The sequence below is a fragment of the Nitrosospira briensis C-128 genome, assembly GCF_000619905.2.
Classification (GTDB): Bacteria; Pseudomonadota; Gammaproteobacteria; order Burkholderiales; family Nitrosomonadaceae; genus Nitrosospira; species Nitrosospira briensis.
This window is the reverse complement of sequence record NZ_CP012371.1, coordinates 1,671,019-2,593,764: the sequence shown is the minus strand read 5'-3', so window position 1 is coordinate 2,593,764 and position 922,746 is coordinate 1,671,019. Positions and strand designations below refer to the sequence as shown.

At 53.2% G+C, this 922,746-nt stretch carries 805 protein-coding genes, 16 tRNA genes, 2 other RNA genes, 7 pseudogenes, 1 CRISPR repeat array and 1 riboswitch (2 of these 832 cut by a window edge); of the genes and pseudogenes, 331 read left to right on the top strand and 499 right to left on the bottom strand.

The window, feature by feature from the left end; genetic code table 11:
- On the bottom strand, positions 1-415 hold the 5' end (the start) of the coding sequence (gene alr, locus F822_RS11690; RefSeq protein ID WP_025041099.1) for an alanine racemase. Its footprint begins 659 nt before the window's first position; the window shows 415 of its 1,074 coding nt (coding positions 1-415); its start codon is at positions 413-415; the stop codon falls past the left edge of the window.
- Positions 416-614: 199 nt separating this feature from the next.
- Between alr and lplT the strand changes: the two genes are divergently transcribed.
- The gene (lplT, locus tag F822_RS11685) at positions 615-1,889 is read left to right on the top strand and encodes a lysophospholipid transporter LplT (protein ID WP_025041100.1); all 1,275 of its coding nucleotides are present in this window, start codon (positions 615-617) and stop codon (positions 1,887-1,889) included.
- Between the two features lie 132 nt (positions 1,890-2,021).
- Here the strand turns inward: lplT and F822_RS11680 are convergent, their stop codons facing one another.
- The 6 genes from F822_RS11680 to tsaB all read right to left on the bottom strand — a co-directional run bounded on the left by F822_RS11680 (position 2,022) and on the right by tsaB (position 6,024).
- Positions 2,022-2,522: a TPM domain-containing protein gene (locus tag F822_RS11680; RefSeq protein WP_025041101.1), complete on the bottom strand. Its 501-nt coding sequence runs from the start codon at positions 2,520-2,522 to the stop codon at positions 2,022-2,024.
- Positions 2,523-3,404 carry a TPM domain-containing protein gene (locus F822_RS11675; RefSeq protein ID WP_025041102.1) on the bottom strand — a complete coding sequence of 294 codons (882 nt, stop codon included), beginning with the start codon at positions 3,402-3,404 and terminating at the stop codon, positions 2,523-2,525.
- Positions 3,405-3,477: 73 nt separating this feature from the next.
- A complete protein-coding gene (locus F822_RS11670; RefSeq protein WP_025041103.1) occupies positions 3,478-4,071 on the bottom strand; it encodes a LemA family protein in 594 nt (197 codons plus the stop codon).
- 77 nt (positions 4,072-4,148) lie between these two features.
- The gene (locus tag F822_RS11665; protein ID WP_025041104.1) at positions 4,149-4,886 is read right to left on the bottom strand and encodes a uracil-DNA glycosylase; all 738 of its coding nucleotides are present in this window, start codon (positions 4,884-4,886) and stop codon (positions 4,149-4,151) included.
- Positions 4,883-5,344 carry a ribosomal protein S18-alanine N-acetyltransferase gene (gene rimI, locus F822_RS11660; RefSeq protein ID WP_025041105.1) on the bottom strand — a complete coding sequence of 154 codons (462 nt, stop codon included), beginning with the start codon at positions 5,342-5,344 and terminating at the stop codon, positions 4,883-4,885. The genes F822_RS11665 and rimI overlap by 4 nt, the downstream gene beginning before the upstream one ends.
- Positions 5,341-6,024, bottom strand: coding sequence for a tRNA (adenosine(37)-N6)-threonylcarbamoyltransferase complex dimerization subunit type 1 TsaB (gene tsaB, locus F822_RS11655; RefSeq protein WP_025041106.1), 684 nt, complete (start codon positions 6,022-6,024; stop codon positions 5,341-5,343). The genes rimI and tsaB overlap by 4 nt, the downstream gene beginning before the upstream one ends.
- A 144-nt stretch (positions 6,025-6,168) precedes the next feature.
- On the opposite strand from tsaB, the gene F822_RS11650 reads away from it, so the two are divergent.
- The gene (locus tag F822_RS11650; protein WP_025041107.1) at positions 6,169-6,609 is read left to right on the top strand and encodes a host attachment protein; all 441 of its coding nucleotides are present in this window, start codon (positions 6,169-6,171) and stop codon (positions 6,607-6,609) included.
- A 209-nt stretch (positions 6,610-6,818) separates the two neighbouring features.
- Here F822_RS11650 and thpR read toward each other — a convergent pair whose 3' ends face one another.
- The 8 genes from thpR to F822_RS11610 all read right to left on the bottom strand — a co-directional run bounded on the left by thpR (position 6,819) and on the right by F822_RS11610 (position 13,401).
- Positions 6,819-7,394: an RNA 2',3'-cyclic phosphodiesterase gene (gene thpR / locus F822_RS11645; protein ID WP_025041108.1), complete on the bottom strand. Its 576-nt coding sequence runs from the start codon at positions 7,392-7,394 to the stop codon at positions 6,819-6,821.
- A complete protein-coding gene (gene ispF, locus F822_RS11640; protein WP_025041109.1) occupies positions 7,381-7,875 on the bottom strand; it encodes a 2-C-methyl-D-erythritol 2,4-cyclodiphosphate synthase in 495 nt (164 codons plus the stop codon). Before ispF ends, thpR begins: the two co-directional genes overlap by 14 nt.
- A 24-nt stretch (positions 7,876-7,899) precedes the next feature.
- Complete coding sequence (gene ispD, locus F822_RS11635) at positions 7,900-8,595, bottom strand: 2-C-methyl-D-erythritol 4-phosphate cytidylyltransferase (RefSeq protein WP_025041110.1); 696 nt, start codon at positions 8,593-8,595, stop codon at positions 7,900-7,902.
- Positions 8,596-8,768: 173 nt separating this feature from the next.
- Complete coding sequence (zapD, locus tag F822_RS11630) at positions 8,769-9,524, bottom strand: cell division protein ZapD (RefSeq protein WP_025041111.1); 756 nt, start codon at positions 9,522-9,524, stop codon at positions 8,769-8,771.
- Between the two features lie 108 nt (positions 9,525-9,632).
- Positions 9,633-10,238, bottom strand: coding sequence for a dephospho-CoA kinase (coaE, locus tag F822_RS11625; protein ID WP_025041112.1), 606 nt, complete (start codon positions 10,236-10,238; stop codon positions 9,633-9,635).
- A gap of 3 nt (positions 10,239-10,241) precedes the next feature.
- Positions 10,242-11,117 carry a prepilin peptidase gene (locus F822_RS11620; protein ID WP_025041113.1) on the bottom strand — a complete coding sequence of 292 codons (876 nt, stop codon included), beginning with the start codon at positions 11,115-11,117 and terminating at the stop codon, positions 10,242-10,244.
- Positions 11,118-11,132: 15 nt separating this feature from the next.
- Entirely contained in the window at positions 11,133-12,428 is a 1,296-nt protein-coding gene (locus F822_RS11615; RefSeq protein WP_197272915.1) for an HlyC/CorC family transporter, read from the bottom strand.
- 145 nt (positions 12,429-12,573) lie between these two features.
- Positions 12,574-13,401 carry a cytochrome C assembly family protein gene (locus tag F822_RS11610; protein WP_025041115.1) on the bottom strand — a complete coding sequence of 276 codons (828 nt, stop codon included), beginning with the start codon at positions 13,399-13,401 and terminating at the stop codon, positions 12,574-12,576.
- Positions 13,402-13,467: 66 nt separating this feature from the next.
- On the opposite strand from F822_RS11610, the gene ffh reads away from it, so the two are divergent.
- Positions 13,468-14,817, top strand: coding sequence for a signal recognition particle protein (gene ffh / locus F822_RS11605; RefSeq protein WP_025041116.1), 1,350 nt, complete (start codon positions 13,468-13,470; stop codon positions 14,815-14,817).
- Between the two features lie 44 nt (positions 14,818-14,861).
- On the opposite strand, the gene F822_RS15780 is transcribed toward ffh, so the two are convergent.
- The 3 genes from F822_RS15780 to coaBC are packed head-to-tail and all read right to left on the bottom strand — an operon-like array spanning position 14,862 to position 17,211.
- On the bottom strand, positions 14,862-15,494 hold the full coding sequence (locus F822_RS15780) for a DUF192 domain-containing protein (protein WP_025041117.1): 633 nt from the start codon (positions 15,492-15,494) through the stop codon (positions 14,862-14,864).
- Positions 15,495-15,536: 42 nt separating this feature from the next.
- Positions 15,537-15,986: a dUTP diphosphatase gene (gene dut / locus F822_RS11595; RefSeq protein ID WP_025041118.1), complete on the bottom strand. Its 450-nt coding sequence runs from the start codon at positions 15,984-15,986 to the stop codon at positions 15,537-15,539.
- 19 nt (positions 15,987-16,005) lie between these two features.
- Positions 16,006-17,211, bottom strand: coding sequence for a bifunctional phosphopantothenoylcysteine decarboxylase/phosphopantothenate--cysteine ligase CoaBC (coaBC, locus tag F822_RS11590; protein ID WP_025041119.1), 1,206 nt, complete (start codon positions 17,209-17,211; stop codon positions 16,006-16,008).
- Between the two features lie 134 nt (positions 17,212-17,345).
- On the opposite strand from coaBC, the gene radC reads away from it, so the two are divergent.
- From radC to rpmG, 3 genes are all read left to right on the top strand, one after another.
- Positions 17,346-18,020: a RadC family protein gene (gene radC, locus F822_RS11585; RefSeq protein ID WP_025041120.1), complete on the top strand. Its 675-nt coding sequence runs from the start codon at positions 17,346-17,348 to the stop codon at positions 18,018-18,020.
- Positions 18,021-18,083: 63 nt separating this feature from the next.
- On the top strand, positions 18,084-18,320 hold the full coding sequence (gene rpmB, locus F822_RS11580) for a 50S ribosomal protein L28 (protein ID WP_025041121.1): 237 nt from the start codon (positions 18,084-18,086) through the stop codon (positions 18,318-18,320).
- A 45-nt stretch (positions 18,321-18,365) separates the two neighbouring features.
- On the top strand, positions 18,366-18,521 hold the full coding sequence (gene rpmG, locus F822_RS11575) for a 50S ribosomal protein L33 (RefSeq protein ID WP_025041122.1): 156 nt from the start codon (positions 18,366-18,368) through the stop codon (positions 18,519-18,521).
- Between the two features lie 123 nt (positions 18,522-18,644).
- On the opposite strand, the gene F822_RS11570 is transcribed toward rpmG, so the two are convergent.
- Positions 18,645-19,817, bottom strand: a complete 1,173-nt coding sequence (locus tag F822_RS11570; RefSeq protein ID WP_025041123.1) for a DesA family fatty acid desaturase — start codon at positions 19,815-19,817, stop codon at positions 18,645-18,647.
- 876 nt (positions 19,818-20,693) lie between these two features.
- Here F822_RS11570 and F822_RS11560 point away from each other — a divergent pair.
- From F822_RS11560 to F822_RS11555, 3 genes are read left to right on the top strand one after another with little or no spacing between them, the layout of a single operon-like run.
- The gene (locus tag F822_RS11560; RefSeq protein WP_051536687.1) at positions 20,694-21,095 is read left to right on the top strand and encodes an inorganic diphosphatase; all 402 of its coding nucleotides are present in this window, start codon (positions 20,694-20,696) and stop codon (positions 21,093-21,095) included.
- Positions 21,077-21,235, top strand: coding sequence for a hypothetical protein (locus F822_RS16060; protein WP_156304412.1), 159 nt, complete (start codon positions 21,077-21,079; stop codon positions 21,233-21,235). Before F822_RS11560 ends, F822_RS16060 begins: the two co-directional genes overlap by 19 nt.
- The gene (locus F822_RS11555; RefSeq protein WP_025041125.1) at positions 21,232-22,158 is read left to right on the top strand and encodes a CHAD domain-containing protein; all 927 of its coding nucleotides are present in this window, start codon (positions 21,232-21,234) and stop codon (positions 22,156-22,158) included. Before F822_RS16060 ends, F822_RS11555 begins: the two co-directional genes overlap by 4 nt.
- 291 nt (positions 22,159-22,449) lie before the next feature.
- On the opposite strand, the gene F822_RS15775 is transcribed toward F822_RS11555, so the two are convergent.
- Positions 22,450-22,632: a hypothetical protein gene (locus F822_RS15775; protein ID WP_231623503.1), complete on the bottom strand. Its 183-nt coding sequence runs from the start codon at positions 22,630-22,632 to the stop codon at positions 22,450-22,452.
- A 421-nt stretch (positions 22,633-23,053) separates the two neighbouring features.
- On the opposite strand from F822_RS15775, the gene F822_RS11540 reads away from it, so the two are divergent.
- Both F822_RS11540 and F822_RS11535 read left to right on the top strand, forming a co-directional pair.
- Positions 23,054-24,214: a zinc-dependent alcohol dehydrogenase gene (locus tag F822_RS11540; protein WP_025041128.1), complete on the top strand. Its 1,161-nt coding sequence runs from the start codon at positions 23,054-23,056 to the stop codon at positions 24,212-24,214.
- A 458-nt stretch (positions 24,215-24,672) separates the two neighbouring features.
- Positions 24,673-25,863 (top strand): glycosyltransferase, encoded by a 1,191-nt coding sequence (locus tag F822_RS11535; protein WP_025041129.1) that lies wholly within the window; start codon positions 24,673-24,675, stop codon positions 25,861-25,863.
- A 170-nt stretch (positions 25,864-26,033) separates the two neighbouring features.
- On the opposite strand, the gene F822_RS11530 is transcribed toward F822_RS11535, so the two are convergent.
- From F822_RS11530 to F822_RS11515, 4 genes are all read right to left on the bottom strand, one after another.
- Positions 26,034-27,587, bottom strand: a complete 1,554-nt coding sequence (locus F822_RS11530) for a hypothetical protein (RefSeq protein WP_025041130.1) — start codon at positions 27,585-27,587, stop codon at positions 26,034-26,036.
- A gap of 405 nt (positions 27,588-27,992) precedes the next feature.
- A complete protein-coding gene (locus tag F822_RS11525; RefSeq protein ID WP_025041131.1) occupies positions 27,993-28,262 on the bottom strand; it encodes a hypothetical protein in 270 nt (89 codons plus the stop codon).
- Between the two features lie 91 nt (positions 28,263-28,353).
- Entirely contained in the window at positions 28,354-28,698 is a 345-nt protein-coding gene (locus tag F822_RS11520) for a hypothetical protein (protein ID WP_025041132.1), read from the bottom strand.
- Positions 28,699-28,765: 67 nt separating this feature from the next.
- Entirely contained in the window at positions 28,766-29,098 is a 333-nt protein-coding gene (locus F822_RS11515) for a hypothetical protein (protein WP_025041133.1), read from the bottom strand.
- Positions 29,099-29,243: 145 nt separating this feature from the next.
- Here F822_RS11515 and F822_RS16055 point away from each other — a divergent pair.
- From F822_RS16055 to F822_RS11505, 3 genes and pseudogenes are all read left to right on the top strand, one after another.
- Positions 29,244-29,395: pseudogene (locus tag F822_RS16055) on the top strand (YpsA SLOG family protein); the annotation flags it as partial.
- 32 nt (positions 29,396-29,427) lie between these two features.
- A complete protein-coding gene (locus tag F822_RS15635; protein WP_025041134.1) occupies positions 29,428-29,661 on the top strand; it encodes a hypothetical protein in 234 nt (77 codons plus the stop codon).
- Between the two features lie 104 nt (positions 29,662-29,765).
- The gene (locus F822_RS11505; protein WP_025041135.1) at positions 29,766-30,623 is read left to right on the top strand and encodes a PA4780 family RIO1-like protein kinase; all 858 of its coding nucleotides are present in this window, start codon (positions 29,766-29,768) and stop codon (positions 30,621-30,623) included.
- A gap of 318 nt (positions 30,624-30,941) precedes the next feature.
- Here the strand turns inward: F822_RS11505 and F822_RS11500 are convergent, their stop codons facing one another.
- Positions 30,942-31,214: a hypothetical protein gene (locus F822_RS11500; RefSeq protein ID WP_036575903.1), complete on the bottom strand. Its 273-nt coding sequence runs from the start codon at positions 31,212-31,214 to the stop codon at positions 30,942-30,944.
- Positions 31,215-31,450: 236 nt separating this feature from the next.
- Here F822_RS11500 and F822_RS11495 point away from each other — a divergent pair, with 236 nt between their 5' ends.
- From F822_RS11495 to F822_RS11485, 3 genes are all read left to right on the top strand, one after another.
- Positions 31,451-32,104: a hypothetical protein gene (locus F822_RS11495; protein WP_025041137.1), complete on the top strand. Its 654-nt coding sequence runs from the start codon at positions 31,451-31,453 to the stop codon at positions 32,102-32,104.
- Positions 32,104-32,694, top strand: coding sequence for an RES family NAD+ phosphorylase (locus F822_RS11490; RefSeq protein WP_025041138.1), 591 nt, complete (start codon positions 32,104-32,106; stop codon positions 32,692-32,694). The genes F822_RS11495 and F822_RS11490 overlap by 1 nt, the downstream gene beginning before the upstream one ends.
- A 100-nt stretch (positions 32,695-32,794) precedes the next feature.
- On the top strand, positions 32,795-33,160 hold the full coding sequence (locus F822_RS11485; RefSeq protein ID WP_231623606.1) for a GFA family protein: 366 nt from the start codon (positions 32,795-32,797) through the stop codon (positions 33,158-33,160).
- Positions 33,161-33,255: 95 nt separating this feature from the next.
- Here the strand turns inward: F822_RS11485 and F822_RS11480 are convergent, their stop codons facing one another.
- The 12 genes from F822_RS11480 to F822_RS11420 all read right to left on the bottom strand — a co-directional run bounded on the left by F822_RS11480 (position 33,256) and on the right by F822_RS11420 (position 46,170).
- Positions 33,256-34,710 carry a putative sulfate exporter family transporter gene (locus F822_RS11480; RefSeq protein ID WP_231623501.1) on the bottom strand — a complete coding sequence of 485 codons (1,455 nt, stop codon included), beginning with the start codon at positions 34,708-34,710 and terminating at the stop codon, positions 33,256-33,258.
- Position 34,711: 1 nt separating this feature from the next.
- Entirely contained in the window at positions 34,712-35,011 is a 300-nt protein-coding gene (locus F822_RS11475; RefSeq protein WP_025041140.1) for a DUF5395 domain-containing protein, read from the bottom strand.
- A 3-nt stretch (positions 35,012-35,014) separates the two neighbouring features.
- A complete protein-coding gene (locus F822_RS11470) occupies positions 35,015-35,218 on the bottom strand; it encodes a hypothetical protein (RefSeq protein WP_025041141.1) in 204 nt (67 codons plus the stop codon).
- 523 nt (positions 35,219-35,741) lie between these two features.
- The gene (locus F822_RS11465) at positions 35,742-37,307 is read right to left on the bottom strand and encodes a metallophosphoesterase (RefSeq protein WP_156304410.1); all 1,566 of its coding nucleotides are present in this window, start codon (positions 37,305-37,307) and stop codon (positions 35,742-35,744) included.
- Between the two features lie 285 nt (positions 37,308-37,592).
- Positions 37,593-38,087, bottom strand: coding sequence for a methylated-DNA--[protein]-cysteine S-methyltransferase (locus F822_RS11460; RefSeq protein WP_025041143.1), 495 nt, complete (start codon positions 38,085-38,087; stop codon positions 37,593-37,595).
- Positions 38,088-38,612: 525 nt separating this feature from the next.
- A complete protein-coding gene (locus tag F822_RS11450) occupies positions 38,613-40,100 on the bottom strand; it encodes a DVUA0089 family protein (protein WP_025041145.1) in 1,488 nt (495 codons plus the stop codon).
- Position 40,101: 1 nt separating this feature from the next.
- On the bottom strand, positions 40,102-40,365 hold the full coding sequence (locus F822_RS11445) for a tyrosinase family oxidase copper chaperone (RefSeq protein ID WP_025041146.1): 264 nt from the start codon (positions 40,363-40,365) through the stop codon (positions 40,102-40,104).
- 281 nt (positions 40,366-40,646) lie between these two features.
- Positions 40,647-41,207, bottom strand: a complete 561-nt coding sequence (locus tag F822_RS11440) for a methylated-DNA--[protein]-cysteine S-methyltransferase (protein WP_231623499.1) — start codon at positions 41,205-41,207, stop codon at positions 40,647-40,649.
- A 55-nt stretch (positions 41,208-41,262) separates the two neighbouring features.
- Positions 41,263-42,864 (bottom strand): efflux transporter outer membrane subunit, encoded by a 1,602-nt coding sequence (locus F822_RS11435; protein WP_025041148.1) that lies wholly within the window; start codon positions 42,862-42,864, stop codon positions 41,263-41,265.
- Positions 42,865-43,237: 373 nt separating this feature from the next.
- A complete protein-coding gene (locus tag F822_RS11430; protein ID WP_025041149.1) occupies positions 43,238-44,338 on the bottom strand; it encodes an HlyD family secretion protein in 1,101 nt (366 codons plus the stop codon).
- Positions 44,335-45,030, bottom strand: coding sequence for an ABC transporter ATP-binding protein (locus F822_RS11425; RefSeq protein WP_025041150.1), 696 nt, complete (start codon positions 45,028-45,030; stop codon positions 44,335-44,337). The genes F822_RS11430 and F822_RS11425 overlap by 4 nt, the downstream gene beginning before the upstream one ends.
- Positions 45,031-45,033: 3 nt before the next feature.
- On the bottom strand, positions 45,034-46,170 hold the full coding sequence (locus tag F822_RS11420; protein ID WP_025041151.1) for an ABC transporter permease: 1,137 nt from the start codon (positions 46,168-46,170) through the stop codon (positions 45,034-45,036).
- A gap of 275 nt (positions 46,171-46,445) precedes the next feature.
- On the opposite strand from F822_RS11420, the gene F822_RS11415 reads away from it, so the two are divergent.
- Positions 46,446-47,495 carry an isoaspartyl peptidase/L-asparaginase family protein gene (locus tag F822_RS11415; protein WP_036575917.1) on the top strand — a complete coding sequence of 350 codons (1,050 nt, stop codon included), beginning with the start codon at positions 46,446-46,448 and terminating at the stop codon, positions 47,493-47,495.
- Between the two features lie 106 nt (positions 47,496-47,601).
- On the opposite strand, the gene F822_RS11410 is transcribed toward F822_RS11415, so the two are convergent.
- Positions 47,602-48,948 carry a cytochrome P450 gene (locus F822_RS11410; RefSeq protein ID WP_025041153.1) on the bottom strand — a complete coding sequence of 449 codons (1,347 nt, stop codon included), beginning with the start codon at positions 48,946-48,948 and terminating at the stop codon, positions 47,602-47,604.
- Positions 48,949-49,267: 319 nt separating this feature from the next.
- On the opposite strand from F822_RS11410, the gene F822_RS11400 reads away from it, so the two are divergent.
- A complete protein-coding gene (locus F822_RS11400; protein WP_025041155.1) occupies positions 49,268-49,951 on the top strand; it encodes a zinc metallopeptidase in 684 nt (227 codons plus the stop codon).
- Positions 49,952-50,155: 204 nt separating this feature from the next.
- On the opposite strand, the pseudogene F822_RS16050 reads toward F822_RS11400, so the two are convergent.
- Positions 50,156-50,269, bottom strand: a pseudogene (locus F822_RS16050) (integrase core domain-containing protein); the annotation flags it as partial.
- A gap of 188 nt (positions 50,270-50,457) precedes the next feature.
- Between F822_RS16050 and F822_RS11395 the strand changes: the two are divergent.
- Entirely contained in the window at positions 50,458-50,757 is a 300-nt protein-coding gene (locus F822_RS11395) for a hypothetical protein (protein WP_025041156.1), read from the top strand.
- A gap of 115 nt (positions 50,758-50,872) precedes the next feature.
- Here F822_RS11395 and F822_RS11390 read toward each other — a convergent pair whose 3' ends face one another.
- A complete protein-coding gene (locus F822_RS11390; RefSeq protein ID WP_025041157.1) occupies positions 50,873-51,274 on the bottom strand; it encodes a hypothetical protein in 402 nt (133 codons plus the stop codon).
- 493 nt (positions 51,275-51,767) lie between these two features.
- On the opposite strand from F822_RS11390, the pseudogene F822_RS16045 reads away from it, so the two are divergent.
- Positions 51,768-51,929: pseudogene (locus F822_RS16045) on the top strand (recombinase family protein); the annotation flags it as partial.
- 113 nt (positions 51,930-52,042) lie between these two features.
- On the opposite strand, the gene F822_RS11385 reads toward F822_RS16045, so the two are convergent.
- Positions 52,043-52,573, bottom strand: coding sequence for a transposase (locus F822_RS11385; protein WP_025041158.1), 531 nt, complete (start codon positions 52,571-52,573; stop codon positions 52,043-52,045).
- A 109-nt stretch (positions 52,574-52,682) separates the two neighbouring features.
- On the opposite strand from F822_RS11385, the gene F822_RS11380 reads away from it, so the two are divergent.
- Positions 52,683-53,060 carry a hypothetical protein gene (locus tag F822_RS11380; RefSeq protein WP_025041159.1) on the top strand — a complete coding sequence of 126 codons (378 nt, stop codon included), beginning with the start codon at positions 52,683-52,685 and terminating at the stop codon, positions 53,058-53,060.
- Position 53,061: 1 nt separating this feature from the next.
- Positions 53,062-53,340: a hypothetical protein gene (locus F822_RS11375; protein ID WP_025041160.1), complete on the top strand. Its 279-nt coding sequence runs from the start codon at positions 53,062-53,064 to the stop codon at positions 53,338-53,340.
- A 50-nt stretch (positions 53,341-53,390) separates the two neighbouring features.
- Here F822_RS11375 and F822_RS16040 read toward each other — a convergent pair whose 3' ends face one another.
- Together F822_RS16040 and F822_RS11370 are read right to left on the bottom strand one after the other, a co-directional pair.
- A complete protein-coding gene (locus tag F822_RS16040; protein WP_407938239.1) occupies positions 53,391-53,588 on the bottom strand; it encodes a transposase in 198 nt (65 codons plus the stop codon).
- Between the two features lie 246 nt (positions 53,589-53,834).
- On the bottom strand, positions 53,835-54,740 hold the full coding sequence (locus tag F822_RS11370; protein WP_197272820.1) for a hypothetical protein: 906 nt from the start codon (positions 54,738-54,740) through the stop codon (positions 53,835-53,837).
- A gap of 331 nt (positions 54,741-55,071) precedes the next feature.
- Here F822_RS11370 and F822_RS11360 point away from each other — a divergent pair.
- Positions 55,072-56,213, top strand: a protein-coding gene (locus tag F822_RS11360; protein WP_156304408.1) for an IS3 family transposase whose coding sequence is annotated in 2 segments (ribosomal slippage) — positions 55,072-55,324 and positions 55,324-56,213 — 1,143 coding nt in all. Because the reading frame shifts where the segments join, the coding sequence is not laid out codon by codon here.
- On the opposite strand, the gene F822_RS16035 is transcribed toward F822_RS11360, so the two are convergent.
- The 13 genes and pseudogenes from F822_RS16035 to F822_RS11310 all read right to left on the bottom strand — a co-directional run bounded on the left by F822_RS16035 (position 56,199) and on the right by F822_RS11310 (position 66,756).
- Complete coding sequence (locus F822_RS16035) at positions 56,199-56,435, bottom strand: HNH endonuclease (protein ID WP_025041164.1); 237 nt, start codon at positions 56,433-56,435, stop codon at positions 56,199-56,201. The genes F822_RS11360 and F822_RS16035 overlap by 15 nt on opposite strands.
- Positions 56,436-56,533: 98 nt before the next feature.
- On the bottom strand, positions 56,534-57,085 hold the full coding sequence (locus F822_RS11355; protein ID WP_025041165.1) for a hypothetical protein: 552 nt from the start codon (positions 57,083-57,085) through the stop codon (positions 56,534-56,536).
- Positions 57,054-57,311: a hypothetical protein gene (locus F822_RS11350; RefSeq protein ID WP_156304407.1), complete on the bottom strand. Its 258-nt coding sequence runs from the start codon at positions 57,309-57,311 to the stop codon at positions 57,054-57,056. Before F822_RS11350 ends, F822_RS11355 begins: the two co-directional genes overlap by 32 nt.
- A 989-nt stretch (positions 57,312-58,300) precedes the next feature.
- Positions 58,301-60,067, bottom strand: a complete 1,767-nt coding sequence (locus F822_RS11345) for a DUF927 domain-containing protein (protein WP_025041167.1) — start codon at positions 60,065-60,067, stop codon at positions 58,301-58,303.
- A gap of 10 nt (positions 60,068-60,077) precedes the next feature.
- Positions 60,078-60,329, bottom strand: a complete 252-nt coding sequence (locus tag F822_RS11340) for a helix-turn-helix transcriptional regulator (protein WP_025041168.1) — start codon at positions 60,327-60,329, stop codon at positions 60,078-60,080.
- Between the two features lie 145 nt (positions 60,330-60,474).
- Positions 60,475-61,092: a hypothetical protein gene (locus F822_RS11335; protein WP_025041169.1), complete on the bottom strand. Its 618-nt coding sequence runs from the start codon at positions 61,090-61,092 to the stop codon at positions 60,475-60,477.
- A 21-nt stretch (positions 61,093-61,113) separates the two neighbouring features.
- Positions 61,114-62,019: a tyrosine-type recombinase/integrase gene (locus F822_RS15920; protein WP_407938238.1), complete on the bottom strand. Its 906-nt coding sequence runs from the start codon at positions 62,017-62,019 to the stop codon at positions 61,114-61,116.
- Between the two features lie 107 nt (positions 62,020-62,126).
- A pseudogene (locus F822_RS16030) lies at positions 62,127-62,324 on the bottom strand (Arm DNA-binding domain-containing protein); the annotation flags it as partial.
- 163 nt (positions 62,325-62,487) lie between these two features.
- Positions 62,488-62,849, bottom strand: a transfer-messenger RNA (tmRNA) gene (gene ssrA / locus F822_RS14915).
- Between the two features lie 135 nt (positions 62,850-62,984).
- Complete coding sequence (locus F822_RS11325) at positions 62,985-63,632, bottom strand: HAD family hydrolase (protein WP_025041170.1); 648 nt, start codon at positions 63,630-63,632, stop codon at positions 62,985-62,987.
- A 120-nt stretch (positions 63,633-63,752) separates the two neighbouring features.
- The gene (ubiG, locus tag F822_RS11320; protein ID WP_025041171.1) at positions 63,753-64,472 is read right to left on the bottom strand and encodes a bifunctional 2-polyprenyl-6-hydroxyphenol methylase/3-demethylubiquinol 3-O-methyltransferase UbiG; all 720 of its coding nucleotides are present in this window, start codon (positions 64,470-64,472) and stop codon (positions 63,753-63,755) included.
- Between the two features lie 221 nt (positions 64,473-64,693).
- Complete coding sequence (locus F822_RS11315) at positions 64,694-66,019, bottom strand: TRZ/ATZ family hydrolase (RefSeq protein WP_025041172.1); 1,326 nt, start codon at positions 66,017-66,019, stop codon at positions 64,694-64,696.
- A gap of 68 nt (positions 66,020-66,087) precedes the next feature.
- Positions 66,088-66,756: an OmpA family protein gene (locus F822_RS11310; RefSeq protein WP_025041173.1), complete on the bottom strand. Its 669-nt coding sequence runs from the start codon at positions 66,754-66,756 to the stop codon at positions 66,088-66,090.
- A gap of 304 nt (positions 66,757-67,060) precedes the next feature.
- Between F822_RS11310 and gyrA the strand changes: the two genes are divergently transcribed.
- The 8 genes from gyrA to F822_RS11270 all read left to right on the top strand — a co-directional run bounded on the left by gyrA (position 67,061) and on the right by F822_RS11270 (position 76,967).
- Positions 67,061-69,628 carry a DNA gyrase subunit A gene (gyrA, locus tag F822_RS11305; protein WP_025041174.1) on the top strand — a complete coding sequence of 856 codons (2,568 nt, stop codon included), beginning with the start codon at positions 67,061-67,063 and terminating at the stop codon, positions 69,626-69,628.
- Positions 69,629-69,926: 298 nt separating this feature from the next.
- The gene (gene serC / locus F822_RS11300; RefSeq protein WP_025041175.1) at positions 69,927-71,021 is read left to right on the top strand and encodes a 3-phosphoserine/phosphohydroxythreonine transaminase; all 1,095 of its coding nucleotides are present in this window, start codon (positions 69,927-69,929) and stop codon (positions 71,019-71,021) included.
- Complete coding sequence (locus F822_RS11295) at positions 71,014-72,213, top strand: 3-phosphoglycerate dehydrogenase family protein (protein ID WP_025041176.1); 1,200 nt, start codon at positions 71,014-71,016, stop codon at positions 72,211-72,213. Before serC ends, F822_RS11295 begins: the two co-directional genes overlap by 8 nt.
- A 28-nt stretch (positions 72,214-72,241) precedes the next feature.
- Complete coding sequence (gene pheA / locus F822_RS11290) at positions 72,242-73,309, top strand: prephenate dehydratase (RefSeq protein WP_025041177.1); 1,068 nt, start codon at positions 72,242-72,244, stop codon at positions 73,307-73,309.
- Positions 73,310-73,420: 111 nt separating this feature from the next.
- The gene (hisC, locus tag F822_RS11285; RefSeq protein ID WP_025041178.1) at positions 73,421-74,614 is read left to right on the top strand and encodes a histidinol-phosphate transaminase; all 1,194 of its coding nucleotides are present in this window, start codon (positions 73,421-73,423) and stop codon (positions 74,612-74,614) included.
- Positions 74,611-75,627 carry a 3-deoxy-7-phosphoheptulonate synthase gene (aroF, locus tag F822_RS11280; RefSeq protein WP_025041179.1) on the top strand — a complete coding sequence of 339 codons (1,017 nt, stop codon included), beginning with the start codon at positions 74,611-74,613 and terminating at the stop codon, positions 75,625-75,627. Before hisC ends, aroF begins: the two co-directional genes overlap by 4 nt.
- 34 nt (positions 75,628-75,661) lie before the next feature.
- Complete coding sequence (locus F822_RS11275) at positions 75,662-76,561, top strand: prephenate dehydrogenase (RefSeq protein WP_025041180.1); 900 nt, start codon at positions 75,662-75,664, stop codon at positions 76,559-76,561.
- Between the two features lie 52 nt (positions 76,562-76,613).
- Entirely contained in the window at positions 76,614-76,967 is a 354-nt protein-coding gene (locus F822_RS11270) for a SnoaL-like domain-containing protein (RefSeq protein WP_231623489.1), read from the top strand.
- Positions 76,968-77,091: 124 nt separating this feature from the next.
- Here the strand turns inward: F822_RS11270 and lpxA are convergent, their stop codons facing one another.
- Positions 77,092-77,874: an acyl-ACP--UDP-N-acetylglucosamine O-acyltransferase gene (gene lpxA / locus F822_RS11265; RefSeq protein WP_025041182.1), complete on the bottom strand. Its 783-nt coding sequence runs from the start codon at positions 77,872-77,874 to the stop codon at positions 77,092-77,094.
- A gap of 407 nt (positions 77,875-78,281) precedes the next feature.
- Between lpxA and F822_RS11260 the strand changes: the two genes are divergently transcribed.
- The 5 genes from F822_RS11260 to F822_RS11240 are packed head-to-tail and all read left to right on the top strand — an operon-like array spanning position 78,282 to position 84,609.
- Positions 78,282-79,700, top strand: a complete 1,419-nt coding sequence (locus F822_RS11260; RefSeq protein WP_025041183.1) for an ABC transporter ATP-binding protein — start codon at positions 78,282-78,284, stop codon at positions 79,698-79,700.
- Between the two features lie 8 nt (positions 79,701-79,708).
- Positions 79,709-80,581 carry a hypothetical protein gene (locus F822_RS11255; protein ID WP_036575931.1) on the top strand — a complete coding sequence of 291 codons (873 nt, stop codon included), beginning with the start codon at positions 79,709-79,711 and terminating at the stop codon, positions 80,579-80,581.
- Positions 80,582-80,588: 7 nt separating this feature from the next.
- Positions 80,589-82,454: a glycosyltransferase gene (locus F822_RS11250; protein ID WP_051536688.1), complete on the top strand. Its 1,866-nt coding sequence runs from the start codon at positions 80,589-80,591 to the stop codon at positions 82,452-82,454.
- Positions 82,451-83,452, top strand: coding sequence for a Gfo/Idh/MocA family protein (locus F822_RS11245; RefSeq protein WP_197272818.1), 1,002 nt, complete (start codon positions 82,451-82,453; stop codon positions 83,450-83,452). The genes F822_RS11250 and F822_RS11245 overlap by 4 nt, the downstream gene beginning before the upstream one ends.
- A complete protein-coding gene (locus F822_RS11240; RefSeq protein ID WP_051536689.1) occupies positions 83,452-84,609 on the top strand; it encodes a DegT/DnrJ/EryC1/StrS family aminotransferase in 1,158 nt (385 codons plus the stop codon). Before F822_RS11245 ends, F822_RS11240 begins: the two co-directional genes overlap by 1 nt.
- A gap of 166 nt (positions 84,610-84,775) precedes the next feature.
- On the opposite strand, the gene F822_RS11235 is transcribed toward F822_RS11240, so the two are convergent.
- Positions 84,776-85,063, bottom strand: coding sequence for an encapsulin-associated ferritin-like protein (locus F822_RS11235; protein WP_025041187.1), 288 nt, complete (start codon positions 85,061-85,063; stop codon positions 84,776-84,778).
- Positions 85,064-85,484: 421 nt separating this feature from the next.
- On the opposite strand from F822_RS11235, the gene F822_RS11230 reads away from it, so the two are divergent.
- Positions 85,485-85,670 (top strand): CsbD family protein, encoded by a 186-nt coding sequence (locus tag F822_RS11230; protein WP_025041188.1) that lies wholly within the window; start codon positions 85,485-85,487, stop codon positions 85,668-85,670.
- A 683-nt stretch (positions 85,671-86,353) separates the two neighbouring features.
- On the opposite strand, the gene F822_RS11220 is transcribed toward F822_RS11230, so the two are convergent.
- The 3 genes from F822_RS11220 to F822_RS11215 all read right to left on the bottom strand — a co-directional run bounded on the left by F822_RS11220 (position 86,354) and on the right by F822_RS11215 (position 87,583).
- Positions 86,354-87,025: a PDDEXK family nuclease gene (locus F822_RS11220; protein WP_197272817.1), complete on the bottom strand. Its 672-nt coding sequence runs from the start codon at positions 87,023-87,025 to the stop codon at positions 86,354-86,356.
- The gene (locus F822_RS15620) at positions 87,004-87,312 is read right to left on the bottom strand and encodes a hypothetical protein (RefSeq protein ID WP_197272816.1); all 309 of its coding nucleotides are present in this window, start codon (positions 87,310-87,312) and stop codon (positions 87,004-87,006) included. Before F822_RS15620 ends, F822_RS11220 begins: the two co-directional genes overlap by 22 nt.
- A gap of 183 nt (positions 87,313-87,495) precedes the next feature.
- A tRNA-Ser gene (locus F822_RS11215) sits at positions 87,496-87,583 on the bottom strand.
- A 210-nt stretch (positions 87,584-87,793) separates the two neighbouring features.
- On the opposite strand from F822_RS11215, the gene F822_RS11210 reads away from it, so the two are divergent.
- A complete protein-coding gene (locus F822_RS11210) occupies positions 87,794-88,489 on the top strand; it encodes a Bax inhibitor-1/YccA family protein (protein WP_025041190.1) in 696 nt (231 codons plus the stop codon).
- Between the two features lie 93 nt (positions 88,490-88,582).
- Here the strand turns inward: F822_RS11210 and rlmD are convergent, their stop codons facing one another.
- From rlmD to F822_RS11175, 7 genes are all read right to left on the bottom strand, one after another.
- Positions 88,583-89,905, bottom strand: coding sequence for a 23S rRNA (uracil(1939)-C(5))-methyltransferase RlmD (gene rlmD / locus F822_RS11205; protein ID WP_025041191.1), 1,323 nt, complete (start codon positions 89,903-89,905; stop codon positions 88,583-88,585).
- Positions 89,906-89,969: 64 nt separating this feature from the next.
- Positions 89,970-90,743: a 3'-5' exonuclease gene (locus F822_RS11200; protein WP_025041192.1), complete on the bottom strand. Its 774-nt coding sequence runs from the start codon at positions 90,741-90,743 to the stop codon at positions 89,970-89,972.
- Between the two features lie 69 nt (positions 90,744-90,812).
- Complete coding sequence (locus tag F822_RS11195) at positions 90,813-91,235, bottom strand: YdbL family probable chaperone protein (RefSeq protein ID WP_025041193.1); 423 nt, start codon at positions 91,233-91,235, stop codon at positions 90,813-90,815.
- A gap of 10 nt (positions 91,236-91,245) precedes the next feature.
- Positions 91,246-91,506, bottom strand: coding sequence for a hypothetical protein (locus F822_RS11190; protein WP_025041194.1), 261 nt, complete (start codon positions 91,504-91,506; stop codon positions 91,246-91,248).
- 6 nt (positions 91,507-91,512) lie between these two features.
- Positions 91,513-93,573 carry an intermembrane phospholipid transport YdbH family protein gene (locus F822_RS11185; protein WP_025041195.1) on the bottom strand — a complete coding sequence of 687 codons (2,061 nt, stop codon included), beginning with the start codon at positions 93,571-93,573 and terminating at the stop codon, positions 91,513-91,515.
- A gap of 108 nt (positions 93,574-93,681) precedes the next feature.
- Positions 93,682-94,569 (bottom strand): cysteine synthase CysM, encoded by an 888-nt coding sequence (gene cysM, locus F822_RS11180; protein WP_025041196.1) that lies wholly within the window; start codon positions 94,567-94,569, stop codon positions 93,682-93,684.
- A gap of 196 nt (positions 94,570-94,765) precedes the next feature.
- Positions 94,766-95,062 carry a ComEA family DNA-binding protein gene (locus F822_RS11175; RefSeq protein WP_025041197.1) on the bottom strand — a complete coding sequence of 99 codons (297 nt, stop codon included), beginning with the start codon at positions 95,060-95,062 and terminating at the stop codon, positions 94,766-94,768.
- Positions 95,063-95,775: 713 nt separating this feature from the next.
- Between F822_RS11175 and F822_RS11170 the strand changes: the two genes are divergently transcribed.
- Together F822_RS11170 and F822_RS11165 are read left to right on the top strand one after the other, a co-directional pair.
- Complete coding sequence (locus F822_RS11170; RefSeq protein WP_025041198.1) at positions 95,776-96,822, top strand: DUF262 domain-containing protein; 1,047 nt, start codon at positions 95,776-95,778, stop codon at positions 96,820-96,822.
- Positions 96,823-96,848: 26 nt separating this feature from the next.
- Complete coding sequence (locus tag F822_RS11165; protein ID WP_156304406.1) at positions 96,849-97,529, top strand: MAE_28990/MAE_18760 family HEPN-like nuclease; 681 nt, start codon at positions 96,849-96,851, stop codon at positions 97,527-97,529.
- On the opposite strand, the gene F822_RS11160 is transcribed toward F822_RS11165, so the two are convergent.
- From F822_RS11160 to F822_RS11150, 3 genes are all read right to left on the bottom strand, one after another.
- A complete protein-coding gene (locus tag F822_RS11160; RefSeq protein ID WP_025041200.1) occupies positions 97,530-98,828 on the bottom strand; it encodes a DNA methylase in 1,299 nt (432 codons plus the stop codon).
- 656 nt (positions 98,829-99,484) lie between these two features.
- Positions 99,485-99,949 carry a single-stranded DNA-binding protein gene (gene ssb / locus F822_RS11155; protein WP_025041201.1) on the bottom strand — a complete coding sequence of 155 codons (465 nt, stop codon included), beginning with the start codon at positions 99,947-99,949 and terminating at the stop codon, positions 99,485-99,487.
- Positions 99,949-101,307 carry an MFS transporter gene (locus F822_RS11150; protein ID WP_025041202.1) on the bottom strand — a complete coding sequence of 453 codons (1,359 nt, stop codon included), beginning with the start codon at positions 101,305-101,307 and terminating at the stop codon, positions 99,949-99,951. The genes ssb and F822_RS11150 overlap by 1 nt, the downstream gene beginning before the upstream one ends.
- Positions 101,308-101,479: 172 nt before the next feature.
- On the opposite strand from F822_RS11150, the gene uvrA reads away from it, so the two are divergent.
- The 5 genes from uvrA to F822_RS11125 all read left to right on the top strand — a co-directional run bounded on the left by uvrA (position 101,480) and on the right by F822_RS11125 (position 108,943).
- Positions 101,480-104,341 carry an excinuclease ABC subunit UvrA gene (gene uvrA, locus F822_RS11145; protein WP_025041203.1) on the top strand — a complete coding sequence of 954 codons (2,862 nt, stop codon included), beginning with the start codon at positions 101,480-101,482 and terminating at the stop codon, positions 104,339-104,341.
- Complete coding sequence (locus tag F822_RS11140) at positions 104,328-105,674, top strand: glycerate kinase type-2 family protein (RefSeq protein ID WP_036576028.1); 1,347 nt, start codon at positions 104,328-104,330, stop codon at positions 105,672-105,674. Before uvrA ends, F822_RS11140 begins: the two co-directional genes overlap by 14 nt.
- A 150-nt stretch (positions 105,675-105,824) precedes the next feature.
- The gene (phoB, locus tag F822_RS11135; RefSeq protein WP_025041205.1) at positions 105,825-106,529 is read left to right on the top strand and encodes a phosphate regulon transcriptional regulator PhoB; all 705 of its coding nucleotides are present in this window, start codon (positions 105,825-105,827) and stop codon (positions 106,527-106,529) included.
- Between the two features lie 435 nt (positions 106,530-106,964).
- Positions 106,965-108,332: a phosphate regulon sensor histidine kinase PhoR gene (phoR, locus tag F822_RS11130; RefSeq protein ID WP_025041206.1), complete on the top strand. Its 1,368-nt coding sequence runs from the start codon at positions 106,965-106,967 to the stop codon at positions 108,330-108,332.
- Positions 108,333-108,385: 53 nt separating this feature from the next.
- Positions 108,386-108,943 (top strand): NUDIX domain-containing protein, encoded by a 558-nt coding sequence (locus F822_RS11125; protein ID WP_025041207.1) that lies wholly within the window; start codon positions 108,386-108,388, stop codon positions 108,941-108,943.
- A gap of 117 nt (positions 108,944-109,060) precedes the next feature.
- Here the strand turns inward: F822_RS11125 and F822_RS11120 are convergent, their stop codons facing one another.
- Positions 109,061-109,762: an SDR family NAD(P)-dependent oxidoreductase gene (locus F822_RS11120; RefSeq protein WP_025041208.1), complete on the bottom strand. Its 702-nt coding sequence runs from the start codon at positions 109,760-109,762 to the stop codon at positions 109,061-109,063.
- Positions 109,763-109,960: 198 nt separating this feature from the next.
- Positions 109,961-110,107: a hypothetical protein gene (locus F822_RS15390; protein ID WP_156304405.1), complete on the bottom strand. Its 147-nt coding sequence runs from the start codon at positions 110,105-110,107 to the stop codon at positions 109,961-109,963.
- 524 nt (positions 110,108-110,631) lie between these two features.
- On the opposite strand from F822_RS15390, the gene F822_RS11115 reads away from it, so the two are divergent.
- The 3 genes from F822_RS11115 to F822_RS11105 all read left to right on the top strand — a co-directional run bounded on the left by F822_RS11115 (position 110,632) and on the right by F822_RS11105 (position 113,349).
- Positions 110,632-111,624 (top strand): serine/threonine protein kinase, encoded by a 993-nt coding sequence (locus F822_RS11115; protein WP_036576033.1) that lies wholly within the window; start codon positions 110,632-110,634, stop codon positions 111,622-111,624.
- Positions 111,625-111,702: 78 nt separating this feature from the next.
- Complete coding sequence (locus tag F822_RS11110; protein WP_025041210.1) at positions 111,703-112,164, top strand: YchJ family protein; 462 nt, start codon at positions 111,703-111,705, stop codon at positions 112,162-112,164.
- Positions 112,165-112,332: 168 nt separating this feature from the next.
- Positions 112,333-113,349: an IS110 family RNA-guided transposase gene (locus F822_RS11105; protein WP_025042270.1), complete on the top strand. Its 1,017-nt coding sequence runs from the start codon at positions 112,333-112,335 to the stop codon at positions 113,347-113,349.
- Positions 113,350-114,141: 792 nt separating this feature from the next.
- Here F822_RS11105 and F822_RS11100 read toward each other — a convergent pair.
- The 5 genes from F822_RS11100 to purB all read right to left on the bottom strand — a co-directional run bounded on the left by F822_RS11100 (position 114,142) and on the right by purB (position 120,770).
- Positions 114,142-115,158 (bottom strand): IS110 family RNA-guided transposase, encoded by a 1,017-nt coding sequence (locus tag F822_RS11100; protein WP_025042270.1) that lies wholly within the window; start codon positions 115,156-115,158, stop codon positions 114,142-114,144.
- A gap of 116 nt (positions 115,159-115,274) precedes the next feature.
- A complete protein-coding gene (dnaJ, locus tag F822_RS11095) occupies positions 115,275-116,381 on the bottom strand; it encodes a molecular chaperone DnaJ (protein WP_025041871.1) in 1,107 nt (368 codons plus the stop codon).
- A 134-nt stretch (positions 116,382-116,515) separates the two neighbouring features.
- The gene (gene dnaK / locus F822_RS11090) at positions 116,516-118,447 is read right to left on the bottom strand and encodes a molecular chaperone DnaK (RefSeq protein WP_025041872.1); all 1,932 of its coding nucleotides are present in this window, start codon (positions 118,445-118,447) and stop codon (positions 116,516-116,518) included.
- A gap of 88 nt (positions 118,448-118,535) precedes the next feature.
- Positions 118,536-119,120 carry a nucleotide exchange factor GrpE gene (gene grpE, locus F822_RS11085; RefSeq protein ID WP_025041873.1) on the bottom strand — a complete coding sequence of 195 codons (585 nt, stop codon included), beginning with the start codon at positions 119,118-119,120 and terminating at the stop codon, positions 118,536-118,538.
- Between the two features lie 264 nt (positions 119,121-119,384).
- On the bottom strand, positions 119,385-120,770 hold the full coding sequence (gene purB, locus F822_RS11080) for an adenylosuccinate lyase (RefSeq protein WP_025041874.1): 1,386 nt from the start codon (positions 120,768-120,770) through the stop codon (positions 119,385-119,387).
- 291 nt (positions 120,771-121,061) lie between these two features.
- On the opposite strand from purB, the gene F822_RS11075 reads away from it, so the two are divergent.
- Positions 121,062-121,670, top strand: a complete 609-nt coding sequence (locus F822_RS11075; RefSeq protein WP_025041875.1) for a glutathione S-transferase — start codon at positions 121,062-121,064, stop codon at positions 121,668-121,670.
- Between the two features lie 18 nt (positions 121,671-121,688).
- On the opposite strand, the gene mnmA is transcribed toward F822_RS11075, so the two are convergent.
- Entirely contained in the window at positions 121,689-122,789 is a 1,101-nt protein-coding gene (mnmA, locus tag F822_RS11070) for a tRNA 2-thiouridine(34) synthase MnmA (protein ID WP_025041876.1), read from the bottom strand.
- A 9-nt stretch (positions 122,790-122,798) separates the two neighbouring features.
- Positions 122,799-123,263, bottom strand: a complete 465-nt coding sequence (locus F822_RS11065; RefSeq protein ID WP_025041877.1) for an NUDIX hydrolase — start codon at positions 123,261-123,263, stop codon at positions 122,799-122,801.
- Between the two features lie 442 nt (positions 123,264-123,705).
- Here F822_RS11065 and icd point away from each other — a divergent pair, with 442 nt between their 5' ends.
- A complete protein-coding gene (gene icd, locus F822_RS11055; RefSeq protein WP_025041879.1) occupies positions 123,706-124,959 on the top strand; it encodes an NADP-dependent isocitrate dehydrogenase in 1,254 nt (417 codons plus the stop codon).
- A 127-nt stretch (positions 124,960-125,086) separates the two neighbouring features.
- On the opposite strand, the gene F822_RS11050 is transcribed toward icd, so the two are convergent.
- Positions 125,087-125,290, bottom strand: a complete 204-nt coding sequence (locus F822_RS11050) for a cold-shock protein (RefSeq protein WP_004174375.1) — start codon at positions 125,288-125,290, stop codon at positions 125,087-125,089.
- A 287-nt stretch (positions 125,291-125,577) separates the two neighbouring features.
- Between F822_RS11050 and clpS the strand changes: the two genes are divergently transcribed.
- A complete protein-coding gene (clpS, locus tag F822_RS11045) occupies positions 125,578-125,886 on the top strand; it encodes an ATP-dependent Clp protease adapter ClpS (RefSeq protein ID WP_025041880.1) in 309 nt (102 codons plus the stop codon).
- Between the two features lies 1 nt (position 125,887).
- The gene (clpA, locus tag F822_RS11040) at positions 125,888-128,146 is read left to right on the top strand and encodes an ATP-dependent Clp protease ATP-binding subunit ClpA (RefSeq protein ID WP_025041881.1); all 2,259 of its coding nucleotides are present in this window, start codon (positions 125,888-125,890) and stop codon (positions 128,144-128,146) included.
- 99 nt (positions 128,147-128,245) lie between these two features.
- Here clpA and F822_RS11035 read toward each other — a convergent pair whose 3' ends face one another.
- The 3 genes from F822_RS11035 to F822_RS11025 form a co-directional block, all read right to left on the bottom strand.
- Positions 128,246-128,467 (bottom strand): dodecin family protein, encoded by a 222-nt coding sequence (locus tag F822_RS11035; RefSeq protein ID WP_025041882.1) that lies wholly within the window; start codon positions 128,465-128,467, stop codon positions 128,246-128,248.
- Between the two features lie 264 nt (positions 128,468-128,731).
- Complete coding sequence (gene cphA / locus F822_RS11030; protein WP_025041883.1) at positions 128,732-131,299, bottom strand: cyanophycin synthetase; 2,568 nt, start codon at positions 131,297-131,299, stop codon at positions 128,732-128,734.
- 66 nt (positions 131,300-131,365) lie between these two features.
- On the bottom strand, positions 131,366-133,600 hold the full coding sequence (locus F822_RS11025) for a cyanophycin synthetase (RefSeq protein ID WP_025041884.1): 2,235 nt from the start codon (positions 133,598-133,600) through the stop codon (positions 131,366-131,368).
- Between the two features lie 453 nt (positions 133,601-134,053).
- Here F822_RS11025 and F822_RS15385 point away from each other — a divergent pair, with 453 nt between their 5' ends.
- Positions 134,054-134,239, top strand: a complete 186-nt coding sequence (locus F822_RS15385) for a hypothetical protein (RefSeq protein WP_156304404.1) — start codon at positions 134,054-134,056, stop codon at positions 134,237-134,239.
- Positions 134,240-134,469: 230 nt separating this feature from the next.
- Here the strand turns inward: F822_RS15385 and F822_RS11020 are convergent, their stop codons facing one another.
- Both F822_RS11020 and F822_RS11015 read right to left on the bottom strand, forming a co-directional pair.
- Positions 134,470-134,943: a cyanophycin metabolism-associated DUF1854 family protein gene (locus F822_RS11020; RefSeq protein ID WP_025041885.1), complete on the bottom strand. Its 474-nt coding sequence runs from the start codon at positions 134,941-134,943 to the stop codon at positions 134,470-134,472.
- Positions 134,940-137,234 carry a cyanophycin metabolism-associated ABC transporter gene (locus F822_RS11015; protein WP_036576643.1) on the bottom strand — a complete coding sequence of 765 codons (2,295 nt, stop codon included), beginning with the start codon at positions 137,232-137,234 and terminating at the stop codon, positions 134,940-134,942. The genes F822_RS11020 and F822_RS11015 overlap by 4 nt, the downstream gene beginning before the upstream one ends.
- 56 nt (positions 137,235-137,290) lie before the next feature.
- Between F822_RS11015 and F822_RS15380 the strand changes: the two genes are divergently transcribed.
- On the top strand, positions 137,291-137,578 hold the full coding sequence (locus F822_RS15380; protein ID WP_156304403.1) for a hypothetical protein: 288 nt from the start codon (positions 137,291-137,293) through the stop codon (positions 137,576-137,578).
- On the opposite strand, the gene F822_RS11010 is transcribed toward F822_RS15380, so the two are convergent.
- The 3 genes from F822_RS11010 to ovoA all read right to left on the bottom strand — a co-directional run bounded on the left by F822_RS11010 (position 137,545) and on the right by ovoA (position 141,964).
- A complete protein-coding gene (locus tag F822_RS11010) occupies positions 137,545-138,450 on the bottom strand; it encodes a DMT family transporter (protein ID WP_025041887.1) in 906 nt (301 codons plus the stop codon). The two genes, F822_RS15380 and F822_RS11010, sit on opposite strands and share 34 nt — an antisense overlap.
- 173 nt (positions 138,451-138,623) lie before the next feature.
- The gene (locus F822_RS11005) at positions 138,624-139,856 is read right to left on the bottom strand and encodes a MalY/PatB family protein (RefSeq protein ID WP_231623487.1); all 1,233 of its coding nucleotides are present in this window, start codon (positions 139,854-139,856) and stop codon (positions 138,624-138,626) included.
- Complete coding sequence (gene ovoA / locus F822_RS11000; RefSeq protein ID WP_036576646.1) at positions 139,853-141,964, bottom strand: 5-histidylcysteine sulfoxide synthase; 2,112 nt, start codon at positions 141,962-141,964, stop codon at positions 139,853-139,855. The genes F822_RS11005 and ovoA overlap by 4 nt, the downstream gene beginning before the upstream one ends.
- Before the next feature lie 694 nt (positions 141,965-142,658).
- Between ovoA and F822_RS10995 the strand changes: the two genes are divergently transcribed.
- From F822_RS10995 to F822_RS10980, 4 genes are all read left to right on the top strand, one after another.
- Positions 142,659-143,402 (top strand): DUF3047 domain-containing protein, encoded by a 744-nt coding sequence (locus F822_RS10995; RefSeq protein WP_025041890.1) that lies wholly within the window; start codon positions 142,659-142,661, stop codon positions 143,400-143,402.
- Between the two features lie 155 nt (positions 143,403-143,557).
- The gene (locus tag F822_RS10990; RefSeq protein ID WP_025041891.1) at positions 143,558-144,445 is read left to right on the top strand and encodes an alpha/beta fold hydrolase; all 888 of its coding nucleotides are present in this window, start codon (positions 143,558-143,560) and stop codon (positions 144,443-144,445) included.
- Positions 144,446-144,763: 318 nt separating this feature from the next.
- Complete coding sequence (locus F822_RS10985) at positions 144,764-145,312, top strand: Slp family lipoprotein (protein ID WP_025041892.1); 549 nt, start codon at positions 144,764-144,766, stop codon at positions 145,310-145,312.
- 142 nt (positions 145,313-145,454) lie between these two features.
- Entirely contained in the window at positions 145,455-146,708 is a 1,254-nt protein-coding gene (locus F822_RS10980; protein WP_025041893.1) for a YfiM family lipoprotein, read from the top strand.
- Between the two features lie 208 nt (positions 146,709-146,916).
- On the opposite strand, the gene F822_RS10975 is transcribed toward F822_RS10980, so the two are convergent.
- From F822_RS10975 to F822_RS10965, 3 genes are all read right to left on the bottom strand, one after another.
- A complete protein-coding gene (locus F822_RS10975; protein ID WP_025041894.1) occupies positions 146,917-147,303 on the bottom strand; it encodes a TIR domain-containing protein in 387 nt (128 codons plus the stop codon).
- Between the two features lie 278 nt (positions 147,304-147,581).
- A complete protein-coding gene (locus tag F822_RS10970; protein WP_025041895.1) occupies positions 147,582-147,971 on the bottom strand; it encodes a RidA family protein in 390 nt (129 codons plus the stop codon).
- A gap of 118 nt (positions 147,972-148,089) precedes the next feature.
- Positions 148,090-148,605 (bottom strand): hypothetical protein, encoded by a 516-nt coding sequence (locus F822_RS10965; RefSeq protein ID WP_231623605.1) that lies wholly within the window; start codon positions 148,603-148,605, stop codon positions 148,090-148,092.
- 306 nt (positions 148,606-148,911) lie between these two features.
- On the opposite strand from F822_RS10965, the gene F822_RS15375 reads away from it, so the two are divergent.
- Positions 148,912-149,232 (top strand): hypothetical protein, encoded by a 321-nt coding sequence (locus F822_RS15375; protein ID WP_036576624.1) that lies wholly within the window; start codon positions 148,912-148,914, stop codon positions 149,230-149,232.
- 116 nt (positions 149,233-149,348) lie between these two features.
- Here the strand turns inward: F822_RS15375 and F822_RS10960 are convergent, their stop codons facing one another.
- From F822_RS10960 to F822_RS10940, 5 genes are all read right to left on the bottom strand, one after another.
- Positions 149,349-151,739, bottom strand: a complete 2,391-nt coding sequence (locus F822_RS10960; RefSeq protein ID WP_025041897.1) for a sucrose synthase — start codon at positions 151,737-151,739, stop codon at positions 149,349-149,351.
- Entirely contained in the window at positions 151,729-153,891 is a 2,163-nt protein-coding gene (locus F822_RS10955; RefSeq protein ID WP_025041898.1) for an HAD-IIB family hydrolase, read from the bottom strand. Before F822_RS10955 ends, F822_RS10960 begins: the two co-directional genes overlap by 11 nt.
- The gene (locus F822_RS10950; RefSeq protein WP_025041899.1) at positions 153,888-154,805 is read right to left on the bottom strand and encodes a PfkB family carbohydrate kinase; all 918 of its coding nucleotides are present in this window, start codon (positions 154,803-154,805) and stop codon (positions 153,888-153,890) included. The genes F822_RS10955 and F822_RS10950 overlap by 4 nt, the downstream gene beginning before the upstream one ends.
- A 418-nt stretch (positions 154,806-155,223) precedes the next feature.
- Positions 155,224-155,958, bottom strand: coding sequence for a bifunctional demethylmenaquinone methyltransferase/2-methoxy-6-polyprenyl-1,4-benzoquinol methylase UbiE (gene ubiE, locus F822_RS10945; RefSeq protein WP_025041900.1), 735 nt, complete (start codon positions 155,956-155,958; stop codon positions 155,224-155,226).
- A 170-nt stretch (positions 155,959-156,128) separates the two neighbouring features.
- Positions 156,129-156,521, bottom strand: a complete 393-nt coding sequence (locus F822_RS10940; protein WP_025041901.1) for a gamma-butyrobetaine hydroxylase family protein — start codon at positions 156,519-156,521, stop codon at positions 156,129-156,131.
- Positions 156,522-156,593: 72 nt separating this feature from the next.
- Between F822_RS10940 and F822_RS10935 the strand changes: the two genes are divergently transcribed.
- Positions 156,594-157,730: an FAD-dependent oxidoreductase gene (locus F822_RS10935; protein ID WP_051536765.1), complete on the top strand. Its 1,137-nt coding sequence runs from the start codon at positions 156,594-156,596 to the stop codon at positions 157,728-157,730.
- Between the two features lie 31 nt (positions 157,731-157,761).
- On the opposite strand, the gene F822_RS10930 is transcribed toward F822_RS10935, so the two are convergent.
- Positions 157,762-158,271, bottom strand: coding sequence for a hypothetical protein (locus tag F822_RS10930; protein ID WP_025041902.1), 510 nt, complete (start codon positions 158,269-158,271; stop codon positions 157,762-157,764).
- Between the two features lie 408 nt (positions 158,272-158,679).
- On the opposite strand from F822_RS10930, the gene F822_RS10925 reads away from it, so the two are divergent.
- The 11 genes from F822_RS10925 (at position 158,680) to F822_RS10875 (ending at position 170,963) form a co-directional block, all read left to right on the top strand.
- The gene (locus tag F822_RS10925; protein WP_025041903.1) at positions 158,680-159,804 is read left to right on the top strand and encodes an S-(hydroxymethyl)glutathione dehydrogenase/class III alcohol dehydrogenase; all 1,125 of its coding nucleotides are present in this window, start codon (positions 158,680-158,682) and stop codon (positions 159,802-159,804) included.
- A 51-nt stretch (positions 159,805-159,855) separates the two neighbouring features.
- Positions 159,856-160,719 carry an S-formylglutathione hydrolase gene (gene fghA, locus F822_RS10920; RefSeq protein ID WP_036576629.1) on the top strand — a complete coding sequence of 288 codons (864 nt, stop codon included), beginning with the start codon at positions 159,856-159,858 and terminating at the stop codon, positions 160,717-160,719.
- Positions 160,720-160,907: 188 nt separating this feature from the next.
- Positions 160,908-162,012, top strand: a protein-coding gene (gene prfB, locus F822_RS10915; RefSeq protein WP_156304402.1) for a peptide chain release factor 2 whose coding sequence is annotated in 2 segments (ribosomal slippage) — positions 160,908-160,988 and positions 160,990-162,012 — 1,104 coding nt in all. Because the reading frame shifts where the segments join, the coding sequence is not laid out codon by codon here.
- Positions 162,013-162,023: 11 nt separating this feature from the next.
- Complete coding sequence (lysS, locus tag F822_RS10910; RefSeq protein ID WP_025041905.1) at positions 162,024-163,553, top strand: lysine--tRNA ligase; 1,530 nt, start codon at positions 162,024-162,026, stop codon at positions 163,551-163,553.
- 427 nt (positions 163,554-163,980) lie between these two features.
- On the top strand, positions 163,981-165,066 hold the full coding sequence (locus F822_RS10905; protein WP_025041906.1) for an urease accessory protein UreH domain-containing protein: 1,086 nt from the start codon (positions 163,981-163,983) through the stop codon (positions 165,064-165,066).
- Between the two features lie 50 nt (positions 165,067-165,116).
- Entirely contained in the window at positions 165,117-167,516 is a 2,400-nt protein-coding gene (locus F822_RS10900; protein ID WP_025041907.1) for a heavy metal translocating P-type ATPase, read from the top strand.
- A 37-nt stretch (positions 167,517-167,553) separates the two neighbouring features.
- Positions 167,554-167,763, top strand: a complete 210-nt coding sequence (locus tag F822_RS10895) for a heavy-metal-associated domain-containing protein (RefSeq protein WP_025041908.1) — start codon at positions 167,554-167,556, stop codon at positions 167,761-167,763.
- On the top strand, positions 167,747-168,058 hold the full coding sequence (locus tag F822_RS10890; RefSeq protein ID WP_331458260.1) for a metal-sensitive transcriptional regulator: 312 nt from the start codon (positions 167,747-167,749) through the stop codon (positions 168,056-168,058). Before F822_RS10895 ends, F822_RS10890 begins: the two co-directional genes overlap by 17 nt.
- Positions 168,059-168,131: 73 nt before the next feature.
- A complete protein-coding gene (locus F822_RS10885) occupies positions 168,132-168,866 on the top strand; it encodes a c-type cytochrome (protein ID WP_025041910.1) in 735 nt (244 codons plus the stop codon).
- The gene (locus F822_RS10880; protein WP_025041911.1) at positions 168,863-170,164 is read left to right on the top strand and encodes a c-type cytochrome; all 1,302 of its coding nucleotides are present in this window, start codon (positions 168,863-168,865) and stop codon (positions 170,162-170,164) included. Before F822_RS10885 ends, F822_RS10880 begins: the two co-directional genes overlap by 4 nt.
- A gap of 304 nt (positions 170,165-170,468) precedes the next feature.
- Entirely contained in the window at positions 170,469-170,963 is a 495-nt protein-coding gene (locus F822_RS10875; protein ID WP_025041912.1) for a hypothetical protein, read from the top strand.
- Positions 170,964-171,138: 175 nt separating this feature from the next.
- On the opposite strand, the gene hpnA is transcribed toward F822_RS10875, so the two are convergent.
- The 4 genes from hpnA to F822_RS10855 form a co-directional block, all read right to left on the bottom strand.
- Positions 171,139-172,131: a hopanoid-associated sugar epimerase gene (hpnA, locus tag F822_RS10870; protein WP_197272815.1), complete on the bottom strand. Its 993-nt coding sequence runs from the start codon at positions 172,129-172,131 to the stop codon at positions 171,139-171,141.
- A gap of 220 nt (positions 172,132-172,351) precedes the next feature.
- Complete coding sequence (locus F822_RS10865; RefSeq protein WP_025041914.1) at positions 172,352-173,998, bottom strand: MutS-related protein; 1,647 nt, start codon at positions 173,996-173,998, stop codon at positions 172,352-172,354.
- 408 nt (positions 173,999-174,406) lie between these two features.
- Positions 174,407-175,681, bottom strand: a complete 1,275-nt coding sequence (locus F822_RS10860; RefSeq protein WP_082204635.1) for a TolC family outer membrane protein — start codon at positions 175,679-175,681, stop codon at positions 174,407-174,409.
- A gap of 190 nt (positions 175,682-175,871) precedes the next feature.
- Complete coding sequence (locus tag F822_RS10855) at positions 175,872-176,561, bottom strand: protein-L-isoaspartate O-methyltransferase family protein (RefSeq protein ID WP_407938211.1); 690 nt, start codon at positions 176,559-176,561, stop codon at positions 175,872-175,874.
- A 39-nt stretch (positions 176,562-176,600) separates the two neighbouring features.
- A riboswitch (TPP riboswitch) is annotated at positions 176,601-176,704 on the top strand.
- Between the two features lie 33 nt (positions 176,705-176,737).
- On the opposite strand from F822_RS10855, the gene thiC reads away from it, so the two are divergent.
- Complete coding sequence (thiC, locus tag F822_RS10850; RefSeq protein ID WP_025041917.1) at positions 176,738-178,645, top strand: phosphomethylpyrimidine synthase ThiC; 1,908 nt, start codon at positions 176,738-176,740, stop codon at positions 178,643-178,645.
- Positions 178,646-178,953: 308 nt separating this feature from the next.
- Positions 178,954-179,778, top strand: coding sequence for an undecaprenyl-diphosphate phosphatase (locus F822_RS10845; RefSeq protein ID WP_025041918.1), 825 nt, complete (start codon positions 178,954-178,956; stop codon positions 179,776-179,778).
- A gap of 75 nt (positions 179,779-179,853) precedes the next feature.
- Here F822_RS10845 and F822_RS10840 read toward each other — a convergent pair whose 3' ends face one another.
- Positions 179,854-180,306, bottom strand: coding sequence for a rhodanese-like domain-containing protein (locus F822_RS10840; RefSeq protein ID WP_025041919.1), 453 nt, complete (start codon positions 180,304-180,306; stop codon positions 179,854-179,856).
- A gap of 259 nt (positions 180,307-180,565) precedes the next feature.
- Between F822_RS10840 and glnA the strand changes: the two genes are divergently transcribed.
- The 3 genes from glnA to F822_RS10825 all read left to right on the top strand — a co-directional run bounded on the left by glnA (position 180,566) and on the right by F822_RS10825 (position 184,367).
- On the top strand, positions 180,566-181,975 hold the full coding sequence (gene glnA, locus F822_RS10835; RefSeq protein WP_025041920.1) for a type I glutamate--ammonia ligase: 1,410 nt from the start codon (positions 180,566-180,568) through the stop codon (positions 181,973-181,975).
- Between the two features lie 75 nt (positions 181,976-182,050).
- Positions 182,051-182,713 (top strand): tetratricopeptide repeat protein, encoded by a 663-nt coding sequence (locus tag F822_RS10830; RefSeq protein WP_025041921.1) that lies wholly within the window; start codon positions 182,051-182,053, stop codon positions 182,711-182,713.
- 397 nt (positions 182,714-183,110) lie between these two features.
- Positions 183,111-184,367: a putative Na+/H+ antiporter gene (locus F822_RS10825; RefSeq protein ID WP_025041922.1), complete on the top strand. Its 1,257-nt coding sequence runs from the start codon at positions 183,111-183,113 to the stop codon at positions 184,365-184,367.
- A gap of 42 nt (positions 184,368-184,409) precedes the next feature.
- Here F822_RS10825 and F822_RS10820 read toward each other — a convergent pair whose 3' ends face one another.
- The 5 genes from F822_RS10820 to F822_RS10800 form a co-directional block, all read right to left on the bottom strand.
- Positions 184,410-184,712, bottom strand: a complete 303-nt coding sequence (locus tag F822_RS10820) for a LapA family protein (protein ID WP_025041923.1) — start codon at positions 184,710-184,712, stop codon at positions 184,410-184,412.
- 283 nt (positions 184,713-184,995) lie between these two features.
- On the bottom strand, positions 184,996-185,826 hold the full coding sequence (pbpG, locus tag F822_RS10815) for a D-alanyl-D-alanine endopeptidase (RefSeq protein ID WP_025041924.1): 831 nt from the start codon (positions 185,824-185,826) through the stop codon (positions 184,996-184,998).
- A gap of 155 nt (positions 185,827-185,981) precedes the next feature.
- Positions 185,982-189,068 carry an EAL domain-containing protein gene (locus tag F822_RS10810; RefSeq protein ID WP_025041925.1) on the bottom strand — a complete coding sequence of 1,029 codons (3,087 nt, stop codon included), beginning with the start codon at positions 189,066-189,068 and terminating at the stop codon, positions 185,982-185,984.
- Positions 189,068-189,502 (bottom strand): response regulator, encoded by a 435-nt coding sequence (locus F822_RS10805; protein ID WP_025041926.1) that lies wholly within the window; start codon positions 189,500-189,502, stop codon positions 189,068-189,070. The genes F822_RS10810 and F822_RS10805 overlap by 1 nt, the downstream gene beginning before the upstream one ends.
- Positions 189,503-189,512: 10 nt before the next feature.
- Positions 189,513-191,459, bottom strand: coding sequence for a PAS domain-containing sensor histidine kinase (locus F822_RS10800; protein WP_025041927.1), 1,947 nt, complete (start codon positions 191,457-191,459; stop codon positions 189,513-189,515).
- Between the two features lie 496 nt (positions 191,460-191,955).
- Between F822_RS10800 and F822_RS10795 the strand changes: the two genes are divergently transcribed.
- Genes F822_RS10795 through F822_RS10785 form a run of 3 tightly spaced genes read left to right on the top strand, consistent with a single transcriptional unit; the run spans position 191,956 to position 193,858 of the window.
- Positions 191,956-192,600, top strand: coding sequence for a MotA/TolQ/ExbB proton channel family protein (locus tag F822_RS10795; protein WP_025041928.1), 645 nt, complete (start codon positions 191,956-191,958; stop codon positions 192,598-192,600).
- Positions 192,587-192,988, top strand: coding sequence for an ExbD/TolR family protein (locus tag F822_RS10790; RefSeq protein WP_025041929.1), 402 nt, complete (start codon positions 192,587-192,589; stop codon positions 192,986-192,988). The genes F822_RS10795 and F822_RS10790 overlap by 14 nt, the downstream gene beginning before the upstream one ends.
- Positions 192,989-192,991: 3 nt before the next feature.
- Positions 192,992-193,858: a hypothetical protein gene (locus F822_RS10785; RefSeq protein ID WP_036576635.1), complete on the top strand. Its 867-nt coding sequence runs from the start codon at positions 192,992-192,994 to the stop codon at positions 193,856-193,858.
- A 128-nt stretch (positions 193,859-193,986) separates the two neighbouring features.
- On the opposite strand, the gene F822_RS10780 is transcribed toward F822_RS10785, so the two are convergent.
- The 6 genes from F822_RS10780 to F822_RS10755 all read right to left on the bottom strand — a co-directional run bounded on the left by F822_RS10780 (position 193,987) and on the right by F822_RS10755 (position 202,743).
- Positions 193,987-194,877 carry a GGDEF domain-containing response regulator gene (locus F822_RS10780; RefSeq protein WP_025041931.1) on the bottom strand — a complete coding sequence of 297 codons (891 nt, stop codon included), beginning with the start codon at positions 194,875-194,877 and terminating at the stop codon, positions 193,987-193,989.
- A complete protein-coding gene (locus F822_RS10775) occupies positions 194,874-198,215 on the bottom strand; it encodes a hybrid sensor histidine kinase/response regulator (protein ID WP_025041932.1) in 3,342 nt (1,113 codons plus the stop codon). The genes F822_RS10780 and F822_RS10775 overlap by 4 nt, the downstream gene beginning before the upstream one ends.
- Positions 198,216-198,745: 530 nt before the next feature.
- Positions 198,746-200,575, bottom strand: a complete 1,830-nt coding sequence (locus F822_RS10770) for a S9 family peptidase (protein ID WP_231623484.1) — start codon at positions 200,573-200,575, stop codon at positions 198,746-198,748.
- A gap of 284 nt (positions 200,576-200,859) precedes the next feature.
- Complete coding sequence (locus F822_RS10765; protein WP_025041934.1) at positions 200,860-201,873, bottom strand: methyltransferase; 1,014 nt, start codon at positions 201,871-201,873, stop codon at positions 200,860-200,862.
- Between the two features lie 205 nt (positions 201,874-202,078).
- The gene (locus tag F822_RS10760; protein ID WP_156304398.1) at positions 202,079-202,381 is read right to left on the bottom strand and encodes a hypothetical protein; all 303 of its coding nucleotides are present in this window, start codon (positions 202,379-202,381) and stop codon (positions 202,079-202,081) included.
- Between the two features lie 158 nt (positions 202,382-202,539).
- A complete protein-coding gene (locus F822_RS10755; protein WP_197272814.1) occupies positions 202,540-202,743 on the bottom strand; it encodes a hypothetical protein in 204 nt (67 codons plus the stop codon).
- 409 nt (positions 202,744-203,152) lie between these two features.
- On the opposite strand from F822_RS10755, the gene F822_RS10750 reads away from it, so the two are divergent.
- Entirely contained in the window at positions 203,153-204,346 is a 1,194-nt protein-coding gene (locus tag F822_RS10750; protein WP_025041937.1) for an ATP-grasp domain-containing protein, read from the top strand.
- 29 nt (positions 204,347-204,375) lie between these two features.
- On the opposite strand, the gene F822_RS10745 is transcribed toward F822_RS10750, so the two are convergent.
- A complete protein-coding gene (locus F822_RS10745; protein ID WP_025041938.1) occupies positions 204,376-205,605 on the bottom strand; it encodes a glycosyltransferase family 4 protein in 1,230 nt (409 codons plus the stop codon).
- Between the two features lie 793 nt (positions 205,606-206,398).
- Here F822_RS10745 and F822_RS10740 point away from each other — a divergent pair.
- Together F822_RS10740 and F822_RS10735 are read left to right on the top strand one after the other, a co-directional pair.
- Complete coding sequence (locus F822_RS10740; protein WP_025041939.1) at positions 206,399-207,400, top strand: DNA cytosine methyltransferase; 1,002 nt, start codon at positions 206,399-206,401, stop codon at positions 207,398-207,400.
- Entirely contained in the window at positions 207,397-208,554 is a 1,158-nt protein-coding gene (locus tag F822_RS10735; RefSeq protein ID WP_025041940.1) for a restriction endonuclease, read from the top strand. Before F822_RS10740 ends, F822_RS10735 begins: the two co-directional genes overlap by 4 nt.
- Before the next feature lie 42 nt (positions 208,555-208,596).
- Here F822_RS10735 and F822_RS10730 read toward each other — a convergent pair whose 3' ends face one another.
- From F822_RS10730 to F822_RS10705, 6 genes are read right to left on the bottom strand one after another with little or no spacing between them, the layout of a single operon-like run.
- On the bottom strand, positions 208,597-209,058 hold the full coding sequence (locus F822_RS10730; protein ID WP_025041941.1) for a very short patch repair endonuclease: 462 nt from the start codon (positions 209,056-209,058) through the stop codon (positions 208,597-208,599).
- A gap of 14 nt (positions 209,059-209,072) precedes the next feature.
- Entirely contained in the window at positions 209,073-210,842 is a 1,770-nt protein-coding gene (locus F822_RS10725; RefSeq protein ID WP_025041942.1) for an AIPR family protein, read from the bottom strand.
- 3 nt (positions 210,843-210,845) lie between these two features.
- Positions 210,846-211,856, bottom strand: a complete 1,011-nt coding sequence (locus F822_RS10720; protein WP_025041943.1) for a PD-(D/E)XK motif protein — start codon at positions 211,854-211,856, stop codon at positions 210,846-210,848.
- On the bottom strand, positions 211,840-214,734 hold the full coding sequence (locus F822_RS10715; protein ID WP_025041944.1) for a Z1 domain-containing protein: 2,895 nt from the start codon (positions 214,732-214,734) through the stop codon (positions 211,840-211,842). The genes F822_RS10720 and F822_RS10715 overlap by 17 nt, the downstream gene beginning before the upstream one ends.
- A complete protein-coding gene (locus F822_RS10710; RefSeq protein WP_025041945.1) occupies positions 214,731-216,182 on the bottom strand; it encodes an ATP-binding protein in 1,452 nt (483 codons plus the stop codon). Before F822_RS10710 ends, F822_RS10715 begins: the two co-directional genes overlap by 4 nt.
- A 38-nt stretch (positions 216,183-216,220) precedes the next feature.
- Entirely contained in the window at positions 216,221-218,794 is a 2,574-nt protein-coding gene (locus tag F822_RS10705) for a sigma-70 family RNA polymerase sigma factor (RefSeq protein ID WP_053111346.1), read from the bottom strand.
- A 339-nt stretch (positions 218,795-219,133) separates the two neighbouring features.
- Between F822_RS10705 and F822_RS10700 the strand changes: the two genes are divergently transcribed.
- The gene (locus F822_RS10700) at positions 219,134-220,123 is read left to right on the top strand and encodes an IS5 family transposase (RefSeq protein ID WP_025041947.1); all 990 of its coding nucleotides are present in this window, start codon (positions 219,134-219,136) and stop codon (positions 220,121-220,123) included.
- Between the two features lie 260 nt (positions 220,124-220,383).
- Here the strand turns inward: F822_RS10700 and F822_RS10695 are convergent.
- Positions 220,384-220,476, bottom strand: a tRNA-Ser gene (locus F822_RS10695).
- A 74-nt stretch (positions 220,477-220,550) separates the two neighbouring features.
- Here F822_RS10695 and mltF point away from each other — a divergent pair.
- From mltF to F822_RS10680, 3 genes are all read left to right on the top strand, one after another.
- Positions 220,551-221,951: a membrane-bound lytic murein transglycosylase MltF gene (gene mltF / locus F822_RS10690; RefSeq protein WP_231623482.1), complete on the top strand. Its 1,401-nt coding sequence runs from the start codon at positions 220,551-220,553 to the stop codon at positions 221,949-221,951.
- A 201-nt stretch (positions 221,952-222,152) separates the two neighbouring features.
- The gene (locus F822_RS10685; protein WP_025041949.1) at positions 222,153-222,791 is read left to right on the top strand and encodes a peroxiredoxin; all 639 of its coding nucleotides are present in this window, start codon (positions 222,153-222,155) and stop codon (positions 222,789-222,791) included.
- Positions 222,792-223,124: 333 nt separating this feature from the next.
- Positions 223,125-224,141: an IS110 family RNA-guided transposase gene (locus tag F822_RS10680; protein WP_025042270.1), complete on the top strand. Its 1,017-nt coding sequence runs from the start codon at positions 223,125-223,127 to the stop codon at positions 224,139-224,141.
- A 329-nt stretch (positions 224,142-224,470) separates the two neighbouring features.
- On the opposite strand, the gene F822_RS10675 is transcribed toward F822_RS10680, so the two are convergent.
- The gene (locus F822_RS10675; protein WP_025042233.1) at positions 224,471-225,001 is read right to left on the bottom strand and encodes an REP-associated tyrosine transposase; all 531 of its coding nucleotides are present in this window, start codon (positions 224,999-225,001) and stop codon (positions 224,471-224,473) included.
- A gap of 52 nt (positions 225,002-225,053) precedes the next feature.
- Positions 225,054-226,526 carry a siroheme synthase CysG gene (cysG, locus tag F822_RS10670; RefSeq protein WP_025042232.1) on the bottom strand — a complete coding sequence of 491 codons (1,473 nt, stop codon included), beginning with the start codon at positions 226,524-226,526 and terminating at the stop codon, positions 225,054-225,056.
- A 376-nt stretch (positions 226,527-226,902) separates the two neighbouring features.
- On the opposite strand from cysG, the gene F822_RS10660 reads away from it, so the two are divergent.
- The 6 genes from F822_RS10660 (at position 226,903) to scpB (ending at position 232,037) form a co-directional block, all read left to right on the top strand.
- A complete protein-coding gene (locus F822_RS10660; RefSeq protein WP_025042230.1) occupies positions 226,903-227,745 on the top strand; it encodes a 3',5'-nucleoside bisphosphate phosphatase in 843 nt (280 codons plus the stop codon).
- A 172-nt stretch (positions 227,746-227,917) separates the two neighbouring features.
- On the top strand, positions 227,918-228,550 hold the full coding sequence (locus tag F822_RS10655) for an L-threonylcarbamoyladenylate synthase (protein ID WP_025042229.1): 633 nt from the start codon (positions 227,918-227,920) through the stop codon (positions 228,548-228,550).
- The gene (locus tag F822_RS10650; RefSeq protein ID WP_025042228.1) at positions 228,543-229,190 is read left to right on the top strand and encodes a site-2 protease family protein; all 648 of its coding nucleotides are present in this window, start codon (positions 228,543-228,545) and stop codon (positions 229,188-229,190) included. The genes F822_RS10655 and F822_RS10650 overlap by 8 nt, the downstream gene beginning before the upstream one ends.
- Before the next feature lie 51 nt (positions 229,191-229,241).
- The gene (locus F822_RS10645; protein WP_025042227.1) at positions 229,242-230,444 is read left to right on the top strand and encodes a tryptophan--tRNA ligase; all 1,203 of its coding nucleotides are present in this window, start codon (positions 229,242-229,244) and stop codon (positions 230,442-230,444) included.
- Positions 230,445-230,533: 89 nt separating this feature from the next.
- Positions 230,534-231,343 (top strand): segregation and condensation protein A, encoded by an 810-nt coding sequence (locus tag F822_RS10640; RefSeq protein WP_025042226.1) that lies wholly within the window; start codon positions 230,534-230,536, stop codon positions 231,341-231,343.
- Positions 231,309-232,037 (top strand): SMC-Scp complex subunit ScpB, encoded by a 729-nt coding sequence (gene scpB, locus F822_RS10635; protein WP_025042225.1) that lies wholly within the window; start codon positions 231,309-231,311, stop codon positions 232,035-232,037. The genes F822_RS10640 and scpB overlap by 35 nt, the downstream gene beginning before the upstream one ends.
- Before the next feature lie 60 nt (positions 232,038-232,097).
- Here the strand turns inward: scpB and F822_RS10630 are convergent, their stop codons facing one another.
- The 7 genes from F822_RS10630 to F822_RS10600 all read right to left on the bottom strand — a co-directional run bounded on the left by F822_RS10630 (position 232,098) and on the right by F822_RS10600 (position 239,463).
- The gene (locus F822_RS10630) at positions 232,098-234,185 is read right to left on the bottom strand and encodes a CopD family protein (RefSeq protein WP_025042224.1); all 2,088 of its coding nucleotides are present in this window, start codon (positions 234,183-234,185) and stop codon (positions 232,098-232,100) included.
- On the bottom strand, positions 234,182-234,592 hold the full coding sequence (locus tag F822_RS10625; protein WP_025042223.1) for a copper resistance CopC family protein: 411 nt from the start codon (positions 234,590-234,592) through the stop codon (positions 234,182-234,184). Before F822_RS10625 ends, F822_RS10630 begins: the two co-directional genes overlap by 4 nt.
- Positions 234,593-234,788: 196 nt before the next feature.
- The gene (locus F822_RS10620; RefSeq protein WP_036576873.1) at positions 234,789-235,370 is read right to left on the bottom strand and encodes a hypothetical protein; all 582 of its coding nucleotides are present in this window, start codon (positions 235,368-235,370) and stop codon (positions 234,789-234,791) included.
- A gap of 124 nt (positions 235,371-235,494) precedes the next feature.
- Positions 235,495-236,037 (bottom strand): hypothetical protein, encoded by a 543-nt coding sequence (locus F822_RS10615; protein ID WP_231623408.1) that lies wholly within the window; start codon positions 236,035-236,037, stop codon positions 235,495-235,497.
- Between the two features lie 278 nt (positions 236,038-236,315).
- Positions 236,316-237,566 (bottom strand): methane monooxygenase/ammonia monooxygenase subunit B, encoded by a 1,251-nt coding sequence (locus F822_RS10610; RefSeq protein WP_025042265.1) that lies wholly within the window; start codon positions 237,564-237,566, stop codon positions 236,316-236,318.
- A complete protein-coding gene (locus F822_RS10605; protein ID WP_025042266.1) occupies positions 237,566-238,390 on the bottom strand; it encodes a methane monooxygenase/ammonia monooxygenase subunit A in 825 nt (274 codons plus the stop codon). Before F822_RS10605 ends, F822_RS10610 begins: the two co-directional genes overlap by 1 nt.
- Positions 238,391-238,653: 263 nt before the next feature.
- The gene (locus tag F822_RS10600; protein ID WP_053111335.1) at positions 238,654-239,463 is read right to left on the bottom strand and encodes a methane monooxygenase/ammonia monooxygenase subunit C; all 810 of its coding nucleotides are present in this window, start codon (positions 239,461-239,463) and stop codon (positions 238,654-238,656) included.
- Positions 239,464-240,479: 1,016 nt separating this feature from the next.
- Here F822_RS10600 and F822_RS10590 point away from each other — a divergent pair.
- From F822_RS10590 to F822_RS10580, 3 genes are all read left to right on the top strand, one after another.
- Entirely contained in the window at positions 240,480-242,681 is a 2,202-nt protein-coding gene (locus tag F822_RS10590; protein WP_025041648.1) for a primosomal protein N', read from the top strand.
- Between the two features lie 237 nt (positions 242,682-242,918).
- The gene (gene argH / locus F822_RS10585) at positions 242,919-244,331 is read left to right on the top strand and encodes an argininosuccinate lyase (RefSeq protein WP_025041649.1); all 1,413 of its coding nucleotides are present in this window, start codon (positions 242,919-242,921) and stop codon (positions 244,329-244,331) included.
- 33 nt (positions 244,332-244,364) lie between these two features.
- Positions 244,365-245,249, top strand: coding sequence for a fructosamine kinase family protein (locus F822_RS10580; RefSeq protein ID WP_025041650.1), 885 nt, complete (start codon positions 244,365-244,367; stop codon positions 245,247-245,249).
- A gap of 8 nt (positions 245,250-245,257) precedes the next feature.
- On the opposite strand, the gene F822_RS10575 is transcribed toward F822_RS10580, so the two are convergent.
- From F822_RS10575 to F822_RS10555, 5 genes are read right to left on the bottom strand one after another with little or no spacing between them, the layout of a single operon-like run.
- Positions 245,258-246,868, bottom strand: coding sequence for a peptide chain release factor 3 (locus F822_RS10575; RefSeq protein WP_025041651.1), 1,611 nt, complete (start codon positions 246,866-246,868; stop codon positions 245,258-245,260).
- A gap of 9 nt (positions 246,869-246,877) precedes the next feature.
- Positions 246,878-249,037, bottom strand: coding sequence for an ABC transporter ATP-binding protein (locus F822_RS10570; RefSeq protein ID WP_025041652.1), 2,160 nt, complete (start codon positions 249,035-249,037; stop codon positions 246,878-246,880).
- A complete protein-coding gene (locus F822_RS10565) occupies positions 249,034-250,542 on the bottom strand; it encodes an ABC transporter permease (RefSeq protein WP_025041653.1) in 1,509 nt (502 codons plus the stop codon). The genes F822_RS10570 and F822_RS10565 overlap by 4 nt, the downstream gene beginning before the upstream one ends.
- Positions 250,543-250,564: 22 nt before the next feature.
- On the bottom strand, positions 250,565-251,542 hold the full coding sequence (locus tag F822_RS10560) for an ABC transporter permease (RefSeq protein WP_025041654.1): 978 nt from the start codon (positions 251,540-251,542) through the stop codon (positions 250,565-250,567).
- On the bottom strand, positions 251,535-253,817 hold the full coding sequence (locus F822_RS10555; protein WP_025041655.1) for an ABC transporter substrate-binding protein: 2,283 nt from the start codon (positions 253,815-253,817) through the stop codon (positions 251,535-251,537). Before F822_RS10555 ends, F822_RS10560 begins: the two co-directional genes overlap by 8 nt.
- A gap of 543 nt (positions 253,818-254,360) precedes the next feature.
- On the opposite strand from F822_RS10555, the gene F822_RS10545 reads away from it, so the two are divergent.
- Entirely contained in the window at positions 254,361-255,143 is a 783-nt protein-coding gene (locus F822_RS10545) for an enoyl-ACP reductase FabI (RefSeq protein WP_025041657.1), read from the top strand.
- Positions 255,144-255,167: 24 nt separating this feature from the next.
- Here the strand turns inward: F822_RS10545 and F822_RS10540 are convergent, their stop codons facing one another.
- From F822_RS10540 to groES, 13 genes are all read right to left on the bottom strand, one after another.
- Positions 255,168-257,054 carry a SurA N-terminal domain-containing protein gene (locus F822_RS10540; RefSeq protein WP_025041658.1) on the bottom strand — a complete coding sequence of 629 codons (1,887 nt, stop codon included), beginning with the start codon at positions 257,052-257,054 and terminating at the stop codon, positions 255,168-255,170.
- Positions 257,055-257,115: 61 nt separating this feature from the next.
- A tRNA-Asp gene (locus tag F822_RS10535) sits at positions 257,116-257,192 on the bottom strand.
- A 17-nt stretch (positions 257,193-257,209) separates the two neighbouring features.
- Positions 257,210-257,285, bottom strand: a tRNA-Val gene (locus tag F822_RS10530).
- 14 nt (positions 257,286-257,299) lie between these two features.
- Positions 257,300-257,572, bottom strand: a complete 273-nt coding sequence (locus tag F822_RS10525) for an HU family DNA-binding protein (RefSeq protein ID WP_025041659.1) — start codon at positions 257,570-257,572, stop codon at positions 257,300-257,302.
- Between the two features lie 216 nt (positions 257,573-257,788).
- A complete protein-coding gene (gene lon / locus F822_RS10520; RefSeq protein ID WP_025041660.1) occupies positions 257,789-260,203 on the bottom strand; it encodes an endopeptidase La in 2,415 nt (804 codons plus the stop codon).
- Between the two features lie 83 nt (positions 260,204-260,286).
- Positions 260,287-261,564 (bottom strand): ATP-dependent Clp protease ATP-binding subunit ClpX, encoded by a 1,278-nt coding sequence (clpX, locus tag F822_RS10515; RefSeq protein ID WP_025041661.1) that lies wholly within the window; start codon positions 261,562-261,564, stop codon positions 260,287-260,289.
- Between the two features lie 66 nt (positions 261,565-261,630).
- On the bottom strand, positions 261,631-262,272 hold the full coding sequence (gene clpP, locus F822_RS10510; RefSeq protein ID WP_025041662.1) for an ATP-dependent Clp endopeptidase proteolytic subunit ClpP: 642 nt from the start codon (positions 262,270-262,272) through the stop codon (positions 261,631-261,633).
- A complete protein-coding gene (tig, locus tag F822_RS10505) occupies positions 262,272-263,576 on the bottom strand; it encodes a trigger factor (RefSeq protein ID WP_025041663.1) in 1,305 nt (434 codons plus the stop codon). Before tig ends, clpP begins: the two co-directional genes overlap by 1 nt.
- Before the next feature lie 100 nt (positions 263,577-263,676).
- A tRNA-Leu gene (locus F822_RS10500) sits at positions 263,677-263,761 on the bottom strand.
- Positions 263,762-263,825: 64 nt separating this feature from the next.
- On the bottom strand, positions 263,826-264,584 hold the full coding sequence (locus tag F822_RS10495; protein WP_025041664.1) for a YciK family oxidoreductase: 759 nt from the start codon (positions 264,582-264,584) through the stop codon (positions 263,826-263,828).
- Positions 264,585-264,763: 179 nt separating this feature from the next.
- Positions 264,764-265,609 (bottom strand): presqualene diphosphate synthase HpnD, encoded by an 846-nt coding sequence (hpnD, locus tag F822_RS10490; protein WP_025041665.1) that lies wholly within the window; start codon positions 265,607-265,609, stop codon positions 264,764-264,766.
- A gap of 443 nt (positions 265,610-266,052) precedes the next feature.
- Entirely contained in the window at positions 266,053-267,705 is a 1,653-nt protein-coding gene (gene groL, locus F822_RS10485; RefSeq protein ID WP_025041666.1) for a chaperonin GroEL, read from the bottom strand.
- Positions 267,706-267,749: 44 nt separating this feature from the next.
- The gene (gene groES / locus F822_RS10480) at positions 267,750-268,040 is read right to left on the bottom strand and encodes a co-chaperone GroES (RefSeq protein WP_025041667.1); all 291 of its coding nucleotides are present in this window, start codon (positions 268,038-268,040) and stop codon (positions 267,750-267,752) included.
- A 149-nt stretch (positions 268,041-268,189) separates the two neighbouring features.
- Here groES and bioA point away from each other — a divergent pair, with 149 nt between their 5' ends.
- Together bioA and dacB are read left to right on the top strand one after the other, a co-directional pair.
- A complete protein-coding gene (gene bioA, locus F822_RS10475) occupies positions 268,190-269,500 on the top strand; it encodes an adenosylmethionine--8-amino-7-oxononanoate transaminase (protein ID WP_025041668.1) in 1,311 nt (436 codons plus the stop codon).
- A gap of 53 nt (positions 269,501-269,553) precedes the next feature.
- Positions 269,554-271,083, top strand: a complete 1,530-nt coding sequence (gene dacB, locus F822_RS10470; RefSeq protein ID WP_036576387.1) for a D-alanyl-D-alanine carboxypeptidase/D-alanyl-D-alanine endopeptidase — start codon at positions 269,554-269,556, stop codon at positions 271,081-271,083.
- 565 nt (positions 271,084-271,648) lie between these two features.
- Here the strand turns inward: dacB and trpE are convergent.
- From trpE to rpe, 3 genes are all read right to left on the bottom strand, one after another.
- A complete protein-coding gene (gene trpE, locus F822_RS10460; RefSeq protein ID WP_025041671.1) occupies positions 271,649-273,133 on the bottom strand; it encodes an anthranilate synthase component I in 1,485 nt (494 codons plus the stop codon).
- 127 nt (positions 273,134-273,260) lie between these two features.
- Positions 273,261-273,989 (bottom strand): phosphoglycolate phosphatase, encoded by a 729-nt coding sequence (locus F822_RS10455; protein ID WP_407938209.1) that lies wholly within the window; start codon positions 273,987-273,989, stop codon positions 273,261-273,263.
- 217 nt (positions 273,990-274,206) lie between these two features.
- On the bottom strand, positions 274,207-274,890 hold the full coding sequence (gene rpe, locus F822_RS10450) for a ribulose-phosphate 3-epimerase (protein ID WP_025041673.1): 684 nt from the start codon (positions 274,888-274,890) through the stop codon (positions 274,207-274,209).
- Between the two features lie 166 nt (positions 274,891-275,056).
- Between rpe and apaG the strand changes: the two genes are divergently transcribed.
- A complete protein-coding gene (gene apaG / locus F822_RS10445; RefSeq protein ID WP_025041674.1) occupies positions 275,057-275,440 on the top strand; it encodes a Co2+/Mg2+ efflux facilitator ApaG/CorD in 384 nt (127 codons plus the stop codon).
- Between the two features lie 343 nt (positions 275,441-275,783).
- On the opposite strand, the gene der is transcribed toward apaG, so the two are convergent.
- The 8 genes from der to ndk all read right to left on the bottom strand — a co-directional run bounded on the left by der (position 275,784) and on the right by ndk (position 284,691).
- A complete protein-coding gene (gene der, locus F822_RS10440) occupies positions 275,784-277,184 on the bottom strand; it encodes a ribosome biogenesis GTPase Der (RefSeq protein ID WP_025041675.1) in 1,401 nt (466 codons plus the stop codon).
- A gap of 107 nt (positions 277,185-277,291) precedes the next feature.
- Positions 277,292-278,671: an outer membrane protein assembly factor BamB gene (bamB, locus tag F822_RS10435; RefSeq protein WP_025041676.1), complete on the bottom strand. Its 1,380-nt coding sequence runs from the start codon at positions 278,669-278,671 to the stop codon at positions 277,292-277,294.
- Positions 278,672-278,813: 142 nt separating this feature from the next.
- Positions 278,814-279,440, bottom strand: coding sequence for a tetratricopeptide repeat protein (locus tag F822_RS10430; RefSeq protein WP_036576391.1), 627 nt, complete (start codon positions 279,438-279,440; stop codon positions 278,814-278,816).
- A gap of 47 nt (positions 279,441-279,487) precedes the next feature.
- Complete coding sequence (hisS, locus tag F822_RS10425; protein ID WP_025041677.1) at positions 279,488-280,765, bottom strand: histidine--tRNA ligase; 1,278 nt, start codon at positions 280,763-280,765, stop codon at positions 279,488-279,490.
- Positions 280,755-281,999 carry a flavodoxin-dependent (E)-4-hydroxy-3-methylbut-2-enyl-diphosphate synthase gene (ispG, locus tag F822_RS10420; protein ID WP_025041678.1) on the bottom strand — a complete coding sequence of 415 codons (1,245 nt, stop codon included), beginning with the start codon at positions 281,997-281,999 and terminating at the stop codon, positions 280,755-280,757. Before ispG ends, hisS begins: the two co-directional genes overlap by 11 nt.
- A gap of 39 nt (positions 282,000-282,038) precedes the next feature.
- Positions 282,039-283,052, bottom strand: a complete 1,014-nt coding sequence (locus F822_RS10415; RefSeq protein WP_025041679.1) for a RodZ domain-containing protein — start codon at positions 283,050-283,052, stop codon at positions 282,039-282,041.
- 97 nt (positions 283,053-283,149) lie between these two features.
- Complete coding sequence (rlmN, locus tag F822_RS10410; protein WP_025041680.1) at positions 283,150-284,247, bottom strand: dual-specificity RNA methyltransferase RlmN; 1,098 nt, start codon at positions 284,245-284,247, stop codon at positions 283,150-283,152.
- A gap of 18 nt (positions 284,248-284,265) precedes the next feature.
- Positions 284,266-284,691 (bottom strand): nucleoside-diphosphate kinase, encoded by a 426-nt coding sequence (gene ndk / locus F822_RS10405; RefSeq protein ID WP_025041681.1) that lies wholly within the window; start codon positions 284,689-284,691, stop codon positions 284,266-284,268.
- Between the two features lie 1,164 nt (positions 284,692-285,855).
- Here ndk and F822_RS10400 point away from each other — a divergent pair.
- From F822_RS10400 to F822_RS10395, 3 genes are all read left to right on the top strand, one after another.
- Positions 285,856-286,923: a DUF6733 family protein gene (locus tag F822_RS10400; RefSeq protein WP_025041682.1), complete on the top strand. Its 1,068-nt coding sequence runs from the start codon at positions 285,856-285,858 to the stop codon at positions 286,921-286,923.
- A gap of 105 nt (positions 286,924-287,028) precedes the next feature.
- Positions 287,029-287,169, top strand: a complete 141-nt coding sequence (locus F822_RS15360; protein WP_156304396.1) for a hypothetical protein — start codon at positions 287,029-287,031, stop codon at positions 287,167-287,169.
- On the top strand, positions 287,166-288,062 hold the full coding sequence (locus F822_RS10395; RefSeq protein WP_025041683.1) for a hypothetical protein: 897 nt from the start codon (positions 287,166-287,168) through the stop codon (positions 288,060-288,062). The genes F822_RS15360 and F822_RS10395 overlap by 4 nt, the downstream gene beginning before the upstream one ends.
- A gap of 258 nt (positions 288,063-288,320) precedes the next feature.
- On the opposite strand, the gene F822_RS10390 is transcribed toward F822_RS10395, so the two are convergent.
- A complete protein-coding gene (locus tag F822_RS10390; RefSeq protein WP_025041684.1) occupies positions 288,321-290,936 on the bottom strand; it encodes a bifunctional diguanylate cyclase/phosphodiesterase in 2,616 nt (871 codons plus the stop codon).
- Between the two features lie 513 nt (positions 290,937-291,449).
- On the opposite strand from F822_RS10390, the gene epsA (F822_RS10380) reads away from it, so the two are divergent.
- A complete protein-coding gene (epsA, locus tag F822_RS10380) occupies positions 291,450-292,304 on the top strand; it encodes an XrtB/PEP-CTERM-associated transcriptional regulator EpsA (protein WP_025041685.1) in 855 nt (284 codons plus the stop codon).
- 516 nt (positions 292,305-292,820) lie between these two features.
- Positions 292,821-293,378 (top strand): PEP-CTERM sorting domain-containing protein, encoded by a 558-nt coding sequence (locus F822_RS10375; RefSeq protein WP_025041686.1) that lies wholly within the window; start codon positions 292,821-292,823, stop codon positions 293,376-293,378.
- A gap of 123 nt (positions 293,379-293,501) precedes the next feature.
- Here the strand turns inward: F822_RS10375 and F822_RS10370 are convergent, their stop codons facing one another.
- From F822_RS10370 to purL, 4 genes are all read right to left on the bottom strand, one after another.
- Positions 293,502-293,702: a hypothetical protein gene (locus F822_RS10370; RefSeq protein ID WP_025041687.1), complete on the bottom strand. Its 201-nt coding sequence runs from the start codon at positions 293,700-293,702 to the stop codon at positions 293,502-293,504.
- A gap of 290 nt (positions 293,703-293,992) precedes the next feature.
- Positions 293,993-296,083, bottom strand: a complete 2,091-nt coding sequence (locus F822_RS10365; RefSeq protein WP_231623480.1) for a M1 family metallopeptidase — start codon at positions 296,081-296,083, stop codon at positions 293,993-293,995.
- Positions 296,080-297,318, bottom strand: a complete 1,239-nt coding sequence (locus tag F822_RS10360; RefSeq protein WP_025041689.1) for a ChaN family lipoprotein — start codon at positions 297,316-297,318, stop codon at positions 296,080-296,082. The genes F822_RS10365 and F822_RS10360 overlap by 4 nt, the downstream gene beginning before the upstream one ends.
- Before the next feature lie 91 nt (positions 297,319-297,409).
- A complete protein-coding gene (purL, locus tag F822_RS10355) occupies positions 297,410-301,444 on the bottom strand; it encodes a phosphoribosylformylglycinamidine synthase (RefSeq protein ID WP_025041690.1) in 4,035 nt (1,344 codons plus the stop codon).
- A gap of 425 nt (positions 301,445-301,869) precedes the next feature.
- On the opposite strand from purL, the gene F822_RS10350 reads away from it, so the two are divergent.
- From F822_RS10350 to F822_RS10335, 4 genes are all read left to right on the top strand, one after another.
- Positions 301,870-303,417, top strand: coding sequence for a bifunctional ADP-dependent NAD(P)H-hydrate dehydratase/NAD(P)H-hydrate epimerase (locus F822_RS10350; protein WP_025041691.1), 1,548 nt, complete (start codon positions 301,870-301,872; stop codon positions 303,415-303,417).
- Between the two features lie 222 nt (positions 303,418-303,639).
- Positions 303,640-304,014 carry a hypothetical protein gene (locus F822_RS10345; RefSeq protein WP_025041692.1) on the top strand — a complete coding sequence of 125 codons (375 nt, stop codon included), beginning with the start codon at positions 303,640-303,642 and terminating at the stop codon, positions 304,012-304,014.
- A 73-nt stretch (positions 304,015-304,087) separates the two neighbouring features.
- Positions 304,088-304,948 (top strand): tyrosinase family protein, encoded by an 861-nt coding sequence (locus tag F822_RS10340; RefSeq protein ID WP_025041693.1) that lies wholly within the window; start codon positions 304,088-304,090, stop codon positions 304,946-304,948.
- Between the two features lie 679 nt (positions 304,949-305,627).
- On the top strand, positions 305,628-306,650 hold the full coding sequence (locus F822_RS10335) for a glycosyltransferase family 2 protein (protein ID WP_025041694.1): 1,023 nt from the start codon (positions 305,628-305,630) through the stop codon (positions 306,648-306,650).
- A 97-nt stretch (positions 306,651-306,747) separates the two neighbouring features.
- Here the strand turns inward: F822_RS10335 and F822_RS10330 are convergent, their stop codons facing one another.
- On the bottom strand, positions 306,748-307,962 hold the full coding sequence (locus F822_RS10330) for a hypothetical protein (protein ID WP_025041695.1): 1,215 nt from the start codon (positions 307,960-307,962) through the stop codon (positions 306,748-306,750).
- Positions 307,963-308,567: 605 nt separating this feature from the next.
- On the opposite strand from F822_RS10330, the gene F822_RS10320 reads away from it, so the two are divergent.
- Entirely contained in the window at positions 308,568-309,170 is a 603-nt protein-coding gene (locus F822_RS10320; protein ID WP_025041697.1) for a peroxiredoxin, read from the top strand.
- A 133-nt stretch (positions 309,171-309,303) separates the two neighbouring features.
- Complete coding sequence (locus F822_RS10315) at positions 309,304-309,780, top strand: ferritin-like domain-containing protein (protein WP_025041698.1); 477 nt, start codon at positions 309,304-309,306, stop codon at positions 309,778-309,780.
- A gap of 131 nt (positions 309,781-309,911) precedes the next feature.
- Here the strand turns inward: F822_RS10315 and F822_RS10310 are convergent, their stop codons facing one another.
- The 11 genes from F822_RS10310 to hemP form a co-directional block, all read right to left on the bottom strand.
- Positions 309,912-310,154, bottom strand: coding sequence for a hypothetical protein (locus tag F822_RS10310; protein ID WP_025041699.1), 243 nt, complete (start codon positions 310,152-310,154; stop codon positions 309,912-309,914).
- Between the two features lie 680 nt (positions 310,155-310,834).
- On the bottom strand, positions 310,835-311,299 hold the full coding sequence (locus F822_RS10305; protein WP_025041700.1) for a hypothetical protein: 465 nt from the start codon (positions 311,297-311,299) through the stop codon (positions 310,835-310,837).
- Positions 311,296-311,871: an acyl-homoserine-lactone synthase gene (locus F822_RS10300; protein ID WP_025041701.1), complete on the bottom strand. Its 576-nt coding sequence runs from the start codon at positions 311,869-311,871 to the stop codon at positions 311,296-311,298. Before F822_RS10300 ends, F822_RS10305 begins: the two co-directional genes overlap by 4 nt.
- A gap of 765 nt (positions 311,872-312,636) precedes the next feature.
- Positions 312,637-314,877 carry a TonB-dependent receptor gene (locus F822_RS10290; RefSeq protein WP_025041703.1) on the bottom strand — a complete coding sequence of 747 codons (2,241 nt, stop codon included), beginning with the start codon at positions 314,875-314,877 and terminating at the stop codon, positions 312,637-312,639.
- 160 nt (positions 314,878-315,037) lie between these two features.
- A complete protein-coding gene (locus tag F822_RS10285; RefSeq protein ID WP_025041704.1) occupies positions 315,038-315,793 on the bottom strand; it encodes a PepSY-associated TM helix domain-containing protein in 756 nt (251 codons plus the stop codon).
- A complete protein-coding gene (locus F822_RS10280) occupies positions 315,790-316,449 on the bottom strand; it encodes a hypothetical protein (protein WP_025041705.1) in 660 nt (219 codons plus the stop codon). Before F822_RS10280 ends, F822_RS10285 begins: the two co-directional genes overlap by 4 nt.
- Before the next feature lie 79 nt (positions 316,450-316,528).
- Positions 316,529-317,530: a multicopper oxidase domain-containing protein gene (locus tag F822_RS10275; RefSeq protein ID WP_025041706.1), complete on the bottom strand. Its 1,002-nt coding sequence runs from the start codon at positions 317,528-317,530 to the stop codon at positions 316,529-316,531.
- 130 nt (positions 317,531-317,660) lie between these two features.
- Positions 317,661-318,665, bottom strand: a complete 1,005-nt coding sequence (locus F822_RS10270; protein ID WP_197272813.1) for a DUF2325 domain-containing protein — start codon at positions 318,663-318,665, stop codon at positions 317,661-317,663.
- A 100-nt stretch (positions 318,666-318,765) separates the two neighbouring features.
- A complete protein-coding gene (bfr, locus tag F822_RS10265; protein WP_025041708.1) occupies positions 318,766-319,230 on the bottom strand; it encodes a bacterioferritin in 465 nt (154 codons plus the stop codon).
- A complete protein-coding gene (locus tag F822_RS14910) occupies positions 319,227-319,466 on the bottom strand; it encodes a bacterioferritin-associated ferredoxin (RefSeq protein WP_082204633.1) in 240 nt (79 codons plus the stop codon). Before F822_RS14910 ends, bfr begins: the two co-directional genes overlap by 4 nt.
- 28 nt (positions 319,467-319,494) lie before the next feature.
- Positions 319,495-319,680: a hemin uptake protein HemP gene (gene hemP / locus F822_RS10260; protein WP_025041709.1), complete on the bottom strand. Its 186-nt coding sequence runs from the start codon at positions 319,678-319,680 to the stop codon at positions 319,495-319,497.
- A 756-nt stretch (positions 319,681-320,436) separates the two neighbouring features.
- Here hemP and F822_RS10255 point away from each other — a divergent pair.
- The 10 genes from F822_RS10255 to F822_RS10210 all read left to right on the top strand — a co-directional run bounded on the left by F822_RS10255 (position 320,437) and on the right by F822_RS10210 (position 334,521).
- Positions 320,437-321,258, top strand: coding sequence for an ABC transporter permease (locus tag F822_RS10255; protein ID WP_025041710.1), 822 nt, complete (start codon positions 320,437-320,439; stop codon positions 321,256-321,258).
- Positions 321,248-322,711 (top strand): ABC transporter ATP-binding protein, encoded by a 1,464-nt coding sequence (locus F822_RS10250; RefSeq protein ID WP_025041711.1) that lies wholly within the window; start codon positions 321,248-321,250, stop codon positions 322,709-322,711. Before F822_RS10255 ends, F822_RS10250 begins: the two co-directional genes overlap by 11 nt.
- A gap of 193 nt (positions 322,712-322,904) precedes the next feature.
- Positions 322,905-327,188 (top strand): rhamnosyltransferase WsaF family glycosyltransferase, encoded by a 4,284-nt coding sequence (locus tag F822_RS10245; protein ID WP_025041712.1) that lies wholly within the window; start codon positions 322,905-322,907, stop codon positions 327,186-327,188.
- A gap of 216 nt (positions 327,189-327,404) precedes the next feature.
- Entirely contained in the window at positions 327,405-328,841 is a 1,437-nt protein-coding gene (locus tag F822_RS10240; protein WP_156304393.1) for a glycosyltransferase, read from the top strand.
- Positions 328,842-329,035: 194 nt separating this feature from the next.
- Positions 329,036-329,602, top strand: coding sequence for a glycosyltransferase family protein (locus tag F822_RS10235; protein WP_156304392.1), 567 nt, complete (start codon positions 329,036-329,038; stop codon positions 329,600-329,602).
- A gap of 33 nt (positions 329,603-329,635) precedes the next feature.
- Positions 329,636-330,646 carry a glycosyltransferase family 2 protein gene (locus tag F822_RS10230; RefSeq protein WP_025041715.1) on the top strand — a complete coding sequence of 337 codons (1,011 nt, stop codon included), beginning with the start codon at positions 329,636-329,638 and terminating at the stop codon, positions 330,644-330,646.
- Between the two features lie 44 nt (positions 330,647-330,690).
- Complete coding sequence (wecB, locus tag F822_RS10225; protein ID WP_025041716.1) at positions 330,691-331,800, top strand: non-hydrolyzing UDP-N-acetylglucosamine 2-epimerase; 1,110 nt, start codon at positions 330,691-330,693, stop codon at positions 331,798-331,800.
- Between the two features lie 89 nt (positions 331,801-331,889).
- A complete protein-coding gene (locus tag F822_RS10220; protein WP_197272812.1) occupies positions 331,890-332,897 on the top strand; it encodes a glycosyltransferase in 1,008 nt (335 codons plus the stop codon).
- Between the two features lie 449 nt (positions 332,898-333,346).
- A complete protein-coding gene (locus tag F822_RS10215; RefSeq protein ID WP_025041718.1) occupies positions 333,347-334,207 on the top strand; it encodes a sulfite exporter TauE/SafE family protein in 861 nt (286 codons plus the stop codon).
- On the top strand, positions 334,204-334,521 hold the full coding sequence (locus F822_RS10210) for a DUF1634 domain-containing protein (protein WP_025041719.1): 318 nt from the start codon (positions 334,204-334,206) through the stop codon (positions 334,519-334,521). Before F822_RS10215 ends, F822_RS10210 begins: the two co-directional genes overlap by 4 nt.
- Before the next feature lie 187 nt (positions 334,522-334,708).
- On the opposite strand, the gene F822_RS10205 is transcribed toward F822_RS10210, so the two are convergent.
- The gene (locus F822_RS10205; RefSeq protein ID WP_051536748.1) at positions 334,709-335,068 is read right to left on the bottom strand and encodes a type II toxin-antitoxin system ParD family antitoxin; all 360 of its coding nucleotides are present in this window, start codon (positions 335,066-335,068) and stop codon (positions 334,709-334,711) included.
- Positions 335,069-335,597: 529 nt separating this feature from the next.
- Between F822_RS10205 and F822_RS10200 the strand changes: the two genes are divergently transcribed.
- The 3 genes from F822_RS10200 to arfB all read left to right on the top strand — a co-directional run bounded on the left by F822_RS10200 (position 335,598) and on the right by arfB (position 338,206).
- A complete protein-coding gene (locus F822_RS10200; RefSeq protein WP_025041721.1) occupies positions 335,598-336,524 on the top strand; it encodes a glycosyltransferase family 2 protein in 927 nt (308 codons plus the stop codon).
- Between the two features lie 247 nt (positions 336,525-336,771).
- Complete coding sequence (locus tag F822_RS10195; protein WP_025041722.1) at positions 336,772-337,659, top strand: SDR family oxidoreductase; 888 nt, start codon at positions 336,772-336,774, stop codon at positions 337,657-337,659.
- A 109-nt stretch (positions 337,660-337,768) separates the two neighbouring features.
- On the top strand, positions 337,769-338,206 hold the full coding sequence (gene arfB, locus F822_RS10190; protein WP_025041723.1) for an alternative ribosome rescue aminoacyl-tRNA hydrolase ArfB: 438 nt from the start codon (positions 337,769-337,771) through the stop codon (positions 338,204-338,206).
- 88 nt (positions 338,207-338,294) lie between these two features.
- On the opposite strand, the gene F822_RS10185 is transcribed toward arfB, so the two are convergent.
- The 3 genes from F822_RS10185 to F822_RS10175 form a co-directional block, all read right to left on the bottom strand.
- The gene (locus F822_RS10185) at positions 338,295-339,842 is read right to left on the bottom strand and encodes a sensor histidine kinase (protein WP_025041724.1); all 1,548 of its coding nucleotides are present in this window, start codon (positions 339,840-339,842) and stop codon (positions 338,295-338,297) included.
- Positions 339,843-339,880: 38 nt separating this feature from the next.
- Complete coding sequence (locus F822_RS10180; RefSeq protein ID WP_025041725.1) at positions 339,881-340,345, bottom strand: response regulator; 465 nt, start codon at positions 340,343-340,345, stop codon at positions 339,881-339,883.
- Positions 340,346-340,560: 215 nt separating this feature from the next.
- Positions 340,561-341,247 carry an alpha/beta hydrolase gene (locus F822_RS10175; RefSeq protein ID WP_025041726.1) on the bottom strand — a complete coding sequence of 229 codons (687 nt, stop codon included), beginning with the start codon at positions 341,245-341,247 and terminating at the stop codon, positions 340,561-340,563.
- Positions 341,248-341,376: 129 nt separating this feature from the next.
- On the opposite strand from F822_RS10175, the gene F822_RS10170 reads away from it, so the two are divergent.
- A complete protein-coding gene (locus tag F822_RS10170) occupies positions 341,377-342,474 on the top strand; it encodes a transglutaminase-like domain-containing protein (RefSeq protein WP_025041727.1) in 1,098 nt (365 codons plus the stop codon).
- 326 nt (positions 342,475-342,800) lie between these two features.
- On the opposite strand, the gene yjgA is transcribed toward F822_RS10170, so the two are convergent.
- The gene (gene yjgA / locus F822_RS10165; RefSeq protein ID WP_025041728.1) at positions 342,801-343,331 is read right to left on the bottom strand and encodes a ribosome biogenesis factor YjgA; all 531 of its coding nucleotides are present in this window, start codon (positions 343,329-343,331) and stop codon (positions 342,801-342,803) included.
- 384 nt (positions 343,332-343,715) lie between these two features.
- Here yjgA and pmbA point away from each other — a divergent pair, with 384 nt between their 5' ends.
- The 3 genes from pmbA (at position 343,716) to F822_RS10150 (ending at position 347,552) form a co-directional block, all read left to right on the top strand.
- Positions 343,716-345,074: a metalloprotease PmbA gene (gene pmbA / locus F822_RS10160; RefSeq protein WP_025041729.1), complete on the top strand. Its 1,359-nt coding sequence runs from the start codon at positions 343,716-343,718 to the stop codon at positions 345,072-345,074.
- A gap of 282 nt (positions 345,075-345,356) precedes the next feature.
- Complete coding sequence (locus F822_RS10155; RefSeq protein WP_025041730.1) at positions 345,357-346,397, top strand: phosphoglycerate mutase; 1,041 nt, start codon at positions 345,357-345,359, stop codon at positions 346,395-346,397.
- A 420-nt stretch (positions 346,398-346,817) separates the two neighbouring features.
- On the top strand, positions 346,818-347,552 hold the full coding sequence (locus F822_RS10150) for a LuxR family transcriptional regulator (protein ID WP_025041731.1): 735 nt from the start codon (positions 346,818-346,820) through the stop codon (positions 347,550-347,552).
- Positions 347,553-347,638: 86 nt separating this feature from the next.
- Here the strand turns inward: F822_RS10150 and F822_RS10145 are convergent, their stop codons facing one another.
- Both F822_RS10145 and folE read right to left on the bottom strand, forming a co-directional pair.
- Entirely contained in the window at positions 347,639-348,562 is a 924-nt protein-coding gene (locus F822_RS10145; protein WP_025041732.1) for a hypothetical protein, read from the bottom strand.
- 190 nt (positions 348,563-348,752) lie between these two features.
- Complete coding sequence (folE, locus tag F822_RS10140; RefSeq protein WP_025041733.1) at positions 348,753-349,325, bottom strand: GTP cyclohydrolase I FolE; 573 nt, start codon at positions 349,323-349,325, stop codon at positions 348,753-348,755.
- Positions 349,326-349,733: 408 nt separating this feature from the next.
- On the opposite strand from folE, the gene xth reads away from it, so the two are divergent.
- Complete coding sequence (xth, locus tag F822_RS10135; protein ID WP_025041734.1) at positions 349,734-350,510, top strand: exodeoxyribonuclease III; 777 nt, start codon at positions 349,734-349,736, stop codon at positions 350,508-350,510.
- Between the two features lie 159 nt (positions 350,511-350,669).
- Here the strand turns inward: xth and recN are convergent, their stop codons facing one another.
- Both recN and F822_RS10125 read right to left on the bottom strand, forming a co-directional pair.
- Complete coding sequence (gene recN / locus F822_RS10130; protein ID WP_025041735.1) at positions 350,670-352,361, bottom strand: DNA repair protein RecN; 1,692 nt, start codon at positions 352,359-352,361, stop codon at positions 350,670-350,672.
- 10 nt (positions 352,362-352,371) lie between these two features.
- Entirely contained in the window at positions 352,372-353,256 is an 885-nt protein-coding gene (locus F822_RS10125; RefSeq protein ID WP_025041736.1) for an NAD kinase, read from the bottom strand.
- Between the two features lie 266 nt (positions 353,257-353,522).
- Between F822_RS10125 and hrcA the strand changes: the two genes are divergently transcribed.
- Together hrcA and hemH are read left to right on the top strand one after the other, a co-directional pair.
- Positions 353,523-354,542 (top strand): heat-inducible transcriptional repressor HrcA, encoded by a 1,020-nt coding sequence (gene hrcA, locus F822_RS10120; protein WP_025041737.1) that lies wholly within the window; start codon positions 353,523-353,525, stop codon positions 354,540-354,542.
- A 212-nt stretch (positions 354,543-354,754) separates the two neighbouring features.
- A complete protein-coding gene (gene hemH / locus F822_RS10115) occupies positions 354,755-355,855 on the top strand; it encodes a ferrochelatase (RefSeq protein WP_025041738.1) in 1,101 nt (366 codons plus the stop codon).
- A 218-nt stretch (positions 355,856-356,073) separates the two neighbouring features.
- Here the strand turns inward: hemH and F822_RS10110 are convergent, their stop codons facing one another.
- The 6 genes from F822_RS10110 to queA all read right to left on the bottom strand — a co-directional run bounded on the left by F822_RS10110 (position 356,074) and on the right by queA (position 362,446).
- Positions 356,074-356,745, bottom strand: a complete 672-nt coding sequence (locus F822_RS10110; protein ID WP_025041739.1) for a DedA family protein — start codon at positions 356,743-356,745, stop codon at positions 356,074-356,076.
- Between the two features lie 75 nt (positions 356,746-356,820).
- Positions 356,821-357,753 carry a protein translocase subunit SecF gene (gene secF, locus F822_RS10105; RefSeq protein WP_025041740.1) on the bottom strand — a complete coding sequence of 311 codons (933 nt, stop codon included), beginning with the start codon at positions 357,751-357,753 and terminating at the stop codon, positions 356,821-356,823.
- Between the two features lie 54 nt (positions 357,754-357,807).
- Positions 357,808-359,652, bottom strand: coding sequence for a protein translocase subunit SecD (gene secD, locus F822_RS10100; protein WP_025041741.1), 1,845 nt, complete (start codon positions 359,650-359,652; stop codon positions 357,808-357,810).
- Positions 359,653-359,752: 100 nt separating this feature from the next.
- The gene (gene yajC / locus F822_RS10095; protein ID WP_025041742.1) at positions 359,753-360,091 is read right to left on the bottom strand and encodes a preprotein translocase subunit YajC; all 339 of its coding nucleotides are present in this window, start codon (positions 360,089-360,091) and stop codon (positions 359,753-359,755) included.
- A gap of 36 nt (positions 360,092-360,127) precedes the next feature.
- Positions 360,128-361,234: a tRNA guanosine(34) transglycosylase Tgt gene (gene tgt, locus F822_RS10090; RefSeq protein WP_025041743.1), complete on the bottom strand. Its 1,107-nt coding sequence runs from the start codon at positions 361,232-361,234 to the stop codon at positions 360,128-360,130.
- A gap of 153 nt (positions 361,235-361,387) precedes the next feature.
- Positions 361,388-362,446 carry a tRNA preQ1(34) S-adenosylmethionine ribosyltransferase-isomerase QueA gene (gene queA / locus F822_RS10085; protein WP_025041744.1) on the bottom strand — a complete coding sequence of 353 codons (1,059 nt, stop codon included), beginning with the start codon at positions 362,444-362,446 and terminating at the stop codon, positions 361,388-361,390.
- A gap of 85 nt (positions 362,447-362,531) precedes the next feature.
- On the opposite strand from queA, the gene F822_RS10080 reads away from it, so the two are divergent.
- Together F822_RS10080 and F822_RS16100 are read left to right on the top strand one after the other, a co-directional pair.
- Positions 362,532-362,618: transfer RNA gene (locus F822_RS10080), tRNA-Leu, on the top strand.
- 884 nt (positions 362,619-363,502) lie between these two features.
- Positions 363,503-363,781 (top strand): hypothetical protein, encoded by a 279-nt coding sequence (locus tag F822_RS16100; RefSeq protein ID WP_442934893.1) that lies wholly within the window; start codon positions 363,503-363,505, stop codon positions 363,779-363,781.
- A gap of 370 nt (positions 363,782-364,151) precedes the next feature.
- On the opposite strand, the gene F822_RS10070 is transcribed toward F822_RS16100, so the two are convergent.
- The gene (locus tag F822_RS10070) at positions 364,152-366,719 is read right to left on the bottom strand and encodes a TonB-dependent receptor (protein ID WP_025041746.1); all 2,568 of its coding nucleotides are present in this window, start codon (positions 366,717-366,719) and stop codon (positions 364,152-364,154) included.
- A gap of 766 nt (positions 366,720-367,485) precedes the next feature.
- Here F822_RS10070 and F822_RS10065 point away from each other — a divergent pair.
- The 7 genes and pseudogenes from F822_RS10065 (at position 367,486) to F822_RS10030 (ending at position 376,856) form a co-directional block, all read left to right on the top strand.
- The gene (locus tag F822_RS10065; RefSeq protein WP_025041747.1) at positions 367,486-368,259 is read left to right on the top strand and encodes a hypothetical protein; all 774 of its coding nucleotides are present in this window, start codon (positions 367,486-367,488) and stop codon (positions 368,257-368,259) included.
- Between the two features lie 123 nt (positions 368,260-368,382).
- Positions 368,383-369,570 carry an NAD(P)/FAD-dependent oxidoreductase gene (locus tag F822_RS10060; protein WP_025041748.1) on the top strand — a complete coding sequence of 396 codons (1,188 nt, stop codon included), beginning with the start codon at positions 368,383-368,385 and terminating at the stop codon, positions 369,568-369,570.
- A 564-nt stretch (positions 369,571-370,134) separates the two neighbouring features.
- Positions 370,135-371,610 carry an OprO/OprP family phosphate-selective porin gene (locus F822_RS10050; RefSeq protein ID WP_231623479.1) on the top strand — a complete coding sequence of 492 codons (1,476 nt, stop codon included), beginning with the start codon at positions 370,135-370,137 and terminating at the stop codon, positions 371,608-371,610.
- A 544-nt stretch (positions 371,611-372,154) separates the two neighbouring features.
- The gene (locus F822_RS15345; RefSeq protein ID WP_156304390.1) at positions 372,155-372,418 is read left to right on the top strand and encodes a hypothetical protein; all 264 of its coding nucleotides are present in this window, start codon (positions 372,155-372,157) and stop codon (positions 372,416-372,418) included.
- A gap of 20 nt (positions 372,419-372,438) precedes the next feature.
- Positions 372,439-373,551 carry a sulfate ABC transporter substrate-binding protein gene (locus F822_RS10040; RefSeq protein ID WP_025041752.1) on the top strand — a complete coding sequence of 371 codons (1,113 nt, stop codon included), beginning with the start codon at positions 372,439-372,441 and terminating at the stop codon, positions 373,549-373,551.
- Positions 373,552-373,979: 428 nt separating this feature from the next.
- Positions 373,980-375,221, top strand: a complete 1,242-nt coding sequence (locus F822_RS10035) for an MFS transporter (protein WP_025041753.1) — start codon at positions 373,980-373,982, stop codon at positions 375,219-375,221.
- Positions 375,222-375,874: 653 nt separating this feature from the next.
- A pseudogene (locus F822_RS10030) lies at positions 375,875-376,856 on the top strand (PstS family phosphate ABC transporter substrate-binding protein).
- Positions 376,857-377,472: 616 nt separating this feature from the next.
- Here the strand turns inward: F822_RS10030 and F822_RS10025 are convergent.
- The gene (locus F822_RS10025) at positions 377,473-377,802 is read right to left on the bottom strand and encodes a BON domain-containing protein (protein ID WP_025041754.1); all 330 of its coding nucleotides are present in this window, start codon (positions 377,800-377,802) and stop codon (positions 377,473-377,475) included.
- A gap of 435 nt (positions 377,803-378,237) precedes the next feature.
- Here F822_RS10025 and F822_RS10020 point away from each other — a divergent pair, with 435 nt between their 5' ends.
- Positions 378,238-379,560: an MgtC/SapB family protein gene (locus tag F822_RS10020; RefSeq protein ID WP_025041755.1), complete on the top strand. Its 1,323-nt coding sequence runs from the start codon at positions 378,238-378,240 to the stop codon at positions 379,558-379,560.
- A gap of 34 nt (positions 379,561-379,594) precedes the next feature.
- Here F822_RS10020 and F822_RS15615 read toward each other — a convergent pair whose 3' ends face one another.
- Positions 379,595-380,263, bottom strand: coding sequence for a hypothetical protein (locus F822_RS15615; RefSeq protein ID WP_197272811.1), 669 nt, complete (start codon positions 380,261-380,263; stop codon positions 379,595-379,597).
- A gap of 56 nt (positions 380,264-380,319) precedes the next feature.
- The gene (locus F822_RS10010) at positions 380,320-380,721 is read right to left on the bottom strand and encodes a hypothetical protein (RefSeq protein WP_025041757.1); all 402 of its coding nucleotides are present in this window, start codon (positions 380,719-380,721) and stop codon (positions 380,320-380,322) included.
- 644 nt (positions 380,722-381,365) lie between these two features.
- Between F822_RS10010 and F822_RS10005 the strand changes: the two genes are divergently transcribed.
- The 3 genes from F822_RS10005 (at position 381,366) to F822_RS09995 (ending at position 383,481) form a co-directional block, all read left to right on the top strand.
- Entirely contained in the window at positions 381,366-381,950 is a 585-nt protein-coding gene (locus F822_RS10005; protein WP_053111344.1) for a PLL family lectin, read from the top strand.
- A 78-nt stretch (positions 381,951-382,028) separates the two neighbouring features.
- Complete coding sequence (locus F822_RS10000) at positions 382,029-382,883, top strand: papain-like cysteine protease family protein (RefSeq protein ID WP_053111343.1); 855 nt, start codon at positions 382,029-382,031, stop codon at positions 382,881-382,883.
- 10 nt (positions 382,884-382,893) lie between these two features.
- Positions 382,894-383,481 (top strand): hypothetical protein, encoded by a 588-nt coding sequence (locus F822_RS09995; protein ID WP_025042158.1) that lies wholly within the window; start codon positions 382,894-382,896, stop codon positions 383,479-383,481.
- 667 nt (positions 383,482-384,148) lie between these two features.
- Here the strand turns inward: F822_RS09995 and F822_RS09990 are convergent.
- Positions 384,149-384,224, bottom strand: a tRNA-Met gene (locus tag F822_RS09990).
- Between the two features lie 207 nt (positions 384,225-384,431).
- Here F822_RS09990 and F822_RS09985 point away from each other — a divergent pair.
- Positions 384,432-385,601, top strand: a complete 1,170-nt coding sequence (locus F822_RS09985; protein ID WP_025040775.1) for a UbiH/UbiF family hydroxylase — start codon at positions 384,432-384,434, stop codon at positions 385,599-385,601.
- Positions 385,602-385,684: 83 nt separating this feature from the next.
- Positions 385,685-386,398, top strand: coding sequence for a DsbC family protein (locus F822_RS09980; protein WP_025040776.1), 714 nt, complete (start codon positions 385,685-385,687; stop codon positions 386,396-386,398).
- A gap of 34 nt (positions 386,399-386,432) precedes the next feature.
- Here F822_RS09980 and mltA read toward each other — a convergent pair whose 3' ends face one another.
- Entirely contained in the window at positions 386,433-387,620 is a 1,188-nt protein-coding gene (gene mltA / locus F822_RS09975; RefSeq protein ID WP_025040777.1) for a murein transglycosylase A, read from the bottom strand.
- Positions 387,621-387,659: 39 nt separating this feature from the next.
- On the opposite strand from mltA, the gene F822_RS15885 reads away from it, so the two are divergent.
- Positions 387,660-387,794, top strand: coding sequence for a hypothetical protein (locus tag F822_RS15885; RefSeq protein ID WP_256330133.1), 135 nt, complete (start codon positions 387,660-387,662; stop codon positions 387,792-387,794).
- Between the two features lie 359 nt (positions 387,795-388,153).
- The gene (gdhA, locus tag F822_RS09970; RefSeq protein WP_025040778.1) at positions 388,154-389,497 is read left to right on the top strand and encodes an NADP-specific glutamate dehydrogenase; all 1,344 of its coding nucleotides are present in this window, start codon (positions 388,154-388,156) and stop codon (positions 389,495-389,497) included.
- Between the two features lie 48 nt (positions 389,498-389,545).
- Here the strand turns inward: gdhA and F822_RS09965 are convergent, their stop codons facing one another.
- Positions 389,546-390,910, bottom strand: a complete 1,365-nt coding sequence (locus F822_RS09965) for an NAD-dependent succinate-semialdehyde dehydrogenase (RefSeq protein WP_025040779.1) — start codon at positions 390,908-390,910, stop codon at positions 389,546-389,548.
- A 115-nt stretch (positions 390,911-391,025) separates the two neighbouring features.
- Between F822_RS09965 and F822_RS09960 the strand changes: the two genes are divergently transcribed.
- The 3 genes from F822_RS09960 to F822_RS09950 are packed head-to-tail and all read left to right on the top strand — an operon-like array spanning position 391,026 to position 395,161.
- On the top strand, positions 391,026-392,975 hold the full coding sequence (locus tag F822_RS09960; protein ID WP_025040780.1) for a lytic transglycosylase domain-containing protein: 1,950 nt from the start codon (positions 391,026-391,028) through the stop codon (positions 392,973-392,975).
- Positions 392,972-393,904: a complex I NDUFA9 subunit family protein gene (locus F822_RS09955; protein ID WP_025040781.1), complete on the top strand. Its 933-nt coding sequence runs from the start codon at positions 392,972-392,974 to the stop codon at positions 393,902-393,904. The genes F822_RS09960 and F822_RS09955 overlap by 4 nt, the downstream gene beginning before the upstream one ends.
- A gap of 24 nt (positions 393,905-393,928) precedes the next feature.
- On the top strand, positions 393,929-395,161 hold the full coding sequence (locus F822_RS09950; RefSeq protein ID WP_025040782.1) for a multifunctional CCA addition/repair protein: 1,233 nt from the start codon (positions 393,929-393,931) through the stop codon (positions 395,159-395,161).
- A 152-nt stretch (positions 395,162-395,313) separates the two neighbouring features.
- Here the strand turns inward: F822_RS09950 and msrA are convergent, their stop codons facing one another.
- The 7 genes from msrA to F822_RS09920 form a co-directional block, all read right to left on the bottom strand.
- Positions 395,314-395,793: a peptide-methionine (S)-S-oxide reductase MsrA gene (msrA, locus tag F822_RS09945; RefSeq protein WP_025040783.1), complete on the bottom strand. Its 480-nt coding sequence runs from the start codon at positions 395,791-395,793 to the stop codon at positions 395,314-395,316.
- A 27-nt stretch (positions 395,794-395,820) separates the two neighbouring features.
- Complete coding sequence (locus tag F822_RS15335) at positions 395,821-395,988, bottom strand: hypothetical protein (RefSeq protein ID WP_156304389.1); 168 nt, start codon at positions 395,986-395,988, stop codon at positions 395,821-395,823.
- Positions 395,989-396,025: 37 nt separating this feature from the next.
- Complete coding sequence (locus F822_RS09940) at positions 396,026-396,778, bottom strand: SDR family oxidoreductase (protein ID WP_025040784.1); 753 nt, start codon at positions 396,776-396,778, stop codon at positions 396,026-396,028.
- Between the two features lie 22 nt (positions 396,779-396,800).
- Entirely contained in the window at positions 396,801-397,448 is a 648-nt protein-coding gene (locus F822_RS09935) for a thiol:disulfide interchange protein DsbA/DsbL (RefSeq protein ID WP_025040785.1), read from the bottom strand.
- Between the two features lie 64 nt (positions 397,449-397,512).
- Complete coding sequence (locus tag F822_RS09930) at positions 397,513-398,118, bottom strand: SPOR domain-containing protein (protein WP_025040786.1); 606 nt, start codon at positions 398,116-398,118, stop codon at positions 397,513-397,515.
- Between the two features lie 22 nt (positions 398,119-398,140).
- A complete protein-coding gene (argS, locus tag F822_RS09925; RefSeq protein ID WP_025040787.1) occupies positions 398,141-399,889 on the bottom strand; it encodes an arginine--tRNA ligase in 1,749 nt (582 codons plus the stop codon).
- A 240-nt stretch (positions 399,890-400,129) separates the two neighbouring features.
- Positions 400,130-401,392 carry a TIGR03790 family protein gene (locus F822_RS09920; RefSeq protein ID WP_025040788.1) on the bottom strand — a complete coding sequence of 421 codons (1,263 nt, stop codon included), beginning with the start codon at positions 401,390-401,392 and terminating at the stop codon, positions 400,130-400,132.
- A 167-nt stretch (positions 401,393-401,559) separates the two neighbouring features.
- On the opposite strand from F822_RS09920, the gene F822_RS09915 reads away from it, so the two are divergent.
- The 3 genes from F822_RS09915 to F822_RS09905 all read left to right on the top strand — a co-directional run bounded on the left by F822_RS09915 (position 401,560) and on the right by F822_RS09905 (position 407,311).
- Positions 401,560-402,702, top strand: a complete 1,143-nt coding sequence (locus F822_RS09915) for a rhomboid family intramembrane serine protease (RefSeq protein ID WP_025040789.1) — start codon at positions 401,560-401,562, stop codon at positions 402,700-402,702.
- Positions 402,703-403,227: 525 nt separating this feature from the next.
- Positions 403,228-406,083 (top strand): ribonucleoside-diphosphate reductase subunit alpha, encoded by a 2,856-nt coding sequence (locus F822_RS09910; protein WP_025040790.1) that lies wholly within the window; start codon positions 403,228-403,230, stop codon positions 406,081-406,083.
- A gap of 37 nt (positions 406,084-406,120) precedes the next feature.
- A complete protein-coding gene (locus F822_RS09905; protein ID WP_025040791.1) occupies positions 406,121-407,311 on the top strand; it encodes a ribonucleotide-diphosphate reductase subunit beta in 1,191 nt (396 codons plus the stop codon).
- Positions 407,312-407,421: 110 nt separating this feature from the next.
- On the opposite strand, the gene F822_RS15330 is transcribed toward F822_RS09905, so the two are convergent.
- Positions 407,422-407,913: a hypothetical protein gene (locus F822_RS15330; protein WP_156304388.1), complete on the bottom strand. Its 492-nt coding sequence runs from the start codon at positions 407,911-407,913 to the stop codon at positions 407,422-407,424.
- 380 nt (positions 407,914-408,293) lie between these two features.
- Here F822_RS15330 and F822_RS09895 point away from each other — a divergent pair, with 380 nt between their 5' ends.
- The 7 genes from F822_RS09895 (at position 408,294) to F822_RS09865 (ending at position 414,473) form a co-directional block, all read left to right on the top strand.
- Positions 408,294-408,572, top strand: coding sequence for a hypothetical protein (locus tag F822_RS09895; protein ID WP_025040793.1), 279 nt, complete (start codon positions 408,294-408,296; stop codon positions 408,570-408,572).
- Between the two features lie 265 nt (positions 408,573-408,837).
- Positions 408,838-410,235 (top strand): class II fumarate hydratase, encoded by a 1,398-nt coding sequence (gene fumC, locus F822_RS09890; RefSeq protein ID WP_025040794.1) that lies wholly within the window; start codon positions 408,838-408,840, stop codon positions 410,233-410,235.
- Positions 410,236-410,426: 191 nt separating this feature from the next.
- Entirely contained in the window at positions 410,427-411,593 is a 1,167-nt protein-coding gene (locus tag F822_RS09885) for a patatin-like phospholipase family protein (RefSeq protein WP_025040795.1), read from the top strand.
- A 265-nt stretch (positions 411,594-411,858) separates the two neighbouring features.
- Positions 411,859-412,584, top strand: coding sequence for a TerC family protein (locus tag F822_RS09880; protein ID WP_025040796.1), 726 nt, complete (start codon positions 411,859-411,861; stop codon positions 412,582-412,584).
- A gap of 24 nt (positions 412,585-412,608) precedes the next feature.
- Positions 412,609-413,034 carry a universal stress protein gene (locus F822_RS09875; RefSeq protein WP_025040797.1) on the top strand — a complete coding sequence of 142 codons (426 nt, stop codon included), beginning with the start codon at positions 412,609-412,611 and terminating at the stop codon, positions 413,032-413,034.
- Between the two features lie 29 nt (positions 413,035-413,063).
- Positions 413,064-413,582: a pilin gene (locus tag F822_RS09870; RefSeq protein WP_231623477.1), complete on the top strand. Its 519-nt coding sequence runs from the start codon at positions 413,064-413,066 to the stop codon at positions 413,580-413,582.
- Positions 413,583-414,008: 426 nt separating this feature from the next.
- Positions 414,009-414,473 (top strand): hypothetical protein, encoded by a 465-nt coding sequence (locus tag F822_RS09865; protein WP_025040799.1) that lies wholly within the window; start codon positions 414,009-414,011, stop codon positions 414,471-414,473.
- Here the strand turns inward: F822_RS09865 and F822_RS09860 are convergent.
- Positions 414,461-414,925 (bottom strand): hypothetical protein, encoded by a 465-nt coding sequence (locus F822_RS09860; protein WP_025040800.1) that lies wholly within the window; start codon positions 414,923-414,925, stop codon positions 414,461-414,463. The two genes, F822_RS09865 and F822_RS09860, sit on opposite strands and share 13 nt — an antisense overlap.
- Before the next feature lie 404 nt (positions 414,926-415,329).
- Here F822_RS09860 and F822_RS09855 point away from each other — a divergent pair, with 404 nt between their 5' ends.
- From F822_RS09855 to F822_RS09825, 7 genes are all read left to right on the top strand, one after another.
- Positions 415,330-415,890, top strand: a complete 561-nt coding sequence (locus F822_RS09855; RefSeq protein ID WP_025040801.1) for a YqgE/AlgH family protein — start codon at positions 415,330-415,332, stop codon at positions 415,888-415,890.
- A gap of 65 nt (positions 415,891-415,955) precedes the next feature.
- Entirely contained in the window at positions 415,956-416,399 is a 444-nt protein-coding gene (ruvX, locus tag F822_RS09850) for a Holliday junction resolvase RuvX (protein WP_025040802.1), read from the top strand.
- A complete protein-coding gene (gene pyrR, locus F822_RS09845) occupies positions 416,386-416,895 on the top strand; it encodes a bifunctional pyr operon transcriptional regulator/uracil phosphoribosyltransferase PyrR (RefSeq protein ID WP_025040803.1) in 510 nt (169 codons plus the stop codon). Before ruvX ends, pyrR begins: the two co-directional genes overlap by 14 nt.
- A 3-nt stretch (positions 416,896-416,898) precedes the next feature.
- The gene (locus F822_RS09840; RefSeq protein ID WP_025040804.1) at positions 416,899-417,846 is read left to right on the top strand and encodes an aspartate carbamoyltransferase catalytic subunit; all 948 of its coding nucleotides are present in this window, start codon (positions 416,899-416,901) and stop codon (positions 417,844-417,846) included.
- Between the two features lie 5 nt (positions 417,847-417,851).
- On the top strand, positions 417,852-419,126 hold the full coding sequence (locus F822_RS09835) for a dihydroorotase (protein ID WP_025040805.1): 1,275 nt from the start codon (positions 417,852-417,854) through the stop codon (positions 419,124-419,126).
- Between the two features lie 74 nt (positions 419,127-419,200).
- Positions 419,201-421,327: a M3 family metallopeptidase gene (locus tag F822_RS09830; protein ID WP_025040806.1), complete on the top strand. Its 2,127-nt coding sequence runs from the start codon at positions 419,201-419,203 to the stop codon at positions 421,325-421,327.
- Positions 421,328-421,905: 578 nt separating this feature from the next.
- The gene (locus F822_RS09825; protein WP_025040807.1) at positions 421,906-422,463 is read left to right on the top strand and encodes a cytochrome P460 family protein; all 558 of its coding nucleotides are present in this window, start codon (positions 421,906-421,908) and stop codon (positions 422,461-422,463) included.
- Positions 422,464-422,600: 137 nt separating this feature from the next.
- Here F822_RS09825 and secA read toward each other — a convergent pair whose 3' ends face one another.
- Both secA and F822_RS09815 read right to left on the bottom strand, forming a co-directional pair.
- Positions 422,601-425,354 carry a preprotein translocase subunit SecA gene (gene secA, locus F822_RS09820; RefSeq protein WP_025040808.1) on the bottom strand — a complete coding sequence of 918 codons (2,754 nt, stop codon included), beginning with the start codon at positions 425,352-425,354 and terminating at the stop codon, positions 422,601-422,603.
- Between the two features lie 88 nt (positions 425,355-425,442).
- Positions 425,443-426,360, bottom strand: a complete 918-nt coding sequence (locus F822_RS09815) for a M23 family metallopeptidase (protein WP_025040809.1) — start codon at positions 426,358-426,360, stop codon at positions 425,443-425,445.
- Positions 426,361-426,386: 26 nt separating this feature from the next.
- Between F822_RS09815 and F822_RS09810 the strand changes: the two genes are divergently transcribed.
- Positions 426,387-426,869: a DciA family protein gene (locus F822_RS09810; RefSeq protein ID WP_025040810.1), complete on the top strand. Its 483-nt coding sequence runs from the start codon at positions 426,387-426,389 to the stop codon at positions 426,867-426,869.
- Between the two features lie 271 nt (positions 426,870-427,140).
- Here F822_RS09810 and ftsZ read toward each other — a convergent pair whose 3' ends face one another.
- The 19 genes from ftsZ to F822_RS15880 form a co-directional block, all read right to left on the bottom strand.
- Complete coding sequence (gene ftsZ, locus F822_RS09805) at positions 427,141-428,307, bottom strand: cell division protein FtsZ (protein ID WP_025040811.1); 1,167 nt, start codon at positions 428,305-428,307, stop codon at positions 427,141-427,143.
- Positions 428,308-428,631: 324 nt separating this feature from the next.
- The gene (ftsA, locus tag F822_RS09800; protein WP_025040812.1) at positions 428,632-429,870 is read right to left on the bottom strand and encodes a cell division protein FtsA; all 1,239 of its coding nucleotides are present in this window, start codon (positions 429,868-429,870) and stop codon (positions 428,632-428,634) included.
- A gap of 70 nt (positions 429,871-429,940) precedes the next feature.
- Positions 429,941-430,636, bottom strand: coding sequence for a cell division protein FtsQ/DivIB (locus F822_RS09795; protein WP_025040813.1), 696 nt, complete (start codon positions 430,634-430,636; stop codon positions 429,941-429,943).
- Positions 430,626-431,546: a D-alanine--D-alanine ligase gene (locus F822_RS09790; protein ID WP_036575591.1), complete on the bottom strand. Its 921-nt coding sequence runs from the start codon at positions 431,544-431,546 to the stop codon at positions 430,626-430,628. Before F822_RS09790 ends, F822_RS09795 begins: the two co-directional genes overlap by 11 nt.
- Positions 431,536-432,585 carry a UDP-N-acetylmuramate dehydrogenase gene (gene murB, locus F822_RS09785; protein WP_025040815.1) on the bottom strand — a complete coding sequence of 350 codons (1,050 nt, stop codon included), beginning with the start codon at positions 432,583-432,585 and terminating at the stop codon, positions 431,536-431,538. Before murB ends, F822_RS09790 begins: the two co-directional genes overlap by 11 nt.
- Positions 432,586-432,632: 47 nt before the next feature.
- On the bottom strand, positions 432,633-434,087 hold the full coding sequence (murC, locus tag F822_RS09780) for a UDP-N-acetylmuramate--L-alanine ligase (protein WP_025040816.1): 1,455 nt from the start codon (positions 434,085-434,087) through the stop codon (positions 432,633-432,635).
- A gap of 37 nt (positions 434,088-434,124) precedes the next feature.
- Positions 434,125-435,243, bottom strand: coding sequence for an undecaprenyldiphospho-muramoylpentapeptide beta-N-acetylglucosaminyltransferase (gene murG / locus F822_RS09775; RefSeq protein ID WP_051536654.1), 1,119 nt, complete (start codon positions 435,241-435,243; stop codon positions 434,125-434,127).
- A 51-nt stretch (positions 435,244-435,294) separates the two neighbouring features.
- The gene (gene ftsW / locus F822_RS09770; protein ID WP_025040818.1) at positions 435,295-436,458 is read right to left on the bottom strand and encodes a putative lipid II flippase FtsW; all 1,164 of its coding nucleotides are present in this window, start codon (positions 436,456-436,458) and stop codon (positions 435,295-435,297) included.
- Positions 436,458-437,888 (bottom strand): UDP-N-acetylmuramoyl-L-alanine--D-glutamate ligase, encoded by a 1,431-nt coding sequence (murD, locus tag F822_RS09765; protein WP_025040819.1) that lies wholly within the window; start codon positions 437,886-437,888, stop codon positions 436,458-436,460. The genes ftsW and murD overlap by 1 nt, the downstream gene beginning before the upstream one ends.
- An 11-nt stretch (positions 437,889-437,899) precedes the next feature.
- Entirely contained in the window at positions 437,900-438,985 is a 1,086-nt protein-coding gene (gene mraY, locus F822_RS09760) for a phospho-N-acetylmuramoyl-pentapeptide-transferase (RefSeq protein ID WP_025040820.1), read from the bottom strand.
- A gap of 347 nt (positions 438,986-439,332) precedes the next feature.
- Positions 439,333-440,709: a UDP-N-acetylmuramoyl-tripeptide--D-alanyl-D-alanine ligase gene (locus F822_RS09755; protein ID WP_025040821.1), complete on the bottom strand. Its 1,377-nt coding sequence runs from the start codon at positions 440,707-440,709 to the stop codon at positions 439,333-439,335.
- Positions 440,706-442,277, bottom strand: coding sequence for a UDP-N-acetylmuramoyl-L-alanyl-D-glutamate--2,6-diaminopimelate ligase (locus tag F822_RS09750; protein WP_025040822.1), 1,572 nt, complete (start codon positions 442,275-442,277; stop codon positions 440,706-440,708). The genes F822_RS09755 and F822_RS09750 overlap by 4 nt, the downstream gene beginning before the upstream one ends.
- The gene (locus F822_RS09745) at positions 442,274-444,004 is read right to left on the bottom strand and encodes a peptidoglycan D,D-transpeptidase FtsI family protein (protein ID WP_025040823.1); all 1,731 of its coding nucleotides are present in this window, start codon (positions 444,002-444,004) and stop codon (positions 442,274-442,276) included. The genes F822_RS09750 and F822_RS09745 overlap by 4 nt, the downstream gene beginning before the upstream one ends.
- Complete coding sequence (gene ftsL, locus F822_RS09740; RefSeq protein ID WP_025040824.1) at positions 444,001-444,306, bottom strand: cell division protein FtsL; 306 nt, start codon at positions 444,304-444,306, stop codon at positions 444,001-444,003. Before ftsL ends, F822_RS09745 begins: the two co-directional genes overlap by 4 nt.
- Before the next feature lie 42 nt (positions 444,307-444,348).
- Complete coding sequence (gene rsmH / locus F822_RS09735; RefSeq protein ID WP_036575690.1) at positions 444,349-445,284, bottom strand: 16S rRNA (cytosine(1402)-N(4))-methyltransferase RsmH; 936 nt, start codon at positions 445,282-445,284, stop codon at positions 444,349-444,351.
- Between the two features lie 19 nt (positions 445,285-445,303).
- Entirely contained in the window at positions 445,304-445,747 is a 444-nt protein-coding gene (gene mraZ, locus F822_RS09730; RefSeq protein ID WP_025040826.1) for a division/cell wall cluster transcriptional repressor MraZ, read from the bottom strand.
- Positions 445,748-446,361: 614 nt separating this feature from the next.
- Entirely contained in the window at positions 446,362-448,608 is a 2,247-nt protein-coding gene (locus F822_RS09725; RefSeq protein WP_036575600.1) for a RelA/SpoT family protein, read from the bottom strand.
- 104 nt (positions 448,609-448,712) lie between these two features.
- On the bottom strand, positions 448,713-451,103 hold the full coding sequence (locus tag F822_RS09720; protein ID WP_025040829.1) for a DNA internalization-related competence protein ComEC/Rec2: 2,391 nt from the start codon (positions 451,101-451,103) through the stop codon (positions 448,713-448,715).
- Between the two features lie 352 nt (positions 451,104-451,455).
- Complete coding sequence (locus F822_RS15880) at positions 451,456-451,590, bottom strand: hypothetical protein (RefSeq protein WP_269430507.1); 135 nt, start codon at positions 451,588-451,590, stop codon at positions 451,456-451,458.
- Positions 451,591-452,011: 421 nt separating this feature from the next.
- Here F822_RS15880 and F822_RS09715 point away from each other — a divergent pair, with 421 nt between their 5' ends.
- Entirely contained in the window at positions 452,012-452,758 is a 747-nt protein-coding gene (locus F822_RS09715) for an N-acyl amino acid synthase FeeM domain-containing protein (protein WP_025040830.1), read from the top strand.
- Positions 452,759-453,346: 588 nt separating this feature from the next.
- Positions 453,347-454,321 carry an EDSAP-1 family PEP-CTERM protein gene (locus F822_RS09710; protein ID WP_025040831.1) on the top strand — a complete coding sequence of 325 codons (975 nt, stop codon included), beginning with the start codon at positions 453,347-453,349 and terminating at the stop codon, positions 454,319-454,321.
- An 85-nt stretch (positions 454,322-454,406) separates the two neighbouring features.
- On the opposite strand, the gene F822_RS09705 is transcribed toward F822_RS09710, so the two are convergent.
- The 3 genes from F822_RS09705 to F822_RS09690 form a co-directional block, all read right to left on the bottom strand.
- The gene (locus F822_RS09705; protein ID WP_025040832.1) at positions 454,407-455,279 is read right to left on the bottom strand and encodes a class I SAM-dependent methyltransferase; all 873 of its coding nucleotides are present in this window, start codon (positions 455,277-455,279) and stop codon (positions 454,407-454,409) included.
- 107 nt (positions 455,280-455,386) lie between these two features.
- Positions 455,387-457,063 carry an FAD-binding oxidoreductase gene (locus F822_RS09700; protein ID WP_025040833.1) on the bottom strand — a complete coding sequence of 559 codons (1,677 nt, stop codon included), beginning with the start codon at positions 457,061-457,063 and terminating at the stop codon, positions 455,387-455,389.
- Between the two features lie 327 nt (positions 457,064-457,390).
- Positions 457,391-457,642: a hypothetical protein gene (locus tag F822_RS09690; RefSeq protein ID WP_025040835.1), complete on the bottom strand. Its 252-nt coding sequence runs from the start codon at positions 457,640-457,642 to the stop codon at positions 457,391-457,393.
- Positions 457,643-457,992: 350 nt separating this feature from the next.
- On the opposite strand from F822_RS09690, the gene F822_RS09685 reads away from it, so the two are divergent.
- Entirely contained in the window at positions 457,993-458,487 is a 495-nt protein-coding gene (locus F822_RS09685) for a DUF2062 domain-containing protein (RefSeq protein WP_231623467.1), read from the top strand.
- Positions 458,488-458,564: 77 nt separating this feature from the next.
- Here the strand turns inward: F822_RS09685 and lolD are convergent, their stop codons facing one another.
- From lolD to F822_RS09670, 3 genes are all read right to left on the bottom strand, one after another.
- Positions 458,565-459,242, bottom strand: coding sequence for a lipoprotein-releasing ABC transporter ATP-binding protein LolD (gene lolD / locus F822_RS09680; RefSeq protein WP_025040837.1), 678 nt, complete (start codon positions 459,240-459,242; stop codon positions 458,565-458,567).
- A complete protein-coding gene (locus F822_RS09675) occupies positions 459,235-460,482 on the bottom strand; it encodes a lipoprotein-releasing ABC transporter permease subunit (RefSeq protein WP_025040838.1) in 1,248 nt (415 codons plus the stop codon). Before F822_RS09675 ends, lolD begins: the two co-directional genes overlap by 8 nt.
- A 238-nt stretch (positions 460,483-460,720) precedes the next feature.
- Entirely contained in the window at positions 460,721-462,925 is a 2,205-nt protein-coding gene (locus F822_RS09670; protein WP_231623465.1) for a TonB-dependent receptor, read from the bottom strand.
- A 50-nt stretch (positions 462,926-462,975) separates the two neighbouring features.
- Between F822_RS09670 and F822_RS15320 the strand changes: the two genes are divergently transcribed.
- Entirely contained in the window at positions 462,976-463,287 is a 312-nt protein-coding gene (locus F822_RS15320) for a hypothetical protein (RefSeq protein WP_156304386.1), read from the top strand.
- 103 nt (positions 463,288-463,390) lie between these two features.
- On the opposite strand, the gene F822_RS09660 is transcribed toward F822_RS15320, so the two are convergent.
- Positions 463,391-463,810: a Fur family transcriptional regulator gene (locus F822_RS09660; protein ID WP_036575702.1), complete on the bottom strand. Its 420-nt coding sequence runs from the start codon at positions 463,808-463,810 to the stop codon at positions 463,391-463,393.
- 148 nt (positions 463,811-463,958) lie between these two features.
- Here F822_RS09660 and F822_RS09655 point away from each other — a divergent pair, with 148 nt between their 5' ends.
- From F822_RS09655 to F822_RS09645, 3 genes are all read left to right on the top strand, one after another.
- On the top strand, positions 463,959-465,308 hold the full coding sequence (locus tag F822_RS09655; RefSeq protein ID WP_051536656.1) for a right-handed parallel beta-helix repeat-containing protein: 1,350 nt from the start codon (positions 463,959-463,961) through the stop codon (positions 465,306-465,308).
- 54 nt (positions 465,309-465,362) lie between these two features.
- Positions 465,363-467,510 carry a VanZ family protein gene (locus F822_RS09650; RefSeq protein ID WP_025040843.1) on the top strand — a complete coding sequence of 716 codons (2,148 nt, stop codon included), beginning with the start codon at positions 465,363-465,365 and terminating at the stop codon, positions 467,508-467,510.
- A 303-nt stretch (positions 467,511-467,813) separates the two neighbouring features.
- Positions 467,814-468,587 carry a class I SAM-dependent methyltransferase gene (locus F822_RS09645; protein WP_025040844.1) on the top strand — a complete coding sequence of 258 codons (774 nt, stop codon included), beginning with the start codon at positions 467,814-467,816 and terminating at the stop codon, positions 468,585-468,587.
- Between the two features lie 161 nt (positions 468,588-468,748).
- Here the strand turns inward: F822_RS09645 and F822_RS09640 are convergent, their stop codons facing one another.
- The 16 genes from F822_RS09640 to F822_RS15760 form a co-directional block, all read right to left on the bottom strand.
- Entirely contained in the window at positions 468,749-469,864 is a 1,116-nt protein-coding gene (locus F822_RS09640; RefSeq protein ID WP_025040845.1) for a GNAT family N-acetyltransferase, read from the bottom strand.
- Positions 469,865-470,232: 368 nt separating this feature from the next.
- Entirely contained in the window at positions 470,233-470,895 is a 663-nt protein-coding gene (locus F822_RS09635) for a GNAT family N-acetyltransferase (protein WP_231623458.1), read from the bottom strand.
- Positions 470,896-471,170: 275 nt separating this feature from the next.
- Positions 471,171-472,133 carry a polysaccharide deacetylase family protein gene (locus F822_RS09630; RefSeq protein WP_025040847.1) on the bottom strand — a complete coding sequence of 321 codons (963 nt, stop codon included), beginning with the start codon at positions 472,131-472,133 and terminating at the stop codon, positions 471,171-471,173.
- A gap of 182 nt (positions 472,134-472,315) precedes the next feature.
- The gene (locus F822_RS09625; RefSeq protein WP_025040848.1) at positions 472,316-474,250 is read right to left on the bottom strand and encodes an XrtA/PEP-CTERM system amidotransferase; all 1,935 of its coding nucleotides are present in this window, start codon (positions 474,248-474,250) and stop codon (positions 472,316-472,318) included.
- Positions 474,251-474,259: 9 nt separating this feature from the next.
- Positions 474,260-475,474, bottom strand: coding sequence for a TIGR03088 family PEP-CTERM/XrtA system glycosyltransferase (locus tag F822_RS09620; RefSeq protein ID WP_051536658.1), 1,215 nt, complete (start codon positions 475,472-475,474; stop codon positions 474,260-474,262).
- On the bottom strand, positions 475,458-477,065 hold the full coding sequence (xrtA, locus tag F822_RS09615; protein ID WP_231623456.1) for an exosortase A: 1,608 nt from the start codon (positions 477,063-477,065) through the stop codon (positions 475,458-475,460). The genes F822_RS09620 and xrtA overlap by 17 nt, the downstream gene beginning before the upstream one ends.
- A 57-nt stretch (positions 477,066-477,122) precedes the next feature.
- Positions 477,123-478,328 carry a TIGR03087 family PEP-CTERM/XrtA system glycosyltransferase gene (locus F822_RS09610; RefSeq protein WP_025040851.1) on the bottom strand — a complete coding sequence of 402 codons (1,206 nt, stop codon included), beginning with the start codon at positions 478,326-478,328 and terminating at the stop codon, positions 477,123-477,125.
- A 4-nt stretch (positions 478,329-478,332) separates the two neighbouring features.
- Positions 478,333-479,418 (bottom strand): FemAB family XrtA/PEP-CTERM system-associated protein, encoded by a 1,086-nt coding sequence (locus tag F822_RS09605; RefSeq protein ID WP_025040852.1) that lies wholly within the window; start codon positions 479,416-479,418, stop codon positions 478,333-478,335.
- Between the two features lie 5 nt (positions 479,419-479,423).
- On the bottom strand, positions 479,424-480,239 hold the full coding sequence (locus tag F822_RS09600) for an XrtA system polysaccharide deacetylase (RefSeq protein ID WP_036575713.1): 816 nt from the start codon (positions 480,237-480,239) through the stop codon (positions 479,424-479,426).
- 168 nt (positions 480,240-480,407) lie between these two features.
- Positions 480,408-481,412: an XrtA/PEP-CTERM system-associated ATPase gene (locus F822_RS09595; protein WP_025040854.1), complete on the bottom strand. Its 1,005-nt coding sequence runs from the start codon at positions 481,410-481,412 to the stop codon at positions 480,408-480,410.
- A gap of 13 nt (positions 481,413-481,425) precedes the next feature.
- Positions 481,426-483,003, bottom strand: coding sequence for a TIGR03016 family PEP-CTERM system-associated outer membrane protein (locus tag F822_RS09590; protein WP_036575610.1), 1,578 nt, complete (start codon positions 483,001-483,003; stop codon positions 481,426-481,428).
- Complete coding sequence (locus F822_RS09585; RefSeq protein WP_025040856.1) at positions 482,990-483,904, bottom strand: XrtA-associated tyrosine autokinase; 915 nt, start codon at positions 483,902-483,904, stop codon at positions 482,990-482,992. The genes F822_RS09590 and F822_RS09585 overlap by 14 nt, the downstream gene beginning before the upstream one ends.
- Before the next feature lie 335 nt (positions 483,905-484,239).
- The gene (locus F822_RS09580; protein WP_025040857.1) at positions 484,240-485,766 is read right to left on the bottom strand and encodes an XrtA system polysaccharide chain length determinant; all 1,527 of its coding nucleotides are present in this window, start codon (positions 485,764-485,766) and stop codon (positions 484,240-484,242) included.
- A 281-nt stretch (positions 485,767-486,047) separates the two neighbouring features.
- Positions 486,048-486,605, bottom strand: coding sequence for an XrtA/PEP-CTERM system exopolysaccharide export protein (locus F822_RS09570; protein ID WP_231623604.1), 558 nt, complete (start codon positions 486,603-486,605; stop codon positions 486,048-486,050).
- 536 nt (positions 486,606-487,141) lie between these two features.
- A complete protein-coding gene (locus tag F822_RS15765) occupies positions 487,142-487,327 on the bottom strand; it encodes a QueG-associated DUF1730 domain-containing protein (protein WP_231623603.1) in 186 nt (61 codons plus the stop codon).
- A 44-nt stretch (positions 487,328-487,371) separates the two neighbouring features.
- Positions 487,372-487,530 carry a hypothetical protein gene (locus F822_RS15760; protein ID WP_231623454.1) on the bottom strand — a complete coding sequence of 53 codons (159 nt, stop codon included), beginning with the start codon at positions 487,528-487,530 and terminating at the stop codon, positions 487,372-487,374.
- A 164-nt stretch (positions 487,531-487,694) separates the two neighbouring features.
- Here F822_RS15760 and tsaE point away from each other — a divergent pair, with 164 nt between their 5' ends.
- The 6 genes from tsaE to F822_RS09535 all read left to right on the top strand — a co-directional run bounded on the left by tsaE (position 487,695) and on the right by F822_RS09535 (position 494,069).
- On the top strand, positions 487,695-488,183 hold the full coding sequence (gene tsaE, locus F822_RS09560; protein ID WP_025040862.1) for a tRNA (adenosine(37)-N6)-threonylcarbamoyltransferase complex ATPase subunit type 1 TsaE: 489 nt from the start codon (positions 487,695-487,697) through the stop codon (positions 488,181-488,183).
- An 8-nt stretch (positions 488,184-488,191) separates the two neighbouring features.
- Positions 488,192-489,496 (top strand): N-acetylmuramoyl-L-alanine amidase, encoded by a 1,305-nt coding sequence (locus tag F822_RS09555; protein WP_051536661.1) that lies wholly within the window; start codon positions 488,192-488,194, stop codon positions 489,494-489,496.
- Positions 489,497-489,718: 222 nt separating this feature from the next.
- Complete coding sequence (locus F822_RS09550; protein WP_025040864.1) at positions 489,719-490,936, top strand: efflux RND transporter periplasmic adaptor subunit; 1,218 nt, start codon at positions 489,719-489,721, stop codon at positions 490,934-490,936.
- A 17-nt stretch (positions 490,937-490,953) separates the two neighbouring features.
- Positions 490,954-491,652: an ABC transporter ATP-binding protein gene (locus tag F822_RS09545; protein WP_025040865.1), complete on the top strand. Its 699-nt coding sequence runs from the start codon at positions 490,954-490,956 to the stop codon at positions 491,650-491,652.
- 76 nt (positions 491,653-491,728) lie between these two features.
- On the top strand, positions 491,729-492,886 hold the full coding sequence (locus F822_RS09540; RefSeq protein WP_025040866.1) for an ABC transporter permease: 1,158 nt from the start codon (positions 491,729-491,731) through the stop codon (positions 492,884-492,886).
- 16 nt (positions 492,887-492,902) lie between these two features.
- A complete protein-coding gene (locus tag F822_RS09535; RefSeq protein ID WP_025040867.1) occupies positions 492,903-494,069 on the top strand; it encodes an ABC transporter permease in 1,167 nt (388 codons plus the stop codon).
- Positions 494,070-494,211: 142 nt separating this feature from the next.
- On the opposite strand, the gene F822_RS09530 is transcribed toward F822_RS09535, so the two are convergent.
- The 3 genes from F822_RS09530 to F822_RS09520 all read right to left on the bottom strand — a co-directional run bounded on the left by F822_RS09530 (position 494,212) and on the right by F822_RS09520 (position 497,835).
- Complete coding sequence (locus F822_RS09530; protein ID WP_025040868.1) at positions 494,212-494,751, bottom strand: NUDIX hydrolase; 540 nt, start codon at positions 494,749-494,751, stop codon at positions 494,212-494,214.
- 262 nt (positions 494,752-495,013) lie between these two features.
- Positions 495,014-496,117 (bottom strand): glycosyltransferase family 2 protein, encoded by a 1,104-nt coding sequence (locus F822_RS09525; RefSeq protein WP_025040869.1) that lies wholly within the window; start codon positions 496,115-496,117, stop codon positions 495,014-495,016.
- A 569-nt stretch (positions 496,118-496,686) separates the two neighbouring features.
- Positions 496,687-497,835 (bottom strand): GNAT family N-acetyltransferase, encoded by a 1,149-nt coding sequence (locus F822_RS09520; protein ID WP_025040870.1) that lies wholly within the window; start codon positions 497,833-497,835, stop codon positions 496,687-496,689.
- A 95-nt stretch (positions 497,836-497,930) separates the two neighbouring features.
- On the opposite strand from F822_RS09520, the gene F822_RS09515 reads away from it, so the two are divergent.
- The 8 genes from F822_RS09515 (at position 497,931) to F822_RS16025 (ending at position 508,253) form a co-directional block, all read left to right on the top strand.
- The gene (locus F822_RS09515; protein WP_025040871.1) at positions 497,931-499,547 is read left to right on the top strand and encodes an NAD+ synthase; all 1,617 of its coding nucleotides are present in this window, start codon (positions 497,931-497,933) and stop codon (positions 499,545-499,547) included.
- Positions 499,548-499,685: 138 nt separating this feature from the next.
- On the top strand, positions 499,686-500,024 hold the full coding sequence (locus tag F822_RS09510; RefSeq protein ID WP_025040872.1) for a P-II family nitrogen regulator: 339 nt from the start codon (positions 499,686-499,688) through the stop codon (positions 500,022-500,024).
- Positions 500,025-500,307: 283 nt separating this feature from the next.
- The gene (locus F822_RS09505; RefSeq protein WP_025040873.1) at positions 500,308-501,819 is read left to right on the top strand and encodes a M48 family metalloprotease; all 1,512 of its coding nucleotides are present in this window, start codon (positions 500,308-500,310) and stop codon (positions 501,817-501,819) included.
- A gap of 374 nt (positions 501,820-502,193) precedes the next feature.
- Positions 502,194-505,523 carry a hypothetical protein gene (locus F822_RS09500; protein WP_156304385.1) on the top strand — a complete coding sequence of 1,110 codons (3,330 nt, stop codon included), beginning with the start codon at positions 502,194-502,196 and terminating at the stop codon, positions 505,521-505,523.
- Between the two features lie 27 nt (positions 505,524-505,550).
- Positions 505,551-505,898, top strand: a complete 348-nt coding sequence (locus F822_RS09495) for a type IV secretory system conjugative DNA transfer family protein (protein ID WP_269430537.1) — start codon at positions 505,551-505,553, stop codon at positions 505,896-505,898.
- 31 nt (positions 505,899-505,929) lie between these two features.
- Entirely contained in the window at positions 505,930-506,526 is a 597-nt protein-coding gene (locus F822_RS09490; RefSeq protein ID WP_025040876.1) for a hypothetical protein, read from the top strand.
- Positions 506,527-506,624: 98 nt separating this feature from the next.
- Positions 506,625-507,530 carry a hypothetical protein gene (locus tag F822_RS09485; RefSeq protein ID WP_025040877.1) on the top strand — a complete coding sequence of 302 codons (906 nt, stop codon included), beginning with the start codon at positions 506,625-506,627 and terminating at the stop codon, positions 507,528-507,530.
- Between the two features lie 513 nt (positions 507,531-508,043).
- Positions 508,044-508,253 (top strand): recombinase family protein, encoded by a 210-nt coding sequence (locus tag F822_RS16025; RefSeq protein WP_407938236.1) that lies wholly within the window; start codon positions 508,044-508,046, stop codon positions 508,251-508,253.
- 360 nt (positions 508,254-508,613) lie between these two features.
- Here the strand turns inward: F822_RS16025 and glmS are convergent, their stop codons facing one another.
- From glmS to cysC, 15 genes are all read right to left on the bottom strand, one after another.
- A complete protein-coding gene (glmS, locus tag F822_RS09480; RefSeq protein ID WP_025040878.1) occupies positions 508,614-510,464 on the bottom strand; it encodes a glutamine--fructose-6-phosphate transaminase (isomerizing) in 1,851 nt (616 codons plus the stop codon).
- A gap of 326 nt (positions 510,465-510,790) precedes the next feature.
- Positions 510,791-512,173, bottom strand: a complete 1,383-nt coding sequence (gene glmU / locus F822_RS09475; protein WP_197272810.1) for a bifunctional UDP-N-acetylglucosamine diphosphorylase/glucosamine-1-phosphate N-acetyltransferase GlmU — start codon at positions 512,171-512,173, stop codon at positions 510,791-510,793.
- Between the two features lie 343 nt (positions 512,174-512,516).
- Positions 512,517-512,936, bottom strand: coding sequence for a F0F1 ATP synthase subunit epsilon (locus F822_RS09470; RefSeq protein ID WP_025040880.1), 420 nt, complete (start codon positions 512,934-512,936; stop codon positions 512,517-512,519).
- Positions 512,937-513,013: 77 nt separating this feature from the next.
- Positions 513,014-514,393, bottom strand: a complete 1,380-nt coding sequence (gene atpD, locus F822_RS09465; RefSeq protein WP_025040881.1) for a F0F1 ATP synthase subunit beta — start codon at positions 514,391-514,393, stop codon at positions 513,014-513,016.
- Between the two features lie 29 nt (positions 514,394-514,422).
- Positions 514,423-515,304 carry a F0F1 ATP synthase subunit gamma gene (atpG, locus tag F822_RS09460; RefSeq protein WP_025040882.1) on the bottom strand — a complete coding sequence of 294 codons (882 nt, stop codon included), beginning with the start codon at positions 515,302-515,304 and terminating at the stop codon, positions 514,423-514,425.
- A gap of 3 nt (positions 515,305-515,307) precedes the next feature.
- A complete protein-coding gene (atpA, locus tag F822_RS09455; RefSeq protein ID WP_025040883.1) occupies positions 515,308-516,849 on the bottom strand; it encodes a F0F1 ATP synthase subunit alpha in 1,542 nt (513 codons plus the stop codon).
- Positions 516,850-516,861: 12 nt separating this feature from the next.
- Complete coding sequence (locus tag F822_RS09450; RefSeq protein WP_025040884.1) at positions 516,862-517,398, bottom strand: F0F1 ATP synthase subunit delta; 537 nt, start codon at positions 517,396-517,398, stop codon at positions 516,862-516,864.
- Positions 517,399-517,401: 3 nt separating this feature from the next.
- Positions 517,402-517,872 (bottom strand): F0F1 ATP synthase subunit B, encoded by a 471-nt coding sequence (locus F822_RS09445; RefSeq protein WP_025040885.1) that lies wholly within the window; start codon positions 517,870-517,872, stop codon positions 517,402-517,404.
- 37 nt (positions 517,873-517,909) lie between these two features.
- Complete coding sequence (gene atpE, locus F822_RS09440) at positions 517,910-518,182, bottom strand: F0F1 ATP synthase subunit C (RefSeq protein ID WP_004180856.1); 273 nt, start codon at positions 518,180-518,182, stop codon at positions 517,910-517,912.
- 60 nt (positions 518,183-518,242) lie between these two features.
- Positions 518,243-519,049 carry a F0F1 ATP synthase subunit A gene (gene atpB / locus F822_RS09435; RefSeq protein ID WP_025040886.1) on the bottom strand — a complete coding sequence of 269 codons (807 nt, stop codon included), beginning with the start codon at positions 519,047-519,049 and terminating at the stop codon, positions 518,243-518,245.
- 16 nt (positions 519,050-519,065) lie between these two features.
- The gene (locus F822_RS09430; RefSeq protein WP_025040887.1) at positions 519,066-519,455 is read right to left on the bottom strand and encodes an ATP synthase subunit I; all 390 of its coding nucleotides are present in this window, start codon (positions 519,453-519,455) and stop codon (positions 519,066-519,068) included.
- A 353-nt stretch (positions 519,456-519,808) separates the two neighbouring features.
- Positions 519,809-520,279 carry a DUF3565 domain-containing protein gene (locus F822_RS09425; protein ID WP_025040888.1) on the bottom strand — a complete coding sequence of 157 codons (471 nt, stop codon included), beginning with the start codon at positions 520,277-520,279 and terminating at the stop codon, positions 519,809-519,811.
- Between the two features lie 176 nt (positions 520,280-520,455).
- Positions 520,456-521,439, bottom strand: coding sequence for a polysaccharide deacetylase family protein (locus F822_RS09420; protein ID WP_036575721.1), 984 nt, complete (start codon positions 521,437-521,439; stop codon positions 520,456-520,458).
- Positions 521,440-521,564: 125 nt separating this feature from the next.
- Complete coding sequence (locus F822_RS09415; protein ID WP_025040890.1) at positions 521,565-522,905, bottom strand: putative O-glycosylation ligase, exosortase A system-associated; 1,341 nt, start codon at positions 522,903-522,905, stop codon at positions 521,565-521,567.
- Between the two features lie 130 nt (positions 522,906-523,035).
- On the bottom strand, positions 523,036-523,704 hold the full coding sequence (cysC, locus tag F822_RS09410) for an adenylyl-sulfate kinase (protein WP_025040891.1): 669 nt from the start codon (positions 523,702-523,704) through the stop codon (positions 523,036-523,038).
- A gap of 686 nt (positions 523,705-524,390) precedes the next feature.
- Here cysC and F822_RS09405 point away from each other — a divergent pair.
- Entirely contained in the window at positions 524,391-525,368 is a 978-nt protein-coding gene (locus F822_RS09405; protein ID WP_025040892.1) for a sulfotransferase family protein, read from the top strand.
- A 107-nt stretch (positions 525,369-525,475) separates the two neighbouring features.
- On the opposite strand, the gene F822_RS09400 is transcribed toward F822_RS09405, so the two are convergent.
- Positions 525,476-526,414, bottom strand: coding sequence for a glycosyltransferase family 2 protein (locus F822_RS09400; protein WP_025040893.1), 939 nt, complete (start codon positions 526,412-526,414; stop codon positions 525,476-525,478).
- 238 nt (positions 526,415-526,652) lie between these two features.
- Between F822_RS09400 and F822_RS09395 the strand changes: the two genes are divergently transcribed.
- Together F822_RS09395 and F822_RS09390 are read left to right on the top strand one after the other, a co-directional pair.
- On the top strand, positions 526,653-528,125 hold the full coding sequence (locus F822_RS09395) for a lipopolysaccharide biosynthesis protein (RefSeq protein WP_197272809.1): 1,473 nt from the start codon (positions 526,653-526,655) through the stop codon (positions 528,123-528,125).
- An 89-nt stretch (positions 528,126-528,214) separates the two neighbouring features.
- Positions 528,215-529,366 carry a glycosyltransferase gene (locus F822_RS09390; RefSeq protein WP_051536663.1) on the top strand — a complete coding sequence of 384 codons (1,152 nt, stop codon included), beginning with the start codon at positions 528,215-528,217 and terminating at the stop codon, positions 529,364-529,366.
- A 102-nt stretch (positions 529,367-529,468) separates the two neighbouring features.
- Here the strand turns inward: F822_RS09390 and F822_RS09385 are convergent, their stop codons facing one another.
- Complete coding sequence (locus tag F822_RS09385; RefSeq protein ID WP_025040896.1) at positions 529,469-530,242, bottom strand: FkbM family methyltransferase; 774 nt, start codon at positions 530,240-530,242, stop codon at positions 529,469-529,471.
- A gap of 662 nt (positions 530,243-530,904) precedes the next feature.
- Here F822_RS09385 and F822_RS09380 point away from each other — a divergent pair.
- A complete protein-coding gene (locus F822_RS09380; RefSeq protein ID WP_025040897.1) occupies positions 530,905-531,756 on the top strand; it encodes a glycosyltransferase family 2 protein in 852 nt (283 codons plus the stop codon).
- Positions 531,757-531,947: 191 nt separating this feature from the next.
- Positions 531,948-532,805 carry a hypothetical protein gene (locus F822_RS09375; RefSeq protein ID WP_025040898.1) on the top strand — a complete coding sequence of 286 codons (858 nt, stop codon included), beginning with the start codon at positions 531,948-531,950 and terminating at the stop codon, positions 532,803-532,805.
- 174 nt (positions 532,806-532,979) lie between these two features.
- On the opposite strand, the gene F822_RS09370 is transcribed toward F822_RS09375, so the two are convergent.
- The 21 genes from F822_RS09370 to F822_RS09270 form a co-directional block, all read right to left on the bottom strand.
- Positions 532,980-533,891 carry a class I SAM-dependent methyltransferase gene (locus F822_RS09370; protein ID WP_025040899.1) on the bottom strand — a complete coding sequence of 304 codons (912 nt, stop codon included), beginning with the start codon at positions 533,889-533,891 and terminating at the stop codon, positions 532,980-532,982.
- Between the two features lie 286 nt (positions 533,892-534,177).
- The gene (locus tag F822_RS09365; RefSeq protein WP_025040900.1) at positions 534,178-535,530 is read right to left on the bottom strand and encodes a phenylacetate--CoA ligase family protein; all 1,353 of its coding nucleotides are present in this window, start codon (positions 535,528-535,530) and stop codon (positions 534,178-534,180) included.
- A 73-nt stretch (positions 535,531-535,603) separates the two neighbouring features.
- On the bottom strand, positions 535,604-537,517 hold the full coding sequence (locus tag F822_RS14880; RefSeq protein WP_197272808.1) for an acyltransferase family protein: 1,914 nt from the start codon (positions 537,515-537,517) through the stop codon (positions 535,604-535,606).
- A gap of 257 nt (positions 537,518-537,774) precedes the next feature.
- Positions 537,775-538,866, bottom strand: a complete 1,092-nt coding sequence (locus F822_RS09355) for a glycosyltransferase family 4 protein (protein ID WP_025040902.1) — start codon at positions 538,864-538,866, stop codon at positions 537,775-537,777.
- Positions 538,863-540,080, bottom strand: coding sequence for a TIGR04063 family PEP-CTERM/XrtA system glycosyltransferase (locus tag F822_RS09350; protein WP_025040903.1), 1,218 nt, complete (start codon positions 540,078-540,080; stop codon positions 538,863-538,865). The genes F822_RS09355 and F822_RS09350 overlap by 4 nt, the downstream gene beginning before the upstream one ends.
- A 205-nt stretch (positions 540,081-540,285) precedes the next feature.
- Complete coding sequence (locus F822_RS09345; protein WP_025040904.1) at positions 540,286-541,995, bottom strand: ArnT family glycosyltransferase; 1,710 nt, start codon at positions 541,993-541,995, stop codon at positions 540,286-540,288.
- Between the two features lie 4 nt (positions 541,996-541,999).
- Positions 542,000-543,121 carry a dTDP-4-amino-4,6-dideoxygalactose transaminase gene (gene rffA / locus F822_RS09340; protein WP_025040905.1) on the bottom strand — a complete coding sequence of 374 codons (1,122 nt, stop codon included), beginning with the start codon at positions 543,119-543,121 and terminating at the stop codon, positions 542,000-542,002.
- A gap of 50 nt (positions 543,122-543,171) precedes the next feature.
- On the bottom strand, positions 543,172-543,555 hold the full coding sequence (locus F822_RS09335; RefSeq protein WP_036575639.1) for an EamA family transporter: 384 nt from the start codon (positions 543,553-543,555) through the stop codon (positions 543,172-543,174).
- A gap of 7 nt (positions 543,556-543,562) precedes the next feature.
- Positions 543,563-544,276, bottom strand: a complete 714-nt coding sequence (locus F822_RS09330; protein WP_025040907.1) for a WbqC family protein — start codon at positions 544,274-544,276, stop codon at positions 543,563-543,565.
- A gap of 12 nt (positions 544,277-544,288) precedes the next feature.
- Positions 544,289-544,978 carry an acetyltransferase gene (locus tag F822_RS09325; RefSeq protein WP_231623452.1) on the bottom strand — a complete coding sequence of 230 codons (690 nt, stop codon included), beginning with the start codon at positions 544,976-544,978 and terminating at the stop codon, positions 544,289-544,291.
- A complete protein-coding gene (locus tag F822_RS09320; protein WP_025040909.1) occupies positions 544,969-545,205 on the bottom strand; it encodes an acyl carrier protein in 237 nt (78 codons plus the stop codon). Before F822_RS09320 ends, F822_RS09325 begins: the two co-directional genes overlap by 10 nt.
- A gap of 7 nt (positions 545,206-545,212) precedes the next feature.
- Positions 545,213-546,982, bottom strand: a complete 1,770-nt coding sequence (locus F822_RS09315; protein WP_156304384.1) for an HAD-IIIC family phosphatase — start codon at positions 546,980-546,982, stop codon at positions 545,213-545,215.
- Positions 546,983-547,009: 27 nt separating this feature from the next.
- Positions 547,010-547,423 carry a VOC family protein gene (locus tag F822_RS09310; RefSeq protein ID WP_025040911.1) on the bottom strand — a complete coding sequence of 138 codons (414 nt, stop codon included), beginning with the start codon at positions 547,421-547,423 and terminating at the stop codon, positions 547,010-547,012.
- A gap of 99 nt (positions 547,424-547,522) precedes the next feature.
- On the bottom strand, positions 547,523-548,245 hold the full coding sequence (locus F822_RS09305) for a class I SAM-dependent methyltransferase (protein WP_025040912.1): 723 nt from the start codon (positions 548,243-548,245) through the stop codon (positions 547,523-547,525).
- Positions 548,246-548,468: 223 nt separating this feature from the next.
- Positions 548,469-549,056: an acyltransferase gene (locus tag F822_RS09300; protein ID WP_025040913.1), complete on the bottom strand. Its 588-nt coding sequence runs from the start codon at positions 549,054-549,056 to the stop codon at positions 548,469-548,471.
- A gap of 61 nt (positions 549,057-549,117) precedes the next feature.
- On the bottom strand, positions 549,118-550,071 hold the full coding sequence (locus F822_RS09295; RefSeq protein WP_082204627.1) for a glycosyltransferase family 2 protein: 954 nt from the start codon (positions 550,069-550,071) through the stop codon (positions 549,118-549,120).
- 172 nt (positions 550,072-550,243) lie between these two features.
- Positions 550,244-551,545: an ArnT family glycosyltransferase gene (locus tag F822_RS09290; RefSeq protein WP_025040915.1), complete on the bottom strand. Its 1,302-nt coding sequence runs from the start codon at positions 551,543-551,545 to the stop codon at positions 550,244-550,246.
- A gap of 276 nt (positions 551,546-551,821) precedes the next feature.
- Entirely contained in the window at positions 551,822-552,211 is a 390-nt protein-coding gene (locus F822_RS09285) for a GtrA family protein (RefSeq protein WP_025040916.1), read from the bottom strand.
- Positions 552,212-552,259: 48 nt separating this feature from the next.
- Positions 552,260-552,964, bottom strand: coding sequence for a class I SAM-dependent methyltransferase (locus F822_RS09280; protein WP_025040917.1), 705 nt, complete (start codon positions 552,962-552,964; stop codon positions 552,260-552,262).
- Positions 552,965-552,993: 29 nt separating this feature from the next.
- Positions 552,994-553,926, bottom strand: coding sequence for a glycosyltransferase family 2 protein (locus F822_RS09275; protein WP_025040918.1), 933 nt, complete (start codon positions 553,924-553,926; stop codon positions 552,994-552,996).
- Positions 553,927-554,244: 318 nt separating this feature from the next.
- The gene (locus tag F822_RS09270; RefSeq protein ID WP_231623450.1) at positions 554,245-555,723 is read right to left on the bottom strand and encodes a PEP-CTERM sorting domain-containing protein; all 1,479 of its coding nucleotides are present in this window, start codon (positions 555,721-555,723) and stop codon (positions 554,245-554,247) included.
- Between the two features lie 524 nt (positions 555,724-556,247).
- Here F822_RS09270 and F822_RS09265 point away from each other — a divergent pair.
- The 5 genes from F822_RS09265 (at position 556,248) to F822_RS09245 (ending at position 559,807) form a co-directional block, all read left to right on the top strand.
- The gene (locus F822_RS09265) at positions 556,248-556,982 is read left to right on the top strand and encodes a GNAT family N-acetyltransferase (protein ID WP_025040920.1); all 735 of its coding nucleotides are present in this window, start codon (positions 556,248-556,250) and stop codon (positions 556,980-556,982) included.
- Positions 556,983-556,999: 17 nt separating this feature from the next.
- On the top strand, positions 557,000-557,251 hold the full coding sequence (locus F822_RS09260) for an acyl carrier protein (protein ID WP_025040921.1): 252 nt from the start codon (positions 557,000-557,002) through the stop codon (positions 557,249-557,251).
- Positions 557,248-558,105: a hydrolase 2, exosortase A system-associated gene (locus F822_RS09255; protein WP_025040922.1), complete on the top strand. Its 858-nt coding sequence runs from the start codon at positions 557,248-557,250 to the stop codon at positions 558,103-558,105. Before F822_RS09260 ends, F822_RS09255 begins: the two co-directional genes overlap by 4 nt.
- Entirely contained in the window at positions 558,102-558,971 is an 870-nt protein-coding gene (locus F822_RS09250; protein WP_025040923.1) for a hydrolase 1, exosortase A system-associated, read from the top strand. Before F822_RS09255 ends, F822_RS09250 begins: the two co-directional genes overlap by 4 nt.
- 206 nt (positions 558,972-559,177) lie before the next feature.
- Positions 559,178-559,807 carry a tetratricopeptide repeat protein gene (locus tag F822_RS09245; RefSeq protein WP_025040924.1) on the top strand — a complete coding sequence of 210 codons (630 nt, stop codon included), beginning with the start codon at positions 559,178-559,180 and terminating at the stop codon, positions 559,805-559,807.
- A gap of 55 nt (positions 559,808-559,862) precedes the next feature.
- Here F822_RS09245 and F822_RS09240 read toward each other — a convergent pair whose 3' ends face one another.
- The 8 genes from F822_RS09240 to F822_RS09205 all read right to left on the bottom strand — a co-directional run bounded on the left by F822_RS09240 (position 559,863) and on the right by F822_RS09205 (position 568,289).
- Positions 559,863-560,921 carry an SDR family oxidoreductase gene (locus tag F822_RS09240; protein WP_025040925.1) on the bottom strand — a complete coding sequence of 353 codons (1,059 nt, stop codon included), beginning with the start codon at positions 560,919-560,921 and terminating at the stop codon, positions 559,863-559,865.
- A gap of 107 nt (positions 560,922-561,028) precedes the next feature.
- Positions 561,029-562,309: a nucleotide sugar dehydrogenase gene (locus tag F822_RS09235; protein WP_025040926.1), complete on the bottom strand. Its 1,281-nt coding sequence runs from the start codon at positions 562,307-562,309 to the stop codon at positions 561,029-561,031.
- A 538-nt stretch (positions 562,310-562,847) separates the two neighbouring features.
- Positions 562,848-563,960: a fatty acid desaturase family protein gene (locus F822_RS09230; RefSeq protein WP_025040927.1), complete on the bottom strand. Its 1,113-nt coding sequence runs from the start codon at positions 563,958-563,960 to the stop codon at positions 562,848-562,850.
- Positions 563,961-564,110: 150 nt separating this feature from the next.
- A complete protein-coding gene (rfbC, locus tag F822_RS09225; protein ID WP_025040928.1) occupies positions 564,111-564,659 on the bottom strand; it encodes a dTDP-4-dehydrorhamnose 3,5-epimerase in 549 nt (182 codons plus the stop codon).
- Positions 564,656-565,543 carry a glucose-1-phosphate thymidylyltransferase RfbA gene (rfbA, locus tag F822_RS09220; RefSeq protein ID WP_025040929.1) on the bottom strand — a complete coding sequence of 296 codons (888 nt, stop codon included), beginning with the start codon at positions 565,541-565,543 and terminating at the stop codon, positions 564,656-564,658. Before rfbA ends, rfbC begins: the two co-directional genes overlap by 4 nt.
- Positions 565,540-566,442, bottom strand: coding sequence for a dTDP-4-dehydrorhamnose reductase (gene rfbD / locus F822_RS09215; protein ID WP_025040930.1), 903 nt, complete (start codon positions 566,440-566,442; stop codon positions 565,540-565,542). Before rfbD ends, rfbA begins: the two co-directional genes overlap by 4 nt.
- Complete coding sequence (gene rfbB, locus F822_RS09210; RefSeq protein ID WP_025040931.1) at positions 566,442-567,503, bottom strand: dTDP-glucose 4,6-dehydratase; 1,062 nt, start codon at positions 567,501-567,503, stop codon at positions 566,442-566,444. Before rfbB ends, rfbD begins: the two co-directional genes overlap by 1 nt.
- A 54-nt stretch (positions 567,504-567,557) precedes the next feature.
- On the bottom strand, positions 567,558-568,289 hold the full coding sequence (locus F822_RS09205; protein ID WP_025040932.1) for a pseudouridine synthase: 732 nt from the start codon (positions 568,287-568,289) through the stop codon (positions 567,558-567,560).
- Positions 568,290-568,433: 144 nt separating this feature from the next.
- Here F822_RS09205 and F822_RS09200 point away from each other — a divergent pair.
- Positions 568,434-568,510 (top strand) — tRNA-Val (locus F822_RS09200).
- Between the two features lie 167 nt (positions 568,511-568,677).
- Here the strand turns inward: F822_RS09200 and F822_RS15610 are convergent.
- The 16 genes from F822_RS15610 to xrtB form a co-directional block, all read right to left on the bottom strand.
- Positions 568,678-569,256 carry an FxDxF family PEP-CTERM protein gene (locus F822_RS15610; protein WP_025040933.1) on the bottom strand — a complete coding sequence of 193 codons (579 nt, stop codon included), beginning with the start codon at positions 569,254-569,256 and terminating at the stop codon, positions 568,678-568,680.
- Positions 569,257-569,461: 205 nt separating this feature from the next.
- A complete protein-coding gene (locus tag F822_RS09190) occupies positions 569,462-570,910 on the bottom strand; it encodes a mannose-1-phosphate guanylyltransferase/mannose-6-phosphate isomerase (protein ID WP_025040934.1) in 1,449 nt (482 codons plus the stop codon).
- Positions 570,911-571,022: 112 nt separating this feature from the next.
- Positions 571,023-572,072: a UDP-glucose 4-epimerase GalE gene (gene galE / locus F822_RS09185; RefSeq protein ID WP_025040935.1), complete on the bottom strand. Its 1,050-nt coding sequence runs from the start codon at positions 572,070-572,072 to the stop codon at positions 571,023-571,025.
- Positions 572,073-572,474: 402 nt separating this feature from the next.
- Positions 572,475-572,858, bottom strand: a complete 384-nt coding sequence (locus F822_RS16095) for a UDP-N-acetylglucosamine 2-epimerase (protein ID WP_442934887.1) — start codon at positions 572,856-572,858, stop codon at positions 572,475-572,477.
- Between the two features lie 76 nt (positions 572,859-572,934).
- Positions 572,935-573,930 carry a glycosyltransferase family 2 protein gene (locus tag F822_RS09175; protein ID WP_197272807.1) on the bottom strand — a complete coding sequence of 332 codons (996 nt, stop codon included), beginning with the start codon at positions 573,928-573,930 and terminating at the stop codon, positions 572,935-572,937.
- 564 nt (positions 573,931-574,494) lie between these two features.
- Entirely contained in the window at positions 574,495-575,253 is a 759-nt protein-coding gene (locus F822_RS09170; RefSeq protein ID WP_025040939.1) for a WecB/TagA/CpsF family glycosyltransferase, read from the bottom strand.
- A complete protein-coding gene (gene wecB, locus F822_RS09165) occupies positions 575,250-576,359 on the bottom strand; it encodes a non-hydrolyzing UDP-N-acetylglucosamine 2-epimerase (protein ID WP_025040940.1) in 1,110 nt (369 codons plus the stop codon). Before wecB (F822_RS09165) ends, F822_RS09170 begins: the two co-directional genes overlap by 4 nt.
- Positions 576,356-577,288, bottom strand: coding sequence for a heparin lyase I family protein (locus tag F822_RS09160; RefSeq protein WP_025040941.1), 933 nt, complete (start codon positions 577,286-577,288; stop codon positions 576,356-576,358). Before F822_RS09160 ends, wecB (F822_RS09165) begins: the two co-directional genes overlap by 4 nt.
- Before the next feature lie 37 nt (positions 577,289-577,325).
- Positions 577,326-578,438 carry a glycosyltransferase family 4 protein gene (locus tag F822_RS09155; RefSeq protein WP_025040942.1) on the bottom strand — a complete coding sequence of 371 codons (1,113 nt, stop codon included), beginning with the start codon at positions 578,436-578,438 and terminating at the stop codon, positions 577,326-577,328.
- A gap of 827 nt (positions 578,439-579,265) precedes the next feature.
- A complete protein-coding gene (locus F822_RS09145) occupies positions 579,266-579,967 on the bottom strand; it encodes a class I SAM-dependent methyltransferase (RefSeq protein ID WP_025040944.1) in 702 nt (233 codons plus the stop codon).
- A 222-nt stretch (positions 579,968-580,189) separates the two neighbouring features.
- Positions 580,190-581,527, bottom strand: a complete 1,338-nt coding sequence (locus F822_RS09140) for a methyltransferase (RefSeq protein WP_025040945.1) — start codon at positions 581,525-581,527, stop codon at positions 580,190-580,192.
- A gap of 310 nt (positions 581,528-581,837) precedes the next feature.
- On the bottom strand, positions 581,838-583,364 hold the full coding sequence (locus F822_RS09135) for a lipopolysaccharide biosynthesis protein (protein WP_025040946.1): 1,527 nt from the start codon (positions 583,362-583,364) through the stop codon (positions 581,838-581,840).
- 670 nt (positions 583,365-584,034) lie between these two features.
- The gene (locus tag F822_RS09130) at positions 584,035-586,302 is read right to left on the bottom strand and encodes a beta-galactosidase (protein ID WP_025040947.1); all 2,268 of its coding nucleotides are present in this window, start codon (positions 586,300-586,302) and stop codon (positions 584,035-584,037) included.
- A gap of 514 nt (positions 586,303-586,816) precedes the next feature.
- Entirely contained in the window at positions 586,817-587,896 is a 1,080-nt protein-coding gene (locus tag F822_RS09120) for an O-antigen ligase family protein (protein ID WP_197272806.1), read from the bottom strand.
- A 677-nt stretch (positions 587,897-588,573) separates the two neighbouring features.
- Positions 588,574-589,266, bottom strand: a complete 693-nt coding sequence (epsI, locus tag F822_RS09115; RefSeq protein ID WP_025040950.1) for an exosortase-associated protein EpsI, B-type — start codon at positions 589,264-589,266, stop codon at positions 588,574-588,576.
- A 6-nt stretch (positions 589,267-589,272) separates the two neighbouring features.
- Positions 589,273-590,193, bottom strand: coding sequence for an exosortase B (gene xrtB / locus F822_RS09110; RefSeq protein ID WP_025040951.1), 921 nt, complete (start codon positions 590,191-590,193; stop codon positions 589,273-589,275).
- 1 nt (position 590,194) lies between these two features.
- On the opposite strand from xrtB, the gene F822_RS09105 reads away from it, so the two are divergent.
- A complete protein-coding gene (locus tag F822_RS09105; RefSeq protein WP_197272805.1) occupies positions 590,195-590,569 on the top strand; it encodes a VanZ family protein in 375 nt (124 codons plus the stop codon).
- A 199-nt stretch (positions 590,570-590,768) separates the two neighbouring features.
- Here F822_RS09105 and epsG read toward each other — a convergent pair whose 3' ends face one another.
- From epsG to F822_RS09030, 14 genes are all read right to left on the bottom strand, one after another.
- A complete protein-coding gene (gene epsG / locus F822_RS09100; RefSeq protein ID WP_025040953.1) occupies positions 590,769-591,698 on the bottom strand; it encodes a chain length determinant protein tyrosine kinase EpsG in 930 nt (309 codons plus the stop codon).
- Positions 591,699-591,720: 22 nt separating this feature from the next.
- The gene (gene epsF / locus F822_RS09095; RefSeq protein ID WP_025040954.1) at positions 591,721-593,103 is read right to left on the bottom strand and encodes a chain length determinant protein EpsF; all 1,383 of its coding nucleotides are present in this window, start codon (positions 593,101-593,103) and stop codon (positions 591,721-591,723) included.
- Between the two features lie 17 nt (positions 593,104-593,120).
- Positions 593,121-593,918, bottom strand: coding sequence for a polysaccharide export protein EpsE (gene epsE, locus F822_RS09090; RefSeq protein WP_025040955.1), 798 nt, complete (start codon positions 593,916-593,918; stop codon positions 593,121-593,123).
- A gap of 42 nt (positions 593,919-593,960) precedes the next feature.
- Positions 593,961-594,929 (bottom strand): EpsD family peptidyl-prolyl cis-trans isomerase, encoded by a 969-nt coding sequence (locus tag F822_RS09085; protein ID WP_025040956.1) that lies wholly within the window; start codon positions 594,927-594,929, stop codon positions 593,961-593,963.
- A 557-nt stretch (positions 594,930-595,486) separates the two neighbouring features.
- Positions 595,487-596,776: an XrtB/PEP-CTERM-associated polysaccharide biosynthesis outer membrane protein EpsL gene (epsL, locus tag F822_RS09080; RefSeq protein ID WP_025040957.1), complete on the bottom strand. Its 1,290-nt coding sequence runs from the start codon at positions 596,774-596,776 to the stop codon at positions 595,487-595,489.
- A gap of 123 nt (positions 596,777-596,899) precedes the next feature.
- Positions 596,900-598,318 carry an undecaprenyl-phosphate glucose phosphotransferase gene (locus F822_RS09075; protein ID WP_025040958.1) on the bottom strand — a complete coding sequence of 473 codons (1,419 nt, stop codon included), beginning with the start codon at positions 598,316-598,318 and terminating at the stop codon, positions 596,900-596,902.
- On the bottom strand, positions 598,311-599,114 hold the full coding sequence (gene epsA, locus F822_RS09070) for an XrtB/PEP-CTERM-associated transcriptional regulator EpsA (protein WP_025040959.1): 804 nt from the start codon (positions 599,112-599,114) through the stop codon (positions 598,311-598,313). Before epsA (F822_RS09070) ends, F822_RS09075 begins: the two co-directional genes overlap by 8 nt.
- 825 nt (positions 599,115-599,939) lie before the next feature.
- A tRNA-His gene (locus F822_RS09060) sits at positions 599,940-600,014 on the bottom strand.
- A gap of 60 nt (positions 600,015-600,074) precedes the next feature.
- A tRNA-Arg gene (locus F822_RS09055) sits at positions 600,075-600,151 on the bottom strand.
- Positions 600,152-600,187: 36 nt separating this feature from the next.
- Positions 600,188-600,264 (bottom strand) — tRNA-Pro (locus F822_RS09050).
- Between the two features lie 145 nt (positions 600,265-600,409).
- Positions 600,410-601,210, bottom strand: a complete 801-nt coding sequence (folE2, locus tag F822_RS09045) for a GTP cyclohydrolase FolE2 (protein WP_025040961.1) — start codon at positions 601,208-601,210, stop codon at positions 600,410-600,412.
- 63 nt (positions 601,211-601,273) lie between these two features.
- Complete coding sequence (gene dxs / locus F822_RS09040; protein ID WP_025040962.1) at positions 601,274-603,118, bottom strand: 1-deoxy-D-xylulose-5-phosphate synthase; 1,845 nt, start codon at positions 603,116-603,118, stop codon at positions 601,274-601,276.
- Between the two features lie 45 nt (positions 603,119-603,163).
- Positions 603,164-604,057, bottom strand: coding sequence for a polyprenyl synthetase family protein (locus tag F822_RS09035; protein WP_025040963.1), 894 nt, complete (start codon positions 604,055-604,057; stop codon positions 603,164-603,166).
- Positions 604,047-604,301 (bottom strand): exodeoxyribonuclease VII small subunit, encoded by a 255-nt coding sequence (locus tag F822_RS09030; RefSeq protein WP_025040964.1) that lies wholly within the window; start codon positions 604,299-604,301, stop codon positions 604,047-604,049. Before F822_RS09030 ends, F822_RS09035 begins: the two co-directional genes overlap by 11 nt.
- Positions 604,302-604,537: 236 nt before the next feature.
- On the opposite strand from F822_RS09030, the gene F822_RS09025 reads away from it, so the two are divergent.
- From F822_RS09025 to spt, 6 genes are all read left to right on the top strand, one after another.
- Complete coding sequence (locus tag F822_RS09025) at positions 604,538-605,638, top strand: aromatic ring-hydroxylating oxygenase subunit alpha (RefSeq protein WP_025040965.1); 1,101 nt, start codon at positions 604,538-604,540, stop codon at positions 605,636-605,638.
- Between the two features lie 49 nt (positions 605,639-605,687).
- Positions 605,688-606,032 (top strand): SpoIIAA family protein, encoded by a 345-nt coding sequence (locus F822_RS09020; protein ID WP_025040966.1) that lies wholly within the window; start codon positions 605,688-605,690, stop codon positions 606,030-606,032.
- A gap of 636 nt (positions 606,033-606,668) precedes the next feature.
- Positions 606,669-608,495 carry a fatty acyl-AMP ligase gene (locus tag F822_RS09015; RefSeq protein ID WP_025040967.1) on the top strand — a complete coding sequence of 609 codons (1,827 nt, stop codon included), beginning with the start codon at positions 606,669-606,671 and terminating at the stop codon, positions 608,493-608,495.
- 7 nt (positions 608,496-608,502) lie between these two features.
- Complete coding sequence (locus tag F822_RS09010; protein ID WP_025040968.1) at positions 608,503-609,417, top strand: NAD-dependent epimerase/dehydratase family protein; 915 nt, start codon at positions 608,503-608,505, stop codon at positions 609,415-609,417.
- Positions 609,418-609,452: 35 nt separating this feature from the next.
- Complete coding sequence (locus tag F822_RS09005; protein ID WP_025040969.1) at positions 609,453-609,707, top strand: acyl carrier protein; 255 nt, start codon at positions 609,453-609,455, stop codon at positions 609,705-609,707.
- The gene (gene spt, locus F822_RS09000; protein ID WP_025040970.1) at positions 609,704-610,891 is read left to right on the top strand and encodes a serine palmitoyltransferase; all 1,188 of its coding nucleotides are present in this window, start codon (positions 609,704-609,706) and stop codon (positions 610,889-610,891) included. Before F822_RS09005 ends, spt begins: the two co-directional genes overlap by 4 nt.
- Positions 610,892-611,297: 406 nt before the next feature.
- Here the strand turns inward: spt and F822_RS08995 are convergent, their stop codons facing one another.
- Positions 611,298-611,903, bottom strand: a complete 606-nt coding sequence (locus tag F822_RS08995; protein ID WP_025040971.1) for a hypothetical protein — start codon at positions 611,901-611,903, stop codon at positions 611,298-611,300.
- Positions 611,904-612,333: 430 nt separating this feature from the next.
- Positions 612,334-612,636, bottom strand: an RNA gene (gene rnpB, locus F822_RS14640) — RNase P RNA component class A.
- 124 nt (positions 612,637-612,760) lie between these two features.
- On the opposite strand from rnpB, the gene F822_RS08985 reads away from it, so the two are divergent.
- Positions 612,761-613,234, top strand: coding sequence for an LEA/WHy family protein (locus F822_RS08985; protein ID WP_025040972.1), 474 nt, complete (start codon positions 612,761-612,763; stop codon positions 613,232-613,234).
- An 85-nt stretch (positions 613,235-613,319) separates the two neighbouring features.
- On the opposite strand, the gene pyrE is transcribed toward F822_RS08985, so the two are convergent.
- Positions 613,320-613,976, bottom strand: a complete 657-nt coding sequence (gene pyrE / locus F822_RS08980) for an orotate phosphoribosyltransferase (RefSeq protein ID WP_025040973.1) — start codon at positions 613,974-613,976, stop codon at positions 613,320-613,322.
- A 26-nt stretch (positions 613,977-614,002) separates the two neighbouring features.
- On the opposite strand from pyrE, the gene F822_RS08975 reads away from it, so the two are divergent.
- The gene (locus tag F822_RS08975) at positions 614,003-614,776 is read left to right on the top strand and encodes an exodeoxyribonuclease III (protein WP_025040974.1); all 774 of its coding nucleotides are present in this window, start codon (positions 614,003-614,005) and stop codon (positions 614,774-614,776) included.
- 58 nt (positions 614,777-614,834) lie between these two features.
- Entirely contained in the window at positions 614,835-616,223 is a 1,389-nt protein-coding gene (locus F822_RS08970) for an AmpG family muropeptide MFS transporter (RefSeq protein ID WP_036575663.1), read from the top strand.
- A 12-nt stretch (positions 616,224-616,235) separates the two neighbouring features.
- On the opposite strand, the gene metW is transcribed toward F822_RS08970, so the two are convergent.
- From metW to F822_RS08950, 4 genes are all read right to left on the bottom strand, one after another.
- Entirely contained in the window at positions 616,236-616,877 is a 642-nt protein-coding gene (gene metW / locus F822_RS08965) for a methionine biosynthesis protein MetW (protein WP_025040976.1), read from the bottom strand.
- 162 nt (positions 616,878-617,039) lie between these two features.
- Positions 617,040-618,503: a 4-hydroxy-3-polyprenylbenzoate decarboxylase gene (ubiD, locus tag F822_RS08960; protein WP_025040977.1), complete on the bottom strand. Its 1,464-nt coding sequence runs from the start codon at positions 618,501-618,503 to the stop codon at positions 617,040-617,042.
- Positions 618,500-619,378, bottom strand: a complete 879-nt coding sequence (gene ubiA, locus F822_RS08955) for a 4-hydroxybenzoate octaprenyltransferase (RefSeq protein ID WP_025040978.1) — start codon at positions 619,376-619,378, stop codon at positions 618,500-618,502. Before ubiA ends, ubiD begins: the two co-directional genes overlap by 4 nt.
- Positions 619,378-619,920: a chorismate--pyruvate lyase family protein gene (locus F822_RS08950; RefSeq protein WP_025040979.1), complete on the bottom strand. Its 543-nt coding sequence runs from the start codon at positions 619,918-619,920 to the stop codon at positions 619,378-619,380. The genes ubiA and F822_RS08950 overlap by 1 nt, the downstream gene beginning before the upstream one ends.
- A 487-nt stretch (positions 619,921-620,407) precedes the next feature.
- On the opposite strand from F822_RS08950, the gene F822_RS08945 reads away from it, so the two are divergent.
- Together F822_RS08945 and F822_RS08940 are read left to right on the top strand one after the other, a co-directional pair.
- A complete protein-coding gene (locus F822_RS08945) occupies positions 620,408-634,945 on the top strand; it encodes a non-ribosomal peptide synthetase (protein ID WP_053111342.1) in 14,538 nt (4,845 codons plus the stop codon).
- Positions 634,946-635,064: 119 nt separating this feature from the next.
- Entirely contained in the window at positions 635,065-635,700 is a 636-nt protein-coding gene (locus tag F822_RS08940; protein WP_025042115.1) for a class I SAM-dependent methyltransferase, read from the top strand.
- 31 nt (positions 635,701-635,731) lie between these two features.
- Here the strand turns inward: F822_RS08940 and F822_RS08935 are convergent, their stop codons facing one another.
- The 4 genes from F822_RS08935 to hda form a co-directional block, all read right to left on the bottom strand.
- Positions 635,732-636,430, bottom strand: a complete 699-nt coding sequence (locus F822_RS08935; RefSeq protein ID WP_025042114.1) for a 4'-phosphopantetheinyl transferase family protein — start codon at positions 636,428-636,430, stop codon at positions 635,732-635,734.
- Between the two features lie 407 nt (positions 636,431-636,837).
- A complete protein-coding gene (locus F822_RS08930) occupies positions 636,838-637,815 on the bottom strand; it encodes a FecCD family ABC transporter permease (RefSeq protein WP_025042113.1) in 978 nt (325 codons plus the stop codon).
- 141 nt (positions 637,816-637,956) lie between these two features.
- Positions 637,957-638,619, bottom strand: a complete 663-nt coding sequence (locus F822_RS08925) for a histidinol-phosphatase (protein WP_025042112.1) — start codon at positions 638,617-638,619, stop codon at positions 637,957-637,959.
- A complete protein-coding gene (hda, locus tag F822_RS08920; RefSeq protein WP_025042111.1) occupies positions 638,616-639,293 on the bottom strand; it encodes a DnaA regulatory inactivator Hda in 678 nt (225 codons plus the stop codon). Before hda ends, F822_RS08925 begins: the two co-directional genes overlap by 4 nt.
- A 171-nt stretch (positions 639,294-639,464) precedes the next feature.
- Here hda and purM point away from each other — a divergent pair, with 171 nt between their 5' ends.
- The 10 genes from purM (at position 639,465) to F822_RS08870 (ending at position 649,200) form a co-directional block, all read left to right on the top strand.
- Positions 639,465-640,529: a phosphoribosylformylglycinamidine cyclo-ligase gene (purM, locus tag F822_RS08915; protein ID WP_025042110.1), complete on the top strand. Its 1,065-nt coding sequence runs from the start codon at positions 639,465-639,467 to the stop codon at positions 640,527-640,529.
- Between the two features lie 45 nt (positions 640,530-640,574).
- Positions 640,575-641,213, top strand: coding sequence for a phosphoribosylglycinamide formyltransferase (gene purN, locus F822_RS08910; RefSeq protein WP_025042109.1), 639 nt, complete (start codon positions 640,575-640,577; stop codon positions 641,211-641,213).
- Positions 641,210-641,968, top strand: a complete 759-nt coding sequence (locus tag F822_RS08905; protein WP_025042108.1) for a DUF3108 domain-containing protein — start codon at positions 641,210-641,212, stop codon at positions 641,966-641,968. The genes purN and F822_RS08905 overlap by 4 nt, the downstream gene beginning before the upstream one ends.
- Before the next feature lie 116 nt (positions 641,969-642,084).
- Positions 642,085-643,350 carry an RsmB/NOP family class I SAM-dependent RNA methyltransferase gene (locus tag F822_RS08900; protein ID WP_025042107.1) on the top strand — a complete coding sequence of 422 codons (1,266 nt, stop codon included), beginning with the start codon at positions 642,085-642,087 and terminating at the stop codon, positions 643,348-643,350.
- Positions 643,347-643,943 (top strand): phospholipase D family nuclease, encoded by a 597-nt coding sequence (locus F822_RS08895; RefSeq protein ID WP_036576766.1) that lies wholly within the window; start codon positions 643,347-643,349, stop codon positions 643,941-643,943. The genes F822_RS08900 and F822_RS08895 overlap by 4 nt, the downstream gene beginning before the upstream one ends.
- A gap of 21 nt (positions 643,944-643,964) precedes the next feature.
- Positions 643,965-645,239 carry a mechanosensitive ion channel family protein gene (locus F822_RS08890; protein WP_025042105.1) on the top strand — a complete coding sequence of 425 codons (1,275 nt, stop codon included), beginning with the start codon at positions 643,965-643,967 and terminating at the stop codon, positions 645,237-645,239.
- A 224-nt stretch (positions 645,240-645,463) separates the two neighbouring features.
- A complete protein-coding gene (locus tag F822_RS08885; protein WP_025042104.1) occupies positions 645,464-645,973 on the top strand; it encodes a DUF3015 domain-containing protein in 510 nt (169 codons plus the stop codon).
- A gap of 174 nt (positions 645,974-646,147) precedes the next feature.
- Positions 646,148-648,127: an Lnb N-terminal periplasmic domain-containing protein gene (locus F822_RS08880; RefSeq protein ID WP_231623444.1), complete on the top strand. Its 1,980-nt coding sequence runs from the start codon at positions 646,148-646,150 to the stop codon at positions 648,125-648,127.
- A gap of 433 nt (positions 648,128-648,560) precedes the next feature.
- Complete coding sequence (locus F822_RS08875; protein ID WP_025042102.1) at positions 648,561-648,812, top strand: hypothetical protein; 252 nt, start codon at positions 648,561-648,563, stop codon at positions 648,810-648,812.
- 91 nt (positions 648,813-648,903) lie between these two features.
- Positions 648,904-649,200, top strand: a complete 297-nt coding sequence (locus tag F822_RS08870; protein WP_025042101.1) for a hypothetical protein — start codon at positions 648,904-648,906, stop codon at positions 649,198-649,200.
- 83 nt (positions 649,201-649,283) lie between these two features.
- On the opposite strand, the gene gloA is transcribed toward F822_RS08870, so the two are convergent.
- Together gloA and F822_RS08860 are read right to left on the bottom strand one after the other, a co-directional pair.
- Positions 649,284-649,673: a lactoylglutathione lyase gene (gene gloA / locus F822_RS08865; RefSeq protein ID WP_025042100.1), complete on the bottom strand. Its 390-nt coding sequence runs from the start codon at positions 649,671-649,673 to the stop codon at positions 649,284-649,286.
- The gene (locus F822_RS08860; protein ID WP_371128874.1) at positions 649,674-649,826 is read right to left on the bottom strand and encodes a rubredoxin; all 153 of its coding nucleotides are present in this window, start codon (positions 649,824-649,826) and stop codon (positions 649,674-649,676) included.
- Between the two features lie 85 nt (positions 649,827-649,911).
- On the opposite strand from F822_RS08860, the gene thiD reads away from it, so the two are divergent.
- Genes thiD through hemL form a run of 3 tightly spaced genes read left to right on the top strand, consistent with a single transcriptional unit; the run spans position 649,912 to position 652,701 of the window.
- A complete protein-coding gene (gene thiD, locus F822_RS08855; RefSeq protein WP_025042098.1) occupies positions 649,912-650,751 on the top strand; it encodes a bifunctional hydroxymethylpyrimidine kinase/phosphomethylpyrimidine kinase in 840 nt (279 codons plus the stop codon).
- Complete coding sequence (thiE, locus tag F822_RS08850; RefSeq protein WP_025042097.1) at positions 650,748-651,422, top strand: thiamine phosphate synthase; 675 nt, start codon at positions 650,748-650,750, stop codon at positions 651,420-651,422. Before thiD ends, thiE begins: the two co-directional genes overlap by 4 nt.
- Positions 651,412-652,701 carry a glutamate-1-semialdehyde 2,1-aminomutase gene (gene hemL / locus F822_RS08845; protein WP_025042096.1) on the top strand — a complete coding sequence of 430 codons (1,290 nt, stop codon included), beginning with the start codon at positions 651,412-651,414 and terminating at the stop codon, positions 652,699-652,701. Before thiE ends, hemL begins: the two co-directional genes overlap by 11 nt.
- Positions 652,702-652,766: 65 nt before the next feature.
- Here the strand turns inward: hemL and F822_RS08840 are convergent, their stop codons facing one another.
- On the bottom strand, positions 652,767-653,429 hold the full coding sequence (locus tag F822_RS08840) for a c-type cytochrome (protein WP_156304380.1): 663 nt from the start codon (positions 653,427-653,429) through the stop codon (positions 652,767-652,769).
- A 95-nt stretch (positions 653,430-653,524) separates the two neighbouring features.
- Here F822_RS08840 and F822_RS08835 point away from each other — a divergent pair, with 95 nt between their 5' ends.
- The 3 genes from F822_RS08835 (at position 653,525) to F822_RS08825 (ending at position 657,767) form a co-directional block, all read left to right on the top strand.
- On the top strand, positions 653,525-654,133 hold the full coding sequence (locus F822_RS08835; protein WP_025042094.1) for an SPOR domain-containing protein: 609 nt from the start codon (positions 653,525-653,527) through the stop codon (positions 654,131-654,133).
- Between the two features lie 181 nt (positions 654,134-654,314).
- On the top strand, positions 654,315-655,115 hold the full coding sequence (map, locus tag F822_RS08830; RefSeq protein WP_025042093.1) for a type I methionyl aminopeptidase: 801 nt from the start codon (positions 654,315-654,317) through the stop codon (positions 655,113-655,115).
- A 6-nt stretch (positions 655,116-655,121) separates the two neighbouring features.
- Positions 655,122-657,767: a [protein-PII] uridylyltransferase gene (locus F822_RS08825; protein ID WP_156304379.1), complete on the top strand. Its 2,646-nt coding sequence runs from the start codon at positions 655,122-655,124 to the stop codon at positions 657,765-657,767.
- Positions 657,768-657,809: 42 nt separating this feature from the next.
- On the opposite strand, the gene F822_RS08820 is transcribed toward F822_RS08825, so the two are convergent.
- Both F822_RS08820 and F822_RS08815 read right to left on the bottom strand, forming a co-directional pair.
- Complete coding sequence (locus F822_RS08820; protein WP_269430535.1) at positions 657,810-658,106, bottom strand: type II toxin-antitoxin system RelE/ParE family toxin; 297 nt, start codon at positions 658,104-658,106, stop codon at positions 657,810-657,812.
- Entirely contained in the window at positions 658,103-658,501 is a 399-nt protein-coding gene (locus F822_RS08815) for a CopG family ribbon-helix-helix protein (RefSeq protein WP_231623437.1), read from the bottom strand. Before F822_RS08815 ends, F822_RS08820 begins: the two co-directional genes overlap by 4 nt.
- A 371-nt stretch (positions 658,502-658,872) precedes the next feature.
- On the opposite strand from F822_RS08815, the gene cas1f reads away from it, so the two are divergent.
- The 6 genes from cas1f (at position 658,873) to cas6f (ending at position 667,287) form a co-directional block, all read left to right on the top strand.
- Positions 658,873-659,835, top strand: a complete 963-nt coding sequence (gene cas1f, locus F822_RS08805) for a type I-F CRISPR-associated endonuclease Cas1f (protein WP_197272804.1) — start codon at positions 658,873-658,875, stop codon at positions 659,833-659,835.
- Positions 659,832-663,212, top strand: coding sequence for a type I-F CRISPR-associated helicase Cas3f (gene cas3f / locus F822_RS08800; protein WP_025042087.1), 3,381 nt, complete (start codon positions 659,832-659,834; stop codon positions 663,210-663,212). The genes cas1f and cas3f overlap by 4 nt, the downstream gene beginning before the upstream one ends.
- 158 nt (positions 663,213-663,370) lie before the next feature.
- A complete protein-coding gene (csy1, locus tag F822_RS08795) occupies positions 663,371-664,675 on the top strand; it encodes a type I-F CRISPR-associated protein Csy1 (protein WP_025042086.1) in 1,305 nt (434 codons plus the stop codon).
- Positions 664,665-665,732 (top strand): type I-F CRISPR-associated protein Csy2, encoded by a 1,068-nt coding sequence (gene csy2 / locus F822_RS08790; RefSeq protein WP_197272803.1) that lies wholly within the window; start codon positions 664,665-664,667, stop codon positions 665,730-665,732. The genes csy1 and csy2 overlap by 11 nt, the downstream gene beginning before the upstream one ends.
- The gene (gene csy3 / locus F822_RS08785) at positions 665,668-666,720 is read left to right on the top strand and encodes a type I-F CRISPR-associated protein Csy3 (RefSeq protein WP_025042084.1); all 1,053 of its coding nucleotides are present in this window, start codon (positions 665,668-665,670) and stop codon (positions 666,718-666,720) included. Before csy2 ends, csy3 begins: the two co-directional genes overlap by 65 nt.
- Positions 666,721-666,723: 3 nt before the next feature.
- On the top strand, positions 666,724-667,287 hold the full coding sequence (cas6f, locus tag F822_RS08780; RefSeq protein ID WP_025042083.1) for a type I-F CRISPR-associated endoribonuclease Cas6/Csy4: 564 nt from the start codon (positions 666,724-666,726) through the stop codon (positions 667,285-667,287).
- Positions 667,288-667,416: 129 nt separating this feature from the next.
- Positions 667,417-668,104: a CRISPR direct-repeat array (repeat unit 28 nt; unit sequence GTTCACTGCCGCATAGGCAGCTCAGAAA).
- Between the two features lie 64 nt (positions 668,105-668,168).
- Here cas6f and F822_RS08775 read toward each other — a convergent pair.
- A complete protein-coding gene (locus tag F822_RS08775) occupies positions 668,169-668,450 on the bottom strand; it encodes a GIY-YIG nuclease family protein (RefSeq protein ID WP_025042082.1) in 282 nt (93 codons plus the stop codon).
- A 146-nt stretch (positions 668,451-668,596) separates the two neighbouring features.
- On the opposite strand from F822_RS08775, the gene F822_RS08770 reads away from it, so the two are divergent.
- The 7 genes from F822_RS08770 (at position 668,597) to F822_RS08740 (ending at position 674,551) form a co-directional block, all read left to right on the top strand.
- Entirely contained in the window at positions 668,597-669,586 is a 990-nt protein-coding gene (locus tag F822_RS08770; protein WP_025042081.1) for a hypothetical protein, read from the top strand.
- Positions 669,587-669,681: 95 nt separating this feature from the next.
- Positions 669,682-669,825 carry a hypothetical protein gene (locus F822_RS15315; protein WP_156304378.1) on the top strand — a complete coding sequence of 48 codons (144 nt, stop codon included), beginning with the start codon at positions 669,682-669,684 and terminating at the stop codon, positions 669,823-669,825.
- Between the two features lie 37 nt (positions 669,826-669,862).
- Complete coding sequence (locus tag F822_RS08765; RefSeq protein WP_036576761.1) at positions 669,863-670,279, top strand: EamA family transporter; 417 nt, start codon at positions 669,863-669,865, stop codon at positions 670,277-670,279.
- A complete protein-coding gene (locus tag F822_RS08760) occupies positions 670,276-670,626 on the top strand; it encodes an EamA family transporter (protein WP_025042079.1) in 351 nt (116 codons plus the stop codon). The genes F822_RS08765 and F822_RS08760 overlap by 4 nt, the downstream gene beginning before the upstream one ends.
- A gap of 694 nt (positions 670,627-671,320) precedes the next feature.
- Positions 671,321-672,946, top strand: a complete 1,626-nt coding sequence (locus F822_RS08750; RefSeq protein WP_053111341.1) for a DUF8189 domain-containing protein — start codon at positions 671,321-671,323, stop codon at positions 672,944-672,946.
- A 10-nt stretch (positions 672,947-672,956) separates the two neighbouring features.
- Entirely contained in the window at positions 672,957-673,544 is a 588-nt protein-coding gene (locus tag F822_RS08745; protein WP_025042158.1) for a hypothetical protein, read from the top strand.
- A 719-nt stretch (positions 673,545-674,263) separates the two neighbouring features.
- Positions 674,264-674,551 (top strand): HU family DNA-binding protein, encoded by a 288-nt coding sequence (locus F822_RS08740; RefSeq protein ID WP_025042159.1) that lies wholly within the window; start codon positions 674,264-674,266, stop codon positions 674,549-674,551.
- 570 nt (positions 674,552-675,121) lie between these two features.
- On the opposite strand, the gene metE is transcribed toward F822_RS08740, so the two are convergent.
- The gene (gene metE / locus F822_RS08735) at positions 675,122-677,443 is read right to left on the bottom strand and encodes a 5-methyltetrahydropteroyltriglutamate--homocysteine S-methyltransferase (protein WP_025042160.1); all 2,322 of its coding nucleotides are present in this window, start codon (positions 677,441-677,443) and stop codon (positions 675,122-675,124) included.
- 112 nt (positions 677,444-677,555) lie between these two features.
- Here metE and F822_RS08730 point away from each other — a divergent pair, with 112 nt between their 5' ends.
- The gene (locus tag F822_RS08730) at positions 677,556-678,485 is read left to right on the top strand and encodes a LysR family transcriptional regulator (protein ID WP_197272802.1); all 930 of its coding nucleotides are present in this window, start codon (positions 677,556-677,558) and stop codon (positions 678,483-678,485) included.
- Positions 678,486-678,602: 117 nt separating this feature from the next.
- Here the strand turns inward: F822_RS08730 and F822_RS08725 are convergent, their stop codons facing one another.
- Complete coding sequence (locus F822_RS08725) at positions 678,603-679,346, bottom strand: 4-aminobenzoate synthase (RefSeq protein ID WP_025042162.1); 744 nt, start codon at positions 679,344-679,346, stop codon at positions 678,603-678,605.
- 519 nt (positions 679,347-679,865) lie between these two features.
- Between F822_RS08725 and F822_RS08720 the strand changes: the two genes are divergently transcribed.
- Complete coding sequence (locus F822_RS08720; RefSeq protein WP_025042163.1) at positions 679,866-680,288, top strand: YqaA family protein; 423 nt, start codon at positions 679,866-679,868, stop codon at positions 680,286-680,288.
- 101 nt (positions 680,289-680,389) lie between these two features.
- Here the strand turns inward: F822_RS08720 and grxD are convergent, their stop codons facing one another.
- From grxD to hemA, 4 genes are all read right to left on the bottom strand, one after another.
- The gene (gene grxD, locus F822_RS08715) at positions 680,390-680,707 is read right to left on the bottom strand and encodes a Grx4 family monothiol glutaredoxin (protein WP_025042164.1); all 318 of its coding nucleotides are present in this window, start codon (positions 680,705-680,707) and stop codon (positions 680,390-680,392) included.
- A gap of 124 nt (positions 680,708-680,831) precedes the next feature.
- On the bottom strand, positions 680,832-681,665 hold the full coding sequence (gene prmC, locus F822_RS08710; RefSeq protein WP_025042165.1) for a peptide chain release factor N(5)-glutamine methyltransferase: 834 nt from the start codon (positions 681,663-681,665) through the stop codon (positions 680,832-680,834).
- Between the two features lie 114 nt (positions 681,666-681,779).
- The gene (prfA, locus tag F822_RS08705) at positions 681,780-682,856 is read right to left on the bottom strand and encodes a peptide chain release factor 1 (protein WP_025042166.1); all 1,077 of its coding nucleotides are present in this window, start codon (positions 682,854-682,856) and stop codon (positions 681,780-681,782) included.
- Complete coding sequence (gene hemA / locus F822_RS08700; protein ID WP_025042167.1) at positions 682,853-684,106, bottom strand: glutamyl-tRNA reductase; 1,254 nt, start codon at positions 684,104-684,106, stop codon at positions 682,853-682,855. Before hemA ends, prfA begins: the two co-directional genes overlap by 4 nt.
- A 343-nt stretch (positions 684,107-684,449) precedes the next feature.
- Between hemA and F822_RS08695 the strand changes: the two genes are divergently transcribed.
- Positions 684,450-684,698 (top strand): hypothetical protein, encoded by a 249-nt coding sequence (locus F822_RS08695; protein ID WP_025042168.1) that lies wholly within the window; start codon positions 684,450-684,452, stop codon positions 684,696-684,698.
- A 160-nt stretch (positions 684,699-684,858) separates the two neighbouring features.
- Here F822_RS08695 and F822_RS08690 read toward each other — a convergent pair whose 3' ends face one another.
- Positions 684,859-685,326 (bottom strand): NUDIX hydrolase, encoded by a 468-nt coding sequence (locus tag F822_RS08690; RefSeq protein WP_025042169.1) that lies wholly within the window; start codon positions 685,324-685,326, stop codon positions 684,859-684,861.
- Between the two features lie 247 nt (positions 685,327-685,573).
- A complete protein-coding gene (locus F822_RS08685) occupies positions 685,574-685,876 on the bottom strand; it encodes a putative quinol monooxygenase (RefSeq protein ID WP_025042170.1) in 303 nt (100 codons plus the stop codon).
- A 103-nt stretch (positions 685,877-685,979) separates the two neighbouring features.
- On the opposite strand from F822_RS08685, the gene F822_RS08680 reads away from it, so the two are divergent.
- Positions 685,980-686,942 carry a GlxA family transcriptional regulator gene (locus tag F822_RS08680; RefSeq protein ID WP_025042171.1) on the top strand — a complete coding sequence of 321 codons (963 nt, stop codon included), beginning with the start codon at positions 685,980-685,982 and terminating at the stop codon, positions 686,940-686,942.
- A gap of 384 nt (positions 686,943-687,326) precedes the next feature.
- Here the strand turns inward: F822_RS08680 and F822_RS08675 are convergent, their stop codons facing one another.
- From F822_RS08675 to F822_RS08660, 5 genes are all read right to left on the bottom strand, one after another.
- Positions 687,327-692,345 (bottom strand): hypothetical protein, encoded by a 5,019-nt coding sequence (locus tag F822_RS08675; protein ID WP_025042172.1) that lies wholly within the window; start codon positions 692,343-692,345, stop codon positions 687,327-687,329.
- A 189-nt stretch (positions 692,346-692,534) separates the two neighbouring features.
- Entirely contained in the window at positions 692,535-692,942 is a 408-nt protein-coding gene (locus F822_RS08670) for a PIN domain-containing protein (protein ID WP_025042173.1), read from the bottom strand.
- The gene (locus tag F822_RS08665) at positions 692,929-693,258 is read right to left on the bottom strand and encodes an AbrB/MazE/SpoVT family DNA-binding domain-containing protein (protein WP_231623436.1); all 330 of its coding nucleotides are present in this window, start codon (positions 693,256-693,258) and stop codon (positions 692,929-692,931) included. Before F822_RS08665 ends, F822_RS08670 begins: the two co-directional genes overlap by 14 nt.
- Before the next feature lie 59 nt (positions 693,259-693,317).
- On the bottom strand, positions 693,318-693,488 hold the full coding sequence (locus F822_RS14870; protein WP_231623602.1) for an Arm DNA-binding domain-containing protein: 171 nt from the start codon (positions 693,486-693,488) through the stop codon (positions 693,318-693,320).
- A gap of 244 nt (positions 693,489-693,732) precedes the next feature.
- Positions 693,733-693,808, bottom strand: a tRNA-Phe gene (locus F822_RS08660).
- Positions 693,809-694,108: 300 nt separating this feature from the next.
- Here F822_RS08660 and F822_RS08655 point away from each other — a divergent pair.
- From F822_RS08655 to lspA, 3 genes are read left to right on the top strand one after another with little or no spacing between them, the layout of a single operon-like run.
- Positions 694,109-695,110: a bifunctional riboflavin kinase/FAD synthetase gene (locus tag F822_RS08655; RefSeq protein WP_025042175.1), complete on the top strand. Its 1,002-nt coding sequence runs from the start codon at positions 694,109-694,111 to the stop codon at positions 695,108-695,110.
- A gap of 24 nt (positions 695,111-695,134) precedes the next feature.
- Positions 695,135-697,969 (top strand): isoleucine--tRNA ligase, encoded by a 2,835-nt coding sequence (gene ileS / locus F822_RS08650; RefSeq protein WP_025042176.1) that lies wholly within the window; start codon positions 695,135-695,137, stop codon positions 697,967-697,969.
- Positions 697,970-698,002: 33 nt separating this feature from the next.
- A complete protein-coding gene (gene lspA / locus F822_RS08645) occupies positions 698,003-698,488 on the top strand; it encodes a signal peptidase II (protein WP_025042177.1) in 486 nt (161 codons plus the stop codon).
- Positions 698,489-698,490: 2 nt separating this feature from the next.
- On the opposite strand, the gene F822_RS08640 is transcribed toward lspA, so the two are convergent.
- The 32 genes from F822_RS08640 to F822_RS08480 all read right to left on the bottom strand — a co-directional run bounded on the left by F822_RS08640 (position 698,491) and on the right by F822_RS08480 (position 734,677).
- Complete coding sequence (locus tag F822_RS08640; RefSeq protein WP_025042178.1) at positions 698,491-699,057, bottom strand: cob(I)yrinic acid a,c-diamide adenosyltransferase; 567 nt, start codon at positions 699,055-699,057, stop codon at positions 698,491-698,493.
- Between the two features lie 83 nt (positions 699,058-699,140).
- Positions 699,141-700,676: a DEAD/DEAH box helicase gene (locus tag F822_RS08635; RefSeq protein WP_025042179.1), complete on the bottom strand. Its 1,536-nt coding sequence runs from the start codon at positions 700,674-700,676 to the stop codon at positions 699,141-699,143.
- 194 nt (positions 700,677-700,870) lie between these two features.
- Complete coding sequence (locus F822_RS08630) at positions 700,871-701,653, bottom strand: hypothetical protein (protein ID WP_025042180.1); 783 nt, start codon at positions 701,651-701,653, stop codon at positions 700,871-700,873.
- A 259-nt stretch (positions 701,654-701,912) separates the two neighbouring features.
- Complete coding sequence (locus F822_RS08625; RefSeq protein ID WP_053111332.1) at positions 701,913-702,512, bottom strand: NapC/NirT family cytochrome c; 600 nt, start codon at positions 702,510-702,512, stop codon at positions 701,913-701,915.
- Positions 702,512-703,219 (bottom strand): cytochrome c-550 CycA, encoded by a 708-nt coding sequence (gene cycA / locus F822_RS08620; RefSeq protein ID WP_025042259.1) that lies wholly within the window; start codon positions 703,217-703,219, stop codon positions 702,512-702,514. The genes F822_RS08625 and cycA overlap by 1 nt, the downstream gene beginning before the upstream one ends.
- Before the next feature lie 367 nt (positions 703,220-703,586).
- Positions 703,587-704,624, bottom strand: coding sequence for a hydroxylamine oxidation protein HaoB (gene haoB / locus F822_RS08615; protein WP_051536780.1), 1,038 nt, complete (start codon positions 704,622-704,624; stop codon positions 703,587-703,589).
- A gap of 33 nt (positions 704,625-704,657) precedes the next feature.
- Complete coding sequence (locus F822_RS08610) at positions 704,658-706,370, bottom strand: multiheme c-type cytochrome (protein WP_025042261.1); 1,713 nt, start codon at positions 706,368-706,370, stop codon at positions 704,658-704,660.
- A gap of 500 nt (positions 706,371-706,870) precedes the next feature.
- On the bottom strand, positions 706,871-707,716 hold the full coding sequence (locus F822_RS08605) for a formate/nitrite transporter family protein (RefSeq protein ID WP_025041758.1): 846 nt from the start codon (positions 707,714-707,716) through the stop codon (positions 706,871-706,873).
- 37 nt (positions 707,717-707,753) lie between these two features.
- The gene (locus F822_RS08600; RefSeq protein ID WP_025041759.1) at positions 707,754-708,377 is read right to left on the bottom strand and encodes a hypothetical protein; all 624 of its coding nucleotides are present in this window, start codon (positions 708,375-708,377) and stop codon (positions 707,754-707,756) included.
- Entirely contained in the window at positions 708,374-708,988 is a 615-nt protein-coding gene (locus F822_RS08595; protein WP_025041760.1) for an SCO family protein, read from the bottom strand. Before F822_RS08595 ends, F822_RS08600 begins: the two co-directional genes overlap by 4 nt.
- A gap of 17 nt (positions 708,989-709,005) precedes the next feature.
- A complete protein-coding gene (locus tag F822_RS08590; RefSeq protein WP_025041761.1) occupies positions 709,006-710,496 on the bottom strand; it encodes a cbb3-type cytochrome c oxidase subunit I in 1,491 nt (496 codons plus the stop codon).
- A 12-nt stretch (positions 710,497-710,508) separates the two neighbouring features.
- Positions 710,509-711,045 (bottom strand): cupredoxin domain-containing protein, encoded by a 537-nt coding sequence (locus F822_RS08585; RefSeq protein WP_025041762.1) that lies wholly within the window; start codon positions 711,043-711,045, stop codon positions 710,509-710,511.
- Positions 711,046-711,489: 444 nt separating this feature from the next.
- Entirely contained in the window at positions 711,490-712,377 is an 888-nt protein-coding gene (locus F822_RS08575) for a phosphate ABC transporter ATP-binding protein (RefSeq protein WP_025041764.1), read from the bottom strand.
- Positions 712,361-713,260, bottom strand: a complete 900-nt coding sequence (gene pstA, locus F822_RS08570) for a phosphate ABC transporter permease PstA (RefSeq protein WP_156304377.1) — start codon at positions 713,258-713,260, stop codon at positions 712,361-712,363. The genes F822_RS08575 and pstA overlap by 17 nt, the downstream gene beginning before the upstream one ends.
- 1 nt (position 713,261) lies before the next feature.
- Positions 713,262-714,140 carry a phosphate ABC transporter permease subunit PstC gene (gene pstC, locus F822_RS08565; RefSeq protein WP_025041766.1) on the bottom strand — a complete coding sequence of 293 codons (879 nt, stop codon included), beginning with the start codon at positions 714,138-714,140 and terminating at the stop codon, positions 713,262-713,264.
- On the bottom strand, positions 714,094-714,936 hold the full coding sequence (locus F822_RS08560; protein ID WP_025041767.1) for a phosphate ABC transporter substrate-binding protein: 843 nt from the start codon (positions 714,934-714,936) through the stop codon (positions 714,094-714,096). Before F822_RS08560 ends, pstC begins: the two co-directional genes overlap by 47 nt.
- Positions 714,937-715,104: 168 nt before the next feature.
- Complete coding sequence (locus F822_RS08555; protein WP_025041768.1) at positions 715,105-717,240, bottom strand: dihydrolipoyl dehydrogenase family protein; 2,136 nt, start codon at positions 717,238-717,240, stop codon at positions 715,105-715,107.
- A 240-nt stretch (positions 717,241-717,480) separates the two neighbouring features.
- Positions 717,481-718,443, bottom strand: a complete 963-nt coding sequence (locus tag F822_RS08550; protein WP_025041769.1) for a radical SAM protein — start codon at positions 718,441-718,443, stop codon at positions 717,481-717,483.
- A 3-nt stretch (positions 718,444-718,446) separates the two neighbouring features.
- The gene (locus F822_RS08545) at positions 718,447-719,502 is read right to left on the bottom strand and encodes a methyltransferase domain-containing protein (RefSeq protein ID WP_025041770.1); all 1,056 of its coding nucleotides are present in this window, start codon (positions 719,500-719,502) and stop codon (positions 718,447-718,449) included.
- 31 nt (positions 719,503-719,533) lie between these two features.
- Complete coding sequence (locus F822_RS08540; RefSeq protein ID WP_025041771.1) at positions 719,534-720,232, bottom strand: TIGR04283 family arsenosugar biosynthesis glycosyltransferase; 699 nt, start codon at positions 720,230-720,232, stop codon at positions 719,534-719,536.
- The gene (locus F822_RS08535) at positions 720,219-720,920 is read right to left on the bottom strand and encodes a TIGR04282 family arsenosugar biosynthesis glycosyltransferase (RefSeq protein WP_025041772.1); all 702 of its coding nucleotides are present in this window, start codon (positions 720,918-720,920) and stop codon (positions 720,219-720,221) included. The genes F822_RS08540 and F822_RS08535 overlap by 14 nt, the downstream gene beginning before the upstream one ends.
- Before the next feature lie 286 nt (positions 720,921-721,206).
- On the bottom strand, positions 721,207-723,045 hold the full coding sequence (locus F822_RS08530) for an asparagine synthetase B family protein (RefSeq protein ID WP_025041773.1): 1,839 nt from the start codon (positions 723,043-723,045) through the stop codon (positions 721,207-721,209).
- Positions 723,046-723,135: 90 nt separating this feature from the next.
- Positions 723,136-724,371: a pyridoxal-dependent decarboxylase, exosortase A system-associated gene (locus tag F822_RS08525; RefSeq protein ID WP_025041774.1), complete on the bottom strand. Its 1,236-nt coding sequence runs from the start codon at positions 724,369-724,371 to the stop codon at positions 723,136-723,138.
- The gene (locus F822_RS08520; protein WP_025041775.1) at positions 724,368-725,954 is read right to left on the bottom strand and encodes an acyl-CoA ligase (AMP-forming), exosortase A system-associated; all 1,587 of its coding nucleotides are present in this window, start codon (positions 725,952-725,954) and stop codon (positions 724,368-724,370) included. The genes F822_RS08525 and F822_RS08520 overlap by 4 nt, the downstream gene beginning before the upstream one ends.
- A gap of 53 nt (positions 725,955-726,007) precedes the next feature.
- Positions 726,008-727,360, bottom strand: coding sequence for a PEP-CTERM-box response regulator transcription factor (gene prsR, locus F822_RS08515; protein WP_025041776.1), 1,353 nt, complete (start codon positions 727,358-727,360; stop codon positions 726,008-726,010).
- A 166-nt stretch (positions 727,361-727,526) separates the two neighbouring features.
- The gene (gene prsK, locus F822_RS08510) at positions 727,527-729,605 is read right to left on the bottom strand and encodes an XrtA/PEP-CTERM system histidine kinase PrsK (RefSeq protein ID WP_025041777.1); all 2,079 of its coding nucleotides are present in this window, start codon (positions 729,603-729,605) and stop codon (positions 727,527-727,529) included.
- A gap of 30 nt (positions 729,606-729,635) precedes the next feature.
- On the bottom strand, positions 729,636-730,046 hold the full coding sequence (locus tag F822_RS08505) for a hypothetical protein (RefSeq protein WP_036576512.1): 411 nt from the start codon (positions 730,044-730,046) through the stop codon (positions 729,636-729,638).
- 1 nt (position 730,047) lies between these two features.
- Entirely contained in the window at positions 730,048-731,445 is a 1,398-nt protein-coding gene (locus tag F822_RS08500; RefSeq protein ID WP_025041779.1) for a TIGR03013 family XrtA/PEP-CTERM system glycosyltransferase, read from the bottom strand.
- A gap of 712 nt (positions 731,446-732,157) precedes the next feature.
- Positions 732,158-732,769, bottom strand: a complete 612-nt coding sequence (locus tag F822_RS08495) for a LuxR C-terminal-related transcriptional regulator (protein WP_269430534.1) — start codon at positions 732,767-732,769, stop codon at positions 732,158-732,160.
- 78 nt (positions 732,770-732,847) lie between these two features.
- Complete coding sequence (locus F822_RS08490; protein ID WP_025041781.1) at positions 732,848-733,327, bottom strand: response regulator; 480 nt, start codon at positions 733,325-733,327, stop codon at positions 732,848-732,850.
- A 222-nt stretch (positions 733,328-733,549) separates the two neighbouring features.
- On the bottom strand, positions 733,550-734,341 hold the full coding sequence (locus tag F822_RS08485; RefSeq protein WP_025041782.1) for a S1 family peptidase: 792 nt from the start codon (positions 734,339-734,341) through the stop codon (positions 733,550-733,552).
- A 78-nt stretch (positions 734,342-734,419) separates the two neighbouring features.
- Positions 734,420-734,677, bottom strand: a complete 258-nt coding sequence (locus F822_RS08480; protein WP_025041783.1) for a DUF2024 family protein — start codon at positions 734,675-734,677, stop codon at positions 734,420-734,422.
- A gap of 163 nt (positions 734,678-734,840) precedes the next feature.
- On the opposite strand from F822_RS08480, the gene F822_RS08475 reads away from it, so the two are divergent.
- Positions 734,841-736,682, top strand: a complete 1,842-nt coding sequence (locus F822_RS08475; protein ID WP_231623433.1) for an OprO/OprP family phosphate-selective porin — start codon at positions 734,841-734,843, stop codon at positions 736,680-736,682.
- An 87-nt stretch (positions 736,683-736,769) separates the two neighbouring features.
- On the opposite strand, the gene F822_RS08470 is transcribed toward F822_RS08475, so the two are convergent.
- Both F822_RS08470 and F822_RS08465 read right to left on the bottom strand, forming a co-directional pair.
- Positions 736,770-739,898: a DUF748 domain-containing protein gene (locus F822_RS08470; protein WP_025041785.1), complete on the bottom strand. Its 3,129-nt coding sequence runs from the start codon at positions 739,896-739,898 to the stop codon at positions 736,770-736,772.
- A 131-nt stretch (positions 739,899-740,029) separates the two neighbouring features.
- Entirely contained in the window at positions 740,030-740,404 is a 375-nt protein-coding gene (locus tag F822_RS08465; protein ID WP_025041786.1) for a DUF2784 domain-containing protein, read from the bottom strand.
- A gap of 162 nt (positions 740,405-740,566) precedes the next feature.
- On the opposite strand from F822_RS08465, the gene F822_RS08460 reads away from it, so the two are divergent.
- Positions 740,567-741,541 (top strand): sulfite exporter TauE/SafE family protein, encoded by a 975-nt coding sequence (locus F822_RS08460; protein ID WP_025041787.1) that lies wholly within the window; start codon positions 740,567-740,569, stop codon positions 741,539-741,541.
- A gap of 96 nt (positions 741,542-741,637) precedes the next feature.
- Here F822_RS08460 and F822_RS08455 read toward each other — a convergent pair whose 3' ends face one another.
- The 4 genes from F822_RS08455 to F822_RS08440 form a co-directional block, all read right to left on the bottom strand.
- Positions 741,638-742,192, bottom strand: coding sequence for a TlpA family protein disulfide reductase (locus F822_RS08455; protein ID WP_025041788.1), 555 nt, complete (start codon positions 742,190-742,192; stop codon positions 741,638-741,640).
- Between the two features lie 105 nt (positions 742,193-742,297).
- Complete coding sequence (gene dsbD / locus F822_RS08450) at positions 742,298-744,238, bottom strand: protein-disulfide reductase DsbD (protein ID WP_025041789.1); 1,941 nt, start codon at positions 744,236-744,238, stop codon at positions 742,298-742,300.
- Positions 744,239-744,249: 11 nt separating this feature from the next.
- Positions 744,250-744,582 (bottom strand): divalent-cation tolerance protein CutA, encoded by a 333-nt coding sequence (cutA, locus tag F822_RS08445; RefSeq protein ID WP_025041790.1) that lies wholly within the window; start codon positions 744,580-744,582, stop codon positions 744,250-744,252.
- Positions 744,583-744,634: 52 nt separating this feature from the next.
- Positions 744,635-745,543, bottom strand: a complete 909-nt coding sequence (locus tag F822_RS08440) for an SDR family oxidoreductase (RefSeq protein WP_036576561.1) — start codon at positions 745,541-745,543, stop codon at positions 744,635-744,637.
- Between the two features lie 54 nt (positions 745,544-745,597).
- Between F822_RS08440 and F822_RS08435 the strand changes: the two genes are divergently transcribed.
- Positions 745,598-746,638: a CDP-6-deoxy-delta-3,4-glucoseen reductase gene (locus tag F822_RS08435; RefSeq protein WP_025041792.1), complete on the top strand. Its 1,041-nt coding sequence runs from the start codon at positions 745,598-745,600 to the stop codon at positions 746,636-746,638.
- A 117-nt stretch (positions 746,639-746,755) separates the two neighbouring features.
- On the opposite strand, the gene F822_RS08430 is transcribed toward F822_RS08435, so the two are convergent.
- Genes F822_RS08430 through hemC form a run of 4 tightly spaced genes read right to left on the bottom strand, consistent with a single transcriptional unit; the run spans position 746,756 to position 750,778 of the window.
- Positions 746,756-747,967: a heme biosynthesis HemY N-terminal domain-containing protein gene (locus F822_RS08430; RefSeq protein ID WP_025041793.1), complete on the bottom strand. Its 1,212-nt coding sequence runs from the start codon at positions 747,965-747,967 to the stop codon at positions 746,756-746,758.
- Positions 747,964-749,013, bottom strand: coding sequence for a uroporphyrinogen-III C-methyltransferase (locus F822_RS08425; protein ID WP_025041794.1), 1,050 nt, complete (start codon positions 749,011-749,013; stop codon positions 747,964-747,966). The genes F822_RS08430 and F822_RS08425 overlap by 4 nt, the downstream gene beginning before the upstream one ends.
- Positions 749,010-749,813 (bottom strand): uroporphyrinogen-III synthase, encoded by an 804-nt coding sequence (locus F822_RS08420; protein ID WP_025041795.1) that lies wholly within the window; start codon positions 749,811-749,813, stop codon positions 749,010-749,012. The genes F822_RS08425 and F822_RS08420 overlap by 4 nt, the downstream gene beginning before the upstream one ends.
- Entirely contained in the window at positions 749,810-750,778 is a 969-nt protein-coding gene (gene hemC / locus F822_RS08415) for a hydroxymethylbilane synthase (RefSeq protein ID WP_025041796.1), read from the bottom strand. The genes F822_RS08420 and hemC overlap by 4 nt, the downstream gene beginning before the upstream one ends.
- 206 nt (positions 750,779-750,984) lie before the next feature.
- Between hemC and ppc the strand changes: the two genes are divergently transcribed.
- The 9 genes from ppc (at position 750,985) to F822_RS08370 (ending at position 761,188) form a co-directional block, all read left to right on the top strand.
- Positions 750,985-753,711: a phosphoenolpyruvate carboxylase gene (gene ppc, locus F822_RS08410; protein WP_231623601.1), complete on the top strand. Its 2,727-nt coding sequence runs from the start codon at positions 750,985-750,987 to the stop codon at positions 753,709-753,711.
- A gap of 180 nt (positions 753,712-753,891) precedes the next feature.
- On the top strand, positions 753,892-755,241 hold the full coding sequence (gene miaB / locus F822_RS08405; RefSeq protein WP_025041798.1) for a tRNA (N6-isopentenyl adenosine(37)-C2)-methylthiotransferase MiaB: 1,350 nt from the start codon (positions 753,892-753,894) through the stop codon (positions 755,239-755,241).
- Between the two features lie 121 nt (positions 755,242-755,362).
- Positions 755,363-756,340 carry a PhoH family protein gene (locus tag F822_RS08400; protein ID WP_025041799.1) on the top strand — a complete coding sequence of 326 codons (978 nt, stop codon included), beginning with the start codon at positions 755,363-755,365 and terminating at the stop codon, positions 756,338-756,340.
- Positions 756,324-756,845 (top strand): rRNA maturation RNase YbeY, encoded by a 522-nt coding sequence (gene ybeY, locus F822_RS08395; RefSeq protein ID WP_025041800.1) that lies wholly within the window; start codon positions 756,324-756,326, stop codon positions 756,843-756,845. The genes F822_RS08400 and ybeY overlap by 17 nt, the downstream gene beginning before the upstream one ends.
- Positions 756,846-756,922: 77 nt before the next feature.
- Entirely contained in the window at positions 756,923-757,753 is an 831-nt protein-coding gene (locus F822_RS08390; RefSeq protein ID WP_025041801.1) for a CorC family transporter, read from the top strand.
- A 63-nt stretch (positions 757,754-757,816) separates the two neighbouring features.
- A complete protein-coding gene (locus F822_RS08385) occupies positions 757,817-758,326 on the top strand; it encodes an inorganic diphosphatase (protein ID WP_025041802.1) in 510 nt (169 codons plus the stop codon).
- Between the two features lie 126 nt (positions 758,327-758,452).
- Positions 758,453-760,384 (top strand): ATP-binding cassette domain-containing protein, encoded by a 1,932-nt coding sequence (locus tag F822_RS08380; protein ID WP_025041803.1) that lies wholly within the window; start codon positions 758,453-758,455, stop codon positions 760,382-760,384.
- A 119-nt stretch (positions 760,385-760,503) separates the two neighbouring features.
- Positions 760,504-760,836 (top strand): c-type cytochrome, encoded by a 333-nt coding sequence (locus tag F822_RS08375; protein WP_025041804.1) that lies wholly within the window; start codon positions 760,504-760,506, stop codon positions 760,834-760,836.
- 25 nt (positions 760,837-760,861) lie between these two features.
- Entirely contained in the window at positions 760,862-761,188 is a 327-nt protein-coding gene (locus tag F822_RS08370) for a c-type cytochrome (RefSeq protein WP_025041805.1), read from the top strand.
- A 391-nt stretch (positions 761,189-761,579) separates the two neighbouring features.
- Here F822_RS08370 and F822_RS08365 read toward each other — a convergent pair whose 3' ends face one another.
- The 4 genes from F822_RS08365 to F822_RS08350 form a co-directional block, all read right to left on the bottom strand.
- On the bottom strand, positions 761,580-762,008 hold the full coding sequence (locus tag F822_RS08365) for a DUF1841 family protein (RefSeq protein WP_025041806.1): 429 nt from the start codon (positions 762,006-762,008) through the stop codon (positions 761,580-761,582).
- A gap of 286 nt (positions 762,009-762,294) precedes the next feature.
- Positions 762,295-762,927 carry an endonuclease III gene (nth, locus tag F822_RS08360; RefSeq protein ID WP_025041807.1) on the bottom strand — a complete coding sequence of 211 codons (633 nt, stop codon included), beginning with the start codon at positions 762,925-762,927 and terminating at the stop codon, positions 762,295-762,297.
- The gene (locus F822_RS08355; RefSeq protein ID WP_025041808.1) at positions 762,924-763,658 is read right to left on the bottom strand and encodes an RnfABCDGE type electron transport complex subunit B; all 735 of its coding nucleotides are present in this window, start codon (positions 763,656-763,658) and stop codon (positions 762,924-762,926) included. Before F822_RS08355 ends, nth begins: the two co-directional genes overlap by 4 nt.
- Positions 763,655-764,701, bottom strand: coding sequence for a quinone-dependent dihydroorotate dehydrogenase (locus F822_RS08350; RefSeq protein WP_025041809.1), 1,047 nt, complete (start codon positions 764,699-764,701; stop codon positions 763,655-763,657). The genes F822_RS08355 and F822_RS08350 overlap by 4 nt, the downstream gene beginning before the upstream one ends.
- A 370-nt stretch (positions 764,702-765,071) precedes the next feature.
- Between F822_RS08350 and F822_RS08345 the strand changes: the two genes are divergently transcribed.
- Positions 765,072-766,016, top strand: a complete 945-nt coding sequence (locus tag F822_RS08345) for a tetratricopeptide repeat protein (protein WP_036576523.1) — start codon at positions 765,072-765,074, stop codon at positions 766,014-766,016.
- A 54-nt stretch (positions 766,017-766,070) separates the two neighbouring features.
- Here the strand turns inward: F822_RS08345 and F822_RS08340 are convergent, their stop codons facing one another.
- From F822_RS08340 to thiO, 16 genes are all read right to left on the bottom strand, one after another.
- Positions 766,071-766,814 carry an arginyltransferase gene (locus F822_RS08340; protein WP_025041811.1) on the bottom strand — a complete coding sequence of 248 codons (744 nt, stop codon included), beginning with the start codon at positions 766,812-766,814 and terminating at the stop codon, positions 766,071-766,073.
- A complete protein-coding gene (aat, locus tag F822_RS08335; protein WP_025041812.1) occupies positions 766,798-767,496 on the bottom strand; it encodes a leucyl/phenylalanyl-tRNA--protein transferase in 699 nt (232 codons plus the stop codon). Before aat ends, F822_RS08340 begins: the two co-directional genes overlap by 17 nt.
- Positions 767,497-767,541: 45 nt before the next feature.
- A complete protein-coding gene (gene queC, locus F822_RS08330; protein ID WP_025041813.1) occupies positions 767,542-768,240 on the bottom strand; it encodes a 7-cyano-7-deazaguanine synthase QueC in 699 nt (232 codons plus the stop codon).
- A gap of 42 nt (positions 768,241-768,282) precedes the next feature.
- The gene (queE, locus tag F822_RS08325; protein WP_025041814.1) at positions 768,283-768,975 is read right to left on the bottom strand and encodes a 7-carboxy-7-deazaguanine synthase QueE; all 693 of its coding nucleotides are present in this window, start codon (positions 768,973-768,975) and stop codon (positions 768,283-768,285) included.
- Between the two features lie 39 nt (positions 768,976-769,014).
- Positions 769,015-769,911 carry a tol-pal system protein YbgF gene (gene ybgF / locus F822_RS08320; RefSeq protein WP_025041815.1) on the bottom strand — a complete coding sequence of 299 codons (897 nt, stop codon included), beginning with the start codon at positions 769,909-769,911 and terminating at the stop codon, positions 769,015-769,017.
- A 2-nt stretch (positions 769,912-769,913) separates the two neighbouring features.
- Entirely contained in the window at positions 769,914-770,420 is a 507-nt protein-coding gene (gene pal, locus F822_RS08315) for a peptidoglycan-associated lipoprotein Pal (protein WP_025041816.1), read from the bottom strand.
- Positions 770,421-770,463: 43 nt separating this feature from the next.
- Entirely contained in the window at positions 770,464-771,750 is a 1,287-nt protein-coding gene (gene tolB, locus F822_RS08310) for a Tol-Pal system beta propeller repeat protein TolB (protein ID WP_231623431.1), read from the bottom strand.
- Between the two features lie 50 nt (positions 771,751-771,800).
- Positions 771,801-772,649 carry an energy transducer TonB gene (locus tag F822_RS08305; protein ID WP_231623420.1) on the bottom strand — a complete coding sequence of 283 codons (849 nt, stop codon included), beginning with the start codon at positions 772,647-772,649 and terminating at the stop codon, positions 771,801-771,803.
- 20 nt (positions 772,650-772,669) lie between these two features.
- On the bottom strand, positions 772,670-773,086 hold the full coding sequence (tolR, locus tag F822_RS08300) for a protein TolR (protein WP_025041819.1): 417 nt from the start codon (positions 773,084-773,086) through the stop codon (positions 772,670-772,672).
- Between the two features lie 24 nt (positions 773,087-773,110).
- Entirely contained in the window at positions 773,111-773,797 is a 687-nt protein-coding gene (tolQ, locus tag F822_RS08295; protein ID WP_025041820.1) for a protein TolQ, read from the bottom strand.
- Complete coding sequence (ybgC, locus tag F822_RS08290) at positions 773,794-774,240, bottom strand: tol-pal system-associated acyl-CoA thioesterase (RefSeq protein ID WP_025041821.1); 447 nt, start codon at positions 774,238-774,240, stop codon at positions 773,794-773,796. Before ybgC ends, tolQ begins: the two co-directional genes overlap by 4 nt.
- Before the next feature lie 186 nt (positions 774,241-774,426).
- Positions 774,427-775,482 carry a Holliday junction branch migration DNA helicase RuvB gene (gene ruvB, locus F822_RS08285; RefSeq protein WP_025041822.1) on the bottom strand — a complete coding sequence of 352 codons (1,056 nt, stop codon included), beginning with the start codon at positions 775,480-775,482 and terminating at the stop codon, positions 774,427-774,429.
- Positions 775,483-775,577: 95 nt separating this feature from the next.
- Positions 775,578-776,171: a Holliday junction branch migration protein RuvA gene (gene ruvA, locus F822_RS08280; protein WP_025041823.1), complete on the bottom strand. Its 594-nt coding sequence runs from the start codon at positions 776,169-776,171 to the stop codon at positions 775,578-775,580.
- Positions 776,168-776,686 carry a crossover junction endodeoxyribonuclease RuvC gene (gene ruvC / locus F822_RS08275; protein ID WP_025041824.1) on the bottom strand — a complete coding sequence of 173 codons (519 nt, stop codon included), beginning with the start codon at positions 776,684-776,686 and terminating at the stop codon, positions 776,168-776,170. Before ruvC ends, ruvA begins: the two co-directional genes overlap by 4 nt.
- 81 nt (positions 776,687-776,767) lie before the next feature.
- Positions 776,768-777,493 (bottom strand): YebC/PmpR family DNA-binding transcriptional regulator, encoded by a 726-nt coding sequence (locus F822_RS08270; RefSeq protein ID WP_025041825.1) that lies wholly within the window; start codon positions 777,491-777,493, stop codon positions 776,768-776,770.
- A gap of 313 nt (positions 777,494-777,806) precedes the next feature.
- Entirely contained in the window at positions 777,807-778,937 is a 1,131-nt protein-coding gene (thiO, locus tag F822_RS08260; protein WP_025041827.1) for a glycine oxidase ThiO, read from the bottom strand.
- Positions 778,938-779,079: 142 nt separating this feature from the next.
- On the opposite strand from thiO, the gene F822_RS08255 reads away from it, so the two are divergent.
- Together F822_RS08255 and F822_RS08250 are read left to right on the top strand one after the other, a co-directional pair.
- A tRNA-Lys gene (locus F822_RS08255) sits at positions 779,080-779,155 on the top strand.
- A gap of 404 nt (positions 779,156-779,559) precedes the next feature.
- A complete protein-coding gene (locus F822_RS08250; RefSeq protein ID WP_025041828.1) occupies positions 779,560-780,489 on the top strand; it encodes a DUF7946 domain-containing protein in 930 nt (309 codons plus the stop codon).
- 198 nt (positions 780,490-780,687) lie between these two features.
- On the opposite strand, the gene F822_RS08245 is transcribed toward F822_RS08250, so the two are convergent.
- The 3 genes from F822_RS08245 to F822_RS08235 form a co-directional block, all read right to left on the bottom strand.
- Positions 780,688-781,638 carry a retron St85 family RNA-directed DNA polymerase gene (locus F822_RS08245; protein ID WP_025041829.1) on the bottom strand — a complete coding sequence of 317 codons (951 nt, stop codon included), beginning with the start codon at positions 781,636-781,638 and terminating at the stop codon, positions 780,688-780,690.
- A complete protein-coding gene (locus tag F822_RS08240) occupies positions 781,635-782,579 on the bottom strand; it encodes a retron St85 family effector protein (RefSeq protein WP_156304375.1) in 945 nt (314 codons plus the stop codon). Before F822_RS08240 ends, F822_RS08245 begins: the two co-directional genes overlap by 4 nt.
- A gap of 566 nt (positions 782,580-783,145) precedes the next feature.
- Positions 783,146-783,613: a hypothetical protein gene (locus F822_RS08235; RefSeq protein WP_231623416.1), complete on the bottom strand. Its 468-nt coding sequence runs from the start codon at positions 783,611-783,613 to the stop codon at positions 783,146-783,148.
- A 298-nt stretch (positions 783,614-783,911) separates the two neighbouring features.
- Between F822_RS08235 and F822_RS08230 the strand changes: the two genes are divergently transcribed.
- Positions 783,912-784,229 carry a hypothetical protein gene (locus F822_RS08230; protein ID WP_025041831.1) on the top strand — a complete coding sequence of 106 codons (318 nt, stop codon included), beginning with the start codon at positions 783,912-783,914 and terminating at the stop codon, positions 784,227-784,229.
- Between the two features lie 102 nt (positions 784,230-784,331).
- Here the strand turns inward: F822_RS08230 and F822_RS14865 are convergent.
- From F822_RS14865 to F822_RS08205, 4 genes and pseudogenes are all read right to left on the bottom strand, one after another.
- Positions 784,332-784,609, bottom strand: a pseudogene (locus F822_RS14865) (transposase); the annotation flags it as partial.
- A gap of 51 nt (positions 784,610-784,660) precedes the next feature.
- Positions 784,661-785,482 (bottom strand): TlpA disulfide reductase family protein, encoded by an 822-nt coding sequence (locus tag F822_RS08220; RefSeq protein WP_025041833.1) that lies wholly within the window; start codon positions 785,480-785,482, stop codon positions 784,661-784,663.
- Positions 785,483-785,727: 245 nt separating this feature from the next.
- A complete protein-coding gene (locus F822_RS08210; protein ID WP_025041835.1) occupies positions 785,728-786,324 on the bottom strand; it encodes a VRR-NUC domain-containing protein in 597 nt (198 codons plus the stop codon).
- A 320-nt stretch (positions 786,325-786,644) separates the two neighbouring features.
- The gene (locus F822_RS08205; RefSeq protein WP_231623414.1) at positions 786,645-786,977 is read right to left on the bottom strand and encodes a hypothetical protein; all 333 of its coding nucleotides are present in this window, start codon (positions 786,975-786,977) and stop codon (positions 786,645-786,647) included.
- A gap of 247 nt (positions 786,978-787,224) precedes the next feature.
- Between F822_RS08205 and F822_RS08200 the strand changes: the two genes are divergently transcribed.
- The 6 genes from F822_RS08200 to F822_RS08170 all read left to right on the top strand — a co-directional run bounded on the left by F822_RS08200 (position 787,225) and on the right by F822_RS08170 (position 795,040).
- The gene (locus F822_RS08200; protein WP_025041837.1) at positions 787,225-787,668 is read left to right on the top strand and encodes a DUF2127 domain-containing protein; all 444 of its coding nucleotides are present in this window, start codon (positions 787,225-787,227) and stop codon (positions 787,666-787,668) included.
- Between the two features lie 264 nt (positions 787,669-787,932).
- Entirely contained in the window at positions 787,933-788,985 is a 1,053-nt protein-coding gene (locus tag F822_RS08195; protein ID WP_082204621.1) for a YheT family hydrolase, read from the top strand.
- A 353-nt stretch (positions 788,986-789,338) separates the two neighbouring features.
- Positions 789,339-792,902 (top strand): DNA polymerase III subunit alpha, encoded by a 3,564-nt coding sequence (gene dnaE / locus F822_RS08185; protein WP_025041840.1) that lies wholly within the window; start codon positions 789,339-789,341, stop codon positions 792,900-792,902.
- A 314-nt stretch (positions 792,903-793,216) separates the two neighbouring features.
- Positions 793,217-793,471 carry a type II toxin-antitoxin system Phd/YefM family antitoxin gene (locus tag F822_RS08180; RefSeq protein WP_025041841.1) on the top strand — a complete coding sequence of 85 codons (255 nt, stop codon included), beginning with the start codon at positions 793,217-793,219 and terminating at the stop codon, positions 793,469-793,471.
- Positions 793,471-793,905, top strand: coding sequence for a type II toxin-antitoxin system VapC family toxin (locus F822_RS08175; RefSeq protein ID WP_025041842.1), 435 nt, complete (start codon positions 793,471-793,473; stop codon positions 793,903-793,905). The genes F822_RS08180 and F822_RS08175 overlap by 1 nt, the downstream gene beginning before the upstream one ends.
- Before the next feature lie 403 nt (positions 793,906-794,308).
- Complete coding sequence (locus F822_RS08170; protein WP_025041843.1) at positions 794,309-795,040, top strand: YggS family pyridoxal phosphate-dependent enzyme; 732 nt, start codon at positions 794,309-794,311, stop codon at positions 795,038-795,040.
- Here F822_RS08170 and F822_RS08165 read toward each other — a convergent pair.
- The 5 genes from F822_RS08165 to F822_RS08145 all read right to left on the bottom strand — a co-directional run bounded on the left by F822_RS08165 (position 795,006) and on the right by F822_RS08145 (position 799,277).
- Positions 795,006-795,275, bottom strand: coding sequence for a YfhL family 4Fe-4S dicluster ferredoxin (locus F822_RS08165; protein ID WP_053111340.1), 270 nt, complete (start codon positions 795,273-795,275; stop codon positions 795,006-795,008). The two genes, F822_RS08170 and F822_RS08165, sit on opposite strands and share 35 nt — an antisense overlap.
- Before the next feature lie 14 nt (positions 795,276-795,289).
- Positions 795,290-795,769: a pantetheine-phosphate adenylyltransferase gene (gene coaD, locus F822_RS08160; RefSeq protein WP_025041845.1), complete on the bottom strand. Its 480-nt coding sequence runs from the start codon at positions 795,767-795,769 to the stop codon at positions 795,290-795,292.
- Complete coding sequence (rsmD, locus tag F822_RS08155) at positions 795,762-796,310, bottom strand: 16S rRNA (guanine(966)-N(2))-methyltransferase RsmD (protein ID WP_025041846.1); 549 nt, start codon at positions 796,308-796,310, stop codon at positions 795,762-795,764. Before rsmD ends, coaD begins: the two co-directional genes overlap by 8 nt.
- A 228-nt stretch (positions 796,311-796,538) precedes the next feature.
- Positions 796,539-797,849 carry a M16 family metallopeptidase gene (locus F822_RS08150; protein WP_025041847.1) on the bottom strand — a complete coding sequence of 437 codons (1,311 nt, stop codon included), beginning with the start codon at positions 797,847-797,849 and terminating at the stop codon, positions 796,539-796,541.
- Between the two features lie 66 nt (positions 797,850-797,915).
- Positions 797,916-799,277, bottom strand: a complete 1,362-nt coding sequence (locus F822_RS08145; protein ID WP_036576535.1) for a M16 family metallopeptidase — start codon at positions 799,275-799,277, stop codon at positions 797,916-797,918.
- A 148-nt stretch (positions 799,278-799,425) separates the two neighbouring features.
- Here F822_RS08145 and ftsY point away from each other — a divergent pair, with 148 nt between their 5' ends.
- The 4 genes from ftsY (at position 799,426) to rpoH (ending at position 802,958) form a co-directional block, all read left to right on the top strand.
- Positions 799,426-800,412, top strand: a complete 987-nt coding sequence (gene ftsY / locus F822_RS08140) for a signal recognition particle-docking protein FtsY (protein ID WP_025041849.1) — start codon at positions 799,426-799,428, stop codon at positions 800,410-800,412.
- 51 nt (positions 800,413-800,463) lie between these two features.
- A complete protein-coding gene (ftsE, locus tag F822_RS08135) occupies positions 800,464-801,117 on the top strand; it encodes a cell division ATP-binding protein FtsE (RefSeq protein WP_025041850.1) in 654 nt (217 codons plus the stop codon).
- A complete protein-coding gene (ftsX, locus tag F822_RS08130) occupies positions 801,114-802,022 on the top strand; it encodes a permease-like cell division protein FtsX (RefSeq protein ID WP_025041851.1) in 909 nt (302 codons plus the stop codon). Before ftsE ends, ftsX begins: the two co-directional genes overlap by 4 nt.
- A 90-nt stretch (positions 802,023-802,112) precedes the next feature.
- Positions 802,113-802,958: an RNA polymerase sigma factor RpoH gene (gene rpoH / locus F822_RS08125; RefSeq protein WP_025041852.1), complete on the top strand. Its 846-nt coding sequence runs from the start codon at positions 802,113-802,115 to the stop codon at positions 802,956-802,958.
- Positions 802,959-803,273: 315 nt separating this feature from the next.
- On the opposite strand, the gene F822_RS08120 is transcribed toward rpoH, so the two are convergent.
- The 13 genes from F822_RS08120 to aroQ all read right to left on the bottom strand — a co-directional run bounded on the left by F822_RS08120 (position 803,274) and on the right by aroQ (position 813,546).
- Entirely contained in the window at positions 803,274-803,522 is a 249-nt protein-coding gene (locus tag F822_RS08120) for a BolA family protein (RefSeq protein WP_025041853.1), read from the bottom strand.
- Between the two features lie 96 nt (positions 803,523-803,618).
- Positions 803,619-804,374, bottom strand: coding sequence for an ABC transporter permease (locus tag F822_RS08115; RefSeq protein ID WP_025041854.1), 756 nt, complete (start codon positions 804,372-804,374; stop codon positions 803,619-803,621).
- Entirely contained in the window at positions 804,371-805,303 is a 933-nt protein-coding gene (locus F822_RS08110; RefSeq protein WP_025041855.1) for an ABC transporter ATP-binding protein, read from the bottom strand. Before F822_RS08110 ends, F822_RS08115 begins: the two co-directional genes overlap by 4 nt.
- 133 nt (positions 805,304-805,436) lie before the next feature.
- On the bottom strand, positions 805,437-805,739 hold the full coding sequence (locus F822_RS08105; protein ID WP_025041856.1) for an STAS domain-containing protein: 303 nt from the start codon (positions 805,737-805,739) through the stop codon (positions 805,437-805,439).
- A 16-nt stretch (positions 805,740-805,755) separates the two neighbouring features.
- A complete protein-coding gene (locus F822_RS08100) occupies positions 805,756-806,394 on the bottom strand; it encodes an MlaC/ttg2D family ABC transporter substrate-binding protein (RefSeq protein WP_025041857.1) in 639 nt (212 codons plus the stop codon).
- Positions 806,395-806,456: 62 nt separating this feature from the next.
- A complete protein-coding gene (gene mlaD, locus F822_RS08095; RefSeq protein WP_025041858.1) occupies positions 806,457-806,951 on the bottom strand; it encodes an outer membrane lipid asymmetry maintenance protein MlaD in 495 nt (164 codons plus the stop codon).
- Positions 806,951-807,748: a lipid asymmetry maintenance ABC transporter permease subunit MlaE gene (mlaE, locus tag F822_RS08090; RefSeq protein WP_025041859.1), complete on the bottom strand. Its 798-nt coding sequence runs from the start codon at positions 807,746-807,748 to the stop codon at positions 806,951-806,953. The genes mlaD and mlaE overlap by 1 nt, the downstream gene beginning before the upstream one ends.
- The gene (locus F822_RS08085) at positions 807,741-808,553 is read right to left on the bottom strand and encodes an ABC transporter ATP-binding protein (protein ID WP_025041860.1); all 813 of its coding nucleotides are present in this window, start codon (positions 808,551-808,553) and stop codon (positions 807,741-807,743) included. Before F822_RS08085 ends, mlaE begins: the two co-directional genes overlap by 8 nt.
- Before the next feature lie 413 nt (positions 808,554-808,966).
- Positions 808,967-809,977, bottom strand: a complete 1,011-nt coding sequence (locus F822_RS08080) for a zinc-ribbon and DUF3426 domain-containing protein (RefSeq protein ID WP_025041861.1) — start codon at positions 809,975-809,977, stop codon at positions 808,967-808,969.
- Between the two features lie 22 nt (positions 809,978-809,999).
- Complete coding sequence (gene prmA / locus F822_RS08075; protein ID WP_025041862.1) at positions 810,000-810,917, bottom strand: 50S ribosomal protein L11 methyltransferase; 918 nt, start codon at positions 810,915-810,917, stop codon at positions 810,000-810,002.
- Positions 810,918-811,009: 92 nt separating this feature from the next.
- Complete coding sequence (gene accC, locus F822_RS08070) at positions 811,010-812,365, bottom strand: acetyl-CoA carboxylase biotin carboxylase subunit (RefSeq protein ID WP_025041863.1); 1,356 nt, start codon at positions 812,363-812,365, stop codon at positions 811,010-811,012.
- A gap of 78 nt (positions 812,366-812,443) precedes the next feature.
- The gene (gene accB / locus F822_RS08065) at positions 812,444-812,908 is read right to left on the bottom strand and encodes an acetyl-CoA carboxylase biotin carboxyl carrier protein (RefSeq protein WP_025041864.1); all 465 of its coding nucleotides are present in this window, start codon (positions 812,906-812,908) and stop codon (positions 812,444-812,446) included.
- A 155-nt stretch (positions 812,909-813,063) separates the two neighbouring features.
- Positions 813,064-813,546 carry a type II 3-dehydroquinate dehydratase gene (aroQ, locus tag F822_RS08060; protein ID WP_051536759.1) on the bottom strand — a complete coding sequence of 161 codons (483 nt, stop codon included), beginning with the start codon at positions 813,544-813,546 and terminating at the stop codon, positions 813,064-813,066.
- Between the two features lie 273 nt (positions 813,547-813,819).
- Between aroQ and F822_RS08055 the strand changes: the two genes are divergently transcribed.
- Together F822_RS08055 and F822_RS08050 are read left to right on the top strand one after the other, a co-directional pair.
- A tRNA-Thr gene (locus F822_RS08055) sits at positions 813,820-813,895 on the top strand.
- Positions 813,896-814,128: 233 nt separating this feature from the next.
- Positions 814,129-815,469 (top strand): hypothetical protein, encoded by a 1,341-nt coding sequence (locus F822_RS08050; RefSeq protein ID WP_025041866.1) that lies wholly within the window; start codon positions 814,129-814,131, stop codon positions 815,467-815,469.
- 4 nt (positions 815,470-815,473) lie between these two features.
- Here the strand turns inward: F822_RS08050 and F822_RS08045 are convergent, their stop codons facing one another.
- From F822_RS08045 to F822_RS08035, 3 genes are all read right to left on the bottom strand, one after another.
- Positions 815,474-816,373 (bottom strand): hypothetical protein, encoded by a 900-nt coding sequence (locus tag F822_RS08045; protein ID WP_156304374.1) that lies wholly within the window; start codon positions 816,371-816,373, stop codon positions 815,474-815,476.
- A 170-nt stretch (positions 816,374-816,543) separates the two neighbouring features.
- Positions 816,544-817,194: a hypothetical protein gene (locus tag F822_RS08040; protein WP_025041868.1), complete on the bottom strand. Its 651-nt coding sequence runs from the start codon at positions 817,192-817,194 to the stop codon at positions 816,544-816,546.
- On the bottom strand, positions 817,191-819,260 hold the full coding sequence (locus tag F822_RS08035; protein WP_025041869.1) for an AAA family ATPase: 2,070 nt from the start codon (positions 819,258-819,260) through the stop codon (positions 817,191-817,193). Before F822_RS08035 ends, F822_RS08040 begins: the two co-directional genes overlap by 4 nt.
- An 800-nt stretch (positions 819,261-820,060) precedes the next feature.
- Here F822_RS08035 and F822_RS15310 point away from each other — a divergent pair.
- The 3 genes from F822_RS15310 to F822_RS08010 all read left to right on the top strand — a co-directional run bounded on the left by F822_RS15310 (position 820,061) and on the right by F822_RS08010 (position 823,287).
- A protein-coding gene (locus F822_RS15310) for an IS5 family transposase (protein ID WP_156304471.1) occupies positions 820,061-820,824 on the top strand; the annotation gives its coding sequence in 2 pieces (ribosomal slippage) (positions 820,061-820,376 and positions 820,376-820,824; 765 coding nt in all).
- Positions 820,825-821,369: 545 nt separating this feature from the next.
- Positions 821,370-821,648, top strand: a complete 279-nt coding sequence (locus F822_RS08015; protein ID WP_025042249.1) for a hypothetical protein — start codon at positions 821,370-821,372, stop codon at positions 821,646-821,648.
- 337 nt (positions 821,649-821,985) lie between these two features.
- A complete protein-coding gene (locus F822_RS08010) occupies positions 821,986-823,287 on the top strand; it encodes an MFS transporter (protein WP_231623413.1) in 1,302 nt (433 codons plus the stop codon).
- Between the two features lie 141 nt (positions 823,288-823,428).
- Here F822_RS08010 and F822_RS08005 read toward each other — a convergent pair whose 3' ends face one another.
- The 17 genes from F822_RS08005 to rpmH form a co-directional block, all read right to left on the bottom strand.
- Entirely contained in the window at positions 823,429-823,911 is a 483-nt protein-coding gene (locus F822_RS08005; RefSeq protein ID WP_025042247.1) for a hypothetical protein, read from the bottom strand.
- A 99-nt stretch (positions 823,912-824,010) separates the two neighbouring features.
- Positions 824,011-826,098, bottom strand: coding sequence for a CopD family protein (locus tag F822_RS08000; protein WP_025042224.1), 2,088 nt, complete (start codon positions 826,096-826,098; stop codon positions 824,011-824,013).
- Positions 826,095-826,505: a copper resistance CopC family protein gene (locus tag F822_RS07995; protein WP_025042223.1), complete on the bottom strand. Its 411-nt coding sequence runs from the start codon at positions 826,503-826,505 to the stop codon at positions 826,095-826,097. Before F822_RS07995 ends, F822_RS08000 begins: the two co-directional genes overlap by 4 nt.
- A 196-nt stretch (positions 826,506-826,701) precedes the next feature.
- Positions 826,702-827,283 (bottom strand): hypothetical protein, encoded by a 582-nt coding sequence (locus F822_RS07990; RefSeq protein ID WP_036576873.1) that lies wholly within the window; start codon positions 827,281-827,283, stop codon positions 826,702-826,704.
- Between the two features lie 124 nt (positions 827,284-827,407).
- Positions 827,408-827,950 carry a hypothetical protein gene (locus tag F822_RS07985; protein ID WP_231623408.1) on the bottom strand — a complete coding sequence of 181 codons (543 nt, stop codon included), beginning with the start codon at positions 827,948-827,950 and terminating at the stop codon, positions 827,408-827,410.
- A 278-nt stretch (positions 827,951-828,228) separates the two neighbouring features.
- Positions 828,229-829,479, bottom strand: coding sequence for a methane monooxygenase/ammonia monooxygenase subunit B (locus tag F822_RS07980; RefSeq protein WP_025042265.1), 1,251 nt, complete (start codon positions 829,477-829,479; stop codon positions 828,229-828,231).
- On the bottom strand, positions 829,479-830,303 hold the full coding sequence (locus F822_RS07975; protein ID WP_025042266.1) for a methane monooxygenase/ammonia monooxygenase subunit A: 825 nt from the start codon (positions 830,301-830,303) through the stop codon (positions 829,479-829,481). The genes F822_RS07980 and F822_RS07975 overlap by 1 nt, the downstream gene beginning before the upstream one ends.
- 263 nt (positions 830,304-830,566) lie before the next feature.
- On the bottom strand, positions 830,567-831,376 hold the full coding sequence (locus F822_RS07970) for a methane monooxygenase/ammonia monooxygenase subunit C (RefSeq protein WP_053111335.1): 810 nt from the start codon (positions 831,374-831,376) through the stop codon (positions 830,567-830,569).
- A gap of 370 nt (positions 831,377-831,746) precedes the next feature.
- Complete coding sequence (locus F822_RS07965; protein ID WP_025041511.1) at positions 831,747-832,583, bottom strand: ParB/RepB/Spo0J family partition protein; 837 nt, start codon at positions 832,581-832,583, stop codon at positions 831,747-831,749.
- A gap of 30 nt (positions 832,584-832,613) precedes the next feature.
- Complete coding sequence (locus F822_RS07960; RefSeq protein ID WP_025041510.1) at positions 832,614-833,423, bottom strand: ParA family protein; 810 nt, start codon at positions 833,421-833,423, stop codon at positions 832,614-832,616.
- A gap of 93 nt (positions 833,424-833,516) precedes the next feature.
- Positions 833,517-834,149 (bottom strand): 16S rRNA (guanine(527)-N(7))-methyltransferase RsmG, encoded by a 633-nt coding sequence (rsmG, locus tag F822_RS07955; protein ID WP_025041509.1) that lies wholly within the window; start codon positions 834,147-834,149, stop codon positions 833,517-833,519.
- Positions 834,146-836,056, bottom strand: a complete 1,911-nt coding sequence (gene mnmG / locus F822_RS07950) for a tRNA uridine-5-carboxymethylaminomethyl(34) synthesis enzyme MnmG (protein WP_025041508.1) — start codon at positions 836,054-836,056, stop codon at positions 834,146-834,148. Before mnmG ends, rsmG begins: the two co-directional genes overlap by 4 nt.
- A gap of 180 nt (positions 836,057-836,236) precedes the next feature.
- Positions 836,237-837,592 carry a tRNA uridine-5-carboxymethylaminomethyl(34) synthesis GTPase MnmE gene (mnmE, locus tag F822_RS07945; RefSeq protein ID WP_025041507.1) on the bottom strand — a complete coding sequence of 452 codons (1,356 nt, stop codon included), beginning with the start codon at positions 837,590-837,592 and terminating at the stop codon, positions 836,237-836,239.
- Between the two features lie 103 nt (positions 837,593-837,695).
- Complete coding sequence (gene yidC, locus F822_RS07940) at positions 837,696-839,414, bottom strand: membrane protein insertase YidC (protein ID WP_025041506.1); 1,719 nt, start codon at positions 839,412-839,414, stop codon at positions 837,696-837,698.
- A gap of 83 nt (positions 839,415-839,497) precedes the next feature.
- The gene (yidD, locus tag F822_RS14860) at positions 839,498-839,707 is read right to left on the bottom strand and encodes a membrane protein insertion efficiency factor YidD (protein WP_082204619.1); all 210 of its coding nucleotides are present in this window, start codon (positions 839,705-839,707) and stop codon (positions 839,498-839,500) included.
- Positions 839,695-840,054 carry a ribonuclease P protein component gene (gene rnpA / locus F822_RS07935; protein WP_256330299.1) on the bottom strand — a complete coding sequence of 120 codons (360 nt, stop codon included), beginning with the start codon at positions 840,052-840,054 and terminating at the stop codon, positions 839,695-839,697. The genes yidD and rnpA overlap by 13 nt, the downstream gene beginning before the upstream one ends.
- Before the next feature lie 21 nt (positions 840,055-840,075).
- Positions 840,076-840,210, bottom strand: a complete 135-nt coding sequence (rpmH, locus tag F822_RS14855; RefSeq protein WP_082204618.1) for a 50S ribosomal protein L34 — start codon at positions 840,208-840,210, stop codon at positions 840,076-840,078.
- Between the two features lie 195 nt (positions 840,211-840,405).
- Between rpmH and dnaA the strand changes: the two genes are divergently transcribed.
- The 6 genes from dnaA (at position 840,406) to ribD (ending at position 848,803) form a co-directional block, all read left to right on the top strand.
- Positions 840,406-841,824, top strand: coding sequence for a chromosomal replication initiator protein DnaA (dnaA, locus tag F822_RS07930; RefSeq protein WP_407938235.1), 1,419 nt, complete (start codon positions 840,406-840,408; stop codon positions 841,822-841,824).
- A gap of 202 nt (positions 841,825-842,026) precedes the next feature.
- Positions 842,027-843,136 carry a DNA polymerase III subunit beta gene (dnaN, locus tag F822_RS07925; protein WP_025041503.1) on the top strand — a complete coding sequence of 370 codons (1,110 nt, stop codon included), beginning with the start codon at positions 842,027-842,029 and terminating at the stop codon, positions 843,134-843,136.
- Between the two features lie 135 nt (positions 843,137-843,271).
- The gene (gyrB, locus tag F822_RS07920) at positions 843,272-845,698 is read left to right on the top strand and encodes a DNA topoisomerase (ATP-hydrolyzing) subunit B (protein WP_025041502.1); all 2,427 of its coding nucleotides are present in this window, start codon (positions 843,272-843,274) and stop codon (positions 845,696-845,698) included.
- A gap of 78 nt (positions 845,699-845,776) precedes the next feature.
- A complete protein-coding gene (gene glyA / locus F822_RS07915; RefSeq protein WP_025041501.1) occupies positions 845,777-847,033 on the top strand; it encodes a serine hydroxymethyltransferase in 1,257 nt (418 codons plus the stop codon).
- A gap of 89 nt (positions 847,034-847,122) precedes the next feature.
- A complete protein-coding gene (nrdR, locus tag F822_RS07910) occupies positions 847,123-847,602 on the top strand; it encodes a transcriptional regulator NrdR (protein WP_025041500.1) in 480 nt (159 codons plus the stop codon).
- A 112-nt stretch (positions 847,603-847,714) separates the two neighbouring features.
- Positions 847,715-848,803: a bifunctional diaminohydroxyphosphoribosylaminopyrimidine deaminase/5-amino-6-(5-phosphoribosylamino)uracil reductase RibD gene (ribD, locus tag F822_RS07905; protein WP_025041499.1), complete on the top strand. Its 1,089-nt coding sequence runs from the start codon at positions 847,715-847,717 to the stop codon at positions 848,801-848,803.
- A gap of 27 nt (positions 848,804-848,830) precedes the next feature.
- Here ribD and F822_RS07900 read toward each other — a convergent pair whose 3' ends face one another.
- Both F822_RS07900 and F822_RS07895 read right to left on the bottom strand, forming a co-directional pair.
- On the bottom strand, positions 848,831-849,391 hold the full coding sequence (locus F822_RS07900) for a response regulator transcription factor (protein ID WP_036576211.1): 561 nt from the start codon (positions 849,389-849,391) through the stop codon (positions 848,831-848,833).
- Complete coding sequence (locus F822_RS07895; RefSeq protein ID WP_025041497.1) at positions 849,388-850,653, bottom strand: ATP-binding protein; 1,266 nt, start codon at positions 850,651-850,653, stop codon at positions 849,388-849,390. The genes F822_RS07900 and F822_RS07895 overlap by 4 nt, the downstream gene beginning before the upstream one ends.
- 292 nt (positions 850,654-850,945) lie before the next feature.
- Between F822_RS07895 and F822_RS07890 the strand changes: the two genes are divergently transcribed.
- From F822_RS07890 to F822_RS07860, 7 genes are all read left to right on the top strand, one after another.
- Positions 850,946-851,536 carry a riboflavin synthase gene (locus tag F822_RS07890; RefSeq protein ID WP_025041496.1) on the top strand — a complete coding sequence of 197 codons (591 nt, stop codon included), beginning with the start codon at positions 850,946-850,948 and terminating at the stop codon, positions 851,534-851,536.
- 18 nt (positions 851,537-851,554) lie between these two features.
- Complete coding sequence (gene ribBA, locus F822_RS07885; RefSeq protein WP_025041495.1) at positions 851,555-852,685, top strand: bifunctional 3,4-dihydroxy-2-butanone-4-phosphate synthase/GTP cyclohydrolase II; 1,131 nt, start codon at positions 851,555-851,557, stop codon at positions 852,683-852,685.
- A 149-nt stretch (positions 852,686-852,834) separates the two neighbouring features.
- Positions 852,835-853,317: a 6,7-dimethyl-8-ribityllumazine synthase gene (ribH, locus tag F822_RS07880; protein WP_025041494.1), complete on the top strand. Its 483-nt coding sequence runs from the start codon at positions 852,835-852,837 to the stop codon at positions 853,315-853,317.
- 10 nt (positions 853,318-853,327) lie between these two features.
- Positions 853,328-853,843, top strand: a complete 516-nt coding sequence (gene nusB / locus F822_RS07875; protein ID WP_025041493.1) for a transcription antitermination factor NusB — start codon at positions 853,328-853,330, stop codon at positions 853,841-853,843.
- 11 nt (positions 853,844-853,854) lie between these two features.
- The gene (gene thiL, locus F822_RS07870) at positions 853,855-854,835 is read left to right on the top strand and encodes a thiamine-phosphate kinase (protein ID WP_025041492.1); all 981 of its coding nucleotides are present in this window, start codon (positions 853,855-853,857) and stop codon (positions 854,833-854,835) included.
- On the top strand, positions 854,804-855,436 hold the full coding sequence (locus F822_RS07865; protein WP_331458251.1) for a phosphatidylglycerophosphatase A family protein: 633 nt from the start codon (positions 854,804-854,806) through the stop codon (positions 855,434-855,436). Before thiL ends, F822_RS07865 begins: the two co-directional genes overlap by 32 nt.
- A 51-nt stretch (positions 855,437-855,487) precedes the next feature.
- On the top strand, positions 855,488-855,997 hold the full coding sequence (locus F822_RS07860) for a CinA family protein (protein ID WP_025041490.1): 510 nt from the start codon (positions 855,488-855,490) through the stop codon (positions 855,995-855,997).
- A gap of 12 nt (positions 855,998-856,009) precedes the next feature.
- Here the strand turns inward: F822_RS07860 and F822_RS07855 are convergent, their stop codons facing one another.
- Positions 856,010-856,648, bottom strand: coding sequence for a TIGR00645 family protein (locus F822_RS07855; RefSeq protein WP_025041489.1), 639 nt, complete (start codon positions 856,646-856,648; stop codon positions 856,010-856,012).
- A 163-nt stretch (positions 856,649-856,811) separates the two neighbouring features.
- Between F822_RS07855 and F822_RS07850 the strand changes: the two genes are divergently transcribed.
- The 7 genes from F822_RS07850 (at position 856,812) to F822_RS07820 (ending at position 864,588) form a co-directional block, all read left to right on the top strand.
- On the top strand, positions 856,812-858,149 hold the full coding sequence (locus F822_RS07850; RefSeq protein ID WP_025041488.1) for a tetratricopeptide repeat-containing S1 family peptidase: 1,338 nt from the start codon (positions 856,812-856,814) through the stop codon (positions 858,147-858,149).
- Positions 858,150-858,336: 187 nt separating this feature from the next.
- Positions 858,337-859,359, top strand: a complete 1,023-nt coding sequence (gene recA / locus F822_RS07845) for a recombinase RecA (RefSeq protein ID WP_025041487.1) — start codon at positions 858,337-858,339, stop codon at positions 859,357-859,359.
- Positions 859,360-859,393: 34 nt separating this feature from the next.
- Entirely contained in the window at positions 859,394-859,846 is a 453-nt protein-coding gene (gene recX, locus F822_RS07840) for a recombination regulator RecX (RefSeq protein ID WP_025041486.1), read from the top strand.
- Complete coding sequence (locus F822_RS07835) at positions 859,843-860,205, top strand: hypothetical protein (protein ID WP_231623406.1); 363 nt, start codon at positions 859,843-859,845, stop codon at positions 860,203-860,205. The genes recX and F822_RS07835 overlap by 4 nt, the downstream gene beginning before the upstream one ends.
- A gap of 72 nt (positions 860,206-860,277) precedes the next feature.
- Positions 860,278-862,866: an alanine--tRNA ligase gene (gene alaS / locus F822_RS07830; RefSeq protein WP_025041484.1), complete on the top strand. Its 2,589-nt coding sequence runs from the start codon at positions 860,278-860,280 to the stop codon at positions 862,864-862,866.
- Positions 862,867-862,965: 99 nt separating this feature from the next.
- Complete coding sequence (gene trxB / locus F822_RS07825) at positions 862,966-863,916, top strand: thioredoxin-disulfide reductase (RefSeq protein ID WP_025041483.1); 951 nt, start codon at positions 862,966-862,968, stop codon at positions 863,914-863,916.
- A 45-nt stretch (positions 863,917-863,961) separates the two neighbouring features.
- Entirely contained in the window at positions 863,962-864,588 is a 627-nt protein-coding gene (locus tag F822_RS07820; protein WP_025041482.1) for a Smr/MutS family protein, read from the top strand.
- On the opposite strand, the gene F822_RS07815 is transcribed toward F822_RS07820, so the two are convergent.
- The 4 genes from F822_RS07815 to F822_RS07800 form a co-directional block, all read right to left on the bottom strand.
- Positions 864,585-864,980, bottom strand: a complete 396-nt coding sequence (locus tag F822_RS07815; RefSeq protein WP_025041481.1) for a TraR/DksA family transcriptional regulator — start codon at positions 864,978-864,980, stop codon at positions 864,585-864,587. The two genes, F822_RS07820 and F822_RS07815, sit on opposite strands and share 4 nt — an antisense overlap.
- 118 nt (positions 864,981-865,098) lie before the next feature.
- A complete protein-coding gene (locus F822_RS07810; RefSeq protein ID WP_025041480.1) occupies positions 865,099-865,644 on the bottom strand; it encodes a peroxiredoxin in 546 nt (181 codons plus the stop codon).
- Between the two features lie 60 nt (positions 865,645-865,704).
- Entirely contained in the window at positions 865,705-866,238 is a 534-nt protein-coding gene (locus tag F822_RS07805; RefSeq protein WP_025041479.1) for an REP-associated tyrosine transposase, read from the bottom strand.
- A gap of 189 nt (positions 866,239-866,427) precedes the next feature.
- Positions 866,428-867,663 (bottom strand): MFS transporter, encoded by a 1,236-nt coding sequence (locus tag F822_RS07800; RefSeq protein WP_025041478.1) that lies wholly within the window; start codon positions 867,661-867,663, stop codon positions 866,428-866,430.
- 29 nt (positions 867,664-867,692) lie between these two features.
- Here F822_RS07800 and F822_RS07795 point away from each other — a divergent pair.
- Positions 867,693-867,768, top strand: a tRNA-Arg gene (locus F822_RS07795).
- A gap of 82 nt (positions 867,769-867,850) precedes the next feature.
- On the opposite strand, the pseudogene F822_RS14850 reads toward F822_RS07795, so the two are convergent.
- Positions 867,851-868,647 (bottom strand): annotated as a pseudogene (locus F822_RS14850) (IS3 family transposase); the annotation flags it as partial.
- Between the two features lie 472 nt (positions 868,648-869,119).
- On the opposite strand from F822_RS14850, the gene F822_RS07780 reads away from it, so the two are divergent.
- The gene (locus tag F822_RS07780; protein WP_231623404.1) at positions 869,120-870,358 is read left to right on the top strand and encodes an OmpP1/FadL family transporter; all 1,239 of its coding nucleotides are present in this window, start codon (positions 869,120-869,122) and stop codon (positions 870,356-870,358) included.
- A gap of 302 nt (positions 870,359-870,660) precedes the next feature.
- On the opposite strand, the gene F822_RS07775 is transcribed toward F822_RS07780, so the two are convergent.
- A complete protein-coding gene (locus F822_RS07775; RefSeq protein ID WP_025041476.1) occupies positions 870,661-871,230 on the bottom strand; it encodes a hypothetical protein in 570 nt (189 codons plus the stop codon).
- 664 nt (positions 871,231-871,894) lie between these two features.
- Positions 871,895-872,278 carry a VOC family protein gene (locus tag F822_RS07770; protein WP_025041475.1) on the bottom strand — a complete coding sequence of 128 codons (384 nt, stop codon included), beginning with the start codon at positions 872,276-872,278 and terminating at the stop codon, positions 871,895-871,897.
- 651 nt (positions 872,279-872,929) lie between these two features.
- Here F822_RS07770 and F822_RS07765 point away from each other — a divergent pair.
- Positions 872,930-873,526 (top strand): hypothetical protein, encoded by a 597-nt coding sequence (locus F822_RS07765; protein ID WP_025041474.1) that lies wholly within the window; start codon positions 872,930-872,932, stop codon positions 873,524-873,526.
- Positions 873,527-873,674: 148 nt separating this feature from the next.
- Here F822_RS07765 and F822_RS07760 read toward each other — a convergent pair whose 3' ends face one another.
- Both F822_RS07760 and F822_RS07755 read right to left on the bottom strand, forming a co-directional pair.
- Positions 873,675-874,148 carry a hypothetical protein gene (locus F822_RS07760; RefSeq protein ID WP_025041473.1) on the bottom strand — a complete coding sequence of 158 codons (474 nt, stop codon included), beginning with the start codon at positions 874,146-874,148 and terminating at the stop codon, positions 873,675-873,677.
- A 13-nt stretch (positions 874,149-874,161) separates the two neighbouring features.
- Complete coding sequence (locus tag F822_RS07755; RefSeq protein ID WP_156304373.1) at positions 874,162-875,361, bottom strand: hypothetical protein; 1,200 nt, start codon at positions 875,359-875,361, stop codon at positions 874,162-874,164.
- A 724-nt stretch (positions 875,362-876,085) separates the two neighbouring features.
- On the opposite strand from F822_RS07755, the gene chaB reads away from it, so the two are divergent.
- Complete coding sequence (gene chaB, locus F822_RS07750) at positions 876,086-876,313, top strand: putative cation transport regulator ChaB (protein ID WP_025041471.1); 228 nt, start codon at positions 876,086-876,088, stop codon at positions 876,311-876,313.
- 573 nt (positions 876,314-876,886) lie between these two features.
- Positions 876,887-877,966 (top strand): alkaline phosphatase family protein, encoded by a 1,080-nt coding sequence (locus tag F822_RS07745; protein ID WP_025041470.1) that lies wholly within the window; start codon positions 876,887-876,889, stop codon positions 877,964-877,966.
- 182 nt (positions 877,967-878,148) lie between these two features.
- Here the strand turns inward: F822_RS07745 and F822_RS07740 are convergent, their stop codons facing one another.
- A complete protein-coding gene (locus F822_RS07740) occupies positions 878,149-878,625 on the bottom strand; it encodes a surface antigen protein (protein ID WP_025041469.1) in 477 nt (158 codons plus the stop codon).
- A gap of 222 nt (positions 878,626-878,847) precedes the next feature.
- Here F822_RS07740 and F822_RS07735 point away from each other — a divergent pair, with 222 nt between their 5' ends.
- A complete protein-coding gene (locus tag F822_RS07735) occupies positions 878,848-879,021 on the top strand; it encodes a hypothetical protein (RefSeq protein ID WP_231623402.1) in 174 nt (57 codons plus the stop codon).
- Between the two features lie 158 nt (positions 879,022-879,179).
- On the opposite strand, the gene F822_RS07730 is transcribed toward F822_RS07735, so the two are convergent.
- Together F822_RS07730 and F822_RS07725 are read right to left on the bottom strand one after the other, a co-directional pair.
- Positions 879,180-880,652: an SEL1-like repeat protein gene (locus F822_RS07730; RefSeq protein WP_231623400.1), complete on the bottom strand. Its 1,473-nt coding sequence runs from the start codon at positions 880,650-880,652 to the stop codon at positions 879,180-879,182.
- A gap of 304 nt (positions 880,653-880,956) precedes the next feature.
- Positions 880,957-881,448, bottom strand: a complete 492-nt coding sequence (locus tag F822_RS07725; RefSeq protein ID WP_025041466.1) for a hypothetical protein — start codon at positions 881,446-881,448, stop codon at positions 880,957-880,959.
- Positions 881,449-881,633: 185 nt separating this feature from the next.
- Between F822_RS07725 and F822_RS07720 the strand changes: the two genes are divergently transcribed.
- The gene (locus tag F822_RS07720; protein WP_082204616.1) at positions 881,634-882,422 is read left to right on the top strand and encodes a polyamine aminopropyltransferase; all 789 of its coding nucleotides are present in this window, start codon (positions 881,634-881,636) and stop codon (positions 882,420-882,422) included.
- A 288-nt stretch (positions 882,423-882,710) separates the two neighbouring features.
- The gene (locus F822_RS07715; protein WP_025041464.1) at positions 882,711-882,896 is read left to right on the top strand and encodes a DUF3460 family protein; all 186 of its coding nucleotides are present in this window, start codon (positions 882,711-882,713) and stop codon (positions 882,894-882,896) included.
- Between the two features lie 105 nt (positions 882,897-883,001).
- Here F822_RS07715 and F822_RS07710 read toward each other — a convergent pair whose 3' ends face one another.
- From F822_RS07710 to miaA, 7 genes are all read right to left on the bottom strand, one after another.
- The gene (locus F822_RS07710) at positions 883,002-884,201 is read right to left on the bottom strand and encodes an acetyl-CoA C-acyltransferase (protein ID WP_025041463.1); all 1,200 of its coding nucleotides are present in this window, start codon (positions 884,199-884,201) and stop codon (positions 883,002-883,004) included.
- A 16-nt stretch (positions 884,202-884,217) separates the two neighbouring features.
- A complete protein-coding gene (locus F822_RS07705; RefSeq protein ID WP_025041462.1) occupies positions 884,218-886,761 on the bottom strand; it encodes a 3-hydroxyacyl-CoA dehydrogenase/enoyl-CoA hydratase family protein in 2,544 nt (847 codons plus the stop codon).
- Between the two features lie 219 nt (positions 886,762-886,980).
- Positions 886,981-887,397, bottom strand: coding sequence for an acyl-CoA thioesterase (locus tag F822_RS07695; protein ID WP_197272800.1), 417 nt, complete (start codon positions 887,395-887,397; stop codon positions 886,981-886,983).
- 134 nt (positions 887,398-887,531) lie between these two features.
- A complete protein-coding gene (locus F822_RS07690; protein WP_025041460.1) occupies positions 887,532-889,373 on the bottom strand; it encodes an AMP-dependent synthetase/ligase in 1,842 nt (613 codons plus the stop codon).
- Between the two features lie 197 nt (positions 889,374-889,570).
- Positions 889,571-891,925 (bottom strand): acyl-CoA dehydrogenase, encoded by a 2,355-nt coding sequence (locus tag F822_RS07685; protein ID WP_025041459.1) that lies wholly within the window; start codon positions 891,923-891,925, stop codon positions 889,571-889,573.
- A 64-nt stretch (positions 891,926-891,989) separates the two neighbouring features.
- Positions 891,990-892,358, bottom strand: a complete 369-nt coding sequence (locus tag F822_RS07680; protein ID WP_025041458.1) for a BON domain-containing protein — start codon at positions 892,356-892,358, stop codon at positions 891,990-891,992.
- 61 nt (positions 892,359-892,419) lie between these two features.
- A complete protein-coding gene (gene miaA / locus F822_RS07675; RefSeq protein ID WP_025041457.1) occupies positions 892,420-893,343 on the bottom strand; it encodes a tRNA (adenosine(37)-N6)-dimethylallyltransferase MiaA in 924 nt (307 codons plus the stop codon).
- Between the two features lie 478 nt (positions 893,344-893,821).
- Between miaA and F822_RS07670 the strand changes: the two genes are divergently transcribed.
- The 11 genes from F822_RS07670 (at position 893,822) to rapZ (ending at position 904,235) form a co-directional block, all read left to right on the top strand.
- Positions 893,822-894,943 (top strand): 3-deoxy-7-phosphoheptulonate synthase, encoded by a 1,122-nt coding sequence (locus F822_RS07670; RefSeq protein WP_025041456.1) that lies wholly within the window; start codon positions 893,822-893,824, stop codon positions 894,941-894,943.
- Between the two features lie 151 nt (positions 894,944-895,094).
- Positions 895,095-896,012, top strand: a complete 918-nt coding sequence (locus F822_RS07665) for a helical backbone metal receptor (RefSeq protein ID WP_025041455.1) — start codon at positions 895,095-895,097, stop codon at positions 896,010-896,012.
- A 490-nt stretch (positions 896,013-896,502) separates the two neighbouring features.
- Positions 896,503-897,447 carry a 4-hydroxy-3-methylbut-2-enyl diphosphate reductase gene (gene ispH / locus F822_RS07660; protein ID WP_025041454.1) on the top strand — a complete coding sequence of 315 codons (945 nt, stop codon included), beginning with the start codon at positions 896,503-896,505 and terminating at the stop codon, positions 897,445-897,447.
- Between the two features lie 539 nt (positions 897,448-897,986).
- Complete coding sequence (locus tag F822_RS07655) at positions 897,987-898,511, top strand: KdsC family phosphatase (protein ID WP_025041453.1); 525 nt, start codon at positions 897,987-897,989, stop codon at positions 898,509-898,511.
- Complete coding sequence (gene lptC / locus F822_RS07650) at positions 898,508-899,080, top strand: LPS export ABC transporter periplasmic protein LptC (protein WP_025041452.1); 573 nt, start codon at positions 898,508-898,510, stop codon at positions 899,078-899,080. Before F822_RS07655 ends, lptC begins: the two co-directional genes overlap by 4 nt.
- Positions 899,064-899,678: a lipopolysaccharide transport periplasmic protein LptA gene (gene lptA, locus F822_RS07645; RefSeq protein WP_231623398.1), complete on the top strand. Its 615-nt coding sequence runs from the start codon at positions 899,064-899,066 to the stop codon at positions 899,676-899,678. The genes lptC and lptA overlap by 17 nt, the downstream gene beginning before the upstream one ends.
- A 27-nt stretch (positions 899,679-899,705) precedes the next feature.
- On the top strand, positions 899,706-900,428 hold the full coding sequence (gene lptB, locus F822_RS07640; RefSeq protein ID WP_025041450.1) for an LPS export ABC transporter ATP-binding protein: 723 nt from the start codon (positions 899,706-899,708) through the stop codon (positions 900,426-900,428).
- A gap of 49 nt (positions 900,429-900,477) precedes the next feature.
- Positions 900,478-901,947: an RNA polymerase factor sigma-54 gene (locus F822_RS07635; protein WP_025041449.1), complete on the top strand. Its 1,470-nt coding sequence runs from the start codon at positions 900,478-900,480 to the stop codon at positions 901,945-901,947.
- 19 nt (positions 901,948-901,966) lie between these two features.
- Positions 901,967-902,299, top strand: a complete 333-nt coding sequence (hpf, locus tag F822_RS07630; RefSeq protein WP_025041448.1) for a ribosome hibernation-promoting factor, HPF/YfiA family — start codon at positions 901,967-901,969, stop codon at positions 902,297-902,299.
- A gap of 84 nt (positions 902,300-902,383) precedes the next feature.
- Positions 902,384-903,352, top strand: coding sequence for an HPr(Ser) kinase/phosphatase (gene hprK, locus F822_RS07625; RefSeq protein WP_025041447.1), 969 nt, complete (start codon positions 902,384-902,386; stop codon positions 903,350-903,352).
- 43 nt (positions 903,353-903,395) lie between these two features.
- On the top strand, positions 903,396-904,235 hold the full coding sequence (gene rapZ / locus F822_RS07620; protein WP_025041446.1) for an RNase adapter RapZ: 840 nt from the start codon (positions 903,396-903,398) through the stop codon (positions 904,233-904,235).
- A gap of 118 nt (positions 904,236-904,353) precedes the next feature.
- Here the strand turns inward: rapZ and F822_RS07615 are convergent, their stop codons facing one another.
- The 4 genes from F822_RS07615 to F822_RS07600 all read right to left on the bottom strand — a co-directional run bounded on the left by F822_RS07615 (position 904,354) and on the right by F822_RS07600 (position 907,748).
- Positions 904,354-904,977, bottom strand: a complete 624-nt coding sequence (locus F822_RS07615; RefSeq protein ID WP_025041445.1) for a 5-formyltetrahydrofolate cyclo-ligase — start codon at positions 904,975-904,977, stop codon at positions 904,354-904,356.
- Positions 904,978-905,022: 45 nt separating this feature from the next.
- Complete coding sequence (mutY, locus tag F822_RS07610) at positions 905,023-906,105, bottom strand: A/G-specific adenine glycosylase (RefSeq protein ID WP_025041444.1); 1,083 nt, start codon at positions 906,103-906,105, stop codon at positions 905,023-905,025.
- Positions 906,102-907,661 carry an AsmA family protein gene (locus F822_RS07605; protein WP_025041443.1) on the bottom strand — a complete coding sequence of 520 codons (1,560 nt, stop codon included), beginning with the start codon at positions 907,659-907,661 and terminating at the stop codon, positions 906,102-906,104. Before F822_RS07605 ends, mutY begins: the two co-directional genes overlap by 4 nt.
- A gap of 13 nt (positions 907,662-907,674) precedes the next feature.
- A tRNA-Gly gene (locus F822_RS07600) sits at positions 907,675-907,748 on the bottom strand.
- Positions 907,749-907,895: 147 nt separating this feature from the next.
- Here F822_RS07600 and F822_RS15755 point away from each other — a divergent pair.
- The 5 genes from F822_RS15755 (at position 907,896) to trmB (ending at position 910,280) form a co-directional block, all read left to right on the top strand.
- Complete coding sequence (locus F822_RS15755) at positions 907,896-908,120, top strand: hypothetical protein (RefSeq protein ID WP_231623396.1); 225 nt, start codon at positions 907,896-907,898, stop codon at positions 908,118-908,120.
- The gene (locus tag F822_RS16020; protein ID WP_407938200.1) at positions 908,072-908,245 is read left to right on the top strand and encodes a type II toxin-antitoxin system RelE/ParE family toxin; all 174 of its coding nucleotides are present in this window, start codon (positions 908,072-908,074) and stop codon (positions 908,243-908,245) included. Before F822_RS15755 ends, F822_RS16020 begins: the two co-directional genes overlap by 49 nt.
- A 264-nt stretch (positions 908,246-908,509) precedes the next feature.
- Positions 908,510-908,752, top strand: a complete 243-nt coding sequence (gene thiS / locus F822_RS07590) for a sulfur carrier protein ThiS (RefSeq protein WP_025041442.1) — start codon at positions 908,510-908,512, stop codon at positions 908,750-908,752.
- A gap of 2 nt (positions 908,753-908,754) precedes the next feature.
- Positions 908,755-909,567: a thiazole synthase gene (locus F822_RS07585; protein WP_025041441.1), complete on the top strand. Its 813-nt coding sequence runs from the start codon at positions 908,755-908,757 to the stop codon at positions 909,565-909,567.
- A gap of 29 nt (positions 909,568-909,596) precedes the next feature.
- Entirely contained in the window at positions 909,597-910,280 is a 684-nt protein-coding gene (trmB, locus tag F822_RS07580) for a tRNA (guanosine(46)-N7)-methyltransferase TrmB (RefSeq protein WP_025041440.1), read from the top strand.
- A 173-nt stretch (positions 910,281-910,453) separates the two neighbouring features.
- On the opposite strand, the gene hemW is transcribed toward trmB, so the two are convergent.
- The 3 genes from hemW to rph form a co-directional block, all read right to left on the bottom strand.
- On the bottom strand, positions 910,454-911,680 hold the full coding sequence (gene hemW / locus F822_RS07575) for a radical SAM family heme chaperone HemW (RefSeq protein ID WP_025041439.1): 1,227 nt from the start codon (positions 911,678-911,680) through the stop codon (positions 910,454-910,456).
- A gap of 180 nt (positions 911,681-911,860) precedes the next feature.
- The gene (rdgB, locus tag F822_RS07570) at positions 911,861-912,454 is read right to left on the bottom strand and encodes an RdgB/HAM1 family non-canonical purine NTP pyrophosphatase (protein WP_025041438.1); all 594 of its coding nucleotides are present in this window, start codon (positions 912,452-912,454) and stop codon (positions 911,861-911,863) included.
- Positions 912,455-912,463: 9 nt separating this feature from the next.
- A complete protein-coding gene (gene rph, locus F822_RS07565; RefSeq protein ID WP_025041437.1) occupies positions 912,464-913,183 on the bottom strand; it encodes a ribonuclease PH in 720 nt (239 codons plus the stop codon).
- Between the two features lie 170 nt (positions 913,184-913,353).
- On the opposite strand from rph, the gene F822_RS07560 reads away from it, so the two are divergent.
- The 3 genes from F822_RS07560 to F822_RS07550 all read left to right on the top strand — a co-directional run bounded on the left by F822_RS07560 (position 913,354) and on the right by F822_RS07550 (position 916,562).
- On the top strand, positions 913,354-914,208 hold the full coding sequence (locus F822_RS07560; RefSeq protein WP_036576198.1) for a YicC/YloC family endoribonuclease: 855 nt from the start codon (positions 913,354-913,356) through the stop codon (positions 914,206-914,208).
- Between the two features lie 561 nt (positions 914,209-914,769).
- Complete coding sequence (locus F822_RS07555) at positions 914,770-915,408, top strand: glutathione S-transferase family protein (protein WP_025041435.1); 639 nt, start codon at positions 914,770-914,772, stop codon at positions 915,406-915,408.
- A gap of 521 nt (positions 915,409-915,929) precedes the next feature.
- Positions 915,930-916,562 (top strand): isochorismatase family protein, encoded by a 633-nt coding sequence (locus F822_RS07550; protein WP_036576196.1) that lies wholly within the window; start codon positions 915,930-915,932, stop codon positions 916,560-916,562.
- A gap of 288 nt (positions 916,563-916,850) precedes the next feature.
- Here F822_RS07550 and F822_RS07545 read toward each other — a convergent pair whose 3' ends face one another.
- Both F822_RS07545 and F822_RS07540 read right to left on the bottom strand, forming a co-directional pair.
- Positions 916,851-917,348, bottom strand: a complete 498-nt coding sequence (locus F822_RS07545) for an aldehyde dehydrogenase family protein (protein WP_025041433.1) — start codon at positions 917,346-917,348, stop codon at positions 916,851-916,853.
- 52 nt (positions 917,349-917,400) lie between these two features.
- Positions 917,401-918,144 (bottom strand): SDR family NAD(P)-dependent oxidoreductase, encoded by a 744-nt coding sequence (locus tag F822_RS07540; RefSeq protein WP_051536712.1) that lies wholly within the window; start codon positions 918,142-918,144, stop codon positions 917,401-917,403.
- Between the two features lie 750 nt (positions 918,145-918,894).
- Between F822_RS07540 and trxC the strand changes: the two genes are divergently transcribed.
- The 4 genes from trxC to F822_RS07520 all read left to right on the top strand — a co-directional run.
- Positions 918,895-919,326, top strand: a complete 432-nt coding sequence (trxC, locus tag F822_RS07535; protein WP_025041431.1) for a thioredoxin TrxC — start codon at positions 918,895-918,897, stop codon at positions 919,324-919,326.
- A gap of 462 nt (positions 919,327-919,788) precedes the next feature.
- Positions 919,789-920,421 (top strand): guanylate kinase, encoded by a 633-nt coding sequence (gene gmk / locus F822_RS07530; protein WP_025041430.1) that lies wholly within the window; start codon positions 919,789-919,791, stop codon positions 920,419-920,421.
- A gap of 121 nt (positions 920,422-920,542) precedes the next feature.
- The gene (rpoZ, locus tag F822_RS07525) at positions 920,543-920,749 is read left to right on the top strand and encodes a DNA-directed RNA polymerase subunit omega (protein ID WP_025041429.1); all 207 of its coding nucleotides are present in this window, start codon (positions 920,543-920,545) and stop codon (positions 920,747-920,749) included.
- A gap of 139 nt (positions 920,750-920,888) precedes the next feature.
- Positions 920,889-922,746: the 5' portion of a RelA/SpoT family protein gene (locus tag F822_RS07520; protein ID WP_025041428.1), read on the top strand. 296 nt of this gene lie beyond the right edge of the window; 1,858 of the gene's 2,154 nt are visible here — the first part of the coding sequence; it begins with the start codon at positions 920,889-920,891; the stop codon falls past the right edge of the window.

Here is a 922,746-nt window from a genome sequence, read left to right as displayed (position 1 = left end):
GAAACTCATCAAGCGTGAATCCCAGCCGATTCATGCCGGTATTGAGCTTCAGGAATACATCCAGCTTGCCGCGTGGCCTGGATGCCGACAGCATGGCGAGCTGCTCGCGGTGATGGATTACGGTGCTTAAATGGTATTGCTCGATCCAACCTAGTTCGCTTATATCGAAAAAACCTTCGAGTAGCAAAATCGTCTGGCGATAGCCTGCCTCGCGCAGACGCACGGCCGCGTTCAGCTCGAGCATTGCGAACCCCTCTGCTCGAGCTAGCGCTTCGGCGGCACGCAGCAACCCATGGCCATATGCGTCAGCCTTGATCACTGCCATCACGCGCGAGTTGGGGGCGTGCCGGCGAACGACAGACAGATTATATTCGAGCGCGGAAAGATCGATCAGTGCCTGGATGGGGCGTGACATCAGCAGGGCAACCTCTGCATAAATCCACTGGAAAGCATTCCGGATTCAAGCAGAGGTTTCTTGGGAGATAACGAAAATTTCATAAGTGATCCTGAATCAGATGGTGCCAATTTTATAGCGTAACGGTTTCGTGATATTGCCCGGATGAGCATTGTATAATTCCTCGCCTTACGGTGAGAAAGTTTTAGGAGAGCAAAGCTTGAAACGCGGATTCTATACCATCATGGCAGCGCAGTTTTTCTCTTCACTGGCGGACAATGCGCTGCTGGTCGTCGCCATTGCACTTTTGGTAGAACTGCATGCGCCTGCTTACCTCACCCCGATGCTCAAGTTTGTGTTCGTTTTGTTTTATGTGATTCTTGCCCCGTTCGTTGGCGCTTTTGCCGATTCCATGGCCAAGGGGTGGGTGATGTTCATTAGCAATAGCATCAAGATCGTGGGTTGCAGCCTGCTTTTTCTGGCATCGCATCAGTATTTTGCTCTAGCTGCCTACGCGGTCGTCGGGCTTGGCGCAGCTGCTTACTCTCCCGCTAAATACGGCATACTCACTGAACTGTTGCCCCCCGAAAAACTGGTCGTCGCCAATGGCTGGATCGAAGGTTTGACCGTTGCCTCGATCATAATAGGCACGGTACTGGGCGGACTGCTGATCTCACCCTCGATCTCCGCCCTATTTTTGACGCTCGACTTTCCATTCATAGACACAGGTGTGAATACCGTCGCGGAAGCTGCCATACTTCTTATCGCCGTATTCTATACCACCGCCGCCATCTTCAATCTGTACATTCCCAATACCGGAGTTGACCACCGCGCTCTCAAGAAAAACCCCCTATTCCTGATGCATGAGTTCGGGCATTGCATGAAGCTGCTATGGACAGACAAGCTCGGACAGATTTCGCTGGCTGTCACTACGCTGTTCTGGGGAGCGGGGGCAACCCTGCAATTCATTGTGTTGAAATGGGCCGATATTGCGCTCGGCTATCCGCTAAGCAAAGCCGCGCAATTACAAGGCGTGGTCGCAGTAGGGATCGCGGTAGGTGCTGTCATCGCAGCACGGTTGGTGTCGCTCCGGCAGTCGGTAAAAGTGATTCCTCTTGGCATCGCCATGGGAATCGTCGTAATAGCCATGGTTCTGGCGCGCGACCTGTGGGTTGCGGTTCCACTTTTAATGCTGATCGGCGGACTTGCGGGGTTTTTTGTCGTGCCGATGAATGCCCTGTTGCAACACCGCGGGCATATCCTGATGGGTGCCGGCCACTCCATAGCAGTTCAGAATTTCAACGAGAACCTTAGTATTCTCACCATGCTGGCCGTGTATGCGATGCTGGTGAGTTTCGACGTCCATGTTTACACCGTTATTGTTCTGTTCGGCCTGCTGGTGGCTGTAATCATGACTCTGATACGTCAGTGGCATTTGCGTAACCAGAGCATTGAAGATTCATTACATCTGATCGGTGCAAATAAAGGGCACTAGCAGCCTGCCGGACTTGAAGGAAATCAGCTGAAAAAGCGATAACCGGCTTCGTTACCCCGTGATCGGCGCGACCTGGTACTACGCGCCCGCAGTGGTTTGCCTAGGGGCTTCCCAGCGCATCAATGTTTTTTGCTATAGAATAACCGGCCTGTCGGACAGTTCATTTTCTCCGCCCTTCCGCTTCGCAGGGAAATGCGTCTGCAAGTGATTGCCGATAGCCCGGATTCCCGCAATGACCCCTGGTTCGAATTGACCTCGACGAAAAGCATCTTCCATTTCGCGACAGATCTTTTCCCACTCCTCAGTATCGACCTTGCTGCTGATTCCACGGTCCGCAACGATTTCAACATCGCGATCCGCGAGCAATAAATAAATAAGCACACCATTGTTATGCTCCGTATCCCAGACACGAAGTTGGGCAAATGCCTCTACGGCTCGTTCGCGTGCCGATTGCTCTCTAAGCAGAGGCCACGTATTCAATGCTGCCTCCACCGCGAAAAGTATCTCTCCGTCATGACTGACTTCAGTTCGGCTGATAGCCTGTTCGATAGCGATCAGCGCAGCATCCGGAAATATGCGCCGCACTGCCAGAGAACCGGTAAAACAATGCCGCAGTATGCGTGCAAGATTCATCTACCATCTCCCTGATGCGCCACCACCGCCAAAACCGCCCCCGCCACCACCAAAGCCGCCGCCCCCAAACCCACCGCCACCCCTGCCTCCCATGCCGCCGCCCGGCCAGCCGCCGCGGCCTCCTCTGAAGACTCCCCCGCCAGGGCCGCTGCCGAACAAGCTTACGAAAAATGCAAAGATAGCCGCAATGATGCCGATGGCTATCGAAGAAAAAAGCAGCCAGCCCAAAAATCCTGCCGAAGCGCTTACGATGCCGGCGCCGATGAAGCGCCCAAAGAAGGATTGCAATACTTTTGCGACGACGATGAGCATGATAAAAAGGGGAATAATGTTATCCATCACGGCATTCCCCGAGGGAGCACGTTCGCCGCCTCTGGCTTGCGGCGGCGGTAACGGTTCTCCTTCGACCACGCTCATCATTTGCTCGATACCGGCATCGATACCGCCGACAAAATTGCCCCGCCTGAATTCAGGAACAATCACCTCGTCGACTATGCGCTTTGCCAGCGCGTCCGGCAGCACGCCTTCCAGGCCATAGCCCACTTCTATACGCACCGTCCTGTCCTGTTTGGCGATCAGCAGGAGTGCGCCGTCATCGATACCTTTTCGTCCGAGTTTCCACGCCTCGGCAACGCGAATCGAATATTGCTCGATAGTTTCAGGCTGAGTGGTGGGAACGATCAACACCGCAATCTGACTACCTTTTCTGGCTTCAAACGCAGCCAGCCTCTGTTCCAGTTGCGCGGTCTCATTCGCCGCCAGCGTACCGGTCAGATCGGTAACGCGGGATTTAAGCGCGGGAACGGCCACTTCCGCCATCGACAAAGAAACGGAAAAGAGCAGCGCGAAGAATACAAGAGCTTTTTTTCCGGTTTGTCTCATAAAGAAAAGTTGAGGCGTGGTTCCAAGTTCCAGGGTCGGGTTTATGGATTCCCGCGAAAAATCTGTTTTCCCGTTATGGCTTGCTGAAATCCACCTTGGGCGCAACCGAGATTGCTTTCTCGTTTTCAACGGCGAAGCTAGGCTTCACTTTGAACCCGAATACCATTGCCGTAAGATTGCTGGGGAACGAACGCACGGTGATGTTGTACTCCTGAACTGCCTTGATGTAGCGGCTACGAGCCACGGTGATACGATTCTCGGTGCCTTCCAGCTGTGCCTGCAATTCACGAAAATTGGCGTCCGATTTAAGTTGCGGATAGTTCTCCGCTACCACAAGCAAGCGCGACAGGGCGCTTGTCAGTTCCCCCTGGACACTCTGAAACTTCGCAAACGCCTCCGGGTCGTTGATAAGCTCCGGTGTAGCCTGGATGCTTCCGACCTTGGAGCGGGCATTCGTTACGCCCAACAGCACGTCTTTTTCCTGTGCGGCGAAACCCTTCACGACGTTTACAAGATTGGGTACCAAGTCAGTGCGACGTTGATACTGATTCAGAACTTCCGCCCAGCTCGCCTTGATTTGCTCATCGGTAGACTGTAACGTGTTATAGCCACAACCGCTCAAGGAGAGGGTAATAAGCAACGCCAGGGATCGCAGCAGATTATTCATGAAATTGTTCCCAAAAAAGTGTTGCCGTGCCGTAAATAACTAACCGTAAATAGTTAAATCAGTATCAGAAATGGGGTTTAATTTTCCGAATGCAATAGGGTTTGCATCGTGTGTCTGGCAAAACATAAATCCTCCCAGGCTTTCGCTTTGGCGGGCAATGTCCTCAGCAGATAGGCGGGGTGATAGGTGACAATAACGGGAATACCCGAATGCTGATGCAATCTGCCGCGAAGGCTGCCGAGACTGGCATCAGTATGCAGCAGATTCTCCGCCGCGACTTTTCCCAGCGCAATAATAAGCTTTGGCTTCATCAATTCAATTTGCCGCGCGAGATACGGCTCGCATTGATGCGCTTCATGGGAGGTGGGGGTTCTGTTTTCAGGTGGACGGCATTTTACGATATTGGCGATGTAAACATTTTGGCCGCGCTTCAGATCAATTGCCGCCAACATGTTATCCAGCAACTTGCCGGCCTGCCCGACAAAGGGCTCTCCGGTGGCATCCTCCTGCGCACCAGGCCCTTCACCCACATAAAGCCAGTCGGCGTTTCTGTCACCTATGCCGAATACGGTGCGCGTGCGGGACTGAAACAGCGGGCAGGCGACACAACCCTCAACGCTGGCCTTAAGTTCATCCCAGCCCATCCGCAGAATTCGCGTGCGCCTGTCTTCCCTTGCGCCAACATGGGAACCGGGAACCGGCTCAACGGCGGCCTCGGCTTTCTCACCATGCCCCTCGGTCCTGGCACGCCACAGTGGCGTCAAACCCAGCTCTTTGAATATGTCCTTGCGCCTGGTTCGCCTGGCAACAGTCATAACACCAGTTCCATGACTAATGAATCTTCACGCCCACCCATCGCAGGGTAATAGTCCTTGCGTTTGGCGATCTGCGTAAACCCGATCCGTTTATATAGCCGGGCAGCGATATGATTGGATTCCCGTACATCGAGGAACATCGTCAACGCACGCTGTTCCCTGGCGATATGGATGAAATGCCGCAGTAGTCTTTCGCCCCAGCCCTTCCCTTGCGCGCCTGCAGCAATGCTAAGGGTCAGCAGATGCGCTTCCTGCGCTCCAATTGTCATCACACCGTATCCAAAGACGTCTCCATCCTGCTCTAAAACAAGGGCATGGTAACCGGACTGGAGCGAATCACTGAAATTACCGCGTGTCCAGGGAAAAAGAAAAACCTCACGTTCGAGTGCTACCACCATATCCAGATCTGCCGGAACCATCCGTCTTATCTGCGGCATCTCCTGGAACTGAGCACTCATCGCTCCTTCTCCTTCAGAGCTACTTTATTGCGGATGTATAGTGGCGCAGCACCAGCAGGGTCGATACCCCATCCCTTTCTGAATCCTGCTGCAGCCAGCTGAGCTATGGCGCGGGCATTCGGCCTGAGGCCACTGATAACGTGACCGATAGATCCATGGTAATGGTCACGCAGTATTTCCCCATACATATCAAAACCGCTGCCACAACCTGTCCAGTCGTCTCCTGAAACAATGGGCGCATTGTGCGGCAAGCACAGCGCTGGTTCGCTCACCGGTAGCCATCCGTCTGCTGTTCTCTTATACGCGGCATGATATATCTCGCTCATGCGGGCGTCGAGCGCAGCAATTACGCCGGCAACTGTTCCTTTTTCCCCGGCGTCCTGCGCCAATGCTTCCAATGTGCATACACCGATTACCGGCAGGTCTGCACCAAGAGCCAGCCCTTGGGTTACACCGCACGCAATGCGCAAACCGGTGAAAGACCCCGGTCCCGAGCCGAAAGCAATACCGTCCAGTTGCCTCAGCGTCAACCCGGCCTCGTCCAGCGTGCGCCTCACCATGGGTAGAATCAGCTCGGAGTGACGCTGTTCCGCAAGAATCTCCTGGTTCAGGATCTCGCTATCCCGCAATAGCGCAACCGAGCAATATTCGGTAGATGTATCGAGAGCGAGAATTTTCAAGATAAAATTGAACGAATATTAAGTATTATATGAATGCAAGATTCTGCCGACGGAAACTTCTGTTGAAATCGGGTTGTCAATTGATGAGCAACCCTTTACTTGGTTGTACTTGGTTTTACTTTACCACCATCGCACGGAGGAGTCATGAGCATCACGTGGATTTTGGTCGCAAACGCAAGCGCCGCATATCTTTACGCAAATTACGGACCTAAAAAAGGACTACAGAAACTCAAGGAATTCAGACATGATGCCAGCAGGGAAAAGGGGCAGCATCTGGTTTCCGACCGCCCCGGACACAACAAGAGCCACGGCAACGGCTGCGGCTCCTATATCTCCTCCACCCATCCAAAACAGCATGAAGCGCGGACCTTTGCCTGCCAACTAGCCAGAGAACTGGAGCATGGCCGCACCACCAACAGTTATCAGCGCTTGATCCTGGTTGTGTCAACTCCGTTCATGGGCCTGATCAACAGCAATCTGGGAAGCCACGTACGAAATTTGGTAAGCGATACTTTTGAAAAGGATTACACCCGGGCTAGCGAGAAATATCTGACAAGACATCTGGAAAGCTGCATTTATCTTTAATAGAGGAACTGGAGGAATCCTGGCGTCGGGTTACGCGATGCTGCTAACCCGATCCGCTCTTCTTACCACTCCGCTGACATATTCGATAGTTTCCAGCCTGATAAAGAAACTCTACTGAAAGTAAAGTCCAATAAGCAAAGTACATTTCACCGCATGAATTTCTTCAACAGTAATACCATGCTTGATGTGCTGCCAAAATCAGGGCTTATTCAGAAATCTCCCAAAGGCCAGCAACCAATCGGCGTATAAACCGAGCCGTTACTGGCCTGTTCCGATTTAACCAGCGTCCATTCCCGCACCCGCCAGGCTATCGGCGCGGCCAATTCAGGCAATGTCGGACAGAAGGCATTCGTCATCAGGGTTATGTGTGGCGCATAAGCTTGCTGCTCCAATGGAAACCCGGCTGTGGAGATTGCATCCCGTAGCGCGCCCTCCAGCTTGACAAGTTCCTGGGGAACCTTGCTGGGCGCCGCGTAAACGATGTGGTTGTGTTTCCAGTAGCGAACCTCATCAATGACCAAATCAAAAGCGGGCAACACGGATTGCTTGATGCTATCCGCCACATCGCGTAGCACTTCCAGTCTGTCGGGGTATACTTTTCCCACAAATAACAGCGTGAGATGAATGTTTTCCGCTTTTATTTTCCTTCCGCCGCAGAGCGATTCCAGCCGCAGTTGTTTTGCCAGCCCAGCCAATTGCTTTTGCGTATCGTTGTCCGGCCATACTGCAAAAAAAATGCGATGGGCTTTTCCCGCGCTCCTAGTATTCTCTTCAACTATCGGCATTGTCCAAGGCGATCAGGCATACTGCCTCCGCCTCTATTCCCTCACCCCTTCCAACCGGGCCCAAGCGCTCGGCGGTTTTAGCCTTGACGTTGATATCCTCTGGTTGCATCCGAAGGTCATGTGCAATGTTGCTCAACATAGCCGGAATATACGGCGCCATCCTGGGTGCCTGAGCTATGATGGTGGCATCAATATTCACGACCTTGTAACCGCGTTCCGTCAGCAAACCATAGACGTTATGCAATAGCACGCGGCTATCGATGTTTTTGTAACGCGGGTCGGTATCCGAGAAATGCCTGCCGATGTCGCCCAACCCTGCCGCGCCCAGGAGCGCGTCACATATCGCATGCAGCAGCACGTCTGCGTCCGAATGTCCGAGAAGGCCCTTCTCGTACGGGATGGTCACACCGCCGATGATAAGCTTGCGGCCGTCAACCAATTGATGTACATCGAATCCTTGCCCGATTCTTAACTTCTTCACCCTTTTGCCCTCCGATCTTCCCATTCAAAAATTTTTCAGTATCAGTTCCGCCAACGCCAGATCCTGCGGATAAGTCACTTTCAGATTGCGCGCATCGCTCAGGACCAACTTGGGCTTCAGGCCAAGCGCTTCAACCGCGCCCGCATCGTCGGTCATGGTCATGCCGCCTGCTCTGCTCAAGGCTTCCACCAATAGACCGTGACGAAACATCTGTGGTGTTTGGGCCTGCCATAGATTCTCTCTCGATTCGGTACGCTCAACCCGGCCACTGCCATCGCTGCGCTTCAGCGTGTCCGCCACCGGAACCGCAAGTAACCCTCCTACCTCATCGTCAGCCAGTTCATCCATCAATTTGTCGAGTTGCGCATTGCTTAAACAAGGCCGTGCCGCATCGTGCACCAACACCCAATCGTCATTTTCGATGGTAGAGACCCCCCGTGCCGCTTTCAAACCATTCAGCACGGTTTCCGCACGGGTCGTGCCGCCGCACTTGAGCACGACCAATTTGTCGAAAAATTCCGACCAGTCATGCCGCATCCATTCTCTATCGGCGGGTGCAAGGATCACAAACACGGAAGTGATTCGCGAAGACCCGCATAACGTCTTCAATGTGTGATAGATCATCGGTTTGCCTGCCAACCGCAAATACTGTTTGGGAAGCTCATCACCCATGCGTGAACCGGAACCTGCCGCGGGAATTAGCGCAAAAAAATTTGTCATTCTTGTAATGGAAACAGCTCAGGCTGATCTAATGGGTGTGATGGAAGATAAAGTATATGGATCAAGCGTTGGATGTCGACAATTCTCATTGTCAACTCTTTTCAGCAGATCGGCCCGGCAATAGCAAGGGATTAGATGCGCTTGTCGACCCTGTACAACCCGTTGGAAATCTCTTACAAGTTACAGAATGTCAACTCAAACTCTACATCTTCTTCATATATTCTGGTTTTCTGCCTTGAACCCGAGATAACGAAACGGATGTTAAGCGCATACTTATTAGCGCTGATCTCGGGTACGCACGGTAGACTCTCATCTACCTTCAGGCACAGCATATGCGCTACTCGCGCCGAGCCCATCTGTTGATATACACCCCGGTTAGCGGTGTGTCGAATTGTCTTGCCGCTGTTTCGCAACAGGTGCAATACGATGCTGAAGCCATTTTCCAGCGGCAACATCGGTGCAAGCCATTCGTTGAGATCGTTGCGCCGCACCGCAGGGTCCTGATGCAGCCAATAGTGATAAGAAGGCAAGTCGAATTCGCATGCGCCTCCTGGTATTCCGACACGCTGCTTGATGCTCATCAGCCACTCATTATCCCGCATGTGTTCGCCGATTTTCCCTGACATGCCCAGCATGCTTTGAGAGGCGGCCTGTATATTGGTCAACACTTGATTCAGCGCGCCTTCTGAAATGTCCGGTCTTCTGCGCAGCACCTCCAACGCGTGCTTCTGCCGCTCCAATTCCTGCAGCAGATCCGATTTCATATCGGCACGGCTCGTTACGTCCAGTATTTCAAACAGGGTAACAAGCGCGGAGTGGTGCTGAAAAGCGTCCTTTTTTGCGGAAAAGAAGGCCACCTTGTCAAACAGGTCCTCAAGCCGCAGCAAGGTGCGGATGCGCTCGTTAAGAGGTTGCTCGTAACAAATCACGACGATGGTCTGAGAGGGGAAATGGAACGGACAGGGTACTTGATATCGTGCTGTAAAACAGAATTCTAAATCAAATAGCGTGCAATAAACGTAAAATGCCGGTAGAACTCAACTTTTATTTGCCAAAGCGAGATATTTTCGGTGTAACGCGTTTACCTGTCGCTCCAAATGCGCCATATCCGCATCGTTGATGATTACATCATCCGCTTGTTGTAATCTTTCCTTACGTGAAAGCTGCGCGGACATGATTGCGCGTATAGCACGCTCGTCGAGCCCGGTTCGAGTAGTCGCGCGGACGATCTGATCATGCTCACTGCAATCCACCACCAGGATGCGCCGGATCAACTCGTGGTATGCGCCGGTTTCAAGCAGCAGCGGGACCACTATCATTGCGTATGGGGCACAGCAATGCGCGATACGGCGAACTACCTCGACACGTATAAGTGGATGGAGGATAGCCTCAAGCGTGTGACGTGCGTTGCCGTCCGAGAATACCAGATTGCGCATTTCTTCCCGTTTGAGTGCGCCGTCCGCAGTGATGAATTCTTCCGTAAAGGCGTGCCGAATATCAGCAATTGCCGCACCCCGCGGTTGGGTAAGCTCACGCGCAATCGCATCGGTATCGACCACATCAATACCCAGGGCGGTAAAGAATTTCGCAGCGCTCGTTTTACCACTGCCGATACCGCCGGTTAAGCCGATGATCAAGGACATGGACTAAAATAGGTCTAAATAGATATGATTAAGCTGGTTACCCCAGAACATAGCCACGAAACCTGCACTAGCCAGATAAGGGCCAAACGGAATGCGAGCATGACGCTCCTGCTTTGCCAGCAGTATCAACCCGACACTGGCTATGGTACCCACAATTGAAGAAAACAGAATCACCAGCGGCAGCATTTGCCACCCGAACCACGCCCCAATGACGGCAAGCAGCTTGAAATCACCATAACCCATGCCTTCCTTACCGGTGATGAGTTTATAACCCCAATATACCAGCCACAACACGAGATAACCGGCAACCGCACCGATAACCGCGGAATAAATATCGGTGAAGCCATTGCCCAGATTGACCAGCAACCCTCCCCATAAAAGCGGCGAGGTAATGGCGTCCGGAAGCAATTGAGTATCCATGTCGATAAACGTCAGTGCGATCATCGCCCAAGCGAACATCAACGCGGTAAAAGCGGTAAAACCATAACCGAAATGCCAGGCAATAAAGCCACTGATAAAGCCGGTGAATACTTCGACAGCGGGATAGCGTCCCGAAATGGAAGCCCGGCATTGGGAGCAACGCCCTCTCAACACCAGATAACTTATCAACGGAATATTTTCGAGTACCGTGATTTTATGCCCGCAATCAGGGCAGGCGGAACGAGGCACGACAATATTAAAAGGCGGCAGCGCCTCACCCTCCCCTTCCTCACGCAGATGCCCGCCCAGTTGGGCACAGTGCTGCCGCCATTCGAGCTCCAGCATTTTAGGGAGTCGGTAAATGACCACATTCAAAAAACTGCCCATTGCCAGGCCAACGATGGAGCAGCATGATATGAAAAAAGCGGGTGAGTTTTGCAACAGGTAAAGAAATGACATTCAGGCGACAGAATACTATCCTGTATAAAGATCTGGCGATTCCCGCTCAATTGGCGCCACAGTAAGGAATATCCGCACTACCTTGACCACGCGATCCTGAGTCTGGATGATTTCCATCGGATAACCGGCGATTTTAAGGCTGGTACCTGCTTCGGGAATATCCTGGAAGTGTTCCAGAATGAGGCCATTGAGTGTTTTCGGCCCTCCCAGCGGCAGCGTGAGCCCAAGCTTGCGGTTGAGATCACGCAGCAGGCTGCTTCCTTCCACTATTACACTGCCATCTTCCTGTTTCAGGAATGCACCTACTTGCGAAGGTGAGTGCGTAGTAAATTCGCCAATGATTTCTTCGATGATGTCTTCCAACGTCACCAACCCCATCCATTCGCCGTACTCGTCCACAATGAGACCGACCCGTTCCCGGTTTTCCTGGAATAGCTGCAGTTGCGAAAACAGGGGTGTGCCGGATGGGATGAAGTAAGGCTCACGCATGATTTTTTCGAGTGTTGCGGCGGAGATTTCGTCACTTCTCATCTGATTCAGCACCTTGCGCACGTGAATGATACCGGCAACGTTATCCAGCGTGCCCCTGTATACCGGCAAACGGGTGTGATAACAGGTGAGTAACTGATCGTGAATGATCTCATCGTCCGCGTCGAGGTCTATCGCCTCGATCTGGCCGCGAGGCACCATGACATCGTCCACGGTTACGGTTTCGAGATCGAACAGGTTAAGCAACACGCTCTGGTGCTTCTTCCGGATGAAGTGTCCCGCTTCCAGCACCAGCGTTTTGAGCTCTTCCAGGCTGAGTTTCTGTGTCGCGTTATCTGCCCTGGGTTTTATGCGCAGGATAGTCAGCAGCGTCTGCACGAACAGATTGACGAACCAGACCACAGGATAAAATAGCTTCAGCAACGGCGTCAGCACGTAGCTCGAAGCCAGCGCGATACGCTCCGGATGAGCAGCCGCGATGACCTTGGGCGTAATCTCGCTGAATACCAGGATGGCAAAAGTGACGCCTACCGTTCCCAGAAGCAGGGCCAGATCGCTGTGACCAAAGGAAGCGGAAACAATCACAGCCACCACAGTCGCAGCAGCGGCATTCAACAGGTTGTTGCCAAGCAGGATTACCCCCAGCAACCTGTCGGTATTCAATAGTAGCTGGGTGGTCAGGCGCGCGCCCCGATGTCCCTGTTTCGCGAGATGCTTCAACCGGTAACGGTTGATCGCCATCATGCTGGTTTCGGAAAGGGAAAAAAATGCAGATAAAATCAATAGAACAGCCAGTGCTATCAGTAGCACATACAACGGCATGTCTTCCAAGAGAAACGCCTTTATGCAAGTTGATAAAATTCAGATGCGGAAGAAAGCAGCCAGCCACAACTTCGGGCGGCTTTTGACGACTTCCAGATCGGCACGTTTACCGCCAACGGCATACGCTTTCTGCATATTAGTACCGTTAGCGCTGCAATATCACTTCCAGTACAAATTTGCTGCCGAGATAGGCCAGCAGCAGAATAATGAATCCCGCCAGCGTCCAGCGAATCGCGATGCGCCCGCGCCAGCCATAAAACTGCCTGCCCGCCAGCAGGGCCGCGAACACCCCCCAGGAAATAAAACCAAACAGATTCTTGTGGGTGAATTTGACTGGCTGGCTGAATATCTCCTCTGAAAATACGACACCGCTGATGAGGGTCAGCGTGAGCAGTATGAATCCTACCCAGATGACACGGAACAGCAACGTTTCCATCGTAAGGAGCGGGGGTAGGTTCGTCAGCACCGAAGGCATGGCCGGTTGGTGGAGGCGACGCTCTACCACTGCCATCAACAACGCATGGAGCGCGGCAATGGTAAGAAGGCTGTATGCCAGCATTGCAATGGAAATGTGCGCCTTGAAAGCGGGTAGTTCAGTATTGGCCAAAGGGCGCAGGGAAGGAAAAACCAGCGGGAGCAGTACCGCCACCGCAGCCACCGGCGCGATCAAGGTTTGCAATCCTTCAAGGCGGTTGAAAAAGCCGGATACCCAGTAGATCATGGCGGTAAGCCAAACGATGGCGGAAACTGCGCTGCCCACCCCGAAGCTCAACCCGATGCCTGCAAACACGGATTCATAAAGCGTATAGCCGTGCAGCACCAGCGGTGCGAGAATGGCATAGCGCTCCCATCCCGGCGCTATGATATCGCCGCCTCCGGATTTTGCGGGCGCATTCCACCTGGTGCGCCAGAAGTGCCAACCGATCAGTCCATACAGCAGGGAGGCGACGAGATAGGCTAGAATACCTGACATTTATATAGCGGATTAAATTGGGACTGCCAGTTAGTCTACACCAAATTTTCTTGAGAGGCATTTTGCATGTTCGACAATCTTACCAGCCGGCTTTCCGGAGTCATCAAGACCCTGCGGGGTGAAGCGCGACTGACCGAAACCAATATACAGGAAGCGTTGCGTGAAGTGCGCATGGCATTGCTGGAGGCCGACGTAGCCTTGCCGGTGATCAAGGAGTTCATTGCACGCGTCAAGGAAAAGGCGGTCGGCAAGGAGGTAGTAGGCAGCCTTTCGCCAGGGCAGGCACTGGTGGGGGTAGTGCATCAGGAATTGATCGCTCTCATGGGAGGCGAAACCGCCGATATCAATCTATCTACCGTGCCGCCGGCGGTCATCCTCATGGCCGGGCTGCAAGGCGCAGGCAAGACCACCAGTAGCGGCAAATTGGCAAAGTGGTTGATGGAGCAGAAAAAGAAAAAGGTATTGCTTGTTTCGTGTGACACGTACCGCCCCGCCGCCATTCATCAATTGGAGTTGCTGGCCCGGCAGACGGGCGCAGCGTTCTTCCCGGTTCAAGCGGGACAACAGCCGAAAGAAATCGCTGCTGCCGCGCTGGATTTTGCCCGCAGGCACTTCCACGATGTGATGATTGTGGATACCGCCGGTCGGTTAGCCATCGACGAAGCAATGATGGAAGAAATTCGCGGATTGGAAACGTTGCTGAATCCCATCGAAACGTTGTTCGTAGTGGATGCAATGCAGGGCCAGGACGCGGTCAACACAGCCAGGGCATTTGCCGAGGCGTTGCCGCTGACCGGCGTGATCCTTACGAAACTCGATGGCGATGCCCGCGGAGGCGCGGCACTGTCGGTGCTTCATGTTACTGGAAAGCCAATCAAATTTGCCGGCGTAGGCGAAAAATTAACGGGGCTGGAGGCATTCCACCCTGATCGCATGGCTTCACGCATTCTCGGCATGGGCGATGTGCTGGGATTGATCGAGGAAGCCCAGCGCGGCGTGGATCAGCACGAAGCCGAAAAACTCGCTAAAAAAATGAAATCGGGCAAAAGCTTCGATCTGAACGATTTCAAGATGCAATTTCAACAAATGAGAAATATGGGTGGCATGGGTGCAGTCATGGATAAACTACCTGCTCAATTGAGTCAGGCCGCCCAAAACGTAAAAATTGACGATAAAACCATGGGCCGCACCGAAGGCATCATTAATGCCATGACACCCCAGGAACGGGTCAAACCTGAAATCCTGAAAGCATCACGCAAACGCCGGATCGCAGCGGGAGCGGGCGTTACCGTACAGGAAGTGAACCGCTTGCTGTCTCAATTCGAGCAGGCGCAGAAAATGATGAAAATGATGAGCAAAGGGGGGATGACAAAAATGCTTAGAAGCATGAAAGGAATGCTTCCAGGCATGCGTTAAAAGCAAGTCAGGTGCAGGTGTAGAATCCGGCAACCGAGATCGGTTTATTCGGCTACCGGCATTTTACCGAGGCCCATGACCCGCTCACCTGCCTTTATATTCCTCGTCGAAAACCAGCCAAGATTCGTTTCGATAGCATATTTCGCGGCACCAGCGGAACCGTGCGCCGTTGCCGTGCGGGGCGTCATGTCCTCGATGTTGAGTATCACCCCTTTTTCATCCAGAAAAGCGACACTCAGCGGAATATCCGTGTTCATCATCCACATGCTGTGGTGCCCGGCCTCGGGGAATATAAACAACATCCCGTCATTGCCATCCATCGATTGCCGGGACATCAACCCCTGTGAGCGGGTGATTTGAGTGTGCGCGACCTCGACGCGAAGCGTATGACCGGAAATCTTGAGCTGGCGTACCGGCATTTCCGCATTGACTGGTGCCGATAGAAGAAAAACAAAAAAAATCGCAAGAATGCGCCAACCGGAACCCGGCAATTGGATAGGGTGGAGTTTGCGGTTTTTAGGGTGCAGGGCAAGGCGCAACGACGCGGGGCGGTGGCTGCATTCCAAAGAGTTGCAACACGGCCGTTCGTCATAAAAACCGCGTAATCCTCCCTCTCCCCGTAGCGAACTCGCCAGGAAAGTGAAAATCGAGTGGAGCAAAAATTGTTTGTTAAGCATGGCACCAAGCTGAAAAATGAGGAGTCAACTGCTGAATCAGGTTTAATGTTTGCCGGTACTGCCAAACCCGTTTGTTCCCCGATGACTCTGCGTAAAATCATCTACCACATTGAAATCGACTTGTACCACCGGCACCACGACCAGTTGCGCGATCCGCTCCAGCGGATTCAATAGAAAAGGCACCTGTCCACGGTTCCAGCATGAAACGAATATCTGACCCTGGTAATCGGAATCGATCAGCCCAACCAGGTTCCCCATCACTATGCCATGCTTGTGGCCTAGCCCCGAACGGGGAAGCACCATAGCGGCAAGTCCTGGATCCGCAAGATGAATAGCAATACCGGTGGGGATGAGGTGGGCCTCGCCTGGTGCGATCGTCATCACATGTTCCGTGCAGGCCCGCAGATCAAGCCCAGCGGAGCCGGGAGTAGCATAAGCCGGCAACTGGTGCTTCAGACGTAAGTCGAGAATCTTGATGTCTATCTTTAGCATGGCAATCTCGGGATTTTTTTCACGCTTTTTGTTTTTCCTGCAGCAATGAAATATGTTTGATCAAGCGTCGTGCCTGCTCTATTTTCTGCGCTCGCGGTAAATGATGCCTGCCTGCGCCGTCAAATAGAGTCAATGTACAATCCTCAGAGCCAATCGTTTCCTGAACCAGGTTTGCGGCGAGAAGCGGCAGCTTTTTCTTGCATCGCTTGATTTCAGCATTCTCCTCAAGATTTTCCGTCTCGGCAGCAAAACCTACACAGAAAGGCGGATCGGCAAGCCCTGCTGCATATTCAAGAATATCAGGATTGGGTATCAGTTCGAGCGTGATGCTATTGCTGGTTTTCTTTGTCTTCTGCTTACTGGTGCTTTTGGCGCGATAGTCGGCTACTGCCGCGACACTTATAAAAATATCGACACCTGAAATTTCATTTTCCACGGCCCCAAGCATGTCTTGCGCGCTCGTCACCCGGGTGACCTTTGCCGCCGGAGGTGCATCAAGACAAACAGGACCGGAAATGAGAATGACCTCCGCCCCGGCTTCAAGTGCTGCGCGCGCGATTGCATAGCCCATTTTTCCGGAACTTAAATTGGTGATTCCCCTGACCGCATCAATAGCCTCATATGTGGGCCCGGCAGTGATGAGCACGCGCTTGCCTTGCAACAGCCTGGGCTGAAAAAAAGAATGCAGTGTTTCAGCGAGTTCGCGCGCTTCAAGCATACGACCCATGCCGGTCTCCCCACATGCCTGGGCACCACTGGCGGGACCGAGTATTGTTACATTATCCTGCCGCAGCGTAGCCAGGTTCCGTTGCGTTGCAGGATTTTCCCACATTTGCCGGTTCATGGCCGGCGCAATCAGCAAGGGGCAATCGCGCGCAAGGCACAATGTCGATAACAGGTCATCAGCAAGACCATTGGCGAGTTTGGCGATAAAATCGGCGCTGGCAGGCGCGACGAGTATCGCATCCACATTGCGCGAAAGATCAATATGAGCCATGCTGTTGGCAATGCTCGCGTCCCACAGTTCAGTAAACACCGGCTTACCGGTTAATGCCTGCAATGTTGCCGTACCGACGAAATGACAGGCGGATTGGGTCATTACCGCCTGCACGTCTACGCCGTCATGTATCAGGAGACGCGCCAGCTCCGCAGCCTTGTATGCGGCCACCCCGCCGGTCAACCCCAAAAGCAGGTGCCTGGTTCTTTGTAAGGACGTGTCAGTCATAATCACAGGATCATTTTTAGCAGGAAAGAAGTTTAACCTAAAAACAGCATCTCATTGCAGAGGACGGCTCTCACCGCTACGATGATTTTGGATTTCTTACCTGACCTTTGCACTTTTATTTGGCACCCACTACCATGGCAATTTCCGACTGGCCTGAATCCGAGCGTCCACGCGAAAAACTTCTGAAAAATGGACCCGCACATCTTTCCGATGCGGAACTCCTGGCGATATTCCTGCGCACGGGTATGGCCGGAAAAAGCGCAGTGGATCTGGCGCGAGAACTGCTCCAGTGCTTCAACGGGCTGACAGGGCTGTTTGCCGCGGATCAGAACACTTTTTGCCAGGTAAGAGGAATGGGCCCGGCCAAGTATTCGCAATTACAGGCAGTGATGGAAATGGCGCGACGTGCGCTGGAAGAAAAACTGAAGAGCGGCGATGCCATGAGCTCGCCAAAATCAGTACGCGATTATTTGCGCCTCAGTCTTCAGGGTAAAAAGCACGAGGTCTTCGTGGCTATTTTTCTCGATGCTCAGAATCGCACCATTGCGACCGAAGAGTTGTTCAAGGGAACCCTCACCCAAACCAGCGTATACCCGCGCGAGGTGGTAAAACGGGCGCTGTATCATAACTCAGCCGCCATTATCTTCGCCCACAATCATCCTTCCGGTGTTGCAGAGCCGAGCCAAGCCGACGAAATCCTGACTCAATCTCTAAAACAGGCGCTTGCTTTGATAGACGTGAAGGTCCTCGATCATTTTATCGTTGGCGCGGGCACGGCCATGTCGTTTGCTGAGCGCGGATTGATATGATTTGAGGAAATTCTTGAAATCGGGATATAATATCGGTTTTTCTGATTTTGGGAGTGGATCACCATGGCACAAGTATGTGAAGTCACCGGAAAGAAGCCTATGACCGGCCACCACGTTTCCCATGCGAACAATAAGACCAAACGGCGCTTTTTGCCCAATTTGCAGCGCCGCCGGTTCTGGGTTGAGAGCGAGCATCGCTGGATCAGCCTGCGCCTGTCTAATGTAGCGCTCCGTACAATAGACAAGAATGGCATTGACGCAGTGCTAGCTGGAATGCGCGCACGCGGGGACAACATTTAAAAGTCGGGAAACGGCATTTAGGCTTGGGAATATAAGGACATTATCATGAGAGAAAAAATAAAGCTCGAATCTTCGGCCGGAACCGGTCATTTCTACACCACCACCAAGAATAAGCGCACCAAGCCAGAGAAAATCGAAATTTCAAAATTTGACCCGGTCGTACGCAAGCACGTCAAATACAAAGAAACCAAACTCAAGTAATATTATCGCGAAGGTTGTGCCGCAAATCTTCCAGGATATATTAAAAACGCACTAAAACAAAAAACCCGCCAGCAGCGGGTTTTTTGTTTTTGCTATATGTTTGCAGCGCTTGTCACATTTGGCTTAAGCAGCGTAGCAACGTAGCCTGCGGGAGAAATTTTCCAGCACTTCAATACCGCTTTCTTCGGCGCGATGGCACCAATCTTCAAGCTGCTTGACCAACTCATCCTTGGAGGAGGTCGAGCGCTGCCACACTGCCATAAGCTCCTCACGCATTTTATAAACCTTGTCCAGCGTGCTGGTCTTGCTCAGCACCAGGTTCAGCTTGACCCGTTCGTCTTCCTGTAGAGTCTTGGAGTCAGCAAGAACCCAGCGTTTAAGGGTAGAGCGATCTACGCCGAGGTTTGCAGTCCCGTCCTTCAGGTGATCAGTTTCTTTTGCCAATGTATGCTTGAGGAACTGAGCATATTTTGCCAGCACTTCGTAACGATGAGAAATAACAGCTTGCAGCGTATCAAGATCGCAAGTTGTCTTGGCGGCATCCAGGCGTAATTTGGGTGCAACCTTCTTCACCTGAGCCAGCCCCATCGATTTCAAAATGCATATATACATCCAGCCGATGTCGAACTCATACCACTTGTTGGATAAACGCGCAGAAGTGGCATAGGCGTGATGATTATTATGCAACTCCTCTCCGCCAATGAGAATCCCCCAAGGTACGATATTACGGCTGGCATCTTCCGCCTGGAAGGTGCGATAACCCCAGTAGTGCCCCACACCATTGATGATGCCAGCAGCCATAATGGGAGCCCATGCCATCTGTATCGCCCAGATCGTCAGCCCGATGGGACCGAATAGAATAAGATTGATGATCAGCATCAGTGCAATACCCTTGGCGCTATGCTTGGAGTAGACATTACGCTCCAGCCAGTCGTCCGGCGTACCATGGCCATATCTTTCCAGGGTTTCCAGATTCTTTGCTTCTTTCCGATAGAGCTCGGATCCTTCTCTCAGCACTTTACTGATACCGAGCACTTGCGGACTGTGGGGGTCGGCTGCGGTCTCGCACTTGGCGTGATGCTTGCGGTGTATTGCCGTCCACTCCTTGGTCACCATGCCGGTGGTAAGCCACAACCAGAAGCGAAAGAAATGGCTGGGCAGCGGATGCAACTCAAGCGAACGGTGCGCCTGATGGCGGTGTAGATATATCGTGATACCGGCAATCGTAATGTGGGTAAGACCCAGGATGACCGCGATATACCCCCACCACGGCAAGTCGATAAGACCTAAAGTCATAGATGTGTGACCTTTTAAGATAACTGCTGAAAAGAATGGATATTACGGGGAGAAAGGATACGGCAATTTAAAACTAAATGGGCATTTAGTCAAGGAATTGTTCAGTCTTGGTGCGGGTTGCCGCAGATATGGAGAGAGGCGGGGTAGCCTTGTCGCGCACGGCGGAGTACGGCCTTATAGCCAAAGTAGCGGTAGCGGTTTTGGCGCCGCTAAGCCGCTTACTCGGGATGAACACTCACTTATCACTCCCCTGCCCTTCATGAGAATTATTTTTCAGGAATAACTGTTCGAAGTCGACCTGGAGAAAATCGATTTTTCCCTTGCTGGCATCAACCGCCAAACGCTTCATATTTATTTGCAAGCGGGTATAAGCCTATCGACTACATTATCCACCGACTGGTGAGAGGAATGTCTGCCAGGTAAACGAGATAGGACCCGTGACGGGTTGAATAATAATTGTCGTGCCTAAAGATAAGCATGCAGAATGTGCGTTATCGTACTGAGCGATTTTTGCCAAATCCCTATTGTTGAGGGTGGGCATCAAAATTGGAAGAGGTTCAGCCAGGCGCTAACGGAGTGCAGAAGTGGCGGCACGCGTCCGCCTGCTGCCGACAATAATAGACCCTGACATTTATTCAAACTTTCAGGATTGAACTGGATATTGACAGCAAGCGCGGTGGCAATCCTTCCGCCAATTCGAATGATCGATTGCTCCGAACTCTTTTGCTTCTCGGTAAATCCGGTCGAAATCTTTGTGTACACAACTGCCATTTATTCCTGCTTCATCGCACATCGGCGCTATTGCCATAACAGATGTGATGTTGCGCGCCCTTATCGATTCAGCGTTGAAAACCCGAAACGGGAAAGGAGCATCACATGAATGACTCTTTGATTACCCTGGAGCCAAGAGCTGAGGCAGGCCTTGTCAACATCATTGTCGATACGCCGAAAGGCAGCCGCAACAAATTCAAGTATGACGAGAAAACGCGGTGCTTCCGCTTGAGCCGAATTCTACCGGTTGGCGCCTTTTTCCCTTTTGATTTTGGCTCTATTCCAATGACAAGCGCCGAAGATGGCGACGCGCTCGACGTGCTTGTGATCGGCGACGCCCCAAGCTTTCCGGGATGCCTCCTGACAGGCAAACTGATCGGCACGATATCCGGTGAGCAGACGGAAAAAAAGAAAACGATACGCAATGATCGGCTTCTCGCCGTGCCGGTCACCCCGGCAAATCCCCCCTGTTCGAGCACATTGATGATTTGCCCAGCGCCTGGATAACTGAAATAGAGCATTTTTTCATATCGTATAACCGTGTGCAGGGGCGTGAATACAAGCCCATTAAACGCGGCGGCCCGAAAGTGGCAGAAGAAACATTAACCAACGCCGAGCAGCGCTACAAGCGCGAGCAGAAACAATGAAATCCGCAAATCGGTCCATCCCCTCCGAGACAGCAGGTCATCCAGCCGCCAAACTGCTGCGCACATCAATAGGCGAAGCGCTGGAGCGCCTGCAAGCACCTCAACCGATCTCGGACGAAGCCATTCATGACGCACGGAAAGCTTTAAAAAAGGCACGAGCCGATCTTCGGCTGCTGCAGGACGGAATGAGCAAAGCGACTTACCAAGCGGAAAACTCCGGCCTGCGGGATGCAGGGCGTTTTCTATCGCCGTTGCGTGATGCCAGATCATTGATCGAGGCCTTCGATTCACTCCATGATCGATATATTGACGAATTGCAAGGGGTTGATCTTGCTCCGCTCCAAAAAAAATTACGTGGAAACTTGGCCAAGGCGCGACGCCATCTTCACCCCCAGGGCAAATCAGCCGATCTGGAAAACTGCATACGTTTACTTAAGGACAGCCTCGACCTGGCAGAACAGAGAGACTTCTCATCCATCAATTCCTCGACCATCGGCCCAGGATTGCAGCGCATCTATGGAAAGGGCCGCAAAGCGTATGCTGAAGCGAAAACCGTCCCCACTACAGAAGCGCTTCATGAATGGCGAAAGCAAGTCAAGTATCTGCTTAACGCGATGGATGGACTTCATTCTTCAAAAAGAGACCTGGAAAGAGGCAAAGTGGTAAAAATCCTGAAACGAGCTGACCGGCTTGCTGACTATCTAGGGGACGATCACGAGCTCGCCATGCTGGCGCAGGAAACCGCACGCAGCACCTACGCCTCAATTGATGGCGATTTGATAAAGCGATTGGACGCACTCATAGCGCCTCGTCGCGCGAAACTGCAAAAGCGCGCGTTCAGATTGGGAAAGAAGCTCTATGACGAGAAACCCAAAAAATTTACAAAGCAGACAGGCGTTAGCGTTCGCTCAACTTCTGGCTGATATCGCGCGTCCAATCGCGCTTTGGTATTTTCGCGCTCCTCTGGATATTATGTGCAAGGCTGACAAGAGCCCGGTCACAGCGGCGGATCATGAAATCGAAAGCGCCCTTTGCCAGGTGATTAATGAGCAAGATCCTCACTATGCCATTATCAGCGAAAAATACGGGAAGATGCCGGGTAGCAATGACAGCTGGATTCTCGACCCTAACCGATTGGAATGGTCGCCCGCCCGGTTTGAATTCAGATGGACGCATCGTTGCAGCGGCGAACAAACTCCCATCGGGTGCAGCCGTCAACTCATTGATGTGCTTGTAATATCCCGGAAACCGGTTTCTATTTCTCTTTTCCAGAGGATCATTTCCTCCTGCTGCCCCCAACGTTCATATGCTTCCCCTAAGTGCGATGCCGCACCGAAAACGAGAAAGCCCGGGCGTAATGTCTTATTGTTATTTAGCTCAACATCAGGAGCAATCATGAAACGCTATTCAATATTTATGGCTCGGCCCCTGGTACTCGCCAGTGCGTTTTTCCTGGCACCGGGGTTTGTTTATGCTCAGGTTACACCGGGACCAGGGGGTTCCATCGTTGGGCAACCGCCCGGACAAAACAACAATATTATCGGACAGCCAGTTCCGGGTCAGAGTAGTCCCCCTCCATATCCACCCGTGTTAGGCAGTCAACCTGACTCAAGGATAATTACGGGCACTAATCCAGTGAAGGACAAATTGAATCGGGCGAATAGAGAAGCCGCCGATATAGATCGGGACGGCAGGATAAGTCCGGAGGAAGCTTCAAGGATCCCACCCGGTACTCCCGTGATCAAATAGGCCGCCTGCCAGCGTTTATTAACTGGTCACCCGTTTTTTTCCCGGAAAACGTTATGAAGGAGAATTCGGATGCATGCGCTTACCTATCACGGAAGTTATAACGTTCGTGTGGATACCGTACCTGATCCGATACTTCAGGAACCGGACGATGTCGTTCTCAAAATTACGGCGACCGCAATCTGCGGCTCGGATTTACATCTGTATCGAGGAAAAATACCTGAGCTCAAGGATGGCGACATCCTGGGCCACGAATTTATGGGGGTGGTTGTCGATGCCGGATCCGAGGTGGCGGCGCTACAGAAAGGTGATCGGGTAGTTGTGCCGTTTGTCATCGCCTGTGGCGAATGTTTCTTCTGCGAGAAACAGTTATTTTCAGCATGCGAGACAACCAATCCGGATCGCAGCGCAATCATGAACAAGAAGAACGTGCGCTCAGGTGCGGCGCTCTTTGGTTATACTCATCTGTATGGAGGTGTACCCGGCGGTCAGGCGGAATATGTGCGCGTACCAAAGGCCAACGTCGGCCCGATCAAAGTTCCCCAAACGCTGGCCGACGAACAAGTCCTGTTCTTGAGCGATATTCTGCCGACCGGTTATCAAGCCGTACTTAACGCCGATATCGGCCCGGGATCAAGTGTTGCTATCTTTGGCGCCGGTCCTGTCGGTTTGATGGCAGCCGCCTGCGCTCGCATGTTGGGTGCGGACAAAATTTTCATGGTCGACCATCACCCGTACCGGCTCGAATTTGCCCGTGAAACATATGGCATTTTTCCCATCGATTTTGATGAAGTCGACCCTGCTGAAGTCATTATCGAGAATACCTCATTCAGGGGTGTCGATGCCGCTATCGATGCAATAGGTTTTGAAGCAAAAGGCAGTGCGCTCGAAACCGTAATGACCAATCTCAAGCTTGAAGGCAGCAGTGGAGTCGCACTACGCCAATGTATTGCAGCCGTACGCCGTGGGGGTACGGTCAGCGTGCCCGGGGTTTATACCGGTTTCATACATGGATTTCTGTTTGGCGACGCTTTTGAGAAAGGCTTGATATTCAAGATGGGCCAGACTCACGTACAGCGTTTCCTGCCCGAACTGCTAGACCATATTGAATCGGGGAAATTACACCCCGACGTCATCATCAGTCACCGTATGCGCCTTACGGAAGCGGCCGCTGCTTATAAGATTTTCGACAAGAAACAGGACGACTGCCGCAAGGTTGTTCTCACGCCCTAACAGATATCAACCAAACACCACCCGGTTTCACGCTCCCACAGGCATCACCACCCCCAGTTAGCGCTTCTACCATTCCGCAGCTCTACATAGCCCCGCTCAAACGATGTACATAAACACGGCTGTATCCGCGCTCAAGAGCATGGGCTTTGCTGTGGCTCTATAAATGCCGCCACATCGAAAGGGCAAATGTACGTTATCGCACAGTAGCGCTCTCTAAAAACCTTGATCATTGCACTGTTGAGTACGCATAGCCGATATACATAAGAACGATGCCGATATCGGACACCAGCTGAATCGAATCTTGATCGGCGCCTCAACCGCGAAGCTTATGCAGTGTATTCAATGAACGCGACCTGATAATGAAACATCACGTTCTTATTGGCTAATCAGGCTATGCAAGTCTGGACCACATCAATGGCGCAGGGCAACTCAAGCCCCGTTCACTCAAGGAGCCGTAAATGACGACTATTATTTTTTTTTCCCACCTCCGCTGGGACTCTGCGTATCAACGGCCCCAACATCTTCTGTCAGGATTAGCGGAAAATTACAAGATAGTTTTTATTGAAGAACCGGTTTTCCATGAGCATGACAGCTTCCTTGAAACATCCATTCCCGGACCAAACATAATCGTACTCAAACCTCATACGCCGGTCGCGGCATCTGGTTTTCATGATGAGCAATTGCCACATTTAATCAAACTGATGCGTCAATTTGTCGGCATCGACGAAGAACACTTGGCCTGGTTTTATACGCCAATGGCATTACCGCTACTGCAGGAGCTAAACCCTTCTCTCGTGGTCTATGACTGCATGGATGAACTCGCCGCTTTCAAAAATCCCCCAAAACAGATGCTTCAGCGGGAAAATGCATTACTGAAAGTAGCCGATCTTGTTTTCACCGCAGGCCCCAGTCTTCATCGGGCAAAGCAGGGGCGTCATGCAAATGTTCATTACTTTCCTAACAGCGTTGATTTGGTACATTTCAAACAGGCTCTTGATCGCACCCACGTGCACCCCGCACATGAAGATATTCCGGGACCGAGACTTGGCTATTATGGGGTAATTGATGAGCGAATTGATACGGAACTCATCGGCCGCATCGCCGATGCGCATCCGCAATGGCAGATCGTCCTTGCTGGACCGGTGGTAAAAATAGATCCGGCTACATTACCGCGGCGGCATAACATTCATTATCTGGGACAACAGCCTTATAAGGCGCTACCACAATTTCTGGCTGGCTGGAACGTGTGTTTGCTGCCATTCGCAATAACCGAATCGAGTCACTTTATCAATCCCACGAATACGCTCGAATACATGGCGGCCGAGTTGCCCATCGTAAGTACGCCTGTTGTTGATATTGTAGATCTTTATGGAAATGTGGTGTCTATTGCGCACTCCTCGCGCGCTTTTATCAAGGCATGCGAAACTGCATTACTGACAACCCCGGAAGAACATAACCAGGATATCGTCAAGATGAGAGAAACGGTATCGGAAACCTCGTGGAGCACTACGGTAGAAAAAATGCACGAGCTGGTGCAGCTCACGCGCGAGCAAAAAGAAGAGTCAAGCAGCGCTAACCGCCACAGCCTGAACCGGGCCTGTCCCTTAGGCGGGCAGTTCAACCAGCGCTGGCAAATAAAAAGCGCGTAGCCCAACTTGGGTATTCTAGCGGGCGAAGCATCGGACAATACTGATGTTTATCGAAATAAGCGGTTCTTCTGGTTTATATGTACACATTTACACAGGCTGCTGAGGGTCGCTGCATGGGCTCCGACAGCTCTGCGAAGGATTGCACCAGCAGCTTTCGCCTCCTTGTTTGATTACGCCGATTTGTATATCTGGTAGGCAGGATTAGGCGAGCCGGGCACTAGCTCGAAGTTATCCAGGATGTACTGATGGATTAGCGGATGTGTATTACGGAAACGCAATTCCTCTCGCCCATCGAGCGGCAGATCGTATATTAAAATAAAGCCGGGATTAGCGGCCCGGATGCGTTCGATCTCCAGCTGCTGAAAAACTTCATTTCGCGGAAACAGGGCATAGATCTCCCACATAGGAGATTTGCTTGCCAGCAATGGATAGGCTCCCGGCCAGAAAGGGGCAGCAACAAAGCTCCGGCCATGTGGCGCATATTCGTCAGCCAGCTTTCGAAGCAGGTGGACATTGCTCGCTGTGTCTGGAGCGACGTTCAACTCGCTGCCGGAAACTTCAATATTCACGCAGTGCTTGCTGGCGCCACATTGCCAGCCTGGATGAAGGACAAGCATCACCCACAGGCTTGCTCCACCCAGCAAGAATACCGAAGGCCACTTGGTCCTGGCGGGCTGTGCAGCCAGCAGCGCCAGACAGCCTATCAATAATGGAAAAATACCTTGCGCAAGATGACCGACATCAGCGCGGGAATAAGCATAATGTGCGTAAGGCAGCGCCAGAAATGCGGTTGCAACCAGCACTGGCGCAACCGGTTTTTGACGGAATTTTTGCCAGACCACCCATGCGATTGCAAGGATACCAAACGCGATTGTCCCGATAAAAAACAGACCGACCAGTACTCCACGAATCTCTTCACCGACAGATGCTGAGCCGAATGGCACTGTCCAGGGCCAGGGAACCGGCAAAGGAAGATTAGTGGCCTTGACTTCGAACAGAAAGCAGATGCTTTCCCAAAAGGCCATGGCGAAACCGGGCACCAGCAGCACCATGAGAAGCACAGGGACAAAGCCGACGATTACGCCAGCAGCCCAGAGCATAAGCCCCCTGATAAACCCGGGCTGATCCACTCGTTTGATTGTTAGCCAGGCCATGACGCCGAGACTGCCAAAAACGCCATATACACCGTGATTGCGGCCAAAGACAGCTACCAGCCCTATACACATGCCAGCCAAAAAATAACGCATGCTTGTTGGATGGCGAACCAGGAAGACCAATACACCGATCAGCAGAATGGACAGCGAAATATCGAACAGCTTATGGCGCGGAAACATCCATAGCGCCAGCGTGGCTGCTGCAAGCAACAGGTAGGCGAAGCTCTGGTTTTTGGTACTTCTAGCGATCAGAAGCAGGCCGGCGAATAATCCAACCACTTGAAAAACCGCCACCGCGCCACGCAAAGCCATAATGCCGCTGTCGCCCCACAAGCTCATGAGAACGGCAGACCAGTAATAGCGGCCCGGATCGTAGGACATGAAATCCCGGAGGGGCACCTCGCCCAACATTACGCGCTGAGCGCCGTACCAAAGATAACCTTCATCCCACAGGCTGAAGCCCTTATGCCCCTGCCATAAGAAGAGAGCAAATACGACAAAACTGGAAAGAGCCAGTATTGACGATGCTTGAAGTATTTTGTGCCTGCTTCCTTGATGCTTGCTAAACATTGATGTCTACCGACCCAAGACTGGGGGAAAACAGACAATTATTATTGCATATTTTTATCCTTGCTCATCCCCATCCTGCTCCGCCCTTGCCCGTCCGCTGAGGGGTTTTTGCAAAATGTTATGCAGCAAGCCTCCGGTCGCGGCGCAATCTTGGCTAGATAATGTCTATGTCATATTCTTCAGAAAGGTTCCGAAAGATTTTCGGAAAGCGGGAAGACGTCAAGAAAATTAAGCGGCGCTTAGCTCAGCAAGCGCCAGGCGATGTGCGTGGTTACCCACGTTATCCGAATTGGGTGATAACCGGCATCCCGGATTTTTTACTTTCGAAAGAGAAAACCAGACGACACCGATTGCACCCGCATGAAGCTATATGCCAGGAGCAATTTTCATAGGCAGCATTGTACTTCAGCCCACCCCTTGTCCATGGCTGGAGCTGGCAGGTACTTCCGCGCGCCTGATTTCACGATCTTTTTTAAAGGCGGGGCCAGTTTTGTCGCGGTATTTATCATCCATTTTTTGTTGTCTCTTATCCTGACCGCCATCCAGCTTGGCCGGCACCTGTTCGCGCATCTCACGATCCTTGTCCGAGACCGGCACTTTCTCGTCCGCCGCAACGCCAAAGCTGGAAACAGCCATGAAACAGGCAATAATGGAAACTGAAATAGCTTTGATCATTTTTATATCTCCTATTCTGACCTTAAACCTCAGGTTTATAACGGCCATGAATTAAAAGGGGCGGAGCAGGCGTCAGAGGAGCAGCGCCTTCTTAATACTCCCTTTTGTCTCCATCATTGGTTGAGTCCGTGCCGGGTTTGGCCTCGTTTTTCATGTCGCCCCTGCTTCCTCTGCGATCCCCTTTTTTTGTTGCGGGGTCGCTTTTATGGGGCTCACCCTTTTTGATAATGCCGTATTCCTGCCCTGTTGGCGTTTCCCCACGCTTGTATTGATCACCCGAAGATTGCCCAGGCACGGGGCTATCCATTGGCCCCTGCTGGGCATGAACTAAATTCGGTGCGGAAAAGGCCAGCATCAACCCGACAATGCTTAATGTCAGCCCAGCCAAAGGTCGAGAATGCGGCGACGCCTTTTCTGATGTTGAACGATAGTTCATGACTTGCTCCTTGATCTCTCCAGCAATATTACTGTGTGCCAACGATACGTCATGTTCCCCCGTCTATTCAGTGCGCTACCGCACGGGAGGGGGGCTCCTCGCCCGTACCCTGGCATTTTATTTTCCACACGAGGCGCGAGGATATTACCGCCCCAATCTGGTTGAAGGTGGGAACCGATTCTTCAGAGATAAGCGTATATTCCGACAGGCACAGATTCTTGGCATCGATATCCAGCCATTCGGCAGCCCGCTGCCTTGATTCCGGATTGCCGTCATATAAGCTTGTAAGGGAATAAACGCTTGAACCGTCTTCGGTTCTGACAGGTTCGTGATCGCCTGCTGTCGAAGCGCAACCAGCCAGAGCAGGAACCAGGAACAGGAAGATTTTCAGTGGGTTCAAAATTGAGAGTATTGGAGGTTATTTATATTTCCCACTTATGCAACATAGGCTTCTGGACCCAGGATATGCAATAGGCCAAATGGACTATTCAAATGAGAACGCGATTGCAAATTTTTCGGTTAAGCTCAAGACGGGTTGAAGTGCAGTGATTCAGAAAATCATATCAGGTGGGCAGACCGGAGTCGACCGGACCGCGTTGGATTGGGCTATAGCGAACGGTATACGACATGGCGGCTGGCGCCCGGCGGGGCGGCGCAGAAGATGGGGCAGTCCCCCAGTTTGTATTGCCTGCGCGAAACGCCGGAGCGCAACTACCAGCAGCGTGCCCAATGGAACGTGCGCGACAGCGATGCCACACGCCAGCGGCAGAGCTGGCCAGTGGATCACAGTTCACACAGGAATGGGCCCAGAAAATTGATCGGCCATGCTTGCATGTTTATCGCTGTCACGAGGGGCGTGAATGGATCAGGATTTTTGTTCATGAAGTGCTGGATGAAATGTTAGCGAATTCATCTGATAAGAAACGTTCTTATGACATCAAACCGAAGATAACCATCAAATAATTGGGGTTTTTTATTTCGCATTTGGGATAATAAGAAAATAACCCGTGGTTTCATTCGCACCGACATGAGACGTGGAATCTTTCTCCAACCGAGCCAGTACACCTATGAAGACCCCGAACAGAATCAAGCCACTCGTTGAAGAGGGGCTGGTGGACATGGTAGTCTGCCAGCTCATGAGCGGCAAAGAGGCCATCATCTACGTGGTTAAATGTGGTGGAGATATACGCTGTGCAAAGGTATACAAGGAGGCGCATCAACGCAGCTTCCGGCAAGCCGCTTCCTACAAGGAAGGCCGCAAGGTGAAGAATAGCCGGCAAGCGCGTGCCATGGAGAAAGGTTCGCGATACGGGCGCAAAATGCAGGAAGAAGTGTGGCAAAACGCCGAGGTCGATGCGTTATACCGTCTTGGCGCCGCCGGCGTGCGGGTGCCACAGCCTTATGGCTGTTTTGAAGGCGTGCTGCTAATGGAACTGGTGACGGACGTGGAAGGTAACGCGGCACCCCGCCTCCACGATGTGGAGCTCAATGAAGAATTGGCGCTGGACTATCATGCAAAACTGCTCTACCAGGTTGTTCTCATGCTGTGTGCCGGGGTCATTCATGGCGACCTGTCTGAATATAATATCCTGATCGACCGCGACGGACCCGTCATTATCGACCTGCCTCAGGCTGTTGATGCAGCAGGTAATAATAATGCCAGCGCGATGCTTGAGCGCGACGTCGCCAACCTGACGACATTTTTTAGCACCTTTGCGCCTCAGCTTGCCACTACCCAGTACGGCAAGGAAATCTGGGCCCTGTATCAGTCCGGGTTGCTTCGCCCCGACACGCCACTGACGGGCCGTATCGAGGTTGATAATCAGCCTGCGGACGTTCGCGAAGTCTTGCGAGAGATCGAGCAGGTTAAAAAGGAAGAGGAGACGCGGCTTCGGTTTCTGCAAGAGAGGGCGATGTCAAAATAGTGCTGACCTACCTCGATTTTTCGTCTTCCACGGACGTGCCGCACGCTACCAAGCTGGTCAGCAGGGAACCCGCATCGGGAATTTGAGCCGAACGTCGCCGTTTACGATTGTGGAATAGCCAAGCATACTCTGTCAGGGCGTTATCCCGACAATCCCATTACGGCTTATCGAGCAAACCATCGGCACTCCTTCAGCCTGTTATGAAGGCGAGACCGGTGTAGTGACTAACCCCGTCTCGCCTGATGGGTTAAGCTCCCCCCGAAGGTTTCCTGTTGCGATTCCCGATCTTAAAAACTCATCAAGAAACCGTGGGCACTATTATTGCTTATATGGCTTCTTGTCCATTACTTCCTGATCTCTGTATTCGTATTTCTCTCCCGGCGATAAATCCTTGGGAAACTGATCTTTCATGACCTCAGAGGTTGAGCTTGGCTGCTTCCCATACTTGTCTCCACCCCTCTTATCTTGAGAAGAGCTTGGTTTAGCCATTGTTTCCTTGTTCTTGTCAGATCCATCCGATCCAGCGACTGCGCTGAAGCTGCAAACGGCCGTGAAGGCGGTGAGAATAACGGTCGATATAAGTTTTTTCATTTCAAGCTCCCAAGAGGTAGTTGCGATGGTAGATAAAAATATGTGCTTCAACATGCCTGTATAGAAACAATTACAAACAATACGCATACCCCTCGGTGTTATCGGTACGCTACCGCACGGTAGCGGATTGTGGCGGCACAATTGTCAAGCGCAATTGAAAATTTCTTGACGAACTTGACGAGCTTGACGAACTTGATCGGTAGTGTAAACTGATATTTCGTCAGGAGGAAATCAACATGTCGACCAAAACCATGCAACAAGGACAGGAAAGCCTCGATCAGATAGTGAGCGATTTGTTCCCTAAGGAAGCGACAAAATTCTCGCGCGCGCTGAATGATCACATGGTTAACCTGGTCAATGAAATAGTTCAGGAGGTCGTAACTGACACGCTTCAACGTACAGGAGCCGCCGTCACTGAAAAGTTTTCATTGCCCGGGCATCAGACACATACGTTCGATCCCGGCACAACGATTGACTGGACAACACTCCGGCCCGTAGGTGGAGGTGTTGCTGCAGCCGAGGAGGAAGGCAGTCGTTTCAAGCAGGAAACCTGGTCGAGCGATGAAATGCTGACGTCTGATGAAGCAGCGAGCCGGATGAGCATGAGCCGTGAAGCACTTAACAACCGGCGGAAATCAGGGCGGGCTTTAGCGCTTGAGGCGGGGAAGCGTGGCTATCGCTATCCTTCGTGGCAGTTCGAAGATGCGCTTATCCCGGCCATGCCCGATATCTTGAAAGCGCTGTCGCCTCTTGATCCCTGGGCGCAATATCTGTTTTTCAAGCAACCGGAGCCTTTGCTGAAAGGTGAAGTGCCGTTGAATTTGCTTCGTAAAGGAAAGCTGGATGAGGTGACGCGAGTGGCTCGCCTTCTGGCGGCGGAAGCGGATTGATGAAGGCCCTGCCAGCATCTTTTCCTGTCACGTTGCCGCTACATACTTTAACAGAGGCGGCTTTTTTTCGGATCTGTAAAAGTATGTATTCGAGCAGCGAACCTGGGTTTCGTGCAGCAGGTACTTATCGTTTTGATTCGCCGGATCAGAGCTTCGGCACCCTCTATTGTGCTCGCAACTTTAAAACGTGTTTTTTTGAGACGATTGTTCGCGATCGTCCCGATCTAAAAATCCCCGCCGCTGACTACAACAATCGATCAGCGGTACAACTGCTACTGGACACCCTTAAGCTAAAGCTCGTTGCCATTCACGGTGACGGGGCTCAAATACTTCGACTCAACCTGGCGGAGCTTGCAGGCGCCGATTACACTTACCCGCAGGCGTTAGCGAAAGCCATCCATGATCACGCGAGTGAGCCGCATGGAATGGTATACCGCTCGCGTTTCGATGATGATGCCTTGGCGATGGTATTATTTGAGCGTGCCAAACCGCATGTTCGGATATTCCCGAGCAGTACACCAATTGCATTATTAGATGCGAACGAACTCGGTGACGCAATTCGCAACACCGTTCCTTTCATTCTTGTCTGACCTATTCTTACAAAATTGGTAAGTACATTATGATGAACAACGGAAAAGCTTATAAAGGCAGTTGTTTTTGCGGCGCGGTCCAGTTCACGGTCAGCGGTGAATCGATTGCAATGGTTATTGCCATTGCGAGTCGTGTCGAACCTGGTCGGCAGGTCCTGTCAATGCCTTCACTTTATGGGAACCCGAAGCGGTGCAGATCATGCTCGGAGCAGAAAATATCGGCATTTACAACAAGACACCGCGCAGTTATCGCAAATGGTGTAAGACCTGCGGGGGTCACATCTTCACAGAGCACCCAGGCATGGGACTTACGGATGTGTATGCAGCAGTCATTCCGGACTTTCCGTACCGCCCCGGCGTTCATGTGCACTACCAGGAGAAGGTACTACGCATCGAGGACGGGTTACCGAAGATGAAGGACCTCCCGAAGGAAATGGGTGGCTCAGGTGTCAGCATCGCGGAATAACGCGACTGGCGCTTCAAGCTTCATCAACCAACAGGCGTTCCTGCCGACCAGCCACCCGAAAAATGGCGTCAGATGCTCGCTCCCCCGAAGCGTTGTCAAAGAGTAGGCGGCATCATGCCGCGATGAAATATCCACGCAACACCATAAGCGATCGGGGCGATGATCCCGAACAAGGCAATTGCATAAAGTAACGCCAGTTTACCCATTCCCCTGAGTTTGCTGAAATCGGTTATGACGCCGATGCTGAGGAAAGTCAGCATGAACATCATGGTACGCATGGATCCTTCCACCGGGGTCGCAGCTTCATGCAAAGTTTTGGCAATTTCCGGCCCGGTGGAAGCAATGGCGATATATGAAAACCACACCAGGAGATAGCCCAGCACAAATTTGGGAAACCGGTGCCAGATTTCCATGAGTCCAACTTTGGATTGCCCGGGTTGACGCTCCACTTTGTATACCCATACAAGCGCCAATACAAAAGCCCAAACGCCAATAAACATATCGATCCAGATTTTAGTGGTCAGCGAAGCCATTAAAATCCAGCCTTCTTTCCATCTCACACCCAGATTAGCCTCGGCATTTGCCCGCATCAATTCATCGAGCATCGCCCCGGCGGCTGCATCGGCACCATCTGTTTTGACCGTCAATCCCAGAGCAGACCCATTGACGATAGGCTGGTTTGGGGCTATTGCGGTATAAAGACCTGGCAGGACGATGAGCTCGAACATGGCGAAGATCACAACCAGTATCGAGACGACGACCGGAATGACCGGGCGGGCGCGGATGGCGCCGGCAGTGGCAATGGCAGCCGATACGCCGCAAATGGAAATACCGGAAGCGAGTACGGCCGAAGCATCACGTGATAGGTGGAACACCCTGCGGCCGAGAGCATACACAATGGGCCAGAACAACATGTACGCAACAAAGGTAGCCGCAACACCGGTCATGACCAACTCGGTAATGAAACCGGCCGCCTCGATGGACATGACACCAATTTTAATACCCAGAAACACGATTGCTGTTTTGATAAACCATTCCGGTTTCGCAGCTTCACTGAGAAACCCGGCAGTACCCTTGAAAAAATTTCCGATAATCAGCCCAATCAAGAGGGCCAGCAAGTAAGAGAATCCACCGCCAAGAGACAATCCCCAGGATAAGCCAAATTTGGCGAACTCATTAACAGACACCTTGAAATGTGCTTCCTGTCCAATGATCCATATTATCCAGGTCATTACAAAAAGCACGGTCCATCCGGCAAGGAACCGTTTTAGATCGAATTTCATCGCCCATGCCGCCACACAAGTCAACGTGGTAAACACCAGATAGGTTACCAGCCATGAGAGTGTCGGATGCCAACCCAGCTTGCCGCTGGGTTTCAATACACCCTCAAGAGAAAATTCTCCCCATACCCAGGTGTTGGGTTTCGCCATCCAGCCGGTCAGGTCCAGTCCCCAGAGTGAACTGACGCTGGCGAGGAACATGGTGAGCCCCAGCCAGACTGCCCACCAGTCTTCTGTTCTCGCCATGCCGGAATACCATTTTCTATTCATTTCACTTATTTCCAGCTCCGGTTTGCTGCACTTTCAGTATGGGTGATTTCAAATCCAACCGGATGTAGCGGTTGAAGTAATGAGAGGCGTACTGCCGTATCCAGGTCGGGATGCAGTTATAGTCAAAAACCATGAATACGGTAACGTGAATATTCTCGGGGAATAATTGCCTATCCAGCAGACAGCGGATCAGTTCCTGGTCCAGTTTGAGCAAAGTCTCGCCACAAGCTTCGAAACTTTGATGGTATGCGATCCAGTTGACGCCATCATGTACCAACCGGACCTCCAGATCGGCTTTCATCCGTTATCCGGGAAGCAGGAACAAGTCTACTAAAACACCCAGGATTACAAGTCCCGCGATACCGATACCTATGCTCCACAAGCACAGCTGGGTTTCCCACTTTTCCCAAGGTTCAGGTTCCCCGAGAACCGATTGATTGGATAAGAGCTTGCCGACATTTTTAAAAGATTGATCGGTAATCTCATTTTTTTTATCATTTGTTGTCATCGTGTTTCTCTGTAAGGGCCTCCTTTTTATTCTAACGCAGGTCAAGAAGAATGCCGATAGCGTCAGCACAGAGCTAACTATGGTATCGCCCGAGCGGCAGGCGAAAGAGAAGCATGTATGAGGGATGCGGGAAGTTCGCGCAGCGGGCGGAGTATAAAAATGCCAGACAAGTCCGTTATCTTATGGTCAATGGAGTCTGACCCTGAGCTATCCCGCGTGAATGGTGGATTCACCAATTCGTCCAGCAAACGCGAGCCTTATTCGTTAATCTTTCTCGCGCGTTTGCTCCTGCGACAACCGGTGTTTCGATTATCACCCTGCCACATATGGCAATCGCTAACACATCAATCCTTATATCAAAAGCTTATTATCTGCCTAAATTTGTGGGGATAGCTCAGAGTCTGACCCTATAGACTTATATGGAGGCGGCTAATGGGTGACCCTATTGACTGAAGGCTTCAATCATTTCGTTGTCTCCATAGCTAATCGATTGCTGCCGACTGAGCAGTTGCCGAATTCTTGTCTATGAACTCAATCCTGGTAAGAATCCGATTGACCCATTTGGATTGATCTGTAGTGCGGTAATAACCCCTGGCCTACCATCCAGAAGCGCACCGTCATCAATTGTCTTCGCACCGCTTGCTTCCTCGATCAATTGCGGTTGGTGGTAGTGACCAAATATTAAATGACAGAAATTCCGGTACGACCCGTATGTTGATGTCAGAGGCGTGCGCCTCATCTCTCCCTTTTTTAACGTGAAATGCTGTTGGTATTGATTACGTGCAAGATATACTTCGTGTGCTACGCGTATGTCTTCGAGATCGCGTTTGTTATACCACCGGTCGAGTTGCTCTATTCCTTTCCCAATGCGGCTGCTCTGAATAACGCGATCGGCCATCATCGGCAGATACGTCCAGGCGCCATCGACAAAGTCCACGAACTCTTCATCCGGCATGCCTTTCGTCAAGATGTACTCTTCAAGAGTCTCCAAGGTTACAAGGGCAGCCACATCAGTCATGCGGCGACCCTTCGGAATACCCTCCGAAAGATACTTCCACACACCTCTCACCGTCTCACGAGCGTCGAGTAGAAGTGCTGACGAAATCATTGCGATAGAAGTCATTGCAAGGGGCCGCTCTGCGAAGACGTTCACCTCTGCGCTTCCCGCACTCCATGCCCACCACCACTCGGTCATGTGACCGTGCGTTAAGAGAATCGGTTCGTTAACACACGTGCCCGATTGAGATGCCGTTGGCGATAAAAGCGGTTTTGGACACCACATGAACACACTATGTAACGTGGCCACACTCTGAAGATTGTAGTTATCGACAGTATTCTCCAGGCACTGGAGGAAATTACTCTTTTCCACCAAGCGCTTACAAAGCTTAACTGAGTTTTTGGCATGCAAGGGAAACACAAACGCATCGTGATTTCCCATGACGTAGTGAATGATGACGTTGTTCTCTGCTAAATCCTTGAGCCGCCAATAGAGCCACTGCCACCATTCGATTACCGCTTTCAATGATGACTCTGGGGAATCGTAGATCCACGCATCTAGAACATCGCCCAATAGGATTAAGGTATCACCTTCCTGGCACAGTCCCATCACCTCCAGCAGTTGCGCGTGACCTGCTTCTCCTGTGCCCAAATGAATATCCGAACAGACAAAAACACGGCCCCGCTGGTGTTCATAGCTCTGTAGCGCTTTCGCCTGAACCGCATCCAGTTGCTGAACGTTTTTATGCGAGAATTTTCCCGTGCGCGACGCTTCTGCATGCTTCAGAACAAGATCGATAGACTCCACAAGCACGGGCCCTGGGTTCGTTACGATGGTGCACAGTGCATTAATGCGAGCACGCTCGCTAACGCCAATTTTTTCGAATTCTTCCAGTCCGCGGATTCCGCAAGTATCGCACGAGTTACGAAAGTACTTTAAGGCTTCGACCCCGTGTGTGAAATTGTCAGCACCACCACAATCATTCCAGATTGCGACCGCGAGACGAACGGTACGACGCAGCAGTTCGTCTGTATCCCGGCGGGTTTTTATGTTATTGCGCGCGTTAATCAAATCAGTAAGAATGACACTCATAATCGACTCCTTCTTGGCAGGACGTTGAAATTTCCCCTTGATACCTTCGGCCACCGACCACTGATGGTGGATTCTAATTTCGACCGCACTATTGGTGAATTCACTTCCCAACCGTACAAACTTAGCTTCAGGGAATCTATGGGGTGGGACTCCGAATCTATGGGGTCGGACTAGGTCGGACTCGATTGATTCCGGAATTGCTCTGACCACCTACTTTAGCCAGTGCGGACATGCGCTACCGCCCCAGTTCCCCAGTTCGTGTTGTAGCTGGGCGACACATTCAAACTACGGTTGCAACGTATCACCACTTTCCAAAGTGAGCAGCAGCTTTTTTGTTCCGAGTCCTCCGGCAAATCCCGTGAGATCGCCAGATGTACCTATTACGCGATGACAGGGCGCAATAATTGAGATCGGGTTTTTTCCACTTGCAGCACCAACTGCTCGAGCTGCCTTTGCGTTGCCGATTTGTATCGCAATTTCGCGGTAACTACGGGTTTCTCCAAAGGGAATAGTCAGCAGCGCCTCCCAAACCTTTCTTTGAAATTCGGTCCCGACGAAGTCGAGCTCAAGCTCAAAACAGTTTCTTTTCCCTGCGAAATACTCATTCAGTTGCCGTTCCGTCTCTGCCAGAATCGGACTATCTTTCTCTTCGTGCATCGGACCAAGCCGTACTCGATTTGGTTTATCGTGTTCCCACAAGATTGCGGAAAGCTTTGATCCGTTGGAGACAAGCTTTAATTTGCCAATGGGCGAGTCCACGATCTTGTATACATATGACATATACCGCCTCCTTATTGAAAAAGTGCCATTTACCAGCGATTCATGACGATTTTTCGTCCTTTGCAAGATACGCATTCACTATATATCCATGTTCAAAAGCAAGAAACGCGTTTCTTGCTTTTGAATTTTTATTGTGCAAAGCAGCCAAAGTACCATGATTTTCAGCCTCACCTATCTCACGCGCTGGCCGACGCCGGCAGTTTGACGGATGGAGTGAGCGGTTTTTGGAGTGCGGGGTGAGGCGCAACGACGCCGAATGCGACCGCGCAGGGCGGAGCAGTGCCTTCTGCGGGATAGGTGCGACCACGAAACGGGATGCCGGGTCCCTCGTGCGACGCTTTTCGGGGGCCATTTCATTCCAAGGAGTTACAATGTAGCGCCGTGCCGTCTCGTCAGTTATTTCTCTTATGGAGATGCATTCAGAGGGCGTCGATTTCTCCTCGGCTGACGGCCGAACTTAGCCTGTGCTGCCCGCTGCAAACACAGAACAGATGAGCTCTATCCAGGATAATGCGGAATGCAGGATCAGTCTCTCACCGAAATGCTGTAAGAACCCGTGCCGGTTGGGCTGTAGTGCCTGACCTGGGCATAGTAAACGCCAGACGCAAGGTTGACGGCAATCCTTGAATTGGTTCCGGGACCGCTATCATCATCCTGGCTGATGAATGTGGCCGGATTATCGGGACCAAATAATGTAAGGAAGCAGTCGGTGCTGCTGGCGGTCTCGATTGTATAGGTGCCGGGATTCATTATCGTGAATGCATACATATCCCGCTCATTCGCAGCAGAGATCGTTCCCTGCACTGCCGGACCGTTTACCTGAATGGTTGGGATACCGGGCTGGGGTGCCGATCCGCTTACTGAGATACTATAGCTCCCGACTGATGAGCCGCTGTAGTGTCGCACGCGTATATAATACGTACCCGCCGACAGATTTCTTTCAATCCGCGAATTCGCGCCTGGTCCGCTGTCGTCATCCTCAGCAATGATTGCCACCATGTCGTTGGGGCCATACAGGGCCGTCACCACATCGGTTGAACCTTGCGTTCCAATGACATGGCTTCCTGGCGTAGTCACGACGAAACTATATATATCAATTTCTCCTGCCTGCCCTATCGAGGCCGAGGTAGCCGGCGCGCCCACGGTAAGGGGCACGACCTCTGGAGACACCACCCCCTCATCGTCATACGTATAGCCGAGCGCATGATGATCGAGAACGCTTAGCGGCGTAGGCGGTGACGCCTCATTGTCCCACGGCGGCATGGGATCGTCCCTGCCGTGACCCGCCACCACATTGGGAGTACCGCTGGGCGGCAAATAAATTGCCGCAGGATTTTCCCTTTGCCATTCCGCCCATAGCCGATCGATATTGCAATGGTGCAGCCAGAACACCGGGTCATTGGGAGATGACATAGCCATCATCGACCCGCCAACCCACATGTGCCCCGGATTGTGAATGACCGATTCCAATCGATTACGAAAACTTGTGTTAGTGCTGCTATTGGAGTTCCAGGGTGCGGAATCATACGGAACCACATTCAGGGTGGCACTGACACCCTGCTGAGTCGGCAGCGATCCCATTGCGCCAAAAGCGCGCGTAAGAAAAGTAGTTGTATCGCCGGGATCACGGACCGTAAGCGTCCATTCTCCGGTCGAAAAAGCAAAGGGGCCGGTGGTAACCTGCCGGCTGGCGCCCGTTCCATTGCCGCCCATGAAATTCGAGGCCCAAAGCGAAGCTCCCGCCGTCCTGTCGACTGTCCAGTCCCAGTAGGGTATGGAAACACTTGAATCGATCTGCTGGAGAGCAAGCTCGAACCTGCGAAGATACTCCCGGTGCCACGGCAAAAATGCTGGGCCGCGGTGCGCAGGATCATTGGGGCTAGCCATAAAGGCGGCGCGATGTTGAGCAACGAACATGTCGTAGTCGCCGTTTGCCTTCAGCGCTTTCACCGCAGCAACGAATGCTGCTTTCTCGGCGGCTGTCAGGCTGGACTGGTTTTTTCGGATCCCCATGTTATTCCCCCGTTTCCCTGTAGTCGATAATCTTCCTGGCTAAATCGACTGGCGAAGGTTGGGGGTCGAAGGCAAAGCCGGATGCAATATATTTTCCACCTGCATCACGCACCGTGAAGATTCGCTCCCCATCGATGTATAGTTCAGTCCCCTCGGCGCCCGCTTCGTCTTCTCTGATCCCTGCCGTAGCTCTCGCGGTAGAAGCTTCCGCTCCGGTTCGAAGGATAATCTCCCGGCCCTTATAGTTTTCACGTTGCTCCGCCATTTTTCCCCCTCGCAAATATGAGTTCCAAACCAGATCAAAAACCCAACACGTCACATGAACTGGCTATTTTTAATATAGATCATCTCATTGAAAATGCCAGGAAAGCTGATGCGCCGAATCGCACCAGATCAAATACAACCGGAAAAAAGGGGAATCTATGGATGGGAATCTATGGGGTCGAACTCGATTGATCCCGAATTGCTCTGACCACCTACTTAAGCCAGCGCGAACATGCGCTATCGGCATATTCCTCCAGCTCGTGGTGTAGCTGGGCGACACATTCAAGCTACGGTTTGCAACGTATCACCACTTTCCAAAGTGAGTAGCAGCTTTTTTGTTCCGAGTCCTCCGGCAAATCCCGTGAGATCGCCAGATGTACCTATTACGCGATGACAGGGAGCAATAATTGAGATCGGGTTTTTTCCACTTGCAGCACCAACTGCTCGAACTGCCTTTGCGTTGCCGATCTGTATTGCGATTTCGCGGTAACTGCGGGTTTCTCCAAAAGGAATAGTCAGCAGCGCCTCCCAAACCTTTCTTTGAAATTCGGTTCCGACGAAGTCGAGCTCAAGCTCAAAACAGTTTCTTTTCCCTGCAAAATACTCATTCAGTTGCCGTTCCGTCTCTGCCAAAATCGGACTGTCTTTCTCTTCGCGCATCGGGCCAAGCCGTACCCGATTTGGTTTATCGTGTTCCCACAAGATTGCGGAGAGCTTTGATCCGTTTGAGACAAGCTTTAATTTGCCGATGGGCGAGTCCACGATCTTGTATACATATGACATATGCTGCCTCCTTATGATTGAGGTAATGCCATCTACCAACGATTCATGGCTATCTTTCATTCTTTGCGAAGTATGTGTCTCTCATCCCCCTACCCCTGGTTGGCCTCCCGGCGCACTAACGTGCTTTATCCGCTTCTTGCGTTGGCTCGAGATTGAATAATACATCGCCGCTTCGTGGCAATTGCTCCTTTCCGCCGGCATTCCACCAGCCGCCACCCAGAGCGACGAAGAGGGCTGAGGTATCCTGGAAACGCTGAGTCAGTGTCTGAAGATAGCTTATCCTCGCCTGAAAGTATTGACTGTTGGCAATCAGAACCTGCAGATAATTAACCAGACCTGCCTGGTAGTTGGTCTGTATCAAATGCATCGTTTCCTGTGCCAATTCGAGTTCTTGCGACTGACTTCGCAACGCCTCGGCATCATGCTCCAGCGCCAGCAGGATATCGGCCACTTGAGCCAAGGCATCAAGGGCAGTCTGCCGATAGTTCGCAAGGGATTGCTTATAGGCGTCGATTGCCGCCTTCCGATGCAACCACAGCGTCCCGCCATGAAATAACGGTGCAACGAAGTTGGCGCCTGCACTCCAGAAATTGCCGCTCCTCATGAAAACATCCAGGAGAGTCCGGCTATTCTGACCATAGGTGCCGCTCAGCGTGAAGCTGGGAAACATTTCCGCTGTTGCAACGCCGATATTGGCGCTGTATTCATGCACCTGAGCCTCGGCCGACAGAATATCGGGACGCTGGCGCACCAATTCGGAAGGCAAGGTCACTGGCAGGTCCATTGGCAGCGAGAGATCAGCCAGATCGATCTCTGAAGCTATTCGTTCCGGAGCATGGCCAGTCAATGTGGCAAGCAGGTGCTCAGCCTGGCTGCGCTTCTGCTCAAGCGGAGGAAGCGTGGCTTCAAGCGCCGCCAACTGGGTTTTAAGGCTGACCAGATTCACATATGCAACCGTGCCTGCCCGTGTTTGCGTTTCGGTAATCTTGATTTGTTCCTGCTGTAAATCGATCAGCTGCCGCGTCGCCTGAATCTGAGCCTCATAGCCCGCTCGGGCAATCACAGTATTCACGATATTGCCGGACAAGGCCAGATACGTGCCCAGAACCGTATAACGTTGAATATCTCTCTGGGCACCCAAGCCCTCTACCGCCCGCCTCTGGCCACCAAATACGTCAAGTGCATAACTCACCGTGGTCGATATTGTAAAGAGATTGAAGATGGTGCTGGTATTGGCGCCGAAACGAGCGGCCGAGAACCGCTGACGAGCAAAACCTCCAGCAAGATCTACCTGTGGATAAAATACCCCGTAACCAGCCCGCAAATTCTCTTGACTTTGCCGCAAGCCGGCCTGTGCCGCTTGCAGGCTTGCATTGTTGACGATTGCTTCCTTCACGAGGGCATCCAGCTTGGGGGATTTGAACAGATGCCACCAATTTGCCGCAACCTTCGCACCTTGTTCAAAATGTTGCGCCTGGTCCTCTACAGAAACGGTCACGTCCGGTTGCGCGTCGGGTACGTAACGTTCAGTCGCCGGTGGTTTCGGGCGGACAAAATCAGGTCCAACGGCGCAACCCGCCGACGCCAGTAGCCAGATTGTGCAAAGTCCGCCCAACGTGCGCTTCCCCCAGAAAGAAAATAGCCAACATACGTTCGCAGAATCGACCTCCGTTCGGCGATTCCATAACGTGCGCGCCTTCCTTCCGGACTCCATCATTTTTCGTCATCCTCGATGCATCGGAAATGACTCGGCGATATTTTGCCAGATGCAAATCATCCTAAATTCGGTAGTTGGACCGGGTGAAATATTATTATTAATCATTGATTTATCAAATGAGCGGTCAACTACCGGATTTACGATCAGTAACAGGCTGCAGCCTGATAATGATGCTTGACCATGAGGTCAGAAATTTAACGTAATGAGCGCACCCAATGTACCGCTTACCTATAAGGCATCCTTCAAAGGCAGCCCAGGCAATCTTGCCTGGTTGGGTTGCTGTCGAAAAGAATCGACTATTCACATCGTTGCGTCCTTTCCTCTGATGCCGCTGCAGCCACAGTCTGTCCCTACTGAGCAAAACTGGACGGACCTATTCAGAGACATCCTCCTTCTCACCGATATAAACGTCCACTAGCTGGCCAGGATACACCTGCACATCCTTCGGCTTCTCAAAGCGGAAGAGTACCGGGAGTACCCTTACATCTACTCGTTCCGTTCGCTGGTTCGATAACTGTATCTTGGGCGAAACATAGGGTTGCAATCGAACATATTCCAATGGAATACGAATGTTTGTGCCGCGAATGAACATTTGTGCATGTATTTTTGAAATATCAGGAATCCGATGAATCAGGATCTCATCAACATAGCATCTTACGGCGAGATTATTTTCCGGATTTCCCATCACGACAATCGGATTGAAATCCTCCGTATAAGTACCATAAACGCCCTGCGATGAAATATAACTGCCCACCGTCGCTTTTACGGACAATATGACACCATCGGCCGGCGCCCTGATGACATATTTTGCCAGTAAGGCGCTTCCAGCCATATAAGTGTTGGACAATGCGGTATATTGCCGCTCCTGGTTTTGGATATCGTATTTCCAGGCTCCAGCTTTCGTCAGATTGTAGTTGCTCAAAGCAACCTCGAGATTGGCTTCCGCCGCCTTGACAGCATTGATCGCATTATCCAGGCTATCCTTGCTCACGGACTTGGGATCAGCGTCATAAGAGTTTTGCAGCTTTTCCAGCTGAACCTCGACGGTTTTGAGATTGGCCCTCGCATAATCCAGTTGCGCTTTGGCAACAGCCAGAACCTCTTTTCTCGGTTGGGCCTTCAGTTCTTCCAGTAACGCATGCGCTGCTTCGGATTGCGAACGCTGCTGTTCTACCGTCGCGCGTTGAACCGAGTCATCCATTTTGAGCAAAGGTGTTCCCTGCTTGACTGCCTGTCCTTCAGTCACCAGAATCTGGATAATCACTCCTGCTACTTCCGGATAGATGTTGATGTTTTCTCCTGTCGGTTGATAGCTTTCAATAATGCCGTTCGAATAGATACCCTGCGCATAAGGATTTGGTGCTGGATTGAAAACAGGCGGCTGAGGCTTCTTTTGCTGCCCTGACAGGTAGGCGCTTGCCAAACCGGTAATAATGCCGACGATGGCAACGGCGATCATGATCTGGTTTCTCAATGACCAGCCCCCTTTTCAATACCGACTATCTTGCCATCCTCCATTTTCATGATCCTGTGGGCATACTCGAAGATGCGGCTATCGTGGGTAACAATCAAAATACAGCGCTTGTCGCTGAGTATGCTGGTTTTAACGAAATCCATGATGCGTCGCCCGGTATCCCCATCCAGCGACGCGGTAGGCTCATCAAAGATCAGGATATCCGGTTGACTCACCAGTGCTCTCGCAATGGCAACCCGTTGTTGCTCTCCGCCACTCAATTTCATCGGCGGAAGCTCGACCTTATTTTTGAGTCCTACTATCTCTAGATAATGCGTTGCTTCTCGAATGGAATCGTCCCAATCCCGCTTCTTCAGGATGAGTGGAATGGCGACATTCTCAGCTGTGGTCAGGCGCGGAAAAAGATGATAATCCTGGAATACGAAACCAACCTTATTTAACCGGAATTCAGCGATCTGATCGGATTCCAGTTTCCATATATCGATATTGTCTACGGTTACAGTCCCTGAATTTGGGCGCAGGATGCCGGAAATCATGCTTAATAAGGTTGTTTTCCCACTCCCGGAAGGGCCTACGATAAAAAATATCTCACCGAAATAGGCTTCGAAACTCACATCCTTTACCGCATAAGTTTTGAGATCGCTCTCCCCAAACCACTTGGCCAATTCACTGGCTGAAATTGCAGGATTCACATCCTAGCCTCTGAAGATATCAAAAGGCTCAATCTTCAGCACCTTTCTTATCCCGATATAGCTTGAGATTCCAGCGATAATCAGAACCATGAAGAACGCAAACGCCAGGGTGGTATAGGTTATATTGGCGGAATAGTCGGGGATTCTGAGCTTCGCGATCGCGATGATGAGAGTGCAGAGACCCACTCCTAAACCATATCCTACCAGTGACGTAAACATGGCCTGAAAAAGGATCATATAAACCAGCTCACGTCCTTTGGCGCCAATCGCTTTCAATGCACCGAATTTTTCAAGATTTTCCAGTATGAAGGTATAAAATGTCTGTCCTGAGATTGATAAACCAACCAGAAAGCTTACGACGGTCATGATTAGAATGTTGGTCCCCAATCCGGTTTGATATTTATAGTAATTGGAGATTTTCTGCATGAGTTCTTCTTGTGTAAGCGCCTGGTAACCCAAGAGCCTGACCTGCTCTTGGATATGCAGGATTGCGTCGCTGCTTTTCGGCTCAACAAGAATGTAGGAAATCGTAAACCGCATTGACGGGATGTATTGAATCGCTCTGCTGTATGTCGTATAGAGGGTGGGAATCCCGAACAGTCCGCTGGCCGTTACCTTGGCAATCCCCACGATGACCCCGCGATGATCGTTGAGCTCGAAGTCTGTGCCTAAACGCGGATTCCCCAGCTTGCGAATTTCTTCATCCTGAACGACGATAAAGGCATTTTCCGCATAGATGTCCTCGATCTTGCCCTCAACAAGCTCGGGGCGGCCGAACAGGCTGTTATCATCCAGGCCCATAACAGTCACGGATTGAAACACCCCGCTTCTAAGCTTGACGAGCGCGCCTCCCGAATATAGCGGGACAGCATATTTGACGCCATTGATGCTTCGAACGGCATCCAGGACATAGTCCGGCAGGGGGATACTGTTTGCTACGTTATTCACCGCCGGATCCATCACCCAGACTTTAGCCCCCACATTAATGACAGTAGATGAAGATTTGTGCAGAATGCCAAAAAAGATGGATGTCATCTGCACCATCAAAAACACGGCAAAAGTAATTCCTACCAACAAGGCAGCATATTTGCCTTTGTCGTTCACGAGAAGTTTAAAAGCGATCTTTAGAATCCCTTTCATTGCGCACGTAACTACCTGGTCTGGAGCGCATTTACGTATCCTTCGAACTTCCGCATTGATGATGGCCTCCTGAAGAAGACCTACTTAGGAACGGCTCCACGCTTCATCTTAGTCCAGAAACAATGTAGTGTTTAGCCCCACGGTATGATGGTGCAGGTTGATGATAAGTTTGCCTGGATTTTTAGACCATATTTTGCGGATATATTTTCGTAAGGCGTGAGGTCCTTCAGGGTCTTCAGACGCCAGGCGAAGCTACAGGCCAAAGGTATGCAAGCGTGAAAGTACGAACAAACACCGCTGGGGTGGATACTTCACCGATCCGACTGGTGATTCACGGGGGCGCCGGTACCATCACGCGCAGCAAGCTGACAAAGGAACTCGAGCAGGCTTATACGCAGGTGCTTGCGCAATCGCTGATCGCTGGCTACGCAGTACTTGACGCAGGCGGCAGCAGCATCGATGCCGTGATTGCAGCGATCGTGGTGATGGAAGATTCACCTTTATTCAATGCCGGCAAGGGCGCCGTGTTCAGTAATGCCGGCCGCATTGAACTGGATGCATCCATCATGGATGGTTCCACGCGCATGGCAGGTTCTGTCGCCGCGGTGACGACCATACGCAACCCCATCTGTGCCGCGCACGCCGTGATGACGAAAAGCGCGCATGTGATGCTGATGGGCCAGGGCGCCGATGCCTTTGCCGCCGAGATGGGCCTGGAGATCGTTGATCCTTCCTATTTCCACACCCAATTCCGCTGGAATCAGTTGCAAAAAGCCATTGCCGAAGAACGCCTGATGCAGGACCATGACGTGGTTCCCGATACGCCGCGGCCCCAGACAGACGAAAAGACGGGCGAAAAGGCGGATGAAAAGCGGGGAACGGTGGGCGCCGTAGCGCTGGATCGTCACGGCAATCTCGCCGCCGGCACATCAACCGGTGGGATTACCAACAAGCGCTTCGGGCGCGTCGGGGATTCGCCCGTCATCGGCGCCGGAACCTACGCGGACAATCGCTCGGTTGCGGTATCCGCGACTGGCACCGGAGAAATATTCATTCGCACCGTTGCTGCATTCAACACGGCAGCACAGGTACGGTTGCAGCACATTCCGATTATCGAGGCGGCGGAAAATACGCTGGCGGAAATCGCTGCCATCGGCGGTGATGGCGGTTTGATCGTGCTGGATGCAAAAGGTAATTATGCAATGCGTTTCAACACCAGGGGCATGTTCCGTGGCTCTATCGGCAGCGACGGCATTGTGCGGGTGGGCATGTTCGCCGACGACGATAGAGCAGTATCCATATCCAACTCACAAGGTACTCGATAAAACCAAGCCGCCTACAGTCAGCGCAAAGAGGTCAGCCAAAAGGCAATTTCCCCAACACTTCCGGACAGCTTTTGTGGATAACAGAACCAAGAACTGAAGATCGATTTTATCGCCACTTCACCCGGACTGGAACTCCACCTTTCGGGCGCAGGGTTACCGCCATCTCAATCTCGACTTCGTCCGTGTCAAGCAACTGTAAATCACAGTGCTGAACGATCATGCTGAGCAAAAGCTGGCTTTCCAATAATGCAAAATGACTACCGATGCAGATGCGCTCGCCTATCCCGAAAGGCATAAACGAAAACCTGCGATTCTCAGGTATTAAAAACCGTTCAGGGTCGAACTGCTCCGGTTGCGGCCAAAAGTCAGTGTGATGATGAAGATTGAAAATGCTGAATATCGCAAGTCTGCCTGCCTTCAAGAAATAGCCATCAACCTCGGTATCCTTATTGACTCTACGCAGCATAATGCCAGCAGGTGGACGGAAGCGCATCGATTCATTGAGTACCGCTTTGGTATAAACAAGCTGCTGCAGATCTGCCGCGTCCGGCATTTTTCCTTGCAGCAAGCCTTCAAGTTCCTGGCGCAGCTTAGCGAGTACTTCTGGATGCCGGGCTAGTAAATATAAGGTCCAGCTCAACAAGTTCGCGGTGGTTTCATGGCCTGCACCAAAAATGGTAATGACTTCATCCCGAAGTTGCCTGTCAGTCATCTTTTCACCGGTGTTGTCATCGCTTGCTTTTAACAGCATATCCAGCAAGTCGTTGTGCGTGGATAGCGTAGTGCGGCGTTGATCGATGATTCCGTAAATGACACTATCGATTATCCCCAATGCCTGTTTGAATTTCTGATTGGCCGGGGTGGGTACATACAACGGGAGCATCAAAGGATTCACGATGGTTTTAGCGGCATACCTGAGTAAGGTATCCAGAGATGGAGATATCTGTTCTATCTTGTCGAGGACGCTGGTGCTGAACATGGTCTGGGTGATCCCCTCCAGCGTCAACTGCGTCATTTCCCTGGACAGGTTGATCTTCGCACCTTCACCCAGCTTCCGCCATCTATCCAGCATATTACTGCCTGCGGTGGCGATTTGCGGCAACAGCGTGGTTATATTGCTTCGCTGGAAAACCGGCTGCATCAATCGCCGTTGCCTTTGCCATAAATCGCCCTGGCTTGTTACTAATCCCTGCCCCAGAACCAATTCCAGGCCGGTTGGTTTTCCGTCACCGTGTATTTTTACAAAAACATCGCTTTGCTTGATCAAGGCTTGTTCAAACAGCTTCGGGTGACCGAATAGATAAATTTGGCGGGCAGCTAATCTGAAGCTAACCAGGTCACCATAATCTCGCTGCCAGTCACAAAGGGCTTGAAACGGATTCGCAATCATCTGGCTTAAATTGCCCAGCAAAAAGTTGCCTTTGACCTGTGGAACTGTTTTGTTATGCGGCATCGTCAATACAATTGATGGTTTCGATTATGAATTCATCAGCATTCAATTCCGCGTATGGACCAGTCAGATGCAATAAGTCAAACAAAAGCAAACTCACTTTCTGCTTTTGTCCAGTTTTCGCTAATGGGTCCTGATAGAGACTGGCGTTGCCGATCAAGCGCTCCACCCGCTTGATCTTGTTACCGGAATTCAAGATGAAGAAATTATTTTGAATATTATTGATCAAACGTTAGGGTAAGCGCATGACCAACCTGCGCTGCGGATAAGCCGCCGTTAAACTGTTACCATTAAAGTTGTTCTTTTACTGATACTTCCCGCTATGCTTTATCTGATATTGGTCTGTTTTATCGCTCTTCTGGTTGTCGGACCTTCCTACTGGGTCAAACATACCATGGAAAAATATAGTGAACCGACTGATCGCTATTCATTCACGGGAGCACAACTGGCTCGCGAGTTGCTGGATAAGGCCAATTTACAACATATCGCGGTGGAGGTAACCGAATCGGGCGACCACTATGATCCGTTGAAAAAAGTGGTCCGTCTCACACCGGATAAATTCAACGGCCGCTCGCTGACCGCGATCACCGTTGCAGCGCATGAAGTCGGCCATGCGATCCAGCATCAGGATAACTACCCGCCTCTTGCCTTACGTACCAGGTTGGTGCAATGGGCTGCGCCCGCAGAGAAGCTAGGCGCCGGTATCCTGATGTTGTCTCCCGTGATTATGGCGCTACTGCGCTCTCCCGCGGCAGGATTGTTATTTCTTGTCGGGGGTATCCTGACACTGGGAAGCGCGACGCTTGTGCACGCGCTGACCTTACCGATGGAATTGAATGCGAGTTTTGCCCGGGCCCTGCCAATTTTGGAGCGAGAGCGTTATCTGATCGATGGAGACATGCCGCATGCCCGACGATTGCTCACTGCCGCGGCATGGACTTATGTCGCGGCTTCGCTGATGACACTACTCAATATGGCGCGTTGGTTGGCGATTCTACGCCGATGATTGAAGTTAAAATATGCGGGATGTTGATGTCAGAACGAGCGATCAACTGAGGAATCTAAATTTCTCTTCCATTTGCTTGAACAACGACCTGAACATTTTAAGTGGAATCTCTGCTGGTTCTCACGCTGCCAGTTCAACCGTCGGCAGCATCACGACATAAGCCTCATCAGGCGTTTTCTTGCCCAGGCTCGAATGTGGCCGGGATCAGTTGTACCAATCCATGTATTGCATAATTGATACTCTGGCTTCAGCGATCGAGTCATAGGCATGCAAGTACACCCGCTCGTATTTCACCGATTTCCACAGGCGCTCGACGAATACATTATCTTGCTAGACTCCGCACCCGTCTATGCTGAGGTTGCACCCCTGTTCCCTAACGGCCTGCACGAACTCATGGGCGGCAAACTGGCTGCCTTGATCGGTATTCATAATCTCCGGCTTGCCATGGCGATGGAACGCCGGTTCAGGCGCGCATTACGAAAGAGCAAGCGCCTCTCAGGGAATATATGGATGAGCTTGAGCGACTTGAACGACAGAAAACCATGCAGGAACTGGCGGAACGATGGCAGACTCACGAGTTCTATAGTGTGCTGACAGTTTTTAAGATGCTTGCACTCAAGCGTGAAATGAAGGCATTTGGCTATGACGATGCGGGCGTCCGCTGGCAGGCGCTATCAGAATCACTGCGTAAAGCCATAGATAACTTCAACCGATTGCTAAGAGAGGTAAGGCCCGTCGTCTTGGACCGGATGCGGTCGAGCATTGAGCTCAGTAGGGAGATGCAAAAAGGCTCATGCGTGAGATGAGCCTGAATTGGGACTAATTTTCCGTGTAAAAAAAATCACCGATGACGATTTTAGCCGTTTCAAGGATGCGGATCGCTGTCCGTAAGATTCCATCCTTGAATGATGCCGAATCTTATCAGCAATTCACGACCCTTTTGGGCGAAACACAATAGGTGTTTTCCTCAAGCTCGGCTGCCATTTGTCGGTGCTCTGCCGCTTTTCCCATTTTTACCTTCGCAGCTCGGTCGTACTTGCGAATCAACGCATGGGTTTGGGCCTGCAGATCCTGTGCTTGCCTGCCATATAGATAGCTCTTGCTTTGATACTGCTCGAGCAACTGCGTTTTTTTCTGCGCTTTGGTCTGCAGATCGCTGGCAGCATTTTCATAATATTTTACCAGTTCCTCATGACAGCATGGCGTCATGACACTTTGGTTTGTGACACGAGCAGACATATCCGCCATCGCTTCAGCGGATGAAATCAGCGCTGTCGCCATAGCAAACATATATAACGTTCCGACAAATCTTCCCTTTTCCATAGTGCCCTCCTATCCAATAATGAATAACTAGAAGCTTAATTCGACTATTAGCTCACACAAATTCACAATAGTAATGTGAGGTTTTTGTGAAATTTGTGTGAAGTTTTTGTGAAGTTTATGTCAGAATTTATTCTCGATCAAGCTAATTCAAACGGCGCATCGTTGACATTGCAGAGGTATATCAGCCCTCAGCTTTCTTCCAGTACTCTGTCGAGGTAATATTTGTGGTATAAGGCCTCCCTTTTTTCTACACTAGAATGGACCACTCAAGACATTGTTTTGGCTCCCTTTGTTGCAAAAGGGAGCCAAAACAGAGAGAGGAAATCCATGAAAATTGGCTATGCGCGAGTATCCACTGATGACCGGAATCTTGACTGCAGATGGACGCTTTGAACAAGGTAGGGTGCGAACGGATATTTACCGATCAAGGGGGTGAGCGGGTCCACTATCGAACGTAAAGGATTGGCTCAAGCAATTGCCGCAGTCGGGTGACGTGCTGGTTGTGTGGAAGCTGGACCGCCTAGGCCGATCATTGAGCTTTCTGATTGATCTGATCGAGAAACTGAGAAACGAGGGAGCAGGCTTTGAAAACCTCTCGGATGGCATCAATACCACTAGTGCAGGCGGTAAGCTGGTGTTTCACATCATGGGCGCCCTGGCCGAATTTGAGCGTTCATTAATTTCCGAGCGCTCAAAGGCTGGGAGCAGGCGGCGAGGCGCAGGGGAAAGCATATATGTAAATCTACGGGGTCATGTAAATCTACGGGGTCAGACTCGATTGATCTTGAATTGCGCCGACCTCCTATCCCCACCCTTGGCCGCAGGCTCTACCCGTCTTTTCAATTTCTCTCGAATACTTTGCTTGAACCTGTCATTTCCCAATACCCAGGCTTTGTTTGTTGCCTCTCTAATCGCGCTAATGCTCTCTTCAGAAACCGGGTGCTCGAATAGCTGCTGGTATGCGCTCCGACATTCCTCGTCAGTTTGTCCAAGACGCCGATATTCAGGATGTGGGCTCATCAGGTTATTGGTCTGGCCATGCGCATTGTAGCCATAACTTGACCACGGATACTCGGATGGATGCGCTACCATGCCTGCACGTACTGGATTGAGTTCTATATACTGCATGCAAGTCAGCAAATACGCCTCGGTATCAATCAGGATAGCTTTGTAGCGCCCTTCCCACAGTGTGCCAGTGCGCCGGTAGCAGTGATTGAAAAATTGGACATAATAACGTCCCAGCATTTGTAGGGCCTTGCTCAAGCTCTGCTCTTTATGAGGGGTGATGAGTAAGTGCACGTGGTTGGTAATTGATTTGCATTGATTTGTTAATTTCCCTAGCCAGCTACCCTAGTTAGGAGGGCTGTCCTTAAGTATCTTTTTTATAGTTAGGTATTACCCAATCACTATGGTTGAACCCGACAACGATAACAACAACAACTTCATAAATATTGGTTTAATCAGCGCAACGGAAGTCAGCATCAATACTAGCACCAGCGTCATTGTCACAACCGAAGATAAGCTCAAACTTGTGCTATTGGAATGGCAACAGACCAGAGTTGGTCGAGACGCATGGATAGCTCCAGTTGGCATATTCATCTCAATATTTATGACCCTTCTCACGGCAGACTTCCGTAAGTTTCTGCTGGCAGCTGCGGTGTGGGAGGCAATATTCTACGTTGCTCTCATCCTAGTCTTTGGATGGTTAATCTATACACTAAAGGTACGTCCTAAAAATAAATCAAGAGACGACTTCATACGACAGATCAAGAAATCGGAGCAATAATATGAAATTTGAAAATAAATCCTTCAAGAATGAAACGATCGACATTGATTTCAATAGCTTCATTAACTGTCAATTTGAGGATTGTATGCTTGTGTTTCGCGGCTACGGGCTAATTGGGATGGAAGGTTGCACTTTCACCAATGTAAGTTGGTCAATGGCTGGCGCTGCTGCGAATACGCTTAAATTTATGGCTGGTATATACCACGGCGCTGGTGAAGGCGGAAAGAATATCATTGAGGCGACTTTCATGAGCATTCGAAAAGGAAAAGGAGATACCTAACCTTACGTTTCAGCCGACCGTCGGTCAATAACCTATCGAATGTGTCCGTCTTAGGTACGGGTCCACATACACTGAGTCCACACACACGCGGTCAGGTCTCGCCTCAAGCTCTGCTCTTTCTGGGGAGTGACGAGTAAGTGCACGTGGTTGGTCATCAGCACATAGGCGTGAATATCACAACCATGCTTTTCACAGGCTAACCGCAGTTTATCAAGATAGAACCAATAATCTGCCTCTACACAGAAAATCTCAATCCGATTATTGCCCCCGTAAAATTACGTGCTGCGGTTGGCCGGGAAGGATAAATCTCGGAGCGTGCCATTGCAATCCTCTCGCTCAGGAAAGCACCCTAGACCGCCTCGTAATTTTATAATTAATCGATTCTGACCCCATAGATTCGCTTGATCATTCAAGACCATCGTATCTCCTCATCCATTTGCGGCTGGCGAACTAAGTACTGGAACGAACGGAAGCTTGCTACTCCTCCTGACTCTTCACGGGCCGCGCGGACAGATCATTTCGGCGACCACGCAACAGACAAGTCGATGATCATCGACGTGAAAGAGCGCGGAATCGCTCTCGTCCTGCCTGCCAATGAAAAAGAGCCATCCCTTCTCTTTGTCGCCGCGCTTGTTCGCCGCTATGGATTCCACCTTGGCGGTCCGGACCTCGCGAGAAACATAGTTGCGCTTCGCATCGCTCCAGTCTTTCCAGCTCATTCTCACCCGGTACGGACGAGTGAGCTTCCCCTCTATCCATTCGCCGTAGCTCAACTGGATCTCGAGCCGGTCGTCATTGGCGAATGACGCCTTCCAGCTGATGGGGCCGTAGAAAAGGCGCGGTTCGGGGTGCCGGAGGATCTGATCCCCCTTGACCTTGAGTGAGCGGAAGACGCGCTGGTAGGTGCCAACTGCGATGCCAAGCACCGCCAAAGGGAGGTCGCGATCATACGGATAGTTGACGAAAGTGCGGCAGATCGGTCGAATGGTCTGGGCCGCCCAGTGGCGATCCCGTTGTTTCTCACTCGACCCCTTGGAGCCGCTTCGGCGTCCTCCGGCACTCGTCGCGACAGTCGGAGTTCCGTTCGAGTCAACCACTTTGCGTGTGTCTCGGAGTACGAGCCGGTTCGGGAAACTGCCCGGGAAGCCCTCGCGCGTTGAGATGCGCTGCTTTTGGGCTCGTTTCACCAGTTCAACTTCTCCGTCAACGTCACAGCCGGCGTTGTGCCCGTCTTTCGCGCTGAAGTAGGGACGGACCTTGTTTTCAGGCCGGTACGAGCAAGGGGTGACCAGTGCACCGCAGCCCCGACATTCATAGCCCATGGGATCGACCGGGACGATGATCCATAGTTGTTCGGCGTCGATAACCTCGCCCGTGTGCTTATCACATGCTGATTCCACCTTTATTATCCCCCACGACCACCACACACGGGGTCAGGTCTTGTTATTTGCCATAAGCTGCGTGACCAGCGTTTTGATGGCAACTTCATCTGATGATTACTGTTACCGTCAAGTTTACCGTCAGTTACCGCCGGTTTACAACAGCCGAGTTTGAACTTCCTTGGACAACAAAAAACCCGCAAGCCTTTATTCATGCGGGTTTTCTGGATTTCTTTGGACTACTTGGGACACTTTATTGGGGCATCTCGAATCTGACCCTACCCCAATAAATCGTACCGATTAAAAGTAGAATTTCCGGCATGATTTTAACCTTGATGAAAGGAGTCATGACGTGAAGAGAAGCAAGTATACGGAGCAGCAGATTGCGTTTGCCCTGAAGCAGGCAGAGCTTGGCACGCCGGTTGAAGAAGTCTGCAGGAAGATGGGCATCAGTGATGCGACGTTTTATAACTGGAAGAAGAAGTATGGTGGGCTGGGCCCATCCGAGCTGAGACGGCTGAAGCAGTTGGAGGAAGAGAACGTCAAGCTCAAGCGGTTAGTGGCCGACTTGAGCCTGGACAAGACCATGCTGCAGGATGTGCTGTCAAAAAAGCTCTGAAGCCTTCCCATAAACGCGTCCTGATCGATGAATTGCGCAACCGATACCGCGCCAGCTTGAGGCGGACGTGCGCATTGCTCAAACTATCGCGCACGGTGTACGTCTACAAGTCGCGCGCCCGTGATTCATCGATGCTGCTCATGCGCATCAGGGAAATTGCCGCCACACGCGTGCACTATGGTTACCGGCGCGTGCATGTCATGTTGCAGCGGGAAGGCTTCAAAGACAATCACAAACGTGTTTACCGGCTCTATCGGCAAGAAGGGCTATCGTTACGGTTCAAGCGTCCCAAGCGCAACAAGTCGGCACGCCTGCGCCAGCCCAAACACTTTGTTACGGCAATGAATCAGATCTGGAGTATGGATTTCGTCGCCGATGCACTGTTCGATGGCAGGCGCCTGCGCGCGTTGACCGTGGTGGACAACTATACGCGGGAGAGCCTAGCCATCGAGGTAGGCCAAAGCCTGAAAGGAGAGGATGTCGTGAAGACGCTCAACCGTATTGCAACGAAGCGAGGGCTGCCCAGCATTATCAAAGTCGACAATGGCAGCGAATTTATTTCCAAGGTCATGGACAAATGGGCCTATGAGCGCGGCATTGAACTCGACTTTAGCCGCCCGGGTAAACCAACGGACAACGCCAAGGTGGAAAGGTTCAATGGACGGTTGCGGCAGGAGTGCCTCAATGCGCACTGGTTCTTGTCTTTAGAGGACGCCAAGCGCAAGATCGACGAGTGGCGGCAGTACTATAATGAGGTTCGTCCCCACTCTGCATTGCAGTGGGCAACGCCAGCCGAATTCGCCCGCCAGGCAAGGGAAAACCCCCTGTCAGGCAGGCTGATGGAGCCGGAATTTTCCATTTTAGACCGGTGCTGATTTTGGGGGCGGGTCACGATCGATCTTCTTCTGATCAAACCGTGTATTGCAGTTGGGGCAAAGAGCAATCAGGTTCTCGAACGAGTTGTCTTGGGACTCAGCCCAAGGGAGGATATGGGCTATTTCCATGGTAGCAGCTCGACATGTAGAAATTGCGCAGCGATCGTCACCCCCCACCAAGACAGCGCGTTTAACTTCGGTAGGGACGACATCTCGTTGCATCGTTCTCATTATCTGTTACTTGTACGACCAACGCTCTACTTCAGCCGCCGGAAGCGCCGGAGGCGCGGCCGGTCGGCGCAAGCAGTAGTAGGTCATTCTTAGCGATAGGGCGCATTTGACCGACGCAGATTAACGTCAGAGAAGCCAAGGCCTCCGAGGAATAGAGACAGGTTTCCCGGAGCACTATGGTTTTTGGGTCCAAGGATGAGCTCTGCCAATGGCGAGTCTGTTCCTGGAGGCAAAAATTTGATATCTGTGTAAGCGATTAGGTGGTTATCTCTGATCTGGAACTCAATGGGATTTCCTTGGACCTCAACATTGCCATTGATCGTTCCGCCCGGGTCAGCAAACTTACACAGCGTGCCTTGCGCCTGAACGTTTATTACGTGTACCGCGCGAATCTCGCCTTCCGCCTGAAAGGAGGGATGCTTGAATGCCTCCATGAATGTCGCTAGCAATACACAGTCTTCGGAGAACTTAGCCTTCACAGTTTCATCTCCGTCGCGTTGCCGCATGAAGATAGCGACGATTGCCTGCATCATTTCCTTTACTTGCTGCTCACGGTCATAGAGGGCTCGAAGGAATGTTGCCGGCAGTTGCGTCCGAAGGGTCCGCGCCTTAAAACCGAGGGGCGAAACCACGACCGTCATCCGCATATGCACGCCACTGACACAGCATGTCGGGCTCCTGCGAGAAGCAGGCAATGAACGGGTGGGCGATCAGCTGAATTGGAGACACGATTCTGTCGATCACATCAATGAACGCCGAATCAATATTCGGCACAGAAGACGGTATGTCTCTTCGGTTCAATAATCGAGTTGCGGCTTCTTCAAATACCTTGTAAGCCCAGCGGGCTTCGCTGGCGTCATTAAGCATATTGATATCGGAGAACCGAATAGTCCCAGACGTTACGATTGCGTGAAAAGTAGCCGCAGAGCAGTAATGGTAGATGACATCACCTACATCCGGCTCATATACCCGATCCATTAGCATTGTCGGTATCCGGGCCAGATCAATGATCCCCGCATACCAGAACGATTTGAGCTCGCCATGAATGAGCCTCTCGTGGCATAACAGTTAATCAAGAGACCCCTGGTTCGGACGTTTACTAATATAGAGACGGCGGTCATGTGATTTTATCTTTATGATTATTAATATTCTTCTAAGCTGGCGATCTGATTATTACATTAAGAAAAGGGACCGGAAACCAACGTATTATGCCCCAGTTTTTTTACTCAACTATAGGAGCCAACTTATGGGGTCAATCTAGCCGCCCGTCTCGATCAAGTTTCAATCGTATGCCGCAGGCGCTATCTCAGCCCTGGCACAGCTACCAATAGATAAATTGCCGAATCCAATATCGGCAGTTGTGGACAAATACAAGCCTTCGTAGGATTTTACATTTGTTATGTCGTTGTGGAAGCGACCGATATGGAACGACTGGCGGCCTCTATCCTTTAGTTGGTAACAGCGGTAACAATTCGCATTAGACACATGCAACGCCCAATTCATAGGGTATCCCGTGTTACCGCAAAATGGTACCGGTTCGAATATATCCGGTAACGGCGGTAACGGTCGCAGAAGCAAGATACGTTAAACGTCCCCCTGTTACTGTTACGGTTACAGTAAGGGCGGCTGATGCATCCCTGTAACGGTAACAGGGCCGCAATGCATCAAGATTCTCTGTAACGGTAACAGGAATGCGATGCGGTAAAAATTTCCTGTAACAGGATTTCCTGTAACGGGATTTCCGTAACGCTATGACGTGTTACCGGCGGGCAGGACGTGGTAACACTGAGGTAACGTTGAGAACTAAGCCTGTATTGGCTGTTACCGCGTTACCGTTGTTACATCAGTAATCGCGCTTACTCTCCCTCATCCCGGTACCGGATAACATAGACCCTTGACGAACCTAATCCAGGGAGCCTCAGAATTTGTGAGGGCTTTTTATCTTTGCCAGGTAGCAACAATCCAGCGGCAATCAAGACTTTCTTAACAGTCTTTTCATCAAACCCTTGGCAGATCTCCTGGCGGAATGTTTCCGGCAATACCAGAAACTCTCGCCCCTCATTTGCCCCATTCCGGTAGAAGCCTGCCCGTTTGAGGATACGCTGGTCGATTGTGGCGTTGATATCTTCAAAGCGACTTGCGCCATGCGTCTCGAAGAAACCCCGAACCCGGGCAAGTATGATGCGCTCTTCGCGGTTGCCGCTGCCGCCAAAGGCTTCCAACCATGCGGCAAAGCATTTGCGGGCAGCATGAATAGCTTCTCCTTCGGGCCAGCCTGTCAACTTACAGTGAGTCGCAAGCTCACCAGCGATAGCAACCAATGCAAAGCGCCGCGCTACTCGCTCTACCTGCCCTGCCGCATTCGCCGGCACTATCTCGGTTACAAACCGCTTTATTTGCGCCGGAATAAGGTTTTTGAGGCCAGCCCGGTTCGCCACCAGGTAGCGCAGCCATTCCTTACCCGTCGTGCCATGATGCGTGGCAGAGGCTTCCTTGATTGCTAACGCCAGGGCAGCCGCATTGGGATGCCCATGCAATGCCTCGAATATACCCATGCCCGCGCCAGCATCGGCTTCTATGTCAGCCAGACGGATTTCTTGCCCAGCGGTCGATCGCTTGCCTGCTTGGGCCATGACAGCGGAAAGGGATGTTTCGCCCGCACTGAGGAATAGCAGCTGCCAGTGTTGCGCTGAACGGGTAGTTCCATTGCGTGATGCCCTCACCTTGCCTTGACCATTCGCCAGCATGTACGCGGCCTCTCCGGCATCATCCGGGTCTATCTGACCGATTTCATCCAGAATCAGCAGCCCATCATTGTGCAAGGTCGCTAATCCCTCTAACCCATTGACCGTACCGCACCATAGACGCACATAAGTTGAGGGGTTACCCCATACGGAAGCGGCAAGCTTCAATGCAGTGGATTTGCCAGAGGATGAAGCGCCGCGAAAATGAAAGCCGCCAGAATCTTCTCCTGCAATTTCAGCCAATGCGCCCGCAAAAGCCACAAAAAGAGCAAATACCAGCCGCGTGTTCCCTATCGCCAAAGCTGCGACAGAGTTGCGCCATTCGTCTGCCGTGCCTGACTCAGAATAAGCGGGTTCAGTGGCATGCGAATTTTGAAACACGACAAGCTCTTCAGCTTCCCCAATCGAGCCGTTAGGAGTAACAAAAGTATTGCCATGCCAGCCCAAACGATCTACACAACGCGCTCTAGCATCTATCGGCTGTACCTTGATGTATGTAGCCAACAGGCCGCGTGCCGATGGACTTGGGGAAATTTGCCGGCCAAGCCGTGCAAGCTCACGCCTTACGTCTAACCCATCACTTTCCAGCAGTTCAAGCGGCATTGCCCATTGATGGGTGTGACCATCGTCATCCTGCCATTCCAGCAGTCGCCCCCATTCCCCGCTCTTCTCGTCCCGCGTCTTGGCAATAACGTGTAAAGGTGCACAAACCCATTGGGGCGTTTGCTCATTGCCGTCTTTGTCCTTGCCAAGGAAGTAAACACCCGTTTCCGAGAGTTCGAAGCGCCCGCCACCATAGCGGCATAAAGTTACGGGTGCATTCGCTGAGTTTTGCCGGGATGCGAGCGGAGTAACTTGCGCTGTAACGGTATTTTGCATTGTCATCCCCTTAGAGCGCATTGGCAGCGGTTTTGCGAGCCGCTTCCAGCTTGACTACCAGGTTGCGGATTTCATCATCAGTCATCCCCGCAATGCGGGCAATATTGATAGCGGCAACTTCGCTAGCGGGCCAGCCTACAGAGCGTGGACCTAATCTGACAGGCTTGGGCCAAAGCCCTTGCTGGATGCGTAAATAGATCGTTGAGCGCGAAGCGCCAGACTCAGCTTTAACAGCAGGAAGCCGTAGGATTGCTTGAACCATGTTTGTACCTCTTGAGAAGTTGTTGAACAAGGTTGGCAATTAAATAGCATGAGAGGGTGCGCTAATACGCGCGGAGGGGCGCGGGAACTGGATGCGGATTACGTGGAATGTCGCGCCAGTATTGACGCAGAGAGGGCGCGGTGTATTACTTGCGCGGGCCGGTTGGCAAGCCGTCTGCGCGAAGGATAGTCGCCATGATTTCAGCAGTACGTTCAGACACACCTTGCCCCTTTAGCCAGTCGATGACTTGCTGATTAGTAGGCGCGGTGGTCGGGTCGGCGGGGTCGTAGTTACTCCAGAAACGCTGTGCGGCAGCAGCGAGCTTTCGCAGTAAATCCGTTTCGTGTCTCCCCCATGGCCAATCCATGTTGCTCAGGGTGATGGGTTCGGACAGCCAGGGGAATTGTGCGGGGAGTTTGTGCTGCATGCTTTTAAGCCAGGTAGCGAAGTTTGAAAGCTTGACTTCGCTTTCTTCCAACCCTTCATCGCTTCGGGAAATCAATTTTAGAATGCCGTTAGCTCCAATGCTGCCCTTAGCCATGACAAGCAAATCATCGAATTGACGAGGTGGTTCCTTAAACAGCCTTGCGAGTTGCGGATTATCGAAAAGCTGGAAGTTAGCCGGATCAAGATCACACGCCAGTGCAACTGCGTGCCAGAGCCTTGCCTGTTTAACTGATTTCCAGATATTCCAATCCGGTTTGCGAAGTGCCCACGGATCTTGTTCGGCTGGACAAAAATCGTCAGCGTTATCTTCGTTCATGGTTTTCTCTAGGACACATCTTTACGCCACGCCATGAAGGGGGATGATTTCCGCACCGGCTTTCAGTTTGTCCAGGTAATCAGCCCACTGTTGCATCATCTTGCGGCGTTCGGGCAAGTGCGCCGTGCGATTATAGGCGCGCCCATTGCGGTCTTTCACCGCATGGGCTAATTGGTGTTCGATAAAATCGGACCGAAAACCCAGCACTTCATCAAGGATAGTGCGCGCCATGGCGCGGAAGCCGTGACCGCTCATCTCTTCCTTGTCGATGCTCATGCGCCGCATAGCGGCAAGGATTGCATTATCGCTCATAGGTCGGCCATTGGTGCGTGCGCCGGGAAACACGAAGCGTCCGCTCCCAGTGAGGGCTTGCAGTTCAGTGAGTATTTCCACGGCTTGCCGTGCAAGCGGAACAATGTGCGGCGTATTGGTCTTGGTGACGGTATAACGCCATTCCGCCCCATCAATGTCAATATCCTTCCATTCAGCCGTGCGAAGCTCTCCAGGACGAACGAACACCAGCGGGGCAAGGCGCAATGCGCACCGCACAACATGCGAGCCTGTATAGTCATCCATTGCCCGCAATAATGACGCTACCTGCTTGGGTTCGGTAATGGTTGCAAAGTGTTCACCTTTCACCGGGGGAAGTGCGCCCCTCAGATCGGCAGAAATATCTCTCGTGGCGCGTCCGGTTGCGATTGCGTAGCGAAATACTTGCCCACAATTACCCAATGCCCTATGCGCGGTTTCTACTGCTCCCCTGCTTTCGATGCGCCGTACCGTTGCCAGCAGTTCAGGCGCGGCAATCTCTGCAATGGGTTTACTGCCGATCCAGGGAAATAGGTCGCGCTCAAACCGGCGGATGATACGCTCGCCATGACTGGCATTCCAGGTGGCGGAATATTTTGTATACCACTCCCGCGTAATAACTTCGAAACTGTTCGCCCCCTGTTCGGATTTGGCGGCTTTGATCGCTTTACGTTTTCGCCCGGATCGGCGTCAAAAGCCAGCAGTTTGCGCGCTTCATCACGCCGGTTACGAGCATCCTTTAAGCTCACATCGGGATAAACGCCCATGGAAAGCGTTTTGCGTTTGCCGCCGTAGCGGTAATCAAACCGCCACCAGCGTGAACCATTCGGCTTGAGCAGCAGGTAAAGCCCGCGCTCGTCCGTTAGCTTGATAGGTTTTTGAGCCGGTTTGGCATTACGGATTGCGGTGTCAGTAAGTGCCATGACGGTAACTCCATTTGACGGTAAGTCTGTTACCGTCAAGCTTACCGTCAGTTACCGTCGGATTGCAATAGTCGAGTTTGGATGTGTTTGGACAACAAAAAACCCGCAAGCCTTTATTCATGCGGGTTTTCTGGATTTCTTTGGACTACTTAGGACACTTCATTGGTGGAGGCGGCGGGAATCGAACCCGCGTCCGCAAATCCTCTACAGACAGTTCTACATACTTAGCCATGTTATTTAATTTAACCTGGCATGCGTCAACTGGCAGACTAATGACAGGCGAGTCACCTATTTTTTAGCGTTCTGTAAAGTGACCCTACCGAACGCGATCCTCGTTAATGGCTCCGCTGCCTGTTGCCAGACCCGGCGTTGAGGCCCACCGGTGCGGAGTCCAGCCGGATTTAAGCGGCTAGAGCGTAACTATCGTCGTTTGCGACTATTGGTTTCCAGATGTATTTACGAGGTAACTGGTCCTCGGTATGCCCTGCACTGCTTTGTAATCCACGTCGAAGCCAGGTCGCCCCCGGCATTCTGTATTTACATTTATTAGATAACGGCGGACCGGAAGAGTTCAATCACCCCCCCTGCACTGTTGGCTCAGGCACCTTCTCAAAAGAACTCAACCGCCACTTTTGGTATGCTACCAGATATTGAGGAGTATTACAGATAACCGAGCAGTTCTTGCGGTTGATCGATGAGGTATCTCGCTCCCCAAGACTCGGGCGGTGCCGCATTGCCCAAGTAGCCGTATCTCGCCACGATCGGTTCCATGCCTGCCGCGAGGCTGGCCTGCACATCGCGCAAGTCGTCGCCCAGATAGACGCATTCGGCCGGCGAGACAGCCATCGTATTGCTGGCCGCAAGTAGTGGCTCTGGATGGGGTTTGGAATGCACGGTGTCTCCGCCGCTGATGATGCACGCGAAACGATTGCTCAGGCCTAGCGCCTGCATCAGCGGGATGGAGAAACGCGCCGGTTTATTGGTGACGATGCCCCACGGTAGTCCGCGAACATCGAGTTGATCGAGTAATTCAGTCACGCCTTGAAACAGAGATGTTTCATCGCACAACCGTTCGGCGTAAAAATCAAGGAATTCCACGCGCATCGCGTCATAGTCCTTATCGCCGGGTTTGATACCGAACCCAAGACCAAGCAGGCCGCGCACCCCTGCTGAGGCTTCGGTACGGATGTGTTCTATCGGCACGACCGCAAGGCCACGCATGATGCGCTGCCGATTGAGGGCATGCCCCAAATCGGGGGCGGTATCGGCAAGCGTACCGTCGAGATCGAATAGAACGGCTTTGATCATAAATGAGTGATGACTGGGCTCAATGGCTGAATCAAGTAATTCAGACGCGAGAAAGGAATTGATGAGCCGGCGCGGAAAGCAGGCAGAGGCTACGGCTCAGCCTGGTATCGCTATGGAACTTCAAGCACGGAACGCCATGATGTAGTTGACATCCGAATCCTGTCCCAACGCATAAACTTTCGTGATGGGGTTGTAAGTCAGGCCAATGATCTCCTCGACGGCTAGCCCTGCATCACGACCCATGCGGCCCAGTTCAGATGGCTTGATGAATTTTGCGTAATCGTGAGTGCCCCTGGGCAACAGGCCCAGTACATATTCGGCCCCGATTATGGCGAAAAGGTACGATTTGGGGTTACGGTTGATGGTTGAGAAGAAAACCCAGCCGCCGGGCTTGGCAAGCTGGGCGCATGCTTTCACGGTGCTCGCCGGGTTGGGCACGTGCTCCAGCATTTCCATGCAGGTAACCACGTCATAATGATGGGGCTGTTCTTTGGCAAGTTCTTCTACGGCCACCTTGCGGTAATTCACCTGCTTGTGGCTTTCCAGCAGGTGCAGCTTTGCAACCTTGAGCGCTTTATCGCCAAGATCGATACCCGTGACCTGTGCGGCGCGGTCTGCCATGCTTTCTGACAAAATACCGCCGCCACAACCGACGTCCAGTACAGTTTTGCCTGAAAAGTCGACAAGCTGGTCGATATAATTCAGCCGCAGGGGGTTGATTTCATGCAACGGCTTGAATTCACTGCTAGGGTCCCACCAGCGGTGCGCGAGCTGGCTGAATTTTTCCAGTTCCAGCAGATCAACGTTTACGTTGTCACTTTCCGTCTGTTTACTCATCATGCCTCTATGCGGTTTTTATTGGCATTGCGGAGTGAAGCGATTCATCATCCCGCTTATCTCACATGCCTTCAATCCGCTCTCCATATAACTCTACTGTTTATAGGCCCAACTCTTCGGAAAAAATAATGGGTTGCGACGGGTTGCACTGCATTTCATCCATCTTTCATACCATATAACCATATAGGATGACTTCTGTTACGTTGCTAATTCTTCAGCCCTCTTCAGCCCACTGCCATCTGTTCCCGCCAGAATTCAGCCCTGAGCAACAGCTCCTGCTCATCCAGCGTGGTCAGCTCTCCGCAATTCAGCAGTATCTTACCATTTACCCACACATGGCTCACGTGTTCCCGCCCTGCGGCATAGACGAGATGGGAAACAGGATCATAACAGGGCGAGAGCTCGATGCTGGAAAAATCCAGGGCAATGATGTCCGCCGCCTTGCCCGCCACCAGCGAACCGGTGAGCGCACCCAGACCCAGCGCCCGAGCGCCATTGAGTGTAGCCATTTGCAGTGCCTGCCATGCGGGTAGCATGCTCGCGCCGCCGCTCTGTCCTTTGGCAAGCAGCGCGGTAAAACGCATTTCTTCAAACATATCGAGTCGATTGTTGCTGGCGGCACCGTCCGTTCCAATACCGACGTTAACGCCCGCATTCAGCAGTGAGACTATGGGCGCCAGACCATTGCCCAGTTTCAGATTGGAAGAAGGGCAATGCGCCACGGTGCAACCTTGCTGCGCCAGCAATTCGATTTCGCCGTTATCCAGATAAACCATATGTACGGCAATTAGATTGGGACCGAGCAGGCCGAGCTTATGCAATCGTTCTATGGGACGTACCCCATGAATTTTCACACTATTGCTGATTTCATCACGGGTTTCATGCAAGTGAATATGGATGGGTAAATCGAGTTGCTCCGCATAGGTGAGAATTTTATTGAACACCCTATCGCTCACCGTATAAGGCGCGTGGGGCGCGAAGCAGAACGACAGCAGCGGATGTCGACTATATTCGTCGCGCAGTGCCAGGCCTTTGGCGAGATAATCGTCGGCATCGCTGGCATATGCGGTAGGAAAATCGATGGCGATCATACCGATGCTGGCGCGTATACCCGACGCGATCGCCGCCCGAGCGGCCGCTTCGGGATAGAAATACATGTCGTTAAAGCAGGTGACCCCGCCTCTCAGCATCTCGGCGCAGGCTAATCGGGTGCCATCAAAGACAAAGCCCGAATCAACGTGCCTGGATTCCGCAGGCCATATGTGATTGTTAAGCCACTCCATTAGTGGCAGATCGTCTGCAATGCCTCGCATCAGCGACATCGCAGCATGAGTGTGGAGATTCACCAGGCCCGGCATCAGCGCATGATTCTCAAGAACAATATGTTCCTCTGGCGCGAATCGGGCATGGGCCTCGGCATTTGGGACAATTGCGCGAATCATGCCTTTATCGATTGCAATGGCATGGTCGCGCAGCGCCACTCCGGCGGGTTCCACCGGAATTATCCAGCGTGCCTCCAGCAATGTATCAATTTTTTCGGAACAGATCATTATGTGAAAGCTTAGCAAAAAAAAACCCTGCGCGATGGCAGGGTTTTAGTTTTCAGTTTGAAGCAGGATTACTGTACTGTCGCCCGTGTGCCGGCCACTTCAACTTCAACGCGACGGTCGGGTTGCAGACATGCGATCAATGCCTTGGTTTTCTTATCGCCCTTGCAGGTATCGCCGGTTACCGGATTGGCTTCTCCCTTGCCATCGGTAAAGACGCTATCGGCCGCTATGCTTTTTTGGTTGACCAGGTAGCTTTTGACGGATTCAGCACGACGCATGGATAATTTCTTGTTATAGGCATCAGAGCCGATACGGTCAGCGTATCCGATTACAACGATCGTGTCGTATTTGACACCTTGAAGCTTGGAGACAAGGTCATCCAGGGCTTGCTTGCCCTCGGGTTTCAGATTGGCTTTATCGAAATCGAATAGTTGATCGGCGGAGAGCGATATTTTTTCAGGTTCGCCGTAGTTGGCAGGAACCGGGGCTGGAGTGGGTTCGGTAGCTTCGACCGTCTTCACGGGTTTCGGCAGCAATTCGGGATCGCATTCGTAGGTCGCCATGGCGGGCGTCCAGTAGCCTGTGCGCCAACAGTCGCCGGATGAATCTCGGGCTGTAACACCGCGGGCATCACTTGCATATGCCTCGGGTTGCTCCTCAGCCATGGCAGCTCCTGCAAACAACATTGGCACCACCATCGCGCCAAGCAAGAGTTTTCTCGTTACCGTATTTTTCATCTATTGCCCCTTTTTCAGAAAAACTTCAATTCAAGATCAAATCATCCCTAGGTCATGCAAATAACAAACAAAGCCATTTTATTTTGGCCGCGGCACATTATTGCATATTCGCGTGCCGATTATCTAGTTATATGTCCGTTCTTGTCAAATCATGTTGTTGCAAACGGCATGAATGCTGGAATGCAGAGGTGACTTGAATACAATCGGCATGCTAAAATAAGTAGTTTTATGTATCGCTATCCGGGGTGACGATCAGGACGACATTTAGGCTTTAAGCTACTGTTTATCCTGAATAAAATAAGTAATGGATCAATTCGCTAAAGAAACACTGCCCATCAGCCTCGAAGAGGAGATGCGCCGCTCTTATCTTGACTACGCCATGAGCGTGATCGTAGGCCGGGCATTGCCGGATGTGCGGGACGGCTTGAAGCCGGTACACCGCCGGGCATTATTCGCCATGCACGAACTGTCCAACGACTGGAATCGCCCCTATAAAAAATCGGCGCGTATCGTCGGCGACGTAATCGGTAAGTACCATCCGCATGGCGATACCGCGGTATATGACACTATCGTGCGCATGGCGCAGAACTTTTCGCTGCGCTACATGCTGGTGGATGGCCAGGGCAACTTTGGCTCAGTAGATGGCGATAATGCGGCGGCAATGCGTTATACCGAAATCCGGATGTCGCGGATCGCTCATGAACTATTGGCTGATCTCGACAAGGAAACGGTGGATTTCGGCCCGAACTACGACGGGTCGGAGAAAGAACCGCTGATTCTGCCCGCGAAAATTCCCAATCTGCTTATCAACGGCTCTTCCGGCATCGCGGTCGGCATGGCGACCAACATCCCTCCGCATAACCTCAATGAAGTGGTGGATGCCTGCCTGGCGCTACTGAAGAATGCCGACACAACCATTGAAGAGTTGATAGAAATCATTCCTGCACCGGATTTTCCAACTGCCGGCATCATCTACGGCGTTGCCGGCGTGAAGGAAGGCTACCGTACCGGGCGTGGCCGCGTAGTGATGCGCGCGCGCACCCACTTTGAGGATATGGAAAAGGGCAGCCGCCAAAGCATCATCATTGACGAGTTGCCATACCAGGTAAACAAGGCCAATTTGCTGATCCGTATCGGCGAACTGGTGCGCGACAAGAAAATCGAGGGTATTTCCGATTTGCGCGATGAATCGGACAAATCCGGCATGCGCGTGGTCATCGAGCTCCGGCGCGGAGAAGTACCCGAAGTGGTACTGAACAATTTATACAAAGAAACACAAATGCAGGACACCTTTGGCATGAATATGGTGGCCCTGCTGGACGGGCAGCCGCGCCTGCTGAATTTGAAGCAGATGCTGGATGCATTCTTGCGCCACCGCCGCGAGGTGGTGACGAGACGCACCGTATTCGAATTGAAAAAAGCACGTGAGCGCGGGCATCTTCTGGAAGGCCTGGCGGTAGCGCTTTCAAACGTGGATGAAGTGATAGCCCTCATCAAGGCGGCGCCTACGCCTGCGGTAGCGAAAGAAGCACTGATGTCGAAGATATGGCGTTCCGCACTGGTGGAGGAAATGCTGGTTCGCGCCTCGGTCGACGTGAAGGCGTTTCGTCCTGACGGACTGGCGCCTGAATTCGGTTTATCCGGTGATGGATACCGCCTGTCGGATGCGCAAGCGCAAGCGATTCTCGAATTACGCCTGCAGCGGCTGACCGGGCTGGAGCAGGACAAGATCGTGAGCGAGTATAAAGAGGTAATGGAAAAAATTGCCGACCTTCTCGACATTCTCGCCAAGCCGGAACGTATCACGACCATTATTACCGAGGAGCTTGTTGCAATAAAGCAACAGTTCGGTGATAAGCGCCGCAGCGAAATCGTTATCGATACTCAGGATTTGAGTATGGAGGATCTGATCACCCCTGAGGATGTGGTCGTAACGCTATCGCATAGCGGCTATATCAAGTCACAACCGCTCGATGACTACCGGGCTCAAAAACGGGGCGGACGCGGAAAACAGGCAACTGGCACCAAAGAAGACGATTTCATCGATAATCTTTTCATCGCCAATACGCATGATTATATCCTGTGCTTTTCCAGCCGCGGACGTGTTTACTGGATCAAGGTCTACAATGTGCCCCAGGGGGGTCGCGCCTCGCGCGGCAAGCCTATCGTCAACCTGGTGCAACTGGAACGGGACGAAAAGATCAATGCCATTCTGCCCGTAAAGGTTTTCGAAGAGAACCGTTACATATTTATGGCCACTTCTTTTGGAACCGTGAAAAAAACACCGTTGTCGGAATTTTCCCGCCCTCGCGCCAGTGGCATCATCGCAGTAGGTCTGGATGAGGATGATTTCCTGATCGGCGTAGCCCTGACTGAAGGCAAGCATGATGTGATGCTCTTTTCCGACGGCGGCAAAGCAGTGCGTTTCGATGAGAATGATGTACGTCCGATGGGGCGCGGCGCGCGTGGCGTACGTGGGATGAAATTGGGCAGCGGTCAGAAAGTAATATCCCTGCTGGTGGCCGAGAGTGAGGAACTGGCGGTCCTGACCGCAACGGAAAATGGCTATGGCAAGCGTACCCCGATAGGTGAATACACTCGTCACGGCCGCGGTAGCCAAGGCATGATTGCGATCAAGACCACCCAGCGCAACGGCAAGGTCGTGGCGGCAAAGCTGGTCAGGCAGGATGATGAGATCATGCTTATTACCACGGGCGGCGTGCTGATTCGCACTCGCGTCAATGAGGTGCGCGAAATGAGCCGCGCGACCCAGGGCGTAACGCTGATCAACCTGGACAAGGGCGAAAAACTCGCCGGGCTGGAAAGGGTGGTCGAGGCGGACGAGGAAAAAGAACTGATCCAGAATGTATAAGATTTAGGCGCGCTTTTAAAAATCCAGAGTTGCGGTAAGCTCATTTGTAAATTGCCCGAATGGGAGCGCAGCTTGCGTAGGGTGGGTGCAGCGTAGCGCAATCCACCATTTGGTTATTGGCAGCCGCCTTTGCATCGATATCCGGTCACGGCTAATGTGTCGTGTTGCGTCGTTTTGATGGGTTGCGCTACGCTCTACCCATCCTACTGACCGCAAGAAGGCGGATTTTTGAATTACCGGGAATAAAAGCGCGAAATATGATTTTCAGTGCATGTCCTGTAGAGATAAAGGGGTTTTAATGGAGCATATATACAACTTCAGCGCAGGCCCGGCGGTATTACCGACGGAAGTTCTGCAACAAGCGCGCGATGAAATGCTCGACTGGCATGGCAGCGGCATGTCTGTTATGGAGATGAGCCATCGCGGCAAGGAATTCATGTCCATTGCGGCCAAGGTTGAAGCCGATTTGCGCGAACTGGCAGGCATCCCTGCCAACTATAAGGTTCTGTTTTTAACCGGCGGCGCCTCCACGCAGTTTGCCATGGCACCCATGAACCTGCTGCGCGGAAAAAAAAGCGCCAACTACGTCAATACGGGCGAGTGGTCCAAAAAAGCCATTAAGGAAGCAAAGAAATATGCTGCCGTGAATGTCGCGGCCACATCCGAAGATGCGAATTTCACCTACGTGCCGGCGCAAGACACATGGAATATCGACCCCGACGGGGCCTATCTGCACTACACGCCCAACGAGACAATCGGTGGAGTGGAATTCAACTGGGTTCCGGATTTATCGCACATGAAGGTTGACATGCCGCTGGTGGCAGACATGTCCTCCAGCTTTATGTCACGCCCTATCGATGTGGCCCGGTTCGGGGTGATTTATGCCGGCGCGCAGAAAAACGTCGGCCCCGCCGGTTTATGCATTGTCATCGTCCGCGACGACTTGCTGGGACAAACCATCCCTGGCACGCCGACCATGTTCGACTATAAAATTCACGCTGATACCGACTCGATGTATAACACCCCACCGACCTACGCCATGTATATTACCGGCCTTGTGCTGGAGTGGTTGAAAAAAAACGGCGGGTTGGCTGCAATGGAAAAGGTAAACGTTGCCAAGGCCAATCTGTTGTACGGTTTGTTGGATACCACCGATTTTTATCATTGTCCCGTAGCCAAAGCCGACCGCTCGCGCATGAATGTGCCGTTCACGTTAAAAAATGCCGCGCTCGATGACGAGTTTCTGAAACAGGCCAAGGCACACGGCTTGATCCAGTTGAAGGGCCATCGTTCAGTGGGAGGGATGCGCGCTTCGATATACAACGCCATGCCCCTCGAAGGGGTAAAGGTCCTGGTTGAATTCATGAAAAAATTTGCGAGCGATCATGCCTGAACGCGCACATAAAATCTTTCGGATACTTACGCTCAACCAGATTTCACCGCTGGGCCTGAAGCTGTTTGACACGCATCATTACACCATCGGGGACGATATAACCGAGCCGGATGCAATCCTGGTGCGTTCACACAACATGCTGCAAATGGATATCGCACCCAGCGTAAAAGCGATAGGCCGCGCAGGTGCGGGCACCAACAACGTTCCGGTGAAAGACATGAACCTTCGTGGTGTGCCAGTCTTTAACGCACCCGGTGCAAACGCCAATGCGGTGAAAGAACTGGTGCTTGCCGGCTTGCTGATGGCGTCACGCAACCTAGTCCCGGCGATTCGCTTTGCCGAGGATTTGCAAGGCGATAATGCGACGCTGCACAAACTGGCGGAGGCCGGCAAGAAGCAATTCGCGGGAATTGAATTGCCGGGACGCACGCTCGGGATCGTAGGCCTGGGTGCGGTAGGACGTCTGGTAGCGGATGCGGCGCTCCGGCTTGGCATGAAAGTGATGGGTTACGACCCGAATATAACGGTGGACGCAGCCTGGAATCTATCAGCCGATGTCAAACGCGCCGAGAGCATGGAAGATCTGCTGCGCAATAGTGAATTTGTGACGCTGCATGTGCCCCTGCTGGACGCCACACGGCACCTGATCAATCACAAGCTCGTGTCGAATATGAAAGCCGGCACGATTCTGCTCAACTTCTCCCGCGATGGTATCGTCGACGAGAGTGCGGTACTCGAAGGAATCGACTCGGGCAAAATAAAATATTATGTTTGCGATTTTCCCAGCCAGTTACTGCGGCACCGGACCACTGTGATCACGCTGCCGCATCTGGGCGCATCGACGATGGAAGCAGAGGAGAATTGCGCGGTAATGGTAGTGAACCAGATAGTTGATTATCTTGAAAACGGAAACATTACCAACGCAGTCAATTTCCCCAACATAACAATGGAACGCGGATCTCCTTTCCGCCTGGCGGTAGCAAATTCCAACGTGCCCAACATGCTGGGGCAGATTTCCACCGGTATGGCCAAAGCAGGCCTTAACATTCTTAACATGGGCAATAAATCCCGCGGCGAGATGGCCTACACGCTAGTTGACGTCGACAGGCCCGTACCGCAAGAAACAATAGACGAGATTGCGGCGATTCGTGGCGTATTAATGGTGCGCTACGTGCCGATACTGGCTAAATAATTATAGCCACTATAAAAATTCATTCTCGATGACCGGTCAACTCAAACAGCTGCGCGATAAGATAGACGCGATTGACAGCAAGTTGCTCAAGCTAATGAGCGACCGCGCTGGTCTCGCACGAGAGATCGGACAGATCAAGAACGGCACGGCATATCGCCCCGAGCGGGAAGCCCAGGTGTTGGCCCGGTTATGCGAGCTAAATCCCGGACCGCTGGACAACGAACATATTGTGCGATTATTTACGGAAATCATGTCACTGTGCCGATCCATGGAAGAACCTTTGACGGTAGCATATTTGGGTCCCCAAGGAACCTTTTCGGAAGAGGCCGCGCTAAAGCGCTTCGGTGGCGTGGTAACGACTCTGGCCTGCACCTCGATAGATGATGTATTTCGAAAGGTGGAATCGGGTGCAGCCGGTTATGGGGTCGTGCCGGTGGAGAATTCCACCGAAGGTGCAGTGGGCAGGTCGCTGGACTTGCTGCTGCAAACCCCGTTAAAAGTATGCGGTGAAATTGCGTTGCCTATACATCAGCTTCTGCTTGCGCGGCACGTTGATCTCGCACGCATCACAAAAATTTACTCTCATCCTCAATCATTCTCTCAATGTCATGAATGGCTTAACACTAACCTGCCCCATTTGACCGGGCAAGCGCGGATCAATGCGGCGAGCAATGCAGATGCGGCGAGACTGGCCGCAGAGGATGAAAATGCAGCAGCGGTAGCCGGGAGAAAAGCGGGAGAGGTATTCGGGCTCACGGTCTGTGCTGAAAATATCGAGGACGATCCTAATAACACCACGCGTTTTCTCGTAATCGGCGCACAGGAAGTAGCGCCCTCGGGCAAGGACAAAACCTCACTGGTCATGTCCGCCCGGAATCTTCCGGGCGCGATACATGGATTGCTGGCCCCGCTGGCGGATCACGGAGTCAGCATGAGCCGCCTGGAGTCGCGGCCGTCTCGCGCGGGTTTATGGGAGTATGTATTTTTTGTGGATATCGAAGGTCATCAGCAAGATACAAAAGTCGCGAAAGCACTACAGGAATTGCGGGAGAAGGCGGCCTTCCTGAAGGTACTCGGCTCCTATCCGGCACTGTAACTATATCCCTGAATGATCGATTTCGGGAATGGAATTCCGTACCGCTAATCTACCCGCTTTCAGTTTTTATCATCGTTTTGCTGTACTTCGGCAATTTATGGATTTGAACTTATGAATGTCTGTGATTTGGCTCCTGAATATATTCGTGCCATCAGTCCCTATCAACCTGGCAAACCCATCTCGGAACTGGCGCGAGAGATGGGTATGGATGAGCGTGCCATCATCAAGCTTGCATCCAATGAAAATCCGTTGGGGACAAGTCCGCTGGCGCGGGAAGCGATGCGCAAGGCGCTGGATGAAGTATCGCTTTATCCGGATGGAAGCGGCTTCGAGTTAAAAGCAGCGTTATCCCAGCGTTATGGCGTAACCAGCGATCAGATTGTGTTGGGTAACGGTTCCAATGATGTTCTGGAGCTGGCGGCCCGGGTATTCATGAAGCCGGGCGCTTCAGCGGTATATTCGCAACATGCCTTTGCTGTCTACCCGCTGGTGACGCAGGCGGCAGGCGCAAGCGGCATCTCGATTCGAGCCAGAAATTATGGTCATGACCTCGATGCCATGCTGGATGCGGTCATGCCTGAAACCCGCATGGTGTTTATTGCCAATCCTAACAATCCCACCGGCACGCTACTGGCTGCGCCTGACGTATTGCGTTTTCTGGAACGGGTATCATCAGATGTGCTGGTAGTCCTTGATGAGGCTTATAACGAATATTTGCCGAATCCCCTCAAGGCTGACAGCATCGAATGGCTGAAGCGTTTCCCCAATCTGCTGATCACCCGCACTTTTTCCAAGGCTTACGGCATGGCGGGTGCACGCGTAGGCTTCGGGCTGGCGCATCCTGATGTCAGCGGGCTGATGAATCGGGTACGCCAACCGTTCAACGTGAATAGCATTGGCCTCGCCGGCGCAGCAGCCGCGCTGGAAGATGTGGAATTCGTGAAACGCTCTTACGCCCTCAACCAGGCAGGAATGCTCCAGATCACCACCGGACTGCGGCAGCTCGGCATCGAATACATCCCGTCCTACGGTAATTTTTTGAGTTTCCGGGTGCGGGGAAATATCAAAGCGGTAAATGAAAGCCTCCTGAAACAGGGCGTCATCGTACGCCCCATTGGTATTTATGAAATGCCGGAGCATCTTCGTGTCACTGTTGGACTGGAATCAGAAAATCAGAGATTTTTGAAATCCCTTGAGATGGCACTTGACGCAGCCCAAGACGTGATTCCCGAAGCCACGTCTGCAATGCCCCCAAAAACGACCCGCGAGGCAGTCCCTGCAATAGAAACCGGAGGATCAGCTTGATCATCGTTATGAATAGCGGCGCGAGCGCCGAGCAGATTGACACAGTGGTAACCAAGATTCAAAGCTTCGGCCTTGACGCGAATATTTCCCGCGGCACTGAACGTACGGTTATCGGCGCCATCGGCGACGAACGCAAACTCACCCCGGAAATGTTCGATTCCTTGAGCGGTGTCGAATTTTCAATGCATATCCTCAAGCAGTACAAGATCGTTTCGCGCGAATCGCACAAGCACGATTCGATAATAAACGTAGGTGGGGTGTCAATTGGCGGCAACCAGGTGCAGGTGATCGGGGGCCCGTGTTCAGTGGAAACACAGGAGCAAATGGATCTGGCGGCGCAACAAGTTTCGGCGGCGGGTTGCAAACTGATGCGTGGCGGCGCATTCAAGCCGCGCACCAGTCCGTATACGTTTCAGGGAAATGGTGAAGAAGGTCTGAAAATGTTCCGCAAGGCTGCGGATAAGCACAACCTGGGCATCGTTACCGAGCTGATGGATGCACGCATGCTCGACACCTTTCTCAAGTATGACGTGGATGTGATCCAGATCGGTACCCGCAGTATGCAAAATTTCGAGCTTCTGAAAGAAGTGGGGCGCGTCAATAAGCCGGTGATACTCAAGCGCGGGATGTCCGCGACTGTCTCCGAATGGCTGATGGCCGCTGAATACATTGCCGCCGGCGGCAACCACAACATCATTTTTTGCGAGCGCGGCATACGCACTTTTGAAACAGCCTACCGTAATGTAATGGATGTAACCTGCATCCCGGTACTGAAAAAAGAAACCCATTTGCCTGTGATCGTCGATCCTTCTCACGCCGGGGGCAAAACCTGGATGGTGCCCGCACTTGCACGCGCGGCCATCGCTGCGGGGGCTGACGGCTTATTGGTGGAAATGCACCCCAATCCATGCGAAGCCTGGTGTGATGCCGATCAGGCGTTGAATCCGCAGGAATTCCATGCCCTCATGGGCTCACTGAAAGGAATTGCGGAAGTAATCGGACGAAGTTTATAGTTCGAGTTCGTTCCGATAAAAGTCGCTTCTTATTATGACAAACGTCGTGATCAACAAACTGGTGATTATCGGCGTTGGCCTGATCGGCGGTTCTTTCGCGCTGGCGTTACGCAAGGCAGAGCTGGCCGGGCATATCGTCGGTGTAGGTCGCAGCCGGGAAAACATGGCGCGCGCCCTGAAGCGGGGGTTGATAGACGAGATTGCCGGAGACCTTCCATCGGCGTTGAAGCGTGCGGATATCGTATTCCTTGCCGTACCCGTCGGCCAGACCGGCGAAATCATGGCGAAGATTTCCCCGTACCTTGAACCTGACTCAATAGTGACCGATGCCGGCAGCACCAAGCAGGATGTCATCGCGGCGGCACGCTCTCATCTGACTGAAAACCTGCAAAATTTCGTTCCGGGTCATCCCATTGCCGGAGCGGAACAAAGTGGTGCAGGCGCGGCGCGCGCCGACCTGTTCCGTTCGAAAAACGTGGTATTGACGCCTCTGGAAGAAACCAGCAGCAACGCGGTAAATCGGGTAAAAGAATTATGGCAGGCTTGTGGCGCATGCGTCTCTCTGATGAGTGCCGGCCAGCACGACAAGATTCTTGCCACGGTAAGCCACCTTCCCCATTTGTTGGCATTCACGCTGATGAATCATGTCTACCGCGCTGGTCATGGGCCGGATGGTATGCCGCGCCCAAATGATCCGCTACACTTTGCCGGCACCGGATTTCGCGATTTTACCCGCATTGCCGCGAGTTCCCCCGAGATGTGGCGCGATATATGCCTCGGCAATCGCGAAGCCCTGGTCGATCAAATCGACGCTTATCAGCGTGAACTGGCTGCCCTACGCGAAACGCTGGCGCGCGACGATGGTGACGCACTCGAAAAAGCTTTCGCCAATGCACGTGAAGCGCGGCAACAATGGCTGAAAAACACGTCCTGAATCCGGGCTAGGTGGGCGAGTTTATACTGTGTGAAATAACTGGAGAGGATAAATGATGACCTTGAAAGAAAAACTGGACGACTTGAACGATATGATCCTGAAGGGTCAAATCCTAGAATCCATGGACAAATATTACCACCCGGATTGCGTCGTTGTGGAAAAGAACGACGTAGTGGCAACAGGGCTACAAGAAGCCAAAAACCGGGAAGCGGAAATTTTCAAGGGCGTCGAAGCGTGGCTGAAATCAGAGATTATAGCGACCGCCGTGGGTGAAAACGTCACGATGACCGAATGGCACTATGAGTACAAGCACCGGGACTTCGGGCATAAAAAATTCGACCAGGTAGCGGTTCAACACTGGAAAGATGAAAAGATCATTCGCGACCGGTTCTATGCCCTTTACTGAGGGGTAGCTCAGCAGTTCAGGTGCCTGCTCTTTCGTAATTCATAAACGGACTTATGCCTGTCTTGCAGCGTGAGCTCTCATCTCTGTCGTGCTATTTCAAATAGCGCTCTGGTGTCTCTGGTATTTAGCGAATAATGCCTCGGCCGCGAACGGAAAGAAAATCAAGAAAATTGCGAACTTCCGATGCCGCGAGCGCTAGCGGCATGATCCGAGCTTCTGCTTCGCTCAGAGAAAGGCCGGATCGATAAACCAGCCTATACGCATGCTTTAATGCATGGATGACTTCCGTCGAAAAACCTCTGCGCTTGAGCTCCCTCAGGTTGAGGCCATGGGGCTTGGCTGTATTGCCCGCTGCTAATACATAAGGGGGCAGGTCTTGAGTAAGTATGGTGCCCAGGGCGGTAAAGCTATAGGCGCCGATACGAACAAACTGGTGGACGGCGGTGAATCCGCCGAGACCCGCGTAATCCCCCACCTGTACATGCCCAGCCAATGAAGCGTTGTTAACGAACGTAGTGAAATTGCCTACCTGACAATCGTGTGCCAGATGAACATAGGCCATCAAGAAGTTATCATTTCCCAGGCGGGTTATGCCAGCGCCATGGCTGGTGCCCCGGTTAAAGGTGCAGCACTCACGGATCGTATTGCGATCGCCTATTTCCAGCCTGGTCGGCTCACCGCTGTATTTCTTGTCCTGCGGTTCATCGCCTAGTGAACAAAACTGGAAAACGCGATTGTCGCAGCCGATGCGTGTATGACCCTTGATGACGACGTGTGGCCCGATCTGGGTATTGTCGCCAATTTCCACGTGTTCGCCGATGATTGAATAGGCTCCGACGGCAACACCCGAGCCGAGATGGGCGCCTGGATGAACGATCGCAGCCGGGTGAATAAGATTTTCCTTCATGTGCTCGGAGATGGAAACCGCAAAATAAAAGCTCATATATACATATATATAAATACACAGCTGGCTTGTCGTTTGCTTCAGCCAGACAGTAGCTAGCCCGGATGTTTCATAAATTGACGCGCGCCCTTGCTGGTCTTTTGCTTCGTATGGGAATTTTGCTCAGTCGGGCGTATGAATAACTACGCCACTCTCTCACAAAATTCCCCTACAAAACAAAATCCTGCGCAATCATCACGCGAATTTATGAAACATCCGGGCTAGCACTCTAATTCTGCGCTAAGATAAATTTCGATAAGTTTGGCGATGAGCTGCGGTTACCCATCCTTCGTTCGCAATCGCTAGGTATCCTGCAATGCGTATGCAACAACATGAGCAGTGTTAGCTGTCTAACGAAATAGAACCACATAATGCCTCCCTTGTCCCAACCCGCCTTCGATGATGCCGTTGACAGCGTAGATATTGCACTTCGCGTTTCGAACCTGTCAAAAACATACCGTATTTATGATCGCTCACAAGACCGGTTGCTACAGAGCTTATGGGGCAGCCGCAAGCAACTTTACCGCGAATTCATGGCACTGGACAGTATCTCGTTTGACGTCTATCGCGGCGAAACCGTCGGCGTCATCGGCCTCAACGGTTCAGGCAAGAGCACATTGCTGCAACTGATCGCCGGAACGTTGACGCCCACTAAAGGTGAAATATTCATCAACGGGAAAGTGTCGGCATTGCTCGAGTTGGGAGCCGGTTTCAATACCGAATTTACCGGACGCGAAAACATCTATCTGGCGGCATCGATTGCGGGGCTTACCAGCCTCGAGGTCGAGCAGCGTTATGACCGAATTGCGGCGTATGCCGATATCGGCGGCTTTATCGACCAACCTGTTAAGACATATTCCAGCGGCATGTACGTGCGTCTTGCATTCGCGGTAGCGATATCGGTCGAACCCGACGTGCTGATTATAGATGAGGCGCTCGCGGTAGGAGATATGGAGTTTCAGACAAAGTGTATGGTGACGTTGAAAAAGATGCAGGAGCGGGGCACCACCATCTTGTTCGTCAGCCATGATATTGGGGCTGTCAGCGCGCTATGCCGGCGCACTCTTTACCTGAAGCAAGGACAGGCACGCGAGTTGGGACCTACCGCAGAGGTGGTTGCGCGCTATATTCGTGAAGTGCAGGAAGCAAACAACCGGACAATCACCGCAACTATCCCTGACGCTATCACTCAAGCCACAGAAACCACCGAGATCACTGAAGCCGCCGGAATCCCTGACGCTATTGAAAATACCGGAACCGCTCGAGCAGCTATAACGATGAGCGGCCTTCCGCTCGCGGGGAACGAGCAATTCGCGCGCTTTGCCGAAAAGGCGAACCATTGCCGTTCAGGTACCGGCGATATAAGAATCATGTACGTGGAAATGCTGGACGACAAGGGGCTGCCGGTTCGCTCAGCGGAATTCGGGCAGGAGGTGTCCATACGAATTATCGTCGAAGCCGTCCGCACCTGTACCTTTTCCGTCAACTACAAGATTTGCGACAAGAACCGTACGCCGGTCATTGGGGCAGATTTTTTGATGCAAGGCCAAGCGTTGTTGACGTTGGCGCCAACGCAGCAGGCGGAAGTCGTTTACCGGACATCTCTTCCCCTGACTGATGGCAGATACAGCCTGAGAATCTCGCTGACACACCCTATCAAGGCACATCAGCAGGCATTGTTTTTCGACATTGTGGAGATTGGGCATGTGTTCGAGGTGCTGCCAAACCCGACAGCCAAGTTCTGGACGCAGGTTTACCTTCCGAACGCGCTGGATATCAAAGTGTTATGAGGAGTATCATGCGATCCGCGCCTGAAAGGCGCAGTTTGCTGGTGATCGGCCATCCCGGACATGAATTGCGCGTTTACGGCTGGGTTGGTCAGGTACGGCCCATCGTCTGCATTCTTACCGATGGTTCCGGCAGCGATGGCACGCCCAGGCTGGATAAAACGCTGGAAATCCTGCACGAATTAGGTGCGGAGATCGGGCCACTTTGCGGCGAACTCAGCGATCGGCGAATCTATGAGAAAATTCTGCGCCATGAATACGATCTGTTCGATAACCTGTGCGAACGACTGGCCAGGCTCATCATCGCGCAAGATATCGATCTGGTCGTCAGCGACGCTATAGAAGGTTACAATCCTGTCCACGATTTGTGCGAGGCATTGGCCCGCACGGCGGTCGGTATCGCCAGGAATGCCAGTGATGCTGACAACAACGAAAATACCGACAAAACACGCACTAGAAAACCTCGCTCGATCCGGCATTACACCATTCCCCTGATGAATGATCCCCGTCGTCCAACTACAGACAGTATGGAAGCAGCGCACCATACAATTGAATTGACACCGTTGCGGTTCAAGCAGAAGCTGGAGGCGATGCGAAGCTATGCCATGAGCGCGGGAGGAATCCTGCAGGAAGAAGTGGGAGACGCATTTCACAACTTTGGTGAACAGGCTTTCGCCCGTGAGTACCTGTTTGCGGCTGCCGCGCCGGGGCAAGAACCGGAACGGCGTTTCTCGCGACAAAAACCCTTTTATGAAACCTATGGAGAACAAAAAGTTGCAGCCGGCCGTTATCAATCTGTCATTCGTTTCGGCGAACATATTCTGCCGATTATGAATCACCTCCGCAACAAAGTATCGGACACGCGGGCGGAGGCGCAGGGATGAAGCTGCGATGAGGGTGCTGATAACCAATAACACGCTGGATAACCGCGCCGGGTCCGAGGTCTACGTGCGTGATCTCGCCCTCGCGCTGTTGCGGCGCGGCCATAACCCGGTGGCCTATAGCACCCGGCTCGGAATGGTTGCCAACGAGTTGCGCGAGGCGACCATCCCGGTAATCGACGACCTCAGGCTGCTGACAGCGGTTCCGGACATCATCCATGGACAGCATCACCTGGATGCAATGACCGCCATGTTGCATTTCCCTGATACGCCGGCCGTCTACTTCTGTCATGGTTGGCTGCCTTGGGAGGAGATGGCGCCGCACTTTCCCACCATACAGCGCTATGTCGCGGTCGACGACCTTTGCCGGGAACGCTTGCAGTGCGTACATGGAATCCCCGGCGAGCGCATCCGGATGATCCGCAATTTTGTCGATCTGCGGCGTTTTGCACTGCGTGGCGAGCTGCCCGCGACCCCTCGCCGCGCACTGGTCTTCAGCAATTACATAAACGAGGATGGTTGCCTGGGCATTTTGCGTCAGGCTTGTGCTGGTCGCGGCATCGAGCTGGATGCCGTCGGTCTTTCCGTTGGGCATAGTGAAGCCCGGCCCGAGCAGATCCTCGGCCAGTACGATATAGTATTTGCGAAAGCACGGTGTGCGCTTGAGGCGCTCGCCTGCGGGACGGCCCTGATTGCTTGCGATGCCGCCGGCCTGGGTGGCATGGTCACGCCGGGCAATTACGAAAGATTTCGCGCGCTGAACTTCGGTATTCGCACCTTGCGTGATCCCATTACTGTCGAAGCCATTACCAGGGAAATCGATCTGTACGATGCAATCGGCGCCCGCGGAGTCACTCAACGTGTACGATCGGAAGCGGCTATGGAACCGGCAATCGATCAGATCATCGATGTGTACCAGGAAGCAGTAGATGCGCATCTTGCCGCTCAAGCTACGAAATATCCGGAAAAAGAACATGATTACCGCGCCCACTTCCTCACTGCCAGCGATTACCTTCGCGGGGTTGCAGATTTCACCAAGGGCCGCTACCGTGCCGAGCAAGAGCGGGACCAAGCCCGGGTCGAAGAGACGGCGCAGCGTTTACGTACGGAACATGCCGAGTCTGAGCTGGCAAGAATTCGCAACTCGCGTCTCTGGCCTGTCGTGACCTCACTCTACCGCTTGAAGAACGCCGTATGGAATCGTCCCGTGGCTACGCTAAAAATGCGTCAGGATAATCGCCGCAATGGAGATAATCAGGGCATTCATGGTAACCATGCTTTAGACGACCACCCCCGAATATTCGAACAAATCTACCAGCATAATTCATGGCAAAGTGCTGAATCCCGGTCCGGACCCGGCTCGACCTTGAAGCGAACCGAGGTGTTGCGACACGAATTACCTGCCGTGCTAAGCAGGTTGGGCGTTCGAACGCTTGTCGATGCGCCATGTGGCGACTGCAATTGGCGCCAGCACATCGAAATCGACTTGGATGCCTACATTGGCGTCGATATCGTTCCTGCATTGATTGAGGACAATCGCCGGCGCTACCGGAATTTCAACTGGAAGTTCGAAGTTGTCGACCTGATCAAAGATCCGCTGCCCCCGGGCGATGCCATACTCTGCCGCGATGCCCTGATCCATCTGTCACTTGCAGATATCGGCCGGGCTCTTTCCAACATTCGCCGCTCAGGGGCAAAATATCTGCTGGCAACCAGCCATGAAGCAATTAGCGTGAATACCGACATCGCTACCGGCGGATGGCGTTCAGTGAACCTTATGCTGGCACCCTTTAATCTTTCGGCCCCGCTGGAACGCATTGTTGAAAACCCGCAGACTGGCAAGATTCTAGGCGTATGGGCGCTGGGCAAATCATGACTCGGCCCGTCCACGATCTCGAATTGCCAGATGGCGTCCAGGACCAGCCGCGTCCCATCGATACCGCCGTGGTGGGAGTGGGTTATTTCGGCAGCCTGCACGCGCTATGTTACTCGAGGTTGCCGGGCAGCCGGCTGCGGGCGTTGGTCGATCCGGATCCAATGACGGAATCCTTTGCCGACTACCTTGGCGTAAGCTGGTTCAGTCATCTCGCCGATCTCCCCTCCACGGTGCGTGCGGTATCGGTAGCGACGCCGGTCGCTACCCACTATACGCTGACAAAAGCCCTGCTTCAGCGTGGATTGGACGTGCTGCTGGAAAAACCGATTGCAGAAACCGCGGCACAGGCGGCGAAGCTGCAGATCATGGCGGAAGCAAAGCGTTGTGTTCTGCAGATCGGCCACATCGAGCGCTTCAATCCCGCGTTTGCCACCGGCCCGGCCTTACTGTGCCGGGCTCATACCATCCAGACGGTACGCACTACGCATCGCAAGCCACGTGCGGGTGCACTGGATGTGGTGATCGATTTGATGATTCATGACCTCGACCTGGTTCTGCACGGTGTAGCCTCCCCCGTGGTCGGATTTCATGCCTCGGGTAGCAGTCATCATTTGACCCCTATCGATGAAGCACAAGTTGAGCTGACCTTCGCTAATGGTTGTCGCGCATCTTTGCGTGCACACTGGGGCTCAGCCGCAAGAAAAGAAGACCGGTGCATGACTGCGGAACTGCACGACAACGAAACCTGGACCATTGATTTTCGGCGCCGAATCACCTACCGTAACTTCCCCACGGGCCTCTCGCGTTCCCACGATACCCACAACCCTTCCCTTCCCCATTCTACGCCCGGCATACAGCAGGACGCGCTGAGCCTGCAACTCACCGCTTTCCTGGACGCTTCGCGCCACCGCGCAGTACCGCGGGTCACTTCGGGAGAAGGCCATGCGGCGCTGTCCCTGGCGCAACAGATCCGCCAACGGATACTCGACAACGCCTGATGATCGTACCGCAATTGGATCTGGGTTCAGAGTATCAGCAATTACGCGTCGAGATCGATGTCGCGGTGCAGCGGGTGCTCGCAAGCGGCAACTTCATCGGCGGCGCTGAAAACGATGCATTGGAGCGCGAACTGGCCGACTACATCGGCGTTGCTGAAGTGGTCTGCGTCAACTCTGGTACGGATGCACTGCTGCTCTCGCTGAAGGCGTTGGGCATAGGTGCGGGCGATGAGGTCATCGTGCCGGGTTTCACTTTTTTTGCGACAGCGGAGGCGGTTTGCCTGACCGGCGCCCAACCGCGTTTCGCCGACTGCTCAGCCCGGCACTATAATATCGGCGTGGATAGCGTACGGCAGGCTTTGACGCCTCAGACGAAAGCGGTTATTGCCGTCCATCTTTTTGGGGAGCCTGTTGACCTCGCGCCACTGCAGCAATTCTGCGAAAGCCACGGTCTGTCGCTGATCGAGGACGCAGCGCAAGCAATCGGCGCACGATATCGCGGTCGCGGCGTCGGATCATTTGGCGTCACCGGCGCCTTCAGCTTTTATCCTACGAAAAATCTTGGCGCATACGGAGACGGTGGCGCAATTACCTGCAATGATCCGGCCTTGGCCACACGACTGCGCAGCCTCAGGAATCACGGTCGCCAGGACCGTTATCAACATACCGAAATCGGTTGCAACAGTCGTCTCGACGAGATCCAGGCAGCTATTCTACGAGTCAAACTTCCTTATCTGGATGAGTGGAATGCGCAACGCCGGCAACTTGCCACGCTTTATCAGGAGGCTTTGCGCGGTACGGCCTGTGGTTGGCCGATAGCGATAAAAGATAGTATTTCTGTCCATCACCAGTTTGTCGTTACCCATCCCCGGCGCAACGAACTACAAATATTTCTAGCTGAGCACGATATCGCCACCGCCGTGTTTTATCCCATCCCCTGCCATCTACAACCGGCTTTCTCCGTATCGCATGCTGGGGTATCACTGCCGCTGGCCGAGCGCCTCGCTGATCAGGTGCTGGCCCTGCCCATCTTCCCCGCGCTGCCGGTAGAAAAAGTGGCGCACATTGCGAAAATGATACGGATCTTTGAGCAGCGCTTCCCAATCGACGTGGGATATTTGCCTGCTCGAAAAGCGGCGCCAGCGATTAGCGATTAACTGGAAAGCTGTTCGGCCCGGAAAAGCCCAGGCACTATCTGTGATTGATTTATGGCTGCATGAGTATTAGGCAGCTCATCATTAGCGGGTTTACTTGTGCAAGAGACCAGTCAGTCGGCTATCCTGAAGAATTCCCGAATAAGTCCTCAGAGAACGCCTGCCTGCTCTAATCGTGCGTAAGCGGCTTCTCAGTGAACAAATACTCTTTCAGTTCGGAGGAAAACTTCGCATCCTTACGCCGGATCCATTCCAGTACCATGGAGGCATGCTCCTTCTCCTCATCACGATTGTGCGTGAGAATGGCTTTGAGTTCCTCATCCTTGCACGCGTTTACACGCTGGTTGTACCAATCGACAGCCTCCAGCTCTTCCATCAACGACACGATTGCCCGGTGCATGTCCCTCGTTTCATCGGACAACTCTTCAATAGGCTCATGGTAACCAACACTTGACATCGCTTGCTCCCTTTTTGTGGACAATAAATTTCAACATTGGATGCTTTTATTGGTTCAGGTGAAATTTCCGCGAGTACCCTATGTTAGCAAATGATGCTGTGGCCGGGACTTTATAAATGTAGGTCGGGCTCCGCCCGACGATCAAAAACGATGTCGGGCGTAGCCCGACCTACTTGCTCAAAATTAAGCGTAACACGCGCTGATGCGTGCGCCACAAGCCGTCAATATTCAATCGATTTTTCTATCAGCTATCTCGACCCTATGTGATTTACCGCACAGTATGAGCCGCAACCACGGTGTTAATCTGATAACTCTTGCCGCTTCGCATCTGTAGCCACTGATAACTCCGATGTCGAGAATATCAATTCCGGCCTACTCCGTGAGCAAGCAATGTTGAAATTTTTTGATAGGAGATTCAATCATGAATAAAGACCAAGTTAAAGGTACCGCAAAAGACATCGCCGGGAAAGTCCAGGAAGAGGCTGGAAACTTAACAGGAAATAAGGAGCAAGAAGCCAAAGGGCTTGCAAAACAAGTAGAAGGAAAAACGCAAAAGAAGGTGGGAGATGCAAAGGAAGCTGTCAAAGATTTGATTGACAAGCTTTAACGGTCGCGCCAAGTCGGGATAGGTCCGGTAAAGGAAGTCTTCGACGAGGTATAAGCATCTGTAATGCCCCGGCCCAGGTTACTGCGAGCCGGGGTTTTTATTGACCGCCTGCTCAGACAACACGCAAGCGGCAAACACGGTCTGGAAAATAGATCGCTCAGCTCATTGGAATCAGGCAGACCGTTTTTAACAGCCGGCGTATTGTTTGTGGCTCATGAAGTCGGCATTAACTACATTGTGGTTCGCAGAATGTCTTTTTGTGCGCCACAAATTATCTTGTTGCTCATTCATGATCCTCAAAAGGCGTCTCGTCCTTCGGCAATGTTTAACAGCATCGGGAAGCAAAAAATTGCCGCTCGGCGTCCGCTGGCCCCCATCAGCACACGCAAAATACCTGCCTCGCGAAGGTCAAGTAGGATGCGCTTCGCTGCTGGGTGAGGAATACCTGCGCTTGTCACTCTAGAACCGAAACACTAACACAACCATTAGCATAACTCCGGAATTGATGGGAAGTCCGACAGGCTGCTAGAGCTACATCGATATCGTTGCATTGAGGACGCACCAAACGCGCCCATACGAACTATCGGAAATGGGCCACGTAGTGGGCGGCGGGGGCCGCGATCAGTACAGGGGCGGCTGCGCGGGCCTGCAGTGGCGTTATGTGTGTGCGCTCCGTGACGCTGTCAGGCGAGTATTTGAAGATATGGGTTCTTCTCAATGATCGCCGCGTGTGATTTCTTCTTGAGAAATGAGAGCAGATCATCCTGCCGTTGAAGCAGCATCACGATTTCCCGCAAGGAGCACAGGAACATTGTTTTCTGGTTCAGCGCGTTCGCGCATTCTTTTATGACTGATTCCGTATATTCGCTTGTCGATATGAAGATGCCACTAGCGTTAGCCCTACTGAACAATCTAACAAGATGGGGTGCGAACTCGGCTACACCCACAGGCTCTTTGAGCCACTTCATTTCAACAAGGTGAACTGTTCCTTCCAGTTCGATCACACCGTCGATCTGTTCCAATACGACCGCGCTGTCAGGGCCTTTCCTGCGGAAGTCTTCCCGGACGTGGATACCATACACTTCAAATAGGTCATTAAGCACCGTCTCAAGTAACCTGCCACGTGCTTGTGGTTGGTCGCCCATATTGAATAGGGCTGCAAGTCGAGAACTTATGTCCTCAATCTTGGCTCGTTTTTCGGCTGCTACGGATTGCTCGGCTCGCGCACGAGCTAGCGTCTGCTCACGCTCGGTGTCGCGCTCCTGCTTCATGCGCGTGAAAGAGTCCTTCACGTTGACAACATCACGCAGGCTTGCAACCAAGCCTTTCGCCTTTAGCTGGTCATTGGGCAGCACGTAGAGAACTCTTCGAACTCTACAGCGCGCTTGATGATTTCGCGGCGCGGGCGCAGACCACTATCACCCCGAACATTCACTTTCGTGAGAACGGTTCGGGCAATTTCGTACTTGTTAATTGAGGCAGCGTTGGTGCGAACAGTACGGGAAACTTCGGCAAGGTCTTCTTGGGCCACACCTGCACCTTGCAGGAACAGAACAACATCCTTCTTGCTCCGGCACAGCAGAGGGATCGTATCCACCAGCAGGTTTAGCACCTCTGGCGGGTAGTGAAACTGTTCTGCCATGTAGCTAATTTCCCTTTGCCCGCTTCGTGCAGTCTTTAAATGGGGCTTGCTAAACATGCGCTAAACGGACGTTTTGTTCGTTGCGCTGATGCCGCTGATTTTGCCCTGTATGTGGTCACTTACAGAGCTTCTTTTTAACCTCTTTTACCTAACGCAGAAACTGCGCTAAATTTTTGTTTCTATTGGCGGAAGCTCAGGGATTCGAACCCTGGATACCTTTCGGTATGCTGGTTTTCAAGACCAGTGCAATCGACCACTCTGCCAAGCTTCCTATTACGTACCTACAACAACAAATTTCAAGACTGCTGCCTTAAACCGCTCGGCCACGCCTCCAGCGTTGGGCCAGAATAATACCTTTTTAAGCTTGATTTTGCCAGCCATGCCGCAGGAAAAGGTGAGCCCATCGGAATGATAAGATTGCAACTTTTACTAAACATGAGTAGTCTTATGTGCTGTATAGTTCGTCAACCAAGGAGACGTTATGCAACCTGAACTACGATATTCCGGCTCGGCCGCGCAAACGGGACTTTCCGCCGTTCGCAACAAGGTCTTGCGCAATACTTACTGGATGCTTGGCTTGACCATGATCCCGACTCTGATCGGTGCCTCGATCGGGATGAGCACCAATTTCGCGTTTCTCGCACAAGCGCCCATTGTGGGGCCATTGGTGATGCTGGCGGTAATGATGGGTCTGCTGTTTGGTGTCAGCGCGACTCGAAACAGCCCGATGGGGATCGCGTTGCTGTTTGCGTTTACCTTCGTAGCTGGCTGGTGGCTAGGCCCCATGCTGCAATACGCGCTTCATTTCAAGAACGGCGCGCAACTGATAGGAACTGCTGCCGCTGGAACGGGCATAATCTTTTTCACGCTGGCGACGATCGCTACGGTGACCAAGAAGGATTTCGGCTTCATGCAGAATTTCCTGTTTGTTGGACTGGTGCTGCTGATCCTCGCTTCCGTTGCTAATCTGTTCTTTGCCATGCCGGCTGCCTCGCTCGCCATCTCGGCGGTTGCGGTGCTGCTGTTTTCCGGCTTCATCCTGTTCGACGTAAGCCGTATTGTTAACGGTGGGGAAACAAATTACGTGATGGCAACGATGGGCATTTATCTGAGCCTCTATAACCTCTTCACCAGCCTATTGCACCTGCTCTTGGCTTTCTCAGGTGAAAGAGACTAATACTCGAAAACATTCCGGTACATGAAAAAGGGCGGCTGGTAACAGTCGCCCTTTTTCATTTCCGCGCCATTTCCGTTTCAAAACCGTGCTGCTTCAAGCCGTGCCAGCGGTATCTTTCTCGAATAATGCGATGGATTCGACATGCGCGGTATGCGGGAACATGTTTACGACACCCGCCGCTTTTAGCACATACCCGTTGCCATGCACCAGCACCTCTGCATCGCGAGCCAACGTAGCCGGGTTGCAGGATACGTAAACGATACGCCGGGGCGCTGCCTGTTCTTTTCCCAGGGCGGTAACCGCAGCGATTGCCCCTTCGCGCGGCGGGTCGATCAGCATTTTGTCGAAATACCCCTGCGCTTGCATCCAGGCTTCATCTATTTCAAACAGATTGGTCTCGACGAATTGCGTATTACGCGCGAGCCCGTTGCGCTGCGCATTTTCGTCGGCGCGGCGCACTACGGCCGCGCTGCCCTCAAAACCTGCGACCTGCGCGCCACGCCTGGCAATCGGTAACGCAAAGTTTCCCAGCCCGCAGAATAAATCCGCAATGCGTTCCCCAGCCTGAGGATTCAGCAAGTTCAGGGCGCGCCGTACCAGTACCCGGTTCATGGCGGGATTTACCTGGGTAAATTCGGTAGGATGAAACGGCATGACGATATCGAACTCGGGCAGCGTATAGTTCAATTCTGCCGCATTCTTCGGATAAAAAGGATAGGCTGTTTGCGGCCCACCAGGCTGCAAAAAGAACTGGATATGATGCTGATCGGCGAAAGCCTGAAGCAACATTTCATCTTGATCAATCAATGGCTTCAGGATGCGCAACACCAGCACATCCACATTTTCACCCAACGATACCTCGATCTGCGGGATATTTTGACGGACAGACAAGCTGCCTACCAACTCTCTCAGTGGCATGATGAGCCGGGAGATGCGTGATGGCACGATTTCACAAGCTTGCATATCGACGACGAAACTGCTGCGCTTCTCATGAAAACCTACCAGAACCCCGCCTTTTTTGGCGACATAGCGCACGGACAGTCGCGCGCGATGGCGATAGCCCCAGGCAGCACCATAAATCGCCGGTAGTATCAATTCAGTCTCGACCTTGCCGATATGCTTGAGATTATCTTCAAGAACACGCTGTTTCGCCGCCACTTGGGCGCGCGCATCCATATGTTGCAGGCTGCATCCGCCGCATATCGCAAAGTGATTGCATTGCGGCGTCACTCGGCCAAAGCCCGGCTTGAGTATCTGCGCCGCCTGCGCCATTTCGAAGTTTTGTTTCTTGCGATAGGAGTTATAGGTAACCACTTCTCCCGGCAACGCACCTTCGATAAATATGACCTTGCCTTCTGAGTGGGCGACCCCACGCCCTTCCTGATCCAGGGATTCTATGGTGACAGGCGCAATCATATTTTGCGGTGCGGGATGGCTCCCGTAATGGCAAGGGGATGAAAAAGAACAGGTGTAATGGCGGCTATGCCCACTGACCCAGGAATTCCTGCCAGTGAGATTCAGAAGATTTGCTCAAGGTAAAACGGACCAGCTCGCATTCGCGCTGATACTGTTCGTTATCAAAGACACCACGCATGAGCTGGAATCGTAAAAACACGAGATACGTATTCACCACATCGGTTTCGCAGTAATCGCGGATTGCGGCGATCTCACCATTCTGGAATGCATTCCAGACCTGGGAACCGTCCATTCCCAGTTTTCCGGGAAAACCCATCAGCTTTGCCAATTCGTCCAGCGGCACATTCGCGCGTGGCTGATATAGCGCGAGCATATCCATCAAATCGAGATGGCGGGTGTGGTAGCGGCTAAGATAATTATTCCATTTGAAATCGCGGTCATCCTCGCCCATATCCCAATAGCGACGCGCCTGCAAACCATGAATTAGGCTGCGATAATGAAGTACCGGCAAGTCGAAGCCACCGCCATTCCAGGAAACCAGTTGGGGGCTGTATTTGTCCAGTCCTTCAAAAAACCGGCGGATAAGCTCCGCTTCCGAATCAATGGGCGTCCCCAGCGACCATACGCGAAAATCATTTTTATCCCGCAATACGCATGAAATTGCCACCACCTTCTGCACATGCAATTGCAGGAAATCGGTGCCGACGGCCTGTCGGCGCGCCTGAAACGCCATGTCGGCAATACCGGCCGGCCCGACCTCCGGGGGCAGATTGTAAAGCCTGCGTAACCCCTCCGTATCGGGAACGGTCTCGATGTCAAAAACCAGTACGGGTATCAATGCTAAGAGGATCTCAAGCGAAGTTGGAGCTCGGAATGTGCAATCTACAAGGCTATGGCGTTATATGCGTTACTTTCTGACCCAGGAGCCGTTTGCGGCTTGATACCACCACCCCGGCCTGGCCAGATCGATCCAGCGCTGACCGAAAGTAGCGCGAATATCGGCTTCCCACTCGGGATGACTGTTGGCTCGGGCAATTTCGCGATACAGCGCATTTCTGTCCTGGTTTTCAGCCGCGATCAAGGCATTGACCGGCTGGCGCGCCGACAATGGCAGTGCATTGGCATCACGCATGGCGACAAGACCATCTCGTGTAAGCCCTACCGCGCCCCTTTCATAGTAAGGCTGGAGCTGGTTGTGGCGCTGCTGCATGCTTTGCCTGAGGCTGGAAATTGCGGGCGTATCGATTTCGATATTGGCTTGCGTGTAACCAGGACCCGACACCGATAACAGCAGCATCAGCAATATAAATCGGTAGACAGGATTACGCATGGTAGTCACCTTAATTTTGTGGCTGCGCCGGCTGCACGGGTTGTTCCGGTTGCGGGATGGGTTGAGAAGGTATGGGGCTATCCACACCCGGTGCACCCGGTGCGCCCTGTGCACCGTCTTCGGGTTTTTTAAGTTGCCACACGCCCTCTATTATCTTGTCCGCTGCTTTTTCAGCGGCAGCGGCAGGAAAATAAATGTTGATAGTGACGCACCCTGATAGCAACGCGCCCGTCAGCGTCAGCAAGCTTACGTAAAAAAAAGAATTCTTCATATTCCTCTACTGAATGACGGGTTTGGCTTCTACCTGGGTGATCCGTTGCAGACGGCTCACCAGTTCCCACCAATCCACATCGCGATTATAGCCTATCACTGTAATGGCCGGGATTCCGCCACCCTTGACGATGAGATAACCATGCGGCAACGGCTCCGATTCTATCCCGCCCATGTGGCAAATCCCGTTACGTAATGAACAGCTCCAGCCGATCTTCGAATAGCCGAACTGCTCGAAAAAGCCCAGAAAACTGCGCTGGATCGCAGCAGCCGCCCCCGATCCGCCAAGAGAGGAAATATTCTGTACCGCAGCCTGGCTGATGCGGCGCGGATAGCTGCCCGGACTGCTCATGAGGTTGGCATCAAACTTTACCGGCTTCCAATTGAAGAGTTCAAGGCCATGGACCGCAGCATCAATGCGCCCCTGCATATTACCGAACGAAAACGTGCCGGTGAGCAGGTTCAGGTCGAGATTACGCATATCCAGATCCGCCAGAAGTGATGGCGCAGGTCCCAACGGATCCAGCAACTTCAAATTCCCCAGCGCTATGGTGCCATCGAATATCCTGAAAAGGAGCGCACCATCCACCACGACGGTTGAGCCATTGTAACTCACCCTGGGTATCTCACCTGACAGCGTACCCTTCATTGGCTGGGTTCCCAAAGCTTCAGTCAGTTTTTGCATCGATATGGGCGAGAGCCCACCGCTGAATTGCCATACCCAGCCTTGAGCCTGCCGCGATGCGCTGAAATTTTCGAGCGTAAGCTCACCGTCAAGCACCGGCAACGTCAAACGCGGAATGCGAAGATTCGACCCGTCGATCTCCAGAGGAATATCTACCTGGCCTATAGGTATCTTTCCCAACTGGCTGCTCTGGATACGGATAGCCGCTTTTGTCGGTTCCACACCCCCCTGGTTCCCCTGATTCCCTGGCGCTTGCCAGGGAATACTGGCGTCGACACCGCGAAATGCAAAGCGCCCATGCCCGTCTTCCACCGAGGCATCGCGCAAATCGACGTGAAGGAATTCGTGGGCTCTATTCCGGTAACGCCATTGGATTCCCGCATGTCCCGCAGCCTGTAACTCAGCGACCGGGGTATTGACGAGAAAAGGTTTCAGCACTTGACTGAACAGGGTGGACAATTCGAGATTGTCGGCGCTTAAATCGAAATCGCGCAGGGTGTTTCCTGGCCGGTCAATCAACCCCGATAAATTCATCTCCCCGATATTCGAAAGCACGAGCTTTCCCGTGCGCAATCGTATGGTGCTTTCATCCAGTTCGCCGCTGCCGCTGAAACGATGGCCTTGCGCGGCAAAATAAACCGGTTGCCAGAACACTTCGCCACTCGGCCAATTCACATCAGCGTGCCACGCCCATAAATTTCCTTCCTTGCCCTCGTCAAGCGTAGCCATCGCGTTAACTTCGACGCTGATATTCTCGCCAGCATGCAATCCGCTGGCGTCGCTAAACGCCAGTTCATCCACCGCCAGATGCGCTTCAATTCCAGCAAGTCCACCGGCAGCGCCCCGCAGCTTGATCGTGCCGTTCATGTTTCCCTTTGCGGGCACGGGCAACAAGCTCTTTTCCGCCTCTGGCAAAAATTCGGCAATACGCGCTGCCTCTCCATTTGTTACGATCAGCACGCCTTCCCAAACCGGCTTTCCCCACTGCGCGGATAGTCTCCAGTCCGCAACGGCTCCTCCGGCACCAGTCGTGATTTTTAGATCCAGTGTTTTGTTGCGGGAAGAGAAATCAAACGACACAGGTAGCGGCGCCGATCCGGATAGCTTCAGCACACCATCCTCGCAGCGAATCCAGTCATTGGCAACCTGAAATTTGTGGCAGGAAAAATGCAAATCGCGCCAGATTTTTCCCTGTATCGCGACCTCGTTCAGCCTTACTTCCAGCAATGATGCTTGCGGACCAGTCAGGCTGACCCGAATCCCTTTCGCGTTAAAAAAAGGACTATGAACATCATCGGCAGAAAGGGTAATTAAAGGACCGGCATATGCGGATAAGGTAACAATGAATAATGCCGGCAATATTATGACGAGCTGCTTTATCATTATTCATTTGGCCAAACACGGCTTACGTGTACCGCATATTGCGCGCCAAACTTGCAGGCCGACAACATTCTGCTCCTCGGCCGCATTACGCGCATAGGTTTACGATACTCAGGCGGGAAAAACACCTGTGGAAAGATAGCGATCACCACGGTCGCAAACGATCGAAACGATTGTCGCATTCTCGGCTTCTGCAGAAATCCTGAGTGCTGCCGCCAACGCGCCTCCCGATGAAATCCCCGCGAAAATCCCCTCCTCGCTCGCCAGTCGCCGGGTCATTTCCTCGGCTTCAGCCTGGGAAACCAGCACGATGCGATCTACCCGGCTGACATCATAGATTTTTGGCAGATACGCTTCCGGCCATTTACGGATACCGGGAATCTGGGAACCTTCTTCCGGCTGCACGCCAATGATCTGAACCGCAGCGTTCTTTTCCTTGAAATATCGAGAGCAACCCATGATGGTGCCGGTGGTACCCATGCTGCTCACCAGATGGGTAATTTTACCTCCGGTATCTCGCCAGATCTCGGGAGCGGTGCCTTCATAATGCGCCCGTGGGTTGTCAGGGCTGGCAAACTGATCAAGTATGACGCCGCGCCCCTCATCACACATGCGCTCGGCCACGTCGCGCGCTTCTTCCATGCTGCCCTCCTTTGAGGTCAGCACAATTTCCGCACCGAACGCCTTCATGGATTGCCGCCGTTCAATGCTGAGGTGCTCAGGCATCACCAGTACCATGCGATAACCCATTATCGCCGCCGCCATCGCCAAGGCGATGCCGGTGTTGCCGCTAGTCGCTTCTATCAGCGTATCGCCCGGCTTAATATCGCCGCGCTCTTGTGCATGCGTAATCATCGATAACGCCGGACGGTCTTTCACCGAACCCGCGGGATTGTTACCCTCCAGCTTAACGAGAACAACATTGCTGGTATCCCCCGGCAGGCGTTTGAGTTTTACCAACGGCGTGTTACCGACAAAATCTTCTATGGTTTTATACATGACGATGCAATTTGCAAAAAGATTATGCCGGATTATCGCATACGTTCCGGCTTGCGCGACGCTACAGATAGGATAGCAGGATGGGTAAAGCGCAACCCATCGACCCACTGATACGATGGGTTGCGGGTTGCGGGTTGCGGCTTGCCGCCTCCACCCATCCTACCAAGCGCGGTTTAGTCAATAAGGGTATTGTTGATTACTTGGGGACAGGTTTATTTTCTTTCTTAACCGTAGTAGCGCCACCCACTGCTATGTCCTTGCGCAACCGCTTCAGCGTAGCAGGGCCGATGCCGTTGACCTTTTCCAGGTCATCAGCCGACTTGAAAGATCCATTCTTCTTGCGATGATCGATGATGGCCTTGGCTTTGGTCGGACCAATTCCCTGAAGCGTTTCAAGCTCGGCCTGGGTTGCAGTATTGATGTTAACAGCCGCGTAGGCTGCGCCGGTAAATGCGAACAGCGTAACCAAAACAATTGTCAGGATTTTTCTCATTAAATTTCCGTTGGCGAGGGTTAGGTTAGAGGCTGGCTCCACACTGTTTTTCTCAGTAAGAATTTGATTGCCGGCAAAGCAAGACTATCGACAATACCGCTAACGCGGATTCCTCTATAACGGCAAAATGAATATCAGAAATGAGCATCATGTTAAATAAAAATATTCCTGTTCAGTTCAAGAGAGAATTTTAGTCGTCAGAATGATTAATGTAATATTAAAACGGTTCTTGCTACCATTAATGTAATTTTTTGTCTAATTTGGTTTAAATTCAACTGCATACAATTAATACTTAATAGTAAAACAGTAATAACGTTGCGATTTTAGTTAGATTCTATCTTTCTGCTCCTCAAACACAACATTTTGCTAAAAAAGAACCGTTACAACTTAAGCAAGTTCACTTCCGCCGTCACTTTGGTGATCAAATTATACGGTGCAATGGCTTCGGTGTTTGAATAAGCTATAGCCTTGCAAGAGTGCAATTGTCGAAGGGGCCTTCTCAATGCATGGGCTAATCCAAATGACCCGTCACAAGTCCCTCTGTATACTAATGAATATGGTGCTGCTATCCACCTACCATCGTCTTAGCACTTGGTTTGAAGCAGAATCGAATAAAACCAAACCACCTACGTTTTCCTATTATTCTCATATGAGAATAATATCAAACAATCCTAACCATGCGCCGATGCGACGGCGAAACCAAAGGCTAACTCATGGCGCTTACGGCTAAACAAATATCTTTGATTCAAGCTCAGCTTGAAAGCAAGCGCAAGACTGTTTCCTTCGATAGTTACGATCTTTCAGTTCGACAAGTTTTAGAAATGGTTGGGACCGGCGACATTTTTGTTCCTCCTGAATATCAGAGACAATTCATTTGGGATACTGAAAGACAATCGGTTCTCATTGAGTCAGTTTTTCTAGGCATTCCGGTGCCGAGCCTATTTATGGCTACCAATCTTGACTCCACATGGGAGGTTGTCGATGGAGTGCAACGATTAGGATCATTAAGCCATTTTTTCGGAAACCCTGAACTGCTGGAAAAAATCAAGCGCGAGGAGCCATTGAAGTTAAAAGGGCTAGATAAACTTGACTCTTTTAATGGAGTTACTTTTCAAGAGCTCCCAAAATCAATCCAGCTTCACTTTTCTACGAGGCCGGTAAGAATAACTGTTTTAAATGATAGGAGTAACCTTGCTGTCCGCTTTGATTTATTTGAACGATTGAATACAGGAGGAGTGTCTCTTACTCCTCAGGAGATTCGAAACTGTGTCTATCGAGGCGTCTTCAATGAAAACATAAAAAAAATGGCTTCACGCAAAGACTTTCGAAGCGTTGTCAAAGTTCATGACACTAAGGGCCTCAACGGTACTTACGAAGAGCTTGTTCTTCGATTTTTCGCCTACCTTAACAACTATCAAAACTTCGACCATTCGGTGAAAGATTTCCTGAATATCTATATGAATGACAATCGTCATTCAGGAATTAGCGCAGCAGATAGTGAGCTTTTCGATCGAACGATTAACCTTTTGAAAGCAGCTTTTCCGAAAGGGATATCACGCGGTAGAGCTGTGACTCCCGTTAACCTTTACGAAGCCTTTGCCGTAGGTGTTGCTCTAGCGCTGAGGCAAGGGAAAGCGGTGGATGTGGAGAAACTTCCACCACTAATCGAAGACAAGACTCTAAAGTCTTTCACTGGTGCAGGATCAAATCAAAAAAGATTTGTTATTGGACGGATTGAATACGTACGAGACGCGTTGTGACTATCTGCCAGTACGCGCGAGATGGCATGAACGCACGGCTATCTGAGGCTCGAGAACTACTAAAAAAAATCAAACAGGAGGAGCCACAAGGTAGCGTTTTTCTTCCGCCAAGCTCAATTTCCTTAATATTACGAGGACTGGTATATGTGTCGTTGTATGGCGCAATCGAATATGCGATTACCCAAGGGACTCAAAGCTTTATAAACCACCTATGCGGGCTTAAAGTTAACACCAAACATTTGGAATATTCTTTGCATTCGATAGCGTTAGACTCCCAGCTAACATCTGCACGAAGTAGCGGAGAAAAAAAGAAGTGGGAAGCACGCAGAGCAATATTTTCTGCGCTTGAATTAAAGGTTCCCTGCAGCATTCCCGATACAGTGTTCGGAACATTTCTTCACAATGTATATCCTAAAACTGTATTGGAAATATTTATGTGCCTAGGCATCAAAGAACCTCCTACAGCAGCAGAAAGCGATGTTGGCTATTTTAAAGAAATTACAGAAAAACGAAATGCGGTGGCCCATGGTAGAGAGGCTGCGAGCAATATCGGCAAAGGCCTAACAATTCAAGATATCGAAACCAGGTTGAATGCAGCCTACAATATATGCTCGCACTTCTTGGATACTATGGAAGAACATGCTACTGAGCTCAGGTTCGTACGCTCACGATATAGGGCGGCATATCGCGAAGCAGCGGCTGGCTAGCTAGCTCTTCCTAAAAAACAAAACACTTTCAATCGTAGATCTATTACCTATGTACTTCTTTGACCGTTGGTTTACTTCGACCATTGAACGAGAGGCTGAGAAGTCAGCCTGCCTAACTAAGGACATCGCTAAATTCTCTGCCATTTGACTAGTAATGACTGCGATGTCATTTCGAATTTCCTTATAGTAAGAGTTCTGAACGACAAGAGTACAAGGCGCTTTCGGTGCCAACACTCTAGCCGCTTCGCTCAATGATTTGTAAAACGAATCAAAGTATTGCGAATGATTTTTAAAATAATAAGTCTTTGATGCCTTTGATGGATGTTCATACACTGCACGAAGAAAATTCCCACACTCATGCCCCCATTCAGGATTAATTCCAATAGAATTTTTCTGAACAGTCGAGCTTCCCGTCAAAGCGCGGCGTAACGTTGAAAAGCTCACTCCACCGATTCGCAACACAGCCAGTTCAGTATATGTAGCTACGGCATAATCGATGCGCGTACAATACGGTGGCGAGGTAATAATCGCGTCAATTGATTCCTTTTCTAACGGAAGGTCTTCAGCATTTGCAAGCAACAGCTGAAGGCGATTTGCGTCAGTGTCGCGGTAAATAGGAAAGCGCTCGCGGCGCTCACACAGCAATTTCACCTCTTGTATAAAGAGCTTAGAGACGCCTTGTCTTGTGAGATGCTTTTTCTCCTTGGTATTCTTGGCCACTCGAATCCATGTCGGATTGGATACTGCAAAGCCCTGAGCCCAACGACGCGTCACTCGAAATAAAGCAAGGTAGAAGAACGCAGCTAGCGGCGTCACCTTCTCCAACGCATTAGGGGAGTCTAAATGTGTATATGTACCATGTGATATGAGGGTGCGATTAATTCGCTCTTCTATGCCCCGCACAAGTGAGACAGATCGTGGGTGAAACCAATTTCCCAACGGATCTTCTTCCATACCTTCATACCCATCATCGACTTTGTCTATGATGGAATGGGCTAACGGGATCAAACTCTCTACATCCAGCCGCGATACAAAGGCTGCCTTGGCGACCAAGGCCATCGCAGGATTGAGATCCGAGCCAATCGCGGTCAAACCCCTTCTAAAGGCCGCCACTGTTGTAGTTCCACTTCCATTCCATGGATCCAATACCTTAGCGTTACACGGTAAATTGAGCAAAGAAAGTGTGCTTTCAACAAATGCGCCAGAGAAGCCGGCATAGTACGGAAACAACTTCCTCCCCGCAACCTCCTCAGGGTCGAGGTGACGCTTAGGATTAGCTATTTCATGTACTTGGAGCATTTTTTCTCAAGGGAAGGGGCATGAACTTCACACCGAGTACGAGATTCTACCTTGCGCGACGCCCCAACGTTAATGAACCACAGGTCGGAACTACGCCTCACTCTTATTATCTGCCTGCTTCAAGCTGCATGCGTGTAACTGATCCGTTAATTTATTAACCGTTGTCCGCCTTGTAGAGAGATCGTAACAGCTCAATTTTAATTTTGTCTGAGTTCAGTTTGCTTACCGAGATTATTATGCTGTAGCAGCGCAGCATATATAGTATTTACTCTGTTTTGCGGCGGTCAATTGAAGGCAAGGCTCTGCTGAGGTCGGTATCAGTTAAGCCTCTTACATGAGCGTTGTATGGCCAGACAACGAACTGTTCCAATAAATTGCTATTCTCCCGCCTCAAACGTTCATTCTCAATAGTAAGACGCGTGATGCGCTCAATAGCAACACTCATGCTCGGTGGTGCCTTCATCTCAGGGCGCTCATTCCTCAGCCGCTCCTTCGTCGCCTTAAACGCATCCGCAATCCTAACAAACCGATAAAGTGTCTATCGTGCTGGCGTATATCAGTAAAACAATCTAGTAAATTACGAGCTGTAAAAAACAAAAAACCAGCTTTTACGCTGGTTTTAAGTTGAAATATAACATTCAAATAAAAAGTAGCTCCTAAAACGGAATATCATCATCCATATCGTCAAACCCACTGCTGCTTTTAGCAGGGGCTTTACTCCCCGACGGGCTCGGCGCGAAACTGCCCTCGTCCCGCCCTTCCCTATCCGAATCAAAACCGGCGCTGCCGGGTTTGCTACCCAGCATCTTCATATCGCTGGCGATGATGTCGGTGGTATAGCGCTCAACACCCGCCTTGTCAGTCCACTTGCGCGTTTCCAACCGTCCCTCCACATATACCGGACGGCCTTTTTTCAGGTATTCGCCGGCGATTTCAGCAAGCTTGCGATAAAAGGTGACGCGATGCCATTCGGTTTTTTCCTGTTTTTCGCCGTTTTTATCCTTCCAATTTTCCGTGGTTGCCAAAGTGATATTGGTCACGGCGTCGCCATTTGGCATATAACGCGTCTCGGGGTCTTTACCGAGATTGCCAATGAGTATTACCTTGTTGACTGATGCCATTACGCTTCTCCCCCCAATAATTGAACAACGCCTTCTTCGTCGAAACCTCTCATATCCACTTTCAGATAGGCCACGCCTTCGCTCGCCAGCACCAGCGCCTCATGCACGCCGGGCAGCGCCGCCAGCTGGCGGGATAGACCGCTGGCCGTGCCCGTATCCATCTCTTGCACATGATACATTTTGGTGCGCACAGCGGCAGGGGCTTTCATCGTAACGGCAAAAACAAGCCATAATGCAAGCAGGGCTCCGCAGAATGCATAGAGTGCAGAGGCCCCATAATGCTGATACAAATAGCCACCCGCGGTTGCACCTGCGAATGCGCCGAGAAACTGGACGCTGCTATAGACGCCAATGGCGGTGCCTTTTGCGCCCACCGGCGCAATCTTGGAAATGAGCGAGGGCAAAGTCGCTTCCAGAAGGTTGAAGGCGGTGAAGAACACCAGCAACGCCAAGGTCGTTCCCCATAGCGAATCGAAGGCATAGGCCAGCATTACCTGGCTGGCAAGCAATACAGCTATCGAAATGACGAATATCTGTTTGAGCTTGGCCTTTTTTTCACCATAAATGATCGCCGGAACAATCAATACCATGGAAAGGAGCAGCACCGGTAAATATACCTGCCAGTGGTGGTCCGCCGCCAATCCGGTCGTGCGTAACGACAACGGCACCACCAGCCACAGCGCCATCAATGTCGCATGCAATGCAAACACGCCGAAATCCAGGCGCAGCAGTTGCGGGTTGCGCAACACATTCCGGAAACGTCCGGCGGATGCTTCGGTATCGGAATGGAAGCGGCTGATTACCGGATCGGGAATGATTTTGAAAACAACCACCATCGCCAGTAGTGCCAGCACGCCGGTCATCGCAAAAATTCCCGGCACACCGATCACATTATTTAATGCTGGTGCAATAATCAACGAGAGCGCAAAGGTCGCACCTATGGTCATGCCGATCGCGGCCATTGCCTTGGTCCGGTGCTCTTCACGGGTAAGGTCGGCGGCAAGCGCCATCACAGCCGCGGAAATTGCCCCCGCACCCTGGATGACGCGCCCAAGGATCACCACGTAAATATCGGTGGCGGATGCAGCAACAAAACTGCCGATTGCGAACAGGATCAATCCGATGTAAATGACAGGCTTGCGGCCGATACGGTCGGATAGCCAGCCAAACGGAATTTGCAGTATGGCCTGAGTCAATCCATATGCGCCAAGCGCGATACCCACCAGCGTATAGCTGGCGCCACCGGGGAGATGCTCGGCATAGAACGCGAATACCGGCAGAATGATGAACATCCCCAACATGCGCAGCCCGTAAATTCCCGCCAGGCCGGCTGTAGCGCGCAGCTCTATGGGCGACATTTTATCGGGAGGTAATGAGGAGGACATGAATCAGATTGGGGAAATGCGGAAAGTTGCGTATATTAACAGGTTTGACCGGCACTCAGATAGCCTCGGCTCAGGATGTTACGGATAGTCCAAGTAACGGCATGTCGCCGCAGGTAGTCTATGAGCAGCCAAATGGAAGCAGCCGATGGAACTTATAAAAATTCGCGGTGCGCGTACGCACAATCTCAAAAACATCAGTCTTGATTTGCCGCGAAACAAGCTGATCGTCATCACCGGCTTGTCCGGGTCCGGCAAATCTTCGCTCGCGTTCGACACCCTGTATGCGGAAGGCCAGCGGCGCTATGTGGAATCGCTCTCGGCATATGCGCGCCAGTTTCTGCAATTGATGGAAAAACCCGACGTCGATCTGATAGAGGGGCTCTCTCCCGCCATAGCCATTGAGCAAAAAGCGACTTCGCATAACCCGCGCTCCACCGTCGGCACCGTTACCGAAATACATGATTACATGCGCCTGCTGTTTGCGCGCGTGGGCGATCCGCAGTGCCCTGATCACGGCATCACGCTGACGGTGCAAAGCGTCTCGCAAATGGTTGATCACGTCATGCGGCTACCCGCGGAAACCAGGCTGATGATACTGGCGCCGCTGGTGGTAGGTCGCAAGGGCGAGCAAATGGATTTGATCGATGAACTGCGCGCACAGGGCTTTGTGCGGTTGCGAATCGATGGTGAAGTGCATGAGATCGATGCGCTGCCGAAGTTGCAGAAAAATAAAAAGCACACGGTGGAAGTCGTGGTGGACAGGCTCAAAGTTTCACCCGATTCCAAGCAGCGACTGGCGGAATCGTTCGAAACCGCACTGCGCCATGCCGACGGACGCGCTTTGGCGGTGGAAATGGATTCAGGCCATGAGCATCTTTTTTCGGCCAGGTTCAGTTGCCCGGTATGCAGCTACTCCCTGCCGGAACTCGAACCCCGCTTATTTTCCTTCAACAACCCGATGGGTGCGTGCCCCAAGTGTGACGGCTTGGGGAAAATAACCTTTTTCGACCCTAAGCGGGTGGTGGCGTTTCCTCATCTGTCGCTGGCTTCCGGCGCAATCAAGAGCTGGGATCGGCGTAATCAATTTTATTACCAGTTGCTGGCGAGCCTTGCCAACCACTACGATTTTGATCTGGAAATACCCTTTGAACAGCTTGCCGAGAATCTGCAAGATATCATCCTGCATGGATCAGCCAAGGAAGAAATCTCATTCTCGTATTTGAACGAGAGCGGTAAACGCAGCTATCGCAAACATACCTTTGAAGGCATCATTCCCAATCTGGAGCGACGTTACAAGGAAACCGAATCGCTCGCCGTGCGTGAGGAACTGGCGAAATACCTCAATTCCCAAACCTGCCCTGAATGTGGCGGAACCCGGCTACGCCGCGAAGCACGCCATGTCCACGTGGGAGGGCGCGCTATTTATGAAGTCAACGCGCTGCCGCTGAAGGAGGCGAAGGTTTTTTTTGACCAGGTAACACTGACGGGGCACAAATTTGCCATCGCGGAAAGAATCATCAAGGAGATTTCCAGTCGCATATTATTTCTCAACAATGTCGGGTTGGATTATCTGTCGTTGGATCGTTCCGCCGACACCTTGTCCGGTGGAGAATCCCAGCGCATCCGCCTCGCCAGCCAGATCGGATCAGGTCTGACCGGCGTAATGTATGTGCTGGATGAGCCTTCCATCGGGCTGCACCAGCGGGACAATGGACGCCTACTGGAAACGCTCAAGAATCTGCGCGATCTCGGCAATAGCGTCATCGTGGTGGAACACGACCAGGACGCCATACTTACCGCCGATCATGTGGTGGACATGGGCCCGGGTGCGGGCGAGCATGGCGGACTGATCATCGCACAGGGAACACCCGAGGCTATTCAACAGGATCCCGGCTCACTCACCGGTAAATATCTTTCGGGTGAACTGGCCATCGCGCTGCCGGAAAAACGCACCGAACCGAAAAGCGATCGCTGGCTCAGGATCGAAGGCGCATCCGGCAATAACCTGAAGAACGTCAACCTCAACCTGCCTGTCGGATTATTCGTCTGCATAACCGGCGTATCCGGTTCAGGCAAATCCACGCTCATCAACGAAACGCTTTATCATGCAACCGCTCGCCATCTATATGGCAGCACCGCGGAGCCCGCGCCATACCGGAATCTGGATGGATTGGCCTTTTTCGACAAGGTCATCAGCATGGACCAGAGCCCCATCGGGCGCACGCCACGCTCAAACCCGGCCACCTATACCGGCTTGTTCACGCCAGTCCGGGAGTTGTTCGCCGGTGTTCCCCAGGCGCGTGAGCGCGGCTATGGACCCGGGCGATTCTCGTTCAACGTCAAGGGCGGGCGCTGTGAAGCCTGCCAGGGCGACGGCATGATCAAGGTTGAAATGCATTTTCTCCCGGATATATATGTGTCATGCGATGTCTGCCATGGCAAGCGCTATAACCGCGAAACACTGGAGATCCAGTACAAGGGAAAAAACATCAACGAAATTCTGCATATGACGGTGGAACAGGCACGCGAGTTTTTCAGCCCCGTGCCGGTCGTGGCGCGCAAGCTGCAAACCTTGCTGGATGTCGGCCTGGGCTATATCACCCTGGGCCAGTCCGCGACCACGCTTTCGGGGGGCGAAGCCCAGCGGGTAAAGCTGTCGCTTGAACTTTCCAAACGCGACACTGGCCGCACGCTCTATATTCTGGACGAGCCCACGACAGGCCTGCATTTCCAGGACATCGATCTATTGCTGAAAGTGTTGCATCGCTTGCGCGACCATGGCAATACCGTAGTCGTCATCGAACATAACCTGGATGTGATCAAGACCGCTGACTGGATTATCGACCTTGGCCCCGAAGGCGGAGGGGGCGGCGGAGAGATCATTGCCCAGGGAACGCCGGAGCAAATAGCAGCGGACGAAAAGAGCTTTACCGGGCACTACCTGAAAACGGCGCTCAGTTCCTCAACTCATGATCAGCAGCGGCAACGCGGATATGGGCATTCATAAGCATGCCCGCAACCTTCTGCTCAATAGCTTTCATGCCGCAGTCAGCGCAGCCGATCCCCTGCTTATAGTACCCCGGCATTTGCCGCCACAATTGCGTCATCAATTACCTCATCGATTACCTCGGGGTCGTACACTGGTCGTCGGTGCAGGCAAAGCGGCGGCAGCGATGGCGATGGCAGTGGAAAAACATTGGCAAAACGATGCGTCGCTGGATGGTATCGTCCTCACCCGCTACGGTCACGGCTTGACGCTCGATCGGATCCAGGTTATCGAAGCCGGACATCCGGTACCCGATGAACAGGGTGAAGAAGCCACACGTAATCTTCTGGCGGAAGTAAAAAAACTCGGTACGGATGATTTCCTGCTTTGCTTGTTGAGCGGCGGCGGGTCGAGCTTGCTATCGCTGCCGGTAGCGGGTATTTCGCTGATCGATCTCCGAACCGTCACCACGGAATTGCTCCATTGTGGCGCAACAATTCAAGAGATCAACACCGTCCGCAAGCATCTTTCCGCTGTCCTGGGGGGAAGGCTTGCGGCTTCAAGCCGCGCGCCGGTACTGGCATTGATAATTTCCGACGTAACTGGCGACGATCCAACCCATGTCGCATCCGGTCCTTGCGCACCGGACCCCACAACATACGCGGATGCGCTCACAATCATCGAATATCACGGCATCCAGGCACCCGATGCCGTGACGGAAATATTGCTGGCGGGCGCCAACGGCAAGCTTGGCGAGACCCCTAAACCGGGCGATGCGGCATTCAGTCGCGTAGAAAACCGGGTGATCGCTACCGCGCACGAATCGTTGGTGGCCGCCGCCGAATATTTTCGTACTCAAGGCATTCCCGCTGTAATACTGGGTGATTCCGTTACCGGCGAGTCACGCGATGTCGCCAGGGTCTTCGCAGCCTTGATCAGGGAAATCCGCCGGTATGGGCATCCTTGGAGACCCCCGTTAGCGCTAATCTCGGGCGGCGAAACGACCGTTACATTGGGTAAAAAGCGAAACGGCACTTATGGTGACCATAGCACCCATCGCGGACGTGGCGGACGAAATACTGAATTCCTGTTATCTCTTGCCGTTGAGCTCGGTGGTGCAGAGAATATTCATGCGCTCGCCTGCGATACCGACGGCATAGACGGAACGGAAAACAATGCGGGCGCGATCGCCGCGCCTGATTCCTTATACCGTGCAAGGCAGGCAGGGATGGACGCATCGGCATTGCTTGCCCGCAACGATTCTTATACGTTCTTTCAGCAGCTTGGTGATTTGGTCGTTACCGGCCCAACCCATACGAATGTCAACGACTACCGCGTTATCCTGATCTTGTAAAACTGGCGCGTGGCAGGACCTGGAAAACGCTCTGCATTCGGCAAGGGGAGGATGCAAGTGTCACGAAACCGCAATATTGTTTACATATCATCGCAATATAAGGACAATCAAAATCGAAGAGAAATAATCACGAATAGAAGGAATGTGCCGATGGCAGCGACAATACTGGTGGTTGAAGATGAACCAGCGATCCAGGATTTAATCTCATATAGTTTGCGGCAAGCCAGACATATCGTTTTTTCCGCACGAAATGCGGAAGAAGCCATGGAAATCATCAATGATGCGCTACCGGATCTGGTGCTGCTCGACTGGATGCTGCCGGGAATGAGCGGAATCGAATTCGCCCGCGTGCTGCGGCGCACCGCGCGCACTAAAACAATTCCTATCATCATGCTTACGGCTCGCGCAGAAGAAGGCGATAAGGTGGCGGGGCTGGAGATCGGCGCCGACGATTACATTACCAAGCCTTTCTCTCCGCGTGAGATGCTCGCGAGAATCAAGGCGGTGCTACGGCGGCGCTCGCCCGAAGCGGCCGACGATATGGTCGAGATCGGTGGACTGCACCTCGACTCGGCTGCTCATCGCGTAACTGCCGACGGCAATGAAGTAGTGCTGGGTCCTACCGAATTCCGGTTGCTGCATTTTCTGATGACTCACGCCGAGCGAGTATACAGCCGTTCGCAGTTGCTCGATCAGGTATGGGGAGATCATGTATTTGTAGAGGACCGAACTGTGGATGTGCACATCCGCCGACTACGCAAGGCATTGGAGACAGTCAGTAAGGATGGACTGGTGCAAACGGTGAGGGGATCGGGCTATCGACTTTCCGCGGTGCTGACGGCGAGCATGGGGTGATCCCTGGAATAATCCTAAATCCGGTAGTTGACCGCTTATTTAATAGATCAGTATTATGATTAATAACAACATTTCATATTATTTGACACTCACCTTGTGGGTAAGGTCGCTACGGGGTGAATTGCACAGTTTTTGCAGCACATGGCTGCGTTGCAACTTCTTGGAATGGAACGGCGCCCCGAAGCGTCGTCCGAGGGGCCCCGCGAAGCGGGGATCGGGCAGCGCAGGAGATGCCGCGATCGCGTTCCACACGCAAGCGGGCGCCCGCATCCCGCTTCGGGGTCGCACCTTCCTGCGGAAGGCACTGCTCCGCCCCTGCGCGGTCGTATTCCGCGTCGTTGCGCCTTGCCCTGCACCCCAAAAACCGTACACTTCACCCCGTCCAACTATCGGATTTAGGATAATGATCCCGCTTTATTCTTCCAAATAGCTTACGTGTCCAGTTTCTGGGAACGTTTCCGGGAGCATGGGGCCAACCTGGTCCTGATTACGGTTGTAACCGGGCTACTCCTGACAATGCTGGGTACTCTCGCGACATTAGCCCTCTATAATGTCGCGCTGCTGCTGCTGGTCATTTATCACTGGCGTCAATTGACGATACTCGACAAATGGCTTCAGACTGAAGAATCCAGATTACCTGCCGGTTTCGGAAGATGGGGAGATGTGTTTGCACGCTTGACTCGCCTGAAGCGTGACCAAAGCCAGAAACATCGGCAAATCAGCTCCGCGCTGGAACTTCTGCGACGCGCCACCTCGGCGATGCCGGAAGGCGTGGTAATCATGGATGAGATAGACCGCATCGAATGGTGCAACCCCGTAGCAGAGAAACATCTGGGCATCAATGCAGGTGTTGATACGGGTCAGCATATTACCCATCTGATGCGTCAAACTCAATTCACTAAATACCTTGCCGCCCAAAATTACGCGGAACCACTGATAATCAAGCAGTCCCGGCATCAGGGACTGACTCTTTCGCTACAGCTCGTGCCCTATGGCGATAAACAGAAACTGCTGCTCAGCCGTGATGTGACGCGCTTTGAAAGAATCCAGACCATGCGCCGGGATTTCGTCGCCAACGTGTCGCACGAACTACGCACGCCGCTGACGGTGGTTGGTGGATTTCTCGAAACACTGTCGGAAGAAGGTCATTCAGATCCTGAAACACGCAAATGGGCGCTGGCGCTGATGACCGATCAAACCAGGCGAATGCAAAGTCTGGTGGAAGACCTGTTGACGCTGTCGCGGCTGGAAGATACGGAAAACATGGCCCGGGAAGGAAACGTCGATGTTCCCGAAATGTTACGGAAGCTTTATGATGAAGCACAATCCTTGAGTGCCGGGCGCCACCGCATCAGCCTCAATCTCGATACCGGCACGAAATTATTGGGTAACACGGACGAATTGCGCAGCGCTTTCGGTAACCTTATCAGCAACGCCATCCGCTATACCCCTGGCGGGGGGGATATCTCTTTGAACTGGGCAATGCACGATGGACAAGGCGTATTTTCCGTTCAGGACAGCGGCATGGGCATTGAACCCCAACATATCCCGCGTCTTACGGAACGATTCTATCGGGTTGACCATGGGCGTTCGCGTGAAACGGGGGGTACCGGACTGGGCCTCGCCATTGTCAAGCATGTGCTGACTTGCCATCATGCGAAACTTGATATCGTCAGCGAACTCGGCAAAGGTAGCCTTTTCAGTGCATGGTTCCCATCCGAGAGGCTGATTGAACAGGAGGCGGCTAAATCGCCGGTAGCGCAAGCATATAGCCCTCCGGATGAAACGAACCCGTCATCCTGAATCTGGTAGTTGACTGCTTATTTTCCAGCTCATTTGTTTTCAAGGTTGCTTTTATGCCCAAACCACACCTCGATCTTACGGAAACAACACTCAGCAGCGAGAATGTGTACGATGGCAAGCTTCTCCATGTGCGAGCGGATCAAGCCCGGCTGCCTGACGGCAAAGTCGCAGTACGCGAATACATCAAGCATCCCGGCGCAGTAGTCATCATACCGTTGCTCGACAATGGCGAGTTGGTGCTGGAACGCCAGTATCGCTATCCCCTGCAGCGGGAGTTTTATGAGCTGCCTGCCGGAAAAATCGATGCTGGCGAAGACCCGCTTAAGTGCGCTCAACGGGAACTACTGGAGGAAACAGGTTACACGGCGGAAAACTGGCGTTATATCGCCACCTTGCACCCTTGTATCGGTTATTCGGACGAGAAGTTGATCTATTACTTTGCGGAAGGTCTCACCTTCAAGGGCGCAAGCCTGGATGACGGCGAGCATCTGGAGGTGCTCACCTTAGGATTACCGACGGCGCTGGAGTGGGTAAAAACGGGAAAAATATCCGACAATAAAACGGTTTCCGGTCTGTTTTGGGCAGAGAAGCTATTGAGTGGCACATGGTAAATGGTGAGCGGTTTCGATCCGCCGGGCATGATCGCTACGCCGTTATAATTCCCTGCTTCCTCCCGTTGCGCCCCATAAACCTGCTGCTGCCTTTCGCTCTAATCGAGCAATCCCCTTTTACCATTTCTCTCCGAAAGGCCGAAGATCAAGCTCGAATGTCCAGGCCTGTGATTGCTGTTGTGTGAGAAAGTAAACGGCTTCCGCTATCTGAGAGGGCTCCATGAAGAATTCATCAGGCTTGCCTTCCATGTGCTGCCGGGTTCGCTGCAAATTCAGGATACCGTCGAGAATCACGTAGCTGACATGAATCCTTTCAGGGCCGAGATACCGCGCCAATGATTGCGCGAGGCCGCGCTGACCCGCTTTTGCAGACGCAAAAGGAGCGAAGTTGGCGCCGCCTTTAATTGATGCGGTCGCGCCGATAATGACTATATTCCCGGTTCCCGCAGCGCGCATATCGGGAAGCACTTCTTTTACGGTCTGGAACAGCCCGCGGCAATTGACTTCCCAAGCGTCCTGAAAACTTTCCAGTGTCGCGTCATCTATATTTTGAAATGCGCCTGCACCAGCGTTGTATATTAAAACATCCACCGGGCCGAACTGCTGGCGGATCTGCGCAAAAACCTCGGATGAGGTTTCCGTATCCTTGACATCGTACTGAAATGCACGGGAACCCTTTATCTTCCCGGCGATTTTATTCAGCTTCTCTTTATTGCGGGCGCAAAGCGCCACCCGATAGCCATCCTCCGCAAACCGCGCGCCCATAGCAGCGCCGTTACCAGGACCCGCACCGACAATCACACAAACACCTTTATCCATTTATTTGACTCCAATGAAGAAGCAGTTGGCCGTACAGGTTGACTATATAGCAATGGTAAACCGCACAGCGATGATCAGGCTACCTGCTTGGCACAGATGATATTTTTTAGGTATGCGCTATCGCTCGGAGGCGATATGATCTCCATGGCGCCGTAAGAGAAAAGGTTGGGCAAAGGTTTATTGAACCCAGATAATTCATTAGGCGGTCTGCGAGCCTATGCGAGTGCTGGCGGTCAGTTTGCGGCCATTTTCGCCGCCATTCTTGCTACCTGCGCGGCGTCCATAGACCAGGCTATGGATTTCTCTCAACCGGCAAAACTGTCTCGCAACCTGCCTCGTCATCATCTCGCGTCCTAATGAATTATCTGGGTTTAAAGCAAAAAATTTGTTGAATCAAAGAACAACGACGCATGAGAATCCGATATCGGCATACCTCGTCTCATATCAGCCATGTAGCGTAAATTCAAGCCGCAGGTTTGTATTTTGAAAAGAAAGCAAACCGGATTTTTGAAAGCGGTTCGAGCACGCCAGGGGCCGAAATTCGCCAACCTGGCCCAGTATGCATGGGCTCATGGCCTTGGTGTGGACCCGCCATCTCCCGACCGACAAGCCCGCGCAGGGCACCAGTATCTAAAGTTTTATGGAGCTTTCCTCGATAGACGCCTGAATATCCATCGGTTCTCGACCTCAAGCAACCGGGGAGGCCCTCAGGGTCAGACACATTATTTCACTCCCGAATACGAATACCGCAAGTAGCCACTCACCAGTCGTTTACGGTATAGTCCTTCCGATTTGAAAAACTGACAGTACAACTCCCGCCCCGTAAAAAAAGAAAACCGGCACCGTCTCGTCTAGAGTGATTGGCAGTGATAAAAACGAGTAAACCGCCCCAAAATTTTTCTACACTCCCTCCCGATTGTGTGTTGAACGCGCTGGAAAGCGTGGGCTTCCGCAGCGATGGCCGCCTGTTGGCGCTCAACAGCTACGAGAACCGTGTCTACCAGATCGGCATGGAAGAGAGCGCGCCGCTGGTGGCAAAATTTTATCGCCCCGAACGCTGGACGGATGCCGCAATATTGGAAGAACACGCCTTCGTTCAGGAGTTGGCCGAGCGCGAAATCCCTGTCGTGCCCGCGCTGGTGCTGAATGGAAAAACCCTGCATAATTTCGAAGGATTCCGCTTCGCTGTTTTTCCAAAACATGGCGGCCGTGCGCCCGAACTGGAAAACCGCCACACGCTGGAATGGATGGGGCGATTCCTCGGACGCATACACGCCATTGGCGCACTCAAGCCGTTTCGCGAACGTCCCTCACTGGATATAGCCAGCTTCGGCGAACAACCGCGGGACTATCTGCTGACGCATGAATTCATTCCGGCTGATCTCAATGCAGCCTATCGCAGTGCGGTGAATCAGGCACTGGATGGCGTCAGCCACTGCTTTGCGCGCGCGGGTGAAGTGAGCGCCTTGCGCCTGCATGGTGACTGTCATGCGGGCAATGTGCTTTGGACGGACGACGGTCCGCACTTTGTGGATTTTGATGACAGCCGCATGGCGCCTGCGGTGCAGGACCTGTGGATGTTATTGTCGGGGGACCGCTCCGACATGGTACGGCAATTGAGCGACGTGTTGGCCGGATATGAGGATTTTTGCGATTTCGACCAACGCGAATTGCATCTGGTCGAGGCGCTACGCACGCTGCGCCTGATCCATTATGCGGCGTGGCTCGCGCAGCGCTGGGATGATCCCGCCTTCAAGCAGGCGTTCCCGTGGTTCAACACCCAGCGCTATTGGCAGGATCGCATCCTTGAGTTGCGCGAACAGATCGCGCTGATGGATGAGCCGCCACTGTGGCAGGCGTAACGTTGTTCCCATGTGTTCATGTTGTGGCTAAAAAAATAATTTGAGAAGTTCAGCCAAATCTTGCAGCTTTCTGTGGATATGGATATAGACGCGAAAACGATGTGCTGCCCGTGCGGCTGCGCAGAGGAAACGGCGAAACCGGTGGGAACCCGGCGGCGCTCCCCTTTATCGGACCGCAACAAAACATACGTCGGCTGCTGCGGCCGCTATCTGGATGATGGCGAAGCGGCTCCCACTGCAGAAGCATTGATGCGCTCACGCTACACTGCCTATACCCTCGGTCGTGAAGATTATCTGCTGAGGACTTGGCATCACAGTACACGTCCCGCTTCACTTGAACTTGCAAACAAACCACACAGCGCGCGCTGCAAATGGCTGGGGCTGGAAGTGAGGCGTCATGAACAGCTAGAGCCGGATAACACGATGGTAGAATTTGTGGCGCGCTATAAGGTGGACGGTCGGGCGCATCGTTTGCATGAAATCAGCCGTTTTGTGCGCGAAGCCGGGCAGTGGTTCTATATTGATGGCGAAAACGTCTGAGATTCTGAAGCGGAGCAATCAGTCTTCTTAAGCGTTATAAATGTCAACGCGCGTAAGACGTAGGGCGCGTAAGACGTAGGGCAATGGAATGGACACCTCCTACCTAAACGGCATCGTAATGTGCCAGACTGAAGATTCCAACCAATCAGTCGAAGGAGGAGGTGTGAAATGGATGTTACCTGTATTGGCATAGACTTGGCAAAGCAAGTATTTCAGATTCACGGTGTTGATCATCACGGCAAGGCAGTAGTAAAGAAACAGCTACGGCGCGGTCAGATGCTGTCGTACTTCCGCAAGCTGGCGCCGACTTTGATCGGCATGGAAGCCTGCGGCAGTGCCCACTACTGGGCACGTGAGTTGGGCGAGATGGGACACGACGCACGCCTGATGTCGCCGCAATTCGTCAAGCCCTACGTCAAGAGCGGCAAGAACGACGCGCATGATGCCGAAGCGATCTGTGAAGCCGTAAGCCGTCCCAGCATGCGCTTTGTTCAGGTCAAGAGCGTGGAACAACAAGTAATGCAAGCGGAACACCGAATTCGCGCCCGGCTCATCAAGGCACGCACGGCACTCAGCAATGAGATACGCGGCTTGCTCGGTGAATTCGGCATTGTACTTCCCGCCTCCCTGACGAGATTGCGCCGAGCCATACCCGAACTGCTGGAAGATGGCGAGAATGGCCTGCTGAGTGATTTCCGCCGACTGCTCTGCCTGCTGGGGGAAGAATTGCGCAAGCTGGATGACAACATCAAAGAATACGATGCCCGCATTGCCCAGAGGGCGCGGGAAGACGAACGCATCCAACGGCTCCTGCGCGTAGAAGGAATTGGTCCGGTCGTCGCCAGCGCCCTGGTGTCTGCGGTAGGTAACGGAAAACAGTTTTGCAAAGGCCGGGACATGGCAGCCTGGCTGGGATTGACGCCAAGCCAGCATTCCAGTGGCGGCAAGAGCCAATTGGGGCGCATCAGCAAACGCGGCGATAAATACGTACGCATGTTGCTGATACACGGCGCACGAGCGGCGCTCAAGGCGGCGGAGAACAAGGAAGACGCCCGTAGCCGCTGGGTGACGGGGCTGGCGAAACGACGCAACAAAAACATCGCGACGGTGGCACTGGCGAACAAGAACGCCCGTATTGCATGGTCAATCCTGAGCCGTGAGGAAACGTATCGAACAGCGGTATAACAGCAGGCAGTTCCAGGAAAGTTTAGCAGGAGACATCAAACAACGATTGCGTAGCAAAACGAATTGATGGCAAACAGGTCAGACCGGCGTAAGTGACTCAGCTTATTGTGTTGGCTCACTGGCGAAGCAACAATCGACAAAGCCGCTAGGGCGATTTGAGACTTACGCGCGAATTCCATCATGGCTCAGGTACCTCGCTACCCAACAGGAAGCCGGATATACGGAAGCAGTTGAACCAAAACCATCAACACGGGTTGCTTGCAAAACGGGAGGTGTCCATATACGACAATAAGCGAAACGCATTGCGCCGTATGAGAATTTTCTCTAACTATTGCCATGCATGACTATTATAGAGTCGCGTCTAATTTCATTGCGTCATCGAACTCTCGCCCAAAAATGCTGACGTTTCAATCCGGCGCGGTTGATCAAAATTGCGTTTTCCAAGACATTACCAACCATTACCCAAGTGATGTCTCAAGTTGACGGTGCAATGCACTTCGCTTATTGCATATATGGACACCTCCCGTTTTGCAAGCAACCCGTGTTGATGGTTTTGGTTCAACTGCTTCCGTATATCCGGCTTCCTGTTGGGTAGCGAGGTACCTGAGCCATGATGGAATTCGCGCGTAAGTCTCAAATCGCCCTAGCGGCTTTGTCGATTGTTGCTTCGCCAGTGAGCCAACACAATAAGCTGAGTCACTTACGCCGGTCTGACCTGTTTGCCATCAATTCGTTTTGCTACGCAATCGTTGTTTGATGTCTCCTGCTAAACTTTCCTGGAACTGCCTGCTGTTATACCGCTGTTCGATACGTTTCCTCACGGCTCAGGATTGACCATGCAATACGGGCGTTCTTGTTCGCCAGTGCCACCGTCGCGATGTTTTTGTTGCGTCGTTTCGCCAGCCCCGTCACCCAGCGGCTACGGGCGTCTTCCTTGTTCTCCGCCGCCTTGAGCGCCGCTCGTGCGCCGTGTATCAGCAACATGCGTACGTATTTATCGCCGCGTTTGCTGATGCGCCCCAATTGGCTCTTGCCGCCACTGGAATGCTGGCTTGGCGTCAATCCCAGCCAGGCTGCCATGTCCCGGCCTTTGCAAAACTGTTTTCCGTTACCTACCGCAGACACCAGGGCGCTGGCGACGACCGGACCAATTCCTTCTACGCGCAGGAGCCGTTGGATGCGTTCGTCTTCCCGCGCCCTCTGGGCAATGCGGGCATCGTATTCTTTGATGTTGTCATCCAGCTTGCGCAATTCTTCCCCCAGCAGGCAGAGCAGTCGGCGGAAATCACTCAGCAGGCCATTCTCGCCATCTTCCAGCAGTTCGGGTATGGCTCGGCGCAATCTCGTCAGGGAGGCGGGAAGTACAATGCCGAATTCACCGAGCAAGCCGCGTATCTCATTGCTGAGTGCCGTGCGTGCCTTGATGAGCCGGGCGCGAATTCGGTGTTCCGCTTGCATTACTTGTTGTTCCACGCTCTTGACCTGAACAAAGCGCATGCTGGGACGGCTTACGGCTTCACAGATCGCTTCGGCATCATGCGCGTCGTTCTTGCCGCTCTTGACGTAGGGCTTGACGAATTGCGGCGACATCAGGCGTGCGTCGTGTCCCATCTCGCCCAACTCACGTGCCCAGTAGTGGGCACTGCCGCAGGCTTCCATGCCGATCAAAGTCGGCGCCAGCTTGCGGAAGTACGACAGCATCTGACCGCGCCGTAGCTGTTTCTTTACTACTGCCTTGCCGTGATGATCAACACCGTGAATCTGAAATACTTGCTTTGCCAAGTCTATGCCAATACAGGTAACATCCATTTCACACCTCCTCCTTCGACTGATTGGTTGGAATCTTCAGTCTGGCACATTACGATGCCGTTTAGGTAGGAGGTGTCCATTCCATTGCCCTACGTCTTGTTCTTATCGCCGGAAGATTACTCCGCAAAGAACTCCCGCACCTTGTCCATCCATGATTTGGCACGGGGGCTGTGGCGAGGACCGCCTTCCTGATTGATCACTTCCAGTTCCTGCAACAGCTCCCTCTGACGCGCCGTGAGCTTGACCGGGGTTTCCACTACCACATGACATAATAGATCGCCCTGGTTATTGCTGCGCACACCTTTGATGCCCTTGCCGCGTAACCGGAATACTTTCCCACTCTGAGTTTCAGCGGGAATCCTGATTTTGGCGTGGCCGTCGAGCGTAGGAATTTCAATTTCCCCGCCGAGTGCGGCAGTGGTAAAGCTTATGGGCATTTCGCAGTGCAGATCATTGTGGTCGCGCTGAAAGACAGAATGAGGAGTGAGATTGATAACGACATACAAATCCCCCGACGGGCCATTGTTGACCCCAGCTTCACCCTCCCCGGATAAACGGATACGGTCGCCTTCATCCACTCCGGCAGGAATCTTTACCGACAGGGTCTTATGGTGCTTGACGCGTCCCGAACCGCCGCACGTAACGCATGGGCTCGAGATAAATTTCCCGCTTCCATGGCATTTGGGGCAGGTTTGCTGAATCGAGAAAAACCCTTGCTGCATCCTGACTTGGCCGTGGCCGTTGCAGGTAGGGCACGTAACGGGTGAAGTACCGGGCTTGGCGCCATTCCCATGGCAGGTTCCACACGCATCCATCGTCGGGATGCGGATCTTTGTTTCGGTTCCGCGTGCCGCCTGTTCCAACGAAATTTCCAGGTTATAGCGCAGATCCGCACCGCGATAGACATTGGCCTGTCCTCCACGGCCCCCGAAGAGGTCGCCGAATATATCGCCGAATGCGTCGGAAAATCCCTGGGCACCCGCGCCCGCCATATTAGGATCCACGCCGGCATGGCCATGCTGGTCGTATGCTGCGCGCTTCTTCGGGTCCGACAGTATTTCGTAGGCTTCCTTGGCCTCCTTGAAATGCTCTTCCGATTTGGGATTATCCGGATTGCGGTCCGGATGATGTTTCATCGCCAGTCTGCGATAGGCTTTTTTTATATCCTCTTCGCTGCTGTCGCGGTTAACGCCCAGAACTTCATAGTAATCGCGTTTGTTCATGTCAGTTTTAATGGAAAATCGGAAGTGCGGAGACGATAACCGATACTGCTTTGCCTATTCCCGTAATAGGCAAAACGCAGAATGCAGAAGAATGGCTCTCCGCATCTCTGCGCTTTGACGTTTTCTGTGCTTACTTATTTCTTGTTCTTGACTTCTTCAAACTCAGCATCTACTACCTCGCCTTCAACAGGTTTTTCGCCCCCGCCATGTGAAGCGTGCTCCGCACCCGGCTGAGCCTGCTGACCCTGCTCTTGCGAATACATCTTCTCCGCCAGTTTATGCGAGACCTCGGCCAGAGCCTGAGTCTTGGCCTCGATGACATCCTTGCTATCCGATTTCAGCGCATCCTCCGCCTCCTTCAGCGCATCTTCTATTTTGGACTTTTCATCGGCATCCAGTTTTTCGCCATGCTCTTTCAATGTTTTTCTCACCGAATGGATCATGGCGTCACACTGGTTGCGGGCGGTAACCAGTTCCAGCGTTTTATGATCCTCTTCGGCATGCGCCTCCGCATCTTTGACCATGCGCTGTACTTCCTCATCCGAAAGGCCGGAGCTTGCCTGAATCTTGATTTTATTTTCCTTCCCCGTCGCCTTATCCTTGGCGGATACGTGCAGTATGCCGTTTGAATCGATATCGAATGCCACCTCGATTTGCGGCATGCCGCGCGGTGAGGGCGGAATATCGCTCAGATTGAATTGACCGAGACTCTTGTTGCCGGACGCCATCTCGCGCTCACCTTGCAGTACATGAATGGTCACGGCTGTCTGATTTTCCTCGGCCGTCGAAAATACCTGTTGCGCCTTGGTCGGAATGGTGGTGTTTTTCTGAATCAACTTGGTCATCACACCGCCCAGCGTTTCGATGCCCAACGATAACGGGGTAACATCCAGCAGCAGCACGTCCTTGACCGAACCCTGCAACACACCACCTTGAATGGCAGCACCGACCGCAACCGCTTCGTCCGGATTAACGTCCTTGCGCGGTTCCTTGCCGAAAATTTCCCTGACCTTATCCTGAACCTTGGGCATACGGCTCTGCCCGCCCACCAGAATAACGTCGTCGATATCGGAAATCTTTACCCCGGCATCCTTGATAGCGATCCGGCAAGGCTCCATGGTCCGGTCGATCAACTCTTCCACCAGGCTTTCCAGCTTTGCCCGGGTAATTCTCACAGCGAGGTGCTTCGGTCCGGAAGCATCCGCCGTAATGTAGGGCAGGTTGACCTCGGTCTGCTGACTGGATGAAAGTTCAATCTTGGCTTTTTCCGCCGAATCCTTTAGACGTTGCAGTGCAAGCATGTCTTTTTTCAGATCTATGCCGGTTTCCTTCCTGAATTCATCCACCAGGTATTCGATGATGCGCGAGTCGAAATCCTCGCCGCCCAGGAAGGTATCTCCGTTCGTGGCCAACACTTCAAACTGGTGCTCACCCTCTACTTCCGCGATTTCGATAATGGAAATATCGAAAGTGCCACCGCCCAGATCGTACACGGCGATCTTGCGGTCACCTTCTTTTTTATCCATGCCGAAAGCCAGGGCTGCCGCAGTCGGTTCATTGATGATGCGCTTGACTTCCAGGCCGGCGATGCGTCCTGCGTCTTTTGTCGCTTGACGCTGAGAATCGTTGAAATAGGCAGGAACGGTAATAACGGCTTCGGTAACCGGTTCACCCAGATAATCCTCCGCGGTCTTTTTCATTTTTATCAACACTTGTGCCGATATCTCCGGCGGGGCAATCTTCTTGCCGCGCACCTCTATCCAGGCGTCATTGTTGTCGGCCTTGACAATGCTGTAAGGCACCATTTTGATATCCTTTTGCACCATCTCCTCGTTGAACCGGCGTCCAATCAGGCGTTTCACCGCGAACAACGTGTTCTTGGGGTTAGTGACCGCCTGACGTTTGGCTGAAGCACCCACCAGAATTTCGCCATCTTCCGTGTAGGCGACAATGGACGGTGTTGTACGAGCGCCCTCTGAATTTTCTATGACCTTGGGCTTGCCGTTTTCGATGACAGCCACACATGAGTTCGTGGTGCCGAGGTCAATGCCGATAATTTTTCCCATGATTTGGATCCTTGTTAGTAGTTGGTATCGAATATTCGACTATGCGAAATATTCAGCTGTGCAGAAAATGGGGATCAAGATTGTAATTTCAAGTCTCTCCGGCCTTGGAAACAGACACTAATGCCGGTCGAATCACCCGGTCGTTCAAAACGTAACCTTTCTGCATCACCTGTACTACCGTATTGGGGGCAAGGTCAGAATTTACCGTACACATAGCCTGATGCAGATGTGGATCAAATTTCGCACCTTCCGGATTGATCACCTTGATATTGAATTTTTCGAAAACGGTAGTCAGTTGCTTTAGCGTCAATTCCATTCCGCTTTTGAAATTCTCGACCGTCGCGTTTTCCACCGCCAACGCGGCTTCCAGGCTGTCCATCACTGCGAGCAGTTCAGTGGAAAAGTTCTCTACTGCATATTTATGGGCGCTGGCAATGTCTATTTGCGCACGCTTTCTTATATTTTCCGCATCTGCCTTGGCGCGCAACCATGCATCATGATGCTCCTCCGCATCGAGCTCGGCTTTTTTAAGTAACTGTTCCAGGCTCGGCATCGATTCGGTCGCCGGTTCCGGTGTCTTATCTTCGTTGACTTTGGCTTCGGACGCGCTTGTTTCATCCGTCGCTGCAGTCAGTTCCGTCGGGTCTGATTGGGGTCGATTCAATTCCGTCATGGCGCTTCTCCTAATTTCGTTCATCACTATATCGGGATAGTTTTTTCAATTTCAAGCTCTAACAGTCTGTTGGCCTTAAAGGAAATCGGCTGCGACTCTTCAAACCCGACAGGCTGCTGGGAAATATCACGGCAGACTGAGCAAGACCTCGGTTGGGCATGTTGCTGAAAAACCGGAAAGCATCACGGACGCTGCGCCGCCTTGTATCTGCGGCTTGTACCCACCTGCCAAGCCGAAGATCGGAAACAAACCGGCACTCAAGAATCAGCTGTCTTCAATGCCGATTTTTCGGGCCAGCGCAGCGGCATCGCCAATATAATTCTGCGGCATCATTTTGCGTAAGCGTATTTTTTCGCTTTCCGGCAGAGTGAGATCATCGATAAATTTGTGCAATGTCTCTTTATTGATACCCTCTTTGCCCCGAGTCAACTCTTTCAACTGCTCATACGAATCCGATATGCCATGGCGGCGCATTACCGTCTGGATCGGCTCGGCCAAGACCTCCCAGGCATTTTCCAGATCTTCCATCAAACGTTCGGGATTGACTTCCAGCTTGCCCAATCCGTTGCTGCAGGAACCATATGCCAGCAATGTATGCCCCAACGCCACCCCCATGTTGCGAAGTACAGTGGAGTCCGTTAGATCACGCTGCCAACGGGATATCGGAAGCTTCTCGCTCAAATGGCGCAACAAGGCGTTGGCGATGCCGAGATTGCCTTCGGAGTTTTCGAAATCTATCGGATTGACCTTGTGCGGCATCGTTGAAGAGCCAATTTCACCTTCTCTGGTTTTTTGCTTGAAGTAGGCAAGAGAGATATACCCCCACATGTCGCGATTAAAATCCAGCAGCACCGTATTGACATGGGCATAGGCGTCAAATAACTCCGCCATTGCGTCGTGCGGTTCGATCTGCGTAGTGTAGGGGTTGAATTTCAGGCCAAGTTTTTCTACGAACTCCTGCGCGAATTGTTCCCAGCCGAAAGCGGGGTATGAAGCGAGATGGGCGTTGAAGTTACCTACCGCGCCATTGATTTTTCCCAGTATGGCCACGCCCGCTAGCCGTTCACGCGCCCGCAGCAGGCGATATGCGAAATTGGCAAGTTCCTTGCCAACTGTAGTGGGGGTAGCGGGTTGCCCATGCGTTCGGGCGAGCATGGGTGTATCAGCCATTGCATGCGCCATCTGTATGAGCCTGCCGATGATTTTTCCCAATGACGGCAGCATCACCCTGTCGCGGCTGTGCATCAGCATCAATCCGTGAGACAGATTATTGATGTCTTCCGACGTACACGCAAAATGGATGAATTGCGCGATTCGCGCGACCTCTGCATTCTTGATCAGACGTTCTCTGAGCCAGTACTCGACCGCCTTGACGTCGTGGTTGGTTCTTGTCTCGATGAATTTGACCGCTTCCGCATCGGCCTCGGAAAAATTCGTCGCGAGAGCATCAAGCTGTGCAATGGTGGCGGAAGAAAATGGCAGAGCTTCGGCGATGCCTGGTGCGTTGCTCAAGGCCTTGAGCCATTCTATTTCCAATTGGACACGGTACCGGATCAGCGCAAACTCGCTGAAGTACGGCCTCAGGTCTGCGACCTTTGCGCTATAACGCCCATCCAGGGGAGAGAGTGCGGTGAGAAAAGATGAATTCATGTTCTGTTTCCGGGTTATTGTCACCGGTAGGGCATTCTAGCAGCCTGTCGGACTTAAAGGAAATCGGCTGCAAAAGCGTCTGGACGGTTCATATCTCGCCACTTTTTCAGCCAAACAGAAATAACTGCTGGTCTTCAAGATCCTCAAAACCCGCCCTCACCCGTTCACTTTTCCGCTGCGATTCTTCAAGTCCGACAGGCTGCCGGCATACGCACTCGCCCAGACTATGTCATGCACCGCGCTGCGGAAAGCCGATATAATGCCTTTTGATAATTCCCCTCAAGGCTGATCATGAAGCTTATCGGATCGCTCACGAGTCCTTACGTTCGCAAGACGCGCATCGTTCTGGCTGAAAAACATATTGGTTATACTTTTGAGCTGGAGGCCCCCTGGAACGCGGACAGTCACGTATCGGATCACAACCCGCTTGGAAAAGTACCAGTGCTGATTATGGATGACGGCACCAGCCTGTTCGATTCGCGTGTGATTGTCGAGTATCTCGATAGTGTCAATCCAGTGTCCCGTTTACTTCCTGAATCCAACCGGCGCAGAATCATGGTCAAGCGCTGGGAGGCGCTAGCGGACGGTATTTGCGACGCCGCCGCCGCGATATTCCTCGAACGTAAACGGAATGACGCGCAACAAAGCGTGGAGTGGATTTCCCGCCAGCAGAAAAAAGTGATGCGGAGCCTGGAAACCGCTGCTCACGAACTGAGCGATAAAAAATGGTGCGACGGGAACGTCTATACGTTGGGCGATATTGCAGTGGGATGCGCGCTGGGTTACCTGGCTTTTCGGTTTCCTCAAATCGACTGGCGCGATACCTTTCCCAATCTTGCCGATCTTTCCGACAGGCTGGAAAAGCGCGCCGCCTTCATGGAGACAGTCCCGGTAGCCTGATAAATGGCTCAGGGATCCTTATTCGCATTCCCTCGCTTGATCGTCTGTAATTATCCCTCCCCCAAGACATACCTTGCTCTCATAAACCACCACGGATTGTCCCGGTGTCACAGCCCACTGCGGCTGAGCAAATTCGATTTCGCATTTACTGTGATCGACATACGCAATTGCACAAGGCGCATCCGCCTGGCGATAACGGGTCTTGGCCGCATAAACCCAGTTGCAATGGGGCGCACGGCCGCTTATCCATGTCAGTTCGGCTGCGGTAAGCGAGGGCTTGAATAAATCAGGATGATCGTGCCCCTGCACCACGATCAGGACATTTCGCGCTATATCCTTGTTCGCAACGAACCAGGGTTCGCCACCGCCCTCTCTTGTTCCGCCAATACCCAGCCCCTGTCGCTGGCCGATGGTGTAGTACATCAAGCCGGTATGCTCGCCCATGACGTTGCCAGCCGGCGTTTTTATCTCGCCCGGCTCATGCGGCAAGTAGCGATGGAGAAACTCCCTGAAAGGCCGTTCACCGATAAAACAAATCCCAGTGCTGTCTTTCTTGGAAAAATTGGGTAATTTGTAATCTCTGGCGATCTTGCGTACGTCGCGCTTGTAAAGATGGCCGATCGGAAACAGGGTCCGGGATAGCTGCGCCTGATTCAAACGATAGAGAAAATAGCTCTGGTCCTTGGTTCCGTCTTCACCTTTCAACAACTGGAACATTCCGTTTTTTTCTTGCACCTGGGCATAATGACCGGTAGCAATAAAGTCGGCGCCGAGTCCAGCAGCATGTTCAAGAAATGCCTTGAACTTGATCTCGGCGTTACATAACACATCCGGATTGGGCGTTCTCCCGGCCTGGTATTCCGCCAGGAAATGGCTGAATACACGCTCCTTGTACTCAGCCGAAAAATTTACCGCTTCCAGCGGGATCCCGATGATATCCGCAACCGACGCAGCGTCGATCAAATCCTGGCGGGACGAGCAGTATTGATCGGTGTCGTCATCTTCCCAATTCTTCATGAAGAGGCCGACTACGTCGTAACCCTGTTGTTTCAACAGCAAAGCGGCGACAGATGAATCAACCCCACCAGACATGCCAACGACTACGCGCGTTCTGCTCATGGTTTAAACCTAAACCCGGCAGTCGGACGCGTATGCGTGTGAAAGGATTTCCAGTGGATAATGCTTTCCGGCCACATGGTCTTCGATGCATTTCATTACTAACGGACTGCGATGGCAATAGGTCGTCTTGCGGATTTCCTCGATGCCGAACCACCCCGCGCGCACTATACCCGTGTCTAATACCCGATCCGGATCAAAATCGATGACGGAACCATTAAAAGCAAAACGAATGAAGGTAATGTTATCCGTCTCGGAGTGCCAGTGATAGATACCCAGGACCGATTGCGGTACAAACGTGTAGCCCGTTTCCTCCAGGGTTTCCCGAATTGCGCCCTGAATGATCGATTCACCCGGCTCCAGATGGCCCGCCGGTTGGTTGAACAGTAAACCGCTACCCGTTTGTTCCTCGACAAGCAGGTACTTTCCTTCTCTTTCGATGACTGCTGCAACGGTGACGTTGGGTTTCCAGATCATGATCTTTAACTTCGTTTATTGGAAAAATCGAATACAAGGATATATCGCAGCCGGCATTCTAGCGCCCTGCTCAGGGGAAAGAAACAGCAAGTGGGATGAACACTGCTCTTCGACAAGCCTGGCTATTTTTACATAGGTTCGAAAGTATCGCTGTTAACGATTTTCCGAGAAATCGTTTTCTGTGAAATCGAACCGATATCGATGCCATCAGCATATACTCGGCTGGGATAACGCAGGTAACTCAGCGCTGCCAATCCGTACGCTCTGTCACATTCGCCTGGTAACGTCGATTCCCGGTTCCAGGCGAAATAAAGCATGTTGGCGCTTCTCTTCCAAACCCGGGTAAAATGTAGGGGTTTGACCAGCCAGTTTTCCGTTTACTGTTTACGGCAGACTCCGCTGCTAACCGCTACCATCACCGAACACTCATATTGGAGAAACCATGTACCAGCACATCAAGACGCCAGCCGAAGGCACGAAAATCCGCGTAAACGCAGATTTTTCCCTGAGTGTGCCGGATAACCCCATTATTCCCTATATAGAGGGCGATGGTATCGGCGTGGATATAACGCCGGTAATGAAGGAAGTGGTGGATGCCGCGGTGAGTCGTGCTTATGGCGGCAAGCGCAAGATTACGTGGATGGAGATTTATGCTGGCGAAAAAGCCACTCGTATTTATGGTGAAAACGTCTGGTTGCCAGATGAAACACTGCAAGCCGCGGCGGAATATGCGGTTTCCATCAAGGGGCCACTGACCACCCCGGTAGGTGGGGGTATTCGCTCGATTAACGTCGCTTTGCGGCAGGAGCTTGATTTATATCTATGCCTGCGTCCTGTACGCTATTTTCAGGGTGTACCCAGTCCGTTAAAGAATCCGGAAAAAACCGATATGATAATTTTCCGTGAAAATTCGGAAGACATTTATGCTGGTATTGAATGGGAAGCCGAGTCGGAAAATGCAAAAAAGATAATCAGTTTTTTAACGGTGGAAATGGGTGTAACCAAAATACGCTTCCCGCAAACATCGGGAATCGGTATCAAGCCCGTTTCCAGGGAGGGCACCGAGCGGCTGGTACGCAAGGCAATACAGTACGCAATCGACAACAAGCGGCCCTCCGTAACACTGGTGCACAAGGGTAATATAATGAAATACACCGAGGGCGCTTTCAAAAACTGGGGCTATAAACTGGCTTCCAGAGAATTCAACGCCAGCCTGCTCGACGGCGGCCCGTGGATGAAGCTGCCGGAGGACAAAGGAGGCGTCATAATCAAGGACGTGATCGCGGATGCTTTTTTGCAACAGATTTTGCTGCGTCCCGAGGAATACGATGTCATCGCCACGCTGAACCTGAACGGCGACTATATTTCCGACGCGTTGGCGGCGCAAGTGGGTGGCATCGGCATCGCCCCCGGAGCAAACCTCAGCGACTCGATTGCAATTTTCGAGGCAACGCATGGCACTGCGCCAAAATATGCAGGCAAGGATCAGGTCAATCCGGGGTCGATCATACTATCCGCGGAGATGATGCTGAGGCATATGGGCTGGGTCGAGGCTGCGGACCTGATTATCGAGGCGATCGAGAAAACGATCCAGGATAAAATTGTGACTTATGACTTTGCGCGTCAGATGACCCATGCGCAGAAGGTTTCGTGTTCGGGATTCGGACAGGCGCTGATTGAGCACATGCCGGCATAGCTCATGATTAAAAAAGCCCCTTGGCGATTTCCGGCAAGGGGCTTTATATAATTTTGTATTAAATTACATTTTGTATTGGATTACAGCATGATCGCGGTTAACCACGTCAGCATGGAATCGTCAAGCATTAAGCAGATTGAATATTTGAAGCTTGCTTGCCCTTCGGACCTTGAGTAACCTCAAAACTTACTTTTTGACCTTCTTTAAGAGTTTTGAATCCGGACATATTGATGGCGGAGAAGTGAGCGAATAGATCTTCGCTACCATCATCCGGTGTAATGAAACCGAAACCTTTTGAGTCGTTGAACCATTTTACTGTACCAGTTGCCATTTTTGCTTCCTATATAAAAAACCGGGCCGGAAACCCGAACACTGTTTGAGTTTCAAGACCGCAAAACGGCTGTAACCGGTACTGCAGAGAACTTGAAGCCAAACGCCAAGAGCAGTTTTACGCAACTCTAGTATTCAAGTCAAGTGCTCAATTCACTTATTTTATAGAAGTGCAACAGAATAATTTTCTGAAGGTACTTGAATATTTCAGTGTAATCGTCAAATATTATATCAAGAGGCAGAAACTTGCCCATTTCGCTCTAACTGATGAATAGCGAGACTGGAGACATGAAAGCAGGGAATCATGGAGATGTTGTACTGGAGGCTAAAAAGAGTAAACTCAAACCACCGCCAATGTTCAAGGTGATTTTGCTGAATGATGATTTCACGCCTATGGATTTCGTGGTGGCCGTGTTGCAGACTTTTTTTTCAAAGAGTCGAGAACAGGCAACCCAAATCATGCTCAAAGTACATATGGATGGAGCGGGAATATGTGGAGTTTATCCCAACGATGTAGCTACCACCAAGGTTGAGCAGGTGGTCGCATTTGCGAGGCAGCATCAACATCCGCTAAGGTGCGTGATGGAGGAGACGTAAAATGATTGCCCAAGAGTTGGAAGTAAGTTTACACATGGCGTTTGTCGAGTCGCGGCAGAAGCGGCATGAGTTCATAACGGTCGAGCACTTGTTATTGGCTCTGCTCGACAATCCGACCGCCGCAGAGGTGCTGCGCGCCTGCTCGGTGGATATGGACGATTTGCGTCGACTGCTGACCGAGCACGTTACCGAGAACACACCTACCGTTGGCGGCAGCGGCGAAGTGGATACACAGCCTACGCTGGGTTTTCAGCGCGTGATCCAGCGCGCGATTCTGCATGTCCAGTCTTCCGGGAAAAAAGAAGTCACCGGCGCCAACGTACTGGTAGCGATATTTGGAGAGAAGGATTCCCACGCGGTTTATTTTCTTCATCAGAAAGGCATCACCCGGCTCGATGTGGTGAACTATATTTCTCATGGCATCAGCAAGGTATCCCAGGGAAGTCCTGCGAAATCCGAAAGCGAAGGCGATACCGAGCAGGAATTGAGCGCGGGCGGCGCACTGGAAAGTTACGCGGTCAATCTCAACTCCCTCGCGCTGGCCGGCAAGATCGATCCGTTGATCGGACGTGAACGGGAACTGGAACGCCTGATACAGACGCTATGCCGCCGCCGCAAGAATAATCCCTTGCTGGTGGGTGAAGCGGGCGTGGGCAAGACCGCCATCGCGGAAGGACTGGCAAGGCGGATTATCGAAAATGACGTTCCCGAAATTCTTGCGCATCACCAGGTTTATGCGCTGGATATGGGCGCACTGCTGGCCGGGACTAAATACCGGGGGGACTTCGAACAGCGACTGAAGGCGGTGCTGAAACAGTTGCTCGACAGTTCCAATGCTATTCTTTTCATTGATGAGATTCACACGCTGATCGGTGCCGGGGCCGCTTCGGGCGGCACGCTGGATGCGTCCAATCTTCTTAAACCAATACTTAATACCGGCCAGCTGAAATGTATCGGTGCCACGACTTATAGCGAATACCGGGGAATCTTTGAAAAAGATCATGCCCTATCGCGTCGTTTTCAGAAAATCGATGTACTTGAACCCAGCGTGGAAGAAACGGTTTCCATATTACGAGGCCTGAAGGCCCGTTATGAGGCGCACCATGGCGTCAAATATACGGCCATAGCGCTCACCACGGCAGCGGAGTTATCGGCGCGTTTCATTAACGACCGGCATTTGCCGGACAAGGCGATAGATGTCATCGACGAAGCCGGCGCAGCGCAGCGTATTCTGCCGAAGTCGAAGCAGCGCAAGGTGATCAGCAAACATGAGATCGAAAGCATCATTGCCAAGATAGCGCGCATTCCGGCACAGAATGTCTCCAGCGATGACCGGAGTACGCTAAAAGTGCTGGATCGAGACCTGAAAGCAGTGGTATTCGGACAGGACAAGGCCATCAATGCACTGACAGCGGCGATAAAGATGGCAAGAAGCGGCTTGGGCAATCCACAAAAGCCAGTCGGCTCATTTCTTTTTTCCGGCCCTACCGGTGTTGGCAAAACCGAAGTGGCGCGGCAGCTGGCTTATGCACTCGGCATTCATTTGCACCGCTTCGACATGTCGGAATACATGGAGCGGCATGCCGTTTCACGCCTGATCGGCGCTCCGCCGGGATATGTCGGTTTCGACCAGGGCGGTCTGCTCACCGAGGCCATCATCAAGCAGCCTTATTCGGTACTGCTACTGGATGAAATTGAGAAAGCGCATCCGGATATTTTCAATATCCTGCTGCAGGTGATGGATCACGGCACGTTGACCGACAATAATGGCCGCAAGGCGGATTTCCGCAACGTGGTAATTATCATGACCACGAATGCAGGCGCTGAAGCGCTCAGCAAATCGTCCATGGGCTTCACCACCGGTGCGCAGGCAGGAGATGAGATGGCCGATATCAAGCGCATGTTTACGCCTGAGTTCCGCAACCGGCTGGATGCGATCATTTCCTTTGCATCCCTGGATAGGGACGTGATTCTGCGTGTGGTGGATAAATTCCTGATGCAACTTGAAGCGCAGTTGCACGAGAAGAAAGTGGAGGCGATATTTACCGATGCGCTGAGAGAATACCTCGCCAAAAACGGCGCTGATCCTCTCATGGGCGCCCGACCCATGGCCCGCCTCATTCAGGACACTATTCGTAGCGCGCTGGCGGATGAGCTACTATTCGGACGTCTGGCCAACGGGGGCAAAGTGACGGTGGATATCGGTGCCGATAACAAGGTGAAACTTCAGTTTGAGGAAGAAGCCGCCGCTGCTGTATAAGCATTGATCTCATCAACGCAGTAAAAACAAAAAAGGCGCAATCAGCGCCTTTTTTGCGTCGGTAATGCCTGGGTAGTCCGAAGTTTGGTCGAACAACAGTTACTTGCCTTCGGTTTCATACTTGAAAGACAGATTCACTCTTGCACGATACGCAACGACCTTGCCATCCTCGATTACCATATCCAGCTTCACTATTTCCGCAACCCTCAGGTCGCGCAACGTTTTTGACGCCGTCTCGACGGCATTTCTGGCTGCATCCTCCCACGAGGTCTGGCTGGTTCCGATTATCTCTGTAATTCGATAGATGCTATCTCCTGACATGATTTTTCTCCTTCCAAGGTAAGCAATAAAAACGGTTGCCGAGCGAACTCAGCGCAACAATCTCAACGCGAATTTCAGTTTATGGCTAACCTCGGTGGATTGCAAATCTATACTCGGTTGCCGAGAGATGATATCAACTACAGCCTGCATAAACCTGATCGGCGGCATTTGATCAGTCCTGCGGCGCATTACAAGTTGAAACAGTATCATATCGGCATTCAGTTGCTGTGCTCTCAAGCACAGCCGGTGCGCCAGCGGCGCTTGTCAGCCGGCAACTACGCGCTGGGTAATATATCCCAGTGCTTCATCCACCTGGTCGATGAGAATAAGGCATAACTCTCCGGCTTTCAGGTTGGCGAAGGCAGTATCGATCGCCACAAACTCGCCGCGAATCTCCTTGACGTCGCGGGTGCGCTTCGCATTCTTCAGACCTTGTCGCAACAGGCTCAGCACTTCCCCATCGGCTCGGCCTCTTTGACACTTGTCCTGATAAAGCACCACCTCGTCAAAAGCATCACCGAGAATCTTGGTCTGTTGACGGATGTCCTCGTCGCGGCGATCACCCGCGCCGCTGATCACGACTGAGCGCCGCTTGGCCGGCATCTTGTCGATAGCGAGCACAAGCGCCCGGATTGCATCCGCATTATGGCCGTAGTCCGCAATAAGCGTGGCGCCCCGGTGGCTGAAGAGATTGAAACGGCCTGGTGCGGTTTGTGTGTCGCTGACAAAACCGGCTAACCCGGCACGTATGACTTCCCAGTCGAGACCAAGTGCCCAGCCCGCGCCAGTGGCAGCCATTGCGTTTTCGATCTGGAATATGATGGCCCCGTTCTGCGTGAGAGGAATTCCCGCCAGCGTCAGGTGGTGTTCAACACCCGCTTCCGAAGCGACGATCGAATCGCCATCGAGATAAATGACGCGCTTGCCTCGCACCCGATGTTTCACTATCACGGGATTACGGGGATCACAGGCGAAAAATGTGACCGAACCCGGGCAGTGGGCCGCCATGCTTGCCACAAGGGGGTCAGCCGCATTGAGCACGGCGACGCCGGTACCCTGTGTCACATTTTGAACGACGATGCGTTTGACGGCAGTCAAATCCTCTACCGTGTTGACGTGTGAAAGGCCAAGATGATCGCCTCCACCGATATTGGTCACCACAGCTACTTGGCAACGATCGAAACCCAGTCCCTCGCGCAGCAGGCCGCCCCGCGCCGTCTCGAAAACCGCCGCATCGACATCGGGGTGAAGAAGAACTTTCTTTGCACTCTTCGGGCCGCTGCAGTCGCCCGTATCGATGCGCTGGCCTTCAACATAGACACCGTCAGTACTGGTCATGCCGACACGCATGCCCTGACATTCGAGGATATTGGCAATCAGGCGGACGGTGGTGGTCTTGCCGTTGGTTCCCGTTACCGCCACAACGGGGATGCGCGCGTCATCCCCGTCTTTGAACATATTGGCGATAATCGCCTCTCCTATCGCACGCCCTGTGCCAAATGAGGGTTGCAAATGCATGCGAAGGCCTGGCACAGCATTGATCTCTATTACGGCGCCGTGCTCTTCAAGCGGATTCGACACGCTGTCGCAGACGATATCCACGCCACAGATATCGAGGCCTACCATTCGGGCAGCGGCTTCCACGCGCGCGGCAAGCTCGGGATGAACGTCATCGGTGACATCGGTGGCTGTTCCCCCGGTAGACAGGTTGGCGTTATTGCGCAGCACAACGCGTTCGCCTCTGGAGGGCACGGATTCCGGAGCCAAACCCTTGGTCGCCAGTTGGGCAACCGTAATTTCGTCAAAATAAATTTTAGTCAGTGCGTTCGCATGACCTTCACCACGTCGCGGATCACTATTTATCTGCTCAACCAATTGGCTAATGCTGTGCATGCCGTCGCCGACAACCTGCGGCGGATCGCGCCGAGCAGCCGCGATCAACTTATTGCCGACCACCAGCATGCGGTAATCATTACCGGGAACACAACGCTCAACCAGGACTTCGTCGCTGATCTCAGCCGCTACCGCGTAGGCAGCGTCCACCTGTTCCCGGCTGGTCAGGTTCACGCCGACTCCCCTGCCCTGATTGCCATCCCGCGGCTTGACAACGACCGGGCCGCCTATTTCACAGGCGGCTATCCAGGCATCTTCCGCACTCGCTACCGGTCTGCCTGCCGCGATCGGGATACCGGCATTGCTCAGCAACGTTCTGGTCAGTTCCTTATCCTGCGCAATGGATTCCGCCACGAGGCTGGTTCGCCCCGTCTCCGCAGCCTGAATACGACGCTGGCGACTGCCCCAGCCAAACTGGACCATACTGCCATCGGTCAGCCGGCGAAAAGGAATATCGCGTGCCACAGCCGCACGGACGATCGCGCCGGTACTCGGCCCAAAACGTACCTCTTCATACCGTTCACGAAGACGACCGACGGCATCGGCGATGTCGAAGAAAGTATCCTCAATGGCGGCGCGGCATAAGGTTAACGCGAATTCGATGGCAAGCCTGCCTACCGATTCTTCGCTGTATTCGACAATGACTTGATAAACGCCGGCTTCCAGCGTGCGAGTAGTTTTACTGAAGATCACCGGGCAACCGGCCTGTGTCTGCAGGCCGAGCGCAGCGCGCCCGAGCGCATGCGCCATGATCCCAGCTTCGGGCTGGAATGCCGGCTGGAGCAAATCGATTTGCGGAAATCGGTCGCGCAGCCGTTTCATGAAGCCTCTGGTTTCTACGAGAGATCCGGTTTCACCGCAAGAAACTATTGCTTCTATGGCTGTGTGGCGGCTCCACAAATTAGGCCCACGCAATGCGCGGATAGACGATACTTTCATTGAAAGTTCTCCTGGTGCTTCTTGCTCATCCGGAGGCGCTGCTGATATGCGTCTGATTTCCATGTCCTATTGGATGCTCGCGAAATTTTCAATCCCAACACGTATGAGAGCCGGTTCGATACCGAGCGCCCACGCAGCGCCCACCGCCGCCAGGACATTCTCGACTTCCGGAACGGCATGGCCGCCTTGGGTAAGCGGAACATCCGCTACCTTTCCCAGTACCAACTCGCTGGAACCGGTAACGAGCAGAATTTTACCATCTCGAACTATCACAGCCCGCTTGGCCTGTGCGCCTTTTATCTCCGCCGTATCGGCTAAACAATGTTTCCTGATAACAGGCAACTCAGGATCGAGGCTGAAGTAAATGACCTCACCGTTGCACAGTGCAGCCATTTCAACCAGCATTGCCTCCCTGGCGTTGAGTACCGCGGCACCCGTGGGCAACACCACATCCACTTGAGTGCGCAGTACATCAAAAACCTGCTTGGCGGTTTCGATATAGTGCCGTCCATAGTGCCGCTTCAGCTCGACATTGGTAATGATACCTACATGACATCCGTCGTAGGCCAGGCCCTCACCCAGAATGCTATCGCTACCATTTTCAAAAACCGCGGCTTCTATCGAACGATTCGTCAGGATGTTGTTAGCCGTCTTCCATTTGGCATGATCGCCCTTATGGACTTGCCTGCGGTCGAGGTAAAACCCATCGCTGCATGCCAGTCCGGTATGTTTGCCGGACAACGCGAGTAGATGAGCGATAAGGTGCGCCACCGTCGTTTTACCATAGCTGCCAGTAATGCCGACGACCGGAACCCGACCGTCTCCCTGGTTGGGGAAGAGATGCTCGACGATAGCTTCGCCAACGGGGCGCGGTGTACCGATGACAGGTTTGATGTGCATCAGCAAACCGGGCCCGGCATTGACCTCGACAATCGCCCCTCCCTGTTCGGCAAGTGGACGGGAAATATCCCTGGCAACGAGATCGACGCCGGCAATATCCAGCCCGACGATGCGGGCCGCAAGTGAAGCAGCCGCAGCGATGCTGGGATGTACTTCGTCAGTCACATCAAAAGCGTGATTGCCGTTACGCTGAATCAGAACTTCAAGACCGGCTTGCGGTATTGAATTGATGGTGAAGCCCTGGCGGGTGATTTCCATCATCGTTACGCCATCGATGCTGACGGGATTCAAGGGATGGTCTTCGCTTGTCCCGCGGCGCGGATCTGAATTGATCTGGTAGCGTATCAGCTCGTCAATGGTTGATCTACCATCGCCGATCACCGAGACCGAATCGCCTCGGCTGGCCGCCACGAGGCGTCCGCCAACCACCAGCAAGCGGTGTTCCGTACCCGGAATATAACGTTCGACCAATACGCCGTCACCTTCTTCCAAAGCCGCGCGATAAGCGGACTCGACTTCTTCCTGCCTGCTCAGCTCAATAAAAACGCCACGTCCATGATTGCCGTCGCTGGGCTTGACCACGACCGGCAAACCTATGTCCTGGGCGGCTGCCCATGCGTCTTCCGCACTATGAACACTGCGCCCGTCAGGGACTGAAACACCGCAGGACTGAAGCAACACCTTGGTCAGGTCCTTGTCCCGCGAGATGCTTTCGGCAATGGCCGGCGTGAGATCGGTCTCGGCTGTCCATATACGCTGGCTTCGAGCGCCATAGCCGAGTTGCACGAGATTTCCCTTGGCGAGAAGGCGGATGGCGGGAATGTTGCGGATGGCAGCGGCCTCGACGATACAGGCGGTAGATGGCCCCAGCCAGAGTGAATCCACCATGTCGCGCAGGCGCTCGATGGAATCCTTGACGTTATAGGGTTGGCCGTTGGGCTGCAAGTGTCCCATTGCCGCCAGCACCAACTCACGCGCCTCCGACAGAGCGCTACGCGCGATATTCTCATGCCAGGCGCTGACGGCAACCTTATAAACGCCACGCAAGGAAGTTTCTCTGGCTCTGCCAAAGCCGCCGTGCATGCCCGCGAGGTTTTGCAGTTCAAGCGTAACATGCTCGAGAATGTGGCCGGTCCAGGTGCCGTCCTTGAGTCGGCGCAGAAATCCACCGCGCTCTCCATAGCTGCAGCGGTGCTCGATCAGCGAAGGAAGCCAGGAAGAAAGGCGCTCGTAAAAACCGGGGATGGTATTTGACGGAAAATCCTCCAGATCTCCGATATCAACAATGGCCTCGAGCACCGGGCGAAGCGTCCAGATGTTAGGCCCATTCAGGTGGCGAACCTCAAGAAATTTAATGTCCCTGTTTGCACAATCGGTATTTGTATCCGCGTACGCCAGCATAAATAGGATTCTCGAAAGAGTAAGTTAAATCCGGACTAACGCGGCTGACGGAAATCGGTTTACAGCTAAGCAGTCCAGCGTTGCTGCATGCTTCAACCAGAATCCGGCAGTTGGACGGGATGGAGTGAGCTCACCGGAAAGATCAAGCTCACAGGGCATAAAAAATCCTTTTCGGTTATAGCGCTTGGTTGACAAATGGGCTGACCAACGAGCTGAAAAATGAGCGGTCAACTACCGGATTCAGGTTCAAAGTCTGCTGCAAAAAAGTATATCCTCGGTCGTTCATCCGGATGCTCTCACTCAGCTCGAGGCAGCCTGCACGGTAGCAGGCTGTCCTGTTTGATGAATCAGGTTTCTTATTGATAGCTGATGCCGCTATCTCGTGGTGTATCGGCTTGACGATTTTGGGGAACTCGATTGTGTTCTGTGCGTCTTGCGATCGGCACTTCCAAAATGGAAAAGTCTCGTGAATTTATCTTATCGTTCATGGCGCCCGGTTATTGCCCAATTATTGTTCGTTATGGATTGGCAACCCGACAAAAGAATAAAGCATTCATCATACCAGCTTTAATTAATCTTATTAAACAATATGTTGCTGCCACCAAGGAAAATATTATTGTCGCTATTCAGCGACAATAATATTCAAATTGATACTAACCGGTTGATGAGATATGACTATCGTATGTCTCCTGTCAGCGACGATTCCATACAGAGCCTAATGAGACCAAAACGGGACAACATGAAAAGAACAACGACGTAAAGTCGACACACAAGATCAGCCTGTCTTGATGAGAAGTTGAGACATGCTGAGGTGGATTATCGCAAACTGTGGCAGCATTTTTGTGACACATCTCTTTCGTAGTCCGGGGCTACAGGAAGCGATCCAGAATCCTTCGGCTGTGATGATCCAGAGCGAAACGGTCGCGGATGAGGAAGTGAATGCCCTGACTGTCCGTGACCAGCAGAGAGGGCGGCTTGAGCCTGCGAATGTATTCCTCACCTTTGAGGATGAAAGCGGTTTCGCCCCGATCCGTTTCCACGTACCAGGTGCTGGGTGTAGCAAAACTTGAAACCTCATGGATACGCCTGATTTCCGGCATGAACTCCCGACCTGCAAGATCCGCTTCCACGAGTTTACGCATTTCGTCCGGCAGATCGCTTAATTTCTCGATCCAGGCGAGTTCGCGACCGTGCGAATCGATCAGGGCGATATCTCGCTCGGGCGCGGTAATCGGAAACGCTCGTACTGGAACTACGCCTTCCTGCACCTTCCCATCGTTCGCGACAAATACCAGGCGCCCGAACGTGTTACGGCTTAGCAGATAATCAGGTTTGCCGTTCATTCTCGACCATCCTCGGCTTTGCGGTCGACATCCGGTCTACGCAAGTCATCCTCGGTATCGATGTTACGTGCCTGGGCCTCGTAGAGGCTGTAGTAATGGCCTTTTCGTGACATAAGTTCTTCGTGGCTGCCGACCTCTATGATGCTGCCGCGGTCGAGTACGATGAGCCGGTTAGCATCGCGTAGCGTAGAAAGGCGGTGGGCAATCGCAATCGTCGTGCGGCCCCGCACCAGATTTTCGAGCGCTTTCTGGATTTCTTTCTCGGTGGTTGTATCGACAGAAGAAGTGGCCTCGTCGAGAATGAGAATACGAGGATCGATGAGCAGGGCGCGAGCAATCGAGATGCGCTGCCGCTCGCCCCCCGAGAGAGTCTGACCTCGCTCGCCGACCAGGGAATCGTAGCCGTGCGGCAGGCGCAGGATGAATTCATGGGCATGCGCTGCACGGGCTGCGGCAACGACCTCCTCCAGGTCTGCGTCCGGTTTGCCGTAAGCAATATTCTCGGCGATGGTTCCGAAAAACAGGAACGGCTCTTGAAGCACGAGCCCGATGTGCCGGCGGTATTCGGCGACCGGCAAGGAGCGAATATCTACACCGTCCAGCAAAATTGCGCCTTCGGTGACATCATAAAATCGGCAGATCAGGTTGACAAGCGTGCTCTTGCCTGAGCCACTGTGCCCCACGAGACCGATCATTTCGCCCGGCGCAATGGTGAGGCTGATATCGTGTGTCACGGTGCGGGTACCATAACGGAATCCAACGTTGCATAACTCGATCCGACCTTCAACGATGGGTAAATGCACGGGATGCGCAGGATCCGGCACGCTGGAAACGTGATCGAGGATTTCGAAGATACGCTTGGTGCCGGCCGCTGCTTTCTGCGTAAACGAGACAATGCGGCTCATCGAGTCCAGCCGCATGTAGAAACGGCTGATGTAGGCAAGGAAAGCGGTAAGCACGCCCACCGTGATTTCGTCCCTGGATATCTGCCAGATGCCGAACACCCACACCACGAGCAAACCGACTTCGGTTAATAGTGTCACGGTCGGCGTGAACAATGACCAGACCTTGTTGACCCTGTCGTTGACTTCCAGATTATGATCGTTTGCCGAGCGAAAGCGTGCTGCTTCGCGTTTCTCCTGCGCAAACGCCTTCACGACGCGTACGCCGGGGATGGTATCGGCAAGCACGCTGGTGACCTCCGCCCAGGCGCGGTCGACTTTTTCAAATCCCGTGCGCAACCTGTCGCGCACCAAATGGATCAGCCAGGCGATAATCGGCAGAGGCATCAGCGTTACCAGTGCCAGCCAGGGGTTGATTGAAACCAGGACGGCTACTGTCATGCCGATCATCAACACGTCAGTAAAAAAATCAAGCAGGTGTAGCGACATGAAAACGTTGAGGCGATCGGTCTCGGAGCCGATGCGCGCCATCAGGTCGCCCGTGCGCTTTCCACCGAAATAGGCATGTGAAAGTTTGAGGAGATGCTCGTACGTGGCGGTGCGCAAGTCGGCGCCGATACGCTCTGAAACGAGTGCCAGCATATATGTTCGCGACCAGCCCAACACCCATGCCAGAACTGCGGCACCCAGCAGGCCGGTCAGATAAAATATGACCAGGTCAATATCGATCGGCTTGCCGTTCTGATAGGGAATCAGAATATTATCCATTAGCGGCATGGTCAGATAGGGCGGTACCATCGTTGCAGCCGTGCTGCCCAACGTCAGCAAGAACCCGGCAAGTAATCGTCCTTTATAGGGTTTGGCAAAGCGCCACAAGCGGAACAATGTCCAGGTCGACGGCGACGTTTCGGTTTCACGGCTGCAGACCTCGCACTCTTCCTGCCCCGGCAATAGGGGGGTATCCAGCGCCCTCTGGCATTTTGGGCAGAAAGCCTGAGCAGGCGCCGACGTAACCTCGCCGGCAAGTTGATGGTTGAGTTGCAGGTTGAAACTCTCGATCAGGCGCCCTGCTGCAGTATCCGCGCCGAGCGTGTAGCGCCAGTGAGCAAGCAGTGAATTCTCGTCAAGAAGCTCAAGGCTGCCAATACCGGCGTGATCGTGACGCGCCAGCGTCAATCCCGGGCGATAAAGCCATTCCTGCCAGGTTGTATCCCTGCCTGATGTCGCTAACAGGCGTTTATTGGTAACAACCACCAGCCCGGATGCAAAATACAGTTGGGTATCAAGATCCGTTTCAAGCCAGGCCAGGACATTTTCTTCCTGGTAAAGCCGTGATTCAACGCTTGTAATCCAGGCGGACGGCAGGGTGAGCGGCGGCCTATCGGGCAGGTGGCCGGCAGGCAAAATCGGCAAAGACTTGGAGTGTGGCGTCGTCAATCTGGTGAATGGACCAAAAATTTTCTTTACTCAAAAGCGGGTTGCCGCTACGCGACATTGCTCATCGTTTCCATGGGCCGATACGCAGCCCCTCGCATGTTGCTGTCGCCGATACCGTTCAATACAGTTTCTCAGCATCGGCCTTCATTCAATCGATGACGGTTTCCGGCTCCCTGCAGGCGATTCTTGATGAACTGGAGGCGCTTGGTTGGGATCGGCTTCGTTGGGATCAAGCGGATTATGCCCTATCGAAGTCGTTATGTTACTTACATTCAAGTCCTGGTTCTGTTTCTTGATTCTCCCGTGCTCCAAGGATGGCACCCGCAGTCACCGCCGCCAATCCCGACAGCGTCAGCAGGGACAGCGGTTCCCCCAGAATGGGCACAGCAGCCAGCGCGGATGCGACAGGCACAAAAGCCATCAGCAAAGCCACTGTTTGGGAACCAAGGCGGCTCACCGCGAAGGTAAAAAGCAGCATAGCCAGGAATACCACTACTACGCCCTGATATATTGCCTGAACGGCAATTTCGTTGACAGGTGCTTGGCCAAGCGTACTGGGCAGGAACAACCACCAGATCGGCAGATAGACTACCGCGCTACCCAGCGTAGTCGCTACCGTCGCGGCAAGCGGCCGTATCGGGTAGCGGCTGAGCAGCAGCGTGAAGACGGCCCAGGATGATGAACCGCATAGTAAGAGCAGGTCGCCAAGAATTTGCGTATGGGTGAGTTTCGGTCCGCGAGAAAACGAATCTACGGCAATCAATACGATTCCGGCAAAGACAATGACCAGCGCAATGTGGCGTTTTCTCAATGGCCTCTGCCCAAGCCATAACCACGCAATGATCGCCGTCAAAAAAGGCAGTGCGCCAGGCAATAGCACAGAAGCATGAGCAGCCGGCGTTATGCGGAATGCAGCATACACGACGATAGCATAACCTATGCCGCCGAACAGCGAGAACAGCACGATTACCTTGAATGGCGGCAGCAGAATCCGTGGCAAAAAAAAGACCGCGATGCAGGCGCCGACACCAAAACGCAGCGCCGCGATGTCCCAACTTGTCAGCATGCCGGTGCCGCCCAGACGCGTAACAAGGATAAAACCGGTCCAGATGCACATGCTTAAGAAAGCCGCGATCCAACCGCTACGAGAATATGTTGCTGGATTCACGATGTTAACCACTGTCGGCAAGATATTCCAAATACGAAAACTATAGCCGGAACACGGCAATAAAGACCATCACTCTAGCGGAACAGCGGGGCGTTTTTGTCTAATACTATCGGGAAGAGAAGGCGGTGCCGTCAGGGCGAAGCTGGAAAACTTCAGATATATACCGGATACTGTCAGGCTGGAACCGATCCAGGTTGAACTCTATGTCGTGCTTTCCTGATATTTTCAAGGGCTGCTTCAATGATGCGACGCGGCGTGCCGATATTCATGCGCATGAAGCCGCTTCCGGCCTCGCCGAAAAGCGTACCGGGACTCATGCCCACGCCAGCTTCGTGCACGAAGAAATGCCTGAGCTGGGCGTCGTTTATATCTAATGCAGCCATTAGCGCACGGCAATCGAGCCAGAGCAGATACGTTCCCTCCGGTCTGATGAGGCGAATTTCCGGAAGATGCTTTGCCAGATACGCCGCGACGAAATCGCGGGTTTCCTGCAGATAAACAAGCAACGCGTCCAGCCATGCCCCGCCTCCCCGATAGGCAGCCTCGAAAGCAGTGATACTGAAAGGGTTGGATGCACTGACGTGCATCGTATCGAATATTTGCGTGAGTTCTTCGCGTCGCTCCGGGTTGGGCACAACAAGCGCGGAGAGATTCATCCCGGGGATGTTGAATGTCTTGCTGGGCGCCGTAGCGGTCACAATATTGTTCCCGTTTCCGGATGCCGCTTCCGCCAGCATCGACAGCGTATGATGCTGGTTTCCAGGATAGACCAAATCGGCGTGAATCTCATCCGAGAATATCACCAGATCGTGTTTCTCGGCAATTTGCAGAATCCGCTCCAGCTCCTGCTTGCTCCATACCCTGCCGACCGGATTATGTGGAGAGCATATCAACAACAGGCGGGCTTTCTCCGCGCATTGCTCCAGGTGGTCATAGTCGATGTCGTAGCGGCCGTTCCTGAGGCGCAACGGATTATGTATCAGTTGCCGGCCGGTGCCGGTAACCGCCGAGAAAAAAGGAAAATAAACCGGCGGTTGCACGATAACCGACTCGCCCGCCGAGGCGAAAGCCATTACAGCTGCATGTAGCGAGGGGACCACGCCGGGACACATCATGATCCAGTCGCGACGTACTTCCCAACCATGACGTTGCTTCAACCAGCCTATCAAGGATTCATACAAGCTTTCCGGGTAGACGGTATAGCCGTATATGGGATGGGCAGCACGCCGCGCAAGGGCCTGAGTCACTGCCGCTGGTGCTGCGAAATCCATGTCCGCTACCCATAGGGGAACGACGTCTGCTGCACCAAACATACTCTGGCGTGCTTCATATTTCAAACTAGCGGTACCGCCCCTTTTGATTTCAATATCGAAATCAAAAGGGGCGGGAATATGGCTGCCGCTCAATCGATTTTTTCCCAGATCGTCAGTTGCGAGACGGTATGCTGGAATTTCCGCCGTGTTTCCCGAATTACGAATGGCACGTCCTGTGGAGCTTGAATCAGTTTGAAATGGCTGCCCAGGATCTTTTTCAGGCCGTCAAGCGTGGTAAAACTTTCACCATCCCGCTTGAATCCACCAATCCATGCATCCCGCTTGGTATGTTCCTCCAGCCAGGTATACGGCGAAGCGATCAGCAAAAGACCCCCTGGGTTGAGCCGTGCATGAATGGTTGTGAGCAGTTTGGCCGGATCGTAAAGACGATCGATGAGGTTGGCTGCAAGGATGAGATCGTAACCGGTAAAAATAGGCTTGAGGTTACAGGCGTCTCCCTGGTAGAACGTCACTTTATGCTTCACGTCATCCAGGCCGAGACCAGTCAGCGTACGCTCTCTATAGAGAACGAGATCGCCCTCATCCGTTAGCGTATAGCGCAACATACCCTGCGCAGCAAGCTGGACGCCTTGTCCGATGAAGCGGGCGGAGAAATCGATACCGGTTACCTCATCGAAATGCCGCGCCAGCTCAAAAGTCGAACGTCCGGAAGCGCAACCGAGGTCGAGTGCTTTGCGGGACGGTTTATTACCCATGGCGGCGATAGCCAGCTTGGCAAGTGCCTTCGAAAAATTAGGCACACCAAAGTAGGTATCGCCATAATGAAATTCAGCGTACTCGGAAAGGAGCTTGTCGGTTTCATAGTGAGAGTCATGCCGCACGGCAGGCGCATCGCTAACCACGTAGCGAAATCCGGCATGCTGAAAAAAATGACGCCGAAACGCATAGCGAGCGCTCTTCCGCGATTCATCCCCACATGAAATCCAGGAGCCGCCCTTCATGAGATTGTGCCGCCCATCGAATGTGGGCGTGGTGAAATCATCGTAATGCGGATGAATATCAAAACCTTCAAATGGATAGATGGGGGTTTCGGTCCATTGCCAGACGTTACCGACGATATCGTAGAAATCTCCCTGAGAAAATTCATTGACCGGGTGAGCGGATGCAAAATGATCGAGATGAATATTGGCTGGCGCAGGTTCAGCAGGGGGAAGCTCGGATACGCCGGCCATATCGTAAAGGCGATACCATTCGTCTTCCGTCGGGAGCCGGTACGGTTGACCACTTGCTGCCGCTTTCCAGTTGCAAAACGCCTTTGCTTCATGATAATTCACTTCAGCCGGCCAATCCCATGGCATGGGTATTTCTTCGGTCATCAGGCGCAATCGCCACTCGGCGCCTTGCCTGATCCAGAAAAGGGGGTATTCCGCACGAGTATGACATCGCCAGGCACGGCCTTCTTCTTCCCAGAAACTTTCGGTGCCGTAGCCGTTTGCCTGGACGAAGGCAAGGAACTCCTGGTTGCTTACCAGGTATTTGCCGGCTTTAAAAGCCGCAACTTCCGCTACATGGCTGCCATACTCATTATCCCATCCATAGGTGGGATCGGCTTTGTCTTTACCAAGACGCACGGTGCCCGAAGTCACATTGATGAGCCGGTTTTGGGGCGCCGGGCCGGACTTCCGGCAGGGTTCCCATGCTGGATGAGGCTTGACATGTTCAATTGCATGCTGCCGGATGAGCACGGATGACGTCTCAAGATGGATGAGCTCGTGCTCGATACACATCATGATGGTCCACCAGGGGTTATCCCAGCCTATCGGCAAGCTAAGCGGCGTGTCCCTGATAAGCTGGTCCACGACATTGCGCACCGTATTGCGATAAGCTCGCACTTCTTCGACGGACGGCCAGTCGTAATGGGTCGTGTCCAGGTCATCCCAGCCCATTTCGTCGACGCCTACCGCGAACATGGATTCCATCCTGGGGTTGATCCGTTCCGTGATAAGCCCCGCAAGCAGCAGCTTGTTTGTAAAAAAAGTAGACGTATGGCCCAGGTAAAAGACTAGCGGATGACGCAACGGAATCGGTTTTTTGAAATAGGCTTCATCACCCTGCAATGTCTCAAAAAGCTGCTCGTAGCGATCCAGCGTGGCGTGAAAATATTCGCGTATCTCCTCACGTTTTGCAGCGACATTATCGCCAGAGAGAACGGGCGTTCTCGGGAAAAGCAATTTTGGCATCATGCGTAACTTTGGAATTTCAGAAGCGGACTGGACGGGCATTATGCCTTTTTTTGCGCTCAGATTCATATTCAACCTCGGGTATGAATTGCCTCGATAAAGTAAAGAATAAACCAGGGAGTGTACACCCAGATACATTGCCGCAACATTGCCTTAAACCTGAATCCCCCACTCAGCCGCTCATTTTTTTACTCATTTTCCACCTAGCGGCATGATCCAAAGAGACTTTTTTACGCCACTTTTTTCCATTCCTCGACCTCGTCTTTTTGGTCGGTTCGCTACAGCACGGATAGATGGGATCGTCTGAGGGAAAATCAGCGTATCCCGGATTGGAGGATCAAGGTTAAGTCAGCTAAATCAACCAGACGCAACCAGCAAGTCGAGCCGATGCACCATTTCAGATCAACCGGTCGAACAGATATTATCTTTGAATTCGATTCTGATGACAGGAATGAGTTCCTTAACCTGCCTTCCCCTTCTCCCCGCATTCCGTCTTTTGGAGCTGGATTCTGCGTGTATAGCCGCAAAGTGGAGGTAAAGGATGTGCATGAGGCAAGAGAGTAGCGCAAATAAGAAAAAAAATGAACGCCTTCGACGATTCAGGCAGGGTTAGATTCGGGCAGGGTTACCCTGGCAGCCTGCCCGGCTTCGTGATATCAAAGGCTCAGGATCAGGCTCAACGATAGGTGAACTCTTGCCGCGCTGTACCGAAAAATCGATATTGTTGATGCAGGGGGATACAGCCATCATTCATCGCAGGGTGACGCCTATTTTCGAGAAGGCGTCTAGATATACCCAGATGGCTATGCTGGCTTGGGTACTCGCATTTTTACCGGCCCTGTCATCGGCAGGGAATGAGCGAGTGGACATCGCCCGTTTCTCGCGCGGTGACCTGGCCGGCTGGAAACCGAAGATGTTTTCCGGTTCGACCCATTATGCCTTCACGAACGAGAACGGACGAACCGCGCTGCGTGCGCAGAGCAATGCCACCGCTTCCGGGCTCTATCGCGAGGTGAGCATCGAACTCGGCAAGACGCCTATCCTTAACTGGACATGGCAGATTGGCAACATATTGGCGGGGGCGGATGAGCGCACTCGTGCAGGCGACGATTACCCTGCACGCGTCTATGTCGTCTTTTCCGGCGGCATGATGTTCTGGCGCACGCGCGCCATCAATTATGTATGGTCAAGCAAGCGGCCGGTCGGTAGTGGCTGGCCTAATGCGTTTACGGGTAATGCATACATGATCGCAGTAGAATCGGGCTCTGAGCGGGCCGGCCGATGGGTTGAGGAGCGCCGCGACGTTCTTTCCGATTACCGGCAGGCTTTTGGTGAAGAGCCTGGCCCCGTCGATGCCGTGGCAATCATGACCGACACGGACAATACAGGCACAACTGCAACCGCCTGGTATGGAGACATCTGGTTTAGCTCGAAATAAAAATCGGTGCTTATCGATCGTGAAATTGCGCCCTCTTTTCCTGTCTGTTCCTATTGTTATTGTGAATGCTACCGCTTGCCAACATCATCGTCACCGTCATTGGGATATGTTGCGTTTCATCGCCAACCTACGCCGAACTTGATCGAGGGTACTCCATGGAAGAAATAGAGCTTCGTCACGAGCACATGGCGGGCAATGGCATAGATCTTCATGTTGTCGCCGCCGGAAAGGGGCCGGCGGTCATTTTGCTCCATGGCTTCCCCGAAAATTGGCGCTCCTGGTTGCATCAGATCCCGGTCCTGGCCGCCGCGGGCTTTTCAGTACTGGTGCCGGATATGCGGGGATACAATCTTTCAGGACGTCCGGCGGAGCAAGATGCTTATAAATTAGATCGCCTTGTTGCAGACATCGCTGCCCTGGTGCATGCAACCGGCTACCCCCGAGCCCATATCGTCGGGCACGACTGGGGCGGTATTATCGCGTGGTCGTTCGCAGACCGGTATCCCGAACTGGTGGACAAGCTTGTGATCCTTAATGCGCCCCACCCCAAAATCTATCTCGAAAAAGTGCGGCATCTGCCACAAATGCTCAGGAGCTGGTATGTGCTCTTTTTTTTACTGCCACGCTTACCCGAGCTTATGCTTTCAGCCAATAACTATCAGGCAATACGCGATATGTTCCAACTGCGCCCGGCACGAAGAGGAGCTTTCGGCAAACGGGATATCGAGCATTATATCGAAGCACTTTCACAGCCGGGGGCGCTTACCGCCGCACTTGATTACTACCGGGCAAACGTGCCTGGAGGCTTGCGCAAGTTTGCGCAAGATGGGCGTATCAACGCGGAAACTCTTGTGATCTGGGGAGAACTCGACCCCGCGTTAGGACCCGAGTTACTTGACGGGCTTAGCAATGTTGCATCTCACGTCCGGGTTTATCGAATCCCGGATGCGAGCCATTGGGTACAAAATGAGGCGCCTGCGGAAGTTAATCAGGCACTCGTGGACTTTTTAAAGGGTGAAGACATGAACACACCGCTCCGTTAAGAGAGCCCCCGCTATCTAGCAGTCTGTCGGACTTGAAGGAAATCGGCTGCAAAAACGTCTGGCTGGTTCATATTTCGCCGCTTTTTCGGCTAATAGAATAACTATCGGCCTTCAAAATCCGCAAAATCTGCCCTCACCCAGTCACTTCTTCGCTGCGATTCTTCAAGTCCGGCAGGCTGCCAGGGAATTTTTCGTGAAGTCAATATTACTCTTCCAGTTTTCAACTATGCTGTAAACAATATTCGGAGAAATTTGGGCGCCAAGTGGATGTCACCGCGCATTCCGGAAAGTGCTTTCATAATCGAAGGGAACAAGGCCATGAAATTATATCTATTATCCTTCTGTATGTTGTTGAGCGCATGCGTCGGGCTACCGTCCGCGGTCAGGAATGTGCCCGTTGCAGATATTACCTATCCCCAGGCGAGCCGGGACCTGAACCAATACAAGGATACATCCGTCCGCTGGGGTGGGGTCATAATCGATGTAGACAATGAGGAAAATTTCACGCTCGTACAAGTATTGTCCTATCCCCTTAATTATTATGGCCGACCCCAGCTAAGCAAGGCAGCGGAAGGGCGTTTTGTCATTAAAAGCAGCGAGTTTCTTGACCCGGCCGTTTATGCAAAAGATCGGGAAATCACGGTGGCGGGAAAACTTGAAGGCGATATCCAGCGTATGATAGGAAAGAAGACGGTGCTGCTGCCATTGCTGGCTTCTCAAGCACTTTATCTATGGCCGGTTTATCAAAATGATCCCTATGGCTATGGTTATAGAGGCATGGGCGGTTATGGCTTTAATCCCTATTTCGGATATGGATACTATGGCAGCCCATTTTATTGGGGCGGATACTATAGACCATACTGGTAAGATATGGGCCTGATATTCGGGCCTTGAAGCCATCCGGGTGCCACCACTATCGATTTTCCACGCCGCTGCATGGGTGGCATTCGGCCCGGATGCTCGACTTTTGCGTTTCGTTCACCGATAGCTCTCGAAATACTCCCGCTTGATGCACAAACTTCTCCTTATTTCGATAAGCTTGCTGGCCGTTGTCCTTTTGGCACTGGCGGCCGCGTTATCGCTCGCCATTGAAGACCGCCCTCGTATCGAGCGCCAGGTCACTCTCACGCCAGAGCATATAGGCCGCGCCAAGCGGATCATCGACGCGCATCGTTACTGGGTGAGGCCAGGCATGCTCGCAGCCGCCAACATAACGTCCTCCGATGTTGATCTTGCCGCAAATTACCTGGCGCATCGTTTTGGAAAAGGCAGCGCACAGGTAATCCTTGCCGATGGTAACGCGGTCATCCACCTGAGCCTTCCTATGGCGACAATTCCGATTAATGGCTATATAAATCTTGCGGCATCTGTGATGGAGGTAGATGGAAAACCACAGCTCCAGTCAGTGCAGGTAGGGAAACTCATGCTGCCCGATGTGCTTACGCAGGCACTCGCACTTCAGTTCATGGACTGGCTGCGGCAAAGCGACGAATATAAAGCAGGACTCGATTCGCTGAAACGGATCAAATTGTCGCGCAACGAATTGAGTATCGTTTATCGTTGGGCAGGTGGTTTTTCCAAGGGTATGCGGGCTTCGATCATTGATAAACAGGAGCGCGAGCGCCTGCTCCATTATCAATCGATCCTGGCTGCGAATAGCATACGCAATGAAGCCGTAATACCACTATCCGAAATCCTGCCTCCGCTCGTCCGCGTTGCGGCGGCTCGCTCGGTGAACGGGGGAGATGCATTGGCGGAAAATCGCGCGGCAATCCTGGTCGTGGCATTTCACGTACTAGGCGTCTCTTTGAAACGGATTCTTCCAGAAGCTGCAAACTGGCCCCGGGCTGCGCCTCAGAACATTACGCTCGACGGACGTGATGACTTTGCAAAACACTTCATGGCCTCTGCCGCTATTGCGGCCTATGCCGACACCATGCTATCCGATGCGATCGGGCTGTATAAGGAGATCGAGGATTCCCTGCATGGCAGCGGTTTCTCATTCAATGATATTGCCGCTGACCGCGCAGGTACGAAATTTGGAGAAAAGGCGGTAATAAGCGAAGCCTCCGCACTGCAACTTCAACACCGGGTTGTTTCAGGGCTCAAGGACGCGGATCTGATGCCTTTGTGGTCGGATTTGCCTGAATTCATGTCTGCGATGGAGTTCAAGCAACGCTTCGGTGGAATCGATACGCCGGCCTACCAGGGAATGATGCAGAAGATCGAGCAACGCGTCGCGGCTTTGCGCGTGCTGCAATAAGAATTTCAGGAAGAAAGGTTGACGCAAGGAATTGATGTTTGGGGACGGAGTCCCCCATACCGGAGACGATAGTATTAGCAGGGGCGGAGAAACGCTTCGGCAAGAGTCAATGCACCGGCAGAGCAGTAAAACCATGGATCCGCTTGCAGTGCTCGAATTTGTTGTATGCCGCCCCATACTCGCTGTGGCTGGCTACGCGGTAGCGCGCTTACAGCCTGTTGAGGAATGTTGATATGATGGGCCAGGTCCACGCATCGATCTCCCGCTGACCCACTGGCTCAGGCAATTTTGCGGGTAGTTTATCGTCATCGCCGTGGATGAGCAGCACGGGCACCCTCCCCTCGTAGGCACAGCGCAACTCCCATTGCTGACCATCAGCCCTGATAACGTTTTTTGTGATGAGGCCAATTACGCCATCGCAATCGGTCACTACTTTGCGGCACTCTTCCTTCCAGGATGGTTCCCATGATTGCTTGATGGGCATTTCCACAAAGGAATAGGTTGTTTGCTCCTTTTTCAATTGCTCAAGGAGCCGGTCGTGCGCCTTGATATCCCTGAGCGCAAAGCTGATAAAAACTTTATTCGTTGAAGCCATTCATTACCTCCCTGGAGTATTTATTGTTACCGGACCTCTATGCAAGCCCTAGCCCGGATGTTTCATAAATTGACGCGCGCCCTTGCTGGTCTTTTGTTTCGTATGAAAATTTCGTTCAGTCGGGCGTATGAATAACTACGCCACTCTTTCACGAAATCTCCCTACAAAACAAAATCCTGCGCAATCATCACGCGAATTTATGAAACATCCGGGCTAATTGCATTTCATCATCATCGACTGACCACTTACACCTGCCACCTGCAACCGTTGGCAATATCTCAGGCACCCGAGCCGCGACGGGCCGTTACCTGGATTTCAATACGCATGCGCGGATCGGACAAGCCCGCTGAGATCATCATCGCCGCGGGTCTGATCTGCCCGAGATGTTTGCGGAAGATCGGCCAGCACTTGGGGAAGTCTGCTGCATGAGGCAATACATAGGTTACCCGGACAATATCTCCCATACTTGCTCCCGCTTCGCCCAGGGCTGCCTGGATATTCTTGAAACACTGTTCAGCCTGCTCCAGCAGATCATCGGAAATGGTCATCCTGCCATAGTCGAATCCGGTTGTGCCGGAGACAAAAATCCAGTCGCCGTCAACCACGGCTCTTGAATAACCAATCTCCTGCTCGAACGTAGAACCTGAACTTTTTAATTGGCGTGGCATAAAACTCTCCCAGTTACCGTCGCCGCAAATGCTCAGTTACTGCATTGCGGCTCGAAAGCAAGCACATCGAAAGCGACCCGGTAGCGTCCGATACCCACTTAGCCCAACTCTGCAGGCATTAATTGGAAAAACATTGACTCTTGTCTGACACAACAGTGCAGGCATATAGCAACTGTTGAACGCCTCCGGCGCGGTTAAAAATATACTCCGCCCTCAGTGCCTTGAACTCGGAATCTTTAAAAGAAATCGATTGAGACACGTGGCGCTCCTGGTTCCAGAACCTCACTCTGCAAAAGTCAGGCTCGGATCGGCATAACTTGCTAAGTGCTGCGCCATAAACAGCCTTGTCCATATCGCGGGTGCTATCGATCAGGACCATGTGAATAAAATTTCCCGAGTTTCCGAGCTCGAGTGATCGGACAAGGCGCCAGCCATCGCCATGGGGTAGCTGTGTTTGCTGGGCCTGTGGCTGTGCCTCCGGCTTTGGCTGCGATAACGAGGCGGCAGAAACTGGCCATGACAAGACCAATGCGACAAATGCAATACTTGTTAATTTTTTGTTCATGAGTACTCCTGAGCTAAATTTTTTCCAGCCGTAGAACAAAAAAAATGCCACCCGGCAATAAAACAGCATCACGCTCGCACCACTTGAACGTGCCGCAAGCCACCGCTAAATAGCCGAGAGCATATATCCAACTTTTATGAAGTGTACCTAAAAGCGGCGCCCTATTTCCATAAACTTTTCCATGTCTTGCCGCCTGATGCGTTCAAGACCCCCACCCGATATCTCTCGATAAATTGAGCAGACCCGAGTTATATGATCCTGAATCCGCCGGTTGACCGCTCATTTGTCAGCTAAGCGTCATAGCCGGAAAGGATTTTTGTACCCTTTGAGCCTCACTTTCCCGGTGAGTTCGCTACGGAACGGGTCGAACAGTTTTTGCCGCGCAGCGCTGCACGCAACTTCCCGAGATGGAATGGCGCCCCGAACGTCGCACGAGAGTCCCTGCGAGGTGGAGATCATGCAGCTCAGGAACACCGCGATCGCGTTCTACGCGCATGGGGTGCCCGCATCCCGCTTCGAGGCCGCACCTTCCTGCGGAAGGCACTGCTGTCCTGCACTGTTACATTCCATGTCGTCGCGCCGTTCTTTGCTCCAAAAACCGCTCATCCATTCCGTCCAGCCGCCGGATTCAAGATTATCGAATTTATTCTATCAACAAAGAAAGTCGTCAACAAGGAAATCCCGTTTTGCGATTAACAATGCTGCGCTGCATGTCGCCCGCTTCGGACGCTGAATCACGATCGATGTTTTCCGCCGCAGGTCCTATACCTCGCGTTGAATCAGCGCCGGGAATGCGAGCGACTCGAGATTGCTTATTGATGGGGGAGCAGTGCCTGCGCCATGGGACGAAATTGCAAATGGTAAAACATATCGAGATAACGTTCAGTTTCTTCATGCTCCAGATTGCTGACGAATTTCCAGAAACCGTAGATACGCGATAAAGTCATCATTCGTTCTGCGTACAAACGCCATGTATAACGTGATTCAACCCGTTTTAAAGCCATTTGGGAAATATGGTCCCAAAAATCGGGATCGGCGGCTGAGCGAGTGAAAAAATCAGCCATGGCTTCGGCCGCGGCAGAACCGTCGTTCGGGTCGAAATGATAGCCCGATATTCCATGCTGAATGATCTCCCGCGGACCGCCATGACACGTAGCGAATACGGGAAGGCCGGAAGCCATAGCCTCGATGATGGTCAGCCCAAATGCCTCGAATCGGGCCGGCTGGACAAACATGCCGCGCTTATCAGCCACATGCCGATACAATTCGCCCGCCAGATTCTTTTCCAGGCGAGTGCCGAGCCAGCGCATGCGCCCTTCCAGCTTATATTCATTCATAATGGCGTGCATGTGGTCAATTTCGGCCCGTTCCTCACCATCGGTCGAAGCGGCAGGGTCGATATACCCACCGATTACGAGTAGATTGGCTGCATCCGATAGACGCGCACATTGTGCAAACCACGCCGCCAATCCAGTCAAATTCTTGACCAGATCGAGGCGGGCCATTGTAAAAATCAGGGGCTTGGCAGGATCGTTGAAATGACCGCGCCAGGGTACGCCGGGATCGTCTCCATATAAAAGACGCTCGATGTCGGGCAATAGCGTTTTCAGACGGCGCTCCCCGTCGAGATAGGAGAAATACACCTCGGCATCGGCACCGGGGGAGACGATATTGAACTTGGGGTCAAAAAGATCGACGCCGTTCAGCACTCGATACAAGCCGGGCATCGTGTAGTTCTGATAGGTTTCATATTGGCCCACGGTATGAGAGGTACCTGCAATCTCTTGATAGGTACTGGTAATAATAAAATCGGCGCTATTCATTGCAATCAGATCAGCGGTGTACTGGCAATTGAAATGATACTGGGCTTCATTCTCGCGCCAGTGCAAGGCGGAATGCAAATATTTGCTCTGCTCCAGCGCGTGGGCGATATTGCACTGTGTTACACCGATTCGTTTGGAAATCAGTGAGGCCACCAGGTTTCCATCCGAATAATTGCCGATTACCAGGTCCGGGCGGCCACTCAGTTGTGCCAGCGCTTCGCGTTCAAGATCATGCGCAAAATTTTCCAGATAAGGCCATATCTCGAAACGCGATATCCAGGACCGGACAACTTCGCCGTTGGGTTTACGAAATGGCACACGCACAATCCATGAGTTCTGGGTGCCGTGGATTTTTTCCAACGGCTGGTTGCACAGGGTATCTCCCGCCTCAGGGATCAGGCGTGTGCCTATCAGAATTTTCGGTTGGGCCGTTATCCCCTGGAGCATCAGGCGCTCGCTCATGTCCCGTTCCAGAGCCCTTACCTGATCCAGGATGTAAACCACCTGACCGCCCGTATCCGGCAATCCCAACACATTATCCTGCCCGAAATAGCCATGGGGCGACAGGACCAACAACTTTGATATCATGGGAATTCGCGCCAGGAAATTCTCGAGTATTTGTGCTGAAGGCGCTTCGAGAATATCCACCAGGAGGCTCATGGTGTCGCTCACCCGCTTGGCGCAATCGCCCCAACCCGGTGCAAAACCCAGTCCGCTCAGTAACTCCGCAATCGTTATCCATGGCGTATCGTCGGGATATCTGTCGAGCAACCCAAGCGCGCGGCGCAACCCGGCGCGCAACGCCGCAACGTCGGCAAAGTTGCCGTTGAGCATCAATTGATGCCCGTCCATGGAATGCACCGCCAAAAAATTCAACAGCTTGACTGAGCCCATGCCCGGGTGGGTAAACAGCGTACCCGCCAGTTGCTTGTTGAGAAAGATCACCCCTTGACCGATCGAGCGAATTTCCTTGAGCCGCGGGAAACCACGATTAAATGGCGCGAAATCCAGTTCCAACACCGGTTCATGAGCGCTATCCGGGCGCACCAGCATTTCCTTGAAAGCCAGATAATCGGACACGCTGACAGGCTCAGGTATCAACTGCTGCTGATGAATGCTCATGAAGTGCCAACTCCCGGCACCTTCGCGTAACGCCATATAAATCAGCGGAGGCCGGCACACCGCCTCTTGCAGGAGATCGACGACTTCTTGCAGCGGCGTCTCGACGAGAGAGTGGGGAAGCTCTGCGCTTAATGCATCAAAAGCTGCCTGAAGATCCGAGCGCAGCAAAAGCGGACGTTCCAGTTCGAACCATCTACGTAACAATGCATATAAATCGCTACGGTGATCCGCAGCCCAGGCATCAAATTTAGGTATCATTCGCAGTCTCCATGAGGGAAGTGCCAAACTCGTAATGTGCCATGCCTTCAGCGATGCCGTCCGCGTAGCCTGCACGGGCAAAATAAATTTGCTCATTTCCCCTTAGACTGGCCAATTCGGGGCTATGGTTTGCAACGATCACGCCAAGTGTGTCACCGATCAGCATTTCCCTATCGTTGCCTGAATCACCTGCGACTAAAAAGGAACGCAACGGCAGCCCCCATTTATAGGCAAGATAACGTATTGCCCCCCCTTTGGAACCGCGCAGAGGCAAAATGTCGAGATAGGCTTGGCGCGAATAAACCAAATGTGCGGACAATTTTTGCTCACGTAATAGAGCCCTGATTTTTGCCATTGGCGGCATTTTTTCGGGATCTACATTGTAGCTAAGCTTGAATTCGCGCTGATTCTCCTTCGCTTGCAATGTGAGACCCGGCACTCCGTCAAGCGCGCTTTCAATCGCATCGCGGCGCCACAGGTACTTGATGAAATTTTGCCAGCCTATATCCGGGCGGAGTTCTGGACCATAATTGATCTCGCTGCCGACCGCGGTAATCAGCACATCAGGTAAGGGAACGCCCCATTCCTTCAATATCTTGAGTGTACTTTCCAACGTGCGCCCTGTGGCGACTCCAAAGCCTAAATTGGGCGGGGTCGCCCGCAAGATAGTCAGAAAACGGCGCAAGGCGGCACGATCACCCAGCAGGGTATTGTCGATATCGCTAATGAGCATATGCGATATCAGCGGTAACGGATGGCGTTGCGGCCTCTGGTATATCGCCATGGTGCGCCGGATTTGCTTACGCTCCTGATGCAACAGACGGAACAGAACGCGCAGGTATTTCCTGACGTGCGCATCCCAGGTGTAGTAATTCCTGACCCCTGCAATACCATTGCGCGACCAGCGCCGCCAACGAGTCGAATCCGCCAGTCCGTATTCAATCGCCTCCGCTATGGCCTTGATATCCATGGGATTCACCAGGACGCCATTTTTGCAGTGCGCCACGATATCGCGCGGTCCTCCGTCTTCTGTAGCAACGATGGGAAGCCCGCTGGCAGCCGCTTCGATCAAGGTAAGACCGAACGGTTCGGTGAGCGCCGGATTGACAAATATGCCCCGGCGCCGAGCTGCGAGCCGATAGAACCCTGCGATATCGGCCGGCTTGTGCTGTTTTGGCAGCGCCACTTTACCCCATAAATCGTAAAGATCGATATCGAGCAATAGATCGGTCATTACCTCGATCTGCGCGACGTCAAGTTTACGGATGTCCTCGCGATTACCCGCTATGATGGCCAGGTTGGCGTGCTCATGCAATTCAGGTGAACTGCCGAATGCGGCGATCAAGGCACCGAGATTCTTTCGCATTTCGGGGCGGCAAATCGTGAGCACCAAAGGCTTGCGCGGATGCGTCAGAAAACGGTCGATGAGCCTCGCAGCCTCCGGCTCCGGCGCTATCCGGCGACTGGGCGGAGAAAAGCGCGAGATATCGGTCCCGGGAGGAATAACCACGGCACGCTCACGGTGATAGTTGGTATACAGTCCGTATTGCTCGTCGCTCTCCTGAGGTGTGCTTGTTATGATCAGGCTTGCATGCTGAAGTATGGCCTCCTCGGTCGATATCCGGCGATGAAAGCTGAATTGACGCTCCAGTGCCTGTGGTTTACGCCCTTGTGCGAGCAGGCGCTGCTGTTTGCTTCGCCCGAGCGAGTGCCCGGTATGGATCTGCGGGATACCGAGAAGCTGAGAAAGCTGCATCCCGACATAGCCTGCATCGGCATAATGGCTATGGATGACATCAGGCAAACGTTTCTGCTCACGCAGAAAAAGCAGCGCACGATCAACCAGTTGATCGAGATAGGGCCAAAGACTCTCTTTACGCAAATACCGGCGCGGCCCGCAAGGAAGACGAATAATGCGTGCATTATCGCCGAGCATCTCTTCCGGACGAGCATAGTCAGCGGATACGGAGGAATCTTCTATCCTCCGGGTCAGCAGATCGACCTTGACGACTTCGTGCTGGCGCGCCAATGCACGGGCCAGCTCTACCACGTATAACACCTGCCCGCCAGTATCCGCATCGCGCCCAAGTTCCAGGTCGTTCCCCCGGATCAACCCGTGCAGGCTTAGCATCAGGATATATAAATCTTTCATTCAGATGGGTTCATATGCCAGTCGCTGATGAATGGTTCGTAGAAATCGTTGTGCTCCGGAAGTCCGCCACGTATCCGGCAAATTGCACCGGCAAAATGATGTGCCCGTTGCAAGGTGAGGGGCACGGCCCAGCCGTGCAGCAGGCCAAGCATAAAAACGGCCGAGAACGCATCGCCGGCGCCTACCGTATCACGGATATCCGTGATGGGATCGGATACCGTCGTTATCGGTTCCGCGGAATCTTCCAGCCACCAGGCCCCCGCTTCACCACGAGTGACAAGCATGCCGCGCAACTGGTAACGCTTGATCAGCACCTTGGCCTGAGCCTCGGGGGATATTTCCTCGATATTCAGTAGCCGAGCTATTCTCTCAAGCTCGTCGTCATTAGCCTTGACGATATCTGCGTGCTGCAATGACCATTGTATGCGATCCACATAAACCCAGGGATCGCGCAAATTGACATCAAAAAAACGCTGACCGCCGGTAGCACGCAATAAATGACGCAGGGCTCGATGCGAGCCGGCACGCTGCGCCAATGTTCCAAAATAGACGAGTTCCGAATTCGCGGCGAGGGCAGCCATGCGCGATAGCCGGGGATGAATATGATCGTAGGCTTGATCGGGAATAATATCGAACCGGTGACCTTCAGAAGTGAAATTGATATCTACCATGCCGGTAGGGTAGATCGTATCGAGCTGAACACCGTGTGTGGCGAGTCCCGAGCTTTCCAGGGTCTGCAACACGCGAGCGCCCGCGGCGTCCTGCCCTATACGCGTAACCAGGACAGGTGCACAGCCAAACGCACGCAAGTGCCGGGCAACATTGAAGGGCGCACCACCCAATACCTCCCTGTCGGGAAACCGGTCTACCAGAATTTCACCAAACAGGAGTACGACATGACGACTGCCGGTCATTGTTTTTACCTTGCGAAGGATTGATTCCCCAATTCAACCTTGATTCAAACATAAATCGGGCCGTAACCAACGCATCTGCGAGACTTTCCTGAAGGTGGTCTTCTTCAATGCCGAAGATCAGGGAGAGTTGCTTATCATGGGTTGGTCAGGGCTTTTCTTGTACAGCAACCGGATCTCATGCTCGAGACCAGCACCTGTCTTATGGTGTCTTAGCGGTGTCCATGCGCATTGCACAGACACACGATAGGGTCTCAGCTCATTTTCTGCGGATGAGCAAACCTTTTATCTGCGTGGAAAACCGGAGGGAAGTAGCGTGATACTGACAAGCGTCAGAAAATTTTTCTGTACGCTATCATACATACAAGAGTAATCGTTTCTCCTCCAATCGCCGAGGTGTTTCAGCCTTAGTCTCTCGGCCTTAAAACTTGTAGCCGCGGTGAAGCGCAACCACGCTCGCAGATAGATTGAAGTACTCTACTCGCTCGAAACCGGCGTTTTGCATCAATTGTTTCAATTCTTCCTGCGAGGGATGCACGCGAATGGATTCGACCAGATAGCGATAGCTATCCGGGTCTCCGGCAATGAACCCGCCCATCGCTGGAAGTACCTTGAATGAGTAAAGATCATAAAAGCTTTGCAATGGTTTCCATACCTTGGAGAATTCAAGCACGATAACCCGTCCGCCAGGTCGGAGCACGCGCAGCATTTCTTTCAATGCCATATCCTTGTGGGTCATGTTTCTGAGGCCGAAGGCAACACTGACACAGTCAAAATAGTTGCTTGGGAATGGCAGCTTCTCCGCATCGCACTGCGCTACCGAGACAGCCGCACCTTCATCGAGTAGCCGGTCGCGGCCTATCGTGAGCATAGCGTTGTTGATGTCGGTGAGCCAGACCTCGCCATTGCTGCCCACCTGCTCCAAAAATAAAGCGCTCAAGTCGGCGGTGCCGCCGGCAATATCAAGCACCCGGTCTCCTTTTCTGACTCCGCTGGTCTCTACCGCAAATCGCTTCCACATCCGGTGCATACCTGCCGACATGAGGTCATTCATCAGGTTGTAGCGCTCGGCAACCGAATCGAATACCCCGGCTACCTTGCGGGCTTTCTCTGCTTCAGCTACGGTATTGAAGCCGAAATGAGTTGTTTTTGTCATGGATGGTCAGTATTTGAATGAAGGGCACATACTACAGCAAGACGGGTTACTGTAGAACCTGTGCAAAAGCCGTGGATTGGGGCGAATAGTTGGGACTGGGCTGGCAGCCGAGCCGATTACCGAGCGCGAAACCGGGAAATTGTTCAGCGGATTCCCTTGCCGGTTGCGGTTCAACGCTTGCTGGGGGTCATCGGTTCCCGGCTCGCGCCTGCCTCTTGCATGCGATGAAGGTATCGCTGCCACATTTCATCGTGGCGCAAGCCATAGTCATAAAGTAAATCCCACGAATAAAGGCCGGTATTATGCCCATCCGAGAAATTAAGCTGGATTGCATAATTGCCCACGGGTTTGATATCGTTGATATTCACCTCTCTCTTACCGGTTTGCAGCACTTCTTGCCCGGGACTGTGGCCGCGTACTTCCGCGGAAGGCGAATAGACCCGCAAAAACTCACAGGGAAACTGGAAAATTTTGCCATCACTGAAAGAAATCTCCAGTATTCTGGACTTCCGATGAAGTTTTATTTCGTTGGGACTGGGAGTGTCTTTACTTAGCCCTGCCATTGTGCCGCTCCTCCAGTTTGCAACTGGCGAATGATAAACCAGCGTGGACAAAACTAAAACGTCGATATGGGGATGCCGACCATTATAACCAACTCGTCAAATGGCGCCCATCCTCGTGAGCTGATACTTATCGGTGGCGGCCACACACACGTCTTATTGCTGCGAAAACTCAGCGAAAATCCTTTACACGACGTGCGTATGACCATGGTGAGCGATTTTGAGTACGCTGCTTACTCGGGAATGTTGCCGGGGCTTATCAGCGGCTTCTACCAGCAAACAGAACTGCTTATCGATCTACGACATCTATGCAGGCTCGCCAATGTTCAGTTCATCCATGCAAAAGCGTGTGGAATGAACCTGAAGCAAAAGCAGGTGCTGCTCGATAGCGGAGCTGCGTCCCTGGCTGCCGACCTGGTTTCCATTAATGTCGGCGGCCTACCTGATACGGGTGGTGTAGAAGGCGCGAAATCATGGGCGATTCCATCGAAGCCCGTGCCGCGTCTGCTGAAAGGCTGGGCAAGCACCATGGCCGCGGCTGAAAATAGCACAGGCCAGTTGCAAATCATCCTCGTGGGTGGCGGCGCGGGCGGCGTGGAACTGGCGCTAGCCATGCGTTCCCGGCTGCCGCACGCTGAATTCACCATCATTCACAGCGAACCATGCTTGCTGTCGGGGCACAATTCACGCGCACGACACATTGTTCACAACCTGTTACTGGAACGAAACGTGGCTGCGATAACCGGGGCGAAGGTGGTCGAGGTGATGCCGGATAGCGTGCGTCTCGATGACGGACAGCGCTTGGCCGCGGACTTCGTTTTCTGGGTTACACAGGCTGTACCTCCACCGTGGCTGGGGGAGAGCGGCCTGGATATCACGCGTGAAGGCTTCATTAGAGTCAAGCCAACCCTTCAGGCAATAAATTATCCCTGGATTTTTGCTGCGGGGGATGCAGCCTCCATCGAAAACCGGAAATTACCCAGATCCGGTGTATTTGCGGTGCGTATGGCGAAACCGCTGGAGCACAACCTTCGAGCCTATCTGGCGGGTCGTCTACTCAAGGAGTATAAACCTCAACGGCACAGCCTCAGCCTTATCGGCACTGCGGATGGACGCGCCATTGCTTCTTACAGCGACTTGGCAGCGCGTTCCGCTTTTTTCTGGTGGTTAAAAAACCGGATTGACCGGCGTTTCATGCGACAGTTCCAGTAACGGCTACCCTCTAGCTGTCCTGCAAGGCAGGTTAAGGAAATGCGGGTATTATGGGTTCCGTCCCTTCTACAGTCACGTCAGGCAAATGCGTTTTTATCCGTGCCTCAATCTCGGCAACGCGTTTCTTTGGCACATCGGCCAGAACGAGAAACTGACCGGCCTCAATTGCCTCCTCAAATTGCTTGACCCTGGAATTGGCCGTGCTCACGCCTATCATACTGCCCGCCCACGCACCTACTCCCGCCCCTGCAAGAGTGCTGCCCAACAGAATGCCGCCCGCAATGACCGTCGAGGCAGGAGGAAGCGCGATGGCGACCAGTCCAGCGAGCGCACCGACCGTTCCGCCCACTGCGAGCCCCCGCTCCACTGCGGGCACAAAATCGCTCTTCTGAAGCAGACTGGCTTCGGGTAGCTCTTCCAGAGGAGTACCGCGCTTCGCCAGCACGTGAATGTGTCGTTCCTCGATTCGCGAAAGGAGTAGCTCATCGACGATACGTTTGGTCGTGGCGATATCGGGAACAAGAAAGTAGATTCGTCGCATCATGATCTCCTAAAAATTGTTCACAGGTAAATCATTCAGGGCGGAAATGGCAGAGACCCAAACCAGCCCAACTTACCGACCCGATTTCATCATAGGATGGCTCAGATGAAAAAGCAAACCATCGCAGGAATTTTCAAGCGGGACGCAACCACCGCTACAAAGCGGTAACGGAATTTGAAAACTGACGGATTCCTGAGCATACTAGCAGCCTGTCGGACTTGAAGAATCGCAGCGAAAAAGTGACTGGGTGAGGGTAGATTTTGGGGACTTTGAAGACCAATAGTTATTCTATTGGTCGAAAAAAAGCAGCGAAATATGAACCGGCCAGACGCTTTTGCAGCCGATTTCGTTTAAGTCTGACAGGCTGCCAGCCATGCTGATCAAAGTAACGAAGACGGAGCGAACTACATGGAAATAATCAAAACACGTGCGGCGGTTGCATGGGGACCGAGTCAACCACTGACTATCGAAGAGCTTGACCTGCTGCCGCCCCGAAAAGGCGAAGTACTCGTTCGCATCGTGGCCACCGGCGTTTGTCATACGGATGCATTCACCCTGTCGGGGAAAGATCCCGAGGGAAAGTTTCCGGCGGTTCTCGGTCATGAGGGTGGCGGCATCGTCGAAGCGCTCGGCGAAGGTGTCACGAGTGTTGCGGTGGGAGATCATGTAATCCCGCTCTATACCCCTGAATGCGGAGAGTGCAAGTTCTGCAAATCGGGTAAAACCAACCTGTGCCAGGCTATCCGGGCCACCCAGGGACAAGGGCTTATGCCCGACGGCACGACACGTTTCTCTAAGGACGGAAAACCTATTTATCATTACATGGGCACCTCGACCTTTTCGGAATATACGGTAATACCTGAAATTTCACTGGCCAGAATCAGTAAGGAGGCGCCGCTAGAGAAGGTATGCCTTCTCGGTTGCGGTGTGACGACGGGTCTGGGTGCTGTCGCCAAGACCGCAAAGGTGAAGACAGGCGATACCGTGGCGGTTTTCGGCCTGGGCGGCATTGGTCTGGCCGTGATTATCGGCGCGGCTATGGCCCGGGCCGCGCGCATCATTGCAATCGACATCAATCCCGACAAATTTGAAATAGCACGTCAACTGGGTGCTTCCGACGTAGTGAATCCCAAGGATTACGACAAACCGATTCAAGACGTGATTATCGATATGACCGGCGGAGGCGTGGATTTCTCGTTCGAATGCGTCGGTAACGTCAAGCTGATGCGCTCCGCCCTTGAATGCTGTCATAAAGGCTGGGGGGAATCCGTGATAATAGGCGTCGCCGGCGCGGGTGAAGAAATCTGTACACGCCCTTTTCAACTGGTAACGGGGCGTGTCTGGCGCGGCTCGGCATTTGGCGGAGTAAAAGGCCGTACCGAACTTCCAGGCTATGTTCAGCGCTATCTGGATGGAGAATTCGAGCTCGATACTTTTATCACTCACACCATGGGTCTGGAAGACATCAATAAAGCTTTTGACCTCATGCACCAGGGTAAATCCATTCGCACGGTCATTCATTTCAATAAATAAAGCCAGGGCGTTTTTACGCCAGGGCTGAAAGTTGCCTCTTGAGGATCGGATATGCCGGAACTGCAGCTTCTCTCGTCGCACCGCTCATTCGATGGGTCGCAAGCGCGTTACAGACACGCCTCGAAGTCTTTGAATTGCGACATGAATTTTTCTATTTATCTTCCGCCCCGGATATCCTCCCCGCTGGGCAATCGCGGGCAAGTGCCGGCCGTTTACTGGCTATCGGGATTGACCTGCACCGATGAGAATTTTGCCACCAAAGCCGGGGCCCAGCGGGTCGCAGCGGAGCTCGAGATTGCGCTTGTCATGCCGGATACCAGCCCGCGGGGTGAGGGCGTAGCGGATGTTGCGGATGCGTACGACCTGGGGCTGGGCGCCGGTTTTTACGTAAACGCGACCGAGGAGCCCTGGCGCCACCATTACCGCATGTACGACTATATCGTGGATGAACTACCGGCCCTGGTCGAGCAACATTTTCTGATTAACGATCGACGCTCGATCTGCGGACATTCCATGGGAGGCCACGGCGCGCTCATGATCGCGCTGCGAAATCCTGTACGCTACCGATCGGTATCGGCTTTTTCACCTGTGGTCAACCCGACCACCAGCCCTTGGGGGAAAAAAGCATTCAGCCATTATCTGGGCGACGATATGAAAAACTGGTGGGCTTATGACGCCACGCTACTGATTGAGGCCGCACACGCATCGGAACACCTGCCGATATTGATCGATCAGGGCGATGCGGATGAATTCCTGGCTGAGCAACTGAAAACCGAGCGCTTCATTGCCGCCTGTGAAGCAGCACACTATCCCGCACAGATCAACATGCGAGCGGGGTACGATCACAGCTACTTCTTTATCAGTACATTTATCGAAAACCATCTGCACTTTCACGCTCAAGCATTGCGTGGTTGATGAAGCCGTTGAGTCGTTGACGGAGTAATTGGTGAATTAACGGGACGGCAATTCGCCAGCATCAAGCAGCTTTCTTCATTACTTTCGATGTATGCATAAGTTATTACTCTGCTCCGTATCTCGTCAAGCCACGGACGACATCCTCCCTTCCTGTATAATTCTTGATCTTTGCACCTTCAAAGGCTCCTATGGAAGCGGAACAGCTTAACGACATTGCCCATCAGCTCGTGGATCTCGACAGCCGGGCAGCAGCATTGCGGAGGTATCTTTGACTTCGATAACAAACAAACACGGCTAAACGAGCTCACCCGGCTGACGGAAGACCCTGCGATCTGGGACGATAACAAGCGCGCCCAGGAATTGGGGCGTGAAAAAAAAATGCTGGAAGGCGTCGTCGTTAATCTGGAAACAGTCGGACGGCAGTTACACGATGCCCAGGATCTGTTCCAGATGGCAAGGGAAGAGAATGACGACGCTACGCTGCACAGTATCGAGCAGGATGTCAGCCGATTGGAAAAGACCGTGGCGGAAATGGAGTTCCGCCGCATGTTTTCCAATCCCATGGATCACAATAATTGCTTCGTGGATATTCAGGCCGGCTCCGGCGGTACCGAAGCACAGGACTGGGCGGCAATGCTGGAACGCATGTATCTGCGCTATTGCGAGCACCGCAATTATAGTGTGGAGGTGATGGAGGAGTCGCCGGGCGAGGTCGCGGGTATCAAGAGCGCAAGTCTCAAGATTTCAGGCGATTATGCCTATGGCTATCTTCGTACAGAAACAGGCGTTCACCGGTTGGTGCGAAAATCCCCGTTTGATTCGGGTAATCGACGCCATACATCCTTTGCCAGCGTGTTTGTTTATCCTGAGGTGGATGAGACCATCGAAGTGGAAATCAACCCCGCTGATTTACGGGTCGACACTTTCCGCGCATCCGGCGCGGGTGGCCAGCACATCAACAAAACGGACTCGGCCATCCGGATAACCCATAATCCCACGGGTATCGTAGTGCAGTGCCAGAGCGGCCGCTCGCAGCACCGCAACCGCGCGGACGCGATGGCCATGCTGAAATCGCGCCTGTACGAGGCGGAACTGCGCAAACGGCATGACGAGAAACAAGCAATCGAAGACAGCAAGACCGATATCGGCTGGGGACACCAGATCCGCTCTTATGTGCTGGATCAGTCTCGCATCAAGGACTTGCGGACCAATATCGAAAGTGGCAACACACAGGCCGTACTGGACGGCGGGCTGGATGATTTCATCGAAGCCAGTTTGAAACAAGGCATATAGGAGAGCTGACAGTGGCGAATGACGCTTTAGAGGAAAGTCCGAGCGAACCCCTCGATTCGCTTAACGCGGAGGCGAGGCTCGTCGAGGAGCGCCGCGCCAAGCTGGATCTGTTGCGCAAATCAGGTAACGCCTTCCCGAACAATTTTCGTCGCGACGATTTTTCGTCGGATATTCACCGGCAATATGGCGACCATTCCAATGAAATGCTGGAAGCGGCGCCAAAGGTTGTAAACGTCGCGGGACGAATGGTATTGAAGCGCGTGATGGGCAAGGCAAGCTTCGCCACCATCCAGGACATGAATGGGCGCATCCAGCTTTATATCGCCAACGACGTCGCCGGCATCGAGGCGCATGACGCATTCAAGCATTATGACCTTGGCGATATATTGGGCGCTCAGGGGATGCTTTTCAGAACGAGAACCGGTGAGCTTTCCATTCGCGTCACGAATTTGCGGTTGCTCACGAAGTCATTGCGCCCTCTGCCGGAAAAATTTCATGGCCTGGCCGACCAGGAGCAAAGATACCGCCAGCGCTACCTCGACCTCATCACTAACGAAAACAGCCGTAGCGTTTTTGTTACGCGCTCCCGGATCATCCAATCCATTCGCGAGTTTTTGGTCAGGCATGGCTATCTGGAAGTGGAGACGCCAATGATGCACCCGATTCCGGGCGGCGCCGCGGCACGGCCTTTTATCACCCATCACAACGCGCTGGATATGCAACTGTATCTCCGCATCGCGCCGGAGCTTTATTTGAAGCGCTTGGTCATCGGCGGCATGGAACGCGTATTCGAAATCAATCGAAGCTTCAGAAACGAAGGAATTTCCACCCGGCATAATCCCGAATTCACCATGCTGGAATTCTACGAGGCTTATCAGGACTACACATACCTGATGGATTTCACTGAAACCATGCTGCGGGAAGTCGCGATAAAGGTGCTGGAAACAACCAAGGTCATTTACCAGGGACGTGAAATTGACCTCGCACAACCGTTCGAACGGCTTACCATTACCCAGGCAATCCGAAAATTTCATCCGGAATATACCGATGCGCAACTCGGCGACCGATCCTTTCTCGTCAAAAAACTCGAGGCGCTTGGAATCGCTTATAAACCCGCGGACGGCATCGGCGGGCTACAGCTTGCATTATTTGACGAAACTACCGAGCATTTGCTGCTTGAGCCAACCTTCGTCGTCGACTATCCAGCCGAGGTTTCGCCGTTGGCGCGGCGCAACGATGCAAATCCCGCGATAACCGACCGGTTCGAGCTCTACATTGCCGGCCGCGAAATCGCCAACGGGTTTTCCGAATTGAACGATCCCGAGGATCAGGCTGCGCGCTTTCTCGAACAAGCCGATGCAAGAGAAGCCGGAGATGCCGAGGCCATGTATTATGACGCCGACTTTATTCGCGCGCTCGAATACGGCCTGCCACCCACCGCAGGCGAGGGTATCGGTATAGACCGCCTGGTAATGCTCTTCACCGATAGCCCGAGTATTCGCGACGTGATTCTGTTTCCACAATTACGACAGCAAGATTGACATGGATGAAAGGCGCGGTCTTGAAAAGCGACTTGACCCGCCTCCTGTCGAGTATCAGGAATCTCTAATTCTTCGCAAGCACGTAGCCAGCAACTCCTGAGCTTGTCCCCAGCTTCTTCAAGCATAGCAAGGCGCTACCTCTATCCTTCATTTCCAGTAAACCTGGGCCGTTAGCCCAGCGATTCCGTACAAGCGCGCCCAGCGTTTAAGCCTCGGCAATATACCCTCCATAGGTATTGACATATACCCCCACGTAGTATACGATTTTATCGTAGGTTGTTTGATTTAGCTGCTGGATTTCCTGGAGCGACGGCAATATCGCATGAAGCGATCGAGGGTCGGCAAACTAGCAAAAGCCATGTATTAGATAGAACAAACGCGGTGAAATTGCATTGTAGACATCTGCTGTAAAATTCAGAGTGCGACGATGACGAATAAAATCTCTCATCTGAAAGTCAAAGGCATGCATTGCACGGGTTGCGAAGAAACCATCGAGCATGCGGTGCATTATCTTCCCGGCGTGCAGAAGGTAAAAGCGGATTACGTAAAGCAGACTGTCGATGTCGAGTTCGACGGCAAGCGCATCAAGGAAACCGACATTCGCGATGCAATCGAAGAAAAAGGTTATGAGCTTGAAAGCGCCTTTCCCGACGCCTCAGGCCAGCATCTGCGAAATGGGCTGATTTTCCTGTTCTTCCTGCTGATGGTCGGTGGCGTTACCTTCTGGGGCAAGAGCATGATACCGGGCCTGGTGGGAGAGATGAGCCCCAACCTCGGGCATGCCATGTTATTTTCCATCGGGTTTTTTACGGGCTTCCATTGCATTGGCATGTGCGGCGGCTTTGTGGTCGGCTACGCGACCGCAGGTGTTCCTCAATCGGCGGCTTCCACCGCGATGCGCCACCTGATGTACGCAACCGGCAAGACAGCCTCTTACGCGGCCATTGGCGGCACGTTAGGCTTGCTGGGCTCGATCGTGACCTTTACCCCTCACATGCGGGGCATCATCAATATCGCGGCCAGCCTCTTTGTCATCATCTATGGCCTGAAAATGCTGGATGTGTTTCCGGCGCTGCGCGGTTTCACCTTGCGTTTGCCTCATTTTGTGACCAAAGGCGTCGCGAATGAACTACGAGGTCATCGCAGCCCTCTCACAATCGGACTGTTGAACGGATTCATGCTGGGTTGCGGTCCTCTGCAGGCCATGTACATCATGGCAGCAGGGACTGGCAGCCCCCAGGAAGGCGCTACCATGCTGTTCTTCTTCGGCCTGGGCACGCTGTTGCCGCTCCTGAGCTTCGGCCTGATTGCCAGCAGCGTGTCCCGCAGCATCATGCGCCAACTGGTGCTTGCTTCCGCGATTCTGGTAATCGCCATGGGTTTGATGATGGCGGATCGGGGACTCAAGCTGACGGGATCCGGCTACGACTTTAACTCGCTCTCGTCCCGCTGGCAGCAGGTAAAACCGGTAGACAATCACCTCGAGCCAAGCGATGCGCTCAAGCAGCGCTGAGCGCATACATTTGCCGAGTTTATCAATGAATCTTGCAATGCGAGGTATCCATGCACTCTCTTGCGCTTAAGCAAATAGAATTGCCGATCGAAGGCATGACCTGCACCGCCTGTGCGGCCCGTATTGAAAAGAACCTCAATAAGCTCCCGGGCGTACGTGCTGCGGTCAATTTTGCCAACGAGAAAGCGCGGGTTGAGTTTGATGCTGCCACGACCCAGCCTGAAGATCTGGTTCGCTCCATCGAGAAAGCCGGGTTTCACGTGGTTCCACAATCGGTGCAACTGCAAATCACGGGAATGACTTGCGCCGCGTGCAGCGGCCGTATCGAAAAAGCGCTGAATAAACTGCCGGGCGTCACCGCTACCGTCAATCTCGCTACAGAGATTGCTCACGCCAGCTTCAGCCCCGGCGCGACAATGGTGAATGACCTGATCGCCGCGGTTGCCCGCGCAGGCTATGGCGCCAGCGAAATCAGCGATACCAGTCGCGCCGAGGAGAAAGCACGCAGGCTTGCCGCTTATAACGCGGAACTCCGCATGTTCTGGGTTGCAGCTGCGCTCAGCCTGCCGCTATTGCTGCAGATGGCGCCGATGCTCTGGGGAAGCGGCGCCGAACTGCCGCGCTGGCTGCAATGGCTGCTGGCAACGCCGGTACAGTTCTGGGTGGGCAAGCGCTTCTATACTGCGGCATGGAATGCATTACGCGGCGGCGGCGCCAACATGGATGTGCTGATCGCGCTGGGCACCAGCGCAGCGTACTTTTTCAGCGTAGTGGTTGTGGTGCTGAGCCTGGATCAGCACGTCTATTTCGAGGCAAGCGCGGTCATCATCACGTTGGTTCTATTGGGAAAACTGATGGAAGCCCGCGCCAAGGGCAAGACTTCGGCGGCTATTGAGGAACTTATCAGGCTGCAGCCCAAGATTGCCCGGGTGGAGCGCAACGGCGAGATCGTGGAAGTGGACGCCAGCAGCCTCAAGCAGGGAGAGGTGTTTATCGTTCGCCCCGGCGAGAATATGCCGGTGGATGGCGTCGTCATTGAAGGCGCTTCCAGCGTGAACGAGGCGATGTTGACCGGCGAAAGCCTGCCCGTTACAAAACAGGCGGGCGCGAAAGTATACGCGGCTACCATGAATCAGCAGGGGTTGCTTAAATGCCGCGCAACCGGTGTCGGCGCTCATACCCAACTTGCGGCCATTATCCGTCTCGTTGAAGAAGCGCAAGGTTCCAAAGCGCCTATCCAGCGATTGGCCGATACGATTTCAGGCGTGTTTGTGCCGGTGGTAGTCACGCTCAGCGCGCTAACGCTGGTACTCACCTGGTGGCTGGCCGCGGATTTTGTGCCGGCTCTCATTAACGCTGTAGCGGTGCTGGTTATTGCCTGCCCCTGCGCATTGGGGTTGGCTACGCCAACCGCAATCATGGTGGGTGCGGGACGCGGGGCGCAAGCCGGCGTGCTGGTAAAAAATGCCGCTGCGCTGGAACACGCTGAAAAAATTCAGGTTCTGATCGTGGACAAGACCGGCACGCTCACCGAGGGCGCACCCGCAGTAACGGACACCGTTCCGGCAGGAACGGTTGCGGAACACGATCTGATGCAGATTGCCGCCACGCTGGAGCAGGGCTCGGAGCATCCTCTGGCAAAAGCAGTGATGGAGCATGCCAGAAGCATGGGTATTCAGCCACAGGCAGTGAGCAATTTCAGGGCCGTCACCGGCAGCGGTATCACTGGCTGCATCGATGGCATCGAATATCTTCTCGGCTCGCCCCGATTCCTGCGCGAACATGGTGCGCTGTCCGACGAAAATTCAATAGCCATTCTTCAGGCCGAGGGTAAAACCGTCGTAGGCCTGGTCATGATAACCACTGCGAATAACGCGGTGCCTGAAGTTCTCGGCTACCTCGCCATTGCTGACCGGCTGAGGCGTACTTCGGCACAAGCGGTAGCGCGACTGCAGTCGATGGGTATCGAAGTCGTGATGCTCACCGGCGACAATTCCGCCACCGCAGCCGCCATTGCCGGACAGGCAGGCATTGCCGCTTACCGTGCCGAGGTGCTGCCTCAGGATAAAGCTGCTGAAGTGGGCAAAATGAAGGCGAGCGGTAGATTTACCGGCATGGTGGGCGATGGCATCAATGATGCACCGGCGCTAGCCGCGGCCGACGTGAGCTTCGCTATCGGAGCGGGCTCCGACGTGGCGATCGAAGCTGCCGACATCACACTCATGCGCAATGATCTGATGAGTGTGGCCGACGCCATCTCGCTGTCGCGCGCAACGCTGGGGAAAATCCGCCAGAATCTGTTCTTTGCCTTCATCTATAACGTACTGGGGATACCGCTGGCGGCGATAGGATTGCTTAATCCCGTGGTTGCGGGTGCGGCGATGGCGATGAGCTCGGTATCGGTGGTAGGCAATTCGTTGCTGCTGAAACGGTGGCGAGCCGGCACTTGAGCAGTTGTTCGATTCACTTAACGTAAGGAGTACGAAAATGCAAACGGAAGTCATAAAAATCAAGGGAATGACCTGCATGGGCTGCGTCAACAGTGTGAAGAGCGTGCTGGAGAAAATTCCTGGCGTGGACAGTGCGGATGTTTCTCTCGAACAGAAACAGGTGACCATCCAGTACGACGCTGCCACTACTAAACCCAACCAGCTCAAGGACGCTATCGAAGGTGCCGGTTTTGAAGTCGTCAACTAGCAAGAAGCCGTGTCATGCACCGCAGACGGTGGTGCAACCAGGCAAGGAAGCGCTGATAAAGCGGCTCAACCGCATCGAGGGACAGGTACGGGGTGTCAACAAAATGATATCGGAAGATCGTTATTGCGTTGACATCCTGAACCAGGTCTCCGCGCTGCAATCCGCACTTGATGCCGTGGCCATGCTGTTATTGGAGAACCATACCCACGGATGCATGCAAGGCGCCATCAAATCAGGCCGGGGCGATGAGGCGATTGATGAGCTGATGGCGGTAGTGCGGAAATTTGCGCGGTAGTGGCAGCAGGGCTGCGAAATTCCGGTTGATCTTGCCGTGCATCCGGTTAAACGAACTAAACATAGAGAACGCAATGATACGAGTTGTCCTGATCGCTTTTCTGTTTTTTGCCGACCACACCATCGCCACCGGGATTCCCCCGGTTGACGTACCCGACACGATGGCGGAGCGGGTAAAGGCCTGCACTGCCTGTCATGGCAAAGAGGACAAACAGGGGAGAGACGCATACTATCCGCGCATTGCCGGCAAGCCGGAGGGCTACCTGTTCAATCAGCTGCGCAATTTCCGTGACGAACGGCGCCACTATCGGCCCATGGCGTTGCTGCTTGAAGGTTTGCCCGATCAATACCTGCGCGATATGGCAGCCTATTTCGCTTCGTTGAAGCAGGCTTTTCCTCCACCCGAGCCGCTAAAGTCGTCGCCTGCCGAAGTTGAGCTTGCCCGCAGACTTATTACTCAGGGCGACCCCGGCCGTAAAATTCCCGCATGCGTTGAATGTCACGGCAAAGATCTGATGGGAACGGAGCCCTTCATTCCCGGCCTGCTGGGTCTGCCGCGGGTCTATATCATCGCCCAGTTCGGTAACTGGCAGAATGGCGGAGCAATGCGTGGAGAAACGCCCGACTGCATGTCCGAAATCGCAAAACAGCTCACGACCAGCGAGTCGAGCGCCATTGCAGCATGGCTGGCCGCGCAACCGGTTTCCGAAGTCCTCTCAGCGCGCGCGGCAAGCCCGGCGGCGCCTCTCCACAGTAAACTGGCCATGCGCTGCAGCAGCATCGTCCTCCCATCCGGAGGGTTGCAATGAAACGTATTCTCTCGGCTGCTGTGCTTGCCGGGTTGACAGGCCTCGGCATTTTCATGGTACCGGTAAGCTCCTCCTCTGTTCCTGCAGGCGTAGAATCGCCATCCGCAAAGCCGGATGGCATTACCGGGCGGCAAGCACAACAGCAACTGCGAGCGCGCGGGACCTATCTCGCGCAGGCCGGCAATTGCATGGGCTGCCACACGACACAGGGTGGGCGACCCTACGCGGGAGGACACGTCCTCGACACGTCCATCGGGACATTCATTACGCCTAATATTACGCCCGATCCGGAAACCGGTATTGGACTCTGGAATGAGGAGGACTTCTGGCGGGCACTGCACGATGGCAAGGCACGTAACGGCAGCCCTTTATATCCCGCATTTCCCTACACGGAATATACGAAGATCACGCGGGAGGATTCCGATGCAATCTTCGCCTATCTTCAATCGCTCCCCCCTGCTCAGCAGCGCAATCGACCGAACCAGATCCATTTTCCTTTCAACTTCCGTCCACTCATTTATATCTGGCGCGCTTTTTACTTCGAGCAAGGCGTTTATCGAGCTGATGACGCAAAGAGCGATGAATGGAACCGGGGAGCCTATCTGGTGCAAGGACTCGGCCACTGCAACGCTTGCCATACCGCCCGGAACCCGTTCGGCGCAAGCCAGGGCGAACTATTCGGGGGGGGGCAACTCATGGGCTCGAACTGGTACGCTCCCTCTCTGACATCTCTCCAGGAGGCCAGCACTTCCGACTGGCCGGTCGAGGACATTGTCCAATTACTCCGGACAGGCTTGTCGAGCCGTGCAATCACAACAGGACCGATGGCGGATGTCGTCAGTCAAAGTCTTCAATATCTGACGAAGGAGGATGCCTATGCCATGGCTACCTACCTGAAGTCGCTGCCTGAAACCGATCCACGCTCCAGAGGGATAGCCCCTGCGCTGACGGAAGAAGTCGACAGGCTGCTCCGCCAAGGTGGCGAGATCTACGAGACGCACTGTCAGGATTGCCATGGAAATCTGGGGCAAGGCGCACCCGGCGCTTATCCGGCGCTGGCGGGCAACCGCGGCATCACACTGGCCTCCCCGATCAATGCAATCCGCAGCATTCTCAACGGCGGCTATGCACCAGTCATCGCAAGCAATCCGCGACCTTATGGCATGCCACCGTTTGCACAGATCCTGCGCGATGAGGAGATTGCGCTGGTCTTGTCTTATATCCGCAATGCATGGGGTAATCGGGGCACTCTGGTTACGGCGGCCCAGGTTGATCGGAGCAGGAAGGGTGCGCAATGAATTGCGCATTGAAAGATTGTGCCAACAGACTTTATTATCCGTAATACGTTGGCATACGCGTTGGTACTACGGAGCATCAGTGATGGGCATTAAACCCAGATAATCTATTAGACGGCTCTGCGAGCCTACGCGAGTGCTGGCGGTCAGTTTGCGGCCATTTTCGCCGCTTGCTCGGCGTCCATAGACCAAGCTATGGACTTCTCTCAACCGGCAAAACTGTCTCGCAACCTGCCTCGCCATCATCTCGCGTCCTAAATGAATTATCTGGGTTAACGACTTATTTCAATTATCGAGGAGAATCAAGATGAATAAGTTCATATCTACCATTCTGTTTGGATCTGCCTTTGCTTTTACTTTCGCTATTGCCTTACCTGCCGGAGCCCATACCGAGGAATATTTCGATTCCAAGGAGTCGGCTCATGGCGGACAAACGCGCATGGCCGGACCGTATCATCTGGAGCTTGTCGCCAGGGATAAGGAAATCGTACTCTATGTAATGGATCATGCCGACCGTAATCTCAGCACCGAGGGCGGTACAGGCAAGGCAACCGTTCAAACCGGCAAGGCCAAAAACAAGATCTCGATCAAGCTGGAACCGGCAGGTAATAATTTGCTTAAAGGAACGGGAGACTTCGTCGTTTCACCAGAATCGGTGGTGACCGTATTTGTTGAGCTACCGGAACAAGAGGTAACCGCCGCCCGCTTCACCCCGCTCAAGTTCAAAAATAAAACTATCACGAAAACCCACAATGGCAAACCTGTCGCAGATGGGCAAGGCACCAGCGCCAGCGCATTTTGAACTTACCCTTACAACTGCAGAGTGCTGCTCATGGATGGCGGCATCTCTGCAAATAACCAGGGTTCGTCGGCTATCGAAGCCATGAGTGTTTTGGATCGGAAGATAATGATTATGCATTATTCGGCCGGTTTGCACCGTGGAACTCACTGCGTAAGCTTGCAGCGCCCGAAAAAATCTACCCGCAATAGCCATTGGCCAGAAACCAGTTCATCGCATCTTCAAGCGCTTCCGTCGCTGGCCGGTACTGGTAACCCAATTCACGTATGGCCTTGTCGCTGGAGTAAAACATCTTTTGTTTGGCCATACGCACGCTGTCCACTGTCACGCGCGGCTCAACATTCGTGACCATTGCCATTTTTTCCATTAACCAGGCAGCGGGGAGAATCAACTTGACGGGAAGGCTGACCCGCTTTTTCCGCTTACCGCTGATCTTGTCTATTGCTTGCAATATCTGCAGCAATGTCATGTTTTCGCCCCCAAGGATATAACGCTCTCCTGGTTTTCCATGTGCATAGGCCAGCAGGTGGCCCCGGGCAATGTCATCGGAATGCGCGACGTTCAAACCGGTATTCACATAGGCTGGCATACGGCCGCGCAAGGTGTCAACGACTATACGCCCCGTCGGCGTGGGTCTTATGTCGCGCGGCCCCATCGGCGTAGACGGATTCACTATCAGCAAATGCAGCTTATGCTCATCGGTCATCCGCTGGACTACCTGTTCCGCCATGAACTTGGATCGCTTGTAGTGCCCATTCATGGCCAGGAGACTCGAGGGTGTGTCTTCGTTTGCAGGGACGCCGTCCTGAGTCGTTCCCAGCGTCGCCACGCTGCTGGTATATACCATGCGTCTCATTCCCGCTTCGGCGGCAGCCAGGATCAGCGCCTGAGTCCCCTTTACGTTGATGTCATACATGGTTTCAGGATTCGGCACCCAGAGCCGGTAATCGGCGGCAACATGAAATAAATTATCGCAACCCGCGACCGCACGTTTCAGTGATGGAGCAGAGCGCAGATCTCCTTCCGAGATCTCAACAGGTAGTTGATAAAGATTTCTGCGGTCACTCCCCGGCCTGACCAGGCACCGCACCTCGTGACCTGCGTTAAGCAAACAACGTGCGACCGCCGAACCGACGAATCCATTCGCACCTGTAACCAATGACTTCAGCATGGCTGACCCCCGGTCAGCTCGTTGGACTCAAAATTTATAAGCGACGTTCGAAACTGCATTGTTGCGGTACTCCACAGCTTTTACACCCCAGGCCGATTTTCAGACCGGACGATTGAGGGTGTAATTCAATAATAGATAACGCAACGAAATGAAAAGATCAAAGCACATTCACCTATCTGCATCAACACATCCAATACAAAAACAGTCCTTTGCCTTGCGCTCACACACGCCGTGTCGTAAGGTATTTCTCCACGTCTTCCTTGCTGAAGCCCAGGGCAGCGGCCACACGGTCGGCATGGCTTACCGTGGACACACCTGGAATTAAACGATAGGTGGGCCCTTCAGGAAGAAACTCGCCCTGAAGGTAACGGCCCATTCCCCTTTCCTGCAGGCGCTCGCATAACTCGTGGTTATGCGTAACAAGCAGTGTGCTTGCTCCAAGCTTGTAAAAGCCTGCGAGGACATACTCGGAAAGCTCCATTTTCTCTTCGAACGTCGTCCCCTCCGACAGCTCATCAAGCACGACGAGGCTGCCAGGCGTAGCGCTGAAGAAAATCTCGCGCGTTCGTTTCAGTTCATGGCCAAAGCGTCCTATACCCTCGTCCAGATGTCCCGGATCCGGCACCTGATAAAAAATACGTTCCGCCAGAACCAGTTGCGCCGCGGTGGCGGGAATGTAACAACCGATCTGCCCCAGTAGCTGAATCTGAACCACTGTTTTACAGTAAGCGGTCTTGCCACCGCTATTTGGCCCCGTGATCACCAGTAGCCGCCCGGTATCGTCCAGTAAAATGTCGTTTGGCACATAGTCGGGATTCGCTTTGGCAAGCAACGGGTTCCTGGCTTGGACAACACTCAGGAAATGGCGCTCGCGGTCCAATATCTCCGGCAGCACCATCTTGCCGCCAAATGTGAGTGAATAACGGCGAAATGACAAAAGCTCATCGATCATTCCCAGCGTATCCAGCAGTCGCGCCAACTCGGGGCTGTTCTTGAATAGCTTGCGCAGCGGATATATAACTGAATCGCGGTCGGACGCGGCAATGGCAATCAGGAGGACCGGCAGCACCGGTACCGCCAGCATGAGTATTCCGTAACCCAGGTAAGAAATGCCGAAGCCGGCCAGCAAGCCCTGAAAGAAATAAAGCGCTGCGCCTATCGCACCCAACGCCCCGAACATCGGAAGGGGTTTAATCATCGATGGTCTAAAGCGCGGGATTGGCAGATAACGTGGTTTTTCGTCCCTGGTCTTGAGCTTCCCGTCCACGGAATAGACCGGTCCGCGCATCAGGGAATAAGTACGCGTGTTTCCAAAATCGCGAATCGCGTCGAATAAGCCCTGCAGATACGCGCTCTTCGGCTGTGGCAGGGTTTGCATTGCCTCGACCATATCGATGACAAAAGCGGTACCATCGACGAATTGATGATAACCGTAACCGCTGAATTCCATTTCATCTTTACCGGCTCTGGAATTAGCGATGGCGAGCCCGCCGGTAAACGTACCGTAGAGCAATTGATGAAGACATTGCTCTCCCCCTGCCATAGTTTCCACGAAGTTCTGCAAAGCTTTGTAAAGACCGGGATCCGATTCCAGTTCGCGCAACGCCTCATGTTTTTCCCGTGTCACTTCGGCATCGGTCCCTGGCTGGGCAAGGGACCGATAAAGCACCGATTGCCCGGCATGAGTGACGGCATGGTTAAGCGAATCAAATAATTGGTCCGTTTCGATTGCGCTAAAAGTTTTTGCGTCCAGCACGCCTTTGACGGCTTCCGTGGGGCGGGCGTCTCGAATGCCCGACGGCCTGTCGCCAGTCGAAAGAATAGACGGCTGACCCCGGTATGTATCAGATACGGCTGGCTCATTCATGGTTGGCCTCGGTAGCCATCAAGCTACGTATATTCGATTTGAAGATACAACGGCACGGCAACAGGCGTCGTGGAAGATCACGCCTGTTTTCGCTTGAATTAGGCCGATATGCCCAGGTAAATAAATGGTCGACGATATGTTACGGAGAATTCGAGCTGGAGTTTTCCTGCGTTCGTTGCTGCGAGCTTACTCGATAAGGCATGGTACTGCGATGGCCTCAACCGCAAATGCAGTTCCTGGCGGAAAGCACATTCAGGCACCCGAACAATACAATGTAATGGCCATTAATGCGTCAAAACGACTCGCAACTTCTCCTTTTGAGAAAATCTAACACTCAACCACTTGCGCGTCAACGCAGGGAGGGAGCTCGTAGTCAAAAAACCTTATTTAAAAAGAGGTTTGAAGAGGTTATTGCACCAATGCCTGGTTTACCTCCCTCAAGTCATCCTCGTCCAACTCTCCTGCCTCGGCCTCCAATCTCAATCTTGACATGAGAAAGTTATTTCGCGCCTGGGCGAGATCCCGGCGGGCCGAATAATATAGCTGCTGAGCATTTAATACGTCCACCTCCGTTCTAACGCCGACCTCCTGCCCGAGCTTGGTTGAATCCAGCTGGCTCTTGCTTGATAGCAGCGCCTGTTTCAGCGCTTTTACCTGGGCGATACCGTTGGTAACATTCAGATACTGCTGGCTCACCTGCAGCACACTGTTGCGCCGGGTATTGTTCAGTTCCTGGAACACCCTTTCCTGGATAGCCAGGGCTTCGCGCACCTGCGATTGCACCGCGAAACCCTGAAATATGGGAAAGCTGACCTGAATCCCTATTTCTTTTGAGGTCAGGTTAATTGGCCGACCGGTAATTGTACCGCCGACGCCTTTCTGGTCGCTGTATATGGCGACCAGGTCCAGCGTGGGATAATGCCCTGCCTTGGCTCGTTCCACGTCCTGTTTTGCGATTTCGTATACCGATTGCTGTACTTTCAGGGCGAGGTTATTCTGTTCAGCCACGGTAATCCAATCCTGCATGTTCGCGTACTTCAGGTTGAGCAACTCGTAGGCAGTGTCTTTCGGGCGTACGAGTTCATCGGGCATATGCCCAATGATCTGTTGCAGAGTGCGTTGCGCCACTTCCAGCTGATTTTTGGCGGCGATTTCCTGAGATGTGGTCAGATCGAAACGGGCCTGGGCCTCGTAAGTGTCAACGATAGTCGTCGTGCCCACCTCAAAGTTGCGCTTGGCCTGCTCCAATTGCTCCGAGATTGCCTTTTTTTGAGCCTCCGCGACCTCCAGGTTTACTTGCGCGGTGAGGATATCCAAATACGCCTGGGCTACCCGGAGTATCAGATCCTGTGCTGCAATGATGAACTGTGAGTCCGCCTGAGCAACCTGAAGCTTGGATTGTTCATAGATTACGAAATTTTCCTTGCGATAAATGGGCTGGGTTGCCGTGATCGTCACACTCTGGTTATCGATGATCACTTCAGACGGCCTGACCGCTCCGACAGCCGCAGCCGTAGTGGTACTTCCGATATCTATGAATTGCCTCCGCTTCACGAACGCAAGTGAGAGGGTGGGAAGGAGTCCGGCCCGACCCTGCGGCAACCTTTCCTGCGCCGCCATATGAGCAGCACGCGCCGCGCTATATAGCGCGTCCTCTTCCAGCGCTTGACGATAGATTTCCATCAGATCGGCTGCGTGGAGTGGAGTATGTAAAGCTGCTCCTGCAATCAATAACGCACAAATATATTGCGGAATTTTCACTTTGATTCCAGATTGTCTAACTCTTGGACGAAAAAAGAGCTATCGACCGATTGGATGCGGTTGAGCTAGATCAGCCGGGCGGACTTGTAATTCATGGAATTGGGCCGTAAGATCAAAATGTAAATCTCTCGGGCTGCATCGCGTTCTTGAGCGGGGAAATACAGGTTTCAAACAGGCCAACTGTATTATATACGCCTGCATTTTCCTTTTGGGCCACGCAAGTGACAAGCACGGCTTGCATGACAGGTGCGTCGCCTACCACCGCGAACAGACGTCCACCGGTTTTGAGGCTTTTTTGGAAAGCCTCCGGTAGAACCGGCGTCGACCCCGTCAGCACGATCACATCGTAAAGCCCATGCTGAGGCCAGCCACGGGCAGCATCTCCATGCTCCAGGATTACATCGGTGATTCCGTGCGCCCGGAGATTTTTTTCCGCCATGGCTTTCAGTTCCGGCACGATTTCCACGCTGTAAACAGACCCGCCTTTGGCTGCCAGCAATGCAGTCAGATACCCGCTGCCGCTGCCCACCTCCAAAATCCTGTCGGTTTTTTTTACCTGCAATTCCTGCAAGATCCGCGCTTCCATCTTTGGGGCAAGCATGACTTCACCGTATCCAAGCGGAATTTCCATGTCCACAAATGCAAGAGAACGGTAAGCCGCAGGGACAAATTCCTCGCGCCGCAGCTCGAATAATAATTTAAGAACTTCCTGGTCCAGCACTTCCCATGTACGAATTTGCTGTTCTATCATGTTAAAACGGTTTTGCTCAAGATCCATGTCCAGCCTTATATAAAATATCATCCCAGACTTGCAATTATTCCACATTTCCATTAGCTTCACAGCAGCAGCTAGGGGTCCTTTCCGGAAACGCCGGAAACTGGTGAGACAGTCCCTTACTACCTGACACGGATAATGCCGCCGTAGGGAAGCTGGGATGTAACTAATCCCGCTTCTTTACCGCGCTAAAGGAGCGTATTATGAATGCAACCGTTTTAAATGCAGCACAAATCCCTTTGCCCTTTTCGAGCAAAACAGCCCATGTGGACGAGGGGGCGGTCAAGCCTCTGCCTGAATCCCGAAAAATTTATGTACATGGCTCCCGTCCTGATATTCAGGTACCCATGCGGGAAATCAGCCAATCCGATACGCCTGCCAGCATGGGTGCGGAACAAAACCCGGCAATTTACGTTTACGACACTTCTGGCCCGTACACGGATCCGGCGATAAAGATCGACATCCGTTCCGGCTTGGCTCCCTTACGTGAAAAATGGATAGATGAGCGGGGCGACACGGAAATTCTCTCCGGCCCTGCTTCCGCTTACGGCAGACAGCGCCTGTCCGACCCAAAGCTCGCTGAAATGCGCTTTGACTTGAAGCGCCAGCCCCGCAGTGCCAAGGCCGGGGCGAATGTCACGCAAATGCATTATGCGCGTCAAGGCATCATTACGCCGGAAATGGAGTATGTAGCCATACGTGAGAATCAACGTTGCGAGCACCTGAGCAATCAACATCGGGAATTACTCACACGCCAGCATCCCGGGCAGGATTTTGGTGCCTTCCTGCCCCAGCATATCACACCGGAATTCGTACGCGATGAAGTGGCCAGAGGTCGCGCCATCATTCCTGCCAACATCAACCATTCCGAATCCGAACCGATGATCATCGGCCGCAATTTTCTGGTGAAAATCAATGCGAACATCGGTAACTCGGCACTGGGTTCGAGCATCCAGGAAGAAGTCGAGAAAATGACCTGGGCTATCCGCTGGGGCGGAGATACGGTAATGGATCTTTCCACCGGAAAAAATATTCACGAAACTCGTGAGTGGATAATCCGCAACAGCCCCGTTCCCATCGGCACCGTGCCAATTTACCAGGCCCTGGAAAAAGTCGATGGCAAAGCCGAGGACCTCACCTGGGAAATTTTCCGCGATACGCTGATCGAACAGGCTGAGCAGGGCGTGGACTATTTCACCATCCATGCCGGCGTGCTGCTCGCCTATGTTCCAATGACGGCAAAACGGCTGACCGGCATCGTTTCGCGCGGCGGTTCCATCATGGCCAAGTGGTGTCTCGCGCATCACAGGGAAAGTTTTCTGTATACCCGCTTCGAAGAAATCTGCGAAATCATGAAAGCATATGATGTGAGCTTTTCCCTGGGAGACGGCCTGCGCCCCGGTTCGATTCATGATGCCAACGATGAAGCCCAGTTCGCGGAACTGAAAACCCTCGGCGAATTAACGCAGGTCGCTTGGAAGCATGACGTGCAGGTGATGATCGAAGGTCCGGGCCATGTTCCCATGCACCTGATCAAGGAAAACATGGATATGCAGCTGAAATACTGCGCCGAGGCTCCGTTCTATACGTTGGGGCCGCTCACTACCGACATCGCGCCTGGCTACGATCATATTACATCCGCCATCGGCGCTGCAATGATCGGCTGGTATGGTACGGCAATGCTGTGTTATGTTACGCCGAAGGAACACCTTGGCCTGCCGGATAAGGATGATGTAAAAGATGGCATAATCACTTATAAAATTGCCGCTCACGCGGCAGACCTGGCGAAGGGCCATCCCGGTGCGCAGATTCGCGATAATGCGCTTTCGAAAGCCCGCTTCGAGTTTCGCTGGAATGATCAGTTCAATCTTGGCCTCGATCCCGACAAGGCAAGACAGTTCCATGATGAAACCCTGCCGCAGGAAGGCGCCAAACTTGCCCACTTTTGCTCGATGTGCGGCCCCCACTTCTGCTCGATGAAGATAACTCAGGATGTGCGCGACTATGCCGCACAGAAAGGTGTTGACGAAAATGAAGCCTTGAAAAAAGGCATGGAAGAAAAAGCGGTCGAATTTGTAGCAAAGGGGACGGAGATTTATAACAAGCTGTAATGGTGATGGCGCATTGCGCTCATCCTGCCATAGAGCCGACCGTTAAATAGGAAGCACTCATCTCTCCCGGGAAACGGGAATCGAAAAGTCTTCTCTAAATTATTCGCCGATCGGCTCTATGGCAACTTCAAGAAGTATTTTCAAGCCTGAAGCAGCCTTCGATGCGATAATACCGAAAAAAATAATCAGCCGGATAATCGCAACCCATATGCCGCCATTGGAAAAACCCGTTGCCTGGTAACACCTTGACTTACCCGCTTCCGCTCGTGCTTATCCGGCGCTTAATTCGTTTGGCCGGATAATCGCATATGGACTGGTTTCTGTTCCTCAAGGCCCTGATCCTCGGCATTATCGAAGGCCTGACCGAATTTCTCCCGATTTCCTCTACCGGCCATCTCATCCTGGCGGCTGATCTGCTCGACTTCAATGACGACAAGGGAAAGGTATTCACGATTGTCATTCAACTGGGCGCCATTCTGGCGGTATGCTGGGAATACCGCGTCAAGATTCGTAGCGTAGTTGCGGATGTGGGCTCGCGTCAGGATGCAAACCGCTTCGTGCTCAATCTTTTCATCGCGTTTCTGCCCGCCGCGATTCTGGGTTTATTGTTCATTAAAACCATCAAGCAATATCTGTTTCATCCAGTACCCGTGGCAATGGCATTTATAATCGGCGGAATTCTAATTCTGTGGGCCGAGCGCAGGCAACACGTGGTGGAAGTTGAACGGGTGGAAGATATGGACTGGAAACACGCGCTGAAAGTTGGATTAATGCAATGCCTGGCCTTGATACCGGGTACCTCGCGCTCAGGTGCAACGATTATTGGCGGACTCTTTTTCGGCTTATCGCGCAAGGCCGCCACCGAGTTCTCTTTTTTCCTGGCAATACCCGTGATGTTCGCGGCCACCTTCTACGATATTTTCAAAAATCGCGATATTCTCCATTTCGATGATATCGGCGTATTTTTTATCGGCTTCGTGGCCTCCTTCATCAGCGCATTATTAGCCGTACGGGGATTATTGCGCTTTATCAGTCACCATGATTTCACCGTATTTGCATGGTATCGCATCGGATTCGGGATCATTGTGCTGATCACGGCTTATTCGGGAATGGTCAAATGGTCCGCGGCTTGAACTGAAGCCCGTCGACTTCCCGAATTCGGACGCGGAGAATTCTGATCCAGCGCTCCTGGTTTCCCGTCCGTCGGCTCAGCCTTGTATCCAAGGTAACCCTGCTGCTTTCCACCCCCCTTTGGTACCACGATGGCCGGTTGCGTCTTTCTCGCCTTCAAAACCTTCGAGAATATTGTAGCAATTTGCATAGCCCGATTCGGTGGCGGTAGCCGCAGCCTGATGTGAACGGCCTCCGCTGCGGCAGATGAACATCACCAGCGATTCCTTGTCCACCTGGCTGGAAAGATAATCGAGGAAGCTGGAGTTGGGCCGCATCCCGGGATAGGATTGCCACTCGATTTCGACCGCACCCGGTATTCTCCCTACCCAATCCCATTCGGCTCTGGAACGCACGTCCACCAATTTTGCGCCGGGCGCTTCCTGCAGCAGATCAAGCGCTTCACTGGGCAACAGCGCCCCTTCGTACGGCAAATCCATTTCCCTGGCACGTTGTTGCGCCCTCTCCAGTATTGCAGCGATGGTTTCCATATGGTTTTCCAGAATAACGGATTAAAATGCAATGGTAATCCATTTTCAAGCGGGTGTTTGCCTAAAAACTTTATGTACCGGATAGGCTTCATAGCGAGCGCCACGGCAGCGCCCGCGATTCCCCGGCATCTTTTCCAAAGATGTCGGGTCCCAGGCATGTTCGGCTCGACATCTTGAAAAAATGGAAACGCTCCTGCTGATATAATGTTACCTTTATACTTATGCCCTTCAATTCAAGGCAGTCTTCATGGAGAGAAATATGGCGGTACCCGATGTTCTGAAAATGATCCAGGACAATGAAGTCAGGTTCGTTGATTTAAGATTTACGGATACCCGCGGTAAAGAACACCATGTAACGCTTCCCGCCCATGCCATCGATGCGGACAAGCTGGAGGATGGTCACGCGTTCGATGGTTCCTCCATTGCCGGCTGGAAAGGTATTCATGCCTCCGACATGCTGCTGGTACCTGATCCCGAAACGGCGAAAATGGACCCGTTCATGGACGAGGCGACGATGTTCATGACCTGTGATGTGGTGGAGCCTTCCGACGGCAAGGGCTATGACCGCGACCCCCGCTCGCTGGCGAAACGCGGCGAAGCTTACCTTAAATCGACCGGCATCGGCGACATCGCCTATTTCGGACCGGAGCCTGAATTCTTCATCTTTGACTCCGTTATCTGGCACGCCGATATGTCCGGCTGCTCGGTAAAGATCGAATCCGAGGAAGCAGCCTGGAGCTCGGCAGTAAAATACGAAGGGGGCAATACCGGGCACCGCCCCGGTATAAAAGGGGGATATTTTCCCGTTCCTCCGGTTGATTCCTTGCACGATATTCGTTCCGCCATGTGTCTTGCACTGGAAGAACTGGGTATCGAAGTCGAAGTACATCATCATGAAGTCGCGACTGCCGGACAGTGTGAAATAGGTACCAAGTACAGCAGCCTGGTGAAGCGCGCCGACTGGACCCAGGTATTCAAATATGTCGTGCACAATATCGCGCACTCTTACGGAAAAACGGCGACTTTCATGCCGAAACCCATCGTCGGCGACAATGGTTCGGGCATGCATGTGCACCAGTCGATCTGGAAAGCCGGACAAAATCTATTTTCCGGAAATGGTTACGCGGGCCTCTCGGAAATGGCGTTGTATTATATAGGCGGCATTATCAGGCATGCCAAGGCCCTGAACGCCATTACCAATCCGGGTACCAATTCCTACAAGCGCCTGGTTCCCGGTTTCGAAGCACCGATCAACCTTGCTTATTCGGTAAGCAACCGTTCCGCGGCAGTGCGTATTCCCTACGCCAACAGTCCCAAGGGAAGGCGCGTCGAAGTGCGTTTTCCCGATCCGACGGCTAACCCTTATCTTGCTTTCACTGCATTGATGATGGCTGGGCTGGACGGTATCCAGAACAAGCTTCATCCAGGTGACCCCATGGACAAGAATCTTTATGACCTTCCACCCGAGGAAGCCGCCAGGATTCCCAACCCTTGCGCCTCGCTGGATGAGGCACTGGATAGCCTGGATAAGGATCGCAACTTTCTTACCCGGGGCGGCGTGTTTTCGAATGATATGATAGATGGCTACATCGAACTCAAGATGGAAGAAGTGACGCGGTTTCGCATGACCACCCATCCGGTCGAGTTTGATATGTATTACAGCTTATGAGGATGAAGCCCGTTCGCCCCTGATTCCACAACCGCTGAACCAGCCTGGATGGTACCTGACAGGACATAATAATCGATGAACATCCTTATTGTTACGTTACTCGCCGCACCCATGCTCATGCTTGCCGGATGCGGCGAGAAAGCGCCGGCGACCGTCGCCAAAACGGAAGCGCAGACCCGGTTGCCGGATGAATTCACATCGGAAGCACAAATTCCGAGCATCCTGGAAAATGAGCTGACCCCGGAAGAAAAATCGGCGATATTAAAGGAAATCATGCCGGGGGGCTCGGAGAATGAAGCGACGCCGGAAGAAAAATTCCTGCAATTAAAGAAAGATGCCGAGGCTGGCGATGCCAAAGCCCAAAACGGACTGGGCGTCATGTACTACACCGGGGAAGCCATATCCAAGGATTCATCCGGTAAAATCCTGAGCAATGACCCTGTTACGGCTGCTGCCTGGTTTCATCGATCCGCTGCGCAGGGATATGCGGATGCCCAGTTCAACCTCGGGCTGATGTACGCAAATGGTGAAGGTGTCGCCAAAGACCCGGTCAAAGCGGTAGAGTTATTTCAAAAGTCGGCTGAGCAGGGCAATGTCGATGCCGAAAATAACCTCGGGGTGATGTATTTCGCCGGCGAAGGAATAGCCAGGGATACCGATAAAGCCAAGGAATGGTTCACGAAAGCCGCCGCCCAGGGAAATGCTGATGCAAAGGCCAACCTTGATGCAATGAAATAAAACGAATTGAACCTAAATTCGGTAGTTGGACGGGGTGAAGTGTACGGTTTTTGGGGTGCAGGGCAAGGCGCAATGACGCGGAATACGACCGCGCAGGGCAGAGCAGTGCCTTCCGCAGGAAGGTGCGACCCCGAAGCGGGATGCGGGCGCCTCCTTGCGTGTGGAACGCGATCGCGGCATCCCCTGCGCTGCCCGATCCCCGCTGCGCGGGGCCCCTCGGGCGACGCTTCGGGGCGCCGTTCCATTCCAAGAAGTTGCAACGCAGCCATGTGCCGCAAAAACTGTGCAATTCTCCCCGTAGCGCCCTCATCCGGAAGGTGAGCGTCAAATAATATGAAATATTGTTATTAATCATGACACTGATCTATTAAATGAGCGGTCAACTACCGAATTTAGGTTGAACCCCGCCTCCATCGAGATCATTGGCGCACTGCTGTTTGGCGTCGCGCTGATCCACACCTTCTCGACCAAATATTTCGAGCAATTAGCGCATAGTCACCCCACCCACGCAGGCATCTGGCATTTTCTCGGCGAGGTCGAGGTTGTTTTCGGCTTTTGGGCCATGATCCTCGTCATCATGATGTTTGTGACGGACGGCAAGCAGGCCGCCATCGCTTACCTCGATCGACAGAGCTTTACCGAGCCCATGTTCGTGTTTGCCATCATGGTCATCGCGGGCACTCGCCCGATCCTGCAGTTCGCCATGCTCAACGTAAAAACGCTCGCGCGGCTCATTCCCTGGCCGGAGGGCAGCGCGTTCTACTTCATCACATTATCGTTTGTTCCTCTGCTGGGCTCATTTATCACGGAACCGGGGGCCATGACGTTAGCCGGACTGATTCTGCTTGAGCGTTATTATTCCAGGGGGATTTCCACCCGGCTCAAGTATGTCACGCTCGGTGTGCTGTTCGTCAACATTTCCATCGGTGGAACAATGACATCCTTTGCCGCACCACCGGTTCTCATGGTGGCAGGCAAATGGGGATGGGACACCGCCTTCATGTTTACTACATTTGGCTGGAAGGCCGCGATCGGCGTGCTGGTGAATGCCTTGGCCGTCACTTTTCTGTTTCGACATGAATTATCGGGATTGAAAAATGAAGCGCGCGCCACACATGCCAAGGTCCCATTACCCGTGGTACTTGTGCATATCGTATTTCTGGCAGGCGTGGTAGTGTTTGCGCATCACCCTGTCGTCTTCATGGGGTTGCTGCTCTTCTTTCTGGGCTTTGCGAGTGCCTATGAGCGCTATCAAGACCGGCTGATTCTGCGCGAAGGATTGCTGGTCGCTTTTTTTCTTGCCGGGCTGGTTGTCCTTGGAGGACAACAGAAGTGGTGGCTGCAGCCCTTGCTGTCCGACATGGACAACACTGTGCTTTTTTTTGGCGCCACCCTCCTTACCGCAATCACCGATAATGCAGCGCTCACTTATCTGGGTTCTCTCCTGGAAGGCACGAGCGCAGAGTTCCGATATTCGCTCGTTGCCGGCGCCGTTACCGGCGGAGGGCTTACAGTCATTGCCAATGCACCGAACCCGGCAGGCTTCTCCATATTGAAAGGTTCGTTCAGAGATGGAGCAATACATCCTTTAGGCTTGCTGGCAGCCGCGCTTCCGCCCACGATCGTCGCCATTCTTGCGTTTCGCCTGCTTTAAACCGGATAATCGATATTACCGTCGGGTTCGTCGCACTATAAATTAGTGCCCATACGGTAGTGCAGATTCGTCTTTCTTCAGCGCATTCAGACTGTCATTCTCCGCGCGCAATATTTCGACTTGTTTACGCAGGCGGCTTATCAGAATTCGCTCACGCAACATCGTGGGGACCGTAATCAATGCACCGATGAGCGTTCCAAGGCCGAAGCAGGCAGCAATCACAGAGGAAAGCGACGCATCGATGCGCCACAGCAAGAATACGACGCTTACCGCCACGGCGTTCTGAACCGCGAACATGACAATCAGAAAAACAATGATGAGCGCGACAATCAGTTGTAATTGCATGACAGCTCCTTCCCGGGCGAATGCTCGCTTCCTGGTGCTACGCAATGCCCTACCTGGAGAAAAATCAGCGGAGACCCCGAATATCGAAATCTCCTGAATACTCGATATCGGCGCGATACCCCTGCATCAGTGGCACATTGAAGTGCGGCCCCATGCGGAGTTAACAGGACAGAAACTTTTTTCGGGTTTGTATCAAAAAACTTCTTTCAGACCGAGGATCAGGTATACGCCCCGCGTTAGTCCACCTTCGTTAGTCCACCTTAAATGGTCTTCCTTAAATATATTACCCCCGAACTTTGCGAGTGAACCCGATCTCCATCCATTTCTTGATGCGGTTGGCGTCACCGATACGTGAGTTCTTTCCCCAGGAATCAAGCAATACTATGATAATTGCTTTTCCCGTTATGTTAGCCCGCATGACAAGACAGCGTCCGGCTTCACTGAGAAAGCCCGTTTTCGATAAATCAATATCCCAACTTCCGCTACTCACCAGGCGGTTGGAATTGACAAACTGCAGGCTACGGTCTTCATCTGCGAACGCCACCGCATGCGCAGCGGTCGTCGAAAATTCACGAATGACATCGTAGTCATGCGCAGCGCTCACCATTTTCGCCAGATCACGCGCAGTGGAAACGTTGGCACTATTCAGCCCGGTGGAATCAACAAAATAGCTATTACCCATGCCAAGCTCGAATGCCTTCATATTCATTGCGGCAACGAATGCATTGATGCCTCCGGGATAGGTCCGCCCCAGCGCCGCCGCGGCACGGTTCTCGGAAGACATCAATGCCAGCCGCAGCATTTCCTGGCGAGTCAGGCTTCCCCCAACTCGCAAGCGCGAGCGGGTATTTTTGAGAACATCGATATCAGCGGCTTCAATGACGATTTCCTCATCCAGAGGCAATTTCGCATCAAGCACAACTATAGCTGTCATGAGTTTCGTGATGGAAGCAATCGGCATCACGTTATCCGCATTTTTGTTAAAAAGGATATGCCCATGCTGAGCGTCCATAACCAGCACCGAATGCGATCTAAGATTCAGCCCACCCTTCTGTGCGAAAGCCCCGCCAGTAAAGGCGAACATGAGGCAAATCACCAAGATAACTTTTTTCATTTGTCATTATCTTCCAGAAAATTCATCCGCCCCCCGCGGATTGGGAATTTGCGCGCAGTTAAGTTAACAAATATCGCGTAATAGGGAAAGGACTTTATAGCAATTGGGAGCGGTTAAACCTGAGACGAGAGCGCTATTGACGGTGAGTCGCAAGCTCATCCTTCATTCAGTGATCCGTTGCTCATCGGTATCCGATAACCTTTGATAAGCGCCAGCGAGGCACACTCGAGCGGAAGGGGTCGTGAAAAATAGAAGCCCTGCATTTCGTCGCAACCGTGCTTTATCAGGAAATCAAGTTGCGATCTGGTTTCAACGCCTTCAGCTACCACCTTCAGCCCCAGGCTGTGGGCCAGCTTGATCATCGCCACGGCGATGGTTGCATCGTCCGGATCGGTGGTAACGTCCCGGATGAACGCGCGGTCAATCTTGATTACGTCCAGCGGAAACCGCTTGAGGTAGGCAAGACTTGAGTAACCCGTACCGAAATCGTCCATCGATATCTGCACACCGAACGCTTTCAGGTTTTGCAGCGCATTGGCGGTTGTTTCGGCTTCTTTCATCAATATCGACTCAGTCAGCTCGAATTCCAGCAAATGGGGATCAATTCCGGTGACCTGCAGAGTCCTTCCAACACACGAATCGAGGTCTTGCTGCTGAAACTGTCGTGCCGATAGATTGACCGATATCGGATACAAGGAAAGTCCTTGGTTCTGCCATGTTTTTATCTGTTCACAGACTGTTCGCACCACCCATTCGCCAACTGAAACAATCAGTCCCGTATCCTCGAGCACCGAGATGAACTGAAGCGGCGGCACGAGCCCATGCGTTGGATGCTGCCAACGCAGCAACGCCTCAAAACCGGTGATTTCGCCACTGACCAAACTTGCCTTCGGCTGATAGTGCAGCACGAACTCGCGCCGCGCGAGCGCACCACGAAGCTGAGTTTCAATTTTGAGGCGGGCTACTGCGCGCTCATTCATCTGCGGCAAATAGAAGCGATAAATGGCTGGGCCCTGCTCTTTAGCCTGGAACATCGCCGTGTCGGCATTCCTGAGCAAGCCATCCGCATCCGTACCATCTCCCGGATAAATGCTGATTCCAAGACTCGCTGAAATATAAATTTCCTGCCCTTCCAACTCGAAGAGCAGCGAGAGAGCACTAATTACCTTTTCTGCAACCAGGGTTGCGTCTTCGGCCTGAGCCAGATCGGTCAGAATGAACGCAAATTCGTCTCCACCCAATCGCGCAACCGTATCGCATGAACGCACGCATCGTTGCAGCCGTTGCGCAACCTGCACCAGTAATTTATCGCCGGTGCTGTGGCCCATCGTATCGTTAACGATCTTGAAGCGATCCAGATCAGCGAATACCACACCTACCCGGCATCGGCTGCGCTGCGCATGCTCCATGGCCCGCCTGAGACGATCGAGGAAAAGGCTTCGATTGGGCAACTCCGTCAGGGGGTCGAACTGAGCCAGATAGGTGAGCCGCTCCTCTGTAGCCTTGCGGTCGATAGCAGTCGCAATAATATTGGCCAGGCTCTGCAAGAAGTTGATACTACCCGACGTGAAGCGGAGCGCTTCGCGGGAATAGGCTCCCAGTATACCGTACGGGCCGCCGGCGCCCGAGATAAGCACATCGGCACTACTGCGGATACCATGATTTCGCAGAATATTCGAAGGCTTGAAACGGGTTTCGGAGTGGAAATCTCCTACGATGACCGGTTGGTGACTCGCAAGAACAAACCGGTTCTGGCTGTTTTCATAAGTGAATGATATTTTGCGGCCTATCCAGCCGGCTTGCCAACCCGAACCTGCCTTGAGTACAAAAGAACGTAAGTCCGGCGCAAGCTGGAGAACCTTGCAAAAATCGATGTTCAGTCCCTGGGAAACAATTACCGCAGCCTGATCCCATAGCTCGTCAAGATCGGCGCTGGCGAGTGCCCGTTGCCCGAACGCTGCAATAAGGCCCTGCTGCATGGCGTGCTCCTGAATTGCCAGTTCGGTCTGCTTGCGCTTCGTAATGTCAATGGCCGTGCCTACTATTCGCAGGTCGTTACAGTTCGTGCTCCATTTCACCGCTTTGGCAATATGCAGGTGACGTATGGTTTCGTGCCCGCGCAAAATCCGAAAATCAAGCTGTGCGCGCCCATTTTCCGTACTGATTTTTTTTAGTTGCGCTTCCTGCTCGGGCAAGTCGTCGGGATAAGTATAGGATCTCCAGATTTCATATGTGATTGCGCTCCCGCGTGGGGCGCCATAAATCTCGTACATGCGATCGTCCCAGATGATGTTGCCGGTAACCGTGTTCCACTCCCAAATACCTATCGCGGCGGCTTCAGTGGCAAGAGAAAGCCGGGTCCTTTCTTCCAGTAAAACCCGTTCTCTGCGATTTGATTCGGCCCGGAGCCAGACATTTTCGATGACCGTGGGCAACCGTTGAAGATAACCCACACTTTTCACCACATAATCAGCGGCGCCCAATTTGAGAGACTGCCGCGCAATTTCTTCGTCGCCGGAACCGGTAACCAGAATGATCGGCAGATCAAACCCGCGCACCTGGCACAGCTCCTTCAAAATATCGGTAGCGGAAGCACCGGGCAAATAATAATCGAGTAGAAGAACGTCAATGGCGGCATCCGGACCGGAGGCTGCAAAACGCTGAAAAACCTGCTCTGCTGTCTGAACCGATTCAATATGCAGGTGTGGAGCGATGGAAGCCAGTTCTCGCTTGGCCAGATCGATTTCATGCGCATCAGGCTCGACGTAAAGAATCCTGAGCACGGCGGCTCTTCTATAGGTTTCCGTGCGAAACTTGTCGAATGCAGCACGCAGCACAAGAGCCAGCGTTTCAAGGAAGCCGTCACGCTTTATGACGTAATCGTCCGCGCCGGCCCGGAGTAATTCGACTAATACCTCTTCGTTGCTCGAACCGGTAAGTACGACGACGGGAAGCGGCAAATGCTGACCGCGAACCCTCGCCAGCAACGTTCTGCCACTGCCATCGGGAAGATTGAGATCGGTCAGGATCAGATCGTAGCGAGGTGAAGCATCTTCCTCCACCCTCATGATTGTCGGGTTTTCCAGACTGGTTCCATAAATTTCATGGAATCGTTCAATCCGTGCCAATGCCTCGGCCAATGTCCCGACTACGTCCAGTTGAATATCCGGTGCACGTTTCTTCAGCTCCAGCCGCACCAAACCGGCGTCCAGGGCATTATCCTCCAGATAGAGGATTTTCATTATGCCGGCTTTGAAAAGCTATGCATATTGAGAACTGTCCAATAAAGCTCGATCTGCCGCGCCACATCAATGAATTTTTCAAAATCCACCGGCTTCACGATGTAGGAATTTGCACCAAGCAAATAGGCTTTACGAATATCATCATCCTCGGCCGAAGACGTAAGAACTACGATTGGGACGGTTCCGATATCGGGGTGCGCCCGAATGACCCTCAGGACTTCCAGTCCGCTGATTTTTGGGAGCTTCAGGTCGAGCAATATCACGGAAGGCACGGGATCTCCTGCCCTCCAGCCTGCCACGAAATCAATTGCTTCCTGACCGTCACGCATTACTTCGAGAGGATTGGCCAGATTGTGCCGGATAAACGCGCGCCGGGTCAGGTCCACATCCATTGGATTGTCTTCGATGAGCAAGATTGGCAACGTAGTATTCATCGATCTGTTGCTAACCCGGCTCGGAAACTGCCGGGGTAACTGCTGTAACTGTAGCTGTGCCGTATAGAGGTAATTTCAGATAAAAGACCGACCCACCACCCAGTTCGCTTTCTGCCCATACGCGTCCTCCCATCCGCTCCATAGCTTTGTGCACCATTGCAAGCCCGATACCCGTTCCGGGGTAGTCTTCGGCTCGATGGAGGCGCTGGAATATCTCAAAAATCTTGTGGTAAAAACGCATGTCGAATCCGATTCCATTATCCCGCACCGAGAGGATGCAGTAGCCATCCGCAGGCTGCGCAAGAATTTCGATAGCTGGTTCCAGGACAAATCTGGAAAACTTGAGCGCGTTATCGATCAGGTTACGCAATGCGATCGCGAGACCATCCGGATCGGCACTAATGCGCAAATCGTCGACTTTAACCGTTAGACGCACATTTTCAATGCTGTCCTTGAATTGATCCAATAGCTGAGGCAGGAAGCTGGAAAGCCTGACGGCCGTTGTAGAGAGCTTTCGCCGCTCAAGCTTTGAATAAGAGAGCAAATCTTCAATTAAACTGCTCATGTGCGTGGTTGCCACACCGACATTCTTCAGGAAACCGCGGCCTTCCTCATCAAGACACTCTTGGTAACTTTCGAGCAGAAGACGGCTATAGCCCGCTATCCCGCGCAGGGGCGCCCTGAGATCATGCGATACCGAATAACAAAAATTTTCCAGCTCTTTGCTCTTCGCCACGAGCTGAGCAGTGCGCTCATTGACTTTATGCTCGAGGTTTACCTTGGCATCCCGCAGCGCTTCTTCCGCATATTTACGTTCGGTAATATCCTTGATCATCATAAACGCTAGGTCTTTGTCATTGCCATACTGCAAAATTGCGCCGGAATAACTGAAGATACGCGTCCATTCTCTATCCAGGCGCCTGACACGCAACTCCAGATCATGCAGCTGCTCGCCCCGGATAATGCGCGCCAGCGGCCAGTGCTCGATAGGCAAAATGGCGCCCTCAACAGTGGATAACTCGTAGAGCCGTGCAAAGCTGCGTAGATTGATCAAGACCTCTTCCGCATTACCGATGTCATGCATCCTCAGTGCTGCCGGGTTCCAATGCAGTAATTTTCCGCTTGAATCCGAGATCACAAGACCTTCACTCATGCTCTCCATCACCACCTGAAGCTGCTTTTCAGTTGCGCGTCGCGCCTTCTCCTCCAGTCTCTGATCGTTTACGTCGGTATTGGTACCAAGCCATTGCACTACTCGGCCTTCCGCATCCTTTAACGGCTCCGCCCGTGTCAGGAACATCCTGTATTGCCCATCCGCGCCGAGTAGGGGAACTTCCATGGCAAACGCCTGCCCGGCGACTGTAGCTTCGTTCCATTTTTCTATTACCCCAGGCAGTAGCGCGGGATCATGCACCCTGTGCCAGCCCCAACCTTTCATTTCTTCGGGCGTTGTGCCTGTGTAGTCATACCAACGCTGGTTGTACCAAGACCTGGATCCATCGGCTTCCGATATCCATGCGAGCTGCGGGATGGTATTGGCAATGATTCGAAAACGCGCCTCATTTTCCTGCAACGCTACCTGGGCACGGCGGCAATTCGTGATATCCAGCATAATGGCAAGAATTTCTCTGCGATCTGATTGCATGACCAACTGCAGGTGGACTTCAGCTGGGTAAAGGGTGCCATCGGCACGCAAGCACATCGTTTCGAAAATCAGAACCTCTTTTTTGCCATTGACAAGTGGGCTGATCATGGTTCGGAACGACGCTTCGTCTAATTCCGGCTGGATGTCGAGTAGCGTCATCAGGGGTAGCCTATCCATGTCATAGCCCAGATTGCGCCGTACACCCTTATTCAAATAGCGAAAATGCAAGGTCTGAGCATCAAAAAGACAAATCTCGGTCAAACTTTGATCGAGAATATCGGCAAGTCTGGCGTGCGCATTCTGTATTTGCATAGCTCCGGCTGTGTCATATCGGGCCCCCGAAGCGCCCGCAACACTTTTTGTCCAGCTTTTATATGGAGATGTCATTAAGAAAATCTGGAGCTACCGGGAAACCTGCTGGTTCAGATAATAATCCGGAGAAATAACAGCACTATGAAACCCTAAAACAAGGTGTGTGAATAGCTGTAAGATTTTACAGCTTGGCAGGTGGGAATCAGTTCGAGAGCCTGACCAGAATCCCTCGCACAGGAGGAAGAAAATGCCACCCATGGTCCCGCATCGATAAATTCCTGCCGATAATGAGCGAGAATGATTTTCTAACTACAATAAGCGAGAATAAGTGCTTTTCCCGGGAGAGTAAGGTATAAGCCGTAACTCACAATCACCAATCCCTCTTACCTCTCGGCCGTTGCGCTTCGCTCGAGCCATCTTGCCGAAAACGGTATCGGTCTTCATCTTATAATCCATCTATTTAACAAGCGGACATATCACCCGTTCGGAGATAAACATGCAAGAACTTCATGCAACCTGGACCGCGCTAACGCTCGGTGGATTTACTATTTTGCCGTTGTCTCTGCTGGCCATCATCGCTCTGGCCATTATGCTGGAGAAGGGATTTGTCTATTGGCGTTATGCTCGCCTCTCGCACGATCTGCTGAACCTCGTCGAAACCTATGGTTTTGAATGGCACGACCTCGAAAAAATACTTTCGGGCCTGGATGAGCGCCACTACTACAAGCGATTTTTCGAGGTCGTAATCAGCAATCGCCACCGTCCATCCTGGTGGACCGAATCTCGGGCCGCGGATGAAGCCCAACTGATAGAAAAATCCCTCGCCCGCAGGCTATGGTTTCTGGAAACCACCGTTACCGCCGCGCCCTTGCTCGGGCTCGTAGGAACGGTTATCGGCATGATGCGCGCATTCCAGATAATCGGCGGCGAAGGTATCGTCAATCCAACCGCTGTAACGGGCGGCGTGGCTGAAGCGCTTATTGCGACTGTTGTCGGCCTGATAATCGCGCTGATTTCCCTCTTTGGATTCAATTACTTCTCTGGTTTGCAATCACAGACTATGGATGAGATGGAGCGTTTGGGTACGCGCCTGATCGACCATATCCGATTAGACCAGGAGGGCGACCATGAAGCTGCGTAAACCGAGGGTTTATCGCAAAGGCCGAATCGAGATCATCCCCATGATCGATGTGATGTTCTTCCTGCTTGCCACGTTCATGCTGGCATCATTATCGATGCAAAATCTGGATTCCCTTCAGGTAAACTTACCCCAGGGGAAAGCCGAAAAGCTCCGTACCAAGGCACCTGTAACGCTGACACTGACAAGCGACAGTAAAATCTTCATTAACCAGACGTCCGTTACCCTGGAAACACTGGCCGATACGCTGAGGCCGTTACTCGAGGATTCCGAACAGAAACTGGTGGTATCCGCAGACAACGATGCGCCGCAGGGTATTGTCGTGCAGGCGATGTTGCGAGCCCGGTCCGCTGGCGCGCAGCACTTTTTGATTGCGGTTAAGCACCAGTAATACATGCTGACACTGAAGTCCAGGCCGAAGGAAGTCCAATTCTGGTGGCCCGTGCCGCTGGCGGTCATCATTTGGGTGATCATCATCTGGGCATTCGGATTTCTTTTCGCGTCCTCAGAGGGCGAGACCGAAACGCCACCGCCGATCGAAGCAAGCTTTGTGGAGCTGCCTGAAGAAAAACCAGCACAAAAGGCGTTGCCGGTTCCCCAGAAGAGCGTCAAAATTCCTACCCCTGTCAAGCCTCAACCACAGCCTAAGCCGCCGCCACAGCCCCGTCTGGGCGCCGAAAAAGCGGAACCGGTGAAGCGTCTCGCTGAAAAGGGAACTGCAAAAAGCGAGGCCCGGGCAGATAGCTCATCAGCCGCAAAGACAGCGCCGGATTCAGCGCAGCCGAAAGATATGCTGGCCTATATGAATGAAGCGCGGGAACGCCGCCGCGCGGGAGGAATCTTTGAGGATGAGCCCAAGGAACCCGAAGCTGTCGAGCGCGAACCTTCCGCGGAAGAGCTCAGGATGGCGAACGTCATGCGCAACCTTAAAGAACCCGGCGCAAGCGGAATATTCCAGATCATAAGAATGGGGCCGCGCAACGCGCAGTTTCTGTTCCGCGCCTGGAAAAAGGACAGCAGTGTCCCGCGGCGGGAGTTGATCGAAGTGGATGCCGGACCGGGTGTAGATATTCAGCGTGCTGTCGTCCGGAAGATGATCGAGCTGATCCGGGAATATCACAAAGGCGACTTCAACTGGGAATCATACCGCCTCGACCGGGTCGTTGTCCTCTCGTCGCGCCTGGAAGACAGCAAGGGACTGGAGGATTTCCTGATACGCGAATTTTTTGGTGACAGCGAGGCGCCGGTTCGACGACGGTAACAGCGAAATCGAGAATAGGTATCCAAGAATTGAATGATTGTGCAAGCGGTAGGGGCGTCAACAAAAACCCGCGGAACCGTTTGGCGATTATCAGCTGCACGTTCGCTTCATTGATGGGCTGGACCTTGTCAAACCTTCCGGATGGACGTTTCAACCCGATTACGCCCCGCCTTTTTTGCTCGATAAAGCGCCTCATCGGCGGCTGAAATGAGCATACCCGCATCTTCACATTGTCCATAGCCCGTAGCGACGCCCAAGCTCACGGTCATGGGGATTTTTCCGAACCGACTGTTAACAGGCTCTGCGCTGATAGAACGACAGATTCTTTCGGCGAGGGCTTCAGCCTGACTCCCGTCACAACCCGATGCTGTGATGAGAAACTCTTCACCTCCATAGCGTCCGATACGGTCATAACCACGCAACGCGAGTCCCATGCGCCGGGCTGCCTCTTGCAATACCTCGTCGCCTGCCGGATGCCCGTAAGTATCGTTGACTCGCTTGAAGTGATCGAGGTCCGCTACGATAACGCTTGTGCAGGCACCTTGGCGCGGTCCCCGTTCCAGCTCCTTTTGCAGATAAGCCATGATTGCGCCTCGATTCCATACGCCGGTCAGATGGTCATGCGTTGCCTGGATATGCAGCCTGTTGTGTAAGCCCAATATCCGTTCGGCGACCCGCAGCCGGGCTGCCAGCTGTTCTTCATCGAATGGTTTGGTAATGAAATCATCGGCGCCTGCGTCCATGCCTTCAAGATAGCTGCCTTTGCTGTCCAGCGACGTAAGAAGAATAACGTAGGTATATTGCAGGCCGGGTTCTCCACGAATCATCCTGCACAACTGCAAACCATCAATATGCGGCATCATCCAATCAGATATGAGTAGAGAATACTCGCCCTGTTGCCAGGCTTTCCAAGCCTCGTGCCCATCCTCTACAGCCACTACGGTATGCCCTAATTTTCTGAGGGTAGCGCTGAACAAAAGGCGTGAGGTGGTATCGTCTTCCGCAATGAGTATCTTCATGATGGATCCGTATCCGACAACGGCAGGCAATTTATGCCAGACTCCGCAATCTCGCTCTTAACACGTTCAAATTCGCCTTCGATTTGTTCTATCAAAACCGCAGCTCCGCTCATGCTACCCGCTTTACCCAAGAGTTCCAGCTGTTGAGCAATATCCGCCATGTGATATGCGCCGATATTCGCACTGGCACCTTTGAGAGCGTGGGCGGTCTTGCGCAGAAGTTCAGGATCGCCTCCATCAAGAGCATTTTGAAGCTTGTTGAGGCGTTCGGCCCCATCGCTCAGGAACGACGCGAATATCTGCCCGATCAAAGATGGCTCCGTCGCTTCTGCCAATGTGCGCAAACGGGCAATGACTGCCGGGTTCAATGCGGAGGAGATGTCCGAGAGAGATGAGGAGACCGGAAATGGAGGGTAGCCAGGTGAATTAGCGTTGCCCGCCTTTTCATCATTCCTTGTTATGTGCTCTTGGGCTTCACAACTATGTTGCAGTTCTTTACTGGGTACCCAACGTGTCAATGCCGCGGCAAAATCTTCCTGCGTTACCGGTTTACTGATGTAATCGTCCATGCCTGCGAGCAGGCACCGTTCTTTATCGCCATGCATTGCCTGCGCCGTTACCGCAACGATGGGGAGCCTCGATTTAAGGTCGGGCCGGCGACGAATCGCAGTAGTGGCTTCAAAACCATCCATCTCGGGCATTTCACAATCCATAAATACGATATGATAGGAAAATGCATCTATCATCTGCATTGCTTCCCGGCCACTGGCAGTGACATCTACATTACAGCCCAGATTCCGCAGCATCATTGCTCCGACAATCTGGTTAGTCGCGTTGTCCTCTGCAAGCAGCACGCGCGTACCAGTAAATGGACGCTCCAGGTTGTGGGCCGACTGTGTCTCACGGGTTTCATGGAGAGAAGACTGGCTACTGATGAGGTTTACAGACCGCTGGTGACAGTGTGCGTCCCAGATGCTCACCAGGGTCGACAATAGTTCTGATTGCCGCGCCGGCTTGACCAGATAGGCCGCAAAACCGACCCTCTTGAGCCGCTCCCTGATGTCGCCTTCTTGTCCCAGTGAACTGAGCATCACCAATTGTATGTTGTGGAGCAATGGATCCGCTTTAATGATTTGACCCAGCATTTCTCCGTCCATCTCCGGCATTTGATAATCAAGGATCGCGATCTGATACGGATCGCCTGCAACATGAGCTTCGCGCAATGCTCGGAGTGCTTCCACACCTGATACGCAACTCCCGATGCGCATCTTCCAGACGCGGAGTTGCTCTTGCAGCACCAAACGGTTAGCTGAGTTATCGTCCACGATCAACACACGAACACGTGCAAGCTCAACATGCGGCCTCGTATCGACCGGCTGCTCGCTCTGTAAAGGCAGGCGCAGAGTAAACCAGAAGGTCGATCCAATACCAACCCGGCTCTTCGCAGCGATGGTGCCGCCCATCAACTTAACCAATTGCTTGCTGATAGCCAAACCCAGACCGGTACCTCCGTAACGTCGTGTAGTGGTGTTATCGGCCTGCGTGAATTTGTCGAACAGGCTCTCCAGTTTATCTGCCGCGATTCCGAGTCCGCTATCCTCCACGCTTATACGAAGCGAGACCTCGTCTTCGTCGAGTGCGTCGACCTCTACATTGATGAGTACGTGACCCTTGTCAGTAAACTTGATGGCATTGTTGGCCAAATTAGTCAGTATTTGACGGATACGCCCCAGATCGCCAAATACATAGCGCGGCACATCCGGCGGGTAACGCACTATTACATTTACATCTTTCTTTCTTGTCGGCTGCATGGCAATCATACCCGCCACCTCTTCAATAGCCTGAAGCAGGTCAAATGGGGCAGGCAAAATAACAAGTTTTCCTGCCTCGATCTTTGAAAAATCAAGAACGTCATTGATGATGGTCAGGAGTGTCTCGCCGCTGGCACGTGCCAACCCTGCCAACTCGCGCTGTGACGCCGTTAGTGATGTATTCAAAAGTAGGCCGACGGTGCCGAGCACGCCATTCATGGGCGTGCGGATTTCATGACTCATATTTGCGAGAAACTCGCTCTTGGCACGGTTCGCCGCCTCTGCTGCTTTTCGGGCTTTCTGCAACTCTATCTCAATATTTTTCCTCGCTGTAATATCCTGGCCCGAAAAGTAGAATTCCCGAACATCCTGTATTGCCGCCACGTTCCATAAAACCCAGCGGGAGGAACCATCCTTGCAGCACATCTGGCTTTCAAAGGAAACGGGAATGCCGGTTATGAGCTTATCCAGCTCTGCCGTAGTATCCGCACGTGAACTGGGGAAGACGAAGTCTATGAACGGCCGGGACAGCAGTTCCTCCGGTGAATAGCCAAAAATTTTGGCCCAGGCTATGTTCAATCGTTTGAGGTAACCATCGAAGTCGCAGATGGCAAGAAAGTTGAGAGATTGATTAAAGTAACGGTCTCGTTCAGTTTGAGCGGCAGTAAAAGCACGGGAAAGATTGCCGATCTCGTCATTTGAGTCAACCCGGAACTGAACGGCTTGGTCCACGTCTTTGATACTCCGCGTCTCATCTTCGAGCTGCACGAGATTTTGTACTTTTCGCCGCACAACCCGATACGAAACAGCGAGCCAAACCAGGAAAAAGGCGAGTGTGAGAAAGACGACGTAAACATAAAGGGTAGCGCGGCGCTCGGCCGCAACCACGGCACGGGCCGTGCGCTCGTCGAACAGCTCATAAAATTCGTTCACCAACCGCATGATCCCGGCCTTTGCAACATGATAGCTTTCATCATACAAAAGGCGGCGGGCCAACTCGGGATCAGGTGTGCCCTTCACATTAAACCGGCCGGCAGGGTCTTGAAACAGCCCTTTCATCGCACCAAATGCCTTGCGCTCCGGCTCCATCAACAGGCGTGAACTGTTTTGGGCTTTCTCGAGCTTTGCAAGCTCTGCCGCCGTGAATCCGAGCTCTTCCATTCTCGATCTCAGTGAGAGCTTGCGCCCAGGACCCGGTCGGAAGCCCGCATCACCGATCATGAGGTCCCAGTAACCGCGCTCATAGTGCGGCGGGCGCTCGTGGCCGCCGTCGCGGATCGCAATTATATCCAGGTACATTCGCTCAAACTTCGGGTTGCCGGTGGCCACGTAGGCACGAGCCATGCTCGTCAGGTCGTCGGAAGACCGGCGCAACTCATCCGCGGCAAGGAAGGAAGCGTAGCGAACATTCAGGGCATCATCCAGTTTCCGGTGCTCCAGGAAGCGAAGCGCAATAAATAAGGTAAGCAGGGAGATAAGCACCCCTGTCACGAAGTAAAATATGTAACTCATTTTCCGAATTGTCATTGATCTCCTTCTGTTTTGTTCTGGCTCCATCGGGCTGCTGCGGCGCGTGGACTTGTGATCTAAAGTGGTTATTAACGGATGTCTAATTCAAATCCTGTGCAGATTTGCGCGGACGGGATCAAATACGGCTGATTTCTCGGATGGCATCCTAACCGTGACGTGAGAACAGCCTGCGACGGTTATATGCTTAGGCGCTATACCCAACCTGAATATGGCGACTGATGGCATCGCTGGCCGCCAACTATTTATCGCAATGCGGGCAAAAACCGGCTTATCGAAGTCGTGGCGGAGGAGATTTAGCCTGATATCACTGGGTACGTGACCGAACTCAAAGGCGAGTTGACCAGTCTCGCGGGGGGCGAAAATACTCGCGTTGCGGGTTGCCGGAAAATCTCAGGCTGAACGGTCAACGGAATAATCTTGAGCTGGACATTACAAACTCCAAGGGCGAGGTTTGCACTTGAACTGATCATACGGCGCAATGCGCTTCGCTTATTGGACCAGTCCCAGGCGGAGTCAGGTTATATCGTCTATTCTCCGTCCTTCGTTACATCATTGCCTTTCAGGTACTTGTCCAGAAACTCCAGTATCCGGCGGTTGGCCTCGATCTGATTCTTCTTCTTGGTGAAGCTGTGGCCTTCATCCGGAAAAACGATATATTCCACCGGAACATTATTTTTTTTGACGGCTTCCACGATCTCATCACTCTCTGCTTTGACCACGCGAGGATCGTTGGCACCCTGGATAACCATTAAGGGCTTTCTTATCTCCCTGGCGTGAAAAAGCGGCGAGGTGGCGACGAGGATATCGATGTCATTCACAGGATCACCGATCTCATCATAAATCGCTTTACGGACCGATTCCCAGTAGAGCGGTATGCTTGCCAGCGTTCGCAGCCAGTTGCTCACTCCAAAAATATCAATGCCCACTTTAAACGCCTCGGGGCGAAACGCCAAAGCTGAAAGCGTCATATAACCGCCATAGCTGGCGCCCATGATGCCGATGCGCTCATGGTCAATGTAGCCGAGGCTGGCCAGGAAGGTCTTGGCTTCTATGCAATCCCAAAGGGGCTCACGCCCGTGCTTGCGATTAGCTGCGGTAAAAAAGGTTTTGCCATATCCGGAGCTGCCGCGGTTGTTGATACCCAGCACCGCATAGCCGTGGTTCACGAGGTATTGGATCTGCGCGTTATATCCGCGCATTGTTTGCCCGCCCGGACCGCCATGGACATAAATAATGGCGGGCACCTTGTTTGTCGCGGAGGCTTCGTGCGGCTTGTAATAAATAGACGGTATGACCATTCCGTCGAAAGACCTGAAACGGACCACCTGCGCATCCACCAGGTCCAAAGGGTCGATTTCCTTGCTCAAGCTCTGGGTAAGCTGCTGAAACTGCTTCGTATTGAAATCGTGAACGAACAGGTTATCGGGAGAGCGATCCCCATTCACGTAGAACGCCATGCGGGCGCCACTCTGCGAAAAGACGACGCCCCGGATTTCTCCCTCAGGCAGTGACAGCGACGGGAGAGTCAGGGGCTTCTCTTCCTCCGCTGCGCCCTCACCCGCCACGATCTCCACAATCCGAACCACCACGCTGCCGTCCTGATTGATTGCGGTAACCCGAAACCGTCCATTCCTGGAGAAATAGGTGTTGATCACATTCCAATCGGCGCTTTCATGATCTTTGACCACTCTGGTGGTCAAGTCATAGGTGCACAGACGCTTGAATTCGCTTCCCTCATTGGTGAGAAAAAATAGTTTTTGCGAAGCCGGGTCGAAAGTCTCGGCTTGCAAGCTGATAGCGCCCTCATGAGGGGTTAGGTGTTTTACCTGCTGCCGGGTGGCATCGAACAGGTAAATATCGCTATCGGATGTGGTATGGGCCCTGTTCAGTGCAATCCATCGCTCATCGCGGCTGATGGGGCCAAGGTCGAATCCTTCCTCATTCCTGTATATTAAAACGCGGGCATAGGTCCGGGCGTCATACCGGTACAGATCGAAGAACCTGGGATCACGCTCATTGCTGGAAACAAAAAACGCGCTTCCATCCGGCCTCCACCCCATGAATTGCGCCTTGAGCCCATCTCCCGGCGTCAGATCTTTTTCCGAACCGTCTGGAGCAAGCAGAAAAAGATGATAATTCTCGTCGCCACCTTTGTCCCTGGTAAATAGCACCCGGTCGTCGTGGGGGAAAAAACTGACGGAAAATGTACTGTCTGATGCGGACCGGGTCAAAGGCTCTGGCATGCCACCCTCTACCGGCAGCGTGTAAGCGTTGAAAATACCCAATGCATTGCTGCTGAAAAGAATGCGCTTCTCGTCAGCGCTGAACGAAGCGCCGGCTATAGAAATTGTCGCCATGAATTGCTCAATGGTATAGCGTTTCATGTAAGGATAGGCCTCATTGATGGGTATGCCGGCATTCTCGAGAACACAGGCAGCGTAAAAATTTTGTCGGAAAAATGAAGCACGCCCGATTTGCGCCGACACAATAACTTTACAGGATATGCATCAGCGTTTTTGCGCTTTCGCGCCGATAGCGGCGTGGTGAGAGGCCGTATCGAAAATAATACAAATAATTTCGGATAGAGTATCTTTAGTAATGATGAAGGCCGACCGATATGGCGGCGCCCGGCGATAACCGTTTACTTGATCCCGATCACCATCGAGTCCGCCCCAGCCAACGGCTCTACACGCATGGCGGAAAAGCCGGCTTCCTGCATCCATCCTTTGCAATCGGCACCCGTGTAATCGAAGCCTCCCGGCGTCTCCAGCAGCATGTTCAGGCTCATCATTAATCCAAATGCGTTCTTTGAACGGTCATCGTCGATGATCGACTCATAAACGATGAGCGCACCGCCTGCGGGAACCGCATCATACGCCTTGCGGATGAGCATTTTTTTCGTGGGCAAGTCCCAGTCATGCAGGATATGCCCCATCAGCACGACGTCTGCCTTGGGCAGGTCATCCTTAAAAAAATCGCCGGCTATGAACACGACGCGGTCCGCGACACCCGTCGCCATGGCATACTGCTGAAAGACCGGTTCAACTTCCGTCCGGTCGAATCCCAGGCCGCGCAAGTGAGGGTTCGCAAGCGCGATCTGCACAGCGAGGTCTCCCTGGGCGGTACCGATATCGACGAAGGTCTGGTACCTTTGCCAGGGGAAAGCGCTCGCGATGACCGTATTAGACGCGTGGCTGACGCCGGTCATGGCCGTAAGAAATTCCCTCAAGCCCGCAGCGTCGCCATAAAGGGTCTCGAAGAGATCCGCTTCATTATTCTTGCATTCGTTTTGCGGTTTGCCAGTGCGGAGCGCTTCGGTCAGGTTATTCCAGATCGGATAGAGGCGGCGATTTGCCATCTCGAGGATGCCGCCGATGTATGAGAGTTTCTTCCGGTCGAGATACAGATCGGTCTCCGGCGTATTGCTATAACGATCGCCCTCCCGCTTCAGGAAGCCGAGCGCCACCAGCGTATCAAGGAAATCGCGCGACGCGCGAGGATGCAGGCCCAGCCGTTCTTGAAGTGACTCAAGGTTCACCGGGCCTTGCGCCAGTTCTGTGAAAACCCCTATCTCGACAGCACAGAGTAAAGTTTTGGATGGCCAGAAGGCCATGCCGGTCTGCAAGATATTTTCGGGAGTAAGCTGTTTTTCCATTGATTCTCCAGATGAGGAAAATGACGATTACGGGAAGCTGAAGCCTTCCCGATTGGCTGCGCTTCAGCTGCATCTGGAGGCTTCGTTACATTATCCTACCACTCCGCTATCGGACTTTTTATATTCGGACCAAGACATCCAGCTAACCATGAGTACCAACGCTGAAACCCGATAGTTCAATTGCCAAGGCGCGACAAGTTAAGCATCAAGTAGCATCGTTACATTTTATTTCCCATAAAAGCTCCCTGGTTCCAGATTCCGCTTCTGGTTGCAAAATAACAGGCGTTTGCTCATTGATGAGTATGTATTGTGATTTACAAATTTTGTTAGCACGGTTCGTCAATGTTCTGATTGCCCAATCCCGGCTTATTTGGCAAGGTTTATAATTAGTCTTGATGAAATAGTGCATCCCATCATTTAATTTCTTTGAAGTCTGCTCATACTCGGGTGAGCTAGCACAACCCGCGAACAAAGAAACCACCCCCAAAACAACTGCGACACGCTTCATATTTCTCCTTTCAGAATTTAATATCCGATTCATGACCCTACTGGCGCTCCCGGTCATAGTCCCGCTCATGGCGTTCGGCTTCCCTAGGCCGACGCTCATTTTGCTGGCGGTCGCTCAATCAACTCATTGAACCAATAACAGCTTTCCCACCGATCATACTATTCGAGAAGCTCGCGCCATGTTGCGTGCGGACGAGGCTTGTAATCGTTAAGATCGTGCGACCGGTCGGGATAGTCAACCTTGAGTCTTTCTGCCGCCAGGTCGATTGCTTCATCCAGCCATTGTGCCATAACAGTGATTGGACCGGCCGGGGCCTCGGATGGGTCGATCGGATGAAATGTGATCTTGTATTCGCGCATCATTATCTCCTTATCTGGTGTCGCTAATTCATGATAGCGATAGAAATTCAAATATCAATCTCTAATACCGATCGCCGCAAGGGTTTTCGCTTCAACCTGAATCCAGGTAGGCAGAATGGAACGAGCAGGTTCAAACATCGGTGTGCCGCAGGCATCAATACTACAGTTTGAGTTACCGCCATCTCTTACTCCGATATTGTGAATTGTTGAGCCTTCTTGAAGCCCAGATGCAGGCGCATTTTTTACTTGAGAACAGGGCTTAAAAAAATAGCTGTAGGAACATACAGCTTGTCAGGGCCAAATGAAAGATTAGAATCGCCAGCCAGCCTTGATGTTCCCCATTTGCTTTTGGACGCCCGGATACCGAGAGCTTGATCTAGTCCCACTCCCTTACACGCAATTGGTAGCAAAAATGCATAAGCTCGAGGTACTTTTAATTGGCGGATACTGGCCCGAACTGATGATGACGGCGCTTGGTTTATTGACACGGACTGGGTTTACCGTGGATGTGATTTCGACCAATGCTTTTTTTAAAAAAAATAGATCAATACGAGATTATTTCCTTGTGGAAAAAGATGATCTCGTGAAAATTGCCTCGGAAAAGATAAAAAAAGAATACACATTAGTTGTTATCGCAGATGATCCCACATTAGGAAAAATATTAAATTCCAACCTGTCCAATAAAGAAAAACTAGCGTTGCTTCCGGTTTCGTCGGATAAGCACTTTGCTCATATCTTTTCTAAAATCGGCTTGTCCCAGGCTTTTAAAAGAAGTGGACTGCTTACGCCCGATTTCCGCATCGCCAATGATGAACATGAACTGAAAAATGCTGTAAGAGAATTAGGCCATCCCGTCGTTATCAAGCTCGATTCATCTTCGGGCGGCGTGGGGGTATTTGAAAGTTCACGCGATGACGAGTTCGGGAATTTGATAACCAACATAAAGACCTATCCCGTCCTGGTGCAAAAGAAGATAAAAGGCGTCGAGGTGTCCATCGAGGCTTTTTATCAAAATGGCAGGCTTATTCATTTTGCCTGCTCGATACCGGAAAAATATAAATACAAATTCGGACCCACCTCAGTCAGGCGGTATGTACAACTTTCTCAATTGGACGAAAAGGTTTTTGAGGATCTCAGGTTATTGGGGAGGGCATTGGGCGCCGACGGTTTCGTAAACATCAGTTCCATCCGGTCCGATCTGGATCAAAAGCTATATTTTTTCGAGGCCGATATGAGACCGAATTTGTGGATCAATCACTCGCGCTACTTCGGCGATGATCCAGCCAAAGCGATTAATAGCTATTTTTCCACGCAGGAAATCCTTAAGTCCCCTTATCCTGTTAACCCCGGCTACCCGGAACAGATCCTGCTATCGCATCCTTTAAGAATAAGCCTGGGCGATTTGATCTTGAACCATCATCAGGTCTGGCGGCACCTTCCAGAGAACTTCTTATATTTAATGTTGCGCTACCGCTTCTGGGCATGGGTGACAGACGCTATGGCCAAACAATATAAGCGTTTATTGCCGAAACCATACCGGGCACTCGTTAAAAAACATCTTTCGTCAATTAAATATTCATTTTCAAGCGGGCCAGGGTATAAATAATCCTGCCCGACTGTTTTCCATGTTTGGGATCAATCCCGACCGGATGTGCCTGACTGGATTTTTGTCTCCGCTACGGAATCCGGAATTTTATTCTGCGGCAAACGCGTGACTTTGGCGCCAGAGCGGTTTGAAGCCACCTCTGACAGTATCTCAAGAACCTCCCGCGCATATCGTTCCTGTGTAAACCTGTTCTCTGCCCATTGTTGGGCAGCGCGCCCCATGCTGAGGCTCGCCTTCGGGTTATCGTGCAGGAACTGTACTCGTTCAGCCAGCTCTTTTACATTTTCCCATTCATAGAGAAGACCCGTCTTGCCGTGCTGAATAATCTCGGCTGTTGCCCCCCTGGCGCTTCCTATGACGGGCTTTCCCGCAAGCATCGCTTCCACAGCCACCCGGCCGAAGGCCTCCCATCGGGAACACACAAGCACGACATCGGCGTTACGTATGAGGGGCATCGGATCTTCCGCATAGCCGTAAAATTTTATCCGTTGCGTGACACCGAGGGTCATTGCCTGCTGCACCAGTTCCGCGCGGTAGCGTTTTCCATCGTCCCCCACCAGCAACAAATGAACATTGATGTTCTTGCCGGCCAACTCCGCAAGCGCAGAGATGGCCTGATGCTGGCCTTTCCACCGATGCAATGAGCCGATAATAACGCACTGGAAGAATATTCGATCCTTGACCATGCCGGTTGAATTCCCGGTATCGAGACATGGGGTAACCGACTGGTAAATTACGCGAATCTTGTCCATATTACGGAGATGTTTGTAATCATTCCCAACAGATTGGGAAGTGACAATAATTGCATCGGACAAACGATCCATGAGATACGAGACAGCAGGTTCGCCCAGATCGAATTCCTGGCTGGGATTATGACGCAGGGACTCGTGCGAGTGCCAAACGTGCGGCAGGCGTAGAAGTCGGGCGGCGAACGCGCCGACCCCGGTTACCACCGTATTGGTGTAGACAACATCCGCATTCCAATTTTTAATTACCTGGGCCACCCGGATACTCATGAATGCTGTTTTCAGGAGGCGCATCACACGATATGGAAGCGCCCTTGGGCGAGACATCCAGACAGGATAACCGACGATTCGCCATTCAATGTTCAGGCGGTCAAGCTCGTCCAGAAGCGGCCCCTTCTTGGGAACCAGTACCAGGACCTCGATACCTGAATGAAGAAGTCCCTGCAGCAGTTCGAGCAAAGCCAATTCCGCACCATACCGCCCGGCGGAATGAGAAATGAAACATACGCGCATTGATGAGTTCCCTTGAGCCCAGACGAAGCGCTGGAAGCCCAGCCATCGATAAATTGAGAATACCTGGCCGACGACCTTCTTTAGGCGGCAATTATTCATTAGGCACGAGAATTGCAGATAAAAACAGCTGTAAGAAATTACAGGTGGGAGCGGCAGAGAAGGTTTAACTCAGGTATTCGCGAAGAAGGGGGCAATGATTTACCGTCCTACAACCGGTGGATCGCAGCACATTGCAAGTTGCGAGGGCGACATTCATATCTAAGCTTGAAACCCGCATCACTGCAATGTTTGACTCACAGCTTCAAACAAGTTACCACGTTTGTTACCATGATTATTACCTCGATACCCCGAAATCAGCACTGGAGATACTGATATTCGGCATCTGCAGACTTAACATCTATATCGAAACTCGCAGTGACGTCGTAGAATGATATTCTAGCGGCTTTTATTGGCCAAATTCTTTATGGGCAGCTACAAAATCTTTAGTATCTACGTTTGGTAGCCATCACTTGATATTTGGATATTTGCTTCATATGCAAGCAGCCAGTGGTCTTCTGCCAACTCGGTTTCATTCATCAGCGCCTCGAGTCCAGAAACATCAACCGATCAGTCGCAAGACCTTTCGAATTACGTGAAGAGCACATAGCAACACATGGATCGTAGACCTAGCGGAATGTGTGCGAACCTGGTAGTCTCCGGTCACCTGAGACAGAAGCTTCGCTCTCTGGATGCTTCGGACACTTCCGACTGATAGGAAAGCCGCGCAGCTGCGCCGGCGCTGACTGAAATAAAAATGGCAACTTTCGTGGATTTGTTTTGTGGAGGCGGATTCGGGGCCAGGGGGGCGGTTCAAGGAGGAGGCGTTCCACTATTGGGATTGGATGCGTGGGATTTGGCCACTAAGACTTACGAGGCCAACTTTCCGTCGGCGGATGTAATCACTGATTTCATTGAAAACGTCGATGCCGCCGCACTGGGTCGACGGTATCGTCCGGACGTGCTCGTGACGTCTCCCGAGTGCACCTCGCACTCAATTGCACGCGGCGCCAAGCCAGGGTTGGAAAGCAGTCGTGAAACTGCGATTGGCATTGTTCCGTGGGTGGAGTCGATGCACCCTCGATGGGTCATTGTCGAGAACGTCAACCGGATGAAAAAGTGGGACCGACACAACGAACTCGTCGCGACGATTGAGGGGCTGGGCTATACGGTCAGTGATCTTTTCCTCAATGCTGCCGATTTTGGGGCCGCCCAAGCGCGGAAGCGCATGTTTCTTGTCTGTGACAAGCAAGGTTCAAAAGTTTCGCGGGAACAGCTATTGGCATTCGGAAGCGATCGGCCCCTGACGGCCAACGATATTATCGATTGGGAGACTCCGTATCCGTCCAGTCCACTACGCAAGCCGGGAAGAGCGAAGGCCACACTGGAACGGGCAGACCGGGCTATCGCCGCATCGGGCCGGAATGTCCCATTCATCATCGTCTATTACGGATCAGACTACGCTGGCGGCTGGCAAACGCTGGACGTTCCACTGCGCACCGTGACCACCGTAGATCGGTTCGGGCTTGTAACCTGGCGAAAGCGCGAGCCCTACTTGAGGATGCTTCAACCCAACGAATTGCTCAAGGCGATGGGCGGGGGCGACGAACATGTGTTACCTCATGGTAGCCGCCGCGAAAAGGTCAAGCTTTGCGGAAATGGCGTTTGCTCGGAGGTCATGGCTGCCATCTTCAAGTGGATCAGCGTGGCTCAGACAACATCCCCGAGGAAGGGGGATGCGACAAGGCCGACTCGATGATTGAAAAGGATTTGGACTCGGCGGATCTTTGTGTGGATGAGGTGTACGGCGGCTCCCGGAGCGGCAACTCTTCCGACGATCCGCTGCCAAAGTTGCTTGGCGTAGATAACGGAGCTGGGTTTCGGCACCTCGGGAAACGGCCGGCGGTGGCGACTCTCAGGCTCCTTGTCCTGAAAACCAGTTTTTCGGATGTGAACTGGCCTGACGCGCTCGACCGTGAGAATGGGATCTTTGTCTACTACGGAGACAAGCGCGGGCCCGGGGATCTTCACGCGACGCCGCGGCAAGGGAACCTGATGCTCCGGAATCTTTTCGACGAAGCTCACCAATGCCAGCAGAGCTCTTCCTTTCCTCCGATCCTTCTTTTCGGCAATACGGGCACATATCGAGACGTCCGGTTTCTCGGACTCGCGGTACCTAGCGCGACAGGCATGGGTGCAGACGATGACCTCGTGGCCATATGGCGGACGACAGAGGATGGTGTTCGATTTCAGAACTACAAGGCGACGTTCACCATACTCGATATCCCGGTCGTCTCCAGGGCATGGATTAAGGATATCCGGAACGGTAACGCAGTGTCCTCGCTCCATGTGCCGAAGGCATGGCTCGACTGGGTCTGCGGCAGGAAGTACACGCCACTCAAGTCCGTTTCCGTAAACGCTGTGCGCTCAAAGCGGCAGCAGATTCCCGACACCCCCGAACTGGCCGCGTACGTGAGGACGGTCTACGAGCATTACAAGGAAGATCCATACGCATTCGAGCGGTGCGCTATGGAGTTGGCTCGGTTTTTCATGCCGGCAATTCAACACTGGGAGTTGACGCGGCCATGGAGAGATGGTGGAAGGGACGCCTTGGGCACCTATCGCATAGGATATGGGGCTGGCGCGATCGATGTGGAATTCGCGATGGAGGCCAAGTGCTACGGCCCGGATGTGGGGGTAGGAATCAAGCCTCTGTCCAGACTGATATCGCGCCTGAGACATCGTCAGTTTGGCATCTTGGTCACGACTTCCTATCTTGATTCGCAGGCATACATGGAGCTCGTGGACGACACCCATCCGGTCGTCGTCATATCGGCAAGAGACATGTCCGTGAAGCTCAGGGAGAGGTTCGGCAGCCTCGAGAACATCAAGCTCTGGCTGCAACGGATCTAGCGACAGCATGCTCGCGAATGCCCGCCGCCTTGTCCTCACACCCTAATGGGGGAGAAGTTCCGGGATTTCGCCGAAGGGCGCATCGCCCTCAATCCATTCGGACAAAGATTGGGCGAGATCCGTGACAGCCTCGGTCGACTTGCCTTTGGTGGCACATTCCCACACAACCAGCACGCGCCATCCCGCTTCCTTGAGTGCTTCGATAGCCCGTGTGTCACGCTCGACATTGCCGCTCAATTTGGCATGCCAGAACGCTGTGTTAGTCGTGGGCGATGTGGCGAAAACACAACCCGCGTGGCGGTGCCAGAAGCACCCATGAACGAAAATCGCAACTTTGTGACCCGGCAGAACCACGTCGGGCACACCTGGAAGGTCGCGCCTGTGCAACCTGAAACGGTAGCTTGCAGCGAACAGAATTTTCCGCACGAGCATTTCCGGCTTCGTGTTCTTCGCTCGGATGCCGGACATCATGCGTCGCCGGGTCTCTTTGTCGACAACGTCCACCAAGAATATTCTCCTTAGAACAGCTCGGGGAGATCGTCGGCCGGCATTGTGAAGGATGCCCCAAGGACAGAGTCACGGCATTCCGGCTTCTTCGCCCATTCCGATACCATTCGGCCTCCGGCCGTCTGGTGCAGGACATTGCTGACCTCTTTTGCCCAACGAGCAATCTGCGCGCAGAATTCCGGGGAGAGAGCCTGCCGCGACCAAATCCGGTCGAATTCAATTCGCTCGCCAAGCTTGTCGGCGAGCACGGCCACGACATAGGCGGCAATGTTCGCCTGGAATGCTTGAAACATTGGCCGGACAATTTTCTGAGTCCCCTTGAAGATAATCGCCTTGGCGATCATCGCCTTATACCAAGTTACATCCGGGAACATTGCTGTTTCTCCGTCAGGGGTCGACAGCGTAGCCATGAAGCGTTCGAAGTTCTTTTGCGAGCCCAGGCTTACCAAGTCCGGTCTACGATCCCATGCGTTGATATACTTCGCCAAGTCCGTCTTCGTGATCTTCCTCGCCGGAGGCATTGCATCTTTGAGTTTACGCAGCTTTGCGGGTGTCGTTCCTTCACGGGCAAGCATGGTGCTGTAGCTGCCCGATGCCCGTTCATAAAACCATCCGCTGACTCCATCGGGACAATAAACGGTCAACGACAGTTTTTCCACATCTACGTGGAAGGGCTTGTTTGCCGACAAATCAGATTGCTTAATCGCGTTTTGCGTATTGGCGAAGCGCGAGATGTCCGAAACCAGCGCTTCCTCTTTGGCTGAGTCCTGCACTCGCATGACGATGATCTTGGCGGGCACCCTGACCGGTCCCAAGTCCACTTCAGGGAACTTCTTCTTGGTGAAGTACATAGATGCGGTCGTCTGGCCACCATTGACGATTTGCAGTCCCTTGAGCCACGCGATCCCCACCGAGCCATCTCCTGGTTTACCCAGACGCATTTCGTCGGCCACGATCACGATTCCATTATTGTAGGCCATGAATCGCTCAGGCGCCGATCGCAAGGTGGTTTGAATGCCGGCATTAATTCCCTTGCCCTTGACGCTAAGAAAGGAGCGGACGTTGGCTTCCAAAAGCCGCGCACCGAACTTCTCGTAGAGCAGCCGCAGCGCCTCGCCGGGTATGGCTGTCAGCGCGTAGTCGTAATCGTCGCTTTCGCCAGGCACAAAGACGCAGGGCAAGGGAGCGCCGGAGACCTCGTTGAAATCGACGACTACTTCGTCGCGCGGCTTGCCCTCGGACCAATGCCGATGAAGCCGCTCGATGTCCATGACTTCGAGGCGCACTGCCTTGCCGCCGATGTCCCGTGTCTTGAAGCTCTTGGACTTGGCGACCTTGTCAGTGATGACATAGACACGGATTTGCTCCAAGTCGTTGTAGATGCCTTGCAGCGTTTCCGCCAGCGAGCGTACGTCGCTCGAAGGATCGAGCTTCGGCGCCATCTTGCCTTCCGCACAAAGTGTCAGAAAGCGTAGGCACTGCTCCACCGCGGTCTTGGTTTCCGAGTCGGGAACGGGCGTCGGAACATCGACGCCTTCGTAAAGGCTGACGAACAAATCAAGCTGGTCACTCTCATCGGAGACGGAATAGCCGCTGAGTCTCAGATTTGCGTTGCCTACCTTGCCCTCGAAATGGCATTCGACCGGCTCGAACGTCATACCGATCTCCGACATGTGCTCCATCACTATCCCGGCGAACACCAATTCTTCATAGAGCGCGCCCTCTCTCATTTGCGACCGCACGGAGGTCTGCGTTTCGCGCAGGAATTCTGGCAAGTCCATACTTTATATCACTCCCGTTTTTTTCAATGCTGTAGCCACGTCGACGCGGTGGCCAACGACCTTTTCAAGATCGATGCCATACGTAGCCCCCGTGATGCCGAAAGGAACACCGCCGACGGTGAAGCGCGGGAATCCATCGCCGACCTCGATCACGAGCGTGTCCACTAACGCGAAGCGTCGAGGATAGTGGTTGGCGTGGGGGTCGAAATATCCAGCGGCCACCAAACGGTCATCGAGCGCGCTAGCGGCCCCAGGATCGACCTTGGCTGCAAGCCTCGCGGCATCGACAAAGTCGGGCAGGCCCAGTCCGCTTTCGGTCTGGCGCAATCGTACGCCGACGACAAAGAGCGGTTGGCGGACAGAGTCGTCGAGCTGCTCAAGCGACCCGATGCGCGCGGGGAAACCCGCCGACGACAGTGTCGATTTGACTTCGAGCGCGCCAGTCCCGAGCTCGAAGTCTTGGGCGCCATCCAAGGGGCCGAGCCACCCTTCGGTGGCTGCCGTTGCGGAAATGCCCGCTTCGATAATTTGCAGAAGCGTCGCTAGCTCTCCAACCAAACCGATCTCGGCTTCGGGACTCAATATTTGGCTTCCTTTGCGCATGAACTCCTGCCAAGCCCCCACGCGCCCGACAAAAACCCGTAGCAGCTTGGCGACATCGGCCCCTGCCGCCACGGCGCCATCCAACGCGCCCGTCAAATTGCAGACCATATCCGTGAACAGTTCAGCGTTTCCTGCGGCATTGCGTGTCAAGGCGAGCCAAAGCATGCCCTTGTCTTCGGGATTCGCGCGTTCTATGGCAAAGCCTTGCCCCTCCGGCAACTTGTCGGCGGCCGCCAAGCGCGCCGCCGGGAATCCCACCAACACCGCCTCGGCATTGTCGGGGGCACGCCGGCCCGCGCACAATTCGAGCGGACCGGTGGGCGTCACTGAGATGGTTTGCCAGCCCATGTCCGGGCCGTCGCCGGATAGCGACGACCATGCCATCAAAAACTCATCACTCAGTCGGGCCATATTCCTGAGTCCAGTAGAGGACATTCACTTCATATTCCACGCTAATTCCGCTGTTGCTGGCTGGAAAGGCGATGGCGAAGGCCATGATGGGCTTGTCCCACCCGGACACGATTTGTGACTTTGGCTTGCCTGCATATGGGGCGAGTGGATAAAGAAGCAGCAAACCGCGATCCACGGCGCCGCCAAGCTCGCCGCGGGCCATGCGCATACCTTTTCCGCTTGGCACCGATGGCATGGTGACGCGTCCTCGTGCCGGGTCGGGTTTCCAGGCCGCTTGGGTGATTTCGAGAGCCTCGCGCCACGCATTGTCATCTAAATCGATCCCCTCGTCGGCGGGATCGGTCAGCACTCCGATGGCGAAACTGGCCGGGTCTCTCTGAGCAGGTGATTCGTGATCGTCGGGCGTGCGCATCGGGCAGGACTCAATGCGGACGCCTCCCGTGAATTCGTAAGGATTGCTCTCGCCGCTGCCTTCGGCCAACAGGGACACGCTCCAAAGATCCAACTGACCTATCTCGTTCATCTTGCGGATGAATTCCGCGAGTACCGGAGCCTTGGTGCTGGTCGCGTTGGGGTGAGTCGCATAGGCGCCCAAGAATGCAAGCACCTTCGAAACGTCTACGTCTGTCCACAGCCGCGAACGCGGCCATGAGTCGGCTTTGCCGTTACGCTCGAATCTTTGGCCATGGACCGTAGGTTGTCCAAGGGATGCGATCAGATCGTCCGTCGCAGAGAGGTTCGCTTCTTGCGTCCTGGCGTCGCGGTGGAACAGGATAGTTTGGGGGCGCGTTCCGCTATAGGTCAAGGACAGGGTATGCGCGTTGCGCATCTTCAAGGGCGACGTGACCGTAAGCACCTCGTGCGATATCACCTTGAGGCCATAATCTTCTGGCGTAAGATTCGCGCTGGCCATGAAGTCAAATTCCTCCCGCAGCTCCTCGGAGGCGTCAGCGATGTGGCCGAACCAACGCACCAAGTCAGGCGAGGTGTAGAGGCGACAGATATCCAGATATCCGGGTCGATAGCCGAACCATCGGCCCATTTGCATCAGCGTGTCGTACATCTTCGTGGTGCGTACAAAGTAGCTCACGCAGAGCCCTTCGAGCGTCAGCCCCCGCGCCAGCTTGTCGCCGCCGATGGCGATGACCTTGAGTGTCGAGCCTGGGGTAGCGTAGTCTAAAGCGTCCTTGGCCGTGCCATTGATTGAACGCACCTCGATGTCTTCGAGGACATCGGGAAGCGCCGCCTGCACCTCATCCCATGTCGGTAATGCTGCAGGCCGCTCTTCGTCGGGAGACAGCTCAGAGACCTTGACGCTGGTCGGAGCGAAGTCCAGCTCCCATAGCTCTTTCATCTGAGTCAGCAGACCGTCGGCTTCGATGCCTCTGCAGATTTTCTGGCGCATGCTGCGCACCGAATCCTCGACCTGGAGCCGTACATGGTCCTGCACTGCCACAAAGCGGGTGACGTGGATCAGCATCGAGCTGTGCGCTGCCCCTTGGCCGCGTAGTTCACGCACCGCGCAAGCAAGGACAAAGGCGCAGATCGCCTCGCGCAAAGAGGGCGGCGCCATCTCCTGCCCGTTGTAGATCGGAATGTGCGTCTTATTGTGCTTTGGCGGCATCCAACCTGAGTCGGTCCTGGGGTCATATTGATCGCTAATGGGGCGAGAAAGGGGAAGTTCGCCCTTTCGGCCATCCTTGGTCATCCTTCCAAAGAGGCAGGCAGGGCCGACATAGTTCGACGGCGCGCCTAGGTTGATGATGAAGGAGCGCGGGAAGAGGTCAGGGCCCTCCTTCGTGGTGGTTCCCTTGTGGTGGATGAAGATATTGGCAAAGGGCGTGGCGGTGTAACCCACATACGCCTTTCGAGTGAATGCATGCAGGAGCTGTCGAATGAGGCTGTTGATTGTTTTGGGTTGGTGCTCCTCGTCGGGAGCGCCGTCCTCATCGAACAGTTGCTCACCGGTGTCGACGGAGGCGTTGTCCGCCTCGTCGTCGATCATCAGTAACGGCAGCTTGGTGACGACCTTCCGGTCATCTTCGGTCGCATCGAACACGCGCGACTGAATCCAGTGCAGGAGGGCGGTAAGCACCGTTTTTTGCTTCTTGACCACGAAGAGCCATGGGCGTTCTTCTGGTGAAATGCCGTGGAAATGCTTGGCGATGGCCTTATTGAAGTCGCCGTTGTCCGCGCGCGTGGTTGCGGAATTCGTTTTCAGGTCCTCGCCAAACTGGGCCACTCCGATGGGCAAGCCAGGGTCGCGGTTCACCGTTGTTTCATAGCCCAAGAAACCCTCTTCGAGGCGCATTTGAGTTTGGGAGCGCAGATTGTTGTGCGTGCCTGCCAGCACGATGATGATCTTGTAGCCGGCATCCGCCGCCTTGCAGATCAGGCCCGAGTAGTTGCTGGTCTTGCCTGATTGGACATGGCCGACGACGAGCCCTCGGCGATCCCATGCGTCTGCCCGATGCGGGTCTTCGAGCAGCGCCAAGATGTTGTCAGTTGCGTCGTCGAGGCCATCCACGACCTTATCGGAAAGCTTGGCTTCAAGGTAGTCGCGGTAGCGACGCCAATAGTGCCAATCTTTCTTGCGAGCGGCATTGAGCCAATGGATATGGCCGGCATCGTCTTTGAGCGTCGTGGCCTTGCCGATCCAGTGACTGAATCGCTGAATGAGCGTGGAAACCGCCAACGGCTGGTCCACGGTGGAGGTGGCGTCGGTCTCGAACATCTCCGCGGCTCGTGCCACTTTCTCGGCGATGTAGGCTGCCGTAACTTTCGACTTTTCCTTCTCCGCTTTCACCAACCGCTGTGCGGTGGCGATCACGTTCTCGAGCAGTTCCAATTGGGCTGCTGCAGTTTCTGTGCGGATCACGGTTTGCTCCCAAGTCGCGCCACGAGCGCGGGAAATTTGTGAAAAGGTTCGGTACGCAGTAGTGCCTTGCGGGCCTCGTCTACGCTTAGATTCTTTCGCTGGATTAGGTCATCGAAGAGAACGGTCGCGATCTCAATCACCGCCTCGTTGGGCTCACTGTCGAAACCGGTGCGCGGCGTCTCCTTGTTCTCCGCGGTGTCGAGCCAGATGCGCTGGACCGGGACCGTCTCCTCGATCACTCGAATCATTGCTTTGATCAAGGGTTGGAGATCGCCTGCGTTGTCGAGGACGGCTGCGACGGAGGGATGTTTCTCTTCGATCCGATACCGCATACCGGCCTTGATCCGCTCTACACGCCAAGCTTGTTCAACGGGCCTGTCGCCTTGGCTTGGCATCGGGGTTGCGCGATAGGCGAACACCCGGCGAGCGCGCTCGCGCGTGTTTTCGGCGAACTGGGTGAGCCAGGGTTTGAGCGACACCGGGGACCGCGCCGTAGACTTCCTGACGTCGATCTTCCACTCGGCGTCGGCCGTGTTGGGGATGTCGATGCGGATGCGTGCCAAGCGATGCGCTTCTTCTCGATTCCATACGCGCGAGTTGCCCAGACCGAGCCAGCCTCCTGCGACCAAGAGCCTCTCGTTGCGGTAGACGTAAAAACCCTGCTGGGCAGTCCATCCCGCTGGGCCTCCGTTGGCATCGTACTCAGCCGCCGTTAGCTTGTCGCGATGTGGCAAGACATGGCATTGGATCTCGACGGTTCCATATTCGGCATGGTGTTTCGCGATCGGAGGCGCCCATGCCTTGGCTATGTGCCCTGTCATGAACGGGTCCCAGGGCTTGAGGGCGCGACCGTTCAAAAACAGTTTCAGGCGCGCTAGCGGACCTTGGAGAAAGCGATGGAAGATCATCGCAAAATGGGCTTCGACATCGTCGATCAAAGCCAAGAAGTCGTCCGACTTGTAGCCATCCGTAACAATGCGGTCGAGTGTCTCCCACAATACGAGAGTCCCTGCCTTCTTACCCTTCAAGTTCGCGATAAACGACTTTGAGCCAGGGGCAGGGCCTTCGAAGAGAAGCCATCCACTGTCTGGGTTGGCGGCCAGTTCGGTCAAATCCCACCGCAGGCAACTTTGGACCTCGTCCTTGACGGTGGCTACCGTGAGGCGGCGGCATTGCGAGAAGGATGCGGTTTTGAGCCCCATGCAGAAGCGCCCTAGGTCGTGCGCTTCGCGGGCGATCAGCGGGTTCTTGTCGCCAAGCCGCATCGCGCTTTCAAGCTCGGCGTCGCTCATGCCGCGCCCGTTATCGAGGACCGAAATGCGGCTATTCTGCCCGGCCCAGGAAAAATCGACACTAACTTCGGTCGCGCCAGCGGAAATGCTGTTGTCCACGATATCAGCGAGCGCCGTTGCGGTGGAATAGCCGAGGCCGCGAAGCGATTCAAGCATCGACACGGCGCGAGGAGGCGCATTTCGCGTCTTTGGGGTCATCTCCAATAGCCCTTCCCTGGCCAGAACTCGAACCCCAACGCAAGCAGTTTGTGGACCAATTTGCGGTAACGTCTATCCGGCGCGTTGGTGAGGTTAACCCATATTCTCCCCGAAGGCCCGTTGCGGTCGTCGTCGACGGGAATGCCCCAGTCTGCGACTTCTGACAGGAGCCTGTCGGTGCCCGACGGTCGCGCGGGTAGTGGGTCGCTCAGGCTCGAGGGAGCCGTCTTGGGCTCGGCAGGCCGCCGCATCATTTTGGCTTCCGATGGTTGCTCAGCGCTGTCTTCTTCCTCTTTGCCTTCTGGGTAAAGCGGCCCACCGAAGACTGCGCGCGCGAACGCGTCCATTCGACGTGGGTGCTTTAATTTTCGGAGCGCGGCGGCCTCTATCTGGCGAACGCGCTCTCTCGTGACTCCGTATTGGCAGCCAATTTCGTCGAGCGTCAACGCCTCTTCGACGCCGATGCCGAAGCGCAGACGAAGAGTCTGCTCTTCCCTGGGTTTTAGCGTGGACAGCAGCTTGTCAATTGTCTCGAGTAATTCGGACTTGAACGCGATGTCCATGGGATCTGTCGAAGCGAAATCGGATCGGACCTCGACGGCGATCAGCTCGTCGATGGGCAGTTCATGGATCGGCAATGGCTCAGGTGTGACGCGTCGAAGCTCGGCCACTTTGTGGACGGCTATGTTCAAACGAGCCGCGATCTCATGGAGCTCGGGCGGGCACCCTGTCTCCGATTCAAACGCCTGAGTTTCTCGGGAAAGGCGCTGGGCCTTTTCATAGACATGGACCGGAACGCGAACCGTCCTACATTTGTCGGCGAGGTACCGCCCAATTTGCTGTCGTATCCACCAAGTGGCGTAGGTAGAGAACTTGAAACCGCGGCGCCAATCGAAGCGCTCGACGGCCTTCAGTAGGCCGATGTTTCCTTCTTGTGCCAAGTCATCCAAAGGTTCGCCGCTGTATAGATATTTTTTGGCGAGATGGAAAACGAGCTTTAGGTTGGCGACGGCAATTCGTTCGCGGGCGCGCTGGTGAGCCTTCATCGCGCTCGCGTATTGATTGGCCGAGCCGGTGTCGCCGTGGTCTTCGATATCGGCCAGCTCCAAAAGGAAGCGCCGATTCAGTCGAAGCGACGACAGCGTTTCACGGATGGCTCGCCATCCCGCTCCCTGCTGGGCAGAGCCAATCGGAAGGCTCGCTAGCTGGTCCAGCGCATCCAAGAAGTCCGAGGCTTGGTCGCCAAGCGGGCGGGTCTCGAATTGGAGGACGCGATCGTGCTCTGCTGCTTCGTCAGGCGAATCCGGTGCGGCGGTGTCGGCATCGTTTCCGCCTTCGAGAGTGGGTTCAAGCTTTGGCTGGACGTCGGCGGGGCCAAGTGACAACCAACTCAAAGGCTGTTGTCCGGCCCTAACCAAGTGCCCAGCGGCCAACGTAAGGTCGATGCCACGCGGCCAAGTCGCCAAAGCGTCGAGTGCTCTTTCCAACTCGCTTTCCATGGCTTGGCTCAGCGCGACCTCTTCTTCCGCGGAAATGAGCCTTTCTTGCTGGAATTCTTTTTGGTAAATGCGCAGAGGCTCTGTTCGATTGAAGACGAGACTGTCGATGGAGGCCAAGGCATTGGCCACGATCTCTTCTTCGTCCGGCGATTCCTCTGGTTTGACGTAGACCTCGAAGTTTTCGGTGGCGCTGGCACCGACGTATTCGAATCGTTCATCGACTTCGGCGCCGAGGTCGTTGATTATCATGCTCAGCTGCGCTTCGGCCTCGGGGTTTGCGGATCGGTCATCGTTGACCGACAGCGCCTCGACCCACATGTACGGCACACTGCCTTCGCGGACGGCTTGAAGCATTAGCAGGCGGAGCCGTTCTAGAACTTCGGCGTCGTCTGTGCGCGCCAACGGCTGCGATCTTTCTGGCAGGTAGGCGTCGATATCATCCCAGTCAGCTGAAGAGTCGACGGGTTCATATTCCGTGATGGCTACCTGAATTGCGCTGGCGGCTTGGGCGACCGACGAATCGGCATCGGGCGGAGGCCGGTCTTCCTCGGGCTCCCAGCCGAACAAATCAAAGTCTTGTGTGTTTTCTGGTTCGGTCGCTTCATCGACCGTGATTGGGGCCGCAGGCCGCGCCATGTCTGCTTCAGTCTCGCTTGCGCCGATCAGATATGCGGAGTGTTCTGGGGCTTGAACGCCCAAAGGTTCGATGGGTCCATCGGACGGTTGGGGTACGCCAAGGACTTGGTCGCCCCAAGCTCCTATCGAGACTTTGACTGACTCGAGGACGGCGGCGGCCTCGTGTGCGCCTGCGGCAACCGCAATGGCAAGGGCCGTTTTTCCATAGGGATCGAGTAGACCGTCGTCAGCTCCTGCACGGAGCAGCAGTTTGCAGATGGCGGGCTTGTTTCGAGCTGCCGACAACATTAGAGGCGTCAAACCGTTTCGGTCGCGGGCGTTGAGATCGTCGCCTCGGTCGATGTGAATCTGAATGGCACTCTCGATCCCAGCCATGACGGCTATTCTTAAAAACCGGCTGAGAGGCAGCCTGCCTGCGACGCTCGTGTCGTTCACGCGCGCGTCTCCCCCTGGGCTGCGACGCTGACCGCCTCTCCTAGTTGCCGGAGGCGCACCCCGAAAATTTTTATCGTTGTTAGGCGGTGGTCGTGGCTAGGCACTCTAGTGTCCCTTTGGCCATATTGGTTCTGTCGAGTTTGTACCGGCGGTAGCCACGGGATTTTACCAAACTCAGCAGTATCTACCAGTGTACTGAGGTACACCAGAGAATCAGTGTGGGTATTTAGGATTTAACGAGGAGGAGTCGCTACTTGAGGCAATAGATACCTAGGGAAACACTGATTTAAGCCCGCACTGTAGAATGCCTGAGTCATCCCATCCTTCACAATGCCCCCGATGAAACGCCAGACGAGCTTTGCCGACATGGAGTACTCGGCGCGTCGCAAGCCGACGCGCCACGAGCAGTTTCTGTCCGATCTTGACCGGTTGGTGCCGTGGTTGCAGTTGGTCGCACTGATTGAACCGCACTACTACCGAGGCGAGCGCGGTCGCCCGCCGGTAGGACTGGAGCTGATGCTGCGCATGTATCTGTGTCAGAACTGCCTGGGCCTGTCGGATGAAGGGATTGAGGACGCTATTGTCGACAGCATCGCGGTGCGCCGCTTTGTCGGTGTGGACCTGATCGAACGGCAGGCACCGGATGCCACGACGCTGCTGAAGTTTCGCCGGCTGCTGGAACGTCACGCGATGCCCGCGCGCATCTTCGGGCTGATCCGGGAGCAACTGGGACAGCAGGGACTGATCCTGCGCGAAGGCACCATCGTGGATGCCGCCTTGATTGCCGCACCGCCCTCGACGAAGAACAAGGCACACGAACGCGACGCGGACATGCATCAGACGAAGAAAGGAAACCAGTGGTACTTTGGGATGAAGGTACACATCGGCGCGGACGCGCACACCGGTCTTGCGCACTCGATCGTCACCACGGCGGCGAACGAACCGGATGTGAGCCAGACGCACAAGTTGTTGCATGGCGACGAGAAACATCTGCACGGTGATGGTGGTTACCAGGGCGCACACAAGCGCGAGGAATTGCAGGAGTGTGCAGCCGAGTTCATCATTGCGCGCAGGCGCTCGACGTACAAGAAGCTGGATGAGGCAGATCCGGTGCGCATGCTCATCGAGAAGGCAGAGCGGGCCAAGGCGAGCATTCGCGCGAAGGTCGAACACGTGTTCCACGTAGTGAAGAACCTGTTTAGGCATCGCAAGTGCCGCTACAAGGGTCTGGCGAAGAACACTGCACAACTGCAGGTGCTGTTTGCGATGGCCAATCTGATGCTATCGCAGCGAACGCTGTGCGCGCCGTACAGGAAAGTTGCATCCTGAGAGCGAGAAATCGGGGAACGGTGTCCTGAAACGGCCCCGGATCGATGATCCGGGTGTGAAAACCAAGCCCAATTCGATGTCATGAAGACAGAAATTGCAGCAGAGTGATTTCCGGAATGGAAAATCCCGGAAGGATGGCATTGGTCAGCGTTTCCTTAGACATTGATCCGTAGGCGTGCTTTGTAGCACCTTTATGTAGCAAAGCATAAAAACCCACTGGAAATCAGTGACTTACTTTAAATTCAATAACTTAGAACTATTGGCGGAGAGGGTGGGATTCGAACCCACGTGCCAGGTTACCCTGACCATCTGATTTCGAGTCAGCGCCGTTATGGCCACTTCGGTACCTCTCCTTTATGGTATACCATTTTATCAGCTTATCTCGCGTTTATCTCACGCTCGTTCAGAACAACATGGCAGAATGTTCATGAATTCTGCTTGTCTCTCTCCCATGCACGTTCTCCCCCGTTTGCTTTTTATCGTTTTCGGTTGCGGCCTCATCTTTGCTGCCTGTGATTCATTTGAAAAATCGGTATCGCCATTCGACAAAACCGATGAGCTGGTAGTCATTACCGTAAACAGTCCTGATACCTATTATGAGAATGCCGAAGGTGGACATGCCGGATTGGAGTTCGACCTCGCTTCCGAGTTCGCGCGCGAGCTGGGTATAAAAGTCAGGTTTAAAATCGTGCCGAAACCGGATGACGCCTTGTTGAGCCTGGAGAAGCATCAAGGACATTTTGCGGCTGGCTTGACCATTACCCCCAAGCACGCGTTGCGCGCCCGCTTCGGGCCGATCTATCAGCTCGTCCAGCCTCAGGTTGCCTACAATACGGACTACCCGAAACCCAAAAATATGAACGACCTCGTGGGGAGAACCGTCGAAATTGCCGGTGGCGCCACCTATACCGAACCACTGAATAAGGCAAAGCAGCACGTTCCGGAACTGAAATGGGCTGAAGTGGATATTACGCCCGAAGACCTGCTGGCAAAACTGGCAGAGGGAAAAGTCGATTACGTGATAGCAGACTCCACCCAAATCAATTTGGCAAAGAATTTCTTCCCTAATTTGAGCGTAGCATTTGATTTAGGCGAGCCAGCCGGCAAGGCATGGGCCTTTTCACCCTATGCAGAGCGCGGATTATTGGAGAGGACTCGGAAGTTCTTTAACCGCATCGAACAGGATGGCACTTTAGTGCGCTTGCTCGACCGGTATTATGGTCACACTCAGCGGCTTCTCCAAACGGATGTGATTGGCATTCTGAAGAAAAGACGCACGATACTGCCTGATTTGCGCGACTACTTTCATGAAGCCGAGGAGGTGACGGGCATTGACTGGCGGCTGATTGCAGCGCTGGCCTATCAGGAATCGCACTGGGATCGACTTGCGGTTTCTCCCGCCAACGTGCGCGGCATCATGATGTTGACGGAAATTACCGCTGACCGGATGAAGGTGACCGATCGACTGGACGCCCGACAGAGCATACTTGCGGGCGCGCGCTACCTGATGTTGTTAAAAGATGGGTTACCCACACGCATCAAAGAACCGGATCGTACCTGGATCGCGCTGGCAGCATACAACCAGGGCTCCGGCCACATCGAGGATGCACGCATTCTGGCCCAGCGTCTTGGCCTCAACCCGGATTCTTGGGTGGACCTGAAACAAACATTACCGCTGCTAAGCCAGAGCAAATATTTTCACAATCTGAAACATGGCTATGGTCGAGGTGGCGAAGCAGTCATACTGGCGGAATCGGTACGTACGTACTACAACATATTGCAGAAATATGAACGGCCTTATTCTTGGGGCTTTCCGATCAAGCGGTGAGGTCGGTTCGCTATCGCTACCGTAGCGAGCTTCCGGTAAACGCTGCCTGCGGTATTTATGGGGTGGAGAAAATGATGTGGTGCTATCCACCTCATCCATTGTGCGCGAATAATAATTGTTGAGTCATTACAGCAGTCAGGCTATATTGAGCTTATCAATTTCCCACGAACTTTTAATCCATTGTTAACTTAGGAGGATGCCATGACCTTACGCTTAGGCGATACTGCACCTGATTTCGAGCAAGATTCCACTATCGGAAAGATCAGGTTTCATGAATGGATAGGCGATTCCTGGGCGGTACTGTTTTCGCATCCCGCCGATTACACCCCGGTATGCACAACCGAACTGGGATTGACTGCAAAGCTCAAGTCGGATTTTGACAAACGCAACGTCAAGGCAATCGGATTATCGGTCGATTCATCGGAGAAACATGCTGGGTGGATCAAGGATATCGAGGAAACGCAAAACTGCCGCGTCGATTTTCCGATCATCGCGGACCTGGACAAAAAGGTTGCGACGCTGTACGACATGATTCACCCAAATCAGTCGGATACCGTGACGGTTCGGTCGCTGTTCATCATCGATCCGAAAAAGAAGGTTCGGCTCATCATCAGTTATCCGTTGAGCACCGGCCGCAATTTTGACGAGGTTCTGCGAGTGATCGACGCGCTGCAAGTGACCGACAAGTATACGGTGGCGACGCCGGGTAACTGGAAAAACGGCGATGACGTGATTATTCCCCTGACGATAAAGGATGAAGAGGTCATCAAGCAGAAATTCCCGAAAGGTTACAAGGCGCCTCGGCCATATCTGCGCATCACGCCGCAGCCGGATAAATAGCCTGTTGGCATTGCTTCTGAAACATCGATTCGCTAAAAGCACCCTGGTTTGGGTACTTTTTGATGTTTTAGGGTCTCGTTGCAGCAGAGGTCACACATAGCATACGGCGCAATGCGCTTCGCTTATTGACGCCCTACTTCTTATACCTTGCGGGCTCGAGGTAATAAGATGGAAGGTCGAAATCCATAACCCAGTCCATGCAACATGGCTTGATTACGTTGTCGGCCTCATGCGAATAAGGTAGGGCAATGGAATGGACACCTCCTACCTAAACGGCATCGTAATGTGCCAGACTGAAGATTCCAACCAATCAGTCGAAGGAGGAGGTGTGAAATGGATGTTACCTGTATTGGCATAGACTTGGCAAAGCAAGTATTTCAGATTCACGGTGTTGATCATCACGGCAAGGCAGTAGTAAAGAAACAGCTACGGCGCGGTCAGATGCTGTCGTACTTCCGCAAGCTGGCGCCGACTTTGATCGGCATGGAAGCCTGCGGCAGTGCCCACTACTGGGCACGTGAGTTGGGCGAGATGGGACACGACGCACGCCTGATGTCGCCGCAATTCGTCAAGCCCTACGTCAAGAGCGGCAAGAACGACGCGCATGATGCCGAAGCGATCTGTGAAGCCGTAAGCCGTCCCAGCATGCGCTTTGTTCAGGTCAAGAGCGTGGAACAACAAGTAATGCAAGCGGAACACCGAATTCGCGCCCGGCTCATCAAGGCACGCACGGCACTCAGCAATGAGATACGCGGCTTGCTCGGTGAATTCGGCATTGTACTTCCCGCCTCCCTGACGAGATTGCGCCGAGCCATACCCGAACTGCTGGAAGATGGCGAGAATGGCCTGCTGAGTGATTTCCGCCGACTGCTCTGCCTGCTGGGGGAAGAATTGCGCAAGCTGGATGACAACATCAAAGAATACGATGCCCGCATTGCCCAGAGGGCGCGGGAAGACGAACGCATCCAACGGCTCCTGCGCGTAGAAGGAATTGGTCCGGTCGTCGCCAGCGCCCTGGTGTCTGCGGTAGGTAACGGAAAACAGTTTTGCAAAGGCCGGGACATGGCAGCCTGGCTGGGATTGACGCCAAGCCAGCATTCCAGTGGCGGCAAGAGCCAATTGGGGCGCATCAGCAAACGCGGCGATAAATACGTACGCATGTTGCTGATACACGGCGCACGAGCGGCGCTCAAGGCGGCGGAGAACAAGGAAGACGCCCGTAGCCGCTGGGTGACGGGGCTGGCGAAACGACGCAACAAAAACATCGCGACGGTGGCACTGGCGAACAAGAACGCCCGTATTGCATGGTCAATCCTGAGCCGTGAGGAAACGTATCGAACAGCGGTATAACAGCAGGCAGTTCCAGGAAAGTTTAGCAGGAGACATCAAACAACGATTGCGTAGCAAAACGAATTGATGGCAAACAGGTCAGACCGGCGTAAGTGACTCAGCTTATTGTGTTGGCTCACTGGCGAAGCAACAATCGACAAAGCCGCTAGGGCGATTTGAGACTTACGCGCGAATTCCATCATGGCTCAGGTACCTCGCTACCCAACAGGAAGCCGGATATACGGAAGCAGTTGAACCAAAACCATCAACACGGGTTGCTTGCAAAACGGGAGGTGTCCATATACGACAATAAGCGAAACGCATTGCGCCGTATGAAGTGAAGCGATATGTCAATCTTCATATTCAAGCTTATTTTCATCGCCTCCTGCCCAATCTGCCGGATAAATACCCTTTTCAACCAACCGATGAAAGGTGGAATACGGCCATTCGTTCACCCGTTTAACCAAACCGTGTTTGAGCGGATTGATGTGAACGTAATCCATGTGCGCATGGAAGTCTTTCTCATCGCGAATCAAATGCTCCCAGTAACGACGTTGCCATATGCCGCGTTCACCACGCGCTATTCGAACCTTGGAGCGCCGCTCGGTAATTGGTAATGCCTTGGAAAATGTAAGTTTGATCAACCGCCACCGCGTCGCAAAATCGGTATCACCAGGTGGAAGTTCGATGATGCAATGGAGATGCTCCGGCAGCACCACCCAGCCATGGATAATGAAAGGATGACGTTGCCGTACCAGCCCCACCACCTTGCGCAGCAAATCTATATGCCGGGTTAGCAGGTCGTTACCCTGTCGTTGCAACAGGTTAACGGTAAAGAAATAGGTACCACCCGGATGCCAGGCGCGTCGATAGTCAGGCATGCAATAATGAGAAAATTTTCATACGGCGCTATGCGCGTCACCAATTAGTACCCTACTTTTTATTTGCTGCGCCCTCGCCAGCGTGCAGATCGCTCTCTGGCTCGAACCAGGCAAGTTTCTGGTGTAGTTTCACGACTTCACCCACGATGATGAGTGTCGGCGGGATGAGATTGGCGGAAGTGGTGAGATCGGGAAGTGTCTCCAGCGAACCGGTCAGTACGCGCTGTTTATGAGTGGTTCCTTGTTGCACGATTGCGGCTGGGGTTGTAGCCGGCAGACCATGCGCTATCAGTTGGCGGCATAATACGGGCAATCCAAGCAACCCCATGTAGACCACAATAGTCTGATGTGGCCGCGCCAGCATCGGCCAATCCAGATCCACGCTCCCGTCCTTGAGATGGCCGGTCACAAAAACGCACGACTGAGCATAGTCGCGATGCGTGAGCGGGATACCGGCATAGGATGCCGCCCCCGTTGCCGCCGTGATGCCCGGTACGACCTGGAAAGGAACGCCCTGGCTGGACAGGGTTTCGATTTCCTCGCCGCCACGGCCAAAGATGAACGGATCGCCGCCTTTCAGCCGCAGCACGCGTTTGCCTTCTTTCGCCAGCCGTACCAGTAACTCATTAATGGATTCCTGTGGCATGACGTGCTTGCTGCGTTCCTTGCCGGCATAAATGCGGAGCGCATCGCGGCGCACCATATCGAGTACTTCGGGCGAAACCAGGCGGTCATACACCACCACGTCCGCTTGCTGCATCAGGCGCATCGCTCGAAAAGTCAGCAATTCGGGATCTCCCGGCCCGGCGCCTACGAGATAAACTTCTCCCTGCATCTCTTCCCCGGCCTCTCTCTTTCCTGAGCCGTCAGCCTCGTTTTCCAGCAGGCGCTCCAGATAAGCCCTGGCCGCCTGATCCCGGCCGGCAAAAATCATCTCGGCAAACGGTCCCTGCAGTGCACCTTCCCAGAATCTGCGCCTTTTCTCGGGGCGCGCGAAACTTGCTTTCACCCGATCGCGGAACTCCGCTGCGTAAGCCGCAAGACGTCCATATGCCGCGGGTATCATGGTTTCGAGACGGGCTCGCAGCAATCGTGCCAGCACCGGGGATGCACCCCCGCTCGAAACCGCGACTATAATAGGCGCCCGGTCTATGATCGATGGCATGATGAAAGAGCATAAAGCGGGGGAATCGACTACGTTGACCGGAATATGCAACCGCCCGGCGGTCTCTGACACCTTCCGGTTGACTATGGGGTCGTTGGTAGCGGCAATGACCAGCGCGGCATCATGCAGATGGTCTGCATGGAACGTCTCGGCGCGATAGATAATCCTGCCCTGCTCAAGTTGCTCGCGCAGTGCCCCATCGAGTTGTATTTGCAGATCCGCGCCGAGCTGTGGAGAAACCAGCGTGATATGTGCACCCGCGCGCAACAGCAACGTAATCTTGCGTGCGGCCACTTCGCCACCGCCGATCACCACGCAGTTACGGTTTCTGATGTTGAAAAAAATCGGTAGGAAATCCATTTGTTCCATTTGAGTTCGACGACTGTATCCTCGTACTTTACCTGAAAATGCGTATTAGATGAGCTAACCGATAAGTTAGATCTATAGCTGCCGGTACGAGAACTCCCCCGAAGAAAGACTTTATCGTTTCTGGGCGTTTTGGGCGATAAGCCATTTTAAGCATATGGAACCGGCGCGCCCATGGTTCAGGAAAACTTCGCTTTCGCGGAAAGGATGTTGCTGCTGCTTGATTGCTGATTTACAGCTATCGGTCTTGTGCGCACGCCTCCGGCTGAAATACAAGCTCCGCATTCTTTTTGATTCTTTTCCGAGGTTCATTTTTCATACCCTTCCTTATTTGCTATGATGCGTCTCTTGCTTCGCGCGAACCGGTTTCATGCTCAACATTGATTTACATTGTCATTCCACGGCTTCCGACGGCTTGCTGACGCCCACGCAGCTGGTGGAACACGCGGCCACGCAGGGGGTGGCGGTGCTGGCGTTGACCGATCACGACGATGTGGCTGGATTGGATGAAGCCCGTCGGGCTGCGGTCGAGAAAAACATCATCTTTATCAATGGGGTGGAAATCTCCGTTAACTGGCGCGGCCAGACCCTGCACATTGTCGGGCTTGGCATAGACCCGGAACACCCGCAACTCGCGCAGGGCCTGACTTCGATACGCGAGGGCCGGACGGTGCGAGCCGGCAAAATCGCGGCGCAGCTCGACAAATTCGGCATTCACGGCAGTTTTGAAGGCGCTTGCAAGAATGCCGGCAATGGGCACCTGATAGGTCGGCTGCACTTCGCACGTTTTCTGGTCCAGCAGGGTTACGCCAAAGACGTCAGATCGGTCTTCAAAAAATATCTTGTCAAGGGCAAACCCGGGTATGCACCGCATCAGTGGGCACCCTTGAGCGACGCCATCGATTGGATACGCAACAGCGGTGGCAGAGCTGTGATTGCCCATCCTGGCCGTTACAAACTGGGCAAGGGTGCATTGGACGAGCTGCTGCTTGAATTTCGTACCCTTGGTGGAGAAGCGATCGAGGTCATCACCGCCAGCCACACGCCGGAACAATCCTTGCTGTTCGCGCGCCATAGCCAGCGGCTGGGTTTATTGGCTTCGCGCGGCTCGGATTTTCATGGACCGGGCGAGAGCTATTTCGATCTGGGCCGGATGCCGCCACTGCCTGATTACTGCAAGCCGGTATGGCATGACTGGAAAGTGGCGGCATAATGGGTGAGTTGTATGTTCGCCACGCTCACTACAGATGCATATTCGGAAGATGCAATGACATCTCAGCGACTTTTGTTTGCGTCCTGGCGGTCGACAATTAGTAATTGGACCTGCCTGAAGCATACGATTTTTTACGGATGCCCTAAAATTATAATTAAAAACTGTTTCTCACGTGGCCCAATTCTTTTCCATTCACCCGGCTAACCCTCAGGTACGCCTGATACGGCAGGCGGCAGCTATCGTACGCGCAGGGGGTGTCATTGCCTACCCTACCGATTCGTGTTATGCGCTGGGGGGCCAGCTGGGCGACAAGAACGTCATGACGCGCATTCGCGCCATTCGGCAAGTGGGTGAAGACCATCACTTTACCCTGATGTGCCGCGATCTGGCCGAAATTTCCCGTTACGCAAAATTCGATAATCGCGAACACAGGCTGCTCAAGGCCAGCACGCCCGGCAGTTATACTTTTATCTTCCAGGCGACGCGAGAGGTGCCGCGCCGCTTGCTGCATCCGAAACGCAACACCATCGGTGTGCGGATTCCCGATCATCCCGTGGTTCAGGCGTTGCTGGCGGAGTTGGATGAGCCGTTGTTGAGTTCCACCTTGATATTACCCGGGGATGAGCTTCCCCTGAATGATGCGGAGGAAATCCGCGCGCGGCTGGAGCACCATGTCGAGCTGGTGCTGGACGGCGGCGCATGCGGTCTGGAGATGAGTACCGTGGTTGATTTGACCGGGGAGACGCCGGAAATCACCCGGCAAGGCAAGGGCAGCCTTGAACCTTTCGGAAAGATACATGGATAGCATCATCCAGAGTATTGCCATTTATGCACTGCCGGTAATTTTTGCCATTACGCTGCATGAAGCCGCGCATGGGTATGTGGCCAAGCATTTTGGCGATCTCACCGCCTATTCACAGGGACGCGTCAGCCTTAATCCGCTGCGGCATATCGATCCCATCGGTACAATTCTGCTTCCCCTGGTAACGCTGTGGCTGGGCGGCATCCTGTTTGGCTGGGCCAAGCCGGTACCGGTCAACTTCGCGGCATTGCGCCGCCCCAAGCAGGATATGCTCTGGGTAGCATTGGCTGGGCCGGGTGCAAATCTTTTCATGGCGTTGGTGTGGGGGTTCATGATCAAGGTTGGCCTCGACCTGCCTGAGAGCGATCTCTCGACGCCCTTGATTTTGATGGGCGAAGCGGGTATCAAAATCAATGTGGTATTAATGGTGCTGAATCTGCTGCCTCTGCCGCCGCTGGACGGGGGCCGCGTGGCGGTAAGCCTGCTGCCACCCCATTTGGCGCAGCATTTTGCGAAAATTGAACCTTACGGTTTTATGATACTCGTGCTGCTTTTGATGACAGGCATATTAGGTGCGGTGATCGGACCTTTTATCGCCATTACGATACAGTTGGTAGCGTGGGTATTTGGATTCGAAGTGTAGTGAACGGTTGACCAGGAATTCTGGCCAAGGATAATTGAGGGTAAGTAAAGTATGTTCGCTGATCGGGTTTTGTCGGGGATGCGTCCCACCGGTGCCCTGCATTTGGGGCATTATCACGGCGTGCTGAAGAATTGGGTAGAGCTGCAGCACCAGTTTGAATGTCTGTTCTTCGTTGCCGACTGGCATGCTCTCACGACTCACTACGATACACCGGAAGTGATCGAGCAACATGTCTGGGATATGGTGATAGATTGGCTTGCTGCAGGCGTGGACCCGGCACAGGCAACATTGTTCATCCAGTCGCGTGTGCCGGCACACGCCGAACTGCATTTGCTGCTTTCGATGATTACACCGCTGGGTTGGCTGGAACGCGTGCCTTCTTATAAGGATCAGCAGGAAAAATTGTCCGAGAGGGAACTGAGCACTTACGGCTTTCTGGGTTATCCCCTGCTGCAAAGCGCGGATATTCTCATTTATCGCGCCACGCGCGTGCCGGTGGGCGAGGATCAGGCGCCGCATATCGAGTTTACCCGCGAAATTGCCCGTCGCTTTAACCACATATATGGCAAGGAAGCGGGATTCCGCGAGAAAGCGGAGGCGGCAATAAAAAAACTGGGTTCAAAAAAATCCAGGGTCTATCGTGAGTTACGAAATCGCTACCAGGAGCACGGCGATCAACAGGCGCTAGCCGCGGCGAAATCATTGCTGGACGAGCAGCAGAATGTGAGCCTGGGTGACCAGGAGCGATTATTCGGATATCTCGAAGGTGGCGGAAAAATGATTCTTTCCGAACCGGAAGTGATGCTCACTCTCGCTTCAAAAATGCCGGGGCTGGATGGACAGAAGATGTCCAAATCGTACAATAACACCATCAGCTTGCGGGAGGATCCCGCCAGTGTGATAAAGAAAATTCGCACCATGCCGACGGATCCGGCACGTGTCCGGCGCAGTGATCCTGGCGACCCCGCCAAATGCCCGCTGTGGCAATTCCACCTGGTCTATTCGAGCGAGGAGACCAAAAAATGGGCGCAGGAGGGTTGCGTAAGCGCCGGTATCGGCTGCCTGGACTGCAAGCAACCTGTCATCGATGCGATATTGGCTGAACAGAAGCCCATGCATGAACGCGCCCGGATGTATGAGGAAGATCCCAGCCTAGTGCGGAACATCATCGCCGATGGGTGTGAGAAAGCCGATAGACTGGCTCAGGAGACTATGCGGGATGTCAGGGAAGCGATGGGGCTGGATTACTCTTGAGAGCGTCTCAGCGACTTTTCATGGGTCGATGTAGTGTCTGTAGCGAGATGGAATAGCAAGCACATGCAGAGCGCGTGCGGATATTCAAAGTGAACGATTCTTCTTACCCTCCCGTCACTAATTCGGTTGCGAAGATCCATGGTGAACCGCTGGCCGAACTGCCTTCGGATTTGTATATCCCGCCGGATGCGCTGGAAGTATTTCTCGACACCTTTCAGGGGCCGCTCGATCTGCTGCTTTATCTTATCCGCAAACATAACCTGGATGTGCTGGATGTTCCCATGGCGGAGCTCACGCGGCAATATATGGGCTACATCGAAATGATGCGGGCTAATAAACTGGAGCTGGCGGCGGAATATCTCCTGATGGCTGCGGTTCTGATTGAAATTAAATCCCGTATGCTGCTGCCGCTGCCTGTTTTGCTGGCTGAGGAGGAAAGTGACCCGCGCGCCGAACTGATGCGGCGCCTTCTGGAATACGAACAAATGAAAGTCGCCGCGCAGAGGCTCAATGAGTTGCCGCAAGCCGGACGTGATTTTACGGTAGCTGGAATCCAGATTGATCAAGCGGTGATTGAGTACTTGCCGGATGTCAGCGTTGATAATCTTCGCGACGCCTGGCTTATGCTGATGGCGCGCTCCAATGTGAATCGGCGGCACCATATCACTCGGGAAGAGCTTTCGGTTCGGGCCCATATGAGCCGGATTCTGCTTCAATTACAGGGACAGAACTTTGTCGAGTTCAACGAATTGTTCAATTCTGCTGCCGGGGTGCCGGAATTGGTGGTAACTTTTCTAGCGCTGCTGGAACTTGTCAGGGAAAACCAGGTGGAGGTAAGTCAGCCTCGCGCTTTCGGGATTATTTATGTCAGGCCAATCAGTGCCCTCATCGCCAGTTAGTATTGCAGAGGCGTCCAATCCTCGGGGAATTAAACAAATTCTGGAGGCGGCGTTACTTACCAGCCAGGACCCGTTACCGTTAGCGGAACTGAAGAAGCTATTCAATGGGGAACTGAGTGCGGAAGTTCTGCGTCGATTACTCGAAGAGTTGCGCCAGGACTGGGATGGGAAGGGAGTGGAACTGGTGAGTATTGCCGGTGGCTGGCGCTTCCGTACCCGGCCGGAGATGCAGGAATTTCTTGACCGGCTTAACCCCCAGAAACCGCCGCGATACTCTCGTGCTGTGCTGGAAACGCTTTCCATCATTGCGTATCGCCAACCGGTAACACGTGGCGACATCGAGGAAATACGAGGTGTTGCTGTCTCGGGGCCTGTGCTCAAGGCGCTGGAGTCGCGTGGCTGGATAACAACTGTTGGACATCGCGACGTCCCCGGTCGACCAGCCTTGTACGCAACGACAGCGGGTTTTCTCAACGATTTGAATCTGTGTGCCATCGAGGAGTTGCCACCCCTGGAAGAATTGGGATCGTTGATCGAACCCGAAGGCGCCATGGAAGTGACGTCGGATCAAGTCCCCGCTGCCCCCCCGAGCCCTACCGCGTCAGGGACGCCCCTTTTGCAAGCTTCGCCGGTATCACAAGCCCCACCAGTCCCTCAGGCGGCCCCGGCGCCTAAGGCGGGTGAGCAAAAATAACTTTTGCAACGGGCGCTTGTGAGCGCCAAGCCACCGAACAGCGGAACCAGCCGGTGCTGATCAATGCACATGATCCCCCGGCGGAGGCAATATTTCCTTTTCCCGATTAAGCTGAGCGACCTGCTGCATCAGCATATCGGTGCTGGACCAGCCCGGGCCATCCGCATCCGGAATCCAGCGCGCACGCAGATAACCGAAGCGGTCCACCAGGAACTCCATGTGCGGCGGCAGCGTGCCCTCCCCCAGCAGATCAGCCTTGTTCAACGTACGCCGAAACAGCTTATAGCTCTGCACGATCTCGTGCGCGCCGTCGATCACCAGCGGTAAGGACACATTATCCTTGATCTGCTCCAGCTCGTGCGAATCCGGGTCATCCTCCGGCACCACCAGCAACACCGTATTGGCCGCGGCCAGCCTGGCATCGAAATCGCGCAGCTGCGCCAGCCGCTCACGCGACTGCGGCCACGAGAACAGCACCAGCAGCACATTCTTCTTGCCGCGGAAATCCTTCAGGGTACCGCTGGAACCATCCTGCGCGGTATAGGAGAAATTGGGCGGGCCCATGCCGGGCTGCGGCTGTTCCGGCTTGACCTGCGGGCTCATCAGGCGTGCCTGGTAGCCGCGCGACATGGCGTGCAGGAAATTGACCACGTCCCAGCGGTCCTCCTCCGAGAGCCTGTCGGCGAATTCGGGCATGCCGGTGCCGGGAATGCCGAAGGAGAGCCAGTGGAAGAAGTCGCCGGCGGTATGCTTGGCGGTGTGCGGCTCGGTGAGCATGTCCACCGGCGGCTTGGCGAAGCTCTTGGCCATCACGCCGTTGCCCTTGCCCTGGGCGCCGTGGCAGGGCACGCAGTTCTCGGCAAAGTGGGCCGAGCCGTTGGCGATGGAAATGGTATCGAACGGCACCGGCGTCTTGCGGTAGGTTTCCGGGTAGGCGTCCACCGCCAGGGGCGGCAGGCCCACGCCCAGAGCCACGGCAGCCAGCAGGAGCGGAATGCCCAGGCGGCGCTTCATGTCCCACTTTCGGCTACGCCCGAACGCGATCGCCGCGCCGGCGGCGGCCAGCAGCGCCAGGCCGCTCCAGACGCGCAGCATCACGCTCGGATCGCCCCAGGTGGCGGCCAGGGAGAAGCGGAAGGAGTAGGGCCAGTTCTGGATGATGGCGTGCTTGGCCGGAACGGTATTGGCCACGATGGTGGCCAGCAGTACGATGCCCAGCGCGATGACGAATTCGAAGCTGACCCACTTGCGCAGCCGGTGCCCACCGGCCGCGGCCAGGCCATCGGCGTGCTGGGCCAGCAGCGGCAGCCAGCTGCGCGCGCGCGCAGCGATGACGAGCACCACCAGCAGCAGGGCGATCTTGCCGTTGAGCAGCCAGCCGTATTCGGTGGCGACCAGGGCGCTGTAGCTGCTGTCGACCATGCGGTAGGTAATGAAGATGCCGGTGGCGATCACCGTCAGCATGACCGGCAGGGCCATGGTGGAGAAGCGCTTCAAGGCGAGCGCGTCGGCTGTGGCCGACGCTTCGCGCGCGTGGAACACGGCGTGGATGCGCTGGATGGCGGCTGTCTGGATGCCGGCGCGCCCGCCGCTTTCCTGCCCGGGCGGCACTTCGGTGCAACTGAAACAGACTACCAGGAAGGCCGGCAGGGCGCCGAACCAGACGCTGGCCATGATGATGTGCAAGGCGTAGGGCAATACGGACAGGAAGGACAGGTCTTCGGCGGCGGCATGGCTGGCGAGTGCGCCCACGGTCAAGGTGGCGGAAGCGACGGTGGCGCACAGGATGTATTGCCATCTTGCCGGGGGGGAGACGCGGATATAGAGGGCGATGGCGCAGACGAGCGCGGCGCAGGCGGCGCGTCCTGCCCAGACGTGTCCCATGTGGGTATTCTGCACGAGTGCGAGCCAGGCCTGCGGATGCCAGGCGTTGGCGTCGATGCCGGTGGCCTGGGCCGTGGTGGTGGCGAGGATGCCCATCAAACCGGCCAGGAGGATGAGCGCAAGCCAAGGCAGCGCCCGCTCCAGGCGGCCCACCCAGGGGGAATGGATGGAGCCGGCAATGGCCAGGAAGACGCAGCTTCCGACCAGGATCATGTTGGACGCAAGCTGTGACCAGCGCAGCAGCGTCGCGATGACCTCGATCATTTGGCGGGTGTTTTGCTCTTTACGGTGAAGTCGTAGGACGAGTCAACCACGTGGCCGTCCACCGACAGCACCCGGAACTTTACCGTGTATTTGCCGGGCGCGAGTTGCGACAAGGGCAATACGATGGCTCTGCGGTCGTCCTCGGCGATGTGCGGCCGGATGTCGGTGACCGGAGCCTTGGCTGCGTCCAGCACGGTAAGCGAGGCATAGTCCTTTTCGATTTCTTCGTTGAACCAGAGCCGTACCTGCGTGGGGGTCTGGGTGAGCTGCGCCCGGCGCGGCGGTTCGGCCTTGACCAGCATGGCGTGCGCCAGGACGGGGGTGCTGTGCAGCCCTGCCCCCAGTGCCATGAGCAGGATACTGCCCATCATGACCTGTTTGAGGGAGGAAATCATGATCGATTGCATTCTTGGCTCCTCTTCGTGTGCCACGCCACGAGGGTGGGTGGGCAGATTGATCTTTTCTGTCTTTTTTGGCTTTTTATCCGGACCATATTATTGTTATCTGAACCTGTTACTTGGACTGTATGGCTGCGGTTTGGTTCGGGCGCTGCCCCGGCGGCAATCGCCGCCGGTCATGGTCATGCCGCCGGTTGGCTGCTTCTCAGGCGGCACCGGCAGTGGTGGATTTACGCCCGCGCAGGAAGAAGACGCCGGCACCGACCACAATGACGGCGATGGCGCCGATGAGATAGGGCGAGGTGCCTTTGGGTTCGCCCACGGAGAAGGGGAAGCGCGAGACGTACTCCTCCTTGCCGGCGACGGTGACCAGGCCTACGAATTTGCCGGGCTGGTGAAAGTCGTATTCGAAGTTGATGGAGCCGTTGGGGTAGACCTTGGCCGGGATATGCAGCAGGGTGATGGCGTCCAGGTTTCCCTCCGCGCCTGCGGCCGCACCGGTATCGCGGATGATGCGCACTTCGGTGGGCAGGGGCCGCAACGCTTCTTCAATGTAGTCGAGGGCGACGACGGTGCGGCCGACGGCCGGGATGTCTTCGCAGAATTCTTTCTCCTGGGTGCTTTCCGGCTGGTAGCCGGTAAAGTGCATGGTATAGGGGCCGATGGTGAGTTTGCAGATGTCGTCGGCCAGGGAGAGTCCGCCGTGGGCGTGCACTTGGGTGGACAGCGGCAGGGCCAGGCCCAGCATCAGGCCCAGGAGGGCGGGTTTGAGAGAGGGTAAGGACATTATCAAGGTCACCTATAAGAAATGATGAATCGTCGATCCTACGGCCCGATACTCAGGTTGCCGCCGGGGCTGCCCGGGTTGTCCGGGTTGTCTTTGTTTCGTTTCGTTTTGTCGTTTTCGTGGTCTACGGGCGGCGCGAGGCACGCCAGCGCTGCATGCGCTTGGATTTCATGAGCTTGTATCCCAGCAGGATCAAAAGCAGCAGGGCGATCAGCGGCCCGACCGCGGTGCGGAATATGTTCGCGTAGTTGATCATCTGTACCCGCAAGGGGTACTGGTAGCGCAGGGGAGGCAGGCCTTCGGCGGTGATGATGATGGTATAGAGGCCCTGGTCCAGGCTGGTCTCGCCCTTGATCACGCCGTCGGGGTGGTAGCTTGGCCGCAGGTAGCTTACGGTCTCGTCGTCGGTTTCGCTGGTGCCTCTGACGACGCGCATGCCGATGGGCATTTCGCGCAGGGCCGGGTCGATCAGGTCGACTACCAAGTAGGTGTCTCCGCTCTTGGGGATTTCGGTGCAGTATTGGGCGCTGGGCTCAAATTGCGGCTGGTAGGCGCTTAAGTGCACCATGTTCTCGCCAATGCGGCGCACGCAGCTGTCTTCTTCCAGCGAGACTTTTCCGTGCGCGCCTGCCGCGCCGGCATAGAGCGCCGCGGTCAGGATGAGCATTGCCTGTGTTACTTGCCTAATCACAAACGGGTTCTCTCCGCGTTGTTCGTTGTTACGAAGTTACAGGATCCACTGTTTCAGCTAATCGCCACTTGGGCGGGCTTGCCGTTCGTCCGCGGGCGGGAGGCCTGTGGGCTGTCGTCATGCCGATGCTGCTTTGCTAATTCTACTATTTTTATGCTGCATAAAAAACACCGATCCACCTTTCCGTCTGGCGACGGCGGCGGACCGGTGTCAATGCCTTGCGGGACGGGGCTAGGCCTTGTGTCCCATGCGGCTTAGAGCTTGGTGAAGACCGGTATGACGGCGCCCGCTATGCTGTTGATGTTGCGATCGCCACTGTCGTTCCATGTCATGAGCAATCCGCCAAATCGGCTTTCCGGGTCGCCCAGCAAGGCCATGAGCCGCTGTACTTCCCACAGTGCGTCTTTCGCTTCCATCTTCACTTCACGGGTCTCGCCCGGCTGTATCGGGGTCTCGTTGTCAAACGATAAGCCGGTGGCCACGAGTTCCTTCGGATAGTTGCGGTCCATGTGCTTCAAGCCCACTTTGTTGATGAACCGGATGCCGGCCGTGGTGAATTCGCCAATGCGGTAGGCTGAATCGCCGCTGTTGGTGACGCTCATGGTGACGCGCAGTGCCCGCCCCGGTACGTCGTAGTTGGCGTGGGTCACTTTGATGGAGATGGGGTTGGGTTTCACCGGCAACGGGGCAACCTTGGATTCACCCGCCTGGATGGGCACGGTGTAGGGATGCTTGTTTTCGGTGTAACGGTAGCCGCCCCATACGAGTCCAATGGTGGCAAGCAGTACGATCCAGGCCACTTTGGTGTCCATCGGGTCCAGCAGCAGTTCGTCGCCGTAGGCCAGCAGTACGCGGCTGCGCGGCAGGAACATGGGCCGGGCAACGTAGTAGCCGATCCAGAAGATGCCCAGTCCCATCCACAGGGCGTGCCAGAAGAGGCCGTTGCCCAGGTTGAAGGTTTCGGTATCGATGGTCTCGCCTGTCAGCAGTTTGACGGGGTTGGTGAAGTCATCCCAGCTGCCGGTGATGTTCATCCAGGCGGCGGGGCCGGCAATCGGGCCTGCATCCTTGATGTTCAGCATGGCGTGCATGTGATGGCGACCCGGGATGCGGGCTTTGAGCCTGACTTCGAAGGCGTAGTCGCGTCCGATTTCGAGCGGGCCTGCAATCATGGTCGGTTCGCCGTTCAGCTTGGTGGAGAGGCGTACGAACACGGGGCTGGGGCTGCCGACGTTGAAGAAGGCGCGGCCCGGTTTGCCAACAGCACGCGGCCAGTCTTCGGCCAGGTGAAATTTGCCGGTCATGCTGGCCAGGTCGTTCACTTTGGTGGTCTCAGGTCCCCATTTCATGTCGTACCACTGGATGGTACGCATGCGCAGGAAGGGTTCCTGGGACCGTTCGCCGTGGGCCTGGGCCGGGGTGACGTCGAGCATGAAGGTCATGCCCAGGGCTGCCATGCCGCACAGGCCGGTCAGGCTGCGCTTGATGAGGTTGTTGAATTCCATTATTTGATCCCCTCGGGAAAGCCTTCTTCGCCAAATGCGGTGACGTCGTTTTTCATGGTGACGCGGCCACGGGCTCCTTTGACGTAGAAGAATGCGGTGCAGTAAAGTTTGCCGAAGTACCACCAGAGGCAGAACATGAGCATGGAGACGAAGGCGGCAAAGAATGAGGCGATGACGGTGGTGTGGCCGCCAAAGGTTCTGAGTGAGCCTTGTTCGATGTTGCGTACGTACTCGGGGGTGCCGGTGCGAACGTACAGGAAGCCGGTGTAGTCAGCAACCGACAACAATACGCCTTCGGCTACCAGCGGCAGGTGGGTCGGGCCAAAGATGGGCCAGTTACCCGGGTAGAACAGGAGTCCGAATGCGCCTCCGCCAACCAGGGCTGTGATCATCCAGTTGCGGGTGAGCAGCATGACGGTGTCCATGACCAGTGCGCCCGGTATCATGGTGGAGGGGAAGACGAAGCTGATGGGGTAGTGCGACCACCAGTAGAAGCCCCAGTAGCGGGTCAGCCATTCGCCGGTCAGCAGGCAGACGACGCAGAGGGTGGCGCCAAAGGGCAGCCGGTAGTTGACCCACAGGTAGTACATGATGGCGGCGCAATAGGTGATGCCCACGATGGGGGTCACTACCGGCCACCATTGGCGGTCTTTCCAGTCCAGCCAGAAGTCCCAGTCGCCTGCCAGCAGCATGAAGTGCATGTGGTAGGTTCCAACCAGGAGGATACATAGAATCGGGAAATATACCGCGTCTATCATCCTGGACATCTTTACTGCTTCCGGCGGCATCTTGGCCGCCTTCAGTATTTCATCGGTTCTGCTCATCGCACCCTCCCCTCAAATGTCTACGATCTTAATACGTGAATGATGTGTTGCTGTTGCGTGTTGCTTGGTGCTGCTTGTCCTCTTTCCGCCCCAGCTTGTTTTTTTTGGGCTGGGTCTTTGTTCGCCGCAGCGGCGGTAGCGGCGGGCCGCTCTGCTGTCGGGTTGCGGCGGCAGGGCGGCCCAAGGTTCCTCAGGGTTCCTCGAGTCCGGGTGGTGCCGAATCAAAAAGACCGGCTGAACTTGGGTTCAGCCGGTCTTTCAGGTTACGGTACGATCCGGTTGTTGAGGATGACTTTGCTTTGGCCATTCCAGACGACGTCGGTCAGGTTGGAGTAGCGGGTGATGATCTGTGCTGCAATCCCGCCTGCAAACAGTCCCGACCAGCCCAGGATGACGAAGCCCCAGTGCAGCGGTGCGCTGAAGAGTTCTTCCATGAACCAGAAGGCATGACCCCATTCGTTCAGACCTACGTTCGGCAGGATCATGAGCGGTCCGGCAATGGCCATGACGAGCGGGAACGAGGTGCCACGGGAGTACAGCGGCAGGCGGGTCATGGCGTACAGGTAGCTTGCCACGCCGCAGACGATGTACATGGGGAAGGAGCCGTAGAATACGACTACGTGGCTGGGGGTGAAGCTGGTGTCGCGGATGATGACCTGGTGCCAGGAGGCGTCCTGCTCGGTGAAGAAGCTGCCGCCCCAGTAAACGCCAAACAGGTAGACGCCAAGCCACATCATCCAGTAGAAGTAACGCTTGACTTCCAGTTTGGGGTCAAGGTTGTCCAGGTTGGTGTCGCGGGTCTTCCAGATCCAGCCCCAGGTGATGAGGGCAAAGATCGGCATGACGATCATGTGGACGCGCCACAGTCCCATCCATACTTTTTCAAACTCGGGTTCCATGGAGTCCATGCCGTGCGAGTAGGCGAAGGTCCGTTGATACCAGACCCAGAATATCGCTACCAGCAGCATGGTGATGAGCCCGAATTTGTACCACCTCGAGTCATACCACTCCGACATGTCGTAGTCCCGGCCGCTTGCCTTGGCGTGACCCGACGTTCCTAGTGTTGTTGCCATGTTGTTTCCTCCTGTTGCCTTGTTTCGTTGATCAAGTGCTGCGCGCTCTACCAGCTTGTCCTGCCCCTCTGTTCCTGAACTACTCCATGCCGGTAGAAGCTTCGATAATTTGTTGCTGTCCTTCTTTCCTTCAATCTGGTGTTGCTCGTTATGTCTGGTTTACTGCTCAATGCTTCGGGTGTTGCTCGATACTTCCGGTGTTGCTTAGGCTGCTGGTGTTGCTCGATACGGTCCAACGTGTTTCATGTGTTTCTCTATGCCTGCGTTTCTGAATACGGTGTTACCAATACGTTACATACCCATAACCCCATAAAGACTATCCCCGAAGATGCCCTAAGTCAAGCAGTTTGTCGGGACTACAATAGAGCATCTTGTATAGCAATTTCCATGCCAAATTTGTGGGGGTTTACATACATTCTTCGCTCATACTGATCTTTATTTGAAACTTAAAAAAAGTAAAATTTTGAATTCAGTCTGTTACCGCAAAACTGCATAAGTAGCATCGGCTCAGCTTCTGCTACGGTCGTGCATTGTTATTTCCGCAAGCATATCCCGTGCCAGCATTTATATATATTTGATATCAATAACTTGTAACTTATTCTCGAATTTTACGCAAATAGCTGTAAAAAAATCCGACATTTTAAGTAAATAGCTAGGCATGGATGAGCCTTGAATACCGCTTTTCATGCCGCGGATCATATTCGCCTTGAATTGTTCCAAGTACGGTATGCTTTGATATGCTTTGTTTGGATGTGCGCGCAACGATTGCAATTTTTCTGGCCTCCTCTTGATCTCTGTAGACCGCCAAAACAGGCTACCAAAAACCCCATGGACGAGAAACGAGCAGAACAGCATTGAATGCGCGTAAAGGTTTTATTTATCAAGCAGGCTGGACGGATCTCTGCTCAATGTTCAAGTTGCCATTGCGCCGAATCAGCAAGAACCTGACATGCTGTATTTCCACGATTCTTGCACGCCAATAAACTCAAGCTCGTTTTCAATACACTCCTACCCGCATGCCCATCGTACGCGTCGCGCTTGATGTTCCCCTGAATACTCTATTCGATTATCTTGCACCGGATACCGAGATAACGGCGCAAGATATCGGCAGGCGCGTGCGCGTTCCCTTCGGAAGAAATACGAAGACTGGGTTGATCATGGAAGTGACTACTCACTCTTCTGTGGACCCCCTCAAGCTCAAGCATATTACGCATATATTTCGGGATATTCCCTCTCTGTCCCCGGCATTGCTTGATCTATTTCATTTCTGTAGCGAGTACTATCATCATCCTCTGGGGGAGGTGGTCATGAATGGACTGCCGACCCGGTTGCGCAGCAATAAACCTTTTACCCAAAATTTTCCATCTGCATTTCACTATTGCCTCACCGCAGCGGGGCACGCCGCCGACACGTCAGCGATTCCGGCCCGCAGTATCATCAAACGAAGACTTTTAGCAAAACTGAGAGAATCGGTTGCAATGACCGGCAGTGAGGCAAAGCAATTCTCGCAGCGGGCTCCCCAGGCCCTGAAGGAACTGGTAGCGCTTCGGTGGGTTGAAGAAATAGCCGTTACGCCTTTCGAAACTTCGGCTTCCGGTGCCAAAACAGCGCCGGTGCCCATCCTTACCCCCGCGCAGCAAAATGCCATCGATGTGATTGCTCCGAAAATAAGTGCGTTCAACGCGTGGCTGCTGCATGGGGTTACCGGCAGCGGGAAAACCGAGGTATACCTGCGTCTGATTTCGCTGCTGTTGCAACAAGCGCGGCAAACACTGGTGCTCGTTCCTGAGATCAATCTGACACCACAGTTGGAGGCCGTCTTCCGTGCGCGCTTTCCCGCAGTGAAGCTGGTAAGTCTCCATAGCGGGCTCAGCCCTTCCGAACGTGCAGCCGGCTGGCTGCAAGCGCAGCAGGGCGATGCGGAAATAATATTGGGCACTCGCCTGGCGGTATTCACGCCATTGCCAAAGCTTGGGCTGCTGATAGTGGATGAGGAACAGGACGCCTCATTCAAGCAACAGGATGGCTTGCGCTATTCTGCGCGAGACGTCGCTATCTTTCGTGCCAAGTATGCCGGTGTGCCGGTAATACTTGGCTCCGCCACCCCGTCGCTTGAAAGTTATTACAACGCCATGTCCGGCCGCTATCTCCGGTTAGGGCTGCCGTCGCGTGCGGTGAAGAACGCCGTCCTGCCAATGGTCCGCTGTATCGACACCCGAGCTGTAAAAACCAAAGAAAGCTTTTCCGAGCCCGTGATCGCCGCTCTCGAGAAGTGCCTTTCGTTAAATCAGCAAAGCCTGGTTTTCATAAACCGGCGTGGTTATGCGCCGGTGCTGCTATGCAAGTCATGCGGATGGACGGCGGTCTGTCACCGCTGCGCCAGCCGCCTGGTCGTGCACCTGCGCGAGAAAAAATTGCGTTGCCACCATTGCGGTCATCAGGAACGATTTCCCGGTTTCTGCCAGGAATGCGGGGATCAGGACATTGCCCCCTTCGGGCATGGCACCCAGCGGGTGGAGGCTGCGTTGATCCAACGTTTTCCCGACGCTCGAATCATGCGCATAGATCGCGACAGCACAAGCCGAAAAGATGCTTGGGGGCGAATGCTGAAAGACATTCAGGAACATCGCGTCGACATTCTGGTTGGGACGCAAATTCTCGCGAAGGGACACGATTTTCCTAATTTGTCCCTGGTGGTCACCCTGAATTCAGATGCCTCGCTGTTCAGTACGGATTTCCGGGCCTCGGAGCGCCTGTTCGCGCAGTTGATGCAAGTCGCGGGCCGAGCCGGACGTGCCGATATACCCGGAGAAGTACTGATTCAAACCGAGTTTCCGGACCATCCGCTGTATCACGCACTACGGCAGCATAATTATGACCTGCTCGCACAAACGCTGCTGGAAGAAAGAAAGACGGCGGGGTTCCCACCATTCGTCTATCAGGTTTTATTGCGCGCCGAAGCGCCCAGAATCGATGCCGCGCTGGATTTTCTCGCCAGCGCGGCATCGATAGCGAAGGCACCAAAGCAGGTTGAAGTATTCGATCCGGTTCCGGCACAAATGTCACGCCTGAAGGGAATGGAACGCGGCTATTTACTAGTACAATGTAGGTCGCGTAAAAAATTGCAGGAATTCCTTGCCGGATGGCGGATAAAACTCGACGCACTTCCCAGCTACAAAGTGCGATGGACTCTGGACATAGATCCGCTTGAGTTCTGAACCCGAATGATCTTTTTTACCACCACCCCAAGAAACATTCCTGCGAAACACTCTTTGATGACCTTGTTACGGATACCAGAGATCACAGATTCCCACGTGCTTCGACGTCGCGGATGGCTATAGAAGGTCCCGGGCAGGTCTTTTGATTTATACTCGTCATTTTTCAATCCCCTATAACGAAGAACGGCCTGGCAAGGCTATGCATTTCCTTGCACTTCCATCCTGATGAGCGAAACAATGGCAGCCTCAAAAAAGACCAATACATCGGTTGAAAAAAACATGAACACATGGTCGGGCCGATTCAGCGAACCGGTTTCCGAGTTAGTGCAGCGCTACACCGCCTCGGTGAGTTTCGACCGGCGCCTGGCGGAATACGATATTCAGGGATCTCTTGCTCACGCCCGGATGCTCGCAGCGGCAAACATTATTGACGCGGATGACCTGGCGGCTATCCAACTTGGCTTGGGCCAGATCCGGGAGGAAATCCGCTGTGGCGAATTTGTCTGGCTGCTGGAACTGGAGGATGTACACCTCAATATCGAGAAACGCCTGACTGCCCTCATTGGCGATGCCGGAAAGCGGCTGCATACGGCACGATCACGCAATGATCAGGTGGCTACCGATATACGTCTCTATTTGCGCGCTTCAATCGACGACATTATCAGCCTCATCCACGCGATGCAGCACGCCTTGCTGGATCTCGCAGAAAAGCATACCGATACGGTAATGCCGGGTTTCACGCATTTGCAGGTGGCGCAGCCGGTCGTCTTCGGCCACCATCTCATGGCATATTTTGAAATGCTGAGGCGCGATGTCGAACGATTATCCGACTGCCGAAAGCGCGTGAACAGATTGCCGTTGGGCGCGGCCGCGCTGGCCGGGACCAGTTATCCGATCGACCGTGATGGGGTGGCGCAAGAACTGGGGTTCGACGGCGTTTGCGAAAATTCGCTGGATGCGGTTTCCGATCGGGATTTTGCCATCGAGTTCTGTGCCGCTGCGGCACTGATCATGACACATCTGTCCCGATTATCCGAGGAACTGATTTTATGGATGAACCCATCGTTCGGCTTCATCGATCTCGCCGATCGGTTCTGCACCGGTTCGTCCATTATGCCGCAAAAGAAAAACCCCGATGTGCCGGAGTTGGTACGCGGCAAGACGGGGCGCGTCAACGGCCACCTGGTTGCACTGCTTACCCTGATGAAGGCGCAACCGCTCGCCTACAACAAGGATAATCAGGAAGACAAGGAACCCTTGTTCGATACGATAGATACGCTCACTGACACGCTGCGTATCTATGCTGACATGCTGACAGGGGTTCGTGTCAACCAGGATGCAATGTATAAGGCCGCGATGCGTGGTTATGCCACCGCGACTGACCTGGCGGATTACCTGGTGAAAAAAGGGCTGCCTTTTCGTGAAGCGCATGAAACCGTCGCGCAGGCAGTGCGCTTTGCCGATAACAGCAGGCGGGACCTGGGCGCGCTTACCCTGCTGGAGTTGCAACAATTCTCGCCGCTCATCGAGGATGACATCTTCGCTGTGCTGACCCTGGAAGGTTCCGTCAACAGCCGCAACCATATCGGCGGAACGGCGCCGGCACAGGTAAGCGCGGCCATCGCCCGCGCAAGGAAATGTCTATCCTGATACAGCGGCCCCTCAAGCGGCCACCTGCTACTTATGCCTGCCTGGTCTGAAATCTCGGCACAGATCGCTCGCTCCACCGGTATTCCTTTCGCCGTCGAAACCATTTCTTCCGTTGGTGGCGGATGTATCAATCAAGCGCATCGGATCGAAGGCAACGGCCAGCGATTTTTCGTCAAACTGAATAATGCCGAAAGCCTGGCGATGTTTGATGCGGAAGCAGCAGGCCTCCAGGAAATCTGCAATACCCGCGCGTTGCGCGTTCCCATGCCGATATGCTGGGGGAGAAATACATCCGAGGCATGGCTGGTGCTGGAATATCTGGAGATGGGCAGGGCTTCTCGCGGCAGCGCGGCAGCCCTGGGCGCGGGGCTTGCCGCCATGCATCATTTCACTTCCGGGAAATTCGGGTGGACGCGCGATAACACGATCGGCGCCACCCCGCAAATCAATCAATCCTGTGCCGACTGGATTGAATTCTGGCGTAGACACCGCTTGGGTTATCAATTGCGGCTCGCCGGCGTTAATGGCTACACCGGAAGACTACAGGCGCAGGGCGAGCAACTGTTGGAGAAGCTTCATTTCTTTTTTCCAGGACCGCAACCAGTTGCGTCACTATTGCATGGCGACTTATGGAGCGGCAACCATGGCTTTGATGACGCAGCCCAGCCAGTGCTATTCGACCCGGCTGTATATTATGGCGATCGCGAGACGGATATCGCCATGACCGAACTTTTCGGCGGTTTCTCCAAGGCGTTTTATGCCGCTTATCGGGAAGCCTACCCACTTGACGCCGGCTATGAAACGCGTAAAACGCTTTATAACCTCTACCACATACTGAACCATCTCAATCTGTTTGGCGGCGGCTATCTCCATCAGGCACAGCAAGCGATCAGCAGACTGCTTGCCGAAGTCAACTAAACGTTATTTCACCTGTCGAGATGAGTCTGGAATAACAGTCCGGCATGCTCTCGCATTCGATGGAACTGAATATACTTCCAGCTTTCCTCGGCTACGCTGAGTTCCGCTCCATATGAAGCCAGGAAAGTCGGGGCATCGACGACGTCATAGGCTATCCGGTGCGCATTGGTATCGATGAACCGCTTGAGCTCGCGGGAGTCGTCCGCAGTGACCCAGCGGGCCAGTTGGTACTTGGCAGGCGCGAGCCGGGCATCGACGCCATATTCATGCTTGAGCCGGTGTGCTACCACCTCGAATTGCAAAGTACCTACCGCACCCAGCAGCAGCGTCCCGCCCCAATGAGGACGAAACACCTGAATCGCACCCTCCTCGCCCAACTGTGCCAGTCCCAATTTTAGCTGTTTGCTGCGCATCGGATCGGCGAGCTCGACCGTCTGGAAGATTTCGGGCGCGAAAAACGGCAAGCCCGTGAATTGCAATCGCTCGCCTTCGGTCAGTGTATCCCCTAGCTGCAGTGTTCCATGGTTGGGGATCCCGATGATATCGCCGGGATAGGCGATATCGAGCAAGTCGCGTCGCTGGGAGAGAAACGACACCACGCCGTTGGTGCGGATATCCTTACCGTTACGCACAATCCTCAAGTTCATGCCGCGATCGAACCGGCCCGAGCAAATCCTCACAAACGCGATGCGATCCCGATGAGCTGGATTCATATTAGCCTGAATCTTGAACACCACTCCTGAAAATTTCGATTCACCCGGTTGCACCTGCCGCTGCAAAGCTACACGCGACCCGGGCGGCGGGGCAAGATTAACCAGCGCGTCAAGTACTTCTCGCACGCCGAAATTGTTGATGGCTGAGCCAAAAAATACCGGGGTCTGCTGGCCGGCGAGAAAGGCTTCATGACTGAATTCGGGTGAAGCGCCGCGTATCAGTTCGATTTCCTGCTGCATGGTAGCGGCACCATCCGCAAAGCGTTCTTCGAGTGCCGGGTTATCCAGCCCTTTGATGATTTCGTCTTCATCATCCAGCCTATCGGACCCGGGCTGAAAAACGCGCATGCTATCGCGCTGCAGGTCGAATACACCTTTGAAGCTGCGGCCCATACCCATCGGCCAGGTAAAAGGTACAGCGGCCATGCTCAGCGTTTGTTCGATTTCATTGATAAGATCGAGCGGTTCACGTACTTCGCGATCCATTTTATTCACGAAAGTAAGAATGGGCGTGTTGCGTGCACGGCACACCTCCAGCAGACGCAGTGTCTGGGCTTCGACGCCATTGGCGGCGTCAATTACCATCAGCGCGGCGTCAACGGCGGTCAGAACGCGATAGGTGTCCTCGGAGAAATCCTGGTGGCCGGGCGTATCCAGGAGATTGATGACGCAATCGCGGTATTCCATCTGCATCACTGAACTGGCCACCGAAATACCTCGTTGCTTCTCAATCTCCATCCAGTCGGAAGTGGCGTGTCGGCTCGCCTTTCGCGCCTTGACGCTACCTGCGATATGAATGGCGCCCGCAAACAGCAGCAACTTCTCGGTAAGCGTCGTCTTACCGGCATCCGGGTGAGAAATTATGGCAAACGTGCGACGCCGCGCCACTTGCTGACCGACCATCATGAGGTTTCCTTATGCTTGTGATTCGAGAGGCGCTGCTGGGTCTTTTTCCTGGGGATAAAGATAACAGTGCGCGGTATGCGTTGGGCTGAATGAACTTGCCGCCGGGTAAATTTCGCGGCAAATTGGCATGACGTGAGGGCAACGAGGATGAAAGTGACAACCAGACGGCGGATTGGCGGGTGAAGGAAGGTCTCCGTGGAGCCGGATAATATGACGTTTCGATTCAAGCTCGATCACGGGAATCGCAGACATCAGAGCCTGGGTATATGGATGCCTGGGACTGATCAAAACTTCGTCCACGCTTCCCCGTTCTACAATTCTTCCAAGATACATTACCGCCACTTCATCCGCGAGATATTCAACTACTGAAATATTATGAGTGATGAATAGATAGGCCAATCCCAGATTGTCCTGCAATTCGTTCAACAGGTTCAGAATCTGGGCTTGGACCGATACGTCCAGTGCGCTGGTAGGTTCATCGCACACGATCAGCTTGGGGTTAACGGCCAGAGCACGTGCGATGGCGATACGCTGACGCTGGCCGCCGGAAAACTCATGTGGATAACGCCATTTAGCTTCTGGCGGCAACCCGACACTTTCCAGCAGGGCATCGACTTTAGGCTGCTTCGCGATATCTGGTTGATGCTCCGCATCGTTTGCTTTGCTGTCGTCTTCGACATTCAGGGCATTCATGCCCTCTTCGATAATGTCGACAATGCGCATCCTCGGATTGAGCGATGAATACGGGTCCTGAAATATAAGCTGGAATTCGGAGCGTAATTTCCGCAACCGCTTGCGTTCCAACCCGACCAATTCGAGCCCGTTATAACGCACGCTGCCGCTGGATAGCGGGATCAACTGCAGGATACCCTTGCCGACTGTCGTCTTACCACAGCCCGATTCTCCCACCAACGCCACCGTCTTGCCCAAGCCGATTTCCAGCGACACGCCATCTACCGCTTTGACATACCCCACCACCTGTTTCATCAAGCCCTTACGGATGGGAAAGTAAACTTTCAGGTCATTGGCGGACAACAAGCATGAATGGGAAACACGAGATTCGGGATTCGATGTAATCTGGATATTGGACTCATCCGCGCGCCCGGAGTTCAGCGCCAAGACCTCCGGTTCCGCATCCCTTAGCCCTTGCTGCCCTTGCTGCCCTTGCTGCCCTTGCTCATTAACTTGTGATCCCAGGTTCTGATTAAAAAGATGGCACCTGACGTGATGTTCGCCAGCCAGCGCCGTCCACCCCGGCGCCACGTCATGACATAACCCCCAGGCTTGATCACAGCGATCGGCAAAACGGCAGCCTACGAATTCGCGTGACAATGGCGGCACATTTCCGCTGATCGCCGCCAACCGCAAGCCCTGCCGGCGTCTATCCCGCCCCGGCAGCGAGGCGAGTAATTTTCGCGAGTAGGGATGCGCAGGCTCGCGGAAAAATTCTTCGCGCGTCGCTGTCTCTACCATTTCCCCTGCGTACATTATTCCCACCCGATGCGCCATTTCCGCCGCCACACCGAGATCGTGAGTAATCAGCAGGATAGCCATCCCCTCACGTTGCTGCAAATCACGCATGAGATTGAGTACCTGGGCCTGAATGGTAACATCGAGTGCAGTAGTCGGCTCATCGGCGATGAGGAGTTCCGGCTCACCCGCCAACGCCATTGCTATCATCATTCGCTGCTTCATCCCGCCCGAAAACTGGAAAGGATATTCATTCATGCGCTGCGATGCGTCGGGGATTCCTACCTCATTCAAAAGTTCGTATATGCGTTTTTGCGCGGCCGCGCCACGTAAATTGAAGTGCCGCCGCAGGACCTCGCCAATCTGCTGTGCGACGGTCATTACTGGATTCAGGCTCAGCATCGGCTCCTGGAAGATCATGCTGATGCGCTTTCCGCGAATACTGCGCATCGCGGTTTCCGGCAGCAGAAGAAGATCCTCTCCATCGAGCTTGACAGAACCCGCTACGATTTCACCTATCTCTGGCAGTAACCGCATGACGGACAAAGCAGTCATGGATTTGCCGCAGCCGGATTCGCCCAATAGGGCGAAAGTCTCGCCTCTCATGACTTGCAGCGTAAGCCCGTCCACAGCCCGCACCAGCGTTGTCTCCGTATGCAGGATGGTTTCAAGGTTGCTGATTTGCAGCACGGCGCTCATGAGGAAAGGGGGCCTTCGATTCCGGCGGAAACCGGTTTGGCTTTCGGCGCTTTCCCGATTTTTTTGCGCCGCAATGTGCCAATTTTTGCCGACAAGGTTCTCACGCGTGGGTCAAACGCATTCTGTACCGCATCGGCAAATAGATTAGCGCTCAACACCAGCGCAAACATGAAGCTGAAAGCCGCGAACAAGGCCCACCATACCACCGGCTCACGCGCCATTTCCAGCCGCGCGGCATTGATCATGGTCCCAAAACTGATCGTCGACGGATCAACCCCGACACCGACGTAAGACAATACGGCCTCCGCGAGAACCAGGCCGCTGAAATCCATGACGGTCGTAATGAGCACGATATGCATTACGTTAGGAAGAATGTGCCGGCTGATAATGCGCCAATGGGAAACACCAAACGCGTGAGCCGCCTGTATATACTCCATTTCGCGCAACTTCAATGTCTCGCCGCGCAGTAGACGGCACAGGCCGGTCCAACTCGTAACCCCGAGTATGATGCAGAGAAACAGCAGGCGCAGGTCCGCCCGCGCGGCAATTGTATCGAACAGCTCAGGGCGGGTCTCGATATAAACCTGCATCATCAATACCGCCGCCGCGATGAGTAAAACACCCGGAATCGAACTCAGCGTCGTATAGAGGTATTGAATCACATCATCTATCCACCCCCGGAAGTAGCCCGCCGTAATACCCAGAAGCAGCGCAAAAGGGAGCATCATCAACGTAGTCAGGGTTCCGATCACGAGTCCGGTGCGGATGCTTTTGAGCGACTGGTAAAAAACGTCCTGTCCTACCTTGTCGGTACCTAATATGTGGTAATTTCCGCACAATGCCAACGCGGCACCGCTGAGCAATAGTATCAGCAAGAGCACGATAGCCACTGCATTCCATGGGATTGCGGTAGCGCCACGCGAAATGGCGGAAAGCGTCGACAGGAAGGTCTCGCCACTGCGGCGCGCCACCCAGGCAGCCAGCAACCCCAGCAGCAGGCACCAGACGAGTAATCCCAGGCCTCCGCCCGCTCCGGCTCTCGACGCGACGTCGGTGACAAGCTGCGCTTCGGGATCCTGCAAATGCGCCCCGCCGAATTTCAGCCGGGGAAATTCCCGTGTTTGCCTGCCATCCGGGAGTTCCACTGTTTCTCGAGCGTAAAGGTGCGCGGCAAAGGGCGCTGAATAGGTCTTTTCCACGTGTACGCGCAGGGGGGTGGCGATCAGATCAAGCAGACTCAACACTTCCACGCTGTAAGCCTGCTCACCGGCGCCGCCGTTGGCGTTTCCCACAGCGGGACGTAAATGCACCGTATCGAGTAGCCCGATAATGATAAAGAACATCAATACCGTGAGCGCTGCCATGCCGCTCGCACTGTGACTCACGCGCCGCCATGGGACAAGAAGGTGCGGGTTTCGCCGTACATGCCAGACGAATACGAGCACTACTGCCACAAGCAGATAGACCAGCGCATCTGTCCAGAGAACTACAGGTTTGAAAGCCATGTCTGGTTTTACCGGAGCAGCATTATTCCAGCCTTACCCTGGGGTCAACCAGGGTATAGGAAATGTCCGTCAATATAAGACCGACGATATAAAGCAATGATCCCAGAAAGACCATCGCCCGCACTACCGCGAAATCCTGTGAATTGATGGCGTCGATCGTATAGCTGCCCAATCCGGGGATACCGAAAAACGATTCGGTAATGAGGCTGCCTAAAAATAACAGGGGGATCACTACCACCGCCCCCGTGAGTATCGGAATCATGGCGTTTCGGAGTACGTGCCCGAACAGCACGAAACTTTCCGGCAGACCCTTGGCACGGGCGGTACGGACATAATCCTTGCCCATTTCTTCCAGAAAAATGGTGCGGTACCAGCGCGTGTTCGCGCCGGCGCCGCTAATCACGCCGATAACGACCGGAAGAATCAGGAACTTGCCCGCATCCAGCCCCTGCCCATATCCAGAAATCGGCACCAGGTGCCATAATTTGCTGATCAGGAATTGTCCGCCAATAATATAGAATAAACTGGAGATCGACATGAGCGCGACGCATAGTACCACGCCCCAGAAATCCACGTAGGTAGCCCGAAAAAAAACCATTGTCAGCGCGAAGACGATGTAAACGCCCAGCCCCAGCAGAAATACCGGCAATGCGATGGCCAGGCTGGGCACCATCCGTGTTCTGATTTCATGGGCAATGTCACGCCCGTCGTCGGCGGGGCCGAAACGGAAAGCGAACATGGCAGCCGACTTCTCGAAAAAGATAGTATGCGTAAATTTTGCAAATCCATCCTCTGCATGGTTAAACATCAGTGGTTTGTCATAGCCGCGCTCCTGCTTCCACTTGTTGATGGCCTCGGGCGTCACACGCTTGATACCCAGTTGCATCCGTGCCATATCATCGGGCGTATTCACTACGAAGAATAACGTGAAGGTGATCAGGTTGACACCGATGAGAATGGGGACAGCGTAAAGCACCCGCCTTACAATGTAATTAAGCATTTAAGCGCGTGACCTCGATATCTTCATTTGGCCCGGCAGGCCTTATGCCGGCGTTCCGCTCCTTGCGGCGATAAACGATTGCAGCGGGAAGCAGGCTGATAGCCAGTATGATCAATCCCCCACCGATAGGCCACAGTACCGGCTTATTCCATTCTCGCCGCTTCTGGTTCCTCACCTCGGCATCGATGCGAAAGTATTTGACATTATTGTTCGATAATCTGTTCGGTTTGACATTGCCATACCAGGAGTGATAAAGCCCGTAGTCCTTGGGATGATAACCCCAGAGCCAGGGCGCATCATGACGAAGAATATCTACCATCCTGTCGATGATGTGCTGGCGCCTGGGGCCATTCTCCATATTCTTCATCTGATCGAAAAGACGGTTATATTCTGGGTTGGAGTAATTAGCGGCGTTTTCACCTTCGTTACCGACCTTCTGCTGAGGACCATGCAGCAGGAATAAAAAATTCTCCGGATCGGGGTAATCGGCATTCCAGCCCCATTCGAAAATTTGAGCATTACCCTTGCGAATCTTGTCCTGAAAACGGTTGTAGTCGGTACTTCGAACCACGAGCTGGATATTGAGTTTCTGAAACTGTTTGCGCATCCAGTCGAGACTGGATTTATCCTCCGCCCCGCGGGCGGTGACATCGAAATAAAGCACCAGCGGTTCGCCTGTCTTTCTGTTCATGCCGTCTGGATAGCCGGCCTCAGCCAGTAATTTTCGGGCCGCTTCAATCGGTTTTCGCTGCGCCCGTCCGTTCACCCAGTCATACACGACTGGATTCATTCCTTCTTTTCCATCGCGGTGTCCTGCGATACCAGGCGCGATAGGGCCCTGCGCCGGAATGCCGCGGCCATTGGCAAATATGGAAACATACTCTTCATAATCGACCGCGATGGAAATGGCCTGGCGCAGCTTCCTGGCAGACTCGCGTCCGTGCTTATCTGTTCCGCCCACTACCGGGTCCAGCATATTGAAGCCCAGGTAGTTCGTGGATGCCGCCACCGCCGTCTCCAGACGAATGCCCTGCTCTTTCATCGCCTCGGTCACCGTTGCTTCGCCCTGCCCACCCGTCAGTTGGATCGCCTGATCGAAGCTATCGGAGCCGATGGCGGAAGCGTCGTAATAGCCTTGCAGGAATTTGTTCCAGCGGGGAATACTTTCCCTCTCCCGGCTATATATCACCTTGTCGATAAAAGGCAGCGGCTCTCCCGCGTCCCTCAACAATCCCGCGTCCACATCACCGGGCATGCCTTCGGACGGATAAGCCTCGCCATGAAAATTGGGGTTCTTCTCCAGTATCATCACACGGTTGGGATCGTTCTCGGTGAGCATATAAGGCCCCGTGCCCACCGGATACCAGTCAAGAGTGATATTTTTTTCCGATAAGCCGCTTTGGCTGTAAAAACGCTCCGCTTCCCAGGGAATGGGAGCAAAAAAAGGCATTGCCAGCCAGTACATGAATTGCGGGTATTTACCCTTGATCTTGATGCGATAGGTGTAAGGCCCCAGCACCTCCGCGCCCTCGAGAGGATAGCTGCTCAGATCCAGATAAGTATCCTTGCCCCCTTTCTTGAACTGCGCCTCGGCGGCAGCCTGTAGCGTCGCGGAATATTCCTTGAGTCCAACAATGTAATCGGACATCAAGCCGAAAATGGGCGAATGCAGCCTGGGGTGAGCCAGCCGTTTAATCTGAAAAACATAATCCTCGGCAGTCAACTCGCGGGAACCGGTATCCCGAAGATCGCCCAGTTTATGAATATCAGCTAAAGCTTCCGCAGTGAGATCATGATAGCGATAATCTCCCCGTTCGTTTCTGGCGAAAGCAGGATGAGGCTGATAACGAATACCAGGCTGGATGGAAATTTCATAAATCGTATAAGCGATTTTTTCTGCGTCGGCATCGGCATGCAAATGTACGCCGTTCTTGTCGAGATATTGCGCCACCGGCATTCCTGCCGCCGCTGATGGGATCAGCTGGTAGGGGCGTTTCAAATAATGATATTGCAATGGCGGCTCATAGATCTGCGCTGTGATGAGAATTTCGTTGGAACTATAGGATTGCACCGGATCGAGATGCTTTGGACGCTCTGCAAAGGCGGCATAGAGAATATTTTTTTCCGAGTCGGAGGCTGGATAGGGATCGTTCCATGGATTGCCGCTACAGGCGCAGATAAAAACGGCGAGCGAGGCCAGCAGGTATTTAAGGAGTCGTCGAATAACGCCTCCAGGAGGAACGGTTTCGGCAAGATCGAACGAGGGATAATTCATGAGTACCGCCGAAAAAGAGGCTGTGGTTCGCTGCTGACATAATGGTCTTGCCATGGTGTGTAACGCGATGAACACCCGATTTTACCGTAGATTACAAGGGGCGATGCGCATGGGCAGGTACTGGAGGCGACCTGTTGCGGTGGGTTTTTGCCAAAGTCCCCTACCAGGCGGGATGCGTCATTCGCTTTCGTACTTACTCTTCTTTGGGATATTTCATCCCGAAAAGCGATCATGTTTCCCGCTTGCGAACCGGAGACGTACCGAGACGTGTTTCGATATCCGTAAGTACAGCTTTCATTGATGCGATTGTATAGCGCAGAGATGGGGAAAAGCTGATCGGCACCCATGCGGCATTTGATGATTTTACAAGTATGAAAGACTTGAAGTTATAATCCAAAGTCCGGCAGTCGGTTGGTTTTTTCAGCTTGACGCGCTTACCCGCAACAGCCTTCCGTGTCACTCGATCCTTTATGGTGCTCGCTGCCAGGACCCATTACCGGATTCAGGACCATTCCGCCACTCAACCTTCGTAAGGTATATTACATGACACTTCTTGCCGATAAACGCATTCTCATCACCGGACTACTGAGTAATCGTTCCATTGCCTACGGCATTGCAAAAGCGATGCATCGCGAAGGCGCGCAACTGGCTTTTACTTATCAGGGAGAAGCGGTGCGCGAGCGGGTTCAAAAAGTAATTGCGGAGTTCGGCAGCGATTTACTTTTCCCGTGCGATGTTTCAAATGATAACGAAATTGCGCAATGTTTCGACGACTTGGGAAAACGTTGGGATGGCCTTGACGGTATCGTCCATTCCATAGCCTTTGCTCCGCGCGAGGCGCTAAGCGGAGATTATGTCGAAAGCGTAAATCGCGAGGCTTTCCGCATTGCCCACGATGTGAGCTCCTACAGTTTCACTGCCTTGGCGAAAGCCGGAATACCGCTGATGCAAGGCCGAAACGGCTCGCTTCTCACACTTACCTATCTGGGTTCGACAAGGGTTATGCCGAATTATAATGTTATGGGATTAGCCAAAGCGAGCCTTGAGGCGAATGTGCGATTCATGGCTTCCAGCCTCGGCCCCAAGGGTATACGGGTCAACGCGATTTCAGCAGGCCCGATCAAAACCCTGGCGGCGGCTGGAATCGGTAACTTCGGAAAACTGTTGAGCTATACCGAAAAAGTATCACCGCTACGGCGTAATGTTTCCATTCTGGAGGTCGGAAATGTCGCGGCTTTTCTTTGCAGCGATCTGGCAAGCGGTGTTACCGGCGAGATTACCCATGTCGATGCAGGGTTTAACACAGTCGCGTTTGATATCATGTAGCCGCTGACAGCGGCTTGTTTTCTGCTACTTCTCCAGGTTCTCGTTACTCACCGATACCTCATACCGTTTTCTCACCCCGGCCAGATAAGCCGAGAGCTCCTCCTGGGCAATCAACTGCTGCAATTGTCTGGCAAAAGCTTGTTGTTGTGCTGCCTCCGGCGGGGCTGGTTTGGTGACATGCTCGACGCGAATCAAGGTAAAACCGCCTTGGGGATTCGCAATCCCGGTATAGGACGGGAGTTTTGTCGCGTCGGCCTTGAAAACCGCCCGCAGGGTTTCGTTGTCAAGACCATGGGGCTCCTTGCGGGAAATCTGCTGGGTAGCGCCCCACTTAACGGCCTCGTCTTTGCCCTCCTGCAGTTGCGCGAGCTTCTGCTTTCCCTCATTGATAGCCGCCTTGTCAGCTTCCTGCCGCGCGATAAGCCCGGAAATTTTATCCTTCAACTCCGTTATGGAGAGCGTAGTCGCTGGCCGGTAATTCAATAGCCTCGCTGAAACCAGCGTGTTCGGCGAAACTTCGACTGCCTCGGTGTTGCGTTTATCCTTGATGACATCGTCCGAAAAAGCCGCTTGCAGCAGCCTTTCGTTGGTGAAATAGGGTGGCTGGCCGCCGTTTCTTCCAGTCCAGTCGCTCTGCTGTATGGATAAGCCGAATTTCTCGGCGGCGGGCTGCAGGCTATCGCTCTGCTCATATACCATATTGCTGAATTCATCCGCCATTTCGCCGAAAACCTTCTCGGCTTTCTGTTTCTTCACGTCCTGCTCAACCTGACCTTTTACCTTGTCAAAACTGACCGGTTCCGCGTTCTTGATGGCGGAAAGCTGAATGATATGAAAACCATGATCCGTCTCGACCACCTTGCTGATCTCATCCAGCTTCATCTGGAAAACCGCGTCTTCAAAAGACTTGACCATCATGTTGCGCGCAAAGAAACCAAGGTCACCGCCTTTGGCCGCAGAACCCGGATCCTGGGAATATTCCCTGGCAAGATCCGCAAAGCGTTCCGGTGATTTTTTAATTTCGATAAGCAGCTGCTCAGCTTTGGCGCGTGCCGCCGCTCTCTCCGATTCCGGCGCCGTGGCAGGCGCGCTCAAAAGAATATGGCTCGCCCGGCGCTCCTCGGGTTGCCCGAATTCACCCCGGTGCTCGTCGAAGTACTTCTCCGCTTCATCAGTACTGACATGCGATTGTTTAATGAGCTCATCCAGCGATAACACCAGATACTCGAGCCGTACCTGTTCCGGCAATTGAAATTCAGCCTGATGACTGTCATAGTATGACTTGATGGCCGCATCATCAGGTTTGATATGGCCCAGAAACTGTTCCGGCCGTATTTGAACCAGGCTAACCTCGCGCTTTTCTTCACTCAACCGAAGGACCCGCTCCGCTACCGTATCGGAAATGAAGCCGCTTTCGCTGTAAGGCGCGATCAACTGCTGGCGCATCAGTTCCTGGCGCACCCGTGCTTCGAATGCTTGCGGACTGAGCCCCTGTCCACGCAGCAGTTCTTCGTAGCGCGGCTTGGAAAATTTTCCGTCTTCTTGAAATGAAGAGATATTTTGTATTGTTTCCACAAGCTGGGCATCCGGCACAGCCAATCCCAAGCGAGATGCTTCATGCTTCAGTAAACGCTGCTGAATCAACCCTTCCAATATTGCGGATCGCACTTCGGGCTTATCCAGTAGGGCATCGTCAAAGCCCGCTCCCATCGAAGCCCGCATGGTGTCCTTCTGATTGCGCACGGCCTGATCGAATTCCTGACGAAGGATCTTTTCGCCGGCCGCGAGCGCAACTTGATCTTCGCCCTCCTTGCTTTGATATGATTCGAGACCCCAGAACAGGAATGGCAGCGTGGCGAGCGCCAGGATGACCTGGACGATTCGTCTTTTTTTATGGACAAAATCAAACATTGATGGGCAGAAAATGAATAAAAAAGGCGAACTTGCGTTCGCCCTGGTTTAAGCCAAAATCTGGCGGAGTGGACGGGACTCGAACCCGCGACCCCCGGCGTGACAGGCCGGTATTCTAACCAACTGAACTACCACTCCAACGATCAAAAAGCTACTGGTGGGTGCTGACGGGGTCGAACCGCCGACATTCGCCTTGTAAGGGCGACGCTCTACCAACTGAGCTAAGCACCCCGATTTAAAGGACGCTAGTTTACTGCATCCTTGAGCGCCTTGCCAGCGCTGAATTTCGGTACCTTGGTAGCTTCAATCTTGATAGCTGCGCCAGTGCGGGGATTCCGGCCGGTGCGGGCCGCGCGCTTCCCCACTTTGAAAGTTCCAAATCCAACCAGGGTGACACTTTGGCCTTTTTTCAAAGCCGCTTTAATAGCAGACAATGCACCGTCCAGCGCATTTCCCGCAGAGGCTTTGGAAATGTCGGAAGATTTGGCGATGGCATCGATAAGTTCGGATTTATTCACGTGATTCCCCTTTCGTTATTGTTAAAGAGTTACAAAAACCCTGCAATCGGTTTTATATCAAGCCGCTTGTGCTTGGTCAAGCAATTGTAAAAATATTTCAGAGAACGTTTCATACTACATTTTACGCAGGAATCTTATCCAAAATGAAAGGCCGAAAATAAAAATGGTCTATACAGCTTGCTTTCTGCCCCATCGACTGACATGGGGCAGAAATCTTTAGTGCTTGATAACAACGCTCGCTACGCCCCCTTCGGCCGCAACCGGAGCCGGAGCGGATACGGGTGAGGCGGAGGGAAGCGGTTCCGGTTTGCGCTCCAAGGCCAGATCCAGTACCTGATCTATCCATTTCACCGGATGAATATCCAGTCTATTTTTAATATTTTCTGGAATCTCCGCCAAGTCCTTGACGTTATCCTCCGGGATCAGCACCGTTTTTATGCCGCCGCGATGCGCCGCCAACAGTTTCTCCTTGAGGCCGCCGATAGGCAGAACCTCGCCACGCAACGTAATCTCCCCTGTCATTGCCACAGCCGCCCGAGCCGGAATACCGGTCAGAGCCGATACCATCGCAATGCAAATACCGATACCTGCGCTCGGGCCATCCTTGGGTGTCGCACCCTCGGGCAAGTGAATATGAATATCGTTCTTCTGATAAAAATCGTCGGCAATACCCAAGGCTCGTGAGCGACTGCGCACTACCGAGAGGGCGGCCTGAACCGACTCCTGCATCACCTCACCCAATTTTCCGGTTGTGATGGTTTTCCCCTTGCCAGGCAACACCACAGCTTCAATAGTTAATAGTTCGCCCCCCACTTCGGTCCACGCCAGACCCGTAACCTGTCCTACCTGGTTTTTTTCTTCCGCAACGCCATACGTATAGCGTCTTACGCCCAGATATTTGTCGAGATTCCGTCCGGTGATCGTAATCTTCTTTTGATCATTTTTCAGCAGGAGTGCCTTCACGACTTTACGGCAAATTTTCGAGATTTCCCGTTCCATTGCCCGTACACCGGCCTCACGCGTGTAATAGCGCGTAATATCGCGCAGTGCAGACTCGGAGACCGCCAGTTCGTTTTCCTTCAACCCATGGTTTTTTATCTGTTTAGGCAGTAAGTAGCGCGTGGCAATGTTCAGCTTCTCATCCTCCGTATAGCCCGACAACCTGATTACTTCCATGCGGTCAAGCAGCGCCGGCGGTATATTCAGCGTATTCGCGGTGGCGACAAACATGACATCGGACAAGTCGTATTCAACCTCGATATAATGATCCACAAAAGAATTATTTTGTTCTGGATCAAGAACTTCCAAAAGTGCAGATGAGGGGTCGCCACGAAAATCCATACCCATCTTGTCCACTTCATCCAGTAGAAACAGGGGATTCTTGACGCTCACCTTGGTCATGTTTTGCAGTATCTTGCCGGGCATCGAACCGATATAAGTGCGGCGATGGCCGCGTATCTCGGCCTCGTCACGAACACCGCCCAGCGACATACGCACGAATTTGCGGTTGGTGGCACGTGCAATGGATTGTCCCAGCGAAGTTTTGCCCACTCCGGGAGGGCCTACCAGACAAAGAATGGGCGCTTTCAGTTTATCCACCCGCTGCTGCACAGCCAAGTACTCGACGATTCGCTCCTTGACCTTCTCGAGCCCGTAATGGTCCTGCTCAAGCACGACCTCGGCAGCACCGAGGTTCTTGCTGATTTTGCTCCTTTTTTTCCACGGCAGCGCGACCAGCGCATCGATATAATTGCGAACCACCGTGGCTTCCGCCGACATTGGAGACATCAACCGGAGTTTTTTCAGTTCTGCCTCTGCCTTGGCGCGAGCTTCCCTGGACATCTGGGCTGCTTGTATTTTCTTGTCGATTTCTTCCAGATCGGCGCCGTCTTCACCCTCGCCCAACTCCTTCTGGATAGCTTTCACCTGCTCGTTGAGATAGTAGTCCCGCTGGCTTTTCTCCATCTGACGCTTGACGCGCCCACGAATGCGTTTTTCCACCTGAAGTATATCGAGTTCGGTTTCCAGCAATCCCAGCAGATGTTCCAAGCGCTTCGGCACATCGAAAATTTCCAGCACTTCCTGCTTTTGCTCAAGTTTCAAGGGCAAATGAGCAGCAATTGTGTCAGCAAGACGCCCTGCTTCATCTATGCCGCTAAGGGAAGTCAATATTTCGGGAGGAATCTTTTTGTTGAGCTTTACATACTGGTCGAATTGAGCCAGCATCGCGCGCCGCATTGCTTCAACTTCATGGTTATCAATAGCATCCGGAGGCAGTAATGCTGCCTGACCGGAAAAATACGTGCCATCGTCGGTCACGTTGATAATGCGTGCGCGGCGGCCGCCTTCCACCAGCACCTTGACGGTACCGTCCGGCAATTTGAGCATTTGCAGCAGGTTTGCAACGGTGGAGACGCCGTAGAGATCTTCCGGCGCCGGCTCGTCCTTGGCTGCAAATTTCTGAGCCACGAGCAAGATGCTCTTGCCGGATTCCATGGCGATTTCCAGCGCTTTTATGGATTTAGGCCTTCCAACGAAAAGAGGAATGACCATATGCGGAAAAACGACGACATCGCGCAACGGTAACAGCGGTAATGAAATTTGAGTAGGATCGTTCACTGGAGAAGACATGTCGGCTCACCTATAAGAGACAAACAAGAGTTATGGGGACGCCGCGGAGAAATTCAACGGACAATGCAAATACGGGACGTGTATTAACAGCTCTTGGCTACCTTCGGCTTATCTGAATAGATCAGGATGGGTTTGATATCGCCATTGACCGAACCATGATCGATTACTACCTTGGCAACATTTTCCAGCGATGGAAGATCGAACATGGTGTCCAGCAGGGCACTCTCCAGAATGGAACGCAAACCACGCGCCCCGGTCTTTCGCGCCAGCGCCTTCTTGGCTATTGCTTTGAGGGCCTGCTCGCGGAATTCGAGATCGACGCCCCCCTCCATGTGAAACATTTTCTGGTACTGCTTGATGAGCGCGTTCTTTGGTTCGGTCAATATTTGAATCAACGCCGACTCATCCAGTTCTTCCAGCGTTGCGACCACGGGCAGACGTCCGACGAATTCCGGTATCAGGCCATATTTGACCAGATCTTCAGGCTCCACGCCTCGTAATACTTCACCGAAGTCCTTCCGCCCGTCGCGGCTTCTCACATTGGCGCCAAAACCTATTCCTCCCTTTTCGGATCGGGCGCGTATTACCTTGTCGAGTCCATCAAAAGCACCGCCGCAAATGAAAAGAATGTTGGTGGTATCCACCTGCACAAACTCTTGATTGGGGTGTTTTCTCCCCCCCTGGGGCGGTACCGATGCGATGGTCCCTTCGATCAGTTTCAACAGGGCCTGCTGTACGCCTTCTCCTGAAACATCCCGTGTAATTGACGGGTTGTCCGATTTGCGCGAAATCTTGTCAATTTCATCAATGTAGACTATCCCTTGCTGCGCCTTTTCTGCATCGTAATTGCATTTCTGGAGCAGCTTCTGGATGATATTTTCCACATCTTCGCCGACGTAGCCTGCTTCGGTCAGCGTTGTCGCGTCAGCCATCACAAAAGGCACATCAAGCAATCGCGCCAACGTCTGCGCAAGCAATGTCTTGCCCGAGCCCGTCGGGCCGATGAGCAGAATATTGCTCTTCGCCAGCTCGATTTCATCGGCATCCGTCGCCTTTGCCAGGTTTCTCAGCCGTTTGTAGTGGTTGTAAACCGCTACCGACAGGATCTTCTTCGCCTGCTCCTGGCCAATTACATAGTGATCCAGGATCTGGCAAATTTCATGTGGCACCGGCAAATCCGACTTCGTAAGCTTGGCAGCTTCAGCGCCTTGTATTTCCTCACGAATGATGTCATTGCAAAGCTCGATACATTCATCGCAAATGAATACCGATGGGCCGGCAATGAGCTTCTTCACTTCGTGTTGACTTTTGCCGCAGAAGGAACAATAAAGCAGTTTTTCACCGCCAGTTTTCTCTGACATAGTTTTATCCCGCATTATCCGAGCCGTTGCGCTCGTAGACCAGCAATCACTTCCACCCTATCTTTTTCAACTGGTGCTTTCACTCCTGGAAGTCAGCACAGCATCGATCAAACCGTATTTCGCCGCCTGTTCGGCGCTGAGAAAGTTATCCCGGTCCGTGTCTCTCTCGATAGTCTCTATACTTTGGCCGCTGTGCTTCGCCAACAACTCATTCAACCGGTTTTTTAGAAACAGAATCTCTTTCGCATGTATCTCAATGTCCGAAGCCTGCCCCTGGAAGCCCCCTAACGGCTGATGGATCATAACGCGCGAGTTGGCGAGGCAGAAGCGTTTACCCTTGGCACCGGCCGTCAGCAACAACGATCCCATGCTTGCCGCCTGCCCTATGCAGAGCGTGCTGACATCGGGTTTAATATATTGCATGGTATCGTAAATCGCCATCCCGGCAGAAACCAGGCCACCGGGAGAATTAATATAAAAATGAATATCCTTGTCCGCGTTTTCAGACTCCAGAAACAGGAGTTGTGCCACGATCAGGTTCGCGGACCCCTCGGTAACCGGACCCACCAGGAATATGACCCGCTCTTTCAGCAATCGAGAATAGATATCGTATGCGCGTTCGCCTCTTCCACTGGTCTCGATCACCATGGGAATCAGACCCAACCCGCTCGGCTCGAGACTACGCTGCTTCCAGTCAAGTTGCTGCATTATGATCTTCCCATTAGCTCATCTAGAGTCACTGATTTATCCGCCACTGCGACCTTCTCCAATACCCACATCACGACGTTGTCTTCCAGCACTGCGGACTCGACCTCATTAAGACGATCCGGTACGGAATAATGCCATTTGATCACCTCCGCCGGATTTTCGTAACTCTGCGCGAGATCCTCTACCACCGCACGCACCTGCTCGGGTTTTGGATGCAGGCCGTGGCTTTTTACCAGCTCTCCCAAAATCAATCCCAGGTTGACGCGCCGTTGCGCTCTTTCCAGAAGCAAATCCTCAGGCAACGGCAAGTTCTTGGCGCTCAGACCACGCGACGCCAGTTCCTCGCGCGCTTCCTGCATCAAGCGCTCCTGCTCCATCTCCACCAGGGCCTTGGGCGCCTGGATGCTGGTTGCATCAAGAAGCGCCTGCATGACCTGTTCCTTAAGTCTGGTCTTTATACGCCGAGACGCCTCACGCCTGAGGTTGGCCTCGATTTCGACGCGCATTTTTTCAATATCGCCATCGGCGACACCCAGCGATCTGGCGAATTCCATATCGACATCGGGTAGTCTTGAAGACTCCACCCCGTTTAAAGTCACCTCAAATACGGCGGTCTTTCCGGCAACCTCTTTACCATGATAGTCTGCCGGAAAGGTAACTTCAAATGTTTTGACCTGTCCGGCGCTCATGCCAATCAGCGGTTCTTCGAAGTCTTTGAGTAACGTCCCTTCGCCCAGCACCAAGGTAAAGTTCTCGGCTTTACCTCCTGCAAACTCCACGCCATCGATGCGACCATGATAATCGATATTGATGCGATCGCCCGGCTGTGCCCCCCGTTCCGCAGGTTCGTATTGAACGCGTTGTTTGCGCAAAACCTCTACCGTATTATCAATATCGGATTGCGAGATATCGACCACGGGCCGTTCGACGCGAATAGCACTCAAGTCTCCCACAACTACGTCTGGATAGACCTCAAATGTCGCGCTGAATTCAAATTGGGTCACATTTTCTGCTGGCTGCCTGGGTTCGAAACGAGGATAGCCAGCGATTCTGAGGTTTTTCTCGCGCACAGCCTCGCTGAAATTCTTCTTCAGCGCATCGCTGATCACTTCCTGTCGCACCTGCGGACCATACTGCTGCATGACGATTTTCAACGGCACTTTTCCCGGCCGAAAACCGGGTAATTTCGCCGTGCGTGCCAAATGCTTCAAGCGGCTTTCAATTTCCGTCTCGATTTTCTCCTGGGGAACCGAAACGTTAAGGCGGCGCTCCAGTGCACCAAGGTCTTCGACATTCGTTTGCATTGCATTTCCTGACTGGTTGATAACATTGTGCAGCGTTAGCGACCAGGGGGAACGCGACAGCCGTCAAGATGCGCTATCGCTCAGACCGCTTACTACTCCCTGGTGCGAAAGGGGGGACTCGAACCCCCACACCTTTCGGCGCCAGAACCTAAATCTGGTGCGTCTACCAATTCCGCCACTTTCGCAGGCCGCTTTGTTTCATTGGTACCGAACAATTATACATTTTTCTTTCAGCTACAGCAGCCTGTACTACGCGCCGCCCCGGCAAAATACCGTTTCGCCGCTGAGTGCTTTACTATCAGGGCCCATCAGGTACAAATAGTATGGCATTAAATCCTGCGGCTGGGGCATGTCCTGCTTGATCTCGGCGGGATGAGTCCGGGTTCGTTGCGGCGTATGCACCGGCCCGGGGATTAAAACGTTGATGCGCAGGTTTGGCAGTATTTCCCATTCCTGGGCCTGAATTTTTACCAACGCTTCTATTGCCGCCTTCGCCACTGCAAAGCCGCCCCAATAGGCGGCAGGCGCGTGACCATGTGTATCCGATGTCATAACGACGCTCCCATCCGGTGACGCTTTCAGCAATGGCAGGCAGGCTCGCGTCAATGCAAATGGAGCAATGAGATTGACTCGCAGCAGCGCCAGCCATTGGTCCAGTGTCTGCGCCGCGAGCGGGGTCAAACTGAACAGGAGCGCCGCATTGTGCAAAATGCCGTCCAACCGGCCTAATTGCAGTTTAATGGCTTGGGCAATTGCGGCAAAATCCTTGTCTTCGGCCTTTTCGAGGTCAAGTGGAAAAATTGACGGCTGAGCTCCTCCCGCCGCCTCGATTTCATCGTACACGCTTTCCAGTTTCTTGACATTACGTCCGTGCAATATAACGGTTGCGCCATGCGCGGCGTATGCCAGCGCTGCAGACCGGCCCATTCCCTGCCCCGCCCCGGTGACAAGGATCACCCGGTTCTTGAGCAGATCCTTGGACGGCGTGTAATTTTCGAATTGATTCATAGAGGAGTTTATCGGTTAAAAAAATCCTGCTGGCCATATCCTGAAACAGGCTACCAGGCGGCACCGATTCCAGATTGTGCTTACTGCGTCAGCATGATGTTGTAATTCCCGCTAGTTGATGGTGCGCGCCGGCCGCTCCAGCTTTGCCAATGCCAGCCGGAATCGGTGGGGCGACGTGCCTACCCTTTCATCCAGGTCGTCCATGCAATCCATAGTTTACGCATCGGCGTAAGTCTCACACGCTGACGAAGGACGTGGCAGCCGTCCGCCTTGATCTCCTTCAGCAACGCTTCATATATCCCGGCCATGATGATTCCCGGCCGCTGGTTTTTGCGATCCTCCGCAGGCAACGCTGCGAAAGCCCGGACGTAATAACTTTCTGCACGCTCGATCTGAAACTCCATCAATTGCCGGAAGCCATCGGTTTCGCGGGAGTTGAGTATGTCTTCGCTGGTTACCCCGAAACGGGCGAGCTCATCCTGGGGCAGGTAAATGCGGTCGCGGCACGCATCCTCCCCTACATCCCGTATGATATTCGTAAGCTGGAACGCGAGTCCCAGGTCTTCCGCATATTTCAGGGTTTTCGGATTTTGATAGCCGAATATCTCTGCGGAACAAAGCCCTACCACGCTGGCCACGTGATAACAGTAGTGCCTCAGGGTTTCGAAATCTGCATAGCGGTTATAGTCAAGGTCCATTTCCATGCCGTCTATGATTTCCTTCAGCCGCTGAGCAGTGAGATTGAAAGTCGGTGACACTTCTGCCAGCGCTTTCGCCACCGGGTGGCTCGGCTTGTTTCCCTGCCCATCATAAAAGATCGCGTCGACTTCGTGCCGCCACCAGGCGAGTTTCGTGCGCGCCACCGATGCGTCGGTACATTCGTCCACCACATCGTCCACTTCACGGCAAAACGCATATAGCGCAGTAATGGCACGGCGTTTTTCCAAAGGCAAATAGAGAAAACTGTAATAGAAGCTGGAACCGCTTTGAACAGCTTTCTCCTGGCAATACTGGTCTGGGGTCATGATAAATTATTATGGAAGGAATATTTGCCACCACTGCATTGCCGTAACATCGGAATACCCATCATTTCGACTGGCTGCCATCACCTATGCGTCCTGCGCAAAACATATCCATCCAATTGGAAGCCTGCAGGAGATGAAGCCTATCAATGTAATGTGCAATGATAGCGTCGAAATCGTAGAGCGTCCGGTTCCTGCAAAAATAACGAATCCAGAAGGAACTCCTGAGCAAATCTTCTCTGGGTGTACCACTTATTGCAACTGCGCCGGCAAAATCCGGCAATTATTCAAAGGTCCCTGCACATCACGAGTACATCTTCAAAACGTCAGGTATGGGCTGCTGTAAAAATAGCCGCTCATTTTCTCCAGAACGCTTTATACAATAAAAAACCCCACCGGGGCGGGGTTTTTTATTTTGCTGCGTTTTACTACGGCAGCGGCAAACCCTACATATCCATGCCGCCCATGCCGCCCATACCACCCATGCCACCGCCCATACCGCCCCCGCCACCGGATTCGTCCTTAGGCAGTTCTGCCACCAGAGCGTCGGTGGTCAGCATCAGGCTCGCCACCGAAGCAGCGTGCTGCAGGGCGTAGCGCGTGACCTTGGTAGGATCCAGCACGCCCATTTCCACCATGTCGCCATACTCGCTGGTGGCGGCGTTGTAGCCAAAATTGCCTTTGCCTTCCAGTACCTTGTTGATCACCACCGAGGGCTCATCGCCGCAGTTGGCCACAATCTGGCGCAGCGGTTCTTCCAGCGCACGCAGAACGATCTTGATACCCGCGTCCTGATCGGCATTGTCGCCTTTGATGCTGGCCACTGCAGCACGGGCACGCAACAAGGCAACGCCACCGCCGGGAACGATACCTTCTTCCACCGCCGCCCGGGTTGCGTGAAGCGCATCTTCAACACGCGCTTTCTTCTCTTTCATTTCAACTTCCGTAGCTGCGCCGACTTTGATCAGCGCTACGCCGCCTGCCAGTTTTGCCACGCGCTCCTGCAATTTCTCCTTGTCGTAATCACTGGTCGCTTCTTCAATCTGGTTGCGGACCTGCTTGACGCGGGATTCGATGTTCTTGGTATCGCCCGCACCATCGATGACGGTGGTTTCTTCCTTGCCGATTTCAATGCGCTTGGCTTGACCGAGTTCCTGCAGCGTTGCCTTTTCCAGAGACAGACCAACTTCCTCGGCAATGACGGTACCGCCTGTGAGAATGGCGAGATCCTCGAGCATGGCTTTACGGCGATCGCCAAACCCTGGCGCTTTGACTGCACAGGTTTTGAGGATACCGCGGATATTGTTCACCACCAGCGTCGCGAGCGCCTCACCATCCACATCTTCAGCAATTATCAGGAGTGGCTTGCCGGCCTTGGCTACCAGTTCCAGTACCGGCAGCAATTCACGGATGTTGGATATTTTTTTATCGTGCAGCAGGATAAAAGGGTTATCCAGCAATGCGATCTGCCTGTCGGGATTATTGACGAAATAGGGTGAAAGATAGCCGCGATCGAACTGCATACCCTCGACCACTTCCAACTCGTTTTGCAACCCGGATCCGTCTTCGACCGTGATTACGCCTTCCTTACCTACTTTCTCCATTGCGTCGGCAATGATCTTGCCGATCTCGGGATCCGAGTTGGCGGAAATGCTGCCTACCTGCGCGATTTCCTTTCCGGTGGTACAGGGCTTGGAAAACTTCTTGAGTTCTTCAACCGTGGCGGTAACAGCTTTGTCGATGCCCCGCTTGAGATCCATCGGGTTCATCCCGGCGGCAACATACTTCATGCCTTCTTTTACGATGGATTGCGCCAGTACGGTAGCAGTCGTGGTGCCGTCACCGGCCACATCCGAGGTCTTGCTGGCGACTTCCTTCACCATTTGCGCGCCCATATTCTCGAACTTGTCCTTCAGTTCGATTTCCTTGGCTACTGAAACACCGTCCTTGGTGATGGTGGGCGAACCGTAGGAACGCTCCAATACTACGTTGCGGCCTTTGGGCCCAAGAGTAACCTTGACTGCGTCGGCCAGTATGTTGACCCCGTTAACCATTTTTTGGCGGGCTGAATCGCCGAATTTTACGTCTTTTGCTGCCATAATCTTTTTCTCCTAATTCCAGAAAATGTTGTGTAAGGTAAAAATTAACCTTCGATAACGCCCATGATGTCTTCTTCGCGCATCACGAGAAGTTCGTCTCCGGATACTTTTACCGTTTGTCCGGAATATTTGCCAAACAGCACTTTATCGCCGACTTTCACTTCCAACGCACGGATGGTGCCATCATCGCCGACCTTGCCTTTGCCGACCGCGACAATTTCGCCTTGATCGGGCTTCTCCGCGGCACTGTCCGGAATGACAATACCGGATGCGGTCTTGCGTTCTTCTTCCAGCCGCTTGACAATAACGCGGTCGTGTAATGGACGAATCTGCATGTTTTCTTTCTCCTGTTTTAAAAAATCAAAACGACGAAATCTGGGAAAAGCCGTATTGACGGCCTGATCCTTGGATTTATCACAAATCTGTTAGCACTCACTGCTAACGAGTGCTAATAATATGGTCTATGAGGGTGAATTTCAAGTAGATGAACAATAAATACTTGCAGGAACGCAGTTTAAAGACAGTGTGGCACCCGTGCACCCAGATGAAACAGCATGAATCGATGCCGCTCATCCCAATCGTCCGAGGTCAAGGCGTGTGGCTTTATGACAGTGAGGGCAAGCGCTACCTCGACGCTATCGGTTCCTGGTGGGTCAATCTGTTCGGTCATGCCAACCCTCGCATCAATGCTGCCATCCGTGACCAGCTTGATAAGCTGGAACATGTCATGCTTGCGGGTTTCACGCATGAATCGGTAGTGGAACTATCGGAGCGCCTGCGCAAACTGGTATCGGGGAAGCTCGGCCATTGCTTCTACAGCAGCGATGGCGCATCCGCAGTGGAAATCGCGCTGAAGATGAGCTTCCATTACTGGCACAACATGGGCCATCCCGAAAAAAATCGCTTCGTAAGCTTGCAGAACGATTATCACGGCGAGACGCTGGGGGCGTTGTCAGTCACCGATGTGGCGCTGTTCAAGGATATCTACGCTCCGCTATTGCGCCCAAGTACGCACGTCCCAACTCCGGACTGGCGTTATGCGGCTGAGGGGGAATCCCATGGCGATTATGCACTGCGCGCCGCCGCCGCACTTGAAGCCTATCTCGCACAACACCATACCGAAACCGCGGCACTTATTGTCGAACCGCTCGTACAGGGGGCGGCGGGAATGGGTATGTACCATCCCGATTACCTGAAGCTGGCGCGAGCGCTATGCGATAAGTACAACGTACACATGATCGCCGATGAAATCGCGGTTGGCTTTGGCAGGACCGGAACCCTGTTTGCCTGCGAGCAGGCCGATATCGTTCCCGATCTATTGTGTCTCGGAAAAGGCTTGAGTGCGGGTTACCTGCCCCTGTCGGTGGTGATGGCCACTGATGGGATTTTTAACGCTTTTTATCACGACAAGCCTGCGCTCGGTTTTCTGCATTCCCATACTCATGCGGGTAATGCGCTTGCCTGCCGCGCCGCGCTGGCTACGCTGGATATTTTCGAACAGGATAAGGTCATTGAAGCCAATCGCATCAAGGCCAGCTATCTCAACCATGCGGCGCAACCGATCGCGTTCCACCCAGGGGTAAAAAACTTCCGTAACTGCGGCATGATCTGGGCATTCGACGTTGAGACGCCCGACCCGGATTTTTCCGGAAAATTTTTTCAGGCGGCCCTCAAGCAGGAATTATCGTTGCGTCCGCTTGGAAATACCGTCTACTTCATGCCGCCGTATACGATCGATGAACAGGAAATGGATTTGCTGGTAGCAGGAACCTTGCGGGCACTCGATTCATGGTAAAAATCAACGCAAGCAATAAACACCATGCAAATCGCGCGCACATGCGTAGATAAATGAAAATTCTGCATCAGCATGTACTTGCTGCCCTGTGTTTCATATCCGCCGCCGTGCCGTTGTCCGCGTCGTCTCACAATCTGCCCGCATCTGTCGACAGAGCGCTTAAGCAAGCACGGATTCCCGAGTCTGCAATTGGTGTTTACGTTCACGAAATCGGCGCGAGCAAGCCGCTGTTAGCCGTTAATGGCAACGCGGCGATGAATCCGGCATCGGTGATGAAGCTTGTCACTACTTTTGCCGGGTTGGAGCTGCTGGGCCCGGCTTATACCTGGAACACGGAGTCGTACGCCAGCGGAATAGTGGAGGATGGCACGCTGCGCGGCGACCTGGTGATCAAGGGTTACGGGGATCCCAAGCTGAATCTCGAAAATTTCTGGTTGCTCACGCGACGCCTGCGCCAGACGGGATTACGCGAAATTACCGGTGACCTGGTACTGGATAGCAGTCATTTCGATCTGCCCAACGGCGACCCTGCGGCCTTCGATGGCAAGCCTTACCGCGCTTACAACGTCCTCCCCGAAGCACTGCTGGTAAACTACCGGACGCTGGCACTGCGCCTGATTCCTCAGCCTGGAAGCAAAACCGTTCGGATTGTTGTCGATCCACTGCCGGCCTCGCTGGACCTTCAAAATAACCTGACGCTTACCAGTGGCCCATGCAGCGAATGGCGCGACGCGCTCGGTACCGATATTCGTACCGCCGTCAAGGACAACGGTCGCGTATCGGTCCTGCTCAACGGGAATTATTCCAGCGATTGCGGCGAAAAAACCCTGTTTCTCAGCGTACACGATAACGCACACTATATCTTCAGCCTCTTTCGGCACTTATGGGAGGAACAGGGCGGCGTATTTCGTGGCAAGGTAAGAACGGGCGCGGCGCCGGAAGGAATATCGCCACTTGAAATTCATCAATCCCCTCCGCTTACGGACATTGTTCGCGACATCAATAAATTCAGCAACAATACCGCCGCACGGCAACTGTATCTTGCACTCGGGCTGACTACCGGTCTCCCGGCTGATATGGCTGGAGGCGTGTCTACAGCGACCGCTACCGGCGAGAGTATCAGCGCAACCAACGGTACGGGTGACAGTAAATATAAACCGCGTGCGACACTGGCGAAGTCGAACACGGCGATTCAACGATGGCTCGGGTCCAAACGGTTGAATTTCCCTGAGCTGATCATGGAAAATGGCTCGGGATTATCCCGCAACGAGCGCATCAGTGCTCGTCACCTGGGAGAGCTTCTACTCGCGGCATTTCAAAGCCCGGCAATGCCCGAGTTCATCTCCTCCCTGCCGATCGCGGCGGTGGACGGCACCATGAAGAAACGGCTGAACGGCAGCGCCACGGCAGGCCAGGCCCATATCAAGACCGGCCTGCTCGAAGGGGTGAAAACCATGGCCGGCTACGTACTTGAAAAATCAGGAAGGCGCGTGGTCGTGGTTTTTCTAGTCAATCATTCCAGGTCGGGAAGTGCCCAGCCCGCCATGGATGCGCTGCTGGAATGGGCTTATGAAAGGCGGTGACGGCGACTGATTAATCTCCTGCGAGAATACGAGGAGGTCAGTTTGATTCACGGCTAGCTTGCATCGCTACCCTGATTGCGATGGCTCTGCCACAAACATATGAACCTAAATCCGGCGGTTGACCGCTTATTTTCCTGGTTAACACTATAATCGAAAAGGATTTTTCGTAACTCCGTGAGCTTCACCTTCTTGGTGAGCTCGCTACGAGGCGGATTGAACAGTTTTTGCGGCACAGCGCTGCGTTGCAACTCCTTGGGATGGAATGGCGCCCCGAAGCGTCGCCAGAGGGGCCCCGTGAAGCGGGGATCGGGCAGCGCAGGGGATGCCGCGATCGCGCTCTACATGCAAGGGGCACCCGCATCCCGCTTCGGGGTCGCACCTTCCTGCGGAAGGCACTGCTCCGCCCTACGCGGTCGCATTCCGCGTCCTTGCGCCTTGCTCTGCACCCCAAAAACCGCCCACTCCACCCCGTCCAACTGCCAGATTTAGGTTGAACAAGCCCGACCGTCAGCAGCGCATCCAGTATCCAAGTATCATCCGCTGTGGCGCGACGAATGACATCATTCTACTCAATCTTGCTATCCAGACCCGCTTCCGCGATCTCCGCCGCGCGCAGTAGTGCCTTGGCTTTGTTCTGCGTCTCTATCCATTCACTTCGCGGGATGGAATCGGCAACGATACCGGCACCCGCCTGCACATACAACGTACCATCCTTGACGACACCGGTGCGAATGGCAATAGCCAGATCCATATCACCATTGAATCCCAGATAACCGACGGCGCCGGCGTAAATTCCACGTTTCGAAACTTCCAGCTCATCAATAATTTCCATCGCCCGCACCTTGGGAGCGCCACTTACGGTTCCCGCCGGGAAGGTGGCACGCAGTACATCCATTGCGTTCAGGCCGGGCTTGAGCTTACCCTCTACATTGGAAACGATATGCATGACGTGGGAATAGCGCTCGATCTGCATGTTCTCGGTGACTTTTACCGTGCCGGTCTGCGCAACGCGCCCGACATCGTTACGCCCCAGATCCATCAGCATCACGTGCTCCGCACGTTCTTTCGGGTCGGCCAGCAGATCGGCTGCCAGCGCCGCATCTTCCTGTACGGTTTTTCCGCGTGGGCGGGTACCGGCGATGGGACGCGCCGTCACGGTTTCGCCTTCGAGCCTCACCAGAATCTCGGGCGAGGCGCCTACCACGTGAAAACCGCCGAGATGATAATAAAACATATATGGCGATGGATTGAGACTGCGAAGCGCGCGGTAAAGCGCCAGCGGTGAAGCGCCATAAGGCTTGCTGGTGCGCTGCGATAGCACTACCTGCATAACGTCGCCATCGAAAATATAACGCTTGGCGCGTTCCACTGCCGCAATAAAATCCGTTTCGTTGAATTCCGAGACAGCCTCACCGGATGGATATGACGCTTCCGTCGGAATCTCCACAGGCTTGCGTAGATTCGCTAACAGTTCTTTCAGGCGTTTCCTGGCGGCAAGGTATGTGCCGGCCACGCCTGGGTCAGCGTAAACGATAAGGTAGAGCTTGCCGGAAAGGTTATCCACGACCGCCAGTTCTTCGGATAGCAGCAGTAATATATCCGGCGTATCGAGCCTATCGGGGTGGACACCGGGGTGAACGTCACCGGCCAGCTTACGCTCGATATATCGCACCGTGTCATATGCGAAATAGCCCGCGAGCCCCCCGCAGAAGCGCGGCAAAGCGGCGTATGGCGCCGCCTTGAAATCCGACAGATAGGATTCGACGAACGACAGCGGATCATCCACCTCGATTTCTCGCAGTCCTGCGCTATGGATAAGGCTGATGTGGTTGCCGCGTGCCTCGATGCGGGTGGAAGCGGGCAAGCCGATGAATGAATATCGCCCGAAACGTTCACCACCCTGCACCGATTCCAGCAAATATGAATACGGGCGATTGGCAAGCTTCAGATAAACAGACAGGGGTGTGTCGAGATCGGCAACGGTTTCCAGCACTATTGGAATGCGGTTGTAGCCCTGTATTGCAAGATCGTTGAATTCAGCTTCCGTCATGATCTACTCCAAAAAAACAGAAAAAGAAAGAATGCACAGCGGGATCAAGCACGCCAGCGGGCAAAGGCCTGGCGCCAAGTCCACCAGGTGGTGCCTGCGCATCTTCCAATTTCAGTTTTTTTGGCTATCATGACAATTTCCGGATCAACCTCGTTGCCTCGTAAAGCGACGAAACCACTGCGTCGCAATCGAGTTCACGCACATCCCGCCCTTCGTTGTAACCGTATGGCACGCAAAAGATGTGGCAATCCGCCGCGCGCGCTGCTTGCGCATCGTTCAAGGAGTCCCCGATCAGCAGCATTTCACGTGGCTGAATTCCAAAGTGCTTGCAGGCATGCAGCAGAGGCATGGGGTCGGGTTTTTTTTTGGGCAGGCTATCGCCTGAAACGACAATATCGAAAAAACCGAACAATCCGGTCGCACGAAGCAGCGGCAAGGTGAAGACTTCAGCTTTATTGGTAACGCAAGCCAGACCAAAACCGCTTTCGCGCAAGGCGTTCAACCCTTCCAATACACCCGGATAGGCCTGTGTATCATTGCACAGCGCTCTCGCGTATTCGCGCTCATATATCGGCATCGCTCTGTCAAGCAATTCCGCGTCAGGTTCGCCGTCAATACTTCCGGTAAGGGAACGTTTCACTAATTTCTCTACACCTTTGCCGATGTAGGACTGGATGGTTTCCAGCGGAAGCTCCGCTTTGCCCAGTTCCCTCAGCATCATGTTGGCAGCGGTGGCCAAGTCCCGCGCGGTATCGAGAAGGGTGCCGTCCAGGTCGATCATCACGGCCTTGATTGGCAGGGGAAATTCTATTTCAACTTCAGAGGCATCCGCAATCGGAGAAAAACTTTTGTTCACGCGTGTTATTCCTATTAGTCGATATGATCATATTGCACGGAAACGCTGGGAACTCATGAATTCTGAGGGTCCCCTCTGATTGGAGCAGGATCACACAGCCTTGGCATAACCCGCTGCCTCATTGTCAACCATGCTGGGCCAGAATGCAGCCTCGGCACGCGCCTGAGGCGTGGATCATTTTCAGCATTCAGCGGGTTTTCTGCCTTAAAAGCTGTTGTCAAGCCTTTGCCAGCTCTGCGCGTAAAGCGGCTACTATCGAATCATAGCGATGCGGATCGCTGTCCCTGCCTGCGCCGTAAATAGCGGAACCGGCAACGAAAGTATCAGCACCCGCGCGAGCAATTTCGGCGATGTTGTCCACTTTTACCCCACCATCGATTTCAAGCAGGATTTTCTTCCCTGACTCATCAATGCGCTTGCGCACCGCCTTGAGTTTTTCCAATGCTTCGGGAATGAATTGCTGTCCGCCGAAACCGGGATTGACCGACATTATCAGTACCAGATCCAGTTTTTCGAGTACATGGTCAAGATAATTCAATGGTGTGGCAGGGTTGAATACCAGGCCCGCCTTGCAACCCTGTTCCTTGATAAGTCCGATAGTACGATCAATATGGCGGGAGGCTTCCGGATGAAACGAAATGATATTGGCGCCTGCCTTGGCGAAGTCAGGGATAATACGATCCACCGGCTCAACCATCAGATGCACATCGATAACCGCGTCCGTCAGCGGACGGATCGCGCTGCATACCAATGGACCAATAGTAAGATTGGGCACGTAGTGATTATCCATCACATCGAAGTGAATAAAATCCGCGCCGGAATCGATAACAGCGGTGATCTCCTCGCCCAACTTGGCAAAGTTTGCGGAAAGAATGCTTGGGGCGATGCGATAATTAGCCATGAAGGGCTTCCTTGTAAACAAAAAACTGGATTTTAACCGTAAATGGCCGCTTGACGCTAACAGCTTCCGCCGTTAAACCCCCCACTCTCCTCGAATTTGGTCAGCCCGGACAATTTTATAATGCGTCACCCTTGCCGTCAGGTGAAAAATAGTGTGCAATGCGGTTATGGCTGAAGGCACAAAATACGAAATTATGGTAAAGGTCCACACAACCTATCTTCCGGAGCAATCGGACGAGGCGCTCGATCGGTATGTGTTCGCCTATACGATCGTCCTATCCAATACCGGCACGGTCCCGGCACAGCTGATAAGCCGGCATTGGATTATCGCGGATGGAAGCGGCGGTGTGCAGGAGGTGCGGGGTCTCGGCGTAGTAGGTGAGCAACCGCTGCTGAAGCCCGGCGACAGCTTCGAGTATACGAGCGGTACTGCCATTTCGACGCCGGTTGGATCGATGAAAGGGAGTTATCAGATGGTGGCTGAAGACGGCCTTCGTTTCGACGCACCGATTCCCGAATTCATCTTGAGCGTACCGAGGATATTGCATTAGACATCGGTGACCCAGCCTCAGCGAGCCCTGGCGCATGCGACGAGAACGAGGCATTGTTCGGAAACTCCCCATGCTCTACTGAAACCTGGAGCGAAATCGATAATCCTAAATCCGGTAGTTGACCGCTCATTTAATATATCAATGTCATGATTATAACAATATTTCATATTAATTGACGCTCACCTTTCGGGTGAGGCCGCTACGGGGAGAATTGCACAGTTTCTGCGGCACATGGCTGCGTTGCAACTTCTTGGAATGGAACGACCATTCCGCGTCGTTGCGCCTTGCCCTGCACCCCAAAAACCGTACACTTCACCCCGTCCAACTACCGGATTTAGGATAATTATCCATATTTCTTTCGGCCGTATCTGCGGCGGCGATGCGCTTGCTTTGCTTCCGCCTCGCTGAGAGGTGTCGGGCTTTTCCCGGCGTAGGGATTATGTCCGGTCTTGAATTCCACCCGTAACGGCGTACCCTCGAGCTTGAAAGTCTCGCGAAACATATTTTCAAGATAACGCTGATAGGTTTGGGGCACATGATCGAGAGACCTGCCATGGATCACGATCAAAGGCGGATTCGAACCACCTTGATGTGCGTAACGCAGTTTTGGACGAGACATGCCTGCACGCGGCGGTGGCTGCCTCTCTACCGCCGCCATCAGGACACGGGTGAGTTTGGGGGTGGATAGCTGCGCCATTGCGGCGGCATAGGCGGCGTCAATGGATGGGAGTAATCCTTTTAAACCGGTGCCACGTAATGCCGAGATGTAGTGGAACTTCGCGAAACTCACCAGGAAAGGCAGTTTTCGGGCGATTTCGCTCTTGATGGTGTCGCGTTGATACTCGCTCAGGCCATCCCACTTGTTAATTGCCAGCACCAGCGCGCGGCCCGCTTCCAGAATAAACCCGGCGATGTGTGCATCCTGGTCCGAAATTTCGCTGCTCGCGTCGAGGACCAGAACGACCACGTTGGCATCTTCTACCGCTTGCAGGGTTTTCACTACCGAAAACTTCTCCACCGCCTCGAGTACTTTGCCGCGACGGCGCAAACCGGCGGTGTCGATCAGCGTATACGCGCGGCCGTTACGGTCGAAATCGATATAGATGCTGTTACGCGTCGTACCCGGCTGATCGAAGGCGATGACCCGCTCCTCCCCCAGCATGGTATTCACCAGCGTTGACTTCCCGACGTTGGGGCGCCCGACAATGGCGATTTTCGGATGCTTGTCTTTTGTTTCGTCCGCTTGCGGCGGGGGAAAATGCAGCAGGGCCAGTTCAACCAGATCATTGACATTGTCGCCGTGGATGGCGGAAATGGCGCATGGATCGCCCACACCCAGTTCGTGAAACTCGGCGGTAACGACAGAAGACGCCATGCCTTCGGTTTTATTTACCACCAGTATGACTTTGCGTCCCGTTTTGCGCAGCTGCTCCGCAATGATTCTATCTTGCGGCGCCAGGCCCAGCCTGCCGTCGACGATGAACAGAACAATGTCAGCCTCATCGATCGCCTGTCGTGTCTGCTTGGCCATTTCATGCAGGATGCCCTCCGTCGCCATTGGCTCGAAACCACCGGTATCGACAACGAGATAAGGCTTATCCCCCAGTCTGCCATGGCCGTAGTGGCGATCTCGTGTCAATCCTGGAATATCCGCCACAATCGCGTCGCGACTACGAGTCAAGCGGTTGAAGAGCGTTGATTTCCCGACATTGGGGCGGCCGACCAGCACAAGAGTAGGTTTCATGATAATGATTTTCCGAAAAAAGCCGATTCCTTCTCCCTTTTACATTTCTTCTGTAAAAAGGGTTTTTTCCGGATTTCTACTCCTGCTCGTTGATAGTAATTCACTGACTACGGCGTACAGAATGGAAGCATTGCGCAGAGAAACTGGCTTTGCGGTGATCGCAGTATCGAAGATGACTGGCCGGGCAACAGGGGCGGCGCCGCCATCGATTCCGTGCCGAATGCATAAATTCCGCCCTTCAGGGTTTGTACCGCAAAACCATCAGGTAGCGGCACCGGACGGGTAACGATGGCGCCCTCGTCAGTGAGGGATCGCGCAACGATGGCGCCGTTGTCGTTCCTGATGAGATTCACATATCCTAACGAATCTCCCACTACGATGCGAGCCTCGCGAACGAGCGGCTGAGACAATCGGATTCCATCCAGCAGACTCTGCGTCCAGATGCGGGTGCCGTCCGTTTTATCGTAAGCCACCAGCGCACCTCTATTCTCGCTTACGTAAAGGTAATGGTTATCCATGGCGAGGCCGGCGTTGCTTGATACATCCTGCGCCCAAATCTGATTGCCGGTCGTAATTTCGAAGCAAGCAACACGTCCCTGATAGGCGACAGCGCATACCTGCTTCTCATCCGTTACCGGCAAACTGGTGACATCGGCGATCCGCTCCAGCTCGGACGCGCCTTTTGGTCGTGCTACAGCGGCTTCCCAGTTTACACTGCCGGTGGATGAATTTATCGCCACAAGCTTACCTCCCGGGAAACCGGCATAGACGGTGTCATGCGCGATCAGAACGCCCGCAAAACTTCGCACGGTCAACGATGGGGTGGCGCCCTGGTAAATCCACTTGCGCTTGCCGCTGCTCGCCTCCAGGCTGAAGATTCTGCCGTCTCCCGTACGAATCACTACCATACCGTTTGCCGCATGCGGTGGACTTAGCACCTCGGTGGATACCTGCGCCTTCCATAACCGATTACCGCTTTTCTCATCGAACGCCAGAACTTCGCCCTTGAAGGTTCCAACCAGCAACAGGCCTTCACCCGTGCCAACGCCGCCCGACAATTTGTGTTTCGTATCGATAACGCCCGACGCTTTGCCCGTCGTCGCGTTAAAACGCACGAGAAGACCATTCGTGCTGGCTACATATAACGTACCGTTTTCGAATGCCGGCAGAAATACCGCCGCCTGGCCTTCTTCGACGCCAGCCTTCCATAACGTGCGAGCGGGCGGAATGACCTCCAATTGAGCAATCTGCTCCGGACTCATCTGAGGCGCCTTGCCAACGAACAATTCAGTGAAGCCGGAAATATCGATATCCGCCAGGCTGCTTGCCAGGTCACGCCCCATATCTATCATGCCAGCGCATCCGGAAAGCACGAATGACGACGTCAGCAGCAGAAAGCACTGCCGTACGGCGCCAGCTATCCTGGCGCGCCTCTGAATGAGTCTTCCGGGGAGCGCCACCATGGGTATCAATTTGCTTAAGGACATTTTTGAGATTTGCAATAAAAAATGATTGCGCGTCGACGGGTGGCCCGGCCATCATTTCCTTGAGGGGTCAGAATGTGCCATCGACGCCTCATCTTCGATGATTTGTTCTGATTTTATTGAAAGCTCAAATTACCTGCAGATTTCACAAAGCGTCCAGTTTCATTTGAACGATATTGTGATATGTGCCTTGCCTGCCCATCTTGTCGATCGCTATTTGATAAGCGGCACGTGCTTCGGCAACTTTGCCTGCGTTGGCGAGCAGATCGCCTTTAAGATCGGCATAGAGTCCATCAAAAGATTCGCCGTGCCCGACCTCCAGCAAACGCAGGCCGTCATCGTATTTTTTCTCATCCAGCAGAATGCTTGCCAACCGTAGCCGCACCAGGTCTTTCAATTCTTCTTCCTTCGAATTATCCAGCACCCACTGCAGACGGCTTTTTGCATTTTGCAAATCGCCGGCGTCCAGGCTGGCCTGCGCAGAGATCAGCGCTGCACGCGAGGCATAGCCGCTGCTGGCAAACCCCGTCATCACCAAACCAGCCGCATCGCTGATTTTTTTGGCATCCCCGCTCCCCTGAACCTGCAGCAGCGAATCGTACAATTCCACCGCCTGGTCAGTCTGTTGCCTCTGGTAGTAATTCCACGCCTGCACGCCCGCTATGCTCGCGATAAAAACGGCCATGACCACGATTACCTGCGTGCCATATACGCGCCACCACGTCTTCAGGTCCTCTATGTTCTCTTGCTCTTCCGGATCATATGTTGCCATTTAGCTTCCCGAATTAATAATTTTCTTTCTTGATTCCTGCTTTCCCATCAGCTCGCTTCGAGCAGGTCCGCCGCTTCCGCGAGCCCGACCCTTACCTGCTCAGCCGCTTCACGCAACGGCTTGATGCTTATTTCGCCGGCTTGCGCTTCATCGTCACCAATGATGATGGCAAAACGCGCCCCGCTGGCATCCGCTTTTCTCATCTGGACTTTGAAGCTGCCATCTCCACAATGCAAAATTGCCTTGAGCCCTCTGTCCCGTAAGTACCTGACGGTTTTCCAGGCAAATCCATCCGCAATTTCGCCACGATGTATCACGTAAGCATCCGGTACGGAATGCGGTATGTCGCCCGCACTTTCCATCGATATCAACGCCAGCACGCGCTCCAACCCCAGTGCAAAACCGCACGCCGGTGCCGCCGAAGCAGCCCTTCCGCCGATCTGTTCCACCAATCCGTCATAACGTCCGCCGGCACATACTGCGCCTTGTGCACCAAGCTTGCCGGTTATCCATTCGAACACGGTACGGTTGTAATAATCCAGGCCCCTCACCAGCCTCGGATTGATCTCGAAATCGACACCTTGATCGCGCAGCAGTCGCTGCAACCCCTCGAAATGCGCCAGCGAATCCTCATCCAGGTCATCCAGTAATCGCGGCGCGCCGTCGATAACCTCTCTCATTTCAGCATTCTTGCTGTCGAGTATTCGTAACGGATTGCTGTGCAACCGCCTGCGAGCATCGTCATCGAGCTTGCCCAGATGCCGCTCCAGGTATCCGATCAATCGAGATCTATGCACGGTGCGGGACGCGGCGCTTCCAAGCGTACCGATTTCCAGGCGCAAATTGGAAATACCCAATCTTTTCCATAATTCCGCACACATGATTATGAGTTCGGCATCGATATCCGGACCGGCGTAACCCAGTGCTTCGGCGCCTACCTGATGGAATTGGCGGTAACGGCCTTTTTGAGGACGCTCATGGCGAAACATCGCGCCCGAATAATACAGTCGTTGCGAACCCGCATAGAGCAGGTTATGTTCCAGCACTGCACGCACACAGGAAGCGGTGCCCTCGGGACGCAGCGTCAGGCTGTCGCCGTTCAGCTGATCGGAAAAAGAATACATCTCTTTCTCGACGATGTCCGTTACCGCACCAATCGACCTCACGAACAAGTCGGTCTGCTCGACAATTGGCATGCGGATGTTCCGGTAACCAAAAGCCGCCATACAGTCATGCACGACTTGCTCGAAAAATTCCCACAGGTATATCTGATCGGGCAGGATGTCATTCATCCCGCGGATGGCTTGCAGCGTTCTACTGGACATCGACCGTTTTCTTCGGATATTTCATCTGCACGTATTCATCGACGATCTGGCGAAACTCTCCCGCGATATTATCGCCTTTCAAGGTCACCGACTTCTGCCCATCCACGTAAACCGGCGCAACCGGCCTTTCTCCCGATCCGGGCAGGCTGATGCCGATGTTGGCATGCTTGCTCTCGCCGGGGCCGTTGACCACACATCCCATCACCGCCAGCGTCATGTTTTCCACACCATCGTATTCTTCGCGCCATACCAGCATCTGGCTGCGCACATAGCCCTGGATACTTTCAGCCAGTTCCTGGAAATAGGTGCTGGTGGTGCGGCCGCAGCCGGGGCATGCCGCGACCAGAGGCACAAATGCGCGTAGCCCCGTGGTCTGCAGGATTTCCTGGGCAACGATGACTTCACGTGAGCGGTCACCGCCAGGCTCAGGTGTAAGCGATATGCGTATGGTGTCGCCTATGCCTTGCAGAAGCAGCACGGATAGCGCGGCGGTGGAAGCAACGATTCCTTTGGAACCCATGCCTGCTTCCGTCAACCCCAGATGCAGGGCATAGTCGCATCGCGCTGCGAGGTCATGGTAAACGGTGATCAGGTCACGCACACCACTCATCTTGCAGGACAATATAATCCTGTCGCGCCCCAAGCCAATCTCTTCCGCCCTGGCCGCGCTTTCCAGCGCAGAGGTGATCAACGCCTCATGCATCACGAGCGACGCGTCCTTCGGATCAGGAGAACGCGCGTTCTCATCCATCATGCGCACCAGCAACTCCGGGTCAAGGCTACCCCAGTTGACGCCGATACGCACCGGCTTGTCATATTTACAGGCTGTTTCTATCAGAATGGAGAATTGCTCGTCGCGCTTCTTTCCATGCCCGACATTACCGGGATTGATACGGTACTTTGCCAGCGCCTTCGCACAACCGGGGTAGTCGGTTACCAGCTTGTGACCGTTGAAATGGAAGTCGCCTATCAGCGGCACGTGACAATCCATGTCATCGAGGCGCGCCCGGATAGCCGGCACCGCTTTCGCGGCGGCCGGGGTATTGACGGTAATACGCACCAACTCGGATCCTGCGCGCGCGAGTTGCGCCACCTGTACCGCGGTGGCAACTTCATTTTCGGTATCGGTGTTGGTCATGGATTGCACCACCACCGGTGCACCACCGCCAATCCTGATCTTATCCACGTATACACCCACGCTGTTTCGACGTGGGGGAAAAGTATTTTGAGACATAGTCATGATAAGTATGAGAATCTTATAAATGTTGAAATTCTATTCGAGTGACAACCGCGCCGTTCCACCATAGGCATTGGTATAAGGCGCCAGATCAACCGGCTTGTTATTGTAGACCAGCTTGACCTCAGCCGCGTTCCCGATCGTCAGGAAGAATGGCGGCGTACCTTGCAGAACATGCTCGGTGCCCCGGGGGTTGATCCGTGAAAGGAGCAATCTGCCTCTGCCATCTTTGACTTCGGTCCATGATTCTCCCGCAAATATCAAGCGAATACCGTTCGCTCCACCAATCGCGGCTGGAGAGGCAACGGCCGTATTCACCGATTGACTCGCCGACCCTGCGGAAACCGCATTCGCCGGTTCAGGCACGGTGGCCGCCGGAACTGCTTGCCGCGCCGGTGGCGGAGACAAAACGAGCGCAGGGGCGGGAACAGGAAGCTGCGCAGCACTTTCTTTCTCGCCTGCTGCGGCTTCCTCGGCAGGCGAGACAACACCACCCTCGCCGCCTGGCGTTACATCAGGGGGTTGAAGTTGCGACGGCTCGGTTGCTTCCTCAGCTCCAGTTCCGGTTTCACTGCTCACGCTGGGCTGCTTGCCGATATTAGCAATATTAGCCTCGTTACCACGATAAATTTCATATATCAGCAGCAGCAACGCCAGAATGATCACACCCGCGATAATCAGGTTGCGACTTCCGGATTTCTGCTTCGAAGGAAACGGAACACCTTCGATTTGATAGGTAATGGTTTGAGGGGCAGACGGCGGAAGCGACTGATCCAATTGTTGCAATAACGGTGCGGCATCCATCTGCAACAGCTTGGCGTAATTGCGTACGAATCCGCGCGCAAATGTTCCACCCGCCAGCTTATCGTAGTCATCCTCCTCGAGCGCCGTAACCTGTCGCACCGCCAAACGCAATTGCCGCGCCACATCCTCGATGCTCAAGCCACGCGCCACTCGTTCCGCTCGCAACAATCCACCCACGCCCGTTTCAGTCCGGGCTGGCTTTTCGTCCGCCCCAGGGGTGATATCTCCGTTATCAGGCGCGTCCATTACTCGAATCCGTCATTGTGCCAACCTTGCCTCTTATTCGGAAATCAGCTCTATAACTGTATACGAATGATGCCTGTAGAAATCCGTCGAGTCTGCGTCATCTTGCCACTTCCATCGATCCGCGGCTCCCCCGTCGGGTTTTATCATGGACTTTTCCTGCCAACTGACCGCACGCAGCGGCAATATCGTCGCCGCGCGTCTTGCGTACCGTGGTTACCAACCCGGCCTGCATCAACACATCCCGAAATGAAGACACCGCTCCCGGCAATGAGCGCTTGTAACCGGAATTCGGAAACGGATTGAACGGAATCAGGTTGAACTTGCAAGGCGTATGCCGTACCAGCTGAACCAATTCACGTGCATGAGCCACACTATCGTTAATCCCATCCAGCATGACGTATTCAAAAGTAACGAAATCTCTGGGTGCGGATTGGAGGTAGCGCTCGCATGCCGCCAGCAATTCCTTGATAGGGTACTTTTTATTGATTGGCACCAATTGGTCGCGCAGCGCATCGTTGGGCGCATGCAAAGATACCGCCAGCGCCACCGGGCAACGCTCCCGCAACCGGTCCATGGCGGGTATCAAGCCCGACGTACTTACGGTTACGCGCCGCCGCGAGAGCCCATAGGCGTTATCGTCCAGCATCAGGTCGAGCGCAGTCACGACATTTTCAAAATTAGCCAGGGGCTCGCCCATCCCCATCATTACTACATTCGTCACAGCCCGATCCCGGACCGACTCGCCGCCGAACGCTCCTGCCAGCGCTTTATTTGCCCACCACAACTGGCCGATAATTTCCGCTACCGACAAATTCCGGTTGAATCCCTGCCTGCCGGTAGAGCAAAAGGTACACGCCAGCGCGCAACCAACCTGACTGGAAATGCACAGCGTCCCACGGTTGGCTTCAGGTATGTAAACTGTCTCGATTCCATTATCCGCACCCACTGACAACAGCCATTTGCGGGTGCCGTCGGCAGCGGCATGATCGCTGATAACGTGTGGGGGTTCAATCACGGCGGTTGCAGCAAGCTTATTGCGCAATTCTTTCGCCAGGTCGCTCATGCCACCAAAATCCGCCTGGCCACATCGGTGTATCCAGCGCAGCAACTGCCTGGCGCGAAACGGCTTCTCGCCAATTTCCGTAAAAAAGCCGGCGAGCCCTTTCGCATCGAAATCGAGAAGATTGACGCTCATAGCCGAGCTGTAGTTTTCCTAGCGAGAATAAATGTTGAGTTGCGGAAAAAAATAGGAAATCTCGTTTGCCGCAGTTTCCGGTGCGTCGGAACCATGCACGGCATTGGCATCGATACTATCGGCGAAATCCGCACGGATAGTACCACTCTCGGCTTTTTTCGGATCCGTTGCGCCCATCAGTTCCCGGTTCTTGCCGATCGCACCTTCGCCCTCGAGCACCTGCACCATCACCGGCCCGGAAATCATGAACTTCACCAGATCGCTGAAAAATGGGCGGCTGCGATGCACTGCGTAAAAACCTTCCGCATCGGCCTGCGACAGGTGCAGCATGCGCGCCGCGATTATTTTCAATCCCTTGCTTTCAAAGCGGGAATAGATTTCGCCAATCACGTTTTTAGCAACCGCATCAGGCTTGATGATGGACAAAGTTCTCTCGACAGCCATTAAATACTCCACTAAATTAAGAAATTAAAGCGTATTTTAACAAAAAACCCGCCCTTACGCCGGTAAATCGGAAGACCGCCGATTGACTTGGCTATGCCCGGGAATAAATAACGGATCGGTTGAAAAACGATTTTTGCATCTACGCTGATGCCAGATGGCTTCGAGATCGATTGCTGATGTCAGAATGAAGGCATATTGCCTTATCCAGCGCGCGACCCCCTATTCCCTTCCAGCGGATAAGAGCCGATTACCGGGCCATGTGAAGGGGAGAATCTCCTGATTGAAAATTCAAATTAATTATACCGGTTTGGTCATAGGCGGCAATGCGGAAATCTCCCGGGCCAAAATAGCGAATAAGACTTATGACACAGCACAAGCCGCTTTCGCATGCCCGCTGGATCTGCGGGCTACCAAAGTTTAAATCATTCCATCTTGAGGCGAACGTCGACACGTTGACGGTTCCCGTTATATACCCCTGATCGCTGATACCTCTATGGGTCGAGTAGGTATTTCAGGAGCGACCACGTTACTTCGACTGTGCCGCAAACTTGAGGTTTTCCGGTAACCAACGCAACCCGGCTGATTTCGCGCCCGCAAAACTGGCCAATCCGGTTTCTTGAGCTTCGTCAGCGTACCGATCTTCGGGGAAACCACCTCTGCCACGACTTCAACGATGAGGTCTTTGCCGACAATCGACACGTAACTGCAAGCGATGGGTTTCCATCAGCCGATCATGCTCAGATCAAGCTCGCGGGCCACGCATGTTATCGCCGCCGCAGGCGTTCTCACGGCCTGAAACCGTATTTACCGCAGCGGAAACGCGCTCATATCGCATTCATAGCCCATCCAGTTAACCCTTGGCGGCTTCTCGTCAGTTATCCGACCGATCGCAATGCTCGGCGTGGTAATGCATTGATGCCATTGCATCCCGGTTGATCTCAATGCGTTCTCGGCAAATTCAATTTCACCGAAAAAAAATAAAATATTCGTTTAATCTTCACATAAACCTCACATATAATTCACATCCACTTCACATATTAATCACATAAATTTCACAAACGTGATGAAATCTGAAGTGAATATCTCCAACACACAAAAAGAAAGTGAATAGAAATGTCACCAAAATTGGGATCAGGTAGGAGTAATGGAAGTGCAATAACTGGTATGAAAAAATGTTTTGGTCTTTTTCTGTTTCTTGCAACCGCCTGTATGTCATCCGCTGTATTTGCGCAAACAGACAGCGAACTAAGGAAGAGGCTGGAAACCCTGGAGGCCAGGATTATGGAGCTGGAAGGACGCCTGGAGGCTAAGGGCGGCCATGGTACCGAAATCGGAAGTCAGGGCTTAGATAAGGGAAATTCCCGTGATGACGCAATCTTGAAGCAGGGCTCCCCCGCCGCGCTTACGCGAGTAAATCACAAGCCTGAGAAAAAACCAGAAACCTTGAAGGTCCCGGTTGCAGACCTGGAAGGAATTGCGGAGGATAAGGGCTGGCATGATACCGAACGCGACGGTCACCACTTTGGCAAGAAAAAATTTCACGGTGGCGTGACCTTGAAACAGGATGCATTTTTTGGTTTCCAGACCATACTCGATGCGGGTTATGCAGTTACGGACAATATCGACTTTACCTTTTATAGCTGGCTCTGGACCAGCCCCAATTTCGGCCGCAGCCGGGTGATTTCCGGTCCCCAGGGTACCCAGGTTGATGCCGGTGGCAATGGACTCTGGACTGAAGTTGGCATGGGTTTGAATTTTCGCTTTCTCAATGACGCATTAACCATCAATCCCCAGATCGGCATGCTGAATGGCGCCCTGCTCTCCAGTCGGGTCGTCGGCAGGGGTATCCGGGCTGCGGAAGGTGTGGTGCCCAGCATGACGCTTACCTATGATGACGATTTTGTAACTGGGCAGATGTATCTTGCCTACTATCTGGCCATTCGCGATGAGCGGGCGAGGGACTTTATCCATAACTGGATCAACGTCGGCATCAAGCCCGCGCTGTTCAATTTTAAAAACGTACCGGTCAGTTCCATTGGCGTTCATTGGGAACACCTGCGATTTCATAAAGACCGAATCGAGGGAAATACCGGGACGGTTTACAACTGGATAGGCCCCTATATCGAGTTTGCACTGCCCATGAGCATTGCCCTGCGCTTCGCGGCAGGCGCCGATCTCAAAGGCGAAGTGTCCAAGGAATTTTATCAGGCCAGTATCAAGCTCCATTTTTAAAATTGTAGGCCGAATAGACGAGTGGGCGAATGGACTGCTCAGTGAAGGCCATCGGGTAGATTTCGCGCGGGTACAAGATCTGGCAGATCCATACCGCGGATGAGCATGGTTATTACATTTGCCCCGCTGTCTATACACCCCGCACTGACTATGGAAGGTCTCGATAGCGATGCGGTGCGCATCGACATGCGCAGCTGTAACGAGCAACTGCCGAGCCATTGGCGGAAGGAAGGACGGGAAACATGACCAAATTCAGGCAGACACAAACGGCTCAGGTGCAGGCAGCCGACCTGGTACGCCAGGTCGGCCCCGGCGTCCATGCCGGGATCACCGGTCTTGGGGCCGAATGGCGACTCCCGCTATCGGAGATGCGGGAGAGGACAGATCATATGACAAGCACGGAGCTACAAGCCGTGATAGCAGAACTGCGGCCGCCGGATGTATGCGATCTGGTGGAGCGCGACCACGAGATGCTAGCGGCCCGTCAGGCCTGTGATTCGTTGGCGGAGCAGTTGCGGCAGGCCAGGATGGATGAAGCGAAGGCAAGCCATCAGATAGACAATTGGCGATATGCTCATCCGTTTCGGGCCTTGATTCATGATCTCGGACTGATGCCGTCCAGATTTCTTGCCGGACTCGAAGAGATCAGGGCCGGAGCCGAGACAGAAGTACTAAAGCTGGCCTCGCGTGTTCATGACGCCGCGGAGCATGCCGCGAACAGGGGAAACGAGATTGAGGCTCGTATACAGCTGGAACAGGCACCGGTGCGTGAGTATATGGCCGAACTGGAGCATCTCAAACGGCAGAAGGCCGAGAGGGAAACGGCCGCGCGGTGGCAAACACAAGAGTTGGACGATGCCCTGGTAGCGTTCACAACGCATGCGCTCAAGCGCGAGATGAGAGCTTATGGCTACGGCGATGCCGGTACTCACTGGCAAGCCTTGCCCGAATCGTTGCGCATCACCATTGACAACTTCAACCGGTTGCCCAGAGAGGCGCGGCCGGCAGTATTGGAGGAAGATGCAAAGAAACTCACGCAAGAGCTATGCCTGGGCGAGGAACAGGACCAAGATCGAGGAAATATGCCGCTGACCATGACAAGCCAGGGCGCACGACGTAGCAGCTGGCGTGATCTATAACAGCGGGCAAGTCCATCTTGAATCTTTCGCGGGCGCGAAAATTATGCTGTTCAGGAATGTGATTCCGATCAACGCCATGCCCATTCTAGGCGAGTATCCATTTGGGCGAGGCCGTCGGTAGCGATTCTTACCGGCAAACCGCGCGCTTATCTTCATGGGTCGCGCTATCGCCAGCACTTCGAAATTCAGATTATGAGCGGCATAGACCCATCCTGATACCAATAGCCAGGATGTTACCTGGCAATCCTGTTGTGCCGGTTACATCGACACGGATCGATTTGCCTCACTTTGGGCTTCATTCATAAATTTCTCGAATCTATCTGCCGGCAACGGTTCGGAAAACAGATTGCCCTGCCCGTAATCGCACCCGGCGAGAGTCAGAAGATCGCGCTGTTCTGACGTCTCTATGCCTTCAGCGATCACTTTTATCCCCAGCTTATGTGCCATCACAATGATGGCCTCGCATAGTGCCAGATCGTCGGAATCCGGAGCCAGGCTTTGTACAAAGGACTGGTCTATCTTCAGGTGATCGATGTCGAATTTCTTGAGATAACTCAAGGAGGAATAACCGGTTCCAAAATCATCCATGGAAACCTCGATGCCAGCCTCCCTGAAGCTGCGCAACTTCGAGGTAACGTCGGGGCTGACGTCCATCAGCAAACCTTCAGTAATCTCGATTGCGATACTTTGCCCGGGCAACTCCAGTTCCTGTAAAAAATCAAGCCATGGCTTGTGGAGATCGACATTCTTGCGAAACTGCACGGGAGAAGTATTGATGCTGATCTGAAATGGAGCAGAGTGCGATGCACGCCAAACCTTGGCTTGCTGCGCTGCCATCCGAAATACCCAGTCGCCGATATCGATGATCATTCCGGTTTCTTCCGCGATGGAAATAAAATCGACGGGGCTTACGAGGCCGAGCTTTGGGTGGCGCCAGCGCAACAATGCTTCAGCCTTATGGACTCGCCCGGTTTCGAATTCCACGATGGGCTGATAGTGCAGTTGAAGCTGGTTGCCAGCCAGCGCGCTACGCAAGTCGCCGGCTAGGCGCATGCGGATCTGTGCAGCTTCCTGCAGTGTATGGGTGAAGTAGCTAAAGCAGTTCCGGCCCTTATTCTTGGCCGCATACATGGCTTGATCGGCATTCCTCACCAGGGATTCCGCGCCGGCGCCGTCATGCGGGTAAAACGTCACGCCGATACTGGCTGACACATAGGCTATCTCATCCCCTAATTTGAATGGTTCGGACATCCTGTGCAGGATGTCCCGGATGACACGATTGATACTGATGAGGCTTTTTAGCGACCCCAGGATCACGGTGAATTCATCCCCCCCAAGTCGCGCTACCTGATCGACGCCGCGAACGCAACTGCTCAGACGCCACGCCGCTTCCTTGAGCAAAAGATCGCCAACGTTATGTCCGTAGACGTCATTGACCGCTTTGAAATTGTCCAGATCCAGAAGAATCAAAGCTATCGATGATCCAAAGCGATCCGCTTTCTTGATTTCCTGCTTCAGCTGATTATGGAACATATGGCGGTTGGGCAGACTCGTCAGGGAATCGAAGTTGGCTTGCTGCCAGATCAGTTCTTCCGATTTCTTCTTCGCGGTGATGTCCGAGAACAAGGTTACCCATCGGTGGACCGAACCGTCGTCATTGTAGATGGCATTCATCGTGCGCCACTCGGTGTAGACATCCTTGTTCTTGCGCCAGCCTTCCATTTCTCCCTCCCAATAGCCGTTGGCCACGAGGGAGGTTTTCATTGCTAAAAGGGAAGACTCTCCTTGAAGACCGGCATTCAGAATGTCGGAACTCTGCCCCACGATTTCGTCCGACGTATAGCCTGTCACCCTGGTAAAGGCCGGGTTTACGGTGATGATGATATTTTCGGCATCGGTCACTATCATTGCCTCGCTGCTATTCTCAAATATCGCGATAGCCTGTCGCATGGATTCCTCGGTTTCCTCTCGCTTGCCGATATCCTGCTCGATTGCCAAAGCCATGGAGTTGAACGCACCGCCGAGCTCAGCCAGTTCGTTATGCGTTTCAATATGGCAGCGGGCAGCGTAATCGCCTTGTGCAATATTCATTACCTCGCTACGGAGTTGGGCCAATGGAAGCAGAACTGCGCGGCGAGCATAGAAAATCGTAGCAGCGACGGCAAGCATCGCGATAACGATGAGCGTCATTACTACCAGAATGTGGCGATGCAGGCGAGCAAGGCCATCCTTTACTTCCGCTTGCGTTCGTGTATCGAGCAAATCGGTAAATTGCCGGATAGGCGCGATGACGGCGGCTTTTTCGGCGATGTAGCGTTCTCCGAACAAAAGATCAATGAAAAGCTGCCGTTCAGGTGACCAGTGGTTTGTGAGCTTATCCTTGCCACGTGCCTGTATCTCGTCCACCGCGGCGATTGCCTGTTTCTCCAGTATGGTTAATTTATCGGACTTTATTTTGGCTTCCCACAGCAGAGCGGTCTCCTGCTTGTCGAGACCTTCGTTACGCATCATCTCGAACAAGGAAACAGGCTTGCCCAGCTCAGCACCGGCACTTTTTCCCACATCCGCAAGATGCCAGTAGGTGTTGGGATAATTTTGCAGGCGCGGCTTGATACCTTCCCGGATATCGAGAATATCGAAAAAATAATGCTTATAAATCGGATTTCCTGTGGTTACGTATGTGCGGGCCATGCGCGTGAGGTCTTCAGAGCTTTGAAACAACTCACCGGCAAGCAGCAAAGAGCGATAGCGGTGATCCTGGCTGGAAGCGACGTCATCGCGGATACCCAATGCCTGAAAAACCATTATTCCAATTGCACAAAGAAGCAGCATCAGGATGACAGTGAACAGCTTGGTAAAAAAACCAATTCTCATGAAATCATCCCCCACCTCGTCAAATTAGGTATTTGCAACTTTTGCTATCCTGTTTTTCTTGCATCGCAAGTGTTGTATGTAACGAAGCATGAGCATGCCCCGCCGCTCATATCTAAGCTGCATGGACAATAACGGCTGCAATGCAGGACTACTAAAGCCAATGGATAAATTTACCCCAAAGACGAGAATGATCACCTGCCGTCACGAAATGTCGCATCCGAGTGTTCAGGCAGTAACTCTTGTCCCCCTGCCGCCATCCATCCACATTGGTGGTTGCACCTCAATAGCCAAGGTTCCGCAATACCGGCCTTACCGCACCTGCGGAGGGCGCAATGACCAGCATGCGCCATGACTCGTCGGTATTTCTTACAATATGTGAAGTCGGCGCGGATTTATTTATTATCCATTTGATCCAACAAGTATTTTTTTTCTGGAATGATTTTTGCTTAACAAGGAATACTGACTCATCCCGGCATTTCATTCGATTACCTGACTTAGGCAGATCCAGCGCAAATGATTATTCCTTCCCCGTTCTCTTTTCCTTCCTCGCTCTCGGATGAGCATCTGGAACGGTACTTCCGGGTTATACGGGAAGGAATAGCTGTGCAGAGCCATTCCGACCTGTTGAGGTGGCTGCAGGGGGAAATACAGCATTATCTTCCCCATGAAATCATGCTCGCGGTCTGGAATGATGCTGGCACGAACTCTCTTCGACATGACCTTGTTTCTGTATTGCCCGGCGTCAGAACCGAGCATTTACATTCGGAAAATCTTTTGGCCTTGCAACGGGGGCTGTATAGCTGCTGGGTCGAATTGGGCAAGGCGCCCTACCGATTAAGCCTCGGCGCGTGTGGTTTTCGATTTGGAGACCGTGGGCCGCTATGCGCTTTTCGCGAAGCATTGCACGACATGCGGTCTCTGCTCGTACACGGCATCAGCGACGAACGCGGGGGCCAGGACTGCCTCTATGTAATATTCAGTTCAACCGACAACCGCAATGATTCCCCGCTGGGCGCAATGGAGAACCTGCTACCTTATCTTGACACTGCATTGCGCCGGGTCCAGCCCCTGGCTCGCCGGAATAGCCCTGCGCCATCCCCGGCAGATGCGTCGCAAAACAGCGAAAGTTACAGGCTGAGTACGCGTGAAGTCGAAATACTGGATTGGGTCAGGGCGGGCAAAACGAATGCCGAGATCGCCTCCATCCTGACGATCAGCATTTATACAGTTAAAAATCATTTGCGGCGCATTTTCAAAAAGCTGGATGTTTACAACCGGGTGCAGGCCATTTCCAAGACTGGCCCGACACAAATAGCTGAAGCCGGTTCGGAGCTTTCCCTTCAGTCCGTTTCGACTTCAAAACACTAAAGCCCATGCGACATCAAGTATTGAACCTGAATCCGGCAGTCCGCTTGCAGCTTATGGACAAGGGTCATTCATCATCCCGCCCAACCAACAACCTATTTGGCTATTGGGCCTCGGCTTCGCCATCGGTCTGCATCAAACCTTTCTCCAGCGGTCCAATGGGTCTTGTTCTATGGCTCTTAAGCATGGTCAATAGCACTAGAGAGCTATCGCACTCAACCCGTCGGGCTATTTCATCTTCCTGCTTTTATGCCAATAATAACAACTGAAGCAATGGGTTTAGCTCGAGAGCCGCCATAGAGTAAACCGGTGGTCTTCTCGCTGGGCCGTCCGACGTTGCGCAGCGTCGGACCACTCATGGTGCGGAGCGGTTCATGGGACGTCTCTGCTGACAGCACTTGACGTAAAAGTATTACGAAAAACCAAAAACCCTGGGTAGCACCTGATCGGAATTATTTCTGCACATGCTTGAAATATTACGCAAACCCTGCAACTGAAAAATTTAGGAGATAAAATAAAATGAACAAAAAAAATAAATTCTTTTCCACGATACTCGCAACATTGGTTGGCGCGGCCATCTGGATACCGTCTGCACAAGCAGCTTTCATACTTGACACTAAAATAGGAGAGGCTCTTCTTCCTAATTCTGCAGATGCGACTGAGCTTGCCGCCATGGAAGGTTTTGCCGGTGTCAGTCTGGTACAGGATGCCAAGATCAGTAACCAGTCGTTCACCGCTTTTGAGAATGGTGCAGGTTCAGGTCAATGGTACCTGGATATCAACCCGGACACCCCGGGTTATTTTCTTTTGAAATTCGGCACCGGTAACGACAAAACTATCGCGAATACTTATTTCTTTCAAAATATCGGGGAGATGACAAAACTGGTATGGTCCAACGAGCAGGTGAATTTCCTTTCCGGAGGAGGCACCATCAACGGCAATATTGGTAAGCTGAGTCATTACGTGACGTATGACCCCACGTTTCACCAAACTGGCGAGATCCCGGAACCCGCAACCCTTGCCTTGGTTGGGCTCGGCCTTTTCGCTATCGGGGCCATACGCAGGCGTAAATCATAAAGCTCGTGGAATGCACGGACGAAAAAACCCGCTTCAGCGGGTTTTTTTGTTATTGCAGATACCGCCGAACCTTGTAGAACTTACCAAAGCGCAAAGTAATTCGGGCCGCTTCAGCTGCTTCAGCTATTGCCTATCGATCCATGCGCGCGCTTCCACGCCAGCAGCTTCACCCGCCTGGTCCTGATCAGACAGAGGTTCGACAAAGCTTTCATAAACAACGATTCCTTTGTCATCAAGAATCCTGTAACGGCCGTTCCAGAGACCGGTGGTATCGTCGTGATCGGCACCGGCAACAATACTGTATCCTTTATAATTGGCATTCATATCCTCTCCATAAGTAGTAGGTGTATGAAGAAATAATAGTCAAGTTTCACTGAAACATCCACGCTCAAAATGAATACCTGCCTCTGTGGCCAGTCACATCATCGCAATGGCTGTTTTCTGCCTCGACTCTATTACAGTCTCAATTGAAGGACTTCGCATTTGGAAGGTAACGGGGGTGAATGCGGGAACGGGATGTGAATCGCTAATCCGCGTTTGCAACACAGATATCCCGGCCGCAGTGCAGCAGACAGTACAGCCGGAAACAACGTATAGCGTGCCGCTAGCGGCTATTAGTCGAGCTTTACCATCGGCGCGCGTGTTGGCCATGCACCGCGTCCGATCACCTTCGAACCATTGAATATTACATAGCTCTGGCGACCATAGTGCGGTAGCGGCCGCGTTAGCGCAGCGAGAGAGGCGATGTCCCGCGCGGATATCACCGCGAGTGTCACGCCATCGGGACGGCTCACCGTCCAGGCTTGCGCCGAACCTTTGTCGCGCACGATGTCAGGCCGCGCAGGCAATCGATGTCTTGCAAGCCAGGCATCCACCTGCTCTTCGAGGCCGATCACCAGCGTCGGCACCGCTGGTGGCGTCTCCGTGCCCGAAGCCAGTATTGGGGTGCGGTGTTGAAGTTTTTCCGCCAGCGTTCCGGCAGTGCTGTGCGCATCCCCGCTTTCAGGAAGCAGAATGGTAGCAGCTGTCCGGTCCACCATCACCTGCCGCAGGATCGGCGGAGCCTCATCGGGCATCAAGCGCCGGAACAACCGTAAATCCGGATCGAGCGTCACCTGCAGCGGTTGGGCGCCAACGTCAAGCATGAATACCTGACGCGTCTTATCAAGGTCAAGCGTGTGAAATTCCTCGCCCCCGGCGGTACGGACCGCGACAGGTACACTTAACCGGTATGCAGGTTCCGCTTGCTCGAGCGTCACCTTGACACGATGATGTCCGGCAGCCGCCGAGCCGGGCTTTGCGCGCCCTGCTTCCGCAATGCGGATAACCGGCGCCCCTCCACGGGTGAGCCACTGGTCGAAGAAAATACTCAGATCCTTCCCCGATGCTACCTCGAACGCGCGCTGCAAATCCATCCATGATGCGATGTGGAAGCGTTGCTCCTGCCAGAATGCCTGGAGAGCACGATCGAAAGTTTCGCGCCCGAGCATATCGCGCAGCATGAGGAAGACCATTGCCGATTTATTGTAACCAACTATCTGGGTCGCCCCATGCGTACGCGAGGTGAATGTGCTGAGCGGCGCGTCCTGCCCGGATGACAGCGCGGCGAAATCACGTAGCCATCCGCGCCGCATGTCCAGCGCGGCTTCGGGATTTTCACGCTCTTTATACGCGTAATCCGCCATGAAGGTGGTCAGCCCCTCTGACCAGTTGCCGTGTGCGTAGTCGGGGTAGACGCCGTTTCCCCACCAGTTATGCAGCACCTCGTGGCCGAGCGACGTGTAACGAATGAATGGAAGCCGCAGCACCTCCGTCCCAAGATAGGTGAGCGTCGGCATGCCGAAGCCTGTCGGCGTAGGGCTGGAGACGACACTGAATTCGGTAAATGGATACTCGCCGATCCAGGATTCGTAGAGATCGATATAGCCCTTTACCGAATCGAGATATCCAAGTGCAAGGTCTGCGAGCTGCGGGTGGAAATAGGTCCGCAACTGGATGGGCTTGCCGCCGGCGCCGCTCATCGTACGCGTTTCGACGCTATAGGGGCCGGCCATGAGGTCGATACCGCCGGTCGGTGCCAGAAACTCAAAATGTGCACGGTATCCGTCGGCCGATTCGGACTCTTCCACCAGGCGGCCTGGAACAATCGCCCGTTGCCCGGGAGGAAGCTTGATGCTGACGCGATAACTGGCGAGTTTCCCTGCAATGTATGGATACCAGCCGCTTGAATCAGGCAGGAAGGTTCCGGCCTCGCTACTGGCCGGCTCGTCCCGCCCCAGCGTCTGAGCATGATCGAGCGAAGTATCGAGCGGCGTCAATTCGCCGCGCCAGCGAACCTCGATACGGCGCGGCAGGCCCTTTTCGTTGAAAACCCGCCAGGCCCGGACTTTTCCCATACTCGCGGCCGGCCCCAGCGATGTGCCATTGACCTGCGCACTCAGCACGCCGAAACGACGGCCCAGCACGAGAGTCAGTTCTTCCGACGAATTCGCCATGATGACGCTGCGACCCTCGATACTGTGCGCCACCGGATCTATTCGAACCTCAATTTCATAGGTGATCTCAACGGCATCGGCCGCCTCGGGGGATGTGGCGGATGCAGCGGATGCGCTGTTTGAAATAAGCGCCGACAGAATCGAAAGCAGGAAACAGACGATGCTTCCATGGATATTCAAACTATGCCGCCCTGTCATCAACTTTATCATTCGCCTCCCTTCAGCATCGCCGGAAACTTGGCGATACTCTCGATTGTATCCCCGCCGCGCTTCAATTTGAGCGGCAGCCACGTTCCCGGGGCCTGTCGTTTGACTATTTCGACAATATCATCCATTTGCTTGACCGGCACACCGGCGGCTTCCCTGATCACGTCGCTCTCGCGAATACCTGCCGCCTCGGCAATACTTCCCTTCTCTACCTGCAGTATGCGCGCGCCACCATCCTGTGCCATTTCAAAGCGGATGCCAAGGCGCTGCCGTGGACGTTCATGCGATGCCACCGATGGCAATGCAACACCGAATACCGCATCGGCCAGCCCCACGGCAATCTGTCCGCAAGCGGTACCGCTATTCCAGGGGAGCAACGTGCCAACATCGGTCACCCCCAGGTCTTTCAGTTGGTGAGGAACGCCATAACCGTATTTGATATGCCCCGAACCCATGATCCCGATGACGAGAGGACGCTCTGTGCGGCTCGCCGCTGAATTCAACGCTTGAGCCATGGCGCGGTCCCAGAGCTGCTGGCTCTCGACGAAGCGCCGGAAATTCGGATTATCACGACTGGCCTCGCCGTTCTTCCTGCCGCCACGCTCGTGCTCGCTGTAAATCGGCAATAGATAGTCGAGATAAGCCGTGCTCGGTGCGGCGGGAGCCATCACGCCTTCGCGTTCATGCTCCGGCACGCCGGCGAAACCTTGCGCCGAAACCGATTTTCTCAAACGCGTATCGATATTGAGTGCCAGCATCGGTATTCGGTTCATGCGTGCAAAACGGAATAATGGCAGGTAGAGATTCGCGTCCGTGCTCCAGACGGCATTCCAGTCCGAGGCAGCAAGAAACTGCGATTCGGTAAGCTCGCCCGCTACCCATTGGTCCAGCGCCTTCTGTACGCGCCTCGGAAACATTTCAAATCCGATCACCATGTCCGGCCGCAACGCATGCAACGCGGCCAGCGTCTGTAATTGCCAACGATGATGCTCGGGGTTGTCGTGCATCTCACCCAGCAGCACGACCGAACGCCTGGCAGCGCGATTGATGACTTCGGTGCCGGATATTTTCCCGTCACCGGGCACGATCCAGCTCCCGGCCGGCACACAGTCCAGATTATCCTTGCCAGCGGTTTTCGTTTGCGCCGACACGATATCAAGGGAGAGGCCGGAGGCAATCAATGCGAGACCAACGTATGCGGATAAGGGAGCAAAGATAGCACTCCGAAAGATCTTCAAGCGGGATATTCCTTCATCGAACCCTCCTTTTCATATCCAAACTATCCGGCTCAGCAAGCACCGGCACCGCGGGCGTCGCCATGCTCATGGCTCACCCCATCCATTTACGTGCATTCCTGAACATCCGCATCCATGGTGCGTCCTCTTTCCAACCGGGATGCCATGAATGCTGGACAGCACGAAAGCCACGCTCCGGGTGAGGCATCAGTATGCTGAAACGCCCGTCTGCTGTCGTCACGCCGGTAATACCTTGAGAAGAACCACTGGGATTAAGCGGATAAATCTCGGTGGGTATTCCGTGATTATCCACGAAACGCAGCGTAACCAGCGACGAGATTAACGAGGTTTCATTCTTATCGGTGAATTCAGCACGACCTTCACCGTGCGCAACGACAACAGGCATCCGGCTCCCCACCATGCCGTCGAAAAACAGCGAAGGACTTCGCTGGACCTCCACCATGACCAGACGTGCTTCGAATTGCTCGGATTTATTTGTCACAAACCTTGGCCAATGCTCAGTCCCCGGAATGATTTCATGCAGATTGCTCATCATTTGGCAGCCATTACATACGCCCAGCGCAAAGGTATCATCCTGCGAGAAAAAAGTTTCAAACTCATCGCGGGCACGCGCGTTGAACAGGATGGAGCTGGACCATCCTTCCCCCGCCCCGAGCACGTCGCCATATGAAAAGCCGCCGCAGGCGGCGAAGCCCTTGTAATCACCCAGGGAAACGCGCCCTGCAATGATATCGCTCATGTGTACGTCCGTCGCATCAAACCCGGCACGATCAAAAGCTGCGGCCATTTCGACGTGGCCGTTCACGCCCTGCTCGCGTAAAATCGCAATCCGGGGTCGGGCGCCGTGAACGTAGGGCGCGGCGATGTCGTTATCGACATCGAAGCTCAACCGCGCATGCAAACCCGGGTCACGGACATCGAGTATGCGATCGTACTCCTGTTGAGCGCACTCGGGGTTATCGCGTAGCTTCTGCATCCGATAAGTCGTCTCCGACCAGGCGCGATGCAACTCGACACGCTTTTCCGAGAATACCGGCTTGTTGTTGCGCAGAAACCGGATTTCATCCCCGTCATTGACGCTACCGATAATAAAGCTCAGGTTGCGCAAACCTTCCGCCGATAGAATATCCAGCACATGCTGGCGCTGTGCCGTCTCTATCTGGATCACCGCGCCCAATTCCTCGTTGAACAGCACCGACATGATGCGCTCCAGGAATCTTCCACCCAGCGCTTCCGGTTTCAATTCGCTGCCATCGATGTCGTTCGCCGCCGCATCGAAACACAACTGATCCAGATTGACCGTTATACCCATGCGCCCTGCAAAAGCCATCTCGCACAATGTGACAAACAGCCCGCCATCCGAGCGGTCGTGATAGGCAATTATCCTGTTTTCACGATTCAGGCGTTGTATGGCGGCGAAGAACCCTTTGAGTCGCTCCGCACCCTCCACTCCAGCCATGTCCGGCGCATCATTGCCCACCTGTTTATAAACCTGGGCCAGCGCCGAACCGCCCAGGCGGTTTCTGCCCGCACCGAGATCGATCAGGATCAGTTCGGTCTCGCCGCAATCCATGCGCAATTGCGGCGTGAGCGTTTTGCGCGCATCCGCCACTCTCGAAAATGCAGAAACGATCAGCGACAAGGGCGCAATCACCTCTTTTTTGACTTTCGCGTCCCCGAGACCGGCTTCCGCTTCCCACACCGTCTTCATCGACATCGAATCTTTGCCCACCGGAATGCTGATTCCCAACCGGGGACACAATTCCATCCCTACCGCCCGCACCGCATCGAACAGGGCTGCATCTTCGCCAGGATGCCCCGCCGCGGCCATCCAGTTGGCGGAAAGCTTGATTTCTCCGATATGTTCAATCAGCGCTGCCGCCATATTGGTGATGGCTTCGCCTACCGCCATGCGGGCTGAAGCGGCTGGATCAATCAGCGCCACCGGCGTACGCTCGCCCACCGCGAATGCTTCGCCCAGATAGGCGCGGTAACCCATCGACGTCACCGCCACATCCGCTACGGGGACCTGCCACGGCCCCACCATCTGGTCACGCGCAGTCATTCCCCCCACGCTGCGATCGCCGATGCTGATGAGGAAAGTCTTGTCCGCTACCGCCGGCAATCGAAGCACGCGGAATGCCGATTCTCGGAGATCCAGGCCCGCCACATCAAATGGCGCCAGCGTTTTGTTGATATGTGTCGCTTCCCGGGTCATTTTTGGCGGTTTGCCCAGCAGTACGGAGAGATCCATATCCACCGGCCGATTGCCGAATGCCGGATCAGCCACGACAAGCTGCTCGAGCGCCGTTGCGGTACCCACTACTGCGAATGGGCAGCGTTCCCGCGCGCAAATCGCCCGGAACGACTCCAGCGATTCAGGCCTGATCACAAGCACATAACGTTCCTGCGCCTCGTTACTCCAAATCTGCATCGGCGACATGCCCGGCTCTTCCGACGGAATATCACGTATATTGAAATAACCGCCCCGTCCGGAATCGTGCAGCAGTTCGGGCAACGCATTCGATAAACCGCCCGCGCCAACGTCGTGAATCGAAAGAATCGGATTAGGCTCGCCCCGTCTTTCCAGTTGCCAGCAATTGTCGATGACTTCTTGCGCGCGCCGTTCCATTTCCGCATTGCCGCGCTGCACTGAATCGAAATCGAGACTCTCGGTATTTGTTCCTGTATCCATGCTGGAGGCCGCACTTCCACCAAGGCCGATCAGCATTCCAGGCCCGCCCAGTTGAATGAGCAGCGCGCCGGCTGAAAATTTTTCCTTGAAAGAATGCTGCTCGGCAATGTGGCCGATGCCTCCGGCCAACATGATGGGCTTGTGGTAACCGCGCATCTCGCCGCCGACGGATTCCTCGAATGTGCGGAAGTATCCCGCCAGATTGGGCCGCCCGAACTCGTTATTGAACGCCGCGCCACCGATGGGGCCTTCAAGCATGATTTGCAGAGCTGATGCGATCCGCGCTGGCCTGCCGTAAGAATGATCCGTTCCCGCTTGCGTGTACGCTTCCCAAGGTTGGATAAACCCCGGGATATTCAAATTGGAAACCGAGAAACCGCTGAGCCCGGCCCTTGGTTTGGCACCGCGTCCGGTGGCCCCTTCGTCGCGGATCTCCCCACCCACACCGGTCGCAGCGCCCGAAAAAGGCGAAATAGCAGTGGGATGATTATGCGTTTCCACTTTCATCAGGATGTGTGTCTGCTCATCGGCATAACCATATGCATTACCCTTGCCGGGATAGAAGCGCGCGATTTTCGCCCCCTGTATGACGGACGAATTATCGGCATAGGCCACCACCGTGCCTTGCGGATGCTGCTGGTGGGTATGGCGAATCATCGAGAATAGCGATCTCGTTTCGGGCTTGCCGTCTATCACCCAGTCAGCGTTGAAAATCTTGTGGCGGCAGTGCTCCGAATTGGCCTGGGCAAACATCATCAATTCCACATCGGTGGGATTGCGTCCAATGCGCATGAAATAGGCTGCGAAATAACCGATTTCATCGGGTGAAAGCGCGAGCCCCATTTCGTCGTTGGCCTTTTCCAATGCCGCTTGCCCGCCTGCCAGCACATCCACTGACTGGAGCGGCGCGGGGGCAAAATGCCTGAATAAACTCTCTGCCGCATCGAGCGAGTCCAGCACCGCCTCAGTCATACGGTCGTGTATCAATGCGGCCAGCGCGCCTTTGGCATGGGTGGAAAGCTCGCCCGCTGCCTGATCTACTGTGTGGAAATGAAAGACGACGCCCCGCTCCAGCCTTTCCACCGCCTCCAACCCGCAATGGCGGGCAATATCGGTCGCCTTGGTCGACCATGGCGATATGGTGCCGGGGCGTGGCACCACCAGCAGAAAATTGCCTTGGAACAATTGGGTTTGTGATGCCCCAACCTCTGTCGTGGATATCTTTTCTGACGAACACTTGAGCAGCCTGCGAAGAACCGCAGTTTCATTCTCGCGCAGATCGCGCGTCACTGCGCAAAAGTACCAATATTCTGCATAAATATGGGAAACTTGCGGAGCGGTAATTTTAAGGGTTGCCGCCAGTTTTTCCAGGCGGAACGGGGAAAGTGCGCTACCACCGCGAAGTCGAAGCATTCGATAACCTGAACCGATAAATTGAGACGGTCATTTTACACGAGAAGGCAGACTGCCCGTAGCTGGGGAAGCTTTAACCCAGATAATTCATTAGGCGGCTCTGCGAGCCTACCCGAGTGTTGGCGGTCAGTTTGCGGCCATTTTCGCCGCTTGCTCGGCGTCCATAGACCATGCTATGGACTTCTCCCAACCGGCAAAACTGTCTCGCAACCTGCCTCGCCATCATCTCGCGTCCTAACGGATTATCTGGGTTTAAAAAGGGGTGCTTACTCTTTTAAGGACTGGCTTGCTGCCATAAGGTGTCCTCAAGGAAAATATTGCGCAGCTTTGCAATTCATTATGCAAGCTGATACACAAGAATCAAATTTCCTGAAACGTCATGTAATGACGGGATCAGGTTTATAGATACCTGGACAGTCGATACCATGAACCCACCAAAACATGATAATTCCAGCGCCGTTTATCTCGCCGCCGAGATCCGGGAGATCGAGCAACTTGCGGCCGCTTTACCCGGGTGGCCCCAACTCATGGAGAAAGCCGGTTTGGCCGCAGCCGAAATTGCGCGAGAGAAACTTCTGACCGCCGGCAAAACGAGAGCGCTGGTGCTCGCCGGCCCGGGCAACAATGGTGGCGATGCCTTCGTCGTGGCCCGCCATTTGCATGGATGGTGGTACAAGGTCACACTGGTGTTTACCGGTGAGCGCAAGAATCTTTCGGACGATGCGAAACAGGCATTGAACGCCTGGCTCGCCGCGAGCGGCGAGGTGCTCTCTGAAATCCCTGAAAATGAAACGTGGGATGTCGTAATAGACGGCTTGTTCGGCATTGGTCTCGATCATGGGGATGGGCGAAACCTGGCGGCCAGATATCTCGACCTTGTCGAGGCGGTCAACGGCATGAATCTGCCGGTGCTCTCACTCGACATTCCCAGCGGCCTGGGCAGCGATACCGGCACGGTGCATGGTGCCGCCATCAGGGCCGCCATAACCGTTACGTTCATCAGCCTCAAAGCCGGTCTTCTGACCGGGCATGGCCCCGAGTATTGCGGGGAAATATTTGTACGCGATCTCGGTCTGGATGTTTCATCGCTGAAAGAGCCCAGCTCATGGATGATGAATCAGGCGTATGTACAACAATTATTGCCGCCACCCCGTCCCTCGAATAGCCATAAAGGCATGTTCGGCAGCATCGGCATCATCGGCGGCTCAGCCGGAATGGTCGGAGCGGTACTTCTGGCAGGAATCTCGGCGCTGAAGCTGGGCGCAGGCCGCGTCTATCTCGGGTTGATTGCCGGCAACGCGCTCGGTGTAGATCCTGCACAGCCTGAATTGATGTTGCGTCCTCCCCATGATTTATTCAAACTCGATAACCTGAACTGCATGGTTGTCGGCCCCGGGCTGGGCAGGGAACCAGACGCCAGCTTCTGGTTGAGCTGCGCGCTGGAATCAGACTTGCCGCTCGTGCTGGATGCCGATGCTTTAAACATCATCGCAACCGATTCCAGAATTGCCGGCCTGCTCAAGGCACGCAAAGCACGCAAGGCCTCTTCCATTCTTACGCCTCACCCTGCTGAAGCCGCACGCCTGCTGAATACCGATATCTCAGCAATTCAAAACGACCGCATGACCGCGGTGGCAAATCTTGCAACCCGTTTCAATTGCTGCGCCGTGCTGAAAGGTGCCGGCAGCATTTGCGCCGAACCCGGCGGCAAACGGTACATCAACGCCACCGGAAATCCGGGTTTAAGCAGCGCGGGTACGGGGGACGTATTGTCCGGCATTGCCGGCGCTTTTCTGGCACAGGGACTCAGTCCGGAAAATTCCTTATTGCTCTCGGTCTATCTGCATGGCGCTGCAGCGGACGCATTGCAGAAACAACATGGCGGCCCGATGGGGATGATCGCGTCGGAAATCCCGAATGCCGCCCGGACCCTGGTTAATCAATGGATCTATGACGGCGGAGTGCTGCCATAGCACTTCTATCGGACGAATTTCCGGATAAATCGCTTACGTTCGGTAGCCCACGGAAGAACGTCGGAATACCGAGTATATCGTACGAACATATCCCTTCAGACTACACATAAAGCAGCCTGATCGCCCGCATCAGTCAGCGGGGGCTGCGCCTGAACGACGGCGCAACCGGGATATTTCCAAAACTGGCGGTAACCGACCGTAACGCGTAATCAGGAGGCTATCATGGCAAATCAATTTTTACTGAAGGGGCATCATATCGAGGTCAAGTATACGGTCGGCATCACGCCCGGCTTGATAGCGCTCACCTATAAAGAGGGATCGGTTTCCCGGGATTTCAAGACAAGCGAAATTACCACCGATCAAACAGCGCTTGGTTCACTTGTCTCGGTTCCGCTGGCAAGGTCGGTTGACACAGGGGGCACGATTTTCGCTTTTTTTCTGCCGAATATCGAAGTTGCGCGAGGACAGACAGCCGACTTCACGACCGTCGCCATCCGTGAAGAATTCAGCGGACCCGACTCGGTGCCGCATCGACCCACAACCTGGCAAACCTTCGTAATGCATGGTACGGCACAAAGTGTAATAGTGCCGCTCTAGCGCGGCTGGCAGCGGCCAGCGCGCTCTGACTCCCCGACGTAATCAGACGTGCTTCAGCCCTGGAGACAACTGTATGGACATCCGCCACAATCATCGGGACCTGAGCCCAGCGCAAAAAACAGCGTTTGTCAACGCTGTGCTGGCGTTGAAGAATAGCGTCGATAGCGTCCTGCATCCAGGGGTACAGAAGCGGTATGACGACTTCGTGGAAGTACACAAGAATGCGATGACCGGACCGGCAATGTTCGAGCCGATGCCCCATGGTAGCTCACTCTTTTATCCGTGGCATCGTATTCTGCTTCGGCAGTTCGAACTCGCTCTTCAGGCCGCCGCCAACGATTCTTCGATCATGCTGCCCTATTGGGACTGGAATTATTCCAGCACGAGCAATCCGTTTACGCCTGACTTCCTGGGAGGGGATGGCGACGAAGCTCAGGGAGGCCGTGTCACGATCGGCCCATTCGCCTTTACTACCGGCAAATTCCCGGTGCGCGTATGGGATGATCCCTCTGGAGATCCGGGACTCCGACGCGAGTTCGGGGAGGATTCAACCGCCTGGTTGCCAACCTCCAGCGACATCTCGGCGTGCGTAGCCAAGACGCCGTATTGGCCTGGACCTTCCGGCTTCGAAAGTGTTTCGGAGGGCGTGCTGCACAATCCCGTCCATCGGTGGGTCGGCGGAAACATGGCCGACGCGAGTTCTCCAAACGATCCTGTCTTCTTTCTGCACCACGCGTTCCTGGATATGCTCTGGGAGCGATGGAAGCAACAGCATCCGACGATACCGCCATATACTCCTGCCAGCGGCACCCCAGGCCGAGACCTGAATTCCACTCTTGTGTTCAACGCATCGAACGCGCCATCGCCGTGGACGCAGTCGTGGACGGTTCGACAGGCTCTTGACCCGCACATGCTAGGGTACAGCTACGCGTGATAGTACGCGGCATGCATCGCCGTGTACGCCAAATCAACATCCATTCATTGCTGCCAGGAACTTCCGCGCCATTTGCTGCGCACAAACCTTTCAGTGCACCCGATATCGCTTCCACATCGACGGTTTGATGGATGGGCTTGAGGGGGAGCATTCCTGGTCTTGCGAACTTCCCGCATTACCGATTAATGCTCAACGCGCCGTGCAGGGTCAAGGGTAAACGATCAGATACCGGTTTTTTGTCTAATGGATGATAGCGTCATTTCCAGACCAGGAAACACACACCATAAATTCCCTCACCAAACCTGATCCGGTCCTCACGCAAGCGTGGATGGCGAAAAATGGCTATATGTAAAATCATCAATAAATTCATTCGATTACTACGCATCAGATTGCTTTTCTGGGTAGCAATGCATAGGTCTTAAATTTACTGAAGCTGGATAATATCTGACATTCACAATGACGTTTACGTATTACTTCGTTAATAACCTACCTCTTCTAAATTTGACTGTCATATGGTCAGCTATTAGAATGAGCGACTTTTTTTGGCAACCCTTATGGTCAGTTGGATGTTTAACATACTGTTTCAATCCCCACGCTCGTGAAAAGTTTCGTGAGAACCCAATTATTCGCTCGCTGGAAAATTTTATGGGCTTCGAATATATTCCGAAATGCGAATCGAATGGCAGGTCAGGCTCGAAAGAAAACGACGCTCATCTCGATGATCAGAGATGAGAAAGGCATCCTCGAAACTTTTTGCGCACATGCCTTATCCTTGTTCGATCGAATTATCCTTATTGATCACCTCTCTTCTGATGGCACGAGAGAATATATAAAACTCCTGTCGGAAAAACACCCGAATATCGAATATTATTTCTTCGACGAACCCGGCTATTATCAGTCCGAATTAATGACCTGGGCTGCAAAAAATCTTGTGAATAACAAAGCACCGGGATGGGTATTCTTTCTCGATGCAGACGAGTTTTTGCCGTTTAAATCAAAGGAGGAGTTCGATCGCAAGCTTTCACAGCTCGGCTCATCCCCGGTAATTTTCATGCCATGGCTTAATCTGGTACCGCTGGATATGGAAAGCGGCCGCGTGATCAACCAATTTTTTCTGAAACCGCCCAAGCCTTCGCGCCATCGCAAGATCGCGTTCCAACCCAGCCTCATTCCATCGAGCGACTATTTTGTCGTACAGGGTAATCATGCGTTCTTCATAGGAACCAACTCTTCGAAAGTGAAATTTCCCGCAAGAAAAAGTTTTCCCATTTATCACCTGCCGATAAGAACAAAACGCCAACTCCAGAAAAAAATTCTGAACGGAGTGAAGTCATACCGGCACATGGGCCGCGATCGTAATGGCAAAATAGGTTCTCATTGGGATGAAATTCATCAAATCATGGAAGACACCAGCCTTACGAACGAAATGATGGCTGGAATTGCGGCTCAATATAGCGACACGTTGCATCCGCCTTATGAAAGAAGTCTTGATGAGCTACGGAAAGAGGGTTATAGCGAATTGCGGATGGAGATATGTTTTTCAAGGCCCATGATTTCCTTCGATAGCATCGCCAAGGGCCGGAAAGACGGGGTTATCGGCGAAAACGATGATTCTTCCAGTCAATCGGCAAATCACCGGAAGATAGATTTCAATCGATCGACGCGTTCCGTGCAAATTGCTAAAGAACAGGACCTCAATTAGACCTCTATTGCGGAATCGGGGATAACGATGCAAGCCTATGGTGGAACCGGACCTGTTGATTTGCGCAGCAGCTGATGGTGGTGGCAAGCCATAATTGTCAGGACTTGTCGATCTGCACATTCCGATTACGTTTTTTGTATAATTTCCTGAAACGGGATTTAAGTTCATTTAAATGAACCAATGAAGAAAAGCGCATCGAAAGCTTATTTTTCAAAAGGGAGACCTTGAGAGCGGCAAGCCATATGCCGGCTATTTTCCTTTCCGAGCCCATCTCGATAATTTCCTTCAGGGGGGGAAGTTGGGAGACTCTCCTCGTTCGAATTCGAAGAATCTGCCAAACAGTGGGCGGGCAAGACAATGATTCAGGCAAAGGCGCGCCCACCGCGAGAAAATTCATTTTGGTGCGCAAGCACTTTTCGCAGATACCGCAGTTCTTGCCGGTCAATGGCCCTTGCCAGCAAACGCGAAGATTGCGCAAACCTGTCGGCCAGTCAGTAATACCTTCCGCCTTTTCCGTCCGGGAGAATTCCGCCCCATCACAGACCACTTTGAAATCGCTGCTTGACAGCATGGCATAGACAATCGGATTGCCTCCCCACGGAAGAGTGATCAGTCTGTAATCATCATCCGAACCCAGCAGCGCTGTGCCGGCCATTCCTTGCCAATGCCGCAAACATGTGGAAACGCCTGCCCCAAACTCTAAATTCCAGTTCATGGAGGTTTGAGCTCTCCAGTTGGTTTTTATGACAGCGAGGGGAACACCTAAAGACCTTAACGACTCCGCAGCAGTTTTATAGGTCGTCTCAAATGCCTGATGCGCGTCGAGCGGTATATCGAAACCATGGATCAGAACACCCGCAATCAGTTTTTTGTTTCTACGCCCGACTTTTCCGGAGACATGCCTCCATGCCGTAAACGAGGCGTCGAGCCCTCCTGAAAACGCAGCAACTGCCTGGCCGCTGATAACAAACGAGGACGGATCATAGGGAGTGCGTACTTCCTCCGCTGCGCTGATGCTTATACGCTGGTACAGGTCAGGACGCCAATTGACCCAGGAAACGACCAGGTCTTCCAGGTTTTCCAGTAGCGATGCGCTTACCGGGCCATCAATATGCAGGTGCTTCCCGTGATGCATGGCAAAAAACACCAACCCGGTAGCTGCTATATCGTGCACAGTCAACCTTGGGGGAAGTATGGAATCGTCTCCTGAAATATCCCACCAGATCTCCTTATCATCAAATTTCACCGTTCGCTTGACACTACCACGCGAGCGCGTCTCGGAAAGGGAGACTTTCAGGCTATGTTTTTTCACGAATGGATTTTTTAATTTTATGCTCCTGTACGGTTTTCAGCAGGATTGGCGGAGCGTGGTGCAACTCATCATCTGGTTATGCTCACGCCCTGCCAAGGCAACATCGCTGATATTCGGTTGCGGTTAATGTGTCGTGTTGCGTAGTCTTGATGGGTTGCGCTACGCTCCGCCAATCCTACCCAAGCTTCGCAGGTTCCTCGGGCGACCCTTCAGGGTACCGTTCCATTCCTCCAGGGAGTCGCAACGCAGCCATGTGCTGCAAAAACCGTGCGATTCCCCGTAGCGGCCTCACCCGGAATAAAAAAGAAAGGTCGCGATGCATAACACAGTGTAGTGGAAAAGTGCTTCATACAGAGCATACAGGCTCGCGCGAAATGGGTAGGTCGGGCTCCGCCCGACAATCGAAAAAACAATGTCGGGCGGAGCCCAACCTACCTGCAGAGATTTGGAGCTGTGAGGTGCGGCGCACAGAGGAACCATTGACATGCAGTCTATAATAGTAAATGGTGCAATGTAAAAATTAAAAATGCCGACGAGGATATGCAACGCCCGAAGCGCATTTGATGAAAACGCTTCGATTCCATCAACCAAAAAGGAGAATCTCAATGTCAGTACTCGTAACCCATCTCGCGCCCGACTTTACCAAGCCCGCTGTCCTGCCGGATGGTACGTTCAATGATACTTTCAATTTCCATACGGAAATTTCCGGCAAATACGCCGTGCTGTTTTTCTATCCGCTCGATTTCACTTTTGTCTGCCCTTCGGAGATTATTGCTCACTCACATCGGGCGGAAGAGTTCCGCAAACGCAACGTAGAAGTGATCGGCGTATCCGTTGACTCCCAATTCACTCATTATGCCTGGCGCAATACCACGGTGGACAAGGGTGGCATCGGTCCTGTGGGCATCACCCTGGTAGCCGATGTGGGCGGCGATGTCATGCACGCGTATGGCATCAGCCATCCGGATCACGTTGCGCTGCGAGCCTCCTTCCTGATCGATAAAAGTGGTGTCGTGCGCCACCAGGTCGTCAACGATCTGCCGCTTGGGCGCGACGTGGATGAAATGCTGCGCATGGTAGATGCATTGCAGTTCCATGAAAGCCACGGCGAAGTCTGCCCCGCCGGATGGAAAACTGGAGATCCTGGCATGAAGCCGAGCCCTGAGGGGGTAGCAGAATATTTAGGTGCTCACGGCTCGGCGCTGTGAAGCATCGTGATGTGTTGCACAACACTATACGGCAAGGAGATGCTGCGAAAATGAATAGCCCCGCTGTGCTGCCGGTTATGGGATAGACGTAGCCACCACCCTGCCGATTCTTGCAATCCCAAAGGAGAAACTCATGGACTTCGATAAAGACAAGGCGATCGCATTGCTGAACAAGATCATGGAACTGGAACTCGCCGGGGTGGTACGTTACACGCACTATTCATTGATGGTCTATGGCTACAACCGCATTCCTGTCGTCGCATGGCTCAAGGAGCAGGCCGAGGAAGGATTGCTGCACGCGCATAAGGCCGGCGAACTTGTTACGCTGCTGGGCGGATATCCGTCACTTTCGATCGGGCCTCTGCTCGAGACACATCACCACGACATCGGCGATATCCTCAGGGAATCCCTGGCTAATGAAAAGGAGGCATGCGCCGCCTATTACCAGTTGCTGGAGGTGACACAGGGCAAATCGGTGCTATTGGAGGATTATGCAAGGGGCCTCATCGTCGAGGAAGAGATGCATGCGGATCAGGTCAACAAGATGCTGCGCAGAACCGGCAGAACCGGGGTTTATGAGGCGCCCCAGAGCGGATCGCAGCAGCCATAAACGGCAATCGGGACCTCCTTCTCCAAAGCAAGAGAGGGGGCATGGCAGGGTAATTTTCACGCTGGACGAATCAGCCAGCGTGAATGCAATCTTCCTTCGCTCAAATCGAATCGGCAAAAAAAGAAATGGAATTACTCGCTATTCCCCGTACTGCTATCCACCATGCCGCTTAACTGAATCATCAAGTCAATCTCACTTTCCTCCTCACTCGGAATATCGCCGGATAGATGGGATTCCAGCAACTCACGAAGTGCGGCCAGAGGACTGGTATCAGGTGTATCGCCGGATTCGGCCGACTGCAAGGCCGCTTCGGCTGAACCCAGGCCCGTCCCTTTAGCCCGGGTAATCGTTCGGTACCTTTTATATATACCCATGTGCCTGATCCGGGTGTACCCAGGATGCCAAAATTTTAACTGCCAACTTCAACTGAGGAGCCCGATGATGGTGGAGAAATTCTTGAAGGGTTCACAAGGAATTTTTTCCCGCCATTCCTGGCACTGATTGACATGAAGTCGTATCATTTTTACTCAGCCAAAACGTTTTTTCCGGATTTTGACTTTTGATGTGGCGAGATAACCGCGTCGGTCCAATCTGGGAGAACCTCCCAGGTCATCCTGGACATTAACCGATGATCCGCGAAGGTCGGCGTGGCTTTCGCCTGCGGTGCCGAGGCTGTCAAACATTGCAATGATTGGGTCGGCGCTAAAGTTTCTGCGCCCTGGTATGGCGCGTCTTTACCGAGCAGGGCCGGCGCCAGTCTGTGTGTTCTCTGCTTCTGTCGATAACAGCTTCACTAACGCGGGTAATAAGGGATACATGGTGCCTCCTGTGATAAACAGCGCTGCTCAAGATGATTTGCGAACTGATCAGAATGTTCAGGTTACCCGAAATAGATGACGTTACGATGAAGCTTTATCCAGGTTTGAAAAAACAACGGAACTTGCGACTTACTTCAGTACCCTGGCCTGCTGTCGATAGCTGAGCGGTTGAATAATTGATATAAAAACCGGGGGCAGAAAATTGTTCCTGCTCGGCCCACCTGCCGGTCGATATTTTATCCCCGTCCCGAATATTCGAATGTTATCGGCTCCAGCATTGGCCGCTCGCATTCATCCCGCATCAGTGCGGCAGTTTCTCCCAATGCGATTTCCTGGAGGCGGCAACGCATATTCAACACCCCATTGCCGGACTCGAAAACACCACAGGTATGCAAGGGTTCGCGGCTCGCCTTATATCGATCAGACGCCACGTTGGGCGCTACGTCAGACCCCACGTTATTCATCACCGCCACCGGCAGATGCGGGTAGCGCCGTCTCGCTTCCCGTATCCATTGCAGCAGAGTCACCTGTTGGGTGCAATCCTGCACCGCCCCATCGACAAGGACCATATCGTATGCGCCCAGATCCGGCTCGGGGAAGCTTTCCAGCGATTTCCGCTCGAGCCTGTGTTTTGACTTCTCAAGCAATAGTTGCAGAATTCGACGGGTATCCTGCTTTTCCCCCATCAGCAGAATATTCATGCTGCCTCCCTTTGTGCATGCTCTGGAAGTGTGCCGAACAAGGAAAACTCCGTGATCGCATCGATCTCGATATAACAAGCCACCGTCAAAACCCGACCGATCTTGATAGGCGGCCCTATTCTTGAGACATTAACGCCAAGCTTGCGTATCAACCTCTCGACCGCGACGGTAGTCACGGTTACGTAACGCTTGATGCCGTTGTGCCGGGCAAAACGGAATAGCGTCTGCATCATCTTTACGGGGATCTCGCTGAAGCCGAAGCCCGCGCTTTCGTATTTCGGTACCGTCACGGCGAATCGGCTTAATTCCCACACATCGGCTTGCTGCGGTGCCGGCTGTCCGTGCAATAGCTGAGGGAAAGTATCCTTCAACATGTTGGGCCCCATGGTCGGAAGCAAACGCCAGCAACCCAGCACCTCATCTTCATCTCCTTTCGCCAGGACATACACCGGATTGGCATGATCGAACTCATCATGCTCCATGCCGTTATCGTCGGTGACTTCCCAGCCCAGCCGCTCATGAAAAACCTCATGCCTCAGCCGATACATTCCCGCCACTGCCCGTTGGTCCATTGAGCCGTTTCCGTGTTGCGCAAGCATTATCTGTCCCATTGTTTTCACCCGTCGTTTGGTTGATGACGGTGCTATGAAACAACGGAACCCAAACCTAGAATAGCTGTAGAATCTTACAGGCGAAAGGAAGAAATACCCGCTGTAACCGTTAGTTGTAGCGGGTTTGCGGCGTTAGCACAGACCTTTATTCGAGGGGCTTTTTCGGGAGAATTAGTGGTAAAAACGAGCTTGGATAAGGTGCCTTTCGGCAATTGTATTGCTGTGATGTTTCAGATTTTCGCCTGGGTTCGATGCCGTTATGAAAATTTTGCAATGAAACCTGCACGGACGCGATGATGGTCGATGTCGGCTTTGGAAAACACTTGAAAAAGGCGAGGAAAACGAAGACGCGAGTGAGCGTTTTTTGGGGAAACCGGCAAAACAGAGGTGTGAGCAGCAAGGTGCAAGGCGCAATAATTGCAGCGCATTGCGCCTTGCAAAGAGCTCCGTCAAGTTTTCTGTCGGGAGATCGTTACCGTAACAGCGCAGCAATTTTTGATGAAGGAATCTGTGCTGAACGCATGCCAGCCGGGATGATGGTGGCAATAGTTACGTATCGCGTGGACTCTCATATTGGTTGACCCGGAATTGATGGGCGTCTTCATGCGGCGCAATGCGCTGCGCTTATTGACGCCCTACCGTTGGGTTACAGTCCAGTCGGGCTATTTCCGGGTCTTGCGCAGGTTTAACTACTCCGTATGGTTTAACTTCAATTCATGAAAGCGTTCAATTAAAGTTGAAACGGATGCTACCGAAGGCGCTGAGGGGATTGCCAGGCAAGGCGCCCGCAAACGTGGGATTGGTATAATAGGTCTTATTGGTCAGGTTTTTTACGTTGACCGCGAGTTCCACCTGTTTGATACGATAAGAAATGGCCGCATCATACACGACGTAAGACGGCACCTTCAGCAGGTTTAAAGTGTCGGCATAACTGTTGCCTTTATAGGTCACGCCAAAGCCCAATGTTACGCCCCGCGCAATCCCGCTTTGAATCTGGTAGCTGTTCCACAAACTGGCCATATTGGTAGCAACGCCTACTGGGCGGCCGCCGAAAACACTTCTCGATATGCCAAGAACAGCATTGGTTGCCACATTGCGTGCCTGTGTTTCCGGATCCATCCACACCCCGTTACCTATGATGCTCAAGCCGTCAATCGGACGCAGGCTCATGGTCACTTCCACACCCCGCGATCGATCTTTTCCATCCGGCGTTGCGTTAGCACCGCTACCTGGCAGAGTGATGAAATAATTGTTGCGGCTGCTTTGAAACAGCGCCACGTTCACGTCTGCCCTGCCATCCAGCAGCATGGTTTTCGCCCCCACTTCTATCTGATCCGAGGTTTCCGGCGCATTCGATACTGCCTGGGCCTCGGTCGTCAGGTTGACGAAAGCCCCCGTGCTATAGCCTGCGTAAAAAGCCAGATTCTTGGTGGGTTGATAGACGCCACCTGTCGAGTAGGTAGTTATCGATTTAGTCTGTACTATTTCACGATATTGAGGAGTCTTCGAAACCGTATTATATTGAAGACCCTTGTCGCTCCACTGGACCAGATCATTTCGAATGCCGAGACGCAGCTTGAATTGCTCGCTCAAATCGATCTGATCCTGCGCATAAAAAGAGGTTTGATCACTATTGATCCTGCGGTCGAACATGAGCGTAGGTCCTGAAACCCCAGGCGAGTTTAGTGAAGTTTGCAGGTCGACCGGATTGAATAGATTGAGGTTGCCAAGTTTAAAATCGGAACGGGCGGTGGCAATGTCGGTATTCTTGTATTCGAACCCGCCCAGGAAGGTATGCTTTACTGGTCCCGTACTTGTTTTCCAGATGAATTCATTCTGAAAGGTGGCGAACGCCGAATTATCGAGTTGATGGCGCGCATCGCGTCCAGTAATCACGCCGGGTCCGGGTATATCACAAAGCGAATTCTTCACACTTCCACAAGCCTGATTCCCCCCTCCATTTCGAATCATATCCAGTGTCCGGGCATCGTATGAGAATGCCGTACGCATGGTCAGGTTATCGGATATTGTCCAGTTATGGACGGCGCTGATGCGATTGATTATATTGCTGGTCCGGTTGAACGGGCTGTAATAGCGGTTGTTGCGAGAGACGGATAGCTGGGAATTACCATCAAAAACGGTACCGTAATTATCCGGTTTGATATGTATGTCGCGATGGTCGTAGTCTATCAGGAGCGTTTTATCGTCCGCCAGTCGCCAGATGAAACTAGGGGATACTTCGTAGATATTCCGCTCGAGTCCGCGGAAACCGTCGGCATGCTCTATATCCGAAATGACGCGTCCGGCAACGCGGTCCCCCACGGGCCCTGTCAGGTCCACGAATCCGTTATAGGTGCCGAAGCTGCCGATCATGGTTCCCGCAGTCATACTGGGCGTCCTTTGCGGCTGTTTGGTAATCATGTTGATGCTGCCGCCGGGGCCGGCGACGCCAAACAGCGCAGAACCCGGGCCTTTCAACACCTCGATACGCTCGACATCGTACATGGTGCGGTAATAACCGTTTTGCGGCGCGGTTCCGTCAGGCATGTTGTCACGAAAAAAGCTCAGCGCCAAGCCACGTGACGTAAAGTTATTGGCAAACCCATAGCCGCCCCCCATCAGAGGCTGCACACTGCTGACGTTGCGCATGGCGTCATTCATGTCGATCACGCCCTGCTCGCGCAACAGCGCGGCTGGCACGACGGCAATGCTTGCGGGAATATCGCGCGACGGCGTGTCCGTCTTGCTTCCGGTCGTCGCCACATCCTCAATCGTGCCGGGGCGGACCCGGCCGGTAGTAATCTTGATTTCCGGCAACTCCGCTTTTTTCTCGGTTTTTTCGGGGTTGACGTTTTTTTCCGGATTGTCGATGCCTTCCTGGGCTACCGCATGCGATGGTATAAGTACCCACGCCAGCAACAAGGCCACATGGACGCGCCGGAATTCGAACTGGGACAGTTTTTTCATTGATCGCTCTGTTATATTTTAATTATTGGCTGGCTACAAGCGACAATGGCGTTGGCTGGCTATGGGATTTGTTGCCCTGCGGAAGCAAGGGAATTATGGATTTATATGGGCAGTGTTTCGCCTCAACCCTTGCTGATTGGCGATGTAAAAAAAGATGATTTCATGACAGCGATAACGTAGTGAGCATAAGAACGACTGCAGAGGTAAATACCGTGCCGATCAACCCCGCCGCCATCAACCGTGGACCATGCAGACGGCTCCACAGCAAGGTGCCGGTTATCGCGAGAACCAGCAAACCGCAGGCCAGCGTATCGGTGAGCAATATCCACACATTGGACATGCCGGTTCCCTTGTGAAAATTGGCCAGTGTTGCCCAGGCGTTGGCTTCTTTCTGCTCGACGCGTGTTTCCATGTCGCCTTGCCAGTATTCCGCATTAAGGCTGAGGTTGGGCGTGGTAAGGGTGACGCGCCAATTTTCGGGTTGGTTTATCTGGCCGCCGCCCCAGGGAACCGGACCGCCGGGTTTTTTCACGATACGCGATTTGGCGTGGGGCATTTTAAATTTCACGCGCAGCCAGGCTTCCAGCGCTTCCGCCGATTGCAAGCTACCCACCGGCGGTGTGAGCGTCTGGTGAGTTTCGTGCTGCGCGGCAAGGGGGATTTTCATCTCGCTACGATGATTCAACAGAATACCGGAAGTGCCGAATATCAGGCCGAGTACCGCTCCCCATAACCCCATCCAGGCGTGCGTTCGGCGCAGCCAGACAAGAAAACGGCCCCGCTTCATACCCTGCGATAAAAACAGGTAACCGCGCGGCTCGGTAACCGGGCGTGGCATTGCGCTTGCCCCGGCCGCGCTTTGCGTGGTTGCAGGCGTAGTTACAGTGACCGGTGCGTCGGATTGCAGCGTACTCATCTGTAAATGCTAAACGTAACCTTGTGGCTCTCGACGGCGTATGCCTTGCCTTCGAAATTGCCCGGATTGATCAACTCATGCTTCGCCTCGACCACATAGAGGCCGGGTTCCAGCACGGTAAGCGGAACCTCTCCTTTCTCGTTCGTATGCAAATGCTTTTCCCAGCCATTGGGTGCAATAATGATAACCTCCGCCTTCGGGACGGGCTTCCCCTGGAAGCTCAAACGCAGCAGGTTGTCGCTGCTATGTATATCGAGCGGCAAACTGCCGCCGTTGCCCAGCCGCGCATAGAGAAACCTTCTTTGCACCGGGGCAGGGTTTTCACCCTGCGGCTCGCGTATGGGTTGTTTGAGCGCTTGTACCAGCACCGTCGCTCCACCGCCGGGTATCGCAAAATAATTATTCTGGCGGCTGGCTTCGACAGACTTTTCAGTACCGTTCGCATCGATCACAGCCACTGTCGGTTGAACAATGTTGTCGAGCTTGCCGGGTGAGGCTTCGCGCCGATCTTCGGCGTATTCGCCGAAATAAAGCTTCGAGGCTGCAGTTTCGCCCTTGTCGCTTTCGAGCCACAATGCGTGCGCCGCAACATTAAAGCTAAGCAGGCCGCCCAAGATGGTGACAGCGGCAACGGGAATAATGACTGCAATCTTCATGATATTTTTTCCTTTTTTTTGTATATACCGAGGTGAGCTAAACTATTTCCAGGCTATTTCAAGACTATTTCGAGTGGCTTTACTTTGTTTCAGGCAAGACGCGCCAACGCGTGGACATCCCCGCCATCATATGGTCGTCTACATGGCAATGCAGCAGCCAGTTGCCAGCCGAACGCGGCGTCATGTCGACCGAGGTCATGCTGGCGGGCAGCACCTCGACCACATCGGTGCGGCGTCCATGGTCAAGCACCGTCTGCCCATGCCAGTGCACGGTATGATTGTCAGTTTCATTGCCGAGCGCGACGACATGCCAGCGGACGCGCTTTCCCAGACTTGTTTCATAGCCATGCAGATTACCGAAAATACGGCCGTTGATCGTATGCTTCATGCCGCTTTCTTCCCCGTTCTCTTCATTGAAGATCATGAACAGGGTCGTGAATTCCTGATCCACGTCACGCGGCGCCGGATCGGCGGCGGAACGCGCCATGCCCTGCCGCGTGACGATAATAGTGCCGATGAGACCAAGGTTTGCTTCTTCATCTTCCATGACATGAGAGTGGTAAAGCCAGACGACCGATGAAGGGTCTGCCGGGCCGGGCCCTGCGTCTGCGTCCACCACCCAGGTATAGGTAAATGATTTACCGGGGGGAACGGCCGCCCCCATACCTGAGCCATCCGCGCCTTCGCTGGATTTATCGTAAAACAGTCCGTGCGGATGCATGGAAAGCGGCCGGTCGGTTTTATTCAGGAAATGAACTTTGAGGGTATCTCCCACCACGGCTCGAATCTCCGGCCCCAGAATTCCCATCCATGTGGGCTGTGGCAGCGGTTTGCTATAAGTTTTGTCTGTATAACCGATATAGCGATATTTAGGGTATGTCAACGTTGTACCCCATACCCCGAGCCCGGCATCCGGCTTGAGCAGGTTTTGCCCGGATGGCGCGTAGTTCCAGGAAGTTTGCTCCGCCGCTACCCAGTACTCTCTCACTGCCGCCTGTGCTGCCTGGGCCGGAATCCACATACAGAAGGCAATAATAAAAATCGCCAGTGCCATAATCCTGCCTTTATAACCAACACTCATGTGCTTCTCCGGGACCATGAAGCAGCCATGAATAGTGAACCGGCGGGCCTCCTCCGCTTGGCGTCCGCCCACGCGCCTCTGCCGTGGCTGCGCACGCGAATCATATGTATCTCTGTCATGGGAAACTTTATTAAACGATGGAAGTGGATTGAACAGGGCTGTCGCACCCGACGGGTGCCGCAGCTAATGCAGCCAGCGTTGCCACACCTTTGCGAAAAGTAGGCAAGCCTGAACGGTCGAGCAATACGCAGGGCTTGCCCGAATACTTACAGTAGCGCTTCACAGTAAAATAGGTGTAGTGGTTTACGCAATCGACCGGGCAAACCACTAGATCGGCATGGTCGAGCAACGCAGGAAGATGATCTCCGCCGTAAAGCGGACCTCTACGATAGATGAGTAACCTGCCGCCTGAAGCCTCTACCATGCGATGATATTCCGGGTAGAGTGCGGCGCGACCACCCACGCACAGGACGCGACGCCCTGCAAGATCGAAACCAGCATGCGCGCCGGCTTGTTTCGCATCAAGACTATCGCAGCCCCCTGCCGGTTCTGCGGTAGATGCACTGCCAGGATGCTGTGACGCCCTGGGGGCCGCAGGCGTCCCAGGCGCGGCGGAGACCTTGACCAGCGGAACCCAATCTGTTTCTGGTGGGACCGGAATTTCCGCATCGGCTAGCTTGCGCTCAAGCAGATCGATGCGTGACAACAATGCTTGGTGATTGCCAGCCAGCTTCGATGCGGTTATTGGGTCCTCTGCCGGCAAAAACAATGGCTTATTCGAAGCTCGTCCGTGGCGCACGGTACTGGCGAGTCCGGTATGCTGTAAAAAGAAGGTGCTGCGATTGATCCCGAGAAACGAAAACGACTTGACGACCTGATCGAATTTCTTTTCCAGCAATGCCAGTAAATGACGGGCAAAAGAATCATCGGCGTTGTGCGGATTGGCACGGCCGGCCCCGCTAACGGCTGCTTGCCGCAGGCCGGATAACAAGTGGGCGCTCAAGTCTTCAACGGCATGGAGGCAAGCAAGTAGAATCACGTCGGGGCGGGGTGCTTCTGCAATCATGGGGGCGGTAACGCTCAAGGTCGCTGAACCGGTTGTCCTGGTTGTCCTGGTTGTCTTTAGCTGCTTCACAGCCCGCGCTCCGTGACAGGTTATAAAAAAATGCTGGCTTGCCCTGTACGGACTGGCTGGCTAAAGCCGCTGGGTAGGAGAACCCAGCGGCACGGATAATTTACATCTGGCTCTGCAGCCAGTTCTGTATGCCCACCTTCTGCATTACATCCAACTGCGTTTCCAGCCAGTCGATATGCTCTTCGGTGTCTTCGAGGATTTCTTTAAAAAGCTCTCGCGAAACATAATCCTTCGCCATTTCGGAAGCCGAGATGGCGGCCAGCAGAGTCTCGCGAGACGTCATTTCGAGCCTGAGGTCGCAAGCGACGCATTCTTCAGCCTTTTCACCGATCAGGAGCTTGCCGAGCTCTTGCAGATTGGGCAATCCTTCCAGAAACAGGATACGCTCGATCAATGCATCGGCATGCTTCATTTCCTCTATTGATTCTTCGTATTCTTTTTTGCCCAGGCTTTCAAAACCCCAGTTTTTATACATGCGGGCATGAAGGAAGTACTGATTGATGGCCGTCAATTCGTGTTGCAGTTGGCGGTTGAGCCACTGGATAATGTCTGCGCTGCTTTTCATGTTGATGCCTCCTCAGGCGAGATCTCGTATAAACGAGTGGGTTTGTGTAGATGATGTTGCGACAAGGTTTTTTGCATCAGTGCTTTTTCCAGCACCTCCTTGGCATGGCAGGCACATATTCCGCATTGCCCGCTCACACCCAGGCAGGTCTTCAAGTCCCGCATCCGGTCGGCGCCTCGAGAGACAGCTTCCCGGATTGCGGTATCAGTTACACCTTTGCATACACAAATATACATGATGAGCGCCTAAAGTCTACTAATTCAACTATTTGGTTAAAATAAGCTTGCCGTTACGGGTACGCCGCAACCGGTATTGTTCGCCCTGATGCTGGATAAATATCTCGTCTCCCTGCGAAAACAGGGTATCGCTAAAGATGCGCCTGTTGCGGTCCAGCAAGACGAAGTTCTGTTTATCGACGTTGATTTCCGGAACTGTAAGTGACTTTTCCATTTGGGCCGCTTCCGCAATTATTAATGAGAATGATTCGTATTATATGCAACTTTAAACGAAATGCAAGAGTGCGGATAAAAATATTTTAGGGATTTATTCTGGACTGGATTCTTGGGCTTGGTGTCGCGGCGGTAGCCGAATAACTGGAGCCGTCTTTCTCTCGAATGTGCAATAAGATGCTTCGTTCCAGGTGGAAGGTTAACGGTAGCTTCGCCATCTCCACGCAACCGTGAATCCGGAACGCAGCATCGTCTTTTCTCGAAGACCGAAATGGAATGCCTTCTCTAAAAGCCATTAGGCAACCGACTCTACAATGAATGAAAAATGAATGTGGCGCGAGTTTATGGGCGTGCCCGGTACTTCTTCAAAGCTTAAAAGCGGGAATGAGATGCCTGCCGGTGGGCGCGTAAGCCTGAGAGTCAGCCTGAATGTGTAAAATATTTTGTGTTATGCTGTGTCCGCATGTTTACATGCGTATCTGCCAGGCAAATTTTAGCCCGTTTTTCCGAATTGACTGAAATAGTGACATTAAGATGCGGCAGAAACACTATGGATATCTGCGGTTTGCTGTAATGTTGAAAAATGCTGAAAGCTGGGATACAGCGTTTAGCTATGCTAAGTAACGTAATCGCTGTCATGCCGTGTATTGCGGTAAAAAATCTGCTGGAGTTGCTAAACTCAAGATAACTGATACTGCCCGTCTATTTCGTTCAGTTTGTTCCCGCCGTAGCATTCAAACTTTTATCATCCAACCGAATGCAGAATTTCTCCATCTTGCCGCGCGAAATGGCCGCAAGCCTCTGGCGAAATAGGGGGCTAATTGCCGCGCTGGTCAAACGCGAAGTCATCGGGCGCTATCGGGGATCTGTCATGGGCATTGCATGGTCATTCTTCAATCCCTTGCTCATGCTGATGATTTATACATTCGTATTTTCGGTCGTATTTAAAGCACGGTGGGGGATAGGCGGGGAAGAAAGCAAATCTGATTTTGCCATTATTCTCTTCGTCGGATTGATTGTGCACGGGCTTTTCGCGGAATGCGTCAACCGTGCACCTGCATTGATTCTATCCAACGTTAATTACGTAAAGAAAGTAATCTTCCCGCTGGAAATACTCCCATGGGTCGCCTTTGGTTCGGCGCTGTTCCATACTACCATCAGCGTTAGCGTATTATTGGCTGCACAGCTAATACTTAGCCATCAGGTACCATGGACGGCGATTCTTTTCCCTTTCGTCCTGTTTCCGCTGATTTTGATTGCAATGGGTTTCGCGTGGTTTCTCGCAGCTTTTGGCGTGTTTGTGCGCGACGTTGGACAAATCACCGGTATGTTCACTACTGTATTATTATTTCTTTCTCCGGTGTTTTATCCTTTGAATGCCTTGCCAGTCGAATATCAAAGCTGGCTACAACTTAATCCGCTCGCGTTTATCATTGAGGAAGGGCGAAAAGTGCTCGTTTTGGGTCAACTGCCCAGCATCGGACGATGGAGTGTCTTGACAGCAACCGGAATGCTGGTTGCTTGGTTAGGTTTCGCCTGGTTTCAGAAAACACGCAAAGGATTTGCAGATGTTCTCTGAAGCTGAAAACATCGAAAATGCTGGCATTTCACCCCGCCTTGAGAAGAAAAAAAATAGAGAACAACAGGGTAACGAAAAAATCAGTAAGGGCCAAAGCGCAGTTTCAAATTCGAATGATATCGCTATCCGCGTCCACAACCTTTCCAAGTGCTACCAGATTTACGACAAACCGCATGACCGCCTCAAGCAATCGCTATACCCGCGCATACAACGACTCATCGGCCATCCTCCTAAACAATATTATCGGGAATTCTGGGCGCTCAAAGACGTTTCACTTGAGGTCAAAAAAGGTGAAACTGTGGGTATTGTTGGGCGAAATGGATCGGGCAAATCCACTCTATTGCAAATCATCTGCGGTACGTTGGCGCCTACCGGGGGGGGTGTGGAAACGAAAGGCCGTATCGCAGCCCTGCTGGAGTTAGGTTCTGGCTTTAACCCCGAATTCACCGGGCGCGAAAATATATACATGAACGGCGCTGTGCTCGGCTTGAATAGAGAAGAAATCAATGACCGTCTTGACGCCATCATGTCATTTGCCGATATCGGACGATTTATTGATCAACCCGTCAAGACTTACTCGAGCGGTATGTCTGTGCGGCTTGCATTTGCCGTACAGGCACAGGTAGAACCCGACATTCTTATCGTGGATGAGGCGCTATCTGTTGGTGATGCGAAATTTCAGGCCAAGTGTTTTGCACGCCTGCAACAATTGATAGATAACGGTACAAGTATTCTGCTCGTCACGCACTCAAGTGAACAGATCGTTACGCATTGTTCTTCTGCAATCCTGCTGAATGATGGCGTACAGCTTGAAACAGGTGAACCACGACAGGTGGTAAACCGTTACATGGACCTGCTATTTGGCAAGGAAAAACGTGCCATTGACTCTCCATCGGCTCAACCGCCTAATACAACTCTACAGGGAGAAATCAAAGCTGAAGCCTTATATCAACTGAGCGATACACATGACGTCTTCGCAACTCATGCAGGTTATAACCCGCATGAGTATCGCTGGGGCGATGGCTCAGCATCTATTCTTGATTTCTATCTGGCCGCGGACGATGAAACCTATCCTTCAGCAATCACTGCTGGGCAAACTGTCACGCTTTCGGTATCTGTGAAATTTAATTGCGATCTATTACGCCCCATTTTAGGCATCACCATCAAAACAAAGGATGGCGTAGCAGTTTCCGGCATTAACTCAGAAATAGCTGATATCACCGACCTGAAAGTATTTTTTAAAAAAGGCTCGGTTATCCGCGCCAGGTCCAATTTTAGATGTGGACTTGGGCCAGGCGATTATTTTATTTCGCTAGGCGTTGCCACCCGCGAAAACGAAGAAATCATTCCGCGTGATCGACGTTATGATTCAATACATTTTGTCGTCCCGCCGCACAATCAATTTCTCGGTCTCGCTGACCTAGGACTCAGCATGTCAATTCTCACTCATTAGTATTAAGTTCAGGCTTGATACACTGCATAAAACAACATTCGTGCTTTTTGGATCCGACGTCAGAATATGGCAAGCTGGCGGGCCTCAAACCTTGTATCGCATCTATCATTTTCCAGAATCTGAAATTGGCCTCGAGGCAGTGATGGGGTAAAAAACAGACGAAGTGTTTCCTTTCTAATTCAAAAAAATTTTGATGAAAAATCAAATTTTAACGACAACTTACGTATTTGATGAACAGAACGCTATTTGGTCAAGACCAGGTTATGTCGGCATTTTGTACAGTGATGGCGACGAGGCCGAGCTACGTATTGCCGGGATAATCGATCAAGCATTCGATATTACAGTTTTATCTCCAGAGCTTCGGGAGCATTGTACCGATTGGCCAACGCTCTATCATCTATTTAACACTCGCGTCAACATTCTGCGACCTTTTGCTCCCGAACTCAAAGGCGATATTCTAGAGATCGGTGCGGGCTGCGGAGCAGTCACGCGCTATCTTGGGGAATGTGGTGCAAACATTCTAGCCCTTGAGGGCAGCCCGCGCCGTGCAGCAATTGCTCGTTCCAGAACGCGAGATCTCGAAAATGTCACCGTGCTAGCGGAAAAATTTGACCAGTTTCAGTGTGACCATCGATTTGACTTGATCACACTCATCGGAGTACTCGAATACGCCAATATCTTTACAACCGGCGAGAAACCAGCGATCACCATGCTCCAGCGCATTAAGTCTCTGCTCAAACCCGAGGGTAAATTAATAATCGCTATCGAAAATCAGTTGGGACTGAAATATTTTGCCGGTGCGCCCGAAGATCACCTCGGTCAGCCCATGTACGGTATTGAGGGCCGTTATAGAACAGATCAACCACAAACTTTTGGACGAGCAATACTTACGGGCTTATTGGAAGATACAGGCTTCGCTACAGTCGAATTTTTAGCTCCGTTCCCGGATTATAAATTTCCCGTTTCGATTTTGACTAAAGAAGGTCTTTCCAGCACGAATTTTGATGGTGCCGCCTTGGCATGGCAAAGCGCAAGGCGCGACCTCCAACTCCCACCAAGCACGAATTTTTCACTTGAGTTGGCTTGGCCCGAAGTATTCAAGAATGGATTAGCTTTAGATATGGCCAATTCTTTCCTGGTTGTAGCATCGCCGTCGCACCAACAGCTCGTTAAGCCCGGTGTTCTGGGATACCACTATACAACTGACAGAGCTCCCCAGTATTGTAAGGAAACAGTGTTTGAGCATACTGATGGAAATATGATAGCAGTTAATTATCATATGTTGAGCAGCAAACGTTGTGATACGGCAGACCAAATTATCCAATTCAGATACCCGCAAAAAGCAGCGTATACAAAGGGTACAGCGCTATCTCTGGAGTTTGTAAAAATAGTTACCCGAGACGGATGGTCAATTGGAGAGGTGGGGGCATTTATTCAACGCTATATTAGTATGCTTTCCATCATTGCTGAGCAAAAAGGGTATGGAGCTTGCGTGTCACACTTAACTGATAAGTTGCCCGCCGATTTTTTTGATATTACGCCTCAGAATATTATCATCCGTCATACTGGGCAACCTGTTGTCATAGATGCGGAATGGTCGATGAATGGAGACATTGAACTTGGATGGCTGCTGCTTCGCTCCTTATTGCCAATAATAGAATCAGTATGTTTTGCCGCTAATTCGACAAGGCAAACCTTTTCACGAGGCAGTTTTGTTAAATCCGCTTTAGAGGCTGCGGGATACCCTCTGACAGACGAAGATTTTCGGCGGTTCATCAAATTGGAGTCCGCTGTTTATCAACAGGTGACCGGACGCGCATCTCAAGAATTTTTAGACCAATGGCCGGAACAGCCGTTGCCAGCTAACTCTGTGAGTGGTCTCGATGAGCAAATTGCCGACCTTGAGCAAACCATATTCGAACGCGACAGACAGATAGCCACCATTAGCCAAGCTCATCTCCGAATCAACGCACGCGTTACAGCTATAGAAAATAGCACGGCTTGGAGGATGACATCCCCTCTTCGTCGAGCGCTGACCCACAAGCCTGTCTTGAGAAAGATTGGTAGACGCACTGCCAAACTAATTTGGTGGACGAGAAAATTGCAGTTGGGTAGAAAGCTGCGTGAATGGAATGCGCGCGATATAACTCCCGTTGAGATACCTCACTTTGCACCACCCACCGATGATTATTGCCTGGCTGTTCCTTTAGCTTATCCCGTAGATAACTGGAAATCCGCACCTGGCGTAGCTGTAATATGTCACATGTATTACACGGAAATGGCTGACGAATTTAAGCGCTACCTTATGAGGATTCCGTTTCCATTCGATTTATTTATCACAACTGATTCGCAAGAAAAGCGATCAACAATTGAAAATCACTTTCGGCAGTGGAATCGAGGGGAGAAGGAGATTCGGGTCGCTCCAAATCAAGGGCGAGATATAGCACCGAAATTGATCGCATGCAGGGACGTCTATGATAAATACGAATTCATTCTACATATCCATACAAAAAAATCCCCACATTACGAGCTGTTGTGCGGATGGCGCTCTTATCTGCTTGAAACGCTCCTAGGTTCCGAAAAAATCGTGGAAAGCATTTTTGAGCTGTTCAGAAGCGATCCTAAGCTTGGAATGGTTGCCCCACAGCACTTCGAGGCGGTTCGGCATTCTGTCGGATGGGGCTGGAATTTCCAGAATGCAGAAAAGTTTGCCCGCAAATTAGATATAAAGATATCGCTTAATGGACGCCTGGACTTTCCATCGGGCTCAATGTTCTGGGCTAGATCGGCGGCGCTGAAGCCCTTGCTGGACTACCAACTTTCCCTGGACGAATTTCCAAGTGAAGCCGATCAAGAAGACGGAACCCTAAGTCATGTAATTGAACGCTTATATTTTTTCGTGTGTGAGCGTGCTGGCTACCGTTGGATGAAAGTAGGTCAGCCATCATTGATGGGACGAACAGAAAGGGTCAAAGATGTTCAAAATCGGAACGAATTATTAAATTTTATTAAAGACGCTCAATACGAACTTCTTAAATTCAGAAAGTCTCGACTCCTTAGATCAGCGTTCACAACGTCAAAATACAGCTCAGTTGGTAGGAAAGTAGAAATGGATCGGCTTGTTTACGAGAGGTCCAATTATAAAATGTTGGACTTTTCGCAATTTCAGCATGAATTGAAGCTCCATATCGAAAAAAAAGAGAGCTTGATTGATTTTGACGATGATTTTTACCTTAATGCTAACTTGGACGTAGCAGCAGATGTAGCTAACGGTATTTTGTCTTGTGGTTTCATACATTACTGCTTGAAAGGGCAAGATGAAGGGAGAATCTGGAGCGACAATCAATTGAAGCGGCGGTTTTCAATCTCGCCGAGTTTTCCTGATGGTTTTAACGCGCCTATCCATCTTCGTCCATTACCACAATCCAACATTGATCTAAGCCGTTTGCCGCGAAGCCCTGAGCCATTTCTATTAATATTTTTTTCTCACTTACAAGATGACCTTTTCTTTGCGGGCTATACAGCATTTTTTCAGGATTTCAGTCCACTTTTTGGGAAATTTTCAAAGATTGTCCTTTCTGTCGAAAGTGAAGAATTCAACCCCCGTCTCACAAAGCAATACTCAGACCGGATTGAGGTAATTCAAGAAAGAGAACTTGGCAGACTTAAATACCAACCTGACCTTATAATTGCCTTTAATAATCAACTTTCCACCAAAGCAAAGCAAATTTGCAATAATCCAGACAGAACAATTTATTACTGTCAGGATTTTGAGTCTGGATTTTTTCCCTACGGAGCAGAATATGTAGAGGCTGAGAAAGCGATAGCCTCTTCGCATAATATTATTGTATCTACAGAGCTCCTGAGGAGTTTTTTGGTTGATAGGCAATTGTTACGTCATCAGCATGTTTTCACTACTAGCCCCAAAATTGAGTCTTTTGTTGTGCCGCCAGAAAAGACGAAGCGCCTATTTTTTTATTTCCGTCCAGAGGCTTTTCATCGGAGAAATCTTCCACAAACCATCATGGAAACCGTGCAGAATTTTTGCCGGAAACATGTCGGATATGAAATATTCATGGTCGGCTCAGTCGATACTCGCTACTCGTATAAGATAAATGAAACACCAGTCTATGTAATTAACAAGCTGCCGAAAAAAGATTACATTCAACTGATTTCTTCGTGCGACGTGGTCGTGTCACTGATCTATTCTGCCCACCCTGGCGTTATAGCCTTTCAGGCTGCCGCATCTGGAATACCTACTGTGACGAACGTGTTCGAACGTAGGGATGCCAATCTATTGAAACAGATCTCGGAAAATATTCTACCGTATGACCCTGTTCGAGAGAATCTTCTGGAGCTAGTTGAAGAGGCGTTAACCATGCCAAAAGGAAAGAAATCGTTTAATGAATTGCTGTATTCCGGCCCACAGGCTCAATCTCTCAATGATTTTATCGATTCCGTACTTTCATCTAAATGAGTATATCTACTCAAGAAAAGTCTGGAGATTGATCTGAAGTTTGGAATAAATTAGGCAGGACGGAAGTTGCCTATGCTGCGATAGCATTTCGAAGCCTCAATAGTGATCTCTCAAGCAGCATCAAGTAACCAAGGACCATATTCGCCGCGTTACTGGCTCAATTTACTAGTGTGGTTGTGTTGCATTACATTTCAATATCCTTACGGGAAACGAACATTGGAAGGGAAGTATTTACTTTCTAATTCAAAAAACATCCTGATGAAAGGTTGGAAACTGAGGAGATTTACGCGCTCTATTTGGTTCAATAAACTGTCGCGGCAGGCATACAAGAATCTGCCATTGCCGTGGCATATCAAACAATGGATCAAGAAGATTTACCTCCGGCAGCCTGATGCCTGGGGAATGCTACAGAAAGATATCCGCAAGCCTGGCACGACTCGAGAAGCCCTACAGCAAGTAGCGGCAAGTGCCAAGCAATTTGATCCCGGCGATCCTTGGGTATTAGTGGTTGATTCATGGCTGGCTGGTACCGACCAAAGAGTGAGCTCCATACGCTTATCCGTGATCCTTTGTCTGCTACGAGAGATAGGTTTTCGTATCACTTTTGTTTCAGATTCTGAAAAACACCTAGCTCATCATCAAACAGCGATGGAAAAAGATGGGATCAACGTTTTGCATGGATTTGATGTAGCTCGCTCTCATTTGGAGCAAACGGGAGGTAAGTATCATTTTGTGCTGCTATCCGGGCCAGAAGTCACTTTTCGGTATTTACCTTATGTGCGGGCATATGCGCTATATTCCAAGGTCATCTATGACGCTGTTGATCTCCATTGGATAAGGTTTGAGCGTGAGATGCAGATTTCGGGCGACCGCGTCTTGCTCGATGCTATCACCCAGTTTCGGCGCGTCGAACTCTACAATACGGCCCGTACGGATTTGGTACTCGCCGTTACGGATGAGGAAAAAGCCCGCCTACTCATAGAGCAACCCGATGCTAAAGTTAATGTCCTGCCAAACATATACGACATTCTTCCGCCAAAAACACCTTTCCGGCAACGCAGGGGATTACTTTTCAGTGGCGACTTCTGGCACAAGTCCGACGAGGATGCCGTAACGTTTTTCGTCCAGGATATTTTTCCACGAATCACGGAAAAGATCCCGGATCTGGTCTTTTATATAATCGGAAGCAATATATCCGCCTCGATCGAATCGTTACGCTCGACCAATGTGGAGCCACTCGGAGCTGTTCCTGATATCACTCCCTACTTTGAATCTTGCCGCATATTTGTAGCGCCATTGCGTTTTGGCACAGGCATGAAAAGCGAAGCGGGTCATAGCCTCTCACATGGTCTGCCGTCAGTAGCCACACGGATTGGAGCGGAGGGAATGGACCTTTGCCATGAAAAGCATCTTTTAATTGCCGACAATCCAGAGGATTTCGCCGATATGGTGATTCGACTTTACAATGATGAAGCGCTGTGGCGTAGGCTTTCTGCCGAATCGCTTATCCATTTAACGACCAATTACTCACTTGCGGCAGCCCGAGAGCGGATGATCCGCATCTTTGCTAGAACACAGGATGAATCCAGCCAGGGTGAATGCCACGAAAACAATACCGCGATTCCAGCTTGCTCGGCAAACGAATCGCTCTGACCCATAGTAGCCATAGGCGTTGTATGAGCAATGAATTACAGAAACAGACGGTGCGTCGAGTATTAGTAGTCGGAATATATCTTGCGGATAAAGAGAATCTTGCGCTTCGGATTACTCAAGAACTTGCTCTAAGCCGCGACTGGAACGTGGAACAACGATGGGTTTCGCTAGGCAAGAGTCAGCCGGATTCCAATATGGCGCCGGTTACCGTGCAACTTACCGATACGTTTTCGCCGAAGTTTTTACTGTTGAACCAGCTGCTCGAGAAAACTGATTTATGCAACTTTGAGTATGTCATCGTGAGCGATGATGACATCGAGTTGCCGCCTGGTTTTTTGGATCGCTACCTTGCCCTGGTCTCCCGCTATGATCTCGCCTTGGCCCAGCCAGCGCGGACGCATGATAGCTATATTGATCATTGCTTCGTGGAACAGCTTGATGGTATCGATGCTCGAAGGACGCGTTTCGTTGAAATCGGGCCTCTGTTTTCGCTCCATCGGAGCGCATTTGATTATTTTTTGCCATTTGACGAAGCCAGCCCGATGGGTTGGGGTAATGATTTTGTATGGCCGGTACAGGCGGAAAAACACGGCCTTAGAATGGGCATAGTCGATGCTGTACCGGTCGCACACAACTTTCGCAAACCTGTAGCGTATTACGACCATGGGGCTAACGCGAAGCACATGAACAAGTACCTTGCAGAACGACCGCATCTGTCAAAAAAAGACGCCTTTTTTATATTGGAATCTTATGTCGGATAAGCTGCTGTTCGCCTGCCATGCTTTGGTCAGCCGATGCTGAGTGTAGTAATTTGCACGTACAATCGGGCAACCTTACTGGATAAGGTGCTGGATAGCCTCTGCAGACAGACGCTGCCTGCACGCGATTTCGAGGTTGTAATAATAAATGATGGGTCTATCGACGATACAGAGGTGGTGGCGGCGTCTTATGCTGCAAAGCTCCCTCTTCGCTACGCTTATCAACGCAACGCCGGGTTAGCCAGCGCCAAAAATCATGGTCTGTTTGCCTGCCGGGGTGATGTGGTGCTTTTTCTCGACGATGATGACATTGCGGCGGAAACCTTGCTGGAAGAGCATGTCAAAACACACACCGAATTTCCTGCTGAGCACTTCGCGGTACTCGGATATACCGGGCTTAGGCCGGACATCAGCGGAAACCCGCTCATGCATTTCGTTACTGAGATCGGCTGCTTCTTGTTCTCTTATCCATCGCTAAAGCATGGTGATGCTTTGGATTACACTTATTTCTGGGGCGGACGTTCTTCTTGTAAACGCTCCCTGTTACTGGAGTTCGGCGTGTTCAATCCGGTTTTCCGATTCGGCGCTGAGGATATCGAATTGGGTTACCGGCTTTCCAAGCTGGGATTGCAGGTTATTTACAACAAGAACGCCGTATCCTACACGATAAGGAAGATCGATTTCGATGCTTTCTGCCACCGCCTTGAGCGCCAGGGGGCGTCGAGCTATGTTTGTAGCCAGATCCATCCTGCATCTGAAATTCAGCAGTGGGCGGGAACGGCCGACTCGGAACAAAATTGGGCGGTTATCGGTGGCCACTTTGAAGCTATCATTAGATCAGCCCGTCATCTTGACTCAATGGCCAATCTGAAGCTGGCCACCGGCTTGGGCTTGGATGAAGAAACACGCGGCCTGCTCTACCGTGCGTACTGGGCAGCATTCAAGGCATGCAAGGTAAAAGGAATCGTGGAAAAGAAAGAAAGTCTCAACAAGCCGATGGAGGCGCTTATTGAGCAAGAGAAGACGGCTGGCGCAGTTCAGGGCTGATTGTCGTTAAATCGCGGGATCTTGTAATTCCAAGAAGAAAAAAAATGACCTACAAAATTCTTTGCGCTGTAGGTACCCGCCCCGAAGCCATCAAAATGGCCCCGATCATTCAGGCGCTAAAAAAAAATTCCAACATCGAATGCAGAGTTCTGGCAACCGCTCAGCATCGGCATCTCCTGGATCAGGTCTTGCACATTTTTGATATCAAGCCCGACTTCGATCTTGATATCATGCGCCCTAATCAGGCACTGACAACTCTCACCGCACGCCTGTTGCTCAATCTCGACAATGTGCTTCTAGCCGAAAAACCTGATGCTGTGCTTGCTCAAGGCGATACAACCACGGTAATGACCGTTGCTCTTGCCTGTTTCTATCACAAGATTCCGTTTGGACACGTTGAAGCAGGCTTGCGTACAGGTGATATGGCGAATCCATTTCCTGAGGAAATGAATCGAGTGGTGACAGGAAGATTGACGAAGTGGCATTTTGTACCTACGGAAAGTGCCAGGCAGAACCTGTTAAAAGAAAGTATCGCAGACGAAAACATATTCGTAACGGGCAACACAGTGATCGACGCACTGCTAAGTGTTGCTGAACGTGACGCTTCCCTTCCCTTCGTCCTCGACCCCGCCCGGCGCTTGATTCTAGTGACGGCACATCGAAGGGAAAATTTTGGCGAACCTTTCAAGGAAATTTGCCGCGCCATTCTGGCACTGGCGGAGCGCAATGAGGACGTGCAGGTGTTGTACCCGGTGCATCCGAACCCAAATATATATAATATAGCTTCTGAAGTTTTAGGTAATCATCCAAGGATTACGCTTTGCGAACCACTGGACTATTCGTCGTTCGTCGCAGCCATGAAACAGGCCTACCTGATTCTGAGTGATTCAGGGGGAATACAGGAAGAAGCCCCTGCTTTGAGTAAGCCAGTACTGGTGCTGCGCCGCGAGACGGAACGACCCGAAGCTGTCCAGAAGGGCGTGGTGCGGTTGGTGGGCTCGGATTTCGAAGAAATCACGGCTGTAACGCAACATTTGCTGGATGACGAGATGGCTTATAAAAAAATGGCTCGCGGCATCTCGCCTTATGGAGATGGCAAGGCAGCGGGCCGCATCGCCTTGGTGTTGCGTGACTATTTCGCGACATGCGGCTGATTTATCTCTCTCCCGTCCCGTGGAGTAGTTTTTCCCAGCGACCGCACGAGCTCGTCCGATATTTTCATTCGTTCACTGGAAGCGAGGTTTTGTGGATCGATCCCTACCCAGGCCGATTCCCAGCCTTGTCCGATGTGCTGGTTCGGCGCCCCAAATGTGGCGATATGGCGCGGGGTATTCCCGCCTGGCTGACAGTCGTAAAACCAAAAGCATTACCGATAGAGCCGCTGCCGTTTTCAGAAGTGGTTAATTGTCTGCTCTGGGGAGATGTTGAATTGGCGGTTGACCGGTTCGCGGACAGCTCGACCGTACTCGGTATCGGCAAACCCACGGCGCTAGCGCTGCGATTGCTTTCAAAGAGAGCCTTCATCTCGTCTTTTTATGATGCGATGGATGATTATCCGGCTTTCTATAAAGGCTGGTCACGTCATGCAATGGCAAAGCGGGAGCGTAAGACGGCAGGCCGGGTATCCAGGGTGTTGACATCATCGTCCGCATTGCGGGATCGACTGGCGTATCTGGCGCGGGATGTTCGCCTCGTTCTGAACGCGTGTGCAGCGGAAAGAATGCCGGAGGTGCCGGAAGCGCGGCCGTTGAATGAGGAGCAACCACTGGTGATTGGTTATCTCGGTACCATTGCGCACTGGTTTGATTGGGAGCTTGTCGTCACCCTGGCAAACTCGCATCCCGAGACAACAATACGGCTCATCGGCCCCATGTATGTACGGCCGCCAATACCGCTGCCTGATAATGTTCGTCCAGAACCGGCACTTCCCCATCCAGAGGCGCTACGGGCAATGCGTCAGTTCGATGTTGGCTTGATTCCGTTCAAAAAAGACACGCTCACCGCTTCTGTCGATCCGATCAAATTCTACGAATACCGGGCCCTGGGGCTGCCCGTGTTGAGCTCAGCTTTTGGAGAAATGAGCTCCAGAGGTGAGGATCAAGGCGTTTATCTTATCGACCGCAATTCAAATATGACTGACATCGTCAACCAGGCGTTGGCCCATCGCACGAGCCCGGATAATACCGCACAGTTCAGAAAGGAAAATTCATGGGAGAGCCGATTTAATCAAGCCGGTGTCTTTGTCTTGTGACACGGCTGAGCCGTTCTGGCTTCTCACCAAGCTCGTTAGGCCGAGTGGTGTCCATCGACGACGCCACCGAGCGAGTAAACCTTGCAGAAGGTACTGGGTATTCTGGCGCCATGTTTGTCAGTTTCAAAAGTCAAGCGTAACAGTCCGTAACTAAGACAAGTCGCGACAAGCTTTTTAGACATCGCGCCGAGTCAATCTTTGATCTGCTCGAAGATAAATACAAATTGCCGCTACTCAAGACCCAATACCAACCCGAAGCTGCCACGGCAGATGAACACGTCGCGCAGGCCTTGGGGGCCGAGGTCAGAATCCCATTTTCCTCATCGAACGCATCTCCTACAGCGAGGGGCAACGGCCAGTTGATTACAAAAATTTACTACCGTGGCAAACTGATCAGGTTTGCTATTCGACTGTCCCGGCGTCCGCGCACGCGGACGTAACCCGCTCCAATGGAAACATCAACCATTCTTTGGCTATTCGTGGCCGCCTTCGGCGCGAGCGCGCTTGGCGGCGTGCTCGGCATGGCAAGCGGTATCTTCATCGTGCCGATTCTCACGCTGCTGTTTGGCGTAGACATTCACGTGGCAATCGGTGCGAGCATCGTATCGGTCATCGCCTGTTCATGCGGTAGCGCAGCGCCGTTCTTGAAAGGTCGGCTAACCAATATCCGGCTCGCTATCGTTCTGGAGACGGCCACCACGCTCGGCGCGCTGACCGGCGTGTTTCTGATCGGCATCGTCTCGACTTCCTTCCTCTATGGCTTGTTCGCCTTCATTTTGGCTGTCTCTGCAAAGCAGATGCTTGCGCGACGTCGTGAAGTGATCGATGCAAGCACGCCCAATGTCGGAAGCTGGGCCACAGTCCTGCGCCTGCATTCGAGCTTTCCCGACCATGTGCCAGGTCAGTACGTGTCTTATCAGGTCGGCCGCGTGCCGCTCGGCCTATCCCTGATGTACGGCGCGGGCCTGATCTCGGCGCTGCTCGGCATCGGCTCTGGCGTGCTCAAAATCCCCGCGATGGACACTGCCTTGCGACTGCCCATCAAGGTTTCGTCCGCCACATCCAATTTCATGATCGGCGTGACGGCTGCTGCGAGTGCCGGAGCCTACTTCGTGCGGGGAGACATCGACATCGGCATTGCCGGCCCCGTGGCGCTGGGATCGGTGGTCGGGGCACTCGTCGGAGCGCGCCTCCTGATGGAGCTTCCCGCCGACAAGCTGCGCATCTTCTTCGTCATTGTCCTTACACTGCTTGCTGTCCAGATGCTCCTGAGCGCCCTGGGCATGCATATTCCCGGAGGTCCGGCATGAAGCCCATGACCGACAATTACGAGCGTCACGAACAAATCATCGCGGCGCTGCTCTGGTACGGCACATGGCTCGCCTCGGCCGTCATTGCTGCCGGGATGGCCTTGGGCGCTCTACCACAACTCGAGGATTCGCTCAGCTTCGGCCTCAGCGGCTACGACATCGTGAAAGCCGGTGTGGCACTGTTCATTCTTTTGCCGGTTGCGCGTGTGGCGCTGATGCTGGCCATCTTCCTGCGCGAGCGTGACTACGCCTACACAATGATTTCAGCGCTTGTCCTGGCGATCATTGGCACCGGAATTCTGATCGGTCTTTGAAGGCATCCAGGTAAAGAAAATCGCGACTAGGCAAGCCGCTTCGGGTCGTTTCCGGACGAGGCCGCAGACACCGCCTGTTGATGCCGCAGTAGCGCCCCATCTGATACCCACTCGACATGACGATCGGTACCCCGATCTACATAGTGAATGATGCAAGGGTTACAGTGAATGATCGCAAGGATTACGACTATGCGGATTGCACAAGGTAGGTCGGGCTCCGCCCGACATCGTTTCTTGATCGTCGGGCAGAGCCCGACCTACCTATCAGTACACCTCTGAAAATCGGCTGGCCGTTGTGCATCGTGGCAATAGCTGATTGCGTCATGTGCTCCATGAATTCCAGCGTATAGGGCGCACCTTCGCCCCGATCAAGTTGCGCGTCACCTTTGGCGATCGCCGCCTGCCATGCTGCTGCGCGGCTTTCTTCTGTCTGCATACGGCGGATTGCGTCGCGGATCACCTCCGTGGCATCGCCATAGAAGCCGCTGGCGACTTTACCCTTGATGTAGCCTTCCATTTCCGGGGACAAATTAACGCGCATGGTCATAGTAGTCTCCTAATCCAGGATATATATCAAGTCGTCATTCGACATCTATCATCCCCTGTCGTTTTCAATCCGATTGTTTGCACAGGTATGCGCGTGCCCGAACCAGATAGGATAGCAATTGTTCAAGCGTTAAAATCCGCCGCAGAAAGTCATCAAACGAAATGAAAAACGATATTTGCTTCATGCTGCAAGATCTCCATCCTCATAGCTTTCCATCCCAGGCTAGCGCATCCACCGCCAAAAGAGACGGATGTTGCCGCATGATATTGCGAATGATTCGATTGACGCCATCCTCATACACTGATAAAAAATAGGCGAGGGAGCGCAGCGATGCAGTAATCCTTACCGCGCTGAAACCGCGTGCCAGCTTTAATGGACGTTTATGAAGTGCTGCAACCTTATCTCTGCCAATGCCGAGGACGATGCGCCAATAAGTTCAGGCTGGACAAGTCGTTGCGACATCAGGTTCCCTTTACTGGACAAGCATTAGCTTGCCCACAACGATCGCCGGGACAGATAAAAGAGCCACATGGTTGTCGAGGTAAATACACGTCCGGATCCATTGCCTGTCTCGGTCGTTATCGTTAATTACAACGCGGGGCAAATCCTGGCGGAGTGCATCCAGTCGGCATTGCCTCAGGCAATCGAAGTACTGGTGGTGGACAATGCCTCTTCGGATTTCAGCCTTGACCTGTGCACGCAACGTTTTCGCGAAGAACCGAAACTCAGGATCATTCGCAACGCTGCGAACCTCGGTTTTGCCGCGGCCTGTAACATAGGTGCCGCACAGGCTACTGCGCCTTATTTGTTATTCCTGAATCCGGATTGTGTTTTGAGGGGGGACTCATTGCCGCGCCTGGTTCAGGTATTGGAAACGAACCCTTCCGCAGGAATGATCGGCGGACTGCTGATCAACCAGGACGGCACCGAGCAGGCTGGAGGCCGCCGCGCCATTCCTACGCCCTGGCGTTCGTTTGTTCGTGCCTTTGGCTTGTACCGCTTTGAACGTTATTGGCCACGGCTGTTTTTTGATTTTCATCTGCACAAGCAAGTATTACCGGGGGACCTGCTTGAGGTGGAGGCCATTTCCGGAGCCCTCATGCTGGTGCGCCAGAAGGCGATTGAAGATGTCGGCCCTTGGGATGAGGGTTATTTTCTCCACTGCGAGGATCTGGATTGGTGCATGCGCTTCCGGAAAAAAGGTTGGAAAATTCTTTTCGTACCGGATGCTCCGGTTGTGCACTATAAGGGAACCTGCAGTCGCTCCCGTCCCATATTTGTGGAGTGGCACAAACACAAGGGGATGATGCGGTTCTATCGCAAATTTTTCCGGCATGAGTATCCCGGCGTCGTAATGTGGCTGGTGGCGATGGGCATATGGCTGCGCTTTGGGGCAATGACGGCAATTTATAGCGCTCGACGCGCTGGACGGCTACTGGGTCTGGGACGAGAATAGCGTTACGCCGGATTCCCGGTGCAAGCGCCTCAAAAGTTTAACCCAGATAATCCATTAGGACGCGAGATGATGGCGAGGCAGGTTGCGAGACAGTTTTGCCGGCTGAGAGAAGTCCATAGCTTGGTCTATGGACGCCGCGCAGGTAGCAAAAATGGCGGCAAACTGACCGCCAGCACTCGCGTAGGCTCGCAGAGCCGCCTAATGAATTATCTGGGTTTAATGCCCGCGCCCGGTGTTTAACAAGACAATGCCTGACCTTGCTTCTCCACATAAAATTATCGTGACGGGTGCGACCAGCATAATCGGGCACTTCCTGCTACCCAGGCTCGTGGCTGCCGGCTATGAGGTTCACGCCATCAGCCGCAATGGTGAAAAAAATGCGACCACAACCGGCAAGCAGTTGATTTGGCATGAGTCGGATATCAGTCGTCCGGAGCAGTTTCCACCTATCGACGCGCGAGCACTCATTCATCTGGCGCCGCTCTGGTTATTGCCACCGCTGTTGCCGGTTCTAGCCCTGCACCAGACCAAGCGGATGATCGGCTTTGGTTCAACCAGTGTGTTCAGCAAGGTCGACTCTGCTAATGCGGGGGAACGGCACCTTGCCGGTCGCCTGGCTGAAGCGGAAGAGGCAATCGGGCGTCTTTGCGATGCCTCAGAAACAAACTGGACGGTATTTCGTCCAACGCTGGTCTATGATTGCGCTCGGGATAAAAACATAACGCGTATCGCGGGTTTTATTCGGCGTTACGATTTTTTTCCGCTGCTGGGAAAGGCGACGGGGCTACGCCAGCCTGTCCATGCCGATGATCTTGCGGAGGCATGCCTCATGGCGCTTGAGCAACCCGCCACGTTTAACAAGGCATATAACGTGAGTGGTGGCGAGACGTTAAGTTATCGCCAAATGGTCGAGAAGATATTCGACTCGCTGGGAAAACCCGCCCGTTTTTTTACCGTGCCGCCATGGATGTTTCGCAGCGCGATAAATGTCATGGCGCTGGTTTCCGATAAGCAGGGCACAACGCTGGAAATGGCAACACGGATGAATGTTGACCTGTGCTTTAACCACACAGAGGCAACACTGGATTTTGGTTTCTCGCCCAGGCCATTTATGCCTCGTTGGTATGATGTGTGAAAATGAGCGGTGCATGCTTCCCGTATAATAGACAGCGGCCCATCCCGTCTAGCGGCGATGAGATCGAGCATGGCTGATAAACCGAAGCGGGGGCACTACTGCTCAGAACATGATCCTGAATCCCAGCAAAATAACCATCGCTATAGGCGCGATCGAGAACGAGATCGAGATAAAGGCGATCCGCGCGCAGGGTGCGGGCGGGCAAAATGTCAACAAGGTCTCCAGCGCGATCCACTTGCGCTTCGACATCGGCGCCTCATCGCTGCCCGATATTTACAAAGAGCGTTTATTGAAACTGAACGATCAGCGTATCACCCGGGAGGGTGTAGTCGTTATCAAAGCGCAGCAGTATCGCAGTCAGGAGAAAAACCGCGAAGATGCGCTGAGACGTTTATACGAACTCATCGGGCGCGCAGCCGAATCGCCTCCGAATCGTAAACCCACCCAACCGACGCGCAGTTCGCAGAAAAGGCGGCTCGACAGCAAAACTCAGCGAGGCCAGCTCAAGATCATGCGGAAAAAATTCTTGAGTGAGCAGTTGTCATAATGCGGTGAAGGGCTACGATTGCTTCCAAGTGCAAGCCATGCGCTGGGTTCAATCGCCGGCTTTATCAGGTAGTGTTGGGGGGTTATTTCTAATGAATAGGCGCCAGATGAGATTCATTTTTGTCGGGCTCAGGCAATTCAACGGGTGAATTCACAGGATTTGCAATAAGGCTTTCGGTTTGCTGCACGCTCTTTTCTATCGTTGGGGCGCTTTTTGCGCCCTGAAAGACGACAGAAAAGGTGGTTCCGACATTCTGCTCACTGGAAACCGTGATGCGTAGTTTATTGTTCTCCGCCACGGTTCTTACGATTGATAAACCTATTCCGCTTGATGTTCTATTATGCAACGCCGCCCTGGGAGTATAAAAATACTCGTCGAAGATATGAGGAAGGTCTTTATCGCCTATGCCGATACCGTGGTCGATAATAGTTACCGCTGCGGATAAGCTCTGCTTATCGAAAGAAGACCCAATCTCCACCGAGCGTCCGTCATATGAATAGGCGATTGCGTTTGCAATGATATTCTCGAAGAGAATATCAAGCTGACTGGGGACGCATTCCACGACAAAATCTTCGATCGACGCGTTGATATCGATGTGATGCGAATTGGCAATAGGTTGTAATTTATCGATGCACTTCGAAATGACACCCCCGATATTGACCCACGTCAAATTAGCGGGATCGCGGGCTGCGGCCTTTAATCGTTCAAGCTTGAGTACATCCAGAATAAGGCCTGCCATGCCGGCGGCTCGATCATCGACCTTCAAAATGACATCCATTATTTCCGGCGAGACTTCTCCGCAATAATTTCCCTTGATCAGGCTGATCTTGCTGCGAATGGCATCAAGCGGCGCTTTAAGCTGATGTGTCATGAGCACGGCGTACCGGTCCTTCTCTGTTTGTGCCCGGCTGATCTGCTCGTAAGCATCCACTATGTGCCGCTCGTGGACACGCACGACGATCGACAGCCGTGAAACAACATACCAGACAATGACAAAGAGCACGTCAAGCGTAAACATCCATAGAAATGTATGGATTTTAAGCGAGCTGATGCCAGATGCATTCGAGTCTATCAATACGGATTGAGGCGCCAGAAAAAGAAGCGGATTTTCAAACAATAGAACGACCGAATACATGACGCAAACCAGAACCGTAACGATCAGACTCTCAACCGTCGAAAAAAAGATGCACGATAAGGCGATGTGCAGCACATAAAAGAATGGTGCTGGGGTCGCAATACTGCCAACGTAATGCACGACGACCGACAGGCATAGGAGGTCGACGATGATTTGCGCCCAGATATTTATAGACGGGGAGTTATATTTTGTCCGCTTGCGAAAATCCAGCGCATAGATGCAGCTGATATTTGCGATACATAACAGCGCCGTTATGACAACAGGCCATCCCTGCTGGTGAGTGATGCCGATTTCGGTCAGCGTATCTGAAGCAACGAGCGCAAATATTTGAAAAATGAGGAGAACAGCGATGACCCCCCATCGAAAAATGATAAACCACCGCGCGTTACCAATCAGTACTTCGTCGCTCAGCTTCGAGCCTGTTAACCCGGCATGCGGGAAAGCGAGCGAAGTTTTGGATGCATTTTTGGATGCAGCCCAGGAAAATTCGGCAATCGCCATGTTAAATTCCGCAGGAAGAATCTGCTGGAAATTCGAGATTACGCAGCGGCATCCAGTCGATGACGAACAATCGATAAAAAGCTGATCGCGTCAACAGGTTTTTCCACGATTAAAATCCATTCGTCGGATATTCCAGTGAAATAAGGACGGATTTCCTCGCCGAGAGAGGTCATGAATATCATGTGCAGCTCAGGAAAATGTTTTCGGAGTTCCACATAGGCTTCCAGCCCCGAGTCCATCGATTCAACCATTACATCGAGGATCGCCAGATCAGGTGGACTCGCGGGATTCTTCAGCAGCGAAGCGATGAAATCACTCATCGTCTGATAGCTATCGACTGTATATCCATTTGCATCGAGAATACGCCTCACAGTATCGCGAATATCCGGATCGTCGTCGACATGCGCGATTCGTTGTGTAGCACCGTTTTCTTTTGCCAATACCGAACCCGGCAGTTGGCCGGGCAGCTTATCGGTTTCCAGACGTTGAGTGGGTGCATGCATTTGGGTTTCCTCCGGTTTCTGTTTAAACTGCAGACAAGTTTACGGGTGCGTTCCCGTAAACAGCATAATATAGTCTACGTGAAGGGTGTGTCACGCACGTGTAAAAATTTTGTGAAGACTGCAATTTGTGCAGTCGGAAAGGTGGGGATGTAAAGATTATGCTGCGTTGCAACATTTGATTCAGAAACACCAGTGATCGACACCGCGGAGCGGATTCAGATCAAGACCCGCTTCAGCCATTCGCCAATATCGACTATCTCCTCTTCGCAAACGGAGTGCGCCATCCGATACTCATGCCATTCCACTGCATAGCCTAGTTCGACCAGTTGCCGTCTTGACGCGGATGCCACTATCATCGGTATGACATCATCGCTTTCACCGTGCGCCATGAAAATGGATGCTGGCAGATTAGCCCGGCACGCTTCCGCCACCAATGTTTGCGGCAGAGGGAGATTGCATGACAAGGCCATCACGCCGGCAAGTTTTTCCGGATAGCGCAAACCGGTGTGAAGCGCTAGCGCTCCACCTTGAGAAAAACCGGCCAGAACAATATTCTCCGACTTTATTCCCCGCTGGTTTTCGCGCGCGAGCAGCGATTCGACTGCCCGTTGCGACCCGTACAAGCTTTCCATATTTTCGTGAAGGCCTGCATTCGTATCGATCAGGTCGTAGTCGTACCATGCGCGCATCACCATGCCGCGGTTAATGCTCACCGGGCGCTTCGGGGCATGTGGAAACACAAGACGAATATGTATTGCTGAAGGCAGCGCGAGCGCATCCACGATCGGGACGAAATCATTGCCATCCGCACCGAGACCATGCATCCATATGATAGTATGAGTTGGGCTGGCCCCGGTTTCCAGTTCAATCGCGGGAAGCAGATCGGTAGGAATAGTAGTCATCAAGCGAGAAAAAAATTTGACAAAATTTGATTAATTGATTAGTTGACTTAACGCGAGGGTAGTATTAGATTCGCACTTTCGATTTTCAAGACAAAACTTCAAGACGAAACCCCTATAGCAGGAGAAAATATGAAACGCAGGGATTTTATCAAATTGGCGGGAGCAAGCGCCGCATTATTTCCCGTCGCCCCATCCGTGTTTGCTCAACAGGCTATCCCGTCACGGCGGCATACTTATCGCCTGACCTATAAGTTCGAGCTTCCCGCCGACGGAAAAAAAGCGCGTTTATGGGTACCCTTACCCGATACCGACGATACACCCCATCAGTTTTCTCAAGGCAGCGTCTGGAGCGGCAATCCGACTGTTGCCAAGTTCGAGACCGTTCCCGGAACATCTTCACCCATGTTTTACGCTGAGTGGCGGGGTACCGGTCCACGCACCGTTTCGGTGAGCAGTATTGTGAAGACGGTTGATCGCTCTGTCGACCTGAAGCATTATTCCGAGCGAGGCACGGGCGCCATCCCTGCGGATGTGAAACGTTTTCTACTACCGACAAAGCACATACCGCTAGACGGTATTGTACGCAAGACTGCACTGTCAATCATCAAGGACGCCAATGCCCAGACGCCTCTGCAAAAAGCGCATGCCGTCTATAACTGGGTGGTGGACAATTCCTATCGCGATCCGGCAACCCGTGGCTGTGGCCGGGGCGATATCAAGCTCATGCTGGAAAGCGGCAATATGGGCGGAAAATGCGCCGACCTTAATGCTTTATTTGTGGGACTGGCGCGTGCAGCAGGCGTTCCCGCGCGGGACCATTACGGAATTCGCATAGATGAATCGGCGACCCACAAAGCCCTCGGACAATCCGATGATATCACCACTGCCCAGCACGTCCGGGCGGAATTTTATCTTGCCGGCCTGGGCTGGGTACCCGTGGACCCCGCTGATGTGCGCGAACTGGCGCTGGAAGAGGCATTGCTGATCACCAATCCGCGAGTGATTGAATTGCGCGAAAAACTATTCGGTGCATGGGAAATGAACTGGGTGGCATTCAATCATGGCAAAGATATCACCCTGGCAAAAGACAGCGTTTTTAAAGAACTGCCGTTTTTCATGTATCCCCAGGCCGAGATTGGCGGCCACGAGCGGGACAGCCTTGATCCGGCTGAGTTTGCCTACAAAATTGTCTCATCGGAACTCGTGGGGACGGGCGTCAAATTTTAGTGAGTGAAAAATGCTGAACAGGCCCCGGTTTTGCAAGCAGGGGACGCAGTTCGACTGATACTTCGCAACACATCCCTAGCCCGGATGTTTCATAAATTCGCGTGATGATTGCGCAGGATTTTGTTTCGTAGGGAGATTTTGTGAAAGAGTGGCGTAGTTATTCATACGCCCGACTGAACGAAATTTTCATACGAAACAAAAGACCAGCAAGGGCGCGCGTCAATTTATGAAATATCCGGGCTAGCTATTTCAAATTTATTTCCAACCCGCGTGCTTTCCATGGCATGCGGAAGGGACGTCTACTCAGTTATGCGTTCCGTGGCTCGTCATTCGTTATCGGTCCACTCCGAGCCTTCGGGAATAATTTTTTGCAGCTCATGAAATAGCATACGAAAACTTTTGGGTGGCTTGTTCGCAAGCCTTTCCTTTTCCGCGTTGCGCGTCAGCAACCGCAATTGCTGCAGGTCTGCGGAAGGATATTTCTGCCCAAGCTCGCCCAGCGCCAGTTCATCCGCCAGCAACCGCTCGCGCCAGCGTTCCAGCAGATGCAGCCATGCCGTATGTTGCGCGCTCAGGCCGTTCCAGGCGTCAAGTTTTTCCTGTATTGGCGCCGCGTCTACGTCACGCATCAGCTTGCCGATAAATTGCATTTGCCGGCGAAGCGCTCCATGCTTGCGTATCCGCTTGGCTTCGAGTATGGCGTCAGCCAGCGTTTCCGGCAGGTCAAGTTCGGCCAGCCGTTTGGGATCGAGCTGTATCAGTTGTTCGCCCATGTCCTGGAGCGCATGCATTTCCTGTTTGCGCCGGGTCTTGCTGACCGGAAGTGGTCCGGAATCGTTTGTTGGGGTTTTTTGCACTGTGCTTCCCAATTCAAGAAACTGCTATCATAGCGTCATTGAACCTAAATCCGGTAGTTGGACGGGGGGAAGTGTACGGTTTTTGGGGTGCAGGGCAAGGCGCAACGACGCGGAATGGTTGTTCCATTCCAAGGAGTTGCAACGTAGCCATGTGCCGCAAAAACTGTGCAATTCGCCCCGTAGCGCCCCTCACCCGGAAGGTGAGCGCCAAATAATATGAAATATTGTTATTAATCATACACTGATCTATTAAATGAGCGGTCAACTGCCGGATTTAGGTTTAATGTAATCTCAGGCCAGTCTGTTTACTACTTGCTGAAAAACGAGCTTGCGGGTGTTATTTTGCCAGCTAATCAATATAAGGTATCTCCCCTTAAAATCGCCATGAACGATAATACCCGCCCTTCCCCGCGTTTTTCCTATCCTTTCCCCGTGCTTCAAAAAATTGCGCAGGACGTTCTGGATTATGCCAAAAAAAACGGCGCCAGCGCCTGTGAGACCGACATATCAGATGGTTTCGGCCAGAGTGTGACGGTCCGGCGCGGAGAGGTCGAAACCATAGAATACAATCGTGACAAGGGACTTTCGGTAACGGTTTACATCGGCCAGAAGCGCGGCCATGCAAGCACCTCGGATTTCGCGCCCCAGGCAATAAACGACACGGTTGCGGCAGCCCTGTCGATTGCCGGGCACACGGCCGCCGACGATTGCGCAGGGCTGGCCGATAGCGACTTGCTGGCGCGAGAATTCCCTGACCTTGACTTGTATTTTCCGTGGGATTTGCCGGTGGAGCAGGCGATCCAGCTCGCCCAAACCTGTGAGGCGGCCGCGTTCGCGGTTGATAAGCGCATCACCAATTCTGAAGGGGCGAGCGTTTCGTTGAGCGAGTCCCAGTTTGTGTATGCCAACAGCCTGGGATTCATGGGCGGCTATCCCGGTTCTCGTCACAGCATCAGTTGCGCGGTGATTGCAAGCCAGGATGATACGATGCAGCGCGATTATTGGTATAGCGTCGCGCGCGATGCCGCTGATCTGGAGCATGCAGATAGCGTTGGCAGAAAGACGGGAATGCGCAGTGTTGCGCGCCTGGGCGCCAGGAAAATTGCAACCTGCGAAGTACCTGTTCTATTTGAAGCACCGATTGCAGCCAGCCTGATGGGCCATTTTGTCGGCGCCGTGAGCGGCGGCAGTCTTTACCGCAAGTCGTCATTTTTACTGGACAGTATCGGCAAACAGGTATTTGCCCCCGATATTCAGATCCGGGAGGTGCCTCACTTGAAAAAAGGGTTGGCTAGTGGGTCGTTCGATAGCGAGGGTGTCGCCACGCGTGAACGCAAAGTAGTAGAGAATGGCGTGGTGCAGGGGTATTTTCTCGGCAGTTATTCCGCTCGCAAGCTTGGGTTGAGCACGACCGGAAATGCCGGGGGTAACCACAACCTTATTCTGGATAATGGCGCCGGGCTCGAGTTCTCCGCCCTGCTCAAGAAAATGAATAAAGGCGTACTGGTAACTGAATTACTCGGTCAAGGCGTAAACCCCGTCACAGGAGATTATTCACGCGGCGCAGCGGGCTTCTGGGTGGAGGATGGAGAAATCCGCCATGCCGTGGAGGAAATCACTATCGCAGGCAACCTGAAAGATATGTTGCTCGGCATCTCCGCAGTCGGTAACGACGTGATTGCGCGTGGTTCCAAGCAATGCGGCTCCCTGCTGATTGACCGCATGATGGTCGCGGGCGGCTAAACCTAAACCCGGCGCAGTTGGACTGGGTGAAGTGAGCGCACCAAGAAGGTGAAGCTCATAGGATACGAAAAATACTTTTCGGTTATAGCGTTTGGTTGACCAGCGAGCTGGAAAATGAGCGGTCAATTACCGGATTCAGGTTAAAGCACTCCGAAAGCACTCAGTTTTTCAGCATCCGCTTTTCTGTTTACGCCCTGGGCGAATGCGCGTTGATTCGCCTTCTCCCCCGTCTGCTCGGCATTGCCGGCCCGGCAATGGTTTCGCCTCACGCTCGAACTCACGATGAATCTACATTTGCTTGTTCCTGCCCTCTTTTGGCCCGATGCCGGGCTTCCGGACATTTACCGTGATCTATCGCTGCCCGCACTGGAGAATCTGATTGCAAAATGTTCGAGCGATGACGATGAGTCGGAAGGACTGGAGGCTTGGCTCTGCGGGGCGTTTAGCGTCGCAAAACAGCAGGACTGGCCAGTTGCACCTCTTGCTCTGCTGGTCGACGGAGCGGAGGATATAAAAGCAGGAAACGATTACTGGATTCGCGCCGACCCGGTGCACTTGCATATCGAGCGTGATCAGATCGTACTGGCTGATAGCCGTGTTTTCGGGATTTCATCGCAAGAGGCCGAGGCGCTTACCGGCGTGCTCAACCAGCACTTTGCGGCAAGTAGCCAGGAACTGGTGTTCTTGCCGCTACGGCCCGATCGCTGGTATATGCGCGTAACAAAAACACCCGCGGCAAAAACACATTTGCTCAGCGAGGCTGCAAACAGAGGCATCAATGAATTGCTGCCGTTCGGCGTGAACCAAACGTTCTGGCGCGGCCTTTTCAATGAAATTCAAATGCTGCTGCATTCGCATCCGCTTAACCAGTCGCGAGAGGCGCATGGCGAACCAGTCATTAACAGTACCTGGTTCTGGGGCGGCGGGGTCATGCCGGAATCGCCGAGTTCTCCGTATACTTCTATTTGGAGCAATAATGTCCTTGCCCGCTCCCTGGCGCTGGCATCTGGTACAGATCATATACCGCTTCCGCCAAGCGCGGCGATGTGGCAGCGATCCGCTGCGTCCGGCCATCATCTCGTCGTGCTTGACGCCCTCTATGGAAAAGCTCAGTACGCGGATGCATATGGCTGGCGCGAAAGTTTGAAAGAGCTCGAACGAAGCTGGTTTGCACCTTTGTGGGCAATGTCCAGGCAGGGTCTGTTCGATCGGATAACCCTCACCGCACTCGGTGAATGCAAAAGCAAAAATTTTACTGCAAGACGCGTCGACTTGAGGAAATTCTGGCGCAGGCCAAAATCGATCTCGATCTATGCCGGTTAGCAGCCTGTCGGACTTGAAGAATCTCGGCGAAAAAGTGACTGGGTGAAGCGCATTTTGAGGATTTTGAAGGCCAATAGTTATTTTATTGATCGAAAAAGCAGCAAAATATGAACCGGCCAAGCGCTTTTTCAGCCGATTTCCTTCAGGTCCGACAGGCTGCCAGGTATCAGCAGAAAAGCCATGTTTTTTCCGTCTTTTTCAGCACGTTAAAAATGTTCAATATGATTCATAATAACTTTAACCAGCAAATGTGATGGGGCAAGGAAACGAATCTCTATTGCGCGGCAAATCAATAAACTCCAGATGATCTCGCTTCGCAAATAACGCTTTGTATAAGTAACTTGTTGGTAAAATGTCCAAGACTCGTAAACCGGCGGTAAGAATTTTGCAATAAAAAGGGGATATCATGAGGAGAAAATCATGACTAATTTACAACTATTCGAGTCGTTGCTGAACTGCAATACCGTGGAAGAGCTGCACGGGGATGCCACAGCTATTGTTGGCCAGATGGGATTCGAGCATTTTCTATACGGCGTGCAGGTAAATACGTCGCTTACCCGTCCCTATCGGTTCATTCTCAGTTGTTATCCGGAAGCATGGCGAAAACATTATGACGAGGAAGGTTACGCCAGTATTGATCCTACTGTTTCCCACTGCGCCAAAACGTCAATTCCAGTCATCTGGAGGAACGAGATTTTCAAGGGCCGCAAGGAAGCAAGGATAAGAAGCGAGGCAAAGGACTGCGGCCTGGCGAGCGGGGCCAGCTTCTCGGTTCACGGTGGGCGAGGCGAAGCTGCAATGCTGAGCCTTTCAACCTCCCGCGACTCTCGTGAAGCTCAGGATGATATTATCGCGACGATGGACAAGGCCCAGCTATTGACCTGTTATCTACACGAGGCAGTGCAGCGTGTCGTTCTGAGTAAAGGTCCGCTCCCTTTGAAACGGATCAGTCTGACAGAAAGGGAAAAAGAATGTTTACTATGGGCAGCCGAAGGAAAAACCGGCTGGGAAATAGGCAACATCGTCAACATATCGGAACGTACGGTCACTTTTCATCTTCAGAACGCGGCACAGAAAATGGGTGTGGTCAACCGTCAGCAAGCCATTTCCCGCGCCATTTCCATGGGACTCATCGAACCCTGCACTATTATATAAGTGCCCTGCTGGACAGGCTCCGCGCTGTCCTCAGGGATGGAAAGTACCGTTGTAACTTCGCTAAATACCCCGCTATAGCCGAATTTTCAAAGCTCGGAACTCATTTCCGATATGCCTAATGCCTTGCAATAGGAGGGAACCCAGCTGCGCTCGATCATGTGCGCAGGCAACTCATTGAAATCAAAAGAAACACCGTCCTTGATCATCTGGTCAACATCCAGTAATTGTCCGATTTCGGGTATATCTTTGAAAAACATCGTATAGAAAGGTTTAACCAGTGCTTTGGAAATTCCCATCCCTATAGGGCCGATAAAATTCCTTCGTTGGCCCACATGCGCTACTTCATCAATTGTAATCTCGTCCAGCAGTTCTTTTAAACGACTGCAGACTTCGGGTTCGTCAGCCAATATCTCATCAAACAAGCGGTATAGGTGACAATAAAACGTTACTCCCATCAGTTCGGTAATAAAAGCGGGCGAGTCCTTCAAGAATCCCGGAACTTTTGGAAATTGCTCGTAGATTTTTTCCTTGATCGGCCCTAAAGGTACCCACTCCACCTTATCCAGACCACATGTGCGTAACATTTCGTTAAAAAGGCGTACATGGCAAAATTCTTCGGCTAAATGCATGCGACTGATTTTGTCAGTTACTTTATATGAATGTGCCATATCAGGAATGACATCCCAGGCGCCTTTTATTCCTACCCACTCGTGTCTCGCGAATTTATAAATGCACGTCAACATCAGCGTCATGCGATCCATTGACCCGGGATCATCCTGCATCTCGACATAATTGCGGTAAAAGGTTTCGGGATTAGCAAGCGGCTGGCGCAATCTAACGGGATGCTCCTGAAAGTACTTGAGCCTGGCACGCTTTTTTTCCAGATCCTTCGCACCTTCAAAAAGTTGACCGCCATGCTGCTGAGTAAACTCCCAGTAATCTTCAAAATTTTCTTCCCTTTCAAGCTTGGTCGCCGGTGTGAAAATGGACAGATATTTAGCCGGTGTCATACGCTTTGCACTCCAGGTGGTTATGCACGAGATTCACTGATGTGGATAATTGGAAAACCGAATGATGGGTAAGTGTTATAGCCGCGCCATGGCTCCGTATTCTTCAGACCATGTGTTCTATTGCCCTGTAATTCAACGTTGCAAACAGGGATATTAGCGCAAACTTTCAGGATCGCTGCTTTCGCAGAAGTTACTCGGCCAGCGCCAGGAACTCGGCTCGTTGAGCGGCGTTTGTCTTCAGATCGCCAAGCATTGCCGAAGTGACGGTCTCTTCGCCAGCGACGGCGATTCCCCGCGATTCCATGCACATGTGGCGGCAGCGAATAATTACACCGACAGCCTTGGGCTGAAGATGCTCAATCAGGGACTGCGCAATTTGCTGGGTCAGGCGTTCCTGAACCTGCAAGCGTGCAGCAAAACAATTGACCAGTCGTGTCAACTTCGACAACCCAACGATGTGTCCGCTCGGAAGATACCCAACGGTTGCGTGACCGAAGAAGGGGGCAAGATGGTGCTCACAATGCGAGTAAACCGGTATTTGCCTGACAACGATCAGCTCGTCATAACTTTCGCCACCATCGGCAAATGTCTTGAGAATCGCTGCCGGGTCCTGTTTATAGCCGCGTGTCCAATGAGCCCAGGCACGCGTGATGCGACCCGGCGTTTCAACCAGGCCCTGACGTGATGGGTCTTCACCGATCGAACGCAATAGCCGCCGCCAATCGGCTACACCAAATTCTTCCGAGTCATCTGAAGTATTCATAATAGCCACGGCTCTGTTGGAAAGGGAAACAATGTGCGATAAGCACCAATATCGATCGTATTCCTGCTAAACATCGGCACCAGCTCCCGTTTAAGAGACATGTATAAGTGCGGCTGAAAGAGCGCCACGAGTAATACTGAGTGTAGCGGGCAGACATGCGATAGTCACCCCAAGATCCCGATGAGGGCCGGCGCGAGTGCTCCGAGTAGCCCGCACTCAGCCCAACACGCCTAATTCCATAATAGCACAACATAATTGGAAAACTTTTAAATAAATCTGGGGCGGAGCGCATGGCAATCAAGCGGGGTATATCTGATGATTTATCCGGAAATCAACAAACCATGGTGCGTGATTTGCGTTACGACTATTTGTTGAAGGCCGCACGTGCAAATTTGATAAAATGAACGCATGAAAATTGCCACATGGAACGTAAACTCTCTCAAGGTCCGCCTACCGCAGGTTCTCGACTGGCTGGCGGTGTATCAACCCGATGTGCTGTGCCTGCAAGAGACGAAGCTGCAAGACGAGAATTTCCCGATAGAAGCCATTGCGACGGCTGGTTACCAAACGCTTTATAGCGGCCAGAAAACCTATAATGGCGTCGCTTTGCTCAGCAAACAGCCGGGAAGCGAAATTATCACCGCCATACCCGGTTTTGATGATCCTCAAAAGCGCGTTCTGAGCGCAGTTTACGGCGATGTGCGGATAATCTGTATTTACGTTCCCAACGGTGAGAACGTCGAGTCCGAAAAATACCAATATAAGCTGAGGTGGCTCGCCGCCCTCACGGACTGGATTCGAGACATGTTAAGCCAGCATCCGAAACTGGTGTTGCTGGGCGATTTCAATATCGCACCGGAAGCGCACGACGTACACGACCCAAAGTTATGGGAAGGCCAGGTTCTGTTCAGCCTGCCGGAGCGTGAGGCATTTCGTGAAGTACTCAATCTGGGCCTCATGGACAGCTTCCGTCTATTCGAACAGCCGGAAAAATCCTACACCTGGTGGGACTATCGCATGATGGCCTTCCGCCGCAACATGGGTTTGCGGATAGACCACATTCTATTAAGTAAAGACCTTGCCGAAGTATGTACCGCGTGTGTTATCGACAAGGCAACACGCAAACTCGAACGGCCTTCCGATCATGCACCGGTAATGGTGGAACTAGCAGCCTGTCGGACTTAAAGGAAATCGGCTGCAAAAGCGTCTGGCTGGTTCATATTCGCCGCTTTTTCGGCCAATAGAATAACTATTGGCCTTCAAAATCCTCAAAATCTGCCCTCACCCAGCCACTTTTTCGCCGCGATTCTTTAAGCCCGACAAGCTGCAGGAAATCTCGTCCGATCAAACGTCTTCTGCCCCGGCGGATAGCAACATCTCGGCGGCATGCTTACGGGTGGTGTCAGTTATTTTTGCACCGCCCAGCATTCGCGCAATTTCCTCGATTCGCTCCTGCCTTTCAAGCACAGCGATGCGGCTCGATATGTTTCCTGGATTAGCGGGATCGGCTGATTTGGTAACCTGCCATTGATGGTCTCCCGCCGACGCAACCTGGGCTAGATGGGTTATGCACAACACCTGACGCTCCGCGCCGAGTTTTTTCAGCATTCCCCCTACCATTTCTGCGACTCGACCACCAATACCTGCGTCTACCTCATCGAATATGAGCGTGGGCGTCATGCCGAGCTTGCTCGTGATGACATGTATCGCCAGGCCGATCCGCGACAACTCCCCGCCTGACGCGACCTTTGCCAATGGTCGCAGCGGCAGGCCCTGATGGGCGGAAACCTGGAACTCGATTTGCTCCATGCCGTTCGCACTGCCTTGCTCGAGCGAGGTCAGCGTTACCGAGAACTCTCCCCCTGCCATCGCCAGGGTTTGCATTGCGACAGTGACCTGCCGGGCAAGCGTGGCCGCTGCGCCTGTCCGCCCGACACTCAATTCTTTTGCAAGCTTGAGATATTCATCTCTGGCTGTCGCCTCTTGCCTCGCCAGCGACTCACCATCTTCTTTGTGACCCAGTTCTTCCAGCCGCTCGGTGACCGTCCTCAACAGCTCCTGCAGTTGATCGGGAACAACCCGGTATTTTCTGGCCGTAGCGTGAACCGCCGCTAGGCGGGCCTCTATATCCTGTAGACGTTGGGGATCCAGATCAAGACGCTGTTGATAACGCCCAAGTTCATACACGCCTTCCTGTAACTGGATTTGCGCCGGCTCGAGCAAATCCAGTACCACTTTGAGGCTGCTATCGCATTCAAGTACCTGGCTCAGACGCAAAATGACCGAATTTAGCTGCGAAAGCGCGGCGGTTTGGCCTTCCGACAGGGTTTCAAGTCCAATCTGCGTCGCTTCAAGCAAAGCGACCGCATGGGAGAGTCGGCTGTGCTCGGCTTGCAACGCCTGCCACTCATCAAGCGAAAAATTCAGCGCGGAGATCTCCCTTGCTTGCCACTCCAGTTGCTCGCGCTCCTGAGCGAAAGCGGCTGCGTTTTGCTCCCGGGACACGCGCAGCCGATGAAGTCCCTGCCAATGCCGATACGCTTCTGCGACAGATTGCGCCAATTGTCGGTTGCCTGAATAGGCGTCGAGCAGTTCGCGTTGCGCTTCCTTGCGCAACAACGACTGATGTGCATGCTGCCCCTGAATATCCACTAGGTTTTCACCAACCGCGTGCAATTGCTGCAAAGTAGCAGCGCGACCATTGATAAAACTGCGGGAGCGTCCGCCGGCATCCACCAACCGGCGCAACAGGCATACATCGCGGTCGTCATCCTGATTTTCGAATCCATTTTCGCGCAACCATTCCGCGAGCTTCGGCAGTCCGCCAATATCGAACTCCGCGCTGATTTCAGCACGGTCGCAGCCATTACGAACGACACTCGTTTCGCTGCGTTCGCCCAGTACAAGCGAGAGCGCATCAATCAGAATGGATTTTCCGGCGCCGGTTTCGCCGGTAAGCACAGTAAAACCGGGAGCAAACTCCAGTTCCATGCAGTCAACAATGACAAAATTCCGTATGCTCAGAAACTTTAGCATGCTGAAAGGCTCATACCTGGTTTCTGGGTATGCCGCTCCAGCCAAGCTTCTCGCGGAGCATGCGGTAGTAGCTGTGATCCGAGGCGTGCAGCAATGTTACGGTATGGGGAGAGCGCCGCACGACAACCTTGTCATATTGCCTTAAATCGTAATGGGAATGGCTATCGGAATGCACACGCGCGACTGCGGTACGATGCATCAGGATTTCCACGACGGCGTCCGGCCCGACAACGATCGGGCGGTTGCTCAGCGTATGCGGGCTGACCGGAACCAGTGCAATCAAATCAAGGCTGGGGTGAAGGATAGGGCCACCCGATGACAATGCGTACGCGGTAGAACCGGTCGGACTCGCGACAATCAAACCATCCGAACGCAGGGAGTATACGTATTCGCCATTGATATGCACCTCGAACTCGATCATGTTACCGCCAACGCCGCGATTTACCGCTACATCATTTAATGCCAGAGCACTATATGCCGTAACATTATCCCGGACGACCTCAACGAACAGCAGCATGCGCCGCTCTTTGAAATATTGGCCATCCAGCATCGAGCCCAGCGTTTCGAGCATGGAGTCGATCGAAAGATCGGTAAGAAATCCGAGCCGGCCCTGGTTGATGCCAACCAACGGAACATTGAAGGGCGCAAGCTTTCGTGCGATATTGAGCATCGTGCCATCGCCGCCCAGGACTATCGCTAAATCGGCACGTATACCGATCTCCTCCATGGTCACGGCGGGGTATTTTGCCTCTGCCACGACAGCAGCAGTAGCTTGATCCAGCAGAACTTCCAGATTGCGCTTCTCCATATACCTTCCCAGGCTCAGCAGTGGAGCCACGATATCGGGATTTTTATGCTTGCCGATCAAAGCTATTGTTTTAAACGAAGAACTCATCGTTAGATTAGACTGAAGAATAGGTGGAACCGCTGATGAAGCCGACCTTTGGTATGAAACATTTCTTGAGATTAAACCATATCGGCCCCAAGGTGACAAAGTATTCCAGCCCCGTTATTGATATATTCAGCGCGGCGACCACGGCGGATATTGGCTGAAAGATGACGTGTTGGCGTCCTTAGGTATTAGCCATTGCCTTTTCTGTCGCTCGGGAGCGGTAAGACTCAATTCAGCCGGTAGAATGAATCCTGGTGTAAAATAATGGAATGCTAAATCAGCGCGCCAAAATCCTGCTAAAGACTCTGGTCGAACGGTATATCACCGAAGGTCAGCCGGTGGGTTCGCGCTCGCTCTCCAAATTCTCCGGTCTTGATCTTAGCCCCGCCACTATTCGAAATGTGATGGCGGACCTTGAAGAAATGGGTTTTGTCGCCAGTCCGCATACTTCCGCCGGCCGCATACCGACCCATCAAGGCTATCGTTTTTTTGTGGATACGCTGCTGGTGGTAAAGCCTCTGGAACTCATTGAAATCCACCAGCTTCAAGACCAGCTTCATCCGGACAATCCTTCACGATTGATTAGCGCGGCTTCACAATTGCTGGCGGAATTGACACGCTTCGCCGGCGTGGTGGTGGCTCCCAAGCGGAGTACCGCCATATTCCGCTATATCGAATTCATGACCTTGTCGGAAAAACGCATTCTGCTCATCATCGTGACACCGGAAGGGGATGTTCAGAACCGCGTGCTTTTTACGGACCGAACATACAGCCAGGCCGAATTGACGGAAGCGGCCAATTTCATTAATCAGAATTATGCGGGTTGCGCCATCGATGAAATCCGCACTCGCCTCCAGAGCGAACTGAAGCAATTGCGTCATGACACGACCCAACTCATGACTGCCGCTATTGAAGCGGGAGGGGCGGCAATCAAGGAGAACAGCGAAAACGTGGTCGTGGCAGGCGAACACAAGCTGCTCGATGTGTATGACTTGTCGAGTAATACAACCAGCCTGAAGAAGCTGTTTGATCTCTTCGAGCGGAAAACCGCGTTGTTGCAGTTGCTGGAATTTAGCCGCAAGGCGGAAGGTGTGCAGATCTTTATCGGCGGGGAGTCCGGTGGCGTGACTTTGGATGAGTTCAGCATGGTTACCGCACCGTATGAAGTGGACGGAAAAATCGTCGGCACCGTCGCCGTGATCGGACCCACGCGGATGGCTTATGAACGCGTCATTCCGATTGTGGATGTGACTGCCAGGCTGCTTTCCAGCGCGCTATCGCAACATTAGCTACTTTATTACCCATTGGTGAAGCGCCACGCTCATTCCTGAGCGCGTGTGAGTCATCCAGCGGTTCCTGCAAGGTCAATTTGCTTCTAACGCACTATTCCTGCTCCCGTGAAAGAATGGGCCGCCAGTATGCTGCGTCACGGTGCATATAGTAGAGCCGAAGAAGATGTCAACAAAGCGGTTTTGTTTCTGATGAGAATTGGAATATCTTGATAGCGCCCGAACCTGCCCACCAGCACGGCACGCCGAGCCAGACAGGCATTTTACTAGTCAATCTCGGTACGCCTGACGCTCCCACCGCACAAGCCCTGCGGCCTTATCTCAAGCAGTTCCTGAGCAATCCACGCGTAGTGGAATTTCCGCGGTGGGCATGGTGGCCGATCCTGAACGGCTTCATACTGAACACGCGTCCGAAAAAATCGGCAGAGAAATATGCGCTGATCTGGATGCCGGAAGGTTCGCCGCTGAAAGTCCACACCGCTCGACAGACCGGCCTGCTGCGCGATGTGCTGGCCAAACGCGCCGATCCGGCACCGATGGTGGAATATGCGATGAGTATAGGCAGTCCTTCCATCGCCGAGGTGCTGCGGGGAATGAGGCAGAATGGTTGCGAGCGCATTCTGGTGCTGCCGCTCTACCCCCAGTATGCCGCAAGCAGCACGGCCTCCGCGTTCGACGAGGTATTTGCGCAACTGGGGAAGATGCGCAACACCCCCGCGCTGCGCACGGTGAAACATTATCATGATCATCCCGGCTATATTGCCGCTCTGGCACAGAATATACGCGATTACTGGACTGAAAACGGCCGCCCCGACAAGCTGGTAATGAGCTTTCACGGGGTACCGCGCGCAACGCTGGATAAAGGTGACCCCTACCATTGCGAGTGCCGGAAAACCGGGCGATTGCTGGCGGAGGCGCTCGAATTGCATGCAGACGCGTATGAGATTTGTTTTCAATCCCGCTTTGGCCGGGCTGAATGGCTAAGACCCTACACCGCGACTACACTGGAGCAACTCGGTAAGCAGAATACCGGGCGCGTGGATGTCGTCTGTCCCGGTTTTGTTTCCGATTGCCTCGAGACACTGGAAGAAATCGCCATAGAGGGGAAAGCCATTTTTATCCAGGCTGGTGGCCATGAATATCACTACATTCCCTGCCTGAATGAACGCGATGACTGGATATGCGCATTAGGCGACATCGCTCTCGCTAATCTGCAGGGTTGGCTAGGGCTGGAGAATGCAAAAGAAGAAAACGCGGAAGAGAAGCGGGCTCAGTCGCGGCAGCGCGCACTTGAACTGGGGGCGAGTGATTAAAGAGGCTTTCATGCGCCACAATGCGCTTCGCTTGTTGGCCGCTGCGTCTGCCTAAGCTTGAATTAAGCTTAAACCTGAATCCGGCTGTTAGCAGCTTATTTTTCAGCTCACTTGCCTGCCGGGCGCCAGAACCCAAAAAGCCCAAAAGGATTTTTGGTACCCATAAACCTCGCCTTCTTGGTGAGTTCGCTACAACTCCGGTTTCCGGTTAAACCGCGTTACTCCAATCGCTTGATGGGCGCTTCTGCCCCGCGATTTCCAAGCCAACTGCGCACGAATTGAACAATACCTGGAAGAACGGAAATAATGATGATGCCGAATATGAAAAAGGTCAGGTTGTTTTTCACGATTGGCACGTTACCGAAGTAAAATCCGCCGAATACGAAAAAACCGATCCAGAAGACGCTACCAAACGCGCTGTAGGCCATGAAACGTGGGTATATCATGCGCCCGATACCGGCCACGAAAGGTGCAAAAGTGCGAATGATCGGTAGAAAACGCGCAAAAATGATGGTTTTGCCGCCATGCTTCATATAGAACTGATTGGTTTTTTCCAGATGAGCGCGATTCAATAAGCGCGAGTCTGCTCGGGAAAATATCCGGGGGCCGAAATAACGCCCTATCCAATAATTGGTATTATCGCCGCAAAATGCAGCAAGAATGAGAAGCGCGGCCAGCCATTGAACGTCCATTGCACCGGTTGCAGCAATCGCACCCGCCACAAACAGCAGCGAATCACCCGGCAGAAAGGGCGTCACGACCAATCCTGTTTCACAGAAAATGATCAGGAACAGAATAAGATAAATCCAGTTGCCGTAATTCTGAACCAGCCAGATGAGATGCTTGTCCAGGTGCAGGATGATATCGATGAAGGCGGCAAGAATTTCCAAGAGAAGCCTTAAGTAGGACCGGGATGAAGCCAGCTGGCAGACAATAGGATGAGGCTGCTTTAACTTGCGATTGAATTAAGGTAGCGCTTGCACCTCTTCCTTCTTTTCAGGTCTCACAATATCCTTGCGCGACACCCCCAGCAACATGAGGATAGGGCTTGCCACCAATACCGAGGAATAAATGCCGAACAGAATGCCGATGGTAAGCGCCAGTGCAAAATTATGCAGTGGTTCGCCGCCAAACAGGAACATTGAGATCACGACCATCTGGGTACTGCCATGCGTGATAATGGTGCGCGACATCGTGCGGGTGATCGCGTTGTCGATGACTGTGTTCACCGTAGCCTTGCGCATTTTACGGAAGTTTTCCCGTATACGGTCAAATATCACCACCGATTCATTGACTGAATAGCCAAGAATGGCCAGGATAGCGGCCAATACGGTGAGTGAGAATTCCCATTGGAAGAATGCGAAAAATCCGAGAATGATCACCACGTCGTGCAGGTTCGCAATGATACCGGCAACCCCGAACTTCCATTCAAAGCGCACCGCCAGATAAGCGACAATGCCGAGCGAAACCAGTAACAACGCCAGCGCACCATTTTCCACCAGTTCCTTACCCACTTGCGGGCCCACAAACTCTACACGCCGCAGCTCCGCTGCCTCGTCATCCTGACGCAACGCTGCTATCACCGTTTCGGACAGCTTGGCGCTGGACATCTCCGGCTTGGCCGGCAGGCGTATCAATACGTCCCGCGCTGTACCGAAGTTCTGCACGCTGGCGTCGGGCATTCCCATTTTGACCAGCGTATCCCGTATCCTGGTAGTCTCAGCAGGATGGGTATAGGTCACCTCCATCACGGTGCCACCGGTAAAATCCACGCCCAGATTCAGCCCCTTGGTGACGAGAAAAAATACCGCCACGACAAAAGTAAGCAACGAAATGGTAGTGGTATATTTCCCCCAGCTCATGAAGGGAATGTCGCGCTTGATTCTGAAAAATTCCATGCTGACCCTTATCTCCCCGAAGGAATGTATGTTCCCGCTCTGCTCATATGTGTATTAGCGCTTATCGGTAGTCGGCTTCCAGATCTGGCCGATAGAGATCCGCTCCAGCTTGCGGCGGCTGCCATATACCAGGTTGACTATCCCGCGCGATACCATCACTGCGCTGAACATTGAAGTGGCGATGCCTAAACACAGCACCACGGCAAAGCCCTTGACAGGGCCCGAGCCAAATGCGAACAGTGCGATTCCCGCGATCAAGGTCGTAATATTGGAATCGAGAATAGTGCCGAACGCCCGCTCGTATCCCGCATTGATTGCGGCTTGCGGCGACAAACCCTCCCTCAGTTCATCGCGGACACGTTCATTGATCAGCACGTTCGCATCGATTGCCATGCCAAGGGTAAGCGCGATTGCCGCCATGCCCGGCAGCGTCAGCGTAGCCTGCAGGATCGAAAGGAGGCCTACCAGCAGAAGCAGGTTCACGCCCAGCGCCGTCACCGAAATAAAGCCGAACACAAGGTAATAAACCGTCATGAAGACGGCAATCCCGAGAAAGCCGTATAAGGTTGAATTAAACCCACGCGAAATATTGTCGGCGCCAAGGCTGGGGCCTACCGTTCGTTCCTCGATGATATCCATCGGTGCAGCCAGGGCACCGGCACGCAGCAACAACGCCACATCCCTGGCCTCCTCCGTGGTCATGCGCCCGCTGATCTGCACTCGTCCACCACCGATTTCTTCGCGTATCACGGGCGCGGTAATGACTTCAGCCTGATTCTTCTCGATGAGTAAAATGGCCATGCGCTTGCCGACATTATCGTGGGTCAATTGTTTGAATATACGCGCCCCATTGCTGTCGAGATCAATGTGCACGGCGGGTTGACTGTTGTTGTCAAAGCCGGGCTGGGCGTCAGTGATGCGATCACCCGTCAGCACCACCTGCTTTTTAACCAGTACCGGCCCGCCGCCGCGCTCGTTGTAAAGCTCGGAACCGAAGGGAACCTGCCCGCGAAGTGCCGCCTCCAGGTCGCGGCCCTCATCCACCATGCGGACCTCCAGTGTGGCGGTACGTCCCAGAATATCCTTGGCTTTGGCGGTATCCTGCACGCCCGGCAATTGCACAACCACGCGGTCCACACCAGCCTGCTGAATGATGGGTTCGGCCACCCCAAGCTCGTTGACGCGATTGCGCAAGGTCGTGATGTTTTGCTGTACAGCGGAACTCTGGATACGCACCTGCGCTTCTTGCTTGATATTGGCTATCAAATAAAACTCGGCGCCCACATTCTCTTCGCGCAAATCCAGATCTGCGTAGGTTTTGTTGATTTCCGCTTTTCCCTGAGCACGCGATTCGGTGTTACGGAACTTGACAGTGATTTGGGAACCCTGCTTGTCAAGTCCGGCATAGGAAATTTTTTTCTCCCGCAGGCTGCCGCGTATGTCCGCGCTATAGCGGTCAAGTGCCTTGGAAAGTGCGCCTCTCATATCCACCTGCAGCAGGAAATGCACGCCGCCGCGCAAATCAAGCCCCAGATACATCGGCAATGCGCCGATGCTCGTCAACCAGTGAGGGGAATTGGAGAGCAGATTCAGCGCGACCATGTAACCGTTACCCAGCAAAGACTGGAGCGTATCCCTGGCCTTGATCTGGGTGTCGGTATCAGCGAAGCGCACTTTGACGCCGCCAGCCTCAAGAAACATTCCATCCACGGGAAGGTTCGCTTTCTTCAGGGCATCTTCAATCCGTTGCAGTAGTACGGTATCCGCCTTGGGCGCGGTGCGTAGCGGTGAAATTTGTACCGCTGGCGATTCGCCGTAAAAATTCGGCAGGGTGTAGACCAGCCCAAGCAGTATCGAAACCGCGATAATCAGGTATTTCCAGGAAGGGTAGCGGTTCATTTTTTTGAGTGAAAGGCGGGAAACAGGAAATAAGGAAACTAAGAATGGGTACTGGAAACCTATGCCACAGCCTTCGCGCCTGGGCCTTTACAAGGATGGACTATTCCTTCTCGATACTATTCAAGGTTCCCTTGGGCAGCAGGGTCTGAATCGCTGTTTTTTGTATGATGACCTGCACATTTTCGGCAATTTGCAGTATGACGTAATTTCCGACAACCTTGACCACGCGTCCCAATACACCGGATGCGGTTGCCAGCTCATCACCTTTTTGCAGCGCCTCTATCATCAATTTCTGTTCTTTGGCACGCTTCGCCTGAGGACGAATCAGCAGAAGGTAAAAGACAACGAATATACCGATCAGCGGCAGCAAGCTCATAAAATCCACTCCCGCTGCTTGCGCAGGCGCAGCGGCCTGGGCATAGGCTTCACTAATCAACATGGTTTCTCCGATAATGGGATAAAAAAGGATGCGATTTTAGCACGATGCGACGTCGGCTTGAAATCCTTGCGCGTATTCCTGGAACCGCCCAATTTCGATAGCGGCACGAATTTCGCTCATCAATTGCTGGTAATAATACAGGTTGTGCAGCGTGTTGAGCCGTGCGCCCAGAATTTCACCGGTCCGCTGCAAGTGATGCAGATAGGCAAGGGTGAAATTCCGGCAGGTATAGCAGTTGCATTGTTCATCCGGCGGCGCTGTATCCAGGCGATACCGGCTGTTGCGCAGCTTGACCACCCCATTGCGCGTGAACAGCCACCCGTTCCGGGCATTACGTGTCGGAAGCACGCAGTCAAACATGTCTATGCCTTGGGACACGGCGTTGACAATATCCGCCGGGGTGCCTACACCCATGAGATAACGCGGCTTCTCGTCGGGCAACTGCGGCGTGATGTGCTTGAGAATGCGCTGCATGTCGTCTTTGGGCTCACCTACCGATAGTCCACCGACTGCATAACCGTCAAAGCCGATATTCACCAGGCTGGATAACGAATCATCGCGGAGATTCTCATGCATTCCACCCTGGACAATGCCAAACAATGCGTTGGGATTCCGCTCATCGTCATGCCCACGCCTCGACCGTTCCGCCCAGCGCACACTCAATTCCATGGATACACGCGCCGCTTTCTCGTCCGCCGGGTAAGGTGTGCATTCGTCGAATATCATCACGATGTCGGAATTGAGTATGCGTTGAATACGCATCGATTCCTCTGGCGTGAGAAAACATACGTCGCCATTTACCGGCGACCTGAATTTGACGCCCTCTTCGGTGATCTTTCTCAGGGCTCCCAGGCTGAACACCTGGAAACCGCCCGAGTCTGTCAATATCGGACCATCCCAGCCCATGAAGTGGTGCAACCCCCCATGCGCGCCGATCACCTCGAGGCCGGGGCGCAGCCATAAGTGGAACGTGTTGCCCAGCACGATATGGGCATCGATATCCCGTAAATCCGCAGGCGACATCGTTTTTACCGCGCCGTAAGTACCTACCGGCATGAAAGCGGGCGTCTCGACCGTGCCGTGGGCCAGCGATAACGTCCCCCGACGGGCGCGGCCGTCGGTACGATGCAGTTGAAATTTCATGCTACCGGTTGCTTGATGGGGAATAGGCTCAAAGTGTCTATAGAGATGATGTATTCAGGACGCGCAGGATACGAGGTTTTTGGAACTACGTTACAAATTATAGGGCAAGCGGCCAATCAGCGGTCAATTAGCGGGCAAAGCAGGGATCGGCGTTTATGATTGGCTCTCGATCAGCATGGCGTCACCATAACTGAAAAACCGATACCGCTCATTTACAGCATGCTGGTAAGCACGACGGATGTTCTCCGTTCCGCCAAATGCGGACACCAGCATCAGCAAGGTTGAGCGAGGCAAATGAAAATTGGTCAGCAGGCGCTCCACCACGCGAAAACGGTACCCTGGGGTGATGAAGATATCGGTCTCGCCATGACCCGATTTCAATTCGTCCATCCTTTCCAACGCCTCCGCCCCTGCCGTTTGTGCTGCCGCCCCTTCCAAAGCGCGCAGCGATGTCGTGCCGACTGCGAGCACCCTGCCCCCTCCGGCTTTCGCACGCCGAATTACGTCAATCGTTTCCTGCGGCACATGAAAAATCTCTCCATGCATCTTGTGATCGGCAATATTGTCCACCCGAACCGGCTGGAACGTACCGGACCCCACATGCAGCGTCACATAAGCGATCTGCACCCCCATTTCCCGTAATGCAGCCAGCATGCTTTCATCAAAGTGCAGGCCCGCGGTCGGCGCAGCGACAGCGCCTGCCTGCTTCGCATAAATGGTCTGGTAGCGCGCCTCGTCCATTTTTCCCGGCAACCGGGAAATATAAGGCGGCAGCGGCAGGTTACCGTAACGCTCCAACAAATCGATAACCGTGTTTTCGTGATCGAAACGCAACGTATAAAAATCATGCTCACGGGCCAGCACCGTCACGTCGATTGCACCGGCAAGAAAAAGCTTCGAGCCCGGTTTCGGCATATGACTCGCGCGCATGATCGCCAACACGCAATGCGCATCCAGCACCCGTTCCACCATCACTTCCACTCTGCCACCCGTGTCCCTCACGCCATGCAGACGCGCCTTGATCACACGCGTGTCATTAAACACCATGACGTCGCCAGGGTGCACATAGCGGGGCAAATCGGCAAACATTGCATCACCCAGGGCACCGTCCGAACCTTTCAGATGCAGCATGCGACTGCTGGCGCGCTGCTCAACCGGGAACTGCGCGATAAGCTCGGGAGGCAGATTGAAATCGAAATCCTGAATTTTCATCGCGCGTATTATACCGATACACCCAGCATTGCTTATGCGAGTTGCCGCGATTTGGATTTTCAGTAATAATGCCCCGGCAGGCTGTGCCGGGATGGCGGAATTGGTAGACGCACGGGACTCAAAATCCCGCGACCGCGAGGTCATGGGGGTTCGATTCCCCCTCCCGGCACCAAAACGGAGTTTCAGTGAATATCAAACACCGATCCTTGCCTGGTAAAGGCTATCCAGAAGCAAACCAAACACCAAGCAGTACGAATGACTTTGAAGCCGTGCTATGGGCGATCAGTGGCTATAGCGGCTCCTTAACCCATTCCCCATGCGCGTTACAGCTTGCTCCGCTCGTGCTCTTACACCCCGGCGAGTTGCGCCATGCGGAATGAAGGAGATTAATCTTGATGCCGCTGAATGGCGAATATGCGGTGGGTTTTTTATTGTCACAAAAATGCAGTCTCATTGTGAGATTATTTATCCAGCCGGCTATCCTATTCTGTAGAAGCCGACTGGCATTTATTACCCCTTGATAGATGTCTTAAGCCCGGTGATCCCCCACCGGGCTTCTTCACGCCCTCCGCATTCGTTGGGGTATTTTTCCTTAATCTATTTTGACCGCCTTGATCGATGTCCAGAATCGATAGCGGCTCTTCCCTCGTCTTCCAGGCGGGTGGCAGCTAACAATTGACGGTACTTATGACGGGATATCCATCAATATCTGATAACTAACCTCATATTTAACAGGTTTTATCTCCTTAATTCGATTGACCCTACCGAGATGAGCACATATTTTCATTCTTGGATTGCTCCAACCTCCTCGCTCATCTTACTTACTTACGACTGCCAAGGATCACTTAGCTCCGCCCTGGCCGCCGTGTCGTTCAAGAACGACACCTGCTGCGCTAACCCAGACCTACCGCTTAAAGTACTTTTGATCATGATATGTCAGGCAACCTCTCGACCTTTAAGATTGAGCTTTATCTGCTAAATAACCCACGGCATCAATAACATAAATATTTTTTCAAGGTAAAACTCACCTCGCCTATTCTGAAAATCTCCTCAACCATGATAAGATTTGATAGCCATGCCATTACGAGGGGAATGTCTATGCTGCTCAATCTGGATTCGGAGACAATCACAATCAAATGTCCTCACTGTTCAATTAAGTACGAGGAGACAATTTCACGGCTGAAGTACGAACCAAAACTTGCCTGCCCTCATTGCGACAATTACGTCGGGGTGAACCTTCTGGAACTGCATATCGCGCTTGAATCGGTGCAAAAATCCTGTGACGCTTTGCTCAAGAGAATAATGAGAGAGCCCAACCGCAAGCGCTTGCCCTAGGCATAAATGTTCAGTACGGGCGAGCGTTCACCTATTCCGCCGCTGAAACTTTGTTTTTGCCGTATCTGGTTGATGTGCGGTTCTACCGTTTACTTGCCTGATCTCCTTGTCAGTTGTAGGTCGGGCTTCGCCCGACGATCGTAGAATGATGTCGGGCAGAGCCCGACCTACCGATAATTGTGTTCGTCGCAGACGATAGGATTGCTGAACGCCAACAAGGTGATAGACTCAACAGTGGGCACCGGCAGTGGTCAACAATACCGTCCATGCAGATTGCAAGGTAAGCCGGGGGCTGGTTCTGGCAAAATGGGGGCTCGACACTCAGTTTCGCCTGAGCTAAGAACCCGACAACTTTCAAGTATCGCCACTTCTAATAATTAAACTTCAGCTGGGCAAAGAAAGTCCGTTGAGGAAATGGGTGAAAGATCCAGTACTTGTCGTTGTTGACGTTGTTGATGCCGCCAATAGCAGTCAACTGCTTGGTGATTTTGTACTTCGCAATTAAGTCGGCGACAACATAGCTCGTTATCCCTGTATAGGCAAAACCATTCGTATCGGTGTTATTCAGTTGGCCAAACTGGCCGCTGCTGTAACGAACACTCACCGAAGCCGTCAGTTTCTCGTTTGCGCGATAGGTGACTATGGCGTTAGCCCGCCAAGTGGGGAGTCTCGGTTGACGTTTGCCGGTTGAGGGAACCGCAGCGTTGGGATTGGCTGCTGTTGGCCCTAATGCCGCGGCTGCCGCATCTGCATCGTGGTTACTATTTATTCGGGAATCCACCCAGGTGAAATTACCGAGAATATCCAGACCCTTTATACCCGCATCCGCTTTCTCCCCCGAAACCTCGATGCCATAAGTATCGATTTCGCCTACATTCGAAATAAAGGTTGCTTGCGAAGTGGTACCGTTAGCTGTAATCAGCCCCGTCTGGGAAAAAATGGCGTTTTTTATACGCTCCTGGAACAAGCTGAGACGCAATCTTCCCTTATCAGGAAAATATTCGGCGGAAAGTTCGGAAGCAAGAGCATCTTCGGGTCTGAGATTGGGGTTTCCATTAACCGATATTGCCGTGGTGCCAGTTCCCACCGTCGTCGTTTGAAATAGTTCAGAGGCGGTTGCGTAGCGGTAAGCCTGGCCGATGGCCGCGCCAATTTTCACGCGATCCATAGGGCTCCAGGTTAACTTGCCCTTGGGCGAAAAATTGACGGCACTTTTGTTAGCCTGATTGATCGTCTGGAGCGAACCATTTACGGTGGTAGTGTTGACTCCATCATAAGCGTGCCATGATTCCAACCGTCCACCCACTGTAAAGTTCCAATCCTCATGAAAATCCCAGGCGTCCTGTATCCAGTAACCTTCGGTCTGTGTCTTTCCGGTCGAGTTTGAAAAGATACTTTGACCGTTGCCGCTTTGCCAGTTGCTGGTATTGAACACTGGATTCTTGAGCGTATACAGGTCATGGTGAAAACCAAAACTGATCTCATGGTAACCCAGCAGATCGACGCTTGGCCGCCAGATACCCTTGGCGTCGACAGTATGCCAGCCAGACCCGGTCAAACTGGTGATTCTACCCGGCGCATTGCCGGCGAACGCAAGGGTGGGGTCGACCGTTGGGGCGCGAACGGTATCCCTGCCTAAATCAATCACGCTACCCACCAACTCCCAATCGAATTTTCCACCGGTATTGGACCGGAGATTCATGCCATGCGACCAGGTTGTCTGATCGGTCTGATTGCCCGCAAAGGTGGGACTATTCGGAGTGGACAAATTGTATCGCTTGCCGCCAATATTGACGAAGCCGCTTTGCACCGGATTCCCCGCCGCATCCCTCAGGTAGCTTTGCGTCCTCGAGCTGGCGTTGTTCTGCCACATGCCCAAGGTATAGGCGATCTTTATGGTCGGGGTAATATCGTAGGCCCATTTCCACTTGAAGTTATCCTGTACCGTGTGATTGATGTTTCCCGCACCCAGCGTCTGGTTGGGGGCATTTGTAGCATTTGCACCCGCGAATGCCCCTGTCACCACCGTATCCCCGCTGTTGGCCGCAGTGGCAGAGTTAAGCGCTGTCGCAAACGTTATCGGCTGGCTATGGGCATCGAGATGGCTGTAGTCGAACCGGAATGACAAATCATTATAGCGATGGCCGATATTTCCGGAGTACCGCTGGGTGTCGTAGGTTTCTTTTGTGCCATAGAGATTGAAAGTCTGCCAGGAAGATTGCGCATCGGCACCCACTTCAAATTTATCCGGCATTCGCGTGGTGATGTTAATCACCCCACCTATTGAATTGCCGGCATAGGCTGCCGAAAACGGGCCGTACATAATATCGATACGCTCGATTTCAGCGGGCGATACCGTATTCCAGCGAGGCGAACCCGTGTTTGAGTTGTTATTGCCGAGCAAGGAAGACAGCAAGATACCATCCGCATAAATCAGGTTGCGCGCGCTGGCGGAGGTGCCCGAGGTGCGCATCCCCACGGGTGCGTTGGTGTCACCGATATAGCGACTGCGTACTTGAATGGATGGCATGTATTTAATGGCATCCTCTGTCGCCATCAGATTGACCGTACTGTCCAGTTTTTCCCTGGTCATGCTCTCTGTGGTCTGGGGTAGCCTGTACCTTTCCTTTTCGGTTTGCCTGGAGATCGGCTTCACCTTTCCTCCGATCGTCATTTCCGGCAATTTAACCGCGGGCTCGTCAGTCGGCGCCTGTTTTTCGGCGACTCCGGCAGGGGTTTGCGCTATCTCCGTTCCAGCGGAACGTGCTGGCATAGGGGTCATAGGGGTGGCAGCAAGGGGCTTTTTAATTGGTGCTAATTCAGCCTCGACCTCATCTTTTGCCTGCGACCCGTGCTCATCGGTTGCCCAGACAGAAGATACGCAGAGCAAACTTGCCAAGGCAAACGGCATCGATTTCAGCTTTATATTTGGTTTCATATTTCCTCACCTGCTTTTCTTATTACTGAAAAACAGCTGTTTATCGATGCTGCACCAGATGTATTTTTAAAAGATTTCCGCCAGCGCATTGATTCGGTTTGATGTAGTTCAAAAAACCGGGTGGTTCCACTCCAGTTTTTTGCACCGGATTGTGATCAGTGAGCGCAGGCCGAGGAATGGCAAAATAAACACGCAGACTGATCAAGAATCCAGAGTTCCCACCTCAGCAATCGGAACGCGAGAATAATCTATTTCAGTCAGCGCAGGAATGCGGCAAATTGTCGCACCATATAAAACAGTGTTTTATTGATCAGGAAGTTACAGCTGCATCGTTCTTTCATGGTTGCCGCCGAATGAGCTGTCACGATTTACTGATGAGTGCGATCGAGAGAATTATCTTTCCCCCATTCCGTTGGATCTGCGGTTCCCGTTTCGGGGCGCCGGGGAGATAGGGAGATCCAGGGATAGTGTGGATATTTACACCTGGGTATCTATTCATACTATTCGCCATACTTGGGCGTCGACGCCCCAGGAAAACCGGTCAGGCTGAAATCAGGGAATTTGCAAATAGACTTGACTGTAAAACAAACACTGCTATGAATATATTGAAGGTTTGCAGCGCTACTCGTTTTTCATTTTCAGATGAAGATGCTTACCGAGGCCATTAATGATGGCGCGACAACCGGCTGAGCGCTGATTTTGAAATTAATCGATTAATCGTTCGGACCAACCTGTATCCAAATCTAAAACAACAGGAGTCACTATCATGAAACAACTACGCGTGATGGGTATCTTTTCCGCATTGATGGGAATATTGGTTGCGTTTGGCCCTATTGAGGCTATTACCGTATCCCAGGCAGAACCGATGAAACCTTCGAAGATAATCAAGACGGAATATCAATATGCCGCAAAAGTCGCTTGTTCGCTGCTGCTACCGCACCAGGACGGTTCATTGGCGCGCGGCACCTATCGTACGGCGGTCAACATACACAACCCCACCAATAAAGAAGTTACCGTCGCCGCCAAGGTGGCGCTTGCGACACAGTTCGGCTCCGAGCCAGGACCATTCGGCATAACGCCATTCAAGGAAGCCGTTCTCCAGCCAGACGGGGCGGTCGGCGTGAACTGCTTTGATATCGCGGGTTACTTTTGCCCCATCGACGGCGTTTGCGTGGATTTTGCATTCCTGGAAGGATTCCTGGTGATAAAAAGCCCAGTGCCCCTGGACGTGGTTGGCGTCTATACCGCCCGGCATACAGATGGAGAAGTGGAATCCATCGATGTAGAAGCGGTGGAACCTCGGCAGATTCGTGAAACGGTCAAGATTGGTGCGACGGAACCAACCAAGCCGGGCGGCGGGAAACGCGTCGATTATCCGCCCAAGGGGAGCTCCGCGTACGGTGAGAAAGAACCGAAGCAAATGTGCGGAGGAATTGCAGGATTTCCATGCCCTGACGGCAAGAAGTGCGTGGATGACCCTTCCGACAATTGCGATCCCGCCCGTGGTGGTGCCGACTGCAGCGGTGTTTGTGTGAAATAACCGCGCTCGATTTAAGAAGAGTTTGTTTTAAACCGGCGCGACGCTCGAACTGGGTCTTGTTGATGGAGGGCTATGTCCATGGGTACACGTGGAAACGGCGTTCCGGACATCTGAGACGATCCAATGCGACACGTCTATGACGTCATTATTATCGGCGCGGGGCCCGCAGGTTGTGCGGCCGCCCGCACTTTAGCCAACGCTGGCTTTTCTGTCGGCCTGTTTGACAAGGCGATCTTCCCGCGTGACAAAACGTGTGGAGACGCCTTGATTCCTGACGCGCATCAGGCGCTGAAAAAACTTGGCCTGATTGAGCGCGTTACCAATATCTCCTGCCCTGCCAAAGGGATGCGTCTGATTGGTTTCGATGGCAGCAACGTTTTGATCCGAGCGGATAGCGCTTGTGTGCCACGCCTGAAATTGGATGCGTTATTGCTGGACAGCGCCATGGAAGCCGGCAGCGAGTTTTTACCTGGCCACGAGTTCGTCGGTATTTCTGATGAGAACGAGGAAAATTACCAGGTGGCGTTCTACAGAAGTGGTAATTATGTCTCCGCGCAGACACATTGGATATTGCTGGCAACCGGTGCCAATGTCAGGTCAATCCAGCACGCCGGATTATTGCTGGGAGCTGAATGTCACAATTTTGCGACTCGCCAGTATGTGCGTAACGAGCGTTTGGCAAGAGATATACACGAGCTGACATTTACTTTTGATCACTCGGCGAAAGGCGGCTATGGCTGGATTTTTCCGGGGCCTGACGCCATATTCAACATCGGCATCGGATTCTTCGGTTCTGCGCATAGACACAGCAATCCTCGTCGCAGCTATGAGCGATTTATTACCCAATTACCCCTTGCTCAAGACTTGATGCGAGACGGGAAAATCATCAGTCCCCTTAAAGGGGCGCCACTTCGCACCGGCTTGTCCGGTACGCGGTTCGCTCGCGGTGGCTTGCTGGGCATCGGAGAATGCATCGGCGCGACTTTTCCGCTTACTGGCGAGGGAATTGGCAAAGCAATGGAAACAGGCATTCTTGCGGCAGAGGCTATCATGGGCCAATACCATCTAGGTCGCACCGCTGTAGCCCAAACCTATACCCGAAGCATAAAAGCCCTCCAGCCAAAGTTTGAAGTCTACCGTAAAGCAGAATTTTTATTTAACTGGCCGTACCTGACCAACGAGCTGGTGAGGCATGCCGCCAGAAACGAATATACCCGCCGTAAAGTGGAAGGGATGTTTAATGAAACAGGTGATCCCGGGTTTTTGTTAACACTTTCGGGATGGATGAGGATTTTATTTGCTAATCGTTGATGAGCCCTGTCTCAAATACCGCCCTATTACTGGCAGCCTGTCGAACTTAAAGAAAATCGGCTGCAAAAGCATCCGGCGGTTCATATTTCACCACTTTTTAAACCAATAGAATAACTATTGGCCTTCAAAATCCACAAAATCCGCCTTCACCCAGTCACCTTTTCGCTGCGATTCTTCAAATCCGACAAGCTGCCAGAGCCAAACTGCCCGTAACTGTTTAACTGGATCATGTTGACAAACAGTAGCAGGGCAACCCCTTGGGGCAAGTTGTTCCTTCAGCTCCTTTCTTGAAATTCTGTAAGTAGCGCTGCCCCTCGCGCCGCAAAGGTAAAGCTCAGCCTGCCATCCATGGTTGGAATGAAAGCCAGGATAGAGAGTCATCTCAGCACTCGGATCGAGTCATCATCGTTCAACTGCCTTTGTTACTGTCATAAAACTGTTACCAAAGGTTAATAAGGCAGTCATCTCTTTTCCCTATTCTTGCCCCGGTTTTTAGCGATAAACGTAACCATAACCAAAACATTACAACTGGGGGCATTAGCTTTGAAATTTTCGAAACTTATATTGACGGCGGCAGTTGTGTTGGGAGCAAGCACATCATCAGGGGCTTTTGCGATTGACCTTTATATTGATACCAAAACCAAGCAGATATATGGAGAACCCGGATCTGACCGGCAACCTATAGGTAATTTTGAGAGAGTCGAACGTGCTCCATCAAACAATGCAGCGCCGGCACCGGAAGCAGAGAGAACCCAACAGCCAATAACCGGTGACAGAAGTGCGAGATTAAAAGAAAAAGCAGAGCGGGCGCAGCTCGTCAGCAAGGTTGAATCCATCGAGGAACGTATCAAGGAAAGCGAAAAGCAACTCAAACTGGATAAAAACGGCTTGCAATTCGAAACAGCAGACAAGAACTTCAAGTTCAAGATCGGGGGCCGGATCCACACGGATTACACGCATAGCGGTAATGATAATTTTTTTAGAGGCAGCGCTCCTGTTCAAGCCAATGATGGCACAGAGCTGCGCAGGGGACGCCTGGAGTTTGCGGGTACTTTCTTTAAAGATTGGGATTTCAAAAGCCAGATCGACTTCGCTGATAATAGTGTCGGCGTTAAAGACATGTTTATCTCGTATAGAGGGGGCTTCGCGAAGGTCAATGTCGGCCAGCAGAAGCAGCCTTTCAGCCGTGAGTTACAAGAAAGCTCCAACGATCTCATGTTCATGGAAAGATCATTAATGAATGTGCTTAACGCACCACTCGTCGATCGCGCTATCGGTCTGAATGTGTCAAAAAGTGATAAAAACTGGACTGGGCAGGTTGGACTTTATGGCGAGTCAATCGACCCGAATACCACAAGCCTGGATGAAAGCTGGGGAACCAATTCGCGTGTCACTTTTGCACCCATTAACGAAAAAACAGAGGTTGTCCATTTAGGTGTGGCGGGAAACTATCGCAAACCGAGCGGCAGCGGCCAGGTATTTGGTGGCTCCAATGGCGTGAGATTCAGGCATGAAACGTCACATATGACTGATCTGTTTCCGATCGATTCCGGCAGGATAGGAGATATTGAGGACATCAAGATGCTTGGCCTGGAGGCCAGCGGCGTATATGGCCCGTTCAGCGCGGGAGGCGAGTATACCCATAGCTGGATTGGCCGTAAAAATGGTCTGGATTCGCTAAGCTTTCATGGTTGGTACGGAGAAGCCGCATGGACGCTCACCGGGGAATCGCGCAATTACAAAGAAGGAAAGTTTCACAGAGTGGAGCCAGCCCGGGACTTCAGCTTTTCCAAGGGGGGATGGGGTGCATGGGAGTTGGCAGCACGTGTCGCCGGAGTAGATATGAACGATGGCGCCTTCAGGGGAGGGGAGATGAAAAACTTTACCGGCGCCCTGAACTGGTACGTAAACAACAACGTTCGATTCATGTTTAACTATGACAAAATCCTTGAAATCAAGGACTCGCCGCTAGTGACGGCGAGCGGTGGTAAGCCGTATAACCTGAACACTTTCATGTTCCGTAGTCAAATAGCCTTCTAATGCCGATTCACCTGAGGATATGCGTGAAATCACGGATCAGCGACGGTAAATCTGTAATGAAGGACAGTTCGATTGACGCTGAAGTATGTTTTCTGATCACGGAAGAAATGTTATGAAGAAACGAAGATACATTGATCTGTACGGTTATACATTGGATGAGTTCGATCGCTGGCTGGAAAGAGGTATTAACAAGGAGCTGCGCTCTGCCGGAAGATCCAGGTCGGAGCTGGACGTGCACGCTATCTTTGCGGCTTATGAAAGTGAAACTCGCAAACTTTCTCGCCGCAGACTCCGCGAAACGCGCATTTCCGCCTAATCTCTGACTTCTCAAACCACATTTGAATAAATTCGCTTGCCTGGTTTTGAGCTGTTTGATCCATTGTGTTTAAAGGGGCTGGTCAAGGCGGCATCGCTTGACCAGCCCCTTTGCGATCCCCAGTCTGGATTGACGAGGCCGCTAATTGGGGTAAGTTAGTCCCCTTAAAAATGCTGTAACAAACCCACGATAAGATGCGCAAACCGAATCTTATTACAAGAGTGAGCCATGTTTGAATACGCAGTATATGTACGGACTGAAGAGGGTTATATCAAGCGCATGGATAACGTTATTTCCAACCCGCCTTACGATCCGCAAGGACCCTATGGTTCTTTATCCCCCTACGTGCACGAAGAAGAGCTTGTCGGCTTTTCCGAATCAATAGTGCTCTGGAAAAATAGTACAGGGCCCAGCGTCGGGATAGCCCCCATTAACGCTGATGGCAACTCCCCCACCTTACTGCTTACTGGTTGCTTAGAGCAAAGCTGCTGAGCAACCGGAGAAAATGAAAAATGACTCTCAATACTTCCCATTTTGCTGTTGGTACATTTATAGCGCTGGTAAGCCTGGGCGCTGCCTACGCCACCCTGAATAATTTTCCCGGCCGTCCTGCCCCCGGCGCTGTGGGGCGGTTACATGAGGATTTGAATGTTGCGTTTGCCTCTCACTGGAAAACCCGGACGGGTCTGGATATCGAGGTCGAGCAGGCGCGGAGCAAGTCGGGAAAGCCGGTGCATATTACGGTCGATGGACTTGATGTTCCGGCCCTTGCGCTGTCCTACGATGTAGACAAGCTGGATGATAAAGAACGACTTGTTACACCCGGCCCCCGCGAGCTTTTAGCGCAGGATTTTCGGACCAGCTCTTATCCTTCAGCCTATACTTCAACCATCGTGTTTCTCGTACGGAAAGGTAACCCAAAAGAACTGCGGGACTGGAGCGATCTGGTGCGCCCTGATATAAAAGTGGTTAACCCGAACCCAAAGCGCTCTGAAAGCGGCCGATGGAATTATCTGGCGGCCTGGGGATATGCAATGAGGCAATCAGGCGGCAGTGAACAAATCGCCCGTGAGTTTGTCAGCCAATTGCTTGCCAACGCCAAGGCGGTGGATTACAAGGATGAAAAGCCGGAAAGCTCAACTACTGCCTTTGTCTTGCTCAACATAGGCGATGTACTCCTCACTTGGGAAAATGAAGCGCACCGGATCGTTCAGAATAACGGAAACGATAAGTTTGAAATCGTTACCCCGTCTATATCAATAGTGGCTGAACCTGTTATTAGCGTAGTGGACGCGGTTGGGAACGGGAAAGGCGCACGCGGTTTGGCTTCATACATCGAATATCTATATACACCCCAGGCACAGCATATCGCCGCCAAGCACTATTACCGTCCCCGCGATCCGTCCGTGGCCGCCAGGTACGAGGACCGGTTTCCCCACCTTGAGCTGTTTACCGTTGACGAGGTATCCGGCGGTTGGCAGAAAGCCCAGAAAATACATTTTGCCAGGGGCGGTGTTTTTGACCAGATCACCGGCGATGTTTCAGATTCTGTCGCCGTGAAGGGCGCTATCGATACCGCTTTACAGATAAGCGCGATGGATAATTTACTCGCCCTCCAAAATTAAAGGTTTCAAACGACCCCAAGCGCAGTTACGGGCGCAGGCCCCGCCCTGACTTAGACAAAGAGGAATGAATCGGAACAATAATTTCCCATATGCGAAACGCGCCGCAATCCTGATCAGCATGGGAAACCCAAGCCAGGACAAAGCTTTGTTAGTTATCAACAGATCGGTCCACGCTAACCTCATTGTAAGAAGCGGTCCACATCACGCCAGGCTTCGGTGTACCTCCAGCCGAATACATCTATCCGGATGATCCTGTTATCGCATGCAATAAAGGGGTTTTTTGCATGTCAGGCTGTTGAGCATCAGTATCAGCTGACAAGAACCCTTAAAAAGGAAAAGGCATTTGATGCACAAGGTGGCGTCGAATAATCCTGAGTGACAAAATCGGCATTACGTCATAGACAGATTGCAGGGGGAGGACCAAATCAGTGAAAGCGGGCGTAGGGCGCAGGACACTTACTCGTTTGCTCATGCCTGCGGAGGTAGCTGAAACTGCTTTCCCATTACTGGCAGCCCGCGCCTTGCGCGCCTTTGGCGATGGCTATGTTGCCGTACTTTTGCCCGCTTATCTGCTGGCATTGGGGTTTGATCAACTGGACGTAGGTTTTTTAAATACAGCAACGTTAGCCGGATCAGCTTTGGCGATGCTGGGGCTCGGTGTGATTGGCTATAAATGGACAACACGCCGGTTGCTGCTGTTCGCTGCCTTGTTAATGGCAATTACCGGCGTTAGCTTTGCGAGCGTTTCATCGTTTTGGCCACTATTTGTTGTCGCATTCATTGGAACCCTTAATCCGGGTTCGGCCGATGTAAGCGTATTTTTGCCGCTGGAGCATGCCCGCTTGGCGCAGGCGGCTAGCGGCAACGCAAGAACCACGCTGTTCGCTCGTTATTCGCTTATTGGCTCACTGAGCGCCGCTGTTGGCGCCTTAGCCGCCGGCATCCCATCCTGGCTCTTGCCATGGTCGGGTCTTTCATTAATTGATGGCCTGCGCGCAATGTTCGTACTGTACGGTCTACTCGGCGGATCAGTCTGGCTGCTCTATCGAACTCTGCCGGCGATCGAGATCCAGACTGCCCCGCTACAACAGCCGCTGGGGCCATCACGCAGCATTATATTCAAGCTTGCCATGCTATTTAGCATTGATGCGTTTGCCGGGGGATTGTTGGGAAACTCCCTGCTGACGCTTTGGCTCTTTGCGCGGTTTGGACTGTCGCTCGGACAGGCTGGAACATTCTTCTTCTGTGCGGGGCTTTTGTCGGCCGGATCCCAGCTTGCCGCACCGATCGTTGCGCGCAGGATCGGGCTGCTCAACACGATGGTCTTTACTCACATCCCTGCTAACGTGTGCCTCATTTTTGCTGCAATTGCCCCAAACCTCGAGGTCGCACTCGTTCTGCTGCTCGTACGGAGTGCATTATCGCAGATGGATGTGCCGACACGTACTGCCTATGTAATGGCTGTTGTCACCCCGGCGGAGCGCACTGCCGCTGCAAGCTTCACCGCGGTATCCCGCAGCCTTGCTTCGATCGCAAGCCCAACCTTGACCGGCGCTTTGCTGGCCAGCGGGCTGCTGAGTGCACCTTTGATTGCTTGTGGAGCTTTGAAGATCGCCTATGATCTGGCCTTGCTGATATCCTTTAGGCACCTGGATGTTCCGCTGGATTGAGAATAGAAAAATTGGTCTTGGGTCGCAGTAAGGGGAAGTCTTCCTTCGGTTCAGGGATAGGAACAAAACCATCAAGTTACCAAAACCCATCATCACGTTTCATTGCCCATGCATCTTCCGGTCGTACCGGCTTGAACTCTCCCGTGATTGTCTCCATCACTCCGCCTCTCGTTTATAGCCAATCCGCAACGTCATAAAACAGACACAAAACCGAAATGATATCGACATGACTGGGCAGTATTCTCCTGATCGTCTTCCTTAAAGAAGACGAGAATAATCAGATGAAAATATCAGACTTGCGTTAAACCCAGATAATTCATTAGGACGCGAGATGATGGCGAGGCAGGTTGCGAGGCAGTTTTGCCGGTTGAGAGAAGTCCATAGCTCGTTCTATGGACGCCGCGCAGGTAGCGAAAATGGCCGCAAACTGACCGCCAGCACTCCGCGTAGGCTCGCAAAGCCGCCTAATGAATTATCTGGGTTTAATGCCCTCTATTTTTGAATTGTCCAAAAGCACCAAGGCAAAAATACTGATACCAATAAATTAATGCAGGGCGCTGACCTGGTTACTGACAGGGCTTGAGTTAATAGCCAGAGCAGGGATGTCAAATGTCACCGGAAAGCGGCTCCTGATCCATCTTGCGGAGAACGAAATGCTGAAATTCCTGAGTATTGAGATAGTAGTAGTGGTATTGGGTGCGCTGCTTGGAGGTATCAGCGTTGTGAATGCTGAGCCCATTGTGAAAATCGATGGTTCGAGCACTGTTTATCCCATTACCGAAGCAGTGGCGGAAGATTTTCAAATAGCCAAGAACGGCGCCGTTAAAGTCACAGTTGGTATTTCAGGCACTGGCGGCGGCTTCAAGAAATTTTGCCGTGGGGAAATAGATATCGCCAACGCTTCGCGCCCCATCTCTAAAAAAGAAATGGACAATTGTAAAGCTGCCGGGGTGCAATACGTTGAAATGCCGGTGGCGTATGATGCATTGACGGTTGTGGTGAATCCAAGAAATGATTGGGTTAAGGATATTACCGTTGCAGAATTAAAAAAGATCTGGGAGCCCGGCGCCCAGGGGAAAATAACCAGGTGGAATCAAGTAAACCCGGCATGGCCTGATGATCCGATAAACCTTTACGGTCCAGGAGCGGACTCTGGCACCTTTGATTACTTTACGGAAGCAATCGTCGGAAAGGCCAAATCGAGTCGGGGTGATTTCACTGCTTCCGAAGACGACAACGTGCTGGTACAGGGGGTGGCGAGCAATAAAAACGGACTGGGATTTTTTGGCTTCGCTTACTACTTCGAAAATCAGAAAAAGGTTAAAGCGCTCGCTGTTGATGGAGGCAAAGGCGGTATTATCCCATCCATTAAAACGGTGGAGGATGGAAGCTACCAGCCATTGTCACGCCCGATTTTTATTTACGTGAATATCAAGGCGGCAGAAAAATCCGGGGTGAAGGAGTTTGTTGAGTTCTATATGGAAAAAGGATCGACTCTGGTAAGGGAAGTTAAATATTTTCCGCTGCCAGCTCAAGCTTACACCACTAATCTGGAGCACCTGAACAAGAAGAAACGGCCAATCGGAAGTGGGGCTCAAGATCGATGAATTGCTCAAGCGTGAGGCCAGCCTATAATCCTAAATCCGGTAGTTGACCGCTCATTTAATATATCAGTGTTATGATTAATAACAATATTTTATATTATTTGACGCTCACCTTCCGAGTGAGGGCGCTACGGGGAGAATTGCACAGTTTTTGCGGCACATGGCTGCGTTGCAACTCCTTGGAATGGAACGGCGCCCCGAAGCGTCGCCCGAGGGGCTCCGCGCAGCGGGGATCGGGCAGCGCAGGGGATGCCGCGATCGCGTTCCACACGCAAGGGGGTGCCCACATCCCGCTTCGGGGTCGCACCTTCCTGCGGAAGGCACTGCTCCGCCCTGCGCGGTCGCATTCCGCGTCGTTGCGCCTTGCCCTGCACCCCAAAAACCGTACACTTCACCCTGTCCAACTACCGGATTTAGGATAATACGACGAAAAAGATGAGGTGGCAGACTGCCAATAACCTCTGCCATTTAAATCTTTAAATCTCTGGGGGAGAATAGTCCAGGCTCGGCATTGTTGGTAGTCGGTTAAGTACGAGCGGTCAAGCAGGTAGGCTAGGCCGTTCTCCCTCAACTCATGACAAAAAAATTGGCCGGGGGTTACCCGGCCGTTGCATTCCTGGTGGCGTTAGGGCGCGAGCAGACCTGGCCTAATGCTCTTTCTTGATCTTTATGTGATTTATGACCTTCGTGACACCGTCGACAGAATGCGCGATCGAATGCGCTTTATCGATTTCAGCTTGACTTCTGGCTGTGCCGCTCATCACCACTACGCCATTCTTATCTGTATCAATCATGATATGCATCGCACTGACACCCTTTTCGGCGGCCAACCTGGCCTTGATCTTGCTGGTGATTACCGAATCCTTGACAAATTCGCCCACGCTTGAATCCGAATCGTGACTTGCGGAAAAGCTCGCAACAGGCGCCAACAGCGCTCCGATCATAAACATACCTACCAAAAGTTTAATTGTTTTCATCGCGTTATCCTTCAAGATTAGGGAGGAACAGAATGTCACTTCCCTCGCACTCGATCTGTACGGTACCGTACGTTGGTCATCCGACGTAGCGCTCTATCTGGTGCTATAACTTCAAGTGGATACGGAACAAATATGCCATGAAATTAACGGATCAGGATAAAAAGCTTTTCATACAGCGAATGAAGATGAGGCATCATTGCCGGTAGCCAGCAGCCTGTCAGACTTGAAGAATCGCAGCGGAAAAGTGACTGGGTGAGGGTACAGGCGCCCCCATTAATGGAGCAAAACACCAGTTTCCCTGCACGCATAGGCGGACAAGTCAGAGGTTTGGCGCAAGTCGAATCGGTTACAGAGAAATATGTTTAATATAATAAATGAGTTACTATGCACTTAAACTCAAATCTCCAGACAGTTTCGTCCTGAAATGAAGAATTAATGGCTGAGTCCTTTCCTGCTTTGCCGACCGCAGATTGGCCATATCTGCAGATCCTGGTTCGTCTAGCGCTGAGCCTGTCTCTGGGGCTGCTGATTGGGATGGAACGCGAACGCCGCGGTAAGGAAGCGGGATTACGCACGTTCGGTTTCATCTGTCTTCTCGGTGCGCTCGGCGGTGCGCTCGGTACTGCGTTTTCGCTGCTCATCCTCGCACTTGTCGGCACGCTGACAGTGTTGCTGAATGTGCAGGCATTACGGGTTGCTCAGGGAACAGAGCTGACGACGTCGGCGGCGATGCTGGTAACCTGCATGGCAGGCATTCTGTGCGGGCAGGGGCATACAGTTTTGCCGGCGGCAGTGATGGTGATCGCAACTGCATTACTCGCCTGGAAAGAAGGGCTTGCGGGCTTTTCCATGGGGTTGACGGAAAGCGAGTTGCGCTCGGCGCTTCTGCTGGCTATTCTGGCGATCGTAATCTACCCGGCGTTGCCAGTGGGTACCGTCGGCCCATGGAATCTGATTGAACCTCGAGCCGCCTGGGTGACTGTGATCCTGATCGCCGGCATCGGCTTCGTGAATTACATCCTGTGGAAGCTCTATGGTGCCCGTGGCGTGGTGTTTTTGGGCTTTTTGGGCGGTCTGGTTAACAGCAATTTCACAGTGATCGAGTTATCTTCGCGCGTGCAGCCATCGTCGAGTGCGTTCGTCGAGTCGGCGTACAGGGGCATTTTGCTTGCCACCACCGCAATGGTCATGCGCAACGCGTGCTTACTACTAATCCTTGCGCCACTGGCCCTTGTCGGTTCACTCGCTGCATTCGTGCTGATGCTGCTCACAAGCACGGCTCTGGTGTTATGGAGCTATCGCAGACGTGATCGACCATCGGGGGAGGAGGTGCCGCAAATGAAACTTGAGCTGCCATTCTCACTGCCGCTGGCGCTGAAATACGGTGCCGTATTTCTGCTGCTTCATATCGTCGGGGCAGTGACCCAGCGCCAATTCGGCGACATGGGGTTCTACTTCGTCAGCATCATCGGCGGCCTGATGTCCAGCGCGAGCGCGGTAGCCGCTGCGGCTACACTGGCCTCGCAAGGCAGCATATCGCCGACCGTTGCGGGCACCGGTGCCGTTCTTGCATCCTTCACGAGCATCGCGTTCAGTCTATCGTTCGTGCTACGCAAACACAACCGCACTTTAATTGGTCGGCTGGCCTCCGCAATGGTATGTGTGGCTGTCGCGGGGACTATCGGCATGCTGGTCTGGGATATCGTCCATCCCTTCATGTTGCATTGGATTCCGCAACTTGAGGGGAAGGCAGGGTAGTCAGGGGAAAAGCCTGGCGATGCGAGTAACGACATTATTGGGCAGGCGGCTGTGGGGGCACTTGTTCCCAGCCACCGGGACAATCCTTGACATAGGGGTAATAACCCTCCGGCGCCTGACAATAATACCAATAGCTGGATTGTGGCTGAGCCGGATTTTGCATGTCATCTTGTTGCGGCATGTTTTGTTGTATATATATCGGCGGTGCCGACGGCGCACTCCCCACGGGTGGATATGGATACGGATATGGATAATAAGGCAGCCCATAACCTAGAAGGCCAAAACCCAGACCATATCCTAAACCTAATCCCAGTCCATACCCTCCAAAACCAAATCCGAGGCCATAGCCGTAGCCACGATAGAAACCGCGTGGACCACGGTAGTAACCCAATCCGCCGCCGCGATAGACGCCGACTCCCCCGCCGCGATAATAACCAACTCCGCCGCCAAAGTGCTCCCCGCCTCCATAGTGCATTCCTCCGCCATGGGCCCACCCTCCACCCCCAATGTGCCCACCGCCACCAAATCCTCCACCTCCAATGTGTCCGCCGCCACCGAACCCTCCACCTCCAATGTGTCCGCCGCCGCCAAACCCTCCACCTCCATGCCCTCCCCCACCACCGCCGCCGCGCGCCCATACCGAAACACCAGGAATCAACCCAAGCATGATAAGGACAAGGCACATCAATTCGATCTTTTTCATATAGGTCTCGGTCCGTACCAGCAAGCTTGACTTGATCCGGATTTTTTATGAATAAACTAACGCAACCAGAATCCACCGACTTTTTTGTCCTTCAGGGCCATGAAAATAAGAACGTCATCGTTTCCGTCCTTGAATTCCAGCTTCCAGACATATACGTCGAATCCCTGCTGACGCAGCGCGGTCAGGAACGTAGTGGTGTAACCCTGCTTGAGGCGTGAGGCAAGAGATTGATTGATGCTGCTGAGCATCTCCTTTGTCATCCCGGCTTGAAACGCTTGATCTCCAGGCGATACAAAATCTGGCAACGAGTTAGCCAGAATAGCGGAAACCATACTTTTCATAGTTGTTTCGACAGGCTGTGGCGCTTGCGCTTGCGCCACAGGAGAAGCGAATGTCAGAAAAAATATGACTGAAATGATCAGGCGATTTACAGAGGACGCCGAAAGAGGCAGGTGCATAAGATTCTCCATGGAGAAAAATAAATGGGCATAGAGATAACGGTTGAATCGGCACTCACAGATGATACTCAGAACAATTTTTAATATAGATCATGAATAATAATTTGCAATATTCGCGATAACAACGAATTGCTTCAATAAAAAGGTAACCGGGAGTACATCAGCCTCAAATTATTGGTAACCGAACCAAGCGGGAGCTATCGATCGTCTCGACAACTGTAAATGACACACGGCGGCAAGTCACAATTGATACACCTCGACAAAGGAGCCAAGTCCAAATTTTGCTATAAATTCACTTCGTCGCCGCCGTGCCAGCAGTTTATGAACTTAATCGAGACATTTGGATGGGCTTAGAGTCCCCTTGAGTTCAAGTATTTCATATTTGTAATTTCCGGCATTTAATATATAAATAATGAATAGCTCCAGAAAATAGCAGTCCTTTATGTTTCGATAACGAATCAGGGTTGAGCTTTAGCAAGAGGCAATCACGAGAGATAGAGTCATTAACAATCAAGCATATGCTTGAACGAAACCCTGATTGGTCATACTGAAGTGATGTCCACATATGAAAACGAGCGTTTATTTTTCCTGATACATGGAGTCCTGTATTTTCGGGACATGAACATCAACGGAAGGAGTAGACAATGGGCTGGGCACCGAATTGGGTTGGCATCAGCGGCGGTGTTGCGGCACCGTCGACTTCCATTACCTCGGTTGTGAGGTATCCGCAGCATCTCGATATCTTTTGTGTTGGTACCGACCACGGAATTTATAGCGCGTGGTGGGATATCTCCACGGGATGGTCGAACTGGTTCCAGGTTGCCGGCGGCATCGCGGCACCGGGAACGACCGTCACCGTAGTCGCCCGCAATCCCAACCACCTCGATCTTTTCGTGGTGGGATCGGACCACAAGATCTACAGCATCTGGTGGGACGCCAATGGCGGCTGGGCCAATAGCTGGTTCCGTGTTTCCAACCTGACTGCGGCGCCGGGAACTTCCGTCGCAGCCATCGCTCGCAACCCCAACCACCTGGATCTGTTCGCGGTGGGATCGGACCACAAAATCCGCAGCATCTGGTGGGACGCCAATGGCGGCTGGGCGGCGAACTGGTTCGTTGTCAGCGGCGGCGTGGCCGCAGCCGGAACGTCAATCACGGCGGTGACCCGCAACCCCAACCATATCGACCTTTTTGCGGTCGGGTCCAATCACGGCATCTTCAGCACCTAGTGGGACGCGAGCACCGGGTGGGCAAGCTGGTTCCAGGTTGCAGGCGGGTTCGCCGCCCCGAGCAGTTCGGTTGCGGCCGTGGCGCGTTATCCGACTCACCTGGACCTCTTCATCGTCGGCACAGATCATAGGATCTACAGCATCTGGTGGGACGCCAATGGCGGCTGGGCCCAGAACTGGTTTGTGGTGGCCAACGGCGCAGCGGCTCCCAACACGTCCATCAGCGTCGTGTCGCGCTATCCCAATCATCTCGATGTCTTCGCCGTGGGCACGAACCACGGCGCCTTCAGCATCTGGTGGGACGCCAGCACCGGCTGGGGCTCCTGGTTCCAGATCGCCGCAGGCGCCGTCGCGCCGCAAACCTCGATCAATGCGTTGAGCCGTTATCCCGACATCCTCGACGTCTTTGTCGTGGGAACCGATCAGCACATCGATACCATCTGGTGGCTCGACGAAATGTACTTCTTCATGCAGCCCCAGCAGCAATCGAACTGGTGCTGGGCGGCAACCGCGACCAGCGTCGCTCTGTTCTACCAGCCGGGGAGCGACTGGCAGCAGTGCGCCGTGGCCAATGGCGAACTGGCACGAACCGACTGTTGCGGCGCAGGTGCGTCCGGCCCCTGCAACGTCTACGGCTTTCTCGACCAGGCACTTACGGTGGTGGGCCACTTCGACCACTGGGTGGGCGGCATCGCCACCACCGCCCAGATCGAGAACGAGGTAACCTTCGCTCGTCCGCTGGGCATCCGGGTGGCCTGGTCGGGCGGCGGTGCCCATTTCCTGGTCATCAAGGGGCAATATAGCGCGGGCGGTATCGACTATGTGTCGGTCGACGATCCGATCTACGGCCGCTCGGATGTCAATTACGCGACCCTGCAGACTGCCTATAAAGGGTCGGGAACATGGACCCATACTTACTACACCAAATACTGAGGAGTTTCCGATGGCCTTTATCGCTCCAAAACCTCCGCAACAGGCGCTGGATGCCATGCATTCCACTTTCCTGGATTTGAGCAGGAACCGCGCCTTCAGAACCCCCGCGTTGCGCAATGCTACCGGGCCGCTGCAGCTCACCGAGCCGCAGCAGGTATTCACGTTGGGCCTCTCCGACCTCGTGGCGGGAAAAGGTCTCGATGCGGCCAGGCCGACCGGCTGGCGCTATCTGGTGCAGGAGGGCGACAATGTCCTCGCCTCCGCCGAGACGGTTGCCGGACCCCGGGGAGAGCAGGTTTTCTCGGCTTTTAACGAAAGCCGCTTCGTCGACTCGAGCGCGAGGGCGCTGCGCGCGGTGGCGGACTTTCCGGAAGTGGCGCAAGGCGGCTTTGAACTGCGGCTTCTCAACGTTCCCGGACTCTATGTTCAGGCTCTCTGGTTTCACGAAACGCAGGGAAAAGGCGATCTCCTGCAGCCGCTGGCGCCTTCTCCGGTGGAAACGCCGGGAGATAAACCGGCCCCGGCCGCCGTGCTGCTCAAGGAGCTTGCCGCCAAGGCCCGCGTACCGATGGAGGCTGCCGACAGGACCGGGGGATGAGGCGCTGAGTTCGCGTGAAGATAAGAGGCTGGGATGCGGCACCTGTTCTGCTTGCGGCGTGCAAGCAGAACACTAAGCGTTGCGCCGTTGATTCAACTTGCGAGCCTTTCATGCGCGCCGTGTCGAATCGGTTTCACAGGACATGGCAGGCAAAGCGAATCGAGCTAGCGGCTGGCGGGGCCTGTGACGGTTGACCTGTTCCCCGTAAAAACTTACCGAATCCTTAACAAATTCGCCTGCGCTCGAATCCGAGTCATGGCTAGCGGAAAGCTCGCAACAGGCGCTGATAACGCCCCAATCATGCAATGCAGAGCCCAAGTCCTAAACCATTCTGGCTGGAGCGAGCATCTTCCCGTACCAAAGACCGGAAGCCGGTAGCCGGTAGCCCTTTGGCCTTGAGGTGGATATTGATGCGGTCGAGCAGAGCGCGGCGATTTGCGCGGCGTTGTCTTGATGCTGAATTGAAACAGCATGATTGCAAAACCTGCTTGCCGACAGGCGCAACAATGCAGAAACATACGATATGTAGAGCGCGCGCAATGCTTTTATTTCAGAGAGGCTTGTTGCACAATCTTCGTTTAGGCATCGCACAGTTGAATCCGGAATCTATGCTAAGATTATCCCGAATGCTCCACATCGCATGGACGTTATTACGAAGAATGTTTTTTGGTAGCGAATCCCAGATTCGAACTGGGGACCAACGGATTATGATTCCGCTGCTCTAACCACTGAGCTAATTCGCCACGTATAAGCCGAAGAGGTCGAATTCTGCCTTCAGCAGGGAACTCTGTCAAGATTAACAAGGATTTCCCGCTGCTATCTCCATGATCTTGCAGGAAGAAAAAATATGGCTTTAGCTGAGCTTCATAACACACTCCGGCATGACATTCAGCGTCCAATGATATCCCAACCTCATCCCGCCCCAGCCAAAGCCCCTGTATAATGCCTTCATGAAATTCGATGTCATAATTGTCGGCGGCGGCCTGGTTGGAGCCAGTCTGGCGCTTGCTCTCAAAGACAGCGGCCTCAAAATAGCATTGGTGGAGTCGCGCCCGCCCCTCCCGCTACCGGCCGATGACAGTTGGGACAGCAGAATCTATGCCATCAGCCCGGGCAGCACTGCCTTCCTGCAGAACCTGGGAGTCTGGCAAACGCTCGACAAATCCAGGATGAGCCCGGTATACAACATGGCCGTGTTTGGCGATGATAGCGCCGCACGCATCGATTTCAGCGCCTATGATATCGGATTTCCGGAACTCGCTTTCATCCTGGAGAACCGGCAGCTTCAGGCTGCGGTATGGGAGGCGCTCAAGCGCCGAAAAAAACATCTCAAGATTTTCTGCCCCGCGCAGTGTACCTCGATAACATGGGCTGACTCCCATGCCGATCTGCACCTCGCCGATGGCAATGTGTTGCAAGGGTCGCTGATCGTCGGCGCAGATGGCCTGAATTCCTGGGTGCGCGAGCAGGCGGAAATCACGGTGGCGCGGCATTCCTACCAGCAGACAGGTGTAGTGGCCAATTTCAACGCCGAGCGGCATCACAATAATGTCGCTCACCAGTGGTTCCGGCGAGACGGGGTATTGGCACTGCTGCCATTGCCCAACAACCTGGTATCCATGGTGTGGTCGGCCAGGGAAGAGCTGGCGCGCAAGTTACTGGGTCTACCTGAGGCGGAACTGTGCCAACAGGTCGCCGAAGCCTCGTGCCACACCCTGGGCGAGCTGCAACTCGTCACACGGCCTGCTGCTTTTCCGCTGAATTTCGTACACGTGAACAAACTGGTGCAGCCGCGTCTTGCGCTTATTGGTGATGCCGCGCACGGTATTCACCCACTTGCCGGGCAAGGTGTCAATCTTGGCCTGCGCGATGCGCATGAGCTGGCCTCTACCCTCATGTCGCGAGGCTTGCAACCGGATTGCGGGGATTACCGGTTGCTGCGCCGTTATGAGCGGGCACGCAAGGAAGATATTCTGGCCATGGAGCTGGTTACCGATGGGCTGCAGAAGTTATTCAGCAATCCTAACCCGACACTGGTTCGCTTGCGTAATTTAGGGCTGGGAATCACCAACCGCCTACCGCTCATAAAAGACCGGCTGATGCAGCACGCATTGAGCTGACGCCAAGCCATGGATTGATCGGCTCACATACCGTTAAGCTAACAACCAGGCACTAAAAACCACATAAACGGAGCAATCGGGTCATGCGCATAAATCTTGTTTTCTCTTCGCTGCTGTTGTGCTTCCTTTTCGGAACGGCCTTTGCTGATGAGGCGTCTTTGAAAAAAGCGATCCAGGCAAATTTCCCGGGGGAGAAAATCGAAAGCCTGAAGAAAACTCCCTACCTCGGGCTATACGAAGTGGTGGTGGGTGGAGAATTGTTTTATACCGATGAAAAAGCGTCATACCTTTTTTTCGGCCATGTCGTTGATCCGCAAACGAAGCAGAGCTTGACCAGCGATCGCTTGCAGCAGATCAAGGATGCACGGCGAATAAGTGTTGACTCTCTCCCATTGGAACTTGCAATTAAAGCAGTCAAGGGAAATGGAAAGCGCAAGCTCGTGGTTTTTTCCGACCCGAATTGCCCCTACTGCAAGCGTCTGGAAAAAGAACTGGCCAACGTTAACGATGTGACTGTCTATACGTTGCTTTACCCGGTGCTTAACGGCTCGGTCCCTACCGCTACTTCAATATGGTGTTCACCCGACCGGCTCAAGGCTTGGGAAGATTTCATGCTTAAAGACATTGCGCCAACCGGAAAAGACTGTGAGACGCCGATTGGCAAGCTTCTTCAGGCAGGCCAGAAGAACGGCATAAGCGGTACCCCGACGCTGATTTTTGCGGATGGCTCGATCGCGCCAGGTTTGATGGCTGCTGAAGCCATAGAAAAGAAACTGGGTGTGTCATCCGCAAAATGACAAGCGCGGAATTGTGGCGTCGGCCCGAACAAGTTCAATTCCTTCTGATCTGAGCTTGCGGCACATAGCCGGCGGGCATTAAAACCCACATCTTGCCTGCCTGTTTCATCTTGCCAGCCTGTTCCGCTGCCTCGATTCCAAAACCCCAGAAGAAATCGGCGCGGACATTGCCCTTGATGGCCCCGCCTGTGTCCTGCGCCACCATGAGCCGATAAAGCTGCTTATCCGTATTAGGCCAGGTCGTGGCGAGAAAAACCGGTGCACCCTGAGGCACGGCCCGAGGGTCGACAGCAAGGCTTCTGCCCGCCGTCAGCGGTACACCGAGCGAGCCTAGCGGTCCCGGCACGGCGGTTGGCACCTCGCGGAAGAAAACAAAGCTCGAGTTCTGCCGTAACAATTCGCCCAGCTTATGGGGATTTCTCTGGCCCCAAGCCCTGATTCCCTGCATCGAAGCTTTTTCCAGGGGCAACTCGCCGCGCTCCACCAGCAATTTCCCGATGGATTTATAGGGATGCCCGTTTTGTTCGGAATAGCCTACGCGCACGACTTCACCATTCTCGAGTTGCACCCGGCCCGAACCCTGTATCTGCAGGAAAAACAGGTCGATCTCATCATCCACCCACAGCAGTTCCCTTCCCTGTAGCGGCGCAGGATTACTCGCAATGTCAGACCGGCTATAATACGGTATGATTTTGCGGCCTTGCAGCCGCCCTCTCAGCCGCATATTTTTGAGTTCCGGATAGACCTCACTCAAGTCGACCACCAGAAGCTCATCCGGCGTGCTGTATAGCGGATAGCGGTAACGCTTCGATTGCTTGCGACTACCTTTTAACAGCGGTTCATAGTAACCGGTGATGAGGCCATTGTCGCTACCGTCGGAATTCAGCACCTGATGTGGCACAAAACGGCTTTCGAAGAACTTTCGCAGTATTGCGCTATTCTGTCCACGCATGGCGGCAGCCTGAATGCAGGTTTCGCCCCACAGCGGCTGATTTTTCAGAACAGCGCAGCTTCGGAGGAAGGCATCCCATGCGGGCAGAATATCGTCCTCCGCCCAACCCGTCAGGGCGTTCCAGTCGGTTGGCTTGAGCATGGGTACCAACGAGGTCGGCGCAACCGGCGTTTCGATAGCGACCGGTGGAGTCGGCGTCGTGGAGACGATGGTACATGCGTTGAGCAAGAGTAGCGCGGCAACGGCAAGCAAGGCCGATTGGTCTTTCATCAGATTATGAGTTAGAGTTGCGTATGATAAATATACATCATGCTTGATCCTATGTGGATATTACTGCTGGAAGCGGGTGTCGCTCTATCGTTATTTATTCTTGTCGTCTGGTGGACAGCCAAGCCGCGCAAGAAAGATGACGAGGACGACCAAAATGACGGAAAAAACGAATAAGACGCTGCAAGCGGTGACAGGCGGTTGCCTGGATAGGCGCATCCGCGCTATCCGGCAGAGATTGGTGACGGAAAATCAAAAAATTCCGTAACAGTTTCCGCAATCATTCCTAACCCGGATGTTTCATAAATTCGCGTGATGATTGCGCAGGATTTTGTTTTGTAGGGAGATTTCGTGAAGAGTGGCGTAGTTATTCATACACCCCGACTGAACGAAATTTTCACACGAAACAAAAGACCAGCAAGGGCGCGCGTCAATTTATGAAACATCCGGGTTAAATATAAATATAATGCGGGTCCGCCAGTTATTTGGCAGAATACTCACCTTATGAGTATGGTTTTGTTATGCTGGGGAGCAAAATGAGATACCAAAGTTTTCAGGAGTTCTGCGCTTACATAGCCGAGCGGAACCCGGGCCAACCCGAATATCTGCAAGCGGTTGCAGAAGTCATCGAGAGTCTCTGGCCCTTTATCACGGAAAACCCTCGCTATGGCGAGCACGGTATTCTCGATCGCCTGATAGAAGCGGAGCGGGTAATCATTTTCCGGGTAGCCTGGGTAGACGATAAAGGCGAGGTGAATGTCAATCGTGGCTACCGGATCCAGCACAGTTCCTCCATTGGTCCTTACAAGGGCGGCACTCGTTTTCATCCCTCGGTGAATCTTTCCATCCTTAAATTTCTGGCGTTCGAGCAAACTCTCAAAAATGCCCTCACTACACTGCCCATGGGTGGCGGCAAAGGGGGCGCGGACTTCAATCCCAAGGGCCGGAGCCCGGGAGAGATAATGCGTTTCTGTCAGGCGTATATGAGCGAATTGTTCCGCCATATCGGTTCTGATATCGATGTGCCGGCTGGCGATATCGGCGTCGGCGGGCGAGAGGTTGGCTTCATGGCGGGCATGATGAAAAAGCTCTCCAACCGTGCGGACTGCGTTTTTACCGGCAAGGGGCTGAGTTTTGGCGGATCGCTGATTCGTCCGGAAGCCACCGGTTACGGCACGGTGTATTTCGCCGAGGAAATGCTCAAGCAATCCGGCCGCGCGCTCGAAGGGATGCGGGTTTCCGTCTCGGGTTCCGGGAATGTTGCGCAATATGCCGTGGAAAAAGCGATGGCACTCGGCGCTAAGGTAATAACCATGTCCGACTCCAGCGGGACTGTGGTGGATGAAGAGGGCTTCACCCCTGAAAAGCTGGCTGAGCTGATGGAGTGCAAAAACTTGCGCTATGCCCGAATCAGCAGCTATGCGGAATGCACGAAAGCCAATTTTATTCCCGGCATGCGTCCTTGGCATATTCCGGTCGACGTCGCCTTGCCGTGCGCCACCCAGAACGAGCTAAGTGATGAGGATGCGGCAAACCTGATCAACAACGGCGTAATATGTGTCGCTGAAGGCGCCAATATGCCTTCCACGGCGGAGGCAGTGAAGCGCTTCGAACGCAGCGGTGTTCTTTTTGCACCGGGTAAGGCGAGTAATGCGGGAGGCGTGGCCACCTCCGGTCTTGAAATGAGCCAGAATGCCATGCGCCTCTCATGGCCCCGGGAAGAGGTGGATGCCAGGTTGCTCGAGATCATGCAGGCTATCCATCGATCCTGTCTGCAATACGGTCAACGCAAGGACGGCACCGTCAGTTACGTCAACGGTGCCAATGTGGCGGGCTTCGTAAAAGTAGCGGATGCGATGATTGGCCAGGGCGTGATCTGATCACTGCGGTGATGTCGCCTCCTGTCAACGTCTTCCGCCTCATCTGGCTTATCTGACCCACACAGTCTTTATGTTAACGAATTCGCGGATGCCGTGATACGATAATTCCCTGCCAAACCCCGAAGCCTTGGTACCCCCAAAAGGCAGGCGCGGGTCAGACCTGACCATGCCATTAATGAAACTGCAGCCAGCCTGGATTTGCCTTACAAGCCGTTCGGCTTTTTCCGTGTCGCGGCTCCAGATGCTTGAACCCAGGCCGAAGCGGGTATCGTTGGCAATGCGAATGGCCTCTTCTTCATTTGCTGCCCGTATCACGGCGGCCACAGGACCGAATAACTCTTCATGATATGCCCGGGTTTTTGCCGTTACCCGATCCAATATCGATGGCGGGTAGAATGCGCCCTCTCCTCGCATGGGTTCACAACCGATAATCGCTTCTGCGCCTTGTCCGATCGAATCGACGACCTGCCGATGTAAATCTTTCCGCAGATCAAACCGTGCCATTGGACCGATCTGGGTTGTTTCATTCATGGGATCACCTATTTTCAAATCTTTTGTTTTTTTTATAAAGAGAGATACAAACTCATCGGCAACGTCGGCTACCGGAATGATGCGCTTCGCAGCTATGCATGACTGCCCACAGTTCTGAAACCGCGATTTCACCGCGAAGGTGGCAGCAAGTTCGAGATCGGCATCTTTCAGCACGATGAATGCATCCGATCCGCCCAGTTCCATGACGCATTTTTTCAAATGCCGACCGGCATGGGAAGCCACTTCACGCCCAGCGGACTCCGAACCTGTAAGTGTCACCGCATTGACGTGAGGGCTGGCAATAACCTCGGCTACGTCGGCAGACTCGATCATGAGTGCCGCAAATAGATGTGGGGGAAATCCCGCATCGCGGAATAATTGCTCTAACGCCAACGCGCATTGAGGGACGTTTGAAGCATGCTTCAAAACACAAGCGTTGCCTGCCATCAACGCTGGGGCGGCAAAACGAATCACCTGGAAAAATGGAAAATTCCATGGCATCACACCCAGCACGACGCCTGCCGGTTCGTAGGAAACATAACTCTTGCCCGCATCGGTCTGAACCATTTCCGGCTGCACGAAATGCTCGGCGTGCACTGCGTAGTAATCACAGACAAGCGCGCATTTTTTTATCTCTGCATGGCCCTCGCGCACCGGCTTTCCCATTTCAATGGCCATTAGTGCGGCATATTCGTCAATTCGTTCGTGCAGCAGCTTGACAACGCTATGCATGCGCTCGGCCCGGTCGGGGAGCGTCATTTGCGCCCAGGTTCGCTGCGCATTCCAGGTTTTTTCCAAAGCCGCCGCCAGATAATGACTATCCCAACTGGGATAGGTTTTTAGCGTTTCATTGGTGGTGGGGTTCAGGCTGATATATGGCATGATGTGCTATTCTTCAGGAAGAGAAGCGCCCTGTCCGAACGGGAGACAAATGCGTATGGCGTAAGCCGGTATTTCACCTAATTTTTCAGCTCAATCAATTATTTTATAGCAGGTTATGAAAATCTTTTTTGCAATGTTATTTTTTGCTATGTCTGCCGGAACCGTGGCCGCGAGCCAGGATGACGATTTCATGACCATGAGGCAAGCGTTTCAAAATGGCGACGCCAGCCGAGTGGCGGCCTATGCGCAACGCCTGAGAGGGCATGTACTGGAACCCTACGCAATCTACTATCAGCTATACCCGCAGCTTGAGAATATCGATGTGAGCATGCCGGCGGTCAAAGGTTTTCTCGATCGCTACAAGGATAGCCCACTGAGCGACAGGCTACAGGGTGAATGGCTAAAAAGCCTTGGCAAGGCGCAGCAATGGGAATTATTTGCGGAGGGATATCCGGATCTCATCAACAAGGATACTGAACTTACCTGCTATTCACTTCAACACCGCATCGCCGCAAACGATGCCAGTGCATTCACCGAGGCGCACCCGTTATGGTTTAACGCACGGGACATGCCGGAAAGCTGCACGGCGTTGTTCGATGCGCTGGATGTTGCCGGGAAATTGACGGTGGAAGATGTATGGACGCGCCTGCGTCTCGCGCTCGAGGCAGGCAATGTAGGGGTAGCGAAACGCATCAATGAATATCTACCGGAAAATGAGGCGCTCAATACGCGCCAGCTGGACTCCGCCGCAGGGAGCCCATTGCGCTTTCTGGAAAAACATCGGCATGAGATCAATACTCGCGCCGACCGTGAAATCGCTTTTTTTGCAATACTGCGTTTGCTCCGTAACAACCCCGATCAGGCCTATGCCTATTGGCCGAGAATGCGCGCGCGATTCAGCAATGCGGATCATGCGTATTTCATGGTGCAACTGGCGGATCAGGCAGCGCGAAAGCTGAATCCGCGCGCCCTTGACTGGTTTGCGGAAGCCGCCGGCACCGACACGCCGGTTGCGTTATCGGATGCGCAACTCGGATGGAAAACGCGCGCGGCCCTGCGCGCCGGTGATTGGGGTCTGGTGCTGGATGCGATCGAAGCCATGTCTGCTTCCGAACAGGAGACAGGTGTATGGCGTTACTGGAAAGCGCGGGCGCTGAAAGCCGGAGGCAAGATAACGGAAGCGAATGTTATTTTCGCTCCCTTGAGCACCGAGCACAACTTTTATGGTCAACTGGCGGAAGAGGAACTGGGCGTAGCGATCGGCGTCGCGACCGAACCCTATAAACCCACGTCAAAGGAAATTGCCGCCATTGAGCGGCTGCCGGGAATAAAACGGGCGCTTGCCTTGTATCGCCTTAATCTGCGAACGGAGGCCACACGCGAATGGGTCTGGGCAATACGCGATTTCGACGACGGACGCCTGCTTGCCACCGCTGAAGTTGCGCGGCGTAATGGAATCTATGACCGGGCCATCAATACGGCGGATAAAACAGTACGGCAGCATGATTTCACCCTGCGTTTTCTCGCTCCTCACCGCGATGCGCTGCGTAACCTCGTGAAGCAACAGGAACTCGATGAGGCCTGGGTATACGGCCTCATCCGCCAGGAAAGCCGGTTCATCAGCGATGCCAGATCCAGCGCCGGTGCGATGGGTTTGATGCAATTGATGCCGGCCACTGCGAAATGGGTATCGAAAAAAATGGGCGTCCGGAAATTTTCCCCCGCACGCGTGTCCGAGATAGATACCAATCTGACCCTGGGTACGTATTATCTCAAGCATGTCTTGACACTTACCGACAACCAGCCACTGCTGGCTTCTGCCGCTTATAACGCTGGTCCCGGCCGGGCGCAGCAATGGCGCGGCGACAAGCCGATGGAAGGCGCAATATACGCCGAAACCATCCCTTTCAATGAAACCCGCGACTATGTAAAAAAAGTCATGAGCAACGCAATGTATTACGCCAACACCTTCGGGCATCCAACGACGGCGCTGAAGCATCGGCTTGGGGTTGTGATGTCCCGGGAGGATAGCGAGCAATTTTCAGAAGCGAAAAGTAAACAATGAACATTAAAAATGTCTGCATTTTTGGCGGCAGCGGATTTGTCGGCCGGCATCTCGCAAATCTCCTGACCACGCAAGAAATCTATATGCGTATTCCCACGCGCAGCTACAAGCGCGCCAGGAGCCTGCTGGTTTTACCAACCGTACGCCTGGTAGAGGCGAATATTTACGATGATGCGGAACTTGACCGGCTACTGACAGGCATGGATGCGGTCATCAACCTGGTGGGTATTCTGCATGGGGACTTCAACACTGTGCACGTGGAGCTCCCGCGTAAAATCGCGGCCGCATGCGAGCGCAACGGAATAGCGCGCTTACTGCACATGAGTGCACTGAATGCCGGCCCGAGCCAGCCCAGCGCGTATTTGCGCTCCAAGGCCGAAGGCGAAAAAATCATGATGACGTCCGGCCTGGTTACGACCAGCTTCAGGCCGTCCGTTATTTTCGGCCCCGGAGACTCATCGCTCAGCCTGTTTGCCAGGCTGGCGCGGCTACCGGTGTTGCCCCTGGGGTCGCCCAATGCAAAATTTCAGCCGGTATTCGTCAAGGATGTAGCGCATGCATTCGCCGCCAGCTTGACGGCGCCCCACACTTTTGGTCAGCGCTACGATCTGTGCGGCCCACAATGTTACAGCCTGCGGCAGTTGGTGGAATATGCCGCCCACGTTACCGGGCGTGACCCGGCCATCATCGGCCTCAACGATAGCCTTTCTTATCTGCAGGCGATGATAATGGAGTTTCTACCCGGAAAACTCGTGACCCGCGACAACTATTATTCAATGAAAGTGGATAGCGTCTGTAATTGTGACGCCCCTGGCAACTTTATGGAAGCCTGGGGTATTCGGTCCACTGCCCTGGAAGAAGTGGCACCTATATATCTGGCGGGCGATGTGCCGCGGGAACGGTACGATGATTTTCGCGCAGGGCGATAATCCACCCTTCGAGAGTCGTTCTTAATGAAGACTTATCTGGTCGGCGGCTCCGTTCGCGATGAGATCCTGGGCCTGCCGGTGACCGACCATGACCATGTAGTTGTAGGATCGTCGCCGGACGAGATGATCCGGCTCGGCTACCGTCCGGTAGGAAAAGATTTTCCTGTTTTCCTTCATCCCCGGAGCCAGGAGCAATATGCGCTGGCACGTACCGAGCGCAAGGTGTCACGCGGGTACAAGGGCTTCGAAGTTTATGCCTCGCCTGAAGTTACCTTGCAGGAGGATCTGGCGCGGCGCGATCTCACCATCAATTCCCTGGCCAAGGATCAGGACGGCAATATCATCGACCTGTTTGGCGGCTTGTCCGACCTGGAAGCCGGGCTACTGCGTCACATAAGCCCGGCATTCACTGAAGATCCGGTTCGCGTGCTGCGAACCGCCCGTTTTGCCGCCCGCTTCGGTTTTCGAATCGCATCCGAGACCCTCGCACTGATGAGCGAGATGGTGCACAACGGTGAAGTGGATGCGCTGGTACCGGAACGGGTCTGGCAGGAATTTGCACGCGGCTTGATGGAACAACGGCCTTCGCGCATGTTCTATGCGCTTCGCGAGTGTAGCGCGCTCGCCCGCATCATGCCTGAAGTGGACGCCTTGTTCGGGGTACCCCAACCGGCGCAGCACCACCCTGAAATTGATACCGGCGTGCATGTGATGATGGTTATCGATCATGCAGCTTCCAGGAATTATTCCCTGCCGGTACGGTTCGCCTCGCTGACGCATGATCTTGGCAAAGGCACGACTCCACCGGAGGAATGGCCGCGCCATATCGGTCACGAAGCACGGAGCGTCAAGCTGGTGAAAGATTTATGCGAGCGCATCAGGGTACCTAACGAAGCGCGCGACCTCGCTTTACTGGTCGCACGCTACCATGGCGACGTACATCGCGCTGCAGAACTGCGGCCCGTCACCATCGCCAATATGTTGCAAGGCGTGGATGCATACCGCAAACCGAAACGCTTCGAAGAATTTTTGCAGGCATGCGCCTGCGATTTTCACGGCCGGCCCGGCTATGCGGAAAAACCTTACCCCCAGGCCGAGCGGTTACATGACGCGTTTGAAGCGGCCAGGAGCGTGGATGCGGGCGCAATTGCCGCTGAATTGACCAAAACCATTTCCGATCCCACTCGCCTGCCGGGCGCGATCAATACCAGGGTGAGCGAGATGCGGATCGCGGAAATCAGAAACCGGTTGGCCTGACGCTGTAAAAGATAAATTGCGGCGACCTGATTAAATCAACCAGTACCACTACACCGCTTTTTTTGGGATGGATGGGGCATGGCGCTATTCATCGGCAATTGTGGGATGGGATACGCAATCTCACCATTGCTCGCAATGCAGTGCACGCTCCTTCAACCGTGGCAATGGCCCCGAATGCCGCGCTTCTCAAAATAGTGCTGATGGTATTCCTCTGCAGGATAAAACTCGGAGGCCGGCAGAATTTCCGTGACGATGGGCCCGCGCCAGCGCCCGCTTTGCTGCAATTTTTCCCTGGACGCTTTCGCCGCAATCTCCTGCTCGGGCGTATAAAAGAAAATCACCGAACGGTATTGCGTACCTACGTCCGGTCCCTGCCGATTGGGTGTGGTGGGATTGTGGCAATTCCAGAACACCTCGAGCAACTCATCGTAACCAACCTGAGATGGATCGTATGCCACCTGCACCACTTCGGCATGGCCGGTCTCGCCCGAACATACATCGCGATAGGCAGGATTCTTGATATGGCCGCCGGCGTATCCGCTTATCACCTCATCCACGCCCTTGACTGCCCGAAAAACAGATTCGACGCCCCAGAAACAACCTGCTCCAAAAATTGCTTTTTCTGTTGTCATTTCGGCACCTCCTCAACGTAACCACGCTTAACCACGTAACCGGTCTATATGCCCATGCTGATGTTCGAACGAATCGCCGACAGCCGGCGAGTAGCTTTCATTCTCATAAATCCAGAATACCATGCTGGCTGCAAGGCCATCAAACACAATTGAGTAAAATTTAGTGCCAGTGCCGGCCACTCTGGAACCCATCATGGATAACATGCAAAAATCACCAAAAAGTCCAGCATGGCTACCTCGGCTTCCGTGGCGCGTTGGCGAATAGGCGGTCATAAAGGAAATTGGGAAGGAATTTTAAAACCCGGGCGACGATCGCCATTTGCCAGGGAATCACGGCGAACAGTACCTTGTTCTCGATAATGCGCACGATTTTTTCAGCGACCTCTTCTGCTGTCAGAAGGAAAGGCATGCGGAAGGGATTATTCGCCGTCATCGACGTTGCGACGTAGCCGGGACAAATGGTTATGACCGATACGCCATTGCCGTGCATCTCGACCCGCAGGCTTTCGAGATAGCTGATGGCGGCAGCCTTGGAGGCTGAGTAAGCGCCGCTTCCTGGAAGGCCCCGATAGCCTGCGACGCTGGCAATGCCGACCAGGTTGCCTTGTCCGGCTGTCCTCATTACGGAAATAAATGGCTGGAAGAGGTTCACCATGCCAATGACATTGGTGGCGAGGATACTTTCAAAAACTTCACGATCTTCGGCATATTCGGTAAGCGTGCCGCGGCTGATGCCCGCATTGGCGATGACGATATCGGGGCAGCCATGGCGGCGCATGAAATCGTGCGCTGCGGCCTGCATTGCGCCGGCATCGCGGACATCGGCCACATAGATCGACGCACCCGGTAATTCTGCCGCAAGGGTTTCCAGTAAATCTGCGCGCCGTGCGATCAGGCCCAGCGTTGCCCCCAGACCGGCATAGTGCCGTGCCAATGCGCTACCCAGGCCACTGGATGCCCCACTTATGACAACTTTCAATGGCATCAAACAGCATCTCGATATCGCACTATTTCTTTACCCGCTCCTTGCGCACCTTCTCAATCAACTCATCCATCGTTCTAATGGTATCGTCGGGCGTGCCACCCATTTTTCCGCTGGTGAGGTATCTACCGTCCACCACTATCGCCGGCACGCCTGTGAGGCTGTAATCCTTGGACATATGTGTTGACCGCGACGCCTGGTTTTGTACGGAAAAAGAGTTGTAGGCATCAATAAATTTCTTCCGGTCTATCCCCTGCTTCGCCATCCAGTCGAACAATACCTCGTCCTTGGTCAAATCGATCTTGTCGCGATGAATGGCCTCGTAGACCTTATCGTGCAGCCGGTCTGTTTCACCAAGCGCTTCCAGCGCATAGAAGGTTTTTGCGCCGGGAATCCAGTTTGCGCGAAAGATGGCGGGAACGTAACGAAAGTTCACATCTTTAGGCTTCCGCTTCAGCCAGGCTTTGATTCGCGGATGAAGTTCGTAGCAATGCGGGCAACCGTACCAGAAGAATTCTATGACTTCAATCTTGCCATCACTGTCGGTCGGTCGAGGTTGGGGCAGAATAGTGTAATCTGTCCCTTCAACAATTTCGGCGCGAGCGGCCGAAATACCGGTGACACTGATGCCGACCAGAAAGAGGACCGCCGCAAGCAAACGCAATGAACTCATTTTGTTCTCCTGGAAATAGACTATATATTTATTCGCGCCGAAAGCGAGACTGGAAGTCCCTGTTTTACTGCACCCCTTCATGTGTTTTGATGAGACTGCTTTGTACGCCGCTTTGTTGCAGAGATGCGCGCACCCGGTCGCCATCTGCAGCACTGGAAAAAGGACCTACGCGCACCCTGTGCCAAGTACCTTTTTCCGGCAAATTGGCAGCTTGAACTGATGCTTCCACCCCGAGCATGGCAAGTTTCGCTTTCAAATTATCCGCGTCATCGGCATTCTGGAAAGACCCTGCCTGGAGAAAATACTTATCCTGCGAAGAAGTCCGCTGCGCAGCCTGCTTGATCTGGTGCTCCGGCACGGGCTCCTCGGCATCGGGCAGGATTTTATAGAATTCGAAGCGTGGTTTGGCATCGGCAACGCTGGCTGGCTTGGCTTCCGTGCCGGAGGATTGTGCCGCCCTTTCAGTTTGGGTTATGGCACTTTTCGCCGCGGCGCTATCCACCACTTTGTCCTGGGATATAAATGGGCTGGGCGCCTGATTGATATACATCCAGGTGCCAATGGCACTGAGAAGGCCCAGCGCATAGCCGATAAATACCCCCAGGAGAAGCGTACTCCTGCTTTTGGCGGAAATTGACGAGTTGGTGTGGGTTTTATAATCTCGGCTCATGGGAACATATTCAATAGAGTGGCTACATTTTAACCGGGGCGCTTACGCCCAGCAGTTTCAGACCATTGCTCAATATTTGCCGTATCGCGGCAACCAGCCCTAACCGGGCCAGCCGCAGCGGAATTTCCGGAACGAGAAAACGGGTAGCATTATAGTAACTGTGAAACTCACCCGCCAGTTCCCTGAGATAGAAGGCGATCAGATGAGGAGAAAGTTCCTTCGCCGCTGCCTCCACCATTTCAGGATAATCGATCAGCTTCTGCAAAAGAGATAATTCAGCGGGGTCTATAAGTGGAGACATATCCGCTGTGCGAAGCACAGCCGGGTCTTCACCCCATTGTTCCAGTACGCTGCAAACCCTTGCATGGGCATACTGCACGTAATAAACGGGATTATCGTTGCTTTGCGATTTAGCCAGGTCCAGGTCAAAATCCAGATGCTGGTCGCTTTTACGCAATACGTAAAAAAAGCGTGCTGCGTCGTTTCCTACTTCCTGGCGTAATTCACGCAACGTGACAAATTCCCCCGAACGGGTGGACATGGGCGCTTTTTTTCCGTCGCGGTAGAGCACCGCGAACTGCACCAGCGCAATTTCAAGTTTTCCGGGATCGATAGCCAGCGCTTTCATCGCGCCTTTTACTCGTGGAATATATCCGTGATGGTCGGCCCCCCAGACATCGATGACGCGTTCGAAGCCGCGTTCGAACTTATTGAGATGATAAGCGATATCTGAAGCGAAATAAGTAAACTGCCCGTTTTCCCGCTGAACTACCCGGTCTTTTTCATCGCCGAAATCGGTTGATCGGAACCACTGGGCGCCATCCTGCTGATATAGATAGCGTCCCTGTTCGAGCAATTGGACCGCATGTGCCACGTCACCGTTATCGAACAACGATTGCTCGGAAAACCATGTGTCAAAAGCGACACCGAATTCCATCAAGTCATTGCGACAGTCACCCAATTGCTCGGTCAGGACGAAATTGTGAATGTATGCGTAATCCTGCCCCAGCAGTTTTTTGGCTTTGGCAATCAGCCCGTCGAGGTCTGCTTCGGTACCGGCCTCCGCTTCCTCCGAGATACCTTCGAACAGCAGGTCAGGCCGATGCACATACCGCCCTGCATGCGCTTTGTGGATCAGGCGTGCCATATCGCGCACGTACTGGCCTTGGTACGCGTTACCGGGGAAGCGCGAAGTGACTCCGTTCAGCTCCAGGTAACGCAGCCAGGTGGAAAGCGCAAGAATATCCATCTGACGTCCGGCATCATTGACATAATACTCACGTGCAACGGAATAACCCGCAGCTGCCAGCACATTGGCAAGGCTTGCGCCGAATGCCGCACCTCGCCCATGCCCGACGTGCAAGGGTCCGGTCGGATTGGCCGAAACGAATTCCACTTGTACCTTTTTACCTGCACCCAGATTAATATGGCCGAACTGCTCGCCGCTCTCCAGTACATAACGGGGAAACTGCTGCTTGGCGGAAGTCGTGAGAAATAAATTAATAAAGCCGGCACCCGCGACCTCTATCTTTTCGAGATAGGGTGAGGCGGAAAGCACGTCGACGAGCAGCGCGGCGATCTCACGCGGGCTTTGGCGCAGCGGCTTGGCCAATTGCATCGCCAGGTTACAGGAGTAATCACCATGGTTCGCTTGGCGGGGGCGCGCAAACTCTATATTCGCATCCAGTGCTGAGGGTCCCATTTCGCTCAAGGGCGTCCGCAGGAGCTCGGCAAAATGGGATTTAAAGTTGGGTTGGACTGGAGGAATCATAACAATAGCGAGAGGTTGGCAGCGGTTATTATAACGACGTTGGGATGAGTTACGCTGCCAGTTTGCTTGGCGCAGCGATGGATGAATGGGGAAAACACCGCTAATTCGCTGTGGCGGCGCGCTCCACGCGATTGCGCATATTAAGAATAGCGTAAAATTGGCTATTTACCGGGTAAGCGCTGGATCAATTCGCATAAATCGGCGTATCAGCGTATCAGGCAATGAGCCAGGCCGCACCTTTCACCATTGCAATCTGAGGTAGCCTTCTTTTTCAGCGAAATTGAAGCGTATTATATTAGCGCCGCGATTTATCCGTGGCCGCTGAGCGAGAGCCTTGTACGGACCCACCGCTGAGCTGGATCGCTCCATACGAAGCCGCCGTTGGCGCGGCGAAAAAATGTGCAGTTCGAACTGGCCCGCACGAATTTCTTTCAGTTCCGGAGCGAACGGCTGGGCCAACGGTTCGCCCACGAACACGCCCTCGCCCGGCCATGCCACGCTCTTCCAGTAGGATTCGATGGCGCTTTCGCCAAGCGCGTAGTGAAACATGGCAACGGCGGGAAAAGGGAACTTCTGCATATGGTTGCATGGCTCGACCACGGTCCCGTAACTGGCGGTGGCGCCCGCTTCCAGCCAGCGCAGGCTGCTCATCTGCATTGAATCGGTAAGCTGACCGCCGGCTGAAGTCAAATGATCAGCCAACGCGCCCGGCAGAAAATCCAGTGTATGGAGTTGCGGCACGTTGGCCAGGCCGGTGAAATAAAAAAGAACATCGTGCCGGCCTGAAATTGCTTCGGTTTCCAGGATTTCGATGGGAAAAACACCGGCCAGTTCTTTTGCGGCCAGCTCGAAATAGCTGGCCCGCACGCTGCGTGCCTTGTCGGGCGTTATTACCAGGTAGGCCTGTCCTTTGGGAAAACTGCGATCAGAGGCGACTCCCCGATCGATCAGTGCCTTGACCTGCTCGAAATCGGTGCCGGCCAGCATCATAGCCGGTCGTATATCATGGTCGTTGACAGGATGAAGACTGGGCGAGTTGAAGTATGGGCTGGGTCTGGTAGGGCTACACTTGGATGAACAATAGTGTTCGTCGAAGCCAAAGGCCAGCGCCGAGGTCAGCGACATGCAAGCTACCCGGTAGGGAAGCGTCCACGCGACCGCGTAGGCTTGAATGTGAGGGGGCGTAGCCTGATCAATTTCCGCCTTCAGTTGCTGAAACTCATCCCTTGAGAGGGCGTTCCGGCCGGACGGAAAGTTCAGATGAATCATGTTGGCTGCCGGGATATGGCGCGCCTTCTGGTAATAATCAGCCACTTCAAGGGATTGGGGATCGCTGTCGTTAATGATGACAGCAAGCTCATCCGGCGCCAGCCCCGTGCGCGGCAGCTCGATTCTCGCTTGAGCATGGACAGGCAACGTCCCGAATATCAGAGCAATCAGCAGGACGGGGAGACAGGTCAGAAACTTCCAGCTTGCGAGTCGCGGACGGGCCAGGCGTCCCATCCAATATACATGTAGAGGCGCCCATCTCCAAGCGAAGAACCCCGATCCTGAAGTCGGGGCCGGCAAATTCCGGTTTTGAGAAACGTCCTTATTCCTCAAGCATATAAAATAAGCAGGCTTCATCCTCGTGCATAATAAACGCTCCATGAAAATGCGTCCACTGTCCCATGCTGCCTCTACATGATCTTCTCCACCAGCGGTTGCCCGGTATTCCCATTACCAAACTGCTGGTCGCCGTCAATCTGCTGGTCTTCGCCGCCATGCTCGTGGGCGGAGCGGGGTTGTGGCATTCGTCCAATAGCGTGCAATTGGCCTGGGGCGCAAATTTTGGTCCGGCTACGCAAGACGGCGAATGGTGGCGCCTGGGTACCGCGCTATTCCTCCACTTTGGCGCCGTCCACCTGACGTTGAATCTCTGGGCGCTTTGGGACGCCGGGCAACTCGTTGAACGAATGTATGGGCACACCCGCTTTGCCTGCATCTATTTCGCCAGCGGCCTGACGGGTAACCTGCTGTCACTCGTTGCCCATAGAGGATTAGCCATCTCCGGCGGTGCTTCAGGCGCCATTTTTGGCCTGTTTGGCGCCCTGCTCATATTTCTCTGGCGCGAGCGCCACAATCTGCATCCGAAGGAATTTCGCTGGTTTTTCTGGGGTGCCGCGGGTTTTGCGCTTGCCAGCCTTGTCCTCGGCCTTTTGATTCCCGGCATCGACAATGCAGCGCATATCGGCGGTTTTTTTTCCGGAATACTCGGCGGAATAATACTTGCACAGCCTGCCGGTAGAACAGAACGTCGATTCCGCCACATCCGCCCGCTTGCCGGAGCTGCTTTTGCACTTGCAATTGTCATCCTCGTCAGCCAAGTCCCCGTGCGCACTTATCGCTGGAGCGAAGAGGTGCTGGCGCGCAAGGAGATCGGAGAATTTTTGCGGGACGACGCAGCGATCACGCAGTCCTGGCAGAGCATACTTGATAAGGCCAGGCAAGACGGCATCTCATTCGACGAACTGGCAGGACGTATCGACACGTCGGTTGCCGATCGCTATGAAGAAAGCTTTGAGCTGCTCTCCGAGCTTCCGCCCAACCCTGCCCTGCCCTCCGCCGCTACCGTGGAAATACTGCGCCATTATGCCGAGCGCCGCAGGGATGCGTCACGTGCCTTGGCGGAGGGATTGCGCGCCCACAAGCCCGAGCAGATCCGCGACGCCCTGGAAATGGAAAAACAATCGCGGCAGCTCGCTCAACCTGAAAAAGATGCGCTTTCCAGGTCAAGGCGCGCAGAGCAAGATAAAGACAAAAATACGAACTGAAATGAGCGGGATAACCACTATTGAATTAATTGACCGAATAATTCGGAATTATTTGACCAATCAATTCCAACTGAAATGAGTGGGGTAACCACTATCGAATTGATGCATACGTAGTACCCGGATCAATGTTTCATATGCCTCCATACGGTTTTAGCAGGGTGGGGCGGAACGTAGCGCAACCCATCATTTGGTTATTCTCATACCAAAGTGAAGGTGATAACGTCATGGTCCTGGTCTATGATAATGAAACATGTAAACAGCAAGCGATAAGCGTTACCGCACCCGGGCACGAGGCAGTGCCGTGCGCTGCCGGCAACCCGGACTTCAGTCCGCCGGTATGCTTTAATCCCATGAAAAGCTTTTGACATACCTCAAAAAATATTGCACTGTGTGCACTAGTTCTAGTAAAATGTATTCAATCTTGATACTAGATGTAGTGGTTTACGGATTTATCGATATCCACAGCCACCCGCTTCAGCCATGGGGAAGAAGCCGCTTTCCCAGTATAGATGAGGAGAACCCGACATGCAGCTTGCAACAGATCACATGAACCGTCCGGCAGTAGCGGGGCACGAACTTTCTTCAACCCTTCCCACCCAGGACACCCGATATTCCCAATACAAAATCATTCGTCGCAATGGTTCTGTGGCCGCGTTCGAGCCGGCCAAGATTTCCATTGCCATGACAAAAGCATTCATCGCCGTCAATGGCGGCCAAGGTGCGGCTTCCGCCAGGGTACGCGAACTGGTGGCACGGCTGACCGATGACGTGGTCAATGCATTGATACGCCGCCAGCCTTCAGGCGGAACTTTTCATATCGAGGACATTCAGGACCAGGTGGAGCTCGCATTGATGCGCTCTGGAGAGCATGATGTGGCGCGCGCTTACGTACTCTACCGCGAGGATCGCGCACGCAAGCGGGCGAGACAGAAAGAAATGGGCGTGGTGGAAGCACCGGCCAGCGTTCTGAATGTAATCGAGAACGGTATCAGGATCCCCCTGGATACGGCACGCCTGCTGACGCTGATCGAATCTTCCTGCTCAGGCCTGGGCGAAGGGGTGAACCCGGCGCTGATACTGAAAGCCACATTGAAGGACTTGTACGATGGCGTCCCTCTGGAAGAAGTAAGAAAATCGCTGGTTCTGTCGGCACGCGCGTTAATTGAAAAAGAACCGGCCTACAGCTATGTCACTGCACGATTGTTGTTGCATTCCCTCCGTTTCGAAGTGCTGGGCGAAGAAGTCCTGCAACAGGAAATGTCCGATCGCTATGCAGCGTATTTTCCTGAATTTATCAAACGCGGCATCGATGCGGAATTGCTGGATGAGCGTCTGGCGCAGTTTGACCTGCCGCGTTTGGCCAAAGCGCTGGATGCCAGCCGCGACCTCAAATTTGGCTATCTCGGTTTGCAAACTTTGTATGATCGTTATTTCCTGCATATACAGGACAGTCGCATCGAGCTGCCGCAGGCATTTTTCATGCGCGTGGCAATGGGGCTTGCGCTGAACGAAATTGACCGGGAGGGACGCGCGTTGGAGTTCTACCACGTACTCTCGAACTTCGACTTCATGAGCTCCACTCCAACCCTGTTTAATTCGGGAACCCGCCGTTCGCAATTGTCTTCGTGCTACCTCACCACGGTGCCGGATAATCTCGACGGTATTTATGAGGCAATCAAGGAGAACGCCCTGCTCGCCAAGTATGCCGGGGGACTGGGCAATGATTGGACGCCGGTACGGGCGATGGGCTCGCACATCAAGGGTACGAACGGCAAGTCGCAAGGCGTGGTGCCTTTCCTCAAGGTAGTGTCCGACACTGCGGTAGCGGTAAATCAGGGCGGCAAGCGCAAAGGTGCAGTTTGCGCCTACCTGGAATCATGGCACCTGGATGTCGAGGAGTTTCTGGATTTACGCAAGAATACCGGCGATGACCGCCGCCGCACTCATGACATGAATACCGCCAACTGGGTTCCGGACCTGTTCATGAAGCGCGTCATGGAGGGCGGAGAGTGGACACTTTTTTCACCCTCGGACGCGCCCGACCTGCATGAAAAATTCGGCAAGCCGTTCGAGCAGGCTTATCTTGCCTACGAGGAGAAGGCCGCGCGCGGCGAACTCAGCCTGCACAAGAAGATTCCCGCGCAGCAGTTATGGCGCAAAATGCTCAGCATGTTATTTGAAACCGGACACCCATGGATCACTTTCAAGGATGCCTGCAATATTCGCTCGCCGCAAAGCCACATTGGTGTCGTGCATAGCTCAAATCTCTGCACCGAGATAACCCTCAATACCAATGATCACGAAATCGCCGTGTGCAATCTGGGGTCGGTCAATCTGGCGGCACATATTGCCGACGGCGAACTCGATGCCGTCAAGCTCAAGCGCACTATCAGCACCGCCATGCGCATGCTGGACAATGTGATCGATATCAATTTCTACGCCGTCGCCAAGGCGCGGAATGCGAACCTCAAGCATCGTCCGGTGGGACTGGGCATCATGGGCTTCCAGGATTGCCTGCATATGCTGCGCATCCCCTATGCATCGAATGAGGCGGTGGAATTTGCCGATCACACAATGGAAGCGGTTGCTTACCACACCTATTGGGCCTCCACCGAATTGGCCGAAGAGCGCGGACGTTATGCTTCCTATCGCGGCAGCCTGTGGGATCGCGGGATTCTGCCTCAGGATACGCTCGATCTTTTGCGCGAAGAGCGCGGCGGTTACATCGAGGTAGACAGGTCGGCCACGCTTGAATGGGATGCGCTGCGCGAACGTATAAGAGAGCATGGCATGCGCAATTCCAATTGCCTTGCAATTGCCCCAACCGCAACCATTTCCAATATTATCGGTGTATCCGCCAGCATCGAGCCGGCCTTCAAGAACCTTTACGTCAAGTCCAATTTATCGGGCGAGTTCACCATGGCGAATGAATTTCTGGTGAACGACCTGAAAAAACTGGGCCTCTGGGACGAAGTCATGATTTCGGACCTGAAGTATTTTGATGGCGCCCTGGGCCAGATAGACCGGGTGCCGGCCGATATTCGCAGGCTATATACCACTGCCTTCGAGTTCGATCCACAGTGGTTGATCGAGGCGGCTGCGCGGCGGCAGAAGTGGATCGATCAGGCACAATCGCTCAATATCTATATGGCGGGGGTGTCCGGAAAAAAACTGGATGAGACTTATAAGCTGGCCTGGCTGCGCGGCTTGAAAACCACCTATTATTTGCGCTCGCTCGGCGCGACTTCAGCGGAAAAATCCACGGGCAGAGCAGGCTCCCTGAACGCGGTGCCCATAGAAGGAAACCTGCCGATGGGTGCGACGGCAACTGACGTGAGTTATTGTGGCATCGATGATCCCGGGTGCGAGTCATGCCAATAATAATTCGCAAGGAATCGGAAAATAAAAGGAGAAGGATATGCTGACATTTGAGGACGATACGGTGCAATCGGGAATGCCACGAATAAATGGTGCGTCGAGCGACGCAAGAGTGCTGGCTGCATCCAGGCTGAGCCCGCAAGGCGCCGGTTCGAATGGACCTGAAGCGCAGGATGGCGAAAATAATGATAGCCCCGTTGCCGATAATATAAATCGGCGCCTGTCGGTTGAAGACAAGCGCATCATCAATTGCAAGGCAGACGTCAATCAACTGGTGCCGTTCAAGTACAAGTGGGCATGGGAAAAGTATCTTTCCGCCTGCGCTAACCATTGGATGCCGCAGGAAATCAACATGAGTGCAGACATCGCCTTATGGAAAGACCCCAATGGGCTGACCGAGGATGAACGCCGCCTGATCAAGCGGAACCTGGGCTTTTTTGTTACCGCTGATTCGCTGGCCGCCAACAATATCGTACTCGGCACCTATCGCCACATCACCAACCCGGAATGCCGGCAGTATCTGTTGCGCCAGGCGTTTGAAGAAGCGATCCATACGCATGCTTATCAATACATTGTCGAATCGTTAGGTCTGGACGAGGGGGAAATTTTCAACGCTTATCATGAGGTGGCGTCAATTCGGGAAAAAGACGAGTTCCTGATTCCATTCATCGACACGCTCACTGATCCGGCGTTCGAGACCGGCACACCTGAAGCCGATCAGAAGCTGTTGAGGAGCCTGATCGTATTCGCCTGCATCATGGAAGGACTGTTCTTTTACGTGGGTTTCGTACAAATTCTGGCGCTCGGCAGGCAGAACAAAATGACCGGGGCGGCGGAACAATATCAATATATTCTGCGCGACGAATCCATGCACTGCAATTTCGGCATAGATGTCGTTAACCAGGTCAAAATGGAAAATCCGCATTTATGGACCAAGGCGTTCCGTGATGAAATCAGCGCGCTGATGCAAAAAGCGGTGGAACTGGAGTACCGTTATGCGGAGGATACGTTGCCGCGTGGTGTCCTCGGATTGAATGCGCCAATGTTCAAGGAATACTTGCGCTATATCGCCAATCGCCGCTGTCAGCAGATCGGTCTGGATATCCTCTATCCGGGCGCCAGCAATCCTTTTCCCTGGATGTCGGAAATGATCGACCTGAAAAAGGAAAAAAACTTTTTTGAAACCCGCGTTACGGAGTACCAGACCGGGGGAGCGCTAAGCTGGGATTGAATAGAGAAACCGAATCAATATGCTTGATCTTTATACTGGCCGGTAACGTTGTGGAATCTGCATATGGCGATAAATGTAGTAGTGTGACATGCTGTAAGCCCTGAGTAATCTTACCTGGAGGTTGAAATGGCGACTACCAAGAAATCCGCGACAAAGAAACCGGCCGTGGCGGAATCCGCAACCGTGAAAAAGCCCGCAACCAGCAAAAAAACATCAATCAAGAAAGTAGCAGCGGAGGAGTCAGCCGAGAAAGCCGAGAGCAAGACCGCTGCTTCAATCAAGAAACCTGTAGCAAAAGCGACCGCTTCCACAACGGCCTCGGCTGAGCAAGAAAAAACGGCAGCCCCAAAGTCGGTAAAAAAAGCGTCCAAGAAAGCAGTCGAGGAACCCGCGGAGAAAAAGACCGGGAAAAAAGCCAAGAAAAAAACTGAAAAAAAGGCCGAAAAGAAATCTTCCGCCTCAACCGGCAAGTCGGCAGCAAAGAAAGATACGGCGGAAAAGACAATCTCTCCAGGCAAAAAAGCCAGCGCGAAGAAATCCGAAGGGAAGGCGGCTTCGGCTAAAACCGGAATTGAGAAAAAGACGAAGAAAGCAACCGGCAAAAAAAAAACGACTAAAATCAGCTAAAATCAGCAGCTCGGTTCCGAACTGGCCATTCCCCCTTTCAGGATCGGAATCCTGAGTCTGGGGTTGGCATTGCGGATTAGCCTGCCACGGAGAAGTGATAAGCCGGTCCGACAGTCATAGATATAAACGCTGCCTTCTCTTTTTAATAGTTCACACATTGAAACACCGAAAATCGGTTGCTCTTTCTGTCGATCGAAAGTAGCTTCCGACTTCCTATTCCCATACGTGCCACCGCGCAACCGACCCGTCAATAATCATTATCTTTTCTCTGCACTGATTATTTACGCTGGTAAAATTTTGCGGACGAGGTTAACATTAAAGCCAGTTCAACCTGTAAATCCTAGTGGAGGTAGTCATGGATTATAAAATTCCACCAGCGTCACGCGATTACGACACCAAGCGTATTGTCGAACGTCCCGATGGTTTTTATTGGCATGATGAGCAGGAGAGCGGCAGGATTTTTGGTCCCTTTCCAACGCTGCTCGAAGCTACGCAGGATATGGAATATAATGCGGAATCCGATTATGAGCCTGGGGAAACCCTGGAGCAGGCGGAAGAAGAGATTGGGATATCCGACTGGATCGATCCTGAAACCGGCCAACCTGGTGAAGCCTCATTTCGTCTTGAAAATTGACCTGCGCGGTTTTGATTTTGCAGATTGATCGCTGGCCCGGCATGAGTTGGCCGAAAATCCGGAAACAAACCCATCGATTCGACCAACCTGGGCGCTCGTGATGGTAAACCCTGGGAAGAGGCCTGAAAACCAATCTCGACCGTCTGTCGTGCGATTTCCCGGCACTGCGCTTTATCCTCTGGTACCGAATCGGTCGCTAAATTCGGCTTCCGTTCTGACCAGGTGCTCAGAACTGCCTCACCTGTTTATCTAGCCGAAGGTCTGCATGAGTTACCGCGAAGAACGCGACAGCATGGGCGTGATGCAAGTGCCTGCCAGCGCGCTGTGGGGCGCGCAAACGCAGCGTTCGCTGCAGAACTTCAGAATCTCCTTCGAACGCATCCCTTTCGCACTGCTTCACGCACTCGCGCTGGTAAAACGTGCAGCAGCCTGCGTCAATCGCGATTTAGGTCTGCTGGATGCAGATGTCGCTGCTGCCATTACACAGGCTGCCGATGAGGTGGTTTCAGGTCGCCATGATGCGGAATTTCCCCTTGTGGTATGGCAGACAGGCTCCGGTACCCAGACCAACATGAACATGAATGAGGTACTGGCGAACCGCGCTTCCGAGTTGCTTGGGGGCGGGCGCGGGGCCGAATGCAAGATCCATCCCAACGACGACGTGAACAAGGGGCAATCGTCCAACGACGTGTTTCCTTCAGCGATGCATGTGGCGGCGGTACGCTCGATCGATCAACGATTGATACCCGCCATCGTTGCGCTGAGGCAGACTTTGGCCGCCAAGGCAGAGGAATTTTCCGGTATCGTCAAAATCGGCCGCACTCATCTGCAGGATGCGACGCCCCTGACATTGGGGCAGGAGTTCTCGGGTTATGTTTCGCAGTTGGATCACGGACTGGCGCATGTAAACGCATCGCTTCCCCATTTACATGAACTGGCCTTGGGTGGGACCGCGGTGGGAACGGGCCTGAACACCCATCCTGAATTTGCCGATCGCATAGCAGCGGAATTGGCAAGACTGACGAATCTGCCGTTCGTCACCGCGACCAATAAGTTTGAGGCGCTCGCCGCTAATGATGCGCTGATTCATGCCCATGGCGCGCTGAAGACACTGGCCGCATCATTGATGAAGATCGCTAATGATATCCGTTGGCTCGCTTCCGGCCCCCGCTGTGGTATCGGGGAATTAAAAATCCCAGAAAATGAGCCGGGCAGTTCCATTATGCCGGGAAAGGTCAATCCTACTCAATCGGAAGCGATGCTCATGCTTTGTTGCCAGGTGATGGGTAACGACGTAGCGATTAATTTTGGTGGGTCCATGGGGAATTTTGAGCTGAACGTCATGAAGCCGCTTATCATCCATAACTTTCTGCAAAGCATTCGCCTGCTTGCGGATGGCATGGTGAGTTTCAACGACCATTGCGCGACAGGGATGACAGCCAATATCGAACGTATCGATGAGTTGGTGCATAATTCGCTGATGCTTGTGACAGCGCTCACGCCCTATATCGGCTATGATGTCGCAGCGGAAATCGCCAAGAAAGCGCATCGAGAAGACACGCCGCTGAGAGAAGCGGCGATTGCCTCGGGTTACGTTACAGCCGAGCAATTTGATGGCTGGGTAAGGCCGGAGAATATGATAGGGACAGGTAGGCGGAATTAAAATTACTCCTCCCGAATTTTCCAGAGCGGGCACGGGTCAGGGCATCGTCGGCGTGGATCTACCATCCATATATCGTGAATTGTCCGGAATTCCGGAAGCCATGTGCTGCTGCAGGCTGTTGAATATCAGAAAAATTTTTGCTCGCGGCGATCTTGCATGAGGCGTCATAAACAGGAGCAGGCTGCGGGTGAATGAGTTCAATACAGCCACCGTCGGCGCCGCCTAAGGTCGGCCTTGTGCTGACTGGCGGCGGCGCGCGCGCCGCCTACCAGGTGGGCGTATTGCGTGCCATCGCTGAAATGTTGCCGAAGAGGACGCGCAATCCCTTTCCTGTGATTTGCGGTACCTCCGCCGGGGCATTCAATGCCGCAAGTCTGGCGGTTTCAGCCCGAAATTTTCACGACGGAGTGCGCGATCTGTCGACGGTGTGGGAAAATGCGCATGTCAGCCAGGCTTATCGTTCCGATCCCGTCGGCGTATATGGAAACGCGGCGCGCTGGTTGGCTTCGCTACTGATTGGCCGCTTTAGAAAGCGTAGCGTAGTTTCCCTGCTGGACAATTCGCCACTGGCTCAACTACTGGAACACAGCTTGCCGCTTCATGGCATTCAGAGAAGCATCGAAGCAGGCGCTTTGCATGCGCTGGGCATCACCGCCTGGGGCTATACTTCGGGCCAGTCGGTTACGTTCTATGAGGGCGTTGACGGCATAGCACCCTGGAAACGGGAACGCCGCATCGGCATATCGGCGCGTATCGGGGTTGAGCACCTGATGGCGTCCTCCGCCATTCCTATTCTTTTTCCGGCAATGAGGCTCAATCGCGAATATTTCGGCGATGGGTCCATGCGCCAGCTCGCGCCCATCAGCCCCGCGCTGCATCTGGGTGCGGAACGGGTGCTCGTAATAGGCGTACGCACGACTGCAGAAGCTCAACCTGAGCGCGCCAGAGTCGACAGCTACCCTACGTTGGCGCAGGTAGGAGGCCATATTATGGGCAGCCTTTTTCTCGACAGTCTTTACGTCGACCTGGAGCGCCTGCAGCACATCAACAATATTATCGGGATGATCCCGGATGAGAATTTGAAAAATAACGGCTTGCCGCTACGCCAGATCAAATCGATGGTAATTTCTCCCAGCGTGGAAATCAATAAAATCGCCGAACAGCACGCGCACGCCCTACCGCGTACCGTACGGCTTTTTTTTCGCAACATCGGCGCGATGCGACGAGACGGCTCGGCGCTGCTGAGCTATGTTCTGTTTGAAGAACCCTTCTGCCGGGCATTGATTGAACTGGGATACCAGGACACCACGCCGCGCAAATCGGAAATTCTTCAATTCATTCACGCAGAGGGCGAGTGAGCGAGACGCTGGTATAATTGCGAGAACGGCCCATTCAAGGAGGACTATATATCTTCTTGCCTAACCCGGATGTTTCATAAATTGACGCGTGCCCTTGCTGGTCTTTTGTTTCGTATGAAAATTTCGTTCAGTCGGGCGTATGAATAACTACGCCACTCTTTCACAAAATCTCCCTACAAAACAATATCCTGCGCAATCATCACGCAAATTTATGAAACATCCGGGCTAAGTTTTACGTAGCCACCTAATTTTCAGAGATTTACTTATGGACTTCGCCAGTCCGCAATTCTGGGTCGCGGTATTCCAAATCATCGCCATCGATATCGTCCTGGGCGGTGATAACGCAGTTGTTATCGCGCTTGCATGCCGAAGGTTGCCGGAGAAGCAGCGAAATCTCGGGATTTTCTGGGGAGTACTCGGCGCGATCGGACTGCGGGTGTTGCTGGTTTTCTTCGCCCTTAATTTGCTGGCAGTTCCATTTCTGAAGATTTTAGCTGCGCTGTTGCTATTATGGATCGGCACCAAGCTGCTTCAGCCCGAGCCACATGGTAATGGGCATAAAGTTGATGCCAGCACAACGCTATTGGGCGCGATCAGGACTATCATTATCGCCGACGCGGTGATGAGCCTCGATAACGTCATTGCGATTGCAGGCGCAGCCAAGGATAGTATCGAGCTGGTCGTTTTCGGGCTGGTGGTGAGCGTGCCCATCATCGTTCTGGGTAGCAAGCTGGTGATGAAGCTGATGGACCGCTTTCCTGTCACCATCGCCATTGGTGCCGGCTTGCTGGGGTGGATCGCGGGAGATATGGGCGTTACCGACGCGGTCAGCAAGGAATGGGTCAATACGAACGCGGCTTATCTGCACTGGCTTGCCCCTGCCTGTGGCGCACTGCTGGTTGTGGTAACCGGCAAGTGGCTTGCTGCGCGGGCGCAGGCAAAAAGTGCGGCCGGTGTGGATCTGGTGGATGATGTGAACAAACCGTTATAGCTGCCGTTTTGGTGGAGAGAACATATGCTGAAATTCTTGTTGCCGGTAGACGGCTCGGACGCTTCCGATAGAGCGATTGCGGAATTCATCACCCTTATCGATTGGTACAAGGAAAAACCGGAAGTCCATTTGCTGAACGTGCAATTCCCTCAGCGCGGGAATGTACCTCTGTTTATAGACAAAGAGAGTATTGAACTGTATCAGCAGGAAGAAGGAATGAAAGAGCTTCGGGCAGCACGTGAATTGCTGGATCAGGCGGGCATCGGCTACCAGCTTCATATCACGGTAGGAACTCCGCCGGACATGATCCTGCGTTATGCAAAAGAATTAAACTGCAATCAAATAATCATCGGGCCGCGAGGGCTGGGGGCGGTCAAGGGGATCTTGCTGGGTTCGGTAGCCAGCAAGATTATTCAGCTATCAACAATACCAGTGCTGCTTATTAAATGACAACTGGAGTGAAAAGTACTGGATATGGCATGAGTTCTAACCAAAGGAGCTTTATCAGGATGGCGCTGGACAAGAAGGGCTTGACCTTGATTGAATTGATGATGGTGTTCGCGATTATCGGTATTTTAGTAACCGTTGCGATTCCGCCTGCATATCTGCTTTATCAGGATTCCCAGGCTCGGACTCAAGTTGACGAAGCGGTTGATCTTCTGGATAGTGTAAAAACGCCTGTCTCCGCGTTTCATTCAGAAAATGGCAGATGGCCCACAAAAGCGGAGTTTGATACCCTTGTGAAAACACAGGCTGGAAAGTATGTCGCAAGCCTGACACCTGCGACCCTGGCTTCCGGCTTTCAGGTAACGGCAACATTCAAGAATAATGGGGTAAGTCCGGAGCTCTTGAAGGACGGCACTGGCAGAACGCTGGTTTTGGCGACAACCGATGGCGTAAAGTGGATTTGCAACGACAACGCTCACCCCGCTGCCGGCGTGCCTGGTCTTACCGCAGGAAACGTACTACCTCAACATCGTCCCCCATCTTGCAAATAGTGCCGCGGTAAATGTTAACCTTGCGCATGACCGATATTCGATAACCAGGTATGGTGTATTGGTGGCTGTAAAATTATTTTGTATTCTTATGCAAATGCTAACCCGTACGATAGTGGATGAGAGGCATCCCCGCTCGGCAACAGAGCCACCCGTAAAGGGCGGATGTCGATTATTCGAAATAGCTGAATTCATGACGGGTAATTGACCACGACGTCCCAAAGCTTATAATCTTCAGGTAATACCCTCCAAACAGGATTGAAATCCTGTTGCGGTTCAGTTTATTGAATTTATCATCAGCGCCCGGCGCAGAGTGATAGGCAGGGGTAATATCAAGGCAGCCTTGAATTGGAAATAGGAAACAAATGGGCAAGCCGTTATGCCCGCTCGAATATTTTTGTAGCAGGACAAGACAACTGGAAAGAATATATGAATGAAGGTAACGACACTATCGCACCGTATGACCAGATAGCGGCATATTTCAATCAAGTACCCATGTGGCCCCTGGTTCTGCTTGCCGCCGCGACCGTTGTTGCGGGGATTTATGAATTATATTACCGCAAACGCCGGAACGAGGCCGCCGAGGAATTTCGTTCAGCTATTCTGCATACGCTTTCCGGCCTGTATCCCGAGCCTGTCAACTGGCCTAGAAGCATAGACACCTATCTTTGCGCCAGATTGCCGGTAATGCAGGAAATTATCGATGACTTCAAGCCCAATATTCGCCAGGAGGACATACCGGCCTATAACAGGGATTGGGATAACTACTACCAGTTTTGCCGGACGGAGGTAACGGACGAGAAATGTACCGCGGCGGAGAGGGACGGTCAGGCACCAGACCCAAAAAAAACTTTTCACACGCTTGTTTCCAAACTCTTGCGTTATGGGAAGTGAGTTCTCGACAAGACTTTGTACGTGCCAGCCAGAGAAATTCCAAACACGACGTGCGTCACCACTGTGATCCAGTCGCGCGCCTCTGAAAACCAGGGAAAAATGGCTGTTACGCCATACATGTTTACTGTATATATCAGCAACCCGTAGATGAAACCCGCTAGCAGGGAAAACACCGTTCCGACACGAGAAAGCAAGCGGGCCAGAATCAGGCTGTACACAATGGAAATCACAAAGTGAATAACGGTCGCGATTATCACCACTTTCCAGTCGAACGTGGCCGGTGGCGGTAGAACGCCTTGCCCCAAGAGGATAGCCGCAGTAAAGCGTGCATCTCTATAAAAGATGTGCGGCAACGCGTCCGTGAACATCAGCCACAGGAAAATCTGGACTCCCGTGGCAACCACGCCCGCGACAATGCCGGAACTGACCGCTGCTTTCCAGTTCAATGGCATATGTCGTAAAAAAACTCCGGCTTTTTACCCCTCATATCACTCAAAACTCCCATTACTCATATCATGTGAGAAACCGGAATCTCCGGGCTTGCGCTCCCTAATTGAACGACGACAACTGTCGGGGAAGTAGCTGGCACTACTGACGGGACGGGTTCGCCGAGCCGGAGCAGCTTTGATTTCTTCAAAACGTACTACTGAAAACGGATTCGTTTTACAATGATAGCAAAGCCGTTTTGCAGGCACAGGCGCGAAATGCTGGCGGGCAATAAATTATATTGTTACCCGAATACTCGTGAAAAATGACCCTGGCTGCAACTAAACGGGAAAGCCGGCAGTCCATGGATCAGGTGCCGGCAAATTCAGACTCTAGAGATATCTCATAGCGGGATGCAATCAGCCTATCCATGCAAAGCGTCAACTTGACCCATCATTTTTTGATCGCCATGCCCGCCTTGGCAGACCCCTTCTTTTCCAAGACGCTAACGTATATCTGCGAACATAGTGATCAGGGTGCCTTGGGTCTGGTGGTTAACCGGCCCATCGACCTTACTCTCAAGGACCTGCTGGATCAATTGGATATTTCTTCCGATGACCAGGCAATAAAAGCGTTGCCAATCATGTTTGGCGGACCGATACAGCTGGATCGCGGCTTCGTACTGCATCAGCCTGTCGGTGACTGGCAATCCACTATGGTAGTACATGATAAGGTCGGGCTGACTACTTCGCTCGATATCTTGCGAGCGATAGCAAGCGGAGAAAGCCCAAAAGAATTACTCGTTGCATTGGGTTATTCGGGATGGGCTCCGGGCCAGATAGAGCATGAATTATCGCAGAATACCTGGCTCACCGTGCCCGCGTCACCCAATATCATTTTCGAATTACCGGCTGAGGATCGTTTGACGGCAGCAATGCGTCTGCTTGGTGTCGATCTGTCAAGCCTGTCGGATGAAGTGGGACATTCTTAATAACCGCATTCTATTCATCGGCAACCCCCATGGTTGCATGCGGGCTTGTCCAGTGACTCCCGGTCATGAATATTGAAACCCACCTTGCCGGGACGGTTTTGGCTTTCGATTTTGGCGAAAGGCGCATCGGCGTAGCGGTGGGGAATCTGGAGCTGGCTTTAGCGCATCCGCTTGCCACAGTGAGCAACAAGAGTGCAGCGGAATGCTTCGAAAGCATCGCTCAGCTGATTGATGAGTGGCATCCAGCGCTGCTGGCAGTGGGTTTGCCTACTCATGCAGATGGTACGGAACATGAATTGACCCGGCGGAGCCGGCGCTTTGCGCGGCGTCTTGAAGGTCGTTTCGGCATCAAGACAGTACTGGTGGATGAGCGTTATACTTCAATTGAAGCCGGCGCAGCACTGCAGGAAGCCGGTATTAATAAAAAGAAGCAAAAACCGCTATTGGATCAGGTAGCGGCTCAACTGATATTGCAAACTTATTTTGATGGACGAAATGCAACTACCTGATGCAGAACAATTGCTGGCCGAGCTAACCGGAAGGATACGGCCTGATGTCGAAACGAGCACCGCGCTCGTCGGAATCCACACGGGGGGGGTATGGCTGTCGCAGCGGCTGCACCGGGATTTGAAGCTTTCGCTTCCCTTGGGTGCGCTGGATGTTTCGTTCTATCGGGACGACTTTGGTCAGATTGGCCTGCATCCTCAGGTCAAACCCTCGGACATCCCATTCGAGGTGGAAGGCAGCCACATAATTTTAATAGATGACGTACTTTATACCGGGCGCACCATACGTGCCGCCATCAATGAATTATTCGATTATGGCAGACCGGCAAGCGTCCGCCTCGCTGCATTGGTAGACCGGGGCGGTAGAGAACTCCCCATCGCCGCCCAATATATTGGAGCAACGCTCGACTTGCCCCCGGATAAAATGCTCGCGCTCGAAAAAACCGACAATGGAACATTGAGCCTGAGCCTGTATGACAAACGCCGGGATAACGAATAATCCGTGAATAATCCGCAGCTGAACAAGAACGGCGAATTGCAACACCTGCTTACCACCGAGGGATTGTCCGCCGCTATTCTGTTGAATATCCTCGATACCGCCGAGTCTTTTGTCGGGGTTACGGAGCGCGATGTCAAGAAAGTGCCCTTGCTACGCGGTAAATCCATATTCAATTTATTCTTCGAACCCAGTACACGCACTCGCACCACCTTTGAAATCGCGGCAAAACGCTTGTCTGCCGACGTGGTCAATCTCAACATTGCCGTTTCCTCACAATCCAAAGGTGAAACGCTGCTGGATACGGTGAATAATCTTTCAGCGATGCATGCCGACATGTTCGTGGTGCGGCACTCGCAAAGCGGAGCCGCGCACCTGATCGCCCGCCATGTCCGGCCCGAGATTCATGTCATCAATGCCGGGGATGGCCGTCATGCGCATCCTACACAGGGGTTGCTCGACGTATTCACCATTCGCCATTACAAACCCGACTTTCGTAATCTTCGAGTGGCGATAGTCGGCGATATTTTGCACTCGCGCGTGGCGCGCTCCCAGATTCATGCACTTACGACGCTCGGTGTGCCGGAAGTGCGGGTCATTGCACCAAAAACCCTGCTCCCTTCCAAGGTCGAACGTCTCGGCGTACATGTCTATCACGAGATGGCGCATGGGCTAAAAGATGTGGATGTGCTGATGATGCTGCGTCTGCAAAGCGAACGCATGTTAAGCGCGCGTCTCCCCAGCACCGAGGAATACTTCAAGTATTATGGACTCACGCAGGAGAGGCTGGCGCTGGCCAAGCGCGACGCTATTGTTTTACACCCCGGCCCGATGAATCGGGGCGTTGAAATCGATTCCGCGGTTGCCGACGGCAAGCAATCGGTAATTCTACCGCAAGTGACATTCGGCATTGCGGTACGGATGGCGGTAATGTCGATTTTGGCAGGCAATTGAAAGAAATGAAAAAGATTATCAGGAGCGGCCGTTTCATAGACCCGAAGAGCGGGACCGATGCCATAATGGATGTATTCATTGCGGCAGGCAAAATCGTCGGCCTGGGCGAAAGCCCGCCTGGGTTTCACGCCAATCGGGAAATAGACGCAACGAATATGATAGTGTGCCCGGGCCTGGTGGATTTATCGGCGCGGTTGCGCGAACCGGGTTTCGAATATAAAGCCACCCTCGAATCCGAAATGGCTGCAGCGATAGCCGGCGGTATCACCAGCCTGGCATGCCCTCCCGATACGGATCCCGTGCTGGATGAACCGGGACTGGTGGAAATGCTGAAGCACCGTGCCAGGAGTCTCAATCAAGCCCATGTTTATCCAGTCGGCGCCCTTACTCAGGGTTTGAAAGGTGAACGGCTGACCGAAATGGCTGAATTACGTGATGCCGGGTGCGTCGCTTTTGGCCAGTCGAATATGCCGCTTCCGAACATACGCGTAATGATGCAGGCAATGCAATATGCTTCCACCTTCGGCTTCGTGGTTTGGCTCCGCCCTCAGGATATGAATCTTGCCGACGGTGGCGTGGCCCATGACGGTGAAGTGGCGACGCGATTGGGTTTGCCTCCGGTTCCGGTTTGCGCGGAAACCGTAGCGTTGGCGAATATTATCCTGATGACGAGGGAAACGGGCGCCAGGGTTCATCTATGCCGTATCTCCAGCGCGGAAGGCGTCACCATGATTCGTGCGGCCCGGCAGCAAGGCCTGCCCATTACCTGCGATGTATCGGCCAACCATATCCATCTTTCCGAAATGGATATCGGTTTCTTCAATTCCAATTGCCATCTCATTCCACCGCTACGAGCGTTGGGAGATCGTGACGCGCTACAGGCCGGCCTTCTCGACGGCACGATAGATGCGATATGTTCGGATCATGCGCCGGTGGATGAAGATCACAAATTGTTACCTTTCGCCGAGGCCGAGGCTGGCGCCACAGGCATGGAACTGCTGTTGCCGCTGGCCTTGAAATGGGGGGCTGAAAAAAGAGTTCCGCTGGCCAGGGTATTGGCGAAAATCACCGCTGAACCTGCTCGTATACTGGGTGTGGAAGCCGGTTGCCTGTCTCTTGGCGCTACCGCCGATTTGTGCATTTTCGACCCTGAACAATACTGGAAAGTGGAAGCAGCCGCACTGAAAAGCCAGGGCAAGAATACCCCGTTTCTCGGTATGGAACTGCTAGGCAGAGTAAAATACACCCTGATCAACGGTAACATCGTACACGAAGGTTGAGGTTCTGAAGTTGCGCCACAACCATGCGCTGTCATTTTCGTACCCCTGCAACTGAACTGACTACTCTCGACAATATGATGAATCCTCTGCTTGATTTTTCCGGACTGCCGCGCTTTGCGGATATTCGAATCGAACACATCACGCCGGCACTGAAACAATTACTGGCCGACGGCCGCAACACTATCGACCGGATACGTGATGATGACGCCATGCCGACCTGGCAGAATTTCGTGCAACCGATAACAGACGCCAATGAACGCCTGTCTCGAGCGTGGGGGCAGGTGTCACACTTGAATGCGGTGGCGAATACCCCGGCGTTACGTGAGACATACAACGCCAACCTGCCATTGATCACGCAATACTACGCCGAGTTGGCGCAAGACCCCGCCCTCTTCGAAAAATTCAAACAACTCCGCAACAGCCAGGAGTTCGAAGGCCTGAATCAAGCCCGAAAGAAGATAATCGAAAATGACTTGCGGGATTTCCGCCTGGGCGGAGCAGAGCTACCGCCCGAGAAGAAAAAGCGATTTCTCCAAATTCAGGAAGAGCTGTCGGCGCTGGGTTCCAGATTCAACGATAACCTGCTGGATTCCACCAATAATTTTGTATTGCATATACAGAACGCGGATGAGCTTTCCGGCATTCCCGACGATGCAGTGCAGGCAGCGCGGGAAATCGCGGAAAAGGATAATGCCCCCGGTTGGAAATTTACGCTGCACGCCCCATCATACATGCCCATCATGCAGTATGCCGACCACCGGGCACTGCGCGAAACGATGTATCGCGCATACTCCACGCGTGCCAGCGAGATCAGGTCACCGGCCCCGCAGACCGGAAACGCTGTCGATCTGGATAACACGCCACTTATCGCGAAAATGCTTGAACTGCGCAAGGAAGAAGCGCAACTGCTGGGATTTGATTGCTATGCCGAAGTCTCGCTTGCGACCAAAATGGCCTCGACCCCAAAACAGGTGCTGGATTTTTTGGGTGAGCTCGCCGCCAAGGCAAAGCCTTATGCGGAACGTGATCTCAAAGAATTACGTCAATTTGCCGCCGAAAAGATGGGATTGGAAAATGTCGAATCATGGGATCTGGCTTATGTAAGCGAAAAGCTGCGCCTCGACCGCTATGCATTCTCGGAGCAGGAAGTGAAGCAGTACTTTCCCGAAACCAGCGTGCTGCCGGGCATGTTCAGGGTGGTGGAGAATCTTTATGGCATTACCATTGCCCGGGCGGAGGCTGCCGACATTCAGCTCTGGCACACCGATGTAAAGCTTTTCAATATCACGGGCATACAGGGGAATCTGATCGGCCGGTTTTATCTTGACCTCTACGCGCGCCCCGGCAAGCGAGGCGGCGGATGGATGGATGACGCCATAAGCCGCCGCCGTATCGGCGGTAGTGGAATACAGGGGGAAGAGAGCATTCAGGTACCGGTTGCATACCTTAACTGTAACTTCTCCGCACCTGTTCATCTTGACGGCCAAGCGCGTCCCGCCTTGTTCACCCATGACGATGTAATCACGCTATTTCATGAATTCGGTCATGGCCTGCACCATTTGCTTACCCAGGTGGAAGACCTGGGCGTGTCGGGTATCCATGGGGTGGAATGGGACGCAGTGGAACTACCCAGCCAGTTCATGGAAAATTTCTGCTGGGAATGGGAAGTCCTGCGTGACATGACCAGGCACGTTGACTCATTGCCCTACAGCGGCGGCAATCAATCTATTCCGCGCGATTTATTCGAAAAGATGCTGGCGGCGAAGAATTTCCAGAGTGGCTTGCAAATGCTCCGCCAGATAGAATTCGCACTATTCGATATGCACCTTCATGCCGATTTCAGCCCCGGTGAAGGAAAAACGGCACAGCAACTACTCGACGAGATCCGTGAACAGGTTGCGGTAATCATTCCTCCTGAATTCAATCGTTTTCCCAACAGCTTCTCACATATTTTTGGCGGAGGCTACGCTGCCGGCTACTACAGCTACAAGTGGGCGGAAGTATTGTCTGCCGACGCCTATAGTCTGTTTGAAGAAAGTCCTGCCGGGGTTGTCGTCAATCCCGAAGCCGGCGCCCGCTTCTGGAATGAAATTCTCGCGGTGGGTGGAAGCCGCGCTGCGCTGGAATCATTTATCGCATTCCGGGGTCGCGAACCAAAAATAGATGCCCTGTTGCGCCACCACGGAATGGCGCCTGCGTGAAAAATATGCCGGAAAGGCTCGGTCGCGCGTAAGCATTCGGTAATCTTTCAGCTTCCAGGAAATTGGGTGCGGCAGGACAAACTTGAAGGAATTGGCCGAGGGACCGAGCATTTCCGGATATCGTTATCCGCTGAATGGCTCCTGTCATTTCGAGCGTCCCGCCAGTTTTGCGATTCATTTCGATCAGCCGATTATTCTTGCAACAACGCCTCTCCAACGCTAGTATAGAACTCGGGCAGGTTACTCATACTCTTCTGTCCGTTGATAAGCCTTTCTTTAATAGGGAATTGTAATCCCGGATGGAGAGCATGCATAAATATCGATTTTGCAGCCCTTCAGCTAGCGGCCTGTCAAACTTGAAGAATCTCAGCAAAAAAGTGACTGAGGGCAATTTTGAGGATTCTGAGGGTCAATAGTATTCTATTGGCCGAAAAAGCGGCGAAATATGAACCGACCAGCCGCTTTTTCAGCAGATTTCCTTTTAACCCGACAAGCTACTATATCAACCGGACCGGCGGACAGCCCGTAAAAACAGCTTATGCGAATTCTTGGCGTCGCTCGACAATAGGAGAAAAAAGATGAAACATGTTACATGGGGGGCCGTTACAGCTATGGTGCTGGCTACGGTGTTTGTAGGTTGTGCACAGGTGCCGTCATCGCCTCAGGTTCAAAAATACTCGGATAGCGAGTTGCCCGTACCCGCGGACTATAAGAGCTGGCCAAAGTTTTTATCTGATGTGCAGCGAGCCGACGTCAAGCAAGTCCGCGAAATCTATATCAACCCCACCGGACATAGCACCAAAATGGGTGATGAATTTCCTAACGGAACCATTTCTGTGATGGAGATTTACAAGGTCAGGGAAGCTGCTGACGGTACCCCTCTAAAGGGCGCCGATGGTAAATTTGTCAAGGGTGAGTTGTCGAAAATCGGCGTAATGGGCAAGGGCGCGGGCTGGGGTGAAAGCGTGACGCCACCGGAACTCAGAAACGGAGATTGGGTATACTCCATGTACATGGCTGATGCGACAACGAAAGCACCTGACAACACGGCAACCTGCCGCGCATGCCATCTGCCGCTGACAGATAAGGACTACATTTTCCGCTACGACGAATATTTTCAGAAACGCGTAAAATAACAAGCGCTGACTTTCTGGAATAACCCCCTGCTCGCAAATAACAGCCGGGGGTCTGGATGTGTCATGGCCTCTATGCTACTCGCCCAGGCGCCACGTGCCTGAGGTTGATTTGAGGCTATATCCGTATTGAATGCCTATTAGCTGAGCTTGCCGTGGCATTGTTTATACTTTTTCCCTGATCCGCAAGGGCATGGATCATTGCGCCCGATCTTCTCCCCTTGGCGCACAAACGGTTGATGCTTCTCCGGGTGATCTTCAGCGTCGCGGTTTGATTCGCCGCCTTCGAAGGATTCCTCTTCACCCAGCGCTTCTTCGAAAGCCGCATGGTGATACTGCACGTTTATGGGCGAGCGTTGTGTTTCCGCCACGGCTTCCACCTGCTGCTCGCTTCTTATCTGCACGGTCATCAGCGTTTTGGTAACTTCCGCCTTGATGCCCTCCAGCATGGAAGTGAACAGTTCGAAAGCCTCTCGCTTATACTCCTGTTTGGGGTTTTTCTGGGCATATCCTCGAAGATGGATACCCTGACGCAGATGATCCAGCGCCGAGAGATGCTCCCGCCAGTGGATATCGAGACTTTGCAGCATGACGGCACGCTCGTACTGATGCATGATATTCGCGCCAACCTGATCGACCTTTCCTGAATAATATTCTTGCGCTGCTGCGCTGATCCGCTGATGCATGTTCTCGTCATGCAGGTCGGGTTCCTTCTCCAGCCACTCCTGTAATGGCAATGCCAATTGATACTCGGCGGCCAATGCCTTCTCCAGCCCCGGAATGTCCCATTCCTCCTCTACACTTTGCGCTGGGATATAAAGAGCGACAAGACCGCGCAACACGTCGTCGCGCATTGCGGTAATCGTTTCTGAAATGTCTTGCGACTCCAGAAGCTCACTCCGTTGCTCATAGATTACCTTGCGCTGATCGTTGGCGACATCGTCGTATTCCAGCAACTGCTTCCGTATATCGAAATTACGGGCTTCCACCTTGCGCTGGGCGTTTTCAATCGCGCGAGTGACCCAAGGATGCTCAATGGCCTCGCCCTCCGGCATGTTGAGCCGCTGCATGATGCTTGCTACGCGATCAGATGCAAAGATACGCAGCAGTGGATCTTCCAGCGAAAGATAAAAACGGCTGGAACCCGCATCGCCCTGGCGGCCCGAACGACCGCGCAACTGATTGTCCACCCGGCGAGATTCATGTCGCTCGGTGCCGATAATATGTAATCCACCTTTTTTCAGCACCTCATCGTGAAGGAGTTGCCATTGCTGCTGCAACTCCCCGATTCGCTGGAGTTTTTCCGGTTCGCTCATGTTCTCGTCGGCACGAACACGCTCGAGTTCAGGCTCCGGATTGCCGCCCAGTACAATATCGGTTCCGCGACCCGCCATATTCGTGGCGATCGTGATCATTTCGGGACGTCCGGCCTGGATGACGATCTCCGCTTCTCTCGCATGCTGCTTCGCATTCAATACCTGGTGCGGCAACTTCTCGCGAGTCAATAACCCGGACAGCTCCTCATTATTCTCAATAGAGGTCGTTCCGACGAGAACGGGCTGTCCCCTCTGATGACAGTCCCTGATATCCTCGATGATGGCGCGGTTCTTTTCTCCCAAGGTGCGGAATACCTGATCCATCCGGTCATTACGGATCATTGGACGATGGGTTGGAATGATGACGGTTTCGAGCCCGTAAATTTGCTGAAACTCGAAAGCCTCGGTGTCGGCCGTGCCCGTCATGCCGGCCAGTCTCTGATACATGCGGAAATAGTTCTGGAAAGTGATCGAGGCGAGTGTCTGGTTCTCCTTCTGGATCTGAACACCTTCCTTTGCTTCCACCGCCTGATGCAATCCCTCCGACCAACGCCTGCCAGACATGAGCCGCCCGGTGAACTCATCGACGATGACCACCTCGCCATTCTGTATCACGTAGTGCTGGTCAAGATGGAATAACGCGTGTGCACGCAGCCCAGCATACAAATGATGGACGAGATTGATATTGGCCGGATCGTAGAGGCTGGTTCCCGGAGGCAGCAACCCAGCCCCGGCAAGCAGGTTTTCCGCATGCTCGAAACCTTCCTCGCTCAACAGCACCTGCTGGGCTTTTTCGTCTACGCTGAAGTCACCAGGACTTTTCTCGGTTTCCTGGCGAACCAGTTTCGGGATCAACGCGTTCATGCGCACATATACTTCGGTGTTGCCTTCGGCCTGGCCGGAGATAATCAACGGCGTGCGCGCCTCATCAATCAGAATGGAATCGACTTCGTCAACGATGGCGTAATTCAGTACGCGCTGCACCCGCTCGGTAGGGTGGTTCACCATGTTATCGCGCAGGTAATCGAAACCGAATTCGTTATTGGTGCCGTAGGTTATGTCGGCTGCGTAGGCGGCCTGCTTTTCACCGTGATCCATCTGTGAAAGGATTACGCCCACGCTGATACCGAGGAATTGATAAAGATGGCCCATCCACTCCGCATCCCGTTTGGCAAGATAATCATTCACGGTAACGAGATGAACGCCCTTGCCAGCCAGTGCATTGAGATAAGCAGGCAAGGTCGCCATCAGCGTTTTACCTTCGCCTGTTCGCATCTCGGCAATCTTGCCGCTGTGCAGGACCATGCCTCCGATCAATTGAACGTCGAAATGGCGCATCCCGAGTACCCTTTTGCCGGTTTCGCGTACCACGGCGAATACCTCGGGCAGTAAAGCGTCAAGGGTTGCCCCGTCAGCAATGCGCTGCCTGAATTCCTCGGTCTTTGCACGCAGTTCGGCGTCGGTAAGCGCCGCAATCCTGGCTTCCAGCGCATTGATCGTCGTCACAGTCTGGAAATACTGCTTGATCAGCCTATCGTTACGGCTCCCGAAAACTTTCTTGAGCAGATTGTTCAGCATGAAATCCCAAAAATTCTGTTAAGCGATGTACAAAAAATAAGGGGTGAGGTTTTTGGCCTCACCCCCACCCGCAGAGTATTGACCCGGCTCAACCGGGCATCTTCAAGAATCGTGACGGGTTTTGCGGCGAGCCCCTGTGCCGGACCTCAAAATGCAGATGAGGGCCGGTAGAACGGCCAGTGCTGCCCACTTCCGCGATCTTCTGTCCGCGCACCACGACTTGGCCCAGCCTGACCAAGCGCTTGGAAGCATGAGCATAACGGCTGACGAAATCATTGCCGTGGTCAACGTCGATCATATTACCATATTCGGGGTGGAAATCGGAATACACCACCACGCCGCCCGCCGCAGCCACGATGGGCGTACCTGTTGCAGCCGAGAAATCAACCCCTTCATGAAAAATACGTTTTCCCGTAAAAGGATCTATACGCACTCCGAAACCCGATGAGTACCATTTTGTGTTCACGGGCATCACGGACGGGAGCATTTTCTTCTTGAGCCTGTCTTGCATCAACAATGAATCCAGTGCGCCAAGCTTGTCGCTACGGTCATCCAATGCGAGCGACAGCTCCTGGATTTTATTGTTGAACTCTGCAAATGACATATCCTCGGATGGCAGCGTCGATACGGTTCCTCCCTGACCGGGATTCTGATTAAACCGAAATTCCTGAGGCTTGATACCTGATAATTCCGCCAGACGAGCGCCTACGGAATCCAGCCGCAGCAGCTGTGCCTGCATCTGACCCATTCTGACGGCCATGGCATTGAGGCTATCGCGCAAGTACGACTGGTTTTTTTTATGTTCCTCCTGCTGTACACTCGAAACCAGCGATCTGAGGGAAGGGCTGTCGATCTTGTCGGCATACCGAAGAGAAAGATAATTCAACCCCATCGCAAACAATACAGAAGCTAAAACTCCTCCCCCTGCCAGAAGCACAAGATGCACGCCGGTCAGGGTCAAGGTTTTCGGTTTTTTCAAATTATTGGAAATTAGAATAATATGCATCTCATTCCCTAAATTATTCTTCAGCTATGACCGTCCGCAAGATAAATTTCTACCTTGGAACCCTAAGGCTGACGCCCAAGCATCAGCGATTATTCAGCTACATGGACGAGTTAACCGCGATGCAGCAGGCATTCTCGAAAATCGTTCCGCACCAGCTGGCTCAACACTGCGCGCTAGGCGGATTCTTTGAAGGAAACCTGACGATATGTGCAGGTAACGGTGCAATTGCGGCAAAACTCAGACAGACGTTGCCGTCGTTATTATTAAAGTTTCAAGCGATGGGCTATGAGGTTACTGCAATTCGACTTGCTGTGCAAGCAGATTACCTCAATATTCGCAGGGGTGATTTATCCGGTAGAAAAATGCGGATAGGCCGGGCCGGCATGGAAAAGCTGAGTGAATTGGCCTCGGGATTGTCGCCATCACCTCTAAAAACCGCAGTCGAATCATTGCTGGAAAAACAGCGAATGGAAGGTGAGCAGAACGGCTACGACCCGGATATCATCTAGAATCGTCTACGCGCGGCAATGGTTGGCGACGTCGGTGGATTCCTGGATAGATTCGTATAACGCATGCGCATCAGGCGATATCGTGCCTTGCGCGATAATTCACGATCTGCGGATAAGTAGTGACAAACTCGCCACGGAACGCGGAGGACCGCTCGGCCTTCCGCCCTATCGGGCCACAAACTCCGCTGGCGATCACAGCTCTCGAGAACCGGCCTCAGCCTCCATGAGCGCATCCCGGTGAACGAGTATTTCATTTATTCATACGCAATGCTTAATCCGCTTGCTTCCTCAGGAACGCGGGAATATCCAGAACATCGACTCCCGATTGTTTCATGGCCTCAATGGTCGCATCGCGCCGTCTATTCGTACGTAACGCGGCCGGGGCATCCAGATCCTTCCAGTTTACACCGTCCGACGACAGGGTATTGTCTGTCCCGGTGCGCGTGTGGATAACGCTTAGCGGCTTGGGTTGCATGCGGTTGACGACGCCGCCCAGCCCTGTGGCAACCATGGTCACCCGGAGATTTTCCTCCATATTTTCGTCGATGACCGTACCGACTATCACGGTGGCGTCTTCCGCGGTAAAGTCCTTGATTGTATTCATCACCTCGTGAACCTCGCGCATCTTCATTGCTGAGCTGGCGGTAATGTTTACCAATACTCCTCGCGCACCGGAAAGATCCACATCTTCCAGCAGCGGGCTGGCGACAGCCTGTTCCGCCGCCGCGCGCGCCCGATCCGCTCCTGAAGCAAATGCCGAACCCATCATTGCCATGCCCATTTCCGACATCACTGTTTTTACGTCGGCGAAATCGACATTGACAAGGCCCGGGCAATTGATAACTTCCGCGATGCCGGCAACGGCGCCATACAGTACGTTGTTGGCGGCCTTGAATGCATCGAGCATGCTCACGTCTTCGCCCAGGACCAGCATCAGCTTATCGTTGGGGATTACGATCAGCGAATCGACATATTGCGTCAACGCTTCCATTCCCGCCTGAGCCGCTTTAAGTCGCCTGCCCTCAAACGAAAAGGGCTTGGTAACCACTGCCACGGTAAGAATTCCCATTTCCTTGGCCACTTGCGCCACTACCGGTGCCGCGCCGGTCCCGGTACCGCCGCCCATTCCGGCGGTAATGAACAACATGTCCGCGCCTTCAATCAATTCGGCGATCCGATCGCGGTCTTCCAACGCTGCGTTGCGCCCGATTTCAGGATCTGCGCCGGCACCCAGTCCCTTGGTGATCGCTGATCCCATTTGCAGCAGGGTACGTGCCTGATTCCGCTTCAATGCCTGGGCATCGGTGTTGGCACAAATGAATTCGACGCCTTGCACGCCGTTCTGGATCATGTGATCCACCGCGTTACCCCCGCAACCGCCCACGCCTATGACCTTGATGACGGCTTCCTGTGTTTCTGTATCCATGATTTCAAACATGATGCTCTCCTTTAGGAATTGTATTAACTGAACAGTATTGTTATTTAACCCAGATAATTCATTAGGCGGCTCTGCGAGCCTACCCGAGTGCCGGCGGTCAGTTTGCGGCCATTTTCGCCGCTTGCTCGGCGCCCATAGACCCGGCTATGGACTTCTCTCAACCGGCAAAACTGTCTCGCAACCTGCCTCGCCATCATCTCGCGTCCTAAAGAATTATCTGGGTTTAAGTCTTAAGTCTTTCCGCTTTTGAACGCTGCTGCCAGCCGCCCCTTTCGCTGTGAAGAGGGATCTCCCTCATTTTTGGGTCCTTCGGACAGGAGACCCTCAAAAATTGACTTGAAACCAACTTTTCATCCTTTCCAGAATTCGCTTGAACGAGTTGCCCTGCAGCCGGGTGTGCTGGTGTCGTTGGAGCTGTTCCATGCCGGCCAGTATCAAGCCAATGCCGGTAGAGCATCGCGGCGTAAGCACCACTTCTTCCAGGCTGCCGTGATAGTGCGGAAGGCCGAGCCGTACAGGCATATGAAATATCTCTTCGCCGAGCTCCACCATACCTTGAAGGGAGCTGCTGCCGCCGGTAATGACGATCCCGGATGACAGCAGTTCCTCGAAGCCACTGCGGCGCAGTTCGGCCTGCACCAGCGAATAGAGCTCTTCCACGCGGGGCTCGATGACTTCCGCCAACGTTTGCCTGGAAAGCTGGCGTGTTCCACGGTCGCCTACGCCAGCCACTTCCACCATTTCGTGCGGGTCAGCCATACCGCGCAAGGCGCAACCGTAGCGGCACTTGATGTCTTCGGCATCCTTGGTGGGGGTGCGAAGTGCCATTGCGATATCATTCGTAATCTGGTCGCCGGCAATTGGAATCACCGCGGTATGGCGAATGGCGCCATGTGTGAATACCGCGATGTCGGTTGTACCCCCGCCGATATCCACCAGGCAGACGCCCAGATCCTTTTCGTCTTCCGACAGCACCGCCATGGCCGAGGCCAGCGGCTGCAGCACGAGGTCACGCACCTCAAGCCCGCAGCGCCGTACGCACTTCATGATATTCTGTGCCGCGGATACGGCGCCGGTCACGATATGCACTCTCACTTCCAGCCGTATACCACTCATGCCGATGGGCTCACGCACGTCCTCCTGGCCATCTATGATGAACTCCTGGTTGAGTACATGGAGAACTTGCTGGTCATTGAGGATATTCACTGCCTTGGCGGTTTCCATCACACGTTCCACATCCAGTCGCGACACTTCCTTATCCTTGATGGCCACCATCCCATGCGAATTGAAACTTTTGATATGGCTACCGGCAATGCCGGTATAAACTTCCCGGATCCTGCAGTCGGCCATCAACTCAGCTTCTTCCAATGCCCGCTGAATCGCGTTGACCGTGGTCTCGATGTTCACTACGACCCCTTTCTTCAGACCGCGTGAAGGATGGCTGCCCATGCCGATAACTTCATACCCCCCCTCGGGTTTCACCTCCGCGACAATAGCCACGATCTTCGAAGTGCCGATATCGAGCCCCACGATCAGATTTTTCGTTTCGTTGCTTCTATTCATCTATCTTACAAGCCCTGAATCTGCCGGCATTTCTATCACATCCATTTTGTTTCACCATCGCGCCATGTGCTTAACGGACAGCAAAGCCGCTCGGATAACGCAGGTCGACGTAAGTCAATTGCTGATTTAACTGCACAAGGCTGCGGTCGTGCACCTGCACGTAACGCTCCAGCCGCATACCCATCTGTTCGCGTCCGAGCTCGATCAGCGTTCCATTCTCCAGGCTGATCCGCCAGGCACGACGGTCGGAAAGGCTCATCCGTGCGATGTTCTGCTGCAGGGGTTGCAGCATTTTTTTAAACGCTGCGTACTGTCTGGCCATTTCGCTTGCGCTTTCCTCCGGGCCTTCAAATTCAGGTAACGGTTCATCGGACGCAGCATTGAATATTTCCCCCTGTAAATTGACCAGTGCGCCGCCATTCCAGCGCGCCAAGGCCATATGTTCCTCCAGCGTTACTTCCAGGCCCTGCGGCCAGATGCGCCGCACACTGGCCGTCCGCACCCACGGCAACTTGACGAAGGCTTTACGGGTCGCTTCCAGATCAACTGTAAAAAAATTTCCGGCAACAGCGCTGCGGACCACCCCATCGACCTGTTCTCGCGTCACGTGCTCGAGGCGGCCGTCACTGCCGCCAAGGCTCACCTCCTTCAACGGAAACAAAGGCGAATTGATCGTCAACTGGCTGATCAGGTAGACCACTATCAGTGCAGCCAGCGCAAACAGCCAGTTCGCCAACGCAGCGAGCGCCTGATGGTTATCCCACATGGGCCAGTTCCAGTATCCGCAGCACCAGATCGTCAAATGAAATGCCGGCGGCTTTCGCTGCCATGGGGACAAGGCTGTGCGCGGTCATTCCGGGCGATGTATTGGTTTCAAGAAAATATAGCTGGTGCGACGCGTCCAGAATCGCGTCCACCCTTCCCCATCCCTCGCAACCCAGGATCTTGTGCGCTTGCAATGCTTGTGCCTGAATCGCGTCCTCCTGAGTAGCGGATAAGCCGCTTGGGCAAAAATACCGGGTAGTATTGGAGACATATTTGGCTTCATAATCGTATAAGCCACTTTCCGCCTGGATGCGAACCAAGGGTAGCGTCATCTCTCCGAGGATGGCGATGGTAAGCTCCATGCCTTCGATAAATTGCTCCGCCAGCACGGTGGTGTCGTGCTTCGCCGCCAGCTCCAATGCTGCCGGCAGGTCCGCTGCCTTGACCACCTTGCTCAGGCCGAGGGTCGACCCTTCCCGCGATGGCTTGACGATCAGCGGCAGCCCGAGCTCCCTGGAAACCAGGTCAAAATCCGTTTGTTCATTAAGCACGACATAGCGGGGCGTGCTGATTCCGGCAGCCTGCCAGAGCAATTTCGTGCGCCACTTATCCATCGCCAGCGCGCTCGCCAGTACACCGCTACCGGTATAAGGCAATCCCATCAGCTCCAACGCGCCTTGCACGGTACCGTCTTCACCATAGCGCCCATGCAGGGCAATATGGGCTCGATTGAACCCCTGTTGCAGAAGCGCCTCCATCGGCTGTTCAGAGGGATCGAACGGATGTGCGTCAACACCTTGACGCCGTAGCGCATCCAGCACGGCTTTGCCGCTCTGGAGCGAAATCTCGCGTTCAGCGGAACGCCCGCCCAGGAGAACGGCAACTTTCCCAAAATCATGGTTACTCACCATCTTGATCTTCCTCGACAGAATAATGAGTTGCGAAATCGGGAATCCCGCTGTGTTCGCTCACAGCCCCGATGATTCGTACTTCTTGCACCAGCTCGATGCCAGTCTGCTCTTTTACCGTTTTACGTACCCTGTCTATCACCGCTTCGATATCCGACGCTAAGGCAGCGCCGGTGTTTACGATAAAGTTTGCGTGTGTCGATGAAACCATCGCGCCCCCGATATGAAAACCTTTCAGCCCGCATGACTCGATCAGTCGCGCGGCCCAGTCGCCCGGCGGATTGCGGAATACCGAACCGGCATTGGGCAGGTTCAAAGGCTGGCTATTGATACGTCGCGTCAGCAATTCCTTGATCTTTTGCCGCGACACTGCCTCTTTCTCTTTCGGCAATTGGAACCAGCCGCCTGCAAACCATTCCTCATCCGGGAAATTCGCCGATTTGTGCTCACCCTTCTCACCCTGCCCGCCATCGCTCGTATCGGGCTTCAAGGCAACATGCCGATAACCGATCTCGTAGTCTCCAGGCAGGCGTGCTTGCAATTGCCCGGCACGGCCCAGCGTGTGAACCTTGTATACGATTTCCCAGGTTTCGGCGCCGTAGCACCCTGCATTCATTGCCAACGCCCCGCCAACGGTACCGGGTATACCCGCTAAAAACTCTGCCCCGGCCAAGCCATGCTTGGCTGCAAACCGCGCCACTTTTGCGCAGGCTACGCCCGCGCCGGCGTATATCAGTGCGTCACCCCTATCCCCCTGCTCCAGCCGCAGGTCGTTAAGCCGGGCATGCAGCACCACAACGGTTCCCCGCAAACCTCCATCACGCACCAGAAGATTGCTGCCGAGTCCTATCACATGCACTGGCTCATCCTGGGGCAAGCCGCGCAGGAAGTGCGCGAGATCAGCCAGATCTGCCGGCAGGTACACACGCTCCGCCACGCCGCCGGTGCGCCATGAAGTATATTTTTTCATTGGCTGATTCACGCGCATCTCGCCGCGAAGTGCACTTGAGCCGTGGTTCAAATTAATTTCCGACATATCCATTCGTGAAACCTGCGCATATTCATGGGCGACGAAAAGCGGCCTGATTTTTATCCTTCCCCTTCCACCGCCAGGTCGGCTTCCTGCCCAGCCGTCCATTGATCCTTTGCAAGGTCAGGCGCCACCCTGCCCACCGATCCCGCGCCCATCACGAGTATTACGTCATTGTCCTGCACCACGCTATGTATGGCGGAAGGCAGCTCGTCCACGGTCTCGATAAAAATCGGCTCCACCTTGCCCAGAACTCTCAGCGCGCGAGCGAGCGATTTGCTATCCGCCGCTATGAGGGCGACTTCGCCAGCGGAATAAACTTCCGTCAACAGCAGCACATCGACGGTTGATAACACTTTGACGAAATCCTCGAACAGATCGCGCGTGCGCGTATAGCGATGCGGCTGAAACGCCAGCACCAGCCGGCGACCGGGAAACGCGCCGCGCGCAGCCGCGATGGTGGCCGCCATCTCGACCGGGTGATGCCCATAGTCGTCGACGAGCGTAAAGCTTCCCGCCGCCGCGTTTCCGTTGCCGGCCAGTTTGATCTCGCCATAACGTTGAAAACGCCGGTCTACGCCCCTGAAGCCGGCCAACGCCCCGATGATGGCGGCGTCGGGCAAACCCACTTCATTGCATACCGCGATCGCTGCGAGCGCATTCTGCACGTTATGCAATCCTGGGAGGTTAAGCATGCATTTGAGCTTGCGCGTCTTGCCGTTCGTTCCTACCAGCGCGGTAAAATGCATCCGTCCTTCACTATGGCGAATATCGGCAGCACGCACTTGTGCGTCATCCGATAAACCGTAAGTTGTGATCGGCTTGGTAATGGCAGCCATGATTTCACGCACGCTTGCATCGTCCACGCACAATACCGCCATGCCGTAAAAAGGCAGGTGTTCGATAAATTCCACGAACGCCTGCTTGAGCTTGCTGAAATCGTGACCGTACGTTTCCATGTGGTCGACGTCTATATTTGTCACAACCGCCAGCACAGGCTGCAGATAAAGAAATGAGGCATCGGATTCGTCGGCCTCGACCACGATGAATTCACCACGGCCCAGCTTCGCGTGGGACCCTGCCGCTTCCAGCCTGCCGCCAATTACGAATGTCGGATCCATGCCCGCTTCGGCGAAAATGCTGGCAATCAGGCTGGTGGTAGTGGTCTTGCCATGGGTGCCCGCAATCGCAATCCCCTGGCGTAACCTCAGCAGTTCCGCCAGCATGATGGCACGAGGAACCACCGGTACCTTACTTTCTCGCGCGGCGAGAACTTCCGGGTTGTCCGCCGTTATTGCCGTCGAAGTCACCACCGCATCGGCGGATGCCACATGGCTTCTCGCATGACCGACGTGAACGACGGCACCCAGTTTTCTCAGGCGTCGAGTGGTTGCGCTGGCGGACAAATCCGAGCCGCTGACCTGATATCCCAAATTAAGCAACACCTCAGCGATTCCGCTCATACCCGAGCCGCCGATGCCGACAAAATGGACATGCTTGACCTTATGCCTCATGATGGAAGAACGGTAGTTTTATTCATTTCCGATACTTTCATTTTTGTGCTTTTATCATCCCCATGCATGCTTCCGCCACTAATCTGGTTGCATCCGGGTTCGCCAGTGCACGGGCTTTCATAGCCATTTCCATAAGTTTTCCACGGCTGAACCCCATCAATAATTCGGCCAGGCCTTGCGGCGTCAATTCATCTTGCGGCAACAATACCGCCGCATTCCTGTCACTCAGAAATTTCGCATTGCATGTCTGATGATCGTCCACGGCATAAGGAAATGGCACCAGAATGCTTGCAACACCCGCCGCGCTCAATTCAGCGATAGTAAGTGCCCCGGCACGGCAGATCACTAGGTCGCAATCGGCGTAGCGGGCCGCCATGTCGTCAATGAATGTGACCAACTCGCCTTCCACTTCCGCCTCAACATAGTTTTTTCTCAGCGCGTCCAGATGCCTTGCGCCTGCCTGGTGCGTTACCAGCGGGCGCAGTTTTTCAGGAATCCGCTTCAACGCCTGCGGCACGACACTATTCAGCGCTTGCGCACCCAGGCTGCCTCCAATTACCAATAACTTCATCGGCCCGTCGCGCATGGCGTATCTTTTTTCCGGCGCTTCCAGCCGGCCAATTTCTTTACGAACAGGATTACCGAAAAATGCCACTTTTTTGCTTTTTTTGATCGCATCCGGAAAACCCAGCAGCACTCTGTCAGCAAGTTTCGCCAATATTCTGTTGGCAAGGCCGGGAATGGAATTCTGTTCGTGTATCAGCAGCGGCTTGTCCAGCAATGAGGCCATCATGCCACCGGGAAAGGCCGGATAGCCGCCCATACCCAACACTACGTCCGGACGCACCCGGAGTATCACTTTGGCGCTTTGCCAAAATGCGATCAACAGGCGCAGCGGTAACATCAGCCAGGTTCGGACGTTCTTCCCGCGAAGACCCGAAAAACGGATAGTCTCCAGGCGGTACCCTTGCCGCGGTGCCAGCGTGGTTTCCATTCCACCTTCGGTCCCCAGCCACACCACACGCCATCCCGCGGTCTTCATATGCTCCGCGACCGCCAACCCCGGAAACACATGACCTCCCGTTCCGCCAGCCATAATGAGAATGGTATGGATCAAGTCAGGTCCCGTTATCGGAAACCGCCCATAAGACCACATCGGCCTCATGCAGCAATTCTTCAGGTTTACGATCCAGGTTTTCATCCGCTTTCATACTGTATAACCCTTCATCAACTGCCGATTTTCCCAGTCCACCCGCAACAGGATCGCCAGCGTAATGCAACTGACGACAATACTGCTGCCGCCAAAGCTCATCAGCGGCAGCGTTAATCCCTTGGTCGGCAGCACACCCATGTTCACTCCCATATTGATGAATGCCTGCACGCCCAGCCATACGCCAATACCTTGCGCCACCAAAGCCGGGAAGTGTCGCTCTCTCATCGCTGCCTGGCGGCCGATAATGAAGGCGCGTATTATCAGCCACGCAAACAGCACCACTACCGTCATGACCCCGATAAAACCAAGTTCCTCCGCGATCACCGCAAGCAAAAAATCGGTGTGCGCTTCAGGCAGATAAAAAAGCTTCTCGACGCTGCCACCCAGGCCGACACCCAGCCATTCGCCCCGCCCGAACGCAATCAGGGCATGACTCAACTGATATCCTTTTCCGTAGGGATCATCCCATGGGTCCATGAATCCGAAGAAACGCTGCATGCGATAAGGCTCGATCCAGACTAGCGCCAACAGGGCAACCATCAGAAAACCAATCAGCCCGGTGAACAGCTTCAGGTTTATTCCTCCCAGGAACAATATCGCCATCATGATGGAGGTAATCACGACGAATGCGCCGAAATCGGGCTCGAGCAGCAGCAGCGCACCTACAACGAGCGTCACGATCAGCATGGGCAGAAAACCTTTACGAAAACTCCCGAGGTAAACCGCCTTGCGAACGGTATAGTTGGCGACATAAAACACCATGAACAGCTTCATGAACTCCGACGGTTGAAAATTCACGACCACCAGCGATATCCACCGCCGGCTGCCATTGACTTCGCGGCCTATGCCGGGAATCAGCACCAGCAGCAGCAACGCTGCTCCAAACAGAAACAGGTGGAAGGAATATTTCTGCCACATCTGCATCGGCACCTGAAATGCGATCAAACCCGCCAGTAGACCCACCACCAGATAAACACCATGCCGAACAAGGAAATAGGAGGGGTAGCCATCGGTGCCCCGCCCTGCCTCGGCGATCGAGATCGAGGCGGAATAAACCATTACCAGCCCCAGGCCCAGCAATAATATGCCCGACCAGATCAAGGACTGATCAAAGTGGGGTAGCGCTTCCTGGCTCCCGATATGGCTCCGATAGATCATCAGTGGGTGACGTGATTATTCATGACTGGAGTCCTGGCCTGCACCCGTCTCACCGCCGCAATGAATGCCTCGGCGCGATGCGCGTAATTCTTGAACATATCGAAGCTGGCACATGCGGGCGACATCAATACCGCATCGCCTTCCTGTGCCAGCCAAAAACTTTTTTGTACCGCCTCTTCCATTGTCGATGCATGATGCAGCGGCACGCCGCAATGATTTATGGCACTCGCAATTTTGGCTGCATCCCGTCCGATCAGCACCACAGCCCGCGCGTGTTCCGCTATCGGCCTTGCCAAAGGCGCAAAATCCTGTCCTTTGCCAACGCCGCCGGCTATCAAAACGACGCTTTGCATCATGCCGTCCAGCGCTGCCGCCGTCGCCCCGACATTGGTACCCTTCGAGTCATCGTAGAAAGTGATACCGCCATAGGTTCCAACGTTCTCCATTCGATGCGGCAAGCTTCGAAATTCACGCAAGGCCTGCAGTAATGGCTCAAACGGCAATGCAATGGCACGGCATAGCGCTAGCGCAGCCAGCGCATTCGCCGCATTGTGCAGGCCATAAACGCCAAGATCACTGGTCTTCATCAAGCGCGTGGCTCCCTGCACCAACCACGAATTGCCGTCTTCATGCAGCAGGCCGAAATCGCTGTCGCCAACGGGCAAATCCAGGCCGAAAGTTATCTTCTTACGGCCCCTCAGCGCCATTTCACGTACCATGGAATCGTCCCGATTCAATATTTGTATCCCTGCATGGTCGTCTTGGCCAACGGCAGCATCCAGAAATATTCTTGCCTTCGCCGCAGCGTATTCCCGCATTCCATCGTAGCGATCAAGATGGTCTTCACTTAAATTCAGCACGGTAGCCGCATCCGGACCGAGGTTTTGCATGGTTTCCAACTGAAAACTGGAAACCTCCAATATCCAGGCTTGCGGCAGTCGTCCTGAATCTACCCGCCGCATCAGTGCATCAAGCACCGCAGGACCGATGTTTCCCGCCACTTCGACATCCCACCCGGCTTTTTTTACCATTGCCCCTACCATGGCCGTTACCGTTGTCTTGCCGTTGGAGCCGGTAATGGCCACTATTGTTGGCCTTGAGGCACTTAGCGACCTGATTGCCAAGGCAAAAAGCTCCATATCTCCCACCACTGGCACGCCGTCCTTCATTGCCTGCCGCACAAGCTTCTCCGCCTGAGGTACGCCGGGGCTGATAGCAATCAGGTCGATACCGGCAAAAGCCTCGGCGGCAAAGACCCCGGTGAACATAAGGGCATGAGGCAGAGCCTGTTTTAAATCTTCCATACAAGGGGGAACTGTACGGCTGTCAGCCACGCGAACGTTTGCTCCCATGCGCGACAGCCACTTGGCCATGGAGAGCCCGGTCTCGCCCATCCCAAGCACCAGTACCGCTTTATTCCGCAAATTCATAAGCTTATGGGTCATCTCAATTTCAGAGTGGACAAACCGAACAACACCAGCATCATGGTGATAATCCAGAACCGAACCACTACCTGATTTTCTTTCCAGCCCTTCAATTCGTAGTGATGATGCAACGGCGCCATACGAAAAATACGTTTCCCGACCAACTTGAACGACGCCACCTGCAGCATCACTGACAAGGTTTCCACCACGAATACGCCGCCCATGATGACCAGCACGATCTCCTGGCGCACTATCACGGTCACGATCCCGAGAGCGGCGCCAAGCGCAAGCGCGCCGACATCCCCCATGAATACTTCCGCCGGGTAGGCATTGAACCAGAGAAAGGCGAGTCCGGCGCCCGCCAGCGCACCACAGAAGACAGCCAGTTCGCCCGCATGGGGGATATGGGGAATACCCAGATATTTTGCAAATACGGCGTGTCCCGCCACATAGGCAAAAATTGCCAGGGCGCTGCTGATCATGACGGTAGGCATGATGGCGAGGCCGTCAAGACCATCGGTCAGGTTCACCGCATTGCTGGTACCCACTATGACGAAATAGGCAAGCGCGACAAACCCGGTGACACCCAGCGGTATCGCTACTTGCTTGAAGAATGGGACAATCATGGTCGTCTGCGCAGGCAGTTCAGCCGTTAACGCAAGATATAGCGCCACCAGAATCGCTATTGCCGATTGCCAGAAGAGCTTGGCTCTGGCGGAGAGGCCTTTTGGATTGCGATATACCACCTTGCGATAATCATCTATCCAGCCAATGATGCCGAAGCCCAGCGTGGTGATGAGCACCACCCATACATAGCGATTGCTCAGATCCGCCCACAGTAACGTTGAAAAGGCAATCGACACGAGTATCAGAGCGCCGCCCATCGTGGGTGTGCCCGCTTTGACAAGATGGGTCTGGGGCCCATCGCTGCGTACCGATTGCCCGATTTTGTAAGCGGTCAGCTTACGTATCATGGCAGGGCCTACGATGAACGAAATCGCAAGCGAGGTTAGCGCGGCGAGAACCGTGCGCAATGTGATGTACTGAAACACGTTGAACGCACGGATGTCCTTCGCAAGCCATTGAGCGAGTTCTAGCAGCATCGCACCCGCCACAACAGGATATCGTTCGGGACTCGTGGAAAGACCAATTGGACCAGCTTGCTCATGATTTCAACATAACCACGATTTAACCTAAATCCGGTAGTTGGACGGGGTGAAGTGTACGGTTTTTGTGGTGCAGGGCAAGGCGCAACGACGCGGAATGGTCGTTCCATTCCAAGGAGTTGCAACGCAGCCATGTGCCGCAAAAACTGTGCAATTCACCTCGTAGCGACCTCACCCGAAAGGTGAGCGTCAAATAATATGAAATATTGTTATTAGTCATGACACTGATCTATTAAATGAGCGGTCAACTACCGGATTTAGGTTTATGGCTCATACGTCATGAGTCATAACTCGATACTCTTGACCACGCGCTCCATTTGCATGAAGCGCGACCCCTTTATCAGCAGCGTGACGCCAGGCTTCAGCAGACTCTCTACCTCGGCCAGTAATTCCTCGATTTTCGTAAAATGCCGACCGCCGGGGCCAAATTTATTTACGGCATGGACGCTCAACTCGCCCAGGGCCAATAATCCATCAATCCCGGCCATTCTTGCCTCTGTACCAATGCTTTCATGGAAATCCCTCGCGCTGCCGCCGAGTTCACCCATGTCACCCAATACCAGAATCTTTGTCCCGGCAGCTTTTGCCAGCACCGCCAAAGCAGCCCGCACCGAATCGGGGTTGGCATTATAACTATCGTCTATCAATGTTGCCCCGTGCCGGCCGTACTTTTTCTGCATACGTCCCTTCACGCCGTGAAATGCATTTAATCCTGACGCTATTGCTTCCGTGCCGATACCCATGGCTATCGCAACCGCTGCCGCCGCAAGCGCGTTTCGCACGTTATGCTCGCCTGGAACCTGTAATTGCACCTCTTTAACCCCGCCAGGCAGGACTAGCGTCATGCTGCTGCCGAAAAAATCGGATTGATAGCACGCGCTCACTTTTGACTTGCCCGTAAGGCCGAAATCAACGACTCTTCTATTGCCTGCCAGCTTGCGCCAAAGCTGAGCGTTCGCATCATCGGCGTTGATGACAGCTATTCCGTCCTGATCGAGTCCCTCGAAAATCTCGCCCTTTGCCCGTGCCACTGCTTCCACCGAACCCAGCCCCTCGACATGCGCCACCCCCGCATTGGTGATCAGCGCGACGGTGGGCTTTACCAGACTGGTCAAATATGAAATCTCGCCGGAATGATTCATTCCCATCTCGATCACCGCATAGCCATGCCGCTCGCGCATCCGCAAGAGCATCAGGGGCACACCGATATCATTGTTGAGATTGCCCTCCGTCGCCAGTACCGTATCCGGGTTGCTCATCTGCCCACCCGACCCGGCCACCCGCCGCAAAATCGATGCAATCATTTCCTTTACCGTGGTTTTGCCATTGCTGCCGGTCACCGCGACCATCGGTATCCTGAAATGCCCACGCCAGTATGCTGCGAGCTGCCCCAATGCCAAGCGGGTATTCTCCACCCGTATCAGAGGAATTCCAGGCTCCTGCGCTTTGGCCTCGAACTCCCGATCGATCATTGCCGCCGCGGCGCCTTTGTCCTTCACCACGGCAATAAAATCATGGCCATTAAAATTTGGCCCTACCAGCGCGACGAACAGATCGCCGCGCCCTACTGTACGGCTATCGGTGCTGACTCCGCTAAAGCAGGCATCTCCACCCAACTGTTTACCGTTCAGGGCGCTGGCTGCGTCATGCAGGGTCATCATGCCTGTACCTCCGCCCTTTCCATCAGTACCCGCCTGGCGACCTCGACATCGCTGAATGGAAGCTTTTGACCATCTATTTCCTGGTAGGCTTCGTGTCCCTTCCCCGCGATTAATATAACGTCACCCTTCCGCGCATCATGAATCGCTCCGAAAATAGCCTTCGCCCTATCCTTTTCAATGTGATGATTGACGCCCGCACCCGCCACGATCTCGCTGATGATGACATTGGGGTCTTCCTGCCGTGGATTGTCATTTGTGACGATGACTTCGTCAGCCAACCGTGTCGCCACTGCGCCCAGTAGAGGCCGCTTGCCGCGGTCGCGCTCGCCCCCACAGCCAAACACACAGATCAATTTTGGGTTTCGGGCTTCTGATCCAGTACTGGATGCAGGACCGGAATGAAGAATTTCACGCAACGTGGTCAATACTTTTTCCATGGCGTCGGGCGTATGGGCGTAATCTACAACGACAAGAGGCAGATCGCCGCCCCCGATTTGCTGCATTCTGCCTGCGACGGGTCGAATTTCCCGCAAGGCTCGCACTGCATCGACCAGCCTGATGCCGCTGGCCAGCAGGGTGGCGAGTACTCCCAATAAATTTGACGCATTGAAGCGTCCTGCCACTTCAGTTTTAAGCTCCAGATGTTCGGCTTCAAATTCAATATCAAACTCCAGGCCTTGAGGGGTTGACTTGAGATTGTATCCTCGCAATATCCTGAATTTCGTCGTGTCGCGAATCCGGGTCGCCGCTTCCGTGAACCCATATCCTATTATTTGCGTGTCCGTTTCCAGAAGATGATTTGACAAGCCTACGCCAAACGCGTCATCAAGATTAAGGACTGCATGCCTGAGCCCGGGCCAGCGGAATAACCGCGCCTTGGCGGCAGCATACGCTTCCATGCTGCCGTGGTAATCGAGATGGTCGCGTGACAGATTCGTAAATAAGGCCACCGAGAACGTCGAGCCGTTGATGCGTTCTTGCACAATCCCGTGCGACGATACCTCCATTGCCATGCAACAAGCGCCACGCCGTAATAGATCCGCCATTTTCTGCTGCAAGAACACCGCATCCGGCGTGGTGTTGGCGGTGAACTCCAGTTCTTCAGGAAAACCGATGCCCAGCGTGCCGATAACCGCGGTTTTCTTGCCCAGCGCAATCAGGGCCTGGGCGATCCAATGGCTGCAGGAGGTCTTGCCATTCGTTCCTGTAATACCGATAAGCCATAATTTTTCCGATGGATGACCATATACGTGATCGGCAATAAAGCCTGCCTGGGTTCGCAGCCCGGAGACCGGCAAGTTCGGCACTTTCCATACAGGGTCCCATACAAAGCCTTCAGGGTCCCAAAGTACCGCATTGGCTCCCGCTGCGATGGCCTGGCGAATGAAGTTTCGGCCGTCGCTCCTTTCTCCGGCGTAGGCCAGAAATGTATCTCCCTGCTTCACCATGCGGCTATCTGTGGCAAGACTGCTGATTTTGACGCTCAAGCCCTCAAAAATACGAAAATCAAAATGCATCGGCGGGCTTTCTGAAAACCTGCTGCCTCCAGCGTCAGGACTTGAACTCATACATCACCATTCAATCCTGGCGCTGCGGTGAGAGACATTACCTTATCCTTATCCGCGGGTGCATCATGCGGTACATTCCGCATGCGTAGCGTGCCATCCATGAGCCGGCTGAACACGGGTGCCGCTACTACGCCGCCGAAATATTTCCCAGCGGACGGCTCATCCAGCATTACCGCGATAACGAACCGGGGACTGGAAGCCGGGGCATAACCCACGAATGTCGACAGGTAACGGTTTTTTGCATAACCATTACCTTCCAATTTATGTGCGGTACCCGTTTTCCCCGCCACCCGATAACCGCTGACCTGAGCTTGCGGTGCGGTGCCCCCCGGCTGCGCCACCATTTCCAGCATACGGCTCACGGCCAAAGCAGTGTCGCGCGATATGACGCGTTTGCCCGGCGAGGGTGATTCAAGCTTCAATAGCGAAATCGGCTTCAATTCTCCCTCCGCGGAGAACAACGTATAAGCGCGCGCCAGCTGCAGCAGGCTCACCGCGATGCCGTGCCCGTATGACATCGTTGCCTGCTCGATGGGGCGCCAAGTACGGTAGGGACGTAGCTTACCGCCGGCTTCTCCGGGGAACCCCGAGCCCGTTGACGTACCAAACCCCGCATCGTTCAACATTCCCCACAACGTTTGTGGCGGCAGCGACAGAGCAATCTTCGCGGAACCGACATTACTGGACTTCTGGATCACCTGCGCGACCGTCAATGCGTCTTCCTTATGCGAGTCGCGTATTGTCGCCTTGCCTATGGAGAATGTACCTGGTGCTGTTTCAAAAATAGTGTCGGGCTTGATTCCGCCTGCCTCCAGCGCGGCCGCGATAGTGAATGGCTTCAGCGTCGAACCTGGCTCGAAGACGTCGGTAAAGGCCCTGTTACGGGCACGCCAACCGTTCAGGCTTGTCCGGTTGTTGGGGTTATACGCCGGCAGGTTGACCAGCGCCAGCACCTCGCCCGTCTGCGCATCCAATACCACGACTCCCCCTGCCTTGGCTTTATGCGTTTCCATCGCCTGTTTCAATTCACGATAAGCGAAATATTGGATTTTGCTGTCTATTGACAAGGCAATATCCTGTCCTGACCTGGGCGCCCGGATACTCTTCACATCCTCGACGATACGTCCTTTGCGATCCTTGATCACGCGGCGGCTTCCAGGTTTGCCTGCAAGCTCTTCCTGCCATGCCAGTTCCAGTCCCTCCTGCCCCTTGTCATCCACGTCAGTGAACCCGAGCACATGAGCGGTCAACTCGCCCGCTGGGTAATATCGCCGGAACTCACGTTTTAGAAATATGCCGGGCATGTCAAGTTCGACTATCCTGGCGGCGACCTCGGGTGACAAGTGCCGTTTCAAGTATACGAAATCGCGCTGCGGCCCATCGATGCGACGACGAATTTCCTTGATATCCACATCGATCAGGTTGGCCAGTTTTCTCAGCTGCTCGGGTGTGGCGTGCATATCCTGGGGACTCGACCATACCGATTCTACCGGCGTACTGATCGCGAGCGGTTTGCCATGCCGATCCGTAATCATGCCGCGGTGTGCGCTCATTTCGAGTACGCGGCTATAGCGTGACTCGCCTTTCTGTTGCAGGAATCCGTTGTTCATTCCCTGCAGATAAGCAGCGCGCCCCGCCAAGGCCGCCAACCCCAGCAGCAGCAATGCCAGCAACAGGCGCGAACGCCCCGCAGGCAACACGAGATATATTGCATGATCAAACTTCATGGTTCCGGTGCTTCCACGGGATCGGCTCGACCGAAGGGAATCCCAAACGGAACAATCCGGATGCGAGATGCATCGGGCATACGCATGTGCAATTGCCCGGTAGCGATTTTTTCAACACGCGTATGCATTGCCCAGGTACTCTGCTCAAGCTGAAGCTGGTCCCATTCCACCGCCAGCTGTCGTGCCAATTCCTGCTCTTTTTCGAGCTCTACAAAAAGCTTGCGCGCTTTGTGCTGTGAAGTCACAACACTCAACGCGCAGGCGATGAGAATTAAGGTCAACAGAATATTCAGTCTGGCCACATCAGTCTCTCATTAACCGGGAACGCCGTTGTGGCTGTTCCTCTATGTCGTATTTATTCGCTCCGCCACGCGCATTATTGCGCTCCTGGCCCTGGGATTGCCGGCGACTTCCTTCGTATCCGGACGTACCGCCTTGCCTATCAAACGCAATTTTTGGCGACTCAAAAGTTGCACTTCCTTTTCACGTAGCGGCAATTCCTTCGGCAGCCTGTCCGAATCTGCCAATTCACGCATAAAACGTTTCACTGTCCGGTCTTCCAGCGAGTGAAAACTGATCACGACAAGCCGGCCGCCGGCGTTCAGCATCTCCACGCATTTCGGCAAGGCAAGCGACAGCTTCTCAAGCTCCTGATTGAGGTAAATCCGTATAGCCTGAAAAGTGCGCGTCGCCGGATTCTGCTTATCTTCCCGTCCGCGCGAGCGCACGGTCGATGCCACGATCGAGGCAAGCTGATGTGTAGTGACGATGGGCTGCCGACCTCTAGCCGCAACAATCGCTCTTGCAACCTGTTTAGCAAACCGCTCTTCGCCATAGTTCCTGATCACCTCTTCCAAATGGGTTTCGGGAGCGGAAGCGAGCCACTCCGCAGCCGTCGGCCCCTGGCTTGTGTCCATGCGCATATCGAGTGGGCCATCCAGGCGAAAACTGAAGCCGCGCCGGGCTTCTTCAAGCTGCGGCGAAGATATCCCCAAATCCAGCAATATCCCATCCACCCGATCCACATCCAATTGCCGCAAGATCTCCTGCATCGTCGAAAAGCTGCCATGAATCATATGGAACCGCTCGTCTTCGAGAGCCTGCCCAGCTTCAAATGCGGAAGGATCCTGATCGAACGCTATCAGCCTTCCATTTTTTCCTAACTGCTCCAGTATCAGCCGACTATGCCCACCACGACCAAAGGTTCCATCCACGTATATTCCGTCCGGCTTGATGGCCAGCGCATCCACCGCCTCATGCAGCAAAACTGCGGTATGCATATACTTTTCAACCACAGCATTAGAGTGAAAAACCATCGAGCTCCGGCGGAATGCCGTCTTTGAAAACGAGCGCGCTCTCGATCTGGAGCCTCCATTTTTCGTCGTCCCACAACTCGAATTTAGCGCCTTGCCCAACCAAAACCACGTCTTTACTTAAACCAGCAAATTGACGCAAGGGAGGCGGCACCAAAATGCGGCCTGCGCCATCCATCTCCACGTCACTGGCGTTGCCAACGAGAAGACGTTGCAGACTACGCGTTTGTGGATTGAAGCTGGAAAGACTGTTGAGTTTCTGCTCTATCGGTTCCCACACGGGCTGGGGATAAACCAGCAAACAACTGGAAGGATCAGCGGTGATAACCAAACGACCGGCACAAAGAGATATCAGACCTTCGCGATATTTCGCGGGCACCGCAAGTCTACCTTTGTTATCCAGGCTAATAGGTGTCCCACCGCGAAACATTTTGCCCCTTTATTTGCCGGAAGAAATACGGAAATTTTCTCCACTTTTACCCACTTTTGCCCACTGTAATTAAAACGATAGGCAAAGTCAAGGAAAAGAATAGGGTTTTTTGCAAGGGTGCCAAAGGCCTGGATCGTGCGGCACCCAGGAAGCCTTCCAGGAAATTAAACACGTAAAATCAGATAATTATAGGATTAATCCGATATATGCAATATTGCAGCAATTGCCATTGCAAGCGCCAACGGCTTACATAACTGCTTCGAGGAATTGTCCTGCCGGAGAAGCCGCAAGATACGCAGTCATATGAGTACGTGGAATCGAGCTGAGTTGCTTACCAACTCATTAGCCAACTTGATCACGAAGCATTCAACTGGACGATATGAAAGTGAGTAATTCGATGCTGCGGCCGGGCTCCAGCAGCCTGTCGGGCTTGAAGAATCGCAGCGAAAAAGTGGCTGGGCGAGGGCAGATCTTGAGGATTTTGAAGGCCAATAGTTATTCTATTGGCCGAAAAAGCGGTGAAACATGGACCGCCCAGACGCTCTTGGAAACGTTTTTGGAGACGCTTTTGCAGCCGATTTCCTTTAAGTCCGACAGGCTGCTAGCGTTACGCTCTATTTCCGCCAGGCAGATATCACCCCTCGAACATGCTGTATCAATCCGAGAACACGGTTAAGCTGCGTCAGGCCGCTGATTTTCACGGTAAATTGCATCGCTGCGATATCCCGGCTTTGGGTTCGGGTGGCGGTAACATCGATTCTCTCGCGCAGCAGGATATTGGAGATATCACGCAGCAATCCTTGCCTGTCCTGCGCCTCGACCTCGATATCGACCTCATAGCGCTCGCCTTTCGCTTTCGATGTATCGTCCGATACATCCCAGTCTGCCGTAATGACGCGCTTGGCACTTTCTTCACTTAAACGGGACAAACTGGCGCACTGCTGACGGTGTATCGTAATGCCGCGTCCGCGGGTGACAAATCCAATGATGGGATCAGGCGGAGCAGGCTTGCAACATTTTGCCAACACAGTGAACAGCTTGTCGACACCCGCAACAAGGATACCGCCGCTGGATGGTGCAACGGTCTTGCCACCCTCGGTCAACTCCAGGTCTGGAGCAACTGTTCCGGTCACGCCGCTTAGATACACGCCCAATTGACGGCTACTGATATCGCCCCGGGCAACAGCAGCCAGAAACCCGTCGAGTTTGGGAAACTTGAACTCACCGGCCAGCTTATCCAGCGATAGCGCTGTCATACCGTAGCGCTGCAATTCCTTTTCCACGAGCACCCGGCCCTGCGCCAACGAAGCCTCGCGCTCCAGATAGCCAAACCACTGCCTGACCTTCGATCGCGCCCGATGGCTTTTCAGATAGCCCAGGACAGGATTGAGCCAATCACGGCTCGGCCCACCCTGCTTACCTGAAATGATTTCCACTTTCTGCGCATTCTGCAGTGGATAATCAAGCGGCACCATGACACCATCGATTTTTGCGCCACGGCAGCGGTGACCGAGATCGGTGTGCACGTGGTAGGCGAAATCCACCGGCGTGGCGCCCTTGGGCAAGGCAATGACCCTACCCTGCGGCGTCAATACATAGACCGAGTCCTCAAAAAGCGCGACTTTAAAATGCGCGGCCAGTTCGCCCGCGTCCTCGACATCATTCTTCCATTCCAGTATCTGCCGCAACCAGGCAATTTTTTCTTCATATCTGGCGTCACGCTTCGCCCCTTCCTTGTAGCGCCAATGCGCAGCCACACCCATCTCGGAATGGCGATGCATTTCGTGTGTACGGATCTGCACCTCAACCACCTTATCTTCCGGACCAATCACGGCGGTATGCAGAGACCGGTAATCGTTGCCTTTTGGTCTGGCAATATAATCGTCGAATTCCTTCGGGATCGGTATCCAGAGATTATGCACCACGCCCAGCGCGGCATAGCAGTCCTTCACATTGTCCACAAGAATCCTTACTGCACGAGCATCATGGATTTCCTTGAAGTCCACACCCTTGCGTTTCATTTTTTTGTGGATGCTGTAGATGTGCTTCGGGCGGCCCGTAACCTCAGCCTTGATTCCCGCCTGCTGCAATTCGTTCTGCAGGTTATCCACCATCAGGGCGATATATTGTTCCCGAACGCGACGCGTATCCTCGAGCAATGTGGCGATTTTTTTATAGCGTTCCGGCTCTACGATCCGAAATGAAAAGTCTTCCAACTCCCATTTCACTTGCCACAACCCCAGGCGATTCGCCAGCGGTGCAAATATATCCATCGTTTCGTGCGCAATCTCCGCGCCTGTCGGAACGTTATTCGCAGCGATATATCGCATCGTCTGCACACGATCCGCAAGGGCAATGATAACGACACGAATGTCCTCCACCATCGCCAGCAGCATCTTGCGCAATGCCTCGACTTGCGCATTGCGGTCTCCCGCGGTCGAGGCGCCTTCGGGCCCCAGCGTTCGGATGCGGCCCATCCGTGCTACCCCTTCCACAAGGTGAGCTATGGTAGGATTGAACGCCGCATGTAATTTTTCCTCGTATCCATCCAGATAATCCGGTACCGCATGAAGTATTCCAGCGGCCAACGTATCGCTATCGACCCGTAATGATGTCAGGATCCATGCTGTGCCCTGTATGTGCTGAGTAACCAACTCGCCGGTAGACAGGTATTTGTCTTTATAAAGTGAATGGCAGAAATCCAGCGCACGCCCAAGTATTTCGATTTCGCCGGGGGAAAACATGGTTGCGGCGGCTTCCGGCCAGCAGAATCCATCCCAACCTCCGCTGCCGGAAGAAAGCGTTGTGGAAGAAGAAGTCGGAGAAATCCCTGAATCTCTATCTGTTAGCTCATCGCGCATTTTTCAGTCTTGCAGTTATGGGAGCGGGTTTAAAGGAATATCGTCCACGAAGGTGAAATCCAGGGATATTATCCGTTTTGATAGCAACGCAATGATGCCTTAAGTCAATATTGCGGGATATCCTGCCAATAGCGGCGCCGCAGCATGCGCGAGGTTTCCACAGCGAAATCTTTATCTGCAAAGCGCAGCAGTATCGCGCCATCGGCGTCACTGCGCAGCAATCTGCTTCCAAGAGACCGGTAGCGCTCCACCACTTCATCTCTGGGGTGCCCGAAGCGGTTGCGATAGCCGACGGTGAATATTACCAGCCTGGGATTCACCTGGCGTATAAACCCCTCCGTTGAAGAGGTTTTACTGCCGTGATGGGGTGCGATAAGCACCGTCGAGGAGAGCGCATCGCCGTCCCGGGCAAGTAACTGATACTCGGATTTTTTCTCGATGTCGGCGGGCAGCAATACGCTGCCATGGGCGGTGGTGATCTTCAGCACACAGCTCAATGCGTTGGTTTTGGGCTTGGGCTCACTGTAATTCTGCTCCAGCGGATGAAGCATATCGAAGCGAATCCCATCCCACTGCCACGATTGCCCGGCACGACATCGGTATCCCGAGGAAGCGGCTCGCTGTATCGGGTGGTCGTCCCTCAAAGACGAAACCAGCCATTCCACCGGCACCGCTTCCAGCACCGATAATGCGCCGCCGCTGTGGTCCGTGTCGGCATGTGTCACGATCATGCCGTCAAGCTGCTTTATACCTTCGCCCCTCAGGAAAGGGACGATAGTGCGGCTTCCGCTATCCGCCTCGGCGCTGAACCCCGGACCCGTATCGTAGAGTAACGCGTGATTTTCCGTGCGTGCCACTACCGCGAGTCCCTGGCCGACATCCAGCACCGTCAGCCATAATTCTCCCGATGCAGGTTTAGGGGGAAGGACCAGAAATAGCGGCAGCAGCGCTATCATCCCCAACCAGCGGGCGGGAAAACCTGTGGCAAGCCCCAGCCTTCCCGGCAGCAGCATCCAGAAAATTCCGGCCACGCCGGCTGCTACTGCCCACGTGGGCGGCGCATGCTGGCTCCAAACCGCCTGGGGCACATCGCTCATCCACCGCATTGCCTCCATGCAGCCGCTTAGCACCCAGTGCGCGGGCAACAGCATGAAGTCGAGCGGCGGGAAAGTAGCCAGCAGTGTCAAGGGAACCACCACCAGGCTCACCAGGGGGATCGCTATAGCGTTGGCAATAGGCGAAACCAGCGATATCTGTTGGAACATGGCCAGAAGGAGGGGTATCAGGCCGAGCGTTATTGCCCATTGCACCCGGGCCCAGTTGGATAACCAGTGGATTCTGCCGATACGCCCGGCCGATATCAGCATGATGACTGCTATTGCACCAAACGATAACCAGAAACCCGCTGAAAGTACCGCCAACGGATCAAGAAGTATTACCGCCAGCAATGCCCAGGCCAGTACCGCCGTGGCGGAGGTGAAGCGGCCCAGCCACAAAGCGATGGCGACTACCCCGAGCATATACACTGTACGCTGCGCCGGTACGGCGAAGCCTGCAAGCAGCGCGTAACCCAGCGCTGCTGCCAACCCCGCGACGGCCGCCGCCTTGCGCGCCGGCAACCACAGCGTTAAATGATGGTTCCTGCGCCACAACCAGTACACCAACGCAAAAATGAGTCCGGATACCATGGTAACGTGCAGCCCGGAGATGCTCATGAGATGATTTACCCCGGTGCGGGTAAATACCTGCCACTGTTCGCGTGGAATGGCGCGCTGATCGCCGACCGCCAGCGCCACCAGAACACCGGTATAGGCATGGTCGGGCAATACCTGAATGAAACGCTGGCGGATATCCTGGCGCAGACGCTCAATCCGGTAAGCCGGACGATCGACCATTTCATCCAGGCGCATATTCTCGTCATTTTTGCGCACGTAGCCTGTGGCGCGAAGGTCCCGCTCCAGAGCCCACTGCTCAAAGTCGAAGCCGTGAGGGTTGACACTGCCATGCGGACGCCTGAGCCGGACCGTGATGCGCCAGCGCTCGCCGGCATTGACCTGCGGTGGCGCGGTCTCGGAGATCACCACTTGCTTTCCCCGTTCCTCATACCAGGCGAGCGAGATGCGCGCGGGAACGATGGCTTCTTCGGTCAGCACGCGCTCCACTTCGAAAGCAAAACGGACACTGTTCTCATTGTCTTGCGGCAGTTCCGCAACTACCCCGATCAGCTGGATATCGCGTCCTTCCCATTCATGCGGGAGCGCATCGACCAAGCGCGACTGGGCGAAAGCAGCTGCCCAGAAAAACCCCGCACTTAAGAAAATAGCGGCAAACAGCACCTTGCCAACGGCTGTAAAAACGGGCGCGTGGGAACGGCAGAGCAAAAATGCCGACGCTGCCCCGGGCAATAGTGCCCATGCCCATGAAATTTCCGGCAGCGAGGTCTGCTGCTGCAACCACACCACTCCGAGCGCAAATGCAAGGATGCGGACTTGCATTAAAGGTTTGTGCCGCTATTAAAACCCATACTGACGTGTGAAGTTAGCGGATGGAGAGATGCTCTGCGGTAAATAACAGGAGCTTCAGACTAAAATTAAAATCGACTAGCTGGAGGTTGGGGCTTTGAAGGCATATCAATAGCTGACGTAGGTAAAACTGCTAATGAATATTTACGGATGTATAGAGTCGCTGCTAGCCCAACACATAGCAGGGCAAGGATTCCGGGTTCCAGGAGCACCAAAGAACCACACTCTTCAGGTGTGGATGATATAAATGCTAACCCAAGTACTTCAATGAACAGGACGACTCCAATCTCTGCTATTCGTCCTCTATAGATTTACGCGAACGAGCTTACACTTCGCGCGAGACTTCGAACAAAATACCATTTATATCGAAGGCTAACGTATCGAAACTAGCGTCTCTGGTAGCTTCGGGATCCCTCGGCCCCACGCCAATCTGCTCCATTGTGAAACGTTTCTCCGTCATGCAACGCCCCTACCATTAAAGATAAGTTTCGCCGAAAGCGAGCATCGTCTCCTGGCTAATTTTTGCGGAGCTGGGTATCCCTCTTACCACGGATATAAACGTCATCCGTTCATTTTGCGATGACGAATTAACTGTGGCGGGAACACATCGTTTGTCTCTAAATGACGACAAAAAAAAGCATTATAAATCAGGCAGAGATAAATAATTGATAAATTTTCCCCGATATCGGAGACAGTACTTCCTTTCGCTTATAAAGTATCTTATTGATAATTAATAATTAATACCTATGGCACAAGAATTGCTTATGCTTCGACTAGATTCTTCATCACATCCATATAAGGTCATGCATACTATACAAACATCTTATCCCTTAAGCCCCAAAAAAACATCTTATCCCTTAAGCCCTAAAACGCATATCTTCATGCCTCAGGACGAAGAAACAATTATTTCTTTTAGCTCATCATCTCCCCAGTTAAGAGAAATGTGCATTCAGGAGTCAAGTTCCGATGTTAATTCTGATCATGTGATCGATCAGCAGGTATTTAATATCCGGATGGTAAATTCGAAAGGTAGGCGGGAAGCGGCTTCTCTGTTGATCCGTAAACGGTATGGTTGGAGAGGCTATTCTATTGATCCTTCCTCAGATAATGAGCCAAATCGGATCATATTAGTCGCTGACACTGAAGGAAAAACCGTTGCTACCATGACACTTTGTCTTGACGCGGACATCGGTTTGCCGGCGGATGAAAACTTTAGTGACAAGCTCGACGAACTTCGTTTGCGGGGACGTAGATTATCTGAGCCATCCAGACTGGCAATTGAAGATAACATTCCCAAACGAGTTTTTGCCTCGCTGATCCACATTTCTTATATCTACGCGCATAATATCTTTGGTTTTACTGACTGGGTGATAGAAGTCAACCCCCGGCATGCCATGTTTTACAAAAAAATGCTTGGGTTTGAAAACTTCGGAGAAAAAAGAGTTTGTACACGAGTCAATGCGCCTGCGGTATTACTCAGGCTGAAGCTCGAATATATGTCTGAGCAAATCCGTAAATTTGGCGGGTTAATGGAACAGCACGGGCAGGAAAAATCATTTTATCCATATTTTTTCTCGCCACGGGATGAGTTAGGTATCACTGGCAGGCTCGAAACGGGAAGAACCTGATACGCGACTGGATCGGCACGAGGTATGTTCCACAATACCCATGTTGCACCTGAGTTGTCCAGACTGGATGACAACAGTTCTCCATAAGGAATCAAATAGAACAGCACATTCTGTCGAGGTTCTTTACAGATGCTTATATGCATTATAGGTCTGGTTTCAGGTTTTTTCCTCTCCAGCAAGCTGCTGAGATCTTCGGTCCCATCTGTTTTTTTCCACCTCCTCGCCAATTTAACGCTGCCAAACAAGCATTTGTCTACCAAAAATAGGCGAAAGGCAGCGACGTCGAGTCTTTTGCAAAATGGCTTACGATCCTTTAGCGGATGTTGTCCACCGGTTTCAAGCTGCTGCACTTACTAAGCTGCAACTATGGGCATAAGACATTCAATTGAATGTCGAAGATTTTTACACTTCCTTGGAATTAATTTTACATTCCTTTTTAACCATTTGATGCTAAAAGATATAATGTTATTGGTATGAAAATTGCGTGAAAGAGAGGTAAAAGAAAAACAGCAATGAGCTGATACTTCAAGTACTCAAGAGGGTTGACATTTAAAAAGTTATTAGTCTTCTTACCATGGAGTGTCAATCATGATCATGAATCTTTTTAAAAAAAACATCATAACCATCGCCGTTGCCACGACCTTTAGTTTGGGAATCACTGCGAATTCCTATGCAGGTGCGCTGTCGTTTTCTAACTTGAATATCGGCAACTTTACGATAAGCAATTCGGGGGGCACTCAGTATGATATTTCTGACTTTGCCACAATCGATATTGGAAACAGTGGGTCTGATACCGCGTCGTTAAATGGCGCTGCTTCCACCAGTTTTACTCAAGGCCCAGTTCTGGGCAATGTCCTGCTCCCGCAGGCGTGCCAAGGCGCGGGTTGCCCGGCCGGAAATACTTTTACCCCGCAAGTCGCTGTAACCACACCAAACCCGGTTGTTCCAATACCAGGCATACAATTTGCGCGGGGCGATATGGATTTGACAGGCGCTATCATTTCAGGTACGCCAGCCGGAACTCCGACGAACTCCAGTCAAGTCTCGGAAATTGAACTCAATCAAACTGGTGATGGCAATGGAAGTACAACCGCTGGTACCGGTACTCAATTCACGTTTCAGTTGGCCAGCGCCGATTCGATGACGTTTAATGCTTTCGGATCTGGGCTAACACAGGCTGCGCTAGCGGCAGATGCCATTAACGGACTTTCTACTTCGGGGTTCTCTTTTTCTATAAGCATTAGAGATCTTGGTACTGTAGCTGCACCGACCAATGTGCTGGTTTATACTTTCCAACCAGCCGAGCTCAACTCTAACTCCAATCTCACTATAGCGTCCCCGGGCTCGGCTCAATATCAGTTAGGTCCCACCGCTTTCTCTGCGCTAGGAGGCAATGTCTCGCCGGTGCTGAATAGTACCGACACGTATATTCTGACAATCGATTCTCATACTCAGGCCAGCTCAAGGGTCGTGGAGGGGGTTGTACCCGAGCCAGCATCCTTAGCGCTACTGGGAGCTGGCTTGCTTGGGATGGGAATGGTACGCCGACGTCGCAAGGCATAAACCATCGGTGGAGCATGTTTTCCGGGGGGATTCTTTCCCCCCGATTTTCTTCAGTCGTACACCGGTTCTTTTGCGCGTTTCATCATTACACCAATAAAGTCGATTTTAGCCCGCCAAGCTTGAACAAACTGATTAGATCTTTTAGGTCGCGTTGCTGGGGAATAGGCAGGGCACGCCGCAGCTCAGCCAGTTTCTGCGTCAAAGCCAGCTCTACTTGCCCACGTTTGGGACTCTTTATCGTTACCATAAGAGGTATTAAGAACGTCGAATAAAGGCGGGCGCGCCCCGCTAGATACTTTGCGCTCAGGCGCTGGAAATCAGCCAAATGAAAGGCTGCCCTTAAAGAATTGAGATAGTCGATTGTGAAGAGTTCGGGTTGTCGCTCCCGGTGCTGGTACGCAAAATGTTGCATGGACTTTTCCGAATTCAAATGTCCGAAATCGGACAGGTAAATACCGCCATCTGGTTTTACGATGCGGGCAACTTCTGAAAACGTGGACTCCAGATCATGGACCGTTGGTAAATGATGCAGGGATAGCGTCGAAAATACCGCACCTATGCTATTGTCATGGAACTGACTCAAATCGGTAATATCACCCTTTTTTAGATCAACATTCTTCAGGCCAAGCTCTTTAATATGGTCCTTAGCCTCCTTAAGCATTCCCTCTGACAGATCGATACCGATAAATTGTGAATTCGGATTCATCTGAGCAACCATGCCCAACTGGGTAGCCGGCCCACACGCTAGATCTACGACTGTCTCACCGGGGCAAATGACTTCACAGATGTGAGAGCAATGAAAAAGATAGGTTGGGGCCACAATCGCGGCCTCGCGTCCAGCGCGTACGAAGGCACTTACTTTGTCAGGATCATCCATTACCAGATCCGGTTCGGGAATACGCGAACTCGATTCCCCGGTGGTGAGCTCACGTATTAGCGTGCCAACGATTCCGGACATAAAGTCTCCATGATCAAAAATAATAAAAATTAATAAAAATCTTGCGTAACAAATAGCGCTGAGAGGACTATTTTCCTATTTCAATATCTTGGCGCAGCAAAGTCTTGTTAGCTTATATTATTGTGAGAAGCAATGTGGGGTGCTCGTTCCGGCTGGTAACGCCCTGGCGCAATAATTTCCTGAGGATCGAGAGCCATTTTTATGGCTCTAGTAGTACTCCAAAAGTTGTCGGAACCTTGGTCAAGGTCCCCCATGGATTGGATCCCCACGCGATAAGGAATATAGCCGGCTTCCATAATAGATTTGAACAACGCACGATAGCATGCTTGCGCCCGTTCGGTTTCAGCAATTTCTTCCTTGTCGTAAGCTATCGTAATCACAGTCCCTAGAGCGCGTTCATTAACCATGCTAAAGGTAATGAAGAGGTCAAACCTGTGTTGTTCGAATATAGGCTCAATGATGGCGTGCAGTCGCAGCACGTCTTCCCCCCGCATAGGGATAATCGGAGAGAGCCATAACAACCCGCAATTGTCCGCAGCCGGATCGGCATGGCTGGGAAAATTTGAGGGTAGACCAGCGCGCCTACGCCAGTAAGCACCCGCGAGAAATCTCCCATTAGGAATGCCTCTGTTCATGTCAAATAGAGCCTTGCCAACTTGAACCTTGGTTTTTAGACGCGACGCTAGCGCTGAATTGCCCAACATGCGTGCAATCATCGCGCCAAATGCGAGTCTTCGCTGGGTGAGAAAAACAGGTGTAGTTCCTGTGCCCTTGAGTGCATTTCTGAGGATTTTACGCGTAGTGGAAACCTGCCGTGGTGTGCCATAGAGTGCGCCAGATACGGTCCAAGCTCCTACTCCTGCTTCGATGCGGAGCGCTTTTCGCAAATCCGCAGGCAGAGGAATATTTCCCCTTGCGGATTCCAGGGGATAGGATCGACCCCCAGAGATCAATCTAAGGTCGTTACCTATGTGGACAATACTTCGCAGCGTGCCATTCATGCGCAATGGACGTAGCGCATCAACGACTGGTTTAATATCTTCATGATTCTCGATAAAACAAAGAAAGTGATTGATGCATTTTGATGCGGGCATTAACCACATTCCTAAGCGGGTTACGATGCCCAGGTTCGATTGCGTGAACAACCCATCCAGATAAGGACCTACACCGTAGGGAAACAAGTAAGTGGTCTTGGCTTGCGGGTAATGCCCGAAACCCGTTTGAAGAACTTGTCCATTTGCGAGCACAATCTGCAAGCCAGACACAGTTTGGAAGCGATTGCCATAAGGAGAATGCCCGAAGCCACGTTCCAGGATATTGCCAACGAGACTGGTATCAGGACCAGCGCCGGTGCAGTCCATCCATAAAGGGATCTTGCGATCCAGCAAGTACATGGAAAGTTGCTGCTGTGTAACACCGGGTTCAATCACAGCATACGCCAGGGTCTGATCGACTTCGATAATTCGATCCATTCGGCTGAGGTCGACAATGACCTGTCCGTCCGTAACGGCGCAGGCATCTCCATAGCCCCAATTCTTCCCCCGACTGATGGGATAAAGAGGGATACAAAAAGCGCTCGCAATTTTTACGATCGTGACAACATCTTCGGTAGAGGGAGGACGTAGAACGGCCAAAGGCTGAGTGCCGCATGATGAAGTACTCCGCGCATAAACAGCCAGCGTTTCCGTATCGTTAAGCACGTGCTCCGCACCCAGCAGTTCAACCCATTGCTGCATTGCCGTTTCAAGGCGATGCATATTGGACGCATTGGTATAAGTTGTCATGACTATGATTACTTTTAATAGCGTTTTCTGCCTTGTGCGACTGCGGTAAGTACTATTTCAGGTTCACGATCGGATAGTGGTTTTCCTTGAGTCCTAGTGGAAAATATTTATTTATTAAGCATACATTATAAATTACTAGGTTTTCAAGAAATAGCGTTTTATTCATACCTTCAAGACCTCCGTTCATCATACCAGGTGAGGGAGATGCGCGCGGGAACGATGCTTCTTCGCTCAGCACGCGCTCCACTTCGAAAGCAAAACAGACGCTGTTCTCATTGACTTGCGGCAGTTCCGAACTATCCCGAGCAACTGGATATCGCGCCCTTCTCATTCATGCGGAAGCGCATCGGCCAAGCGCGACCGGGTGAAAGCAGCCGCCCAGAAAAATCCTATACTCAGTAAGACACCAGCCAATAATACTTTGCCCGTTACGGTAAAAATGTTGGCCTGGCAGTGCGAGAGCAGGAGCGCGCACGCCGCGCCAGGAAGGAGCACCCATGCCCATCGAACATTCGGTAGTTCCGCCTGCTGTTGCAGCAGCCATACTCCAAGGGCAAATGCCAGAATATATGCGCGCATCAGTAATTTCCGCGATTAGAATCGTACGATAAGAAGGAATGCTGAACTACTGACAAGATAATGCCGGCCTGGATCGGATCGCGGCTTCAGGTTATACGATAAGCGTCGGTTTGTTGAGTGTCGGTTTGTTGAGTCCTAGGCGTCGCGAAGAGCCGCAACAGCGGCGCCTGTTTTCTTTAAGCTGGAAGGATTTCTGGTCAGGATTGTCTCCTGCCGACAAGTTATTATGTTTGCACGGCCCGCCAGTATTTCCGTACACTCATTCCATGGTTCGAAAATTCTTCAAAAAATATCTGCCTTCTCACGAGACCATTCGGCAGAACCGATTTGTCGGACTATTCGGAGAACGGTTGCATCATCACAATCTGTGGCATCTGCACCGGCGTTCAGTTGCGGGTGGCGTTGCGGTTGGATTGTTCACCGGCCTGATTCCCGGCAGCAATCCGATACAATTCTTTTTTGCCGCTTTGTTTGCCATCATTTTCGAGGTGAATCTGCCGGTAGCGGTGGTTACCACGCTCTATTCCAACCCCTTCACTATCCTGCCCATCTATATGGCCGCGTACGCCATTGGCGCGTTCGTCACGGGGAATGGTATCGGCAACATGCCCCAAACAGAGCTGCACCTGATGGATAAGGACATTCGCGAGTGGGTACCGGCATTGATGGACTGGGTGGTCTCGCTCGGAAAGCCTCTACTTCTGGGTATGTTCCTGCTGGCGCTGTTGCTCTCTCTGGCAGGCTATCTCCTCGTGCGCGGAGGATGGCGGCTTTACACTATTCATGAATGGCGCAAGCGGGCAAAACGACGTGCGGGTATAAAGCACAGTGACCACGTGGAATGAATAAATGCTGATGGACTCATCAGCGTATTCAGGCAAGGCAATGGATAGCGACATATCGAAGCAAATACGTTGCCGTGTTACTCAGCCAATATACCATCCTCCAGGTGCAGTATCCTGCCAGCCTTCCTGGCCAATTCCGGATCGTGGGTGACAATGACAAGGCTTGCGCCCACGTCGTGATTAAGGTCCATCATCAGGTCGAAAACCCCTGCCGCGGTGCGCCGGTCGAGATTGCCGGTAGGCTCATCCGCAAGAACGCAGGCAGGCCGGGTGACCAGCGCACGCGCCACCGCCGCACGCTGGCGCTCACCACCCGAGAGTTCTCCAGGCGTATGGGATATGCGGTGCCCCAAGCCCACCTGTGCCAGAACTTTCGCCGCATTCTCATATGCTTCGGTATTCCTCATACGTCGAATGAGCAATGGCATGGCGACATTCTCCAGCGCGCTGAATTCGGGCAGCAAATGATGAAACTGATAAATGAAACCGAGTGATCTATTACGTAAGCGGCATCTTTCTTCTTCATTGATGGCGGCAATTTCCTGCCCCATGATGCGTATGTCGCCTCCCGTGGGTGCGTCCAACCCCCCTAACAGATGCAGCAGTGTACTTTTTCCGGAACCCGACGTGCCGACGATCGCAACCGTTTCTCCCGCTTTCACATTCAGGTCTATTCCCAAAAGTACCGGCACTTCAAGTTTGCCTTGATAATAACTTTTGCGCAGGTTGCGACAGGCAATGATCGCTTTATTCATACCGCAGCGCTTCTGCGGGGTTGACCCTGGAAGCTCGATAGCTCGGATAAAGCGTCGCCAGCAATGTCAACACAAACGATACCGCAGCCACGGTTATTACGTCGGCGAAGTGCAGGTCCGACGGAATCTCGCTGATGTAATACACCTCCCGCGAAAGGAATTGCACGCTGAACAGGCGCTCGATAGTCGCTATCACCGCCTCTACGTTGTATGCCAGCAGCACGCCGCCGATCACGCCCAATGTGGTACCGAGGATACCGATCAACGTACCCTGAACGATGAAAACCTTCATTATGCTTCGCGGGCTGGCACCCAGCGTGCGTAGTATCGCGATATCGGATTGTTTGTCGGTTACGGCCATGACCAGGGTGGAAACGATATTAAATGCGGCAACCGCGATGATGAGGGCGAGAATGAGCGACAGCATGCGCTTCTCAATCTGGATTGCGCGGAAATAATTGGCATGCTGACGGCTCCAATCGGTGATGTAAACATCCGCGGAAATCAGTGGCGCAAGCTCTCGCGCTACTTGCGGCGCCTGGAACAGATCATCCAGCTTCAACCGTACACCCGATACCTGGTCCTCCTCCATGCGATACAGCTTTTGTGCGTCCGCCAGATGGATCAGTACCAGGCCCGAGTCATACTCGAAATGTCCTGCTTCGAAGATGCCGACAATTGTGAATTGCTTGAGGCGCGGCAATATACCTGCCGGGGTGACCTGTCCTTGCGGCGAAATGAGGACAATCTTGTCACCCGTGAATACGCCCAGGGTGCGCGATAATTCCCGGCCGATGACAATGCCAAATCTTCCCGGCACGAGATCTTCGAGCTTGCCGTCTATCATCATTCGCCCCAGATCGGCTACGCGGTCCTCCATGTCCGGCAAGACACCTCTAACCACCACGCCACTGACAACCTGGTCGAATGAAACCATGCCTTGCGCGCTGACATAAGGTGCGGCAGCCTCTACCTCGGGATGCTTGAGTGCCTCATCGGCAACCTTGCGCCAGTCGGTCAATGAGCCGTTGACGCCGCTCACCTGAATATGGGACGCCACACCAAGAATGCGCGTCCGGACCTCTTTCTGAAAGCCGTTCATGACCGACATGACCGTAATAAGGGCTGTCATGCCAAGCGTGATACCCATCAGGGAAATCAGGGAAATGAAAGAGATGAAGTGATTACGGCGTTTGGCGCGGGTATAGCGCAAACCGATAAAGAGTTCGTACGAAGGCACGGATCAGCATACCGAATATGGGGTAACCTGATAGTTTGCCACATTCCGCCATGTCTTAATAGATAAACGCATATTGCGGTGATGGTATCGGCAATTTTTTTAACCTGAAATAGCGCTCCAGGGCTCTAGCCAGATTTCGGCTCGGATACAGCCATTTTTGCGATGCAATGGCGAGCAGCCTGTCGGACTTAAAGGAAATCGGCTGCAAAAACTCCGATTCTTCAAGTTTGACAGGCTGCTAGAATTCACCTCTCAGGCCCACTACGAGCGACCTCCCCGGCAACGGCGCGAAATCCTTCAGGAAAGAGGTATGCACGCGCATCTCTTCATTAAGCAAATTCTTGCCCTGAGCGAAGATTTTGATACCGTTCGATTTTGTTTCCTTGATACGGTAAGTCACCTCGACATTCACCAGGGTGTATCCTGGAGTGCTGGTTTCAAGCGCGGCGCGGCGGCTTTGACGCATCACGCGAGTCGCGCTTACGTTCATTGTCAAGGGCCCGGTCCTGTGGTTGAATTCCAGTCCAAACCGTGGTGGAGTGATACGGGGAACGTTGCCTCCATTATTCAGTTTTCCGCGCACATAATCGGCAAACAGCCGCAAGTCGATGGTGTCGGGTTTCAATGTGAAGATGGCTTCCGCTTCCGCGCCATAAAATCTCGCTCCGGTCTGCGCGAAATTCTGTACCAGAAAATCACCATTGGGATCCAGCGTTCCGGTATCGTCGACACGATCCGCCACACCATCCTCATTGGTGTCGGCATTGCGTACGAAAATGTAATTGTCAATCCAGTTATGGAATACATTGACTTTCCATTTCACCATACCGGTGGTCTTGCGTAGCGCAAGATCGATACTGTTGGTGGTCTCGCTGGATAAGGTGCTGTCACCAGTCTGGAATGTGGCCGTGCCACGGTGAGCCCCGTGCATATACAGTTCCTCGGTGGACGGTGAACGTTGCCCCCGTGTGCCAGTCAGACCCAGCCCATAGCCATCCATGAATTTCCACAAGGTGCCCGCGGAGACGTTATAGAGGTTGAATGCGCGTGACGGATTGATATTGTTCTGCGGATCCTGCGTCGCACGCTCGATCCGGCCGCCGAGCTCCAGCCGCCAACGATCCCAGCTCCGCTCTTCGACCAGGAACAGGCCGGCGGAATTGGATTTTGTAACCGGCACTATGGCTTCCTCGCCCAAGGCGGAAAAATTACGATCCTGAAATTGGAAACCGAATGCTCCCTGCCACTTTGCTATCGGTGCATGCAGAAGCTCGGCGCGGCTTTCCAACCCCTGGTTTTTAAATCGGGTGGCGATTTCGCCGGTACTCTCTAGTTCATTATGCTTGTAATCGTTGTAGCCTACGCGCACCTTGAGCCGATCAAAGCCGCGGAGCGGCTCATTCAGTTCACCTGACATATCATAACGGGTCTGTTTGAGATCGATCTTTGAGCCTTCAGGGCTGGGTATGCCGTATTTGCTCTCCAGATGCGAGACCGATATACCCAAAAATCCTTTCTCGCCAATGTAAGAACCACCCGCATAACCACTGGCCGAATTGACTGCGCTGTTTTCAACGATTCCCTTTTTACTGTGGGGGTTGCTTTCATTCGCTCGTCCGGGAATGTGATAATCATCGGTTTTGCGCCTGAACCCTCCTACGCTCCAGGATACCTTCCCAACGCTGCCAGATGCGTTTAAAGCGCCGCTACGTTCCGCTGTTGCAGTATTGCCGCGTATCTCGACATCCCCCTTTGGAGATTTGAACAGTTGACTGGGGATTCGGCCGCTGACGACATTGACCACGCCGCCGGATGCGCCGCTGCCGTAGAGCAGTGTCGCCGGGCCTCGCAGTATCTCGATTTGGGAAGCGTTGAACGATTCAACCGTTACCGCATGGTCCGGGCTGATGGTAGAGAGATCGAGCGTACCGATGCCGTTCTCCAATACTCGGATACGAGGGCCGTCAAGGCCCCGAATGATCGGACGGCCTGCACCCGGACCGAAGGAAGAGGATGCCACACCCAACTCGCGCGAAAGTGTATCGCCCAGGCTCGCTTCCCGCTTGCGGCGCAAATCGTCACCCTGCAATACCGAAACAGGCTGAGCCACATCAAGTTCGCCCCGATTATCAAATGGCGTCGCAGTCACAACGACCGGTTGCAATACCTTGTCCTTGTTGCTCTCCTTGTCCTGGCTGCTCTGTTGAGCCTGAGCATATGGCATGCTGAATATGGCAAGCACCACCATGGTGACAATTAGTCTCGATAATTCCCGCGCATTTTCTGGAAATGCGTCCAAACCACAACTTGAACAGTTCATGCTGACTTTCTGAAAAGGGGAACCTGGGGTTTCAATCACCTCAGGTACGTCGCGCCCTGTTCGATAGCCATCAGTCTCGATGAGCACGAAATAGGCACGACGTGAATGGATCGGCAGCGTCAAGATGACAAGTGCCGTTCAAGATCAACTATTAACGAGAAACGAAATTACGCTTGCGGGGGCCCGCGGGTGAAATAAGGGGAAGAGAAACGGAGGAGGACAGGCGCCGATATCAGATACGGCGGAGGCTGGCGCCTCATCTGATAAAAAAAGAAAACGGGCAGAACGGCAACAGCAATACTGAATCCTGTCAGCGCCAGGCAGTCAAGACATATCTTGTCTCCGTCGAGGCCGCTGTCGGGATGGAGTCCGCTCTCTTCCTGACCACCATCGGCATAAACGTTGCCGATGAGATCGGCGTCGCCGACGTGAGTGAGGGCATGCGCCGCCTGAAGAACCGGGACAAGCGACAACGCCACCACTAAAATCAAAAATAATATTTTACGCAAAATCATCTGACAGCATTTATGCCAATACTCACCGCGCCGGACATTCAGCGTGACGCTCCATGCATAGCAGGAAATCCGGTTATGCGCACTCCGCACATAATCCTTTGACCCTTAATTCAATTTCCCGAGATTGATAACCGGTCGGCAGCGGAGAATCATACTCGGCCTTTATATCATCAAGACAAACTACCCTGGTGCAGCGCACGCATTCGAAATGCGCATGCTGGTGATGCGCTACTTGACTATTTGCTCGAAAATGCCATATTCGGTCGTCGCCCACCACCTTATGCACGAAACATTTTTCATCCAGCCATTCGAGTATGCGATAGAGCGTCACCCGGTTCAACCTGGGCTTGTCGGGTAAGGACTTTTCGATTTCGTGATGCGTAACCGCTCGCTGTTCCGCAAGCAAAATGGCGAGAACCCGAACCCTGCCGGGCGTCACGCGCTCTCCGCGGCGGCGGATCATCTCTTCTGCCTGCTTTTGTAGACTAAACATAAATGCTAGTATTGCAACATAGTTGCATTTAATATAACTGAATAATTGTGCAGGCGCAACCGCGGTTGGTGTGATATTTTCAAAAAAGGAATGCGTCGTTCGGCAAATTGACGCCCGCGGTTCATCGAACTCGCTGATATCCATGTAAATGATCAAATCAAGCCATATTCTTTTTTTCCACTTTCTCCTCGCATTCGCCAGCGTTATCACCGGGTCGACATCTGTTTCCGCAGGTGCAAGCTATACAGCCAACCCGGATAATTATCTCGCCAGACTGAAGATGCTGGAACCAGGTGCTTACCTGCGATTACTACCAGGAGAGTATAAGAACGGTCTGCCGATACACTATCTACGCGGCGCCGCACAAGCACCGATCATGATTTCGGGGCCGGAAAGAGGTCCGCGCGCGGTTTTTGTGGCGCGCCCTGGACATAACACGATCAGCATCATCAATTCGAGCTACGTCGCCATTCGCAATCTGGATCTCGATGGCCGCCGTCTGCCGGTGGATGGCGTGAAATGCGAGGGACATGCAGACTGGGCGCACCATATTACCCTTGATGGGTTACGCGTGATCGGCCACGGCAATAATCAGCAAACGGTAGGCATTTCCACCAAATGCCCAGCCTGGGGCTGGATAATTCGCAATAATGTGATCGAGGGCGCCGGAACCGGCCTCTATCTTGGAAATTCGGATGGACGCGCGCCGTTCATTGCCGGGTTGATCGAGCACAATCTGGTAGTCGATACGCTCGGTTATAACTTGCAGATCAAACATCAGCGATCTCGCCCGCTATTGCCGGAGATGCCGGATGGACGCAACGCAACGATTATTCGACACAATGTTTTCAGCAAGGCGAATGGAGGGTCCTCCCAGAAGATGGCGAGACCCAACGTACTGGTCGGGCACTGGCCGCTTGCAGGATCGGGTGCAGATGATCGTTATCTCGTCTATGGTAATTTTTTCTATCAGAATCCGCATGAATCGCTATTCCAAGGGGAAGGCAATATCGCGTTGTACAATAATTTGTTCGTAAATCATTTTGGCGATGCGATACGAATTCAACCGCATAACGATACCGCACGCAGAATAAGTGTGTTCTACAATACAGTGATAGCCAACGGGGCCGGCATAACACTTTCACGGCGCGAACACGATCCGGCCTATCCACAACTCGTCACTGCCAATATGGTGTTCGACAGATCCCGAATGCGTGATGCTTTCCTGGAAGGAAATCTGACCGGCGAGCTCAACGAGGCTTCGGATTTTCTTGCTCGGCCGTTTGCGCCTTTAGGCGAAATGAATTTGGCACCGGCAGGCGGCAATGTGCGGAAGCATGCGGAAGGTAATGTGCGTTTCGATATATATCCGGATGCCGATCTGGATTTCAATGGCGATTTACGTGGTAAAGGCGGGATGGGTGCCTATACGCTTGACAAAGTCAGGCCCCGCTGGGCTCCAATGCTGGAAATCAAACCAGCGCCCCTCGCGCAATAATGGAGTGTCATCCGTTGCGCTCAGTTTAATTTCATCCGGCTATGGCTAGGAAAAATGCGCGTTCTGTCCGTTATCGTCGTACTCATTGCCTATGGATCGCTATATCCCGGCGATCTTTCCGAACCTGACCCGGGTGCTGTAAAGCAATTCCTTACCGATTGGAATTTATTTACTTCCCGGGGGGACATGCTGGGTAATGTTGCACTTTTTTTTCCACTGGGAATGGTGGGAATATTATTTACCCGAAAAAGATTCGATAGCAGGATCGGTGTCGCCACGTTACTCTTTCTGGCGCTGATATATTCCTTCAGCCTGCAGTTAGCTCAGGTTTGGCTACCGTCCCGCTCCGCGGCGCTGGCGGATGTGGCATGGAATATGGTGGGTATGGCGGCAGGTATGGCGACAGCACACCTGATGGCAACGCGTTTATCTGCAGGGGGACAGCCACTGAATGTGGTCTCGCTAGTACCTCTGGTGATATTGGTATTATGGTTGCTCACCGAATTGTTGCCGCTGGTGCCATCGCTGGATATACAAAAATTCAAGGATGCACTGAAGCCACTTTTCCTCGCATTCAGCTTTTCTTTCCCGGCAATCACAATGCATGCAGCCGGTGTAGCTGTCGCGGGTAGCGCTTTCACGGCATTGGGGCAGCGGGCGGCTTGGTTGCTGGGGGGCGCGATCCTGCTGGTCTGGGTCGGTAAGGTCGTTATCGTGAATTTGACACTGGATGCATCGCTTCTCCTGGGGACGGCGGCAGGTTATGTCGGATATTTGATCGCGTTGAGCGCCGGGCCCAAAAAACCTTTTGAAGTGGCGTTCTGGCTGTTGCTGGCCGCTTGGAGCATCTCCGCACTAACACCTTTTTCTCCCGCTCCGGGCGGAACCTTCAATGGCATTCCTTTCGCAACCATGCTTCAGGGATCGTTGGAAGTGGGGGTCCGCGGCCTGGTCCAATCGTTGTTTATTTATACTGCCCTGATATGGCTTGCGCACAGAACGGGGCTGGGCATCGGCAAAGCAGTGCTGGGGCTGGCTATCTGGTCTTCTTTTATAGAACTAATGCAGATGGGGTTGCTGGGCCGCACAGCAGATATAACGGAACTTATTTTATTATTGCTGGTTGGTTGGGTCTTGTCGACAGCGCAGGTCCGCCAGCCGGCAACAACGCTGCAAGCTGGCACGCCAGCGGCCCAATCGCAGCCTGTTGTCGCAATCAATGCAGAGGTGAGCGGGAAACGGACCCTCGGTCTACTAGCAATCGGAGTTGGGATATGTGCGGCTATGGGCTGGCTGATTACGCAGTCCCCCTTGACGCCGTATAACGTTCGCGAACTGATATACGAGGGTCACCCTGTCCGGTCACTGATATTGCTCGCGACGCTGTTGTATTGGGCGATAGGTTTTCCCATACTGATTGCACAATGGCTGGCTCGGGGTGAGCTGTACCTGCTCAGCTTCCTGCCTCTGGTATTGCTGCATGGGTTGATCGCATGGTTGCTGCTGTGGTCCTCGGTGCCAAGCGAAAGTATCCATGACATTGTTGGATCTCCTGTTTTGGGATGGCCCTGGGAATGGGAATTACTGGGCCGCTTTCTGGCATTATTCAGTTTATGGAGTGTAGCGGCCACGGCGGGATGCCTTATCGCCGCGTGGCATATCCTTCCGGATGCAAAGTCAGCGCTATTGGGATGGTCGATTGGCGCCTTCCTGCTGATTCCGCTTTCATACTACATTGTGGTTTCGGAAGCATCGACAGACAATCTGGTCGAGCTGATAGCGAACAATGGCAGCGTGGGTGCATTTTTGCTGATTGGCCTGGCCATGGCCGAGATTGCGTTTGGTGGAACGAAGGCGGTGCTGGCATCGAGCCCAGGGTTGGCGCACCGGACAAGAGCGACCGCATGGGTGTTTGCTTGCGGCATTTTAGCCTATTTTGCACTCTCTTTTGGTACGGAACAAGTAATCGTCAAGTATGGCCAAGTGTTTTCCGCAATGCAGTTTTTGCTGAGCAGCGATCGTTCGAATCTGGCCGGACCGGGTGAACTGATAGCTCGATACACTGTGCTTTATGGCCTTCTTATCGCAGCAATCATGGTGGTGCAATATCCGCTGTGGCGCTGGATCATATCAGCACTGCCCCGGTCAGGCAGGCACATGGGTGAGCCGATGCCCCGTCCGCAGCCGAACAATAGGTGCTGAAGCTTTAGCTATGAACACTGCCGTCCAGTGATAGTTTGTGATGGTTATTATCCGATGGTGAACCTTGGTCCTATGCGAACCAGGCCTCGAATGCAATCATGTAATCAGCGCGAACCCCGCCGGTTAAACTGATAGCCAATTCAAGCGTAGCCATAGGCATTACAGATAACCGACAGGCAATTTCTGGTTTTTGCGCCTTGCTTATGATATAAAAAAGCAGAGGTTAGGCTTGCCGGACACAAAGGAAAAGTGCAATGACAGAGACTGTACGCCCAACGATCATTAAAGCTTGAGGCCACGCCGATGAAACATGAAATCTTGTTATTCGATCGGGTAGCCCGTGCTTGGCGCCGCCGCTCAATTGCAGAGTTCAGCAGATTGCTCATTTACAACCTGGGGTTGATAGTCACAGGCAAGTACTGGAAGGCAAGTCATGCTTTCGACCGGTCGTTCGATCTGCGATGCAACGTAGAAACCGCAGGCACTGAAGAGCCGGAGTTTTTGACCGCGGAAGACGCGCTCAAAACACATGCCAAGGCATATGAACCGGTAACGGAACAATCGATACAAGCGCTGCTCGGGATGCTGCCCCCCCTCGACCTTGGTGACTTTATTTTTATCGATCTCGGCTCGGGAAAGGGACGCGCGCTATTCGTGGCAGCAGAGTATCCATTCCGCCAGATTATAGGCGTGGAATATACCCAGGAGCTCCACGAGATGGCAATGCGCAATGTCGGTACTTATCGGAATCCTGTGCGAAAGTGCTTTGATATCAATCCAGTCTGTGCAGATGCCACGACCTTCAGCTTGCCCGAGTATCCGACAATCTGCTTTATGAATAATCCGTTTGATGCATTGATGATTGCTAGAACTGCCCAACACATCGACCAGTCAGTTCGGTCGGCCCCACGCCCCTTTTTCATCGTCTACATTCATTCATATTACACCGACCCCATCGACGCCATGCCTGGATGGTCGCGGATATGCGCGGGCTCGTTGGGCCCCTCGCCCTATGTAATCTGGCAGTGGGATTCCGGCAACAGCGAATGCATGGATACGGTGGCATCAGCCGGATAACCATTGCATATGCAGCGGCAGCGCCCCTATGAACAGTACTGAATTAAGTTATAGCTATTTCAGACTGAGGCGAACTCAACCGGTGAATGAAAACGCCACCGGGTACTGGGCAAAGTGAAAATCTTCAGAACCTTCATTAATTCAATCTCTTCTGATAAGACTTAATTTTTGCCCCTGAAATGCTTTACAGTGCTCGTACGAACCAGATGCTTGATGCGCTCCTTCAATCCGTTTTTATCAAGCCAGCGTCCAATTGTTTCGGATAGGCAATTCGCTGCAACCAAGCTGTGTGCATAAGCTGTACCGGGCCACCCGCGCGGAATCAGATAGTAATGCCTTTCCTCTCGAAATTTGTTTGACATTCTTTGCTTGTACAAATTGTCACCCGCCAGGAAATCGAAGCGGCAAATGCCGTCCGCCAGCAAATCAGCCATGACTTCTGTATGCAGGTAAATGCCCGGTTGCAACTTGGATATATCTGGATCGTACCCCACCTGATGTCCGAAATAGGTACGACCGTCATGGTAACCAAGTCCGAAGGCAACCGGCGTGTCGCCGATCCAGAGAATGTATGCCCGAAGCCAGCGGCAAGTTGCCGCCGCGCGAAGTTGCCTGATATGCTCGGGAGTATTTTCAAGCCCGAGACCAAGCAAGTGGTACTGGTAAGTCTTGCGGGATATTCGCGCCAGGGCATCAGCCAACTCGTCAACCTGCTCGGGTTCTGTGTAACGAATCATCCTGACCGGGTTTTTCGCTTTCACGCTGAAATTCTTGCGCGTGCGGCGAATATCCTCACGGGTCTTGCTCCCGAGCGTGCGCAAATAATCTTCGAATTGCGCTCCCGTTGAAAGTTCGATAAGACGTCGCGTATAGGCTGGCCCATAAGGAACCACATGGAATAAATTGCGGACCGGACTCCCCGGCGACAGCAATAGCTCGGCAAGCGGAGAGCCTGCTTGCACACCCTCAAAAAATACGACACCGCGCCTGCCTATCGCTTCCTGAAGCGGCTTGAACAATCCGGCCAGCAATGCCTGATTTTCACACAGTGGCGCTGCCTGTAGCGCATACCTAAGCACGGGAATATGAAATACTGTGCTTTCACCTAAGCAGTATGACAATGCGCCCGGATGAACAAAAAAAGGAGCATAACCACTAGGATATTGTTTATCACCAACCAGGAAATACTGTACATATTTGTCCGAACTGTCGATACGGCTGCTCAGCCAGCGCGGGTCCAGCTCAAGCGGTACCGGTCCCAGTGCGGAGAGGTCCATTGCCTCGTCTGAACTGCCAGCAGAATACCAGAGGATCATAATGTAAGGATTATCTTGGCATTAAACGTTTTCGATTATCTGCTGTGCTTAAGATAACATCTTCGTCACTTTAGCCGAAAAGGCTCTTCCAAAAAAATCATAAGCCATGATCCAGGAGCGATGCACATAATGGCATGTCTGTATATTCGACCTGGGATACCGCACGTTAACTGATAACTCATCCCGGGAAACGACATCAGGGCTTTTCCATCAACTTCAATCGAACTCTACACTCTCATTCGTATCCTTATATATATAGCAGAAGAAATAGTATCGACACAAAACTTTGAGCCGGATCCACTGATGAATTTGCCCCCGGATAAAAAATATCAGATCCCGAAACGCATCATTTTTTTTACTTTCGACTTGAGCCCCAGTTGATCCAGCTTGTCGCCAGTCAATTTGCTAAAATTATCGACGATTCTCTGACTATGCAACAACAACCTATTGCGCAGGTTGCTACGTAGGAAAAAAACGTTAGCGCACTGAATATGATGGGTTGCAAATAGCTTTTTATGTTCTGATTGTCCTTCGGTAAAATCAAAAAAGCGAAAACAACGCTCCGCGAATAAATGCTCCAGGGCGAGCCACTGCAGGACCGTGCCTACCGAAAAATTCATGTAGCTGGGGTTGTATCCAAGAAAGGCGTAAATCAGGACGTCATTGACAACCGGGCAGTAGAGATACGAGACAGGTATATCCTGATAAAAAAGAATGAAACCACGAACATGCCCCTGCTGAGCAAGCTGATCCATTTCACGACGAAACTCCTCAGAATCGGGCAGCCCCGCATCAAGGAGTTTTTCCTGATAGGTTACTTGGGAAACGGTGCGCGCCAGCTGAAAGAATTCCGGCATTTCCCCGGCAGACTTGTAGAGCTTCCACGAAATGCTGCCGCCGCAATGCTCCGTATATTTCCGGATTTTACGGTTGAGAGTTGAGCGCGTCTTGGAGGAAAATTTGCCTTTGTACTCTTCAAACGGCTGGCGCATATCGATGTAGTACCGCTGGTGCCTGGAAGATATATAGCAGAGGTAACCGTCCCGCTCTCTCAGTACCGGCTGCTCACCGATGACGCGCAGCGATCGTATCAGGAAACCCTGGCTATTCGCCTGCAGAGGGTCGGCTGGCGGTATCGGTTCCGCCACTGGTGGAGTTTCATCATCAATCCCCACTTCGCGAACTTGCAACCATAATTCAGGCGCAAGCAATATCTTATCGCCAAGCTGAAGCTTTATGGGAACTTTATGATAATGCCATTTTCGATTCAACGATACCTCCGCCGTATCCCTTGTTCCAGCATTCTTAGCCCGGTTTTCCAGATCGGCGAGGTAAGCGGTGCCGGTTGCAAAAACTCCGAAGTAGGTGTCAAACCATGAAACCCGCGGACATGGAAGCAATCCCGATGGCGATCCAGAAATGAACAAAGCTTGCGAAAGCGAGCCACTACGATATCATCCGGCCGGTTCATACTGCTGTTAAGCAACTCGAAATTATGGGAGAGGATAACAAAAGCTTTACGCCCGGCTTCCAGCGCTTGCCAGAGCAAGCCCTCCATCTCCCGGTACGAACATGCTGTCACCTGCGCATGCCGCAGTGAATGCGTGCCCCCATCAAAAACCGTCATGGGATACTCAAAAATCCCTTCACATTCAATCGGTTCTACAACCGTAACGTCCGGATTAACTCCACTGTCCAACCCAAACATGCTGGCATTGTAGCTGCTATCGAAAGCAATGCGATTTGCGGCAAGAGCACGAAGCGTGTCCCTGTTGAAGCCGAAGCCCCCCGCGCGAAACGCGTTTATATGCTGCCCGCCTGCCAATTCAATCAACTTCGCGCCCGCATGAATCAAAATTGTCTGTTCTTGTAAAGAAAAATATCGCAGAAACTGCTTTTTACCTGTTACGTTGTCGAGTAGGGGCTCGTTGGACTCGTCAACCCACTCGGTATGCAGGTGAAGCTGTATTTCATGGCCTCGTTCCCGAACAAGACCGACAATTTCGGCTAATGGGTCCAGCCCGAAGCGGGTCGAGAAAAGAGGCTCGACAAAAAATACGCCGGTCAGGCCATGCGCCTGTAATTGATGCAGTTGATGCGGTAAGCCGTAATTACCCCTTGACGTAGGTCCGTAAATATACCGCTGGAAGGCGGCTGGGAATTTGGCATCAATGTCGTCCCAACCATCACACCAAACTTCTACGTCAACGGTGAGAAATACGTCCATCATCTTGTCGCACCCTCCAGGATTTATGCTCAGTCAGCAGGAGAAACGCGACCGATAGCGTTACGGCCCAACGAAATGATCAGATCACGTTACGTCGGGGATAAATGAGAAGCCCGGCAATGTTATTTTCCAGGGAATCACATGATTCCGGGATTGTAGAATTGCCGGATTTCTGCCATGGAACGTCATGCCACCCTGAGGTCATTCTTACGCGCGCTGGGTTGCTCCGTGTCGAGCACATTACGCAAAAACGATTCGAACATCAGCAATGACCAGAGCGAAGCACTATAATCGCGCCGTCCCGATTGATGCTGTTCAAGCATTTCCTTTAGAAACGCCTTATTGAAGAATCCCGTGTCGGCCAAAGTCGGACCCATTAATGCATCGTTTAGCCTTTGGCGAAGCGGGCCGCGAAACCAGCTTGCCAGCGGTACCGAAAATCCCATTTTATCCCTGTAAAGGATGTCATCGGAAAGGTAGGGTTCCAGCGCTTTCTTGAGCACGTATTTGCCTTCCTGGCCGCGCAGCTTAAGCGAGACTGGAAGACCGGATATCCACTCGACCAGCTTATGATCCAGCAGCGGGACACGTACTTCCAGTGCATGTGCCATGCTCGCCCGGTCCACTTTGGTAAGGATATCGCCAACAAGGTAAGTCTTCATGTCCAGGTATTGCACAAGGGAAAGGGGATCCTGTACAGGGCATTTTCCCGCATGCGTACGTAGCACTTCCACTGCGTCGTATCCCTGGAGACTGCGTTTGAAAGAAGCACTGAACAGGCGTTGGCGCATTCGATCCTTCATGATGGAAACACCGTGGAAGTATCCTTCGACGGAGTCGCGAGCGAGCGCTTCAAAGGTGGATTTTGCACGCAAGACCCTGGGCGCCCAATCAGCCTTTGGATATGCATTCCCCAGCAGGCCGAACAAGGGCTTGCGGAATCCGAGCGGCAACATGGATCTCATCCGTTCCTCATAAAGGTGCCAACGGTAGCGGCGGTAGCCGGCAAGGTTTTCATCGCCGCCGTCTCCCGACAAGGCAACGGTGACGCGCTTCCTGGCCAGTTCGCAAACCCGATAGGTAGGCATGGCCGAACTGTCTGCGAATGGTTCATCATATAGAGAAGCCAGCTTGTCTATAAGGTCGAAATCGTCTGCGTCCACCTGCTCCATATTATGCTGAGTGTGATAGCGATCTGCCACCTTTTGCGCATATTGGGATTCATTGAATGCGGGGTCGCCAAAGGAGATGGAGCACGTATTAACCGGTTCTTCCATAAGATTGGCCATCATTGCCACCACCGCGCTGGAGTCGACTCCACCCGACAGGAACGCACCCAGCGGCACCTCAGTCATAAGGTGGATCTTTACCGATTCACGCAACCGGACAATCAGCTCTTCCTGCGCCTCTTGCACACTGGTGCATTCGTTCGGGGTGAACGGTATCTCCCAGTACTGGCGCGGGCGCAGTGTACTCTGGCCGCGATGAAGCTTCAGTGTATGAGCTGGCGGCAGCTTGAGACCCTGCGTGAATATGGTTTTTGGTTCAGGAACATAGCCATAAGCGAAATAATCTTCGATGGCGTGGGGATTCATATCCCGGCGAAAATCCGGGTGCGCAAGCAGAGCCTTCAGCTCGGAAGCGAAAATGAATGTACCATCGTTCAGCAGGCTATAATAAAGTGGCTTGATACCCAGCCGGTCGCGAGCAAGAAACAGCACCTCGCGGTTACGATCCCACAAACCGAAGGCAAACATGCCGCGAAACCGGTCTACGCAAAGCTCACCCCACTCTTCCCAGGCATGGACGATAACTTCCGTATCGCAATGGGTGCGAAAATCATGTCCCAGTGCAACAAGTTCCTTGGCGAGTTCCTGAAAATTATAGATTTCACCGTTGAAAACGACGACAACGGTGCCGTCTTCGTTAAAAAGCGGTTGCTGTCCGCTGGAAACATCCATTATTGAAAGGCGGCGGTGACCAAGACCTATCCCTGCCTCTGTATATAGTTGCCCTTCATCCGGTCCGCGGTGAACCTGCGTCTGATTCATGCGCCCGAGCAATTGCCGGTCGATTTCTCTCTGGCCACGGGTATCAAACAGTCCGACGATTCCACACATGCTTTTTCCTTAATCCGATCGCAGGCGTAAAGCCTTGTCATAGACCCGCAGATAGCCCTGGGTCATGGCATCCATGCTGAAGCTTGTCTCAATTTGTTGCCGGGCTGCTTTGCCGTGATTGGCAATCAGATCCGGGTTTCGATAGTATTTTAATATTGCTTCCATCATCGCGGCTGGCGCATCCGGCGAAATGAGCATCCCGGTAACGCCCTCGCTCACAAGCTCCACATTGCCACCAACGCGAGTTGCTACTGTCGGCAAGCCAGTGGACATGGCTTCCAATATCGTATTCGAAATGCCTTCGCCCAACGAAGGCAGCACAAACAGGTCCATAGCCCGCATCAACTCCGGAATGTCGGCTCGCTCACCTGGGAGCCAGGCGAGGGTTTCCGCTCCGGCTTCGCGCAACATCCCGATGCATTCCGACCGCGCATTTCCGTCACCCACAATCAGAAGCCGAAGTCTTTCCCGAGCGGCGGGCATTTCTTCCAACAGCATCAGGAAAGCCCGAACCAGGCAGGGAAAATTTTTTACGTCCGTCATCCTGCCGACACTACCAATGACAAACGTACTCTCCGTAAAAAATCCTTCCCGCAGCTCCGGGAAATTCCCGACTCCAGAGTCTTTGCGATTGCGCGGACGAAAACGCAAACTGTCGACTCCATTGTAGACCTGGCTGATGCGATCCGGTGTGGCGCCCACGGTGTTGGCGAGCCAACTCTCCAGATCCCTGCTGACAGCGATGAAATGATTCACAAAAGGTCGAATTGCTTTTCTCAAGAGGTTGTATTTACGGTTCTTCCCGTACAAATCAAACATATCCCGACCGTGTTCCCCGTGCACCCGTGCCTGCGTGCCTGCGAATGCCGCAATCACCTGACCCTCCAACGTGCCGAGATTGCGAGTATGTACAATATCCGGCTTCAACCGTTTGAAGGTTTTGAAGAGGTTGATATAAACACTGAAGTCGTTTCCCTCACGCTTATGCAGTGCCACGATTTCCACATTCTCCGTCTTGATCCGTTGGCTAAAGTCGGAGTAGCCCTTCAAACAAACGATGGCATGTCGATAACGCTGGGACGGAATATGATTGATCAGGTTCACAAGCCCGTTCTCCAGACCCCCGACACCCAGGTGGTAAATTACATGAACAATAAGCGGAGGCTGCTCAGCGCTACCAGCGGATTTTATCCGATCGCTGCGGCCGCTAGCGGTTGTCTGCATTCTCAAGCGCGTTAGTTATAGCAGGCAACATATCGTCGAGAAAACCCTGAAGTACCGGAACCGCTTCCTCTCGCGTATCTTCATAACGGGTAGCAATAATAATCTCAGCCCCGTCATCGCCCCTTTGCAGCAGCCTGTTCCTGGCTAAAATGAATTTGGCCAGGTAAGGGTCGGCCGTACTCTCCCCGCTCAGCCAATACCATCGCCATATCAGCAGCCGTGTTGAGGAAGATCGCAACTCGCCCTGGTTGACGACCTCTTGCCGGGAGCCCAAGGCTATGCTGCGTGTTTCCTGTCTGATGTTGTGCCAACCTGGCTCAGCTTCCGATACCAGTATATTCTGAGAGTTGATCAACTCTGAACCCTGTTTTTGATTACGGTAATAACTGATGTAAAGATCCACCGACGTTCCGTCTTTCTGGTAATTCTGCAACAATTGGGCCGTGGCGCCGACGTATTCAGGCTTCCAGTCAGAGGTTTGGCTTGAACTGATCTGCCACTTTCCCGCAATATCCGGAATGTCAATTACTGGCCCTGTGCCAGGGGAGGAAGCATGTTCCAGGTGCCCGGCATACATTGGCCAGATGAAGGCCACCGCAAGGACCGCACCGGCGGCGGAAACTGTACTCTTTAGCGAAATTGTCCTATCGGTACGGAGTGTCGTTTCTGTTTCTTCTGTTTCTGTAGCGGGCCCGGCGCTGTCGTTAGCATATGTATTGTCATCCTCCCGCCAGAAAGAACCGATCCAGAATAATAACAACATCACAAAGCCGAAGAAAACCCAACCGTAGATTAGATGGTCGACCCCTACAGCCAGCTGCATATCGCTCAGATGACCGGTCATTACAATCATATAGGCGCGGATGCCATTCGCAACGATGGGGACGATCAACGAGAGGGCAATGAATATCAGGCGGCGCTTCAGGCTATGGTACGTGAGATACGCGTAAAGGGTACCCAATGTAAACGATGCAATCAGGTACCGTATGCCGCTGCAGGCCTCCACCACGGACCAATTTCCGCTCGGTATGGAAAAAAAGCTGCCCTCCCGGTAAACCGGTATGCCGGTCAATTGAAGTGCCTTTACGGTAAAGTCGGCGGTAAAGTCTATGAGCGGCGGGATCAACGCTTCCCCAAATGGAACCGCAAGCACGAGGTAAGCCAACGGAAAGGCAAGCGCCCAGACCATCCGGCGACCCAGAATTGCCCAAACCGCAGCCGGAATCATTGCGATCAACAACAACTGCTTAAATACCTGAACACTGGCTAGCGTTGCCAGCAGCCAACTGAAACCCAGGCCTGCAAGCACCAGCAGAGCAAACGGACTTGGTTGGGAGAATGCCTTACTGAGGTGCTTGCGCTGCCCCCAGATCAGGTAGGCGCTGAAGGGGAAGATCAGAAAACCATGTGCGAATGTCTCGGATCGTATCCAGATTGAAATCATGGATCCGGTAGTCTCATGATAGCCCGCGAGAATTCCGGCAATGGCCGCGAGCGTCAGCAGCGCCGCTGCCTTCAGCTTTTGCTGATCTGGCGCTATAGTGTAATCATGCGTAATGTGTTGCGGCGTTTGGGCATTCATACCATACATACGAAGGCGTTTCCTGCAGCTCGAATATCGTTTTGCAAGATATGCGAATAGTCCTCGTTAAATTGTCTGCGGCTGTGACAAGAGTGCGTCGATTCGTCCCAGATTTTTTTTCCAATTATAATCTTCCAGAACACGCGTTCTGGCGGCACGCCCAATGGCGCGGTTTGGCCCATTCTGCAGGAGTTCGATAATTCGATTGATGAAGTCGCTCTCGTCGTTGGCAACTACCATATCCCGATCAGGGTTTGCATTGATTCCCTCTATCGCTTGCGGAGAGGCAATAACCGTTTTTCCCATCGCCATGGCTTCCAAAACTTTATTCTGTATCCCGCGTGCGATACGTAGCGGCGCCACAGCGATGGATGCATGAGCAAGGTAGGGCCTGATATCCGGCACTGACCCGGTAACGATGATGCCGGGAAGATCGGCTAAAGCCATTACCGCTGCTGACGGACGAGCACCAACGATATAAAACTCGACCTTGGGCAATTGCAGACGAATAGCGGGAAAAATATTGCTTGCAAACCACTGCACGGCATCGACATTTGCCCAGTAATCCATTGCGCCGGTGAAGACCAGGGTATCTATCCCGGTCAAGTAAGGATTAGGGTAAATATTTTGCGGGGAAAAATAGTCCGCATCGACTCCGTTATTAAAGTAGGTGACTTTTTCCGCAACGTCGGGCGCCAGACGCTTGAATAGATCGGCCTCGGTCTCGGAAACGAAAGTCGCACTATCGAAGAGCCTGGCGACCTGTTTTTCATAATCCAGCAGCAATTTCGACTCGCGCCGATATATCCAGCTCATCGGCCAGGCAATGGTCGCCGCATATTGCATCCATTTGTCCGAATCGATATCTACAAAATCCATTACCCGGCGGATATTCATTGCATGGCTGACATATTGAGCCATGGCTGCCGAGAAAACCAGAATGGTTCCGACAGGCCTTGTTTCCAGCAAATTGCTGACCCATGCCTGCAGACGCTTATCGTGATAATAGGGCAAGGTGAGCGGCTGCCCCGAAAGCAGCCCCGACAGGCTACGAATTCGCGCTGATCTCGGGTAGAGATCAAGGAAACACGTTTCCCCGCACATATCTCTGACTCTCTCAAGATGCTTATGATCCATCTCATCATCGATAAAAGTGCCGAGATGAATGCGATAGCGTTGGCTCAGATGCTTGAGCAAATGAAAGGACCGAATTTTGTCCCCCTTGTCGGGCGGGTAGGGAAAGCGATGGACGAGATAAAGCAGTTCCTGCACTGATCTAACCCAGACTCTTCACTATGTGAGGACCGACGAAATTGGCAACCGAAATGGGGAGTTTTTGCCAAGCCTTGATGAAAAGCTGATATTTGGGATTAAGTGGATTATGGTCGGGCATCGCCCCGGACCGGTGTAACTGGTATTGGTAGTAAAGCGGTTGCGGCTCAAATCCCCAATTCTTCTTGAAATCGAAAGACCCGGTGTTATGTTTACTGCGCCCGAAATCAAAGATTTTATAACCTCTTTCACAGGCACGCCGCATAAGCTCCCAGTACATGAAATCGTTACCGGCCAAATCCCGCGCCTCGCCGGTTCCCCCTCCATAATAAGGCGAGACCTCGTCACGAAAATAAAAACTCATCACGCCGCTGACGGTGCGCCCTTCCTTGACGATGATCATCAGTTCGCAGTCATCTGCGAAAACCTCTTTGAGTATGCGAAAATATTTTTTCGAGAAAACCGGGGTGCCAAGGCGATGCAGGCTTGCCGAATAGGCGGAGAAAAAACGCTCGATACCCTCATCTACGACACTTTCCAGCCCAAACTTGATACCCTTGCGCACCATTGCACGCTGCTTGCGTGGAATTTCCCGCATGTTCTGCTCTGTTTCCGGCGAAATTTCTTTTCGAAACGTCGCATAGAGATCCTTGGTTGGCCAGTCCGAATGCAGCATTTTCAAGTTCCGGTATTCGAGATAGTCCACTTGCAGCTGTGAAGCGAGCGTCTGGGCAGCTTGGTCAAGCACTTCCCGGCCGGGTTCGGAAATTGCAGCAATACCGCCGTAGACGCAAAATGGCAGGGAGCTCAGGGAATGACCAAAAAGGCGGCTCTTGACTTCTGCCAGTGGCAGCACACCTTGAATTTCACCATCCAACTCGGAGTAAAGAAACCAGGTTCTATGGCCGAAGGCACGCTCGATAACGGTTTGCCAACCCGCGCGATGGAAAAAAGTAGCTTCGGGACAAACCGATACGAATGCATCCCATTTTTTTGCTTCTTGCGGTCGCAGCAGGTGCACGGATGGCGCATCAGCCTGAAGAGAGGCATTTTCTTGATCCTCCCGGAACGCGTCTATGATGCAGCTCATACGGCTTAACTCAGGAAAATCCGATCCATGCGATCCCACTCGAAGTCACGGGTGAGGGCTTTGACACGGTCTTCCATTCGATGGAGATTATAGTAGTGGCGGAAGCGGGTTTTCATACTGAGGCCCTTCTGGCGCGGCTGCTGATGATCTATCTCCCAAGGATGGAAATAAAAGATTGCGGATTGATGCTCGAGGTGATTCAGCCTCTGCAGGAACCATCTCGAAACCGGATAAGGCCAAAGCCGGAAATAGCCGCCTCCCCCTGCAGGGATGTTCCGCTTGAATAGACGCATCGTGGTGATAGGCAATTCCAGTAATCGGTTATTGCAGCGCGGATAATAGGCGAAACGGGGGGCCTCCGGCATGCCGTAGTGGTCGTGTTTGATGGGATAAATACTGGAACTGTAGCGATAGCCTGCTTCTTCAAGCAAATCCAGCGCCCATTGATTATGGCTGCCTATGGAAAAGCTCGGCGCTCTGTAGCCAAGCACTGCCTGCCCACCGATATCCTCGAGAATGGCTTTGCTTTGAATAATGTCGTTTCGAAACTCATGGGGTTCCTGATCCGAAACACGGTAGTGACCCCAGCCATGGCTGGCAAGTTCGTGCCCGCTGGCGACAATCCGTTTTACCATGGCGGGGTAGCGATCGGCGATCCATCCAAGGGTAAAAAAAGTTGCTTTTGTGCGATCCTCGTCCAGTAAAGCAAGAATACGATCGATATTCATCTCTACACGGCAAGATAAAGATGCCCATGAGTCCCGTGAAATATGATTGGCGAAGGCGGAAACCTGGAAGTAATCCTCCACGTCGACAGTCATCGCATTACGTATACGTGTTGTCGTCACTTTTGGAAATCCTTCATCGCCTATCTCCCGATAACGTCGGCAGTTGGCCAGTTTTGGATGTTATTCTCAAATTGTCCACGAATCCCTGCAGTTCTTGGGTCCGCCCTGGGGCGGGGGAGCAGTACTCGCATATGAGTAGCATTATGTGTCTTTTGGCGGGCTCTTGTTTGAGCGAGCCAGCGAGAGTACCTGTTTGAGCAGGTGCGCCAACGATACGACAGAATCCTCCAGCTTGACAATTCTGGCGCTCATGCTTTGCAGGTGGGAAAGAGATTCTTCTCGAACCAGGCCTAGATCGCTTATATCTGGCACATCGGCTGCCGCTATCGGGATCTCAAATTCTTGCTGAATATCCCGAATCACCTCATCCACTTCCGTACTGCCGAAGTTGTGCAATTTCTCTAAACAACCCATCAATAAAAGCCGATCACACAACGCATTGATTCTTCGCGGAATGCCGGCCGCATGGTTGTGTATGGTTTCAAAAGTATCGTCTTCAAACGATGGGTCACCACACCAGCCTGCAGTCTTTAATCTATGTTCGATATACAATCGTGTTTCCGATAAATCCATGGGTCCGAGGTGGTAGGTTGCAATCACTCTTTGCCGCAATTGCTCCATATCGCTACCAAGTAAAGTTTTTCTGAACTCCGGTTGGCCGAGCAGGAATGTCTGGAGCAGAGGCCTGTCATCCGTTTGAAAATTGGAAAGCATCCTCAACTCTTCAACGGTCCGCCGGGAGAGGTTCTGCGCCTCGTCCACAACCAGAAGCGTGCGTTTTCCTTGCTGATCGCATTGGCGAAAGAACTGCTCGAGGCGAATGAGTAAAGAAGCCTTATCCGAATTTTCGTAGGGTAGTCCAAACGCCGCGGCGACCATTCTCAATGTATCGGCAGATTCCAGATCGGTATTGACGATTTGAGCGGCAAGAATTTTCTCGGACTCCAGCTTGCGGAAAAGATTGCGTACCAAGGTGGTCTTTCCCGCACCGACTTCTCCGGTGATCACGATAAAACCTTCTCTCTGGGAAAGCCCATATTCGAGGTAAGCCATGGCGCGTTTATGGCCCTTGCTTCCAAAGAAAAAACTGGGATCAGGTTTCAGTTGAAAGGGCTTGACTCTGAAGCCGTAGAAGGGTACGTACATTTGTCTATTTCCGCTAGAAACTCATACTCAGGGTTGCGATCGCGGCATTCTCATGATAATTTGCCCCAGCCTGGCTGGAAGTTCGCCGATTATGTCGCACTTGAAGCGTGCCTACGAGATCAGGCAAGATCTCCGGAATACGCCTCATCAGCCCGGTGCTGAATAACATCATATCGTCTTGCCTGTCGGCTCCGAGATAGCTGAATCTTGTAAATCCAAAATTCAGATTGGCGCTGGTTAACTGCGAAATTCGGTAGCTCCACAACCCGTTGCCACCGCTCTGTCTAGTATGGTTGAGCAACGACAAGTCTGCGGCATTTCCCAGCCCGACATCCACCGATTCTGGCGAAAACGCCCGGCGCGTCATATTGAATAATCTGAATACAAGCGTATTTCTTGTACCATTCATAGCAACAGAAGCCTGGAAGCGCTTCTGCAGAAAAAGCCGGTTCGATAAAAAATTGCTGGGATTAGCGAAAACACCTGAAGTTCCAAGTCCAAGAATGGCGCCGGTGTTTTGCTGAATGACATCGGGGCTGAGGCCTGGATTTTGCGCTGTAAGAAGCTGGCTCAGAGAGCCCCCCATAGTGAGCATTGAGCCAAACTGAGCCTGTTGATTGAATGTCGTAAGTCCTTCATCATAACTCGCTTCCCATGCAGTCAAGCGAGTGCGATGGGTAGCAAGGGCTGAATAGGTGTCGCCGAAAAATCTTTGGCCGCCACTGATCGCTATGCTGGTTCTTTCGGTCGGTGTCCACAAAAAGCCTACTGACCAGGTAGGACTCGATGGGCTTCCGCGGATCGAAAGAAAACTATTCTTTTCGTAGCCTCCCGTAGTTATCAAGCCAAATTGCGGCGTAACGCGGTAACGAAGTGTGGCGATGTAGCGTTCGAACTCGGCGTTCCGGTTTGAACGGTCAAAATGAACCGTTTGATTGCTATAATTAAAACCCCAACCAAGCGTCCTGAACGCGCTACCGCTGTTCAAACCAAATAAATAGCCGGTTCCCTGGCTATTGGAAAGGGCATTGGCGTTTGAGGTAACCTGGCTCAAGCTATACCGCACCTCGGCGGTTGCAAAGTCCTTGAAGCGGTGGCGGAGATAAGGACTGATACTATATGTTCTTACGTCAGCTCTGTTACCTGTGACGTTAACGTTGTCCATTGATTGCGGTCCCGTTAGCGAGAGATTTTGCTGCGCCATCGTGGCTCGTCCATCCACAAAAAACAGGTCTTCAATCAGCTCGGCATTTCCAATTGCGTTCAATTGATGTCTGGTTCGGGTCAGGTTGCTGTTCTGAGCGTAGAGAAGATTATTCATCGTATAATCCAATCTCAGGTTAAAGCGGGGCCCTAACCCATTCATAGACATACCCGGATTGATCTGGGTAATGAAGTCGCCTGATCCTGACGCGCTCGATGCTGTTCCTAATCTAACATTATCAGAATAAACTTCGACCAAACTCAACCGGGGAACTACCCGCCATTCGGCAGCGTCAGAGGAAGGCGACAAAAATAACAACACCGTCGCAGCAGAACAAGCAGCCGGGAATAAAACCCTATGGTAGCGCTTATTCTCAGGCACTCTCATGATAGTAGTAACCGTAATATTCACCACCAGAGAAAGATCTGGCCTTGTTATAGATCAAATTCACGACATCGCAGGATTCGATCTGTCGAAGGGTTTCCTTAACAGCCTGTTGTGATGTCGTTTCGGCCTCTACTACCAGGACGATTTGTCCCATCTGGCTCGCCAGAACGCGGGCCTCGCTAGTCAATAGCAGCGGCGGCGAATCAAAAATAACAACGCGATCGGCGTAGCGTTCCGCGAGCTCCTTTAGCAATTCGCCCATGCTCTGGCTTGCCAGTAGCTCCGTGGAATGAGAATGGCGCGTTCCGGCGGTGAGGAGAGTCAGCTTCTCAACATTGGTTTTAATCAGAACGTCGGCCAAATCAAGTTTTTCATCAAGCAGAATATCGAGCAAGCCTCTCTCTTTTCCAACACCAAGGATTCTGGGAACCGTAGGACGCGCCACATCGGCGTCGACCAGCAATACCGTGCGGTCCATTTCCATAGCTATGCTCATAGCCAGATTGACAGTACAAAAACTTTTTCCTTCTCCAGCGAGGGCGCTGGTCACCATGATCAGATTTCCGTTCTTGACCCTGGTCGGCCCCTTGCCAAAAGCGTTAGTGAGCAATGGCCGCTTGATCACACGGAATTGCCCGGCTATCTGTGTTCTTCCCTCATCTGGCGTGACGATGCCATGCTGGCGCATTTTTGCGAGATTTAGCGTAATTCGTTTCGATGCCGAACCAGGGTTTGGCAGACGATTCTGACTGGGTTCTTCCTTGGAAGCATCATTTTTGGGAACATCATTTTCAATCAAGTGTTCTTTAACGGGATTTATGGAAGCGGCTGACGGCGTATGCTGGACATTGGGTTCCGCTTCTTTTTCGAGTTTAGCTGCCGCTTTTTCAATAATGCTCACGCTTTCTCCAATATTCTGATTTGGACTTGCCAGGTGTCGCTCTGTATTAATTGCGAACTGCCTGTTCTAAACTAAAAACAGGAGGGGTAGATTGGAGATTCAACGGTTAATGCGCCGATCACGGTGAATTCTGCAATTCCGGTACCCTGCAGTTGTATTCGAAAAATAAGCGTTTTCCCGAGAGCCCGCTGCCACAAAATATACCGTGCTATAAAGGCTTATCTCTTGAAAGATCGTTATAAGGCGAAACACAGAAAGGCAAACCTTCCTACACCGGCAAAATGTTCATACTGATCAGTAACAAGCAAGAGAATCTCTAATTCCCGGGCCTTGGGTTAAGCAATTTTTACCATTAATGTTCCGTATAGACCCAGCAAAGACAGCAGGGAAAAACCAAACGCATAAAGCCGCTTTTTGCGCTTACTTTTTTCCTGATCGGTCCAGATCATGGGAATAGAACCCAATATCGGCTTACCGGAGATTTCACGCAGGCTGGCTTGACTATGGAACGTCGGCCGTACCTGACTGATAACAAACGCTATGCCGATCCCCGCCAATAAGGCGCCCAGGAAAACAATAGAAAAAAACTTGCCGCGGTCTGGGCCTACTGGTCTATCCGAAACCGTTGGTGGATCAATAATCCTGAACGACACCAAATCGGTAGCGGAACCCAGATCTCCCGATATCTTTGCAGATTCACGGCGTTCGAGAAGTTTTTCATAATTGGATTTATTTACCTGATAGTCGCGGTTAAGTTGCGTAAGCTCCGCTTCCACTTGAGGTACGGCATTGCTGAGGGATTTCATCCGGTCATACCGGGAAGTATATTCCTCCACACGGGCTCTCATTGAAGCGACGTCAGCCTCGGCTTCCGCTAAGGCCACGTTGAGCTGCTGCAACATGGGACTATAATTCTTGCCAGGGTCAGCGCCAGGTTTGGTCAGCTTTGCTTCTTCCTTTTTACGTTCCTCAAGCTGCGCAATAAGACGCTTCGTCGATATGATGTCGGGGTGCAGTTCCGTAAAGTTGAGCCTGAGCGCATCCAGATTCTTGTCCAGCGCATCAATTCGAGAATCAAGCTCCACATTGACTATGGACGAGATCGAATCATCCTGATCCACCAGAAGAACGGGCTCATCACCGGTAATTTGTCTTTTGATTGCGTCGCGTGCCTGCTCGGCCTCCCGCAACTCCAGCCTTGTTTTATTAAGATCCTCCACAGCCTGAGATAGCTGGGAGTAATAATCACCGCCCTGCTGAGGCATCAGTCCGATGTTCTTCTGCTTGAACGCCTTAAGATTATTTTCTCCCGCGATCAATTTCTCCTCATAACTGCGGATCTGCTCATCAATAAAGCGAATCGCAGATGAGGAGTCCTGTGTCTTGTCTCCAAGACCGCCCTCGACAAAAATAGTGAGTAGAGATTGAACGATGTCTTTGGCGAGTTTTGGATTTTGATTGTTATAGTGAATGGTAAAAAGGTTATCACGTCCGGCTGCCCCGAGCTGGATCTTACTCATGAGGTCTTTGACGAGATTTTCCTGTTCCTTTACGTTTTTTGCCTTTATGTCCAGATCCACCATCCGAATAACTCTTTCCACATTTGGACGACTGATAAGGGTACGACTCATAATGGAAACCTGCTGTTGGATGTCAGGAGATACCGTCATGCCTGCCATCAAAGGCTTCAATACATTTTGAGTATCGACGTAAATCCTCGCGGTGGACTGATAATCATCAGGTAGCTTATAAACAATAGTCCATCCCGCCGTAGCAACGACCCAGGCGGCGATTACCGCAACCCAGCGATATTTCCAGACCCCTTTCAGGTAAACGAGTAGTTGGGCTGTAAGTTCCTCCATATGTCAAACGGCTCGTAAAAGTACTATTGTCGACGTTATTGCAGAAAGATTATTTCTGTCGTCTTTGGGTTGATAGTCCGGAAATCGGCCTATTTTTGCTTCGTCGTTATATTTTTGCGTCTTCATCCTGAAGGTGAAACCAGTCTGCTTTCTCATAATAAATGCCGGTTTGGCAAAAAGACGCATATTGCCAACCAAATGTCTGCAATGAAGCCAATAGCAGAGTTATCGCCATGCCTCGATAAGCTCTTTGCCGCGCTAACCCAGGCAACCCAACTTCATTAGAAGAAACTTTCCGGTATGACAAGAACGTCCCCCTGTTGCATGGGCACGTTGGCCGAGATATCACCATCCCTGATCAAATCATCCAATCGGACGCTAAATTGGTGTTGTTTTCCGTCTATGTTACGGACGATCCTGGCCTTGTTGCCTGCGGCAAAATCCGTTATGCCCCCGACCTCGATCAGAACATCCATCAGTGTCATTTCTTCACGATATGGAAGTGCCTGAGGCTTCGCCGCCTCCCCTATGACTCGGATTTGTTCAGTGTAGGGGCCGACAAATTCCGTCACGACAACGGTCACAACCGGCTGCTGAATATACTTCGATAAAGCTTCTTCGATATCTCGCGCCAACTGCGTTGATGTCTTCCCGCTGGCCGGTAAATCTTCTACCAGAGGCGTCGTGATTTTCCCGTCCGGCCGAACCGGTACCGCCATGGAAACTTCCGGATTGCGCCAAACGATGATGTCCACATTGTCTCCTGGACCGATAAGGTAATCATGCGCGAGATGTTTGTCGTCCGGAGAAAGCGATGGATATGATTTGCAGCCGATGATGAGGACAGGAAAAACAATAGCAAAACAAGCAAGGCATTTTCTGATATTGATATACGAAGCGCTCACTGAACTTCCTTTTCTTGTTTATTGATTATTAAAGTCTGCTGGGGCCGCTGGAAGAGGATTTTTAGTAAAAATATGAGGCGATAAATCAGCTTCTCTTTTGAAGGCGGCATTGACTCAAGCACAAGGGCTAACTGACTATTTGTAGCACGTAATCCCACATATTCAAGGTCCGCATAATAGCATTTTACGTGATCGCAAGCGCCCAACATGACGCTATCTTTCCGAATTCACAAAGTTTGTTCCATTCAACAAGCTACAGAAGGAGTTCACTTAATTCGCCAGTTGAACGATATTTGAATCTTATCAATTTCAGTGACATGATCAAATTGGACTTTGGTACACCCCATGCAGATAAGGTTATTAATAGCGGGTATAGCTTACCTCGGATTCGAGCTATCGCGATCCTTGGAACTGAGGGCTAAACACCACCCTCTTCATGCCGATATGATGTCCACGCGCGTGTTCGCGTATCAAGGACGAAACGTCGTCCCGGCGCTCTTGCAATGCAGTGCCCGGCATCCAGACGGTATGGCGCGATAACAGCCTGGGTTGGGCGAATCTCGATGCACTTGGTCCATGGTAATTTTATCGGCAAGCTCTTGCAGGCGTCCGCGCAGTACGTAGTGGCAATCTCGTCCCCAGGCATATCGGGAAATAAATGCACCATCCCATCCTGGACCACTGCCCAGCTATGTCTCGCTCACGGAATGTAGTTCATGCGCGCCAAGATCACACGCAGCGTGCCGGGAACGAGTTCCGCCAGACGGGTACGTCGTGTATCGTACTTTGCCATATAATCCATCTCGCCGTGGTAACCTTTCCTCAGCCATTCCAGCAAACCCGATTCGGCCCGCGTCATCTCCGCGCCCGCATCGGCAATATCCTGAAAACCGGGTTTATTACCTCAGGCTTTGATCGGCTCGGCGAGCTGGGTAAAATCAAATCGCCGGATCCGGGAAAATCTGCAGCGGATCTTTGGAGATTTTTTCTTGCATAGTGCGCATCATACCTTTCCTGACAGTCATGCATCACACTAGCCGTCATCACGCCAATTGCGATCTTCCCGATGAAGCCGCAACGCTGGCGCTCGGCGCGGAAATCGCAACCATATTGCATCCTGGCCTGATTATTTTCCTGAATGGCGATCTCGGTGCCGGCAAGACGACGCTGACGCGAGGAATCCTCCGAGGCCTGGGTTATCACGCAAAAGTAAAAAGCCCCACATACAATTTGGTTGAACTTTATAAAATTTCTAGGTTATACTTCTATCACTTTGATTTTTATCGATTCAAAGATCCCTTTGAATGGGAAGAAGCAGGTTTCCGGGAATATTTCAACGCAAACTCGATCTGCCTGGTGGAATGGCCTGAAAAGGCAGCTGGCCTATTGCCCAAGGCCGATTTGAGTTTTCTGTTCCATATTGCTGAAACTGGCCGCAATGTGGAAATTCAGGCAGACACGGAGGCCGGTAGACTGTGTTTGAAACATTGGCAATCCCTGAAAAACCCTTGAACGCGGCAATGTCCGATTGTTGCAATGTTCGTACCCACCCCATATTCGTCACTTGGTTCGTGGCGGCTGTACTCCTGTTTCTGACGCTCTGCAATTCCGCCTTCGCTGATATCAAGGTCAGTTCGGTCCGTGTCTGGCCGGCGCCGGAGTATACCCGCCTCACGCTGGAATCAGCCCTGCCTATACAGTATTCGCTCAGCATCGTAAAAAATCCGGATCGCGTTGCGATCGATCTGGAACAAGTCGTGCTAACGCCCGAACTCGAAAAACTCGCGGATAGAATTGACGCCGCCGACCCCTATATCCAGGCAGTGCGGATCGGCCGCTTCAAACCGGGCATATTGCGCCTGGTTCTGGACCTCAAAACCCAAGCAGTGCCGCAAGCTTTCGCGCTCAAACCCGTGGGCGACTACGGGCACCGGTTGGTGCTGGATCTTTATCCCGTTGTTCCGCCCGATCCGCTGATGGCGCTTCTTAACGAAAATACCACGGCGACATTACAAACTGATGCCAATCCCGACACTAATATAAATTCAAAAGCGGAAACCAGGTCCGCGCGCGCTTTGACGTCCAAAAAGCATAAGCCGGAGATGATACGTCTCATAACGGTCGCCATCGACCCTGGACATGGTGGGGAGGATCCTGGGGCAATAAGCCAACGTGGCACACATGAGAAAAATATCACGCTGGCGATCGCCAAAAAACTCAAAGCCAAGATAGATAAAGAACCCAATATGCGGGCCGCGCTGACGCGGGAAGGGGATTACTTTATTTCGCTGCCGATGCGTTTGGTAAAGGCTCGCCAGGTGAACGCCGATTTGTTCGTATCCGTTCATGCCGACGCATTCATCAAGCCGCATGCACGCGGCTCCTCCGTATTCGCACTGTCCGAACGTGGCGCGACCTCGGCTGCTGCGCGCTGGCTGGCAAAAAAAGAAAACGACGCGGACTTGATCGGCGGAGTCAATCTGGATATCAAGGACCCCTATCTCAAGCAAACTTTGCTTGATTTGTCACAAACGGCAACCATCAACGACAGCCTTAAGCTCGGCAGGGAAGTGCTTTCAGAAATCGGCGATATCAACCACCTGCATAAAACCAGCGTGGAACAGGCCGGCTTCGCCGTCCTCAAATCGCCTGACATCCCTTCAATCCTGGTTGAAACAGCCTTCATCAGTAACCCGGATGAGGAAAAGAAACTGAAGGATAGCGCGTATCAGGACAAACTGGCCGACGCCATACTCGCCGGCATCAAGCGATATTTCGCAAACAATCCTCCGCTTTCGCGTTCGAGGATGGTGTTGCTTGAGTAAGACCTTTCCACTGCCAGAAATTACGCGTCATTCTTATTGCTGACAGGTTTCCACGAAACCGCTGTCACAATCAAGAAGGAGAGTGCCTGCCATTCGCCTGCTCATCCTTCTCATCCTGCCCCTGAATTACCCTCATGGCCGCGCAGGGCTGAGCCAGAGGCTTCTAGCCGTAACAATGCTTCTACTTCATAATCGCGGCGTTGAATTATCCGAGATGTTGCCGTGACCAACGAAGACCTTTCCAGGCTGAAGATAGACCGGAGCAGCGCCGCAACGGGGCGTACGCACAAGACGCGCTTCCCCCTCGCAGCCTGGCTCGCGATCACTGCAATGCTTGTGGTGCTCGGGTTTCTCTATTTCCGAAGCGGCATGGCGATAGAGGTGGAGTCGACCACCATCACCACTGCGTATCCGTCACAATCATTCACATTGCTCAACGCCACCGGTTACGTGGTTGCGCAGCGGAAGGCAGCAGTGGCCTCCAAGGCTACCGGACGGGTGGAATGGTTAGGGGTAACAGAAGGCAGCAAGGTAACGGAAGGCGAAATCATTGCGCGACTGGAGAATGCCGATGTCACCGCAGCGATGGACCAGGCAGCGGCCAGCGTCAACGTAGCGAAGGCGAACCTGCAGCAGGCACAAGCAGAATTGGTCGATGCCCGGGCAGCATTCAACCGGAATGGGGAGTTGCTCGACAAGGGCTTCATTTCGCCATTCGCATACGATACTGTCACTGCCCGGTATCACAAGGCTCAGGCTGCCCTTCGGGGTTTCGGCGCCGAGGTCGCCGTAGCCGAGGCAAATCACCGCGCAGCCCGGATAGCGGTGGAGCAAACGCTGATCCGTGCGCCGTTCGATGGAGTGGTATTGACGAAAAGCGCGAATATCGGGGACGTCGTCACTCCCTTCTCTTCCGCGCTTGACGCCAAGGGCGCAGTGGTAACGATGGCAGACATGGATACGCTCGAAGTAGAAGCCGATGTATCCGAATCCAATTTGCCAAAAGTAAAACTCGGGCAACCTTGCGAAATTCAGCTGGATGCACTTCCCGATCTGCGTTTGCGCGGCATGGTACAGCGCATCGTGCCGACGGTGGACCGTGCTAAAGCGACTGTGTTGGTAAAAATACGATTTGTCGACCATGATCCCAAGGTGCTGCCGGAAATGAGCGCCAAGGTCGCGTTCCTGGAAAAAGAGATGGCTGCTGACCAGCGCACTGCGCGCGTTGCTGTATTGTCCGACGCGATCACGCAGAGAAATGGCAGGAGCGTCATATTCCTTTTAAAGGAAGGAAAGGCGGTTGAGACGTCCATTGACACCGGCGAAAAAATTGGCGATATGGTTGAAGTCCTGAAAGGTGCCAAGGCTGGCGACAAGGTAATACTGAGACCGGGAGACAGGCTCGACAACGGCGACAAGGTCAAAACAGCGGCCAAATAAAAGGCAGCAGGGCTTGCATGGAAAACGCTTCCAAATCGATTGTCGAGATCAGGCAACTCACCAAATCCTACTGCCGTGGCGGACAAGTGGTGCCTGTCTTAACCAACATCTCTTTCGACATCATGCCGGGCGATTTCATCGCGTTGATGGGCCCTTCCGGCTCCGGCAAAAGTACGTTGCTCAACCTTATCGCAGGTATCGACAAGCCCGACAGCGGTTCGCTGAAAGTTAACGGAATCGATATCGCCGTGCTTTCCGAAGCGGAGCTGGCGGACTGGCGAGCTGCCAATGTCGGGTTCATTTTCCAGTTCTATAACCTCATGCCCGTACTGACCGCGTTTGAGAACGTTGAGCTGCCGTTGTTATTGACAACACTTTCGCGTAGCGAGCGACAGGAGCGCGTCGAACTTGCGTTGTCGATGGTAGGTCTGACTGACCGTATGGCGCACTATCCTTCTGAACTGTCCGGCGGTCAGCAGCAACGTGTGGCAATCGCCCGCGCCTTTATTACCGACCCGCTCATTCTGGTGGCGGACGAACCCACCGGAGATCTTGATCGGGTATCGGCGGACGATATTCTCGCCATGCTTGCGCGCCTGAACAGCGAGATGGGCAAAACGATCATTATGGTGACGCATGACCCGCATGCGGCCAAATCAGCCCATTCGATTCGTCATCTCGAAAAAGGCGAACTGGATGTAGCCCCCCAACAGTAAGCGGCGGTATGGCGCGTTCTCCTTTGCTTTTTACAACGTTTCTTCCACGGCACGCTATGGCGCAATTGCTGCAAAAATGCATTTCCTGAAGCTTATTTCAAGAAATACGCTGCGCCATAAGCTGCGCACCGGACTGACTGTGCTGGGCCTGGTGGTGGCAATACTCGCTTTCGGATTGCTACGGACAGTGGTTGATGCCTGGTATGCGGGAGCGGAAAACGCTTCCTCCACTCGCCTGGTGACGCGAAGCTCGATTTCGCTGGTGTTTCAGCTACCGATCAACTATCAGGAGCGGATTCGTAAAATTCCGGGCGTGTCGGCAATCAGTCATGCGAACTGGTTTGGCGGAGTCTATATTACCGAGAAAAACTTTTTCCCGCAGTTCGCGGTAGATGGAAAAACCTATTTCGATCTTTATCCCGAATACCTCATCCCGCCGGCGGAAATGAAAGCATTCCGCACCGACCGCAAGGGCTGTGTAATCGGCCGCAAGCTGGCAGATACGTATGGCTTCAAGGTCGGCGATACAATCCCTCTTCGGGGAACGATTTACCCAGGTGCATGGAGTTTTACGGTGCGCGCTATTTATGACGGCGCTGAAGCGGGAACGGACACCTCGCAACTTTTCTTTCACTGGGATTACCTCAATGAAACGTTGAAAAAGACTATTACCCGCCGATCCAATCATGTAGGTGTATACATAATCCAAATCTCGGATGCCGACAGGGCTGCGGAAATATCGACCGAAATCGACGCATTGTTCAGAAACTCTCTCGCAGAAACCCTTACCGAAACAGAGAAGGCGTTCCAACTGGGTTTTGTTGCCATGACCGAAGCCATCGTGGTGGCGATACGCGTCGTTTCGTTCGTGGTGATATTCATCATCCTTGCGGTAATGGCGAACACCATGGCAATGACCGCCCGGGAACGCATCCGCGAGTACGCCACGCTCAAGGCATTGGGTTTTGGCCCGCGTTTCCTTAGCGGATTGATTTATGGCGAGTCCATGGCTATTGCGCTCGCAGGTGCGGTGATCGGGATTCTGCTTACTTTTCCGGTCGCCCATGCATTCAGCAAACAGGTGGGTACACTGTTTCCGGTATTCGGCGTCTCACTGGAAACGGTCTTCATGCAGGTTGGCGCCGCAATTTCAGTCGGCTTTATTGCAGCAGTGATACCTGCGTTGCGCGCGTCGCAAGTGTCTATTGTGGAAGGACTTCGTCACATCGGGTAGCTTATTCATATTGATTATGTCGGTCCCTCTTTCATACACGTGGCGCAATCTCGCCGCACGCAAATTGACTACGCTGCTCACCGCCTGCGGAATGGCCTTGGTGGTTTTCGTATTCGCAACCGTGTTGATGCTGGAGGAGGGTCTCAGGAAAACCATGGTGGAAACAGGGTCTCCCGATAATGTAATAGTTACGCGTCGTTCCGCCGGGACGGAAGTGCAGAGTCTCGTTGAGCGCGACCAGGCCGCCATTGTCGAAAACCAGCCGGAAGTTGCCTACGGCATAGACGGTGCGCGCCTTGCATCGAAGGAAACCATCGTATTGATCTCTCTTCCCAAGCGCGACTCCAATAAAGCCTCAAACGTATTGATACGCGGCGTCGGACAAAAGGGGATCGAACTACGCCCCCAGGTGGAAATCACGGAGGGGCGCATGTTCCTTCCCGGCTCGACGGAAATTATTGCGGGCAAGAATATTGCCGAGCGTTATAAAGGCGCAGGTGTGGGCGAAACGTTGCGCTTCGCGCAACGTGAATGGACCGTGGTCGGCATTATGGATGCAGGTAAAAGCGGTTTCGATTCGGAGATCTGGGGAGACGTGGACCAGCTGATGCAGGCATTTCGCAGACCAGTCTATTCTTCAGTGATACTGAAGCTGAACGACGCGGCAACGTTTCCTCAACTCAAGTCCCGCATTGAAGAGGATCCCCGCCTTACTCTGGAAGCCAAGCGGGAAAGCGTTTTCTATGCGGAGCAATCGCAAGTACTGGCAAATTTCATCCGCTACCTGGGGATGATGTTGTCAATCATTTTTTCCGCAGGCGCGATCATCGGTGCAATGATCACCATGTACGCCTCGGTTGCCAATCGCGCCACGGAAATCGGTACCTTGCGCGCATTGGGTTTTCGCCGCGGAAATATTCTTACTGCATTTCTTGTGGAAGCATTGATGCTCGGCGCGGCGGGCGGCGTTATCGGTTTGACAATGGCGTCTTTCATGCAGTTCTTTACCATTTCCACCATGAATTGGCAGTCCTTCTCCGAACTGGCGTTCAGCTTTATCCTGAATCTCGAAATTATCCTTAAATCATTTGCGTTCGCCCTGATCATGGGCGTGGTCGGCGGCTTTCTCCCGGCTGTACGGGCCGCACGCCTGAATATCGTGGACTCGCTGCGGGCAGCGTAATCGCAGGTATGAAGTACGTTTACGTACGCCACTTCATTTCTACTTCATTTCTTATAATCCGTATCCCGCGATAAAAATAAACCTGACCCGTTCCCGCGAGGACGAAACACATCTTCTGGCGGGGCTTTTCCAATTTGAAAAATTATTTTTGAAGCGCTTCTATGGTACCCATGTGGAAGCCTAACTTTCCTTTGCGCCGCTCTTCAAAGTAGCGTCTCAGAGGTTCGCTAATGACACGGAAAGCCAGCGTATCCCAAGGAATTTCCGCTTCGTGGAAAAGTTTGACATCCAGGCTTTCAATTCCCGGTTTGAAGTCGAGATCCAGCATCCGTGCACGGAACAACACGTGCACCTGGTTGATATGAGGCAAATTGTAGATGGAATAAAGATCTCCCATTTCCACCCGGGCGTTGGCTTCTTCCAAAGTCTCGCGTTCGGCGCCCTGAATCAGGGTCTCGGCATTTTCCATGAAGCCCCCCGGCAATGTCCACAGGCCCTGGCGCGGCTCGATGGCTCGGCGGCACAGCAATATCCTGTCTCCCCATTCGGGTATGCTGCCCACCACGATCTTGGGGTTCTGGTAATGAATAATATTGCAAGCGGAACAAACGTAACGCGGCAGCGTATCGCCTTCAGGAATTCGCAATTCCACCAAAGTGCCACAATTACTGCAATATTTCATCGAGATTGGTTTAGCCCGGATGTTTCATAAATTCGCGTGATGATTGCGCAGGATTTTGTTTTGTAGGGAGATTTTGTGAAAGAGTGGTGTAGTTATTCATACGCCCGACTGAACGAAATTTTCATACGAAACAAAAGACCAGCAAGGGCACGCGTCAATTTATGAAACATCCGGGTTAGATATGTATTATTTAATGTGACTGCTTACGCTACGCTGCAAGATATATTTTGCGGCCAAACAGGTAACCGTGCAATTCCCGAATTCAGTCTTCGACATGCTTGAAAGTCCAATAGGAGTTGAGGAAGTAATTTATCAAGGTGGCGGGTATGATCCCGATGAATTGGTGAACCTGAGGCTGCACGTCAGGAAAGAATAAGGAAAGTATGACGAAGGTGCCGTAGCTCAAGATTAGCGAGAGCAGGGAGACCGTATTGAATTTAAGGCCTTTTATTCTGGTTTTGTCCTTGGTGTTGCGATCGCGAAATGTCCAGTAGTTGTTGAAAAGGAAATTGGATATTATTGATATTTCTATGGAAATAGGTGAAGCAACAAATTTGTTCAAGCCTAAAAAAAGTAGCAGGGTAAAAAATCCGAGATTAACGGTGACGCCTGTGGCGCCGACAGCCAAGAATTTGATGAAGGTTTTTGAACTCTCGAAACGTATCCACCATGCATTCGCGACAAATTCGACGATATCTCGCAACCCCAGTTTTGAGTCGCCATAGCAGCGATCGATAAAATCGACCGGGACTTCAACAATTCTGGCCTTCTCAACCGTCACCGCGTGGAGCAGCGCAACCTGGAATGCATAGCCTTGCACCCCGAGCTTGGCAAAATCGATGCGGCGCAAAATGGATGTGCGGATTGCCCGAAAACCGGCAGTGCAATCACGCACCGAATAAATTCCCGCCAGATAGCGTGCGACGATATTTCCGAATCGCGAATTCAGACGACGATATAGCCCCCATTCTTCTGGAATGCTCCCGCCTGGCACGTAGCGGCTACCGATGACAAAATCAGCCCCATGATCGATTTCAGCCATCAGTCGCGGCACATCCTCCGGCTTATGTGAGAAGTCGGCATCCATCTCAAACACGACTTCCGCGTTTAATTCGTCCATCGCATGCAGCATTCCCCGGATGTAGGCGACCCCCAGGCCTTTTTTCTCCCCCATAAGCAGATGCAAGTTGGAATAGCCGGCCTGTAATTCGCGAACAAAATCCGCAGTTCGGTCCGGTGAATTGTCATCCACCACGAGTACATGCATGTCGTGGGGCAGCTTCTCAAATTGATGCTGTAGCGCCTCGATCAGAGGGCCTATATTTTCCCGTTCGTTGTATGTTGGGACAATGATAACAGTCTTCAATGAGTCAACTCTCCTAGGCATTTTTGGCTGAGATGTATTATCTTAGAAAATTCCAGTTCTTGTCTTTACAGCAGGGAGTGACTCTCACTATCTCAGTTAAATGTCTTCAATAAACCGGGAGAAGCGCACCTTACAGGTATCCAATTCCATCATCTGATTCCTGGGGATTGATTTAACCCGGATGTTTCATAAATTCGCGTGATGATTGCGCAGGATTTTGTTTTTTAGGGAGATTTTGTGAAAGAGTGGCGTAGTTATTCATACGCCCGACTGAACGAAATTTTCATACGAAACAAAAGACCAGCAAGGGCACGCGTCAATTTATGAAACATCCGGGTTAAGAATCAATGCGAATGAATATAGAGGGTAGCAGTATATGCGCAGGTTGCCGAAACCGGATTCGAGCTCCAAAAGGAGTAAATCCACACTCTGAAAATGGATTAGCGCGACTTTGCGGGACAGGACGCCCCATTGAAAAGCAAGTTGAACTGGACGCCGCTCCTTACGAGCCCGTAAAGCACGCCGGGTGAAAGTACCGTCCAGGCGGCGAAACCCGGCAATTATCCCATCTATTCTTTCCTGAACGGTGAACTATCGTTCAATTCGTCCAGATAATGACCGATGTCCTGCGCTTCCCGCTCCAGATAGCTTCCGATGACCTTGGCGAATTCGGGATGCGCCAGCCAGTGCGCCGACCAGGTGCGGACGGGAAGAAAACCGCGCGCGAGCTTATGCTCTCCCTGTGCGCCGCCCTCGAACAACTTGATGCCATGTGCGATGCAGTATTCAATAGCCTGATAATAGCAAGTCTCGAAATGCAAACCGGATATAAATTCCTTCGTACCCCAATAGCGACCGTATAGCGTATGTGCGCTGTGTAAATTGAGGGCGGCGCCGACCGGTTCATTGTCGCGCAATGCCAGAATCAGGAGCACATTCTCCGGCATGCTTTTGCCAATCCGCATGAAGAATTCCAGATTGAGGTAGGGCATGGAGTGGTGCTCGTCGTAGGTCTTGTTATAACAATCGATGAAGAAATGCCAGTGATCGTCACTGATGTCATTTCCAGACAACCACTGAAAATGGATGCCTGCAGCTTGTACTTTACGTCTTTCCTGCCGGATTTTCTTGCGCTTGCCATGACTCATCCCCGCCAGGAACATCTCGAAATTTTCATAACCTTGTCCGGCCCGGTTCTGCCAGTGAAACTGGATTCCGTGCCGCAAGGTCATGCCCGCCTCTTCCATTTCGCGCGCTTCATATTCCTGCGGAAAGAGGCAATGAAATGACGATACTCCCTCCCCGCCTCTGTCTTTAATCATTTTCATTGCAGCCGAGACAAGCAGGGCGCGGTGCTCAGGAATCTCCGCAAGCAACCGCCGCCCCGTCACCGGACTGAAAGGTACCGCGCTCAACAGTTTGGGATAATAAGGGTAGCCATAGCGTTGATACGCATTTGCCCAGGCCCAGTCGAACACATATTCACCGTAGGAATGGCTTTTCAGGTAAAGCGGCAGCGCGCCACGTAGGACGTTCCCCTCCCATAGCGTGACAAACTGCGGTAGCCAGCCCGTTTTTTCCGAGGCACACCCGGTTTCATGCATGGCGGACAAGAACTCGTGCCGCAGAAACGGATCGTCTCCGGTGAGCGCATTCCATGCCGGGACGGAAATACCGGCAAGAGAATCGACTATTTTTATTTCAAATCCGGCACTCATGAGGGATTGTCGCGCTTGCCGGCCTTCGGCGCAAGGCGGCTCATTCTGGTATTATTCGGCCGATTGTCAACAGAAACCCAACCGGCCGCCACACCATGAAGCTCGCCATTGCACAAATCAATTGCACAGTCGGCGACCTGAGCGGCAATACCCGAAAAATACTTGATTATGCCAATCAGGCGAAGAAGGCGGGTGCGCAACTGGTTATCACGCCCGAGATGGCGCTGTCGGGCTATCCGCCGGAGGACCTGCTATTGCGGGCGGGATTTCGTTTCGCATGTGAGGATGCGCTTGCAGATCTGGCCAAAGAAACGAGCGGGGTGACACTGCTGGTTGGGCATCCCCATCTCGAGGATAACAAGCTCTACAATGCGGCTTCCGTGATACGTGACGGCGAAATTGTTGCGACGTATCTCAAGCATCTGCTTCCCAATGATAGCGTATTCGATGAACGGCGTTATTTCGAACCCGGCTCCGATCCCTGCGTATTTGAACTGGATGGGGTAAAGTTTGGCATCAATATTTGCCAGGATGTCTGGCAAAAAGGCACAGCCACTCGCGCCAGGAAGGCGGGGGCAGACGTGCTCCTGGTGCTGAATGCTTCGCCCTACCACATGCGCAAGCAAGCCTTGCGCTATCAGCTGGTACGGCAGCGCATCGGCGAAACAGGACTTTCCGCCGTTTATGCCAATATGGTAGGCGGACAGGATGAACTGATATTCGACGGCGCTTCTTTTGCCATGAATAGCAAGGGCGAGCTGACTCATCAATTCGATGAATTCGGGGAAACGCTCGGCCTGATCGAATTGCAAAACGCGGCTCCGATAAGCGGCTACATCGCGGCTTCAAATACCCTGGAAGCAAGCGTTTATCAGGCGCTATGCCTTGGCGTAAAGGACTATGTCGGAAAGAACGGCATACCCGGTGTATTGCTGGGCCTTTCCGGCGGCGTGGATTCGGCGCTCACGATGGCGATTGCAGTCGATGCCCTGGGTGCCGAGAAAGTGAAAGCGGTAATGATGCCTTCACAATTTACCGCGGATATAAGCTTATCGGATGCGCGCGCCATGGCCCAGACGCTGGGCGTAGGGTATAGCGAACTGCCCATCGAACCGGTATTCAGCAGATTCATGGATACGCTGGCCAATGAGTTTCCCACGCTGCCCCAGCGCAACCCCCAGGATACCACGGAGGAAAACGTGCAAGCGCGTGTACGCGGCACCTTGCTGATGGCGTTATCAAACAAGTATGGCTCGATCGTGCTCACCACCGGCAACAAGTCCGAAATGGCAGTAGGCTACTGCACTTTATACGGCGATATGGCCGGCGGCTTCGCTGTACTGAAAGACATCAGTAAAACCATGGTGTACCGGCTTTGCCGGTACCGCAACAATTCAGGTAATGTTATCCCGGAACGTGTCCTCAACCGGGCACCCTCGGCTGAATTGCGTCATGACCAGACCGATCAGGACAGCCTTCCGCCTTACGATGTGCTCGACGCTATCCTCGAAGCTTATATGGAGCAGGATTTGTCGTTGCAGGTGATTCTAGGCATGAACTACGCCGAAGCCGACGTACGGCGGACGGTGCACCTGATTCGTCAGAATGAATACAAGCGCCGCCAGGCGCCGCCGGGCATCCGCGTTACCCAGCGAGCCTTTGGCAGGGACTGGCGCTATCCGATTACATCGAGGTATCAAGATGAATTTTAAAAATGGTGCGCATGGACTCCGGTCATCCGGATTTTATGAAGGCTTTCCGAATTTATAACCGCTTCAATGAACAACCGAACAGCTTGAAGCATGACTGTGATACCAGTCTCCATGAATATCTGCTCAAAGGAACGTACCGTGAAAAAAATCGAGGCTATCATCAAACCCTTCAAGCTCGACGAAGTGTGCGAAGCGCTCAATGAAATTGGCATAACCGGGCTGACCGTTACCGAAGTCAAGGGCTTCGGCAGACAGAAGGGCCATACCGAGCTCTATCGCGGTGCCGAATACGTCATAGATTTTCTGCCAAAAGTAAAAATCGAAATAGTCGTGCTCGAGAAACTGGTGGATAGCGTTATCGAGACCATCGTCAACACCGCGCGTACCGGCAAGATCGGTGATGGCAAGATCTTTGTAACGAGTATCGAACAGGTAACGAGAATACGTACTGGAGAAACAGATGAGACAGCGATTTAGGCTTGGTGGGTCTCGTAATACGGATAGCAATAGCAGTGACCCCTATGAACGATCGGCGGAAACAATCGTGAGGGATTGTCCATTCCTGAAAAAGTGATCTATGCCGAGCCGGCCAAGCATGCTGATGATATTTGCGCACCCGGTTTCTGGTTGGAAAAGTACAGTCCAACTTTATTCCTTTCATAGCTTTTTCATGCCGGGCTCCTCTTGATACCAGCCCTGTTTCGGCTATCAACCCGTTCGGCATGATGGAACTTCAGTCGCGAAGCGTTATCTTATCGACATGAAAATGCGCCATGTCATGGCTATTCTGCCGGTATTGTTTGCGCTGAATGGTTTTGCCAACGAATTGCCCGATCTCGGCGATGTATCCCGGGCAACGATGTCGGCGCACCAGGAACGGGAGCTTGGCCTCAAGATCATGTCCGAGATCCGGGCCGACAGCAGCTATATGGAAGACGCTGAAATAACGGCCTACCTTGCCAGCCTCGGCAATAGGCTGATTCTCGGCTCGAATGAGGCTCATCCCAATCAGGAGTTCGAATTTTTCGCCCTCCGCGACTCGACGATCAACGCATTCGCGCTGCCGGGCGGCTTCATGGGCTTCAACAGCGGGCTTATCCTGGCGGCGGAGAGCGAATCCGAACTGGCGGGCGTCATGGCGCATGAAATAGCGCATGTCACTCAGAAACACCTTGCTCGTATGATCGCCGCGCAGAAATATAGCATGCTGACGTCGCTGGCGGCGGCAGCCCTTGCCATCCTGGCAGCACGTACCAATTCGCAAGCAGGGCAGGCGATTCTGGTAGCCTCGCAGGCCCGCCAGATTCAATCGCAACTGGACTTTACCCGCGACCACGAAAAAGAGGCTGATCGCATCGGCTTCAACATATTGGTCAGTGCGGGATTTGATCCACATGGGATGTCGGCTTTCTTCGAGCACATGCAGAAAGCAACCCGATTCTATGAAAATGGCGCCCCAGCGTATCTGCGCACCCACCCGATTACTTATGCGCGCATCGCGGATATCGAAAACCGCATTCAGGATATGCCTTACCGGCAAGTTCTCGACAGTATGGATTTCCGGATGGTCCAGGCGAAGCTGCGCGCTTCCATCGATGAGCCGGCGGATGCGATACAGCACTTCGAGTCCATCCTGCGGGACAGGCGCTACACCAATGAGGCCGTGGAGCGCTATGGGCTGATCAATGCCCTGCTGCGCGGACGAGATTACCTGCGCGCGGATAAGGAACTGGAGCGTCTATACGACACCTTACAGCCGGATGCGGTGGATGAAGCGCTGGAAAATCATCATCTCGGTACATCCATTCAGATAGAACGTAAAGCGCCCCCTTCCCATGCCATGATCGAGACCCTGGCGGCTCGAGTCAAACTTGCTGTCGGCCAAACCAAGGATGCCCTCGACATCTACCAGGCCGCGCTGCAAATATTCCCGCACCACCGAGCACTAATCTATGACTATGCAGATGCCCTCCTGCGCAATAGCGGTGCCGATAAGGTGCTCAAGTTCGTCAGCCGGCAATTGCAGTTGACTCCGAATGACATACGCCTTTACAAGTTACAGGCACAGAGCTATGCAGCACTTGGCAATGTCATGGCTACGCATCGCGCGCAGGCCGAAGTTTATTCACGGCAGGGGAATTATCATGCTGCTGTTGAACAACTGCAGATCGCGTTGCAAAACAGCGACGACGACTTCTACCACAACTCCAGTGTAGAGGCCCGCCTCAAGGAGCTACGCGAGCTGGCTGCAAACCAGGATAAAAAGAAATAGGTCCTCTCGCCTGTTCTCCATGCGGTCCGGTCGGTTCCGGTCTGCGTCATATTCTGTCCCAGCCGTATTCCTGAAGCACATTGAAACGACCCCATTTTTTACTGAAGCTCTCTGGTTTGTTTCGGCGTTGAATTTACCAGACTCTTCCTCTATGGTTAGACTGAATATGTTCAGTACACACCAAGCCAGAAGACGTTGGCATACAGAATAAAAGTGCATCGGTAAACAGACAGGTTTTGCTTTCTTTTTTTCAAGCTTGCTTTGTTCCATCATTGCTGTGAATCGCACACTTGCTCAGCATTTTGAGCCAGATCCCACAATTCTCTTCGAATTAGAGGCAGCAAAAAATGCCTATCCTTGAAAAAGAAGAAAAAATGTCAGCTCTCGAAAGAGAGCTCATCGATGCGGCATTTCGTGGCGACTGGGCGGGATTCCCAAAACTTCCGGTTCTTTCCGAGTTTTTTGTGCAGGAAGATTCCAGGCTTTTTGTGCAGGAAGAGGCCGATAACACCGTTCGTGGAATTTTTCTGCGAGAACTCTTGCTTGGTTTGCGAGCTCCGGCTAAGGATGCAGAGGCAAATTCACGTCTGCATGGCGTCCGGTTACGCGGCGCCATTATCAAGGGCGAGATTGATTTGAGCGACTGCAAAGGAGCGGCAGGGACGCCATTGCCGCCACTGCTGCTGGAGCACTGCATTATCCACGACGGATCCGGAATAAAGAACCCGGTTGTCCGCAATGGCGCCAGCGGAGAGGAGAAAATTCTCAGTGCAGTAAATGCCAGTAATGTGCGGCTTAGCCGCCTATCACTTCGTGGATGCAGAATCTCCGGACGTGTTGACCTGACCGACGCCACTCTCGATGGTGATCTTGAGATTAGCGATGTTGCACCGCTCGATAATGGTAGCCCTTGCCAGATCTTTGCCAGCCGCTGCCGCATCGGTGGCTCGGTGATTGCTCAGCGAACGCACCTCAGAATCCCGGATGGTCAGCGTAGCGAATTCGATACTCCCGATTATGCGCTAAATCTGTCCGCTGCCGAGATCCATGGATTCGTCATGCTCCAGCCAAGCTTTTATGCCCAAGGCGGCGTAAGCGTCAGGGGTGCTCACGTCAGCAGCGATATCTGGGCGGAAGCTGCAGTGTTTTCAGCATCGGATGAGATTGCGTTTCGTGCCGAATCGTTGCAGTGCGATGGCGCAGTTGCACTCCGTGGGAAAGAAGGAACAGGAGGGTATTACTGCCAGTGCGAGGTGTTGGGAGAACTTGATTTGATGGGCGCCACAATTGGTTTTCTTGATCTCCGTGGCGTCCATATCAGCAAACGGCAGGGTTTGAAGAATTCATGGATGTTAAATCTTTACCTGGCGCGCGTGCGCGACAATTTTTTGCTCGGCAATCACGACTCAGCACTCAGGACTATTGTTGAAGGTCCGATTGACGCACGTGGGGCGACCGTGGGCGGAGATTTGAATCTTACTGGGCTAACGCTGAATCCGCCGCCTGATTGGGCGCACGCGAGTATTCTCGCATCCAACCTTCGAGTCGGCGGCGACCTAATTCTCGATGATCTTGTGACCTCTATTGATCTGGAGAGCAGCCATGTCGGGAGCAACCTCAATGTAAACAATACGGCCATGAAAGCGCCGAATAATCAGGGATACGGCCTACACGCGCACAACGTAACAATCGGTAACGACTGCAATCTGACAAAGATATCCGGCACTGTTGATCTGGGGCTTTCGCGCATTGGCGGTGCGCTAAAGGTGCACGCACAATATCTTGCCTCGCTGAATGCGAAGGATGCCGAAGTGCGAGGGTCGGTGTCAATCAGCGGCATATTTATGCCGCTGATGAAAAAACATCGAATAAATTTCGACGGCGGCAGCTATCGGAGCGGATTCTCCATTGGTGATCTCGAAAATAGTCTCAGATTTATAAATCCTCCGAATTCTCTCGTGACTGACATTAAGAATACGCCCATTCCTACTCTCAGCATTGAGGATGCGTGCATTGCAAATGATTTTAAAGTGATGAGGGTTCGGGCAGCGGAAGTGCTCGTTATCGAAGCCTATAAGGCGCCACTTTCTTTTTATCCCAATTGGGTGCTTGTCGAAGCGCTATGTCAGCTTGAGAAAGAACGCAAAGCCGTTATCGCTTTCTTAAAGCATCAATCGGATACGACAATGGAATCAATTCTGCTTGGGGGGCAGTCGACACCAATTCATCAGTTGAATGGACGTGGCATGCTGAAACTTGATTCCGCGCCGATGGTACGGGATTACCTGAGATTTTTCTGTGCCTATGTTTGGGGAGGAGATGAAAGAGAGGAAGGCGCCTTCCTTATTATCGAGACGGAGAAAGCGCTCGGCGGTGCGAGATTATCGGCTCCAGTGGAATTTGCTGAGGTATCGGTGAAGAAAGACGAGGAAAAGGGCTGGAGCTGTATCGCCATGATGCGCTATACCAGCAAACTGTATCGCACTGAGTTGCACGTAAATCCCGATGGCAATGTGGAGATGACCAAGGATGAATTATTAGCTGATATCGAAGAAAAAAACCCGGTTACATTTGAATCGCCCTTACGCATCATTACTGACTCACGCATCAAAGCTGATCCTGGCAGTGCGCCATTCTGGTTGAGGACGATTTTACCTGCCGCACAGGTGGAGCAGATCACGCAAGAAGAAATTGCCCAGGATGTTGAGCCCGTCTTGTTGCAACAACTGATACAACCTGGAATTCGGGAGAATGAAGCTGCTACTGCACCAGGCCGTGCGGAAGTCTGTCTACGTGGCCTCAAGGCCAGGGTGCTTCATCATAACCTTCGGGAATCCGGTTCCTGGGGACCCGGTATAAGGCTAAAGCTTAATGGGTTCGAATATGATCGTGTCGAAACCGAGGGAGTTGAGGGTAAGGACAAGATAGTTAAGCCCAGGATAGTTAAAGATAATACCGATCCAAAAAAAGCATTTAACGAAACAGAAATACCGAAACTGGAGAAACCGAAAACACGTTCGTCAAGACGCATAGACGAAACGGCCGATGCTCACATCGGTTGGTTGACCCGGCAGTATGATTGCCCCCACGCAAAACCTCATAAGCACGCCCGTGACCGATTAATAGCTTGCGCCATCGAAGCGGATAGCGCTGAGTCGGCACAGGGAGAAAGTGTCTATGAACCGCAACCTTACGAACAACTGGCGCGCGCATTACATAATGAAGGCAAGTATGAGGTTGCTAAGCGCATCACACTCGCGAAACTCTCGCTCGAACGTCGATTTGTCCATCACCAGTGGATTCGTCCATTTCTATGCATAATGGAGAAATGTTTCGACTATGGCTTGTTTCCGGGGAAAAGCGTGACGTGGTTCCTTATGTTATGGTTGCTCGTCGGTACGGGTGCTTTCTATATTGCAAATTACCAAGTTGATGAGCCAGTGCTTGTGCGGCATTCCGGGGCAGATACGTTAGCATTACCCGGGCAACGTTGCGGCGAAGAAATCGATTCCTTATGGTATGCGCTGGATGTGTTTGTTCCAGGACTGGACCTCAAGCAGGAGGATAGATGCTCGATCGCTACTCGCGATGAAGCGTGGCCTTGGCGTGCTTTCAGTGTGATATACGAAATATTGGGCGCAATAGTGACACCCATCATGTTGCTCAGCGTGACAGGCATGCTACGCCGATATATTGAGCGATGAACAGATTGATTATGCTGGCGTAGTTTCATCGCGCCTTATCTTCATTATCTCCAGTCCAATACCTGTTCATACCATATGGTCTTTGCGCAAAACGAACAGAAAATAGCTGGGGATATTTCACGGTCGATCGGCAATCGGACTCGGAAAAAACTAACGTATTCGTCCGGAGAACGGAATATCACGCGCAACACGAGCGAAGCCGAGGAAGGAATCCCCTTGGTACTGTCTCAAGAAGTGATGGGCCTGCCAGCGTTTGAGACGCTGGTATTGATGCAAAGTCACTTTGAAACCCCGGTCCGCGCAAAAGCAACCGCATGGTTCCGTGACGGTGTTATGAAAAAACGAGTAGAAGAGTCGCTCAAGACGGTTCCATAGAAGTCCGTAGAGTCGATTATTTGGAGGCTTAGTGATTAATATTGAGTGGAATGCGCTAATTTTAATGCTTGCAGGAAACGTAGTTCCAACGCTTATAGGAGGCGGATTAACGTTAGCCGGGGTGTGCTTGGCGCACCGTTTTCAGAAGAAGGAGGCGGCTGAGCGAGACAACGAGCACGTCCGCGGGCTACTTCAAGCCTTTCACGATGAAATACAAACTCTTTGGGAAATCTATAAGGCGGGAGCGGGTGCTGATATCGTAGCCTTAGCTAATAATGAGCCAATGCTTTCACATTGGCCGCTGACTCAAGATTATTTCACTATCTACAATACCAATGCTTCTTCCATCGGGAAAATCAAGAATCAGGAATTAAGAAGGCAAATAATAACAACATATACAAAAGCACGAACCATGATTGATTCAATACGCTTGAATAATGATCTTTTGCATAAATTGGAGCACGATTGCTTCTTATTCCGAGAAACGCCTAGTCCTGCAAACGAATCGAATGCAAGCGCTAGCCGTAACGCCTTGGTTGGGTATGCCACGGCACTCAAGCAATCACATTCAGAATTGGAATTGGCGGCCTCTAAATTAGAATCCCTATGGCCATCCAGCCAGGAGTAATTAAATGCTTGATGAAAATCAAATCTATTCTGTTGGTTCGAGTGGGAAAGTCGGCGGCCGCTGAACTCAAACGTTAGACGGGGAGATTTCACGACCACATGGATCTTCAAAACACAATCGTCGACACCCTCAGTTGGCTGGGGTGGACGAAATTCGACTTACGACAGCAATTTGTGACGACAGTGCTCCAAACTCTATTTGTTGCACCAATGGTGTCCATTGTTGTCGCCATATGGCAGCGAAGAGCGGAACGCAGTCAACGCGTTAAGATGGTGCCACACATTGTTTGGAGTACATTCCCGATAAGATTAGCAATGGATCAGATTGTAGAGGGGCCAGACGGAGATTATGTAAGAGGTGGCCTAGAGATTTTTGCTCGTCAGTATGAGCTTCAAACGGAGGAAATATATGACCCGGAAGCACTCAGTTTCTATTTAGGGCACCCACAATACCTATCTAGAATCTTAAAGGAGCGAGTTGCCTCGCAATGCGACTATGTTGATGGGCTTTTAGACCTATTTGCACCTCACTTTCGAACGGGTGATTCAGTAAGCGCTCAAAGAGTGCGCTCAGCATTACGAGAGGTTGAAAAATCAGTAAGTGGCATGGAGGAGGGTGTGAACTTACTTGCTGGAAATATTAGTAGCACCTGTAAGTTTCTTGCGAATTTACGAGATGTAGATGCTAGCAAAGATACTGATAAAGAAGGTGATGACGGTCAGAAAGAAGGTAAACCGATTCGTGAGGACATTCGTGATCAAGCATTGCAATCTATGCAATCGCGAGCTCGGGAATTAATCAATAAGTTCGACGCCTTGCCAAGCACTCTTGATGACGTCGCCGCCGCGAGCATGAAGCTTGTTGAAGGTTTCTACGAAGATCGCCTTGATTACACGAAGATTCTCAAAAAATTAGAGAAAAATAAATGGTTTCGTGAAGAGCACGAGCGGTTAGCAGCCAATCTCAGACGACAAACGGGTGATGCTGAAGTGAAAAAAGAGTAATAGGCCCGAACCGCAACCAACCGGATAAATGAAAAAAGAAGGTCAGGCGGTTATGAATCCGAACACGCTGTCTAACAATGCAATTCACTCGGACGCTTCGCTGACTGACATCACTATATCCGCACCCATGAGGGCTGGCTCTATCTGTCAGTAGTGCTGGATCTGTTTTCCATTTCGAGAGCTGACCCCTATGATGCTGTTGACGCTTTTTATCTTGTAGAGGCTCTGTTGAAGCCGTTCGGATTTACATCATCGAAAGACTGGTCTGATCGTGGCCGGCACTCGCAACACGAGCTGGGAGCCGTAACACGGCTCCCAGGCGTACGCCCACGTCTCAGGTAGTCGGCTTCTGATCCCGCAACCATGTCATTACTTATCTAATTATTCGTCTACGACGAATAAAGCTGTATCCAACTACTGACACCAGGCCTACGATAATCAGCGTCGTTCCTGCTATAGCGGCGGACCATATTTCAAATGATGACCTTAAACAGTTAAAGTCTCTCGGATGGTATCAACACCACGACCGCGGGCGGGAAACTGGTTTTTCATATCATGGGCGCACTGGCCGAGTTCGAGCGTGCGCTGATTTCCGAACGATCAAAAGCCGGAATGCAGGCTGCAAGAAAACGGGGAAAGCATTCGGTACTATTTGCGATTCTTCGCAAAGCGCTTTCTCTGCTGCTTAAAAATTCGCTGAAGGAATCGGGATATGGCACTTAGATCGTCTACAGACGTCAGGCTATGCGATACACGTGCCAGAATTTCTGGCAGATATAGCCTCGTAGCTCTTTCGGCTATATGTCGGTGGTGAGTAAACACAATCGCTTGGCCCTTACATGCAAAGTCGACTAGCGCTTCGAGCATAACTCCCTAGCGCTCATCGTCCTATGTCATCAGGCAAACGACGCAGACGCAATATCTGGTCGAAAAAAGAGAAGGCTATTCAAAAGCCTGGTTCAGTTGCCATCGTGAACATTCCCTGCAGCCGCAACACGCTACTTAATGGCAAGGTCGACAATGGACGACCAATAGTGCGCGAAGCACTGCATCGGCGTCCCACAAGCTAACTACTAGGATGAACTATTCCACCGTCACCGACTTCGCCAAATTCCGCGGCTTATCGACGTCCGTCCCTTTCTGCAGTGCGACATGGTAGGCAAGCAGCTGCAGGGGGATTGTGTGGAGGATGGGGCTGAGCAAGCCGGCGTGTTCCGCCAGACGGATGACGTGGACACCTTCGCTTTCCTGGATGCGGGAATCGGCATCGGCGAAAACATAGAGTTCGCCGCCGCGTGCGCTGACTTCCTGTAGATTGGACTTGAGTTTTTCCAGCAGCGTGTCGTTGGGGGCGATGGCGACTACCGGCATATCCTTATCCACCAGCGCGAGGGGGCCGTGCTTCAGTTCACCGGCGGCGTAGGCTTCGGCGTGAATGTATGAAATTTCCTTGAGCTTGAGGGCTCCTTCCATGGCGATGGGATAATGCATGCCGCGCCCCAGGAATAATGCGTGGCTTTTCCCTGCGAATCTTTCGGCCCAGGCCTTGACCTGTGGTTCGACCTGTAACGCATTCTGTAGCGCAACGGGCAGATGCCGCAACTCGGCAATCATCTCGCGTTCGCGTTCGCCGGATAATTTGCCGCGCATTTTTGCTAATGTCATAGTGAACAGCATGAGTGCGGCCAACTGGGTGGTGAATGCCTTGGTGGAGGCGACGCCGATTTCCGGGCCCGCACGGGTGAGAAAGCGCAGGTCGGTTTGGCGCACAAGGGCGCTTTCGGCCACGTTGCAAATGCCGAGGCTGTAACGGTGCCCTAATGATTTCGCGTAGATGAGGCCAGCCAGGGTGTCGGCTGTTTCTCCCGATTGGGAAATTCCTACCACCAGGGTATTCGGACTGACCGCAGGATTACGGTAGCGGTACTCGCTGGCGATCTCGACATTGCAGGGCAATCCCGCTACGGTTTCGAGCCAATAACGGGCTACCAGCCCCGCATGGTAGCTGGTGCCGCACGCAAGTATCAGGATGCTTTCCGTGTCATTGAAAATATTCTCCGCTTCGCTGCCAAACAGCCTTGGGGAAATGGATTGCGCATTGAGGACCATCTCCAGCGTATTGGCCACCACCCCGGGTTGTTCGAATATTTCCTTTTGCATGAAATGGGCATAAGGCCCCATCTCTACCGCATCATTGCTGAGTTCACTTTCTTGCACGGTACGCGTCACTTGCCTACACACGCTGTCATGCAGGCAATTGATAATGCGATAGCTGTCGCGGTGCAGTTCGGCCACATCGCCATCTTCGAGGTAGATCATGCGCCGGGTGACCTGTAGCAGGGCGGACGCATCGGAGGCGGCGTAGTTGCCGGATTCGCCCAGCCCCAGCAATAACGGCGCGCCGTTGCGGCAGACGACAATGCGTTCCGGGCGCGATTCTTCCATGACCGCGATTGCGTAGGCACCCTGCAATTCAGCTATGGCACGGCACACTGCTTCAAATAGATCGGGTGTTTTTTCCAGATGAAACGAAATCAGGTGGGCGATCACTTCGGTGTCGGTGTCCGAAGTGAATGTGAATCCCTCATCCTGCAAGCGCTGGCGCAGCAGTTCGTGATTTTCGATGATGCCGTTGTGGACGACTGCGACTTCTTTCGATTTTTTGCCTGAAAAATGCGGATGAGCGTTGCGCTCGGAGGGGGCGCCGTGAGTAGCCCAGCGGGTATGGGCAATACCTGTTTCGCCGCTAAAGTTCTGGCTATCCGCAAGTTTGCTCAGTTCCGCAACGCGGCCGGTGGTACGCAGCCTGTGCAACCCGCCGTTGTTAAGCGCGATCCCGGCGGAATCGTATCCCCGGTATTCCAGGCGGCGCAAGCCTTCAAGCAGGGTGGGAACAATATTACTTGTTGCGACTGCGCCGACTATTCCGCACATTTGATGGCATCCTTCTATAGGTTTGGCGAACAAGCAGTACAAACGTCATACTGGAGAGAGTGGGTGTCCGGTGATGTTCAAAGCGATAGCTTACGCGCGCGTCATGTTGGCGTGGACTGGATTTGGAATCGAGCCGAGAATGAAGACAATTATCAGCTACTTGCCGGATAAATGGGGTGTGACAAAGAAATATGCCTCTGTATGGTTTTCAGGAATTTTGATGGGTTGCGCTCCGCTCCACCCATCCCACTCAACATAGGTATCAAACTGAGAATGGTGCATGGGTATAAAGAAATATAATTCGGAAAATGCTGCGGTTTCGGTTTTTATTTCTCACCCTTCGGTTTTTTAACCGGTCGCTGCCAGCCCTCGATGCTCAGTTGCCGGGCTCGTGAGAGCGACAGTTTATGTGGCGGCGTGTTTTTGGTGATGGTGGAGCCGGCGCCGATGGTGGAACCTTGCGCTACTGTTACCGGCGCGATCAGTTGAGTATCGGAGCCGACAAAAACATCGTCCTCGATAATCGTCTGGTATTTATTGGCGCCGTCGTAATTGCACGTAATCGTGCCGGCACCGATGTTGACGTTCTTTCCAATTACGGCATCACCGATGTAGCTCAGGTGATTCGCCTTGCTGCCCGCGGCGATGGCACTATTTTTGACTTCGACAAAATTACCGACATGGACGTCGTGGGCAAGCTTGGTTCCGGGACGGATGCGGGCATAAGGTCCGACACGACAGTTCTTTCCGATTTCAGCCGCTTCGATCAGGCTGAATGGCGCGATGGCCGATCCGGCCGCGATTTTGACATTTTTCAGGATACAGTGAGCGCCCACTTTCACGCCATCATCCAGATGTACGTCGCCCTCGAATATGCAGTTGATATCTATTTCCACATCCCTGCCGCAGACGAGCTGGCCGCGAATGTCGATACGGGCGGGATCCGCCAGCGTCACGCCCTGTTCCAGCAGTTTGGTCGCGAATTGGTGCTGGTAAACCCGTTCAAGCGCTGCGAGCTGAGTCTTACTATTAACGCCAACCGTTTCCCAGGCATGCGCCGGTTGGGCAACTTTTATGCTGACGCCATCCTTGACCGCCATCGCAATAATGTCGGTAAGATAATATTCCTTTTGCGCGTTGTTGTTTTCCAGCTTGTGCAGCCAGCCATGAAGGTACCGGTTCGGAATCACCATGATGCCGGTATTAATTTCGTGGATTTGTCGCTGAACCGTGGTGGCATCTTTTTCTTCGACAATGGCGACGACCTCGCCTGTTTCGCCATCGCGCACGATCCTGCCGTAACCTGAGGGATCGGCCAACTCTACAGTCAGAAGGCCGATGGTTTTTTCGCCAGCGGCCGAGATCAGCCTTTTTAACGTTTCGACACCTGTAAGCGGTACATCGCCATACAGGATGATTGTCATACCATGCTCATCCAGATGGGGCAACGCCTGCTTCACTGCGTGGCCGGTGCCGAGTTGCGGCACCTGTTGTGCCCAGGTCAGGCTTTTGTCGTCTATCGCCTGCGGCACGGCCTCGCCGCCATGGCCATAGACAATACAAATTCCTTGCGGCGACAATGCGCGCGCTGCGTCGAGCACATGTGCCAGCAGAGCCTTGCCTGCGAGGGGATGCAAAACCTTGGGCAGCGCCGAGTTCATGCGCTTGCCGAGTCCGGCAGCGAGAATTACGATATTCAGTTTAGACACGTCAATGAAAGAGCGGTCAATGAAAGAAATTCTGGCGAACAGCAAACGTCTATCTGATTTATACGCCTTGCCGCACGCATGACAATGCTCGGGAACACATGCGCGACAAAGGGGCGATAACGTCGTGCCAATAACTTTGGAAGGCTAATTTATCACATCATGGGATCAGAATCCATCTACTGCTTAGCTGAACATCAGGTTCGGGCCATGCCTGGTGTTACGCTTGGCAAGCCTGGCGTTGTACGTGCGTTTTGTTTTGCAGGCTGCTTGTCACCGTGCGGCTTATTCCAGGCATAAAAAAAGGCGGTTGTCGCCGCCCTTTTTTTGTCTGGAATCCCGCTTATCAGTGCCCGCTTTTTCGCAGTCTCTGAATGGTGGCCAATTGCGCGATCGCTTCGGCTAGCTCGGCTTGTGCCCGCGCATAGTCCATCGCGGAAGATCGATCTCTCATGGCTTCCTCTGCCCGTTTCTTGGCATCGATCGCCTTCAGTTCGTCGAGATCGGCGCCCCGCACAGCAGTGTCGGCAAGAATGGTTACCACGTCCGGCTGAACTTCGAGCATGCCGCCGGAAACATAGACCAGTTCCTCATCTTGCAGAGGCGCCTTGATGCGTACCGACCCCGGCTTGATTCTTGTCAGCATCGGTGTGTGTTGCGGATAAATCCCCACTTCCCCCGCCTCTGCCGGCGCCACCAGAAACTCGGCGGGGCCGGAGTAAATCGATTCCTCGGCGCTGACAATATCAACGTGAAATACACCCATTTTAGCTTCCATTCAACATTGATTGGCTGATCTCGTTATCATTCACACAGAGAACACCGGATTCATGAATATCTTTTCTATTGTAACGTCTTGGCTTTTTCGACGGCTTCGTCTATTCCGCCAACCATGTAAAACGCCTGCTCCGGCAAGTGATCGTATTCGCCGGCAACAATGCCTTTGAAACCTTTGATGGTTTCCTTCAGCGATACATATTTTCCGGGTGAGCCGGTAAATACCTCGGCCACGTTAAAGGGCTGCGAAAGAAAACGCTGAATCTTGCGCGCCCGGGCCACCGCCAGTTTGTCTTCGGGCGAAAGCTCATCCATTCCAAGAATGGCGATAATGTCGCGCAATTCCTTGTAGCGCTGCAGGGTTTGCTGCACGTCGCGCGCGGTATTGTAGTGTTCTTCGCCAACCACGAGCGGATCGAGCTGCCGCGATGAGGAGTCAAGCGGGTCCACCGCTGGATAAATGCCCAGCGAGGCGATGTCGCGCGACAGCACTACGGTTGCATCCAGGTGACCAAAGGTCGTCGCGGGGGATGGATCGGTCAAATCGTCCGCCGGGACATACACAGCCTGAATCGATGTGATGGAACCGGATTTGGTGGATGTGATGCGCTCCTGCAGCCGCCCCATTTCCTCGGCCAGCGTCGGCTGGTAACCCACCGCGGAAGGCATCCGCCCCAGCAAAGCCGATACTTCAGTCCCCGCCAGGGTGAAACGGTAGATATTGTCCACGAAAAGCAGCACGTCGCGCCCTTCGTCACGGAAATATTCCGCCATGGTCAGGCCAGTCAGCGCCACGCGCAACCGGTTTCCGGGCGGCTCATTCATTTGCCCGTACACCAGCGCCACCTTGTCCAGCACGTTCGAGTCTTTCATTTCGTGGTAGAAATCGTTGCCTTCGCGAGTCCGTTCGCCGACACCCGCGAATACGGAAAAACCGCTGTGCTCGACGGCGATGTTACGGATCAACTCCATCATGTTGACCGTCTTGCCTACGCCCGCGCCACCAAACAGCCCTACTTTTCCGCCTTTGGCGAAGGGGCAGACCAGATCGATAACCTTGATACCAGTTTCCAGCAATTCGGTAGATGCGGAGAGCTCGTCGAATGCAGGCGCTTTCCGATGAATCGACATGGTCTTTTCGGCGCCGATATCACCCATTTCGTCTATGGGCCTGCCGAGAACGTCCATGATCCTGCCCAGGGTCTTGGTGCCGACAGGAACCTTGATCTGTTCGCGGGTGTTCGTTACCATCATGCCACGGCGCAGTCCATCCGAAGACCCCAGCGCAATCGTGCGCACCACGCCATCTCCCAACTGCTGCTGTACTTCGAGCGTTAACTCAGTTCCCTCAAGCACGAGTGCGTCATACACTTTGGGCAGTTCTTCGCGCGCAAACTCGACGTCGACCACCGCCCCGATACACTGAACAATTTTTCCCTGGCTCATGTTGTTCCCTAAAATGCTAAATCAAAATATTAAACCGCTGCCGCGCCACCGACGATTTCCGACAATTCCTTGGTAATGGCGGCCTGGCGCGATTTGTTGTATATCAGCGTCAATTCATTTATGACGCTGCCGGCATTGTCCGACGCGGCCTTCATCGCCACCATTCGCGCGGACTGTTCGGATGCCATGTTTTCCGTCAGCGCCTGATAAATGAGGGCCTCGACGTACCGCACCATGATGTCGTCGATAACAGGCTTGGCTTCAGGTTCGTATATGTAATCCCATACGCCTCGCTGTCCCGTTGGACCGTCGCCCGCCTTGAGCTGTTCATCGGAAAGCGGAAGCAATTGTTCCATTACCGGCTCCTGCTTCATCGTATTGATGAAGCGCGTATAAAAAATATACACGCGGTCGAAACGATCCTGGGTATAGCCATCCAGCAGGATTTTTATCGCCCCGATCAGTTTCTCGAGGTCGGGCGCATCGCCCAAGCCTACGACGTGCGAAATGACGTTTGCGCCCAACCGGTTCATGAATCCGAAACCCTTGTTGCCGATACAGCACGCTTCGATCTGTTCGCCTTCCGCTTCCCACGCTTTCATTTTACCTATCGCCATGCGCAACACGTTCGTGTTGAGCCCGCCGCACAATCCCTTGTCGGACGTAACGACGACGATACCGATCCGTTTCACCGTATCACGGTCTATCAGGAATGGGTGGCGATACTCGGTATAGGCCCGGCTCATGTGCGCGGCTACGTTACGGATTTTTTCGCCATATGGACGCGCCTTTTTCATGCGCTCCTGCGCCTTGCGCATTTTGGAGGCTGCCACCATTTCCATGGCGCGCGTGATCTTCTGCGTATTCTTTACGCTTTTGATCTTGTTGCGTATTTCTCTGCTGCCGGCCATGGGTTAGTATGTTCCGTTTTTCTTGAAGTCCTGAATCGCGGCGTCAAGCGCCTTCTCGGTCTCCGCGTTCATATCCTTGGTGGTTTCTATCTTTTCCAGGATGGCGCCATACTTGCTGCGGATAAAACCTTTCAGCGCCGATTCGAACGCCAGGGCACGCTTGACTTCAACATCGTCCAGATATCCCTTGGTGACGGCGAACAGCGTGAGCGCCATCTCCGACACGCTCAAGGTGGCGTATTGTGGCTGCTTCATCAATTCGGTCACCATCTTGCCGCGTTCCAGTTGCTTGCGGGTGGCCTCGTCGAGATCGGAAGCAAACTGCGCAAATGCCGCAAGTTCGCGATACTGCGCCAGGGCGAGACGCACCCCCCCTCCCAGCTTCTTAATAACTTTTGTCTGCGCCGCGCCGCCGACGCGCGACACCGAAACGCCGGCATTGATAGCAGGGCGAATACCCGCGTTGAACAAATCGGTTTCCAGAAAAATCTGACCGTCGGTAATCGAAATAACGTTAGTGGGAACGAAAGCGGTTACGTCGCCTGCCTGAGTCTCGATCACCGGAAGTGCCGTAAGTGAACCGGTCTTCCCTTTGACTTCGCCGTTAGTGGCTTTTTCCACCCAGGCCGCGCTTACCCGCGCCGCGCGTTCCAGCAGGCGCGAGTGCAGATAAAACACATCGCCGGGATAGGCTTCTCGTCCGGGCGGACGCCGCAGCAGTAGCGATATCTGGCGATAGGCCCATGCCTGTTTCGTCAGATCGTCATAAATGATGAGTGCGTCTCTACCGGAGTCGCGGAAATATTCGCCCATGGTACAACCGGAGTAAGGCGCAATGAACTGCATTGCTGCCGATTCCGACGCGGTGGCCGCCACCACGATGGTATATTCCATTGCACCGTGTTCTTCCAGCTTGCGAACGACGTTGTTGATGGACGAGGCCTTCTGTCCAATCGCAACGTAGATGCAAGTCATATTCTCGCCCTTCTGATTTATGATCGCATCTATCGCCACAGCGGTCTTGCCTGTCTGGCGGTCGCCAATGATCAATTCACGCTGTCCCCGCCCAACGGGAACCATGGAATCAATGGATTTAAGGCCGGTTTGCACGGGCTGGTTAACCGACTGACGCCAGATGACGCCGGGCGCGATTTTTTCAATCGGCTCAGAGTGTTTCGTGTTTATCGGGCCTTTGCCGTCGATTGGCTGCCCCAGCGCGTTCACTACCCGGCCTATCAACTCCTCGCCCACCGGTACCTCAAGGATACGACTGGTACACTTGACGATATCGCCTTCAGTGATGTGCTCGTATTCACCCATGATTACCGCGCCCACGGAGTCGCGCTCGAGATTGAGCGCCAGACCGAAGGTATTGCCGGGAAATTCCAGCATTTCGCCCTGCATCACGTCCGCGAGGCCGTGGACACGCACGATCCCGTCTGTCACCGAGACAACGGTTCCTTGCGTGCGAACTTCCGCGGAAGCGGGGAGCCCTTCAATTCTGCTTCTAATCAGCTCACTGATTTCGGATGGATTCAACTGCATTTCAAATAACTCCTAGCTTTTAAGTGCAACAGCCATGGCTTCCAGTTTAGCTCGCACGGAAGCGTCAAGCACTTCGTCGCCGATTTCAACCTTCACCCCGCCTATCAATTCCGGATCGATGCTTACTTTGGCTTCTATCTTGCGCTTGAACCTGGCTTCGAGGTCGGCCACCAGATCTTTCAATTGCGCATCGCTCATGGCAAACGCGGAAGTCACTTTCGCGTCCAATACCCCATCATGACGGGTCTTGAGTTGTTCGAACATTTCGCTCACTTCCGGCAATACTTCGATTCTGCCGTTTTCCGCAAGCAGCAAAACAAAATTACGGCCTTCATCGGTGAGCTTGTCGCCACATATGCCGAGAAGCAACTCCCCCAATCGCTTAGCCGGAACCTTCGGATTACCGATAAGCGCCTGAATCCGCTCATCTACCGCTATTGTTGCTAGAAGCTGCAACATTTCCGACCAGGCGGGTAGTGTGCCACCGGTTTTTGCCAGCTTGAAAACGGCTTCAGCGTAAGGCCGTGCGATCGTGCGCGCTTCGGCCATCGCTTAGAGCTCCGCTTTGATGGATGCGAGCAAGTCTGCGTGCGTTTTGGCGTCTACCTCGCGGCGCAAAATTTTAGCCGCACCGGCCAAAGCCAGGTCCGCCACATTCTGCCGCAACGTTTCCCTTGCGCGAAACACTTCCTGCTCGACCTCGGCCTTGGCACCGGTGAGGATGCGGCCGCCTTCATCTTTCGCCGCTGACTTCGCTTCTTCGACAATCTCGGAAGCGCGTTTTTCCGCCTGGGCAATGATTTCGGCCGCCCGCTGCTTGGCGTCCCTCACCACATCGGCGGAACGATGGCTGGCCAATTCAAGTTCGTTCTTGCCTCGCTCGCCTGCAGCCAACCCGTCGGCGATAGTCTTCTGCCGGTTTTCGATTGCGCGCATCAACGGCGGCCAGACAAATTTAACTGTGAACCAGATAAAAATGGCGAACGCCATCGCCTGGGAAAGAAGCGTCAAGTTGATATTCATGGCTAGTCTCTGATAATGGTACCGGGAGCAGGCATTATTACTTGATGACGGCCAGCAATGGATTACCGAATGCAAAGAGCATGGCCAGACCAACACCGATAATGAACGAGGCGTCGATCAATCCGAGCAACAGGAACACTTTGCCTTGCAGTGTCGGAATCATTTCAGGCTGACGCGCAGCGCCTTCAAGGAAGCTGCTGCACATGATACCGATACCGATACAGGCGCCGGCTGCGCCGAGGCCGATCATCAGGCCGATACCAATGCCCGTGTAGGCCTGAATCATCGCCAAGTATTGCAAATTGTCCATCTCGTTTTTCCTCTCTTCGTGGTAGTAAATAGTAATCTGGAAAGCGGGTGTGAAGCTGAATCAGTGGGACTCGTGCGCCATGGAAAGATAAACGACCGTCAGCATCATGAAGATAAATGCTTGCAGCGTAACGATCAAAATATGGAAAATCGCCCATCCCGCACCAAGCACCGTGCCGAATAGCGTACCGGCCAAACCGGTGGCAGCCCACATGCCGAGCAGCAGAAATATAATTTCGCCGGCGTAAATATTTCCGTATAGACGCAGGGAATGGGAAAGCGGCTTGGAAACGTATTCAACCAAGTTGAACAGCAGGTTGACCGGCCACAACATGGGATTCTTGCCGAAGGGGGTGCAGACCAGCTCATGTATCCAGCCGCCCAGCCCTTTGACCTTTATGTTGAAAAAAATCATCAACAGCCAGACGGAAAGCGCCAGCGCAAATGTGGTGTTCACATCGGCAGTCGGAACGCTGCGCCAGTTGTGCAGCCCCAATAGCTCATAGATCGAAGCCATGATATCGATCGGCAAAAAGTCCAGGGCGCTCATCATGAACACCCAGACAAACACGGTAAGCGCCGCGGGTGCCACGAACGCATGCCGGTCGCCGTGAAAAGTGCTCTTCACCTGATTATCGACGAACTCGATGGCCAACTCGACAAACGCCTGACGTTTGCCGGGAACGCCGGAAGTCGCGCCGCGCACCACCCACCACAGGAAGCCGAAGCTGATGATACCGATCAGCGACGACATCACGAGCGTGTCCACGTGCAGCGTCCAGAACGAGCCTTCACCTACCGAACTGGTCAGGTTCGTTAGATGGTGATCCATGTATGAGGTTGGGGTGAGTTCCTTGTCCGATGCCATTTTTTGCCTATTCAAACTATTTAATTCGGGCAACCTTTGCGTCGTCCCTTACAAACAACGCCATTCCGAAAATCAGGACCGTCAGTGCAAATGTTCCGATAAACCCGGCCGCGACAACATCCTTGTAAAGCGTCAGTACCAGCCAAAGCAGGATAATCATGACGATAACCTTTACCGCCTCTGCTTTTAGCGCCGTTATCAATACACCCGTTGCGGTAGAACCGTTGTACCGCGAAACGATTGCTGAAAAAGCAGCCGCGGACACCAGGCTGACCGCGCCCCCCAACAATGCGGAAGCGGCACCGTGAAATCCCCACAAAAAGCCAAGACCCAGCACCATCGCCATGGTGACGATCAATTGCCAGCGCATGACAATGCGCACTGGCTCGTTTCGTATCAAAGGCATTGTTTTCTGGCGTCTGTCAGAGGCAATCGGCTAGCGTGAAGCCAGGCGAACTGCCATTCTGTTTTCGGAAGACCTGATTTTCGTTCCAGCCGGCGCCCTCTTCGGGTTTTTTTAGCCCATGTCGGATTGTGGAACCCGACGTTGGCTGATTTCAAAACACGCGGATTCTAAACTTCTTGAGCACGACAGTCAATTAAAACCACCCTGGGAGTAGGTAATACGCGTGAGATTTTGAGGCGCAGAGCTACGCCCAGCATGCGCTCATGGCTATAAAGCAGCCGCAAGGACAAGTGAGGAGTATGAATCATTCTCCATTGACTGCGGATGGTTTTATGAGCAAGAACGCCCGGATTTTACGCATCCTTATCCGGTGCGCGATAAAATTCCACGAAGAAACGTACAGCGCCCAGAGGTTCCACATGATGCGGAACCTCCGGCACAACGATTCCGACGTTGTCCGTGGATAATTCCGTGTCTGCGCCCAGCGCGGCCACGCAATATCGCAGCTTTCCTTCCAGAATCGTTATTTTTGCCCAAGTACCGGTTTTTGTGGAATGGTCTTTCGTCAACGCGGCGGGAACCGATTCCTCCGTAAATACAGGTGTCCGCTTGTACGGAACAAAGCCATCGGGCATCTCGAACTTATCGCACCGAACGCAGTTGAGCATTTTTCCGATCATGCCGTTACGGCCTTCCTCGGAAATAACCCACGGGCGATTGATAAATGGCGGATTATGCCGTACATGCTGCGCATGGCCGCAATTGAGGAGCGCTATCGGGTCGCCTTCGCTGTCCAGGCCGAATCCTGTAATTGGTCTTTCCATAAGTAATGAGGATACCGTTAAAAGTTATTGGCCAAGTCCTGGAACAGATTGCTTATCAGACTCGTATTCTGAAGATGACTCCTGCCGCCAAGGCCTGATTCGTTCCGGGAAACAAGGATTAATGAAGCAATACCGAACTCGGGATATGAAATGCAGATGAGCTTATGTGAATGCCGCTAAACCGTTTCTACGGTCCTGAGCATATTTTGAACCATCCGAAGGGTTAAACGCACCGGCCCCCGACCCCATGGGGTAAACCGCGGGAGCTGGTATAAATCGCTGTCCATCCGTGCTGCGCCATGAGCGGTTGAAACCGCTGCATCGAAGCCCAAACGCCTGACCATCCTGACATGATCGGGCAAATAATCCTGCCCCGGCTTTCCGTTTGGGTAAGCGAAAAGCCGTACCGGCGCGCGAATGATGCCTTCAAGTATTTCCTTGCCATAAGCAATGTCGGCAGAAGCTGCGCCATTCTCCATCTTTGCGAGAATGGGATGGCTAGCGGTATGCCCGCCAATTTCCATCCCTGCCTCGTGCAGAACCCTGACCTGATCCGAGGTCATCATGAGATTGCTGCTGGAACCGGGAGTGAGGGGAATGAGTGAGCCCATCGCCTCTACTTTCGATTGCCTTGTCTCGAGAGGCAAATACTTGAGCTCACCCAACAGATACTCAATGGCTTGACGACGCTGGGGAATAGTTCCAATCTCGAATTGCCCCAACCCCAAACTGCTGAGATCAATTATACCTGCGGTTGCATGGCGGATCAATTCGATGACTGTGTCGTTCCACATCCTGCCGCCATCGAGAAAACTGGCCGCCACAAAAAAAGTAGCCGAAATGCCATGTTTTTTCAAAATCGGCAAGGCGACTTCCGCATTGTCGGCGTAGCCGTCGTCAAAGGTGATGCAGGCGGCGCGCGGCGGCAACTTCCCACGGCGCAGGCCTTGTATTGCATCCAAGAGCGGCATTATCCTGAAGCAACCCGCAAGCTGTTCCATGTGCTGGTCAAAGTCTTCCGCATGACCTTCTTCCGGAAATAACGGGTCCCGCCGAGGCAATACACGATGATAGATCAGTATCGACAAACGATTACGCGCGCCGCCGGGAGAAAACAAGTGCAGGAGCGCGCGGCTCGGCAGTAAGATTCGAGGTTGCATAGGGTTCGGGTGATTTGCAGCGTAATCAGATTCATGCGCCGGCATGGGCGAAATGCTGTAATGCTGAGGCAGGGAATTTACAGGAGAATATCCCTACCGATATACATATCTTTAGCTTGCATGCCCTAGCTTGAGTCCCGGGTAATGGGTTGCGGGGATGATGGTTCCAAAGTACCCAGTTGTCGTGACGAGCCCGTACCTTTCTTACCTGTCACGGACAATGCTCTCTGCTTGAGTTCTTTTTCCACCAGAACACGCATGGTTATCATGGCGCCCATGAGGTAATACGGCACATCGAAATAAAGCAGGCTAAGAAATGTTCCACCTACCGCAAAGCCGATAACCGACACCTGAATCATGGTTGCCAGGCTTGAGGCCCACTTGAATTCCTCAAGCTTTTTAGTATTGCGAATGATCCAGGAACCCGTCCGCCAGGTATAGAACCCCAGCAGGAGATATAGCCCCAGGCCGACAAAACCATGCTCACCCAGGGCCTGAAAATAAATGCTGTGGGCAGCATGCAGGTCTTGGGGATTAGGCGCATAAGCCCAGAACAGTTCAGGCGTGATAATCTCAAAACCGCCGCCGGTCAACGGGTAGTCCTTGGCCAGGTTGTATGCCATCCACCAGGCATTGAAACGGCCCTGGACGGACCCATCCTCCTCGTAATCGTTAATGGTATCCATCCTTTCCGTCCACTGGGCAGGCATGAATGCGAGCGCTGGCGGAATAGCGAGCATAAACAGCGCGCCCATCCGCACTTTGTGCTGGCTTTTAAGCCACAGAAAAGCGACCATCGCCGCAATCGCCAGCAAGGCCCCACGTGAATATGAACCGAGCGCGGCAAGTGCGCAAAGCATCATTGCCGCCGTCAGGCTGTGGCGCACCCATGGCTTGGGGGAAATCGTCTGCAAATAGTGCATAAGGGGAATAGTCATGATAAGCGCCAAGGCGATTTCGTTATTTCCCCCGATAAAGGTGCCTTCCGGTCCCAGGACCATGTCCACCCCTCCGCCTATTACCGTGAAAATACCCCCCTTGACACCGTAATAGCCGAGCGAGATCACAATTATCCAGATGAGCCAGTTGATATGGTCTTTTGTCCTGATCAGCATGATGACGACAAAAGTCATCAGCATGATCTTCATCACCTTGTTCCACTGGATAAACGCATCCTCGGGATAAATTGAAAATACCGTGCTCACATTCATCCAAAATACGAAAGCAATGAAGATCCACGTCAGCGACGTTTTCGGCAGATTTTTCGGTTCCCTCGTAAATACGAGCGTTACCAACGTGACGCCGCCAATGATAGCGGCAAAGGGAAAGGAGGTCGCAAACCCCCATCCCTGAGTATGAGGATTCATGACGCTGATCCACACCCACATCAATGCCCCCCTGTGCGGCTTTTTGAAGATAGTGGGCAGAAAACCGAAAACGATCAGGGTAACGAGAATGTCTCTCATGTTTGCATGACAAGACCTTAAACTGTTCGCATCTTTTTATGATGCAAGGAAAAGAAGGGGTGGTTCGGAAGAAACGATTACGCCCATGATGACCTGATCCAAAGACATGCGATCGCGTATCCGCCAATCGTCAATCAGCGGTACCGCTAACGACTCTGCTCCGTCCGGCTTGAAATCTATTTCCGTCCTTGCCGTTCAGGTTCTCCCTGAAGACATTCCGCTGCTTCAGGTATTCAATCACCTGCGCAACGCAATCTTCAAGCGGCAATTCACCCGTTTTGACTGCAAGTTCCGGATTGAGTGGGGCCTCATACGGCGATGAAATCCCTGTAAATTCCTTTACTTCACCTGTTCGGGCGCGATTGTAGAGGCCTTTCACATCACGCTGCTCACACACTTCCAAGCTGGCCTCACAAAAAATTTCGATGAAATCGCCATGCGGAAAAATGCTCCGCGCCCGTTGACGATCGGCCCGAAACGGCGAAATAAAAGCAGTCATTGCGATTACGCCGGATTCGACCAGCAGTTTTGCCGCCTCGCCTATGCGGCGGATGTTCTCGGATCGATCCTGTACCGAAAAACCGAGATCCGAACATAAACCCTGGCGTACGTTATCGCCATCCAGGACAAAAGTGCGGCAGCCCAACTGGTAAAGCTTTTCCTCCACCGCATGAGCCAATGTGGATTTACCCGAACCGGAAAGGCCGGTGAACCACAGCACCGCCGAATGGTGCACATTCAACCGCTCTCGGAGAGCACGGGTTATCGTGGCGCTATGCCACACTGTATTGTTATTCATGTTGTCAACCTGCAACTCTCCGTTTCCGGCTGTCCAGAATCATAGCTGCGCCCGTTCATTAACGGCTCAAGGATCGTAATCTTTGATTTATTCAACCGATCGACTCGCCCTTGGACTTGAATTGATGGAGAAAATGTTTCTACTGATAAATTCCTGCCTCCAAATTCTGGTGCGGCAAAGGCGATATCGGATGGGGAATTACTTGATGCGGAAGCTTCTCGCCATGAAAGTTTCTGAAAATTATCCGTGCTTCTGACGAACCCTTGACCTGATCCCTCTATTCACGGATTAAACACAAGGACCGAGGTTTACCATCGAAAAGCTGAAATAATTATGGCAGCAAGCTGCTGCTCACACAATCTGATTTTAGACCCTTTCCGCCTCTTTGATAAATCCTCTTTGATAAATCCCCTTTGATTCCCCTTTGGTGCGACTACCGCCAGTTGGACTACAATGCTTAAACCTGAATCCATTAGTTGCCCGCTCATTTTTCAGTTCGTTGGCAACTTAAGCAGATAGCTGAAAGGGATTTTTTGTGCCGTGAACCTCACCTTCTTTGCAAGCTTGCTGTGGGGAGCAGATTCAGGCTAAACCGTTTCGGCAGGGTCGCCGTTATGTGCATAAGACGTGATATGGATGAAATGCTGTGCGGACAAGGGACAAGCGTATATGAACAGAGGACTTGAGTGAAAGAGAACAACGCATTGATCATTTTAGGCATGCATCGTAGCGGTACTTCGCTGCTGACGGGGTTGCTGAGCCAGGTTGGCGTCAAGATGGGGAAGCGCCTGTATGCGCCCCAGAAAGGTGTTAACGAAAAAGGATTCTGGGAACATGAAGATATTGTCGATACCCACGATGAATTACTATTGAACCTGGGCACGCAGTGGGATGATTTGTTGCCTTTGCGCGACAAATGGTGGGAGGATCAAGCGATTCAGCCATTTGTTACCCGATTGGACAAGCTGGTGAGACGGGATTTTTCGGACGCTTATGCCTGGGCGCTGAAGGACCCGCGGATGTGCCGGCTGCTGCCCTTATGGATTCCCATCCTTGAAGCCCGGCAGGCCAAGCCAATTTTTATCTGCATGAACAGGAATCCCTTCGAGGTGGTTGCGTCCTTACAAAAACGAGATGGGTTTTCCAAGGAAAAAGCGCTGGTTTTATGGTTGAGCCACTCGCTATCCGCCGAGTTTCATTCAAGGGGGTTGCCAAGGATTTTTGTCGATTTTGATCAGGTTGTAAAGAATCCTGTCGAGGTATTGTCAAGAATAGAGCGGGAGGCAAATCTTGTCTTCCCGATAACCGTAAGAGAAGCAAAAGAAAACATTAACGGTTTCGTCTCCCCCGGCCTGCGCCACCATCAGGCCGATGCGGCGCCGAAGCATGCGTATGAGGGATTATCATCGATGGCACATGAGTTGCACCGTATCTTCACCGTAATGGCCATTGAGAATAATGGCCATTACGAGCAGATCGATAAAATCGCGGCGGATTTCATGGCTTATCAGAAAAAATGGAATGTGGAATTACTTGAACAGATCCGTAATCTCAATCAGGAACATGCAGACTACAGGATCAAGTTTTTCCGGATTTATACTTCCTGGAGCTGGTTGCTCGTCAAGCCTTTCTGGCTGATAGAGAAAGTATTGCGCAAGTATTGAAAATTGCCTTGCAGTCGCCATTATCAGCACCGCCCGTGCGCGGCATCGCGGAGTTTTTTACTCACCGGTATTAACCTAACCGATACTCACCCTTAGCTCACTTAGGCTCACCACTTCGGCCGCCACCCCAGTAAACCTGCAGGAACATATGCAAGCGTTTTCAAATTGATAGGATGCTTCAGCCAAGCCTGCAGTAAAGAATGATTAGCCGTCTTCAGGTTGCCCGACGCCAGATGCCAAAGGCCAAACTCCCTCTGGTAGAGGGCAATATTCTGCGTGAACTGGCGTTTGGTAATACAACGGCCGTCACGGCTGCATAAGCCCCATTTCGTGGCTGCATCACCTAACAGCTCAGTCCGGTAGTCGATAGTCCTCGCCATGCGGTTTCCCTGTTTCGGGTGCTGACGATACAGGGTTAACGGCTGATTCAGCTTGATAACGGGATACTCCCTGCAAATACGCAGCCACAGATCCCAATCCTCGCTATAAGGAAGAGATTCGTCGTATGCCCCACATTTATCGAACACTTCCGCGCGTATTAACGCCGCGCTGGTCAAAATCCAGCAATCCAGCAAAAGAAGATGATATATCCAGCCAGAAAATTCCTCATCGATGCCGAGTGGGAATGATGCCCGTTCAAAACTGGCAGGATCGGGAAATACTCCTTTTTCATCCGGATGCCACCAGATAAACGCGCTGTAGACCAATCCGACTTCCGGATGGCCTTCCATCTGCTCCAGCTGAAGCGCAAGCTTGTCGGGAAACCAATAGTCATCGTGATCCATCAAGCAAATGTATCGCCCCACCGCCTCCCGAATTCCGTAATTCCGGGCTGCACATACGCCCGAGTTGGCTTGTGTCAGGAGACGAACACGCGAACCATGGGAAACGACGATTTCACAAGTGCGATCCGTGGAGCCATCGTCGACCACGATTAATTCCAGGTTGCCGAGCGTCTGGCTGAGCACGCTATCAAGCGTCTCTGCGATATACGCCTCGCAGTTATAAGTGGGAATAATGACGGAAACGATTGGATTGTCTGCCATGCCAGGAAGGTTCTTTTGACGGGATTGGAAGAGGCTTGCCATAACCTCTAAAGGACGTCGGGTGGTTGGCCGTAATAGGGGTCAGGTCGATAATTAATATTATATGGCAGGCCACGCATATACTTTGTCTCCTTTTTGACAGCGAGTTCGGTATGATGCAGCGTAGGCGATTTCCCACCAGGCACCGGTCGTAGAAAACCCTCAGTGCCACCCCCACAACCAAACAATAGACAAAGCCGTGGCTAGTTTTAGAGTATCACTGGCTTATTCATACCTGAACAAATATGTGACGCTCGTCATTCATTTCGGGACGAGCATCGTAATGGCGCGCTTGCTTACGCCGGCCGACATCGGCATTTACACTGTCGCGGCAGTGTTTGTGGGGCTGGGCCATTTGCTGCGAGAGTTTGGCATCAACGAATATGTTGTGCAGGAAAAGGATTTGACGCCCAATCGTATCCGGGCAGCCTTTACCCTGAACTTATTATTCGGCTGGAGTATAGCCCTTATCCTGTATTTTGCCCGAACGCCAATAGGCAACTTTTACAACAGCGAGGGCATTCGCGAAGTTATCGGCCTGTTGTGCATCAACTTCCTGCTAGTGCCGATCGGTGCGATTACGTTTGCTCACATCCGGCGTGAAATGCGGTTTCACCATACGATGGTGATTCAGGTCGCTAGCACGGTTGCTTCGGCGGTGGTTGGCATACTTGCCGCTCTCGCTGGCGAAGCCTACCGTAGTCTCGTCTGGAGCGCCATTGCCGGCACCTTGACCAGCGTCATTTTCACCCTCGTATATCGCCCGCCGGGCATGTTGCTGCTGCCAGGCTTTCGCGAGATACCCCACGTTTTCGCTTTTTGCCGCTATGCCGGCCCTCGACAGCTCATCACCCATGCTGGGCAGACCGCACCGGACTGGATACTCGGAAAACTATTGGACATGAGCGCGGTGGGCTTATATAGTCGCGCATTGGGCACAATTAATATTTTCAATAAAGCATTTTTGGAAGGACTGTGGGGCGTCATATTACCCCACTTTTCAAAACAGCATCGCGACGAGGCCATAGATAAGGACCAGTATCTATTTTTGGTAGACTGCATTACCGCGGTTGCCTGGCCTTTCTTTGCGACGCTCGCTGTACTGTCTGAGCCGGTGATACGAATCTTATTTGGCGAGCAATGGCTGGAATCGGTGCCCGTGTTGCGCATCCTCTGCCTCGGGGCCATGTTCGTTTATACGACGGTGCTGGTGGATCAGGTTTTGATATCCACTGGCCGCATCCGCAGTTCCTTTCGAATCATTCTCGCTATCCAGGTGCTAATGGTTATATCGGTATTGATTTCAGCCCCATATGGCCTGATTTGGGTTGCCGTAGCGACGGCGGCGGTCAACTTGGTTCAGCTTTGCATTTATCAAATTATTGGTCAGCGTGCCTTCAATATAAATTTTAAGGCGTTCGCGCGCATTTATATCAAAAATATCATGCTAACCTGCGCGACAGCCGTTCCCTCACTCATTGCGGTTCTAACCTTGAACAGCTCACCATTTGTTTTTTTTCCCCATATGGTGGCAGTGGTTGCAGTGACGGGTCTTATCTGGATAGGGTTAATTTGGTTACTTAAGTCGCCTCTGTCGACGGAATTAATCAAAATGCTGTCACACATAAAAACATGGCGCGCCGCTAAAGTGGGTGGCGGATCACCTCGGTGACCGCGATTAGCAAGGCGCTACTCGTCTCCGCATGGCAGCCGACGAGGCCGGGCGCTACCCAAAGCGGGTTATATCGACGATTAACGATAATGATCGATGCGATCAAACAAAATTGCTCGACGATCGAAGCTCTGTTTTTTTTGCGCCACCAAGATGACAATATCGCGGAAAACCAAGTTCGAGCAGTCGAGCGCGATTTGTCCGAACGTTGGGAGGTGGACGTTCGCGCATCATTTTGTCGGCGCGAACCGCCGAGAAATACCGAGCGCTTTGACCGATATCTCAAATCAGCCAGTAGTTTCTTTCGACTACCGGGTTACAGCGAATTTTCAGGCACGGCTCAGATTGCTGCTGTGGATGATTGCCTTGCGCGCAATCCAGACATCGTCTTCATCCACCGGCTTCAATGTATGACGCCGTTAATGCTGACGAGACAAATTTTGCCACCGGTGTTCTTCGATATCGATGACATCGAGCATGTCGCGATGCTACGTCACTTATCGCAACCTCCGCACTGGTGGCGCAAGAATCTTGCCTACTTACAGTTGCCTGCGCTTTTATGGGGGGAACGTAACGCAATTAAATTATCGTTCGCAACTCTTGTTTGCTCTGATCTTGACCGGGATAAACTCATGCGACTTTGTCCCGTCGGAAATATCATGACGATTCCCAATGCGGTGACGCTGCCAGTAGCCACGAGCCCCTCGCAGGAGCCTAGAATCGTCATGTTGGGAAACTATGAATATTCACCCAACCGACTAGGTGCAGAGTTCTTTCTAGACAAGGTATGGCCCATAATATCTGCTGGTTGCCCTAGCGCCGAAGCTATCTTTGCCGGACATCGGGTTGAGGCAATACGGCATTTTGCGCATCCGCCGCCGCAGGTAACGTTTCCTGGATTTGTAGAAGACCTGGACGAACTCTATCGACGAGCCCGTATCGTAATATGTCCGATTCTGACAGGAGGCGGAACCAGGGTGAAGATCATGGAAGCTGCAGCTTACGGGCGTCCAGTTGTGTCAACATGCATAGGTGCTGAAGGAATCGATTTAATTGATGGAAAGGAAATTATTTTGCGAGATTCCGCCGAGGATTTTGCCAATGCCTGTACTGATCTACTTAAAGATTACGAAATGGCACGGATACTTGGGCTTACGGTACGGTCGGTCGCTGAGTGCAGGTATGATCGAAGCAGAATAGTGGCAAAGCTAGCCGGCTTGATGCACCAAGCGGTAAAGTAGGTATAAGCCTGTTGGGCTTGGTAAGCGAGAACACGGGGGAAAGAACTGCTGCTCAACCGCGCCCTAAATTTGCAAAGGAATCGATAATCCTAGCCATAGAGGTTATGGACTGACTGGACCATTCATTCGCCTACGGTTAATGAACACTGCGTCATATTCGATTACTCTTAAATTTCGATCATGGTTAACGGGGAACATGCCGACGAGATCGAATTCCAGGTTGCGCATTTCTACGATGACCTGCTCTATAGATGGCATTCCCTCATAAATATTGAGTACCGAAACCTCAGTTTGGAGCGCGCAAATATTTTGCAGAGAATTTTTTGCGCCTGCAATGACTTGCATATCATAGCCTTGCGTGTCGAGCTTTAAATAAATCGCCTCCTTAACGCCATCTATTTTCATCTCGGACAACACTTCATCCAATGATTTTACGATTATTTCCTCCGTATGATCTATCACGTTGAGGTCTTGCAGTCCGTCAATGAACTTATGGGTTGGTTGGAGAAATGATGAAAACTGATCTGATTTCATCACGTTTATTTTCTGCGTTGAGTTTTCCTTCCCTAAAGCAAATTGACGTGTATCCCACAGCGGGTCCAACTCAGCTTTTTTTATAAGGGATTGGTAGCAATGAGAAACGGGTTCGAAAGAAATTACGCGTCCTTCATATCCCGCAAACTGCCGCAAAAATCGAACGTATTGTCCTGTATTGGCCCCAACATCCAATACGTAGTTAATCTTGTTGCGTTGGAACAAGTCGGTTAATAGTGTCGTAAAGCCCAGCGTTTCGAACCGCCAACTGGGCACTACTTCATAACCGAGGAGCCTCGCGGTGGAATACGCGATATGTTTGAATTTGTTAGCGATCTTCATTTCACTTGTCGATCCTGCTAGTTTATTGAAAGTGTATGCAATGAGCCCTTCGATCAATTTTATATTCGTGTAACCGCGTTGGCCGGATTATGGCGCAACACAGAAACTCCACTTCCAGCAGCGGCAAACCATGGGAATTGAGCGCTACATACCAAGCCCGCGCTTCTCACGACACGGGCGCTAGGTCGACTATCAGGCGAGAACCTATTTGACGCACCCAACGTTACCTATTATAAAAAATTAAGGATGCGGACTGAGCTTATCATGAAGGACAATGGATCGATATATCATTGGGGAAATTTGATAAACTGTTGAGGATACCCTGCATGAGTCTTGAGGCAAGCGTTCGCCGCTTACACAATGTCAAGAGGAATAATAGGAGCGACCGAACGTTCCATGTAACCTATGATGGATGAAAAGGGGGCTTATTCCATACGGTATAGCGCTAAATGTTCGCGAATTAAACTGTCGGGCTGGGCAGTTTTTTTAATTTCGAGCACCGCACTTTAGTAATCAAGATTGCCTTCCGTTATCCCTCAGTAAGCGTGATGACCGCAGATAATATATGAAAACTTGATTAACCAGCCTTCATCAATTACACATCGGCCCGCTGCAAAGAACGGCTTGACCTGCACGGACAAGCCCAGGACATCGCATCTATAATGAAAATCGTCGCCATACTAGCCAGTTACAACGAGCAGAAATTTATCCGCGCTTGCCTCGAGCACTACCTTCAACAGGGGATAGAAGTCTATCTGCTGGATAATGACTCCACGGACAAAACGCTGGACATCGCCCGTGAGTACCTTGGCCGCAACCTGATCGGTATCGAGCGAATCCCCCGCCACGGCATGTATCAGTGGCAGAAAATCCTCATGCGCAAGGAGGAGCTGGCGGATGAGATTGAAGCCGACTGGCTAATGCATGCGGATCCGGATGAAATCCGGGTTGCGCCAACCTCGGCCCACACCCTGGCAGAAGCCATCGCGGAAGTGGACCAGAAAGGCTACAACGCCGTGAATTTTATGGAATATACCTTTCTGCCCGTGCGTGAGTCGCCCGATCACGATAATGCGGAATTTCAGGAAACGATGCGCTGGTATTATCCTTTTGCCCAGCGCCACCCGCATCGATTAAATGCCTGGAAAAAACAGAGCCGGTGCTGGCCCGGCGCCAAGGCTTTTTTAAGCGAGTTGGCGCGAAACCACCGGACGACACCATCGGTGAATCTGCGCGATACCGGTGGGCATGTGGTTCAATTCGCAGGGATACATCCCTACCCGGTGGACTTCAAGCTGAAACATTACATCGTGCTGAGCCTTGAACATGCAATCCAGAAGTATGTGAAGAAATCTTTTGATCCTAAAGAAATAGCGGGTTCCCATGGCTGGCGCGCGACGGCCAAGGAGCATGAGTTTCTATTGCCTTCCAAATCCCAGATGCGCCTTTATACGTCGGATGATGAGCTGGATGCGGACGGCCCACTCAAAGAGCATTTGCTGGTGCAGCAATAATTGAACCGGATATTTACGGCGAGCTGGATGCGTTCGGTTGCAGCAGCAATCGAACGTTCGCTATAACGCTCGTGCGCTTCCTAAATCGTTGAAGCTATGACGTACCATGCTACTGGAAGCTCAGGAATCGATGGATCGCTCCTGGCATCGAGAGAGAAGCTCGTTCGTTTGGCTGAGGAGGAGTTAGCATCGTGAAACGTACTGCGATCCTGTTCAGCAGCCATCTTCTGGGAGACACGGTGCTGACGAGGCTGGCAAAGCTACGCGCCGAGGTACCGTCCAATCATGACGTGATTTTTTATTATGATGAGACGAAACTGCGCCATGGGCTTGTCAAACGTCGCGCTGGACCGGTGCTCGCGCATGGCAGCGATGACTGGCCGCGCTACAAGCGACCCAGCCATTATTTCCCAGGCAAAATCCCAGGAAATGAGGATGGCATGCTGCTCAGCGCATTTCATCGTTTGCCCGACTACGATAACTACTGGTACCTGGAATACGATGTGGTGTACTCAGGCCATTGGGAAAATTTTTTCTTAAATTTTGCCGACAACACGGCAGATATGCTCAGCACCAGCATCACGCGGCATGACCAGATCCCTGACTGGCCGTTATGGAAATCCCTGGAACTGCCCAGTGAGATAAAACTGCCGCGGCAGAAATGGCTACGTTCGTTCAACCCCATCCTGCGCCTGTCGAGACACGCTTTGGAGACCCTTACCGTTGAGTATGATCGGCATGCCTGGGCGGGCCATTCCGAATGCGTCATGCCAACAGTATTGGAATACTGCGGGTTGCGGATAGAAGATATCGGTGGCGAGGGGGAGTTTGTGCCAAAGGGACTGGAAAATCGCCACTATCGTAATAACCGGCTCAGCAAGGCGCTTACCCCTGGAACTTTTGTTTTCCGCCCACCCATGGTAGCGCCTGGGCTGGAACCCAATCTCTTATGGCATCCTGTCAAGGATGCAAATCACCGCACCTGGGATCGCGCCTCGGGGCAATTTTCTTCGCTTTTAATGCGGCTGCAAGGATTGCTCAAGCGGTGAACAGGGCGCCGACGGTCGTAAAATTGTTAAGCGTCGTGAAAATGCTGAGCCCTCATAGTCTGCTTGACCTATAACGGCATCTCTGACTTATAGACAGCATCTGACCGAACTGGGTCGGAGAATGCTCCCCGTTGGGCTAGAAAATTTACAACAGTTTGGATAAATCGTACTGATTTAACGGTTTGTTTCCAGCCAAAACGAAAATCCCTGAAACCCGAACATATGTGTAAGTGCATGCTTATATGCTTTGTGCATTTCGTGATGATCCCATAATGGCTGAATTTCCTTGCTAAGCTGCTCGTCTTGACTCACAAAGACATTCGGCAATAGAACGTTGAATTTGGGTCCATCGGCGAGAAGCAATGCTGCCAATAAATATTGCTCGGAGTAGTGCCTTTCTATCCACTGAGGCGGGTAGTCCAACGGCAGGAAAATATCATGAATTTGGACAATGACGCCCTTTTTTAGCCTAGGAAGGATGTCAAGAAATACAACTGTTGCGTCAGAGTTCATAAATACTCTATGGGAATTATCCACAAACAAGATATCCCCCGCTTGCAATTGATCGAACACGGCAGGGGCGATATCTTCTACTGGACTACGAATCACTTGATCGCATATAGCATCTATTTCAACACGCGGATATGGGTCACACGATATGATTTGAGTGTCCAGCCCATGATCGGTAATTGCTCTCCGCGCAAATTTGGTCGAATTACCAGATCCGATCTCGAAAAAAATTGCAGGTTTCTTTAATCGCACCAAGCTATACAAAGCTGCTGCGTCCAAACCCATGAAGTAAGGATTGCACCAGATTGGAGCACCTGTGTTCTCGGGATTTTCATTGGAAATTGCGGCTAAATCACCGCTAAATTCCTGGAAAGAATGAAGTAAACTTGCATATTTATTTCTATTGCTGTCGATGAGATTTTTCAATAGCGTATGAGGCGGTTTACCATAACCATATCGAGGTTGGCTGTTGATCGGATAGTCCAACAGGATTGGGTATGCTGGATAGAGCAACGAATCCAGACGCCACGACATATAACGATTGAAGAGATAACGTAGAAGTTTATCTTTTTGCATTTCGTTCTCTAACGTTCGTCTGGCCTCGAGCGAGGGCTAAAGCTTATTGTATTGATTCTCACGGGATTGTTGATCAAGATGAAATACTTCGCACCACTATTGTTCTACGTTCAGTGAAACAGGATAACAAGTATTTTGCTAGCAGCGATATTGTTATAAAAAAACAGCGGTTGTAACCTTTACAAGACCGATAATCTCGATGGCGATAGAGCGGAATTTCCTTGTTTATATATTTGTCGTCCGAAGATGCAGCTTTGTTCAGGTAGCCGTTTGAAAACGTTTTTCGTTAGCCTGAAACAACTTTACTCACCACGTAACGAAACTTGCCCGATTTTTCCAGCGGAATTTCATTCACTTCTTCGACAACGATTTCCACTCCCTGGCCTAGCCTGGCCTTGAACCCTTCCTTGATTTTACTGGTCAGCCCGACTTCCAGCCTTTCATCCGAAACCACCCATACACGCGTCAGATTCAGATTTTCCTGGATGATCTTGAAGTTGCGTATCTGGGGCAGGTCACGCAGGATATAAATGAGCGCCAGGCCGTGGATAACCGTGCCATTTTGCGCAACAAGAAAATCGGTACTGCGGCCCTGGATTTCCTTGAGCAGAGGAAGACCTCTTCCACAAATGCAAGGCTTGCTGCCCAGTACGCCGATATCGCCGGTACGGTAGCGGATGAAGGGAAAATCCCCGGTGGCCAGATGGGTGACGATAATTTCTCCGGCCTCTCCACAGGGCAGCGGCGTACCCTGCTGATCCACAATCTCGACGATGATATCCTCTGCGGTAATATGCATGCCGCCCTCCGGGCATTCATGGGCGATAAAACCAGCGTCGCGCCCCCCATAGCCATTGGCCACCGGGCATCCGAATATTCTGCTGATCTGCTGGCGCTGCTCGTCGTAAAGGCGTTCTGAAGTAACGAATGCGACGTTGATGCCCAAGTCGTCCATCCGGCACCCGCGGGCCTCTGCATGGCGGGCGATATGCGATAGCGCGGAGGGATAGCCGAAAAGCATTTTAGGGCGAATGGCTCGGATTTCATGCAGGAACCGATCGAGCTTTTGCGCAGACATTTCGAAGGCGGGGAGCAGGCGGGTCCTGAGCAGCTTGTCGCGAAGTGCGCGAAGGCCGTCCTGGGCGCCAAGTTCAATGGGTGAACCCCAGATGACAACCTCGGGGTCGCCGATATCCACGTTCCACCAGCGTGTAGCGCGCCACTTGGCGGCGACATCATGCCCAACACGCTCTTTGCTGATATAAAAAATCAGCGGTTCGCCGCTGGAGCCGCCGGTGTTAAAGCGGGAGAGGTCTCGGCCATTTGCGGACTTCAGCGCTTCGGTGTGGGCGCGAATTTTGGGTTTATCCAGAAGAGGCAGGCGTGACAGGTCTGCGAGGCTGTGCACGTCTGCCGCCTTGAACCCAACGCTTGCGAACATGTCGCGGTAATAGGGGACGCTTGTCTCGACGTGGGCAAGAAGCCGCTGCAGTTTGAGAAGCTGGAGCGCTTCCAGACGTTTTGTATCCCACCATTGCGATAGCTCCATCTCTTTGCGAACCGCAACGCTGCTGTGATTTTTGATGCGCTCGTGAAGGGGGAAAACAAGGCTGGAGATCAGTGATGTATATAAGCTCATTTTGAAGGATCTCGCAGACTTGACGCTGCCTGGTAGCGAATTAGACCGGGGAAGAGATTATGCTTTCGCCGTATCATGGCTGCCAGAAGCGGGAAACCAGATACTCTGAGCCGGCTTGTGTCAGATGCGAGACATCCCAATGCATCATCGATTCAACGCGATCGCCAACCCTTGTGAGACAACCATTCATATCGCACAAAATGGTGTATGGTGAAATGAAGTTAGCTCCATGCGCTTCAGCAAATTTTTTCATCTGCGAATCGAGTTGCTTTACCGCAGGGTCCAACCCAAGCGTGGTACGTCGAGGCAGCTCGGAAAAACCCACGCCGAAGCGGGTTAGAACAACGGGTAGGGAAGGATGCCACCTGGGCACGGGGCCTACGATATCTATCCGCTTGATTCCCAGCTTTTTCAGCCCCTGCATGGTTTTCTCGAGCTTTTCCCATTTGTAGTTGCCCCATACCGCTGCGAGAATAACGCGATCGGGCATCTCTTTAGTGATTCTCGCGAAAACAAAATCATTGATATCGCGGCAACCCGCTCTGGAGTCGCTATTGAGGAATGGGGGGCAAGCGCTGGCTGTCAGGTAGGTAACTTTATGGTCTGCCGCGAGCTGTTTTTTTAGACCGGAATACAGGTGTGCTGCGTGGGAATCCCCCCATAGGAACACGGATTCGACAGGGGAAGGCGGGAGTTCGGTGCATTCCCCAAACGAGGTACTGTCCTGCTCCGGCCCCAGGAAACAGGGCTCGCTCGGGAACCCCCTTGTGTGATTTTCGGGGTCGTCGCCAAAAGCCATGATTTCTTGCTGTTCTGGAGTGAGCCGATCAGGAAATCCTTCCATGCGGTGTCCGGCGAAGCCCAACCCGATAAAGAGCAGCGAACCGGCCACGGACGAAAGAAAGATCTGCTTGCGAGAGAATTTTCGTTTGTCCCTGACCGGTTTCTCGACGAACTGCCAGGTAAGATATCCCATGCCTATGGAAAGAATGCCCAAGGCGGAAAAAACCAGCAGGGATGGTTTGTCTACGCTATAGATGCGGGCGAATGCGAACAGGGGTTGGTGCCACAGGTAGACGCTGTATGAGATAAGCCCGATACCGACCATTCCGCGCAATGAAAGGAACCTGCCAACCAGGGTATCACGATTAGCGAAAGCGATAATCAGCGCTGCGCCGAGCGTCGGTGGCACCGCGTATAAACCCGGGAATCGGGTTGACTGTTCGTAGAGGACAGCGGGTGCAAGAATCAGCAGGAGACCTGTGACGCTGAGGAAGTTGCGCAGCATCAGGCTCAGGCGCTGTTCAGGTATGCCGCTCGCCGCAATGATCGCAAGGAAGGAGCCCAAAGCAAGCTCCCAGGCCCGTGTGGGTGCCAGATAAAAGTTGCCCACGGGATAGGCGCGCGAAGCCCATTCGCTGAGCCCGAATGAAACCAGTGCGGTGATGGCGACAAGCAATGTCAGTGCTTTTGGCCCCCATCTCCAGCACAAGAGCACGAGCAACGGAAAGCCAATATAGTATTGCTCTTCGACGCCGAGGCTCCATGTATGGAGCAGCGGTTTTTCATCGCTGTCGAGATCAAAGTAGCCGCTCTTCAGGAAAAAATAAATATTGGGTGCAAAAAGGGAGGCAGCGACCATGCTTTGCGAGAAAGCTTTGAGGTGGTGCGGCGTCATCCAGAACCAGGCAAACGGAAGACTTGCCAGCATCACCAGGAACAGGGGCGGGAGGATGCGGCGCGCCCGCCGCTCATAAAAGCTCACGATAGAAAATTTGCCGGCCTTATGCTCGCTGAGAATTATCGAGGTGATGAGATAACCGCTGATGACAAAGAATACGTCCACGCCGATGTAGCCGCCGCTAAACCACTCAAAACCAGCATGGAAAAGAACGACGGGGATAACCGCGATGGCTCTCAGTCCATCCACTTCGGCGCGATATTTGAATCCCCCTGCGTGCTCTTTCACCACGCTTTGTGGTATCACGGCAGCTTCACCTCGTGCCTTTGGTTCACGTGATAACGCTAAACTGAATCCAGCAGCTGAGGGTCGTTTATTCGACCATTTGACAACCAGCCGCTGTAACCGAACAGGATTCTTTGTGCCCCATGGGTTTCATTTTCTTATGAACTCACTACGGTGCACCAGATGAATCAGTTTATCGCAGTCTTGAAGCAAGACGTGGATGGATTTGCGGAATAGCGCCTTGGCAGGGCTGAAAAGCATGAACAGGCTACGTCTCGTCATTTTTGCAGGGCCTGCTTGTAAACGTGGAGCAGACGATCCCGAACATTCGGCCAAGTGTAGCGCTGCACGGCCTCGACGCCGGCCTTGCAGAGCTGCATTGCCTTGGCAGGGTCGTTCAGCAGTGCAAGAACCGCGTTTGCCATGGCCTCCGGGTTTTGCGGGGGGACAAGCAAAGCCGTCTTTTCATGCTCCACCATAAAGGGCACTCCGCCGACATCTGTGCTCACTACGGGAACGCTACTCGCCAATGCTTCCAGCAATGAGATGGGCATGTTATCGACCAGGCTGGGATTGATCATGATATCGGCGCTCTGATATAGAGCGGCCATGCCCTCATTATCCACGCGACCCGTGAAGGTGACCACATCCGCCAAGCCCAACCTGCATGCAAGTTCTTCCAGCATCTGCCGCTCTGGCCCGGACCCGGCCAAGGTAAGTTTTGCCGCCGGAAATGCTTGCTTTATGATAGCGAAGGCGCGCAAGGCAGTGGCATTGTCGTAGATCGGCTCCAGGTTACGGGTAACGATGATATGCGGAAAATCCGCCTTCGGCGGAGGTGCAGGACACGCTGCCGTCCCAAAGCGGCTGAGGTCAATAATGTTGGGCACGATGCTGGTGGGGAAACCCCGCTTTCCAAATACCGCTTGAAGAAAACCGGAAGGAACGATGATTGCATCGGCCCGGCACAGGCTTGGCTTTACCCAAAAAAAAGCTTTATTGAAAAAGACATCGGCCTCACCGCCGCGGTAATTGATAATGACGGGTATGTTTCGGATTCTCGCTATCCAAATGGCCGGGGCGGCAAAAAGGTGCCATGACCAGCCGGAATTAGCCATTACGTGAAATAACTGAACCCTGCTTGCCGAAAACCAGAGGTGAGCAAGATAAGGGAGCAGCCGAAAACCCGCTCTTATCCCCTTGAGCCTGCCAATCCAATGCGGATGGTAAGGGCGGTTGACCTGAATCAACTCCACCGTGACATCTTCCTCACGCAGCAACCGGGCTAATTGCAGCATCTGGTTCGCCATTCCCCCCGATGGAGGCGGCAGCGGCCCAATCAAACCGATCCGCAAGCCGGTCGCTTTCACGGGGATGACTGCTTTGCGACAAGCGGGGCGTAGACACCCCGGTAACGGGCAACGCTGACAGGCCAATTACGCTGCGTTTCTACAAAACTTCGGGCTGCATTACGCAGGCCCGGCCATTGATCGGGACTGGCAAGAAGCTTCAGCACCTTGGACGCCAGGGCATGTGGATCGCCAGCCTTGAAAAGAACGCCGGTTTTTCCGTCCTGGATTAATTCCAGATGGCCGCCGACATCAGACGCCGCGACGAGTCTGCCTTGTGCCATGGCTTCGAGGGGCTTGAGTGGCGTGACGAGGTCGGTGAGCCGCATTTGCAGACGGGGATAGATGAGAATATCGATCAGATTGTAATAGTGGGGCACCTGCTCATGAGGAATACGGCCGGTGAAGATCACCCTGTCTTCGAGGCGCAACTGTTTGGTTATGGCTTTTAATTCTTTTTCCTGCGGGCCGCCGCCGACCAGCAGTACGCGAATGTCGGGATTTCCGGACAGCATTTCCGGTAGTGCCCGCAGCAGGACGGTCAAGCCCTCATAAGCATAAAATGAACCAATGAAGCCCAGCAGTGTTTTTCCCTCAACGCCGAGATCTTCGGCAAGCTGCGGGTCCCGACTTTTGCCCACGCTGAAATTTTCGATATTCACGGCATTGGGGATGACCGTTACCTTTTCCGACGCAATGCCTCGCCCGAGGATGTCGCCGCGCAGTCCTTCGCAAATGGTGGTTATTGCGTCCACGCGCCTCAAGGCATAACTCTCCAGTCCCCGTGTAAGGCGATATCGTATTCCCCACTCGCGACTGGTGCCGTGATCCACGGCCGCGTCTTCCCAGAACGCCCTGATTTCATAGACTACGGGAATGCCCAGCCTGCGGCCCACGCGCAGGGCGGGGATGGCGTTAAGTACCGGGGAGTGGGCATGCAGGATATCTGGCTTGACGATCTGGGCCACCTCGCTCAGGCGGCGGGTGAGACTTTCGATGACAGAAACCTGATTCAGGACGGGAAGTCTCGCCCTCAAACCTGTTGCCGCCGGTGTTCTATAAAAGTGCCAGCCTTCGATATCTTCTTCCAGCACACTGCAATTTTCCTGTTTTGATCCGGTCAGGTGAAAGGTTTCCCAACCCAGGGCGCGCTGCTCCTTGAGGATGGAGAGCGTCCTGAATGTATAGCCACTGTGGAGAGGAATGGAATGGTCAAGAATATGCAGGATACGCATCAATTTACTTAGGTTATTTGGGTATGCTCTAGAGCTATTACGGCGGATTGGTGAAAAGTTCAAGTTCTACGCTTGGTCCTAGACGATATACCACGCTTAACAACCGATGTCGTCCATGACCATTGGTTTTCAGGCTTTATCTTTTCCCCGGTCCCATGTTATTCGAGCTTGCGACGTGGGCGACATATCCGGGAAAACAGCTTATTCATCGAGATTTGTTCTGTTGGGGTTTCAGCTTGATTTCCATGCCCATGTGCGGCAGTGGAATAACGAGATCACCTGCCTGTTCCTTTTTATCCAGATAGCGGTAAACCCGGATGGACAGGTTATCAAACTCCGCCACATTAGTTAGTACCGGGATTTCCTTGATCATCCGGAACCGGTGATCATCCATTGCTTTAGCCAGGAGTTTGAATTCAGGCAAATCCACTACGTCGCGGCTCTCGATCACGATGGTGCCTACTCCGTAACGATCGATTAACCCGATGACATCTTCCACGTTCTGGACATAGGAGACCATGCCGAATGACTTGTGCACCGCCATGGATACCAGGATCTTGTCGGCCCGCAATACCGCCTTGTTCTTGCCGGGATCGACGGCACGCAGGTGAAAGATGAAATTGCCGTCATGTTTCCCGGCAAACAGAATCAGGCCGGTATCGTCCTGCCCGGCGACAAATTCAGCCGCCTGTTCGTATCCGGCGATGTAAGGGTGCGGCTTGGTCGAGCCCGCATATACATTCCAACCGGCAAGCACGGACAGAAACACGAACGCTGTTCGGCGGATAGCGGTGTTCAGCACGACCTCCCGGCTTAACGGCATGCAGGCCAGCAATGCCAACGGGGGCAAGGCATACATCGTGTAGCGCGGAACATTCCCTTCGCCGCTTCCGACGACTAATGTCGTAAACAGATATGAGGCTGTAAGCCAAAAGATTATCAGCGAATCCTGCGGTTTGCCTCTGGTACCCATGCCTGCCCGAAACGCTACGCCTATCAGGATGGCGATACCAAGTGGCCATCCGCAAACACCCCACAGTGCGGACCAGAAATATCCCCAGCGCCTTCCGTTGAATAGTTGCGAGCTATTTGGACCGAATTGATCCACCAGGGAATTGACCGGTACTGCACCGAACTTGAGCGCATGCATTGTGAGCAATGCGATGGCAGTGCCGACGATGATGTATGCCAGCGCAACTTCCTTGCGCCATAGCAACTGTCCATGTCCGGCCAGCAATGCATAGGCCAGCAAAGCGGGCAGGATGAATACGGTAGTCTGCTTGAGCAGCAACATGGAGGCCAGCGCAAGCCCGGCAAGCGCAGCGCGGCGCCAACCTGGAAGAGCCAGATAACGTTCGAATGCGAGAATCGACATGATGATCATCGCCACTGCTGGGACTTCCAGCATGACGGAACGTGTCCAATCAAGCACGCCGGGTGCCGAAAGGTAGAGCAGACAGGAAAGCACGGCGGCCGCTCTTCCCCAGATTGGGCTCGTCCACGCATACCACGCCGATACGCCAGCCAGGGCGAACACCATTACCGTGAGATGCGCACTGAATTCGGTAATCCCGAACACAGCAAGAAAAACAGATTCAACGACGGGGAAAAATGGCGGATACCAGTTTAATGCCAGGGCAGGATATTGAGCAAAATACTGAAGAGCGTACTCGTAGGGTGCCTTCCAGGGCATGTCCTGCCAGAGATCAAAAAAGAAGACGCCATTCATGGCATGGCGCGATTCATCGGTCCACCAGAATTCGCCGGGATGCAGGGACTTCCAGAAGAGCAGGCAGACGCCGCACCACAGGGCCAGCAGAGCCAGCGCATCGCGGGAATTGACACGTACGTCCGATTCGAGCTTTGAATCAGCCTGATCAGTTTGCACCGAATGCCGGACGTCTGGCGTAGTCATCCCTTCATAACTCTGCAATGACCTTCAGGATGACTTCGCTTTGGAACTCTTCCAACCCCAGCCATAACGGCAACCGTACCAACCGTTCGCTCAGCAATTGCGTCTGGGCTAGCGATCCGGATTTGCGGCCGTGCTTTTCTCCCATGGGGGAACTGTCAAGCGGCACGTAGTGAAAGACGGTCCCTATTCCCTTCTGTTTGAGTCCGGCGATAAAGGTGCTGCGCTTGTCGAGATTCGGCAACAAAAGATAGTACATGTGCGCGTTATGCATGCAATCGGACGGGATAACGGGACGGCGTATTTTGCCCTGCATTTCAAGCATGTCGAAGTTATCATGGTAGGTGTTCCAGATATCCAGCCGACGATTCGTAATGGAATCGGCCTCTTCCATTTGGGCCCATAGAAAAGCAGCGATCAGTTCACTCGGAAGATAGGATGAACCGAAATCAACCCAGGTGTATTTATCGACTTGGCCGCGAAAAAAAAGGCTGCGGTTTGTGCCTTTTTCCCTGATTATTTCAGCTTTTTCGGCGAAATTTGGCGCATTTATCAACAAAGCGCCCCCTTCTCCGGAAATGATATTCTTGGTCTCGTGGAAACTCAAAGCGGCGAGATGTCCGATACTCCCCAGCGGTCGCCCTTTATAGGTGGACATGATGCCCTGCGCGGCGTCCTCGATTACCAGCAAGCCGTATCTTTCCGCTATCGACATGATGGTATCCATCTCACAAGCGACGCCTGCATAATGAACTGCCACGATAGCCCTTGTTTTCGGCGTAATTGCCGTCTCTATCAAAGCCTCATCGATGTTGAAGGTGTCAGGCCGAATATCAACGAATACCGGCACGCCTCCCCTCAATGCAAACGCATTGGCGGTCGAGACAAAAGTGTAGGAGGGCATGATGATCTCATCGCCGGGATGAATGTCAGCAAGAATCGCCGCCATCTCCAGCGCAGCCGTGCAGGAATGCGTCAGCAATGCCTTCTCGCACCCGATGCGACGTTCCAGCCATGCGTTGCACTTTTTGGTAAAGATTCCGTCACCCGCGAGGTGTCCACTGGCATGAGCCTGGCTTACGTACCACAGCTCTTTTCCGGTCATGTAAGGCTTGTTGAATGGGATCATAGCCGCGCTTGTTTGAGTTGTATTATTCACGAAAAATAAGGTTGCGAGTGTTATGCGCGGGCAATAATAATCAAGCCGCCGACCACCATTATCGTACCTATAATACTTTGTATGGTGAGTGTCTCATTCAGGAAAATCACGGAGAAAATCATGACGATGATAAAGGCCAGGCTCATGAAAGGATAAGCGTAATTGAGCTCGAAACGGGTCATGGCCGCCATCCAGGCAAGCGAGGCAAGAAAAGCAGAAAGCAAGCCTGATATGATCCAGGGGTTGAAGAACTGCTGGAGAAGAAATAAAAGCTTATCCAACCCGCCTTCGGGCATGCCACGCGTTTGCGCCATCTGCCACCTGAGCACCAACTGGCCATATACCGTGAACAGCAGGGTCAGCAGGATGTAGATATGTCCCGCCATATCGAATCGTCCGTTCATCTTTTCCTCATGCTTGATATTCGTTCTGATGCCATCCCCAGATGTAACGAGGCGCTTCCGGTCCCGCATTCATCAGCAGGTCGAGTATGGTGACGAAGGGCGAGAATGGCGAAAAACATTGCCGATAAGGGGGATATCCCGGATATTCCTTATACGCCAGCTCAATGCCGGCCTCCACAAACATGGGCTCATCGATATAGTCCCTGGCTGAAGGACCGCTGATATATTTTGTCGCGCCTACGCTCTCCAGGATACCGATTAACCGCTCGGTTTTGCGGCCATTGACGCCGAGAAGCCGACTGTCGGCAAACTGTGTATGTATTCCCAAAATATTGGAGAGATGCCTTATGGCACGCTGATTGTAATCAGAGAGACTTGTTATTGTATTGGCATACAGGAAATCCAGCAGCGGTTGCGATTCCTCGATGAAAGGCGCATTTCTGTAATTCTGTTCAATGATGCTTCTGTGTTGCTGCTTCCAGCTTTGATCCGGGATTTCCACCTCGCATATCAGGCGCTTCAAGTCGTGACCTGCTGGAATGGTAAGCCACCGCGGCCCGTCTCGGGTCATCAATTTGTTCCGGTGGCGCCAGTCGGAATGCGTATATTGGACATCGTCATAAAAGATGAAAAGATCAACGTCATGGATGAGATCGAAATAACCCTTCCAGGGGATATAGTTCGATTGGAGTATGGCAACCTTTTTGCAGCTCGCTTGCATAAAATGATTCGGCTAGAGTAGTGATTGCAATCGTTGGCTGGGGACACCCGCTTCCGGACTGGCTGCGGCGAGATGAGCGGTATTCTCCTTGGTGCTGGCGATAATCAGCGCACCCGCCCCAACCAGGGTCTGCTCTGCCAAGGTGATCTTGTCACGAAGCGTGGCATTTACACCGACGAAACTGTGAGCGCCAATCTTCACGTGACCCGAGACGACTGCATGCGCACCAATGAAACAATTGTCGTCGATTTCGACGTGATGACTCACCAGGCTACCGCACCAGATGATGACATTATTACCTATCCGCACGAAAGGCTGGATTATGTTCCCTTCCATGATGAAACAGTTTTCGCCAATGATCAGGTCGGTCCATGTCACGCTCCTGCTGCTGATATAGGTTGCCAGGCGGTAGCCTCGCGCTTTGGCTTCTAAACACTTTTCCGCTCGAGCCTGATTGAGGCGAGCATAGCCTATCGCCACAAACATGTCATATTCCTGGGGCGCATAGTGTACGTGCACCTCCTCAAAAGGCAGTACGGGTAACCCCATGCATTGATCCTGCTGAAGGTGGGCGCCATCCACGGTGAAGGCGACCACCTGCCGGAGGCTATCATGGGTAAAGTAAAAATAGGCCAGTTGGGCCAGTTCGCCTACACCGAAGATGATCAAAGGCCTATCACGCCGCTCATCATTCATGGGCATTTAATCCGTAGCGCCTCCAATAAGAGGTTCAGGCTGTTTATACCCGCTATTTCCTGGTCATTGAACTCGACGCTGAATTCATCCTCCAGCGCCAGGATCAAATTCATGTGCTTGAGCGAATCCCAGGCCGCAAGCGTCTCGCGGGAAGCATCCACGGAAATATCTTGCGGTGGCATTTGCAGTACTTTGCCCATGACAACACGGGTACGGCGCTCTATATCAGACATAAGGGTGTTACTCTCTTTCGACATGGATAAAAAAAGGGGACGCCATCTCAGGCATGGAAGCCGGCAACCTGTAGCGCCGATCTCCTTTCACTTCTTCCAGCAGCATGAAACCTAACCCGCCCCAGAAATCGGCTACCTGGTTATTCTTGGCTGAGGGCAGGTATTCCGCCTCCCACGCTTGAACTTGCCAGTCTGCCACAATGTGCCGCATGCACTCCAGGACGAATGCGAACTCGAGCTGGCGGCCGAGTGCTCTACAACTCATCAGAAGAGAATCGACCACCGCAGTATCTTGCCGCCGTTGGGCGATAAAAACACCTGTCAACCCAAGAGAGCCAAAGCGATCACGGGCGGATAAGGTATAGACGCGAGCGTCCGGGGAGGCACGAAAGTTCGCGATCTCGTGGTCGGAATAGCGCCGGGTCGTCAAGTTAAACTGGTTCGTTTTCTGGGTCAATTGCGCAACCCGTCTGGCTTCCCCATCGGTGGCGGTGTGAATGGCCGCCACCTGCCCCAGCGATGAAAGATAGTCCTCCAGATTTGCATGCTGGTTGCGCTCGGTTCTCCGCTGCGTCTCGGTCTGATAAAGGCTGGCGCGTATCCTATCCTCCTGGCTGATGATCAGCGTATCGAACAAGCCGTCGCGTAACAGCAATGCCGGGTATTCATAGAGCCGATCCGGTACCTGCAGGGTGGTGACTTGAGGTAATACCTGCCTCAATAATTCCAGCTCCCGAGGATTGTCGTCCACGAATACGAATGCATCGAGGCCAAGATTCAATTCCTTTGCCAGACCCGCCAGGTTAGCGGCCTTGTCGTTCCAGTTGATTCGGAAAGCGGATAGATGGGTGCGCTTGAGCAGACTCCACGGATGGTTATCCAGTACCTCAAGCACATCCTGTTCGTTGTTCTTGGAACAGAGCGCAATCAGCACTCCGCGCTCGGCCAATTGCAGAACGTTCTTCTGGAAATCATAGTACACGCGGCCTGGGTAATCATGACCATCCAACTGGATACCTTCGATGCCATCCTCCCCGATTACACCTCCCCAGAGCGTGTTATCGCAATCCAGGACCAGGCACTTCTTGCCGCGTCCGTTGAGGGTAAGCACAACCTTTACCAACTCACGCGCCAGCGCATCAAGAAAGGGCCGTTTGAACGGCGCCTTGGAAATATACCAGTACCGATAGTCCATCGCCTCGGCTTCGCCTATTCGATGTGCAAGCCGATCCCAATCCATTAAACAGAAGCGTGGGCTGTGCTCACGGACAAAGTTGCGCACAAAATCATTCAGCCTGGCTACCTGGTTGGCAACATCCAGCGCAGCGATTAAAGCGCCTGTCTCGGAATAAAAAGGAACGATGAACGTATTGAGGGCGATAGTGGGCACGTCGGTCGCCATCAAGGCCGCAAAAATCGCACTCAACTCTTCTTGTGAACGGGAAGCGTCCCAACCGGGCAGTCCGTAGCTGGAATCCAACTCCTCAAGCATGAATGCTGTTACCAGAATGTTCGGACTACATTTAACCAGAGGCGAGTCCGGCGATACGAGGTCCTGACGCAGCGATCCATAACCACCGAAAACCAGAGTCGGCCGCATCCCGATCGCCAGCATGTGGTAGCGCAGGTAAGGCTCGATGCCTTCCAGCGTTATGTTACGCAAGAAGCCGAAGCGATACTCGGGAACCGTTGACGACAGTGCGGCATACATCGTATCGCCGGTACTGATCAGATCGGATAACGCCGGGGGGGGATCCGTGGGGAATGAGGAAGCCACTGCAACCACTCTAGTCTGTCGATATCATCAGGCGGGCTCCAATAACTCGATTATGCCAAAATCCTTGACCATGTAGAAGCTGACCTGCCTGTTATTGAAAAGGATCGCGGGCTTGGGAGCCGATATGCAGATCACACGGAATCCGGCTACCTTCATGGATTCAAGACTGACAGCGAGATTTTCCGTTTCGTAACAAAGATGATAGATGCTTTCATTCGATGCAGCGAGGATTGCATCCAGCGGCCCCGACCCCTCGGCCGGACCGACCAACTCGACGGTCGGCATGGAGAAGTGGGTACACAGCCAGAGATTCACATTTTGTAGCGGGTCGTAGACCTGCGCGGCTACCTCATGGCCCAATCCCCGGAGGAATCGAAGGGTCTGCTCCGGTCGTCTGCTGGCCAGACCAAAATGGTGGAAGCGAAGAAGAAACGCTTGCATTGAGATATCGTTTCGGTTACGAAGCTGCTTGGAGGGTTCTATATGAGCACTCAAGAAATTGGTAAATTGTGGTGGGCGGAGATTTGCTGGATATTCCGTCTACCTGGGCCAGCTCGCCCGCATTAATAACGAATTGCACAATTCGGGATAACTGACGCCTACTTTGAGCATGGCCTGCAAAATCGCTTCGCTGAGATTCAAATCGAGCATCTGCTGTGTCGTGATCGGTTTGAGCAAGAGGCCTTCAACCTTGCGCACCTCCAACCCCTCGCTCTGCACCATCGCAAGCAAAGACTCCAGCGTGAAATAGCGTTTATGGCCGAACTCGAGATCCGCTGAGCTTAAAGCGCCCATGTCGGCGAGCAAGCCCGCGGCGTACCCGAAACGGCGGTGCAAAGACTCAGCGTTGGGGACAGCAATGTATATCGATCCATCCGGGGATAACAGGCGGGCATACTTTCGGATAATCAAAGCAGGATCGTCCACATGCTCAAGAATAAAGCCCATGCTGACAGCATCGAAGCGCTCGTCGGTCTCGAAGTCCTCGAAATAACCATGGATAATATCGATTCCTTCAGTTGCAAAACGCTCGCGGAAGCGATCGATCATTTCCTGGGAGCCTTCCAGCACGCGATAACGCTGGAATGCGTTGGCAAAGTATTCCGTAGAGAAACCATGTCCCAGACCCAGTTCCAGCATGCTGCCAGTTCGAGCCTGCGCCATGTCCACAACTCGCTGCGGATACCACTGCAGGGTCAGATTATTATCCAGAACATAATTTCGGTCGTATGCGGTTAAATCCTGATCAATTTCCTGGCTCATGGATATTCCTTTGTCATTCTCGATAGATGTTCTTGAGTGTATAGGTCAGGCAAGTTCTCCTTTCGAGGCTAACGGCCTCGGGATGGAAAACCTGAATGGCCGAAAAGAGGACTGAAGCATTACCCAGTGGACACAATTTTCTGCCGTAAAGGATGCAAAGCAGCTCATGAGAAGGGTTTGCACACGAGTTTCCACTCCCGGTTCTTCGAAGCCAACCCGTCATTTAATTCCTGATGGATCGTTCTGCCAAATATCTTCTTTCCAGCTCCAGGAGATCCCGGCTTCTATTTTTTATTTTTTTGGCTGGCGTTCCGAAATATACCGCCCATGGATCAGTCGACTTGGTTACCATGCTACACGAACCGATTGCGGACCCCTCTCTAAGTATTACACCAGGAACAATAACGCTTCCCGCACCGACAATGGCATGACGACCTATCTCAACCCGCGCTCTCGAGATCTTGCGAAATTCCATGGGTACGGTCGGATTTGTTAACGCGTTTCCGCCATAATCGTCCGATTGAGCAAATATAGTTACGCCAAATGCCAATCCCGAGAAGTCCGCCATGATAATGCCCTCGCGGCCAGCGATAACTCGACAGCCATGAGCAACGTGAACATTCTTGCCAATCTCGACATTTCCGGAGAGGATACAGAAATCGTCCACGATGGAAAAATCGTCAATCGAGATATACTCCGGCATGTAAAGACGTGAAATACGGCTTATAAGCACATCCCGGCCCAGTTTCCTGAATTTCATTCCCTCGAGTTCTGGTCTTGTATAGTAACGATCTTTTTCTTGTTGGTTCATGACATTCCGATAACTGAAAGGAATCGAGCGAAATAATGAAGGGTTATAAAAGGGTGAATGTTCAGCGGTAAATATCCCTGACTATATACGTCGGACGGTTTTGCACCTGGGTGAATACTTTTCCGAGATATATACCGACAATGCCCGTCGCCGTGGTCAAAATACCAAGACTAAGCGTCATGACAGTCATTAGCGAGGTGAAACCCAGCAGGGTGTCGTCAAAAAATAATTTCCGAAAGATCAGGTAGAACGCGAAGGAGAAACTTAGCAGGGTTATGGTTACCCCGGTGTTGAACAGCCAAACCAAAGGCTGGGCGGAAAAAGAACTGACTGCGTTAACCATCAAGCCTATACGCCGCATGAGCGTATAGGTACTGCCGCCAGCGCGCTGTTTTTTTACGATGGGCAGGCCAATCTGCTGGAATCCGGTCCAGCTCATCATCCCGCCAAGAAACAGGTTACGGTCGCCCATTTGCAACAGCGCTTCGACATAGCGACGCGACATGATCCTTTCGGTAAGGATATTTTCGGGAATCTTTATATCGCTGAGCAAATTGAATCCCTTCCAGAACAGGCTTCCACTTATCCGCTCGAATCGTCCGCCCTTGCGCGCTTCCTGGTAACCAAAAACAACGTCGCAGTCCGATTCACGAAGCTTATGGTGAAACTCAGCCAATATTAAAGGCGATACTTCCAGGTCGCAATCGATGAGGAAGACCAGTTTCCCCTGCGCATGCTGCAATCCGGCTTGTATCGCATGATGATGGCCAAAGTTGCGTGACAGATCAATTATTGCCAGTTGGGAAATGTCAGTCCTGCGTTCCAGCGCATAGGCTAATGAATCGTCCGGGGATCCATCATTGACCAGCAATATCTCAAAGTGATCGCATTTTATATCGGATAAAGCTTGTAGGCATTCGGCAAGAAACCGCTCAAGGAACGGTCGCGATCGATACATGGTAGAGACGATGGTAATATCGGGCAGCATATCGGTAGTCTGGGATTGTTTTGTCATCTAACGCTATCCTGCCGCAGGGTAAAGGGTACTTGGGTTGTCCTGGATGTTACGCCTCGAAAAAAACAAATCAAGCTACGGTGGACGAGCGGATTTCCTCACGAAACGCGGCTCGACTTCCGATAGGTTTGCACTATCACACCCAAAGCAGCCATATTTCCCCCCACATTCATCATGCACCGGGGAGTGCAGCAAGTGCAGCAACCCGTTTTCTTGAATTCAACATCTCATTTACGATCCAGGCGACATACGCGATAACAAATGGCATGACAGGAAAGTGATAACGCGACTGTCCGGAAAAAACAAGACTGATAAGAGTGAAATAGATTGCGATTACCAAACCGTAATACATGGCAGGCTTTGCCGGCGTACGCAAGAGTTTCCAGATCGCTACTGCGAAGCCGCTCAACAGGAGAAAATAGTAAATCTGATTGATTACGCGCACCGACCGAAACCATTTGGCATGCTGGTCATACCAGGGGGTACCGGATTGATAGCCCCACTCCCCTTCGCCATCCATGCCCCAGAAGCGGAAGAATTTCTTGGGCATCATGCCGATAAACGTACCCGGGTTTTCGAGAATCCACTCCTTGGCGAGCTTTCGAGCGCGTTTATCCGCCGCGACCTGGTCGGCAACGCTGAACTCGGCTTGCTTGAATAGCGGGTCGGTTTCAGAGTAATCATGCCCATAGTCCCCAACAACGGATGGATTATTCCCGGCTAAAAGAGATGTTCCACCGTTTGTCGAGACAGGAACAAATTCATCAAAAACAAGGTAGTTTCGCAAAGTCCACGGCGCTATTACAGCCAGCATCAGTATTGAAACCGCTATAGCACGGATGACTCCGGCTTTGAGGTCGAGCAGAGTCCAGCCCCGGGAATAAGCAATCGCGGCGAGGATCGGTGCGAGTAGCAGCGTTTGTGTTTTTATTAATGTGGCTAAGCCCAGCGTTATGCCGCATAACAATATGGCCAAGGCAGAGTGACGGCTTAGCATCAATAGACTAACAAATAGGAGCACGCATGTGTAGAGCACTTCGGAAGCCACCAATGGTATGTAGGCTGCGCTATTAGGATACAGAGTGAGCAGAAAAATACTCAGGCGAGCTGTCGAACTGCTTTTAAATACAGTTTTCACAAAGTAAAAGAGCAGCCAGAAAGTGCATCCCGCCAGAACCAGATTGGCAAATTGCACCGCAATGAGATGCGGACCGGTGAAAGTAAACAAGAACGCAAGAAATGCAGGATAACCGACTGGCCAGTAAGCAGTTGGAAAGCCCCCTTCAGAATATGAGCCATGCTCTACGATGTTGACAGCCCTGCTGAAATACCACATTGCATCGGAACTTGGTTCTACAGGAACAAAAAGAAGAAGCGCAAGACGGGTTCCGATAAATACGGAAAAGCACACGGGGGTAAACCACGGATGCATGAGCAGGGACTGAAGCCGTGCAAGTAAGGTATCAACTTTCATCGTATTTTTTGAAAAAGAGCGAAAAAGTTGATCGGGGCGGCTGCCGAAACACCAACATGAGCACCATCATGAGATTAGTTGATCGGTCCGGCGCTCTTTCTTCCTTAAAATATTATCCTTACCCTCGTTCTCGAGTATATTGCCGTGGCGGAATTTTTGCCGCCACATCTATTCGGCGGCAGTGTGGCGCCTTGCCGACCCCAGAACCTCAGATTCGGAGATGTGCTTATCGAGATCAAGTCCCTGCGCGTTCCAGAGCATCGCGGAGCCTGACATTCACCCACGATTTGGGGTGAAAACATAGTACCGGCTGCCAAGATAAAAGACGACGGTATAAGGTACTATGCCTATAGTCTGTGCAAGATATGAATTTATTCCGGCGCCATCCCGCAACCCGTAAAGCGTCATCAAGTTTGCAATATAGGCAAGCAGAAAAGCCAGCAGGAAACGCGCAGCAGTGGGATAAATGCCGCCATTGTGGCGAAATGTCCATTTTCTGTTAAAAAAGAAACTCAGCAGCAATCCAAAACCGTATCCGAGCAGATTAGAGACGAAGTCATCGAGTCCGGCGAGGCCTTTTGCAGCAAATATAACCGATAGACCGAATAATGTATTCGCAACCCCCACCAGAATAAAGCGTAATGGTTGCAGTAAGCTTGCAAGCACGTGTGTTCTCCACTTGCCGTTGGCGAAAAACGCGACGTAACGGGGAGGCTAGTCACCTTTTGCGGCGGTTACATAATATTGGGCACCAAGCGGTAGCCACCCCAGCGAGGCCTCGATGCTCCGGATAAAGCTGAGCAGCTTTGGAAAAAAAACCCGGTAGCTCACCGACGCAGATGGGAAACCCGCTGACCTGAAATTTCTGTACATGGTGCTGGCCCTGATCAGCACGGCATTTTCATCAAAGGGACAGGAATTAACCGCCCGAACGGTAAGCGGATTGAGGGGATTATGCTCATAAATCATGACGATCCCGTTCCGCTTCAGAACGCGCCGCAGTTCCCGCAATAAATAAACATGTTCCTCGGGAGAAATATGATGGAAAACACAACAGGCGTAAGCGGCATCAAAGCTGTTATCTTCGAACGGAAGCGCCCTCCCGTCAAAAGCGATATATTTCGCCATACTGCCGAAATTTGCAGCCGCAATTTCAAGACTGGCTTCTGAAACGTCCAGACAAGTAAGGTGTGCGGAAGGAAAATACTTACGGAAGAAAGGCACTGAAGTACCCACTCCCGCTCCAAAGTCGAGGAAGGACCCATCTATCTCAATATCCCGGGCCACTTGAACAATTCTTCTCAAGTCCTTCATTTTGTACTCCGCGAAGTACTCCGGGTTTTCGCCTGAAGCGACTATATTTTCGCGATGAAGCGACTTGTATTCTTCGGCAAATTTATCGAACTCTGCGCGATCCATTTGGGTTACCTGATCGGTTGGTCGTGCCGCTAAATCATTTTCTCAATGATGTATCGGGGCCTGCGTTTCGTCTCGGCGTAAATCTTGGCAATATATTCTCCTATAATCCCTAGGCTTAAAAGCTGGATTCCGCCTAAAAAATACATGGGGATCACAGTGGACGCCCATCCCGGCACGCTTCCATCGAAGAAAAGACGCGCTATCAACGCCCAGCTCCCGATGGCGAAGCTGAACATGGATACGGTGAATCCCAGTAGTGTAATCCATCGCAGAGGAAGCGATGAGAATGAAGTCAGGCCGTCCCACGCCAGGGCAAGCATCTTTTTTAAAGGATATTTTGATTCACCGGCAAAACGCTCGGCGCGCCTGTAATATACATTTTCCGTTTTGAAACCAAGCTGGGGAATAATTCCGCGCAAGAATACATTGGCTTCGCCATACTGCTTCAAGGCCTCTATCGCGTGGTAGCCCATCAGGCGATAATCTGCATGGTTAAATACGATATCAACACCCAGCAGGCGCAGCACCCGATAATATCCTTCTGCACTCATTCTTTTGAATCGCGCATCCGTTCTGCGATCCACCCTGATACCATAGACGATTTCAGCACCTCCCCGATATTTGATCACCATCTCCCTTATCGCCGATAAATCATCCTGAAGATCTGCGTCAACACTAATTATCGCGTCCCCGCTAACGGTCATGAGCCCGGCGATCAAAGCGTTCTGATGCCCGCGATTTCTCGACAGTTTAATGCCATGCATTGAACTATCACATCTTGCGACATTTTCGATCAGATTCCATGTTTTGTCTTTCGAGCCATCGTCTATAAAGGTTATCGTACTCTCGGGATCAACCAGTCGCTCGGCTATAAGCCGATTCAGCAGTTCCCGGAGGTGGCTGATCGTGGTTCCAAGCACTTCTTCCTCGTTAAAACATGGAACTACTATTGCGAGATTCATCTATACCTCATCTTTACTCGGTCCATCTCGCGCGCATCGGTAGATTACAAAAGAGAACCGTGCCTCTTCGTATTCCAGCGTTGCGCCTGAGAACTATTTGTTGGAGTGATCCCGATGTAGCTGACGACCATCATTCTTGCTCATCTACGACATATTTGCGGAAATCTGTTGCGGGATAGGCCGAGCATGACACATGAGATCAGCATCGGCCAGAAGGATAATCTTGGCAGGACGGAATTATCTCCTTCGATATGGGCGATTCCGCGTAGCTCATCCGATCAAGTGAAAAAGAAAACCTCTCAGCAATGATCGCAAATTTCAAATTTGCCTGTCACGTGCGGGAGCAAGGCATGGCGTTCCGGAAATCGTGTCAAGCACCTCTGATCGCGATTGAGGAGAGCGCCAGCTTTGCTGGCGCTTCGGTATTTCTTGACGCCTGCGAGCGAACCATCCGATCAGGCCAAGCCCCGCAAGCAGAAGCGCATATGTTTCCGGTTCGGGAACCACCCCCGCGACCGGCTTGTATAACCACACAGCGGCATCCCACGCTCCGCCGTTCTCAGGGGCAATCTGGTCCAGCGCGACGAACGCGCCCAGCGTGGGATCATAATGCCACTTACCGAGAACGCCGGTAGCAAAATCACCATGAGGATGACTTGACGTCGAGCTTTGCATCTCATGGATAGTCCACGTGGTGTTGGAGCCGATGTTGCCATCTGCGTCGGTGAGAACGTTCGCTGCCCAAACTGTTCCGCCGCCGCCACTTCCATCCCATAGCACAACCATGTTATCGGCCGAATCATAACCAATACCATAAGTCGCACCCATTACGAAATCACTGCCATCGCTGTTTACGAGATTGATTCCGATATCGGCATTACTATTGGGATTGGCTGCATTGGAATTGTCCAAATCCCATATGGCCAAATCTGCCGTGTATGGCCCGATATGATTGGCGGTCCTAATGTAAAGGTTGTGCGTCGTATCAATTGTTGCGGTGCCCTGGTATCCGACAGAATTCCATGTAGTGCCAATAGCTTCCCATGAGTCCTTACCGCCGTTCCTCACGTCCCCCACTGCATAGCGATAGAGTACCGGAAACCCTGATGCATTCGAGTCTGCGGTAAGGTAGACTACGTCCTTGCCGTTCTCGGTACGGTAGGCAGTGGTAGCGTTAACGTAAATAGGCGGTTCAGATCCGGTCCATTGCCCTTGCCGGTCGGTCCACATGTTGCCGCCTTGCGCAATATTGGTCGTATTCCAGCCCGAACCGGTCGTACCACCGACCTTATTGGGATCTGCCTTATCAGGATCCCACAAGAAAGGACCGGCACGGGTCACATTCTTGCCATCCGTCTTCTCGAAATTTCCACCGTTCTGCGCTGCCCCTCCGAACGTAATGAACATCTTATTGACAGGCAGATAGTTGTTGTTGTCGTAGGTATGCGCCGATTGTGGCGCCGCGCTGTCGACGATAAATCCATGGGCGTCTATTCTGCTTGGGAGAGAACCCCGCTCCCATTTGCCTGTAGCGCCATCCCACACGTACATTTCATTACCCACGTAATTCGCGTGGCCGCCGCCCCAAAGCATCATTTGTCCACGACTTGAATCCCAGGCGAAAGAACTCCAGGCATTCACAATAGCGCCGGGCCAACTATTCGGTACCGCATCGGCGCCTACCGGCCAAGCATCGGAAAAGAGGTTGGTGCTTGCCTTGACCCAACCACCCTCAGGCGTCGCCGCCAGCAGTGATGACAAACGTTCGAACGAGGTGTCCGCATATGCTGGTGCCATGAAGAATGACGCTGAACTAGTGACGAGGAGAGCGGAAAACGCAAAATTTGCCACCCGATTGTTCCGCGCATGCATACTCATATGGGCTCCCCGTTTTTGTACGTTAAGTTTATGCATACCCCTACTCTTCCCAATCAGGGCAACTTTTTTGAAGCGTACAAGAAAATACATTGAAAAGTAAAGCGATTTCTACTTTTAAGAATTAACCTTCCGTGACTTATAGTACTATTGACGCGTTTTTACCAAGAGTCACAAAATAACGCCGCACGGAACAGAACCCAACTGATTTTCTACCGAGATCTTGGCGATTTCGGTATCAGAAAGCCACTATTCCTGGGCTAAAGGCTGCAGCAGCGGAATTTACCAAAGTCTGCGGATAAAATAAGAAAACTGGATTGAAGATGCTGGCGCTTCATTCTCGGTCCCGCTTATAAAATATTCAGGTCGCCGGACTGGTTTTATTATGTCGTAATTTCTCGTTACCACCTGTATTTGATATCTTGGCTACTCAATGGTTTTGCGTGATGACCTCAATAGCAGTGAAAAAAAAAGCATTTCATCAGATGTTACAACACTGGGGTTGGTTCAATGTCGGGCTTTTCGTACTCGGCAAGTTTTTGGGGATGATATCAAGAGGAAAGATTCGCCTATACAGGTATTATTTAATCGCCCAGCCAGTCGCAAAGACAGCTTTACTTCCGCCGGGAAGGGGCAGGAAAATAGAAATCCGGCTGATTCAAGAGCAGGACGAGATCATCCGGGAGTTTCCCAGACCTGCCGCGGTGATCCGAGCCAGGTTCAAGCAAGGAGCCAAATGTCTGGTCGCTTTGAAGGGGGAGCGCTTTATTGGTTTTCTGTGGCTATTGCTGGGAAGCTATCAAGAGGATGAAGTGCGGGCCCGCTACATACCGCTACCGGCAGAACGGGCCGCTTGGGATTTCGATGTGTATGTGACGCCGGATCTCCGACTGGGATTGACTTTTCCGCGTCTATGGGAACAGGCAAACCGCATCTTGACTGAAAATAACATTTTATGGTCGTGCAGCCGTATTTCCGCATTCAACTCCGGTTCACTCGATGCCCATGCACATTTTGGAACATTGCCCTTGGGCAGCGCACTCTTTTTTTGTGCCGGCCGGTGGCAAATTACGTTCTCCTCTATATCGCCCTACTTTCATTTGTCGTCCCGCCCCGATTCATTCCCGGAATTTCGTCTTGATACTGAGGGGCTTGAGGCGTCTTCCTGCTCAAAAAGATAATCAACTATGGAGTAAACATGCAGCATCTTGAAGAAGTAAAGAAAATTCTGTCCGACGTACTGAGCCTCGGGGAACGAAAAAATTCCCTCAATGAAGATTCCTCCTTGCTCGGCAGCATTCCCGAATTGGACTCCATGGCGGTGGTTAATCTGATCACCGCCATGGAAGAGCATTTTGATATAACCGTCGATGATGATGAGATTACCGCAAGCACCTTTGAAACCGTTGGCACACTGACGCGCTTCGTTGAGCAAAAATTGGCTGAATGAACTCATTTTTTCACGTCGCTCCCGCCACGCCTTTCTTTTTAAAAGCGGAGTTGGGCGAGCGTTTTTGTCTTTTCTACGCCCCTCCTCCCGGTTGGGAATACCGCGGTGTGCTGATTTACGTTCATCCCTTCGGCGACGAAATGAATAAATCGCGCCGTATGGCGGCGATGCAGGCAAGAGCTTTTGCTGCGGCGGGGTTTGGCGTGCTGCAGATAGATCTTTTCGGCTGTGGAGACAGTAGCGGCGAATTCGGGAATGCAAGCTGGAATATCTGGAAGCGGGACCTGGCTGCTGCATGGAGTTGGCTGGAGGACAGGGTTGCCGCTCCGATCAGCCTCTGGGGTCTGCGCCTGGGCGCTCTGCTAGCACTCGACTTTGCCAGGAGCTCGGAAAACGCAATTGACCGAATTATTCTTTGGCAACCTGTAATTAGCGGAGAATCTTTCCTGACCCGGTTTTTGCGCCTTCGGCTCGCCAATGAAATTCTTTTGGGCGAGGCCGGTACAGAAAAAAATACCGGAACGAATGCAATGCGCAATGCCTTGAGGGCCGGAAATCCGCTTGAAGTAGCCGGCTATGAACTCGCACCGGACATGGCTGCCGCCATTGATATCTTGCAAGCGGCTGAGCTACTCGTAACACGATGCCCCGTTCACTGGTTCGAGGTTGTGGCTGAACCGGGCCGTTCCATGACAGCGGCCGGAGCGAAGGTTGTCACCGCATGGAAGCAGAATGGCGTTGATCTGCATTTGCAGCTTGTGCCTTGCTTACCGTTTTGGGCGACACAGGAAATCGCGGAGTGTCCTGAACTCGTGTTGGCGACAGCTGATATTTTTGCTGAACAAGCCAGATGAATTTCGAGGAACGCGCGCTTGCCCTTCAGTGCAATGATTCGTGGATGTATGGAATTTTGAGCCTGCCTGAGCGAACTGCTTCGAGAGGTGTGCTGATCGTTGTGGGCGGGCCGCAATATCGGGTCGGAAGCCATCGCCAGTTCACATTGCTTGCTCGTCACCTCGCCTCTATCGGCATACCCGTTCTACGTTTCGATTACCGAGGAATGGGAGATAGCGAAGGCGCCCCGAGAACTTTTGAAGATTTGGAAGATGATCTCCACTGTGCGATAGAACGTTTTTTTAAAGAAGTGCCGGCGCTCAGTAATTTGGTGATTTGGGGCTTATGCGATGCTGCCTCAGCTGCGCTTTTCCATGCGCACCGCGATCGGCGCATAACTGGCCTGGTATTACTGAATCCCTGGGTAAGAACAGATCAAGGTGCTGCAAAAGCCTATCTAAAACATTACTATCTCGCTCGCATTCTCGACCCTGAGTTCTGGAGAAAGGTGTGGAGCGGGCGTTTTAATTATGCCAACGCAACTCAATCTCTTGTGAAGACTGTCGAGAAAGCCCTGCCGGGTCGAAAAATTGCAGCCGCGAGTGATAAGGCTGGCGATAGATCCTGTGATTTCGCCAGCTTGCCGGAACGAATGCTGGATGCACTCAGTCGTTATAAAGGAAAGATACTGCTAATAACGAGCGGGGACGACCTCACCGCCCAGGAGTTTCTGGAGCTGGTTAAAAGTTCGCGTGAGTGGCAGCGACTGCTGGCGGCACCAGGTGTATCGCGTCTGAATTTACCGGAAGCTAACCATACTTTTTCGCGGCGCGCATGGCGCGATGAGGTAGCCGTTGGGACGAGCGACTGGATTCAGTCGTGGTGAAAGATTAACGATCGTTTTCGATCGGGCCTTACTCGACATGAACGGTTTCTCGGCATGAACATCCGAGTGCGCCAATGGAAAAAACCTGACGTACTCGCGAGTCAGGAGTCATAATTGATACACCTTTCCGGAAAGCGCTGGATGAACTGTACTGTACTGCGCTTGTTGAAGCGTCCTCCGAAACACGCTAATTGTAAGGAACGTTTATGAAAGCTATGCCGTTCATTGTTATATTAGTTGTCTCGATTATTTCAGCAGACCTCAAGGCGGCTCCCGCTCCCTATTGTGGAGAAGTCATACCAGGAGGTGCGGGAGGTGATTATACGAACAGCGACTATAGAGGAAATCTGAAAACCGTTGAAGATTATCATTTTACGCCTAATGTCGAGAAACTGATCAGTGGCAACACCGGATACATCGGCGGAGACTTGAGCTACACACTTCTGCTGTTTCCGAATCACCATCGCGCATTGGCAGCAATGGGTAAACTTGCCTTAAAGGAGAAAACCTTAAAGCCGAGCGGCTCCAAATATTCGGTTGAATGCTTTTTTGATCGAGCCATGCGGTTTAAACCAACCGATGGCATGGTTCGTATGGTATATGGCAATTATTTGATGAAAGCAGGGCAAATTGATAAGGCCACAGAGCAGCTTCAGATAGCGGCTGAGCTCCAGCCAGAAAACCCTACCATCAACTACAATCTCGGCTTGCTCTATATGCAGAGGAAAAACTATGAACAGGCAAAAACTTATGCAAAGAAAGCGTACGAACTGGGCTTCCCCCTTCCGGGTCTGAAAAATCAGTTGATAAAAGCAGGAAAATGGGACGGTGATTGAAAGGCGCGACGGATCAGCTTTGAGAAAAGCCCGAATATACGATAAAAATGTGTATCTAAGCCGATTCGCCCGTTGCCTCTTCCTCGGGCGCAAGATGGGCGATATACCAGGCCATGGCCTGCTTGAGCCCTTCATCTATCCGATGAGTTGGCTCAAAACCCAACATTTTTCCGGCCTTGGAAATGTCCGCCTGAGAATGTCGTACATCACCCCTGCGAAAATCCGCGTACGTGGGCTTATGGTTCCGCAAGTCGGGAAATTTCTCCACAAGTAGCGCGCAAATCATCTCATAGAGTTGGTTCAGACTTGTACGCTCGCCAACTGCTACATTGTAAATCTGATTGGCTGCTTCGGAATTTTCAGCCAGCGCCGCAAGAAGATTAACTTGAACGACGTTCTCGATAAAGCAGAAATCCCGGCTGGTTTCGCCATCTCCATTAATGTATAAAGTCTGACCCCGGATAAGCGCAGCAATCCATTGAGGAATCACTGCCGCATAAGCGCCATTTGGATCCTGCCTGGGGCCAAAAACATTAAAATAGCGTAACCCTATGGATTGCATACCATAGCAGCGCGCGAATACATCTGCGTAGAGCTCGTTGACATACTTGGTAACGGCATATGGCGAAAGGGGCTGGCCAATTACCGACTCCACCTTGGGCAGACCGGGATGGTCGCCATATGTCGAACTGGAGGCTGCGTAAATGAAGCGCTTCACCTGGGCGTCACGCGAGGCCACCAGTAAATTCAGGAATCCGGAAATATTGCTTTCATTTGTCCGGATAGGATCTTGAATAGACCGCGGCACAGATCCAAGCGCGGCCTCATGCAGCACATAATCCATGCCTTTGCATGCATCCCTGCATGCTTGCAGGTCCCGGATATCCCCTTCGATAAAGCTGAAATTGAGCCAGGCCTCTTCCCCCACCAACTCCCTTATCTGCTCGAGATTATGCCGGTGACCGGTCGAAAAGTTATCCAGACCTGTTACCTTTTGATTCAGCTTGAGCAAAGTCTCCAGTAAACTGGACCCGATAAACCCGGCAACGCCGGTGATCAGCCAGTGATATGGGTGATTCTTCAAATGCTGAAGCACGTCTTGGTATCTTGTCATTATTCGATTAGCCCTTCCTGAAGAATCTGTGAATAATTTCCGATTTTACCAGCTCAGTCGTCAAACAAGCGCTCCGCGAAAGATTTGTTCAGCGCTCTTCATTTTCTTCAAAGCCGCCAGACGTTGAAACCGGCCTCACGCAGGGCTGCTGGGTCAAACTGGGATTTAACATCGATAAAGCAACCTTTAGCGGTAATTTTGGATTGGAAATCGGTCAAGGGTCTATTCATAAATTGCCGATGCGAGACGGCAACAATGAGTGCATCAGCGCGTGGAAGATTTTCCCATGACTCAAGTTCCAGGCTATATTCGTGCCGAGCTTCTTCGGGATCGGCTACAGGATCATGGATGTGAATTTCTATGCCATAGGACTTGAGTTCGCTGATCAAGTCGGCAGTTTTAGAGTTTCTGAGATCGGGGCAGTTCTCTTTGAAGGACAAGCCCAGCACATTCACTCGGGCACCCTTGACATTAATGTCAGCCTTGATGATGTGTTTTATGGTCTGCTCAGCAACAAATTTAGCCATACTATCGTTGATACGCCGGCCAGCCAGAATAACCTGTGGTATGTAGCCGATCATTTCAGCCTTGTGGGTAAGGTAATATGGATCGACACCAATACAATGGCCCCCAACTAGGCCGGGGCGAAAAGGAAGAAAATTCCATTTCGTGCCGGCTGCCTGAAGAACCTCCATGGTGTCGATTCCCAGCTTATCGAAAATGATGGCTAGCTCATTCATCAATGCGATATTCAAGTCACGCTGCGTATTTTCGATCACTTTTGCGGCTTCGGCCACCTTGATACTGGATGCACGGTATACGCCTGCGGTAATGATGCTTTCGTAAAGCGCGGCGATTTTCTCCAACGTGTCCTGGTCGTCTCCCGACACAACCTTCAAGATACTGGTAAGCGTATGCTGCTTATCGCCAGGGTTAATACGTTCTGGGGAAAAGCCGACGTGAAAGTCATCTTTCCATTTCATACCAGAGTGCTTTTCGAGAACCGGAACGCAGATTTCTTCCGTTGCGCCTGGGTAAACCGTAGATTCGTAAATAACGATGGCGCCCCGCTTCATATGTTTTCCGACGACCCCGCTGGCGCCGATGAGCGACGAAAAATCGGGCTGATGAGCAAGGTCTACCGGGGTGGGAACTGCGACAACGATATAATCAGCCTCGGACAGCTCAGCCGGATCGGTGGTAACAGACAAGTGACATGCCGCTTGTAGATTATCAAAGGAAACTTCGCCGGTCGGATCTATGCCGCGCTTGTAGCTGTCGACTTTGCTGCTGGAAAGATCATATCCTATGGTTCGCCGCTTTTTTCCAAATTCAACTGCCAAGGGTAACCCTACATACCCCAATCCAACTACAGCCACCAGGCTCATCAGTTATCTCCCACTCCGTTTATCATTCATATCGGCAAAGCGCCCTGCCGTACTGTACTCCAACTCCCTATCATCCGGCAGTATCTCCTTGAATAACATTGTACTGAAGTGCAATTTCCACAAGACTTATTTCAGATATCATGCCGGCAGGTGACTCAGAGCAAGAGCGTGGGAAAATCCGGCAGCAAATCAATCTCAGGAGGAACAGCCTGAGCAACGCGCCGACCGGGGCCGTAAGTACTTCGCGGATTGCCTGGAGGCAGGGATCGAAAACGCAACAAACACGACATGGCCCCGGCAAGAATAAAACAGGGCGTAGATTGTTACTGGAGCAGGGGAACTATTACTTGATACGCCGCCACTTTCGCAAATCTGCCGGGCACGGGAATGGTCAGCTTGCTTCGAGCTGATGCATTCATTTTTAGTGGCTCGCTTCCTGTCGGCCTTGTACGTTTAGGCATCATAACGCCCATTGCCTGACGTGTTTATTGGAGTTTCAGATTTTTTGTCCGTGGCGCAACAGCAGCCCGGTTCTTTATCAGGCATTTCTTTGTCTGCGTACGCTATCCTCAAACGCCGTATCAGAATTGGCTACGTCAGCTTGACGTCCCTGGGCATTTGCAGACGCTTCACCCCAAATCCGCCGCAGTGCATCCCACATACTGGTCCGCACCGTCTTCAGATAAAGTGTGTTGTCGCTCAAGCCATTCACGAGACGTCGTTGGGCCTCACCGAGGTTGTGGTAGGGCAAGCTCATGAAAAGATGGTGGGTCGCGTGATAGCGCAAGCCAACCGGAGCCCATAAGGCGGTAATGAACAGGTTGCCCGGAACATTTATCGAGTCGAGGTATTGCTCGTGAAATTCCATGGGTTGATCACCGGGATTGCGATAAGCATGTGCGCTCAGCGTACGCAAGGAATTTATAAAAAAGATGAACATTGCAATGACATACCAGAAGACCAGAAAGTGATAGGTCAGCACGCCCAGCGCAATACAGGCAACCACCGCTGTTATGAATACAAAAGCGGCAAACTCCTGGAGTTTCCAGTGCTTGTCGCTGCGAATCGCATTTTCCTCACGTTTGTAATTCATATCGATGGTGAGAGAAGAAGCCCGTTCCCAAACCAGTTTACGCAGCGGGGGGATGAAATACGATAACGGCGTGAGAACCAAAAAACGGATGATGAAAAAGAGCGGCAGAATAAATGAGAGCAGTACATAGCCGACCATGATCACCGGCCTCAAGGTAGCAAAAGGGACGTATTCCCCATCCTTGGCGGTACCATAGACATCACGCTTGTGATGATCGTTGTGAACGCCGTCATAGGTAAAAGAGGGAATCAGCAACGGTATGCCGCATGTGACGTTCCACACCAGGCGGAATAGCCCGAATGTTCCCGTTTTCAGGTGGGCCAGTTCGTGAATGAAAATAGCTGCACGATAAAACGCAAGTGTAGCGATAATAAAAAGTGGAAGTTGCCAGGCAGAAAACAGCGGCATGGACAGGACAGCCAAAAAGGCGGCCCAACCCAGCGAGATATGAAAGAGAAAATCCGCCCAGTAAATCCAGGGATTGGGCGTCATGAGATCGCGGACAAGACTGTGCGCCTCCCGCAAGGGAAATTCCCGGCCCGCTGTCGTTTCTATCATTCCTGGATACTCATAGAATCGTTCGTTTTGTGATTGAATCAGGATTGTCGGGCATTTACTACTTGATCAAATCATCCATGTTTCCTATGTCGATACACAACCCGAAGGGTTCCTCGGCTTGGCACACCACAAGATTGCAGGCGAGAAGCCTCAAAATACCTCGGCATCAGCCAGCGTTGGTGCAATTGCGTCTTTCGCCGAAATAATGGGTTGCGCACCCGCTTCGACTGGCCATGAAATCGCGATTTGCGGGTCATTCCAAACAATGCTGCGCTCAAAGTCGGAAATGTAGTAATCCGTAGTTTTATACAAAAAATCGGCACTTTCGCTCAACACGTAAAAACCATGGGCAAAACCCGGTGGCACCCATACCTGACGGTAATTATCTTCGGTTAATTCCACCCCGACCCACCGGCCAAAAGTTGGAGATGACTTGCGGATATCGACCGCCACATCAAAAACCGCACCGCGTACTACACGCACCAGCTTGCCCTGAGGCTGTCGGATCTGATAATGCAAGCCGCGCAATACACCTTTGACCGAGCGGCTATGATTATCCTGCACGAAGTTTACGCCAAGCCCGGTAGCCTGGCTGAAATTTTTCTGATTGAAGCTTTCGAAGAAGAATCCCCGGCTATCACCAAAGACTCTCGGTTCGATTATCAGCACGTCCGGAATGGCGGTGGGAATTACCTTCATATGACCACCCGCTCATTCAAGAGACGCAATAAATACTGACCGTAGCCGTTTTTTTCCAAGGGTTTCGCCAGCTTCTCAAGCTGCGCGGCGTCTATAAAACCTTGACGATAGGCGATCTCTTCCGGACACGCTACCTTGAGACCCTGGCGGTGCTCAATGGTTTCGATAAAATTGCTGGCTTCAATCAGGCTTTCGTGAGTACCTGTGTCCAGCCATGCATAACCACGGCCCATGATTTCGACGTTAAGCTGGCTGTGTTCCAGGTAGCTTCGGTTTACATCGGTGATTTCCAGCTCGCCCCGAGCGGAAGGCTTGAGCCTGCTGGCAATATCGACAACCTGGTTATCGTAGAAATACAGGCCGGTCACAGCATAGTTGCTCTTGGGCCGGACCGGTTTTTCCTCCAGCGAGGAAGCCTGATTATGACCATCAAAAGCAACCACGCCATAGCGCTCGGGGTCTTGTACGTGATAGGCGAATATGGTCGCCCCTTCCTGCTTTGCCATGGCGCGCTGGAGGCGCAGGTGCAAATCGTGTCCATAAAAAATGTTATCGCCGAGCACCAGGGCGCTGGGATTATGCCCGATAAAGTCTTTACCAATGGTAAAGGCCTGAGCCAACCCATCCGGACTGGCTTGCACGGCATATTGCAAGTTCAGCCCCCAATCGCTTCCATCGCCCAGCAGTTGTTCAAAACGCGGCGTGTCCTGCGGCGTGGAGATGATGAGGATATCGCGAATACCCGCCAGCATGAGTGTACTTAACGGATAATAGATCATCGGTTTGTCGTAAATAGGCAGCAGTTGTTTCGAAACCGCCTTTGTGACTGGGTAAAGCCGGGTACCGGATCCGCCGGCGAGGATAATGCCTTTACGCTGGGTCATCGATTCTTCTCAAGGGTTTCAGTGAGCATGCGTGCTACACCCGTTTGCCATGAAGGCAAACTCAAGTCGAAGGTGCTTTGCAGTTTTTCGGTATCCAGACGCGAATTTTTCGGTCGCGTGGCGGGTGAAGGAAATGCACTGGCAGGGACCGGGAGGATATTTTCCTGCGCCACCTCGAGCCTGACCCCAGCTTGACGAGCAAAGTTTAATACAAACCGGGCGTAACCGTACCATGAGGTTTCGCCCGCTGCAACCAGATGATAAAGGCCGGATACGTTCGGCCGCTTCACGGCCGTCCGAATGGCATGGGCAGTAATATCGGCCAACAGATCGGCACCAGTGGGCGCGCCGATCTGGTCGTCGATAATGGTGAGGCGATCGCGCTCCTGTGCCAGGCGCAACATTGTTTTTGCGAAGTTACCACCCCGCTCGGCAAAAACCCAACTGGTGCGGAAGATCAGATGGCGGCAGCCAGACGCTGAAATGGCGTTCTCGGCTTCAAGTTTTGTCCGACCGTATACATTCAAAGGCCCGGTAGGGTCGGTTTCTACCCAGGGTTTGCTCCCACTGCCGTCAAATACATAATCAGTGGAGTAATGGACCAGCCAGGCGCCAAGCTTACCGGCTTCTCCAGCAAGAGTAGCCGGAGCAAGGGCGTTAATAACATGAACCCGTTCCGGCTCGTCTTCAGCTTTGTCCACAGCGGTATGTGCGGCCGCATTCACTATCACATCGGGTGAAACCGTCCGAACGGTTTGCGCAATACCATCAAGGTTTGTGAAATCACCGCAGAAATCCTGGTTGTCAAAATCGACCGCTATCAATTCGCCTAACGGCGCAAGACTGCGCTGTAGCTCCCACCCCGCCTGCCCATTTTTACCGAACAGCAGAATTTTCATCAGGTGCGCCCATTGTAATTCTTCTCAACCCAGGTCCGGTAGGCGCCGGACTGAACATTGGCGACCCAGGACGGATTGCCAAGATACCATTGCACGGTTTTGCGTATGCCTGTTTCAAAAGTCTCAGCAGGCTTCCAGCCCAGTTCGCGCTCGATTTTACTCGCATCGATTGCATAGCGGCGGTCATGACCAGGACGGTCAGTGACAAAATTGATCAGGTTACGGTAGGGCCCGCTGGCTCGAGGTCGTAACGTATCCAGCAATGCACAAATCGTATGGATGATGTCGATGTTGGGTTTCTCGTTCCAGCCGCCTATATTGTAAATCTGCCCGGGAATTCCCGCTTCCAGCACACGACGGATGGCGCTGCAATGGTCTTTTACATATAGCCAATCGCGAATTTGCTGACCGTCTCCATACACAGGCAAGGGTTTGCCGGCAAGCGCGTTGACGATGATCAACGGGATAAGTTTTTCAGGGAATTGATAAGGACCATAGTTGTTGGAGCAATTGGTGGTGAGCACAGGCAAGCCGTAGGTATGATGATATGCACGCACCAGATGGTCGCTGGCGGCTTTGGTCGCCGAGTATGGGCTATTCGGCTCGTAGCGGTGCGCCTCATCGAAGGCTGGCTCGCCCTTGGCGAGGGAACCATAAACTTCGTCGGTCGAAACCTGGAGGAAGCGAAAATCCCGCTTTGCATTTTCATCCAGGGCATTCCAGTAACCGCGTCCGGCTTCCAGAAGACGAAAGGTACCGACGATATTGGTCTGTATGAAGTCTTCCGGGCCATGAATAGAACGGTCGACGTGACTTTCAGCGGCAAAATTGACGATGGCGCGGGGTCGATAGCGTCGGAGTAGATCAGTTAAGAGGGAAGCGTCGCCTATATCGCCTTTTACAAAAATGTGCCGCGCATCTTCCACCAGCGTGGAGAGATTCTCCAGATTACCCGCGTAGCTGAGTATGTCGAGGTTGATTACCGCTTCGTCAGATTGCGCCAACCAGTCCAGCACAAAGTTCGCACCAATGAATCCGGCGCCGCCCGTTACTAAAATCATTGTTATCCTTCGACTTGAGAGACTAATCGCATGGCATTTAGCGGGAACACCGGGTCAAAACTCTTCGCCATGCCGCAAAAAACGCCATTTTTCTACCGGCAGGTCACCCAATTTTACCCTGCCAATGCGGACGCGCTTTAACCCAGTAACTTTCAGTCCGACCAATTCGCACATTCTACGGATCTGGCGTTTCTTGCCTTCGCGTAGAATAAAGCGTAATTGGTCCTTATTTTGCCGGATCACTTCGGCGCGCTTTAATACCTGACCATCGAGGCTCAGGCCATGGTTCAGCAGATCCAATGCGGGCTTCGACAAGATTCCCTCGATACGCACCAGGTATTCCTTCTCAATCCCCGATTCCGCGCCGATCAACTGTTTGGCAATGCGACCGTCCTGCGTGAGCACCAACAAGCCGCACGAATCGATATCCAGCCGACCCGCAGGAGCCAGACCTTTCAAATGCATCGGACTGAAGCGTTTTGGTGTTTGATCGCCATGAAAGCGCGATTCCTTGTTAACCAGGCTGATCGCGGGCTTGTATCCTGGTTCCGGTTGCCCTGATACGTAGCCGATGGGCTTGTTCAACAGTATTGTAACTTGATCTAGCTGCTGGGCTTCCGCCATGTTATGCAGCCTTATTTTCTGCAGGGGATAAATCTTTGTACCCAATTCGGTGACAGGTTCGTCATCGACATATACCCATCCGCGTTCGATGTAATTATCCGCTTCCCTGCGAGAACACAGCCCTTGTTGAGACATGAGCTTGGATAACCGGATTTTTTCCATGGGTCCCCGTGAGTTCCTGTAGCGGCTTTATGATCGACATTGAAAGATATTCTCCTCCTTCCCGCCCCTTTTGCCGGAATTTTGCCAGAGTTCGATTATTATAATTTGAACCCCCCTTCTGTTTCATATAAAATTCGATTTTCCAGGCGCGTAGCTCAGCTGGTTAGAGCACCACCTTGACATGGTGGGGGTCGTTGGTTCGAGTCCAATCGCGCCTACCAGGAACTTGGCGAGAGTATAAATAAGCCCCGGCATTCGCCGCTCAATAAACCGCCCTTGGCGGTTTTCTTTTGCGCGCCCGGCATGGCGCACAAAGAAACGGCCTCTTGCAAGAGGCCGTAACAATGAATTACAGAGTAGATACAATAATGCCTGAGTCTGGCTTGATTCAGGACGTCTTGCGGCTACTCCGGCGGCGAACAACCGCACCCATCAATCCCAGGCCAGCCAACAGCATGGCATAGGTTTCGGGCTCGGGAACCGGCGCCGCAACTGTCTCGATCGAGCCGGAGTAAATACCGCCCAGTGTACCGCTCGTCACGCCACCTATGCTGAGATATGCCGGACCGGTAATAGGTTGATCCCAGGATAAGCTGAGATGATCCTGCGTGTTGCCGGCCGACGGAAGCACGACCGACTTCAGGACCTGATCATCTCCGGTTCCCTGCAGTCCATCAGTACCAAATGTAACCAGCGACATTGTGGACAGTATTGTTCCCAAGCTGCCTACATTCGGAATATCCAGCGGAAAATTGACGACACTATAGCCGGAACTCATGTTGGGTTGCGACAAAGTGAAGGTGAAAATATCGCTGAAGCTTTGCTGATTCCCCAACACGCTACCCGTGAACGTCGTGGGCACGCCGGGAGACACTTCACCCAGGGCAGTTGTTGTTGCATTCGCGCCGACGCTGACTCCTGCCAGAATCGCAACACCAATGGCTCGCTTCAAAAAAATATTAACCATGATTGTAATCTCCTATAAGTACGTACTTTGAACACTTGGATACCAACGATCTGTGCAGTTTTGCAACAGCGTCGATAATTATTTTTTACTGTACTTACTACACCGGATCTGGAAAAATTTAACTCGCAGAACTCGAGGTATGAAGGTTACACCTGAGAAACGAGGGGTCAATAGACCGTATGGACTAGCAAGGACCAAAAAGCATTTAACCTTCTTGCCGTCCGTAAACATCCTCAAAGCGCACGATATCATCTTCGCCCAAATATGAGCCTGATTGGACCTCGATCATCTCAAGGGGCACGCAGCCCGGATTTTCCAATCGGTGGCGAGTACCCAACGGAATAAAAGTCGATTCATTTTCGGATACGAGATAGCTGGCGTCACCCCGCGTCACCTGTGCCGTTCCGCTTACTACAATCCAATGTTCCGCACGGTGATGATGCATCTGCAGCGATAGGGCTGCCCCGGGTTTGACAACGATGCGTTTTACCTGAAAACGCTTGCCGGCATCGACAGCATCGTACCAACCCCAGGGGCGGAATACCTTGCGATGCAATTCGCCCTCGGGCCGACCCTGACGCTTTAAGCTATCAACAATTTTCTTCACGTGCTGCGTCTTGTTCATGTGGGCTACCAGGATGGCGTCCGCCGTTTCGACCACCACCATATCCTCTACCCCTACGCACGCCACCAGTCTGTGCTCCGCCATGATCAGCATGTTATGGCAATCATCCAGCAACACATCTCCTTGCGATACATTGCCGTGATGATCCTTGGGCAATACCTGCCATAAGGAATCCCATGCGCCAACATCAGACCAGCCAGCCGACAGCGGAATCACCGCACCCATCGGCAATGAGTCATCGCCCACAGCAATACGCTCCATGACCGCGTAATCGATCGAGTCGCTCGGACATTGCATGAATGCTTCTTTGCTCACGCGTAAAAAATCGCCATCCACAACACCCCGATCCCACGCTGCACGGCAAGCCGCCAGGATGTCCGCTCGACAGCAACCGATGGCCGAGATCCATACCGAAGCATGCAGCATGAATAAGCCGCTGTTCCAGAAGTAAGAACCGGCGTCAAGATAAGCTTGTGCCGTTGCGAGATCGGGCTTCTCCACAAAACGCGCTATCCGATTGACCCCATCCTGTCCGAGAGGCTCACCCGATTGAATGTAGCCGTAACTCGTCTCGGGTGAATCCGGCTTGATACCGAAAGTCACTACCATGCCTTCATTGGCTAGCGTTATGCCTTTGCGTACCGCCGCCTGAAAACCTGATATATCCAGAATCAAATGATCAGCGGGCATCACCAGCAGGACTGGATCGTCTCCGCCGCGCATTGCCGCCAAGGCAGCCAGAGTCAGGGCGGGTGCGGTATTACGCCCTACGGGTTCAAGCAGGATCGTGCCTTCGGTTTCCATCAGGCGTAGCTGTTCCGCAATTACGAAACGGTATTCTTCGTTGCAAACGATCAGCGGTGACCCGAGTTCCACACCGGTGAGCCCCTCCATGCGTCTCACCGTGGACTGCAACAGTGAATCTTCTCCAATAAGCGGCAAAAGCTGCTTGGGATACTTCTCGCGCGAGAGCGGCCAGAGGCGCGTGCCGGAGCCTCCAGAGAGCACAACAGGAATCAATGGCTGCATGAACCTTCCATAGGGCGATATTCCCATCCGTTAAAAATCTATTCCTGAAACCACTTACTGCCGGTTCCGATTGCTGACCGCCGGTTAATAACGAATAACGCGGACCTCTTCGTTAACGTCGGCCTTCAAATCCCTCGGGATTGGCACTTTGCCAGCGCCAACTATCGGCGCACATTTCCTCCAACCCACGTTCCGCCTTCCAACCCAGTAAATCAAATGCCAATTTGGGGTCGGCATAGCAAGACGCGATGTCGCCGGGGCGCCGGGACCCAATCTGGTATGGCACCGGCCGACCGCTTGCCTGCTCAAAAGCCCGAATCATCTCCAGTACGCTATAGCCTGTCCCCGTTCCGAGATTTACCGTCAGGCACCCCGCCTGCGCGTGCCGATCCGAAGTACCTGGGGCGGCAACGGCATCCAGGACTTTCAGGGCTTTAAGGTGACCCAGCGCCAGATCCACGACATGGATGTAGTCCCGCACACCGGTACCATCCGGCGTTGGATAATCGTTGCCCCAAACATTGAGAATTTCTCGTCGTCCTATCGCTACCTGGGTAACGAAAGGCATCAGGTTATCTGGAATGCCCTGTGGATCCTCGCCGATCAGGCCGCTGGGGTGGGCACCCACGGGGTTGAAATAACGCAGGATGCCGCAGCGCCAGGAAGAATCACTGCGGTATAGATCGCGCAAAATTTCCTCAACCATCAGCTTGCTGCGCCCGTACGGATTTGTGGTGGAGAGAGGATGGTCTTCAGTTAACGGAAGCCACTTGGGATCACCATAAACCGTGGCGGAAGAACTGAATACCAAGGTTTTCACATCGCACTCAGTCATCGCTTCCAACAGGCGAAGGGTACCGACCACATTATTATCGTAATAAGCCAATGGCTGCTTGACCGACTCCCCCACCGCCTTGAGGCCGGCGAAATGAATAACCGCACTGGCGCCGCTCTCGCGCAATGCTGCAACCAACGCGGCACGATCCCGACTATCGCCACGCACCAGGTGCAGTTTTTTGCCGGTGATGCGCTCCACCCGGGCTAATGCCTCGGGATGGCTGTTGCAGAAATTGTCGAAAACCGTCACGTCGAAGCCCGCATTCAGCAACTCCACGCACGTATGCGACCCGATATAACCTGCTCCGCCGGTGACAAGAATCATGATTACCTATTATCTTAAACTAGAGATTAAATGCAAAGCCCAACTATTGGAATCTAGCTTGGCCGAGTGCATATTCATCGCTGCGATCCGGTGAATCGTAGCAGAATTCAATGGCCTTATTCTATTACACCAGTCCGCTGACTCTGATAATCCAGAAGTCATCCCCCGCGATCTGCTTGCCCTCCCCCGAAGCGCCTTGCACTATTTGTCAACAATTTCGTCATTGGGCAGCCTGAATAACGCAGCAATTATTTTGAGTAGCCCGGAGAACTACAAGCCAGCTTGAACTGACACTCGTCAGATTGCCGTCCCATCCCATCGCTTACTTCAAAACAGGCTTAGGAAGCATTATTCCGTCTATTTCGCCAATACATTAGCGAAATCCTCCAAGCACTCTTAGAGTCAAGTCTTCATCAGTTTCAGTGCCTTGGTCTTCCAACCGAGATTTGGCAGTTCTGAATAATTCTTGTAGAAACAATCTGTTATTTCATATCCCGTGTTGCTCAGAACAGCCAACAAAAAACCAGTCCGAAATACTGTGAGCAACCAAGCGATTGATTTCTTCCGGCATGCTTTTGTCGCCGCTACGCAGTCCCGCTTCAACGCGGCTACAGGAATATTCAGCTTCTTGGCCACAATTGAGCAAGCCAATGTTGAATTCACATCGCCCAAAATCAGCACCGCGTCAGGCCGCTCTGTCTGACAAGACTCCTCAAAAGCGAGCAGGGCCTTGCTGGTCAGTTGAGTATGGCTTCCTCGACCAGCGCCCATGAAGACATTTGACAAAAATATGTTCTCGAACCATATTCTTCGCTTGCCATTTTCTGGGATAGGTTAGCTGAACAGGACAATCGGATTCAGATTACGTGATTTCGCGCGCGGGAATAGGTATTTCCGGGTCAGCTAGAGGCCGGCTTGCGCCGAGCAGCGCTGCAAAGGTTAAGATGTGCCAGTTGACGAGAGAAATCCCCGCAAATGACAGGCTTCGTTTCTTTATGCCGAGCGCAATCCAAAGACTCATCCAAGTGCCAAGTTCCAGCACCAGCCATTTACTTATTATATTGAGCGAGCTGCTGCTGAACGAGATTGCCATCCCTAAGATCGCGAGATGTATCGCAAGTGTAAAAATTAACGGCCATTGGTTTCGCACAGTAAGCCACCACCATGCTTTACGAAAAGCAGAACGCAGGAACATGCCGCCAGCGTGAGCACGACGATTCCGCCAAAGTCTACGAAGCATCTCCCGACTTGATTCTGCATGGCCGGTATGCAATACCGCAACGTCGGGCAATCGGACTAGACGCCAACCCGCGGCATGTAAGCGGAAGCCTAACTCAGCCTCCTCCAAGGCCGGAAGCCAGCGATGAGCGAGATAACCCACGGACTCGATCGCTTTGCGCCGATAAAGACCGCCGCCACCCAGATGATCCACTTCTGTTCGCTCGCTCAAGTTCCCCACTGTCTGAGCACGTCTTGCATCTGCAGCGGTTCGGATATGAGTATCGACAAGTTTTCCGCTAACCCCAGCGAGATCCGGTTCCGCCTCCAGCATAGCCAATGCCTTGGCAATAAAACCAGCCTGCAACTCCATATCGCCATCAAGTACATAAATGTAATCCCCCTTCGCGAATTGATACCCAAGCTGAACCGCAGCGCCACAGCCACAGTCTTCCAAGCGGAAAAACTGTACAATCCGAACGGAGTAGCGACTCGCAATTTCAACAGTTCTATCGGTTGAGAGTGAGTCAACTAAAATCACTTCCCCGTTAATTGATTGTGCCTCACGCACAGCAGCAGCCAGGCAACCGCCAATCCGCGCCTCTTCGTTGAGCGCCTTAATAAGAATGCTAACGCGCACTGTCGCCTTGCCCATAGATCAAGTATGGTAAATTCTTCAAGCCGAAATTCGGATTCGGATACGGATTTGGATTACACGTTCCAATATTATCCGCATGCGTGAGATATTATCAGAAGCAAAGGCAAAGTTAGTACGAAGCACTAATCTGGTTCGATCCCATAATCCTGAATCCGGCAGTTGACCGCTCATTTTTAAATTTTTACCCATAATCCGGAAGGATTTTTTATGACCCGTGAACCTCACCTTTTTGGTGAGCTCGCTCCGGGGCGGATTGAACAGTTTTTGCGGCACAGGGCTGCGATGCAACTCCTTGGGAATGGGCGCCCGGAGCGTCGCCCGAGGACCCCGCGAAGCGGGGATAGGGCAACGAAGGGATGCCGCGACCGCATTCCAGGGCGCCCATTCCGCGTCGTTGCGTCTTGCCCTGCACCCAAAAACCGCTCACTCCGCCCGTCCAACTGCCGGATTTAGGATAATCGACTACTCGCGCCTGCCGGGCGCAAACGAAAAGGACTTGAAATAATTAGATCATTTTGAGTGTTAGCAACAAATAGAAGTAATGGATTAAAGCAGATAAATTGCTTGCTTCTTCCGCGTCAGTTCTTTCAGCAGCAGCCAGAAAAAAAACATGTTTTCGATAAAATAGCGTTTAAACATACGTCGAGGCTCCTGCAGGAACCGGTAAAACCATTCAAGACCGGAATTTCTCATCCAGACCGGTGCGCGTTTGACCTTGCCCGCCGCCACATCGAAAGTGCCGCCAACACCCATGGCAAACGGAATCTTCATCTCTGCCTGATAATGCCCGAGAAAATACTCTTTTCTTGGTGAACTGATTGCAACGAACAATATGTCCGCCTGCGTGGCTTTAATGCGCTCGACGACTTCCGCTTCTTCCCCAGGCTTCCAGTATCCATTGCGGTGTCCGGCAATGGTCAAACCAGGATACTTGCCAGCGTAAACCTGCTTTACAGTGGAAACCACGTCTTCCCGAGCACCAAGCAAGTATACGCGCCAACCTTTCTCGGCTGAACGCCGCATTAGCGATTCGAACACATCTACGCCAGCTACGCGCTCTTTTAGCGGCTTGCCGAGCAGCCGGGACGCCCACACGATCGGCATCCCATCTACATTGATCAACTGGCAATCATTGATAATACGGCGCAATTTATCGTCGCGGCTGGCCTTGACCAACTTATTGACATTGATAACGACATGCTGGTGAGGCTCCCGAGTCTGAATGAATGTCTCGATGGTCTGCAACGTCTCTTCCATTGATAGATTATCGATTTTACAGCCCATCATCTCAATGCGACGCGTCATGACAATTCCCTCGCGAGCACTTCGACAATCCGCTGGGCGGCTCTACCATCCCAAAGATGAGGCCGGCGGCCCTGCTTGCCTTCGCCGCGAAGTATCTTCCGTACTTCGGCGACGATTCGTACAGGGTCCGTGCCGGCCACCACATTGGACCCTTCATCCACCGTCACGGGCCGCTCGGTGTTTTCGCGGATGGTAATGCATGGCACGCCAAGCGCGGTGGTTTCTTCCTGGAGACCGCCGCTGTCGGTTAATACCACAGCGGCATCTTTCCATAAATGAAGAAAGCTCATATAGGGTTGCGGTCCCACCAGAGTAATATTCGGCCCAAGATCGATTCCAAATTTTTCAAGAGTTCCCCTGGTACGCGGATGCACGGGGAAAACCAGCGGCAGTTCGGTTGCTATCTCGCACAACGCGCTGGCGATACGCGCAAGCATCCCGGCGTTGTCCACATTGCTCGGCCGGTGCAGGGTAACTACCCCATACTGTGCACCATTGTCCGCATACGCCGCCTTGAAATTGCTTGTTTCAAATCCAGAGGTGTCGGAGCGAGCCAGCTTTTCCGCCTGGTATAATAAATTATCCACCATCACGTGACCGGCATAATGAATTGCCGCGTCCGGCTTTCCCTCGCGCTTCAGGTGCGCAATACCACTTGGCTCGGTCACGAAAAACCAGTCTGCAATGCTGTCGGTGACCACGCGGTTGATCTCTTCCGGCATTGTCATATCGCCGCTGCGCAAACCGGCCTCTACATGCGCCACGGGGATACCCAGTTTCTTGGCTACAATCGAGCAGGCCAATGTTGAATTTACGTCACCGACCACCAGCACCGCATCAGGTCGCTCCGTGTCGCAGAGTTCCTCAAAAACCAGCATGATCTTGCCCGTCTGCTGTGCATGGCTACCTCCACCGGCTCCCATGAAGACATCTGGCTGGGGGATGCCCAGTTCCTCAAAAAAAACCTCATTCATCTCGCGATCATAATGTTGACCGGTATGGATAATCTTGTATGCCAAGCCGCCATGGGCTTGTAACGCACGCACTATGGGAGCGATTTTCATGAAATTCGGACGTGCCCCGGCAATCAAATAAAGACTTTTCACGTATTTATCCCGGCAGATTTGGGCACGGGGCTTCGCCTCGAGGCAAAGAAACCGATACCTACGAGTCCCGCCATCATCATCATATAATTGCTCGGCTCGGAAACAACCGACATGGACATAGACCGAAACGTTTCTTTCCCATCTCCGATAAGAACACCAGTCGAATAAGCCGAAACTGATTCTTGACCGGGCGACCAGTTGTATATACCGTTTTTGAACCAAACCCCTGCTTTGTCATTGAAAGTATTGATGTGATCATGCTCTTGAAAAAGCAACACCCCATCCTTCCAGACTTCAAGAAAACCTGTATCGTCTCCTGCCCACCTTACATGGAGATCCAAGTAAGTCCATCTCCCCGTTTCGAGTTCCCATGAAGTCAATTCCCGACGCTCAAAATCAACACCTGCCATGGCTTTGCGGTCAGATGGCGATGTAATATTGTCGTAATCGAATGCATTGATCAGTTTCAATTTGTTATCCTGAACGATAACGGCGAGAGTCGGGTTCCGGAATCCGCTCTCATTCTCATCGGGCGTGTCGTGAATTTGCGCAATAGCACTATCGATCTTGATAGACTTCCACGTATCAGGAAGATAGTAACCCCAGGAATACCAGCGTTCCGCGCCAATGGGATCTTTGAAAGTGCTTGCTTCGGAGCGATAGCCAGAATGAGTCTCAATATCGCCCGCGATATATGTCGCACGCATCACCGATTTCGCAGACCCTGCCGGATCAAGAACACTTTCCAGCCGGGCTTGAATACCGTTGGGCACGGATGCGCCGCTAACAGCATTACCGTTCGCCTCCAATGCCCAATAACCGGAGAAATCGCCCTTATCGAATCTTCCATCGAAAACTATCTCGGCATAAGCATAATTACAAGAAAGCGCAAAGACAAGGTTGGCAAAAATATATTTTGGTCGAATCATGATGACTTCCTTATAGGACAAACGATACGGCACCGCCTCAAAGTGAACGGTCAGATTGAGATGAACTCGAATTGATCCACAATTTTTCTAATTGCGGACGCAAAACTTGCATTGAGTATTCAAGCTCGATTTTATGCCTTCCTGCTTCCCCAAGTTCGCGGCGAAGTGATGGCGCAGTAAGCAACCGCTTCAGTGCGTGCGCCAGTTCTGGAATATCGCCAGAATTGACCAGCAGTCCTTCCTGTCCTTCTATTATGACTTCCGGTATGCCTCCCACTGGGGTCGTTACAACGGGAATTGCCCATGACATCGCCTCCAGAATTGCCATCGGCATACCCTCATTATATGAAGGAAGCACAAATATGTCTGCGCGCGCGAGCAGATGTTCCTTTTCTACTTTGCTGAGCCATCCTGCAAATTGGATCTTTTCACTGACACCCAATTCTTGGGACAATGCCCGCCCTCGTTGTAGCTCACCGTCACCTCCCAGGATCAATCTGAAGCTCTCATCTAGCAAAGAAACGGCCTGAATCAGATCAAATACACCTTTACGTCTACCAATTTGACCAAGAAACAATATCAGCGGCGGGTCGAACAAATCGCCATTACGCGCGTGTTCCTCCGCATCACCCAACTTCATTTCAGGTAGTCCCACGGAGTTGAAAAGAATCACGGTACGTGTAGCAGGAATTAGTTTTTCTATAGCTTTAGCCCAACTTGACGATAAGGTAATAACACGGGCCGCATGAGATAGAACGAACCTAATTAGCCTTTTTTTGCGTTTCCCACATTCATGCTCAAAAAAATCAACGAAGTCAGGACTGTGTAAGTGAACGAGATAAGGCACCCGGAACGTCATCGCTACCAATATAAAAAGCACCTTTCTCCATGTACTTGCTCTGGATGACATGTGCACATGAAGCAGTTCAATTTGCCCAGCAAAAAGTATTGAACACAGCCGAAACATCGCAATCGCCGCCACCCGCGCTTTTTTTAACCGGGAGCCCTCCACATGCGTCACTAGATACCTGACCTTCCACTCCTTTAAGATACCGGAATCTCTGTAATTGCCCACCAAGGTTGCGATACCGCCGTGGGCCTCAGGTGATGTTCCAAGCATTACTATTGACTTGTGCGCCGGAATTTTCATAAAGTTCAATTGATCATCAAAGCAAGCCGGTCCACCGGATCGGCATCCATTGGTAGTGATTCCATCAGCACGGCTGAAAACACATCCGAACTCGGTGACAAGATTACGCTCCCACAGGATGAAGTAATCTTATAGTACTCATGCTCGCTCCAGGCTTGCCATGTCAAGCAACTCGTCTCGGCTCTCCGAACGCTAGAATCCGGCCTCTTCCCAACAAGCCATGAACCAGGGAAAAATGGTAGCTGTTGGGTTTCGAGCTTGATCACATCTTCGACCGTTGGCTTAGCGGCATTTGTTTTGAAGACTCGATCGATGTGAGTTTTCCCAGACCGAAGCTTAAATGTGGAAGGATCCTAGATCCGGAAGTTGACCGCTCATTTTTTCAGTTAAGACCATAATACAAAAGGATTTTTTGTGCCCCGTGAGCTTCACCTTTTTGGTGAACTCGCTTCGCGGCAGATTTAGGATGATCGCGAAGTCGGCCAACGCCGTCGGTGGAACATTACCAGAAAATAACATCAAAACTGACGCACACCTCAATCTGATCTACTCAACAAGTCGCTTTTCCGGATGTCGACTCCCAAAGCTTGACATATTTCGTTTTCGTTGTGGAGACGCTTTGAAGCGCATAGCGCTCATATGAGCTTCTTGGAAAACTCCCCCGGTGATCTGAGCGGAGGCATTCCCCTCTACGGGCCAAACTCACCTGAAGAGTGGTTTTGTTGGATTTCCTGACTCGTCAACAAACTCTCTTACATTAGGTGCAGGAGTTCTTCAATTTTTGGAGAACCTGACACAAACCAAACTGCAGAGCTTCTGTGACTTTTCTACTTAGCCAAAACCAATAATGAAAATCCCCCTAATACTCTTACAGTCAGATCAGGATGAACTTTAAAGAAAAGCTTTCTAGGCACTTTCATGAAGTTGGCTTTCCAGCCGCGATTGGAAAGCTCTAATGAACTGTTTGTATAGCAGTAATCCACAACATCATAGCCAGTATCCTGTAAGGTCGCCAAGGCTGTTTCCTTTATGAAATAATGGATATGACCCACTGATGACCTGGAGTGTAATATTGGCGAGAGGCGAGAAACTGATTGAACGGATAAGTCCAGAGGAATATGAAACAACTTATATTTCGCTTTTTTTCTAAGTTCCCTTAGAAATCCAAAGTAATCCTCAACGTGTTCAAATACGTCAATGGCCAGCAATACGTCGAACGCGGGGTCTTTATAGTCAAGTAGATTTTCGAGAAAAAAATGAAGATTCTTCTTTTCTTTATTCTTGCAGATCGCAAAAGCTTGGGGGGAAATTTCATATCCGGAAAAAACTACTTCGTCACCATACTCATGTGATAGACAGTTCAATATTTCACCAGCACCGCAGCCAATTTCACATAATGTCGAAGGAGCAACGCTATTTTTCCTGAGTATTTTTAATATTTGCTTTGCTTTCCATGATGAATCCTCTTGATGCCACCCCGGATGTCTTTCCAAATAGGTACCATCGCTATAAATATTACCAGAGCTCATATTTCCCTTCCCCGTGGTCTACTGACAAGCGGTAGTTTTCTAAAACGTACGGTACTTACATATTATAAACCATTGCCAAATGGTCCTTCGGTAGCCATTCGCCCACGGAGGATGGCAAAGATAGGCGGAGCCTTGCGATCGATCAGACGGAATGACCCCTGTCAAGTAGAGGTATTCGAACAACCAAAATTTCTCATAGGACAAGCTACTTCCGATGGACTGCTAGCGCTTCCGGCGCTGTTGTTCCAATTTGAATATCATCCGGCCGTCTGTCGCCGTATAAATACGCTCGGCCTTTTCGAAGCCGCCCCAATCCTTTACTAATTGTACAAATTCATTTGGCGGTGGATTTATGAATACGCCTTGCATCTGCGGTTCATCCGGATGATGGGGCTCAAAAAACATAGCTCCGATCTGAACGTTACTCATAAATTGACGAAGCCGCTCATATCCATCCTTCGTTTTGATGAAATGGTGAAAAATATTCAGCGCTATCACGACGTCAAAGCCAGAGTCCCCAACCTCCCTCAGCGTTTCTGAACTAAGTATGTCGCCTGTCACTATTTTCAGCTTACGATCCTCAGCATATGCAATCTTTCGTGCGGCAAGCGCAATTGTTGGCAGGTACTCAACGCCGACACAGGAATAGCCGCTTTCTTCCAATCTATGACAAAAAAAACCGAGATTGCAGCCGATATCAAGAGCCATGCCGGATGCCGCATCCAATTTATTTTTTATTGCCTCCCATCGATCCTCGCATGCATGCTCCGATGGAATATCCGCCAGATCGAAATGCATAGGTGTTTGATAGAGCACACCCCGTTTGCTGGCACCGCCGTCACCGCGCGCCATATGATGCATCAACTCACGAAATGATTGCCAACCTGAATGCCTTACCAGAACCTGCACGGGAACGCGCTTGAGCCCGAGCGCAAGCGCGATAGCCAACCGATGTCTGCCATCCTGAAATAAACACAAGCCATCCCGACTGATGTTGATAAGAATTTCCTTGCCTCCGGAATACGCCGACATCGACGGATCTGCTAATCTTTCACAGTATCCCTTGCTATCTATGGACTCAATTAATCGATCTATCTCATCGCAGCGCCTATCGAAACTTGCGCGATCTGAACAATCCCATAATTCTCGACCGTCGTTGATCTGACTTATGGCGTGCTGATAATATTCCGTCGCGTGCCATGCAACTCCCTGATGAATTCGCTCGCTGATCGCGCGGCACACCCGCATGTCCGCAACGCGGTGCAAAGGAAGGTCCCAGTCACCATCCTGAACCTGTGCAACAAATTTGTTTTGGTCGAATACAAAGTCTTCCCAATCCGGGGAATCAACCTTGTAATTTGTATGAAAGTTAACGCGCGCGGGGTCAGTCCAATATATTGTATAGGGGTCAGGCAATCTCGCACCCTCTAAGCGGCCAATCAGATTAGCGGTTGCAATTTCTTTTTTCATTTGCAATTTTCGAACGGTCGCCTTTATGCCACGTCCTTCATCAGGAAGCCGGTGAAGCGCGCCTTTAACCAACTGCTTGAATTTTTTCATATCCTGTTCTTAAATCTGGTGGGATATCCCGCGAGGCTCGCTGACGTGTATCAAGCCCGTGAGCGAACGCACTCTTGGCTGATTTGCGCCGCCACATCAGTATCAACATGATCAACCAGAGAATCGCGCTCAAAATAGCATTCACTACGAAACCGATATCTACTAAAAATGAGAAATGCTGCGGCTAATCGCTACCATGGTGCCGGACAGAAAGTAACGTGCCGCGGTAATTGCCTGGCAAAGCACATTCACATCTGTGGAGAAGCTGCGAGCATCAGCGGTAAAAGGCGATCATTCATTGGCTCCCATGTTACCAAATAAAAATCTTGCGGCCGAGCAATTGATTCAAGCTCGCACGCTCCTCCACCCGAAAAGGTTTGAAGAAGTAAGACACCAGCATAAAACAAGCGCATGCAAGCGCGGCCAATATTATCAACCGTGGCCAACCGTGTGCCGGTATTGCAATCTGGTGCGCTAGCACGAATCCCGCTAAAGCTGCCGTCCCCAGTTTGTAAAGTCCGATAGTATCAGATCTATAAGTGGTGATACGCGCCAGCGCGATAATGACCGTAGCGTTGAATATCATTTCGCTTATGATAATAGCGATGATGGGTCCCCACAAACCCAACCCGGATTTTAGCAGCAAGTAAGTCAAGGGCAACACCAGTATCCCCAACGACGCTCCCCACATACATAAATGACTCTTGCCACTGGCCACTGCCACAGTCTCAAGTATCTGGCGCTGGCTATAAAGGATAAGGGCCATTAGCAAGCCTGCCAGGTAAAAGCCTGACTGCGCGAACTTACCACCGCTGAGTACAGTTAAAAGTTCACCACCGGCAAGCCAGACAAACACCAGTATGGGCATCAGAACGAACAGGCTCAGCTTTCCGACGAGGTTGGCGTTGCGTGTCAAATCTGCCATACCGCCTTCTCCTATATAGGAGGCTACCAGCTTGGGCCTGACCAGACTGAACAGCAAGGTCGCCGGCAAATAACGGGAAACCTGTCCGTAGAGTCTCCGCAGAAAACCAAATAATGCGGCGGCTTCAAGGCCGAGATAAAACTGGATAAGAAAAACGAAGCTCTGCGGGCTGTAAGCCAGAGTAACGAGGCGGCTGAAATACATATGACGAGCCATTCGCCACATAACAGGCCAAGGCGGAGGTTGCCATCCATCCTGCTTCAGCAAGCCCCTGTGTTTGTGCAAATGCTTGATCATGCTATAGAAAGCCAGGGTTGTTCCGAATATAGATGCGGTCAACTCAGCCAGCACCACGTGATCTAAATGAACCTCTTCATGAAATGCCGTGATACTCAGGAGTAACAGCAGGACCATGTTACGCATCACAAGACTTGTTTGTGCCTGGCGCTGCTGCAAAAGTGGTTCCAGCGTGTTTTCCCGGATTTGCCAGCCTAAGCCATCCACCAGCAGCACGAGCAGAAAAAGCCGTGCCACATCCGTTTGTTGAGGGAGCTTCAGATGCTCCAGCAGCCAAGGCATCGCCAAATAGAGCAGCACCGAAACGGCGACTAAAAGCAAGCCGATCCGGGCGGTAATGTTCCATACGAAATGCGCAAGCATCTTTCCGCTGGCATGCAGACGAAATTCTGGCAGATAGCGAGCCGCTATCCATGGCAGGCCCAGTGATGCTATTGCCAGCATAAGCTCCATCCCGGCGACGAATGTTACGTACACTCCATACTCCTCCACGGTCAGCAAGCGCACCAACCAAAACAGGATAATCAATGTAAGCACAGCGGAGACAGCTTTGCCTGCGAGAAAATGGACCGCGCTGCGCTTGAGTGCATGGCGGGAATAGGGCGAAGCACTCATGAATGATTTTCGGCAGTTGGGCTAACATGCCCATGGCGCAACCAAGCAAGACGGGCAGCAGCATGCCAAGCAAACTTACGAAGCTCAGACTGTCCAGCAACGAGAGGCGATAAAAAGGGATAAAAGTAAGACAATGGCTTAGCGGTTCGTTTGGCGTTAGCAGTGGCTTATATGGTTGACAGAATAAATTTCTCTGAAAACGGCGAGTGGGATTCATTTGCGTAGGTGCGCATGACCACGCTGCCCGTTTGCGGCGATGCAGCGGCGCTACAACACTTTAAAACGATATATTTGAATAGCTGCAGGATTGACAGGTACTGCAAGAATTATAGCTTGGGTGATTAAGATTTATACCTGAAGCAGGGGAATCCAAGGTGACCCTGGACTCCCGACTCTGCTGGCGCTCAAGCCCTCATTACACTAAGGACATGGATAGCCAGATTTACCTCATAGCTCGTTTGAATACATGATCCCTGTCAAGTTGATAGCTTACCGTCATTGCAGACCTGCTGAGGATGGTCAAACAAGCTTACTTGATGTAATCAGCCTGAATCGCACTTGTGCCGCCGGATCAACATCACCGTTGTTTTTACTAGCAGTATGTCGCGCAAAGGATTATCTCTCATGGTATCCGGCGCAGCGGTTAAAACCGGAAATATGCTCACCTTCATCATTCATCTGCAATCTCGAAGAAAAGCGCCGGACCATTCGGTAGTGCTGCTGTATCCAGGCGCAATTCGATGGCGCCCCCTACCTGCGTAAGAGGAATTGCCTGACGCCGAACGCCTCCCAAAGAGAGCGGCCAAGCCTTGAGCCCAGCACTATTCTCCGCCGCGACACGTAATGTAGCCGAGATCGTCTGTACCTGCGGGGGAAATTTACCCAGGGTTTTAATCGTAGTGCGTTCCGCGTCCGTGAAGGTCATGCCTGTATTGATGGCGTCTGTCAATACCCACAGCAGTAAGTGACGGCTCTGAGCAATCGGCTTTTTATCCAGAGAAGAAACCGCGAACAGCGCCGGTGCGCTCGCGGAGCTTACGCTCAGCGTGCCGGCCGAGGCACTACCGCCTTTCAGCACCAGTGCTGCTGTTCGATCGGTCGTTACCTGAATAAGGCCAGCCCCCGAGTCCACGACGAGCTGTCCTGTGTCGGATTGGAACAACTGATTTTCGGGCTGAGAGCGATTGCCAGAGCCTATCAATTTCGCATCTTGCAGTGCAGCTACGGCAGCCGAGCGTAAATCCCGTCCAGCCGCTGGGCCATTCGCCGATTTCACGAGCCACCAAGGTTGCCCCCCTGTCAGGTTGACCCAGAGTTCGCCAGGTTTCGGCCGTTCTGAAATCGGGCCAAAATCCAAACCCATGGGGGAGATGAGGGAAAGCTTTGAAAGTGGGTCCGGTACTTGTTCCCAACCACCGCTTCTGGCCAGCACTTTCTCAGCATCCATGTGCACGTATATGCGGTCTCGTGAACTCGCGACATCTCCACGCAAGTACAGTATGGCGGCGAGACGCTCAGCGGCGTGGGTAATTGGATCGGCTCCGACGCTGAACGGGTAGATTGCTTGCCGTCGCACAAAATGGGATGGGCCGTAATCGACCTGAATAGGTGCTTCGGCGTACTGGCAAATTGCATCCCAGCTTTGATGCGCGGCGATTGCCGGTATCAAAGCGGCCGATTCGTGGCGCCACCGGTTCCAGAATGGTTGTCCATATTCGGTGACGGTAAATGGCTTGTCCCATTGTCGCCCAGTACTGAGTTCGCGAATATACTGAGCCGTATTTTGATGTAAACTCGATTGGGCCATCTTTGAGCCCGGATCGCCCATTACGCTGGGCAAAACATGGTAACTGTGCAGGTCCACCCATTGAAGGCTGGAACGGGTAATGTCCGCAGCCAGAAAACTCCAGTTGTTAAAAGCGGTGCTCAGACCCTTGAAACCCAGATCGCGCACCCGTTTTTCCATCGCGCGATAACTCCGCTGCTCCAGTTCGACAACGAAGCGATCAAAATCGATATCGCGGCGCCCGCTTCCGCGAAGGGCATCAGGCAGGTCGATCCTTCCTCCAATGGATTCTCCGCTTTTTAGCTCTTTGCCCCAGGCTGACTTCAAGGCAGTATCGGTGCCATAACGCGTCTGCAGCCAGTCACGAAACTGGAGAGCCAATTGGTCTGGGTACAACTTGCCATAACCAGGGAGCGCCGGGTAGCGCTTGCTATAAGTGGTAGCGAGATAGAAGAAACTCCCTTCGTTGACCAGTATCATACCCAGCATCGCTGAGTCTTTTATGGGAGCGATGCCCGTGTAGGGGTTCTTCGCGCCCCACAACCGCTCAACCAGGGTTGCCCAGTGAGCGAAACCTGCGGAATCGGTGAGCACATCCATTCTGGCACGGTATTTTTTTACCCAGCGGTGCGGCCGCACGTCGCCCCATCCGCCATTGTCAGAAGCCATACCATCGACGATCCAATAAATGCCCGCTGCCTTAAGCTCGGCAAGCAGGAAGTGCAACCGGTCAAGCTGCTCGGGATCGAAATCAAAGTCCTTAAAGCGACCGCTCATCAGCTGTGCGTCAACCATATGCAGCCGAGCCAGGTTATAGCCTGTTTGCTTGAGTTGCCGCACAAATTGCTCACTCCCCGCTTTATCGGGGAAACCGCCGCTCAGCGGGCTTAACGCTATCGAGGCGCAAAGGAAGCGCTCTGGCGTACGACGGCGCTCGAAGCCGATATGCCCATCTGATAACGCAATGGCCGGGCCGTGTTTGCCTGCTGGCGCGGTTGTGACCAAGGCGGAGAAATCTAGCGCGCTCCCGGAAGAAACGGTCAGATCATGATCAGTAAGTGTTTCCCAATTATCCTCGGCCAACGCGCTCCGCGCTATCAATAATGTTATTAGCAGCGGTACGATGACGAGACTGCAAAGTAATCGGAACATTTGCAAGTCCTCCTAAAGTTATGCCTTCCAGACTGTGAGATTGGATTAGATAATACCCTCTCTTGTGCATTGGGGCGCCTCGTGTATTTGATCTGGCAAAAATGTAATAGCTATTTTCTCATCCGCGGCAACCATATAAATCTGGGTGTCTGATCCTCCGTGCGACTCGCTGATTGATCGTTGATTTTTCTTCAGTCCGGGCCCATTCGGATGGGCTTTTACAACTGTGTTGCTCCGATCTTGATACGTACGACTTAAACATACACCAACACTCAAGCAAGCGATCCAATAGATTGCTCCTGCGCCAGCAATTCACTCGCATATCGATCGCATGCCTATGGATCAGACCTCTTGGTGGTGCTACCACGCTTGCCCACATACAGAACGGCGATAAGAATCTGCAGGTTAAAAAGACTTACCCGGCCTCATTGTCGAAGGAAACAACCTTCGGTTTGCTGATATTGAACTTCGGTAACTTGAATTTATTCATCAGTGTTAATGGTAATGACTTAATTTAAACTCTTGCGATCGGCTTAGCGCCCCTGTCGATCACATAGGTGAAATGAGCAATCATTACGAAAAATTCTCCTGCAAGAACCGAGTTGAGTTGAAAACTCGTCTCGAACATGGATCGCATCAGGAGGACGGCCAGTATGGCTAGACTTCCACCACGGGTGGGTTTGGCTGCTCGTATTGAATAACGAACAAGAAAATAAAAAAAAACCAATAATGCAGCAAGCCCGATGAGTCCTGATCGGCTGAATGTCTGCAAGAAAAGGTTGTGCGCGCTGGTAGCACCCCCGAGGCCGAGTCGAAGCCGATTATCAATTCCCCAGAAATCTGCGCCCTGCCCAAATAGAGGGCTTTGCAACCCGCCCTCTAACGCGGCGTTCCATATCAACGTTCGACCGGTTGCCGTAGACAGCGTGCCCACCGCACGCGCATCCAATTGACTCTTAAGTGCAGCAAGCATATCCGTATCAATGAATATAGCGAATGCTCCAATCGCTGCAATTGAAACAATAAGTGAACCCAATAAGACTATCGGGACTGAGCTCCCATGTTTACTACCAACGATTACTTCGTGGGTTCGATTCAATAATCGCCAGCCAAAAATGATCGAAAAACCTATGAATGCGGCTACAATTGATGCTTTGGATTGCGTTAAGACCAGCGTCAGCGCGGCAGCCGCAAGTATAGTCGTTCTAAGCCATGGCCTGGTTGACGGCTCGGCCAACTCCAGGATGAGAAGCATGCATGCAACTGCGCCAAGCGTATTCGCGTGCGAAGTAACTCCCCAAAATCTTAAATCGAATCCGGGAATCAGGCCGATATAGCCGGGCTGCATGACAAGCTGCGGTGCGACGATCGCTGCGATCAAACTGGAGAATACTATCCAGGCGAGACATTGTTTTGCGACAATAACCGGGTCGACAGCTGACAATCTAGCCCAGAGAAACAACGCAAGACATACGAAAAGCGGGTAAATCAGATTTACGTGGAAGTAGTAACGCTCCCCGAAAAAAATCGGGAGAATGCTGAACGCAACTTGGAAAACCATGAACGCGATGGTGATGTCAGTCGGCGCTTTCATCCCCCTCTTATCAAATCGGTCAAAGCTTGTTTTATAATTTTTAAAATTGAAAACCCACGCCGTACAAAGCGCGACAGAGCATCCAATCACAGCTGCGAGAAGCAGCTTTGTATATACGGTACTTCCAGTATCGGCCTCGGACGAGACAATCAGGCTTTCGTCCATAAAAGCCAAGACCCGGCCGGAGAAAACAATAGTCGCTACGCTCGTGCTCACGATCAACAACATTAAATAGTTGAACATTCGGCCAGGCCAGCGAAACCCTGCCCCCGCAACGATAACGATTGCCGTGGTCGAAAGCAGTGCGAGAACAAATGCAGCCAATGGTAAGACCATGAGTTGTAACACAACTAATTCTCGCTAACGTTTGAAGGATTCTCTTAGTGGTTATTAGGAAGTGCTGATGAATTCGCAAATATTATTGAACCCCTGACGCAACAACAAAATCAGCGGGCTTATTCAGGAACATCATCGATAATATGTCGATGTAATCGCAGCTGTTGCCCGGCCGCATGACGCGTTCGGGACGCCGAGTCAGAAGTTGATTTCGCAGACTAAACCCTACATATGCCGGTAAACGAGTGATGCCGGGAGTAACATGATTTTCCCCATGAACAGGTTTTCGCGATCAAGTAGCCGTCCTGCCCCTTTTATGCCGTTGATAAGTGTGGTTTCTTTCATGGGCGGGCCGGGTTCAATATGCCATTCAGCTTTTGGCGATGTTCGAGTGTCAACGCGGCAAGCATCTGATCCGTAAATAGGGTTTGCATTTCATATGCGTGCGTCGCTTCTGCGTCGATCGAGGAAATACGTACGAGCATGCCATCGGGAATCTTGCCGTTCAGGCCGTAGCGCATTTCGGTAAGTTTCTTTTGGATACTACCCTGAAATACCTGATCGCCAACTGTTGTCCAGTAGGTAACGGGTTCGTTGCGCTGACCGAGATTGGTCAGGATACGAGTGACGGGAATTAAACCGTTTGCAGTAGCCAAGGTACCCGTTTGCTTACTCTGGAGCGAGAATCCTTGGGCAGGATAGCAAACTTCGGGGTAATGCATCTGCATGGAATCCCTCTGGTCGTCTCCATAGGCGATCGCGAGCATTATGCGGTAACCGCGGTTGTTCAGGTAGGTACGGCTGAGTGTCTGTGTGTAAATTTTTTCGATCATTTCCTGTTGCTGCGGATCTACCATTTGCACCGAGTTCTGCTGCTCTTCGCTCCAATCCCCGAATGTATGCGGAATCATCGTTTCCAAATCGATGACAGGCCCCTGATCGGCAATTTTTTCGGTAGGGCGCAACGCCAGCGCAAGACCCGAGGCCGCGAGCATGAGTATTAAAAGAATGAAATTCCTGAACCAGAGACTCATTGCCTTTTACACTCCGTCCAACACATTATTACGGTTGCGGCGCACCTTTACGCCGAGGTGCAGCAGTGAATCAACCCCAATGATCAGCAATAGTGCGCTAAGGAAGAGCACCATGCCTGCGAAGCCATGTAAAAAGCCCTGCCCGGCCTCATCACCAAAATGATAGGTGATCAACGTTAATACCATTACCCGTATGACGTTAGCCGTAAAAGAAATGGGTACGATAAAAATGGCAAGGGCAATATTTCGGAATAATGAATCGTGCCGGATGATATTAAGGTAGAGCAGGCCTAGCGCTTCAAGCGTAAAAAGGGTGTGCAGCCCCGCGCATGCATCAGCTACTAGCAGTTTGTATTGCCCAATCTGGAGAATAACGCCCGTGCGGGCGATGGGGTAGTTCGCCCAGAAAAGTATGTTTTCAGCCACATAAGACACTGCCATCTTCATGGGCATCGTCAAGTTATCCACAATCGTGGCGGGTAATGGAATCATGAAGAGCATGAAGAAAAGCGAAAACCATTGTGCCTTGAGTGCGGCGCTACCACGCATGAGCAAGAGGATAGCAACGAGTATCCAAATGACAGAACCGATCTCCAGAAGCAGGATGTCTTGCGAGCGGCCAATCACATAGAGAAGCAGCCCAAAAATAAAGATGGGCCAACCGGCTGAAGGTACCATTGGTTGACCTTCGCTCAAACGCCACATTTCCGGCCACTTGCGATAAATAAGCCAGCAAGCGATACCGAGTACAATCGGACCATGCGCTTGCTGATCGGTACTCCAGATGCCGCGAAAGAGATCGACCAGACTTGGCAAATAAAGTACGATTAATCCGGTAATAATTGGTAACCAGATGGGTAGCCGGCCGCGCCAGTCTTCCGGTTGGCCTGATGGTCTGTTGAATGTAGTTGACAAATTGGCACTCATCTTGTTTTTACAACATATGCTATCCCGCCATCTTCGTACCGCAGCCATACTGCTGGCACTTGGGATCGTGACTAGCTTGTTCCTTGGAGGAGCACAACCTGTTGCTGTGAATCTGGTGCCGGAACCATGGGATAAATTGCTTCATGGCATCGTGTTTGCGTTGCTCGCATGGGCACTTGGCTTCGCTAGCGGACTCCATGGATGGCGCAGTCTGGCTGTTGCGTTTTTCGGCTCGTTGCTGATTGGATTGCTCGATGAGTGGCATCAGCTGTATCTTCCAGGTCGACAAGCGGGATGGTCTGACTTCGTTGCGGATATGGCGGGCAGCCTCATCGGTACGGTATCGCTGACATTGTGGAACAGAAAGCGTGGCTAGAATTCGACAGTAGCGAAAAATTCTCATCGTCCAATTCTCCTCACCTATGAGAAAAGAGAAAAAACGGATAAAAGCGGTGGAGAACACAATTGCCTCCTGGTAAAAATACTTGAAGCGCTTTCGGACTACTGCTAAGGCTTGACTGCTCGCTTTTATTGCCAGTTGGAAGTCTGAGGCTTTGTACACCGTTTTCCTTCACTCAGAATTCGTTCAGCACCGACCCCACGGGCGTTGTGCCCGTTTGCTGGAGACTACGGGCCAGCTCAATTGTTTGCGCGACTGATGTTCGATCTTTGCGGGCGACTATGAGGGCGGCTGAAGCGCGCGCCGCAATAATCTGAGCTTCGGCGTATTCGTGCGCGGCAGGCGTGTCAATAATGACAACGTCAAAATCGCGGGCCATCGACTGTAACAATTCGGGGAAGCCAGTGCGGCCGAGCAGTTCCTGCGGATTCGGCGGCACAGCACCGGCTGGCAGCACGGAAAGCCCCAGCAACGAAGGTACGCGTGCGATCGCCTCGATCCCGATACGACCCGCCAGCATACTGGATAAACCTGCATTGTTGCCTAACTTGAATAGCTCATGCTGGCGCGGCGCACGCAGATTTGCGTCGATGAGCAAGGTGCGCTTTCCCAGTTGCGAGAAGACAACCGCCAAATTTGCAGCAATGAAGCTGCGTCCTTCCCCTATGCCAGGACTCATGATAGCGAGGGAGTTCAACCTGACTTCAGTATCGAACCACCGCAGCATTAGCTGACTACGCAAGGCGCGCAGCTTCTCGACGATAGGACTGAACGGTTTATAGGCGGCTACGAGTTGATAGCTGAGGCTGTTATCCCCCGCAGGAAGGTAGAGGTTATTAAATTGGCGAGAGAGGGCAAAACGAACGTCGTCTTCCGTAAGCAGGCCCAGCTCAATAGCGGTATCACCAAAGCGTTTGCCCTGCTCTATCTGCAACCGGAGAATGCGATCGGCGTTATCGGCGGAGAGGCGTCCGGTATCGACGAGGATGGCCCCTATTGAACTGCCATTGCCGGTGACCTGCGCTTTACCGTAAATTGAAGACTCGCCTGGTGTCGTGGTCTGATTCCGTTTGATGAGTGGTAGGCTAGCGCTTACGGGTTTCATGATCTGGTTCCGTTTTAGGTATTTAGCTGGCTACCGGGCCAAGCTGCTTGGGAATTTTTTGCACCGGCCTGCTGGAAATCACCGCAAGTACTGGTAGATCGATGACCTGGATAAGATCTTCTGATGAGCGCACACAACGGCTGCTGAGTTCAAGCATCAAAGCAATCCCTATACCGAGTAAGGTACCGAGGAAAATGGAGATTAGAACGTTGAGCAGGATTCTGGGCCGCGAGTGCTTGGTTGGTATTGTGGCTGGATTCAGAATCGCGATGTTGGTCTGAGCCGACAGGCTTTCAAGACGGGTTTGAGCAGAACGCTGGCTCACACCCTCAAACGTATGCTGGGCAGCTTCAACATCACGTTTGAGTACGGCGATTTCATCGCGCTCCTTGTTGAGCTCGAGTATACGTTTTTTTTGAGACTCCATTGCTTCAAGCAGTTCTTTTTCCTTTTGCTTACCCACCTCGTAGGAGGTACTGATACTGTCCGAGATTTGCCGGGTTTCGCTAGCCAGCCTCCTTCTGAGCGAGGCAAGTTCAGTTTCCGTACGTTTCGTTTGCGGATGGTTTACACCGAGATTCACATTGCTTTCGTTGTGTTTGGCCTCAAGGCGCGCAATGTCTGATTTAAGCATATTAATCATTGGGCTTTGCATCACTTCAGCCAGTGTTTCGGAATTGCCGGCGGATTTACGCTTGCTGCTGCTATCCGAGGTTTCAGCCTGTACGTTCGTTAATCGAGCCGACAATTCGTTGAGTTTGGCAGTTTCATGATCAAGCCGCTCATCGGTAGCGATGATGCCGGTCTTTTGCTGAAATGCCGAGAGTGCCGCCTGGGCTTTTTCCAGTTTCTCACGCACCACTTTGGTCTGGTCCTCAAACCAGGTGGCTGATTCACGGGCGGGCGCGACTTTCAGTGCAAGGTGAACGTCGATGTAAGCCTGGGCGAAGGCATTCGCCACGGTTGCAACAAAGCTGGGCTCACTGCCGCTGAATTCGATGTTGATTACATTGCTTTCGCGTGAAGGTCTGACTTCAAGCTTTTGCTTGAGCAGGTCAGCCAGCCAAATCATCAAATCCCCTTCACCTTCCGTGGCGTCCATCCATTGCTCCCGGATAGCCGGGCTTTCGTCCATACGCAATAACTTGACCACGCGATGAGCTACACGATCGCTGTTGAGGATATCTTCCTGCGTCGCCATATATGCAGGCGTTGCCAACCCTGGCATGATCATACCGGCGATGGGATCAGGCGACCTGACATCGATCACTACGGAGCTGGTAGCACTATATTGCTTGGGTAACAACAAGCTGATAAAAAACGTGGCAGCCACCGTAATCAGCAGCGTAAGCGCGGCTACCTTGTAGCGCGCCCGGAGAATGAGCAGGAATTGTAGAAGTGTCATTACGCCCCGACCATTAATTAGAAAATACTTTCTCGAACGTAAATTATATCGTTGGGCTGTATCGAATCGGTCATCTCCGGAGAGAGCCTTTCCACAACACCCTCAGCGTTTGTTCGATGAAGGCGAAGCCACCATTCGCTCCCGCGCTGCGTCGGGCCGCCACCCTGGGCTAGGGCTTGCATGATGGTCATGCCGCGCTCGATACGATAGGCACCCGGACGCTGAGCTTCACCATAGATATAGAAAACCGGCGCACGGTGGATGTAAATTGTGTCCCCCCCCGCGAGGATGATATCTTCATCCGATTTTTCCGCGAGGTAGAGTGCCGGAATATCTATTACTTTTCGGAAGGGTTTACCGTCTCGTAAACCTGTAACGATGGCGAAGTCGTCACCCGTTGGCGCGGCGCCGCCCGCAGCGGCAAGCATGTCGCTTACGCGGCTGAGCGTATCAAGCGGGAAACGCCCAGGCCGGTTGACCTGGCCAAGCACGCTTACTTGGCTACCGCGCATTTGTAAGATGACGATGTTCACCTGCGGTTGTTTGACGAAGCCTCCATTCTTGAGTGCGGCAGCGATCTTCTGTTCCGCAGCAGCGATAGCAAGCCCTCCCACTTCGACAGCGCCGACGAGCGGGTATGTAATAGAGCCATTCTCGGATACCCGAGTTTCTGTCGTCAGATCAGGGTTCTGGAATACTTGAATGCGTACGATATCTCCCGGTCCAAGCGGATAGTCGAGAATATGTTGCGCATACGCACTCATAGATAACAGAGTAAAGAAAAAAGCAAGTAGCCTTATCGAAGTTTTGGTCATGTTGTCATATTTCCTTAAGCATATGCTAAATTGGATGAGGCGTTATTTCAAACCCGCAATGCCTTTCTCAACACTAATGTCAGTGTTGGATTTTACGGCGCTCACGTCTGCGTTGCTTATGGCCGCTGGAGCTGCAGCGGCCTGGGACGGTGTGTTGGTATCAGCGTCAGAAAACCCGTTCATATAGGTAATTTTAGCTTTCTCCTTAAGCGTCTTGAGCTCCTGTTTTGCGGCTTCCGTTACACGTTGGTTGCCAAGAAACTGCTGGATGCGCGGTAGCGCCGCGGCTTCTGATATAGGCACGGATTGCGTCGCAGCAAGGCGCATTACCGTAATGGACTGCGGGCCTTGGATGATCAGCCCGTCGTTGACTTTGAGCGAGTGTATTTTAGGCAGCAACTCAAGGGGAATCTGTTCGGCTGACCGTGTAGCGCTACCGGCGCCAAATTTTATTCCCTTGTCCTTGAGCCAATTGGCGATACTTTCCATCGATTTGCCCGTATTGAGCATTTCTCGCAGTTCGCCATCTACCCCGGCAGTTATCGGAACCACAATTTCCTGTATGTTGTATATGCGGCGCTCGGCAAAGAGCTGTGGATTGTCAATATAATATTGTTTCGCTTCATCAACAGTCGGCTTCGGCATCTCCGCAGTAACTTGCGCAATATATGCCCGGGCAAGAATTTCGCGGCGAGCGTTTTCGACAGCCATAAGAATATCAGGCGAACGGTCAAGTTTTTTCCCAATGGCTTGTTCAACAGCCAGCTCCTGATCAATGAGTCGATCGAGAATTTCACGGCGGACTTTAGGCGCTGTTTCCGGTGTGCCAGCGTTGGCCCCCGCGTGAGAAAGTATATAGTTAATCTGATGAACGGAAATTTCTCCGGAGTTGACTTTAGCCGCTATTTGACTGACGGGCTTTTCGGCGTCTTTGCTGCCACATGCGGCAAGCCCGAGTGCAAGTGACGCCGAGAGTATTTGCAATATGATTTTATTTTGGCTGAGTTTCATCTGAGCTTGAGTGAGAGATATCAATAACAACAATGTTTAAAACCTGGATAGGACGTCCTGTAATCATGCACCCATCAGCTAAAACCATCGCCAATCCGACCAATGTGCCCGGTTGTAGTAAAAATTACATACGCATTTTAGACATACAATATTACGCTATCGTAACTTGCTCGACGTTCTATTGAAACCTTGATGCCCACACTCAAAAAAATGTCGTTTAATAAAAGAATATACACCATGCTAACGGTCGTCAATTCGTTTTTTGACTATAGTTTTTGATGGATTCATGGGAATAGTTGATCGGCGGCGATAGGTAGGCCACACCTTTTGACCCGGCATTCTGAATTACCGCAACATGTTGCCGTCGTATATCATTTTTGTTTTCTCAAGATAACGAGTTAGCGTTTAGCGTGCAATAGTCCATATGCACTATCAAAAAATCTATCTGGACGGCCACACTCTTCATCAGGGGAAGAATTATCCACCATCAGCTAGACAAATTACTGTAACAGTATGTCTTCCATAACTCTTGCGGAGCCTTTTCGAGTGTTTGAGTATCAGAAATTAAGTTTTGCTGAAATACTGCCTGCGGTGCTGTCAAAGTCGAAACCCCGTAGATTGGAAGTACGTCTATCTCGGTGGAAAGCGGCGCTAAGGAAGACTACCTTCAGTGGTTGCCAATCCAGCGCGACGAGGCCGGAGTGCATTGAATCGCTACGGCTTTCGGTAGGCAGCGAAATGACCGCTCCTTCAAAATCACTCAGAACGTAATCGTAGCGTAAGCGTAATGCGGTTTTTTCTGTGATCTGCCAAACCGGGGATACCGTAAAACGGTTGGTGGTAACGGAACTACTCGAGAAACGTTGAAAGGCGGAGTTCAGGAACGCGGATGGAGCCGTTTGGTAATTCGAAAGCTGACGCGTCCAATTTGCATTAACGCGTAGCTTGCCCGTAGCAGCCCAGGTTAGATTGACGTTACCTACGATGCCGGCGTAATCGCGCTGAGGAAAGTGTGCATGTTCGCGCGACAGATATCCGCCGCGTGCATCAATGAAGGCCTTGCCGGTGACGGGCCATAATAAGCGTACTTCATGTTCTATCTCATTGAAACGGGTATCGAAGAGGCTCTCGACAATAGGTTTTGGTCTATTAATAAATTCACCGGTCCCACTTCTTACCTTATAGGTGAGCGAGGCACCCGACGGGCGCGTATAACGAATGCCTCCTTCGACTGAGGAAACACGGTTGCTGAAGTCTTGTATAGTAAGTTTACTGTTCTTTGAGACGTTGTGATCAAGACCACCGACAATGTGCCAAGCCCTGTCAATTTCGAAAATTCCTTCAAAATGATAGTTGTCATTAGTGCGCAGATTTTGGGTGGTAGAGTTAGCAAAACCCGTCAAATTGGCGAAATTGTTGAGCACTTCGCTATGAGAACTGGTCAATCTGCCGTGTAGATAAGGCGTAACGTACCAATGCCAAGCCGCCGTATAATTTTTCCCGAGGAAATTCAGAAAATCAAAATTGTTATAACGGTTATCGATAAGGCTGCCGGTAACATCAAACCGCTGCATTGAATAAACCTTGTTCAGGTTGAGCGAGAACGTCGAGATGATGATCTGATCGGATCGCGTGGGCATACCCGTTACCGCAACAGGATTGATGACAGGTGATAAACGGAAGACGTTGCTGTCGTATGTGAACGCGGTGCCAACAGTTGCGTTGAATGTATCTCCGGGAGCGGCATCCGCGTATCGCGGCATCAACAATAAAAATAGACAAGCGGTAACCGCGGGCCAACGGTTATAACTTCGAATATTACGAAAGGAAAGAGTCAGCGGCGGCATTTTTTCTAGCTCTTTTTCTTCCCAACGACATAAGTTCCGCAAGAGTATCACTCGGAGCCTATGGAAGGTTGGTAAACTTCATTTGCGGACGTTAAGGCGACAGTTTATAGCGTCAGAGCTCGTTCAATAAGCTGCCCGATCCTTAAGAACTATCAGGACAGTCTTCAGGATGATATGAAGATCAAGCCGCAATGACCAGTTGCGCAAATAATCGAGATCGTGATCAATACGCGCCTGCATTTTATCGAGGGTTCGAGTTTCGCCGCGGTAACCATTGACTTGTGCCCAACCGGTAATCCCGGGCTTGACCTTGTGGCGAATCATATAACCTTTTATCAAATTGCGGTATATCTCGTTGTGAGCTACTGCATGAGGCCTGGGGCCGACGATGCTCATTCGACCCTGCAGGACGTTGACGAACTGCGGCAACTCGTCCAACGAATTCTTGCGCAAGAAAGCGCCGATGCGTGTGATGCGACTGTCTCCCTTCTCCGCCTGCCGGATGTTATCGCCATCCTCGCACACGCGCATTGACCGGAATTTATAAACAAGGATTTCTTCCCCATCCAGACCATAACGTCGCTGTTTGAAAATGATGGGGCCGGGTGAATCCAGCCTTATTGCGATTGCGATAAGCAGAAGGAGCGGCGCAATCAACGTCAGGATAATCAGGGATAAAATAATGTCGCTTGCCCGCTTCACGATCCCGTTGGAGCCCGTGAAGGGCGATTCGCACACCGAGATTACCGGGGTACCGCAAACTGCGCCGCTTCGACCTTGGATAAGATCGGTAATAAACATGTCCGGTACGAAGTAGATCGAGGCCGTGGTGTCTTTCAGCTCATCGAGAATATGTAGAATGCGCGGCTGCGAGGCCATAGGCAGCGAAAGATAGATGAACTGGATGCGGTTTTCCTTGACAAATTCGGGGAGTTCACGAAGCCTGCCGAGCAGCGAACTGTGTTCCGCTTGATGAAGCCTGCTTGGGTTCCGGTCATCGAAAAATCCGGACAATGCTATTTTTGAGTAGCGTGTTTCATGAATTCGATTGGCAAGCGCAAGCCCCTGTTCGTTCATGCCGACAATGATTGCGCGCTGCGGGGGTCCCTGAAGCAAGAGCAGATAGGGAGCGGCGGAGCGCAACGCCAGTTGAGCGCCGATCTGGCTCAGGGGAGCCGCCCATAACCAGGTGATCAACGCGTGGCTGGAGAATTCGGCAATGTAGCCAGTGGCAACGCCGAGAAAGAGTAGCAGCAAAGCCACCCAAAACCAACTGTAGAGGATATTGAAGATAAGCAATTTGACTGAAGATTGCAGACGCGATGTGCCCGGGAAGGTGATCGAAAATACAATGACCGCAAGAATCAGGTAGGGTGGACGCAATTCTCCGTAGACGCTGGCGCTCACAAGCCAAAGCGAAAGTGCAAGTACCGCCGGGTCCAGGATGGCCTCGACTGCGCTCAGCATATTATTGCCGAGCGGTACCTGCGCATGACGCGCAGAAACTGTTGATGCTGAAAATATGGGATGGACTTCAGCCATGGCTTGGGCTGCGCTCAACTTTGGAAACCGCTTGCATGCGATTGTAGACGTCAAGTTTTCGGAAAATCTGGTGCAAGTGGTTCTTTACGGTGTAAGAACTGATGCACAGAATACTGCCTATTTCGGCATTGGTTTTGCCCTTCTTTACCCAATCCATTATTTCGATTTCACGCTCGCTCAATCCACGGCCTTCGCTTCGTGGTTGATCCGCCAAGAGCGACGGCATATATGAGCGCTGCGCCAGGGGCACTATCCGGCGCAAGGCAGTGTCAAGATATGGTAATAGTATCTCCATCGCGCTGAGCGTGGAATCATCGAGTTTGTCTTCGGAGCTAAAAATAACGTAAAGGCAATCATGGTGTCCACGCTTGTCGCTGATGCCATGCAAAAGCGATGAGCGCATGCCGTGCAGAGCTCTCCCAAAAGAACATGGAGGAGCGCGGTCTGCACTAAAAATATCGAATTCACCAATACCGGGTTTGCAAATGCTTGATGTGCACGGCATTCTGCCCAGTTCGACCCAGCGATTATGAAACGCCTGCAATAATGGTGAAAGACTTGCCGGTTCCGATCGCGCGGTTCTGACTCCAGGCAGTGAGGATATAATGTCATGCCGTATGGAGTTCGAACTAAAATCGCCCCACGCGACAAGCATGATTTCGTGGGGAAGATAATGCTGCACCTCTCCCTGCAACCATCTGAGCAGGTCTACATGCCGGCGCACCGCTATCCCTTCCTGAATGATGCGGAAGTAGCGTTGGAGATGATCAGCAGAGAGTGAGGGGAAAAAACCCATGTCGTGAATGAGTAAAATATTTGGATGGGTTGGACTGTTGGAACTGCGATAAAAACATTGAAGCAAAAGTTTTTATTGTCCTTTTCTGCTGAGCGCAGTCTGTTCGGCAGCACACATAGCATTGCGCAGCATATTTCTATACTTTCGCGCCACCTGCTTCTCATCAAAAGCTTTAATCATTCGATCTGGAGCTCGCGCTTCTGGTCAACACATGTTTAAGGGGCACTTGGCGTAATATCAAGCACAATTCATGCCAGATAATTTCCTCTTTAAATAAAGCAATTAGCGCACTGATTTGGTGTTAAATGTCGCCAAAGCACATCAATTGCTTATGATTCGTATATAACCCTATGTTTATTGCAATATTTGGATGTCGCTGGAATGAGACACCTTGATGTACCCCGGTTGCAGTTGATGCTGGCTGGTCAAACCTAGGGACAGGCTGGCTCAACTATTGACTGGGTCCGCAAATGATGTTCTTTCGCTTCGCCAACCATTTGGATTTAGTCATGTGAAGCAGGAATGTGAAACCCTATCTCAATCCAAGGGTGAACGCGCGGGGTGGATGCAATACAAGCATGTGCCGAGAGGATAGATAAATACGCATCGCCGAAACCAGCGCAAGGACCCCGGTAGAAGCTTATGCGCGTCTATTGAATGTGATGGACGCATCAATATCCAGCAGCGAAATAGATGACAGGACTGGAAGAGTGGCAGTAGATGCCGACGAAGAAGAGCACGTTTTTCATCGTGCTTCGAACGCGGCTCCCAAGCTAAGGGGGAGCTTGTTCCGAAGGAAAATAGCTGTTTTTTGCTGATTATTTTTGGGGTGGCTGATGGGGATCGAACCCACGACAACCGGAATCACAATCCGGGACTCTACCACTGAGCTACAGCCACCATCCGAGAAAAATAACGCATTGTTGATGCTCAGGCACCAATGGCTAAAGAAATAGCTTATGGCGTGCCCGACAGGAATCGAACCTGTAACCCCCAGCTTAGAAGGCTGGTGCTCTATCCGGTTGAGCTACGGGCACCACTCAAATCGGATTTCGCCTCAGATTAGCATGAATTGGTCGGGGTGGAGAGATTTGAACTCCCGACATCCTGGTCCCAAACCAGGCGCGCTACCAGGCTACGCTACACCCCGGAAGGGCGATAATATACCTTTCCGGCTACAAAAGGTCAATTTATACTGATGGGGAATGGTATATCGAATCTCACGCATTGACAGGAATTTCTTCTGCACTCCAGCACACAGGTTAATTTGCCGACTTCTTGATTTGAACTAAGCCTCAGCTCTCGCATTTATTCCGCTCGATCAACGCATATGCAGAGTGATTATGGATGGATTCGAAATTTTCAGATTCCACCACATAGGCGTCTATACGTTCGTCCCGATTCAGTATCGCCGCTATGTCACGCACCACGTCCTCGACGAATTTCGGATTATCATAAGCCTTTTCGGTTACATACTTCTCATCCGAACGTTTCAATAATCCGTAGAGTTCACACGATGCCTGGTCTTCTGCCATACGTACCAGATCTTCTATCCATACGAAGCTCCTGGTTCTAACTGATATTGACACATGGGACCGCTGGTTATGTGCGCCATAATCGGAAACTTGCTTCGAGCACGGGCACAGGCTGGTCACGGGTACAACGACTTTCAGGGTGAATTGGTAGCTTCCTTTTTTTAGTTCGCCGGTAAAAGTCACTTCATAATCCAGCAGGCTTTTTATGCGTGAAACGGGAGCCATTTTGCTGATGAAATAAGGAAACGTCATTTCGATATCGCCAGATTCCGTTTCCAGCTTCTCCACCATGGCCTGTAGCAGGCTTTCAAACGATTCCACGGAAATCGCCTGGTCGTGGCTGTTAAGTATTTCCACAAAGCGCGACATATGTACGCCTTTGAATTGATGCGGTAGATCCACATACATATTGAATACGGCGACAGTGTGCTGGATAGACCCATCCTTGTCTCTTATCGAGATCGGATGACGGATGGCCCTGATACCCGCCCTGTTGATTGCAATATGCCGGGCATCGAATGCATTCTGCACGTCTGCAATAGGAAAATTCGCATCGTTCATGAGGGGATATTTTTTCCTGGAAGCGAACACGGATGCATAGATATATGCATCCGGTTGCGTTGACTACTCAAAAAATCTTACTCTGACGGACTCGACGATGGTCGCCTTATCCAATCCGCAATCAGCCAGCATTTGAGAGCACTCACCCTGATCTATGAAAACATCGGGCAAACCCAATTGCAATACGGGAACCGTGAAACCCCTGCTTGCCAGAGATTCGATCACGGCACTACCAGCTCCACCCATGATCGTATTTTCTTCAACCGTTACCAGCAATTCATAGTCTGCCGCTAACGACGCGACCAGATCGTCGTCCAGAGGTTTGACAAAACGCATATTGGCCACGGTAGCATTTAATTCTTCTGCCGCTTCAAGGCAAGGCTTGAGCATGCTGCCGAAAGCCAGCAGCGCGATTTTTACGCCTTCCCGGCGAATCTCACCCCGGCCTATCGGTAACATCTGCATCTGCGCTTGCGGCGTTATACCCGTCCCCATACCTCGGGGATATCGCACCGCTGTGGGCGTATCCATCTGAAATGCGGTATAGAGCATCTGACGGCATTCATTCTCATCCGCAGGAGTCATTACGGTGATGTTCGGGATACAGCGCAAATAGGTTAAATCGAAACTCCCGGCATGCGTAGGGCCATCTGCTCCAACCAATCCGGCCCGATCGATAGCAAATACGACCGGCAGATTCTGAATAGCGACATCGTGAATCAACTGATCGTAAGCACGCTGCAAAAAGGTTGAATAAATAGCGACAACCGGCTTCAATCCGTCGCAGGCCAAGCCCGCGGCAAAAGTGACTGCGTGCTGCTCCGCGATACCAACATCATAATAACGATCAGGATATTCCTGAGAGAATCTCACCAAGCCGGAACCCTCGCGCATAGCCGGCGTAATCCCGACCAAGCGCTGGTCCAGCGCAGCCATGTCGCATAGCCAGTCTCCAAAAATCTGCGTATAAGAAGGCTTGCCTGCGGCTTTGGGAATGATACCGGCGTCCGGATTAAACTTGGTTACACCGTGATAGAGAATCGGGTCTTCCTCCGCCGCCTTATAGCCCGCGCCTTTGCGCGTTACGATATGCAGAAACTGGGGTCCATCAAGATGCTTGATGTTGTTGAGCGTGCCCACCAGTACGTCGAGATCATGACCATCGATAGGGCCGATATAGTTGAAACCGAACTCTTCAAATAGCGTACTGGGCGTCACCATGCCTTTTACATGCTCTTCGGCACGCTTGGCGAGTTCGAGCACGGGTGGAACGACACCCAGCATTTTTTCGCCGGCACGGCGTGCCGTCGCATAAAACTGACCTGACATGAGCCTTGCGAGATAATTGTTGAGTGCGCCCACCGGACGCGAAATCGACATGTCATTGTCATTGAGGATCACCAATAAATTGGTGTCCATGGCACCCGCATTGTTCAGGGCTTCGAATGCCATACCTGCACTCATGGCGCCGTCGCCAATCACCGCGACCACGCATCGGCCTTTGCCCTCGCGTTGCGCTGCCACCGCCATACCTAGAGCAGCACTGATGGAGGTGCTGGAGTGAGCCGTACCGAAGGCGTCGTACTCGCTTTCGTCACGCCGGGGAAATCCTGCTATACCGCCCTGCATGCGTAGCCTGCTCATGCCCTCACGACGACTGGTAAGAATTTTATGGGCATAAGTCTGATGACCCACATCCCATACCAGGCGATCATTGGGTGTGTTAAAAACATAGTGCAGTGCTATGGTCAATTCAACCGTACCGAGATTGGAAGATAGGTGCCCGCCCGTTTTAGAAACGGATTCGACCAGGAACTGCCGCAACTCGTCGGCAAGTTGCGGCAGCATCTTGCGTTCCAGCCTTCGCAACTTTGAAGGGGTAGTGATGGTATCAAGCAGTGGATACATTTAAACCTTGAAAATTATAGTATTCTTTACCGAAGAAAATACGGGTCAAAACTCCCGCTGGATGATGAAGTCGGTTACTTGCCGCAACCGTCCCGCCTTTGCGCCAAAAACATCCAACGACTGATATGCATCGCGCCGCAGCTCTTCAGCCAACTCACGTGCCCGGCCGCTCCCGAGGATACTCACGTAGGTTGGCTTATTATTTTCGGCATCCTTGCCGGCAGTTTTACCCAGCGTCGCGGTAGTCGCTTCTGCATCGAGCACGTCGTCCACTACCTGGAATGCCAAGCCGATACACTTCGCGAAATGATCAAGGCTCATCAGTTGGCTCTCGTTCAAACTACTACCGCAACCCGCACCAAGCATTACAGCAGCCCGAATAAGCGCTCCAGTCTTATGAATATGCATAAACTCCAGCTCCGGCAGACTTAATGTCTTTCCAACGCTGGCGAGATCAACGGCCTGACCTCCCGCCATACCGCGAGAACCCGCCGCTTGCGCCAGATGCTTGACCATTTCCAATTGCATTTTCGGGGTATCAGCCAAGCAATATTCGCCCAGCAATTGAAAAGCGAGGCTTTGTAAACTATCGCCCGCCAGCAATGCAATGGCTTCGCCATACTCGATATGACAAGTAGGCTTACCCCGCCGCAACACGTCGTTATCCATGCTGGGCAAATCGTCATGCACCAGCGAATAGGCATGTATCAGTTCCACTGCGGCTGCGGCAATCGTCACCCGCTCTTCATCCGCCTCGTTCAGCTCTCCCGCCGCAAAGGCAAGCAACGGCCGCACGCGTTTGCCTCCACCCAGAACGGTATAGCGCATGGCGTCGTGCAGACGTTCGGGAGCAACGTTTGCAGCGGGAAGCAAGGTCTGCAGGGAATTTTCGATGCGTACCTGGCGGCTCCTCGCCCAATCCTGGAAATCAGTGGTCATCGATACCAGACGGGGAGAAATTTTTCAGTGTGTCGGCCTCAAGAAGACGTACCTGTTGTTGCGCATCCTGTAGCTTTAATTGGCAGTATTGTAGCAACTCCGCACCACGTTTGTGAGCTTCGAGCGATATTTCAAGCGGCATTTGTCCTGCTTCCATTTCTATTACAATAGATTCCAATTCTGTCAAAGCGGCTTCGAAACTTTCGGGCCGTGAAAATTTGACGGAGTTAACGGGCTTTGTCATGATAAACACATTGTCGCAAATTAGGTATATTGCGGGCAAGCTACAAAAATAACGCAATAAGCAGGGTCAGGTCAATTAATCCACGAAACTTTCCCTCAAAAACGATCTCTTGGTGGCAATTATAAGCGTTTCAGAACGAGAGCAAGCGCTTTCCACTTTGCCCGGTGCGTTTATTCAGCATTTTTAATCTTTCAACTCTCTTTTTTATTCCTCAAAAGATCTAAAAGTAACGAAATATGGCCGATCTCGTTGATGTTTTCCAACTGGCACCGACTCAACTACCGGTTGAATGGTACCTTGCCCCCCACATTCTCGACCTGGAAAAACGCTTTTTGTTCGACCAGGGGCCCGGCTATGTCGGCCATGAAATCATGCTGCCGAATGTGGGCGACTATTATGTGCGGGAATGGATGAGTAATGCCAAGTTCCTGGTACGTAACAAAGGCGGCATTGAACTTCTATCCAACGTTTGCCGGCACCGGCAATCTCTGCTGCTGAAGGGTCGCGGCAATGCCAGAAACATTGTCTGCCCCATACATCGATGGACTTACGATATGAGCGGCACACTGCTGGGCGCCCCTCATTTTTCGAAAAATCCCTGTCTCAACCTTGGCAGCACACCGCTGCAGAATTGGAACGGGTTGCTATTTGAAGGCAAGAGAAACATTGCGCGCGACCTGGCACCCCTGAGCCTTCTCAAGGATTTCGATTTTTCCGGCCATGTACTGGAACGGGTCCAAGTAGAAGAATATGCCTGCAACTGGAAAACTTTCATCGAAGTTTACCTGGAAGACTATCACGTCGAATCATATCATCCAGGCTTGAACAACTTCGTTGATACCTCTGAACTTAAGTGGGAATTTTCAGAGTGGTACAACGTACAGACGGTGGGTGTGAATGATGCGTTTACTCGTCCCGGCACGCCGGTCTACGCTAAATGGCATGAGCAACTATTGCGCCAGAGTTCAGGAAAAATGCCGAGGTATGGTGCGATCTGGATGCTCTACTATCCAAACATCATGTTAGAATGGTACCCGCATGTATTGATTGTCAGCACGCTGATTCCGACGGGAACAGAGCGCTGCACCAACGTCGTCGAGTTTTACTATCCGGAAGACATTGTCTTGTTCGAACGTGAATTCATTGAAGCGGAACAGGCCGCCTATCATGAAACCGCGGTTGAAGATGACGAAATATGCAAGCTGATGACAGCCGGACGCCGCGCGCTATACGAGCAGGGAATCAATGAAACAGGCCCGTATCAGTCACCGATGGAAGATGGCATGGTTCATTTCCATGAATTTGTGCGACGGGAAATCGGACCGCACATAAAGTGATTTCGAATTTGCCACTGACTAATTTTGCATGCTTTTTTGAGGTTACCCCATGATTACCATTCAGGAAGCTGACAATTTAATCAGCGTTGCTGTTTTCGGTGAGTTTACCTTGGCTGACTATAAGCAATTCGAAGAGCAGGTACTCTACAAATCCAGGCGCGACAGCAAAGTGAATGTGCTGTTCGATTGGCGCGACATGCTGGGCTACACTGTCGATGTCGCATGGGAGGACCTCAAATTCATCCGCGCGCACGGCAGTGAATTCAACCGGGTTGCAATAATTACCGAGAACCAGTGGCAGGCTTGGGGTGCTTGGGTATCCAATCTATTCGTTGATGCCGACATCAGGGTATTCGGTCACTACACCGATGCCAAAGCTTGGGTAGAAGCTTAAAGCGGCCTGGCGCGGGCGCAGACTTATCTGCGATTATCAGATCAGAAAACCTGAATTCCTCCCACTACCCACCTATCCTCTTCCATAAAGCATGTAATGAACATGCCTGCGGACAGGCTGAAGCCCCACATGACGAACATGCCATCGCTCGTTCATTTGGCAGTCGTATTCATGTAGAATGCCTGCTGAAGAGGTCGAGGCCAGGTGTGGCTAGTTCCAACCGAAGACGCAGGTTCAAGTAGTGTTGCAAAAAAACGACACATTTCTCTTCTATTCTCCAAAATCTCTTTATATTGGCCGCCAACTCGTACAGAATGGAACCTGTCGATCTTGCTGTGTTAAGGAAGGCTTGCTGTTTATTTAAACGACACCTGACACGACTGAAAATGGTGGCATCACAGCTACATGGATATGACGGATGGTATTGTGTTGGCAGCGAAGTCAACAGAAATGTCGTCCGTTACTGATCTTGGTAGCGCACCTGAGCTCCTGGTATTTAATTGATAAAGATTCAAATTCAAGCTGAGCATTCCGAGCTCGAGCGGTAAACGGATAGCGATCAGAACTACTGTATTTCGGACCGGATTACTTACATTACAAAAAGATGATTAGACCATTAATTTGGAGGGGAAGACCTTGAGTTCAACAATAGCGAAGTTGAACGCTCCGCTAACGCAAGCGTTTGATCCTCGGTTATTAGACGAGTCGCCGATAGCAATAACCCCAACACCGACGTACAACACTCAAGATCAACGATTAGCTGATTTTGAAACCTTGACTGCTGCCTTGGAATATGCGGCAGCCGGCGTCGCGGGATTTAATTTCTATGACGCCAAAGGCAATCTACGCTCGATCCTTCCGTATCAGGCGTTAAAGCAAAATGCCCAGACATCAGCCCAACGCTTGATAGGCATGGGTCTGACCAGCGGCAATCGCGTGGCCATTATTGCCGATACCACCCCAGAATTTGTAGAATTGTTCTTTGCATGCCGCTATGCCGGATTGGTTCCTTTTGCGATGCCGGTACCCGTCAATCTTGGCAGTCATGCTGTATATGTTCAGCAGCTGCGGGGGATGCTTGATGCGGGCCAGGCGAGCGCCGCCATAGCCAATGTGGACTATATTAATTTTCTGAGCGAAGCTGCAGAGGGATCCCAGGGATTACGCTGGGTCGGCACGCCGGAACAACTCGGAAAGTTTGCAGTTCCCGATATAGCACTACCGACAAATACCCCTGACGAAATCGCTTATCTTCAATTCACCTCTGGCAGCACGCGCACTCCGCGTGGGGTAATTATTACCGAACGTGCACTGATGAGCAATTTACAGGGAATTGTTCGGCACGGACTGGAAATACGCGCTGGCGACCGCTGCGCATCATGGCTACCGTTTTATCACGACATGGGATTGGTGGGCATGGTGATGGCACCAATGGTGGCGCAGGTTTCCGTCGACTATCTGGCCACCCGCGATTTTGCCATTCGACCTCTGCAATGGTTGCGGCTGATTAGTCGAAACCGTGCTACCGTGGCATTTAGCCAGCCATTCGGACTCAAACTTTGCACCTTGCGAGTCCGCGATTCCGATTTGGAAGATCTTGATCTTAGCAGTTGGCGAGCGGCGGGTGTCGGTGCAGAGATGATCCGGCCCGATACTTTAAGGTATTTTGCGGAAAAATTTGCACCTGCGGGCTTTGATGCGCGAGCCTTTCTCCCTTGCTATGGACTGGCGGAATCAACGCTTGCCGTAACTTTCTCTCAAATTGGGAAAGGTTTTCAGAGCATTCAGGTTGACGCTGGAACCTTGATTGATAAAAAAATGGCGGTTCGGTTACAGGTGGAGGGCAGGAAATATAGCGAATTTGTAAATTGTGGACGGCCTTTGCCAGGACACACGGTCAAGATCGTCGATGATGCTGGTCAGGAATTGTCTGATTTAAAAGTGGGCAGCGTGCTGGTGCAAGGCAGCAGTATCATGACGGGCTACTTTAATAATCCGGAAGACACCCAAAAAACGCTGCAACCCGGAAACTGGCTGGATACAGGAGATCTTGGTTTCCTGTTCGATGACGATCTTTATGTCACTGGCCGTCGTACAGATGTAATTATCGTTAACGGGCGCAATATCCGCGCGCAGGACATAGAAGAACTTGCCGAGCAACAACCTGAGGTGAGAGCCCGGGAGGCGTCTGCCTTTGGTATAACCGATACTAATGATGTTACAACGATCGTTTTGGTCATAGAATGCCGTCTAACCTCGATAGCAGATCGCCAATCTCTCACCAGTCGGTTGCAACGTCTTGTATATATGGCATTTGGCGTTAATTGCTTGGTCGAATTGGTTTCGCCGCATACTTTACCTCGCACTTCCTCAGGTAAGCTATCGCGTTTTGCCGCACGTCAGGGTTTCATACAGCGGACACAATTGACTGACCAGCTATCTGCTGAGTCCGGGGAAAAATAACCAACATATGTCAGGGTCCTGGGTGGCCGTGACCGGTGCCACCGGCTTTATTGGTCGTGTTCTGCTACAGTCACTGATCAAGGAAGGGTGGAAGGTCAAGGCCTTGACTCGGCGTCCGCGGGCTGACGATGAATTTACGCAATGGATTGAAGGTGATTTAGATAATTACCAGGCGCTGCAGAGCCTCGTCAAAGGTGTTTCGGCAGTTGTACATTGCGCGGGGCAGGTTCGCGGTAGCTCTCTCAAGGACTTCGTCCATACTAATGTGGATGGTACGGACAACCTCGTGCGTGCTTCAATAGAACAGAGTTCACCACCTCGTTTCCTCCTTATATCTTCCTTGGCTGCCAGACAACCGGAGCTCTCCTGGTATGCAGCCAGCAAGCGCATGGCTGAGCAACTGGTTAGTGACCACTCGCAAAGGATGCCATATGCGGTTTTTCGTCCGACCGCCGTCTATGGTCCGGGTGATAAAGAAATGAGTCCACTTTTCAGAGCAACCCGTCGTGGCCTGTTGCCGATGGTGGGTCAAAGCGCAATGCGTTTTGGTTTGCTACACGTTAATGATTTGGTGGCGGCTGTTATATGCTGGCTTTCCACCAAGAATCCCGTGCAAGGTGTCTATGAACTTGATGATGGGACGCCCGGGGGCTACAATAGTCAATCCGTAGCGGTAATTGCGCAGGAAGTATGGAAGCGACCCGTACATTGTATCTTCTTTCCGGCATCGCTTGTTTGGTTGGTTGCGACCATTAATTTATGGTCGGCGCGGTTGCTGCGGTATTCCCCAATGCTGACTCCGGGGAAAGTCAGGGAATTACAGCATCCCAACTGGGTTTGCGATATAACGCCTCTAACTCACGCGCTTCCCGGTTGGCGGCCCTCTGTCCAACTGCTTGATGCCTTGCCTCAAGCGGTATAATTTCTAACAAACAAATCAATTCAAACCGAGCAGCCATGGCGAGCGATTACACCGATGTTCTGCAGAAACTTTGCCATCACCTTAAGCAATTTTGTGAGCCCGACGCTCAAATCACACCACAGACTGATCTCATTCATCAGCTTGCGATCGACTCTGTCAAATTGCTGAATCTGGTTATGGAAATTGAAGATGAGTTTGATATTTCCGTTCCGCTCAATGCGCTTGCGGATGTGCAGACTGTTCACGAACTTGCAAATTTAATCCATCAGATAAAGTCTGCACAACAATGAGTTTGCTAGATAAGCTTGATGCCGTTGCTGCGGCGAGAAAAGCCCTGCTACCCGAGGGAATTGACGTTTTTGGCACGCCCATAGAAGAGGTTTATTCTTCGACCGAGGCAAGAATTGGCGATCGCCGCATACTATTCCTGGGCACGAATAACTATCTCGGACTTACCTTCGCGCCGGAGTGTCTGGCGGCAGCGCACTCAGCAATCGATAACGAGGGCACGGGCACTACCGGTTCCCGCATGGCCAATGGTAGCTACAGTGGACACCGTGCTCTTGAGCGGGAATTTGCCGATTTCTACCACTGCCATTCCTGTATTGTCTTTACGACCGGATATCAAGCCAATCTCGCTACGATTTCCGGCCTGGCTGGCGTTGATGATGTCGTTCTCATCGATGGCGACTCCCATGCAAGCATCTATGACGGATGCCGTTTAAGCGGCGCTGAAATCATCAGGTTCAGGCACAATGATATGGTGGATCTGGAAAAGCGTCTCCGACGTCTGGGAGACCGCTCACGCTCCACGTTAATCATTGTTGAAGGTATTTACAGCATGCTGGGCGATCGAGCGCCACTTGCGGATATTGTCAAGCTAAAGGATGCTTACGGCAGCACGCTTCTTCTGGACGAGGCACATTCACTCGGCGTCCTCGGCAAGACAGGCCAGGGTCTGGTAGAAGAAACGGGACTCATCGACAAAGTTGATTTCATCACAGGTACATTCAGTAAAAGCCTCGGCGGCATTGGAGGCTACTGCGTGAGCAATCATGCGCAACTTGATCAGTTACGCTATGTCAGCCGTCCTTATATATTCACCGCATCGCCTACGCCGGCTACTATCGCATCAACCCGGGCAGCGCTCAAATTACTGCATGACGGCATCGAGCTACGCCAACAGCTTTGGAAGAATGTGCACCAGCTTTATTCTCGGCTCGATGATCTCGGTTATCAGCTTGGCCCGGAGCCAAGCCCCGTTATCGCAATCATACTCGACGCGCCGCGACAGGCGCTGATGCTATGGAAAGGCCTGCTTGATCATGGTATTTATGTAAATTTAGTATTACCGCCGGCTACACCTGATGGCCGCTCATTGGTACGTTGCAGCGTTAGCGCAGTTCATACCAGCGAACAGATGGATCAAGTAGGCAGCGCTTTCGCCGAGTTGCGCGAGATTATTTTCGAATAGGCTCTGAGCAATTGCTTGTCTTTTCGCTTCTCAGCTGAGGAGGCTTCGTCCTGTTACGGCAGAGTCTGATAGCCCCACATCGGTCCGGAATCTAGCCAACAAACAATGAAAGTGACGGATATCGCTTATCAGCGATAAATCAAAAAGCAGAAACTTGGGACTTCCATGTCCCTGGCAGTCTGTCGGAGTTGAGGAATCGCAGCGAAAAAGTGATTGGGTGAAGGCAGATTTTGAGAATTTTGAAGGTCGATAGTTATTCTATTGGCCGAAAAGGCGGCGGAATATGAACCGCCCAGACGCTTTTACAGCCGATTTCCTTTAAAACCCAACAGACTGCTAGGGTCACCCATGATGGGCGACCGCTAGATGGAAAACGCAAAGCTTGTGCCTACTCGATGCCTCTAAGTCAGGAAGTTTTGGGACTTGTTGTCCGACGGCGCAGGAAAAAGAAGGCTGCGGCGCCAGCGGCGCCCAGTAAGAGTACGATCTCTGTCGCGCCAAAGCCTGAGTTATGGCCATCGTGACCTCCACCGCCTCCGACATGTACTGGAATGCGCACGGCTGTCGTCATCTTCCCGCCCTTCTCTGTCTCCAGTAGCAAGGCATACTGGCCAAGTTCCTCCAGGTTCAGCGAGAAGGTGATGCTTCCAGATGCGTACTCTTTGGCTGGTATGGACATAATCTCATGCTCTCCGCCCCCCTCTCCATGCCCTTCCATAACCATACGGACTGCAATGGGTATTTCTCGAGAGTCGAGGTCCGTCAAGTCCACCGTGAAATACAACTCGCCAACTTCCGGAACATGGTCGCAATACGCATGAGTGGGCGGAAGCGCACCCTTGGGTTTTTCATAGGCACTGAAGGCAACGGGAAAAGCACCTGATTTGATGGCGCAGTCTCCCGAATGATGGCCTTCATGAGCAAGCATAAGCTGGGCGTGGACTGGCAGCGCCACCAGTGCTACGAGCGTAGCACACGCTAGCCCAGCAGCCCACTCAAACATTTTCTTCATAATATCTCCGGTTTCGAATTCGCAAATTCATCGCGCACAGCGCTGACGATAATAAAAGATTGTATAACAAACCATCCGGGAATAGGAAATAGAGTACGTCCGGTCGTTTCGCAAAAAGATGAGCTAACCCGACTTGAATGTGTTTTATCCCAGCACCACCGCGATTGTGGCATGGGACAATCCAAACAATCCAGTTACGTGCTTACCTCAACCATACGCTGCTTGATGCAATATTGCTGAGCTCCGGCATCATATAGGAGTGGCGAAGGTAAATGCCGGTTATGTCGTGGAATTATTCAGTAAGTCGAATGAGAATTCAATCACCGAAACCGAATCAGTCAATATCAGCCGCGCATCGCCTTCCGCGCGACCTCAGCTTTGTGTGAGAACCATTTTTTGTTTTGTATCGGCGTTGATCTCATACAAAAGAAAATGAAGCTGGCCGGTAAGCCGGGTTCTGTCGTGGACAGTCATTCCTCTAGGCGTGCGGTTACCCGCAAGCTCAAGCAACCTACCCGCAGGCTCAGCGAGCCGCATCATTGCCTGCCTATTTGGTCTTGCTCCGGATGGAGGTTACCGCGTTTCACCGTAACTTAATACGCTCGTCTCTGTGGCCCTATTCCGCACCTCACGGCGGCCGGCCATTAACCGGCATCCTGCTCTATGGAGCCCGGACTTTCCTCCCCCTGCCTTCCATTACTGAAAAGCAGGCAGCGACTGTCTAGCCAGCTTCGATAGGGATAATACCCTAACGCGGTGAAGAGGAAGCAAACTTCTCAATTAAGGGTCTACGGAAATGCACAGCTTGTGAAATATTCGAGTTATGATCCGGATTCGAAAAAAAACGGATGAAACGGATGAACCGTAGCAAACTGCTTATTTCTGCGTTGGTGCTTATCCTTTCGGGATGCGCTTTATTGCATCCTCAGGATCCCCTTCGGATTTCCGTAGCGGGACTTGATCCGTTGGAGGGACAGGGCATGGAAGCCCGCTTCGCGGTACAACTCAGAATCCAGAATCATGGCGACAAGCCAATCGATTATGACGGCATTGCACTCGATCTCGATTTACGTGGAATGAGCTTCGCGAGCGGCGTCAGCGATCAGCGCGGCACCATCTCCCGTTTTGGAGAAACGGTCGTTACGGTGCCTGTGACCGTGCCCGCGACTGCAATTATCCGTCATGCGTTTGACCTGGCGACCGGCGATCGTACAAAAACAGAATACGAACTGCACGGGCGGCTGGGCGGAGCGGGGCTCGCTATTGGAAGAAGCTTCAATTCCACGGGAGAAATCAAGTTGCCAACCCTGCCGCCAGAGGAAACGCAGTAAATACGATTGCGCGGTTACCCCAACCGGGCGCCGACTTGCCTGAACGCAGGCATCACCCCACATCAACCCGGCCTTGCAAGCCTAGTTATGCAGCGCCCGATTGATTAACACCATACCGTGCGCGATATTCTTCCATCGCACGCAGGTTGTGTACCAAGTCCTTCCTGTCCCGCAGATAACTGATGATACTGTCCAGGTTGGCAATGCTTGTGCCGGTAATACCAAATTCATGATGCACCTCCTGCATGGCGGAAAGCGTCCCATTGCCGCGCTCCATCCGATCCAGCGCTATGATGAGTCCACCGGGAACAGCGCCAGCACCAAGAATATAACCAACCGATTCGCGTACTGACGTACCGGCGGAAATCACATCGTCAACGATCAGTACCCGTCCGCCAAGTGGGGCACCCACGAGGTTTCCGCCTTCGCCGTGGTCTTTCACTTCTTTACGATTAAAACAGAAAGGGTAGTTATACCCGCGCTCCGCCAATTCGATGGCTATGGCACTAACCAACGGAATGCCTTTGTAGGCGGAGCCGAAGAGCATGTCAAACGGAAGCTGGGCGGCAAGAATGGCTTTGGCGTAAAATTGGCCCAGCTTTCTCAGAGAGTCGCCATCATTAAACAGTCCCGCATTGAAAAAATAGGGCGACATCCGCCCGGCTTTTGTTTTAAATTCGCCGAAACAAAGTACATGGCGGCTGATGGCAAATTCAATAAATTCCTGGCGAAAATTGGACATTGCAATGATGAACCGAGAAGATGAATATGCGAATTATAACGGTTAACCTGAACGGCATACGCTCCGCGGCAAACAAGGGGTTCTTTCAATGGTTGCCGACGCAGGAAGCAGACATCGTATGTATGCAGGAGTTGAAAGCACAGGCCGCTGATATTACCCGCGAAATAGTATCGCCTGATGGCTATCACGGCCATTTTCATTGCGCTGAAAAAAAAGGATATAGCGGCGTAGGCACGTACAGCCGATGCAAGCCGGATAACGTTATTTCGGGCCTGGGCATCGCCGAGATCGACGCGGAAGGACGTTATCTGCGCCTTGATTTTGGCCGGGTGAGCGTGATATCGGTCTATTTTCCTTCCGGCTCCAGCGGAGAACATCGGCAAGCCGCGAAATTCTTCTTTCTGGAGCGATTTTTTCCCATGCTCAAACAACTGGCGGATAGCGGCAGGGAGATCATTTTATGCGGCGACTGGAATATTGCCCACAAGGAGATCGACCTGAAAAACTGGCGATCCAATCAGAAAAATTCCGGCTTTCTCCCGGAAGAACGCACCTGGCTTACTGACGTTTTTCACGAGCTTGGATTTGTCGACGTGTTCCGTCAAATCAATCCGGAGCCTGAGCAATATACGTGGTGGTCCAATCGAGGGCAGGCATGGGCAAAAAATGTGGGCTGGCGCATCGATTATCAGATTGCGACCCCCGGCATTGCCGCCAAGGCCAAGGCTGTTTCCATTTATAAGACGGAACGGTTTTCCGATCATTCACCGCTTATTATCGACTACGACTACAGCTTATGATCCCGAATCAGGTAATCGATCGATTGGATGCCCTGCCTCGAATGCCGGATTTGGCCTGATGCCCGCTGCCTTGTCCGGCTGGCTGCACGCTTTTCGTATTTACACCCACCCACGCGTGTTGGGAATGCTGTCATTGGGCTTCTCTGCCGGATTACCGCTGTTACTGGTACTGGGGACCTTGTCATTCTGGTTACGGGAAGCGGGGATCGATCGTTCCACTATTGGCCACCTGAGCTGGATCGGATTGGCTTACGGCTTCAAATGGATGTGGTCCCCCCTGGTGGATCGTCTGCCGTTGCCATTATTAACCCGTTTACTGGGGCGACGGCGCGCATGGCTTTTGCTATCGCAAACCTCTATTGTCGTCGCGCTGATCGGCATAGCGAGCACCGATCCGCTCGAAAATTTGACGCATACGGTCTTTTTCGCCTTGGCCGTCGCTGTCGCTTCCGCAACACAGGATATTGCATTGGACGCCTATCGAATCGAAGCGGTATCGCTGAGGCTTCAAGGCGCCATGGCCGCCACCTATCAGGCAGGTTATCGCATGGCGATGATTCTGGCTTCCGCCGGCGCCTTATGGATAGCAGCGGCGGTAGATCCTTCGGAAGCCACCTATGACTACGCTCCTTGGCGAACTGCCTACCTGGCGATGGCGGCCTTCATGGTGGTCGGGATTATTACCACGCTCATGATACGGGAGCCCGACGTCCCCGTTAACCGTCTCATCTCGGAGAATGAAGATCGCGCCAAGGCTGCTATTGCGCACTGGAATCTGAACGTACGGCTTACGCAACTGCTGGCCTGGCTGTACGGGGCAATGGTTGCGCCCTTCAGGGACTTTATTGTGCGCCATGGCGGACAGGCATTGCTGATTCTGGCTTTGATCGCGGTCTATCGCATCTCGGATGTGGTGATGGGCGTGATGAGCAACCCGTTCTATGTCGACATGGGATATTCCAAGGATGAAGTGGCAACAGTCTCCAAGGTTTATGGCGTAGTCATGACGATCGCCGGCGCGGCCATCGGCGGTGTATTCATAGCGAAAATCGGCATTATGCGCACGCTTTTCCTCGGAGCGGTATTATCGGCGGCGACTAATCTTCTGTTTGTCTGGCTCACAGGGCGCGGGCACGACGTCACCGGGCTCATATTCACCATTTCCGCCGATAATCTTTCAGCCGGCATTGCCTCTTCCGCTTTTATCGCCTATCTTTCCGGCCTGACCAACTCCGCCTATTCCGCCACGCAATACGCCCTGTTCAGCTCGGTGATGCTGTTGTTGCCAAAATTTATCGCGGGGTTCAGCGGCGACTTTGTCGATGCTTACGGTTATGCCAGTTTCTTTACCGGCACAGCGTTACTGGGTCTCCCCGTACTGGTTCTAGTATGGCTGGCCGGGCGGGCGAAATTTGACACTGCGGATTCCGAAATGCATCGCAGCTAAGGAAATTTGCGCTTACTTCTGCTGTTCGAACCGATAAAACGCCAGCATTCCCAGCAAATTAGGCAAAAATGTGTTCTGATGATTGCCATTCAGCACCCGGCGTTCGAGAATGTGGGCGCCATGCTGACTGCAAAATTCTTCAAAATCGCCAAGCGTGCAATTATGAATGTTGGGCGTGTCGAACCATTGATAGGGCAGCGCTTCCGAAACCGGCATGTGGCCGGCTAAAACCTGCAGGCGATTTTTCCAATAGCCGAAATTCGGAAATGAAACAATACCCTCTTTACTCACCCGTAGCATTTCCTTCACGATTCGCTCGGTATTCTTGACCGCCTGCAGTGTTTGGGAGAGCACTACATAATCGAATGAATCCGATTCGAAACTCTGCAGGCCCGACTCCAGATCGCTTTGAATTACGTTCACGCCATTATTGAAACATGCCAGAACATTGGCGTCATCAATTTCAACGCCGTAGCCCCGGACGTCACGCGTATCACGCAAGAAACACATGAGCGAACCGTCACCGCAGCCGAGATCGAGTACTCTCGTACCCGGCTTTACCCATGCCGCGATTACGCCGAAATCCGGACGAAGCGCAACGGAAGGACTACATTCTTCAACACCAGCCACGTCGTCAGTATTTGCGCGATCCATTATTTCAGATAGTAAGGTTTACAAGCTTCAACCGGGATGACGGGGATCACCATCAAGAAGCATGAGGTAAGGAAAAGTAGCGATATTGCCTATTGTAGCGTCTAATAACAGATCGCATGCAAGCCCAAATTGGATCCACTCGCGAAAGCTGCAGCTAATTGTCTAAAACCCCAGATCTTTCCAGATTCTGTCCACCCGCTCCTTTACCGCAACATCCATCACAATTGGCGTGCCCCATTCGCGGTTCGTTTCCCCCGGCCATTTGTTGGTAGCGTCCAGCCCCATCTTTCCGCCCAGGCCCGATACCGGACTGGCGAAGTCAAGGTAATCTATCGGCGTATTTTCCACGATCAGTGTATCGCGCGCGGGGTCGACGCGCGTGGTAATGGCCCAGATGACTTCCTTCCAATCACGGATATTGACGTCATCGTCAGTAACAATGATGAATTTGGTATACATGAATTGCCGCAGAAAACTCCATACGCCGAACATGACTCGCTTGGCGTGGCCCGCATACTGCTTTTTCATGCTCACCACCGCCATGCGATATGAACAGCCTTCCGGTGGCAGATAAAAGTCGACGATTTCGGTAAACTGCTTTTGCAGCAATGGCACGAACACTTCATTAAGCGCCAAACCAAGTATGGCCGGTTCGTCCGGTGGCTTGCCCGTGTATGTCGAATGATAAATCGGGTCATGCCGCATGGTGATGCGCTCGACGGTAAATACCGGAAAGGTTTCCTGCTCGTTGTAATAGCCGGTATGATCGCCGAACGGGCCTTCCAACGCCGTTTCTCCGGGGTGGATATACCCTTCCAGTACGATTTCGGCACTCGCCGGAACCTGCAGATCATGGCTCAGGCATTTGACGATCTCCGTTTTCGCACCGCGCAGCAAACCGGCGAACTGGTATTCGCTCAGGCTATCGGGTACCGGCGTGACGGCGCCGAGTATGGTCGCCGGGTCTGCCCCCAACGCCACTGCCAACGGATAAGGCTGCCCCGGATTAGCCAGACAAAAATCGCGAAAATCCAACGCACCGCCACGATGGGCCAGCCAGCGCATGATGAGCTTATTCGGCCCGATCACCTGCTGGCGATAAATCCCCAGATTCTGCCGCGTCTTGTGCGGCCCCCGCGTGACAGTCAACCCCCAGGTTACCAGCGGACCTGCATCTCCCGGCCAGCAGGTCTGGATCGGCAGCCTGCCGAGATCCACATCCTTACCCTCCCATACGATATCCTGGCAGGGTGCTCTTGAAAGCTCTCTCGGCGCCATATTGAGTACCTGTTTCAGGACGGGCAGCTTGTCCCATGCATCCCTCAGCCCTTTGGGCGGATCAGGTTCCTTGAGATACGCCAGAAGTTTACCGATTTCTCGCAATGCCTCGACCGAATCCTGCCCCATGCCCATCGCTACGCGCCTTGGCGTACCGAACAGGTTTCCCAGCACAGGAATGGTATGTCCCTTGGGTTTTTCAAACAGGATGGCGGGACCGCCTGCTTTCAATGCCCGGTCGCAGATTTCGGTCATTTCCAGATACGGATCGATTTCGACCGTTACGCGCTTCAGTTCCCCCTGCTTCTCCAATTGGGCGATGAAATCGCGCAGGTCCTTGTATTTCATATGGATGAGGCCTCATTTATCAGGTAATCAAGCGCGATACCAACGAAAATCGCCGCGCCGACCCAGTTGTTATGCAAAAAGGCTTTGAAGCAGCGGGCGCGGTCACGATCGTGAATCAGGCGGTACTGGTAAAATACCAATCCCAGCGCGACGATGAGACTCGCGTAATAAATAGCGCCGAGTTTCTGGATCAGTCCCACGACGATCATGGTACTTAGAAACAGGATATGGCACAGCATCACGCCCACTACGTCGAAACGGCCGAAAGTAATGGCAGACGTCCTGATCCCGATCTTGAGATCGTCAACTTTATCCACAATGGCATATTCGGTATCGTAAGCGATCACCCAAAGCAGATTCGCCACCATCAATAACCAGGCAATATAGGGCACCTCTCCGGTCTGCGCGGCAAAAGCCATCGGAATCCCGAAACTGAAAGCGATACCGAGATAGGCTTGCGGCATCGCGAAGAAACGTTTGGTGAACGGATAGCTCGCGGCCAGAAATAGCGCCAGCACCGACAGCGCAAGCGTAAGGCGGTTCAGCGGCAGTATCAGCAGAAACGCGCACAGACTTAATCCCGCCGCCAGCAGCAGCGCTTCTTTGGAACTCAACTTGCCGGTCGCCAATGGCCGATTTTTGGTGCGCTCCACATGCGAATCGAAATTGCGGTCTGCATAGTCGTTGACGACGCAACCGGCGGAACGCATCAGTACGGTACCCAGTATGAATATCACCAGGATATTTATACTGGGTACGCCGCCGGCGGCAAGCCATAAACCCCATAATGTCGGCCACAGCAGCAGCAGGATGCCGATGGGCTTATCCAGGCGCATCAGTTTTTCATAATGGCCGAGGCGTTGCGTGAGCGTCACTATGCCAACTCCAGAATTGAAGGAAGAAATACTTCGGTGACGAGTATGGATTGCCCTTGCAAACTGAACAGGGAGCGCCGCGCCCAAAGACCAGGCGGTTTTGCCTGTAAATGCCGGCAGGCACGGATGAAAAGCGGATGCGTCGAATTCAGCTTTTTGAAGCGAAGCGGCGTACGTTCGACCACTGGATTGGTAAACAATACGGTACCCAGTGACCTGCTGCCCAAGCCGCTCAATCCGCGCCATGCGCCCCTCAGATCTTTCCTCGCCACTACCGAATGGGCAAATACCACCGGTGTATCGCCGCAATACAAATACACCTCCCGTACCAATGCCAACTCGTTTCGACGCAGATTCATCATGGCAAGTTCATCGACGCACACCCCGGCCAAGCGCTGGAATACCGGCTTGACACGGAAATTCCCGCAACAATGCTGCTGGATGAGCTGAGTGAGTGAACCACGGTTCAGCAGCCACCCTCGAGCTTGGGGTGATATGGAAGAGGGGGCAGGATGCCAGGCCGATAACTGGGCAGGGTTCATCGCAGCGAAACCAAAAAAGGGTGAATTATGCCGCATATTCCAGCCTGGCTGAATCCTATCCTCCCCAGAGGGAGGACTGCCCGAGCATCACCTGGGCTCTTTCTTATCACGACCAGAAAACTCTCCAGGCTCATGTGTCGATAAAGGAGTATACAAGCGGTATGGAATGTATGAAATTGACATGGGTTTGAAAAAAGTGTCGATTGGGCTGAATTTATATTCTGGAAGACTATAATTTCTTAACAGCAGTAGAGTTCAGGATGCGAATGCGCGCGTACCAAGGATATGCGAATCAGGAATTCATTCCCGTCGCCGGCATTATGCGTCTGGGAAAATATCAAATTGCACCATCGTTTTGATTTTCGAACAAAGTCATGCGCTACGCCGGATAATTCAAGCCGCCTTATTCTCCGCACATGTTCATTCTATGGAGAGGCGAAGCAACACGATAGACGAGCGGTTTGCTCGTGTTTCGAAAGGAGCAGCCATGATCGAAAAAGACGGACGATCGCCTTATGCTGTAAACCGCGAAGCGTTCCTCTTTCCTGCCTCCTTTGCGCAGCAAAGGTTGTGGTTTTTCGAGCAATTGCATCCGGGCAGTGCGGTTTATCATTTGAGTACCGTGCTGCCTTTCGAGGGTCCGCTGGACCGGCAGGCGCTGGAAGACAGCCTGGCCGACCTGCTCGACCGCCACGAGGCGCTGCGCACCACCTTCGCCGCGGTGGACGGCGTGCCGGTGCAGCTCATTGCACCAAGCTTGCGCATCGACCTGCCGCTGGTGGATGTCAGCCAGCCGCTGGCTGACTGCCTGGCACGCGCCCGCGCCCATCACGCCGCGGCACTTGACGCTCCTTTCGATCTTGTCCGTGGCCCGTTGCTGCGCGCCAGCCTGGTACGCCTTGAGAGCGGCTATCACTGGCTGGTGCTGGTGCTGCATCATATCGTCGCGGATGGCTGGTCGCTGGAGATCCTGCACCGCGATCTGCGCGCACTCTATGCCGGCAGGGTGAAAGGCGGACAGCCTGCAGTGCCGGCACTGCCGATCCAGTACGCCGACTTCGCCTGCTGGCAGCGGCGCATTCTACAGGGCGAGCGGCTGGACGGACTGTTCGCCTACTGGCAGAGGCAGTTGGAAGATGCCCCGGCGCAGCTTGCCCTGCCTGCCGACTGGCCACGTCCGGCGCAGTCGAGCTATCGCGGCGGGCGCTGCAGTGTATGCCTCGATGCGGCGCTGACCGCGCGCTTGCGCGAGCTGGGACAAAACCGAGGCGCTACCTTGTTCATGACGCTTCTGGCTGCCTTTGGCGCGCTCTTGGCGCGCTACAGCGGACAGCCCGATCTGGTGATCGGCACGCCCATTGCCAATCGCACTCGCAGCGAACTGGAAGGGTTGATCGGATTCTTCGTCAATACGCTTGCCTTGCGCCTGGACCTGGCGGGCGATCCGTCATTTACCGCGCTGCTCGAGCGCGTGCGCACGGTCGCAACCGAGGCGTACGCACATCAGGATATGCCCTTCGAAATGCTGGTAGCCAGGCTCGCCCCGACACGGCATCTGAGCCAGGCACCGCTGTTCCAGGTGATGTTCGCGCTACAAAACGTGCCTTCTCAGGGGCAGGAAGGAGAAGATGAGGCGGCGTTCGTATCCACCGACCAGGATCGGGATGAGTCGGGCACGGCCAAGTTCGACCTGCTGCTTTCCCTGGTCGACGACGGGCGCCAGGTAACCGGATATTTTGAATATAGCGCCGATCTTTTCGACGCACAAACTATCGGCCGAATGGCCAGGCATTTCGAGGTTCTACTGGCAGACGCCGCCGCTGATCCGGAATGCCGCTTCAGCGACCTATCCCTTCTCACTGAAGCCGAGCGGGAACAACTTTTGGTCGAATGGAATCATACGCGTACCGAGTACCCTCGGGATGCGTGCATTCACGCGCTATTCGAAGAGCAGGCAAAAAAGCGTCCGAATGCAATTGCTCTTGTACTGGAGGAGCGCCATCTGACATATGGCGACCTCAATACGCGCGCCAACCAACTCGCGCACCGCCTGCGCCGTCTCGGTGTCGTTCCGGAGACGCCGGTTGGGGTCTGCCTTGAGCGTTCTTTTGATCTGATCGCCGCTCTGCTCGGTATTCTCAAGGCAGGCGGAGCCTACCTGCCGCTGGACCCCGCCAGCCCTCGTGCCAGGCTATCGGTCATGATGAATGATGCAAGAACAACGATGGTGCTGACCCGCCGCCGCTTTCTTGATGTGCTCCCAGAGTTGCATGGGGAAGCCATGCGGCTGGTTTGCATCGATGATGAATACGAGGAAATCGCGCACGAATCTGCAAATAACCCCGTAAGCGGGGTGGTGGCCGACAATCTCGCCTACATCTGTTATACGTCGGGCTCTACCGGTATACCCAAGGGTGTAGCTGTCACTCAACGTGCAGTGGTGCGGCTCGTAAAGAATACCGACTACGCTACTTTTGCATCCGACGGCGTATTTCTTCAGTTTGCGCCGATTGCGTTCGACGCTTCCACCTTCGAAATTTGGGGCTGCCTCCTTAACGGCGCGCAGTTGGTAATCATGCCTGCGACCGCGCCATCGCTCGAGGCGCTTGCGGATGTGATCGAGCATCGCCGGGTTAGCACGCTCTGGCTGACATCAGGACTTTTTCACCAGATGGTCGATGCCCATTGCGAACGTCTGAATACGGTGCGCCAGCTCATCACCGGCGGTGATGTATTATCGCCGGATCATGTCCGCAGGATGCGCGCGCAACACCCGCAGTGCGCGTTGATCAATGCATATGGCCCTACCGAAAATACCACATTCACTACGTGCTATCCGGTGCCGCCGGCAGAGAAGATCCACAGCCCCATTCCCATAGGCCGGCCGATTGCCAACACTGAAATCTATGTGCTGGACGACCGGCTTCAACCGGTACCCATCGGCGTGCCGGGGGAACTCTATATCGGCGGCGAAGGCCTTGCCCGCGGCTATCTCCACCAGCCGGCGCTCACCGCCGAGCGATTCATCCCCCATCCGTTCCATTCAGGTGCACGCCTGTACCGGACCGGAGACTGGGTGCGCTATCTTCCCGATGCAAACCTGGAGTTTCTCGGACGACGCGATCAGCAGGTCAAGGTGCGCGGATTCCGCGTCGAACTGGGTGAAGTGGAAGCAGCGCTGCGCGGATATCCGGATGTTCGCGAGGCGGTGGCGACGGTGCGTGAAGACACGCCCGGTGACAAGCGTCTGGTCGCTTATGTGGTGACGGATAAGCCACCTCCTGTGAGCGAATGGCGGCATTTTTTGCAAGCACGGCTGCCCGACTACATGGTGCCTTCGGCATTTGTCGCGTTGGCAGCCCTGCCGTTGACTGCCAACGGCAAGGTCGACCGTTCGGCCTTACCCATGCCTGCGATAGCACGGGAAACCGCGGCGGTGGCGCCGCGCACTGAAGACGAGCGCCGGCTGGCGGATATATTTGCGGAAGTGCTCCACCTTCCCCAGGTCGGTATCCACGATAATTTCTTCGAACTGGGGGGTCATTCGCTGCTCGCCACGCAGGTGGTCTCGCGAATCCGCGACATTATGCATGCGGTGGTTCCACTGCATGTTTTCTTTGAGACACCTGCCGTGGCCGAGCTTGCGCTGCGACTGGGGCCCCGTTCGGCGTCACAGCCGATTCCGCGCCGCGATGGAAATGGCCCTTATCCCCTCTCCTTTGCCCAGCAGCGCCTGTGGTTTCTTGATCAGCTTTCTCCGCACAGTACGGCATACAACCTTTGCACCACCCTCTCCTTTCACGGGCCGCTGGATGTAGCAATTCTTCAAAAAAGCCTCGCCGAAATCGTGCAACGGCATGAAATCCTGCGCACGACTTTCGACGCCGTTGACGGGCAAGGTGTCCAGATCATCGCGCCGCCTTCAGCGCCCGCGTTGACCATCATTGATTTACGTCATCCGCTGAGGAATGAAACGAGCAAGACAATCGACGAGACTGCCAACGAAACTTTTAACGAAGCTTCCAGCGAGACTCCCAACAAGACAGCGAATGAGATAGCGAATGAAATAATCAGGACGGATGCCGAAACGCCGTTTGATCTCGCGCGCGGACCGCTTCTTCGGGCGATGCTGCTACGCATCAACGACTCGGATCAAATCCTGGTGTTGACCATGCACCATATCGTTGCCGACGGATGGTCCATCGGCATACTCAAGCGGGAACTGCAAGCCCTGCTCGCAGCCTACGCGGATGGCCGGCCTTCGCCGTTGCCGGAATTGCCGATCCAGTATGCCGACTTCGCCTGCTGGCAACGGAGTGCCCTGCAAGGGGATCCGTTGAATGGGTTGTTCGCCTACTGGCAGAAGCATCTGGAGAATGCCCCGGCGCAGCTTGTCCTGCCTTCCGACCGGCCACACCCGTCAGTACAGACTTTCCGCGGCGCTTCGCTGTCCGCATCCTTGCCCGCCGGTTTGACGGCAGGATTGCGAGCCCTTTCGCAACGGGAAGGCGCCACCTTGTTCATGACGCTCCTGGCTGCTTTCGGCGCGCTCTTGTCGCGCTACAGCGGACAGTCCGATCTGGTGATCGGCACGCCCATTGCCAATCGCACCCGCAGCGAACTGGAAGGGTTGATCGGATTCTTCGTCAATACGCTTGCCTTGCGCCTCGACCTGGCGGGCGATCCGTCATTTACCGCGCTGCTCGAGCGCGTGCGCACGGTGGCAACCGAGGCGTACGCGCATCAGGATCTACCCTTCGAGATGCTGGTGGCCAGGCTCGCCCCGGCACGACATCTGAGCCACACACCGCTATTCCAGGTGATGTTCGCGCTGGAAAATCTTCCCCGGGAAACGGTGCCGTCCACCTCGAATATCGCCGCCGGCAGTATCGTCGAAACACGCGGCGCGGCGAAGTTCGATCTTACCCTCGCCATTACCGAGTTCGATGATGGAATGACAGCCACTTTCGAATATGCGACAGATCTTTTTGACTCGATGACCATTCGGCGAATGCTCGGTCATTTCCTGGTACTGCTCGAAGGCGTCGTTGCCAAGGCGGAACGACGCCTATCCGAACTGCCCCTGCTTTCCTCAGTCGAGCGGCAACAGCTTCTGGTTGAATGGAACGCCACCGCTGCCGCGTTCCCGCGCGATGGCTGCATCCACACATTGTTCGAGATCCAGGCAGCGCGGACACCCGGCGCCGTGGCCCTTGAAGCGGGCAATGAACGGCTCACCTATGCACAACTGAACCAGCAAGCCGACCGTCTCGCCGCGCATTTGCGTGGGGCCGATGCACAGGATGCGCAAAGAATCGATGCGGACACGCCAATAGGACTGCTGACCGATCGCGGCATTGGAATGGCCGTTGGCGCTCTCGGCATCCTCAAGGCCGGGGCCGCGTATGTTCCCATCGATTCCACATTTCCCGAGGAACGGATCGCTTTCATTCTTGCCGATACCGCCGCACCCGCAGTGGTAACCCGGGAAGCGTTCAGGGAGCGTCTGGCCGGCTACAACGGGCGCATCATCACCATAGATTCCACCATTGATTCCGTCATTGATCCCGCCAACCTCGGGAGGAAGAAGGGTGAAGGGGAAAATGAAGCGCTCGCAGTGCGCACAAATGTCGGGCCGGAGAATCTTGCATACATCGTCTACACTTCGGGATCTACCGGCACGCCGAAAGGCGTCATGGTGCCACACCGGGCGTTGGTCAACCATGCCGTCGCAGTCTCGGCGTCCTATGCGCTTTGCGCAACCGATCGCGTGCTGCAGCTCGCCTCTCCCGCGTTCGATGTGGCGGAGGAGGAGATTTTCCCTGCCTGGCTGTGCGGAGCCACCGTTGTCGTATGGCCCGAGATTGGCCCCCCAGTGTTTTCGGACCTGCTGGACTTCGTTGAAAGCCGCCACCTCAGCGTTTTAAACCTGCCGGCCACCTATTGGCACGGATGGGTGGAAGAACTTGCGAACTTGCGAATGCCCGCAAGCCTGAGGCTCGTGATAGTCGGCAGCGAACCGATGATTCCGGCACGATTGGCCGAATGGCAACGGCAGACGGACGGAAGAGTCGCCCTCATCAATGCCTACGGCCCCTCCGAGACCACGATCACGGCCACACTCTGCAAACTTTCTCCGCCTGGAATCCCCATACTCCCGATGGTCCCTGCAAACGGTACCGTTCCCACCCCTGGCGGCCGGCTCCCTGCCAAACCGGCCTCCGATACCTCCATCTTCTCGGTGCCCATAGGCCGGCCGATTGCCAACACTGAAATCTATGTGCTGGACGACCGGCTTCAACCGGTACCCATCGGTGTGCCGGGGGAGCTCTATATCGGCGGCGAAGGCCTTGCCCGCGGCTATCTCCACCAGCCGGCGCTCACCGCCGAGCGATTCATCCCCCATCCGTTCCATTCAGGTGCACGCCTGTACCGGACCGGAGACTGGGTGCGCTATCTTCCCGATGCAAACCTGGAGTTTCTCGGACGACGCGATCAGCAGGTCAAGGTGCGCGGATTCCGCGTCGAACTGGGTGAAGTGGAAGCAGCGCTGCGCGGATATCCGGATGTTCGCGAGGCGGTGGCGACGGTGCGTGAAGACACGCCCGGTGACAAGCGTCTGGTCGCTTATGTGGTGACGGATAAGCCACCTCCTGTGAGCGAATGGCGGCATTTTTTGCAAGCACGGCTGCCCGACTACATGGTGCCTTCGGCATTTGTCGCGTTGGCAGCCCTGCCGTTGACTGCCAACGGCAAGGTCGACCGTTCGGCCTTACCCATGCCTGCGATAGCACGGGAAACCGCGGCGGTGGCGCCGCGCACTGAAGACGAGCGCCGGCTGGCGGATATATTTGCGGAAGTGCTCCACCTTCCCCAGGTCGGTATCCACGATAATTTCTTCGAACTGGGCGGCGACTCAATCCTGGCAATCCAGATCGTCGCCCGGGCGCGCGCTCAAGGGCTGCGCTTCACTCCCCGCCAGCTTTTCGAGCAGCCGACCGTTGCCGGATTGCTGACGATCACGGACGCCACCATAATCGCGGCTGAGCAGGGAACGGTAACTGGAACCGCGCCGCTTACGCCGATCCAGCACTGGTTTTTCGAGCAGAACCTGGTTGATCCGCAGCATTACAATCAGACGGTACTGTTGCCGGTCTCGCCCGGCATCGACGATGACCGCTGGGTAAGTATTTTCAACCAGCTCCTGGACCATCACGACGCGCTGCGGCTGCGCTTTTTCCGCACCGACGAAGGGTGGTTGCAGACACTCGCGGATCCGGATGGGGTGGCGCCGTTTGCGCGTGTCGATCTATCCCAAGTTGAACCATCGCAGCGGGCAGCGGTTGTAGAGAGTCGATCGGGGCAGGCGCAGGCAAGCCTCGACCTTGCCCGCGGGCCGCTGCTGCGTGCCGTGCTGTTCGATTTCGGTTCCCGGGAAAATGCAAAGTTACTGATCGTGATCCACCATCTGGTTATCGATGGCGTTTCCTGGCGCATCCTGCTGGAAGATCTCGATACCGTTTGTGCCCAACTGGATGGACCAGACCAGCCGGTCCGTCTGCCGCCGAAAACTACCGCTTTCACATCCTGGGCGGAAAAACTGGCAGCCTATGCAAATCCGGCAAACTCGGCGATTCTGCGGGAAGAGGCGCGGTACTGGCTTGCTGCGCTGCCGGCACAAGCACCACCTTTGCCGACCGACTTTCCCGCGCTGCCGGACGCCAACACCGCCGGATCTAGCCGCACGGTAGTGGCGTCTCTCAGCACAGAAGAAACCACACACCTGCTGAGGGATATTGCACGGACTCATCAAGCGCGCATCGATGAAACGCTATTGACCGCCATGGCGCTTGCCTTCGCACGGTGGACAGGAATCGGCATGCTGCTGGTCGATCTGGAAGGCCACGGCAGGGAAGCGCTTTTTGACGACGTCGATTTATCGAGGACAGTGGGCTGGTTTACAACGCTCTTTCCGGTAGCGCTCGACGTCAGCGGTTATACCGATCCCGTCACGCCTGATTTAGCGCTGCGGCATGTCAAGGAACGGCTGCGTGCAATTCCCCGTCGTGGCATCGGTTATGGTCTCATGCGGTATATAAGCAGGGGAGAAACCGGCGAATTGCTGCGGGCGCTTCCACAACCACAGATAAGCTTCAATTACCTCGGACAATTCGAGTATTCCGCCGATTCGGCTACCGGCGAGACAGACCTGCGTGGACCGGCTTTCAGCGAGCATAGCAGGCGACGCTATCTTATCGATGTCAACGGAGGTGTCTTCGCGGGTCAGTTGCACTTATCCTGGATCTACAGTGAGGCAATCCACCGCCGCGCTACCGTCGAATCACTGGCGTCGACATTCATCGACGAGTTGCGCAAACTCATCAGGCATTGCCTGTCCTCCAGGCCCGAAGGACTGACGCCAATGGATTTTTCCCTGACCAATCTGGGTCAGGCGCAGCTCGACAGACTCTTGCGCGATAACCCGGATATCGAGGACATCTATCCCCTGTCGCCGATGCAGGAGGGAATGCTGTTCCATACGCTTCTCGATCCGGATTCGGGCGTCTATGTCGAACAACTCCATCACTCCTTTGCCAGCAGTGTGGATATCGAAGCATTCGAGGAAAGCTGGCGGCGCGTCGTGGCGCGCCATCCCGTGCTGCGGACGACATTTCACTGGCAGGGCCTCGACGCACCCGTGCAAATCGTTCATCGCGAAGCGCAGCTGGACTGTACCCATCATGATTGGCATGGATTGCCGGAAATGGATCGAAAAACGGATCGTCGCCTCGACGACTATCTCGACGCCGACAGGCGGCGAGGTTTCGATCTTTCGAAAGCGCCGCCGATGCGAATCGCGCTGATCCGCACCGGTGACGATCAGTTCGAGTTTATCTGGAGCCATCACCATGCTCTCCTCGACGGATGGAGCGTACCGATTCTCTTCTCTGAGATTGGAAATTTTTATGAGGCTATCCGGCGCAATGTCCGATACGAACCGCCTCCACCGCGTCCTTACCGAGAGTATATCGCCTGGTTGCAGGACCAGGACCGGGATGCCGCCCGCGCTTACTGGAAGCGAGTACTCCATGGCTTTACGGCCGCCACGCCACTGACCGTAGACCGCCCCCGCAAAGGCGCCGAGGGACATGCTGAAGGGCACATCCTGCTGTCAGCCGAATCGACCGCCGCGCTTGAATCCTTCGCGCGAACAAACCAGGTAACGCTCAACACCCTGGTTCAGGCCGCCTGGGCGCTTCTCCTGAGCCGCTACAGCGGAGAGACCGACATTGTTTTCGGCGTCATCGTCGCGGGCCGGCCTGAAGCACTTCCTGGGGTCGAATCGATGCTGGGGCTTTTCATCAATGCATTGCCGCTGCGCGTCTCCCTCGCGGAAACGGATACCCTGACTGGCTGGTTACAGAAGCTGCAGGACCGCCAGCTCGAAAACAGGGAATATGGGTATGGTTCGCTCGCTGAAATCCAGCACTTGAGCGAGATTCCTGCAGGATTGCCCCTTTTTGAAAGCCTCCTGGTTTTTCAAAATTATCCTCAGCGGGAGTTGCCGGCCGAGGAAAAGAAAAGCCATGCCCCCAACTCGACCCGGGCCGTCGAACGTACCAGCTATCCGTTGACGGCTATCGCTGCGCCCGGCGAAGAACTCCTGCTCAGGCTTCTGTATGACCGGGCGCGTTTCGACGACGCCACAGTCATGCGCATGCTCGATCATTGGCGCACACTGCTGGAAGCGATGATCGCGCATCCGGCGGAGCCACACGTAAAGCTGGCTGACCTTTCGTTGCTCACGGCTGCGGAGCGCCAGCAACTTGCCGACTGGAACCACAACCAGGCTGAATATCCTCGCAGCCGCTGCATTCACGAACTTTTTCGGGAACAGGTGACGCGTACGCCCGATGCGATTGCTATCGTATATGGCGACACTCGGCTCACCTATCATGAGATCAATGATCGTGCCGATCTGCTTGCCCGCCATCTGAGCCGACTCGGCGTCGGTCCCGATATGCCGGTGGCACTCTGCGTCGAACGCTCGCCGGAGATGGTGATCGGCATCCTTGGCATCCTTATTGCCGGCTGCGCCTGCGTGCCGCTCGATCCGGCATATCCGGATGAGCGACTGACATTCATGCTGCGAGACAGCGGCGCACCGCTCCTGCTCACGCGGCGCGGGCTGCTTGAGCGGCTGCCAACCCAACGTGCCTTGTGCATCGACGAACCTCTGGCGCCGCTATCGGACGATGCGCCGGACACTTCGCTGGATCTTCGTAAGCTACCGACCTCGCAGAACCTCGCCTACGTCATCTACACTTCGGGGTCGACCGGCAAGCCAAAAGGCGTGGCGATGCCGCATCGCACGCTGGCCAACCTGATCAGCTGGCAGTATCGGGAACTGGGCCCCGGCGGTACGACGCTGCAATTTGCGCCATTGAGCTTCGATGTCTCGTTCCAGGAGATTTTCTCGACCCTTTGCGCAGGCACGATGCTGGTCCTGGTACCGGAAACGTTGCGGCAGGACCCGGCGGGATTATGGCGGTTCATCAGCCTGCAGGAAATCCAGCGGCTGTATCTTCCCTTCGTTGCGCTACAGCAGTTGGCGGAAGCCGCCTCGGGCATACAGTCGCTTCCGGCGACCTTGCGGGAAATCATCACCGCTGGCGAGCAGTTGCAGGTCACCCCGCAAATCCGCGCCTTGTTCAGGAATATTCCCGGCTGCCGGCTGCACAACCATTACGGCCCATCGGAAACCCATGTAGTTACCGCCTTCACTCTTGCGGATTTACCCGATGACTGGCCGCTTCTACCCCCTATCGGCCGCCCGATCGCCAATACGTCCATCCATCTGCTTGACCCTGGCCTACGCCCGGCGCCTATCGGCGTTCCCGGTGAGATGTATATCGGCGGGGATAACCTGGCGCGCGGCTACCTCAACCGCCCAGCGCTCACTGCGGAAAAATTCGTCACCGGCTCAAGCTATCCGGAAGTGCGACTTTATAGAACAGGCGATCTTGCCCGCTATCTTCCCGATGGTAATATCGAGTTTCTCGGCCGCCTCGATAACCAGGTGAAAATACGGGGTTTTCGCGTTGAACCAGGGGAGGTGGAGGCGGTGCTCGCTGCGCATCCAGCCGTACGTGAGGCCGCTGTCGTGGCGCGGGAAGACAATCCCGGTGAGCGTCGGCTGGTCGCCTACGTGGTGGCCCGAACGGAAACGCGGCCAGCAATCGGGGAGCTTCGCCGGTTTCTACAAGAACGTCTGCCGGCGTACCTGGTGCCGGCAGCATTCATTTCTCTCGATAGGCTGCCCACTACGCCGAGCGGCAAGATCGACCGGCGAGCGCTACCCGCACCGGATCGTTCCCGTCCGGACCTCGGGCGTGCGCCCACTGTGCCGCGCACAGAAGGAGAAGCGCGAGTTGCACGAATCTGGGCAGAGGTTCTCGGGATCGATACTGTCGGGGTCGAGGATAATTTCTTTGAGCTGGGCGGTCACTCGCTACTGGCGACTCGCGTAATCTCCCGAATCCGGGACGCTTTCGGAATTGAAGTGCCGTTGCGCAGCCTGTTCGAATCGCCCACGGTGGCCGGTCTTGCGCGAGAAATAAGCGAAGCAGGCCAAGAAGCAAGCCATGGAATAATCGGCACCGCTGAACCCCCTATCCCCGCAGGGCTGAGGATGGACCCCTGTCCACTGTCCTTTGCGCAGCAAAGGTTGTGGTTTTTCGAGCAATTGCATCCGGGCAGTGCGGTTTATCATTTGAGTACCGTGCTGCCTTTCGAGGGTCCGCTGGACCGGCAGGCGCTGGAAGACAGCCTGGCCGACCTGCTCGACCGCCACGAGGCGCTGCGCACCACCTTCGCCGCGGTGGACGGCGTGCCGGTGCAGCTCATTGCACCAAGCTTGCGCATCGACCTGCCGCTGGTGGATGTCAGCCAGCCGCCGGCTGACTGCCTGGCACGCGCCCGCGCCCATCACGCCGCGGCACTTGACGCTCCTTTCGATCTTGTCCGTGGCCCGTTGCTGCGCGCCAGCCTGGTACGCCTTGAGAGCGGCTATCACTGGCTGGTGCTGGTGCTGCATCATATCGTCGCGGATGGCTGGTCGCTGGAGATCCTGCACCGCGATCTGCGCGCACTCTATGCCGGCAGGGTGAAAGGCGGACAGCCTGCAGTGCCGGCACTGCCGATCCAGTACGCCGACTTCGCCTGCTGGCAGCGGCGCATTCTACAGGGCGAGCGGCTGGACGGACTGTTCGCCTACTGGCAGAGGCAGTTGGAAGATGCCCCGGCGCAGCTTACCCTGCCTGCCGACTGGCCACGTCCGGCGCAGTCGAGCTATCGCGGCGGGCGCTGCAGTGTATGCCTCGATGCGGCGCTGACCGCGCGCTTGCGCGAGCTGGGACAAAACCGAGGCGCTACCTTGTTCATGACGCTTCTGGCTGCCTTTGGCGCGCTCTTGGCGCGCTACAGCGGACAGCCCGATCTGGTGATCGGCACGCCCATTGCCAATCGCACTCGCAGCGAACTGGAAGGGTTGATCGGATTCTTCGTCAATACGCTTGCCTTGCGCCTCGACCTGTCGGGCGATCCGTCATTTACCGCGCTGCTCGAGCGCGTGCGCACGGTGGCAACCGAGGCGTACGCACATCAGGATATGCCCTTCGAGATGCTGGTGGCCAGGCTCGCCCCGGCACGACATCTGAGCCAGGCACCGCTGTTCCAGGTGATGTTCAACCTGCTCAATATCGATGGGCGCATGCCTGACGAGCCCGACGATAAGGCTGACGACAAGGCGGAATTGCCTGATGCTGAACTCGATGCCAACGCTGATTTCAACGCCGATGAGGAGTCGGCAAAATTCGACCTCACCCTCTATGCCATCGAATACGACCGGAACATCCGGCTCCACGCGGTATATGCACGCGATCTTTTTGAGCACGGCACCGTGAGATACATACTCGACCACTTCACCAATCTTCTGGAAGCGATCGCTGCCGACCCTGACGTGTCGCTCGCGCAACTGCGCCTCACTCGTCAGATACCTTCAGGAAAAAACATTGTCACGCCCAAGAATCGATCTATAGCGTTCTGCGGGCAAGCGATCGAGCAATCGATAGGAAGCCGTTTCCGAGAGCAGGCAACGCGTTATCCTGATAACACCGCTGTCAAGACTAAAAATGAGCAGTGGACTTATACACAACTGGAGGAGCTTTCCAATCGGGTCGCCAACGCCATCCTCGCCCTGCGCGGAGATGGCGAGGAACGGGTCGCCCTGCTTTTCCGCCATGGCGCATCCATGATCGCGGCGATGCTTGGGGTGCTGAAGGCAGGCAAGACGTATGTCCCGCTCGACCCCGCTCATCCTCTGCCCCGGATTAACAGGCTTTTAGCCGATTCCATGGCAGCCGCCGTCCTGACCGAAATCGAAGATTTTTCCACGGAACAGGCTCAGGTGATCCGCTTTGCCGAGAACGAGCGCTTCGATGCGGATCCGCCGCCAGCCATCTCGCCGGATGCCATCGCCTATATTCTCTACACCTCAGGATCCACAGGAGAACCAAAAGGTGTCGTGCAAACTCACCGCAATGTCCTGGCCCAAGTCCGGAACTACAGTAACAACCTGCATTTGTGTGCCGATGACCGGCTGACCTTTGTCTCTTCATACGGCGTTGACGCTGCTGTTCAGGATATCTTCGGTGCCCTGCTCAACGGCGCTGCGGTTTACCCTGTTTCTGTGCGGGAGCATGGCATCGAGGCACTCGTCGATTGCCTCGTAGAGCAGGAGATTACGGTTTTTCATTCCGCCCCGACTATATTTCGCCATCTTGTCAATGCGCTGACGGGAATGGAGCATCTGGAGAAAATCCGCCTCGTCGTCCTTGGCGGTGAAGCCGTGTACCGCCGCGATGTGGATTCTTTCCGTGCGCACTTCACTCCGGATTGCCTGCTGGTCAATGGCTACGGCCTCACGGAATCGACGATGGTGCTGCAATGCTTCATCGACAGTAAAACGATGCCTGTGCGCGACGCCGTGCCCGTCGGTTACCCGGTTGATGACATCGAGGTTCTGCTGCTGGATGATGCTGGACAGCCTGCGGATATCTACTGCCCAGGGGAAATTGTGCTGCGCGGTCTCTTCATCGCCGTGGGTTATTGGCGGCAGGGTAGTATTGCAGCGTTTCCATCGGAAGACGAAGGACGGCGAATTTACCGCACCGGCGATCTCGGGCGCCGGCTTCCAGATGGCGGCATCGAGTTCATCGGGCGGCGGGATTTCCAGGTGAAAATTCGGGGTTATCGCATCGAACCGGGCGAGATCGAAAACCACCTCCTCCAATTCCCTGGTGTAAAACAAGCGGTGGTCATCGCGCAGGAATACGCTGGCGAATGGCGGCTGATCGCCTATGTCTCGACAGGCTCGGCAGATTCTGCGGATTCAGGGCAACCACCGGCCGACAACGACTTGCGCTGGCATCTCGCCCAGCGGGTGCCCGATTATATGGTGCCGTCAGTGTTCGTAACACTTGAGGAGCTGCCCACGACACCCAGCGACAAGATCAATCGGCTGGCGCTGCCGGTGCCGGAAATAAGGAACGAAGGCTTTGTTTTGCCTCACGCGCCTGCTGAGGCAAAGCTTGTGGCGATATGGGAGCAGATACTTGGAATCGGACACATCGGTATTCGGGACAATTTCTTCACCCTGGGAGGGCACTCCCTCCTGGCGACCCAGGTAATGTCGCGGTTACGCGACGAGTTCGGTGTAGAAGTTCCGCTGCAACAGATTTTTGAGACCCCCACTATCGCCGATCTGGCGTCAGTGGTGACGACAGCGCAGGCGGAGAATACACCTTTGCCAAAGATCGAGCCACTGCCGCGCTGGCGCTATCGGGCAAAAGTTTCCTCGCTCGGAGAGCCCGTGTTTTCCAAAGAACTCAAGGCGCTGCTGGACCGCTTTGCCGCCAATGACATCATTCTGAATCCGGCAACTGACCGCTCATTTATTAACTAAATACTATATAACTGAAAAGGATTTTTCGTACCCCGTAAGCTTCACCTTTCTGGTGAGCTCACTCCACGCCGTCCAGCTGCCGGATCTAGGATGATGATGCATTTTGAGGAGAAAGCACAATGAACGAGATACAGCAAATAGAAAACCCGGAGATAAAGCTCATAGAAGGGGATGGGGATGAAGTCACTCTCCTCATCGAAGACGGTCAGGCGATGCAAGGGTGGGAAACGGCATTGATGTGGGAATCCGCGGACATTCTCTGCAAATATGGCTCGCAGTTCCTGGAGGTGGGCCTGGGACTGGGTATCTCGGCACTGCGCATCGCGAGCAACCCAGCCACCCGTCATCACACCGTAATCGAAAAATTTCCCCAGGTGATAGAACTCTTCCGCGAGCGAAATCCATCGCCGCCGCCGGCGCTGGAGATCGTTCACGCGGATTTTTTTGAATATATCCAGGAGATCGAACCGGAAAGCCTCGACGGCATTTTTTTCGATCCCTACCTCGTCCCCGTGACGTTGTGGGACGATGAGGGGCTATGGGCGGGAGTCATGCCGGCGGTTACGCGCGCCCTGCGGCAAGGCGGCGTTTTTATCCCCTGCTTCTCCACACGGCCGGTACTACGTTGGCAATTCGTCCATCACTTCGATCGCATCGTCGTCGAGCGTCGATCCTATGCATCGTACGCAACCACCGATTATGTCAAAAACGACACCGGGGACGCTTATATTCAGTGCTTCGTGCGGACGCGTTGAAATTCACGATAGCCTGACGCAGCGCTTTCTCTTACAGGGATATCCGCCGCAACAACGCACCGGAGCCGTATTCACGCAGCTCGACTATTTTACAAGTACGGTTGACGGCGAGACAGCCCAGCGCGTTCCGCCCAGGCTCAAAAATCACCAACCGCCATGAGGCTGGGGCAGCAGCGTCATCGGAGTCGAAGAGAACCCTTGGCTCCACTCCCTCTTTTCCCATCGCGAGGCTGATTTCGAAGCTGTTCAAAGGCTTTGAAAGCCCTCGGCCCAGCGCCTTTATATAAGCTTCCTTGCAGACCCATAGCGTGAAGAATGCACCATTCCACGCCTGAGGGTCGGTCGCCAATAGCCAGCCTTGTTCGCCAGCGGCAAAATACGAAGAAATTGATGCAAGCCCAGCAGAATCGCGGATGACTTCAACATCTACCCCGACCTCGGTTCCATGCGCGATCGCGTGGAATACGTAGTTGCCGGAATGCGTTACGTTGAACTGAACAGAACTGGCCGGATATTGGAGAAACGGCTTACCGTAGCGGTTCTGCTTAAATTGGATGAGCGCAGGATCGGAATCACTGTATCGCGCCAACAGGCAACGCAGGGAAGCACGACCCAAAACGAATCGGACTCTATCGTGATCGAGATGGAACCGTTCTGCCCGGTGCCGCTCTTCCTCGTCGAGAACGGATAGATGATGATCGAACGGAATCTTCGTGTCCGCGATGGACATATACCAGAGGTGAACTGTCCCTGCAGGCAATTCAGTGGGTAGCCACTCAAGGGATGGTTCGGGGGTTGATGATGAACTTACAGAATTCATCTCCTGGCCGGTAACGCGCGATACTGGAACAGGTTCATCAAATGGCAACCTCCGTTTGAGATAGACTCGAAACGATCAACCTAAATCTGGCAGTTGGACGGGGTGGAGTGAGCGGTTTTTGGGGCGCAGAGCAAGGCGCAACGACGCGGAATGGTCATTCCATTCCAAGGAGTTGCAACACAGCGCTGTGCCGCAAAAATTGTTCACTGCGCCCCGTAGCGAGCTTACCAAAAAGACAAAGCTCGCAGGATACGAAAAAATCCTCTTTGATTAGGGCGCTTAACTGATAAATAAGCGGTCAACTGCCAGATTTAGGTTCAATGCTTTCTCGACAGCAACATCAACAGCATCGGTACGCCCAGCAATGCCGTCAGCACGCCCACGGGCAATTGCTGCGGTGCCCACAACGTACGAGCCAGGGTATCGGCCAATGTGAGGAAACTGCCTCCGCAGAGCACTGCCAAGGGCAGCAGCCAGCGAAAATCGTTAACGCCCAGCAAGCGCACGGCGTGCGGCACGATCAGGCCGACAAATCCGATGGCACCCGCCAGCATCAGCGCGGATACGGTCGCCAACGAGGCGCAAAAGTAGATACCGATCTGCAGTGGCAGTACCGCCACACCAAGCGTTTTCGCCTTCATCTGGCCGAGGCTCAGAACGTTGAGGCTGCCGGAAAAAAGCATGCTCAAAGCCGTTACGATGATAAGCATCGCCCATGCAGGCGTCAGTTCTTCAGCGCGCGAAATATCGCCCATCAGCCAGAATAGCATGCCTTTTATATCGCGGGCGGGTGCCAGCGTCAGGATCAAGGTAGTCAGCGCCGTACAGCCAGCGGACAGTACCACGCCTGTCAGGAGCAACCGGTAAAGATTCCAGTCGCCGGCACGAAAGCTCAAGCCGAACACAATGGCAATTGCCGTCAGTGCACCAGCCAACGATGTCAGATTCGTCAACACGAGCCCCCATCCCAGCAGCATCGCAAGGAGCGCACCGACTGCCGCTCCGCCCGATACGCCCAGAATATAGGGATCAGCCAGGGGATTACGCAGCAGAACCTGCAATAGCGCGCCCGCAAGGGCCAGCAGGCCGCCGCAGGCAAATGCCGCCGATACACGCGGCAACCGAAGCTGCCAGATGATCTGGTGAGTGATGCTATCGGTCGGCCACAACAGGACATCGATAATGCCGAGGATCGGGATATCCACGCTGCCGAACAGCAGTCCAGTAAACAGACTGCCGAGACCCAGCAGAAAGAAGAAAATCAGCAGCAATAAAGGGTGCTTGGCGGAATTCACTCGGGCGCTCAGGCCAATTTGTGAACGATCAGCACGCCAGATCCCGAACCAATAACCGAATCAACGAGCAAGCTTTGTCGTGTTTTCTGCTTTTGCCACTATCATCGCGGCCCGGGCATAGCACTCCCACTATTATCCAGGTTATCGCAGGCTGATGATGGGCCATCCTTTTTTTTCCGCATGAGCCTTGAGGGTTGCGTCGGGATCCACCGCGACCGGGTGGGTAACCTTGTTGAGTAGCGGAAGGTCGTTCAACGAATCGCTGTAGAACCAGCTTTCCAGAAACGATAGCCATGTCAGATTATGCTCATCCAGCCAGCTTTCCAGCCGCGTTATCTTGCCTTCCCTGAAACAAGGCAGGCCCGAAACCCGGCCTGTGTATTCACCATCTCGCTGTTCCGCCTCGGTAGCAATCAGATTGCTTATTCCCAGTTCCCGTGCGATCGGCTCGGTCACAAATCGATTGGTGGCGGTGATGATGATGCATAGATCCCTGCCGAGCATATGCTTGTTAATCAACTCGCGCGCATCCGGCGTTATCAATGGAAGAATTCTTTCCTTCATGAATTCGCTGTGCCAGGCATCAAGCTGGCTTCGGGGATGACGCGACAACGGCTTCAGCTGAAAATCCAGAAACTCATGTATATCCAGCGTTCCGGATTTATATTGCTCGTAGAATTCGACATTCTGGGCTTCGTACACTTCACGGTCGAGCACGCGCTGCTCGATCAGGAATTGCGCCCACTGGAAATCGCTATCCCCGGCCAGAAGCGTATTGTCGAGGTCAAATAGCGCCAGATTCATGATGCTACCCGCAATAATTCACGCACCAGCGGAACGGTGACCTTACGCTGACTGGCCAGCGAATAGCTGTCCAACGCGTCAAGCGTAGCCATCAAAGACGGCAAGTCGCGGCGTTGGTGCCGGAGCAGGTAGTCGCATACCTCCTGCGATAAATCAAGCCCGCGGCGGGTTGCATGACTTTTCATGGCTTTTATTTTTTCCTCGTCGGTCAATTCATGAACTTGATACACCAAACCCCATCCCAGGCGCGTAACCAGGTCTTCGCGCAATTTTAATTGCGCCGGCGCGACCGTGCCACTCACCAGAAGTAACGCGTGAGCCTCGTCACGAATATGATTATAGAGATTAAACAAGCCGATTTGCGCCTTGGCGTTGAGCCGATCCACGTCGTCCACGGTTACGCAATCGGCTTCGCTGCCTGCGGCGAAACTGGTGTTTGCATCACACGCGAAATATGCTGTATTCATTTTATGGTGCATATGTATCCCCGCTATCGCCTGCAGCAAATGACTTTTACCGCACCCCGCTCCACCCCACAAATAAATAAAACGCTCACACTCCGATCCGGCAAGAATATTATCCAGGGTCTGCAATAGCTCGGTATTGCGCCCCGGCACGAAATTAACCAGCGTGGGCGGCGGCGATGGGGCGATATCCAGCAGCAGTTGCTTCATTTACGGGGTAAAGTTGTTGGGTTGTTGCCCATGAGTTGTCGATCATGTATTGACGATGGCTGACCATGACATGTCGGAGTCATACACGAAGCAGCGACTCTCGTGACCATTTACGTTAAAATTGCCATTTTTGAAAACGGCACTCTATCTGCAATAAGGCGAGAACTCAACTTGACTTCATCCAAATTCGAGCATCCCAACCCAGACTCCACCCATTTGTCCTACCGCGACGCAGGCGTGGACATCAACGCGGGTGACCGCCTGGTGGAGAATATCAAGCCCTACGCCAAGTGTACCATGCGTCCGGAAGTGCTCGCCGGCATAGGCGGCTTCGGGGCATTGTTCGAGATTTCGAAAAAATATCGTAATCCGGTGCTGGTAGCAGGCACCGATGGCGTGGGCACCAAATTGAAGCTTGCATTCCAGTCCGGCCAGCACGACAGTATCGGTATCGACCTGGTGGCAATGAGCGTCAACGACATCCTGGTGCAAGGCGCGGAACCGTTGTTCTTCCTGGACTATTTCGCATGCGGGAAATTGGACGTGGAAACGGCCACCCGCGTTGTGAAAGGCATTGCAAAGGGCTGCGAACAGGCGGGATGCGCCTTGATCGGCGGCGAGACCGCCGAAATGCCGGGCATGTACCCGGAGGGAGAATACGATCTTGCCGGCTTTGCGGTAGGTGCCGTCGAGAAAGACCGGATTATCACCGGCTTGACTATTCGGGAAGGCGATGCGGTATTGGGACTGGCTTCCAGCGGTGCACATTCCAACGGCTACTCGCTGATCCGCAAGATCATCGAGAAAAATAATACGGATTTGTCAGCGGATTTCCACGGTAAAGCGTTAATTGATGTCATCATGGCGCCAACGCGCATTTATGTAAAACCGTTGCTCGAACTGATGAAGCATCTGCCGGTCAAAGGCATGGCACATATTACGGGCGGCGGCTTGACGGAAAATATCCCGCGCGTCCTGCCGGAAGGCGTCACAGCGATATTGAAACGCGATGCATGGGATATGCCTCCCCTTTTTCACTGGCTTCGACAGCAAGGCAATGTGAACGAACAGGAAATGCAGCGTGTATTCAACTGCGGCATTGGCATGGTGCTGGTAGTGGCGCCGGAATTTGTCGATAGTGCAATGCAGCTTTTGCGGTCTGCTGGCGAGACCGTGTGGCATATAGGCATGATTCAGCAGCGCCATGCGGATGAAGCGCAAACAATCTTCGAGTAATCGGCAGTGCGTGTAAAGAATAAGCCGAGTCCCGCTGCTAAAATAATGAAATCTCTCGTGATCCTCATCTCCGGTCGCGGCAGCAACATGCAAGCGCTGATCGAAGCAAAGCTCCCCGTCAGGATCGCTGCAGTCATCAGCAACAAGCCTGATGCACCAGGACTTGAGGTTGCAAAAATGCATGGTTGTGAAACCAGGGTGCTGGATCAACGGTCCTATTCCGAACGCCGGGCGTTTGACGCCGCGCTGGCCGATGTAATCGATGCTTATGCGCCCGACCTGATAGTGCTCGCGGGTTTCATGCGAATTCTGGGAGATGATTTTGTCGACCGTTATCGGGGGAAGCTGATGAACGTTCATCCCTCATTGCTGCCCGCTTTTCCAGGCCTCCATAGTCACAGGCAGGCGTTGCAGGAAGGTGTAAAGATACATGGCTGTACGGTACATTTCGTTACCTCCCAGATGGATCGCGGCCCAATAATCGTCCAGGCCGCAGTTCAGATATTACCGGACGATACCGAGGAAACTCTCGCGGCACGGGTACTGCAACAGGAACACCGCATTTACCCCGAGGCCGTGCGGTGGTTCATGGAAGACCGGCTGAAACTCTCCGATAATCATGTTGAGGTGAGCAACGCCGGAATCGACAACTCAGTTTTATACTCACCGGAATTATACAAATGAAATATTTATCCATTGCGTTGCTGTGGGGCTTAAGTTTTTCGGTTTTCTCCGCTGGTGCCGCTGATGTCCCCGCCCGGGTCGACATCAGCTATTCGATAACGTCTGGCGCGCTCGAAGGCGAAGTGAACGATACGTTGAAAATCAGGCAGGAAAGTGGTAAACGTAGCTATGAGATCAATAGCGAATCCCGCGCCATAGGACTACTGGCGCTGACACAACCCGAAAGCGTGGTGCGTGACAGCCAGGGAACCATTACAGCGCAAGGGGCATTGCGCCCCGGACGTTTTTCGGATCAGCATGGCAAGAAGCTACCCAAGGTAGCTATTTTCGACTGGGACAAGAAGCTGTTGACACTTCAACATAAGCGCGGAGAAGAGCAAAAGGCCTTGCCTGCCGACGTTCAGGACAAGCTGAGCCTGCCCTACAGCTTTATGTTCTCCCCCGTTTCCGCTGTCTCAGGCAAGGTGATCGACCTCCATGAAACCGATGGCAAGCACCTCGAATTAGCCCACTATACAGTTGGAAAAGAAACGCTGGACACGCCCATGGGTAAACTGGAAACCATCGTACTGACAAAGCGTCTGGAAAGTGAAGGCCAGCGCGACAAGAAAATCTGGCTTGCCGTTGACCATCACATGTTGCCGGTGCGCATCGTTGCGGCTGAGAAAATGGGCATTGTTACGGATCAGATGGTTACCAACATAAGCTACACAGACAAAATGGCCGGCAGCTTTAAACAGGGACGCCTGCGCTGATTGAAAAACGGCAGGTAACCGATATCAGCTAATACGGTCCTGCCGGCTTGTTGTTTACGAGCGCGCCCATGCGGGCCGCGCATCCCTCGCCTGCTTTCCCCAATAATCGACAATAGATGCGTCTTACTCCTGCTCATCTGGACATGGCTACCGCTGCATTGCGTGCCGTGCTTCCGCTGGAACATCCGGCAGATTCGATACTGCGGCATTTCTTCCGAGAAAACCCGACACTTGGAGTAAACGATCGCGCATTTGTTGCGGAAACCGTGTTCGGCATTTTGCGCCACCGGTTTTTTATCGAGCGCGCGGTCAGTATTGCCACTCCCCGTTCGTTGCTGCTTGCCTACCTGGCCAGATTCCAGGGTTTGAATATGCGTGAACTGATATCGCTCGTTAGCGAAACGGAAGCAAAGTCGCTCATGGGAATCAAGTCGGTTTCGCTGGAAGCGCAGCCACTTGATGTCCAGGCTGAGTTCCCGGTCTGGTTGGTGGAAAAGTTGCACAATTTCATGAGCGATGGCGAGATACTTGATCTGGGACGGTCGCTGCAACAAGCGGCGCCGCTCGATCTGCGTGTCAATACGCTGCTGGCGAATCGCGACGAGGTTCTTGCAGTACTGGGCAAAGACGGCATTGAAGGCAGCGCGACCCCTTATTCGCCCATCGGTATCCGCCTTGCGGGGAAACCCGCTATCAATCGCCACGAACTATTCGTCACCGGCAAAGTGGAGATCCAGGACGAAGGCAGCCAGTTGCTGGGCTATCTGCTCGGACCGAAGCGCCGCGACATGGTGGTCGATTTCTGTGCGGGTGCTGGAGGCAAATCGCTGATGCTGGGCGCCCTGATGCGTTCGCAAGGACGCATCTATGCACTGGATAATTCTGAAAAGCGGCTGAACAACCTTAAACCGCGCCTCAAGCGTTCCGGCTTGTCCAATCTGTATCCCCAGCTCATCACCAATGAAAATGATATCAAAGTGAAACGCCTGACGGGAAAGATCGACCGCGTACTGGTGGATGCCCCATGCAGCGGCCTCGGGACGTTGCGGCGTAATCCGGATTTGAAGTGGCGACAATCACCGCAAAGCATAGAAGAACTCAAGCGCAAGCAGACTGCCATTCTGGCGTCCGCCGCCAATCTGCTCAAGCCCGGCGGCAGGCTGGTCTATGCTACCTGCAGTTTCCTGCCGGAGGAGAATCAGGAAATTATCGATCACTTTTTAAACAGCCACCCCCGCTTCATACAGTTGAATTGCGCCGAGCTATTGATACAGCAAAAAATCCCCCTGGATACCGGCGCATTCCTGCAACTGTCGCCCGGCCTGCACAGTACGGATGGTTTTTTTGCCGCTGCGCTGGAATTGGTAAAGAGTGAAGCATGATATCGCTACGCCGCTGCGCCACTCTTTCCGTCGCCGGCTATCTGGCGATTCTATTTGCGGCACCTCATGCAGCAGGGTTCGAACCTACTTCCAGTCGTGACCATAAACCTCCGCTTGTTCTTCCCGCTTCTGGCACGGTACAAGCGGCGTTTACGCCAGGCGATGATGCCGGCAAGCTTATCGCCGACACTATCGATAGCGCACATCGTCAGGTGCTGGTGCAGACGTTCAGTTTTACCCACCGCAAAATTGCCGACGCATTAATTGCAGCGAAGCATCGCGGCGTGGACGTCAAGGTAATTGCCGATAAAGACCAAACCCATCGTATCCCCACCAGCCTGATTTCCAAGATCGCAGCTGAGGGCGTACCGGTTTTCATGGATTCCGATCACACCAGCGCACATAATAAAGTCATGGTGATCGACGCGGATAGTCCTGACGCAACCCTGATTACCGGCAGCTTCAATTTTACCCACGCGGCGCAGTACAGGAATGCGGAGAATGTGCTGGTGATACGCGGCAACGCGGCTCTCACTGATCTTTATCTCCAAAACTGGCATCGTCACTACAAGCACTCTCAGCCCTACCGGTAGAACCCGCTACCGCCCTGCCTCATGCAATCCAATAACGGGTTCCAGAATTTGTTACGCGATCTGATCACCGGCGCACAGGAAGTCAGCGTCCTGTGGCAGATTGTCGTACTGGCTGCAGGGCTGGCGCTCTCGTGGTGGTTGCGGCGGCAAGCGATGATCCGTATCGCCCCCCAGGGCAGCGGCCGCACGCTGAATATCAGCGCGCGCAGCATGGGCCGCCTCCTGTTCCCTCTCTTCGCGCTTGTCCTGGTCGTTTTCGGCAAGTGGGCGTTGAGTCATTGGTATTCGACTCATCTACTCAACATTGTCGTCCCGTTGTTATTTGCGCTCGCGCTGATTCGCGTAGCCGTCTATATGCTTCGCAGAGTTTTTTCAGGCCAGGGGTGGCTGCACCCATGGGAGCGATTTATCGGCTGGACGGTGTGGATTGGACTGGCGCTGTATGTAACGGGTCTTCTGCCGGAGATCCTGATATTTCTCGATGATATTTCGTTCCACATCGGCAAACAGCGCCTTTCGGTATTGTTGATCGTACAAGGCATCCTCGCGTTCACAGTCAGCATGCTGGTAGCGCTCTGGCTCGCCAGTTCGCTTGAGGCACGCATCATGGATGCCAAAGCGCTCGATATCAATCAACGCGTGATTCTGTCGAAAATCAGCCGCACGGTACTGATACTTGTGGGCGTGCTGATCGCGCTGCCATTGGTCGGCGTAGATATCACCGTTTTGTCCGTGTTCGGGGGCGCGCTTGGCGTCGGGCTCGGATTGGGTTTACAGAAAATCGCCAGCAATTACATAAGCGGTTTCATCATTCTTCTGGATCATTCACTACATATTGGCGATATCGTTACAGTGGACGGCCGCAAGGGTGAAGTCACCTCACTTACGACCCGGTATGTGGTGCTCAAGAGTGACGACGGAACCGAAGCCCTTATTCCCAACGATACTTTCATTACTTCAACGGTTATCAGTCAGAATTTCTCGGACCACCGATTACGGCTGATCCTGCCATTCCAGATCAGTTACACAAGCTCCGTTGAGGTCGCGATGGACATCATGCTGGGCGCCGCTAAAAAGCGGCAACAAATATTGGGCAATCCGGAGCCAGCTGTATTTCTGAAGGACTTCGCCGCCGGCGGAATCAATCTGGAGCTATTCGTGTGGGTAGAGGATCCCGAGGGTGGGGCGCTTCGGCTACGGTCCGGCCTCAACATCGAAATCTGGTCTGAATTCCAGAAACACGGCATCGAGATTCCGCTACCGCCACAGCAGTCTCTTCTCCCGAAAGAGCGATGAGGATGAACGTAGAGTGTCCTTTGGTAACAACCAACTCAAGCGCATGTATGCCGCCCAATTATAAAATATAGTATTTGACAACCTGAAAGACCTTCCGTAAATTCAACACGTTTTAGCGGAAAAGTCCTTATTTTTCCTAGAACGTTTTCCTGTCGTTTTAGCTGGAAATTCGATGTTTCTATTTGGGTTTGGATGATAGTCAACTTCTTTATGGAGAGAGTATTATGGGACGATATAGTCGAATTGCAGTAGCAGCTTCTCTATTTTTACTTCCTGTTTCTGTTTTTGCGGCTGGCTATGGCGCAGCAGGTTGTGGACTAGGGTCGGAGCTCATGGGATCAAAACCCGGTGCGTCGCAGGTTTTCGCTTCAACAACCAATTCAACATTCGGAAATCAAACTTTCGGAATTACGTCCGGCACTTCAAATTGCGGTGATCATGGCCTGGTAAACATGAGCAAAGAGCGTGAAGTATTTGCACAGGAGAATTACACCAGCCTGATCAAGGAAATGGCGCAAGGTAAAGGTGAAAATCTGTATACCCTGGCCAGCTTGTATCAATGTCCCGCAGCAAGCCATCAAGAATTTGGCACGATGGTTCAGGAGAAATTCGACAATTTAGTAGCGAGTGATCAAGCAAACTCAACTGAATTACTGAGCCAGCTTGAAAATCAAATAACTCGCCATCCTACACTTGCAAAATCGTGTGATATCAAGCTATCCGCCTTGAACTAAAAAAATCAGAAACGGATACAGGTGGAAACCTGTGTCCGTTTCTATATTGTTATCACTCCAATGATTCCTTCGTGCAGCCTGTTTGCCTGGCAGCGTGTCGGATTTAAAGGAAATCGGCTGTAAAAGCGTCTGGCTGGTTCATATTTCGCCGCTTTTCAGCCAATAGAATAACTATTGGCCTTCAAGATCCTCAAAATCTGCCCTCACCCAGTCACTTTTTCGCTGCGATTCTTCAAGTCCGACAGGTTGCTGGTAGCCGGGATATTTTTCTGGTTTTGCTTTCTTCCTGTAACGGCTCATGCCGAACACAAGGTCACTGCTGATTACCTGGCTGAATTACAACACCAAGCCAAACAAAAAAAGCTCGCCGATGAACGTGTCTGGCACCTGCTTTTAAAGTACGACAAGAAAATTTTTCTCGGCATGACCAGTGAAGCCGATGGAATGGATTTTTTCAACTCTCCACAAGGAAAAGCCGATCCGGAGTCAGAGTTATTAGCGACCCTCTCAAGCTTCTTTGTTCCAGCAGCCGAGATTGCGAAGGGCAAAGAGCATCCGCAGTGTAACTTTCCCGCCCGCTTCAAATGGTTGAATCAGCAACTGACATTCGACCTCAATCGCCTGGAAGTACAAGCATGCGATCGGCTCGACCGCTGGATGAAGACTTTGGACCCAGTCGGGGCGACGTTGGTATTCGCGTCTTATTTCATGGACAATCCAGCCTCCATGTTTGGACATACCCTGCTACGCATTGATAGCCGGAGAACAGGCAGCGGTAATAACTTGATGAACTACGGTGCAAACTATGCCGCGGTTCCCGACACGGACAATGCGTTTCTATACGCATTCAAAGGTTTGATAGGTTCGTTCCCAGGCCGCTTCGCGATTTTCCCTTACTACACGAAGGTGCAGGAATACAATAATCTGGAAAGCCGTGATCTTTGGGAGTATGAGCTCCAATTTACCGAAGATCAGCTGAACACGATGCTTCTGCACCTATGGGAATTAGGTGGGACATATTTTGATTATTTTTATTTCCAGGAAAACTGCTCATACCATGTGCTTTCCCTGCTGGAGGTTGCCAATCCTGATCTTCGATTAAAAGATCCGTTTTCTTTCAGTGTGATCCCGACCGATACGGTAAAAATTCTGATGGCGCAGGACGAACTGGTAAAACAGGTGGTATATCGACCTTCAGTGCTCAGCCAGATGAATCATAAGAGACTCAAGATGGTCGATGATGAGAAGCGGATATTACGACGTATGGTCAAAGGAGAAATATCACCGGAAAACACTGCCTTCAAGAGCCTTGCCGCTCCGTCACAAGCACTTGTATTAAACGCTTATATGGACTACTTGCAGTATCAAAGCATGCAGGAAAAGAGTAACGGGGAAATAAAAATTCCGCGTTCCGTTTTGCTGGCGAGAAGCCGCCTGCCGACTACCAACGATGGGCTAATAGATACCATCACACGCTTATCGAGCCGCCCGGACCAGGGCCACGGTACGGATCGCTTTCGATTGGGAATCGGGCACAATAAGTGGGAGCCTTTCCTGGAATTCGCTTATCGTCCGGTTTATCACGATTTGATGGCCAGGGATGTGGGGTACGATAAAAACTCGGAAATCATTTTTATGGACTTCAAGCTTCGGTATTACCTGGAGTCCGACCGGGTGAGACTGGATCAGGCAAAAATTCTCTCTATTACCGCGCTTAATCCCTATGATGCCTTATTTACCAAACCTTCCTGGCGTGTAGACTTGGGGGTCGAGACGCTCAGAGACCGCAACTGTAACTACTGCAATTCCATCCAGGGCACATACGGAAGGGGTATTTCCTATCGGCCGGATTTTTTTTCACCCTTGCTGTTATATTCCTTCGCTGATCTGAAAACAGAGTTTTCCGAGCATTTGAAACAAAATTTTCGTTTGGGTGGCGATGCGGAAGTAGGCACGTATTACGACGTAACCGAAAATTTGAGGATCAAACTTGCAGGCAGTTATCAAATTTTTGTCCTTGGTGAAAGCAAACGTTTTTTCACTGCTCATTTCATTACCCGCTATGCACTCTCCCAGGATCTTGATATAAGGTTCGAATTGAATCGCTATGACCATAATAATGAAGGAATTTTTTCGGCCAATTATTTCTTCTAGCCTAGATGTTTCATAAATTCGCGTGATGATTGCGCAGGATTTTGTTTCGTAGGGAGATTTTGTGAAAGAGTGGCGTAGTTATTCATACGCCCGACTGAACGAAATTTTCATACGAAACAAAAGACCAGCAAGGGCACGCGTCAATTTATGAAACATCCGGGCTAGCTAACAGCCTGTCGGACTTGAAGAATCGCAGCGAAAAATTGACCGGGGAATATGAACCCGCCAGATCATTTGCTACGGACCAGGCTGTGTATTTGCTCCCTACATTTGAGCCCACCTCCTTGATATGGAAATGGATTTTAGATAACATAACGCCATATCAATGACTTGCAGAGGGAGTACTTGGAGCCACCACTTTCGCTCCAACTGCTGCCGACGCACCGAAATAATTTATTCCAGGACTCATTCTGCTTATTACACATTAGAACTCATGAAGACAACTACGCTAATCTTATTCCTTGCGCTATTTTCCACGCAGGTTTTCGCGCAAAGGGAGGCTCAGGAATTTCCTTGGTCCAAGGCGGCAAAAATTATTTCAGCGGATGAAGCAAAAAGCCGCAGTGGGAAAAAGACAGGGCAGCAATCCGAAGTCGATAGTAACAAGACCGGAAAGAAAATGGACGCTGAAAATAGAAAGAGCGACCGGGATTACTCAGCCGGAACCGTGGACGGTGGAAAGTAGCTGTTGCCGGTCACGCTTCAAGCATTGAAGACAAGCCAGCGAAGGGCAGCAACGGTTGATGACTTGGTAAATTGGAAATCCAGAGGCGCTGATGGGTGCTTTGATCTTCTACGTCGCGGTCTACTTCATTGGCTACTACGCCGCGAACCTGCTTAACCGGATGGTTGGGCGGATCTTGATTCAGAACCGCCGCCTAGCGGGTTTTGTTCTGGTCCTCATGGTCAGCCTGCTGCACGGCTACAAGATAATAAGCACGTCACCCTCTCATGATCACGGCGAAGGGGCGGGTTACGCACTGGGTTTTTACGTTATCCTGCCGGTTGCGATTATCGCGATTGCCGTGTTATATCTCACCTGGCAGGAAAAACAGGATGATGACATTCCTTGACTGCGCCTATGCCGACAAGAGCCGACCGTTCATTCAAGCGCCGCTTTTTGCTGACATCCGGCAGGTGCCGCCAATAATACGGCCTACACCACCTTTTTCTGTATCAACTCGATCTTGTAACCGTCCGGATCTTCCACGAATGCAATCACCGTGGCGCCATGCTTCATCGGCCCGGCCTCACGTGTAATGTTACCGCCACGCTTTCTCACTTCTTCGCAAGCTTCATAAGCGTTATCCACTTCTATGGCGATATGGCCATAACCAGTGCCCAGCTCGTATTTTTTCACATCCCAGTTATGGGTCAGCTCCAATACGGCGCCACCCGCCTCATCCTGGTAACCGACAAATGCCAGGGTAAACTTTCCCTCGGGATAATCCTTCCGGCGCAGCATCTTCATCCCCAGCACATCGGTGTAAAAAGCGATGGATTTTTCCAGATCGCCCACACGCAGCATGGTATGAAGAATACGCATTTAAATTTCCACCATCTCAAAATCCTCTTTGCGCGCAGCGCATTCCGGACAGGTCCAATTCATCGGAACGTCTTCCCACCGAGTTCCCGGAGGAATGCCTTCTTGCGGCGAGCCCTCGGCTTCGTCGTATACGTATCCGCAAATGAGACACATGTAACAGCGGTAAACCCGAGTTTCGGTAGTAGGCATGATGAGTAAGAGTAATTTGAGTTAAAATGTCATTTTACGGTATTAGCCCATGTCTCAGCCACCCCCCATCGTACTTTCTTTCGCTGCCAGCGACTCTACCGGGGGCGCGGGTATCCAGGCCGACATCCTCACTCTTGCCAGCATGGGCTGTCATGCGCTGTCAGTGATCACGGCCATTACCGTGCAGGACACGGCCGGCGTGGACGATGTGATGGCGCTGGATCCGGAATGGGTGGCGGATCAGGCACGCGCGGTGCTGGAAGACATGCCCGTTCATGTTTTCAAGATCGGGTTGCTCGGCAGTGTTGAAATTATCACGGCTATCGCCGAGGTGGTTTCCGATTATCCCAACATTCCGCTCGTGCTGGACCCTGTGCTTGCTTCCGGGCGCGGCGACGAACTCACCAGCGACGAAATGGTCGCTGCAATGCGCGAATTGCTGCTTCCTCAAGCGACCATCATTACGCCCAACAGCTTCGAAGCACGGCGACTCGCCCAGGATGACGATGACGACAGCGAAATGCCGCATTTGAGTCAGTGCGCTGCCCGCCTTTTACATATGGGTTGCGAATATGTGCTCATCACCGGCACCCATGAAAACACATCGCAGGTGATCAATAATTTATACGGGAGCGGTGGCGTCGTTCGTACCGATTCCTGGGATCGGCTACCCGGTTCATATCACGGTTCGGGCTGCACGCTTGCCTCGGCTATCGCCGCCTCTCTGGCCAATGGCTTGCCCCTCGCCGAAGGTGTATATGAAGCGCAAGAATATACCTGGCAATCGCTTAAGGCGGGGTTTCGCCCCGGAATGGGACAGTATTTGCCGGACAGGTTATTCTGGGCCCGGGACGATACCGACGCCGAAGAGGGAAGCAAGAGTAAATGACACGGCCCGGGATTCTTGGCTTATACGCAATTACACCGGAAGCCGCCGATACCGCCAGCCTCCTGGCAATGACGCAGCAGGCGCTGGCAGGGGGAGCGCGGTTGGTCCAATACCGCAGCAAAACGGACGATGCCGTGTTGCGCCTTGAACAGGCACAATCACTTGCCCGCCTTTGCGCTGAATTCGACGTACCTCTCATCATCAACGATTATCCTGATCTTGCTCTGGAGGTGGACGCCGACGGCGTGCATTTAGGAAAGAAGGATGCGCCCATCACCGAGGCGCGGCGCAAGCTGGGGCCCGGCAAGATCATCGGGATTTCGTGTTACGAACGGCTGGAGCATGCTGTCGAGGCCGAGCGGCAAGGCGCCGATTATGTCGCATTCGGCGCTTTTTTTGCCTCCGTCACCAAACCGGATGCTGTGTCCGCGCCCGCAGACCTGTTGCGTCATGCAAAGCAGAAGCTACGGATTCCAATTGTCGCTATCGGGGGTATTATTCCGGAGAATGCCGGGGAACTGATACGCCAGGGCGCGGACGCGGTGGCTGTCAGCAACGCCCTGTTTAACGCCCGGCACATTCGATCCGCCGCTGAGAGGTTTTCTCTGTTATTCAAGCCAGACCAGCATTTCATTTCTCATAATCACGGGTTAGCCAACAATGTCACGTAATCAGCAATTATTCGAGCGCTCTCAGGAATATATTCCCGGCGGCGTTAATTCACCGGTCCGCGCCTTCAAGTCCGTGGGCGGTACGCCTGTATTTTTTCAGCGGGGACAAGGCGCCTGTGTTTGGGACGCGGACAATAAAACCTATATCGATTATGTCGGCTCCTGGGGCCCGCTGATTCTTGGCCATGCTCATCCCGAAGTGGTTGAAGCAGTACAGGCGGCGGCACAAAAAGGACTGACCTTCGGTGCGCCCACCGAGGCGGAACTGGTAATAGCGGAGCTGTTGTGCAAACTTGTCTCGTCAATCGAGCAGGTTCGCCTGGTGAGCTCGGGTACCGAAGCCACCATGAGCGCCATTCGCCTGGCGCGAGGCTATACCGGCAGAAGCCGCATCATCAAATTCGAGGGTTGTTATCATGGTCATGAGGATGCCTTGCTGGTAAAAGCCGGTTCCGGCGCCCTGACTTTCGGCCACCCGAGTTCTGCCGGAGTTCCGGCAGCAACTACTGCCAGCACCCTGGTGCTGGATTACAACGATCTCGCCGGTGTGGAACAGGCGTTCAGCCAGTTCGGTGAAGAAATTGCCGCAGTCATTGTTGAACCCGTGGCAGGCAATATGAATCTGGTAGCGCCAAAGCCTGGCTTCCTGCCGGGTTTGCGTGAGCTATGCACGCGGCACGGCAGCTTACTGATATTTGACGAGGTAATGACGGGCTTTCGCGTTGGGCTGAAATGCGCCCAGGGTCTTTACGGCATAAAACCCGACCTGACCACGCTCGGCAAAGTGATCGGCGGCGGCATGCCGATGGCGGCATTTGGCGGCAGGCGAGACATCATGCAGTGTCTCGCGCCAGTGGGAGCCGTGTATCAGGCAGGTACGCTTTCCGGTAATCCGGTCGCGGTAGCTGCCGGCCTCGCCACGCTGAAGCTGGTGCAAACGCCGGACTTCTACGAAAAACTTGCCGCCAGCACCCTGCAACTGACCGAAGGTCTTACCGCAGCCGCAAAAAAACATGGTATTGCCTTCTGCGCGCAGGCGGTAGGTGGCATGTTCGGCCTCTATTTCCGCGAAAACCTGCCGACGAGTTATGCTGAAGTGATGAGTTGCGACAGGGAAGCCTTTAACCGCTTTTTCCATGCCATGCTCGAGGAAGGCGTTTACTTCGCACCGTCGGCTTTCGAAGCCGGGTTTGTTTCGGCATCGCACGGCGCCGCCGAAATCAGCAAAACCCTGGATGCAGCCGATCGGGCATTCGGTACGACGAAAATAACGAAATAAAAAAACCGGCCTGGTTCTCAGGTCGGTTTAGTATCGGTGCAGCTTCAGGTTCAGGCTTGTGTATTTTAGCGCAAGCCTGAAATAAACTCGGCCACTGCCTCCATTTCCTTCTCGCTCATGCGTGACGCGATCATATGCATTTCATTGTTGACGTCTTTGGTGCGCTGATCGGTCCGAAATGCGCGTAACTGGGCCAGGGTATATTCAGAATGCTGCCCGGAAAGGCGTGGATAGACCGGTGGAATGCCGACTCCATTGGGAGAATGGCAACTGGCACAGGCAGGCACGCCAGAATCGAGATTGCCGCCGCGATATATTTTTTCACCCCTTTCCGCCAGCGATTTATCCTGAGCCGCGCCGGGTTTGGGAGTCTGCTGGGCATAATAAGCGCCGAGATTCTTCATATCCTCTGCGGAGAGCGGCGCTACCATCGCACCCATGATCGGGTTTTGCCGGGCTGCGGGTTTGCCGTCTTCCGATTTGAAATTATTCAGTTGCTTGGTGATATACTCGGCATGCTGACCGGCCAGGCTTGGATTTGCGGGAATGATGCTATTGCCGTCGGCGCCGTGGCAAGCCGCGCAAACTTGAGTTGCTATCTGCTGACCCTTGGCTGCGTCTCCCTTGCTGTTACCGGTTTCTGCTGGAGTTGTTTCTGCGAAAATTTGACTGGATAGCGACAATGCAACACATGCCACAATCTTGGAAATTAGCTTCATGCCTTGCATTCCTGGAACTCCGAAAAGATGATGCTCTTGGGATTGAGGTTAACGCCGCATTTTAACAAGGCAGAGACTGAATAACAATAATAAGTCGTCAACAAATGAGAACATTATTTTTTCTACTGTTGTTTGTCAATCTGGCCTTTGCGACTTACATTCAACTGGAGCCGGCTGGCGGAAGCGCCGCCCCGCCGGCATGGGAGCTTCAACCGGAAAAAATCAAGCTTTTGCAGGCGCTTCCCGCATCTGCAACCTGCCTGGAATGGGGAACGTTCGTTGAGGCAGATCTGGAACGGCTTGCGGCAGCGATTACCACCCATGAACTGGACGACAAGGTAACTCGGCAGGAGTTAGGTACAGCCCCCGTCTATTGGGTGCATATTCCTTCGCTCAGAAGCAAACGCCACGCTGAACGAAAAATGGGCGAGCTCAAGAGATTGGGGGTCACCCATTACACGCGCGTTGCCGATACCAGTAAATGGAATAATGCCATCTCCATGGGGTTTTTTGAAAATATAGAAGACGCCCAGGCTTTTCTGGCAGCACTCAGGAAAAAAGGTGTAAGGTCTGCAATTATCGGCGCGCGCAACTTGAAGCAGGTCAAATACGTCGCACGCTCACCAGAGGAAAGCATGAGCGCAAAGATGATGCAGTTGAAAGAGGAATTTCCCGGCAGCGAGCTCAAGACTGCGAAGTGCGCGAATACCTGAGGCAGGAACTGAAGTGTTGTTGCTCTTTGCAATTTTATCAAACGTAATAAACTTCATATAAAGAAGAGCAACGACAAAACCTTAGCCAAATTCCCTTGCCTATAGAAAGCTGCAGTGCTTGACGTCCTTATGCAAGCCTTCAGTTTTTGAGCCTATTTTCTCGATCAACCAGGAATTCATTATGACGGTGTTTCTCAAATCCCAGCAGGAAATAGCAAAAATGCGGGTAGCGGGCATGCTGGCGTCGGAGGTGCTGGATTACATCACGCCGTTTGTTAAACCCGGGGTCACCACTGATGAGCTGGATACACTGTGCCACAATTACATGGTCGATGTGCAGCATACCATTCCTGCTCCGCTCAATTATGCTCCGCCGGGATATTCACCCTATCCGAAATCCATCTGCACCTCGGTCAATCATCAGGTTTGCCACGGCGTTCCAGGCCAGAAAATACTGAAATCGGGCGATATCGTCAATATTGACGTGACGGTCATCAAGGATGATTACCACGGCGATACCAGCCGCATGTACTACGTCGGCGAACCCGGTATCCAGGCCAGGCGGCTATGCGAAATCACGTATGAAGCCATGTGGCGAGGCATCGAGGAAATCAAACCGGAAAAACATCTGGGGGACGTCGGCCACGCCATCCAGCAGTTTGCCGAAAATCATGGATACAGCGTGGTGAGGGAATTCTGCGGCCACGGCATCGGCGCAAAATTCCATGAAGACCCGCAAGTGCTCCACTATGGCCGCGCCGGTACCGGGCTGAAGCTCAAAGCCGGGATGATTTTTACGGTCGAGCCCATGATTAATGCGGGAAAGGCGCCCATCCGCGCGCTGGCCGATGGGTGGACCATCGTTACCAAGGATCACAGCCTGTCAGCGCAATGGGAACACACCGTGCTAGTGACTGAAACCGGATATGAAGTGCTGACAGTGTCCGCCGGTGCACCGCCGAAGCCGGTATTCCGTTCCTGACATATCATGCTGCGCCTCGATAAAAGGCTTATGCCGTTGTCGAGTCCTTTTAACGCCGAGGCTGCCAAGGAGGCGTTGCTTCAGGGGCGTGAGCTGTTACACCAGCGCTATTGCAGGGATAAGAACGGCGCAGCGTTGCTGCGGGGCCACAGCCAGCTGGTGGATAAAATTCTGCAGCACGTCTGGCGCGAAATGGCGATGCCCGGTTCCATCGTGTTACTGGCTGTGGGCGGTTATGGCCGGCGCCAACTTTTTCCTCATTCCGACGTTGATCTCCTGGTGCTGGTTTCCGCAGAAGGAAGCGATGCCAACGTAATGGACGCCGATATCAAGGCGCGACTGGAATGCTGGGTAAGATTGCTGTGGGATATCGGGCTGGACGTCGGCCATAGCATCCGCACTCTGGCGGAGTGTACTGAAGAGGCCGCCAAAGACATCTCGGTGCAGACCAGTCTGCTGGAGGCTCGGCAGCTTGCTGGCTATCGTCAACCGTTCACTGAATTTTCACTGGCGATGCGGGCGATGCTTGAGCCGCGTTCGTTTTGCACTGCCAAGCAGCTTGAGCAACAGCAGCGCCACGGCCGATATCAGGACGCCATATACAACCTCGAGCCCAATATCAAGGAAAGTCCCGGCGGACTTCGGGATTTGCACAATATTCTGTGGGTTAGCCGTGCTGCGGGATTGGGAAACTCATGGAAGGATCTTGCCCGGGGGGGATTCATTACTCACCGGGAAGCGCGCCTCGCGCAACATAATCAAACCATCCTTCAAGACCTTCGTATCCGGCTGCACTATCTCGCCGGAAGGCGTGAAGACCGTCTGTTATTCGATTACCAGAACCCTCTCGCCGATGCGCTCGATATAGGCGGCAAACCGCCGCGCCGTGCAGGCGAAATGCTGATGCAGCGGTATTATCGTGCCGCCAGAACGGTAACGCAGATTAACACCATCCTGTTGCTCACCTTGCGCGCAGAGATTTTCCCCGATACGGATGCGCTTCCGGTCGTCATCAACGAGCGGTTTCAGAAGCGCGGTGAATTGCTGGAAATGCGCGACGAGGACGTTTTCCAAAAAAACCCACGGGCGATTCTTGAAAGCGTTTTGCTACTGCAAAAGAATCCCGACGTGAAAGCACGTAGCGCAGCAACACTACGCGCAATGTGGCGGGCTGCGCCATTGATCAATGCCGATTTCCGGCGCGATCCGCGCAACCGCGCTCTATTCATGGAAATCCTGCGCCAACCGCGCGGGCTGACGCGTGAATTGCGCCTCATGAGCCGCTACGGCATCCTGGGGCGTTATATCCCGGCGTTCGGGCGCATTGTCGGCCAGATGCAACACGACCTGTTTCACGTGTATACAGTGGATGAACATATCCTCATGGTAGTGAGAAACCTGCGCCGATTCAACGCACCGGAGTTCGCCCACGAATACCCGCTTTGCAGCCGGCTCATCGGTGAATTCGAACGACCTGAGGTGCTTTATCTCGCCGGGCTGTTCCACGATATTGCCAAAGGACGCCAGGGAAATCACTCGATACTTGGCAAAACCGACGCCAGACGTTTCTGCCAGCAACATGAAATGTTGAAGGAAGACGTGGAAATGGTTGAGTGGCTTGTCGAAAATCATCTGGTCATGTCGATGACCGCGCAAAAAAAAGATATATCCGATATGGATGTGATCGCAGACTTTGCCAAGCGCATCGGGAACGAACGCCGCCTCGCCGCGCTCTATCTGCTCACCGTTGCGGATATTCGAGGCACCAGTCCGAAGGTATGGAATACCTGGAAAAGCAAGCTACTGGAAGACCTGTTCAGGGCAACGCGGCGTCATCTGTGCGGTGAACCCGCCCACGCGGAAGGCACGCTGAGAAATCGCAGGAACAAGGTGCTGGAATTGCTGCAGCGCGATAATATTTCCGCCCACGTGTATGAGCAGTTGTATTCGGCACTCGGCCCAACCTATCTGCTGCTGCATGATCCGCAGGAAATCGCCTGGCATGCGCTTCATCTGGGCCACCAGATGAAGTCGCCGATACCTGTGGTGAAGGCGCGTGTCGCCCCAACCGGGACGGGCATCGAGGTACTGGTCTATGCGGCGGATCAGAAGGATTTATTTGCGCGCATTTGCAATTTCTTCGATCACATCGATTTCAATATAGTCCAGGCAAAAATTCATACTACACGCCACGGCTATGCTCTCGATAGCTTTCTTGTGCTCGACCCCTTCAACGTAACGCAACACCACTGTGATGCACTCAGCTTCATAGAGCATGAACTGACACAGCAATTAGATCCGGTGATTCCTCTGGAGGCACCGTTGCAGGGACGCCTGAGCCGCCATCTCAAGCATTTTCCGATTACGCCGGAAGTGGATATCGAGCCGGACGAAAAGGGTACGTATCATGTCCTGTCGATCGTTGCCGGCGACCAACCGGGGCTGCTGTCCCGTATCGCGCAGGTGCTGGTGCGTTTTGGCATAAATGTGCACAGCGCAAGGATAAATACTATGGGCGAGCGTGCCGAAGACACGTTTCTGGTTACGGGAAATATATTGAACGAATCGAGGATGCTGATCCAACTGGAAACCGAGCTGATAAAGGCGCTGCAGATTTCGTGTGAAACAGTTGAAGCTGCTGAAGAATCGTAGATTTTTGGCTGTTCTACCTCCACTTGGAGAGGATGCAACGGCTCAATCCTCGTCCCGCCCCAAATACCCCGCTTCACGCTGATGACGGATCGCAAGAATCAGGACAGCATCCTGATCTTCCTCCAGGCTATAGAGGGCCACATAACCGGTACTTCCGCGAGATATGACCAACTCACACAATACATACTCTACGGACCAGCCGATAAATGGGTGGCGGATTAATAAACTTATAGCTTCCTCAATCAGTTCTAGCGTCTCTGCTGCCGACAAAGGATCGCTATCAATCAAAAAGTCGGTAAGTCTTTCGAGATCGGCAAGCGCTCGTTCCGAATAGCTCAGCTTTGCCAGGATTTGGCTTTTGGCCTTGCAGGATTATTGCCAGCAATGCGCGCCTTAAGATAGGAATGAACCTCGCGGGCATCAAAGCCCTTGCCGGTCCTTAACATTTTTTCCCGTGCTGCTTGAGCCTCGCTTACGAAACTGGCACGCCATTCGGCTGCCGTCGCTGCTCTCTCTATCGCCTGGACCATGAATGCATGTGGCGACATCCCTTTTTTTTCAGCTGCAGCAACAGCACGTTGCTTGAGTTCATCTGAAAGCTTTAGTGATGTGGTGGTCATTGTGCCTTGCACCTTTTGGACTATCGGTGGCACCAGAGTAACACCACAGCGCCGTAAGGCGCAAGCCTGGGCGATCAAAGCTGCGATCAACGACGCCGGGAAAAAGTAAGTCATTTAATCGTAGCCCCCCAATACCCATTCCGTAAGTCACGTGTACTTAAGTCCAATAGGCTGAACTATAAGAGCCGGTAAAATACAGAGAGTCTTTGAAAGAGGAACGCCATCCTTCTGTTCATTGCTTCGAGAGCAGGAAGGTGTCCCGGAATTCTCATCAGGAAATACGAAGCGGATGGCATAAAAAGCCTTTTAATTTCCGCTGCAGGTAACACCAGGACATCAAGGACATACATGAAGCCCGACGTGGGAATCAACATTACTCCAGAGCCACGGATTTACCTGGCTACCAACAATAGTGCAGGTATTTGGAAGCTGTCCTGTAGCGTGTTCTTGTGATAGACATAACCGCAAAAAATCTGAAGTCGATCTTGCACTCCAAGCGTGCCAACATTTACTACCTGGAGCACTGCCGGGTACTCGTCAATGGTGGACGGGTCGAGTATGTAACCGACGAAGGAAAACGTTCCCTTTACTGGAACATACCGATTGCCAATACAACCACCATTCTCTTGGGCACAGGCACATCAGTTACCCAGGCTGCAATGCGTGAATTGGCCAAAGCGGGCGTACTGGTAGGATTTTGCGGGGGTGGCGGAACGCCATTGTTCAGTGCGAACGAAATTGATATCGAGGTGGCCTGGTTTTCCCCCCAGAGCGAGTACCGTCCCACAGAGTATTTACAGTATTGGGTCCGGTTCTGGTTTGACGATGCCTTACGCCTCGCTGCAGCCAGAGAGTTCCAGCAAATCCGCCTGGAGCGAATCAGTCAGAGCTGGTTCAAATTAAGCCGGTTAAAGAACAACCCGTTCCCGGTCGATATACGCGTTCTGGAGCAACTGTTGAAGCAACCAGCGCAGGGCATCAAGACAGCCTCGAATCAGATGGAATTGTTGACCGAGGAAGGAAGGCTCACCAAGCAGCTTTATCGCCTGGTTGCGGAGGCAACGCGGCATGGAGATTTTATTCGTAGCCAACGAGGTGAGAGCACCGATACCGCGAACCAGTTTCTCGATCACGGCAATTACCTCGCATATGGCCTGGCAGCCACGGCCACCTGGGTGCTTGGCCTGCCACACGGTTTGGCAGTGCTGCACGGAAAAACCCGCCGCGGTGGACTGGTGTTCGACGTGGCCGACCTGGTGAAGGATGCAATCATCCTGCCTCAGGCGTTTATCTCGACGATGCGAGGTGATGCCGAGCAGGAATTCCGGCAGGCATGCATTGAAAGCCTGACGAGCAGCGAGTCGCTGGACTTCATGATCGACACCCTCAAGGCAGTAGCACTCAAGATCGGCAGACTCGCCCAAGCTCATCCCCATGCTGGCGCATGAACATCCTGCTTATCTCGCAGTGCGACAAGCGGGCACTGACAGAAACCCGGCGCATCCTCGATCAATTCGGTGAGCGGCGTGGCGAGCGCACCTGGCAGACTCCGATTACCCAGGATGGGCTCGATACGCTACGCCAACTGCTGCGTAAAACCGCGCGCAAGAATACCGCTGTGGCCTGCCACTGGATACGCGGGCTCGACCATAGCGAACTGTTGTGGATAGTGGGGGATGCCAGCCGTTTCAACAACCAGGGGGCCGTGCCCACCAACACCACCACACGCAACATTCTGCGCCATGAGGACGAAAACGATTGGCATACCGGCGAAGACATTCACCTGCTGACCGCGCTGAGTGCGCTGCTGCACGATCTCGGCAAAGCCTGCCGCGCTTTCCAGATGCGCCTGGAGGGAAAACTCGAGGAACGCAACCAGTATCGCCATGAATGGGTATCACTGCGCTTGTTCGAGGCGTTCGTCGGTGCCGATGAGGATGCGAAATGGCTTGCGCGGATCGCGGCCCCCACATCGCAGGATGATGAAACCTGGCTGGATCCAAACCGGTTGCAGCGCGATGGATTGGATAAGGGCTTGTCACGCCCGTTTGCCCGTCTTGCGCACGCCCCCCTGGCTCAGGCTATCAGCTGGCTCGTGGTCACGCACCATCGCCTTCCGATCTTGCCATGCAATAGCGATGGCAGCCGAGGGACGTTTCAGCTCGGGTTGCTGAATAACATACTGGAACGTATCGATGCAGGCTGGAATGAGCGGGTCGATGAGGGCAATCGCAGCACCCTGCCGTACTACTGGCAATTTCCCCATGGCTTGCCCGTCACCACCGATCTGTGGCGCACGCGTGCGGCCCGGCTCGCACAACGCCTTCTTGCCCTGTGCGCCAAGCCCGGCAAGGGCAGCTGGCTGAGAAACCCGTATGTGATGCACATATCCAGGCTGAGCTTGATGCTGGCAGACCACCATTATTCCAGCCTGAAGGGGAAGGACCCGGGACGCGTGGAGGTGCCCAAGGGCTACCCGCTGTATGCCAACACCGACAATGGCGATTTCAACCAGACGCTGGATGAGCACCTGCTCGGCGTCGCCCGGCACAGTGCGGAAGTAACCCACGCACTGCCGCGATTTGACGAGCAACTGCCCCGATTAGCTCGCCACAAAGGGCTGCGTAAACGGTCGCTGGACGAGCGGTTCCGCTGGCAGGACAAAGCCGTGGAAACAGCGGCGGCAATGCGCAAGCGCTCCAGTCACCATGGCGCCTTCATCGTCAACATGGCGTCCACCGGCTGCGGCAAGACGCTGGCCAATGCGCGCATCATGTATGCCCTGGCCGACGCGGAGCGCGGCATGCGCTGTGCTTTTGCCATGGGATTGCGGACCCTGACGCTGCAGACGGGCAAGGCGTTCCAGGACTTGCTGGGCCTGGATGACGAGGACCTGGCCATTCGCGTGGGCGGCTCGGCGAGCCGGGCGCTGTTCGAACATTACGAGCGCAAGGCCGAAGTCACGGGCTCGGCGTCGAGCCAGGCGCTCCTCGACGAAAACTCGCATGTCACTTTTGAAGGCAACCAGGATGCACATCCATTGTTGCGCCGCGTCATGCACGACCCGAAGGTGCGCTCCCTGCTGGCGGCGCCGCTGCTGGTATGCACCATCGATCACCTGACTCCGGCCACCGAGAGCGAACGCGGCGGGCGCCAGATAGCACCCATGTTGCGACTGATGAGCGGCGACCTGGTGCTCGACGAGCCGGATGATTTCGATATCGACGATCTCCCCGCGCTCACCCGCCTGGTGCACTGGGCCGGCCTGCTGGGTGCCCGCGTGCTGCTGTCATCGGCCACCTTGCCGCCGGCATTGGTGCAGGGGTTGTTCGAGGCCTACCGCAACGGGCGCCAGCACTTCCAGCGCAATCGGGGATCACGGCCAGGAGCTGCCGACCCGATTCCGGAAATTTGCTGCGCATGGTTCGACGAGTTCAACCAATCGCAGGTCGATTGTACCGATACATCGGTGTTCGTCCTGGCGCATCAGACCTTTGCCGCCAAGCGCCATGACCGGCTGGGCAATGCGGGGGTGCGCCGGCGTTGCCATCTGTTGCCGTTAAACCTTGGTGCACTGAAACAGGACCATCATGCCGCCCATTTTGCCGAGCTGATGCAAGCTGCTGCAATGAACTTGCATGCGCAGCACCACAGCGTCGATCCCCGCAGCGGCAAGCGCGTCAGCTTCGGGCTGGTGCGCATGGCCAACATCGAGCCTTTGGTGGAAGTTGCGCTGGCGCTGTACCGGTTGGGTGCGCCGGAAGGGGTGCGCGTACACCTGTGCACCTACCACTCGCAGTTTCCGCTGTTGATTCGCTCGAACATCGAGCGCCAGCTCGATCACGCGCTGAACCGCCGCCAGCCCGAGGCGGTGTTCAACCTGCCGGACATCCGTCAGCGGCTTGATGCAAACGGCGAACCCGATCACCTTTTTATCGTACTCGGATCACCCGTCACCGAGGTCGGCCGCGACCACGACTACGACTGGGCCGTGGTCGAACCCTCGTCCATGCGGTCGCTGATCCAGCTGGCCGGGCGTGTCCGCCGCCACCGCGAGGGCGATTGCAAAACCGCGAACATACAGGTCTTCGATACCAATTTGCGGCACTTCTGCAAACCGGACAAGCCGGCGTTTTGCAAGCCAGGCTTTGAAACCGACGATTTTCGGTTGGCGACCCACTCCATGGCCGAACTGCTGACCGCCGTTGAGCGGGAGGTGATCGATGCGCGGCCACGAATCGTGCCACGGCCGCCCGAGAAATTGCAGCCAAGCACCCGGCTGGCCGACCTGGAGCACGCCAGAATGCACCGGGCCATGCTGGTCCAAATGACCAGCACGGCTCCCGCTCCATCCGGCCTGCGCCAGCGCGGGTCGGCCAGGACGGCTCTGCCCTCAGTGCTCAACGCCACGTGCTGGTGGCATTTGCCACCGGACGATGCGCTGTTGACAGCCGTATTGCCGCAGCAGCAGCGTTTCCGCCGGGATGACATCAAGCGCGTAGATTTATTGTTGCGCCCAACGGACGACGGGGATGACTACGAGCTGGTTCAATTGATGGACAAGCCGAATGGGCGGCGTGGTGAAAAAGAGTTTGCGGTGCTGGAAAAATCGCACAACGATCGAATTTCAGACATGGATGTGCAGGGCTCGGGTATCGAACCATGGGGTCAGACCGATTATTTGGAGGCACTGGTCGAACTGGCCGACGAAATGGATATGCCGCTGGCCAAGTGCGCCGAAAGTTACGGCACTGTTACTTTGCCACAAAGCGACAATGGCTGGCGTTTTCATCCGGCGCTGGGATTTACGAAAGCAAGATTGTAAAAAAAAAGCCGATATGGAAATCGGCCCTGCCTACTCGGCAGTGAAAATAAAACGCATAACTTTCTGAGCTGCTTTTCAGCAGTTTTTGTAGTTTATACTAATTCCTATTAAACGTATAACGGATCGTGCTAGTATTGTTCAATAAAAGAGAGAACTAAATGGGAAATACCGATTTGCAACGTGTCACCGAATTGCGAGCACTCATTGCCGGCTTTCTTAAAAAGCGGCTCGATGACAAGCTCGACAAACTCAAGGACTACGACCCCAAACGCGCCGAGCTTCATGAGCAGTTCATCCCCGCGAACTGGCTGGGGGACGCCGCGCGGCGCGTCAGCCAGATTCAGGCAGTAACTCATTCGCTCAAGCCCATCCATCCCGATGCGAAAGGCACCAACCTGTACAGTTCGCCGGACGTTCAGCCAGTACTGACGGTTGTGGGTAGCCACTGCCTGGGGAGTGAATTTACAAGCGATGTGGTTGGCAACGCAGCCGCGCTCGACGTGTACAAGTTCCTCAAATTGGAACACGAGGGGCGTAGCCTGCTGGCCTTGTCCCTGGCTCGCGATGCCGATTTGTCAGCGGCGTTGAGCAGCGACGCGGCACAAGCACAAGCGTGGATGGCAGCCTTTGGCAGCCTGCCAGAACGACAGGGTCGCGTGGCCTCGCACACGCTCGCCAAACAACTTTATTGGCCGGTAGGCGGCGACCCGCACGACGATTCGGATTTTCACCTACTCGCGCCACTATATGCCAGCTCGCTGGCGCATCGCGTCTACCAAACGGTGCAGGACGACCGCTTCAGCGAAGAAGCCATCGCGGCACGCCAAGCCAAAAAAGAGGATAAATACAGCCCCCGCCCGGTGCGGGAATATCCTGATCTCGCCATTCAGAAACTCGGCGGCACCAAGCCTCAGAATATCAGCCAGCTCAACAGCGAGCGGCGTGGCAATAACCTTTTGTTGGCCTCGCTACCGCCCATGTGGCGCTCAATGGACGTGAAGCCGTTACTGGGAACTGACTCGATGTTCCCCCGCTTCAACCGGCGCCCGGAGGTACGGCGAATGGTAAAGGCGTTGCTGGCATTCCTGAAATCCGATCCGACACGTAACCTTGAGACCCGGAGGCGTCGCGCCGAGTGGGTCGATGGCATCATCGACGAGTTCCTGCAATTTCGCGCCGAACTGCGCCCCCTATCGCCGGGCTGGAGCCAAGCGACAGAGTGTCATCTTTCCAACCCTATAAAACACTGGCTGGATCCGAAAGGCGTCGAAAGGGCTTTGGCGTCGGCGGGCCTGCCGCTACCCACCGATACCGCCGAGCGCGTGAGCGCGCTGTTTGCCAACTGGCTCAATGCACAACTGCGTGACCCGCTCCCCATGGGCGACCCGGAGTTTCTGGAATGGCGCAACCGGATGCAAGAACAGATCAAAGCCGAAGAACGGGAGGGTCGCCATGATGACTGAGCAACCATCGAACAAAGCGCTGCTGGTGCTGCCGCGCCTGCGCGTGCAAAACGCCAACGCCATTTCCAGCCCTTTGACCTGGGGTTTTCCCGCCATCACAGCCTTCACGGGGTTGATGACCGCGCTGGAAAGGCGCCTGGGACCGAGCGCGGGGATCGCGTTCTACAGCGTCGGCGTGGTCTGCCACAGCTTTGAGCCGCAGGTAACACGAGGTGGCTATACCCGCAGTTTTCACCTGACGCGCAATCCTCTGTTGCACGACGGGCGCACTGCCGCCATCGTCGAAGAGGGCCGCGTCCACCTCGATATCACCCTGGTATTCGAGGTTGAACTGACGGCGGCACTGCTGGGAGATACCGAACGGGCACAACTGGCAGTGTATATCGGCGATGTGATTGCGGGCATGCGTATTGCGGGCGGCAGTGTCGTTCCGCCGCTGCCGGGTAAAGTTCGTAACTCTCCGCGACCCTCGATAGCGTTGGTGCCTGGTGATCCCGAGGGACGTCGCATGGAATTCCGCAAGCTCAGCCGTCACTGGCTTCCCGGCTTTGCGCTGGTATCGCGCGACGATCTGTTGGAAGCGCGGCAGGCGGAACTGCAGCTGACCACGCCCCATGCGACCTTGCTGGATGCCTGGATTGATCTCTCGCGCCTGAACTACCGCGCCATCGGCGACACCGTTGAGCCAGTTGAATGGGTGACCGATAGCCGCCCGGGGTGGATCGTGCCCATTCCAGTGGGATTCGTGGCGCTCTCCGAGCTGCATGATCCTGGCGCCGTGGCAGGTGCGCGCGACCCTCACGTGCCATTCCGATTTGTCGAAAGCGTCTATTCCATGGGGCAGTGGATCAGCCCCCATCGGCTCTCCAATATCAGCGATCTGGTCTGGGAGCCAGACCGCAATTCTGCCAGCGGCCTCTACCGCTGCATTAATAAGTACCAGGCCCCGTCCTTCGCTGTTTCTCAAGCCACTCAAATCAAGGAGTCTTATTATGGCAACTACCGCTCTCAAAACCGCGTCCGTGCTTGCATTCGAGCGCAAGCTGGACCCCTCTGATGCCCTGTTTTTCTCAGGTTCCTGGGATCAACGCACCACCAGTCAGGAATGGCCCGCCGTAGTCGTGCGAGAAAAATCCGTCCGCGGCACCATCTCCAATCGGCTGAAAACCAAGGACCAAGACCCGGCCAAGCTCGACGCCGCGATTGAAAATCCCAATCTGCAGACTGTGGACGTAGCAGCCCTGCCCGCGGATGCCGATACCCTCAAGGTGAGCTTCACGTTGCGTGTGCTGGGCGGCGCGGGCGCGCCTTCGGCGTGCAACAATGTGGACTACCAGCGCAAACTGCAGAGCACTGTAAAAGGCTATGTCGATACGTACGGCTTTGCCGAGCTAGCCCGGCGCTATGCCTGCAACCTGGCCAATGGCCGTTTTCTGTGGCGGAACCGCCTCGGGGCCGAACAAGTTTCGGTCAATGTCGTGCAACTGGTCGATGGGCGAGCCGCACAGTCCTGGACTTTCGACGCCTTGTCGCTGTCGCTGCGCCACTTCGATGCGCCAACTGAAACTGCGGCCCCGCTGGCTCAATTGACTACGCTCATTGCGGAGGGCCTGGCCGGCAACCGTCACGTGCTGCTGCAAGTCATTGCTTTTGTGCGTGTGGGCGCGGGACAGGAAGTATTTCCCTCGCAGGAGCTCATACTCAAAAATAATAACGAAAAAGATCTGAAAAAGGGAAAGAAAACTAAAACACTCTACAACATCAACAACATCACGGGCATTCATTCGCAGAAGATAGGTAATGCGCTACGCTCAATTGACGACTGGTACGCCGGGGCGGAGGAGAATGGCCCCATTCCAGTGGAACCCTACGGTTCAGTCACTACACAGGGCAAGGCATACCGCAAACCCACTGACAAAGTGGATTTCTATTCGCTTCTTGACAACTGGCTGCTCAAAGACCGGATACCTGCAACAGAGCAACAGCACTTTGTGATGGCCACCTTGATTCGCGGTGGGGTATTCGGCGATGCGGACAAGGAATGAGCCATGGATCACCACATAGATATTGATGTTCTGCGGGACCCGGAGTTTCCCGCCCATCAGCTCATGAGTGCGCTTTACGCCAAGCTGCATCGGGCATTGGCAGCACATAACAGCACCCGCATTGGCGTAAGTTTTCCTGGTTTTAGCTTGCGAGTACCGCATTTGGGCACACGGCTACGCTTGCATGGAAGTCTTGCCGCGCTTTCGACTTTGATGGCGAGCGATTGGATGACCGGCATGCGCGATCACGTTACGCTGACACAACCAATGCACATCCCGGAAAATGCCAAACATCGCGTCGTAAGGCGCGTGCAGGTTAAAAGCAGCCCAGAACGATTGCGTCGGAGGCTGATGCGACGCCACAACCTGGACGCCCAAGAGGCCCGCCAGCGTATCCCGGACGAGCTTGCCCGTTTGGCGAAGCTGCCTTATGTGCAATTGCGGAGCGCCAGCACCGGGCAATCCTTCAGGCTGTTCATCGACCATGGGCCAGCCCAATCCCATGTAACCGAGGGCGACTTTAACGCCTTTGGCTTGAGCCAAGTGTCGACAATCCCCTGGTTTTGACCTTTTTTTCAGGATCTGAATTCGTTCTTTAAAAATCAATAACTTATCTTTTACCTGAATTTTTAGGTAGGCACGCTGTATTTTGTTCAATCCTGTTGGGTGATAAGCATTTGCACAATTTATGATCTAGTTCACTGCCGCATAGGCAGCTCAGAAATTGATCTGCTCCTTCCGCGCCTTGACCATCTTGTTCACTGCCGCATAGGCAGCTCAGAAATGCTCATCCCACTCGCCGACCTTGCCACCGGCGTTCACTGCCGCATAGGCAGCTCAGAAAAGCACCGCATCAGCCAAGGTTGGCTTGTGGTGGTTCACTGCCGCATAGGCAGCTCAGAAATCATCCTGGCCAGAAAAATAAGCATCGGCAGCGTTCACTGCCGCATAGGCAGCTCAGAAATATGCGTGAATATCCACGGCGTGCAGGTGGAGGTTCACTGCCGCATAGGCAGCTCAGAAACGCTCGGAATAACCGAGGTGCCGGAGCAATTGGTTCACTGCCGCATAGGCAGCTCAGAAAGCGTGGTATTTGCTGGACACCACTAAACCGGTGTTCACTGCCGCATAGGCAGCTCAGAAAACTTAGCCCAGATGCCTGCGCCGACAAAGTAAGTTCACTGCCGCATAGGCAGCTCAGAAACAACACAGGCTCATTTACGGCAAAGGTCGGAGGTTCACTGCCGCATAGGCAGCTCAGAAATTGTCAGCCGCCGCAGTCGTTTCCACGACCACGTTCACTGCCGCATAGGCAGCTCAGAAAAGGATGAGCGCAGCCTGCGCATGCCGGTCATAGTTCACTGCCGCATAGGCAACTCAGAAAAATTTGCTACGTCCGCCCTTATCAATTGGAGCGAATCCCTGGATCAATATATTGCCTGGTGAATTCACTTTCCAACCGCACATGCATAGGGCGGCTCTGCCACAATCAGCATCAGCTTTTCTTTCTTGTCCATTTGCTTGATTTCGTACTCGCGTTTGCTTGCTGCCGAGCGCGTATCGCATTTTTCCTGGTACACAAGCATCACCGGACGTCTGGCGCGGGTATATCTGGCGGCAAGCACATCATTCGTATTGTGCTCAACCACGCGTCGCGCCACATCCATGGCAATACCGGTATATAAGCTGCCGTCTGAACAGCGCACCATGTAGACGTTCCATTTACCCATTAATTAGATTACATCACTTTAGGTCATATTCCGGCCCCTTGAAGTCAGGGAGATTTAACTGCATCCGGGGAATAAGCGCTATGGTATCCCTGCCCTCATGCTAAATATGAGAATCTCCGCAACTGACTCCGGAAGACGAAAACGCCTTGAAGAAAACAGCGATATTCAACAATAGCGAGTGGGCAATAAAAAAGCTGCGGGCGTCGATCCCGGAAGACCCATTCGAAGTCCTGATCGATGGTAAATCGATGGGGATGACAAAGCTCCTGGCCTTTGCGAAGCGCGTACCCGATATAAACCGTTTCCCTCAGATCCTTGTCATCTACTCTTCCGGTTATCTGCGGCTTAAGGCCGGGGCTGATCCAGCGCCGCCGCTGCCGTTCGGCCAGAGCCTTATCCTCGGCCCGGCAATCTCCGGCACATCGTCTTCGTATCCGACGAGAACGTTATTCTTCCATCCCCAGTTGCAGCGCGTCGCCATTGACACATCCCTGCTCAATCAGGATGGTATGGGCAGGATGCTGATCCGGATTACGAGCTCCCATTCAAATCTTTCCCCCGGCAGAGCCACGACTAATCAAATCATGAATCTTGCCTGGACACTGACCCTGGAAGAGCCGTGTGCCCTGTCGACTACCCTCCATGTGGCGGGAACGTTTGAATTCACAGAGGATGTGACCCCGGACCCCGTGCAGACAGAAAAGCTCGAGTCGATGCGGCTCCTCCAGATTTCCACCATGTTTATTGATCATGTCCGGCATGATGTTAACGCGCTTCGCTTTAAGACGGGTGGCGATATCGTGACGTTATCCTACGATCCTTCCTTGGCAAATCTGCTGCTGCCTGTGACTCCCAGCTCACTGGATTCCGCAATGCCGATGTTCGACTCTATCCATACAGATGATGTTGGACGGCCCAATGGGAGGACACCAAGCTACAGAATCAGGATAAGCTCAACTACAGGCCCGACGACCGGCCCCATTATGGTTCGAGCATTTTTCAACAGCAGCCAGAACCTGCACCATGACAACCTTGGATTATGGGCCTTTCAGCAAGCCCCTGCGTCTATAAAGAAGGGAGCAACCGGAAACATCAATTACACCGCCATCGCGAGTATAAATCCTCATTCCCTGTGAGAGTTTACGAGCCGCGAGAGTTAGAAGTGGTCCCAACAATTTGAACCAGGGCGCGCTCAAAAACCACGTGCAACATTTTTGGGAGAAAATGTTGTATGGGAAAGATCTATCAGCAGTTAAGTATTGAAGAGCGAATGATGATCCAAACGCAACTGGAGATGGGAATCAAACCGGCGGTGATTGCCTTGGGGTTGAATCGTTCGGCATCCGATTCCCATCCTGTAACCGGCACGGTATGATCCGGTTTCCCGAAATTCCCCACTTTATGGATTTACGATGAACCCGATCCAGTCTCCCGCGAGTGTAAAACGAGGCCTTCCCTATTGGGGGGTCGTCTGCTGTGCCCTGTTTGTCGCCGCGTCTCAGGTTTTCTTGAAAATGGGGGTGGGCGACACGCAAACTTTTCATAGCGGGCTAAGCTGGCTGGAGATTCAGGGACTTGTGTCAGGTTGGATCCTGGCGGGAATTCTCTGTTACATCATCAGCTTTGTCTTCTGGTTAAAGGTACTCAAAGTCCTTCCCCTCAACATCGCTTTCAATCTGATTAATATCGAGCACATCTTCGTCCCTCTGGCCAGCTATCTTTTTCTGGGCGAAATGATCAGTCCGATGCGCGCTGCCGGAATAGCCGTGGTGCTCCTTGGGGTCCTGGTGATTGCAGAATCCTATTGCCGGGTCGAGGAGCGCGCATGAGCAGCTGGTTTCCGGTTCTCATCATTGTTTCCCAGGCTTTCATGGTAGGGGGACAGATTTTTCTCAAGCATGCAATGAATGGCACGGCAGGCGAATCGGAAGCCGCCAGGTGGAAGCAGGCTGTTCCATTCGCCTGCGGCATCGGCCTGCTGACGCTCTGGTTTTTCCTGTGGCTGGAGTTGCTGTCGCAGGTCGAGCTGAGTTATCTCTACCCGTTCGATGCCCTGAGTCCGCTTTTCATGGCGTTTGGGGCCAGCTTGGCGCTCAAGGAAAAGATGACGCCCCGACTGTGGTGCGGGGTCCTCCTGATTGTGGGCGGACTTATGATCGTGAGCATCAGCCAGTAACCAGCCCCAGCTTCAGCACAGCTTCAGCACAGCTTCAGAATCGCCCATTGATTGTTCCGGACAGCTCCGGAAATTGGATTGGGAGGCAAATGAAGGGATTCCGCGTAAAAGGGGTGCTGCGTCAAGCGGGCATGGACCGGAAGGGCAGGCGCCGCAGATGTCGCCTCCGATCCGACGGGCACCATACGAGGCTCCAGAGAAGCGCAGAGTTTCAGGGAGTCTTTATTGCTGGCCCCGGCCGGACGGTGTGCAGGATGAATCATCGCTAGTGCTCCCGGTTCCAGCCTTGTGTTCCTCCCTTCTCTTGGGGCAGGCTCATGAATCCGCCAATACGGCGGTCTTTCACGGGATCAGAGTCCCATTAAGTTCAGGTATTTCATATTTGTAATTTCCCGCTCTTAATATATAAATAATAAATGGTTCCAGATAATAGTAGTCCTTTATGTTCGATATCGAATCGAGGCTGGGCCTGAGCAAGAGGTGGTCAAGAGTGTCAAGAGAGGTAGAGTCATTCGGTAAACAGGCTTTACAAGAATCGCCAAAAACTTCCATGATAACAATCAATTATATACTTGAACGAAAGCTGATTGGCATACTGGAGTGATGTCCACACATATGAAAATGAGCGTTTATTTTTCCTGATACATATGGTCCTGCTTTTTCGGGACATGAACATCAACGGAAGGAGTAGACAATGGGCTGGGCACCGAATTGGGTTGGCGTCAGCGGCGGCGTTGCGGCACCGTCGACTTCCATCACCTCGGTTGCGAGGTATCCGCAGCATCTCGATATCTTTTGCGTGGGCACGGACCACGGAATTTACAGCGCGTGGTGGGATATCTCCACGGGATGGTCGAACTGGTTCCAGGTTGCCGGCGGCATCGCAGCGCCGGGGACGACAGTCACTGTGGTCGCCCGTAATCCCGACCACCTCGATCTTTTCGTTGTGGGATCGGACCACAAGATCTACAGCATCTGGTGGGATGCCAATGGCGGCTGGGCCAATAGCTGGTTCCATGTTTCTAACCTGACCGCGGCGCCGGGGACTGCCGTCGCGGCCATTGCCCGCAACCCCAACCACCTGGATTTGTTCGTGGTGAGATCGGACCACAAAATCAGCAGCATCTGGTGGGACGCCAACGGCGGCTGGGCGGCGAACTGGTTCGTTGTCAGCGGTGGCGTGGCCGCAGCCGGAACGTCAATCACGGCGGTGACCCGCAACCCCAACCATATCGACCTTTTTGCGGTCGGGTCCAATCACGGCATCTTCAGCACCTGGTGGGACGCGAGCACCGGGTGGGCAAGCTGGTTCCAGGTTGCAGGCGGGTTCGCCGCCCCGAGCAGTTCGGTTGCGGCCGTGGCGCGTTATCCGACTCACCTGGACCTCTTCATCGTCGGCACAGATCATAGGATCTACAGCATCTGGTGGGACGCCAATGGCGGCTGGGCCCAGAACTGGTTTGTGGTGGCCAACGGCGCAGCGGCTCCCAACACGTCCATCAGCGTCGTGTCGCGCTATCCCAATCATCTCGATGTCTTCGCCGTGGGCACAAACCACGGCGCCTTCAGCATCTGGTGGGACGCCAGCACCGGCTGGGGCTCCTGGTTCCAGATCGCCGCAGGCGCCGTCGCGCCGGAGCTCAATGCATCGAGCCCCTGGGACCGGCACGGTATGATTCGGGGTTTGCCGGTCGTCGCGCCGGGAACCTCGATCAATGCATTGAGCCGCTACCCCGACATACTCGATGTCTTTGTCGTGGGAACCGATCAGCACATCGACGAACTCAATGCCCTTGTCGTGGGAATCGAGCGCCACATCGATACGATCTGGTGGCTCGATGAAATGTACTTCTTCATGCAGCCCCAGCAGCAATCGAACTGGTGCTGGGCGGCAACCGCGACCAGCGTCGCCCTGTTCTATCAACCGGGGAGCGACTGGCAGCAGTGCGCCGTGGCCAATGGCGAACTGGCACGAACCGACTGTTGCGGCGCAGGTGCGTCCGGCCCCTGCAACGTCTACGGCTTTCTCGACCAGGCACTTACGGTGGTGGGCCACTTCGACCACTGGGTGGGCGGCATCGCCACCACCGCCCAGATCGAGAACGAGGTAACCTTCGCTCGTCCGCTGGGCATCCGGGTGGCCTGGTCGGGCGGCGGTGCCCATTTCCTGGTCATCAAGGGGCAATATAGCGCGGGCGGTATCGACTATGTGTCGGTCGACGATCCGATCTACGGCCGCTCGGATGTCAATTACGCGACCCTGCAGACTGCCTATAAAGGGTCGGGAACATGGACCCATACTTACTACACCAAATACTGAGGAGTTTCCGATGGCCTTTATCGCTCCAAAACCTCCGCAACAGGCGCTGGATGCCATGCATTCCACTTTCCTGGATTTGAGCAGGAACCGCGCCTTCAGAACCCCCGCGTTGCGCAATGCTACCGGGCCGCTGCAGCTCACCGAGCCGCAGCAGGTATTCACGTTGGGCCTCTCCGACCTCGTGGCGGGAAAAGGTCTCGATGCGGCCAGGCCGACCGGCTGGCGCTATCTGGTGCAGGAGGGCGACAATGTCCTCGCCTCCGCCGAGACGGTTGCCGGACCCCGGGGAGAGCAGGTTTTCTCGGCTTTTAACGAAAGCCGCTTCGTCGACTCGAGCGCGAGGGCGCTGCGCGCGGTGGCGGACTTTCCGGAAGTGGCGCAAGGCGGCTTTGAACTGCGGCTTCTCAACGTTCCCGGACTCTATGTTCAGGCTCTCTGGTTTCACGAAACGCAGGGAAAAGGCGATCTCCTGCAGCCGCTGGCGCCTTCTCCGGTGGAAACGCCGGGAGATAAACCGGCCCCGGCCGCCGTGCTGCTCAAGGAGCTTGCCGCCAAGGCCCGCGTACCGATGGAGGCTGCCGACAGGACCGGGGGATGAGGCGCTGAGTTCGCGTGAAGATAAGACGGCTGGAGCGCGGCACCTGTTCTGCTTGCGGCGTACCAAGAGTTGCGCCGTTGCTTCAACTTGAGAGCCTTTCATGCGCACCCGATACGCTGCTGGCTTGCGCCGCTACAGCACCCACTGTCGATCTATGACCAGATGATGAGAGTGATCACACGAATATCACCCACGAACGCATCACCGAACTCTGCGCATAGCTGAAACTGACCACCGTATCTGATACCTTGCCGCATCCGGCGCAAGCACAATATTCAATTGCCGATGCCGGAAAAACTGTATCGGTTTTAAATTACCGTTGACAGCAGCTATCAGTTTTATGACAATGGCGATAGATCAGCCTGTCAATAGCCGAAAATCTTCGAAATTCGGCACCGTAATGCACTCTTCGATCTCAAAATCAGCAACGTCAGCACAGAATTCATTCATCGCTTGTATGGTAATTTTTCCTTGAAAGTAGTGGGTGGGTCGGTGGTCGGCCTGCAATACGTCGCCATCGCCTCTCCCGAAACCACCAATAGAGCCTGGGGAATGTGAAGGGAATGCATGCCACCCTGCTACACGACAAGCCTGAGCGATGTGTCCGTCGCTCAGGCGCGCTAAAGAACAAGCCAGGGAATCCGTAGAGCTATTTCGTCATCTCCATGAGGGAATGCCGTAAACTTGATTAACCAATACTGAAAATGGAGTTCTCGAATATGAATAAGACTGAGTTCATTGAAGCAATAGCCACCAAGACCGGCTGCAGCAAAGCCGACGCGAACCGCACCGTTGGGGCGCTGATAGAAATTATTTCGGATACGCTACAAAAAGGGGATTCACTCTCATTGCCGGGGTTCGGGTCTTTCGAAGTACGCGAGCGTGCTGCACGCACCGGCCGCAACCCCAGGACGGGTGGGGAGCTGAAGATTGCCGCGTCCAGGATTCCGGCATTCAAACCGGGCGCGGCGCTCAAGGCTGCGGTCAACGGCGACGGAAAGAAGTAAGTTCAACGACAAAATATTTTCGCACCCGCGAAAATCCATTCCTCGGTGTTGGATGGACTCCGGCCATGTCTTTGCCGGGATACGGGTGCCACCGTGCGGCGGGGCTACCGCCCCGGTTTGTACCGCGCAACTACCTAAGCGTGGCTGCGGGGCTCCTTGCGCGTAGCGCAACATCCCCCTACGTTGTCCGATCCCGCTTCGCGAGGTCCCTCGGGCGACGCTTCGGGGCACCATTCCAAGGCAAAGTAGGTCGGGCTCCGCCCGAGGATCATAAAAACGATACCGGGCATAGCCCGGCCTACTTTAGGGTTTAAAATATCGTTTATGGGAAATTGAACATCTGAAAAAACTTAGCGCGGCATTCCCTGCGTTGTCAGATCCGCTTGGTGGGGCCTCTCGGGCGGCGCTTCAGGGCACCGTTCAAGGAACTGCAAAGTAGGTCGGGCTCCGCCCGACGGTCGTAAAACGATACCGGGCATAGCCCGGCCTACTTTTTGAAGTTCACGGGAAGGAGAACATCCACTTCTGGCCTTCATAAATCGGCCTGATGGGATCTTCGTTATGATCAGCTCATGCTATGGCGCTTGCGGACTCGGCTTGTGGAGTTTCCAGACGGACGCGCAGCAGGCGCGCCGCTTCGACCATTCTTTCCAATGCCGTGGTAACTTCCGGCCAGTTTCGCGTCTTCAGGCCGCAGTCGGGGTTCACCCAAAGTTGCTCTGGATTGATCACCAGGCAGGCTTTTTCCAGCAGTTCCAGCATTTCCGCGGTTTGAGGAATCCGCGGTGAATGGATGTCGTAGACGCCGGGACCGATCTCATTGGGATACTTGAAATGGCCGAACCCATCGAGCAGCTCCATGCGTGAGCGTGAGGTTTCGATGGTAATCACATCCGCATCCATGTCGGCAATGGCGGGCAGGATATCGTTGAACTCCGAATAGCACATATGGGTGTGTATCTGCGTATCGTCTCTTACACCCGAGCTGGCGACGCGGAATGCTTCCACTGCCCATTGAAAATATCCGTTCCAGTCGCGTTTTTTCAATGGCAACCCCTCGCGAAAAGCGGGTTCGTCGATTTGAATAATGCCTATGCCGCCCTGCTCCAGGTCGACAACTTCATCCCGGATGGCGAGCGCGAGCTGGAGGGCCGTGAGCGAACGCGGTTGGTCGTCACGCACGAACGACCACATCAGCATCGTTATCGGGCCGGTCAACATGCCTTTGACGGGCTTTTCGGTCTGGCTCTGCGCGTATTGAATCCACTCCAGCGTCATCGGCTCGGGCCGGTAGATATCGCCATATAGGACAGGTGGCTTCACGCAACGGGAACCGTAGCTCTGCACCCAGCCATTCTCGGTAAAAGCGTAGCCCCACAATTGCTCGCCGAAATACTCCACCATGTCGTTGCGCTCTGGCTCCCCATGCACGAGTACATCCAGTCCGATTTCCTCCTGTTTTTTTACCGCCAAGCGTATCTCATTACGCATCGCTTCCAGATACTGCAAATTGCCGAGTTCACCTTTTTTAAACGCAGCACGAGCCTGGCGAATCTCCGTCGTCTGGGGAAATGAGCCAATGGTCGTAGTGGGTAGCGGAGGAAGCTTGAAACGTTGCCGTTGCAGTGCTTGCCGCACTGGGAATGGACTCCCGCGTCCGATATCATCCCGCACCAGACGTTGCAGGCGCTCCTGCATTACCGGGCTATGTATGCGTGGCGATTCGGCGCGCGCTTGTCTGGCCTTGGTAGAGGCATCCAATACATCGCGTATCGCGTTTTCCCCCTGATTCAACCCGCGGCCGAGTATCGACACCTCGCTCAATTTCTGCGCGGAAAATGCCAGCCAGCTCTTGATTTCCTCATCCAACCGGGTTTCCAGCTCAAGATCCACCGGGCAATGCAGAAGGGAACAACTGGGCGCAACCCATAGCCGCTCACCCAGGACGGATTGCGCACGTGACAGAATCGAGAATACCGGCGCAAGATCGGCACGCCACACATTGCGGCCGTCGATGACACCTAGCGACAGTACCTTGTCGGCAGGGTAACCTTCAAGAAAGGTATCGAGCTGACCCGGTGCACGGCACAAATCGATATGCAAGCCATCGACTGGCAGCTTTTTCAAGCGCGCAGCATGATTGTCCACGGCTTCAAAATACGTCGCCAGCAGTAGCTTGGGTAACTTCCGCGCGCTGCTATCCGTTTCCTGCAAGGTGGCATAGGCCTGGTCCAAACTACGCAACCAATCGTCATCCAGGTCGAGTGCCAGCAATGGCTCGTCGATTTGCACCCATTCCACGCCCAGGGAAGCAAGCTGGGCAAGAATGTCGCGATAAACCGGCAACAGATGAGGCAGCAGATCCAGGCGATTGAATCCAGGCTTGGTTTCCTTGCCAAGATACAGATAGGTTAGCGGCCCGATCAGCACCACTTTGGGTGAAATGCCGAGAGCCTTGGCCTCGGCCACTTCGCTGAAGAGCTGCGGCGAAGCGATACGGAATGTGGTCTGTGCATCGAATTCCGGGACAATGTAGTGATAGTTGGTATCGAACCACTTGGTCATCTCCATCGCCGGTTGATCCGCCGTGCCCCGCGCCATTGCGAAATACAGGTCCAGGCCGATTTCGTTGCTGCCCGCGTTAAACCGGGCAGGTATCGCGCCGAGCAATGCCGTCATATTCAGCATTTGATCATACAGTGCGAAATCGCCGGCCGGGATGAGATCGATGCCGGCTTCGCGCTGCAGCAGCCAGTGCTGCTTCCTCATGTCGGCTGCCGTGGTTTTTAACTGTTCATCACTGATATCGCCGCGCCAGTAGGCTTCGAGTGCCTGCTTCAGTTCGCGCCGCGCGCCAATGCGCGGAAAACCCAGATTATGTGTCAGTGCCATTGTTTATTCCCCCCACGTAAGTTGCCGGTTGCAGTAAGGGATGATTGTGTGGCAGACTAAACTATGAATCAAATGAAATATAATTAAATATTAATGAATAATATTCATACCTATGTCACTTGTATCCATTCTTGAATTACGCCATCTTCGCACGCTCGCAGCGTTGCACGAGACAGGCAGTGTTTCACGCGCTGCCAAGCGCGTACACCTTACCCAATCTGCATTATCACATCAGATCAAGGCTTTGCAGACCCACTATGGACTGTCGATAGTACAGCGGCGCGGGCAAACCGTCGAACTCACCGATGCCGGCAAGCATCTGGTTTCACTTGCGGGAAAAGTACTGGAGGACATCCAGGCAACCGAACGGAGTCTCGCCACCATGTCGCAGCAGGCGACAGGCAGTTTGCGCATCGCGCTGGAATGCCACACCTGTTTCGATTGGCTGATGCCACTCATGGATGCCTTCCGCCAGCATTGGCCGGAGGTGGAGCTGGACCTGGTTTCCGGATTTCACAGCGATCCGGTCAAACTCCTGGAGGAGGGCGGCGCCGATGTGGTGATCGGATCCGAGCATAAGCGGCGGCGCGGCATTATTCATCATCCGCTATTCAGCTTTGAGATCCTGGCGGTACTGGCGCCAGAACACCCCTTACGGGCAAAACGGATATTGAACGCGGCGGACTTCGCCGACGAAACCCTTATTACCTATCCGGTACCGGAGGACCGTATCGACCTGATTCTCAACGTGCTGAAGCCCGCCGGCGTCCAGCCGCAGCGGCGCACCGCAGAACTGACCGTGGCTATTCTGCAACTGGTAGCCAGCCGGCGCGGTGTCGCAGCATTGCCCAGTTGGGGAATCAAGAACTACGTCGATCATGATTATGTTATCGCCCGCCGCATTGGCGCGCACGGATTATGGAGCGACCTATATGCGTCCACGCTCACAGAAACCGCTTCCCGCCCCTATTTGCGGGATTTTCTGGTAACCGCGAAGAATACCTGTTTCGCTACGCTGGATGGAATTGTGCCGGTGGATTGAATACCGACCGGCGAAAGCAGGAAGATAAGGAGAAAAGCAAGCAACGGTTATGAAACAAACCCACTGGTGAGCAAACGTGCAACAAACGAGCTATTGTCTGCTCACCAGTGCAGGGAGTTAATGCAAGGTAACGGCAGTCCTGTCTTCGCAGGCCAGGTCTGAGCAGTAATTCTCATACACGCCATCGAGAAAACCCCAGAGCGCGTCACACGCCCGGATAGTTGCCGCCACTACCTCAGCCTGTTTCTCCGCCGTATCGGCAAAGCGTTCAATCAACGTCCATTCCGCTTGCGAATGATATACGTCGGCTTCCTGGTGTACGGAAAAGAATTCATAACTGTCCGGGTCATCCATTCCGTAGAACTTGATCAGCCCGTCAATTTTTACGGCAGCGATTGACGGCACTTGGGATTCAAAAGCATGCATTGCGGCGAGGCCTGCATAAAACGGCTGGTTCAGGCAGATGTCGCGGAATGTCGATACCAGTCTGGCCGTGTCCGGCAAAGCTGCCGCACGAGCCAGGTCCTTGTCGCTCGAACCCAGGGCCAGCGCAAAATTCTTCCATAAGGCGGGATGATTTTTTTCTCCGTGCTCTTCGCTGATCAGGTTTTTCAGTACTTCCTGGCGGACACTGATGTCGCCGCTATTTGCTTCACTGTGAAAATGCGGTGTATTGAAATGTACTGCGCTCAGATAGGTCGGCTCGGCCAGTACGTTATGAAAATATTGTTCCGCGTACCCACGCAATTGCTCCTTGGAGAGCTTGCCTTCCGTCCAGGCCACATAAAAAGGATGCTTGAGCAGGTGCTTGGCGTTAATGATGGAATCGATCTTTTGCTTGAGAGATACGGTGGTCGTCATGATTTTCCTCTTGAAAAGGGGGTGGGTAATTAGCATCCTATCATCACTCAGATAATACCGTTAAGTCAAATTTTAACGATTGGTTAACGGACAATGTCAATTAATTGCAAAAACTATCGAGACACGTCCTCCTGCACTACATCAAGCAACACCGGGGGCATTCGTAGAACCCTTCTTTGGCAGCTAAGCTGTTAAAATCGAAGTAATACAAACGAAACGTGCCGCAGCGGGCGGCGGAGATCGCTTGCGCCGCGCCGGGATAATGACGGCACTAACGCGCAGCACCGCAGGGGTGTACTTTGCCGCAACCCTAAGAATGGGTAGGTACTGAAATGCCCCGGCGACCGGTTTTGCGAGATATTAATCAGGCCCATGCCCGAGAAATCGCCCGGGTGCGTTGCCGTCCCTGGTCCGTTGCGGTTTCCATCCCACCCATGTTACTGCCTGCGGCTTCCGCGCCTGCATGAGAATTGTTCATGGGTTTTATAGTTACCGAAGCTCTATTTTTTAGAAACTGTTATGGATGAGCAATCGAGTCTGTTCGCCTTATTCATCAGCAGTTTCCTTGCTGCCACCTTGCTCCCCGGCGGTTCGGAAGCGGTATTGTTTGGCGTTTTAACTGGCTACCCCGAGCTATATTGGCCTGCCTTGAGCGTCGCCTCGCTGGGCAACACTTTGGGCGGCATGAGTTCCTACGCGATCGGGTTATTTTTACCCGATGAAAAAACACTCCTGAAAAATGCCGGCGGGAGTATGCGGGCCCTACAGTGGGTACGTACTCATGGCAGCCCGGTATTACTGCTGGCTTGGGTGCCGATAATTGGCGATCTGCTGTGTGTCGCCGCAGGTTGGCTTCGAGTTAACTGGATATTGGCCATGCTGTTCATGGCGGCCGGAAAGTTCGCGCGTTACTGGGCAATCGCGGCAGCGATTACCCCATGATCCGATCAATTGCGCAATTCGTCATGTGCATTACCCAACAAAAAGCCGGCTGTCGTTTATCGCCGGCTCATTGTTCATTGAATCAAACCCTCCAATTTAATTCAATCTTTTTTTCCCTGAAGCAACTTCTGCAATTCGCCGCTCTGGTACATTTCGCCAACGATATCGGAACCGCCCACGAATTCCCCATTTATGTAGAGTTGAGGAATGGTCGGCCAGTTTGAGTATTCCTTGATACCTTGCCTTATTTGGGGTTCGGCAAGCACATCCACGGCAAAAATATCATTGACGCCGCAGGTATGGAGAATCTTGACGGCATGAGCGGAAAAACCGCATTGAGGGGCATCGGGCGTGCCCTTCATATAGAGCACAACGGGGTGAGTAGTGACTTGCTGCTTGATGACTTCTTGTGTATTCATATCGACTCCTTCTTTTCCTTAAAAAAACAAACCGTAAATTAGCTTAGGGGAAACCCGGGTCCTTTACAAGCGATTTGATTTGTCCGGGCAATATTCCCCGCTTCCATATCGGCAACATGCCACGTTATGCAATATCAAGGGCTCCGCCACTGACTCGCATGATGCCCGCGAGATCGGGGCGGGAAAACACCCTTTTGAAACCCGCTTCGCTCAATAATCGCCTGCACGCTTCCGCCTGATCATAGCCATGTTCCAGCAATAGCGCTCCATCTTCGACCAGGTGGGCGGGGGCGGCGGCGATGATCGAGCGTATGCAATCAAGGCCTTCGCCTTCCGCCGCCAGCGCCATGCGCGGTTCAAAGCGCAGATCCCCCCGCGTGAGATGTGGGTCACCATCTGCAATATAAGGGGGGTTCGACACAATGAGATTGAATCTTTCACCATTAACGCCATCGAACCAGTCGGCTTCGATGAAGTGCACATTATCAACACCGAGTTGGCGGGCATTTGTTTTGGCGACTGCCAGGGCATTCGCAGAGAAATCCACCGCGGAAATATCCGCCAGGGGGCGGTGTTTTGCTATGGCCAGCGCGATAGCGCCGCTGCCGGTTCCAAGATCAAGAATTTTCCAGGGAAGATCCGGCGGAATTCGCGCCAGCGCCATATCCACCAGTAATTCCGTTTCAGGGCGAGGAATGAGAACTGCCGGGGTGACCGTAAACTCCAGGCTATAAAACTCTCGTTTGCCTGTGAGATACGCAACAGGTTCGCCTCGAGCGCGCCGTGCCGTCAACAGCCGAAAGGATTGCGCCTGTTTCAAATCAAGCGCCTGCTCGGCGTGAGCAATGAGGTGAGCGTGGCTGACATCGAGCGCGTACTGCAGCAGAATACGCGCGTCGATATCGTCAATGTCGCGGCCCGATTGCTGTAGCGCGTCTCGAATAGTGATCTGCTGCATGGGTGGAATCAACCTCAAACCGTGTCCTGGCCTTGCGATCCATCTGTCATGAAACCAGGGGAGAGCCGCGAGGGCACAAAGGGTAGCGGCAGGAGAAACAAAAAATGTGTCGCTCTACTCCCCCATCGCCGCCAATTGCTCCGCCTGATGTTCGGACATTAGCGCAGAGCACAGGTCGCTCAAATCGCCATCCATGATCTGTTCGATCTTGTAGAGCGTGAGGTTGATACGGTGGTCGGTTATTCGCCCCTGGGGAAAATTATAGGTACGAATGCGCCCTGAACGATCGCCGCTGCCGATCAGCGACTTGCGCGTAGCAGCCTGCTTGTCCTGTTGTTCCCGCATCTGCTTGTCGCGAATCCGCGCCGCAAGGACGCTCATTGCTTGCGCCTTGTTTTTGTGTTGCGAGCGGCCATCCTGGCATTCGACCACGATACCCGTCGGCAGATGCGTGACGCGCACCGCGGAGTCGGTCTTGTTGATATGCTGACCGCCCGCGCCGGAAGCGCGGTAAGTATCGATCCGTAATTCAGCCGGGTTGAGGGCTACCTCCATGACCTCGTCCGCCTCGGGCATGACCGCGACGGTACAGGCGGAAGTATGAATACGGCCCTGGGTCTCGGTGGCGGGAACACGCTGGACCCGGTGACCGCCTGATTCAAACTTGAGCTTGGAGTAGGCGCCGTTACCGATGATCTTGGCAATGATCTCCTTATAACCGCCGGCCTCGGATGGACTTTGCGAGATTATCTCTACCTGCCAGCGCTGGCGTTCCGCGAAGCGTGCATACATCCGGAACAGATCGCCGGCGAATAATGCGGATTCGTCTCCACCCGTTCCGGCGCGGATTTCAAGAAAGATATTGCGCTCGTCGTTGGGGTCTTTAGGCAGTAGTTGCTTCTGCAATTCCGCGCTGAATCGCACAAGCTTCTCTTTACCGTCACGTATTTCGGCATCGGCAAACTCGCGCATGGCGGCATCGCCGCACATTCCCTGCGCGGTGTGGATATCGCGCTCACTTTGCAGATAAGCATCATAAAGCTCGACCACCGGCGCAATCTCCGCACGTTCCCGCGTCAGCTTGCGATAGTTATCGAGATTGGAGATGATCGTTTCGCTGCTCAGCAGGCGATTCAGCTCCTCCAGGCGCACGCTGAGCTGCGTGAGCTTGGCAGTCATGCTTTTGTTCATTCTGGACGGTGGAGGTGGTACAGTCGGTTGATCAGATCGACCAGATCGTCACGCTCGTCCGCTGCGGCGTGATTGAGTGCATAGGAAGGCAGATGCAAGAATTTATTGGTCAGGCCATTACTCAAGGATTCCAATATTTTTTGCGGGTCTTCGCCCTTGGCCAGAAGCTTCGTCGCCCGCTCCATTTCATGGCGCCGGTACCGTTCGGCCTGGTCACGCAGCGCACGTATGGTGGGTACCATTTCGCGCGATTCCAGCCAGTGCATGAAGTTGACCACGTTTGAATCGATGATTGCCTCGGCCTGCGCTACCGCGCCCAGGCGGGAATCCAGCCCTTCCTTGACGATATCGGCAAGATCGTCCACGGAATAAAGAAATACGTCATCCAGTTCCGCCACCTCTGGTTCAACGTCTCGCGGCACGGCCAGATCCACCATGAAAATCGGACGATGCTTGCGGGCTTTTATCGCGCGCTCCAACATGCCTTTGCCGAGTATGGGCAGGGTACTCGCGGTGCAGGTCACCACAATGTCGTGCAGCGCCAGTTGTTCAGGCAGCTCATTCAAGGCAATGACCTGCGCGTTGAAGCGATGCGCCAGGGCTTGCGCGCGCTCGCTGGTGCGATTGGCGACGGTGATGCGCTTCGGATGGCGCGCGGCAAAATGGCTGGCACATAACTCGATCATTTCGCCCGCGCCGATAAACAACACGCGCTGCTCGCTGATGTCGCCAAAAATCCGCTCCGCCAGCCGCGTGGCGGCCGCAGCCATGGAAACCGAGTTCGCACCGATCTCGGTGGAACTGCGAACCTCCTTGGCGACGAAAAACGTGCGCTGGAACAGCTTGTGCAACAACATGCCGAGCGTACCGGCGTGTTCAGCGGATTTCACCGCATTTTTCAACTGTCCGAGTATCTGCGGCTCGCCCAGCACCATGGAATCCAGTCCGCTGGCGACGCGAAATGCGTGCTTCACGGCCTTTTCGCGAGGCAACTTGTAGAGATACGGCTCCAGTTCCCGCGTCTGCAAATGATGAAAATTCGCCAGCCAGTGCGTGGCTTCCTCCGGCTTTTCGGTGCTGCAATAAATCTCGGTACGATTGCAGGTCGAAACAATTGCCGCCTCGCCCACCGGATGATGGGCCACCAGGTCGTGCAAGGCATGCTCCATGGCATCTTCCGGAAAAGAAACCTGCTCGCGCACATCGAGCGGCGCGGTTTGATGGTTAATGCCGAAGGCAAATAACTGCATGGAGGACAATGTGAGTAACCGGTGACGAAATTGAAAATTTGCTGATTATAGTATTACAATCATTTGAATACCATCACTTAGAAGAGTTTCAGGTTTGCAGAAAAATAGCGGGGTTTTGAGAATATCAAGGTTGGGTTTAATGCGCTCATGGTCAAGTGCACATTATCGCAGCTCTGGGGCCGATAACGAAACCAATCTGGTCCAGTACGCGGACCATGAGCAATGGGAGGTAGTGCAGAGGTAATTTCGATAAAACTTCGAAGCTTAGAAGATATGCGTATAAATCCTGTAACAAGTCTTCAGTACAATCGAACTGTGAATCATTATTATTGGAGATTTGCAAATGGCTAAATATGTTCCCTATATACGAACCAAGGAAGGCTATATAGAGCGGAAATCTTACGCGATCTTCAATGCGTCCGATAATTGCCTGGTGCCTTACGTGCATGAGGAATCGCTCGTCGGGTGGCCTGAATCCAAGGTGTACTGGGCAAGCCAGGCTGGGCCGAGCGTGGGTCTGGCTCCCCTCAACTTCCATTCCTATCGCATTTCCGCTACCGAAAAAGAACCCGCCGAATTATCGGTGAGTTGATATTTCCCTGTCATCCTGCCAAATTAAAATGACCTGCTCGGATCAGGCTGCTCACTACCGCGGGGTTGCCAGATGAGATATCAGCTGTAGTCGTTTCCACGGAACAGCAGCTCTTCAAGCGGACAACAGCATGAAATGTAGCGCCAGGGTGGGTAGTTGTTCATGAACTTGTTGAGAACTTTTTGCACAGCTCATCAAGGAAGCCGCGCTGCCCCGGAAGAATGCGCCGTGTTGCTTCCGATATTTCGAACCACTCGGCGCGATCCACCTCCGGAAACGCCTGCATTTTCCCAGACCCTTTTGGCCATTCCATGCTGAAAGTATTCGAGACGAGCCTGGAAGAATCCCAATCAGTCTCGGTAGCCCATGCATCAATAAGTTTCCCACCAGGTTGCTTCCGCTGTGCTAGCGGCAAAAGCGGCCCGGCTGGCTGGTGTCCGGTTTCTTCCATGAATTCCCGTAACGCGGCCTGAAGGGGATCTTCGCCTTCCTCATACTCGCCCTTTGCTATCGACCAGGACCCGAGGTCCTTCTTCGCCCAGAAGGGTCCCCCGGGATGGACAAGCAAGACCTCCAGCCGGCCGTCTCGGCTGCGATAGGGCAAAATGCCGGCGCTTGTTTTAGGCATATGTGCCTACTGTCTGTTTTCAGGGAAAACAACGGCTGATTCTGACACCTTTATTCCTTGGCGAAGTCGTAAATCGACACTGGGCAGACGTTTACACATACTCAGCCAACAGATCAGAATACCCTTGATGCGTAAAAGCGGGATCAGGTCTGGAGCCTACCGTAGCTTCCTCTTATTCGGCCAGTTAGGTGGAACGGACTATAGCCCGGACTCCGCCACGCTTCATCCGGACTGCAGAATCCAATTTTCAGTTAGATAGTTTGGCAGCAAGCACATCCACATGCTCGATCTGCGGCGGTTCCGAAAGCAATTCGGCGGCATTAGCCATCAGAGCCGCTGCAATCGGACCCGCCAAATGTGCTGAGCGCCCTGTTTCGTCAGCAAAGGCGTCGAAGATCCCGAAAGTAGATTGTCCCAACCGTAGCGCAAACCAGACCGGGGTGGTGGTTTCCTGATTCGCCAGGGCGAGGGCGCTTTCGAGAAAGCTGGCGACGGTAGCTTCTTTCCCGGGTTTGGCTTGCAAACGTACAAACAGGGCAACTTTTACCATGGTGATTTCTCCTTCCTGAAGTTGAATTACGAGAGGCAGACTTTAATGAAGATACAGATTCCTGCTAAGTGGCAATATTGACAATTATGGTATTATTTCTGCCATGCGCATCTACATCCTTGCCCTCGATGAAGTTTTTGATACAGGTCTAGCTACCCTTCTCGATACCTTCAGCATCGCGAACGATCTGGCAGAGTCTGCCGGCACACCTTCGATTCATTTCGAGGTAACTGTCGTCGGTGTCCGCCGCCGGGTACACACCAGTCAGGGACTGTTAGTACCCGTAGTACTGGCGGCACAGCTGGCGCGCCCCGACATTGTGCTGATTCCCGCGCTTGGGGCAAAAATGCCCGCAACACTGCAGTTGGCGCTTGAACGGCGGGATGTAGGGGATATAGAGGAACTGTTGCGGGAATGGTCTGACGGCGGCACTCTGGTGAGTGCCGCCTGCACCGGAACCTTTGTCCTTGCAAACACATCGCTGCTTGATGGGCAGAGCGCCACCACCTCATGGTGGCTGGCGCCGCTGTTCCGCGAGCGTTATCCTCTTGTCATTTTAGAAGAATCACGCATGATCGTGGATTCATCCCGTTTCGTGACCGCAGGGGCGGCCCTGGCACATATTGATCTGGCGCTATGGCTGGTAAGGCGCAGCAGTCCGGCGCTGGCATCATTGACTGCGCGTTTTCTCGTAATCGATCCGCGCCCTTCGCAGGCGGTTTTCATGATTCCAGACCACCTCATGCATACGGATCCATTGATCGAACGATTTGAACAGTGGGCGCGGAACCGGCTAACCGATGGTTTCTCGCTCAGCGCAGCGGCAAATGCAGCCGGAACCAGTGAGAGAACCCTCGCGCGTCGTCTAAAGACCGTGCTGGGCAAGACACCCCTCTCCTATTTTCAGGATCTGCGCGTCGAGCGCGCGGTACACCTGCTGCAAACGAGCAATGACAGCATTGATTTGATTGCCGCCCAGGTTGGCTATGAAAATGGGGTGACGTTACGCACCCTCCTCCGCCGTAGGATTGGTCGGTCTGTGAGTGAGCTACGTGCAGGTAAGTGACAGGTTCGCGAGCCTCTGGTAAGTATGTTAATTGCCTGCCAGGTTGAAGTTTCATGAATTGAACAGGAAATCCATGCTGGGCGCACATGAAAAGAGCGTCCACTTGGGACGCTCTAATGTGTGAAGTGTAAAGGCTTTAACCTAAATCCGGTAGTTGGACGGGGTGAAGTGTACGGTTTTTGGGGTGCAGGGCAAGGCGCAACGACGCGGAATGGTCGTTCCATTCCAAGGAGTTGCAACACTGCCATGTGCCGCAAAAACTGTGCAATTCCCTCGTAGCGCCCTCACCCGGAAGGTGAGCGTCAAATAATATGAAATATTGTTATTAATCATAATACTGATCTATTAAATGAGCGGTCAACTACCGGATTTAGGTTTAATCTATCACTTCGTAGAATTGAAATTACCCAGCAGGATCAGGTCGCCCGGCACCCCGCAGCTACTGAATGTGATGTAATTATTCGCGGGAAACAGCAGGTTCTTCAACGCAAACACTGAAACTGCCTCAAACTGGATCGATAGTTTCTGCACGATCTGCTGCGGCACCTGACTCTGGATCTGCTGATTGACTTGCGCCGCCAGGTCGTCGGAACCACTGGGACCCCCTCCGGACAAGTGGCCGCCGACAACGACGCCCTGACTGGTAGTCTTGATCTGAATAGTCTGGTTGCGCCCGCTGCCATCCACGCCCAATGGCAGTGAAGCCCTCACCTCGATCGTTACGTCGGTCGCAAGCATGGAGTCTCTGCAACTAGTGCAACCACCAAAATAGCAGGGGTAAGACGTTGTGCAGGAATGCTGATTATATTGAAGAGATTGCCCGCGGCTGCCGCTGTAATACATTTGCCCGTTAGCCTGCGCCGTGATGGTGGTATCCACCAGCGACCACGACACATCTTTGCCTCCAGGGATCGAATAAGTGTACTCGGTAAATGAGCCGCCGCCTCGCCCGCCACCGTTCGATGAGGTGTGATTGAGCTTGCTCAAATCTACGGTGCCAATGACACTCGCACCAGTGAACTTGCCCGACCAGGCTTTGGTGGTGCTGCCCGGGTTCACGCCCTGCAGCGCCCAACCATTGTTTCTCAGGCTTTGCGGCAGGATCTCCTTGAATATCAACTCGGAGCGCACCATCATGCTGTTGCTCTGGCCTTGCGGCAGTGGTTCCGGAATATTGTTCAGGAACGCCTGCGAATAATTCGGCATCGCCCGACCCCCGGTCATGATGAACAGTTGCAGCATCTGGTTGCTGGCCGGCGTCTGGAGCGGTTTGAAAATGAAATCACTGGGCTTTAGCGCATCCAGCGTCGGAATTGCGGTCAGGTCGAGCTGGTTGATCAGGTAGATGACGGGGTTGCTGACGAAATACTCCTTGACCGCCTTGTTGAATTCCACCTTGGTGGCATCGCTCAGGTCGATATTGCTGATGGAGAATGCGCCTTCCTTCATGTCCAACTGTACTTTCAGGACGTTGTGATTAACGTTGTCGATCTTGACCGTACCCGCAACCTTTGCCAGCTGAATCACTGCCGTGAGGGTTTCGCCGGTGATCGATTCAGGTGTACCGCATTGTTCCGGCAACGACCCCACCTGGGAACAGCGCTCTACCGAGCCGCTCAGTATTTCCATTTTCAGTGTGGCTGAATTGTTGTTGTTGATGCTGAAGCTCAATAGGGGATACCCGTAATCGATTGTGAAGCGGTTGATCACGGTAACGCCACCCGGATATTTTTCCGAAGTGTTGACGGTAATACGGTTCTTGTAGACGGTATCTTTTTTCAGGGTTTCGTATTGATCCAGCAGCGCACTGTTGATTCCTTTCAGATCCATGTTGAACACCACGTCCCAGCCATTGGTGCAACTGCCCTGTGCATTCATCTGGGCCAGCAGCGTCTCGGTGGACGGCAAGTTGGCCGCGGCAGCCAAGACCATATCGCTTGCAGCCAATAACCCTGGCAATTGGCGCGGCTGAGCGAATGCGAGCAGCCGGTTGGCGGCACGCTGCTGCATGATCTTCAGCGGGTCGGCGATTCTTGCTTCCAGCACGAAGGACAGCCGTACTGTCAGGCTGTCCCGTGCAAAGCTCAGACCCTTGTTCGTGCTTGTGTTCGGCAGCGAGATTTCCCATGTGGAGAAGGGCGTCACGCGGCTGACGCCTTCGGACCAGGATTCGCCGCCATCGGAGAAGTTCGGCGAGTTGTCATGCGCGCTGTAGCTGTAAATCCGCTCGCGCCAGGGGGTACGAAACGCCAAGGGATCGCGGTGAAGGTTGCGGTCATGAAACGGCGTGCCGTTATAGGCAAGACGAAGCAGATAGGTCCCGCTGGCGGTGGATTTGATGCCTTCCACTACCGCAACCACAGAAATTATTCGTGCGTTGACATATTGATAGAATTCCGGCGCATCCAGAAAAATCGTACTGAGAAAAACATTGCCGCCGGTCAGTTCCTCCGGCTTGACGCCTTCGATGACATATTCGATCGGCCTCGTTCTACTGGCCTGATAATGGGCCAGCAGGGATTTGGCTTCCAGCGTAGTGGCTTGTTGCTGGACCACCGCAGCACTGAATTTCAGCAGGCTGAACGCCAGCACCGGCGTGGCTGGCTGGAGGTTGGCGTATTGGAGCGCCAGATCCTGCATCAGGAACGCCTTGGCGAGAATGGTGAGCATCTGGTTCTGGATGAACGTCAGATGGCCGGTCAGCGCCACCAGATCAATAGCCGACCGGTCGAGATCCTCGACCCTGGCGGGATGCAGCTTCTGCTGCAACGCCTCCAGCCGCGCTGCCTGACGGCTGTTGATCTCTTTTTGTTTCTGGTTGGTGTAAATATCCCGCTGCAGTGCGTGCAGCGAGGACTCGGCGCCCGCCACGGCCTTGCCGCGCAGCACCATGGTAGCAAAAGCCGCTTGCAGACTTGCTTTTTCCGGCTTGATATCCGGGCCGGACGCCATGATCTGGTTGAACTGGATCGACATTTCATCCCAGGATAACGTCGAGGGATTACCAAATTGTGCGCCATCCAGATCGTCGAGCGCGCGCTGCGCGTTTTCCAATCCTTTGGCACCGGTGCTGATGCCGGTATACAGCTTTGACATCGCGTTCAGGACATTGAAGGTCTTCTGGATCCTTTGTACGGCAAGGCCAAGGTCTTTGACGGCAGAGATGGATGAGGCAGGAATGGCGATACTGGTGCCGAGGCTGAACAGGTTGGGGGCGACTTCCAGCCCGAACTTGATCGCTTCCATGGTCTCCCATTGCTGCACGGCGGATTTGTATTTCTGCACAGCCAAATCCACGTCTCCCCGGGCTTCGAACAGCGATGCGTTCAGGTTGTTGATCTTGGCCTGCTGCTGCTCTGCTTCTGCCTTACCCTGGACGATCATCGAATCGTAAAATCCTTCCAGGTCTTTTTGCTGCGCTGCATTGGCTTCGATTACCCCACCGATCAGTTCGCCTGACGCGATGATGTTCTGGTTGAGCGTCTTGGCCACGTCGATCACCAGTTCCTGCTGGCGCCGATTGGCCATGCGCTGTTCATTCTGTGCGACCTGCAGCTGTATCCTATCCAAATGGCTGAGAATGCTTTGCACGTATTGTTCATAATCGCCATATGGCAGGATCGGGACAAAACCCCCATATTCCGGGTTGGTCGTGTAGTTGGCCAGGTCCATCGCGCGCACGCGCAACGCCATCAATTCTTCACTATCGCCCGCAAGTGGCATTTCCGCTACCCATGTCAGGTAATTGCGCACAAACTGCTGGATATGACCATTTGCATGAGTAGACTGATCGCTGATTACCGCTTCGGCGAATGTCATTGAAAACTGCAGGCTGTCTGTCAGTAGCGGGATCGCATTTGCCGGCGGCACTGTGCGAACATCGTCTGCGATAACTGGCATGGCCGCTGGCCCGCTTCCATCCAGGCCGAATCGGAGTCCATCCACAATCACGCTATAGCGGGAGCCGGAGCGGTTCTGGATTGCCAGCGCGCCGAGAAATTCATCGCACCCCAACTGCAGCGATTCGAACGCCTCGTCAGCCAGGCTGATCGATTTAGGTTGGCCCTGCACGCGCATGTCCAGTACCTGGCCGAACAGATGCACCTTTTTTCCGGGAACTTGTATGGTCGTGTTGGCGCCGGCAGATAGTACATTCGTGAACAGGACGAAATCCTGCACTTCCCCGGCTGCGACGAGCTGCACATCCGCAAGATCCAGCCGCGCCTTATAGACGTTGACCGTGGACGTAGCGATAAAAGAGGTAATGCCGGCAGTATCCTGCGGCAGCATGCGCACGAAATCGCGCTGATCGTAAATGGAAAAGTTCGGCTGTATCGTGGTACGGTATTTCTGCGCCATCGCACCCTTGAAGATTCGCTGCCAGATCAGCCCCCGTTTCTGTTCTATCATTACGCTCAGGCTTGCGAGGTGGACGGCTATTACCGCCTGTTCGGTAAATTCCTGCTGCAGGTTGACAAGCGATAACCGGGAGTTGACGTTGAAGAGGGAAAACACGCTGTTCTTGTGCGACCACAGCGTATCCCGCCAGTCGCCGTCGCGCAGCGTCGAGTTGAAGAGGGTCGAATTGCTCAGGCAAATGACGCCACCATACTGTTCCACATAGCCGTAGATGCCGGTAGCCCGGTCGGTAGTGAATTGGACGAAATTTTGCGATCCCGGCCCGGAAAGGGGATTATTTCCATCCGCATAGGCCAGCTTGAGTTTGGCAAACTGTTCCGGCAGATACGCAAATACCTGCAGAATGGTGTCACCCAGTTCCACGGCAGAAACATAATGGGTGCCGAATTCGCGGAAAGAATCCAGCACTTTGCTGGCGTCGTCCTTGTTCAACTGATCGCCATAGTCCTGGAGACGGCTGCGGCCGGCATGGCGCAACCTGGTCGAAGCCGAAGTGAACTCGGTACTCAGCCCATATTCCGGATCAGGCTGCCGTGGCCGCGCATGCACCAGAATGCCGCCAACTGCCGAAGCGTGATTATCGGCGCCATCTACTCTCTCCAGTTTAACCAGTGCATAGCGTAGATCCGTCCGGGCCAGGTCGACACCTATGGTTTTCGACAACATCTCCAATGATGGGCGGCTGCCAATAGCGCCACCCAGTAAGGCGCCTGCGCCGAACGATGGAGCGTCAATGTCGCTGGAAGGGTTGATGATCTGGTACGGGATCAATTCATCCAACAGGTCCAGTGCATTTTCATGCAGCGTGATGACCGGATGCGTCCAGCTGCCGAGCTGCGCTATCGGCTGGACCGGCCTCAAGGTCATCGCCTGTTGTTTGGCGGGATAGAGAATGTTCAGCAGGCCCACCTGCGGCTGCCAGTTGGGGTTGAGGCCGTTGACCAGATTGGTGGAGAAGCCGATGCTGAAGTCTGAATCGATCATTTACGTATCCTTGGTTGACTGTTGAGCTAGCCCAAGGATATACGCGCTGCTTTCGCTTCAATACTGAGAGATACAGGCAAATTTAGCCGGTGTTCGACGTTTTGCTGAATTGGCGTTAAGCGGCTGACTTTTGTGGCGATGGCGCGATTGTGAAGTCAAGGACCAAACAAGCGCGACCACTTCTATGTATCAAGCCTGGAATGGATTACAAATATGCAACTGATGGTCGATCAGTAGCCCGTCCTGCATGTCCTCTGAATATAATGTCTTGCATCCTGCAAGAATTGCAGCCGCTACGATCATTGCATCATATACGCTTAGCCCATATCGCTCAGCGACAAGCCTACCTCGATCATGGGTCTCGATAGTCAACGGCTCGGTTGGACATATCGACCGGATCAGGCCTAACACTTCATTGATTTCCACCCACGACATGGCGAGCTTACGACGTGCTACATTCGTTATCTCGTTTAACACCTGTACGCTGATTAGCCCGCCTGCCCGCACAATTTCCTCAGCCCGATTGGCCTTATCAGCATCAGCCGATAAAAGGTACAGCAAAATATTGCTGTCAATAAAGGCTTTAGGGGCGGGCATTTGCTTCGTCGCGGTCAAACTTGAAATCAACAGGGAGCTTCCCCCTGAATTCTCGTAATCGCATCAGAAAGGCATCGTTGCCGGGTTTCTTTTTCACTTGGAAAACCCGTTCATCAGCAATCACCACTTCAATGTCGTCGCCTTCGTGTAGTTCCAGTGCTTCAACCACTGAGGCAGGCAATCGAATTGCCAAGCTATTACCCCACTTTGAGACTTGCATGATCCACTCCTTATAGATATACATTTTGTAAAGTATATCATATGATTCTGTTGATAAACACATGCTTATCTCCCGGCGACGGATGATCTTGTCCATGGCTAGCAGCTCAATTGGGAGAGTGCTTTGCATACCATTGGCAACCGACTGCCTCGAAACTAATTACCCGCGATTCTTTGCTTCTTGCTTGAATAGCTTGCGGGCATCGTCGCACGCTGCCTGGCTTGAGCCAGTGATACATCGGAATAGATACCCAGGAAGAGCAATTTTTCCTTTCCGCCGAAACGATACTTAAACCTCCAGCAGTATTTAGAGCCGTTGGAATGGATCCACAGGAACAGCCCTTTTCATCGGCGCGGTTTGCGCGACTTGGCATTGCGAACTGCTGTATCGATCAATGGCATTTTGGGGGTATAAGGTGCGGGGGTACACCGACGTACCCTATTTATGCCCCCGATACCCCGATACAGGATGCAATAGAACCTAGCGGGATGTGACAGGACAGAGAACCAATGAAAAAGCCCGTGAGGAGCGGGCTTTCTGGACTTCTTGGGACGGGGTGAAACAATCATTTGGTGGCCAAGGGCGGAATCGAACCACCGACACAAGGATTTTCAGTCCTCTGCTCTACCGACTGAGCTACTTGGCCTTTCTTTGAAACGCCGACCTCATACACGCTGAAGCGCTATCCATGCAGCGAGCACAGGGCACAGTATTTTTAGTCGCGCAATTTTAGCACAGCGCTAAACTCATTGGAACAAAAGACCTTATTCGTATTGTTCACGGAATGATGAGGTCGAGCCGTTTTACCTCGGTTAGGCAGAGGTTCGGTGAAGCTGGCACCGGGTTCGCATACCAGAAAATCCATATTTAGCGCCATGATATGTTCGTTATACTGAATAAACCAGCCTGAAACAGATATAATTCAGCGTTTTAGCAGTCGCAAGCCATGCGTGTTTCTCGCGGTATTCCCGCTCAGGCAGAAGCGCCCGTTGCGCTCACCATAGGCAATTTTGATGGGGTGCATCTAGGCCACCAGGCTATGCTTGCCCGCTTGAAGGAAGCCGCCACGAGGCTTGGCCTGACGTCTTGCGTGATGATCTTCGAGCCGCACCCGCGCGAATTTTTTGCGCCGGACAAGGCCCCTACCCGGCTCACCAGCCTGCGGGAAAAGCTGGAGTTGCTGGCGGCGGCAGGCGTGGAACGGGTGCAGGTGTGCCGCTTCGATTTCGATTTTGCGAGAATCAGCGCGGAAGAGTTTATTGTCGGTATTTTGCAACAAGGCCTTGCCGTGCGCTGGATGCTGGTAGGCGATGATTTTCGCTTTGGCGCCCGCCGGGCCGGGGATTTTGCCATGCTTGAGGCATTTTCCGCTCGGTGTGGTTTTGAAGTGGAAGAAATGCCGGGCTATGTCGTGGATGGTGTGAGGGTTTCGAGCACGGCGGTTCGTAAAGCGTTGGCTGCGGGCGACCTGGACCTTGTGAAGCGCCTGCTGGGGCGGCCCTATAGCATCAGCGGGCGGGTGGTGAGCGGCGCCAAGCTCGGCAGGCAGATCGGGTTCCCCACTGCCAACATCGAGTTCAAGCACAACCGGCCGCCGCTGTCGGGAATTTTCGCGGTAGAAGTCGAGATAAAGACCAGGGGAATGGCAGGTTTATTCTCTCCAGATTCGATTCGGGGGGTAGCCAGCCTGGGCGTACGCCCGACAGTGCATGAACATGGCAAGCCGGTGCTGGAAGTTCACCTTTTCGATTTCGATCAGGAAATATACGGCTGCCACCTGCGAGTGCATTTTCTTCATAAGCTCCGGGATGAAGAAAAATATCCCGACCTTATTACGCTTACCACGCAGATTGGACGAGATGTGGAGAATGCCAGAGACTACTTTAGCTCGGCGCCCCTGGTATCTTCTACTGACGCCGCAAAAAGCCTTCTGCACAGATCGAACTGATGTCCGCTATATATTGCAGATGATATGACCGACTATAAAAAAACACTGAACCTGCCGGATACGCCCTTCCCCATGCGCGGTGACCTTGCCAAGCGCGAGCCTGTGATGCTCAAGGCATGGCAGGAAAAGAATCTCTACCAGAAGATTCGGGCGGTTTCCAAAGGCCGCCCCAAATTCTTGCTGCACGACGGCCCGCCGTATGCCAATGGCGACATACATATTGGCCATGCGGTGAACAAGATCCTCAAAGATATTATTATCAAGTCAAAGACTCTCGCTGGCTTTGATGCGCCCTATGTGCCGGGTTGGGACTGCCATGGCTTGCCGATCGAGCATCAGGTGGAGAAGAAATATGGCAAGAATTTACCTGCGGACAAGGTGCGTGAGCTATGTCGTGATTTTGCGACGCAGCAGGTTGCGCGGCAGAAAGCGGATTTTATCCGGCTAGGCGTGCTGTCGGATTGGGACCATCCTTATCTCACCATGAATTACAGCACCGAGGCGGGCATTATCCGTGCATTCGGAAAAATCCTTCGCAAGAGATATGTCTATCAGGGACAGAAGCCCGTTAACTGGTGCATAGACTGCGGCTCCGCATTGGCGGAAGCGGAAGTGGAATATGAAGACAAGACGTCTTCGGCGATCGATGTGAAATTCAGGGTGATCGATACCGGGCAGTTCTGGAAAAAGGTTGGTGGTTCGCGGGATTCTGCTCCAGAGAATTTAGCTGCTAAACAGGTGTATGTGGTGATATGGACGACAACGCCCTGGACGTTGCCCGCTAATCAAGCGGTGAGCCTGAATCCTGACGAGTATTACGTTGTGGCAGATGTCGGTAGTGAGTATTTACTTATTGCCGAGGCATTGATGGATAGTGCGCTTGAGCGCTACGGCATTGATAGGACTGGGGTCAGCATAGCGGGAAAGTGTACCGGGGCAGACCTTGAAAACATGCTGCTGCAGCATCCATTTTATGAGCGGCAGGTCCCGATAATCCTGGGCGAGCATGTCACCATGGAAACCGGTACAGGTGCCGTACACACAGCCCCCGCGCATGGCGTCGATGATTATGTCGTGGGCCAGAAATATGGCTTGCCGGTTGAGAACCCGGTTGGCGGTGATGGCCGGTTCTTCGAGAATGTGCCGCTTGTTGGCGGTCTTTCGGTATGGAAGGCCAATGATGTGGTGATCGAGGTGCTGGAGAAAAACGGTCTTTTATTGAAAGCGGATAAACTTCAGCACAGTTACCCGCACTGCTGGCGGCACAGGACCCCTATTATCTTCCGCGCTACGCCTCAGTGGTTTATTGCCATGGACAAGCAGGTGAGCGATACGGATCAGGATGGGGCTGGCCGGACATTGCGGGAATCGGCCATGGCTGCGGTGGAAGCGACAGCGTTTTATCCTTCCTGGGGCCGTGCTCGTCTGGATGCGATGGTGAAGAATCGGCCCGACTGGTGTGTTTCGCGCCAGCGCACCTGGGGCGTGCCGATGGCGCTCTTCGTGAATAAGGAAACCGATGAACTGCATCCCCGCACGGATGAGTTATTGGAACAGGTGGCACAGCGCGTGGAGCGAGAGGGAATTGAAGCATGGTTTAGCCTGGATGCGGCAGAACTGCTGGGTGAAGAGGCACAGAAATACAGGAAGCTGACGGATACACTGGACGTGTGGTTTGATTCGGGCACGACCCATGAAACGGTACTCAAGCAAAATGCTCAGCTCGGGTATCCTGCCGACCTTTATCTGGAGGGTTCCGACCAGCACCGGGGCTGGTTTCAATCCTCCCTCTTGACAGGTTGTGCTATCAACGGGCGCGCGCCTTACGACGCATTGCTCACGCATGGTTTTGTGGTGGATGGCCATGGCCGCAAGATGAGCAAGTCGAAAGGAAATGTCATTGCGCCGCAGAAGGTAATGGATACCTCGGGGGCGGATATTCTTCGCCTTTGGGTGGCTTCTACCGACTATTCCGGCGAGTTGTCGATATCCGATGAGATTTTGAAACGGGTGGTGGAAAGCTATCGGCGCATACGCAATACGTTGCGTTTTCTGCTTGCGAATCTGGCTGATTTCGACCCGGCGGTGGACACGGTGGCGGTAGAGCAATGGCTGGAGATAGATCGCTATATGCTGGCGTTTTCCCGCAAACTTCAGGATGACCTGACCGAAAGCTACCGGGATTACGATTTTCACCTGATCGTACATCGTCTGCATAATTTCTGTTCGGAAGATTTGGGTGGTTTCTACCTGGACATTCTCAAGGATCGGCTTTATACCGCAGCCGCCAAGGGTATTCCGCGCCGTTCGGCGCAAAGTGCGCTTCACCAGATTGCGCATAGCCTGGTGCGCTTGTTTGCGCCTGTTCTCAGCTTTACCGCGGAAGAGGTATGGAGCCATCTGACAGGCGACATGCGAGACAGCGAGGACAGTGTGCTGCTGCATACATGGCATGAATTTCCTTTGCAACCGGATGAAGGTGCATTGATGCAACGCTGGGCGAGAATTCGCGAACTGCGCTCTCAGGTACAAGGGCGCTTGGAAGATTCGCGTGGCCAAGGGAAGATTGGCTCGTCGCTTGCTGCCGAGGTTGAAATTCATGCCGTTGGGGATGATTTCGCGTTGCTGGACTCGCTAGGCGACGATATGCGACTGATATTCGTCACATCTGCGGCGCGGGTGGTGCGTGTAGAGAATGCAGGGAAAGAAGGGGTTTTTGTCACACCATGCGTCCACCCGAAATGCGAACGCTGCTGGCATTATCGTGCGGATGTTGGCGCCGATGTCGATCACCCGACAATATGCGGTCGATGTGTATCAAATCTGTATGGCTCAGGGGAGATACGGCATCATGCCTGAGCATACTGCGCTCATGATGGCGCGGCGGGTATGATGAAGCTGCAGCATAGCCTGATCCTGACGTCGATCGTGCTGGTGCTGGATCTGGCGACCAAGCATTGGGTGGAGTCCGCGTTGGTTCACGGGCAGCAGATTCCGCTGACGAGCTTTTTTAACCTGGTGCTGACTTATAATGCGGGTGCGGCGTTCAGTTTTCTTAGTGATGCCGGTGGTTGGCAACGTTGGTTTTTTACCGGGATTTCGGCGGTCGCTTCGCTGCTGATCATTTATCTGCTGCGCAAACATGCTGCAGACAGACTTTTCTGTATCGCGCTAAGCCTGATACTCGGCGGCGCACTCGGTAATTTGTGGGATCGGATCACTCTGGGCCATGTGGTCGATTTCCTGGATTTTCATGTGGGCGGCAACCATTGGCCTGCATTTAATGTAGCGGATTCCGCAATTTTTATCGGTGCGGTATTAATGGTGATCGAAAGTTTCCGCCATAAGGAACTGGGCACGGGAAAAAGTAGAGGATAGTGCTAGAGCGTATTGGAACCGAAGTTTTTTCGAGGTTGCCACATCACATCTTCCACGCCGTTCTGGCGGTTCAATACGCGGCATAGCACAAATAAGAAATCGGATAAGCGGTTGAGGTATCGAACGTGGTATGGCACCGCTGTTTCGGTTCGATATAGCTTTACCACGCATCTCTCGGCGCGGCGACAGACGGCGCGGGCAACGTGGCATAAAGCAGCGGCTCGGGTTCCACCGGGAAGTATGAATTCTTTCAGCGCGGTCAGTGGGGCGTTATAGTCATCAAGCTGTTTTTCCAGACGACTGACTTGCGCTTCGCTCATCGTCACGCGTCCGGGAATACTCAGGTCGCCGCCCAGATCGAACAGGTCATGCTGGATGTCTTCCAGGTTGTTGCGCACTTCCTCCTCGAGATTTTCTGCAAGCAGAACACCCATGAAGCTGTTGAGTTCATCGACGGTGCCGATAGCCTCGATGCGCAAACCATCCTTAAGGGATCGCGCGCCGTCACCGAGTCCAGTTGTGCCGTCGTCGCCGGTGCGGGTATAGATTTTTGTCAGGCGTTTTGCCATGCTTCAGGTTATCCGCTAATAGACATTGATAGGCGTCCGCGGATTGGAACGGTTAGGTCGAGATGGAGCCCTGGGCGTAACTGCTAGTGATCTTGCTCGGGTTTGCTTGGCGATCTCGGCATAAATAGTGCGGCCAAGCGCTTACCCTGCTGTCCATGGGGCGAATGATCTGGTTGGTTGTTCCGCGAGGACGCCGCTTCTGGGTTATCGGCGTGCTGGGCTGCGGGCGTACGAGGTATATAAGGTTGGCTGAATAATGGATCCTCGGGCACCGTGGAGCCCCGCCGCTGTGGGCTCGCGTGGTCTCTGGGGCGCTTGGCGTCTTTGCCATTTCTGGGATGCAATGCGGAGTGCGCGTCATCGGGCCGATCAGCGCGTTTGATCGCATTTCGCTGTTCTGGCCGTGCCGATTTGTTGCGATCGAATGTGCGATGTTTACCTTCAGATTCTGTGGATTCCGCGGGATGGCCGTGGGCTTCCGACTCGAATCCCGCGATTACCGTGGAATTGAGCTTGAATTTCAGGAGCTTTTCGATACCTTGGACCAACTCGGCCTCATCCTCGCATACCAGTGAAATTGCGTCTCCTTTTGTGCCCGCGCGGCCGGTTCGGCCAATCCGATGGATATAGTCCTCGGGCGTGGTGGGCAATTCGAAGTTGACCACATGCGGCAGATCCTCAATGTCCAACCCCCGCGCAGCAACGTCGGTCGCCACCAATACGCGAACTATGCCTTCCTTGAATTCCGCCAGCGCCTGAGTGCGTTGAGGCTGAGTCTTGTCGCCGTGAATTGCCGTCGCAGTGATTCCATCCCGTTCCAACTGCTCAGCCAGCCGGCTGGCGCCGTGCTTGGTGCGGACGAATACCAGAACCTGTTTCAAGTCTGCCGATTTGATGAGGTGAGCCAGCAATTCACGCTTGCGCGTCCTGGACACAGGGTGCACCACGTGAGTGATCAGTTCCGCGATGGAATTACGCCTTGCTACCTCGATCAATTCCGGATCTCTTAAAAGCGTGTTTGCCAGCTTCTTGATCTCTTCAGAGAAAGTTGCGGAGAACATCAGACTTTGGCGCTGCTGCGGCAGCAACGCCAGAATGCGCTTGATATCGGGCAGGAAACCCATATCCAGCATGCGGTCGGCTTCATCCAGTATCAGGATCTCGACCTTCGACAGGCTCATAGTCTTCTGCTGGATATGATCCAGCAGGCGGCCGGGCGTCGCAACGAGAATTTCTACGCCAGCGCGCAAATCCTTCGTCTGGGGCTGCATATCCATACCCCCGTAAACGACGGCACACCTGAGGGGCAGATATTTACCATAGGTTTTTACGCTTTCGTATACCTGGACAGCCAGTTCACGCGTGGGTACCAGGATCAACGAACGAATCGGATGTCTTGCGGGCGAGGCGCTGGTGCTGGCCCCGGGTTGCAGTCGGCTCAGCATGGGCAATGTAAAGCCTGCGGTTTTGCCAGTGCCTGTCTGGGCCGCTCCCATGATATCTTTTCCCTCGAGTATGAGCGGAATTGCCTGGGCTTGAATCGGTGTAGGTTCGGTGTAGCCTTGATCGGCTATGGCGCGTAGGATTTCGGACGAAAGATTGAGTTGAGTGAACGACATATCCATTATTGCTTGCCCATCCGGCAATCGCTACTAGGACAGTTCAGATGGAGTAGTTTAAAAAAGAAGATTGAAAACAGGAAAAAGTGATAACAAAAGATGTTGGTGGTGCCCAGAGTCTCCGGAATCCCGGCTTTACCAGATGCTTCACCAAGTAAGCATAAATTAGACCTGTCGAAACTTGAAAAATTCATCTAATCATTTCTCGCACCCTGCCGGATATTTTTGGGCTTCTCCGCTTTAAACCACTCGCCGCTCTTTTTGAATCCGTTCAATAACGCGGGTGCGGCCCCGATGGCCACGGCATCGACCAGGCAATACCAGGCTGCAACGCCGCTAGGCGGATTTCCCTGCGATAACCCGAGAACAGGTTCTATCGTTGCCCATCTCCAGGTTCCCACTGCCGTACCGATCAGTTCCAGCCAGGTGGTGATAAAGAAGGCCGCCAGATAAACCATTGGCGAGCGGCCTTTGAACAGGTATATCAGAAAAACGCAAAACAGTAGTGCACCGACTTGATCTCCCTGCGAGGGATAACCACTGATTCCCCAGACTGACCATGCGCCACAGGTCAATACGACAAACATCGCTATTTTGCGCGCGTGGGACAGAAAGAAACCGGAGCGGGCAAGTGCAACAGCCGTCAGGTATACCATTCCGTGACCCGGCGGAACATAGGCCGGCACGTTGCCAAACCGATAAGTGTAGCCTTGCATATAGATGGAGGCGAAGTGCTCGCCAAGCGTAGCGAACGCGACCGCAATGATGACCTGCATCCGTACTTCCTTATTCTCTCCCAATAGCAAGCCGAACAGGAATGTCCAGGCGAGAAGGCCCATGTTTCTTTGTTGTTCCAGGCTCCCGCTGGCGTCCAGGTTCAAGCTGATCGCCACGCACACGAATGTTAGGGTCGCGATGAAATAATCGCGTATCCGATGGGAACAGTTCGTATTCGGGGGGGGGAAATTACGTAGCATTCTTTTCTTACTCAGATAGATGTCCCGGCTTTAAATTGATTTGGTGCGGGACGGGGATCACTTTTGAAGTTTTTAAGCGATCAGACTATCACACATCCAGCCTGGAGATGGAATCAAGCCTTTCCATCGAATTCTGTCTGGGAAACCGGCACTATTGCTTGATGCAAGTAAAACCGCTGCTCCCTCGCGCGGACGCGGGAAACAGCGGTTCGGGTGAATGGATGAGGTGTGCCAGGTGCTGTAGCCGGTGTGATCCGACTCACTCCTCCTCATCCTCCTCGTCGTCATCCTTCTTTTCGGGTTTGAGGACCAGTTTGCCCTGTTTCTTGCTCTCGTTCAAGTCGGTCTCGGGGGCCTCCTTGTGCACCAGGTTCTGGTGGCAGTCGATGCAGGTCGCCCCTTCAGTCTCCATCTTCTTGTGCGCAGCCTTGGCATCAGCGCCGGGCGGTTGCGGATTCTTGTGGCATTCACGACAGGTGCGGCTGTCCCACTTCTTCAGGTTCATGCGTGCATCGTGCGCCATGATCAGCCGGCGCTCGTTGAACTTCTCCAGGGTGGAGTAATCCTCGGCAAACTCCATGTACAGCTCGCGCGCCCCATCCACCACGTGGGTGGCCACCGCCAGGTGGAAGTTCTTGAAGCCCTGCGGGATATGGCAGTCCTTGCAGCCGGGGTTGGCCCCCAGCGCGCCATAGTGCGAGGAGGTCTTGAGCTCCTCCGCGGGATAACTCATGGAATGGCAACTGGTGCAGAATTCGGTGGTGGAGACGGCGGCCTCGCCGCCGAATACCACCGCCACCATCACGATTCCCAGTACGGCACCTGTGAGCAGGGTGCCGCCTGCTTTCATTCCCGCCATCAGTCCTCCGAACCTTTCACACCCACTTTGGCCTTGGCCTGGAAGTCGTCATGGTACTTGAACTTCGGCTCGCCAGTGAAGGTGCCGTCCAGTTTGTAGTGCTCGTGCATGGCCTTGGTGTCCTTGACGTACTTGTCAAAGTCGAAGGTGTACTTCTTGTCCACCGCGGGGGTGAAGGGGGTGTAGGGCTTCTTGGCGCCCTTCCACGGGCTGCCTTCGTAGTTCATGTGGCAGGCGTTGCAGCTTTCTTCAAAGCTGAAGTCCTGTCCGGCATCGGCCAAGGTCTGGCGCGGGGCGGTCTTCTTCGATTTCTCGAAGGCAGCACCGGCCTTGCGGTGGGTGCCGCGATACTTGGAGCCGGGACCATGGCACGATTCGCAGCCCACGCCGGTGGTGAACTTGCTCGGGTCTTCGACGGTGTAGCCGCCTTCCTTGCCCCAACCGTCGACGTGACAGCCTACGCAGTCCTTGTCCTTGGTGTAGTCCTTGGTCGGGTCGAGCTTGGCCTTCTTCTTGGCCTCGGCTTTGGTGTTGGGCTTCAGGGAGTCCATGGCTTTGGCGTGCGCGGTGTCGCCCCACGATTCGGCCTGGCTCTTGTGACAGGAACTGCACTTCTTGCGGCCTTCATACGATTGCGCGGTAGCACTGCCTGCAACTACCGCCAGCATGGCGGCTGCGGCGAGGACTAATGTCATGCGATGGCTCATGGTTTCTCCTTTTTTTCTGGCGAGACAAAATTATCCGGGTGTTATTAAAACTTTTTTTATCCTGAATCCGACGCTTGCAGCGTGCCCCTGAAAGCGAAGCGCACGGGAAACGTAAAATCCTTTGTATTATAACGCTTAAGCGATAAATGCGCGGTCTACTACCGGATTCCGGATTTTGCCCATACTGTATCTCCGGTTTCTGTAAACGGGTAGCACCAGTACCATGACTCTTTCTGGTACCACTGGTACCGCCAGCCCGCCGCAGGCGGGTGGGCCGGGGCGGTGGTCTGGTGGGTCTTCGGGTCTGGGGTCTGCTCGCTTGTATCTGTCGCGGTGTCTGCGCTGTGTCTGCGTTATATCGCCGGAATCAGGTGCCTTCGGGGAGGTCGGCGCCGCTTGCGCCGTCGCCGGGGGCGGGGATCTTGTAGACCCAGTAGCCGCCTTGCTGGTAGATGAGCTGGAGGGCTTGCAGTTCCAGGGGCTGGGATTCGGTGAAGGGCAGCATCTGGGCGATGAGGCTCTCGCTGTTGGGGCCTTTGTGCAGGAAGTAGGCGCGCACCATTTTGTCGGAAATGGATTGCAGGGTGTAGGTGTCGAACTGGTTGCTCTGCATCCAGGTCTTGAGGTAGCCGATCAGGCCGTGCATGTTGCCTTCCATGGGGAAGTTCTTGTAGGTGATGTCAAACTGGGGGCGCATGAGCCCCAGTTTGTAGAGGTCGTTGACGTGGATGGCAATGTAGGCTTCGCGGTTGCCTGCCAGTTCGCGCAGCAGGGCGGCGCCGGTCTCGGGCGGGGCCAGGAGGGCGTCGGCGAAGCGCTGGAAGGTGGCGCGTTCCTGTTCGCCGGCGGGCGCGCCCCAGAATTCGCTCTCGTAGCGTTTGATGGCGTCGGTGCGCTCAAGCCACGGGGTGGGGACGATCAGGGGTTCGCCGATGCGGGTGGTGAACAGGGTGTCGCGTCCGGCCAGGAGGTTGACCTGGCGCGAGGTGTCCCACCAGGCGAGGATGAGCGCGTCCTTGGGCGCATGCTTGGCGATGGCAACAGACAGGGCGGCAAGTTCGCTGAGTTTGTTGTCGACGGTGACGAGCAGTTCGCTGGTGTGGTTTTCCCAGTCGAGCCGCACGGGTGGGTGGTCGCCCAGCCTGGCGGTGTGGGTGAGTGCCAGGGGCTGGTCGACGCCTTCGGCATAGACTTCGTATTGGGCCAGCTTGAGGGCGGGGTCGATGTCTGCCGGCAGGCCCAGTTGCGGAAACTGGTCGATGCCGCCTTCGGTGACGAGCTGGTAGCGATAGGGGGCGGGGCCGGGGTTGAACCAGAGCCAGCCAAACCAGAGGAGTAAAAGAATTCCTCCCGCCACCAGGAGGATGCCCAGTGAGGGGAGGAGTTTGGTGTTACGCCGCGCCACGGGGGCGCGGGTTGAAGTTGAGGTGCTCAAATGTTAGCGTTCGCTTTTTTCACGGCGGCGCCAGCCAGCCAGAGCCAGGGTGCCGGCCAGGAGCATGCCGCCGCCCAGGCCGCCCAGGGAGAGCTTGTCATCGGTGCTCTGGATGTCAAGCAGGCTGGAGCGTCGGCTGGATTCCATTTTGGCGACCCGTGCCTGCAAGGCGGCCATTTCGCGAATCTTGGTGTTTTCGTCCATGACTTCGACGTAGTCGCGGTTCATGGGTCCCCAGCCTTCGGTGTAGGTCCAGCCGCCCGGGTTGACGTGGGCTAAGCCTACGTGCAGTTTGGGCAGGTTGTTCTCACCCATTTCCAGGACTTTGAGCTCGATGGCGGCAGGGTTGTTGTCCTTGGACCAGTAGAGCTGGGTGAAGCCGGCAAACATTTCTTTGTCGGGTGCCAGGGGGGCGGGACGGTTGGTCTTCTGGCCGGTGAGCAGGCCATCCTTGTAGAGTTTCTCGGCTACGCCGTGGGCTTCCTTGAATTTGGCCAGGCCATGCAGGGTGCCTTTGTCCATGAATTCGAGGTAGGAGCGGGCGAAGCGTTCGGAGTGGCACTGGGTGCAGGTCTTGACCCAGGAGTCAAGCCGCTCTTCGGACCATTCGCTGGTGATGTTCTCGGCTATGCCGGGAACGGCGGGGTAGTTGGCCCAGCGTATCTTTCTGACGACGTTGTGGGCGTATTTGCCTTCATACTCGAAGTGGCAGCCGGCACAGGTGGGGGCGGTCTGTCCGCCTTTGGCGTAGGCGTCCTTCAGGGGGACTTCCCAGTTCCATTTGTCGCCCATGAGGGACACGATCTTGCCGTGCTTGCTCATGGAGTAGGCTTCCCAGTTGTTGTGGTCTACGCCGCTGTGGCAGGTGGCGCACGCTTCGGGCTGACGCGATTCGGCCGCGGAGAATTCGTGCCGGGTGTGGCACATGTCGCATTTGTTCTGGTTGGTGTGGCACATGCTGCAGCCTTCGGCAATCTCGCGCTGGGGCATGGCGGCAAATACGGCGACTTCGACGTTGGCTTTCCAGTCAAGGGCGTGCGAGGGGCGTCCCTGCGGCCATTGCTTGTTGGGCCAGATCAAGGTGTCGCGCTCGGATTCGCGTTCGGCAAATTCCTGCAGGTGGCAGGTGCCGCAGACGTCTGCGGTGGGCATGCGCAGGTCTTTCATGTGGTCGGCTTTGCCTTTGGCGTTGATGTCGACGTGGCAGTCGATGCAACCAACTTCCTTGAGCTTTTCGGTGGCGCCGAGCCGGTTCATGGAGCGAAGGTTCTTCTCGACGTCTTCCAGTTTGGCTTTCTTGTAGTAAATGGGGTCGTCAGGCTTTAAGTTGCGGATCTTGTCCAGGTTGGCGTGGGTGCTCTTTTTCCAGGCGTTGACCCAGACCGGCGATTCGTCGGTGTGGCATTTGACGCATTCGTCGCGCGCAGCCACTTCTTTCATGGAGGTGGGCGGCTTGTAGAAGGAGGCAGGGTCAAAGTACATGCTCATGGGAATGGGCTCCCAGTATTTGGCCAGGGTGCCACGGCCCGCACCTTGTGCCGGGTCTTTGTAGCGCTTGACCAGCGCCTGGTGCAATTCTTTCGGTGAGGCCGATTGCTGCAGGTTCAGCGCTTTGTACGTTTCTTTGGGGACGCTGGGAAAGTCCGCGTACGCAGACGCCGCCAATAAGGCGCCGCATGCGAGCGTGACCAGCTTCAGCCAAGGTTTGACAACCATTTTTCTCTCCTTACTCCGTGTTGATTTGTTGTGTCCGATATCCAGACTCGAAACCCGGATCGCCAGGCAATCAGGGCCTCTCCCTAGTCCGATATCTGTCTTTTCTGTAAAACCCCCAGGGCTATCCCCAAGGCCTCCCTAAAACACCGCGTAGCCTAAACGTACAACTACTTCATGTCAAGAAAATTGAGCTGTGCAGTAAAAATTGAAACAGGCCGATCCGACTGCAGAAGTGGCTTATCAAGGGAACCGCCGGCAGATGCGACAGTTCAATCGCCTCTATTGGGCCAGGCGACGCAAAACTTGAATTGATGAGTGTTACGGGTAAACCAGGTGGGGAGGTGAAGGCAATACTGAGCAAGCAGGTATAAGCTGATCCCCACCTGCTCGGTATTGCTATGTTGCAAAACGGCCGATTTTATCTGCGGCAAAACGATTGACTATAACCAGATTGACCATAATCATCGAATGGCTCCATCGCGAAACGTACCATGGTTCCTTTACGGCGCTGTCCGGGTAACGTTATGTACGGACTTCTCGTCGGTAACCGGGGGAGACGGTTTGTAGCAATAATGCAACAACAGGCCCGTGAATACGGCGCCTCCGACGATGTTACCCAATGTGACGGGGATCTGGTTCCAAAACAGCCATTGCCCGACAGTGATGTCAGCGCCGAGAAGCATAGCGGTTGGCATAACGAACATATTTACTATCGAGTGCTCAAACGCCAAGGCGAAAAATGTGGATACCGGCAACCAGATGGAGGCTATTTTGCCGAATGCGGATGTTGACACCATACCCAGAATGGTTCCAAGCGCGACCATCCAATTGCAAAGTATACCTTTGACGAATGCGGTCAACCAACCATTCGCCCCGGCATGTTCATAGACGAGCGTTTTGGAGATCGCGACCGCGATGATTTTATCGCCGAGCGCCCCGTGAGGCTCGATAAAAGCCTCGGTTAGGGCAATTGCAATTAAAAAACCGACAAACACACAGCCGAAGAAATTTCCCAGGTATACCCAGCCCCAATTGCGAAACATCTGGTTAACCGTTACCTTGCCGCGTACAACGCCAACCGGCAGTACAGCGAAGTTGCCGGTCGCAAGTTCCATGCCGAGCAATATGATCATGGCGAAACCTACCGGGAAAACGGCTCCTGAGACGAGGGCGGCGGCGCCTTCGGAAAAGCCGGTAGAACACTTGAAAGCAAGCGCGGTTCCATACGCGAGAAGCGCGCCAGACAGGAAGCCTTTAACCAGCATTCCGCCAGCGGGCAGACCCGCTTTCTTTTTGCTGGCAGCTTCAACCTCTTCCATGAGTTTATACGGCGGATGATAGTCCATGCTTTTTCCTATTCCCCTAATACAATGTCTCTCGATCTTACGCGAGCGTCGTACCCGAACCGTTACCACCCGGCTTATTCGGGCCAACCCCGCTACCAATAAATAAGGTGGCAAGCCACCACACGAAAAGCAGAATCGAACCTATGACCATATACCAGCCAGCGTGCTCCTGGTCATTCACCAGATAGCTGTTGCAAACCCGGACGGGCGCAACGATATATAACCAGCCAAGCACTGCCAGCATACTAATAAAATTTGTCCAGACAAAGCCCCGGCCAATCAGGGTCAGACGCCTCCAGGCAAGGACTAGAGGAAACCCGACGAGCAGCGGCAGGCTGAGGAATTTTCCAACCTCGGCCAGAGGATCCGTCAGCGCCGCATCCAGCGCGCGAGGGAGCATCCAGTAGCTTGAGGCAAATAATGCAACCACTACACAGGGCACTGATCCGCCTACTCCAGCCAGAACGGCATTCTGCCAGTGCACTGGAAGCAATCGACACGCGATAATTCCCAATATAACAAGCAACGGCATTTGCACCAGCATGTGACGGCTCATGGTTGCTTCCAGCCAATCGCGCGCCATGGGTGTTCCGAGAAGCAAATATAATATGCCCAGGCCAAGCCCGTATTTGACATTACGGGATAAAGCGGGATTACTCATAGCAACGACACCACTTGCTCGGCAAATGGTGCCGCTTTATCGATATCGGTAATCAGCCTCAGGCGCCCGTCGCGGCCGACGAGATGAAGCGCCGTATTATGCTCATATCCCCCGAATTCATCGGGGATCACAACGATGCCGAACGCGTCGAGCAGGGATTTGAGTTCCGCCTTGTCAGGCACCCTCGCAATACGCCAGATTTTTCCGTCAGCGCCGTAGGCCTGGCCATATTTTTTCAAACTGGCCGTATCATCATGATCCGGGTCGAAACTGATACTGATCAGTGCAAAATCGCGCCCCAGGGATTCCTTCGGTATGAGGTCGCGGATCTGCTTGAAGATCATACCCATACTTTGGCACAGCGTAGTGCAGCTTGTGTAGATGAAGTCTACTGCGAGTAGTCTTCCTTCATAATCCTGCAGGCTGAATTTGTTTCCATCCTGGTCTTCGAGCATCACCGCTGGCAATGGACGCGGTGAGTGCAGAATTTCCACTCTCCGCGCCGTTTCAGCAGTGAACGCGGTAAATCCGTCCGTACCCCACCAAAAAAACCATGAACCCAGTGAAATCACCAGCGTTGTTGTCACTACGCTGCGTTTCACCGGGTTCATGGGTTATATGGGCTGCATCATGTAGCGGCCAGACTTCGCGCCTGAGATGCGCGCTGATAATCGCGACCAGCGAAACCCAACCGTGAGAAGAAGCGGAATATGAACACCAGCACGGCAGCAAGTAACAACATTACGAAATACGAAGCAAGACGATCGTAGGGCACCCATTCCGGAAGATGCTCCGCGTAACGGCGCGGTACACTTATTTTTCCGGAGTAGAGAAACGACATGGTGAAACCCATGGTGCCGATAACGAATGCCCAGAAAGCCGCGACATCGATAGGGCTGTCTTTGGCATTTTCATTCGGCTTCCCGAGGTAGTACATGAACCCGAATACCATTGCGACCATGCCAAGCAGCAGATAGGTATGAAAATGCCCCGGTACCCATAGCGTGTTATGCATTACATAATTAACCGTGATTGTGCCGTCGATAAATGCGGGCATGGCGCCCACAGCCCAACCAAACAATGACACAAACAGCAGTCGTGAGCACATGTCCCAGCGAATGCCCGAACGGTACACGATCATCATGGCGCCGTAGCCGGTCACTATTAAAATTGGAAAGGTGTTGAGATAACCAATTATATGGCCAACGATCAGAAACCACTTGGGATAGGCGTAGTCCATCAGCAAATGATGCGGAAAGATGAACATGACCATGATGGTGGAAGCCGTCCAGGAAGCAAGAAATACCTTGTTCGATTTCCAGGGACGCTGCGTGTAGCGCGGCAGAATCTCATAAACGGCAATCACTGCCATGTAGATAACCGCGTTGATGAACACATGGCCAAAGAAATAGATCATGCCCTTGGCAAGCAGCGGATCAATTTCAAAGCTCGGCACATAGAGATTCACCAGCATCATCACCAGGATACTGGCGCCGACTACCAAGCCCACGAGGTTGACGATCGTCACCATTGTGCTGGCCACTACGGTTGGCGGTGGCGCGTTACCATCGTCATGACCAAAAAGTTGTGGCCAACCAAGCCCGCGGCCGAGCCCGCCGTAGCGAACGATGATGGCGCGCGCGATATCCAGATGCAGCAGCACGAAACCCACGCCGATTACCAGCAGGCCACCCATGAACAGGGCAGCGGCGCCCGTGCTCCACAAGCCCATCGAGTTTCCAGGCAAGGGAAACAGAAACGTCCAGGCGGCATGAAAATCACCCAGCAGGACACTGGCCAGGATCATCACCACGCCGATCAGGAATAGCGCCAGATTGGCCATGAATATGCCGTTGGAGAGATCCACATACAGCCGCAGGAAATGCCACATGATAGCCGCGCCGGCCAGCGCGACGATACCTACCATACCGGCGCCATGCAATGTCATGATCTTGTAAAACCAGAGCCCCCCGATGGAGGTGATTTGCGCTTGCTCCAGTCTCATGAGCAGACCGAAAACCATCATCAGCAGTAGTACAACAGCTGAGACGACTAAATAGGCCAGTACGCCGGCCTTTGCCCCTGTATCAGGAACTGGGGTATAGGTATAGCTTGCCATGCTTATTCCTCTCTAAGATTTGCCAACTTTGATTTCAGTCATCATATTGTGATGCGCAACCCCGCAATACTCCATGCACAGCACTTTGTATATGCCTTCCTTTTTGAAAGTGTGATAGATTACATTGGTGTAGTGGGGCATGGCCTGTGCCTGTGCCACCAGACGCAAATCAGTGTCATAAATGCCGAAACCATGATTAACATCCGCGCTGGTAATACGGATTTCAACCGGTTGCCCCACTTCGACTTGGTCGCGATCCATTTCCCAGTACCACATGTGCCCAATTACATTGATGACCTGTGCCGGACCAAGTTTTGAATCCGCGCGGCTTTCGCTATACGGCAAAGGCAGGCCAACCAGGTTATAAATCATCGCCGGGAAAAACAACAATGCCACCGCCCAGAATAACTTCGTGCGAAAACCATATGCACTCTTTACCAACGGCCCGTAGTCCTCTTCCCGCTTGCCGGAATTGATGGCAACGTAAACAACGCCGAATGCAATCAGCGACATCAATACAAGGGAAACCTGCCACGCGGTTTCTTGCATTTATACTCTCCTTCTTTCTATGTATTTCATCGGTAGTGCCCGGTAAATTACAGCGGTGCCGGGCGATAACTCTAGCGGGGTTTGAAAAGTCTCTAAATGCCGATTTGAAATGGTTGCCTATATTCAGATGAATTTTCCAAGCCTGCGAGACTGGAAATCCACCAGATATGCAAACAACCGGGAGAAAATATTGTTCATGGCGGATCTACAACGCATCCGAGAACTGCTTATATTCAACGGTCATTTTGAGCGGTTATTTCGAACCGCTTTTTATCCATCATGCCGGAAACAATCTTTTTCAATCCCACTAGTAATACCCACACTTTCCACGCAGGTATGCATTTTGATTACTGTGTGAGGGCTGGATTATGCTTTATGAGGACCTTGGTGTCAAGCGCAGACTGTGCGGATTCAACACGAAAATCGGCTTGTCAATACCGTTCGTTATCCCCTCGCGCCATTCACGTAAGCGGCAGTAAGTTCGTGTGCGGGAGACTCGAAAATTTGCCGGCAATGGCCAAATTCAACCAGGCTACCGGCCTGGCCTCTGACCCAGAAAAACGCGGCGTAGTTAGCGATCCGCCGCGCCTGCGCCAGATTATGGGTGACAATGACGATCGTGTAGCGACCGCGCAGACGGCTGATCAGGTCTTCGACTATACCCGAGGCGATGGGATCAAGCGCGCTACAGGGTTCGTCCATCAGCAGAATCCGTGGATTCAAAGCCAGCGCGCGAGCAATGCAAAGGCGCTGCTGCTGCCCGCCAGAGAGATTTAGCGCAGATGAATGCAGCCGATCATGCACTTCGTCCCACAGCCCGACATCCCGCAATACCTGCTCGATAACGGCTGCTGTGTCGACACGACGCTTGACGCCATGCTCGTGCAAAGGCAGTTCGATATTACGATAGATCGAGAGCGGAAATGGCGTTGGCTTCTGGAACACCATGCCGATCTGCCGCCGCAATGCTTGTACATCGCAGGCAGGGTCATGGATGTCACCACCATCGATGCAAATGCGGCCACTTACTCCGCAACCGGGAATCAGGTCGGTAAGCCGATTGATGGAAGAGAGAAAACTTGTTTTTCCGCATCCCGAAGGCCCGATCAGCGCCGTAATGCAGCCGCGGTAAATATCCAGTGTAACGTTAGCCAAGGCGGTCTTGGGGCCGTAACGAAGGGAAAAATTTTCAACCTGGATCAAGGGTTGAGGGTCGCAACACGCTGGGCCCACCTGCATTGGCCCCAGCGTATAGCCATTATCGGCCTTGCCCAGCGGGTCATCAGCCGCTTTGGCGGGTTCTATGGGCGTGGGTTCAGGCTCGCGGTACATCGGTATTGGAGTATCCGTTTGAGTTCTGCGACATTATCTTCCGGCGCTGCCAGCCGGCAGTCAGGCGCATGGCTATCATATTGATGAGTAGCAGCGCTGTTATCAGCACCAGTGCGGACGCATAAGCCGCAGCATCGCCGCCGGGAACATTCATGGATAGATCGAAAATATGTACTGCCAGAGTCCGCCCTGAATCAAGCAGCGAACCCGGCGTGCGATCGACATAGCCGCTGGTAAACAGTAGCGCCGCGGTTTCGGCAATGGCGCGGCCGATCCCCAGCAGCAGTCCTGCAGCCAGCGATGGCGCGGCAATTGGCAATAACAAACGAAACAACGTCGAAGTGCGCGACATGCCCAACGCAGCGGCAGACAGGCGATACGCATCAGGTACGGTACGCAAGCCCGACTCTGCGGTGCTGACGAGAATGGGCAGCAGCATGCAAGCCAAGGTCAGGCCGCCCGAGAGGATGGAAAATCCCATACCCAGATAAATGCTGAAAAAGGCATTGCCGAACAGGCCAAAAACGATGGAGGGAACTGCGGTGAGCACCTGCAGACTGTAGCGTACCGCACCGCCGAAGCCGCTGCCTGCGGAAACATGATTGGCGAGTAACGCAGCCGTGGCCCATCCCAGCGGCAGGGCTGCCATCAGGGCAATCGCAAGCACAAGCGCAGTGGAAACGAGGATAGAGCCGATACCCCCGGCACGGCCAGCCTCGCGCGGCGAACCTATGACAAAGTCCAGGGAAAGATGCGCCATGCCACCGCGCACGATATCGCTCAATATCCATGTAAACGCAGCACAAATCAGTAACGCGGCACAGTAAACCGCTAATTGCGCGAACCAATCGCGAAGAGTTCGCGTCGATTTCGTGAAAACCATTTCAGCCATCGCCATTTCTCGCCAGCCGGGCTGCAACGCTCCAGAGCGACATCACGAGCACCATGAGCGTCAAGCCCGACACGAACAGAGCAGCCCGATGGTCGTCCATGGCATAGGGCATCTCCAGCGCAATATTGGCGGCCAGAGTACGTATCGGCTCGAACAGGCTGGAGGGGTTCTGCACGACGTTACCCGTGACCATCAATAAAGCCATGGTTTCGCCGATAGCGCGACCGGCCGCGAGAATGACACCTGCGGCGATACCCGTTTTTGCAGCCGGTAGCGCGACGCCCCGGATCATCCCCCAGCGGGACAGGCCCAGCGCTGCTGCACCGATCATATATTCGTCGGGCACGGCCAATAGCGCGGCGTACGCCGTGAGCGCGACGGTAGGCAGAATCATCAGCGTCAGCACCAGAATCCCGGCCAGCAGGCTGGCGCCGGGTGGATGCAGTTGGTTGATCAGGGGCACCAGGGTAGTCAGGCCCCAGAAACCGTAGACCACGGAGGGAATACCTGCCAGCAACTCGACCAGATGCCGGTAGGTGCTCGCCGCATGCGGAGATGCATAATAGGCGATAAACAGCGCCGAGGCGATGCCCAGCGGGGTTGCCAGTAATAGTGCCCCGGCTGCGGCGTAGAGGGTACCCGACAGCATGGGCGCTAAGTTGTATAAGTTTTCTCCGGGATTCCAGGAGGGGTCGGTGAGAAAACGCTCGATCGATATATGCCGCAGCGCTGGCCAGGATTCCATCGCGAGGAATAACAGGATCAGCATCACCACGCCCATCGCGGCGCCTGCTGCACCGCGCAGCAGCCAGAGCGTCAGCGTATCAACGGAAGCCAATGGGGACAAAATATTGTGCCTCAACCAGATCATGTACCTGCTCCGAACGGGCAAACGCGATGAAATCCCGGGCCAGCCCTTCAGGTTCAGTCCGCGTTACCAGGTTGAGCGGCCGCGATAGCGGAAACGTACCATTACGTACATTCGCTACGGTAGCCGCGATACCATCAAGCGGCAGTAGTTTGATCGGCGTACCGTGCCGTGCTTCGTATTCCGCCGCGCCTATCGATACATAACCGATGGCGTTCGGGTTGCCGGCTACCGTCTTGATTCCCTGCGCGTTGTCGCCGATGATCACGTGCGGCTTGATATCGCTGTTCTTCAGCTTTAAATAGCCCAGAAACAGCTCAAGTGTCGATCGGCCTTCAGCCTTGTTAATGGCGGTGATGGGTGCGTCTCGCCCGCCTAGTGTCTTCCAGTTGACGATTTTGCCGGTATAGATATCGATAACCTGCTGCCGGCTTAACCCGGAGACCCGGTTACTCGCGTGCAGAATAAGCCCAACACCATCCAGGGCAATGGTATGTGCTTGTAAATCCCGCTCGGCCGGTTTCAAGGCGCGGGATACCATACCGATCCCGGCCGTTCCGTTACGCGTGTCATTAATGCCGCGCGAAGAACCGCCAGTCTGCACATCTATCCGCATACCGGGGTGTTGCAACTCGAAGCGCCGGGCGATTTCCGCTGCCAGCGGGGCGATAGTGCTGGCGCCGGTTAAAACCAGTTTCTCCGCAGCAGCATTGCCAGGTTGAGCCCAGCCATATCCCAATAATGATGCCACAATAAATATGGCATATCTGGCATATTTCTTTATCGAAAATATCCTCATTCTCTTAGCCCGGATGTTTCATAAATTCGCGTGATGATTGCGCAGGATTTTTGTTTTGTAGGGAGATTTTGTGAAAGAGTGGCGTAGTTATTCATACGCCCGACTGAACGAAATCTTCATACGAAACAAAAGACCAGCGAGGGCGCGCGAATTTATGAAACATCCGGGCTAGCCTCGCCGCCAAGCATGGTACTTTTCCACCCAATCCAGCAGGCGATACGGTATGTGTGCACGCCTCCACTCCCCGGCCGCATATTTGTTGGCCTCCGACCAGGTTGGATAAGTGTGAATGGTACCGAGTATCTTTTTGAGACCGAGGTTGTGTTTCATCGCTAGCACAAATTCCGCCAGCAAGTCGCTGGCATGGTCACTCACAATAGTTGCACCCAGGATACGGTCGCTGCCCGGTGGACTGAGCACCTTGATAAACCCGCGCGCTGCTTCATCCGTGATGGCGCGATCCAGCCCTTCCAGATGATAGCGGGTCACTTCGAACTTAATGCCGCGCTTGTTTGCTTCGGCCTCCGATAAGCCGACGCGGGCAACCTCCGGATGGGTGAACGTAGCCCATGGAATTACCGAGTAATCCACCTTGAAACGTTTGAGACCGCCAAACAATGCGTTGACGGATGCATACCATGCCTGGTGAGCGGCGACGTGCGTAAACTGATATGGCCCGGCCACGTCGCCGCACGCATAGATGTTGGGATAGAGCGTCTGCAACCACGCATCCGCTTCAATCGTCCCTTTTGGCGAATTCGGAATTCCCAGTTCTTCGAGACCGAAGCCTTCGGTATTAGCCGTTCTTCCCACTGCGCACAGCATCGCGTCAAATGGAATGGCTTCCTCCTTTCCGTTATGGTGCACAATCAATCGTTGCTCACCGGTTCCGCTTTCGCAACGAATAGCATCGGTTTGGGTCAGCAGGCGCACGCCATCGGCGCGCAACGCAGATTCGATCAGCACAACGGCATCCGTATCCTCCCTTTCCAGTAGCCTTGATCTCACTACCTGCGTGACTTGGCAATCCAGAAGCGCAAAAGCTTGCGCCAACTCGCAGCCGATAGGCCCGCCGCCTAGAACGACGAGCCGGCCGGGTCGCTCGGTAAGCGACCAGATGGTGTCGGAGGTATAGTAGCGCACCTGCTCCAGCCCCGGAATCGGGGGAATTGCGGGACGGGAACCTGTAGCGATGACAATCGAACGCGTACTGATGATCTGCCCGTTGACCTCCACCGTCCAGGGCGAGGTAATGCGCGCTTTGCCATGGATCACCTCCACCCCCAGCTTTGTATAACGCTCTACCGAATCATGCGGCTCGATCATTTTTATGATGCGATGTACACGCGCCATTACCTCACCAAAACGGTAATCGACGGTTGCGCCACGAAAACCCAGGTCTTTTGCATGTTGCGCCTCCCGCAGGAAAGTAGCCGAACGGATCAGCGTTTTGGAGGGCACGCAGCCAAAATTAAGGCAATCCCCGCCCATTCTATTCGCTTCAATCAGCGTAACCCTGGCGCGGGTAGCGGCGGCAAGGTAGGACGTCACCAGACCCGCCGAGCCTGCGCCGATAACCACCAGATTACGATCGAACCGGATGGGTTTAGCCCAGCGTGCATGTATATTTCCCGCCCCCCTCATCCTCACACGCGCCACTGCCCATCGTGCCAGCCAGGGGAATATGGCGAGCAACGCGAAAGACCCTATCAGCGCAGGTGAGAAAATATCGGAAAGACTGGCGATCGAGGCTAACTGCGTGCCGGCGTTGACATAAATTGCCGTCCCTGGCAGCATGCCCAGCAGGCTGGTCCAGAAGAAGGTGCCGGTCGGTATGGCCGTCAGCCCCATCAACAAATTGATTATGAAGAAAGGAAATACCGGCACCAGGCGCAAAGTGAAAAGATAAAATGCGCCGTCACGCTTGATGCCTGCGTCGATCGCCGTCATGCGGTCGCCGAAACGTTGCTGCACGAACTCCCGAAAGACGTAGCGCGCCATCCATAATGCGACCGTCGCGCCAATGCCGGCGGAAATGACAGCCAGTGGAATGCCGACCCAGACCCCAAAGATGGCGCCGCCCGCCAACGTCATCACAGCGGCGCCGGGCAGGGAGAGCGCGGCTATGACAATATAGGTGCCAACATACAGGCCTATCATTTGCAGCGGCCGTGCCTGATAAGCCTGTTGCAGCCCATCACGACCGCTCTTGAGCGTTTCCAGGCTGAGGAAGCGCCCGAGATCAAACGCCAGGAACAAAATAATCAACAATACCAGCAATACGAGCAGCCACCAATGCTTCATCCCGGGCGCCTCTAATCTGATTTGCAAGTACTGTTTAAAGGTGGGTTACCGGGTGCCTGCCTTGGTACCCCATGAGTTTATGAAAATTGTTTCTCAGCTACCGTTCAAGGTGAAAGCTGACGCTGCCTTGATAAACGGACTACCGCATACGTTGAATTTTTCGGAACACCATTTTATCTTCAAGCCACTTCATTTCCATGCTCTTCATTTATTTGAAAGATCATCCCTGAAAACGATCATTCAGATGCCTCGTTTCATTTCGCTGCATGAGGCGCCGTACCTGAAACAACTGTAACAGCGGTGGTGTTTCATGCTCACGGGCGTTTGCATGGCTTCCGTCAGCGTTTCCCCCAGAATATAGTCTGGATCGTCATCCACGAGAGTACAGGCATAAACCTGTAATCGTCCGTCGCTTTTCGCGATCATCTTGCTGAACGCACACATGAACGAGTGGCGAGCCTCTTCGGTATGGAACCCTGTCATGCAGCGTTCCGTGATATGCGGCGATTTCACCTGCGCACCCGGCGGGTGAAATTCGGGAAATTCGATACGCGGCAAATCCTCAGGTAAGCCTGCGGTACGGAAAACCTCGCTGAAGCGCGCCGAAACCACTTCCGGTGTGAGCGTAGGCAAAAGCTGATTTGCCACCGAAACATTGAATTCCAGTTCATGGAGTGCTCGCAATCCTTCCAGCGCACGAGCGAACATGCCTTCACCACGCCCGGCGTCATGCCGGGCGGCATCGGGATAATCCAGGCTCACACGGAAACTGAGCGTATACGGCCGGTCGCGCAGCGGTTCGAGTTGCTTCAGGCGCTTGATCAACGCTTCGGTTGCGTTGGTCAGCACCAGGCACGGCCTATACTGCAACGCATAATCGAGGATACGAACGATATCCTTATTGATGAATGGTTCGCCCCCGGTGAAGGAAAACTGTTTGACGCCAAGCTCGAGCGCCTCGTCCACAAACGGAACGACTTCTTCAAAGCGCAACAACTGTAAGCGATCGTCTCCCGGTTTCGAGCCCTCGAGGCAAAAGGGACAGGCAAGATTACACGCGGTGCCGGTATGAAACCACAATTCATCCAGCGCGTGCGGCCGAATAAAGCCGCGTGGCTGATCGTCAGGCGTGCGCCGCCAGTTTTCGGAACGACTGGATCGCTCGCTACCGATGGGGATGATCTCTCCGCCGCCGATGCCCATGGGCTAGCAACATCCGCCCGAATGGTTGTCCGCGCCGCCACGGAGTGTGTCGTCGAAAGGTAGCCCCGTACCGCAACCGGGGAAAATACCGTAGTGCCGGTCAAAGTTACCGTAGAAGTCAAAATGCGCGGCGAACCGGGTATCATGCAGCATGCGCCAGGAGTTGCCGCAGATAAGGAAGAACTTGCCGGTTTCGATACGATGGTGCTTGTCGAGCTCGAACACATGAGGATGATGCGGTACCGTGCCGCGATAAACCACCGCCTGACCATAGTCTTCACAGGCGGATTCCAGGTTGCCCAACTTGAATAATCGATAAGTGGCAGAGTAAAAACGGATGTTCCCGGTGCGCGCAGCCAGCTCCGCGTTGCCAATGGTAATGCCGCGATCGTCAACCAGTCGCGGATCGGCAAAACCATGCGTGCGGGCCAGGCCGAGAAAATCGTTCCAGTACAACGCCCCGCTCAGGCATTCGCCATACAATACCGGGTCGGCGGTAAGTTCCGCGGGCACCCTCCGATCAGCATACACATCTGAAAAATACAGCTCCCCTCCGGGCTTGAGTACCCGCCACGCTTCGCTCAATACCGCCGCCTTGTCGGGGGCAAGATTGAGCACGCAATTGGATACGATGACATCCACGCTGGCATCCGCCAGTTGAAGTTCAGATAACCGCTCGATATAGCCATGCAGGAAACGCACGTTGCTCTCTGCATGCCCAAATGCCTTACGGTGATATTCCTCATGCCTGGACGCAACCGCAAGTTGCTCTTCCGTCATATCCACCCCAATTACCCGGCCATGCTCTCCCACGAGCTTCGATAGTACGTAAACGTCGCGCCCGGCGCCGCACCCAAGGTCGAGTACGGTCAAGCCATCGAGCGATTCGGGTAGTACCAGGCCACAGCCGTAGTAGCGAGCCAGTACCTCGTCGTGTACCTTCGCCAATATGGGCTTTACATATTCGGGCAAGCCTGCATCCGTCCGGCACGCGTTGGTCTGAAGATCGAGTGAAGAGCCCAGAGTTTCTCCATAGTATTGCTGGATAGTGTCATGCATGGCATTTACCTCATGATCGGAATGATCGGAATTAAATCGTTTTGGAACGATAGCGAGCCGCCAGCCTTTCGGGCGCAACGCCGCGCGCAAAAGCCAGCGCCAGATTGCGATTTGCCCAGGTACGCCGCCACCACCCGTCGCGATGCCAGCGGCGCGGATCGATAAAGACCGGTTCGCGCAAAGGTAAAAAGCGTCCTATCCGGCGTAACCCTCGAACCAGAGACACTTCCTCGAACAGGGGCCAGGGGGAGTGGCCGCCCGCCTCCACATAGGCCTGCCGCGTCATGAAAAGACCCTGGTCACCATATGGAATGCCGAAACGGCAACGAAAAGCGATAGCCGGCTCCAGCAGTAGTGCTGGCCAGGCACGCGGTGCATCGAAACGAAAGCGAAAATAGCCTCCTACCGCACCTTGCGCCAATGCGCGGCCCATTGCCTTCAAGGGATCGGACGGCAACCGGGTGTCGGCATGCAGAAACCATAAGGTGTCACCTTGCGCCAGCGCAGCACCCGAGAGTAATTGCCCTCCCCTGCAGGGTTCGCCGGCTATCCAGCGTGCGTCGTATCGATGGCAGATGTTGCGGCATGACGGGCTGTCGGCACCATCCACCACGATGATCTCCAGCGCCCCTTGAAACAGGTCATGCGGCAAATTTCGCAACTGGCCGAGCAGATCGGCCAGCTTGTCTTCGTCATGATAGCAAGGAATAATCGCACTAAAACCGGACATGACTTCGTTCCCTCCAACGGGCCAGATCGCAAGCCAACCCATGCAGCGCGCGCCGCGCCGGTCGCTGATCCGTATTCAACGCTTCGATCAGCCGAATGACATCATCTTCTTCATCCACGTCGAAACTTTGTGCCAGGTTAACGACCGATTGTCCCGCAGATCGGCAACAGTTGGCCAGTGCCGCGCCCAGGCGCGCCGTGCTCCACGGCAAGCTGCTCAGCGCCGGCCATCGCTGCCGGCTCGCCATCAACACCACACCGCCATCCGCTGCCGGCTTCAACACGGTATCATAATTCGTCAAGGCTTCGTAAACCGCTGCATAATCGGGTGCCGCAAGCAGCGGAGCATCACTGCCGATATACACCAACTGTTCCAGCCCGCCGGCGCGCAGTTTATGATCCAGTGCGTTAAGCCTCTGTCCGAGATTGCCTTCCGCCTGGAGCGCCACACGTATTTCCAGCCGTACCTGCGCTTGCGACAATAGCGCGGATGCCCAAGCGTGATCCGCCGGATCCGCAGGCGCGATTACCACCGGACCAGGCCAGGTACGCGCATCTTCCAGCGCGCAGGCGAGCAGTGCCTCGGCGATGCGGTTCGCCGCCTCCCCACCTACGCTTGCAGCCAGCCGTTGCTTGCCGATGCCCGATGCCGGCCGTTTGCATACCAACACCAGCGCGGCTTCGGTCATGGGCGGCCGCTTGCCGGGGATGCTAATGCAAATCGCATGATCGATGTTGGCATGAGTTGCTCATCGGCTTCTTTTATCGATATGTTGATGATGCAGCGGCCATATGTGTAGCCTGACTGATCAGGCTACCTGGAGACCGGGTTTCTTACATCATAGCGAGCATTTGGCGATGGGACATGGAAATTTTCAAAGGTATCGTTCGTCCGCTCCGGTAGCTGAGCGCCATACTCAACGGGAAACCGACGCTTTACCTGTGGCGAATGCTAAAAACTTGTATCCGCAAACCTTACCGCTGCCTGTACCATTGTTCCAGCATCATCAATACCCAAACCATGGTGCCATGATATCCCGCGTGCTCATTCAGATGCTGTCCCACCAGCTTATCGATAAAATCAGAGCGAACGATGCGCCGGGACTTGAGATCGCTCAGGCTATCCGAAGCCAGGGCCTGCAGTGGCTTGTGCTGTTGGAGCCACACACCGAAAGGTAAACCGAACCCGTGTTTTTGCTTGGTGATGATATCGTCGGGCAAGAATCCCCGTAGCGCTTCCTTGAAGAAATAGCGTAATTTTGTACCCTTGAGCTTCAGGTGGGGTTCGAGTTGCAAGGAGAAAGCCACAATTTCATCGCTGATCAGGGGAAACGCCACTTCCATTCCGGCTAATTCGCACGCCATGGCGACTTTGGGCAGGTCGTTGTCGGCGAGCGTAAACTTTCGATCAAAAGCAAGCATGCGATTTATCAGGCTCGCGGCGTTGCTGTCATGATAGATTTCATTGAGAAGGTTGGCCGGATTGCCCGGATTAACCGTGCTCAGAAATTCCGGCGTAAAAACTTCTTTGGATCCATAGCGCTCCAGCAGATTATAGGTCTCTGTCCGCGCCGGCATCGGGATCGAGGCCTGTTCGATATAACTGCGCGCCTTCCGTACCAGTGGCAACGCAGCTCCACCGGGAATGCCGAAAACCAGCGGTTCGATAATTCCCTTGCGCACGACGGAGGGCGTTTGCCCATACAAGGAGAAGAGATGTTGCTTGGCATAGCGGACATTGCCGCCGAAGAGTTCGTCCCCTCCGTCTCCTCCCAATATCCTGCTCAGGCCGTCAGCCTTAGCCATGTGCGCGCAATAGTATGCGGGGATGGCGGACGCGTTGCCAAAAGGTTGATCGAAAATCGCTGCGACTTGGGGAATGGCGCTTACTATGTCATCCGGAGTGACGTAGTACTCATGATGCCGCGTGGAAAAATGTTTCGCGGCAATGCGCGCATATTCCATTTCATCATAGCCGGAAGCATCGAAGCCAATGGAATAAGTATGGGCCGGTTGACCGGAGACCTCGCCCAATAATCCCGCGATGGTCGAGCTGTCGGTTCCTCCGCTCAGGAAAGCGCCAACCTGCTGATCCCCGACCGCTTCGCGGACGCTTGACCGCAATACCCCCATGAAATCCTGCTTGAGCTCCTGGAAGGGGCGTTTCTCGTTCTCCTGAAATCGCATCTCCCAGTACTTGCGTGTTTCAACGCTCCCCTTTCGATAAATCAGGTATTCGCCGGGCAAGAGACGTTTCTGTCCCTGGTAAATCGTATCCGGCCCGGGCACCATATGAAAATAGAGATAGTTATACAGACCTTGTGGAGCGATATCCGGCTTGGCCTGTGAATGCAGGTTTACGGCATCTGCCGATGAACCAAAAACCAGCCGTCCTCCATCATTGCGGTAGACGAGCGGGCATATGCCCATACGATCGATTGCCAGAATCGCCTCGCCGGTATTTTCGTCCAGGATGCAGAAAGAAAATGCCCCTGTCAGATTTTCGAGTGCCTTTTCTCCTCTTTCCCGCCAATCGTCCGCCAGCGTTTTTGCCACGCCCTCGGCGCGCGCAAGCTGGCTCAAGCGCGGCTCAAGAAAATTCGAGCGCCCCCATAATGCCAGGAGAAACCCATTCTTTTGATAAATGTGCTTGTTATCACCGCTTGCAGCAATGGCAAGACCGCTGTTTCGTCCCGCAACCGCCTCGACGACACTGCCATCGAAACGGGCAAGCGGTCCAGCCATTCGCCTGGCAAGCTGGAGATTCTCGGTAACCGAGCCATCCTGGCCTATCCAGCCGCACAACCCGCTCATGGTAGATCTCCGGTTTTCTTGAACATCATCTTTCCATCGTTTCGTTTAGTGATTGCTTACTGGCATAGGACATTGTTGTTGCGGTGGTTTTTAAACCAGCACTTCGGCAGGTGGCGGATGGCTGAGAAATGCCGTCGGGCTTGCGGTCAAGCCGTAAGCACCGGATTGCAAAACGACAATCAAATCCCCGGCCTCCGCCTTGCTCATTTCCATGCGGTCCGCCAGCAGATCCAGGGGTGTACAGAGCGGTCCCACTACCGAGACAACCTCCCTTTCGGCACCATTCATCTTGTTGCCGACGACCACGGGATAATTCTTGCGGATAACCTGGCCGAAATTTCCGGAAGCGGCAAGATGATGGTGCAATCCACCATCCGTTACCAGGAATATTTGTCCTCTCGATTCTTTTCGCTCCAGTACACGGCACACATAAATGCCTGCCTCCGCTATCAGATAGCGTCCAAGTTCGATCACCACCCGCGCGTCGGGAAGTTGCCGTCTCGCCTCAGGCATCAGGTGCCGTAAATTTTCGCCGACTGCCGCCACATCCAATGGCGCGTCGCCAGGAAAATAAGGCACACCGAAGCCGCCGCCTATATTCAGTAAGCGAACCGGGCCGGGTGCATGCCTGGCAAGGGCGACCCCCAGTTGCAAGGTCTTTTCGTGGGATTCCTGGATTGCCGCCACTTTCAGATTTTGCGAACCGCTGAAAATATGGAACCCTTCGAAATCGAGCTCAAGCTTAGCCATTCTGGCCAGCATCGCCGGAACGCGCTCTGCATCGACGCCAAACGGCTTTGGTCCTCCGCCCATTTTCATGCTGGAGGATTTGAGTTCAAAATCCGGATTGACACGAACCGCTACTTTCGGACGGATGCCAAGGTGATTGCCCAGATTGGCGATACGCTCCATTTCCTGCTCGGATTCCATATTCACGATAATGCCTGCGGCGATCGCGCAGGAAAGTTCCTGGTCGGCCTTCCCTGGCCCGGCAAAACTGACCTGACACGGCGACATGGGGGTATCCAGAGCGATTTTCATTTCGCCCGCCGACGCCACATCCAACCCATCCACCAGACCAGCCATATGCTGCACAACCGCAGGCATGGGATTAGCCTTCATCGCGTAGTGGAGGTGAACCTCGGCAGGCAGGTGTTGGCGCAGAAGGGCAACCCTATCCGTAATGCGCTGCCGGTCATAAGCATAGAACGGGGTTCTGCCTACCCGCTGCACCAACCGCGTGAGGGACATGCCTCCAATCTGGAGGCAGTCGTCTCGACTCGAGAATTGAACCATGGACGCATGTTTGGGCCGAACATTATTCACGCACCGGTCTCCATGAAAGTATTCTGCAATTCCTGGGCGAGGAATTTCCGGTCAATTTTGCCGTTGGGGTTGCGCGGCAAATTGCCTTCTCTGCACTTGATCGAACTGGGCAGCATGAAAGCGGGAAGCTGCAGCTTGCAAGCCGCCAGCAACCCATCCCGGTCAATTTTCGAGTCTGCCCGCGCCGTAACGATCAAGACAATGGCCTGCCCCAATATGGGGTGAGGAACGCCGATGGCCGCAGCTTCTCCCACAAGCTCCGTGCCATAGATCACCTCTTCGATCTCGGTAGGGCTGACGCGATAGCCGGATGTCTTGATCATTTCATCGCGGCGGCCGATGAAATACAGAAAACCTTCTTCATCCATGCGTACGGTATCGCCCGACCACACCGCCAACTCCGGAATAGTCAACCCGGACTGGCGCGAGGGAACGGGTTTGAAACGCTCGGCGGTTTTCTCATGGTCGTTCCAGTATCCCATGGAGACGAGCGCGCCCCGATGTACCAGCTCTCCCGGCTCCCCCGCCGCGCAGAGCGACCCATCCTCCCGTACCACCAGCACCTCCGCGTTCGGGATGGCTTTCCCGATGGAGTCGGGACGTGCGGCCATTTCCTCGGGTGGAAGAAAGGTCGAACGGAACGCCTCGGTGAGGCCATACATGAGAAATACCTCAGTATGAGGGAGAATGTTGCGCAGCAAATCGAGCGTCGCCCGCGGCATCGCCCCCCCGGAATTGGTGATATAACGCAATGAACTATCCGTTGGCCAATTCAATTGGGCCAGTTGAATCCACAATGGCGGCACTGCGGCAAGACCCGTGATTTTTTCGCCCTCAACCGTGTGGATGATATCCCGCGGCAGCAAATAATTCATCAGTACAGCGGTAGCTCCAACTTGAAATGCCGTGGTGAGTTGATTGAGCCCGTAATCGAAACTCAACGGCAGTACCGACAGAATGCGGTCATCCGGCGTATTCTTCAGGTACTGAACTACGCTCGTTGCTCCCGCCACCAGGTTTCGGTGGGAAAGGACTACACCTTTTGGCTTGCCGGTGCTTCCGGAAGTGTAAAGAATCGCGGCCATATCGCCATCGATACTATGGTGTGCCTTGGCATGGCCGGGTGCCGCCAACGCATCGTTCCATGAGATGACACCAATGCCGGAAACGACGGGTGGAAGCTCAGCCGAACCCACTACCATGATAGCGTGCAGATCATGACATTGCGGCAAAACGGGGGTAAGCAGCTTCAACCGGTCGGCTGAGGTGACGAGGACTCTAACATTGCAGTCGCGAAGAATATAGGCCACCTGCTCCGGCTTCAGCAGCGGATTGACGGGTACGAATACGCCCCCCGCGGCTGCGGCGCCATATATGGCGGTGACAGTTTCCAGGCGTTTTTCGAGATAAACAGCGACACGTTCGCCTCGCCCAAGCCCCAAAGCGAGCATGGCCGCCCGGGCTGAGTCGATATCCTCAGCCAAAGTGGCATAGCTTGTTCGATTTCCCTGATGAACCAGCGCTTCTTTATCGGAAACATGCTCAGCGGTCTTGAAAATGAGCTCGTGGAGGAGATCTGCCATCTAAAATATCCTGTATGTAAAAAGGAAGGGGCGGCGAATGTTATAAGACCTAGCTATTTCAGCCGGTGGCGGTTCATTAAATCATAAATGGTGGGACGGCTGACGCCTAGTAGCTCCGCCGCCTTGACAACGTTCCCATCCACTCTCGCCAGTGCTTTCATCAAGGCATCACGTTCCGCCCTGTCGCGCACCTGGCGGAGGTTGACCGGTTCCGCCAGGCTGGTTGAAACCTGCAGCCCGAGATCGTCGATGCTGATTATGGGACCGTCGGCCATGATAACCACGCGTTTAATGCAGTTCTCCATTTCTCGCACGTTGCCGGGCCAAGGGTAGTTTTCAATCGCAGCGAGCGCCTCCTGGCTGAAATTCAGGGAAGAACGCTTCTCCTGTGCACAGAACTTATTCTTGAAGTGATGTGCAAGCAACGCTGGGTCTCCCATCCGCTCTCGCAGCGGTGGAATTGTGATGACAATTTCGCTCAGGCGATAATACAGGTCTTCCCGAAAACGGCCTTCCTCGATCAGTTTCTTTAAATTCTGATGCGTTGCGCAGACAACGCGGACGTCAACGGGGATTTCCTTACGCCCTCCGACTCTTTCGATCACCCTTTCCTGCAAGAAACGGAGAAGTTTTGCCTGTAACGGCATGGGCAGATCACCGACCTCATCAAGAAAAAAAGTACCTTCATTAGCCAGCTCGATTTTACCGGGGGTCTGCTTGACCGCCCCGGTATATGCGCCTTTTTCGTAGCCGAATAATTCGCTTTCCAGAAGCGTTTCCGGAATCGCGGCGCAATTGATTGCCATGAATCGTTTTTCTCTTCTGGCACTTGCCTGATGCAGCGCTCTTGCCAGGATTTCCTTACCTGTACCGCTATCACCCAGCAGTATAACCGTGGCATCGGATGGGGCCACTTTCTCCACATTGCGGCATACCTTGATCAGCGCGGGATCGCGGGTAATAATGCCCGCTATGACGGGGGATGCCTGGGATTGCGATAACCTGCGGTTCTCCTGCTGCAATGCGTGCAGGTAATATGCTCTTTCTACCACCAACCCCAGCATCTCCGGATCGAAAGGTTTTTGATGAAAATCGTAAGCGCCCGCCGCGATAGCCTTTAGCGCGTTCCCATGATCCTGGTTGCCGGTTAGAACGATCACCTTGATGTCCGGCGCGAGTTCAAGTATCTGTGCCAGCGTGGCGAGGCCTTCCGAGGCCCCATCCGGATCGGGCGGAAGCCCCAGATCCATCGTGACGACAGCAGGCTCATGTCGCCGGACCAGGGCAAGCGCGCTTTCACGATCACCCGCCACCGATACTTCATAAGCGTCGAAACTCCAGCGCAACTGCTTCTGCAGGCCTGGATCATCCTCGATTACCAATAAACTTTTTTTATCCTGACTCACTGATGCCCTCTTACCTTGACTCGAACTGGATCAATCTAACTCTTGTATCGTTACTTTTGGTGAAACATTTCTCATTTGCATGGGTGTCGGGTCTTTCCAATCTGTCGCACTATTATCCACTGAAGCTTTCGACCGTCTGCCAGATCTCCGAAACGAATCTTGCATCTCAAGCCACTACTTTAACGATGGAAGCGCCTTGATGAAGCGGCAGGATGATGCGGAAAACCGTGCCATTCGATTCGCTGCTGGTAACCTCCAATTCCCCACCCAACTCAGACACATATTCCTTGCTTTCAAACACACCTATGCCCATACCTGCGGATTTGGTGGATTCGAAAGGTTTAAAAAGTTTTTCGCGAATGAATTCTTCGCTCATGCCATGGCCGGTATCCTTTATTTCAACTATCGCGCAATCCTGCTCTCTTCTCAGCCGAACCCGAACCTGCCCGTTCTTTGAGGTCGCCTCGATTGCGTTCTGGATGAGATGTCCCATGACTCTTTCGAGGCGGGACGAGTTTGCGCACACCGCAAGGCTCGTATCCTGTATTTCAAGAATCGGCGCCGGTTCGGCGACGGATTTGCTCTTTACCGCTTCCTGCAACAATGGCGCAATAAAAAGGGGAGCCGAATTCTCAGGCGCGTCGACACTGCTTAGCTTCTCCAGCAGCCGCTTCATTTTTTGAACGGAGAGATATACCGTTTCGATCATGTCTATCTGGAATTGCGGGTTATTTTTATGCTTCTCAGCATTGGAAAGCAAAAGCGATAGCTGCGAAACGAGATTTTTCAAGTCATGCACTACGAACGTCGACATACGATTAAAGGATTCAAACTGACGCGCCACCATAAGCGCGTTGGCCGCCTCTTGCTGCGCCAGGTAACTTGCAGCCTGATTGCCGGCGACCTTGAGCAGATCACTCACCTCCCAATTCAGCTTGACCCTGCTTCTTGGCTGCGCCAGCACTACAAAACCAAACAATTTCCGATGTTGAATCAGCGGTACCACAAGCCATGCCCTGGCTATGGTTTGCAACCATTGTGGCAGAGCGAGTGCTGAGTATTTTTCAGGATTTACGGCGTATTCCTGTAAATCGATCACCCACTCCTTGTTTCCCAAAAACTGACAGAAAGGGCTGGCCAGGGGCTCGAACCCACCAGTCGGCGGCATATTCCAGTGCGTTACCGGCTCGCAATTACCGGATTCCCGGCATATCCACAGGCTCCCGGCCGGGCTTTCCACCAATTGTGCCAAAGCCTGGATCACGCGCTCTCCCAGCACGTGCCCACCGTCGGAGAGCGTGCGCGTAAAACGCAGCCATTCTTCCCGGTAGTCGTAGTTGTAGCTGAAAAAGTGTTTACTGATGAAGACTCTGAGCCAGGAACGCAAAGTGCCCGAAAACAGCACGGCCAATAGCAGAACCACTGCGCCGAATAAAAAACTCACTTGCATGACAATGCCCCAGCTTCCCCCAAAAAAACGGAGGTAGTAGCCGGCAGCAGCCATTGCCAATAGATATGCAGCGGTACCGAACAATGCTGCCGAATAAAAAAGAATACGACGCGATACCGTGATGCCGACCGACCATTGGGGGTTGCGTGCAGCCGAAACAGCGATAAGCGGAACAACGAACGCATTGACTATCCCGCGTGCCGCCCATATTTCCGGGTTCACGTGCCTAAGCAGCAACGCATCGCTATATAAGTAAAAATCATAGGCAAAGATCCCGCCGATGCCGAGGCACGCGAATTTTATTCCCCAACGCTGCCTGACCGGCGTATTTCTGTAAAGCTGCTCCACCAGGATCATGCCGAGTATTGCCATTGCCAGGCTTCCAGCGATGTTATTGATGAAGTCGATCGTTTTATCCGATGAAAAATCAAAGTTGCCATTAGAGTACATCGCAACGATGAAGCACCCGATATACATCATCATTATCGCCACCAGGGCTGGACTGATCTTCATGATGGATGAATCATCTTTCCGGTACAGCCCCAGCGACATGATGAGAAAGGCAGTCCAGCCTCCGTTTCTGGCAATTTCGAGTACATCCGTCAGGAGCGAGAGGGGGAGATTCTGGTTAGCGTGATAGGCGAGCAACGACGCCCAGAATGCGGAAAGGAGGCAAGCTATCGGTAACACGATTCCGTGCAGACGACCTCGCCAGCTTGTTACCAATAGTAAAGCCAGGAAAAAATGCGCAGCTGCCGCTATGGCGTAGCTGGCCGTCGCTATATTCGTCAACATGCTGCTATATTGGCGCTCCCCTGGGAACCTTCAAACAGGTCCCCAAGGGAGCGCGTTGCGGCAAAAATCGGCGTGATCACAAGGTGCACGGCGAAGGCCGTGGTTTGCCTGGCATGCCAAGATGGGCAACGGCGTGAGTGCCCGATTTTGCCATTCATTTTCCAGTGGAGCGAACGGATGGTGGCTTTGCAGGTAACCCGCTTTGTCGAGGCGAGATCCCCTGAAGCGTTGCCTGAGAGATAGCGCGAAGCGGCGATCCGGCAGCACCGGGAATGTCGCGGTCGCGCTTGTGGCGCCGGTATCCCGCTCTGGCGTCGCACCTTCCCGAGGAAGGCGCCGCCCCGCCCTGAGCGGTTGCACCATTCGCGTCGCCGCCTTTCGCGCATTCCATCCCGCAACGCCGCCGTCGCGCTCGCGCTGGCCTTGCTCAGGGTGCTCCACATCATCTTCCACCCTTCCCCAGCACGACAACTTCAACGGTATCTATCAGGATAATTACATCAAGAAACAGGCTGTGGTTCTTCACATAATAAAGATCGTACTGTAGCTTTTCGATGGCGTCCTCTACCGACGCGCCATACTGGTAGCGCACTTGGGCCCACCCGGTTATGCCCGGCTTGATACTGTGCCTGACATTGTAATAGGGCACCTCCATGCAAAGCTGGTGTACAAAATAAGGCCTTTCCGGACGGGGGCCGACAAAACTCATGTCACCATTCAAGACATTCAATATCTGGGGAAGCTCATCGATTCTCAGTTTACGAATAATCCTGCCTACCCGTGTTATCCGCGGATCATCCGTTGCCGCCCATTGCGGCGTTCCTCCCTTCTCCGCATCGGCCCGCATGCTGCGGAATTTCAGAACCATAAATATTTTTCCGCCCTTTCCAACCCTTTCCTGCCGGTAAAAAACGGGGCCCCCATCCTCGAACAGAATGCATAGAGCGGCAATCAACATTACAGGTAGCGTAACAGCCAGAAGAACGCCGCTTGCGGCCAAGTCGAAAATGCGTTTAATACCGGATCTGAGCAGGCTTTGGTCGAATCCGCCGCCAAAAACCAGCCAGCTCGGGTAAAGGGTATTCACTCGAATTTGCCCTCGTTCACGCTCAAAAAAAGCGGCTGAGTCGGTCACTTTTATCCCGTTCAGCTTGCATTCCAGCAGGTCCTGAATAGGAAAACACCCGCCCCGACGTTCCTGAATCGCGATAATGATCTCCCCTGCCCCGTAGCGATTAGCAAGAGATACCAAGGAATCCACCTTCGGCAAAACGGCAGAAGCTGGCACATGAAGTTCTTCATCCGGCAGCGAGACAAAACCAATGATCTTGAATCCCCTGGGTCTCGACTCGTTTTCTTTAGTCTGTTCGACGAACTCCTTTGCTTTGCCACCTATGCCTAATACGATGGCCCGAGACTCCAGAATTCCCAGGCTGGACCATTTAAGAAAAGCCGCTCGTGTCAGCAGAATCCCGGACAGAGCAAAAAGCATTACCAGCCCCAATATGCCGCGGCCAAGATAGAGATCAGGCAGCAAATAAAAAATCAGCGTCGTTATTCCGAATCCAAGCATCATGGAAGGCATGAGCCGGAATAAGGTGTCCTTGATATCCAGGCGGGCATCCAGTTGATATAACCCCATGGCGGACATGCAGAGGATCATGACAAAGGTGAAAGTCGCCGCCTCGGGAAACAAGGACGAGAAAGAGGGGAAGGGGTCAGCATGATCAAAGAAACGAATAGTTGCGCCGAGATATACCATGAACATCAGCACCAGAATTTCAGCACTGATAAGCAGGATCACGGTTCTGGATATGAAGTGGTTATAAATCCGAAACAATTTTCATCCCTTATCGGTGTCTTGTGAGCTCTTGGGCACCCTCGCTCAACTGAAGATCAGTGAGGCCGCTAGTTTACTTCCAATCAATGTTTGCAGGCCTCCGATCAAAATGTCCACGCCGTGCCTTTGATATTATTACGCTGCACCGTAAATGTTGAAAAGATTATTAACGGTGGTTCACCGATCACCTGAGCAGTTTCTTGCCGCCGGGGGATAAGGCAGCAGGCTTTTCTAAAGACGAGTTATTTAAACAATCCCAAAATGATCAAGCACACCTTCAGTTCCGGGCACTGCCGGTAACGGCAAAATCGATGCGGATAAGCCCTGAATTTACGAAAATATCATAGCCAGCCAAACTCAAGTCCTATATGCATCATATCAAGTTCGCCGGCAAGAACAATTGGACTTTGGTACGCTAACGAGCAATTGGAGTGCTTTGCGGTTTTAAACAGTTAATGCTTCTCCGGAACTGAAAAGGCTTGGGCACCGCATGGATGTGTACGAACTAGACGCAATTCACCTCGTCAATTACGCGTTTGCGCAGCGAAAGTGAATGGAGAACTATAAAAGGAACAATGCTTTGAACCCAGGCTCAGCGATGCAAGTACAAGCGTAACACTTATTATTTATTGAATCCCCGTGAATTTGCTGCGCTGTAGCAGTGACCTGATCAGGATGAAACAGCAAACGCGAGAGCGAGAATATCTGGCTGCTAATGGCCGATCCGGGTCGAGTCATGTGACGACATGGAGCCCTTCACAATCAACGCCAGTTTGAGTCGATCGGCAATGTCCAGCTTGCGGAAGACCTCGGTCAAATGAGCCTTCACTGTACGCTCCGTGATAGCCAGCCGCCGCGCAATTTGTTTATTGGTTTCACCATTTCCGACAAGCGTGGCAATTTCATATTCGCGTCGGGTTAAATTCGCGAGTAATTCCCCAACAGCCTCTTTGATTTTGTTCTTTTCCCGCGTGATCGTCACAAGTTCATTCAGCAGATGCCAGCTATGTGATCTTCGAATCCACAGCTCGCCTTGCTGAACAGCCACAACGGCACTTTTGAGCTGCTCAGGTTTCACGTCGCGCTGGCAACATCCCCTTACTCCCGTTCTGAATAATGCCCACTCGATCTCGTCGGCAATCGGGTAGCTCAAAATAATGACTTTAGTCTCCGGGTTCAATTTCATGAGCGCCGCGATTCCGTTTGGCCCATCCAGTTTTGGTAAATCATGATCGAGCAAGAGGATTTGCGGTTTCAGGCGCACCAATTCGTCTCTGAGCGAGTCCAGATTGGTTGAACAGAAAACCGGAGCAATACCCCGCACCCCCTGCTCCCATCGATACAGGTCGTCTTGAAACTGACTAGCAAGCAAAATCAAGAATGTCTCCCCTCAAAACCTGGATTAATGCAATACCTTGTCCATAATTTTACCGAGCATTTTACGTGTTACCCAGATCTCGCCACGATCAACGACATGCACAGCCTTTAAAAAATAAAATGGGTCTGCCTCATGGCTCAAATACCCGCGCGCACCATTCGCCAACGCTTGTATTATCTGCTCCTCCCGGACCGATTTATCGGTTAATAACAATACGAGCGTCTCGGGGCATTCGCGATGCAATGCCTCCAGTAAAGCAAAATTTCCACCGATAGACTGATCCAGGTTGACAAAAACGATGCGGGGCTTCAGCTGGCTGATCCTGGCAACGACGTCGTCAATGGGTATAACGGCAGTATCGGGCTCGAGTTGATGCTTTATATCATTTTTAGCTGGCATGATATTTGCAAGCACCTTGATGCCCGGCCCGCCTTGCAAGTATTGTTCTAATTTTATGCGCCGCCCAGGGTCCGTATCGGCTATTGCCACGGTGACCATTTGCATCGTTCCTCCTTACAGCTCAGTCATCAGGTATTAAAGGTATGTAGCCCAGCTTCATTTGCGGTCAGCTTCCAGCGATATTGCATTATGCTCAAACTCTAAAGTTTTTCTCAACGTCTCCGCATGATATCCAGCTTATGCTCTGGCTTTTGGTGACAAACGGACCAGGCTGTGCCGGGGAACAGATTCGAACGCGTTTTCTGAACAGGATCTTGCTTATCTTTGTTATTTGCGCTGCTGCAGCAACTCGCGAATATAATTGCCGGGGATGGCATACGTGATGCCGCTCGGATTACTGAGCGCGGCCTCCTTTTTACCCTTTACAAATACCATATTGATCACGCCATATACCAGTCCGGTTTCGGGATCGTAGAGAGGGCTGCCGCTGCTACCGGGATAGGCGGTACCGTCAAGCTGAAATACTGCATAAGCAGATTTCTGCAACTGGCCGATCATCTTCGCGTTAAGCTGCCTCGAATTGTGTGCGGGCAAAATGATGGGCGTTATTGAAGAAACCATGGCACGATGAGTAACCGGATAAAATCCCAGGACCATCCCGATCGGGAATCCCGTAAAAATCAGATCCTGCCCTTCCCGAACTTTTTCTGCGTCTCCAAGCTTCATGGTGGGTAAAGCGGCGCCGCTGATTTTCAGCAGCGCCAGATCATGATCTTTGTCGATGGCAACGATAGTGGCAACCCGAAGTTCCGGCTGCTTGCCCTTGCCTGTAATCACGACGTAGGACTCCTTGTTCGCAATATCCAGGACTTCTGGAACAACATGGGCATTGGTAACCACGTGAAGGCCATCGTCCAGCACAAAGCCGGTCCCCAGGAAATTGACGGGGGGGGACCGGGTCATCTGAACAGTTCCGATTCCAACTATCGAGGGTTTGACCTGTTCGATAGTTTTGACGAGCTCGCTACCCCATAGCGAAGAACCAAACATAAGCCCGAAAATACCCAGGCTTTTCATACAGCCAGTGATGAAGGCCAGTAAAGCGCGCCGGGTATTCATCGTCTTTGAAATTCATCGACGGCTTTCACCGGCATGCTTCCTTGATGCTCATTCCATTTCTTCTCAGGTGCGAAATGCTCACCCGCACCCTTCCATCTTGTAAATGAAATACCCATCCTTGTTGATTGCGTCGGTGACATTTGGCGGCGCGCTTTGGCTGTGGCAAAAGCTGCACTCTTTACTGGTAACCGTCGCGTCGCCTTCGCCGATCGAGGTTAACCACTGTTTCGCATACTCGATTGCTTTTTTGTCGTCTTTTACGCCGGTAAATACGTCGAAGTGCATGGTGTGACCGTCTTTCGCCTTGACGTAGGTGTCGTATACATGAATTTCCATTGTTTTCCTCTCTAATGTTTAACGGATCTTAAGGGAAGTTTGAGGCGGTTTACCTGATAGTTCAAGTAACTCAGCACATAGACTATCACGGCAACAAGAAAAGTGGAACGCAGGGTGGTCTGCCGGAATAAAGCGTTGCGGTCCTCCATCCATTTAATAGGCCATGGACTCGCTTATCTCAAGTCATTTCCCCTCCTCTCTCCAAACGCATCATCTTTGTCATGAAACTGTTACAAAACTGCAATTAAACGGACATTTTCCTGCAGTACTCTCGCAACCGGTTTTGATAAATAACCGGGATGAGAAAAAACAAATGAAATTATCCAGACTTACGCTGGCAATCACAGCCATTTTAGGCTCAAGCCTATCCACCGCCGCACTTGCCATTGATCTCTATGTCGATACCAAGACCGAGCAGCTTTACGCCAAACCTGGACCTGGTCGCGTCCATATAGGTTCTTTCGTGAAAGAAGACACGCCTAAAACAGCAGATAAAACTCCGAATAACACGACTAATAGGACAGCAGATAATACCAGCGCCATAGCAGCGGAAAAAACGGAAACAGCTGATTTAACCGCGGTCCGCAGAGATATAGAATTAAAATCAAAGATGATGGGAGCGCGTCTTGCCAGTGATATCGCGTCGCTCGAAGAACGCGTCAAGGAAACAGAAAATGCTCACATCGAATTTATTGATAGTGCGCCGCACTTTGCAAGTAAAGACGGCAATTTTACATTTGCGATCAATGGGCGGATGCAGGTAGCTTCACAATACAATTTCATCAACGATGTTTTGCCCGCTACCGGCAGCAACCTGCCAAACGAATTGAATAGCGGCGCAACGCTCCGCCGTGCTCGCCTTGGCGTTGAAGGTACTTTTTTCAAGCTCTGGGATTACAAATTCGAGTATGACTTCAGTCGAGGTAACGGCTCTGTGGCGTCGGGCATTACTGACGCTTACACGCGGCTGAACGTGACCAAGCCGTTTTCAATCAAGGTTGGTTCATTTAAAGAACCCTTCAGCCTGGAAGAAGCGGCCAGTAACCGCTATCTTACGTTCATCGAACGTCATATGTCCGTCAACTCGTTTGTCGATAACCCAAATACCTACAAAACCGGTCTAGGGATCAATTATGCGGTACCGCGTTTTCAGTTTGGGGTCGCTTTTCAGACCGAACCCATCGGCGCCTGGTCCGCCGCTTCCACCTCGGTTAATACCGCAGGCAACGTTAGCCGCAACAATGGTTCAGGCGATTCCGGCTGGGAAGGCATCGGCCGGATAACAGGCCGGCCGTGGATGGAAGATGAAACCAGATTCCTGCATGTGGGAATTTCAGCTGGGCACACCGCTGTCAACACCCAATACCAGGCGAATGGCACAATTAATGTCGGCCCGAATCAAACTGGGGGAGGGGGCGGGATGGCATTCTTTGCCTTTCCGGGAACCAACGTAGATCGCACCAATATGCTGAATACCGGCAACTTGAGCGTAGGAAACAAGGGTGCACCCGGTTCGCGCCGAATAGACAGTTACGACCGCTTTGGCGCGGAGGGCTGGCTGGTACATGGTCCATTCTCGGCTCAAGGAGAATATTTGCGAACGAATATAAATGGGCTCGGTTATGACAACGAGCATTTTACCGGCTACTATGGTTTTGCCAGTTACTTTTTAACCGGCGAATCCAAAGCCTACCATGTCAAAAATGGTGCGGCGAACCGAATAAAACCCAGGCAGAATTTTCAATGGAACGGTTCAGGCTGGGGAGCTTGGGAAGTCGCCGCCGGTTATGATTATATCAACTTGAACAGCGGAGTAATCAAGGGGGGGCAAGCCGACATGGTGCGGTTCGCCCTGAACTGGTACCCTCACCCCAATATTAAAATACAGAACAACATTGTTCACGTTCTAAATGTGAACACGGCAGGATCCGCCATTCCTCGTACCGCCGGTTTTAACAAGGCTGACCTGAGTTCTTTCTTGACACAGGTTCAAGTCGAGTTTTAAGGCAGCAGGGTATAGGTCGAAGACAACATGGCCGCGAAGATTTCCGGGTAATTTTCGGGAATCTTCGCGGCCATGGCTGGGCAGCATTTACTTGAGCGAGAATTCTGCCCGGCTTCCCGATTTCTGGCTACTGGCTTCCGGCTCGACTTTCGGCGCAAGCACAAATACTCGCTCGTTTGGAACACCGCCTTGCCCAACGAGCCAGTCCCGCGCGGCTTCGGCCCGAAGCTCGGCAAGTTCGCGCATTTCGCTATCTCCAGCATCGATATTTGCCAGCATCAACTGCTCCATTTCCGGTACTGGCAGGCTCTTCGAAAGACCAATCATATTTTTCGGCTTCGCGAATTTCGAATCCTTATAGATCACCGTCAGGTATTTTTCATACTCATCGGGCTTGAGCTCAACGTCATCGAGCGATGCGACCGTTTCTCCTTTTTTGACGCTTTCCGATAGCTTCTGCGCTTTTACGGTACGCTCAAGTATCATGCGCTTCAAGGCATCCGGATCATGTGCTGGATCGGCTCGGCCTGTAATCTCGAGTTTGAGTGCGGGCCGGTCTATCAACGCCTTGGATAATAATTCAAGACGTTTTTCGGCTTCAGGCGTAACCTGCGCATAACCCGGCGAAAAATCTATCTCCGATAACTCTTCGCCACCGAAGAGCGAACCCAGCATAGCAAAAGGCGCGGTCGCAGCTTTTGTAATCAAATTAATGAAGACCTTGACGATCAACCCGCCTATGCTGAATTCCGGATCATTGATGGAGCCGCTTATCGGCAGGTGAACATCGATTTCTCCTCGCTGGTTTTTCAATAACGCCAGCGCCAGACTCACCGGGATCGACAGCGCATCCGGGCTTTCGACTTTTTCGCCAAGGGTTAATTGATCGAGGAAAACGTTGTTTTCCGCTGTCAACTCCCCTTTTTCAACGTGATAATGTATATCAACCGAAAGCTTGCCTTTTTCGATTGCGTAACCGATGTACTTACCGGAATAGGGACTGAAGGTCGGCATATCGATCCCCTTCGCGCTCGCCGTGAGGTCGAGGAAAAGTTCATTGCCAAGGGTATTGACCTTGCCCACGATTCTTAGCGGTGCGGTTTTGTCCACCGCTCCGCGGATATCGATTTCACCGGGCTTCCGCGGATCAAGGGGACCAACACGGCCGGCAAGTCCCGTCAGCTTGGCGCGGTAGTTGGGTTTGATGAACTGGTCATGGAAATTAACGTTGCCTCCGGTCATTACAATACGACCGATATAAACAGGCAGAGGCTTCTTGGTCGATGATTTGGAAGAATTCTCCGAAACGGTCTTTGCGGCGACGTTGGAAGTTGCTTGCTGTTGCGCTACAGGCGGCGTAATCGGGGCTGTTTGCCCGAATCGTTCTCCGCCATCGTTTTGAACGGCGATATGTTTGAAATTGAGTTCTCCTTGCGGAGTAAGCAACACGTGAGCGAGGAAGTCGGCAATCGCAATCGACTTGATATCGACACGAAGCGGATCACTGACGAACTGTATGCCGCCGATATCGAGGCTTCGCCATCGCAAAAGATCCGCCATGTTTGTCTTTTGTAGAACGTTAAAATTGGTGAAACGGCTTTCGCCGTTCAGTGCCACTTTCAGCGGTGACCCATCGGCCTTGACGTTGCCATCGAAGGATATCGAACCACTCGTCAGCAAGGCATTCCACTGATCGCCAGCCCAGCCTTGCAGCGCGACAAGATCAATATTCTTGGCATTTATAGCAAGATCAGCCATCAACGGCGCCCATGCCAAGGACCCATTTGTCTCGAGGCTCCCGTTTTTATTTACCTCGGCCTTCAATGCCAGCTTGAGCGGTGTTGCACCGTTCAAGTCGATATTGGATAGGGTTAAATCCAGAGGATTGACGACCATCGGCACCACGTTTGGCAGCGTGCGATCTTCAAAGCGCAGTGCCGCGGCTATCAATTGCAAGCTGCCAAGCTGAGCGGTCCATGGCTTGCTTTTCTTCGTGGTGGCAGGGGTCGCCTCCGGTTTCGACTCCGCTTTGCCCGGCGGTGCGGAAAAAAACTTGACGAGATCGAGCCGGCCATCCGCTTCACGACGCATAGAACCCTTGAAGTGATCGAGCGTCAACGCACCCAGCGCGACACTCTGGCGCCCGGTATCGATCGCGACCTTATCCAGGTTTAGCTTGGGCAGGCTCAGGACTGGTTCCGGATCTCCCTTGCGAATTAACGCGACTTCAGCCAACGCCAGTGCAATATGTGAAGGCTTCAGCCCGTTCAGATTGATCTCGGTCAATTTAAGGTCGAGCTGCTCGAGTTTCGCGGTATAGGGCACTTCCACCGCGCGATTCTCTATCTCAAACTTCCGCAGCGCGGCTTGGCCCGTCAATACCATATTTGGCGCTTGCCCATCGACCTGGGTAAACGTCAGCAATAAGTCGCTATCAAAATAGCCGGACAAGAGGCTGATGCCGAGTGGGACGGGCGAATATTCGTCTATTCGCGTCAAATCGACGTCTTTGAGCTTGAGTTCGAGTGTGGCTTCCCGATTTTGCGTGAAGGGACGCAGCTTTCCTCCCAGAGTGAGCGGAGCGCCATTGATCTTGGCGCTGAAGTGCGGTTCCACCCAGCTTTCCTCGTCATTTTCAAAATTCGCAATGAAGGGTATCCCAACAGTAATCTCGGATATGTCCTGATGGCTTTTCTTGAGCCGATCGACGAATTCGAAGTGGCCGCCGTCAATGACGATATTACTCACCGAAAACATGGTTTTACCGCCCTCCTCCGGCTTATTCATGAAGTCTTCTATCAGGTCCGTGATATTGAAGCGGTTTTCGTCTTCGCGAACCAGACGCAGCGCTGGCGCTTTTATTGATACGGAACTGATCACCGGCGCACGCCGCGCAATCGAAGCAGCGCTAAGATTGACGTACAGTTCGTCAACGGAAAAAAGTGCCTTCTCCGCATCGACATCCGTCTCCTTTTCACCCACGCGAAAACCGCGCACGGTTAATTCCAGCGTATAGGGTTGAATGTCGATTGACTGCACTGTCACAGGACGATGCACGGCTTCTGTCAACAAGGTTTCAAGCTTCGTCTTGGCGTACCCCGGCAGCCAGAAATAACCGAGCAGCCCGAATAGCACAATGATGGCAACTAAACTGCCCAGACCGATAACCAGGCGTCGGTGGCTTTTGAAACGGTGCAGCAGCGTTATCGGGGTCATGGTGGCGCGTTTATCCTGAGAGGCAATCTGGGCAGCAATTGCGCGGATTTTAAGAGTTGGATCAATCTTCCTCGCCAACTTTACCCTGCACGTAAAGTCCGGTCAATTATTGCAGTAAACCTGGACCAGGCTCATGGGTGACGTTTGCGAGGACGTGGCGGAAGCAACTTGAAAGTAATGATGACCAGAATCGCAAAAAGTATATAAATCATTGTCAGCATCCATTCCGGCACATCATAGAAAAGTATGCGGTGCAGCCAGCGCTGGATGAAATTACCGCCGCTTTCCGCTCCACGCAGCCTGTCTTCCAATAACGTAAGCGGACATACCATGCCGACGAAAGCCTCGACTACCACGAACAGGATGGCGGCCATGTGCGCAAGCCGAAACCGGAGATTTCGCACAAAATCCAGTCTCATCCATTGGCCTATCCATATCAACGGCAGGCTGCCGACAACAAACAACACGAACAGGAAATGAACGATAAGAACGATATCGGCTAACACGCACTATTCCATATTCTCGTGGCTCGGTATTTTCAAGGCTCGGTGCTTATTTGCGGCCATACCTGTAAAAGCAAAAGCATAACCATATTCCATTAGGTTATTTCTGCATATTTGCTCATGTCGGTATAGTGCGCAAATTGAAGAGGCAGAGGCACCGGACTTATGAAGATTCGCAACCTGGATCTGACGCGAAATCCAATAAACACGGAACACCAGCAATTTGGGCTTCCTCCTGTCGAGGAACCCATCTCTCATCCTGGCGCCCATCCTCTCCTCAAAGCCGGCGTATGGTTTATTGTTGCCGTGTTGATTGCGTTGGTCCTGTTTTTGACAGGCCGCTTTTTTATTTCCAATAACTGGTTTGGCGGTTGGCAAATCATTGGCGAGACAGTCAGCGGCAGGCTTTTCTGGACTGCGGTGATGGTCGGGTTTCTCGCACAGGTGGTGGATGGCGCGTTGGGCATGGCTTATGGCGTGACCGCCACTACATTTCTGTTGGCTACAGGAGCAACGCCGGGAGCGGCCAGCGCCAGCGTTCATATCGCGGAGATTTTCACCACTGGGGTTTCGGGTATCTCCCATGTCAAATTCGGCAATGTAAATAAGGAATTATTTGTACGTTTGCTGGTGCCTGGCATTCTCGGCGGCATATTAGGCGCGGTACTGGTTACCCAGGTCGACGGCACCATATTCAAGCCGTATATTTCCACTTATTTGCTGCTGCTGGGGTTATACATACTCAGTAAAGCGTTTCGCCCGCTGCGTTTGCGCAAGGACTCCCCGAGGCATGTCGGAAAATTGGCATTGTTTGGCGGATTCGTCGATGCGGCGGGTGGAGGCGGATGGGGACCGGTGGTGACATCCACTTTGGTCAGCTCAGGAAACGATCCCCGTACGACCATCGGTTCGGTCAATTTCGCTGAATTTTTTCTGACGCTGACGGGTGCCGCGGTTTTTACATTGCTGATGGAAACCAATACGTGGTCCATCATTATAGGGCTGGTATTCGGCGGCTTGTTTGCCGCTCCGTTTGCGGCAGTGCTGTGCAAGAAACTCCATGCACGAACTTTACTGATACTGGTGGGAACGTTGATTGTCATCATGAGCTCCTATAATCTCTACCGGGCGCTAGGATAAAGCTCAGAATCAGGACGTCTCGCTTCCCGCAGCAAATGGAAACGTTATCATTTCGCTAAAACTCAATAGCTTCGGCGAACAGAGGAAGCTGCCGTTCTACAGCAAGGGCTTGAACATGGATTCAAGTTTTTCCTGACTGAGACGACCCAATTTCGTACCGATAATTTTTCCGTTACGATCGATAACGACCGTAAAAGGCAGCGCTCCCTGGCGATTTCCCGCTGCCTCCGCCAGTGCCATCGCTTTCATATCTCCCACTAGCACGGGATAATTTATACCGATCTCTTTGCTGAATGCGGCCGCTCTTTCTTTCTGATCCACTGCAATGCCGATAAAAACCAGGCCGTTTTCCCTGAATTTTTCCTGGAGTTCAATGAACTCGGGAATTTCCTGGCGACAGGGTTCGCACCAGCTTGCCCAGAAATTAACTACCATCACTTTACCGCGCCACTGTGATATTGCCTGACTTTCGTCCTGCAAATCAGGCAAGCTTGCGGCAAATATCGCTTCGGCTCCTCTACTCGCCACCGCAGCGTCAGTTGCTCCAGACTGGGCATCGCTGCTCATCAACTGACCACGCAGCAGAAATCCGGCAGTCACTGCAAGTACTGCGACACCTGTATACAATAATGCCTGTTGCAATTTCGTCATTTAATCGTTAGTCCAAAATATACCGCTTGCCGGCAATTGGCGAACGCCTCCTCTCTCGAACTCGAAGTGATGGCATTCAAATGAGTTGAACCGTTTCTGAAACGGCTAGACCAGGATTGCGTTGAGTATCTTCAGAAAGCTTTCCTTGTCCTGATATCCTATGAGCCTGATACCCGGAACCTCGCGCCCTTCCCGATCAAGGAACAGAATACCGGGAGGGCCGAAAAGCTTGAAGCGTTTGAGCAACGCCATGTCATCTGGCGTCCCGTCGGTAACATCGACCTGCAACAGTACCACATCTTTCAGGCGGGACTGTACCTGTGAATCGGAAAACGTGAAGCGCTCCATTTCCTTGCAGGAAATGCACCAGTCCGCTGAGAAATCCACCATCACGTATTTGTTCCTGGACTGAAGGACATGCCGCTCAAATTCGGCAACCGACTTCACTCTCTGAAAGGGCAAATGATCCGTTTGCGCGACATCCTGTTTTTTCCCGGATGCATCAACCGCAGCAATACTTATCTTTGAGAGGGGCTGTAAAATATCGCGGCTGCCGGACAAAACCCCAACCAGCAATGCAATCCCGGTCAGCAATGCAATCATGCCCAGGCCCTTCAGAAGCTTCTGGAGACCGGAAGCACCTGGACGCAATGGATCAACCGCGTGAAGATAGATGGCCGAGATGATCAATAAGGCCGCCCACAGCAGCATATGCACAACTGCGGAAATGACCGGCGATATCAGCCATATTGCAACTCCCAGCAGCAATACGCCAAAAAATTGCTTGATCGATTCCATCCATGGGCCCGCTTTTGGCAAAATTGCCCCTGCGGAGGCACCCAATATCAACAGCGGAACCCCCATGCCCAAGGCCATGACGAACAGCGCCGATCCACCCAGCACGATGTCGCGGGTCTGGCTGATATAAAGCAGTGCCCCAGCCAGCGGAGCAGCCACACACGGCCCGACAATCAATGCCGATAATGCCCCCATGCCAAATACACTGGTCAGATGCCCGCCTTTTAAATGCCCCGCTTCCTCGGAAAGCTTACTCTGGAGAAAGGAAGGTAATTGCAGCTCATAAAAACCGAACATGGACAGAGCAAGCGTTATAAAGACCAGTGCGAACGTGCCCAGCACCCAGGCATTTTGTAAAGCCGCGGAGAGCATTGCGCCCGAAAGCCCCGCCGCCACGCCGGCGATGGCGTATGTAATCGCCATCCCCATGACGTAGGCGAGCGACAAGAGAAATCCGTGAGTCTTGGTGACATTTGCACCGCCCCTGGCGATGATGCCGGACAGAATCGGGAACATCGGAAATACGCAGGGAGTAAACGAGAGCAGCAGGCCGATACCAAAGAAACCGGTCAGAATCAGCCAAAAATTACCGCTTTCGAACATCCGCTCTATTCGGTTCGATTCCGTCTCGATGGCAGGTGATCCTGCGGACGGGAACAGCTCTGCGGCCGCATCCGGCTTCAAAGCGGCCGATGGTGCCGCCACTGCGGGGCTACTCATGGCATCGGCCACTGCGCCGGCGGCGGCTTTCGCCACCGGCAGCGTCAGTTCGATTACCTTATTGATAGGCGCATAGCAAACGCCTACCGGCTCATTGCAGCCCTGATAGGTAGCGACGAGAGTCAGTTTACCGGTTGACGATGCGTCGCGTTTCAGGGAAATCAATGCTTCGAATGGCTGGTGAAAAACTTCTACCTGCCCGAAAGTAACATCGCTTTTTATTGATCCCGGCGGCAGCGAGATTTTTTCGATCGACGTCCCGGCATCCTGCGGCTTGAACGCAACCTTGTCTTTATAAAGATAATAGTTTTTTGCCGGTTCGAATTGGGCTACCAGCGTATTTGCATCCCGGACCTTGACCGTCAATTTGAAAGCCTGATCCGGCGGAAGCAATTCCTGTTCATTCTGCTCAAAACCCGAGCCAAGCTGCTGCAAGCCTGAAAGAAAACCAAAAGGCTTCCTCTCCTCTGCGAAGCTATTGATACTGCATAAACACAGCAACAACAAAAAATATTGACTCAGGCGCATGGCAATCCGTTCTAATCAATTGTGTCCGAGACCGAGGTTTCGTCCGCGATCCACTTCAAATAAGCAGGCAATCCGTTGCTTATTGGGACAGCAATGATTTCGGGTAGTTCGTAAGGGTGCATGGCGTTTATCACCTGCTCCAGCCGCGCATAATGCTGCGCAAGAGTTTTAATGAAGATCGGCACTTCGCGGGTACTTTCGTTTTTCCCCTGCCAGCGGTAGACAGAAGTGCATCCATCAAGCACGTTAACGCAGGCCGCCAACCGTTCATCGACCAGTTGGCGGGCAAGGGCCATGGCGCTCGCCTGATCGGGCAAATTGGTAACGACGAGTATGGGCTCCATTGCGATTGTGCTGATTGTGCTGGTGGCACTAAAATCATCCGTAGACCGGATTTTACCCATTTTCCGAAGTACTTGCTGCGCTCGGCGCGAAACACTCGACCACGGTGGGATAGCGAAGGTTTACGCGCAACTCGTGCTTTATACGGACATTTGCCAGCCGCCGCGATTCTTGCATGAACGATAGCATACCTGGGGATATAAAACTTTCCGCTTCGGTCCGGGAGATACGCGGCGGCCGCGGCAGATCGAACCGGTCCGCCACGAGATCGAAGTATTCTCCCATCTTCAGTCTCGAGTCGTCACAGGCATGATAAATCCTGCCTGGTTTTGCGTAGTGCAACGCTGCGGAGATAATGCGGGCGAGGTCGTCGGCGTGTATGTGGTTCGTATAGCTATCCTCTTCCGGCAATAACGCTGGCGCGCGCTCATGCAACCGGGCCAGCGGCAAGCGATCGCCGGCATAAATCCCAGGCACGCGAAGGATTGAAACACTCACGCCATTGCGCAGTCCCCAATAGCGCACCTGCGTCTCCGCATCGGCACGACGCACCGCGCGCGCGGTTTGAGGATTTATCAAACGGGTTTCATCCACCAGCGCGCCGTTGCAATCACCGTACACACCGCTGGTACTGATGTAGACAAGACGTTGTGGTAACATTGCCCCCTTCATCTTTGGCCGCTTTGTCAGCGCTGCCAGGAGGTTTGCGGTGCGGGTGTCTCGTTGGCCACGGCTCGGTGGCGGGGCCAGGTGAACAACTGCATGAGCCATTCCCGCCAGTTTGGCAAGGCTGCCCGGTATATCGAGATTCCCGGACACGGGCGTAATCCCATGCAAACGTAATGCGGCGCGGCTCTCAGGTCTCCGATGCAAGCCCAGTAGCCGGTAGTGCGCCTGTAACAGGGGCGCTGTGCGCAAGGCAATGTCGCCGCAACCAATAAATAAAAGCGTCCGTTTCGTCATGTTCATCTTCTTTGCCGTCAGTTAATCTGTCTTTATCGACTCATTTGTAACCAGATGCCGCATCAAATCACTATCAAGCCGAGCGGACACGTCTTTTTCGCTCAACCCGGCGAAACCGTGCTGCAAGCTGCGCTTCGTGAAGGTTTTCCGCTTCCTTATGGCTGCCGAAACGGTGCCTGTGGGACTTGCAAGGGCAAAATCATACAGGGAAAGGTAGATTTCGGCAGTTATAACGAAAGTGCGTTAACCGAAATGGAGAAACAGTCTGGAATGGCATTGTTTTGTTGTGCCGTGCCGCTATCGGAACTTATAATTGAATGTCGGGAAATTGGGGCGATAAAAGATATCAAAGTCAAAATACTGCCGTGCCGTGTCCAGCAACTGGCGCGAGTCGCACCTGATGTAATGGTTATTTCCCTGAAGCTGCCAACTAACGAGCGGTTGCAATTTCTTGCTGGGCAATATATTGATATTCTCATGAAAGATGGCAAGCGCCGGAGTTTTTCGCTGGCCAACGCGCCTCATGACGACGAATTGCTCCAATTGCACGTGCGCAACTATCGGGGGGGTACGTTCGCCGAGCACGTGTTCACCAAGATGAAAGAAAAGGATATTTTGCGCTTTGAGGGGCCGCTCGGCACATTCTTTCTGCGCGAAGATTCAGACAAACCGATCCTATTCGTTGCCAGCGGCACGGGTTTCGCCCCGGTCAAAAGCATACTCGAGCATATCTTCCACGTACAATATCTGCGCGCCAATGAACGACAGATCGTGCTTTATTGGGGTAACCGTACGAAGGCCGATCTATATATGGCGGACATGGCGGGAAACTGGCAGCGGGAGCATGACAACTTTACGTTTATTCCGGTGTTATCCGAGGCACTGCCTTCCGATAACTGGAGCGGAAGGACCGGCCTGGTGCATCAGGCCGTGCTGCAGGATTTTGACAACCTCGCCGGGTATCAGGTATACGCTTGCGGAACACCGGCAATGGTTGAAGCCGCCCACAAGGATTTCACGACGCTGCGCAGTCTTCCGGAAGAGGAATTCTTTTCCGACGCATTCACTGTTTCGCCACGCGAACCCCGATCCTGAACTTTTTACCCGCCCTCACCCGGCAATCCGCCGTTGTACGGCATAAGACAATTATCTTTTGACATACAGCGGGCTGGAATGAAACCAATCGGACCCTGCGGCCGATCCATTTCCGAGTTACTCCTGCTCTAGCGCGTCCAGTCGCCACAATGCAAGTTCCAATCCCTTGCTGTAGTGGTCCCTTGCCAGTTCGAGCCGTCCGAGTTTCTCGTTCAACTGCGCCAATGCAAGATGAGCGGGATAATCCGGGTCCACCGACAGGCTTGCCTCCAGATAGCTTTGCGCTTTGCCCCAAAGCTCGCAATAAACGCAAAGCTTGCCCAGCGCCAGCAGCAGGCAGGCGTCATTTGGATGAGATTCGAGCCACGCTTCGGCGTGCTCGATTTGGCTGATGGCGTCGCTTCCCAGACATTTCGCATATAATCCGGCTAATTCGGAATCCCACTGGGCATTTAAACTCTCCTCGATAATCTGATGAGCTGTGACACAATCGCCCATCGCTGCATAAGCCCGCGCTGCGGCAGCAGCTAATTTGCTGTCTTTCTTGTCGACCGAAGATATATTCTGCCAATATTCCTTCAGCGCCTGCGGATTCAGCATCCTGCTTTTGAGACTTTCCATGCGCGCCTGCAGCCGTAGTTGCTTCATCACGGTCTTGTCAACGGCATTACGCTGGTCCAGTTGCCCGAGCAGATCCAGTACGGCGTCCCAATTTTTTGATCGCTGCTGCGCTCTCAGTTCCAGCCGCAACGCCGCGGTATGCTTGCCCGCCCCGGTATGAGGAAGAGAATGCAATATTTTTAGCGCTTCTTCGGGCCGATGTTCATCCAGCAGCAACTCGGCTTGCGTCATTAGCAGCAAGGTCATTTCTTTCGGTGCGCTCGTTTTTGCCATTGCAATGAGCTCATCACGACGAGAATACTTTCTCAGCTCGTGCGCGGAACGGGCCGCAACCATTGCGTTGAGCGCGCTGACGGAGGGAGGTTCTTTCAATTCCAGAACGGCTGCGGAAGCTTTCTCAGCCTTGGCATAACGGCCTTCGAAGAAGGCTCGGAGCCCATCCAGCATCATCATTCGTGCTTTTTCGCGACGCCGGCGGAGACGAAATCCGCTCACTTCCGCCGGCAACCTGAAAGTAACGACAGCCAACCGCACTACGAAATAGGCGATAAAAAATATTACCAGCAGCAACGCTGCCAGTAAATTGAGCGATAGCTCGATGCGATAAGGCTGAGCCACTACCAGTACATAACCGCTGTTGTATCTGGCCGCAAGTGTTACCGCTACCGCAATCAGGAACAACGCCAGAAGCCAGAGCGCTCCCTTCATCTATTTCCCCGATCACGGGCGAGACGATAGTTGCGCACTGCGTCGAGACTCGCGGAAATACGTGGCAGCTCAATACCAATTTCACTTTCTCGCAGCTGGCGCAGGGTTTCAAGCATGTTGACGACAGACCTCGAGCTGTTGTCGTAATACCGGCCTATCCAGTCCATGGATGCATCGATATCCGCCTTGAAGCTCGTTCCGTCGCGAGCCAGAAGCGCATGCCGCGCCGACAAAAGACGCAGCTTCAGATTTTCCCTCAAAAAATAAGCCTGTGATGGCGATAACAGGGCAATATCCGGCTTATCCATGTGCTGAATCCGTACCAGGCGCTTGATGTCCTCCCACGCTTCGTGCAGGAACCGGAGCCACATATTCTCGGTTACTGGAATCCGGGGCTGGGAAGTGCCGGGTTCGGGCGGGCGAAGTTCCATTGCCAAAGGCAATGCATCGACCGAAGCGGCGAGATTGTCCAGGCGTATACTGACGCCTACTGTATCCACATATGGCGCCGCCTTGAGAAGATCCATATCCGTTGACAGAACCTTACGGAGGGAAGACAACTGTGGACGGTCAAGGCGCTGCAGCCGGGCATCGGCCTCTTGCATCGCGATCAGGGCTGCTTTTACGTTACTTGCAAGCTGAAGCTGCTGATTGGCGATGAGCAGCAGTTGTTCCACTTCTTCCAGCGTTGCCTCATCGCGATTACGCGTAAGTTCCTGGTACAGCGCCTCAAGCGCCAACTGCTGGTTTTGCGATTCCGCGAGCCTTGATTCGAGCAAACCGAGCTTTGTTTCGGTCCGGCGTCCTGCCTCGGCCGCCTCCACTACAATATTGCGCGACTCCTTTCCCGAAGCATCGGCTTCGGCCAGCCGCTTCGCCAGCTCATGCTGCAATCCTCCGATCTGGCTACGAGTGTCATACCATTGCAGCGCGATAATGGGCACGAGGATTATGACAAAAATCAAGAGCGGGGGGATGCGCAAGGCCAACCTCTTGCGCACTTCCCGAGGTTTTTCGGTCTTGCCGGGTTGTTTTTCCGCGCTCATTGTTTTTCCGGACCAGGAATCTCTGTGGTGGTTTCTGGCCGAAAATAATTCAGCAGACCCTCCAGCAATCCATCATCTCCAGCATTGGTTAGAACGACATGGGCGAACCCGAGATTTGCCGCGGCTTGGGCTATACGCACATGAGAAACGAACAAAGGCGTTTTCTTAAGCCATGCTCCGCCCGTTTCGCCCACCATTTCGCATAAATTGCGCAATCCTTCGCTGCTGGTTATGGTAATCGCCTTCATCTGGGCATTTGTCCACGCGCTCAGCGACGGGGCAGTATCCGGTTTCGGCATGACACGACGGTAGCATTCCGCGTATTCGAGGACAGCGCCTCGCTTCGACAAACTTTCCGCAAGCAATTCACGCCCCTTGTCGCCGCGAAAAATTACGATGCGCTTGCCTTTCACCTGCCTCAAGAGCGGCAGATCAAGCAAAGCCTCGCTATCGAAGCGCAAAGCCGGCGCGATTACCCCGGTGACGCCGAAGTTTCCCAGTTCCTTCGTAGTGCCCTGGCCAACAGCGACTATTTTTAACTTGACAGGCAGCGTCCGTTTTGCGCTGATGAGGCTCATTGCCTTGGCAACGGCGTTGGGGCTGATAAAAACTGCAATATCGAATTCATCGAGCCGATCGATCAAGTCCAGTAATGGATTCAGATTCGGGATATCGAGGATCTCGAGCACCGGAAACAAAACAGGATTACCGCCCGCCAAGCGTATCCTGTCAGCAAGCTCGCCAGCCTGATGCGCCGGACGTGTAACCAGGATGTCGATCCCGGCCAGTGGTCCGGTCACGGATGGCTCACGGGTTCAGTCGTTTGCGATTCGAGTGCCGTCAGGATTTCTTGCGCGCCACGTGCTTTCAGATTCTGTGCCAGTTGTGCGCCCATTACCGTACCCGTCCCGGGATTGCCGCTCAGTTCATCGCTTATCACGCGTGATCCATCCTGGCTGGCGACGAAACCGCGCAACCGCAGGACACCCCGGTTTATTTCTGCAAAACCACCCAGCGGAACTTCGCAGCTTCCTCCCAAAGCACGGCTCATGGCGCGTTCCGCTTCAACGCACTGAGCGGTCGGAAGATGATGCAGAGGTTCCATCAATTTGATCAAGTCGGTTCGATCCGACCGGCATTCGATTCCCAAAGCGCCCTGCCCCACCGCCGGCAAACTCACTTCCGGACTTAGCAATGCAGTAATGCGATCAGCCAGCCCCAGCCGTTTTAAACCTGCAGCTGCGAGAATGATCGCCGCAAACTTTCCCTCATCCAGCTTGCGCAAGCGAGTCTGAACGTTGCCCCGCAACGGCTGCACCTGCAAATGCGGAAAGCGCGCGCGCAACTGGCTTTCACGCCGCAGGCTCGAAGTTCCCACCACGCTGCCCGGCGGGAGTGCGTCGAGGCCGGCGTATTGATTGGAAACGAAAGCATCACGCGGATCTTCGCGTTCAGCTATAGCTGCCAGCGCATATCCTGCCGGCATGTCCATCGGCACATCTTTCATCGAATGCACAGCGATATCTGCCCGGCGGTCCTCCAGCGCCTGTTCCAGTTCTTTTATGAACAACCCCTTGCCGCCGATCTTCGAGAGGGATATGTCGAGTATCTGATCCCCCCTAGTGGTCATCCCAAGTATTTCGCATTCTATTTGCGGGTATAATTTCGCCAGCCGTGCTCGAATAAAATGTGCCTGCCACAAGGCGAGAGCGCTTTCACGGGTCGCGATAATGATTTGTGAGGGTATGGATGATGAATTAAGCATTATTATTACGGTGAGAAAATTAGGGAATTACTGCCGGCGTTTATTTTAGCATGCCAAGCTCCAAGCCGGATTGAAGTGCACCCGCCATCAGCTCGTATCTGCGTTCAAGAAGAGGTAGCGTTATGACATCCCTTGCTTCCCCGAGCGGAAGCCTTGAAAAAAATGACATCATCGATAACGACAGGCCCAAGGATGATCCCCTTCGCATGGATATCCGCCTGCTTGGCCGTATGTTGGGCGATACCCTGCGTGAGCAGGAAGGCGAACCTACTTTTGATCTTGTCGAGAATATTCGCCAGACCGCGATTCGATTCCGACGGGAGCAGGACCTGGAGGCGCGGCACGAACTGGACGTGATGCTCAATCAGTTGAGCAACAAGGCGACGGAAGCGGTAGTTCGTGCATTCAGCCAATTCTCGCAGCTTTCGAACATTGCCGAGGATATGCATCACAATCGCCGCCGCCGCAGCTATCTTCTTGACGGGTCGCCGCCGCAGGCAGGCAGCGTGGCACTCGCGCTGAAGAGGATCATCTCCAGCGAAACGAATGGCGTCGCCCTGGCCCGATTCTTCGATAAGGCATTGATTTCCCCGGTTTTGACCGCGCATCCGACTGAAGTGCAACGCCGAAGCATACTGGACTGCCACCTGGCTATTGCGCATCTTTTAAACGAGCGTGATCGAATGCAGCTTACGCCGGATGAACTGCGCAATAACGAAGAGGAGTTGCGTTGTGCCATCCAGATATTATGGCAGACCCGTATCCTGCGTTCGGCGCGTCTCTCCGTTTATGACGAGATCAATAATGGTCTTGCCTATTATCACTATACTTTTCTCACCGAGGTACCGCGCCTGTATGCGGAAATGGAGGATTTGCTGGAAAGTGGAATGGGTGCAGATGCGCCCCGTATTCCCCCGTTTCTTCGCATCGGTAGCTGGATAGGCGGTGATCGCGACGGCAATCCTTTCGTCACCCATGAAGTCATGCTCCATGCGTCTGAGAGACAGTCGGCGCTGGCATTGGATTTTTATATGGGTGAAGTACATCGGATAGGCCGCAGGTTAAGCCTGACCGAGCGCCTCGTGGATGTGGATGACGCCTTGGCGGCGTTGGCCGAGGCATCGCCTGACCGAGCCCCCAGCCGTGCGGATGAGCCTTACCGCCGCGCATTGATCGGTATCTATGCGCGACTCGCTGCTACCAGCCAGGGCCTTGGTCATGTAATCAGGCAGCGGCGACCGGTTGGACCTGCTGCACCCTACGCAAAAAGCACGGAATTCATCAAGGATCTTGATATCGTCATTCAGTCGCTCAAGCAGCACAAATCCGAATTATTGGCGCGTGGCGATCTGCGTCATCTGCGGCGCGCAGCGGAGGTGTTCGGCTTTCATCTCGCGTCGCTGGATATGCGCCAGCATAGTGGCATACATGAGCAGGTCGTTGCGGAATTGCTCGGACATTGTGCACGTGACCGGAATTATTCCGAATTGACCGAGACGGAACGGGTGCAGTGGCTGCTGACCGAAATCAGCAGCCCTCGTCTCTTGCGCTCACCTTATCTGGAATACTCCGAACTTGCCCAGAGCGAACTGTGCATGGCACAAACGGCAACGGAAATTCACCGGCGCTTTGGTCGCGCCGCGTTGCCAAATTATGTCATTTCCAAAACCGACGGCGTTTCCGACATACTGGAGGTCGCGCTGCTACTCAAGGAAGCAGGTCTTTTGCAACCCGGCGAAAAGCCGCACCTGCATCTCAATATCGTTCCGTTGTTCGAAACTATCGCGGACTTGCGCGGCTGTGGCGCCGTTATGGACGAGTTATTTTCGCTGCCATATTACCGCAAGCTCCTGGATTCGCGCGGCAATGTACAAGAGGTGATGCTGGGTTATTCCGACAGCAACAAGGATGGAGGTTTTCTCGCGGCCAACTGGGAGCTTTACAAGGCTGAAACCGAATTGACGAAGATTTTTGCCAGGCACAAGGTTGAACTGCGCCTCTTTCATGGGCGTGGCGGCACGGTTGGACGTGGCGGTGGCCCGAGCTATCAGGCAATATTAGCCCAGCCACCGGCGAGCGTGAATGGTCAGATACGCATCACCGAGCAAGGCGAAGTCATCGGCAGCAAATATGCCGATCCGGAAATCGGGCGGCGAAATCTTGAAACGCTGGTTGCCGCGACGCTTGAGGCTACATTGCTGAGCCGCGATCCGCTTGGTAAACGCGCTGCCGAGTATCACAATACCATGGAAATACTCGCGCACGATGCACTCACCGCTTATCGCAACCTTGTATACGAAACTCCGGGGTTCAAGCGCTATTTCCAGGAATCGACGCCGATCAGGGAAATCGCCGGACTTAATATTGGCAGCCGTCCGCCATCACGCACCCAATCCGATCGTATAGAAGATTTGCGCGCGATACCCTGGACGTTCAGCTGGGGTGTCAATCGCGCCATGATTACGGGTTGGTACGGTTTTGGCACGGCGGTGGAAATGTTTGTCCAGCGCCAGGGTCGAGGCAAAAAAGGGCTGGGTTTTCTGCAGGAAATGCATAGTACCTGGCCATTCCTGCAAACCATGTTATCCAATATGGATATGGTGCTCGCCAAGACCGATATGGGCATTGCATCGCGTTATGCTGAGCTGGTTACCGATATCAACTTGCGTGAAGAAGTTTTTGGGCGCATACAGAAAGAATGGGATCTCAGCGTGAAGTGGCTTTTCGCAGTCACCGGCCGCACTGAGTTGCTGCAGGATAACCCTACACTTGCTCGCAGTATTCGTAACCGCACACCGTATATCGATCCGCTCAATCATCTGCAGGTAGAACTGTTGCGGCGTTATCGTTCGGGCGATGCGACCGATGCCGTGAAGCGTGCAATACAACTCACTATCAATGGCGTGGCCGCAGGGCTGAGAAACAGCGGATAAGCTCATTTACGGCATTACCGGACTCCGGCAAATCATGTCTCGTGATGAAAACAGTGGTTGCCGCGCCGTATAAGCCTCACCCCGGCTTTGACGTGCTGAAACCCGTGCATTCGTTACGACTTCCGAACGGTCGCTGTACTGGATAGTTCGAACAATATTTCGGTAAGGTTGGAGATAGGTGTGGCTAAAAAACTTTATATTAAAACATTTGGCTGCCAAATGAACGAGTATGACTCGGACAAGATGGCGGACGTGCTGCATGACGCGCAAGGCATGGAAAAAACAGATGATCCCGCTGAGGCCGATGTAATCTTGTTCAATACCTGCTCGGTGCGGGAGAAAGCCCAGGAAAAGGTATTTCATGATCTGGGGCGCGTCAGGCATCTTAAAACCGCTAACCCGAATCTTCTCATCGGTGTGGGAGGATGTGTGGCCAGCCAGGAAGGCGCGGAAATAGTGAAGCGCGCGCCATATGTGGATCTGGTATTTGGTCCGCAAACCCTGCACCGGTTGCCGCAGTTGATTTCTGCGCGTCAAGCCACGGGCCGCCCGCAGGTGGATATTTCTTTCCCCGAAATCGAAAAATTCGACCATCTGCCGCCAGCACGTACTGAAGGTTCGACCGCTTTCGTTTCTATCATGGAAGGCTGCAGCAAATATTGCAGTTTTTGCGTGGTGCCCTATACACGTGGCGAGGAAATCTCCCGTCCCCTGAGCAGCGTACTGGCGGAAATTGCAGGGGTGGCAAGTCGAGGCGTCAAGGAAGTGACGCTGCTCGGGCAGAACGTAAATGCTTACCGGGGCATCATCGAAGATGGGGAAGACGGGCAGATGGCCGATTTCGCGCTATTGCTTGAATATATCCATGACATTCCCGGCATCGAGCGCATCCGGTACACCACCTCTCATCCTAAGGAATTCACTGAACGATTAATCCAGGCCTACGAAACATTGCCGAAATTGGTCAGTCACGTGCACCTGCCGGTTCAGTCCGGGTCAGACCGGATACTGACGGCAATGAAGCGCGGCTATACTACGTTGGAATACAAATCCATCATCCGCCGCTTGCGTAGCGCCCGCCCCGATATTTCGCTTACCTCCGACTTCATCATAGGTTTCCCGGATGAAACCGAAGCAGATTTCGAGGCGACCATGAAGCTCATAGAAGAGACCCGCTTCGATGGTTCGTTCAGCTTCATTTATAGTCCGCGCCCTGGCACTCCCGCAGCGGCCTTGCCGGACACCACGCCTTATGAGATCAAGCTTGAGCGGTTGCAACGCTTGCAGGAAAAAGTCGAGCAACAGGCGCGAACCATCAGCCAAAGCATGGTTGGCACGACTCAACGTATTCTGGTGGAGGGGCAATCCAAAAAAGATGCCAACGAGCTTTGCGGGCGCACCGATAATAACCGTATGGTAAATTTTGCCGGGGACGCGACAAAGATCGGGCATTTTTTAAACGTCAAAATCTCTGCGGCCTTAGCGCACTCGTTGCGCGGGGAAATCGTGCAGCAAACCTACGGAACGTGAGTAAGATTTTCACGCGATGTCGACTTTGTGAGGCCCCGCAAGCTCCCGCCACCTTCACTCCTTGCAAAGTACGGCTGTCGCTGCCAGAATTAAGACCTCGCTATCGCATTTTAGAGTCTTTTTGAAACCCCAACCTGTCGAAATTTCTTTTTCCCCCGCTGATAACCAGCGTCTCGCCAACTTATGCGGTGCGCTGGATGAGAATCTCAGGCAGATCGAAACGGTACTTGATGTCACCATTGCGCGCCGAGGGGAACATTTCAGCTTACGCGGCAAATCCGCCCAGACTTTGCTTGCCGCAGAAGCATTGCGAAATTTTTACAGCCATGCGCAACATCATCTGAGCATCGAGCAGATCCAGTTGGGCCTGATCGAAGCGATGAATCCTCATCATTCGAAAAAACTCGCCGCGGCTACTGCTACGAAAGAACCGACGGAACCCGCGCTGGTTACCCGCCGCAGCGATTTGCGCGGCCGGACGCCTCGCCAGGTTGAATATCTGCAGCAAATCCAGACGCATGACATCACATTTTCGATCGGCCCAGCCGGAACGGGCAAGACCTATCTGGCCGTGGCAAGCGCGGTGGACGCGCTGGAGCGCGATATCGTAGCGCGTATCGTGCTGGTGCGGCCCGCGGTGGAAGCTGGCGAGCGTCTGGGTTTTCTGCCAGGCGACATGGCGCAGAAAGTGGATCCTTACCTACGGCCTCTCTATGATGCACTCTACGATCTGATGGGGTTTGATAAAACCAGCAAGCAGTTCGAGCGGAGTGCAATTGAAGTTGCGCCGCTGGCTTTCATGCGCGGGCGCACGTTGAATCAATCTTTTATCATACTTGATGAAGCGCAAAACACGACGCCCGAACAGATGAAGATGTTCCTGACTCGTATCGGCTTCGGCTCCAAGGCTGTGGTGACAGGCGATATTACTCAGATCGATCTGGCAAAACATCAGAAAAGTGGCCTGGTAGAGGCCCAGCAGGTCCTGAAAAAAGTGCGTGGTATTGCTTTTACGCATTTTGGCGCAGAGGATGTAGTGCGGCATCCGTTGGTGCAAAGAATTGTTAATGCCTATGAAAAATATGAAAAGGACAAATAACCTTTCCCCGGCTCCCGCAGCAGTCTCGCCCCGCGCAGTAAAGCTGAAATTAGCGACGCAATACGCCACCTGTGCTGCGGACGTACCCTCTCGATCGGCGTTTCGCAAATGGATCAAAGCCGCATTGAAACACGATGCGGAGATCGGGCTGCGCGTCGTTGATGAAGCGGAGGGTCTTAGCCTCAACCGGAATTTTCGGGACAGGGATTATCCGACCAATGTCCTGACTTTTATTTACGATAATACTGGGCCGGGCGCGCAATCCCTGGCTGGAGATATCGTGCTGTGTGCGCCGGTAATCGAAAGAGAAGCGCGTGAACAACATAAAAATCTGACAGCGCATTACGCACACCTCACCGTGCACGGCGTCTTGCATCTTCAGGGCTACGATCATGAAAGCGATGTTGAAGCAGCGGCAATGGAGCAGATGGAGGCCGAAATTGTCGAAAGACTGGGATATGAAAATCCTTACAGGGAATCTTCGGGCACCGCTGAAGAACGTTGATTATGAGTGGGACCGTATGTTCTTGTCGGCATCTTCCACAGTTTATTTATTTCTTGTAAACGAGCTGGCAAACGCATATGGATGATCCCCCCAAAACGGCCTTACTCGAGCGCGTCAGCGCCTGGCTTTTGCGCAAGCCGGGGGATCGCGAGCAACTGATTGCGTTATTGCATTCTGCTTATGAACGCAACTTATTCGATTCGGATGCCCTGAGCATGATCGAAGGCGTGATACAAGTATCCGAAATGCAGGCCCGCGATATCATGGTTCCGCGTTCGCAAATGAGTGTGATCGATATCAGTGAAACGCCGGACAAGTTCATCCCGCTGGTTATCGAGACCGCGCACTCGCGCTTTCCTGTCACCGAAAATGATAAAAATAATGTCATCGGTATATTGCTGGCGAAAGATCTATTGCGTTACTTTGCCGGAGAAGAAGAATTTGATGTACGCGATATGCTGCGGCCGGTCGTTTTTATCCCTGAATCCAAGCGGCTCAATGTGTTGCTCAAGGATTTCCGGAGTAACCGTAATCATATAGCCATCGTAGTGGATGAGTATGGCGGCGTCGCGGGGTTGGTGACTATCGAAGACGTGCTGGAGCAAATCGTTGGTGACATCGAGGATGAGCATGATTTCGACGAGGCCGAAGACAACATCGTGCAGGATCCGGGCGGCCATTACCGGGTCAAGGCTATTACCGAAATCGGCGATTTTAATGAAAGGCTTGGAGCCGAGTTGAGTGACGTGGATTACGACACCATCGGGGGTCTGGTGCTGCATAAATTTGGCCGGTTGCCGAAACGAGGTGAAGAGGTGTCTGTTGGCGCTTTCAGGTTTATCGTATTGCGCGCCGATAGCCGCCGGTTGTATACGCTGCTGGTCGAAAAGGATGAGACCGGGCAGTGAGACCCTGCAAAAGAATCGAGGAGGGGCTGGATCAAAAGCGGACTTCAAGATGATGGATAAATAATGTCCACCCTGGACAGAGCAGGACTTCGAAGCATTCCGGCGCTGACTGAACCGCCCGTGGTGGAAGTGGTGATTGAAGTTCCGCGAGGCAGCTTCCTTAAACGCGGATCCAATGGTAGAGTCGACTTTATCTCGCCCGTGCCGTGTCCGTTCAACTATGGCTCCGTGCCAGGTTACATCGGCCTCGACGGCGACCTTCTGGATGCGCTGGTACTCGGCCCGCGCCTGTCGTTGGGTACGAGGATACGCGTCAAAGCCTGGGGAGCCGTGATCATGACTGATGGCGGATTCATCGACGACAAGCTTGTCTGTGGCGATGTCTGTCCGGATGCAGTGCAACGTCAGGAAATACTGAAATTTTTCTACTTCTACGCAAAATGCAAGGGCGTGCTGAATATCTGGCGGGGCCGTACAGGGCGCAACGCATGTGAGGGTTGGTGCGAAGCGATTCAGGCGCTCGGACGCGCGCGGCCCTGGGATGATTTATCACACGAGCCGCCGTTCGATTGATCACTCGCATCGTTCTCGCGCCCGGCAAATCCGCATTGATCAGAATGGCGGATTCTTTGCCAAATTTCACCAAGCGTGCCAGAATTGCGCCCCTTATCAATCAAGCTGAAGTCACTTTCCCTGCCCATGCCTCTCCTCACTCTTGAAAGAGCCTGCCTCGCCTTTGGCCATCACACGTTGCTTGATCAAGTAGACTTGCAGCTTGATACCGGCGAGCGTATCGGGCTGATCGGCAGAAATGGCGGGGGGAAATCGAGTTTACTGCGCATCATCGCAGGCGAAATCAAGCCGGACGACGGCAGGATCTGGCGCACCCCCGGATTGAAACTGGCCTATGTGCCGCAGGAACCGGAACTGGACCCCGCCCTTACGGTATTCGAGGAAGTATCGAAGGGATTGGGGAAGGTCAGCCAGGTACTGCTTCATTATCATGAAGCGTCTCATCTCCTGAGCGACGGCACGGGAGACACCGAGGCACTTCTTTCTCGCCTGCAGGACTTGCAAGCCGAAGTGGAAGCTCAGGATGGATGGCGCATCCAGGCCAGGGTGGAAACCGCTATCGACAAGCTTGATCTTCCCCCCGACGCTTTGGTGGGACAACTCTCCGGCGGACAAAAAAAGCGGGTCGCGCTGGCTCGCGCGCTGGTGGTATCTCCGGACGTGCTGCTATTGGATGAGCCGACCAACCACCTGGACTTTTCCTCTATCGAGTGGCTGGAAGGATTGCTGAAGGACTTTGCCGGAAGCGTGCTGTTCATTACACACGACCGCCGCTTTCTGAATAATGTAGCGACGAGGATTGTCGAGCTCGACCGTGGGAAGTTGGCAAGTTTCCCCGGCGATTTTGCCGAGTACCAGCGAAAAAAATTGGAGATGCTGGAAGTTGAAGCCGTCCACAATCAAAAATTCGATAAAGTGCTGGCGCAGGAAGAGGTCTGGATACGAAAGGGGATTCAGGCACGCCGTACGCGTAACGAAGGCAGGGTAAGACGGTTGGAAGCGCTGAGAATAGAGCGTGCCGACCGGCGTGAAAAGATGGGAACGGTTAATCTCAACGTCGATGAAGGCGCCAAGTCCGGACGTATGGTGGCTGAGTTGGAACATGTCAGCAAAAGATATGGCGACAAGACCATCATAGACAATTTTTCCTGCCGGATCATGCGCGGCGATCGCGTGGGGTTGCTGGGACCCAATGGCGCGGGCAAGTCCACCTTGTTAAAGCTGATACTGGGCGAATTACCACCGGATAGCGGCGATATCCGACTGGGCACCAAGCTTGAGGTAGCCTACTTTGACCAGTTGCGCGAACAACTGGATGAGGAGGCAACCCTGATAGACACGATTAGCCAGGGTTCGGATTTTATCGATATTGGCGAGACGCGCAAGCACGTCATCAGCTATCTGGAAGATTTCCTGTTTGCGCCACAGCGGGCGCGTTCGCCGGTAAAGTCTCTTTCGGGCGGTGAGCGCAACCGGCTATTGCTGGCGCGTTTGTTCACCCGCCCTGCCAACGTCCTGGTCCTTGACGAACCAACCAACGATCTGGATATCGAAACGCTGGAACTACTGGAGGCGTTGCTGCAAAACTATTCGGGCACGCTGTTTCTCGTCAGCCATGACCGGGAATTTCTCGACAACGTCGTTACCCAGGTTATCGCCTTCGAAGGTAATGGCATCCTGCGGGAATATGTCGGAGGCTATGAAGATTGGGTACGGGCAAGGGGGTATCGGAAAGCGGCGGAAAAGGAACAGGCGGCAAAATCACAACAAACGGCTCCGCTCAAGGCGCGCGAGGTGCGTGAATCGCCTACCCGGATTAAACTGGATTATAAGGAAGTCCGCGAACTTGATGAGCTGCCTCAAAAGATCGAGCTGCTGGAGCGGGAACAGGCTGCCATCACCCGCCAACTGGGTGCTGCGGATTTTTATCTCAATCAACCGGAAAAAGCGCGGGCCTTGCATGAACGTTTTGTTGGGATTGAAGAAGAGCTTATGAGTTGTCTCGCCCGATGGGAGGAACTTGATGCAAAACGCCAGGTAAACGGTCAGAAATCATAACGATAATTTCATAACATATATCCCTATTCGATATATGTTATTGTTTTATAGATTTATTGATTGACCAGGAATGACACATCGTTTAGAGTCGCTCTTTTTGTAAAGAGGGGGCACTGATAATGAAAAGACCAGCAATAATAAGTTTATTTGCGTGGGGCTTGCTTCTGGCAGTCACCGGTACGGCTCAGGCAGCGGGTGATCCAGCTGCGGGCAAGCAGAAGAATACCATGTGTATCGGCTGTCATGGAATAGAAGGATACCGGACATCTTACCCGACGGTGTATAACGTCCCGAGAATTGGCGGCCAGCATGCCGAGTACTTGGTCAAAGCGCTACAGGCGTATAAAACGGATGCCCGCAGCCACCCCAGCATGAAGGCGATTGCCGCCCAGCTATCCGAACAGGATATGGAAGATCTGGCGGCCTATTACGCTGGCGCCAGCGGAAAATAATTACTCATCACGCAAGGAAAGCCTCATGAAAAATTTCGTTATTGCCGCGGCGAGCGGCGCGCTGCTGCTGATTTCCAGCCAGGGAATGGCGGCCAATATTGAAGCTGGCAAGAAAAAAGCGGCGGAGGTTTGCGCTGCGTGCCACGGTCCGGACGGCAATAGTCCCGCACCTGCTTTTCCGAGACTGAACGGACAGCATGCAAGTTATCTGGAGAAAACGCTGACCGAATATAAGTCGGGCGCACGCCAGGATCCCATCATGGCTGGCATGGCTGCCGCCCTGAGCAAGGAAGACATTGAAAATGTGTCAGCTTATTTTGCAAGTCAATCCGGTCTGAAAACCAAATATTGATTCAGGAATTTCTGGATAAGCTCTAGGCGGGCATGATCGTGGCCCCATGGATGTAGGGATGGGCTGGGGGAAACGAGACGGATAGCGCGCGAACGCAGTGCAGAATAAGTATTTTCCCGAAGAAGGTGCACGGCCTCGGCGTAGAAAGCAGGCGTCAGGGACGGTTGTGGACCTCGGTACTGTCCCGATGCTCCCTTCGGGGCACCCTTTGCGCAACGCTTGGGCGCCGTCCCCATCGGTTTTCAACCAAGTAGCGCCGGTCCTTCCTCAGAGGACATACGCAGCACTCACCCCAAGTGGCTTGTTCAGAAGGTGCAGGCGGACTGGAAACCAGTGGCCTGCTACTCAGAGTCCAGATAAACAGGATGGGTAGCGTCACCTCGAATACAGATCAATTTTTCCACCGGTCCAGGCATTCAAAGTAAACCGAGGCGTCAAACGCAGATTGGTTGCGCTGTGCCTGCCAAATCATTTCCGCAAGACATTCCATGACTTGGTGCGCGGCATCGTGCTCGTTGCCGGTCAGCTTCAGTAGACGTTCAAATCGCTTGCGAATACCGGCGGGCTGGTCTATCGAGAGCTGTTCCCCGATGGCAATATGCATGCCCATATGTAAAAATGGATTGGTACCGCCCATTTCGGGCAGATAATCCTTGTCCTGGTAGCGTCCTGGATCATCAAGCATGGCGTGGTACTCCGGATGCAGCAGGATCACCTCAATCGCCATGTTTTCCATGTCGGAAAGTATCTCTCTCTGCCGATACTTGCGCCAGGTGTCAAAGAAAAACTGGCGCGCCTCTTCCCTCGAAGGATTAAACATCCAGGCTGTAACTGAGCGGACTCATTTTTCTCAAAGCTGTTTTCCTTAAACCTAAATCTGGTAGTTGGACGGGGTGAAGTGTACGGTTTTTGGGGTGCAGGGCAAGGCGCAACGACGCGGAATGGTCGTTCCATTCCAAGGAGTTGCAACGCAGCCATGTGCCGCAAAAGCCGTGCAATTCACCCGGTAGCGACCTCACCCGAAAGGTGAGCGTCAAATAATATGAAATATTGTTATTAATCATAATACTGATCTATTAAATGAGCGGTCAACTACCGGATTTAGGTTAAAGATTTTTTTCCTTGAACTCGCACAAATCATTAATGATACAAATGGCACATTTCGGCTTTCTCGCGATGCATACATACCGCCCATGTAAAATGAGCCAGTGATGCGCATCGTGGCTGAATTCCTTCGGTATGCACTTCAGTAGTTTCAACTCCACCTCCAGCACGGTTTTGCCGCGCGCAAGCCCGGTTCGGTTTGCGACCCGGAAAATATGCGTATCCACCGCCATAGTGGGTTGGCCGAAAGCGGTATTCAATATCACGTTGGCGGTCTTGCGCCCCACGCCCGGCAGTTTTTCCAACGCTTCCCGTGTCTGCGGCACCTCGCTGTCGTGATGCTGGATAAGCAGGTTGCAAGTAGCGATAATATTCTTGGCCTTGGTTTTATATAACCCGATGCTCTTGATGTAATCCCGCAGCCCGGCTTCCCCCAGGGCGAGAATTTTCTCAGGTGTATTTGCCGTGGGAAACAGTTTCCGGGTCGCCAGGTTCACGCCCTTGTCGGTAGCCTGGGCCGAAAGGATCACTGCGATAAGCAATTCAAAGGTCGAACCATACTCCAGTTCGGTGGTGGGGTGCGGGTTAACCGACTTGAAGCGCCTGAATATTTCGCGGCGTATATTTGAATTCATGAATTAATACTATGGTGGGATGTTACCGACGGATCCGCAGCGCTATTTTTCTTCGATGCCTGCGCTTGAACGACCATGGCACGCTCCAGAGCAGCCTGGATAGTTGCTTTCTTGAGATCGGTGGCAGGTGATGAAATACCACTCATTCCTTCGGCTTTTTGTTTAAGCCTTTCTTCGTTCTCCTGTTTTTCACGCTCGAGCCTTTGCAGCCTGAATTGATACCGCGCGCGCGCGCGGTCGGCAATTTGCTTGTCGTCTTCAAGTATCAAGGGGTCATCAATTTTGGCGTCGTCCTTACCTGCGGAACCGGCAGTTCGTACCTTGGATGGAATCATGCTGATACAATCGACCGGGCACGGCGCAACACACAACTCGCAACCGGTACATTCGGCCGCAATGACAGTATGCGCGTGGCCGGCCGCGCCTGCGATGGCATCCACCGGACACGCCTGGATACAAAGCGTGCAACCTATGCAGGGCTGCTCGTCAATCAGCGCCACGGTCCTGGGTTTGAGGTTACCGTGCAGGGGGTTCAGCGCCATGGGCCTTATCCCCAGCAACTCCGCCAGTTTGCGAATGCCCTCGTCGCCACCGGGAGGACACTGGTTGATGTTGGCATGCCCGTCAGCAATGGCCCTGGCGTAGGGTTCGCAGCCGGAGAATCCGCACCGGCGGCATTGGGTTTGCGGCAGTATTGCGTCGATTTCCGCTACCAGTAAATTTTCGTTCATCCCAAACCCGCCCGTGAAGAACGCTGCGTGTCCGAGGCGCACAATGCATGCGCAATCTCCCGTATCAGGCCAGGGCCGCGATAGATCAGGCCGCTGTATATCTGGACCAGGCTTGCTCCAGCCTCGACTTTTTCCTCTGCGTCCGCTGCGCATATGATGCCGCCTACGCCAATGATGGGCAGCGCGCCTTGCAGCACTCCATGCAAGCGTCTGATGACAGCGGTGGCGCGTTTAGCCAGCGGTACACCACTCAATCCACCAGACTCGGATGCATAGGGTAGTGTCTCTATTCCAGTGCGGGAAATAGTGGTATTCGTCGCGATAACCCCGTCTATACGATGTTTCATCAAAAGCGCCGAAATAGAGTCTATTTGCTGCAGATCGAGGTCGGGAGCGATTTTTACGGCAAGCGGCGTATATTTTCCGTACTCGTCGGCGAGTTTTTGCTGGTTCAGCTTCAGCGCATCCAGCAGATGATCCAGTTCGTCGGCGTTTTGTAGTTGCCGGAGAGAGGGCGTATTAGGCGAAGAAATGTTGATGGCGATATAATCGGCGTAGCGATAGGCTTTGCGCAGGCAAGTCAAGTAATCGTCAACCGCCTTTTCCATCGAGGTATCGAAATTCTTTCCGATATTGATGCCAAGTATGCCGCGGTAATTTGCACGCCTGACATTCGCTATCAGTTTATCGATACCGTCATTGTTGAAGCCCATGCGATTGACTATGGCTTGTGCCCGAGGAATACGAAACAGCCGAGGCTTGGGGTTCCCCGGTTGTGGACGGGGCGTTACCGTACCAATTTCGATAAAACCAAACCCGAGCGCCGCCAGTGCGTCAATGTGTTCACCGTTCTTATCCAGCCCGGCAGCCATGCCGACAGGATTGGAAAAGTCGAGACCCATGACATGGCGGGGCTGGCATGCTATCGGGGCGCGATTGATCAGTCCGAAACGATAAGCTTTCTCGATTGCATCAAACGTAACGCGGTGAGCTGTTTCGGGTTCGAGACTGAATAATAGCGGACGAAGTAAGGAATAGAACATGTATTCATTTTAACACCCGGAAAGTGCCGAGTCTGTAAAGGAACTTGCGACCGTTAATCATCGTCATAGGGAGGCTGGTCGTTGGAACAAGCGCGGTTGATCGAGGCATCGCCCAACCGCGAGAGTTTTTTTCATCGTGTTTGATACCTGGTAAAACGTATCCATTCAATCTAAATCTCGCATTGAATGGAGTGGAGCGAGTTCACCGAAAAATAAAGCTCACGGGGCACAGAAAATCTTTCTTCGTTATAGTGATTACTCGGTTGGCAAATGAGCCGAAAATAAGCGGTCAACCGGCGATTCAGGTTCAAGGGTTCCTTCAGTATTCGGCAATAAATTACCCATGGTTTGTTACTTCTCATAAGCGTAAATGATTACATTCGCCAAGCTGACTCGCCAGTGCCTGATCCTGGTTTTCATGGCCTCTTCGGGATTGGCTCATGCCATCACTGATTGGGATACGCTCAACCAGGAGTGGGAATTGCTTTATGAGCAAGGGGACTATAACCGCGCGACCGTGGTCGCGGCCAAGGCGCTGCAGATAGCCGAACAAACGAGAGAACCAGACCATTCCGACATTGCCTCGAGCCTGAACAGCCTGGCGTTTCTATATAGCGCCCGGGATCAGTATAAACAGGCGGAACCTCTCCTCATACGCGCCCTGGCTATTTTTGAAAAGTCTGTCGGGGAAGGCCCCGAGATGGCAGCGACATTGAACAATCTCGCTATGCTTTACAGGAAACAAGAACAATACGCGCAGGCCGAACCGCTGTACAAGCGTGCGTTGGCAATCGATGAGAAGGCGCTCGGGCCGGATCATCCCAATGTAGCCATGAGCCTGAATAACCTGGCGCAGCTATATCAGGCCCAGGAACAGTATGCGCAGGCTGAGCCTCTTCTCAAGCGCGCGCTGGATATATTAGAGAAAACGCTTGGCCCGAACCATGCAAACGTAGCGATGAGCCTGAACAACCTTGCGCTGCTGTATACAGCCGAACAACAATATGCGCAGGCTGAACCACTTTTTAAACGAGTACTGGCGATGTCGCAAAAGGCGCTGGGTCCGGATCATCCAAACGTTGCCTTGAGCTTGAATAATTTGGCGGGCCTGTATAACGAACAGGGCAAGTACCCTTATGCCGAGCCGCTGTTCAGGCGCGCATTGGCTATCTCGGAAAAATCACTGGGTCGAAATCATCCTAATGTAGCAACAAGCCTTGAAAACCTGGCGCAGCTCTATCGGGAAATTGGCCACGCGGATAAGGCAAAACCGCTGGCTACACGCGCAGCAGCGATAAGGGCGGCACAACGCTAACTTCATAGCGATAAGTTCATGGCTCGATGTTTCGGCCATTCCTGAGAACTGGTCTCAGTCTTCAGGAATCCTGGAATGGCTCAGCGGTTCCCATTGCCCCCCGACCAAACCTTGCAGCGGCCTGAAACCTGCCTTATATGCCATTTTTCGGCTTTCCTTTATCCAGTAACCAAGATAAAGATAGGGCAATTTCAATAGCCGGCACAGTTGTACCTGCCATAAAATATTATAGGTACCGAAGCTGGCCCCCGGCACATCGGGATCGAAGAAGGTATATACAGATGATATGCCGTCGTGCAACTCATCGATAATACTGATCATGCGCAGCTTGCCATTTTCATGAAACTCGACAAGGCTGGAATTGACGTTGCTTGGCAGCAGGAAGTGGCGGTATTGCTCTCGGCTGTCTCGATCCATGCCGCCCCCGCTATGGCGGCGCGCCTGATAGCGCAGGTATAGCGCATAGTGATCCGGATGATAATAAAGACCGTGTTGAGTGGCGACCAGGTTCTGATGACGTTTCCAGGAACGACGTTGGGCGCGCCTCGAAATCAATTCGTCAACCACGATCCGTACCGGCATGCAAGCACTGCAATTGTCGCAATATGGGCGGTAGGTAAAAGCGCCACTACGGCGAAAGCCGGCCTGTACCAATGCGCCATAGACACCGGTATCGATCAGGTGGCTGGGTGTTGCCACCTGAGACCGCGCCAATTGCTCCGGCAGGTAACTACATGGATAAGACGCGGTAGTGTAAAACTGCAGCGTTGAAGACGGAAGATCATTCAAGTGACTCATAATCCACACACCATTTGTCGACTCGTTCCGGGTAGTTTACCAATTCTTTTAATTTTAGACTAAATTCCTTGCGGGAAATTTCCCGAGCGCCGAAAGAAGCGAGATGAGCGGTTTTCATCTGGCAGTCGATCATTTTGAAGCCTCGGCGCTCAAGGTGTCTTACCAGGTGCACGAATGCAACCTTGGACGCATCGGTAGCGCGGGAAAACATGGATTCGCCAAAAAACATCCTTCCCTGCGCAACACCGTACAATCCACCCGCCAGCTCGCCATCTATCCATGTTTCGATGGAATGGGCCCAGCCCATCTCGTGCAGCGCAGTGTAAGCTGCGATCATCTCATCGTGGATCCATGTGCCTGCTCGCTCCTTGCGGGGCGCGGCGCACGCCTGCACCACCTGGTTGAAAGCACTGTCGATCCTGATCGTATAATTAGCCTTCTTCAGCGTTTTTCTTAACGACCGGGATATTTTAAGCTCGGCAGGGAAAAGTACCATGCGTGGATCCGGGCTCCACCATAAAATAGGGTCGCCCTGGTTGAACCACGGAAAAATCCCGCAGCGGTAGGCTTCGATCAGCCGTTGCGGCGAGAGATCACCGCCGGCCGCGAGCAAACCGTTAGGCTGGGTGAGCGCAGTGTCTAACGGGGGAAAAGGAGTTTCGGGCGTGAGCCAGGGGATCATGAAGAGAGGATGGCTGAATACGCTTTCCCGCTATGGATCAGGGAATCAGGTGCAGCCACCGGTTTTGATAATGTGTTGATAACGCGTTACATCGGCCACGCCGGCTGATTCAAACCCCGCCCGCCGTAACCGGCAGGAATCGCACATGCCACAGGCGCGCCCATCTTCATCCGCCTGATAACACGACACGGTCGAACTGTAATCGAGCCCCAGCAAGATCCCGTGCTGAATGATCTGCGCTTTCGACAACGCTATAAGGGGTGCGTGAATGCTTAGCCTGGCGCCTTCAATCGCAGCTTTGGTAGCAAGATTTGCCATCTCCTCAAATGCCTGGATGTACGCGGGGCGGCAATCCGGATAACCGGAGTAGTCTACTGCGTTGACCCCAATGAAAATATCCCGGCTCTTGAGCACTTCGGCCCAGGCGAGCGCGAGAGACAACATGATGGTGTTACGGGCAGGCACATACGTGGCTGGAATACCGGCGGTGGAGCCTTCCGTCGGTATAGCGCTCGATTTATCCGTTAATGCCGAACCGCCGAATACGGACAGATCGAGCTTGATTACCTTGTGTTCACGCGCGCCGATCGAATGCACCAGTTCTTCCGCAGCCGCAAGTTCCGATGCATGGCGCTGACCGTAATCCACGCTCAAAGCGTAGCATTCATACCCTCTATTACGGGCAATGGCAAGCGTGGTGGCGGAGTCCAGCCCACCTGACAAAAGAACTACAGCCCTGGCCATGAAGTCAAGATGGGAAATTGGCGAGGTATTTTTGTTCGCTCTTCACCGTCCCGCGCCCTCTCCCCACAATAATTTGTGAAGCTGGATCTGCACCCGGACCATTATGCGGTCGCGTAACACCCATGCAGCCAGCATCGCGGGGTCAAGCTTGCCATAGACCGGCGAAAATAAAATTGGACAGATGAGATTCAATTGACGCTCATGCATCACCTCCAGCGCCCATTGATAGTCGACTTCATCGCACAACACGAACTTCACTTCATCATGGGGCGTAAGATGTTGGAGATTTGGCCAGTGATTTTTTGCCGCTTCGCCCGAACCCGGCGTTTTGATATCCAGAATCCTCGAAACGCGATCATCTACTCCAGATATATCCAATGCGCCGCTGGTTTCGAGCGATACCGAATAGCCTGCATCACACAATAAGGTAAGCAATAGCGGACATTCTTTCTGTGCCAGGGGCTCTCCTCCGGTCACCGTCACGTAGCAGGCGCCGTAGCTGGCAACCTCCGCCAGAATATCAGCGATTGACCGACGCTTTCCTCCATAGAAAGCGTAGTCGGTATCGCAATAAGCACAGCGCAGGGGGCAACCGGTCAAACGTACGAATACGGTCGGCAATCCTGAGCGGCTGGTTTCTCCCTGTAGAGAGAAAAATATCTCGCTGATACGCAAACTCTCCGCTTCGCGGGGTTGTGTGACCTTGGATATAGGAGGGGAGATGGTTTGAACCATATCGTAGATGTACGGGAGAATACCCCATGACGGGTTAAATTACTTTTTACTGATCAGCCGACGCTTGGCCTTGTCGGCGGCCTCGCTACCCGGATACTTGGCCACAAGCGTTTCCAGAGTTTTCCTTGCAGCGGGTTTTTTATTCATTTCCTGCTGGCTGCTGGCGATGTTGAGCATCGCATCGGGGGCCTTTGCGCTGTCCGGATAAGTTTTGATCAACTTCTCCTGAGCACTGATGGCGCTCTTGAAATCACGTAGCGCGTAATAAGAATTACCAATCCAGTAATGGGCACTCGGTGCAAAACTGGAGCCTGGATAGCTCCGGAGAAACTTGTTAAACCGGGAAATGGCATCTTGATAACTGCCTGCCTTGAATAAGCTATAGGCGGCCTCATAGGCGTCACTCTCGACATTCTTAGCCGATGCGGAGCTCACACTCTTGGCAGGTGTGCTCGCAGCGGACGAAACAACGGCAGCAGCCGTGGCCGGAACCGCGGCTGCCGGTTCGGGTTCCATATCGGGTGCGCCAGGCTCTGCAGCTGTCTCTGCAGATCCGGATACCGCAGATCCAGATGCGGCAGCCTCGTCAGGTTGCTCGATCCGCCTCAACCGACTATCCAGATCAATATAAAAATCCCTCTGGCGCTTCTGCGAAGACTCGTTCTCGTTGACCAGTACTTCGATCTGGCCCTGCAACTTGTTCAGGTCAAGCCTCAGGGCTTCGATCTGGCTATGGAGTTCGAGCAACGGTTGATTGTTAAGCAGGTCCTCAAGTTTTACGACGCGGGATTCCAGCGCCTGCCCCTGATTGCGCACTTCCCCGATAGCTGTCTTTTGCACGGCAATCTGCCGGCGCGCCTCCTCGTCGTCGAACACGCCGGCGTAGCTTGCATTACAGCCGATCACGAACATCAACCAAAAAGCGCGCAACGGCACGATTACTCCCCTTGGTAACGGATATCGGCGCGGCGATTCTCAGCCCAGGAGGCTTCGTCATGACCTGTAGCGCGAGGTTTCTCTTCGCCCAGGCTGACAGATTCAACCTGCGATTCCCTGGCCCCTGATAAAGTCATCACGGACTTGACCGCATCGGCCCGGCGCTGCCCCAGCGCAAGGTTGTATTCCCTGCTTCCGCGCTCATCGGTGTTGCCCTGCACCAGCACCCTGGCATTGGAATTGTCGCGTAGATACTGGGCATGAGCCACTACCAGGGATTTATATTCATCCTTCACCACATAACGGTCGAAATCGAAATAAACGCTGCGCCGGGAAAGGATATTATTGGGGTCCGTAAGCGGGTTGAGGCTCGGTTCACCGTAGCCAGGCGTTTCCGTCGGCGCCCGGGTGACTGCAGACCGGTCTTCCACATTGGCCGAAGGCTGGGGAGTTTTGCTCGCACATGCTGATAACACACTGACCAATAACACACATAAAATCTTTTTCATTTTATTTCCTTTAAAGTTAGCAAAAAAAAATACGCAACCCGAACTACTGGAGCCTTCGCAAAGGCCCCCAGGCCGGCTCTCTTATGTCACCAGCCTGCGTTGAAAGCTGTTGTCTTGTTTTGCCGTCGCTCGACACGGCGGATAATATACCACGCCCCCTTACCTCGGTTGCATAGAGGATGATCTTGCCGTTGGGAGCGAAGCTGGGGGACTCGTCAAATTGAGAATTAGTGAGTAATTGCACCTGGCGGGTCATCAGATCTTGCGTGGCGACATTGAATCTGTCTCCGTTGCGGTGAATGAAGACGAAGCTTTTTCCATCCGGACTGTAATGTGGGCTCACATTGTAACTGCCCTCGAATGTGAGACGCTCCGCCGTTCCGGATGCACGCCCTGTGACGGCCATACGATAAATTTGCGGACTGCCGCCACGGTCGGAAGTAAATATGATGGACTGCCCGTCAGGCGAAAAACTGGGCTCGGTATCGATTCCGGCGCTTTGGCTGAGCCGCTGCAATCCGCTGCCGTCCGCATTCACCAGGAAGATCTGCGAGCCCCCCATCAGAGATAGCACTACCGCAAGCTTCTTTCCGTCCGGCGACCATGCCGGCGCGCTGTTGCTGCCCCTGAAATTGGCCGCCGCCACGCGCGCGCGGGTGGCCAATGTCTGCACGTAAACGACCGGCTTCTTGTTCTCGAAGGATACATATGCCAACCGGGCGCCATCCGGCGACCATGCCGGCGATATGATAGGTTCCGTGTACTCGACTACCGGCTGCGCATTAAAGCCGTCCGCATCCGCCACCCGTAACGAATATTTTTTTCCCTGTTTCTCCACGTAGGCAATACGGGTACTGAACACCCCCACATCACCGGTCAGCTTTTCGTAAATCAGATCGGCTATCCGATGTGCAGCGGCACGCAATTGTTCCGCAGGCACGGTCTCGGTATAAACCGCCAACTCCGTTTGTTTCGCGACATCCATCAACCGGAAGCGGACTGCAACCTGTCCGCCGGCCAAGGCTGTGGTGCTGCCGATAACCAGCGCACTGGCGCCGCGATTCATCCAGTCAGGATAACTCACTTCGATGGGCTCATGCGGTCTCAGACCGCCCGGGTCAACCAGCCTGAACAATCCGCTGCGTTGCAGGTCGGCGGATACTACCGGGGTGATGCTCTGGCTGAGTCTTTCCTCCGCGGCAAAGGGCACGATGGCAATCGGAATCTGTGCCGCGCCGCCGCCGAAAATTTCGATGTCGAGGGCGGCATGCAGCGGCGCACTGATCAGCGCCAGCAACAAGACAAAAACATAACCGGGAAATCTGTGCAAGCAAATCTGCATGAAAATAACCCTTTAAAGAATAATGGAAATTATACCAGTCATTCGTGATAATGCACCTTGACGCTCAGATTGCGGAACTTTGGAAAAAGCGTGGGATCAGGTGGCAGCGGAAGCGGTTTGGATAGAAAAATACCACGTTCCACCGCGCTGTCGAAAGCGGCGAATCCACTGCTTGCGCGTAGCCTGACATCGAGAATATCGCCACCCGGAAGCAGCGTAACATCGAATTCCACCACCGGATTGCCAGGTAAATCAGGTGGCATGACGATATTTCTCCTGATTTTTGCAAGTATTTTTGCCTTATATTCGGCCATTTCGTTGGCCAGGCGGGACTGCGCCGCCGCTTGGGCCGCCTTAGCCTGCGCCTTGGCATTCGCTTCCTGCTGTTCCCGTTGAAGCTGTGCTATTTCGGCCGCCACTCGTGCTTTCTGCTCTTTCAGCTCCTGCTCTTTCTGCTCCTTTTCTTTTCGCTCTTTCTCTTTCCGCTCTTTCTGTTCCTGTTCTTTTTTGACCAGCTCTTTTTTTTCAACGGGCTTTTTTTCAACCGGTTTAGGCTTCTCGGTTTTTTCCTTCAGGGCAATATCCGGTTTTGGGGGCGGCGGTGGCGTTTCGATCCTGGGCGGCACCGGCGCTGCTTCGGGCGGCGGCGGGACCGGCTTGGGCTCGGGCGGGGGTGGCGCGGCCTTGGTAGCCGGCTGAACCGCCGGAGGCAGGCTGCTCCATAAATCCACCATCACGGGTTCTGTCGGATATGTTTTCCAATTGAGTCCGAAAATCATGAAAGCGAAAAAAATGACGTGGACCAGTACCGCCAAGAGGCCGGCCCGCATCGCGCCCGGTTCAACTTCCGAGAGCTTCCTCAACGCCATTCCGCTCACCGTATTCATATGAGATGGGCGCCCACTGCTCACTTCGGTCTGGCCAGCAGCCCCACCTTTTTCACCTGCTGCTGTTGAAGAATGTCCATCACATTCATTACTTCTTCGTAACGCACATTTTTATCGCCGGCAATCACCACGGGCTGCTCAATATTTGCGGCCTGCTTCTGTTTGATCGCGTTGACCAATTCTGCTCGATTGATCTTTTGTTCGCCTCCCGGCATGGAACGGTCATGCAATCCCAGACTGCCGTCGGCCTTGACAATCACCTCCAGCGGCGCAACCGGCGGCGCCAGCGATTTGCCGATCTGGGGCAACTCTATCTGACCGGGCGTGATGAGTGGCGCGGTAATCATGAAAATCACCAGCAGTACCAACATTACGTCAATGTATGGCACTACGTTTATTTCATTCATCAACCGGCGTTTGGTGCGGCGCTCATTCATGGCGCTTACCCCATGAAAATGATCTCATCCGCTCGCTTGACGCTGCAGGACATTGGATAATTCTTCCATGAAGCTCTCAAAACGGGTTGCCAGCCGATCAATGCGACTCGAATAACGGTTATAGGCGATAACCGCGGGGATAGCTGCAAACAATCCCATTGCCGTCGCTATCAGCGCCTCCGCAATACCTGGTGCAACATGCGCGATGGTGGCCTGGGTGACGTTGGATAAGCCCCGGAAGGAGTTCATGATTCCCCAAACGGTACCGAACAGGCCGACGTAGGGACTTACCGAACCTACTGTCGCAAGAAACGAAAGGTGCGATTCAAGATTATCCATTTCGCGCTGGTAAGTCGCCCGCATCGCCCGGCGCGTACTGTCCATCACCGTAGTGATGTCTGTTCCCGACTGGCGCTTGTGTTTCATGAATTCCCGAAAACCAGCTTCGAAAATCCGTTCCATGCTGCCTGCCGTATGGCGCGAACCGGCCGCGCTTTGAAAAAGTGCATTGAGATCGGTTCCCTTCCAGAAAACATTCTCGAACTCGTCGCTTTGCCTTACCGCTTCGCGGATGACGAACAGCTTGCGAAAGATGTACCACCACGACAGGAACGAAGCCAGCAGCAACAGCAACATTACCAGTTGCACCGGCAAGCTGGCGCTGCCGATGAGATGGAAAAGAGACATATCCTGGGTAACTGTCGGGCTCATGAGCGTTTTCCAAACTTGTGGCGCAAAGGCGCGGGTATGCGCACGGGCTTGAGGCTGTCGGCTCCCACACATACCGCCTGGACGGTTGCATTGACCAGCGTAGCAGGACCACGTCGCACCTGTTGCGAGATCGCGATGCGGCAACTGCCTATTTCAACCGCTTCCGCCGTGACATGCAGCAAATCATCCAGTAGCGCCGGCTTGAGGTATTCAATATTAAGTGAACGCACCATGAAAATTACCCTGTGAAGCTGGATCAATGAGTGAATATCAAATCCGAGCTGCCGCAACCATTCGTAGCGGGCACGCTCCATGAAATTGAGATAAGTCGAATGATAAACTACTCCGCCCGCATCGGTGTCCTGATAGTAGACGCGAATGGGCAACGAAAACGCGATCTCGCCCGGATTAACGGCAAATTTATCGACTTCTGTTGCTTTCATGTTTTTGAACTAAAAAATATCCGGTATTCGATAGCGCTGGATTTCCCAATACAGGCACAAGCCAAATCTCCTCCGCGCTTGGCTTTCATCAACCAACCATCGGGGCATCGCAGTTTCTGTGCATACAGGTTACCCAGCACTTCAAGCGAATTGCCGAGGCCGATTGCGATTCATGTTACTACGTGTTCATGGCTGGTCATCTATCCACAACTCTCCGCTCAACCCGACCAATCCATTCTTCGGCAAGGCCATGCCGAAATGCTGATAGGCGATAGCCGTGGCCATGCGGCCGCGCGGCGTGCGCTTCATGTAGCCCTGCTGTATCAGATACGGTTCCAGCACATCTTCGATGGTGCCACGTTCTTCACTGATGGCGGCGGCGAGATTATCCACGCCCACGGGACCACCGCCGAATTTTTCCATGACGGCAAGCAGCAGCTTTCTGTCCATCACGTCAAGGCCGATGAGGTCCACATCGAGCATGAGCAATGCCGCATCCGCCACCGGGCGAGTAATGTAACCATCGGCTTTGACTTCGGCGAAATCGCGTACCCGCCGCAGCAGACGGTTTACGATGCGTGGCGTGCCGCGCGAGCGGCGCGCAATTTCCACCGCGCCATCGGAAGAAATTTCCACGTTCAGCAATCCCGCGGATCGCGTCACGATTTTAGTCAGCTCTTCCACCGAATAAAATTCAAGGCGCGAAATAATGCCAAAACGATCGCGCAACGGGTTCGTCAGCATGCCGGCGCGAGTAGTGGCACCCACCAGGGTGAACGGCGGCAGATCGAGCTTGACGGACCGTGCCGCGGGACCTTCGCCTATCATGATATCAAGCTGATAGTCTTCCAGCGCGGGATAAAGAATCTCCTCCACGATAGGTGAAAGCCGATGAATTTCATCGATGAACAATACATCGTTGGGTTCGAGATTGGTCAACAGGGCCGCCAGGTCGCCGGGGCGTTCCAGCACCGGGCCGGATGTCTGACGCAGGCTCACGCCCATCTCCCTGGCAATGATGTGCGCAAGCGTCGTCTTGCCCAGACCGGGCGGCCCGTACAGCAGCACGTGGTCAAGGGCCTCGCCGCGGCGCCGTGCCGCCTCGATGAATATCTGCAACTGTTCACGAATTTTTTCCTGGCCGACGTACTCGGTCAGATGCTTGGGGCGCAGTGCCCGCTCCAGTTCCTCTTCCTTGAGAGAAGCGGGCGCGGCGGTAATCAATCGATCGGTTTCAATCATAATCAAACACTAAAGCTGCACCTCTTATCCGTGTTGGGCTGGAAGTGAGTGGTGGCAGTAAACGCACGCGATGCGAGCGCGGCGGTCGTGTTTCTTTATTTGTCTTTCGATAGGAGCTTCAACGCCTGACGTATGCCATCGGATACGTTAACGTTGGCGGGTAACTGCTTGACTGCCCAGTTGGCTTCCCGGTCATTATACCCCAGAGACAACAAGGCATTGAGCACGTCGTTTGCGCTTGTTGATGTGACCCCGATGCCTGTGGAATCTGTTGCGCCAGCCATGCCGAGGTCGAGCTTGTCGCGTAATTCCAGCAGCAAACGCTCGGCGGTTTTTTTGCCGATACCGGGGATCTTGATCAACCGCCCGCTGTCCTGAGCCGCTACCGCCTGATGCAAATCAGCCACGCTCAGGCCAGACAGCAACGCAAGGGCTGTTCTTGCCCCTACGCCGGAAATCTTCACGAGCTGACGAAAAGCTTGCCGTTCTGCTTCGGTGGCGAAACCGAAAAGCAGATGCACGTCTTCGCGCACGACGAGGTGGGTATGAAGCGTGATTCGCGCACCGGTTGCCGGCAGGTTATAGAACGTGCTCATGGGCACATCGATCTCGTACCCAAGGCCTTGTACGTCAACCAGCACCAAGGGGGGAGATTTTTCCAGCAGCACGCCGGTTATACGGCCGATCATACTAAGCGCCCCCGTTTCATGCGGTAGCCCGCTGTCGAAATTCCGCCCAACCCCTGCCCCCCATGAGCATGGCAGATCGCGCAAGCAAGCGCATCCGCCGCATCTGCGCTGGGGCTGCCGCCAAGTTGCAACAAGCGCTTCACCATTTCCTGCACTTGCTCTTTTTTGGCGTGCCCTTTGCCGACCACCGCCTGCTTGATCTGTAGCGCGGTGTACTCGGCGACGGCCAGATTATTCAGCACGGCCGTGCAAATCGCCGCCCCTCGGGCCTGTCCAAGCATCAGTGTGGATTTCGGATTAACGTTGACGAATACCTGTTCCACCGCGACTTGATCAGGCTGGTGCTGCGCGATCACTTCGTTAAGATGATCCATGATCGTCTTGAGACGCAACGGTAACTCGCCCTCTACCGTCTTGATGCAACCGCTACTGACATAGGCCAGCTTGCTGCCGAATTTATCGATAACGCCAAAGCCCGTAATGCGCAAACCGGGATCTATGCCAAGAATACGGATTTTTTTTCCTTCTGAATAAGCGCGACTAGCAACTCAAATGCCGGAAAAAAACTACTTGCGGTCATTTTTAGGGCAAGAATGCTATTCATCCAGCACTGCGGTTGTGTAAGCCTCTTGCACATCGTCTATATTTTCCAGCGCATCCAGCAATTTTTGCATTTTGACCGAATCATCGCCGGTCAGCACGGTTTCACTGACGGGCTTCATCGTCACTTCGGCGAGCTCCGCCTTGAACCCTGCTTTCTCCAGCCCCGCCCTGACCGTCACAAATTCATATGGCGCAGTAATGACTTCCATGCTGCCGTCATCGTTACTGACGACATCCTCCGCACCGGCCTCGAGAGCGGCTTCCATCAGCTTTTCTTCATTGGTGCCGGGTGCAAAAAGCATTTGCCCGCAATGCTTGAACAGGAATGCGACCGAGCCGTCCGTACCGAGATTGCCGCCATACTTGGTAAAAGCATGCCGCACATCCGCAACGGTACGCACCCGGTTGTCCGTCATGCAATCCACCAATACGGCTGCGCCAGCGATACCGTAGCCTTCATAACGCACTTCTTCATAGTTCACGCCCTCCAGATCGCCACTGCCGCGCTTGATTGCACGCTCGACGTTGTCCTTGGGCATGTTCTGCTCGTAAGCCTTGTCGACAGCCAGACGCAACCGTGGGTTGCTGTTGGGATCGCCGCCGCCAAGCCGCGCCGCAACGGTAATTTCTTTTATGAGCCGGGTAAAAATCTTGCCGCGCCTGGCGTCCTGCGCGGCTTTCTTGTGCTTGATATTAGCCCATTTGCTGTGACCGGCCATGCGTATGCCCTATCCCTGTTATTGAAGTGGTGCAATGTTATCACTCCGCCTCGTGCCGATAAAGCGCAGCGCGGGCAAGGCCTTATTGGAAACTGCGCGGAAACAGTGCGGAAACACCGCCGCAGGCGAAAATATGTTCTCCTCGCGCCTAGCCCGGATATTTCATAAATTGACGCGCGCCCTTGCTGGTCTTTTGTTTCGTATGAAAATTTCGTTCAGTCGGGCGTATGAATAACTACGCCACTCTTTCACAAAATCTCCCTACAAAACAAAATCCTGCACAACCCTCACACGAATTTATGAAACATCCGGGCTAAAATGGCCACTTATAAGGCGCGATATCCAACGGCTGTGGTTTGTTCAGGATCATATTGGATATAAGCCGGGCGCTGCCCGGCGCCATGGTGATACCGTAGCGGTAATGGCCGCTATTGAGATAAAGGTTCGGGATGTGTGGGTGACTACCGACGACCGGGATATTATCAGGCGATCCCGGACGCAATCCCGCCCAGTGGCCGGAAAGCGTTGCTTCAGTCAATGCCGGCATGAGCGCATGCGTTTTTTCGAGCAATAGTTTTCCCGCCTGAGCAGTCGTGCGTCTGTCGAAGCCGGTTTCCTCCAAGGTGCTGCCGGCAAGAATGTGTCCATCCCGGCGCGGTATCAAATAAAAATTGTCCTGTTCCTGTAGCACGATGGCGGGAAGCAGACCCGATTGTGCCTGGAACAGCAGAATCTGCCCTCGTACCGGCCAGATATCGAGCTTTAATGCATGCTCACGTAAAAGCCCGCCGCTCCATGCCCCCGCGGTGACGATGTAATTCGATGCAGTGAATTTCTCGCCCCTGCTCGTGCTGACCGATTGGACCTGCCCATGCTCAACTTGCCAATCGGTAATCTCGGCATGCTCCTTAATGACGCCGCCACGCTGTCCTACCGCCTTCATCAACGCCTGCAATAACCGGGGGTTACGCACCTGACAGACATCCGGCAGCCAAAGCGCTGCTTCGTCGCTGGCGAGCAGCGATGCGATTTCATGAGAGCGAACCTTGCTCAGTCGAAAATCGTGGCGAGCGCACCAAGCCTCCGCGTCATGCTCGCGGGCCTCCCGCAACGCTCTGTCGTGGCCCTCGCTGTCCGGTTCGCCGGTAACGCCGCCCAGAACCAGCATGCCGCTGGCCTGGTACTCCGGATCGATACCTGTATCGCCTCGCAGCGCTTCGATAAACTTCGGAAATAGCGCATTGCTCAATTGAGTCAATCGCGTTACCGGGCAGGAATAATCCCACGGCAACAGTGGCGAAAGTATGCCGCCCCCCGCCCAGGATGCCTCCCGGGCGCAGTGCTGACGCTCCAGTATGGTCACCGTTGCGCCCAGCCGCAGCAATTCGTGCGCCACAGTCAGCCCGGCTATTCCGCCACCGATAACAATAATGTCACTACTCAAAGATCAACTCTTCACAGAATGGGCACGTTAAACCCGATTCTGCGCTGAAATGGGATGGGCAGGCAATCGCATTCGGACGAACTTGATCCAAAAAACTTTATATCGGAGAGGTGAGCCGTTATAATGCACGACCTTGGTAATTGGGTCGTTAGCTCAGCCGGTAGAGCAGCGGACTTTTAATCCGTTGGTCGCCAGTTCGAATCTGGCACGGCCTACCAAAACCTACCAAAAAATTCAGACACTTGCTGTAATAGTGGCCTGATAGGTTGTGCGCAGTGGGACACTGTTGGAACACTTGAGGTCAACTGTACCCCTCTACCGCTTCTTCTTACTCTGTTTCTGTATCTTTGGCTGTTACCGTAACGTTACACGCTGAGTAGCGTTGCCTCTCTGCTTATCTTCCATTCCCTTTTTTTATTCTGTTCTTGCAGCGTACGGCTCTGTTACGCTAATGCTTTGAGCGTACCGAGCACCTAACGCCGGGTACCTTACACGTGCCCCGTAGCTGCTGACAATCTCCCCCGGCCTTCTTTCTATGGCTTTCTATGGAGGTGATAAGTTGACATAAGCGCTAACGATGAGGCACGCTTCTACCTCATCAACAATTCAGCGGATACCCATAATGGCAGAGATAATCGTGCAACCTTTTCTTATTAGCTACAACGGAAAAGATGCAAACCAGCACATTATCCATGCTCAGCAGTTGGGAGAATCAATTATTGGCGCCGCTAAGCTTTATACAGCGGTTGCGCACTATTGCACATTCGGCACTATCCCGCGCGGGAATTATAAAAAAGAATTTTATTGCTACGCAAAACCGCCTAGCGAAGGGTCTTTTGAATATCAGCTATTGGTGGGTGCGATAGCGCATGAGTGGGCGCTACATGGTGAGATTTACAAGGAGGGATTAAGCTTTTTGTTTTCCCACATTGTAAATGCGATCAAGAAAATCTGGTTAAAACCGGCGGAGAGCACACAAGTGGCGATTGAATTGGCTGAAACATTAAGGGAGTTTGGACGCGGCAACAACGCCGTGACAATGGTATTGGCAAACGGTTTAGTGCAATCGAACGTTACCTTTGCTAGGTTACAGGAACGATTAATATTAAAATTGCCTGACGTTGCGGATAGTACTCGGAGTCACGGAAGATCGCTCGTTCGTCCTGTCGGAGACACATGTTCATCCCTAACGCAATTTGCTCACACAAAACAGGAAATAACTATTTCCGAGCCGGAAGCCGATGTAATTCGCGGAGGAACCGACATGGAGATTGATGATATGCAGGAATTTAGATGTAAAAGAATAACCGAAGTTAATGTGGAAAGCGGACATTGCATCCTGGATGTGGAGGGATTTAACGCTCTAGTTACTGGAAAGATCAGTGATCCAGCATTGGAAACGCCAAACAACATTTATACCAGATCACTCAACGGTCACACACCTTTTATTATTTCTGCAAAACCAGTAAAAAGAAACGGAATAGTGCAGAAATTACATATTAGCGACGCTAGAGAAATTTCGGAGCCATCTTCTCTGACTAAAGTTTCATAGCTTCAGCCGCTGAAGTCGAGTAGTGAGATAAAGCGCTAGGATGGGATACCTTAATGGATTTGATCGGACAAACAATACCAGATTCGAACTGCCGCTAAGTGCCAAAAGCAGGTGGTCGAACATTTTACTGATCGCTATCATTCCATCACATCACGGGCCGAAGAATTAAACCGCGTATTCGATTAGTGCCATTGAACGCTAAGAAGCGTCGCTACCGCTCGGCAGATCGCAGACTCGTTGAAACCCATGGCGATTGCAGAGGGTAATAACAAAATCTCTGTCGATGCTGAGACAAAAGGCAAGCTGACCACGCAACTGCACCGACTGTCTAACATCGAGTTTTCCAAGCGCCAGAGAATGAACCGCCGCTCGTAGGCGACGTTTTTCTTCACGACCTAAGGAAACTTTCCCTTGGTTTGAAATAACTAATCCAACTAACTGACGCCGGAATTTCTTTGAGACGTTGACAGTCTTTTCTTCGTTTAATCTTAGACCTAAATAAGGCAACTCACTGATGAGCCTTTCGACAAATACTTTGGCAAAATCTAATGTGCCGGCCCTGTTTACAGAAATGGCAATGTCATCCGCGTATCTTGTGTAGTGCAGGTAATTCGATTCGCAGTAATCCGCAAGACGTCGGTCAAAATCGAGTAGAAGATAATTTGAAATAAATGGCGAACTCGGAGCGCCTATGGAAAGGCGATATGTTTCTTCTGATTGTTTCTTCCTGAAAAGTAATTTAGTAAGGATAAGAACTTCCAGTTCAGTGTAATTAGCGTCGTGTTCTAGTCGGTAGCGCAAAGCGCTATCAGTTAGGCTTGGAAAGAAGTCCTTAAAATCCAGCTTCAACAGAAAGTGACTCCGAGTATGCGGTGAGACGTGGTCTCGGATCGAAAGCCCTTTTCTATATGCCGTAGCATGTACATCCACGGGCAGCGAAGATAACTCAGAACTTACTAGCCACCGCTGAACTAGCTTCAGTTCGGCTGTGGGTTGAGAAATCAAACGTTTTCCTCTGCCATGACGCTTGTTAATCCAATGATCCTTGTAACGCGTTGGGCCTGTGAGAATTAAGAGAACAAGTTCTGCCTCTGAAAACGGAGTGTTCTCGATTATTCGCTCAAAAAGGCTAGCGTCAGAGATCCTCATCTAATTGTCTCAAGCAAAGGGCTGAGATGCGGGTCTGATTTCATCAATGTCCAAGCTTTTGTCTTAAAAGATAGACGATCAAAACGGCGGCCTTCTATCGCGTTATATTCAAGAAGAGGCTCAATTGATTTTTGCCTGACTAAGAATCTCTCACTTCCCCGTTCAGAGAACCTTATAAGACCCATTAAGTCGAGGAGCTTTGCCAATCTTCGAATTTCCACCTTTTCAATCTCGATTCCGAAATGTTTTAGAGCCTCAAGGGCCTGTCGCTCACTGAGTATCTGCAATACGTCAACCAAGTCAGCGACTAGCAACAGCTTGTGTCTAGGATTATCTTTTCGAAAGCGTTCGGTCGCGTAACCCGATTTCAACCAATCGTCAAGGCTTTGGAAAATTATTTCTAGCTCGACAGGCGTAATATGGGCCGCTTTTTCCGCATCAATAACACAAATATTTGGAATGGAATCTGCTTCACCAGGCCTTAATGACTCGATCCGTTTCAGGGGGCCCAAATTAAGAAACGACTGCCTATATGGAGATTCACGGAATTTGCGAGAAATCACGACAAACAATTTCTTATGCAATTGATCATCAAGGGCAAAAGCTCCAAGTTCCGCGATCGCACCCTCAGACTCAACGAAGAGAACTATGGCACGCGACAAGAGCCCAGCGTCTCTCTCAAAGAGAAGCAAGTCTTCATATCCCGAAAATGCAAGCCAGTCTGGATAGTCTTCGGGGCACGTGATTTCTTCAATCCAACCGTGAGATCTTTCGAGGCATGAACGATTAAATGCATCTCGCAGGGAAAGAGGAGGCGAGGTTTTCTCTGCTGCGAACCGGCCACCGAATAACCAGATTCGATGTGGAAGGCGAGTTACCCTGGATTGGCTAGCGTCAACGGTTTCTCGAAAATGCTGAAAAGATCCAGGATTAGTGATCAAACTCAATTACCTTGAAGCTAGGCGCGAAATACGGTGACGGGCACCGGCGCCGGATTTTGTGCCAATGATGCCCTCCACTACAGCTCAGTCTGGCGAAACGCCCGACATTGATAGATTACCTATCAAAACGCGTAATTGAGTTTACAAAGTTTACACAATAATGCGATAGTCGTCACGCCCATGAGCTAGAGAAAGAGTTTGCCCGCCGCAATCAGGTGATTGTGCGGGCGGCAGTTTAACTCCTGCTACATCTTCTTCTCCTTTAGGTATTAATCTATCTCAGCATTGCCCTAAAAACGACAATATTTGAGAGACTAATCTTCCAGGGTTTCCTCGACTATCCCAATCTGCTTCGATCGGCATCCCGTTCTCGTCATGCAGCCAAACAGCAAACAGTTAGATGGGGTCCGTTAGACGCATTCTTGTCAATCGTTGCTGTTTCACAATGCGGCTCACCCGGGAGTAATGCAATCTGAAGTGATCCCCAATCTCCTTCAAACTGTAACCACCGCTGGCATAAGCATCGAAGATCGCCTCATCTCGCCCCTGTACTTCGTCGATCTGGGTCAACGGTTTCGGTGGTGGCCGTCATTGGGCGGCAGGGATTTCCTGATAGGAAGTATCTGAATCGAGAGCAGCTGCAGGCTCACCACAAATTCATCAGAACCCAGAAAAATCTGGTTCTTCAATTTCTCCCACAGCCCTGGCTGATTTCTCCCTTCTGCCACAAAATCCATGTAACGCCGTACGGCCTCGCTACGATGCTCGGAAAAAGCAGCCAGGAGCCAATCTATCGTCAGCCAGGGTGGCGCCTCACACAGCCTCGCCATGGCGCGATAACTGCTCCATGGCCATTGGTCCAGAGTGTGCACCATACAGGCCCTGACCGAATTGAGCACAACATAGCGGGCCAATTCCAAGAGGTACGATTCCTTCTGCACGATGATCGCCTTGTAACGGCCCTGAAATACATGCCCTACTCGCCCATGCCGGCGATTGAACCGCTGGGTGTAGACTCCGTTCAATTGCCGCATGCCCTTGGACAGATTCCCTTCCGGGATTTCAATCAGCAGATGAATAGTGGTTGTCCATCAAACAATAGGCATGAACAGCCCAGTTGAAGTCATGCACGAGATCCGACAGCACGTCCAGAAACCGATGTCTATCCTCATCGCCCAGAAAAATGTGACCCTCAACTCTTTAACCTTTTACAAAACAGGGTTAAGAGGGGCACCGTACAGACCGCTTTCTGAGTCGCGCCCATCATTCCCAAACAGTTTTTGCAAATAGAATGTTCTGGTGAGTATGTTTCTTTGAAATAGGAGGTCACAAATGGAAAAGAAATTATTCATGTCAGTTGTTCTGCCTGCTGCGATGGTATTCGCAACCTCGGCTTTTGCCGGAGAAGAGGAGAGAATTCAGTGGACGGATGTACCACCTGCAGTTCAGAAAACGATAACCGATCACGCAGGCGGCGGAAAAATCGAGGAAATTGAGAAGGAAACGAAAACGCAACACGCTCGAGTCCTTCATTTCGACAGCGACAAAATTGTTACCGTTTATGAAGCCGAGGTAGAAAAACCAGACGGCAATGAGATTGAGATCAGGGTCAGCGAAGATGGCAAGCTCATCAAGATAAACCATCTGTAGTGCCCGGCAATTTAAATTAAATTACCTCCGGCAAAAGCCGGAGGCTTGCTCTCGTTAACCCCCTTCAAAGGGACAAAAAGCTGGCGCCGCATAACGGCGGCATCATATGCCAAGCTTGAGCTGGTCATAGTGCTCATCCTCTTTCTCTTGATGCCGGATATACTCTCTGACCATCTGCTCATCCGACTCCACCGCCGATAAAATAACCACGAGGCCCGGAAGTTCTCGCCCTTGAAGCTCTTCGTCGTCCCCGTAAACTTCCTCGCGATCGATATCGCACTCTTGCCCACTACATACGATACTGAGCGCTTCGGTGGAATGCTGATACACATATGTACGTGATTAGGCTGCAAGTGCCCTTCCACGATCTCGCAACCTTTCTGCTCCACTCATGGGCACAACGATGGAGTCACAGTTAATCTCGATCAGGGTTACGGGCCAATGTTGTCCGGCACGATTCCTTCAATTCTTTGTGCCAGCGTGGCAGCTGATAACTCGCCAATGCGACGATCAACCAACGCACCCTTTGCATCAAAGAATAAGGTTGTTGGCAGTCCTTGAGACTGGGTCTGGCTACTGAGTTCGATACGGGAATCGAGCAACACGTTATCAAGGTTGAGCCCTTCCCGATCTAGAAACTTCTGAATTGCATCGGCCGATTCACCCTGGTTGGCAAAGACGAAGATCACTTCTGGATTGTTCTTTTGTGCATCCCGTAGTACCGGCATTTCCCGTATACAAGGCGGGCACCATGTCGCCCACAGGTTGACCACCATCGGCTTGCCGGCCAGCGAACCAAACTGGACAGTACTGCCATCGAGGCGCACCAGCTCAGCTTGTGGCATCTGCACTGGGACGGCAAAGACCGCCGTTGCGGCCACCGCACCAACTGCCCAGGCGGTTCCTCCGGCCAATGCCGCCAGCAGCAGAGGGCGTCGCCCTTCTCGCTTGCGCCATGCATACCAGATGACGCCGGCCGCGGCAGTCAGAATGCCCGCTGCCGGTGAGAATCCGCCATCAAGAATATTCAGAATACCCAATGGCGCGCTCTGGTACATATCAAAATAGGCAATCACGAAGACAAGTCTCGCTGATATCAGGGAGGCAATGAAAACTCTCCAAAGAAGCGGCTCGACATCAATGTTTCGCGGTCGTCCTATCCGCTTGGCAACGAACGAGCCGATCAGCATCGCACCCAGCAACAGCAAAAAATTGATGGGAAACGCAATCAGTCCGATGTTGACTGAACCCATTACGTGAAAGCTATATTTGCAGCTTTAACGGCATGCACCCTGACCAGCGAAGAATATGGGGTCAAGTCTTTGTTTCTTGTCCAATGCAGCTCATCCGGGAGTAATGCCATCCGATCCCCGATCTCCTTCAGACTGTAACCACCGCTGGCATAGGCATCGAAGATCGCCTTATCTCGTCCACCAGACCTGGCCCTACGTCTGTTACGAATCGCCAGGTCAGAAATTTTTCGTCGTTGATACATGACTCAAACCGACACATTTGAAACATTTGATTTTTCTTCTGGGGAGACATGCAGGCAACCTTCGAATGTTTCGAGGTTAAGCTCATAAGTCTTCGGCTTGTATTGCTGACCGTACTCGGCTAGATATACGATTCCCACGTCCGCTTCGAGAATGGCTTTTATTTGCGCCAAGCAAGTTAGCTGTGCGGGCGAAACTTTATCGCCGCCCTTCTTGACTTCCAGGAACAGTGTCGGGCCGGATTCCATGTAGAGGAACAAGTCGGGTTCGCCTTGGCCAGCGGCGTGTCCGGATAGAACACGTTGCCTCCTGAATTCTTCGAGCTTTTGAATCGTGAACATTTCTTTTATCTTTTCGCGTCCTTCCAGGACCTTTGGATTGTTTGGCTCCCATTCGCCAAGCGCATAGAAGCGATAGCCAAACCACCGCGCCTTCTTAAAGTAGTTCAACACGAAGTACTCACCAAAGTGATACTTGGGCTGATTGAAGACATCTCGTGGCGGATTGTGCCCTTCAAGCAATTTCTTCTTATCCCCACTATTCCAGGCGGTGAGATCATCGCCGGGGTATTCGATGACTGTCTCGGTAATTCGTATCTTCATCGCGAAGCACCGAATCGTTCAACTTTTTTCAGGACAGCAGTTTTGCGCCCTGACTCGGTTAGTTGCCTCTCTAACTCCAGGTTATCATAGGCTTGGGACACCTTATTCTTGGATATGATGGCTGTGATAGACACGATCATTCTCTACTCAAACATATTAAAAAAAGATTCAAACCCGATAAAACTTGTTATTCAGAACTCTTAATCCGTTGGGTCGCAAGTTCGAATCTGTCACAGCCTACCAATATCAGGTACTTATATCAGTCTGCATTATCTTGAAGTGAAACCGCTTAGAGCGATCGATCCAGGTTTCTGACCTGTCTAGAATTTGATCCCGGCACTGACCGCCTCATATACCTTTTCACTGAATGCGGCAGCCTGATGCGTGATCTCCTCCTCCGCCTGTTCTTTGACTCTTCTGGTTTCTGATAATTTTTCGCCTATTCGGGATGCGTTTTTCCATAGGGCAGTGCATATGGGGTCGTCGAGAACATGCTTCTTCTGTGCGATGTGGGCTGCCAACCCACTCAGGAACTTGTCGTTCGTCCCTGAAAAGAAGCCGCCTACGTTACATATCTTGTAGTCCTTCTCAACCGCAAAACTTGGGCTTGAAAAGATAAAGAAAAGCATAATTGAAAACCACTTTAGTCTCATGATAGCCCCTTAGAATAAACATTTATTTAGCTCAGCCGCAGCTGCAAACGCCCGCGAATGGACCGCATTTACATATATGACAGCGTAACCATAATATGAGATCCGATATCGAAAGTATGACTTATATCAAGATTTGATCGGCCTGCTTCGTCTTCCATCGGCCCTGCTCATCTTTTTGGGCACATTGAGATGAAAAACAGGGGCTTCCGTAATCCTAACGAAATGACAAGGCTGTTTGAAGCGATTAATGAAATCCAAAAGCGCTGACCTTCGATTGGTGGCGGTATTCGAAGCCACTAAAGGTATCCTGGTATTCGCTACGGCCTGTGCAATTTTCAAATTCATCCATGCCGATGTGCAGAAGGCTGCAGAGCAGTTGGTCAGCCATTTCCACCTGAACCCCGCCAGTCATTATCCCCGCATTTTTCTGGAGATTGCTTCCAATCTTGATGATACCCGCCTGCTTGCATTGGGCTTCGGCGCGCTGGCGTATGCTGTGGTGAGACTGGTTGAAGCCTATGGGCTGTGGTATGGCAAGCGATGGGCCTGGATATTTGGCCTGATAAGTGCGGGGCTATATATTCCAATCGAGATTTTCGAGTTGGCCAAGCGGGTTAATTGGGCAGAAGCTGTTCTTTTTCTTGCCAACGTTATGATCCTGGTTGTTTTATTGCGCGGTCGACCCCGTTAGTATTGCACTGGTTTGAGAAATTCTGAATTCGCTGTTGCTTATGTCAGCAGGACTATCCTTGCGAGCGAGGGCGGGTTAACTATGCGAGTCAAGTGCTCTATAATAGCTGAAGGTTACGCTTGCGCACGAGTTAGACCATAAAATAGTCGGCAATAGTTGCGGTTACCTTATATTGATTAATCGCATGAATTGGCGTTATACGGTAGCACCGGTTGGTCCAGTGGTCACCCATCTGAATCTGATATTGCCTGCCAGGACCTGGATGTGAAAGCCCCTTTACCTGCTTTAACCATATTGCGCGCCAGACCCTACGTTGCCCCCGCATGGCTGCGAGGAGGCAACGCGCAAACGATTTACCCCTATCTGCTTTCCCGTCCTTCGATCGCTTACCGGCGTGAGCGTTGCGAGCTGGACGACGGCGATTTCATTGATATCGATTGGCTGGACAATCAACACGATGCGCCGCTGGTCGTTATATTTCACGGGCTCGAGGGGGGCTCATGCAGTCATTATGTCCTGAGTATCATAATGACGCTGCAAAGACTGGGCTGGCGCGGGGCAGTAGTACACTTTCGCGGTTGTTCGGGAACGCCCAACCGGTTGCCGCGCGCGTATCACGCCGGCGATTCAGCGGAGATTGATTGGGTGCTACGCCGAATAACCGGGCAAAATAAAGTGCGCTCCTCTCCATTGCCTGTTTTTGCGGTCGGGGTATCGCTGGGTGGCAATGCCCTGCTGAAATGGCTGGGTGAACAGGGCAAACAAGCACGTCAATTACTCGACGGTGTTGTCACGGTTTCCGTACCACTGGATTTGGCAGCCGCCGGCAGGACGCTGGCTTCGGGTTTCAATCTGCTTTATACCCGCCATTTTCTCGATACACTGAAGCGCAAGGCGCTGGATAAGCTGGAGCGCTATCCCGGCCTGTTCGATTCAGCAGCGTTGGCCGCGTGCACTACTCTATATGAGTTCGACAATATCGTGACTGCGCCACTGCACGGCTTCCGCGACGCCGAAGATTACTGGAATCTATCCAGCAGCAAGCCGTGGCTCAAGCACATCGGCGTGCCGACACTTGTGATTAATGCGCGTAACGACCCGTTTATGCCGGCGTCGGCCTTGCCCCGGCCGGAAGATACTTCATCCGCTGTCACTCTGGAGTTTCCCGAAGAAGGCGGGCATGCCGGATTCCTGGATTCGCCATTTCCCGGCAGGCTGACGTGGCTGCCGGAAAGAATTATCAGTTTTTTCAGGGAGCAGGAGGTTGGGCTGCACTCCGGTTCGCAAACGGGCCTCCCCGAACTTCGGGCTTCCTAGCAGTTTGGTAGGCAACGTAACGCTAACCAATGTAATCAATACTCTCCTTGCCGTTACCGGCTGCAGCTGTTTCCCGATACTGGAATTTCTTCTGTCGACGGATAAGCTGGCGATGATTGCCGATCAGGCTTTCCAGCCTCAATCCATATGCGGCATTTTCGGTTTCTTACTTGCCGAGACTCGTGCATTTTCAGGTTCCAGAAGTCAGAGTCCGGGCGAGTTGGGTAATGGAAGGCTTCCGCCGGTGTAAAATTGAGGTCCAGTTTTTACGCTATTTTGATTGATCACCTGATTCAAGAATTGCGCTTCCGCAACCCGTTATTAATTTCGAATATCGAGCACCCTTGAGCAACATGCCTATATCTCCATTTTTCGTCCATTTGCGTTTGCACAGCGAGTTTTCCGTAGTAGACGGTATTGTGCGAATCGACGAGGCGGTGGCAAAAGCAGTGGCAGACGATATGCCGGCACTGGCGCTGACCGACCTTTCCAATCTGTTCGGCCTGGTCAAGTTTTACCAGGAGGCGCGCAAGAAGGGAATAAAGCCGATCATCGGCTGCGACGTCTGGATCAGTAATGAATCCGATCGGGACAAGCCCGGGCGCGTCTTGCTCTTGTGCCAATCCTACCAGGGCTATCTGCTGTTGTGCCGCCTTCTGTCGCGCGCCTACCGCGAAAACCAGCATCGTGGACGCGCGGAAGTCAGGAAATCCTGGCTTAAGCCAACTGATGCAGGAAGTGGAGCAGAGGGGCTGATCGCATTGTCGGGCGCGGGCTCCGGCGAAATCGGCCTGATGCTGATGCAGAACGATCCCGACCAAGCGGAGCAACTGGCACGAGAATGGGCTGATCTTTTTCCCGGCCGTTTTTATATCGAAGTGCAGCGGGCAGGCCATCCCAATGCAGAGGCCCTGGTGCAACGCTCGCTGATGCTGGCGTCCGCCTTGCGTTTGCCGGTGGTGGCGACCCACCCGGTTCAGTTCTTGAACCCTGAAGACTACCGGGCGCATGAGGCGCGGGTCTGTATCGCAGAAGGCTATGTGCTTGGCGATCGCCGGCGTCCGAAAAATTGCACCGAGGAGCAATATTTCAAAACCCAGGCTGAAATGGCCGAATTGTTCGCCGATATCCCATCGGCGCTGGCCAACACGGTGGCACTTGCCAAGCGCTGCAATCTCGCACTGGAATTGGGCGTCAATCGCCTGCCGTTGTTTCCCACCCCCAATAACGAGAGCCTGGAGCTGTATCTGCGCACCCAGGCAGCAGAGGGTCTGGAAGTGCGCCTGAACGCACTTTTTCCGGATGCCGCCCAGCGTGATGCGGAGATGCCCAAGTATTACGCCCGGCTGGATTTCGAAGCTGACGTCATCATACAGATGGGTTTCGCCGGGTATTTTCTGATCGTCGCCGACTTCATCAATTGGGCCAAGCACAATGGCGTGCCGGTAGGGCCGGGCCGGGGCTCCGGAGCAGGTTCGCTGGTGGCCTATTCGCTGGGTATTACCGACCTCGACCCGCTTCGCTATGACCTGCTATTCGAGCGTTTTCTCAATCCGGAACGTGTTTCCATGCCTGACTTCGATATCGATTTCTGCCAGGACGGACGCGAAAATGTCATCGAATACGTAAAACAGAAGTATGGCGCCGAGAGCGTTTCCCAGATTGCCACTTTCGGGACCATGGCGGCGAAGGCGGTAGTGCGCGATGTTGGACGCGTGCTGGACCTGCCGTACAGCTTTGTCGATCAGCTGGCGAAGCTGGTGCCGTTTGAAATCGGCATGACCCTGAAAAAAGCGCGGGAAGAGGAACCGCAACTGAATGAGCGGGCACAGGCCGAAGAAGAGGTGCGTAATCTGCTGGAACTGGCTGAACGGCTTGAAGGGCTCACCCGTAATGTCGGCATGCACGCCGGCGGTGTACTGATCGCATCGGGGAAGATCACTGATTTCTGCCCCGTCTATTGTACAGATTCGGGTGAGTCGGTAATAAGCCAGCTCGACAAGGACGATGTGGAGAAAATCGGACTGGTGAAGTTCGACTTCCTGGGATTGCGGACCTTGACCATACTCGACTGGACCGTCAGATACATCAGGCAGCGTAATCGGGACGCTGCGGAAGAAGAATCCGCATCCATCGCAACCGATGCGAGCAAGCTTGCTGCCGAGTCGGATATCCGGCATTCCGACTCCTTTTCCCTGGAAAATCTGCCCCTGGACGATGCGGCTACCTATGCCCTGTTGCGGCAGGGCAATGCCGTGGGCGTGTTCCAGTTCGAGTCGCGCGGCATGAAGGATCTGCTACAGAAAGCCAGGCCCGACCGGTTCGAAGACATCATCGCATTAGTGGCATTGTACCGTCCGGGACCGATGGCGCTGATTCCCGAGTTTACGGAACGCAAGCATGGCAAGCGCGTGGAATATCTCGATCCACGGCTGAAGCCCATACTTGAACCCACTTATGGGGTGATGGTTTACCAGGAACAGGTGATGCAAATCGCCCAGGTGATAGGCGGATATAGCCTCGGCGCCGCTGACCTGCTACGACGGGCGATGGGTAAGAAACAGGTTGAGGAAATGGCGTTGCATCGCGATATTTTCGTTGCGGGAGCAACCAAGAACGGCTTGACCCAAGGCGATGCGGCCGAACTCTTCGATTTGATGGAGAAATTCGCGGGTTACGGATTCAATAAGTCGCATGCGGCGGCTTATGCTTTGATCGCCTTCCAGACCGCCTACCTCAAGGCGCATTATCCGGCGGAGTTCATGGCTGCCACCTTGTCCGCCGATATGGACGATACCGACAAGGTGAATTCGTTCTTCGAGGATAGCGTGGCCAACGGGCTTATCATGCTGCCGCCCGACATTAACCTGTCCGACTATCGCTTTGTTCCTGTGGACAAAAAGACCGTCCGCTATGGTCTTGGCGCGATAAAAGGAACGGGGGGATCGGCGATTGCGGCGATTATCAAGGTGCGCGACACGGGCGGGCCCTTTAGCGATTTGTTCGATTTCTGCCAACGGGTCGACAAGCGCATCGTCAATCGCCGCGTGATGGAATCGCTCATCCGTGCCGGCGCCTTTGATTCTGTCAATACGCACCGGGCCGGCCTGCTGGCCTCGGTCGGTATCGCACTGGAATCCGCCGAGCAGGCGGATCGCGCAGTTAATCAGGTGAGTCTGTTTGGCGAAGCCGATAGCCACACCGGGCAATTGAGCTTGATCAACGTGCCGCCATGGCCGGAAAAGGAGAAGTTGAAGAATGAAAAGGTGGCATTAGGCCTCTATTTGAGCGGCCATCCTTTTCACGCGTATGCGGAAGAACTGAAACCATTTATACGCACCCGCCTGGATCGATTGAACTCCCAGCGGGAAACACAGTTACTGGCGGGAATCGTCTACGCTATACGCACGCAGGTGACCCGCCGGGGCAGAATGGGCGTGATTGTATTGGACGACGGCAGCACGCGGTTGGAACTGGTCGTGTACAACGAATTATTCGAGTCTGTACGGGCATGGCTGAAAGAGGATCAACTGCTGATCGTTGAGGCCAGAGTGAACGGCAGAGGCGGCGATGACGAGTATGGCAGCACACTGCGCATTACCGCCGACCAGCTGTATGACCTGAGCAGCGCTCGCACTCGCTTCGCCAAGCGTATGGAGCTTCATTGCAACGGACTCTCGAATGCCATAAGACTAAAAGAATTGCTCGCGCCCCATCGTCACAGCACCAATAACGGCAAATCCGGTCATGCGAAAGACGACGATAAATTGTCCTGCCCCGTGCGAGTCGTTTATCGCAGCCAGGACGCCATTTGCGAACTTGAACTGGACGATGCCTGGCGGGTACGCCTTCAGGATGATCTCCTGCAGTCACTATCAACGCATTTCAATGCGGAGAATGTCAGAATCATTTACTGACATGAGAGGGAGTGTCGCCCTCGGGTCTGAATCGCAACAAACAGAGCATAGCGGAAAAACTTTTAACGCACCTCGCTCCGGCCATACTTTTCTATACGGTCATGGTCGAATACGGCATCTCGTGGTTTGTTCTTTTTCGTCAAGCTTTCCCACCCTGCCTATGGCGTACAACGCTATATGACGCAAAGTATCCCCCGTAATTCTTACTCTACGTCCGTTTGAGCGTTAGCAAAAGGAGGCTCTTTTCGCGAAGTATTGCGCTGGCGCGATCACTGTAGTAACGTATGTACATTAAGAGATTAATGAGGTGCGAAATGACCATCACGACATTATCCAGTCGAGAGTTCAACCAGGACGCCAGCAAAGCGAAGAAAGCCAGCTTGAGTGGTCCGGTTTTCATCACGGATCGCGGCCGGCCCGCGCATGTGCTGCTTAGCATCGAGGATTATCGTAGGATTATCGGGGGACGTAAGAAAATTGCCGACCTTCTGGCAATGCCCGGTATTGAAAACATGACATTGGAGATTCCGCGACTCCGTGACCTTGCTCAAGCTGCGGACTTTTCCTGATGTTTGTTCTTGATACCAACGTTGTTTCCGAGCTGAGGAAGATTCGGCTCGGCAAAGCTGATGGGAGAGTGGCGAACTGGGCGGAAAGTGTCGATGCGGCTGATTTGTACCTGTCGGTGATTACCCTTCAGGAACTGGAAATCGGCGTATTGCTGGTTGAACGGCGCGACCCCGCCCAAGGTGCTGTGTTCAGGGCATGGCTGGATAGCCGCGTCATGCCGGCATTTGCAGGCCGCATCCTGCCTATCGATATGGCTGTTGCGCAGCGTAGCGCAAAGCTCCATGTTCCCGATCCTCGACCGGTCCGAGATGGACTGATAGCGGCCACTGCGCTGGTACATGGAATGACTATCGTCACGCGAAACCTGGCCGATTTTGAGCCGAGCGGGGTTCAATTGCTCAACCCGTGGACGTGGAATACTGAAGAGGAATAACGAGCGGATTGGGCGAATATCCCGACTCTCTTGATGGCTAACGCAAAAATCCCGCATGGGGGATTTTTTGATAACTTGGCGGTGGCTGTTACCTGTTGCCATCCCGGCGCCTTCAGCAATCCAGAGCGGTAAAACCATGAAAAGACGTCGACAGCTGCTTACAGACCCAGTTGAACAGCGATTTCCCAAACGCCGGGATCGGCCTGGTTCAGCCACTCGCCGGTGAACTGAGTGCAATGCCTCTTGCCTGGCAAGCGCGGTGCCCCTGAAAACCCGTGGCTCTTGCGCGCCTGGCGGCTTGACCGTAAAGATGAGTAGTTCTACTATGCTCGTGCTTTCTCAAATCATTTTTTAAATTCTCATGGGTCAATCGCCCAGAGCAACCGGTAAATAAAAAGTCAGAATGGAACCAAATACCACAACCATCGCCTTGGGTTTGCATAAAATAAGAGCTCACATCGCGGATATCGCGGGCAAGGCAGGGCGTCAACCCGAAGCTATTACGCTGTTAGCCGCAAGCAAAACCAATCCTCCCGAATGTCTGCGTGAAGCCTTTGCCGCCGGACAGACTATTTTCGGAGAAAACTACCTTCAGGAAGCACTGGTAAAAATCGAGGCGCTCGCCGATCTGCCGATCGAGTGGCATTTCATCGGCCCGATACAGAGTAATAAAACAAAACGCATAGCGGAAAATTTTGCCTGGGTGCATAGCGTAGACCGGAAAAAGATTGCCGACCGCTTGTCGAAAGACCGGCCTGAATCGTCGCCTCCCCTCCAGATATGCCTGCAAGTGAATGTGAGCGGGGAAGATAGCAAGAGCGGTGTAGCACCCGGGGAAATCCTTGACCTGGCGGCGCATGTTGTCGAGTTGCCCAACCTGAAACTACGGGGCGTAATGGCCATTCCCGAGCTTACTAAAGCCACCGCGCTGCAACGCAGCCAGTTTCGCATGGTGAGGGAAGCCTACGATCAACTGAAGCAGGCTGGCTATGATGTCGATACGATCTCGATGGGTATGTCCGAGGATCTTGATATCGCCATTGAAGAAGGCGCGACCATGGTCCGCGTAGGCACCGCAATCTTCGGGCCGAGACGCTACCCTATCCCTGAGGAACTTGCTGCGCGCGCCCGGTAAGCGCAAAGTACTTTCCGTACAGCTGTTCCTTTGTCTCAGTAATGTCCGGGTCGAGGATGATGCAATCCACCGGACATACCTCCACACACTGCGAGACTTCGTGGTGCCCGACGCACTCGGTGCACAGGGCGGGATCTATCACATAGATTTCCTCGCCCTGGGAAATAGCATCATTGGGACATTCCGGCTCGCAAACGTCGCAATTGATACATTCATCAGTGATCATTAAAGCCATGCCGACCTCAAAGATTAGGTTTTGATTCTGATCCGCAACTGCTCGGCAATCAACGGGTGCACAAACTTGTCCACGCTTCCACCCAGTTGCGCGATCTCCCGCACAATCGTGGCGGAGATAAACATGTATTGCTCCGATGGCGTCAAAAACATGGTCTCGACACCGGGATATATACTACGGTTCATCCCTGCCATCTGAAATTCGTATTCGAAATCGGATACGGCGCGCAAGCCCCGCACGATGACTCTCGCATTCTGCTGTTGCGCAAATTCCATCAACAGGCCGGAAAATGCGGTCACCTCGACGTTGTGGCAGTCCGCCAGTACCGCACGCGCCATTTCCACTCGCTCATGCTGGGTAAAGAAGGGTTTTTTTCCACTGCTCACCGCCACCGCGACCACTACCCGATCGAACAGGCCCGACGCACGCCGAACCAGATCCTCATGACCTCGCGTAATGGGATCAAACGTACCGGGGTATAGCGCTTTATCCATTCTTTTTTGATTTTAATAGTTGGTAACGAACCTTGCCAGCCTGCCCCTGGCGCCACACCAGCCAATCTGCGTCAGCCTCCGGGAGGCTGTCATTTTCTACATAGACCAGCCCGCTGCCGGCGAGATGCGAATGCAGGCTCGATAATAGCTTGGGTAGCAGACCCAGCCGATAGGGAGGATCAAGAAAAATCAGGTCGAACTGGTGTCTATCGGAATCAAGGAATTTTAACGCATCCATCGACATCAGCTCGATTCGTTCTGCTCCCAGCTTCTGCACGTTGATTTTCAGCGTCTTCATTACGCCGGGATCGGACTCTACCATTACTACGCGCGCCGCCCCCCGCGATGCAGCCTCGAAACTCATCGCCCCGCTGCCTGCAAACAGATCAAGGCAGCGTTTTCCGCTCATATCCTGCCCCAACCAGTTGAATACGGTCTCGCGTACCCGGTCAGGGGTCGGCCTGAGGTCTGCGCAGCTATCAAAGGTAATGATGCGGCTGCGCCATTCGCCGCCTATGATGCGAACTTTGTTTCTTATCATCCGGTTCTGAAAAATAGCTAACCCGGATGTTTCATAAATTCGCATGATGATTGCGCAGGATTTTGTTTTGTAGGGAGATTTCGTGAAAGAGTGGCGTAGTTATTCATACGCCCGACTGAACGAAATTTTCATACGAAACAAAAGACCAGCGAGGGCGCGCGTCAATTTATGAAACATCCGGGCTAAACCGTCGCAAGAGCAAATTACCGGTTTCCTATAGAAATTTTCCTATTTTTTATCCTCGGCCCCCACCACCACGGTTACCATTCCCGCTGGATTAATGCGGCGCTGAAAGGCTTCCTTGATCCGGGGAACGGTTACTTTTTCCACTGATTTAACGTAATCATCCAGATAGGTTAGCGGCAGATTATAGAAACCGATCATTGCCAGGTAACCGATAATTTTCTTGTTGCTGTCTATGCGTAGCGGAAAACTGCCAATAATGTTCTGTTTGGCTGCGGTAAGCTCTTTTTCCGTCGGTCCGCCGGCGACAAAATCCGCCAGAACTTTCCGCGTCAGCGCGAGCGCGTCTTCCGACTGATCTTTCCTGGTTTGCAAGCCGATTTCGAATGGTCCCTTTTTTCTCAGCGGTATAAGTTGGCTATGAACACTGTAAGCCAACCCACGCTTTTGGCGAATTTCTTCCATCAGGCGCGAGGTGAATGCGCCGCCGCCAAGGATGTGGTTACCCACGAGCAGTGGAAAATAATCGGGATCGTCGCGGCGGAGTCCCGGATAGGCGATCAGGATATGGCTTTGAGTGGCCGGATGAGCAATTCTCTTGGTATCCGCAATCGGCGCTGCCACGTCCGGCAGACTATACGCTGACTTTTCTTGCGCAAGCGCTTTCGTCAGCGATTCGGCAATGGCTTCCGCTTCCGCGCGGCTCACGTCTCCCATGATGGACACCACGGCGTCTGGAGCGGAATAGAGAGACCGGTATAGATTCACCAGATCTTCACGCTGCAGCGCGCTCACGCTATCGATTTCACCCGAACCGCGCAGTCCGTATGGGTGGCTGCCGTAGAGCATTTTCATCAACGTGCGGTCGGCGATATTTCCCGGTTTGGTGTCGGCTTCACTCAATCCCGCAATCGCCCGGGCTTTTTCCCTCTCCATCACTTTCGCGTCGAATTCGGGATGCTGTATGACTCGACGGAATATATCCAGCGCCTGCTCGCGCTCACGCGCACTGCTTAGCGTGCGTAATGCAATGCCCGCGCGATCCTGGTCAAAATGACTATTGAGCTGAGCGCCGATATCGGCCAACGCTTTTGCGATCTGGTCTTCGCTCAACCCACCTGCGCCAAGATCCAGCAGATGCAGAGTCATGGCAGCGCGGCCGGATTTTTCGCGGGTATCGGTACTGCTGCCCGCGCTGAAATCGATGCTGATGTCGAGTATCGGTAAATCACGGCTTTCGATGAAATATACCCGCGCACCGGAAGGCGTCTGCCAGTGCTGGATCGGCAGAGCGGCAAAAGCCCATTGGGAAAATGCACCCAAAAACAGGAAAAATATCAAGCGCATCACATGCATCGCGGCCTCTCTAAAAAAGCGCTTTTTGAATTCAAGGCAAGAAATAAACAGATCAAGGTTATAGCATCAATGCCGCAACCCGGCGGGTGCGGCAGAGGGAGCTTTCTGTTCCAGTGGCTGGGGGTCGAGTACGGCAACCGTCAGACTGTCATCCACCAAATATTTTTTTGCCACTTCACGCACCTGCTCGGCGGTAACGGCTTGCAGCTTTTTCAACATCGTATCCACGTCACGATATGACAATCCGATGCTTTCCAGCTGACCGATCTGCATCGCCTGAGCAAACATCGAATCGAGCTGAAAGACGTGGCTGGCAACGACCTGCGCCTTGACCCGCGCGAGTTCCTCGGCGGTTACGCCGTCGCGCACAAGTTTTTCCATTTCTCCGCGCAAGGCCGCTTCCAGGTCGGCCACCGTTTTACCTTCACTCGGCGTGCCATCGATATAAAACATGCCGGGACCGCGCCCGGTTGAGTCGTAACCTGCACCAGCCGAACTCGCTATGCGCTGTTCGCGCACCAACTCCTTGTTGAGCCGCGCCGATTCGTTGCCATCCAGCACGCCGGCCAGCATTTCCAGCGCATAAGGCTCCCAATCGGTGGCGGGATTGCGTAATACCGGCGTGTGATAACTCATCGCGAGGTATGGCAGCCGTGCCGGCGCCTTTACCGTGAGCCGCTTGGTGCCCAGCTGCTTCGGCTCGATCTGGGGCTTGCGTTTATCCAGCGGCAATAGCGTGCGCGACTTGATATGTCCATAATACTTTTGTGCCAAAGCAAAGACTTCCCCCGGATTTACGTCGCCCACCACGACCAGGATGGCGTTGTTGGGCGCGTACCAGCGGTCGTACCACTCCTGCGCGTCGCCGACATTCATGTTCTCCAGATCGTTCATCCAGCCTATTACGGGACGCCGGTATGGATGCGACTGGATAGCAGTCGCGGTCATTTTTTCATGTACCAGCGCGCGTGGCTGGTCATCGGTGCGGAGTCGCCGCTCCTCCATGACCACTTCGATTTCCTTGGCGAACTCCTCTTTTGTCAGCACCAGGTTGCGCATCCGGTCGGACTCCAGTTGCATCGCCAGCGGCAGCCTGGACTTATGCAATTGCTGGAAATAGGCGGTGTAATCACGGCTGGTGAAAGCATTCTCGCGTCCACCGGCCGCTGCGATCAGTGTCGAAAATTCGCTACCTGGAAATTTCTTCGTGCCCTTGAACATCATATGTTCCAACACATGGGCCACGCCGGTAACGCCATTCACTTCATCAATGCTTCCCGCCTTGTACCAGATTTGCGAGATTACCACCGGTGAGCGATGATCTTCCTTGACGACCAGCTTGAGGCCGTTGGCGAGCTTGTACTCATGCGTAGTGGCCGCCTGCGTGGCAGCCATGGCGCTTGCCGAAACCAGCGAAATGAATACCATCGCAATAGCCCGCAAAGCGGATGAAAGAACAGTAACACGACGATAAAGCATCATTTTTTTAATAACCTAAGTCCGGGTAAACGGAATAAAATTGGGAACAGTGCCATTTCCAAACATTAATTTCGACTCATACTGACAGCCTACCAGAATGCCAGGTTTCTTTAAATCCAAAAATAGCGCCGCCCCTGCGGAACCCGCGTCCACGAATTGGTCAGCGCGCGTCAGGCAGGGACTCTCCCGTACCCGGGATAACCTGGGTAGGCGCCTGTCCGGCCTGTTCGGCGGTGGTAAAATAGACGAAGCGCTCTATGAGGAATTGGAAACGATCCTGCTCACCGCGGATGCTGGCGTAAATGCGACGACGTGGCTGCTTGGCGAACTGCGAAGCGAAGTCAAACGCAAAGGCCTTACCGATGCGGCGCAACTCAAGGGCGCGTTGCAGGAAGCCCTCGCTGCTTTACTTGAGCCACTGGTGCAGCCTCTCGACACGGATACGAGCAAGCCCTTTATCATTATGCTTGCCGGCGTGAACGGCGCGGGGAAAACGACCTCTATCGGAAAACTTGCCCATTATTTTCAGTTACAGCGGAAGACCGTCCTGCTTGCCGCCGGCGATACATTTCGTGCCGCCGCACGTGAACAACTGATGGCCTGGGGCGAGCGCAACAATGTCGCCGTCATCGCACAGGAGAATAGCGGCCAGCAAAAGGGCGATCCTGCGGCGGTGATATTCGATGCGGTTAATGCTGCGAAAGCACGTGGCATCGATATCGTACTCGCAGATACCGCCGGACGGCTCGCTACCCAACTGCATCTCATGGAGGAAATCAAGAAGGTCAAGCGCGTCATCGCCAAGGCCGAGCCGGGCGCACCCCATGAAACGCTGCTGGTGCTCGACGCCAACACCGGCCAGAATGCGGTTGCTCAGGTGCAAGCCTTTGACGATGCGCTGGGTCTCACCGGACTCATCGTCACCAAGCTCGATGGTACGGCAAAAGGGGGGGTAATCGCCGCTATCGCCAGACAACGCCAGAAGAAAACGCCGCTACCCATCCGTTTTATCGGCGTGGGCGAGGGCCTCGATGATTTAAGGCCGTTCGCCGCAAGTGAGTTTGTCGAGGCACTTTTTGATTGAGAGAATCAAGCGAGTGGAAATTCGGAATCAATGGCATAACCCCGGCAATCGATGATAAGCTTCAGCCAGGTCTATAAACGTTATCCGAACGGCTACGAGGCACTCAGGAACATCAGTTTTAGCCTCGAAGCAGGCGAAATGGCCCTGATTACCGGCCATTCGGGCGCGGGCAAGACGACGCTGCTGAGGCTTATTGCCGCCATCGAGCGCCCTACCTCGGGCAGCATAATCGTCAACGGCCAGAATGTCAGCACGCTCAAGAGCGGTGCAATTCCTTTTCTGCGGCGCAATCTCGGATTGGTGTTCCAGGATCAAAAAATCCTGTTCGACCGCAATGTCTTCCAGAATGTACTGCTGCCCCTGCAAATAAGCGGGTTTGGTTCCAAGGCGGCGACCCGGCGAGTACGCGCGGCGCTCGACAAGGTAGGCTTGCTGAACAGGGAAAAAGCCTGGCCCATTACGCTTTCCGGGGGTGAGCAACAACGCCTGTGCATTGCCCGTGCCATCGTCAACAGGCCCTCCATCCTTATCGCGGATGAGCCAACCAGCAACCTTGACGCCGATTATGCAAGAGATATCATGGACATGTTCGTGTCGTTCAATCAGGTGGGCGTGGCGATACTGATCGCCACCCATGACGTCGAGTTGCTGGGCAGCATGCAGCAGCGCATTTTGACACTCAATCATGGCGAACTGGCAGCATGAACGTTTGGCTTTCCCATCACTTGCATGCGCTTGCTCTGGCATTCAAACGGCTGGGGCGTGCGCCACTCGGAAGCCTGCTCAGCATTGCCGTGATCGGGATCGCTTTCAGTCTTCCCGCCGGAATTTACGTGCTGCTCGAAAACCTCCAGGCCCTCTCCGGTCAATTTTCGGGAGCGCCGCAACTGAGCCTGTTCCTGAAGCTGGATGCGGACAAGGACGACGTGGCGAAAATCGAATCGTTTCTGGAACAGCACCCTCCGGTGGCGAGCTTCAGGTTCGTTTCCAAAGATAGTGCCCTTGATCAATTCAAGCAGGACAGTGGATTGTCCGATGTAATGAGCGGTCTCGAGCGGAATCCGCTCCCGGACGCTTTCGTCATCAGCACCAGAGCGCTTACGCCTGAAAGGCTGGAAGCATTGCGCACGGAACTGGGGCAGTTGCCGCAAGTCGAACATGCACAGGTTGACTCGGCCTGGGCCAAACGGCTTGATGCCTTGCTCAAGCTGGGCCATCTGGCGGTGTTAATGCTTGGCGCGCTACTGAGCTTTTCGCTGATAGCCGTAGCATTCAATACGATACGTTTGCAAATCCTGACGATGCGAGATGAAATAGAGGTTGCGAAGCTGATCGGCGCAACCACAGGTTTCGTTCGGCGCCCTTTTCTGTATTTTGGCGCCTTGCAAGGAATGGTAGGCGGTGCTGCAGCATGGCTTATCATTTCTGCTGGAATTTATCTCACGGATGGACAACTGAAGGATTTGTTGCAGCTGTATGAGGTGAATTTTCGTCTCTATCATCTCTCCCTGGAGGATAGCCTGAGCCTGTTGCTTTTCTCGACGGGGCTCGGGTGGGCGGGGGCGTGGTTGTCGGTCGCGAATCATCTCTCGCAAGTAGAACCGAGATAATTCATGGGCTTAAGCGGGTCCACAATGGAACTTTCCAAACTGTTGACGCTCTTATAGGAATAGGGTAACTTTGACGAAAACGGGGGATACATGAATTTCGCTTTAGCCATACCTTCAACCGGCAGCATCGAAAGCTACATCCAGTCTGCCAATCGCTTCGGAATTCTTTCTCAGGAAGAAGAGATTCGCTTGGCGCGATCCCTGAGGGATGAAGATAACATCGACGCTGCTCGCCAACTGGTGCTGTCGCACTTGCGCGTCGTGGTCGCCATCGCTCGCGGCTATAAAGGGTATGGCTTGCCCCAGGCCGATCTGATTCAAGAAGGCAACATTGGTCTCATGAAAGCGGTAAAACGCTATGATCCCGAACGCGGCGTGAGACTGGTATCGTTTGCAGTGCACTGGATCAAGGCTGAAATCCACGAATTCATACTGCGTAACTGGCGGTTGGTAAGAATTGCCACCACGAAAGCGCAGCGTAAACTGTTCTTTAACCTGCGCAGCATGAAGTCGGTACTGGACACCATGAATCCGGACGAGGTCAATGCAATGGCCAAGCAATTGGGGGTCAAGGTCGAGGAAGTGGTGGAAATGGAGACCCGCTTCAGCGGAAGAGATATTTCGCTTGAGCCTTTATCCGATGACGATGACGATGAAGCATTCAGCCCCATCGCTTATCTTACTGATGGCTCAGAACCTCGGCAATTGCTGGAAGCTGAAGAAAACACGCGTCTGCGCGGGGAAGGCCTGGAGCAGGCGCTATCCGGCCTGGACGCTCGCAGCCGGCGCATCATTGAAGCCCGCTGGCTGCGGGAAAAAGACCCCGCGACCCTGCATGATCTTGCTGGCGAATTGGGCGTGTCTGCGGAGCGAATCCGCCAGATTGAAGCCAAAGCCATGCAGAAAATGCGTGCCGCCTTGGCCCCTGGCACGTAATTGCAGGGGCTAAGCCTCAGCATCCTGCAAAAGACATCACTGTTTTATAAACGCGGCGCTTCTGTTTAGGGATTCCTTCCGCTTCTCGCTTTGTGTTGACGCGCCCGCGGTTGGCACGCACTGCGCAACCCCTCCAGATCCAGATATTGATGGGGCTTGGCAGTCTGTCGGATTTAAAGAAAATCGACTGGCCCGTTCATATCTCGCTGTTTTCGGCCCTTTCAGGCCAATAGAATAACTATTGGCCTTCAAAATCCTCAAAATCCACCCTCACCCAGCCACTTTTTCGCTGCGATTCTTCAAGCCCGACAGGCTCTAGCCCGGGTTTATTTCCGCCCATTGTTCGGGTGTGTGGGTTTTCATGGATAACGCATGAATCTCCTGCTTCATCCTGTCGCCGAGCGCGCGGTAAACAAGCTGATGCTGCTGCACCATATTTTTCCCCCGGAATTCAGCACTCACAATGATGGCGCTGAAATGATGTCCGTCATCCCCTTCCACATGCACCAGTTCGCATGGCAAGGAACTTTCGATGTGATTTTTGATGCTTTCTGGTGTAACCATCCTTCTCTTCCTTATATAAATGATTCTCTTGAGATTCCTGATAGATAAACGCCTGGATTTACCATGCAGATCCCTACCGCAGAACCTTGGGCAGAGCTACTGCCGGATCTTGTAACCCGTCCTCAACATCTGCAATGTCAACCATGATACCGCCAGGAAGCATGTTGCTACAATCCCAAGGCTGACATAGGGCGAAATATCCGACGTACTGAAGAAGCCGTAGCGAAAACCATCGATTATGTAGAAAAACGGATTCAAATGGGAGAGCCCTCGCCAGAAAGGCGGTAGCGAGTGGATTGTGTAGAATACCCCCGACAAGAAAGTCAGCGGCAGAATGACGAAGTTTTGAAATGTGGCAAGCTGATCAAATTTTTCCGCCCAGATACCGGCAATGAGACCTAGCGCGCCCAGCAATGCGCTACCCGTCAAGGCAAATATGAATATCCATGGAAAGGAGGATAAGGATACGTCGAAAAATCCGTACGTTATCAGATAAACGCCCAGTCCCACTGTCAAGCCACGCACTACCGATGCCAGCACATAAGCAAGGAATATTTCCCGGTAGGATAGCGGCGATAACAGCACAAATACCAGATTTCCGGTGATTTTGGATTGGATCAGGCTGGATGATGAGTTGGCGAAAGCGTTTTGGAGCACCGACATCATTATCAGGCCCGGAATCATAAAAACAGTGTAGGCGACACCTGGATAAGCCTGCACATGGGCGTCCAGGACATGAGAAAAAATCATGAGATAAAGTAGGGTGGACACCATAGGCGCAAATACGGTTTGAAATCCAACCTTCCAGAATCGCAGCAATTCCTTATGGAACAGCGTCAAAAATCCGGTCATGTGATGGGAACGGCTGCCGCGTCCCTGATTTCAACGTCCCCCATGATTTTTACGAATACCTCTTCGAGATCGGGCTGAAATACCTGCATCTCCAGCACTTGCGATCCTGCTATACGCAGCACCGCCATGACATGCTCAAGCTGGGAATATTCTTCAAGCGCCAGAATGTAATATTCCTCTTCACGGCGGCTCAGCAATGGCTGCAGCGCAGGAGGCAGCGTATCGGGCGATAACCGCAGCCGCACAGAGCATCCGGAAATTCCATTAATGAGGTTTCTGATGCTATCGAGCGCCACGATATTGCCTTGCTTCAGCATTGCGACACGGCTGCATAAGGCTTCTGCTTCGTCAAGGTAATGGGTGGTGAGCACGATGGTATGACCATCACGATTCAATTCTTTGATAAAACGCCAAAGGCCTTGGCGCAACTCGACGTCAACCCCTGCGGTAGGCTCGTCCAGTACGATGACCGGTGGCTTATGCACCAATGCCTGAGCCACCAGCACGCGTCGCTTCATGCCACCGGAAAGCGTGCGCATGTTGGCATCCGCCTTGTCCGTGAGATCCAGATGGTGAATTATTTCGTCTATCCAGGATTTATTGTTTTTTAAGCCGTAATATCCGGATTGAATTGCGAGCGTTTCACGAACGGTAAAAAAGGGATCGAACACCAGTTCTTGTGGCACCACGCCCAGCATGCGCCGAGCTTCACGGTAGTCCGCAACGACATCGTGACCCATTACCCTGGCGCTGCCGCTGGTGGCGCGGGTGAGTCCGGCAATGATGTTGATAAGCGTTGTCTTGCCTGCGCCGTTGGGGCCGAGCAAGGCAAAAAATTCCCCGGTTCTTATTTCAAGGTCAATACCCGCCAACGCTTGCAGCCTGCCGAAGCGTTTGTACATCTGTTTGACTTCGATTGCCGGGGTCATCGAGGAGTTGAATAAGGTAATGGCCCGACGCATGGGGCACATGGGCCGGATATGGGATACGGATTGCCGGTTGGCGACGGGTAAGCATCTATATACAAGATACCCTGCGTCCGACAAGGATCGGTTATACCGGTCAAGCCACGTGCATTAATTCGGAAAGGCCATATAACTGCACGAGGCTTCGCAGATTAAGCGGTATATTGGCAAAGCGCACAGGGCGATTGCGACGACCCGCCTCGCGCTGCCACTCCAGCAACATGCTGACGGCGGAAGAATCCACCTCAGTTACACGCGCCAGGTCGATTACCATATCATCGCGATCAAACAAAGCGATGCCTTGCGCAACCATCGCCACAACATTATTGATGGTTATCGAGCCTTCAACGCTCAGTTCGCCGCCCTCACGCAAAACCAATTTAGCCGCATCTTCAGTCATCGATTATTTCGCTGACCTATTTCGCTGACGCTGCCTTATTATCGGCAGCAACCAGGGCGCGATTTTTGTCCACGAGCGTTTGAATCAATTTTTCTACGCCACCGTCACGTACCTGATTATTGAAGGTGCTGCGATAATTGGTTACCAGGCTTACCCCGGCCACTGTCACATCGTAGACTTTCCAGTCGTCACCGGTTTTTTCCATACTGTAGTCGATGGGGATCGGCTGCTGACCCTGATTTATCACTTTTGTCTTGACTGTGGTATCGGTATCACCTGCCTTATCCTTCATCGGCTCAACCGTAATGGTATGGTCGCTGTAGCTGCTCAGTGCGTTGGAATAGGTGCGTACCAGTAACGTACGAAATTCCTTTACCAATACCTGCTGTTGTTCGGGCGTCGCCTTGGACCAATTCTTGCCCATCGCCAACCGGGTCATCCGGGTAAAGTCGAAATGAGGCAATATCTTGGCTTCCACCAGATCCAGAATCTTGGTGGTATTGCCTGCACGCAAGTCCTTGTCTTGCCGAACGATTGCAAGCACCTCCTGGGCCGTGTTATCCACTAGGGTATCGGGGCTGGTCGCCATGGCCCATGCGGGGAGCGTAACCAGCCAGGTCGCCAATAACAAAGACGTATTAAAGTATTTCTTCATGATTTCCTCGCAAGAATTTATTTAACCACAATGCCGGACGCATCGTGAAATTACGACTATTTTCAATCACCCTTATTGCTCTCGTCTTCCTCCGGCGTCTTATTCTCTGATGCTTTGTCGAACAGGAAGCGGCCGATCATTTCTTCCAGGACCATGGCGGAATTGGTTTTCATGATTTTATCTCCATTCTTCAGCATTGTCTCGTCGCCGCCCGCCGCCATACCGATATACTGCTCCCCTAAAAGGCCTGATGTGAGAATGCTGGCGAAAGTGTCCTTGGGAAATTGATAGCGGTTGTCAATGCTAAGGGTTACTACGGCATCATAAGTCTTCGTATTGAACTGAATATTCGTTACACGCCCCACTACCACGCCAGCACCTTTTACCGGCGCCTTGACTTTCAAACCGCCGATATTCTCGAAACTTCCGGTCAATGTATAACTCTCTGCCGAGCTATAAGTGCCAAGGTTCCCAACCTTCAATGCCAGCAACAGCAACGCGCCTATTCCGGCCAAGACAAATACGCCTACCCACAGATCCATCGTCGTCCGCTGCATCAGCTCATTCCCCTGAACATGACCGAGGTTAAAACAAAATCCAGTCCCAGTATCGCCAGCGCGGAAGTCACCACGGTGCGGGTGGTCGCGCCAGACACTCCCTCAGCCGTCGGCGCCGCATCGTAACCCTCGAACACGGCAATTGCCGTCACCGCCACACCGAAAACACAGGTCTTGATGATACCGTTGACGATGTCGTATCTGAAGTCCACCGCATCCTGCATTTGTGACCAGAACGATCCTTCATCCACACCGATAAGCACTACGGCCACCAAATAACCGCCAAAGACTCCGACGATGGAAAACATTGCCGCAAGTAACGGCATTGAAATCACGCCCGCCCAGAACCGGGGAGCGACCACCCGTGCGATCGGATCCACCGCCATCATTTCCATCGCTGCCAGCTGATCGGTGGCTTTCATCAAGCCGATTTCAGCAGTGATGGCGGAACCGGCGCGACTGGCAAACAGCAATGCCGCCACCACGGGTCCCAGTTCTCGAACGAGCGACAGTGCAACCATTGTACCCACGGCGGATTCGGCCCCGAACCGCTGTAATGTTTCATAACCCTGCAAACCCAGCACCATGCCGACAAACAACCCCGATACGATGATAATGATGAGCGACAATACGCCCGTAAAATAAAGCTCCCGGATAATCAGGCCGAAGCGCCGAAAGCTGGTACCCGACTTCAGCAGGGTCAGCAGGAAAAAGCGGCTGGCGTAGCCCAGCCGCCAGACGCTATCTATCACGCGGTGACCCATGCCCCGGATGCCGATAACGATGCGCCTAGGCAAAACTGCCCTCCAGTTTCAGATCGCGCGCATAGGCTTGAGACGGGTAGTGAAACGAGACGGGACCGTCCTCCTCGCCATGCACGAACTGATGCACGAAAGGAGCGATCGATCCGCGCACTTCATCCGGGGTGCCATGTGCTGCAATCACCCCGTCTGCGACAAAGTATACGTAGTCCACGATTTTCAGCGACTCCTGCACGTCGTGCGTCACGACGATTGAAGTCATGCCTAACGCGTCAGTCAAACGACGGATCAGATTACCGATGACGGTTAGCGAAATGGGGTCAAGACCGGTAAATGGCTCATCATACATGATGAGTACCGGATCCAGCGCAATCGAACGGGCCAACGCCACGCGCCGGGCCATTCCTCCCGAAAGTTCCGCCGGCATCAGGTCGTGCGCACCGCGCAGGCCGACAGCCTGAAGTTTCATCAACACCAGGTCGCGGATCATGGATTCCGGTAAATCGGTATGCTCGCGCATCTGGAAAGCTACATTATCGAATACCGACAAATCGGTAAACAGAGCGCCAAACTGAAATAACATGCTCATCTTCCGGCGCATCTGGAAAAGCTCATCTCTTTTTAGCTCATGCACTACCTTGCCGGCAAACTTGACATAACCGGCAGATGGACGAATCGCACCGCCGATAAGGCGCAACAGGGTGGTCTTGCCGCTGCCGCTGCCGCCCATGATGGCGATGACTTTGCCGCGCGACATGGTGATGTCGATCCCTTTGAGAATGGAACGATCTCCATAGGAAAAACTCAGGTCCTTGGTTTCGATCAAAGCTTCAGATGTCATTCTGCCAGGGGATGGAGATTGATTTGACGGGATTCTGATTTTAACCTAAATCCGGCAGTTGGACAGGGTGGAGTGTTCGGTCAGGGCACGGTGAAAAGCGGTGACATGAAATGGCGGATCGTTCTGGGCTAAGCAGTATCTTCGGAGTTCTGCCCCGCAGTAGCCGAGAATGGCATGAAACGGGCTCGTCTACGTCGCCTAAGCCGCCCGATCCTTTTCGCGAGACCTCTTCGTGCGATGTTCCTAACCCGGATGTTTCATAAATTCGCGTGATGATTGCACAGGCTTTTGTTTTGTAGGGAGATTTTGTTTTGTGAAGAAGTGGCGTAGTTATTCATACGCCCGACTGAACGAAATTTTCATACGAAACAAAAGACCAGCAAGAGCGCGCGTCAATTTATGAAACATCCGGCCTAAGAACGAGGATTAAGTAACAACAGCCGATATCCGGCCACGTTCAATGTCCCGCTATCGAGGTGAAGCCTGACGTTGAATTCGGCATTGGGCGCAATGACCTTCCCGCGGCTGGCGGCGTCTTCAAGATAGGCTTCGGGAGGAAAGTTACGGCTGGCGAGGGGTCGATCCTGGCGGTCGATCAGGGTTAATTGAAACGACGGAAATGCCTGGGGATTGGGCGCATGATTGCGTATCGTTGCGCTCAGGGTGATGACGCCGGGTTGCTGCGTATCCGGTTGCATATCGGACGATTCGATATTCAGCAACTTCGCGTATTGTGGCGAGGGAATAGTGCATCCCAACAACTCGCAATATCGTTGAAGATAAGGCCTGGTGGCAGGTGCGTTGACAGATAGCTCGGCGCGATAAATATAAATGGCCTGGGCCACCAGCATGGCAATCAAAAAAAGACTGCCGACACCCCACGCCAGGGATGCCTTGGGCAACCGAACCTCATCGAAAGCATAGTTGTTCCATGCATAATTTTCCGGCGGCGGAATGGCCGCGTTCGGCCTGTGCGGGAATCGTGTTTCCCCATCTGCGCTGCTGGCCGCAGTACTGCTGCCCGTCTCGCCTTCTCTCTGCGGCGCCGATTCTTCTGCAATCGGTGGCGCGCTCGAAGCGGGCGCTGCCCGCGCTGTCATGCCCGAACCGAATTGATCCCGAGTTGTTTCTTGAGCTGGCGCTGAAGGTGAATTCTCTTCATTCGATACCGCCAGGGTATCCGGATCATTTTGAGGCGGAATTCCCGATTCGCCTTCTGGCGCTGCCTCCGTTTCCGGCATTTCCTTGGCTTCTGGCCCAGCTTCATCCCGGTCTTCCGGTTCCTGCACCGTTGCCAAGGTGGCAAAGCCGTTGAATACCTGTGCACATTGTCCACAGCGCACGTCACCACCATGCGCCTGCAGATGCAAAGGGGTTACGCGGAAAGCAGCCGCGCAGTTAGGACAGCGGGTTACGAGCGCCATAGCCGTAGGTTTTATAACAAATTCACTTTCTCGTCCCGGTGAGCAGAGCCCATCCCGCCTGCTCGCGTGTAATACGAATATCAAACCATTGCCGATAGATCTGCATCACATCTTCCGCCTGTTCCATGAGGATGCCGGAAAGCGCTATTTGTCCACCTTTGCGCGTCGCGCGCATCAATAATGGAGCCAGTACGATTAGCGGGTTGGCAAGGATATTAGCAACGACCACATCCACCCAGGCGCCATTTCCGGGCCCTGCCCGATCCGCCATGTGCGTCTCAAAAAATTCTGCTTTGGTTTCATCACACTGGTTGAGTGCTGCATTTGCGCGACTTGCAGCAACGGCTTGCGGGTCGATATCAATTCCCACTACGTGACCCGCACCCAATTTCAAAGCGGCAATAGCAAGTATGCCCGAGCCGCAACCATAATCTAAAACATCTTCACCCCCTCGCAGCGTTTCGTCAAGCCAGCCAAGACACAATTGCGTAGAGGGGTGGCTACCCGTACCGAAAGCCAACCCTGGATCGAGTATCAGGTTGACCGCCGCGGTATCGGGTATTTGATGCCAACTGGGAACGATCCACAGGCGGGACGATATCCGGATCGGGGCGAATTGCGATTGTGTCATCCGAACCCAGTCCTGCTCCTCCACATGCGTAACGCGATAGCTGGGATGACAGGGAAGCTGGGCTGCGCTCGCCGCGGCCTGCACAATGGAAGCAATGTCGACATCCTCGTTGAATAGGGCGGTGAGCTCGGATGCGAACCAGATTTTCTCGGAAGGCTCACCCGGCTCATCGAACAAGAGTTGCTCTCGGTCCGTGCCGCTGCCCGCATCATGTATGTCTGTTGACAGCGCGCCCAGTTCAAGCAACGCGTCACCCAGGGCTTCGGCGTGCGCGCTATCGGTTTCTATAGCGAGCGAAATCCAGGCCATATCAAGAAATGGGTAACCGCAAACTGGCTATCCGGTCCAATGCTGACTCATCCGTCCTGAAATAGCTCAGGCAGCGCGAAATGGGTCGCGTTTTAGCCTGGCTTATTATAATTGGCAAGCTTTTGCTCCAGGTAATGGATACTGGTGCCGCCATTCAGAAAAGCGGCGTCGGATAACAGGTCGAGGTGTAGCGGCATATTTGTTTTAATGCCTTCTATCACCATTTCGGACAACGCGATGCGCATCCGTGCAATTGCCTGGTCGCGGTTGTCACCATAGGCAATGACTTTACCGATCATGGAATCGTAATAAGGCGGCACCAGATAATTATGATATATATGAGAGTCCACGCGAATGCCGGGGCCGCCCGGAGCATGGTATTGCGTAATACGTCCGGCGGAGGGTGTGAGCTTATAAGGGTCCTCAGCGTTAATGCGGCACTCGATGGCATGCCCTTTCAATACGACATCGCGCTGGCGAATGTTGAGTTTTTCACCTGCGGCAACACGAATTTGCGCTTGTACCAGATCGATCCCGGTAATCGCTTCAGTAACCGGATGTTCCACTTGCAGGCGCGTATTCATTTCGATGAAATAAAATTCATTTTTCTCATACAGGAACTCGAACGTGCCTACGCCGCGATAACCGATACGGCGGCATGCGTCCGCGCAGCGCGCGCCCATCTTGTCGCGCAACCTGGGAGGGATGCCCAAGGCGGGGGCTTCCTCGAGGATTTTCTGATGTCGGCGCTGCATTGAACATTCCCGTTCGCCAAGGAAGATAGCATTCCCGTGTTCGTCAGCCAGAACCTGGAACTCGATATGGCGCGGATTTTCGAGATATCTTTCCGCATAGACCGTCGGGTTGCCGAACGCCGCCTGCGCTTCGTTGCGAGTTATTATAACGGCGTTCGACAAAGCGGCTTCGGTATGCACCACCCGCATTCCACGGCCGCCGCCGCCAGCTGCCGCCTTGATGATTATCGGATAACCTATGGCGCGGACAATCGCGCGGATCTCTTCAGGCGACTCCGGGAGCCCGCCGTTGGATCCGGGAACACAAGGCACGCCTGCTTTTCTCATGGCGTTCTTGGCACTGATCTTGTCGCCCATCAGGCGAATGGTTTCGGGGCGAGGGCCGATAAAGACAAAACCACTGCTTTCGACACGCTCGGCGAAATCGGCGTTTTCAGAAAGAAACCCGTAGCCCGGATGAATAGCCTCCGCGTCGGTTACCTCCGCTGCACTGATGATGGCAGGAATATTAAGATAACTTTGGGCCGATGGGGCTGGCCCGATACACACGGACTCATCGGCGAGCTTCACATATTTGGCGTCGGCATCCGCCTGGGAATGCACTGCGACTGTTTTGATGCCCATCTCACGGCATGCGCGTTGTATTCGCAGGGCGATTTCGCCACGGTTGGCTATAAGAATTTTTTCGAACATGTTTACTGGAGAATGTTTCCCGAAAATGGGAGCTGTTAACCGTCTTTTCCGCGCGTTATAAGCGCGTTTGGCACAGAATCACCCGATCACGAATAGCGGCTCGCCATACTCTACTGGTTGGCCATTTTCCACCAGGACTGCCTTTATCACGCCGCTCTTATCGGATTCTATTTCGTTGAGCAGCTTCATCGCCTCGATGATGCATAGCGTTTCCCCCTCCTTGACCGTCTGCCCTACCTCGACGAATGGATTGGAACCGGGAGTGGAGCTACGGTAGAACGTTCCTACCATGGGTGATTTCACCACATGGCCCTCCGGCAGGATCTCGGCTACCGCGTTAGCTGCAGTGAGTGCCGCAGATGGAGAAACGGCGCCCGGCATCGCCGCCTGTGGAGGTGATGCTCCGATTGGGGCTACCTGGGTTTGCACGGATGAGGTCGATCTGCTGATGCGCACCTTCTCCTCCCCTTCGGTAATTTCCAGTTCGGCAATGCCCGACTCCTCGACCAGATCAATCAGTTTCTTCAGTTTTCTTAAATCCATAATAAACCCCCGGGGCGGTTCCCCTTTACGTCTTAATTACACGCCGCCATTGCTGCGCCATCTTTCAGCGCGCTGACGCATGTCTGCTTTCTATTCCGTGAAGTGCCTCTTCCCTGTCCTGCTCCTCGTTCCAGGCCTTATAAATATCAACAAGGTCAGGTGAGGCGATCGAACTTCCCGCCTGCCAATATCTCTAAAGCGTATTCCAAGGCAAGTTCGTATCCTTTAGGTCCCAAGCCGCTGATCACGCCCACCGCCAAGTCGGAGAAATATGACCTCCTGCGGAAAGACTCACGAGCAAAAACATTGGAGAGATGCACTTCGATGAACGGTATTCTGGTTGCGGCGAGGGCATCACGTAAAGCAATGCTGGTATGTGTATAGGCTGCGGGATTGATGATGATAAATGCTATCCCTTCGCTCATCGCGCGTTGAACTCGATCTATCAGATCACCCTCGGCGTTACTTTGAAAGTGAATTAATCCGACACCCGCGTGATCCGCTAAAATCGCTAATTTTCTGTTAATTTCGCCTAACGTGAGTGTTCCGTAGAGCTCCGGCTCGCGTGTTCCCAGAAGATTTAGATTAGGCCCATGAAGAACGAGGACTTTTTTTATTTTGGACGCGTCATTTTCCATGCACGCAAGTTTGACGCATACTTGCAAAAAAGTCTAGTTATTGGAGGACATCGACGAAAATAAGGGAAATTAGAGATAGTTTTATCTGGATACGGTAGAGCAAACGCCATTGACGATTTTTAGCGGCTGTAATTATAAGCTTTCAGACTGCTAACAGTTTATTACGAACATTTTTGACGTTTCCCCTGGAAAAAGCCGCTCTTTATGCTCGACCCTTGCATTGCTCGTCGTTTGCCAAACCTCTATAATCCACAATGCTGTATTTCCCTTCGTGCTGTTGTAGCTCAGTTGGTAGAGCAACTGATTCGTAATCAGTAGGTCGGAGGTTCGACTCCTCTCAACAGCACCATAAAAATATGGGTATATAGAATACCACTCCCGGCTCTCTATTTGTATAGACGATATATAGATGCTGGAGCGATATCGACGTGAACTCATAGTCCCTTGGTTGTTGGTTCGATCCCACCCAGACCCGGCATATTTCAGTGACTCACGATTAGATTTGGAATCTTTATTCATTCTTGGCGGAAAGATAAAAGCTGAGTGAGTAAGCTCTCAAGATAGGGCAGTTGAAGAAAACAAATGCGAAACCCTCCTGAACGCTACCTACAGACATTGCAAGAACATTTCGCTCAGGTTCCGACGTGGTTTTCTGGAGATGCTACTATCCCGATAGCAGAACGAAGCACATTGCGGACTGCACCTCTAACGACTAATCAGGATGGCAAGGGAACGGCCTTCCAGCGCTGGTTCCACTTTAAAGAGGCATTTTCGCCAGCCTTTGTCACTGCTGCGATCGAATCTCTAGGGTACAGACCTAAACATATCGCCGACCCATTCGGAGGGTCAGGAACCAGCGCCATCACATCGCAGCTGCTTGCAATTGATGCAACCACGGTTGAGGTGAATCCGTTCCTGGCCGATGTGATTAAATCGAAGGTGAATCACCTGTCAGCGGAAGCTCTACGTTGCCATGCTGCGGAATTTCAGGCTCGTCTAGCCCGAACCCATAACGATCTCGCTTGCTTGAACCATCTGCCACCTACGTTTATTGAGACCAAAGATAAGCAACGCTGGATATTCCCGCTTCAGGTCGCCAAGCGACTTTCCCAATACTTAACATGTATTGATGCGATTGGGGAACCGGATATCCAGCGATTCTTTAAGGTCGTCCTCGGAGCGGTACTTATTGACTGCAGTAACGTATATGTCAATGGAAAGGGTCGCCGTTATCGCAGTTCGTGGAAGAGCAATCAGCCAACCTCGAAGATGCTGGACGAAATGTTTGGAACGCGATTCAATATCGCTTTTGAAGATATCCTGCATTTCGAAGATCGTCCACGTTCGCGGATCGATGTCATACACGGTGATGCTCGGACTGCGCTTAAGCAGGTTACCCAGCCAGTAGACCTGGTCGTTTTTTCCCCACCGTATCCTAACTCTTTCGACTATACCGACATCTATAACGTTGAGCTTTGGGTACTTGGCTACCTCGGATGCAGCCAGGATAATCTTCGCTTGCGCCGCGATACATTACGTTCACACGTCCAGATCCGTCGTCCATACGAAATGCCTCACCATCCGTCAGCGCACTTGGAGACCACGTTCGCGGCCCTGCATCAGCAGCGCGACCAGCTGTGGGATACCAACATTCCCGCCATGGTAGGCGCCTATTTTTGTGATATCGAGATGGTGCTGACACAGTGCCATCGGCTACTGGTTAATAGGGGAAAGGTCATAATGGTTGTTGGCGACTCGCGCTATGCCAACGTGCGTATCGAAGTGGCAACCATCATCGCTGAGATTGCAAAATCCATTGGTTTCGGCGCGGTAGCAACGCGAGAAGTGCGGCAGATGCGGGCGAGCGCACAGCAAGGTGGTCGGTTTCAGTTGGCAGAGAGTATCGTGGAACTGGCCCACTAAGCTTTCATTCTGGCAGCGGATATCGGTCTTTCCGATGTTCTTCGTGTGAGGCGGTGATCCAGTAGCGACGGTGCTGTACGTTATATTGCAAAGCGTGCGGTTTCACGGCTTCATCGACATCAGTGGAGTCCTTTTCGCAAAAGTCGTAGAGGCACAAAAAGGCGCCGTCCATATCGTTGTCGTCACGGTATGCCGCTGTTTGCTGAATACCGGAGCAAGCCCAATCGATGTTCGCTCGTGGCGATATTTTGATGAGCTGCGCCTCGTCTGTCCGAGGTGTACGAACGTCGCGCAAAGCCTTTAACTCTAACACTGAGCTTTGATCCTTAGGACCCGGGTAGATTGGCACGACGGTGATATCCGCTCGACCGTTGCCGATAGTCTCCTCAGTCTTTATGCGCGCTACTCGACCGTACCTGCCCCTAAGGAAGACCCAGAGAGCGAACTGTACGGTCGTTTCCGGGTTCTCCACCGTTATGCGCAACTTAGCGTTCTTCCACCATTTCTTTGTCTGACGCCCCACCCCCTCGTAGAAGTCATTCAAGGCATGATTGATTGCCGCTAGATCAATAATGACAGCGCCGTCATCGAGATTGTTGTCGAAGGACGACAACTCCCCCTCAATACCGTCAGGCCAGACTACCAGCTTCGACTCGGTCATAAGGGCGATCGTTGGGGCTGATTGCAGACCAACGTGTCGAATCTCACGTTCAAATGCCTCCGTGTCGGTAAGTCGGATACGGTGTACGCAGGCGCCGACTTCGCTCGTGCCGGCGGCCAGGACACCCGCTAAATTGTCATGATGCGACGCACCCAGCATTGAGCGTCGTTCCCACTGGTTCTGTTTTCCAAACGTGCCCGTATCCGGAACGTAGACGACAACCACGGGTGCCTTCAAAGTCATCGAGCTCGACCGAAGGTACCTGGCATGGTCACTTAGTGTCCGTGCCCACGCGTCGAGAAAAGCCTCCCGCGTACCTGCGTCTGCGATAGAAATGTAGGGAGCAGCTGACTCAGTAACCCTTTTTAGAGCGACGTTCCGCGCACCCCCGAAACGATTCTTTGGTGTTGTGTTCATGATATCGCCAGCGCTTGGTCCAGGTAGTCACAATAGAGCCTCATGCCGTCTCGATCGGCATGCGGACGCAAGGCTCGCATTTTATCGACAAGATAGCGGGCAACTTCCATGTTCTTGTTTTCATCTTGCCATTCTGAGAAATCGACTACCTCCCCCTCCAACACATCATCGTTACCGTAGTTCGCGTCGATTGACCCGATTGCCGTCTGCGTACCAATGAACTTGCCAAAACATGCGGAGACCAGTTCGCGAAACAGCCGTGCCGTACGTTCCGCTTCCTTGGAATGCGCGACCAGCGCTGTACATACCGATGAGCCGCGAGGGCCTAGACCATAGTGTGCTGTGAGATGTCTGTGTGGTCCAAAATCGACGCGTTCAATAAAAAAAATACCACTAAAAGCGAGTCGATCAAGCTCTCGTTGAACGTCAGGGTAGAACGGATATGCGCCACGTTTGAGAATACGGCCCCGAACTGGAGCCACCTCAAAAAGAGGTGCCAAGGTGTTGGCCAAGTAGAGTAGGACGTGAATTTGCGTGGATGCAAGCGGCGCGAATCCCATGCGAGACGCTTCGGCCAAGCAGATCAAGGCCCAGGCTTTCCAGATGCCGACATCTGCAAGCATCGCCTCGCGTGATAATTGACTCATGTGGCGTTGCCTACAAATCGCTCCGGATAAATAGCCCGATTGCGCTCTTCTTCATAGGGTGCGCGAAACCGATCAAGTGCCTTAGTCGGCGCTGCGATTTCAAGTAGATCCAAGACGTGGTTCGCTCGTTCTGCTATCGGAACGGTTGGCGGAGAAGATTGTAGCGGCTCGTCCATCACTTGGCCGTGAAAACGTTGATCTGGATAAGCTCCAAACAGTGCTGGAATCATCTGTTCCCGATTTACGTTCGACGATGCAATCAGACGTGTAGCGGCACCGCCGCCGCTACGTATGGCAAACCGGCGTAATAGGTCCGCTGCACGTGGGACAAATACAGAATCGAGGCTCGCTTCCGGCGTTTCCAGTATCAGCATAGCTGAGGCTTCAGGCGCAACAATTTCCAATAGCGCCATCCGAAAAGCAAGATCAATAAATTCCTTTTGCGATTCTGAGACTGACTGCCCATACTCACGCGGGGTGGCGCTGTTTCGATATACACCGGAGGTGAGCGCAGGTATAAAGTGGGGAAACGGAAAGCTTTCACTTGCAGCGCGTTGGCCGATTCGGCTTTGACGGGCGGTATACGCGATTGTGCAGTCTTCCGCAAGAAAGCCGCCGATGAAACGTTTAAATGAATTCTCGATGCGAGTAGATACAGCTTTTACCTCGCTGTCGATCATCTTAGCTATTCCACGAAACTGCTCGGTCAATCGTATTCGCTCAACTTCGATCTCATTCAGAGTGGCTTCGAATGACATAATATACGATTGAATCTCATCACGCCGCTTGGTGGCATTTGGCACCGACCGCCCAAGGGCAGTCAGCTGTTGTTCCAGCACGCCCGCGTTGCTCACGGCGCCTACGAGATCGGCTGCCGCTTGTGCGTACTCCTCTTCGGCTTTTATGAGCGGTTCAAACATGGATTGTAGTTGAGACTCGAGTTGTTCAATGACCGCACGTTGGCGCTCAATGGCTTCTCCCGCGTGAGGATCATTGGCGGACTGTTCCGGGTGTTCAACGGGACTTTCGCATATCGGGCACATATTCATGACCAATTTCGCGTTGACCTTCGCGATCGCCTCAGGAGTGCGACTACCGCACACCAGGCATCCTGTCTCCGCTTCGAAATACGACAGCAGGTATCTGCCGGCGGCATCCACCTGAGGGAAGAAAGACTGATAGAAGTCGTTCAAGTTAGTCGCGAGCGAAGCGCGGTGATCATGGATATCGCGGCGACGATTTTCGATTTTGTTACGTAGAGAGTCTCGCTCCTCTGCTAGATTAGCTTTCCGATTCCCAATCACTTGGATATCTTTGCGACATTGGTCGAGTTGCTTGATCAGCATGTCAATTTGACCACCTTCGATGGTACTTGCTTGTTTGGCGTATTCCTTCTTCCGCTTGTTAACAACTGCCAGCACGTTCCGGTATTCGCTGTCTTTGCTAAGAAGGTCGTTGTAGAGTTCAACATATTCCCTACGGTTATCGCCCTGCTCGCCGAAAAGGATACCAAGGATGTCGCCCTGTGCAGCTGCGTCCCATACCAAACTTCGCCGGTCTTCCAAGAAGAAAACGATGTAGCGCAGCAGGAAAACAAAATCGCCGAATGACGAGAGCCCCGACGCCTCAATCACGTGACGCTGATAGGACGCCTCAAGTTCTTGCGCGCGGACTAGCGGAACAGGCTGCTGATCAACAGACAGCGCAACGATGTCCAAATTCGCTAGCGACCGCTCCACCTCGAAGTAGTGCTCACCGATACTAAACGTGGCTGTAACCCGTGCATTGACAGCATCATCGGGTACGCGCCGACGAAACCAGTGACGATCTGCTGAGACAAGCCTGCGCTTCTTTTCCCCAAGCTCCTCGCCCTGCGGCAGATCAAACGGCCCAGTCAAAACCCGCAGCAGTATATTTAATAGCGTCGTCTTGCCCAAGCCATTGATACCAACGATGACATTTACGCCAGGACGGAAGTCATGATGCAGGCCAGGCGCCTCGGGCTTCCCGACGTAGAGCGCATAATCCTGTACCGAAATTCGGTCAAAAATTGGAAAATTAATCATTTGACTCTCTAACCGCGCTTGATGCGGACGCTGATTGTTATTCTATGCATGGAAAGCCGCTTTATTCTGTCACGCACGCTACGTACCCGCCATGGTCATTTTTATTACTAACGATTGATTTGGATAACCTATCATTATTCATTGCACCTCTGCCATAACTTCTATCAGGAATATTATGATCAGACCACTAATATTGCAGGATCCGTTAATAATCGGAAGCTGGAAAGCGATTAAAACCTCTAGCAATTAGTAGACGTTATCTTTTCATATTCAACGTTATTCTTGAAAGCGTGGAGCGTGACGCTGCCGGAGAACTCCCAGTAGCTTTATTTATCCTATTCCCAATCTTCTCCCTGTATATCAGCGTCTGTTGAAACGAATCTTGAGTGAGAATAACCCTCTTTCTTCGTTCAAAACTAATCTCGTCCCCACAAACCGCAACGTTAAAGACAGTTACGATACACAAAATCGGCCTTTCCTTTTTAGTCATGAGACTTTCCCATGGATCTGCTAGTGCGGCCTTGTCAATTCGACCAGCCTCAGCACGCCATCTTACGGCCTACAGTAGTTATAACCATTGGACTTTGGTACACCTATTACTGAGTAGGGGTATTGGATGGGAGCATTACAGGATCAGCGAGCGTAATTATTTCTGTTACAGGAACGAGAGGATAGTTCTTTCCTGTTACCGTCACAGGGATAGTTCGGACATTTCGCGTTGTTACGGATACAGGCTCAAATGAGCTATGTCCTGTTAACTCTAATAGCCATATTGCATGTATTCAGGTATACTTGCGGGCATGGAAATCACTCAAGCCCAGTACGAGCGAATCGTACACTGTCTGCCGCTTCAGCGGGGCAATGTCAGTCTCAGTAATCTGAATGTATTGAACGCCATTTTGTACGTGGCCGAGCACGGCTGCAAGTGGCGCGGTCTGCCCAAACGCTTCGGTAATTGGCATACCATCTACACGCGCATGAATCGCTGGAGCAAAAGCGGTGTGTTGGACCAGGTGTTTGAGCAGTTGCAGCGCGCACAGATCGTTCGCGTCAAGATCGAGGCCGTTTCCCTGGACAGCACCATTGTGAAGGTTCATCCGGACGGCACCGGGGCATTAAAAAAAACGGTCCCCAATCCATCGGCAGATCCAGAGGTGGGTGGACCACCAAGATTCATATGGTTGCCGCGGATGCTCGAACGGCTATAACGTTTGCGCTGTCCCCGAGGCAGGCTCACGATGCGGCGGAGGGGCGCAAGCTGCTCGGCAGCCTGGGCAAGCCCCGTTGGCCAGTTCATCTGGTAATGGATCGCGCCTACGAGGGGAATGAAACACGGCAACTGGCGTTGGACCTTGGTTTCATTCCGGTAGTCCCGCCCAAGGCCAACCGGGTTGGGCCTTGGGAATACGACAAGGTTATGTACCGGCGGCGTAACGAGATCGAGCGACTGTTCAGGAGGCTGAAAGGATTCCGCCGTATCTTCTCCCGCTTCGAGAAACTGGATGTAATGTTCACTGGCTTCATCCACTTCGCTTTGATCGTCGAAGCACTTAGATTGTGTTAACAGGCCCTAGTTGAGCCCGTTAGGGATGCTAATCCTTCTGTACCGTACAGGAACCTGTCGAGTATTTAGACTTCTTAATGGCCCTGTTACCAATATAGGTTTCTGTTTATCCATGTTGGTGTGACGCATACCGCCAGCGAACGCAAGGTATGGCTCGGTTGTCGTGAATATAGCTTCAAGCTTGATACGTTTCGACGTGGACGTCGCGTATTCCGTGCATCATGGTTCTAATACGATAGCTGATATTTCATTACTCTCGGCATGCTTGCATATGGAGCTGGTGGCACTTCAAAGCTGCCGCAACTTGCCCATATTCTGGATTGGTGAGCACGTGTACTTAAGTCCAATTGCAAAGCCGGACGATACGGTTATTATGCGAACAACCTGCTTTCCTGTTGGGAATAGCGTTGAGTTCTGCCAGATGCGAGTAACTAATGGAACCGACACAGTAATATTTGGATGACTGAATATTTGGTGGGTTTATGGTGCGCTATTGCAGAAGAATAAAGACTGATAAAATTACAATAGGCAAATAGGCAAATATCGTGACCCAACTATTAACCTTTGATCAGACATATGACTTGGCGAATATGCTGATCAAGAAGGCAACGAAGGATCAACTGGCCGAATGCGCGCGACTGCTTGCTTTGAGTCTTGCGCATCAGCAGATAAATCATGAAGAGATCCCGGTTGACCAAACCTTGGCATCATTGCGTTCGTTCGAGTGGAGCGAGGAGCATTTGAATTTATTGATGGAAGGTATGTTAAACCTGATAGGGGTGCTGGTGAATGTCTGCGGCGACGTAAGACATGTGAAGCATTGATATCAGGATTGCGGTTTTCCTGAGACAGAGTGCAGCTAGTCCATAATCACGCTGCAATCACGTGTATTTTTCGGTTGTGATCAGAGGCTGAGGTCGGAATTTCGGACAAGCCCTTTGGATGACTGGAGAATAGCCGGAGTGGCACTGGCCTATTGTAATTACCCCGGATTCTACAAACGCCTCTTATGGAGTGAGTGCTTACAGCCGAAGTCGAGGCGACAGGATCTATTTGTCGTAATAAATGATCTCATCGACCTGTTACGGCCTTTATTGCCGCGGACAGCCCCAAATTAATCATAAGTTGTTGTTAGCGTTAATCAGGATATCGCTGCATTCCATGCAAACACAGGATAAGCCACAATATCTGGCGACAGGGGTGAGTCGGCGGGAGGTGTGGTCTTGGGCGATGTTTGATTTCGCCAATTCAGGCTATACCACCGTTGTAATTACTGCGATTTTCAATGCTTATTTCGTTGCGGTCGTGGCTGGGAATGCGGAATGGGCGACGTTTGCATGGACAGCAGCGCTGGCGGTTTCCTATGCCCTTATTATCCTGACCGCGCCTGCGCTAGGCGCATATGCCGACGCGTATGCGGCGAAGAAGCGTCTATTATTCCTGAGTGCGGTAGGCTGTGTCCTGTTTACGGGATTGCTCTACTTTGTCGGCCCAGGCGATCTGTGGCTGGCGGTTGTGCTGATAATCCTCACCAATTTCTTCTTTGGTTGCGGCGAAAATCTGATTGCCGCGTTTTTACCGGAACTGGCGCAGAGCAAGGCGTTGGGAAAGGTTTCGGGCTGGGGCTGGAGTCTGGGTTATATTGGCGGCCTGGTCAGTCTGGGCTTATCGCTGGCGTATGTCACCTGGGCGCAGGAACAGGGCAAGCCGGCTGAGCACTTTGTCCCCGTTACAATGTTGATAACGGCTGGTTTCTTTGCGCTGTCGAGTATTCCCACCTTTCTTTTCCTGAAGGAACGCGCCGTACCTCAATTGCATCTTGCCGGACATACTGTGGTAATCGAGGCATTTTCGCGGTTGGGCGAGACGTTTCATCGCGTGCGGGATTATCGCGACCTGGTGCGCTTTCTTGTCTGCATCGTATTTTACCAGGCGGGTATCCAGACCGTAATTACACTGGCTGCAATATACGCGCAGCAGGTAATGGGCTTTAACACCAGCGACACCATGTTTCTGGTCCTGGTGGTTAACATCACTGCATCAGCGGGCGCGTTCGCTTTCGGCAGTATACAGGACAGGATCGGGCATATTCCCACGATAGCGCTGACGCTTGTTGGCTGGATTGTCATGATATTGCTGGCCTGGATGGCTGAAACCCGGGCGATGTTCTGGCTGGCCGCCAACGTCGCCGGCCTGTGCCTGGGGGCTTCTCAGTCGGCAGGCCGGGCACTGGTAGGATATTTCAGCCCCGACGCCAGACGTGCCGAATTTTTCGGGCTGTGGGGACTGGCAGTCAAGCTGTCGTCCATACTGGGTCCAGTGACGTATGGATTGGTAAGCTGGATTTCTCGAGGCGATCATCGGCTTGCCATGCTGATCACCGGGGTTTATTTTGTTATTGGTTTACTGATACTGCTGAACATCGATATCAAGAGGGGGCGGCAGGCTGCGCTGCAAACGTAAAAACCGCGGTGAATTGCTAAAAATGGCAAGACGTCGTGGTACTTCAGTTGGCGCTGTCCAGTGAGAGTATTGATAGTTGCTGCCGCCCCACGGTTTTGTAACATCCGCCCTATCGGTTACGGGCTCTTTTTCTCGTGGCGTTCAATGGTGCATGTGATGATGCTCATGCCCACTGGAGGATCCTGCAGGCTTTTTTTCCGGGGCTTTTTGGGACGCCTTGGGCTTGAGCGGAGTAAAACGGGTTGATTGCGGTTCCTGGTCCGGTAATTTGACGAACACGACGATCGTGGTTTCGGGCGTGAGCTTGAAATCTCCGGTGCCCTTGAGAATGTTATCCCCTGCAGGTTCCAGTTTTATCGAATCCTTGGGCTTGGCCTTGCCTACCTGAAAACTTGCTTTACCCACCCCACCGTCGGTGCTGACTTTATTATCCCCATGATCCGTTACGTAGATGACGATGTCTTTCTCTTGTGCAACAAGCTCCAGATGATAGGGACCTGCCATACGCATCTGGCCCCCGTGTGGCGTATCAATGGCGTCGAAATGCTCTTCGGTATGCGCTGACGCGGGCGCTGACACGACCAACGCAGCACTAATCAAGACCGTGGCCATCGATTTAATCATATTTATCTCCTTGAACGATTATTAAAAAAACTTTGTTGGAAAGCCTCATACGGGGCTCTATGTTTCTCGGTTGCTCCCTCTTGCGGTTGACTACTCAACTCAATGCACATGATCCCCCGGCGGAGGCAATATTTCCTTTTCCCGATTAAGCTGAGCGACCTGCTGCATCAGCATATCGGTGCTGGACCAGCCCGGGCCATCCGCATCCGGAATCCAGCGCGCACGCAGATAACCGAAGCGGTCCACCAGGAACTCCATGTGCGGCGGCAGCGTGCCCTCCCCCAGCAGATCAGCCTTGTTCAACGTACGCCGAAACAGCTTATAGCTCTGCACGATCTCGTGCGCGCCGTCGATCACCAGCGGTAAGGACACATTATCCTTGATCTGCTCCAGCTCGTGCGAATCCGGGTCATCCTCCGGCACCACCAGCAACACCGTATTGGCCGCGGCCAGCCTGGCATCGAAATCGCGCAGCTGCGCCAGCCGCTCACGCGACTGCGGCCACGAGAACAGCACCAGCAGCACATTCTTCTTGCCGCGGAAATCCTTCAGGGTACCGCTGGAACCATCCTGCGCGGTATAGGAGAAATTGGGCGGGCCCATGCCGGGCTGCGGCTGTTCCGGCTTGACCTGCGGGCTCATCAGGCGTGCCTGGTAGCCGCGCGACATGGCGTGCAGGAAATTGACCACGTCCCAGCGGTCCTCCTCCGAGAGCCTGTCGGCGAATTCGGGCATGCCGGTGCCGGGAATGCCGAAGGAGAGCCAGTGGAAGAAGTCGCCGGCGGTATGCTTGGCGGTGTGCGGCTCGGTGAGCATGTCCACCGGCGGCTTGGCGAAGCTCTTGGCCATCACGCCGTTGCCCTTGCCCTGGGCGCCGTGGCAGGGCACGCAGTTCTCGGCAAAGTGGGCCGAGCCGTTGGCGATGGAAATGGTATCGAACGGCACCGGCGTCTTGCGGTAGGTTTCCGGGTAGGCGTCCACCGCCAGGGGCGGCAGGCCCACGCCCAGAGCCACGGCAGCCAGCAGGAGCGGAATGCCCAGGCGGCGCTTCATGTCCCACTTTCGGCTACGCCCGAACGCGATCGCCGCGCCGGCGGCGGCCAGCAGCGCCAGGCCGCTCCAGACGCGCAGCATCACGCTCGGATCGCCCCAGGTGGCGGCCAGGGAGAAGCGGAAGGAGTAGGGCCAGTTCTGGATGATGGCGTGCTTGGCCGGAACGGTATTGGCCACGATGGTGGCCAGCAGTACGATGCCCAGCGCGATGACGAATTCGAAGCTGACCCACTTGCGCAGCCGGTGCCCACCGGCCGCGGCCAGGCCATCGGCGTGCTGGGCCAGCAGCGGCAGCCAGCTGCGCGCGCGCGCAGCGATGACGAGCACCACCAGCAGCAGGGCGATCTTGCCGTTGAGCAGCCAGCCGTATTCGGTGGCGACCAGGGCGCTGTAGCTGCTGTCGACCATGCGGTAGGTAATGAAGATGCCGGTGGCGATCACCGTCAGCATGACCGGCAGGGCCATGGTGGAGAAGCGCTTCAAGGCGAGCGCGTCGGCTGTGGCCGACGCTTCGCGCGCGTGGAACACGGCGTGGATGCGCTGGATGGCGGCTGTCTGGATGCCGGCGCGCCCGCCGCTTTCCTGCCCGGGCGGCACTTCGGTGCAACTGAAACAGACTACCAGGAAGGCCGGCAGGGCGCCGAACCAGACGCTGGCCATGATGATGTGCAAGGCGTAGGGCAATACGGACAGGAAGGACAGGTCTTCGGCGGCGGCATGGCTGGCGAGTGCGCCCACGGTCAAGGTGGCGGAAGCGACGGTGGCGCACAGGATGTATTGCCATCTTGCCGGGGGGGAGACGCGGATATAGAGGGCGATGGCGCAGACGAGCGCGGCGCAGGCGGCGCGTCCTGCCCAGACGTGTCCCATGTGGGTATTCTGCACGAGTGCGAGCCAGGCCTGCGGATGCCAGGCGTTGGCGTCGATGCCGGTGGCCTGGGCCGTGGTGGTGGCGAGGATGCCCATCAAACCGGCCAGGAGGATGAGCGCAAGCCAAGGCAGCGCCCGCTCCAGGCGGCCCACCCAGGGGGAATGGATGGAGCCGGCAATGGCCAGGAAGACGCAGCTTCCGACCAGGATCATGTTGGACGCAAGCTGTGACCAGCGCAGCAGCGTCGCGATGACCTCGATCATTTGGCGGGTGTTTTGCTCTTTACGGTGAAGTCGTAGGACGAGTCAACCACGTGGCCGTCCACCGACAGCACCCGGAACTTTACCGTGTATTTGCCGGGCGCGAGTTGCGACAAGGGCAATACGATGGCTCTGCGGTCGTCCTCGGCGATGTGCGGCCGGATGTCGGTGACCGGAGCCTTGGCTGCGTCCAGCACGGTAAGCGAGGCATAGTCCTTTTCGATTTCTTCGTTGAACCAGAGCCGTACCTGCGTGGGGGTCTGGGTGAGCTGCGCCCGGCGCGGCGGTTCGGCCTTGACCAGCATGGCGTGCGCCAGGACGGGGGTGCTGTGCAGCCCTGCCCCCAGTGCCATGAGCAGGATACTGCCCATCATGACCTGTTTGAGGGAGGAAATCATGATCGATTGCATTCTTGGCTCCTCTTCGTGTGCCACGCCACGAGGGTGGGTGGGCAGATTGATCTTTTCTGTCTTTTTTGGCTTTTTATCCGGACCATATTATTGTTATCTGAACCTGTTACTTGGACTGTATGGCTGCGGTTTGGTTCGGGCGCTGCCCCGGCGGCAATCGCCGCCGGTCATGGTCATGCCGCCGGTTGGCTGCTTCTCAGGCGGCACCGGCAGTGGTGGATTTACGCCCGCGCAGGAAGAAGACGCCGGCACCGACCACAATGACGGCGATGGCGCCGATGAGATAGGGCGAGGTGCCTTTGGGTTCGCCCACGGAGAAGGGGAAGCGCGAGACGTACTCCTCCTTGCCGGCGACGGTGACCAGGCCTACGAATTTGCCGGGCTGGTGAAAGTCGTATTCGAAGTTGATGGAGCCGTTGGGGTAGACCTTGGCCGGGATATGCAGCAGGGTGATGGCGTCCAGGTTTCCCTCCGCGCCTGCGGCCGCACCGGTATCGCGGATGATGCGCACTTCGGTGGGCAGGGGCCGCAACGCTTCTTCAATGTAGTCGAGGGCGACGACGGTGCGGCCGACGGCCGGGATGTCTTCGCAGAATTCTTTCTCCTGGGTGCTTTCCGGCTGGTAGCCGGTAAAGTGCATGGTATAGGGGCCGATGGTGAGTTTGCAGATGTCGTCGGCCAGGGAGAGTCCGCCGTGGGCGTGCACTTGGGTGGACAGCGGCAGGGCCAGGCCCAGCATCAGGCCCAGGAGGGCGGGTTTGAGAGAGGGTAAGGACATTATCAAGGTCACCTATAAGAAATGATGAATCGTCGATCCTACGGCCCGATACTCAGGTTGCCGCCGGGGCTGCCCGGGTTGTCCGGGTTGTCTTTGTTTCGTTTCGTTTTGTCGTTTTCGTGGTCTACGGGCGGCGCGAGGCACGCCAGCGCTGCATGCGCTTGGATTTCATGAGCTTGTATCCCAGCAGGATCAAAAGCAGCAGGGCGATCAGCGGCCCGACCGCGGTGCGGAATATGTTCGCGTAGTTGATCATCTGTACCCGCAAGGGGTACTGGTAGCGCAGGGGAGGCAGGCCTTCGGCGGTGATGATGATGGTATAGAGGCCCTGGTCCAGGCTGGTCTCGCCCTTGATCACGCCGTCGGGGTGGTAGCTTGGCCGCAGGTAGCTTACGGTCTCGTCGTCGGTTTCGCTGGTGCCTCTGACGACGCGCATGCCGATGGGCATTTCGCGCAGGGCCGGGTCGATCAGGTCGACTACCAAGTAGGTGTCTCCGCTCTTGGGGATTTCGGTGCAGTATTGGGCGCTGGGCTCAAATTGCGGCTGGTAGGCGCTTAAGTGCACCATGTTCTCGCCAATGCGGCGCACGCAGCTGTCTTCTTCCAGCGAGACTTTTCCGTGCGCGCCTGCCGCGCCGGCATAGAGCGCCGCGGTCAGGATGAGCATTGCCTGTGTTACTTGCCTAATCACAAACGGGTTCTCTCCGCGTTGTTCGTTGTTACGAAGTTACAGGATCCACTGTTTCAGCTAATCGCCACTTGGGCGGGCTTGCCGTTCGTCCGCGGGCGGGAGGCCTGTGGGCTGTCGTCATGCCGATGCTGCTTTGCTAATTCTACTATTTTTATGCTGCATAAAAAACACCGATCCACCTTTCCGTCTGGCGACGGCGGCGGACCGGTGTCAATGCCTTGCGGGACGGGGCTAGGCCTTGTGTCCCATGCGGCTTAGAGCTTGGTGAAGACCGGTATGACGGCGCCCGCTATGCTGTTGATGTTGCGATCGCCACTGTCGTTCCATGTCATGAGCAATCCGCCAAATCGGCTTTCCGGGTCGCCCAGCAAGGCCATGAGCCGCTGTACTTCCCACAGTGCGTCTTTCGCTTCCATCTTCACTTCACGGGTCTCGCCCGGCTGTATCGGGGTCTCGTTGTCAAACGATAAGCCGGTGGCCACGAGTTCCTTCGGATAGTTGCGGTCCATGTGCTTCAAGCCCACTTTGTTGATGAACCGGATGCCGGCCGTGGTGAATTCGCCAATGCGGTAGGCTGAATCGCCGCTGTTGGTGACGCTCATGGTGACGCGCAGTGCCCGCCCCGGTACGTCGTAGTTGGCGTGGGTCACTTTGATGGAGATGGGGTTGGGTTTCACCGGCAACGGGGCAACCTTGGATTCACCCGCCTGGATGGGCACGGTGTAGGGATGCTTGTTTTCGGTGTAACGGTAGCCGCCCCATACGAGTCCAATGGTGGCAAGCAGTACGATCCAGGCCACTTTGGTGTCCATCGGGTCCAGCAGCAGTTCGTCGCCGTAGGCCAGCAGTACGCGGCTGCGCGGCAGGAACATGGGCCGGGCAACGTAGTAGCCGATCCAGAAGATGCCCAGTCCCATCCACAGGGCGTGCCAGAAGAGGCCGTTGCCCAGGTTGAAGGTTTCGGTATCGATGGTCTCGCCTGTCAGCAGTTTGACGGGGTTGGTGAAGTCATCCCAGCTGCCGGTGATGTTCATCCAGGCGGCGGGGCCGGCAATCGGGCCTGCATCCTTGATGTTCAGCATGGCGTGCATGTGATGGCGACCCGGGATGCGGGCTTTGAGCCTGACTTCGAAGGCGTAGTCGCGTCCGATTTCGAGCGGGCCTGCAATCATGGTCGGTTCGCCGTTCAGCTTGGTGGAGAGGCGTACGAACACGGGGCTGGGGCTGCCGACGTTGAAGAAGGCGCGGCCCGGTTTGCCAACAGCACGCGGCCAGTCTTCGGCCAGGTGAAATTTGCCGGTCATGCTGGCCAGGTCGTTCACTTTGGTGGTCTCAGGTCCCCATTTCATGTCGTACCACTGGATGGTACGCATGCGCAGGAAGGGTTCCTGGGACCGTTCGCCGTGGGCCTGGGCCGGGGTGACGTCGAGCATGAAGGTCATGCCCAGGGCTGCCATGCCGCACAGGCCGGTCAGGCTGCGCTTGATGAGGTTGTTGAATTCCATTATTTGATCCCCTCGGGAAAGCCTTCTTCGCCAAATGCGGTGACGTCGTTTTTCATGGTGACGCGGCCACGGGCTCCTTTGACGTAGAAGAATGCGGTGCAGTAAAGTTTGCCGAAGTACCACCAGAGGCAGAACATGAGCATGGAGACGAAGGCGGCAAAGAATGAGGCGATGACGGTGGTGTGGCCGCCAAAGGTTCTGAGTGAGCCTTGTTCGATGTTGCGTACGTACTCGGGGGTGCCGGTGCGAACGTACAGGAAGCCGGTGTAGTCAGCAACCGACAACAATACGCCTTCGGCTACCAGCGGCAGGTGGGTCGGGCCAAAGATGGGCCAGTTACCCGGGTAGAACAGGAGTCCGAATGCGCCTCCGCCAACCAGGGCTGTGATCATCCAGTTGCGGGTGAGCAGCATGACGGTGTCCATGACCAGTGCGCCCGGTATCATGGTGGAGGGGAAGACGAAGCTGATGGGGTAGTGCGACCACCAGTAGAAGCCCCAGTAGCGGGTCAGCCATTCGCCGGTCAGCAGGCAGACGACGCAGAGGGTGGCGCCAAAGGGCAGCCGGTAGTTGACCCACAGGTAGTACATGATGGCGGCGCAATAGGTGATGCCCACGATGGGGGTCACTACCGGCCACCATTGGCGGTCTTTCCAGTCCAGCCAGAAGTCCCAGTCGCCTGCCAGCAGCATGAAGTGCATGTGGTAGGTTCCAACCAGGAGGATACATAGAATCGGGAAATATACCGCGTCTATCATCCTGGACATCTTTACTGCTTCCGGCGGCATCTTGGCCGCCTTCAGTATTTCATCGGTTCTGCTCATCGCACCCTCCCCTCAAATGTCTACGATCTTAATACGTGAATGATGTGTTGCTGTTGCGTGTTGCTTGGTGCTGCTTGTCCTCTTTCCGCCCCAGCTTGTTTTTTTTGGGCTGGGTCTTTGTTCGCCGCAGCGGCGGTAGCGGCGGGCCGCTCTGCTGTCGGGTTGCGGCGGCAGGGCGGCCCAAGGTTCCTCAGGGTTCCTCGAGTCCGGGTGGTGCCGAATCAAAAAGACCGGCTGAACTTGGGTTCAGCCGGTCTTTCAGGTTACGGTACGATCCGGTTGTTGAGGATGACTTTGCTTTGGCCATTCCAGACGACGTCGGTCAGGTTGGAGTAGCGGGTGATGATCTGTGCTGCAATCCCGCCTGCAAACAGTCCCGACCAGCCCAGGATGACGAAGCCCCAGTGCAGCGGTGCGCTGAAGAGTTCTTCCATGAACCAGAAGGCATGACCCCATTCGTTCAGACCTACGTTCGGCAGGATCATGAGCGGTCCGGCAATGGCCATGACGAGCGGGAACGAGGTGCCACGGGAGTACAGCGGCAGGCGGGTCATGGCGTACAGGTAGCTTGCCACGCCGCAGACGATGTACATGGGGAAGGAGCCGTAGAATACGACTACGTGGCTGGGGGTGAAGCTGGTGTCGCGGATGATGACCTGGTGCCAGGAGGCGTCCTGCTCGGTGAAGAAGCTGCCGCCCCAGTAAACGCCAAACAGGTAGACGCCAAGCCACATCATCCAGTAGAAGTAACGCTTGACTTCCAGTTTGGGGTCAAGGTTGTCCAGGTTGGTGTCGCGGGTCTTCCAGATCCAGCCCCAGGTGATGAGGGCAAAGATCGGCATGACGATCATGTGGACGCGCCACAGTCCCATCCATACTTTTTCAAACTCGGGTTCCATGGAGTCCATGCCGTGCGAGTAGGCGAAGGTCCGTTGATACCAGACCCAGAATATCGCTACCAGCAGCATGGTGATGAGCCCGAATTTGTACCACCTCGAGTCATACCACTCCGACATGTCGTAGTCCCGGCCGCTTGCCTTGGCGTGACCCGACGTTCCTAGTGTTGTTGCCATGTTGTTTCCTCCTGTTGCCTTGTTTCGTTGATCAAGTGCTGCGCGCTCTACCAGCTTGTCCTGCCCCTCCGTTCCTGAACTTGCCTCTGTTCCTGAACTACTCTACGCCGGTAGAAACTTCGATAATTTGTTGCTGCGCAATTCAATTAATTGCTACTTGTACTATCTAATACGGTCTAACTGGTACTTTACATACCCACAACCCGGCAAAGACTATCCTCGAAAATGGCCTAAGTCAAGCAGTTTGGGGAGCAATGAGCGCTTCCCCTCTTTAAAAACCTTGAAAAGCCCCCATGTAGCGCGAGGAAAATTTTTTCAATGTTCTTTTTAAAACCCTGGGCTAGGAAAGTGCAAGGGTTTAAATTCCAGATCACCACCGAGACAATATTCCGTCCAATTGCTCAAGGCTGTCGTAATGAATCACCACGCTTCCCTTGCCGTTTTTTCCGGAATTGATGACGACTTGCGCGCCGAGTTTCAAAGAGATGTTTTCCTGCAAACGCAACAAATCGCGGTCGCGTTTAGGGTGTTTTTTTTCTACCGGATGCTCTATCCGATGCACCAGCCTTTCGGTCTCGCGTACCGAAAGCTGTTTATGCACCACCAGATTCGCAGTTTCTATCTGCTTCGACGCGGGAAGCGAGAGCAGCGCGCGGCTGTGCCCCATGTCGATCTTTCCCTGCATCAGCAATTCCTGTACGGCGGGCGGCAGATTAAGCAATCGGAGGAGGTTGGAAACGGCGCTGCGCGAACTACCCAAAGCCTGGCTGGCAGCCTGATGAGTCATTCCGAATTCTCGGATAAGCCTTTGAATTCCCATAGCTTCTTCTAGCGGATTCAAGTTCTCGCGCTGAATGTTCTCGATCAACGACATGGCCAGCGCTGCCTCATCCGGTACTTCACGGATGAGCGCAGGCACTTCAGCAAGCCCCGCCAGTTGTGCTGCGCGCCAGCGCCGCTCGCCGGCTATGATTTCGTAGCTTCCCGGCGAAACAGGTCGAACCAGGATCGGCTGCATTACCCCCTGGGCTTTGATGGATTCCGCCAGCTCCGCCAAAGATACTTTATCCATGTGGGTGCGCGGCTGATACTTGCCCGGCTGTAGCAGTGAAGTTTTCAGGTTCTGTAGCGATTCCTCTGCCCTGCGGCCATCGCTGTCACCTGCCAACAACGCATCCAATCCCCTCCCCAACCCCTTCAATTTCATCTGCTTTTTCCCTTCCTGGTCTTTATCCCGTTACGCTTCAAGCTTCTGTTCGTGATCCTGTTGGACCGGCGCGACGGATGAGTATCTGTTCAGCATTTCCCCCGCCAGCGCCAGATAGGCCTGGGTGCCTTTGGATAATTTGTCGTGATATAACGCCGGTATGCCGAAGCTCGGCGCTTCGGCCAGCCGTACGTTACGTGGGATTACAGTGCGGTAAACCTTGTCCCCGAAGTGCTGCTGCAGTTGTTCGGATACCTGTTGCGCCAGTATATTGCGGGGATCGAACATGGTACGCAGCAATCCTTCGATCTCGAGCACCGGGTTGAGATTTGCCCGTACCTTTTTTACAGTATTGACAAGATCGCTCAACCCCTCCAGGGCGTAATACTCGCATTGCATCGGAATCATCACCGCATGCGCTGCGCATAAGCCGTTGAGTGTCAGCAGGTTAAGTGCGGGCGGGCAATCGATGAGAATGAAATCGTATTCCTTTTCCACCTCTTGCAGCGCCGCCTTCAATCGTGTTTCCCGCTGGGGCAGATCCACCATTTCTATTTCAGCACCGGCCAAGTCACGGTTGGCGGGGACGAGGTCATACTTGCCACTGGTAGAGGTTACACGTACATCCGCAATACTTCGGCTACCCAACAATACCTGATATACCGTATGCCGCAAGACACGTTTGTCCACACCACTTCCCATCGTGGCATTACCCTGGGGATCGAGATCGATCAATAAGACACGACGTCCGGCGGCTTCGAGACTCGCCGCCAGATTAACACTCGTGGTGGTTTTTCCTACCCCGCCTTTCTGATTGGTTATTGCCAGAATTTTCGCCATCTTGTCCTCTCCGAACCGGGCATCTCCGGCTAACCCGGCTGTCAAATCGCGGGCCATCCGCTAAAACCACCGTGGTCGCCAAACCGTCACCCGCTATGCCTGCTTGATCCAGACAAGATGTCGCTCCGCCTCAAGGCCGGGGACTGTAACCGGTAATATTTTTTCGACCATGAACTGTGCTGGGAGCTGTGCCAGTTCTTCGTGAGGATACACTCCTTTCATCGCCACAAGTCTGCCGCCAACGTTTCCTGGCGCACACAAATGCCCCGCCAGGCTGGCAAAATCAGTCAGATCGGAAAAAGCACGTGAAATGACGATATCAAACCCATCTGCCGGTCGAAAATTTTCGACGCGCTCTACCATCACCTCGATATTTTTTAAATTCAGCTCGATTTGCGCCTGTTGCAGAAATGCGGCTTTTTTGTGATTGATTTCGACCAGGGTCACATGCCACTCGGGCCGCGCCAAAGCCAGGGGAATCCCCGGCAAGCCAGCGCCACTGCCGATGTCGGCAATACGCGATCCGGTGACGTGCGGTAAAACCGCCAGGCTATCGAGCAAATGACGAACCAGCATTGCTTCCGGCTCACGCACCGCGGTCAGGTTATGCACCTGGTTCCACTTCCGGATCAGCGCAAGGTATTGCAGCAAGCGCACTTGGGTTTCGTGCGGGAGCGTCAATCCCAGGGCTTCGATTCCGCCAGTAAGTTGCGCCGTGAGACTCATGCGCTCTTCTTTTTTTTCTGGCCGGAAAATCCACGTTTCACGTGTACCAGCAATAATGAAATTGCCGCCGGCGTTATGCCGGAAATCCTGGCCGCCTGTCCTGCTGTTTCCGGCTTGAATTGATTCAGTTTTTGCTGCGCCTCGGCGGAGAGGCCACGCACGGTGGTGTAATCAAGATCGAGCGGCAGGCGAATGTCCTCATAGCCGGCATTACGCGCCACTTCATCCTTCTGACGTTCAATGTAACCGTGATATTTCGCCTGGATTTCAACTTGTTCCGCAACCACGGGATCAGTGACACACTCCCCTGCACCGGGCAGCGTCATCAGAGCAGCATAGGATACGTCCGGGCGCCGCAACAATTCGTATAGCGAATAATCATGCCCAATGGTCTTACCCAGCACTCGCAACACGTCCGCTTCGGGTAACGCATTCAAACTGGTATTTGGACTGAGCCATGTCGCTTTTAATCTGCCTTGCTCTCGAACAATCGCTTCGCGCTTGGCTTCGAATGAAGCCCAGCGTACATCATCGACCACCCCGAGCTCCCGGCCTATCGCGGTCAGACGCAAATCAGCGTTGTCTTCCCGAAGTTGCAGGCGATATTCGGCACGGCTGGTAAACATGCGGTAGGGTTCGGTAACGCCTCGGGTGACAAGATCGTCTACCAAAACGCCCAGGTAAGCTTCGTCGCGGCGCGGGCACCATGCTTCCCGGTCTTGTATCTTGCGCGCCGCGTTAATCCCCGCCAGCAATCCCTGGGCCGCAGCCTCTTCATAACCCGTCGTCCCATTGATCTGCCCGGCAAAAAACAGACCTTCGATTGCTTTTGTTTCAAGCGAACTTTTTAATGCCCGCGGGTCGAAAAAGTCGTATTCGATAGCGTAGCCGGGACGGGTAATATGTGCGTTTTCAAGCCCCTTGATGGACTGCACCAACTTGACCTGCATGTCGAATGGCAGGCTGGTCGAGATTCCGTTGGGGTATACCTCATGAGTGCCGAGACCTTCCGGTTCCAGAAAGATCTGGTGCGATTCCTTCGCTGAAAATCGCACGACCTTGTCCTCGATGGAAGGACAATATCGTGGCCCTGTTCCCTCGATTACGCCGGTAAACAGTGGAGATCGATCCAGACCGCCGCGAATGATGTCATGAGTCCGCCTATTGGTATGTGTCATCCAGCAGGGCAACTGCCGTGGGTGCCGGGCGGCGTCACCCATAAAGGAGAAGACCGGCACAGGGCTGTCGCCCGGCTGCTCGATAACCGCCGAGTAATCGATGCTACGGCCGTCTATGCGCGGCGGGGTACCGGTTTTCAATCGACCCACGGGCAGCTCCATCTCCCGCAGGCGGGCAGCCAGGCTGATGGAGGGTGGGTCGCCAGCCCGGCCGGCCTGGAAATTGGCTGAACCGACATGTGCAAGCCCCCCAAGAAACGTTCCTGCCGTCAGGACCACCGCTCGAGCAGCAAACCTGATTCCCAATTGGGTTACGACGCCTGTGACGCACTCCCCCTCGAGCGTGAGATCGTCCACTCCCTGCTGGAACAGCCACAGGTTGGGCTGATTCTCGAGACGACGCCGGATTGCCTGGCGATAGAGCATCCTGTCCGCCTGGGCACGCGTTGCCCGTACCGCCGGTCCCTTGCTCGAATTGAGTATGCGAAACTGGATGCCGGCTTCATCAGCGGCGGCAGCCATTGCCCCGCCAAGCGCATCAACCTCTTTTACCAGGTGCCCCTTGCCGATACCTCCAATGGAGGGATTACAGGACATCTGCCCCAGGGTTTCGATATTGTGCGATAACAGGAGTGTTTTTTTCCCCATGCGTGCAGCCGCGAGGGCTGCCTCGGTACCGGCATGTCCACCGCCAATGACTATTACATCGAAATTTTCAGAGCAGTTCACTACGCTACCGTCGCATTCGCTAAAGAGGTGGCATTCTACGGTAAAACGGGGGGCTATGTAAGGCGGGGTCCTTCGGAGGGGCAAAACACGATTATCCACGCGCATGTTTCACGTGAAACATTTTTCCTGAAATTCCTGGGAGCCGATAAGTGGCTTGAAGCCGGATTGGCCGGGAGGCGCTTACTTGCCAATACAGAATCGCGAAAATATCTCCCCCAGCAAATCGTCGGCTCCGAACTCGCCGGTGATGGCCGATAACGCTTGCTGAGCAAGCCGTAACTCTTCGGCGAGCAACTCGGGCTGAAACGCTCCCCTGTCCAGTTCGGCCGCGTTTTCCAGGTATTCGCGAGCAGCCGTCAGCGCCTGTAGATGGCGCTGACGCGCCATGAATACACCCTCACCCATCGAGCGTGGCTGCCAGCCGGCCATTTTCAGCAGCCTCTGCCGAAGTGTTTCGATCCCGGCGCCTGTTATCGCGGAAACGTAAATCTCCGATCCGCCTTTTCCCACTCTCGCAAGGGAGCGCTCGTCCAGCAGATCGATCTTGTTATACACGTATATTACCGGCAATCCCGCAGGAAGGCTGTCGAGTATCACCTGATCCGCCGGGGTGACACCCCATCGGCTGTCCATTACGAGCAGCACGAAATTCGCTTTTTCGAGGGTAGAGCGCGTGCGGGCGATACCCATTTTTTCGACAGCGTCGTCCGTTTCCCGCAGCCCGGCGGTATCCAGTAAATGTAGCGGAACACCTTCAATTTCAATGGTCCGGCGAATCGTATCACGCGTAGTGCCCGGTATCTCCGTGACAATGGCCGCCTCTTCCCCCGCCAGCAGGTTCAGCAGGCTTGATTTTCCGACGTTAGGCTGTCCAATCAGAACGATCCATATCCCTTCCCGTAGTATGCTGCCCTGCCGCGCTGATGCAAGCACATGCTCCAGGTGCGCCTGAATGCCCTTCAGCCTGTGGCTGACATCAGCATGATGGGCATGGTCTATTTCTTCCTCGGAAAAATCCAGCGATGCTTCAACCGATATGCGGAGATCAGTGAGCGCTTGCACAGCGATATGTACGGCATCGGAAAATTCCCCTTGCAGAGAGCGCACGGCACAACGTGCGGCTTCGCTCGTACTGGCGTCTATGATGTCCGCTACGCTTTCAGCCTGAGCGAGATCCAGCTTGTTGTTAAGATAGGCGCGAAGGGTGAATTCTCCGGGCTGCGCCATTCGGGCACCCGCCGAGAGACAACTGGATAATAGTAGATTCATCACCGCCGGGCCGCCGTGACCCTGCAGTTCGAGAACGTCTTCGCCGGTATAGGAATGAGGAGCGGGGAAAAAAAGAACGATTCCTTGATCGATGACCTGTCCATCTTCATCGAAAAATTTGCTCAGGCTGGCATAGCGCGGTTCAGGCACATAGCCGATAACCTTCAGCGCCAAGGATTTTATGCCTTTGCCGGAAACACGCACTACACCGATGCCGCCTCGTCCGGGCGGCGTAGCAACCGCGGCAATAGTGTCAGCATTTTCCATCAGGTAATGGGCCGAAGTGAGTCAGCCAACCAGTGGCCCCTCACCTCACCCGAATATTTCCAGCAGAGCCCGCTCGATTTCGAATAGAAAGCGCTCGGCGATATCAGCCGTTCTGCTTTTTCTGTTTTCCCGCAGCAGTAGCGGCGGCGGAACCCTCGATCATGCGCGTGATTTGCCATTGCTGGAGGATAGAAAGCACGTTATTGACCAACGAATATAGCACCAGTCCAGCAGGAAAGAAGAAGAAGAAGATACTGAAAGCGAAAGGCATGATCTGCATCACTTTCGCCTGGATCGGATCTGCGGACGGCGGGCTTAGCTTTGATTGTACGAACATCGAAATACCCATGAGTATGGGCAGTACATAATAAGGGTCGGGAGAGGACATATCCTCTATCCACAATGCAAAGGGCGCGTAACGCAACTCCACGCTCGCGAGCAATACCCAGTACAACGAGATAAACACCGGGATCTGAACCAGGATGGGAAAACAGCCTCCCATTGGGTTGATTTTTTCGGACTTGTAAAAATCCATCATCGCCTGATGCATGCGCTGACGATCGTTCCCGTGCTGTTCACGCAAACGCTGCAGCTTGGGCGTAACCAGCCGCATCTTCGCCATCGACCGATAGCCCGCCGCGGATAACGGGAAAAACACCAGCTTGACCGACATGGTCAGAAGGATAATGGCGACCCCCCAATTTCCCGTCCATGAATGATAGAACGACAACAACCAGAACAGCGGTGCTCCGATCACTGTCAGCCAGCCATAGTCCACCGTAAGGTCAAGCCCGGGCGCAACCGCTGCGAGCTTGCTTTGTTCCTCTGGACCCGCGTAGAGCGGCACCGTAACGGTAGCCGTAGCGCCAGGCTCGATCATGCCCACCGGCACAATGACACCGGCCGTATACTCATTGTCGCCCAAAGGCTTCGCGTAATACTCGCGGGGGGTTTTGTCCTTAGGAAGCCAGGCGGTGAGAAAATAATGCTCCAGCATGGCAATCCAGCCATTGTCAGCCGTTTTAGGATAGGTTGCCTTGCCTTTATCCAGAGCCGAAAACTCGATTTTCTTGAACTTATCCTGCTCCGTGTAAAGCGCGGCGCCCGTATAAGTGGGAATCATGAATACCGAACCCACTGGAGGCTGGCTGTCGCGCAACATCTGGAAATAAGAGAATGGCTGGATCGCGGCAGTTCCCTGATTGGTAACCTCGAAACTGACATCGATGAGATAAGTTCCACGATGGAATGTGTATATCTTGACTACGCGCACACCATCGGCTTCGGGTGCCAGGAGACGTACCTCGATTTTATCCGCCCCGGCTACCAGCTCATACATACTCTGGTCCGCCGTATAAGTTGTCTTGTGGCTGGGCAGGCCTTCTCCAATCAGCCCCGACTGGGCCACATAAACGTGCTCGTCTTGGCTTTGCAACAGTGCGAAGGATTTGTGTTTATCTGCGGTATCAGGGTATTGGAGTAACTCGAGGCGTCGTAAATCGCCTCCCGCAGTATCGATTTCCGCAACGACCATATCGGTCTTGACGACAATTTTTTCGCCTGTTCCCAGTTTGCCAGTGACCTTGACCGGGACAGAGTTTTCAACGGCGGCCCCGTCCTTGCCCGGTTGTGCCGAGACAAGTTTATCTCCGGGTATGGGAGTCTCGTTCTGGCTGTTTTTTTCAGTCTGATTTGCCCCACCTTGGGTTGCAGACACAGATGCGGCTGAGGGTGGCGGAAGTTGTTCCTTCTGCCACGCCTCCCACAGAAACAGCATTGACGTGGCAAAAATCAGGAAGAGTACTAGTTTTTGTGTATCCATCTTGCTTCGCGATTTTATATTTTACGATATGGATAATCGAGGCATGAATTATTCAAACCTTGATAAGCCCTATGTGATAAGTCCTACGGAACGGGGTCATGTCCGCCACGGGCCCAAGGATTGCAGCGCATTATTCGCCAGACACTCAGAAATATTCCCCGAAGCACCCCATGCTTGGTGAGCGCCTCGCATGCATAGTTTGAGCAGGATGGACTGAACCGGCACGAGGGTCCAAAAAAGGGGCTCAGGCAATATTGGTAGATCTTGATAAAACCGATGATTATCCGCGACATCGCTGCAGTTGAATCATGAGCTTTTCCGCTTCCCCCGCTATCCGTGATGAATTGTCGTGGCTAACTCTACATCGTAAACGCACCACGAGATCAAGGCCGGCCAGATCTTGCTGCCGCGCTCGAAACGCCTCGCGCAGCACGCGTTTGACCCTGTTTCGATTTACGGCCAACCGCTCGATTTTACCAGCGATGATCAACCCCAGTCTTGGGTGCAATAAGCCATTGGGCTTAGCGAAAACTTGAAGAAATTCGCTGCGTGCAGAACACTTGCACCGGATAACTGAGGAAAATTCTTCTGCTTTATGCAACCGCTTATTTTTTTGAAAGCGAATAATACAATCCCTCAATTTTGAATCTGGCGCCAGCAGCTATACTGCCAAACGGGCTCGTCCCTTGGCGCGGCGAGCTCTGATAACAGCCGCACCCCCCGTGGTTTTCATGCGAACTCGAAAACCATGGGTTCGTTTCCTCCGTGTCACGGACGGTTGATAAGTGCGTTTCATGATGTCCCCTGAGCCTGATAATCAATAAAACTCGGCATTACAACTCTTTACGTACATTGGTGTCAACCAATATTTTTTCCTTACCCTGTGGATAAGTCGGGAGGAACGGTCTAAAATGGACTCCTCACCTGCGCTTTCGCTTTAGACTCCCGATTTCCGCTTCTTCCCCAATCAGCAATGACAATCATGCCTGCAATGGATACCTTTTGGCTTTCCTGTCTTGAACATTTTGAGAAAGAGCTGAGTGCCCAGCAATTCAATACCTGGATCAAGCCGTTGCGCCTGGAGGTATCGCATAATACTCACGAGTCAACCGCCGTCGTCATCGCTCCCAACCGCTTCGTCATGCAATGGGTCAAGGACAATTTCTTGTCCCGCATCGAACAAATGGCGGGACTGCATTTTCCTCAAGCTATTCGTTTTCAATTGAAGCTTGCTGACCCGATTTCGGTAAAAACAACTGTTCGGGCTGTTGAAAATGCTGATGCGGCATTGCCGTCTGCAACGCCATCTTCAAATTCTGCCGCGTTTGGCGTACCTGTGGTATCGGTGCAAAAATTTGCCATGGATGCAAGAGAAAAACGTGAAAAAAATCCGAGCCGTCTGAATCCATCTTTCACTTTCAATAATTTCGTTACCGGAAAAGCAAATCAACTGGCGCGCGCAGGTGCCATTCAGGTTGCTGAACGTCCAGGCACCGCTTACAACCCATTTTTTATCTACGGTGGCGTCGGGCTGGGAAAAACGCACCTGATCCAGGCTATCGGTAATTTTGTACTGGAACACAACAGCACGGCCAAGGTCAGGTACATTCATTCAGAACAGTATGTTTCCGATGTAGTAAGGGCTTACCAACATAAAGCCTTTGATGATTTCAAACGATACTACCATTCCCTTGATGTACTGCTAATAGACGACATTCAGTTTTTCGGTGGCAAGAACCGTACGCAAGAAGAATTTTTCTATGCGTTCAATGCGCTGATCGAAGCACATAGACAGGTAATCATCACCTGCGACTCTTACCCAAAAGAAATTTCGGGTATGGAGGAACGATTGATTTCCCGTTTTGGGTGGGGCTTGACAGTGGCGGTCGAGCCGCCGGAGCTGGAGATGCGTGTCGCCATCCTGCTAAAAAAAGCGTTGATGGAAAACATCGTTCTGGATGAAAACGTCGCTTTTTTCATAGCCAAGCATATCCGTTCCAATGTGCGTGAACTCGAAGGCGCACTGAAACGAGTACTGGCCTACTCCCGTTTTACCGGCCATTCGTTATCGCTGGACTTGGCGAGAGAAGCATTGAAAGATCTGCTAGCGGTACAGAATCGTCAAATTTCCATTGAAAATATACAGAAGACGGTTGCGGACTACTATAAAATCAAAGTGGCTGAAATGTATTCAAAAAAACGTTCACGCATCGTTGCGAGACCACGACAAATGGCCATGGCCATGGCCAAGGAACTGACCCCGCTGAGCCTGCCTGATATAGGTGAAGCCTTTGGTGGCAGGGATCACACTACCGTACTGCACGGATATCGGAAAATTGCCGAATTACGCGCATCGGACCCAGCGATCAATCGAGACTTTAATGCGTTGCTGCACATTCTGCGCGGTTAATAACAGCGAGGACAGCAAGAGGATGATTTGGGGATAACTCGTTTTTTTTTCGAGGCGGCAATTCTATCCACAAACCACCCACAGACCATACCGGCTTGATACCGGAAAAAAATAAAGGGTAACCGGCTGATGCAATTCAATTTTTTTTATTAATACCGGACTTACCCCGCTTTTATTAACTATTATTTAGGTTTTTAATACAATGAAACTAATAGAAACAGATCGGGATACTTTGCTTAAACCGTTGCAAACGGTTACTGGTATTGTCGAGCGTCGCCATACGTTACCGATACTTTCCAACGTGCTGATAGAGCGAAAGCAGGAGAAAATTTCGTTTATTGCAACTGATCTGGAAATTCAGATAACCACCTCCGTAGAAGACGCTAATCCGGCAGGTGAAGAACGCTCGGTTACAGTACCGGCGAAAAAACTCCAGGACATATTGCGTGCCCTTCCAGATAAGGTTCAAGTAACGCTGGAAACCGGTGAGAACAGGCTTCATGCCAAAGCGGGAAAAAGCCGTTTTAATTTACAAACCCTGCCTGTCGAGGATTTCCCTAAATTTCCCGAAAGTACGGAACCCCAGGCAAAAATAACAGTACAGCAGAAAGAGCTGAAACATATCCTGTCCATGGTTCAATATGCGATGGCGCAGCAGGACATCCGTTACTATTTGAACGGCCTCCTTTTACTGATGGAGGACAATTACCTGAAAGTTGTCGCTACCGATGGACACCGCCTGGCATTTGCCTTGATGTTGCTGGCAGCACCTCAGGAAAAAAAAGAAGTCATCCTGCCGCGCAAGGTGGTGCTGGAGCTTTCCAGGCTGTTGAATGACGTTGATGAGCCTGTCACAGTGGAATTCCTGCAAAATCAGGTCCGCTTCACCTTTTCAAATGTGATACTGGTATCCAAAGTTGTGGATGGCAAATTTCCCGACTACAACCGTGTTATCCCGGAAGGCTACGAGAAACAGTTTGATATAAATCGGCTGCTGCTCCTGCAGACGCTGCAGCGTGCATCGATTTTATCCAATGAAAAATTTCGCGGCGTCCGTCTGATATTGACGTCAGGTAATCTTCGTATTGTGTGTAATAACAGTGAGCAGGAAGAAGCACAGGAAGAGCTGGAGCTTCAGTATGAAGGCGAAGCGCTGGATATAGGCTTCAATATCACCTACCTTCTCGATGTATTGAACCATCTGAATTGCGAGACGGTACGATGCGCATTCGGCGACGCCAACAGCAGTGCGCTTATTTCCATCCCCGGCAACAATGATTTCAAGTATGTCGTGATGCCGATGCGGATATGAACGGCAGAGCAACCCCGTCAACTGCGCCGACCGGCTATTTAAAACCAGTTTTGCGGAGGTATTCTTGCCGGACAGGTGGAATGGAAGCCGGTCCACGTTTCACGTGAAACTGAAGACAACTGAAGGAACAGGATAATGAACGACAAAAACCGCACTCGACAGCAAAAAAATGAAAGTTCGACCGCTTATGGTTCGGACAGCATCAAAATCCTGAAAGGGCTTGATGCCGTGCGCAAGCGGCCAGGCATGTACATAGGCGATACGAGTGACGGCACCGGCTTGCATCATATGGTCTTCGAAGTGCTGGATAACGCCATTGACGAAGCGCTAGCGGGTCATTGTGACGAAATCTCCGTGATCATTCATCCCGATAATTCGCTGACCGTACAGGACAATGGCCGGGGTATTCCTACCGGTATCAAGCACGATGATGAATTGAAACGCTCAGCCGCTGAAATCGTCATGACTGAACTGCATGCCGGCGGCAAGTTCGACGACAATTCGTATAAAGTATCAGGAGGACTGCATGGCGTTGGCGTTTCCGTGGTCAATGCCTTATCGGAATGGTTGCGCCTCACTATCCGCCGAAACGGGCAGGTTCATCAGATCGAGTTTCGCATGGGCGTTCCCGTGGGGCCGCTGGTTGTCACCGGCAAGACCGAACGCCGCGGTACGGAAGTACACTTCCTGGCAAGCAAGGAAATCTTCGGTGATATTGAATATCACTATGATATATTTGCAAAGCGTCTGCGCGAACTTTCCTTCCTCAACAACGGCGTTAAAATTCATCTGGTTGATCAGCGCAACGCCAAGGAAGAAATTTTCGCTTTCGTTGGAGGCGTAAGAAGCTTCGTCGAGTATGTCAACCGCACCAAGTCGGTTCTTCATCCGAATATTTTCTATGCTTCAGGTGAAAAAGACAACATCATGGTTGAAGTCTCGATGCAGTGGAACGATAGCTATTCCGAACAGGTGTTATGCTTTACCAATAATATTCCCCAAAAGGATGGGGGCACCCACCTCACCGGGTTGCGCGCTGCCATGACGCGCACGCTCAACAACTATATCGAAAAAAACGAGGTGGCAAAAAAAGCCAAAATTGAAACTTCCGGCGACGATATGCGCGAGGGTCTATCCTGTGTTTTGTCCGTGAAATTATTCGAGCCCAAATTTTCCTCGCAAACCAAGGAAAAACTCGTCTCCTCGGAAGTGCGACCTGCGGTGGAGGAAATCGTATCGCAAAAATTGGCGGAGTTCCTTTTGGAGCAACCGCTGGATGCCAAGACGATCTGCGGTAAAATCATCGATGCGGCACGAGCACGCGAAGCCGCGCGAAAGGCGCGTGAATTGACTCGGCGTAAAGGCGTACTGGACGGCATGGGGTTGCCCGGGAAGCTTGCCGACTGCCAGGAAAAAAATCCCGCGCTCTCTGAGCTGTATCTGGTCGAAGGGGATTCCGCAGGCGGCTCGGCGAAGCAGGGGCGCGACCGAAAATTTCAGGCGATCCTGCCGTTGAAGGGGAAAATCCTGAATGTCGAAAGAGCCCGTTTCGACAAGTTGATTTCGTCGCAGGAAATCGCATCTCTCATTACCGCGCTTGGCACCGGAATCGGCAAGGACGAATACAATCCCGACAAATTGCGTTACCACCGCATAATCATCATGACCGATGCGGACGTGGATGGGTCGCACATTCGCACCCTGCTGCTTACTTTCTTTTACCGGCAAATGCCGGAATTGATCGAGCGTGGCCATATATTCATTGCCCAGCCGCCGTTGTACAAGATCAAGCACGGCAAGCAGGAACGCTACGTCAAGGATGACCATGAACTCAAGCAATACCTGCTGGGTCTGGCGCTAGACGGAGCCGAATTGCATAACCAGGAAGATCAGCGGCCTCTCACTGGAGAGACGCTGGAAAAGATCGCCAACGAGTACCTGCTGGCCGAAGCCGTGATCGAGCGCATGAGCCGCCTTATCGACAGCGAAGTAATGCATACGTTGTTCCTGCATCCTGATATCGACCTAAGCAGCGAGCGCCTCGCCGCTGAAAGCGCGGCCAGGCTCGCAGCACATGTTTCCAGGGTAAAAATTACACCGGAATACGATGCAGCCACCGAAGAGTTTCGGTTGGAAATTTCCCGCATGCATCACGGCAATGTTCGCACCACCTACCTCGATCAGGAATTTCTGCAGAGCGGTGACTATGCTCAAATCAAGCAAACCGCTGAAGCGCTCGATGGATTGATGGGGCCAACAGCCTACGTCAGACGCGGTGAACAAAAACGAGCGGTAAGTAATTTCAAACAAGCGCTTGACTGGCTGCTGCAGGAGGTAAAAAAAGGCATTGGCACCCAGCGCTACAAGGGCTTGGGTGAAATGAACCCGGCACAGTTATGGGAAACCACCATGGATCCCGCAAGTCGCCGGTTGTTGCGTGCCCAGATCGAGGATAGCATCGCTGCCGACGAAATTTTCACCACCCTGATGGGTGACGTGGTCGAGCCGCGGCGTGCATTCATCGAAAACAATGCATTGGGCGTAAGAAATCTCGACGTATAGTCGTAATAACGATGGAAAATTCGGCAAGATAATTATCTATACATATTTTATTAAAATAATATCAAGGACTTAATCGACATGCTGTCCCCGAAACTGACCCTGGAAAAGGTCGACCCCGATCTCTGGCAAGCAATAAAAGGTGAAGTACAACGCCAGGAAGAATATATCGAGTTGATCGCCTCGGAAAATTATGCCAGCCCCGCAGTGATGCAAGCGCAGGGATCGGTGCTGACGAATAAATATGCTGAGGGTTATCCCGGCAAGCGGTACTACGGCGGCTGTGAATATGTAGACGTTGTGGAGCAGCTTGCGATAGACCGACTGAAAGAATTGTTTGGTGCGGAGTACGTCAACGTTCAGCCGCATTCCGGTTCACAGGCCAATGCCGCAGTATATTTAACGGCATTGAAGCCCGGGGATACGCTGCTCGGCATGTCGCTCGCCCATGGCGGTCATTTGACGCATGGCGCCTCAGTCAACCTCAGCGGAAAAATTTTCAACGCTGTTTCATACGGACTCGATCCTAAAACCGAAGAGCTCGATTACGACGAGGTGGCCCGCCTGGCGCACGAACACAAGCCCAAAATGATTGTAGCGGGGGCTTCCGCCTATGCGCTGGTTATAGATTGGAAACGCTTTCGTAAAATTGCCGATGAAGTAGGCGCTTACCTGTTCGTAGACATGGCTCACTACGCCGGGTTGGTGGCGGCAGGGTTTTATCCTAATCCCGTCGGTATTGCCGATTTTGTCACCAGCACTACGCACAAGACGTTACGCGGGCCGCGCGGCGGTGTGATCCTGGCCAGGCCGGAGCACGAGAAAGCGCTGAATTCCGCAATTTTTCCCCAGACTCAAGGGGGGCCGTTAATGCACGTGATTGCGGCCAAGGCGGTAGCGTTTAAAGAAGCCGCGAGTAAAGAGTTCAAGGATTACCAGGAACAGGTGATCGACAACGCGCGCGTAATGGCCAAGGTGTTGCAGGAGCGCGGACTGCGCATCGTATCGGGACGCACCGACTGCCACATGTTTCTGGTGGACCTTCGTGCCAAGTATATTACAGGCAAGCTGGCGGCGGAATCTTTGGAGCGGGCGCACATTACCGTCAACAAGAATGCCATCCCCAACGATCCGCAGAAACCTTTTGTCACCAGCGGAATCCGTATTGGTTCGCCTGCGATCACCACGCGCGGTTTTACGGAAATAGAAGCGGAACAATTGGCAAATCTGATCGCCGATGTGCTGGACGCGCCTACGGATGTCGCGGTGATTTCGCAAGTGGCGGAAAAGGCAAAAGCACTCTGTGCAAAATTCCCGGTATACGGAACAAACTGCTGATTGCGTTACATGCACGCATTATATCGACCCATGTCCGCTGAGCACCTTCGATCGGCGGGTCGCATCTATTCACTCTCTGAATTTGTGTCATGAAATGCCCGTTTTGCAACGCAGATGACACAAGCGTGATAGATTCCCGCGTCAGCGAGGAAGGCGACAAGATACGTCGTCGTCGCCGTTGTCTCACCTGCGACAAACGGTTTACCACTTACGAGACGGTGGAATTGCGTTTACCTCAAGTGGTAAAACAGGACGGTAATCGCGCTGAGTTCGATCGCAAAAAATTGCTGACGAGCTTCGTGCGAGCTTTACACAAGCGCCCGGTCCCGACCGCGGATGTGGACGGAGCGATGGATCGCATTGTGCAAAAACTTTTAAACCTGGGCGAACGCGAGATCCCCACGCGCAGGATTGGCGAGATGGTGATGGAGGAACTCTTCAAGCTGGACAAAGTCGCTTATATCCGCTTTGCATCGGTTTACAGAAGTTTTCAGGACGCAGATGATTTTCACAATGCGATCAAAGAACTGCAAAAACCACAGAAAAAAAGAGAAGAAAAAAAATCCTGAGGGTAACGCCAGCACATCCGTTATTTTTTTGATCTTCGCTGGGATAAAAAAATAATCGGACGGAGCCGTAAATCTTTCCGCAATTTCGATCAATTGAAATTATGGACCGCCTATGTTCTCGTCAACCGATTACAGATTTATGGCCCAAGCTTTGCGGCTTGCGGAAAAAGGACTCTATAGCACAAGCCCTAATCCCCGCGTGGGTTGTGTGCTGGTGCGCGACGGCCAGGTCATTGGCAGCGGCTGGCATGAACGTGCAGGCGGGCATCACGCTGAGATAAATGCGCTCGCTGCTGCCGCTACCGGTGCAGCACAAGGCGCGACCGCTTATCTCACGCTGGAGCCCTGCAGTCATCACGGACGAACTCCCCCTTGCACCGAAGCATTGATCAAGGCGGGCATTGCGAAACTGATAATAGCCATGGAAGATCCGAACCCCCTGGTATCAGGCAGAGGGTGCGCATCCCTGAAAGCGGCAGGGATAGAGGTGCAAGCCGGGCTGATGGAAACGGAAGCAAGGGCGCTCAATATCGGTTTTATCTCGCGCATGGCACGCAATCGTCCGTGGATCAGGATGAAAATTGCCGCGAGCCTCGACGGAAAAACCGCGCTCAACAATGGCGCTAGCCAATGGATAACCGGTGAAGCGGCGCGACGCGACGGTCATCGTCTTCGCGCCCTCTCTTGCGCTGTTCTCACCGGTATCGGCACGGTCCTGGCGGACGATCCGCAACTCACGGTACGTCACGTAAACACCTCCAGGCAGCCATTGCGGGTGGTAGTCGACAGCCGGCTCGATATTCCGGTGGATGCCGGGCTGCTGCGTGGCGGCGGAGAACTGATTTTTACCGCGACCGCCAGCGAGGGAAAAATCATGGCATTGCGTGAGGTGGGCGCTCGTGTCATCGTATTGCCGGGAGAAGATGGCAGTGTTGATCTCGCCGGCATGATGCGACAGCTTGCCGACTTTGAAATAAATGAAGTGCTGATCGAGGCAGGCTTCAAACTGAATGGTTCTCTCATCAATGCGGGGCTGGTGGATGAGCTGGTAATTTATCTCGCACCGTGTCTGATAGGTGATGCGGCGCGCGGTATGATGAAATTGCCCGAACTGGCGAATCTTGCGGATAAGCGCGCGCTCAAGATAAACGATGTGCGGATGGTGGGAACGGATATACGGCTCACCGGCAGTTTTTCATAAGTCGCTTGAGAACCATTCGGCCATATTTTATGTTTTGGCAGGGTTCTTGGTGAGCTTTCGTTGCAAGGTGCGCCGATGCATATTCAGTGCTCTTGCCGTTACGGAAACATTGCCCTTATTCTCATTCAACACACGCTGGATATACTCCCATTCAAGGCGGCCGACGGATAACGGATGCGCGCTGATCTGAACATCCGCATCCCCTGTGGTGCGCTCGAACGCCATCATGATTTCATTGACGTCGACCGGTTTGGCAAGATAATGCATTGCCCCGAGTTTGATTGCTTCCACCGCGGTGGCAATGCTGGCATAACCAGTCAACATGACAATCCGGGTACCGGGGTCAAGCGCATTCAATTTTTCAACCAGGGTCAATCCTGAAATGCCGGGCAGTCTGAGGTCGATAACGGCATACTCCGGCGTACAAGCCTCCGCGCACTCCAGGGCCTGCTCGACGGTATGTGCACAGGTAACGTTGAATCCGCGTTTAGTCATTGCGTTCGCAAGTACCGTACAAAAAGTCGAGTCGTCGTCGACAATGAGTAACGCGGGGCGATCATCCACTTCCGTTGTCGATAATGTTGTCATATCGATTGCCGTATCAGGGGTAATGTAACTTGAGTACAGGCGCCGCCTACCCGATTGGTCAGGCGTACCCTGCCGCCAAACCGCTCGATATTCGCATTTGCCAGAAATAAACCTATCCCGAAACCCTGCCCTGAGGCTTTGCTCGTAAAGAATGGCTGGCCTGCGCGCTGCACGGCTTCCCCGGTTAATCCGTCGCCATAATCGAGAATCTGAAGATGCAGTTCCTGATAATTCCAGCTGACTTCGATCTCGATATGCTTCAGGGACGCATCCGCCGCGTTGTTCAACAGATTTAAAATCGACTGGCTCAGCAATTGCGTATTGAGTATCTGTGGAGCAGGTTGTACGCCGCTGTCATGATAAGTAAATTGGACGGAAGGTCGCATCAATTGCCATTTATCCAGCACTTGTCGCAAAAAGGAGTCGACAGCCTGGCCGCTGCCCTCCTCGGCCCGTGCTTGTCCGGCATCGGCCAATAATTGTGTCAGCGTATGTTTACACTGGGTGATCTGATCGCGCAGTATCCTGATATTGTCTTGAAATTCACGGTTCTCTTTATATTCGTCCTGCAGTTCCCCGGTGACAACCGCCATCGTCGCCAGCGGCGTACCGAGCTCATGTGCGGCGCCGGCCGCCAGCGTGCCCAATGCAATGATCTGTTCGTTACGCAGCGCCTGTTCGCGTGCCAGTGCCAGATCCTTGTCGCGCTCGCGAATGGATATGCCCATCTTGACAACAAACCAGGCGATCAACATGGTGCTTAATACGAAGGCCAACCACATGCCCGACACATGCAGGTTAAACTCGCTGTTGTGTTCCTCATGATCATGCGGCAGCGGCAGGTAATAAAACAGCATCAGCGTATAGCAGCTTATTGTAACGGCAGCCATCACCCACGTGTAGGCCCAGGGCAGCGCGGCGGCGGCTATCGTCAGCGGCAGGAGATACAGCGATATAAACGGGTTTGTCGACCCGCCGCTGAAATACAGCAGTGCGCTCAATGCAAAAACGTCAACCAGCAGCTGAGCGAAAAACTCGATGCTCGAGACCGGCCATTTGCGGCGCAGGCGTATCCATGTCGCCAGATTCAACACGGCCAGCATCACTGTTACCGCTACCATTTCCGCCCAGGGCAACTGCATGTTGAGCACCCAGTGCGCCAGGGCAAAAGTCATGCACTGCGCGGCAATCACGATATTCCTGAGCAGGAACAAGCGCTGCAAATTCTTGCTTAAGGGCGACTGGCTGAGATCACTGAACATTTCTGTTGCTGGGCTGTGTGCGGTGTCTTTGTGTATGATGTAGTTTCTGGAACAACAGGGGAGCTCCCGGTTTGCACCGTAGGTCAGGCTACGGCTACGAGCATAGCCGTGTGTCTGTTCATGCTTATTTTATCAGCTGGGTTGCCAACCGGGCGCTTCAGGCATGATTTGTTCTGGATACCCCGAACATTAGCGTATATTGCCACCCACGACCATGCGGCAAATTGCCGCACACCTCATATGAGCAGATGCAGGCAATGAGATTATTGTATTCAAGAGCGGAGAGCGCTTGATGTTCACCGGAATTGTCGAAGCTGTCGGCGAGATAAAGCAAGTCCGTTCCATGGAGGGCGGCATAAACTTGAGTATTGCGCCAGGTATGCTGAACCTGGAAGATGTGGAAACGGGAGATAGCATTGCAGTAAATGGTGTATGCCTTACGGTTACCGGTATAGCAAACGACATGTTTTCTGTAGATGTCTCACGCGAGACATTGGATTGTACCGAAGGCCTGGATAAGCCTGGCGGGCAAGTCAACCTCGAAAGGGCACTACTGTTGTCCGACAGGCTTGACGGTCATTTAGTGAGCGGCCATGTGGACGCAAGCGGCGAAGTCATCAAGCTGGAGCCCGCAGGCGAAAGTTATACCCTGGTGATCAACGCGCCGGACGCATTATTAAAGTATATTGCCAGAAAGGGTTCAATCTGTGTGAACGGCGTCAGCCTGACGGTGAACCGGGTAGCGGGAAACGAGTTGGAGATCAATCTCATCCCTCACACCCTGGCCGTTACGACATTGAAGAATCTGAAGATGGGCGCGAAAGTAAACCTGGAAGTGGATATGTTGGCGCGATATGTAGAGCGATTGATGGGAATTGCATGAGAATGACTGAAATTTGACATGATAATCAGCTCGATTCAGGAAATAATTGCCGACATCAAGGCCGGCAAGATGGTAATCCTCGTGGATGAGGAAAACCGTGAAAATGAAGGAGACCTGATCCTGGCCGCCGATTTCGTCACCCCGGCAGCGATCAATTTCATGGCGACGCATGGGCGGGGCCTGATCTGCCTGACGCTGACCGAGGAGCGCTGCCGCAAACTGAATCTGCCGCTGATGGTGGTGGCCAATCGCTCGCCGCTGGGTACGAATTTCACGGTTTCCATCGAGGCGGCCAGCGGCGTTACCACCGGCATTTCAGCGGGCGATCGCGCACGCACTGTGCAGGCAGCGGTAAATCCGGATGCGAAGCCCGATGATGTTGTCCAGCCAGGGCACATTTTTCCGTTGATGGCGCAAACCGGGGGGGTGCTCGTGCGTGCCGGCCACACCGAGGCCGGCTGTGACCTGGCAAATTTGGCGGGGTTGAGTTCCGCCTCCGTCATCTGCGAAATCCTGAAGGACGATGGCAGTATGGCGCGTCTGCCGGATCTGGTCGAATTTGCCGCAAAGCATCAGCTCAAAATTGGCGCGATCGCAGACCTCATTCATTACCGCAGTCGTACCGAAAGTCTTGTTAAGCGGGTGGCCGAGCGTCCCATCCAGACAGTTCATGGTGAATTCCGCCTCGTTGCCTATCTCGATAAAACGGTTAACGCCACCCATCTGGCGTTAGTGAAAGGCACGATCAATCCCGTTACTGAAACGCTGGTGCGAGTGCATGAGCCGCTTTCCGTCATGGATCTGCTTGATATCAGTGACGAGACGCATTCCTGGAACGTAAATGATACGCTTCAGGTAATCGCGGGCGCGAGTAGCGGCGTGATCGTCCTGCTGCATTGCAGGGAAAGCGCGGCTGAGCTGATGGAACGCGTGATGCCGGCAAAATCCACACATCGCGTTGCCGCCAGGACAGACCTGCGCGATTATGGTATTGGCGCACAGATACTCAAGGATCTTGGTGTGGGCAAGATGCGGTTGCTGGCCGTCCCGCGAAAAATGCCGAGCATGGCGGGTTTTGGACTCGAAGTAACCGGATATCTGGAGCCGGAGGAAAAAAAGCCGGTTACCAAGCCGCTAAAGTCGAACTAGCGCAATGCATCGGCACGGGTCGGGAAATATTGTCAAAGGATATCCGGAGCAGCTGGGAAAATTCGGGTGAATGCGCCTGGTGGCCGATTGTTTAATGACCGGTTGGCACGTTTATCTGTTGCTGTCAGATTTGTTTAAAGGAGTAAAACATGGCGCGTTACGAAAACATTCTTGAACTTGAGCCCGATCTTAACGGCGGAGAGTTACGTATCGGCATCGTTATGAGTCGTTTTAACATCGATGTGAGCGACGGATTGCTTAGTGCTTGCACTGCGGAGCTGGTGAAGCGCGGCGTGGAGGAATCGGGCATGCTGCTGGTGACGGTTCCCGGCGCGCTGGAAATTCCCATGGCGCTGCAAAAGATGGCTTTGACCGACCAGTTTGATGCGCTGATAGCCTTAGGCGCGGTGATACGCGGCGACACCTATCATTTCGAGGTCGTATCCAATCAATCCACCAGCGGCGTGGCCGCGGTGCAATTGGACACCGGCATCCCTATCGCCAACGGCATCCTCACCACCGATACCGATGACCAGGCATTGGCGCGTATGAGCCATAAAGGAACCGAGGCAGCCTTGGTCGCGATAGAGATGGCTAATCTGATGCGAGACCTCGACGAAGTGACCCAATAAGCATTATCCAATGACACAGACAAAACCGGTCGCCAAACAGACAACCCCGTCGTCAGAACACGTGGGAGATTCGGGAGCAGCCACAATCAGGCCGGGTCGGAAAACCCGGCGCCGGCTAGCCCGTGAACTGGCTTTGCAAGGACTTTATCAATGGTGCGTGGCGGGTGGAACCCTTGAGGCCATCGAAACGCAACTGCGCGAGACCAAAGAATTTCCAAGGACAGACGAGAAATATTTTTCAGGTTTGCTGCGAGGCGTTCTGGCGAATGCTGCGGAACTGGAGAAGCATATTCAGCCTTATCTCGACCGGCCTTTCAAGGAACTCAGTCCAGTGGAGATTGCCATACTGCTCCTCGGTACCCACGAGCTGGAAAGTCATCCTGAAATACCCTATCGAGCAGTCATCAATGAAGCGGTGGAGCTCGCCAAAAGCTACGGCGGCACCGATGGACATCGATATGTGAACGGTGTATTGGATAAATTGGCAGCCAAGCTCCGTGTGGTCGAGGTCAATGCAAGGGCCTGATCTCCTTGAAAGTGCATTCCGAATTCGAAATCATCCAGCAATACTTTTCCCGGCCGGCGCCCAGCGCGGTGTTAGGGATAGGCGACGATGCGGCACTCATCAAGCCGGCGACAGATATGGAGCTGGCGGTTTCCACCGATATGCTGGTATCTGGCCAGCATTTTTTCGCGAATGCCGATCCATGCAAGCTGGGCCACAAATCGTTGGCGGTGAATCTCTCAGACATGGCAGCGATGGGGGCAACGCCGCGCTGGGCCACCCTTTCGCTGGCACTTCCCGAAAAAACGGCGGGGGATGAGGAATGGCTTCAAGCATTCTCCAGTGGATTTTTCGGGCTTGCCCACACGCATCAGGTAGAGCTTATCGGTGGCGATACCACAAAGGGACCGCTCAATATCTGCGTTACCATCATGGGTGAAGTGGCCAAAGGAAAAGCATTGCGTCGCAGCGGTGCCAGGCCGGACGACGATATCTGGGTATCGGGCCATCTGGGCGATGCTGCGCTGGGGCTCGCTCATCAGCAGCAACGCATCGTGCTTGAAGCCGGCGAAGTCGACGAGTGTCTTTCCGCGCTGCACAGCCCCACGCCCCGGGTCGCCCTGGGACAGCGACTGATTGGTCTTGCCCACAGCGCCATCGATATTTCTGACGGGTTGTTGGCCGATCTGGGGCATATTCTGCAAAATTCAAACGTCGCGGCTATCATTCATATGGATGAGATAAATTGCTCGGCATCAATCAAAAAACGCCTCCCTCATCCATTGGTCAAGAAGTGTTTGCTGGCTGGCGGCGATGATTACGAACTCTGCTTTACCGCCCCCCGGACTGCGCGCGCAAAAATCGAAATGCTCTCCCGCGAAGAGGGGATTCAACTCACCCGCATCGGCAGAATCGGCGAAGGCGCGGGTCTGGTCGTGCTGGATGCGGCAGGCGGGGCAGTCAAGGTCGAGGTAAAAGGGTATGACCACTTCCATGTCGAGCAGTCACTCTGACAACGGCGATGATAAGCGGATAGGTGGCCAAATCGATGGCCGGCCAGCGCCTGAGCCGGAGGTCGAGCCAATCCCAAAATCTGAAGGGCCCGAGCTTTTAGCACAATCCGAACCCGCCCGGCCGCGTCCCAATAAGGATTTTGTGCGGCGCCATACTGCGCATTTCATCGCATTTGGCGGCGGCGCCGGCTTGAGCCCGGTTGCGCCCGGTACGGTGGGAACGCTGGTTGCATTCCCTTTGTTCTGGATTTTGGCTCTCTTTCTCGATCCGGTTGAATTTCTCCTGCTGATTGTTGCCTTATTTATCATTGGCATCTGGGCGTGCAGCGTTACCGGAAAGGCACTCGGTAATCACGATCATGGGGGCATGGTCTGGGACGAGATCACCGCTTTTCTGCTGATACTGCTTTTTACGCCTCATGACCTGCGATGGCAGGCATCCGCATTTCTGCTTTTTCGTTTGTTCGATATAATCAAGCCGCCGCCGATCCGATATTACGATAGAACATTGCGTGGCGGCTTCGGCGTGATGTTCGATGACTTGCTGGCTGCGTTCCTGACGCTGCTTTGCCTGGCTGCATGGAAGGCGTTTGTCATATAGGCCATCTGATACGGATCATTGTAAGGAGTAAATTCGGAAGGGGTTGATGACATGGATGACATGATACTTCAGGATCTCGCCAGACAAGCAGGGATAGCGCTAGCCCAGGAGGAGTTGCTGCTGGCGACAGCCGAATCGTGTACCGGAGGATGGCTGGGCCAGGTCATCACATCGATAGCCGGAAGCTCAGCCTGGTATGAACGCGGTTTTATCACCTATGCTGTCCGCTCAAAACATGAAATGCTGGGTGTGAGCGATGCGACTCTCGAGCAATATGGCGCGGTATCGGAGCAGGCCGCATCCGAAATGGCGGCGGGTGCCATTGCGCGAAGCCACGCCCAGGTCGCGGTGTCCATTACCGGCATTGCCGGTCCCGAGGGTGGCACACCGGAAAAACCGGTAGGAACAGTATGTTTTGCCTGGATAATGAAAGAAGGAATGGCACTCACCGAAACGCGATATTTCAGCGGCAACCGCGAGGAGATAAGACGCCAATCGGTGGGCGGGGCGCTGCAAGGCGTAATAGACCTATTACACAGCATCCCTCCCAAAGTCGCGTAAACCGGTTATTGTTCAGTGGGAATTCCTGGCTTCCTTATGTGAGGTGTTGCCGCTCATGAGGCGATCACTATAGGCGATCGCAATCGCAGAGAGCAGGAAAACCAGATGAATCCCGGTCTGGGCCAAAATGGTTTTCTCATCGTACGCCTTGGCATTGATGAAAGTCTTGAGCAAATGAATGGACGAAATACCGATAATGGCTGTGGCAAGTTTGACTTTCAGCACTGATGCATTGACATGCGATAGCCACTCCGGTTGATCGGGATGACCATCGAGATTCATGCGAGAAACGAAAGTTTCATAACCTCCGATGATCACCATGATCAGCAGATTGGAGATCATCACCACGTCAATCAAACCCAGCACCACCAGCATAATGGTGGTTTCACTGGTCTTGGTAGGCCGGACCGCGCCTTCGATAGCCACTGCATCTAAAATGTGCTGTAACGCTGTCTGGTTACCCATCACAGCGCCGATCAGATCAACCAGTTCGACCCAGAAGTGATACACGTACACACATTGCGCGAGAATCAGCCCAAGGTACAACGGCAACTGAAGCCAACGTGTAGCAAAAATAAAATATGCCAGCGGTTGAATTCTCCTCGAGTGTGCGCCCGAACGAGAGCCGTCGGAATCCCCGTTGTTATTCATAAGCTTCCGCGGTTTGCGGTGAAGAAGTGATTTAATTATTTTACACTGCTGAGCTTTGCTGTGCACATTGTTAGCATCGCTCCACAACATTCACGCATCGATAATGCACCCAGCCAGTACATTGTGAGATGCCGTCGTGAATCTGAATTAAAAAAGAAGAATCATGATATTCATACACCCCGTCGTGCTTGGGGCCTTCCTGTCTGGCATGATTTCGCCCCTTGCCGTGGCTAATGCCCCCGCCAAAGCACGCCATGCCTCCGAGACCCCTGATCAGATCTTCTTGCGGGTGTGGCCCTCCGTCGTTGCCGTGGACATGGTTGACGCCGGCGGTAATCGCATTGGCCCGGGCAGCGGCGTGTTGATCGGGGAGGACGAGGTGATAACCACTTGCCAGGTAGTCAAGGAAGGGAAGCAAGGAGAGGTGCGAAAACCCGGCAGCACCTTCAAGGCCATGCTGCAATACGCCCGGCCAGACCTTGATCTTTGCCAGTTGAGAGTGTCCCGGATGCAAGCTGTGCCCATCGTCCTGGGTACAGCTAAAAAGCTCAGAGCCGGCCAGCGCGTCTATGCGATCGGTACGCAAGGAGCACGGGAGGGACGGGAACCGATCCTGAGCGAAGGGGTGATATCCAGCTTGCGGCCGTATCAGGGCTCGCAATACATCGAGATATCTGCCCTCGTTTCCCCGGCGTCCAGTGGCGGCGGGCTGTTCGACGATCAGGGGCGATTGATCGGAATCCTCTCGCGCCAGTTTATAGAAGGTCAGCATCTCACTTTCGCACTACCAGTGGATTGGATAAGTGAATTGGCAAAGGAGGAGCCGACCAGCTCGGCACCAGCAAAAAATAATGGAATAAACTGGCTTAGCCATGCCTTGGCACTGGAAAAGAAAGCTGACTGGCACGGGCTCCTGAAACTCTCCCGGCAGGAGGTCAAGCGCAATCCCGCAAATGCAGCGGCGTGGTTCAGCGTAGGGACTGCTTTTGCCAACCTCAAGCAATATGACCAGGCGATTCAAGCCTATCGAGAAGCCATACACAACGAGACCGAATATGGCGACGCCTGGCATAGCCTGGGTGTTGCCTATGCCAATCTCAAAGAATACGATAACGCGATCCAGGCCTATGAGGATGCGCTACGCATGCAGCCGGACAATGCCGGGATCTGGTATGACCTGGGCAATACCTACTACGACATCAAACAGTACGCATATGCGGTACATGCCTATCGGGATGCGCTAAGCATACAACCCGCGAATCCCGAAGCCTGGTACAGTCTGGGTAATACCTACGACGCCATGAAACTCTATGGCGAGGCGATCGAGGCCTATGGGGAAACGGTGCGCATTCAGCCGGAGAACGCCGAGGCCTGGTATAGCCTGGGCGTAGCCTATGCGCGCCTGGATGAGCGAGACAAGATGCGGGAGATTTATCAGACCCTGCGCAAGCTGGACCCGGCGAGAGCGGAGCGGTATTTCAACACTTATATCCTGCCCTGAATCTTGTCTTGAATAATGCCGAAGCGAAATAACCTTTTCCAATCAACCCATCGGTGCATAACTCCAGCTTGATCGCGTGAATAAAGGTTAAAACCAGGCAGCCCAAACACGTTGTCATTCCCTCCCCCGCTTCCCGGCCGAGGTCACCTATGCGATAATTCACCCTACCCTACAAAGGAAAAACCTCATGGATGAAAACAGAAGCAAGGCGCTGGCGGCGGCCCTCTCCCAGATCGAGAAGCAGTTTGGCAAAGGTTCGATCATGCGCCTGGGCGCCAACGAGGTTGCCAGAGACATCCAGGTAATTTCCACGGGTTCGCTTGGTCTCGATATCGCGCTGGGCGTGGGCGGGCTGCCCCGCGGCCGGGTAATCGAAATCTACGGCCCGGAGTCCTCCGGTAAAACCACCCTCACCCTACAAGTCATCGCACAAATGCAAAAGATGGGGGGTACTGCCGCATTCATCGATGCGGAGCACGCGCTCGATCCCCAGTATGCGCAAAAAATCGGTGTCAACGTACAGGAATTATTGATTTCCCAGCCCGACAATGGCGAACAGGCGCTGGAAATCGCCGATATGCTGGTGCGCTCGGGCTCGGTTGATGTAGTGGTGGTGGACTCGGTCGCCGCCTTGACGCCGCGAGCGGAGATAGAGGGGGAAATGGGCGAACCGCAGATGGGCCTGCAAGCGAGATTGATGTCCCAGGCCTTGCGCAAACTTACCGCCAACATCAAGCGCAGCAATACCATGGTAATTTTCATCAACCAGATACGCATGAAAATCGGCGTCATGTTCGGCAGTCCCGAAACCACAACCGGTGGCAATGCATTGAAATTCTACGCGTCGGTGCGCCTCGATATACGCCGCACCGGTTCCATCAAGAAAGGCGACGAGGTAATCGGCAGCGAAACGCGGGTGAAGGTGGTGAAGAATAAGGTTGCGCCGCCATTCAAGCAGGCGGAATTCGATATTCTCTACGGAGAAGGTATCTCGCGTGAAGGCGAAATCGTCGAGTTGGGCGTACAGCATAAGCTGGTCGAGAAGGCCGGGGCCTGGTATTCCTACAAGGGCGAAAAAATAGGCCAGGGCAAGGATAATGCGCGCGAGTTTCTGAAAGAACACCGCGACATTGCGATGGAAATAGAAGCGAGGGTCCGCGAGGCCGTAGGCGTCGCCAACCCGGCTATCGAAACCGCGAACGCAGAGTAGTCGCAGCGTATTTTATTGCATCGTCGAGGCCGTCATGACGCGTGCGCCGAGCCTGAAAACCCGCGCGCTGGGTTATCTGGCCCGGCGGGAGCACTCCCGGTTGGAGCTGGAAAGAAAGCTCGCTCGCCATGCCCAAACTCCCGAAGAACTTTCCTCCATGCTGGACACGCTTGAGCAGCGAGGTTTCCTATCCGCAACCCGCATGGTCGAGCACGTGATGCACGTTCGCAGAGGTAGATTTGGCAGCCAGCGGATAGTGCATGAGCTGCGTGAAAAAGGTATTGCAGAGAATTTAATCGCCGCGGTGTTGCCCAACATCAAGGAAACTGAGCAGGAGAACGCGCGCGAAGTGTGGCGAAAAAAGTTTGGTGTGATACCCGCCGACGCAAAAGAACTCGGCAGGCAGATGCGTTTCCTGGTGGGGCGCGGTTTTTCGACGGAAGTGATACGCCAGGTATTGCGCCATTCTGATAAGGAAGAAGCTTGATAGACCGTTGGTCTCACCGGTTGGTTCGAATTGTGCTGGCAGTTGCGACTGCGGGGATTGTGCTGGGTGGTTGCAATCCCATGAATGCCACGCCCATCAGCGAAATAAACGCTTCCCCCGCAAATTTTGACAGCAAGGAGGTCGTGCTTCACGGTGTGGTAAAAGCGCCTACGCGGCTTCCGTTATTAAATCTGAAGTCGTATGTATTGAAAGATGACAGCGGAGAAATCGATATTTTGACCGAAAGCGATCTGCCGAAAGTCGATGAAAAAATCAGCGTGAGGGTAAAAGTTGCAAATATTGCAATTATCAATGGCGAACCGCTGGGAACGACGGTAACGGAAATAGCGCGACACTAGCCGAGACAGCAGGCGTGGCATGGGCGTGGTTGAAGCCCGTCCATCATTCATTATCGTTCAAATGAAGTCGAGATGAAAAGCAGCGAAATCAGGCAACAATTTCTTGAATTTTTCGAGTCGCACGGCCATACGGCCGTGGCGTCGAGTCCCCTCGTCCCCGGCAACGATCCTACGCTATTGTTCACCAATGCGGGCATGGTGCAGTTCAAGGATGTATTTCTCGGCCAGGATAAGCGGCCTTATGTGCGCGCGGCGAGTTCACAGCGCTGCGTGCGCGCGGGCGGCAAGCACAACGACCTCGAAAATGTAGGCTACACCGCACGGCATCACACGTTTTTCGAAATGCTGGGCAATTTCAGCTTTGGCGATTACTTCAAACGCCAGGCCATCAAATTCGCGTGGGAATTTCTTACCGTTATCCTGAAGATTCCCGAAGGGAAACTGTGGATCACGGTCTATGCCGAGGACGACGAAGCCGCCGATATCTGGCTCAACGAGGTGGGCATTGACGCCTCGCGCTTCACGCGCATCGCCACCATGGACAACTTCTGGCAGATGGGCGATATCGGCCCTTGCGGCCCTTGTTCCGAAATTTTCTACGACCATGGTCCGGAGATCGCGGGCGGCCCGCCGGGCACGCCCGAGGCGGACGGCGACCGCTATGTCGAAATATGGAATCTGGTATTCATGCAATACAACCGGGATAGTGCGGGCGTGCTGCATCCGCTGCCCCGGCCGTCGGTAGATACGGGCATGGGATTGGAGCGCATTTCCGCGGTCATGCAGCAGGTCCACAGCAATTATGAGATCGATTTGTTTCAGGATCTGATCAGGGTGGCGGCGCAAGTAACGGACACCGTCGATTTATCCAGCAGTTCCCTCAAGGTGATTGCCGATCATATTCGTGCCTGTGCCTTTCTCATCGCCGATGGCGTGATACCCGGCAATGAGGGCCGCGGCTACGTACTCCGGCGCATCATCCGCCGCGCCATTCGTCACGGCTATAAGCTTGGGCAAAAACAGCCTTTCCTTTACTTGCTGGTGGAAGAACTGGCACGTGTAATGGGGCAAGCCTATCCGGAATTGGTCGACGCCAGGGTTCGTATCGAGGCGGTACTGAAGCAGGAGGAAGAACGTTTCGCCGAAACGCTGGAAAACGGCATGCAGTTACTTGAAGCAGCGCTTTGCCAGGAAAGCCGGCTATTGGATGGCGAAGCCTTGTTTCGGCTCTATGATACCTTCGGTTTTCCGCTGGATCTCACCGCGGATATTGCGCGTGAACGCGGCGTCGAAATAGACCAGGCCGGGTTTGAGCGGGCCATGGAGCGCCAGCGCGAGCGTGCCAGGGCAACGAGCAAATTCACCATGCAGGATGGGATAACGTACAGCGGGCCCGCAACGGCATTCCATGGTTACGAAAGCCTGCAGCATGAAGGGCAAATTCTTGCCATCTATAAGGAAGGCAGCCGGGTCGACTTCATCGAGGCCGGGGATGAGGCGGTGGTTGTACTCGACAGCACGCCCTTTTACGCCGAATCCGGCGGGCAAGTAGGAGACAGCGGCGAACTGCACCCGGCCAATGGCACCTTTGCCGTATCGGATACGCAAAAAATCCAGGCGGATGTATTTGGTCATAAAGGGTTGCTGCGTAGCGGCCGGCTGGTCACCGGCGATAGGGTGCTGGCGAAGGTCAATCGCGACGCACGGGCACGCACGGAGCGCAACCATTCCGTCACGCACTTGATGCACAAGGCGCTGCGGCAGGTATTGGGCGCCCATGTGCAGCAAAAAGGCTCTCTGGTCGATGCCAGCAAGACGCGTTTCGACTTCGTGCACAACCAGCCTGTGACGGATGCGGAAATTCGCCAGGTGGAAGTCTTGGTGAATGCCGAAATCCTGGCCAATGCAGCGACCACGGCGCGCCTGATGACAATAGAGGACGCCAGGAAAACAGGCGCGATGATGTTGTTCGGCGAGAAGTATGGCGACGAAGTACGCGTGCTGGATATCGGCACTTCACGTGAACTGTGCGGCGGTACGCACGTCAAGCGTACCGGCGATATCGGGTTCTTCAAGATCGTGGCCGAATCAGGTGTGGCTGCGGGTATTCGTCGTCTGGAAGCCGTGACGGGCGAGAATGCATTGACTTACATCCAGGAACGGGAATCGCAATTGCAGCAGGTAGCGGACGCGGTGAAGGTGCAACCGCAGGAAGCAGCCGCGCGCATAGCGCAAATTCTCGATAACGTGAAACATCTGGAAAGAGAGCTCGGGCGCCTGAAGTCGAAGCTCGCCAGTTCGCAAGGTGACGACCTTGCCGGGCAGGCCCACGAGGTTAAAGGTGCAAAAGTGCTCGCAATTTGCCTGGATGATGCGGATTCCCGGACCTTGCGCGAAGCGCTGGATAAGTTCAAGAATAAATTACAATCCTGTGTCGTGGTGCTGGGTGCGATAGAAGATGGAAGAGTCAAGCTCATCGCAGGGGTTACTTCCGATCTGGCGACGAAGGTGAAGGCAGGCGAACTGGTCAATTTCGTGGCACAGCAAGTGGGTGGCAAGGGCGGCGGGCGCGCCGACATGGCTCAGGCGGGTGGAACCCAGCCCGATAATCTGCCCGCTGCCTTGGAAAGCGTTGCCGGTTGGGTTGAACAACGGCTGTAAGAAGCGACAGGATTTTTTTGGAAAAACCTCTCGCGATACTGCGCTGCCTCCTCAGCAATTGAACCTGTTTTTTTGAACAATAATCCCCATATATAAAACATGACCAGCAAGCATTCCCGCCTTCTCATCCTCGGTTCCGGTCCTGCCGGCTATAGCGCGGCGGTCTACGCCGCGCGCGCTAATCTCAATCCTGTGCTCATCACCGGCATGGCCCAGGGCGGCCAGCTCATGACCACTACCGACGTCGATAATTGGCCAGCCGATGCAATGGGCGTGCAGGGTCCGGAACTGATGGAACGTTTTCAGAAGCATGCTGAACGTTTCAACACCGAAATCCTTTTCGACCACATTCATACGGCCATGTTGGCAGGCAAGCCCATCACCCTGATCGGCGATCAGGGTACCTATACCTGCGATGCGCTGATTATCGCCACTGGCGCTTCCGCCCAATACCTGGGGTTGCCCTCCGAGGAAGCATTCATGGGCAGGGGCGTGTCCGGCTGCGCGACTTGCGACGGATTTTTCTACAAGGGCCAGGACGTGGCCGTCATAGGCGGTGGCAATACGGCGGTGGAAGAAGCGCTATATCTTTCCAATATCGCGCGCAACGTCACCGTGGTCCATCGGCGCGACAAATTCCGTTCTGAAAAAATCCTGATAGACAAATTGATGGACAAGGTAAAAAACAGCAACGTCAAGCTGGAGCTTGACCATGTATTGGATGAAGTGCTGGGCGATAAATCCGGCGTCACCGGCATGCGCATTAAAAATGTCCAGGACAGCTCAACCAAGAAACTGGATTTGCAAGGCGTATTCATCGCCATTGGCCACAAGCCCAACACGGATATCTTTCAGGGCCAACTGGAAATGAAAAACGGCTATATCATCACCCGCAGCGGAAACGAGGGTAACGCAACCGCAACCAGCATTCCCGGCGTGTTCGCGGCGGGCGACGTGCAAGACCACATCTATCGCCAGGCGGTGACCAGTGCGGGAACCGGCTGCATGGCGGCCCTGGATGCGGAAAAATACCTGGATGCATTGGCGTAGCCACAATTGATCAGCAATTGAGCAACCGCAGATTGAAGATTACGTATGAAACGGCGGGGAAAGAAGGCGGCAACCAAGCTTGCAATCGAGTCTGCAAAGGCTCGAGGAGCCGAATCGACCATTGAGGATGCCGACACCGCCCTGTTTCGCGATGCGGTTCGCGGCGTAGCACCGCTGGCGCCCTCCGATAAAATACCCCTGACTGTCGAGCATCCCCAGCCTATACCACGTCAAACTCTGGACGATGGTCAAACCGCGCCGGTCGATTCGCTATCCGACTATATCTCGCTTGAGATGGAACCGGGCGACGAATGGGCATTTCTTCGCCCCGGCATGCCGCGCCAGACTTTGCGGCGGCTGCGGCGCGGTTATTGGAAGATTGAAGCACAGCTGGATTTGCACGGCCTCACCCGTGACGAAGCCCGTCCGCAACTGGCGGCGTTTCTGGATGCCAGCCGCATACGTGGCGCGCGTTGTGTGCGAGTAATACACGGCAAGGGTCTGAGCTCAAGGAATCATGAGCCGGTTTTAAAAGCCAGGGTTGGAAGCTGGCTTGCCCAGCGCAGCGATGTACTGGCTTTCTGCCAGGCCAGGCCGGAAGATGGTGGCAGCGGCGCCGTGCTGGTGCTGCTTAAGGCACCAGCGCATGGGGCTTATTTGCAGGTGCCTTAAAGGGTGGGATTATTCTCGTGTGAATAGGTCTTTTCGTGCAATCCCTGGCAACGCACACACCGCTGCGCGGTAGGGTAAGCCATGAGTCGCTCAAACCCGATTTCACCGCCACACTCGATGCAGTCGCCAAAATCCAGCTCAGCCAGGCGTTTTAGCGCTGCTTCCACCTCGCGTATCTCATTTACCTGACGGTCCACGAGGTTGGCGTTCAAATCCACCAGCAAGTCGGCAACCGACGCATCGCCGGGATCAGCCACGCTACCGGCCAGATCCGCGTAATGCTGATTGCCGGAACGCTCCAGTTCGCTGCGAATTTCTTCGCGCAATTCCAGATAACGCTGCTGCAGCGCTGCTTTCAGTTGTGCCAGTTGATCGTCGGTCAGGTTTGCCATGATGTCATCCCCTTATAGTGGATTCGGTATTCTCCAACGGTGCACGTAAATGATGCACATAAGCCGAGGCATGCCGTTAACCCATCCTACAGCCAAAACCGTAGCCGTGCGGAAAGTTTTATGAACCGGTTGAACCTTTCAACTTCTTCAAATCCTCTATTATCTCGGCAGAATTACGCGAAGTACTGGCGGACAAATAAACCTTAGCAATCCTGCCTTGCGGGTCGATCAAAAAACTATTGCGTTTCGCCAAACTCCCGTCGCCCCGAAGTGAATCGTAACGCGCGGCAATCTCACCCTTGCTATCCGCCAGAAGTGGGAATGGCAGATTATACTTTTTGGCAAAATCGGCATGACTGGCGGTATCGTCCACGCTCACGCCGACCACTTGCGCACCCAGGTCCGTCAGCTCATGGATATCATCGCGAAACTTGCACGCCTGCTCAGTACAGCCGGGCGTGTCATCCTTTACATAGAAATACAACGCCAGCCACTTTCCACGAAAATCCGCAAGCGTACGCGTTTTGCCATTCTGGTCGGGAAGACTGAAATCCGGCGCAGGTTGACCAACTTTAAGCGGTTCAGCCGCTTCAGCACGTACCGTATGACCCGAAAAGAGCAGAACCATTGCCATCAACGTCGCCAACATTGCCACTGATTTCATCACGTCCTCCCGTAATAGTAGGATGGGTGAAGCAAAGCGCAACCCATCACTTGAATATTTTTACACCTCACCAAATCCCCCGTCACCCGCCTTACCACTTCCAGCCCAGTCCCTGGGATATACACCGACTTCGACATAACGATGAAACGTGGAAAACGGCCAATCGACAACCCATTCAACATGCCGATGCCTGACCGGATTGTAATGAATATAATCAATATGACGTTGCCAATCCGTCTCGTCGCGCAACGTATGCTCCCCATAACGGCGCTGCCAGATACCGCGCTCGCCCTTCAGTATCTTGCTGGGAGAGCGATAATTTGAATCCGTCAAACTGCGCGAAAACACCGCCTTAATACGCCGCCACCGCTCGGGATAATTGGCATCACCCTCCGGCAAAGTCCAGATGCAGTGCAAACGCTCCGGCAGAATAACAATAGCATCAATGGTAAAAGGATATAAAGCCTTAACTCGGCGAAAGGCTCCACGTAGAGCGTCAATGTGATCAACCAGAAGTTGTTGTCTGCGGTCCGCCAGCGCCACCGTAAAAAAGTAGCTGCCGCCCTTGATGAAATTGCGCCGGTATTCAGTCATGATGCAATGCGCCATACATATGTATTTTGATGGGTTACGCTACGCTCCACCCATCCTACGAGTTCTGCGGCGGCAGATATTACGAGCGCTCGGTTACCTTGGTAGGATGGGTGGAGCGTAGCGTAACCCATCATTAGTCCATCCAATTCAACAATACCCATCCCAAAATCAAACGTTATTCCCTCCTTTTTACCCCTCACTTTTCCTCAATTTCCTGACCGGCCAAGCCCAGACTCGCAACAGCAGCGCCGCAAAAGCTGCCAATACACCCGCAAAGAAAAAAGCCATCGTCGCACTTTGAAATTGCCAGATAGAACCAAACAGCAATCCTGCTGGAATCGCCGCAATGCCCACCATCAAGTGATACCAGCCGAAAGCCGTCCCGCGCTCGCGGGGCGCGGCATAATCGCTGATGATAGCTCGCTCAGCACCTTCGCTCATGCCCGTACATAAACCGTAAAAAATGCTTACCGCCCATAGTCCGGCGCTCTGCTCCACTAACCCAAGCAGCAAAAACGAAATTGAAAAAGTGGTCCAGCCGATCAGCATCAACGTGCCGTGCCCCAGCTTGTCGGCCAGTTTCCCACCCCAGGTGGAGGTGGCGGCTTTGCAAAGATACAGCGTCGACCACAACAGCAATAATTCGACTACGCCCACGCCCAATTGGTGCCCCAGCAGCAGGATAAAGGTTTCCGAGGCGCGGGCGAATGTGAACAGCATCAGTACCAGCAGATAACGCCGCATGGGCAGGGATAATACCGACCAGCGCAGAGGCGGCAGCACAACGGGAACTTGAGCCTCGGTATGTTTTTTCTTTTCTTCCTTTACCCCGGTACCGAGCAACAGCACCGCTACAAAGCCGGGTACCGCCGACCAGAGAATCACCTCGGTCAAGCTCAAGTCGGACCAGGCAAGCGCCGCCGCTGCCACGAAGCTGCCCGCCACCGCTCCGCCGTTGTCCATTGCCCGATGGTAGCCAAAAGCATAGCCGTGCATGCCGGGCGGCGTCGCATCCGCCACAAGCGCATCGCGGGGAGCGCTACGCACGCCCTTGCCCACCCGGTCGATGCTGCGCAGCACCAGTATCATCGGCCAGGAACCCGCCAATCCCAGCAGTGGACGCGCTATGTTCGATAGCGTATAGCCCGCCACGGCAAGATTCTTGCGCCGGCCGCTCATGACATCAGAATGCCGTCCCGACCATAGCTTGAGCAGGCTGGCCACCGCATCGGCAACACCTTCGATAAGCCCGAGCGCTACCGGTCCGGCGGCCAGCACCGTCGCCAGCAATATGGGAATGAGCGGAATAACGATATCGGAAGCGAAATCATTGAAGAAACTGACCAGCCCGAGAACGATTACGGTACGTGGCAGTTTTCGGGAATTGGCTTGAGTTGGGCTAGCGGTTTGGTCAGTTTTATTCATACCGCAATTTTAGCGTAAAATGCAGTCACGCCCTGGTAGCTCAGTGGATAGAGCAACCCCCTCCTAAGGGGTAGGTCACACGTTCGATTCGTGTTCAGGGCGCCAATACCATAAGACTTACAACGTTTAAGCGGTTTTCATGCTCTGACCCTACCCCAGAATTAGTACCGGGCTAAAGTAGCGTGTTCACGACATCTTCTCCTTTCAGGCTCTGGCCTACCTCGATGGTCAGACTCTCTCTCGTATAGTTATCCACTACAGTTAGTGCTCGCAGCAGCCTGCTATCGAACAACGCATCTGCGACGAAATCCATGCTCCAGATCTGATTAATGGCAGTAACGTGGTGCTTGGGCTGGCGCAGCCGCGCCGACTTGTTGCGCTTGGGACGCTTGAGCCCTAACGATAGTCCCTCCTCCCGATAGAGTCGGTAAACACGCTTGTGATTATCCTTAAGCCTTCCCGCTGTAACAGGACATGTACGCGCCGGTAACCGTAGTGCACGCGGGCGGCGGCAATTTCCTTGATGCGCATGAGCAGCAATGATGAATCACGGGTGCGAGACTTGTAGACGTACACCGTGCGCGCCAGCTTGAGCAATGCGCAGGTCTGCCTCAAGCTGGCGCGGTAACAGTTGCGCAATTCATCAATCAGGATGCGCTTGCAGGAAGGCTTCAGAGCTTTTTTGACAACACATCCTGCAGCATGGTCTTGTCCAGGCTCAAGTCCGCGACCAGCCGCTTGAGCTTGGTATTCTCCTCTTCCAGTTGCTTCAGCCGTCTCAGCTCGGACGGCCCCAACCCACCGTACTTCTTCCAGTTATTTCTTCTTCCAGTTATAAAACGTGGCATCACTGATGCCCATCTTCCTGCAGACCTCTTCAACCGGCGTACCAAGCTCCGCCTGCTTTAGCGCAAACGCAATCTGCTGCTCCGTATACTTGCTCTTCTTCGCGTCATGCTCCTTTCCATTTAAGGTCAAAATCATGCCGGAAATTCTACTTTTAAATGGTACGGTTTATTGGGGTAGGGTCAGTTTCTTTATTGCAGGATCACATTTTTGAACTACAAATAGATGGCATCCCTTATGAAACGTTTCCTCATAGGATGCTGAATTTTTGCAGTCAGGGAAGCACAAAAAGAAGTTTTAGCTGACATCCGTCGCTATCTCTCCGGGATAGGAGGGGAATGTTGAGGTGTTGCATCTATCCGATGGATAGATGCTGCTTTCTCCGTGCTCAAGCTGGTCAGGGATTTCTTGACTGGATCGGGATATTAAATTTGATTGGTCGTTGCCCATAGGGGTATTTTGAAGAGTCCATTTTCGCGTTTCTACTCTTACTGCATGGCTCACCGGAACCGTCATTGAACAGTAGCAATAGACAATTGCAAAAAATTCTGCCTTTCATTTCCTCTTTCGGCGCGCACGTAAAATCACTATGAAACCATCCAGATTATTAATGGCTCTCTTGCTGACAGGGAGCCTGTCCATTGACGGCACTGCTGCAGCGGCAGGCTTTGCGCTGCAAAACCAGAACGGAGCTGGAAATGGCTATGCTTATGCGGGTGCAGGGGTAGTGGCGCAAGACGCCTCCACGATTTATTTCAACCCCGCTGGCATGACCTACCTCGCCCCCGGTCACCATGTTTCAGGCGCGGGGAGCCTGCTTATCCGGTCATTAAGATTCCAGGATACGGGTAGCGGACGCTTCCTCAATTATCCTCTCGGTGATAACGGAGGTCAGGCTGGGGGTCTAGCGGTCGTTCCCGCGGTCTATTGGAGTATGTCGCTGGGTTCCGCCTTCCGCATAGGACTGGGGGTATCGCCGACCTTCGGCAACGCCACGGATTGGAGCAAGACCTTCATCGGCCGCTTCCAGGGGGTAGATTCAACGATAACGGCCATCAACTTCAATCCAAGCATCGCGTGGAAGCTGCACGAGGACGTCTCGCTCGGGGTCGGTTTGAACGTTGTAAAATTTGATGCCGACCTGCGCAACATCGTGCCGGTGACAGCACTGTTGCCTGTGCCCGTGGAGGTCGAAACCAAATTGAAGGGGGATGATGTCGGATTCGGCTATAACGTGGGATTGATGTTCCGGTTATCCCCATCCACGCGTGTTGGGCTGACGTATAGATCAGCGGTAAATTTGAAAGTCGGCGGCCCCCTGAGCGCGCCAAACACTGTCATTCCCGCCTCAGTCTCCGTCGAGCTGCCGGACACTGCTTCCCTGGCAATCTCGCACATGATGAATGACCGTTGGCGGTTGCTTGCGGATTTGACATGGACGGGCTGGAGCGGGCTGCAGGCAATCGTAGCCAAAAACCGGGTTTCCGGGGCTACTCTGGCGAACGAACGGCTGGGGTTCGATAACACCTTTCGGGTTGGTCTCGGGACGCAATATCAATATACCGAACGGCTGCGGCTTCACGCCGGGTTCGCCTGGGACCAGACACCCGTCCCCAACTCCACCGACCGGACTGTGCGTCTGCCGGACTCCGATCGTTTCTGGCTCGCTGTTGGCCTCAATCAGAAGCTTGGCCAGCGAACATCAATCGATGTCGGATACGCGCATATATTCTTCACAGGTGCTGACATCAATCGTCCGAGCTTCCCCAACCCCGCGCTCCAGGTTGTCCGCGGCTCATTCAACACGGACGTACACATTATCTCTGTCCAGCTCAATCACCACTTCTAATGCGCTTGGGGGGACGGTCGCGGGTGCAGGTGTACCAAATACAGAGTTATGAGAAAAGCATCGAGCGGGTACGACAACCCGCTCCACCGCCGCCGCTGGCAATCCAACCGCAAATCAAAAGACCTGCGTGGATCTAAGGGATCTAAGCAGTCAGACCGCCGCTTTTTCGGTTGTAACGCTTGACTGACAAACGAGCGGGCCGCCGCATTGAGTCTGACCTCATAGATTCCTCTTTCCAGCCGTATGTGAAATATCTCTATAAATAGAAACCCAATTGAAAAAAAATCGAGTTGCGGCAGTTATCAATCACATGCCGTTACACGAGTTTTGAAGATGTATTTAATTCTGGCTCCAGCTACTTGCTTGAAAAGATCGGGGGCAATAACGCTGTCGCTTTTTTCATAATAGCTATTTCCACATAGGCGACTGAAGCTGATTTGACCATTTGGCGTCAATTCCTGACCGTTCCTGTCGAGAAGAATCAGGTTGAATACCACGTCTGGTGAAACCACCTTGCGGACGCGGGACCGCACATCGAAAGACGTGTGCCAGATCAGGGTGTCACCGCGCTCTGAAACACTCAGCGTAAGATTGTCGATATAGGTTATCCCGGCTGGACTTTGCAGCGCCAGGTTATTGAACTCCCATGCTTTGCTGTTCTTGCGTTCGTCGGCTATCGCTCTGCCGTCTGTCGTCATTGCCGCGGTAGAGCTGGAAGCAGAGGACGCCGCTGAAACAATAATAACCTTATCCGTGGCGCCGGATGTGCCTTGAGGAGCTTGCCGGCTGGGTGAGCCTCCCGATCGAACCGATATGCATCCGGATAACGCGACAAGAATTATCAATACCGTAATCGTATACAGATTTTTCATGGTTTTTCTCTCCTGCGATTGTGAAAAATACCATATGTCGCGTTCATGTTTCGATGGTGTCGGGCTGGATTGAGTCAACATAAAAGGCAGTATATTGATTGCTTTCCAAGAGTTTGACTGCGAATGGTCTAGGCCGTCAGAACGATCCTTATCCATTGAGCCGGACCCTATATATTCCTCGGCACATCAAAGACCCGTGCCAGATCAGGGTGTCATCGTGCTCTGAAACACTCAGCATAAGATTGTCGATATAGGCTATCCCGCCTGGACTTCGAAGCTCCAGATTATTGAACTCCCATGTTTTTCTGTTCTTGCGTTCCGTTGGCTGCTGCCCTGCTATTCGTCGTCATTGCCGCGCGCTAGAGGCGGAAGCAGAGGACGCTGCTGAAACAATGATAACGCTATTCGTGGCGCCGGACGTGTCTTGAGGACCTTGCCGGTCGGGTGAACCTCCCGATCGAACCGATACGCACCCGGATAACGCGACAAGAATTATTAATCCCATAATCGTATACAGATTTTTCATGGTTTTCCCTTCTTGCAATTGTGAAAAACACCCTCTGTCGCATTCATGTTTTGTCGGGCTCAATCGAACCAACCACAGCGCGCTATGCTGTTGGAAGGGAGCCGCAAGCATAATACGTCAGGCATTTTCGATAGGCTGCTAATGCATGGAATGCAGCCCGATCATGTTGCCTTCGGTGTCGAAAACCAGCGCGATGAAGCCATATTTGCCGATCGACATTTTTTCCTTGAAAATACGCCCGCCATGCTCGGCGGCCCGCGCAGCCTCCACCGCGCAGTCTTCGCACATGAAGTAAACCAGCGTGCCGCCGCCACCCGAGGCGCAGCCTTCCATTTTAGCGAGCGCGCCCGCCGCTCCATAGCCTTCCTGCGACATGGGAAAGCTCCACATTTCCAGCTCTGTACCAGCGGTGGGGTTGGGAATCTGCTCGAGTTTTCCTTGCAATACCGCTTCGTAGAAAGCCTTGGCGCGCTTCATGTCCTGCACATAGATTTCAAACCAGCCAACTGGATTGGGTTTCATGGCGTTGCTCCTTTGACGTGAGGGAATTCATATATTTTTCAGCATAGCGTATTTTTGCGCTCTAATCGTCGTGTCGAGGCTTTGATTCAGGCATTCTTCATTTCCTGATTGTGAAACCTATGGAATCAGACCTGAACGATTTGAAATTGCTCCCTGTGAAGGAAGATTTCTGAAGGGAAAGGGTTTGGGCCTGAGGCTGGAAATCCTGGGGAAATGAAAATCCTGCCATTTTTCTCGGTAAAATCCATTAGATCCATATAATTGCGCATTAGTAAAAAAGAAAACCTTCAAATAATTATAGGAGTTGAAAGAAAATTGGCAAATTCTTTCAAACACCCGAATGGGGTCCTGGCCGAACAAACTACGTTCCCTCATCCCTATCTATAGAATCCAAGAGATCAGCTCGATTGATCCGTGGGTATCAGGAGCCCCCATGCTGCCAGGCGTCTACCGATGTGTCGGTCCACTTTACACTTACGATCCCAGGCATTCGAAAGAAATATATAAGTGCCTGAGTAAAAAAACTTTCTTGAAGTTAGCATAAACTTTGCTTCGGTTAATTTGATCACCGTGAGGAGCAGGGATCAGATACAACATAAAACAATAGACACATATGATTGCCGATCCATTGCTTAATCGAGGTGTACTGTAATGAGTGAAACGCCAAAAGACATCTCCTCTTCACCGCAAGGACGAGCCGATAACGTACCTGAGGCATTCTTTCCCGGCATTGAGCAGCTTGCGACAACCGTAATTTCGTCGTTTATAGCGAAGCATGGTCCAGCCGTTGGCGGAGCCATGTATAAGGCGCTGAAGGGCGACGATGTTCTCTTTGTGCAGATTGAAAAAAGCTGGAAGGAGGCAGCTTACTATTACATTGCGCTAAAGTTTAGAAACTTGATCGAGCATGGTGTTTATCTCGAAGACATCTATGTATTGGTACCCAATGACGCTCCGCTAGCTCTTCTTAAGAGCGGGAAAAACACCATGGATTTCGGTGCCGAGAATCATGTAATCTGGGTTACCCCAAGCGAGTTGCTCCCTCAGCTACTGCCTGCCGAAGCCGACGTGGCAAAGCAACTCCTGCTACGCATTCCCGACTTTACACGAGAGGGGTATAGCGAGAAAGCGTTTGCCAAACTCGACGCCATCACATTGGGATATCGGTTTTCGCGGCTTGACAAGCCGGGGCCTGACATTAAAAAGGATATCGTCATCCGCCTTCAAAAAAGTACGAACTTATCCTGACTGGCTGATCTGCTCGTAGAGTGGGCTGTTCAATCGACAAGTTGGACTACCGCGAAACGCGCGCTAGAGTTCGCTCAATACCGTTCTTGCCTGGGGCACAGGAGTAAACCTGCCTGTGCCCTATCAGCCTGTCGTTTTGCCAGGCTCCTCACCCTCCTTTCATGAAGGGCGTGAGGCTGCCATGAACAGAGCCATCCATACCGATGAAGACATTGCCGGTTTCAGTAGGAACTTCATAAAGCGGCTGAAATGGACTTGCAGTTTCGCGACAGGCCTGCCACACCAGCCTGGGCTCGCCTGTCACGCGCACGCCCAAGCGGTCAAACGAAGCGAGCCGAGCCTCCTCGGGAGACATCGCCAAACGAGGTAAGGGCACCGACGGTGCAGCCACCGAAGCCATCAGGCCGCTTTCAGCATCAACTTGAACGATGAGTACGATTCCCCGTTGGTCTTGCCAGGGTACGAGGTAATATCCTTGCCCCGGCGCGTCGAGCCGCAGGACAAGTATAGGCGCTCCGGCATGTCCACCCACGCGTGCGGCGGCGACGCCGGGATTATCCTCGATCTTGAGACGATCAAGCCCGCGTTGCGCTCCCTTTATGGCAAACTCAGGCCCGACCACGATGTATCTTTATTCATACGCCGAGTCCGCTGGTAAGCTGGGTGAAGACTTCGCCATCTACCCGCACATACAACAAGGTTCCGCCAATCGCCAACTGGTAGAACGGAAGGTGAGGCGACCAGGATTGCCGGCACGGCTTCCACACCAATATCGGAGTGATGCAATAAGTGCCGGGGTAGACCTTGAATCGCCCTTTCTCGCCGGGTAATTCAAAGATTTTGTCGTTGACGCGTCGCGCAATCAATTCTGCTGACTTTGCGCCGTGTTCCCCACCGATCAGCCATTCTTTTGCCGGCTCGGAAAATACCCGTGCGCTCTTGAAGAATCCGAATCGCGCATCGATATCCACCAGAGCTGAAATACCACGTTCTCCTTCCCAAGGCGTCAAGTAGTAGAAGTCGTTGGGCCGGTCGAGCCGCTGGACAAGCTGCGGCATGCCAAAACCGCCACTGCTGAACGCTGCCTCGAACTGTTTATTTTCGGCAAGTTTATATTCTTTCAAGCCGCTCGATGCCAGTTCCGCGACCTGTTGAGGCTGGATCAGTCGCTTTCCATTACCATGGCGTTTTACCTCGCGTCGACGCGGCAGATCGATTGTCGGCGGTTCAGGATCGCACACGCTGATCCATTGTGTAGCAGCGCCTGGATCGTCATATGCGCAACCGTTAAAGCGGTTAGTCTGCCATTCGGCATAGGTAACGAATTCGTTTGCCACGCCATGGGTCCCGCCCGATCCGCACGTATCCGATCCGTCGTGCGACGAAATTGACGAATCCCATACCGGGTTATTCAACCAGAAACCTTCGATGACATATGGCCCAGTCGTCGGGTCGACATCGGTTTGCACGCCGCATACAACATTCCAGTGTGCGCAGTGATACACCAGCACTGCCGGCGACACTTTGTAATGATACAGAGTGAAGGCTACGTCCCTCGTTCCTTCCGCTTCCGTCAACCGCTTGTGGACCACGAAGTAATTCGGCAAGAACGAGGCGGGTCGGCGGTCGTTGAGCGTGTAGCAAAGCCCGTAAGGATCCGTATACCACGCCGGGTTGGCGTTGTGACTATTGTTCGACGTATAAAGGTCGTCCTGGTCGAGATCCGCATAGGAAACACCGATCTCATTGAGAATCATCATCGCGCATGCCGCACCGCAATAGTACGACGTATCCTGGGTGTGATATCGATCACCCGTGTTCAGGCTCCAGCTCATGGCAAATACTCCCGTCTCGGTCACAGTTCGTTAAGTCGACACAGACACGATCCAGTTCCACACCGCGCGCAAGGCCGACACCCAAGCAAAACGTTTTCAACATCCGACTGATCGTATGTCAACGAAGGTATCACCCCTCTTTTAGCTATTGTCAGTTCGGGCCGATCCGGTAAAAGCTCTTATCTCAGGCTAGTTCACTTTTCATTTGTCTGCCAGATTTTGTTTTAGAAAAAAATTGATACGGCCCCAGTACTATTTCATTCGTGACCCAACTGAAACGGGGTCCTTCTTATCCACTCTGCAGCAGAGCATAAAGAATCAACAGGAGCCGAAATTGATGGAAAGGTGATCGCACCGAATACTGAATAGAGCCGGGTCGATTGTGCCAGATAGAGCCGAATGTTGGATTACCGCCCGTGGGATTGATGTTCGGGGCGCCGATAGATCCGATATTCATCTATTTCAAAAATCATCGTTTCTGTCAGAGATTGCGACGATTCATGCCCAAGATGTTTACGAGGACTGGAAACAGATAACCGCTTTTCTTGCGCTAGCCAGATCTATCGCCTATCGTTTCTTTATACGTCAGCTTGGCAGGAAAGCAGGTGTTTGAGCGCTACCAGACACCACTTGGCATTTGAATCGAAACCATTGAGATATTACTTTTAAGCTTGCAGCATCTAAAAACCTACCGCTTCGCCCAACTATCGATAGGAGAGACGTCATGCCATACGCCACCATAAAAGATCTCCCAAACAACGTCACAAACGTATTGCCGAAGCACGCGCAGGAAATATATCAGGCGGCTTTCAATAATGCCTGGGATGAATATAAGGACCCGGATGACCGCAGAGGCGATGCTTCACGTGAAGAAACCGCGCATAAAGTCGCGTGGTCGGCGGTAAAAAAGGAATATGAGAAAAAAGGTGATGAATGGAAGAAGAAGTCATGAGTTTTCGATGAGACAACCTTCCGGTTACTCGAGCCCAAGCAGCCTCGATGAAATCCGGGGCAATTGGGTCGACGCAGTTAAGCGTAGAACTAAAAGTTCGATAAGAACGGAGCGTGTTATGAAAGGTCAAACAGCTTGAGATAAACAACGCGTCCTGCCGCTGCCAAAATTTTCCCTTTTCTATCGCCTCGGAAGGGATGAAAAATATCAACGGGCCTCCCTGCGCCCTGCACGCTACTCAGGATAGATCTTCTGGCGTGTTTTCGCACCGATAACCTCCATTCGTCGGTTCTCGACATTTTGAGGAAGGTGTCCTCCAGGTGCGCTCCTCTCCGATTAGTTTTTTTGAAGCAATTTGCAAGGTGGAAATTATGTGCTAGATCTATAAGTATGCGTACTTCAAGTTCGAGTAAAAGTTTTTACGTTACCGCTCAACGACCTCACATAAGTTTACTTATAACATGCGTCGAGTACTATTCATATTGTGAAAACCGCGACTTCGACCCGCGAATTTATTCTCTCTTACTCTTGTGGCCGAAGTCTTTGTATATATCGAAAATGTAGGAGAACGAGGTGAAAAAAACCGCTATAGCCTTAAGCTTTACCGCAGCATTTCTTCCCGGCCCGGTTTCTGCGGATACTGAAGGCATCCCCAGCCTGAATCACGTATTTCTCATCATGATGGAGAACCGCAACTACAAAGAAGTGCTGGACAATAATCCGGCAGCACCTTACCTCAACAGTCTGGCGAATTCCGCAGGTACCGCAACCAACTATCAAATCACCATGCATCCGAGCTTGCCAAACTACTTGGAAATCATCGCGGGTTCGACATATAACATCGCGGCTGATTCAGTACCAAAGTGGGGCGCCGATCCCGTCGCCCGGGGCAACGGAATCGCTAACTCTCGAGTTGCTCCGCTTACTTCCCTTTCCATTGCCGATCAGCTCGATGCTGCTGGCAAGACATGGAAATCCTATCAAGAAAGCCTGCCAGCAACTGGCGCGTGGAGAGTAAATATTAGCCCCTACAAAGCGGGCAGCCCCCCGCTCTATGAAGTTATGCACAACCCCTTCGTATACTTCGCTAACGTCCAAAATAGCGCCCATAGAAACAGTCTGATCGTGCCCGGTGCGCAGTTGCAAGCCGACCTGAACAATAACGCCGTTCCAAATCTGGCGTTTATCGTTCCCAATCTCTGTAACGATATGCACGGGCAGGGCGGTTCCTGCGCCGGATTTACCGATGCTCAGTTGACTGCCAACGGTGATAAGGCGGTTCATTCGCTTGTGAACGAGATTACCGGCTCGTCAGCTTGGCATACGGGCAAGAACGCAATCATCGTGCTTTGGGACGAGAACAACGATTTCAGACCGGGAGTAGGCACCATTCCCGCGATTGTCAAGACGAACTATAATACCCATAGCATCGTGGATGGTACCGCTTACACTCATGATTCGATGCTGCGCACCCTTGAGGATGGTTTGCTCGGCGGAACCTCATCTCTCTCCTACCTCAACAATGCTGCGCATGCGAATGCCATGACGCCTTTATTCGCGGCTTCTATTCCCGAGCCGGAAACCTATGTACTGATGCTGGCCGGTCTCGGTCTAGTGGGAGTCGCGGCCAGATGCCGCAAGATCAACGCTTAATCTATCGGCACGTCTCGCACGAGTTCGATGGAGTCAGACTAAGTCAGACTCCATCGAATCATCATAAAAGGCAATATACTGATTATCTTCGGGGGCTGAGTACGGATAGTCCGGTCGGCCGGAACGATTCTTACCAGCTCGGTCTGGCCTCACAGATTCTCATTCCCGTTCAAATACCGTCCTCAATCCTTGCAGCTATTCACATCCTCAGTAACCGTTTTCCCATCTTTTAGCACGACAGTTTGCCTGATTGTCTTGCATTCCTTGTTTTTCTGTGCCGTGACCGGTCCGGATTGAACGACCTCGGCTTTACCCACCAGGCCGGTATCGGGGTTGCTGAAGGTCTGAGTCTGGTTTGTCTCGAACGCTTTCTGCGACGCATCGGCCATTTTTTTCCTATCGTCCTTGCCGAGGACGCCTCCAATTTCCGCACCGACATAATAGCCTGCGACGCCGCCGGCAATGGCCGCCACAATGCGGCCCGCAGTACCACCGCCGAGATAGCTGCCCAGATAGCTCGCTCCGATAGAGCCGGCAATGCTACCGATCAACCCGCCAGTCCGCCGCGTGTCTGCTGTTTGACATCCCGGCAGGAGCACGATCAGCGCTATCGCGATGAGCCATTTGGCCCGCCTACTGGAGAGTGAAATGTTGCCCATGATATTCCCCTTTCAAAAAATTCCTGATCTACTAATGGGTTAGTCCCGCGAAATACCCGGAATCGAAGCCGGCTTGATCCAGTCCAGGTTCATGTGCTTCTGTACCGGGATATCATCAAAAGAAAATGGATACAACCTGATTGACAGCATAGCATTCCCTGAGGTAAGTTCCCGCGACCGTTATTTTCCATTTTGCTTTTATATTAGAAGAATTTGATGAAAATGAAGAGAACAATTCTAATAGTCGCGCTCCTGGCTGTCATTCCAGCGCTCTCAGGTTGCTGGTATGTTGTCGCCGGCGGCGCAGGCGCCTATGGCGGATACAAAATGAAACAGAAAGGTTATACGCTACAGAACCCCATCACCAAGGAAAAGAGCAGCCAGCCCTCCAAATAGCTCAGCTGCCCCGTGGATGCGCCCTGTCACCTTTCGACGCCCTTATCGTTGCCGGACCGTTTTGCCATTACCAGGTTCAGCGCGCCCATCGGGCAGTCACAACAGGGAGGGGACAAGCAGGTGCGCTGGAGGATGCCCGTGAATCCGGATATAGACGCTTACTCCCTGCGTGTTTTTATCCACTCTTCCGCTAGCCGTTGCGCTTCGGCAACTTGTACCGGCGTCATGAGTTTCTCCATAAGCTCCTGGTTTTCTTTCGCATCCTCATAATCTCCCGCGCTGGCGATGCTGAACCACTTATCAGCCTCAACATAATCCTGCTTGACGCCGGTGCCGTTGTAGTAAAGCACGCCCAGATTTGTTTGCGCCCCGTGATGACCCTGCTCCGCCGCTTTTTGATACCAGGACAAGGCTTGCGCATAATCCTGCGGTACGCCCTGGCCGTTGTTATACTTGACACCCAGGCTGTATTGCGCCCTTGCATAACCCTGTTCCGCCGACTTGCGATACCAGGATAAAGCCTCCAGCGCATCCCTTGCAACGCCCCGGCCACTGTCGTATCGCACGCCCAGGTTGTATTGGGCATCCTCATCCCCCTGCTCCGCGGCTTTGCGATACCAGGCCACGGCCTGCCGATCATCCCGCAAGACCCCTTTCCCCGTGGCGTACATTACGCCGAGATTGAATTGGGCGGGGACGTAACCTTGCTCCGCCGCCTTGCGATACCAGGCAGCCGCCTCATAATCGTCGTGCGTAATCCCCCGGCCCTTGGCATAAACGACGCCAAGCTTGAATTGCGCCCTTGCATATCCCAGTTCGGCGGCTTTGCGGTACCAGGAGGCAGCTTGTTGATCGTCCTTGATAATGCCCTCACCCGCCGCGTACATGACGCCGAGATTGAATTCAGCATCCGGATTCCCCTGTTCAGCCGCTTTACGAAACCAGGACACCGCTTTCTGATCGCTCTGCTCCACGCCTCGGCCCTTGGCATACAGCACGCCTATTGCATATTGCGCATCCGCATATCCAAGTTCCGCAGCTCTAAGATACCAGGATGCCGCTTGCTGATCATTTTGCTCCACGCCTTGGCCTTTGAGGTACATGAAACCCAGAATGCCCTGCGCGGGAGCATGCCCTTGCTCGGCGGCTTTGAGATACCAGGACAAGGCCTGCTGATAGTCCTGCGTAACTCCCTGGCCTTTTGCGTACATCACGCCAAGATTGTACTGGGCCACGGCATATCCTTTATCCGCCGCCCTGAAATACCAGAGCATGGCCTGCTGATAGTCCTGCTCGACCCCCTGGCCTTTAAGGTACATGAAACCCAACATGGATTGCGCCGGCGCGTCGCCCTGCTCCGCCGCTTTGCGATACCAGTTCGCGGCCTGTGCGTCATTCTGAGGCACACCTCGGCCTTTCGAATACATGACGCCCAGATTGAACTGTGCATCCGCGTTTCCTTTTTCCGCTGCCCGCCTGAAAGAAGCTACCGCTTTAACATAGTCCTTGCTGAGGGCGAACCGCATTCCATCCTCAAAGTCTCCGGCGAATGCCGGAAGAGTCAGCAACATCAGTACCAGTCCGGCTATCGCCGAACCCGCCACCGCCATTGTTATCGATAAACGCATCATTTATTCACCGTAATTCCACCGATTCCTGTGTTAGAACTAAAAATTCCGAGCTCGTTGCCGGTTTTTTACCCATCGATATTTTTTGTGCTGTTTCCTGAAGCTTGAAAATAACCCGAGAAATACGATAGCTATACCAGGAATATCAAGAGCGCTATTCTATCGCGGCGGGCATTTAAAAATGGCCCATGCGCGATCATGTTCGGGATTTTTTCGTTTGCGGGGTTTGATAAAAGGAAATCCGGGGTTTTTTAGCCGAAGTAACGTAGCCGGCCGACGAGGTGAAACGAAAGAAGTCCTGCTCAACTTAGCGGGGTGAACACGCTTTCAGCTTGTCCCATGCTATATCGCTCTCGTATTTCTTCCCGTTCAGCCTGGCGACTACCGTTTCGTTATCGGTCCTTTGTATCATCATGACGAACGAATAGCCGGGGCTGGCTTCGCCGCTCATATCGGCATTTGATTTATGCGCATAGATCTTGGGAATCAGCGGCTGGATCACCGCATCGGGGTTGTTGGTTGCATTGCGCGCGTAGGTTCCCGGTAGCGCGCCGGACGGATAGGCATAAATTTCTGTCGCTTCGATATCCTGATAGCTTCGCACTTCATATTGCAGACCGCGGATCAGCCATCGGCTATCGGTTTGCAGTTCATTGATGACACAGCGTGCGAGCGAAACGCGATCTCCCGTAAATTTGGCGGCGTAAGTCTGCGATTTTTCCTTGAGGCCAATGCCCGAGCATGCCGATAACAGGCATGCTGACAAAAGTGGAGCTAAAATTGTAATGCGTTTTTTCATGATAACGTTCGGGTATAGCCTCCGCGTTTTAATGAGATCAAGCGCACTTCGCGAATTTGTTTTCATGGTAGCAGGACATGTTCGGCGGCGCTTTACCCCAGCCCGAGCTATCATGCAATGTAAACGTAGGCCAAAAGTATTCATTTGTAAAGCATCGCTTATTTTCGGATCAACCCAGGAAACCAATGCGTGCATTTTCCAGGCGCCGCTTTCACGGCATAGGCCGCGGTGCGGGCGACAATACCGACGCCGACTCCGGCGTTCATATGAGCGAAGAGTATGGCGTGCGTTCACTCCATATTGGCAGCAGCATGGTGCAAAGCGCGATGAGATTGGCAACACCCAACCATCTGGAGCTGATCTATACCCAATGCATGATGGGTTTTACCCTGTTTCATCCACGGCCGGAAAATATGCTGATGATCGGTCTGGGAGGGGGTTCGCTGGCGAAATTCGTATACCACCGTTTGCCGCAGGTTCAAACGACCGTGATTGAAATCAATCCGCAAATCGTTGCGATAGCGCGAGATCATTTTTTTGTACCGGCGGATGATGATCGCCTGCAAGTCGTGATTGCGGAAGGCGGCGAATTTGTTGCCAGCCACCCTCGCAGTGCCGACATACTGATGGTTGACGGTTTTGACGATGGGCGCCAGGTACCCTCGCTTTGCAGCCAGGATTTTTATGATCGCGCCCGTGAAGCATTGAAAAAAAACGGCGTGCTGGTGGTCAATTTGCTCAGCAGAGACAGGGCAGTCCATGACTACATCCATCGCATCGAGGATAGTTTCGCTGGTCGAGTGGCTACGCTACTGGCTGAGCCGTTCGGTAATCTGATCGTCTTCGCTTTCAAGCACAGCCCCGACAGATCCGCGTGGGAAAATTTGCGGGAGTGTGCAAAGCAACGCGAAGAGGAACTTGCCTTGCCTTTCACCAAGTTCGTCAATAAATTACAGCAGCGCAAGCCTTTCTGAGTCACACTCATGCTGCTGAGGCTTGATGGTTGCGCTACGCTCCAGACATACATTGATAAATTGTAGGTCGGGCTTCGCCCGACATCGTTTTTGATCGTCGGGCGGAGCCCGACCTACATTGGCATTGGAGCGGTGAAGATATTCAGCGATAACCCATCAAAACACGACCGGATTATAGATTACGCTACGATCCAGGTCACAGACCCAAGCTCAGTCGATGCGAGCACCTTCCGGTTATGGTAAAGTTTCAGGTTGCCACAGAAAAGTGAAGAGAGGAGAAACCAGACCATGAAACTGTACGAATCCGACCACACCAAATTCATGCGCGAGCTGTTCGAAAAAAATCCGAAACTGGCGGAGGATCAGAAAGAGGCGCGCGCCATCTGGTGGGATAAAAAGCTGGACCTGGAAGAGCGCAAGCGCTTCAAGGAGTCAAGCGTACCGCAAAAGGCCTACGTCTATTTCGGAAAATAGAGCGGGTATCCGAGTAGGTCTGCGAGTTTGCCGTGCCACATGATCAACAGGATAGTAATCCTGTTGATCTCCAGATTTTCATGAAAACTTATTCGCCGGTTCTCGTCATAGCGCTTCAAACACCCCCGCCGCGCCCATGCCTGTCCCCACGCACATGGTTACCATACCGTATTTTCGATGATGCCGGCGCAAGCCGTGCAGCAACGTGGCGACACGGATGGCACCGGTCGCGCCCAACGGATGACCTAGCGCGATCGCGCCGCCCAGTGGATTGACTTTGGCGCGGTCCAGCCCCAGGTCATGGATGACCGCGAGGCTCTGGGCTGCGAAAGCTTCGTTCAATTCGATCCAGTCGAGATCATCCAGTTTCAAGCCAACCTGCTTCAGCACCTTCGGTATCGCCTTGATCGGGCCTATGCCCATGATTTCCGGTGGCACACCCGCGACAGAATAGCCGAGAAAGCGGCCAATAGGGGTAAGATCGAAGCGTTTCAACGCAGCCTCGCTTGCTACGATCACGGCGCCCGCACCGTCGGACATCTGCGAACTGTTGCCCGCCGTTACGGAGCCATTTGCCGCGAATACCGGTTTCAATGTGGCAAGCGTCGCCGCGTTGGTGCCGGGCCGCGGCCCTTCATCGGTATTCCTTGTGCTGGAAACGTCCCGGACCTCGTGAGAGACGAGATCGGGGCGTTTTTCGACCACAGTATAGGGCGCGATTTCCTGTTCGAATTCCCCTGTCTCGATGGCCTTGAGTGCCCTTGCGTGGCTTGTTACCGCAAATTCATCCTGGGCCTCACGGCTGACTTGCCATCGCTGTGCGACTTTTTCTCCCGTTATGCCCATGCCGTAGGCGATGGCGACATTCTCGTCGCGCAGGAATATAGCCGGATCCAGCGACATCTTGTTGCCCGTCATCGGGACCATGCTCATGCTCTCCGTACCCGCCGCGACGATTACGTCCGCATTGCCCAGGCGAATGCGGTCGGCAGCGAGCGCTACCGCTTGCAACCCGGAGGCGCAAAAACGATTGACCGTCATTCCCGGCACGCTATCAGGCAGCCCTGCCAGCAAGAGCGCAATACGCGCGACATTCATTCCCTGCTCCGCCTCAGGCATGGCGCAACCAGCGATTACGTCGTCGATGGCTGCCGGATCGAGTCCCTCGCACTGTGCCAGGGCAGCTTTCAACACGTGGGCCAACATGTCATCAGGGCGAACGGTTTTGAACATTCCGCGCGGTGCCTTGCCGACCGGCGTACGGACGGCAGCAACGATGTAAGCGTCTTGTATCTGTTTGGTCATGACAGTTCTCCTTCGCTTAATTCCTGAGAGGCTTCCCGGTCTTCAGCGTATGCTCCACGCGCGCCTGCGTCTTCTCGGTTGCCAGCAGCTCTATGAATGCGGCACGCTCAAGCTCCAGGAACCAGTCTTCATCGACCACGCTGCCGGGAGTCAGTTCACCTCCACACATGACGTGGGCGATCTTGGTGCCGATCAGGTAATCATGGTCCGAGATGAAATTGCCTTCGCGCATGTTTACGAGCATACCTTTGATATTGGCAATGCCGGTAGAACCGGCCACCGAAATATTACGGGCTTTCAGCGGCGGGCGATACCCTGCTTCAGCCAGGGCGACCGCTTGCGCCTTGGCAACGTAAAGTAATTCATACCGGTTCATCACTACCGGGTCGGCAGTGCGCAGATAGCCCAGTTCTTTTGCCTGCTCGGCACTTTTTGATAGTTGTGCGGTTGCGACGCTCTGAAAATAATTTTTCAGCAAAGGGAAAGGATCGCCGTCTTTCGCATCCCGCGATGCTCTCAAAGCAAGCTCCTTGCATCCGCCACCCGCGGGCAATAATCCCACGCCAGCCTCTACCAGGCCGATGTAACTTTCCATTGTCGCTACCGCACGATCGCAATGCATCACGAATTCGCAGCCGCCCCCCAGTGCGAGGCCATCCACGGCCGCGACAGTGGGAATCATCGAGTATCGGAGGTCCTGCGAGGTCTGCTGGAATTGTGCAACCATCGCTTCGATTTCGGCCAACTTACCTGCCATCAGTGCATCGGCGAGATTAAGGCCGCGCGCCGCCTTGAGCACTGCAGACTGCGCCGTTTTCCTGATTTTTTTTGCCAGGACGCTGAAGGCGGAAGGCGGCTCGTCACTTTTCAGGCGCTCAGTGGCTTTTTGAAGATTGGCGCCGGCAGAAAATGGCGGTTCGGTCTGCCAGATTACCAAGGCACGCCAGTTCCGTTCGGCTTCATCAATGGCCTGTTGCACCCCATCCAGCACATCGCTCCCGATGGTGTGCATTTTGCTCTTGAAGCTGAGAATGGCTATGTGGTCATCCGCCGAGCCATTGCCGCCGGGCTCGCCCGTATGCCACATCCGTACCGCATCGGTCTCGAATATTGTTGTGCCATATTGCGCCCGCTCGCTCAGTAGCCTATCTGGAAACAACTGTCGCCGATACACGGGCAATGCCGGACGTGGCCGGAAGGTATTGCTGGACGGCGCATAGGATCCCTGTTTTCTATGCACGCCCTGTATGCTGATATCGACGGCTTGGCTGGCGCTTTGCCCCAGTTCCTGCACCCATTCCGGCAGCGATACTGCGCTCATGCTTTTGCCAGCCGCGATATCCTCGTTTATCCACCCGGCAATTTCGCTCCATCCCGCCGCCTGCCAGATCTCGAGCGGCCCCTGATTCCAGCCGAAACCCCAGCGCATCGATAAATCAAGGTCGCGTGCATTGTCGGCGATAGCGCCGAGATGAATAGCGCAATAATGAAACAGATCGCGGAATATGGACCACAGGAATTGTGCTTGCGGATGTGGATTCGCGCGCAACGCGCCAAGCTGGCCCGCGAGATTTTTACGTTTGAGCAGTTCCTTTATGTCGTCCTCGGCCGTACCCGCCGAGAGAATATATTCGCCCTTCGCAAGGTCCAGGACATGGATTTCCTTGCCCATCTTCCGATATATGCCGCGCCTGGCTTTCTGCCCGAGCGCCCCTTTATCTACCAGGGCTTGCAGCCAATCGGGCACGGCATAGTATCTGTGCCATGGATCTTCCGGCAGCGTATCGCGCATGGTAGCGATCACGTGTGCAAGGACATCGAGCCCCACCACATCCACGGTGCGGAAAGTCGCGCTCTTGGGACGACCGATGAGCGTGCCGGTCAAGGCATCCACAACGTCGAATCCGAGACCGAATTCATGTGCATGATGCATGGTGGCGAGCATCGAAAACACGCCTATCCGGTTGGCGATAAAATTCGGCGTGTCCTTTGCACGAATTACGCCTTTACCCAGGCACGTGACCAGGAATGCTTCCAGATCATCGAGCATCGCGGCATCGCTCTCCTTGCAGGGGATCAACTCTGCGAGGTGCATGTAGCGGGGCGGGTTAAAAAAATGGATGCCGCAAAACCGGTGACGCAAGTTCTCGGGGAACGACTTTGCCAGCTCATTGATGGAGAGGCCCGATGTATTGCTGGCAAAAATGGCGTTCTCACCGAGGTGTGGCGCGACCTTTTTATACAGCTCGCTTTTCCAGTCCATGCGCTCGGCGATGGCTTCGATCACGATGTCGCAATCCCGGAGTAACTCAAGGTTCTGGTCGTAGTTGGCCGGTTGAATGGAAGCGGCCTTGGCCACAATCGACAGTGGCGCGGGGTCCTGTTTTTTTAAATTCTCCACCGCCTTGATCACGTTGGCATTGGGGCCCCCCTGCTCGGCGGGCAACTCGAATAACAGCGTCTCGATGTTGGCATTGACCAGATGCGCTGCGATCTGCGCTCCCATTACGCCGGCGCCGAGGACGGCTGCTTTGCGCACCATGAATTTACGATTATTCAATGTCGCCTCCAGTTCGATCCGTTTTTTTCATCAGGAAAAAGCCCACTTCGTAAGCGTGCGGTATTCTTGTCCGCTTACCCTTCTCATTCCATTACGTCAAAGTATCGTATTACCGGTTGCCCGGCGAGAACAATTTTTTGAATATTATTCCGCTAAGCTTGTTTTCGGAATCCGGGTCGGCAAATGAACTGCAAGAATCGCGAGTTTTTTGAATGTACGTTATTCCTGCGGAACGACGCGCGGTTTGCGATTTTCATCCACGGCGACATACGTCAGGACCGCATCGGTCACTCGGCAGCATATTTCATCAATTCCGTGGCGAAGACCCCGCTGTGCATAGACGGCAACCTCCACCGTTATGGAAGTTCGGCCTACCTTGACGATCTCGGCATAAAAACTCACGATATCCCCGACGAATACGGGTTGTTTGAATACGAAGGAATTCACCGCTACCGTGGCCACACGCCCGCGAGCCCGGCGTATTGCCGGAAGGCTTCCGGCAATGTCCACCTGAGCCATGATCCAGCCGCCGAAAACATCCCCGGCATAATTCGTGTCTGTCGGCATCGGCACCAGGCGCAGTATCGGATCGAGCCCCTCGGGCAGTGATGTGTGACTTTCTACGTTCATATTCATTTTCTATTCCAAGGTTTAAACCACCGGCTTTGGCCGGTCAGGCTATCGCCCAATATCATTTTTCGATCGTCGAGCGCAGCTCGACCTGCTTTGGCGCCAATCTCTCGCATTCCGGGTGACTTACGGGCACGTCCCTAATGCCCCGCATATAACCTGCTCACCTCGGCTTGGTAACGATTCAACACCTGCGAGCGGCGCAGCTTCAACGTAGGCGTGAGCATATCGTTCTCGACAGTCCATGGCTCCTGCGCCAGCGCCACGCGATATATTTTGGCATAGCCGGGAAACCCTTTTATTTGGCGGGTGATCCGTTCCACGAGGATTTCTTCGAGCTTCTGGTCTTGCGACAAACGGCGTAAATCGCTATCAAGATTATACTGCGCCGAAATACTTTCCCAATTGCGGGCGTTCAGAACCACCAGTGCGCTTAAATACGGACGACCTTCTCCAATCAGCATTATCTGTTCGAACAGCGAATCATGCAGAATCGCCGCTTCCATGGGCGCAGGCGGAATTTTCTGGCCGGTGGACATCACGATGATTTCCTTCAGGCGGCCAGTGATGGTCACCCGGCCTTGCTCATCAATGCGCGCGATATCGCCGGAATTGAGCCACCCGTCGGGCGTCATTATTGCCTCGGTGGCTACCGGATCGTTCCAGTAACCTAGCATGACGTTGGGGCCGCGAATCAGCAAGGCATCGTCCGGGCCGAGTTTCACCTCTACCCCCGGGATGGGACGCCCCACGCTCGACGGAAGATTGTCCTCCATGGTGTTGCAGCATACGACCGGGCTGGTCTCCGTCATGCCGTAGCCTTGCAGGATGGGCAGGCCCAAACCGATGAATATCCGTGAAACTTCTGTCGGTAACGCCGCGCCGCCGCTCATCGCCTCGCGCAGGCGCCCACCCAGCTTGCTCATCACCTTCTTCGCCACCAGGGCTTCCAGCAGTGGCCACAATAGGTGAGAAAAAAGTCGGGGACTCCGTCGCTGCTGATACTCAAAGCGGCTGTAGCCAATATCAACCGCCAGATTGAACAGTTTTCTGCTCAAAGCCGAACCTTCCGCCAGCTTGGCATGAATGCCCGCATAGACCCGCTCATAAATTCTCGGGACGGAAATAAGAATAGTGGGTCGAATGATCAAAAGATCCTCTTGCAGCTGGTGAACCGAGCGGGCATATGCCACCGTTGCACCGCGCATCATCGGAGCATAATAGCCGGCAGTGCGCTCAAACGTGTGCGACAGCGGCAAAAATGAAAGCAGCAGATCGTCCTGTCCGATGGGCACCACTTGCAGGCAGCTATGCGCATTCGCAAGTATATTGTAATGGCTCAGCATCACCCCCTTGGACCGGCCGGAGGTGCCGGAGGTGTATATGATGGTGGCGAGTTGATGCTGATCGCGGCTTGCATCCTCCACTTCCTCGGCTTTTCCCTGCGAATCGTCCAACGGCCAGTCTGGCAGCCAGTCATACAGGGCAAGCACGAGGCCATCGTCTTTTTCTCCAGGGCTTCCTTGAACCGTAATGACGCGCAGCAGATGAGGAATCTGACCCCGTACTTCATGAAACGCTTGCCATTGGGCCAGTTCTTCGAGCAATAAAACTTTAACACCCGCGTCGCGCAAGATGTAGGCAGCGTTCTCGGGGCGGTCGGCTGTATAAAGTGGCACGACGACGAGTCCCAGCCTTAGTGCGGCTTGCTCGAATATCACCCATTCCGGGCAGTTTCGCAACATCACCGCAACCCGGTCGCCAGGCAGAAGTTTTTCTCGCGTGAGCGCAGATTGCCAGTGCGCGATGCGTTCATCCATCTGTTTCCAGGTGAGGTCGCGCCACTTACCGCTGGAGCGGTCGTAATCCCGATAGGCTACCGCCTCGGGCGAGCGACGTGTTCGCTCGCGGAATAACCCGTCGAGGGTTCGGGCGGTTTCCACCGGGATAACATCTGTAAGATTACGCTGCTTGGTTTGCATTATCCTAAATCCGGTAGTTGGACGGGGAGAAGTACAATTCACCCCGTAGCGCCCTCACCCGGAAGGTAAGCGTCAAATAATGTGAAATGTTGTTATTAATCATAACGCTGATATATTAAATGAGCGGTCAACTACCGGATTTAGGATCATCGGCTTTCACCCGATGTATTTTCGTTGGACCCGATAGGTTAACGGCTTCATCGTCCCGCCTCATACACCGATTGGGCCGACGCAGTTTCTGGTGTCCCGCCTGATGCGCGGCCAAAATCCGGTGGGAAATCATCCACCATGATCACGCGGCGGCGCATGGATTTCATCTTTCCCATCAGCTCCAGTTCGGTCGTGGAGATAACTCTCTGCTTGAGCGCCTCCGCGATTTTTTCATCGTCCTGAGGGGGAATCCGGCCTGCCTTGACGGCGGCGCGTAACTTCATTTCAACTGCTTCGCACACGACCGCGCACTGAAGCGCCTGTTCCAGCATGCCGAGCGGCTCGTCGGCGGAGGTAGGCATATATATACCCGCGGTCAGGCGGTCTCGCGCTTCTCCCGGTGTCAGCATCAGTGTGGCGATTTGATGCCCTAGCTCATCCGAGGGCGGCGAGAATGGTTTGCCCAGCGGAAACACCACAAACCGCAGGAGGCGCGCCGTGAGAATACGACCAGGAAAATTATCCAGCACGCCGTCAAATGCTTCCTGCATACGGTAAAGCGCATCCTGAACAGACCAGTGCACCAGCGGTAAATCAGCTGCGGGCCTGCCGTCATCCTTGAAGCGTTTGAGTACCGCCGAGCATAGATAAAGCATGCTGAGAATATCGCCAAGCCGGGCAGAAAGCCTTTCCTTGCGTTTCAGCGCTCCACCCAAAACCAGAAGGGAGATATCGGCGAGAAAAGCGAATGCGGCGGAGAAACGCGTCAATTGACTGTAATAACGCTGCATTTCAGTGCCCACGCTACCCGGCGCACTGGCGAGAGATGCGCCGGTGAGTCCATGCAGCAAGGAACGCAAACCGTTCCCGACCGTAAAGATAATGTGTCCCCACAATGCCTTGTCGAATTGCACTGAAGAACGCACGGTATCGCTATTACTGGCTGCGCGAATTTCTTCCAGCAGGTAGGGGTGGCAGCGTATTGCCCCCTGACCGAAAATAATCATATTGCGCGTAAGGATATTGGCGCCCTCTACCGTAATGCTGACAGGGATATGCTGATAGTTGCGTCCCAGGTAATTGCTGGGTCCCAGGCAAATGCCTTTGCCGCCGTGCACGTCCATCGCGTCGTTTATCGCCTGGCGCCCGCGCTCGGTAAGATGATATTTGACGATCGCCGAGATGACCGAGGGCTTTTCGCCCAAATCGACTGCTCCCGCCGTCATCATCCGTGCCGCATCCATCATGTATGTATTGCCACCGATGCGGGACAGCGCTTCTTCAACGCCTTCGAAGCGTCCAATCGGCGTCTTGAATTGCACCCGTACTCTGCCGTAAGCTCCGCTGGTGCGTGCGGCCAGCTTGGCCGCGCCGGTGCTGGTCGCGGGCAGCGAGATCGAACGCCCCACCGCAAGACAGTTCATCAGCATACGCCAGCCGCTACCCACTCCTTCGCGTCCGCCGATTACCCATTCCATCGGGATGAAGACGTCTTTTCCCGAGTTGGGGCCGTTCTGAAAAGCCGCATCGAGCGGAAAATGGCGCCGGCCGATATTGACGCCCGGCGTATTGGTGGGGATCAACGCCAGCGTAATCCCGAGGTCTTTCTGGTCGCCTAATAATCCATCCGGGTCCTGCAGTTTGAATGCAAGTCCGAGGAGCGTCGCTACCGGGCCGAGTGTGATGTAGCGTTTTTCCCAGGTGACCCTCATGCCGAGCACATCTGCGTCGCCGTTGAATTCGCCATGGCAGACAATGCCGAAATCGGGTATCGCCCCCGCATCCGACCCCGCATCAGGCCCGGTAAGTGCAAAACACGGCACCTCCAGCCCCTTTGCCAGGCGCGGAAGATAATGGTTCTTTTGCGCCTCGGTGCCATACTGCAACAGCAACTCGGACGGCCCCAGCGAATTCGGCACCATTACCGACACCGCCGCCGTGCCGCTCCGCGAGCTGATCTTCATGACCACTTCGGAATGCGCCAGTGCTGAAAAACCAAGGCCGCCATAGTCCTTGGGAATGATCATGCCGAAAAAGTGGTTGTCCTTGATAAATTGCCAGACGTGCGGTGGTAGATCATACAGCTCGCGCGTAATATGCCATTCGTCCAGCATGGCACACAACTGCTCGACCGGACCGGCAAGGAAGGCTTTTTCCTCCACGCTGAGCCTGGGTTTGGGATAAGCCAGCAACTTGTTCCAGTTTGGCTTGCCGCTGAACAACTCGCCATCCCACCACACGGTTCCGGCGTCCAGCGCTTCCTGTTCAGTTTGGGAAACCTTCGGCAGGATTTTTCGAAAAACTTTAAGCAGCCGGTTCGAAATAAGCGCGCGGCGAACGGGTGGGACGAAAAAAATAACGCCAATAAGCAGAACCAGCGTCGTAAGCAGGGCAGCGCTCAAGATAGTTTTCCTGCGTAGGTCTGCAATAGCTGTACCCGAGTATTTTTATGGGTGCCGGATGAGATCAATCAGCCGCGGCCGCAGTCTCGCTTCCACCGCTTCGCAAGCTCATCTTATTATCCACCTTCTTGATGCCGTCCACCATCCAGGTGAGCATATTGACACGATCCATCTGCGTCTGATTATCCACGATACCGCTCAGCATGACCTCGCCATTATGTGCCTCTACCCTGACATCCAGATGCCTGACATCGGGATCGGCCAATAGCGCCGCCTTTATTGTACTGTTGAGAGTGCTGTCGTCCACTCCCTCTGCGGTTGGAGGCGCCACCCAGGACTCATGCACCCTTTCCTCCGATTTTCCGCATCCCGCGGTGGACAAGGCGCCGATGAGGATCAATGTCCAGATAACCAGCTTATGCCTATCGTTCATTTTGTTTTCCTTATCAGAATGGATCCAAAAAAATTAAAATGAGATGTAACGAGCCCCATGATTATGAAACCGACGCAGCTTTTAAGCCAGTGTCTGCGAGGTAACCGCGCACCTGTTCCGGCAAATTTTCCGCCAGGCAATCGAATTCCCGCACCCCTTTCATGGAACGCAGCCAGGTGAGTTGCCGTTTTGCGAGTTGCCGCGTAGCGACCAACGCCATTTCGCGCATTGTCGCCGCATTGATTTCCTTTTCCAGATACATCCATGCTTGCCGATACCCAACGCAACGCATCGAAGGGTTTGCATCGTTCAGGCAGAATTTATCACGGATTGCCCGAACTTCATCGATTAATCCCAGCTTGAGCATCGTCTCGAAACGTTGTGCAATGCGCTGATGCAGTGCGCTCCGGTCGCCGGGAATCAGGGCAATCTTGATCGCGCGATAGGGAAGGCAGGCATTTCTGGGCTTCTTCAGAATTTCCGACATGGGTTTGCCGGCTAAATAACACACTTCCAGCGCACGCTGGATGCGCTGGCTGTCTGTAGGCTTGATTCGCGCCGCGCTGGCCGGGTCAAGCTGTAACAGCTCATTGTGCATTTCGTGCCAACCGTTCTGTTCGGCTTTGGCTTCGATCCGCTGGCGCAGGCTGCTATTCGCGGAAGGGAGCGCGGAAAGGCCTTCCAGCAGCATCCTGAAATAAAGCATCGTGCCGCCCGCCAGCAATGGAATATTGCCTCGTTCCGTAATTTCGCGCATTGCGACAAGCGCGTCATCGACAAATTGAGCGACGGAATAACACTCATGCGGCTCGATCAGGTCGATGAGATGGTGTGGCAGGGATGCCATGGATTCGGCGTCGGGTTTAGCGGTGCCGATATTCATGTACCGGAAGACCTGGGCGGAGTCCACGCTAACGATCTCCACGGGGAAGTGCCGGGCGATTTCCACCGCTATACCGCTTTTGCCGCTTGCGGTAGGCCCCATCAGAAAAATCACTGGGGGAAAGGTGGCGACTTCAGGCCTTTCAAGTTTTACGCTTTGTTCTGTCACGGGTAAACGAGGCGAGGACGGCTCATATTCTTGATCGCACGGCGACCACAGGCCATTTTGTGCCTTTTTTGTAAATTTTCGGATTTAACCCGGATGTTTCATAAATTGACGCGCGCCCTTGCTGGTCTTTTGTTTCGTATGAAAATTTCGTTCAGTCGGGCGTATGAATAACTACGCCACTCTTTCACAAAATCCCCCTACAAAACAAAATCCTGCGCAATCATCACGCGAATTTATGAAATATCCGGGTTAAGGAGAGGTTGGTGATGCCACGAAAAAATCATTAAACGCCATATTCGATTGAATGGCAAGGGTGGGTTTTTTCGGTTAGAATTCCACTTTTCCCACACGCCACGCCTTTAGCGCTACCCCTTTTCGCGCCCGCCGGTTTGTCGACACCCGATACCATTCCATGATTCTTGTCCTGAGCCCGGATACTCGGCCTGATACTCCCGAATTCAAACAGTTGTTGGGTCATCTTGCCAATCTGCCCGGTATTTCCACGCGTGTGCACACTGAAGTAGGGGTCGAGCAGGCGCTTACCGAAGTTTATCTGATCGGAAACACCAAGGCCCTGCTGATCGAGGACATGCAAAATCTGCCTTGCGTCGAGCAGGTAGTCCGGATCTCGGAGGAGTATCGTGTTCTCGGCCGGCACAAGGACGACCACAGGCCTACCCATTTCGATTATAACGGCGTGCGCTTCGGGCAGGATACGCTTAACGTTTTCGCCGGACTATGCGCCGTGGATACGCTGGAGCATGTCGAGTTGATGATGCAGGCGTTACGGGATAATGGCCAGGTATGCACGCGCATGGGCGCTTATAAGCCGCGCACCAGCCCATATTCGTTTCAGGGCCATGGCAAGGCCTGTTTGCCTTATGTCTTCGAACTGGCGGGGAAATATGGCATCAAAGTGATCGCCATGGAGATTACTCATGAGTCTCACGTGGAAGAGATTTGCGAGGCCCTTTACCGGACGGGCAACTCCACCGGCGTCATGTTGCAGATAGGAACGCGCAACACCCAGAATTTCGAATTGCTGAAAATCGTCGGGCGCCAGCAGGATTTTCCGGTATTGCTCAAACGCGGCTTTGGCATTACGCTGGATGAATCATTGAACGCTGCGGAATACCTGGCTTCCGAGGGTAATCGCAAAGTCGTCTTTGGCTTGCGGGGCATGAAAACCAACATGGCGGATCCGCATCGTAACTTCGTGGATTTTGCGCATGTACCGGTAGTCAAGCGCCTCACGCGCATGCCGGTCTGCATCGACCCCTCGCATTCCGTCGGCCTGCGCGCGTCTTCGCCCGATGGCATACTTGATATCATGCACGTGACAGCACAGGGGGTGATCGCAGGCGCCAATATGGTGCTGGTGGATTTTCATCCTGTGCCGGGGAAAGCGCTGGTAGATGGGCCGCAGGCAATGCTGATCAGGGAACTGCCTTTTTTTCTGGAAGACGTACGGATAGCGCGCGAAGCGTACGAGCAGCGTGTGGCCCTGGCTGGACGTTATCAGGAGGGTGAATAGCTTCCTCCCCTCGTCTTCTTTTCAAGGAATTGTCTAAAAATCCCGGACTGTGAGCACCCGCTTCGGAAGCCTGCTCACTTTTACCTTCCTATGTCCCGTAAAACAAATACGGCGCCATGTTTTAATACTGCTGCTTGTGTTTTCAGGATGGATGCCGGCTTCCATCGGTATCGCCGGCGTTGTTCAAACTGCAGAGAAAACCTCGTCGCTTTCCGCGTCCTCCACTTTTCCAATCAGCCTGGTCGATGATCGGGGGCACGCTATCCGCCTGGATCGATTCGCCAACCGTATCATCTCGCTTTCCCCGAATATTACCGAACTGGTATTCTCAGCCGGGGCCGGCGATAAACTCGTGGGCGCCAGCCGCTACAGCGATTTTCCCGACGCGGCCAAATCTGTTCCTGACGTTGGCGATTCTTCCAGTCTCGATCTGGAGAGAATCATTGCACTCAAGCCAGATCTCGTGATTGCATGGCGTAGCGGTAATGGGCGGTCCGATATCGAGAAACTGGAGAAATTAGGCCTGACCGTTTTTGCCGTTGAAGCAACCCGACTGGAAGACATTCCACGATTGTTGCGGACGATCGGCAAGCTGACGGGAACGGCAGCGCAAGCGGAACCTGCGGCAAGCGCTTATGAAGAGGAATTGCAGCAAATCAAGCGTAATTATGGCGACCGGCGTAAAATCAGCGTATTTCAGTTAATCTGGCATCAGCCGCTGATGACGGTGAACGGTGAACATGTCATCAGCGATATCATCAACATTTGTGGCGGCATCAATATTTTCGAGTCCGCGTCTTCTATAACGCCTGTGATATCTGCGGAAAATCTGCTGGAAGCTGACCCTCATGCCATCATCAGCAGTGTACCGTTGGGGTCGGCTGAAACGGGGGTAGAGGCGCTGTTTCGTCGATTCCCGCATATCCGGGCTGTCCGAGGCAATCATTTGTTTTTCGTGCACCCGGATCTCTTGCATCGCCAGACGCTGCGCATATTGCAGGCTGCGAGAACCGTATGTGCACAGTTGGAGAGCGTCCGGTCAAGCCAGGAAAAAAAGAGGGTGCGGTGAGGTAATGATCGGTCAATGATACGCACAGGTTTTCAAACGCTTAATATAAAGCGGAACCGGCCAAACGCTTTTGCAGCCGATTTCCTTCAAGTCCGACAGGCTGCTAAAATAACGGTTCGGCTTTTTGCATGGATTACCGATTTCCCTATCCGCGCATGCGTCCGCGTATGTGCCATAAACCTAAATCCGGTAGTTGACCGCTCATTTGATATATCAGTGTTATGATTAATAACAATATTTCATGTTATTTGACACTCACCTTTTGGGTGAGGGCGCTACGAGGTGAATTGCACAGTTTTTGGGGCACATGGCTGCGTTGCAACTTCTTGGAATGGAACGACCATTCCGCGTCGTTGCGCCTTGCCTTGCACCGCAAAAATCGTACACTTCCCCCTGTCCAACTACCGGATTTAGGTTAAATGAACGCTGAACAACAAACGATATGCCGGCAGCGGCTACTTGATGGAATCGTTTTTATGGAGAATGAACAATGATCAAGGTATTACTTGCTAACCCCCGTGGCTTCTGCGCTGGCGTCGATCGCGCGATCGAAATCGTCGAACGTGCGTTGACAATGCATGGTGCGCCCATTTACGTGCGCCACGAGGTGGTGCACAACCGTTTCGTGGTGGAGAACCTGGAAAAAAAGGGCGCTGTATTTGTCGAGAATCTCGACGAAGTACCCATTGGCAGTATCCTGATTTTCAGTGCGCACGGAGTCTCCCATGAGGTGCGGCGAGAAGCCGAGGCGCAACAGTTCAAAGTGTTCGACGCCACTTGCCCGCTGGTGACCAAAGTTCATATTGAAGTGGCAAAGATGCGGGAACAGGGGAGAGAAATTATCATGATCGGCCATGCGGGCCATCCGGAGGTTGAAGGCACGATGGGTCAGGCCGAAGGAGATGGTCCCTGCATGTACCTGGTGGAAACAGAAGAGGATGTCGAGAATTTGGTGGTCAAAGACCCGACTCATCTGGCGTATGTTACCCAGACGACCTTGTCGGTGGATGATGCGACGCGAGTGATCAAGGCTTTGAAAAAGCGCTTTCCAAAAATTACCGGACCAAAAAAAGACGATATTTGCTATGCGACGCAAAATCGCCAGGATGCGGTAAAAATGATGGTCAAGCAGTGTGATCTCGTCATTGTTGTCGGCTCACCCAATAGCTCTAACTCCAACCGTTTGTGTGAAGTCGCGAGAAATGCCGGCGTAGACGCTTATATGATAGATCGTGCCGAGCAATTGCAGGAGAAATGGCTGGAAGGAAAAGACCAGATCGGTATCACCGCTGGCGCTTCAGCGCCCGAAGTGCTGGTGCAGGAGGTAATTTCACGGCTAAGACAGATAGGAGCAGGACAAGCGGGAAGAGACGTGGTCGTAGAGGAATTGAGCGGCGTGGTTGAGTCGGTAGTATTTCCGCTCCCTAAAAATTAATCGCGGTCAGGAACCGTAAAATCTTTTTACATGAGCAAACGTCTTGCGCGCAGCCGTACAGCGCCGGCGCTATACGGCGAACCGTCCCGCTTCCTTGTTGTCATATTCATAGCGTTTTCGATTTCGCAGGAGTGAAAGATAAAGAGCTCAGCCGGTTTATTGGTGCCGGTTCTTATCGGGTATAATTTTATTCTCCAGTGGGGGATGTTTATCTCCTTTGGAATATGGCGAGCCGTCGCTGAGATGACTGTCGGATTGCCACGTTTATGCGCCTGCGGCATTCATTCGATTCCGGAATATCTATAGGCAGAATTATCTGGAGCGAGAAGTCTTCATCCAGATCTTCTTCGCGCGCACCATCTATCCCAACAGGATGGTTTGGACAAATGCCATATGCCGCGTCAAGAGGGGGAGGCAGGGAGAACGCATTGCAAGATACGAGACCTATATGATCTTGACGGCGGTACGCTGCTTGTTTCAAATCAAGAAAAATCAATTATTTATTCAGGTCGGCCGCGCAATCGGCCGTTGTAATATTGATGGAACACATACAGGAAAGGGCCAGGAAGATACGCATGGTTATCTTCGATGTGGACGGAGTCCTTACCGACGGCACTCTCTATCTGACAGATGGCGGCGAGGAGATCAAGGCATTCAATAGTCATGATGGTCATGGTCTGAAAATGCTCAAGGCAAGCGGCGTCAAAATCGCGCTGATCACTGGCAGAAAATCGCGCTGCGTCGAACTGAAGGCAAAAGATTGGGGCGTGACCGTCGTTCATCAGGGGGCAAAAACCAAATTGCCTGTATTCGAGACGCTGTTGGAGGAACAGGACCTGGATGCCTCGGCGTGTGCGTATATGGGGGATGACCTGATAGATTTACCGGTGATGTTACGTTGCGGTCTTGCGCTCACCGTACCTGCCGCGCCTTCTCTGGTGAAGAAGCATGCACATTACGTTACGCGTCTCGAGGGCGGGCGCGGCGCGGTACGCGAAGTATGCGAAATGGTCATGCAGGCTCAGGATACCCTCAACGCGCAATTGGCGATGTACCTTAAATGATCGTCCGCCTGTTTCCCGGGCTTCCCCTCATTCTACTCGCCCTGCTCGCAGCGCTGTCATTCTGGCTGAGCCAGTCGGCACGAACACCTTCTCCGGCACAAGACAACGAAATTGGCCGTACCCCCGATTACAGGATGGAAAACTTCTCGGCCACTCGCATGGATCAGGATGGTTTCGCGCGCCACACGCTCGTTGCGAAGGAAATGGTGCATTACCCGGACGACGATACCACTGATCTGGAGCAACCCCTTTTTATCAACACCGAACCCGGTAAACCGGCGCTGCAAATAAAAGCGGACAAAGCGAAGATGTCCAGCAATAACGAAGACATTTATCTTACGGGTAACGTTATGGTATTGAGGAACGCTGCCAAAGGCAGGAGCGAGACAACCATGACGACCAGCTTGTTGCACTTGATTCCGGATGATGACATCGCCAGAACCGATAAACCCGTGGTTATTACCGAAAAAAAATCTGTTATCAACGCAGTCGGCATGGAAATGAACAGCCGCACCAATATCACTCAGTTGTTCTCACGCGTAAGAGTTATTCATGACAATGCCCGCTAGGGAACCCCAGAGTAGGTGCCATGCGAATTCCACGGCAACCGCTGCGAACATCGCTCGGGGCGGGATATTTTTTACTGTATTTTTTGCTTCCCTGCTGTTTACAGGACCCGTGCTGGCGGAACGGGCCGATAGCGATAAACCGGTTCATCTGGAGTCTGACCGGGCCACTGTCCAGGATGCCAACAAGCTTGCTACATTCATTGGTAACGTAGTCCTCACGCAGGGCACGCTGATTATCCGTGCCGACAAGATGACCGTGAAAGAAGATGCCAGCGGTTTCCAGCACGCCACGGCTTTCGGTAATCTTGCCAGTTTTCGTCAAAAGCGTGATGGCAAGGATGAGTACGTCGAGGGTTGGAGCGAGCGCATGGAATATGACGCCAAGGCGGATAAGGTGCAACTCTTCAAGAAGGCGAGACTGAGACGTGGCCAGGATGAAGTGCATGGCGATTATATTTCTTACGATGCACTGAATGAGTTTTTTCAGGTGACCGGGAACAACGATACGAGTGCCCAGAGCCAATCCGAGGGGAGAGTGAGGCTGATCATCCAGCCGAAGAAGAAGGAGCCGAAACCAGACGCTGAAAAAGATGAATGAAATCGACTAACGCCCGGATCTCAAAAAATGAGCGAATTAAAAGCCGTTAATTTAAAAAAGCGATATAAATCCCGGACGGTGGTACAAGACGTTTCACTTTCTGTCAGCAGCGGTGAAGTGGTCGGCCTGCTGGGCCCCAATGGCGCAGGCAAGACCACTTGTTTTTACATGATGGTAGGGTTGGTACCCCTGAATGGGGGCAGCATATCCTTGGACGATGTCGATTTGAGCCCAATGCCGATGCATCTGCGCGCGCGCCTGGGCTTGAGCTATTTGCCCCAGGAGGCTTCAATTTTCAAGCGGCTATCCGTGGCCGATAATATTCGGGCAGTACTGGAACTGAAAAATTATACGCGCGATGAAATACAGCAGCATCTCGACGATCTGCTGCATGATCTGCACATCAGTCACATACGGACCAATCCGGCAATCAGCTTATCCGGAGGCGAGCGACGCCGTGTCGAAATCGCCCGGGCATTGGCAACGCAGCCGCGCTTTATCCTGTTGGACGAACCGTTTGCGGGTGTGGATCCTATTGCCGTGCTGGATATCCAGAAAATCATCGGGTTCCTAAAGGAGCGTGGCATCGGTGTGCTCATTACAGACCATAATGTCAGGGAAACGTTGGGGATTTGTGATCATGCCTATATCATCAGCGAAGGAAAAGTCCTGGCTAGCGGAAACCCTGATGAAATCATCTATAATGAAAGTGTGAGAAAAGTATATCTGGGAGAACATTTCAAGCTGTGAAAAAGATTCGGTCCGCACGAATCTTGCCTTACCGTGGGTATTCCAAATTATGAAGCCTACTCTCCAGTTTAAGCTGTCGCAGCACTTGACGCTTACTCCGCAATTGCAACAATCCATACGGCTGCTACAGCTTTCCACGGCCGAACTGAGCCAGGAAATAGAACGTATGGTTCAAGAAAATCCTCTCCTTGAACTTGACGATCATATCGGTAGCGATCCGATCGACTATCGGAATATGCCCAGCGATATTCGGGCAGAGCCGTTATCGGATCTGATTGAGACTCCGGACGAAGCCAGTGCGAAATTGCTTTCTATCGAGGACAGCTCCGACACGAGAAAGATGACCGATGAGTCAGACTGGTTCTCGGACGATAGAGCCGTTCGAAACACGCGGGATGACGATGACGAACGGGATTTTCAGCAACAAGCGGCGGAACCGCCCAGCTTGCGTGAACATCTTAACCTGCAGCTAAGCCTTAGCCAGATTCCAGAGCGTGGGCGAAGAATCGTTGGTTTGCTGATCGACAGCCTGGATGACGACGGCTATCTTGCACAGGATCTTGAAGAGCTCGTTGAACTGCTGCCGCCCGAGCTCGCGATAGACATCGACGATCTTCACAATGCTCTGGAACAGTTGCAACGCATGGATCCTCCCGGCATTGGGGCGCGTAACCTCAGGGAATGCCTGCTCATGCAATTGCATGCGCTGCCGGAATGTACTCCTTACCTGGATCAGGCGGTGCTGCTGGTGAACGACGATCTTGAAAGCCTGGCATCACGGGATTTCGCCACCATTAAAAAACTGCTGCACTGTGATGATGAATGCCTGCGATCGATCCGGCACCTGATTACCCGACTGAACCCGAGACCCGGCATGGCATTCAGTTCCACTGTCGCCCGTTACATCATACCCGACGTAATTGTGACAAAGATCAGCGGTTCATGGGTAGCCAGCCTTAATCCTGAAGCAATGCCCCGCCTCAAAATCAACCGGCTCTATGCTGACATCCTGAAACGCTCTCATGATGATTCCGCACGAGGCCTATCGGGCCATCTGAATGAGGCGAAATGGCTCATCAAGAACGTACATCAGCGTTTCAGCACGATACTCAAGGTATCCTCAGCAGTGGTCGAACGCCAGCAACAGTTTTTCGAGCATGGCGCAGTGGCCATGCGGCCCATGGTATTGCGGGAAATTGCGGATACGCTTGACTTGCATGAATCCACGATTTCGCGGGTAACGACACAAAAATTCATGAGGACGCCACGGGGCATATTTGAATTAAAATATTTCTTTGGCAGCCATGTAGCGACCGATACCGGCGGCGCTTGTTCCGCCACCGCAATTCGTGCTCTGATCAAGCAAATGATAAACGCCGAAAATGCACAGAAGCCACTGAGCGATAGCCAGATTTCAGAAATTCTGGGGCAGCAGGGAATTATGGTTGCCCGCCGTACCGTGGCAAAATATCGGGAGTCCATACAAATTCCTCCCGTTAATCTTCGGAAATCATTTTAATCCAAGCCAAGGAGACATGATGAATCTCAATCTTACCGGTCACCACGTAGAAATTACTCCTGCAATGCGCGATTACGTTACGTCAAAGCTGACGCGGGTTATGCGTCATGTCGACAACGTCATCGATATCAACGTGATTCTATCCGTGGAAAAGCTTAAGCAAAAGGCTGAAGCAAGTGTCCATGTGCCTGGTAAGGATATTTTTGTCGAGGCCGACGGTTCCGATATGTACGTTTCCATCGATAACTTGATGGATAAGCTTGATCGCCAGATGCTCAAGCACAAGAAAAAAAATGAAAGCCAACGTAATATCGGCGCATTAAAGAATCAGGATGTAGAACAACCTGAATAATCGGCTCAATCAGGACTTTAGCATTGTTAGATAAGCGGAAGTTTTGCCCCTTTGTCCTATAACCTGGGAGATGATTCAAGCCAGATGCCCCGATTTAACGTTGCACAGCTATTTGAAGATAAGCAGTCAAATCTGAGTCTGACCTGGGAAGCCGGTAAAGACGGCGGCGACCGGTATCTGGACGCGGAAGCCGTTGCCCGGTCGACACAGGGAATGATCGGTCACCTCAATTTCATCCACCCTAACTGGATACAGGTACTGAGCGAGACCGAAGCCAAGTATCTCAACACGCTTGGTGCCGAGTCGCTGGCGCAGAGTATGCAGCAGATCGCGCAAAGCGACCTCCTGTGCATTATCGTTGCCGGTGGCGGTTCAGTGCCGGACTCGATAAGAGCCTTGGCGGATGCCACCCGCACTCCCCTTTTCTGTTCACCCTACTCTAGCCTGGAGGTGATCTGGACATTACGCCCCTATCTGGGGCGCGTCCTTGCGCCCTCCTGTAGCCGCCATGGCGTACTGCTGGACGTTCTGGGAATGGGCGTAATGATCACCGGTGAAAGCAGCGTCGGCAAAAGCGAATTGGCGTTGGAACTCGTGAGCCGGGGCCATGGACTCGTTGCGGATGATGTCGTGGAACTTTATAGAATTGCGCCAGAAACGCTGGAAGGTTGCTGTCCTCCGATATTACGTGATTTTCTTGAAGTGCGTGGGTTGGGGATGCTGAACATCCGAACTATTTTTGGCGAGACCGCGGTACGCCGGAAAAAAAACATGAAGCTCATCGTGCATCTGCAAAAACCCAACAGCGTTGATTTCAACACGATGGAACGCCTGCCGATCAATGATGTTACTGAAAGCGTCCTGGACGTCAATATCCGCAAGGTGATCATCCCGGTTGCCGCTGGGCGAAATCTGGCCGTGCTGGTAGAAGCGGCAGTGCGCAATTATGTTCTGCAACTTCGTGGTATCGATAGTGCTCAGGAATTCTTTGCACGACATCAACAGGAAATGGAAAATGGCCAAAACAGACAAAAGCAGGAAAATGAACTTTGAATTGCAGGGCGGGAACCATTGATTCTCCGCTCGTATTCGAAAAATGCAGCTGATCGTCATTAGTGGCCTTTCCGGTTCCGGCAAGAGTATCGCCCTTACCGTGCTCGAGGACAATGGCTACTATTGTGTGGATAATCTTCCAGCAAACCTGCTGCCGGAGGTTACGGTATATTTGAAGGAATCCGGACACAAGCGCGTAGCGGTCAGTATCGATGCCAGGAGCCGCGAAACCTTGCATTTGCTGCCGCAACGCTTGGCTGATCTGAGGCGGCAGGGAATGGAAGTGCACCTGCTGTTCCTTGAAACTAAAACCGATACGCTGGTAAAGCGTTTTTCGGAAACCCGGCGCCGCCACCCACTCAGCGATAACCACTCAACTTTGCCGGAAAGTATAGAGTTGGAACGCGAAATGCTGCGCGAGATACACGATCTCGCAAACCGCATCGATACCAGCGATTTGAGCGCCAGTTCATTGAGGGCATGGATAAGGGATTTTGTCGGTCTGAATCATGCAAGCTTGACTCTCCTGTTCCAGTCATTCGGCTTCAAACACGGCATTCCTCTGGATTCCGACATGGTATTCGATATTCGCTGTCTTCCCAATCCGCACTATGAGGCGCTGCTGCGGCCTCTTACCGGAAAAGATGCCGCGGTAATTGAATACCTCGATGCACAAGCCGGCGTCAATAAAATGTTTGAGGACATCAAGCGATTCGTGGACGACTGGTTACCCTGCTTCGTTCGCGACAATCGCAATTACCTGACCGTGAGTATCGGTTGCACCGGCGGACGTCATCGCTCGGTTTATTTCGCTGAACGGTTGGCACGGTATTTCTGCGGAAACAACCAGGTTCTGGTACGGCACAGGGAGTTTGATGTGTAGAGCTGGCTGAAGGGCAAGTGCAAGCTCATTCCGGTACGAATATCGTCTTCTTTATTCCAGAAAATATCCTGAAGCTTGCGCACAGCGGTGGGGCTGAATGCCATCGCTGGTTATGCCCTTACCGGAGTGTCTCTGCCGCGCATTCCTCGGGAGAGATCAACACCATGCCGGTTGTCGCCACCCGATAAATTCCGGCCTCGGTCACAATAAAATCCATTGTAATATCATGTGGTTGCGGATGCACGCTGTGCATCCGCAAAATTTCGAACGCGACGCCGATCGCCAAAGGCCGGGGAGTGATCGCGATCAAGGTACGATCGAAATAACCGCCGCCATATCCCAGCCTGAAGCCCATCTGGTCGAAGCCTATCATCGGGATTACCAGCGCGCCAACCGTGACCACGGCGGTATTATCCGGTACTGGAATGTCGTAGGCCCCCCTTTTCATCGGCGCACCCGGCCACCATTTGCGAAAACACAGCGGCTCCTGTTTATTCACTACTTCGGGCAGTGCAAGCGTCGCGCCGCGTTCCCGGATAAAATTCATCAGCGGGCGCGGATCATATTCGCCTCGATGAGGCCAGCAAAACCCCACCACGTTGCGCTGCAAGGATGGAAAGCCCTGTTCCAGCAAGGTTGTGATAGCCGTACTCCAGCGGCGGTGCTCCCCTTCGGTAACGCATTCCCTGCGTACCATCAACTCGGCGCGCTGCAGCTTTCTCCACGCTTGCCAGCTATTCATCATCCTGAAGCGCTATCCGCGAAGGCGGCATCTGGTTTCCTTCCATCACAACGGTTTTTCAACGGGTGCGCAATGATCATGGCAAGCATATTGCATGAGCAGCTTTCTGACGGGTGAAGGAATGGCTGCCTTCAGTGCATCATCAAACGTTATCCAGCTTTTGCTTCCGTCCGGCGTCACGGCTGAGGAGCATGAAACCACTTGCAGTGGCTGTGGATGAATCCGCAGCCTGAAGTGAGTAAAGGTATGATCAAATGGCAGCACTCGCGCCAATGGTGCTACTTTCATGCCAAAACGACGCATGCAATGTTCATTTGCACTTTCGTTCACCGGCATTTCAGGCAGGCACCATAAATTGCCCCAGATTCCTGCGGCTGGGCGTTTCTCCAGAAAAATCCGCCTCTGCTTCATCAGCATCAGAAGCGCCGTCTCCCGCTCTGGTAGCGGCTTTCTTGGTCTCGGAACAGGGAGTTTATCGGTTCGGTTATCCCGGAACGCGATGCAATCCTGTAGCAAGGGGCATAATGAACATTTGGGCTTGCCGCGAGTGCAAATCGTGGCGCCGAGATCCATCAGCGCCTGGGTATAAGCTTCGATCCCGTTCCCGTCTTTGCCGGGCAACAATTCCTCAGCTTTTTGCCACAGTAGAATCTCGTTCTTTTTCTCTCCGGTATAGCCATCGATTCCGAAGTAGCGGGCAAAAATACGCTTGACGTTACCGTCGAGTATCGCGCATTGTTGCCCGTGAGCAAACACGGCAATTGCGGCAGCAGTAGAGCGCCCTATACCGGGCAGTTGCCGGATCACTTCCACATTTCGAGGAAAGACGCCTCCATGATCTGCGATAATCAGGCGCGCAGTCCGATGCAGATTTCTTCCGCGCGAGTAATAACCGAGCCCGCTCCATTGCGCCAGCACATCATCGAGGGATGCCGCAGCAAGGCTTCCGATATCGGGGAAGCATTGCAGAAAGCGCAGGTAGTAAGGAATAACCGTACTCACCTGTGTCTGTTGCAGCATGATTTCAGACAACCATATCGCATACGGGTCGCGAGTGTTCTGCCAAGGCAGGTGGTGGCGGCCATGATCTTTTTGCCAGTGGATCAGCTTTGTGGCAAAAGAGCTCAATGAGGGTCCCGGTACTGACCGGTCCTGATATTCAGTTTCATCCCGGACGACGTGACGTTAGCAGCTTTCAGTATGCCGATCCGGATCGAGCCTTGGATTTCCACACTCTCCAGATCATCGAATAAGGATAAGTCGAACGGTTCATCCACACGTTTTGCGCTCGCAATCTTTGTTGTAAACTCTCTTGTCCCCCGCTGCTTTTGCTGGGGTGGCAGGAAGCGATCCAGATCAAGCTGGCCGATATCCACCAAAAAATTGAGGACAGGTTGAGTTAAGCTGCTTGCTTCCAAATTCCCTTTGATATCGCTGTCTCCCAACTTGCCATTAAACTGCACCTGTACATTTTGAGCCAAGCCATCCAATGAAGCGCTACCCTTCAAATTACCATGGAGGCCATCTGCAATGCCGGCGCTGCCGGCATCGATAGTGATCGCCAGATCCGACAAAGCCAGTTGCTGGGCAGTGGTGCTGCCGGCAAGCGGGGAGGCAAGCATGGCCTTGACGACTCTCTCATTTATCTGTGATTCCATCTCGACCGTGAGCACGCTGCTCTTGAAATCGCTTATCGTGCCGTTCAAGCCTGAAAGAGAGAAATTACCGTTGGTGTTACCCCCGGCGCTGATAATTTTCAGCACCGCAATAATTCTATCGCTGGCCACTTTTTCGCCATTCAGGCTCAGGCGCGGTGCATCAAACTTGATATCGAAATTATTTCCGCCACCTGTTCCAGCAATGCCGAGAGTCAGGCCACTGACAATGAATTCACCGGTAGCAACACCAGCAGCAAATCTCGCAGAGAGATCCCCCGTGGAACTTATCACGAGATGATTGATCCCGCTAATTGTCCCCGTGCCCTCAAGGTTAAGGCCACTCACGGCGTAATATTGCTTTTCCGCATCCAGCGTTAAATCAAATGTCAGTTGGGTGGCAAGATCGATCTCAGGCTGTTCGGGTTGGTTCATTCTGAACGCTAATTCCAGTTTGCTGCGAATAACATCATCCATCGAGCTGGATGCGGTATTGATCTGGTCAGCCTTGAGATTGAGATCATCGAATATATACTGCTTCTGGCTGGCTTCATCGCGAAAAACAAGCGTGCTTTTTTCCGCGAGTACGTGACCAATATTGAATTTGAACTGTTCCGGCTTTTCGCTTTTAACGAACAGGTCATCAATATTCGTATGCCCATCCGTAAAACGGATCAGATTGGCTTTCAGCCCCGTTATCGTGATTTCGTCCAGCTCCAGTTGCTTCCTGAGCAATGGCAAGAACGCCAGAGATACCAGAATATTCTCCGCAGAGGCAAACTCCACGTTACTTTGATATTCGCTGAGTGAGAGGCCATTGATCTCCGCGCCGAGCCTGGGGAAAAACGTGAGCTTGATATCGCCATCGAGCTTGAGCTCGCGCTGCTTTTTTTCCTTCACCAGTTGGATGATCTGAGGCTTATAGGCGTTAGGGTCGAAAGTTGCGGCAATATATATGGCGAGACCGGGCAGCAGAATCGTCAGGGCAGCGACAAATATGATTAAAGCATATCTGGGATAACGGTTCATAGGCCGGGAAAGGTGGAGCGGGTGAAGGGAATCGAACCCTCGTCGTAAGCTTGGGAAGCTTCTGCTCTGCCATTGAGCTACACCCGCCTCATGGGTGAATTATACGATGGAAACAGCGTTATAGCCCGGGCGGTTTCAAAGACCAAGTGCAAAAAGGGCGGCATGGTGTTGCGTGAAATCGTGAGGGCTACATTATGATTACTTCTTATATACCTGTTCTGGTATAACGCACATATGACCGACAAAGAAGAAAAACCACTCGTCTGGATCGGGAGCAGCAAGAAAGATCTGGTGGCGTTTTCGACCAATGTGCGTAAGTTTTTCGGTCACGCTCTGGACTTCGCGCAGCGCGGTGATCGACACGACGCGGCTAAAGTGCTCAAGGGTTTCAGTGGCGCTGGCGTCCTGGAGTGGTCGAAGACGATGCGGGCGGTACGTATCGCGCTGCCTACACCGTGAAGGTCGAGGAAGCTGTATTCGTCCTTCACTGCTTCCAGAAGAAGAGCAAGAGCGGAATTACCACGCCAAAAGAAATTGCAGCAGAGAGATTCCCGGGATGGAAAATCCCGGAAGGGTGGCATTGATCAGCGTTTCCTTAGAAGTCCTGATTGTCGACTATGAGGCAGCTCCACCGTATAATCTGCATTAAACCTGAATCCAGTGGTCGATCACTCATTTAATATGATCAGTATTATGATTAATAACAATATTTCATATTATTTGATTGACGCCCATCTTCTGGGTGAGGCCGCTATGGGGCAACACCAGATTTTAGGTTAAGAAGAACGTTATTGCGCAAGCCAAGTCACAGTTAATCCCAGCGTATCCGCTTCAAGCAACTTTTAAATATGATACAACTTATCGTTAATGGTCAACCCCAGCGCTTTCCCGTCTCGCCTGCGGAAACAGGAACTCGGGACGCAGATGCCATGACGCTGAACGTGACACAATTGCTGGAGCACATGGGATTGCAGGGCAAGCGTATCGCCATAGAACGAAATGGCGAAATCATCCCTCGCAGCAAATTCGACCAACCGATCCTGGCGGAAGGCGATCAGCTTGAAATCGTCGTGGCCGTAGGGGGAGGCTAAGGGTGGACAATATCGTCATCGGCGGCAAGGCTTATTCTTCCAGGCTTCTGGTAGGCACCGGAAAATACAAGGATTTTGACGAGACTCGCGCTGCGGTTGATGCCAGCGGCGCGGAAATTATAACGGTAGCGATTCGCAGGACCAATCTCGGACAGAATCCCGATGAGCCAAACCTGCTGGACGTGCTGCCGTCATCCCGATATACCTTGTTACCCAACACAGCCGGATGCTATACGGTGGACGACGCCGTGCGCACTTTACGCCTTGCGCGTGAATTGCTGGACGGCCACACGCTGGTAAAGCTGGAGGTGCTGGGTGATCCGAAAACCCTCTACCCCAACATGGTGGAAACCCTCAAAGCTGCCGAAATTTTGATAAAGGAAGGTTTCCAGGTGATGGTTTATACCTCGGATGATCCTATCGCAGCCAGGCAACTGGAAGAAATCGGCTGTGTGGCGGTGATGCCGTTGGCCTCACTGATCGGTTCCGGCATGGGTATTCTTAACCCATGGAATTTGCAGATCATAATAGAAAATGCCAAAGTTCCGGTAATAGTGGATGCAGGTGTCGGCACGGCTTCGGACGCGGCTATCGCGATGGAGTTAGGCTGCGACGGTGTCCTGATGAACACCGCAATTGCTGCCGCGCGCAATCCGGTACTGATGGCTTCCGCCATGAAAAAAGCGGTGGAAGCGGGTCGCGAAGCCTATCTGGCTGGACGCATGGCCAAGAAGCTTTACAATGCCAGTCCCAGTTCGCCAGTCGATGGGACCATTGCCGGCAGCCACCAGCAAAAAGACAGAGACAAATCCTGATCACTGCCGGTTTTTCAGATTCCTTATAAATGGCAGAGCATCGTCCCATCCGAAGCTTTGTTCTGCGCCAGGGTCGTGTCTCGAATGCGCAGCGTCGCGCTCACGAAACATTGATGCCTCTATATGGCGTTTCGTTCACCAAAAGCGCTGCGGCAAGTCTGCTCGATCTCGAAACTATCTTCGGCAGGTATGCGCCCCGATTCCTGGAGATTGGCTTCGGCATGGGTGAGACGACGGCCGTTATCGCCAACGCGCATCCACAGAACGATTATCTCGCTGTTGAGGTTCACACACCCGGCGTCGGCAGTTTGCTCAAGCAAATCGAAGAACTTGAGCTGACGAATATACGCATTGTCCAGCATGACGTAGTGGAAGTGCTGCAGCACGCATTGCCGCCGGAATGCCTGGACGGCGTGCACATCTTTTTTCCCGACCCTTGGCCCAAAGCCCGACACCACAAACGCCGATTGATACAACCGGAATTCGTTGAGCTGCTGTGCCGGCATCTGAAGCCCGGTGGTTATATCCACGCCGCGACCGATTGGGAGGAATATGCGGATCAAATATTGCGGGTATTGTGCGGTGAATCGCGGCTGGCCAATACCGTTGTGGATTACGCGTCACGCCCGGAATACCGGCCTTTGACCAAATTCGAACAGCGTGGTTTGCGGTTAGGACACGGGGTGTGGGATTTGATATTCCGAAAAAAGTAACGAGCTATATTAGCCCGGATGTTTCATAAATTGACGCGCGCCCTTGCTGGTCTTTTGTTTCGTATGAAAATTTCGTTCAGTCGGGCGTATGAATAGCTACGCCACTCTTTCACAAATCTCCCTACAAAACAAAATCCTGCACAATCATCACGCGAATTTATGAAACATCCGGGCTAGTCGTTGCTTTTCTCGGGAAGGAAGATTTGCAACAGATCATTCAAAAAGCGCCTGCCGGTGAGCGTAGGCGCAATGCATCGATAATCGCGTGTAATCAGGCCTCGTTGCTCGGCCTCGTCAAGCTGGCGTTGGATGCGGGTGATGGGCAGGCCAGTACGTTCCGTGAACATTTCCGTGGCAAAGCCTTTCGTAAGACGTAGCGCGTTCATCATGAATTCAAACCCACGGTCGTTCCGCCCTACCTCATGCTGTTCCATGACAGGCGGGCCGGCATCCGGTGTGGCCTGGGCGGTTTTGGCGAGGTACTCCCTGGGTTGCTTGTAGCGTATCTGGCGCACGATCCTGTCGGCAAAGCTTATCTTGCTATGCGCACCTGCCCCGATCCCAAGATAATCGCCGAATAACCAGTAGTTCATGTTGTGATGCGATTCTCGGCCCAATCGGGCAAATGCTGAAGTTTCATAATTGATATAGCCTTTCTGCGCGAGTGTTTGCTCGGCCATTATCTGCATTTCCGCGGCCAGATCATCGTCGGGCAATGGCGGCGGATAGCGATGAAACAGCGTGTTGGGTTCCAGCGTCAGATGATAGGCCGAGATGTGCGTAACATCACACCTGATCGCGGTCTCGATATCGTTGTGGGCTTCCTCCAGCGTCTGGTTCGGCAGGCCATACATCAGATCGAGATTCACATTGTCGAAATTTTTCCGAGCGATCTCAACGGCCCGCTGCGCATCATTGTCGTCGTGTATTCGACCCAGAGATTTAAGATGCCTGGGGTTGAAGCTCTGGATGCCGATAGATAAACGATTGATCCCCGCTGCGCGAAAATCGGCGAATTTTTGCGCCTCGAAAGTGCCGGGATTGGCTTCCAGCGTCACCTCGGCGAAAAGTTCGAGCGGCAGCAAAGCCCGTACGGCACCGAGGATTTCGTCTATGGACCCGGCACTGAACAGGCTTGGGGTGCCGCCGCCGAAAAACACGCTGATCACCTTGCGACCCCAAACTTGCGGCAGCGCCGCTTCCAGGTCACGAATAAGCGCCGCCACATACTCAGCCTCGGGCACGCCATCCTGATCGCGAACCTCATGGGAGTTGAAATCGCAATAGGGGCATTTTTTCATGCACCATGGGATATGAATGTACAGGCTTAACGGGGGCAGCGATTTCAGCTTCGGCGACTGAGAACCCAGTATGAGTGCAGGAGAAATAATTGTTGTCATGACTAATAGGAGAGATGACAAACAAAAGAAAATATCGTTTCAGCGATGATTGAAATTATGGATCCTACAAGAAAACAATATGAATTTTGTCATCCGGACTTGACCCGGAATCCAAACCAACAACGGCGTGCTTTGTTAGCCGGATCAATCTTTTCGCCGATCCTAGGATGCAGTCCTGGCTCAGAGCGTTTCTTCGCTGATTCGTTCAACGAGCCGAGCCAGTGCTTTACCGCGGTGGCTAATTCGATTCTTCTGCTCTGCCGAAAGCTCCGCAGCAGTTTTACCGAGGTCCGGCAGAAAAAAATAAGGATCGTATCCAAAGCCTCCGGTCCCGCGCGGCCGAAGCACAATTTCGCCATGCCAGCTTCCATCGGCAATAAGGGGCTGCGGGTCGTCGGGGTGGCGCAAGAGCACGATTACGCAATAATAGTGAGCTTTGCGGTCGGTTTCGTCTGTCAACACATCGACCAGCTTCTGATTATTGCGCTCGTCCGACCTGGGCTCTCCCGCGTACCGTGCCGATAGAATGCCTGGTTTGCCATTTAAGGCGCTCACGCAAATACCCGAATCATCCGCCAGAGCCGGCAGCCCGGTGCATCTGCTGGCATGGCGCGCCTTGACGAGAGCATTTTCGATGAAAGTGCAATACGGCTCTTCCGATTCAGTAACATTGAACGCAGACTGGGGCAATACCTCGATCCCCAGCGGCTGCAGCAGTTGGCCGATTTCCCGCAACTTACCCGAATTACTGCTGGCGATTACCAGTTTTTGCATATCAGCTCTTTATCGGGCGGCCAATACCGCTTTTTGAATTGCGATCAATTCCTGTATCCCCTGCTGCGCCAGATCTACCATGGCGTCCAGGTCGTGGCGGCTGAACGGAGCCCCTTCCGCAGTTCCCTGCATTTCCACCAGACCAGAATCGCCGGTCATGACGACGTTCATGTCGGTGTCGCAGCAGGAGTCTTCAAGATAATCGAGGTCGAGCACTGGCACGCCTTCGTACATGCCGACCGAGACCGCTGCAACATGACCGAGTATCGGCGTAGCTTCTATCATCTGCTGGTGTAACAGCTTTTCTACCGCATCATGCAGCGCGACAAAAGCCCCGGTAATGCTGGCGGTGCGTGTACCACCATCGGCCTGGATGACATCGCAATCGATCTGGATGGTGCGCTCGCCCAGTTTCGTCAAATCCATTACTGAGCGTAATGCGCGCCCGATGAGGCGCTGGATTTCCATCGTGCGCCCGGATTGCTTGCCCTTGGCTGCTTCGCGCTGCATGCGCTCGTTAGTGGAACGTGGGAGCATGCCATATTCCGCAGTGAGCCAGCCCTGCCCTTTTCCACGTAGAAACGAGGGTACTTTCTCATCCAGGCTGGCTGTACATAATATCCTGGTATCGCCACACTCGATCAGCACCGCCCCTTCTGCATGCTTGGTGTAATGGCGGGTAATTTGAACCGGACGAAGTTGAGCCGGCGTGCGATTGCTGGGACGCATGGTTGTGAGATTCTCTAGATGATTTTGTAACGGCGGCGTTTTACCGGCGGTTGGGGTAAGGGTGCAAACTCGTCCTGCATGTCTGCGACGATCATATGCGATAATCCCCATCGCCCCCTATTTTAACCTATCAGGACCTGTCAGTGGATGAGTTAGCGACGATCTACAGCATGACCGGCTATGCCGTGGTTGCCCGCGAATTGCCACAAGGTTCACTGAATCTGGAGCTGCGCTCGGTTAATAACCGCTATCTGGATATCCAGTTCCGCCTGCCTGACGAATTCCGCTTGCTGGAAGTGACGATGCGTGAATTTCTGACCGCCCGGCTGAATCGTGGAAAAATCGAATGCCGCGTAAGCTTTTCCGGGATCGCGAGTACCGAAGATCTGCAGCATATCAACGCTGACCTGTTGCAAAAACTACTGGCGCTGAACCGTACCGTCAGGGCTGCGTTACCCGACGCCCACGGCCTCGAGGTGGCAGATATCCTTCGCTGGCCCGGAATGTTGAGGGCCAATTCACTGCCGGCAGAGAGCCTGCGCGAACCTTGCCTGGAATTGCTGGCCGTTGCCCTGCATGAGTTGGCGGCGGCACGTGCCCGGGAAGGCGAAAAACTTAAAGTCGTCCTGCTTGAGCGCCTCTCCAGGATGCGTTCCCTGGCAGCTGAAGTGGCACCGCGTATTCCTGCCTTGCTTGTGGCATTTCAGGAAAAGATCAAAGCCCGTTTGCACGATGCCATGATAAATTGCGATGATGAGCGTATCCGGCAAGAACTGACGTTGTTCGCCGGCAAAATCGATGTAGACGAGGAACTGTCCCGCCTGCAGGCTCATTTTGAAGAAGTGGAACGGGTCTTACGCAAAGGCGGCGCAGTCGGCAAACGGCTGGATTTCCTGATGCAGGAGCTCAACCGCGAAGCCAACACGGTGGGCTCAAAATCGGTAGATGCGGAAGTATCGAAAATTTCCATCGAACTCAAAGTCCTGATCGAGCAAATGCGTGAGCAGGTGCAGAATCTGGAGTGACGTTTCACTCAAAATCACACCATGTCAATTTTTCGTTAAAGCCGCTAACCATGCGGCTTTCTTCCTTTCAGGCCATTGCAATCCATATCATCAAGGTTCAGAATGAGTGTGTACACATGGTGCTTGCGGCGGAAATTTAGACGGCCAGCGTGCCCGACTACATGGATGTGCTGGACAAACTGAAGGCGTTGCGCTCGTGAAGCCGGTCGTGGGCGACCTTTGTCAGTGGCTATCAATTAATATAATTAATAATCTTAAACTGACAAAAAAAGAGGGAAAAAGTGTCCGGAATATTTGTCGGTGCTCGCCGCGCATAACGTCCGTTCCGCCTACGGGTTTCTCAAGAACGAGTACCGGCGCATCGGCGCGATGCCTCAGCACAAGGTGCTGTGCACGGCTTTTTTAAGCTCCAATGTAAATTTCACCTAATATGATAAATAACCATATCAAGTGGGGTGACATGAATCGACAAAGATTAACTATGAATAGGACGAGTTCGGTTGGCAGTTTTGATAAATCAAACCGTTTTCAGGAGTCGTCAATGAACTTTAGGAGCACGTGATGAGTAACTCCATTCTTTATACTATGCCGGGTACCTGTGCGCTGGCACCCAACATTGCCGTCGCTTGGCTGAATGCCCCTGTGACGATTAAAACGATGGCACATGGAGATCAAAAAAAAGAAGAGTATCTGTCTATCAACCCAAAAGGTAAGGTGCCGGCCCTGCAATTTGACGACGGCGACGTATTAACTGAAGCCGCGGCGATTCTGGCATATCTTGGCGCCGAATACGGCAAAGAGGGCTATGCGCGCAATGAGAAGCTGGGGCGCAAGGAAGCCGAAGCGCTGAGTTACATGACTTCGGAAGTTCACGCAACGTATGGTCCCCACTTCGCAGCACAGGCGTTCGCAGACAGTGATTTGGCCCAAAAAGAAATCAAGGCCAAAACGTACGAAAAGCTGGCAACGCATTACGCTCGCATGGAGGGGAGTCTAGCAGCCGCCGGTGACTGGTATCTGAAGGATCGGAGTTTTGCCGATGCCTATCTCTATGTACTCACGCGATGGATCGAACAGACCCCACTATCCATCGATAATTATCCAAATCTGAAAAAACATCGTGCGCGAATGGAGGCTGATGAAGGCGTGAAGCTCGCTTTGCAACGCCAAAATATGGAGCCGTTGTCATACCTCACATAAAACCGATAAACGGGGAGCAGGTTTGCCGAAAGGCTAAAAGGGTGAATCGCATCGGGAGTGCATATCAGATTACGTGGCTAACTTCCATTAGCTGTGTGATTCATCCGTAAGCTCCCCCGTCTGGTAGGCAGTTCCAAGGCTAGCTGCGGCATTTGCCCAGACCTGGCGCGGCCACTTGGTGCGCCAGGTCTGACCTACCCGCGGCAGCTACAGCGCCGCCGCGCCATCGAGAAGATCCGCGACCGCGCCCCCTGCCAACATCGGCCAAGTTAGGGTCGATATCATGAAACCCGAAGTGCCGCGCCCAAAAATCGACCATGCTGCAAAGACTGAAGACATTAGAGCGCGGATTCGGACGCGACATGGGGCGCTCGCTCTAATATCAGGGATTACCCGCTGTCACAGAATTTTGGCTTAACTGAGGCAAAACTATGGACCACTTCTGTTAGCAAGGAATGCGTCTCCTATACTGCATGCATGGTGACAACGCCATTCTTAATCACTCTATAGGAGAACGAATTATGAAAATCGATCATATCCAGAAGTCCCATTATGAGCACTTGACGCGGGACAACGCTGTACTGCTCATTGTCGACCATCAGGTGGGCTTGTATACCGGGATTCGTGACATCGACACGATGCAGTTGAAACACAACATTGTCGGCCTCGCGAAGGCTGCCCAAGCGCTCAAGATCCCGATCATTGTGACGACCACCACCGAAAGAATGTGGGGGCCGATGATCCCGGAACTGCAGGAAGCGTTGCCCGGGAACCATCATATCGAGCGGACGACTGTCAATGCCTGGGATGACCCGCGCGTGGTGGCGGCGGTGAAGGCAACTGGTCGCAAGAAACTGGTCATTACCGGTATCTCGGCCGACGTCTGCTTAGCGTTTCCGGCGATTTCCGCCTTGACCGATGGCTATAGCACCTACGCTGTCGTCGATGCTTCCGGTAGCTTCACTAAGGAGCAGTCGGACCTCGGTGTGATGCGAATGGTGCAAGCCGGTGTCATTCCGGTCGGATATTCGAATGTGGCTGTCGAGATTCTGGGCGACAATGCGGCTCCCGAAGCATCGGCTGTTTATGGGGCATTGAACATGCCGTTCGCGGGCCTGGTCTACAACCTGAACCAGTACTTCTCGCACAAGTAAGCCCACATGGGGAAGTTCGACTTGGCTCTGTTCAAGGGGAGCATATCAATCCCTGTGTTTGCGATAGTCGCAGTTCGACCCACTCTGGCCGTTCAAGGCAAAGTTGGTTCAGCGACAGGTATCTGATTGGAGCAGTCACCCAGTGTGGCAACTCGGGGGCAGCAGGTTGACCAAAGCGGAAGTACATCAAGGGATGGTGATCCGTCCGCGCTAGCCGCCATACCGGAAAATCTCTGGTTCCAAGCAAGCGGGCGGCAATCCGCACTGCCGCCACCAATCCGGGTGGCGTTACCCGATAATTGCTTTGGGTTCCAGATATGCCTCCAATCCAAACACGCCGAACTCCCGCCCGTAACCCGACTGCTTGAAGCCACCGAACGGGGCCAGTGGGTCATGGAACTCGCCATTAATGCACACGCGGCCAGCATCAAGCTGGTTAGCGATACGGTATGCGCGCGCCTTGTCGCCTGCGGTGATATAGGCCGCCAAGCCATAGGGGCTGTCGTTGGCGATGGCAATGGCGTCCGCTTCATCTTTATACGGGATGATCGACAGCACGGGGCCAAAGATTTCCTCTTGCGCAATGCGCATGGAGTTCTTCACGTTGGTAAAAATGGTGGCTTTGACGAAGTTGCCAGCCTCCAGACCAGTTGGCTTGCCCGTGCCGCCAGTGAGCAAGGCGGCGCCTTCTTCAATGCCGATACGGATGTAGTCCTGTACACGCTCGAATTGCTTCTGGTTGACCATGGGGCCGATGGTGGATCGGCAATCCACCCAGCCACGCATAGCACAAAATGCGCGCCTGCGAGAGGGCGCCTTCAAAACGCCACGCTAGGCGCTACCCGATGCGATACTGACCTCCGTCTACCACTATTACCTGCCCTGTGATGAATGCAGCATCGTTGCTTGTCAAAAATAGAACTGCGCCAGTGACATCCTCGGGTTTCCCGAGCCGTTTGATCGCCTGCTGTTTCCACGTGGAGCGCTTTTGCTCTTCCGACTGAGGTCGGATTGCCACTGTATTCGTCAGGCCCGGCAAAACCGCGTTCGCGGTAATACCGTCGTTTGCAACATCATTGGCCAGACCTCTCATGAATCCGATAATTCCCATTTTTGAAGCAATATAGTGGCTCATGCCCGGTATGGCCAAGCCAACCATGTTTGACGATATGCCGACGAAGCGGCCCCACTTCTTCTTCCTCATTGTTGGCAAGAAATACTTCACACTTAAGAAGTGTGAGTCCAAATTCGTGGCCATCGTCTTCCGCCACGTCGGCAGATCCAGTTCGTCGATAGAGCGATTTGGAAAATAACCCGCATTGTTTACAACGATATCCACCTCGCCGATATCGCGGCTCTTAAGGGATACCGAACGCCAGTCCTCTTCCTCTGTCACGTCAAGTTGAAACGCGTGCGCCGATCGGCCGATCTTGTCCACGGTCTGGTGCGGAAGCGTGAGGTCCGTCGCAATCACTTCCGCGCCCCGTTCCGCGAGTGCCAATGCGATCGCTTGTCCGATACCTTGGGCGGCGCCGGTCACCAAGGCCACGTGTCCTTCGTGTGTCTTTATCGAGGTTTTCATGCTGTCTCAATCAAAACTCTCAGGCTGCCTTTAAAGCTGAGGTCCACCAGAGGAAATCGTCGATCATGACGTTGGCTGACTTCTCCAGCTCGGCGAGCCCTTTCGGTGTCCGGCCTTTAGGTGCAGAATTTAGAGTGACATATCGTACGGCGCCAGACCGAAATTCGCACGAATAAAAGGTTTCATACAAATGTCTACCCTTCTATCCGCCTAGACCACGAGTTACTCATTACGTGTAGAAAATCGGTATTAGGTAGGAGATCAAGCGACATGACCTTTATTTTATAAGCGTGGATGGGGCGGAGCATTAAAAGTCTGAGAACTTCCCTTTCTAAATTGGCCTGAGCAGTACCCCAAGGCGTTTATGGGTCCGAGGCGATGACTTATACCCAACCTATTCCCAGAATGCCCAAACCGGCAACAAGTATTACAATATAAATAATCCAGGAAGTTATACTATTCATGTCGTTCCCCTTCATATAGAGATAGAGCATCCATATCATTTGCCTTTTTCACTGCTTATATCCGTGCGCTAAACCACAGAGATAATATGGAGGCCAGTTTGCCTCAAAGCGAAGATGGGATATCTCCGGGATGCTTTTTTGCCGCCGCCGCAAGAATTGGACATTAGATTAAAAAGCTTGTCAGGTCGTGTGAATCAAAAAGACCGAACATGGATAAATGACATTTGAAATCGGGTGGACCGCCCTCATCTGATCAAGTAATCAATCACTGCGATATACGAACTCCATGAGCGACTCCTCTCACCTCGTATGCCCTCACTGTCAAGCGATCAATCGTGTGCCGACTGCGCGACTCGACCAGAAACCCGGTTGTGGGCAGTGTCACCAACCTTTGTTCACGGGCCATCCAGTAGAGCTCACCACGTCCACATTCGCACGACACCTAAACCACAATGATATACCGCTGGTAGTGGATTTCTGGGCGCCGTGGTGCGGGCCATGCAAGATGATGGCTCCAGCCTTCGTGCAAGCCGCGGCAATGCTGGAGCCGCTTGTCCGTGTAGCCAAGGTGAACACCGATACCGAGCAAGCGTTGGGTACGCAATACAGCATCCGCAGCATCCCTACTTTGATTCTGTTTAAAGACGGGCATGAAGTGGCGCGGCAGGCCGGTGCTTTGACAACACAGGATATTGTGCGCTGGGTTCGTGCACATTAATCCTGAATCCGACCCGTCCAACTGCCGGATTCGGGATTAATGGCATTGATTGGATTAACCGGATCAGTTGGCTTGGTTGGAATGAGCCGAAGCTGTTAAACTTTGGCAGCACACTTGATAATCAAGCGACAGCGCTGCTATAAACCTAAATCCAGTAGTTGACCGCTCATTTAATAGATCAGTGTTATGATTAATAACAATATCTCATATTATTTAACACCACCTTCCGGGTGAGGGCGCTACGGGGAGAATTGCACAGTTTTTGCGGCACATGGCTGCGTTGCAACTTGTTGGAATGGAACGACCATTCCGCGTCGTTGCGCCTTGCCCTGCACCCCAAAAACCGTACACTTCCCCCCGTCCAACTACCGGATTTAGGTTAAAAAGCTGGAAAGAGGGAACACCGCAACCAGCAAACTGGGGGGTGATACCGTGCGTTAATACTGTAGGGTTAACTTCAATATGATCATAACGCCGGGTGACTTATATATTATCAGTGCCCCATCAGGCGCGGGAAAAACCAGCCTGGTCAAAGCCCTGCTTCAAACCGGTATCGACCTGAGCCTGTCAATTTCATACACCTCGCGGCCGGCGCGTCCTGAAGAAATCGACGGTCGCGATTATCATTTTATACGCCGGGAGATTTTCGAGCAGAGGCTGAAACAGGACGAGTTTCTGGAAAGTGCGCAAGTTTACGGAAATTTCTATGGCACTTCAAAACGTTGGATCAACGAAACCGTAGCTTCGGGACGCGACGTTCTGCTGGAAATTGATAGCCAAGGCGCTCATCAGGTGCAAAAGGTTTTTTCTCAGGCAGTGAAAATTTTTATTCTGCCTCCTTCGCTCGAGGTGCTGGAAATGCGCTTGCGGCAACGGGCTCAGGATAGTCTCGAAGCGATCGGACGCCGCCTGGCGGCGGCCCGCGACGAAATCAGCCATGCCGGCGAGTATGACTATGTTATCATCAATGACAGGCTGGACAAGGCATTACAGGATTTGAAGTGCATTGTACAAGCCGAGCGCTTGAGAATGACGAAACAGCTTGCCCGCCACCATGGTCTGGTGGCGCAACTCGGCAGAACGCTTTCTCCATAAGCGACGATAATTCCAACGTTCGGCCGAATGGCTGGCGGCGCTACACTTCTCTTTCGCAGGTTGCCTTTAGTTGGTGGGGCATTCTATACTTCAATTTCTATACATTAGCAGAGGCAAGATCATGGCGCGTATTACCGTTGACGATTGTTTGAAAAAAATTCCCAACCGCTTCGATATGACGTTGGTCGCGACCGTTCGTGCAAGACAGCTTTCAGTGGGGGGCACCCCCATGGTGGAGTCCGCGCGGGATAAACCCACCGTCATTGCATTGCGCGAACTTGCACAAGGAAGAGTGGGAATTGAACTCCTCACAATGGGTCCCATTTGATTTTTGAACGGCTTGGCTTTCTTGTAAAAAGCCTGCTTTACACTGTAAGCATTTGTAGAAAAGAATGATCGATTGCCATGAAGGTGATGCCGTCCTGAAAAAAACTGTACTGGTATAACAGGAAATCAAGGAAACGACGATGCGAGCACGAGGTCTGCCGGATTCTTCTGCTACCTTGCCTGAGGCGAATTTCCTTTTTCGCGAGCTGTCGAGCTACCTTAAGCGGGAGGATGTTTCCGAACTTCAGAACGCCTACCTTTTCAGTCAAAGCGCCCACTCCGGGCAATTCCGAAAATCCGGCGAACCCTATATCTCCCATCCGCTGGCGGTAGCCAGCATACTCGGCAAATTACGCCTGGACACCCAGACGCTGGCAGCCGCGCTACTGCACGATGTGATGGAGGATACGCATGTCTCCAAAGCCGAGATCAGTAATAGATTTGGCAAATCGGTTGCGGATCTGGTGGACGGTGTTTCGAAGCTCGACAAGATCGAGTTCCAGACCCATGCGGATGCACAGGCGGAAAATTTCCGCAAAATGCTGCTGGCCATGGCGCGGGACGTGCGCGTCATACTTATCAAATTGGCGGACCGCCTGCACAACATGCGTACGCTGGAAGCGATGCGGGCAGAGAAACGGCGCCGTATCGCGCGCGAAACCATGGAAATCTACGCCCCTATCGCCAATCGGCTGGGGCTCAACAATATCTATCATGAGCTGCAGGATCTAAGCTTCCGTTACCTGTTCCCGACGCGTTACCGTGTTCTGGCCAACGCCACCAAGGCGGCCCGCGGAAATCGCCGGGAAATGGTCACGAAAATCCTGGATACGATCAAGCAGCGTCTTAAAGTGGCAGGGCTGGATGCCGAGGTGACGGGGCGAGAAAAGCAGCTCTATAGTATCTACACGAAAATGGTGGAGAAGAATCTCACATTCTCCGAGATCCTCGATATCTACGGCTTTCGCGTCATTGTCAAAGACGTACCCTCGTGTTATATCGCACTGGGTGCATTGCACAGCCTCTACAATCCCATCCCCGGAAAATTCAAGGACTATATCGCCATCCCCAAGGGAAATGGCTACCAGTCGTTGCACAACACCTTGTGGGGACCCTACGGCACGCCCATCGAAGTGCAAATTCGCACTCCCGAAATGCATCGAATCGCCGAGGCAGGTGTCGCATCTCACTGGCTCTACAAGAGTACGGATGCAGATCTCAACGACCTGCACATGAAAACCCACCAGTGGTTGCAGAGCCTGCTGGAGACGCTCAGCGATTCCACCGATTCGCTGGAATTCCTGGAACATCTCAAAGTTGACCTGTTTCCCGGAGAGGTCTACGTATTTACGCCCCAAGGCAAGATATTAGCGCTACCGAAAGAATCCACCGCGGTGGACTTCGCCTATGCAGTGCATACCGACATCGGGGATTGCTGCGTGGCGGCAAAAATAAACGGCGAAAATGCGCCGCTGCGCACCATGCTCCGAAGCGGCGACCGCGTGGAGATCGTGACTGCGTCACATGCAAAACCCAATCCTGCCTGGCTTAATTACGTGGGCACCGGCAAGGCACGCTCGCATATCCGCCGTTTTCTCAAGACCATGCAATATGAAGAGTCGGCCAAACTGGGGGAGCGCTTGCTGAATCAAGCTTTAATTTCGCTCAAGGTCGATCCCGAAACGATAACTGCGGCGCAGTGGGAAAAACTGGCACGTGAGAGCGGGGCTAAATCCAAGACGGATTTACTGGCGGATATGGGGCTGGGCAAGCACCTGCCGGCGGTAATTGCCAGACGGCTGGCGGTTCCGGGAGAATCCGCCTCCGGCCCGAATGGGACCGGAGGTGTCATCACCATACTTGGCACAGAAGGCATGGCAGTGCAGTTTGCGAAATGCTGCCGCCCCATCCCGGGGGATTCCATTGTTGGCTTTATCAAGAAAGATCAGGGGCTTGTGATTCATACCCATGACTGCCCGGCCGCTTTAAAAAACCGCG

Coding starts and splice junctions, on each gene's coding strand:
- F822_RS11020 (WP_025041885.1), bottom strand. CDS start 134,943: ATGAACGGCAAACCTGATTATCTGCTAAGCCGTAACACGTTCGGGCGC.
- F822_RS11100 (WP_025042270.1), bottom strand. CDS start 115,158: ATGGATGTTACCTGTATTGGCATAGACTTGGCAAAGCAAGTATTTCAG.
- F822_RS07720 (WP_082204616.1), top strand. CDS start 881,634: ATGCGTGCATTTTCCAGGCGCCGCTTTCACGGCATAGGCCGCGGTGCG.
- F822_RS11185 (WP_025041195.1), bottom strand. CDS start 93,573: ATGATAAAGCAGCTCGTCATAATATTGCCGGCATTATTCATTGTTACC.
- F822_RS09300 (WP_025040913.1), bottom strand. CDS start 549,056: ATGAACCAACAAGAAAAAGATCGTTACTATACAAGACCAGAACTCGAG.
- F822_RS10980 (WP_025041893.1), top strand. CDS start 145,455: ATGCACAAACTTCTCCTTATTTCGATAAGCTTGCTGGCCGTTGTCCTT.
- F822_RS07615 (WP_025041445.1), bottom strand. CDS start 904,977: ATGAATAGCTGGCAAGCGTGGAGAAAGCTGCAGCGCGCCGAGTTGATG.
- lon (WP_025041660.1), bottom strand. CDS start 260,203: ATGTCTTCTCCAGTGAACGATCCTACTCAAATTTCATTACCGCTGTTA.
- F822_RS08470 (WP_025041785.1), bottom strand. CDS start 739,898: ATGACCCCGATAACGCTGCTGCACCGTTTCAAAAGCCACCGACGCCTG.
- F822_RS10370 (WP_025041687.1), bottom strand. CDS start 293,702: ATGAATGCCAATTATAAAGGATACAGTATTGTTGCCGGTGCCGATCAC.
- F822_RS15345 (WP_156304390.1), top strand. CDS start 372,155: ATGTTTGAATACGCAGTATATGTACGGACTGAAGAGGGTTATATCAAG.
- pyrE (WP_025040973.1), bottom strand. CDS start 613,976: ATGTCCAATTTTCGCCAGGAATTTATTGAATTTGCCATCAGCCGCCAT.
- F822_RS08205 (WP_231623414.1), bottom strand. CDS start 786,977: ATGAGACTAAAGTGGTTTTCAATTATGCTTTTCTTTATCTTTTCAAGC.
- cycA (WP_025042259.1), bottom strand. CDS start 703,219: ATGAGCCATCGCATGACATTAGTCCTCGCCGCAGCCGCCATGCTGGCG.
- F822_RS08430 (WP_025041793.1), bottom strand. CDS start 747,967: ATGAAGGGAGCGCTCTGGCTTCTGGCGTTGTTCCTGATTGCGGTAGCG.
- F822_RS08555 (WP_025041768.1), bottom strand. CDS start 717,240: ATGAAGCATTGGTGGCTGCTCGTATTGCTGGTATTGTTGATTATTTTG.
- hda (WP_025042111.1), bottom strand. CDS start 639,293: ATGAAGCAACTGCTGCTGGATATCGCCCCATCGCCGCCGCCCACGCTG.
- secD (WP_025041741.1), bottom strand. CDS start 359,652: ATGAACCGCTACCCTTCCTGGAAATACCTGATTATCGCGGTTTCGATA.
- F822_RS08675 (WP_025042172.1), bottom strand. CDS start 692,345: ATGATCGATTCAGACTTCAGCATCGGCTTCTCCACCAATCTGGTCAAC.
- F822_RS09420 (WP_036575721.1), bottom strand. CDS start 521,439: ATGCAACCTCGAATCTTACTGCCGAGCCGCGCGCTCCTGCACTTGTTT.
- F822_RS10020 (WP_025041755.1), top strand. CDS start 378,238: ATGGCTGAGTCCTTTCCTGCTTTGCCGACCGCAGATTGGCCATATCTG.
- lptA (WP_231623398.1), top strand. CDS start 899,064: ATGACAATGCCCGCTAGGGAACCCCAGAGTAGGTGCCATGCGAATTCC.
- F822_RS11445 (WP_025041146.1), bottom strand. CDS start 40,365: ATGGCGGAGCAACGTGAAAACTATAAGGGCCGGGAGATTATCCTTCGA.
- F822_RS10305 (WP_025041700.1), bottom strand. CDS start 311,299: ATGAATATTCTGCTGATGGGGGAAAAGCAGGATACCCGTCGAATTCTG.
- F822_RS08150 (WP_025041847.1), bottom strand. CDS start 797,849: ATGCATGTGATGCGCTTGATATTTTTCCTGTTTTTGGGTGCATTTTCC.
- F822_RS09245 (WP_025040924.1), top strand. CDS start 559,178: ATGAAAGCTATGCCGTTCATTGTTATATTAGTTGTCTCGATTATTTCA.
- F822_RS10250 (WP_025041711.1), top strand. CDS start 321,248: ATGTTCTCTGAAGCTGAAAACATCGAAAATGCTGGCATTTCACCCCGC.
- F822_RS09835 (WP_025040805.1), top strand. CDS start 417,852: ATGAAAAAGATTATCAGGAGCGGCCGTTTCATAGACCCGAAGAGCGGG.
- F822_RS09715 (WP_025040830.1), top strand. CDS start 452,012: ATGCCTCAGGACGAAGAAACAATTATTTCTTTTAGCTCATCATCTCCC.
- F822_RS11275 (WP_025041180.1), top strand. CDS start 75,662: ATGACAAACGTCGTGATCAACAAACTGGTGATTATCGGCGTTGGCCTG.
- F822_RS10785 (WP_036576635.1), top strand. CDS start 192,992: ATGCTGACACTGAAGTCCAGGCCGAAGGAAGTCCAATTCTGGTGGCCC.
- ftsY (WP_025041849.1), top strand. CDS start 799,426: ATGCCAGGTTTCTTTAAATCCAAAAATAGCGCCGCCCCTGCGGAACCC.
- F822_RS10900 (WP_025041907.1), top strand. CDS start 165,117: ATGCACTCTCTTGCGCTTAAGCAAATAGAATTGCCGATCGAAGGCATG.
- F822_RS08480 (WP_025041783.1), bottom strand. CDS start 734,677: ATGGAAATTCATGTATACGACACCTACGTCAAGGCGAAAGACGGTCAC.
- F822_RS09365 (WP_025040900.1), bottom strand. CDS start 535,530: ATGAGCTTATATACATCACTGATCTCCAGCCTTGTTTTCCCCCTTCAC.
- F822_RS10620 (WP_036576873.1), bottom strand. CDS start 235,370: ATGTCCTTACCCTCTCTCAAACCCGCCCTCCTGGGCCTGATGCTGGGC.
- F822_RS07735 (WP_231623402.1), top strand. CDS start 878,848: ATGAAGAGAACAATTCTAATAGTCGCGCTCCTGGCTGTCATTCCAGCG.
- thpR (WP_025041108.1), bottom strand. CDS start 7,394: ATGCCGATAGTTGAAGAGAATACTAGGAGCGCGGGAAAAGCCCATCGC.
- F822_RS09955 (WP_025040781.1), top strand. CDS start 392,972: ATGAACATTAAAAATGTCTGCATTTTTGGCGGCAGCGGATTTGTCGGC.
- F822_RS10740 (WP_025041939.1), top strand. CDS start 206,399: ATGGCAACTTTCGTGGATTTGTTTTGTGGAGGCGGATTCGGGGCCAGG.
- F822_RS11420 (WP_025041151.1), bottom strand. CDS start 46,170: ATGAAAGGGATTCTAAAGATCGCTTTTAAACTTCTCGTGAACGACAAA.
- F822_RS09325 (WP_231623452.1), bottom strand. CDS start 544,978: ATGCCCATGAATGATGAGCGGCGTGATAGGCCTTTGATCATCTTCGGT.
- F822_RS07890 (WP_025041496.1), top strand. CDS start 850,946: ATGTTCACCGGAATTGTCGAAGCTGTCGGCGAGATAAAGCAAGTCCGT.
- F822_RS10630 (WP_025042224.1), bottom strand. CDS start 234,185: ATGATCGAGGTCATCGCGACGCTGCTGCGCTGGTCACAGCTTGCGTCC.
- F822_RS10200 (WP_025041721.1), top strand. CDS start 335,598: ATGGTTGTCGAGGTAAATACACGTCCGGATCCATTGCCTGTCTCGGTC.
- F822_RS08045 (WP_156304374.1), bottom strand. CDS start 816,373: ATGACTTTGAAGGCACCCGTGGTTGTCGTCTACGTTCCGGATACGGGC.
- F822_RS09655 (WP_051536656.1), top strand. CDS start 463,959: ATGATCAAATCAAGCCATATTCTTTTTTTCCACTTTCTCCTCGCATTC.
- F822_RS08440 (WP_036576561.1), bottom strand. CDS start 745,543: ATGACGAAACGGACGCTTTTATTTATTGGTTGCGGCGACATTGCCTTG.
- tsaE (WP_025040862.1), top strand. CDS start 487,695: ATGCATCACACTAGCCGTCATCACGCCAATTGCGATCTTCCCGATGAA.
- F822_RS09295 (WP_082204627.1), bottom strand. CDS start 550,071: ATGACAAAACAATCCCAGACTACCGATATGCTGCCCGATATTACCATC.
- ispD (WP_025041110.1), bottom strand. CDS start 8,595: ATGACAAATTTTTTTGCGCTAATTCCCGCGGCAGGTTCCGGTTCACGC.
- F822_RS11210 (WP_025041190.1), top strand. CDS start 87,794: ATGCAACCTGAACTACGATATTCCGGCTCGGCCGCGCAAACGGGACTT.
- F822_RS07770 (WP_025041475.1), bottom strand. CDS start 872,278: ATGAAACCCAATCCAGTTGGCTGGTTTGAAATCTATGTGCAGGACATG.
- F822_RS09755 (WP_025040821.1), bottom strand. CDS start 440,709: ATGATGACCCTGCATGACGCAGCCAGCGCCCTGAACGGTAAACAGTTG.
- F822_RS09145 (WP_025040944.1), bottom strand. CDS start 579,967: ATGAGCTCTGGTAATATTTATAGCGATGGTACCTATTTGGAAAGACAT.
- F822_RS15315 (WP_156304378.1), top strand. CDS start 669,682: ATGGGAAAGATCTATCAGCAGTTAAGTATTGAAGAGCGAATGATGATC.
- rffA (WP_025040905.1), bottom strand. CDS start 543,121: ATGATCCCATTCAACAAGCCTTACATGACCGGAAAAGAGCTGTGGTAC.
- gyrA (WP_025041174.1), top strand. CDS start 67,061: ATGGATCAATTCGCTAAAGAAACACTGCCCATCAGCCTCGAAGAGGAG.
- F822_RS09910 (WP_025040790.1), top strand. CDS start 403,228: ATGCAGCTTGCAACAGATCACATGAACCGTCCGGCAGTAGCGGGGCAC.
- F822_RS09895 (WP_025040793.1), top strand. CDS start 408,294: ATGGATTATAAAATTCCACCAGCGTCACGCGATTACGACACCAAGCGT.
- F822_RS08690 (WP_025042169.1), bottom strand. CDS start 685,326: ATGCCTAAAACAAGCGCCGGCATTTTGCCCTATCGCAGCCGAGACGGC.
- F822_RS11410 (WP_025041153.1), bottom strand. CDS start 48,948: ATGCCGCATAACAAAACAGTTCCACAGGTCAAAGGCAACTTTTTGCTG.
- F822_RS11165 (WP_156304406.1), top strand. CDS start 96,849: ATGAACGCACGGCTATCTGAGGCTCGAGAACTACTAAAAAAAATCAAA.
- epsE (WP_025040955.1), bottom strand. CDS start 593,918: ATGACCAAAACTTCGATAAGGCTACTTGCTTTTTTCTTTACTCTGTTA.
- F822_RS10155 (WP_025041730.1), top strand. CDS start 345,357: ATGAATCTACATTTGCTTGTTCCTGCCCTCTTTTGGCCCGATGCCGGG.
- F822_RS08080 (WP_025041861.1), bottom strand. CDS start 809,977: ATGGCGCTCGTAACCCGCTGTCCTAACTGCGCGGCTGCTTTCCGCGTA.
- ndk (WP_025041681.1), bottom strand. CDS start 284,691: ATGGCTGTCGAGAGAACTTTGTCCATCATCAAGCCTGATGCGGTTGCT.
- F822_RS09255 (WP_025040922.1), top strand. CDS start 557,248: ATGAACTCATTTTTTCACGTCGCTCCCGCCACGCCTTTCTTTTTAAAA.
- glyA (WP_025041501.1), top strand. CDS start 845,777: ATGCTGTCCCCGAAACTGACCCTGGAAAAGGTCGACCCCGATCTCTGG.
- F822_RS10275 (WP_025041706.1), bottom strand. CDS start 317,530: ATGAGTGTTGGTTATAAAGGCAGGATTATGGCACTGGCGATTTTTATT.
- F822_RS11535 (WP_025041129.1), top strand. CDS start 24,673: ATGACGACTATTATTTTTTTTTCCCACCTCCGCTGGGACTCTGCGTAT.
- rfbD (WP_025040930.1), bottom strand. CDS start 566,442: ATGAAAATTCTGCTGTTCGGTAAAAATGGGCAGGCGGGGTGGGAGCTA.
- F822_RS09025 (WP_025040965.1), top strand. CDS start 604,538: ATGGCCGATCTCGTTGATGTTTTCCAACTGGCACCGACTCAACTACCG.
- F822_RS08210 (WP_025041835.1), bottom strand. CDS start 786,324: ATGAAGATACGAATTACCGAGACAGTCATCGAATACCCCGGCGATGAT.
- F822_RS08575 (WP_025041764.1), bottom strand. CDS start 712,377: ATGTACCGCGAGCCTGAACCCACGCCCATAGAACCCGCCAAAGCGGCT.
- F822_RS11570 (WP_025041123.1), bottom strand. CDS start 19,817: ATGACTTTAGGTCTTATCGACTTGCCGTGGTGGGGGTATATCGCGGTC.
- F822_RS08625 (WP_053111332.1), bottom strand. CDS start 702,512: ATGGCGGGAATGAAAGCAGGCGGCACCCTGCTCACAGGTGCCGTACTG.
- cysC (WP_025040891.1), bottom strand. CDS start 523,704: ATGAATAACAATACAGTGTGGCATAGCGCCACGATAACCCGTGCTCTC.
- ribD (WP_025041499.1), top strand. CDS start 847,715: ATGTTCTCGTCAACCGATTACAGATTTATGGCCCAAGCTTTGCGGCTT.
- F822_RS09620 (WP_051536658.1), bottom strand. CDS start 475,474: ATGCAGACAACCGCTAGCGGCCGCAGCGATCGGATAAAATCCGCTGGT.
- F822_RS08350 (WP_025041809.1), bottom strand. CDS start 764,701: ATGTTCTATTCCTTACTTCGTCCGCTATTATTCAGTCTCGAACCCGAA.
- F822_RS08165 (WP_053111340.1), bottom strand. CDS start 795,275: ATGGCTTTAATGATCACTGATGAATGTATCAATTGCGACGTTTGCGAG.
- recA (WP_025041487.1), top strand. CDS start 858,337: ATGGATGAAAACAGAAGCAAGGCGCTGGCGGCGGCCCTCTCCCAGATC.
- F822_RS10060 (WP_025041748.1), top strand. CDS start 368,383: ATGCGACACGTCTATGACGTCATTATTATCGGCGCGGGGCCCGCAGGT.
- F822_RS11105 (WP_025042270.1), top strand. CDS start 112,333: ATGGATGTTACCTGTATTGGCATAGACTTGGCAAAGCAAGTATTTCAG.
- dxs (WP_025040962.1), bottom strand. CDS start 603,118: ATGTATCCACTGCTTGATACCATCACTACCCCTTCAAAGTTGCGAAGG.
- ubiD (WP_025040977.1), bottom strand. CDS start 618,503: ATGAAATACAAGGACCTGCGCGATTTCATCGCCCAATTGGAGAAGCAG.
- F822_RS07605 (WP_025041443.1), bottom strand. CDS start 907,661: ATGAACCGTTATCCCAGATATGCTTTAATCATATTTGTCGCTGCCCTG.
- F822_RS10280 (WP_025041705.1), bottom strand. CDS start 316,449: ATGAAGATTGCAGTCATTATTCCCGTTGCCGCTGTCACCATCTTGGGC.
- F822_RS08640 (WP_025042178.1), bottom strand. CDS start 699,057: ATGGCAAAACGCCTGACAAAAATCTATACCCGCACCGGCGACGACGGC.
- F822_RS10495 (WP_025041664.1), bottom strand. CDS start 264,584: ATGAATCAATTCGAAAATTACACGCCGTCCAAGGATCTGCTCAAGAAC.
- F822_RS10820 (WP_025041923.1), bottom strand. CDS start 184,712: ATGCAATTACAACTGATTGTCGCGCTCATCATTGTTTTTCTGATTGTC.
- ribH (WP_025041494.1), top strand. CDS start 852,835: ATGGCGCGTTACGAAAACATTCTTGAACTTGAGCCCGATCTTAACGGC.
- F822_RS08875 (WP_025042102.1), top strand. CDS start 648,561: ATGAAGACAACTACGCTAATCTTATTCCTTGCGCTATTTTCCACGCAG.
- ruvB (WP_025041822.1), bottom strand. CDS start 775,482: ATGATTGAAACCGATCGATTGATTACCGCCGCGCCCGCTTCTCTCAAG.
- F822_RS10675 (WP_025042233.1), bottom strand. CDS start 225,001: ATGCCTGACTATCGACGCGCCTGGCATCCGGGTGGTACCTATTTCTTT.
- F822_RS07540 (WP_051536712.1), bottom strand. CDS start 918,144: ATGAAAACCTCGATAAAGACACACGAAGGACACGTGGCCTTGGTGACC.
- accC (WP_025041863.1), bottom strand. CDS start 812,365: ATGTTCGAAAAAATTCTTATAGCCAACCGTGGCGAAATCGCCCTGCGA.
- F822_RS08895 (WP_036576766.1), top strand. CDS start 643,347: ATGATATCGCTACGCCGCTGCGCCACTCTTTCCGTCGCCGGCTATCTG.
- ftsW (WP_025040818.1), bottom strand. CDS start 436,458: ATGATCTATCGGAGCCATATCGGGAGCCAGGAAGCGCTACCCCACTTT.
- F822_RS10955 (WP_025041898.1), bottom strand. CDS start 153,891: ATGAAAGATTTATATATCCTGATGCTAAGCCTGCACGGGTTGATCCGG.
- F822_RS10855 (WP_407938211.1), bottom strand. CDS start 176,561: ATGATATTTTATATAAGGCTGGACATGGATCTTGAGCAAAACCGTTTT.
- F822_RS11355 (WP_025041165.1), bottom strand. CDS start 57,085: ATGACGGTCGTGGTTTCGCCCCTCGGTTTTAAGGCGCGGACCCTTCGG.
- F822_RS11520 (WP_025041132.1), bottom strand. CDS start 28,698: ATGAACTATCGTTCAACATCAGAAAAGGCGTCGCCGCATTCTCGACCT.
- F822_RS09545 (WP_025040865.1), top strand. CDS start 490,954: ATGGAAAACGCTTCCAAATCGATTGTCGAGATCAGGCAACTCACCAAA.
- F822_RS11505 (WP_025041135.1), top strand. CDS start 29,766: ATGAAGACCCCGAACAGAATCAAGCCACTCGTTGAAGAGGGGCTGGTG.
- atpA (WP_025040883.1), bottom strand. CDS start 516,849: ATGCAGTTGAATCCATCCGAAATCAGTGAGCTGATTAGAAGCAGAATT.
- F822_RS11435 (WP_025041148.1), bottom strand. CDS start 42,864: ATGATGGAGTCCGGAAGGAAGGCGCGCACGTTATGGAATCGCCGAACG.
- F822_RS08655 (WP_025042175.1), top strand. CDS start 694,109: ATGCGTGTTTCTCGCGGTATTCCCGCTCAGGCAGAAGCGCCCGTTGCG.
- F822_RS11555 (WP_025041125.1), top strand. CDS start 21,232: ATGAAATCCGCAAATCGGTCCATCCCCTCCGAGACAGCAGGTCATCCA.
- F822_RS15390 (WP_156304405.1), bottom strand. CDS start 110,107: ATGATGACGAGGCAGGTTGCGAGACAGTTTTGCCGGTTGAGAGAAATC.
- F822_RS08885 (WP_025042104.1), top strand. CDS start 645,464: ATGGGACGATATAGTCGAATTGCAGTAGCAGCTTCTCTATTTTTACTT.
- rpe (WP_025041673.1), bottom strand. CDS start 274,890: ATGGCTAATTATCGCATCGCCCCAAGCATTCTTTCCGCAAACTTTGCC.
- F822_RS08685 (WP_025042170.1), bottom strand. CDS start 685,876: ATGGTAAAAGTTGCCCTGTTTGTACGTTTGCAAGCCAAACCCGGGAAA.
- F822_RS08590 (WP_025041761.1), bottom strand. CDS start 710,496: ATGGCAAGCTATACCTATACCCCAGTTCCTGATACAGGGGCAAAGGCC.
- F822_RS08355 (WP_025041808.1), bottom strand. CDS start 763,658: ATGAACGAAAATTTACTGGTAGCGGAAATCGACGCAATACTGCCGCAA.
- F822_RS08375 (WP_025041804.1), top strand. CDS start 760,504: ATGAAAAGACCAGCAATAATAAGTTTATTTGCGTGGGGCTTGCTTCTG.
- F822_RS09885 (WP_025040795.1), top strand. CDS start 410,427: ATGAGTTCAATACAGCCACCGTCGGCGCCGCCTAAGGTCGGCCTTGTG.
- F822_RS08230 (WP_025041831.1), top strand. CDS start 783,912: ATGGAAAAGAAATTATTCATGTCAGTTGTTCTGCCTGCTGCGATGGTA.
- F822_RS10950 (WP_025041899.1), bottom strand. CDS start 154,805: ATGACCGGCAGTCGTCATGTCGTACTCCTGTTTGGTGAAATTCTGGTA.
- rpmH (WP_082204618.1), bottom strand. CDS start 840,210: ATGAAACGCACTTATCAACCGTCCGTGACACGGAGGAAACGAACCCAT.
- prmA (WP_025041862.1), bottom strand. CDS start 810,917: ATGGCCTGGATTTCGCTCGCTATAGAAACCGATAGCGCGCACGCCGAA.
- F822_RS08635 (WP_025042179.1), bottom strand. CDS start 700,676: ATGTCGTTCACTCAACTCAATCTTTCGTCCGAAATCCTACGCGCCATA.
- F822_RS09390 (WP_051536663.1), top strand. CDS start 528,215: ATGATCGATGCGATCAAACAAAATTGCTCGACGATCGAAGCTCTGTTT.
- F822_RS09485 (WP_025040877.1), top strand. CDS start 506,625: ATGGATCTTCAAAACACAATCGTCGACACCCTCAGTTGGCTGGGGTGG.
- F822_RS09580 (WP_025040857.1), bottom strand. CDS start 485,766: ATGGAGGAACTTACAGCCCAACTACTCGTTTACCTGAAAGGGGTCTGG.
- F822_RS10960 (WP_025041897.1), bottom strand. CDS start 151,739: ATGATACCTAAATTTGATGCCTGGGCTGCGGATCACCGTAGCGATTTA.
- F822_RS11325 (WP_025041170.1), bottom strand. CDS start 63,632: ATGATCAAAGCCGTTCTATTCGATCTCGACGGTACGCTTGCCGATACC.
- prsK (WP_025041777.1), bottom strand. CDS start 729,605: ATGTTGACGAATATAGCGACGGCCAGCTACGCCATAGCGGCAGCTGCG.
- gdhA (WP_025040778.1), top strand. CDS start 388,154: ATGAGATACCAAAGTTTTCAGGAGTTCTGCGCTTACATAGCCGAGCGG.
- F822_RS08630 (WP_025042180.1), bottom strand. CDS start 701,653: ATGCTACGTAATTTCCCCCCCCCGAATACGAACTGTTCCCATCGGATA.
- F822_RS08815 (WP_231623437.1), bottom strand. CDS start 658,501: ATGACTTACTTTTTCCCGGCGTCGTTGATCGCAGCTTTGATCGCCCAG.
- F822_RS09540 (WP_025040866.1), top strand. CDS start 491,729: ATGCATTTCCTGAAGCTTATTTCAAGAAATACGCTGCGCCATAAGCTG.
- F822_RS08200 (WP_025041837.1), top strand. CDS start 787,225: ATGAAATCCAAAAGCGCTGACCTTCGATTGGTGGCGGTATTCGAAGCC.
- F822_RS08550 (WP_025041769.1), bottom strand. CDS start 718,443: ATGGGCATCGGCGGCGGAGAGATCATCCCCATCGGTAGCGAGCGATCC.
- F822_RS10315 (WP_025041698.1), top strand. CDS start 309,304: ATGGACTTCGATAAAGACAAGGCGATCGCATTGCTGAACAAGATCATG.
- F822_RS09320 (WP_025040909.1), bottom strand. CDS start 545,205: ATGTCTGATATAGAGCGCCGTACCCGTGTTGTCATGGGCAAAGTACTG.
- F822_RS09660 (WP_036575702.1), bottom strand. CDS start 463,810: ATGTTTAGTCTACAAAAGCAGGCAGAAGAGATGATCCGCCGCCGCGGA.
- radC (WP_025041120.1), top strand. CDS start 17,346: ATGGCAATTTCCGACTGGCCTGAATCCGAGCGTCCACGCGAAAAACTT.
- lpxA (WP_025041182.1), bottom strand. CDS start 77,874: ATGAAGGAAAATCTTATTCACCCGGCTGCGATCGTTCATCCAGGCGCC.
- F822_RS08935 (WP_025042114.1), bottom strand. CDS start 636,430: ATGTCCATCGCGGACACGAAGATTCCGTTCGATCATCATCTATCCGTT.
- trxB (WP_025041483.1), top strand. CDS start 862,966: ATGACCAGCAAGCATTCCCGCCTTCTCATCCTCGGTTCCGGTCCTGCC.
- F822_RS11540 (WP_025041128.1), top strand. CDS start 23,054: ATGCATGCGCTTACCTATCACGGAAGTTATAACGTTCGTGTGGATACC.
- epsF (WP_025040954.1), bottom strand. CDS start 593,103: ATGACACTTCTACAATTCCTGCTCATTCTCCGGGCGCGCTACAAGGTA.
- F822_RS09995 (WP_025042158.1), top strand. CDS start 382,894: ATGGCCTTTATCGCTCCAAAACCTCCGCAACAGGCGCTGGATGCCATG.
- F822_RS09535 (WP_025040867.1), top strand. CDS start 492,903: ATGTCGGTCCCTCTTTCATACACGTGGCGCAATCTCGCCGCACGCAAA.
- F822_RS09965 (WP_025040779.1), bottom strand. CDS start 390,910: ATGCCATATATCAGCCTGAACCCCACCACCAATGAAACGCTAAAAACC.
- F822_RS09310 (WP_025040911.1), bottom strand. CDS start 547,423: ATGCAAGCGTTTCTTCTTCGCTTCCACCATTTTGGTCTGGCCAGCAGA.
- F822_RS09595 (WP_025040854.1), bottom strand. CDS start 481,412: ATGTACGTACCCTTCTACGGCTTCAGAGTCAAGCCCTTTCAACTGAAA.
- F822_RS07695 (WP_197272800.1), bottom strand. CDS start 887,397: ATGAATATGAACGTAGAAAGTCACACATCACTGCCCGAGGGGCTCGAT.
- tgt (WP_025041743.1), bottom strand. CDS start 361,234: ATGAAATTTCAACTGCATCGTACCGACGGCCGCGCCCGTCGGGGGACG.
- coaE (WP_025041112.1), bottom strand. CDS start 10,238: ATGTCCTTGATCATCGGCTTAACCGGCGGTATCGGCAGTGGTAAAACG.
- F822_RS08905 (WP_025042108.1), top strand. CDS start 641,210: ATGAAATATTTATCCATTGCGTTGCTGTGGGGCTTAAGTTTTTCGGTT.
- clpA (WP_025041881.1), top strand. CDS start 125,888: ATGATTGCCCAAGAGTTGGAAGTAAGTTTACACATGGCGTTTGTCGAG.
- clpS (WP_025041880.1), top strand. CDS start 125,578: ATGAAAGCAGGGAATCATGGAGATGTTGTACTGGAGGCTAAAAAGAGT.
- secA (WP_025040808.1), bottom strand. CDS start 425,354: ATGCTGAACAATCTGCTCAAGAAAGTTTTCGGGAGCCGTAACGATAGG.
- clpX (WP_025041661.1), bottom strand. CDS start 261,564: ATGTCAGAGAAAACTGGCGGTGAAAAACTGCTTTATTGTTCCTTCTGC.
- F822_RS11075 (WP_025041875.1), top strand. CDS start 121,062: ATGAAGCTTATCGGATCGCTCACGAGTCCTTACGTTCGCAAGACGCGC.
- F822_RS09720 (WP_025040829.1), bottom strand. CDS start 451,103: ATGCAAGTCCGCATCCTTGCATTTGCGCTCGGAGTGGTGTGGTTGCAG.
- pyrR (WP_025040803.1), top strand. CDS start 416,386: ATGCAACTACCTGATGCAGAACAATTGCTGGCCGAGCTAACCGGAAGG.
- F822_RS10285 (WP_025041704.1), bottom strand. CDS start 315,793: ATGAGTACGCTGCAATCCGACGCACCGGTCACTGTAACTACGCCTGCA.
- apaG (WP_025041674.1), top strand. CDS start 275,057: ATGGCTGAAGGCACAAAATACGAAATTATGGTAAAGGTCCACACAACC.
- F822_RS11150 (WP_025041202.1), bottom strand. CDS start 101,307: ATGTCGCCCATAGAGCTGCGCGCTACAGCCGGCCTGGCGGGAATTTAC.
- hpf (WP_025041448.1), top strand. CDS start 901,967: ATGAATCTCAATCTTACCGGTCACCACGTAGAAATTACTCCTGCAATG.
- F822_RS10840 (WP_025041919.1), bottom strand. CDS start 180,306: ATGGAAACCATCGCTGCAATACTGGAGAGGGCGCAACAACGTGCCAGG.
- F822_RS07550 (WP_036576196.1), top strand. CDS start 915,930: ATGAAAATCGATCATATCCAGAAGTCCCATTATGAGCACTTGACGCGG.
- F822_RS11110 (WP_025041210.1), top strand. CDS start 111,703: ATGGATATAGACGCGAAAACGATGTGCTGCCCGTGCGGCTGCGCAGAG.
- F822_RS08600 (WP_025041759.1), bottom strand. CDS start 708,377: ATGAGTAATCCCGCTTTATCCCGTAATGTCAAATACGGGCTTGGCCTG.
- accB (WP_025041864.1), bottom strand. CDS start 812,908: ATGGATTTAAGAAAACTGAAGAAACTGATTGATCTGGTCGAGGAGTCG.
- F822_RS10560 (WP_025041654.1), bottom strand. CDS start 251,542: ATGCTTAATTACATTGTAAGGCGGGTGCTTTACGCTGTCCCCATTCTC.
- F822_RS10745 (WP_025041938.1), bottom strand. CDS start 205,605: ATGCGCGTATGTTTCATTTCTCATTCCGCCGGGCGGTATGGTGCGGAA.
- F822_RS08460 (WP_025041787.1), top strand. CDS start 740,567: ATGAAGATTCGCAACCTGGATCTGACGCGAAATCCAATAAACACGGAA.
- F822_RS15380 (WP_156304403.1), top strand. CDS start 137,291: ATGGACCAAAAATTTTCTTTACTCAAAAGCGGGTTGCCGCTACGCGAC.
- F822_RS10875 (WP_025041912.1), top strand. CDS start 170,469: ATGAATAAGTTCATATCTACCATTCTGTTTGGATCTGCCTTTGCTTTT.
- F822_RS08945 (WP_053111342.1), top strand. CDS start 620,408: ATGATCGAAAAAGACGGACGATCGCCTTATGCTGTAAACCGCGAAGCG.
- rpoH (WP_025041852.1), top strand. CDS start 802,113: ATGAATTTCGCTTTAGCCATACCTTCAACCGGCAGCATCGAAAGCTAC.
- F822_RS07985 (WP_231623408.1), bottom strand. CDS start 827,950: ATGCTCATCCTGACCGCGGCGCTCTATGCCGGCGCGGCAGGCGCGCAC.
- aat (WP_025041812.1), bottom strand. CDS start 767,496: ATGATCCCCTGGCTCACGCCCGAAACTCCTTTTCCCCCGTTAGACACT.
- dacB (WP_036576387.1), top strand. CDS start 269,554: ATGAAAATTCTGCATCAGCATGTACTTGCTGCCCTGTGTTTCATATCC.
- rsmG (WP_025041509.1), bottom strand. CDS start 834,149: ATGAGTCTCACGGCGCAACTTACTGGCGGAATCGAAGCCCTGGGATTG.
- map (WP_025042093.1), top strand. CDS start 654,315: ATGACGGTGTTTCTCAAATCCCAGCAGGAAATAGCAAAAATGCGGGTA.
- mlaD (WP_025041858.1), bottom strand. CDS start 806,951: ATGCAGCGGACGACGATGGATCTGTGGGTAGGCGTATTTGTCTTGGCC.
- F822_RS11680 (WP_025041101.1), bottom strand. CDS start 2,522: ATGAATCTTGCACGCATACTGCGGCATTGTTTTACCGGTTCTCTGGCA.
- ybgC (WP_025041821.1), bottom strand. CDS start 774,240: ATGAAAGCAACAGAAGTCGATAAATTTGCCGTTAATCCGGGCGAGATC.
- F822_RS08970 (WP_036575663.1), top strand. CDS start 614,835: ATGCCCGCTGCCTTGTCCGGCTGGCTGCACGCTTTTCGTATTTACACC.
- ribBA (WP_025041495.1), top strand. CDS start 851,555: ATGATAATCAGCTCGATTCAGGAAATAATTGCCGACATCAAGGCCGGC.
- F822_RS11310 (WP_025041173.1), bottom strand. CDS start 66,756: ATGAAAAATACGGTAACGAGAAAACTCTTGCTTGGCGCGATGGTGGTG.
- F822_RS10575 (WP_025041651.1), bottom strand. CDS start 246,868: ATGATGGTCGGTCAGCAAGTGGCGCGGCGTCGCACGTTTGCCATAATT.
- lolD (WP_025040837.1), bottom strand. CDS start 459,242: ATGAATAAAGCGATCATTGCCTGTCGCAACCTGCGCAAAAGTTATTAT.
- F822_RS09085 (WP_025040956.1), bottom strand. CDS start 594,929: ATGAAACTCAGCCAAAATAAAATCATATTGCAAATACTCTCGGCGTCA.
- F822_RS08000 (WP_025042224.1), bottom strand. CDS start 826,098: ATGATCGAGGTCATCGCGACGCTGCTGCGCTGGTCACAGCTTGCGTCC.
- F822_RS15610 (WP_025040933.1), bottom strand. CDS start 569,256: ATGGTTAATATTTTTTTGAAGCGAGCCATTGGTGTTGCGATTCTGGCA.
- F822_RS11500 (WP_036575903.1), bottom strand. CDS start 31,214: ATGAAAAAACTTATATCGACCGTTATTCTCACCGCCTTCACGGCCGTT.
- ftsE (WP_025041850.1), top strand. CDS start 800,464: ATGATAAGCTTCAGCCAGGTCTATAAACGTTATCCGAACGGCTACGAG.
- F822_RS08605 (WP_025041758.1), bottom strand. CDS start 707,716: ATGGACTATCATCCGCCGTATAAACTCATGGAAGAGGTTGAAGCTGCC.
- F822_RS10255 (WP_025041710.1), top strand. CDS start 320,437: ATGCAGAATTTCTCCATCTTGCCGCGCGAAATGGCCGCAAGCCTCTGG.
- F822_RS07860 (WP_025041490.1), top strand. CDS start 855,488: ATGGATGACATGATACTTCAGGATCTCGCCAGACAAGCAGGGATAGCG.
- F822_RS10680 (WP_025042270.1), top strand. CDS start 223,125: ATGGATGTTACCTGTATTGGCATAGACTTGGCAAAGCAAGTATTTCAG.
- F822_RS11380 (WP_025041159.1), top strand. CDS start 52,683: ATGGTTGAACCCGACAACGATAACAACAACAACTTCATAAATATTGGT.
- F822_RS08235 (WP_231623416.1), bottom strand. CDS start 783,613: ATGCGGCAATTGAACGGAGTCTACACCCAGCGGTTCAATCGCCGGCAT.
- F822_RS09940 (WP_025040784.1), bottom strand. CDS start 396,778: ATGCCATTGAAAGTTGTCATAAGTGGGGCATCCAGTGGCCTGGGTAGC.
- F822_RS10970 (WP_025041895.1), bottom strand. CDS start 147,971: ATGCCACGCCAATTAAAAAGTTCAGGTTCTACGTTCGAGCAGGAGATT.
- yidD (WP_082204619.1), bottom strand. CDS start 839,707: ATGTCGCGGATAATCATCGGTTTTATCAAGATCTACCAATATTGCCTG.
- F822_RS08740 (WP_025042159.1), top strand. CDS start 674,264: ATGAATAAGACTGAGTTCATTGAAGCAATAGCCACCAAGACCGGCTGC.
- argH (WP_025041649.1), top strand. CDS start 242,919: ATGGCAGCCTCAAAAAAGACCAATACATCGGTTGAAAAAAACATGAAC.
- F822_RS11470 (WP_025041141.1), bottom strand. CDS start 35,218: ATGACAACAAATGATAAAAAAAATGAGATTACCGATCAATCTTTTAAA.
- F822_RS10710 (WP_025041945.1), bottom strand. CDS start 216,182: ATGCTTGAATCGCTTCGCGGCCTCGGCTATTCCACCGCAACGGCGCTC.
- F822_RS11035 (WP_025041882.1), bottom strand. CDS start 128,467: ATGTCAGGAGATAGCATCTATCGAATTACAGAGATAATCGGAACCAGC.
- F822_RS09170 (WP_025040939.1), bottom strand. CDS start 575,253: ATGACGCGTCGCATTGAGATGATGGGCTGTAAAATCGATAATCTATCA.
- scpB (WP_025042225.1), top strand. CDS start 231,309: ATGTCAGGCCAATCAGTGCCCTCATCGCCAGTTAGTATTGCAGAGGCG.
- F822_RS07710 (WP_025041463.1), bottom strand. CDS start 884,201: ATGACCAAACAGATACAAGACGCTTACATCGTTGCTGCCGTCCGTACG.
- F822_RS10700 (WP_025041947.1), top strand. CDS start 219,134: ATGAAACGCCAGACGAGCTTTGCCGACATGGAGTACTCGGCGCGTCGC.
- xrtA (WP_231623456.1), bottom strand. CDS start 477,065: ATGTATGGTATGAATGCCCAAACGCCGCAACACATTACGCATGATTAC.
- ubiE (WP_025041900.1), bottom strand. CDS start 155,958: ATGACAAAAACAACTCATTTCGGCTTCAATACCGTAGCTGAAGCAGAG.
- F822_RS09240 (WP_025040925.1), bottom strand. CDS start 560,921: ATGACAAGATACCAAGACGTGCTTCAGCATTTGAAGAATCACCCATAT.
- F822_RS10930 (WP_025041902.1), bottom strand. CDS start 158,271: ATGCGACGAATCTACTTTCTTGTTCCCGATATCGCCACGACCAAACGT.
- hisS (WP_025041677.1), bottom strand. CDS start 280,765: ATGTCCAGTAGAACGCTGCAAGCCATCCGCGGGATGAATGACATCCTG.
- F822_RS10415 (WP_025041679.1), bottom strand. CDS start 283,052: ATGGACGCGCCTGATAACGGAGATATCACCCCTGGGGCGGACGAAAAG.
- murG (WP_051536654.1), bottom strand. CDS start 435,243: ATGTGGTCTTATGGGCGGTTTCCGATAACGGGACCTGACTTGATCCAT.
- F822_RS10005 (WP_053111344.1), top strand. CDS start 381,366: ATGGGCTGGGCACCGAATTGGGTTGGCATCAGCGGCGGTGTTGCGGCA.
- ssb (WP_025041201.1), bottom strand. CDS start 99,949: ATGGCATCAGTCAACAAGGTAATACTCATTGGCAATCTCGGTAAAGAC.
- F822_RS09935 (WP_025040785.1), bottom strand. CDS start 397,448: ATGAGTTCATTGCGTTTGCTTGCGGCGGTCCTCTTTCTGGTCGGCATC.
- F822_RS09825 (WP_025040807.1), top strand. CDS start 421,906: ATGAAACATGTTACATGGGGGGCCGTTACAGCTATGGTGCTGGCTACG.
- F822_RS09075 (WP_025040958.1), bottom strand. CDS start 598,318: ATGGCTGAAGTCCATCCCATATTTTCAGCATCAACAGTTTCTGCGCGT.
- hpnA (WP_197272815.1), bottom strand. CDS start 172,131: ATGCTGAAGTCATTGGTTACAGGTGCGAATGGATTCGTCGGTTCGGCG.
- epsA (WP_025040959.1), bottom strand. CDS start 599,114: ATGGGTTTTTTCCCCTCACTCTCTGCTGATCATCTCCAACGCTACTTC.
- F822_RS08940 (WP_025042115.1), top strand. CDS start 635,065: ATGAACGAGATACAGCAAATAGAAAACCCGGAGATAAAGCTCATAGAA.
- mraY (WP_025040820.1), bottom strand. CDS start 438,985: ATGCTGCTAGAACTCGCTCAATGGCTTGCGAAGGACATCCGTGCGTTC.
- F822_RS07690 (WP_025041460.1), bottom strand. CDS start 889,373: ATGCAAACCAAGCAGCGTAATCTTACAGATGTTATCCCGGTGGAAACC.
- F822_RS10350 (WP_025041691.1), top strand. CDS start 301,870: ATGAACCCACCAAAACATGATAATTCCAGCGCCGTTTATCTCGCCGCC.
- F822_RS10830 (WP_025041921.1), top strand. CDS start 182,051: ATGAACATCCTTATTGTTACGTTACTCGCCGCACCCATGCTCATGCTT.
- F822_RS08050 (WP_025041866.1), top strand. CDS start 814,129: ATGCGAAACCCTCCTGAACGCTACCTACAGACATTGCAAGAACATTTC.
- F822_RS10975 (WP_025041894.1), bottom strand. CDS start 147,303: ATGGCTTCAACGAATAAAGTTTTTATCAGCTTTGCGCTCAGGGATATC.
- F822_RS11525 (WP_025041131.1), bottom strand. CDS start 28,262: ATGATCAAAGCTATTTCAGTTTCCATTATTGCCTGTTTCATGGCTGTT.
- F822_RS07820 (WP_025041482.1), top strand. CDS start 863,962: ATGAAACGGCGGGGAAAGAAGGCGGCAACCAAGCTTGCAATCGAGTCT.
- F822_RS10800 (WP_025041927.1), bottom strand. CDS start 191,459: ATGCAAATACAGAATGCGCACGCCAGACTTGCCGATATTCTCGATCAA.
- F822_RS10750 (WP_025041937.1), top strand. CDS start 203,153: ATGCATAAGCTCGAGGTACTTTTAATTGGCGGATACTGGCCCGAACTG.
- F822_RS09865 (WP_025040799.1), top strand. CDS start 414,009: ATGAATGAAGGTAACGACACTATCGCACCGTATGACCAGATAGCGGCA.
- F822_RS08890 (WP_025042105.1), top strand. CDS start 643,965: ATGCAATCCAATAACGGGTTCCAGAATTTGTTACGCGATCTGATCACC.
- F822_RS10210 (WP_025041719.1), top strand. CDS start 334,204: ATGAAGCCCATGACCGACAATTACGAGCGTCACGAACAAATCATCGCG.
- argS (WP_025040787.1), bottom strand. CDS start 399,889: ATGATTCCTCCAGTCCAACCCAACTTTAAATCCCATTTTGCCGAGCTC.
- F822_RS10650 (WP_025042228.1), top strand. CDS start 228,543: ATGGATAGCATCATCCAGAGTATTGCCATTTATGCACTGCCGGTAATT.
- F822_RS11245 (WP_197272818.1), top strand. CDS start 82,451: ATGACTCGGCCCGTCCACGATCTCGAATTGCCAGATGGCGTCCAGGAC.
- F822_RS09155 (WP_025040942.1), bottom strand. CDS start 578,438: ATGAAAATTCCGGCGCACAAGTCAATAGTAATGCTTGGAACATCACCT.
- F822_RS11350 (WP_156304407.1), bottom strand. CDS start 57,311: ATGCTTAATGACGCCAGCGAAGCCCGCTGGGCTTACAAGGTATTTGAA.
- F822_RS11195 (WP_025041193.1), bottom strand. CDS start 91,235: ATGCGTAATCCTGTCTACCGATTTATATTGCTGATGCTGCTGTTATCG.
- F822_RS08035 (WP_025041869.1), bottom strand. CDS start 819,260: ATGATTAATTTTCCAATTTTTGACCGAATTTCGGTACAGGATTATGCG.
- pstA (WP_156304377.1), bottom strand. CDS start 713,260: ATGGTTTTCACGAAATCGACGCGAACTCTTCGCGATTGGTTCGCGCAA.
- F822_RS08180 (WP_025041841.1), top strand. CDS start 793,217: ATGACCATCACGACATTATCCAGTCGAGAGTTCAACCAGGACGCCAGC.
- F822_RS08365 (WP_025041806.1), bottom strand. CDS start 762,008: ATGTTTAATCCTTCGAGGGAAGAGGCGCGCCAGTTTTTCTTTGACACC.
- rfbB (WP_025040931.1), bottom strand. CDS start 567,503: ATGATTTTAGTAACGGGCGGCGCCGGATTCATTGGTGCGAACTTTGTG.
- F822_RS07715 (WP_025041464.1), top strand. CDS start 882,711: ATGAAACTGTACGAATCCGACCACACCAAATTCATGCGCGAGCTGTTC.
- F822_RS08485 (WP_025041782.1), bottom strand. CDS start 734,341: ATGAATACCCGGCGCGCTTTACTGGCCTTCATCACTGGCTGTATGAAA.
- murD (WP_025040819.1), bottom strand. CDS start 437,888: ATGAATTTGCGGAATAAAGCGGTACTGGTGCTTGGGATGGGCGAGACC.
- serC (WP_025041175.1), top strand. CDS start 69,927: ATGGAGCATATATACAACTTCAGCGCAGGCCCGGCGGTATTACCGACG.
- F822_RS08105 (WP_025041856.1), bottom strand. CDS start 805,739: ATGACTGAAGATGCGGCTAAATTGGTTTTGCGTGAGGGCGGCGAACTG.
- F822_RS08665 (WP_231623436.1), bottom strand. CDS start 693,258: ATGGACAAGATCATCCGTCGCCGGGAGATAAGCATGTGTTTATCAACA.
- F822_RS11270 (WP_231623489.1), top strand. CDS start 76,614: ATGATGACCTTGAAAGAAAAACTGGACGACTTGAACGATATGATCCTG.
- F822_RS09505 (WP_025040873.1), top strand. CDS start 500,308: ATGAAAATGCGCCATGTCATGGCTATTCTGCCGGTATTGTTTGCGCTG.
- dnaN (WP_025041503.1), top strand. CDS start 842,027: ATGAAACTAATAGAAACAGATCGGGATACTTTGCTTAAACCGTTGCAA.
- F822_RS10845 (WP_025041918.1), top strand. CDS start 178,954: ATGGACTGGTTTCTGTTCCTCAAGGCCCTGATCCTCGGCATTATCGAA.
- mltF (WP_231623482.1), top strand. CDS start 220,551: ATGAATTCTGCTTGTCTCTCTCCCATGCACGTTCTCCCCCGTTTGCTT.
- F822_RS10390 (WP_025041684.1), bottom strand. CDS start 290,936: ATGAGAATTGGTTTTTTTACCAAGCTGTTCACTGTCATCCTGATGCTG.
- cysM (WP_025041196.1), bottom strand. CDS start 94,569: ATGTATAAAACCATAGAAGATTTTGTCGGTAACACGCCGTTGGTAAAA.
- fghA (WP_036576629.1), top strand. CDS start 159,856: ATGCCGGAACTGCAGCTTCTCTCGTCGCACCGCTCATTCGATGGGTCG.
- F822_RS08835 (WP_025042094.1), top strand. CDS start 653,525: ATGAGAACATTATTTTTTCTACTGTTGTTTGTCAATCTGGCCTTTGCG.
- F822_RS08270 (WP_025041825.1), bottom strand. CDS start 777,493: ATGGCCGGTCACAGCAAATGGGCTAATATCAAGCACAAGAAAGCCGCG.
- clpP (WP_025041662.1), bottom strand. CDS start 262,272: ATGCAGCAACTTGACTGGAAGCAGCGTAGTCTCGAGCCGAGCGGGTTG.
- F822_RS09810 (WP_025040810.1), top strand. CDS start 426,387: ATGACCGTCCGCAAGATAAATTTCTACCTTGGAACCCTAAGGCTGACG.
- F822_RS10770 (WP_231623484.1), bottom strand. CDS start 200,575: ATGGCGACAATTTCTATAGCCGGCGCTTCGTTCAGCGCTGACGAGAAG.
- F822_RS09235 (WP_025040926.1), bottom strand. CDS start 562,309: ATGAGCCTGGTGGCTGTAGTTGGATTGGGGTATGTAGGGTTACCCTTG.
- F822_RS08535 (WP_025041772.1), bottom strand. CDS start 720,920: ATGACCGAAGCCGCGCTGGTGTTGGTATGCAAACGGCCGGCATCGGGC.
- F822_RS09330 (WP_025040907.1), bottom strand. CDS start 544,276: ATGCAAGCGAGCTGCAAAAAGGTTGCCATACTCCAATCGAACTATATC.
- dnaK (WP_025041872.1), bottom strand. CDS start 118,447: ATGGGAAAAATTATCGGCATTGACCTCGGCACCACGAACTCATGTGTG.
- epsL (WP_025040957.1), bottom strand. CDS start 596,776: ATGCCGCCGCTGACTCTTTCCTTTCGTAATATTCGAAGTTATAACCGT.
- recN (WP_025041735.1), bottom strand. CDS start 352,361: ATGCTAAAGTTTCTGAGCATACGGAATTTTGTCATTGTTGACTGCATG.
- rlmN (WP_025041680.1), bottom strand. CDS start 284,247: ATGAGCGTCAATCTTCTCGATTTCGATGCGAAAGGGCTCGCCGGCTTT.
- galE (WP_025040935.1), bottom strand. CDS start 572,072: ATGATTCTTGTCACCGGCGGAGCAGGTTATATCGGGTCGCATACGTGC.
- F822_RS10765 (WP_025041934.1), bottom strand. CDS start 201,873: ATGGAAAAACAGCTTACTCCCGAAAATATCTTGCAGACCGGCATGGCC.
- F822_RS11050 (WP_004174375.1), bottom strand. CDS start 125,290: ATGGCAACTGGTACAGTAAAATGGTTCAACGACTCAAAAGGTTTCGGT.
- F822_RS10755 (WP_197272814.1), bottom strand. CDS start 202,743: ATGATGCGCGAATACAAGATCACATTTCATCCGATCGACCCATCCGAG.
- F822_RS07670 (WP_025041456.1), top strand. CDS start 893,822: ATGATTCTTGTCCTGAGCCCGGATACTCGGCCTGATACTCCCGAATTC.
- F822_RS09790 (WP_036575591.1), bottom strand. CDS start 431,546: ATGGTGAGTAACCATGATTTTGGGAAAGTTGCCGTTCTCCTGGGCGGG.
- lptC (WP_025041452.1), top strand. CDS start 898,508: ATGATCGTCCGCCTGTTTCCCGGGCTTCCCCTCATTCTACTCGCCCTG.
- F822_RS07755 (WP_156304373.1), bottom strand. CDS start 875,361: ATGAGCTGGAGCCTGAACACGGGTGATCGATATCACACCCAGGATACG.
- tolR (WP_025041819.1), bottom strand. CDS start 773,086: ATGAATGAGCGCCGCACCAAACGCCGGTTGATGAATGAAATAAACGTA.
- F822_RS10805 (WP_025041926.1), bottom strand. CDS start 189,502: ATGAATACTACGTTGCCAATCTTGCTCATCGAAGACAATCCAATGGAT.
- F822_RS09950 (WP_025040782.1), top strand. CDS start 393,929: ATGAAGACTTATCTGGTCGGCGGCTCCGTTCGCGATGAGATCCTGGGC.
- F822_RS07765 (WP_025041474.1), top strand. CDS start 872,930: ATGAGTGAAACGCCAAAAGACATCTCCTCTTCACCGCAAGGACGAGCC.
- F822_RS11620 (WP_025041113.1), bottom strand. CDS start 11,117: ATGTCATTTCTTTACCTGTTGCAAAACTCACCCGCTTTTTTCATATCA.
- pal (WP_025041816.1), bottom strand. CDS start 770,420: ATGAAAAAGATTTTATGTGTGTTATTGGTCAGTGTGTTATCAGCATGT.
- F822_RS09930 (WP_025040786.1), bottom strand. CDS start 398,118: ATGAGCCGAGATTATAAAACCCACACCAACTCGTCAATTTCCGCCAAA.
- F822_RS11260 (WP_025041183.1), top strand. CDS start 78,282: ATGCCTCCCTTGTCCCAACCCGCCTTCGATGATGCCGTTGACAGCGTA.
- F822_RS10545 (WP_025041657.1), top strand. CDS start 254,361: ATGACACTTCTTGCCGATAAACGCATTCTCATCACCGGACTACTGAGT.
- icd (WP_025041879.1), top strand. CDS start 123,706: ATGTACCAGCACATCAAGACGCCAGCCGAAGGCACGAAAATCCGCGTA.
- F822_RS09385 (WP_025040896.1), bottom strand. CDS start 530,242: ATGAAGATCGCTAACAAATTCAAACATATCGCGTATTCCACCGCGAGG.
- F822_RS09370 (WP_025040899.1), bottom strand. CDS start 533,891: ATGCAAAAAGATAAACTTCTACGTTATCTCTTCAATCGTTATATGTCG.
- F822_RS07680 (WP_025041458.1), bottom strand. CDS start 892,358: ATGAACGATAGGCATAAGCTGGTTATCTGGACATTGATCCTCATCGGC.
- F822_RS08370 (WP_025041805.1), top strand. CDS start 760,862: ATGAAAAATTTCGTTATTGCCGCGGCGAGCGGCGCGCTGCTGCTGATT.
- F822_RS10905 (WP_025041906.1), top strand. CDS start 163,981: ATGACGAATAAAATCTCTCATCTGAAAGTCAAAGGCATGCATTGCACG.
- F822_RS10025 (WP_025041754.1), bottom strand. CDS start 377,802: ATGAAAACAATTAAACTTTTGGTAGGTATGTTTATGATCGGAGCGCTG.
- F822_RS11025 (WP_025041884.1), bottom strand. CDS start 133,600: ATGCTGGCGTACGCGGATACAAATACCGATTGTGCAAACAGGGACATT.
- F822_RS07960 (WP_025041510.1), bottom strand. CDS start 833,423: ATGGCGAAAATTCTGGCAATAACCAATCAGAAAGGCGGGGTAGGAAAA.
- F822_RS10925 (WP_025041903.1), top strand. CDS start 158,680: ATGGAAATAATCAAAACACGTGCGGCGGTTGCATGGGGACCGAGTCAA.
- csy3 (WP_025042084.1), top strand. CDS start 665,668: ATGGCAACTACCGCTCTCAAAACCGCGTCCGTGCTTGCATTCGAGCGC.
- F822_RS11465 (WP_156304410.1), bottom strand. CDS start 37,307: ATGAGTGTCATTCTTACTGATTTGATTAACGCGCGCAATAACATAAAA.
- miaA (WP_025041457.1), bottom strand. CDS start 893,343: ATGGGGCCTACCGCAAGCGGCAAAAGCGGTATAGCGGTGGAAATCGCC.
- murB (WP_025040815.1), bottom strand. CDS start 432,585: ATGGATATGTCGGAAATTAATTTGAACCACGGCTCAAGTGCACTTCGC.
- bamB (WP_025041676.1), bottom strand. CDS start 278,671: ATGTCCTTAAGCAAATTGATACCCATGGTGGCGCTCCCCGGAAGACTC.
- F822_RS08695 (WP_025042168.1), top strand. CDS start 684,450: ATGGCTAAATATGTTCCCTATATACGAACCAAGGAAGGCTATATAGAG.
- F822_RS11125 (WP_025041207.1), top strand. CDS start 108,386: ATGCCCAAACCACACCTCGATCTTACGGAAACAACACTCAGCAGCGAG.
- grpE (WP_025041873.1), bottom strand. CDS start 119,120: ATGACGGAATTGAATCGACCCCAATCAGACCCGACGGAACTGACTGCA.
- F822_RS08900 (WP_025042107.1), top strand. CDS start 642,085: ATGCGTCTTACTCCTGCTCATCTGGACATGGCTACCGCTGCATTGCGT.
- atpG (WP_025040882.1), bottom strand. CDS start 515,304: ATGGCCGGCAGCAGAGAAATACGCAACAAGATCAAAAGCGTAAAGAAT.
- F822_RS09130 (WP_025040947.1), bottom strand. CDS start 586,302: ATGTTCCGATTACTTTGCAGTCTCGTCATCGTACCGCTGCTAATAACA.
- F822_RS08145 (WP_036576535.1), bottom strand. CDS start 799,277: ATGGTATTCATTTCGCTGGTTTCGGCAAGCGCCATGGCTGCCACGCAG.
- F822_RS08005 (WP_025042247.1), bottom strand. CDS start 823,911: ATGATTAAATCGATGGCCACGGTCTTGATTAGTGCTGCGTTGGTCGTG.
- F822_RS11230 (WP_025041188.1), top strand. CDS start 85,485: ATGAATAAAGACCAAGTTAAAGGTACCGCAAAAGACATCGCCGGGAAA.
- folE (WP_025041733.1), bottom strand. CDS start 349,325: ATGAATACTTCAGATGACTCGGAAGAATTTGGTGTAGCCGATTGGCGG.
- F822_RS10580 (WP_025041650.1), top strand. CDS start 244,365: ATGCCTGCCTGGTCTGAAATCTCGGCACAGATCGCTCGCTCCACCGGT.
- F822_RS07810 (WP_025041480.1), bottom strand. CDS start 865,644: ATGAAATCAGTGGCAATGTTGGCGACGTTGATGGCAATGGTTCTGCTC.
- rfbC (WP_025040928.1), bottom strand. CDS start 564,659: ATGAAGGTAATTCCCACCGCCATTCCGGACGTGCTGATAATCGAACCG.
- F822_RS11170 (WP_025041198.1), top strand. CDS start 95,776: ATGGCGCTTACGGCTAAACAAATATCTTTGATTCAAGCTCAGCTTGAA.
- F822_RS09710 (WP_025040831.1), top strand. CDS start 453,347: ATGATCATGAATCTTTTTAAAAAAAACATCATAACCATCGCCGTTGCC.
- F822_RS09635 (WP_231623458.1), bottom strand. CDS start 470,895: ATGCGCCAGCCGTTTGAAGAGTACAAAGGCAAATTTTCCTCCAAGACG.
- F822_RS09625 (WP_025040848.1), bottom strand. CDS start 474,250: ATGTGTGGAATCGTCGGACTGTTTGATACCCGTGGCCAGAGAGAAATC.
- dnaE (WP_025041840.1), top strand. CDS start 789,339: ATGCCTATATCTCCATTTTTCGTCCATTTGCGTTTGCACAGCGAGTTT.
- F822_RS09250 (WP_025040923.1), top strand. CDS start 558,102: ATGAATTTCGAGGAACGCGCGCTTGCCCTTCAGTGCAATGATTCGTGG.
- F822_RS11335 (WP_025041169.1), bottom strand. CDS start 61,092: ATGAACGAAGATAACGCTGACGATTTTTGTCCAGCCGAACAAGATCCG.
- F822_RS09725 (WP_036575600.1), bottom strand. CDS start 448,608: ATGCGCGATGAGCTAACAGATAGAGATTCAGGGATTTCTCCGACTTCT.
- F822_RS09275 (WP_025040918.1), bottom strand. CDS start 553,926: ATGAATCTCGCAATAGTAGTTCCATGTTTTAACGAGGAAGAAGTGCTT.
- F822_RS09380 (WP_025040897.1), top strand. CDS start 530,905: ATGAAAATCGTCGCCATACTAGCCAGTTACAACGAGCAGAAATTTATC.
- F822_RS10065 (WP_025041747.1), top strand. CDS start 367,486: ATGAAACAACTACGCGTGATGGGTATCTTTTCCGCATTGATGGGAATA.
- F822_RS08985 (WP_025040972.1), top strand. CDS start 612,761: ATGAACCGTAGCAAACTGCTTATTTCTGCGTTGGTGCTTATCCTTTCG.
- F822_RS11675 (WP_025041102.1), bottom strand. CDS start 3,404: ATGAGACAAACCGGAAAAAAAGCTCTTGTATTCTTCGCGCTGCTCTTT.
- F822_RS10180 (WP_025041725.1), bottom strand. CDS start 340,345: ATGCATGCACCCACTCAACGTCTGGAAACCGATAAGCTGCCCGGCCAA.
- bioA (WP_025041668.1), top strand. CDS start 268,190: ATGAACAATAAATACTTGCAGGAACGCAGTTTAAAGACAGTGTGGCAC.
- F822_RS15385 (WP_156304404.1), top strand. CDS start 134,054: ATGGAAAAGTCTCGTGAATTTATCTTATCGTTCATGGCGCCCGGTTAT.
- F822_RS10590 (WP_025041648.1), top strand. CDS start 240,480: ATGCCCATCGTACGCGTCGCGCTTGATGTTCCCCTGAATACTCTATTC.
- F822_RS08120 (WP_025041853.1), bottom strand. CDS start 803,522: ATGGTTACACCAGAAAGCATCAAAAATCACATCGAAAGTTCCTTGCCA.
- ruvA (WP_025041823.1), bottom strand. CDS start 776,171: ATGATCGGCCGTATAACCGGCGTGCTGCTGGAAAAATCTCCCCCCTTG.
- fumC (WP_025040794.1), top strand. CDS start 408,838: ATGAGTTACCGCGAAGAACGCGACAGCATGGGCGTGATGCAAGTGCCT.
- F822_RS08765 (WP_036576761.1), top strand. CDS start 669,863: ATGAACCCGATCCAGTCTCCCGCGAGTGTAAAACGAGGCCTTCCCTAT.
- F822_RS08540 (WP_025041771.1), bottom strand. CDS start 720,232: ATGTCCGGTTTTAGTGCGATTATTCCTTGCTATCATGACGAAGACAAG.
- F822_RS10365 (WP_231623480.1), bottom strand. CDS start 296,083: ATGATAAAGTTGATGACAGGGCGGCATAGTTTGAATATCCATGGAAGC.
- F822_RS15880 (WP_269430507.1), bottom strand. CDS start 451,590: ATGACGGAGAAACGTTTCACAATGGAGCAGATTGGCGTGGGGCCGAGG.
- pmbA (WP_025041729.1), top strand. CDS start 343,716: ATGAACGATAATACCCGCCCTTCCCCGCGTTTTTCCTATCCTTTCCCC.
- hisC (WP_025041178.1), top strand. CDS start 73,421: ATGAATGTCTGTGATTTGGCTCCTGAATATATTCGTGCCATCAGTCCC.
- F822_RS11560 (WP_051536687.1), top strand. CDS start 20,694: ATGAATGACTCTTTGATTACCCTGGAGCCAAGAGCTGAGGCAGGCCTT.
- F822_RS10985 (WP_025041892.1), top strand. CDS start 144,764: ATGAAATTATATCTATTATCCTTCTGTATGTTGTTGAGCGCATGCGTC.
- F822_RS08340 (WP_025041811.1), bottom strand. CDS start 766,814: ATGAGTCACTTGAATGATCTTCCGTCTTCAACGCTGCAGTTTTACACT.
- F822_RS10570 (WP_025041652.1), bottom strand. CDS start 249,037: ATGAGCGCCGTGCTGCAAATCAGCAACCTTGAAACCATCCTGCATACG.
- F822_RS11610 (WP_025041115.1), bottom strand. CDS start 13,401: ATGTCAGGTATTCTAGCCTATCTCGTCGCCTCCCTGCTGTATGGACTG.
- F822_RS09030 (WP_025040964.1), bottom strand. CDS start 604,301: ATGACAAAGCCCGTTAACTCCGTCAAATTTTCACGGCCCGAAAGTTTC.
- dnaA (WP_407938235.1), top strand. CDS start 840,406: ATGGATACCTTTTGGCTTTCCTGTCTTGAACATTTTGAGAAAGAGCTG.
- pbpG (WP_025041924.1), bottom strand. CDS start 185,826: ATGAAAAAAGTTATCTTGGTGATTTGCCTCATGTTCGCCTTTACTGGC.
- purB (WP_025041874.1), bottom strand. CDS start 120,770: ATGAATTCATCTTTTCTCACCGCACTCTCTCCCCTGGATGGGCGTTAT.
- F822_RS08085 (WP_025041860.1), bottom strand. CDS start 808,553: ATGACATCTGAAGCTTTGATCGAAACCAAGGACCTGAGTTTTTCCTAT.
- F822_RS09875 (WP_025040797.1), top strand. CDS start 412,609: ATGCTGAAATTCTTGTTGCCGGTAGACGGCTCGGACGCTTCCGATAGA.
- F822_RS10660 (WP_025042230.1), top strand. CDS start 226,903: ATGCTCAACATTGATTTACATTGTCATTCCACGGCTTCCGACGGCTTG.
- F822_RS07865 (WP_331458251.1), top strand. CDS start 854,804: ATGACCACTTCCATGTCGAGCAGTCACTCTGACAACGGCGATGATAAG.
- F822_RS08245 (WP_025041829.1), bottom strand. CDS start 781,638: ATGAGGATCTCTGACGCTAGCCTTTTTGAGCGAATAATCGAGAACACT.
- F822_RS09645 (WP_025040844.1), top strand. CDS start 467,814: ATGAAACATGAAATCTTGTTATTCGATCGGGTAGCCCGTGCTTGGCGC.
- mraZ (WP_025040826.1), bottom strand. CDS start 445,747: ATGTTTCGCGGTGGGACACCTATTAGCCTGGATAACAAAGGTAGACTT.
- F822_RS07850 (WP_025041488.1), top strand. CDS start 856,812: ATGATATTCATACACCCCGTCGTGCTTGGGGCCTTCCTGTCTGGCATG.
- mnmA (WP_025041876.1), bottom strand. CDS start 122,789: ATGAGCAGAACGCGCGTAGTCGTTGGCATGTCTGGTGGGGTTGATTCA.
- F822_RS10990 (WP_025041891.1), top strand. CDS start 143,558: ATGGAAGAAATAGAGCTTCGTCACGAGCACATGGCGGGCAATGGCATA.
- nrdR (WP_025041500.1), top strand. CDS start 847,123: ATGAAATGCCCGTTTTGCAACGCAGATGACACAAGCGTGATAGATTCC.
- F822_RS11460 (WP_025041143.1), bottom strand. CDS start 38,087: ATGTCATATGTATACAAGATCGTGGACTCGCCCATTGGCAAATTAAAG.
- F822_RS08115 (WP_025041854.1), bottom strand. CDS start 804,374: ATGACCGGATTTTTGACGCTGTTCCATAAGGAATTGCTGCGATTCTGG.
- F822_RS15760 (WP_231623454.1), bottom strand. CDS start 487,530: ATGACGCGGGCCGAATCGGGTTTGCTGGAATGGCTGAGGAAAGGTTAC.
- F822_RS08475 (WP_231623433.1), top strand. CDS start 734,841: ATGGACTCGCTTATCTCAAGTCATTTCCCCTCCTCTCTCCAAACGCAT.
- F822_RS07965 (WP_025041511.1), bottom strand. CDS start 832,583: ATGAAATTGAAGGGGTTGGGGAGGGGATTGGATGCGTTGTTGGCAGGT.
- F822_RS11490 (WP_025041138.1), top strand. CDS start 32,104: ATGAAGGCCCTGCCAGCATCTTTTCCTGTCACGTTGCCGCTACATACT.
- ispH (WP_025041454.1), top strand. CDS start 896,503: ATGATCAAGGTATTACTTGCTAACCCCCGTGGCTTCTGCGCTGGCGTC.
- F822_RS10860 (WP_082204635.1), bottom strand. CDS start 175,681: ATGGAAATCTATCGTCAAGCGCTGGAAGAGGACGCGCTATATAGCGCG.
- F822_RS11475 (WP_025041140.1), bottom strand. CDS start 35,011: ATGAAAGCCGATCTGGAGGTCCGGTTGGTACATGATGGCGTCAACTGG.
- F822_RS10615 (WP_231623408.1), bottom strand. CDS start 236,037: ATGCTCATCCTGACCGCGGCGCTCTATGCCGGCGCGGCAGGCGCGCAC.
- F822_RS10150 (WP_025041731.1), top strand. CDS start 346,818: ATGACTAATTTACAACTATTCGAGTCGTTGCTGAACTGCAATACCGTG.
- folE2 (WP_025040961.1), bottom strand. CDS start 601,210: ATGAACGATGCGAATTTTCCTATTGCAGACGTGCAGAATGCATTCGAT.
- secF (WP_025041740.1), bottom strand. CDS start 357,753: ATGGAATTTTTCAGAATCAAGCGCGACATTCCCTTCATGAGCTGGGGG.
- gloA (WP_025042100.1), bottom strand. CDS start 649,673: ATGCGTATTCTTCATACCATGCTGCGTGTGGGCGATCTGGAAAAATCC.
- rimI (WP_025041105.1), bottom strand. CDS start 5,344: ATGAGTGCTCAGTTCCAGGAGATGCCGCAGATAAGACGGATGGTTCCG.
- F822_RS09140 (WP_025040945.1), bottom strand. CDS start 581,527: ATGAAAAAATTCAAGCAGTTGGTTAAAGGCGCGCTTCACCGGCTTCCT.
- F822_RS09860 (WP_025040800.1), bottom strand. CDS start 414,925: ATGCCATTGAACTGGAAAGCAGCGGTCAGTTCCGGCATTGTCGCGGGC.
- rapZ (WP_025041446.1), top strand. CDS start 903,396: ATGCAGCTGATCGTCATTAGTGGCCTTTCCGGTTCCGGCAAGAGTATC.
- F822_RS11140 (WP_036576028.1), top strand. CDS start 104,328: ATGGGCATTCATAAGCATGCCCGCAACCTTCTGCTCAATAGCTTTCAT.
- F822_RS10935 (WP_051536765.1), top strand. CDS start 156,594: ATGCCGACCATTATAACCAACTCGTCAAATGGCGCCCATCCTCGTGAG.
- F822_RS07990 (WP_036576873.1), bottom strand. CDS start 827,283: ATGTCCTTACCCTCTCTCAAACCCGCCCTCCTGGGCCTGATGCTGGGC.
- F822_RS09920 (WP_025040788.1), bottom strand. CDS start 401,392: ATGGGACGCCTGGCCCGTCCGCGACTCGCAAGCTGGAAGTTTCTGACC.
- hemP (WP_025041709.1), bottom strand. CDS start 319,680: ATGGAAAAGTCACTTACAGTTCCGGAAATCAACGTCGATAAACAGAAC.
- queE (WP_025041814.1), bottom strand. CDS start 768,975: ATGGTTCAAACCATCTCCCCTCCTATATCCAAGGTCACACAACCCCGC.
- F822_RS10895 (WP_025041908.1), top strand. CDS start 167,554: ATGCAAACGGAAGTCATAAAAATCAAGGGAATGACCTGCATGGGCTGC.
- F822_RS10290 (WP_025041703.1), bottom strand. CDS start 314,877: ATGAAAAAACTGTCCCAGTTCGAATTCCGGCGCGTCCATGTGGCCTTG.
- gyrB (WP_025041502.1), top strand. CDS start 843,272: ATGAACGACAAAAACCGCACTCGACAGCAAAAAAATGAAAGTTCGACC.
- F822_RS09905 (WP_025040791.1), top strand. CDS start 406,121: ATGCTGACATTTGAGGACGATACGGTGCAATCGGGAATGCCACGAATA.
- F822_RS10540 (WP_025041658.1), bottom strand. CDS start 257,054: ATGTTTGATTTTGTCCATAAAAAAAGACGAATCGTCCAGGTCATCCTG.
- gmk (WP_025041430.1), top strand. CDS start 919,789: ATGATCATAACGCCGGGTGACTTATATATTATCAGTGCCCCATCAGGC.
- F822_RS11315 (WP_025041172.1), bottom strand. CDS start 66,019: ATGATCTGTTCCGAAAAAATTGATACATTGCTGGAGGCACGCTGGATA.
- metE (WP_025042160.1), bottom strand. CDS start 677,443: ATGGCACTGACACATAATCTGGGTTTTCCGCGCATTGGCGCGCGGCGC.
- epsI (WP_025040950.1), bottom strand. CDS start 589,266: ATGAGTCTCTGGTTCAGGAATTTCATTCTTTTAATACTCATGCTCGCG.
- groL (WP_025041666.1), bottom strand. CDS start 267,705: ATGGCAGCAAAAGACGTAAAATTCGGCGATTCAGCCCGCCAAAAAATG.
- hemC (WP_025041796.1), bottom strand. CDS start 750,778: ATGCTTAATTCATCATCCATACCCTCACAAATCATTATCGCGACCCGT.
- F822_RS09650 (WP_025040843.1), top strand. CDS start 465,363: ATGCGCGTTCTGTCCGTTATCGTCGTACTCATTGCCTATGGATCGCTA.
- F822_RS09035 (WP_025040963.1), bottom strand. CDS start 604,057: ATGACCACTGATTTCCAGGATTGGGCGAGGAGCCGCCAGGTACGCATC.
- purN (WP_025042109.1), top strand. CDS start 640,575: ATGAAATCTCTCGTGATCCTCATCTCCGGTCGCGGCAGCAACATGCAA.
- F822_RS11235 (WP_025041187.1), bottom strand. CDS start 85,063: ATGTCAAGTGTTGGTTACCATGAGCCTATTGAAGAGTTGTCCGATGAA.
- F822_RS10400 (WP_025041682.1), top strand. CDS start 285,856: ATGAAAAAATGTTTTGGTCTTTTTCTGTTTCTTGCAACCGCCTGTATG.
- csy2 (WP_197272803.1), top strand. CDS start 664,665: ATGATGACTGAGCAACCATCGAACAAAGCGCTGCTGGTGCTGCCGCGC.
- F822_RS09305 (WP_025040912.1), bottom strand. CDS start 548,245: ATGAGCCAGGAAATTGATCAGGATTTAACCGCATACGACCGAAATTAT.
- rpmG (WP_025041122.1), top strand. CDS start 18,366: ATGAGAGAAAAAATAAAGCTCGAATCTTCGGCCGGAACCGGTCATTTC.
- F822_RS09350 (WP_025040903.1), bottom strand. CDS start 540,080: ATGCGTATCCTGCATATTCTTGACCATTCCATTCCTCTCCACAGTGGC.
- ffh (WP_025041116.1), top strand. CDS start 13,468: ATGTTCGACAATCTTACCAGCCGGCTTTCCGGAGTCATCAAGACCCTG.
- F822_RS11175 (WP_025041197.1), bottom strand. CDS start 95,062: ATGAGAAAAATCCTGACAATTGTTTTGGTTACGCTGTTCGCATTTACC.
- coaBC (WP_025041119.1), bottom strand. CDS start 17,211: ATGACTGACACGTCCTTACAAAGAACCAGGCACCTGCTTTTGGGGTTG.
- F822_RS10300 (WP_025041701.1), bottom strand. CDS start 311,871: ATGGACCAACGGGCAGTGGCGGGAATGTATCGGCTGAGGCATGAGGTT.
- atpD (WP_025040881.1), bottom strand. CDS start 514,393: ATGAGCCAGGGAAAAATTGTTCAGTGTATCGGGGCGGTGGTCGACGTC.
- atpB (WP_025040886.1), bottom strand. CDS start 519,049: ATGGCATCGGACAAGGAACTCACCCCAACCTCATACATGGATCACCAT.
- F822_RS10725 (WP_025041942.1), bottom strand. CDS start 210,842: ATGGACTTGCCAGAATTCCTGCGCGAAACGCAGACCTCCGTGCGGTCG.
- yajC (WP_025041742.1), bottom strand. CDS start 360,091: ATGTTGATTAGTGAAGCCTATGCCCAGGCCGCTGCGCCTGCGCAAGCA.
- F822_RS10335 (WP_025041694.1), top strand. CDS start 305,628: ATGGCAGGTCAGGCTCGAAAGAAAACGACGCTCATCTCGATGATCAGA.
- F822_RS09980 (WP_025040776.1), top strand. CDS start 385,685: ATGCGCATAAATCTTGTTTTCTCTTCGCTGCTGTTGTGCTTCCTTTTC.
- tolQ (WP_025041820.1), bottom strand. CDS start 773,797: ATGAGCCCGACAGTTACCCAGGATATGTCTCTTTTCCATCTCATCGGC.
- arfB (WP_025041723.1), top strand. CDS start 337,769: ATGATCCTGAATCCCAGCAAAATAACCATCGCTATAGGCGCGATCGAG.
- F822_RS16100 (WP_442934893.1), top strand. CDS start 363,503: ATGATAAGATTTGATAGCCATGCCATTACGAGGGGAATGTCTATGCTG.
- F822_RS11670 (WP_025041103.1), bottom strand. CDS start 4,071: ATGAATAATCTGCTGCGATCCCTGGCGTTGCTTATTACCCTCTCCTTG.
- F822_RS09430 (WP_025040887.1), bottom strand. CDS start 519,455: ATGCCTTTGATACGAAACGAGCCAGTGCGCATTGTCATGCGCTGGCAA.
- F822_RS09135 (WP_025040946.1), bottom strand. CDS start 583,364: ATGAGTGCTTCGCCCTATTCCCGCCATGCACTCAAGCGCAGCGCGGTC.
- F822_RS11345 (WP_025041167.1), bottom strand. CDS start 60,067: ATGCAAAATACCGTTACAGCGCAAGTTACTCCGCTCGCATCCCGGCAA.
- F822_RS11450 (WP_025041145.1), bottom strand. CDS start 40,100: ATGGGGATCCGAAAAAACCAGTCCAGCCTGACAGCCGCCGAGAAAGCA.
- F822_RS08305 (WP_231623420.1), bottom strand. CDS start 772,649: ATGAATACGGTGAGCGGAATGGCGTTGAGGAAGCTCTCGGAAGTTGAA.
- F822_RS11400 (WP_025041155.1), top strand. CDS start 49,268: ATGCTTTATCTGATATTGGTCTGTTTTATCGCTCTTCTGGTTGTCGGA.
- F822_RS10555 (WP_025041655.1), bottom strand. CDS start 253,817: ATGAATTATCCCTCGTTCGATCTTGCCGAAACCGTTCCTCCTGGAGGC.
- F822_RS10375 (WP_025041686.1), top strand. CDS start 292,821: ATGAACAAAAAAAATAAATTCTTTTCCACGATACTCGCAACATTGGTT.
- F822_RS10040 (WP_025041752.1), top strand. CDS start 372,439: ATGACTCTCAATACTTCCCATTTTGCTGTTGGTACATTTATAGCGCTG.
- pstC (WP_025041766.1), bottom strand. CDS start 714,140: ATGATCTGGTTGAGGCACAATATTTTGTCCCCATTGGCTTCCGTTGAT.
- F822_RS08840 (WP_156304380.1), bottom strand. CDS start 653,429: ATGCAAGGCATGAAGCTAATTTCCAAGATTGTGGCATGTGTTGCATTG.
- murC (WP_025040816.1), bottom strand. CDS start 434,087: ATGAGGCATAAGGTCAAGCATGTCCATTTTGTCGGCATCGGCGGCTCG.
- F822_RS08380 (WP_025041803.1), top strand. CDS start 758,453: ATGCCTCTCCTCACTCTTGAAAGAGCCTGCCTCGCCTTTGGCCATCAC.
- F822_RS09400 (WP_025040893.1), bottom strand. CDS start 526,414: ATGGCAGACAATCCAATCGTTTCCGTCATTATTCCCACTTATAACTGC.
- F822_RS09880 (WP_025040796.1), top strand. CDS start 411,859: ATGGACTTCGCCAGTCCGCAATTCTGGGTCGCGGTATTCCAAATCATC.
- F822_RS07655 (WP_025041453.1), top strand. CDS start 897,987: ATGGAACACATACAGGAAAGGGCCAGGAAGATACGCATGGTTATCTTC.
- F822_RS10230 (WP_025041715.1), top strand. CDS start 329,636: ATGCTGAGTGTAGTAATTTGCACGTACAATCGGGCAACCTTACTGGAT.
- F822_RS08385 (WP_025041802.1), top strand. CDS start 757,817: ATGTCCACCCTGGACAGAGCAGGACTTCGAAGCATTCCGGCGCTGACT.
- F822_RS11530 (WP_025041130.1), bottom strand. CDS start 27,587: ATGTTTAGCAAGCATCAAGGAAGCAGGCACAAAATACTTCAAGCATCG.
- F822_RS08455 (WP_025041788.1), bottom strand. CDS start 742,192: ATGACGAAATTGCAACAGGCATTATTGTATACAGGTGTCGCAGTACTT.
- rfbA (WP_025040929.1), bottom strand. CDS start 565,543: ATGACCCAGCGTAAAGGCATTATCCTCGCCGGCGGATCCGGTACCCGG.
- F822_RS09530 (WP_025040868.1), bottom strand. CDS start 494,751: ATGAAATATTGCAGTAATTGTGGCACTTTGGTGGAATTGCGAATTCCT.
- F822_RS09590 (WP_036575610.1), bottom strand. CDS start 483,003: ATGAGAGTGCCTGAGAATAAGCGCTACCATAGGGTTTTATTCCCGGCT.
- F822_RS09120 (WP_197272806.1), bottom strand. CDS start 587,896: ATGAAAGCGCCGACTGACATCACCATCGCGTTCATGGTTTTCCAAGTT.
- ovoA (WP_036576646.1), bottom strand. CDS start 141,964: ATGCCAAAATTGCTTTTCCCGAGAACGCCCGTTCTCTCTGGCGATAAT.
- F822_RS09500 (WP_156304385.1), top strand. CDS start 502,194: ATGTCAGCTCTCGAAAGAGAGCTCATCGATGCGGCATTTCGTGGCGAC.
- alaS (WP_025041484.1), top strand. CDS start 860,278: ATGAAAAGCAGCGAAATCAGGCAACAATTTCTTGAATTTTTCGAGTCG.
- F822_RS10235 (WP_156304392.1), top strand. CDS start 329,036: ATGGCGCCGGTTACCGTGCAACTTACCGATACGTTTTCGCCGAAGTTT.
- F822_RS10340 (WP_025041693.1), top strand. CDS start 304,088: ATGGACATCCGCCACAATCATCGGGACCTGAGCCCAGCGCAAAAAACA.
- atpE (WP_004180856.1), bottom strand. CDS start 518,182: ATGGACAATTTGCAATACTTGGCGATGATTCAGGCCTACACGGGCATT.
- F822_RS08345 (WP_036576523.1), top strand. CDS start 765,072: ATGATTACATTCGCCAAGCTGACTCGCCAGTGCCTGATCCTGGTTTTC.
- F822_RS09005 (WP_025040969.1), top strand. CDS start 609,453: ATGGCGAGCGATTACACCGATGTTCTGCAGAAACTTTGCCATCACCTT.
- F822_RS09520 (WP_025040870.1), bottom strand. CDS start 497,835: ATGAGTGCCGGATTTGAAATAAAAATAGTCGATTCTCTTGCCGGTATT.
- F822_RS09600 (WP_036575713.1), bottom strand. CDS start 480,239: ATGACTGTCGACGTGGAGGATTACTTCCAGGTTTCCGCCTTCGCCAAT.
- ruvX (WP_025040802.1), top strand. CDS start 415,956: ATGAATATTGAAACCCACCTTGCCGGGACGGTTTTGGCTTTCGATTTT.
- F822_RS10735 (WP_025041940.1), top strand. CDS start 207,397: ATGATTGAAAAGGATTTGGACTCGGCGGATCTTTGTGTGGATGAGGTG.
- F822_RS09345 (WP_025040904.1), bottom strand. CDS start 541,995: ATGACTACGCCAGACGTCCGGCATTCGGTGCAAACTGATCAGGCTGAT.
- F822_RS07800 (WP_025041478.1), bottom strand. CDS start 867,663: ATGAATAAAACTGACCAAACCGCTAGCCCAACTCAAGCCAATTCCCGA.
- F822_RS09290 (WP_025040915.1), bottom strand. CDS start 551,545: ATGAAAGTTGATACCTTACTTGCACGGCTTCAGTCCCTGCTCATGCAT.
- F822_RS08775 (WP_025042082.1), bottom strand. CDS start 668,450: ATGGGTAAATGGAACGTCTACATGGTGCGCTGTTCAGACGGCAGCTTA.
- F822_RS09960 (WP_025040780.1), top strand. CDS start 391,026: ATGAAAATCTTTTTTGCAATGTTATTTTTTGCTATGTCTGCCGGAACC.
- thiD (WP_025042098.1), top strand. CDS start 649,912: ATGTCTCAGCCACCCCCCATCGTACTTTCTTTCGCTGCCAGCGACTCT.
- hpnD (WP_025041665.1), bottom strand. CDS start 265,609: ATGACCCCAGACCAGTATTGCCAGGAGAAAGCTGTTCAAAGCGGTTCC.
- F822_RS10170 (WP_025041727.1), top strand. CDS start 341,377: ATGAAACGCAGGGATTTTATCAAATTGGCGGGAGCAAGCGCCGCATTA.
- F822_RS15635 (WP_025041134.1), top strand. CDS start 29,428: ATGGAACGTGCGCGACAGCGATGCCACACGCCAGCGGCAGAGCTGGCC.
- F822_RS11250 (WP_051536688.1), top strand. CDS start 80,589: ATGAGGGTGCTGATAACCAATAACACGCTGGATAACCGCGCCGGGTCC.
- F822_RS10625 (WP_025042223.1), bottom strand. CDS start 234,592: ATGCAATCGATCATGATTTCCTCCCTCAAACAGGTCATGATGGGCAGT.
- rph (WP_025041437.1), bottom strand. CDS start 913,183: ATGCGTCCCAGCAATCGCACGCCGGCTCAACTTCGTCCGGTTCAAATT.
- epsG (WP_025040953.1), bottom strand. CDS start 591,698: ATGAAACCCGTAAGCGCTAGCCTACCACTCATCAAACGGAATCAGACC.
- F822_RS11665 (WP_025041104.1), bottom strand. CDS start 4,886: ATGACTGTTGCCAGGCGAACCAGGCGCAAGGACATATTCAAAGAGCTG.
- tig (WP_025041663.1), bottom strand. CDS start 263,576: ATGCAAACGAATGTCGAAGACCTTGGTGCACTGGAGCGCCGCCTTAAC.
- F822_RS08040 (WP_025041868.1), bottom strand. CDS start 817,194: ATGAGTCAATTATCACGCGAGGCGATGCTTGCAGATGTCGGCATCTGG.
- epsA (WP_025041685.1), top strand. CDS start 291,450: ATGATTATTCCTTCCCCGTTCTCTTTTCCTTCCTCGCTCTCGGATGAG.
- cas3f (WP_025042087.1), top strand. CDS start 659,832: ATGAACATCCTGCTTATCTCGCAGTGCGACAAGCGGGCACTGACAGAA.
- msrA (WP_025040783.1), bottom strand. CDS start 395,793: ATGACAACAGAAAAAGCAATTTTTGGAGCAGGTTGTTTCTGGGGCGTC.
- phoB (WP_025041205.1), top strand. CDS start 105,825: ATGGCAGCGACAATACTGGTGGTTGAAGATGAACCAGCGATCCAGGAT.
- F822_RS08520 (WP_025041775.1), bottom strand. CDS start 725,954: ATGGCAGATCTCCTCCACGAGCTCATTTTCAAGACCGCTGAGCATGTT.
- F822_RS16035 (WP_025041164.1), bottom strand. CDS start 56,435: ATGCAACGAGATGTCGTCCCTACCGAAGTTAAACGCGCTGTCTTGGTG.
- F822_RS08175 (WP_025041842.1), top strand. CDS start 793,471: ATGTTTGTTCTTGATACCAACGTTGTTTCCGAGCTGAGGAAGATTCGG.
- F822_RS08220 (WP_025041833.1), bottom strand. CDS start 785,482: ATGGGTTCAGTCAACATCGGACTGATTGCGTTTCCCATCAATTTTTTG.
- F822_RS08010 (WP_231623413.1), top strand. CDS start 821,986: ATGCAAACACAGGATAAGCCACAATATCTGGCGACAGGGGTGAGTCGG.
- F822_RS09815 (WP_025040809.1), bottom strand. CDS start 426,360: ATGCATATTATTCTAATTTCCAATAATTTGAAAAAACCGAAAACCTTG.
- F822_RS10125 (WP_025041736.1), bottom strand. CDS start 353,256: ATGAGTTCTTCGTTTAAAACAATAGCTTTGATCGGCAAGCATAAAAAT.
- F822_RS09335 (WP_036575639.1), bottom strand. CDS start 543,555: ATGAACGGACGATTCGATATGGCGGGACATATCTACATCCTGCTGACC.
- grxD (WP_025042164.1), bottom strand. CDS start 680,707: ATGAATACACAAGAAGTCATCAAGCAGCAAGTCACTACTCACCCCGTT.
- F822_RS10885 (WP_025041910.1), top strand. CDS start 168,132: ATGATACGAGTTGTCCTGATCGCTTTTCTGTTTTTTGCCGACCACACC.
- F822_RS08860 (WP_371128874.1), bottom strand. CDS start 649,826: ATGTGTCTCATTTGCGGATACGTATACGACGAAGCCGAGGGCTCGCCG.
- F822_RS11190 (WP_025041194.1), bottom strand. CDS start 91,506: ATGAAGAATTCTTTTTTTTACGTAAGCTTGCTGACGCTGACGGGCGCG.
- F822_RS10395 (WP_025041683.1), top strand. CDS start 287,166: ATGACCAAATTCAGGCAGACACAAACGGCTCAGGTGCAGGCAGCCGAC.
- F822_RS08545 (WP_025041770.1), bottom strand. CDS start 719,502: ATGCATGACACTATCCAGCAATACTATGGAGAAACTCTGGGCTCTTCA.
- F822_RS08760 (WP_025042079.1), top strand. CDS start 670,276: ATGAGCAGCTGGTTTCCGGTTCTCATCATTGTTTCCCAGGCTTTCATG.
- F822_RS08425 (WP_025041794.1), bottom strand. CDS start 749,013: ATGAGCGCGGAAAAACAACCCGGCAAGACCGAAAAACCTCGGGAAGTG.
- F822_RS10605 (WP_025042266.1), bottom strand. CDS start 238,390: ATGAGCAGAACCGATGAAATACTGAAGGCGGCCAAGATGCCGCCGGAA.
- F822_RS10070 (WP_025041746.1), bottom strand. CDS start 366,719: ATGAAACCAAATATAAAGCTGAAATCGATGCCGTTTGCCTTGGCAAGT.
- dut (WP_025041118.1), bottom strand. CDS start 15,986: ATGCTAAAGATAGACATCAAGATTCTCGACTTACGTCTGAAGCACCAG.
- F822_RS10720 (WP_025041943.1), bottom strand. CDS start 211,856: ATGGCCCGACTGAGTGATGAGTTTTTGATGGCATGGTCGTCGCTATCC.
- F822_RS11120 (WP_025041208.1), bottom strand. CDS start 109,762: ATGGATAAAGGTGTTTGTGTGATTGTCGGTGCGGGTCCTGGTAACGGC.
- F822_RS09470 (WP_025040880.1), bottom strand. CDS start 512,936: ATGGGTGTATTTCACGTTGATATTGTCAGCGCCGAGGAATCGATTTAC.
- F822_RS11480 (WP_231623501.1), bottom strand. CDS start 34,710: ATGAATAGAAAATGGTATTCCGGCATGGCGAGAACAGAAGACTGGTGG.
- F822_RS07895 (WP_025041497.1), bottom strand. CDS start 850,653: ATGTTCAGTGATCTCAGCCAGTCGCCCTTAAGCAAGAATTTGCAGCGC.
- F822_RS07730 (WP_231623400.1), bottom strand. CDS start 880,652: ATGATGCGTTTATCGATAACAATGGCGGTGGCGGGTTCGGCGATAGCC.
- F822_RS09270 (WP_231623450.1), bottom strand. CDS start 555,723: ATGGCACCAGCATATGCGGACACCTCGTTCGAACGTTTGTCATCACTG.
- mnmE (WP_025041507.1), bottom strand. CDS start 837,592: ATGGAAAATGCTGACACTATTGCCGCGGTTGCTACGCCGCCCGGACGA.
- glnA (WP_025041920.1), top strand. CDS start 180,566: ATGGCGGTACCCGATGTTCTGAAAATGATCCAGGACAATGAAGTCAGG.
- rdgB (WP_025041438.1), bottom strand. CDS start 912,454: ATGCAAAAACTGGTAATCGCCAGCAGTAATTCGGGTAAGTTGCGGGAA.
- F822_RS09745 (WP_025040823.1), bottom strand. CDS start 444,004: ATGAAGTTTGATCATGCAATATATCTCGTGTTGCCTGCGGGGCGTTCG.
- F822_RS09450 (WP_025040884.1), bottom strand. CDS start 517,398: ATGGCCGAAGCGCGCACGATCGCACGGCCTTACGCTGAAGCCGTTTTC.
- F822_RS10565 (WP_025041653.1), bottom strand. CDS start 250,542: ATGGCTTTCAAACCTGTAGTTCTCTGGACAGATGCGCTGGTCTATCTG.
- F822_RS09010 (WP_025040968.1), top strand. CDS start 608,503: ATGTCAGGGTCCTGGGTGGCCGTGACCGGTGCCACCGGCTTTATTGGT.
- F822_RS09830 (WP_025040806.1), top strand. CDS start 419,201: ATGATGAATCCTCTGCTTGATTTTTCCGGACTGCCGCGCTTTGCGGAT.
- F822_RS07975 (WP_025042266.1), bottom strand. CDS start 830,303: ATGAGCAGAACCGATGAAATACTGAAGGCGGCCAAGATGCCGCCGGAA.
- F822_RS11065 (WP_025041877.1), bottom strand. CDS start 123,263: ATGATCTGGAAACCCAACGTCACCGTTGCAGCAGTCATCGAAAGAGAA.
- F822_RS07635 (WP_025041449.1), top strand. CDS start 900,478: ATGAAGCCTACTCTCCAGTTTAAGCTGTCGCAGCACTTGACGCTTACT.
- F822_RS08720 (WP_025042163.1), top strand. CDS start 679,866: ATGGATGAGCAATCGAGTCTGTTCGCCTTATTCATCAGCAGTTTCCTT.
- F822_RS08995 (WP_025040971.1), bottom strand. CDS start 611,903: ATGAAGAAAATGTTTGAGTGGGCTGCTGGGCTAGCGTGTGCTACGCTC.
- yidC (WP_025041506.1), bottom strand. CDS start 839,414: ATGGATACACAAAAACTAGTACTCTTCCTGATTTTTGCCACGTCAATG.
- F822_RS11390 (WP_025041157.1), bottom strand. CDS start 51,274: ATGGAAAAGGGAAGATTTGTCGGAACGTTATATATGTTTGCTATGGCG.
- groES (WP_025041667.1), bottom strand. CDS start 268,040: ATGCAGATTCGTCCATTACACGACCGCGTTATTGTCAAGCGGCTGGAA.
- F822_RS09515 (WP_025040871.1), top strand. CDS start 497,931: ATGAAGCTCGCCATTGCACAAATCAATTGCACAGTCGGCGACCTGAGC.
- F822_RS07970 (WP_053111335.1), bottom strand. CDS start 831,376: ATGGCAACAACACTAGGAACGTCGGGTCACGCCAAGGCAAGCGGCCGG.
- ispG (WP_025041678.1), bottom strand. CDS start 281,999: ATGTCTCAAAATACTTTTCCCCCACGTCGAAACAGCGTGGGTGTATAC.
- der (WP_025041675.1), bottom strand. CDS start 277,184: ATGAAACCTACTCTTGTGCTGGTCGGCCGCCCCAATGTCGGGAAATCA.
- F822_RS15620 (WP_197272816.1), bottom strand. CDS start 87,312: ATGGCAGAACAGTTTCACTACCCGCCAGAGGTGCTAAACCTGCTGGTG.
- F822_RS11255 (WP_036575931.1), top strand. CDS start 79,709: ATGCGATCCGCGCCTGAAAGGCGCAGTTTGCTGGTGATCGGCCATCCC.
- xth (WP_025041734.1), top strand. CDS start 349,734: ATGAAAATTGCCACATGGAACGTAAACTCTCTCAAGGTCCGCCTACCG.
- chaB (WP_025041471.1), top strand. CDS start 876,086: ATGCCATACGCCACCATAAAAGATCTCCCAAACAACGTCACAAACGTA.
- F822_RS09870 (WP_231623477.1), top strand. CDS start 413,064: ATGAGTTCTAACCAAAGGAGCTTTATCAGGATGGCGCTGGACAAGAAG.
- rpmB (WP_025041121.1), top strand. CDS start 18,084: ATGGCACAAGTATGTGAAGTCACCGGAAAGAAGCCTATGACCGGCCAC.
- F822_RS15780 (WP_025041117.1), bottom strand. CDS start 15,494: ATGCTTAACAAACAATTTTTGCTCCACTCGATTTTCACTTTCCTGGCG.
- F822_RS09205 (WP_025040932.1), bottom strand. CDS start 568,289: ATGGAAAAAATCCGGTTATCCAAGCTCATGTCTCAACAAGGGCTGTGT.
- F822_RS09605 (WP_025040852.1), bottom strand. CDS start 479,418: ATGAGCTGCATCATAGACGCGTTCCGGGAGGATCAAGAAAATGCCTCT.
- glmS (WP_025040878.1), bottom strand. CDS start 510,464: ATGTGCGGAATAGTCGGCGCAGTCGCAACAAGTAATATTGTTCCCACC.
- F822_RS11395 (WP_025041156.1), top strand. CDS start 50,458: ATGGATGAGCTTGAGCGACTTGAACGACAGAAAACCATGCAGGAACTG.
- F822_RS08110 (WP_025041855.1), bottom strand. CDS start 805,303: ATGACCCCGGCAATCGAAGTCAAACAGATGTACAAACGCTTCGGCAGG.
- ubiG (WP_025041171.1), bottom strand. CDS start 64,472: ATGATGAGTAAACAGACGGAAAGTGACAACGTAAACGTTGATCTGCTG.
- prmC (WP_025042165.1), bottom strand. CDS start 681,665: ATGCAGCAGATCACTATTCGAGACGCGCTACAGCAATCGGGCCGCGAC.
- F822_RS08490 (WP_025041781.1), bottom strand. CDS start 733,327: ATGCAAATGGTCACCGTGGCAATAGCCGATACGGACCCTGGGCGGCGC.
- wecB (WP_025041716.1), top strand. CDS start 330,691: ATGACCTACAAAATTCTTTGCGCTGTAGGTACCCGCCCCGAAGCCATC.
- F822_RS10175 (WP_025041726.1), bottom strand. CDS start 341,247: ATGACTACTATTCCTACCGATCTGCTTCCCGCGATTGAACTGGAAACC.
- F822_RS10195 (WP_025041722.1), top strand. CDS start 336,772: ATGCCTGACCTTGCTTCTCCACATAAAATTATCGTGACGGGTGCGACC.
- F822_RS07555 (WP_025041435.1), top strand. CDS start 914,770: ATGAGTAACTCCATTCTTTATACTATGCCGGGTACCTGTGCGCTGGCA.
- F822_RS10795 (WP_025041928.1), top strand. CDS start 191,956: ATGCAAGAACTTCATGCAACCTGGACCGCGCTAACGCTCGGTGGATTT.
- F822_RS11240 (WP_051536689.1), top strand. CDS start 83,452: ATGATCGTACCGCAATTGGATCTGGGTTCAGAGTATCAGCAATTACGC.
- F822_RS08560 (WP_025041767.1), bottom strand. CDS start 714,936: ATGAGGATATTTTCGATAAAGAAATATGCCAGATATGCCATATTTATT.
- thiE (WP_025042097.1), top strand. CDS start 650,748: ATGACACGGCCCGGGATTCTTGGCTTATACGCAATTACACCGGAAGCC.
- dsbD (WP_025041789.1), bottom strand. CDS start 744,238: ATGCGCCTGAGTCAATATTTTTTGTTGTTGCTGTGTTTATGCAGTATC.
- purL (WP_025041690.1), bottom strand. CDS start 301,444: ATGCTTCGACTTCGCGGTGGTAGCGCACTTTCCCCGTTCCGCCTGGAA.
- F822_RS10780 (WP_025041931.1), bottom strand. CDS start 194,877: ATGAAGATACTCATTGCGGAAGACGATACCACCTCACGCCTTTTGTTC.
- F822_RS09280 (WP_025040917.1), bottom strand. CDS start 552,964: ATGGATCGCGCAGAGTTCGATAAATTTGCCGAAGAATACAAGTCGCTT.
- F822_RS08390 (WP_025041801.1), top strand. CDS start 756,923: ATGGATGATCCCCCCAAAACGGCCTTACTCGAGCGCGTCAGCGCCTGG.
- queA (WP_025041744.1), bottom strand. CDS start 362,446: ATGAAAATTCAGGATTTCGATTTCAATCTGCCTCCCGAGCTTATCGCG.
- F822_RS10685 (WP_025041949.1), top strand. CDS start 222,153: ATGACCTTACGCTTAGGCGATACTGCACCTGATTTCGAGCAAGATTCC.
- coaD (WP_025041845.1), bottom strand. CDS start 795,769: ATGGATAAAGCGCTATACCCCGGTACGTTTGATCCCATTACGCGAGGT.
- F822_RS11160 (WP_025041200.1), bottom strand. CDS start 98,828: ATGCTCCAAGTACATGAAATAGCTAATCCTAAGCGTCACCTCGACCCT.
- F822_RS15360 (WP_156304396.1), top strand. CDS start 287,029: ATGGTTATTACATTTGCCCCGCTGTCTATACACCCCGCACTGACTATG.
- F822_RS10865 (WP_025041914.1), bottom strand. CDS start 173,998: ATGAATGAGCCAGCCGTATCTGATACATACCGGGGTCAGCCGTCTATT.
- nth (WP_025041807.1), bottom strand. CDS start 762,927: ATGAATTCAAATATACGCCGCGAAATATTCAGGCGCTTCAAGTCGGTT.
- F822_RS08595 (WP_025041760.1), bottom strand. CDS start 708,988: ATGAACCCGGTGAAACGCAGCGTAGTGACAACAACGCTGGTGATTTCA.
- F822_RS08250 (WP_025041828.1), top strand. CDS start 779,560: ATGGCAGAGATAATCGTGCAACCTTTTCTTATTAGCTACAACGGAAAA.
- F822_RS09445 (WP_025040885.1), bottom strand. CDS start 517,872: ATGAATATCAACTTGACGCTTCTTTCCCAGGCGATGGCGTTCGCCATT.
- pheA (WP_025041177.1), top strand. CDS start 72,242: ATGACCGGTCAACTCAAACAGCTGCGCGATAAGATAGACGCGATTGAC.
- rlmD (WP_025041191.1), bottom strand. CDS start 89,905: ATGATTGCGCCTGTCACCATAGAATCCCTGGATCAGGAAGGGCGTGGG.
- F822_RS10775 (WP_025041932.1), bottom strand. CDS start 198,215: ATGACAATTCGGAAAATGAGTTACATATTTTACTTCGTGACAGGGGTG.
- F822_RS07740 (WP_025041469.1), bottom strand. CDS start 878,625: ATGGGCAACATTTCACTCTCCAGTAGGCGGGCCAAATGGCTCATCGCG.
- F822_RS09230 (WP_025040927.1), bottom strand. CDS start 563,960: ATGATAGAAACGACAGCGGGCCGGGAATTTCCCTTGCGGGAGGCGCAC.
- F822_RS09855 (WP_025040801.1), top strand. CDS start 415,330: ATGCAAAGCGTCAACTTGACCCATCATTTTTTGATCGCCATGCCCGCC.
- thiC (WP_025041917.1), top strand. CDS start 176,738: ATGAATGCAACCGTTTTAAATGCAGCACAAATCCCTTTGCCCTTTTCG.
- F822_RS10185 (WP_025041724.1), bottom strand. CDS start 339,842: ATGGCGATTGCCGAATTTTCCTGGGCTGCATCCAAAAATGCATCCAAA.
- F822_RS07805 (WP_025041479.1), bottom strand. CDS start 866,238: ATGACTGAATACCGGCGCAATTTCATCAAGGGCGGCAGCTACTTTTTT.
- F822_RS15335 (WP_156304389.1), bottom strand. CDS start 395,988: ATGATGGGTTCCAGAGTGGCCGGCACTGGCACTAAATTTTACTCAATT.
- F822_RS15615 (WP_197272811.1), bottom strand. CDS start 380,263: ATGAAAAAGATCGAATTGATGTGCCTTGTCCTTATCATGCTTGGGTTG.
- F822_RS10215 (WP_025041718.1), top strand. CDS start 333,347: ATGGAAACATCAACCATTCTTTGGCTATTCGTGGCCGCCTTCGGCGCG.
- F822_RS15885 (WP_256330133.1), top strand. CDS start 387,660: ATGCTTGATCCTATGTGGATATTACTGCTGGAAGCGGGTGTCGCTCTA.
- hrcA (WP_025041737.1), top strand. CDS start 353,523: ATGCTAAATCAGCGCGCCAAAATCCTGCTAAAGACTCTGGTCGAACGG.
- F822_RS09160 (WP_025040941.1), bottom strand. CDS start 577,288: ATGATTCGACCAAAATATATTTTTGCCAACCTTGTCTTTGCGCTTTCT.
- F822_RS14910 (WP_082204633.1), bottom strand. CDS start 319,466: ATGTATATTTGTGTATGCAAAGGTGTAACTGATACCGCAATCCGGGAA.
- F822_RS10965 (WP_231623605.1), bottom strand. CDS start 148,605: ATGCTGTTTTATTGCCGGGTGGCATTTTTTTTGTTCTACGGCTGGAAA.
- F822_RS10010 (WP_025041757.1), bottom strand. CDS start 380,721: ATGCACCTGCCTCTTTCGGCGTCCTCTGTAAATCGCCTGATCATTTCA.
- F822_RS07665 (WP_025041455.1), top strand. CDS start 895,095: ATGCCGGCTTCCATCGGTATCGCCGGCGTTGTTCAAACTGCAGAGAAA.
- F822_RS07900 (WP_036576211.1), bottom strand. CDS start 849,391: ATGACAACATTATCGACAACGGAAGTGGATGATCGCCCCGCGTTACTC.
- F822_RS11615 (WP_197272915.1), bottom strand. CDS start 12,428: ATGCCGTTGTATGTGCTACTGATAGCACTGGCTGTTCTATTGATTTTA.
- F822_RS07780 (WP_231623404.1), top strand. CDS start 869,120: ATGGCTCTCTTGCTGACAGGGAGCCTGTCCATTGACGGCACTGCTGCA.
- lspA (WP_025042177.1), top strand. CDS start 698,003: ATGAAGCTGCAGCATAGCCTGATCCTGACGTCGATCGTGCTGGTGCTG.
- F822_RS08530 (WP_025041773.1), bottom strand. CDS start 723,045: ATGAGCGGGTTGTGCGGCTGGATAGGCCAGGATGGCTCGGTTACCGAG.
- rpoZ (WP_025041429.1), top strand. CDS start 920,543: ATGGCGCGTATTACCGTTGACGATTGTTTGAAAAAAATTCCCAACCGC.
- uvrA (WP_025041203.1), top strand. CDS start 101,480: ATGGAACTTATAAAAATTCGCGGTGCGCGTACGCACAATCTCAAAAAC.
- F822_RS08950 (WP_025040979.1), bottom strand. CDS start 619,920: ATGAACCCTGCCCAGTTATCGGCCTGGCATCCTGCCCCCTCTTCCATA.
- F822_RS11495 (WP_025041137.1), top strand. CDS start 31,451: ATGTCGACCAAAACCATGCAACAAGGACAGGAAAGCCTCGATCAGATA.
- hemW (WP_025041439.1), bottom strand. CDS start 911,680: ATGACAACAATTATTTCTCCTGCACTCATACTGGGTTCTCAGTCGCCG.
- F822_RS11440 (WP_231623499.1), bottom strand. CDS start 41,207: ATGAAAGATAGCCATGAATCGTTGGTAGATGGCATTACCTCAATCATA.
- F822_RS11295 (WP_025041176.1), top strand. CDS start 71,014: ATGCCTGAACGCGCACATAAAATCTTTCGGATACTTACGCTCAACCAG.
- cutA (WP_025041790.1), bottom strand. CDS start 744,582: ATGGAGCCCATACTCGTCGTTACCAATTTGCCCGATCAGGCGAGCGCC.
- ftsZ (WP_025040811.1), bottom strand. CDS start 428,307: ATGTTTGAAATCATGGATACAGAAACACAGGAAGCCGTCATCAAGGTC.
- ppc (WP_231623601.1), top strand. CDS start 750,985: ATGGATATCCGCCTGCTTGGCCGTATGTTGGGCGATACCCTGCGTGAG.
- mltA (WP_025040777.1), bottom strand. CDS start 387,620: ATGAAAGACCAATCGGCCTTGCTTGCCGTTGCCGCGCTACTCTTGCTC.
- F822_RS07545 (WP_025041433.1), bottom strand. CDS start 917,348: ATGCGTGGCTGGGTGGATTGCCGATCCACCATCGGCCCCATGGTCAAC.
- thiS (WP_025041442.1), top strand. CDS start 908,510: ATGATACAACTTATCGTTAATGGTCAACCCCAGCGCTTTCCCGTCTCG.
- F822_RS07560 (WP_036576198.1), top strand. CDS start 913,354: ATGACCGGCTATGCCGTGGTTGCCCGCGAATTGCCACAAGGTTCACTG.
- F822_RS09265 (WP_025040920.1), top strand. CDS start 556,248: ATGACCTCAATAGCAGTGAAAAAAAAAGCATTTCATCAGATGTTACAA.
- F822_RS09640 (WP_025040845.1), bottom strand. CDS start 469,864: ATGGACCTCTCCGCACTGGGACCGGTACCGCTTGAGCTGGACCCGCGC.
- xrtB (WP_025040951.1), bottom strand. CDS start 590,193: ATGAGTGCCAATTTGTCAACTACATTCAACAGACCATCAGGCCAACCG.
- F822_RS10430 (WP_036576391.1), bottom strand. CDS start 279,440: ATGGCAACATATGATCCGGAAGAGCAAGAGAACATAGAGGACCTGAAG.
- F822_RS07855 (WP_025041489.1), bottom strand. CDS start 856,648: ATGAATAACAACGGGGATTCCGACGGCTCTCGTTCGGGCGCACACTCG.
- hemL (WP_025042096.1), top strand. CDS start 651,412: ATGTCACGTAATCAGCAATTATTCGAGCGCTCTCAGGAATATATTCCC.
- F822_RS10790 (WP_025041929.1), top strand. CDS start 192,587: ATGAAGCTGCGTAAACCGAGGGTTTATCGCAAAGGCCGAATCGAGATC.
- F822_RS10345 (WP_025041692.1), top strand. CDS start 303,640: ATGGCAAATCAATTTTTACTGAAGGGGCATCATATCGAGGTCAAGTAT.
- F822_RS08435 (WP_025041792.1), top strand. CDS start 745,598: ATGCCGCATCAAATCACTATCAAGCCGAGCGGACACGTCTTTTTCGCT.
- F822_RS09690 (WP_025040835.1), bottom strand. CDS start 457,642: ATGCGCGCATATATTCTGGCATTTGCCCTTGGAGTATGGCTGCTGCAA.
- F822_RS08825 (WP_156304379.1), top strand. CDS start 655,122: ATGCTGCGCCTCGATAAAAGGCTTATGCCGTTGTCGAGTCCTTTTAAC.
- cysG (WP_025042232.1), bottom strand. CDS start 226,526: ATGGATTTCCTACCGATTTTTTTCAACATCAGAAACCGTAACTGCGTG.
- F822_RS10610 (WP_025042265.1), bottom strand. CDS start 237,566: ATGGAATTCAACAACCTCATCAAGCGCAGCCTGACCGGCCTGTGCGGC.
- cas6f (WP_025042083.1), top strand. CDS start 666,724: ATGGATCACCACATAGATATTGATGTTCTGCGGGACCCGGAGTTTCCC.
- F822_RS10600 (WP_053111335.1), bottom strand. CDS start 239,463: ATGGCAACAACACTAGGAACGTCGGGTCACGCCAAGGCAAGCGGCCGG.
- lptB (WP_025041450.1), top strand. CDS start 899,706: ATGAGCGAATTAAAAGCCGTTAATTTAAAAAAGCGATATAAATCCCGG.
- cphA (WP_025041883.1), bottom strand. CDS start 131,299: ATGAAAGTATCGTCTATCCGCGCATTGCGTGGGCCTAATTTGTGGAGC.
- F822_RS08925 (WP_025042112.1), bottom strand. CDS start 638,619: ATGAATCTGGCGCTATTTGACCTCGACAATACGCTTCTGGCCGGGGAT.
- F822_RS15755 (WP_231623396.1), top strand. CDS start 907,896: ATGACCGACAAAGAAGAAAAACCACTCGTCTGGATCGGGAGCAGCAAG.
- rsmD (WP_025041846.1), bottom strand. CDS start 796,310: ATGATAAGAAACAAAGTTCGCATCATAGGCGGCGAATGGCGCAGCCGC.
- F822_RS09415 (WP_025040890.1), bottom strand. CDS start 522,905: ATGAGAGACATTCTCGTTACCCTGATCGTTTTCGGTTTTCTGCCCACT.
- F822_RS08725 (WP_025042162.1), bottom strand. CDS start 679,346: ATGACGACCACCGTATCTCTCAAGCAAAAGATCGATTCCATCATTAAC.
- hemA (WP_025042167.1), bottom strand. CDS start 684,106: ATGCAGTTATTTGCCTTCGGCATTAACCATCAAACCGCGCCGCTCGAT.
- F822_RS08730 (WP_197272802.1), top strand. CDS start 677,556: ATGTCACTTGTATCCATTCTTGAATTACGCCATCTTCGCACGCTCGCA.
- F822_RS09700 (WP_025040833.1), bottom strand. CDS start 457,063: ATGACAACTTATACCAATGCGTCCAATATGCATCGCCTTGAAACGGCA.
- ileS (WP_025042176.1), top strand. CDS start 695,135: ATGACCGACTATAAAAAAACACTGAACCTGCCGGATACGCCCTTCCCC.
- F822_RS07995 (WP_025042223.1), bottom strand. CDS start 826,505: ATGCAATCGATCATGATTTCCTCCCTCAAACAGGTCATGATGGGCAGT.
- F822_RS09985 (WP_025040775.1), top strand. CDS start 384,432: ATGAAATTCGATGTCATAATTGTCGGCGGCGGCCTGGTTGGAGCCAGT.
- trpE (WP_025041671.1), bottom strand. CDS start 273,133: ATGACGGAAGCTGAATTCAACGATCTTGCAATACAGGGCTACAACCGC.
- F822_RS08170 (WP_025041843.1), top strand. CDS start 794,309: ATGGAACCAAATACCACAACCATCGCCTTGGGTTTGCATAAAATAAGA.
- F822_RS08870 (WP_025042101.1), top strand. CDS start 648,904: ATGGGTGCTTTGATCTTCTACGTCGCGGTCTACTTCATTGGCTACTAC.
- F822_RS08680 (WP_025042171.1), top strand. CDS start 685,980: ATGCGCATCTACATCCTTGCCCTCGATGAAGTTTTTGATACAGGTCTA.
- dnaJ (WP_025041871.1), bottom strand. CDS start 116,381: ATGAACAAACGCGATTACTATGAAGTTCTGGGCGTTAACCGCGACAGC.
- F822_RS09630 (WP_025040847.1), bottom strand. CDS start 472,133: ATGATGGACGTATTTCTCACCGTTGACGTAGAAGTTTGGTGTGATGGT.
- F822_RS10145 (WP_025041732.1), bottom strand. CDS start 348,562: ATGACACCGGCTAAATATCTGTCCATTTTCACACCGGCGACCAAGCTT.
- F822_RS08585 (WP_025041762.1), bottom strand. CDS start 711,045: ATGCAAGAAACCGCGTGGCAGGTTTCCCTTGTATTGATGTCGCTGATT.
- recX (WP_025041486.1), top strand. CDS start 859,394: ATGACGCGTGCGCCGAGCCTGAAAACCCGCGCGCTGGGTTATCTGGCC.
- F822_RS09705 (WP_025040832.1), bottom strand. CDS start 455,279: ATGTCCGGAATCGTTGGCACGCTAATACGTGAGCTCACCACCGGGGAA.
- F822_RS08610 (WP_025042261.1), bottom strand. CDS start 706,370: ATGGTTGTCAAACCTTGGCTGAAGCTGGTCACGCTCGCATGCGGCGCC.
- metW (WP_025040976.1), bottom strand. CDS start 616,877: ATGGATCGCGCAAATACTGACGACGTGGCTGGTGTTGAAGAATGTAGT.
- F822_RS09020 (WP_025040966.1), top strand. CDS start 605,688: ATGATTACCATTCAGGAAGCTGACAATTTAATCAGCGTTGCTGTTTTC.
- F822_RS10760 (WP_156304398.1), bottom strand. CDS start 202,381: ATGAAGCGTGTCGCAGTTGTTTTGGGGGTGGTTTCTTTGTTCGCGGGT.
- F822_RS10810 (WP_025041925.1), bottom strand. CDS start 189,068: ATGAAAATCCTCTATCTGGAGGATAATGCCCTGGACGCCGGTTTGGTG.
- F822_RS08100 (WP_025041857.1), bottom strand. CDS start 806,394: ATGAAGAAATACTTTAATACGTCTTTGTTATTGGCGACCTGGCTGGTT.
- F822_RS09915 (WP_025040789.1), top strand. CDS start 401,560: ATGCTGCCTCTACATGATCTTCTCCACCAGCGGTTGCCCGGTATTCCC.
- F822_RS09750 (WP_025040822.1), bottom strand. CDS start 442,277: ATGAGTTCAAGTCCTGACGCTGGAGGCAGCAGGTTTTCAGAAAGCCCG.
- F822_RS08745 (WP_025042158.1), top strand. CDS start 672,957: ATGGCCTTTATCGCTCCAAAACCTCCGCAACAGGCGCTGGATGCCATG.
- F822_RS08975 (WP_025040974.1), top strand. CDS start 614,003: ATGCGAATTATAACGGTTAACCTGAACGGCATACGCTCCGCGGCAAAC.
- F822_RS10245 (WP_025041712.1), top strand. CDS start 322,905: ATGAAAAATCAAATTTTAACGACAACTTACGTATTTGATGAACAGAAC.
- F822_RS07980 (WP_025042265.1), bottom strand. CDS start 829,479: ATGGAATTCAACAACCTCATCAAGCGCAGCCTGACCGGCCTGTGCGGC.
- trmB (WP_025041440.1), top strand. CDS start 909,597: ATGGCAGAGCATCGTCCCATCCGAAGCTTTGTTCTGCGCCAGGGTCGT.
- F822_RS11650 (WP_025041107.1), top strand. CDS start 6,169: ATGAGCATCACGTGGATTTTGGTCGCAAACGCAAGCGCCGCATATCTT.
- trxC (WP_025041431.1), top strand. CDS start 918,895: ATGAGCGACTCCTCTCACCTCGTATGCCCTCACTGTCAAGCGATCAAT.
- F822_RS10940 (WP_025041901.1), bottom strand. CDS start 156,521: ATGGCAGGGCTAAGTAAAGACACTCCCAGTCCCAACGAAATAAAACTT.
- prfA (WP_025042166.1), bottom strand. CDS start 682,856: ATGAACAAAAGCATGACTGCCAAGCTCACGCAGCTCAGCGTGCGCCTG.
- F822_RS11375 (WP_025041160.1), top strand. CDS start 53,062: ATGAAATTTGAAAATAAATCCTTCAAGAATGAAACGATCGACATTGAT.
- F822_RS10205 (WP_051536748.1), bottom strand. CDS start 335,068: ATGACCATGCGCGTTAATTTGTCCCCGGAAATGGAAGGCTACATCAAG.
- F822_RS10320 (WP_025041697.1), top strand. CDS start 308,568: ATGTCAGTACTCGTAACCCATCTCGCGCCCGACTTTACCAAGCCCGCT.
- csy1 (WP_025042086.1), top strand. CDS start 663,371: ATGGGAAATACCGATTTGCAACGTGTCACCGAATTGCGAGCACTCATT.
- F822_RS10880 (WP_025041911.1), top strand. CDS start 168,863: ATGAAACGTATTCTCTCGGCTGCTGTGCTTGCCGGGTTGACAGGCCTC.
- F822_RS08670 (WP_025042173.1), bottom strand. CDS start 692,942: ATGCCCGCCCCTAAAGCCTTTATTGACAGCAATATTTTGCTGTACCTT.
- F822_RS09260 (WP_025040921.1), top strand. CDS start 557,000: ATGCAGCATCTTGAAGAAGTAAAGAAAATTCTGTCCGACGTACTGAGC.
- rsmH (WP_036575690.1), bottom strand. CDS start 445,284: ATGCATACCGCAGTTTTGCTGCATGAGGCGGTGGATGCGCTGGCCATC.
- F822_RS11340 (WP_025041168.1), bottom strand. CDS start 60,329: ATGGTTCAAGCAATCCTACGGCTTCCTGCTGTTAAAGCTGAGTCTGGC.
- nusB (WP_025041493.1), top strand. CDS start 853,328: ATGACACAGACAAAACCGGTCGCCAAACAGACAACCCCGTCGTCAGAA.
- queC (WP_025041813.1), bottom strand. CDS start 768,240: ATGGCCAGGGCTGTAGTTCTTTTGTCAGGTGGGCTGGACTCCGCCACC.
- F822_RS09190 (WP_025040934.1), bottom strand. CDS start 570,910: ATGCAGCCATTGATTCCTGTTGTGCTCTCTGGAGGCTCCGGCACGCGC.
- spt (WP_025040970.1), top strand. CDS start 609,704: ATGAGTTTGCTAGATAAGCTTGATGCCGTTGCTGCGGCGAGAAAAGCC.
- F822_RS09795 (WP_025040813.1), bottom strand. CDS start 430,636: ATGTGGGATAACCATCAGGCGCTCGCTGCGTTGGCGAACTGGCTGTTT.
- F822_RS07815 (WP_025041481.1), bottom strand. CDS start 864,980: ATGGCAAACCTGACCGACGATCAACTGGCACAACTGAAAGCAGCGCTG.
- F822_RS10645 (WP_025042227.1), top strand. CDS start 229,242: ATGTTCGCTGATCGGGTTTTGTCGGGGATGCGTCCCACCGGTGCCCTG.
- F822_RS07775 (WP_025041476.1), bottom strand. CDS start 871,230: ATGAAAAATCTGTATACGATTACGGTATTGATAATTCTTGTCGCGTTA.
- F822_RS08750 (WP_053111341.1), top strand. CDS start 671,321: ATGGGCTGGGCACCGAATTGGGTTGGCGTCAGCGGCGGCGTTGCGGCA.
- F822_RS10310 (WP_025041699.1), bottom strand. CDS start 310,154: ATGGGTATATATAAAAGGTACCGAACGATTACCCGGGCTAAAGGGACG.
- F822_RS09425 (WP_025040888.1), bottom strand. CDS start 520,279: ATGGAAAGACCAATTACAGGATTCGGCCTGGACAGCGAAGGCGACCCG.
- ftsA (WP_025040812.1), bottom strand. CDS start 429,870: ATGAATAGAAGCAACGAAACGAAAAATCTGATCGTGGGGCTCGATATC.
- ftsX (WP_025041851.1), top strand. CDS start 801,114: ATGAACGTTTGGCTTTCCCATCACTTGCATGCGCTTGCTCTGGCATTC.
- F822_RS07725 (WP_025041466.1), bottom strand. CDS start 881,448: ATGAAAAAACGCATTACAATTTTAGCTCCACTTTTGTCAGCATGCCTG.
- F822_RS15775 (WP_231623503.1), bottom strand. CDS start 22,632: ATGATTGCTCCTGATGTTGAGCTAAATAACAATAAGACATTACGCCCG.
- aroQ (WP_051536759.1), bottom strand. CDS start 813,546: ATGGAAAATGACGCGTCCAAAATAAAAAAAGTCCTCGTTCTTCATGGG.
- hprK (WP_025041447.1), top strand. CDS start 902,384: ATGCCCCGATTTAACGTTGCACAGCTATTTGAAGATAAGCAGTCAAAT.
- F822_RS09555 (WP_051536661.1), top strand. CDS start 488,192: ATGTCCGATTGTTGCAATGTTCGTACCCACCCCATATTCGTCACTTGG.
- ybeY (WP_025041800.1), top strand. CDS start 756,324: ATGAAAAGGACAAATAACCTTTCCCCGGCTCCCGCAGCAGTCTCGCCC.
- bfr (WP_025041708.1), bottom strand. CDS start 319,230: ATGAAAAGCAGCGCAGACATTATCCAGTGGCTCAACCGCCAACTGCAA.